The 875,451-nt window shown below is 54.7% G+C and carries 859 protein-coding genes, 10 tRNA genes, 1 other RNA gene, 2 pseudogenes and 3 riboswitches (1 of these 875 cut by a window edge); of the genes and pseudogenes, 514 read left to right on the top strand and 358 right to left on the bottom strand.

Annotated features, from left to right (window positions below; genetic code table 11):
- Positions 1–124: 124 nt before the first annotated feature.
- The 3 genes from ACIQW9_RS13495 to apaG form a co-directional block, all read right to left on the bottom strand.
- Positions 125–901 (bottom strand): enoyl-CoA hydratase, encoded by a 777-nt coding sequence (locus tag ACIQW9_RS13495; RefSeq protein ID WP_402337785.1) that lies wholly within the window; start codon positions 899–901, stop codon positions 125–127.
- 59 nt (positions 902–960) lie between these two features.
- Complete coding sequence (locus tag ACIQW9_RS13490) at positions 961–2,169, bottom strand: murein transglycosylase A (RefSeq protein WP_402337782.1); 1,209 nt, start codon at positions 2,167–2,169, stop codon at positions 961–963.
- A gap of 164 nt (positions 2,170–2,333) precedes the next feature.
- Complete coding sequence (gene apaG, locus ACIQW9_RS13485; RefSeq protein ID WP_402337779.1) at positions 2,334–2,708, bottom strand: Co2+/Mg2+ efflux protein ApaG; 375 nt, start codon at positions 2,706–2,708, stop codon at positions 2,334–2,336.
- A gap of 178 nt (positions 2,709–2,886) precedes the next feature.
- On the opposite strand from apaG, the gene rpe reads away from it, so the two are divergent.
- The 6 genes from rpe (at position 2,887) to trpC (ending at position 8,449) form a co-directional block, all read left to right on the top strand.
- Entirely contained in the window at positions 2,887–3,552 is a 666-nt protein-coding gene (rpe, locus tag ACIQW9_RS13480; RefSeq protein ID WP_402337777.1) for a ribulose-phosphate 3-epimerase, read from the top strand.
- Positions 3,553–3,581: 29 nt separating this feature from the next.
- Positions 3,582–4,256 carry a phosphoglycolate phosphatase gene (locus tag ACIQW9_RS13475; protein ID WP_402338050.1) on the top strand — a complete coding sequence of 225 codons (675 nt, stop codon included), beginning with the start codon at positions 3,582–3,584 and terminating at the stop codon, positions 4,254–4,256.
- Between the two features lie 215 nt (positions 4,257–4,471).
- Positions 4,472–5,968: an anthranilate synthase component I gene (gene trpE / locus ACIQW9_RS13470; RefSeq protein ID WP_402337774.1), complete on the top strand. Its 1,497-nt coding sequence runs from the start codon at positions 4,472–4,474 to the stop codon at positions 5,966–5,968.
- Entirely contained in the window at positions 5,969–6,532 is a 564-nt protein-coding gene (locus tag ACIQW9_RS13465; RefSeq protein ID WP_402337771.1) for an aminodeoxychorismate/anthranilate synthase component II, read from the top strand.
- Between the two features lie 41 nt (positions 6,533–6,573).
- Positions 6,574–7,608, top strand: a complete 1,035-nt coding sequence (gene trpD / locus ACIQW9_RS13460) for an anthranilate phosphoribosyltransferase (protein WP_402338047.1) — start codon at positions 6,574–6,576, stop codon at positions 7,606–7,608.
- Positions 7,609–7,648: 40 nt separating this feature from the next.
- On the top strand, positions 7,649–8,449 hold the full coding sequence (gene trpC, locus ACIQW9_RS13455; protein WP_402337768.1) for an indole-3-glycerol phosphate synthase TrpC: 801 nt from the start codon (positions 7,649–7,651) through the stop codon (positions 8,447–8,449).
- Between the two features lie 72 nt (positions 8,450–8,521).
- Here trpC and ACIQW9_RS13450 read toward each other — a convergent pair whose 3' ends face one another.
- The 3 genes from ACIQW9_RS13450 to ACIQW9_RS13440 all read right to left on the bottom strand — a co-directional run bounded on the left by ACIQW9_RS13450 (position 8,522) and on the right by ACIQW9_RS13440 (position 12,447).
- Entirely contained in the window at positions 8,522–10,318 is a 1,797-nt protein-coding gene (locus tag ACIQW9_RS13450) for a M61 family metallopeptidase (RefSeq protein ID WP_402337765.1), read from the bottom strand.
- 140 nt (positions 10,319–10,458) lie between these two features.
- A complete protein-coding gene (locus tag ACIQW9_RS13445) occupies positions 10,459–11,178 on the bottom strand; it encodes a DsbC family protein (protein WP_402337762.1) in 720 nt (239 codons plus the stop codon).
- 72 nt (positions 11,179–11,250) lie between these two features.
- Positions 11,251–12,447: an FAD-dependent monooxygenase gene (locus ACIQW9_RS13440; protein WP_402337759.1), complete on the bottom strand. Its 1,197-nt coding sequence runs from the start codon at positions 12,445–12,447 to the stop codon at positions 11,251–11,253.
- Between the two features lie 121 nt (positions 12,448–12,568).
- Here ACIQW9_RS13440 and ACIQW9_RS13435 point away from each other — a divergent pair.
- From ACIQW9_RS13435 to ACIQW9_RS13425, 3 genes are all read left to right on the top strand, one after another.
- Positions 12,569–12,644: transfer RNA gene (locus tag ACIQW9_RS13435), tRNA-Phe, on the top strand.
- A gap of 300 nt (positions 12,645–12,944) precedes the next feature.
- Positions 12,945–13,361: a YidB family protein gene (locus tag ACIQW9_RS13430; RefSeq protein ID WP_402337756.1), complete on the top strand. Its 417-nt coding sequence runs from the start codon at positions 12,945–12,947 to the stop codon at positions 13,359–13,361.
- 164 nt (positions 13,362–13,525) lie between these two features.
- The gene (locus ACIQW9_RS13425; protein ID WP_402337753.1) at positions 13,526–13,837 is read left to right on the top strand and encodes a PsiF family protein; all 312 of its coding nucleotides are present in this window, start codon (positions 13,526–13,528) and stop codon (positions 13,835–13,837) included.
- A 144-nt stretch (positions 13,838–13,981) separates the two neighbouring features.
- Here ACIQW9_RS13425 and ACIQW9_RS13420 read toward each other — a convergent pair whose 3' ends face one another.
- Positions 13,982–14,158, bottom strand: a complete 177-nt coding sequence (locus ACIQW9_RS13420; RefSeq protein WP_402337751.1) for a hypothetical protein — start codon at positions 14,156–14,158, stop codon at positions 13,982–13,984.
- A 374-nt stretch (positions 14,159–14,532) separates the two neighbouring features.
- Here ACIQW9_RS13420 and ACIQW9_RS13415 point away from each other — a divergent pair, with 374 nt between their 5' ends.
- The 7 genes from ACIQW9_RS13415 (at position 14,533) to prmC (ending at position 23,050) form a co-directional block, all read left to right on the top strand.
- Positions 14,533–15,222 (top strand): response regulator transcription factor, encoded by a 690-nt coding sequence (locus ACIQW9_RS13415; protein WP_011869772.1) that lies wholly within the window; start codon positions 14,533–14,535, stop codon positions 15,220–15,222.
- Positions 15,223–15,255: 33 nt separating this feature from the next.
- Positions 15,256–16,659: a FecR domain-containing protein gene (locus tag ACIQW9_RS13410; RefSeq protein ID WP_402337748.1), complete on the top strand. Its 1,404-nt coding sequence runs from the start codon at positions 15,256–15,258 to the stop codon at positions 16,657–16,659.
- 16 nt (positions 16,660–16,675) lie between these two features.
- Positions 16,676–19,078: a CHASE2 domain-containing protein gene (locus ACIQW9_RS13405; RefSeq protein WP_402337745.1), complete on the top strand. Its 2,403-nt coding sequence runs from the start codon at positions 16,676–16,678 to the stop codon at positions 19,076–19,078.
- An 81-nt stretch (positions 19,079–19,159) separates the two neighbouring features.
- Entirely contained in the window at positions 19,160–20,449 is a 1,290-nt protein-coding gene (hemA, locus tag ACIQW9_RS13400; RefSeq protein WP_402338044.1) for a glutamyl-tRNA reductase, read from the top strand.
- 125 nt (positions 20,450–20,574) lie between these two features.
- Positions 20,575–21,657 (top strand): peptide chain release factor 1, encoded by a 1,083-nt coding sequence (prfA, locus tag ACIQW9_RS13395; RefSeq protein ID WP_402338042.1) that lies wholly within the window; start codon positions 20,575–20,577, stop codon positions 21,655–21,657.
- 57 nt (positions 21,658–21,714) lie between these two features.
- Positions 21,715–22,191 carry a disulfide bond formation protein B gene (locus ACIQW9_RS13390; protein WP_402337743.1) on the top strand — a complete coding sequence of 159 codons (477 nt, stop codon included), beginning with the start codon at positions 21,715–21,717 and terminating at the stop codon, positions 22,189–22,191.
- 28 nt (positions 22,192–22,219) lie between these two features.
- On the top strand, positions 22,220–23,050 hold the full coding sequence (prmC, locus tag ACIQW9_RS13385; protein WP_402337740.1) for a peptide chain release factor N(5)-glutamine methyltransferase: 831 nt from the start codon (positions 22,220–22,222) through the stop codon (positions 23,048–23,050).
- Between the two features lie 21 nt (positions 23,051–23,071).
- Here the strand turns inward: prmC and ACIQW9_RS13380 are convergent, their stop codons facing one another.
- From ACIQW9_RS13380 to ACIQW9_RS13350, 7 genes are all read right to left on the bottom strand, one after another.
- Entirely contained in the window at positions 23,072–23,596 is a 525-nt protein-coding gene (locus tag ACIQW9_RS13380) for a TlpA disulfide reductase family protein (protein WP_402337737.1), read from the bottom strand.
- A gap of 103 nt (positions 23,597–23,699) precedes the next feature.
- Positions 23,700–25,700 carry a M48 family metalloprotease gene (locus tag ACIQW9_RS13375; RefSeq protein WP_402337735.1) on the bottom strand — a complete coding sequence of 667 codons (2,001 nt, stop codon included), beginning with the start codon at positions 25,698–25,700 and terminating at the stop codon, positions 23,700–23,702.
- A 58-nt stretch (positions 25,701–25,758) separates the two neighbouring features.
- On the bottom strand, positions 25,759–26,349 hold the full coding sequence (locus tag ACIQW9_RS13370) for a LemA family protein (protein ID WP_402337732.1): 591 nt from the start codon (positions 26,347–26,349) through the stop codon (positions 25,759–25,761).
- 97 nt (positions 26,350–26,446) lie between these two features.
- On the bottom strand, positions 26,447–27,100 hold the full coding sequence (locus tag ACIQW9_RS13365) for a BON domain-containing protein (RefSeq protein WP_402337730.1): 654 nt from the start codon (positions 27,098–27,100) through the stop codon (positions 26,447–26,449).
- A complete protein-coding gene (locus tag ACIQW9_RS13360) occupies positions 27,093–27,689 on the bottom strand; it encodes a phosphoheptose isomerase (RefSeq protein WP_402337727.1) in 597 nt (198 codons plus the stop codon). The genes ACIQW9_RS13365 and ACIQW9_RS13360 overlap by 8 nt, the downstream gene beginning before the upstream one ends.
- A 63-nt stretch (positions 27,690–27,752) precedes the next feature.
- Positions 27,753–28,127, bottom strand: a complete 375-nt coding sequence (locus ACIQW9_RS13355) for a YraN family protein (RefSeq protein ID WP_402337724.1) — start codon at positions 28,125–28,127, stop codon at positions 27,753–27,755.
- A gap of 25 nt (positions 28,128–28,152) precedes the next feature.
- Positions 28,153–29,439 carry a penicillin-binding protein activator gene (locus ACIQW9_RS13350; RefSeq protein ID WP_402337721.1) on the bottom strand — a complete coding sequence of 429 codons (1,287 nt, stop codon included), beginning with the start codon at positions 29,437–29,439 and terminating at the stop codon, positions 28,153–28,155.
- Between the two features lie 12 nt (positions 29,440–29,451).
- Between ACIQW9_RS13350 and rsmI the strand changes: the two genes are divergently transcribed.
- Positions 29,452–30,402 carry a 16S rRNA (cytidine(1402)-2'-O)-methyltransferase gene (gene rsmI / locus ACIQW9_RS13345; RefSeq protein ID WP_402337718.1) on the top strand — a complete coding sequence of 317 codons (951 nt, stop codon included), beginning with the start codon at positions 29,452–29,454 and terminating at the stop codon, positions 30,400–30,402.
- Here rsmI and ACIQW9_RS13340 read toward each other — a convergent pair.
- From ACIQW9_RS13340 to ACIQW9_RS13315, 6 genes are all read right to left on the bottom strand, one after another.
- Positions 30,399–31,409: a septal ring lytic transglycosylase RlpA family protein gene (locus ACIQW9_RS13340; RefSeq protein WP_402337715.1), complete on the bottom strand. Its 1,011-nt coding sequence runs from the start codon at positions 31,407–31,409 to the stop codon at positions 30,399–30,401. The two genes, rsmI and ACIQW9_RS13340, sit on opposite strands and share 4 nt — an antisense overlap.
- Before the next feature lie 63 nt (positions 31,410–31,472).
- The gene (gene rodA / locus ACIQW9_RS13335; RefSeq protein ID WP_402337711.1) at positions 31,473–32,576 is read right to left on the bottom strand and encodes a rod shape-determining protein RodA; all 1,104 of its coding nucleotides are present in this window, start codon (positions 32,574–32,576) and stop codon (positions 31,473–31,475) included.
- 92 nt (positions 32,577–32,668) lie between these two features.
- Complete coding sequence (gene mrdA, locus ACIQW9_RS13330; RefSeq protein ID WP_402337709.1) at positions 32,669–34,576, bottom strand: penicillin-binding protein 2; 1,908 nt, start codon at positions 34,574–34,576, stop codon at positions 32,669–32,671.
- Between the two features lie 33 nt (positions 34,577–34,609).
- Positions 34,610–35,125 carry a rod shape-determining protein MreD gene (mreD, locus tag ACIQW9_RS13325; protein WP_402337706.1) on the bottom strand — a complete coding sequence of 172 codons (516 nt, stop codon included), beginning with the start codon at positions 35,123–35,125 and terminating at the stop codon, positions 34,610–34,612.
- Positions 35,122–36,114 (bottom strand): rod shape-determining protein MreC, encoded by a 993-nt coding sequence (mreC, locus tag ACIQW9_RS13320; RefSeq protein ID WP_402337702.1) that lies wholly within the window; start codon positions 36,112–36,114, stop codon positions 35,122–35,124. The genes mreD and mreC overlap by 4 nt, the downstream gene beginning before the upstream one ends.
- 152 nt (positions 36,115–36,266) lie before the next feature.
- Positions 36,267–37,310, bottom strand: coding sequence for a rod shape-determining protein (locus ACIQW9_RS13315; RefSeq protein WP_011869752.1), 1,044 nt, complete (start codon positions 37,308–37,310; stop codon positions 36,267–36,269).
- A 288-nt stretch (positions 37,311–37,598) separates the two neighbouring features.
- On the opposite strand from ACIQW9_RS13315, the gene gatC reads away from it, so the two are divergent.
- The 4 genes from gatC to ACIQW9_RS13295 all read left to right on the top strand — a co-directional run bounded on the left by gatC (position 37,599) and on the right by ACIQW9_RS13295 (position 41,632).
- The gene (gatC, locus tag ACIQW9_RS13310; protein WP_011869751.1) at positions 37,599–37,901 is read left to right on the top strand and encodes an Asp-tRNA(Asn)/Glu-tRNA(Gln) amidotransferase subunit GatC; all 303 of its coding nucleotides are present in this window, start codon (positions 37,599–37,601) and stop codon (positions 37,899–37,901) included.
- Positions 37,902–37,975: 74 nt separating this feature from the next.
- Positions 37,976–39,433 (top strand): Asp-tRNA(Asn)/Glu-tRNA(Gln) amidotransferase subunit GatA, encoded by a 1,458-nt coding sequence (gatA, locus tag ACIQW9_RS13305; protein WP_402337698.1) that lies wholly within the window; start codon positions 37,976–37,978, stop codon positions 39,431–39,433.
- A 67-nt stretch (positions 39,434–39,500) separates the two neighbouring features.
- Complete coding sequence (gene gatB, locus ACIQW9_RS13300; RefSeq protein WP_402337695.1) at positions 39,501–40,961, top strand: Asp-tRNA(Asn)/Glu-tRNA(Gln) amidotransferase subunit GatB; 1,461 nt, start codon at positions 39,501–39,503, stop codon at positions 40,959–40,961.
- A 182-nt stretch (positions 40,962–41,143) separates the two neighbouring features.
- Positions 41,144–41,632 (top strand): hypothetical protein, encoded by a 489-nt coding sequence (locus tag ACIQW9_RS13295; RefSeq protein ID WP_402337693.1) that lies wholly within the window; start codon positions 41,144–41,146, stop codon positions 41,630–41,632.
- A gap of 28 nt (positions 41,633–41,660) precedes the next feature.
- Here the strand turns inward: ACIQW9_RS13295 and ACIQW9_RS13290 are convergent, their stop codons facing one another.
- The gene (locus tag ACIQW9_RS13290; RefSeq protein ID WP_402337690.1) at positions 41,661–42,278 is read right to left on the bottom strand and encodes a DUF4124 domain-containing protein; all 618 of its coding nucleotides are present in this window, start codon (positions 42,276–42,278) and stop codon (positions 41,661–41,663) included.
- Positions 42,279–42,306: 28 nt separating this feature from the next.
- Complete coding sequence (pyrE, locus tag ACIQW9_RS13285; RefSeq protein ID WP_402337688.1) at positions 42,307–42,972, bottom strand: orotate phosphoribosyltransferase; 666 nt, start codon at positions 42,970–42,972, stop codon at positions 42,307–42,309.
- Positions 42,973–43,160: 188 nt separating this feature from the next.
- Between pyrE and ACIQW9_RS13280 the strand changes: the two genes are divergently transcribed.
- A complete protein-coding gene (locus ACIQW9_RS13280) occupies positions 43,161–43,940 on the top strand; it encodes an exodeoxyribonuclease III (RefSeq protein WP_402337685.1) in 780 nt (259 codons plus the stop codon).
- A 119-nt stretch (positions 43,941–44,059) separates the two neighbouring features.
- Here the strand turns inward: ACIQW9_RS13280 and ACIQW9_RS13275 are convergent, their stop codons facing one another.
- A complete protein-coding gene (locus tag ACIQW9_RS13275; protein WP_402337683.1) occupies positions 44,060–45,301 on the bottom strand; it encodes a hypothetical protein in 1,242 nt (413 codons plus the stop codon).
- 238 nt (positions 45,302–45,539) lie between these two features.
- Here ACIQW9_RS13275 and ACIQW9_RS13270 point away from each other — a divergent pair, with 238 nt between their 5' ends.
- Both ACIQW9_RS13270 and ACIQW9_RS13265 read left to right on the top strand, forming a co-directional pair.
- On the top strand, positions 45,540–47,501 hold the full coding sequence (locus tag ACIQW9_RS13270) for a PhoX family protein (protein ID WP_402337681.1): 1,962 nt from the start codon (positions 45,540–45,542) through the stop codon (positions 47,499–47,501).
- 144 nt (positions 47,502–47,645) lie between these two features.
- On the top strand, positions 47,646–48,800 hold the full coding sequence (locus tag ACIQW9_RS13265; protein WP_402337678.1) for an MFS transporter: 1,155 nt from the start codon (positions 47,646–47,648) through the stop codon (positions 48,798–48,800).
- Positions 48,801–48,809: 9 nt separating this feature from the next.
- On the opposite strand, the gene ACIQW9_RS13260 is transcribed toward ACIQW9_RS13265, so the two are convergent.
- Genes ACIQW9_RS13260 through ACIQW9_RS13250 form a run of 3 tightly spaced genes read right to left on the bottom strand, consistent with a single transcriptional unit; the run spans position 48,810 to position 51,695 of the window.
- Positions 48,810–49,982 carry a putative sulfate/molybdate transporter gene (locus ACIQW9_RS13260; RefSeq protein WP_402337677.1) on the bottom strand — a complete coding sequence of 391 codons (1,173 nt, stop codon included), beginning with the start codon at positions 49,980–49,982 and terminating at the stop codon, positions 48,810–48,812.
- Positions 49,983–50,001: 19 nt separating this feature from the next.
- A complete protein-coding gene (locus tag ACIQW9_RS13255; RefSeq protein ID WP_402337674.1) occupies positions 50,002–51,021 on the bottom strand; it encodes a DUF6352 family protein in 1,020 nt (339 codons plus the stop codon).
- A gap of 29 nt (positions 51,022–51,050) precedes the next feature.
- Complete coding sequence (locus tag ACIQW9_RS13250) at positions 51,051–51,695, bottom strand: SAM-dependent methyltransferase (RefSeq protein WP_402337672.1); 645 nt, start codon at positions 51,693–51,695, stop codon at positions 51,051–51,053.
- Between the two features lie 165 nt (positions 51,696–51,860).
- Between ACIQW9_RS13250 and ACIQW9_RS13245 the strand changes: the two genes are divergently transcribed.
- Complete coding sequence (locus tag ACIQW9_RS13245; RefSeq protein WP_402337669.1) at positions 51,861–52,829, top strand: chemotaxis protein; 969 nt, start codon at positions 51,861–51,863, stop codon at positions 52,827–52,829.
- 174 nt (positions 52,830–53,003) lie between these two features.
- Complete coding sequence (locus ACIQW9_RS13240; RefSeq protein WP_402337667.1) at positions 53,004–54,341, top strand: AmpG family muropeptide MFS transporter; 1,338 nt, start codon at positions 53,004–53,006, stop codon at positions 54,339–54,341.
- An 8-nt stretch (positions 54,342–54,349) separates the two neighbouring features.
- Here ACIQW9_RS13240 and metW read toward each other — a convergent pair whose 3' ends face one another.
- Positions 54,350–54,952, bottom strand: coding sequence for a methionine biosynthesis protein MetW (metW, locus tag ACIQW9_RS13235; RefSeq protein WP_402337664.1), 603 nt, complete (start codon positions 54,950–54,952; stop codon positions 54,350–54,352).
- Positions 54,949–56,106, bottom strand: a complete 1,158-nt coding sequence (locus ACIQW9_RS13230; RefSeq protein ID WP_402337663.1) for a homoserine O-acetyltransferase — start codon at positions 56,104–56,106, stop codon at positions 54,949–54,951. Before ACIQW9_RS13230 ends, metW begins: the two co-directional genes overlap by 4 nt.
- 428 nt (positions 56,107–56,534) lie before the next feature.
- Between ACIQW9_RS13230 and ACIQW9_RS13225 the strand changes: the two genes are divergently transcribed.
- Positions 56,535–57,125: a chromate transporter gene (locus ACIQW9_RS13225; protein WP_402337661.1), complete on the top strand. Its 591-nt coding sequence runs from the start codon at positions 56,535–56,537 to the stop codon at positions 57,123–57,125.
- The gene (locus ACIQW9_RS13220) at positions 57,122–57,706 is read left to right on the top strand and encodes a chromate transporter (RefSeq protein WP_402337658.1); all 585 of its coding nucleotides are present in this window, start codon (positions 57,122–57,124) and stop codon (positions 57,704–57,706) included. The genes ACIQW9_RS13225 and ACIQW9_RS13220 overlap by 4 nt, the downstream gene beginning before the upstream one ends.
- A gap of 39 nt (positions 57,707–57,745) precedes the next feature.
- On the opposite strand, the gene ptsP is transcribed toward ACIQW9_RS13220, so the two are convergent.
- The 8 genes from ptsP to ACIQW9_RS13180 form a co-directional block, all read right to left on the bottom strand.
- On the bottom strand, positions 57,746–59,494 hold the full coding sequence (ptsP, locus tag ACIQW9_RS13215) for a phosphoenolpyruvate--protein phosphotransferase (protein WP_402337655.1): 1,749 nt from the start codon (positions 59,492–59,494) through the stop codon (positions 57,746–57,748).
- Positions 59,495–59,592: 98 nt separating this feature from the next.
- The gene (locus tag ACIQW9_RS13210) at positions 59,593–59,862 is read right to left on the bottom strand and encodes an HPr family phosphocarrier protein (RefSeq protein WP_011869732.1); all 270 of its coding nucleotides are present in this window, start codon (positions 59,860–59,862) and stop codon (positions 59,593–59,595) included.
- A gap of 24 nt (positions 59,863–59,886) precedes the next feature.
- A complete protein-coding gene (locus ACIQW9_RS13205; RefSeq protein WP_402337652.1) occupies positions 59,887–60,294 on the bottom strand; it encodes a PTS sugar transporter subunit IIA in 408 nt (135 codons plus the stop codon).
- A 69-nt stretch (positions 60,295–60,363) separates the two neighbouring features.
- Positions 60,364–61,317 (bottom strand): glutathione synthase, encoded by a 954-nt coding sequence (gshB, locus tag ACIQW9_RS13200; RefSeq protein WP_402337649.1) that lies wholly within the window; start codon positions 61,315–61,317, stop codon positions 60,364–60,366.
- Positions 61,318–61,462: 145 nt separating this feature from the next.
- A complete protein-coding gene (gene gshA / locus ACIQW9_RS13195) occupies positions 61,463–62,761 on the bottom strand; it encodes a glutamate--cysteine ligase (protein ID WP_011869729.1) in 1,299 nt (432 codons plus the stop codon).
- A 200-nt stretch (positions 62,762–62,961) separates the two neighbouring features.
- A complete protein-coding gene (locus ACIQW9_RS13190) occupies positions 62,962–64,362 on the bottom strand; it encodes an ammonium transporter (protein WP_402337646.1) in 1,401 nt (466 codons plus the stop codon).
- 10 nt (positions 64,363–64,372) lie between these two features.
- Positions 64,373–64,711, bottom strand: a complete 339-nt coding sequence (locus ACIQW9_RS13185; protein WP_402337643.1) for a P-II family nitrogen regulator — start codon at positions 64,709–64,711, stop codon at positions 64,373–64,375.
- Positions 64,712–64,734: 23 nt separating this feature from the next.
- Entirely contained in the window at positions 64,735–65,469 is a 735-nt protein-coding gene (locus ACIQW9_RS13180; protein WP_402337641.1) for a TorF family putative porin, read from the bottom strand.
- Between the two features lie 231 nt (positions 65,470–65,700).
- Between ACIQW9_RS13180 and ACIQW9_RS13175 the strand changes: the two genes are divergently transcribed.
- From ACIQW9_RS13175 to ACIQW9_RS13165, 3 genes are read left to right on the top strand one after another with little or no spacing between them, the layout of a single operon-like run.
- Positions 65,701–65,940 (top strand): accessory factor UbiK family protein, encoded by a 240-nt coding sequence (locus tag ACIQW9_RS13175; RefSeq protein WP_353152723.1) that lies wholly within the window; start codon positions 65,701–65,703, stop codon positions 65,938–65,940.
- A 59-nt stretch (positions 65,941–65,999) separates the two neighbouring features.
- Positions 66,000–66,359 (top strand): aminoacyl-tRNA synthetase, encoded by a 360-nt coding sequence (locus ACIQW9_RS13170; protein WP_402337638.1) that lies wholly within the window; start codon positions 66,000–66,002, stop codon positions 66,357–66,359.
- A 41-nt stretch (positions 66,360–66,400) separates the two neighbouring features.
- The gene (locus ACIQW9_RS13165; RefSeq protein WP_402337635.1) at positions 66,401–67,924 is read left to right on the top strand and encodes a YifB family Mg chelatase-like AAA ATPase; all 1,524 of its coding nucleotides are present in this window, start codon (positions 66,401–66,403) and stop codon (positions 67,922–67,924) included.
- 47 nt (positions 67,925–67,971) lie between these two features.
- Here the strand turns inward: ACIQW9_RS13165 and ACIQW9_RS13160 are convergent, their stop codons facing one another.
- The 3 genes from ACIQW9_RS13160 to ACIQW9_RS13150 all read right to left on the bottom strand — a co-directional run bounded on the left by ACIQW9_RS13160 (position 67,972) and on the right by ACIQW9_RS13150 (position 69,390).
- Complete coding sequence (locus tag ACIQW9_RS13160; protein ID WP_402337632.1) at positions 67,972–68,178, bottom strand: hypothetical protein; 207 nt, start codon at positions 68,176–68,178, stop codon at positions 67,972–67,974.
- Between the two features lie 139 nt (positions 68,179–68,317).
- Positions 68,318–68,566 carry a hypothetical protein gene (locus tag ACIQW9_RS13155; RefSeq protein ID WP_402337629.1) on the bottom strand — a complete coding sequence of 83 codons (249 nt, stop codon included), beginning with the start codon at positions 68,564–68,566 and terminating at the stop codon, positions 68,318–68,320.
- A 38-nt stretch (positions 68,567–68,604) separates the two neighbouring features.
- Complete coding sequence (locus ACIQW9_RS13150) at positions 68,605–69,390, bottom strand: 5'-3' exonuclease H3TH domain-containing protein (RefSeq protein WP_402337626.1); 786 nt, start codon at positions 69,388–69,390, stop codon at positions 68,605–68,607.
- Between the two features lie 174 nt (positions 69,391–69,564).
- Between ACIQW9_RS13150 and ACIQW9_RS13145 the strand changes: the two genes are divergently transcribed.
- The 10 genes from ACIQW9_RS13145 to ACIQW9_RS13100 all read left to right on the top strand — a co-directional run bounded on the left by ACIQW9_RS13145 (position 69,565) and on the right by ACIQW9_RS13100 (position 78,353).
- Positions 69,565–70,113 (top strand): hypothetical protein, encoded by a 549-nt coding sequence (locus ACIQW9_RS13145; RefSeq protein ID WP_402337623.1) that lies wholly within the window; start codon positions 69,565–69,567, stop codon positions 70,111–70,113.
- A gap of 122 nt (positions 70,114–70,235) precedes the next feature.
- Positions 70,236–70,580: a DUF1840 domain-containing protein gene (locus tag ACIQW9_RS13140; protein WP_011869718.1), complete on the top strand. Its 345-nt coding sequence runs from the start codon at positions 70,236–70,238 to the stop codon at positions 70,578–70,580.
- 264 nt (positions 70,581–70,844) lie between these two features.
- The gene (rsmB, locus tag ACIQW9_RS13135; RefSeq protein ID WP_402337620.1) at positions 70,845–72,194 is read left to right on the top strand and encodes a 16S rRNA (cytosine(967)-C(5))-methyltransferase RsmB; all 1,350 of its coding nucleotides are present in this window, start codon (positions 70,845–70,847) and stop codon (positions 72,192–72,194) included.
- A 51-nt stretch (positions 72,195–72,245) separates the two neighbouring features.
- Complete coding sequence (locus ACIQW9_RS13130; RefSeq protein WP_402337618.1) at positions 72,246–72,830, top strand: DUF4390 domain-containing protein; 585 nt, start codon at positions 72,246–72,248, stop codon at positions 72,828–72,830.
- On the top strand, positions 72,827–75,130 hold the full coding sequence (locus tag ACIQW9_RS13125; protein WP_402337616.1) for an ATP-binding protein: 2,304 nt from the start codon (positions 72,827–72,829) through the stop codon (positions 75,128–75,130). The genes ACIQW9_RS13130 and ACIQW9_RS13125 overlap by 4 nt, the downstream gene beginning before the upstream one ends.
- Before the next feature lie 61 nt (positions 75,131–75,191).
- Positions 75,192–75,905, top strand: coding sequence for a response regulator (locus tag ACIQW9_RS13120; RefSeq protein ID WP_402337613.1), 714 nt, complete (start codon positions 75,192–75,194; stop codon positions 75,903–75,905).
- Complete coding sequence (locus ACIQW9_RS13115) at positions 75,902–76,267, top strand: GTPase (protein ID WP_402337610.1); 366 nt, start codon at positions 75,902–75,904, stop codon at positions 76,265–76,267. Before ACIQW9_RS13120 ends, ACIQW9_RS13115 begins: the two co-directional genes overlap by 4 nt.
- Before the next feature lie 181 nt (positions 76,268–76,448).
- Positions 76,449–76,706, top strand: a complete 258-nt coding sequence (locus ACIQW9_RS13110) for a DUF3567 domain-containing protein (RefSeq protein WP_402337607.1) — start codon at positions 76,449–76,451, stop codon at positions 76,704–76,706.
- Between the two features lie 116 nt (positions 76,707–76,822).
- The gene (locus ACIQW9_RS13105) at positions 76,823–77,539 is read left to right on the top strand and encodes a tRNA (guanine(46)-N(7))-methyltransferase TrmB (RefSeq protein WP_402337604.1); all 717 of its coding nucleotides are present in this window, start codon (positions 76,823–76,825) and stop codon (positions 77,537–77,539) included.
- A gap of 46 nt (positions 77,540–77,585) precedes the next feature.
- Positions 77,586–78,353 carry a class II glutamine amidotransferase gene (locus ACIQW9_RS13100; RefSeq protein ID WP_402337601.1) on the top strand — a complete coding sequence of 256 codons (768 nt, stop codon included), beginning with the start codon at positions 77,586–77,588 and terminating at the stop codon, positions 78,351–78,353.
- Positions 78,354–78,448: 95 nt separating this feature from the next.
- On the opposite strand, the gene metH is transcribed toward ACIQW9_RS13100, so the two are convergent.
- From metH to rocD, 3 genes are all read right to left on the bottom strand, one after another.
- Positions 78,449–82,225 carry a methionine synthase gene (gene metH, locus ACIQW9_RS13095; RefSeq protein ID WP_402337598.1) on the bottom strand — a complete coding sequence of 1,259 codons (3,777 nt, stop codon included), beginning with the start codon at positions 82,223–82,225 and terminating at the stop codon, positions 78,449–78,451.
- Between the two features lie 173 nt (positions 82,226–82,398).
- Entirely contained in the window at positions 82,399–83,283 is an 885-nt protein-coding gene (locus tag ACIQW9_RS13090; RefSeq protein WP_402337595.1) for a dimethylarginine dimethylaminohydrolase family protein, read from the bottom strand.
- Positions 83,280–84,521 (bottom strand): ornithine--oxo-acid transaminase, encoded by a 1,242-nt coding sequence (rocD, locus tag ACIQW9_RS13085; RefSeq protein ID WP_402337592.1) that lies wholly within the window; start codon positions 84,519–84,521, stop codon positions 83,280–83,282. The genes ACIQW9_RS13090 and rocD overlap by 4 nt, the downstream gene beginning before the upstream one ends.
- A gap of 115 nt (positions 84,522–84,636) precedes the next feature.
- Between rocD and ACIQW9_RS13080 the strand changes: the two genes are divergently transcribed.
- Positions 84,637–85,104: an Lrp/AsnC family transcriptional regulator gene (locus ACIQW9_RS13080; protein ID WP_402337589.1), complete on the top strand. Its 468-nt coding sequence runs from the start codon at positions 84,637–84,639 to the stop codon at positions 85,102–85,104.
- A gap of 3 nt (positions 85,105–85,107) precedes the next feature.
- Here the strand turns inward: ACIQW9_RS13080 and ACIQW9_RS13075 are convergent, their stop codons facing one another.
- The 3 genes from ACIQW9_RS13075 to def form a co-directional block, all read right to left on the bottom strand.
- Positions 85,108–85,521, bottom strand: coding sequence for a COG3650 family protein (locus ACIQW9_RS13075; RefSeq protein WP_402337586.1), 414 nt, complete (start codon positions 85,519–85,521; stop codon positions 85,108–85,110).
- A 63-nt stretch (positions 85,522–85,584) separates the two neighbouring features.
- Entirely contained in the window at positions 85,585–86,538 is a 954-nt protein-coding gene (gene fmt / locus ACIQW9_RS13070; RefSeq protein WP_402337583.1) for a methionyl-tRNA formyltransferase, read from the bottom strand.
- Between the two features lie 95 nt (positions 86,539–86,633).
- Entirely contained in the window at positions 86,634–87,164 is a 531-nt protein-coding gene (def, locus tag ACIQW9_RS13065) for a peptide deformylase (protein ID WP_402337580.1), read from the bottom strand.
- Between the two features lie 175 nt (positions 87,165–87,339).
- On the opposite strand from def, the gene ACIQW9_RS13060 reads away from it, so the two are divergent.
- The 8 genes from ACIQW9_RS13060 (at position 87,340) to ACIQW9_RS13025 (ending at position 96,021) form a co-directional block, all read left to right on the top strand.
- The gene (locus ACIQW9_RS13060; protein WP_402337577.1) at positions 87,340–88,437 is read left to right on the top strand and encodes a LysM peptidoglycan-binding domain-containing protein; all 1,098 of its coding nucleotides are present in this window, start codon (positions 87,340–87,342) and stop codon (positions 88,435–88,437) included.
- A 96-nt stretch (positions 88,438–88,533) separates the two neighbouring features.
- Positions 88,534–89,652, top strand: coding sequence for a DNA-processing protein DprA (gene dprA, locus ACIQW9_RS13055; protein ID WP_402337574.1), 1,119 nt, complete (start codon positions 88,534–88,536; stop codon positions 89,650–89,652).
- A 268-nt stretch (positions 89,653–89,920) separates the two neighbouring features.
- Positions 89,921–90,397: a DUF494 family protein gene (locus ACIQW9_RS13050; RefSeq protein WP_402337571.1), complete on the top strand. Its 477-nt coding sequence runs from the start codon at positions 89,921–89,923 to the stop codon at positions 90,395–90,397.
- Between the two features lie 255 nt (positions 90,398–90,652).
- A complete protein-coding gene (locus ACIQW9_RS13045; RefSeq protein ID WP_402337569.1) occupies positions 90,653–93,304 on the top strand; it encodes a DNA topoisomerase III in 2,652 nt (883 codons plus the stop codon).
- Between the two features lie 86 nt (positions 93,305–93,390).
- Positions 93,391–94,194, top strand: a complete 804-nt coding sequence (locus ACIQW9_RS13040; RefSeq protein WP_402337567.1) for an NYN domain-containing protein — start codon at positions 93,391–93,393, stop codon at positions 94,192–94,194.
- A gap of 269 nt (positions 94,195–94,463) precedes the next feature.
- Positions 94,464–94,982: a hypothetical protein gene (locus ACIQW9_RS13035; protein ID WP_402337564.1), complete on the top strand. Its 519-nt coding sequence runs from the start codon at positions 94,464–94,466 to the stop codon at positions 94,980–94,982.
- A 182-nt stretch (positions 94,983–95,164) separates the two neighbouring features.
- Positions 95,165–95,593: an REP-associated tyrosine transposase gene (locus ACIQW9_RS13030; RefSeq protein WP_402338039.1), complete on the top strand. Its 429-nt coding sequence runs from the start codon at positions 95,165–95,167 to the stop codon at positions 95,591–95,593.
- A gap of 83 nt (positions 95,594–95,676) precedes the next feature.
- On the top strand, positions 95,677–96,021 hold the full coding sequence (locus tag ACIQW9_RS13025) for a DUF4870 domain-containing protein (RefSeq protein ID WP_402337562.1): 345 nt from the start codon (positions 95,677–95,679) through the stop codon (positions 96,019–96,021).
- 69 nt (positions 96,022–96,090) lie between these two features.
- Here the strand turns inward: ACIQW9_RS13025 and ACIQW9_RS13020 are convergent, their stop codons facing one another.
- The 6 genes from ACIQW9_RS13020 to ACIQW9_RS12995 all read right to left on the bottom strand — a co-directional run bounded on the left by ACIQW9_RS13020 (position 96,091) and on the right by ACIQW9_RS12995 (position 99,748).
- Positions 96,091–96,582, bottom strand: a complete 492-nt coding sequence (locus ACIQW9_RS13020; RefSeq protein WP_402337559.1) for a methylated-DNA--[protein]-cysteine S-methyltransferase — start codon at positions 96,580–96,582, stop codon at positions 96,091–96,093.
- Positions 96,583–96,616: 34 nt separating this feature from the next.
- The gene (locus ACIQW9_RS13015) at positions 96,617–98,119 is read right to left on the bottom strand and encodes an AlkA N-terminal domain-containing protein (RefSeq protein ID WP_402337556.1); all 1,503 of its coding nucleotides are present in this window, start codon (positions 98,117–98,119) and stop codon (positions 96,617–96,619) included.
- A 104-nt stretch (positions 98,120–98,223) separates the two neighbouring features.
- On the bottom strand, positions 98,224–98,685 hold the full coding sequence (locus tag ACIQW9_RS13010) for a hypothetical protein (protein ID WP_402337554.1): 462 nt from the start codon (positions 98,683–98,685) through the stop codon (positions 98,224–98,226).
- Between the two features lie 61 nt (positions 98,686–98,746).
- On the bottom strand, positions 98,747–98,950 hold the full coding sequence (locus ACIQW9_RS13005; RefSeq protein ID WP_402337552.1) for a DUF1289 domain-containing protein: 204 nt from the start codon (positions 98,948–98,950) through the stop codon (positions 98,747–98,749).
- Entirely contained in the window at positions 98,947–99,276 is a 330-nt protein-coding gene (locus ACIQW9_RS13000; protein ID WP_402337549.1) for a YnfA family protein, read from the bottom strand. Before ACIQW9_RS13000 ends, ACIQW9_RS13005 begins: the two co-directional genes overlap by 4 nt.
- A gap of 16 nt (positions 99,277–99,292) precedes the next feature.
- Positions 99,293–99,748, bottom strand: coding sequence for a GNAT family N-acetyltransferase (locus ACIQW9_RS12995; RefSeq protein ID WP_402337547.1), 456 nt, complete (start codon positions 99,746–99,748; stop codon positions 99,293–99,295).
- Between the two features lie 511 nt (positions 99,749–100,259).
- Here ACIQW9_RS12995 and ACIQW9_RS12990 point away from each other — a divergent pair.
- From ACIQW9_RS12990 to ACIQW9_RS12980, 3 genes are all read left to right on the top strand, one after another.
- Positions 100,260–101,411 (top strand): TRAP transporter substrate-binding protein, encoded by a 1,152-nt coding sequence (locus ACIQW9_RS12990; protein ID WP_402337544.1) that lies wholly within the window; start codon positions 100,260–100,262, stop codon positions 101,409–101,411.
- A 105-nt stretch (positions 101,412–101,516) separates the two neighbouring features.
- Positions 101,517–102,143, top strand: coding sequence for a TRAP transporter small permease subunit (locus ACIQW9_RS12985; protein WP_402337541.1), 627 nt, complete (start codon positions 101,517–101,519; stop codon positions 102,141–102,143).
- Positions 102,140–104,074 carry a TRAP transporter large permease subunit gene (locus ACIQW9_RS12980; protein ID WP_402337538.1) on the top strand — a complete coding sequence of 645 codons (1,935 nt, stop codon included), beginning with the start codon at positions 102,140–102,142 and terminating at the stop codon, positions 104,072–104,074. The genes ACIQW9_RS12985 and ACIQW9_RS12980 overlap by 4 nt, the downstream gene beginning before the upstream one ends.
- Before the next feature lie 84 nt (positions 104,075–104,158).
- Here ACIQW9_RS12980 and ACIQW9_RS12975 read toward each other — a convergent pair whose 3' ends face one another.
- From ACIQW9_RS12975 to ACIQW9_RS12955, 5 genes are all read right to left on the bottom strand, one after another.
- On the bottom strand, positions 104,159–105,076 hold the full coding sequence (locus tag ACIQW9_RS12975; RefSeq protein ID WP_402337535.1) for a hydroxymethylglutaryl-CoA lyase: 918 nt from the start codon (positions 105,074–105,076) through the stop codon (positions 104,159–104,161).
- A gap of 101 nt (positions 105,077–105,177) precedes the next feature.
- Positions 105,178–106,197: a biotin synthase BioB gene (bioB, locus tag ACIQW9_RS12970; RefSeq protein WP_402337533.1), complete on the bottom strand. Its 1,020-nt coding sequence runs from the start codon at positions 106,195–106,197 to the stop codon at positions 105,178–105,180.
- A 21-nt stretch (positions 106,198–106,218) separates the two neighbouring features.
- A complete protein-coding gene (gene bioD / locus ACIQW9_RS12965) occupies positions 106,219–106,938 on the bottom strand; it encodes a dethiobiotin synthase (protein ID WP_402337531.1) in 720 nt (239 codons plus the stop codon).
- Between the two features lie 78 nt (positions 106,939–107,016).
- Positions 107,017–108,363 (bottom strand): adenosylmethionine--8-amino-7-oxononanoate transaminase, encoded by a 1,347-nt coding sequence (gene bioA / locus ACIQW9_RS12960; RefSeq protein WP_402337528.1) that lies wholly within the window; start codon positions 108,361–108,363, stop codon positions 107,017–107,019.
- Positions 108,364–108,431: 68 nt separating this feature from the next.
- Positions 108,432–108,839, bottom strand: coding sequence for a YchJ family protein (locus tag ACIQW9_RS12955; RefSeq protein WP_402337525.1), 408 nt, complete (start codon positions 108,837–108,839; stop codon positions 108,432–108,434).
- Between the two features lie 151 nt (positions 108,840–108,990).
- Between ACIQW9_RS12955 and ACIQW9_RS12950 the strand changes: the two genes are divergently transcribed.
- Entirely contained in the window at positions 108,991–110,097 is a 1,107-nt protein-coding gene (locus ACIQW9_RS12950) for an MBL fold metallo-hydrolase (protein WP_402337522.1), read from the top strand.
- Here the strand turns inward: ACIQW9_RS12950 and ACIQW9_RS12945 are convergent.
- From ACIQW9_RS12945 to ACIQW9_RS12865, 17 genes are all read right to left on the bottom strand, one after another.
- Entirely contained in the window at positions 110,048–110,638 is a 591-nt protein-coding gene (locus tag ACIQW9_RS12945) for a hypothetical protein (RefSeq protein WP_402337519.1), read from the bottom strand. The two genes, ACIQW9_RS12950 and ACIQW9_RS12945, sit on opposite strands and share 50 nt — an antisense overlap.
- An 88-nt stretch (positions 110,639–110,726) precedes the next feature.
- Positions 110,727–111,515 carry an SDR family oxidoreductase gene (locus ACIQW9_RS12940; RefSeq protein WP_402337517.1) on the bottom strand — a complete coding sequence of 263 codons (789 nt, stop codon included), beginning with the start codon at positions 111,513–111,515 and terminating at the stop codon, positions 110,727–110,729.
- Positions 111,516–111,628: 113 nt separating this feature from the next.
- On the bottom strand, positions 111,629–112,288 hold the full coding sequence (locus ACIQW9_RS12935; protein WP_402337514.1) for a thiol:disulfide interchange protein DsbA/DsbL: 660 nt from the start codon (positions 112,286–112,288) through the stop codon (positions 111,629–111,631).
- Between the two features lie 26 nt (positions 112,289–112,314).
- On the bottom strand, positions 112,315–112,935 hold the full coding sequence (locus ACIQW9_RS12930; protein WP_402337511.1) for an SPOR domain-containing protein: 621 nt from the start codon (positions 112,933–112,935) through the stop codon (positions 112,315–112,317).
- A gap of 10 nt (positions 112,936–112,945) precedes the next feature.
- Positions 112,946–114,679: an arginine--tRNA ligase gene (argS, locus tag ACIQW9_RS12925; protein ID WP_402337509.1), complete on the bottom strand. Its 1,734-nt coding sequence runs from the start codon at positions 114,677–114,679 to the stop codon at positions 112,946–112,948.
- 78 nt (positions 114,680–114,757) lie between these two features.
- Positions 114,758–115,156, bottom strand: a complete 399-nt coding sequence (locus tag ACIQW9_RS12920) for a gamma-glutamylcyclotransferase family protein (protein ID WP_402337506.1) — start codon at positions 115,154–115,156, stop codon at positions 114,758–114,760.
- A gap of 176 nt (positions 115,157–115,332) precedes the next feature.
- Positions 115,333–116,109, bottom strand: a complete 777-nt coding sequence (locus ACIQW9_RS12915) for a GntR family transcriptional regulator (protein ID WP_402337503.1) — start codon at positions 116,107–116,109, stop codon at positions 115,333–115,335.
- Positions 116,110–116,128: 19 nt separating this feature from the next.
- Positions 116,129–117,049, bottom strand: coding sequence for an ACP S-malonyltransferase (locus tag ACIQW9_RS12910; RefSeq protein WP_402337501.1), 921 nt, complete (start codon positions 117,047–117,049; stop codon positions 116,129–116,131).
- On the bottom strand, positions 117,046–117,915 hold the full coding sequence (gene mdcB / locus ACIQW9_RS12905; RefSeq protein ID WP_402337498.1) for a triphosphoribosyl-dephospho-CoA synthase MdcB: 870 nt from the start codon (positions 117,913–117,915) through the stop codon (positions 117,046–117,048). Before mdcB ends, ACIQW9_RS12910 begins: the two co-directional genes overlap by 4 nt.
- Positions 117,891–118,577: a malonate decarboxylase holo-[acyl-carrier-protein] synthase gene (mdcG, locus tag ACIQW9_RS12900; RefSeq protein ID WP_402337496.1), complete on the bottom strand. Its 687-nt coding sequence runs from the start codon at positions 118,575–118,577 to the stop codon at positions 117,891–117,893. The genes mdcB and mdcG overlap by 25 nt, the downstream gene beginning before the upstream one ends.
- A 7-nt stretch (positions 118,578–118,584) precedes the next feature.
- Positions 118,585–119,286 (bottom strand): biotin-independent malonate decarboxylase subunit gamma, encoded by a 702-nt coding sequence (locus ACIQW9_RS12895; protein ID WP_402337493.1) that lies wholly within the window; start codon positions 119,284–119,286, stop codon positions 118,585–118,587.
- Positions 119,279–120,178, bottom strand: coding sequence for a biotin-independent malonate decarboxylase subunit beta (locus ACIQW9_RS12890; RefSeq protein WP_402337490.1), 900 nt, complete (start codon positions 120,176–120,178; stop codon positions 119,279–119,281). Before ACIQW9_RS12890 ends, ACIQW9_RS12895 begins: the two co-directional genes overlap by 8 nt.
- The gene (mdcC, locus tag ACIQW9_RS12885; RefSeq protein WP_402337487.1) at positions 120,175–120,489 is read right to left on the bottom strand and encodes a malonate decarboxylase acyl carrier protein; all 315 of its coding nucleotides are present in this window, start codon (positions 120,487–120,489) and stop codon (positions 120,175–120,177) included. The genes ACIQW9_RS12890 and mdcC overlap by 4 nt, the downstream gene beginning before the upstream one ends.
- A gap of 6 nt (positions 120,490–120,495) precedes the next feature.
- Positions 120,496–122,154: a malonate decarboxylase subunit alpha gene (gene mdcA / locus ACIQW9_RS12880; protein WP_402337484.1), complete on the bottom strand. Its 1,659-nt coding sequence runs from the start codon at positions 122,152–122,154 to the stop codon at positions 120,496–120,498.
- Complete coding sequence (locus ACIQW9_RS12875; protein ID WP_402337482.1) at positions 122,151–123,659, bottom strand: tripartite tricarboxylate transporter permease; 1,509 nt, start codon at positions 123,657–123,659, stop codon at positions 122,151–122,153. Before ACIQW9_RS12875 ends, mdcA begins: the two co-directional genes overlap by 4 nt.
- A gap of 34 nt (positions 123,660–123,693) precedes the next feature.
- On the bottom strand, positions 123,694–124,200 hold the full coding sequence (locus ACIQW9_RS12870) for a tripartite tricarboxylate transporter TctB family protein (protein ID WP_402337479.1): 507 nt from the start codon (positions 124,198–124,200) through the stop codon (positions 123,694–123,696).
- A 15-nt stretch (positions 124,201–124,215) separates the two neighbouring features.
- Entirely contained in the window at positions 124,216–125,220 is a 1,005-nt protein-coding gene (locus ACIQW9_RS12865; protein ID WP_402337476.1) for a Bug family tripartite tricarboxylate transporter substrate binding protein, read from the bottom strand.
- A gap of 649 nt (positions 125,221–125,869) precedes the next feature.
- Between ACIQW9_RS12865 and ACIQW9_RS12860 the strand changes: the two genes are divergently transcribed.
- From ACIQW9_RS12860 to ACIQW9_RS12840, 5 genes are all read left to right on the top strand, one after another.
- On the top strand, positions 125,870–127,150 hold the full coding sequence (locus ACIQW9_RS12860) for an ABC transporter substrate-binding protein (protein WP_402337474.1): 1,281 nt from the start codon (positions 125,870–125,872) through the stop codon (positions 127,148–127,150).
- Between the two features lie 69 nt (positions 127,151–127,219).
- On the top strand, positions 127,220–128,101 hold the full coding sequence (locus ACIQW9_RS12855) for a branched-chain amino acid ABC transporter permease (RefSeq protein ID WP_402337471.1): 882 nt from the start codon (positions 127,220–127,222) through the stop codon (positions 128,099–128,101).
- Entirely contained in the window at positions 128,098–129,129 is a 1,032-nt protein-coding gene (locus ACIQW9_RS12850) for a branched-chain amino acid ABC transporter permease (protein WP_402337468.1), read from the top strand. Before ACIQW9_RS12855 ends, ACIQW9_RS12850 begins: the two co-directional genes overlap by 4 nt.
- On the top strand, positions 129,126–129,893 hold the full coding sequence (locus tag ACIQW9_RS12845; RefSeq protein WP_402337465.1) for an ABC transporter ATP-binding protein: 768 nt from the start codon (positions 129,126–129,128) through the stop codon (positions 129,891–129,893). The genes ACIQW9_RS12850 and ACIQW9_RS12845 overlap by 4 nt, the downstream gene beginning before the upstream one ends.
- Positions 129,893–130,600 (top strand): ABC transporter ATP-binding protein, encoded by a 708-nt coding sequence (locus ACIQW9_RS12840; protein WP_402337462.1) that lies wholly within the window; start codon positions 129,893–129,895, stop codon positions 130,598–130,600. The genes ACIQW9_RS12845 and ACIQW9_RS12840 overlap by 1 nt, the downstream gene beginning before the upstream one ends.
- A 246-nt stretch (positions 130,601–130,846) precedes the next feature.
- Here ACIQW9_RS12840 and ACIQW9_RS12835 read toward each other — a convergent pair whose 3' ends face one another.
- The 4 genes from ACIQW9_RS12835 to ACIQW9_RS12820 all read right to left on the bottom strand — a co-directional run bounded on the left by ACIQW9_RS12835 (position 130,847) and on the right by ACIQW9_RS12820 (position 135,339).
- Positions 130,847–131,620: a GntR family transcriptional regulator gene (locus ACIQW9_RS12835; RefSeq protein WP_402337459.1), complete on the bottom strand. Its 774-nt coding sequence runs from the start codon at positions 131,618–131,620 to the stop codon at positions 130,847–130,849.
- A 191-nt stretch (positions 131,621–131,811) separates the two neighbouring features.
- Positions 131,812–133,194, bottom strand: coding sequence for an MFS transporter (locus ACIQW9_RS12830; RefSeq protein ID WP_402337457.1), 1,383 nt, complete (start codon positions 133,192–133,194; stop codon positions 131,812–131,814).
- Between the two features lie 146 nt (positions 133,195–133,340).
- Positions 133,341–134,579 (bottom strand): iron-containing alcohol dehydrogenase, encoded by a 1,239-nt coding sequence (locus ACIQW9_RS12825; RefSeq protein WP_402337454.1) that lies wholly within the window; start codon positions 134,577–134,579, stop codon positions 133,341–133,343.
- 16 nt (positions 134,580–134,595) lie between these two features.
- Positions 134,596–135,339, bottom strand: coding sequence for an alpha/beta fold hydrolase (locus ACIQW9_RS12820; protein ID WP_402337451.1), 744 nt, complete (start codon positions 135,337–135,339; stop codon positions 134,596–134,598).
- 157 nt (positions 135,340–135,496) lie between these two features.
- Here ACIQW9_RS12820 and ACIQW9_RS12815 point away from each other — a divergent pair, with 157 nt between their 5' ends.
- The gene (locus tag ACIQW9_RS12815; RefSeq protein ID WP_402337448.1) at positions 135,497–136,246 is read left to right on the top strand and encodes a GntR family transcriptional regulator; all 750 of its coding nucleotides are present in this window, start codon (positions 135,497–135,499) and stop codon (positions 136,244–136,246) included.
- Positions 136,247–136,305: 59 nt separating this feature from the next.
- Here the strand turns inward: ACIQW9_RS12815 and ACIQW9_RS12810 are convergent, their stop codons facing one another.
- Positions 136,306–137,124, bottom strand: a complete 819-nt coding sequence (locus ACIQW9_RS12810; protein ID WP_402337445.1) for a sterol desaturase family protein — start codon at positions 137,122–137,124, stop codon at positions 136,306–136,308.
- A gap of 319 nt (positions 137,125–137,443) precedes the next feature.
- On the opposite strand from ACIQW9_RS12810, the gene ACIQW9_RS12805 reads away from it, so the two are divergent.
- Positions 137,444–138,205: a TerC family protein gene (locus ACIQW9_RS12805; RefSeq protein ID WP_402337442.1), complete on the top strand. Its 762-nt coding sequence runs from the start codon at positions 137,444–137,446 to the stop codon at positions 138,203–138,205.
- A 116-nt stretch (positions 138,206–138,321) separates the two neighbouring features.
- Here the strand turns inward: ACIQW9_RS12805 and ACIQW9_RS12800 are convergent, their stop codons facing one another.
- A complete protein-coding gene (locus ACIQW9_RS12800; RefSeq protein WP_402337439.1) occupies positions 138,322–138,894 on the bottom strand; it encodes a DUF2062 domain-containing protein in 573 nt (190 codons plus the stop codon).
- 158 nt (positions 138,895–139,052) lie between these two features.
- Complete coding sequence (locus ACIQW9_RS12795) at positions 139,053–140,738, bottom strand: SulP family inorganic anion transporter (RefSeq protein WP_402337436.1); 1,686 nt, start codon at positions 140,736–140,738, stop codon at positions 139,053–139,055.
- A 131-nt stretch (positions 140,739–140,869) separates the two neighbouring features.
- Between ACIQW9_RS12795 and ACIQW9_RS12790 the strand changes: the two genes are divergently transcribed.
- A complete protein-coding gene (locus ACIQW9_RS12790) occupies positions 140,870–141,085 on the top strand; it encodes a DUF3717 domain-containing protein (RefSeq protein ID WP_402337433.1) in 216 nt (71 codons plus the stop codon).
- Positions 141,086–141,100: 15 nt separating this feature from the next.
- Here ACIQW9_RS12790 and ACIQW9_RS12785 read toward each other — a convergent pair whose 3' ends face one another.
- A complete protein-coding gene (locus ACIQW9_RS12785; RefSeq protein ID WP_402338036.1) occupies positions 141,101–142,627 on the bottom strand; it encodes a DUF4080 domain-containing protein in 1,527 nt (508 codons plus the stop codon).
- Between the two features lie 257 nt (positions 142,628–142,884).
- Between ACIQW9_RS12785 and ACIQW9_RS12780 the strand changes: the two genes are divergently transcribed.
- Both ACIQW9_RS12780 and corA read left to right on the top strand, forming a co-directional pair.
- Positions 142,885–143,658, top strand: coding sequence for a M15 family metallopeptidase (locus tag ACIQW9_RS12780; protein WP_402337430.1), 774 nt, complete (start codon positions 142,885–142,887; stop codon positions 143,656–143,658).
- A 147-nt stretch (positions 143,659–143,805) separates the two neighbouring features.
- Entirely contained in the window at positions 143,806–144,771 is a 966-nt protein-coding gene (corA, locus tag ACIQW9_RS12775; RefSeq protein ID WP_402337427.1) for a magnesium/cobalt transporter CorA, read from the top strand.
- An 88-nt stretch (positions 144,772–144,859) separates the two neighbouring features.
- Here the strand turns inward: corA and ACIQW9_RS12770 are convergent, their stop codons facing one another.
- Complete coding sequence (locus ACIQW9_RS12770) at positions 144,860–146,485, bottom strand: NAD(P)/FAD-dependent oxidoreductase (RefSeq protein ID WP_402337424.1); 1,626 nt, start codon at positions 146,483–146,485, stop codon at positions 144,860–144,862.
- 423 nt (positions 146,486–146,908) lie between these two features.
- Here ACIQW9_RS12770 and ACIQW9_RS12765 point away from each other — a divergent pair, with 423 nt between their 5' ends.
- From ACIQW9_RS12765 to ACIQW9_RS12755, 3 genes are all read left to right on the top strand, one after another.
- A complete protein-coding gene (locus tag ACIQW9_RS12765) occupies positions 146,909–147,409 on the top strand; it encodes a chemotaxis protein CheW (protein ID WP_011869661.1) in 501 nt (166 codons plus the stop codon).
- A 97-nt stretch (positions 147,410–147,506) separates the two neighbouring features.
- Positions 147,507–149,216, top strand: a complete 1,710-nt coding sequence (locus ACIQW9_RS12760) for a methyl-accepting chemotaxis protein (RefSeq protein ID WP_402337420.1) — start codon at positions 147,507–147,509, stop codon at positions 149,214–149,216.
- Positions 149,217–149,512: 296 nt separating this feature from the next.
- Positions 149,513–150,043 (top strand): SET domain-containing protein, encoded by a 531-nt coding sequence (locus ACIQW9_RS12755; RefSeq protein WP_402337417.1) that lies wholly within the window; start codon positions 149,513–149,515, stop codon positions 150,041–150,043.
- Between the two features lie 40 nt (positions 150,044–150,083).
- Here the strand turns inward: ACIQW9_RS12755 and sugE are convergent, their stop codons facing one another.
- Together sugE and ACIQW9_RS12745 are read right to left on the bottom strand one after the other, a co-directional pair.
- A complete protein-coding gene (gene sugE / locus ACIQW9_RS12750; protein WP_402337414.1) occupies positions 150,084–150,404 on the bottom strand; it encodes a quaternary ammonium compound efflux SMR transporter SugE in 321 nt (106 codons plus the stop codon).
- A 608-nt stretch (positions 150,405–151,012) separates the two neighbouring features.
- Positions 151,013–151,585 (bottom strand): DNA-3-methyladenine glycosylase I, encoded by a 573-nt coding sequence (locus tag ACIQW9_RS12745; RefSeq protein WP_402337411.1) that lies wholly within the window; start codon positions 151,583–151,585, stop codon positions 151,013–151,015.
- Positions 151,586–151,821: 236 nt separating this feature from the next.
- Here ACIQW9_RS12745 and ACIQW9_RS12740 point away from each other — a divergent pair, with 236 nt between their 5' ends.
- Entirely contained in the window at positions 151,822–153,075 is a 1,254-nt protein-coding gene (locus ACIQW9_RS12740) for a TIGR03862 family flavoprotein (protein WP_402337408.1), read from the top strand.
- Between the two features lie 9 nt (positions 153,076–153,084).
- Here ACIQW9_RS12740 and ACIQW9_RS12735 read toward each other — a convergent pair whose 3' ends face one another.
- Both ACIQW9_RS12735 and ACIQW9_RS12730 read right to left on the bottom strand, forming a co-directional pair.
- Positions 153,085–154,098, bottom strand: a complete 1,014-nt coding sequence (locus ACIQW9_RS12735; protein ID WP_402337405.1) for an AI-2E family transporter — start codon at positions 154,096–154,098, stop codon at positions 153,085–153,087.
- Between the two features lie 26 nt (positions 154,099–154,124).
- Positions 154,125–154,589, bottom strand: a complete 465-nt coding sequence (locus ACIQW9_RS12730; RefSeq protein WP_402338033.1) for a CreA family protein — start codon at positions 154,587–154,589, stop codon at positions 154,125–154,127.
- Between the two features lie 187 nt (positions 154,590–154,776).
- On the opposite strand from ACIQW9_RS12730, the gene ACIQW9_RS12725 reads away from it, so the two are divergent.
- Positions 154,777–155,079, top strand: a complete 303-nt coding sequence (locus tag ACIQW9_RS12725; protein WP_402337402.1) for an antibiotic biosynthesis monooxygenase family protein — start codon at positions 154,777–154,779, stop codon at positions 155,077–155,079.
- Positions 155,080–155,177: 98 nt separating this feature from the next.
- Here ACIQW9_RS12725 and ACIQW9_RS12720 read toward each other — a convergent pair whose 3' ends face one another.
- From ACIQW9_RS12720 to ACIQW9_RS12700, 5 genes are all read right to left on the bottom strand, one after another.
- On the bottom strand, positions 155,178–155,516 hold the full coding sequence (locus ACIQW9_RS12720; RefSeq protein WP_402337399.1) for a DUF3144 domain-containing protein: 339 nt from the start codon (positions 155,514–155,516) through the stop codon (positions 155,178–155,180).
- Positions 155,517–155,711: 195 nt separating this feature from the next.
- Positions 155,712–156,164, bottom strand: coding sequence for a thioesterase domain-containing protein (locus tag ACIQW9_RS12715; RefSeq protein WP_402337396.1), 453 nt, complete (start codon positions 156,162–156,164; stop codon positions 155,712–155,714).
- A gap of 30 nt (positions 156,165–156,194) precedes the next feature.
- Complete coding sequence (locus ACIQW9_RS12710; RefSeq protein WP_402337393.1) at positions 156,195–156,752, bottom strand: DUF1003 domain-containing protein; 558 nt, start codon at positions 156,750–156,752, stop codon at positions 156,195–156,197.
- A gap of 52 nt (positions 156,753–156,804) precedes the next feature.
- Positions 156,805–157,224: a VOC family protein gene (locus tag ACIQW9_RS12705; RefSeq protein ID WP_402337391.1), complete on the bottom strand. Its 420-nt coding sequence runs from the start codon at positions 157,222–157,224 to the stop codon at positions 156,805–156,807.
- A 60-nt stretch (positions 157,225–157,284) separates the two neighbouring features.
- Entirely contained in the window at positions 157,285–157,917 is a 633-nt protein-coding gene (locus ACIQW9_RS12700; RefSeq protein ID WP_402337388.1) for a DUF2238 domain-containing protein, read from the bottom strand.
- A gap of 204 nt (positions 157,918–158,121) precedes the next feature.
- Here ACIQW9_RS12700 and ACIQW9_RS12695 point away from each other — a divergent pair, with 204 nt between their 5' ends.
- The 14 genes from ACIQW9_RS12695 to ACIQW9_RS12630 all read left to right on the top strand — a co-directional run bounded on the left by ACIQW9_RS12695 (position 158,122) and on the right by ACIQW9_RS12630 (position 173,005).
- Positions 158,122–158,520 carry a DUF2946 domain-containing protein gene (locus ACIQW9_RS12695; protein ID WP_402337385.1) on the top strand — a complete coding sequence of 133 codons (399 nt, stop codon included), beginning with the start codon at positions 158,122–158,124 and terminating at the stop codon, positions 158,518–158,520.
- Between the two features lie 84 nt (positions 158,521–158,604).
- On the top strand, positions 158,605–158,829 hold the full coding sequence (locus ACIQW9_RS12690; protein ID WP_402337382.1) for a hypothetical protein: 225 nt from the start codon (positions 158,605–158,607) through the stop codon (positions 158,827–158,829).
- Between the two features lie 38 nt (positions 158,830–158,867).
- Positions 158,868–159,329 carry a copper chaperone PCu(A)C gene (locus ACIQW9_RS12685; RefSeq protein WP_402337380.1) on the top strand — a complete coding sequence of 154 codons (462 nt, stop codon included), beginning with the start codon at positions 158,868–158,870 and terminating at the stop codon, positions 159,327–159,329.
- A gap of 71 nt (positions 159,330–159,400) precedes the next feature.
- Positions 159,401–161,686 (top strand): TonB-dependent receptor, encoded by a 2,286-nt coding sequence (locus ACIQW9_RS12680; RefSeq protein ID WP_402337377.1) that lies wholly within the window; start codon positions 159,401–159,403, stop codon positions 161,684–161,686.
- A gap of 22 nt (positions 161,687–161,708) precedes the next feature.
- Positions 161,709–163,076 (top strand): PepSY-associated TM helix domain-containing protein, encoded by a 1,368-nt coding sequence (locus tag ACIQW9_RS12675; protein ID WP_402337375.1) that lies wholly within the window; start codon positions 161,709–161,711, stop codon positions 163,074–163,076.
- Positions 163,077–163,317: 241 nt separating this feature from the next.
- Entirely contained in the window at positions 163,318–164,130 is an 813-nt protein-coding gene (locus ACIQW9_RS12670; RefSeq protein WP_402337372.1) for a ParA family protein, read from the top strand.
- Between the two features lie 504 nt (positions 164,131–164,634).
- The gene (locus tag ACIQW9_RS12665; protein ID WP_402337369.1) at positions 164,635–164,880 is read left to right on the top strand and encodes a DUF6139 family protein; all 246 of its coding nucleotides are present in this window, start codon (positions 164,635–164,637) and stop codon (positions 164,878–164,880) included.
- Positions 164,881–165,054: 174 nt separating this feature from the next.
- Positions 165,055–166,185, top strand: coding sequence for a PQQ-dependent sugar dehydrogenase (locus tag ACIQW9_RS12660; RefSeq protein WP_402337366.1), 1,131 nt, complete (start codon positions 165,055–165,057; stop codon positions 166,183–166,185).
- A 51-nt stretch (positions 166,186–166,236) separates the two neighbouring features.
- A complete protein-coding gene (locus tag ACIQW9_RS12655) occupies positions 166,237–166,515 on the top strand; it encodes a hypothetical protein (RefSeq protein WP_402337364.1) in 279 nt (92 codons plus the stop codon).
- A gap of 21 nt (positions 166,516–166,536) precedes the next feature.
- Positions 166,537–166,731, top strand: coding sequence for a DUF1653 domain-containing protein (locus ACIQW9_RS12650; protein WP_402337361.1), 195 nt, complete (start codon positions 166,537–166,539; stop codon positions 166,729–166,731).
- A gap of 17 nt (positions 166,732–166,748) precedes the next feature.
- Positions 166,749–167,432 carry a response regulator transcription factor gene (locus tag ACIQW9_RS12645; RefSeq protein WP_402337359.1) on the top strand — a complete coding sequence of 228 codons (684 nt, stop codon included), beginning with the start codon at positions 166,749–166,751 and terminating at the stop codon, positions 167,430–167,432.
- On the top strand, positions 167,422–168,708 hold the full coding sequence (locus tag ACIQW9_RS12640; RefSeq protein WP_402337357.1) for a sensor histidine kinase: 1,287 nt from the start codon (positions 167,422–167,424) through the stop codon (positions 168,706–168,708). Before ACIQW9_RS12645 ends, ACIQW9_RS12640 begins: the two co-directional genes overlap by 11 nt.
- A 162-nt stretch (positions 168,709–168,870) precedes the next feature.
- Positions 168,871–170,544, top strand: a complete 1,674-nt coding sequence (locus tag ACIQW9_RS12635) for a phosphoethanolamine transferase (RefSeq protein WP_402337354.1) — start codon at positions 168,871–168,873, stop codon at positions 170,542–170,544.
- 187 nt (positions 170,545–170,731) lie between these two features.
- Positions 170,732–173,005, top strand: coding sequence for a nitric-oxide reductase large subunit (locus tag ACIQW9_RS12630; protein ID WP_402337351.1), 2,274 nt, complete (start codon positions 170,732–170,734; stop codon positions 173,003–173,005).
- A 50-nt stretch (positions 173,006–173,055) separates the two neighbouring features.
- Here the strand turns inward: ACIQW9_RS12630 and ACIQW9_RS12625 are convergent, their stop codons facing one another.
- On the bottom strand, positions 173,056–174,159 hold the full coding sequence (locus tag ACIQW9_RS12625; RefSeq protein WP_402337348.1) for an acyltransferase family protein: 1,104 nt from the start codon (positions 174,157–174,159) through the stop codon (positions 173,056–173,058).
- Here ACIQW9_RS12625 and ACIQW9_RS12620 point away from each other — a divergent pair.
- The 3 genes from ACIQW9_RS12620 to ACIQW9_RS12610 are packed head-to-tail and all read left to right on the top strand — an operon-like array spanning position 174,158 to position 175,277.
- Positions 174,158–174,334 (top strand): hypothetical protein, encoded by a 177-nt coding sequence (locus ACIQW9_RS12620; RefSeq protein ID WP_402337345.1) that lies wholly within the window; start codon positions 174,158–174,160, stop codon positions 174,332–174,334. The two genes, ACIQW9_RS12625 and ACIQW9_RS12620, sit on opposite strands and share 2 nt — an antisense overlap.
- 36 nt (positions 174,335–174,370) lie before the next feature.
- Positions 174,371–174,880: a hypothetical protein gene (locus tag ACIQW9_RS12615; protein WP_402337343.1), complete on the top strand. Its 510-nt coding sequence runs from the start codon at positions 174,371–174,373 to the stop codon at positions 174,878–174,880.
- 49 nt (positions 174,881–174,929) lie between these two features.
- Entirely contained in the window at positions 174,930–175,277 is a 348-nt protein-coding gene (locus ACIQW9_RS12610; protein ID WP_402337341.1) for an antibiotic biosynthesis monooxygenase family protein, read from the top strand.
- A gap of 25 nt (positions 175,278–175,302) precedes the next feature.
- On the opposite strand, the gene ACIQW9_RS12605 is transcribed toward ACIQW9_RS12610, so the two are convergent.
- From ACIQW9_RS12605 to ACIQW9_RS12575, 7 genes are all read right to left on the bottom strand, one after another.
- Complete coding sequence (locus ACIQW9_RS12605; RefSeq protein WP_402337338.1) at positions 175,303–175,542, bottom strand: hypothetical protein; 240 nt, start codon at positions 175,540–175,542, stop codon at positions 175,303–175,305.
- 17 nt (positions 175,543–175,559) lie between these two features.
- Complete coding sequence (locus ACIQW9_RS12600) at positions 175,560–176,315, bottom strand: PIG-L deacetylase family protein (RefSeq protein ID WP_402337335.1); 756 nt, start codon at positions 176,313–176,315, stop codon at positions 175,560–175,562.
- A complete protein-coding gene (locus ACIQW9_RS12595; protein WP_402337332.1) occupies positions 176,312–179,431 on the bottom strand; it encodes an efflux RND transporter permease subunit in 3,120 nt (1,039 codons plus the stop codon). The genes ACIQW9_RS12600 and ACIQW9_RS12595 overlap by 4 nt, the downstream gene beginning before the upstream one ends.
- An 8-nt stretch (positions 179,432–179,439) precedes the next feature.
- Entirely contained in the window at positions 179,440–180,591 is a 1,152-nt protein-coding gene (locus ACIQW9_RS12590; protein ID WP_402337329.1) for an efflux RND transporter periplasmic adaptor subunit, read from the bottom strand.
- Positions 180,592–180,648: 57 nt separating this feature from the next.
- A complete protein-coding gene (locus ACIQW9_RS12585) occupies positions 180,649–182,097 on the bottom strand; it encodes an efflux transporter outer membrane subunit (protein ID WP_402337326.1) in 1,449 nt (482 codons plus the stop codon).
- On the bottom strand, positions 182,094–182,852 hold the full coding sequence (locus tag ACIQW9_RS12580; protein ID WP_402337323.1) for a CerR family C-terminal domain-containing protein: 759 nt from the start codon (positions 182,850–182,852) through the stop codon (positions 182,094–182,096). Before ACIQW9_RS12580 ends, ACIQW9_RS12585 begins: the two co-directional genes overlap by 4 nt.
- A gap of 97 nt (positions 182,853–182,949) precedes the next feature.
- Entirely contained in the window at positions 182,950–183,162 is a 213-nt protein-coding gene (locus tag ACIQW9_RS12575; RefSeq protein WP_402337320.1) for an oxidoreductase-like domain-containing protein, read from the bottom strand.
- A gap of 187 nt (positions 183,163–183,349) precedes the next feature.
- Between ACIQW9_RS12575 and pnuC the strand changes: the two genes are divergently transcribed.
- On the top strand, positions 183,350–183,967 hold the full coding sequence (pnuC, locus tag ACIQW9_RS12570; protein WP_402337317.1) for a nicotinamide riboside transporter PnuC: 618 nt from the start codon (positions 183,350–183,352) through the stop codon (positions 183,965–183,967).
- On the top strand, positions 183,964–184,497 hold the full coding sequence (locus tag ACIQW9_RS12565) for an AAA family ATPase (RefSeq protein ID WP_402337315.1): 534 nt from the start codon (positions 183,964–183,966) through the stop codon (positions 184,495–184,497). Before pnuC ends, ACIQW9_RS12565 begins: the two co-directional genes overlap by 4 nt.
- A 79-nt stretch (positions 184,498–184,576) precedes the next feature.
- Here the strand turns inward: ACIQW9_RS12565 and ACIQW9_RS12560 are convergent, their stop codons facing one another.
- The 7 genes from ACIQW9_RS12560 to ACIQW9_RS12530 all read right to left on the bottom strand — a co-directional run bounded on the left by ACIQW9_RS12560 (position 184,577) and on the right by ACIQW9_RS12530 (position 190,824).
- A complete protein-coding gene (locus ACIQW9_RS12560; protein ID WP_402337313.1) occupies positions 184,577–186,778 on the bottom strand; it encodes a TonB-dependent siderophore receptor in 2,202 nt (733 codons plus the stop codon).
- A gap of 60 nt (positions 186,779–186,838) precedes the next feature.
- Positions 186,839–186,940: riboswitch (TPP riboswitch) on the bottom strand.
- 202 nt (positions 186,941–187,142) lie between these two features.
- Positions 187,143–187,499 (bottom strand): hypothetical protein, encoded by a 357-nt coding sequence (locus tag ACIQW9_RS12555; protein WP_402337310.1) that lies wholly within the window; start codon positions 187,497–187,499, stop codon positions 187,143–187,145.
- Between the two features lie 59 nt (positions 187,500–187,558).
- On the bottom strand, positions 187,559–188,140 hold the full coding sequence (locus ACIQW9_RS12550; RefSeq protein WP_402337307.1) for a GreA/GreB family elongation factor: 582 nt from the start codon (positions 188,138–188,140) through the stop codon (positions 187,559–187,561).
- 116 nt (positions 188,141–188,256) lie between these two features.
- The gene (gene arfB / locus ACIQW9_RS12545; protein ID WP_402337304.1) at positions 188,257–188,667 is read right to left on the bottom strand and encodes an alternative ribosome rescue aminoacyl-tRNA hydrolase ArfB; all 411 of its coding nucleotides are present in this window, start codon (positions 188,665–188,667) and stop codon (positions 188,257–188,259) included.
- 83 nt (positions 188,668–188,750) lie between these two features.
- The gene (locus ACIQW9_RS12540; protein ID WP_011979267.1) at positions 188,751–188,936 is read right to left on the bottom strand and encodes a 4-oxalocrotonate tautomerase; all 186 of its coding nucleotides are present in this window, start codon (positions 188,934–188,936) and stop codon (positions 188,751–188,753) included.
- A gap of 64 nt (positions 188,937–189,000) precedes the next feature.
- Positions 189,001–189,765: a class II aldolase/adducin family protein gene (locus ACIQW9_RS12535; RefSeq protein ID WP_402337300.1), complete on the bottom strand. Its 765-nt coding sequence runs from the start codon at positions 189,763–189,765 to the stop codon at positions 189,001–189,003.
- Positions 189,766–189,954: 189 nt separating this feature from the next.
- Positions 189,955–190,824, bottom strand: coding sequence for a pirin family protein (locus ACIQW9_RS12530; protein WP_402337298.1), 870 nt, complete (start codon positions 190,822–190,824; stop codon positions 189,955–189,957).
- 280 nt (positions 190,825–191,104) lie between these two features.
- On the opposite strand from ACIQW9_RS12530, the gene ahpC reads away from it, so the two are divergent.
- Together ahpC and ahpF are read left to right on the top strand one after the other, a co-directional pair.
- Positions 191,105–191,668, top strand: a complete 564-nt coding sequence (gene ahpC, locus ACIQW9_RS12525) for an alkyl hydroperoxide reductase subunit C (RefSeq protein WP_011869614.1) — start codon at positions 191,105–191,107, stop codon at positions 191,666–191,668.
- A 162-nt stretch (positions 191,669–191,830) separates the two neighbouring features.
- Positions 191,831–193,426: an alkyl hydroperoxide reductase subunit F gene (gene ahpF / locus ACIQW9_RS12520; RefSeq protein ID WP_402337295.1), complete on the top strand. Its 1,596-nt coding sequence runs from the start codon at positions 191,831–191,833 to the stop codon at positions 193,424–193,426.
- Between the two features lie 111 nt (positions 193,427–193,537).
- Here the strand turns inward: ahpF and ACIQW9_RS12515 are convergent, their stop codons facing one another.
- Positions 193,538–193,900: a YgiW/YdeI family stress tolerance OB fold protein gene (locus tag ACIQW9_RS12515; RefSeq protein WP_402337292.1), complete on the bottom strand. Its 363-nt coding sequence runs from the start codon at positions 193,898–193,900 to the stop codon at positions 193,538–193,540.
- Positions 193,901–193,965: 65 nt separating this feature from the next.
- Complete coding sequence (locus ACIQW9_RS12510; RefSeq protein WP_402337289.1) at positions 193,966–194,331, bottom strand: hypothetical protein; 366 nt, start codon at positions 194,329–194,331, stop codon at positions 193,966–193,968.
- Positions 194,332–194,739: 408 nt separating this feature from the next.
- On the opposite strand from ACIQW9_RS12510, the gene ACIQW9_RS12505 reads away from it, so the two are divergent.
- Complete coding sequence (locus ACIQW9_RS12505) at positions 194,740–195,474, top strand: OmpW family protein (RefSeq protein WP_402337286.1); 735 nt, start codon at positions 194,740–194,742, stop codon at positions 195,472–195,474.
- Positions 195,475–195,477: 3 nt separating this feature from the next.
- Here the strand turns inward: ACIQW9_RS12505 and pncB are convergent, their stop codons facing one another.
- Entirely contained in the window at positions 195,478–196,671 is a 1,194-nt protein-coding gene (gene pncB / locus ACIQW9_RS12500) for a nicotinate phosphoribosyltransferase (protein ID WP_402337283.1), read from the bottom strand.
- Between the two features lie 342 nt (positions 196,672–197,013).
- Between pncB and ACIQW9_RS12495 the strand changes: the two genes are divergently transcribed.
- Entirely contained in the window at positions 197,014–198,915 is a 1,902-nt protein-coding gene (locus ACIQW9_RS12495; protein WP_402337280.1) for a methyl-accepting chemotaxis protein, read from the top strand.
- A gap of 150 nt (positions 198,916–199,065) precedes the next feature.
- Positions 199,066–199,290, top strand: a complete 225-nt coding sequence (locus ACIQW9_RS12490; RefSeq protein WP_402337277.1) for a hypothetical protein — start codon at positions 199,066–199,068, stop codon at positions 199,288–199,290.
- A gap of 109 nt (positions 199,291–199,399) precedes the next feature.
- Here ACIQW9_RS12490 and ACIQW9_RS12485 read toward each other — a convergent pair whose 3' ends face one another.
- The gene (locus tag ACIQW9_RS12485) at positions 199,400–199,618 is read right to left on the bottom strand and encodes a hypothetical protein (RefSeq protein ID WP_402337274.1); all 219 of its coding nucleotides are present in this window, start codon (positions 199,616–199,618) and stop codon (positions 199,400–199,402) included.
- 406 nt (positions 199,619–200,024) lie between these two features.
- Here ACIQW9_RS12485 and ACIQW9_RS12480 point away from each other — a divergent pair, with 406 nt between their 5' ends.
- The 10 genes from ACIQW9_RS12480 to ACIQW9_RS12435 all read left to right on the top strand — a co-directional run bounded on the left by ACIQW9_RS12480 (position 200,025) and on the right by ACIQW9_RS12435 (position 212,766).
- Positions 200,025–201,650, top strand: coding sequence for a methyl-accepting chemotaxis protein (locus tag ACIQW9_RS12480; RefSeq protein WP_402337271.1), 1,626 nt, complete (start codon positions 200,025–200,027; stop codon positions 201,648–201,650).
- Positions 201,651–201,673: 23 nt separating this feature from the next.
- Entirely contained in the window at positions 201,674–202,135 is a 462-nt protein-coding gene (locus ACIQW9_RS12475; protein WP_402337268.1) for a chemotaxis protein CheW, read from the top strand.
- Positions 202,132–203,361 carry a CheR family methyltransferase gene (locus ACIQW9_RS12470; protein WP_402337266.1) on the top strand — a complete coding sequence of 410 codons (1,230 nt, stop codon included), beginning with the start codon at positions 202,132–202,134 and terminating at the stop codon, positions 203,359–203,361. The genes ACIQW9_RS12475 and ACIQW9_RS12470 overlap by 4 nt, the downstream gene beginning before the upstream one ends.
- On the top strand, positions 203,354–204,031 hold the full coding sequence (locus tag ACIQW9_RS12465) for a chemotaxis protein CheW (RefSeq protein ID WP_402337263.1): 678 nt from the start codon (positions 203,354–203,356) through the stop codon (positions 204,029–204,031). Before ACIQW9_RS12470 ends, ACIQW9_RS12465 begins: the two co-directional genes overlap by 8 nt.
- Complete coding sequence (locus ACIQW9_RS12460) at positions 204,028–206,301, top strand: hybrid sensor histidine kinase/response regulator (RefSeq protein ID WP_402337260.1); 2,274 nt, start codon at positions 204,028–204,030, stop codon at positions 206,299–206,301. The genes ACIQW9_RS12465 and ACIQW9_RS12460 overlap by 4 nt, the downstream gene beginning before the upstream one ends.
- Position 206,302: 1 nt before the next feature.
- Positions 206,303–207,325, top strand: coding sequence for a chemotaxis response regulator protein-glutamate methylesterase (locus ACIQW9_RS12455; protein WP_402337258.1), 1,023 nt, complete (start codon positions 206,303–206,305; stop codon positions 207,323–207,325).
- Between the two features lie 5 nt (positions 207,326–207,330).
- Positions 207,331–208,356 carry a diguanylate cyclase gene (locus tag ACIQW9_RS12450; protein ID WP_402337256.1) on the top strand — a complete coding sequence of 342 codons (1,026 nt, stop codon included), beginning with the start codon at positions 207,331–207,333 and terminating at the stop codon, positions 208,354–208,356.
- 666 nt (positions 208,357–209,022) lie between these two features.
- Positions 209,023–210,882, top strand: a complete 1,860-nt coding sequence (locus ACIQW9_RS12445) for a CHASE2 domain-containing protein (protein ID WP_402337253.1) — start codon at positions 209,023–209,025, stop codon at positions 210,880–210,882.
- Between the two features lie 43 nt (positions 210,883–210,925).
- Complete coding sequence (locus tag ACIQW9_RS12440; protein ID WP_402337250.1) at positions 210,926–211,291, top strand: hypothetical protein; 366 nt, start codon at positions 210,926–210,928, stop codon at positions 211,289–211,291.
- Positions 211,288–212,766: a M48 family metallopeptidase gene (locus ACIQW9_RS12435; protein WP_402337247.1), complete on the top strand. Its 1,479-nt coding sequence runs from the start codon at positions 211,288–211,290 to the stop codon at positions 212,764–212,766. Before ACIQW9_RS12440 ends, ACIQW9_RS12435 begins: the two co-directional genes overlap by 4 nt.
- A gap of 410 nt (positions 212,767–213,176) precedes the next feature.
- Here the strand turns inward: ACIQW9_RS12435 and ACIQW9_RS12430 are convergent, their stop codons facing one another.
- From ACIQW9_RS12430 to dnaA, 10 genes are all read right to left on the bottom strand, one after another.
- A complete protein-coding gene (locus ACIQW9_RS12430; protein ID WP_402337245.1) occupies positions 213,177–213,338 on the bottom strand; it encodes a hypothetical protein in 162 nt (53 codons plus the stop codon).
- 72 nt (positions 213,339–213,410) lie between these two features.
- Positions 213,411–213,785, bottom strand: a complete 375-nt coding sequence (locus ACIQW9_RS12425; protein WP_402337242.1) for a DUF427 domain-containing protein — start codon at positions 213,783–213,785, stop codon at positions 213,411–213,413.
- A gap of 171 nt (positions 213,786–213,956) precedes the next feature.
- Complete coding sequence (locus ACIQW9_RS12420; RefSeq protein WP_402337239.1) at positions 213,957–215,069, bottom strand: NADH:flavin oxidoreductase/NADH oxidase; 1,113 nt, start codon at positions 215,067–215,069, stop codon at positions 213,957–213,959.
- Between the two features lie 230 nt (positions 215,070–215,299).
- Positions 215,300–216,928, bottom strand: a complete 1,629-nt coding sequence (locus ACIQW9_RS12415; protein ID WP_402337236.1) for an SIR2 family NAD-dependent protein deacylase — start codon at positions 216,926–216,928, stop codon at positions 215,300–215,302.
- Positions 216,928–220,365, bottom strand: a complete 3,438-nt coding sequence (locus ACIQW9_RS12410; protein WP_402337234.1) for an SbcC/MukB-like Walker B domain-containing protein — start codon at positions 220,363–220,365, stop codon at positions 216,928–216,930. Before ACIQW9_RS12410 ends, ACIQW9_RS12415 begins: the two co-directional genes overlap by 1 nt.
- The gene (locus ACIQW9_RS12405; RefSeq protein ID WP_402337231.1) at positions 220,362–221,033 is read right to left on the bottom strand and encodes a DUF4194 domain-containing protein; all 672 of its coding nucleotides are present in this window, start codon (positions 221,031–221,033) and stop codon (positions 220,362–220,364) included. Before ACIQW9_RS12405 ends, ACIQW9_RS12410 begins: the two co-directional genes overlap by 4 nt.
- The gene (locus ACIQW9_RS12400) at positions 221,030–222,502 is read right to left on the bottom strand and encodes a Wadjet anti-phage system protein JetA family protein (RefSeq protein WP_402337228.1); all 1,473 of its coding nucleotides are present in this window, start codon (positions 222,500–222,502) and stop codon (positions 221,030–221,032) included. The genes ACIQW9_RS12405 and ACIQW9_RS12400 overlap by 4 nt, the downstream gene beginning before the upstream one ends.
- Before the next feature lie 311 nt (positions 222,503–222,813).
- The gene (gene gyrB / locus ACIQW9_RS12395) at positions 222,814–225,321 is read right to left on the bottom strand and encodes a DNA topoisomerase (ATP-hydrolyzing) subunit B (RefSeq protein ID WP_402337225.1); all 2,508 of its coding nucleotides are present in this window, start codon (positions 225,319–225,321) and stop codon (positions 222,814–222,816) included.
- A gap of 343 nt (positions 225,322–225,664) precedes the next feature.
- A complete protein-coding gene (dnaN, locus tag ACIQW9_RS12390; protein WP_402337222.1) occupies positions 225,665–226,771 on the bottom strand; it encodes a DNA polymerase III subunit beta in 1,107 nt (368 codons plus the stop codon).
- Positions 226,772–227,116: 345 nt separating this feature from the next.
- Entirely contained in the window at positions 227,117–228,499 is a 1,383-nt protein-coding gene (gene dnaA, locus ACIQW9_RS12385) for a chromosomal replication initiator protein DnaA (protein WP_402337219.1), read from the bottom strand.
- A 346-nt stretch (positions 228,500–228,845) separates the two neighbouring features.
- On the opposite strand from dnaA, the gene rpmH reads away from it, so the two are divergent.
- From rpmH to ACIQW9_RS12355, 6 genes are all read left to right on the top strand, one after another.
- Positions 228,846–228,980 (top strand): 50S ribosomal protein L34, encoded by a 135-nt coding sequence (rpmH, locus tag ACIQW9_RS12380; protein ID WP_011872825.1) that lies wholly within the window; start codon positions 228,846–228,848, stop codon positions 228,978–228,980.
- Positions 228,981–228,989: 9 nt separating this feature from the next.
- A complete protein-coding gene (gene rnpA, locus ACIQW9_RS12375) occupies positions 228,990–229,400 on the top strand; it encodes a ribonuclease P protein component (protein WP_402337215.1) in 411 nt (136 codons plus the stop codon).
- On the top strand, positions 229,397–229,663 hold the full coding sequence (gene yidD, locus ACIQW9_RS12370) for a membrane protein insertion efficiency factor YidD (RefSeq protein ID WP_011872823.1): 267 nt from the start codon (positions 229,397–229,399) through the stop codon (positions 229,661–229,663). The genes rnpA and yidD overlap by 4 nt, the downstream gene beginning before the upstream one ends.
- 18 nt (positions 229,664–229,681) lie before the next feature.
- Positions 229,682–231,391, top strand: a complete 1,710-nt coding sequence (gene yidC, locus ACIQW9_RS12365; RefSeq protein ID WP_402337212.1) for a membrane protein insertase YidC — start codon at positions 229,682–229,684, stop codon at positions 231,389–231,391.
- 106 nt (positions 231,392–231,497) lie between these two features.
- Entirely contained in the window at positions 231,498–232,898 is a 1,401-nt protein-coding gene (gene mnmE, locus ACIQW9_RS12360; RefSeq protein WP_402337209.1) for a tRNA uridine-5-carboxymethylaminomethyl(34) synthesis GTPase MnmE, read from the top strand.
- A gap of 165 nt (positions 232,899–233,063) precedes the next feature.
- The gene (locus ACIQW9_RS12355) at positions 233,064–235,292 is read left to right on the top strand and encodes an NADP-dependent isocitrate dehydrogenase (RefSeq protein ID WP_402337206.1); all 2,229 of its coding nucleotides are present in this window, start codon (positions 233,064–233,066) and stop codon (positions 235,290–235,292) included.
- Positions 235,293–235,611: 319 nt separating this feature from the next.
- Here ACIQW9_RS12355 and ACIQW9_RS12350 read toward each other — a convergent pair whose 3' ends face one another.
- On the bottom strand, positions 235,612–235,740 hold the full coding sequence (locus ACIQW9_RS12350; RefSeq protein WP_402337203.1) for a hypothetical protein: 129 nt from the start codon (positions 235,738–235,740) through the stop codon (positions 235,612–235,614).
- 265 nt (positions 235,741–236,005) lie between these two features.
- On the opposite strand from ACIQW9_RS12350, the gene lpxO reads away from it, so the two are divergent.
- Positions 236,006–236,899 carry a lipid A hydroxylase LpxO gene (lpxO, locus tag ACIQW9_RS12345; RefSeq protein WP_402338030.1) on the top strand — a complete coding sequence of 298 codons (894 nt, stop codon included), beginning with the start codon at positions 236,006–236,008 and terminating at the stop codon, positions 236,897–236,899.
- A gap of 99 nt (positions 236,900–236,998) precedes the next feature.
- Here lpxO and ACIQW9_RS12340 read toward each other — a convergent pair whose 3' ends face one another.
- A complete protein-coding gene (locus ACIQW9_RS12340; protein ID WP_011872817.1) occupies positions 236,999–237,226 on the bottom strand; it encodes a Lar family restriction alleviation protein in 228 nt (75 codons plus the stop codon).
- 392 nt (positions 237,227–237,618) lie between these two features.
- Positions 237,619–238,104 (bottom strand): asparaginase domain-containing protein, encoded by a 486-nt coding sequence (locus ACIQW9_RS12335; RefSeq protein WP_011872815.1) that lies wholly within the window; start codon positions 238,102–238,104, stop codon positions 237,619–237,621.
- 349 nt (positions 238,105–238,453) lie between these two features.
- Here ACIQW9_RS12335 and ACIQW9_RS12330 point away from each other — a divergent pair, with 349 nt between their 5' ends.
- Positions 238,454–239,227 (top strand): L-asparaginase, encoded by a 774-nt coding sequence (locus tag ACIQW9_RS12330; RefSeq protein WP_402337199.1) that lies wholly within the window; start codon positions 238,454–238,456, stop codon positions 239,225–239,227.
- 12 nt (positions 239,228–239,239) lie between these two features.
- Here the strand turns inward: ACIQW9_RS12330 and ACIQW9_RS12325 are convergent, their stop codons facing one another.
- The 5 genes from ACIQW9_RS12325 to ACIQW9_RS12305 all read right to left on the bottom strand — a co-directional run bounded on the left by ACIQW9_RS12325 (position 239,240) and on the right by ACIQW9_RS12305 (position 243,343).
- Positions 239,240–240,223: a D-2-hydroxyacid dehydrogenase family protein gene (locus ACIQW9_RS12325; RefSeq protein ID WP_402337197.1), complete on the bottom strand. Its 984-nt coding sequence runs from the start codon at positions 240,221–240,223 to the stop codon at positions 239,240–239,242.
- A 124-nt stretch (positions 240,224–240,347) separates the two neighbouring features.
- A complete protein-coding gene (locus ACIQW9_RS12320; RefSeq protein ID WP_402337194.1) occupies positions 240,348–240,590 on the bottom strand; it encodes a DUF2061 domain-containing protein in 243 nt (80 codons plus the stop codon).
- A 121-nt stretch (positions 240,591–240,711) separates the two neighbouring features.
- Positions 240,712–241,440 carry a phosphatase PAP2 family protein gene (locus ACIQW9_RS12315; protein WP_402337191.1) on the bottom strand — a complete coding sequence of 243 codons (729 nt, stop codon included), beginning with the start codon at positions 241,438–241,440 and terminating at the stop codon, positions 240,712–240,714.
- Complete coding sequence (locus tag ACIQW9_RS12310; RefSeq protein WP_402337188.1) at positions 241,424–242,326, bottom strand: acyl-CoA thioesterase; 903 nt, start codon at positions 242,324–242,326, stop codon at positions 241,424–241,426. The genes ACIQW9_RS12315 and ACIQW9_RS12310 overlap by 17 nt, the downstream gene beginning before the upstream one ends.
- A gap of 15 nt (positions 242,327–242,341) precedes the next feature.
- A complete protein-coding gene (locus ACIQW9_RS12305) occupies positions 242,342–243,343 on the bottom strand; it encodes an LLM class flavin-dependent oxidoreductase (protein ID WP_402337185.1) in 1,002 nt (333 codons plus the stop codon).
- 307 nt (positions 243,344–243,650) lie between these two features.
- Between ACIQW9_RS12305 and ACIQW9_RS12300 the strand changes: the two genes are divergently transcribed.
- Entirely contained in the window at positions 243,651–243,968 is a 318-nt protein-coding gene (locus tag ACIQW9_RS12300) for a hypothetical protein (protein ID WP_402337183.1), read from the top strand.
- A 117-nt stretch (positions 243,969–244,085) separates the two neighbouring features.
- Here the strand turns inward: ACIQW9_RS12300 and ACIQW9_RS12295 are convergent, their stop codons facing one another.
- The 4 genes from ACIQW9_RS12295 to ACIQW9_RS12280 all read right to left on the bottom strand — a co-directional run bounded on the left by ACIQW9_RS12295 (position 244,086) and on the right by ACIQW9_RS12280 (position 249,263).
- Positions 244,086–246,122, bottom strand: coding sequence for a cache domain-containing protein (locus ACIQW9_RS12295; protein ID WP_402337180.1), 2,037 nt, complete (start codon positions 246,120–246,122; stop codon positions 244,086–244,088).
- 12 nt (positions 246,123–246,134) lie between these two features.
- Positions 246,135–247,523, bottom strand: a complete 1,389-nt coding sequence (locus ACIQW9_RS12290) for a sigma-54-dependent transcriptional regulator (RefSeq protein ID WP_402337177.1) — start codon at positions 247,521–247,523, stop codon at positions 246,135–246,137.
- Between the two features lie 178 nt (positions 247,524–247,701).
- Positions 247,702–247,833: an oxalate:formate antiporter gene (locus ACIQW9_RS12285; RefSeq protein ID WP_402337175.1), complete on the bottom strand. Its 132-nt coding sequence runs from the start codon at positions 247,831–247,833 to the stop codon at positions 247,702–247,704.
- 32 nt (positions 247,834–247,865) lie between these two features.
- Entirely contained in the window at positions 247,866–249,263 is a 1,398-nt protein-coding gene (locus ACIQW9_RS12280; protein WP_402337172.1) for an OFA family MFS transporter, read from the bottom strand.
- Between the two features lie 463 nt (positions 249,264–249,726).
- On the opposite strand from ACIQW9_RS12280, the gene ACIQW9_RS12275 reads away from it, so the two are divergent.
- From ACIQW9_RS12275 to ACIQW9_RS12255, 5 genes are all read left to right on the top strand, one after another.
- Positions 249,727–251,757 carry a TonB-dependent receptor plug domain-containing protein gene (locus ACIQW9_RS12275; protein ID WP_402337169.1) on the top strand — a complete coding sequence of 677 codons (2,031 nt, stop codon included), beginning with the start codon at positions 249,727–249,729 and terminating at the stop codon, positions 251,755–251,757.
- A 10-nt stretch (positions 251,758–251,767) separates the two neighbouring features.
- Complete coding sequence (locus tag ACIQW9_RS12270; protein WP_402337166.1) at positions 251,768–253,111, top strand: ABC transporter substrate-binding protein; 1,344 nt, start codon at positions 251,768–251,770, stop codon at positions 253,109–253,111.
- 31 nt (positions 253,112–253,142) lie between these two features.
- The gene (locus ACIQW9_RS12265; protein ID WP_402337163.1) at positions 253,143–254,555 is read left to right on the top strand and encodes a di-heme oxidoredictase family protein; all 1,413 of its coding nucleotides are present in this window, start codon (positions 253,143–253,145) and stop codon (positions 254,553–254,555) included.
- A complete protein-coding gene (locus ACIQW9_RS12260) occupies positions 254,552–254,827 on the top strand; it encodes a hypothetical protein (RefSeq protein ID WP_011872797.1) in 276 nt (91 codons plus the stop codon). Before ACIQW9_RS12265 ends, ACIQW9_RS12260 begins: the two co-directional genes overlap by 4 nt.
- A gap of 76 nt (positions 254,828–254,903) precedes the next feature.
- Complete coding sequence (locus tag ACIQW9_RS12255; protein ID WP_402337159.1) at positions 254,904–255,104, top strand: hypothetical protein; 201 nt, start codon at positions 254,904–254,906, stop codon at positions 255,102–255,104.
- A 157-nt stretch (positions 255,105–255,261) separates the two neighbouring features.
- Here ACIQW9_RS12255 and ACIQW9_RS12250 read toward each other — a convergent pair whose 3' ends face one another.
- Positions 255,262–256,464 carry an NAD-dependent formate dehydrogenase gene (locus ACIQW9_RS12250; RefSeq protein WP_402337157.1) on the bottom strand — a complete coding sequence of 401 codons (1,203 nt, stop codon included), beginning with the start codon at positions 256,462–256,464 and terminating at the stop codon, positions 255,262–255,264.
- 131 nt (positions 256,465–256,595) lie between these two features.
- The gene (locus tag ACIQW9_RS12245) at positions 256,596–257,687 is read right to left on the bottom strand and encodes a LysR family transcriptional regulator (RefSeq protein WP_402337154.1); all 1,092 of its coding nucleotides are present in this window, start codon (positions 257,685–257,687) and stop codon (positions 256,596–256,598) included.
- Between the two features lie 106 nt (positions 257,688–257,793).
- Between ACIQW9_RS12245 and ACIQW9_RS12240 the strand changes: the two genes are divergently transcribed.
- From ACIQW9_RS12240 to modC, 4 genes are read left to right on the top strand one after another with little or no spacing between them, the layout of a single operon-like run.
- Entirely contained in the window at positions 257,794–258,588 is a 795-nt protein-coding gene (locus ACIQW9_RS12240) for a TOBE domain-containing protein (protein WP_402337151.1), read from the top strand.
- A gap of 41 nt (positions 258,589–258,629) precedes the next feature.
- Positions 258,630–259,385 carry a molybdate ABC transporter substrate-binding protein gene (gene modA, locus ACIQW9_RS12235; RefSeq protein WP_402337148.1) on the top strand — a complete coding sequence of 252 codons (756 nt, stop codon included), beginning with the start codon at positions 258,630–258,632 and terminating at the stop codon, positions 259,383–259,385.
- Between the two features lie 31 nt (positions 259,386–259,416).
- Positions 259,417–260,091: a molybdate ABC transporter permease subunit gene (gene modB / locus ACIQW9_RS12230; RefSeq protein ID WP_402337145.1), complete on the top strand. Its 675-nt coding sequence runs from the start codon at positions 259,417–259,419 to the stop codon at positions 260,089–260,091.
- On the top strand, positions 260,088–261,176 hold the full coding sequence (gene modC, locus ACIQW9_RS12225) for a molybdenum ABC transporter ATP-binding protein (RefSeq protein WP_402337142.1): 1,089 nt from the start codon (positions 260,088–260,090) through the stop codon (positions 261,174–261,176). The genes modB and modC overlap by 4 nt, the downstream gene beginning before the upstream one ends.
- An 18-nt stretch (positions 261,177–261,194) precedes the next feature.
- On the opposite strand, the gene ACIQW9_RS12220 is transcribed toward modC, so the two are convergent.
- Positions 261,195–262,280, bottom strand: coding sequence for a substrate-binding domain-containing protein (locus tag ACIQW9_RS12220; RefSeq protein WP_402337139.1), 1,086 nt, complete (start codon positions 262,278–262,280; stop codon positions 261,195–261,197).
- Positions 262,281–262,516: 236 nt separating this feature from the next.
- On the opposite strand from ACIQW9_RS12220, the gene ACIQW9_RS12215 reads away from it, so the two are divergent.
- From ACIQW9_RS12215 to ACIQW9_RS12190, 6 genes are all read left to right on the top strand, one after another.
- Positions 262,517–262,996 (top strand): formate dehydrogenase subunit gamma, encoded by a 480-nt coding sequence (locus tag ACIQW9_RS12215; protein WP_402337137.1) that lies wholly within the window; start codon positions 262,517–262,519, stop codon positions 262,994–262,996.
- Positions 262,993–264,570, top strand: coding sequence for a formate dehydrogenase beta subunit (locus tag ACIQW9_RS12210; protein ID WP_402337134.1), 1,578 nt, complete (start codon positions 262,993–262,995; stop codon positions 264,568–264,570). The genes ACIQW9_RS12215 and ACIQW9_RS12210 overlap by 4 nt, the downstream gene beginning before the upstream one ends.
- 21 nt (positions 264,571–264,591) lie before the next feature.
- Positions 264,592–267,462, top strand: a complete 2,871-nt coding sequence (fdhF, locus tag ACIQW9_RS12205; protein WP_402337131.1) for a formate dehydrogenase subunit alpha — start codon at positions 264,592–264,594, stop codon at positions 267,460–267,462.
- Positions 267,463–267,479: 17 nt separating this feature from the next.
- The gene (gene fdhD / locus ACIQW9_RS12200) at positions 267,480–268,310 is read left to right on the top strand and encodes a formate dehydrogenase accessory sulfurtransferase FdhD (RefSeq protein WP_402337128.1); all 831 of its coding nucleotides are present in this window, start codon (positions 267,480–267,482) and stop codon (positions 268,308–268,310) included.
- Between the two features lie 10 nt (positions 268,311–268,320).
- Positions 268,321–268,545 (top strand): formate dehydrogenase subunit delta, encoded by a 225-nt coding sequence (locus ACIQW9_RS12195; RefSeq protein WP_402337125.1) that lies wholly within the window; start codon positions 268,321–268,323, stop codon positions 268,543–268,545.
- A 105-nt stretch (positions 268,546–268,650) separates the two neighbouring features.
- Positions 268,651–269,463 carry an extracellular solute-binding protein gene (locus ACIQW9_RS12190; protein ID WP_402337122.1) on the top strand — a complete coding sequence of 271 codons (813 nt, stop codon included), beginning with the start codon at positions 268,651–268,653 and terminating at the stop codon, positions 269,461–269,463.
- A gap of 84 nt (positions 269,464–269,547) precedes the next feature.
- On the opposite strand, the gene ACIQW9_RS12185 is transcribed toward ACIQW9_RS12190, so the two are convergent.
- The 3 genes from ACIQW9_RS12185 to ACIQW9_RS12175 form a co-directional block, all read right to left on the bottom strand.
- Positions 269,548–269,730, bottom strand: a complete 183-nt coding sequence (locus ACIQW9_RS12185; RefSeq protein ID WP_402338055.1) for a hypothetical protein — start codon at positions 269,728–269,730, stop codon at positions 269,548–269,550.
- A gap of 254 nt (positions 269,731–269,984) precedes the next feature.
- Positions 269,985–270,191, bottom strand: a complete 207-nt coding sequence (locus tag ACIQW9_RS12180) for a hypothetical protein (protein WP_402337119.1) — start codon at positions 270,189–270,191, stop codon at positions 269,985–269,987.
- 14 nt (positions 270,192–270,205) lie between these two features.
- A complete protein-coding gene (locus ACIQW9_RS12175) occupies positions 270,206–270,700 on the bottom strand; it encodes a hypothetical protein (RefSeq protein WP_402337116.1) in 495 nt (164 codons plus the stop codon).
- A gap of 154 nt (positions 270,701–270,854) precedes the next feature.
- Between ACIQW9_RS12175 and ACIQW9_RS12170 the strand changes: the two genes are divergently transcribed.
- Positions 270,855–271,814, top strand: coding sequence for a LysR family transcriptional regulator (locus ACIQW9_RS12170; protein ID WP_011872777.1), 960 nt, complete (start codon positions 270,855–270,857; stop codon positions 271,812–271,814).
- A 160-nt stretch (positions 271,815–271,974) separates the two neighbouring features.
- A complete protein-coding gene (locus ACIQW9_RS12165) occupies positions 271,975–273,996 on the top strand; it encodes an AsmA family protein (protein ID WP_402337114.1) in 2,022 nt (673 codons plus the stop codon).
- A gap of 367 nt (positions 273,997–274,363) precedes the next feature.
- On the opposite strand, the gene ACIQW9_RS12160 is transcribed toward ACIQW9_RS12165, so the two are convergent.
- On the bottom strand, positions 274,364–275,152 hold the full coding sequence (locus ACIQW9_RS12160; protein WP_402337111.1) for a 5'-methylthioadenosine/adenosylhomocysteine nucleosidase: 789 nt from the start codon (positions 275,150–275,152) through the stop codon (positions 274,364–274,366).
- A 408-nt stretch (positions 275,153–275,560) separates the two neighbouring features.
- Here ACIQW9_RS12160 and ACIQW9_RS12155 point away from each other — a divergent pair, with 408 nt between their 5' ends.
- The 20 genes from ACIQW9_RS12155 to ACIQW9_RS12060 all read left to right on the top strand — a co-directional run bounded on the left by ACIQW9_RS12155 (position 275,561) and on the right by ACIQW9_RS12060 (position 293,853).
- Positions 275,561–277,081, top strand: a complete 1,521-nt coding sequence (locus ACIQW9_RS12155; protein ID WP_402337108.1) for a CoA-acylating methylmalonate-semialdehyde dehydrogenase — start codon at positions 275,561–275,563, stop codon at positions 277,079–277,081.
- Positions 277,082–277,192: 111 nt separating this feature from the next.
- Complete coding sequence (locus ACIQW9_RS12150) at positions 277,193–278,806, top strand: GMC family oxidoreductase (protein ID WP_402337105.1); 1,614 nt, start codon at positions 277,193–277,195, stop codon at positions 278,804–278,806.
- A 33-nt stretch (positions 278,807–278,839) separates the two neighbouring features.
- Positions 278,840–279,604: a TSUP family transporter gene (locus tag ACIQW9_RS12145; protein WP_402337102.1), complete on the top strand. Its 765-nt coding sequence runs from the start codon at positions 278,840–278,842 to the stop codon at positions 279,602–279,604.
- A gap of 128 nt (positions 279,605–279,732) precedes the next feature.
- Entirely contained in the window at positions 279,733–281,670 is a 1,938-nt protein-coding gene (mnmG, locus tag ACIQW9_RS12140; protein ID WP_402337099.1) for a tRNA uridine-5-carboxymethylaminomethyl(34) synthesis enzyme MnmG, read from the top strand.
- Positions 281,667–282,323, top strand: a complete 657-nt coding sequence (rsmG, locus tag ACIQW9_RS12135) for a 16S rRNA (guanine(527)-N(7))-methyltransferase RsmG (protein WP_402337096.1) — start codon at positions 281,667–281,669, stop codon at positions 282,321–282,323. Before mnmG ends, rsmG begins: the two co-directional genes overlap by 4 nt.
- A gap of 2 nt (positions 282,324–282,325) precedes the next feature.
- Positions 282,326–282,862, top strand: a complete 537-nt coding sequence (locus ACIQW9_RS12130; protein WP_402337093.1) for a lipocalin family protein — start codon at positions 282,326–282,328, stop codon at positions 282,860–282,862.
- Between the two features lie 99 nt (positions 282,863–282,961).
- Positions 282,962–283,732: a ParA family protein gene (locus ACIQW9_RS12125; protein WP_402337090.1), complete on the top strand. Its 771-nt coding sequence runs from the start codon at positions 282,962–282,964 to the stop codon at positions 283,730–283,732.
- 78 nt (positions 283,733–283,810) lie between these two features.
- A complete protein-coding gene (locus tag ACIQW9_RS12120) occupies positions 283,811–284,710 on the top strand; it encodes a ParB/RepB/Spo0J family partition protein (RefSeq protein ID WP_402337087.1) in 900 nt (299 codons plus the stop codon).
- A gap of 9 nt (positions 284,711–284,719) precedes the next feature.
- Positions 284,720–285,265: an RBBP9/YdeN family alpha/beta hydrolase gene (locus ACIQW9_RS12115; RefSeq protein WP_402337084.1), complete on the top strand. Its 546-nt coding sequence runs from the start codon at positions 284,720–284,722 to the stop codon at positions 285,263–285,265.
- 194 nt (positions 285,266–285,459) lie between these two features.
- Positions 285,460–285,798: an ATP synthase subunit I gene (locus tag ACIQW9_RS12110; RefSeq protein ID WP_402337081.1), complete on the top strand. Its 339-nt coding sequence runs from the start codon at positions 285,460–285,462 to the stop codon at positions 285,796–285,798.
- A gap of 13 nt (positions 285,799–285,811) precedes the next feature.
- Complete coding sequence (atpB, locus tag ACIQW9_RS12105; protein ID WP_402337078.1) at positions 285,812–286,645, top strand: F0F1 ATP synthase subunit A; 834 nt, start codon at positions 285,812–285,814, stop codon at positions 286,643–286,645.
- A gap of 92 nt (positions 286,646–286,737) precedes the next feature.
- Positions 286,738–286,983 carry a F0F1 ATP synthase subunit C gene (atpE, locus tag ACIQW9_RS12100; RefSeq protein ID WP_011872763.1) on the top strand — a complete coding sequence of 82 codons (246 nt, stop codon included), beginning with the start codon at positions 286,738–286,740 and terminating at the stop codon, positions 286,981–286,983.
- A 66-nt stretch (positions 286,984–287,049) separates the two neighbouring features.
- Positions 287,050–287,520, top strand: a complete 471-nt coding sequence (locus tag ACIQW9_RS12095; protein WP_402337074.1) for a F0F1 ATP synthase subunit B — start codon at positions 287,050–287,052, stop codon at positions 287,518–287,520.
- 2 nt (positions 287,521–287,522) lie between these two features.
- On the top strand, positions 287,523–288,056 hold the full coding sequence (locus ACIQW9_RS12090) for a F0F1 ATP synthase subunit delta (protein WP_402337071.1): 534 nt from the start codon (positions 287,523–287,525) through the stop codon (positions 288,054–288,056).
- A gap of 52 nt (positions 288,057–288,108) precedes the next feature.
- Complete coding sequence (gene atpA, locus ACIQW9_RS12085) at positions 288,109–289,644, top strand: F0F1 ATP synthase subunit alpha (RefSeq protein WP_402337068.1); 1,536 nt, start codon at positions 288,109–288,111, stop codon at positions 289,642–289,644.
- A 27-nt stretch (positions 289,645–289,671) separates the two neighbouring features.
- The gene (gene atpG, locus ACIQW9_RS12080; protein WP_402337065.1) at positions 289,672–290,541 is read left to right on the top strand and encodes a F0F1 ATP synthase subunit gamma; all 870 of its coding nucleotides are present in this window, start codon (positions 289,672–289,674) and stop codon (positions 290,539–290,541) included.
- Between the two features lie 70 nt (positions 290,542–290,611).
- Positions 290,612–292,012, top strand: a complete 1,401-nt coding sequence (gene atpD / locus ACIQW9_RS12075) for a F0F1 ATP synthase subunit beta (protein ID WP_402337062.1) — start codon at positions 290,612–290,614, stop codon at positions 292,010–292,012.
- Between the two features lie 88 nt (positions 292,013–292,100).
- Positions 292,101–292,523 (top strand): F0F1 ATP synthase subunit epsilon, encoded by a 423-nt coding sequence (locus ACIQW9_RS12070; RefSeq protein ID WP_011872757.1) that lies wholly within the window; start codon positions 292,101–292,103, stop codon positions 292,521–292,523.
- Positions 292,524–292,588: 65 nt separating this feature from the next.
- A complete protein-coding gene (locus tag ACIQW9_RS12065) occupies positions 292,589–293,032 on the top strand; it encodes a CoA-binding protein (protein ID WP_402337059.1) in 444 nt (147 codons plus the stop codon).
- 11 nt (positions 293,033–293,043) lie between these two features.
- The gene (locus ACIQW9_RS12060) at positions 293,044–293,853 is read left to right on the top strand and encodes a polyphosphate kinase 2 family protein (RefSeq protein ID WP_402337056.1); all 810 of its coding nucleotides are present in this window, start codon (positions 293,044–293,046) and stop codon (positions 293,851–293,853) included.
- 39 nt (positions 293,854–293,892) lie between these two features.
- On the opposite strand, the gene ACIQW9_RS12055 is transcribed toward ACIQW9_RS12060, so the two are convergent.
- Complete coding sequence (locus tag ACIQW9_RS12055) at positions 293,893–294,699, bottom strand: slipin family protein (RefSeq protein WP_402337053.1); 807 nt, start codon at positions 294,697–294,699, stop codon at positions 293,893–293,895.
- A 373-nt stretch (positions 294,700–295,072) separates the two neighbouring features.
- Between ACIQW9_RS12055 and ACIQW9_RS12050 the strand changes: the two genes are divergently transcribed.
- Both ACIQW9_RS12050 and ACIQW9_RS12045 read left to right on the top strand, forming a co-directional pair.
- On the top strand, positions 295,073–297,331 hold the full coding sequence (locus ACIQW9_RS12050; protein ID WP_402337050.1) for a catecholate siderophore receptor Fiu: 2,259 nt from the start codon (positions 295,073–295,075) through the stop codon (positions 297,329–297,331).
- 71 nt (positions 297,332–297,402) lie between these two features.
- A complete protein-coding gene (locus tag ACIQW9_RS12045) occupies positions 297,403–298,083 on the top strand; it encodes a Fe2+-dependent dioxygenase (protein WP_402337047.1) in 681 nt (226 codons plus the stop codon).
- A 27-nt stretch (positions 298,084–298,110) separates the two neighbouring features.
- Here ACIQW9_RS12045 and ACIQW9_RS12040 read toward each other — a convergent pair whose 3' ends face one another.
- From ACIQW9_RS12040 to ACIQW9_RS12020, 5 genes are all read right to left on the bottom strand, one after another.
- On the bottom strand, positions 298,111–299,481 hold the full coding sequence (locus tag ACIQW9_RS12040; protein ID WP_402337044.1) for a sulfite reductase subunit alpha: 1,371 nt from the start codon (positions 299,479–299,481) through the stop codon (positions 298,111–298,113).
- On the bottom strand, positions 299,478–300,512 hold the full coding sequence (locus ACIQW9_RS12035; RefSeq protein ID WP_402337042.1) for an FAD:protein FMN transferase: 1,035 nt from the start codon (positions 300,510–300,512) through the stop codon (positions 299,478–299,480). Before ACIQW9_RS12035 ends, ACIQW9_RS12040 begins: the two co-directional genes overlap by 4 nt.
- A 72-nt stretch (positions 300,513–300,584) precedes the next feature.
- Positions 300,585–301,442, bottom strand: coding sequence for a DUF4198 domain-containing protein (locus ACIQW9_RS12030; protein ID WP_402337039.1), 858 nt, complete (start codon positions 301,440–301,442; stop codon positions 300,585–300,587).
- A 17-nt stretch (positions 301,443–301,459) separates the two neighbouring features.
- Positions 301,460–301,972: a DUF2271 domain-containing protein gene (locus ACIQW9_RS12025; protein WP_402337037.1), complete on the bottom strand. Its 513-nt coding sequence runs from the start codon at positions 301,970–301,972 to the stop codon at positions 301,460–301,462.
- A gap of 19 nt (positions 301,973–301,991) precedes the next feature.
- A complete protein-coding gene (locus ACIQW9_RS12020) occupies positions 301,992–302,630 on the bottom strand; it encodes a PepSY-associated TM helix domain-containing protein (protein ID WP_402337034.1) in 639 nt (212 codons plus the stop codon).
- Between the two features lie 316 nt (positions 302,631–302,946).
- Between ACIQW9_RS12020 and ACIQW9_RS12015 the strand changes: the two genes are divergently transcribed.
- Positions 302,947–303,405: an Hsp20 family protein gene (locus ACIQW9_RS12015; RefSeq protein WP_402337032.1), complete on the top strand. Its 459-nt coding sequence runs from the start codon at positions 302,947–302,949 to the stop codon at positions 303,403–303,405.
- 155 nt (positions 303,406–303,560) lie between these two features.
- Here ACIQW9_RS12015 and ACIQW9_RS12010 read toward each other — a convergent pair whose 3' ends face one another.
- Positions 303,561–304,142, bottom strand: coding sequence for a YajG family lipoprotein (locus tag ACIQW9_RS12010; protein ID WP_011872744.1), 582 nt, complete (start codon positions 304,140–304,142; stop codon positions 303,561–303,563).
- 371 nt (positions 304,143–304,513) lie between these two features.
- On the opposite strand from ACIQW9_RS12010, the gene ACIQW9_RS12005 reads away from it, so the two are divergent.
- Both ACIQW9_RS12005 and ACIQW9_RS12000 read left to right on the top strand, forming a co-directional pair.
- The gene (locus ACIQW9_RS12005; RefSeq protein ID WP_402337029.1) at positions 304,514–304,882 is read left to right on the top strand and encodes a cupin domain-containing protein; all 369 of its coding nucleotides are present in this window, start codon (positions 304,514–304,516) and stop codon (positions 304,880–304,882) included.
- Positions 304,883–305,286: 404 nt separating this feature from the next.
- Positions 305,287–305,994, top strand: a complete 708-nt coding sequence (locus ACIQW9_RS12000; RefSeq protein ID WP_402337026.1) for a flagellar brake protein — start codon at positions 305,287–305,289, stop codon at positions 305,992–305,994.
- 97 nt (positions 305,995–306,091) lie between these two features.
- Here ACIQW9_RS12000 and glpD read toward each other — a convergent pair whose 3' ends face one another.
- Positions 306,092–307,621 carry a glycerol-3-phosphate dehydrogenase gene (gene glpD / locus ACIQW9_RS11995; protein ID WP_402337024.1) on the bottom strand — a complete coding sequence of 510 codons (1,530 nt, stop codon included), beginning with the start codon at positions 307,619–307,621 and terminating at the stop codon, positions 306,092–306,094.
- A gap of 158 nt (positions 307,622–307,779) precedes the next feature.
- Here glpD and ACIQW9_RS11990 point away from each other — a divergent pair, with 158 nt between their 5' ends.
- The 12 genes from ACIQW9_RS11990 to ACIQW9_RS11935 all read left to right on the top strand — a co-directional run bounded on the left by ACIQW9_RS11990 (position 307,780) and on the right by ACIQW9_RS11935 (position 318,465).
- The gene (locus ACIQW9_RS11990; protein WP_402337021.1) at positions 307,780–308,289 is read left to right on the top strand and encodes a hypothetical protein; all 510 of its coding nucleotides are present in this window, start codon (positions 307,780–307,782) and stop codon (positions 308,287–308,289) included.
- A gap of 115 nt (positions 308,290–308,404) precedes the next feature.
- Positions 308,405–309,487 carry a uroporphyrinogen decarboxylase gene (gene hemE / locus ACIQW9_RS11985; RefSeq protein ID WP_402337020.1) on the top strand — a complete coding sequence of 361 codons (1,083 nt, stop codon included), beginning with the start codon at positions 308,405–308,407 and terminating at the stop codon, positions 309,485–309,487.
- 1,132 nt (positions 309,488–310,619) lie between these two features.
- On the top strand, positions 310,620–312,668 hold the full coding sequence (locus tag ACIQW9_RS11980; protein ID WP_402337018.1) for a primosomal protein N': 2,049 nt from the start codon (positions 310,620–310,622) through the stop codon (positions 312,666–312,668).
- 37 nt (positions 312,669–312,705) lie between these two features.
- On the top strand, positions 312,706–312,957 hold the full coding sequence (locus tag ACIQW9_RS11975) for a DUF2164 domain-containing protein (protein ID WP_402337015.1): 252 nt from the start codon (positions 312,706–312,708) through the stop codon (positions 312,955–312,957).
- Positions 312,954–313,355: a lysozyme inhibitor LprI family protein gene (locus ACIQW9_RS11970; protein ID WP_402337013.1), complete on the top strand. Its 402-nt coding sequence runs from the start codon at positions 312,954–312,956 to the stop codon at positions 313,353–313,355. Before ACIQW9_RS11975 ends, ACIQW9_RS11970 begins: the two co-directional genes overlap by 4 nt.
- Complete coding sequence (locus tag ACIQW9_RS11965; RefSeq protein WP_402337010.1) at positions 313,352–313,813, top strand: GNAT family N-acetyltransferase; 462 nt, start codon at positions 313,352–313,354, stop codon at positions 313,811–313,813. Before ACIQW9_RS11970 ends, ACIQW9_RS11965 begins: the two co-directional genes overlap by 4 nt.
- Positions 313,814–313,975: 162 nt before the next feature.
- Positions 313,976–314,446, top strand: coding sequence for a MarR family winged helix-turn-helix transcriptional regulator (locus tag ACIQW9_RS11960; protein WP_402337008.1), 471 nt, complete (start codon positions 313,976–313,978; stop codon positions 314,444–314,446).
- A gap of 108 nt (positions 314,447–314,554) precedes the next feature.
- On the top strand, positions 314,555–315,091 hold the full coding sequence (ectA, locus tag ACIQW9_RS11955) for a diaminobutyrate acetyltransferase (protein WP_402337004.1): 537 nt from the start codon (positions 314,555–314,557) through the stop codon (positions 315,089–315,091).
- 48 nt (positions 315,092–315,139) lie between these two features.
- Positions 315,140–316,450: a diaminobutyrate--2-oxoglutarate transaminase gene (gene ectB / locus ACIQW9_RS11950; protein ID WP_402338027.1), complete on the top strand. Its 1,311-nt coding sequence runs from the start codon at positions 315,140–315,142 to the stop codon at positions 316,448–316,450.
- Positions 316,447–316,884, top strand: a complete 438-nt coding sequence (locus ACIQW9_RS11945; RefSeq protein ID WP_402337002.1) for an ectoine synthase — start codon at positions 316,447–316,449, stop codon at positions 316,882–316,884. The genes ectB and ACIQW9_RS11945 overlap by 4 nt, the downstream gene beginning before the upstream one ends.
- 3 nt (positions 316,885–316,887) lie before the next feature.
- The gene (gene thpD / locus ACIQW9_RS11940; protein WP_402336999.1) at positions 316,888–317,814 is read left to right on the top strand and encodes an ectoine hydroxylase; all 927 of its coding nucleotides are present in this window, start codon (positions 316,888–316,890) and stop codon (positions 317,812–317,814) included.
- Positions 317,815–318,132: 318 nt separating this feature from the next.
- Positions 318,133–318,465 carry a BON domain-containing protein gene (locus ACIQW9_RS11935; protein ID WP_402336996.1) on the top strand — a complete coding sequence of 111 codons (333 nt, stop codon included), beginning with the start codon at positions 318,133–318,135 and terminating at the stop codon, positions 318,463–318,465.
- Positions 318,466–318,529: 64 nt separating this feature from the next.
- Here ACIQW9_RS11935 and ACIQW9_RS11930 read toward each other — a convergent pair whose 3' ends face one another.
- Entirely contained in the window at positions 318,530–319,003 is a 474-nt protein-coding gene (locus ACIQW9_RS11930) for an SRPBCC family protein (RefSeq protein WP_402338024.1), read from the bottom strand.
- A 215-nt stretch (positions 319,004–319,218) separates the two neighbouring features.
- Here ACIQW9_RS11930 and ACIQW9_RS11925 point away from each other — a divergent pair, with 215 nt between their 5' ends.
- From ACIQW9_RS11925 to ACIQW9_RS11900, 6 genes are all read left to right on the top strand, one after another.
- The gene (locus ACIQW9_RS11925; protein WP_402336993.1) at positions 319,219–319,869 is read left to right on the top strand and encodes a potassium channel family protein; all 651 of its coding nucleotides are present in this window, start codon (positions 319,219–319,221) and stop codon (positions 319,867–319,869) included.
- Positions 319,866–321,239 (top strand): TrkH family potassium uptake protein, encoded by a 1,374-nt coding sequence (locus tag ACIQW9_RS11920; RefSeq protein WP_402336990.1) that lies wholly within the window; start codon positions 319,866–319,868, stop codon positions 321,237–321,239. Before ACIQW9_RS11925 ends, ACIQW9_RS11920 begins: the two co-directional genes overlap by 4 nt.
- Positions 321,240–321,351: 112 nt before the next feature.
- Positions 321,352–323,406 (top strand): UvrD-helicase domain-containing protein, encoded by a 2,055-nt coding sequence (locus ACIQW9_RS11915; protein WP_402336988.1) that lies wholly within the window; start codon positions 321,352–321,354, stop codon positions 323,404–323,406.
- A 33-nt stretch (positions 323,407–323,439) separates the two neighbouring features.
- Complete coding sequence (locus ACIQW9_RS11910) at positions 323,440–323,646, top strand: SlyX family protein (RefSeq protein WP_402336986.1); 207 nt, start codon at positions 323,440–323,442, stop codon at positions 323,644–323,646.
- Positions 323,647–323,712: 66 nt separating this feature from the next.
- Entirely contained in the window at positions 323,713–324,039 is a 327-nt protein-coding gene (locus tag ACIQW9_RS11905; protein WP_402336984.1) for a DUF2288 domain-containing protein, read from the top strand.
- Positions 324,040–324,051: 12 nt separating this feature from the next.
- Positions 324,052–324,285, top strand: coding sequence for a VF530 family DNA-binding protein (locus ACIQW9_RS11900; protein WP_402336981.1), 234 nt, complete (start codon positions 324,052–324,054; stop codon positions 324,283–324,285).
- Positions 324,286–324,324: 39 nt separating this feature from the next.
- On the opposite strand, the gene ACIQW9_RS11895 is transcribed toward ACIQW9_RS11900, so the two are convergent.
- Complete coding sequence (locus tag ACIQW9_RS11895; protein WP_402336979.1) at positions 324,325–325,035, bottom strand: hypothetical protein; 711 nt, start codon at positions 325,033–325,035, stop codon at positions 324,325–324,327.
- Positions 325,036–325,167: 132 nt separating this feature from the next.
- Between ACIQW9_RS11895 and ACIQW9_RS11890 the strand changes: the two genes are divergently transcribed.
- The 4 genes from ACIQW9_RS11890 to dinB all read left to right on the top strand — a co-directional run bounded on the left by ACIQW9_RS11890 (position 325,168) and on the right by dinB (position 328,045).
- Positions 325,168–325,605: a hypothetical protein gene (locus ACIQW9_RS11890; protein ID WP_402336977.1), complete on the top strand. Its 438-nt coding sequence runs from the start codon at positions 325,168–325,170 to the stop codon at positions 325,603–325,605.
- Between the two features lie 193 nt (positions 325,606–325,798).
- Positions 325,799–326,071 carry a hypothetical protein gene (locus ACIQW9_RS11885; protein WP_402336974.1) on the top strand — a complete coding sequence of 91 codons (273 nt, stop codon included), beginning with the start codon at positions 325,799–325,801 and terminating at the stop codon, positions 326,069–326,071.
- Positions 326,072–326,321: 250 nt separating this feature from the next.
- Positions 326,322–326,651, top strand: coding sequence for a hypothetical protein (locus tag ACIQW9_RS11880; protein WP_402336971.1), 330 nt, complete (start codon positions 326,322–326,324; stop codon positions 326,649–326,651).
- Positions 326,652–326,884: 233 nt separating this feature from the next.
- On the top strand, positions 326,885–328,045 hold the full coding sequence (gene dinB / locus ACIQW9_RS11875; protein WP_402336969.1) for a DNA polymerase IV: 1,161 nt from the start codon (positions 326,885–326,887) through the stop codon (positions 328,043–328,045).
- A 56-nt stretch (positions 328,046–328,101) separates the two neighbouring features.
- On the opposite strand, the gene ACIQW9_RS11870 is transcribed toward dinB, so the two are convergent.
- The 3 genes from ACIQW9_RS11870 to ACIQW9_RS11860 all read right to left on the bottom strand — a co-directional run bounded on the left by ACIQW9_RS11870 (position 328,102) and on the right by ACIQW9_RS11860 (position 329,179).
- Positions 328,102–328,788: an epoxyqueuosine reductase QueH gene (locus ACIQW9_RS11870; RefSeq protein WP_402336966.1), complete on the bottom strand. Its 687-nt coding sequence runs from the start codon at positions 328,786–328,788 to the stop codon at positions 328,102–328,104.
- 199 nt (positions 328,789–328,987) lie between these two features.
- Positions 328,988–329,064 (bottom strand) — tRNA-Asp (locus ACIQW9_RS11865).
- Between the two features lie 39 nt (positions 329,065–329,103).
- Positions 329,104–329,179: transfer RNA gene (locus ACIQW9_RS11860), tRNA-Val, on the bottom strand.
- 211 nt (positions 329,180–329,390) lie between these two features.
- Between ACIQW9_RS11860 and ACIQW9_RS11855 the strand changes: the two genes are divergently transcribed.
- Positions 329,391–329,840, top strand: a complete 450-nt coding sequence (locus ACIQW9_RS11855; RefSeq protein ID WP_402336963.1) for a PACE efflux transporter — start codon at positions 329,391–329,393, stop codon at positions 329,838–329,840.
- 13 nt (positions 329,841–329,853) lie between these two features.
- Here ACIQW9_RS11855 and ACIQW9_RS11850 read toward each other — a convergent pair whose 3' ends face one another.
- Positions 329,854–330,990: a mechanosensitive ion channel family protein gene (locus ACIQW9_RS11850; RefSeq protein WP_402336960.1), complete on the bottom strand. Its 1,137-nt coding sequence runs from the start codon at positions 330,988–330,990 to the stop codon at positions 329,854–329,856.
- 173 nt (positions 330,991–331,163) lie between these two features.
- On the opposite strand from ACIQW9_RS11850, the gene pip reads away from it, so the two are divergent.
- The 8 genes from pip (at position 331,164) to ACIQW9_RS11810 (ending at position 337,039) form a co-directional block, all read left to right on the top strand.
- Entirely contained in the window at positions 331,164–332,135 is a 972-nt protein-coding gene (gene pip / locus ACIQW9_RS11845; RefSeq protein WP_402336958.1) for a prolyl aminopeptidase, read from the top strand.
- Positions 332,136–332,238: 103 nt separating this feature from the next.
- Entirely contained in the window at positions 332,239–332,697 is a 459-nt protein-coding gene (locus ACIQW9_RS11840) for a hypothetical protein (protein WP_402338021.1), read from the top strand.
- Between the two features lie 57 nt (positions 332,698–332,754).
- Complete coding sequence (locus ACIQW9_RS11835; RefSeq protein ID WP_402336956.1) at positions 332,755–333,525, top strand: YdcF family protein; 771 nt, start codon at positions 332,755–332,757, stop codon at positions 333,523–333,525.
- A gap of 124 nt (positions 333,526–333,649) precedes the next feature.
- The gene (locus tag ACIQW9_RS11830; protein WP_402336953.1) at positions 333,650–334,132 is read left to right on the top strand and encodes a hypothetical protein; all 483 of its coding nucleotides are present in this window, start codon (positions 333,650–333,652) and stop codon (positions 334,130–334,132) included.
- A 47-nt stretch (positions 334,133–334,179) separates the two neighbouring features.
- Positions 334,180–335,613, top strand: coding sequence for a dihydrolipoyl dehydrogenase (locus ACIQW9_RS11825; RefSeq protein WP_402338018.1), 1,434 nt, complete (start codon positions 334,180–334,182; stop codon positions 335,611–335,613).
- A gap of 279 nt (positions 335,614–335,892) precedes the next feature.
- Positions 335,893–336,195, top strand: a complete 303-nt coding sequence (locus tag ACIQW9_RS11820) for a YqjD family protein (protein WP_041323848.1) — start codon at positions 335,893–335,895, stop codon at positions 336,193–336,195.
- A gap of 16 nt (positions 336,196–336,211) precedes the next feature.
- Complete coding sequence (locus tag ACIQW9_RS11815; protein WP_402336950.1) at positions 336,212–336,604, top strand: phage holin family protein; 393 nt, start codon at positions 336,212–336,214, stop codon at positions 336,602–336,604.
- Between the two features lie 15 nt (positions 336,605–336,619).
- Complete coding sequence (locus tag ACIQW9_RS11810; protein WP_402336948.1) at positions 336,620–337,039, top strand: hypothetical protein; 420 nt, start codon at positions 336,620–336,622, stop codon at positions 337,037–337,039.
- A 111-nt stretch (positions 337,040–337,150) separates the two neighbouring features.
- Here ACIQW9_RS11810 and ACIQW9_RS11805 read toward each other — a convergent pair whose 3' ends face one another.
- Entirely contained in the window at positions 337,151–337,696 is a 546-nt protein-coding gene (locus ACIQW9_RS11805; protein WP_402336945.1) for a c-type cytochrome, read from the bottom strand.
- Between the two features lie 203 nt (positions 337,697–337,899).
- On the opposite strand from ACIQW9_RS11805, the gene ACIQW9_RS11800 reads away from it, so the two are divergent.
- Positions 337,900–337,975 (top strand) — tRNA-Arg (locus tag ACIQW9_RS11800).
- Positions 337,976–338,228: 253 nt separating this feature from the next.
- On the opposite strand, the gene ACIQW9_RS11795 is transcribed toward ACIQW9_RS11800, so the two are convergent.
- From ACIQW9_RS11795 to ACIQW9_RS11745, 11 genes are all read right to left on the bottom strand, one after another.
- Positions 338,229–338,636: a universal stress protein gene (locus tag ACIQW9_RS11795; RefSeq protein ID WP_402336942.1), complete on the bottom strand. Its 408-nt coding sequence runs from the start codon at positions 338,634–338,636 to the stop codon at positions 338,229–338,231.
- Between the two features lie 210 nt (positions 338,637–338,846).
- Positions 338,847–340,538, bottom strand: a complete 1,692-nt coding sequence (locus ACIQW9_RS11790; protein WP_402336940.1) for a SulP family inorganic anion transporter — start codon at positions 340,536–340,538, stop codon at positions 338,847–338,849.
- Positions 340,539–340,544: 6 nt separating this feature from the next.
- Positions 340,545–341,489 carry a dimethyl sulfoxide reductase anchor subunit family protein gene (locus ACIQW9_RS11785; RefSeq protein WP_402336938.1) on the bottom strand — a complete coding sequence of 315 codons (945 nt, stop codon included), beginning with the start codon at positions 341,487–341,489 and terminating at the stop codon, positions 340,545–340,547.
- A gap of 45 nt (positions 341,490–341,534) precedes the next feature.
- Positions 341,535–342,266 carry a 4Fe-4S dicluster domain-containing protein gene (locus ACIQW9_RS11780; RefSeq protein ID WP_402336935.1) on the bottom strand — a complete coding sequence of 244 codons (732 nt, stop codon included), beginning with the start codon at positions 342,264–342,266 and terminating at the stop codon, positions 341,535–341,537.
- Positions 342,263–345,151 carry a molybdopterin oxidoreductase family protein gene (locus ACIQW9_RS11775; RefSeq protein WP_402336932.1) on the bottom strand — a complete coding sequence of 963 codons (2,889 nt, stop codon included), beginning with the start codon at positions 345,149–345,151 and terminating at the stop codon, positions 342,263–342,265. The genes ACIQW9_RS11780 and ACIQW9_RS11775 overlap by 4 nt, the downstream gene beginning before the upstream one ends.
- A complete protein-coding gene (locus tag ACIQW9_RS11770; RefSeq protein WP_402336929.1) occupies positions 345,148–346,158 on the bottom strand; it encodes an Ldh family oxidoreductase in 1,011 nt (336 codons plus the stop codon). The genes ACIQW9_RS11775 and ACIQW9_RS11770 overlap by 4 nt, the downstream gene beginning before the upstream one ends.
- A 102-nt stretch (positions 346,159–346,260) precedes the next feature.
- Positions 346,261–347,244, bottom strand: coding sequence for a hydroxyacid dehydrogenase (locus tag ACIQW9_RS11765; protein ID WP_402336927.1), 984 nt, complete (start codon positions 347,242–347,244; stop codon positions 346,261–346,263).
- On the bottom strand, positions 347,211–348,137 hold the full coding sequence (locus ACIQW9_RS11760; RefSeq protein ID WP_011872695.1) for an ABC transporter permease: 927 nt from the start codon (positions 348,135–348,137) through the stop codon (positions 347,211–347,213). The genes ACIQW9_RS11765 and ACIQW9_RS11760 overlap by 34 nt, the downstream gene beginning before the upstream one ends.
- On the bottom strand, positions 348,130–348,918 hold the full coding sequence (locus tag ACIQW9_RS11755) for an ABC transporter ATP-binding protein (protein WP_402336923.1): 789 nt from the start codon (positions 348,916–348,918) through the stop codon (positions 348,130–348,132). The genes ACIQW9_RS11760 and ACIQW9_RS11755 overlap by 8 nt, the downstream gene beginning before the upstream one ends.
- 178 nt (positions 348,919–349,096) lie before the next feature.
- The gene (locus ACIQW9_RS11750) at positions 349,097–350,266 is read right to left on the bottom strand and encodes a UxaA family hydrolase (protein ID WP_011872693.1); all 1,170 of its coding nucleotides are present in this window, start codon (positions 350,264–350,266) and stop codon (positions 349,097–349,099) included.
- 123 nt (positions 350,267–350,389) lie between these two features.
- On the bottom strand, positions 350,390–350,671 hold the full coding sequence (locus ACIQW9_RS11745; protein ID WP_011872692.1) for a UxaA family hydrolase: 282 nt from the start codon (positions 350,669–350,671) through the stop codon (positions 350,390–350,392).
- A gap of 203 nt (positions 350,672–350,874) precedes the next feature.
- On the opposite strand from ACIQW9_RS11745, the gene ACIQW9_RS11740 reads away from it, so the two are divergent.
- Positions 350,875–351,621 carry a GntR family transcriptional regulator gene (locus tag ACIQW9_RS11740; RefSeq protein WP_402336919.1) on the top strand — a complete coding sequence of 249 codons (747 nt, stop codon included), beginning with the start codon at positions 350,875–350,877 and terminating at the stop codon, positions 351,619–351,621.
- A 57-nt stretch (positions 351,622–351,678) separates the two neighbouring features.
- On the opposite strand, the gene ACIQW9_RS11735 is transcribed toward ACIQW9_RS11740, so the two are convergent.
- From ACIQW9_RS11735 to ACIQW9_RS11700, 8 genes are all read right to left on the bottom strand, one after another.
- Entirely contained in the window at positions 351,679–353,421 is a 1,743-nt protein-coding gene (locus ACIQW9_RS11735) for an L-aspartate oxidase (protein ID WP_402336916.1), read from the bottom strand.
- Positions 353,418–354,032: a fumarate hydratase C-terminal domain-containing protein gene (locus tag ACIQW9_RS11730; protein ID WP_402336913.1), complete on the bottom strand. Its 615-nt coding sequence runs from the start codon at positions 354,030–354,032 to the stop codon at positions 353,418–353,420. Before ACIQW9_RS11730 ends, ACIQW9_RS11735 begins: the two co-directional genes overlap by 4 nt.
- A gap of 2 nt (positions 354,033–354,034) precedes the next feature.
- The gene (locus ACIQW9_RS11725; protein ID WP_402336910.1) at positions 354,035–354,910 is read right to left on the bottom strand and encodes a fumarate hydratase; all 876 of its coding nucleotides are present in this window, start codon (positions 354,908–354,910) and stop codon (positions 354,035–354,037) included.
- A 20-nt stretch (positions 354,911–354,930) separates the two neighbouring features.
- Positions 354,931–355,287: a succinate dehydrogenase, cytochrome b556 subunit gene (gene sdhC, locus ACIQW9_RS11720; RefSeq protein ID WP_402336907.1), complete on the bottom strand. Its 357-nt coding sequence runs from the start codon at positions 355,285–355,287 to the stop codon at positions 354,931–354,933.
- Complete coding sequence (locus ACIQW9_RS11715; RefSeq protein WP_402336904.1) at positions 355,284–355,631, bottom strand: succinate dehydrogenase; 348 nt, start codon at positions 355,629–355,631, stop codon at positions 355,284–355,286. Before ACIQW9_RS11715 ends, sdhC begins: the two co-directional genes overlap by 4 nt.
- Positions 355,628–356,344: a succinate dehydrogenase/fumarate reductase iron-sulfur subunit gene (locus ACIQW9_RS11710; protein WP_402336901.1), complete on the bottom strand. Its 717-nt coding sequence runs from the start codon at positions 356,342–356,344 to the stop codon at positions 355,628–355,630. The genes ACIQW9_RS11715 and ACIQW9_RS11710 overlap by 4 nt, the downstream gene beginning before the upstream one ends.
- A gap of 29 nt (positions 356,345–356,373) precedes the next feature.
- Positions 356,374–357,387 carry an ABC transporter substrate-binding protein gene (locus ACIQW9_RS11705; protein WP_402336899.1) on the bottom strand — a complete coding sequence of 338 codons (1,014 nt, stop codon included), beginning with the start codon at positions 357,385–357,387 and terminating at the stop codon, positions 356,374–356,376.
- A 90-nt stretch (positions 357,388–357,477) separates the two neighbouring features.
- On the bottom strand, positions 357,478–358,215 hold the full coding sequence (locus ACIQW9_RS11700; RefSeq protein ID WP_402336897.1) for a sulfite exporter TauE/SafE family protein: 738 nt from the start codon (positions 358,213–358,215) through the stop codon (positions 357,478–357,480).
- 237 nt (positions 358,216–358,452) lie between these two features.
- Here ACIQW9_RS11700 and ACIQW9_RS11695 point away from each other — a divergent pair, with 237 nt between their 5' ends.
- From ACIQW9_RS11695 to ACIQW9_RS11685, 3 genes and pseudogenes are all read left to right on the top strand, one after another.
- Positions 358,453–359,196 carry a GntR family transcriptional regulator gene (locus ACIQW9_RS11695; protein WP_402336894.1) on the top strand — a complete coding sequence of 248 codons (744 nt, stop codon included), beginning with the start codon at positions 358,453–358,455 and terminating at the stop codon, positions 359,194–359,196.
- Positions 359,197–359,271: 75 nt separating this feature from the next.
- Positions 359,272–359,424: pseudogene (locus ACIQW9_RS11690) on the top strand (phosphoribosylaminoimidazolesuccinocarboxamide synthase); the annotation flags it as partial.
- A gap of 178 nt (positions 359,425–359,602) precedes the next feature.
- Positions 359,603–360,178 (top strand): outer membrane protein, encoded by a 576-nt coding sequence (locus tag ACIQW9_RS11685; RefSeq protein ID WP_402336892.1) that lies wholly within the window; start codon positions 359,603–359,605, stop codon positions 360,176–360,178.
- A 59-nt stretch (positions 360,179–360,237) separates the two neighbouring features.
- Here ACIQW9_RS11685 and ACIQW9_RS11680 read toward each other — a convergent pair whose 3' ends face one another.
- From ACIQW9_RS11680 to cphA (ACIQW9_RS11670), 3 genes are all read right to left on the bottom strand, one after another.
- Positions 360,238–361,389, bottom strand: a complete 1,152-nt coding sequence (locus ACIQW9_RS11680) for a helix-turn-helix transcriptional regulator (RefSeq protein WP_402336889.1) — start codon at positions 361,387–361,389, stop codon at positions 360,238–360,240.
- Positions 361,390–361,495: 106 nt separating this feature from the next.
- Positions 361,496–364,060, bottom strand: a complete 2,565-nt coding sequence (gene cphA, locus ACIQW9_RS11675; protein WP_402336886.1) for a cyanophycin synthetase — start codon at positions 364,058–364,060, stop codon at positions 361,496–361,498.
- A gap of 129 nt (positions 364,061–364,189) precedes the next feature.
- Positions 364,190–366,358: a cyanophycin synthetase gene (cphA, locus tag ACIQW9_RS11670; protein WP_402336883.1), complete on the bottom strand. Its 2,169-nt coding sequence runs from the start codon at positions 366,356–366,358 to the stop codon at positions 364,190–364,192.
- A 305-nt stretch (positions 366,359–366,663) separates the two neighbouring features.
- Between cphA (ACIQW9_RS11670) and ACIQW9_RS11665 the strand changes: the two genes are divergently transcribed.
- Genes ACIQW9_RS11665 through ACIQW9_RS11655 form a run of 3 tightly spaced genes read left to right on the top strand, consistent with a single transcriptional unit; the run spans position 366,664 to position 370,351 of the window.
- Positions 366,664–368,844, top strand: a complete 2,181-nt coding sequence (locus ACIQW9_RS11665; RefSeq protein WP_402336880.1) for an ABC transporter ATP-binding protein — start codon at positions 366,664–366,666, stop codon at positions 368,842–368,844.
- Positions 368,841–369,323 carry a DUF1854 domain-containing protein gene (locus ACIQW9_RS11660; RefSeq protein WP_402336878.1) on the top strand — a complete coding sequence of 161 codons (483 nt, stop codon included), beginning with the start codon at positions 368,841–368,843 and terminating at the stop codon, positions 369,321–369,323. The genes ACIQW9_RS11665 and ACIQW9_RS11660 overlap by 4 nt, the downstream gene beginning before the upstream one ends.
- Positions 369,324–369,370: 47 nt before the next feature.
- On the top strand, positions 369,371–370,351 hold the full coding sequence (locus tag ACIQW9_RS11655) for an NAD(P)H-dependent flavin oxidoreductase (protein WP_402336875.1): 981 nt from the start codon (positions 369,371–369,373) through the stop codon (positions 370,349–370,351).
- 64 nt (positions 370,352–370,415) lie between these two features.
- Here ACIQW9_RS11655 and ACIQW9_RS11650 read toward each other — a convergent pair whose 3' ends face one another.
- Positions 370,416–370,991 (bottom strand): TMEM165/GDT1 family protein, encoded by a 576-nt coding sequence (locus ACIQW9_RS11650; protein WP_402336873.1) that lies wholly within the window; start codon positions 370,989–370,991, stop codon positions 370,416–370,418.
- A gap of 19 nt (positions 370,992–371,010) precedes the next feature.
- Positions 371,011–371,184, bottom strand: a riboswitch (yybP-ykoY riboswitch).
- A gap of 164 nt (positions 371,185–371,348) precedes the next feature.
- Here ACIQW9_RS11650 and ACIQW9_RS11645 point away from each other — a divergent pair.
- Positions 371,349–371,663, top strand: a complete 315-nt coding sequence (locus ACIQW9_RS11645) for a hypothetical protein (protein WP_402336870.1) — start codon at positions 371,349–371,351, stop codon at positions 371,661–371,663.
- A gap of 29 nt (positions 371,664–371,692) precedes the next feature.
- Here ACIQW9_RS11645 and ACIQW9_RS11640 read toward each other — a convergent pair whose 3' ends face one another.
- Both ACIQW9_RS11640 and ACIQW9_RS11635 read right to left on the bottom strand, forming a co-directional pair.
- The gene (locus tag ACIQW9_RS11640; RefSeq protein WP_402338015.1) at positions 371,693–372,460 is read right to left on the bottom strand and encodes a phytanoyl-CoA dioxygenase family protein; all 768 of its coding nucleotides are present in this window, start codon (positions 372,458–372,460) and stop codon (positions 371,693–371,695) included.
- Between the two features lie 76 nt (positions 372,461–372,536).
- Complete coding sequence (locus ACIQW9_RS11635; protein WP_402336867.1) at positions 372,537–372,830, bottom strand: hypothetical protein; 294 nt, start codon at positions 372,828–372,830, stop codon at positions 372,537–372,539.
- Between the two features lie 354 nt (positions 372,831–373,184).
- On the opposite strand from ACIQW9_RS11635, the gene ACIQW9_RS11630 reads away from it, so the two are divergent.
- On the top strand, positions 373,185–373,709 hold the full coding sequence (locus ACIQW9_RS11630; protein ID WP_402336866.1) for a glutaredoxin family protein: 525 nt from the start codon (positions 373,185–373,187) through the stop codon (positions 373,707–373,709).
- A 54-nt stretch (positions 373,710–373,763) separates the two neighbouring features.
- Positions 373,764–374,597 (top strand): aldo/keto reductase, encoded by an 834-nt coding sequence (locus tag ACIQW9_RS11625; protein WP_402336864.1) that lies wholly within the window; start codon positions 373,764–373,766, stop codon positions 374,595–374,597.
- Positions 374,598–374,645: 48 nt separating this feature from the next.
- Here the strand turns inward: ACIQW9_RS11625 and ACIQW9_RS11620 are convergent, their stop codons facing one another.
- The 3 genes from ACIQW9_RS11620 to ettA form a co-directional block, all read right to left on the bottom strand.
- Positions 374,646–375,236, bottom strand: a complete 591-nt coding sequence (locus ACIQW9_RS11620) for an IMPACT family protein (protein ID WP_402336862.1) — start codon at positions 375,234–375,236, stop codon at positions 374,646–374,648.
- A gap of 93 nt (positions 375,237–375,329) precedes the next feature.
- Positions 375,330–375,650, bottom strand: coding sequence for a cupin domain-containing protein (locus tag ACIQW9_RS11615; RefSeq protein ID WP_402336859.1), 321 nt, complete (start codon positions 375,648–375,650; stop codon positions 375,330–375,332).
- Between the two features lie 33 nt (positions 375,651–375,683).
- Positions 375,684–377,351: an energy-dependent translational throttle protein EttA gene (gene ettA, locus ACIQW9_RS11610; protein ID WP_402336857.1), complete on the bottom strand. Its 1,668-nt coding sequence runs from the start codon at positions 377,349–377,351 to the stop codon at positions 375,684–375,686.
- Positions 377,352–377,604: 253 nt separating this feature from the next.
- On the opposite strand from ettA, the gene ACIQW9_RS11605 reads away from it, so the two are divergent.
- The gene (locus ACIQW9_RS11605) at positions 377,605–379,482 is read left to right on the top strand and encodes a potassium transporter Kup (RefSeq protein WP_402336854.1); all 1,878 of its coding nucleotides are present in this window, start codon (positions 377,605–377,607) and stop codon (positions 379,480–379,482) included.
- 63 nt (positions 379,483–379,545) lie between these two features.
- On the opposite strand, the gene rarD is transcribed toward ACIQW9_RS11605, so the two are convergent.
- Positions 379,546–380,427: an EamA family transporter RarD gene (gene rarD, locus ACIQW9_RS11600; RefSeq protein WP_402336851.1), complete on the bottom strand. Its 882-nt coding sequence runs from the start codon at positions 380,425–380,427 to the stop codon at positions 379,546–379,548.
- A gap of 304 nt (positions 380,428–380,731) precedes the next feature.
- A complete protein-coding gene (locus ACIQW9_RS11595) occupies positions 380,732–381,790 on the bottom strand; it encodes a GGDEF domain-containing protein (RefSeq protein ID WP_402338012.1) in 1,059 nt (352 codons plus the stop codon).
- Positions 381,791–382,279: 489 nt separating this feature from the next.
- Here ACIQW9_RS11595 and ACIQW9_RS11590 point away from each other — a divergent pair, with 489 nt between their 5' ends.
- From ACIQW9_RS11590 to ACIQW9_RS11565, 6 genes are all read left to right on the top strand, one after another.
- Entirely contained in the window at positions 382,280–382,687 is a 408-nt protein-coding gene (locus ACIQW9_RS11590) for a hypothetical protein (protein WP_402336848.1), read from the top strand.
- A 109-nt stretch (positions 382,688–382,796) separates the two neighbouring features.
- On the top strand, positions 382,797–383,150 hold the full coding sequence (locus ACIQW9_RS11585; RefSeq protein ID WP_402336846.1) for an ArsR/SmtB family transcription factor: 354 nt from the start codon (positions 382,797–382,799) through the stop codon (positions 383,148–383,150).
- 2 nt (positions 383,151–383,152) lie between these two features.
- Entirely contained in the window at positions 383,153–383,653 is a 501-nt protein-coding gene (locus ACIQW9_RS11580; protein WP_402336843.1) for an arsenate reductase ArsC, read from the top strand.
- Positions 383,654–383,769: 116 nt separating this feature from the next.
- Positions 383,770–385,050 carry an arsenic transporter gene (locus ACIQW9_RS11575; RefSeq protein WP_402336840.1) on the top strand — a complete coding sequence of 427 codons (1,281 nt, stop codon included), beginning with the start codon at positions 383,770–383,772 and terminating at the stop codon, positions 385,048–385,050.
- A 20-nt stretch (positions 385,051–385,070) separates the two neighbouring features.
- Positions 385,071–385,781 (top strand): arsenical resistance protein ArsH, encoded by a 711-nt coding sequence (arsH, locus tag ACIQW9_RS11570; RefSeq protein ID WP_402336837.1) that lies wholly within the window; start codon positions 385,071–385,073, stop codon positions 385,779–385,781.
- 75 nt (positions 385,782–385,856) lie between these two features.
- Positions 385,857–386,063 carry a heavy-metal-associated domain-containing protein gene (locus ACIQW9_RS11565; protein ID WP_402336836.1) on the top strand — a complete coding sequence of 69 codons (207 nt, stop codon included), beginning with the start codon at positions 385,857–385,859 and terminating at the stop codon, positions 386,061–386,063.
- 99 nt (positions 386,064–386,162) lie between these two features.
- On the opposite strand, the gene cueR is transcribed toward ACIQW9_RS11565, so the two are convergent.
- From cueR to ACIQW9_RS11550, 3 genes are all read right to left on the bottom strand, one after another.
- Positions 386,163–386,582, bottom strand: coding sequence for a Cu(I)-responsive transcriptional regulator (cueR, locus tag ACIQW9_RS11560; protein WP_402336833.1), 420 nt, complete (start codon positions 386,580–386,582; stop codon positions 386,163–386,165).
- Positions 386,583–386,598: 16 nt separating this feature from the next.
- A complete protein-coding gene (locus ACIQW9_RS11555; protein WP_402336830.1) occupies positions 386,599–389,046 on the bottom strand; it encodes a heavy metal translocating P-type ATPase in 2,448 nt (815 codons plus the stop codon).
- A gap of 138 nt (positions 389,047–389,184) precedes the next feature.
- Positions 389,185–389,520 carry a CzcE family metal-binding protein gene (locus ACIQW9_RS11550; RefSeq protein WP_402336827.1) on the bottom strand — a complete coding sequence of 112 codons (336 nt, stop codon included), beginning with the start codon at positions 389,518–389,520 and terminating at the stop codon, positions 389,185–389,187.
- Positions 389,521–389,813: 293 nt separating this feature from the next.
- Here ACIQW9_RS11550 and ACIQW9_RS11545 point away from each other — a divergent pair, with 293 nt between their 5' ends.
- From ACIQW9_RS11545 to ACIQW9_RS11525, 5 genes are all read left to right on the top strand, one after another.
- Positions 389,814–391,400 (top strand): ABC transporter substrate-binding protein, encoded by a 1,587-nt coding sequence (locus ACIQW9_RS11545; RefSeq protein ID WP_402336824.1) that lies wholly within the window; start codon positions 389,814–389,816, stop codon positions 391,398–391,400.
- Positions 391,401–391,463: 63 nt separating this feature from the next.
- On the top strand, positions 391,464–392,441 hold the full coding sequence (locus ACIQW9_RS11540) for an ABC transporter permease (protein ID WP_402336821.1): 978 nt from the start codon (positions 391,464–391,466) through the stop codon (positions 392,439–392,441).
- Positions 392,442–392,443: 2 nt separating this feature from the next.
- Positions 392,444–393,349: an ABC transporter permease gene (locus ACIQW9_RS11535; RefSeq protein ID WP_402336818.1), complete on the top strand. Its 906-nt coding sequence runs from the start codon at positions 392,444–392,446 to the stop codon at positions 393,347–393,349.
- Positions 393,346–394,335, top strand: a complete 990-nt coding sequence (locus tag ACIQW9_RS11530) for an ABC transporter ATP-binding protein (RefSeq protein WP_402336815.1) — start codon at positions 393,346–393,348, stop codon at positions 394,333–394,335. The genes ACIQW9_RS11535 and ACIQW9_RS11530 overlap by 4 nt, the downstream gene beginning before the upstream one ends.
- Entirely contained in the window at positions 394,328–395,335 is a 1,008-nt protein-coding gene (locus ACIQW9_RS11525) for an ABC transporter ATP-binding protein (RefSeq protein ID WP_402336812.1), read from the top strand. Before ACIQW9_RS11530 ends, ACIQW9_RS11525 begins: the two co-directional genes overlap by 8 nt.
- Before the next feature lie 10 nt (positions 395,336–395,345).
- Here the strand turns inward: ACIQW9_RS11525 and ACIQW9_RS11520 are convergent, their stop codons facing one another.
- Positions 395,346–396,593 carry a DUF418 domain-containing protein gene (locus ACIQW9_RS11520; RefSeq protein ID WP_402336809.1) on the bottom strand — a complete coding sequence of 416 codons (1,248 nt, stop codon included), beginning with the start codon at positions 396,591–396,593 and terminating at the stop codon, positions 395,346–395,348.
- Positions 396,594–396,686: 93 nt separating this feature from the next.
- Complete coding sequence (locus ACIQW9_RS11515) at positions 396,687–397,583, bottom strand: YihY/virulence factor BrkB family protein (protein ID WP_402336807.1); 897 nt, start codon at positions 397,581–397,583, stop codon at positions 396,687–396,689.
- 163 nt (positions 397,584–397,746) lie between these two features.
- On the opposite strand from ACIQW9_RS11515, the gene ACIQW9_RS11510 reads away from it, so the two are divergent.
- The 3 genes from ACIQW9_RS11510 to mdoH all read left to right on the top strand — a co-directional run bounded on the left by ACIQW9_RS11510 (position 397,747) and on the right by mdoH (position 402,507).
- On the top strand, positions 397,747–398,073 hold the full coding sequence (locus ACIQW9_RS11510) for a hypothetical protein (RefSeq protein WP_402336804.1): 327 nt from the start codon (positions 397,747–397,749) through the stop codon (positions 398,071–398,073).
- A 388-nt stretch (positions 398,074–398,461) separates the two neighbouring features.
- Positions 398,462–399,994: a glucan biosynthesis protein G gene (locus ACIQW9_RS11505; protein WP_402336801.1), complete on the top strand. Its 1,533-nt coding sequence runs from the start codon at positions 398,462–398,464 to the stop codon at positions 399,992–399,994.
- Positions 399,994–402,507 carry a glucans biosynthesis glucosyltransferase MdoH gene (gene mdoH / locus ACIQW9_RS11500; RefSeq protein ID WP_402336799.1) on the top strand — a complete coding sequence of 838 codons (2,514 nt, stop codon included), beginning with the start codon at positions 399,994–399,996 and terminating at the stop codon, positions 402,505–402,507. The genes ACIQW9_RS11505 and mdoH overlap by 1 nt, the downstream gene beginning before the upstream one ends.
- Positions 402,508–402,528: 21 nt before the next feature.
- Here mdoH and ACIQW9_RS11495 read toward each other — a convergent pair whose 3' ends face one another.
- The 5 genes from ACIQW9_RS11495 to oxlT (ACIQW9_RS11475) all read right to left on the bottom strand — a co-directional run bounded on the left by ACIQW9_RS11495 (position 402,529) and on the right by oxlT (ACIQW9_RS11475) (position 407,184).
- Positions 402,529–402,756 (bottom strand): hypothetical protein, encoded by a 228-nt coding sequence (locus ACIQW9_RS11495; RefSeq protein WP_402336797.1) that lies wholly within the window; start codon positions 402,754–402,756, stop codon positions 402,529–402,531.
- Between the two features lie 55 nt (positions 402,757–402,811).
- Positions 402,812–403,714, bottom strand: coding sequence for a pseudouridine synthase (locus tag ACIQW9_RS11490; RefSeq protein WP_402336794.1), 903 nt, complete (start codon positions 403,712–403,714; stop codon positions 402,812–402,814).
- A gap of 4 nt (positions 403,715–403,718) precedes the next feature.
- Entirely contained in the window at positions 403,719–404,558 is an 840-nt protein-coding gene (locus ACIQW9_RS11485; RefSeq protein WP_402336791.1) for a rhodanese-related sulfurtransferase, read from the bottom strand.
- A 95-nt stretch (positions 404,559–404,653) separates the two neighbouring features.
- Positions 404,654–405,733 (bottom strand): AI-2E family transporter, encoded by a 1,080-nt coding sequence (locus tag ACIQW9_RS11480; protein ID WP_402336788.1) that lies wholly within the window; start codon positions 405,731–405,733, stop codon positions 404,654–404,656.
- A gap of 182 nt (positions 405,734–405,915) precedes the next feature.
- A complete protein-coding gene (oxlT, locus tag ACIQW9_RS11475) occupies positions 405,916–407,184 on the bottom strand; it encodes an oxalate/formate MFS antiporter (protein ID WP_402336786.1) in 1,269 nt (422 codons plus the stop codon).
- A gap of 625 nt (positions 407,185–407,809) precedes the next feature.
- Between oxlT (ACIQW9_RS11475) and ACIQW9_RS11470 the strand changes: the two genes are divergently transcribed.
- From ACIQW9_RS11470 to ACIQW9_RS11450, 5 genes are all read left to right on the top strand, one after another.
- Positions 407,810–408,184, top strand: a complete 375-nt coding sequence (locus tag ACIQW9_RS11470; RefSeq protein WP_402336783.1) for a hypothetical protein — start codon at positions 407,810–407,812, stop codon at positions 408,182–408,184.
- A 44-nt stretch (positions 408,185–408,228) separates the two neighbouring features.
- Positions 408,229–408,735, top strand: a complete 507-nt coding sequence (locus ACIQW9_RS11465) for an RNA polymerase sigma factor (protein WP_402336781.1) — start codon at positions 408,229–408,231, stop codon at positions 408,733–408,735.
- A complete protein-coding gene (locus tag ACIQW9_RS11460) occupies positions 408,732–409,529 on the top strand; it encodes an anti-sigma factor family protein (protein WP_402336778.1) in 798 nt (265 codons plus the stop codon). Before ACIQW9_RS11465 ends, ACIQW9_RS11460 begins: the two co-directional genes overlap by 4 nt.
- Before the next feature lie 170 nt (positions 409,530–409,699).
- Entirely contained in the window at positions 409,700–410,407 is a 708-nt protein-coding gene (locus ACIQW9_RS11455; protein ID WP_402336776.1) for a GGDEF domain-containing protein, read from the top strand.
- 55 nt (positions 410,408–410,462) lie between these two features.
- The gene (locus ACIQW9_RS11450; RefSeq protein WP_402336773.1) at positions 410,463–410,810 is read left to right on the top strand and encodes a GFA family protein; all 348 of its coding nucleotides are present in this window, start codon (positions 410,463–410,465) and stop codon (positions 410,808–410,810) included.
- Between the two features lie 9 nt (positions 410,811–410,819).
- Here ACIQW9_RS11450 and ACIQW9_RS11445 read toward each other — a convergent pair whose 3' ends face one another.
- The gene (locus ACIQW9_RS11445) at positions 410,820–411,737 is read right to left on the bottom strand and encodes a pirin family protein (protein WP_402336771.1); all 918 of its coding nucleotides are present in this window, start codon (positions 411,735–411,737) and stop codon (positions 410,820–410,822) included.
- An 18-nt stretch (positions 411,738–411,755) separates the two neighbouring features.
- The gene (locus tag ACIQW9_RS11440) at positions 411,756–412,139 is read right to left on the bottom strand and encodes an OsmC family protein (RefSeq protein WP_402336767.1); all 384 of its coding nucleotides are present in this window, start codon (positions 412,137–412,139) and stop codon (positions 411,756–411,758) included.
- Between the two features lie 341 nt (positions 412,140–412,480).
- Here ACIQW9_RS11440 and ACIQW9_RS11435 point away from each other — a divergent pair, with 341 nt between their 5' ends.
- On the top strand, positions 412,481–413,524 hold the full coding sequence (locus tag ACIQW9_RS11435) for an isocitrate/isopropylmalate dehydrogenase family protein (protein WP_402336764.1): 1,044 nt from the start codon (positions 412,481–412,483) through the stop codon (positions 413,522–413,524).
- Positions 413,525–413,660: 136 nt separating this feature from the next.
- On the opposite strand, the gene ACIQW9_RS11430 is transcribed toward ACIQW9_RS11435, so the two are convergent.
- The 4 genes from ACIQW9_RS11430 to ACIQW9_RS11415 all read right to left on the bottom strand — a co-directional run bounded on the left by ACIQW9_RS11430 (position 413,661) and on the right by ACIQW9_RS11415 (position 419,228).
- The gene (locus tag ACIQW9_RS11430) at positions 413,661–415,562 is read right to left on the bottom strand and encodes a propionate--CoA ligase (protein ID WP_402336761.1); all 1,902 of its coding nucleotides are present in this window, start codon (positions 415,560–415,562) and stop codon (positions 413,661–413,663) included.
- 90 nt (positions 415,563–415,652) lie between these two features.
- Positions 415,653–417,104, bottom strand: a complete 1,452-nt coding sequence (locus ACIQW9_RS11425; RefSeq protein ID WP_402336758.1) for a bifunctional 2-methylcitrate dehydratase/aconitate hydratase — start codon at positions 417,102–417,104, stop codon at positions 415,653–415,655.
- 55 nt (positions 417,105–417,159) lie between these two features.
- Complete coding sequence (prpC, locus tag ACIQW9_RS11420) at positions 417,160–418,311, bottom strand: 2-methylcitrate synthase (RefSeq protein WP_402336756.1); 1,152 nt, start codon at positions 418,309–418,311, stop codon at positions 417,160–417,162.
- Between the two features lie 35 nt (positions 418,312–418,346).
- The gene (locus ACIQW9_RS11415; RefSeq protein ID WP_402336753.1) at positions 418,347–419,228 is read right to left on the bottom strand and encodes an oxaloacetate decarboxylase; all 882 of its coding nucleotides are present in this window, start codon (positions 419,226–419,228) and stop codon (positions 418,347–418,349) included.
- A gap of 26 nt (positions 419,229–419,254) precedes the next feature.
- Here ACIQW9_RS11415 and ACIQW9_RS11410 point away from each other — a divergent pair, with 26 nt between their 5' ends.
- Together ACIQW9_RS11410 and prpR are read left to right on the top strand one after the other, a co-directional pair.
- Positions 419,255–419,461, top strand: coding sequence for a hypothetical protein (locus tag ACIQW9_RS11410; RefSeq protein ID WP_402336752.1), 207 nt, complete (start codon positions 419,255–419,257; stop codon positions 419,459–419,461).
- Between the two features lie 3 nt (positions 419,462–419,464).
- Positions 419,465–421,117: a propionate catabolism operon regulatory protein PrpR gene (gene prpR / locus ACIQW9_RS11405; RefSeq protein WP_402336749.1), complete on the top strand. Its 1,653-nt coding sequence runs from the start codon at positions 419,465–419,467 to the stop codon at positions 421,115–421,117.
- Positions 421,118–421,249: 132 nt separating this feature from the next.
- Here the strand turns inward: prpR and ACIQW9_RS11400 are convergent, their stop codons facing one another.
- The 3 genes from ACIQW9_RS11400 to ACIQW9_RS11390 form a co-directional block, all read right to left on the bottom strand.
- Positions 421,250–421,753, bottom strand: a complete 504-nt coding sequence (locus ACIQW9_RS11400) for a YbaN family protein (RefSeq protein ID WP_402336746.1) — start codon at positions 421,751–421,753, stop codon at positions 421,250–421,252.
- Positions 421,754–421,955: 202 nt separating this feature from the next.
- Entirely contained in the window at positions 421,956–422,519 is a 564-nt protein-coding gene (locus tag ACIQW9_RS11395; RefSeq protein ID WP_402336743.1) for a DUF2242 domain-containing protein, read from the bottom strand.
- A gap of 199 nt (positions 422,520–422,718) precedes the next feature.
- A complete protein-coding gene (locus ACIQW9_RS11390) occupies positions 422,719–424,431 on the bottom strand; it encodes a methyl-accepting chemotaxis protein (RefSeq protein WP_402336741.1) in 1,713 nt (570 codons plus the stop codon).
- 416 nt (positions 424,432–424,847) lie between these two features.
- Here ACIQW9_RS11390 and gpmA (ACIQW9_RS11385) point away from each other — a divergent pair, with 416 nt between their 5' ends.
- Positions 424,848–425,567, top strand: a complete 720-nt coding sequence (gpmA, locus tag ACIQW9_RS11385) for a 2,3-diphosphoglycerate-dependent phosphoglycerate mutase (protein ID WP_402336738.1) — start codon at positions 424,848–424,850, stop codon at positions 425,565–425,567.
- Between the two features lie 81 nt (positions 425,568–425,648).
- Here gpmA (ACIQW9_RS11385) and ACIQW9_RS11380 read toward each other — a convergent pair whose 3' ends face one another.
- On the bottom strand, positions 425,649–426,143 hold the full coding sequence (locus tag ACIQW9_RS11380; RefSeq protein ID WP_402336735.1) for a GFA family protein: 495 nt from the start codon (positions 426,141–426,143) through the stop codon (positions 425,649–425,651).
- Positions 426,144–426,206: 63 nt separating this feature from the next.
- Complete coding sequence (locus tag ACIQW9_RS11375) at positions 426,207–427,013, bottom strand: hypothetical protein (RefSeq protein ID WP_402336732.1); 807 nt, start codon at positions 427,011–427,013, stop codon at positions 426,207–426,209.
- A gap of 383 nt (positions 427,014–427,396) precedes the next feature.
- Here ACIQW9_RS11375 and ACIQW9_RS11370 point away from each other — a divergent pair, with 383 nt between their 5' ends.
- The 16 genes from ACIQW9_RS11370 (at position 427,397) to ACIQW9_RS11295 (ending at position 446,455) form a co-directional block, all read left to right on the top strand.
- Positions 427,397–428,569: a branched-chain amino acid ABC transporter substrate-binding protein gene (locus tag ACIQW9_RS11370; RefSeq protein WP_402336729.1), complete on the top strand. Its 1,173-nt coding sequence runs from the start codon at positions 427,397–427,399 to the stop codon at positions 428,567–428,569.
- Positions 428,570–428,665: 96 nt separating this feature from the next.
- Positions 428,666–429,595 (top strand): branched-chain amino acid ABC transporter permease, encoded by a 930-nt coding sequence (locus ACIQW9_RS11365; protein WP_402336726.1) that lies wholly within the window; start codon positions 428,666–428,668, stop codon positions 429,593–429,595.
- 1 nt (position 429,596) lies between these two features.
- Entirely contained in the window at positions 429,597–430,763 is a 1,167-nt protein-coding gene (locus tag ACIQW9_RS11360) for a branched-chain amino acid ABC transporter permease (protein ID WP_402336723.1), read from the top strand.
- A gap of 35 nt (positions 430,764–430,798) precedes the next feature.
- Entirely contained in the window at positions 430,799–431,590 is a 792-nt protein-coding gene (locus ACIQW9_RS11355; RefSeq protein ID WP_402338009.1) for an ABC transporter ATP-binding protein, read from the top strand.
- On the top strand, positions 431,587–432,294 hold the full coding sequence (locus ACIQW9_RS11350) for an ABC transporter ATP-binding protein (protein ID WP_402336720.1): 708 nt from the start codon (positions 431,587–431,589) through the stop codon (positions 432,292–432,294). The genes ACIQW9_RS11355 and ACIQW9_RS11350 overlap by 4 nt, the downstream gene beginning before the upstream one ends.
- A 12-nt stretch (positions 432,295–432,306) precedes the next feature.
- Complete coding sequence (locus ACIQW9_RS11345; RefSeq protein WP_402336717.1) at positions 432,307–433,620, top strand: amidase; 1,314 nt, start codon at positions 432,307–432,309, stop codon at positions 433,618–433,620.
- Between the two features lie 10 nt (positions 433,621–433,630).
- Positions 433,631–434,929, top strand: a complete 1,299-nt coding sequence (locus ACIQW9_RS11340; protein WP_402336714.1) for a M20 family metallo-hydrolase — start codon at positions 433,631–433,633, stop codon at positions 434,927–434,929.
- Positions 434,930–434,968: 39 nt separating this feature from the next.
- A complete protein-coding gene (locus ACIQW9_RS11335) occupies positions 434,969–435,565 on the top strand; it encodes a helix-turn-helix domain-containing protein (protein WP_402336712.1) in 597 nt (198 codons plus the stop codon).
- Between the two features lie 153 nt (positions 435,566–435,718).
- Entirely contained in the window at positions 435,719–436,237 is a 519-nt protein-coding gene (locus tag ACIQW9_RS11330; RefSeq protein ID WP_402336709.1) for an SET domain-containing protein, read from the top strand.
- A gap of 718 nt (positions 436,238–436,955) precedes the next feature.
- Positions 436,956–438,275, top strand: coding sequence for an oxalate/formate MFS antiporter (gene oxlT, locus ACIQW9_RS11325; RefSeq protein ID WP_402336706.1), 1,320 nt, complete (start codon positions 436,956–436,958; stop codon positions 438,273–438,275).
- Between the two features lie 431 nt (positions 438,276–438,706).
- The gene (locus ACIQW9_RS11320) at positions 438,707–439,756 is read left to right on the top strand and encodes a multicopper oxidase domain-containing protein (RefSeq protein ID WP_402336703.1); all 1,050 of its coding nucleotides are present in this window, start codon (positions 438,707–438,709) and stop codon (positions 439,754–439,756) included.
- Positions 439,757–439,769: 13 nt separating this feature from the next.
- Positions 439,770–440,465, top strand: coding sequence for a c-type cytochrome (locus tag ACIQW9_RS11315; RefSeq protein ID WP_402336700.1), 696 nt, complete (start codon positions 439,770–439,772; stop codon positions 440,463–440,465).
- The gene (locus ACIQW9_RS11310; RefSeq protein ID WP_402336698.1) at positions 440,462–440,839 is read left to right on the top strand and encodes a c-type cytochrome; all 378 of its coding nucleotides are present in this window, start codon (positions 440,462–440,464) and stop codon (positions 440,837–440,839) included. Before ACIQW9_RS11315 ends, ACIQW9_RS11310 begins: the two co-directional genes overlap by 4 nt.
- Before the next feature lie 22 nt (positions 440,840–440,861).
- On the top strand, positions 440,862–441,791 hold the full coding sequence (locus tag ACIQW9_RS11305; protein ID WP_402336696.1) for a multicopper oxidase domain-containing protein: 930 nt from the start codon (positions 440,862–440,864) through the stop codon (positions 441,789–441,791).
- Positions 441,792–441,872: 81 nt separating this feature from the next.
- Positions 441,873–443,282 carry an efflux RND transporter periplasmic adaptor subunit gene (locus ACIQW9_RS11300; protein ID WP_402336694.1) on the top strand — a complete coding sequence of 470 codons (1,410 nt, stop codon included), beginning with the start codon at positions 441,873–441,875 and terminating at the stop codon, positions 443,280–443,282.
- A complete protein-coding gene (locus ACIQW9_RS11295; protein WP_402336691.1) occupies positions 443,279–446,455 on the top strand; it encodes an efflux RND transporter permease subunit in 3,177 nt (1,058 codons plus the stop codon). The genes ACIQW9_RS11300 and ACIQW9_RS11295 overlap by 4 nt, the downstream gene beginning before the upstream one ends.
- 9 nt (positions 446,456–446,464) lie before the next feature.
- Here the strand turns inward: ACIQW9_RS11295 and ACIQW9_RS11290 are convergent, their stop codons facing one another.
- The 4 genes from ACIQW9_RS11290 to ACIQW9_RS11275 form a co-directional block, all read right to left on the bottom strand.
- Positions 446,465–447,667, bottom strand: coding sequence for an MFS transporter (locus ACIQW9_RS11290; RefSeq protein WP_402336689.1), 1,203 nt, complete (start codon positions 447,665–447,667; stop codon positions 446,465–446,467).
- A 194-nt stretch (positions 447,668–447,861) separates the two neighbouring features.
- Positions 447,862–448,083: a 2-hydroxymuconate tautomerase family protein gene (locus ACIQW9_RS11285; protein ID WP_011872600.1), complete on the bottom strand. Its 222-nt coding sequence runs from the start codon at positions 448,081–448,083 to the stop codon at positions 447,862–447,864.
- A gap of 367 nt (positions 448,084–448,450) precedes the next feature.
- Positions 448,451–448,885 carry a transcriptional regulator gene (locus tag ACIQW9_RS11280; protein WP_402336685.1) on the bottom strand — a complete coding sequence of 145 codons (435 nt, stop codon included), beginning with the start codon at positions 448,883–448,885 and terminating at the stop codon, positions 448,451–448,453.
- Entirely contained in the window at positions 448,878–451,037 is a 2,160-nt protein-coding gene (locus ACIQW9_RS11275; RefSeq protein WP_402336682.1) for a GNAT family N-acetyltransferase, read from the bottom strand. Before ACIQW9_RS11275 ends, ACIQW9_RS11280 begins: the two co-directional genes overlap by 8 nt.
- A 225-nt stretch (positions 451,038–451,262) precedes the next feature.
- Between ACIQW9_RS11275 and ACIQW9_RS11270 the strand changes: the two genes are divergently transcribed.
- Positions 451,263–453,758: a DEAD/DEAH box helicase gene (locus ACIQW9_RS11270; protein ID WP_402336680.1), complete on the top strand. Its 2,496-nt coding sequence runs from the start codon at positions 451,263–451,265 to the stop codon at positions 453,756–453,758.
- Between the two features lie 229 nt (positions 453,759–453,987).
- Complete coding sequence (locus ACIQW9_RS11265) at positions 453,988–454,731, top strand: sulfite exporter TauE/SafE family protein (protein ID WP_402336677.1); 744 nt, start codon at positions 453,988–453,990, stop codon at positions 454,729–454,731.
- Positions 454,732–454,992: 261 nt separating this feature from the next.
- On the opposite strand, the gene ACIQW9_RS11260 is transcribed toward ACIQW9_RS11265, so the two are convergent.
- On the bottom strand, positions 454,993–456,162 hold the full coding sequence (locus tag ACIQW9_RS11260) for an MFS transporter (RefSeq protein ID WP_402336675.1): 1,170 nt from the start codon (positions 456,160–456,162) through the stop codon (positions 454,993–454,995).
- A gap of 119 nt (positions 456,163–456,281) precedes the next feature.
- Here ACIQW9_RS11260 and ACIQW9_RS11255 point away from each other — a divergent pair, with 119 nt between their 5' ends.
- Positions 456,282–457,028 (top strand): AraC family transcriptional regulator, encoded by a 747-nt coding sequence (locus ACIQW9_RS11255; protein WP_402336672.1) that lies wholly within the window; start codon positions 456,282–456,284, stop codon positions 457,026–457,028.
- A 55-nt stretch (positions 457,029–457,083) separates the two neighbouring features.
- Here the strand turns inward: ACIQW9_RS11255 and hpxZ (ACIQW9_RS11250) are convergent, their stop codons facing one another.
- From hpxZ (ACIQW9_RS11250) to ACIQW9_RS11240, 3 genes are read right to left on the bottom strand one after another with little or no spacing between them, the layout of a single operon-like run.
- The gene (hpxZ, locus tag ACIQW9_RS11250; RefSeq protein WP_402336669.1) at positions 457,084–457,467 is read right to left on the bottom strand and encodes an oxalurate catabolism protein HpxZ; all 384 of its coding nucleotides are present in this window, start codon (positions 457,465–457,467) and stop codon (positions 457,084–457,086) included.
- A gap of 27 nt (positions 457,468–457,494) precedes the next feature.
- Entirely contained in the window at positions 457,495–457,710 is a 216-nt protein-coding gene (locus tag ACIQW9_RS11245; protein ID WP_402336667.1) for a hypothetical protein, read from the bottom strand.
- Between the two features lie 39 nt (positions 457,711–457,749).
- Complete coding sequence (locus ACIQW9_RS11240; protein WP_402336664.1) at positions 457,750–458,820, bottom strand: tartrate dehydrogenase; 1,071 nt, start codon at positions 458,818–458,820, stop codon at positions 457,750–457,752.
- A 243-nt stretch (positions 458,821–459,063) separates the two neighbouring features.
- On the opposite strand from ACIQW9_RS11240, the gene ACIQW9_RS11235 reads away from it, so the two are divergent.
- The 6 genes from ACIQW9_RS11235 to ACIQW9_RS11210 all read left to right on the top strand — a co-directional run bounded on the left by ACIQW9_RS11235 (position 459,064) and on the right by ACIQW9_RS11210 (position 464,450).
- The gene (locus tag ACIQW9_RS11235; RefSeq protein ID WP_402336662.1) at positions 459,064–460,275 is read left to right on the top strand and encodes an amino acid ABC transporter substrate-binding protein; all 1,212 of its coding nucleotides are present in this window, start codon (positions 459,064–459,066) and stop codon (positions 460,273–460,275) included.
- A 12-nt stretch (positions 460,276–460,287) separates the two neighbouring features.
- Positions 460,288–461,151 carry a branched-chain amino acid ABC transporter permease gene (locus ACIQW9_RS11230; protein WP_402336659.1) on the top strand — a complete coding sequence of 288 codons (864 nt, stop codon included), beginning with the start codon at positions 460,288–460,290 and terminating at the stop codon, positions 461,149–461,151.
- Positions 461,148–462,095 (top strand): branched-chain amino acid ABC transporter permease, encoded by a 948-nt coding sequence (locus ACIQW9_RS11225; protein WP_402336657.1) that lies wholly within the window; start codon positions 461,148–461,150, stop codon positions 462,093–462,095. Before ACIQW9_RS11230 ends, ACIQW9_RS11225 begins: the two co-directional genes overlap by 4 nt.
- Positions 462,092–462,826 (top strand): ABC transporter ATP-binding protein, encoded by a 735-nt coding sequence (locus ACIQW9_RS11220; RefSeq protein ID WP_402336654.1) that lies wholly within the window; start codon positions 462,092–462,094, stop codon positions 462,824–462,826. Before ACIQW9_RS11225 ends, ACIQW9_RS11220 begins: the two co-directional genes overlap by 4 nt.
- Entirely contained in the window at positions 462,823–463,584 is a 762-nt protein-coding gene (locus ACIQW9_RS11215; RefSeq protein ID WP_402336651.1) for an ABC transporter ATP-binding protein, read from the top strand. Before ACIQW9_RS11220 ends, ACIQW9_RS11215 begins: the two co-directional genes overlap by 4 nt.
- A gap of 428 nt (positions 463,585–464,012) precedes the next feature.
- The gene (locus ACIQW9_RS11210) at positions 464,013–464,450 is read left to right on the top strand and encodes a universal stress protein (RefSeq protein ID WP_402336648.1); all 438 of its coding nucleotides are present in this window, start codon (positions 464,013–464,015) and stop codon (positions 464,448–464,450) included.
- Positions 464,451–464,726: 276 nt separating this feature from the next.
- Here the strand turns inward: ACIQW9_RS11210 and glmS are convergent, their stop codons facing one another.
- Positions 464,727–466,544, bottom strand: a complete 1,818-nt coding sequence (gene glmS, locus ACIQW9_RS11205; protein WP_402336646.1) for a glutamine--fructose-6-phosphate transaminase (isomerizing) — start codon at positions 466,542–466,544, stop codon at positions 464,727–464,729.
- Between the two features lie 146 nt (positions 466,545–466,690).
- Between glmS and ACIQW9_RS11200 the strand changes: the two genes are divergently transcribed.
- Positions 466,691–467,164, top strand: a complete 474-nt coding sequence (locus tag ACIQW9_RS11200; protein WP_402336644.1) for an Lrp/AsnC family transcriptional regulator — start codon at positions 466,691–466,693, stop codon at positions 467,162–467,164.
- A 29-nt stretch (positions 467,165–467,193) separates the two neighbouring features.
- Here ACIQW9_RS11200 and ACIQW9_RS11195 read toward each other — a convergent pair whose 3' ends face one another.
- Entirely contained in the window at positions 467,194–468,066 is an 873-nt protein-coding gene (locus ACIQW9_RS11195) for a LysR family transcriptional regulator (RefSeq protein ID WP_402336641.1), read from the bottom strand.
- A gap of 123 nt (positions 468,067–468,189) precedes the next feature.
- On the opposite strand from ACIQW9_RS11195, the gene ACIQW9_RS11190 reads away from it, so the two are divergent.
- Positions 468,190–469,365, top strand: a complete 1,176-nt coding sequence (locus ACIQW9_RS11190; protein WP_402336639.1) for an MFS transporter — start codon at positions 468,190–468,192, stop codon at positions 469,363–469,365.
- Between the two features lie 71 nt (positions 469,366–469,436).
- On the opposite strand, the gene glmU is transcribed toward ACIQW9_RS11190, so the two are convergent.
- Positions 469,437–470,795, bottom strand: coding sequence for a bifunctional UDP-N-acetylglucosamine diphosphorylase/glucosamine-1-phosphate N-acetyltransferase GlmU (glmU, locus tag ACIQW9_RS11185; protein WP_402336636.1), 1,359 nt, complete (start codon positions 470,793–470,795; stop codon positions 469,437–469,439).
- A 9-nt stretch (positions 470,796–470,804) separates the two neighbouring features.
- Between glmU and ACIQW9_RS11180 the strand changes: the two genes are divergently transcribed.
- The gene (locus ACIQW9_RS11180) at positions 470,805–471,698 is read left to right on the top strand and encodes a DUF6279 family lipoprotein (RefSeq protein WP_402336633.1); all 894 of its coding nucleotides are present in this window, start codon (positions 470,805–470,807) and stop codon (positions 471,696–471,698) included.
- A 66-nt stretch (positions 471,699–471,764) separates the two neighbouring features.
- Here ACIQW9_RS11180 and ttcA read toward each other — a convergent pair whose 3' ends face one another.
- Genes ttcA through ACIQW9_RS11165 form a run of 3 tightly spaced genes read right to left on the bottom strand, consistent with a single transcriptional unit; the run spans position 471,765 to position 473,947 of the window.
- Complete coding sequence (gene ttcA, locus ACIQW9_RS11175) at positions 471,765–472,721, bottom strand: tRNA 2-thiocytidine(32) synthetase TtcA (protein ID WP_402336631.1); 957 nt, start codon at positions 472,719–472,721, stop codon at positions 471,765–471,767.
- A 1-nt stretch (position 472,722) separates the two neighbouring features.
- On the bottom strand, positions 472,723–473,118 hold the full coding sequence (locus ACIQW9_RS11170; RefSeq protein WP_402336629.1) for a dihydroneopterin aldolase: 396 nt from the start codon (positions 473,116–473,118) through the stop codon (positions 472,723–472,725).
- A gap of 49 nt (positions 473,119–473,167) precedes the next feature.
- Positions 473,168–473,947 (bottom strand): SDR family oxidoreductase, encoded by a 780-nt coding sequence (locus ACIQW9_RS11165; RefSeq protein WP_402336626.1) that lies wholly within the window; start codon positions 473,945–473,947, stop codon positions 473,168–473,170.
- Positions 473,948–473,987: 40 nt separating this feature from the next.
- On the opposite strand from ACIQW9_RS11165, the gene ACIQW9_RS11160 reads away from it, so the two are divergent.
- The 7 genes from ACIQW9_RS11160 to ACIQW9_RS11130 all read left to right on the top strand — a co-directional run bounded on the left by ACIQW9_RS11160 (position 473,988) and on the right by ACIQW9_RS11130 (position 482,039).
- Positions 473,988–475,148 carry a class I SAM-dependent methyltransferase gene (locus ACIQW9_RS11160; RefSeq protein WP_402336623.1) on the top strand — a complete coding sequence of 387 codons (1,161 nt, stop codon included), beginning with the start codon at positions 473,988–473,990 and terminating at the stop codon, positions 475,146–475,148.
- A 53-nt stretch (positions 475,149–475,201) separates the two neighbouring features.
- Positions 475,202–475,396 carry a DUF2905 domain-containing protein gene (locus ACIQW9_RS11155; protein ID WP_402336620.1) on the top strand — a complete coding sequence of 65 codons (195 nt, stop codon included), beginning with the start codon at positions 475,202–475,204 and terminating at the stop codon, positions 475,394–475,396.
- 42 nt (positions 475,397–475,438) lie between these two features.
- Positions 475,439–475,657 (top strand): DUF2905 domain-containing protein, encoded by a 219-nt coding sequence (locus ACIQW9_RS11150; RefSeq protein WP_041322805.1) that lies wholly within the window; start codon positions 475,439–475,441, stop codon positions 475,655–475,657.
- 126 nt (positions 475,658–475,783) lie between these two features.
- Positions 475,784–477,115 (top strand): hemolysin family protein, encoded by a 1,332-nt coding sequence (locus ACIQW9_RS11145; RefSeq protein WP_402336617.1) that lies wholly within the window; start codon positions 475,784–475,786, stop codon positions 477,113–477,115.
- A gap of 199 nt (positions 477,116–477,314) precedes the next feature.
- On the top strand, positions 477,315–478,742 hold the full coding sequence (locus ACIQW9_RS11140) for a DHA2 family efflux MFS transporter permease subunit (RefSeq protein ID WP_402336615.1): 1,428 nt from the start codon (positions 477,315–477,317) through the stop codon (positions 478,740–478,742).
- A gap of 159 nt (positions 478,743–478,901) precedes the next feature.
- The gene (locus ACIQW9_RS11135; RefSeq protein ID WP_402336613.1) at positions 478,902–480,140 is read left to right on the top strand and encodes a diguanylate cyclase; all 1,239 of its coding nucleotides are present in this window, start codon (positions 478,902–478,904) and stop codon (positions 480,138–480,140) included.
- A 162-nt stretch (positions 480,141–480,302) separates the two neighbouring features.
- A complete protein-coding gene (locus ACIQW9_RS11130) occupies positions 480,303–482,039 on the top strand; it encodes a response regulator (protein ID WP_402336610.1) in 1,737 nt (578 codons plus the stop codon).
- Between the two features lie 49 nt (positions 482,040–482,088).
- On the opposite strand, the gene ACIQW9_RS11125 is transcribed toward ACIQW9_RS11130, so the two are convergent.
- Positions 482,089–482,460, bottom strand: coding sequence for an ArsC/Spx/MgsR family protein (locus ACIQW9_RS11125; RefSeq protein WP_402336607.1), 372 nt, complete (start codon positions 482,458–482,460; stop codon positions 482,089–482,091).
- A gap of 265 nt (positions 482,461–482,725) precedes the next feature.
- Here ACIQW9_RS11125 and ACIQW9_RS11120 point away from each other — a divergent pair, with 265 nt between their 5' ends.
- From ACIQW9_RS11120 to ACIQW9_RS10875, 50 genes are all read left to right on the top strand, one after another.
- Positions 482,726–483,787, top strand: coding sequence for a gamma-glutamyl-gamma-aminobutyrate hydrolase family protein (locus ACIQW9_RS11120; protein WP_402336604.1), 1,062 nt, complete (start codon positions 482,726–482,728; stop codon positions 483,785–483,787).
- 115 nt (positions 483,788–483,902) lie between these two features.
- Positions 483,903–483,988, top strand: a tRNA-Tyr gene (locus tag ACIQW9_RS11115).
- Between the two features lie 45 nt (positions 483,989–484,033).
- Positions 484,034–484,107, top strand: a tRNA-Gly gene (locus ACIQW9_RS11110).
- Positions 484,108–484,156: 49 nt separating this feature from the next.
- Positions 484,157–484,231: transfer RNA gene (locus ACIQW9_RS11105), tRNA-Thr, on the top strand.
- A 100-nt stretch (positions 484,232–484,331) separates the two neighbouring features.
- Positions 484,332–485,522, top strand: coding sequence for an elongation factor Tu (tuf, locus tag ACIQW9_RS11100; RefSeq protein ID WP_402336588.1), 1,191 nt, complete (start codon positions 484,332–484,334; stop codon positions 485,520–485,522).
- 69 nt (positions 485,523–485,591) lie between these two features.
- Positions 485,592–485,667 (top strand) — tRNA-Trp (locus tag ACIQW9_RS11095).
- A 34-nt stretch (positions 485,668–485,701) separates the two neighbouring features.
- Positions 485,702–486,085, top strand: coding sequence for a preprotein translocase subunit SecE (secE, locus tag ACIQW9_RS11090; RefSeq protein ID WP_011872541.1), 384 nt, complete (start codon positions 485,702–485,704; stop codon positions 486,083–486,085).
- Complete coding sequence (gene nusG / locus ACIQW9_RS11085; protein ID WP_041322794.1) at positions 486,085–486,699, top strand: transcription termination/antitermination protein NusG; 615 nt, start codon at positions 486,085–486,087, stop codon at positions 486,697–486,699. The genes secE and nusG overlap by 1 nt, the downstream gene beginning before the upstream one ends.
- A 138-nt stretch (positions 486,700–486,837) precedes the next feature.
- Positions 486,838–487,269 carry a 50S ribosomal protein L11 gene (gene rplK / locus ACIQW9_RS11080; protein ID WP_011872539.1) on the top strand — a complete coding sequence of 144 codons (432 nt, stop codon included), beginning with the start codon at positions 486,838–486,840 and terminating at the stop codon, positions 487,267–487,269.
- Positions 487,269–487,964: a 50S ribosomal protein L1 gene (rplA, locus tag ACIQW9_RS11075; protein ID WP_402336600.1), complete on the top strand. Its 696-nt coding sequence runs from the start codon at positions 487,269–487,271 to the stop codon at positions 487,962–487,964. Before rplK ends, rplA begins: the two co-directional genes overlap by 1 nt.
- 314 nt (positions 487,965–488,278) lie before the next feature.
- The gene (gene rplJ, locus ACIQW9_RS11070; RefSeq protein WP_011872537.1) at positions 488,279–488,827 is read left to right on the top strand and encodes a 50S ribosomal protein L10; all 549 of its coding nucleotides are present in this window, start codon (positions 488,279–488,281) and stop codon (positions 488,825–488,827) included.
- Positions 488,828–488,922: 95 nt separating this feature from the next.
- Positions 488,923–489,297 carry a 50S ribosomal protein L7/L12 gene (gene rplL / locus ACIQW9_RS11065; RefSeq protein WP_011872536.1) on the top strand — a complete coding sequence of 125 codons (375 nt, stop codon included), beginning with the start codon at positions 488,923–488,925 and terminating at the stop codon, positions 489,295–489,297.
- 286 nt (positions 489,298–489,583) lie between these two features.
- A complete protein-coding gene (rpoB, locus tag ACIQW9_RS11060) occupies positions 489,584–493,690 on the top strand; it encodes a DNA-directed RNA polymerase subunit beta (protein WP_402336597.1) in 4,107 nt (1,368 codons plus the stop codon).
- A 254-nt stretch (positions 493,691–493,944) separates the two neighbouring features.
- Positions 493,945–498,189 carry a DNA-directed RNA polymerase subunit beta' gene (gene rpoC, locus ACIQW9_RS11055; RefSeq protein WP_402336594.1) on the top strand — a complete coding sequence of 1,415 codons (4,245 nt, stop codon included), beginning with the start codon at positions 493,945–493,947 and terminating at the stop codon, positions 498,187–498,189.
- Between the two features lie 430 nt (positions 498,190–498,619).
- Positions 498,620–499,003, top strand: coding sequence for a 30S ribosomal protein S12 (gene rpsL, locus ACIQW9_RS11050; protein ID WP_011872533.1), 384 nt, complete (start codon positions 498,620–498,622; stop codon positions 499,001–499,003).
- A gap of 136 nt (positions 499,004–499,139) precedes the next feature.
- A complete protein-coding gene (gene rpsG / locus ACIQW9_RS11045) occupies positions 499,140–499,610 on the top strand; it encodes a 30S ribosomal protein S7 (protein WP_011872532.1) in 471 nt (156 codons plus the stop codon).
- Positions 499,611–499,738: 128 nt separating this feature from the next.
- Positions 499,739–501,847, top strand: coding sequence for an elongation factor G (fusA, locus tag ACIQW9_RS11040; RefSeq protein WP_402336591.1), 2,109 nt, complete (start codon positions 499,739–499,741; stop codon positions 501,845–501,847).
- A gap of 133 nt (positions 501,848–501,980) precedes the next feature.
- Positions 501,981–503,171, top strand: coding sequence for an elongation factor Tu (gene tuf, locus ACIQW9_RS11035; RefSeq protein ID WP_402336588.1), 1,191 nt, complete (start codon positions 501,981–501,983; stop codon positions 503,169–503,171).
- A gap of 84 nt (positions 503,172–503,255) precedes the next feature.
- Positions 503,256–503,588, top strand: coding sequence for a 30S ribosomal protein S10 (rpsJ, locus tag ACIQW9_RS11030; protein WP_011872529.1), 333 nt, complete (start codon positions 503,256–503,258; stop codon positions 503,586–503,588).
- Positions 503,589–503,798: 210 nt separating this feature from the next.
- Positions 503,799–504,473: a 50S ribosomal protein L3 gene (gene rplC, locus ACIQW9_RS11025; protein ID WP_402336585.1), complete on the top strand. Its 675-nt coding sequence runs from the start codon at positions 503,799–503,801 to the stop codon at positions 504,471–504,473.
- A gap of 3 nt (positions 504,474–504,476) precedes the next feature.
- Complete coding sequence (gene rplD / locus ACIQW9_RS11020) at positions 504,477–505,097, top strand: 50S ribosomal protein L4 (protein WP_011872527.1); 621 nt, start codon at positions 504,477–504,479, stop codon at positions 505,095–505,097.
- Positions 505,094–505,411 (top strand): 50S ribosomal protein L23, encoded by a 318-nt coding sequence (rplW, locus tag ACIQW9_RS11015; RefSeq protein WP_011872526.1) that lies wholly within the window; start codon positions 505,094–505,096, stop codon positions 505,409–505,411. The genes rplD and rplW overlap by 4 nt, the downstream gene beginning before the upstream one ends.
- Positions 505,411–506,238, top strand: coding sequence for a 50S ribosomal protein L2 (gene rplB / locus ACIQW9_RS11010; protein WP_402336582.1), 828 nt, complete (start codon positions 505,411–505,413; stop codon positions 506,236–506,238). The genes rplW and rplB overlap by 1 nt, the downstream gene beginning before the upstream one ends.
- Before the next feature lie 9 nt (positions 506,239–506,247).
- Complete coding sequence (gene rpsS, locus ACIQW9_RS11005; RefSeq protein ID WP_008113170.1) at positions 506,248–506,523, top strand: 30S ribosomal protein S19; 276 nt, start codon at positions 506,248–506,250, stop codon at positions 506,521–506,523.
- Complete coding sequence (rplV, locus tag ACIQW9_RS11000) at positions 506,520–506,852, top strand: 50S ribosomal protein L22 (RefSeq protein WP_304780203.1); 333 nt, start codon at positions 506,520–506,522, stop codon at positions 506,850–506,852. The genes rpsS and rplV overlap by 4 nt, the downstream gene beginning before the upstream one ends.
- Before the next feature lie 9 nt (positions 506,853–506,861).
- The gene (gene rpsC, locus ACIQW9_RS10995; RefSeq protein WP_011872523.1) at positions 506,862–507,713 is read left to right on the top strand and encodes a 30S ribosomal protein S3; all 852 of its coding nucleotides are present in this window, start codon (positions 506,862–506,864) and stop codon (positions 507,711–507,713) included.
- Between the two features lie 2 nt (positions 507,714–507,715).
- Entirely contained in the window at positions 507,716–508,135 is a 420-nt protein-coding gene (rplP, locus tag ACIQW9_RS10990; RefSeq protein WP_011872522.1) for a 50S ribosomal protein L16, read from the top strand.
- Between the two features lie 11 nt (positions 508,136–508,146).
- Positions 508,147–508,338 carry a 50S ribosomal protein L29 gene (gene rpmC, locus ACIQW9_RS10985; protein WP_011872521.1) on the top strand — a complete coding sequence of 64 codons (192 nt, stop codon included), beginning with the start codon at positions 508,147–508,149 and terminating at the stop codon, positions 508,336–508,338.
- Positions 508,338–508,610 carry a 30S ribosomal protein S17 gene (gene rpsQ, locus ACIQW9_RS10980; RefSeq protein ID WP_011872520.1) on the top strand — a complete coding sequence of 91 codons (273 nt, stop codon included), beginning with the start codon at positions 508,338–508,340 and terminating at the stop codon, positions 508,608–508,610. The genes rpmC and rpsQ overlap by 1 nt, the downstream gene beginning before the upstream one ends.
- Positions 508,611–508,838: 228 nt before the next feature.
- Positions 508,839–509,207, top strand: a complete 369-nt coding sequence (gene rplN, locus ACIQW9_RS10975; RefSeq protein ID WP_011872519.1) for a 50S ribosomal protein L14 — start codon at positions 508,839–508,841, stop codon at positions 509,205–509,207.
- A gap of 9 nt (positions 509,208–509,216) precedes the next feature.
- Complete coding sequence (gene rplX / locus ACIQW9_RS10970; RefSeq protein ID WP_011872518.1) at positions 509,217–509,531, top strand: 50S ribosomal protein L24; 315 nt, start codon at positions 509,217–509,219, stop codon at positions 509,529–509,531.
- A gap of 6 nt (positions 509,532–509,537) precedes the next feature.
- On the top strand, positions 509,538–510,077 hold the full coding sequence (rplE, locus tag ACIQW9_RS10965) for a 50S ribosomal protein L5 (protein ID WP_011872517.1): 540 nt from the start codon (positions 509,538–509,540) through the stop codon (positions 510,075–510,077).
- Positions 510,078–510,084: 7 nt separating this feature from the next.
- Complete coding sequence (gene rpsN, locus ACIQW9_RS10960; protein ID WP_112990606.1) at positions 510,085–510,390, top strand: 30S ribosomal protein S14; 306 nt, start codon at positions 510,085–510,087, stop codon at positions 510,388–510,390.
- 14 nt (positions 510,391–510,404) lie between these two features.
- Complete coding sequence (gene rpsH, locus ACIQW9_RS10955) at positions 510,405–510,800, top strand: 30S ribosomal protein S8 (RefSeq protein WP_402336575.1); 396 nt, start codon at positions 510,405–510,407, stop codon at positions 510,798–510,800.
- Between the two features lie 10 nt (positions 510,801–510,810).
- Entirely contained in the window at positions 510,811–511,344 is a 534-nt protein-coding gene (gene rplF, locus ACIQW9_RS10950) for a 50S ribosomal protein L6 (RefSeq protein ID WP_402336572.1), read from the top strand.
- A 9-nt stretch (positions 511,345–511,353) separates the two neighbouring features.
- Positions 511,354–511,716: a 50S ribosomal protein L18 gene (rplR, locus tag ACIQW9_RS10945; protein ID WP_011872513.1), complete on the top strand. Its 363-nt coding sequence runs from the start codon at positions 511,354–511,356 to the stop codon at positions 511,714–511,716.
- Positions 511,717–511,728: 12 nt separating this feature from the next.
- Positions 511,729–512,247, top strand: a complete 519-nt coding sequence (gene rpsE, locus ACIQW9_RS10940; RefSeq protein WP_011872512.1) for a 30S ribosomal protein S5 — start codon at positions 511,729–511,731, stop codon at positions 512,245–512,247.
- A 10-nt stretch (positions 512,248–512,257) separates the two neighbouring features.
- On the top strand, positions 512,258–512,437 hold the full coding sequence (rpmD, locus tag ACIQW9_RS10935; protein ID WP_011872511.1) for a 50S ribosomal protein L30: 180 nt from the start codon (positions 512,258–512,260) through the stop codon (positions 512,435–512,437).
- Between the two features lie 26 nt (positions 512,438–512,463).
- Entirely contained in the window at positions 512,464–512,895 is a 432-nt protein-coding gene (gene rplO / locus ACIQW9_RS10930) for a 50S ribosomal protein L15 (protein ID WP_011872510.1), read from the top strand.
- A gap of 25 nt (positions 512,896–512,920) precedes the next feature.
- Positions 512,921–514,252, top strand: coding sequence for a preprotein translocase subunit SecY (secY, locus tag ACIQW9_RS10925; protein ID WP_011872509.1), 1,332 nt, complete (start codon positions 512,921–512,923; stop codon positions 514,250–514,252).
- A gap of 20 nt (positions 514,253–514,272) precedes the next feature.
- On the top strand, positions 514,273–514,491 hold the full coding sequence (infA, locus tag ACIQW9_RS10920) for a translation initiation factor IF-1 (protein ID WP_005663428.1): 219 nt from the start codon (positions 514,273–514,275) through the stop codon (positions 514,489–514,491).
- 39 nt (positions 514,492–514,530) lie between these two features.
- Positions 514,531–514,644 carry a 50S ribosomal protein L36 gene (gene rpmJ / locus ACIQW9_RS10915; RefSeq protein WP_012081231.1) on the top strand — a complete coding sequence of 38 codons (114 nt, stop codon included), beginning with the start codon at positions 514,531–514,533 and terminating at the stop codon, positions 514,642–514,644.
- A 28-nt stretch (positions 514,645–514,672) separates the two neighbouring features.
- Entirely contained in the window at positions 514,673–515,038 is a 366-nt protein-coding gene (gene rpsM / locus ACIQW9_RS10910; RefSeq protein ID WP_353152226.1) for a 30S ribosomal protein S13, read from the top strand.
- 43 nt (positions 515,039–515,081) lie between these two features.
- Positions 515,082–515,486 (top strand): 30S ribosomal protein S11, encoded by a 405-nt coding sequence (gene rpsK / locus ACIQW9_RS10905; protein WP_011872507.1) that lies wholly within the window; start codon positions 515,082–515,084, stop codon positions 515,484–515,486.
- Between the two features lie 175 nt (positions 515,487–515,661).
- A complete protein-coding gene (rpsD, locus tag ACIQW9_RS10900; RefSeq protein ID WP_011872506.1) occupies positions 515,662–516,285 on the top strand; it encodes a 30S ribosomal protein S4 in 624 nt (207 codons plus the stop codon).
- 94 nt (positions 516,286–516,379) lie between these two features.
- The gene (locus ACIQW9_RS10895) at positions 516,380–517,357 is read left to right on the top strand and encodes a DNA-directed RNA polymerase subunit alpha (RefSeq protein WP_402336565.1); all 978 of its coding nucleotides are present in this window, start codon (positions 516,380–516,382) and stop codon (positions 517,355–517,357) included.
- A gap of 147 nt (positions 517,358–517,504) precedes the next feature.
- Positions 517,505–517,900: a 50S ribosomal protein L17 gene (rplQ, locus tag ACIQW9_RS10890; protein WP_011872504.1), complete on the top strand. Its 396-nt coding sequence runs from the start codon at positions 517,505–517,507 to the stop codon at positions 517,898–517,900.
- 224 nt (positions 517,901–518,124) lie between these two features.
- Positions 518,125–518,466, top strand: a complete 342-nt coding sequence (gene cutA, locus ACIQW9_RS10885) for a divalent-cation tolerance protein CutA (protein WP_402336562.1) — start codon at positions 518,125–518,127, stop codon at positions 518,464–518,466.
- An 82-nt stretch (positions 518,467–518,548) separates the two neighbouring features.
- Positions 518,549–520,309 (top strand): protein-disulfide reductase DsbD, encoded by a 1,761-nt coding sequence (dsbD, locus tag ACIQW9_RS10880; protein WP_402338007.1) that lies wholly within the window; start codon positions 518,549–518,551, stop codon positions 520,307–520,309.
- 133 nt (positions 520,310–520,442) lie between these two features.
- A complete protein-coding gene (locus ACIQW9_RS10875; protein WP_402338004.1) occupies positions 520,443–521,081 on the top strand; it encodes a peroxiredoxin in 639 nt (212 codons plus the stop codon).
- A 99-nt stretch (positions 521,082–521,180) separates the two neighbouring features.
- Here ACIQW9_RS10875 and hemB read toward each other — a convergent pair whose 3' ends face one another.
- The gene (gene hemB / locus ACIQW9_RS10870) at positions 521,181–522,194 is read right to left on the bottom strand and encodes a porphobilinogen synthase (protein ID WP_402336559.1); all 1,014 of its coding nucleotides are present in this window, start codon (positions 522,192–522,194) and stop codon (positions 521,181–521,183) included.
- A 195-nt stretch (positions 522,195–522,389) separates the two neighbouring features.
- Positions 522,390–523,109: a ribosome biogenesis GTP-binding protein YihA/YsxC gene (gene yihA, locus ACIQW9_RS10865; protein ID WP_402336557.1), complete on the bottom strand. Its 720-nt coding sequence runs from the start codon at positions 523,107–523,109 to the stop codon at positions 522,390–522,392.
- Positions 523,110–523,269: 160 nt separating this feature from the next.
- Between yihA and ACIQW9_RS10860 the strand changes: the two genes are divergently transcribed.
- The 5 genes from ACIQW9_RS10860 to msrQ all read left to right on the top strand — a co-directional run bounded on the left by ACIQW9_RS10860 (position 523,270) and on the right by msrQ (position 529,279).
- Positions 523,270–523,926 carry a c-type cytochrome gene (locus ACIQW9_RS10860; protein WP_402336555.1) on the top strand — a complete coding sequence of 219 codons (657 nt, stop codon included), beginning with the start codon at positions 523,270–523,272 and terminating at the stop codon, positions 523,924–523,926.
- 145 nt (positions 523,927–524,071) lie between these two features.
- Positions 524,072–526,195 (top strand): cytochrome c biogenesis protein ResB, encoded by a 2,124-nt coding sequence (locus ACIQW9_RS10855; RefSeq protein WP_402336552.1) that lies wholly within the window; start codon positions 524,072–524,074, stop codon positions 526,193–526,195.
- A 125-nt stretch (positions 526,196–526,320) separates the two neighbouring features.
- On the top strand, positions 526,321–527,472 hold the full coding sequence (gene ccsB / locus ACIQW9_RS10850; protein WP_402336550.1) for a c-type cytochrome biogenesis protein CcsB: 1,152 nt from the start codon (positions 526,321–526,323) through the stop codon (positions 527,470–527,472).
- A 114-nt stretch (positions 527,473–527,586) separates the two neighbouring features.
- Entirely contained in the window at positions 527,587–528,567 is a 981-nt protein-coding gene (msrP, locus tag ACIQW9_RS10845) for a protein-methionine-sulfoxide reductase catalytic subunit MsrP (protein ID WP_402336547.1), read from the top strand.
- A gap of 55 nt (positions 528,568–528,622) precedes the next feature.
- Complete coding sequence (gene msrQ, locus ACIQW9_RS10840; RefSeq protein ID WP_402336545.1) at positions 528,623–529,279, top strand: protein-methionine-sulfoxide reductase heme-binding subunit MsrQ; 657 nt, start codon at positions 528,623–528,625, stop codon at positions 529,277–529,279.
- A 26-nt stretch (positions 529,280–529,305) separates the two neighbouring features.
- Here the strand turns inward: msrQ and lysA are convergent, their stop codons facing one another.
- Complete coding sequence (lysA, locus tag ACIQW9_RS10835) at positions 529,306–530,589, bottom strand: diaminopimelate decarboxylase (protein WP_402336542.1); 1,284 nt, start codon at positions 530,587–530,589, stop codon at positions 529,306–529,308.
- A gap of 7 nt (positions 530,590–530,596) precedes the next feature.
- Positions 530,597–530,824 carry a lipoprotein gene (locus ACIQW9_RS10830; RefSeq protein WP_402336539.1) on the bottom strand — a complete coding sequence of 76 codons (228 nt, stop codon included), beginning with the start codon at positions 530,822–530,824 and terminating at the stop codon, positions 530,597–530,599.
- A 40-nt stretch (positions 530,825–530,864) separates the two neighbouring features.
- Here ACIQW9_RS10830 and cyaY point away from each other — a divergent pair, with 40 nt between their 5' ends.
- The gene (cyaY, locus tag ACIQW9_RS10825; RefSeq protein WP_011872491.1) at positions 530,865–531,203 is read left to right on the top strand and encodes an iron donor protein CyaY; all 339 of its coding nucleotides are present in this window, start codon (positions 530,865–530,867) and stop codon (positions 531,201–531,203) included.
- Positions 531,204–531,281: 78 nt separating this feature from the next.
- Here cyaY and ACIQW9_RS10820 read toward each other — a convergent pair whose 3' ends face one another.
- Complete coding sequence (locus tag ACIQW9_RS10820; protein ID WP_402336536.1) at positions 531,282–533,633, bottom strand: penicillin-binding protein 1A; 2,352 nt, start codon at positions 533,631–533,633, stop codon at positions 531,282–531,284.
- Between the two features lie 329 nt (positions 533,634–533,962).
- Between ACIQW9_RS10820 and ACIQW9_RS10815 the strand changes: the two genes are divergently transcribed.
- The 7 genes from ACIQW9_RS10815 to ACIQW9_RS10785 all read left to right on the top strand — a co-directional run bounded on the left by ACIQW9_RS10815 (position 533,963) and on the right by ACIQW9_RS10785 (position 541,902).
- Entirely contained in the window at positions 533,963–535,042 is a 1,080-nt protein-coding gene (locus ACIQW9_RS10815; protein WP_402336533.1) for a pilus assembly protein PilM, read from the top strand.
- On the top strand, positions 535,042–535,665 hold the full coding sequence (locus tag ACIQW9_RS10810) for a PilN domain-containing protein (protein ID WP_402336530.1): 624 nt from the start codon (positions 535,042–535,044) through the stop codon (positions 535,663–535,665). The genes ACIQW9_RS10815 and ACIQW9_RS10810 overlap by 1 nt, the downstream gene beginning before the upstream one ends.
- A gap of 15 nt (positions 535,666–535,680) precedes the next feature.
- Complete coding sequence (locus tag ACIQW9_RS10805; RefSeq protein WP_402336529.1) at positions 535,681–536,340, top strand: type 4a pilus biogenesis protein PilO; 660 nt, start codon at positions 535,681–535,683, stop codon at positions 536,338–536,340.
- Positions 536,337–536,876 (top strand): pilus assembly protein PilP, encoded by a 540-nt coding sequence (locus tag ACIQW9_RS10800; protein WP_402336526.1) that lies wholly within the window; start codon positions 536,337–536,339, stop codon positions 536,874–536,876. The genes ACIQW9_RS10805 and ACIQW9_RS10800 overlap by 4 nt, the downstream gene beginning before the upstream one ends.
- Positions 536,877–536,914: 38 nt before the next feature.
- On the top strand, positions 536,915–538,984 hold the full coding sequence (gene pilQ / locus ACIQW9_RS10795) for a type IV pilus secretin PilQ (protein ID WP_402336523.1): 2,070 nt from the start codon (positions 536,915–536,917) through the stop codon (positions 538,982–538,984).
- A gap of 62 nt (positions 538,985–539,046) precedes the next feature.
- Positions 539,047–540,711, top strand: coding sequence for a bifunctional shikimate kinase/3-dehydroquinate synthase AroKB (gene aroKB / locus ACIQW9_RS10790; RefSeq protein WP_402336520.1), 1,665 nt, complete (start codon positions 539,047–539,049; stop codon positions 540,709–540,711).
- A 42-nt stretch (positions 540,712–540,753) separates the two neighbouring features.
- Positions 540,754–541,902 carry a deoxyguanosinetriphosphate triphosphohydrolase gene (locus ACIQW9_RS10785; RefSeq protein ID WP_402336517.1) on the top strand — a complete coding sequence of 383 codons (1,149 nt, stop codon included), beginning with the start codon at positions 540,754–540,756 and terminating at the stop codon, positions 541,900–541,902.
- Positions 541,903–541,968: 66 nt separating this feature from the next.
- On the opposite strand, the gene ACIQW9_RS10780 is transcribed toward ACIQW9_RS10785, so the two are convergent.
- Entirely contained in the window at positions 541,969–543,060 is a 1,092-nt protein-coding gene (locus ACIQW9_RS10780; protein WP_402336515.1) for an enoyl-CoA hydratase/isomerase family protein, read from the bottom strand.
- 160 nt (positions 543,061–543,220) lie between these two features.
- On the opposite strand from ACIQW9_RS10780, the gene ACIQW9_RS10775 reads away from it, so the two are divergent.
- From ACIQW9_RS10775 to ACIQW9_RS10750, 6 genes are read left to right on the top strand one after another with little or no spacing between them, the layout of a single operon-like run.
- Complete coding sequence (locus ACIQW9_RS10775; protein WP_402336512.1) at positions 543,221–543,685, top strand: type IV pilin protein; 465 nt, start codon at positions 543,221–543,223, stop codon at positions 543,683–543,685.
- Positions 543,679–544,188 (top strand): GspH/FimT family pseudopilin, encoded by a 510-nt coding sequence (locus ACIQW9_RS10770; protein ID WP_402336509.1) that lies wholly within the window; start codon positions 543,679–543,681, stop codon positions 544,186–544,188. Before ACIQW9_RS10775 ends, ACIQW9_RS10770 begins: the two co-directional genes overlap by 7 nt.
- A 19-nt stretch (positions 544,189–544,207) precedes the next feature.
- A complete protein-coding gene (locus ACIQW9_RS10765) occupies positions 544,208–544,630 on the top strand; it encodes a hypothetical protein (RefSeq protein ID WP_402336506.1) in 423 nt (140 codons plus the stop codon).
- Entirely contained in the window at positions 544,627–545,673 is a 1,047-nt protein-coding gene (locus tag ACIQW9_RS10760; protein WP_402336503.1) for a PilW family protein, read from the top strand. Before ACIQW9_RS10765 ends, ACIQW9_RS10760 begins: the two co-directional genes overlap by 4 nt.
- Complete coding sequence (locus ACIQW9_RS10755) at positions 545,670–546,290, top strand: hypothetical protein (protein WP_402336500.1); 621 nt, start codon at positions 545,670–545,672, stop codon at positions 546,288–546,290. Before ACIQW9_RS10760 ends, ACIQW9_RS10755 begins: the two co-directional genes overlap by 4 nt.
- Positions 546,291–546,299: 9 nt before the next feature.
- The gene (locus tag ACIQW9_RS10750; RefSeq protein WP_402336497.1) at positions 546,300–550,532 is read left to right on the top strand and encodes a pilus assembly protein; all 4,233 of its coding nucleotides are present in this window, start codon (positions 546,300–546,302) and stop codon (positions 550,530–550,532) included.
- A gap of 44 nt (positions 550,533–550,576) precedes the next feature.
- On the opposite strand, the gene ACIQW9_RS10745 is transcribed toward ACIQW9_RS10750, so the two are convergent.
- The 8 genes from ACIQW9_RS10745 to ACIQW9_RS10710 all read right to left on the bottom strand — a co-directional run bounded on the left by ACIQW9_RS10745 (position 550,577) and on the right by ACIQW9_RS10710 (position 556,773).
- Positions 550,577–551,182, bottom strand: a complete 606-nt coding sequence (locus ACIQW9_RS10745) for a hypothetical protein (protein WP_402336495.1) — start codon at positions 551,180–551,182, stop codon at positions 550,577–550,579.
- A 145-nt stretch (positions 551,183–551,327) separates the two neighbouring features.
- Positions 551,328–551,681, bottom strand: coding sequence for a ribosome hibernation-promoting factor, HPF/YfiA family (gene hpf, locus ACIQW9_RS10740; RefSeq protein ID WP_402336492.1), 354 nt, complete (start codon positions 551,679–551,681; stop codon positions 551,328–551,330).
- A 90-nt stretch (positions 551,682–551,771) separates the two neighbouring features.
- A complete protein-coding gene (locus ACIQW9_RS10735) occupies positions 551,772–553,241 on the bottom strand; it encodes an RNA polymerase factor sigma-54 (RefSeq protein WP_402336489.1) in 1,470 nt (489 codons plus the stop codon).
- A gap of 23 nt (positions 553,242–553,264) precedes the next feature.
- On the bottom strand, positions 553,265–554,005 hold the full coding sequence (gene lptB, locus ACIQW9_RS10730) for an LPS export ABC transporter ATP-binding protein (protein WP_402336486.1): 741 nt from the start codon (positions 554,003–554,005) through the stop codon (positions 553,265–553,267).
- Between the two features lies 1 nt (position 554,006).
- Complete coding sequence (gene lptA, locus ACIQW9_RS10725; RefSeq protein WP_402336484.1) at positions 554,007–554,564, bottom strand: lipopolysaccharide transport periplasmic protein LptA; 558 nt, start codon at positions 554,562–554,564, stop codon at positions 554,007–554,009.
- A gap of 45 nt (positions 554,565–554,609) precedes the next feature.
- The gene (lptC, locus tag ACIQW9_RS10720; protein WP_402336481.1) at positions 554,610–555,209 is read right to left on the bottom strand and encodes an LPS export ABC transporter periplasmic protein LptC; all 600 of its coding nucleotides are present in this window, start codon (positions 555,207–555,209) and stop codon (positions 554,610–554,612) included.
- On the bottom strand, positions 555,206–555,745 hold the full coding sequence (locus tag ACIQW9_RS10715; protein WP_402336478.1) for a KdsC family phosphatase: 540 nt from the start codon (positions 555,743–555,745) through the stop codon (positions 555,206–555,208). The genes lptC and ACIQW9_RS10715 overlap by 4 nt, the downstream gene beginning before the upstream one ends.
- Positions 555,745–556,773: an SIS domain-containing protein gene (locus ACIQW9_RS10710; RefSeq protein ID WP_402336475.1), complete on the bottom strand. Its 1,029-nt coding sequence runs from the start codon at positions 556,771–556,773 to the stop codon at positions 555,745–555,747. Before ACIQW9_RS10710 ends, ACIQW9_RS10715 begins: the two co-directional genes overlap by 1 nt.
- A gap of 107 nt (positions 556,774–556,880) precedes the next feature.
- Here ACIQW9_RS10710 and ACIQW9_RS10705 point away from each other — a divergent pair, with 107 nt between their 5' ends.
- The 5 genes from ACIQW9_RS10705 (at position 556,881) to ACIQW9_RS10685 (ending at position 563,518) form a co-directional block, all read left to right on the top strand.
- A complete protein-coding gene (locus ACIQW9_RS10705) occupies positions 556,881–558,869 on the top strand; it encodes a cation:proton antiporter (RefSeq protein ID WP_402336473.1) in 1,989 nt (662 codons plus the stop codon).
- A 182-nt stretch (positions 558,870–559,051) separates the two neighbouring features.
- A complete protein-coding gene (locus tag ACIQW9_RS10700; protein ID WP_402336470.1) occupies positions 559,052–560,566 on the top strand; it encodes a UbiA family prenyltransferase in 1,515 nt (504 codons plus the stop codon).
- Positions 560,563–560,940, top strand: coding sequence for a transporter (locus ACIQW9_RS10695; RefSeq protein ID WP_402336467.1), 378 nt, complete (start codon positions 560,563–560,565; stop codon positions 560,938–560,940). Before ACIQW9_RS10700 ends, ACIQW9_RS10695 begins: the two co-directional genes overlap by 4 nt.
- 9 nt (positions 560,941–560,949) lie before the next feature.
- Positions 560,950–562,476, top strand: coding sequence for a glycosyltransferase family 39 protein (locus tag ACIQW9_RS10690; RefSeq protein ID WP_402336465.1), 1,527 nt, complete (start codon positions 560,950–560,952; stop codon positions 562,474–562,476).
- 121 nt (positions 562,477–562,597) lie between these two features.
- Positions 562,598–563,518: an AEC family transporter gene (locus ACIQW9_RS10685; RefSeq protein ID WP_402336462.1), complete on the top strand. Its 921-nt coding sequence runs from the start codon at positions 562,598–562,600 to the stop codon at positions 563,516–563,518.
- An 81-nt stretch (positions 563,519–563,599) separates the two neighbouring features.
- On the opposite strand, the gene uvrA is transcribed toward ACIQW9_RS10685, so the two are convergent.
- Positions 563,600–566,464 (bottom strand): excinuclease ABC subunit UvrA, encoded by a 2,865-nt coding sequence (uvrA, locus tag ACIQW9_RS10680; protein ID WP_402336460.1) that lies wholly within the window; start codon positions 566,462–566,464, stop codon positions 563,600–563,602.
- Between the two features lie 185 nt (positions 566,465–566,649).
- On the opposite strand from uvrA, the gene ACIQW9_RS10675 reads away from it, so the two are divergent.
- Positions 566,650–567,843, top strand: a complete 1,194-nt coding sequence (locus ACIQW9_RS10675) for an MFS transporter (protein ID WP_402338001.1) — start codon at positions 566,650–566,652, stop codon at positions 567,841–567,843.
- Positions 567,844–567,858: 15 nt separating this feature from the next.
- Positions 567,859–568,344 carry a single-stranded DNA-binding protein gene (ssb, locus tag ACIQW9_RS10670; protein ID WP_402336457.1) on the top strand — a complete coding sequence of 162 codons (486 nt, stop codon included), beginning with the start codon at positions 567,859–567,861 and terminating at the stop codon, positions 568,342–568,344.
- Between the two features lie 194 nt (positions 568,345–568,538).
- Here ssb and ACIQW9_RS10665 read toward each other — a convergent pair whose 3' ends face one another.
- From ACIQW9_RS10665 to ACIQW9_RS10650, 4 genes are read right to left on the bottom strand one after another with little or no spacing between them, the layout of a single operon-like run.
- Positions 568,539–569,654 (bottom strand): DUF1116 domain-containing protein, encoded by a 1,116-nt coding sequence (locus ACIQW9_RS10665; protein WP_402336455.1) that lies wholly within the window; start codon positions 569,652–569,654, stop codon positions 568,539–568,541.
- Between the two features lie 18 nt (positions 569,655–569,672).
- A complete protein-coding gene (locus tag ACIQW9_RS10660) occupies positions 569,673–570,881 on the bottom strand; it encodes an amidase (protein WP_402336452.1) in 1,209 nt (402 codons plus the stop codon).
- Positions 570,878–571,258, bottom strand: a complete 381-nt coding sequence (gene hpxZ / locus ACIQW9_RS10655) for an oxalurate catabolism protein HpxZ (RefSeq protein ID WP_402336449.1) — start codon at positions 571,256–571,258, stop codon at positions 570,878–570,880. The genes ACIQW9_RS10660 and hpxZ (ACIQW9_RS10655) overlap by 4 nt, the downstream gene beginning before the upstream one ends.
- On the bottom strand, positions 571,258–572,523 hold the full coding sequence (locus ACIQW9_RS10650) for an amidohydrolase/deacetylase family metallohydrolase (protein WP_402336446.1): 1,266 nt from the start codon (positions 572,521–572,523) through the stop codon (positions 571,258–571,260). Before ACIQW9_RS10650 ends, hpxZ (ACIQW9_RS10655) begins: the two co-directional genes overlap by 1 nt.
- Positions 572,524–572,744: 221 nt before the next feature.
- Here ACIQW9_RS10650 and ACIQW9_RS10645 point away from each other — a divergent pair, with 221 nt between their 5' ends.
- The 48 genes from ACIQW9_RS10645 to tatC all read left to right on the top strand — a co-directional run bounded on the left by ACIQW9_RS10645 (position 572,745) and on the right by tatC (position 623,684).
- Positions 572,745–573,260, top strand: a complete 516-nt coding sequence (locus tag ACIQW9_RS10645) for a MarR family winged helix-turn-helix transcriptional regulator (protein ID WP_402336443.1) — start codon at positions 572,745–572,747, stop codon at positions 573,258–573,260.
- A gap of 675 nt (positions 573,261–573,935) precedes the next feature.
- Positions 573,936–576,338, top strand: coding sequence for a xanthine dehydrogenase family protein molybdopterin-binding subunit (locus tag ACIQW9_RS10640; protein ID WP_402336440.1), 2,403 nt, complete (start codon positions 573,936–573,938; stop codon positions 576,336–576,338).
- Complete coding sequence (locus tag ACIQW9_RS10635) at positions 576,335–577,153, top strand: FAD binding domain-containing protein (protein ID WP_402336437.1); 819 nt, start codon at positions 576,335–576,337, stop codon at positions 577,151–577,153. The genes ACIQW9_RS10640 and ACIQW9_RS10635 overlap by 4 nt, the downstream gene beginning before the upstream one ends.
- The gene (locus ACIQW9_RS10630) at positions 577,150–577,686 is read left to right on the top strand and encodes a (2Fe-2S)-binding protein (RefSeq protein WP_402336434.1); all 537 of its coding nucleotides are present in this window, start codon (positions 577,150–577,152) and stop codon (positions 577,684–577,686) included. Before ACIQW9_RS10635 ends, ACIQW9_RS10630 begins: the two co-directional genes overlap by 4 nt.
- Positions 577,676–578,284, top strand: coding sequence for an SRPBCC family protein (locus ACIQW9_RS10625; RefSeq protein WP_402336431.1), 609 nt, complete (start codon positions 577,676–577,678; stop codon positions 578,282–578,284). Before ACIQW9_RS10630 ends, ACIQW9_RS10625 begins: the two co-directional genes overlap by 11 nt.
- Before the next feature lie 60 nt (positions 578,285–578,344).
- Complete coding sequence (locus ACIQW9_RS10620; protein WP_402336428.1) at positions 578,345–579,502, top strand: ABC transporter substrate-binding protein; 1,158 nt, start codon at positions 578,345–578,347, stop codon at positions 579,500–579,502.
- A gap of 123 nt (positions 579,503–579,625) precedes the next feature.
- Positions 579,626–580,477 carry a branched-chain amino acid ABC transporter permease gene (locus ACIQW9_RS10615; protein ID WP_402336425.1) on the top strand — a complete coding sequence of 284 codons (852 nt, stop codon included), beginning with the start codon at positions 579,626–579,628 and terminating at the stop codon, positions 580,475–580,477.
- A 2-nt stretch (positions 580,478–580,479) separates the two neighbouring features.
- Positions 580,480–581,520 carry a branched-chain amino acid ABC transporter permease gene (locus tag ACIQW9_RS10610; protein ID WP_402336423.1) on the top strand — a complete coding sequence of 347 codons (1,041 nt, stop codon included), beginning with the start codon at positions 580,480–580,482 and terminating at the stop codon, positions 581,518–581,520.
- Entirely contained in the window at positions 581,517–582,311 is a 795-nt protein-coding gene (locus tag ACIQW9_RS10605) for an ABC transporter ATP-binding protein (protein ID WP_402336420.1), read from the top strand. The genes ACIQW9_RS10610 and ACIQW9_RS10605 overlap by 4 nt, the downstream gene beginning before the upstream one ends.
- Positions 582,298–583,002, top strand: coding sequence for an ABC transporter ATP-binding protein (locus tag ACIQW9_RS10600; RefSeq protein WP_402336417.1), 705 nt, complete (start codon positions 582,298–582,300; stop codon positions 583,000–583,002). Before ACIQW9_RS10605 ends, ACIQW9_RS10600 begins: the two co-directional genes overlap by 14 nt.
- 9 nt (positions 583,003–583,011) lie before the next feature.
- On the top strand, positions 583,012–584,052 hold the full coding sequence (locus ACIQW9_RS10595) for an XdhC family protein (RefSeq protein WP_402336414.1): 1,041 nt from the start codon (positions 583,012–583,014) through the stop codon (positions 584,050–584,052).
- A 594-nt stretch (positions 584,053–584,646) separates the two neighbouring features.
- The gene (locus ACIQW9_RS10590; protein ID WP_402336411.1) at positions 584,647–586,077 is read left to right on the top strand and encodes an acetamidase/formamidase family protein; all 1,431 of its coding nucleotides are present in this window, start codon (positions 584,647–584,649) and stop codon (positions 586,075–586,077) included.
- A gap of 95 nt (positions 586,078–586,172) precedes the next feature.
- A complete protein-coding gene (locus ACIQW9_RS10585) occupies positions 586,173–586,382 on the top strand; it encodes a XapX domain-containing protein (RefSeq protein WP_011872458.1) in 210 nt (69 codons plus the stop codon).
- A gap of 43 nt (positions 586,383–586,425) precedes the next feature.
- Positions 586,426–586,620: a DUF1427 family protein gene (locus ACIQW9_RS10580; protein WP_011872457.1), complete on the top strand. Its 195-nt coding sequence runs from the start codon at positions 586,426–586,428 to the stop codon at positions 586,618–586,620.
- A 279-nt stretch (positions 586,621–586,899) separates the two neighbouring features.
- The gene (locus ACIQW9_RS10575) at positions 586,900–589,323 is read left to right on the top strand and encodes an acetamidase/formamidase family protein (protein WP_402336406.1); all 2,424 of its coding nucleotides are present in this window, start codon (positions 586,900–586,902) and stop codon (positions 589,321–589,323) included.
- Positions 589,324–589,446: 123 nt separating this feature from the next.
- Complete coding sequence (locus tag ACIQW9_RS10570) at positions 589,447–590,166, top strand: YoaK family protein (RefSeq protein ID WP_402336404.1); 720 nt, start codon at positions 589,447–589,449, stop codon at positions 590,164–590,166.
- A gap of 262 nt (positions 590,167–590,428) precedes the next feature.
- The gene (locus ACIQW9_RS10565; protein WP_402336401.1) at positions 590,429–591,649 is read left to right on the top strand and encodes a porin; all 1,221 of its coding nucleotides are present in this window, start codon (positions 590,429–590,431) and stop codon (positions 591,647–591,649) included.
- A gap of 510 nt (positions 591,650–592,159) precedes the next feature.
- Positions 592,160–592,636 (top strand): chemotaxis protein CheW, encoded by a 477-nt coding sequence (locus ACIQW9_RS10560; protein ID WP_402336398.1) that lies wholly within the window; start codon positions 592,160–592,162, stop codon positions 592,634–592,636.
- Positions 592,637–592,701: 65 nt separating this feature from the next.
- Complete coding sequence (locus ACIQW9_RS10555; RefSeq protein WP_402336395.1) at positions 592,702–594,399, top strand: methyl-accepting chemotaxis protein; 1,698 nt, start codon at positions 592,702–592,704, stop codon at positions 594,397–594,399.
- A 298-nt stretch (positions 594,400–594,697) separates the two neighbouring features.
- Entirely contained in the window at positions 594,698–596,143 is a 1,446-nt protein-coding gene (locus ACIQW9_RS10550; protein ID WP_402336392.1) for a MipA/OmpV family protein, read from the top strand.
- 365 nt (positions 596,144–596,508) lie between these two features.
- Positions 596,509–598,200 carry a putative bifunctional diguanylate cyclase/phosphodiesterase gene (locus ACIQW9_RS10545; protein ID WP_402336389.1) on the top strand — a complete coding sequence of 564 codons (1,692 nt, stop codon included), beginning with the start codon at positions 596,509–596,511 and terminating at the stop codon, positions 598,198–598,200.
- 25 nt (positions 598,201–598,225) lie between these two features.
- Positions 598,226–599,740, top strand: a complete 1,515-nt coding sequence (locus ACIQW9_RS10540; protein WP_402336386.1) for an HDOD domain-containing protein — start codon at positions 598,226–598,228, stop codon at positions 599,738–599,740.
- Between the two features lie 62 nt (positions 599,741–599,802).
- Complete coding sequence (locus ACIQW9_RS10535) at positions 599,803–600,510, top strand: transposase (protein WP_402336383.1); 708 nt, start codon at positions 599,803–599,805, stop codon at positions 600,508–600,510.
- 177 nt (positions 600,511–600,687) lie between these two features.
- Positions 600,688–605,376: a glutamate synthase-related protein gene (locus ACIQW9_RS10530; protein ID WP_402337998.1), complete on the top strand. Its 4,689-nt coding sequence runs from the start codon at positions 600,688–600,690 to the stop codon at positions 605,374–605,376.
- An 88-nt stretch (positions 605,377–605,464) separates the two neighbouring features.
- The gene (locus ACIQW9_RS10525; protein WP_402336380.1) at positions 605,465–606,928 is read left to right on the top strand and encodes a glutamate synthase subunit beta; all 1,464 of its coding nucleotides are present in this window, start codon (positions 605,465–605,467) and stop codon (positions 606,926–606,928) included.
- A 313-nt stretch (positions 606,929–607,241) separates the two neighbouring features.
- On the top strand, positions 607,242–608,045 hold the full coding sequence (locus ACIQW9_RS10520) for an ABC transporter ATP-binding protein (protein WP_402336375.1): 804 nt from the start codon (positions 607,242–607,244) through the stop codon (positions 608,043–608,045).
- Entirely contained in the window at positions 608,042–608,821 is a 780-nt protein-coding gene (gene mlaE, locus ACIQW9_RS10515) for a lipid asymmetry maintenance ABC transporter permease subunit MlaE (RefSeq protein ID WP_402336372.1), read from the top strand. Before ACIQW9_RS10520 ends, mlaE begins: the two co-directional genes overlap by 4 nt.
- 141 nt (positions 608,822–608,962) lie before the next feature.
- A complete protein-coding gene (mlaD, locus tag ACIQW9_RS10510; RefSeq protein WP_402336369.1) occupies positions 608,963–609,430 on the top strand; it encodes an outer membrane lipid asymmetry maintenance protein MlaD in 468 nt (155 codons plus the stop codon).
- Positions 609,431–609,432: 2 nt separating this feature from the next.
- Positions 609,433–610,278 carry a VacJ family lipoprotein gene (locus ACIQW9_RS10505; RefSeq protein ID WP_402337996.1) on the top strand — a complete coding sequence of 282 codons (846 nt, stop codon included), beginning with the start codon at positions 609,433–609,435 and terminating at the stop codon, positions 610,276–610,278.
- Between the two features lie 93 nt (positions 610,279–610,371).
- The gene (locus ACIQW9_RS10500; protein ID WP_402336366.1) at positions 610,372–611,007 is read left to right on the top strand and encodes a phospholipid-binding protein MlaC; all 636 of its coding nucleotides are present in this window, start codon (positions 610,372–610,374) and stop codon (positions 611,005–611,007) included.
- A gap of 2 nt (positions 611,008–611,009) precedes the next feature.
- The gene (locus ACIQW9_RS10495; RefSeq protein WP_402336363.1) at positions 611,010–611,297 is read left to right on the top strand and encodes a lipid asymmetry maintenance protein MlaB; all 288 of its coding nucleotides are present in this window, start codon (positions 611,010–611,012) and stop codon (positions 611,295–611,297) included.
- A 153-nt stretch (positions 611,298–611,450) separates the two neighbouring features.
- Positions 611,451–612,362, top strand: coding sequence for an ABC transporter ATP-binding protein (locus ACIQW9_RS10490; RefSeq protein ID WP_402336360.1), 912 nt, complete (start codon positions 611,451–611,453; stop codon positions 612,360–612,362).
- Positions 612,359–613,114 carry an ABC transporter permease gene (locus ACIQW9_RS10485; RefSeq protein WP_402336357.1) on the top strand — a complete coding sequence of 252 codons (756 nt, stop codon included), beginning with the start codon at positions 612,359–612,361 and terminating at the stop codon, positions 613,112–613,114. The genes ACIQW9_RS10490 and ACIQW9_RS10485 overlap by 4 nt, the downstream gene beginning before the upstream one ends.
- A 57-nt stretch (positions 613,115–613,171) precedes the next feature.
- The gene (locus ACIQW9_RS10480; protein WP_402336354.1) at positions 613,172–613,408 is read left to right on the top strand and encodes a BolA family protein; all 237 of its coding nucleotides are present in this window, start codon (positions 613,172–613,174) and stop codon (positions 613,406–613,408) included.
- Positions 613,409–613,550: 142 nt separating this feature from the next.
- Positions 613,551–614,801, top strand: coding sequence for a UDP-N-acetylglucosamine 1-carboxyvinyltransferase (murA, locus tag ACIQW9_RS10475; protein WP_402336351.1), 1,251 nt, complete (start codon positions 613,551–613,553; stop codon positions 614,799–614,801).
- A complete protein-coding gene (gene hisG / locus ACIQW9_RS10470) occupies positions 614,801–615,478 on the top strand; it encodes an ATP phosphoribosyltransferase (RefSeq protein ID WP_402336348.1) in 678 nt (225 codons plus the stop codon). The genes murA and hisG overlap by 1 nt, the downstream gene beginning before the upstream one ends.
- Positions 615,479–615,527: 49 nt before the next feature.
- Positions 615,528–616,844, top strand: a complete 1,317-nt coding sequence (gene hisD, locus ACIQW9_RS10465; RefSeq protein WP_402337993.1) for a histidinol dehydrogenase — start codon at positions 615,528–615,530, stop codon at positions 616,842–616,844.
- Between the two features lie 19 nt (positions 616,845–616,863).
- Positions 616,864–617,682 (top strand): DNA-methyltransferase, encoded by an 819-nt coding sequence (locus ACIQW9_RS10460; protein ID WP_402336345.1) that lies wholly within the window; start codon positions 616,864–616,866, stop codon positions 617,680–617,682.
- Positions 617,683–617,876: 194 nt separating this feature from the next.
- Entirely contained in the window at positions 617,877–618,473 is a 597-nt protein-coding gene (hisB, locus tag ACIQW9_RS10455; RefSeq protein ID WP_011872431.1) for an imidazoleglycerol-phosphate dehydratase HisB, read from the top strand.
- 55 nt (positions 618,474–618,528) lie between these two features.
- Positions 618,529–619,167 carry an imidazole glycerol phosphate synthase subunit HisH gene (gene hisH / locus ACIQW9_RS10450; protein ID WP_402336342.1) on the top strand — a complete coding sequence of 213 codons (639 nt, stop codon included), beginning with the start codon at positions 618,529–618,531 and terminating at the stop codon, positions 619,165–619,167.
- Positions 619,168–619,223: 56 nt separating this feature from the next.
- A complete protein-coding gene (hisA, locus tag ACIQW9_RS10445) occupies positions 619,224–620,015 on the top strand; it encodes a 1-(5-phosphoribosyl)-5-[(5-phosphoribosylamino)methylideneamino]imidazole-4-carboxamide isomerase (protein WP_402336340.1) in 792 nt (263 codons plus the stop codon).
- On the top strand, positions 620,012–620,776 hold the full coding sequence (gene hisF, locus ACIQW9_RS10440) for an imidazole glycerol phosphate synthase subunit HisF (RefSeq protein ID WP_402336337.1): 765 nt from the start codon (positions 620,012–620,014) through the stop codon (positions 620,774–620,776). Before hisA ends, hisF begins: the two co-directional genes overlap by 4 nt.
- Entirely contained in the window at positions 620,773–621,177 is a 405-nt protein-coding gene (hisI, locus tag ACIQW9_RS10435) for a phosphoribosyl-AMP cyclohydrolase (protein WP_011872427.1), read from the top strand. The genes hisF and hisI overlap by 4 nt, the downstream gene beginning before the upstream one ends.
- 13 nt (positions 621,178–621,190) lie before the next feature.
- Positions 621,191–621,532 (top strand): phosphoribosyl-ATP diphosphatase, encoded by a 342-nt coding sequence (locus ACIQW9_RS10430; RefSeq protein WP_011872426.1) that lies wholly within the window; start codon positions 621,191–621,193, stop codon positions 621,530–621,532.
- A gap of 63 nt (positions 621,533–621,595) precedes the next feature.
- Positions 621,596–621,970 carry a histidine triad nucleotide-binding protein gene (locus tag ACIQW9_RS10425; RefSeq protein ID WP_402336333.1) on the top strand — a complete coding sequence of 125 codons (375 nt, stop codon included), beginning with the start codon at positions 621,596–621,598 and terminating at the stop codon, positions 621,968–621,970.
- A gap of 47 nt (positions 621,971–622,017) precedes the next feature.
- Positions 622,018–622,248, top strand: coding sequence for a Sec-independent protein translocase subunit TatA (gene tatA / locus ACIQW9_RS10420; protein WP_011872424.1), 231 nt, complete (start codon positions 622,018–622,020; stop codon positions 622,246–622,248).
- Between the two features lie 70 nt (positions 622,249–622,318).
- Positions 622,319–622,819 carry a Sec-independent protein translocase protein TatB gene (gene tatB / locus ACIQW9_RS10415; protein ID WP_402336330.1) on the top strand — a complete coding sequence of 167 codons (501 nt, stop codon included), beginning with the start codon at positions 622,319–622,321 and terminating at the stop codon, positions 622,817–622,819.
- Between the two features lie 118 nt (positions 622,820–622,937).
- Positions 622,938–623,684, top strand: a complete 747-nt coding sequence (tatC, locus tag ACIQW9_RS10410; protein ID WP_402336327.1) for a twin-arginine translocase subunit TatC — start codon at positions 622,938–622,940, stop codon at positions 623,682–623,684.
- A 5-nt stretch (positions 623,685–623,689) separates the two neighbouring features.
- On the opposite strand, the gene ACIQW9_RS10405 is transcribed toward tatC, so the two are convergent.
- Positions 623,690–624,352 carry a DUF2461 domain-containing protein gene (locus tag ACIQW9_RS10405; protein WP_402336324.1) on the bottom strand — a complete coding sequence of 221 codons (663 nt, stop codon included), beginning with the start codon at positions 624,350–624,352 and terminating at the stop codon, positions 623,690–623,692.
- Positions 624,353–624,378: 26 nt separating this feature from the next.
- Complete coding sequence (locus ACIQW9_RS10400) at positions 624,379–625,554, bottom strand: Do family serine endopeptidase (protein ID WP_402336323.1); 1,176 nt, start codon at positions 625,552–625,554, stop codon at positions 624,379–624,381.
- A 14-nt stretch (positions 625,555–625,568) separates the two neighbouring features.
- Between ACIQW9_RS10400 and ACIQW9_RS10395 the strand changes: the two genes are divergently transcribed.
- Both ACIQW9_RS10395 and ACIQW9_RS10390 read left to right on the top strand, forming a co-directional pair.
- Positions 625,569–626,351, top strand: coding sequence for a Nif3-like dinuclear metal center hexameric protein (locus tag ACIQW9_RS10395; protein ID WP_402336320.1), 783 nt, complete (start codon positions 625,569–625,571; stop codon positions 626,349–626,351).
- 132 nt (positions 626,352–626,483) lie between these two features.
- The gene (locus ACIQW9_RS10390; protein WP_402336317.1) at positions 626,484–627,197 is read left to right on the top strand and encodes a response regulator; all 714 of its coding nucleotides are present in this window, start codon (positions 626,484–626,486) and stop codon (positions 627,195–627,197) included.
- 95 nt (positions 627,198–627,292) lie between these two features.
- Here the strand turns inward: ACIQW9_RS10390 and mscL are convergent, their stop codons facing one another.
- The gene (gene mscL / locus ACIQW9_RS10385; RefSeq protein WP_402336315.1) at positions 627,293–627,706 is read right to left on the bottom strand and encodes a large conductance mechanosensitive channel protein MscL; all 414 of its coding nucleotides are present in this window, start codon (positions 627,704–627,706) and stop codon (positions 627,293–627,295) included.
- Between the two features lie 274 nt (positions 627,707–627,980).
- Here mscL and petA point away from each other — a divergent pair, with 274 nt between their 5' ends.
- The 7 genes from petA to ACIQW9_RS10350 all read left to right on the top strand — a co-directional run bounded on the left by petA (position 627,981) and on the right by ACIQW9_RS10350 (position 633,742).
- Positions 627,981–628,589: a ubiquinol-cytochrome c reductase iron-sulfur subunit gene (petA, locus tag ACIQW9_RS10380; RefSeq protein ID WP_402336313.1), complete on the top strand. Its 609-nt coding sequence runs from the start codon at positions 627,981–627,983 to the stop codon at positions 628,587–628,589.
- Positions 628,589–629,995: a cytochrome b N-terminal domain-containing protein gene (locus ACIQW9_RS10375; protein WP_402337990.1), complete on the top strand. Its 1,407-nt coding sequence runs from the start codon at positions 628,589–628,591 to the stop codon at positions 629,993–629,995. The genes petA and ACIQW9_RS10375 overlap by 1 nt, the downstream gene beginning before the upstream one ends.
- 22 nt (positions 629,996–630,017) lie before the next feature.
- On the top strand, positions 630,018–630,782 hold the full coding sequence (locus tag ACIQW9_RS10370; protein ID WP_402336310.1) for a cytochrome c1: 765 nt from the start codon (positions 630,018–630,020) through the stop codon (positions 630,780–630,782).
- Between the two features lie 83 nt (positions 630,783–630,865).
- Positions 630,866–631,477, top strand: a complete 612-nt coding sequence (locus ACIQW9_RS10365; protein WP_011872413.1) for a glutathione S-transferase N-terminal domain-containing protein — start codon at positions 630,866–630,868, stop codon at positions 631,475–631,477.
- Between the two features lie 110 nt (positions 631,478–631,587).
- Positions 631,588–632,106 carry a ClpXP protease specificity-enhancing factor gene (locus ACIQW9_RS10360; RefSeq protein ID WP_402336307.1) on the top strand — a complete coding sequence of 173 codons (519 nt, stop codon included), beginning with the start codon at positions 631,588–631,590 and terminating at the stop codon, positions 632,104–632,106.
- A gap of 27 nt (positions 632,107–632,133) precedes the next feature.
- Positions 632,134–632,209: transfer RNA gene (locus ACIQW9_RS10355), tRNA-Thr, on the top strand.
- Positions 632,210–632,530: 321 nt separating this feature from the next.
- Complete coding sequence (locus ACIQW9_RS10350; RefSeq protein ID WP_402336304.1) at positions 632,531–633,742, top strand: cation:proton antiporter; 1,212 nt, start codon at positions 632,531–632,533, stop codon at positions 633,740–633,742.
- Positions 633,743–633,836: 94 nt separating this feature from the next.
- On the opposite strand, the gene ACIQW9_RS10345 is transcribed toward ACIQW9_RS10350, so the two are convergent.
- From ACIQW9_RS10345 to ACIQW9_RS10335, 3 genes are all read right to left on the bottom strand, one after another.
- On the bottom strand, positions 633,837–634,454 hold the full coding sequence (locus ACIQW9_RS10345) for a UbiX family flavin prenyltransferase (protein ID WP_402336301.1): 618 nt from the start codon (positions 634,452–634,454) through the stop codon (positions 633,837–633,839).
- A gap of 1 nt (position 634,455) precedes the next feature.
- On the bottom strand, positions 634,456–634,770 hold the full coding sequence (grxD, locus tag ACIQW9_RS10340; RefSeq protein ID WP_402336299.1) for a Grx4 family monothiol glutaredoxin: 315 nt from the start codon (positions 634,768–634,770) through the stop codon (positions 634,456–634,458).
- Positions 634,771–634,859: 89 nt separating this feature from the next.
- Entirely contained in the window at positions 634,860–637,202 is a 2,343-nt protein-coding gene (locus ACIQW9_RS10335) for a Tex family protein (protein WP_402336296.1), read from the bottom strand.
- Between the two features lie 255 nt (positions 637,203–637,457).
- Here ACIQW9_RS10335 and ACIQW9_RS10330 point away from each other — a divergent pair, with 255 nt between their 5' ends.
- On the top strand, positions 637,458–637,643 hold the full coding sequence (locus tag ACIQW9_RS10330; protein ID WP_402336293.1) for a hypothetical protein: 186 nt from the start codon (positions 637,458–637,460) through the stop codon (positions 637,641–637,643).
- Between the two features lie 65 nt (positions 637,644–637,708).
- On the opposite strand, the gene ACIQW9_RS10325 is transcribed toward ACIQW9_RS10330, so the two are convergent.
- The 9 genes from ACIQW9_RS10325 to ACIQW9_RS10285 form a co-directional block, all read right to left on the bottom strand.
- Positions 637,709–638,290: a hypothetical protein gene (locus tag ACIQW9_RS10325; RefSeq protein WP_402336290.1), complete on the bottom strand. Its 582-nt coding sequence runs from the start codon at positions 638,288–638,290 to the stop codon at positions 637,709–637,711.
- Between the two features lie 146 nt (positions 638,291–638,436).
- Positions 638,437–641,808 carry a DUF748 domain-containing protein gene (locus ACIQW9_RS10320; RefSeq protein WP_402336285.1) on the bottom strand — a complete coding sequence of 1,124 codons (3,372 nt, stop codon included), beginning with the start codon at positions 641,806–641,808 and terminating at the stop codon, positions 638,437–638,439.
- Between the two features lie 145 nt (positions 641,809–641,953).
- On the bottom strand, positions 641,954–642,328 hold the full coding sequence (gene mnhG, locus ACIQW9_RS10315; protein WP_402336283.1) for a monovalent cation/H(+) antiporter subunit G: 375 nt from the start codon (positions 642,326–642,328) through the stop codon (positions 641,954–641,956).
- Positions 642,325–642,603, bottom strand: a complete 279-nt coding sequence (locus ACIQW9_RS10310; protein ID WP_402336280.1) for a K+/H+ antiporter subunit F — start codon at positions 642,601–642,603, stop codon at positions 642,325–642,327. The genes mnhG and ACIQW9_RS10310 overlap by 4 nt, the downstream gene beginning before the upstream one ends.
- A 12-nt stretch (positions 642,604–642,615) precedes the next feature.
- Positions 642,616–643,107 (bottom strand): Na+/H+ antiporter subunit E, encoded by a 492-nt coding sequence (locus ACIQW9_RS10305; RefSeq protein WP_402336277.1) that lies wholly within the window; start codon positions 643,105–643,107, stop codon positions 642,616–642,618.
- Positions 643,104–644,732 carry a monovalent cation/H+ antiporter subunit D gene (locus ACIQW9_RS10300; protein WP_402336275.1) on the bottom strand — a complete coding sequence of 543 codons (1,629 nt, stop codon included), beginning with the start codon at positions 644,730–644,732 and terminating at the stop codon, positions 643,104–643,106. Before ACIQW9_RS10300 ends, ACIQW9_RS10305 begins: the two co-directional genes overlap by 4 nt.
- On the bottom strand, positions 644,732–645,073 hold the full coding sequence (locus tag ACIQW9_RS10295) for a Na+/H+ antiporter subunit C (RefSeq protein ID WP_402336272.1): 342 nt from the start codon (positions 645,071–645,073) through the stop codon (positions 644,732–644,734). The genes ACIQW9_RS10300 and ACIQW9_RS10295 overlap by 1 nt, the downstream gene beginning before the upstream one ends.
- Positions 645,073–647,997 carry a monovalent cation/H+ antiporter subunit A gene (locus ACIQW9_RS10290; protein ID WP_402336269.1) on the bottom strand — a complete coding sequence of 975 codons (2,925 nt, stop codon included), beginning with the start codon at positions 647,995–647,997 and terminating at the stop codon, positions 645,073–645,075. Before ACIQW9_RS10290 ends, ACIQW9_RS10295 begins: the two co-directional genes overlap by 1 nt.
- A 330-nt stretch (positions 647,998–648,327) precedes the next feature.
- The gene (locus tag ACIQW9_RS10285) at positions 648,328–648,774 is read right to left on the bottom strand and encodes a CopD family protein (RefSeq protein WP_402336266.1); all 447 of its coding nucleotides are present in this window, start codon (positions 648,772–648,774) and stop codon (positions 648,328–648,330) included.
- Between the two features lie 183 nt (positions 648,775–648,957).
- Here ACIQW9_RS10285 and ACIQW9_RS10280 point away from each other — a divergent pair, with 183 nt between their 5' ends.
- The gene (locus ACIQW9_RS10280) at positions 648,958–650,814 is read left to right on the top strand and encodes an ABC transporter ATP-binding protein (protein ID WP_402336263.1); all 1,857 of its coding nucleotides are present in this window, start codon (positions 648,958–648,960) and stop codon (positions 650,812–650,814) included.
- A 19-nt stretch (positions 650,815–650,833) separates the two neighbouring features.
- Here ACIQW9_RS10280 and ACIQW9_RS10275 read toward each other — a convergent pair whose 3' ends face one another.
- The 13 genes from ACIQW9_RS10275 to ACIQW9_RS10215 form a co-directional block, all read right to left on the bottom strand.
- Positions 650,834–652,123, bottom strand: coding sequence for an MFS transporter (locus ACIQW9_RS10275; protein WP_402336260.1), 1,290 nt, complete (start codon positions 652,121–652,123; stop codon positions 650,834–650,836).
- A 40-nt stretch (positions 652,124–652,163) separates the two neighbouring features.
- Entirely contained in the window at positions 652,164–653,171 is a 1,008-nt protein-coding gene (gene lipA / locus ACIQW9_RS10270; RefSeq protein WP_402336258.1) for a lipoyl synthase, read from the bottom strand.
- A 160-nt stretch (positions 653,172–653,331) separates the two neighbouring features.
- The gene (gene lipB, locus ACIQW9_RS10265; protein WP_402336255.1) at positions 653,332–653,982 is read right to left on the bottom strand and encodes a lipoyl(octanoyl) transferase LipB; all 651 of its coding nucleotides are present in this window, start codon (positions 653,980–653,982) and stop codon (positions 653,332–653,334) included.
- An 8-nt stretch (positions 653,983–653,990) separates the two neighbouring features.
- Positions 653,991–654,260, bottom strand: a complete 270-nt coding sequence (locus tag ACIQW9_RS10260; protein WP_402336253.1) for a DUF493 family protein — start codon at positions 654,258–654,260, stop codon at positions 653,991–653,993.
- Positions 654,261–654,311: 51 nt separating this feature from the next.
- Positions 654,312–655,160, bottom strand: coding sequence for a D-amino acid aminotransferase (locus ACIQW9_RS10255; protein WP_402336251.1), 849 nt, complete (start codon positions 655,158–655,160; stop codon positions 654,312–654,314).
- Between the two features lie 171 nt (positions 655,161–655,331).
- Positions 655,332–656,480, bottom strand: coding sequence for a D-alanyl-D-alanine carboxypeptidase family protein (locus ACIQW9_RS10250; protein WP_402336248.1), 1,149 nt, complete (start codon positions 656,478–656,480; stop codon positions 655,332–655,334).
- 106 nt (positions 656,481–656,586) lie between these two features.
- A complete protein-coding gene (locus ACIQW9_RS10245) occupies positions 656,587–657,210 on the bottom strand; it encodes an alpha/beta hydrolase (RefSeq protein WP_402336245.1) in 624 nt (207 codons plus the stop codon).
- A gap of 24 nt (positions 657,211–657,234) precedes the next feature.
- Positions 657,235–657,555 carry a (2Fe-2S) ferredoxin domain-containing protein gene (locus ACIQW9_RS10240; RefSeq protein ID WP_402336243.1) on the bottom strand — a complete coding sequence of 107 codons (321 nt, stop codon included), beginning with the start codon at positions 657,553–657,555 and terminating at the stop codon, positions 657,235–657,237.
- 38 nt (positions 657,556–657,593) lie between these two features.
- On the bottom strand, positions 657,594–658,745 hold the full coding sequence (locus ACIQW9_RS10235; RefSeq protein WP_402336240.1) for a VanZ family protein: 1,152 nt from the start codon (positions 658,743–658,745) through the stop codon (positions 657,594–657,596).
- A complete protein-coding gene (locus ACIQW9_RS10230) occupies positions 658,715–659,329 on the bottom strand; it encodes an ABC-type transport auxiliary lipoprotein family protein (RefSeq protein ID WP_402336237.1) in 615 nt (204 codons plus the stop codon). Before ACIQW9_RS10230 ends, ACIQW9_RS10235 begins: the two co-directional genes overlap by 31 nt.
- Positions 659,330–659,353: 24 nt before the next feature.
- A complete protein-coding gene (locus tag ACIQW9_RS10225) occupies positions 659,354–660,289 on the bottom strand; it encodes an MlaD family protein (RefSeq protein ID WP_402336234.1) in 936 nt (311 codons plus the stop codon).
- A 21-nt stretch (positions 660,290–660,310) separates the two neighbouring features.
- On the bottom strand, positions 660,311–661,153 hold the full coding sequence (locus tag ACIQW9_RS10220; protein ID WP_402336231.1) for an ABC transporter ATP-binding protein: 843 nt from the start codon (positions 661,151–661,153) through the stop codon (positions 660,311–660,313).
- Positions 661,153–662,277: an MlaE family ABC transporter permease gene (locus ACIQW9_RS10215; RefSeq protein ID WP_402336229.1), complete on the bottom strand. Its 1,125-nt coding sequence runs from the start codon at positions 662,275–662,277 to the stop codon at positions 661,153–661,155. The genes ACIQW9_RS10220 and ACIQW9_RS10215 overlap by 1 nt, the downstream gene beginning before the upstream one ends.
- Before the next feature lie 81 nt (positions 662,278–662,358).
- Between ACIQW9_RS10215 and ACIQW9_RS10210 the strand changes: the two genes are divergently transcribed.
- From ACIQW9_RS10210 to ACIQW9_RS10200, 3 genes are read left to right on the top strand one after another with little or no spacing between them, the layout of a single operon-like run.
- Complete coding sequence (locus ACIQW9_RS10210) at positions 662,359–663,156, top strand: biotin--[acetyl-CoA-carboxylase] ligase (RefSeq protein ID WP_402336226.1); 798 nt, start codon at positions 662,359–662,361, stop codon at positions 663,154–663,156.
- Positions 663,157–663,171: 15 nt separating this feature from the next.
- A complete protein-coding gene (locus ACIQW9_RS10205; RefSeq protein WP_402336224.1) occupies positions 663,172–663,948 on the top strand; it encodes a type III pantothenate kinase in 777 nt (258 codons plus the stop codon).
- Positions 663,942–664,691 (top strand): SPOR domain-containing protein, encoded by a 750-nt coding sequence (locus ACIQW9_RS10200; RefSeq protein ID WP_402336221.1) that lies wholly within the window; start codon positions 663,942–663,944, stop codon positions 664,689–664,691. Before ACIQW9_RS10205 ends, ACIQW9_RS10200 begins: the two co-directional genes overlap by 7 nt.
- 59 nt (positions 664,692–664,750) lie before the next feature.
- Here ACIQW9_RS10200 and ACIQW9_RS10195 read toward each other — a convergent pair whose 3' ends face one another.
- The gene (locus ACIQW9_RS10195; protein WP_402336218.1) at positions 664,751–664,939 is read right to left on the bottom strand and encodes a cysteine-rich CWC family protein; all 189 of its coding nucleotides are present in this window, start codon (positions 664,937–664,939) and stop codon (positions 664,751–664,753) included.
- A 165-nt stretch (positions 664,940–665,104) separates the two neighbouring features.
- Between ACIQW9_RS10195 and argB the strand changes: the two genes are divergently transcribed.
- Positions 665,105–665,998, top strand: coding sequence for an acetylglutamate kinase (gene argB, locus ACIQW9_RS10190; RefSeq protein WP_402337987.1), 894 nt, complete (start codon positions 665,105–665,107; stop codon positions 665,996–665,998).
- Positions 665,999–666,226: 228 nt separating this feature from the next.
- Here argB and ACIQW9_RS10185 read toward each other — a convergent pair whose 3' ends face one another.
- A complete protein-coding gene (locus tag ACIQW9_RS10185) occupies positions 666,227–667,903 on the bottom strand; it encodes a putative bifunctional diguanylate cyclase/phosphodiesterase (RefSeq protein ID WP_402336215.1) in 1,677 nt (558 codons plus the stop codon).
- Between the two features lie 256 nt (positions 667,904–668,159).
- Entirely contained in the window at positions 668,160–669,092 is a 933-nt protein-coding gene (locus ACIQW9_RS10180) for a TraB/GumN family protein (protein ID WP_402336212.1), read from the bottom strand.
- Between the two features lie 40 nt (positions 669,093–669,132).
- On the opposite strand from ACIQW9_RS10180, the gene ACIQW9_RS10175 reads away from it, so the two are divergent.
- The 3 genes from ACIQW9_RS10175 to pabB all read left to right on the top strand — a co-directional run bounded on the left by ACIQW9_RS10175 (position 669,133) and on the right by pabB (position 672,439).
- Positions 669,133–669,858 (top strand): pyrimidine 5'-nucleotidase, encoded by a 726-nt coding sequence (locus ACIQW9_RS10175; protein WP_402336210.1) that lies wholly within the window; start codon positions 669,133–669,135, stop codon positions 669,856–669,858.
- A 33-nt stretch (positions 669,859–669,891) separates the two neighbouring features.
- A complete protein-coding gene (slmA, locus tag ACIQW9_RS10170) occupies positions 669,892–670,467 on the top strand; it encodes a nucleoid occlusion factor SlmA (RefSeq protein WP_402336207.1) in 576 nt (191 codons plus the stop codon).
- A 118-nt stretch (positions 670,468–670,585) separates the two neighbouring features.
- Positions 670,586–672,439 carry an aminodeoxychorismate synthase component I gene (pabB, locus tag ACIQW9_RS10165; RefSeq protein WP_402336204.1) on the top strand — a complete coding sequence of 618 codons (1,854 nt, stop codon included), beginning with the start codon at positions 670,586–670,588 and terminating at the stop codon, positions 672,437–672,439.
- Positions 672,440–672,462: 23 nt separating this feature from the next.
- On the opposite strand, the gene ACIQW9_RS10160 is transcribed toward pabB, so the two are convergent.
- From ACIQW9_RS10160 to gpmA (ACIQW9_RS10130), 7 genes are all read right to left on the bottom strand, one after another.
- Positions 672,463–673,749: a sensor histidine kinase gene (locus tag ACIQW9_RS10160; protein WP_402336201.1), complete on the bottom strand. Its 1,287-nt coding sequence runs from the start codon at positions 673,747–673,749 to the stop codon at positions 672,463–672,465.
- Positions 673,742–674,461, bottom strand: a complete 720-nt coding sequence (locus tag ACIQW9_RS10155) for a response regulator (protein ID WP_402336199.1) — start codon at positions 674,459–674,461, stop codon at positions 673,742–673,744. The genes ACIQW9_RS10160 and ACIQW9_RS10155 overlap by 8 nt, the downstream gene beginning before the upstream one ends.
- 170 nt (positions 674,462–674,631) lie before the next feature.
- The gene (locus ACIQW9_RS10150; protein WP_402336196.1) at positions 674,632–675,243 is read right to left on the bottom strand and encodes a Spy/CpxP family protein refolding chaperone; all 612 of its coding nucleotides are present in this window, start codon (positions 675,241–675,243) and stop codon (positions 674,632–674,634) included.
- 424 nt (positions 675,244–675,667) lie between these two features.
- A complete protein-coding gene (locus tag ACIQW9_RS10145; protein WP_402336193.1) occupies positions 675,668–676,420 on the bottom strand; it encodes a HesA/MoeB/ThiF family protein in 753 nt (250 codons plus the stop codon).
- 113 nt (positions 676,421–676,533) lie between these two features.
- Positions 676,534–678,012, bottom strand: coding sequence for a S41 family peptidase (locus tag ACIQW9_RS10140; RefSeq protein WP_402336191.1), 1,479 nt, complete (start codon positions 678,010–678,012; stop codon positions 676,534–676,536).
- Between the two features lie 2 nt (positions 678,013–678,014).
- Positions 678,015–679,382, bottom strand: coding sequence for a murein hydrolase activator EnvC family protein (locus ACIQW9_RS10135; protein WP_402337984.1), 1,368 nt, complete (start codon positions 679,380–679,382; stop codon positions 678,015–678,017).
- Between the two features lie 83 nt (positions 679,383–679,465).
- Complete coding sequence (gene gpmA / locus ACIQW9_RS10130) at positions 679,466–680,212, bottom strand: 2,3-diphosphoglycerate-dependent phosphoglycerate mutase (RefSeq protein WP_402336189.1); 747 nt, start codon at positions 680,210–680,212, stop codon at positions 679,466–679,468.
- 106 nt (positions 680,213–680,318) lie between these two features.
- Here gpmA (ACIQW9_RS10130) and ACIQW9_RS10125 point away from each other — a divergent pair, with 106 nt between their 5' ends.
- The 5 genes from ACIQW9_RS10125 to ACIQW9_RS10105 all read left to right on the top strand — a co-directional run bounded on the left by ACIQW9_RS10125 (position 680,319) and on the right by ACIQW9_RS10105 (position 683,277).
- Positions 680,319–680,720 carry a rhodanese-like domain-containing protein gene (locus tag ACIQW9_RS10125; RefSeq protein ID WP_402336187.1) on the top strand — a complete coding sequence of 134 codons (402 nt, stop codon included), beginning with the start codon at positions 680,319–680,321 and terminating at the stop codon, positions 680,718–680,720.
- Positions 680,721–680,732: 12 nt separating this feature from the next.
- A complete protein-coding gene (gene grxC, locus ACIQW9_RS10120; RefSeq protein ID WP_402336184.1) occupies positions 680,733–680,996 on the top strand; it encodes a glutaredoxin 3 in 264 nt (87 codons plus the stop codon).
- Positions 680,997–681,085: 89 nt separating this feature from the next.
- On the top strand, positions 681,086–681,580 hold the full coding sequence (gene secB, locus ACIQW9_RS10115; RefSeq protein ID WP_402336182.1) for a protein-export chaperone SecB: 495 nt from the start codon (positions 681,086–681,088) through the stop codon (positions 681,578–681,580).
- A gap of 67 nt (positions 681,581–681,647) precedes the next feature.
- Entirely contained in the window at positions 681,648–682,097 is a 450-nt protein-coding gene (locus ACIQW9_RS10110) for an SH3 domain-containing protein (RefSeq protein WP_402336179.1), read from the top strand.
- A gap of 184 nt (positions 682,098–682,281) precedes the next feature.
- Positions 682,282–683,277 carry an NAD(P)H-dependent glycerol-3-phosphate dehydrogenase gene (locus ACIQW9_RS10105; protein ID WP_402336176.1) on the top strand — a complete coding sequence of 332 codons (996 nt, stop codon included), beginning with the start codon at positions 682,282–682,284 and terminating at the stop codon, positions 683,275–683,277.
- A gap of 34 nt (positions 683,278–683,311) precedes the next feature.
- On the opposite strand, the gene ACIQW9_RS10100 is transcribed toward ACIQW9_RS10105, so the two are convergent.
- The 8 genes from ACIQW9_RS10100 to dksA form a co-directional block, all read right to left on the bottom strand.
- The gene (locus ACIQW9_RS10100; protein ID WP_402336173.1) at positions 683,312–683,644 is read right to left on the bottom strand and encodes a cupin domain-containing protein; all 333 of its coding nucleotides are present in this window, start codon (positions 683,642–683,644) and stop codon (positions 683,312–683,314) included.
- Between the two features lie 119 nt (positions 683,645–683,763).
- Positions 683,764–683,964: a hypothetical protein gene (locus ACIQW9_RS10095; protein WP_402336171.1), complete on the bottom strand. Its 201-nt coding sequence runs from the start codon at positions 683,962–683,964 to the stop codon at positions 683,764–683,766.
- Positions 683,965–684,033: 69 nt separating this feature from the next.
- Positions 684,034–685,377, bottom strand: a complete 1,344-nt coding sequence (hslU, locus tag ACIQW9_RS10090) for an ATP-dependent protease ATPase subunit HslU (protein ID WP_402336168.1) — start codon at positions 685,375–685,377, stop codon at positions 684,034–684,036.
- A 29-nt stretch (positions 685,378–685,406) separates the two neighbouring features.
- The gene (gene hslV, locus ACIQW9_RS10085) at positions 685,407–685,943 is read right to left on the bottom strand and encodes an ATP-dependent protease subunit HslV (RefSeq protein ID WP_353152356.1); all 537 of its coding nucleotides are present in this window, start codon (positions 685,941–685,943) and stop codon (positions 685,407–685,409) included.
- A 144-nt stretch (positions 685,944–686,087) separates the two neighbouring features.
- A complete protein-coding gene (locus ACIQW9_RS10080) occupies positions 686,088–687,548 on the bottom strand; it encodes an STAS domain-containing protein (protein WP_402336165.1) in 1,461 nt (486 codons plus the stop codon).
- A gap of 163 nt (positions 687,549–687,711) precedes the next feature.
- Positions 687,712–689,718, bottom strand: coding sequence for a TonB-dependent receptor (locus ACIQW9_RS10075; protein WP_402336163.1), 2,007 nt, complete (start codon positions 689,716–689,718; stop codon positions 687,712–687,714).
- Between the two features lie 84 nt (positions 689,719–689,802).
- Complete coding sequence (locus ACIQW9_RS10070) at positions 689,803–690,201, bottom strand: hypothetical protein (RefSeq protein ID WP_402336159.1); 399 nt, start codon at positions 690,199–690,201, stop codon at positions 689,803–689,805.
- 239 nt (positions 690,202–690,440) lie between these two features.
- Positions 690,441–690,896, bottom strand: a complete 456-nt coding sequence (gene dksA / locus ACIQW9_RS10065; RefSeq protein WP_402336157.1) for an RNA polymerase-binding protein DksA — start codon at positions 690,894–690,896, stop codon at positions 690,441–690,443.
- 124 nt (positions 690,897–691,020) lie between these two features.
- Here dksA and ACIQW9_RS10060 point away from each other — a divergent pair, with 124 nt between their 5' ends.
- Positions 691,021–691,422, top strand: a complete 402-nt coding sequence (locus tag ACIQW9_RS10060; RefSeq protein ID WP_402336154.1) for a hypothetical protein — start codon at positions 691,021–691,023, stop codon at positions 691,420–691,422.
- Positions 691,423–691,516: 94 nt separating this feature from the next.
- Here the strand turns inward: ACIQW9_RS10060 and ACIQW9_RS10055 are convergent, their stop codons facing one another.
- The 7 genes from ACIQW9_RS10055 to ACIQW9_RS10025 form a co-directional block, all read right to left on the bottom strand.
- Complete coding sequence (locus ACIQW9_RS10055) at positions 691,517–692,563, bottom strand: CobW family GTP-binding protein (protein ID WP_402336152.1); 1,047 nt, start codon at positions 692,561–692,563, stop codon at positions 691,517–691,519.
- 23 nt (positions 692,564–692,586) lie between these two features.
- Complete coding sequence (locus ACIQW9_RS10050) at positions 692,587–693,120, bottom strand: Fur family transcriptional regulator (RefSeq protein WP_402336150.1); 534 nt, start codon at positions 693,118–693,120, stop codon at positions 692,587–692,589.
- A 125-nt stretch (positions 693,121–693,245) separates the two neighbouring features.
- On the bottom strand, positions 693,246–694,202 hold the full coding sequence (gene xerC, locus ACIQW9_RS10045) for a tyrosine recombinase XerC (protein WP_402336147.1): 957 nt from the start codon (positions 694,200–694,202) through the stop codon (positions 693,246–693,248).
- Between the two features lie 9 nt (positions 694,203–694,211).
- Entirely contained in the window at positions 694,212–694,880 is a 669-nt protein-coding gene (locus ACIQW9_RS10040; RefSeq protein ID WP_402336144.1) for a DUF484 family protein, read from the bottom strand.
- 115 nt (positions 694,881–694,995) lie between these two features.
- Complete coding sequence (gene dapF, locus ACIQW9_RS10035) at positions 694,996–695,847, bottom strand: diaminopimelate epimerase (protein ID WP_402336141.1); 852 nt, start codon at positions 695,845–695,847, stop codon at positions 694,996–694,998.
- Between the two features lie 64 nt (positions 695,848–695,911).
- The gene (locus ACIQW9_RS10030) at positions 695,912–696,811 is read right to left on the bottom strand and encodes a lipid A biosynthesis acyltransferase (RefSeq protein WP_402336138.1); all 900 of its coding nucleotides are present in this window, start codon (positions 696,809–696,811) and stop codon (positions 695,912–695,914) included.
- Positions 696,808–697,704 (bottom strand): lysophospholipid acyltransferase family protein, encoded by an 897-nt coding sequence (locus ACIQW9_RS10025; protein WP_402336136.1) that lies wholly within the window; start codon positions 697,702–697,704, stop codon positions 696,808–696,810. Before ACIQW9_RS10025 ends, ACIQW9_RS10030 begins: the two co-directional genes overlap by 4 nt.
- Positions 697,705–697,859: 155 nt before the next feature.
- Between ACIQW9_RS10025 and metK the strand changes: the two genes are divergently transcribed.
- The 5 genes from metK to metF all read left to right on the top strand — a co-directional run bounded on the left by metK (position 697,860) and on the right by metF (position 702,977).
- Complete coding sequence (metK, locus tag ACIQW9_RS10020; RefSeq protein ID WP_402336133.1) at positions 697,860–699,023, top strand: methionine adenosyltransferase; 1,164 nt, start codon at positions 697,860–697,862, stop codon at positions 699,021–699,023.
- Positions 699,024–699,112: 89 nt separating this feature from the next.
- Positions 699,113–700,066: a M14 family zinc carboxypeptidase gene (locus ACIQW9_RS10015; protein WP_402336131.1), complete on the top strand. Its 954-nt coding sequence runs from the start codon at positions 699,113–699,115 to the stop codon at positions 700,064–700,066.
- Between the two features lie 52 nt (positions 700,067–700,118).
- A riboswitch (S-adenosyl-L-homocysteine riboswitch) is annotated at positions 700,119–700,197 on the top strand.
- A 26-nt stretch (positions 700,198–700,223) separates the two neighbouring features.
- On the top strand, positions 700,224–701,663 hold the full coding sequence (gene ahcY, locus ACIQW9_RS10010; protein WP_402336128.1) for an adenosylhomocysteinase: 1,440 nt from the start codon (positions 700,224–700,226) through the stop codon (positions 701,661–701,663).
- A 121-nt stretch (positions 701,664–701,784) separates the two neighbouring features.
- Entirely contained in the window at positions 701,785–702,129 is a 345-nt protein-coding gene (locus ACIQW9_RS10005; RefSeq protein ID WP_402336125.1) for a phage holin family protein, read from the top strand.
- The gene (gene metF, locus ACIQW9_RS10000) at positions 702,126–702,977 is read left to right on the top strand and encodes a methylenetetrahydrofolate reductase [NAD(P)H] (protein WP_402336123.1); all 852 of its coding nucleotides are present in this window, start codon (positions 702,126–702,128) and stop codon (positions 702,975–702,977) included. The genes ACIQW9_RS10005 and metF overlap by 4 nt, the downstream gene beginning before the upstream one ends.
- 46 nt (positions 702,978–703,023) lie before the next feature.
- On the opposite strand, the gene ACIQW9_RS09995 is transcribed toward metF, so the two are convergent.
- Positions 703,024–703,584 carry a 5-formyltetrahydrofolate cyclo-ligase gene (locus tag ACIQW9_RS09995; RefSeq protein WP_402336121.1) on the bottom strand — a complete coding sequence of 187 codons (561 nt, stop codon included), beginning with the start codon at positions 703,582–703,584 and terminating at the stop codon, positions 703,024–703,026.
- 91 nt (positions 703,585–703,675) lie between these two features.
- On the opposite strand from ACIQW9_RS09995, the gene ACIQW9_RS09990 reads away from it, so the two are divergent.
- The 3 genes from ACIQW9_RS09990 (at position 703,676) to ACIQW9_RS09980 (ending at position 707,693) form a co-directional block, all read left to right on the top strand.
- Complete coding sequence (locus ACIQW9_RS09990; RefSeq protein ID WP_402336118.1) at positions 703,676–705,625, top strand: transglycosylase SLT domain-containing protein; 1,950 nt, start codon at positions 703,676–703,678, stop codon at positions 705,623–705,625.
- A 76-nt stretch (positions 705,626–705,701) separates the two neighbouring features.
- The gene (locus ACIQW9_RS09985) at positions 705,702–706,415 is read left to right on the top strand and encodes a glutathione S-transferase family protein (protein ID WP_402336115.1); all 714 of its coding nucleotides are present in this window, start codon (positions 705,702–705,704) and stop codon (positions 706,413–706,415) included.
- A gap of 33 nt (positions 706,416–706,448) precedes the next feature.
- Positions 706,449–707,693 carry a multifunctional CCA addition/repair protein gene (locus ACIQW9_RS09980; RefSeq protein WP_402336112.1) on the top strand — a complete coding sequence of 415 codons (1,245 nt, stop codon included), beginning with the start codon at positions 706,449–706,451 and terminating at the stop codon, positions 707,691–707,693.
- Positions 707,694–707,738: 45 nt separating this feature from the next.
- On the opposite strand, the gene ACIQW9_RS09975 is transcribed toward ACIQW9_RS09980, so the two are convergent.
- A complete protein-coding gene (locus ACIQW9_RS09975) occupies positions 707,739–708,872 on the bottom strand; it encodes an ABC transporter substrate-binding protein (RefSeq protein WP_402336109.1) in 1,134 nt (377 codons plus the stop codon).
- A 256-nt stretch (positions 708,873–709,128) separates the two neighbouring features.
- Complete coding sequence (locus tag ACIQW9_RS09970; protein WP_402336106.1) at positions 709,129–709,413, bottom strand: EF-hand domain-containing protein; 285 nt, start codon at positions 709,411–709,413, stop codon at positions 709,129–709,131.
- Between ACIQW9_RS09970 and ACIQW9_RS09965 the strand changes: the two genes are divergently transcribed.
- Complete coding sequence (locus ACIQW9_RS09965; protein WP_402336104.1) at positions 709,412–709,723, top strand: hypothetical protein; 312 nt, start codon at positions 709,412–709,414, stop codon at positions 709,721–709,723. The genes ACIQW9_RS09970 and ACIQW9_RS09965 overlap by 2 nt on opposite strands.
- A 23-nt stretch (positions 709,724–709,746) precedes the next feature.
- Here ACIQW9_RS09965 and ACIQW9_RS09960 read toward each other — a convergent pair whose 3' ends face one another.
- Positions 709,747–710,379 (bottom strand): phosphatidylcholine/phosphatidylserine synthase, encoded by a 633-nt coding sequence (locus ACIQW9_RS09960; RefSeq protein WP_011872309.1) that lies wholly within the window; start codon positions 710,377–710,379, stop codon positions 709,747–709,749.
- A gap of 263 nt (positions 710,380–710,642) precedes the next feature.
- On the opposite strand from ACIQW9_RS09960, the gene ACIQW9_RS09955 reads away from it, so the two are divergent.
- Entirely contained in the window at positions 710,643–711,089 is a 447-nt protein-coding gene (locus ACIQW9_RS09955) for a hypothetical protein (protein WP_402336100.1), read from the top strand.
- 90 nt (positions 711,090–711,179) lie between these two features.
- On the opposite strand, the gene queC is transcribed toward ACIQW9_RS09955, so the two are convergent.
- From queC to ACIQW9_RS09940, 3 genes are all read right to left on the bottom strand, one after another.
- The gene (queC, locus tag ACIQW9_RS09950) at positions 711,180–711,881 is read right to left on the bottom strand and encodes a 7-cyano-7-deazaguanine synthase QueC (RefSeq protein ID WP_402336098.1); all 702 of its coding nucleotides are present in this window, start codon (positions 711,879–711,881) and stop codon (positions 711,180–711,182) included.
- 68 nt (positions 711,882–711,949) lie between these two features.
- Complete coding sequence (locus ACIQW9_RS09945) at positions 711,950–712,717, bottom strand: DUF3108 domain-containing protein (protein WP_402336095.1); 768 nt, start codon at positions 712,715–712,717, stop codon at positions 711,950–711,952.
- 37 nt (positions 712,718–712,754) lie between these two features.
- Positions 712,755–713,915 (bottom strand): DUF3108 domain-containing protein, encoded by a 1,161-nt coding sequence (locus ACIQW9_RS09940; protein WP_402336092.1) that lies wholly within the window; start codon positions 713,913–713,915, stop codon positions 712,755–712,757.
- A gap of 170 nt (positions 713,916–714,085) precedes the next feature.
- Between ACIQW9_RS09940 and ACIQW9_RS09935 the strand changes: the two genes are divergently transcribed.
- Positions 714,086–714,661 carry a PhaM family polyhydroxyalkanoate granule multifunctional regulatory protein gene (locus ACIQW9_RS09935; RefSeq protein WP_402336090.1) on the top strand — a complete coding sequence of 192 codons (576 nt, stop codon included), beginning with the start codon at positions 714,086–714,088 and terminating at the stop codon, positions 714,659–714,661.
- An 8-nt stretch (positions 714,662–714,669) separates the two neighbouring features.
- On the opposite strand, the gene ACIQW9_RS09930 is transcribed toward ACIQW9_RS09935, so the two are convergent.
- Positions 714,670–715,920: an MFS transporter gene (locus ACIQW9_RS09930; RefSeq protein ID WP_402336087.1), complete on the bottom strand. Its 1,251-nt coding sequence runs from the start codon at positions 715,918–715,920 to the stop codon at positions 714,670–714,672.
- Between the two features lie 423 nt (positions 715,921–716,343).
- On the opposite strand from ACIQW9_RS09930, the gene ACIQW9_RS09925 reads away from it, so the two are divergent.
- A complete protein-coding gene (locus tag ACIQW9_RS09925; RefSeq protein WP_402336086.1) occupies positions 716,344–717,138 on the top strand; it encodes a sulfite exporter TauE/SafE family protein in 795 nt (264 codons plus the stop codon).
- A gap of 51 nt (positions 717,139–717,189) precedes the next feature.
- Here ACIQW9_RS09925 and ACIQW9_RS09920 read toward each other — a convergent pair whose 3' ends face one another.
- On the bottom strand, positions 717,190–717,627 hold the full coding sequence (locus tag ACIQW9_RS09920; RefSeq protein ID WP_402336084.1) for a ProQ/FINO family protein: 438 nt from the start codon (positions 717,625–717,627) through the stop codon (positions 717,190–717,192).
- Between the two features lie 158 nt (positions 717,628–717,785).
- On the opposite strand from ACIQW9_RS09920, the gene ACIQW9_RS09915 reads away from it, so the two are divergent.
- Positions 717,786–718,193 carry a hypothetical protein gene (locus tag ACIQW9_RS09915; RefSeq protein WP_402336082.1) on the top strand — a complete coding sequence of 136 codons (408 nt, stop codon included), beginning with the start codon at positions 717,786–717,788 and terminating at the stop codon, positions 718,191–718,193.
- Positions 718,194–718,306: 113 nt separating this feature from the next.
- On the opposite strand, the gene ACIQW9_RS09910 is transcribed toward ACIQW9_RS09915, so the two are convergent.
- The 3 genes from ACIQW9_RS09910 to ACIQW9_RS09900 form a co-directional block, all read right to left on the bottom strand.
- The gene (locus tag ACIQW9_RS09910; protein WP_402336079.1) at positions 718,307–719,020 is read right to left on the bottom strand and encodes a TerC family protein; all 714 of its coding nucleotides are present in this window, start codon (positions 719,018–719,020) and stop codon (positions 718,307–718,309) included.
- A 257-nt stretch (positions 719,021–719,277) separates the two neighbouring features.
- Positions 719,278–720,528, bottom strand: a complete 1,251-nt coding sequence (locus tag ACIQW9_RS09905; protein WP_402336077.1) for an ATP-binding protein — start codon at positions 720,526–720,528, stop codon at positions 719,278–719,280.
- Positions 720,515–721,204 carry a response regulator transcription factor gene (locus tag ACIQW9_RS09900; RefSeq protein WP_402337981.1) on the bottom strand — a complete coding sequence of 230 codons (690 nt, stop codon included), beginning with the start codon at positions 721,202–721,204 and terminating at the stop codon, positions 720,515–720,517. Before ACIQW9_RS09900 ends, ACIQW9_RS09905 begins: the two co-directional genes overlap by 14 nt.
- 273 nt (positions 721,205–721,477) lie before the next feature.
- Here ACIQW9_RS09900 and ACIQW9_RS09895 point away from each other — a divergent pair, with 273 nt between their 5' ends.
- A complete protein-coding gene (locus ACIQW9_RS09895; RefSeq protein ID WP_402336074.1) occupies positions 721,478–722,056 on the top strand; it encodes a DNA-3-methyladenine glycosylase in 579 nt (192 codons plus the stop codon).
- Between the two features lie 60 nt (positions 722,057–722,116).
- Here ACIQW9_RS09895 and ACIQW9_RS09890 read toward each other — a convergent pair whose 3' ends face one another.
- Complete coding sequence (locus tag ACIQW9_RS09890; RefSeq protein WP_402336071.1) at positions 722,117–722,698, bottom strand: glutathione peroxidase; 582 nt, start codon at positions 722,696–722,698, stop codon at positions 722,117–722,119.
- A 281-nt stretch (positions 722,699–722,979) separates the two neighbouring features.
- Between ACIQW9_RS09890 and ACIQW9_RS09885 the strand changes: the two genes are divergently transcribed.
- Both ACIQW9_RS09885 and ACIQW9_RS09880 read left to right on the top strand, forming a co-directional pair.
- A complete protein-coding gene (locus tag ACIQW9_RS09885) occupies positions 722,980–723,834 on the top strand; it encodes a ferritin-like domain-containing protein (protein ID WP_402336068.1) in 855 nt (284 codons plus the stop codon).
- A 112-nt stretch (positions 723,835–723,946) separates the two neighbouring features.
- Complete coding sequence (locus tag ACIQW9_RS09880) at positions 723,947–724,405, top strand: DUF411 domain-containing protein (protein WP_402336065.1); 459 nt, start codon at positions 723,947–723,949, stop codon at positions 724,403–724,405.
- A gap of 56 nt (positions 724,406–724,461) precedes the next feature.
- On the opposite strand, the gene ACIQW9_RS09875 is transcribed toward ACIQW9_RS09880, so the two are convergent.
- From ACIQW9_RS09875 to ACIQW9_RS09865, 3 genes are all read right to left on the bottom strand, one after another.
- A complete protein-coding gene (locus tag ACIQW9_RS09875; protein WP_402337979.1) occupies positions 724,462–724,953 on the bottom strand; it encodes a copper chaperone PCu(A)C in 492 nt (163 codons plus the stop codon).
- A gap of 104 nt (positions 724,954–725,057) precedes the next feature.
- Positions 725,058–725,540 (bottom strand): tRNA (uridine(34)/cytosine(34)/5-carboxymethylaminomethyluridine(34)-2'-O)-methyltransferase TrmL, encoded by a 483-nt coding sequence (gene trmL, locus ACIQW9_RS09870; RefSeq protein ID WP_402336063.1) that lies wholly within the window; start codon positions 725,538–725,540, stop codon positions 725,058–725,060.
- A gap of 93 nt (positions 725,541–725,633) precedes the next feature.
- The gene (locus tag ACIQW9_RS09865) at positions 725,634–726,377 is read right to left on the bottom strand and encodes a phosphoribosyltransferase family protein (protein WP_402336059.1); all 744 of its coding nucleotides are present in this window, start codon (positions 726,375–726,377) and stop codon (positions 725,634–725,636) included.
- Positions 726,378–726,417: 40 nt separating this feature from the next.
- On the opposite strand from ACIQW9_RS09865, the gene ACIQW9_RS09860 reads away from it, so the two are divergent.
- From ACIQW9_RS09860 to ACIQW9_RS09835, 6 genes are all read left to right on the top strand, one after another.
- Positions 726,418–727,377 (top strand): methyltransferase domain-containing protein, encoded by a 960-nt coding sequence (locus tag ACIQW9_RS09860; RefSeq protein WP_402336056.1) that lies wholly within the window; start codon positions 726,418–726,420, stop codon positions 727,375–727,377.
- Between the two features lie 438 nt (positions 727,378–727,815).
- Complete coding sequence (gene coxB / locus ACIQW9_RS09855) at positions 727,816–728,976, top strand: cytochrome c oxidase subunit II (protein ID WP_402336053.1); 1,161 nt, start codon at positions 727,816–727,818, stop codon at positions 728,974–728,976.
- Positions 728,977–728,994: 18 nt separating this feature from the next.
- Positions 728,995–730,596, top strand: coding sequence for a cytochrome c oxidase subunit I (gene ctaD, locus ACIQW9_RS09850; protein ID WP_402336050.1), 1,602 nt, complete (start codon positions 728,995–728,997; stop codon positions 730,594–730,596).
- On the top strand, positions 730,597–730,731 hold the full coding sequence (locus ACIQW9_RS09845) for a cytochrome oxidase small assembly protein (RefSeq protein WP_402336047.1): 135 nt from the start codon (positions 730,597–730,599) through the stop codon (positions 730,729–730,731).
- 6 nt (positions 730,732–730,737) lie between these two features.
- Entirely contained in the window at positions 730,738–731,316 is a 579-nt protein-coding gene (locus ACIQW9_RS09840; RefSeq protein WP_402336044.1) for a cytochrome c oxidase assembly protein, read from the top strand.
- Between the two features lie 121 nt (positions 731,317–731,437).
- Positions 731,438–732,298: a cytochrome c oxidase subunit 3 gene (locus ACIQW9_RS09835; RefSeq protein WP_402336041.1), complete on the top strand. Its 861-nt coding sequence runs from the start codon at positions 731,438–731,440 to the stop codon at positions 732,296–732,298.
- Between the two features lie 117 nt (positions 732,299–732,415).
- On the opposite strand, the gene ACIQW9_RS09830 is transcribed toward ACIQW9_RS09835, so the two are convergent.
- Positions 732,416–732,616: a twin transmembrane helix small protein gene (locus ACIQW9_RS09830; RefSeq protein WP_041322694.1), complete on the bottom strand. Its 201-nt coding sequence runs from the start codon at positions 732,614–732,616 to the stop codon at positions 732,416–732,418.
- Positions 732,617–732,682: 66 nt separating this feature from the next.
- Here ACIQW9_RS09830 and ACIQW9_RS09825 point away from each other — a divergent pair, with 66 nt between their 5' ends.
- The 5 genes from ACIQW9_RS09825 to ACIQW9_RS09805 are packed head-to-tail and all read left to right on the top strand — an operon-like array spanning position 732,683 to position 736,588.
- The gene (locus tag ACIQW9_RS09825) at positions 732,683–733,396 is read left to right on the top strand and encodes an SURF1 family protein (protein WP_402336038.1); all 714 of its coding nucleotides are present in this window, start codon (positions 732,683–732,685) and stop codon (positions 733,394–733,396) included.
- Positions 733,383–733,967, top strand: a complete 585-nt coding sequence (locus ACIQW9_RS09820) for an SCO family protein (RefSeq protein WP_402336035.1) — start codon at positions 733,383–733,385, stop codon at positions 733,965–733,967. Before ACIQW9_RS09825 ends, ACIQW9_RS09820 begins: the two co-directional genes overlap by 14 nt.
- A gap of 7 nt (positions 733,968–733,974) precedes the next feature.
- Positions 733,975–735,114 carry a heme A synthase gene (locus ACIQW9_RS09815; protein WP_402336032.1) on the top strand — a complete coding sequence of 380 codons (1,140 nt, stop codon included), beginning with the start codon at positions 733,975–733,977 and terminating at the stop codon, positions 735,112–735,114.
- Positions 735,111–735,995, top strand: coding sequence for a heme o synthase (cyoE, locus tag ACIQW9_RS09810; RefSeq protein ID WP_402336030.1), 885 nt, complete (start codon positions 735,111–735,113; stop codon positions 735,993–735,995). Before ACIQW9_RS09815 ends, cyoE begins: the two co-directional genes overlap by 4 nt.
- A gap of 5 nt (positions 735,996–736,000) precedes the next feature.
- Positions 736,001–736,588 carry an SCO family protein gene (locus ACIQW9_RS09805; protein WP_402336027.1) on the top strand — a complete coding sequence of 196 codons (588 nt, stop codon included), beginning with the start codon at positions 736,001–736,003 and terminating at the stop codon, positions 736,586–736,588.
- A gap of 59 nt (positions 736,589–736,647) precedes the next feature.
- Here the strand turns inward: ACIQW9_RS09805 and rpoH are convergent, their stop codons facing one another.
- The 4 genes from rpoH to ftsY all read right to left on the bottom strand — a co-directional run bounded on the left by rpoH (position 736,648) and on the right by ftsY (position 740,568).
- Positions 736,648–737,544, bottom strand: coding sequence for an RNA polymerase sigma factor RpoH (gene rpoH, locus ACIQW9_RS09800; RefSeq protein ID WP_402336024.1), 897 nt, complete (start codon positions 737,542–737,544; stop codon positions 736,648–736,650).
- A gap of 361 nt (positions 737,545–737,905) precedes the next feature.
- Positions 737,906–738,832: a permease-like cell division protein FtsX gene (gene ftsX, locus ACIQW9_RS09795; RefSeq protein ID WP_402336021.1), complete on the bottom strand. Its 927-nt coding sequence runs from the start codon at positions 738,830–738,832 to the stop codon at positions 737,906–737,908.
- The gene (locus ACIQW9_RS09790) at positions 738,829–739,512 is read right to left on the bottom strand and encodes a cell division ATP-binding protein FtsE (RefSeq protein ID WP_402336019.1); all 684 of its coding nucleotides are present in this window, start codon (positions 739,510–739,512) and stop codon (positions 738,829–738,831) included. The genes ftsX and ACIQW9_RS09790 overlap by 4 nt, the downstream gene beginning before the upstream one ends.
- 9 nt (positions 739,513–739,521) lie before the next feature.
- Complete coding sequence (ftsY, locus tag ACIQW9_RS09785; protein WP_402337976.1) at positions 739,522–740,568, bottom strand: signal recognition particle-docking protein FtsY; 1,047 nt, start codon at positions 740,566–740,568, stop codon at positions 739,522–739,524.
- A gap of 91 nt (positions 740,569–740,659) precedes the next feature.
- Here ftsY and ACIQW9_RS09780 point away from each other — a divergent pair, with 91 nt between their 5' ends.
- From ACIQW9_RS09780 to ACIQW9_RS09760, 5 genes are all read left to right on the top strand, one after another.
- On the top strand, positions 740,660–742,030 hold the full coding sequence (locus ACIQW9_RS09780) for a M16 family metallopeptidase (protein ID WP_402336016.1): 1,371 nt from the start codon (positions 740,660–740,662) through the stop codon (positions 742,028–742,030).
- 57 nt (positions 742,031–742,087) lie between these two features.
- Positions 742,088–743,410, top strand: coding sequence for a M16 family metallopeptidase (locus ACIQW9_RS09775; protein WP_402336013.1), 1,323 nt, complete (start codon positions 742,088–742,090; stop codon positions 743,408–743,410).
- A gap of 90 nt (positions 743,411–743,500) precedes the next feature.
- A complete protein-coding gene (gene rsmD / locus ACIQW9_RS09770; protein ID WP_402336010.1) occupies positions 743,501–744,154 on the top strand; it encodes a 16S rRNA (guanine(966)-N(2))-methyltransferase RsmD in 654 nt (217 codons plus the stop codon).
- A 143-nt stretch (positions 744,155–744,297) separates the two neighbouring features.
- Positions 744,298–744,789, top strand: coding sequence for a pantetheine-phosphate adenylyltransferase (gene coaD / locus ACIQW9_RS09765; RefSeq protein ID WP_011872270.1), 492 nt, complete (start codon positions 744,298–744,300; stop codon positions 744,787–744,789).
- 155 nt (positions 744,790–744,944) lie between these two features.
- Positions 744,945–745,208 (top strand): YfhL family 4Fe-4S dicluster ferredoxin, encoded by a 264-nt coding sequence (locus ACIQW9_RS09760; RefSeq protein WP_353154917.1) that lies wholly within the window; start codon positions 744,945–744,947, stop codon positions 745,206–745,208.
- Between the two features lie 75 nt (positions 745,209–745,283).
- Here ACIQW9_RS09760 and ACIQW9_RS09755 read toward each other — a convergent pair whose 3' ends face one another.
- The 10 genes from ACIQW9_RS09755 to ACIQW9_RS09710 form a co-directional block, all read right to left on the bottom strand.
- Positions 745,284–746,372: a DUF484 family protein gene (locus ACIQW9_RS09755; protein WP_402336008.1), complete on the bottom strand. Its 1,089-nt coding sequence runs from the start codon at positions 746,370–746,372 to the stop codon at positions 745,284–745,286.
- A 176-nt stretch (positions 746,373–746,548) separates the two neighbouring features.
- Positions 746,549–747,409 (bottom strand): MOSC domain-containing protein, encoded by an 861-nt coding sequence (locus tag ACIQW9_RS09750; RefSeq protein ID WP_402336005.1) that lies wholly within the window; start codon positions 747,407–747,409, stop codon positions 746,549–746,551.
- Positions 747,410–747,502: 93 nt separating this feature from the next.
- Positions 747,503–748,594: a redox-regulated ATPase YchF gene (gene ychF / locus ACIQW9_RS09745; RefSeq protein ID WP_402336002.1), complete on the bottom strand. Its 1,092-nt coding sequence runs from the start codon at positions 748,592–748,594 to the stop codon at positions 747,503–747,505.
- Between the two features lie 140 nt (positions 748,595–748,734).
- Positions 748,735–749,325: an aminoacyl-tRNA hydrolase gene (gene pth / locus ACIQW9_RS09740; RefSeq protein WP_402335999.1), complete on the bottom strand. Its 591-nt coding sequence runs from the start codon at positions 749,323–749,325 to the stop codon at positions 748,735–748,737.
- 124 nt (positions 749,326–749,449) lie between these two features.
- Positions 749,450–750,082, bottom strand: coding sequence for a 50S ribosomal protein L25/general stress protein Ctc (locus tag ACIQW9_RS09735; protein WP_402335996.1), 633 nt, complete (start codon positions 750,080–750,082; stop codon positions 749,450–749,452).
- Between the two features lie 155 nt (positions 750,083–750,237).
- Positions 750,238–751,188, bottom strand: coding sequence for a ribose-phosphate pyrophosphokinase (locus ACIQW9_RS09730; RefSeq protein ID WP_402335993.1), 951 nt, complete (start codon positions 751,186–751,188; stop codon positions 750,238–750,240).
- 111 nt (positions 751,189–751,299) lie between these two features.
- Positions 751,300–751,376, bottom strand: a tRNA-Gln gene (locus tag ACIQW9_RS09725).
- Between the two features lie 89 nt (positions 751,377–751,465).
- A complete protein-coding gene (ispE, locus tag ACIQW9_RS09720; RefSeq protein WP_402335990.1) occupies positions 751,466–752,326 on the bottom strand; it encodes a 4-(cytidine 5'-diphospho)-2-C-methyl-D-erythritol kinase in 861 nt (286 codons plus the stop codon).
- Positions 752,327–752,356: 30 nt separating this feature from the next.
- A complete protein-coding gene (gene lolB, locus ACIQW9_RS09715; protein WP_402335988.1) occupies positions 752,357–753,004 on the bottom strand; it encodes a lipoprotein insertase outer membrane protein LolB in 648 nt (215 codons plus the stop codon).
- 126 nt (positions 753,005–753,130) lie between these two features.
- The gene (locus tag ACIQW9_RS09710) at positions 753,131–754,942 is read right to left on the bottom strand and encodes a tetratricopeptide repeat protein (RefSeq protein ID WP_402335986.1); all 1,812 of its coding nucleotides are present in this window, start codon (positions 754,940–754,942) and stop codon (positions 753,131–753,133) included.
- A gap of 112 nt (positions 754,943–755,054) precedes the next feature.
- On the opposite strand from ACIQW9_RS09710, the gene mutM reads away from it, so the two are divergent.
- From mutM to mutY, 3 genes are all read left to right on the top strand, one after another.
- Entirely contained in the window at positions 755,055–755,876 is an 822-nt protein-coding gene (gene mutM, locus ACIQW9_RS09705; RefSeq protein ID WP_402335983.1) for a bifunctional DNA-formamidopyrimidine glycosylase/DNA-(apurinic or apyrimidinic site) lyase, read from the top strand.
- A gap of 79 nt (positions 755,877–755,955) precedes the next feature.
- A complete protein-coding gene (locus tag ACIQW9_RS09700) occupies positions 755,956–757,896 on the top strand; it encodes a dynamin family protein (RefSeq protein ID WP_402335980.1) in 1,941 nt (646 codons plus the stop codon).
- A complete protein-coding gene (gene mutY / locus ACIQW9_RS09695; protein WP_402335977.1) occupies positions 757,897–759,072 on the top strand; it encodes an A/G-specific adenine glycosylase in 1,176 nt (391 codons plus the stop codon).
- A gap of 5 nt (positions 759,073–759,077) precedes the next feature.
- On the opposite strand, the gene ACIQW9_RS09690 is transcribed toward mutY, so the two are convergent.
- From ACIQW9_RS09690 to ACIQW9_RS09675, 4 genes are all read right to left on the bottom strand, one after another.
- Positions 759,078–759,701, bottom strand: a complete 624-nt coding sequence (locus tag ACIQW9_RS09690; RefSeq protein WP_402335974.1) for an LON peptidase substrate-binding domain-containing protein — start codon at positions 759,699–759,701, stop codon at positions 759,078–759,080.
- A gap of 84 nt (positions 759,702–759,785) precedes the next feature.
- Complete coding sequence (gene rapZ, locus ACIQW9_RS09685) at positions 759,786–760,649, bottom strand: RNase adapter RapZ (protein WP_402335971.1); 864 nt, start codon at positions 760,647–760,649, stop codon at positions 759,786–759,788.
- Positions 760,650–760,720: 71 nt separating this feature from the next.
- Entirely contained in the window at positions 760,721–761,662 is a 942-nt protein-coding gene (gene hprK / locus ACIQW9_RS09680) for an HPr(Ser) kinase/phosphatase (protein ID WP_402335968.1), read from the bottom strand.
- A 49-nt stretch (positions 761,663–761,711) separates the two neighbouring features.
- Positions 761,712–762,185, bottom strand: a complete 474-nt coding sequence (locus tag ACIQW9_RS09675) for a PTS sugar transporter subunit IIA (RefSeq protein WP_402335965.1) — start codon at positions 762,183–762,185, stop codon at positions 761,712–761,714.
- 478 nt (positions 762,186–762,663) lie between these two features.
- Between ACIQW9_RS09675 and ACIQW9_RS09670 the strand changes: the two genes are divergently transcribed.
- From ACIQW9_RS09670 to ACIQW9_RS09630, 9 genes are all read left to right on the top strand, one after another.
- Complete coding sequence (locus tag ACIQW9_RS09670) at positions 762,664–763,458, top strand: lysophospholipid acyltransferase family protein (protein WP_402335963.1); 795 nt, start codon at positions 762,664–762,666, stop codon at positions 763,456–763,458.
- A 23-nt stretch (positions 763,459–763,481) separates the two neighbouring features.
- Complete coding sequence (locus ACIQW9_RS09665; RefSeq protein ID WP_402335962.1) at positions 763,482–764,240, top strand: glycosyltransferase family 2 protein; 759 nt, start codon at positions 763,482–763,484, stop codon at positions 764,238–764,240.
- A gap of 76 nt (positions 764,241–764,316) precedes the next feature.
- On the top strand, positions 764,317–764,985 hold the full coding sequence (locus ACIQW9_RS09660) for a hypothetical protein (protein ID WP_402335960.1): 669 nt from the start codon (positions 764,317–764,319) through the stop codon (positions 764,983–764,985).
- 74 nt (positions 764,986–765,059) lie between these two features.
- The gene (locus tag ACIQW9_RS09655; RefSeq protein WP_402335957.1) at positions 765,060–765,971 is read left to right on the top strand and encodes an acyl-CoA synthetase; all 912 of its coding nucleotides are present in this window, start codon (positions 765,060–765,062) and stop codon (positions 765,969–765,971) included.
- Positions 765,968–767,614, top strand: coding sequence for an NAD(P)/FAD-dependent oxidoreductase (locus ACIQW9_RS09650; RefSeq protein WP_402335954.1), 1,647 nt, complete (start codon positions 765,968–765,970; stop codon positions 767,612–767,614). The genes ACIQW9_RS09655 and ACIQW9_RS09650 overlap by 4 nt, the downstream gene beginning before the upstream one ends.
- A gap of 29 nt (positions 767,615–767,643) precedes the next feature.
- Positions 767,644–768,450, top strand: a complete 807-nt coding sequence (locus ACIQW9_RS09645) for a polysaccharide deacetylase family protein (RefSeq protein ID WP_402335951.1) — start codon at positions 767,644–767,646, stop codon at positions 768,448–768,450.
- 59 nt (positions 768,451–768,509) lie between these two features.
- On the top strand, positions 768,510–769,700 hold the full coding sequence (locus ACIQW9_RS09640; RefSeq protein ID WP_402335948.1) for a beta-ketoacyl-[acyl-carrier-protein] synthase family protein: 1,191 nt from the start codon (positions 768,510–768,512) through the stop codon (positions 769,698–769,700).
- Positions 769,697–770,503 (top strand): beta-ketoacyl synthase chain length factor, encoded by an 807-nt coding sequence (locus ACIQW9_RS09635; RefSeq protein ID WP_402335945.1) that lies wholly within the window; start codon positions 769,697–769,699, stop codon positions 770,501–770,503. The genes ACIQW9_RS09640 and ACIQW9_RS09635 overlap by 4 nt, the downstream gene beginning before the upstream one ends.
- Positions 770,504–770,571: 68 nt before the next feature.
- Entirely contained in the window at positions 770,572–771,174 is a 603-nt protein-coding gene (locus ACIQW9_RS09630) for a hypothetical protein (protein WP_402335942.1), read from the top strand.
- Between the two features lie 90 nt (positions 771,175–771,264).
- On the opposite strand, the gene ACIQW9_RS09625 is transcribed toward ACIQW9_RS09630, so the two are convergent.
- Positions 771,265–772,275 (bottom strand): hypothetical protein, encoded by a 1,011-nt coding sequence (locus ACIQW9_RS09625; RefSeq protein ID WP_402335939.1) that lies wholly within the window; start codon positions 772,273–772,275, stop codon positions 771,265–771,267.
- A 224-nt stretch (positions 772,276–772,499) separates the two neighbouring features.
- Here ACIQW9_RS09625 and ACIQW9_RS09620 point away from each other — a divergent pair, with 224 nt between their 5' ends.
- On the top strand, positions 772,500–773,126 hold the full coding sequence (locus ACIQW9_RS09620; protein ID WP_402335936.1) for an alpha/beta hydrolase: 627 nt from the start codon (positions 772,500–772,502) through the stop codon (positions 773,124–773,126).
- 66 nt (positions 773,127–773,192) lie between these two features.
- Positions 773,193–774,521, top strand: coding sequence for an NAD(P)/FAD-dependent oxidoreductase (locus tag ACIQW9_RS09615; RefSeq protein WP_402335933.1), 1,329 nt, complete (start codon positions 773,193–773,195; stop codon positions 774,519–774,521).
- A 46-nt stretch (positions 774,522–774,567) separates the two neighbouring features.
- On the opposite strand, the gene fabG is transcribed toward ACIQW9_RS09615, so the two are convergent.
- From fabG to ilvA, 9 genes and pseudogenes are all read right to left on the bottom strand, one after another.
- A complete protein-coding gene (gene fabG, locus ACIQW9_RS09610) occupies positions 774,568–775,287 on the bottom strand; it encodes a 3-oxoacyl-ACP reductase FabG (protein WP_402335930.1) in 720 nt (239 codons plus the stop codon).
- Positions 775,284–775,763: a 3-hydroxylacyl-ACP dehydratase gene (locus ACIQW9_RS09605; RefSeq protein ID WP_402335928.1), complete on the bottom strand. Its 480-nt coding sequence runs from the start codon at positions 775,761–775,763 to the stop codon at positions 775,284–775,286. Before ACIQW9_RS09605 ends, fabG begins: the two co-directional genes overlap by 4 nt.
- Positions 775,760–776,491, bottom strand: coding sequence for a class I SAM-dependent methyltransferase (locus ACIQW9_RS09600; RefSeq protein WP_402335925.1), 732 nt, complete (start codon positions 776,489–776,491; stop codon positions 775,760–775,762). Before ACIQW9_RS09600 ends, ACIQW9_RS09605 begins: the two co-directional genes overlap by 4 nt.
- A complete protein-coding gene (locus tag ACIQW9_RS09595; protein ID WP_402335922.1) occupies positions 776,488–778,959 on the bottom strand; it encodes an MMPL family transporter in 2,472 nt (823 codons plus the stop codon). The genes ACIQW9_RS09600 and ACIQW9_RS09595 overlap by 4 nt, the downstream gene beginning before the upstream one ends.
- Positions 778,956–779,537, bottom strand: a complete 582-nt coding sequence (locus tag ACIQW9_RS09590; protein WP_402335920.1) for an outer membrane lipoprotein carrier protein LolA — start codon at positions 779,535–779,537, stop codon at positions 778,956–778,958. Before ACIQW9_RS09590 ends, ACIQW9_RS09595 begins: the two co-directional genes overlap by 4 nt.
- Positions 779,530–781,265 (bottom strand): annotated as a pseudogene (locus ACIQW9_RS09585) (AMP-binding protein). The gene ACIQW9_RS09590 and the pseudogene ACIQW9_RS09585 overlap by 8 nt, the downstream one beginning before the upstream one ends.
- A gap of 5 nt (positions 781,266–781,270) precedes the next feature.
- The gene (locus ACIQW9_RS09580; RefSeq protein WP_402335917.1) at positions 781,271–781,561 is read right to left on the bottom strand and encodes a phosphopantetheine-binding protein; all 291 of its coding nucleotides are present in this window, start codon (positions 781,559–781,561) and stop codon (positions 781,271–781,273) included.
- Positions 781,562–781,737: 176 nt separating this feature from the next.
- Complete coding sequence (queF, locus tag ACIQW9_RS09575) at positions 781,738–782,577, bottom strand: NADPH-dependent 7-cyano-7-deazaguanine reductase QueF (protein ID WP_402335914.1); 840 nt, start codon at positions 782,575–782,577, stop codon at positions 781,738–781,740.
- A gap of 6 nt (positions 782,578–782,583) precedes the next feature.
- Entirely contained in the window at positions 782,584–784,107 is a 1,524-nt protein-coding gene (gene ilvA / locus ACIQW9_RS09570; protein ID WP_402335911.1) for a threonine ammonia-lyase, biosynthetic, read from the bottom strand.
- A gap of 165 nt (positions 784,108–784,272) precedes the next feature.
- Here ilvA and ACIQW9_RS09565 point away from each other — a divergent pair, with 165 nt between their 5' ends.
- From ACIQW9_RS09565 to ACIQW9_RS09470, 20 genes are all read left to right on the top strand, one after another.
- Positions 784,273–784,761 carry a YqaA family protein gene (locus ACIQW9_RS09565; RefSeq protein WP_402335908.1) on the top strand — a complete coding sequence of 163 codons (489 nt, stop codon included), beginning with the start codon at positions 784,273–784,275 and terminating at the stop codon, positions 784,759–784,761.
- A gap of 167 nt (positions 784,762–784,928) precedes the next feature.
- Positions 784,929–788,927, top strand: coding sequence for a DUF3683 domain-containing protein (locus ACIQW9_RS09560; RefSeq protein ID WP_402335905.1), 3,999 nt, complete (start codon positions 784,929–784,931; stop codon positions 788,925–788,927).
- Positions 788,928–789,356: an HIT family protein gene (locus tag ACIQW9_RS09555; RefSeq protein ID WP_402335903.1), complete on the top strand. Its 429-nt coding sequence runs from the start codon at positions 788,928–788,930 to the stop codon at positions 789,354–789,356.
- A gap of 78 nt (positions 789,357–789,434) precedes the next feature.
- The gene (locus tag ACIQW9_RS09550) at positions 789,435–789,872 is read left to right on the top strand and encodes a gamma-butyrobetaine hydroxylase-like domain-containing protein (protein ID WP_402335900.1); all 438 of its coding nucleotides are present in this window, start codon (positions 789,435–789,437) and stop codon (positions 789,870–789,872) included.
- Positions 789,873–790,012: 140 nt separating this feature from the next.
- Positions 790,013–790,747, top strand: a complete 735-nt coding sequence (gene ubiE / locus ACIQW9_RS09545; RefSeq protein ID WP_402335897.1) for a bifunctional demethylmenaquinone methyltransferase/2-methoxy-6-polyprenyl-1,4-benzoquinol methylase UbiE — start codon at positions 790,013–790,015, stop codon at positions 790,745–790,747.
- A gap of 11 nt (positions 790,748–790,758) precedes the next feature.
- Positions 790,759–791,694, top strand: coding sequence for a Tim44 domain-containing protein (locus ACIQW9_RS09540; protein WP_402335894.1), 936 nt, complete (start codon positions 790,759–790,761; stop codon positions 791,692–791,694).
- Between the two features lie 106 nt (positions 791,695–791,800).
- Entirely contained in the window at positions 791,801–792,391 is a 591-nt protein-coding gene (locus ACIQW9_RS09535) for an SCP2 domain-containing protein (protein ID WP_402335892.1), read from the top strand.
- Positions 792,388–793,950: a ubiquinone biosynthesis regulatory protein kinase UbiB gene (gene ubiB / locus ACIQW9_RS09530; RefSeq protein WP_402335889.1), complete on the top strand. Its 1,563-nt coding sequence runs from the start codon at positions 792,388–792,390 to the stop codon at positions 793,948–793,950. The genes ACIQW9_RS09535 and ubiB overlap by 4 nt, the downstream gene beginning before the upstream one ends.
- Positions 793,951–794,138: 188 nt before the next feature.
- Complete coding sequence (locus ACIQW9_RS09525) at positions 794,139–794,585, top strand: hypothetical protein (RefSeq protein WP_402335886.1); 447 nt, start codon at positions 794,139–794,141, stop codon at positions 794,583–794,585.
- Between the two features lie 237 nt (positions 794,586–794,822).
- Positions 794,823–795,923, top strand: coding sequence for an ABC transporter ATP-binding protein (locus ACIQW9_RS09520; RefSeq protein ID WP_402335883.1), 1,101 nt, complete (start codon positions 794,823–794,825; stop codon positions 795,921–795,923).
- Positions 795,916–796,854, top strand: coding sequence for an ABC transporter permease (locus ACIQW9_RS09515; protein ID WP_402335880.1), 939 nt, complete (start codon positions 795,916–795,918; stop codon positions 796,852–796,854). The genes ACIQW9_RS09520 and ACIQW9_RS09515 overlap by 8 nt, the downstream gene beginning before the upstream one ends.
- Positions 796,847–797,623 (top strand): ABC transporter permease, encoded by a 777-nt coding sequence (locus ACIQW9_RS09510; RefSeq protein WP_402335877.1) that lies wholly within the window; start codon positions 796,847–796,849, stop codon positions 797,621–797,623. Before ACIQW9_RS09515 ends, ACIQW9_RS09510 begins: the two co-directional genes overlap by 8 nt.
- Before the next feature lie 20 nt (positions 797,624–797,643).
- A complete protein-coding gene (locus tag ACIQW9_RS09505; RefSeq protein WP_402335874.1) occupies positions 797,644–798,717 on the top strand; it encodes a PotD/PotF family extracellular solute-binding protein in 1,074 nt (357 codons plus the stop codon).
- Between the two features lie 42 nt (positions 798,718–798,759).
- Positions 798,760–799,062 (top strand): putative quinol monooxygenase, encoded by a 303-nt coding sequence (locus tag ACIQW9_RS09500; RefSeq protein WP_402335871.1) that lies wholly within the window; start codon positions 798,760–798,762, stop codon positions 799,060–799,062.
- Between the two features lie 134 nt (positions 799,063–799,196).
- Positions 799,197–799,529 (top strand): FmdB family zinc ribbon protein, encoded by a 333-nt coding sequence (locus ACIQW9_RS09495; RefSeq protein WP_402335870.1) that lies wholly within the window; start codon positions 799,197–799,199, stop codon positions 799,527–799,529.
- Between the two features lie 50 nt (positions 799,530–799,579).
- Positions 799,580–800,224, top strand: coding sequence for a DUF502 domain-containing protein (locus ACIQW9_RS09490; RefSeq protein ID WP_402335867.1), 645 nt, complete (start codon positions 799,580–799,582; stop codon positions 800,222–800,224).
- A 62-nt stretch (positions 800,225–800,286) separates the two neighbouring features.
- Positions 800,287–802,092 carry an aspartate--tRNA ligase gene (gene aspS, locus ACIQW9_RS09485; protein WP_402335864.1) on the top strand — a complete coding sequence of 602 codons (1,806 nt, stop codon included), beginning with the start codon at positions 800,287–800,289 and terminating at the stop codon, positions 802,090–802,092.
- Positions 802,093–802,195: 103 nt separating this feature from the next.
- Positions 802,196–802,714: a dihydroneopterin triphosphate diphosphatase gene (gene nudB, locus ACIQW9_RS09480; protein WP_402335861.1), complete on the top strand. Its 519-nt coding sequence runs from the start codon at positions 802,196–802,198 to the stop codon at positions 802,712–802,714.
- Between the two features lie 61 nt (positions 802,715–802,775).
- Complete coding sequence (locus tag ACIQW9_RS09475; protein WP_402335858.1) at positions 802,776–803,570, top strand: endonuclease/exonuclease/phosphatase family protein; 795 nt, start codon at positions 802,776–802,778, stop codon at positions 803,568–803,570.
- 121 nt (positions 803,571–803,691) lie between these two features.
- Positions 803,692–804,858, top strand: coding sequence for a phosphatidylserine/phosphatidylglycerophosphate/cardiolipin synthase family protein (locus ACIQW9_RS09470; protein WP_402335856.1), 1,167 nt, complete (start codon positions 803,692–803,694; stop codon positions 804,856–804,858).
- A 20-nt stretch (positions 804,859–804,878) separates the two neighbouring features.
- Here ACIQW9_RS09470 and ACIQW9_RS09465 read toward each other — a convergent pair whose 3' ends face one another.
- Positions 804,879–805,739 carry an HDOD domain-containing protein gene (locus ACIQW9_RS09465; protein ID WP_402335853.1) on the bottom strand — a complete coding sequence of 287 codons (861 nt, stop codon included), beginning with the start codon at positions 805,737–805,739 and terminating at the stop codon, positions 804,879–804,881.
- A 253-nt stretch (positions 805,740–805,992) separates the two neighbouring features.
- Between ACIQW9_RS09465 and ACIQW9_RS09460 the strand changes: the two genes are divergently transcribed.
- The 4 genes from ACIQW9_RS09460 to ACIQW9_RS09445 all read left to right on the top strand — a co-directional run bounded on the left by ACIQW9_RS09460 (position 805,993) and on the right by ACIQW9_RS09445 (position 812,077).
- Complete coding sequence (locus ACIQW9_RS09460) at positions 805,993–806,373, top strand: RNA-binding S4 domain-containing protein (protein ID WP_402335850.1); 381 nt, start codon at positions 805,993–805,995, stop codon at positions 806,371–806,373.
- Positions 806,374–806,455: 82 nt separating this feature from the next.
- Positions 806,456–808,246, top strand: a complete 1,791-nt coding sequence (locus tag ACIQW9_RS09455; protein ID WP_402335847.1) for an acyl-CoA dehydrogenase C-terminal domain-containing protein — start codon at positions 806,456–806,458, stop codon at positions 808,244–808,246.
- Between the two features lie 76 nt (positions 808,247–808,322).
- Positions 808,323–810,722, top strand: coding sequence for a 3-hydroxyacyl-CoA dehydrogenase/enoyl-CoA hydratase family protein (locus ACIQW9_RS09450; RefSeq protein WP_402335844.1), 2,400 nt, complete (start codon positions 808,323–808,325; stop codon positions 810,720–810,722).
- 158 nt (positions 810,723–810,880) lie between these two features.
- The gene (locus tag ACIQW9_RS09445; RefSeq protein WP_402335841.1) at positions 810,881–812,077 is read left to right on the top strand and encodes an acetyl-CoA C-acyltransferase; all 1,197 of its coding nucleotides are present in this window, start codon (positions 810,881–810,883) and stop codon (positions 812,075–812,077) included.
- Positions 812,078–812,335: 258 nt separating this feature from the next.
- Here the strand turns inward: ACIQW9_RS09445 and ACIQW9_RS09440 are convergent, their stop codons facing one another.
- The gene (locus ACIQW9_RS09440; RefSeq protein ID WP_402335838.1) at positions 812,336–813,040 is read right to left on the bottom strand and encodes a hypothetical protein; all 705 of its coding nucleotides are present in this window, start codon (positions 813,038–813,040) and stop codon (positions 812,336–812,338) included.
- A gap of 266 nt (positions 813,041–813,306) precedes the next feature.
- Complete coding sequence (locus tag ACIQW9_RS09435) at positions 813,307–814,578, bottom strand: serine hydrolase (protein ID WP_402335836.1); 1,272 nt, start codon at positions 814,576–814,578, stop codon at positions 813,307–813,309.
- A gap of 427 nt (positions 814,579–815,005) precedes the next feature.
- Between ACIQW9_RS09435 and ACIQW9_RS09430 the strand changes: the two genes are divergently transcribed.
- Together ACIQW9_RS09430 and ACIQW9_RS09425 are read left to right on the top strand one after the other, a co-directional pair.
- A complete protein-coding gene (locus ACIQW9_RS09430; RefSeq protein WP_402335833.1) occupies positions 815,006–815,338 on the top strand; it encodes a CidA/LrgA family protein in 333 nt (110 codons plus the stop codon).
- A complete protein-coding gene (locus tag ACIQW9_RS09425) occupies positions 815,335–816,060 on the top strand; it encodes an LrgB family protein (RefSeq protein WP_402335831.1) in 726 nt (241 codons plus the stop codon). The genes ACIQW9_RS09430 and ACIQW9_RS09425 overlap by 4 nt, the downstream gene beginning before the upstream one ends.
- A 57-nt stretch (positions 816,061–816,117) precedes the next feature.
- On the opposite strand, the gene ACIQW9_RS09420 is transcribed toward ACIQW9_RS09425, so the two are convergent.
- The 4 genes from ACIQW9_RS09420 to ACIQW9_RS09405 form a co-directional block, all read right to left on the bottom strand.
- Entirely contained in the window at positions 816,118–816,543 is a 426-nt protein-coding gene (locus ACIQW9_RS09420) for an NINE protein (protein ID WP_402335828.1), read from the bottom strand.
- Positions 816,544–816,545: 2 nt separating this feature from the next.
- A complete protein-coding gene (locus tag ACIQW9_RS09415) occupies positions 816,546–817,835 on the bottom strand; it encodes a c-type cytochrome (RefSeq protein ID WP_402335825.1) in 1,290 nt (429 codons plus the stop codon).
- 27 nt (positions 817,836–817,862) lie between these two features.
- The gene (locus ACIQW9_RS09410; protein WP_402337974.1) at positions 817,863–818,528 is read right to left on the bottom strand and encodes a c-type cytochrome; all 666 of its coding nucleotides are present in this window, start codon (positions 818,526–818,528) and stop codon (positions 817,863–817,865) included.
- A 316-nt stretch (positions 818,529–818,844) separates the two neighbouring features.
- Complete coding sequence (locus ACIQW9_RS09405; protein WP_402335823.1) at positions 818,845–820,257, bottom strand: PLP-dependent aminotransferase family protein; 1,413 nt, start codon at positions 820,255–820,257, stop codon at positions 818,845–818,847.
- A gap of 110 nt (positions 820,258–820,367) precedes the next feature.
- On the opposite strand from ACIQW9_RS09405, the gene rnpB reads away from it, so the two are divergent.
- From rnpB to lpxC, 20 genes are all read left to right on the top strand, one after another.
- Positions 820,368–820,690: RNase P RNA component class A (rnpB, locus tag ACIQW9_RS09400), an RNA gene on the top strand.
- Between the two features lie 180 nt (positions 820,691–820,870).
- On the top strand, positions 820,871–821,023 hold the full coding sequence (locus ACIQW9_RS09395) for a DUF3096 domain-containing protein (protein ID WP_011872192.1): 153 nt from the start codon (positions 820,871–820,873) through the stop codon (positions 821,021–821,023).
- An 80-nt stretch (positions 821,024–821,103) separates the two neighbouring features.
- Positions 821,104–821,601 (top strand): DUF4124 domain-containing protein, encoded by a 498-nt coding sequence (locus ACIQW9_RS09390; protein ID WP_402335820.1) that lies wholly within the window; start codon positions 821,104–821,106, stop codon positions 821,599–821,601.
- Positions 821,602–822,048: 447 nt separating this feature from the next.
- Positions 822,049–822,477 carry a division/cell wall cluster transcriptional repressor MraZ gene (mraZ, locus tag ACIQW9_RS09385; protein WP_402337971.1) on the top strand — a complete coding sequence of 143 codons (429 nt, stop codon included), beginning with the start codon at positions 822,049–822,051 and terminating at the stop codon, positions 822,475–822,477.
- Between the two features lie 7 nt (positions 822,478–822,484).
- On the top strand, positions 822,485–823,450 hold the full coding sequence (rsmH, locus tag ACIQW9_RS09380; protein ID WP_402337968.1) for a 16S rRNA (cytosine(1402)-N(4))-methyltransferase RsmH: 966 nt from the start codon (positions 822,485–822,487) through the stop codon (positions 823,448–823,450).
- Complete coding sequence (ftsL, locus tag ACIQW9_RS09375) at positions 823,447–823,719, top strand: cell division protein FtsL (protein WP_402335817.1); 273 nt, start codon at positions 823,447–823,449, stop codon at positions 823,717–823,719. The genes rsmH and ftsL overlap by 4 nt, the downstream gene beginning before the upstream one ends.
- On the top strand, positions 823,716–825,485 hold the full coding sequence (locus tag ACIQW9_RS09370) for a peptidoglycan D,D-transpeptidase FtsI family protein (RefSeq protein WP_402335814.1): 1,770 nt from the start codon (positions 823,716–823,718) through the stop codon (positions 825,483–825,485). Before ftsL ends, ACIQW9_RS09370 begins: the two co-directional genes overlap by 4 nt.
- Positions 825,485–827,011, top strand: a complete 1,527-nt coding sequence (locus ACIQW9_RS09365) for a UDP-N-acetylmuramoyl-L-alanyl-D-glutamate--2,6-diaminopimelate ligase (RefSeq protein ID WP_402335811.1) — start codon at positions 825,485–825,487, stop codon at positions 827,009–827,011. The genes ACIQW9_RS09370 and ACIQW9_RS09365 overlap by 1 nt, the downstream gene beginning before the upstream one ends.
- Positions 827,011–828,378, top strand: coding sequence for a UDP-N-acetylmuramoyl-tripeptide--D-alanyl-D-alanine ligase (murF, locus tag ACIQW9_RS09360; protein ID WP_402335808.1), 1,368 nt, complete (start codon positions 827,011–827,013; stop codon positions 828,376–828,378). Before ACIQW9_RS09365 ends, murF begins: the two co-directional genes overlap by 1 nt.
- 1 nt (position 828,379) lies before the next feature.
- Positions 828,380–829,549: a phospho-N-acetylmuramoyl-pentapeptide-transferase gene (gene mraY, locus ACIQW9_RS09355; RefSeq protein WP_402335806.1), complete on the top strand. Its 1,170-nt coding sequence runs from the start codon at positions 828,380–828,382 to the stop codon at positions 829,547–829,549.
- Positions 829,550–829,572: 23 nt separating this feature from the next.
- Entirely contained in the window at positions 829,573–831,069 is a 1,497-nt protein-coding gene (gene murD / locus ACIQW9_RS09350; protein WP_402335804.1) for a UDP-N-acetylmuramoyl-L-alanine--D-glutamate ligase, read from the top strand.
- On the top strand, positions 831,066–832,274 hold the full coding sequence (gene ftsW, locus ACIQW9_RS09345) for a putative lipid II flippase FtsW (protein ID WP_402335802.1): 1,209 nt from the start codon (positions 831,066–831,068) through the stop codon (positions 832,272–832,274). Before murD ends, ftsW begins: the two co-directional genes overlap by 4 nt.
- Entirely contained in the window at positions 832,271–833,347 is a 1,077-nt protein-coding gene (murG, locus tag ACIQW9_RS09340; RefSeq protein ID WP_402335799.1) for an undecaprenyldiphospho-muramoylpentapeptide beta-N-acetylglucosaminyltransferase, read from the top strand. Before ftsW ends, murG begins: the two co-directional genes overlap by 4 nt.
- Positions 833,344–834,753 carry a UDP-N-acetylmuramate--L-alanine ligase gene (gene murC / locus ACIQW9_RS09335; protein WP_402335797.1) on the top strand — a complete coding sequence of 470 codons (1,410 nt, stop codon included), beginning with the start codon at positions 833,344–833,346 and terminating at the stop codon, positions 834,751–834,753. The genes murG and murC overlap by 4 nt, the downstream gene beginning before the upstream one ends.
- 2 nt (positions 834,754–834,755) lie before the next feature.
- Positions 834,756–835,760 (top strand): D-alanine--D-alanine ligase, encoded by a 1,005-nt coding sequence (locus tag ACIQW9_RS09330; protein ID WP_402335794.1) that lies wholly within the window; start codon positions 834,756–834,758, stop codon positions 835,758–835,760.
- 8 nt (positions 835,761–835,768) lie between these two features.
- Positions 835,769–836,536 carry a cell division protein FtsQ/DivIB gene (locus ACIQW9_RS09325; RefSeq protein WP_402335791.1) on the top strand — a complete coding sequence of 256 codons (768 nt, stop codon included), beginning with the start codon at positions 835,769–835,771 and terminating at the stop codon, positions 836,534–836,536.
- Between the two features lie 10 nt (positions 836,537–836,546).
- A complete protein-coding gene (gene ftsA / locus ACIQW9_RS09320; RefSeq protein WP_353153086.1) occupies positions 836,547–837,779 on the top strand; it encodes a cell division protein FtsA in 1,233 nt (410 codons plus the stop codon).
- A gap of 132 nt (positions 837,780–837,911) precedes the next feature.
- Positions 837,912–839,096, top strand: coding sequence for a cell division protein FtsZ (gene ftsZ / locus ACIQW9_RS09315; protein ID WP_402335789.1), 1,185 nt, complete (start codon positions 837,912–837,914; stop codon positions 839,094–839,096).
- 186 nt (positions 839,097–839,282) lie between these two features.
- The gene (locus ACIQW9_RS09310) at positions 839,283–839,786 is read left to right on the top strand and encodes a peroxiredoxin (RefSeq protein ID WP_402335786.1); all 504 of its coding nucleotides are present in this window, start codon (positions 839,283–839,285) and stop codon (positions 839,784–839,786) included.
- A gap of 884 nt (positions 839,787–840,670) precedes the next feature.
- Positions 840,671–841,606, top strand: a complete 936-nt coding sequence (lpxC, locus tag ACIQW9_RS09305; protein WP_402335784.1) for a UDP-3-O-acyl-N-acetylglucosamine deacetylase — start codon at positions 840,671–840,673, stop codon at positions 841,604–841,606.
- Positions 841,607–841,691: 85 nt separating this feature from the next.
- On the opposite strand, the gene ACIQW9_RS09300 is transcribed toward lpxC, so the two are convergent.
- Positions 841,692–842,192, bottom strand: a complete 501-nt coding sequence (locus tag ACIQW9_RS09300) for a DciA family protein (protein WP_402335781.1) — start codon at positions 842,190–842,192, stop codon at positions 841,692–841,694.
- Positions 842,193–842,240: 48 nt separating this feature from the next.
- Between ACIQW9_RS09300 and ACIQW9_RS09295 the strand changes: the two genes are divergently transcribed.
- The 5 genes from ACIQW9_RS09295 to ACIQW9_RS09275 all read left to right on the top strand — a co-directional run bounded on the left by ACIQW9_RS09295 (position 842,241) and on the right by ACIQW9_RS09275 (position 848,971).
- Positions 842,241–843,185 (top strand): M23 family metallopeptidase, encoded by a 945-nt coding sequence (locus ACIQW9_RS09295; RefSeq protein WP_402335778.1) that lies wholly within the window; start codon positions 842,241–842,243, stop codon positions 843,183–843,185.
- A 259-nt stretch (positions 843,186–843,444) separates the two neighbouring features.
- On the top strand, positions 843,445–846,210 hold the full coding sequence (secA, locus tag ACIQW9_RS09290) for a preprotein translocase subunit SecA (protein ID WP_402335777.1): 2,766 nt from the start codon (positions 843,445–843,447) through the stop codon (positions 846,208–846,210).
- A gap of 145 nt (positions 846,211–846,355) precedes the next feature.
- Complete coding sequence (gene argJ / locus ACIQW9_RS09285; RefSeq protein ID WP_402335774.1) at positions 846,356–847,591, top strand: bifunctional glutamate N-acetyltransferase/amino-acid acetyltransferase ArgJ; 1,236 nt, start codon at positions 846,356–846,358, stop codon at positions 847,589–847,591.
- A 37-nt stretch (positions 847,592–847,628) separates the two neighbouring features.
- Complete coding sequence (locus tag ACIQW9_RS09280) at positions 847,629–848,504, top strand: ATP-binding protein (RefSeq protein WP_402335771.1); 876 nt, start codon at positions 847,629–847,631, stop codon at positions 848,502–848,504.
- A gap of 56 nt (positions 848,505–848,560) precedes the next feature.
- Complete coding sequence (locus ACIQW9_RS09275) at positions 848,561–848,971, top strand: NUDIX domain-containing protein (RefSeq protein ID WP_402335768.1); 411 nt, start codon at positions 848,561–848,563, stop codon at positions 848,969–848,971.
- An 11-nt stretch (positions 848,972–848,982) separates the two neighbouring features.
- On the opposite strand, the gene yacG is transcribed toward ACIQW9_RS09275, so the two are convergent.
- From yacG to ispB, 7 genes are all read right to left on the bottom strand, one after another.
- The gene (gene yacG, locus ACIQW9_RS09270) at positions 848,983–849,183 is read right to left on the bottom strand and encodes a DNA gyrase inhibitor YacG (RefSeq protein WP_402335767.1); all 201 of its coding nucleotides are present in this window, start codon (positions 849,181–849,183) and stop codon (positions 848,983–848,985) included.
- Positions 849,184–849,195: 12 nt separating this feature from the next.
- Positions 849,196–849,951: a cell division protein ZapD gene (gene zapD / locus ACIQW9_RS09265; protein WP_402335764.1), complete on the bottom strand. Its 756-nt coding sequence runs from the start codon at positions 849,949–849,951 to the stop codon at positions 849,196–849,198.
- A 172-nt stretch (positions 849,952–850,123) separates the two neighbouring features.
- A complete protein-coding gene (coaE, locus tag ACIQW9_RS09260; RefSeq protein WP_402335761.1) occupies positions 850,124–850,756 on the bottom strand; it encodes a dephospho-CoA kinase in 633 nt (210 codons plus the stop codon).
- Between the two features lie 4 nt (positions 850,757–850,760).
- Complete coding sequence (locus tag ACIQW9_RS09255) at positions 850,761–851,621, bottom strand: prepilin peptidase (protein ID WP_402337965.1); 861 nt, start codon at positions 851,619–851,621, stop codon at positions 850,761–850,763.
- Positions 851,622–851,623: 2 nt separating this feature from the next.
- Entirely contained in the window at positions 851,624–852,856 is a 1,233-nt protein-coding gene (locus ACIQW9_RS09250) for a type II secretion system F family protein (RefSeq protein ID WP_011872163.1), read from the bottom strand.
- Positions 852,857–852,871: 15 nt separating this feature from the next.
- Complete coding sequence (gene pilB, locus ACIQW9_RS09245) at positions 852,872–854,602, bottom strand: type IV-A pilus assembly ATPase PilB (protein ID WP_402335758.1); 1,731 nt, start codon at positions 854,600–854,602, stop codon at positions 852,872–852,874.
- A 183-nt stretch (positions 854,603–854,785) separates the two neighbouring features.
- Entirely contained in the window at positions 854,786–855,715 is a 930-nt protein-coding gene (gene ispB / locus ACIQW9_RS09240; protein ID WP_402335755.1) for an octaprenyl diphosphate synthase, read from the bottom strand.
- Positions 855,716–856,001: 286 nt separating this feature from the next.
- On the opposite strand from ispB, the gene rplU reads away from it, so the two are divergent.
- The 4 genes from rplU to proB all read left to right on the top strand — a co-directional run bounded on the left by rplU (position 856,002) and on the right by proB (position 859,003).
- Positions 856,002–856,313 (top strand): 50S ribosomal protein L21, encoded by a 312-nt coding sequence (gene rplU / locus ACIQW9_RS09235; RefSeq protein ID WP_041322652.1) that lies wholly within the window; start codon positions 856,002–856,004, stop codon positions 856,311–856,313.
- Positions 856,314–856,351: 38 nt separating this feature from the next.
- Positions 856,352–856,609, top strand: a complete 258-nt coding sequence (gene rpmA, locus ACIQW9_RS09230) for a 50S ribosomal protein L27 (RefSeq protein WP_011872159.1) — start codon at positions 856,352–856,354, stop codon at positions 856,607–856,609.
- A gap of 91 nt (positions 856,610–856,700) precedes the next feature.
- Complete coding sequence (gene cgtA / locus ACIQW9_RS09225) at positions 856,701–857,810, top strand: Obg family GTPase CgtA (protein ID WP_402335751.1); 1,110 nt, start codon at positions 856,701–856,703, stop codon at positions 857,808–857,810.
- Between the two features lie 74 nt (positions 857,811–857,884).
- Positions 857,885–859,003, top strand: coding sequence for a glutamate 5-kinase (proB, locus tag ACIQW9_RS09220; RefSeq protein ID WP_402335748.1), 1,119 nt, complete (start codon positions 857,885–857,887; stop codon positions 859,001–859,003).
- A gap of 86 nt (positions 859,004–859,089) precedes the next feature.
- Here proB and ACIQW9_RS09215 read toward each other — a convergent pair whose 3' ends face one another.
- Entirely contained in the window at positions 859,090–859,653 is a 564-nt protein-coding gene (locus ACIQW9_RS09215; protein WP_402335745.1) for a CNP1-like family protein, read from the bottom strand.
- Positions 859,646–860,227 carry an RNA pyrophosphohydrolase gene (locus tag ACIQW9_RS09210; protein ID WP_402335743.1) on the bottom strand — a complete coding sequence of 194 codons (582 nt, stop codon included), beginning with the start codon at positions 860,225–860,227 and terminating at the stop codon, positions 859,646–859,648. The genes ACIQW9_RS09215 and ACIQW9_RS09210 overlap by 8 nt, the downstream gene beginning before the upstream one ends.
- 201 nt (positions 860,228–860,428) lie before the next feature.
- On the opposite strand from ACIQW9_RS09210, the gene ACIQW9_RS09205 reads away from it, so the two are divergent.
- Both ACIQW9_RS09205 and ACIQW9_RS09200 read left to right on the top strand, forming a co-directional pair.
- Positions 860,429–862,162 (top strand): proline--tRNA ligase, encoded by a 1,734-nt coding sequence (locus ACIQW9_RS09205; RefSeq protein WP_402335740.1) that lies wholly within the window; start codon positions 860,429–860,431, stop codon positions 862,160–862,162.
- 20 nt (positions 862,163–862,182) lie between these two features.
- Positions 862,183–862,836, top strand: coding sequence for a lytic transglycosylase domain-containing protein (locus ACIQW9_RS09200; protein WP_402335737.1), 654 nt, complete (start codon positions 862,183–862,185; stop codon positions 862,834–862,836).
- 113 nt (positions 862,837–862,949) lie between these two features.
- Here ACIQW9_RS09200 and ACIQW9_RS09195 read toward each other — a convergent pair whose 3' ends face one another.
- The 3 genes from ACIQW9_RS09195 to ffh are packed head-to-tail and all read right to left on the bottom strand — an operon-like array spanning position 862,950 to position 865,156.
- The gene (locus ACIQW9_RS09195) at positions 862,950–863,402 is read right to left on the bottom strand and encodes an SWIB/MDM2 domain-containing protein (RefSeq protein WP_402335734.1); all 453 of its coding nucleotides are present in this window, start codon (positions 863,400–863,402) and stop codon (positions 862,950–862,952) included.
- A gap of 41 nt (positions 863,403–863,443) precedes the next feature.
- Positions 863,444–863,737: a hypothetical protein gene (locus tag ACIQW9_RS09190; RefSeq protein ID WP_402335731.1), complete on the bottom strand. Its 294-nt coding sequence runs from the start codon at positions 863,735–863,737 to the stop codon at positions 863,444–863,446.
- A 51-nt stretch (positions 863,738–863,788) separates the two neighbouring features.
- Positions 863,789–865,156 carry a signal recognition particle protein gene (gene ffh, locus ACIQW9_RS09185; RefSeq protein ID WP_402335728.1) on the bottom strand — a complete coding sequence of 456 codons (1,368 nt, stop codon included), beginning with the start codon at positions 865,154–865,156 and terminating at the stop codon, positions 863,789–863,791.
- Positions 865,157–865,498: 342 nt separating this feature from the next.
- On the opposite strand from ffh, the gene ACIQW9_RS09180 reads away from it, so the two are divergent.
- From ACIQW9_RS09180 to ACIQW9_RS09150, 7 genes are all read left to right on the top strand, one after another.
- Positions 865,499–866,308, top strand: coding sequence for an inner membrane protein YpjD (locus ACIQW9_RS09180; RefSeq protein WP_011872149.1), 810 nt, complete (start codon positions 865,499–865,501; stop codon positions 866,306–866,308).
- Positions 866,305–866,541 (top strand): PP0621 family protein, encoded by a 237-nt coding sequence (locus ACIQW9_RS09175; protein WP_402335725.1) that lies wholly within the window; start codon positions 866,305–866,307, stop codon positions 866,539–866,541. The genes ACIQW9_RS09180 and ACIQW9_RS09175 overlap by 4 nt, the downstream gene beginning before the upstream one ends.
- A 3-nt stretch (positions 866,542–866,544) precedes the next feature.
- The gene (locus ACIQW9_RS09170; protein WP_402335722.1) at positions 866,545–868,233 is read left to right on the top strand and encodes a nitrogen regulation protein NR(II); all 1,689 of its coding nucleotides are present in this window, start codon (positions 866,545–866,547) and stop codon (positions 868,231–868,233) included.
- Between the two features lie 27 nt (positions 868,234–868,260).
- Positions 868,261–869,688 (top strand): sigma-54-dependent transcriptional regulator, encoded by a 1,428-nt coding sequence (locus ACIQW9_RS09165; protein ID WP_402335718.1) that lies wholly within the window; start codon positions 868,261–868,263, stop codon positions 869,686–869,688.
- Positions 869,675–870,337, top strand: a complete 663-nt coding sequence (ampD, locus tag ACIQW9_RS09160; protein WP_402335715.1) for a 1,6-anhydro-N-acetylmuramyl-L-alanine amidase AmpD — start codon at positions 869,675–869,677, stop codon at positions 870,335–870,337. The genes ACIQW9_RS09165 and ampD overlap by 14 nt, the downstream gene beginning before the upstream one ends.
- 380 nt (positions 870,338–870,717) lie before the next feature.
- Positions 870,718–873,618, top strand: a complete 2,901-nt coding sequence (locus tag ACIQW9_RS09155; RefSeq protein ID WP_402335713.1) for a ribonucleoside-diphosphate reductase subunit alpha — start codon at positions 870,718–870,720, stop codon at positions 873,616–873,618.
- A gap of 141 nt (positions 873,619–873,759) precedes the next feature.
- Entirely contained in the window at positions 873,760–874,947 is a 1,188-nt protein-coding gene (locus ACIQW9_RS09150; RefSeq protein WP_402335710.1) for a ribonucleotide-diphosphate reductase subunit beta, read from the top strand.
- Positions 874,948–875,194: 247 nt separating this feature from the next.
- Here ACIQW9_RS09150 and ACIQW9_RS09145 read toward each other — a convergent pair whose 3' ends face one another.
- Entirely contained in the window at positions 875,195–875,374 is a 180-nt protein-coding gene (locus tag ACIQW9_RS09145) for a hypothetical protein (protein ID WP_402335707.1), read from the bottom strand.
- Between the two features lie 16 nt (positions 875,375–875,390).
- Here ACIQW9_RS09145 and ACIQW9_RS09140 point away from each other — a divergent pair, with 16 nt between their 5' ends.
- Positions 875,391–875,451 carry the start of a histone H1-like DNA-binding protein gene (locus ACIQW9_RS09140; RefSeq protein ID WP_402335705.1) on the top strand. Its footprint extends 620 nt past the window's final position, so 61 of the gene's 681 nt are visible here — the first part of the coding sequence; its start codon is at positions 875,391–875,393; the stop codon falls past the right edge of the window.

The following is an 875,451-nucleotide window of genomic DNA, read 5'->3' as shown; positions in this document are numbered from 1 at the left end:
GCGTTGCGCTGCTTGTTCTGCGACGGGAGCCGAACTATAGCAAGCACCCAAACCCTTTGCAACCCCTTTCGGGAAAATACTTCAATTCTTTTTAAATACTTCTCGAAGTCTTCTTGATCAAGGCTCAAACATTCTTGAATTTAGCTGCGCGCTTCTCGACAAATGCTCGCATTCCCTCTTTCTGATCTTCTGTTGCGAAGGTGCTGTGAAAGAGTCTGCGTTCGAACTGCACGCCTTCTGCCAGCGTTGTTTCATAAGCCCGATTGATGGATTCCTTGATCATCATGACCATAGGCAGCGACATGTTGGCGATAACGGTTGCCGCAACCAATGCTTCTTCCTGCAACTTGTCCGCTGCCACTACGCGCGATACCAAACCGGCACGCTCGGCTTCGGCCGCATCCATCATGCGCGCAGTCAGGCACATATCCATCGCCTTGGATTTTGAAACAGCTCGCGGCAAGCGCTGCGTACCGCCCGCACCGGGAATAATGCCGAGCTTGATTTCAGGCTGGCCGAACTTGGCCGTATCCGCTGCAATAATGAAGTCGCACATCATTGCCAACTCGCAGCCGCCACCGAGCGCATAACCAGCCACCGCTGCGATGACCGGTTTGCGCACGCTGCGAATTTGCTCCCAGTTGCGCGTAATGTAATCACCTTTATATACATCCATATAAGAGTAGGTCGCCATTGCACCGATATCGGCGCCGGCGGCAAAAGCCTTCTCACTGCCGGTAATGATCATGCAACCGATATCGTCATTGGCGTCAAACGACAGCAAGGCCTGTCCCAGCTCATCCATCAATTTGTCATTGAGCGCATTCAATGCCGCCGGCCGGTTAAGAGTGATGAGGCCGACCTTGCCGTGAATTTCGATCAGGATGTTTTCGTATTGCATGAGTAACTCCTATCTATGTATATATAGAGACAATTACAAGGCAACTGCATGGACTGGAGTTATTTTGGCAACAATACCCACATCGCGCCGCGTTGCTTCATGCGGCCAGCCTGTTCGCCGGCCTGCGCGCCAAAACCCCAGAAGTAATCGGCACGGACGGCATTCTTGATAGCACTACCGGTATCCTGCGCCAACACCAGACGCTGCAAGGCAACATTGCTGTTGGGCTGCGTGGTTGAAAGAAAGACAGGCGCGCCCAATGGAATGTATTGCGGGTCAACAGCGATCGAACGCTGCGGCGTCAGGGGCACGCCCAGCGCGCCCTTCGGTCCGACATTAGGATCCGTCACTTTTTCTTCGCGAAAGAAAACGTAGCTGGGATTGGCATTCAGCAGTTCCTGCTGTCGCTTCGGATTGGCTCTTACCCAGGCCTTGATCCCTTGCGCAGATGCCTGATCCAGCGTCAACTCGCCCTTATCGATCAGATAACGGCCTATCGATTTATATGGCTGACCATTCTGGTCGGCGTAGGCCAGCCGCACGATTTCCTTGCCGTCATCCAGTTGCACACGCCCCGAGCCCTGCACCTGCAGGAAGAATGCATCAATCGCATCATCCACCCACAGGATTTCCTTGCCGGCCAGCGCGTTCGACTTGTTCAGTTCAGCGCGCGACGGATAGGCCACCACCTTGTTGCCAACCAAACGACCGCGCACGCGCTGGCCTTTCAGTTCGGGAAAGACACTTGCCAGCTCAATCGTCAGAATATCGTCCGGAGCACCGTGCAAGGGTGTTTGATACCTGCCTCCGCGCTTGCGCGCACCTTGCAGCAAGGGCTCGTAATAGCCGGTGACCGTGCCGCTCAATGAGCCATCCGGATTCGCTACGCGATAAGGCACGAAATAATTTTCAAAAAATTTGCGCGCCGCATCGTCGTCACTCACATCAACATTTGCACCCGCCGCGCACGCGCCCTTCCAGTCAGGACGCCGGACCAATACTGCGCAGGACGCTAAAAAAGCCGGCAAGGCTTCGCGTTGATCATCTGACTTCCAGCCTGGCAGGGCGGCAAAGGTAACCGGGCGCAGGGCGGAATTGATTTCTGTTTTTGGCAATCCAGGCAATTCGGCTGGCGGCGTCACCGGCTTGGCGGGAACAGCCGGAACGATCGGCTCTGACGGCAACGTCGGCTGCTGTCTTGGGGTAGTAGAGCAGGAAACCAGGCCAAGCAGTATGGATGCGAGTAAACTAAGGCGTATGAAAGACATGGGAGTGATTTGCAATGTGGCTATTATTTGTTGAAGCAGGAATCGCACTGGGCCTGTTGGTTTTCATTGTCTGGTGGACCATGTTTTCGGGCCAGAAGCCCAAGAACCCACCGACACAGAAGGCTTCGCCACCAAAGGACAATGCGACCGAGTAAATTGTTCGCTTAATGTAAGGTGCGTGGCAGGGACAGGACGAATTCAGGAATTTTTGCCTCGAATTGTTCGCCGTCTTCCGCCACGCAGAAATATTCGCCGGCCATCGAACCTTGCGGCGTGGCTATCGAGGCGCCGCTGGTGTATTCAAATTGTTCGCCCGGCTGCAGCAAAGGCTGATTACCGACCACGCCCAGGCCGCGCACTTCTTCAATATGGTTATTGGCATCGGTAATGACCCAATGGCGCGAAATAAGTTGCGCCGCTACCTGCCCGGTATTCTTGATGGTGATTGCGTACGCGAATACATAATTGGAGTGCGCCGGATCGGACTGCTCTTCCAGGTACTGCGTATTGACGGTCACGGTAAATTCGTAGGATGCCATTTGATTCCTCTTGTGCCTGCAGCTTTATTCAAAGTACGCAGTTAATTCTTTCACATCATAGCGCGTCCAAGGACTCACTATATAGATGCAGCAGCCCCCTGGCGGCAAAATTCAATGTCGGCGGCGCGCGCTGAGAGCCGCAGGGTAAAATAGCGGCTTCATTTACAAAGTCACGACCATGGCCAACTATCGCATCGCTCCCAGTATTCTGTCCGCCGATTTCGCCCGTCTTGGCGAAGAAGTGCGCAACGTCGTCGCCGCTGGTGCCGACATCATCCACTTCGACGTCATGGATAACCATTACGTTCCAAACCTGACGATAGGCCCACTGGTCTGCGAAGCGATACGCCCGCATGTGCAGGTGCCGATCGACGTGCATCTGATGGTCAAGCCGGTGGATCGCATTGTCCCCGATTTTGCCAAAGCCGGCGCCAACATCATCACCTTCCATCCGGAAGCCTCGGAACATGTCGATCGCACGCTGCAACTGATACGCGACAACGGCTGCAAAGCCGGGCTGGTGTTCAACCCCGCCACACCGCTGCATTATCTGGAACACGTGATGGACAAGATCGACATCATTCTGCTGATGTCCGTCAATCCAGGCTTTGGCGGCCAATCCTTCATTCCACATACGCTGAAAAAAATCGCCGCCGTGCGCAAACTGATCGATGAATCCGGCCGCGACATCATGCTGGAAGTCGATGGCGGCATCAAAGTCGACAATATCGAAGCTGCCGCGCGCGCCGGCGCCGATACTTTTGTCGCCGGCTCTGCGATTTTCGGCAAACCGGACTACAAAGCCGTCATTGATGCCATGCGCAACGAACTGGCCAAGGTATAAATTTGTCTTCCAGCGCAACTGAAAACAAGATGCTGCATGGTATACGCGGCGTCATCGTCGATCTCGACGGCACCATGCTGCATACCGCCCAGGATTTGCACATCACGATAAATCGCATGCGCGCAGACCTAGGTCTGAGACCGCTTGCGCTAGATACGGCCATCAGCTTCGTCGGCAAGGGCGCAGAAAATCTGGTGCGGCAAAGCATAGGTGTGGATTTTTCCAACAGCGAAGTCGAGTTGCGCTTCAAAGAAGCACTCGCCCTGTTCGAGAAACATTATTTCGACGTCAATGGCGAATTCGCCACTGCTTATCCCGGCGTGCATGAAGGTCTGCAAGCCATGCGCGATAAAGGTTTGCGTATGGCCTGCGTCACCAACAAGCCGATGGCATTTACCTTGCCATTGATGGAAAAAACCGGCTTGCGCGATTATTTTGAAATCGTTTACGGCGGCGATTCGTTTGAGAAAAAGAAACCCGATCCCATGCAGCTATTGCAAGTCTGCACAGATTTTGGCTTGAAACCGTCGGAAGTCGTGGCAATCGGCGACTCCATCAACGACTCGCAAGCGGCACGCGCCGCAGGCTGCAAAGTTCTCAACGTTCCGTACGGCTACAACCACGGGCAGGCTATACAAGACGTCGATAGCGATGGTATAGTTTCTTCGCTGCTAGACGCGGCACATCTTATTTCACCAACATAAATCATCATGTCTCTCGACAAAAAACGACTCACAACACCAGGCGCGCATGAGGCCTGGCTATGGCGAGGCTGGCAAATCTGGCGTTGAACGCCACTTGCCGTTGATCGTCCGCACGTTTTTGTATTTTCACCATCCCCGCGCGATCAGCAACGTTTTTTGAACTACTTATCAAAGTACCAAACCGCTCGTCTACAATAGCGGTCCGGAGAGAACCCATGACTGAACTCGAATTCAAATCGCTGGCCACGCAAGGCTATAACCGCATTCCACTGGTCGCCGAAGCATTCGCCGATCTGGAAACGCCGCTTTCGCTGTATCTCAAGCTGGCGCAAACCCAGGGTGATGGCAAAAACACCTTCCTGCTCGAATCCGTGGTCGGCGGCGAACGCTTCGGCCGCTATTCCTTCATAGGCCTGCCTGCCAACACCTTGATGCGCAGCTTCGGCACGCGTGTCGAGGTGGTACGCAACGGCGCCATCGTGGAAACCTTTGAAGGCAATCCGCTGGATTTCATTGCAGAATTTCAGGCCCGCTATAAAGTCGCGATCCTGCCCGGCATGCCGCGCTTTTGCGGCGGCCTGGCCGGCTATTTTGGCTACGACACCGTGCGCCACGTTGAAAAACGCCTCGCGCATACGACACCCAAAGACGATCTCGGCCTGCCGGAAATCCAGTTGCTGCTGACCGAGGAACTGGCCGTCATCGACAATCTGTCAGGCAAGCTCTATCTGATTGTGTATGCAGATCCAACGCAGCCGGAAGCCTATGCCAACGCACGGCAGCGCCTGAAAGACTTGCGCAACAAATTGCATCGCGCCGTCGAAGCGCCGGTCACATCTGCCTCGGTACGCACCGATACCATCCGCGAATTCGACAAAAAAGATTATCTGGCCGCCGTCGCCAAAGCCAAGGAATACGTGATGGCCGGCGATCTGATGCAGGTACAGATCGGCCAGCGCATCAAGAAGCCGTATGTCGATGCGCCGCTGACGCTCTATCGCGCACTGCGCTCCCTGAATCCTTCGCCGTATATGTACTTCTACAATTTCGGCGACATGCAGATCGTCGGCGCCTCGCCAGAAATACTGGTACGCAATGAAACGGTAGCCAGCGGCAAGAAAAAAATCACGATACGTCCATTGGCAGGCACACGTCCACGCGGCGAAACGCCGGAAAAAGACGCCGCACTCGCCAAGGAATTGCTGGCCGATCCAAAAGAGATCGCCGAACACGTAATGCTGATCGACCTCGCACGCAACGATATCGGCCGCATTGCTGAAACCGGCAGCGTATTAGTGACCGACAAGCTGGTGATCGAAAAATATTCACACGTGCAGCACATCGTGTCCAACGTCGAAGGCACGTTGAAAGCCGGCTTGTCGAATCTCGACGTATTGAAAGCTACCTTCCCGGCCGGCACCCTGTCCGGCGCGCCGAAAGTACGCGCGATGGAAATCATCGACGAACTGGAACCGACCAAGCGCGGCATCTACGGCGGCGCATGTGGCTATCTGTCGTTCGGCGGCGAAATGGATCTGGCAATCGCGATCCGCACCGGCGTCATCAAGGATGGCATGTTGTACGTGCAGGCTGCTGCCGGCATCGTCGCCGACTCGGTACCCGAGATGGAATGGCAGGAAACCGAGAACAAGGCCCGCGCCGTATTACGCGCTGCGGAACAGGTGCAAGATGGTTTGGACGGGGAGATTTAAATGTTACTGATGATCGATAACTACGACTCCTTCACCTATAACCTGGTGCAGTATTTCGGTGAACTCGGCGAAGAAGTCGTCACCGTGCGCAATGATGAAATCACGCTGGAAGAAATCGAGGCCTTGAAGGCAGATCGCATTTGCGTCTCGCCCGGCCCCTGCACACCGCATGAAGCAGGCATCTCGATTCCGGTGTTGCAGCACTTCGCCGGCAAATTGCCCATCCTCGGCGTCTGCCTCGGACATCAGGCGATAGGCGCAGCCTTCGGCGGCAAGGTGATACGCGCACAGCAAGTCATGCATGGCAAGACTTCCTTAATTACGCATACCGGCGTCGGCGTGTTCAAGGACTTGCCTAGCCCGTACACGATCACTCGCTATCACTCGCTGGCGATCGAACGCTCTTCGCTGCCGCCCTGCCTGGAAGTAACGGCATGGACAGACGATGGTGAAATCATGGGCGTGCGCCACAAGGATTTCGATATTCAGGGTGTGCAGTTCCACCCTGAATCCATCCTGTCCGAACACGGTCACGCGCTGTTGAAAAACTTCCTCGTCCGCTAATGGATAACGCTGGTCGCCATTTGAATACAGAAAGCATCGCCATGCCGATTACCGATCAAGAAGCCCTGTTGCGCTGCATCGATCATCGTGAAATTTTCCACGATGAGATGCTCCACCTGTTCCGTAAAATCATGCGCGGCGACATGTCGCCCGTCATGATCGCGGCACTGACCATGGGCTTGCGTGTAAAGAAGGAAAGCATAGGCGAGATCGCTGCTGCGGCGCAGGTCATGCGCGAGTTTTCCACCAAAGTTCCATTGGTCGACACCACCAATCTGCTCGATATCGTCGGCACCGGCGGCGATGGCGCCAACACTTTCAATATTTCTACCGCGTCGATGTTTGTTGCCGCAGCTGCCGGCGCACGCATTGCCAAGCACGGTGGTCGCAGCGTGTCGTCATCATCAGGCAGTGCCGATGTACTGGAATCGCTAGGCGCCAATATCAACTTGAAGCCTGAGCTGGTAGCGGAGTCGATTGCACAAACCGGCATCGGCTTCATGTTCGCACCGAATCATCACGCAGCGATGAAACACGCGGCACCGGTGCGCAAGGAATTGGGCGTACGCACGATCTTCAATATTCTCGGCCCGCTGACGAATCCGGCTGGCGCGCCGAATATTTTGATGGGTGTCTTCCACGCCGATCTGGTTGGCATTCAGGTGCGCGTCTTGCAACGCCTGGGCGCACAGCACGCAATCGTGGTCTGGGGCCGCGACAATATGGATGAAGTGTCGCTGGGCGCTGCCACCATGGTCGGTGAGCTGATCAACGGCGAAATCCGCGAATATGAAATCCACCCGGAAGATTTCGGTTTACCGATGATTGCCAGTCGCAATCTGAAAGTGGCGGACTCACTGGAATCGAAAGTGAAAATTTTCGAAGCGCTGGACAACGTCAATGGTGCCGCACGCGATATCGTCGCGCTGAATGCAGGTACCGCGCTGTACGCAGCCGGCGTTGCCAGCTCTATCGCAGATGGCTTGAGCAAAGCACGTGTAGCGATTGCTTCGGGCGCTGCACGCGCCAAGCTGGAACAATTTGTTAGCGTCACGCAAGCGCTGGGCAAAGCCTGACACAACTGCGTGATTGCACCACTATTTGAATTGAATCAATATGTCCGACATTCTGAATAAAATCCTGGCCGTCAAAGCCGACGAAATCTCCGCAGCGAAAAAATATCGCAGCCTGGCAAGTTTGCGCAGCGAAGTCGAAGCGGACAAGGATGCGCGTGCGGCCATACGCAATTTTGAAGGCGCCTTGCGGCAGAAAATCGCTGCCGACCATGCCGGCATTATTGCGGAAATCAAAAAGGCATCGCCTTCCAAAGGCATTATCCGTCCGGATTTTCAGCCCGACCAAATCGCTGCCAGCTACGCGCAACATGGCGCGGCCTGCCTGTCGGTGCTGACGGATGTGCAATTCTTCCAGGGCTCGCCGGATTATCTGAAACAGGCGCGCGCCGCTTGCGGCTTGCCGGTCTTGCGCAAGGATTTCATGATCGATCCATATCAAATTTATGAAGCGCGTTCCTGGGGTGCCGATTGCATCTTGCTGATCGTCGCCGGTCTGGATCACGGCTTGATGGCTGAACTGGAAGCCTGCGCGCACGAGCTAGGCATGCATGTGCTGGTGGAAGTGCATAACGCTGAAGAACTGACTGCCGCCTTGCGCTTGAAAACTACTTTGCTGGGCGTGAACAATCGCAATCTGCGCACCTTTGAAACATCCTTGCAAACCACGCTGGATTTATTGCCACGCATCCCGCCGGAAAAACTGGTGATTACCGAATCCGCCATCGTCACGCCGGACGATGTGAAAAAAATGCGCGACGCGGACGTACATGCATTCCTGATCGGTGAGACTTTCATGCGCGCCCCCGATCCGGGCCTGGAATTGAGCCGCCTCTTTAGCTGAATACAATAGTCAAAACAAAACGCCGTTAGTGTTGCACTAACGGCGTTTTTTATTGCGCGATGCAATCAATCGCTACGCTTGCGCCAGCCATGCCTGACGCAAGCGTACTGCAGCAACCGGTTTGTCTTCGGTGACAAGACTCACAGCAGGCGCATCGGGAGCGGCTACGGTCGCGGTAAAAATCAGCAGCTCATCTCGCCGGAAAGCATGAATGCCGATTTTGTCGCCGATGCGATAGCGATTCAAGAGTACATCCAGATTATTCGCATTCACACGCAAACCATCGATCGCCACCAGTACATCGCCAGCCGACAAGCCGGCGCGATGCGCAGCGCCAGTTTCATAAATCGCCGCAATTTTGCAATCATTGCCGTCGCGCGTAGTACGCATGCCCAGGCCTGGCTTGCCGTTTTTACGTTCGTCATTCAGTGCGATACCGAATGGCGCGAGCAATTTCGCCAGCGGGATATCTTCGGTCCCGCGCACCCAGCGATCCAATACGCGCTGCAATTTCAAGCCTGTTACGCTATCGAACAGCGCATCGACTTCGGCATCGTTCACGCCGCGTCCTTCCTTGCCGTCCTGATAGAAATCGCGGCCATATTGCTGCCACAAGGCCAGCATCACATCGTCCAGCGATTTTTTTCCTTTTGTTTCGGCACGTATCGTCAAATCCAGCGCCATCGCCACCAGTGATCCCTTGGTGTAATAACTGACGATGGCATTGCTCGCATTTTCATCCTGCCGGTAATACTTGACCCACGCATCGAAACTGGATTCCGCCACGCTTTGCTTGCGCCGGCCACTGCCGCGCAAGACGCTGTTGACGGTTTTGGCGACCTGCTTCAGATAAGCCGGTGCATCGATCACGCCGCTGCGTACCAGCATCAGATCATCGTAGTAACTGGTGAAGCCTTCAAACAGCCACAACAAGGAGGTATAGCCTTCCATCTTCAAGTCATACGGCACGAACGCGGCCGGCTTGATGCGCTTGACGTTCCATGTATGGAAATATTCATGACTGCACAAACCGAGAAAGGTGCGATAGCCATCGCTCATTTCCGGCTGCCCCTTGACCGGCAGATCAGCGCGCGAACAGATCAGCGCAGTCGATGCGCGATGTTCGAGCCCGCCGTAACCGTCGCCGACCACCATCGTCATGAAAACGTAGCGATCCACCGGTGCACGTTTGCTCTTGGGTTCAAAGAATGCAATTTGCGCTTCACATATTTTTGTCAGATCCGCTGTCAGGCGCGGCAAATCGAGATTCGGCACGCGGCCGGTAAACACGACATCATGTTGCACGCCATGCGCCTTGAACGTCGCCAAAGCGAAGGTTCCCAGCTCGACCGGATGATCAATCAACTCATCATAATTCGATGCGATATACGTGCCGAAGCCATAACGCCTGGCGTCCAGTTGCCGCATCGCAGTGGCGACACGCCATTTGTCATAGTCGCTGCCTTGCGGCTTCTGAATGTCCACAATGTGCACACTGTCTTCCCGATCTTCGACGCGCAGGAAAACGCTGCTGCCATTGAAAAAACCGTGCGTTTGATCCAGATGCGCAGTGCGCACCGACAAATCCCACGCATACACCTCATAACGCACAGTCAGCGTTCCCTCGCATTCATCCGCGATCCATGTGTGTTTGTCGAGTTTGCTCAGGCCGATTTTTTTTCCGTCGGATTCAGCGCTGATTTGCACGATATTTTTGGCAAATTCTCGCATCATGTAACTGCCCGGAATCCATGCCGGCAAAGAGAAGCATTGCCCGATCGGATCCGGCTGATTGACAGTAACCGTTACCGCATACAGATGCGCAGCCAGATCTTTTGGAACAATGGTGTAGTAAATTGCGTTTTTCATTCGGTGCCGTTGGGAAGTGCAATAGCGCTAGTTTAACGGCATCCGGCTGTCGCCGCAGAAATGCACGGGAATGCGATCAATATGTACAAATAAAAACGGCCACGCTTGCGTGACCGTTTTTCAAGCATGTGTATATGTATTTATTTGAGAGAAAGCAGTTTTGCTTCCAGCGCCTTCGCATCGATTGCGCCGGGAACACGTGAACCGTCGGTGAAAATGATGGTCGGCGTGCCGGTTACTTTCATGCTGCGTCCGAGCGCCAGCACTTTTTCATGCGGCGTAACGCAGTTATCCGAGGCGCTTGCCGGCGCCTTGCCGTTCAGCATCCAGTCATCCCAGGCTTTGTTGCGGTTCGCAGAACACCAGACATTGCGCGACTTGGTAATCGAGTCCGGTGACAGGATGTTGTACATGAAGGTGTAGACAGTAATGTCGTTGATGCCTTCCAGCGTCTTGCGGAATTGTTTGCAATAACCGCAATTCGGATCTTCAAACACGGCAATCACACGCTTGCCATTGCCCTTGACCTGTTTCATCGCGGCTTCCAGCGGCAAGTCGCTGAAAGCAACCTGGTTGAGTTCATCCAGTCGCGCCTTGGTGTAATCCTGATACGTTTTGGTATCGACCACACGACCGACGAATAAATATTGCGCTTTCGCATCGGTATAAATGATGTCGCCATTTACCTGTACTTCAAACAAGCCTGAATACGGCGTTTTGGTTACCGATGCCACTTTGGCATCGCTGCCCAAACGCGGTTCAATCGCTTTTCTTACTGCCGCTTCCTGAGCAGTTTCTGCAAATGCAGTAGCAAAACTCAAACCCAGCACTACTGCAATTACAGCCTTGAATATGTTCATATTACTTTCCATTTAAATTTTTCAGCAGAGGTTGTCGCGCAGACATCAAAAAAACTTATTGAAGTCAGCAGATCAGGGCTTGCCCAAGGCATGGCCAATCAAGCGCCTTTTTAGGACAGGCAAACGGTTCACCAAGTTCAACCCGAAATTGCGCGCGATGCGCAGCGGCTCGAATTCCGTACCGAACAAACGTGCCAAACCATCGGTTGCCAATTGCATCAGCAGTATATCTTCCTTGCGTGAGCGTGCGTAACGCGACAACACGCGCGCATCGCCGCAATCACGATCCGCTCCGCGTTCGGTCACCGCTTTGATCAGACCGGCAACATCGGCAAAGCCCAGATTCATTCCGTGTCCGGCAAGCGGATGCACGACATGTGCAGCATCGCCTATCAAGGCCACGCGCGCGGCGGTAATTGAATGAGGGCGGATCAAGGCGAGCGGGAAAGACTTTACTATTTCCGGCTGCAAGGGCGACAAGCTGCCTAGTTGTTCCGCCGCCAATATGCTCAGACGCGCAGCCATTTGCGCCAACGATTCCTGCAACAGAATATCGGCTAGGGCATCAGGTGCCGACCACACCAGCGAAACCTGATTGCCCGGCAAGGGCAGCAGCGCGATGATGCCCTCAACCGGGGAGAACCATTGATGTGCCACACCATGATGCGGTTTTTCGCATGAAAAATTACTCACGATGGCACGCTGGCCGTAAGGCCGATAATCAAAATCGATCTCGCACTGCGTACGCACCCATGATTGACCGCCATCGGCGCCGACCAGCAATTCAGCGCTGAGCGTATCGCCATTATCCAGTTGCACGCTGGCGGCGCTTGCATTTGCCTGCATGCTGAGCGCCCGGCCATGGACCATGCGTACATTCGACGCGAACTTCAATGCCGCATCGAGCGCCTGATTCAAATTGCGATCTTCGACTATCCAGGCCAACGCGCCCACGCGCGCGCCGTAAGCATCGAAGGCCAGTACGCTGGCGGTATCGCCCTTGACCACCATCGCGTCAACCGTTGCCACGCGGGATGCGTCCAGCGCCTCCCACACTTTTACGCCGGACAATAAATCATGCGCGACATGATTGACTGCATAGACGCGCGCGTCCCAGGCTTGCGGGACTGCAGTAGCAACCGGCACGGACGCGCCAACGCGCGGCGGGCTCAACAGCGACACTTTCAAACCCGCTTGCGCAAATCCTAGTGCAGCCACTTTGCCGATGGCGCCATCGCCAATAATGCAAATGTCGCTTTGTATATGCATAAAGCCTATCCGTAAAAAAAGGGAAACTTGCTCGAGTGCTGCCATTATAACGGCAGCTTATCGATAAATTTTGCATGAGGGCCTTGCATATTCCGATAGGTTTGCTATACTTGCGCCCCTTGGCCTGGTAGCTCAGTCGGTAGAGCAGAGGATTGAAAATCCTTGTGTCGGTGGTTCGATTCCGCCCCGGGCCACCAAAGAAATCAAGCACTTAGCCCACCCTCACCGGTGGGCTTTTTGCTTTCTACCATTCCCTCCCCAAAAAAATTCGATCACGCGGCATTTGCGCTTTGCATCCAGCCTGCAAATTTATTTTTGCCAGCACCAATTACCATCCGGCACCCGCCTTCCAAAACCCTGATTCGGCTCAAATCGGCAAGCAGAAAAATTAATCAACAAGATATCTTTTTGACTTAGTATGGCCGAAGTGGGTCGCAGGCTCGCTGCCCACATCGTGCCGATACGACACGCATTGTTTGCTATTTTCGGAGGGTGTGATGGGATTACTCGATCAATTAGCAGGGCAGGTAATGGGTTCGCTGGGCGCGCAAAAACAGGATTCAGTCGCACAAGGCGATTTAATGGGTGGCGTAATGGCTCTGATTAATGGCGCCGGCGGTCTTCCAGCGCTATTGCAGCAATTGCAGGGGAGCGGCTTGGGGGACCAGGTCGCGTCGTGGATAGGCACTGGTGAAAATCAGGCGGTCTCGGGCGATCAGATCAAGAATGCCCTGGGCGAAGACAACATCCAGCAAATTGCACAGCAGGCAGGTGTGGAACCTGAGCATGCGTCAGCCGGTCTTGCCCAGCTTTTGCCGCAAATTATTGACAAGCTCACGCCGAACGGGCAAGTTCCTCAAGGCGATCTGCTGGAACAAGGATTAAGCATGCTGAAAGGCAAATTCCTTCCCTAGTTGGATTGTGATAGAGGCTTGCCCGCTTCTATCAACAAGGTTGGAGCAACACGTGTCAACCAAATGGCGTCTCTGATTGTTGTAGTTAAGGCAGCACGGTAGTAGTCATCTCAATACTTTAAATAAAAAAGTGTTTTCCGATTACCCATACTTGAGAGGTTCCAATGAATAAACTTCTAGCGTTTCTCGTTTCCACAACGTTTGCCGCATGTGCGTTTGCCGCAGATCCTGCCACTGCTCCCGCACCGGCAAAATCAGCGCAACAAACAAAGATGACAACCTGCAATAAGGAAGCGACCGGCAAAAAAGGCGATGATCGTAAAGCGTTCATGAAAGAATGCCTCAGCGGCAATCCAAAAGTAAGTCCGGCACAGCAGGCGCAACGCGACAGGATGAAATCCTGCAATGCAGATGCCAGTGCAATGAAGGGTGAAGAACGCAAGAAATTCATGAAAACCTGCCTATCCAAAAAATAGACAAGCTGACGGTTCACACTGAACCTGAAATAGAAAATGGCAAGGCGCTTTGTGCGCCTTGCCATTTTTTATGGCCTGAAACGAATACGCGAAAGTGCCCACTCTCCCGCATCAAGGTTTAACCGCTTATCCGGCACCCTGTATTCACAATAAAGTCCAGCCAAACAGCATTTGCAACAGGGACATGCCACCCAGAATAAGCAGGGGGACGCCGATGGAAAACGCGAGCAGGGTCAGAATATCAAACTCGGCATCCCTTAATTCAGCCTTGGAATGTGCGATATGAGGGAGATGCAAGGAATCAAATAGATGTATTTTCATGATTGCCTCCGGTCAGTTCCAAACTCTCGGTTGCTGCTATTTCAGTATAAAAAATCGCACCAAACAATCAACGTCTTTTCAATCAGCTTCGCAACAGGCAAAAGCTTGCATGCACACTTCCATTCAAGGTCGTTCAAACACGGAAAATGAGGTGGGTCCGCTGCATTTCATTGAGTTACCCAATTTATGAGAGTAAATTTCATCGGTACATCAAGTAAGCGAAACACTGACATGATGCAAAAAAACAATAAATCACGACATTCAGCCCCGTAATTTGTGAAATATTGTCACATCGGAACAGATGGGGTCCCAGTGCCAGAATACTTTGTTAAATTAGGGCGTCGTAATACAACTTGCTCTCAAGCACCAAAAATATGCGAATAGCTGTACTCGATGATGACCGTAGCCAGACAGATTTAGTCTGTCAGGTACTTAGTGCCGCTGGCCACTTCTGCCACCCTTTCCAAAGTGGCAAGGAACTGCTGAATCAATTGCGGCGTGAGAGTTTCGATATGCTGATTATCGATTGGCAGGTGCCGGATCTGAGCGGCGCCGATGTCTTGCTCTGGGCACGCGAAAAACTATCGCCCAATCTACCCGTTCTGTTCATGACCAGCCGCTCGGGCGAGGATGACATTGTTGCCGGCCTGGCCGCTGGCGCCGACGATTACATGATCAAACCGATACGTCGCGGCGAATTGCTGGCACGCGTGCAGGCATTGTTGCGCCGCGCCTATCCGAGCCAGAACCCGATCGAGCAGATCCAGTTTGGCAACTTCATATTTGAAGCGCGTACCGGACGTTTGACGATGTCGGGCACGCCTATTGAAGTGACGCAAAAAGAATTCGATCTTGCTTTGCTGTTTTTCCGCAATCTCGGCCGTCCGTTGTCACGAGCCTACATTCTGGAAGCAGTATGGGCGCGTGATGTGGAAATTCCGTCGCGTACGATGGATACGCATGTATCCAGAGTTCGGAGCAAGTTACAATTGCGTCCAGAACATGGTTTTCGGCTCGCTCCGGTGTATAGCTACGGTTATCGACTGGAGCAGATGACAGGTTAGCAAGGCGCACCAAGGGTTGCGCGGAGAGAGAACATGCGCATTTCCCTTCACAAATTGATTCTGGTTGCAGTCCTGACGCTGAGCAGTCTGACTGCCGCCGGTTCATTTGCCTCCACACAAACACCCGGCAACATTACCGTTCAAACGTCCGGCATCACCTATTATGCGCAGGCGGGTGACACGCTGATGACGATCGCGCAAAAGCTGACAACCAGGAATGCCAACTGGGTTACGCTAGGCAAAATCAATCAGATCAATAAAGACAGCAACATTCCGGTTGGCAGCGCCATCTTCATTCCGTCCGAACTGCTGGCCGATGAAGCAAGCGAAGCAACTGTGATAGCCCGTAACGGCGTCATCACCGCCACATCTGCAGATGGCGCTTCGGTTTCGCTGGACATCGACAGCAAAATCACCGAAGGCATGAAAATCAGCACCGGCATCAACAGCTTTCTGACCTTGTCTCTGGCCGACAAATCACGCATTTCCCTGCCATCCAACAGCAGCGTGCTGGTGGCAAAATTACGCAAAGCCCTGTACACCGGCAGCCCGCGCACCGAACTCAAACTCTTGCGCGGCCGCATCGTCTCGCGCGTGTCGCCACTGAATATCAATAAAGGACTCTTTGAAGTGCGCACGCCACTGTCGGTGGCCGGCGTACGCGGCACGCATTTCCGCGTCAGCCTGAACGATCAGAAAGTCACGACCGAGGTACTGGACGGGCAGGTAGCAGTCGGCTCGCTACGCACGCCGGAAGCACTGATGCTGCCTGCTGCCAAAGGCAATCTGATCACCCGCGAAACCATCGGACCGGCGATTGATTTGCTGCCGCCGCCGCAATTTTCCGGTACGCCGTACAGACAGGGAAGCACTGCAAAATTTGTCCTCACACCGATCGCCGGCGCGCGCGCCTATCACGTACAAATTGCACAGGATGCCGAGATGCTGCACCTGCTGGCAGAAGGCAGCAGTAACGGTAGCGAGGTCGCTATTAGCAATATTCAGGAAGGCGAGTATTTCATCCGCGTTGCCGCTATCGATAAATCCGGTCTGGAAGGTATGCCGCGCACACTTGCCGCCAACATCCGCAATCGCAGTGAAGCACCACCGGTTCAGGCAGCACCATCCGTCATCAATGGCGGCCCGAAGGAACTGGCGCTACGCTGGCCCGGCTCTACCGACCAGAAATACAATGTTCAGGTGGCACGCGACCCTGAATTCGGCTGGCTCTTGTTTACCAATAGCGTTGCCGGCAATGAAATCCGCCTGCCTCGTCCCTCGTTCGGCACTTACTTTGCCCGCGTGCAAAGCGTCAACGCAGATGGCAGCACCAATCCTTTTTCTTTCGTGCAGACATTGATTGTGACGGATCAGTGGATCATCAACGATGGACATCCGCTTCATCCGAAAGAAGTTTCGCGTAGCGCTACCCGATAAACAGCTCAAGCACTTGATGAAAAAACGCTGGCTCTCCCCACTTGGGCGACGTCTTGCACTACGCGAATGGCTGGTGCTGTCCATCATCCTGCTGACTATCACCGCCATTCTCGGCTGGCAAAACGGCCTCGGACGACTGGATCAGGCGCGCTACGATCTGTTTTTATCCACCAAAAGCGCAGCGGCAAACGAAGACATCATCATCGTCGCAATCGACGATTACAGTCTGTCCGAACTCGGCCGCTGGCCTTCCTGGTCGCGCGCAACACATGCAGAACTGATCCAGCGACTGAACCGGGCCAAGCCGCGCGCCATTGGCTTCGATGTCATCATGTCCGAAGCCGAACCACATCAGCCGGGCGCCATCTCCTCCGGCGACCAGCAACTGGCTGCCGCATTGAGGCAAAGCGGTCGTACTGTTTTGCCGGTCACGATGACCAATGCCGGTCGCGGCCTGACTGTCAGCCTGCCGACACCCGAACTGGCAAGTGCAGCGCATGCGCTCGGCCATATCAATCTGGCGTATGACAGCGATGGCGTGGTACGCAGCGTCTTTTTACGCGAAGGGCAGTATGGCGTATGGTGGCCGCAATTTTCCGCTGCATTGCTGGCGACCGGCAATCCGGCACAAGCTGCCCGCATGCCGGCTCCAGACAAGGAAGCTCCACCACTTTCCGGCATCGACAATTGGCAACGCGCCGATCAAATGCACATTCCGTTTACCGGCAGCACCGGCCATGTGCGATCAGTGCCTTATGTGTCGGTCTTGCGCGGCGAAGTTCCGGATGAATTCTTCACCGACAAGTACGTGCTGATAGGCGCCACCGCACTGGGGATGTCGGATTCCTATCCCACGCCTGTTTCAGGGTCTACGGGCGCGATGCCTGGCGTTGAAATTCACGCACAGATACTGAGCAGTCTGCTGAACGGTGAGCGTATACGCCTCGCAAGCGCCTGGGAATCCATGCTGTTTACCGTGATGCCGGTGTTCATGGCCATGCTGGGTTACCTGCTGCTGTCGCCACGCCGCGCCCTGTTTGCGGCACTCACCTGGCTGTTGATCACCGTTGCCGCCAGCTATATCGGCTTGTGTTACATGGGTATATGGCTGCCGCCATCGATCGCCCTCATCGCCATCACCATCTCGTATCCGCTATGGAGCTGGCGTCGGCTGGAAGTGGCCATCGCTTATCTGGGACAGGAGTTCGACCGCCTCAACAAGGAACCGCATTTGCTGCCGGAGCAACAGACTGCGGTGCCCAGCATGGAAATGACCGACGTCCTGGAGCAACGTATTTCGGCCATGGAAAATGCAGCGCGGCGCGTACGCGATCTGCGCCAGTTCGTGTCCGACAATCTGGATAATTTGCCCGATGCGACGCTCGTCACGACCATCGATGGCCGCATCCTGCTCGCCAACAAGCATGCAAACAACTATTACTGGGGCATCGGCTACGATGCAGTGTGCGGGCTTTCCGTCATCGAGCTGCTGCAACAACTGAAGATGCCGCAGCCGGTCGATCAAGCCGCCAATCTGTCTTTCAACTGGCCGCAACTGCTTGATCTTGAGCGTGCGGCAGCACTAAGCAACGGCATCTCTGTACAGGATCACAAAGGCCGCGACCTGCTGGTCAAGAGCGCACCCTGCTATTCGGCCGACAATCTGCTGACCGGCTGGATCGTCAGCATTCTGGATATTTCCACGATACGCGCCGCCGAGCGCAGTCGCGATGAAACCTTGCGTTTTCTGTCGCATGACATGCGCGCACCGCAAGCCTCCATTCTGGCACTGCTGGAATTGCAGCAGGAAAGCTCTTCCGCCCTGTCACAGCAGGAACTCTTTATGCGCATCGAAAAAGCCTGCCGCAAGACACTCGGCCTGGCGGATAATTTTGTGCAACTGGCGCGCGCAGAATCGCAGGAATACCGTCTGGAAGAAGTCGACTTCCAGGACATGCTGTTCGATGCCGCAGATGAAATGTGGTCACTGGCAAAAAGCCGGCACATCGATCTGCAGGTGGATATTGCAGAAGGCGAATATCCGGTCAATGTGGATCGCGTATTGATGACCCGCGCCTTGACCAACCTGATTTCCAATGCCATCAATTACAGCCCGGATCACACCAACATTCAGTGCTCGGCCTGGGGGCAGCAGCTGGACGATCAGAGCCATGTCGTGTGCAACATCCGCGATCATGGTTACGGCATAGCCGAAGCCGATCAGGGCAAGCTGTTCCAGCGTTTCCAGCGTGTTGATTTACCCAACCAGCCACGTCATGACGGCGTCGGACTGGGGCTGGTATTTGTGAAGACCGTCATCGAACGCCACCACGGCGAAATCCGCTTTAGCAGTACGGCAGGCAAAGGCACGACCTTTTCGCTGACCCTGCCGCTCTGCCACGTCGATTCATTGCCGTAATACTGTCTTACGGCAATGCCCTTGTGTCATAGTGCAACAGGCTATAATACGCAGAGCCCACTACGGATATTCGTGCCACAAATGCAACTGCTCGCCGTCGGCCTCAATCACACTACCGCGCCGGTTTCTCTGCGCGAAAAGGTAGCCTTTCCCGCTGACCAGCTCGGTCAGGCGGTGGCGTCCGCGCGCGCGTGGTACGGCCGCAGCGACAGCAAGACATATTCCGACGAAGCCGCAATTCTCTCGACCTGCAATCGCACCGAACTGTACGCTGCCAGCCACCAGCCGGGCGGTGTCAACGAAGCGATCGATCTCACCGCGCATTTCCTCGCCGATTATCACAAGCTGCCGTATGCGGAATTGCGCCCTTATCTGTACGCGCTGCCGCAAGACAATGCAGTACGCCATGCATTCCGCGTCGCCTCCGGCCTCGATTCGATGGTGCTGGGAGAGCCGCAGATTCTGGGGCAGATGAAAGATGCGGTAAGGCGGGCGGAAGCGGCCGGCGGACTCGGCACCTATCTGCATCAAATGTTCCAGCGTACGTTTGCCGTCGCCAAGGAAGTGCGCAGCAATACTGAAATCGGTGCGCACAGCGTGTCGATGGCCGCCGCTTCGGTGCGTTTGTCGCAACGCATCTTCGATACCATCGCGGAACAGAACGTACTGTTCATCGGCGCTGGCGAAATGATCGAACTATGCGCGACGCACTTCGCCGCCCAGAATCCGAAATCGCTGACCATCGCCAACCGCACACTGGAACGCGGCGAAACGCTGGCGCATCGCTTCAACGGCCGCGCCATACGCCTAGCCGATTTGCCGGATCAGCTGGCCAGCTACGACATCGTTATTTCATCGACCGCTTCATCCCTGCCCATCATCGGGCTCGGCATGGTCGAGCGCGCCATCAAGGCACGCCGTCACAAACCGATGTTCATGGTCGATCTGGCCGTGCCGCGCGATATCGAAGCGGAGATTGGCCGCCTGGATGATGTGTTTCTCTATACCGTCGACGATCTTGGCACCTTTGTACAAACCGGCATGGAAAACCGCCAGGCCGCAGTCACGCAAGCGGAAGCCATCATCGAAACACGCGTGCAATCGTTCATGCACTGGATCGATGCACGCGCCGTGGTGCCGGTCATCCAGGACTTGCGCGAATCCAGCGAAACCATGCGCATGATAGAGCTGGAACGCGCGCGCAAACTGCTAGCCAAAGGCGAAGACATAGACGCCGTACTGGAAGCCTTGTCGAAAGGCTTGACCGCAAAATTCCTGCATGGCCCGCAACAGGCCTTGAACAATGCCCAGGGCGACGAACGCGCACGCCTTGCGGCTCTGCTGCCGCAACTGTTCCGTACCAAACGCTAGCGACGCTGTCTCCGCTTTCTGCACGCTGCTGCAGACTCATTTGCAAAATTATTGTTTGCCGTCCGTTTCACCCGACACGCGAACACTGCCCGAACACCCTCCGCATACCAGACTGAAAAATCATGATGAAACCTTCCATGCTCGCCAAGCTCGATCAATTGACCGAACGGCTGGCCGAATTGAATGTGCTGCTGATGCAGGAAGACGCCACGTCCAATATGGACAACTATCGCAAGATGACGCGCGAGCATGCCGAACTCGGCCCGCTGGTCGCGCTGTACGGCAATTACACGCAGGCTGACAACGACATTAAGGATGCGCAGGGCATGTTGTCCGATCCGGACATGAAGGAATTTGCACAGGAAGAAATGGCTGCAGCTAAGGCACGCATGGAACAGCTCGAAATCGATCTGCAAAAAATGCTGCTGCCGAAAGATCCCAACGACGAGCGGAATATTTTCCTGGAAATCCGCGCCGGCACCGGCGGCGACGAGTCGGCATTGTTTGCCGGCGATCTGCTGCGCATGTACACACGCTTCGCCGAACGCAATCGCTGGCAGATCGAAATGGTGTCGGAGTCCGCCTCGGAAGTCGGCGGCTACAAGGAAGTGATCGTACGCATAGTCGGCAACGGTGCGTATTCAAAATTGAAATTCGAATCCGGCGGCCACCGCGTGCAGCGCGTGCCGGCAACCGAAACACAAGGTCGCATCCACACCTCCGCCTGCACCGTCGCCGTGATGCCTGAAGCGGACGAAGTGGAAGACGTCAACATCAACCCGGCGGATTTGCGCATCGATACCTATCGCGCCTCCGGCGCTGGCGGCCAGCACATCAACAAAACCGATTCGGCGGTGCGCATCACGCACATTCCGACCGGCATCGTGGTCGAATGCCAGGACGATCGCAGCCAGCACAAGAACAAGGCCTCGGCATTGAAAGTCCTGGCCGCGCGCATCAAGGATGTGCAATTGCGCGAGCAGCAATCGCAGGAAGCCGCAACGCGCAAATCACTGATCGGCTCGGGCGACCGCAGTGAACGCATACGCACGTATAATTTCCCGCAAGGCCGCATGACCGATCACCGTATCAACCTGACTTTGTACAAGCTCGATTTCATCATGGATGGCGATCTGACCGAGCTGACCAATGCGCTGGCGGCGGAACACCAGGCCGATTTGCTGGCCGCACTGGGCGATGCCATCTGATGCAACTATTTTCATGACTTCCACTCATACCGTGCATTGTTTTTCCAGGATAGTACGATGAAAAATTCCAGACCCGTTTTGTTCGCAGTCGCCTTTATATCCCTGCTGCTGCTGGCAGTGGCGCTCTATCTTCAGCATGCGGAAAACATGCTGCCTTGCCCGCTGTGCGTGATCCAGCGTTACGCCTTCGCCGCTATCGCATTGATTTGCCTGGTCACGGCCTTCCGCACGGAAGCCACCGCCAGAATCGGCGCGGCACTGGCTGCGCTGACATCGCTGGCAGGCGCCGGTGTCGCCGGCTGGCATATCTACATCAAGGCGCATCCGACCGTATCCTGCGGTATCGATCCGCTGGAAACTTCGCTGAACACGATTCCGACCGCGAAGCTGTTGCCCTTCCTGTTCCAGGCCGACGGTTTGTGCTCCACTGCGTATGCGCCCATCATGGGCCTGTCGATACCACAATGGTCGCTGGTCTGGTTTATCGTCATCGCGCTCTTCCTGCTGCATACGGCATTCCGGAAAAAGTCTTGATGCGATTCCTTGCACGGCCATCACAACCATGACGTCCATCCTTGCCGGCGACACGATCGCAGCCATCATGCGCCGCGCACCGGTAGAGCAACTCGAAGCGCGCATGCTGATCGGTCACGTCACGCAGTTGTCGCGCGTACAGTTGATTACCAACGCCGAACGCGTGCTGAATGCCGCTGAAGCGCAGCAACTTGCAACGCTGTTTGCACGCCGCATGGCCGGCGAACCGATTGCCTACCTGCTCGGCGAACGCGAATTCTACGGTTTGTCGTTTCAAGTCAGCCCAGCCGTACTGATTCCGCGGCCGGATACCGAATTGCTGGTCGAGCTGGCCTTGCAGCGCTTGCCGCCACAGGGCCGCGTGCTGGATATGGGTACCGGTTCGGGCGCCATTGCCATCGCCATTGCGCATACCCGACCTGATGCAATCCTAACGGCGCTCGATGTCAGCGAAGCCGCACTGGCAGTGGCATCCGCCAATGCGAGCCGGCACAATGCCAGCGTGGAGTGTTTGCGCAGCGACTGGTTCACTGCATTGGGTGAACGGCAATTCGATCTGATCGTATCCAATCCACCCTACATCGTCGCCGGCGACCGGCATTTATCGGAAGGCGATTTGCGCTTCGAGCCGATAGACGCGCTGAGCGATCATGCCGACGGCTTGTCTGCCTTGCGTATCATCAGCGCGCATGCAGCAGACCATCTATCCGACGATGGCTGGCTCTTGATGGAACATGGCTACGATCAGGCTGCCGCTGTGCGCAGCTTGCTTGAGGAAAATGGTTTTGGAGAAGTGCAAAGCTGGCGCGATCTAGCGCAGATCGAACGCGTCAGCGGCGGGAAGAAATCCCGCGCATAATTTAAAACGGTAGCGCCAGAATCAGACTGCCAGCGCTTTTTCCAGCAACTGGTGCAGGGCGGCGAAATCAGGTTCGCCGACATACTTCTTGATGACGTGACCATTCTTGTCTATTACCAGCGTGGTTGGCGTCAGCTGGATATTGCCAAACGATTTTGCCAGCTCGCCTTGCGTATCGAGCGCCACGGTAAACGGCAACTTGCGCGTTTCGACAAAATTCAACACATAGTTAGGCGGATCGTAAGCCATCGCGACCGCGATGAACTCCAGCCCTTGCGCATTGTATTTATTAAAAGTCTCTACCATTTCCGGCATTTCCTTCACGCATGTCGTGCAGGAAGTTGCCCAGAAATTGATCATCACCACTTTGCCGCGCAAATCCTGCGAGGTGATTTTCTGTCCCTGCAGATTGACGAAGGTTACATCCGGAATCGCTTCCTTCTTCGATATCGAAAGATAACCGACCACAGCCAGCGCCACGATAATGAGCAAGATCACTATCTTGAGCCAGTTGCGTTTTTGAGTTGCAGGAACTGATGTTTGCATAATCGACAATCCGGGATGTTGCTTCTGTGTTTTATATCTGTATCGCTGCGCCCATTATAGTCAGGTCAGGCGGATCACGTGGGAAACGCTTGCGCTGCAGACATCAAGCATCCGGCCAGCCGGATGCCGCATATACCTCGGCAACGCGCGGTGGCATCGGCGCATCCAGCGCCGCGCACATCGCACGCAACAGATCGGCGGCAAGCAGCGGGATTGCTGCATGCTCCCCGACCATCGCCAGCAGTGCCTTGATCAGGGCCGGCTTGGCCAGCGGCGTCAGCTGATTGCTGCGATCAAGCGCGGTTTTGACGATGCCGAAATCCAGACCATGCGCAGCGAGCAAATCCCGTTCCGACAGGCTCAACTGCGGACATGCAATCGCCGCCTGCATGAACAGAGCGACTGCCGGCTGATGCAACAAGGGCGCCATCACATGCGCCGTCAGTGAAAACAGCACCGCGCATTCAAGCTGCAGTTCCGGCAGCGACTGGAACCTGACCGGCACGACACGGCCGGCATGCCTGTCGAGACGGCGCGTGAGCACGGTTTGCAAAACAAACTCATCCAGACTGATGCGCTGGTCGGCAGCGATAAGGCGAGTGACATTCGCCAACAGCGATGCACGCTCAGAAAGCGTGAGCTGGCGCAAGGCCGGCATGACCAGATCCAGCAAAGGCAAACGTGCATGACCCGGCAGCTGCGCTAACACAAGCAGCAGCGCGGTGACTTGCTCTGCCTGCGCCGGCAACTGAGCCTGCAGATGGGCCGACAGCACGGCGGACCTATCGTTTGCTGCGGTAGAGCGCAACAGCAACAAGGCATACACGAGCGCCGTCGCCGCATGCGGATCGCGCACCGCCTGGTCTATTTCTGGCGCCAGCCGGGCTCCTTTCGGTGCACCATGCCCATAAGCATGCGCCGCCGTTTGCGCAATCGCCGCACTGGCTGCCTGCATGTCCAGTTCGCCGGCAGCAAGGCCCGCCGCGACATACGGAAGATCCGGCAAACGTTCCGGAGCGACAGAAAATGCTGTGCTTGCGTCCGTCGCTTCCGGCACATCCAGCAGCGCGACATCGCGGCCGTAAATACGCCGCAGCCGTTCGCGCAAAGGAGGGTGGGTCGCCAGCCATCCTGCCAGCAAGCCGGGCCGCACCGCATTCAAAAACAAATGCGATAACTGCTCCGCGTTCGGATGCCGGATCTGCGCATCGGCGCCGCCACGGCGCGTGAGTCCACCTATCTTGCGCAAGGCATTGCCCAAACCATCCGGGTTGCGGGTGAATTGAATCGCACTGGCATCGGCCAGAAATTCACGCTGCCGCGACAGCGCCGATTTGATGATCCGTCCGCAAAAAATCCCGATATAACCAATCATAAACAGTATGCCGCCGACGACCCACACGGCTATATGCAGTGGCGTACCTTTGCCATTGCGTTCGCCGGCATCCACTGTCTGCCAACCGAAGCTCATCAAATGCCGGCCGAAGCCGGCAATCATCTGTATCCCGAACAGCACACCGATCAGGCGCACATTCAGGCGCATGTCGCCATTCAGGATGTGGCTGAATTCATGGCCGATCACGCCTTGCAGTTCATCGCGCGTCAGACGCGTAAGCGCACCATGCGTCACCGCGATCACTGCTTCGTTCGCGTTATAACCGGCAGCGAACGCATTGATCGACGTTTCACGCGCCAGCACATACACTCTGGGGCAGGCAATACCGGATGCCAGCGCCATTTCTTCCACCACATTGAGCAAACGGCGTTCACGCGCATCCTCCGTATTCGGCGCCACGACCGTGCCGCCCGCCATGCGCGCCACCGCATCGCCGCCGTCGCGCAGATTGAACATTTCGATCAGGGTACCGCCGGCTATCAAACCGAGAGTAACCAGAGTATTGGTAGCGAAAAATCCTTTCGGATAGGAATGGGGGCCGCTCAAAGGCTGGCCCTGCGCCCAGATGAAGAGCAGGGCCAGCGCGAGGTTAACCGCGAGGACGATCGCCAGCACCGCCAGCGCGAACAGAATCACCAGCGTCCGGCTCTGGCGTCGCGCGTGATCCTGCTGTTCAAAGAAATTCATGTGGAAGGACGATGCGCGCATGTGTGTGCTTCACGCATGCGCGCCGGAACGTGCGGAATAGTGACTGGCATCGCCGCAATCAGAACGTTACTTTGATGGCCTTGCGCTCTTCCGGTGTTTCCGTTGACTCCAGTAGCTCGGCTTTTTTGAAACCGCAGCTGTTGGCGATCAGCGAACCGGGAAATTGTTCGATGGTCGTGTTGTACGACATCACGCTGTCGTTATATCCCTGCCGCGCAAAAGCGATCCGGTTCTCGGTGCTGGTGAGCTCTTCGCTCAACTGCATCATGGTTTGATTGGCTTTCAGATCGGGGTAGGCTTCGGATAGCGCGAACAGTTTGCCCAGCGATGCATTCAGCACACCATCGGCAGCGATCATTTGCCGGAATGCGGCAGCATCAGCCGGATCGCCGGCCGCCTTTTTGTTGGCGTTGACAGCCTGATTGCGCGCCCCTATCACTGCTTCCAGGGTTTCGCGTTCGTGCGCCATATAGGCTTTGGCGGTTTCGACCAGATTCGGTATCAGATCGTAACGACGTTTGAGCTGCACGTCGATTTGGGAAAAGGCGTTCTTGAAGTAGTTGCGCAAGGCGACGATGCGGTTGTACACACCCACGCCCCAGAACACAAGGATCGCGATGATTGCCAATAAAATCAGCACTGCTGTCATGGTTGCTCCCAATGAAAAAGCCGCGCGACAAACTGTCGCGCGGCCAATATAGCATTCCAAAACAGCCGGTTGTCAGCCGGCAATTATTATTTAAAAACTATTTTGTCTGCGGGGTATCCGGTGTTGTACTCAACATACGATATTCCTCGTCGGTGATGTATTCAAACACCTTGACGACCTTGGCCACGCCACTGACGCCACGTGCAATTTCGGCTGCCAGATTGCCTTCGTTCTGCGTCACGCGGCCCATCAGGTAAACCACGCCACGTTCGGTGACAACCTTGATCGAATTGGCCGACAGATTTTTTTCATCGACAAACGATGCCTTCACCTTGCCGGTGATCAGGGTATCGCCGGAACGCGAGGTAAAGCTGGATGCGCCGGCGATGGCCAGCTCATTGACCACCGACTGCACGCCTTCTATTGCCGCCGCTTCCCGCTCGGCAGCAGCCTTGGCTGCTTCATTCGGCACTTCGCCGGTCAGCAATACCTTGCGATTGAAACTCGTCACATTGACGTGAGCGCTTTCACCTACCACATTGGGAATACGCGTTTCGCCTTTCACCATGATCGTCTTGTCTTCCGTCTGCGCACCCAGCGTACGTCTGTCGGTAGCAGCCAGCGTGCCGACCACGGCACCGCCCACCATCAGGCCGACGCAACCCTGCAGGCTTACCAGTGTGGCGCCGCAAACCAGAGCCAGCGCAAGCGGACGTCGCACGGCATTCAAACAACGGTTCAAATCAATCATTTTCATCTCCTCCAAATAATGCGACGTCAATGCCGTCGCACAAACAATGTATCGTTAATAAATGTATTTCCTGTATCCGTACCGTACGGTCGTGCGGGACACAGATATGCACATCTGCGTCGGTAATCAGCTTGGCCATCGCGCCACCGCCTTTGCCGGTCATCACGACGACACGCATGTCGCGCTCCAGTGCAGCTTCAATGGCGGCAATGACATTGGCTGAATTGCCGGATGTCGACAAGGCCAGCAAAACATCGCCGGATTGCCCGAAGGCTTGCACCTGTTTGCTGAAAATTTCCTGGTAGCTGTAATCGTTGCCTATCGCAGTCAGGATGGAAGTGTCGGTAGTCAGCGCCATCACTGGCAGCGGCAGGCGCTCTCTTTCAAAACGCCCAACCAGCTGCGCCGAAAAATGCTGGCAGTCGGCAGCAGAGCCGCCATTGCCACACGCCAGAATCTTGTTCCCGTTAGACAGGGCGCTGAACATTAGTTCCACTGCCTGCTCGATTGGGCGTGCCAGCAGCGAGGCAGCCTGGATTTTCAGCTCGGCACTTTCATGGAAGTGGCTGATTATGCGTTGATTGATCATGGTGTCGTGATTATAGAGCAGTCCATCGCGATGAATCGCGCGGAGTAAGGTTCAAAAGAAGGTTCAGGACTCGATGGCGTTTTTCAGCCAGCTCATTTCTGTCGCATCAATCGCCATCACGTCGAAGCGGCAGGCGGGTGGCATCTTGTAACGCTGCAGAAAAATATGCGCGGCGACGATCAGGCGTTTTTGTTTGGCCGGCGTGACGCTGGCAGCGGCGCCGCCGTGATGTTTGTCGGCACGCTTGCGTACTTCAACAAACACCAGCATATCGCCATCCTGCATCACCAGATCGATTTCACCGCCCTTGCAGCGAAAATTGCGTTCGATCAGCGCCAGGCCCTGTTGCTGCAAATAACGCAAAGCCTCGTCTTCGCCCATTTGTCCGACTATCTGCCTGGCAGTGCGGGGGCGCTTGAGGAAGGTGGGCAGGCGCATCAGCAAGGGAGGGTGCTGATGGCGCTTACGGCAGATCCAGCGGCTGCACCATGCCGTCGCGATAAATCGCCGGTTGCAAGACACGCTCAAAATGCGATGCGCCCTGGCCGAAGCGAATGGCCAGCTTGCCTGTCACGCCATCCAGATTGAATTCATTTTTTTTGATCGCGATATTGTGCGCAACCCGATACGCATCGATGCCCAGCGCATACAAACGTTCAATATCCGGACTGATGCGCTGCTCGCTATTCTTCGCCAGATGCGGATAGGCCATCACAGCCGCATGATCGGCTTGCAGCTGCCACGGCATATCGAGCAGGCGCACGCCCTCCAGATCTCGCAGACGTTCGCTGTTCGCCCAATCGGCCAGCGCCAGCGGGTTCAATTGCGAAGTGCCTATCATGGGGACTTCGCTGCCGATGGCAAGCCGCAGCTGTATGGTCTGCGCAGCATCGAGAGCGACAAAAATCAGGGCCGGTTTTTCCGCCTGTATGCGTTTTTTCAGTTGCACCAGCGCAGCGGCATTAATGAAACTGCCTGTCATGCTCAGCTCCATCGCTTCGGGCACCATGCCGAGATGACTCCATTCGCCAGCAAATGCCTTCACCGCCCGGCGCTGCCACGATGCATTGGTTGAAATCGCGAATGCCTTGCTCTTTGCCTTGCCCGTACCGACCCAATGCGCAATCTGGCGCGCTTCATCCTCGATCGACAGACCCATCACCAGCATGTTAGCCGGCACCCGCATTTCCACCTCGTCGGCGGCATTCAGCTGGGTCAGGGCAATCGTCGGTTTAGTGATGTTGCCGTTTTGCGCAATCGCCGTGGCGCCGCTGCGCGTCAGCGGCCCGACGACAATATCGTTGCGCATGCTGGCCTCCAGATAACCGGACAGCACGTCTTGTGCCGCATCGCCGGTTTCCACCAGGTTGACGACTATGTTGGCCGGCTCATACTGATATGCCGCCATGAAACCGGCGCGCACCGCATCCGATACCTGCGCCAGCGATTCGGAGCGACGCGGCAGCAGCAACGCGATCCGTACCGGCGGCGTACGCACCGTCACAACCGGCATTTCGACCGCTTCAATGACCGGGCCTTCGCTCAGATCGTCGCTGGGATGCGGCAGGGCCAGATCGCTTTGTGCGAGTTGCAACTGATCGAGCGTCGAGCGCTGGGCCTGAATGCCGAGTAGACTGCTGGCAGCGCTGACAGCACCGCCGATAACAGCAGTTGTATTTGCCAGTACAGGCGAGCACAATCCGCTGATGGCCATTGCCAGCACCAACATTCTCGCTAAATTTCCCAACATCCGATTCTCCCAATGACTGAACCAACCGACAGCACATCCACGATCTTGCCGCTTATGCAAGACACCTTGCATAAGGTATTACAGGATGATATTGCACAGCAGACTTATCCTTCGGCGACATTATATGTGGTGGCTACACCGATCGGGAATGCAGGCGATATATCGTTGCGCGCTTTGCACACTTTATCGATAGTCGATGCAATCGCTTGCGAAGATACGAGAAATACAGGCCATCTTTTGACGCGTTACGGCCTGTCGAAAAATCTGATTGCAGCCCATCAGCACAATGAGCGCGAAGTCGCGGAAAAACTGATCAGCCGCCTGCAGGCCGGTGAGCGGATTGCGCTGGTATCCGATGCCGGCACGCCGGCTGTGTCCGACCCCGGCGCACGCATCGTCGACGCGGTACGTAACGCCGGCTTGCGCGTTGTGCCCTTGCCGGGCGCATCGGCAGCAGTCGCGGCATTGTCGGCCAGCGGCTTGCTCAACGACCAATTCTATTTCGTCGGTTTTTTGCCGGCCAAGGCAAAACAGCGCGAGACTTTTTTATTCGGTTTGAAAAGCGTGGCCGCGACGATGGTGTTTTATGAAGCGCCGCACCGTATTCATGAAACCGTGACAGCACTGGTCGCCGCGTTCGAGCCGACGCGACATATCGTGTTTGCACGCGAATTGACGAAGCTGTTTGAAGAAATCCATCGTTGCACGCTGGCCGAAGCCAGTGCATGGATTGAAGCCGATGTGCATCGGCAAAAAGGCGAGTTTGTCGTGTTGCTGGAAGGCGCACCCGTCGCTGGCGATCAGGATCAACTGGAAACCGAGCGCATTCTGAAAATCCTGCTGCAGGAATGTTCAGTGAAACAGGCTGCCACGCTGGCAGCACACATCACCGGCCAGAAAAAAAATGCCTTGTACGATCGTGCCTTGCAGCTGAAGAGTGAAGCGGACAGTACAGAGCCTTAACGCTGCACAATAAACGGCTTGGCAACTGGCTCCTGCACCTGTACCGCCGCAGCAGCCGCTTCGTTCCGGCTGGCAAACGGGCCGCTGTACAGCCGGTACAAATTATTCGATGGTTCAACCCTCAACTGCGGCAACAGATGGCCCGCATTCTGCGCCAGGCGGGCACGCACCACTTCTGCATTGGCCGCTTGCGAATACGCGCCGAACTGCAGATAAAAGCCGCTGGCCGGTACAGCAGAAGTTTTGCCTGCATTCCCCTCGATTGCCACCGCAGCCGGCATGACCGGCGCTGCCAACGCATTGGTTTCTACCGCCGGTGCCGATACTGCTTCGGCCGCCACTGCAGGCGAGGATGCGCTGCCCTTGTTTGCAAGAATTTGTTCTATATCTGCCGGCAGCAGACGCTCGACTTCCAGACTCGCACTGCCATGCCCGATATAACCCAGTTTCAGAGCCGCCGTGTACGACAGATCGATCACACGACTCGAATGAAAGGGGCCGCGATCATTGACGCGCACGATCACCTGCTTGCCATTGCTCAGATTGGTTACGCGTGCATACGATGGAATCGGCAGCGTCGGATGCGCGGCGGACATTTGGTACATATCGTACGGCTCGCCGGACGAAGTTTTCTGACCATGGAATTTCTTGCCGTACCAGCTACCTCGCCCCTGCTGCTTGAACGGCCGCTCATCGGTCATCGGCACATAGCGCTTGCCGAAGACAACATACGGTTTATTGCCGCGCGTTGAATAAGGTTCTATGCGCGGCTCTGCATCCGGCGTATCCAGCAAACCTTCCGGCGTGACATCGCCCGGGCCGTCATCCTTGTAATAACCGCCGCGCCCCGAACCCGCAGGTGGCAGCACCGGATGCGCACCGGCCTTCGATTTGCCGGCGGCTTTACCTGTCGACGCCGAATCCAGCGGCACGCTGCTGCAGCCAGCCAGCGCCAGCGCGCACAGCAAGGTCAGAAGGCCAGTTTTATGAGTGAAATTAAATTGCATTGCTTGCTCCTGATGAAGGTTGCAGCGCCGCGTAAACCGGCGGCAACCAATGAAAGGCAGGCATCAGCTCTGCATCAGTTTCCTGTGCCGCTGTATGCTCATCAAAATGCCGACGCCGAGACCAAGCGTGACGAATGCGGTGCCGCCGTAACTGACAAAAGGCAACGGCACGCCAACCACCGGCAGAATACCACTGACCATTCCCATGTTGACGAATGCATAGGTGAAGAAAATCATCGTGATCGCACCTGCCAGCAAACGGCTGAACAGTGTTGGCGCATTGGCTGCGATGATCATGCTGCGCCCGATCAGGAACAGATACAGAGTCAACAGGATGCCGTTGCCGATCAGGCCGAACTCTTCCGAAAAAACGGCAAAGATGAAATCGGTCGTACGTTCGGGAATGAATTCCAGATGCGCCTGCGTGCCGTTCAGCCAGCCCTTGCCGGTGATGCCGCCGGAGCCGATCGCGATCGTCGATTGAATGATGTGAAACCCCTTGCCGAGCGGATCGGTAGTGGGATCGATCAGGGTCAGTACGCGCCCTCTTTGATAGTCATGCATCATCGACCAGACGATAGGCAGACTGGCCAGCATGACCGTCACGGCAGCCACGATGACTTTCCATGACAGGCCGGCAAAGAAGATGACATAAAAACCGGCCGCCATGACCAGCAGCGAGGTGCCCAGATCCGGCTGACGCATGATCAGACCGACCGGCACAACCAGCAGCAGGCCCGCGACCAGAAATTCACGCCAGCGCGTCATGCCTTCCCGCTTCTGGAAAAACCACGCCAGCATCATCGGCATCGCGATTTTCATGATCTCGGACGGTTGTATGATCATGCCGACATTGATCCAGCGCCTGGCGCCATTGCGAATCAAGCCGAACATTGCCACACCGATCAGCAGACTGATGCCAAGGATATACAGAGGCACCGCAAAACGCATCAGCGTCTGCGGCGGAATCATCGCCGCAATCCACATCACCAGAAAGGCGATCATGATGTTGCGTACATGGTCTTCCACGCGACCGGGGAAATCGATACCGGCGGAATAAAGCGTCACGGTGCCAAGCGCCAGAATCAGACAGACTATCAACATCAACGGACCGTCGAATACCTGAACGTAAGGCTGCAGGATCTGCCATGGCGAACGCTTATTCATCTGCGCTCCCGCAATGCTTGCTGCCTGTCTGCAATGCCGCAGATTGCATCAGCAGGAAGGTGATTGAATGCCGTATGCATGTCGTCATGGATTTAATCTGTGAGTTCATCTGCGGGAATCACTGCGGCCTTGACTGGCGCCTTGGATTCCGGCCGCTTGCCCAGCAAGTAAAAATCCATTGCCGCCTTGGCAATCGGCGCAGCAGCAGCTCCGCCGAAGCCGCCGTTCTCAACGATGAGTGCGAGTGCTATGCGCGGCTTATCGGCCGGTGCAAATGCCGTGTACAAGGCATGATCGTGATGTCGATCCGAAATTTTGCTCGCATCGTACTTTTCACCTTTTTTGATGGCAATCACTTGCGAGGTACCTGTCTTGCCGCCAGAAACATATTCTGCCTTGGAAAACACGCGCGCACCGGTACCTTCCTTGTTCACGCCGACCATTGCGTGCTTGATGATGTCGATGTTTTCCTGTTTCAACGGTATCCGGTAACTTTCTTTCGGCACCGTCAATGTCCGCTGACGCGTCACGCCATTCTCGATTTCTCTGACCAGATGCGGCTTCATCACCACACCATTATTGGCCAGCGTTGCAGTAGCATGCGCCAATTGCAAGGGCGTGAATGTGTTGTAGCCCTGGCCGATGCCGATGGAAATGGTTTCCCCTGCATACCACCTCTTTTGCTCCGGCTTTTTATACGCAGCGGCCTTCCATGCCGTGGATGGCAACACGCCGGTGCGCTCGAACCTGAGATCGATGCCGGTTTTCTGGCCGAAGCCGAACGGCTTCATGAAATCGTGAATCGCATCGACGCCAAGATCGTTGGCCAGCATGTAGTAATAGGTGTCGCACGACTGCACGATCGATTTGTACATGTCGACCATGCCATGTCCGCCTTCTTTGTCGTCGCGGAACTTGTGATTGCCAAACCAGAAGAATCCGGGGTCGGCAATCGCATCCGAGGCTTTGCGCTTGCCCAGCTCCAGTGCTGCCAGCGCCATGAAGGGCTTGTAAGTCGAACCCGGCGGATAGGCACCGGACAGAGGACGATTCAATAGCGGATGGTCGGGCGAATTATTCAATGCATCCCAGTTTTGCTGATCGATACCTTCAACAAACAGATTCGGATCGAAGGTAGGCATGGAGACATAGGCCAGTACATCGCCGGTCGACGGTTCAATCGCAATCAGCGCGCCGCGTCTATCGCCGAACGCCTGCTCCACCACTTTTTGCAACTCGATATCGATCGACAGAATCAGATTGTCGCCGGGTGTCGCCGCAGTACGCGACAGCGTGCGGATCGGGCGTCCGCCGGCCGATACTTCCACTTCTTCGTAGCCGGTTCTGCCGTGCAACCTGTCCTCGTAGTTTTTCTCCAGCCCTTCCTTGCCGATATGCTCGGAGCCGCGATAGTTGGTGGCGTCATCGCTCTCGTCAATTTCTTTCGCCTCGCGCGTATTGATACGCCCGATGTAGCCAATCACATGCGATGCCACCGCGCCAAGCGGATACTGGCGGAACAGACGCGCCTGAATTTCCACGCCGGGAAAACGATAACGCTGCGCAGAGAAGCGCGCCACTTCCTCATCCGTCAGCCGCACTCGTATCGGCGAACTGGCCAGATTGCGCGATTCTTCCTGCAGCTTCTTGAAGCGCTTGCGATCTTTCGGCTGGATATCGACCAGGGTCGCCAATTCATCGATCAGCGTTTCAAGGTCGCCGTTGATTTTCGATGCCGTGATTTCCAGCGTGTAGGCAGAGTAATTACGTGCCAGCACCACGCCATTACGATCTAATATCAGGCCGCGATTGGGCACCACCGGGACGATCGAAATCCGGTTGTCTTCTGCCTGTGCAACGTAATCGTTATGTTTATAGACCTGCAGCCATATAAAGCGCGCGAACAGGCATGCAAACAAAATGAAAACAAGCCCACCCGCCACGGACAGGCGCAGGCGAAAGAGCTGTAATTCGCGTTCGGTATTTTTTAATTCAGTCATTCGGCATCAATACCGGCTGTTCATGGGCGGCAATCAAAGCGGTCGCGTATCGTCGCGATTGATCGCCCGGCGTTGCGGCGCGAGCAGGATCCAGGTTACGAGCGGCCATAGCAGGGCGGCTACCGCACTCTCGGTGAAATACAGCCAGCCGGGAAATCTGCCACCCACCATCAGGCGCACGATCAGCGCCACCAGTTGCGCCACCAGTAGCAGCACGAACACGTGCAAGGCTTGCGTTCCGAGCGGGAACCACAATACGCGGCGATGAATCATGATGGCGAAATAGGACAGGAGGGTATAGGCCAACGCGTTTTCGCCCAGCACCGCTGCATCGTGCACATCCATCAGCAAGCCCATGAAAAAGGCGACGCCGATGCCGACCCGGCGCGGTTGATGCATGCTCCAGAACACCAGAATCAGCGCAACAAAATCGGGAATGCCTATCCATTGCCCCCACGGCAGCAGGTTCAGCAGAAAGGCGGCAATCAGGCTGACCGCAATGAACAGCGGGCTGGCCGGTAAAAGAATGTAATGTGGCTGATGATTCATCGCGACGATGTGGCCGGTTGTGAGGTCGGGGCGGCAGGCGCGGCTTCCACAATGCCCTTGCCGGAAGTGCCATTGGTCCTGTTGGCGGCATGGCGCAGAATACCCGCCGCCCTCGAGTTTTTTTCTTTCGCATCGTCAGCCGGACGCGATGCCAGCTTGTTTTCCGTCAACAGAATCAATAATTGCCGATTGCGATCTATCCCGGCAGTTGGCTGACACACGATGCGGGCAAACGAATCGACCGATTTATTTTCCACCTGCGAGACGGTGGCCACGGCCAGGCCAGCCGGATAAACGCCGTCTATGCCGGAAGTCACAAGGATGTCGCCTTTTTGAATATCGGCATTGGTCGGCATGAAACGCAAATCCAGCACATTGGATTGTCCGCGACCATAGGCGACGCTGCGCAAACCATTGCGCACGACCTGTACCGGTATCGCCTGATTCTTGTCGGTCAGCAAAGTCACTTCAGAGGTGAACGGGAACACCCGCGTCACCTGCCCGACCACGCCGATATGATCGATCACCGGCTGCCCGAGCGCGACACCATGCTGGATTCCGCGATCCAGCACGATCTTGCGCGTAAATGCATCGCGCGTATCGTACAAGATCTCACCCAGCACTGATTTCACCGGCAGGCGTTCGGCGGTACCGAGCAAGCGGCGCAGCTGCATGTTTTCAGCCAGCAGTTGCTGCCCTTGCTGCAAGGTGCGCGCATTGACCGTTTGCTGCAATTTGAGCTTTTCGTTTTCCGACTTGATATCTGAAAGAGAACTGAAGTAATCGCCGACGTAATACAAGGCGTCGCGCGGCGCCAGCGCCACAACCTGCAGCGGATACAGTGCAGTCGAGACGACCTGGCGCACCATGGCAAGCGAACGCATGTGCGAATCGACGCCCAGCAGAATCAGGGCGATCAAGGCGAAGAACACCATCTTTGCACGTGCCGACGCACCTTGTTTGAAGAGTGGTGGTGGGCTGTATTCCATTTAATACTTGGTGGCGAACCTGCCGAAGATCGTCGCAGCAAGACGGGCTGCCGGAACATGAAGTCCGGCAGCGGCAGCTTGTGTTTCGATGTGGTGTGCTTTCATGACACTGTTCATGTCAGCCGATAGAAGAGTGGGCGGTTGCTGATCGATTATTCGTAAGAGAAAATCGAACCCAGTTTATCCATGCGCTCCAGCGCCATGCCCGAACCGCGCACCACGCAAGTCAGCGGATCTTCTGCGACAATCACCGGCAAGCCGGTTTCTTCCATCAACAGGCGATCCAGATCGCGCAGCAAGGCGCCGCCGCCTGTCAGCATCATGCCTTTTTCAGCGATATCAGCGCCCAGTTCCGGCGGCGTCTGTTCCAGCGCGTTTTTCACGGCGGAAACGATACCGTTCAATGGTTCGGTCAGTGCTTCCAGAATTTCATTACTGGAAATTGTGAAGGAACGTGGAATGCCTTCGGACAGATTACGGCCCTTGACTTCCATCTCGCGCACTTCGGAACCCGGGAAGGCAGAACCAATTTCCTTCTTGATGGCTTCGGCAGTTTGTTCACCGATCAGCATGCCGTAGTTGCGGCGAATGTAGTTGACGATGGCTTCGTCGAAGCGATCGCCGCCGACGCGGATCGAGCCCTTGTAGACCATACCGCCCAGCGAGATGATGCCGACTTCTGTCGTACCGCCGCCGATATCGACCACCATCGAGCCGGTTGCATCCGACACCGGCAAGCCGGCGCCGATAGCAGCAGCCATAGGCTCCTCAATCAGATACACCTGCGCAGCACCTGCACCCAGAGCGGATTCGCGAATCGCGCGACGCTCCACCTGGGTCGAGCCACAAGGAACACAGATAATGATGCGAGGGGAAGGTCTGAAGAGTTTGGTATCGTGCACCATGCGGATGAACTGCTTGAGCATTTGCTCGGTCACGGTAAAGTCGGCAATCACACCGTCTTTCATCGGGCGGATCGCCTCGATGTTGCCCGGCACTTTGCCCAGCATCTGCTTGGCTTCCTTACCGACGGCCATGATGGTTTTCTTGCCGTTCGGACCGCCTTGCTGGCGGATCGCTACCACCGATGGCTCATCCAGCACGATGCCCAGACTGCGGACGTAAATCAGGGTATTTGCGGTGCCCAGATCGATTGCCAGATCATTTGAAAAATAACTGCGTAGAAATCCAAACATGAATTGTTCCAGTGCGCAAAATTGGTGCGCTTAATAAAGTAAATTAAGAGAGTAAAGGCGTGAGCAACTGGGTAAATAATCCAGAATAATTACCGGCGGCAGCCCAATATCGGCGCCAGCAAGGTAATAACCCGATATTCTACCTTATAATTTACATTAATTTAGTCGTCTAAAATGGCAAAAATGTAAGCGGAAGGGTTCATTTTGCAAAGCTTTTGCCGCTACTAGAAGACTTTTGCATCCCCGATTCCTTTTAACACTGAACAGCGGCCCGGCCGCGATCCCACCATGTCCCTAGCACTTTCCGATGTCAAACGTTTATCCATGCTCGCGCAAATCGACCTGACCGATGCGCAATCCGCACAGACGCTGGATAAATTAAATGGCATCTTTGCACTGGTCGAACAATTGAGCGCCGTCGATACCACTGGCGTCGAACCGCTGAACCACCCGATTGCCGCCTTGCTGCCGGACCTGTCGCTGCGCCTGCGCGACGACGTCGTAAGCGAGCCGAATCGCCGCGACGATTACCAGCAAGTTGCTCCGGCAACGCAAGACGGCTTGTATCTGGTGCCCAAAGTCATCGAATAAGCCGCCGCGCGCTTTTTACAGCCCCGCGCACCCGGAACCTCGTCAGGTTCCGCAACCGAATACCGATATCGATCATGCATACCAAAACCATCAAAGAATTATCCGCCTTGCTGCAGGCAAAAAAAATCTCCGCCACCGAACTGGCGCAGTTATTCCTGAAGCGCATGGGCGCCAGCGATCTGAATGCCTTCCTGCACGTGGATGAAGCCCTGACGCTGCAGCAGGCCGCCGCCGCCGATCAACGCATCGCCAGCGGCAATGCCGGCGTGCTGACTGGCATCCCGATTGCGCACAAGGATATTTTCGTCACGCGCGACTGGCGCTCGACCGCCGGCTCGAAGATGCTGGAAAACTACGTCAGCCCTTTCGACGCCACCGTAGTGGAAAACTTCAATCAAGCCGGCATGGTGACGCTGGGCAAACTGAATTGCGATGAATTCGCGATGGGTTCGTCAAATGAAAACTCCTACTTCGGCGCCGTGAAAAATCCGTGGGACAAGACTGCAATTCCGGGCGGCTCATCCGGCGGCTCGGCAGCGGCGATTGCCGCGCGCCTGACGCCGGCATCGACCGCAACCGATACCGGCGGCTCGATCCGCCAGCCGGCCGCCCTGTGCGGCGTTACCGGCATCAAGCCGACCTACGGCCGCGTCTCACGTTACGGCATGATCGCCTTTGCCTCGTCGCTGGATCAGGGTGGCCCGATTGCAAAAACCGCCGAAGATTGCGGCCTGTTGCTCAATGCGATGGTCAGTTTCGATGAACGCGATTCCACCAGCGTCGAACGCGCCAAGGAAGATTTCACCCGCGATTTGAATGCGCCCCTGCAAGGCTTGAAAATCGGCATCCCGCGCGAATATTTCGGTGCCGGCTTGTCCGCCGATGTCGAGCAGGCAGTGCGCGCGGCACTCAGCGAATATGAAAAACTCGGCGTCACGCTGGTCGATATTTCATTGCCGAAAACCGAGCTGTCCATCCCTACCTATTACGTCATCGCACCGGCCGAAGCCTCATCCAACCTGAGCCGCTTCGACGGCGTGCGTTACGGCTTCCGCGCCAAGGACTACACGGATTTGTCCGACATGTATTGCAAGACGCGCGCCGAAGGATTCGGTGAAGAAGTCAAACGCCGCATCCTGGTCGGCGCCTATGTGCTGTCTCACGGTTATTACGATGCCTACTATCTGCAGGCGCAAAAAATCCGTCGCCTGATCGCGCAGGATTTCCAGCAGGCGTTCACGCTATGCGACGTCATCATGGGGCCGGTTGCGCCAACCGTAGCGTGGGATCTGGGCGACAAGGCGGACGATCCGGTCGCCAATTATCTGGCCGATATTTTCACGCTGTCGACCAGCCTCGCCGGCTTGCCCGGCATGTCGATTCCATGCGGTTTCGGCCAGGGTGAAAAGAATGCAAAGCGCCCGGTCGGGCTGCAAATCATCGGCAATTATTTTGCCGAAGCCAAGCTGCTGAACGTCGCGCATCAGTACCAGCAGGCGACCGACTGGCATCTGCGTCAGCCGGCAGAGTAAAGATCAGCGATCACCGCAAAACAAAAATACGCAGTCACATACGCTAACAAGCGAGTAAGGAAACATCATGCAGTGGGAAGTCGTAATCGGTCTGGAAACGCACACGCAGTTGACGACCAAGACAAAAATTTTCAGCGGCTCACCGACCCGGTTTGGCGCCGCGCCAAACACGCAAACATCGCCGGTAGATCTCGCATTGCCGGGCGCCTTGCCGGTGATGAATCGCAGCGCAGTCGAACGCGCGATCCAGTTCGGCCTGGCAATCGGCGCCACGATCGCGCCGTACTCGGTGTTTGCTCGCAAAAATTACTTTTACCCCGATCTGCCCAAGGGTTATCAGATCAGCCAGATGGATTTGCCGATCGTGCAAGGCGGCCGCGTATCGTTCGCGATGGAAGTCGACGGCAAAACGGAAATCCGCTCGGTGCAACTGACGCGCGCACACCTCGAAGAAGACGCCGGCAAATCGCTGCACGAGGATTACCACGGCATGACCGGCATCGACCTGAATCGCGCCGGCACTCCCTTGCTTGAAATCGTGACCGAACCGGATATGCGCAGCGCCGCCGAAGCGGTTGCCTACGCCAAGGCCTTGCACACACTGGTGACCTGGATCGGCATTTGCGACGGCAACATGCAGGAAGGCTCCTTCCGCTGCGACGCCAACGTATCGGTGCGCCCGGTCGGACAAAAGGAATACGGCACACGTTGCGAAATCAAGAACCTGAATTCGTTCCGCTTCATGGAAGACGCCATCAATTACGAAGTGCGCCGCCAGATTGAATTGATCGAAGACGGCGGCCGCGTCGTGCAAGCCACGCGCCTGTACGATCCGGACAAAAAAGAAACCCGCGAAATGCGCAGCAAGGAAAATGCGCACGACTATCGCTATTTTCCCGATCCGGATTTGCCGCCGCTGGTCGTCAGCGCAGAATGGATCGCGCGCGTGCAAGCCGAGATGCCGGAACTGCCGGGCGCCATGCGCGAACGCTTTACCCAGGAATACGGCTTGTCCGATTACGATGCGGCGGTACTGACGCAATCGAAGGCCATGGCGAATTATTTTGAACTGATCTGCTCCATCGCCGGTCACGAACAAGCCAAGCCGGCCGCCAACCTGCTGATGGGCGATGTCGCCTCGGCAGTCAATCGCGACGGCATAGAACTCGACGCAGCACCGGTATCCGCCGCGCAACTGGCCGTGCTCTTGCACCGCATCGCCGACGGCACCATTTCCAACAAGATTGCCAAGGAAGTATTCGGTGCGATGTGGGAAGCCAAATCGGATAGCCCGACCATCGCCGATGAATTGATCGAGTCGAAAGGCTTGAAGCAGATTTCCGACAGTGGCGCCCTGGAGAAGATTGTCGACGAGGTGCTCGCCGCCAATGCGAAATCTGTCGAAGAATTCCGTGCCGGCAAGGAGCAGGCCATCAATGCCCTGATGGGGCAGGCAATGAAGGCCAGCAAAGGCAAAGCCAATCCGGCGCAACTTACAGAATTACTGAAGAAAAAACTGTCGGCTTGATCAAGTTGAAAATAAAAAAGCGCGCTCCGCAAAACGAGCGCGCTTTTTTTATTGAGACCAACAGGAAAAACATCGTAGTCGTTGTTGCCGGAGGCCATCGCTCACAGATACCCCGTCTGCAAGCCGCTCTTTAACTTGCCGCATGGCATCGCCATCGATCGCTGCATATATGCAACATGCCCATGCATGCCAATTTCCCTGCAAACTATTTTTGCCGCCGCTTGTCCAATTCGCACTTCCTCTCGTTCATGGAGCGCCAAATGAATATGCTGCACACCTCATCAGGTCCCACCGATCCCGGTGCTGCCCGCCCTGAAGATTTAGGTTATCCGCTCGATATCGTCACCCACCTATCCAACGGCGAAGCTTCACACATCCTGCATACCCAACATAATCGGCAGGTACAACTTTTCATCGATGCCCTGCAAATGAAGCAACCGGTTTCACATGATGTTGCAGCGTCGTTTCTTGAGCTCCTGTTCAAGGACACGATTCCCGCCGGCGCATCGCAGATGGCGGCGCACATGCACAAGAGTCAGTGGGAGCAATATCTGAAGACTCCCGAAACCCTGGAGGAAATTGCCCGTCGCGCTGCGATTTTTTTCGATAGTGAAGAGGGTGTCGAACTCGGAAATTTTTACACCAGGATCATTTCGCGCACGACCGATTAGATGCGCTGACTTTGATTACAAGCGAGAACTAGCGCGCTGAAGCGGTTTTTGTTATCTCGCGAAAACGCTGCAAGATCAGATCGTATTTCGCATGTACTTGCGCCAGCTCGAGTTCGCTTTCGCTCAGCCTGAACTTCAATTCACGCACGCTTTTCTCCGATCGATCGTGCTTGTATTGCAAACCCGCTGGCACGACTCCTTTTTTCTTTTGCGCTTCGACTGCAGCGTGCGCATCTTTCCAGTCCTTGTCGGCGATGGCCATGGATTTTTTCTGTTGCGCGATGTGTTCGCTCACGATGTCGCTATCGCGCTTGCGCGCAGTGGCGATATCTTCTTCGCTGCGATAGCGGGCGGAAAGTGCGCGGTCGGATTTTTTCTGCTCTTCGGCAGCAGCAAGTTCCGCTTTCTTCCTGTCTTCCTGCGCCTGCTTTTCACGCTTTTGCTCTGCGGTGAGCGGAGCGGCGATGTCTCTTTTTACGACGCCGTTATTGCCGTATTCGCGCACGGCGCGATCGGCACATTCGGGGATGGGGCGATCGGAGGTAAGCGTGCGGCCAGAGGCGTCCTTGCACATGAAAATCTTTGCATGCGCACCCGACGCGATGAATATCGAGAGAAAAAACAGTGTCTTGGCCGCACCTTTCATTTCACTCCCCAAAAATAAAAAACTGCTGTTAGGCCACACCATACCTTTTGCGATAGGCGGAGACGGCATCCCTGTACTGCGCCTGTTCGGAATCCGCTCCCGCATTCGACAGGTATTCAAACAAGTCCGACAGATTGCCTATCGATACCACCGGCATACCGTAGGTGTTACTCACTTCCTGCACCGCTGAATACGCAGACAATGCATCATCCGCGCCCGAACGTTCCATACGATCCAGTGCAATCAATACTGCACATGGCGTCGCACCTGCGGCACGTATCATGTCTACCGATTCACGCACCGAGGTGCCGGCGGAAATCACGTCGTCGATGATCACTACGCGCCCCTGTAACTTGGCGCCCACCATCGTGCCGCCTTCGCCGTGATCCTTGGCTTCCTTGCGATTGAACGCAAACGGCACATCGCGCCCCTTGTTCGCCAGCGCCACTGCGGTCGCCGAAGCCAGCGTGATGCCTTTGTAGGCCGGGCCGAACAACATATCGAATTCGACTCCCGAATCGATCAGCGTCTGCGCATAAAAATCTGCCAGGCGCGCCAGCGTACCGCCCTGGTTGAACAAACCGGCGTTGAAGAAATAAGGCGAGGTGCGACCGGCCTTGGTCACAAATTCGCCGAAACGCAATACGCCGGTATCAACCGAAAACTTGATGAATTCTTGCCGTAAATTGTTCAAACCAACTCCATAACGGGTAAAAGTGACGAAAATTGTCGCTATTTGCGCGACCAAAGCCACATTTTAAATCGTTATCGGATGCACATACCTTTAAATGCAAATGGCATGCCCGCCCGCAACGGGGCATGCTGAAGACCGGGCGCCGCGAATCGGTTATCCTGAGCGCCTCATTTTTTTTGAACGACGCCATGTTGAAAATTGTTTCCGCCAATCTGAATGGCATACGCTCCGCCGCTAAAAAAGGTTTTTTCCAATGGATGGCCAGGCATTCTGCCGATTACATTTGCGTGCAGGAATTGAAGGCACAAGAAGCGGATATGACGTCCGACTTTTTGACACCAGAAGGTTATTTTGGCTACTTCCACTACGCCGAGAAGAAAGGCTATTCCGGCGCTGGTGTGTATTGCAAGACCGTACCGGACAATGTGCAGATCGGCTTTAATTGCCCGGAATTCGACGCGGAAGGCCGCTATGTACAATGCGATTTCGGCAATCTGAGCGTGATCTCGGTGTATTGCCCATCGGGCTCATCAGGCGAAGAACGGCAGCAAGCCAAGTTCCGCTTCATGGATGTCTTCCTGCCGCATCTGCAGGAATTGAAAGCGCAGGGACGCGAGTTCGTCATCTGCGGCGACTGGAATATTGCGCACAATGAAATCGATCTGAAGAATTACAAGGGCAATCGCAAGAACTCCGGCTTCCTGCCGGCAGAGCGCGAATGGCTGACACGTGTATTCGATGAAGTGGGCCTGGTTGATGTGTATCGTCATCTGCATCCAGGCACAACGGAAGAGTGCTATACGTGGTGGAGCAATCGCGGCCAGGCCTATGCAAAGAATGTAGGCTGGCGTATCGACTACCAGGTGGCGACGCCGGAACTCGCATCCAGCGCGCATGCGGCAGAAATTTACAAGGATGAGCGCTTCAGTGACCACGCACCGTTGACCATTACGTACAAAACGACGTAACAACTTGATCCGCATCCAACACCTCTAATCTCTTCACCTAGAAGAGATTAGAAGGGCACACTATCCAGTCGTCCCATCTTTTCGCGGACAAATCTCACCCTCCTTTTGCGCCAGGCAACTCAAGCAGCGGCCTTGATTCCACCCACGATGCGCAATATTCCGATTGCGCCATGCAATTCAAGCGGCGTAACGCCTTTGCCATTTGTCACAATGCCGCCATCGATGGCAATTTCACGCACCGAACCGCCGGGCTTGATGCTCAATGCAATTGCCGACAAGGTGACGACCACACCTTTCACCAAAGAGTCGCCGCTTGCACCGAAGGTTTCTATGCCACGATGCACCATCAGGCTTCCTATGGGTTGACTGACCTGGATACCGACTGCGCCATCTGCATGCGTCGTGATGCGATCGAATTCCGCAAAATTGACTGTGCCGTCATAGACATTGAAACCGCGCGCACCTTGTCCAAAGGTTTCAATCGGAGCGTTGACTTGCAACTCGTTCACCACACCAAAGTTGACGAAGCCAATTCCGCTTGGTCCGTAGGATGTGAGTTTTTCTTCGGCGATCCATCTATCCACATTGCCCCAATTGTCGAGCACCATGTCATTGACGCCGTAGGTCACGACCGGCCCCAGATTGTGGACGACATCGACAAAAGCGCCATACACGGCAAACACACCGCCGGTAATGACATCCGGTGTGCCGGGTGCAATTTTGCCATCGCTGTAGACGGCATCTGTTTCAAGCAAGGGCACAGTGAGTCGTCCGCCTTCAAAACCTGCACCACTGACAAAAATGCCGCTGCCCAGCACCGGCGCAGCAGGACGTCCTACGGACAAACCTCTCAGCTCCGCACTGATGACAAGCTTCGCATCAGCTTGCATATTCCACAGCGTAAATGCACCTTGCGTTACATAGACGCCAAAACCATGCGGCCTATCGCTACGCGCTCGCGCATCAGCCGCGACTATATCCAGGCCATCCACATCGACATGTCCGCTGCGCACCTTGTCACGCGCCAGAATCTGCACCTGACCAAGCGCGGTCACGCCTGCGATTGTCATCAGACCCAGGCTATCAACATTGGTATCGTTAAAGATCACACGCTTGTCGACCGAAGTTTCCAGTCGAATATCGGCGACTTCATTATCTGAACTTAACTGGAGGCCATCGCTGCCAGCGGCAAAGAAAATCGCGCCCTGATGCTCATCGCCTATCAGCTTCTGCCCGGGAGACAATCGGAAGGATGGAACCTGAGATAAAGCACTGCGTACGACGATGCTTTGTATTGTGGTGTCGCGGCTTGCGGCGAGTAATTCTTCAGTCGTTGCGACGAATTTTTGCATGGAAGTCATATTGATTCCTTTAGATGGAATGCTGACAACAACCGGGTTCAGTCTGCGCCGCACGCAAGCGCCTGTCACGCCTTCACTGGAAGCAAATTGCCGATATGGAATATGACATTGATACGATACGGCAGTTCATTTTCATCAATGAAAACGGTTTGTTGACTACTTTTCACGTAGCGGTCATAAAGTATTTTTATAATTCCGAATAACGCGGAGATCGTCTCAACTTACTCTGGAAATAAACATGCCCGATCTACCTCATCTCGCACGCCGTCAAACACTCAAATTCCTCGCCAGTGCCCCACTGTTGCCGCTGGGCGCATCATCCGCACTGCTCGCTGCCTGCAGCACGCCGACTACATCCTCTGCAGCTGAATATGTCGCGACGACATTTACCTCCATGCCTGCACCAACGCTGGCCGATGCCGCAGCAATGGCGACTACGACTGTCAGCTCTACGCTCAATGTGCATTACAGCGATCGATCGATAAAAAGTTACCGACTCGCGTATCAACCCTTCTTCATCACCGGCGAACAAGTAGCTGATGGCAAGGGCGGAAAAATATTGAGCGGCGGTTACTTTGATATCAACAATAAAGCCATCATCGATCGTTCCATCGCCGGCATGGAAAGACAAATCTTCTCCGATGCGCCGGATGGCACGTCATTACTTTCGCTGGCCAATCCAACGGTAAGCAACATCAAGGGCAAGGCCGTCTTCGCCGTGGTGCAATTTGAATACACGACGCGCGATCAGCTCGGCGCTGCAAGCGGCAAGAACAACGCTTACGGCACCTTGCCGTCGCCGATTGCGGTGTTGACGCTGGATCAGGATCAAGGCAACGGCAAACTCGGCCTGGTCAAATATCACAACGTCGATACGTCCAGCGTGCATGGCTTGTGGATTACCTGCGGCGCCAGCCTGTCGCCATGGAATACGCATCTGTCCAGCGAAGAATACGAACCGGATGCGCAATTCATCAGCGACAATCCCTTCTTCAAAAAATTCAGCAAGAATCTGTTCGGCGACGAGAACAAGGCGAATCCGTATCACTATGGCCACCTGCCGGAAGTCACCGTCCATCCCGATGGCAGCGGCAGCATCAAGAAGCATTACTGCCTGGGACGCATCTCGCACGAACTGATACAAGTCATGCCGGACCATCGCACCGTCTTGATGGGCGACGATTACACCAATGGCGGCTTCTTCATGTTCATCGCCGATAAGGAAAAAGATTTGTCGGCAGGTACTTTGTATGTCGCCAAGGTCGGCGCCGGCTTCTCGGTCGATCCAACCGCACCGGGCGCTGCACTGAGCTGGATTAAATTGGGACACGCGCGCAGTGCAGAAATCGAAAAGCTGGCCAATACCTTGAAGCCTTCCGACATCATGAGCAGCGTCAAAACCGATCCGGCCGATGCCAGTTACACCAAGCTGTACGCGGATGGCATCGCGAACTGGGTCAAACTCAAACCGGGCATGGAGCGCGCCGCGGCCTTCCTGGAAACGCATCGCTACGCAAATCTGATCGGCGCCAGCATGGGCTTTACCAAGATGGAAGGCACGACTGTCAACATCAAGGACAAGATCGCTTACTCGGCCTTGCAGAATATCCAGAGTTCAATGGTAAAAAACAATCCGGCATGGAATCCGGCCAGCGGCATCACTGTCGATAAAGCCATCGTTGCCGGCGGCATCTTCGCGCACAAGCTGACAGGCGGGCAACGCGATAACAGTGGCGCAGCAATTGCCAGCGAGTGGGTGCCGGTGCAAACCCGCGCCTTGCTGATCGGTGAAGACATCGCCGCCGATGCCTTGGGCAATCTCGCCAATCCCGACAAGATTGCCAACCCGGACAATCTGAAATTCTCGGAAAAAATGCGTACGCTCTTCATCGGTGAAGACAGCAGCACACATGTGAATAATTTTCTGTGGGCATACAACGTCGATACACAAAAACTGGTGCGCATCATGTCCATGCCATCCGGTGCCGAAGCGACCGGCTTGCATGCCGTCGATGAAATCAATGGCTGGACTTACATCATGAGCAACTTCCAGCATGCAGGCGACTGGAGCGGCAAGTTGCACAGCAAGGTCAAGAACACATTGGATCCCTTGATCAAGGCTAATTACAACGACAGATTCAGTGCAGCCGTTGGTTATCTGACAGCAGATCCTGCGCAGCCGAAATTATCCAAAACGTAATACCAGCCATTCAGCACCGATATGCAAATGAAAGACAGGTACACAACTGCGTACCTGTCTTTTTCTCATGTCGCCGTACGCAACTCGGTTGAACACAATACAATTCAGCATTGCGCCAGTTCGCCGTCCCCGCACGACTACCTCATGTCCACCCAAACCCTGTTGCCCGCGCCATCGCGCTTCCCCCGTTTACAGTCGGCAGCCACACCTTTTCTCTTCATCCTGCTGGGTGTGATCTATGCATCATGGGCGGCGCGCATTCCGGCAATTCGCGATGTATTGCAATTGAGCCCGGCGCAACTGGGCATGGTCTTGCTGGGTGGCGGTTTCGGCGCGGTCGCTTCATTTCCATTGGCCGCGTGGCTGGTCGGCAGATTTGGCGGACGACGTGCAGCCTGGTATGCCGGCCTGGGCTTGATCGTTGTATTACCGGCGCTCGCACTCGCACCCAACATGCTGTGGCTGGTCATTGCCGCGATTGCCCTGGGTGCCGCTTCCGGCTGCTTCGACGTCGCCATCAACGCAATCGGTACCGCCCATGAAAAACTTGCCGGCCGCTCCACCATGTCGCTCTTGCATGCATGGTTCAGCGTAGGCGCAGTAAGCGGCGCTTTATTCGGCAGCGCGATGGCCGGCTTCGGAATTACGCCCGTTGTACATTTCAGCGTCACCGCGCTCGCCTTGTTGCTCCCTTTGTATATCGCCTATCAAGCCTTGCCGCCAGAGCAGGTTGAGAAACCAACCAGCAAACAATATTTCGCGATTGCACATGGCCCTTTGGTTGCGCTGGGCATCATCGGTTTTTGCGGCGCAGTGGCAGAAGGCTCGATTGCCGACTGGAGCGGCGTCTTCATGAAGGACCGGATGGGCGCGCATGACGGCGTTGCGCCGCTAGCTTATGCCGGTTTCGCTGCCTTGATGTTATTGGCTCGACTGGTATGCGATCGTCTGAAGGATAGTTATGGTGCGCGGCGCGTCGTTGCAGTTGGCGCAGCGCTGGCTGCATGCGGAATTTTTATTGCGGTAGCCGCTTTCAATATACCGCTGACGATATTGGGTTTCGCATTGGCTGGCGCCGGCTTCGCTTCCGTCTTTCCCTTCGTCTTCAGCTCGGCCGGTCGTCATGGTGCAACGGCATTGGCGGCGGTGGCGACTTTCAGTTACAGCGGCGGTTTGATCGGGCCGCCCATCATCGGCTTTCTGGCACAGGGATGGGGTATGCAGGTTGCGCTGGGATTGATCGGCGTGATGGCGATTGCGATTGCGATCTCTGCCAGTCGTGCGCGTTGGCTGGAATAAACAGCGCACCTACATCTGCATGCGGCCACGTTGCTGCAGATGATGCAATGCAATGCCGACGATAAAGCCGACGCCGACATTCCACATGCACAAAGCCGCTGTCAGCAACACCACCACACGACCGCTGCGCTCGGCAGGGAAAGCACTGCTGCCCAGCGCCAACTGCGCGCCAGTCAAAAATAAAATCACACCCAGCACTGCCGTCGGGAAAAGCTGGAACAATACCTCGACCGAGTCGCTGAAGAAAAATGCCAGCACCAGCAACAGGCAACCGAGTATGACGACCGCACCGCCGGTTCTGGCGCCGAAGGCAATATGTCCGGCCATGCCGCCCGCTCCATGACACATGGGCACACCGCCGACCGATGCACTGAACAGATTCATGATGCCGGTAGAAATCGATACGCCGCCTTCCGTCACAGGCCTATGCGGAAACAGGCGATTATTTTCTTCCTTGATCGCGATCACGGCATTGCCTAGCGTCAGGGGAATTTGCGGCAAGGCCAGCAGGACAGCGCCGACAAAAAACTGATTCCATGAGATGTTCGTCAACGCAAATGTCGGTGCATGGAAGGCTGCGCCGCTTTGCTTCAGCGCAGTCAGCAAGGCAGGATTTTGTACGATGCCGACCGTGATGCCAAATGCCAGCAGCACAAACATTGCCGGAAATTTTTTATTACCCATCAGGAGCAAGGTAGCGCTGCCGCCTATCAGTGCAATCAGCCAATCGGTTTGCATCATCCTCACACCTTGCAGCATGAAACCGAAGCCTAGTCCGAATACGATGCCGATGACGACAGTAGGTGGCACCAGCCGCGCCACGCGCGATGCGAAACCAGTAAGGCCAAGCAACAACCATACAGCACCGGTCACCAGGGCCGCGCTGTAAACTGCGGCCGGCGTGACGACCGCAGTCTGCACTGCCTGCAATGCGGCGACCGCACCTATCGCCTTCATCGGCTGTACCGGGAACGGCGTCTTGTAATACAGTCCGCATACCAGCATGCACACACCGAAAGCAAACAGCACACCGAAGGGATTCATTTTCAATACGCCGATATAAGCGGCGACGAATGGAATCAAGGTACCCAGATCACCGAAAGCACCCGCCCATTCCATGCGATCGTAGCGATTGCGTATCGGCACTTGTATCGTGGAAACGGATATGCCAGGTTCGCTCATATCGGCCCAAAAAAACGAATCAGGAAATCGATGCCAGCGGCAGATTCAATAATAAATTTTGCGGCTTGATGCGCAAAACTTCATCCGCATTCATCGCGCAGGCGAGATACACCGGGCGCCCGGCCACATCGGCACGCGCCACGGCAGGATCAACAAAATCCAGCTGGAACAGCGACAGGATGCGGCGATTGCGTTCTTCGCCCAGTTCCACGCCTGCGTACAAATCATTCAGGATGCCGGTCGCTTCTGCATCGAGTCCGATATGCCAGGCCCAGTGTTTGGCTTCGATAGAACGCAATGGCCTGACCACTACGGCGACACCGTAGAAATGATCTATCCATTTTTCAATCACGCGGCAGAAGGCCGTCAATGCCGCGCGACCATAAGCGAAGCTGATGACGGTATCGTGCCGTTCATTGCGCGCCCAATAGGTGGCGGCATTTTCCTGATCGATCACATCGAGTTCTACACGACGCGGCTTGGTCTTGGCTTCGATCAGCAGTCTGCCGATATCGCCGTAATTGCCTCCGCTGGCATGCAGGTCCACCGTCGCCGCATCCGCCAGCATGACGGCGCCGTCTTCCAGTGCCACTTTTTGCGGACGAAAGAATAATTCGGCAGCACGCACCTGCAAGGCTTCTTCGCTGTCTGCCAGCATGCCGTGCACGATCATCTGCGCCAGCTGGTCGATGAAAACCGGCGGTGCCGTCACCGTACCGGCGCGGAATATATCGAGATAGGCGGCTTCCAGCGTAGGCGCGGCCAGCAGGCGATCGCGCCACGCCAGCAACACGCGGTAATTGTCGCGTGCATCCTCGTCCTGCAACGCAGCAAGCTCGGCTTCCGTGACCGCACGACGCGGCGCGGCCAGCAAGGCTGCATGCAGGCTGCGTTCATGCTCGCAGGATTCTGCGATCGGTGCGACTTCCGGCCTGTGCCACCAGGCGCTGAGCAAAGCGTCGCTCAACAGCAGGCGACCCTCATCGTCGCGCTGCGCCAGGGCAAAACCAGAATGCGGCCAGAATTCGTGAGTCGGCATTATTTGAAGAACCTTTATTTGAAAAACTTTTATTTAAAAAATTTCTTATCGCCGGTTTTAAGGTCGAGCGCATAGCGCACGCCGTTTTCAGTCAGCAGCATATCGTCCGGCGGTTCATCGCCGGCCAGCACACCGTACGTCACCGGCAAACCCTCGCCTTTGCGTATCAGTTCGTCGGCACGTTCATAGACATTCACACAACCGGTTTCCGCCATCAGCGATTGTACGATCGCGACCTTCCACGCATCCACACCGGCCGACTGAAACTCGCAAATCAGGAAGCCATCGCGGTCACCGTACCAATCGACCACCAGGCCCGACAATTCGTCTTCGTCGCCTATGATCAGCGGCAGGCGTTTGGCGGCGCCTATTCTTTTCCCCTTGGCGGCATCGATGCGCTTGTGTACGGCGGTTTTGACGCGCCGCTTGATCAAGGCATGATCGATAGGTTCGTTTTGATCGAAGCTCCAGACGCGAGCGCGTATCTGCGATTTCGGCGCATGGGCAGCGCGCGCGAGGAATTTCCCCGAAGAAGAATGAACCAGCGCGGTGGCGCCCGATTTAAACCGTTCGGCCGGCTTGCCGTCCACCCGTTCGACTGCCGAGGCATAGATCCAGGGCTGGCGTTCGAGCAGACTTTTTTCCTTGCCCTGTTTAATAGTGATGATCAGCATGCAATAAGTTGTTTGAAAAAGACAGAAAGGAGGAGCCATGATAAACCGCAATGCGCATGACATAAGATTTAACCTTCACCTAACGCATTTTGGCGCAGAATAAAGTGCAAAGCGACGACAGGCGAAAGCAAAGAAATCGCCACCGATAAAAACAATGGGGATACGATGGACGCAACACAAAATGAAGTCGACGAACGTTCGGCGCTGACCGCCAACAATAAATTCGAGCTGATGCTGTTTCGTCTGGGCGTCTCCCCGCACTCCGAGCAGAGTGAAATTTACGGCATCAACGTCTTTAAACTACGCGAATTGATGGCCATGCCGGCGGTAAAGTCGATCGCCAATTCACCGCCGCACATGCTCGGCATGGCCAATATCCGCGGCCAGCTGATTCCCGTCATCGATTTGCCGGCCGCGCTCGGATGCAAGCCTGCCACCGGGCTGAACATCCTCATGGTGACCGAGTTCGGCCGTACGGTGCAGGGCTTTGCGGTGGAGGAGGTCGATGAAATCGTGCGCCTGAACTGGAGCCAGGTGCGCGCCGCTGAAGGCGCCGCAGCCGGTCGCGGCACCATCACCAGCATTGCGCAACTCGATGCCGATCTGAACAATACACGGCTGGCGCAGGTACTGGATGTCGAACAGATTTTACGTACCGTCATGCCATCCGGCACGGCGGATATCGATCCGGATGCCATAGACAATTCGCCTATCCTGCCGCCGGGAACGTTCATCCTCGCGGCCGACGATTCCGCCTCGGCAAGGATGCTGATAAGCGGTTGCCTGGACGCCATGAAGCTTCCCTATGTCATGACTAAAACCGGCCTGGAAGCGTGGCAGAAGCTGGAAGAGCTGAGCGACGCGGCAAAAAAAGAAGGAAAAGATATCAGCGATAAAGTGGCGCTGGTACTGACCGATCTTGAAATGCCGGAGATGGACGGCTTTACCCTGACCAAGAAAATCAAGGGCGATGCACGCTTCAAAAAAATCCCGGTGGTGATTCATTCCTCGCTGTCCGGCACCAGCAACGAAGTACATGTGCATGGCGCAGGAGCCGATGCCTATGCCGCCAAATTCAAGGCCGAGGAACTGGCGGTGACCTTGCGCGACGTGCTGGCCAAGGCACGCGGATAAATTTTCCCATTCCGCCTCGCGCTTCCGTTTCCCTGACAACAACTTGAACCAGCCCGGCATGCGCCGGGCTGCGTCTCGCTTGCACACCTCCGCTCTTGTCGCACGCCGGCTCTTGTGTCAGCATCTGTCCCTGTCGGCGATACCCCGACATTCCACTCAAACTAGGCAGGCAGCATGATTTTTCGCAACAGCGGTACGCAAGGGCACTCATGGGCAGACACTCTCAAGGTCTACCGCGAACCGGCCACCGTACGCATGTTGCTGCTGGGCTTTTCCGCCGGCCTGCCGCTGATGCTGGTCCTGGGCACACTCAGCTTCTGGCTGCGCGAAGCCGGCATAGATCGCAGCACCATCGGCTATCTGAGCTGGGTCGGCCTGGCGTATGCATTCAAATGGGCATGGGCGCCGCTGGTCGATCGCATGCCGATTCCATTCCTGACGCGCTGGCTGGGACGCCGCCGCAGCTGGCTGCTGCTCTCGCAAAGCGCCATCATCGCCGGTTTGATCGGCATGGCATTCAACGATCCGCGTTTGGATCTACAACCCGTCATCTGGTGCGCGCTGATGGTTGCCTTCGGTTCTGCCACCCAGGATATTGCGCTGGATGCCTTCCGCATCGAATCCGCCGATATCGATCGCCAGGCCGCGCTGGCGGCAGGCTATCAAACCGGTTACCGGCTGGCGATGATCTGGGCCGGGGCCGGCGTGCTGTGGATTGCGGCGCGGGCTGAAGTCATCGATGGCCGCACTTATCAGGCCGGCGCCTGGCACATTGCCTATCTGGCGATGGCGGCATCGATGGCGGTAGGCGTGTTGACCGTCCTGTTCTCCACCGAACCGGTGCGGCGCATCTTGCCGCCGGCGCGCAACGCGGCAGCCTGGCTGGACGATGTGGTGATCGGCCCGTTCCGCGATTTCATTCTGCGCTATCGCTGGCAGGCGGTACTGATCCTGGCGCTGATTGCCATTTACCGCATCAGCGATGTGGTGATGGGCATCATGGCGAATCCGTTTTATGTCGATATGGGTTACAGCAAGGATGAAGTGGCGGCGGTGACCAAGATCTTCGGCATCGTGATGACCCTGCTCGGCGCGTTCATAGGCGGCGCGCTGTCGATGCGTTTCGGCATGATGCGTATTCTGACGCTGGGTGCGATATTGAGTTCCGCCAGCAATCTGCTGTTTGCCTGGCTGGCGGGTCATGGCCACGATGTCAGCATGCTGGTGCTGGTGATTTCTGCCGACAATCTGGCCGGCGGAATTGCCAGCGCGGCGTTCATTGCCTATTTATCCAGCCTGACCAATATCGATTACTCGGCCACGCAATATGCGCTGTTGAGTTCGATGATGTTGCTGCTGCCGAAATTCCTGGCCGGCTATTCCGGCACCTATGTCGATGCTTACGGTTACAGCAATTTTTTCATCGCCACCGCCTTGCTCGGCCTGCCGGTGATCGTTCTGTTATGGCTGGCCGCCAGAACGCACACCCGGACTGTGCGCAGCGAGCAGTAAGGCTGCGGCTATTTCTTGCGCAGGCGGAATACGGCCAGACTGCCGCGCCAGTTCGGCAGGAAGGAAACTGGCTGTCCATCCTGCAAGGCCACGCACTCGATCACTTCCAGTCCGACCTCGTTCGCCAGTTCTTCGAAATCCTTGATCGTTGCGCAACGCAGATTGGGTGTGTCGTACCATTCATACGGCAGGCTTTTCGACACCGGCATACGGCCGCGCAACAGCGCAATCCGGTGCGGCCAGTAGGCAAAATTGGGAAAGGAAACGATGGCATCGCGACCGACGCGCGAAATATCGCGCAGCACGCCTTCGACGTTCTTCATCATTTGCAGGGCGGATAAACACAACACCGTATCGAAGGAATTATCGGCAAAAATAGCCAGACCTGCTTCCAGATCGCGTTGAATCACCGAGACGCCGCGTTGCACGCATTCCGGAATTTTGTCGTCGTCGATTTCAATCCCGTAACCGCTGCATTGCTTGTCCGATTGCAGATAGTCCAGCATCACGCCGTCGCCGCAACCCAGATCGAGCACCTGCTTGCCGGTGCCTACCCAATGCGCAATGAAAGCCAGATCGGGACGCAAGGCGCTTAATTGTTCGAAGTTCATACCTGCGCTCCCGCTTTCAGACTGCCGCCATCGATTTCCTTGTACACACGCTCGTAGTACGCCCGCACCACGCTCATGTAACGCGCATCGTCGAGCAGGAAAGCATCGTGGCCGTGCGATGCATCGATTTCCGCATAGGTAACTATACGTTTGTTATTGACCAGCGCCTGCACCATTTCATGGCTGCGCTCGGGTGCGAAGCGCCAGTCGGTCGAAAACGACACCAGTAAAAACTGCGCGCGCGTATGCGATAAAGTTTTGGTCAGATCACCGCCGAAATCCTTGGCCGGATCGAAATAATCGAGCGCCTTGGTGATCAGCAAATAGGTATTGGCATCGAAATATTCGGAGAACTTGTCGCCCTGGTAGCGCAGATACGATTCAATTTCAAAATCGATGCCGAAACCGAATTGATAGCTACCGGAACGCAGGTCGCGGCCGAATTTCACCGCCATGTCGTCATCCGACAGATAGGTGATGTGGCCCAGCATGCGCGCCACGCGCAAACCGTTTTTCGGCACCACGCCATGCGCGTAATAATCGCCGCCGTGATAATCGGGATCAGTCAGTATCGCCTGCCGCGCCACATCGTCGAAGGCGATGTTCTGCGCGGTCAGCTTGGGTGTCGAGGCAATCACCACGCAATGACGCAAGCGTTCCGGGAACAGGATGCTCCATGCCAGCGCCTGCATGCCCCCAAGAGAGCCGCCCATCACGGCGGCGAATTGCTGGATGCCCAGCGCATCGGCCAGCCGCGCCTGCGACTGCACCCAATCCTCCACCGTCACTACCGGGAACTGTGGCCCATAAGGTTTGCCGGTAGCCGGATTGGCATGCATAGGGCCGGTAGAACCGAAGCAGGAACCGAGATTATTGACGCCGATAACGAAAAACTTATCAGTATCCAGCGGCTTGCCCGGCCCCACCATATTGTCCCACCAGCCTCTGGTGCTGGCGTCTTCGCTATAACTGCCGGCCACATGGTGCGAGGCATTCAGCGCATGGCACACCAGCACGGCATTTGAATGATCGGCATTCAGCGTGCCATAGGTTTCATAGACCAGCGTGTAGTCGGTAATTTCCGCGCCGCTCTGCAAAGGCAGCGGCGTGGAAAAAAACATGGATTGCGGCGCAACGATTCCGAGAGAGGTCATGTTATCTATTCAGGAGAAGAAGGCAGTCGAGGGACACCGGCATTCTCGGGTATTACAAAAAACAAAAAAGCCCGAAAGCAGCAGCTTACCGGGCTAAATTCGAGACTCAAAAAATGAGCACGCTTTAGCCGTATTTATTATGCGCCCGCAAGCTGATGTCAAATCGGCGCCATGACGTAAGAATAAACAAGTCGCCCCGCGCCGTCAAACGCAGGAGCTACGGTTTTACCATTGTTGCACGCCGCCGCAGCTGGCCGGCGGCGTATGAAAATGACAATTTCAGTCATTCTCGCAGCAGAAATCCGCCGCGTCGTGCCAGCCTGTCATTTAGCGCAAGTGCGCAATCACGCCGAATGCTAAACTGCCAGCTGGCCGGGAGCGATAGTCATCGTGACCGCGTGATTCAGTCGCTCTTCTTCCCGTATTGAATGGATATCCTGCAAACCGACGAACGCCCGCTACGCGAAGGGCCGCGCCCGCAATCCCTGGCCGATCTGTTTTTTTCCTTCACCATACTCGCACTGCAGGGCTTCGGCGGCGTGCTGGTGGTCGTGCAGCATGAGCTGGTGGAAAAAAAGAAATGGATGACGCATGAAGAATTTATTGAGGACTGGGCAGTCGCGCAAATCATGCCGGGCCCGAATGTCGTCAATATGTCGCTCATCATCGGCGGCCGTTATTTCGGCCTGCCGGGCGCGCTCGCCGCCTTTGCCGGCATGCTGACACTGCCGCTGGCGCTGATCATGATCATCGCCGTCCTGTATGCGCCTTACTCCAACCATCCGCAAGTGGCGCACGCACTGCGCGCGATGGGTGCCGTCGCGGCAGGATTGATCCTGGCAACCGGCATCAGACTGATACGCGGCTTGAAAAACAATCCATTGGGGCCGTACGTCTGCGGCCTCTTGAGCATGGCATGCTTTATCGCCATTGCCTTGCTGCGGCTGCCGCTGGCCTATCCGCTGTTCGGCCTCGGTCTTCTCGGTTGCATACTGGCTTACCGGAAGCTGGCTTCATGAACCAGACACTGCAGCTTTCATTGCAAACGACCGATTGGGTACATCTGCTCCTGCACTTTATGTCGCTGTCGCTGCTGTCGCTGGGCGGCGCGCTGGCATCAGCGCCGGAGATGCATCGCTACCTGGTCTCCGAACAGCACTGGCTGACCGATGCGCAATTCAGCAACTCGATCACGATCGCGCAGGCTGCGCCCGGCCCCAACGTTCTGTTCGTTGCATTGATGGGATGGAACATAGGCTTGAACGCTGGCGGCATGGCCAACGGTTTTCTCGGCATGGCACTCTGCATGGTGGGCCTGCTGCTGCCGAGCACGGCATTCACCTATATGGCAACGCGCTGGGTGCATCGCAACCGTCAACTGCGTGCGGTGCGTGCCTTCAAGCTGGGTATGGGGCCGGTGGTGGTCGGCCTGGTACTGGCTACCGGCTGGATCATGGCCAGTACGCAAAATACATTCCGCGAAGACTGGCCGCTCTGGCTGCTCACGTTGATCACCATCCTCCTGATACTGAAAACCCGCATCGGGATTCTATGGCTGCTGGCTGGCGGTGCGATTCTGGGATGGCTGGGAGTGGTGTAACAACGCCTTGTGCAAGCGAGATGGCTATGCGCGCCGCCTTTACATCACACGCAAACGTTCGACTGCCTCAATGATTTCTTCCTGCTCGAAGCTGCGCACGATCTTGCGCGTCAGCGGTGCCAGCGCGTTCAGATCGCTGTTGAGAATTTCATTCTTCACCGCCAGCAGTTGCGACGGATGCATGGAAAACTCCCGCAAGCCCATCCCCAGCAGCAAGCGCGTCATCTGTATGTCGCCGGCCATTTCACCGCATACTGAAATCGGCACGCCTGCTTTCGCAGCCATCGCGATGGTAGTCGAAATCAGATATAGCACGGCTGGATGCAGCGGATTGTACAGATGCGCCACTTCATGATCGACGCGGTCGATCGCCAGCGCGTATTGAATCAAATCGTTGGTACCCAGCGACAGAAAATCCAGGCGCTTGATGAACATGGGTAACGACAGCGCAGCGGCAGGGATCTCTATCATTGCGCCTACCGGCAGTTCTGCGTCGAACTTGATTTTCTGTTCCCGCAACTGCGCTTTTGCCTGCTCTATCATCAACAGTGTTTGATCGATTTCAAACGCGTGCGCCAGCATCGGCACCAACAGCTTGATCGGACCGAAAGCGGAAGCACGCAGAATCGCGCGCAATTGCGTCAGGAACATTTGCGGTTCGGACAGGCAGAATCGAATCGCACGCAAACCCAGCGCCGGATTAAGTGCCGTCTGTTCGGCAAAATCCATAGGCTTGTCGGCGCCGATATCCAGCGTGCGTATGGTGACCGGCCGGCCTTTCATTGCCACCACGGCTTTTTTATACGACTCGAATTGTTCGTCTTCAGACGGCAACAGATTAGCGTGGCCGGTACGTCCCATGAATAAAAATTCGGAGCGGAACAAGCCTACGCCATGTGCGCCGGCATCCATCGCGTGACCGCAATCGTCGGGGAATTCAATATTTGCCAGCAAGGTAATCGGCGTGCCATCCAGCGTCACCGACGGCATCTTTTTCAGCTTGCCGAGTTTCTTGCGCTCGCGCACCTGGCGCGCCTGCTTCTCGCGATACTGGTCGAGCACCACCGAGTTGGGCGCCACCACCACCACACCGGCATCGCCGTCGATGATCAGCCAGTCACCCTGATCGATCAGCCTCGAGGCATTCGACACGCCAACCGTGGCAGGAATATCGAGACTGCGCGCAACGATGGCGGTGTGCGAGTTCTGGCCGCCGAGATCGGTAATAAAACCGCTGAATGCGCTATGGCGAAATTGCAGCATATCGGCCGGTGAAATGTCACGCGCCACGACGATCATGCTGGCGCCGCCTTCCGCACCGTCGCCCTTGGGCAGGATACTGGCGCTGCCGGTCAGCGCTTTCAATACACGTTCGCCAACCTGCTGAATATCAGATTTGCGTTCGCGCAGATAGGTATCTTCGATCTCTTCAAACTGCGCCGACAATTCCTCAATCTGCGTGACCAGCGCCCATTCGGCATTGTAGTAACGCGAGCGGATGATATCGAGCGGCATTTCAGAAATCATCGGGTCAGACAAAATCAGCGCATGCACGTCGATGAATGCGCCCAATTCAGACGGCGCATCGGCCGGCAATTCATTCCAGATATTTTGCAGTTCGGCGTGCACCGAGGTAATCGCACCTTGCAAACGCGCGACTTCGGCTTCCACCTGATCATCGGCGATCAGGTAATGCTGCACGTCGAGTGCAGCGGGGGCGAGTATATGCGCGCGGCCGATCGCAATGCCGCGCGAGACCGGAATGCCGTGTAGCGTGAAAGAAGTCATCGAAGTCAGTCCGTATCAGTAGCAGCGGAAGGCAATATAAAAACAGAATGGTGCGGGCAGTGATGCAAGCAAATACAAGGCCTGCCGCGCCTGCCGACTTACTCGCCTTCGCCGAACTTGTCTTGAATCAGCAATTCGAGAGCATCGAAACACTCTCTTTCATCCGGACCGTTGGTTTCCAGCGTGACTTTCGAGCCTTTACCTGCTGCCAGCATCATCACGCCCATGATGGATTTGGCATTCACGCGACGCTTGTTACGCGTCATCCAGACTTCACTTTTGTACTTGGCAGCAAGTTGTGTCAGCTTGGCAGAAGCCCGCGCATGCAGGCCGAGCTTGTTGATAATTTCGATTTCTTGTTCAATCATTTTTTCTTATAAGAATTATTAAAATCAATTCGGTGCCAGCCGTACGCGGTTGTCTACCCTGACCGCGCCTCCCTGCCCACCGGCCAGCGCCATTTCCACGACAACATCAAGCGTATCCCGCCGATAAGTAATCGCGCGCAACAACATCGGCAAACTGATGCCGGCGATCACTGCCACATTCTCTACATTGCACAAACCCAGCGTGCAATTCGACGGCGTGCCGCCCATGACGTCGGTAATGACCAGTACACCGGAGCCATCATCCAGCCCGGCAATTGCCTGCTTGGCCAGTTGTTCGACTTCATGCGTATCCTGGTCGGCAGTGACATCGATCGCATCCAGTCTTTCCGGGCGCGCGCGAAACACATGGGTAGCCGCCGCGATAAAGGCTTGCCCCAGAGGTGCATGTGTCATCAACAGAATACCGACCATCAGATTTATTCGATTCGCAAATTTTTTACCACAACATTTTCAAAACTTCCGGCAATGTCCGCCACTTCCTCATGCATTCCATGCTTCTGCATGCTTTTCCAGCGCATCGACAAACATCGCCGCAACGTCGAAACCAGTTTGCTGCCTGATTTCCTGGAAGCAGGTCGGGCTGGTCACATTCAATTCGGTCATGTAGTCACCAATTGCATCCAATCCTACCAGCAACAAGCCTCTTTTTAAAAGAACTGGCCCCAGCGCCACAGCGATTTCACGATCGTGCGTCGATATTTCACGCGCCACGCCGATTCCACCCACCGCCAGATTGCCGCGTATTTCAGTGCCCTGCGGTATCCGTGCCAGGCAATACGGCACCACTTCACCGCCTATCAACAGGATGCGTTTGTCGCCTTGCGTGATTTCCGGAATGTAACGCTGCACCATGATGGTTTGACGACCGTTTTCAGTCAGCGTTTCGATGATGGAACCGAGATTGAGTGCGTCGTCCATGACGCGGAAAATGCCTGCGCCGCCCATGCCGTCCAGCGGCTTGAGGATGATGTCGCCATGCACCTGATGGAAGGTGCGTATGCGCGCAGCATCGCTGGTCACCAGCGTAGGCGCGATGTACTGCGGGAATTGCGCAATGGCCAGCTTTTCATTGAAACTGCGAATCGCTTCCGGCTTGTTGAAAATACGCGCGCCCTGTTTTTCTGCCAACTCCAGCAGATAGGTCGCGTAGATGTATTCCATATTGAAGGGTGGGTCGGTGCGCTCCAGAATCGCATCGAAGGCCGTCAATTCCTGCGCCACCGGCGCGTCCAGGCGATACCAATCGGCATCATCTCCGGTCAATGTGACGCGCGTCACATTGACGATAACCTTGCCGTCCTCAAAGGCCATGTCCTTGTGCTGAAACACGTGAATCGCATGGCCGCGACGCGCGGCTTCGCTCATCATCGCATATGTGGTGTCCTTGTAAATCTTGAAGCCATCCAGCGGATCGCATGCGAAAGCTATTTTCATCCGGCACATCCTGAAAAATCATAGGGTCGGCAAAACTTGCCCGACAGGTTTTTGTTTAGCGACTGCATCCGTATTTGCATTCCATCATTGTGCCGCCATGCGAACCATCTGCTCAAACAGATAGACGTGGCAGTCTACAACTGTCTCAGTACACTTCCGGATTCGGGTCGGTTTTTTCCATCTCCAGCGAGGCCGCCAGCAAGGCCAGTCGCGCCACCACACCATAAATATAAAAACGGTTCGGCGCAGCCGTTCCCGGCTTGGCCTGATAATCAGGCAGCGCATGCTGATGAGCAAACGCCAGCGGTACGAAGTGCGCACCCGGCGCATTCAGATTTTCATCGTTGCCGCGATCTGCATGCACACGATAAAAACCGCCGACCACATAACGATCGATCATGTACACGACCGGTTCGGCCACCGATTCATTGATGTGCTCGAAGGTCGGCACACCTTCCTGGATGATCACATCGGTCACTTCCAGGCCATCCTTGATGACCGCCATCTTGTTGCGCTGCTTGCGGTTCAAATCCTTGACTTCGCTGGCATCGTGCACGGTCATGATGCCCATGCCGTAAGTACCGGCATCGGCCTTGACAATCACGAAGGGTTTTTCCTTGATGCCGTATTCCTTGTACTTCTTGCGCATCTTCGCCAGCAGCGTATCGACATTCGATGCGAGGCAGTCTTCACCGGTATTTTCATTGAAATTGACGTTATCGCATTTCATGAAATACGGATTCAGCATCCATGGATCGACATCGATCATCTTGGCAAATTTCTTGACTACTTCATCGTAGGCGGCAAAGTGATTGGTCTTGCGACGCACCGCCCAGCCTGCATGCAAAGGCGGCAACAGATTCTGTTCATGCAGGTTTTCCAGAATCGCCGGCAGGCCGGACGACAGATCATTATTCAGCAGGATCGTGCAGGGGTCGAAATTCTTCAGGCCGAGGCGACGGCCGTTATGCGATCGCTCCAGCGGCTCCAGCGTCAGCGTGGTGCCATCCGGCAGCTCGATAGGCGTCGGCGCCGTGATATCGGGCGACAACGAGCCCAGGCGCACATTCAAACCGGTCTGACGGAAAATCTGTATCAGGCGTGCGATGTTTTGCAGATAGAAGGTATTGCGCGTATGCGCTTCCGGAATCAGCAGCAGATTCTTGGCATCCGGACAGTACTTCTCGATGGCCGCCATGGCCGCCTGCACCGCCAGCGGCAGCATCTCGGGCGAAAGATTGTTGAAGCCGCCAGGGAATAAATTGGTATCCACTGGCGCCAGCTTGAAGCCGGCATTGCGCAGATCGACTGAACAATAAAAAGGCGGCGTATGTTCCTGCCACTCCAGCCGGAACCAGCGCTCGATGGCTGGCGTAGCGGTAAGAATCTTTTTCTCAAGGTCGAGCAACGGACCGTTCAAGGCCGTGACGAGATGCGGAACCATATAAACCTTTTTGCTGAACTTATCGTTAATTGACGCTGATTTTAAACGGGAAACAGCAAATGCGCGCTCAATCCGTTCATCACATTCATTCAATTTGGCATGTCTACATGAGGGCAAAACGGCTATTTAAAAGCCCAAAATGAAAAAAGCGCCCCACAAGGAGGCGCTTTTGCAAACCCGCGTACGGGTCAGAGCAGCAATTACGAGTGATAAGCGGACTCGCCGTGGCTGCTGATATCCAGACCTTCGCGTTCTGCTTCATCCGCCACGCGCAGACCGATGACCATGTCGACCAATTTGTAGGCCACAAAGGCAACGATGCCGGACCAGACGATCGTAATCAGCACGCCCTTGACCTGCACCATCAACTGATGCGCCATCACATAGTCGGCTGCACCTGTGCCGCCCAGCGAAGGGGCTGCCAGCACACCGGTCATGATGGCGCCGAAGATGCCGCCTACACCGTGAACGCCGAACACATCGAATGCATCATCTACGCCCAGCATGCGTTTCAGGCTGCTCACACCCCACAGGCAGATCATGCCAGCCAGCAAACCGAGCACGATGGACCCCATAGGGCCGATAAAGCCGGCCGCAGGTGTAACCGCAACCAGGCCGGCAACCGCACCGGAAGCTGCGCCCAGCATGGAAGCCTTGCCCTTGAGCACAGCCTCGGCGCCTATCCATGACAAGGTCGCTGCGCCAGTTGCCAGGATGGTATTGATAAAGGCCAGGCCGGCAACACCGTTTGCGCCCAGAGCCGAACCGGCGTTGAAACCGAACCAGCCCACCCACAGCAGGGAAGCACCCACCATGGTCAGGGTCAGCGAGTGCGGAGGCATCGCTTCCTTGCCGAAGCCTACACGCTTGCCCACCATATAAGCGCCAACCAGGCCTGCCACACCTGCGTTGATGTGCACCACCGTACCGCCGGCAAAGTCGAGCGCGCCTTCCACAAACAGCAAGCCGCCTGTCGCCCATACCATGTGTGCAATCGGGATGTAGCTGAAGGTGAACCACAGCACCGAGAAGGCGATCACCGCGGCAAACTTCATGCGCTCGGCAAACGCACCGACGATCAGCGCGCAGGTAATGGCCGCAAAAGTCGACTGGAAGGCAACGAACACATATTCAGGAATGGTGCCGGACAGCGTGTCGGGCTTGATCCCGCTGAGGAACAGCTTCTCGAATGTGCCGTAGAACGAACCGCCGCCCGCGAAGACCATGCTGTAACCGTAAATAGCCCACAGAACGGTAATCAGCGCGAACAGAACAAACACCTGCATCAATACCGACAACATGTTTTTCGAACGACCGAGGCCGCCGTAGAACAATGCCAGGCCAGGGATCGTCATCAGGATGACGAGCATGGTCGACGTCAGCATCCACGCCGTATCGCCTGTATTCAACACAGGCGCCGGGGCGGCTGGCGCTGCTACCGCCGGAGCCTCGGTTGTCGCAGTTGGAGCCGGAGCCGCTACCGTTGCGCTTGCAGCCGGCGCTGTCGTCGTTTCTTCTGCAATAGCCGGCGCCGCAAAACCCACGGCAAGCAGCAAAGCACCTGTTGCCAGGGCGCTTGCGAATATTTTCTTGATACTCATCTCATTCCCCTTAAAGTGCTTCTTTACCCGTTTCACCGGTGCGGATACGAACGACTTGTTGCAAGTCGTAGACGAAAATCTTGCCATCGCCGATTTTGCCGGTTCTGGCCGCAGCTTCGATCGCTTCAATGGCACGATCAACGATCGCGTCATCAACAGCTGCTTCGATTTTCGTTTTAGGCAGAAAATCCACCACATACTCCGCGCCGCGATACAACTCGGTATGACCTTTTTGGCGACCGAAGCCTTTGACTTCAGTCACGGTAATACCCTGCACGCCGATCGCGGACAAGGCTTCCCGCACTTCATCCAGCTTGAAGGGCTTGATAATGGCAGTAATCAGTTTCATGTGAACCCTCTTACGTAGTTGGATTAAAACGCTTTGGAGATGGATAATACGGCGGTGGTATCGCCGGTTTTTTTGGTTTTTGTGCCTTTGGTCAATGGCAAATCATCCTTGGCATTGGTGCTGATTGCGGCCAGACTGATGGTTGCAAAACCAAAGTCGCGTGCGATGCCAACTTTGTAATCGGTGTAATCGGAAGCGCTGTTATGACTGATTTTTTGACGGCCGACGTGGAAACTCAAGGTCGTTTTTTCAGCAACTTCAAAAGCCGCGCCAAGATCGAGGTAGCCTGAACCCTTGCTGTTATCTACGCCGAAGAAATCGGAAACGGCATGGCTGTATTTTGCCGAAAACCATTTATACGTTGCGCCAACGTAGACTTCGGTGGTGTTGATGCTTTTGCCCGCTGCAGTTTCTGCGCCCGGGTAGTAGTAGTGCAATACGCCGACGTCACCGGTCAGATCGGGAGCGATGGCAAATTTGTAGCCGCCATACAGATCCATTTCAATGTTGCCATTGTTGATCGCGCTGGTATCTACATTCGAGTTCCAGTTGCCGACGTAGAAGCCGCTCGAATGCGCATAGTCGAAACCGCCCTGAATGGTAGGCTCTTTAAATGTTTGGGAAAGGCCGCGAAAACGATAATCGGTCGCCAAGGTAACATTGCCGGTAAAAGTATGTTCTGGAATGACGTCTTCAGCGTGGGCCAGACTACCGACAAACGCGCTCATTACCGCGGCGGCAAGAATCAGTTTTTTCATGATATTCCCCTTAAAGTTAAATATAGAACCAGAATTGGTTGTCCTCGGATCTACATTTAGCAGGACTCATGCCAGCTTTTTTAAGCATGATGTATTATCATTTTTACTATTAACCGCTGTCCAATACTATTTGGGCGCATACACATCTTTGAATATGCACTTTCCTAGCGCGCATTCATATGAGATGCACTTTATTGGTGCTAAATAATTCGTTTTTTTAAGAGGTTCAGTATGGACAAGTTCAATTTTTTTAACGATATGCAAGAGAAGGTCAATCAGGTTTTGGAAAACTCACCCGTCAAGGACATCGAAAAGAATGTGAAGGCGATGATGAGCCAGGGTTTTTCCAAACTGGATCTGGTCACGCGTGAAGAATTCGACACCCAGGCACAAGTGCTCGCCACTACCCGCGCCAAACTGGAGGCACTGGAAGCGCAGGTCGCGGCACTGGAAGCGCAACTGAAAAAATAAGCGCACGACTAGAGGCAGCAAGGCTGCTCAGTAGAAATATCTCGGGGACAGGTGGCGCCATGCGTATGAGCGATGAAGAATATTTCCGCAGTTGCGTATCCAGGGAGCGCCATCTGGCGCAGTTGCTGGGTCATCACAATGTTGAAGAGTTTTGCGAAAGTGCAGGCTCCCTGTGGGAAAACGCCACCGTCTTGCCCAAATGGACGCGCGACTGGCAAGCCTGCGGTCCCTTGATTGCAGAATACGAACTGAACATTGCTTATCAGAATGCACCCGACGATCCACATGGCAAGACTATCCACATCGGCACAACGATGGTGCATATTTCGGATCATCCAAGCAAGGAGCGGGCACTGATGTTCGCGATCGTGAAAGCGGCCATTACCCTTCTTGAACACAGCAGACACGGCAAACACTGATTGCCGCAACGATTGCACACTGAATCCTAAAAAGGAATTTCATGAGCCTGGCTGTCCTGAAGAGTCGCGCACTGGCGGGCATGCTCGCGCCGGAAGTGACGGTAGAAGTCCACCTGGCAAATGGATTGCCTCAATTCACCATCGTCGGCTTGCCAGAAACCGAGGTCAAGGAATCCAAGGATCGCGTGCGCGCCGCCTTGCAGAATGCCGGCTTTGAGTTCCCCGCCCGCAGAATCACCGTCAACCTGGCGCCGGCCGATCTACCCAAGGAATCCGGTCGCTTCGATCTGCCGATTGCGCTCGGCATACTTGCCGCATCAGGTCAGATCCCCGGCGATACGCTGGCGCAATATGAGTTTGCCGGCGAGTTGTCGCTATCGGGCGAACTGCGACCGATACGCGGGGCGCTGGCGATGACCTTTGCGATCCATCGCAACAGCGATAAAAACAGCCTGCCACGCGCGTTCATTTTGCCGCGCATGAACGCGGACGAAGCCGCGCTGGTGCGCGACGTCACGATTCTGCCCGCCGATTCCCTATTGCAGGTTTGCGCTCACTTCGCCTCTCTGGATTCCGATGCCCGCCTGACGCGCCACATTGCCACAACGATCAGCACACGTCCGAGCTACCCGGATCTGGCCGATGTAAAAGGGCAGGCGCAAGCAAAACGCGCACTGGAAGTTGCCGCCGCTGGCGGGCACAGTATGTTGATGGTCGGGCCACCAGGCACCGGCAAATCAATGCTGGCAGCACGCTTTGCCGGCATTCTGCCGCCGATGACGGATGAGGAGGCACTGGAGTCGGCCGCCGTCCTCTCGCTGACCAGCGGCTTCACCACTGCGCGCTGGAAAGTACGTCCATATCGCGCCCCGCATCACACGGCCTCCGGCGTTGCGCTGGTCGGCGGCGGCGGCACGCCGCGCCCTGGAGAAATCTCGCTCGCGCATCGCGGCGTGCTGTTTCTCGACGAACTGCCCGAATTTAGCCGCGCCGTGCTGGAAGTATTGCGCGAACCGCTGGAGTCGGGACAGATCACCATTTCACGCGCCGCGCGACAAGCGGATTTCCCGGCCCGGTTCCAGCTGCTTGCAGCGATGAACCCCTGTCCATGCGGATATTTCGGCCACCCCTCCAACAAGTGCCGCTGCACGCCGGATGTGATCACGCGCTATCAAGGAAAAATTTCCGGTCCCTTGCTGGATCGTATCGACATGCAAATTCAAGTCGGCGCACTCGCGCATGAAGATTTACTCAAGCAATCGACCGGTGAATCATCGGAGCATGTCGCGGCGCGTGTTGCACACGCATCCACACGCCAATTATCGCGGCAGGGTAAACACAATAACTTATTGTCCAGCAGCGAAATGGATAGCCACTGCAAACCGGATGAGGCGGGTGAACAGTTGTTGCGCACCGCAATGACACGCCTGAACTGGTCGGCGCGCGCCTACCATCGCGTATTGAAAGTCGCACGCACGATAGCCGACCTGGACGACGCGTCCATCATCCATCAAGCGCATGTGGCGGAGGCTATTCAATACAGACGGGCTTTGCGCGAACAGTAGGCCAGGGTCTGTAATGATTCCGTCACGAACATGTCCGGCAAAGCCAACTAAGGCGCATCAACAATTTCAGGCTCGCCATTTGGATAGGGATGCAGGCAGTAGACTTTGCCGGTCTTGCCCTTCATGTGCGGCTGCGGCCAAGTGCCTTTGATCCGGTACAGGATGGAGCCGGAAAACAGCACCGGCCCTTCCATAATTTTCGTTTTTTTCAAGCCACTCTTTTTCAGACAGGCATCGGCAGTTTGCTTATACACGGCTTGCCATGCATCAGGAGAAGAAGCCCAAGCAAACGTCACAGGCATGCACACCGCCGCAGAAAAAAGGCCTACCAGGAAAGTGCCACGCATACTTTTGTCCTTTCAGAGCCGCGTGCGTCTCCGGCCAAACATTGCATCAGGAGTTTGCCGGAAGGATGCTGGTTTCGTACAAGCCGGCCAATGGCTTTTTCTTCTTGGCCCAGGCAACCGCTTGCTGCGCCTCGGCCAGCGTCATCAGTGTAGCCTTGTCCCGATTGCGTATGAACGAGACGCCTTCAAAGACACCTTCCTTGCTTCTCATCGCCTTGGCGTAGACCGGCAGATCTTTCTCGCCGGCGTTCATTTTGCGTTGCTGGATAATATAAAGTTGTTCGACATCAGTCATAAGAATTCGGCTTTAAAAACAGGAAAAGGTTTGCGCGCTCAGTCTGCCTGCACAGCATCGTATGCCAGCATATTCCAGGTCACGCCCATACGCACATCGGTTTTCAATTCAACCAGTTGCCGGGAAATCGCGAGCTGCGCACTATCCTTGCGCAGTCTTTCGCCCAGACCATCCTTGAGGATACCCGCACCCGCCATGATACGTTCGATATTGCCGTAGCTTTGCAGCAGCTTGGCCGCGGTCTTGACACCCACTTTGGAAACGCCGGGAATACTGTCGGATACATCGCCCATCAAGGCCAGCAAATCGGCCAGCATTTCCGGCGGCACGCCGAATTTTTCCTCTACCCATTTGCTGTCGTGCCATTCGCTTTTAAAGTGATCCCAGATCACCGCGCCATGTGCAATCAGCACATGCAAATCCTTGTCGGTGGAAGCGATGACGGCGTCACCGCGACCTTCACCCAGCCAGCGCATGACGCCCGTTGCAATGACATCATCGGCTTCCACTTCCGGTGCGGAGACGACCTTGAGCCCGAGCGCAGACAGTTGCACATAAAAATCCGGCAGGCGTTCCTTTAAGACTTCCGGCATCGGCTCGCGTTTTTCGCGATATTGCGGATACAGATCATGACGCCATGTATGGCCGCCAAAATCGAAGGCAGGCAGCACATGTGTGGGCTGATGCGTCGCCAGCAATTTCCGGAACGAGGCCAGTGAATGACGCAAAGCAGCGTCCGCCTTGGCCGCCGTATCCGGCTCCACATTGGCTTCGTACACGCGCCGCACGATATTCAAACCGTCAATCGCCAGCAATTTTCCCATCGATGTACGCCTTATGACACATTGCAAAATGAATGATACGCCTTCAGAATCCGGGCAGATTCTACGCGCTTGGCGGCGCGGCAAACATTCCGTGCGCCTGCAATTTTAAATCGATGCGGAAAATAGCGACAGTCGCGGTGTACCATGCTCACATTGCATTCGATTTACATCCACATGAAACTTCCCCTCGCACTGTGCCGCCATGCCACCCTTGTTGCAACGGTTTTTTTCCTGTCTGCCTGTTCGCCAAAATATGACTGGCGCGAAGTGCACAGCGATAACGCAAGCTATGTCATCGCCCTGCCGACCAAGCCGACCACATTTTCACGCAAAATCGATTTGAACGGGATTCCCGCCTCGATGACGATGGTTGCATCGGAAGTCGACGGCGTGACATTTGCCGTCGGCACGGCCGAATTGAGCGATGCCACGCAGGCACAGGTTTCCGCCGCCGCGATGAAAACTGCACTGATCAACAACATCAGCGGCAAAGTACGACAGGAAAAAGTATTGACGATGCCACAATCGATGCAGGCGCCAGGCACCGTGGCCGTCACTGAAATAGAAGCGACCGGACCCGCCGCGAACGGCCAAACACGCATTCTGTTTGCGCGTTTCATTGCCAAGGAAAAACGCGTGTATCAACTCGTTGTGACCGGCCCCGAAAAAGCCGTCGGGCGCGATATTGTCGATACATTTTTCCAGTCGTTCAAATTGAATTAACAGCGATTGATCGCTGTCCAAATCTGTATGACTAACTTAAAACCACGCATGCGTGGCAAGGCTAGAGCCCATACTGAAATCGTGCTATCGTTTTGTCATAGTCCACTTGAAGGAGACTGCCCATGTTAATCACGTTCAAATCCAAAGCTGCCGCCGAGGTCATGATGTATGAGGAACATGCCAAACGCATTTTCGATCTTCTGCACAAAGATCCTAAACGCGGCGTCATCACCGCAGCAGAAACGGACAACGCCATCAAATTGCTGGAAGGCGAAATAACCGAAAGCAAGGCGCATTTTGCGTCCGAAGCGGTGAAGCGTGATATCGTCGCCCATCATGGCGAAGACGGCGACGATAACGAGCACGAACAACCGGAAGCCGTGCATTTTTCAACCCGCGCCTATCCGTTGCTGGAAATGCTGCGTGCCGCACGGGCGGAAAACCGGGATGTGATGTGGGGCGTCTAGACGGTGTCAGCCATGCATCCTGAAGCATGGCCTGCGTAAAACGATAGGAGCGGAGCAGTTGCCATTGCAAAACTGACTCCGCTTGCATCCTTCCTGTTGCCGGCACAACAAACCGCATCCGCTGCGATCTGACACTGCCTGCATACACTCTGCACACAAAAACACGAAACTTCCGCAATTTATCCCGCTGCAATGCGCGCACACCGGCTGCCGCCGTTACAATCACATCATTGAAAATCCAGAAACCATGCGCTGCGCTCTTGCATGGCATACACCCGGCTCCAACCCATATCCAACGTGACAACCATACATTTAAAACCGGATTCACTTTCCTTTACCTTGCACGGCGCAGCTCAGGCGGTGGCCGATGTCGGCCGCGGCATCGCACTGCCGCAGTCCCTGGCCCGGATTTTTGCACAAACCAATGCAACGCCGCAGGCGCGTGGTGCGATTCAGGATATTTCCTATCACTGCATGCGTCACATCGGCCGTGCCGAAGCCTTGCTCAACGCGATGACAACCAAGCAAACCGAACCGCCTATCCTGCATGGTTTGCTATGTTGCGCGCTGGCCTTGATTTCCGACCCTGAAGAAGCGGTTTCGGGCGCACGTTACAGCGCATTTACGGTAGTCGATCAAGCCGTCACGGCAGCTGCTGCCGATACCGACATGGCGCACGCCAAGGGCATGGTCAACGCAATCCTGCGTCGTTTTTTGCGCGAACGGGATGCGCTGATGAAAAGTGCGGCCGGTACGCAACTGGCGCGCTGGAATTATCCGGACTGGTGGATAGATCGCATGCGTTCCGCGTATCCGCGTGATTGGCAGGCGATACTCGAAGCCGGCAATGCCGCTCCGCCACTGACCCTGCGTGTCAATCAACGCAAAATCAGCGTGAGCGATTATCTCGCCCTGCTGGCGCAACAAGGCATTGCCGCCACCCTTATCGGCCCGGTCGCCGTGCGTCTGGCGCAAGCTACACCGGTGAATCAGATTCCCGGTTTCAATGACGGGCTGGTATCGGTACAGGATGCGGCGGCTCAACTTGCCGCGCCCCTGCTCGATCTGCACGACGGTATGCGCGTGCTGGATGCATGCGCCGCACCGGGCGGCAAAAGCGGGCACATTCTGGAATCCGCCGCAGTTGAACTCACCGCGCTCGATAGCGATGAGCGCCGCCTGCCACGCATCACCGAAAATTTGCAGCGCCTGCAATTAAACGCCTCTTTACTGGTTGGCGATGCCACCGGTAATAGCTGGTGGGATGGCAAACCCTTCGAGCGCATTCTGGCCGACGTGCCGTGTACTGCATCCGGCATCGTGCGACGGCACCCGGATATTCGCTGGCTGCGACGCAAAAGCGATGCAGTACAACTGGCAGCGATTTCAGCACAAATCCTCGACAACCTTTGGCAGATGCTGCAAGCCGATGGTAAATTGCTGTTTGTGACTTGTTCGTTGTGGCCGCAGGAATCGGAAGCGCAGGCAGCGGCGTTCGCAGTACGTAATCGTGCCATCCGCTTGCCGGCGCCCGGTCAGTTGCTGCCGACGGCCAATGCGGAAAATGACCACGACGGCCTGTTTTACGCCTTGTTTCAAAAATCTGGAACTTGACCTTTTCACTTACTTTTTTCAACCTGCCAGGCGATTGTTCTGCTCTCACGCGTGAAACAAAAACTTTTCATTCCTTTCTACTGGTTGTGCACCATCTTGCTGCTGGCGTTCTCGCTGCAGCTGGCTGATGCACGTGCAGCCGATGGCATTGAAATCGAACAAGCGCACCTGGAAGACAGCGCTGAAGGCTACCGGCTCTCCGCCACCTTCGTCTTCAATTTGAACCGCGGACTGGAAGATGCGCTGACGCGCGGCATTCCGCTGTACTTCACGACGGAAATCGAAATCACCAAACCCCGCTGGTACTGGTTTGATTCAAAGGAAATTGTCGACTCGCAAACCATCCGCATCTCGTACAACGTACTGACACGCCAGTATCACGCGGCCATTACCGGTCGTCTGCAACAAAGCTTTCAGACACTGGACGACGCGCTGTCACTGGTACGTCGTCCCAATCGCTGGGTAGTGGCCGACAAAAACGCATTGAAGCCCGGGCAGTCCTATGCCGTTGCAGTACGCATGCAGCTCGACGTCGCCCAGTTGCCGAAACCGTTCCAGGTACACGCGCTCAATAGCAGCGATTGGCGCCTGTCTTCCAACTGGAAGCACTTCATCTATACGGCGGAACCCCAGTGACACGGCTGCTTCGCTATTTACTGGTTGTTGGCGGGGCCGTTATCAGCATCTTGTTGTTTCTGCTCGCTTCCGCATCTGAAAATTCCAATCTGTTTGAACGCAACTATCCGTGGCTGCTGATTCTCAATGCCGTCGTCGCCGCCGCATTGCTGGGTCTGGTTATCCTGTTGCTGATACGTCTGTACAAACGCTACAAGCGTGGCAAGTTCGGTTCCAAACTGATGGCGCGGCTGGTGCTGCTATTCGCCATGATAGGCATCCTGCCGGGTGCAGTGATCTACACAGTGTCCGTGCAATTCGTTTCGCGCTCGATCGAATCGTGGTTTGACGTACGCGTCGAATCCGCACTGGAATCCGGCCTCAACCTCGGCCGCTCCGCACTCGATTCATCGCTCGACGAATTGCGGATCAAGGCGCGCAGCATGGCGCTGGAATTATCAGACGCATCGGAAGCGACCCAGATCACGCAACTGTCGCGTCTGCGCGATCAGAATTCGATGCTGGAAGCGGTCATTGTCAGCAGCAACGGCCAGATGATTGCCAGCTCCGGCTCGCAACTCCGTGCACTGCTGCCCGATCTTCCGACGGCGGCGATGCTGCGTCAGGCGCGTCTGACGCGCGCTTACGCCGTCATCGAGGGCAACACCGATTTCCAGGACAACAGCCCCTCCACCAGCAACGCCAAAACCAATACGATTACCACCTCTGCCGCCAATCCGGGAAACAGCCTGCTGCTGCGCGTGGTCATTGCGATTCCAAATTCCAGCAAGGAATTGTCGCTGCAATCCGAAACGCGTTATCTGCAATTGCTGCAGCCGGTACCGGAACAACTGGCCGCGAATGCAGAAGCATTGCGCGTGGCGTATAGCGAATACCAGGAACGCTATCTCGCACGTACCGGCTTGCGAAAAATTTATATCGTGACACTGACGCTGACCTTGCTGCTGGCAATTTTCGGCGCCATTGCCGGCGCCTTCCTGATCGCCAGCGACCTCGCCAAACCTCTGTTGCTGCTGGCAGAAGGGACCAAGGCTGTCGCGGAAGGCAATCTCTCGCCGCGTCCTATCGTGACCACCTCCGACGAACTCGGCACGCTGACGCAATCCTTCAATACAATGACGCGCCAACTGTCCGATGCGCGCGCCTCGGTAGAGAAAAATCGCGCCGAACTGGAAAACGCCAAAGGCTATCTGGAGTCAGTGCTGGCCAATATGTCGGCCGGTGTGATGGTGCTGGATCGCAATTTCAGACTGGTGACCTGCAACGAATCGGTCGAGCGCATTCTGCAGCATGATTTTGCCCAGCATATCGGCAAACCCTTGCAAGAGATCGATGGCCTGAGTGCATTTGCGCAAGTGATCACGCAATCTTTTTCGGAACAAAGCGCGCAATCTGCCGCTGGCGGCGGTGATATCGGCAATTTGCATTGGCAGCATCAGATCGATGTGCCGCGTCGCATGGGCGGCGCCGAAGCGGAAAACGATATCTCATTGCTGGCGCGCGGTTCGCGCCTGCCGGCTGCCAGGGATAGCGGCTATGTGGTGGTATTCGATGATATTTCCGATGTCATTTCAGCGCAGCGTTCGATCGCCTGGGGTGAAGTCGCGCGACGTCTGGCGCATGAAATCAAGAATCCGCTGACGCCAATCCAACTCTCTGCCGAACGTCTGCAGATGAAACTGGAAGGCAAGCTGAACGAACAGGATGCGCGAATACTGGAGCGCAGTACTACCACCATCGTTAACCAGGTATCGGCAATGCAGCGCATGGTCGATGATTTCCGCGACTACGCAAAAACACCACCCGCCGTATTGTCGCCACTGGATCTGAATGCGTTGATTGAAGAAATTCTGCATCTCTATCAGACAGGCGACGAGCGCGACATCATTCACGCCAGACTGGCGGAAGGATTGCCGCTGATCATGGGCGACGCGACGCAACTGCGTCAGGTCATACACAATCTATTGCAAAATGCGCAGGACGCAGTGATCGATCACATCAAGCAGGAATCAACTGCACGTATTGATATTATTACGGAAGAAATCCATTATAGAAGTTCGGACGGCGCTGTGAACAATGCGGTCCAATTGTCGATTACCGATAACGGCCCCGGCTTCTCGCCGAAAATCCTCGCTCATGCATTTGAGCCTTACATCACATCCAAACCGCGCGGCACTGGTCTGGGGCTTGCCATGGTGAAAAAGATTATTGAGGAACACGGTGGACGTATCGACATCAAAAACCGCACCAGCACAAATGGTGCAAAAGTGGCAATTTTGCTGTTAAAGTTATCCTCCTGACAAAGTCTGGACTACAGGACTTGCAAAAGAGGATGACGATCATGATGAGGGAGGTGAACAGATGGCCAATATTCTAGTTGTTGATGACGAAATGGGAATACGGGAGTTGCTGTCGGAAATCCTGGGAGATGAAGGACATGTCGTAGCAACAGCCGAAAATGCACAGCAGGCGCGCGAACTGCGTGCTGCGGCCAAGCCGGATCTGGTGTTGCTGGATATCTGGATGCCCGATACCGACGGCGTGACGCTGCTCAAGGAATGGCAACGCGATGGCTTGCTGACCATGCCGGTCATCATGATGTCCGGCCACGCAACAATAGACACAGCAGTCGAAGCAACCCGCATAGGCGCGCTCAACTTCCTGGAAAAACCGATCTCGCTGCAAAAACTCTTGAAGGCCGTGCAACAAGGCATCTCGCGCGGACAAGAAGTAAGCCGCGTGGCGTCCATTCCGGTACGTGCACCCATCATCCACAACGATACACATTCGTCCTCGGACAGAAGTCACCAGCCACTGACCGGCATCAGCTACCCGACCAGCGCGCCGGTCTCGCTGATGTCTGCCGATACGCAATTTTTTACCACTTCGTTTGAACTGCCGTTGCGCGAAGCGCGCGATGCATTCGAGCGCGCCTACTTCGAGCATCATCTTGGACAGGAAGGCGGCAGCATGACGCGTGTCGCGGAAAAAACCGGCCTCGAACGCACGCACCTGTATCGCAAGCTCAAACAACTCGGCGTCGAGCCAGGCAAGATCGCAAAAAAAGGCTTATGACTCTGACGTCGCTGGTAACGGGCGGCAGTGCCCGCAAGCGCGAAACTCTCATCCTCGGCCACCTCGCCTCCAACCAGAAAACTGCGATCATCCTGGAAGGCCTGCCCGACGGCCGCAGCGAACTGGATGTTCTGACAGGCAAGCCTCTCCTGACCATCGTGCGTATTGCCCCCGGCTGCATGTGCTGCACCGGCAATATGATCATGCGCGTACATCTGAACCGCATCTTGCGCAGCAAACCTGCGCGCCTGTATATCAGCGTTGCCAACAGCGAACACATAGAGCAATTACGCCTCTTCCTCGCGCAGACACCGTACGACACTTTACTTACACTCACAGACGACATGCGCTGCGCCGCATAGCAAAACAACAATGGCATTTGGACCACATTGTTAATCTTCGTGAGCACAATTCAATATTCTCCGTTACAAGCCGTTACCAAGTTATAGGCTGACAGTTCGCTTCCAGTCTTGAAATTATCCCGATCTGCGCCATGTCTCTATCAGCGCGATGATTTTCATTGCATAGGCAACAGGAGAGTATATGAACGTGATCTACAACAGCGAGCAGTACAGCGTAGTGGAATTCGGCGTCGATGACGACTGCGATGCCCTGCGCTTCGGCGGCTATGAAATCATGGACAAACCGGCAAAACGCGAAATATTCATTGCCGGTGCACTGGCGGAATTATTCCGCCGGGATGTAAAGAATTTGATTGTGACCGAACCCAGCGTAGAGGAAATCGACGACTTTCTCGGCAACTACGATTCATTCATGAGCCAGCCTGTCGCCTTCCACTAAACATATCTCTCTTCTGCGGAAGAGATTGCATTCTTGTGCGCCTGCATTATCATGTTCAATGATTGCAAGCGCATTTTTGCATTTACTCCCTATTCATTTCAGCCGATTTCATCGCGATGCACGCGAATTCCCATCTCATCATCAGTCGCCAGCACGAAGTCCACCAGCAATTGGGCACACGGCTGGCAAAGCATGCAGCACACACATTTCAAAAACCGATCACTGATTACAATCGCGCGGCCTTCCAGCACAGCATGACGGTCTGGCAACAGGCCGGCGCGCAGCCATTGATCCTCGATGCCGCTTGCGGCGTCGGCTTGTCCAGCCTGCATCTGGCCGCACAATTCCCAGATCACTTTGTCATCGGCGTCGATCAATCGGCAGATCGTATTGCGCGCAACACGCACTGGCCGCATCCGATGCCGTCGAATGTCCTGCGTCTGCGCGCTGATCTGGTGGATTACTGGCGGCTGCTTCTGCAAAGCGGGGTACCGCTGGCCCGGCATTACATTCTCTATCCGAATCCCTGGCCGAAGATCGGACATCTGGCGCGCCGCTGGCATGGCCATCCGGTATTTCCCACCATCGTTGCGCTGGGCGGCGTACTGGAATGCCGCAGCAACTGGCGTATTTACGTGGAAGAATTCGCCGCCGCGCTGAAGCAGTTGACGCAGCAGCCCGTTGCCTGCGCAGCCTATGCGCCCGAGCGGACCATCACGCCGTTTGAACAAAAATATCAAGCCTCGGGACATGCGCTCTGGCGTTGCCGGATTGCGCTTGCATCCGAGCGCAGCGCCGAAGCGACAGACGGGCCGGCAGTCGTGCTACTGTAGAGACTATCCTGCCTTAACAGAACAACTACAGTTTCAACGGAAATACATGTGCCAGCTTCTCGGAATGAATTGCAATGTTCCCACCGATATCGTGTTCAGCTTCACTGGCTTTGCAACACGCAGCGGCGGTACTGATGCCCACAATGACGGCTGGGGTATCGCATTTTTTGAGGGTGCCGGCGTACGCCACTTTGTCGATTATCAGGCCGCGATCGCATCGCCTGTTGCCGAGCTGATACGGCGCTTCCCCATCAAATCAAAGAATGTCATCGCCCACATCCGCAAGGCCACGCAAGGCCGCGTCGCACTGGAAAACTGCCACCCTTTTGTACGCGAATTATGGGGCCACTACTTCGTCTTCGCGCATAACGGCGATCTGAAAGATTTCAATCCGGAATTGACCGGCCCGTATAGGCCGGTCGGCAACACCGATAGCGAAGCTGCCTTCTGTTACATCCTGCAGGAACTGCGTCGCCAGTTTGGCGATACCTTGCCGGCGCTGCCACCACTGCGCGCTGCGATTGAAAAACTGTGCACCGAGATCGCCACGCATGGCACTTTCAACATGATGCTGTCGGATGGCTCGGCACTGTTTGCGCATTGCTCGACCAATCTGCATTACATCGTGCGGCAGTTTCCGTTTGCCGAAGCAGTACTGTGCGATGAAGACATGAAAGTGGATTTTTCCGAAGTGACGACGCCGAGCGACCGCGTCGCGATCATCGTCACCGAACCGCTAACCACGAATGAAACATGGACGCAATTCAAACCTGGTGAATTGAAGGTATTCATCGACGGCATGCCTTCGCCTTGAACCCGTGCATTCGATACACATAAAAAAAAGCTGCAGGAATTTTTCTGCAGCTTTTTTATTGATGCGGCGATAGTGCATTGCCGCTCATCACCGGATCAAGACAGGTTAGGCGCCAGCCAGCGTTCGATATCTTCCTGCGAAACGCCGCGTCGCAGCACCATGTCCTTGACCTGATCCTCGCCGATCTTGCCGACCACAAAGTATTTTGCTTCCGGATGGGCGAAGTAAAAACCGGATACCGCCGCACCCGGAAACATCGCAAACGAATCGGTCAGCATCATGCCGATTTCTTCCGCCTGCAAGGTCTTGAACATCTCGGCCTTGACCGTATGTTCCGGACACGCCGGATAACCAGGAGCAGGGCGTATGCCGCGATATTCTTCCTTGATCATCGCTTCATTGCTCAAGGCCTCGTCCGGCACATAACCCCACAAATCGGTGCGCACGCGCTCGTGCAAATGTTCGGCAAACGCTTCCGCCAGACGATCCGCCAGCGACTTCAGCATGATGGAAGAATAATCGTCGTACGCATCTTCAAAGCGTTTCTCGTATTTTTCGATACCCAGCCCTGCAGTCACTGCAAACAGGCCGATGTAATCGGCAATGCCAGACGATTTCGGCGCAATGAAATCAGCCAGACATTGATTCGGACGCTGCACGCCATCGATGATCGGCTTGACCGTTTGCTGGCGCACACCGTAATAGGTGAATGCAACCTGGGTGCGCGTTTCATCGGTGTACACCTCGATGTCGTCATCGTTGACGGTATTTGCCGGCAGCAATGCAATCACGCCGTTGGCGGTCAGCCAGCGACCTTCGATGATTTTCTTCAGCAAGGCCTGGCCTTCGGCAAACACCTTCGTTGCGGCATCGCCCACCACTTCGTCCTCCAAAATCGCAGGGTAGGGGCCGGCCAGATCCCAGGTCTGGAAGAATGGACCCCAATCAATGTATTGCGCAATGGTCGCCAGATCGACATTCTTGAACACGCGGCGGCCAATGAATTTCGGTTTGACCGGCGCATATTTGCCGGTGAATTCCACTTGCATCTTGTTGGCGCGCGCCTGCTCCAGGCTCAACATCGGCAAGGCCTTCTTGTTCGCATGCTGTACGCGTATGCGCTCGTAATCGGTCGCGATATCGGCGATGTACTGATCGCGACTTTCCGGCGTCAGCAGGGATTGTGCAACCGATACCGAACGCGAGGCATCCGGCACGTACACGACCGGGCCATCGTAGTTATGCGCGATCTTGACGGCGGTATGCGCGCGGCTGGTGGTTGCGCCACCGATCAGCAGCGGTGTTTTCAAGCCGCGGAAATATTCGTCGCGCTGCATTTCCTTCGCAACGTAAGCCATTTCTTCCAGCGACGGCGTGATCAATCCAGAGAGGCCGATGATGTCGGCGTTCTCGGCTTTGGCGCGCGCGAGAATTTCCGAACACGGCACCATCACGCCCATGTTGACGACTTCAAAGTTATTGCATTGCAGGACCACCGATACGATGTTCTTGCCAATGTCATGCACGTCACCCTTGACCGTCGCGATGACGATCTTGCCTTTCGGCTTGCTGACGACACCGGTCTGCTCCTGCAGCAGACGTTTTTCTTCCTCGATGAACGGGATCAGATGCGCAACCGCCTGCTTCATCACGCGCGCCGATTTCACCACCTGCGGCAAAAACATTTTGCCCTGACCGAACAGATCGCCGACGATGTTCATGCCATCCATCAACGGGCCTTCGATCACGTGAATAGGCCGGCCGCCATTGCCCAGCAATTCCTGTCGCGCTTCTTCAGTGTCTTCAACGATCCATTGCGTGATGCCTTGCACCAGCGCATGCGCCAGACGCTGCTGCACGGTGCCGCTGCGCCATTCCAGCGTGGCTTCTTCCTTCTTGTCGTCAGCCTTTAGCGTGGAGGCCATCTCAATCATGCGCTCGGTCGCATCTTCACGACGATTCAGCACCACGTCTTCGACGCACTCGCGCAACTCGGCGGACAGATTGTCGTACACGCCGACCATACCGGCGTTGACGATACCCATCGTCATGCCGGCCTTGATTGCGTGATACAGGAATACCGTATGGATCGCTTCGCGTGCCGGATCGTTGCCACGGAACGAGAAACTGACGTTGGATACACCGCCGCTGATTTTTGCGTATGGCAGGTTTTCCTTGATCCAGCGCACCGAGTTGATGAAATCAACCGCGTAATTATTGTGCTCTTCGATACCGGTCGCAATCGCGAAAATATTCGGATCGAAAATGATGTCTTCCGGCGGGAAATCAACTTCATTGACCAGCAGCCAATATGCGCGTTCGCAAATTTCTATCTTGCGCTCGAAGGTGTCGGCCTGGCCTTTTTCATCGAAGGCCATCACGATCACGGCCGCGCCATAACGACGGCACAACTTCGCATCGTGCAGGAATTTTTCTTCGCCTTCCTTCATCGAAATCGAGTTGACGATCGCCTTGCCCTGCACGCATTTCAAGCCTGCTTCAATGACCGACCATTTCGACGAATCGATCATGATAGGCACGCGTGCGATGTCCGGCTCGGACGCCACCGAATTCAGGAAGCGCGTCATCGCTGCCTCCGAATCGAGCATCGCCTCATCCATATTGATATCGATGATCTGCGCGCCGTTTTCCACCTGTTGTCGCGCAACGGTCAGCGCTTCATCGTATTTTTCATTGATGATCAGGCGCGCAAATGCTTTGGAGCCGGTGACGTTGGTACGTTCGCCGACGTTCACAAACAGGGAGCTGTCATCGATGATGAAGGGTTCCAGGCCCGACAGTTTCATCGTTGGTTCTATCGTGGGCACGATGCGCGGCGCAATATTCGCGACCGTATCGGCAATCGCCTTGATGTGATCCGGCGTGGTGCCGCAGCAACCGCCGGCAATATTGACGAAACCGCTTTCGGCAAAATCCTTCAGCAAGGATGAGGTCACATCCGGCGTCTCGTCGAAACCGGTATCGCTCATCGGATTAGGCAAACCGGCGTTCGGATAAATACATACGAAGGTATCGGCGATCTTCGACAATTCTTCCGCGTACGGACGCATCAGCGCCGCACCGAGTGCGCAGTTCAAACCCACCGTCAGCGGTCTGGCATGGCGAATCGAATGCCAGAATGCCGGCACCGTTTGACCGGACAGAATGCGGCCCGATGCATCGGTAACAGTGCCCGATATCATGATGGGCAAGCGTTTGCCAGACTCTTCAAAATAAGTGTCGATCGCAAACAAGGCCGCTTTGCAATTGAGCGTATCGAAAATGGTTTCGACCAGCAGCACGTCGGCACCGCCTTCCACCAGGCCGCGCGTCTGTTCCAGATACGAAGCGACCAACTGATCGAAGGTAACGTTGCGTGCGGCCGGATCGTTGACGTCCGGCGAGATCGATGCGGTCTTCGGTGTCGGTCCGAGTGCGCCAGCGACAAAGCGCGGCTTGTCCGGCGTCGAATACTTGTCGCAGGCAGCGCGCGCCAGACGCGCCGATGCCACGTTCATTTCATAGGCCAGATGACCCATGTTGTAATCGTCTTGTGCGACGGTGGTGGCACCGAAGGTATTACTCTCAATCAGATCAGCGCCGGCGGCCAGATATTTTTCATGGATTTCGCTGATGATATGCGGCTGAGTCAGCGACAGCAGTTCGTTGTTACCCTTGACGAACAGTTCACGCCCGGCCGGCACATGCACGCCAGCGGCAGCCAGATCGGCGAAACGCGTGCCGCGATAATCTTCTTCCGTCAGCTTGTATTGCTGAATCATGGTTCCCATCGCGCCATCCAGAATCAGGATGCGGCGTGCCATCAGGTCACGCAGGAGGACTTCGGTAGGGCAGAGAGCGTCGCGTTTCATCGTCAAGTCTTTATCTATTCATTATCGGTGCAGCTACATAAAAGCAAAAACCCGGACACAGGCCGCGCCGGGTTAAACAAGTATGAAATCCAGGTGAAATTATACGTTAAACCCCTCTGCCCTTAGCCTCTTCTTATCCTTTTCACAACACATGCAGGCCTGACTGCCAGCCACTACATCGCTGGCACCGATTCGGCCAATTTTCCATCTGCCGCATGTTTTGACTTGGGCCTTTGCGGCTCATTCATTTTCAGGGTCAGGCATTTGGCTGCACCACCGGCTTTCATAAACTCTGTCAAGGCTATTTGATGCACGTTAAAACCCCAACGTTCCAGTTGCATGCACAAGGCCGGTGAAACCTGGTTGAGGAATACATGCTGGCCGCTATTGACTGCATTACAGCCGAAGTTAAGTGCATCTGCCTGCGATACGGCAAAGCGTTTTTGCGCGGGCACGCGTGCAGCAATGTGCGCTTGTGCTGCTGCATCGAAGGCATCGGGGTAATACAGCAAATATCCGCCTTGCAATGGACAGAAACAGGTATCCAGATGGTAAAAGCGCGGATCAGCCAACTTTAAAGACTGCACTTCAATATTCAGCATTTCGCTTATCAGAGGCGCGCACGCCACATCCGAACGATGGCCGTGCCCAAACCACAGTAGATCGCTGCCTCGATCCAGCAGAGCGTCGCCGGCACCTTCAAACGGCAATGCATGCGGCATGTGCAACACACTCAAGCCATGCGCAGCGAACCATGCGGCAAAGTGTGCTTCTTCAGGCTTGCGCTCAACATGGCGGAAGTTCGACAAAATCACATTGTCTCCAAGCACCAAACCGCCATTTGCAGTGAAGACCATATCCGGCACACCAGCCGCCGATGGCATGCACTCGACTTGCGCCACCTCTTGCAAGGCATGCATCAGCGCCTGCCATTGGTCTTGTGCGTTTGCGCGATTGCCACGCGCAACATTCCCCTCCATCCAGGGATTGATGATATAGGAAACTTCAAAGTACTCAGGTGCGCACATCAGAAAAGTATCGAGATGCTTGTTCATCATGTGCAATCCTCCATATGTGGCGCGGCCAAAGTGGCGAAAACATGTTCGATGATGCGCAGCGCCGCATCGATTTCTGCTGCACTGATAATCAGCGGCGGTGCAAAACGCACGACGGTGTCATGCGTTTCTTTCGACAGCAGGCCGTTCTCCATCAGTCGTTCGCAAAAGCGGCGCGCTGAAATAATTGCCGGATCAAGCTCCAGTCCTATCAGCAAACCCTTGCCGCGCACGTTGCGTATCGCCGGATGCCGTATCGCGTGCAAACCGTCAAGCAAGCGTTGTCCCCGTTGCCGTGCCGCTGCAATCAACTCGCCATCGCGCAGCAAGGACAGTGCAGCATGGCCGACTGCGGCGGCCAAAGGATTGCCGCCGAAAGTACTGCCGTGGTCGCCCGGCGTGAATACATCCATCACATCGCGCCGCGCCAGGAATGCAGAAACCGGCAACAAACCGCCGCCCAGAGCCTTGCCTAGTATCAAACCATCCGGCCTGACTCCCTCATGGTCGCAGGCCAGCAAACGTCCGGTACGCCCCAATCCGGTTTGCACTTCATCACAGATCAGCAAGACATTGTGGCGCGTACAAATCTCGCGACATTGCGCCAAATAGCCATCCGGCGGCACGATGATGCCGCCTTCGCCCTGAATCGGCTCCACCAGAAAGGCTGCCGTGCGCGGCGTGATCGCCGCTTCCAGCGCCGCCGCATCGCCGAAAGGTATCGTCACGAAGCCGCCATCAAACGGCCCGAAGCCATCGCGGTACTGCGCCTCGGAAGAAAAGCCGACGATGGTCGTCGTGCGTCCGGCAAAGTTGCCGTGGCAAACGATGATTTCGGCTTGTTGGTCGGGAATACCCTTGACCCTGTAACCCCATTTGCGCGCCGCTTTCAAGGCAGTTTCCACCGCTTCGGTGCCGCTATTCATAGGTAGCGCTTGCGGCATGCCTGTCATCTCGCATAGCAGTTGCAGGAACGGTCCCAGTTGATCGGTATAAAACGCGCGCGAAGTGACGACCAGTTGGCCAGCCTGATGCGTCAGGGCGGCGACCAGGGCAGGATGGCTATGGCCAAAGCTGACGGCCGAATAAGCGGACATCATGTCCATATAGCGCTTGCCGTTTTCATCCCACAGCCAGATGCCCTTGCCTTTGCTCAGTACGACAGGCAGAGGCTGATAGTTGTGCGCGCAGTAGCGATCTTCCAATGCGATGCGATGGCTGCCCACGATAGCGCTCCTCATAGAAAACGATACCAATTCACCCTTACATGGTAAGTCCAATGCAAAGAAATATTTCTGCGTTATTAAACATGCTTTAGGTATAAAGTGAACGAATCGTGCGCATAAAGAGGGGTTCATGGAGAAATTCGACCGCTACGATCGCATCCTGCTGCAAACCCTGCAAAACAAGGGTCGCGCCTCCAATGTGGAATTATCCGAGCGCGTCAATTTATCGCCGCCACAATGCTATAGACGGGTGCAGCGATTGGAACAGGAAGGTGTGATCCGGGGCTATGTTGCGCAAGTCAATGCCGCAGCGCTCGGGCTAGGCGTCACCGCTTTTGTGAGCCTGAATATTGCACGTGAACAGTTCAAGCAGGTGCGCGAACTGGAACAGGCGATCCGGCAGTTCCCGGAAATCCTAGAGTGTTACACCATCTCCGGCGACTTCGACTATCTACTGAAAGTCGTCGCCACCGATTTGAAATCACTATCATCCTTTTTAACGGACAGGCTGATGCAAGTACCTGGCGTGGCTGGTGTGCGCTCCATGGTGTGCCTGGAAGAAATCAAGCCATCCAGTCCCTTGCCTTTGCCGGATTAAGCTTTATTCCGGCAAGCTGCCACGCTCACCGCAGCCTTGCAGCTTGCGTCCGTCTATGGTGACTTCTGCCGTCCATGGATATTCAGCACCAGACATGTCGTTGAAACAGGTCTTGTGCATCATCCTGATTTGTATCGATGAAGTTGCATTCTTTGCGTTGAAAGTGCGCGTCGTGCCATCGCTGTCAAACACACGATAGGAAAAATATTCCGCATCCTCGCCAAGGTTTTCAAAACGCAGCTTGCCTGCGTCTGCAGTGAAATGCCAGAACGGCTCGTTGCCGTGCGCCCACCAGATCACCACACTGGCCATCTGCGTATTTCTTTCCGGTGGTGGCTCTGCGGTGTTCTGCCTGATCGCATCCGTGCCCTGACAGGCGGATAAAAACAGCGCCAGCAAAACAAGCATCCATTTCATCGCGTCTCCTGTTGAATGAGGCAGGCACACTGCGCCTGCCAGGAAAGCGGGCATCCGCCCCGCTTATTGAAAGCGCTGCGCTTCCAGCGCAAAGCCCTTGATGAATTCTGCCGCCGGCAAGCGCTTGCCGCCCGGCTTTTGCAATTCAGTCACACGCAAGGCGCCGTCGCCGCAGGCAATCACCACGCCGTCCTGCGCATTGGCCGAGATGACCTGGCCGGCTTGCCACTGACTGGAAGATTCCAGTGCCTCCGCCTGCCAGAACTTGACCGGCGTGCCATTGCATATTCCCATGGCGCCGGGAAAGGGATTAAACGCACGTATCTTGCGCGCCAGTTCCTGTGCCGATTGCTTGAGATCCAGCGTGGCTTCTTCCTTCGCAATTTTAGCTGCGTAGTTAGCGCCCGCTTCAGGTTGCGGCGTTGCTGTCAGCTCGCCTTTTTCCAGTTTGCGCAAGGCATCAACAATCATTGCGCCGCCCAGTCGGGCCAGCTTGTCGTGCAGGCTGGCCGTCGTATCGTCGGCAGCAATCGGCAAACTTTCCATCAGCAGCATCGGGCCGGTATCCAGACCCAGCTCCATCTGCATGATGGTGATACCGGTTTTCTCGTCGCCAACTTCAATCGCTCTGTGAATCGGCGCCGCACCACGCCAGCGCGGCAGCAATGAGGCGTGAATATTCAGGCAGCCCAGCGGCGGAATATCCAGCACGGATTGCGGCAGGATCAAACCATACGCTGCCACCACCATCACATCGTGCGGCGTTGCGCGCAGCAAGTCGTGCGCCTCTTGTGCCACATCGGGATATTTTCCATCCAGCCGCAAGGAGATCGGTTGCGCCACCGGGATGTCGTGCGCCAGCGCAAACTGCTTGACGGCCGAAGCCTGCAATTGCATGCCGCGTCCAGCCGGACGATCGGGTTGCGTCAGGACAAGCGGAATTTCGAAGCCCGCCGCGTGCAGGGCCGCCAGAGCAACCGCCGCAAATTCCGGCGTACCGGCAAAAATGATTTTCATGGAGGGATTGTAGTACGGCAGGCGCAGAATGAGAAACCATGCGCTTGCCGGTTTGGCGGGTGCTCGCCCTGTGAGAGCGAGCCGCGGTTACATCATCAGTGCTGCGCCACCTTGTTGTGACGACTCAGCTCACGCTCTTCTTTCAGCATCTTGGTCTTGATGCGATTGCGTTTCAGCGGTGACAGATATTCGACGAATACCTTGCCTTTCAGATGATCCATTTCGTGCTGGATACATACAGCCAGCAAGCCTTCGGCTTCCAGCTCGAACTGTTTGCCGTCCGCATCGTAGGCGCGCACCTTCACTTTTGCATGCCGCTCGACGCCATCGTAGACGCCGGGTACGGACAGGCAGCCCTCATCATAAATCTGCATTTCCGGGCTGACCCAGATCAGCTCGGGATTGATGTAGGCGCGCAGTTCGGTGTGCGTTTCCGAGGTATCGATGACGATCACCTGTTCATGCACATCGACTTGCGATGCAGCCAGGCCAACGCCCGGCGCGTCGTACATGGTTTCCGCCATATCGGCGACCAGCGTCTTGATGCGTGCGTCAAAGGTGGTGACCGGCTTGGCAATTTTATGCAGCCGTGAATCGGGATAACGCAGGATATTTAATATAGACATACGGCTTTTGCGCAACAAGGCGGCAGGTTAATGGCGTGGTTTTCTTGCTACTTCAAGGATTTATGTGCAGAATTTGATTCAATTTAGCAAGTTTTTTCACGAATGTATTATTTCACTCATAACATGCAGCAGCACAGTAATGGCGTCACAATTGGTCAAGCTCACCGGACAAACCATGAAAAATTTTAGCACAGCTGCACTCTTCCTTGCTCTTGCCTCAGTCGTTTTACCTGCAACCACCTTCGCCGAAGCGCCTGCCAAAACAGTGGCCGGCAATGCGCGCTGCGCATTTTTGCCGAATGCTCCCGATCAACATGTGGTCGTGCGCGGCGATACGCTATGGGGCATTTCCGGGAAATTTCTGCAGCACCCATGGTGCTGGCCGCAAGTATGGGACATGAACCGCGAACAAATCCGCAACCCGCACTGGATTTATCCGGGCCAAACCGTTTATTTTGACCGTGTTGCCGGCAAATTACGTCTCGGAAGAGGCCCTGGCGACAACGGCGGCGTGCCTACCGTACGCCTGTCGCCGCAAGTACGCTCGACAGCGGCCGGCTCGAATGCCATTGCCACCATCCCCCTGTCGGCGATTGAGCAATTCCTGACCAAACCCCTGATCGTCGGTGAAACCGAACTCAATAGCGCGCCGCGTATCGTCGCCACGCAAGAGGGCCACGTCTTCCTCGCCAGCGGCGATAAAGCCTATGTCCGCGGCGATCTGAACGGCCGCACCGAATTCGAGGCCTTCCGCCCCGGCAAACCGCTGACCGATCCTGCCAGCAAAAAAATCATCGGTTATGAAGCCGTGTATCTGGGCACCTTGAAACTGCAACGCCTGAGCAAACTCGACAACGAGCCGCATACGATGATCGTGACCAATGCCAAGGAAGAGATGGGCGTGCGCGACCGTTTGCTTCCGGTAGAGCCGGCGCCCTTCATCAATTACATGCCGCATGCACCGGAACAAGCGGTGAATGCGCAAATCGTGTCGGTGTATGGCGGCGTCTCGCAAGCGGGGCAGAACCAGATCGTTTCCATCAATCGCGGCAGCAAGGATGGCGTCGATATCGGTGCCGTACTCGAACTGCAGCGCCTGGGCAAACTGGTGCCGGATCGCACCGAGGGCAATGGCCGCGGTCTGATCAAGCTGCCAGATGAAGCCTACGGCAATCTGTTGATCTTCCGCGTCTTCGACAACATTTCCTACGGTCTGGTGATGCAGGTGACCGATACAGTGCAAGTTGCCGACGTCGCCAAATCGCCCGAATAAGCCGGCGAACTGACACCTCTCCATCCTGACGCGCCACATCATGCACTTGCCAGGTGCGCGTCAGGGGTTGCATCCCTCCCTGTTACTGCTCTTTTAATGCCAGCCCCGGACGATCTTGCAAGCTGGTTGCGGCTGGAACAGACGCCCGGCGTCGGCCCCGATACCGCGCGCAAATTACTCGGCGCCTTCGGCCTGCCGGAAAATATCTTCGCAGCGAATTTCCCCGCACTCCAACAAGTCGTACCCGAGCGCATCGCGCATGCCTTGCTCGCGCTGCCAGCCGAAAACTTGCGTGCATTAATCGACGCCACGCACAAATGGGCGGCGCAAACCGGCAATCATGTGCTGACGCTGGCTGATGCCGACTATCCGCCGGCTCTGCTGGAGATTTCCGATCCGCCCATACTGCTCTACGCAAAAGGCCGTCTCGATTTATTGTCGCGCCCTGCGCTGGCGGTAGTCGGCAGCCGCAATGCCACGACGCAAGGCATAGTCAATGCAGAAAAATTTTCCGAAGCCTTAAGCCTGGCCGGTTTGAGCATCGTCTCCGGCATGGCCCTGGGCATAGACACAGCGGCGCATCGTGGCGGTTTGCTCGCAGTCACGCAAACGCCGCATGCAGGCTCCACCATCGCCGTCATCGGCACCGGTGCCGATATCGTTTACCCGGCGCGCAATCGTGCGCTTGCACATCAGATCGCCGAAGCCGGCTGCATCCTCAGCGAATATCCGCTCGGCATGCCCGCCATCGCCGCCAACTTCCCGCGCCGCAATCGCATCATCAGCGGTCTGGCGCGCGGCGTGCTGGTGGTGGAAGCAGCCCTGCAATCCGGTTCGCTGATCACCGCCCGCATGGCGGCCGAACAGGGGCGCGACATGTTTGCCATTCCCGGCTCCATCCATTCGCCCCTGTCGAAAGGCTGTCACCTGCTGATCAAGCAGGGCGCCAAACTGGTGGAAACGGCGCAGGATATTCTGGAAGAACTGCAATACGCATCGCCTGCAGCAAACGCAGCGAGCAAATCCATCGCGCCTGCGCTGGACGCACAAGCGCAACAGGTATTGCAGGCGCTCGGTTTCGATCCGGTGGATGCAGATACGCTGGCGGCACGTTGCCAACTCGACATGGCAACACTGCATGCGCAATTGCTGGCGCTGGAGTTAAGCGATCAGCTTGAGATATTGCCCGGCGCCTTATACCGACGCCTGGATTGAATCTGCCAGAAATGCGACTGCAACAACAAGGTCGCATCATTCCAGTTTGATATCTCACTTTGACATCATGTAGCAGCAACAAAATTTCCTTCCCCTGTTGGCCTCATCATTTTTAGGGTATCCTTGAACCAAGTAAGCGCTGTCTTTGATCTGCCGCTGTCGTAACACCTCTTTGTATGTCCTATTGTGTAAAGAGAGTGATTCATACGCATCCGATCCTGACGATATTCAACAAATATCGTCTTAACCCAAGCGCTACGGTGATGCCATGTTTGATGTCTTAGTCTATCTTTATGAAACCTACTACCGGCCCGATGCCTGCCCGGATTCGGACGCGCTGGTAAAAAAATTATCCGCTGTCGGCTTTGAGGAAGAAGAAATCGTCAAGGCGCTCGGCTGGCTGACTGCACTGGCTGAAACCACCAACGAACTTTCCGACTCATACCCGCACCAGACCGCATTCTCGTTCGGCACACGCATTTACGTATCGCAAGAGACGGATGTGCTCGGCACGCCAGCAGTCGGTTTCATCCAGTTCCTCGAAGCGGCCAAGCTGATCAATCCCATCCAGCGCGAAATCGTGATCGAACGCGCACTGGCCGCCGGCGAGACGCCGATTTCGCTCGACAAGCTCAAGGTCATCGTGCTGATGGTGCTATGGAGCCAGGGCAAGGAACCGGACGGTTTGATCTTCGACGAGCTGTTTCTCGACGACGACGATGCCGCACCGCGGATGCTGCACTAATAATAAGTAGGCCTACAGCATGTCCGTGCGCAGCGGACATGCTTCTTCAGCAACACTTCCCGATTTCTTTTTTCATATCTCTTAGTGTCCTGCTTGCGGATTTCGCCGCAACGCGCTTATCATTGGCCGCTTGACGCCTATGCAACTCTTATATTAGCGCGGGTCTTCCTTGAAAAAAGCCGCCTGCGCCATAAGCTGTATGCCTCAACCTGCACCCAGCCATGCGTGCCGGCACTTTTTTAGAGATCGAAAACCATGACAAAAACACTCATCATTGCCGAGAAGCCATCCGTCGCGAACGATATCGCGAAGACGCTCGGCGGCTTTACCAAGCATGATGATTACTTTGAATCCGACGAATACGTACTGTCTTCCGCAGTCGGTCACCTGGTCGAAATCTCGGTCCCGGAAGAATATGACGTCAAGCGCGGCAAATGGTCGTTTGCCCACTTGCCGATGATCCCGCCGTACTTTGCGCTGAACCCGATCGCCAAAACCGAATCGCGCCTGAAAGTATTGAACAAGCTGATCAAGCGCAAGGACGTCACCGGCCTGATCAATGCATGCGATGCCGGACGCGAAGGTGAACTGATTTTCCGTTTGATCGCGCAATATGCAAAAGCCAAGCAACCGATCAAGCGCCTGTGGCTGCAATCGATGACGCCGGGCGCCATTCGCGAAGCATTCAAGAATCTGCGCAGCGACGAGGAAATGCTGTCGCTGGCCGATGCCGCACGCAGCCGCAGTGAAGCCGACTGGCTGATCGGCATCAACGGCACACGCGCAATGACCGCCTTCAACTCGAAGGAAGGCGGCTTCTACCTGACCACCGTCGGCCGCGTACAAACGCCGACGCTGTCCATCGTGGTGGAACGCGAAGAAAAGATCAAAAAATTCATACCGCGCGATTATTGGGAAGTGCGCGCCGAATTCATTTGCGCCGCCGGCATCTATCAGGGCCGCTGGCTCGACACCGCATTCAAGAAAGACGAAACCGATCCAGAGCGTCGGCCGGAACGTCTGTGGAGCAAGGCCGCAGCAGAATCCATCGTCGCCGCCTGCCGTGGCGGCAAGCCGGGCAATGTCAGCGAAGAATCGAAACCGACCACCTCGATGGCACCGGCATTGTTCGATCTGACCAGCCTGCAGCGCGAAGCCAATGCCCGTTTCGGCTTCTCGGCGAAAAACACACTCGGCCTGGCGCAAGCCTTGTACGAACGTCATAAAGTATTGACCTATCCGCGTACCGATTCGCGCCACCTGCCGGAAGATTATCTGCCGACCGTGCTGGAAACGCTGGAAGTCGTCGCCGAAAACAACAACTATCACCAGTTTGCCAAGCAGATCCTGAATAGCAAATGGGTCAAGCCGAACAAGCGAATTTTCGATAACACGAAAATCAGCGATCACTTTGCGATCATCCCGACCACACTGGCGCCGAAGAATCTGTCGGAGCCTGAACAGAAGCTGTACGACCTCGTGACACGTCGCTTCATGGCGATCTTCTTCCCGGCTGCAGAATTCCAGGTCACCACACGCTTCACCGAAGTCTCCGGCCACCAGTTCAAGACTGAAGGCAAGGTCATGACCAATCCGGGCTGGCTTGCGGTTTACGGCAAGGAAGTCATCGACGAAAAAGATCCGGAAAACAGCGGCACGTTGGTTCCTGTCGCCAAAGGCGAGAAGGTACAAACCGAATCGGTAGTCGCCAATGGCCTCGTTACCAAACCGCCCGCACGCTATACGGAAGCTACGCTGCTGTCAGCCATGGAAGGTGCCGGCAAATTGATAGACGACAGCGACCTGCGCGTCGCCATGACCGGCAAAGGGCTGGGCACACCGGCTACGCGCGCGGCCATCATCGAAGGCTTGCTGACGGAAAAATACCTGCTGCGCGAAGGTCGCGAAATGATGCCGACCGCCAAGGCATTCCAGTTGATGACCTTGCTGCGCGGTTTAGGCGTAAACGAACTGACCGCACCGGAACTGACCGGCGAATGGGAATACAAGCTGTCGGAAATGGAACGCGGCAAGATCAGCCGTGAAGAATTCATGCGCGAGATCGCACAGATGACGCAAGTCATCGTCAAGCGCGCCAAGGAATACGACAACGACACCATCCCTGGCGATTACGCGACCCTGAAAACGCCATGCCCGAATTGCGGCAGCGTGGTCAAGGAAAACTACCGTCGCTTCGCCTGCACCAAGTGCGAATTCTCGATGAGCAAAACGCCAGGTAGCCGCCAGTTTGAAGTTGCCGAAGTTGAAGAATTATTGACGAACAAAACCATCGGGCCGCTGCAAGGCTTCCGCTCGAAAATGGGCCGTCCATTCGCCGCCGTACTGAAAATTTCGCGCGACGAAGAGATCAAGAATTACAAACTGGAATTCGACTTTGGTCAGAACGATGACGAAAATGCAGAACCGGTAGATTTCAGCGACCAGACGCCACTCGGGCCTTGTCCGAAATGCGCCGGCGGCGTGTACGAAATGCCGCTGTCCTATGTATGCGAAAACTCGGTAGCCAAACCGAAGACCTGCGACTTCCGCAGCGGCCGCATCATCCTGCAACAGGAAATTCTGCCCGAGCAGATGAGCAAGCTGCTCAACGAAGGCAAAACCGATCTGCTGCCGGGATTTGTCTCGCAACGTACACGCCGTGCATTCAAGGCTTACCTGGTTCGCGGCAAAGACGGCAAGACCAGTTTTGAATTTGAACCGCGCAAGGAAAAAGTGCCGGGCAAAGGTAAAGCGGCGGTTGTCGCGGACGATGCAGAGGAAACAGCGGATGCCGCGCCGGCAAAAGCAGCCAAGAAAGTAGCGGCTAAGAAGCCGGCTGCAAAGAAGGTGCCCGCGAAGAAAACGGTGGCAAAGAAAAAACCGGCCGCTAAAAAAGCTGCGGCATAAGGCCGTCCCGGCATTCATCCTGCTGGCGCAGCCTTATGCTGCATTCAAACTGATGGACTGATTAACAATCAGAACCGGGAGGCATCTTGCTACCTTCGCGATCGGCTGCAAAAATAGAATCCGATGACTCAACGCTTCGGCTGGCGGTTCTGATCGATGCCGACAATGCACAAGCAGCAGTCATAGAAGGCCTGCTCGCAGAAATCGCGAGATTTGGCGAAGCAACCGTGAAACGCATATACGGCGACTTTACCGCGCCGACCAGTGCCTCATGGAAGAAGGTATTGCAGCAATTTGCAATCAAACCGGTTCAGCAATTCGCTTACACGACCGGCAAAAATGCGACCGACAGCACATTGATCATCGATGCGATGGATTTGCTGTACACGCGCAAATTCGATGGCTTTTGCCTGATAACAAGTGACAGCGATTTCACCGGACTGGCGATGCGCTTGCGTGAAGAAGGCCTGACCGTTCTCGGCTTTGGAGAAAAGAAAACGCCGGATGCCTTTCGCAATGCCTGTCACAAATTCATCTTCACCGAAGTCCTGCGTCCTGAATCCATTACGGAGTCGACCGCCGAACCGCCTGCCGTCAAGCGTGGAAGGAAAACCGCTACGCCCGCCAAAGCGGCCACAACGGACACCGGACATGCATTCCCGAAAAAGTTCGTTCTGGCGGCCCTTGATCAATCGATAGACGATACCGGCTGGGCTGGGCTTGCTGCATTTGGCAGCTATCTTACAAAACTGCAGCCCGACTTCGATTCCAGACTATACGGATACAAAAAACTTTCCGATCTCGTCAAGGCAAAGACTGATATCTTCATTACTGAAGAGCGGCAGTTAGCCGGAACTCACCGCAAGATGCTGTATCTGCGCGCGAAATAATCCCGCGTAAGGTCGGCAAGGTAGCTTGGGCTAACGGTTTATCAGCCCAACACTCAAAGCGACAAACCCAATCATCTCGAAATTGCGAGAAGAAATATGACTGGAAGTTGGGCATATTTTAATGAAGTCGTAATTGATCAATCGACGCTATTATTTTAAAAATATTGGGCTGATAAACCGTTAGCCCAACCTACCTTGTTGAAATCTGTTTGCAAGTGGCAAAACAAAAAATCGATCTAAATTGAATTTGCAATGCCAAGGGAGGCATCATGTTTCAAACAATTAAGGTTGCAAGCAAAGGCATAATATTTGTCGCATTTGCGATTGTGTTGGTGATCCTAGTTCCATTCATATTCATCAAAGGGGCGACATGGGTAAGTATAAGAATACTGCCTTGGTTTCAAGTAGCATCGTTTATAACTTTCTTGGTATGTCTCTTCATACTGTTGCCTCTGTCGTTCATGCAAAAGACACGTAGATTCTCAGTGGTTGCATTCTTGATTACATCCTATATTTTCGCAATAACAACATGGACATGGAGTCTATTGTTGACATACATGCTTTGGGGAGGTGTTGCAGTTTTCATCGGTTTGTTTCTCTTTGGGGTCGGCGTTTTTCCAATTGCGCTATTAGCTACAATGTTCAATGGAATGTGGAGCGCATTTTTCCAAATTATTATTCTGTTTTTACTCACATGGGGCATTAGATTCTATAGTTTCAGCGTAGAAGAAAAAGCAAATCGCGCGGACGAAGAACGTTACATTAGAACGGTGCAGTATGAAGATTAACTGGGCTTTGACAATCACGACAAAATAAGCGCTGTAGGTTGGACTAACGCTTTATCAGCCCAACGTTCCAACATCCAATGAGGCAAACCTGATGAGGTATCGCAGAGCGAACGTCCCCGGCGCCATCTACTTTTTCACCGTCAATCTGGCCGATAGAAAAAATCACTCTCCTCATTGAATAAATCGATTTACTCCGCGCCGCCATACGCACAATCCGACGCTCCCATCCTTTTGACATTATTGCGATGGTGGTATTACCCGACCATTTGCATGCCATTTGGCGCTTGCCGGAAGGTGATGCCGATTTCCCGCTACGCTGGTCTTTGATCAAAGCTGCATTTTCACGAGCGCTTCCAAAAACCGAAGCTATAAGCCTCAGCAGAAAAATGAAACACGAACGCGGAATATGGCAACGGCGATATTGGGAACATCAGATCAGGAATGACGACGACCAGGAAAAACATGTGGCGTATATTCATTTCAATCCGGTGAAGCATGGTTACGTGGCGAAAGCTGCGGATTGGCTGTATTCGTCGATACATCGCGAAATAGTGAAAGGAAATATGACTGGAAGTTGGGGATATGTTGATGAGGGTACACTTGATGAATAAGCCTGTTGTTTTGAAAACGTTGTTTTAAAAACGTTGGGCTGATAAAGCCTTAGCCCAACCTACCAACTAACTCAGGGGGTTTTATGGATCAGATCGATACAGGCAGTCCAAGCAAAGACGATTGCAACCTTGCGATGCTCGCGCATCTATTGGGAATTTTCACCGGCTTCATCGGTGCGCTGATTATCTGGATACTGAAGAAAGACAGCCCGGGTTTTGCAAACTCGCAAGCCAAGGAAGCATTGAATTTTCAGATCACCATCATGATCGGTTTCTTGATTGCGTGGGTGCTGGCCTTTATCTTGATCGGCTTTATTCTTTTCCCTATTCTGTATGTCGCCAATCTGATCTTCTGCATACTCGCTGCGATTGCGGCATCCAAAGGGCAGGCGTATCGCTATCCGTTTGCAATTCGCCTGGTGCAATAAATGAAGGCGATGGGAAAACGCATGTTTTTCCATCGCCTTCAAGTTGCCGGCAACAAACCATAGCCCGCATCACTTCACTGCAACACTCTCCAGCGCGAGCAGGAAACGCTTGCGCTCCACACCGCCTGCATACCCCGTCACTGCGCCTGTGGAGCCGATCACGCGATGGCAGGGCACGATGATGGACACCGGATTTTTCCCGATGGCCGAGCCTACTGCACGCAGCGCTTTCGGATTGCCCAATCCCTGCGCATGCTGTGCATAGCTGACGCTTTGTCCAAACGGAATGGCGTTTAATGCGGTCCACACACCGCGCTGGAATTCAGTGCCAGATAAATCCAGCGCCACGTCGAACTCGGTACGTTTCCCCGCAAAATATTCATCCAGTTGCGTCGCGGCATTTTTCAAATGCTGTGTGGCCGATTGCGTTGGTGTTTGCAACCAGCCGCCTTTGCCCTTGAAGTGTTTGTGCTCTTCAAAATAGATACCACAGATACCGGAATCTGTTGCCGCAATCAGCAGGGTGCCGACAGGACTGGGATGTTCTATATATGAAATCATGATATTTCCTTTTACTGAGCTATACAGCCAACCATCAAGCCAGCGACTGCCACAACAATAGCGCCGCGTAACCACGCCACGGCGACCAATTGACAGCGCGGCGCAACAACTGTTTCTCCGTCAGACGCGCATCGCCGTCCCGTTCAATCGCCGCTTTTTGCAAACCCAGATCGCCAGCCGGGAATGCATCGGTGTAGCGCAAGGCGCGCATTGCAATGTATTGCGCAGTCCATTCGCCTATGCCGCGTACGGTTTTCAAATCGGCGACAACTTCTAGCAAAGGCGTGCCTGGTTTTATTTTCAAGCCGCCTTGTGCTGCAAACTGCGCCAGATTGCGTATCGCTTCGGCACGCGCAATCGGCAAGCCGATAGTCGCGATCTCTGTTGCACTTGCTGCTGCCAGGCGTTCTGCCAGCGGGAAGTGATGTGTCACGCCGGCGAACGGCGTGTCTGCCGCGACGCCAAACTTGCTCACCAAACGTCCTGACAAAGTCGTCGCACCCGCCACACTAACTTGCTGACCCAGCACTGCGCGGTTTGCCAATTCAAATACATCGAAAGCACCGGGCACACGCAAGCCCGGCGTCTTGCTGATCTGTTGTGCCAGCAATGCATCGGCAGATAAATGTGCGGCGATCACTTGCGGATTCGCATCGAGGTCGAACTGGCTGCGTATGCGTGCCAGCAAAGGCATCAATGCAGGCGCGAGCGCGGTCGACAATGACACTTCGAGTTGATGTTTTTCAGGAAGATGCCGGACGCGCAACCAGCCGTTGATGTTGTCGATGCGAACACTGCGCGCATAAGACAGAGTGCCGCTCCCGTCTTCGCTTACGGCTTCGACGCCGGCGACCGCGCGACCTGACAGGTAATCCAGCATGTCCGTCCATGCAAATGGCGGACGGTAAGCAAGCCGTAATGTGATGACATCGACATCAGTGTCCGAAGATTTTTCTGCAGCGCGTCGTATGCTGGTTGGCGCCATGCCATAGCGAGCGAGAAATAATGCATTGAATCTGCGTATGCTGCCAAAGCCCGCTGCGTACGCCACGTCGCTCATGGGCAAACGCGTTTCCTGCAATAATTTTTTCGCAAACAGCAGGCGCTGAGTCTGTGCAAGTTCGACAGGCGTCACGCCGAAATGCTGCAGCAAGACGCGGCGCAATTGACGCGAAGACAAACCCACTTCTGCGGCCAATCGCTCGCTGTCGCCATCATTCAATGCACCGGCCGCAATCCGTTGCCACACTGCATACGCAAGATTCTGCTGCAACGCATACGGCGCCAGCTCAGGGCGACAACGCAAACAGGGGCGAAAGCCGGCGGCCTCTGCCGCTGCGGCGCTGCTGAAAAAAACACAGGAAGACGCACGTGGCGTTTTGACGGAACAGACAGGGCGGCAATAAATGCCCGTGGTTTTTACGCCGGTGAAAAAGACGCCATCGAAACGCGCATCTTTTGCTGCCAATGCGCGGTAGCAACTCTCGTGCGTGAGCGTTGCACCTTCCTGCAAGTCATTGATATTAAGCGCATCCATGGCGTATTTATACGCGCAGGCCTTGACAGCGTCTAGCCGTTTTCGGACAAGATTCGGATTAACAATAACTGGCTGGGAACGGCGGTTTTAACGCTGTAGCGCGATCATTTCCCGACTTGCTTGTGTATCTGGAACGCTAGCGAAATATGTGCGAACTCGATCAGGATATCTTTCGTGCCGCCATTGAAGGTGCTGAAGGAGTTACCGGTGCGCACCACCAAACGCGGCGGGAACAACCAGCTGACATAAGGAATACCTATCATCTTGGCGCTGCGCACATCGCGCCATTCGACATGACGGTTGTACATCCAGGTTTGTGTAATGCCTTTTTCATCGATCGTGATCGTCGAACGCAGAAACCAGTAGTAGCTGATGACCAGCATCAATGCCGCAAAAAACAGCAGGGCTTTTACACTGAAGCCATATTCCAGCAATGGAAAGCGACGCATGATATCGATGGCATACACCACCAGAGCGAATGAAAAGATGGTTGCCAATATTTTGAACCACAGACTGTACGCAGGGCCGCTGACTGTTTTTTCAGGTTTGTAAAAATTCAATGCCATATCGTTTCTTTATAAAATTTCGTGCAGCGGAATAGTCGCACATATCAAGCCATGTGCGCACTCATGACAAAATTGCAGCACGGCGCTGCTGTATCGCCTGCAAGATTGTGCGTTTGTCATTCTCGCCAGCCGTAGGCCACTGCGTAATTTCTTCCATGCTGCGCAAGCAGCCTGTACACAGCTTCATTTTTTCATCCATGCGGCACATGCCTGTGCATGGTGAAGCAGGCTGATCCGGAGCAGGAATATCGGTAGCGCTCGTCACGCGCGCGGAGCGAACATGATGATGCCCATGCCGATGAAGGTGAAGGCAACACCAGCCACATCCCAGTTCGTCGGCTTGATGCCATCGACCAGCCACAACCAGCCGAGCGCCACCGCAACGTAGATGCCGCCATACGCTGCGTACACACGTCCGCTGGCCTCCGGGTGCAGCGACAGCAACCATGCAAACAGCGCCAAGCTCAAGGCTGCCGGCAGCAGCAACCAGATCGAACCCGCTTGCCGCAACCACAGATAGGGCAGGTAGCAACCGACGATTTCTGCAATTGCCGTGACAACAAACAGCGTGATGGTTTTAAGTTCAAACATCTTTCTTCTCTGTCACCTAGTTATCCTTGTTCCAATGCCATTCCCACATCTCGCCATCTTCCGCATCTTCCGTCACACGTGCGAGCGTAAAACCGAACTTGCGCAGGATCGCATTCGACGCATTCTCTTCATTCGCAGTCTGCGCCACCACTGTCAATGGCGTTTGTTCTGCCTGCACGATTTCCAGCAAGGCGTGCACCATCGATGTGCCCATGCCGCGGCCTTCCCAATCGGGAAAAGTGAAGTAACCGATCTCTACCTTGCCATCGACCGGCGGCGTTTTGAATGCGCACGCGCCCACCACTTTTCCGTCGCGCTGTGCAAGATAACCTATCCACGGCGGAACAAAACCGGCGCCAGCATACAGCAAGGTCGTCGCTGCGCACACTTGCCGCGCGATATCGTCCAGCTTACCGACTTCGCCTAACGGACGTCCTTGCTGATTGATTTGAATCAGGGCTATCGTCGACATGAGAAATGCGCCTTTTTTGTAAGCGTCGCGTAAGAAAAATTGACGCGATCGTATTTTGTGGATGAAGTGCGAAAAATAATTGAACCATTTAAACAGATTAATCGCATCGTCACAAATGAAGGTTTGTGCATCACACATCGCATCCATGCATGCGTAATTTCATCTTGATATGCAGCGCAAAAAAACGCCGATGCATGCATTTCATGTGCTTAAAAAACATGCAGCTCTCACTATGTAAACATCGCGTTTTCACCCCGCAATCAAGGACATGAAAAAACAGAATGAAATTGACTGGCTGCCTTGTCGAAAACATTTAACACATTCCGCTTTTCTATTACATGCATAAATAATGCAGCAAATAATTTCCCGTTTTATTGCTGCATCGCAACTTGACATATAACTGTGAAAGGGCATTCTACGAGCGTCAGTCCTGCCACCATTTCTTGAAAATGGAGCCGTTCATCGGGTGACGAATCAACGTTATTTCTAATAATATAAAAGGAGATACACAATGAAAAAGACTAACAAGTCTACTCAGAGCACCGCACCATCCCGCCGTAAATTTCTTGGCACAGCCGCCACCGGCGGTGCCGCAGCAGCACTCAGTTTCCCGATGATTGCGACAGCGCAGGCTGTCACACAATTACGCTTCCAAAGTACCTGGCCCAGCAAGGATATTTTCCACGAATACGCTCTGGATTTCTCCAAGAAGGTCAATGACATGACCGGCGGAGAACTGAAGATCGAAGTATTGCCAGCCGGCGCAGTGGTACCTGCCTTCGGCCTGCTGGATGCAGTGTCGAAAGGCACACTCGACGGTGGTCACGGCGTGATGGGCTACAACTACGGCAAGCAAAGTGCGATTGCATTGTGGACCTCCGGCCCGGTATTCGGCATGGATGCGAATATGGTGCTGGCATGGCATAAATACGGCGGCGGCAAGGCGCTGCTGGAAAAACTCTATACCTCCATCGGTGCAAACGTTACGTCCTTCCTCACCGGACCAATGCCAACGCAACCGCTAGGCTGGTTCAAAAAACCCATCACCAAAAAAGAAGATTTCAAGGGATTGAAATTCCGCACCAATGGTCTGGCGATCGATTTGTTTACCGCGATGGGCGCCGCCGTGAATGCACTGCCGGGCGGCGAAATCGTTCCCGCAATGGACAGGGGCTTGCTGGATGGCGCCGAGTTCAACAATGCCAGCTCCGATCGCATCCTTGGTTTCCCGGACGTCTCCAAAGTGTGCATGCTGCAAAGCTTCCACCAAAGCTCGGAGCAATTCGAAATCAGTTTCAACAAAACCAAATACGACGGTCTGGCACCAAAACTGAAAGCCATCATTGCCAATGCAGTGGAAGCTTCGTCAGCCGACATGTCGTGGAAAGCCATCGATCGTTATTCCACCGACTACCGTGAAATGCAAACCAAAGAAGGCGTCAAATTCTATAAAACGCCAGACGCGGTATTGCAAGACCAATTGAAAATATGGGATGACGTAGTGGCGAAGAAAGGTGCCGACAATCCATTATTCAAGGAAGTCGAAAAATCGCAGCGTGCGTTCGCCGAGCGCGCAATGAAATGGGATATGGACACCAACAATAATCGTCGCATGGCCTACAACCACTACTTCATAGCAAAAGCGGGACAAAAGAAAGCCTGATTGCATTGATGACACAAAAAAACACCATCCAGACGGATGGTGTTTTTTTAAACGCCGTCCGGCGTCGCAACACCGAACATCACCTGTCTTAAATCGGAGTTCGTCATGCAAAATATTTTGTTTTTCATAGACAAGGTGAGCACCTGGGTAGGTCAGATTTTTTCATGGCTTATCGTAGTGTTGACCTTTCTTATTTCATGGGAAGTTTTTTCCCGCTACGTTCTCAACCATCCGAATCCATGGTCATTCGATTTGATGATCATGATGTATGGCACCTCCTTCATGATGGCCGGCGCTTATACCCTCGCCAAAAACGGGCATGTCCGTGGCGACGTGCTGTACGGTTTTTTCCCGCCGCGCCTGCAGGCCGGACTGGATCTGACTTTGTACTTTCTGTTTTTTATTCCCGGCGTCGTCGCGCTGGTATGGGCTGGCTATACTTACGCCCTGGAATCGCTGGCAATACGTGAGTCATCCACACTGACTGCAAACGGACCTCCGCTGTATCCGTTCAAGATGATCATTCCAATTTCAGGTGTTCTGCTGTTGCTGCAAGGCTTCGTGGAAATTGTTCGCTGCATCATTTGCCTGAAAGAGGGCGAATGGCCGGCACGCGAAAAAGACGTGGAAGAAGTCGATGTCGAAAAACTCAAGGCCATGGTGCACGTGACCGATAGTGACATTGCCGGGACAGACACGTTTATTGCCACCAAACCGGGGAGTCAAGGATGAAAAAAGAGATTTGGTTTGGCATATCGATTTTAGTAGCGATCGTCGTTGGTGTATTTTTCATGATGCCGGCACCTGCCGACATGACGAATGGACATCTGGGTTTATTGATGCTGGCATTGGTAGTGGTAGCGATCATGCTAGGCTTCCCTACCGCTTTCACATTGATGGGCATGGGCGTGATCTTTGCCTGGTTCGCCTTCCATAGTCGAGACCCCAGTCTGGCAGTCCAGCAGACGCTCGATCTGATGGTGCAAAGAGCGTATTCAGTCATGGCGAATGATGTGCTGATCTCCATCCCGCTGTTCATTTTCATGGGATATCTGGTCGAGCGCGCCAACTTGATCGAGAAACTGTTCAAGAGCCTGCACATTGCAATGGCGCGCATTCCCGGTTCACTCGCAGTGGCAACCATTGTGACTTGCGCGGTGTTTGCAACAGCAACCGGCATCGTCGGCGCAGTCGTCACGTTAATGGGCTTGCTGGCCTTGCCAGCGATGCTGAAAGCAGGATACAGCACGCAACTGGCAGCCGGCTCGATTACGGCTGGCGGCTGTCTCGGCATCCTGATTCCGCCATCCGTGCTGTTGATTGTGTACGGCGCGACTGCAGGGGTATCCGTCGTCAAACTGTACGCTGGCGCATTTTTCCCTGGCATCATGCTGGCCGTGCTGTATATCGGCTACGTCATCGTGGTAGCGAAACTCAAACCCAATATGGCGCCGCCATTATCTGCAGAAGACCGGCGTGTCACTCTGTCCGAGTTTGCCGCCACCATCTCCAGCACCTTCAGCAACAAGGCCCTGCCAGGTTTGCTCGGTGCGCTGAAAGGCAAGCGCAATGCCGACATTCCGACTCGCACGATCTTGCAGCAACTCGGGATCGCACTGTTGCCGGCGCTGGCCTTTGCACTGGTAATGGGCATTAGCTACAAGCTGGTCACCGCACCCGATGCTGCACAAACCGAGCTGGTCGAAATGGGGACCGAAGCGCAGGATATGAGTACGCACTTCGAAGACAGCTTGAGCGAACCAGCCGGCGAAAGCGGCTTTGGCGAACCTCCGTCCGAGGGAAGCCTGAATGAACCTGCGGCCGAAGCGCCAGTTGCCGCCACTGCAGAACCGGCAGCGCCGGTAGAAGCAGCCAAACCGGCAGCAGAAACGGTCACTGCGAGCGCCAAACCTGCACCCATGAGCTACTGGATTGCATTCGCCGTAGCCTTCGTCGCGATGGTGGTGTTCTATGCGATATTCACCTTTGCACGGCTGGAAATCTTCAAGATGTTAATGGGTTCGCTATTCCCGCTGGCATTCATGATTCTGGCGGTACTGGGAAGCATCGTATTCGGTCTTGCAACACCGACCGAAGCGGCCGCAATGGGAGCCTTTGGCGGCATCATCCTCGCCGCGTGTTACCGCCGCTTCAATTTCGCGATGCTCAAGGAGTCTGCGTTCCTGGCAACCAAAACCAGTGCGATGGTGTGCTGGCTGTTTGTCGGTTCCAGCATCTTCTCGGCAGCGTTCGCGCTGCTGGGCGGGCAGGAAATCATTAATGACTGGGTGCTCGGAATGGATCTGACGCCGATCCAGTTCATGATACTGGCGCAAGTCATTATTTTCCTGCTGGGCTGGCCACTGGAATGGACCGAGATCATCGTGATTTTCATGCCGATCTTTATTCCGCTGCTGCCGCACTTCGATATCGATCCGCTGTTCTTCGGCTTGCTGGTAGCGATGAACCTGCAGACCGCTTTCCTGTCGCCACCGGTCGCCATGTCGGCTTTCTATCTGAAAGGGGTAGCGCCGCCACATGTCACGCTGAATCAGATTTTCCTCGGCATGATGCCGTTCATGGCGATCCAGGTCATCGCACTGATTCTGCTCTACATCTTCCCGGCCATTGGCTTGTGGCTGCCTGGGGTGCTATACAACTAATCAGGTTCGCAACAATAAAACGGGATGCATCTGTCAGGATGCATCCCGTTTTTTATTTACCGCAGTATCCGCATGGCCGGACGATCAGTTACCTCGTTTTGCCGCAATCGCATTGCCCGCACGACTGACCGCCTCGCGCCCGAGTTGCGCCGAAATGAATTGCCCTGCATCGACCACTTTATCCAAATCGATACCGGTTGCTATACCCAGACCGCGCATCATGTACAGCACGTCTTCTGTCGCCACATTGCCGGTCGCACCCTTCGCATACGGGCAGCCGCCCAGGCCGGCCACCGACGCGTGATAAATCGTGATGCCGACTTCCAGACTCGCATAGATATTCGCCAGCGCCTGACCGTAGGTATCGTGGAAATGGCCGGACAGGTTCTCAATCGGAAATTCCTGCGCCGCACGCTGCATGACGGCTTGCACATGACGCGGCGTCGCCACGCCTATGGTGTCGGCAATATCGATTTCATCGCAACCGAGATCGCGCAGTTGCCGCACCACGCTCGCGACGCTATCGGCCGATACTTCACCCTGATACGGACAAGCGAAAGCGCAACTCAATGCGCCGCGCAAACGCAACTTGTTTTCCTTGGCGGCGCGCGCCACATCGCGGAAGCGCTCTACCGATTCGGCAATCGAGCAATTGATATTCTTTTGCGAAAACGCCTCCGACGCAGCAGCGAAGATCACGACTTCATCCGCACCTGCCGCCAATGCCGCATCGAAGCCTTTCATGTTCGGCACCAGGGCCGAGTACAGCGTGCCCGGCCGGCGCGTAATGCCCGCCATCACTTCGGTCGAGGTCGCCATTTGCGGCACCCATTTCGGCGACACGAAGGCCGCCGCTTCGACATTGACGAAGCCGGCTTGCGACAGGCGATTCACCAGTTCGATCTTGACGTCGGCGCTGATGGTTTGCTGTTCGTTCTGCAAACCGTCGCGCGGGCCGACTTCTATGATCTTGACGGCTTTAGGCAGGCTGGGAGAAATCAATTGAGTAACCTCGACAAAACAGAGTTCAGAGAAAATTTACTGTAGATGGAAAAACGGCCGGTCGAATCATCAACCGGCCGCTCAGGATCACTCCGCAATATTTAGGAAGGCGTCACATCGCAACGCGCATCGATGGCGGTGCTGCGTGTGTGCATGCCTAATTTTTCCAGCAACTGCTGATCAGCCAGCGCTTCCGGATTGCCGGTGGTCAGCAGTTTGTCGCCGTAGAAAATCGAATTTGCGCCAGCAACGAAGCACAGCGCCTGTATCGCTTCACCCATTTCGCGACGACCGGCCGACAAGCGCACGCGCGCTTTCGGCATCGTGATGCGCGCCACTGCGACGGTACGCACGAATTCCAATGGATCGATAGGATCGGTACCGTGCAAAGGCGTACCTTCAACCTGTACCAGATTGTTGACAGGCACCGATTCAGGATACGGGTCCATATTGCACAATTGTGCGATCAGGCCGGCACGTTGCAAACGCGATTCGCCCATGCCGACGATGCCACCGCAACACACCTTGATACCAACATTGCGCACACGCGCCAGCGTGTCGATACGGTTTTGGTAATCGCGGGTCGAGATCACGTTGGAATAGAATTCAGGCGCGGTATCCAGATTGTGATTGTAGTAATCGAGGCCAGCGTTTTTCAGTTTCTCAGCCTGGCCTTCGCCCAGCATGCCGAGCGTGGCGCAAGTTTCCATGCCCATCGCTTTGACTTCGCGCACCATCTCTTCGACTTTTTCCAGATCGCGATCTTTCGGTTCACGCCATGCTGCACCCATGCAGAAACGCGTTGCGCCGTGCGCCTTGGCTTCGCGCGCCGCGGTCAATACTTCTTCCAGTGGCAGGATTTTTTGCGCCGTCACGCCGGTATCGTAGCGCGCAGCTTGCGGGCAATAGCCGCAATCTTCCGGACAGCCGCCGGTCTTGATCGACAACAGGGTTGCCAGTTCCACTTCCGTGGGATCGAAGTGTTCGCGGTGCACGGTTTGCGCACGGAAAATCAGATCGTTGAATGGCAGGTTGAACAGGGCCAAGACGTCGTCAACCGGCCATGCTGTCGGAACGATGGGAGCGACAGGCGCCTGGAAAGTAACGGATTGCGACGACATAAAAAACTCCTGACTAAAATTTTAAACAGTAGGTGTACCGGGCCAACCCGGCAAACACGAAAAATCCAGATACGCAGCCGCTGCCGCAGGCAGGGGCGCCGCCAGACGCGGCACACAACCCAGCAAGGGTGCAGGCAAACGTGCGGTCAAAGCAGCCACATTATCCTCGGCAAACGGCATGCCGGCATCGACCGTATTGGCGACCCAGCCCACCAGCTTGAGACCGCGCGCAGCAATCGCTTCGGCCGTCAGCAAGGCATGGCTCAGACAACCCAAACGCAGACCGACCACCATTATGACGGGCAAAGCCAGTTGCCGTGCACAATCCGCCATGTCCGCATCGTCCGACAAGGGTACGCAAAAACCGCCCACGCCTTCCACCACCACCGCATCGGCCATTTCGGCCACCTGCGCATAACATCTCTTAATATGCGCGATTTCCAGCACAACATTCTGCAATTTTGCTGCAACGTGCGGTGCGGCGGCTGCATGCAGCAGGTAGGGCGTTGCCAATTCCGTTGGCAAAACGACATTGGCAACCTGCGCCAATGCGTCAGCGTCGTCATTGTGCCAGACCTCGACACCCGCTGTCTGTATCGCAGCGGCCCCCGCTGCAACTGTTTTGATGGCTGCCGCCCGCACTCCGCTTTGCACCAGCGCATGCAGAATCGCGGTGGAAATCAGCGTCTTGCCGATTTCAGTATCGGTGCCGGTGACAAAACAACTGAAAGATGCCGTCATGTCATGTTTCCTTTTCAATTTGATGGAGTACATCGACCAGCTGCGCAAGCTGTACATCCAAGTCCGCGATCAACTTGCTCATGCGGCCATCACTTTTGCAAAAACGGTTTGCACGCGCGCGGCGACGCCTTCGATTTCTTCGTGGTTCAAAATATAAGGCGGCATCAGATAAACCGTGTTGCCTATAGGGCGCAGCAACAATTCATGTTCCAGCGCAGTCGAAAAAAATCGCTGCGAAAAAGTCGCTGCGGCCTGCGGACTATCGATCACTGCATCGAAGGCCCAGATCATGCCGCGATGGCGAAAATTCGCAACTTGCTCATGGCTCGCCAATGGCGCCAACGCCGCAGTCAAATGTGAGGCACGCGCACGATTGCCGTTAAGCACATCGTCTTCTTCAAAAATCGCCAGCGTTGCCAGCGCCGCACGACATGCGAGCGGATTGCCGGTGTAGGAATGCGAATGCAGGAAGCCGCGCTTCACATCGATGTCATAGAAGGATTGGTAAATTTCATCGCGCGTCATCACCAGCGACAATGGCAGATAACCGCCGCTGATGCCTTTCGACAAACAAATAAAATCCGGCCAGATCGCCGCCTGCTCGCACGCGAAGAAAGTGCCGGTGCGACCGCAACCGACCGCGATCTCATCCGCAATCATATGGATTTGATATTTGTCGCACAGCAAGCGCACTTCCTGCAGATACACCGGATCGTGCATCGCCATCCCGCTCGCACATTGCACCAGCGGTTCGATGATGATGGCGGCGATCTGCGATGCGCGCTCCTGCAATAATTTTTCCAGTTCCCCGGCAGCGCGACGCGCTACATCGGCAGCGGACTCACCCGGCTCTGCATTACGCGCATCCGGACTTGCCACCACATGCGCATGCTGGAGCAAGGAATCGTAGGCATCGCGGAAAAGTGCTACATCGGTTACGCCGAGCGCACCGATGGTTTCGCCGTGATAGCTGCCCTTCAGACAAACGAATTCGCGCTTGGCCGGCTTGCCATGATTACGCCACGCGTGGAAGCTCATTTTCAAGGCAATCTCTACCGCCGACGCGCCATCGGATGCGTAGAAACAGTGACCGAGCACATGGCCGGTACGCGCTGCCAGCTGTTCCGACAACTGCACGACCGGCTCATGCGTAAAGCCGGCCAGCATCGCATGCTCCAGCAAATCGAGCTGCAGCTTCAACGCGCTATTGATGCGCGGATTGGCGTGACCGAACAGATTGACCCACCATGAACTGATGGCGTCCAGATAGCGATCGCCGTTGATGTCATACAGCCACGCACCGCGACCGTGACTGACGGGAATCAGCGGCAGGGTTTCGTGATGCTGCATCTGCGTGCACGGGTGCCATACGCTGCGCAGGCTGCGTGTCACCAGATCGTCTTGTTTGCCAGGTGTGTGATTCATTGCATTCAACCTCGCCGATGTTATTTTGTATTGTTTCAACGCGATTGCCAGTGCAAGCGCGGTCCAGCTTATTCTGGAAACGTACCGTCGATATAAAACCAGCGGCCATCTTCTTTGACGAAGCGACTGAGCTCATGCAGGCGTTGTGCGCGGCCGCCGCTTTTGGAGCGCGCGACAAATTCCACCGTCGCTTCCGTTTCGCCCGGCACAAACTTCTTCACGTCCAGCCCCAGCCATTTAGTCGCTGCGTCATGCGTAAAATCGCTCAAAGGCGGGCGCGTACTCGTATGCCACGTTGCATGCACGTAATGCATCAAGCCCAACACATAGGCGCTGTAACGCGAACGCATCAATGCTTCCGCATTCGGCGCATCTGCGCCATCGTGGTATTGCTTGCAGCAAGTGGCGTAACTGTCTTTGCCGTCGTGATTGCCGCAAGGGCAGGCGGCGTTCGCTGCGGAATGTTGTTTTGCCATGATTTCTTGTTTGCCTTGCCCGTCGGAATCTTCAGGCGCGGTGCCCATGCACCGTTTAAAATGATGCTGAATGTTTACTATGCATTTCAGGAAGCTATTGTAGGCGTGCCCGACTGGAATGTGAATCGTATTACCTCACCGCGAGACCTCGATGAATCTGCTTGAAGCCCAGCTGAACTACCCTTTTGACGACACCTTGCCCGACGTTGGCGGCACGTTCGAGGTTGCGCCCGGCATCAAGTGGCTGCGCATGGGTTTGCCGTTTGCGCTCAATCACATCAATTTGTGGCTGCTGAAAGATACTGTCGAAGGCGATAACGGCCCGATCAGCGGCTGGACCATCATCGATTGCGGCATCGCCAATGACGCCACGCGCGATGCATGGGAACAGATTTTCGCCACGCAACTGGAAGGTCTGCCCGTCGTGCGCGTCATCTGCACGCACTGCCATCCCGATCACGTCGGCCTCGCCGACTGGATCTGCAGCCGCTGGAATGTCCCGCTGTGGATGACAACCGGCGAATACGGCTCGGCACGCATGATGTCCGCCGCCTTGCCGGGCGCAGACGGCACAGCCATGTTCCCCTTCTTCAAACTGCACGGCCTCGCCGATCCGCAGATGCTGCAAGAACTGGAAGGCCGCCGCACTTATTACCCGACGCTGGTACCGAGCGTGCCGCTCAGCTACGTACGCATGCATGACACGCAGAGTTTCCGCATCGGTGCACACAGATGGCGCGTCATCACGGGCTACGGCCATGCACCGGAACACGCATCGCTGTACTGTGAAGAATTGAATCTGCTGATCTCCGGCGACATGGTCTTGCCGCGCATCTCGACCAATGTCTCGGTCTTTGCGATAGAACCGGAATCGAATCCGGTGCAGCAATTCCTCGATTCATTATTGAAGTACAAGGATTTGCCGAAAGACACACTGGTACTGCCATCACACGGAAAATCCTTCCGCGGTTTGCACACGCGCATACAGCAGCTATTCGATCATCACGCGGCGCGCCTGCAGGAAGTACTGGATGCCTGTGTTACACCACAATCGGCGGCGGATATTGTGCCGATCATGTTTGTGCGCAAGCTGGATTCACATCAGTTGAGTTTTGCGCTGGGAGAGGCGTTGGCGCATTTGCATAAGCTTTGGTTTGATGGAATTTTGAAACGCATTACTTGTGAAGATGGAATAATTCGGTTTGAAATCAACGAGACATTGCCCCGTACGCAGACACTCCTCCATAGAAAAAGCTAGAGAATGAAGCTAACGCAAACACAATAGCAACTATTCTAAATTTTCCTCCCCACGTTTGACCAAATTCCGCATAGCAAACTTGTGCCAGATATCGTGCTGCTGTCGCTAAAGCAGCACACCCCACGCCACAAACAAAAATCATCATTGCGTAGTTCAATTTCGAAATAATTACACTGTCACCCAAATGAGGCTGTCGAGTAAGTAAATTACCCAAGAATGCTAATAACGCAATTGCAGCACCACCATTTATTAACATTGCAGATTTCAAAGCCGTTCCACCCGCTTCAATCACAGACTTGAACATCTCAAGGTGTTGATCGCTTTGCAATCCTGCATTGACCTTCCAAACCTCTGTATCCAATTCCCATTTTTTCAATGCATAAGCTCTTTCTTGTTCGCTGTCAGCTGCGGACGTCTTAATGGATTTTTCAACCTCATTTAGATAAGCCTCGATATTGACGATCGGAATTTCTGACATACCTTTAGCTTTCAACGCGATTAAGCCTTCTCTCAAATCGGATACAAGATCGGAAGAATTCATAATAAACACCTATAAAGTTAGAAACTAAAATCCAATCGGAGAAGCACCTAAAAAAGGTACTCGTATGTCTAAATATTTTTTAGGGTAGCTATACGATATGACGAGTTTTCCTTGGCGCATTCGAGAACAACAAATCGTAAAGCCAGTTCGGCAACAAGCGCAGCACCTTGGCCACCACCCCCATCTGCCAGGGAATCACCCGATAACTGCAACCCGCAGCTATAGTCGCCACCGCCCGCTCAGCAAACTTCTCCACCGGCATCAAAAACGGCATCGCATAATCATTCACCTGCGTCATCGGCGTATCAATATAGCCGGGCGCTATCGTGACGACCTTGATGCCATCCTTCTTCAATTCCACACGTAGCGATTCACAATAGGAAATGACAGCAGCTTTGGATGCGCTGTAGGCTCCCGCACCCGGCAAGCCGCGTATGCCGGCGACGCTGCCTATGCCGACCAGTCGCGCGCCCGTTAACCCTGCTGCGGCCTGCGCCTTCATGGTCGCGATGAAGGGCGCAAAAGTCGCGATGGTGGCGGTGACGTTGGTGGCGAAAATTTTCTCGAAGACATGCAAATCTTCCGTGTATTCGGTCAGCGTGCCGCGCGAGATGCCGGCGTTGGCGATGACGATATCGATGCCTTGCACGGCAGCGATGAAGTCGGCGGCAGCGTTGGCGAGTGCGGCGTGATCGCTAACGTCCAGCGCATAGACGCGATGGCGTTCCGCATTTGGCAGGCTGGCTGCGAGTTCACGCAAAACCTCGCCGCGTCGCGCGACCAGACCCAGCATTGCACCTTCGCTCGCGTACTGCCGCGCGAGTGCTGCGCCCAAGCCGCTGGATGCGCCGGTGATGAAGACTCGTTTTGCTTGCATGTCCGCTTCGCTCATTTCCAAATCCACTCCAAATAAAAAGTCCGCCCTCTTGCGAGTTGCGGACTTTCTTGTTCTGCGTGATTGCTGAAAAATTCAGCAAACGTAATAAATGATTACTTGGCCGACTTGGCAACCAGATGATCCATCACTTGCAGGGTTGCGTCATGCAACACCGCTTCCGGACGATTGCCCAGCGCTGCGCCGACGATCGATGGCGAGGTGACGTAACGGCCGTCGATCGCAATCATAGGTACGCCGTCAACCTTGTAGGCTTCCTGCAGTTGCGCTGCGCGTTGCACCTTGGTTTGTACGCCGAAGGAGTTGTAGGTGTCGGCAAACTTCTTCGCGTCCACGCCTTGCTTGGCGATGAAGTCGAGGATCTGCTTGTCGGTATCCAGTTGCTGGCGTTCTACGTGGATCGCGCGGAATACGCGAGCGTGCAGGGTATCGACCATGCCCAATGCTTCAATTGTGTAGTACAGCTTTTGTTGCGGGATGAAGGTGGCGCGGAAGGCGACAGGTACGCGTTTGAAGACGATCTTGTCGGCATTCTTTTTTACCCATGCTTGCAGCGTCGGCTCCAGCGCTTCGCAATGCGGGCATGAATACCAGAAGAATTCGGTGACTTCGACTTTTTTGCCGCTATCGGTTTGCTGCGCTTTTTCAAGCGTGCGGTAATCGGTGCCGTTGACCGGAGCAGCCGGCGAAGCGCCTGCCGTTGCTGCCATCAAACCCAACGTTGCTACAGCCAACAGGTGTTGAATAAAACGCATGGTATTCCTTTCGATTATTTTTCGACTTACTTGCCTATACGTACAACTGCGACGTCGACGCCATTATCAGACAATTTGGTGCGCACTCGGTTCATTGTTTCCAGCTGGCCGAAAGGGCCGATACGTACACGGTGCAGCGTGCCGGTTTCTGCCTGACGTTCGGAAACGGTCGCTTCAAATCCCATCAGGGCCAGTTTGGCTTTCATGCTTTCTGCATCGGCGGTTTCCCGGAAGGCTCCGGCCTGCAGATAATAGATCCATTTTTCATCAGCGCTTTCCGCCCTGGCAGCTTCAGCTTTGGCGGCTTCCGCCTTTTCCTTGGCCTGCGCCGCCTTGTCCACCACCGGCGGCTTGATCGTTTCTTCGGCAACGGTAGGCGCCGGTGCGCCTGGCACAGGCTCTTTCACCGGCTGCTTTTTACCGTAGAGCGGCCTGTTTGGATCGCTCAGTTCGCCGTTTGCAGGCATGATCGTTTTATCCGCAGTCGCACCCTTGTTGGTGAACGGCAGCGGTGTTTTGTAAATCACCATCGCGACGCCGACCGCAATGCCGAGGCCGAGGATCAGGCCGATAATCAAACCGAGCAGCGTACCGCCGGCCTGCTTTTTACTCTTCGCCTTGCTATTTGTTTTTCTATTCTTGCTCATAAATTTCCTGTTACATCCGGGCTGGTGCCGATACGCCGATCAGGGCCAGACCGTTACGCAATACCTGTCTTGTTGCATGCATCAGTGCGAGGCGCGCCATCTTCAGCGCGACGTCATCCACCAGCACGCGTTCCGCATTGTAGTAGCTATGCAATTCCGCCGCCAAGTCGCGCAAATAAAACGCCACCTGATGCGGTCCGAGTTCTTCCAGTGCACGCTGCAATGCTTCCGGATATTCAGCCAGCTTGGCCAGCAAGGCGGCTTCGCGCGGCGCCGTCAATGGCGACAGATCGACATCGAGTAGCGCGGCTTCATCGCCATCGGTCCATTGTGCGAGCACCGAGCAAATGCGCGCGTGCGCATATTGCACGTAGTAGACCGGATTTTCATCCGACTGCGACAACGCGACATCGACGTCGAACACGAATTCGGTATCGGCTTTGCGCGAGATCAGGAAAAAGCGCACCGCGTCGCGGCCACGGGTCAGGTCGCGCTCCTGACCTTCGACTGCTTCGCCCGCCGACCATTCAATCAGGTCGCGCAAGGTAACGTAAGAACCGGCGCGTTTGGAAATTTTCACTTCCTCGCCATTGCGCATGACGGTCACCATCTTGTGCAGCACGTAATCCGGATAGCCTTGCGGAATGCCGATATCGAGTGCCTGCAAACCGGCGCGCACACGGGCGATGGTGCCGTGATGGTCGCTGCCCTGCACGTTGATCGCCTGCATAAAGCCGCGCTGCCATTTGACCGTGTGATAGGCGACGTCCGGTACGAAGTAGGTGTAAGTACCGTCGGACTTCTTCATCACGCGGTCTTTGTCGTCGCGATAATCGGTGGTGCGCAACCACAGTGCGCCATCCAGTTCGTAAGTCTTGTCGGCCTTGATCAGTGCATCGACGGTCGCGGCAACCTTGCCGTCGTTGTACAGCGACGATTCCAGATAGTAGTTGTCGAACTTGACGCCGAAGGCCTGCAAATCCAGATCCTGCTCGCGGCGCAGATAGGCGACCGCGAACGCGCGTATCGATTCGATATCGTCTATGTTGCCGCTGGCGGTAACCGGCAGGCCATCGCTGGCGGAGACGGTTTTCTGCGCGAGGAAATCGTTGGCGATGTCCTGAATGTAATCGCCGTTGTAAGCCGACTCAGGCCAGCCCTCAACGCCTGGCTTCAAACCTTTCGCGCGTGCTTGCACCGAAGTGGCGAGCGTGGCGATTTGCACGCCGGCATCGTTGTAATAGAACTCGCGGGTAACCGCATAACCTTGCGCATCGAACAGCGAGGACATCGCATCGCCCAGTGCGCCCTGACGACCGTGGCCGACGTGCAGCGGACCGGTTGGATTGGCGGAGACGAATTCGATGATGACTTTTTTACCTGCGCCGAGATTGCTTTTGCCGTATTGCGCGCCTTGCTGCAGCACGGTTTTGACGACGGACTGGCGCGAAGCAGCGGTCAGGCGCAAGTTGATGAAACCGGGGCCGGCGATCTCTGCCGATTCGATCAAATCACGATTGGCCGGATTGTCGAGCAGGGCGGCGACCAGCACCTGTGCGACTTCGCGCGGATTCTTTTTGAGCGGCTTGGCAATCTGCATCGCCAGATTGCAGGCGACGTCGCCGTGCGACGGATCGCGCGGACGCTCCAGTGTCACGGTCGGATTGAGTTCGGTGCCGGCGACCAGCGGTGCGACGGCGGCCTGGAAGAGTTCGGTGATGCGTTGTTTTTGTGCTGCGAGCATGGATGTGTTTCTGACGGTGCAAGCACCGCGCCTTGAATTGGAATAAACGTAGACGGAATTATACTGGCTAGCCAGCGTTCATCCGCCCAATTTGTCGCTGCAATATGCGTCTATGAAGCGTGATATCTGGAAGGCCTGCGGCTCCCACGACAAGCTGGAAAGCCGCTCTTCCTCCATAAATATGTAAGTACACGCTACCACGTTTTCCTCTGATTTTATTACAACATCAATCAGGGCGCGACGATATTCGCTGCCCTCGAATGCATCCAGCGCAGCGACGTCCTGCGCAGTGACATCTAAGTAAAGCACGCCTTCAACGGCAGCTTTTGGACAGACGATCATGCCGGGATAAGTATCGTCGGTCAGCACATAACGTACATAACCGTGCGCAGTAGCAGGTGTGGAACGGTAATCACCGCGCACGATGCGTTGCCAGATTTCCGGGAACATCAGGGAACCGTAGGTAAAAATATGCATAGGGACGAACACGCTAATAAATTGCCGGATAAGTGGCACGAGCGGAAAACCGCCGCCAACTTTTGATTGGATATTCTAAGGGAAGGGCCGTTTACAGTGTGGCGGCCGAAGCGCGGCAAGAACAAAGAAGAAAAACAATGGTACATGCAGGACAATCCGCATGTACCCGCATGCGCTTAATGAGCAGATAGATCCGACTGCATGGTTTCATGGTCGGCCAGCACACCTTCCTGGTCCGCCACTTTTCTGGCCAGTGCTTCTGCGCTATCAACCAGGCGCTCGGTCGCTTCGGTCACCAGGTTCACCTTGCCATCAGCTATCGCTTCGGCCACGCCCGCATGCAAGAGTGCAGTGACCGACAGGTAGTCATACGTTTTGTAGTGGCAAAACCAGAAGCGCCGTGACAAGCCCTGGATAGAACGCAAGCTGCCGGTAAGGAATTCATTGCGCGCGCAATTCAGGCACAGTTCATTGAACTCCTTATCGCAACGGATGAAGAGCATTTTGTCTGCAGCTTCCGCCGAACGGCGGAAATTCTCACCCAGCAATACAAACTGGCGGCGCTGTTCCGGTGTCGCACGTCGCGCTGCATTCTGGAAAACCAGCCGGTCTATTTCACGCCGCACTTCCAGCAAACGTAATTGCGCAACCGGATCGATCTCGGTCACATAGATGCCGCGCTTAGGCTTTACCACCAGCAGATGCTCGAAACACAACTTGCGTACCGCCTCGCGCACCGGCGTACGGCCGAAACCGGCCACCTCGCTGAGGAAAGCTTCATTCACATCGCTGCCCGGCTGAATTTCCATCGTGACGATAGCTTCCTCTATACGCAGGTAAGCGCGCTCGGATGAGCTCGCGACCGAAGGACGCGGCGACCGCAAAGGTTGACGCACTGGCGTGAAATCCGAACCGGCAGGAACAACTTTGGAAGATGTATGATTAATCGACATGTGTATTTTTTCTATGATTTTATGTTGTAGCAAGTCGTGTCTCTACCCAGTTTACAATGCCGTCCAGGGTACGAAAATCTTCTACCGAACGCGCCTCTACCGCCACGTTCAGTTCATCAAACATACGGCTCAGCGTACGCCCGGGACCCAGTTCCAGCACCACGGTGACGCCGCGCTCCAGCGTCGTGTTCATGCAGTCTTGCCAGCGTACCGGTTCGGCGATCTGCGCCGACAAGGTATCCGCTATCGTCCGCTCCGACTCGGACAAACCATTGATGCCGGCCAGCACCGGTGCCACCAACGCATGTGCGGGCGTGACTTTCAATAAGTGATGGAAAGGCTGCACCGCACTACGCATGAATGAAGTATGCGATGGAATCGCCACATCCAGCGCCTTGCACCAATGACCGTCCGTCGTAATTGCAAGCAGCGCTGATTCAATGTCATCACGCACGCCACCCAGTACGAAATGGTCTTCACTATTGATAATGGCCAATTCCAGGTGGTAGCGTTTGCATATGCCATCTATCTCCGCCATACCCAAACCCTTGATCGCCAGCATGCCGGCATTCTTCGGCGCGACCTGATCCATCAACAATGCGCGTTGCGGCACCAGCAGTCCCAACTCCTTCACCTTCCACGCTCCGGCGCAACCATAAGCAGCCAGTTCACCCACGCTATAACCGATGAACAACTCCGGTTGCGGCAAACGTTCCTGCAATGCGGTCCACGTTGCAATCGCAGCGCCGCATATCAATAGCTGCGCATTGCGATTGCTGAATAAATCTTCACCACTAGTAGCCAGTGCGACAACATCCACACCCGTCGCCGCAGCATATTCTGCCAGCCAGTCACGCGCCGCGTCCGACTGCAAGGCGAAATCGAACATCTGCGGATGTTGCGCACCTTGTCCCGGACAAGCTATCGCCAAGCCGCTCACGTGTGCACCGATCTTTCCGTCATGGCTGCAACAAACAATGTTGCAGCCAGCAAGTCAGCCGAACCACCCGGACTCAAACGCCGTGCGACAAATTCATTGTGTATCTGCACTGCACGTTGTTGCCAATCGGCAGCGAAGACACCACCTTCGGCCAGGAAGGAAATCGCTGAATTACGCGCATAGTGCAAACCCTCGATACCGGCACGATGCAAGAGATTGGTATCCTCCAGCGCAGCCATGATCGCGAAAAAAGCCTGGCAACGGGCTGCAACGACACTGCCACCTGCATGACGTATCGCAACCAAGGCTGGTAAGCCTATCTTGAAGACGTGGGGAAAACCCGCTACAGCTTCCCCGCGCGCGCCACCCACCGCATACTTGCGGCACACCAGGTTGCCATGACTAGAACGCCTGTCCTTGCTGTCCGCCAATTTGATATCTGCACCCCAGCTATCGACGACCACCTGCGCCACCTCGGCAGGTGTCGCTGTAACGCTCACCTTACCCAAAGCGGCACATAACAAGCCGAGGTTGAAAATGGCACCGCGATGCGTATTGACGCCCGCAGTGGCGCGCAACATCGTGGCTTCTGCCGCCAGGCCGAGTGCCGTCAGTTCCGCAAAATCGGCACCGTATACTCCAGCCTGATAAATCGCGGCGAAGTAATGACGCAAACTAAACAGGCTTTTGACAAAGGTCGCCGCTTGCATATCATCGTGGCTGCCGTTGTCTGTCTTGCTGACCAGACCCGGCTTCGGATACAGACACATCTCGTCATATAAAGCACGAACCGCCGCACGCGCAACCTGCTGCGTACGGAGATGATGTGTAGTGTTTGCTATCAATGCCATGCCGATTGCTTCCATACTGATTCCAGCGTTGCCAGCGTGGCACCTTCTGCGCTCTTGACCATCACCAGACGCGTATTCGCCAGCAACTCTTTCCATGCAACAGCACGACCGTCCGGAAAAATCATTTCTCCATCCAGCCGCACGCACCCTTCTTTTTCTGCGGCTTCCAGCAAACGCAACCCGGCATGTGCCTGTTCAAGCGAAGCCGGCTCCAGCAGAAAATCAATATCCGAGTTATCTGCCAGATAGCGGGTGCCGGTCGCACATTGCCAGGCCAGCGAGCCGTAGATGCGCAAGGTCAAACCCAGTTGTGCCGCATCCGCTTGCAAATGCATCAGCGTGTCGTACCAACCGCTGGGCAAAGGGGTTTGCTGCGACAAGGCTTCCACCAGACTCAGCGCATCAGTCGTTTCCCGCACCATCGACGGCGGCACACAAAAAGCCAACGAACGCGGATTCTCGGTACGTGGCATGCGCAAACCCAGTTGCACCATGCCAGGCCGGTCGCCGGGTTGCCGGCTGCGCGCGACGAAGGGCAAGCCATGCGCTGCATGCTGCTGAATAGCAGTCATCCCGACGCCATCCTGCATATGTATGAGTTCAACCGCTTCCGGCCAGTTAAGCCAGACACGCGCATGACGCTTGAGCACGAATGCAGATGGTTGCGGCGCAATCATGTGAGCCTCAATGCTCGCGTACCAGTCGGGCTATCCGTGCCGCACCGGTACGGCCACCACGGCTTGCTCCCAGCTCACGTCGCTTGTCCAGATTGTTTTTCTTCGCCAATGCAGTCAGCAAGCATTGGTCCAGCGGGCCTTCCCAGATTTCTTCTACGGCACCCAATGCAACAAAATTATGCGCACCCGGGCCAAGGATAGGTGACGTACGGCACAAGGCTTCCAGTTCTTCTAATGGCAGCTTGGTGATGCGCGACATGGCAGGTAAGGCCATCACGCGTATCTGTGCACCGGGCACTGCATACGTTTCATCTGCAATCATGCCGAGCGAGAGGAAGCCGCCGCTGACCGCTTCGCTATACACCACGCTCAGTAATTGATGACCACGGGTACGCGCGACGGCAAAGCATTTCGCCAGATGCGCAAGGAAAGGACTGTTGCCCAATAATTCATCACGCCGCGACAACTGCTGCCCCTGCGTATCGACCAGCATCAGGATGGGCGCGCCGGGATGTTGATTCATGATGTCGATGACGGCCTCTGACAATTGCAAAGCAATATCGACACCGATGGCAGCATGATTCAAAGTACCGACCACTGCGACAGTTTCATTGCCTATGCGCCCTTGTCCTGTCACTACCTGGCCGTCCGCTTTTACCGTATGCCCTTGCGGGAACAATTGGTCGCATAATTCTTTCCACTCAAGCATGCTCCTCCCTCCGCACATGTGCGCTCATTTCCATGAACTCGGATATCTCTGCCAGAGATACGGTCTTGGTATCCGCGATACCAAGCTCTTGCCAGATCTGCGTCGCGTCGGCGCAATTGGAAAACCGCTGCATCCTTGTCTGCAAGGCTTGGTGTTCCTGCGTAACGCTTTCCAGGGTCAATGGCCGCGACGCATCGAGCAGGCTGACCGCCGCAGCGCGGAAGGCCTCGATATCGTCAGGCACAATCAGATCGGCATCGCCCATCAGGTAACGATGCTTGCCGCCCATGGTCCGCCAGACTAAAGCACGGTCGCGCGCATCGAACTCTTCCACGCCTTTCGCCGCTTCTATGACTTCAGGCCCCGAGACTGACAAGCGCCCCTCTTCTGAGATGATGATGTGATCGCAGCATTTGGCAACGATACCTATGCCGCCATAGCAACCGTTGGAACCACCTATCAAGACAATCACCGGAATACCGGCGTGCCTGACTTCAAACACGGCCCGCTGGATTTCCGAGATGGCAATTAAACCCGCATTCGCTTCATGCAAACGCACGCCGCCAGTATCTAGCAAAAGTAATACTGCAGCCGGACGTTGCAGCACTGCACGCTCTAGTAAGCCAGTCAACTTGGCGCCATGAATCTCGCCAACAGAACCTCCCATGAAAATTGGTTCCTGTGCGGCAATTAAAACCTTGGCGTTGCTCAACAATCCTTCGCCAATCACGATACCGTCATCGAATGCTACCGGTTGTCCAAGTACAGGTAAATGCGGGCTAAAGTGCCGTTCCGATGGCGGCAGAATTTCAACGAAGCTACCGGCGTCTAGCAGATTGGCAATACGCTGGCGAGCTGTACGTTCCAGAAAACTTTTATGCGCTCCTCTCATTGTTCGCTCCTGAATTCTGCCACTGCCTGCATCAGACGCAAGTTGACTACTGCGGGCGTTGCACCTGCATCATTGATGGTAATGACCAGGTTCGCAAGGCGATAACGTTCTGCACAACTGCGCGTGACGGCTTGCCAGGTTTCATCGAAGCCATGCACCGAGGTTTCAATCACGAACTTCACCTTGTCGTTCAGCTCTGCCGGTTCGAACAACACTTCGAGGTTGCCGGAACCGACGACACCGATCAGGCCGCTGCCTATGCTGCGATCCGGATTAGCACAAGGACCAACTTCAAATTCAAGTGTTTGCATATATGCCTACCAATTTCTGAATCTGTTGGGGGGTTGATAAAGATTGCCTGACCATCGGACCAAATCCTTCATGGATTTGGCAGCCAGTAAATCGCGCGTCGCCAATGACACATCGACGCCTATATCTTCAGGCCGTTGAATGATGCCGCGATCGCGCAGATTGTCGACGGCACGCTGGTCGCGCTTCATGCCGACTGCGGTAAAACCGGCGACGCCGCGCACCGCTTGCTCACGCTCTTGCGGATTGCTGCATTTATGCAAATGCGCAATGCCTTCTTCAGTCACGATTTGCGTGACGTCATCGCCGTAGATCATCACCGGCGGCAAGTCGAGCGAGAGGTCTTCCATCAGCTGCCATGCATCCAATTTTTCCGTGAAGGTCGGACTCATTTTTTCACGGAAAGATTCAACCATTTGCACCACCAGCTTGCGGCCGCGTGGCATGGTGGCACCGGTCGCGGCGGCCGATTCCTGGCCTGCCTTCAGCCATGGATAGCTGACATGGCGACGCGCACGCGATTCGGAACCGAAGTTGGGTGCGCCGCCAAAACCGGCAATACGATTCAGCGTGGCGGTCGAACTATTGCCTTGTGTATCGACTTGCAAAGTCGAGCCGATAAACAGGTCGGAATAATGACCAGCAATCTGACAAAACACACGATTGGAACGCATGCTGCCATCCGGCCCATTGAAGAAGACATCAGGACGCGCCCGTACATAATCTTCCATCCCCAGTTCAGAACCAGCGCAATGGATTCCTTTGACGAAACCGGATTCGATCGCCGGAATCAGGGTCGGGCAGGGATTGACCGTCATGTAATTACAGATCTTGCCGCGCAAGCCTAATGACTCGGCATAGGTCGGCAGGATCAGTTCAATCGCGGCGGTATCGAAACCGATGCCGTGATTCAGACGCGTCACTCCATACGGTGCATACAAACCCTTGATAACCATCATCGCCATCAGAATTTGTGTCTCGGTAATTTGTGCCGGATCGCGAGTGAAGATAGGTTCGATGTAATGCGGCTTCGGCGCTTGCACTACATACGATACCCAATCGCCCGGCACATCGACGCGCGGCACCTTGTCCACGATTTCATTGACTTGCGCGATGATGATACCGTTCTTGAAGGCGGTGCCTTCGGCGACTGCCGGTGTGTCTTCGGTATTCGGCCCGGTATACAAATTTCCATGAGCATCCGCACTTTGTGCCGCGATCAGCGAGACGCGTGGCGTCAAATCCATGAAGTAGCGACCATACAACTCAAGATAGGTATGGATTGCACCGATATTGATCTTTCCCGCCTTGATCAGGCGGGCCAGACGCACACCCTGATCACCTGAGTAACAGAAATCCAGGCGTGAAGCGACGCCACGTTCAAACACATCCAGATGCGAAGCCAAGGCTAGATTCGATTGAATGATGTGCAGATCATGCACAAGATTTGCATCAAGTTTGGACAAAGCCAATGCCAAAAAATCGGCATGCTTCTGATTATTGCCCTCAACGCAGACACGGTCGCCCGATTCGATCACCGCATGCAGTAAGGCCGCGATGTTTTCTGCAGCGACAACCTTCCCGTTGACATGCGGCGCACCGCGTTTCAGGCGCGCCGCCGTGTTACGTGCCAGCGTATCCCACTGAAAATCGGCAGGCATTCTCATGCTGTCACCTCCGACGATTTGGCCCGCCCGCCTAATAACCTGGAAATCAAAGGCCACACCAACGCAATCAGCGCCAATGTCGTAATACTGCCAACCAGGTAATTTGACCAGAAGATGCTCATATCACCATACGATAGCTTCATGGTTTGTCGGAACGCATCTTCAGCCTTGTCTCCCAATACCATTGCCAGCACCAACGGAGCCAGGGGGTAGTCGAGTTTCTTCAGTATGTAGCCAATCACACCGAACAGAATCATCAGCCAGACATCGAACACCGCGCTATGCGCGGTGTAAGCACCGATCGCACACAACAGGATGATGACGGGAGCCACGATGGTGAAGGGCACTCGCAGAATCGCAGCAAACAGTGGCACTGTACTCAAAACCACAATCAGACCGACCACATTGCCGAGATACATACTGGCAATCAAACCCCAGACGAAATCCTTCTGCTCGACGAATAGCATAGGGCCAGGTTGCAAACCCCACACCATCAGCCCACCCAGCAACACTGCTGCTGTCGCCGACCCCGGAATACCAAGTGCGAGCATAGGCAGCAATGCGGTAGTGCCAGATGCATGCGCTGCCGTTTCCGGTGCCAACACACCTTCCAGACTCCCCTTGCCGAACTGATCCTTCTCTTTCGAGAAACGCTGCGCAATACCGTAGCCCATGAAGGACGCGGCCGTCGCTCCGCCTGGTGTTACACCCATCCATGCACCGACAATAAAACTGCGAACTAGTGATGCCCAGTAACGCGGCAACTGACGCCATGTCTGTAATACCACCTTGAGATTGATGCCTGCCTGCTTGCCACGAAAAGCCAAGCCCTCTTCCATCGTCAGTAAAATCTCACCTATACCGAACAAGCCGATCACGACAATCAGAAAATCGATACCACGCAACAATTCATCTGTACCGAAAGTCATGCGCAATTCGCCCGTGATGGTATCCATGCCTATCGTTGCCAGACCAAAGCCAAGCATCATCACCAGTATCGTCTTTGCTGGCGAACCACCACCCATGCCGACAAAACTGCAAAAAGTGAGGAGATAAACAGCAAAAAATTCCGGCGGCCCGAATTTCAATGCAAACGAGGCAACTAAAGGAGCCAAGAATGTAATCAATACAACCGAGAAAAATGCGCCGATGAACGACCCGCTGAAAGCAGCTGTCAGCGCCTCTCCCGCTTTACCTTTCTGTGCCATTGGATAACCATCGAAGGTCGTTGCAACCGACCATGGCTCCCCTGGGATATTGAAGAGAATAGAAGTAATCGCACCACCGAACAAAGCCCCCCAGTACAGGCAAGACAGCAAAATGATGCCTGCAGTCGGCTCCATCGAAAACGTCAGCGGCAATAAAATTGCGACTCCGTTCGGCCCGCCCAATCCCGGTAATACACCAATCAGGATGCCCAACGTGACGCCTATGAACATCATTAAAATATGCTGTCCCGTAAGAGCGACAGAAAACCCGTGCATCAAATAACCCAACTCTTCCATGGATGTCTCCTTCTATGGATATTCTTTGGCGATATCAGTATCCGAATGCCGCCTCAAGTGGGCCCTTGATTAACGGAACCATGAATTGAATTTCGAACAGCCAGAAAACAGCTGCGCTGACTGCCAACCCAACGCAAGCTGATTTCAACCAACTATATTTTCCTAATATGCGCATGAATCCTGCAATCAGCAGAAATGCGGCAATGTACATACCAAGGAATTGCGCCACCGCGACGAAACCGAGTATTGGCACCAGAACTTGCAGTACTGGCTTGAGTTCGCCGCGTGTAACGAAGGACGAGTTTCCAAGAGCCTTGTTACGCACGCTGCCAAACATCACGAACACTGAGGCAATGCACATGATGAGGCCGATACGAAAAGGAAAATATCCCGATTTAGGTCCGCTGCTCCCCCAACCTGCACCTCGGTGGTAGCTGTCCCACATCAGCAGACCACCGGCTATCAGGAATGCCAGCGCACAGGCGAACTCCGCCACACCGTGTTTGACTAAAACACGGTCGTCTTTTTCATCGCTCTGCATTTTTATGTGCTCCGCTTATTGGGGCGCAGCAAGAAAGCCGGCTTTTTTCAGCAAGTCGTAATGCATATCTGCATCTGCCTGAAGGAATTTCTGCAATGCTGCGCCAGTCAGAAAGTTGTCCTTGAATGCATTGCGATTAGAAAATTCTTTCCACTCCGACGTGGCAACAATTTTCTTCATTTGATCTACGTAATAGGCAACCTGATCCGGTTTGACGCCAGACGGCAGGAATACACTACGCTGCATCAGGAAAGCCACGTCCAGACCAGCGGATTTACATGTAGGAATACTGGACCATGATTCTGTCGCAGTAACCTTGTCTGTTTGCGCCATAGGCTTGTCGTCGAATACACACAATGGACGCAATTGCCCGGCTCGCCATTGAGAGACGGCTTCTACTGGATTATTGACGGAAACATCAATGTGATTACCCACTAATTGCGTCGCCACATCGCCGCCGCCTTTGTATGGAATGTAATTAAAGCGTACGGCAGCAGCTTGTTCAATTGCAGAAAACAGCAGATTGTCCTCACGTTTAGAACCAGCACCACCGGCGCGAATCTCACCCGGTTTTGCCTTGGCAGCAGCTAACAGATCAGCCACCGTTTTATAAGGAGAAGTCGCGTTAACCCAAAGCACAAATTCATCCATCACCATATTGGCAACAGGTGTCATATCTTTCCACGTGAACGGAACATTCGCTGTCAATGGCAGCATGTACATGTGTGATGCCGATATTAGAATTTTATGCGGGTTGCCCGGCGACGTTTTTACATCGATAAACCCTTCAGCACCACCGGCACCGCCTTTTGCCATGACGATATAAGGCTTTGTAGCAAGTTTATGCTTGACCACGATACTCGACATCAATCGGGCCATTTGATCGGTACCGCTACCGCTGCCGGATGGCAATACCATTTCTACTGCCTTAGTCGGCTCCCAAGCGAATGCCGGGACGCAAAGCATAGTAGCTGCGACGACAGATAGCGATGCGCGTACGACGTTGAGGCGATTGAACATTTTTGTCTCCTAATATTTTTAGCCGCGCAAACTCGTGCTGCACGGTCTGGTTGGTGGCACTTTTTGTACCTGCTTGATATATTTATCTAATATATTAGTTGTGTCAATCTAATTCTTAGAGTTTTTAAATTTATTGCCGCGCAGCCGAAATACAACAAGTCTTTGGATTAAGAGCTCAGGCTTGGGAGCAGCTTGGCTTTTAGCCGAAAGTACCGGCCTCACTGGCAATGAACCACTCCCCAGATAGCGGCTATTTATACGCAGATCAGCATGCATAAGGCTTTGACGAGAACGGAGAAATACCGCGTATTAGTTAGTTGTCTTTACTTCCTGCCCGCCCGCTGTATTTTTCATACGCCGCAGCCAGCAAACGAAAAGCTAAAAAGGAACAAAGATCGGGCTGGCGCTGCACAGTCCGGCAAGTTAAAACCAGGCTCTATTCGCAACAGTTTTTCTCACAGCAAACGTGACTTGGGGAGGCGAAGCCAAAGAGGAGGGCAACTATCACAACATCTCAATATTTATTTCCACGAAGCAATTAAAACTACGCCTATTAAATAGATTGAGCATAGAAATATTTATGATATCTTAGCTGAACATAAATAATATATAAAACGTTTCGAGACCCATTTAAAACCCGGAGGAGACTATGAAAAAGCCCGTTTCATCAATTCAGCGTCGTACCGTTTTAAAAGCTGCAGGTGTCGGCATCGCGACCGGATTACTTGGCATGCCAGCCTTTGCACAAAACAAACCTTTGCGCGTCGGCATCATCGCCCCGCGTGGCGGCGTTGCCGGCACTATCGGCGAATGCGGTTTGCGCGGAGTGGAATGGACCACTGCCCGCATCAATGCCGCCGGCGGTATCGGCGGCCGCAAAGTCGAACTGGTGATTCAGGAAGAGACTTCCCCAAAAGACACGATCGACCGCTTCCGCAAACTGGTATTGCAAGAGAAAGTCGATTGCGTACAAGGCATCGTGTCATCCGGTGTCAGCCTTGCGCTGGCACCGGCAGCTGAAGATTCGCGCATGCCGACCATCTTCTGGGACGGCACGACACAGGACGGCGTAAAAGAAACCATGCCGAAGCCTAAGTATGTGTTCCGCAGCACCGACAACGAGTGCGAAGCGGTGATGGCCTCCTTGCTGGCAATCAAGCACTTCAAAGGCAAGTTCAAGCGCATCGCCTGCGTCAACCCTGATTACTCGTATGGCCGCAATACCTGGACCGCATTTCAGGCACTGCTGAAAAAATACGGCATCGAACACGAAGTAGTGTCCGAACAGTGGTCGAAGATCGGCAACCTCGATCTCACTTCCAACGTCGCCGCACTCAAGGCTGCCAAGCCCGACCTGATTTTTTCATCGCTGCTGTTCGCCGACTTGCCGGTCTTCATGAAACAAGCGCACAACGCCGGTTTGACTGAAGGCACGCACTTCGTTTTGCCGGCTGCCGGCTGGCAACACACTGCAATGAAAAAAGATTTCACGCCTGAAGGCATCGTCTGGGGTCACAACACCATGTACTTCGATGATCCGAAGGCATCGGCGACACAGAAGGAATTCGTCAAGTGGTATGCCGACAAGTACAAGGATTACCCGCACTGGGAAGCCGATCGCGCCTACTTCTCGATGATGGTCTACAAGGCCGGTGTCGAAAAAGCGCTGGCGGCGAAAAAATCCTGGCCGACCCCGGAAGAAATTTGTGCGGCCATCCCCGGCGTGCAAATTGAGTCGCTCGGCGGTAAAGGTGCAATGCGCGCCGACCATATCGCCAACCAGACTTTCCACCAGGGACTGTCGACCAACAAGAATAACTACGACTTCCCGACACTGGCGTCAGTTGAAACCATCTATTCAGACCAATTGCAGAAACCGACAGGTGCGGATTTCTGGGAATGGCTGAATACTGCAAACTTCAAGATCTAACCACCTGACAAAGAGAAGGGAACTTCCCTGACTGGTACGTAACTGTACTGGTCAGGGAGGGGTGTATCTATGGCTCCGTTTTTCAATATTCTTTTGGCCGGTGTGTTCCAGGCAGCTGTCTTGTTCCTGGTAGCGTCCGGCTTGCAACTTATCTTCGGCGTGCAGCGCATCATCAACCTGGCGTGCGGATCGATCTATGCACTCGGCGCATATTTCGGCATTTTCGTCACTTCATGGGCGCTCAGCAAGGGCTTGCCGGTTCATTTGTTTCCATTCGTATTGCTCGGCGCCGGTATCGTCATCGGCCTGATCGGCATTCCGCTGGAAAGACTGATCCGCACGATCTACGACCGCCCTGAATCCTTCCAGTTGCTGCTGACTTTCGCAGTGATGCTGATGTTCCAGGATGTATTGCGCTTCTTCTGGGGCGCCGACCCGCAGCAATTGCCTAACGTCTCGATGACCTTCGGCACCCTGTCTGCCTTCGGTGTCAGCATGCCTACTTATAACGTGATGGTGATTGCAGTCGCAGTCTCACTGGCGATAGGCATGGCTTACTTCCTCGGCAAAACCAAGACCGGAAAAATCCTGCGCGCCACTGCCGAAAATCGTGAAACCAGCGCAGCCATGGGCATTAACGTGACTCGTGTCTACGTGATGGTGTTCACACTCGGCACCATGCTCGGCACGATAGGCGGCGCACTGGTGATCCCGAATGCAGCCGCGTCGCTGGAAATGGGCGTCGAGCTGGTGGTCGAAGCATTTGCCGTGGTCGTGATCGGCGGCCTCGGCAGCATGAAGGGCGCCGCAGTCGGTGCGCTGATCGTCGGCCTGATACGCGCACTCAGCGCTATGTATTATCCGGAAGCTGAAATTCTGGCTATCTATGCAATTGTGTTGGCAGTCCTCATCTGGAAGCCGGCAGGTCTCTACGGAAAGGCGGAAGCATGAGAACCGATACCGTACACAGTGCGCCTATTACGGCGCCGGAAGAATTGGAATTCGTCGCGCCACCGGGCGTCTCGCGTGCCAAACTGATAGCCGGCGGCCTGGTCATTGCCGCCCTGGTGATCGCACCACTGGTCGTCAGCCAGTACTACATGACGCTGCTGATTCCCTTCTTCGCTTATGCAGTGATTCTGCTCGGCTTTAACCTGCTGTTCGGTTATGGCGGCCTGCTCTCTTTCGGCCATGCGCTCTTCATTGCAATCGGCGCGTATGCGGCGGCAGCTCTGGTGTCCAAAACCGGCATGGTGTCATTCGAGCTGATGCTGCTGACAGCAATCGTGGCATCGACCATCATCTCGATACCGATAGCCTGGTTGGCGAGTCGCTTTACCGGCATCTTCTTCGGTATGCTGACCTTGTCATTCGGCATGCTGTTCCACTCCTTTTTGAACAAGTTCTATTACATCACCGGCGGTGACAGCGGCATGCGCGTGCCGCGTCCGACCTTGTTCGGGATGGAACTGGATCAGTTCGACAAGACAGCTTTTCTCGGCGGTCCGTTCTATTACTACTGCCTGGTCATGATTTTGTTGCTGACGCTGGTGATGTGGCGCATCGTCCGTTCGCCGTATGGTATCCACCTGATGGCTTCGCGTGACAATGCCGTCAAGGCGCTCTACCTCGGCGTCAAGATACGCAGCGTGCGTGCAATTGCCTTCGTCATTTCAGCAGTCTATGCCTCTATCGGCGGCGTCATCCTCGGCGTCAATACCGGCCTTGCCGATCCTGAACTGGCTTACTGGACGCATTCCGGTCACCTCGTCTTCATGGCGGTACTCGGCGGCTATCAGGAATTCCTTGGCCCGGTATTGGGCGCCTTTGTCTTTATCCTGCTGCAGGATGAATTGTCTTCGCTGACGCAGTACTGGCGCTTCTTCCTCGGCGCGATCCTAGCGATCCTGGTGATAGTTCTGCCAGGCGGCATCATGGGTGCCATTCGTAAATTCAAGTCAAAGGGAGAGCAAGCATGAGTACCAACGATGTGCTGCTCCAGGCACAACAGATTTCACGCCACTATGGCGACTTCATCGCGCTCCACAATGTGGATCTGTCGGTTTCGCGCGGTGAATTCGTTTCGGTGGTCGGGCCTAATGGCGCCGGCAAAACCACGCTGGTCAATGTACTGACCGGCTTGCATCAGCCGACGACCGGCAATGTCCATTTCAATGGTTCCAACATCGCGGGTGTCGGTGCAGTTGATCTCGCGACACGTGGCCTGGCACGTGCCTTTCAACTCACGAGTATTTTCCCCGAGCTGACCGTGCGCGAAACAATTGCGGTCTCCGCCTGTTCTTATCTGAATATGCGCTGGAACGGTTTCGGCTCTCTGTTCGGCAGCCGCAAGGTTAACGATATCGTGGTGCGCACCGCTGACGCCTTTGGCCTGGCACCCTGGCTGGATACCAAAGGCGGTTCATTACCGCACGGTCGTCGCAAGCTGCTCGACGTTGCCAGCGCATTTGCACTGCATCCGAAAGTCATGCTGCTGGATGAGCCGACCGCAGGCGTTTCCACCGCCGACAAACACGGCGTCATGGAAACCTTGTTGCGTGCCGCCAAACACATGGGAATAGAAGCCATCATGCTGGTAGAACACGATATGGATCTGGTATCGCGCTATTCGACACGCATCATTGCCATGCAGGCCGGCAAGAAAATTGCCGATCTGCCGCGCGATGAATTTTTTGCCAATGAAGAAGTCATCTCCATCGTAGTCGGCAAAGGAGCGCACTGATGTCTCTTGCACTTGAAAACGTCAATGTCATCCTGGCCGGCAATCCGGTATTACGCGATATCTCGATGCACATCGAGCCGGGTGAACTGGTATGTCTGGTTGGGCGTAACGGTGCCGGCAAGTCCACCACTTTCCGCTCCATCATGGGCTTCCAGCCACTGAAGTCGGGTGCCATCAAATGGAAACGCAGCGCCATCAACGGCATGCAAACCCACAAGATCGTTGAACTCGGGCTCGGCTATACGCCGGAAGGCAGCGATGTGTTTGGCGACCTGACCGTCGAAGACAATATCGCACTGCCGACCTGGACCCGCAAATCGGCACGCAGCGCGCAGGAACGGATAAACGAAGCGTATGCGGTCTTCCCCAAGCTCAAGCAATACCTGCATCGCGGCGGCCAGCAGCTGTCGGGCGGCGAACGCAAGATGGTATCAATTGCGCGTGCGCTCGCGCTGGACCCGGAACTCTTGTTGCTGGATGAAGCCTTCGAAGGTTTGTCGCCAGCCATCATCCCGACCATCAGCGAGGGTTTGCAAAGCATCCTGAAGCAGGGGCGCGGCGTGTTGCTGGCCGAATCCAACTTCTATCACCTGCCACCGTTCGCCGATCGCCTGTATGTGATCGAACGCGGCGAGATCGTATTTGAAGGGACGCTGGCGCAAGCGGAAGCAGATGCGGCGACGATGAAGATCATCAAGGGAACCTGAGGCCGCTCATGCCGGCAAATTGGCAACGATGTAGATGTAAAAAAGGGCTGCAGATGCAGCCCTTTTTATTTGTCCAGCGTAGTCGCCCAGATTGCTGAATAACATCAGCGAACCATAAGCAAAGATATGCAACGAGGATTTGATAGGCAATCGGGAGCAGGGCCACACTCAGCAAGTACCGGTAAGCACTCGACTGCATATGCCAGGAGAAAGCTCGGCTCGCAGCAGCCGAGCCGATGCGGGCGTTCAACCTGGTATCGGCTCGCCCAGCATAGGCAAACCGGGTTCCGGAATAATGATGCCGCATGCCGAAGCGACCCTTTTTGCCAGCAACTCTGCATTATCGACCAGGTGCTTGGCCGATTCTGCGACCAGCTGCGGCTTGCCGTTGGCGATCACTGCGGCGACGCCCGCACTTAACAGGCCGGTAGTCGACAGGAAATCGAATTCGGCCTGATACCGGTACCAGAAGCGACGCGACAAGCCTTGAGTCGAACGCAGGCACACGGCGAGGAATTCATTTTCTGCGCAGCGCAGACACAATTCCTTCAGTTCCTTGTCGCGCCGCATCAATTCCAGCGCATCGTCATTCTTGACGGCCTGTTTGAATTGTTCGCTCAGCTGCCAGAATTGATGGCGCTGCTCGGGGCTGGCGCGCAGAGCTACACACTGAAATACGATGCGATCGATTTCGCGCCGCACTTCTATCAAACGTAGTTGCGCCAGCGTATCGATCTCGGTGACATAAATGCCGTTTTTTGGCTTGATCACCAGCAGATGTTCCAGCGCCAACTTGCGGATCGCTTCGCGCACTGCAGTCCGGCTAAAGCCGCTCATCTCGATCAGAAAAGCTTCGCTGATAGTGGAACCCGGCGCAATTTGCAGCGTGACAATGGCTGCTTCAATCACGCGATAGGCGCGCTCGCCGGCGCGCCCCAGTGAAGGACGTGGCGATGTCAGACGTGCACGTGGGATCGATGGCGTCACGCGCCGACGCGATTTTACAGATACGGTTTGCATGTAAGCTGCCTCCATGACGAGCTATTCCATCTGAAGTAATGTAATCGCAAACTATGTGCACAAGCATATATGCGCCCATCTACCCCTGATGGACTAAAAGGCCCGTCGCCGGGCCTTTTAGAGTGAGATGCTTGGTCTTCGAATCGAAGCCTATCCAAATAGGTTTTCAGCTCGATTCTTCAGTTCACTTATCAGCCCGATACATCTTCCAGCGACTTGCCTTTGGTTTCAGTACCCAATGCAATCACGACGAAAGCCGCGATCATGAAGGACGCTGCGCCCAGGGTAAATACGCCGGTATGTCCGGTAAATGGCAGGATCACGCCAACTGCCAAAGGTCCCAGCAAGGAACCGAGGCGACCAACCGACGAAGCAAAACCGGCACCGGTAGCACGCGAACGGGTTGGATACAGTTCCGGCGTGTAGGCATACAGTACCGACCACATACCGAACATGAAGAACTGCATGCACAGACCGGAAGCAATCAGTTGCGCAACCGGCGCTTGTGCAGACGCAGTCTGCCCGTACACATAAGCAGCACCTGCACTACCGACGAGCATCAGGACGCATGTCGGTTTGCGTCCCCACTTTTCCAGCAGCCAGGCCGAGAAGATAAAGCCCGGAATACCCGCCAGCGAAATATAAATCGTGTAAGTCACCGATTTGGTTACTTCATAGCCAGCCTGTTGCAGTAGTGCGCCGAGCCAGGTGGTCAGGCCGTAGTAACCGAGCAGCGCGAAGAACCACAAAGCCCACAACATGATCGTACGTTTTGCGTACACGCCGTGCCACAGCTCGGCAAACAGGGTGCGCTTGTCTCTCTTCAGCAAGGACGGCGCAGCTTGTTTGTTCGGCTCTGGCAATGCTAGCCCGCCGTTCGCCTTGATGACGTTCTTTTCCATCTTGCTGATGACTTTTTCCGCTTCTTCGTTGCGACCCACTTCTTCCAGCCAGCGTGGCGATTCAGGCACATAGCGACGAATCACGAACACAAAAGCGGCAGGTACAGACAAGGCGATGAAGATACCGCGCCAGCCGATCAACGGCAGCGTCAGGTAAGCCAGGATACCGGCGGCGATGAAGCCGAGCGGCCAGAAACCTTCCAGAATCGCGACGTATTTGCCACGGCTTTTCGCCGGCACGATTTCCGACACCATCGACAAGCCGATAGGAAATTCCATTCCCATGCCGAAGCCGAGAATCACGCGGAAAATCATCAATTGATCGACGTCTTGCGCAAATCCGCAGGCAAGACTACCGACGCCCCAGAAAACCATACTCCACTGAAATACCGGTTTACGGCCATATTTGTCGGCCAGCATCCCTGCAATCGCTGCACCGAGAAACATACCGAGAAAACTGGAGCTGGCTAACAAGCCGGCTTGCGCAGTAGACAAACCGAATTCGGCTTTGATTGAGCCGAGGACGAAGGTCATGATGCCCAGATCCATCGAATCGAAGAACCAGGCGGTTGCGATAATGCCAAATAGCGAACGCTGATAATTTGTCATTGGAAGTCGCTCAAGACGATTGGCGACGTTCGGGCGGAGGAAAGCTCCTGTAAATGCACCCATTGATAATGCTCCGTTAATACCGCTGTGCGGCTTGTTTGAATTTTTTGTGAGATTTAATTTATACCAACTAACATATTACATGAACTTTAGTAGGATTCAACATAACTATTAGTTGGCAAGTGCTGCTTTTTTGTTGTTACGCAGTCTTAATCGCCCAACTGTCCCAGCCAGGCGCGTTCGATAATGCTGGCATACGCAGCCGGTACGTCCGCTACCGGGAATGCCTTGGCCAGACGTGTTACAGCCAGCGCATCGGCGACCATGCCCGGCAATTGTTCGCGCGCGATACCGAAGGTTGCGAGCGTGGTCGGAATACCCAGATGCCCGATCAGCTCACGGATAACAACCGGCAATTCCTTGACCGCACGCGCTTCATCGCTATCCTTGATGCCGAACAGGCGCGCCACTTTCAGCAGCTCGTCATGACGCACCGAACGCATCGCATCCAGCACATACGGCAACATCACGGCATTGGTGCTGCCATGGGTTTCGTGCGTGATACCGGCCACTGCATAAGCAATGCCGTGCACTGCATTCAGACCGGCACCGCCATACGACAAGGCCGCGTAGTGGCTGGCGTACGCCATGCCGATACGCGCTTCGGTATCGCTGCCGTCGTCATAGGTGCGCACCAGATAGCGCGCACACAGATCGATCGCTTCATGCGCAAACATCATCGTCAGCGATGAGCGTCCGCTGTAGCCAGGATCGACCTGACCGCCGCGATCGAACTCGGCCGAGTCCAGCGTCAGATACGATTCCACTGCATGCGTCAATGCATCGACGCCGGAATCGGCGGTCACGCGCGGCGGGCAAGTGTAAGTGTATTCAGGGTCGATCAAGGCAATCACAGGACGCAGCACGTTATCCATTACCGCGACCTTGGTGGCATTGGTCGGATCGATCAGGATTGCACCCGGCGTCGCTTCCGAACCGGTACCGGCGGTCGTTGGCAAGGCAATCAGCGGCAAGGCTTTCGGTGCATTTGGCAAGACGCCGATAAATTCGGCTACCGGTTTGCCATCCGGGATGGTGACGCACAAGGCCTTCGCCAAATCGATATTGCTGCCGCCGCCCAAAGCGATCACGTGATCCGGTTGCACCGCGCCGATTTGTGCGCGTATCAATGCGGTTGCCTCATCGCACAAGGTGGTGGTCGGGTCTGCCTTGCCGCCGTCGAATACGATGGTGGTAATGCCGAGCGCTTCTGCAGCTTCGATGTATTCGCGCACCCACGGGGTTTTTTCGCTAAAGAAAGTATCGGTGATGAATACACCCGAGCGATAACCGAGACGCGCCAGCAAGGCCGGCAATTGGGAACGCGTGCCGCAACCCAGTACGACGCGAGCCGGCGGACAAAAATGGATCTGATCATTACTTCTCATGGAAACTCCGGATAAATTAAAAATTGGAAAGGAAAGCGCGCATTTCTTCTGCCACGCGTGCGGTGTTCTGGGTCAGGATGCTATGCGCGCCGCCATCGATCATGCGCAGTTGCCCATGCGGCAGCGAGTGCGCAAGCAACTGCGCATGCGACCACGGCGAGTCTTCATCGGCACTGCCATGCACAATCAGTGCCGGCACATCGATCGTCGGCAGCAGCGTGCGCTGATCGGAATGACGGATCGCCTGCCAGGTCCAGGCCACCGCATCGCGGTCGGCAGGATTGATCAGCGCGAGCCGTTGCTCGCGTGCCGCGATTTCCTGCAGCAAGGCATCGTGCCCGGTTTCATTGAACCAGCTCGTCTGTTGCAATACCGGGCTGCCGGACATCAGAATCAGGCCGCGCGGCACAGGCATGCCCCGGGCCTTCAGTTGAGCATACACAGCCAGTGAAACTGACACACCCATGCTCCAGCCGGCCAGCACGTAATTAGGCTTGCCGGTCTCAGGCGTACTGACCTGCTGTGCAATCACCGCCACGATGTCGTCGGCAAATTTTTCCAGCGTGTAATCGGCACTGCCGGTTCCGCGATAGGCAGCGGCGCGCCCGCGCAAATTCGGCAGCACCCAGCGCACCTCATCGCCCAACGCATCCGCGACTGGCTGCCAACTGGCGCGTGTGCCCTGGATTCCATGCACTGCCACGATTGTCAGCTCTGCGCTTCCGCGACAAATGACGTCCAACTTTTCACTTCCCGGCATCGGAACTCCATTGAAAATTATTCATACAAGACATATATAAGATGCATTACAGTATGCAAAGTATCTTTTCACCCACTTCAGGCACTGCTAAGCATTTAATAACAGCAGCCATATACAATCGCTATTTGCACTTCGCCTGACGACATAACAAACCAATATGACCTCGAATCCAAAAACGGCGCGCAAACCCGTTGCCACAGCCAAGAAATCCAGAACGGCGAAAGCACCTGCCGTCAAAAAAACCATGCAAGACATGGCCGAGCCCAAGGTCAAATTGACCGATATCGCCTACGAACAGATCGAAGAGGCGATCATCACCTTGCGCATTCCGCCCGGCTCGGTGGTATCCGAACTGACGCTGAGCGAAATGCTCAGCATCGGCCGTACTCCGATACGTGAAGCAATCCAGCGCCTGGCGCGTGAACACCTGCTGCTGGTGCTCCCGCAACGCGGCTTGCTGATTCCAGAAATTGATCTGAAAAAACAGCTCAAACTGCTGGAGACCCGACGCGAAGTCGAACGCCTGATCTGCAAGAGCGCCGCGCGCCGCGCCACTACGGAAGAGCGCGTCGCATTTGCGCGCCTGCACGATGAATTCATGCACGCCTCGTCCACCAATGACGATGTCAGCTTCATGCGCTCGGATCGCGAGTTCAATGAACTGTCACTGATTGCCGCACGCAATGAATTTGCCGAAGGTGCAATGCGCCTGATGCACGGACTCTCGCGTCGCTTCTGGTACTTCCACTACAAGCAGGCAGCAGATCTGCCTGAAATGGCACGCCTGCATGCAACGGTTGCCGGCGCCATCGCCAAGGGCGATGTCAAGCAGGCGGGCGAAGGACTCGATCGCCTGCTCGACAATATCGAAACCTTCACCAAGGCGACACTGCTGTCCGACATGTAACTTACTCAGGCAAACACGACAAATGCCGGGCAATGCCCGGCATTTTTATTTCAGCAGAATTACAGAACCAGACTGCGATCCAGTGCTTCTTGCTCGTCTTTCGTCAACTTCGGTCCATCGGTAGTATCACCAGTTTCTTCATAGCGGAAGCGCTTGATGATCGGCTTCAACTCTTCCTTGATGTGCTTTTCGCTATAACCGTTGAACAGGTGGCCAAGCAAGCCGCGACGCAAATCGGTAGTACCCATGGCCCAGTCGGCGATCGGAAAGGTCAGGTTCATGTTGTACTTCATCATGATGCCGAGATTGTGATGCGCGGTGTGATGACGGCGTATCGTGTTGATGAACGGCATGTTGCGCACAAACCAGTTCTCATGCACGTGGCAGCAGTAGTGGAATGTTTCGTAAATCAGGTATTGCGCGACCATCGTCATGAAAACAATGTAACCGGCGTTCGGATTGAAAATCTGCGTGGCAATCCAGCCCAGAACAAAGCCGCCAACACCCAGCGTCGCCAGTACGCGCCACGGAAAGAACACGATGCGGAATTCGCGCGTGGTATCGATGGTGGCTTCGTTATCGGTAAAGTACTGGTGATGCTGGCGTGTATGCCGTTCGTAAATTGCACGCAAGGCGTACACGTCGATACGACGGTGCATGACAAAACGGTGCATGCCCCATTCGACGAGGTTACCGGCCAAAAACACCGGGATGGCGAGCATCCATTCCCAGGTCACACCGTTCAATTTGGTCGAGCAGTACCACAGTGCGGCGATACCGACGCCGTACATCACCGTAATATGCAGCAGACCGTTATATAGCGGACTGATATCCGCTTTGTACTCTTCGCGGAATTTCCGCTGGCGTTCACTCATCATGATGAATTTCTCCTGGGCTATGATGGTTATCTGTATTGTGTATGACTGATATATTAGTCATATTGTTTTTGAGTGTCAAGCAGCCTGGATGCGCTGTTGCGCGCTTGCAGCACGTTTAAAACGCTGCGGCCGATGCCGCGTACATGACTGAAGCAATGCCGGAAAGGGGCGGATTATTGAACACCGGCATATTTGTTGCCGCAAATCCTCTTGACCCGATTTAAAATACATAAAAATAGCGGCCTGCTTCGGCTCGCATTACGGTCTCACCGCTGTCGCCTTGCCTTTGCTGTACCACCAAGATCACTGGAGACTGAATATGCTCGAGCTTTTGTCCGACCCGCAAATCTGGATGGCCTTTATTACGCTGACCGCACTTGAACTGGTGCTGGGCATCGACAACATCATTTTCATTTCCATCCTGGTCGACAAGCTGCCCCTAGAACGGCGCGAGTTCGCGCGCAAGCTGGGCCTGTTCATCGCCATGTTCATGCGTATAGGCTTGCTGATGGTGCTGGCGTGGATCATCGGCCTGGTCGAACCCTTGTTCACCGTGCTGGATCAGGAAATCTCAGGGCGGGATCTGATATTGATAGGCGGCGGGCTATTCCTGATATGGAAAAGCACCGTCGAAATCCACCAATCGCTGGAAGGTGCAGAAGGCCACACGTCCAGCGCGGTGCAAGCCACGTTCACTGCCGTGATTCTGCAGATCATGGTGGTGGATATGGTGTTTTCGCTGGATTCCATCATCACCGCGGTGGGCATGGTCGATCACATCGAAGTGATGGTGGCGGCAGTGATCGCCTCGGTCGGCCTGATGATGGTGTTTGCCGGCCCGATCGGGCGCTTCGTGTCGCGCCATCCGTCCATCAAGATACTGGCGCTGGCATTCCTGGTTGCGATTGGCGTGGTACTGCTCGCCGAAGGATTCGGCCACCACGTTCCAAAAGGATATATCTATAGCGCGATGGCGTTTGCCCTGATCGTGGAAGTGATCAATATCCGCATGCGCGCGCGCGCTGCTGCCAAACCCGTGCATTTGCATGCGCCTTATGCAAACGAACAAAAAAACGAGTGAGAAGATAAAAAGCAAATGCAGGAAGTGAAAAGGGGCGGCATCTGTTTATGGATGCCGCCCCTTTTTTACACTCTTTTTCTGTCAAGCAGTCACCCGTTTTGAGGCGGGCTAGCTGCTCAGTCTGCACACTTGCGCGACCCTCGTTTGTGCCAGCGGTAGCGCGCCTGCAAGTGCCAGATCACATTCACCAGTGCATATCCGGTCAGCGCCGACACCACCGCGATGATGGCCAGGCCTGTCATCAACTCCGGGCCGACGGTTTGTATCCAGGCAATCAGCTTGTCGTGCCAATGACTGACTTCGCCCTGCTCGTTGACGACTTTATCAAACATGCCCCGACCCAGCGATGCACCAGCGGCAACTTCATCCGATCCAATCACGAAATTACCCAGCCGGTAGGCGGCGTAATAAAGCGGAGGCACGGTAAACGGATTGGTCACAAACGTGGCGAATGCTGCGATCGGCAAATTAACCCGCGTCAGAATCGCACCTATCGTTCCGAACAATATTTGCGCGAATGGAATCAGGATGCCGACCAGCAAGCCCACTGCCAGGCCGCCTGCCACGCTGCGTCGATTGAACTGCCAGAGAAAATGATGATGCAGATAGCGGCTGAACGGCTTCAGGAAGCGGTTTTGCTGAATGCTTTCAGAGGTCGGAATGTGCTTGAAGAAACGGCTGCGGCGCATGCGGTTACTACCCCTTTTGTAGGTTAAACATCTTCACAAGCATGCTGTCTGCCAGGCAATATGGCGAAAAACAGGACACCGGCATGTATGCGCCATTCTGACGTCGGCAATACTACACGCAGAAGATGATTATTTGCAAAACCGGAGTAGAACCCGGCTCAGCGAACCGCAGCCAGCGCTGCGATGGCTTCGCGATCCGTCATGAAAATATGTTCCGGCGACAAGCCTCTCAGCCAGCCCGCACCTTCCAGCACATCCCACACCTGCTTCTTGATCGCCGAAACATAGAGATCGATGCCCATGCTTTTCAAGGTGATCTGCAAGGATTCCAGCGTATCGACGCCGGTTGCATCGATATCGTTGACTGAGCCGACGCACAGCAACAGACGCGTGATCTGCGGATCGCGGCTGCATTGCTCAACCACAAAACGATCCAGCACGCCGCCAGTCAGGAAATTCAGCGCGGCATCGATGCGCACCACCAGCAAATCGTCCGCCAGACGCGGCAGATGGAAGCGCTGGCGGTCGCGCAAGGTGCCGTCTGCATGCTGACTGACTTCTATGATGCGCGGCTGCATATGCCGATAAAGATAGGACACCATCGTCAGCGTGATGCCTACCATTACGCCCCAGTGCAGGCGCGGCATGGCGGCGATGGTGACCGCGAAAGTGACCACAGCAATCGCGCCATCGTCGCGCGAAATGGAAAACAGTCGCTTGAAAGCGCCGAAATCGAACAGGCCGAACACCGGCATGATGATCAGTGCGGCCAATACCGAACGCGGCACGTAATACAGCATATCGGTAAAGAACAGCAGGCATACCAGCACGCAAATCAATGTGAACAAGGTCGCCCATGCACTGGTTGCGCCGGCATACAGATTGAGCGCCGAACGCGAAAACGAGCCGCTGACCGGAAACGCGCCGGAAAATCCGCTCGCCACTTTTGCCAGACCCTGACCTATCAGCTCCTGATTTTCATCCCATCGTTCGCGCCGCTTGCGCGCCAGTACGCGGCAGCTCGACATCGCTTCGGTAAAACTGATCAATGCCAGCACCAGACCAGCCGACCACAATTCGCGGTGCTGCTCGAATGAAATCGCCGACGGCAACACCAGCGGTGGCAAACCCCGGGCAATGTCGCCCACCACTTCACCGCCGGCCGCCGCATATCCAAACGCCCAACTAAGCGCAGTCGCCAGTATCGTCACGAACAGAATGGTGGGAAAGCGCGGGAAAAACCGCTTGCCGAGCACCAGCAGCAACAGGGTGCCGCCACCGAATGCCGTCGTTATCAGCATATGCGATGGCGCTGCGCCAACGCGCTCGAGCACCTGCAGCGGATGGCTGTTGAAAATATCGGCGATGCCTAGCAGCGTAGGCAATTGCGACATCATGATGATGATCGCCGCCGCGTTGATAAAGCCGACGATCACCGGCTGCGACACCAGATTGCTCAGACGGCCAAGGCGAAATGCGCCCAATAAAAACTGTATCCCGCCGGAATAGATGGACAACCAGATCGCCAGCGCCACCCATTGCTCGGAAGCCGGCACCGCCAGCGGCGATAGCGAGCCGAATACCAGCAGACTCGACAGCGCTGCCGGCCCCACCGCGAGCAGGGCAGACGAGCCCCACAACACACCGACCAGGCTGGGAATCAGCGCCGCATACAAACCGGTCGCTGCCGGCATACCGGCCAGTGTGGCGTAGGCGACGGCCTGCGGAATCAGCACCATGCCGACGCTGAGGCCGGCCCAGGCGTCGCTTTTCAGTGTGGCTAGCGTCGGTCGTGGCCAGCGCAGGAAAGGGAAAAAGCGTTTGATATCGAAAGCAGAATTCATGGGAAACAAAACAATTTTCAGGGTAAGGCACACATCAAAACAAGGAATACGGATAGGGCAGCTTGTCGTCCTGCAACACCGCCTGGCAACACCATCCTTTACCGCTACCGCGCCGCGCGTACAATAGCGCGATGGATATCACGCTGCCAGAACTCGAACAGGTCATCAATTACTGGCGCATGCAATGCCCGTCGACCGGCGAAGAGCGCGCCTTGTCGCCGGAAGTAAATGGGCTGGCAAAACTGTATGCGCTGATGATTTTTCATCGCCAGAAATCCATCCCGCTGGAAGCGCTGGACCCGGCGTGCCTGCAACTGATAGAAGGCTGGCGCAAGCAGCTTGCATAAACCATCCGACGGCAATCAAGCCGTCATATGCCGTGCCTGACGTTGCGGCGCAGCGGCTTTCTTCTCCGCCGTCTTTTCAGCTTTCTTCAAGGCTTGCGTCTTCAGCTTGGTATTGGCTTGCCCGGCGTAATCGCTGCGCAACACCGCCGCCGCCTGCTCTTCATCCATCCCTTCGCTGACCAGCCATTGCGCCACCAATACCGCCAGACGTTCCAGCGCAATCCGGTTGGTGGCATCGGTAGTCGCATACAACCAGTTCGACAGTCGCATGAAATTGGCGAACGGCGAAGCGGACAAAGGACTGTTCAATATCAGCGGCAGCGTATGTGCGAAGCGGCCCGAGTTGGCGACCAGATCCCAGTAGCGCGCAAAACGCACTAGTTGCTGCATCGCATTGAAGTCTATGCGGTCGGTCGCCAGTATCGTGTACGGCGGATGCGGATCGAACACCATGCCGTATTGTTCGGTATGGCGAATGATGGGCGTACCGCGCAGGCGTTTCAGGATGCCGAACTGGATTTCATGCGGCTGCAATTCCAGCAGGCGATCGAAGCCGCGCGCAAAGCTGGCAATATCTTCGCCCGGCAGGCCGGCAATCAAATCGACATGCAAATGCGCATGCGAGTGCTCGCACAGCCAGCGGATGTTTTCTGCGGCCTTTTCATTATTCTGCTTGCGGCTGACCAGCGCCTGTACTTCCGGATTGAAACTCTGAATGCCGATTTCAAACTGCAGCGTGCCAGCCGGAAATTTCATGATGCCTTCCTTCAAGGCATCCGGCAGATGATCGGGCACCACTTCAAAGTGCGCGAATACCGGATCTTGTGGATTGGCTTCCAGCTTGTCGAGGAAGAACTGCATGATCTTCAAACTGGTCTTGATATTCAGATTGAAGGTGCGATCGACGAACTTGAACAGCCGTGCGCCGCGCGCATGCAGCGTTTCCAGTTCGCCGAGAAACTGTTCGATATCGAAAGGCCACGCGGTTTTATCCAGCGCAGACAGGCAGAATTCGCATTTGAACGGACAGCCGCGCGACGCTTCCACGTACAGCGTACGATGCGCAATATCTTCATCGGTGTACAACTGATACGGCATCGTCAGTTCCGCCAGTGGCGGCTGCACACCGGCATGGATTTTCATCAGCGGCTTGGGGCCGTACAGTATCTGTTTACACAAAGCGGGAAACGTGACATCGCCCCAACCGGTGACCAGGTAATCGGCCAGTTGGACTATGCTTTGCTCGTTCGATTCGTGGGACACTTCCGGCCCGCCCAGCACGATCACGACTTCCGGCGCCACGCGCTTGAGTAATGCGACCAGCTTGGTGGTTTCTTCGACGTTCCAGATATAGACGCCGAAGCCGATGATGCGCGGCTGATGCGCGAGCAGCTTTTCGACCATGTCGGTCGGTCGCGCACCAATCACGAATTCCTGCAATTGCGTCACACCTTGCAGTTCGCCCATGTTTGCCAGCAGACAACGCAAACCCAGCGATGCGTGCGTGTAACGGGCGTTGAGTGTGGAAAGCAGTATGGTCATTGAAACGGTAGCAGTAAGGGAAGCGCCCATTCTACGCCGCCCGGCCTGAAAATCGGTCGGTTTGCGCACACCAGAGCACTGTCTCTTCCTATAATGGCAACTCTTTCGCGCTGCACATGCTCATTCAGCGCGATTCATTTCAAAAAGAACAATTCATGCCCTCTTTATCGATATCTTCATTATTTCGATTCGCCGGATCCTGCCTGCTGATGTTTGCTGCAATGACAAGCCATGCAGAAAATGCACGCCCCGCATCAATGGCTATCGCCGAAGTCGATCCGGGCATGTGTCAGGCCATGCGCGATGCCGACGTGCTGCACAAAAACGCGCCGGTCAGTTGTGCGCAACTGCGCGTCGTGCATTTTTCCTACCTGGGATTGGACGGCAAGGTACACGACGACGGCGCGGTGATGGTCATGGCGGCGCTGGCTGATCATGTGCAGGCCATCTTCACTACACTGCTGCAAAGAAAATTTGCGCTCGCCGGGGCGCAGTTGATGCAGCATTATCGCGGTGACGATCTGGCCGCGATGCGCGCCAACAATACCTCCGCCTTCAACGACCGTGCGATCATCAATGGCGGTGCACCCTCGCTGCATGCCTACGGCGCCGCCATCGATATCAACCCGATCCAGAATCCGTTCGTGCAATTTGAGGATGCCGGCAAAGTGAGCTATTCGCCTGCTGCCGGCAGCGCCTATGCCAATCGGCTCGCCATGCGACCGGGCAAAGCCGCACGCAAGGGAATGGCGGAAGAAGTGGTGGACGTATTTGCCGAACACGGCTTCCTGATCTGGGGCGGCGACTGGGATGCACCTATCGATTACCAGCACTTTCAGATCAGCCGCACATTGGCCAAACGCCTAGCTGCCTTGCCGGTCGCGCAGGCAAAGATTGTTTTCAATGATTACGTGAAAAATTACCGCCGCTGCGCAGGAACGAAAAAAACGGCGGCAGGTCTGGAAAACAGCAGGCTTGCAAAAACAAACACCGTCAAAGCAGCATGCATCAGCGCCGCCGACAAACCATGATGCCCTTTAACTACTGGCTTGCAGGCATGCCGATCGCATTTTGTGCCCATGTTCCGCACCGAACGCTTGACGAACAGGCCGCTGGCGCGTGTACACTCGCGCATCGACGACTGATCAAAGTCGCACCCATTCCGGAGATTGTTGCCCATGCTTATCAACTGCGTTGCCTATCAGGACGGCAATAAATTATCCGATATCTCGATCGAGGAAATCAGCGACTACCTGAAGCGGCCCAACTGCTTTGTATGGGTAGCGCTGAAAGATGCCGAACCGGCCGAACTCGAACAGATGCAGGAAGAATTCAATCTGCATGATTTGGCGGTTGAAGATGCGATGAAGGGCCATCAACGCCCCAAGGTTGAAGAATATGGTGACTCGCTATTTGTCGTGGTAAAAACGGCTGAAATGGTCGAAGGCACCGTGCATATCGGCGAACTCGATATTTTCGTCGGCCCCAACTATGTTCTGTCGGTGCGCAACCGCAGCGCCCAGGGTTTTCTCGGTGTGCGCGCACGCTGCGAGCAGGAGCCGGAACAATTGCGCAAAGGCTCGGCCTTCGTCCTGTATGCATTGATGGATGCAGTAGTGGATCGCTACTTCCCGGTGGTCGAGGCGCTGGAAAGCGAACTGGAACTGATCGAAGCCAAAATCTTCCACAAGGGTTCGCAGCGCGCCAACATCGAACGCTTGTACGAACTCAAGCGTGAAGTTGTCATGCTCAAGCATGTGGTCGCACCGCTGATGGAATCCGTCGGCAAACTCTATGGCGGGCGTGTTCCCAGTCTGTGTGAGAGCACGCGCGATTATTTCCGCGATGTCGGCGATCATCTGTATCGCATCAATGCCTTGGCCGATGCCTTCCGCGAAACCATCGTTACCGCGATTCAGGTCAATCTGTCGATGGTCACGATTGAAGAAAGTGAAGTGAACAAGCGCCTCGCTGCATGGGCGGCAATTTTTGCGGTGGCCACTGCCTTCTTCGGTTTGTGGGGGATGAACTTTAAATTCATGCCGGAACTGGGCTGGAAGTACGGTTACCCGGTTTCCGTCCTGATGGTCGCTGGCGTATGCGGCTATCTTTACTATCGCTTCCGAAAATCGGGCTGGCTGTAGATTGACTGCTTCGGCACGAGCATGCCTGAAATAAGAAACGCCGCAATATGCGGCGTTTCTTATTGGTGACACTTATTGCTTCACTTCCTTACTTCGTCGTGCCGCGCTTCACGCCGTCCAGCATGCTGAGCGCCAACGCTTCCGCCACGCGTATGCCATCGATCGCCGCCGACATGATGCCGCCTGCGTAACCAGCTCCTTCACCGGCCGGGAACAAGCCGCGCGTATTGATGCTTTGCAAATCGTCGTCATTGCGCTTGATGCTGACAGGCGAAGACGTGCGTGTTTCCACGCCGGTCAGCACCGCATCGTTCATCGAAAATCCCTTGATCTGTTTTTCAAACTCCGGCAATGCTTCGCGGATCGCATCAATCACATACGTTGGCAAGGAAGGATTCAAGTCGCCGAGTTTGACGCCTGGTTTGTATGAGGGCAGCACGGAGCCGAATGCGGTTGATGGCCGGTTCGCAATGAAGTCGCCGACCAGTTGGCCGGGCGCATCGTAATTGCCGCCGCCCAGTTCAAACGCGCGCTCCTCCCATTGCCGCTGGAATTCCATGCCGGCCAAAGGATCGCCCGGATAATCTTTCGGCGTAATACCGACCACGATGCCGGCGTTGGCATTGCGTTCGTTGCGTGAATACTGGCTCATGCCATTGGTCACCAGGCGACCCGGTTCCGATGCGGCAGCCACCACTGTGCCGCCCGGACACATGCAAAAGCTGTAGACCGAACGACCATTGCTGGCGTGATAGACAAGTTTGTAATCCGCTGCGCCCAAAGCCGGATGACCTGCGTTCGGCCCCAGACGACAGGCATCGATCAGCGATTGCGGATGCTCGATGCGAAAGCCGATCGAAAACGGTTTCGGCTCGAGATAAATGCCGCGTGCATGCAGCATCTGGAAGGTGTCGCGTGCACTGTGCCCTATCGCGAGCACGACGTGATCGGTGTCGATGTGGCTGCCGTCTGCCAGCTTGAGGCCGCACACCTTGCCATCTGCTATCTCGATATCGTCGACCTTGCTCTCGAAGCGAAATTCGCCGCCCAATTGCTTGATCGTTTCGCGCATCAGTTCAACCATCTTCACCAGGCGGAAGGTACCGATGTGCGGTTTGCTGACGTACATGATTTCTTCCGGTGCATCGGCTTTGACAAATTCCATAAGCACTTTGCGGCCGTAATGCTTGGGATCTTTCACCTGGCTCCACAGCTTGCCATCGGAAAAAGTACCCGCGCCGCCTTCACCGAATTGCACATTCGATTCCGGATTCAGTTCGCGTTTGCGCCACAGGCCGAAAGTATCCTTGGTGCGCTCGCGCACCTCTTTTCCGCGCTCCAGAATAATCGGGCGAAAACCCATTTGCGCCAGAACCAGTGCAGCAAAAATGCCGCAAGGGCCGAAGCCGATCACGACCGGACGCATGCTCAGATCGGCAGGCGCCTGCGCAACAAAATGGTAGCTGGTGTCGGGCGCAATGGTGACGTGACGATTGCCTTGCAGGCGCTTAGCCGTTTTTTCTTCATTGCGCACTTCTACATCGAGCGTGTAGACCATGATGATCGCGTTTTTCTTGCGCGCATCGTAACCGCGACGAAATACCGTATGGCTGATCAGGTCGTCGGCATCAATGCCGAGGCGCGCGATGATCGCAACCAGCAGGTCGTCTTCGGTATGGTCTAAGGGGAGTTGAACGTCAGTGAGTCGCAGCATGCTAGGTTCCAGCCAACCCTGTAAAAATCATCTGCCGCCAGGGTTGTCTCAGTCGGCAGCGCGCTATTTTACTCTACGCATTTTATTCAAATGGAGAACATAGGGAAATCGCCTGTACACGGCAAAAAACAGCGGTATCAATCACGGATGACTAGACTTGGCGGCTTGAAATTTTACAGTTGTCTCATCGACATGAAAATAACAGCCTCATCACACTAATTTCTCCCGTGACAACGATGCTTTGTCCTCTACGCAACGCATTCATTTCTAAATTTCCATATAAGCACCTATCGCATTGACTGCCGGAAACTATTTGTTTATGGTAAATGAGAGCACAGCAGGCTTATACAAAAATATTTGTGCCCACGACAAGCAAAAAGAGACGTTCCTAGAACGCGTAACAGAGACCGAAAAGGAGTGCACATGAACGCAGTTGCGCACAACGCACAATCTGTCATCAATGCAGCAGGAAGCACGCTGGAATTCTTGTCCTTCACTCTGGGCAAGGAAGAGTACGGCATCTCGATTCAAAAGGTACAGGAGTTGCGTGGTTACGATACCGTCACGCGCATCGCCAACGCACCCGAGTTCATCAAAGGCGTAGTCAATCTGCGCGGCATCATCGTCCCCATCATCGACATGCGCATCAAGTTCAAGCTCGGTACACCGAGCTATGACCAGTTCACCGTCGTCGTGATTCTCCATCTCGAAAACCATGTCGTCGGCATGGTGGTGGACAGCGTATCGGACGTCATCACATTGACGCCGGAACAAATCAAACCGCCGCCGGAAATGAATAGTGCCCTTGCCACCGATTATCTGCTCGGTCTGGGGACCGTCGATGAACGCATGCTGATACTCATCGATATCGAAAAATTGATGTCCGGCGCGGACATGGGTTTGGCGGAACGCAGCCCCGCCTGACGCTACTCGCCGTCACCTCACTCAGCACCCGCGCCACCCGGCGAGGAAATTGTATTCCTCCGATTGCAGTTATTCACCTGTTTGCTTTGAGACCGTCATGTTAAAAAATATAACTATAAAATCCCTGCTTTTATTCGTCATGGGCATACTCTCCCTCCTGCTGATAGCAACCGGCATTCTGGGATTGACCTCGCTCGACACAACCAACAAGGCATTGAGAAGCGTGTACGAGGATCGTACTGTGCCTATCGGGCAATTGAATACCGTCATCACGCTATCGACCATCAATCAACTCGATCTCGCTGCATCGATTTACGGCGACCCCGGCCTGGTTATCCCGAAGATGGATGCGATTGAAAAACACTCGAAGGAAATCAATCAGGCTTTCGATGCTTTCATGAGCAGCACTTTGACGCCGGAAGCGAAAGTGCTGGCAGATAAGTTTGCCGTCGACCGCAAGATTTTCCTCGAAAAAGCACTGCAGCCGGCAATCGCCGCCTCGCGCGGCGGCAATGTATTGCGCGTGACCGAAATCGTCAACGGGCCGATGGAAGAGTTGATCACACCGGTGCGCGCCGGCGTCGCCGCATTGATCGATTTGGAATTGCGTGAAGCAAAAAAAGCATTCGAGGAATCGCAGACGCGCTTTGTCATGGTGCGCAATATTTCGATAGGCGCCATCATCTTCGGCGTACTGCTGGCCGCTTTTATGGCGTTTTGGCTGATTCGCCTGATCGCACGCCCTCTGCATGAAGCAGTGCAGATTGCCCGCAGCGTCGCAGCCGGCGATCTGACGCAGCAAATCAATGTGAACTCCACCAATGAAACCGGACAGTTGCTGCAGGCACTCAAGGACATGAACGACAGTTTATCCAAAACCGTCAGCGCAGTGCGTCGTGGCACTGAAACCATCACCGTCGCATCGGGTGAAATTGCCTCCGGCAATGCCGATCTCTCCAGCCGTACCGAAGCACAGGCCGGATCGCTGGAAGAAACTGCCAGCTCGATGGAAGAACTGACGTCAACCGTACGCCAGAATGCCGACAATGCGCGACAAGCCAATCAACTGGTCGTGTCCGCTACCGAAGTCGCCGTCAAGGGTGGCAGCGTGGTCAGCGAAGTGGTAACCACCATGGGTTCGATCAAGGACAGCTCGCGCAAGATCGTCGATATCATCGGCGTCATCGACAGTATTGCTTTCCAGACCAATATTCTGGCCTTGAATGCCGCAGTGGAAGCGGCGCGTGCCGGTGAGCAGGGGCGCGGCTTTGCGGTGGTCGCCAGCGAAGTGCGCAATCTGGCGCAACGCAGTGCCGGCGCCGCCAAGGAAATCAAGGCATTGATCGATGACTCCGTGCATAAGGTCGATGCGGGCAGCAAGCTGGTCGACCAGGCTGGTAGCACGATGCAAGAGATCGTCACTTCAGTCAAACATGTGGCCGACATCATGAGCGAAATCACTTCGGCCAGCCAGGAACAGAGCGATGGCATCGAACAGGTCAATCAGGCGATCAGCCAGATGGATGAAATGACACAGCAAAACGCGGCACTGGTCGAACAAGCTGCGGCAGCAGCGCAAAGCATGCAGGATCAGGCGGTTGAACTGTCTGGCGCTGTCGCCACCTTCAAGCTCGACCCTGACAGCGCCGGGTCAGCATCGACCAAGCGTGCCGCACCAGCCTTGCAGGCGGCCAAACCGGCTACCACACCCAGAGCACTGACTGCCGCGCCGCATAAACAGCTGGAAACCAAACCACAAAAACCGATCACCGCCGACAAGAGCGGCGACGACTGGGAAGAATTTTAAGCAGAAAACCGCAGGGCGAATCAGGGAGAACAAGTAACGGCGCGCCTGATCAGTGCAATCGCTACTCGATGCATGCAAGTCGGCACACCCGGCTTGCATGCATTTTTATTACCCGCCCGTGATTTGGTCTGCAATATGCTCACGGCCTGCCGGCCGCGTCGATAAACATCGTCAGGCAATTGTCCTTGCGCCGGTATTGATAGACAATAGCGCGCCGGCAGGTGGAATACTTCTTGTGCATGGCTGTCGGCTCCAGACCTCCTGAAAACACGCATTCTTTTGTCACTGAACTAAACATGACCTCATCGAGCAAGAGCAAAACCGTAGCCGCGTCAGACAAACCAGCATTCATCGTCAGAAATTCACCGATACACGGCCGCGGCGTTTTTGCCACGCGCAACATTCCGGCCGACACGCTGTTGATCGAATACGAAGGCGAACGCATCAGCGACAAAGAGGCGGCCAAACGTCACGGCACCGATCCGGAAAATCCGTATCACACCTTCTTTTTCAGCCTCGAAAGCGGCAAGATGATTGATGGCGGCGTCGATGGCAGCGATGCGCGCTGGATCAATCACGCATGTGAACCGAACTGCGAAGCGCGCGAAGAAAAAAAACGCGTCTATATTTACACTCTGCGCGATATCAAACGCGGCGAGGAATTCAATTACGATTACGGCCTGGTGGTCGACGAGCGTCAAACCAAGGTCTTGAAAAAGGCCTACGAATGCCGTTGCGGCGCCGCAAGCTGCCGGCACACGATGCTGGCGCCAAAAGTTAGAAAGTCAGTTAAAAAGCCGAGCAAGAAGAAAGACAAGAAGGATTGATGCAGAGGGCGGACGCAAGGCGCGTCCGCCGCCAAGGCGATCAAGTCGGGCTGAAAACCTTCAATCCGATGATCCCCGCCACGATCAGCAGTATGCAGATCACGCGCACCACTGAAGCCGCTTCACCCAGCAACACCATTCCCAGGATGACGGTACCTACGGTGCCTATGCCGGTCCAGACCGCATAGGCAGTTCCCACCGGCAGCGATTTCATCGCCAATCCCAGCAACACGACGCTGATCAGCATCGCGACTAGCGTACCGACCGTCGGCCACAAACGCGTAAAACCGTCCGTATATTTGAGTCCGATGGCCCAGCCTATTTCAAACAGGCCGGCAATTACAAGAATAAGCCAAGGCATAGTTTTGTTTCTCCACATTGCCGAGGCCGTCCTCGATTGATGATGGAGCGGTGAGGTCGTCCTCACGTCCTTGTTCCAGATTGATGCGCGGGCCGGGAAGGATGCGATGTGTTAACGATGCGCAAGCAGATTTTAGCAAACATCGCATTATCCGGCAGGGTTGCCCGGAAAATGACCGGCAAGACCGTGATCGCTGGAAGATTACCGCGTCGCAATACGCCATATTCACACTGCAAATATCTGATATCAGAAAAGGAAATTGGTGCGCCGCGACAAAAGTACATATAATTCATTTGTCTCCTCTATGTCTCCTCCTTTGATATAGATTCAGCCCGCCTTCTTGTGCGGGCTTTTTTTTGCCCGTCCGATCCGGAGCCCGAATTTTACGCAAACCGGTGTGCAACAACAAGTCATAAGACCCTGGCGCATATTTTCAATATGATATTCACAAATCGAATATCCGATATCAGAAATGGAAATTGGCTTTGCTAAAGGCAGCGCCCTATACTTCACCTGTCTCCTCTATGTCTCCTCCTTTGATATAGATTTAGCCCGCCTTCTTGTGCGGGCTTTTTTTTGCCCGCGAACAAGCCAGCCCGCGCCCACGCTTATATCCTGGGTGCCCGATAACAGAAGCAGTCCTGCGCGTGATCATTCACCATGCCGATCGCCTGCATATAGGCGTAGATGATCGTCGAGCCGACAAACTTGAAGCCGCGCTTGGCCAGATCTTTGGACAATTGATCCGACAAAGGTGTCTTGGCCGGCGTTTCATTGATGCTCGCACGCGTATTCAAAATCGGCTTGCCATCCACATAAGCCCATAAAAATGCATCCAGGCTGCCGACGTCTTCGCACAAGCGCAGATAAGCCTGGGCGTTATTGATCGTGGCCGCCACTTTCAGGCGATTGCGTACGATGCCGGGATTGGCCAGCAACGCGGCCACTTTCTCCGCGTCATAAGCGGCGATCTTTCTGGCATCCCACTGATCGAAGGCGGCGCGATAGTTTTCGCGCTTGTTGAGTATGGTCACCCAGCTAAGACCGGCCTGTGCGCCTTCCAGATTCAGCATTTCAAACAGGCGCGTTTCATCGTGGCAGGGTACGCCCCATTCTTCATCGTGATATTTGAGATACAGCGGATTGGCTGGATTGGCCCAGCTGCAGCGAGCAAGCGTCATGTTTGAAATGTTCCGAAAAAGTGGCGGCGACAAGCGGATATTATCGCCGATACGGTCTTGCGAAATAAACATGCTGCATGAACAAGCTGTTTATTCGCTTGTACAAATTTCCACCTTGATCAAGAATGGCGCCTTCCATACAGGATGACGCAAGCATGGCATCCATCCGCATCTGAAGCGGAATGCCACGCACCTTGTTGCCTGTCTTTGCACGTACTTACAGCCAGCCCCTGCTTATGTCTGATCACGCACTATCCTCACGCAAAGTCGCCGTCATTGGCGGTGGCCCGGCCGGCCTGATGGCTGCAGAAATGCTGATTTCGCACGGCATGGCAGTGGATGTATACGACGCCATGCCTTCGGTCGGCCGCAAATTCCTGCTGGCCGGCAAAGGCGGAATGAATCTGACGCATACCGAAGCAGGTGCAGCCTTCCTGTCGCGCTACGGTAGCCGCGCGCCGCAGATCGCTCCCATGTTGCAAACCTTCGATCCGGATGCGCTGCGTGCATGGGCGCATGAACTCGGCATAGAGACCTTTGTCGGCTCGTCGGGACGCGTCTTTCCAAACGATATGAAAGCCGCGCCGCTGTTGCGCGCATGGCTGAAGCGCCTGCGCGATGCCGGCGTCAAATTTCACATGCGTCATCGCTGGCTGGGATGGGACGAGACAGGCCATCTGCGTTTCGCCACGCCGGAAGGCGAGCACAAGCGGCAGGCCGATGCGACGATACTGGCGCTGGGCGGCGGCAGCTGGGCGCGACTGGGCTCCGATGGCGCATGGCTGCCATTGCTGGCGCAACACGGGATTGCGGCGGCACCGCTGAAACCGGCCAACTGCGGCTTCGATATCGGCTGGAGTGCGCATTTTCAGGGGCGCTTCGCCGGCCAGCCCGTCAAGGCGGTCATTGCCAGTTGCCTTGCTGTTGATGACAGCGAATACAAACGGCAGGGCGAATTTGTCGTCACCGCCACAGGTATTGAAGGCAGCCTGATCTATGCCTTGTCGGCACACTTGCGCGAACAGATCATCCGGCAAGGTTATGCAACGCTGACGCTGGATCTCGCACCCGGCAAAACTTTCGAGCGCGTACTTGACGAAGTTTCCCAGCCGCGCGGCGCGCGTTCCATGGCCAGTCATTTGCAAAGCAAGGTCGGCATTGCCGGCGTGAAGGCGGGGTTGTTGCGCGAAGTGGTGGCGAAAGAGGATTACGCACATCCGCACAAACTGGCACAGGCCATCAAGGGCTTGCCGCTGCAGCTAGTTGCAGCACGTCCGCTGGATGAAGCCATCAGCAGTGCCGGCGGCGTGCTGTTTGAAGCGCTGGACGAACGCCTGATGGCGCCCGCCATGCCCGGCGTATTTTGCGCCGGCGAAATGCTGGATTGGGAAGCGCCAACGGGCGGCTATCTACTCAGCGCCTGTTTTGCCAGCGGGCGCACCGCCGGTCTGGGTGCTGCGGCATGGCTGCAAGCCAAAGATCCGCAATAAATCTACGCTTCAGACCAGACCGCGACTGCTCAATTCCTTCTTGATGTAGGCATAAAACACCGGCGCTGCCACCACGCCGGGGATGCCGAATATCGACTCCATCACCAGCATCGCCGTCAGCAACTCCCAGGTACGCGCATCGATGTGATGACCGATGATTTTCGCATTCAGGAAATATTCCAGCTTGTGTATCGTCATCAGGAACAGCAATGATCCGAATGCGGTATGCAGCGAATGCGACAGACCGATGATCACCAGTATGGTGTTTGAAATCAGATTGCCGATCACCGGCAGCAAGCCGACGAGGAAAGTCACCACGACCATCGTCTTGCGCAAGGGCAGCTCGATGCCGGCCAGCGGCAGAATCACAATCAGGTAAATACCGGTCAACACCGCATTGATGGCAGCAATACGTACCTGTGCAAACACGATATTGCGGAACGCCTCATGCAGGACCACGACGCGCACATGCAGTGCAGCGGCCAGCGGTTTATAGCTGCGCGTGGTCGTGGTGTCGTACAGCGCAGCCATCGCACCGATGATCATGCCGATCAGAATATGCGCCAATATACGGCCCGCCTCACTGCCCATGGAGCGCGCTTCCAGCGCATGTGCACGCAACCAGCCGGTAAGCGTGTCGCGCAAGGCCTCTGCATCAACCGGAATATAGGTGGCCATCCACGCCGGAATCTGGCTACGCGAAGCTTCCAGAATATCGGCCATTTTTTGCAGCAGCACCGAGATTCTGCCGGCATCGCTTTGCAGAAAGCGGAAAGCCCCCCAGATTCCCACCGTCAGTGCCGCCACAATGAGGCAACTCAACAAAGCCACCGCCACTACCTGCGCCCGTCGTCCGACCAGCTTCTTGCCCAGCTTGGGCGCCAGCAACTGCACCAGCGAATACACGAGTAAACCGGAGAAAAGTGCCGCCAGCAAACCCTGATGCATGACGAGCAGCAGGGCTGCAGCCGCCAGAACATAGGAAGCGATGACAATGGTATTGAATTTGGCGGAAGCGAGCATGAATGAACCGGGTAAGGGTGAGCGGATTATTTTTTCAAGGGAATCGGGTTGCTACGCGGTACCGGCACCGCTGTCACGCCGTTTTTCGGACTGCCTTCAATCAGCCTGTCGGAATAGGTCAGATACACTAGTGTATTACGCAACGGATCGACCACGCGCACAATATGCAGGCGCTTGAATACGATCGATTGACGTTCGGAAAATACTTCTTCCTGCCGCGGCAGCTTAGCGGTGAAACGCAGCGTATCGCCTACCTGCCGGCACGCTATAGACGCATCCGCCGTGTCTTCGGCCAGACCGACCGTGCCGCTGATACCACCGGTACGCGCGCGCGAAACGTAACACGACACACCCTCTACCTTCGGATCGTCGTAGGCTTCGATGACGATGCGATCATTCTTGCCGAGAAAACGGAAGACCGTACTAACTTCACCGATTTCTTCTGCATGCAAGGGCAACACCGGCCAGGCAAGCGCGATGGCTGTCAGCATGATTACGCTAAAATTTTTCTGCATGGGCTTCTCCGGTTATTACAGCCAACTTTTACAGCCAACTTAACACGATCAGACGCTGTCTCTGCTGCCGGATGCGCAAAGATACGCGCACAGCAGACAGCGGATGCGGCATGCGGGACAAAATGCAATAATTCCGCATTCAAAACTTTTACAGGGACCCAACATGATTCTCGAACTCGTCGACATTCGCATCCAGCCGGGCAAGCAAACCGAATTTGACGCCGCCGTGCAACGCGGCCTGGAACAAGTCATCGCCAAGGCCAAAGGCTACAAACAGCACGTGATCAACAAATGCATAGAAACACCTGAGCGTTACGTGATCCAGATTTACTGGGAAACACTGGAAAATCACACTGTCGATTTCCGTGAATCGCCGGCATTCCAGGAATGGCGCGCAATTGTCGGCCCATACTTCGCCGCACCGCCAACTGTTGAACATTTCAATCTGCTGTCCAAATCGGCCTGAACCGTCAGTCCATTCCAGGCGGATGTAAAAAAGCCTCCATGCTGCGGCAATCGCAGATCGAGGCTTTTTTACGTCCCGTGCGTATTACAGCTTCAGGCTTATTTCTTTTCCGGATGATAGCTTTGGAAATTTTCCGCATAATCGCGGAAATTTTCACGCAGCATCTTTTCATACTCGGTACGGAAATACGCAACCGCACCCTCTATCTGATCCTTGAAGGTCGCTTCCGATGGCGCATCGCCGGACGCGACAAACGCGCCGAAGCGGGCGCTCGCGTACATCATTGATGCACATACCTGGCCGGCTGCCGCGCCTTTGGAATTTTCATTCGCAAGCTGGATAAAGGTATCGGCCATATCCCAGAATTTTTGATTCGGATCCGGCGGTGCCGGCGGTTTTCTGGAAATGTCTTTGGCCTTGAAATTGTCGTCGCTCATGATGAAAGTATTGAATGAAAAATGATGAAATCAGGATTGCAGCCTATCCGCACTGTCTGACCGAAGCGGCAGTACAGAGTGGTGTACATGGCACTGCATTTTGCGTTTGCAGCACTATAGCGCAAAAATGCCATCGCCCACACCTGCTCCGGCCATCTGCCTGTCACGATGACTGCATATGAAATCAGGTCCGAATCAGGTCGCTGCAGGCGCCAGCGCAACAAACTCGCCTTGCAGGCATCCTGCTTGCCGGCCCTCGTACTCCAGCACCGAAGTGACGGAAATACGAGCCCGCCCCCTGCGCTCGAAAGTGCGCACGAAGCGTTGCCAGGCGGCCGGCTCGGCGATGGTCGCGCGCGCCGTAAAAGTGCCGCTGATCGGCAATTCATACTGCATGGTGTTAGCTTGAATCACGAGCTGGCTCTTGATGCCGGCAGTATTGAGCCGTACATGCAGCAGCGACCATGCGGCAAGTATCGCCACTGCGGAAGCGCTGCCGCCGAATACGGTTTCCTGATGATTGATATTCGGCGCCAGTGGCGCAGACAGAATAACTGCATCCGGCTGCACGCTTAGCACCTCTACCTGCATCGCTCTGGATAAGGGAATGTGATCGTACAGATATTGTTGCACTGCCTGTTCGTTCAATGACTGTCCTTTCATGCCCGGAAAAAAGACTCAATTGCGCTGGTTTTTTTGTTCGTTCAGGCTAGTCAGCATGGCCAGCTGTTCCTTTTGCAGATCCAGCAGCGTGCTCCATTGCCCTTCTCGCAGCATATCTATTTTTTCATGCAAGAGCATGATCTCCAGTTCCGCTTTCAAGTTCACTTCGTAATCGTGCTGTGCGTTCAAGCGGTCTTTTTCAGCCTGCCGGTTTTGCGACATCAGGATGACAGGTGCCTGTATCGCCGCCAGCATCGACAAGACCAGATTCAGCAAAATATAAGGGTAGGGATCAAAGGCCTTGTCATAGTGCAGCAAAACCAGGGAATTCAGACTTATCCATACCAGCATCGTGGCAGCAAACAAGCCGATGAAAATCCAGGAGCCGCCAAACGCGGCGACCGCATCGGCGGCGCGCTGACCGCGACTGGCCTTTGCAGCATAATCCTTGTCGGTATTGCGCGCGATATGGGTACGTCCAACCATATGGTGCATGACCTTGCGTGCACTCTCATCCAGCTCGTCGTAAGAGACGCCAAACAATTTTCTGGCTGCAGCGTCGTGCTTATGCATAGTCGGTTCCTGTTGTATGGAGTGCGGGATTCATGCGGATATCATGCGCGCATCACCAGGGATCGTAGGTGCCGATGTTCCATAGCCGGCCTTCCAGGTCGAGGCAGCTGAAGCCGCGGCCGCCGTAATCCTCGAATTTGATCTCGATCACGATCTTCGCACCCGCAGCCTTCGCCCGTGCATAAACCACATCTGCATCGTCCACAATCAGATACGAGCTCTGCGTTTCCACACCGCCGATTTCATCCGGCTGCCTGATCAGCTTGCCCCATTCGCTTTCCGGGCTGACCGAGCCGATCATGATCATGCCCTTGCCGGATGTCAGTTGCGCATGCGCGATGCTGCCGTCCGGATTGGCATAGACCGCCTGTTTTTCAAAACCGAACGTGTCGCACAGCCACGCAATCGCAGCCGGTGCATCGCGGTAACGCAGGCAGGGAATAATGCGGGACTGGGTATTTTCCGTAATCATGTTGAACGCCTCCTGTGCAATCGAACATCGTGGCGAATGCCAACCATTGATGCGACAGCATCAATTTTCAACAGTTCCGGGCGACTCCTCGAATTGCCTGAGCTGCCGGTTATGCAAGCCGGCCAGCAACACCATGGCCACCGTCGCACCGAGAAATGCCATCCACATATCGGATTGGGTGTCCCATTGATCGCCTTGCGTACCAAGAAACTCATCTGCGCCCTGACCCATGATCAGCGCGGCCCACCATTCGATCAACTCATACCAGGCGCTAATCGCCATCGCAACGCAGATCGACAGGAAGGCCAGCATTTTCTGGCCGGATACATATTTGCCACGCAGCAGAATTTCCTTCGCTACCAACGCCGGCACCAACCCCTGCCAGAAGTGACCCAGCTTGTCGTAGGGGTTGCGCGCCAGCGATAACAGATCCTGCACCCAGTTACCGACCGGCACGCGCGCATACGTATAAGTACCGCCGCCGATCAGGATCAGTGCATGAATGAAAATCAGACAGTACAACAGATTCGTCAGCGGAAAGCGCCGGTAAGTATAGGCAAGCAGCGGCAGCGCAATCAGTACCGGCATCACCTCCATCAGCCATGTCAGTCTGTCGAAAGGGTGGATCGCGGACACCGCAAGCGCAATGACGATCAAGGCTGCAGCAAGCAGCAGGCCGTTTTCTTGTTTCATGGCGGAAGGGTTTGTATTCATAGGGCCGGATTACCGATCAAGTGTATGTATGTTGCGCTGCAGGATGCCGGGACAGCTACTGTTGCCGCTCATGCTACCCATTCCAGCGCAGCCCAACTATAATACGCTGTGAAATAATGGCTCAGTGCCGTGCACAGCACGGCTTCCGCAAGTGAATAAATTTTTATCCAATAACGCTCCGTAATGAGAATGACAAAAGCCAAGCATCAGTTTGCTGTCTGGATCGCATGTTTTGCGATTCTGATGGCATCGCTTGCGCCTTCCATTTCTCACGCCGTTGCTGCCGCCCAAGGCGCTCCGAACGCATGGATGGAAATTTGTACCGTCGCCGGCAGCAAGATGGTGATGGTTGATGCCGAACAAAGCCAAAAAGCACCAGCCACCAATGAGCAGGCCGTGCATTTCGAACACTGCCCGTTTTGCCTGAGCCACGCCGGCACCATCGGCTTGCCACCTGCAGCTGATTTTGTCATGCCGGTCGTCAGTGGCGACCACGTTCTCCCTTCCCTGTTCTACCAGTCGTCGCGCCCGCTGTTTGCATGGGCCGTGGCGCAACCGCGCGCTCCTCCCGCTTTTTCCTGATCGTTGCCGAGTACCGATAGTCACGCTTGCTGATAGCAGGCGCTCGTCTGTCGGCGTGCCTTCATCTCGAAACAGGAGCTTGCCATGTCTACCCGACGCAAGTTTGTCATTGCCCTTAATGTCATCGCCATTCTGATTGCAGCGCTGTCGTACAGCATGCATCGTTCTGCCGTATTGCAAACCAAAACGTCCTTTCCCGCGGTTGAAATGCAGCTCATCCCGCTGCAGACCCTGACCGATACGCGCCATCCTGGCTGCGCTCCGTCATGCGTCGTCATCAGCCGCTCCGCCCTCGGCATCACGCGCTGATCCGGCGCATCGCACTTCAATTAATCAAGGAAAACATCATGAAAAAAATATTTTTGACCGCTCTGTTAAGCGCATTCTCGCTCGCGTCATTTGCACAAGTCACCGTCACTGATCCATGGGTGCGCGCCACGGTGCCGGCACAAAAAGCCACTGGCGCCTTCATGCAACTGAACAGCAAAACCGATGCACGCCTGGTCGCGGTTAGCTCTCCGCTCGCGCGCGCAGAAATCCATGAAATGGCCATGCAGGACAACATCATGCGCATGCGCCAGATTCCCGCCCTCGATCTGCCAGCCGGCAAAACCGTGACATTGAAACCGGGCAGTTATCACGTCATGTTTTTCGACTTGAAGAATCCAATCAGGGAAGGCGATGTCGTGCCGCTGACGCTGGTGTTTGAAGACAAGGACAAGAAGCGCGAAACGCTTGAATTGAAGATGCCGGCACGTGCGCTGAACTCTACGCCCCATTCGTCACCCGGCGCACCGCATCAAAATTAAACCGTCACGTATCAATATCCGGCAGCGACGCCTGCGCTCACTGTCTATGCAGAAAACAAGGATAACGAAGAATGAAACATCGACTCAATCCGATTTACGCTGCCGTACTCGCAGCTTTCTCGACCTGTGCATACGCACAGGAGACAACAGACGCCGTCGTCAAGACACTGGGCACGATTACCGTAACCAGCGGTCAGCCAACTTCGTTGCCGACACAGATCCCAACCACAATTGAAAGCATTACCGGCAAACAGATAGCGGAAACCATCAATGCGACCGACGCTGAAGATGCGCTGAAATATTTCCCCAGCCTGCTGGTACGCAAACGCTATATCGGCGACTACGATCACGCCATTCTCGCCAGCCGTGCTTCAGGCACAGGCAATAGCGCGCGTTCCATGGTGTATGCCGATGGCATTTTATTGTCCAACCTGCTGGGCAATGGCGCGACCTTTACCCCCCGCTGGGGCATGGTGACGCCGGAACAGATAGAACGCGTGGATGTGCTGTACGGCCCATTCTCGGCTGCTTATCCTGGCAATTCCGTTGGTGCGGTAGTCGATTATGTAACGCGTATGCCAAGCAAGTTTGAAGGTCACGTCAAGGTGACCGGCTTTACGCAAAACTTCGATCTGTACAACACGCACTCCAGTTATTCCGGCCATCAGGAAAGCGCCTCGCTGGGCGATCGCAACGGCGCATGGTCCTGGTGGCTGAACGTGAATCATCTGGAGAGCGACGGCCAGCCGCTGGTAATTGTGAGCAAGCCACTCGGTGCCGTAGGCAACGTCGGCACACCTGTGACGGGCGCCGTTAGCAGCAGAGACACAAAAAATGCACAGAACGTCATTCTTGGCACCAGCAATCAAGTACGCACCGTGCAGGATCAGGCCAAGGTCAAACTGGCTTACGATTTCTCGCCGACCGTGCGTGCAAGTTACACGCTTGGATGGTGGAGCAATGATGCGAAACGGACCTCGGACAGCTATCTTCGGGATGCTGCGGGCAACCCTGTCTACAGCGGTACTGTCAATATCGACGGACGCGACTATGCACTAGGCAATACAGATTTTTCAAGCAGTCGCGGCAAGTTGGAGCATGTCATGCATGCACTGTCCGTCAAGAGCAATACCAAGAGCACTTGGGATTGGGAGGTGGCGACAAGCCTGTACGACTATGCAAAAGATGAAGTGCGTACATCCACCACGGCCTTGCCAAATGCTGCAATCGGCGGTGCCGGGATGTTGACTGACATGAGCGGAACAGGATGGAACACGTTTGCACTGAAAGGAATATGGCGGCCGGACGGCATTCAGGGGCCGCATATCGTGGATTTCGGCTATCAGCAGGATGACTATCGCCTACGTACTGCTGTATTCAGCACAAGCAACTGGATTCATGGAGATGCCAGCCAGCGCACATCCGCTTTTACCGGTAATACGCAATTGCAAAGCCTGTACGCGCAAGACACATGGCGTTTCGCAAAGGCCTGGAAAACCACGCTCGGCGGTCGTCTGGAGCAATGGCAGGCAAGTAATGGTTCCATCTCAAACGCCAGTTCGACGCTGAGATTTAGTGAAAGAAGTGAAAATTATTTTTCACCAAAAGCCGCCATCGCTTATCAAGTGGCGCCGGCATGGGCATTGAAAGCATCATTGGGGCGTGCGATACGTTTCCCAACCGTATCCGAGTTGTATCAGGGCGCAATTGCCGCGGACAACACGATCGTGCGGAATGATCCCAATCTGAAACCGGAAAAATCATGGACTAGTGAATTTACCGTAGAGCGCGATCTCGGCAACGGCTTGTTGCGTATCACGATCTTTCATGAAGACACGCACGACGCCTTGTACTCACAACTCAATGTCATTGCGGGTGCCACGGTATCGACGGTACAGAACGTCGACCACATGCGCACCACCGGTCTGGAAGTCGCCTATCAGGCAAATGATATTGCGATACGCGGGCTGGATCTGTCAGGCAGCGTGACCTTTGCCGATTCCAAAACCGTCAGGAATGACAACAACCCCGCAAGCGTCGGCAAATGGCAGCCGCGTGTGCCGAAGTGGCGCGCAAGTGCACTTGCAAGCTATCGCCCTGATGATCGCTGGACTTACACCTTCGGTGCGCGCTACAGCGGTCGTCAATATGGCCAGCTCGATAACAGCGATGTCAACGGCTTTGCCTATACCGGAGTCAGCAGCTTTTTCGTCACCGATGTACGCGTACGCTATCGGATCGCCAAGCAATGGACGGCATCGCTTGGCATCGACAACCTCAACAACAAAAAATACTGGAACTTCCACCCGTATCCGCAGCGCACCGTGCTGGCGGAGTTGAAGTTTGATCTCGATTAAGCAAGCTGGAATAGGATGCGCCATGAATAAGACTGCCATGCCGGCACAACACGAACTTGCATCGCTTGCGGCGAGGCGAAAAAGCCTGTTCTGGCGCATCCATTTCTGGGCCGCGCTGATCGCATCGCCATTCGCGCTGCTTGCGGCGCTGACCGGCATTCTGTATATCTTTACGCCGCAAATCGAGCAGTTTTTGTACGCTGATCTGGATCATGTCCAGCCTGTCGGCGAGATGCGCACGCTGGATGCTGCGATAAGCGCCGCTCGCCTTGCCGTACCGGCAGAATCATCGTTACGTTCGGTCGTTCCGGCTTTCGCGCCTAGCGATAGTGTCAGGGTATTTTTCATGCTGCCCGACCCGCACAACGCACACACATCGACAGACGAACATGCTGCTCATCGGGCCGCTCCGGCAAAGACTGCGGCAGCCAATCGCAGTGCACGAACCGCCGTGGTTTACGTCAATCCCTATACGACTACCGTACTGGGCATGCATGCAGGGAACGAACGCTTTGGCGCCTGGAGCAAGAAACTGCATTCCGCTCTGCTGCAAGGCGACAGCTGGCGCTGGCTGATTGAACTGGCGGCAAGCTGGTTGATGGTGATGCTGCTGACCGGCGTTTATTTATGGTGGCCGCGCAACAGTGAAAAAGGTTTGCCGCAACGCGGCGCCAGCGGCCGCAAGGCATGGGCGCAATGGCACGGCTTCATCGGCGTTGCATTGAGTGTGATGAGTTTCGTTATCCTGACAACCGGTTTGACATGGAGCAAATATGCCGGCGATCAAATTCGTCTGGCGCGCGACAGCATCGGTCAGGCATCGCCGCAGGCGCCGCGTAATTTGACGTCGACAGCCATGGACGGTATCGCGCCAATGACGTGGCAGGCTGCAGCAGATGCCGCACGACGGCAGGCACCCGCAGTTGCATTGCAGCTGGTTGCGCCGCGCGATAGTCTCGGCACATGGCGCGTGAACAGTTACGATCCCGCACAGCCGAAAAAACGCGTCGACATGATGCTCGATGCATACAGCGGCAATGCCTTGTTCTACTCTAACTGGAACAATCAGACCACCTTTTCCAAGGCCACCGGTATCGGCATCCCGTTCCATCGCGGCGAATTCGGCTGGTGGAATCAGCTTCTACTACTGCTATTCGGCTTGGGCATTGTTTTTTCACTGCTCTCCGGCTGGGTCATGTTCTTCAAGCGCCGCAAGACGGGTGCCTTCGGCTTGCCGAAGCTGCTGCCCGGCGCATGGAAAGCCATGCCTGTTGGAGGATGGATATGCACCGCATGTCTGTTTGTCGCGATGCCATTGCTCGCCATATCTTCTGCCATGCTCGCCACCATTGAAATTTTTCTGCATTACCGCCAGAGAAAAACATTCTGAACAGTGAGGGAAGAAAGGAAAGCGCCGTGGTCCCAGACTTGATTGAATAGTGCTGTGCGTGTGCGAGACTGAATGGCGGCATGACAAATCATGATGTTACTATTCCTGAACTACGTGCCCGCCGTCCATGCCCCAGCATTCGCGCATTGAAATAATGCACTGGAAATCATGGCGGCCCCATGCCGGTCGCGTCAATGATGGATAGCTGTATCGATGCAGTTGCATCGTATTCGGGAACCTTATGACGATAGTCACGGTATTCAATCAAAAGGGCGGTGTGGGTAAAACCACGACTGCACTGAATCTTGCCGCCGCACTGGCACGACGCGGTTGCCAGCCTTATGGCATTGATCTGGACCCGCAAGCGCACCTGAGCGCAGTCACCGGCGTGACGGCGAACTCAGGCAACGACACCATCCTCAGTCTGTTTCAGCACAATCGCACACTGCGCGAACTGGTCCGCACATCGCCTACCAGCGGCATCGGCATCATCCCCGCGCATATGGAATTATCGAAAATCGATACCCTGTTTGGCAAAGGCTACGATATCGTCAACATGCTCAATGCCAATTTGCGCGGCGAAAAATTCAACGACGAAAACACGCCGGTGATGATCGATTGCTGCCCGTTGATAGGCGTGCTGTCGCTGAATGCGATCTTTGCCTGCGATTGCCTGATCGTGCCGGTATCGGCAGATCATCTATCCGCAAAGGGCGCCATCCAGATTGAAAAAACCTTGAAGGCACTGGAGCCGGTGTTGAAGCGCCGCGTCAATCGACGTTATTTATTGACGCGCTTCGACGGACGACGCGGCATGGCGTGGGAAGTGCTGAAGATACTGGAAGAAAGATTCGGCGCCGATGTCTGTCGCACGCGCATCTCGGAAAATGTCAGCCTGGCCGAAAGCCCTGCATATAACAAGACAATATTCGAGCATGCACCTCACAGTCGTGGCGCACAGGATTATGAAACCTTGCTCGATGAATTGCTGGCCGAAGGCTTTATCGACGCACCCGCCTTAGCGCGAGATGAGAGACAGAATATCGTCAACTGAATGAGCGATACCAGGGCGTTGTACATGCCCCTTTATGTCACAACGCAATACTTCGCAATGACGATACATTTGCCGCAATTTTCGTTCAGCATCTTCGCGATCCATCCCGCCAATCACAATGCTTTCTATTTTTTGGCCTTCGCGCGTCTTCACTGAAAAATTAAATTTCAACATGAATACCTCTCACAGATTCGAGTAGTTCGCATTACTCCCCCTAGAATGTATGAAAACACTAGCATGGCGCAAGCCATTCATTGCCAGGATGTAACGTTTCTTTGTAAAAAAACACCATTTTTATTACATAAAGTGCCGATCTGCGCTCAAAATGTCGGAAATTCGTCACATTGCACGTAGATGCCGCAACTTAATGTCGGTAATTGCCAATAAGGCAATATTCAAGCCAGCCATGTAATTCCTGCAAAGTTCAGTCCAGGTGCTTCACGCAACCATCCCAGCGATGTACAGTCACAAAAGGCCATCTCTTAACCTTTCTAAGGATTCGTCATGCGCATTGATATTTATAGAAGAGCAGAGCACGCCGGTCATTTTTCCTATATGGCCGTACCCGAAGGCAAGTTGATCCCGGAAGAGGCGGTCAATACAGATTGGGAACTGACGAATCGCGGCGTGGATGTGGAAGACGGCGCAACGCAGCTGGCAAATTTTGCGATCGATGCTCCCTTTGAACAAATCCAGGCCAAAGGTTACGCAATTACCAGCGTCAAGAAACTGGCGAACTCCTCACCGTAAGGCCAATACCGTTTGTATGTGTCTGATGGACGGCGCATACAAAATCACCAGTATTTTCAAGCCGCGCATACGCTGTCTGCCCGCTGGCACGGACAGTAGTGCGCGGTCGGATTTTCCATACGCTTTTTCCTGATCCCGATCATGCTTCTTTCCTTTCATGCCCCTGGAGCATCCATGCGCAAGGATTGCTGCAAGGCCGCCGTCATTTCGCTCTTATGCATCATCATTCCCTCCGCTTCGGCGCAGGATGCAACTGCAGTACGCACGGAAATCATTGCACAGGGACTGGATCACCCATGGGCGCTCGCCTTCATCGATCGCAAGCGCATGCTGGTCAGCGAACGCGCGGGCACTCTGCGTGTGGTGCAGGCAGGCGTTCCGATTTCGGCACCTGTCGCCGGCTTGCCGAAAATCTATGTCGGCGGTCAGGGCGGCTTGCTCGATGTGATCACGGACCGTCAATTCAGCAGCAATCGCATCATCTATTTTTGCTATAGCAAAGCCGCCAATGCAAAAACCGGCGGCAACGGAAATTCGACGGCGCTGGCATCAGCGCGCTTGTCCGACGATGCCACGCAACTGGAACAAGTGAAAGTATTGTTCAATCAGCAGCCGAAATTCGACAGTCGCGCACACTTCGGCTGCCGCATTGTTGAAAACACCGACGGCACGCTCTTCCTGACACTGGGTGATCGCTTCAGTCGCATGCAGGATGCGCAAACCCTGAACAACCATCACGGGAAAATCGTGCGTATCCGCAAGGATGGTTCGGTGCCGACAGATAATCCTTTCGTCGGCAAACCCGGTGCGCTGGCGGAAATCTGGAGCATCGGGCATCGCAATGTGCAGGGCGCCACGCTGGGCCCGGATGGAAAGTTGTGGACGCATGAACATGGCCCGCAAGGCGGCGATGAAATCAATCGGCCGCAGGCCGGAAAAAATTACGGCTGGCCTGTCATCACTTATGGCGAGAATTATGGCGGTGGAAAAATCGGTGCAGGCCTGACAGCAAAAGCCGGCATGGAACAGCCGCTGCATCAGTGGACCCCATCGATTGCACCATCCGGCATGCGCTTCTTGCGCAGCGACAGATACGGCAAGGCGTGGCAAGGAAACCTGTTTGTCGGCTCGCTCAAATTCCATTATCTTGCACGGCTGGAGCTCAAGGATAGCAAGGTCGTGCACGAAGAGCGCCTGCTGCAGAATGTAGGGCAGCGCATACGCGAAGGACCGGATGGTTTGCTGTATGTACTGACAGATGAGGCAAACGGGCAATTGCTGCGTGTACTGCCCGCAAAGTATTAAATGCCGATTGCCGTACTCACTTACAATAACGGCACATCAAATGGAGTACACATGTTTTCAGGGCAGTCCTTCGAAGAAATCCTTAAAAAGAAAAACGTCCGTCTGCTTCTTGCGGCGATCTGCATTTATCTGGCACTGGCCGGTGCGCATCAGTTATGGACCGGCGTCGATCAGGTTGATTGGCTGCGCGGTGGCGGAAATCTGCTGATATGGGGTGGCTTTGCAGTATTGAATGCCATGCAGGCCTACGGCAGGAAACAGGCTGGCATCAATATTCCGATCAACATCGGCGTCGTGCTGGTGATTGGCAGCTGGATCGTCAAGATGTAATGATTTTTGAGGAGAAGCACCATGCAATTCAGACATTATAAAGGCGGCATCTATGATTTCGTCTGCGCCGCCAAACTCGAATCCGATCCGAACATCGTCATGATCGTCTATACCGCTGCCGACGGTTCGTTCTGGACCCGTCCGGAAACAGTATTCTTTGAAATGATCGAGCACGATGGAAAAAGCGTGCAGCGCTTTACCGCCATCGACGAATAGCCAAGCGGAAGGCAAACGTGTACGCACTAATCATCGAAGACAATCCGGATATCGTCGCCAATCTATACGGCTTCCTCGAACCGCTCGGTTATACGCTTGATGTCGCACTCACCGGACAGGCCGGTGTCACACGCGCCATCAGCGCACATTACGATGTGATCGTGCTGGATCTGGAGCTGCCCGGACTCGACGGCATAGAAGTATGTCGCCAGTTGCGCAAGGTGCACCGTCTGGCAACGCCCATCCTGATGCTGACCGCCCGCGATACAGTAAAGGACAAGCTGACCGGTTTTGAGGTTGGCGCCGACGATTACCTGGTCAAACCGTTTTCACTGGTGGAACTGGAAGCCAGGCTGAAGGCGCTGGTACGGCGCGCACGCAATGAAAATGTCGAACATATTCTTGAATTCGGCGAATTGCGTTACGACCTCAGCCGTTGCGAAGCCACGCGCGCCGGACACAAGCTGCCCTTGACGCCGACCGGCTACAAATTGCTCGAATCACTGATGCGCAAAGCGCCTGCACTAATTACACGCGAAGAGTTATTGCGTGAAATATGGGGTGACGATCCGCCTGACAGCGATGCGCTGCGCACGCATATTCATGCCTTGCGCCAGGCCATGGACAGGCCCTTCGTCCACCCGATGCTGCGCACACTGCCAGGCAACGGCTACCGTTTGATCAAGGAAGATGAAAAATAATTTCTCGCTGAAACACCGAATTGCCGGCGCCTTTGTGTTGCTGGCCTTCGTGCTATGCAGCTTCTTTTCGCTGGTCGCCTATTTTGCGGTTGAAATAGCGGAAACCAGTTTAATCGATCACAACATGAGCAAGCTGATGGATCAAGCCATCAATCAGCACCTGAACGGGCGCCTGAGCGAGTTACCGGAAGACATACATTTCTATGTCAATCAAGGCATCCCGACGGAATTGCGCCACTATGCTCCCGGCATCCACGAAATCGAAAGCGGTACGCGTACCATGCACATCATCGTGCGTAATCAGGGTCGCAATCACTTCGTTCTGAGCGATGACACCACCGATTTCGAATTCCTCGAATTGTTGATTTTCATTTCGATAGGCGCCGGTTTCGTTACTAGTATGCTGCTGGCTATCGCACTCGGCCTGACCTCTGCAAAACGCATCATTGCACCGGTTACCGCATTAGCCGCTGCTGTCGAACGCAACGATGCGCCAACCATGCTGCCATCACTCACCACGCAAAACGAGATCGGTATGCTGGCGCGTGCGTTTGCCAAACGCACCGAGCAGTTGCAGCAGTTTCTCTCGGATGAAAAATTATTCACCGGCGACGTCAGCCACGAATTACGCACACCGTTGACCATCGTATTGGGCGCATCCGAATTATTGAAGGTCCGGCTCGCACAATCACCGGACGAGCTGATCATCGCCGAACGCATACGCCGCGTCGCGGCAGAGGCTTCGGAACGCGTCGGCGCCTTGCTGCTGCTATCGCAATCGCCGGAAACATTGGGTGGCAGTCAATTGTCGCTCACGCATCTGATTGCGCGTGAAATCGAACGCTGCCAGCAACTGCTGGCCGGCAAGCCGGTACAGATTCAATTCCAGGAACCGGGCGACATCTGGGTTTACGCGCGCGCCGAGCTGGCAGGCATTGCGATCGGCAACCTGCTGCGCAATGCCTGCCAGTACACGGAAGAAGGCACCGTCCGGGTGCAACTGACGGCGCAACAATTGACGATAGAAGATAACGGCCCGGGCGTGCCGGAAAACGTACGCGCGCGCCTGTTTGAGCGTTTTGTCCGTGGTAGCGACAACCAGCATGTCGGTTCCGGCCTGGGACTGGCCATCGTCAAGCGCGTCGCCGACCATCTGGGCTGGCAGATTGAATATGCAACGCCTAACGGCGGCGGCAGTCGTTTTACCCTGACATTTCCATCGAATCAGGATCTCGCAGAATCAATGCAAAACCATACTGCTGCGACGCTAATCTAATAGATGCACACTCTATAGCCGGCAAGCATCTGATTTCCGGCTGATTCACCATTTCCCGGCTTGTTCCGCGCAATGCCCAGTCTGTTGCCTTAACGCATTCTTAACGGCAATCTCGATAGCGTGTCAGCTTCTTCCCTCTTGCAGCTGGTATCCGCCTTGAAAATGTCCCAAGCTGCCGGAAACACCGGCGCCGTTTCTCGCTCTTTGCTTTCTGTTTTTGCTCGTCTCCCCGCCATCGGCGTTGAAAGGCTCGGCATCCTTGCGAGCCTGTTTTTTTCCATCGCCTGCAACTATCTGTTTTTCTCTGCTGCACTAGCCAACCGCGACTGGTCGCATCCCGCCTCATGGCTTTTTGCAGGCGCGATTTTCATTGCGATCACGGCCTTGCAAAGCGCCGGCCTGTTTGTCGTGCTCAATCGCTGGAGCGCCAAACCGGTGCTGACCGTGCTGTTCATCGTCACGGCCGCAGCCACCTACTACATGAACAAGTACACCGTTTTCTTCAATACGGAAATGGTCAGAAACATTCTGCGTACCGACGTCAAGGAAGCCAGCGAACTGTTCTCTCTGAATTTCTGTATACATATGTTCATGTACGCTGCGCTGCCGATTCTGCTGGTGTGGAAATTACGTTTGAAAACCATACCCTTGCGCCGTGCCATACCGGTACGTCTGGCGTATATCGTCGGCGCAATTGTCATTGCCGCCGGTTCCATTCTGCTGGTATTCCAGGATTTTTCTTCACTGATGCGCAACCAGAAGGAAGTGCGCTTCCTGATCATGCCCAGCAATTACCTGTTTTCACTGACGCGCGTAGTGGCAGCCGACACCGCGCAGGCGAATGTGCCGAAAATTTCGATCAGCGACGATGCAAAACTGGGCGCAGCCTGGGGACAGCGCGCCAAGCCGATGCTGTTTGTACTGGTGGTAGGCGAAACGACACGCGCAGCAAACTGGGGCCTGAACGGTTACGCGCGTCAAACCACGCCGGAGCTGAGCAAGCTGGATGTGGTGAACTTCCCGCACGCAAGCTCATGCGGCACCAATACCGAAGTATCAGTGCCTTGCATGTTCTCGACTTATGGGCGGCGCAATTACGATGAAACAAAAATCCGCGCGCATGAATCACTGTTGCACATCATCGATCATGCCGGCCTGAAAACAATCTGGCGCGATAATCAGGCCGGTTGCAAAGGCGTCTGCGATGGCCTGGAAGAACAGCGTCTCGACAGCAGCAAGAATGCCGCACTATGCGATGGCGAACGCTGCTTCGATGAAATCCTGCTGGATAATATGGATGGCGAAATTCACAAGGCGCAGAACGGCAACCTGTTCGTCGTCCTGCATATGCTGGGCAATCACGGACCGTCCTACTTCCGCCGCTATCCGGCTGCCATGCGCTCCTTCACGCCGACTTGCGACACCTCCGACCTGAGCAAATGCTCACAGCAGGAAATCGTCAACGCGTATGACAATGGCGTGTTGTACACCGATCATTTCCTGGCGAAAACGATCAGTTATCTGAAAACGCAAACGACTTACGATACCGCAATGCTGTACCTGTCCGATCATGGCGAATCGCTGGGCGAACATGGCATCTATCTGCACGGCTTGCCGTATTCGATCGCCCCCAAGGAACAGACAGAGATTCCGATGGTCATGTGGCTCTCGCAAGGCTTCGCCAGCAGCTTTGGGGTCGACAAGGATTGCCTGAGCAAACGCAGCCGCAATCCGGTGAGCCAGGATAATCTGTTCCACTCCATACTCGGCATGCTGCAGATCGAATCAAAACATTACGACAAATCAATGGATCTGAGCGCCGGCTGCCGCGCATAGCAGAACAATCCTTTCCCCCGCAGCATGTTCATCAACATGCTGCGGAAAATGCAGCAAGCTCCCATCGCACACTACCGCCAGGCGGCCGCACACACTCCTCCAGATTTTTTGTGGCATTAAAAATACCTGTTATTGTGTGTGCACTGTGCAAGTCGAATTGCACAGCAATGTGCTGAGGAGATGGGAAATGGGCGAATATCGCAAGCTGTGGTGGACCTTGATTACCGTTCTGCTAGTCACGTTTTCCATACTCGGCATCAGCGGCGTCGAAATATACAAGCAGGCACCGCCGATTCCGGCACAAGTCACCACCACCTCCAACCGCGTCCTCATGACCAGCGAGGATATCCTCAACGGCCAGACTGCATGGCAAAGCACAGGCGGCATGCAACTGGGTTCCATCTGGGGGCATGGCGCTTATCAGGCGCCCGACTGGAGTGCCGACTGGCTGCATCGCGAACTGCTGGCCTGGCTCGATCTCGCCGCGCATGAAACCTATCGCCAGCCGTATGCACAACTCAACGGCGAACAGCAGGCCGCACTGCAATACCAGCTCAAAACAGAATATCGACGCAATACGTATAACGCTGAAACAGGCACCGTCACGGTTTCCGAACGGCGCGCCAAGGCGATGCTGCAAACCGCCGATTACTATCATCGCCTGTACGGCGATGCGCCGGAATTACGGAGCTCACGCGACAACTTCGCGATGAAGGAAAATACGCTGCCGGATGCCAGTCGCCGCGATGATCTGACCAAGTTCTTTTTCTGGACGGCATGGGCGGCATCGACCGACCGTCCCGGCACCGCTGCCACCTATACCAACAACTGGCCGCCGGAACCGCTGATCGGCAATCACCCTACGCCTGAAAACGTGCTGTGGTCGCTGGCATGCATCATCCTCCTGATTGCCGGCATCGGCTTTCTGGTGCTGGGCTGGTCTTTCCTGCGCAAGCATTCCCCCGATCCGCAAGCGCCAAGCGCCGATCCTTTGACGCAAGTCGGCCTTACACCCTCGCAAAAGGCGCTGGGAAAATACCTGCTGGTCGTGATGGCCCTGTTTATCTTCCAGGTATTTCTGGGCGGCCTGACTGCGCACTACACCATCGAGGGGCAGCACTTCTACGGCCTGGATATTTCGCAATGGTTCCCGTATTCGCTGACCCGCACCTGGCATCTGCAAGCGGCCATTTTCTGGATTGCTACCGCCTTCCTGAGCGCCGGTCTGTTTCTTGCACCTGTCATTCATGGCGGACGCGATCCGAAATATCAAAAACTCGGTGTCGATATTCTGTTCTGCGCCTTGCTCGTGGTGGTGGCCGGCTCTTTCATCGGCAGCTTTCTCGCGATCAAGGGCGTCATGCCAGCCGAGCTGAATTTCTGGCTTGGACATCAGGGTTACGAATATCTGGATCTGGGTCGTCTGTGGCAGCTGGCATTGTTCATCGGCATCCTGTTCTGGCTCGGCCTGATGCTGCGCGCCATGCTACCGGCCTTCAAACAGGGCGGCGATAAAAATCTGCTGGCCCTGCTGTGCACTTCGACCATCGCCATCGGCCTGTTCTACGGCGCCGGCCTGTTTTATGGCGAACGCACGCATATCACCATCATGGAATACTGGCGCTGGTGGGTCGTGCATCTGTGGGTGGAGGGCATTTTCGAAGTCTTTGCCACCACGGCACTGGCCTTCATTTTCTCCAGCATGGGCCTGGTATCCAAACGCGTGGCAACTGCAGCCAGCCTCGCGTCCGCTTCCCTGTTCATGGTTGGCGGCGTACCCGGCACCTTCCATCATATGTACTTCTCCGGCACCAGCACACCCATCATGGCAGTGGGCGCGGCCTTCAGCGCACTGGAAGTCGTACCTTTGATCCTGCTCGGGTATGAAGCATGGGAACACTGGCGCCTGAAGGAACGCGCTCCATGGATGAAAGCGATCGAATGGCCGCTAATGTGCTTCATCGCCGTCGCGTTCTGGAATATGGTCGGCGCCGGCATCTTCGGCTTCATGATCAACACACCGGTGGCGCTGTTCTACCTGCAAGGCTTGAACACGACGGCAGTGCACTCCCACGCCGCGTTATTCGGCGTCTACGGCTTTCTGTCCATTGGTTTTGTATTGCTGATACTGCGCTATATACGGCCGGCGATGCAATTCAACCATCGCCTGATGCATACCGGCTTCTGGTGGCTGAACGCCGGCCTGATTCTGATGATCGCAACCAGCCTGCTGCCGGTCGGCCTGTTCCAGTTCCAGGCCAGCGTCAGTGAAGGCATGTGGTACGCCCGTAGCGAAGCATTCCTGCAGCAGGATTTTCTTGAAACCCTGCGTTGGATACGTACTTTTGGCGATGTCGTTTTTATTGTCGGCGCATGTGCGGTGGCATGGCAGGTGGTGCTAGGCGTTTTCCATATCGCACCGCATGCAAAAGCTGTGAAAGACGCCGTGCACGTGCCTTGAGTCTGCGTGCGGCCGCACCTGCTGGACGGCGGGCGCGGCACGCATGACCATCAGCTGATCTGCTGCGCTACCAGCAGACTACCCACCAGCAGGCCGGTAGGTGCCAGCAAGCGTTTTCTGCCGCCGGCCGGCCGGTTTTCAACCCAGGTGAACAACAATGCACCGCCACCTATGCTGACGCCTAACGCAATCAGCATGCCGAGCAGATTGGCGAGCGGCGCTTGCGGAAAGAAATGGAAGAAGACCGCATTCACGATCATGCACAGAGGAAAGTGGATCAGAAATATCGAGTACGAAATACGGCCGAGATAGGTCAGCATGTTCGGCATCCGCCATTGCTCCAATGCACCCGTCTGACGCGCCAGTCCGAGCATCAGCATCACGCAGCCCGCCACCAAAATGCGCGAACGAAAATCCAGTAGCAGTGCAACGATCACCACCATGCTCAGCAAAGCAAGCCAGAGCATGCCACGGCGACGCCGTGAGACCCAGTAAGCAAGCGCACCCAAACCGTAAGCGCCGAAGAAGTACAACGCGGTGGTATCCCACGCTTCATTCAGATTGAAGACGAACAGCGACACCATCGTCAGCAGGGCGATCAAGACGGGGCCGATGAATGCCGGTACAGAATAGCGCGCCTCGATTTTTCCCGCGCTCCACAGCAATATCGCGGCAAGGGCGAACAGTTGCAAATCGATCGCCACATACCAGACGCCGGCAGACAAGGCTTCTTCGCCGACCAGATCCTGCAGGAAAAACACATGCGACCATAGCTGTGCAAAATCCGGAACGTCAGGGATGGAATCGTCGCTCAGCCATTCGCGCGCCAGGGCCGCACACAGGATCGCGAACACTAATGCAACCAGGTAGGGAATCGCCAATCGCAGATAACGTTGATAAATCGAATACAGCGGATTACCGACCAGGGTCTTGCCATGCGGCGCAAATTTTGCCGCCAGCAAAAAACCGGCAATCACAAAAAATGCCTGCACCGCCATGCGACCGTATTGGTAAAGCAGATCGATCGCAGTCGGCATGAACGGATAGGCAATATCCGACATCGGACCGTAAAACGCGAGGTGATGGAGAACGATGAACAAACAGGCAATCGCCTTGAGCGCATCGACGCAAGGCATTCTTGAAGCACTACGCATGAATTCTGATTTCGTGGATATTGTTTGGCGCGGCCAGCGGGCCAGAAGAGACTTTTCAGCCATGTTGCCGGCCAAAAATCGGCCAGGGCGCAAGTCTACACCTACTCACATCATTCCGCTGAAACGAACAACCGCCTGCGGCTATCAGCGATGGCCCTATGAAATTAGCCTATGATACGCAACCCGGAACAATCAACAGAAGCGAGTTCGCATGCACAACGCGGAATGGCAGGAAGACAATGAAGCAGATCACGGCAGCGCCATCCATGAAGCGCGCCTGTGGCGCGATGATGGCTGGACTGCCCGCGTTATCAGGAACGAAGACGGTGAAGGCTGGGCCGTGGAAATGATCAAGGACGGCGAAGCCGAGCCTGCCTTGGTCGGGCCGTGGACGATGGGGCGCGACAAGAAAAATCCCAAGCCGCTGGATACGCCGGCCTTCCACACGCTGGTCAAGACCGCTGCCGAAGTCTTGCGCAGACACGAGCAGCAATTGCATGCGATGCTGCACAAGAACGTCATGGTGAATACCGCATCGGCAACGCTCAGTGTCACACTCGACATCGTGCCGAACGAAGATGATCCCTATGCCATTCTGGCAGCACAGGATGAAAGCGGCGAACAGCTGGCAGCCGTACGCGTGGCGCCGACGTTCAAGCTCACGCGCAGCAGTGCCGAGAACTGGATCGCCAACGAATTTCGCAGGCCAGCCGATCGCTAGGGTAAAATAAATTGCATATTTTTTACCGCCACAGCCATGGGAGAGTTGAATGATTGCCGTTATTTTTGAAGTCATCCCGCATGCCGATCACAAACAGGATTATCTGGCTGCCGCCGCAAAATTGAAGCCGCTGCTGGAAAGCATGGACGGTTTTATTTCCGTCGAGCGTTTTCAGAGTCTGACGCAAGCGGACAAGATATTGTCGCTCTCGTACTGGCGCGACGAAGCAGCGGTACAGCAATGGCGCAATCTGGAAGAACACCGCATGGTGCAAACCGCCGGCCGGCAAACCATTTTTTCAGACTATCGCTTGAGGGTTGCGCATGTGCTGCGCGACTATGGCATGCATGAGCGGGCGGAAGCACCGGCAGATTCACGCATGGCGCACGAAAAATAACGGGCAGACTAGCGGGCAATGCCGTTCAGACGCTGGCAAGACGTTCGTACAAACACTTGAATTCTTCTTCCAGCGTATTCTGCGGCAGGCTGCTGTTGCCGCGGCCATACCAGTAACGCGCATTGCCCAGATCGCCTTCAACCCGGTGCAGATAGCCGTGAATCCGGCACGAAAATTCATCGCCATGCACCTGCACCAGCGCATGCGCTTCTTCCCAGTTTCCTGCCTGGGCCAAATCCAGCACTTTCCTGTAATCACAAACCATTTCACATCCTTGCTTATTTACTTGTCACTTGCGCCGAAGCGCTCCAGCTCGAAAAGCTCCGCATAGTCCTCCTTGAAGGACGGACCGGCCTGACGATTGATATTCAGCACGCGCTGATCGAAACCCTGTCCGCGCGTATTCAAATTGCGCTGATGCTGCGACAAATGCAAGCGCAACATTTTCGCCTTCCACTCCGCGCTGTCAGCACCGAAGGGCATATAGAGATCGGTGCGCATCGCCACCGTTTTGGCATCCTGATTCAACACTGCCCACACATTCAGATTATCCGCCAAAGCCACCGCGCGAAACAAGGCATAGGTACGTTGATGCGTCACATTGCTGTCGTTCCCGTGCGGCATGAACACCATATCCGGCTGACAAGCGGCGATCTGCGCCCGTATTGCGGCATGATTGGCCGCATCCAGACGCGGATTGCCTTTTTCATCCGGCGGCAAACGCAGGAAGCTGAGGTGCTCGGGCGGCAAGCCGAAAAATGCGCAGCTTGCCGTCTGCTCGGCTTCACGCAATGCTGCTTTTTCAGCGGCAGTATGCGCGCCGGAAAAACCGTCTTCCACACCGCTGACGCCGGTAGTCAATACTGCCAGATGTATCGTGTCGCCACGTTGATGAAAAAATTTCAGCGTCACGCCGATGGCATCGAAATCATCCGGATGCGGCGCCAGCACCAGCACGCTCAGCGGCGCGGACAAGGACAGCTCGTCCAGCCGCGCCGGGCGATTGTTTTCCAGCACTTCCTGCAAGCTGCTTGTCATGGCTTTTCCAATCCCAGCTGCGGCGGTTGGCTAGCTGCTTCGACAGCTTCCATGCCGCGCGCCTTCTGCAGCATGCGCTTGAGCCAGTGCTCGATATCGTCGATGTAGGTAAACACCGCCGGCACCACCAGCAGGCTCAACAGCGTCGAAGTGATCAAGCCGCCGATCACGGTAATCGCCATCGGTGAGCGGAAACTTGGATCGCCTACCCAGCCCAATGCCAGCGGCAACATGCCGGCACCCATGGCAATGGTCGTCATCACAATCGGGCGACTGCGTTTATGACAGGCATCGACTAATGCATCGGTCCGATTCATGCCTGCCTTGCGTGCGAGGATCGCGTAATCGACCAGCAAAATCGAGTTCTTGGTGACGATACCCATCAGCATGATCAGGCCTATCATCGACGGCATAGACAAAGCGCTGCGCGTCAGCAGCAGGGCGACAAAAGCGCCGCCTATCGAGAGCGGCAAGGCCGCCAGAATCGTTACCGGCTGCATGAAATCCCTGAACAGCAGCACCAGCACGCCGTAAATACACAACACGCCGATTGCCATCGCCAGACCGAAGCTGTTGAACAGCGCCTGCATTTCCTGCGCATCGCCGAGTTCGGCAATTTTTACCGCCGGCGGCAGATTCTGCAGTGTCGGCAGCGCACGTGCTTCGGTATTCAGATCGCCCAGCGAGCGCGTACCGAGCTCGACATCGAAAGTCACATTGCGACTGCGGTTGAGCCTGTCGATCTGTGCCGGGCCGCTTTCCATCGTCACGGTGGCGACATTGCCGAGCATGACCGGACCATTTTTACCCGGTACCGTCAAGCGTTCAATCGCAGACAAATCGGCCCGCACATCATCCGGCAACTTGACGCGTATCGGCACCTGACGCTCGCTCAAATTCATCTTCGGCAAGCTGGTGTCGTAATCCCCTGCGGTCGCAACGCGTACCGTTTCACCGATGCTGGCGGCGGTGACGCCCAGATCGGCAGCGCGTGCGGAATCCGGACGCACGATGATTTCCGGACGCACCAGCGAAGCACTGGAGTTGACATTGCCTATGCCTTTGAGGGTGCGCAGTTCGCGTTCTACTTTCTGCGCAATCGTCAACAATGCCACCGGATCTTCGCTACGCAAAACCAGCTGCATCTTGACGCCGGTATCGGGTGGGCCGACGGTGAAGCGTGCGCCCGGAATATCGGCAATGGCGGTACGGATCTGCGCTTCAATCTCCGCCATCTTTTCCTTGCGGTCGCTACGATGCGTCGTCGTAATCGTCAGCACTCCGCGTCGCGCTTCGGCAGATGCACCCGGCGCAAAAGCATCGCCGCTGGAACCGCCGCCTATGGAGGCGAATACGCTTTTGATATTTTTATTCTCTGCTATTTTCGTGCGCACGGCTTCTACCACTGCCGTGGTTTCCGCCAGCGTGCTGCCGGGCGGCAGCTCGACATTGATCTGCGTTTGTGCGCGATCGGCAGCGGGCACGAATCCGGTTGGCAACAAAGGCACCAGCATGATGGAGCCAAAGAAAAAAATACCGGACGCTATCGCCGTGGTCAGCCGGTGCGTCAGACACCAGCGCATCGCCTTCAGATAGCGCTGCATCAACCAGCCGTCTTTTTCCTCACGATGCGCAGTTGGCTTGAGTATGTAGGCGGCCATCATCGGCGTGAGCAAACGCGCCACCAGAAGGGAGGCAAGAATTGCCAGCACTGCGGTCCAGCCGAATTGCTTGAAGAACAAACCCGGAATACCCGCCATGAATGCAGTCGGCAGAAATACCGCGACCAGAGCAAAGGTGGTGGCGATCACCGCCATGCCGATTTCATCCGCCGCTTCCATCGCTGCCTGCATAGGCGTCTTGCCCATGCGCAGATGACGCGAAATATTTTCAATCTCGACAATCGCATCATCGACCAGTACTCCGACTACCAGCGCCAGCGACAGCAGGGTCACCATGTTCAGCGTATAGCCAAAATAAGCCAGCCCCAGAAAGGTTGGAATCACCGACAGCGGCAGGGCGGCGGCGGCCACCAGCGTGGCGCGCCAGTCACGCAGAAACCACCACACCACCAGCACGGCAAGGAAGGCGCCTTCGTACAGCAATTCCATCGATGCTTCGAAATTTTCTTCGACCGGCTTGGCATTGTCGATTGCCAGCCTGAACACGACATTCGGATAACGCTCCTGCAAGGCGGCTACTGCTGCGCGCGAACCATTGGCGACCTCCAGCTCGCTCGCACCCTTGGTGCGGAAAATCTCGAAGCCGACCACGGTCTTGCCATCCTGCGATGCCGACGAACGGCGCTCGGCTATCGTATCGGTCACCGTCGCGACGCGATCGAGCCGGATGTGGTGGCCATCCGCCAGCGGAATATCCATCGCGGCCAGTTCGGCCGCCGTCTGCACAGTTGCGATGGTACGCACCGATTGTTCGGCGCCGCTGACATCGCCACGGCCACCCGGCGCTTCCTGCTGCACCAATTTCAGGCGGCGCGAAACATCGACAGCAGCAACATTGAGGGCAGCCATTTTTGCCGTATCCAGCTCGACCCGCACTTCGCGCGTCACACCGCCGACACGCTTGACCGCACCTATACCCGGCACGGCGAGGATGGCCTTGGATACGGTGTTATCGACAAACCAGCTGAGCTCCTGCTCATCCAGCGCACTGCCAGGCGCCGCGGCGGCAGTAAGCGTCAGCACCACGCGCCCGGCAGTCGAAGCCTTGGTCACCGTGGGATCGCGCAACTCGGCCGGCAAATCAGCGCGCACACTGGACACTGCGTTGCGCACATCATTAACCGCATCCGACAAATTCTTTTCCAGTATGAATTCGACCGTCACGGTAACCAGACCGTCCAGCACTTTGGTATAGATATTCTTGACGCCTTGCAGCGTCGCTACCGAATTTTCTATCTTGCGTGCGACTTCGGTTTCCAGTTGTGCCGGCGCGGCGCCGGACAATACCGCGCTGACCGTTACTATCGGCAATTCGATATCCGGAAAATCCTGCACCGCAGTACTTTTGAACGACAGCAAGCCTGCCAGACCCAGCAGCACAAACAGCATGATGGCCGGGATCGGATTCTTGATCGAGAAGGAAGAAAAATTCACCCTGGCTCCTATCTGGCGACGTCGACGGAGGCTGCAGCTGCAGGGGCGGCAACCACCTTGACCAGATCGCCATCGTTCAGAAAACCGGCGCCACTGGCAACCAGCACTGCATCCGGTGCTATCCCTGTCACGACTTCAATCCTGTCTTGCAAACGTCGCCCCGCTTCAATTTTCAGCTGCGTCACACGGTTATCAGCATTCAAACGGAATACATAACTGAAACCATCCCGAATCACGATGGCTTGCTGCGGTACGGTAACGGCGCTAGACATGCCGAGATCAAACTCGCCGGTGGCAAACATGCCGGCGCGTACCGGCGCAACATTGGCCGCAGCGGGCAGCAGATCGACATACACCAGTGCCGAACGATTTTGCGCATCCACTGTAGGTGCAATCATGCGCACCTTGCCTTTGACTTGCGTGCCGTTCGCCCCCATGATCAGGGCCGGTGTGCCTGTGGCAAGACGCCCTAGTTCGGCGGACGTTACTTCTGCACGCCACTCCAGCCGACCCTGACGGATCAGGCGAAACAACTCGGTACCGGCGCCGACTACCGCACCGACGGTAGCGTTACGCGCCGAAATAATTCCGTTGTCCGAAGCCAGCACCTGCGTTTGTGCGAGCCGCACTTCCTGCACTGTCAGCATGGCTTTTGCCGCCTCTGCCTTCGCCCTGGCGGTTTGTTCTGTCGTCAGATATTGATTGATCTGCTGAGTACTCAAGGCGCCCGTGCTTTCCAGCGTACGCGCACGTTCCGCATTGTTTTTTGCATCGGCGGCATTGGCTTCGGCCTCCATCACGCTGGCGCGTGCCTGCGCCAGATCAGCCTTGGTCGAAGCGGAGGAAAAGGTTGCCAGCACCTGGCCGCGACGCACCACATCGCCGACGTTGACGCGTACGTCGGTCAACTGCAAACCATTCGATTCGCTGCCGACAATGGCCTCCTGCCATGCAGTGATGCTGCCGTTGGCCGAGAGCTTGATCGGCAACTGCGCCTGCGCAGGCTGCGCTGTCGTCACAGTCAACGCTGGTTTGGGGCCGGTTTCATTCTTTTTCTTCGCAGTGCCGGATGTTCCGCTTACCAGCGCAATGACGATCGCAGCCAGCACGAGCAAGGCGATCATGGCAATGATGATGGTTTTTCTCTTGAAACGTTTCATGTGTTGAGTCCGTTATTGTTGCTATTAGTCAGATTCAAATGAATAGGGCGGCGATCATTACGGTTGTGCCGCAGGTGCAGCGTCGGGATTGCTCCAGCCGCCGCCGGCAGCACGGTATAACGCAATCCATGCAGCCATGCGTTCACGCTCCAGCGACACTGCGTTCAATTCAGCCGCCAGCCGGACACGGCGCGAATCTTCCAGTTCCACCAGACTGGCAAGACCATTCTGATAACGACTTTCGGTACCGTTGAACGAGGCGCGATAACCCTCCACTGCGACGCGTGCATCGTCGCTGCGTGCGGCCGTGCTTTGCAGATTGACCAGCGCTTCTTCCACTTCACGCACTGCCTGCCGCACGCTACCGCGATAGCTGACAACTGCGGCGTCGTACTGCGCCTGTGCTGCCGTCACATTTGCCGCGCGCGCGCCACCATCGAAAATCGGCAAGGTCAGCGACACGGGGCCGATCGACCAGGTATCGAGATTGGTTGTCACACCGCCGGAATGGAAACTCGCCAGACCGATTGAACCGCTCAAACTGAGGCGCGGATAACGTTGCGCCTGCGCGCTGCCGACTTCCGCACTGGCGGCAGCGACTTCGCGTTCTGCGATAAAAATATCCGGCCGTTGCGCCAGGGTTTGTGCCGGCAGGCTGGAGATATCCAGCTCGGTTGCGGCAGTATCCGGCGCAGGCGTATCGGCAATTTTTTTACGGATGGCCGGTTCATCGATTGCCGTCAGGCCAACCAGCGCCTTGATATCCAGATCGCACAAGGCACGTTGCTGGGTGGCACGACCATTGCCTTCTGCCGCACTGGCACGCGCCAGCGCGGCCGTAGCCGGCGCCTGGAATCCGGCCTTTGCGCTCAGTTCCGACAGGCGCGCAGTCTCGGCGCGCGAATCCGCGTCTGCACGCGTCACGATGATCAGCTTGTTGCAGGTACGCAGACTGTAATAACGGTTCGCCACTTCGGCCGCCACCGATACCCGGGCATCATGCCAGTTTGCCTGCGCGCCTTGCAAACGCGCGAGGGCTGCTCTGCTGGTGGCACGATTGCCGCCGAACAAATCAGCTTCCCACGATGGTTGCAGGGCCGCTTGCGTCGTCGTTCCCAAGGGCAGCGGCACCTGCATATTGGTACGCTGTACGTTGATACTCGCATCCAGTTTGGGCAACAAGGCCGCATCCGCCGACACCCGGGTCGCGCGCGATTGTTCTATGCGCGCTATCGCCGTGGCAACCGTAGGACTCACGGTTTGCGCGGCCTGGATCAAATCCACCAGAAGCGGATCGTTCTGCTGTTGCCACCATTGCGACAAATCCGTCAGCGTGCCGTGATGCGGCAATCCTGTGGCAGCGCCATCCGTCGCCAATGCCTGCGGTGCCGGCGCAAACCATTGTGGCGGCGGTGCAAGCGGTACCGTCGCAGGCGGCGCCTTAAGGGCGCAGGCAGTCAGCCAGAAAGGCAGGCCGATACAGGTGGCAAGGTGAAATATTTTCATGATTTTTTCTTTTTGCTGACACTGCTCATCACCGGCGAAGGTGCAGCGGCGCGCTGCGCTACCGCAACTGCAATCATGGCTTCCGCATAATCAGTCAGATGGTCAGCCCATAGATCGATCTCAGCCGGTGTTGCGATCAGCTTGGGGCGAATCGCATTAATCGCTTCACGCAGGATAAACATCTGCAAAGGCAGGCCGATGATGGAAAACGCCAGACGATGCATATCGTCATCGGCTTTGCTTATCCGCATATGCTTCATCAGCATTGCCACCAGAGCGGCGTGCGCAGGTTTGATGCTGCTGCTGATTTCCTCTTCCCATAAACCGGTCGGCTCCAGCATTTCGCGAAAATGCAGACGTATGCATAGCTGGATCAGATCGTTCTGTTTCAAGGGCGCCAGGAACCCGGCAAAGAAATCTTCCAGCGATTCCCGCAAGGTCGAATTTGACGGGTCGGATAAGGCAATATGCTCGCAACTGCCCATCGGCTCGGTAAATACCGCCCGATACAGCCCGGCCTTGTCGTTAAAATAATATTTTATCGATGCAATATTGACGCAGGACGCCTGCGCAATCTCGCGCGTCGACGTCTTGCTGTAACCCTTTTCTGCAAACAGGCGCAAGGCCGTGTGCAGCAGGCGCTCCCGTGCCTCGACGCCATCCGAACGCGGTTTGCGTGTATCGCTTGCAACCCTGTCGGAAGAGGACTTTGAATCGGATGATTTGTGCTTGGTTTTGCTGGCGACTGGTTTCATACCCGCATTAGAGCATATAAATCAAACGTTTGATTTAACTAAATTTTTTGCGTATATTTGTCCGGCAACGAAATACGGGAAGGAATTCCAACAGCAATCATTTAACTGATGATTTAGGTACTACTCTTTTGCGTACACTCCTGCCTTCCCGATTCTTTTCCCACGCTTTCAAGGCAGCGCGATAACGCTCCATTTCAAGCTCGTATAAATCAAAGATGCATGGCTCGCAACCGCTATGACAGCACTCGTCATTGTCGGGTCGTACCGGCGGGACCGGTGGCACATCATCGGGATGCTTAATTGCAGGCATATTGAAAAAAGTGAAATAACGTTCGAGGTGTCCGTTTCTTTAATATACTGCGAAGTCGCATGCAGGCGCACATTCCTGCCTGCATCGAAGCGATGCTTATCCATACCGCCAGGAAAACTTCGGCAAAGCGCGCTTTCACTCGCCGCCATCATCTGCATCGATAAGAAAAACAACGCGCATATTCAGCATGAACGATCCGCTTACGCTCTTCAGTTTGATCCACACCTCTCTTCTTGAGATCGTGTCGTTCGCACTCGCGCTTGTCATGGTGATATTGAATATTCGCCAATCGCCATGGGCGTGGCTGTTTTCCATCACCTCGGCGGCCTTGTATGCAGTCGTGTTTTACGGCAGCAAATTGTATGGCGATATGTCGCTGCAATTTTTCTTTATCGCCGTCTCGCTGTGGGGCTGGTATCAATGGCTGTTCGGTGGCGTATCGCATCATGGCGTACAGATATCACACCTCACACCAAAAGGTTGGCTATATTCGGCACTGGCTTGGATGATTGGATTTGTCGCCATCGCTTCCTTCCTGCGCCTGTTTACCGATACGGATGTGCCGCATATCGATGCCTTCCTGACGTCAGGCAGCCTGGTCGGCCAGCTCCTGCTATCGCGTAAAAAACTGGAAAACTGGTATGTGTGGATAGGCATTGATCTGATTTACATCGGCTTGTATCTACACAAAGAGTTGTATCTCACCGCCTTGCTGTTTGCCTTGTTCGTCGTCATGGCCGCGATCGGTTTGCACACCTGGAAAAAATCTCTTGCAAGTCAGACTGTCGAAACCGCAACACCATGAATACGTCTCCGTTACGCATTGCACTGCTCGGCGCAGAATCGACCGGAAAATCAACGCTGGCAGCTGCATTGGCCGCGCACTACGACACCGTCTGGGTGCCGGAATATCTGCGTGAATTCGTGGAAGAGAAGCAGCGTACGCCGCAGGAAAAAGAGCAATTCCTGATCGCCAGCACACAACTGGAAAGGGAAGATGACGCGAACCGAAAAGCGCGCACGTTTCTGTTTTGCGATACCACGCCGCTGATGACGGCTATCTATAGTCAATTCTATTTCGGCAGTATCGATGCAAAGCTGGAGAATTTGCTGCGGGCACAGCGTTATGATTTCACCATCGTCACAGAACCAAGCACTCCATGGATTGCCGATGGTCTGCAACGTGAATCCGATGCGGTACGGCAAGCTGTCCACACACTATTGCTGGCTACGCTCGCTGCAGAAGCCATTCCTTTTCTATTGGTATCAGGAGACGTTGCCGAACGTGTGCAGCAGGTAAGCACCTATCTGTCAGCGAAATACCAAAGCCCATAAAAATGCCACCGCTGAAGAAAACCTTGCCTACTTTCTTCAGCGGTGGCGCATTGCCCTATACGTGCTTAGATGACCGCGATCAGAAATCCACCTGAGCCGACAACCTGAACACGCGCGGCGCGCCCGGAATCAGGTAACCGCCAAAGGCATTCGCCGCATCGCCCCAGTAAAATTTGTCAAAGACGTTATCGATACCAAGGCGGAAGGTGCTTGTCTTGCCGCTGATCTTGGTCGCGTAGCGCGCACCGACATTGAGCACGTGATAACCGTCCACCCTTTTATTCAGTGCAGCAATTTCGCTATTCGGCGCGAACACCTTGCTGGTGGAATAAATCCACGTCGCGTTCAATCTGACCGCGGGCATTTGCGGCAATGCATAGTCGGCGTACACGGCTGACTTGAACCTGGGAACATTGCCGACACGCTTGCCTTCGACATTCGCATCGCCGGTTCCTTCCATGTCTGCCTGCAACGCAGTAAAGCTTGCACCTATCGTCAGGTCGCGTGTTGCACGTCCCTGCGCTGCCAATTCCAGACCGCGATGCACTTGCTTGCCTGCTACAACATAAACGGAAGCCGGATTCAGGTATTCGTTGTTGCGCTTGATCTGGAACAGCGCTGCAGACACGCTGACATTCTGCGTAATATCAGCCTTGACACCGACTTCCATTTGCCGGGACTTGTTAGGATCGAGCACTGATTCGGCATTGGTATTGCCGGATGGAATTTCACCACCCGGCTCCAGCCCTTGCGAATAGGATGCATACACAGAGAGATTGGCTTGCGGACTGTAGACCAAGGCGATATTCGGCAGCACAAAACCTTGGTCGGTATTTCTGATGTTCGTACCATCGGCAGCAAACTGTACGCGCTTCAGTTTTGTGTAACGCACACCTGCATGCAACTTGAACTCATCATTCAAGCTCAGAATATCCTGTACGAAAATCGAGCGCTCATCATCCTTGCGGCGCAGGCCCACTGGCATGGTCGGGCCAAGCTGATGTGAATAAGGAACAGAGCCATAGATATTGCCGTAACCGACAAAATCAAACAGATAGTCAGCAAAATTATCGCGACGATTCAATGTCGAAACGCCCGTAGTCAGTGCATGTTTGATTGAGCCAGTTGTGAACGTACCCTGCAGCATGGCATGAGTGGTCATTACAGAACGCTTGTCATTGTCACGACGCAAATCGTACATGGCAAAGTCACCATTTGCGTTGTATCCGACAAATGGGTTGCCACAACCAGTAGGCGGAACATATAAGGGGTCAATAACAGCCTGGTTTGCATTTCCACATCCCGAAGCCAATGCCACCGCATCATCACGACGCAATTCGAATTTGTTGGCCTGCAGGGTGATGTGCCAGTTGTCGCTGAGTTCATACTCAAACTTCACGCCCAAGTTGTTGGTGTCGTCGGTAACCGGGCGGCTCCAGGGCTGATTATTCAGCATGGTCTTGCCGCTCACGCCGGTAGGAATACGCTGCTCAGGACCAAGTAACTGAAAACCGGGCACCGTCAACTGCGACTTGTGCTGATAATCCATATCCACCTGCAACAAGGCACGCGGGCTGATGCGCCAGTCGAAGGCACCGGAAACGAACCGTCGGTCGCCGTTCGAGCCCTTTACATAGGATTTGATATCTTCGGCCGCTGCATTGATGCGGTAACCGAAACGTTTGTCCTCGGAACGGCCGCCCAGATCAATTGCACTGTAAATCGTGCCGCGCTCGCGCACTTCAAAGGTCGCTGAACGCAAGGGTTCATTGGTCGGCCTCTTGATTACATAATTGAGAATGCCGCCGGATGAAGCCGTGCCTGCCTGCAGGCCTGCGAGGCCTTTCAGAATTTCGAGGCGCTCCTTGTTTTCCATAGGAATCGCCGAGTGGGCAAGAATCACCATGCCATCTTTGCGATAGTTCGACCCCATATCCAGCGTAAAGCCGCGTATCGCAAACCAGTCGGAGAGGCCAACTGCGTTATAGGAATTCTGTACGCTGGCATCGTACTTCACCGCATCGGTCGCGGTACGGATGCTGCGTTCCTGCATCTGCTCATGCGTGATGACGCTGATGGATGCTGGCGTTTCGCGCAAAGGCGCATCCGAGAAACCGCCTACGCTCGCATTACGCGCAATCCCATCCGATTCTGAATCGGACACCACTACCACTTCGGGCAGCACATTTTCGGAAGTCTCAGCCATTGCTGCGGGTGCAAATGCAAAAGCTTGCGCAACAGACAAGGCAATAAGGGAACGACGGGAGTGAAATACAGACATGTTTTGCTCAATCAATCGCGTTAAAAACGAATGCGCGCGAAGGAATGGACAAAGAAATTGCGTGGACTTTGTGCGCTTCCCTACGCTGGCATTATCCAGGTCAGGTACGGAGGGTTTTATCTCACCCGAAGACTGTTGCCTTCAGGACCCCTAGCGTGCGGTCGCATAGTAACATGAAAGAAGTAACGCGCGAAACGGCATTTTTACTGAAAGTTGCAGTATATTTCACCGATCTTAACCGGGGTCAATGAATGCCGGAGTCAAATGACAAATGCCATGCCCTATGCTTGCAACAAGACGATGGAACAGCGCAGCGTCATCCGTAACACTGTTGCTGCCCTGATATTCCACTGATTGCCGCTCTTTATTTGCGGGGCTTTTTTGCCGCCTTGTCGGCGTCTTCGATTTCATTGCTGTTTTGATGATCGAGATGAGCATTCGCCGAATCGGGTGCATGCTCGATACGCGTGATGCCCGATGACACGGAAACCGGATCGCTGGCGGGAAAGGTCATTTCAATACCGATATCCAGCAAAGTTTCCTTGGCTTGTGCTTCCTCGGAACACACGGTTTCAGTCGGCATTTCAGCCACCGGATCGCTGGCGGGAAAGGTCTGTGCCAGAGCCTTGTCCAGCAAGTGTTCTTCATGCGATTCGCGGGTAAGCTTTTGCGCCTCGGCGGGCGGTTTTTTTTCGGTTTTTGAAGAATGATCGTGCGTCATGTTGCACTCCTTGGTGACGGATCTATTTGCAGACCGAGCTGCATCTCATATCAACAGCATTACTCCGTTTTCTTGTCGTCAGGACTTGCTGTAGCCATATCCGCTTCAATATTGGGCGCTAGATAGTGCACAGCCAATATTTTTAAAATCTCTTTCCCGGCAGGACTCTCCAGTGTCACCTCATCGCCTGCGTAAGCGCCCAGCAGGCTTTGCGCCACAGGCGACAGCCAGCTGATCCTGCCATTGTCCGGATCAAGCTCATCCAGGCCGACGATGGTCACGCTTTGCTGTTCGCCACTTGCATGTTGATAGGTAACGTTGGCGCCGAAAAAGATTTGCTCTTCGCCGGCATGCACGCCGGGATCGACAATCTCCGCCATTTCCAGACGTGCTTGCAGATAATGAATATTTTGTTCGATTTCACGCACAGTCCGTTCCGGCGACATCTCCGAGAAGGCAGCGTTATCGGAATTTTCTTCGCGCACGGCAGCAGACTGCGCCGCATTCATCAAGCGCTGCAACTCACTTTGCAAATGCCGGTAACCTGCCAGCGTGATGTAATTGCGTACACCCGATGGCATTTCCGGCAACAAGGACAAAGCTTCGTTGTCGCCTGTTTCTTTTACAAAAGCCTTGTTCATATCGCTTGTCGATGTCGACCCCTCACATTGAAGATGCAAGTATCGCTGGAAAGCACAGCCTTATCTGTACCTTACATCACATAGGGAAATGCTGCTTTTGTGCGTGCAAACGCGACTCAGATGGAAACCTTGCCACGCATGGCCTTGGTTTGTCCGCGCGCATTCTTGCCGTCCAGACGCTTGCGTTGCGAACCGTAGGTCGGTTTGGTGGCGCGCCGCGCTTTGGGCACGACGGTCACGCCGACGATCAATTCCTGCAATCGGCGCAAGGCTTCTTCGCGGCTTTGTTCCTGACTGCGACCCTGCTGCGCCTTGATCACGATCACGCCGTCCTTGCTGATGCGTTGATCGTTGAGCAGCAGCAAGCGCTCCTTCAGATGATCCGGTAATGATGAGGCTGCAATGTCGAAACGCAAATGAATCGCCGTCGCCACCTTGTTCACATTTTGCCCACCCGGGCCTTGCGCGCGGATGGCGATAAGATCGATTTCGCTGTCGTCGATAACGAGCGTATCAGTGATATGCATGATTTATTGGTGGCGCGCCGAAGGTACCGGCGCGCTCATGCGTGCCGGCCGATGACTGCGGCTGGCACATACAACTATTTCAATCAGACGTCGGACCACAGCTTGCCGCCAGTTGCCCAGTTTTCGCGCTTCACATCTTCAATGATGATATCGACCGATTCCGCACTGGAACCGAGTGTTGCTACGGTTGCTTCAGTGACGGCTTTGACGAAAGCGCGCTTTTGTTCGACGGTACGGCCTTCAAATAATTGAACGTTGATGGTTGGCATGAATTTTCCTTGTAGTTAATGAATAAATTGGTGAGCAAGTTATTGAATCAATGAGTCGTCGCCGTTAATTGCGATATGCCGGCGATACCGCATCGAGTTTGCGCAGCAAGGCCGGCCATTCGAGCAGGCCTTCCGGTGCGCCGTCGCCGAGCAATTCCCTATAGGTCTTGGCACATACTTCAGACGGTGGAATATTCAGCGGCCCGCCGCCAGCCTGCGCCTTCAACTGGAAAGAACACGCCTTGTCCAGCGTATCCATCAGCACATAGGCCTCAGCGATCGTGCGACCGCTGATCAGCGTACCGTGATTGCGCAACAGCATCGCAGGGTAATCGCCCAGACGCTCGAGCAGACGCGTCTGCTCGACTGGCGACAGCGCCAGTCCTTCGTAATCGTGATAGCCCATCTGCTGGTAAAAACGCATGGCGTGCTGCGACAAGGGCAGCAATCCTCCCTGCTGCATGCCAACCGCAACGCCGTTTTCATTATGCAGATGCATGACGCACATCGCATCCTTGCGTGCGCTGTGCACGGCGCCGTGAATAGCAAAGCCGGTCACATTTACACGCGCCGTCTGGTCGCCGATGATATTGCCCTGCAAATCGATCTTGACCAGATTTGAAGCGGTAATTTCGTCGAATCGCAAGCCGAATGGATTGATCAGAAAGCGGCCTTCTTCGCCCGGCACAGTGGCGGAGATATGCGTATAGATCAGGTCGTCCCAGTTTTTCAACGCACACAGGTGATAACAGGCGGCGAGATCGAGACGAACCTGCCATTCGGCATCGCTGATGTCGGTCGCGGCAGTGTTGATGGAAGAGATACTCATAAGCCTTGAATTGAAATCTGAAAGAAATCCGCACTGCATCTGCACGATGCAGTGCGGAGGAAGAGGCAAATTATAAGGTCATTGGCGACGCGATGCGGACAATGCGACGCGACCATACACGCCGGCCGCGCTGCGGTAGAAAGTGGACGTCATGCCATGGAGACACGGCATGACGTCCAGCCTGCTGCCTTACTGCGCGGGTATCTGTGCAAAGCGTCCGCTATTGAAATCAGCGATTGCCTGTGCAATTTCAGCCTGGCTGTTCATCACAAACGGACCGTAACCGACGATCTCTTCCTCAATCGCCTCGCCGCTCAACAGCAACACCACGGCATCGCTATTCGCTTCTATCCTTACTTTGCTGCCGCTGCTATCGAGCACCACCATCTGTGCTTCGCGCGCGACGCGCTCATCATTGATCAGCACCGTACCGCGCAATACGATCAGCGCAGAGTTCCAGCCATCGGGCAAGGTAAAGTCACTCTTGCTACCCTGCTTCAGGTTCAGATCCCACACCTGCATCGGTGTAAAGGTATGCGCCGCTCCTGCATGCCCCTCATAGTCGCCGGCAATCACACGCAGCGTTCCGGCATCGTCCGGCAAAGGCACGACCGGGATATCGTTGCTGACAATGGCCTGATAGCCGGGCGGCGTCATCTTGTCGCGCGCCGGCAAATTGACCCACAGCTGCACCATCTCCAGCGTACCGCCGGAATGAGTGAACGCATCCGAATGAAATTCTTCGTGCAGGATGCCGGCGCCGGCAGTCATCCATTGCACGTCGCCCGGGCCTATGACACCGCCCTGGCCGGTGGAATCGCGATGCGCGACCTCGCCTTTGTAGACGATGGTGACAGTTTCAAAGCCGCGATGCGGATGCGAACCGACGCCAGGCGCATGATCGGAGGCTGGAAATTCAGCCGGCCCCGCGTAGTCGAGCAACAAAAAGGGGCTGAGTTGCTTGCCGTGGCTTTGATACGAAAACATCGAGCGCACCGGAAAACCGTCGCCCACCCAATGGGGACGCGGAGCATCGGAGACAGCAATGATTTTTTTCATGACGTTTTCCTTTCTTGAATTCTACATATGCGGCCTTAATATGCATAAAGCAAGGATAGAGCGGCGTCATCGCTACGCATTACAGCCGGCTATCCAGTTCCGCTAACGCAGCAAATCCCGCAGGGCGGCATAGTAGACAATTCGCCATCAAAGCAGTTGCATGCGGACCATGCGATAGCTAAAACAAATCGAATGGAGAAATTAAATCAATTATACAAATAATGAACAAGCGCTTATCATCTGTACTCACACCTCTTTTTAACCCTGTAAGGAAAACGAAATGTCACTTATTAACACTCAAGTCCAGCCTTTCAAAGCGCAAGCTTTCCATAACGGCAAGTTCATTGAAGTCACAGAACAATCGTTGAAGGGCAAATGGTCCGTACTGATTTTCATGCCGGCAGCGTTCACTTTCAACTGCCCAACCGAAGTTGAAGATGCAGCAGACAGCTACGCAGAATTCCAGAAACTGGGCGCAGAAGTTTATATCGTCACCACCGACACTCACTTCTCGCACAAAGTCTGGCACGAAACATCGCCTGCAGTTGGCAAAGCAAAATTCCCGCTGGTCGGCGATCCAACTCACGCCTTGACCAATGCTTTCGGCGTACACATTCCTGAAGCAGGTCTGGCACTGCGCGGCACCTTCGTGATCAATCCAGAAGGCGTCATCAAGACCATGGAAGTGCATGACAATGCCATCGCTCGCGACGTTTCCGAAACTCTGCGCAAACTGAAAGCAGCAAAATACGTTGCAGAGCATCCAAACGAAGTTTGCCCAGCCAAATGGAAAGAAGGCGAAAAAACCATCGCTCCATCGCTGGATCTGGTCGGCAAGATCTAAGAAGCAAGCAGTAGTTTGAACAAGTAAATATTGTTTGATCGTTCCGGGCCCAGTGCTGGGCCTGGAATAAAAGCTTCACCGCGGTACCAGGTACATTGCACTTTGCGCAGCACCTCTCGCAGTACCTTTATTTATAAACTGAAAAGAAAGCAGGGACCCATCATGTTGGATGCCAATCTCAAAACCCAATTAGCCTCTTATTTGGAAAAGATCGTACAACCGATCGAGATCGTCGCGTCACTCGATGGCAGCGACAAATCTCGCGAATTGCAGGAACTGCTGCAGGAAATCGTTGTGCTGACCGACAAGATCACGCTGGTCGAGCGCACCGATGACAACGAGCGCAAACCTTCTTTTATCATCAAGCGCCCGGACGCACACGCAGGCATTCAATTCGCCGCGATTCCACTGGGCCACGAATTCACCTCACTGGTGCTGGCTTTGCTGCAAACCGGCGGCCATCCATTGAAACTGGAAGATTCCGTGATCGAACAGATCCGCAATCTCGATGGCGACTACACCTTTGAAACCTATATGTCGCTGTCTTGCCATAACTGTCCGGAAGTCGTGCAGGCTTTTAACGTGATGGCGCTGATCAATCCGCGCATCCGTGCTGTCACGATCGACGGCGGTTTGTTCCAGGACGAAGTCAAGGAACGCGACATCATGGCGGTGCCGACAACGTTCATGAACGGACAGCCGTTTGAATCCGGTCGCGTCAGTATCGAGCAGATACTCGCCAAACTCGATACCGGCGGCAACAAGCGCAAGCAGGAAGAACTCAGCGCCAAAGCACCGTACGACGTATTGATCGTCGGTGGCGGGCCTGCGGGCGCAGCTGCAGCAATTTACGCAGCGCGCAAAGGCATACGCACCGGCGTAGTTGCGGAGCGTTTCGGCGGCCAGGTACTGGATACGCTGTCGATTGAAAACTTCATCTCGGTACAGGAAACCAACGGACCAGCATTTGCCACCGCGCTGGAACAGCACGTCAAGAGCTACGACGTCGACATCATGAACGTGCAACTGGCTTCCGAGCTGGTGCCGGGCAAACTGATCGAAGTCAAGCTGAAAGACGGCGGCTCGCTGAAAGGCAAAACCGTGATCCTCGCCACCGGCGCACGCTGGAGAACCATCGACGTGCCGGGTGAAAACGAATACCGCAACAAGGGTGTTGCGTATTGCCCGCACTGCGACGGCCCACTGTTCAAGGGCAAACGCGTAGCGGTGATCGGCGGCGGCAATTCCGGTGTCGAAGCGGCGATCGATCTGGCCGGTATCGTCGGCCATGTGACCCTGATCGAGTTCGGTGCAGAGTTGCGTGCCGATGCAGTATTGCAGCGCAAGTTGCACAGCATGCCCAACGTCACCGTGATCACGTCAGCACAAACGACGGAAATCACCGGCGATGGTAAACGCGTCAACGGCCTGGTTTACAAGGACCGCAAGACCGAAAAAGTGAAGACGGTCGAACTGGAAGGCGTCTTCATCCAGATCGGTCTGGTGCCAAACACCGAGTGGCTGAAAGGCACGCTTGCCTTGTCACGTCACGGCGAGATCGAAGTCGACGCACGCGGTCAAACGTCTATCCCCGGCGTATTCGCTGCCGGCGACGTGACTACGGTGCCGTTCAAGCAGATCGTGATCGCAGTCGGCGAGGGCTCCAAGGCAGCATTGAGCGCCTTCGATTACCTGATCCGTAATTCGGAGACGGAAGATGAAGCTGCTGCTGACACAGCAGAAGCAGTGACCGCATAAGCAAATGCATCACGCAATAAAAAAGCCGCAGCAATGCGGCTTTTTTATTGGTCGTTATAGAAAATTCTGCTTTCGTTCCTCGAACGCTAAAAATTTGCCAAGACGAAATTCCTAATTCACCAGCGTCAGTACATCAACATCGATTTCCGGCGTCGACAGAAAATCTTTTTCAACCTCGCCGCGTATTTCAACTTTCGTTTTTTCATCTACCTTCTTGTTGATGAAATGCTTGCCATCGATATCGACCCTGATTTCTGATGTGCCATCAGAAAAAATGTATTTTTCATTTCCTACTTTTTTGACGATAAATCCGCGCAGCGTAACCGGTTGGTCATCAACCGGATGTTTAAGAATTTCAGCGATAGAAGTAAGGGTCGCTTGCGTCGTTGGGCCAACATACTGCGCCGATGCCGCCGATGAGAAGCCGATTGCCGACAAAGCAATGATGAGTGCTGCGATGTTTTTTTGTTTCATTTTCACTCCCTCAGTAAGATTGATATGCTCACAAAAATCATGTCTCTTTACGCATTCTCTCGGTTTCAAAAATTGTATTCACCGAATACATATTTGTCGAAACTGAATTTGCTACCACCCGGCAGCGTATCTACCAAGCGCTTGGCATTTTTTGCCGAGATAAAGACATCCGCCATCTGATCCTTGCAGCGAAACCTGGTCGCAGGACTCAAAATGGTATTGGCCTTGATCCTGATGTGACGAAAGCTCTTCGCTTTCTCGCTACAAATCAAAAAATGCTGCTCCTGCCGAAAACCGGAGAGCGGTATATGCAGCCACCATCCTTCATCGCCAGCATACGGCACCACTGTCGACCATTGGGTATTACGCTCGTTCAACAGGTTGGCGCGCAACTCTTCATTGACTCGTTTGATTGCTTCTATCTTGTTCATGGCTACTTTATCGAAACACGGTGGATGCATTGCATCCAAAGACATCAGGATAAAGCAAATGCGGGTTATCCATGCGTCTTTGACACGCCACAAATAAAAAAGCCCATAGTCTATGGGCTTGTTGTTTTCTTGATCATTGCTCGCATTCAGTGGCAAGCGCAAGGCGAAAACCTTGATGACGATCAAGTTCACGCATCAATATACATGCGATTCTCGCAGCGAGGTATGAGAGATCGAAACATGTTGCGTATCCGCCAAACGGCGCGATACATCACATTACCCAACAGGAAATCAGGCTATTATTTTCAGACACATGGCACGCCATGCGTAAGCTGCAACCGAACTATGAGAAAGCGCTTCGCCGCAGCAACAGGCGACTCACCAGCTGGGCCATAAAGGAGACAAGCAATGAAAGCATCTTTGACTTTCCGTGTGTTGCCACAACTCGCCGCCGTCACCGCATTTTCTGCGCTGGCGGCTTTTTCTTTGCCTGCCGCCGCGCAAAGTGCCGGCGACAATATCGTCAACGTGGGCTGGTTTCATTTACGACCGAATGAATCCAGTGAACCGCTCTACAGTCGCATGGCACCAATCGGCCCTAAAGCCGGCAGTAGTGCCAGTATCAGCAATGCCGACACCCTCGGAATTGCCTTCACTCACTTCTTCACCGATAACTTTGCTCTCACCGCCGACTTGGGCGTACCGCCGAAATTCAAATTGTATGGCGGTGGCACGATTGCCGCTCTTGGCGAGCTCGGCACAGCCAAACAATGGAGTCCTGCTGTTATTGCGAAATGGTATTTCGGCGACAGAAATTCGCAACTACGTCCATTCGTTGGCCTTGGCGCAACGCGCGTCTGGTATAGCGGCGTCGAATTGTCGAAAAACTTGCAAGCTAGTGTTACTGGCGGAGTTGGCACTGCGACCGCCAATCTCAGTTCATCATGGGCTCCAGTCGCCAATGTAGGCTTAACGTACAACATCGACAAAAACTGGTCGCTAGGCTTCTCCGTTGCATATATCCCACTCAAAACCGATGCTGAGATCATCGGCCGCGTTGGTGGAACCGTAGTCTCCAGAAACACAACGACGTTGACAATTGACCCGCTCGTCACCTTCCTCTCGGTAGGTTACAAGTTCTGAGCATTACTTGAGCGCAGGATGATGAAAAACCTGGCGCAGGTAAGCCAGGAAGGTCTCATCCCTGCATAAGGTCTTGCCGGCAGAATCGGACAGCTTGGCGACAGGCTGTCCGTTACACACCATCAGCTTCATCACGATATTCAGTGCCGGGATACCGGTATCGTTGGATAGATTGGTGCCTATTCCGAAACCGGTCAGCGCGCGATCTGCAAAGTGTCGGTACAGCGAAAAAGCGCCCGGCAAATCCAGGGCATCGGAAAACACCAGCCGCTTGCTGCCCGCATCGATACGCAAACGCGCGTAGTGCGCTAGCGCTTTCTCTCCCCATTCGACCGGATCGCCGGAATCATGGCGCAAGCCATCGAACAGTTTGGCAAAGTACAAATCGAAATCTGCCAGGAAGGCATCCATCCCCACCACGTCGGTCAATGCGATACCCAGATCACCGCGATATTCCTGCACCCAATCCTCCAGCGCCGCTTTTTGAAAATCGCGCAGACGTACGCCGAACGATTGATAGGCTTGCAGATATTCATGTGCCATCGTGCCGATAGGCGTCAAACCGTATTTTTGCGCCAGGTGTACATTCGAGGTTCCGGTGAAATACTGCGGCACTTCTCTTGCCAGGGTAACGACGACTTCTTCCTGCCAGGCCGCAGAGAAACGACGGCGCAAACCGAAGTCGAAAAATTCAAACGGATTTTTTCTCGTCGCTTCCTTGCCGAAATTTTTCAACAGGTGAATTTTTTCCTGCAGACGCCGCCGCGCTTCCACCAATGCCGCTTGCTGATCGAAGCGACGGAAATAAAGTTCATTGACGATATAGAGCACGAAAATCTCAAAGCCCATCACATGCACTTGCGGGCCGATCGCACGTATGCGCAGCGCCGGACCATCGGCCGCTACCGTAATGAATTTGCGCTGGAAGCGAAAAACCGTGAGGAAATCCACGAAATCGCTTTTCATGAAACGCAGGCTGCGCAAATAAAGCAACTCATCATCGCGAAACGCCAGTGTACAAAGATGATCCAGCTCACGCTCCACATCGGCCTTGAGTTCGCTCAGCGGATACGATGGTGCATTGCGGCAAACAAACTCATATTCCGTCTGCGCTTCGGGATGGCTATGCAGCAAGGCCTGCCACATGGTGAATTTATAGAGGTCGTTTTCCAGCAGGCTATTGACGATAGGGGGCATGGCGGGTCCGGAAAGAAAACACGTTGATCAAGCCAGCATGCGGCCTGATTCGCACGGCTATTGTTTTTTGAAAATCTGCCGATACAAGATGCAGGGATATTAAAAAGAGTCGGCTTCACACTGGCCATTTTATCCAATGGATAGCGTTGTCAGATTTTAACCACCTCACTCATTCTCCCTTGAGACTTGACGCACTGGCATGGTGCCAACGCACAACAATTCAATGTGCTTCACGCACCGATCCGGTAGAAATCATCATTTATGCAGTTATGATGTTTCCATGGGGAATGATCGCCACGCGGTAATCTTGGTACAACAAAAAGCAATGGATGGAAGTAAGCGATGAATAATGTCATACGTAAGCTAACCAAACTTGGTGTCGGTGCAAAACTTGCCACCATCTCTTTTATATTGATTGCCATCGTCTTCGGTATTTTTGTATGGGCAACGGGCCAGGCAAGCAGCACCATGCTGGAACAGCGCGCAAGCGAGGAAGTCTCAGCCAGAAGCAGACTCGTCTTGAGCATGAGCAATGATGCAGCGCTGATCAAGAGCACGCTGCTATCGCTCAAGGTCGGCAAGACCGGCGGCTACTATGTGCTCGACGCTGCCGCCGGCCCGGATTACGGCAAGCTGATCATTGCGGCCAAAAGAGAAGGGCAAAACGTCCTGGCAGACAAGGCCACCGACGGCCGTGAATTCATCAAGGAAATCCTGAGCAAAAAAGAGGGCGTGATTCATTATCGTTCACCCGCCGATGCCGGATCCCCTGAGCGTCTGGCTGCATTCATTTATCTGCAGGACAGGAAATGGGTCGTCGTCGGCGACACTTACGTCGATGAATTCATTCATGAAGCAACGGCACTGCGTAATTTTTTAGCAGGCGCCGCATGCATCGCCTTGCTGCTTCTGACCGCCTGCCTGTACGCCGGCATACGCAAAACCGTCACCGGCCCGCTTGCGCAGGCCACGCAACTGGCGCGCCAGCTGGCTAGCGGCGATCTGACCAGCCGGCTGGAAACCAAACGTACGGATGAGATCGGCCTCTTGCTGCGCGCCATTAACAGCATAGGCCAGGGACTTGCCAACGTCGTGTGGAATATCCGTCACGGCACCGAAACGCTGGCGACGGAAACCAGGGAAATCGCTGCCGGCAATCTGGACCTGTCTTCCCGCACCGAACAGCAAGCCAGTTCGCTGGAAGAAACCGCATCCGCGATGGAGGAGATGACCTCGACCGTCAAGGAAAACGCGGCCAACGCCGAGCAGGCCAATGCTCTGGCGCACACCGCAGCCGAAGTCGCCATCAAGGGCGGCAATGTGGTGGCCGAAGTCGTCAACACGATGGATTCGATCAATCAGTCGTCGAAAAAAATCGCCGACATCATCAGCGTCATCGACGGCATCGCCTTCCAGACCAACATCCTGGCACTGAACGCGGCAGTGGAAGCCGCACGCGCAGGCGAGCAGGGTCGCGGCTTTGCCGTGGTCGCCAGCGAAGTACGCAGTCTGGCGCAACGCAGTTCGGCTGCCGCGCGCGAAATCAAGACGCTGATCGAAGATTCAGTCAGCAAGGTGCAAAGCGGTAGCAAGCTGGTGGCACACGCAGGCGCCACGATGGATGAAGTTGTCAGCAGCATCCAGCGCGTGGACAACATCATGAGCGAGATCAGTTCGGCCAGCCGCGAACAGAGCATAGGCATCGAACAGGTCAACCAGGCCATTGCACAAATGGATCAGGTCACGCAGCAAAATGCCGCACTGGTTGAGGAAGCCGCCGCTTCCGCAGAGTCATTGCAAAACCAGACTACGGAATTGGGCAATGTGGTCAGCGTCTTCACGATCAAAAGTGGCAGCCACGGGTCGACCGACGAAGCGCAGCAGATGGTCATGCAGGCCATCGAATCGATGCGCGAGCACGGCAGGGATGCAGCCTTCGCCGAGATCAACAACAAGCTCGGTCAGTTCTGCGATCGCGATCTGTACGTTGTGGTCTACGACATGAACGGACGCAACCTCGCACACGGCGCCAATCCGGGCAATGTCGGCAAGGACATGATCGACGCCAAGGACGGCGCCGGCAACCTGTACATACGGGAACGCGTCACCATCATTCAGAACAGCGGCAAAGGCTGGCAGGACTATATGTTCCTCAATCCGATATCCAAACAGGTTGAAGCCAAGTCCATGTATCTCGACAGATACCAGGATCTGATCATTGGTTGCGGCGTGTATAAGGAGTGAGGCAGGGATAAATTCTTGCGATGGGGAAAAGCGATGCGGCAATACAGCTGCACATCCAGCATCGCAGGAATGATCGCATTTCATGACGCAGCAGCAGTTAAACTGACGACGTCATCGTGCTAAGATGAATCATTCTTCGAGGAGGTCATCATGGCTGGAAAAAGACTGAGCGCGCAAGAGTTTCTGGACGAACTCAATCGCAACCTGAAGGATCATCCAGGCTACGAAGACTGGATGCAGTTCGTGCCGCCACCCGAAGGCATCGAGCCGGATACGATAGAGGGCTTCGAGCGAACCGGCCCCGAACCACGTCATTCGCTATACGATCTGGTCGCGCTGAAAGTCGGCGAAGCGTTCGACATGTTCCCGAAATAATCCGCGCGATCAACATTCACGATCAAGGCCGGCGTCATTCTGCAAGCTGGCTAGCCACATCAGGCGCGTCTGAAAATCGGCGCGCTTACCTTTTCAGCAACGCCATCAATTAACGCAACATCCCGCGCGCATACGACCAGCCATCTTTCGGATGCGGCCGCGGTTCGCCCTCATCCATCAGATAAGCCTCCGTTACTTCCCGCGGGAAGTATTCCATATGTATCCAGAAGTTAAGCGTCTTGCCGCCCATGCCGGACGACATCGTTTCGCCGGAAATGGAATCCTGGTACCAGACGATCTGTATTTGATCCACTGGAATCGGTTTCATGATGCCCCTCTTGCTCACAACAAAACTGGTATTTTACGTCGCTGCAAAGTACCTTGCCCATACACCAACTTTCCTGACCAACACGCAACGCAACGCGACTTTAACTACCATAACAGATAGCATCCGTACCGCAATCCGTTTGTCATTTGATGTTCATTCGCAGGCAAAGCGATGTTCCAGGCAGGGGCGCCCAACACACCCTTGCTGATCAGCAGGCCTTTATCCGCGCATCAAGACTAGGCCGCCTCTCGAAAAAAGTGCATCAGGCTATTGCCAACATCACTGTAGCCGCATATATTCAAAATGCCGGGGGGCAACGATTACCGTGCAATAACAAAAAAGACCCCTCGATTGATCGCACGGCATCACGCCCGGTCACCATCATCTATCAGTGGAACTCGTCAATATGAAAAGCTGGACTATAAAACAGCGGATACTCGGAAGTTTCGCGGTCATCCTGACCCTCATGGCAGCAATGGCAGCAGTTGCCTGGTTCAAGCTTGCCAATATCAATGACGAAGCGATCAGTCTGCGCGACGACTCCACTCCCGGGCTCTACTACTCCACAATGATCAATGCGGCGTGGAATGAAAATCTGATGTTGAGCCAGCAGATTCTGGAATCGCAGAACGGGGTCGGTGAAGCGCGGGGTTACGTAGAAAAACTGCGCCAAAATAGCAAACGACTGGATCAGTTACAGGCCGGCTATTTACGCACCATTTTTGACGACGCAGATCAGCAAAGATTCGACAGCTTCATTCAAGAACGGGCAAAGTACGAGGTCCTTCAACAGGATATGTTGCGCCAGGCCGCTCAACAAACTCCTCAGCAGAACCGTGCATTGTTCGAAAAATTATTCACGGTGTGGCAAGCCTGCAAAACCATTAGCGAGAAGACCGTTGAAACAAACAAGACCTTCGCAGATCGCTCATCAGTGGGTATTCTGGCCTCAGTCAGTCAGGCACAAATGACCATGCTGGCAGTATTCTTCATTGCATTGAGCGCAGCCCTGATATGCGGACTGTCATTAATGCGTGCGATTACGCTGCCGATGCAACGCTTGCTCAACATCCTTGAGCTCATGCGCTCCGGCGATTTTTCGCAAAGACTGAATCTTGAGCGCAAAGATGAGTTTTCGCATCTTGCTGCCGGATTCAATCGCATGACGGATGAATTGACGGCGCTGGTAGGTCAGGCGCAAAAATCTTCCGGACAGGTTTCCAGCTCGATCACAGAAATCGCTGCCACCTCCAAACAGCAACAAGCGACTGCCGCAGAAACTGCTGCGACAACCACTGAAATCGGCGCGACATCGCGTGAAATTTTTGCCACCTCGCGCGATCTGGTGCGCACAATGAATGAAGTCTCTCTGGTGTCAGAACAAACAGCGACCCTGGCCGGTAGCGGTCAGGTCGGCCTGACTCGCATGGAAAACACGATGCAAGCCGTGATGGATGCCGCCGGTTCAGTCAGCGGGAAGCTGGCCATCCTTAACGAAAAGGCCGGCAATATCAATCAGGTCGTCACCACCATTACCAAGGTTGCTGATCAAACCAATCTATTGTCTCTGAACGCTGCCATTGAAGCCGAAAAAGCAGGCGAATACGGCCGCGGTTTTTCGGTGGTTGCGACAGAAATTCGTCGTCTGGCCGATCAGACCGCAGTCGCCACCTACGATATTGAATTGATGGTCAAGGAAATCCAGTCAGCGGTTGCGGCCGGCGTCATGGGCATGGACAAGTTCTCCGACCAGGTGCGTAGAGGCATGCAGGAAGTACAGCAAGTCGGTAGCCAATTGTCCCAGATCATTGCTCAAGTACAGGCCCTGGCACCGCAATTCCAGACCGTGAACGAAGGAATGCAGGCGCAAGCAAACAGTGCGGAGCAGATCAATCAGGCGCTGGCTCAATTGAGTGAAGCCGCACAACAAACCGTCGAATCCCTGCATCAATCCAGCCAGGCAATTGATGAGCTGCACCTCGTTTCCAATGGATTACGCAACGGTGTATCGCGTTTCAAGGTTACCGGCTAAACACCGGTCATTCTCGCTCCGCTATGCTCTTTCTCTTATTCCAGATCGGTAATGATCGCTATGCGCTGGATGCAACGCAAGTGGCGATCGTGCTGCCGCTGGCTCGCTGCAAGAAAGTGCCGGGCGCACCAGGCTGGGTAGAAGGCGTATTCAACTATTGCGATCGGATGGTCCCGGTATTGGACATCAACATGCTTGCAGCGGGAAAACCAGCGGCAGTGCGACTGAGCACAAGATTAGTGCTGGTGCATTACACGCCTCCCGGACAGGCGGCACAACTGCTCGGTCTGATCGTGGAAAAAGCCAGCGAAATGCTGCGTTGCGATCCCGATACGTTTGTCGACTCCGGTCTCAACCTCGACGACACCCCCTATCTCGGGCCGGTCATGCGACATCCGAATGGGTTGGTGCAACGCATCGAGGTGCAAGATCTGCTCGATGAGTCGGTAAAAAACATGCTGTTCCCGCAAGAGAGCACTGCATGAAAACAATTGATCGTATCGCCACATTGCTCAAGCAAACAATGGGGCTCGATGTCGCCTCCGTCGGCATCCTGCTGATTGAACGCGCGGTGAATGAACGTGCGGCTGCACTTGGCTCCCTCGATGCCGACCAGTATCTGCTCGCGTTACAGAATGTGCCGGGCGAGATGCAGGAGCTGATCGAAATGGTCATCGTTCCTGAAACCTGGTTCTTCCGCGATCGTGAAGCGATTCTTGCGGTAGCGAAATTGGCGCGAGAAAAAACGATACAACGTCCGGCATCAATACTGCGCATTCTCAGCCTGCCTTGTTCCACTGGTGAAGAACCGTATTCCATTGCGATGGCCTTGCTCGACATCGGCATTCCGCCGGCACGATTCAGGATCGATGCGATCGATATCTGCACGCGCTCACTGGCAATAGCCAAACGCGCACATTATGGCCGCAATTCATTTCGCGGCAAGGCACTCGATTTTCGCAAGCAGCATTTCACCACAGCTGGCGACAGCTACGCACTATCGGAAGATGCGCAAAGACAGGTCAACTTCAGCCACGGGAATATATTTGCAGCTGATTTTCTGCAAAATGAACCTGCTTACGATTTCATTTTCTGTCGCAACGTACTGATTTATTTTGACCGGGAAACGCAACAACAGGCGCTGCAAATGCTGGATCGCTTGCTGGCAAAAGATGGCACCATCTTCGTCGGCCCCGCAGAAGCAGGCATGATGTTGCGCCCAGGCTACGCCTCTGCCGGCATTCCTCTTGCATTCGCCTTCTGCAGAAAAGCCATACAACCCGTCGTCGCACGGAAAATTGAAAAAATCGTCGCGCCATTAAAAACAGTGGTGGTGCCTCCGGCCATACCAAAAAAGAAAATCGTTCAAAGCAAGCCCGTTCAAACGCCCGATAGTGCAGAAGCCATCCTGGCGCGTGCCATGCAATTCGCCAATCAAGGCGCATTCACTGAGGCCTTGAATCTATGCAAGGAACATCAACATCTGGCGGGGCCGAGCGCAGCAAGTTTTTACCTGATGGGGCTGATCGCCGACGCCCAGCAGAACACGTCCCACGCCTTGCAGCTATACCGTAAAGCCGTCTACCTGCAACCTGATCATGTCGAGGCATTAACGCATATCGCCGCATTACTGGCTGCACAGGGAGATGCAAGCGGCGCGCAATTAATGCAACGGCGCGCGCAACGCATGAAGGAACACTCGGATGCATGACGCGACGCAAGCCATGGACAATCCGATACAAGCCGACATCAATAATTGCTGGAGCAGCATCGGTGTGCGCGGAGATGGCAGCTGCCCGGAACTGCAAGAGCATACGCGCTGCCTGAACTGTCCAACTTATTCTGCCGCTGCGACAGCCATACTGGACCGCTTTGAGTCCGGCAACGAACTGATCAGCGAATGGAATCCTGTCGACCAGGAAAGCGTTCAACAGCAGTTATCGCAATCCGCACTTATTTTCCGCGTCGGCTCAGAATGGCTGGCAATGCCAACCGGCGCCATCATAGAAGTCGCAGAAAAAAATTGCATACGTTCATTGCCGCATCAGAACAATCGCGCCATTCTCGGGCTGACGAATATTCGCGGCGCATTGGTGCTTTGCGTATCGCTGGCCAGAATGCTGAACACAAAAGCTGCGGATGAAGTACGCGGAACATCGCGCCTGCTCGTGACGACACATCTCGGTCAGAAGCTGGTGTTTCCGGTCGATGAGGTATTCGGCATCTATCGTTTCAGCGACGCGGCACTGGAATCTGCACCGACCACGCTGGCGCATTCGGGCACCAGCTATACGCAGGCAATCCTCAATTGGGACCGCAAAAAAGTCGGCATGCTCGATTGCGACCTTTTGTTTTATGCCTTGAATCGGAGCCTGGTATGAGCTCGCCGGATTTAAGCCAGATGTCCATGCTGGACCTGTTCCGGCAGGAGGCAGAAAGCCAGACCGCAATACTGAACGTTGGCCTGCTTGAGCTCGAACACAATCCAACGGACTCGGAACAACTGGAAGTCTGCATGCGCGCAGCACACTCGCTCAAGGGAGCGGCCCGCATTATCGGCTTGCAGGCCGGTGTAGACGTGGCTCATGTGATGGAAGACTGTTTCGTGCTGGCGCAACAAGGGAAACTGCTATTACGCAGAAAACAGATCGATGTCCTGCTCAACGGCACCGATCTGCTGATACGCGTCGCCAATCCACCCGGCAACGACGAAACATGGGCCGACCATGCCGGCAAGTCGGAAATCGCCGCATTTGTCGCCGCACTCGACCATGCCATCAGCGCCCCCGATACGAATGATGTGGACGCGGCGGAGAATGCAGTCGAAGCACATGCAAACGCCGTTGCCGACATCATCGAAGAAGTTTCATCAACCGTCCCGCAAGCATCGCCGGAAACGACAGGGCAAGGTGCGCGTGCGGTACGTGTCAGCGCGAACAATCTCGATCGCCTACTCAGCCTCAGCAGTGAATCGCTGGTGGAATCGCGCCGGCTCAAACCGTTCACCGCATCGATGCTGCGCCTGAAACGCACGCAACGTGAAACCGCGCAAGCGCTCGACATGCTGCAGCAAAAATTGTCTGCCAAAGCAACTGCCGAAACAACGGAAGCGGTGCTTTCGAAGGCGCGCGCCTTGCTCGCACAAAGTCAGCATATGGTCGCCGACCAATTGGCAGAGCTCGAACTGTTTGACCGCCGCTCCGTCAATCTGTCACAACAACTATATGACGAAGCACTGGCTTGCCGCATGCGTCCGTTTGCGGATGGCACCGGCGGCTTCGCGCGCATGGTGCGTGATGTCGCGCATACGCTCGGAAAATCGGCTCGGCTCGATATCAGCGGCATCGATACACAGATAGACAGGGACATTCTGGAACGACTGGAAGCGCCTATCGGTCATCTGTTACGCAACGCAATCGATCACGGCATCGAACTCCCCGAACAGAGACTGCATGCCGGAAAATCTGCCCAAGGCACGATCAAACTCGAAGCGCGCCACAGCGCCGGCATGTTGCTGGTGAATGTCAGTGACGACGGCGCCGGCATCGATCTCGATCAACTACGCGACACCATCGTGCAGCGCAAGCTCTCGAACAAGGAAACCGTTGCGCAATTAAGCGAAGCCGAATTGCTGGAATTCCTGCTGCTCCCGAGCTTCAGCCTGCGCGATACCGTGACGGCCATCTCCGGCCGTGGCGTCGGCCTCGACGTCGTCGGCAATATGCTCAAACAGGTCAGGGGAACCATACGCATCTTCAACACCCCGACCAAAGGCACGCGTTTTCAGTTGCAACTGCCGCTTACGCTCTCGGTCATCCGCAGCCTGCTCGTCACCATCGATGACGAGCCGTATGCGTTCCCGTTGGCCTATGTAAGCCGCACACTTGAATTACAGTGCGATCAGTTTGTCATGCTGGAGGGTTATCAACATTTCTCCTTTGGAGGCCGCCAGATCGGACTCGTCAGTGCACACCAGATTCTGCAAAAAGGCGAGCTGCGCAGCCAGGGAAATACCGTTTCCGTCGTCGTCATAGGCGATCACGAACATACTTATGGCGTGGCCGTTGACGGCTTCCTGGGTGAACGTATGCTGGTCGTTCAACCGCTGGATACGCGACTGGGAAAGATTCCGGACATCAGTGCCTGTGCATTGATGGAAGACGGTTCGCCGGTATTAATTCTCGACGTTGCCGATATGGTGCGCTCCGTCGAAAAATTGACGCACAGCGGCCGACTGGAAGCCGTACAACACGACGACGCGAGTGTGAACGGCACTGCACGCAAAAGAATCCTGGTCGTTGATGACTCCCTTACCGTGCGCGAACTGGAGCGCAAGCTGTTAAGCAATTGCGGCTATGACGTTGCCGTTGCGGTGGACGGCATGGATGGCTGGAATGCGGTACGTACTGAAAAATTTGATCTTGTCATCACAGACATCGACATGCCGCGCATGGATGGCATCGAGCTCGTCTCCCTGATACGACAGGCACCCAACCTGCAATCGATACCGGTAATGATCGTTTCCTATAAAGATCGCGAGGAAGATCGGCAACGCGGCCTGGACGCTGGCGCCGATTACTATTTCACCAAAAGCAGCTTCCATGACGAAACCCTGTTGCAGGCCGTCATCGATCTGATAGGAGTGGCGTGAAGTGAAAATTGGTATCGTCAACGACGTCCCGATGATCGTCGAAGTTCTGCGCAGGGTGCTGGCAGAACATTCTGACCATCAGTTGATCTGGGTCGCACAAAATGGAGAACAGGCGGCTGAAATGTGCGCCTGGCAATTGCCCGATATCGTGCTGATGGATCTGATCATGCCCAAGGTCGATGGGGTGGAAGCAACCCGGCGCATCATGCAAGCAACCCCGTGCCCGATCCTGATTGTGACTTCGGACATCGGCGCCAATATCGGCAAGGTATATGAAGCGCTGGGACATGGCGCACTGGATGTAGTCGCCACACCGACTTTAAGCAGCGACGATGCACAAAGCGGTGCAGCCACCATATTGATGGCAAAAATTGAGCAGCTCAGCCGCATGGAACAAGCGCCTTCTGTCTTGTTGAAAGCGGCAACTCCTGTTCGTGCCGAAAAAGCCGATGCCTCGACAAAACTGGTTGCAATCGGCGCATCGGCTGGCGGCCCGGCGGCACTTGCCGAGCTCCTGAAGCAGTTACCGCAAGATTTCCCCGCAGCGATTGTGATCGTTCAACACATAGACGCAGCATTTTCGCCGGGGATGGCCGATTGGTTGCAACAACAGACGAGTCTCGAAGTCAGGCTCGCCAAAGAAGGCGACCAAGCGCAAAAAGGCTTGGTATTGATGGCGGGCACCAGTCATCATTTACTGATGAAGACAGGCGAGACACTGGGCTATGCGGAAGAATCGCCTATGGATGTGTATCACCCATCCATCGACGTGTTTTTCAATAGCGTTGTCGAAAAATGGCGCGGAAAAGTAATTGGCGTGTTGTTAACCGGCATGGGGCGTGACGGTGCACTCGGTCTGAAAGCGATGCACACCTCCAAACACCATACCATCGTACAGGACCAGAAATCATGTTCCGTTTATGGCATGCCGAAGGCTGCTGTCGCATTGAATGCCGCCACTGAGGTATTGGCGCTTACTGCGATTGCGCCAAGATTGATTGAGTTGTTGGACCCACGGGAATAAAAATCATGAACTCTGCACATAGTATCGACGAAGAACTCGGCATCAATTTTCTGGACGAAGAATGCAAGATCATGGTCTTGCTGGTCGACGATCAGGTGATGGTAGGCGAAGCGATCAGACGCGCCTTGTTGGCTGATCCGAACATTGACTTTCACTATTGTGAACGCGCCGACGAAGCGCTGGCCATCGCTGAAAAAACCCGCCCGACAGTGATCCTGCAGGATTTGGTCATGCCGGGCGTAGATGGTCTGACACTGGTGCGCCAGTATCGGCTCAGCCCCATCACCGCGCATATTCCCATCATCGTTTTATCGACCAAGGAAGATCCAGCGATCAAGCGCGATGCATTTACCGCTGGCGTGAATGACTACCTGGTCAAACTACCTGACACGATAGAAATGATTGCACGCATCCGTTACCACTCGCGCGCATACAACAACATGCGGCAACGCAATGCCGCCTATCGTGCATTGCGCGAAAGCCAGCAACAACTGCAAATAACCAATCTTGAATTACAGCGTTTGACCAATACGGACGGCCTCACCGGCATTGCCAATCGGCGCTACTTTGACGACTACCTGAGTGCAGAATGGAAACGCGCGCGACGTGATCAAAAACCGCTGTCGCTGCTGTTACTCGACGTCGATGATTTCAAGTCATACAACGACCACTACGGCCACGTCGCCGGCGACATGGTGCTCAAGACTGTTGCCTCATCATTGGGCACATGTGCCATGCGTTCGGCCGATCTGTATGCACGCTTCGGTGGCGAAGAGTTCGCCGTGATTTTGCCCGACACCGACATAGATGGTGCAGTCATTGCCAGCCAAAAAATCTGCAGCGCGATGGAAGCATTGGCGATACCACATGCATTTACGATCGCCGGCGATTTTATCTCCGTGAGTATCGGTGCCGCAACTTTCACGCCGCAAGAAGACACTGGACAAAGCGACTTGATCAAATTGGCGGACAAACGCCTCTATCGCGCCAAGGCACTGGGCAAGCGGCGTGTCGTGCATGAGGGCGACTAACGCAATACAAAATACCGTTAAGTCTCGCTATGGAGCGAGGACGATTGGCAATCGCGAGACAGAAAAATCATTTTCAAGCACCCTGAAAAAGGGCCGCTTGATAGTCAGGCTTAACGCAACACTCCTCGCGCATACGGCCATTCATCTTTCGGATGCGGCGCGACTCGCCCTCATCCATCCGATAAGCTCCCCGTTACTTCTCGCGGGAAGTATTCCATATGCATCCAGAAGTTAAGCGCCTTGCCGCCCATGCCGGATAACATCGTTTCGCCGGAGTGGAATCCTGCTACCAGACGATCTGTCTCTGATCCACTGGAATAGGTTTCATGGCGATTCCTGATGCAAAATTAATCAGATTATTTTGCGTCGCTTTATCGCTGAATTTGCTGCATCACGAGGGAAGCGTTATGCGCACAGAATTGTCTCGATATTTACCATTTTTAATTTAACTATTTCCACATAGAAAGCATTGCGCTATTGGTGTACTCTCCCATCACAATGGATAGCGATCCTTTTACATAAAAACGTTTCAGATTTTTTGCTTAAATAAGATTCGGCTGCATAGCCGGACATAGCTTTAATGGCGCGCTTGAGGGATGGGGAATGGCAATATCGCGTCAAAGCATAGCTGCGCTTTTATTAAATCATTCAGCAGACATCCGGCGCATGCGGCGTTGTCTGCGCAAAGACAAATTCCGTGCAACAAAGGTCGAGCTTGCCCAAGCCTGGCATGCCTATTCCATTTCCACAAATGAAAGTCTGCGTGCGGCCGCCAACAAGAATGCACAGGACGATGCGGCTCTTGCAGAAGACTCGCTGGCCTGGATCACGCTTCCTGCAAGCGACATCGAACTGCTGCAAATCCTGACATCTCGCTTGGGCTGTAAAGCCAAGGCAACTTACTACGCCGTCTATTTTGTGTGCAACCTCGTTGCCGGCCTGATTCTGGCGTGGGTATCGCAATTTCTTATTTTCGACGAAGCGATCAAACGCGTCTCGTCGCAGCTGACCAGCCCCTTGATCGGAGCAAATTTCTATCCGGCTGCAGATGATGTCGGCAAAAAAACAAATATTTCCGTCTTTGCCATTGATGACGATGATCTGAAATTTTTCAAGAAAACCTATCCGCTACCCTATGCATTTCATGCACAAATGCTGGATGCTTTCGGCACGCTTTCTCCCAAGGCAGTATTCATCGATATCTGGTTCCACGATAAACGTGACGATCCTTCTATTGGAGAATTAGTCGATGCGATTTGCCGGCTGCATCAGGGTGGCACACGCGTCTATCTGGCAACGCTTTCACCCGACGGTTCCGACACGCCCACTCTCAGGCCAGAGTTGCAGGCCATCACTGTGCCGGCTACCGGGCCACGCAGCCTTGAAAACAAACCCCAGGCATGCGCTGTGGAGGTTGCAGTAGACAAGGCAGTCGATGCAATTGACCGCCAATCATGGCGCTACGATTTGGTAAGCGGCGTAGCAAACCAGCAGATTTTTTCTGCCGCAGCACAAATCTATAACGACTTGCCAGGTAGTACTCCGCTTACATTATCTGCATCGCCGCTGGCGCTGATATGGGGCGTCAAGGGTGCAGAAATCAACCGTCGCCCACCCGGTTACGGTCCGACTGAAAATACCGGCTGCAGAAATAACTGGTTCACGGTGGAAGCGATTCCAATGCCGGCTGCACTCAGGCATACATTATTCGCATCCGAACCCGATCTCCAGAAACCATTCTGCGCCTATCACGCGACATTGCCTTTGAGCGCTCTGCGCAACATGCCGGGCGAAGCCTTGCAACCCTTGATAGAAGATCGATTGATCGTGTACGGCGGCAATCTGCAAAGCATGGACGATGCCCAGTATTCACCTGTGCATGGCCGTCTGGCGGGCTTGCATATGCATGCGATGGCATTGGATAACCTGCTGCACTATGGTGATCAGTATCCCGCAGCGGAAGAATTCGATCTCGAAAAACCCTATAGTGCGGGGACGCTGTTTCCTGTTGCAGTAGTGTCTGTCTTTGCTCTTTTTGCGACACTTTTCCGATGGGCTTACAGCTCACTATCCGGGAACCCAAGGTGTATTCCTCTTTGCCTTCAACGACTACTTGAAAAAGCACGTCGCCTGCAATGCGCCTGCCATATCCCATTCGCCCGCTGGTTTAAAAAAACAGTATCAGCAAATCAAGAGAAGAGATTGTTATCAACGGCATTGAGGCTGGTGACAGCCTGGTATGCCGAATTAAAAAAAGCATGCATCTATCTCGGCCTACCCAATCTGGTCGGCTGGATAGTCTCATGGTGCAGGCGCATCGTACTCACCATCGCCATGGTGTTCCTGATGGCATGGATAGGGCTGCATTACTTCCATCTGGGTCCGCTATCGTGGATGGAATACGCGGTCTATCCAATTACGATTGAATTTCTGCATATCGGCAAAAGACTTGCTGATTACGTACACCCGAAATTGATCGACCTGTCGCGCTTGATCAAACGATCATGGCACAAAACTTTTGCTTAAAACTGATACCAATCATTCTCGACAATACGAAGGAAAGATAAAAATGAAAACATTGTTTCAAAAATTATTCCTCGCACTATTGATCGCCGGCTTCAGCCTGCATGTCCATGCCGATACGATCAGCACCGTTATCAGCAAAAAACCAATCCGCCTGTATGCAACAGCCGAAAGCACTGCTGCATTACGAGAAATAGCACCCGAAGAATTGACAAAAACCTTGCCATTACCCGTCATGGCAGAAGAAGGCGAACGCATCAAACTGACTGTCGAACAAACGCCGGTCTGGGCATCGAGCATCGCGTTCAAAATCAATCGCGATTGCAAAACCATTGCTCGCGTCACCCCAAAAAATACGCGAGATACCGCAGCGATTCGAGGTGTTGGTAATGAAGGCGGCTGCACAAAATGAAAATGACTTTACGCGTCAGCAGCACGTTCTCGCTCTTGTTGATACTGAGCGGATGTCAGGCCACGAAAGATCTGACCAGCAACTTCACCTCGCTTGCGTCCAGATCTTCGCAGCCTGTCATTCAAGCGCTGCCGAGTGAATACCAACCATCTTTGCTCGCGATCGGCAAGGAGCGCGATGTCAATGACTACCGCGCCCAGGGAGAAGGGCTGGTACCTATTCCTGCCTTGACCAAGTATCTGAACGATCTGCTCACCAAAATCAAAAAAGAAACCGGCATCGCAAATTTACCTGGCACCGTTTATGTCACGTCGAATGAAGGTCTGGATGCTTTTGCCACACCTGACGAGAATATTTTTCTTGGTATCGGTTTTTTGAAAAATCTTGAAACCGAAGATCAGATCGTCGCCATTCTTGCTCACGAACTGGCGCACATCATTTACGGCCATCACGAGTCGGATATGGTCGGCAATCTTCAAAAACAACTACAACAGACCGCTGCGCTGGGTGCACAGGTGCACGCCAACTTGAATGCCGGCGGCACAGCTACCGCAGCACTGAGCAAAAATTCCGTTAAGTACCTGCAGCAAATGCAATTGTTGATAGCAGTAACCGATATTGCACTCTTGCCAGCCTGGTCTAGAAAGCAGGAAGATGAAGCCGATGCGCTGGCCATCGACCTGGCTACCAAAATGGGATATTCCTACAGTCGCGGGATGAAATCGATGCTGGAATTACTTTCTACCGAAGAAGAACGCGTCGATAAAAAGAAGGCTGAAAAAGATGCCCTGTTGCATGCGCAGTTCGAAAAGGATTTCAAGGATGGAAATCTGAAACTGGACAAGGTATTCGCCAATGTGTGGGGCACGATGAAGTCACAACTATCCAGCAAGCATGATGCGGCCGTCCTGCGCATTTCAACAACCGCCGAATATTACGAAAAGTTTTATGCAGATTCGCCGCAAAAAACCCGCGTCCATAAAACAGAGTGGGCGCAAATCATGAAAAACAAAAGCGTAGCCCAAACCATCGTCCACTACAAACTGGCATATGAAGCTGATGATCTGCGCATCGCCGGACAGAATACAAAAGCTCTTCAGTTAGCACGCAAAGCTGTCAACCCTCCGACTGCCAACCATCCATTCACCTTGCGCGTACTCGCCGAAACACAGCTTGCACTTGGTGATCAAAAAGGATTCAGCAATACATTTGCCAAATCTGCAAGTTCACCTGAACCAAGCTGGAATCTGATTCAATTGAAAGCGAATGATGAATTCATCAAAGGGCGCAAAACACAGGCAAAAGAAAGTATGGAAAAGGGCTTTCAATACTTCAAGGAGCCACCAAGTCTGCGTCCTGTGATGATCGGGTTTTATGAGCGTATTGGCGATAGTGCGACAGCTAAACGCATGAAAACAGATTGCGCATTCCGTTCACTTTTGAAGCATGAAAACTGCTCCAAAGACGGCAAGTAAATATGCTGTCGTTAATCAGCCAGCAAGCTGATAAATAGTTTTATCAATAAGGTGCGCCAGATGCGCGCAGCGATAGCGGCATCGCTTATTGGCGAATAGCGCATCGTAAATCCGCAATGCCGCGCTTTAGTGCAAGTCGTGCCCTGTATTGAAGGAGCGACTTGCAATGCAACACTTATCGCACTTCGCAATCGACCGTATTCGATTTGGCCGGTGGACTGATTGAACTGAGGCGGCGGTGTGAACTGTATACCTGGATTTACCGGCAAGGCGACAGGCGCATGCCTTCAGGCTTGTTGATGGTACCAAACGTCGGCCATGTCATTACTAACGCTGGCCTGCTCGATTTTTCAATTTTTGGAAGAAACGTAATGCGGCTATGGCGGCAGCACACGAAAAATCAACAACTGTTAGCGACTGTCGTGCTGCACGCCCACATCAATCACGCCATACATTTCGACGCCTGAACTGCTGCTGGGTGCGCGCGCATATCCACCGCAACCGCCAAGTATCGAAGTGGCCAGCAATAACAATATGAGACGGCTGGTGAAATAGTGTGCAGATCGTTTCATAGTCTTACTTTCAAATTACATAAATTGTTCGCAGAAAAATAATGCTTTGCTGCATGCGTTAACACTCAATCGCTAACCGATTTCAATCGCATCCACACGATCCGGATAAAACGCGAGGTATTCCCTGATCGCGGCAACAGCGGGATACGGCATCTCATACGTCCACACTGCATTCGCCGAGCGCTCGCCACCGGCAGGGATGCCGTAGTAAGAGCAATCGCCTTTGAAAGGGCAGTACGTTACATGATTGCTGCGCTCGAGCAGCGACATGTCGACATCCTTGCGCGGGATGTATTGCACAGCTGCATACGATGATTCCTGCAAGGTCAACGCTTCTGTCGTATCGGCGACAACGCGACCCGCAACCGTAACCTTGATGCGTGCAGGGTTAGGTGTAATCGTGATCGGATGATCGGGGCCGGGGATTCTGACCAGCTTGTCTTCCATGATTTTCACTCCTTCTTTCGTTGGCGCAAAATATTGGTTTCATCAAATGATGCGAGATGAAGCAAAGCGGAACAACATCTAAAGAAGCAGCTTAACGCTTATCGTCCATCAGAGTTGGAAGCGACTTGTTTGTTGTCGCTTCGCAAGCTCTGCTGTGCGTTGCGCGAAACCTCAACGCCCGCCAAACACCGTCTCGCCAAATATCTTGTTCTGACCGTGCGGCGCCGAACGCCAGTACTGCGGCGGTGCTTCAACGGTTGCGCCAAGTGCAGCCGCCGCATGCCACGGCCAGCGCGGGTCGTACAAAATGCCGCGTGCCAGTGCGATGAAGTCGGCCTTGCCACTGGCGATGATGTCTTCCGCCTGCTGCGGCTCGGTAATCAGACCCACCGCCATCGTATTGACACCGGTCGCTTCTTTCACCCCTTGTGCAAAGGCCACTTGATAACCGGGCCCGATTGTAATTTTCTGCAAAGGTGAAATGCCGCCCGACGACACATCGATCCAATCGACATCGCGCTTCTTCAACTCAGTGGCAAAGGCGATGGTCTGTTCCAGATTCCAGCCGCCCTCCATCCAATCGGTTGCCGACACACGAATACCAACCGGTTTGTCGGCCGGAAAAACTGCGCGCACCGCATCGAACACTTCCAGCGGAAAGCGCATGCGATTTTCCAGCGAGCCGCCGTATTCATCGGTACGGTGATTGGCAATCGGCGACAGAAACTGATGCAGCAAATAACCATGCGCGGCATGCACTTCCAGTCCATCGATACCCAGACGGGCAGCACGCTTTGCAGTTAATACAAACGCATCACGCACGCGACGCAAGCCTGCAACATCCAGCGCGAGCGGTTCGACTTCGCCTTCCTTCTGCGGCACAGCTGAGGGCGCATACGACATCCAGCCGCCATCCGCGACCGGCAACAGTTGCCCACCATCCCACGGCACCTTGCTCGACGCCTTGCGCCCCGCATGCCCAAGCTGCATGATCACGGCGATTTTTGAATACTTGCGAATCGCAGCAAGGACAGGCACCAGCGCCGCCTCGGTAGCGTCATCCCACAAACCCAGATCCTTCGGCGTGATGCGCCCTTCCGGCTCCACAGCCGTCGCCTCGATCATCAACATGCCGGCACCCGACAAGGCAAGATGGCCGAGATGAATCATGTGCCACGCAGTCGCCGCACCGTTGTCGGCGGAGTACTGGCACATGGGGGAAACGACGACGCGGTTGGGGAGGGTGAGGTTGCGGAGGGTGTAGGGGGAGAAGAGTTGGCTCATGGTTGATCCAGTTGGCAGATGACGAAATCAGAGTATCAGACCAACAGATTAGTTGCAGTCATCGAATTTCTCAAAATCTCAAGTGCTTCGCGCGCATTGACAGTAATAGAACATGCCACCGATCACATACTCGACTCGATTTGACTGCAACATATCCTTTGATTCGATGAAGTGCGTAAAATATAAAAGCGCTGAGGAAGGTGACTCTATTGAATGTTATAACTTGCATTTCAGAATTTTGAAAGCTGCTTTGCGTCGGCGGCGCGGGGCATCTGGGTTTTCATGTAGCTCAGCTCGATTCGTATGTGACGAAGAATAGCTTCTACTTTGTGGTGCTGGTCTTTCGGATACCAGATTGCTGTAATTCCCAGACGCAGGAGTTCGGCATTACGCGCGACCAAGGCGTCATGTAGTTCTGGTGCCTGTTCGATAGCAAAGTGTTGAGGAAACGGCGCATCGCCAGCCGCTTCTCTGGTGGCCTTAAAAACTTGCAACGTACGGTCATTCCGCAAGCTGCAGCCCAAAAATATCAAGCTATTGTTGCAGTAGTAGTGTGCAAGAATCTTGGGCACGGGGAGTTGTAGATCTAGCTCAGCTTCGCCATAGGCCGCATCGTACTGCGCCTTACCGAGGATACAATTCCCAGGATCTTTTATATCGCCATGGATTTTGATAATGGTTGTCTTGTCATGTTCGGACAATTCGATCGCAGTCGCTGCATTAAGTACCTGAACATGCGTCGCGCGATAGGTCTCGAAAACCTGCTCTAGCAAACGATCATAGTTCGTCGTGATTAGAGTGCCAGAGAACAGCTCTGAAATGCGCAGCATGATGTCCTGGATGCGGCCGCGCCTATCGAAAGCATCGCGAATCTCCTGTGCAAATACCTCTCGCCCGCGCTGCTGCTCGATGTGGGCGATGATTTGTTCGTATTGCCCCTCTATCAGCCAAGCTTCGACTTGATCAGCCGGAAGGCCAGCCGTACGTCCTTGTTGGCGTAGATGGTCGGCCCAAGTAGGAAAGCCGCCTCCTACTGAAATACCAGCTCCAATGAAGGGCACCACAACCTGCGTCGCGAGACATTGCAGCAGTTGATTGAAACGCCGCTCGTTGCGCTCGAACCAGTGTGCACCAATTACATCGCCATAACACTCAACAAAGTGGTCACGACTCAGCACCTCACGACGGCGCTCTTCACGGAAAAGTCCAATTTCTTTCCAAACTTCGTCGGCTGGCCGTGCCTCTGCATCGATATTCCCCGAAAGGAGAATATCTACGGCCGGTGCAAGTCTTTCTATTCGTTTATTGTCTTTGAAGAGCGTTGCGCTTGCGTCCCTGATTGGCGTGGATATCCCACCGTTTTGTTGCTGAGACTTGGTATAGTCCACCACCATGGCGGCATCTAACCAATAGTCGAGATCATCCGGTTTGAATCTACGTACAGTCTTCAATTGTGACCATCTTTTGATCACATCGGAAAGAACGGGATGGCTAGCGAATAGCGGAGAAAATTGCTTTTCAGCCTGACGGATCTTGTCGCCTGTAAGCCTGCAGTTCAAGAAGAAGCCCAATTTTTCGACATCAAGCAAATCGATGCGGGAGATGAACCCATCGCTGCGGCCCCTTTTCGGCACATAACCAGTGTCCCATTGAACATCTACTGCGCCGGTGGCCGATGCAGCCAAGACGATGTTCTCGAAGGCCTCCTTCTCTTGCAAGGATTTAGTCGAGCGATATGAGGCTAAGGTCGCAGCAGTGAGCACGGCGGCGCGGGATCGGACGCCAGCTTGCGTGCGCTCCCCCGCGTTAAATAAATTAGTCAAAGATTGCCGGGCGAAGGCTTCGAGGGAAGCGTCCATCAGCCACCCGTGACAGAAAATTCGCCAGCAGGAGCTTTCACCAACTCGATAACGCGGAGCTCCGCCTCAATTAGCTCAGGGTTGAATTCCGGCAGGTCCTTGCGATAAGCCAAGCGCGTCTCTTCAGAAACGGAGCGGCCTTCGAGATCAACGACATTTGCAACAGGGTCTCGCAGAATCTCGTAATACCTATGCAAATAGGCAGTCAGTATGCCAAGGTTCTCCCCTGGGCTTGCCAATACGACTTGTAGTCCCAAGTCTTCCAAATAGCGCATCGTCGCCATAATATTGGTGATGTCCATTTTGTTGAAGGCTTCGTCTAGAAGAATCAAGCCCATTCCATCACGATGCCCGTCATCTAACCGATAGGCTGATGCAAGAGCGGCACCTGCGATCACATAAAGCGGCGCACGGTGCTCGCCACCAGAACCGCTACCAAGGCGCTTGCTAAGTTTGCCGACTGCTTTTGATTTACCGGTTTCCGAGTCCTCTCGCAAAATTTCAATCTCGAACTCAAAGAACTCACGGTAGTCATCCAACGCGCTCTTGTTGCCTGCGGCGCCTGGCGCGACTTTTTCTTCAAGCAGCTCCTTAAATTCGGGCGGAATCTCGCCGGCTCCGCCCAGAAGGTCTTCCACTGCGCCATGGGAGGCAACATCCTGGATGAAGTTAAGCAGGTGCTTCAGTTGCGGTCGAATATTCCGAGAGAACTGGTAACGCTCACCATTCGAAAAGGCAGGACATTGTCGCAGAGCCTTGTTGAGGCGATTCATAGATTGGTCCAGCCATTCGATATTATTATTCAGCGCAATGGCCACGTCGGTGCGGAACGTCTCTTGGGAGGTGCGATAGGCCTCTTCCATGCGCTCCTTCTGCTCTACAAGGTCGGTACTTTTCAAGCGTGCAACAAGCTCACGAATCCACGTGCTTGCTCGTACCCAGTCTTCAGCTAGCTCCCGACCGACCTGCTCCCGATGATTATGGGTAAAAGAAACCAAAGCATTCAGTCCGCGCTGTGCTGCAGCATCCCGCAGGCGCGCACTCGCCACCGCACGTTCTCTGGAATGTTCGCGCATTTCAGTGAAATTTTGACCGCAACGCTCAAGAAGTTTGTCCCAGTTTTCTGAAGCAAATTGAGCCAAGAAGCCGTCCTGGCTGCGAGCTGCCCGAGAAGTGTCCGCGGCTGTTACCGCTTCCGCAACGGCTGCGGCTTCACGCCTTTTGGCGGATTCCACATCGTTATTGACGATACCGACCTCAATGGCAAGACTCTCCGCTGCGCTTCGTGCCTTCTCAACCTGCTTCTCCGCATCTGCGAGTTGTTTGCCGAGCTCGACATATTCCTCTGAAGCTGATTCCGCTAACTTTGCCTCTAAGCTCGTCTGGATTTTTGCCTGTTGTAATGCTCGATCATGGACTCCTATGATCTGCTCAAACCTTTGCTTCTTGCCGCCAAAGCCAATCAGGTCTTTAAGCAAGGCATCGAAGACGCCCAGCGTCTCTTCCATGGTCTGCTTTACCTGTAACAGCCTTTCTAGCTCTCGTTGAAGGTGTCCGGTCTGTACGTCCGCAGTAATGCCGATCTTGAATTCGTGTGACCGCAGGGGCTTGATCCTGTCAATCTCGCCTTTCGAGACCAACATACCGTCCTTGGTCAAAGTTCGACCGCCAGCCAATGCTTCTGCATTCGTTTCGGCACATTTCAGATCCCCAAGCTTAACGCGCAAGTAAGCGACGGCTGCCGGGTCATCGCCATCGATAAGTGCAGCAACACTGCCGACTACAGGACGGAAGTCGAGGTTTTGGCTGCTTTCGCGTGCCAGTTTTACGCCATAGAGGTTTCGGGTTTGACGGTACAGGTCAAAGGCTTCGGATTCCTCCGCTCCCCGTACAAGCAATGCCTCGCGGTTACTGGCCAAATAGGCCTCGATGACGGGTTGCCATGCCGGGTCTTTCACCCGGACCAGATCGCAGACTGGTGTTGGACTGAGACTATGGTTGCGCAAATGCCGCAATAGCTCTTTGACAGCTTCATTCAATGGCGCCTTACCTGTGCTGGCCCTCGACATATCCTCTTTCAGGGCTGCAATTTGGCGAGCGAGCTCATCTGATTCATTTTGCAATTGCCTGTTTGAAGTGAACAAATGTTCACCGCACCGTCCGAGCAATTCCAGGGCTGGAGGCAAGTTGGTTGACAGGTCCTCCATAGTCGGAAAGGCGGACTCCAGTAGCGACGAAACCTTGGCGTCAACCTGGTGAAATTCATTAGCAAAGCTTGTCAATTGGCCGGATTGAACGGAACGTCTGACCAAGCTACGAATGGCATTGAGCTGCGTTGTCAGCTCCACTACCTGGCCTTGGTGCGCTCTTTTTGCCGAATCGATCTCGCGACTCAGCGCGCCATAATCCTGATGCGCAGCATGTGAATCACGGAGGCTGCGAATATTACCAACTTTATCGTTCCAGGCATTGACTTCGGCGCGCGCCCTTTCAAGTGCGGTGCTTTTAGCGACAGAAAGATCCTCCTTCATACCGCGATCAGAGGCGGCTTTTTCCTTGAACTCGTTTGCCAGCTCCATGCCGGCATCAGCTGTCAAGGCAATCCATGTGACGAATTTGTTTCCGTCTGAGGTGGCCTTATCGAATTCTTCGATGACCTTTTCGCCGTCATTGATCTTAGCCTCCACTTCGGCGACCAAAGCCGAAAGCCGTCGGAAAGATTCTGTGACCTCTTTGAACTGCGTGATTTTTGTCGGTCGAGATTCAAGAACATCATAACGAACGATTTCATCAACCGTCTTTTTGAAACTCATCCGTAACCCAAAGCGCAGGGCACGTGTAAAAGCGTCCATGGAAGGGAGACCACCAGAGCCACGCAGCGCAAGAAGCATTTGGCGTATGTATTTTTCAGAGTCAGGGAAAACGGGATTTTCTCCAGAAACACGTGAACGCTCCAACAACGCCTGCCGAAACACACTCCAGTCACGCGGATGTGGTTTGCCATCAATGATCTGCAAATGATCACCCATAGACAGTTCGACATCTCGAAGCACGTAACGGCCAACGATCGCATGTTTTTCCTGATCAGACGACGCCTCTATACAAATGCCTGTCGTTACCGGTGCGCCGGTTTCTGTGTCTCGCCAGATGAGGGAAATATAGGTCGTTGCTACGTCTCGGACGCGGTCTTCAGGCATATCGCCATATTGACCGAGACAATATGCACGTAGCGACCGTGTCATATGCTTTTCGTCCGCTTGGGCATTGAGCGAAATGAGATTCGTGTTTCCACCCATGATGGCAGCCTGGATGGCATCGAGTAGCGTGCTTTTGCCGCTGCCGTTCTGACCAAAAATGCCGGTATGCCGCTCAAACCTCACATCTTCATGTTCATAGAGGTAAAACTGAACAAGTTTAACGCTCTCAAGCTGCTTCATGCCGCCTCCGTTCCATCGTTCGAGGTTTGTTCTTGTGCTTCACCTTCATCAGGCTCAGACAGCGTCTTGCCATGCCACTGGGAGAGTCGCTGCAGGGCCGTCTCGCCAAGGATGTCAACGATGGCGGGTCGTATCACGATCGCATAAGGTTGGTCGAGTAGTCCCTCCTCGCCGATATCGTCCTGTTCTGTGGACAGGCGTGCTATTCCCCACCGTCGCAGATGACGAATGAGCGAATCAAGCTCGCCTTTGCTAGGCAATTCCCTTCCAGTCAGCAACCGGTATTTTTCATCTAGCTCGACAAGGTCACAAATCACCTCTCCGTCGTCTGTGAGATCACCCAGTTTGGCACTATCCTCATAAACCATTCGAAGGACTAGTGCGAAGACGGTTTGTTGGGTCGTGGCGTTACCGCTCTTGCCATGGCGAGGGATGGCATAGGCGTATCGCAACTGTCTGTTTACGTGGATATCCACACCTAACGGCTTCAAGGCATCCTTGATATCTCGTTCGTAACGCTCAACGACATAGTAGGCGACTCTACTTCCCCGATCTGCGTGATACAGCACTTGCTCTACTACCAAGCGGTAGGTCGCAGCCTCGAAGTCATCGACGACATGAAGGCCATTCGAGCGTGCAGCAAGATCCTCCCAAGGTGAATCGCTCATTTATCTTCCTTCCGCTTTTGATTTTTGGTTAGTTTAAAGGGGCGGCCGGTGATATAAGGATGTGGCTCATCTGGCTCTCCAGTGGGCGTAACGGTAAAGCCCCTTGTCATTTGCCGAGCGAGGAGCCGAACCCGCGCCCGGTCTGAGGCCATGCCCATTGATGCGGCCAAGAGAGCTTGGTAGGCTCGTATGTCTTCCGCTGAATCTAATTTAATATCACTGCTATCGAGTCCCGACTGACTTCCTTCCGTCTCCAGTCGAGTCAGCACAAACGTTGATAGCTTGTGGGGGTTCATTGATCTGGCGGCGCGAGCACGTTGCAGAACTCTGTTTCTCGCCAGATCGCGCGGGGACAACGTCACTGACCTTAATGCCGAAGTGGAGTGCTTTGCACTCACTTTGCGGGGTTCTGCAAGTCGGTTTGCATTGATCATGTCACCTGCACCGAACGGATCCCATAACATTTCTGACGAGGCCAGGACGCTATCGATGGCATGCCGAATCTTTGCATCAAGGAAGTCCACCGATCTCAGGCGATGGTCAAGATAAACATAGGCTTTGCGATTTGCACGACGAATTTCGTCATCGAGGCGTGCAATATACTCGTCGATGCGAATCAAATCGCGTAAGCGCTGCATATCTCTTTCATACAGACGTTCGGCACGATGAACATCACCGGTAGCTCGATACTGCGCATACCAATCAATCAAGCGGGAGCGAATTTCAGTGGATTCATCGATGGCATCGGTCATACGCAGGATCTGCTGCCGCCTGGCAAGTGGATGCTCTTTGGTCCGCATCTCGCGATAGTCGCCAATGAAAACCTGTTCGATGTAGTTGGCAAAAAATGTCCTGACATACTGGGCCGTAGTCATTTCAAGGTCCAGTGTTTCCATTAGCTCCCTGATGATATTGCCCGTATTCCTGATGTGTTCAAGCAGATCTCGCGACTGTTGGGCAACTTCGCCCAGGACATCGCCAAGCTTTTCACCTTGAACCACTTCCTTTAATGACGCCTCAATGACGTTGATCTTCCCTGACACAAACACCGGGCCGCGTTCAGCAAAATATACGAGTTGGGTGAGAAAATGGCTGACTACTGGTCGCATGAACACGGTTCGGGTTAATGCACGCCGCTCCAGCTTCAGCCAACCGGCCTCCACCAATCTCGTCATGACCATGTTGGCCCGAATACCAATAGGGGTCTCAGGATCATCGCCTTCTTCCCCCCAGGCGTCTTGATGGAGCAACGCACTCTCAATATCGGCGACGATCTCCCGAAACGTGTAGCCCTTGCTAGGTGGCAGGGGAGCCTCTGGGCCAAATCGATTTTCGTAGAGTACGCAGAGGATGGCCCAGTACCGCTCTTTGTTCGGACTAGCTAGCGGGGCAAATAATCGTCCCGGGAGCCTTGTGAACAAAGAAGGTGTGTGAGATCCTGATCCAGAAATTAGCTCAGAAATAGCCACGTGCGCACCTCATCAATATTTTTGACGGTAATTATCTACGAAGGCTTATTCGGAGACAGAAAAAGAGCAATAGCGACATCACCAGACCGTTGTTAATTGTAATAGAAGAATGCCGCAATTCCTGCGCCCCAAAACAGCCTCTTTCTGCCATTGTTCGGTCAATAAAAAGCCCTGAATTTCTTCAGGGCTTTTTTGCCAAGCTTCAGCTCGTTTGCCGATTTAGGATTTTTGCATCAATTGTGAGAATTAATTTTCACTTGAGTAAGACAATTTTCACCTTCAGTAAAGCTCTACAGTCTTCTTCGTATGCATTAGATATCAATGTTCCCAGCAGACAGCGCATTCAATTCAATAAACGCACGACGTGGTTCAACATCATCACCCATCAAAGTGGTAAAGATCTGATCAGCTGCAATCGCATCTTCGATCTGCACTTTTAACAAGCGGCGCACGGTTGGGTCCATGGTTGTTTCCCACAGTTGCGATGGGTTCATCTCGCCCAGACCTTTGTAGCGTTGCTTGCTGACGTTGCGTTCTGCTTCGCTGCGCAACCAGTTCATCGCCTGATGGAAGTCGTTGATGCCGATGGATTTTATTTTTTCACCGACGCCGCGTTGCACCATTGCGCCTGTACCGATCAAACCCTTGAAGGTAGCGGCAGCAGCGGCAAGGACTCGGTAGTCTGCACCGTTGACGAATTCTGCGTCGATCGCGCTGACCTTGATGTTGCCGTGGTACATGCGATGGATGCGCAGCGAGAATTTCTCGGCCAGTTCATCGTGACGCACGATGACTTCTACCGATGGTTCGCCGATGCCGTCCTGCAGGCGCAGGGCGGAAGCATTGGCTTCTTCCTGCGAGCTGAGGTCCAGCGTCACGCCGGTCATGATGGCGGTGAGTGCAGCGCCATCCACCATACGCGTCAGGCGGTTGATGATGGCGTTGGAGGTGTTGTACTGACGCACCAGTTCGGCCAGGGCATCGCCGCTGATCGGCTCTGCGCCTTCGGCTGGAACCAGCGCGGCGTCGTTCAATGCGATCTGCATCATGTAGACGGCTTCTTCCACGTCATCCTTCAGATAACGCTCGTCCTTGCCGTGCTTGACCTTGTACAGCGGCGGTTGTGCGATGTAGACGTGGCCACGCTCAACCAGTTGCGGCATCTGGCGATACAGCAGCGTGAGTAGCAGGGTGCGGATGTGGGCGCCGTCGACGTCAGCATCGGTCATGATGATGATGCGGTGATAGCGCAGCTTCTCGATATTGAATTCGTCCGCGCCGATGCTGGTTCCCAGCGTTGCGATCAGGGTCGTGATCTGTTCGCTGGCGAGCATTTTTTCAAAGCGCGCTTTTTCAACGTTGAGGACTTTACCGCGCAGTGGCAGGATGGCCTGGAACTTGCGGTCGCGGCCCTGCTTGGCGGAGCCGCCTGCGGAGTCACCTTCGACTACGTAGAGTTCGCACAGTGCCGGATCTTTTTCCTGGCAATCGGCCAGCTTGGCGGAGAGGCCCAGGCCGTCCATGATGCCTTTGCGACGGGTCAGGTCGCGTGCCTTGCGTGCGGCTTCGCGCGCACGTGCAGCTTCGACGATCTTGCCGCAGATGATCTTGGCGTCGTTCGGTTTTTCCTGCAGGTAGTCGGCCAGTGTTTTGGCGACGATCTCTTCTACCGGGCCGCGCACTTCGCTCGATACCAGTTTGTCTTTGGTCTGCGAGCTGAACTTCGGCTCCGGCACTTTGACCGACAAGACGCAGGTCAGGCCTTCGCGCATGTCGTCGCCGGTGACTTCAACTTTGGCTTTTTTCGCGAACTCGTGTTCGTCGATGTACTTGTTGATGACACGCGTCATCGCGGCGCGCAGGCCGGTCAAATGGGTGCCGCCGTCGCGTTGCGGAATGTTGTTGGTAAAGCAGATCACCTGTTCGTTGTAGGCGTCGTTCCATTGCATGGAGACGTCAACCGAAATCATGGAACCCTGATCGGAAGGACGTTCGCCGGTTGCCTGGAAAATCGTCGGGTGCAATACGCTTTTGGCTTTGTTGATGTATTCCACGAAGCCACGCGTGCCGCCTTCAAAGGCGAAAACTTCTTCCTTGCCCGTGCGCTGGTCGCTCAGTCTGATGCGCACGCCATTGTTGAGGAAAGACAGTTCGCGAATACGCTTGGCGAGTATGTCGTAGTGGAACTCAACATTATTGAAAATTTCTTCATCGGCCCAGAAGTGGACTTCGGTGCCGCGCTTGTCGGTCTCGCCGATCACCTTGATAGGCGAGACGATGTGACCGTCGATGGTTTCGATCTCGCGGTTCTGCGGTACGCCACGGACGAATTCCATGTAATGCGTTTTGCCGTCGCGACGGATCGTCAGCTTCAACAGTTTGGACAAGCCGTTCACGCACGATACGCCAACGCCGTGCAAGCCGCCGGAAACCTTGTACGAGTTTTGATCGAACTTGCCGCCCGCGTGCAGTTCGGTCATGACGATTTCTGCCGCGCTGCGTTTAGGTTCGTGCTTGTCGTCCCACTTGATGCCAGTCGGGATGCCACGACCGTTATCGGTAATCGAGATCGAGTTGTCCGAGTGGATGGTGACGTGGATTTCGGTGCAATGACCGGCCAGCGACTCATCGATCGAGTTGTCCAGCACTTCAAACACGCAGTGATGCAGACCGGTGCCATCCGACGTATCGCCGATGTACATGCCAGGACGCTTGCGGACGGCCTCCAGACCTTCAAGGATCTGGATGGATGATGCGCCGTATGCTGCAGAAAGCGAGGCTGGCGATTGCGGGTTGTTGTCGTTCGGGATCGCGGACATGGCTACCTTTAAAAAACGGTTACTTGGTTACTGCGCAAAACGAAGGGGAGTTGATGTCGCTGCTCGACTTTCGACGGCGGGGGACAAACTGGCTTGCGCATATGAATACGCTGGCTTGGCCTCTTGCTCATGTTGCGAAATAACGGTTACTGAAAAACTGCCTGAAACAAAAACCTGAAAACTTTAGCAAGTCACTACTGACTTTAAGCAAATCAGCGCACCTATCGATATTGCCTGGCGCGTATTGATTTTGCTACTTTTACTCTGAATTACATGGGGGCAAACCGCTGTTTTTAAAGCGTTTTGCCCCGATTTCCACTACTTTTTCCTGCCAATCCGCTTGTTAAATACGCATCGGCATGACGACGTATTTGAAGTCTGGATTGTCCGGCACCGTGATCAGTGCGGATGAATTGGCATCGCCGAGGGCGATGTTGATGCTGTCGCCTTTCAGGTTGTTCAATACGTCCAGCAGATACGTCACGTTGAAGCCGATATCGACGCTATCGCCGCCGTAATCGATTTCAATTTCTTCGACTGCTTCTTCCTGGTCGGCATTGGTCGAACTGATCTTCATGCTGCCCGGGCTCATGATGCAACGCACACCCTTGAACTTGTCGGACGTCATGATCGCAGCGCGCTGCAGCGAACGCAGCAGGGCATCGCGGCCGATCGTGAAGTTGTTCTTGTAACCCTTGGGCACCACGCGGGTGTAATCCGGGAACTTGCCTTCGACCAGTTTGGAAATCAGTTCGATATCGCCGAAAGTCAGCTTGACCTGGCTGTTGGCGATTTCCAGATCGACAGGCTGATCGGTATCTTCCAGCAGGCGTTGCAGTTCGATAATCGTTTTGCGCGGAATGATGACTTCCTGGCGCGCGAATTCCTGATCGGTCTCAACCTGGCAAAACGCCAGACGGTGACCGTCGGTTGCGACGGCGATGACGTTCTTGCCATCAACGACCAGCAGCAAACCGTTCAGGTAATAACGAATGTCCTGCTGCGCCATCGAGAAATGCACCATATTGAACAGGTGCTTCAAGGTTTTTTGCGGCAGCGTGACCTTGGCGTTGTATTGCTCGGCTTGCGCCACGGTCGGAAATTCTTCTGCCGCCAGTGTTTGCAGGGCGAAACGCGATTTGCCCGATTGCACGGTCATGCGCTTGTTCGCCAGCGTCAGCGAGACATCGCCGGAATCCGGCAGGGCGCGCAGAATGTCGAGCAGTTTGCGTGCAGCGACCGTAGTCGATGCGATGTCGTTGCCGCTACCGACTTGTGCGTGCGTGGTGATCTGCACTTCGATATCGGTCGACAGGAAAGAAACGCGCTCGCCATCCTTGCGAATGAGGATATTGGCCAGAATCGGCAATGTGTGCCGACGCTCGACAATACCACTCACAATCTGCAGCGGACGCAGCAGCGCGTCTCGTTGGGTTTTTACCAATTGCATAGTTAGATCCTTATCGATGGTTAAACGGATGCGGTATTCATTATTGCCAATGCTCCAGGCAAAAAACTGCAGCTTGTTTTTAGGCGCGAACGCCAAGCTGCTGCCGGTCAGAACTTTATGGCTGACTTTTCATCCATTCATCACTTCCGAAGACCGGACGAAAAAGCCGCTGTTTTTATTGGACAAGCCTGACAATAACACCCCGTATTTTGACAGAAAGACCCGCCAAAAACCCGGTTCTGCACTATTTTGTCCTGCTTCTTACTTATCCACCTGATATTCACCGCTTATCCCAAGGATATCCACAAAGTTATCCACAGGATGATAGGCAGCGAGTTTTCATCATCAGCCCTTCAGAGTTTGCTCCAGCACATGCAATTCATGATTGCATTCCGGGCTCTTCCCTCTATCGGCGGCAATCTTGCGCACCGCATGCAAAACGGTCGTATGATCGCGCCCGCCGAACAGCTCGCCGATTTCCGGCAGGCTTTTTTGCGTTAATTCCTTGGCAAGATACATCGCAATCTGGCGTGGCCGCGCGATGTTCGCAGGACGCTTCTTGGAGTACATATCGGCAACTTTTATATTGAAAAAGTCGGCCACGGTTTTCTGGATATTTTCCACCGAGATCTGGCGATTCTGCACCGACAGCAAATCTTTCAGTGCATCCTTGACAACTTCAATCGTGATGTCTTTGCCGTGGAAACGGGAGTAGGCAAGAATCTTGCGCAACGCACCTTCGAGCTCACGCACGTTGGAACGTAAATGTTTGGCAACAAAAAACGCCACATCGTCGGAGAAGGTCACGCCTTCCTGTACCGCTTTTTTGAGCAAAATAGCAACCCGCATTTCCAGTTCCGGCGGCTCGACGGCGACCGTCAAACCCGAGTCGAAACGTGAAATCAGGCGATCGTCCATGCCGGTGATTTCTTTCGGATAGGTGTCGCTGGTGATGATGATTTGTTTCTTTGCGGCAATCAATGCCTCGAATGCATAGAAGAATTCTTCCTGCGTGCGGCTCTTGCCGCCAAAGAACTGGATGTCGTCAATCAGCAACAAATCAAGCGAGTGGTAATAGCGCTTGAAATCGTCGAACCCCTTGCGCTGGTAAGCAGTCACTACGTCTCTAACGTACTGTTCTGCATGGATGTAGCGTATTTTGACGTTGGGATTGTCCGCCAGCACCTGATTGCCGATGGCATGGATCAAATGGGTTTTACCCAGGCCGACGCCGCCATACAGGAACAGCGGGTTGTACGAACTGCCGGGATTATTGGCGACCTGGATCGCTGCCGCGCGCGCCAGCTGGTTGGCCTTGCCGGTAACGAAACTGTCAAATGTCAGCGCTGTATTAATACGGCTCTGATCGCGGCGCGGCGTGTGATCGGTCGCATTCGACGGGATAGGCTCCAGTACATTGGAGGGCACATCGTCGGCCCGATCGGATACAACACTGGCTTGCGCCGCCGGCCTTCTGGCTGCAACCAGACGCGGATCGAGCACAAATTGCACCTCGACCGGAATTTCCCAAAACTGCGCGGCAATGCTGGTAATGCGACTGGCGAACTGGGTCTTCACCCAATCGAGTTTGAAACGATTCGGCGCGGCAATGCGCAAGGTGCCGTCCTCGTAATCGAGCGGCGTGAGCGGCTTGATCCACGCACTATATTGTTGCGGCGTCAATTCCTGCTCCAATTGAGCGGAGCAGGCTTGCCAGAAATTTTCCATTGAATCGTCTACTTGAATTGGTACAGGGGTCGTGCAGTGGCCGCCCTCGGGTGGTCTATTTATATACTTGATGGCGTGCCACACGGTCGCCTATTCTACCCTTGACGGGCGAAGTTATCCACAGGCCAGGCGCTTATTTCATCAAGTCGTTATCGGGTAGACAAGCAGCGTAATTGTGCTAAGTGATTGACAGAGAAGTAGAAAATGCTGTCTAATTCAGGGTTCACTACCCAGGGTGTTGGTATTTGTGTTGTCGCCGTTCGGCATCAGCATGCACCAGCTGCCAGAAATTTGGCGATGGGCGCGTGACTTCCGATTTTACTATTTGCCGATTAGCGAGACCACAATGAAACGTACTTACCAACCTTCCGTCGTACGCCGCAAGCGCACTCATGGCTTCCGTGTCCGTATGGCAACCCGCGGTGGCCGCGCTGTGCTTAATGCACGTCGCGCCAAAGGCCGCAAACGCCTCGCTGCTTAAGCGAATGGCGTGACCGGCGATCGTTCGCTCGACTTTGCACGCGATCGGCGGATCGTTAAAACGGATGAATTTTCATCCGTTTTTCGTTTGCGACCCGTGTATCGTACTGCGCATTTTGTCCTCTACACGCGCCAGACTGATTTGCCGCATGCCCGTCTGGGCGTGGTTGCCGCGAAGCGCCTCGCGCCTCGCGCCGTGACACGCAATACGATCAAACGCGTGACGCGCGAACTGTTTCGACAAACGGCATTGCCGTCTATCGATTGCATTGTCCGCCTGTCGCAGCCTGTCAATTCGAAAAAAGGCCCTGCCACTACAGCCAGCCTGAAAGTCGCGTTGCGGGAAGAATTGACTCGACTGTTTGCTTCACAAAGTCTGCAAAAAAATGTTTTGCAGCATTTGCCAGAGGGGCAAAAATGAAGACCATCCTGTTATTGCTGGTACGTGCCTACCAGTTGGGCATCAGCCCCTTCCTCGGGCAGAATTGCCGTTTTTATCCAAGCTGCTCCGCCTATGCCTTTGAAGCAATCGGCGAATACGGCGCCTTGAAGGGCAGTTTTCTGGCCACCAAACGTCTCTGCAAATGTCATCCGTGGCATCCCGGTGGTGTTGATCCGGTACCCAAAAAATCGTCATCCAAAAAAACTTCTTCTACAACCGCTTGCGGTTGCGGCCATTCCTGATTACTGATTAAGACACTTATGGATATCAAACGTACCGTCCTGTGGGTTATTTTCTCGTTTTCGCTGTTGATGCTGTGGGATAACTACAATCGTTATACCGGCAAACCATCGATTTTCTTTGACTCCACGACCACCCAGCAAGCGGCAACACCTGCCGCTACAGGTAACAATGCCGCCAAGACAGCAGATGCCCCAACCGCTGCGTCGCCTGCTGTAGCAAGCGACGCGAACAACCCCGGCGTGCCAGACGGCGCTGCTGCGGTTAAAAGCGAGGTCATCACGATCACGACCGATCTGATGAAGATTGGTATCGATACCGCCGGTGGCGAAGTCCGCCATCTGGAATTGCTGAAGCATCATGAAAGTGGCGACGCAAGCAAGAATGTCGTCCTGTTCGATGAGAACGGGCAGCACACTTATCTGGGCCAAACCGGCTTGATCGGTGGTGCGTATCCAAACCACAAATCGATGTTCACTGCTGTGCCGGGTCCGCGCACACTGGACAGCGCCAATCAAGTGCAACTGGTGCTGCAATCCGAACAGCAAGGCGTCAAGCTGATCAAAACGTTCACCTTCAAACGTGGCGAATACAAGGTCGATATCAAACATGATGTCGTCAACAACACCAACACAGCGATCACTCCTTCACTGTATCTGCAGCTGGTACATGACGGCTCCGCACTCGGCGGCGGCTCCATGTTCATGGCCTCCGCTTTCACCGGCCCTGCGATTTACACCGATACCGACAAGTTCCAGAAAGTGACTTTCGAATCGATCGAAAAAGGCAAGGCCGCACATGCAATGAAAGGTGAGAACGGCTGGATCGCGCTGGTGCAGCATTACTTTGTTTCGGCATTTGTACCGCCGGCGAACACGCCACGCGAATACTTCACCAAGAAACTCGCTACCAATCTGTATGCAGTCGGCACGATTCTGCCTATGGGTACCGTCGCTCCAGGCGCAACGGCATCGATGGACACCACGATGTACTCCGGCCCGCAGGAATCCACGCGCCTGGAAGCAGTTGCTCCCGGCTTTGAACTGGTCAAGGATTATGGCTGGCTGACCATTATCGCCAAGCCGATTTTCTGGCTGATGATGCAGATACACCAAATCCTCGGCAACTGGGGCTGGACCATTATCGTTCTGACGATTGTGATCAAACTCGCATTCTTCCCATTGTCGGCAGCCGGTTATCGCAGCATGGCGAAGATGAAACTGGTCACGCCGAAGATGACCGACATCCGTACCCGCTACAAAGGCGAACCGCAAAAAATGAATGCGGCGATGATGGAGCTGTACAAGAAAGAGAAGATCAATCCTATCGGCGGCTGCTTCCCGATGCTGGTGCAAATCCCGGTCTTCATTTCACTGTACTGGGTCTTGCTGGCCAGTGTGGAAATTCGCAACGCATCATGGTTGTGGGTTCATGATCTGGCCGCACCTGACATTCTGTTCGGCGCGTACAACATCTTCGGTTTCCATCTGACGATTGGTATCCTGCCTATCCTGATGGCGATCTCGATGTTCATCCAGACCAAGCTGAATCCGACGCCTCCGGATCCGATTCAAGCCAAGGTCATGATGTTCATGCCGATTGCATTCTCGGTCATGTTCTTCTTCTTCCCGGCCGGTCTGGTGCTGTACTGGGTTGTGAACAACATCCTGTCGATTGCACAGCAATGGTTTATCAACGAGAAGCTCCTGGGCGGAAAAGCCAAAGCCTAAGTTCTCGATTCACTCATCAGTGGCATATTGTCGCTGCCAAAAAAAGCCCGTGAAATTACGCGGGCTTTTTGTTGCGTTCACCATTTAAAGCGTTTATAAATTGCACATGACATTTGATTCTTCTCCTATTGCAGCCATCGCCACCGCACCCGGTCGCGGCGGCATCGGCGTCGTCCGTATTTCCGGCAAAGACCTTTCCAGCGTAATGCGCGCGGTATGCGGCGCAGACAAGGGCTCATCCCTGCAAGCGCGCCATGCGACTTATCTCGACTTTGTAAACAGCGATGGCAGCGTCATCGATCAGGGACTGGCCATTTATTTCAAGGCCCCGCATTCGTATACCGGCGAAGATGTGCTGGAGCTGCAAGGCCACGGCGGCCCGGTGGTATTGCAAATGTTGCTGACGCGCTGCCTGGAAGCGGGTGCGGAAATCGGTCTGCGCATGGCAGAGCCGGGCGAATTCACGCATCGTGCCTTCCTGAACGACAAACTGGATCTGGCGCAGGCCGAAGGCGTCATCGATTTGATCGAGGCATCGACCGAAGCTGCCGCCAAATCGGCGACGCAATCGCTGTCCGGCGCATTCTCCAAAACCATCCAGGAACTGGTCGACAAGATCACCAACCTGCGCATGCTGGTGGAAGCGACGCTGGATTTCCCGGAAGAAGAAATCGATTTTCTGGAAAAATCAGATGCACGCGGCCAGCTCACCAACATCCGCGAAGCATTGCACCGCGTATTCAGCCAGGCCGCTCAGGGCGCCTTGTTGCGCGACGGCTTGAACATCGTGCTGGCAGGGCAGCCGAATGTCGGCAAATCCTCGCTATTGAACGCACTGGCCGGCAGCGACGTCGCCATCGTCACGCCTATTGCCGGCACCACCCGCGACAAGGTGATCGAGACCATACAAATCGAAGGCATACCGGTCAATGTGATCGACACCGCCGGCATCCGCGATGCGGCCGATGCCGGTGATGAAGTCGAACGCATAGGCATAGAACGCACCTGGGCCGCCGTGCAAACAGCCGACGTCATCGTGCACATGCTCGACGCCAGCCGCGGCCCGACGCGTGCAGACGAACAAATCACCGAGCGCTTTCCCGCCAATGTACCGGTCATGCGGGTGTGGAACAAGATCGATCTTTCCGGCCATAGACCGGCGATCGATCGCATGCCGGATGCGACGCATATTTATCTGTCGGCAACCGGTTTGCTGGGCATGGATTTGTTGCGTACCGAGCTGCTGCACCTGGTCGGCTGGCAACAAACCGGCGAGTCGCTCTACCTCGCACGCGAACGGCATCTGGTGGCGCTGAAATCTGCGCACAGTCATCTGGAAATGGCCGCCCAGCACGCCGCACACGATAACGAAGCAACCGATCCCGCACTCGATCTGTTTGCCGAAGAATTGCGCCTGGCACAGGAACGCTTGAGCAGCATTACCGGTGAATTTACATCCGATGATTTGCTCGGCGTGATCTTCAGTCGCTTTTGTATCGGCAAGTAATCCTGTTTTAAAAACGCCCGCTATTGAAATCTCTGCTTTTCAAGCGCTGGCGCAGATAGTCAATTTGTCAGCTTTTTCCGCAACAAAAACTCAATGTGTCGATCGATAGTAAACTTGCCGGTCGACGCATTGAATTTCCCTTCCACCGCCACGTAGCTCAAGACAATGACCATACACTCGAAAATCATCTACACCCTCACTGACGAAGCGCCTGCGCTGGCAACTTACTCCCTGCTGCCTATCGTCGAAGCGTTCACCCGCTCATCCGATATCGCTGTGGAAACGCGCGACATTTCCCTGGCGGCTCGTATTCTGGCTGCGTTCCCCGACTTCCTCGACGACAAGCAAAAAATCGCGCCGGCATTGGCCGAACTCGGCGAACTGGCGACCACGCCGGAAGCCAACATCATCAAGCTGCCGAACATCAGTGCGTCGATTCCGCAGTTGAAGGCCGCCATCAAGGAGTTACAGCAACAGGGTTACAAGCTGCCGGCCTATCCGGACGATGCGCAAACCGATGCAGAGCGCGATGCCAAAGCGCGTTACGACAAGATCAAGGGCAGCGCGGTCAATCCGGTTCTGCGTGAAGGCAACTCTGATCGCCGCGCGCCGCTGTCGGTAAAAAACTATGCCCGCAAGCACCCGCACAAGATGGGCGCCTGGTCGGCTGATTCAAAGTCGCATGTCGCACACATGGATAACGGCGATTTTTACGGTAGTGAAAAATCAGCGTTAATCGCCGAAGCCGGCAATGTGAAGATAGAACTGTTCGCCGCCGACGGCAGCAAGAGCGTATTGAAAGAAAAAACAGCAGTGCAGGTAGGCGAGATCATCGATGCCGCCGTCCTGAGCCGCAATGCATTGCGCACCTTCCTCGCAGCGCAGATCGCCGATGCAAAAGCAAAGAACGTATTGTTTTCGGTGCATCTGAAAGCAACGATGATGAAGGTATCCGACCCGATCATCTTTGGTCAGGTGGTCGCGGTTTACTACGAAGAGGTGCTGAAAAAATATGCAGATGCCTTGAAACAAGTCGGCTTCGATCCGAACAACGGCATCGGCGATTTGTACGCACGCATCAAGACACTGCCGGCCGATACGCAAGCTGCGATCAAGGCTGATATCCAGACACTGTATGCGCGCAGCGCGCCACTGGCGATGGTGAACTCGGACAAGGGCATCACCAATCTGCACGTGCCTAGCGACGTGATCGTCGATGCGTCGATGCCGGCGATGATTCGCGATTCCGGCAAGATGTGGAACGCTGCAGGCGAGCTGCAAGATACCAAGGCCGTCATTCCCGACCGCTGCTATGCAGGCATTTACCAAGTCGTGATCGACAATTGCAAACAGCATGGCCCCTTCGATCCGGTCACGATGGGCAGCGTGCCTAACGTCGGCCTGATGGCGCAGGCGGCTGAAGAATACGGTTCGCACGACAAGACCTTCCAGATCGCTGCTGACGGCGTGGTACGTGTTAGCGATGCAAACGGCAAAGTATTGATCGAACAAAAAGTCGAAGCAGGCGATCTGTTCCGCATGTGCCAGACCAAGGATGCGCCGGTGCAGGACTGGGTCAAACTCGCCGTCAATCGCGCTCGCGCGACCGGCACACCCGCCGTATTCTGGCTGGATGCGCAACGCGCGCACGATGCGCAAATCATCGCCAAGGTGAATGTGTATTTGAAAGACCACGACACTGCCGGGCTCGATCTGCGCATCCTGGCACCGGTCGAAGCCATACGTTTCACGCTGGAACGCATACGCGCCGGTAAGGACACGATCTCGGTAACCGGAAACGTGCTGCGCGACTATCTGACGGATCTGTTCCCGATTCTGGAACTGGGTACCAGCGCGAAGATGTTGTCCATCGTGCCCTTGATGGCGGGTGGCGGTTTGTTCGAAACCGGCGCCGGCGGTTCGGCACCTAAGCACGTGCAGCAATTTGTCGAAGAAGATTTCCTGCGCTGGGACTCGCTCGGTGAATTCATGGCGCTGGCTGCGTCATTGGAACACCTCGGGCAGGTAAACAAAAATGCGAAGGCATTGGTATTGGCAAAGGCACTGGATCAGGCCACCGGGAAATTCCTCGACACCAACAAGTCGCCAGCGCGCAAAGTCGGCGGCCTGGATAATCGCGGCAGCCACTTTTATCTGGCGCTTTACTGGGCGCAAGCCTTGGCCGAACAAAGCGAAGATGCAGCATTGCAAGCACACTTCGCCGCGCCGGCAAAAGCCTTGGCCGACAATGAAGCCGCGATCGTGGCTGAATTGAAAGCGGCACAAGGCAAGCCGGTCGATATCGGCGGCTACTATCATCCGGATACGACCAAAACCAGCCAGGCCATGCGCCCCAGCAAAACCCTGAATCAGGTGTTGAGCACAATAGCCTGATTCAGAAATCGTCATGCCCAACCCTGGATAACTGCCCGAAGTTTGCGCTATCCAGGGAAATAAAAATCCCCACTGCACAATGATGTGCAGTGGGGATTTTTCATTCATGCCGCCCCTGCAAAACACGATGATCAGTTGATCGTCGTGGCGGCTACGTCAGATTGCAAGGGGCCATCTTTTCCTGGGACAACTCGCGGCGAACACCTGACCACATACTTGTCATCCGGAGAAATAACGAAGTCCACAAAACAAAAATCCCCGTCATAAACGAGGATTTTACAAGTGGGGATCGGCATGATGCCGATCAATTTATCACCTGTTACAGGTGCAGGTATTTCACCAAGCCCTGGTACTGGGTACCGCGCGATTCACACAGTTGCGCGATGGCGGCAATACGTTTGGCCTGAGAGGTTTCGGTAGTGACCGATGGAGACGATGCTTGTGACATGGTGTGTTCCTTTCGTAGTTGACTCTTGTGGAGTAATTACAGTGTAGGAACACATCAGCTATAAATCCAATTCGAATTTCTGATATGAACTATTCATTTAACGAATATCTAATTAATCCTTGCTGAAAATTTAATTTCCCCGAGGCAATATCAGCGTCTTCAGCCAACCTATTGCTGCAAAATTGATTGCACCCACTGCAAATCTACGCGTATTTCAGTACAATTTATTTTCCTGCAATATGGGAGATATGGGTACCGAAAAATGATCAAGTGGCCTCTGATTACGCTGTTCCTGTGCAGCGTCTTTTACACTCACTATCGTGGCAAGGTGCGGCACAAATGGCTGCGGCAATCGACTGACCACTCTACCTTCATGGCGCCAATCAACGCGTTCATGACCCTGTTTTCCCGCCTGCCGGATCGACCGTATCACCAGCTCGATAGTTATCCGGAAATACGCCCGCTGATCGATCAATGGCAAGTCATACGCGATGAAGCGCTGGCATTGCAGGAGCACATCAAGGCTTCTGCGAATTTTGACGATGCCGGCTTCAATTCCTTCTTCCGGCGCGGCTGGACACGCTTCTATTTGAAATGGTATGGCGAAAGCCATCCGTCGGCGCAGCAGCGCTGTCCGCGCACCGTTGCCATTCTGGAGTCCATTCCCATCATCAAGGCCGCCATGTTCGCGCAACTGCCGCCAGGCGCCGACTTAGGCCGTCATCGCGATCCGTATGCCGGCTCGCTGCGTTACCACCTCGGCCTGGTCACGCCGAACGACGACCGCTGTTTCATCGCCGTGGACGGCATACGCTATAGCTGGCGCGATGGCGAGGCGGTCATTTTTGATGAAACCTATATCCACTGGGCGGCCAACGAGAGCGATAAAAATCGCATCATTCTGTTCTGCGATCTGGAACGCAAGATGAAATGGCGCTGGGCGCAAGCCGTCAACCGCTGGTTCGGCCGCAAAGTCATGGCCGCAACTGCCGCACCCAACGATGTGCAGGATCGTACCGGCGGCGTCAATCGTGCGTTCCGCCACGTCTATGCGGTGCGCCGCGCGGGCAAAAGGCTCAAGGCGCATAACAAACCGCTGTATTACATCGTCAAATGGTCGCTACTGCTGTCCATTGTGGCCGGGATTTTGCTGATATGAACATAACTTGAGTAGTACGGCAGCCTGCCTTCGTTAACGCAAACAGCCCGGTCATACCGGGCTGTTTTTCATGATTTGAGGCGTGAATGGAGGAAAAACCTAGTGATGCATGACCGGAATCTGCTCACGTTTGTTCCAGGCTGCTATCGCATCCTGATCATTTTTGGCTTCAGTACTGGCACTGAAATGCGCTGCGTTGTGATTCAGGGTGCATGCTTCATTCAAGCAATGCACATAGCTGTAAGGCCGTTCGGATTCAAGGTAATGGGCTTCTTTCAGTTCTGCTTTACTACCGCAAACAGGACAAGGTTTTAATGTTGCATCCATTTTTTCCTCCTAAGTGGTTACATTGCGTCTCTTCTCGATCTCGTTGGATAACTTCGATACTTAAGAGTTCAGCGCCATCCTCCTGATATGTATTGGTTTTAGTTTGCTCTGCCGGTCACGCTACTCGCGCGTCACCTGCTTTAAATTCTAGTACAAAATCGCAACCAGGGTTTTTTAACCCTACAATTTATCTGTATTTGAAATGATGCTTTCAGCATCTACAAGCGCACGCCCCTGAGCACAGTTGCAATGCCGATCAATTGCCGACGTGTCACAAGCAGGTAACAATCGCTGCTTACACTACGCAGGTCACTCCATCCAAGTATTGGATTTTTGCCCGCGCCCCAAGGTTCGCGGGCTTTTTTATTTGGCGAGTGAAATGCAACTGATGCTCAACGCTTTTCGAACACGCCTTCAGCACGATTTTTTTTCACGTCATTCCATGTGAAAATTTGCGCATTCATTGCAATGTAGACGCCATGCGGCAAGGCCTGCGCGATGCCGCAGGCAAAACCGAAGTTAAACAGTGCGTCCGAATTCTTGACTTCGTAAGGCACCATGGCGCCGGTCAGCACGATGGTTTTCGGCAATTGTGCGGCACCCAGCACTTCCGCTGTTTCGCGCATGGTGTCGGTACCGTGCACGACCACAATGCTGGTCTCGTCGGCACGCAGGCAGGAAGCGGCTATACGCTGGCGGTCGGCGTCGTGCATGTCCAGCGAATCGAGGAAAGGTAGTTGTTCCAGCTGAATCGGCACCGTGATCCGGCACCGCTTGATGATTTGCGGCAGGTGACCCTTGCTGAAATTCAGCTTACCCGCAATTTCATCGTAATGTTTATCGAAGGTGCCACCGGTGGCAATGATGCGCAGAGTCATGTTTAGTCACAAGGCAAGAAGGCAGTCCACAATCGGATGGCACATCATAACGCGGGCAGCGCAGCAATGAAAAGAGGCGCATGACTATCAGACGATAAATATGGAAATGATAGCAAGCCATTTGCCCGGCTGGTGGACGCGTCTGTACTTGCAACGTCGTATTCCACACACGCTATACTCAGCGATCCTGTCTGCGCGCCTGTTTGCTGCCATCGACAGCAATAACTTTTACTGTAATGGAATAGTGCAGCCCGGCTGACGATGCGCGACAAATCCCGTTACACTATCGCCGGTCTGCCGCATCTATCGACGTGCATTTATCAACGTATTACACAGTATTGTTTTGCCCATGAAACCTATTGCTCCAGGTACCGTGATTTTTCATCGCCATCGTGGTTATGGCGTGATCACGGCCGTCAATCTGATGACCGGCTGGATTTCTGCGCGCTTCGGCAATGAGATGCGCACGCTCGACTTGAATCTGTCCACCGACGAAGTGCAACACGCCGACGGCGAACCAATACTGTTCCGCCGTACACCGCCCGATCCGATGCCGCATGCGCGGCTGATGGCGATGGTGCGCGACTTGCACAAAGCCGGCTATCAGCGTCTGTACTTATACAGCTGGCCAAAACCGTCCGGCCTGCACTGGCGCTGGCATTTGTTTACCGGTCCGCGCAACTGGATGGAGCGGCCGTGGCGCGAAGGCTGGTACGGCTCCGGCGCCGAATACAACTGCAATCCAGTGATGGGGTGGGGCGATGCGCCCGGTGAAACGGCAGCAGAGCTGGCCAGCACGCTGGCGCAATTCGATCCAACCGGCATGGCGCAGGCTTTAGGGCGCGATGAAGATCACGCGGCATGGTTCGACAAGGTGTGTGAAGCGCTGCTGCCGGATTACACCTTCTCGCTAGGCTGGGACAAACAGGATGGCCGCATTCCCGATTCCTTGCCGGTGATCCCGGTACGGCGCGGTGTGCCGGAATATACCGGGCCCGCATTGCCGTGGCCGCCGGGCTGGGCCAAGTTGTGGGGTAGCGCGCATCTGGCCAGCACGACGGCCACGCTGTTGCCGCAGACAAAAAGAAGCGCGGCTGACGATCGCTCCGACGCCATGCGCTAGACGCATATGCACCTATGCCGACTTCGGCAACAGCACATTCTTTGGCGCGCCATTTGCAAACGCAACGATGTTTTCAAACGCACTGCGGAAATACAATTCGTAACTGTCTTTTTCCACATAGCCCAGATGCGGCGATGCCAGTACGTTTTCCATTCTCAACAAGGATGACGTCGGGGCCAGCGGTTCATTCTCGAATACATCCAGTGCCGCATAACCGGGGCGCCCCTGTTCCAGCGCCGTCTGCAAGGCATCGCTGGCGACCAGTTCGGCGCGACTGGTATTGACGAACAGGGCGCTGCTTTTCATGCGTGCCAGATCGCTTGCTGTCACGATGCCGCGTGTTGCATCATTCAAGCGCAAGTGCAGCGAAATCACATCCGCTGTGCTGAAAAATTCTTCCCTGGTCGAAGCTGCCTGATAGCCATCCTGCACGGCCGCTGCGCGACTTGCATCGCGTCCCCAGACCAGAACCTTCATGCCAAATGCCTTGCCGTAACCGGCAACCATGCGCCCGATGCGTCCATAGCCCCAGATCCCCAGCGTGCGGCCTTTCAAGACCGTACCCAGCGTATTGTGTGCGGATGATATCGAGGCAATCTGCCACAAGCCATCCTTCAAATTCCCAAGGTATTGCGGCAGTTTGCGCATCGCCGCCATAATCAGCGCCCATGTCAGCTCTGCCGGCGCAGTCGGGTCGCCGACGCCTTCGACTATCGTGATATTGCGTGCAGCGGCCGCGCTCAAATCGATATGGCCACTGACCTTGCCGGTTTGTGAAATCAATTTGAGTTTGGGCAGTTTTTCCAGCAGCGGTCGCGATAATGCCGTGCGCTCGCGTATCAATACCAGCGCATCGAAATCCGCCAACCGTATCGCCAGTTGTCCGACGCCGCGTGCACTATTGGTAAACACTTTGACTTCGTGGTCGTCGAGCAGCGAGAAACAATCGAGCTGACGCACGCAGTCCTGATAATCATCGAGGATGGCGATTTTCATGCAAACGCTCCGGGGTAATTGGCGATCTTATTTTGCGCAAGGGCGCACATGCAGCTGATTATTGTACGCGCCAATATGAAGGCCTTCTTTGTGGGCAATGCTGAGACACAGTAAAAAGCGCAACTCAGCCTGCGGCGATCGATGCGTCCGCTGTCACGGCGCTGGAGTCCGCCTGTTTCGCTTCCACTTTTGCGCGTATGCGCGCCCACATCCTGTCATGCAAAGGCAGCAGGGCGACATTGCAGATCGGCTCCACCACGGCAGCCACACCACCGATGGCAAGCGAGCCGGTCATCAGATACATCAGCCCGAACGCCACGCCCATATGCAAACAGATTTGACTGGTAGTTTTCGCTGCAGTGACCATGATGGGAGCCCTTTCTTCTTTAAACTATTGCACGATGAGACAAATGATAATGCCTCTCATTAATTAGGTAAAATTGATTTATTTTAACCAATTAATAGTTAATGGCTATTTGAAAGGATGGTCAATTTGGCAGCGGTTTTTGTCGCCACACGCCATGCGCCAGCGCATCAATCGCGAAACAGGTCGCCCACACCAGCCACAAGCTCCACAGATTGTGCGACAGGAAATGCGCACCGCGCGCCATCTGCACCAGACTCATCACCGTGCCGAACAATAGACCGACAGCGAGTATCCAGCGCGCAAGTTGCGGCGTGCGTTCGCGCAAAGCGAAGTATCCTGCAGCCAAGGCAAAACCGCCGGATGCATGGCCGCCCGGCCAGCACAATCCAGGGCCGGCCAGACTGCCTATCGGACCGAATAGCGGAAACCACCGCGCCTGACCGCCAAAGACATTGATATCCCACGGGCAGGAATGCACGCTGGCGCCCTTCAGCGTTTGAATAACAAAAGCAGCGCAGCCAGCCATCAGTACAAACAGCAGCAGGGCACGACGCCAAGGTCGCAAGACCCGCACCCAGCTACTTGCCAGCGTCAACACGATGCAGATCACCCAGATCCACACGGTAATCGACTTCAGCACGGCATGCCCCCAGAACTCCAGCGACTGCGAAGCGCGCAAGGGAAAATGCTGCCCGACAGGATCGAAAAACTGTTGTGCCAGCCAAAAATCCAGTGCGCCGTTACGCGCAATCCAGATGAACAGCAATCCGGATAGCAGCAATCCCAACAGGTTGATGCGGGCAAAGCAACGATAGGAATTATTCAATTGCGCTTCACTTGTTTTTTTCACTTGTTTTTTCTCGCAGGCGAATCAAGCCTTCCTGCGCCACCGTTGCCATCAATACGCCATGCTGATTGTAGACATGCGCAAAACACAGTCCGCGCCCGCCCGATGCATTCGGGCTTTCCATCACGAACAGCAACCAGTCATCCATGCGCAGCGGTCGATGAAACCAGATCGTGTGATCGAGGCTGGCGATCTGCAGGCGCGGATCGTCCATCCGGATCGCGTGCGCTTGCAGCGCCGTCCACAGCAAACCGTAATCGGAGACGTAGGCAAACAGGCTTTCATGCACCAGCGCATCGTCGGCCAGCCGTATCGGCGCACGCGTCCACACTTGCCGCGTCGCAGATGCCGGTTGGCCGCCGAAAATATTGTCCTCGCGATTGGTGCGGAAATCCACCGGCACCGGCTGAAAGGAACGACCGATGGAAATGCCGCGCTCCTGCCAGATTTTCAAACTGGAGGGCAGCGTTTCCGGATCGCTCATGGCCGGCGCCGGTTTTTGATGCGACAGGCCTTCTTCTGCGGTCTGGAACGAAGCCGACATCACGAAAATACGGCGTCCTTCCTGCGTCGCCACCACACGGCGCGTGCTGAAGGTGCCGCCATCGCGCACGCGTTCGACCTCGTATTCGATCGGCAGTTGATGATTGCCGGGCAACAGAAACATCGCATGCATGGAATGCGGTCGGCGCTCCGGCACCGTGATGCCGGCCGCATACAGCGCCTGCCCAAGCGCCTGCCCGCCGAATACATTCGGGCTGCCCATGAAATGACTCTGCCCGACAAACTTGTCGGCGTCGATTTGTTGCGGTGCCAGCAGGCGGATGATTTCTTCCGTGTTGTATAAGGTCTGGTCCAGCATGGGATGCGTCACCTGTGTAAATGTCATTTACGAAATTTAACTTTATGCCTGCCAGACATCAGCCACGATTTCATACGAACGTACACGCGCGGCATGATCGAAGATCATCGTATTGATGATGATTTCATCGGCTTGCGTGACATCCAGAAATGCCTGCAACTTTTCTTGCACGGTCGCTGCATTGCCGATGATGGAAGCGCGCAGCATCGACTCAACCGAGGCCCGTTCATGCGGCAGCCATGCATCGTCCATATTTGCTATCGGTGGCGGCAATTTTCCCGGCGTACCGCGCACCAGACCCAAATGCATTTGCTGCTGCGAGGTGGCAAGATGCTGTGCTTCTTCATCGGTAGCGGCAGCAAAGATATTGACGCCCACCATCGCATACGGTTTATCCAAAGCCTGCGATGGCCTGAAGGTTTGTCTGTACAGTTCCAGCGCGGTCAGCATGTAGTCAGGCGAAAATTGGCCCGCAAATGCAAACGGCAAACCCAGATGACCGGCCAGTTGCGCACTGTAGCTGCTGGAGCCCAATAACCAGATCGGAATATCCAGCCCGACACCGGGAACTGCCTGCACCCGGGCGTAATTGTCTTCCGGCTGCAGGAATGCGCGCAGCTCGTTCAACTGGCGCGGAAATTCGCTGCCGTCATCGCTAATCTCGCGCCGCAATGCACGCGCAGTCGCCTGATCCGAACCGGGCGCACGGCCCAGTCCCAGATCGATGCGTCCAGGGTAAAGCGATTCCAGCGTACCGAACTGTTCGGCCACCACCAGCGGCGCATGATTCGGCAACATGATGCCACCGGAGCCGACGCGTATTGTCGAAGTGCCGCCGGCCACATAGCCGATCACAACCGCGGTTGCTGCACTCGCAATGCCCGGCATGCTGTGATGCTCGGCCAGCCAGTAGCGGTTATAACCCCGCTTCTCTACGCGCTGCGCCAGATCGAGCGAGCGATGAAAGGCATCGGCCGGCGTGCCATCCACCAGAATCGGCGATAAATCGAGAACGGATAGAGGCGTGTTTTTCAAGGATTTCATCAGCGGCAATCTGTTAGGCAAGCGATAAACTGCAAAAGCAACAGGATAACGTGAATCGACAATTTGAACCGAAGCCGTCCCGGGCTGAAAATCCGCGGGCCGTCTACGCCACATCGCCGCCGCGTAAAACCGATGTGATTTTGTGCAAAACCACATTCTTTTTACAAAAAAATCCGGCCCACCCCATGTAAGTTTTTCAAACGCAACGCGCGGCACAATACTTTCCCTGCTTCCCCCAAATAAGCCTTACCCCGCAAGGATTCGCTTACTACAATGGAGCGACACCACCCACCTTCCGGAGGTCACCATGTTTTTTACCCGCACTATTCTTGCATCCCTGTTTCTCGCGACGCTATTGATCGGTTGTAAAAAAGCAGAAGCCCCGCCGACACCGAAGCTGGAGGGCGCTACCGGATCTGTCGCCCTGCCAGCCAGCTCCCTGCCAGCCTCGGATGGCAAGCTGCCTGATCAACCGGCAACCGGCACCTCCGATAGCGGCAACGCCTACGGCTCTACACAGGCCGACTCAAAGGAATTGACGAAGGAACAGGAATCAGCCGCGATGCCCTTATCCGGACAAGCCAACAATCACTCCACTCCCAGCCCGGTAGAGCAGAAAAAATAATCTGCTGTTCGTGATGACTAAGCCGCCCGGCAATAGCGCGGGTTTGGTTTGGTCAGGCAGAAAACGGTCGCCGGCACCGAACCGACATACCTGCAAAAAAACGCCAGAAATGAGCGTTCACGCCAGCAGGCGGACGGTAAATTCGGTGCCGACACCTTCCTCGCTCTTCACCGTAATCGTCCCGCCGTAACGCGCAACCAGCGTATAGCTGATAGACAGGCCGAGCCCGGTGCCGCCTTGCCGCTTGGTAGTGAAGAAGGCATCGAAGATGCGCGCCTGGTCTTCCTTTTTGATCCCCGCACCGGTATCGATCACGTTGATGGTCACGCCACGCGCACCTGCGTCATCTATCCAATCCCTGCTTTCTATCGTCAGCCGACCGCCATTTTTCATCGCGTGAACAGCGTTCGTAAACAGATTGATCAAGACTTGCTGTAACTCGCCGCGATTGATGTGCACCGCCAGCGTGGCGTGCCGATTGTGCACCACGTCGATATTGCTCTGATTGAGCAGATGACGCACCAGCACCAGCGTATCCACCACCACCTCATCCACCGCAATTGCTTCCACATAGCCGGCAAACTCGCCCGGACTGGCGAACTGCAGCAGCTTGGTGACGATAGTATTGATACGATGGATCTGCTGATCCATCAGACGCAATTCGCCTTGCACCGGTTTGGCGGCAACGCCCAGCGTATCGCGCAGCACATCCAGATTGCCTTGCAATACCGCTACCGGATTATTGATCTCGTGCGCCACGCCGGCAGTGATTTCACCGATTGCCGCCAGCTTCTCGGCCAGCACCAGCTGCTGCTGCGCCTTGACCAGCAGCTTGTTGGTTTTCTCCAGTTCGATGGTGCGTTCTATCACCTTGCGATCCAGTTGATCACCCCACGCCTTCAGTTCGGCATTCTGCTTCTGCACCGTGTCCAGTAATTCATCCAGGTGATGCGACAGGGTGCCCAGCTCATCGCGCGTCTGCGTGCCGCCGGTGCGTGCGGACATATTGCCTTGTTCAACCTCTGCCATCGTGCGCTTCATGCTCGTCAGCGGACCATAGATATCGCGCGCCACACGCAGGGAAAAATAGACGCCGCCTATGCCGATCAGCGTGAAGAGCCCGGCGAGCAACGCGATCGCCGTTTCCTTGGCTTGGCGGAAGGGCGCCTCCAGATAGCCGACATACAACATGCCGACCCGATTGCCGAAACTGTCGCTGATCGGCTCATACGCCGAGATATACCAGTCGCTCACGACGAATGCACGATCCAGCCAGGTCTTGCCATCGTTGAGTACATAGTTGCGCACGATTTGCGAAGCACGCGTACCCAATGCGCGCTTGTTGCCGAACAGACGCACGTTGGTAGCAATGCGCACATCATCGATAAACAAGGTTGCTGTTCCGCCGCTGCCTTCCGGCAGCGAACCATCGGCATAGACCAGGCTGTTGATGGTATCGACAAAATCAAGATTCTGATTCAGCAGCGTGCCGCCTTCCAGCACGCCCATCAGCGTGCCATCCGTATCGCGGACCGGCGTGGTCGAATGAATGACCATGCCGCTTTTTTCCGCCGTCTTTTTTGTCGGTGTAGCGTTCGGCGTATTGACCAGTTCGATATATGCCTGCCGCACCGCCTTGTCGCTGATCGCGCGCAATTGTTCTTCCGAGTAAATATCGATCCCGGTCGATTTTTCCCCCAGCAGTGACGAACGCACCACCGGCCAATGCGCATTGCTGCTGCCCAGCGTACGACTGACTCCACTCGACGATGCCAGAACGCGGCCATTCATATCGAGCAGATTCAGGAAATCTAATCCGAGCGTCTGTTTTTTTTCCAGCAGCATTTTTTGCAGGTTGGCGTGATCGCCATCGCGCACGCTCATGACAAAGGGATGCGATTCGCCGAGGCTGGAAACATCGAGCCCGATCTTCTCCCTGACGTGTATGAAATACTCGTGCGCCACCGTCAGGTCGCTGCTGACCTTGAAGGTAAGCAGGCGGTCGTAATATGCAACGCCCCAATATGAAATCAGCGAAAACAAAATCGGCAGCACGGTAAGAAAGGGCACCAGCGCCACCAGCAGCAACTTGGTACGCACCGATGTATTGCCGAGAAAATGCAGCCCGAATGCCTTTTGAAAAATGCGACGCACGGCAGACAATCTTTAGACTCCCCATTCGGCGCATTTGCGCTCTAGGGTTTTTCGCGAGAGGCCGAGGCGACGTGCCGCTTCGGTCTTGTTGCCGTCCGCTGCGCCGAGGATTTTAAGAATGTGCTGCTTCTCGATCGCTTGCAGCGAGACGTCGCTGCCGTTATCGACCGCCACGGATTTGCTGCCGATGGCAATCTCGGGAATGTTGCCCAGTATCAGCCAGCGCTCGATCAGATTGCGCAACTCGCGCACATTGCCTGGCCACGAATGGGATGCCATCGCTGCCAGCAATGCGCTATCCGGTTGCTGCGGCGGCACGCCCAATTGCGGCGCCAACTGCCGGACAAAATATGCTGCCAGCGCCGGAATATCGTCAGCGCGTTCGCGCAGCGGCGGCATATGCACCTGCACCACGTTCAAACGGTAATACAGATCCTGTCGAAAGCGACCTTCCTGCACCGCTTCTTCGACATTGCGATTGGTCGCCGCGATCACCCGGACATCAACCGGGATTTCGCGCTCAGCGCCAACCGGACGGATTTTTTTCTCTTCCAGCACGCGCAACAATTTGACCTGCATCGCCATCGGCAGTTCTGCTACTTCGTCCAGAAACAGCGTGCCACCCTGCGCATAAAAAAACAGGCCTTCGCGCGAAGAAGCTGCACCGCTGAATGCGCCTTTGACATGCCCGAACAATTCACTTTCGATAATATCCGGCGCCACTGCGCCGCAATTTACCGGCACGAAATGATTGCCGGAGCGGCTGCTCAGATAATGCATCGCACGCGCCGCAATCTCCTTGCCGGTGCCGGATTCGCCAGTGATCAGCACGGTGCTGGATACAGTTGCCAGACGCTTGATCGTTTCACGCACCGGCTGCAGCGCAGTCGAATTGCCTACCAAGCCATCCACACCAAAATCGACATGCGAATCCAGTTCGCGCCGCAAGATGAAATTTTCACGCCGCAAATGGGTGCGATCGAAACAGCGTCCGATTGCACTCAGAATCTGATTGACGCGAAACGGCTTTAGCAAAAAATCTGCCGCACCGGCACGCAGGGCATGAATCGCCGTTTCCAGATCGGCAAAGGCCGTGATGAGAACCACATCGTTATGCAAGCCGAGCGCGCGCATTTCATGCAGCCATTCGACGCCGGATTTACCGGGCAGTGAATTGTCGAGAATGATCAGGTCGAAATGGCGCAAGTCCAGCAGCACGCTGGCTGCTTCCACCGAGTCGACGGCTTCCACCCGGCTGCAGCGACCATCCAGTGTGCGCTGCAGAAAACTGCGCATGCCTGGCTCGTCGTCGACGATGAGGATGGATTGGTCTTGCCAGCCGCCGAATGCTTCGACAAAAGGCGCGTCCGTTTCAGGATGAATATGTTTTGCAGCAGTCATGTCGAATTCTATGTTGGATAGCTGCAGGCAATGCATGATTCTTTCTGGTACCCGACCATTTGATCGTTGCACCTGTCAGCTTGTTTCTCCGTATTCAGAGAGAACAAACTGCATAGTAGTTGAAATAATAAAAAAGCGAGGCCGATGAGCGCCTCGCTTTTTTCATGCTTGTAAAATTTTAATGAAACAATGCCATCGCTTTCTGCATGGTCGACGACACACCCCATGCCAATGGAATAATCACGTAAGCCCAGAATATGACGACGATAAGCGGGCTGCTAGGTTTGGCCTCTGCATGATGGGTAGACATAAGTATTCTCCTGTTATTGGTTCAATATGCGTTCAATTTGCGCCAGCGGGCTGCATGCCGCCGGATGGCGCTTTCGACCGCACGGAATCATCGGCCATATGATGTTTGGCTTCGACCGGCTTGATGAACAGATTGCAGATAAAACCGAGTATCAGCAGACCCGCCATGATGTACATCGTCATTGCATACGATTCGCCGGTCGGCACGCCATGATTGATCTGGTATTCGCGGATGTAATTGACCAGCACCGGACCGAACACGCCTGCCGCCGACCATGCGGTCAACAAGCGCCCGTGTATGCCACCGACAAACTTGGTACCGAACAGATCGGCCAGATAAACCGGCACGGTGGAGAAACTGCCGCCATACATGCTGACGATGATGCAATAGCACATCACGAATAGCGCGACGCTGCCTACATGACCGGCATACGGTACGCAGGCATATAGGATCGCACCGAGAACAAAGAAGGTGTAATAGGTATTTTTGCGCCCCAGATAATCCGAGATCGACGACCAGAAGAAACGACCACCCATGTTGAACACGCTCATCAGGCCGACGAAGCCGGCGGCAGCGGCGACCGTCACCTCACCCTTGAAGGTTTCCTGAATCATCAGCGACGCCTGTCCGAGCACACCGATGCCCGCGGTCACGTTCAGACACAGCACCAGCCACAACAGATAAAACTGCGGCGTCTTCATGGCCTGGTCGATATGCACATGGTTGCGCGTAATCATCTTGTTCTCGACCACAGGCGGCGTCCAGCCGGCCGGCTTCCAATCCGGTGCCGGGATGCGTATAGCCAGCGCACCGATCATCATCGAAATGAAGTACAGCACGCCCATGACGATGAAGGTTTCCGTCACGCCTACCGAAGTCGGCGATTTGAAATGCCCCATCAGGAAAACCGACAAGGGCGCACCGATCATCGCGCCGCCGCCGAAACCCATGATCGCCATTCCTGTTGCCATGCCGCGTCTATCGGGAAACCACTTGATCAGCGTGGACACCGGCGACACATAACCAAGACCGAGGCCGATACCGCCCAGCACGCCGTAGCCGAGATAGACCAGCCATATTTGATGCAGATGCACGCCCAGCGCCGATACCATGAAGCCGCCACCGAAACAGCAGGCCGCGACAAACATCGTCAGACGCGGGCCGACTTTTTCCAGCCACTTGCCGCCAAAGGCCGCAGCCAGGCCGAGGAAGACGATGGCAAGACTGAAGATCCAGCCCAGCGTCGTGAGTTTCCAGTCCTCGGGAGCCGGACTGTCGATACCGATGACCTTGGAAAGCGGGCCGTTGAATACGCTAAACGCATAAGCCTGCCCAATACATAAATGAACTGCCAGCGCTGCCGGTGGCACCATCCATCGATTGAACCCCGGGCCGGCAACGCTTCTTTCGCGCGTAAAAAAATCGAGCATATGAATCTCCTTTGATCATGTTGCAGCAACGTGGGCTACAACGTTTTATGGGCAATGCGCACACATGAAGTACGGTGAAATTTTTCACCTGGGACTTCATTACGCAATCCGCATGCCAGATCAAAATCGAAGCTTAAGTCGATGATTTATAAGGATACACACAGATAGGGGCAAGAGGGATCGCGACAATTTGACCAGCCATAGCGACAATTTGACCAGGATTTCCGTGCGCCATCGAGCCGGCCTGCAGGCGTCGGCCAGCGCACGAATACCGATCGAAATTAGCCATAAATAATTATCGGATATCGCCACAAATCATTATGTAGTTTAAATACATATCGTATACACTCTCGCTTTTTAAAAACCCGGCCCGATGCCGCCGCAACTGAAATGGCGTGTGTTGCCAATGAGAAGGCCTCATCGGCTGCAGCGGGCAATCTCAGGTCGAAAAATCGAGGGAAGAATGAATAACAAGTTTTCTCGCACCACGATCGCTACGGCGCTCGTGCTCGCGTTTGGCAGCACCGCATTTGCAGCAGACCCCGCTAACGAATCCGGTGTATTCACGTTAGGCGAAATCAATGTCAGCGGATCGCGATCTGCCACGCCTGCAACTGGCGGTAGCGCCGTGACACGCGAAGAGCTTGATGACTTCAATCGTGAAACTGTAGTTGATGCACTCGATCTCATGCCAGGCATTACGACCACCGGCGGTGGACAGCGCAACGAACGCATGGTGACTGTACGCGGCTTCGACAGCCGTCAGGTGCCGGTATTCATCGATGGCATTCCAGTTTATGTACCGTATGACGGCAACGTCGATCTGGCGCGCTTTACAACTTACGATCTGGCTTCAATCGAAGTCGCCAAGGGATTCAGCTCCGTGTTGTATGGCTCCAATACCATCGGCGGCGCCATCAACCTCGTAACGCGTCGTCCGGTCAAAACATTTGAAGGCAATATCGGAGTAGGGGTACGCAGCAACGACAAATTCGATGGCAATGGCAACAGCACCAATATCAACCTCGGCACCAATCAGGGCATGTGGTACGCGCAACTTGGCTTGTCCTACCTGAATCGCGATGCCTATACCTTGTCGCGTGACTTCCGTCCTGTTGCCTCACAACCAAGCGGTGAAAGACTCAACACATACAGCACCGATAAAAAGATCAATATCAAGGTTGGCCTGACACCGAATGCAACGGACGAATATGCGCTGAACTACGTCAATCAGAAGGGCGTAAAAGGTAGTCCACCTTATGCGGGCACATCACCAGATGCAAAAGTGCAATACTGGCAGTGGCCGGCATGGGACAAGGAAAGCCTGTATTTCATTTCCAATACGGCCATCGGGCAGGACTCCTACCTGAAGACACGTTTGTACTACGATAAATTTTCCAATCGCCTAAACTCGTTTGACGATGCGACGTACACAACGATAAGTCCCAAAGTCAAAAAATCTTCCTTTCGAAGTGCTTACGATGACTATACCTATGGTGGTAGCATCGAATACGGTACCAAGCTGTCCAATTCAAATACATTGAAGCTTGCCCTACATCTGAAAGAAGATGTTCACAGGGAGCACGATAACGACGATCCTCAACAACGTTCCGAAGACCGTACCACATCGTTCAGCGTCGAAGATACCCATAAGCTCACCAACGAGCTGGACTTGATCGTAGGCGCCAGTTATGACAAGCGCCACGAAAAACAAGGACAAAAATATGACCCTGCACGCGGGGTATACAACTTCCCTGTTAAAGATTCATCTGCTTTTAATCCACAAGCAGGCCTGATTTATCACACCTCGCAAACAGGCAATGCCTACCTGACCGTCGCGCGCAAATCGCGCTTTCCGACGATCAAGCAACGCTATTCCGGCGGCTTGGGATCAGCGATTCCCAATCCAAATCTGAGTGTCGAACGCGCAGTCAATTACCAGCTGGGCATTTCAGAAAAACTGACTCAGAAAGTCCGGGTAGATGCGGCTATCTTCTATAGCGACATTACCAATATGATGCAATCGAATAAAGTGCCCGGCACTGTTTGCGACGGCCTAGTTCTTTGCAATCAATTGCAAAACATCGGCAAGGTATCCAGCAAAGGCATTGAACTCGGCCTTACTGCAACTGCCACCCATACTCTTGAATTGGGTGGCAATTACACCTACCTCGACCGGCAAAACAAATCTGATTCGAAGTTACTGACCGACGCGCCTGCGCACAAGTTGTTCACCTATGCCAAATGGGCAGCAACACCAAGTATGAATGTGATTGGTAGTGCTGAATACAATTCCAAACGCTACAGCACAGACACAGGCACCCGGATCGCACGCGGCTTCAGCATGATCAACGCCAAGCTGAGCTATGCCTTGCAAAAAGATGTCACGCTGGAAGCTGGCGTCAATAACCTGCTGGATCGCAACTACGCGCACTCCGAAGGTTTTTACGAAGAAGGTCGTAATTTCTTCGCCAATCTGAACTATCGCTTCTAAGAGATTCATCATGAAACGCACACCACTTTTTTTCGCCCGGCTACTCGCAGCCTCGGCCTTCGTTCTGGCATCACTCAATGGCTGGGCAGCAAATGCCCCAGCCACCAAGCTCGTAGTCATGACCAGCTATCCGGAAGAAGTGGTGTCGCGCTTTGAGGCTGCGTTTGAAAAAGCGCACCCTGGCATTCGTATTGAAATTTTATGGCGACATTCTCGCGATGCGCTGGCCTATTTGCGCAGCCCCGGCCAGCGCAATGTCGATGTTTACTGGACTCCTGCACAACGTAATTTCCAGATACTGGCCAAGGAGGGAGCTTTCCGCAAACTCGATCTCGACATGACGGGCTTGCCGACCAAGATCGGGGGCTTTCCGATTTCTGATCCATCCGGTTTCTACGTCGCATCAGAAGTTGCAGGCTACGGTTTCGCGATCAGTCCGCAACGACTGAAAGAAAAAGGATTGTCTCAACCCAGACAATGGACCGACCTGACCGATCCGGTATGGAAAGATGAAATCGTTTTCCCTGTACCGAGCAAAGTCGGTTTTGCACCCTTGCTGGTCGATATCATCCTGCAGGGTTACGGCTGGGATAAAGGCTGGGCGATTTTGCAGGCCATCGGCAGCAATGCGCAATTACTCAAGGCCGGTGGGCAGAACGTGTCCGAAGAAGTCAGCAGCGGCCGCGCCAGCGTTGGCGTCTCCATCGATTTTTTCGTCAAGTCGGCGATTGCCAATGACGCGCCGATTCAATTCATCTACCCCGGCATTACCGGCTATTCGCCGGCACATGTGGCGATCATGAAAAATCCACCGCATCTGAATAATGCACGTACGTTTGCCGCTTTCGTGCTGTCCGCAGAAGGACAAAAAATGTTGTTTCACCCCGATATACGCAAATTGCCTGTACGTCCTGCCGTGTATGCGGATAAACCTGCGCACTATTTCGATCCATATGCCGCTGCCAGCAAAATGCCTTTCGTATTCAATACCGAACGCGCTCTGGAACGGCAGGGTTTGAACAATACCTTGTTTGACATCCTGATCACCGATGAACAAATGAGTCTGCGCAATCTGCTGGACAAGATCAAACAAGCCGAACAACTGGCCAACTCCACCAACGATAGCGCGCTCAAGGCCAAGGCATATCAGGCACGTGTACTCGCAACCACAATGCCAATCAGCGAAACACAAGCCAACCTGATTGCCGCTCGCTTCGCAGCCGCATTCGAAGCAGAATCAACGGAAAACGTAGACGTCATTGCAGAATGGGCGGCACGCATTCGTAAAAATCGCTCGCAGGCAGGACGCATTGCACAGCAAGTGATCGATGTAGGTATCACAAAAGAGAAATAGCGGTATCTCGTTCTCCACGCATCTTTCGATTATGTTTCCACGTATCCGCTATTTTTTCTCTGCTCCACTGCTGCTTTTGCTGACAGGCACGGCGAGTATTGAGATCTCCACATTGAGCGGCGGCACCTCAACAACGGCCAGCCAGAGTCGCGAAGCTTTTTCTCAACCCAGCCCAGTGATAGATGAAGAGCATCTGCGCGTCTTTGCGACAGGACGCTCCATGTTCCGCCAGTCGTGGGTCATTGCATCCGCCACCGATAGAGCCACCGGTCTGGGGCCGGTTTACAACCGCATCTCCTGCATCGCCTGTCACGCGAGGAATGGTCGCGGCAATGCACCCGATGGACCAGAGGGAAGCATGCAGGCAATGTTGTTGCGCTTGAGTGTGCCCGGTATCGGTCCGCACGGTGGTGCCAAGCCGCATCCAGCCTATGGCGATCAGTTGAATGAACATGGCGTGCCCGGGGTGCCTGGCGAAGGAATCGGCTTTCTTGTTTATGACGAACATATAGAAACACTGGCGGACGGCGAGACGATCGTCCTGCGCAAGCCCAATGTACATTTCAGACAACTGGCATACGGGGCATTAGGCGAGGACGTCATGGTATCGCCGCGCATCGGTCCCATTGTGTATGGCCTCGGCTTGCTGGAAGCGGTCAGCGACGACACCTTGCTCGCTTTGCAGCAACAGGACAAACCCGACGGCATACGCGGCCGTGTCAATATTGTATGGGATGCGATGGCACAGAAAAAGGTGATCGGCCGCTTCGGCATGAAAGCCAATGTCGCAACATTGCCCGAACAAGTTGCCAATGCCTTCGTCGGCGACCTCGGCATTACCACGCCGCTCACGCCACATGAAAATTGCACCGCAGTGCAAACCGCATGCAAGCAGGCACCGTCCGGCAGCGCGGCACAATTTGCCGGCCTTGCGCCTGGCGATGCGGAATTATCCGATACGGAATTGTCGCGCGCCGATTTTTTTGCAACCGTGTTCTACCACCGCATGCTGGCCGTGCCGGCGCGCCGCCATGTCAATGATGCCCAAGTCATACGTGGCGGCCAGTTGTTCCAGCAGGCACGCTGCGCTGTCTGTCACGTTCCGGAACTGCGTACGCGCAAGGATGCTGTGTTGCCCATGCTGTCGAATCAGTTGATACGGCCCTACACCGATCTGCTGCTGCACGACATGGGGCCAGCGCTGGCCGATGGGCGCAGCGACTTTCAGGCCAGCGGGCAGGAATGGCGTACGCCGCCCTTGTGGGGCATAGGCCTGGCGAAGAAAATAAATCCCGATGCCGGATTTTTGCACGATGGTCGCGCACGCACGCTGCTGGAAGCGATCATGTGGCACGGCGGTGAAGCTGCACCCGCAAAAGAAATCGTGCGCGCGATGACCGCCAATGAACGCGCGGCGCTGTTACGTTTTCTGGAATCGATTTGAAGCTTGAATACAAGGGTTATCTGATCTCCATCACCGCGATCGAGCAAGCCTGGGGCTTTTCTTTTGGCGAGTGGGGCGGCAGCTATTGCGTCTGGCAAAAAGGCAATCCCACGCCAATCAAGGGCTTCATAGAGGGCACCGCAACATCTGCCTACGAAGCCGAGAAAAAAGCCTTGCGCATCGTCAAGGTCGCGATTGATGAGGCGCTTGCCAAATCAAGCGAGCAACTATTGCTGTCGCTGGCAAAACTGGGCGACCGTTTTTCCTTGTAATCCCTGTATCGCGCTTCCCTTCTACCCGCTCCCATGTGAAACTGTCGTCATCATCAAATAAATGAAGGACAGCATCATGGCAAAGAAAGAAGAAGAACTGGATCCGGAAACACTGGCGCTCATCAACTGGTGCATAGAAGTCGAAGGTTTTCTGGTGGCCGGCGGCGCAACGGTAGCCGAGGCGCAAGATCACATCGAAGAACAGATTGAATGGTTTACCGACCAGTTCTACGATGGCCTGACCCCGGAAGAAGCAGCGAAAGCAGCGCTGGCCTGATACCCGCCATGCGTGTCCGCTGTCTGCATCAACACGGTTTCCCAAACAAAAATGCCGACGCTCTTGTCGAACGCCGGCATTAAGTGACCGCGCGTCTGCCGGATCCGGTCATCCGGCAGACGCGCTGCCAATTGCACTTTTTTATTAAGCTTTCTTGTTACGCCTTTTTGTATTTGGCTGCCTCTTCCGAGCCCTTGGTTGCGTTACCGTCGCTGTACGAGTGCGCACCCACGCCGGCCAGCTTTCCGCCCTGCACGATCAGATATTCGTCGCGAATAGGGCGGCCTTCAAAATAGCATTCCAGAATTTCACGCGTCCCTGCGGCGTAGCGTGTCTGTGCAGTCAGGCTGGTGCCGGAAATATGCGGCGTCATGCCGTGGTGCGGCATGGTGCGCCACGGATGGTCTTTGGGCGCCGGTTGCGGGAACCAGACGTCGCCGGCGTAACCGGCCAGTTGACCGCTCTTCAGCGCGGCAACAATCGCATCGCGATCGCATAGCTTGCCGCGCGCGGTATTGATGATGTAAGCGCCACGCTTGAAATTCTTCAGCGTTTTTTCGTTGATCATGTGTTCCGTTTCCGGATGCAGCGGGCAGTTCAGCGTCACCACGTCGCAGACCTTGGTCAGACTTTCCAGCGTGCTGTGATAAGTCAGGTTGAGTTCTTTTTCAACAGCGGTCGGCAGACGGTGACGGTCCATGTAGTGCAGCTTGACGTCGAATGGGTGCAGCAGGCGCAGCACGCGCAAGCCGATGCGGCCGGCGGCGACAGTACCGACGCTCATGGCTTCCAGATCGTAGGAGCGCGATACGCAATCAGCGATGTTCCAGCCGCCGTCGATGACCTGCTTGTACGATGGGATGTAATTACGCACTTGCGACAGGATCATCATCAGCACGTGTTCTGCCACGCTGTGGCTGTTGCAATAGGTCACTTCGGCGACGGTGATGTTGTGCTTGTTGGCAGCTTCCAGATCGGTGTGATCGGAACCGATACCCGCTGTCACGATCATTTTCAATTTCTTCGCTTTGGCGATGCGTTCGGCTGTCATGTAAGCAGGCCAGAACGGTTGCGAGATGATGATCTCGGCATCGTGCAATTCCTTGTCGAGCACACTGTCCGCACCATCTTTGCTGGATGTCACAACCAGTGTGTGACCATTCGCTTCCAGATATTTACGCAGGCCGAGTTCGCCGGATACGCTACCCAGCAAAGTACCTGGTTTGAAGTCGATGCCTTTTGGCGTCGGCAATGTTTGTCCGTCAGGATAGATGGACGGTTGTGCTACATCGTCACGTGCATAGCTTGTTGGGTAACCGGTGACAGGATCATCGTACAAAACGCATAAAACTTTAGCCATGATGTTACTTCTCCATAAGATTGCGTGATTGCCGCAGAGAATAGAAATTCGCGGGACGCTGAATTTCTTCTGCAAGCGGACATCGAAATGAATGCCAGCGCAGCGATCTTATGAAGGAAGCGAAATACGGTCTAATCGTTTGATGTGATGGGCTGATAGCTGCCGCTTATGTAGGCATCGAAACGCGCCTGCAAATCGATCTGGGCGGCAATATTGCGCGCTGCCGTCACGACAGGGGAGCAGGGATCGTGCGCCAGCGAAATCATGCCGATGGCGCGACTCAGTTCCGGCACCAGCGGAATGGCCGCCATTTCATCGCGCGACTCGAACAGGCACAGCAAACTGTGCGGCACCACGCTGAACAAGCCGGCATGACGTACCTGCGAATACAGGGCAAAAACCGAATCGGTTTCCACCGCCACATTCGGCTGTACATCGGCTCGCCGGAAGGCGGCATCGACGATGCGACGATTCTGCATATGCGCGGTCAGCAGGCACAGCGGCAACTCGGCTGCGTCTTCCCAACTGATTTCCGTCCGCTCTCCCATCGCCTGCTGATCGCGCGCCAGCAGCATGTAACGCTCGCGATACAGCGGCTGCACATGAAAGCCGCTGAGCCGCTGGTCTTCCAGATAGGTAAGGCCGATATCGAGTTCGAAGTCGTCCAGCCGGCGCATGATTTCTTCGGTACTGAGCGACAGCACCCGTTGCCGCAGATCGGCATGCTGCGCACGACACGGGCCGGTCAGCAAGGATACGACGGGCATGGTGGTCGGGATCGCACCGAGGCGCAAGGTGCCGCTTAGCTTCACGCGCGACATCGAGGCTTCCTGCCGCATTCCTTCCAGCGCGGCCAGCGTCTGCCGCGCCCAGTCGAGTATGCGTTCGCCTTCCGGCGTGAAACCCTGAAACCGCTGACCACGCTGCACGATGGTGACACCGAGTTCGGTTTCCAGATTGCGCACTGCCGCCGACAGCGCGGGTTGCGACACACAGCAGATTTCCGCCGCGCGGGCAAAATGTTTTTCACGCGCGAGCGTCACGAGATAATCGAGTTGGCGTACGAACATGGTGATGAAATACCCTGAATACAGCGTGGCAAGGAAGGGCAAATCGCGCAGGAAATGCCCGCATGGATAAAAAGATGATGCGGACGCGGCATGACGACTGTAATACGCGCCGAAGGAAAATCGGCGACACAAGCCTCGTATTGACAGAGGCATGGAGGAGAAATCAGCCATCCGTTTTTTATATGTCGTTTAACGACATATCGCATATAATACCGTTTTTGCGCCGCCACTGCGGCGCTTTATCACGCGGATTTTCATCATGAACAAAGCTGCTTCTCCCATCAAGCTGGAAGGTGTGTCCAAGCCGCGCGGCAAGCGCTGGGATCATCTGGAGCTGCTGGAGCGTATCGATGCATCCGGCTCCATCTCGGCCGCCGCCAGCGCAATGGGCATGAGTTACAAGGCCGCATGGCAGGCCGTGGAAGCCATCAACAATCTGTCGCACGAACCTCTGGTGGTGCGCCAGCCAGGCGGCAGCACCGGCGGCGGCACCTGCCTGACCGATTACGGACGTCGCCTGGTCGCCACTTACCGACGGCTGGAACAGGAGTGGGCCAGCGCGCCCGCCGCCATCGGCCGTTCCATGAGCGATTTCGATCAGTATTACCGCATGACTAGGAGATTCGATATGCAAACCAGTGCGCGCAACCAGTTTCTCGGCACCGTCTCGGCAGTAAAAATGGGCGCCGTAAATGCAGAGATCATTCTCGATATCGGCAACGGCGAAGAACTGGCCGCCATCATCACCAACGACAGCGCCGAACATCTGGGACTGGAAGTCGGCAGCGAAGCCTACGCGCTGGTGAAAGCACAATGGATCATTCTGGCTGTCGGCGACGACATCAAGACCAGCGCACGCAATCGTCTGAGCGGCACCGTGGTGCGCTGCCAGGAGGGCGCCGTGAATGCAGAAGTCGTGATCGAACTGCCGGGCGGCAAAACCATCGCCTCCATCATCACGAATGAAAGCGTCAAGATACTCGGCCTGAAAGAAGGCGTACGCGCCTCCGCTCTGATCAAGGCTTCGCACATCATTCTGGCGGTGGCCGCCTAGGATTTTCCATCCGTTTTTCAACTCGCTTATAACCCGCTATCATGAAAAAAATCTCTTGCTCCCTCCTTGCCGCTTTGCTGTCGCTCGGCCTGTCCGCATCCGCCTTTGCTGAAGAAGTCCAGGTTGCCGTTGCGGCCAACTTTACTGCGCCGATGAAAGCCATCGCCGCCGATTTTGAAAAAGCCACCGGTCACAAAACCGTGCTGTCCTTCGGTTCGACCGGCAAGTTTTATTCGCAAATCACGAATGGTGCGCCGTTCGAAGTTTTCCTCGCAGCAGACGATGAAACACCCATCAAGCTCGAGAAGGAAAACGGCATCGTTGCCGGCTCGCGCTTTACTTATGCCATCGGCAAACTGGTGTTGTGGTCAGCCAAACCTGACTTCGTTGACGCCAAAGGCGAGATCCTGAAAAAAGGCAGCTTCGATCACATCGCACTGGCCAATCCCAAACTCGCACCTTACGGTGCGGCTGCCGTTGAAACCATGAACAAACTCGGTGTGCAGGAAAAACTGCAAGCCAAATTCGTGCAGGGCGACAGCATAGGTCAGGCTTTCAGCTTCGTTTCCACCGGCAATGCCGAACTTGGTTTCGTCGCGCTGTCGCAAGTCTATGAAGGCGGCAAAATCAAGAGCGGTTCCGCCTGGATCGTGCCTGCTAACCTGCATAATGCAATTCGCCAGGACGCTGTTATCCTGAGCAAAGGCAAAGACAACAAGGCCGCCAGCGCATTGATCGAATACCTGAAATCGGAACCGGCAAAAGCCGTCATCCGTTCCTTCGGTTACGACCTGTAATTTAATCATCGCAGGAAAGTGAAGACGCAGATTGCTGAATGATCCCAACTTCGACGCGATCTTCCTGACGCTCAAGCTCGCCGGCCTCACCACCGTCATTCTTCTTGTCATAGGAACGCCGCTGGCGTGGTGGCTGGCGCGTTCGCGCTCGTGGATCAAGGGACCGGTCGGCGCCATCGTGGCGCTGCCGCTGGTGCTGCCGCCCAGCGTGCTCGGTTTCTACCTGCTGGTCACCATGGGGCCCGATGGCCCTATCGGCAAGTTGACCCAGGCCCTCGGCATCAACCCGTTGCCCTTCAGCTTTGCCGGCCTGGTCGTCGGCTCGGTGTTTTACTCGATGCCGTTTGTCGTGCAACCGATCCAGAATGCCTTTGAAGCCATGGGCGAACGTCCGCTGGAAGTGGCCGCAACCTTGCGCGCTTCACCGCTGGATACCTTTTTCAGCGTCACGCTGCCATTGGCAAAACCCGGCTATCTAACGGCCATCGTGATGGGCTTTGCACATACCGTCGGCGAGTTTGGCGTGGTGCTGATGATAGGTGGAAATATCCCGAAAGAGACGCGCCTGATCTCGGTACAGATTTACGATCATGTGGAAGCGCTGGAATACGCGCAAGCGCATTGGCTGGCAGCCGGCATGGTGGTATTCGCGCTGCTGGTGCTGGTCGCGCTATACACCTTGAATCCAACCGGACGGCGCAAATGAGCGGCACGACCGATCACATCAAGGCCCGCTTCAAGGTCGACTACAAGGCCTTCGCGCTGACAGTCGATCTGGCGCTGCCCGGTCGCGGCATCACCGCCTTGTTCGGCGCCTCCGGCTCGGGCAAGACGACCTGCCTGCGCGTCATTGCCGGACTGGAACGCGCTGCGGATGTCTATCTGGAAGTCAACGGCGAGGTATGGCAGGACGATGCGCGCAACATTTTTCTGCCTACCCATCAACGCCCGCTCGGTTATGTGTTCCAGGAAGCCAGCCTGTTCGCCCATTTGAATGTGCAGCGCAATCTGGAATACGGTATGCGCCGCATCGCAAAGTCGGCGCGCCATGTATCGCTGGATCACGCGGTGTCGCTGCTCGATATCTGCCACCTGCTGCAACGCAAGCCGGATAAGTTATCCGGCGGCGAGCGGCAGCGCGTCGCCATCGCACGTGCATTGGCCACCAGCCCGCGCATCCTGCTGATGGATGAACCGCTGGCGGCACTCGATGCAAAACGCAAGGCAGAGATCATGCCGTATCTGGAACGGCTGCATGATGAACTCGACATCCCGGTGCTGTACGTCAGCCATTCGGCGGATGAAGTGGCGCGACTGGCCGATCATCTGGTGCTGCTCGAAACCGGCAAGGTCATTGCCAGCGGCGCCACCCAGGATTTGTTGACGCGACTGGACCTGGATGTGGCGCATGGCGATGCCGCCAGCGCTCTGGTGACTGCCACCATCAGCGCACACGATCCCGATTACCTTCTGAGCTCGGCGACATTTTCCGGCGGCCAGCTGCTGCTGCCGCAGCAAAGTGCCACGATAGGACAACAGGTGCGCATCCGCGTACAGGCGCGCGACGTGAGTTTGAGTCTGGCGCCACAACGCGACAGCAGCATCCTCAATATCGTCGCGGCAACGGTGACGGAATTATCCGACGATGCGGCAGGTCAGGTAATGGTGGGACTGGATGCGAAGGGCACCCGTCTGCTTGCGCGCATTACGCGCAAATCCTGTGTGGCAATGGAGCTGGCACCCGGCAAATCGCTGTATGCACAGATCAAGGGTATTGCGATTCTGAAATAGGGTGCTGGCTGGACGCGCTCAGACTGCAGCCTTCGCGTGCCCGAATGCTTCGGACAGCAACAGGATTTTTCCTGTATCGCTGGAATCGTAACCAGCCAGGCCGTTGATGACCTTGCGGAAATAACCGGACTGCACCACATCGATCACCAACTGGATCAATGGATCGTCCATGATGGCCAGCGGCAGTGCGAGGAAATAGCGTTCGCGTATCAGCGGAATAAAATCCAGGCTGAAGCGATGCGCCGCCGTTTGCACGCCGACGCCCACATCCGCCATGCCACTTGCTATGTAAGCCGCGACCGCCGAATGCGTGAATTCATTGCTTTGATAGCCTTCGATATCGAAAGGCGAAACATTCGCCCCCGCCAACATCAATTCCAGCAACATCCGCGTGCCCGAACCGACCTGACGATTGACGAAACGCACACCCGGCCGCGTCAAATCCTGCAGGGTGAGAATTTTTTTCGGATTACCCGGCGCTACAAACAAACCCTGGCTGCGCACCGCCAGATGGATCAGGCAATGTTCACGCGGGTTCAGCCATTGGGTGTAACGCTCCACGGCCTTTTTCTCAAACTCGCCTAGCGGCACGTGAAAACCGGCCAGATCGCATTCATTGCGCGACAAGGCTGCCACTGCATCGGTGCTGTTGCGATAGCGCAGATCAACCGGCAGATTGGCTTCCGTCAATTGATGCAACAGCGCATCGACTGCAAAACCATGGCTGGCATCCAGCCGGATCGGTTTGGTTTTGCCGACGATGGTTTTGCCGATTTCGCTTTCCAGTTCGGAAGCCAGACTTTCCAGCGTGGGCGACAGGCGTGCGCGTATGCGTCTATCGGCCCAGATCAGTTTTTCCGCCAGCGGCGTCAGCGTCGTACCACGGCCACGATCGGTATTCAGCAGGGACGTGCCGAACAGCTTTTCAGCCTCGCGCAGCAAACCCCATGAGTAGCGATAGGACAAATCGACCAGACGCGCTGCCTTGGAAATGGAGCCGGTCTTCTGGATTGCCATCAACAGGGATAGCAAAACCGCTGTATCCAGCGGCGTGTCCGTGCTCTGTGCGATTTCCCAATGAGGATTGATGACGACTTTGAACATATCAAAAACCTATGTGGCGTTTACGCCGCTTTTATTTATATGCAAAAGATAGCCTATTGAAGCTGGTCTTTCTGGATGCTACCGTTCAGATATTGCAGAGGTTTGCCTGCAAACTATATGCTATATAAAACATATATACAAGATAATTTTCAACAAGGAAGCAGTATGGTTTCGTTCGATTTCACGACTTCGCGGCACACGCCATTGCCATCGATGTCGTTCACAGGAGTCTCTTTATGAGCGCTGAACACACTTTCGATATGGCCGCGGTCGAGTCTATCATCGCAAGCCGCAAGGAAATGCCAGGAGCATTGTTGCCTATTTTGCACGACATTCAAAATTCGGTGGGATATATTCCGTCGCTTGTCGTGCCGGCCATCGCCGACGGCCTCAACATCTCGCGCGCTGAAGTACACGGTGTGATCACCTATTATCACTTCTTCCGCCAGCATCCGGCCGGCAAGCACGTCATACAAATCTGCCGCGCCGAAGCCTGCCAGGCACGCGGTTGCGAATCGCTGGTCGATCACGCGAAAGAATTGCTCGGCTGTGACTTCCATCAAATTACCGATGACGGCAAATTCTCGCTGGAAGTCGTCTACTGCCTCGGCCAATGCGCCAGCGGCCCGGCGATCCAGATTGACGACGACCTGTACGCACGCGTTTCCAAAGAAAAATTCAACAACCTGATTCAAGCGAAGCGAGGTTTGCAATGAGCGCAACTAAGTCCGTCACGATTTTTGTCCCGCGCGACTCGACCGCACTGGCACTCGGCGCGAATGAAACTGCCGCTGCCATCGCCCGCGAAGCAAAAGCACGCGGCATCGATATCAAGCTGGTACGCAACGGTTCGCGCGGCATGTTCTGGCTCGAGCCACTGGTTGAAGTCGCAACCGATGCCGGCCGTATCGCCTTTGGCCCGATCGAAGAGCACGAAGTTGCAGGCTTGTTCGACGCCGGCTTTACCACTGGCAAGGCTGAGAAACAAACGCATCCAAAAGCTCTGGGCCTGACCGAAGAAATTCCTTACCTGAAAAAACAGGAACGCCTGCAATTTGCGCGCGTCGGCATTACCGATCCGGTTTCACTGGATGATTACCTGGCGCATGAAGGTTATGTCGGCCTGAAAAAAGCCATCGCGATGGAGCCTGCTGCCATTGTTCAGGAAGTGACTGATTCCGGCCTGCGTGGTCGCGGCGGTGCGGCTTTCCCTACCGGCATCAAATGGAAAACCGTACTCGGCGCGGAAGCAGATCAAAAGTACATTGCCTGCAACGCCGATGAAGGCGATTCCGGCACCTTCTCCGATCGCATGGTGATGGAAGACGATCCCTTCATGCTGATCGAAGGCATGACCATCGCCGGCCTCGCTGTCAACGCCACTGAAGGTTATATATATGTACGTTCCGAGTATCCGCACTCGATCGCCAATCTGAACGAAGCAATCGTTGCAGCGAACAAAGCTGGTTACCTTGGTGAAAACATTCTGGGTTCCGGCCGCACCTTCAACCTGCAAGTGCGCAAGGCAGCTGGCGCCTACGTTTGCGGCGAAGAAACTGCGATGCTGGAAAGCATCGAGGGCAAACGCGGCCTGGTGCGCGCCAAACCGCCGCTGCCGGCGCTGCAAGGTTTGTTCGGCAAGCCAACTGTCATCAACAACGTGATTTCCCTGTCGGCGGTGCCATTGATCCTGTCGCGCGGCGCCACCTTCTACAAAGACTTCGGCATGGGCCGTTCGCGCGGCACCCTGCCCATGCAACTGGCCGGCAATCTGAAATACGGCGGCCTGGTGGAAAAAGCATTCGGCGTCACCTTGCGCGAATTGCTGTACGACTTTGGCGGCGGTTCGGAATCGGGCCGTCCGATACGCGCAGTGCAGGTTGGCGGCCCGCTCGGCGCCTACATGCCGGAGTCGCTGTTCGATACACCGTTCGACTATGAAGCTTTTGCAGCAGTCGCATCGACCGTCGGTCATGGCGGCCTCGTCGCTTTCGACGACACCGTCGACATGGCCAAACAGGCGCGTTATGCGATGCATTTCTGCGCCGTCGAATCATGCGGCAAATGCACACCGTGCCGGATCGGTTCGACACGCGGCGTGGAAGTAATGGACAAAATCATCGCGAATCAAAATCGGCCTCAGCAAATTCATCTGCTGCGCGACTTGTGCGATGTGATGGTCACGGGATCGCTATGTGCGATGGGCAATATGACACCGTTCCCGGTGTTGTCCGCCCTGAATCACTTCCCTGAAGATTTTGGCGATCAAAAATTGGCATCTGCTGCTTAAGCTGAGAGACAGGAGCGAAACATGAACGTATTAAATGGTATCGATTACGGTACACCGAAAAGCACTTCCGAAAATATGGTCACGCTGGAAATCGACGGCGTAAACGTCACCGTACCGCAGGGCACATCCGTCATGCGTGCAGCGGCAGAAGTCGGCATCAATGTGCCGAAACTGTGCGCCACCGACAGCCTGGAAGCATTCGGCTCCTGCCGTCTGTGTCTGGTTGAGATCGAAGGCCGCCGCGGCTATCCGGCATCGTGCACCACGCCGGCGGAAGCCGGCATGAAGATCAAGACGCAAACGCCCAAACTGGCTGACATACGTCGTGGCGTGATGGAGTTGTACATCTCCGATCACCCACTGGACTGTCTGACCTGCCCAACCAACGGCAATTGCGAACTGCAAGACATGGCGGGCGTGGTCGGTCTGCGCGACGTGCGTTACGGCTACGATGGCGAAAACCATCTGAAGCTGGAAAAAGACGAATCCAATCCTTACTTCACTTACGACGCATCGAAATGCATCGTCTGTAACCGCTGTGTACGCGCCTGCGAAGAAACCCAGGGCACCTTCGCGCTGACCATCGACGGTCGCGGCTTTGCCTCGCGCGTCGCGGCAAGCCAGAACGAAAGCTTCATCGAATCGGAATGCGTATCCTGCGGCGCCTGCGTGGACGCCTGCCCAACGGCAACCCTGACTGAAAAAACCGTCATCATGATGGGCCAGGGCGAACACAGCAAAATCACCACCTGCGCATACTGCGGTGTCGGTTGCTCGTTCAAGGCTGAAATGAAGGGCAACGAAGTTGTCCGCATGGTGCCGAATCCGGACGGCAAGGCCAACCAGGGTCATGCTTGCGTCAAGGGTCGTTTCGCATGGGGTTATGCAACGCATAAAGACCGCATGTTGAAACCGATGATCCGCAACAAAATCACCGACCCATGGAAAGAAGTTTCGTGGGAAGAAGCCGTCAACTACACCGCCTCGGAATTCAAGCGTATCCAGGCTAAATACGGCAAGGATTCGATCGGCGGCCTGGTTTCTTCGCGTTGCACCAACGAAGAAGGCTACCTGGTTCAAAAACTGGTGCGCGCTGCGTTCGGCAACAACAACGTTGATACCTGCGCCCGTGTTTGCCACTCACCTACAGGCTACGGTCTGAAAGTAACGCTGGGAGAATCGGCCGGTACACAAACCTTTGAATCGGTGATGAAATCCGATGTCATCGTTGTGATCGGTGCCAACCCTGTAAATGCGCATCCAGTGTTCGCTTCGCAAATGAAACGTCGTATTCGCCAAGGCGCGAAACTGATCGTGGTCGACCCACGCACCACCGAAATGGTCAAGTCGCCGCACGTACAAGCGGACTACCATTTGAAATTGATGCCGGGTACTAACGTCGCGATCGTCAATGCATTGGCATACGTGATCCTGAGCGAAAAACTGCACAAGCCGGAATTCATCGCTGAGCGTTGCGAAGCTGACTCGTTCAAGGAATGGGAACACTTCATCCTCCAGGAAGAAAATTCTCCTGAAGCGGTGGAAAAAATCAGCGGCGTCCCAGCTGAAGAAATCCGTGCTGCAGCACGCATGTATGCAAACGCCAAAAACGGTGCGATTTATTACGGTCTCGGTGTAACCGAACATGCACAAGGTTCGACCACTGTGATCGGTATCGCCAACCTGGCGATGGCAACCGGCAATATCGGTCGCGAAGGCGTGGGCGTCAATCCGCTGCGCGGTCAAAACAACGTGCAAGGCTCCTGCGATATGGGTTCCTTCCCGCACGAATTGCCAGGCTACCGTCACGTTTCGGATTCCACCACACGCGCTGAATTCGAAGCGGCATGGAATTGCGTACTCGATCCAGAACCAGGCCTGCGCATTCCAAACATGTTCGATGCCGCGCTCGACGGCACTTTCATGGGCTTGTATTGCCAGGGTGAAGACATCGTCCAATCCGATCCGGATACGCAACACGTCACCGCCGCGCTGGAAGCGATGGAATGTATTGTTGTGCAGGATATCTTCCTGAATGAAACCGCAAAATACGCACACGTGTTCCTGCCGGGTTCGTCCTTCCTGGAAAAAGACGGCACCTTCACCAATGCAGAGCGCCGCATCTCGCGCGTACGCAAAGTGATGCCGCCAAAAGCCGGCAAAGGCGATTGGGAAGTCACCTGCATGCTGTCGAATGCGCTTGGCTATCCAATGAGCTACAAACATCCGCGTGAAATCATGGATGAAATCGCGTCCCTGACACCGACCTTCACCGGCGTGAGTTTCAAGCGTATCGACGAGCTTGGCGGCAGTATCCAGTGGCCATGCAACGATGCAGCGCCAGAAGGTACGCCAACCATGCATATCGGCGAGTTCGTACGGGGCAAAGGCAAGTTCATCGATACCAAGTACTTCGGTGCCGGCGAAAAAGTTACCCGCAAGTTCCCGTTGATTCTGACGACCGGCCGCATCCTGTCGCAGTACAACGTCGGCGCGCAAACCCGTCGCACGCATAACAATATGTGGCATAGCGAAGATAGGCTCGAGATCCATCCGCAGGATGCAGAAGATCGTGGCATCAAGCACAACGATTGGGTCGGCATCGAATCGCGTGCCGGTCAAACCGTGTTGCGTGCAGAAATTACGGAGAACGTGCAGCCTGGTGTGGTCTACACCACCTTCCACTTCCCTGAATCCGGCGCCAACGTGATTACGACCAGCTCGTCCGACTGGGCAACCAACTGTCCTGAGTACAAAGTGACGGCGGTGCAAGTCATGCCGGTTACCCAGCCGTCGGAATGGCAGCGTACTTACAACCGCTTCAATACCGAACAGGAAAGCTTTGCCAGCGACAAGTTGATTCCCAAAGAAGTATCAACGGCCGGCAAGTAAGGGACAAGGCGAGTTTGATGAATGCCATCACCAATGAAGAGCGCACTGCGCTGGTTCGCGTCTCAGTAGAAAAATGGGATGCGGATCGGCGCAAATTCTGCGAGGACGATGTCGCAGAAGAAGTACCGATCGCTTTGGAATACAACGGCATCTCGCATGCAGTGATGCTGGCGTCGCCTTACGATCTGGAAGACTTTGCACTCGGCTTTTCACTCAGTGAGGGCATACTGAAAGACAAGTCTGAACTGTACGATTGCGAAGTAGTGCCGGGATGCGAAGGTATACAGGTACAGATGCAAATTGCGACGGAACGCTTTGTCGCGTTGAAAGGCAAGCGTCGCAACCTGACCGGTCGCACCGGCTGCGGACTGTGTGGCGCTGAAACATTGGCGCAGGCAGTTCGCCATCCGGACCCTGTTACAGGAGGCGCCTCGTTTTCCGGCGAGCAGATTCATGCCGGCATGAAAGCCATGCAGGAAAAACAGCGCCTGCAGCGCCATACCGGCGCAACGCATGCAGCAGCGTGGATGAATGCGGACGGCTCCATTGATCTGGTACGTGAAGATATCGGCCGCCACAATGCGCTGGATAAATTGATCGGTGCAATGGCAAATGAAAAACGTGATTTCGCCAATGGCGCCGCGCTGATTACCAGCCGCGCCAGTTATGAAATGGTGCAGAAATCGGCAACGATGGGCATCGCTTTTCTGGCCGCCATTTCTGCGCCTACCAGTCTGGCAATTAAATTGGCCGAAGAAGCAAACGTCACGCTGGTCGGATTCATTCGCAGCAACAGTCATGTCGTATACGCGCAATCGCATCGATTGATACGCGATATAACCAAGTAAAGGAAAAAGTATGAGTCACAGCACCGTAGATAATTTAATTACCATGGCAAACCAGATCGGTGATTTTTTCGAGACCATGACGGATCGCACGCAATCGCTGAAAGATATCAGCGGCCATCTGAAGCGCTCATGGGCGCCGCCTATGCGCCGCAAACTGATGGAGCATGTAGAACACGGCGGCGACGGATTGAAAGACATCGTGCTGGAAGCATTACGGACGAATAAAGTCATTTAACCCGGTTTCATCGCAGCAACCTTGTTGTAATTGTTGCTGCACATTAATATGGCTGCGCACCATTCGCGGTTCACAGCCATTCTTATTAGCTCTTCAGGAGGAATCATGTCACGTCGTTCACTACTTCGTTTTGCCTCGGTCGCTTTGGCCGCCGCGCTGGTCACACCATTCGGCTTTGCCCAGCAAATCATCAAGCTATCGACCACTACGAGTACCGAAAGCTCCGGCTTGCTGCCGTATATCCTGCCTGACTTTGAAGCCAAGACCAATTCCAAGGTACACGTCATCTCGGTCGGTACCGGCAAGGCCCTGGAACTGGCAAAGAACGGCGACGTCGATGTCACGCTGGTGCATGCCCGCACGCTGGAAGACAAGTTCGTGGCTGAAGGCCATGGCGTCGATCGCCGTGACGTGATGTACAACGATTTCATCATCGTTGGACCCAACAGCGATCCTGCCGGCATCAAGGGCAGCACCGATGTTATCGCGGCCATGAAGAAGATCGTCGACAGCAAAGCCAAATTCATTTCGCGCGGCGACAATTCCGGCACTGACGTGATGGAGAAAAAATACTGGAAGGAAGTAGGCTCACAACCGCAAGGCAGCGCTTATGTCTCCGCGGGGCTGGGTATGGGTGAAGTGCTGACGATGGCTGCTGAATTGCAGGCATACACGCTGAGCGATCGTGCAACCTACGGTGCCTATCGTGCCAAAACAGGTTTGACGATTGCAGTACAAGGCGACAAGAAAATGTTCAATCCTTACGGCGTGATTGCAGTCAATCCGGCAAAACATCCAGGCGTCAACTACAAGGGTGCGAAGCAATTCATCGATTACCTGACTTCACCTGAAGGTCAAAAGAAAATCGCTTCGTACAAAATTGAAGGCGAACAGCTGTTCTTCCCGTCGGCAAAATAAAGTCCTGATCCTGCCAGCCTTTTACTTTAAGGCTGGCAAAGAAAAAGAGGGCGGAAACAAAAAAGCGCGGATCTCCGCGCTTTTTTAATGGCCTTCGAATACGTCTTCGCTGGCGATTTTCAATTCTTTGGCTTCTTCAACCATCCTGCGATGTGCGATGCGTTTGCGCATGATCTCCGCATGTTGTTGTGCCGTCATTGGCGGCGTAGTCATCAGCTCTTTCAACAATGCGATATTGGTGTAGTTGTTTTTAATGAGACGGCCCAAGTTGCTTGACTCCGTAGTTAAGTATCAACATCACTGCCCCACCCGAACGACCGGCAGGACAATCGAAAACAATCACGTTACAGTATATTGCACCAATTTAAAGTCTTTATCACGACAGTTGGAAAAATAGCCGCCTCAAACAACAAAAAACGACAGCGCAATAGACGAAAAAAAGCCCCGCTGGCTTAGGCTGCGGGGCTTAAAACCTTCCTTGAGAGGGAGGAGGAGACACGGTAAAAATTTGTTTGCCAGGATCACCGCTGATGACCTAACGTTTCAGGCGCCGTCCAACGCTTGGCCATGCGCGCAATACCTGGCCGCAGTACCTGCGTCACTATCATGCCGATCAGTCCGCCGCTGCCGCTTAGCAAGGCCACGGCAAACAACTCTTGCACACGTAGCGACCACGGCAGCATTCGTGCGATATAACCGGTATGAAGTTTGCGTACTAAAATTTGCATCAACGAAAACCTATTTAATGCGTTAAGCAGTAAGCTGCTTCCATGCGCAACTGTGCGGCGAGTTGCGGTTGAGTCTGTGCAATGCGGTTTGCCTTGCTGTTCAATGCAAAACGCGATTTGACCTGAACTTGTGGCTGAGCTGCGACTGCAACGACAGGTTTTGCAAGCTCTGGAGCATAAGCCTGCATACGCAGCTTGGCTGCCAGCTCCGGTTGAGTTTGCGCAATCTGGTTAGCTTTACGGTTCAACGCGAACACTGTTTGTACCGGGCTTTTAACGTAAGGCTTGCCTGCTTTTGCGACCACAACAGCTTGACGTGGCGTCAGAATCAGCAAAGCGGTGCGCAGGGCGGTAACAGCCAATGGCTTGAACAGCAGGACCAAGGCAGCGACGAGCGCCAAGCCTATCAGTGGGCGCGCAGGAGCGTAGGCGAAGCCGATGGCAGCCAATGCAACCGGAATCGCGATAGCGGCTTGGCTGGAATAGGAGTTATTCGATAATGTAGACATGATAATTTCCTCTTTTTTAATAATTAATCTGTGTTGTTGCATTGCAGTATAGGTATGATAGAGATATAAATCCAATTACAATATAGGATACCAGTTATACCTTTCATGAATATGACTGGCCTTTGCTAGCTTTACTACCTTTGCTGATAAAAATATGAGTTTTCTTACACTGGATTTAAACCTGCTGCGCGTATTCGACGCTGTGATGACCGAGCAGAATCTGACCCGCGCCGCAAATTTATTGGCAATGACACAACCTGCCGTGTCGAATGCCTTGCGTCGCCTGCGCGATGCTCTGGGCGATGAGCTGGTGATTCGTACCGCGCATGGTGTCAAACCAACTTCGCGGGCAACCGAACTGTGGCCTGTTGTGCGTCGCGCCTTGTCCGATCTGGAAACTGCCGTAACGCCCGATACTTTCGACGTATCCCGCGCCACTACAACGTTTCGCATGGCCATGGCCGATGCAACAGCCGCCTTGTGGCTGCCTTTTCTCGTGCGCGCAATCGAAAAAGAAGCGCCTGGCCTGAATGTACGCATGGTGCCTCTGACCACGCGTGAACCGCGGCCGATGTTGTTGCGCGGCGATATCGATCTGGCAATAGGATTTTTCCCTGGAGTCGCAGCGCAACTGGCAAGCGGTCAAAATACTGCCGTTTCGCAAATTCGGCATGAGCGTTTGTATACGGGCGAATACGTCTGCGTGATGCGCAAAAATCATCCTTTGGCAAAAGAGGAACTGACACTGGATACATATTGTGCGGCGCACCATTTACTCGTGAGCTTTTCCGGTCGCGCCAAAGGTTTGATGGACGATGCCTTGTCCGAAGTCGGACGCGAACGCCGTATTTTGTTGACGGTTAATCAGTTTTTTACTGCGGGGAGGGTCGTCGCAAGTTCGGATTTGATTACGGTATTGCCGCGCCACCTGATCGCCTCGACCGGCATGGAAGAGGCCTTGATCGCCAAGGATTTGCCATTCAGCTTGCCGGAAGTTCACGTCGATATGCTGTGGCATGAACGCGACGCACGCAATCCTGCGCATAAATGGTTGCGCGAACAATTGATCACCAGTACGGATGACGGTATCGGGCGGGTTAAAAAACGTCGTTGACCATCATTGTTATTTACCCTTGAAACCCGCTTGCAGCGGGTTTTTTATTACCTAAAAGTATCTTTGCCTGGCACGGTACGCTTCCTTGAAGAAATATCTTATTGAACTCGCAAGTTGTAAATTCGTCATACCTGCTCGATCCCTCACCGATTAGAGTTTTATGCCACGCACGAAAAAAATAATGTTGTGGAGCGCGATCGGGTCATCTGCGATCCTATTTGCCTGTGTCATCTTCCTGCTTGCGTTTGACTGGAACCATGCTCGACCATGGATCAACACGCACGTCAGCGCAGCCATAGGACGCGACTTTGCCATCAACGGCGATTTGGAGCTCACCTGGCAACGTTCGCAAGTGAGTACCGGCACCTGGCGCGACTGGGTGCCAGTGCCGCGACTGAGCGCGCACGACGTCTCGCTGAGCAATCCCGACTGGTCCCGAGGCGGCCCCAATATGGTGGAAGTCGGCCACATCACTTTTTCCGTCTATCCCTTGCCTCTACTCAACAAGACCATCGTTATTCCAACCCTGCAACTGGATGACCCTATCGTAAAACTGGAGCGCATGCGCGACGGCCGGAATAACTGGACCTTCAAGCAAAATGCACCCTCTGCGTGGACGCTGGATTTGCAGGGCCTGCTTTTCTATAAAGGCGAAGTGAGCCTGAAGGATGAAATCAAGCATATTGATGCAAAAGCCAGTATCGATACGCTGGAGCCGAGTGCTGCCAACGATTTTGTGATGGACTGGAAATTGTCCGGCACCTTCAATGGCGCCCGTATCAGCGGTGATGGCAAGGCCGGGGCCCTGCTGGCATTGAAAAACGTGGACAAGCCCTTTCCCTTGCAGGCCCAATTGAATGTAGGACAAACCTCGATTCGGGTAAAAGGCAGCGTTACCAAGCCGCAGGATCTGGCGGCGATCGATATGCAATTGCACCTATCCGGCGCCAGCATGGCCGATCTTTACCCTCTAACAGGCATCACCTTGCCAAAGACGCCGGAATTTTCCACCGAAGGACATCTGATAGGCACCACCAATGCGCTTGGCGGCAAATGGACTTACGATAAATTCCGCGGCAAGGTAGGCGAAAGCGATATCAGCGGTACGCTGATGTATGAATCGAAAAAGCCGCGCCCCTTGTTGTCTGGCGATGTAGTTTCCAAGCTGCTGCGATTAAGCGATCTGGGCCCCATCATCGGCGCCGATTCGAATGAAAGTAAAAAAGAGCGCGGTGTGGCCGCCAGTCAGCCGGAAAACAAGGTCTTGCCGGTAGAAAAATTCACCACCGAACGTTGGGGCAGCATTGATGCCGATGTAAGGATAAGCGGTCGTAAAATCATCCGCGACGCATCCTTGCCAATTGAAAATCTGGATACGCATTTGAAATTGAATGATCGCGTCGTGACGCTGATGCCATTAAATTTCGGTGTTGCCGGTGGCAATATGATTGCCAATATCAAGCTGGATGGCCGCAACGATATCATCAAGGCGGAAGCAAAGATCTCGGCGCGTCACTTGAAACTCAAGCAGCTATTTCCAACCTTCCAGCCTATGCAAGCCAGCTTCGGCGAAATCAATGGCGATACCTCGCTGTCTGCTACCGGCAACTCCATCGCCAGCATGCTGGCAAGCTCGAATGGTGAAATCAAGGCACTGATCAATGAAGGCACGATCAGTAAATTACTGCTGGAACAGATAGGCTTGAATATCGGCAATATCATCTTGTCTGAACTGTTTGGCGACAAGCAGGTACAGCTCAATTGCATGGCATCCGATCTGACCGTTACCAACGGCATCGTTCAGACCCGGACGCTGATCGTGGATACCGACGACGCGACGCTTTATATCACAGGAAAAATCGACCTGGCGCAGGAAAAACTGGATTTGACCATCAATCCAAAAAGCAAGGGTTTGCGTATCGTTTCCCTGCGTACGCCTTTATATGTGGCTGGCGATTTCAAAAATCCGAAGGTAAATGTAGACAAAGGCGTATTGGCATTGAAAGCCGGTAGCGCAATTGTACTCGGCGCATTGGCACCGGTAACGGCGCTCTTGCCGCTGGTGAATGTAGGCTCGGATGAGAATAATAAATGCAAGGTTCTGTTGAAAGAGGCCCAAGCCAAACCTGTTGCACCGCCACCAGGCAAAACCTATAAAGGCAAAGTCAGGAATCCGGCATAAGAACAGCTTTTCCTGTCGCTTTACTTGATCCTGCTTGCCTGTTGCACGCATAGACGAATTACTCAAACTGCCTGTGGATAAGTCTCTGCAAAAAAGGTGAATAGCATGTGGATAATGCCGACAAATCCATCTGCCTGTTTTTTATGCAGAATCTATCCTGCGCCGATACACCCTTTATGCCGACTTTATACTTCCTTCAAGTCCTTGATTCCTTTTCGTTTACTTCCCTTATCCACAGAAAACCGCCTGCGTTAACTATTACTACTAAACATATATATAAACAATTAAGTTAAAACCAGATTCGCCACCTATCACTCAAAAAAATGGAAAATCAAAAACAAAAGACATGTTCTTGATTTTCCATGCATCAAGTCAAAGCTCGTTCACCTTGATTTATCGCGATAAATCGTTTGACGATGCAATATGCATAATGCGCTGCAATCTTTTCCAGAAATTGCACAAAATCGACAGGCGAATCTTCATTCGCACCATCTGAAATAGTCCGCACAATGGCAAATGGAATGCCAAACTCAAAACAGACTTCAGCCACTGCTGCACCTTCCATTTCAACTGCCAGTACGTCTTGCAGCTTATCTGTGATTTTTCGCAATTGCTCGTCATGAGCAATAAATTCGTCGCCGCTTGCAATCAAACCTTCATATACCAGCGGCTGTAACAGGTGGAATTGCTGTTTGTCATGGTCAGCAATGGCTGAATGAAAATCGGTGCGAATGAATTCCTGCGCTGCATTGAATAATTGTTTCGACAATATCTGATCGGAATAGAAATGCGAGAGTCCGGTGAGCGGTACTTCATAACGTGGAAATAAAGGTTCAGCATTCATATCATGCTGGACCAGCTGTCTGGCAACCACGATATCGCCAACGCGAAGCCTTGAATCGGCTGCTCCTGCCACGCCAGTGAAGATAATGTGGCTGACTCCGAACTTTTCGATCAAAGTTGCTGTGGTGGCTGCTGCTGCGACCTTGCCTATGCGCGACAACACGCAAACACATTCAATTCCCCATAAACGACCGCTTACATAATCCCGCATGCCGCGCGTCGTCGTTACGACATCCTCCATGATCTCGATCAAGCCGGCCTGTTCTTCACGTAAAGCGCTAATAATTCCTAGTCTGACTGGATGAAAGTTCATGGTTTATCAATAAATGGATGAGGAATTCTTGTAAAGGCTTATGATTTTTTTCATTTTGATGCTTCGATGAGGTTTCTGGTTTTAACTTAATTGTTTATATATATGTTTAGTAGTAATAGTTAACGCAGGTCATTTTCTGTGGATAAGGGAAGTAAACGAAAAGGAATCAAGGACTTGAAGGAAGTATAAAGTCGGCATAAAGGGTGTATCGGCGCAGGATAGATTCTGCATAAAAAATTTGAGACTTTTCTTCACACCTTTATCCACAAGCTATCCCCGTCTTTTGCAGAGGCTTATCCACAGCGCCTGGAGTGATCATAAGCAATTAAATTGCGGCCTCGTGGTAGTCTTTTACACACGCTGTTACAGCTTCCGAACTTGAAAAATCCTTATCTTGAGGGAATAGCAATGAAGAATTCTGCAGTTTCAACGATAGAACATTACATCAATGGGCATTTGACGAAAACGGTAGGAGGCGGGCAGCAGCCTGTGTTCAATCCGGCTACAGGCGAAATCAGTGCGAATGTGGTTCTGGCCAGCCACGCGGATGTGCAGACAACGGTTGCGGCAGCCAAAGCCGCCGCGCCGGCATGGGCCGAGATGGCACCGTTGAAACGGGCGCGCATCCTGTTCAAATTCAAGGATTTGATAGAGAAGCATCACAATGATCTGGCGGCGGCGATTACGCGCGAGCACGGCAAAGTGTTTTCAGATGCCAAGGGTGAAGTCACACGCGGGCTGGAAGTGGTGGAGTTTGCCTGTGGCGTGCCGCAATTATTGAAAACCCAGTTTTCCGACAATATTGGTGGCGGCATCGATAACTGGAATTTGCGTCAACCGCTGGGCGTAACTGCAGGGATTACACCCTTCAACTTTCCTTTCATGGTGCCGATGTGGATGGCGCCGGTGGCACTGGCAACCGGCAATACCTTTATCCTGAAGCCATCAGAGCGCGATCCCTCGCCATCCTTGATGGTAGCTGAGCTCCTGCATCAGGCGGGCTTGCCTGACGGCGTTTTCAATGTCCTGCAGGGTGATAAACGTGCTGTCGATGGCTTGTTGCAGCATCCGGATGTAAAAGCGGTTTCCTTTGTCGGTTCCACACCGATCGCGGAATATATTTATCAGGCCGGTGCAGCACGAAAAGGACCGTATCCATTACGGGTGCAGGCTTTGGGCGGCGCAAAGAACCATCTGGTGGTGATGCCGGATGCCAATCTGGAACAGGCGGTTGATGCCTTGATAGGCGCCGCTTACGGTTCGGCGGGCGAGCGCTGCATGGCGATTTCCGTTGCCGTCGCGGTTGGCAGCGTTGCGGACAAACTGGTTGCCGCCCTGATACCGAGAGTGAAATCGCTGAAAGTCAAAAATGGTATGGAGAGCGATGCTGAAATGGGACCGGTGGTCAGTGCGGCGCATAAAGCAAAAATCGAAGGCTACATAGAAGCAGGCGTCAAGTCTGGAGCAAAGTTGCTGGTAGATGGTCGTGGTTTGACGGTAGATGGACACAGTAACGGATTTTTTCTAGGTGGTTGCCTGTTCGATAATGTGACGCCGGAAATGACGATCTACCAGGAAGAGATTTTTGGCCCGGTGTTATGCGTAGTCCGTGTGCCGGATTTCTCCGCGGCCCTGGACTTGATTAATGCACATGAATTCGGCAATGGCGTTGCTCTCTTTACTTCAGATGGAAATACGGCGCGCGAATTTTCGCGCCGGGTCGAAATCGGTATGGTGGGTATCAATGTACCCATTCCGGTACCTATGGCCTGGCATTCCTTCGGTGGCTGGAAGCGTTCGATGTTCGGCGATACGCATGCCTATGGCGAAGAGGGCATCAAGTTTTATACGCGCTACAAATCGATTATGCAGCGCTGGCCCGAGTCCATCAGCAAAGGCGCAGAGTTCGCCATGCCGACCAGCAAGTAGGCTTTAAGTAATGACATCCTGTCAGTGGATTGTAAGTAGGGACTGCGATGATGTTTATTTAATGCAATATCAGTAACAGTAATTCAACCATCAATAATAACGATAGAGACAATGGCCGAATCCGCAGGGAAGTATGACTACATCATAGTAGGAGCAGGAACGGCCGGTTGCGTACTGGCCAATCGATTGACGCAAGATCCGAACATATCGGTTCTGTTGCTGGAAGCGGGGGCGAAAGACGATTACTTTCGGGTGCATCTGCCTATAGGCTTTCTGCATGTGAACGACAATCCGCGTACCGACTGGCGCTATCGTACCCAAGCGGATGCCGGTTTGAACGGACGTAGCCTGCCTTACCCCAGCGGCAAGATTCTCGGCGGCTCATCCTCCATCAATGGGATGATTTATCAGCGCGGACAGGCACAGGACTATGATCGCTGGGCGGAATTGACGGGCGATGCGAGCTGGGCTTGGGATCAGGTCTTGCCCCTGTTTAAAAAAAGCGAAGATTACTCTGCGGGTGCCAGCGACTTCCACGGTGCAGGAGGTGACTGGCGGGTGGAAAAGCAGAAATTGCGATGGGATATTCTGGATACCTTCCGTACGGCGGCTGCACAAAGCGGCATTCCGGAGATGGATGATTTCGGTCGCGGCAGTACGGAAGAGGGCTGCGCTTACTTCGATATCAATCAAAAGAGCGGCTTGCGATTGAATACAGCCAAGGCTTTCTTGCGCACAATCATGCGACGCGGCAATCTGGACATCATGACCGGATCGCAGGTAACACGTTTGATCACGCAGAAAACCGAGAGCGGCAATGTATGCACGGGAGTTGAATTTTTTGGTGGCGGTCAGGAATGGACGGCGGATGTTTCACGTGAAACAATCCTGTCTGCCGGCACATTCGGCTCGCCGCAGATATTGCAGCGTTCCGGAATAGCTTCGTCTGCCTTGTTGCAGCAATGCGGGATCGCGCTGGTGCAGGATCTGCCTGGCGTCGGCGAAAACTTGCAGGATCATTTGCCGTTGCAAATGACATTCAAAATAAGCGGTGCAAAATCCCTGAATACGATGCGGCGTGGTTGGCTGGGTACGGCGGCAATGGGTCTGGAATATCTGCTGAAAAAGAATGGCTTGTTATCCACCGTCCCGACACCCCTGGGTGCAATGCTTCGTTCCGATCCGGCGCAGGCGGCGCCCAATCTTTCCTATCAAATCCAGCCCTGGTCGCAAGCATCTCCTGGCGCTTCGCTGGATTCTTTCCCGGCTTTTACCGTCCGCGTTTGCAATGTAAAGCCGAGTGCACGGGGCTATGTGCGCATCACTTCGCCGGATGCTCAGGCATCACCGCTTATTGCGATGAATTACCTGAGTACGCCGGAAGACCGGCAGGTTGCGCAGGACGCCATACGTTTGACGCGCAAAATTGTCGGAGCGCCAGCCTTGCAGGCATATGCCTTGCAAGAGATGAAAACCGACGATGACTTGTTATCTTTGGCAGGGAGCATCGCCGTAGCGGGTGCAAATCCGGTGGGTACCTGCAAGATGGGCAGAGACGATGATGCGCAGGCCGTGGTGGACAGCAAATTGCGTGTGCGCGGCATTGCCGGCTTGCGTGTTGCCGATGCCTCCGTGATGCCCTATATTACCGCCGGCGATACGAGTGCCACGACGATTCTGATTGCGGAAAAAGCCGCGCGCCTGATCCGGGCGGCACGGGCCTAGCGCATGAACGGACTTTTAAGGTAAAGAAGTGGCATGGAAGATTATGTAATTCTGGCCGTGGCGGCGTTTGTGGCCGGGATGATAGACGCGGTGGTGGGCGGCGGCGGCCTGATACAGCTTCCGGCATTATTCTCCACGCTGCCGAATGTCGCGCCGGCAACGCTGCTGGGCACCAGCAAGCTGGCCGGCGTCTGGGGTACGGGTGCGGCGGCTCTGGGTTTTGCTCGCAGGGTGAGGGTGCAATGGAGTACCGCAGTGCCGGCTGCCATGGCTGCATTTGTGCTGTCTTTTGCCGGCGCTTATACGGTGACGCATATTCCACCGGATTTCATACGCAAGCTTTTACCTTTCATCCTGGTCGCGGTTGCTGCCTATACCTTTGCAAAGAAAGACTTCGGCAGTATTCATGCCCCGTTGCATATAGGCGGGAAGGAGAGGGCATGGGCCATACTGGTCGGTGGCGGCATAGGCTTCTATGATGGTTTTTTCGGTCCGGGCACCGGGAGCTTTCTGGTTTTTCTGTTTGTCCGCTTCTTCGGCTTTGATTTCCTGGGTGCCTCGGCAGTAGCCAAGGTTGTGAATGTCGCCTGCAATATTGCCGCCTTGATGTGGTTTGGTTATAGCGGACATTTGTTGTGGCAGCTCGGTGCCGTGATGGCAGTCTGCAATGTGCTGGGTTCTTTGATCGGCATTCGGCTGGCGCTGCGCCATGGCAGCGGTTTTGTGCGGAAACTGTTTCTGGTCGTGGTGACGGGGCTGATCCTGAAGACTGGCTACGACGCATTTATTGCCGGGTAATGTGCGCAGGTTTTGTTTCACGTGAAACAAAACCGCATCTAATTTGTCAGTAAAAGTCGGTAGCGGGGAAATAAAGCTGAAAAGACTTTATAATCTCGCCTCTGCTTACCGTCTCATCGAGGCGCATTATGATCTTTCCTACCAAATTTGATGTCATTGTTGTCGGCGGCGGTCACGCCGGGACTGAAGCCGCGCTGGCTTCCGCGCGCATGGGTCAATCGACTCTGCTGCTTACGCACAATATAGAAACGCTGGGGCAAATGTCCTGCAATCCGTCCATAGGCGGTATCGGCAAGGGCCATCTGGTCAGGGAAGTCGATGCAATGGGCGGCGCGATGGCGATTGCCACTGACGAAGCCGGCATTCAATTCCGCATCCTGAACTCATCAAAAGGTCCGGCCGTACGCGCAACCCGTGCGCAGGCCGACCGTATTCTGTACAAACAGGCGATCCGTTCGCGCCTGGAGAATCAGCCGAATCTGTGGTTGTTCCAGCAGGGAGTGGATGATTTGCTGGTTGAGGGTGATCGCGTCGTTGGTGCGGTCACGCAAGCGGGCATTCAGTTCCGCGCGCGCGCGGTGGTGCTGACGGCCGGGACTTTCCTCGATGGGAAAATCCATATCGGCATGAATAACTACTCGGCGGGCAGGGCGGGTGATCCGCCGGCGATTTCCCTGTCGGCACGCCTGAAGGAATTGACGCTGCCGCAAGGGCGCTTGAAAACCGGTACGCCGCCACGCATAGATGGGCGTTCCATCGATTTTTCGGTGATGGCAGAGCAGCCTGGTGATCTTGATCCGATTCCAGTGTTTTCGGTCATGGGTTCGGTTGCCATGCATCCTCAGCAGATGCCTTGCTGGATTACGCATACCAATGAAAAAACTCATGACCTGATTCGCGGCGGACTCGATCGCAGCCCTATGTACACCGGCATGATCGAAGGCGTCGGGCCGCGCTATTGCCCATCGATAGAAGACAAGATTCATCGTTTCGCCGGCAAGGAATCGCATCAGATTTTCCTTGAGCCTGAGGGCTTGACCACCAACGAATACTATCCAAACGGCATCTCCACCAGCCTGCCATTCGATGTTCAACTGGCCTTGGTGCAATCGATGCGCGGCCTGGAGCATGCACATATCCTGCGCCCCGGTTATGCGATCGAATACGATTACTTCGATCCGCGCGGCTTGAAGGCTACGCTGGAAACCAAGGTGATCCAGGGCTTGTTTTTCGCCGGCCAGATCAACGGCACCACAGGTTACGAAGAGGCGGCGGCGCAAGGGATGCTGGCGGGTATCAATGCCGCATTACAAATACAGGAGCGCGATGCCTGGACGCCGCGTCGCGACGAGGCTTACCTTGGCGTGCTGGTCGACGACCTGATTACCCAGGGTGTGCTGGAGCCGTACCGCATGTTTACCAGCCGTGCCGAATACCGTTTGAGTTTGCGTGAAGACAATGCCGACATGCGCCTGACGGACGTCGGCCGCAAGCTGGGTTGCGTCGGCGATGTGCAATGGGCGCTGTTCGAGGCCAAGCGCGAAGCGGTTGCACGCGAACTGGAGCGCCTGCGTTCGACCTGGGTCAGTCCCCGTATTCTGGCTGAAGCAGAGGCAGAGCGTGTGTTAGGTAAAGGCATAGAGCGTGAGTATGCGCTAGCTGACTTGCTGCGCCGCCCGAACGTGACATACGAAACCCTGATGAGCTTGAAGGGCATGGATGGTCAGGATCTCGGCGGCCCAGGCGTTGCCGAACCCGCCGTCCGCGAGCAGGTCGAGATCCAGTTGAAGTACGCTGGCTACATTGACCGGCAGGCAAGAGAAGTCGAACGCCACGATCATTACGAGAATCTGAAACTGCCGGCCGAGTTCGACTATATGGCGGTCAAAGGCCTGTCGATAGAAGTGCGGCAGAAGCTGACCAAGCAAAGACCGGAAACGCTGGGCCAGGCTTCGCGTATTTCCGGCGTCACGCCGGCGGCTATTTCATTGATGCTGGTGCACCTGAAAAAAGGCGGCTTCAAGGAGTTCGCTGCATTACCACCTAACACTGAAGCTGCTGCATGAAGGCATTTGATCGTCCCGCATTAACTGCAATTCTGGCTGAAGGCGCACGCGGTTTGTCGCTGACTTTGAGCGAGGCGCAGATCACGAAGCTGATCGATTATCTGGCCTTGATGGTGAAGTGGAACTCGGTCTACAACCTGACTGCCGTGCGCGATCCGCTGCAAATGGTCTCGCAGCATTTGCTTGATTCCTTGGCTGCCGTATCCGCCTTTGCCGGCGCAAAAAAGGTGCTGGACGTCGGTGCCGGTGGCGGTTTGCCTGGCATCGTGCTGGCGATCTGGGCGGCGGAAGCGGAGCCTGAAATGCGCGTATCGCTGATCGATACCGTGCACAAGAAGACGGCTTTTCTGACGCAGGTAAAAGCCGAGCTCGGACTGGCGAATGTCAGTGTGCATACTGCCAGGGTGGAACAATGGAATGCGCCGCACAAATTCGATGTCATTACGTCGCGCGCCTTTGCCGAGTTAAGTGATTTTGTTAACTGGTCCGGGCATTTGCTGGAAGAGGGTGGTGAATTTATCGCATTGAAAGGTGTTGCGCCGGATACGGAAGTGGCGCACTTGCCCGTCGGCTGGAAGGTGAGGGAGGTGCGCCCATTGCAAGTGCCTACTTTGCAGGCAGAACGTCACCTGATTTTCATTGTAAGAGGCTAGACATGAAAAAGTTTTTTATTCTGGCAGCGTTCGTGTGTGGAAGTTTTTCCAGCCATGTGGGGGCGCAGGAAGTAAGGTCGGTAGCGCAGGTCGATCTCGCGCGCTACGTCGGCAAGTGGTACGAAATCGCACGCTTCCCGAATGGCTTTCAAAAGGGCTGCGTGGCAAATGTCAGCGCGCAATACAGCAAACGTGAAGACGGTGACATTGACGTCATCAATCGTTGCAAGGAAGGCGATGGCAAGCAGGAAGAAGCGATTGGGCGCGCGCGTGTCGTCGATAAGTTCAGCAATGCCAAACTGAAGGTGCGCTTTGCGCCGGACTGGTTGGGCTGGCTGTCTTTCGTCTGGGCTGATTACTGGATCATCGATCTGGCGCCGGATTACTCGATCGCTGCAGTGGGTGAAGCGTCGCGTGAATATCTGTGGATACTGGCGCGTACACCGACCATCCCGGCCAGCGAATATGAGGCCGTCGTCAATCGCATCACTGCACAGGGTTTTGATACATCGAAACTGGTAAAAACCAGACAGGATTAGCAGCAGGGCAAAGGGAGACAGTTGTCGTGAGTACTTCTTCGCGACAAATGCTTTTGATGGATCGTCAGCTCACATTGACTATTAAATAAAAACGAGAACATGGCAAAAATTTTTTGTGTCGCCAATCAAAAAGGCGGTGTCGGCAAAACCACTACCGCAGTCAATCTGGCAGCAGCCCTTGCGCAATTGAACCAGCGGGTATTGCTGGTGGATCTCGATCCGCAAGGCAATGCAACGATGGGTGCCGGCATCAACAAGGCCGAGCTGAAATCGTCTATCTATGAAGTGCTGCTCGGCATGGCCGATGTGGCGACGGCACGCGTGACTTCCGAGACTGGCAGGTTCGATGTGCTGCCGGCCAATCGCGAACTGGCGGGTGCCGAAGTCGAGATGGTCGAGCTGGATAATCGTGAAAAGCGTCTGAAGGATGCCTTGAACGCAGTCGATGCAGAATACGATTTCATGCTGATCGATTGCCCGCCTGCCTTGTCGATGCTGACGCTGAACGGGCTGTGCGCAGCGCACGGCGTGATCATTCCGATGCAGTGCGAATACTATGCGCTCGAAGGCTTGTCGGATCTGGTCAACACGATCAAGAAAGTGCATGCAAAGCTGAATACCGATTTGAAAATCATCGGCTTGTTGCGCGTGATGTTCGATCCGCGCATGACCTTGTCGCAGCAGGTATCGTCGCAGCTCGAACAGCATTTCGGCGACAAGGTATTCAAGACCATCATCCCGCGCAATGTACGTCTGGCGGAAGCGCCGTCGTATGGCATGCCGGGTATCAACTTCGATCCGTCCTCGAAAGGTGCGCAGGCTTATTTAGCCTTCGGCGCAGAAATGGTTGAGCGGATCAAGATAATTTAAAACATCGCAAATTTTGCGGGCGGGGATACGCCTCGTCGCGTTGCATTTCGATGTTCACATGAGTGCGAGTCAGGAATTATGGTTACGAAAAAACAAAAGGGTTTGGGTCGCGGTCTGGAAGCATTGCTGGGCGGCGCTACCGATTTCAATGAAGCGGTAGCGGCTATTCCCGGTGCGCCTTCCACGCTGCAGGTCAGCGATATGCAGGCCGGCAAATACCAGCCACGTACGCGCATGGATGAGGGCGCGCTGAACGAGTTGGCGGCATCGATCAAGGCGCAGGGATTGCTGCAGGCGATTCTGGTGCGGCCGATCGCTTCGCATAACGGCAGAGACCGTTATGAAATCATTGCCGGCGAACGCCGCTTCCGCGCTGCGCAACTGGCCGGTTTGACCGAAGTGCCGGTGCTGGTCAAGGAAGTCGACGACGAAGCCGCGGCAGCAATGGCCTTGATCGAAAACATCCAGCGCGAAGATTTGAATCCGCTGGAAGAAGCGCAAGGCATACACCGCCTGATCGCCGATTTCAATTTTACGCACGAGCAGGCGGCGCACGCAGTTGGGCGTTCACGCAGCGCAGTATCCAATCTGCTGCGGTTGTTGAATCTGGCCAAGCCGGTGCAAACCATGCTGATGGCTGGCGATATCGATATGGGCCATGCGCGCGCCTTGCTGGCGGTCGATGCAGGCGCGCAAATCACTTTGGCAAATCAGGTTGTCGCCAAGCGCATGTCGGTGCGCGAAGCGGAAAAACTGGTGGTGCGGGCGACGCTGGAACAGGCCGCGGGCAATAAACCACGCGCCAACGGCAAGGAAAAATCGCGTGATATCGCGCGTCTGGAAGAAGAGTTGTCGGATGCGCTGGCAACGCAAGTTGTCATCAAGCTGGGCGCAAAGAACAAAGGGCAACTGGTGATCGAGTTTGCCGGGCTGGATGCGCTGGATGGCATTATTGCCAAATTACGCGTCACTGCCTGAAGCAGGGACTTGAGGCCGACCACTATATTGTTGCTGCCCGGGCTGGGTAATTCCGGCTCTGGGCACTGGCAAACGCAATGGGAGGCAGGGCTGGATAATGTCGTGCGCGTACAACAGCAGGAGTGGAATGCGCCGCAACGTCGCGATTGGGTGGCGGCACTGGACAAGGCGCTCCTTGCACTCGATGGCCCGGTGATTCTGGTTGCGCATAGTCTGGGTTGTGCGCTGGTGGCCTGGTGGACGGCGCAACATGGCCATGCGCCGCATGCGAACAAGCTTGTCGGCGCCTTGCTGGTTGCGCCGGCCGATGTGGAGCAGGCGGATTTTCCCGCCGAGGCGATAGACTTTGCCCCTATGCCGCGCCTGCGCCTGCCGTTCAAGGCCACGGTCGTCGCTTCTTCCGACGATAGCTGGTGCGCCTTGCCTAAAGCACAATCTTTCGCGACCGATTGGGGTGCGCAATTTTATGTCGCTGGCGCTTGCGGACATATCAATGCGCAAAGTAATCTGGGCGACTGGCCGCAAGGACGTGCGTATCTGGCCGCGTTGACATAAGGTAAGTAATCTCCCCGGAAAACGCGCCAACTATCAACAAGTCATCCGCATTTCCCGCAGCAAACGTTTGACGCTACGCATGGAAAACCCTTATAATCCCGTGGCTTCATGAAACGCACGACTTAGTTTGTATTCACTCCAGTCCGAGTAGCTCGATCGCAAGATCGCCAAAGGACTGCACCTTTGGACCCAGTATGCTGCCCGTCGTCCTCTTGCAACTCGCGACTACGGTAATCGCCAGTATTATTGCCGGTTTGATTGCTGGAATGCCGGCGCTGTATTCGGCTTTACTAGGTGGGTTGTGCTGCGTGGTGCCGAATGGTCTGTTTGCGCTACGTTTATTTTCCGCTGCGCAAAAATCCGAGTCCGTTAATCCGATGACTTTTTTCATCGGGGAATTTATCAAGATTGCATTGACCATGGCACTGTTAGGTGCGGTGGTCTGGTTATACCGCGATTTGAATTTGCTGGCGCTAGTCGCCGCGTTCATCGTGGCGCTGAAAAGTTACATTATCTTATTATTTAGGCATTGACATGGCGACTGAAATGGCTACTGCAGGGGCGGCGCATCACGCAGCACCGACCGCTTCCGAATATATCGTTCACCATCTGGGGCATTTTTCGACCAAGCACCAGGACAAGATCGTTGATTTTTCGATCATCAACATGGATACGATTTTCTGGTCCGTATTTGCTGGCGTTGTTGGTTGTTTCTTTATGTGGTTGGCCGCGCGCAAGGCGACGTCCGGCGTTCCAGGGCGTTTCCAGGCTGCGGTTGAAATGGTTGTTGAGATGGTCGACAACCAGGCCAAATCGATTGTTCACGGTGACCGTAGTTTCATCGCGCCATTGGCATTGACGGTATTCGTCTGGGTTGCGCTGATGAACTCGCTGGATTTCCTGCCTGTCGATATGTTCTCGGCAATATTCCAGGCAATTGGCATCGGTCACATTATTCCGTATCACCGCGCAGTTCCTACTGCCGACTTGAACGGCACCATGGGCATTGCGCTCGGCGTATTCGCGCTGATGATCTTTTACAATATCAAAATCAAAGGCGCTGGCGGCTTCATTCATGAACTGTTCGCTGCTCCGTTTGGTATCTGGCTCGCACCGTTCAACTTGTTGTTGAACATGATTGAATTCGCAGCGAAAACCGTCTCCCTCGCGATGCGGTTGTTCGGCAACATGTACGCCGGCGAATTGTTGTTCCTGTTGATTGCATTGCTGGGTTCGACCGCAACAGCGTTCGGTTTCTTCGGCCATGTATTAGCAGGCACATTGTGGGCAATCTTCCACATCCTGATCGTTTTCCTGCAGGCATTCATTTTCATGATGCTGACGCTGGTGTATATCGGCCAGGCGCATGAAGGGCACTAAGATTTTCGAAATTGGTTTTGAAATTGCAGTAATAGCAGGCTCCGTTTTTTAGTATTAATTTTTGATTTAACTTTAACTTTGAAGGAATTGTCATGACTGATCTCTCATTTGTAGCGCTGGCTTGTGGTTTGATTATTGGTCTGGGCGCAATCGGCGCTTGTATCGGTATCGCAATCATGGGTGGCAAATACCTTGAGGCTTCTGCTCGTCAACCAGAATTGATGAACACATTGCAAACCAAAATGTTCCTGTTGGCTGGTCTGATCGATGCTGCGTTCCTGATCGGTGTTGGTATCGCTATGTTGTTCGCATTCGCAAACCCGTTCATCGCTAAGTAATTCGGTCGCTGACCGGTTTCACGCTGAAGACATTTTCGGCATACGTTACTTAGAGAAGGAATTACCATGAACTTAAATGCAACTTTGATTGCGCAGTTCGTGGTCTTCTTCATCCTGGCAGGTTTCACGATGAAATTCGTGTGGCCACCATTGATGAATGCGCTCGATGAGCGCGCCAAGAAGATCGCGGACGGTTTGGCAGCTGCCGAACGTGGCAAGTCTGATCTGGCAGCCGCTGAAAAGCGCGCCCAGGCAGAACTGACATCTGCACAAGAAGCAGGTCAAAAGCGTATCGGCGATGCCGAGAAGCGCGGCCAAAGCATTATTGATGAAGCCAAGAAAACAGCCGCTGAAGAAGCTGCGCGTATTATCGCGACAGCCAAAGCGGATGCTGATCAGCAAGCAACTCAGGTTCGCGAAGCATTGCGTGACCAGGTTGCGATCCTTGCAGTTAAAGGCGCTGAGCAAATTCTGAAGCGTGAAGTCAATGCTGCAGTCCACGCCGATCTGTTGAACCAACTGAAAGCCGAGCTGTAATCATGGCCGAACTTGCAACGATTGCCCGTCCTTACGCCGAAGCTCTGTTCCGTGTGGCGAAAGCCGCTGATTTGAACGGCTGGTCTGAACTGGTTTCCGAAATGGCACAGGTTGCTGCGAATCCCGATGTGTATGCATTGGCGCACAACCCGAAAATTTCGGACGAAGTTATCAGCAGTGCATTCATCTCGGCGCTCAAATCGCCGGTTGGCGCTGAAGCGAAAAACTTCATCAACATGCTGGTGCAAAACGACCGCCTGACGCTGTTGCCGGAAATCGCGACACAGTTTCACGCATTGAAAAATGCGCAAGAAGGCGCCGCTGATGCAGAAATCGTCAGCGCGTTTGAACTGTCCGCAGCGCAGTTGACCGAGCTGGTCGCAACGCTGGAAAAGAAATTCGGCCGCAAGCTTAATCCGACCGTCGCTGTTGATAGCGCACTGATCGGTGGCGTGCGTGTCGTTGTCGGCGATGAAGTGCTCGACACCTCGGTGCGCGCGAAACTGCAACAGATGCAAGTTGCGTTGACTGCGTAATCGTCGCCCGGGCCCCTAGCCTAAGCTACAGAGAAAAATTTTAGGAGTTTATATGCAACTCAACCCGTCTGAAATCAGCGAACTGATCAAGAGCCGGATTCAAGGGCTCGGCGATACAGCTGAGATTCGCAATCAAGGCACGGTCATTTCCGTGTCCGACGGTATCTGCCGCATCCACGGTCTGTCCGACGTCATGCAAGGCGAGATGCTGGAATTCCCAGGCAATACTTTCGGCCTCGCGCTGAACCTGGAACGTGATTCCGTCGGCGCCGTTATTCTGGGCGAATACGAGCACATCTCGGAAGGCGACACGGTTAAATGCACCGGTCGTATTCTGGAAGTGCCTATCGGTCCTGAACTGCGCGGTCGCGTCGTGAATGCTCTCGGTCAACCGATCGACGGCAAAGGTCCAGTCAATGCAAAATTGACCGCTCCTATCGAAAAAATCGCACCAGGCGTTATTGCACGTCAATCTGTTGATCAACCGATGCAAACCGGTATCAAGGCGATTGATGCGATGGTACCTATCGGTCGCGGTCAACGCGAACTGATCATTGGCGATCGTCAAACCGGTAAAACAGCTGTTGCGATTGATTCCATCATCAATCAAAAAGGTCAAGACGTAACGTGTATCTACGTTGCCATCGGCCAAAAAGCATCCTCAGTCAAAAACATCGTTCGTTCGCTCGAAGCGCACGGCGCGATGGAATACACGATCGTGGTTGCCGCTACTGCTTCTGAATCGGCTGCGATGCAATTCGTCTCGGCTTACTCCGGTTGCACCATGGGCGAATACTTCCGCGATCGCGGTGAAGATGCGCTGATCGTGTATGACGATTTGTCGAAACAAGCGGTTGCATACCGTCAAGTGTCGCTGCTGTTGCGCCGCCCACCAGGCCGCGAAGCGTATCCTGGCGACGTGTTCTACCTGCACAGCCGTTTGCTCGAGCGTGCAGCACGTGTTAACGCCGACTATGTCGAAGCGTTCACCAAAGGTGCCGTTAAAGGTAAAACTGGTTCGTTGACAGCATTGCCTATCATCGAAACGCAAGCTGGCGACGTTTCCGCATTCGTTCCAACCAACGTGATTTCGATTACCGACGGTCAGATCTTCCTGGAAACATCGTTGTTCAACTCGGGCGTCCGTCCTGCGATTAACGCCGGTATCTCGGTGTCACGCGTTGGTGGTGCTGCTCAAACCAAAGTCATCAAGAGCCTGTCCGGCGGTATCCGTACCGATCTGGCGCAGTATCGTGAATTGGCTGCGTTTGCACAGTTCGCTTCGGATCTGGATGCATCGACCCGTAAGCAACTCGATCGCGGCGCACGTGTAACCGAATTGTTGAAACAGGCGCAGTACTCGCCATTGTCGACTTCGCTGATGGCGGTTTCGCTGTTCGCAGTCAACAAAGGCTACTTCGATGACCTCGAAGTCAAACGTGTACTCGCATTCGAATCAGGCCTGCACGGTTTCATGAAGTCCAGCCACGCAGCATTGCTGCAAAAAATCGAAGACACCAAGAAGCTCGAGAAAGACGACGAAGCTGTATTGGCTGCTGCGATTGCTGATTTCAAAAAATCGTTCTGATTTCGGGGCTATAAGGAGTAACAACTCATGGCTTCAGGCAAAGAGATACGTGGCAAGATCAAGAGCGTAGAAAATACGAAGAAGATCACCAAGGCGATGGAAATGGTCGCCGCATCCAAAATGCGCAAAGCGCAAGACCGGATGCGCGCGGCTCGTCCATACAGCGACAAGATTCGTAATATCGCTGCCAATTTGTCGCAAGCCAATCCTGAGTACACACATCCGTTTCTGGTGAAGTCGGATGTGTCGAAAACGGTGGGCTTCATCATTGTGACGACGGATAAGGGTTTGTGCGGCGGTATGAACACAAACTCCCTGCGTATCGTGACGACCAAACTGCGCGAGCTGGAAGCGCAAGGCAAGAAGGTCGAAACCGTCGCAATCGGCAATAAAGGTTTGGGCTTCCTGAATCGTATCGGCGCGCGTGTCGTGTCGCATGCGGTGCAAATCGGCGACACCCCGCATCTGGACAAGCTGATCGGTCCGGTCAAGGTGATGCTCGATGCGTATCAGGACGGCAAGCTGGACGCGGTGTATGTCGTGTATACCAAGTTCATCAACACGATGAAGCAAGAGCCGATGATGGAGCAGTTGCTGCCATTGGCCGCTGATACGTTGAAGGCAGATGCAGATTCGCTGGCATGGGATTACATCTACGAGCCGGATGCGCAAACCGTGATTGATGAATTGTTGATCCGTTATGTTGAAGCGCTGATTTTCCAGGCAGTAGCGGAAAACCTCGCGTCCGAGCAATCGGCTCGCATGGTGGCGATGAAATCGGCAAGCGACAATGCAGGTAGCGTGATTGGTGAACTGAAGCTGGTCTATAACAAGACGCGTCAGGCTGCGATTACGAAAGAACTTTCCGAAATCGTCGCCGGTGCGGCTGCGGTTTAATTCGATTGCGGCGCAGCGCAAGCTGCCCTCAACAACCAGATTTTAAATTTTATATATTGAAGGAACGAAAATGGCTGATGGCAAAATCGTTCAGTGTATCGGCGCGGTGGTGGACGTTGAATTTCCCCGCAATGCGATGCCTAAGATTTACGATGCCTTGAAGATGGCAGGCTCCGAGCTGACGCTGGAAGTACAGCAACAGTTGGGTGACGGTATTGTTCGTACCATTGCACTCGGTACCTCCGACGGTTTGCGTCGCGGCATGATCATTCAAAACACCGGCAAGCCAATCACAGTACCAGTCGGCAAAGCAACACTCGGCCGTATCATGGACGTGTTGGGTAACCCGATCGACGAATGCGGTCCTGTGAGCCAAGAGCGCACAGCATCGATTCACCGCAAAGCGCCAGCGTACGACGAATTGTCGCCATCGCAGGATTTGCTGGAAACAGGCATTAAGGTTATTGACCTGGTTTGCCCGTTCGCAAAAGGCGGTAAAGTCGGTCTGTTCGGTGGCGCGGGTGTTGGTAAAACCGTCAACATGATGGAACTGATTAACAACATCGCTAAAGCACACAGCGGCTTGTCCGTGTTTGCTGGTGTTGGTGAGCGTACTCGTGAAGGTAATGACTTTTACCACGAGATGGCTGACGCGAAAGTGGTTGATCTGGAAAACCCGGAGAACTCCAAAGTCGCGATGGTTTACGGTCAGATGAATGAACCACCAGGTAACCGTCTGCGCGTTGCGTTGACCGGTTTGACGATGGCTGAAGCGTTCCGTGACGAAGGTAAAGACGTGTTGTTCTTCGTCGATAACATCTATCGTTTCACACTGGCTGGTACCGAAGTATCCGCGTTGCTGGGTCGTATGCCTTCCGCTGTGGGTTATCAGCCTACACTGGCTGAAGAAATGGGCCGTCTGCAAGAGCGTATTACGTCGACAAAAACCGGTTCGATCACATCGATCCAGGCTGTCTACGTTCCAGCGGATGACTTGACCGATCCATCGCCAGCAACTACGTTTGCTCACTTGGATTCCACCGTTGTTCTGTCGCGTGACATCGCATCGCTCGGTATCTACCCAGCGGTTGACCCACTCGATTCGACCTCGCGTCAATTAGATCCACTCGTCGTTGGTCAAGATCACTACGACACAGCGCGCGCTGTTCAAGGTACCTTGCAACGCTACAAAGAATTGCGCGACATTATCGCGATTCTGGGTATGGACGAACTGGCACCGGAAGACAAACTGCTGGTCGCACGTGCACGTAAGATGCAACGTTTCCTGTCGCAGCCGTTCCACGTTGCTGAAGTATTTACCGGTGCGCCAGGTAAATACGTTTCGCTCAAAGATACGATCAATGGTTTCAAAATGATCGCATCCGGCGAACTCGATCACCTGCCGGAACAAGCGTTCTACATGGTAGGCACTATCGAAGAAGCAATCGAAAAAGCGAAAAAACTCAACTAATCATTGAGTAGCTTGCGTAGCGCAGTATCAAAGCTGCGCGCGCAAGCAAACGTTTTCCGGTCTTTGGACGAAGAAATAAGGTTCTAACATGGCACACACAATGCGCGTAGAGGTAGTCTCCGCCGAAGAAGAAATCTTCTCCGGCGAAGCAGAGTTTGTCGCGCTGCCGGGCGAATCAGGCGAACTCGGCATCTTGCCGGGCCACACGCCACTGATCACACGCATCCGACCAGGTGCGGTTCGCATCAAGATTGCCGGCCAGGCAGAAGATGAGTTTGTCTTCGTAGCAGGCGGTATTCTCGAAGTGCAACCACACGGCGTGACGGTTCTGGCCGACACCGCGATTCGCGGTGCCGATCTGGATGAAGCCAAGGCAGCAGAAGCGAAACGATTGGCCGAAGAAGCACTGGTCAATAAAGAATCGAAAATCGACTACGCACAAGCGCAGGCCGAATTGGCCACCGCAATTGCACAGTTGGCGGCGATTCAACGGTTGCGTCAAAAACGCTAATCGGAAATTCCCGCATACAATGAAGGGCAGCTTAGGCTGCCCTTCTTGTTTTTGGAAAAGAAATCATGAATCAAAATCCGCAAACCATCGTCAAGTTGCTGGCTGAATCCCGCGTTATCGCCGTGGTCGGCTTGTCACCGAAGTCGGATCGCCCGAGCCATGAAGTCGCCGCGTATTTGCAGCGCCATGGTTACCGGATTATTCCAGTCAATCCGGCCTGTGCAGGCACTCACATACTCGGCGAGCACTGCTATGCAACGCTGACACTGGCGGCAGCAGCGCTGGCCGAACAGCAAACGCGTATCGATCTGGTCGATGTTTTCCGTAAATCTGAATTGGTCGGGCCCATCATCGATGAAGCGATTGCGATCCGCGCCCGCGGTGTATGGCTGCAAATCGGCGTCATTAATGAAGCGGCAACCGACAAGGCGCGTGCCGCTGGTCTGGATGTCGTGGCAGATCGTTGTACAAAAATCGATCATGCCATTTGGCATGCCGAGCAAGGCTAACGGAGATCACTATGGCCGGCGTCCAGCAACTATTCCGAGCGACTAAAAAGCAGAAGGCAGTGGATGCGGATGCCGGCGATAAGCCGCTTTCTAGCGGGGACAAGGCGCAGGATAAATTGCAGGTTGAGCAGCTCGCACAGCAGATCGCCGACTTGCAGGAGATTTTATACGCCGAACGCAAACATAAAATCCTGATCGTATTGCAAGGCATGGATACCTCAGGCAAGGATGGCACCGTGCGCGGTGTGTTCGGCAGGATCGATCCACTGGGCGTCAGCAGCGTCGCTTTCAAGGCGCCGACTGCGGAAGAGAGGGCGCATGATTTTCTCTGGCGCGTGCATCAGCAAGTGCCGGGGCAGGGCGAATTCACCATCTTCAACCGTAGCCACTACGAAGATGTACTGATCACGCGTGTACACGGCTGGATAGACGACAAGGAGTGCAAGCGTCGTTATGCGCATATCCGCGACTTCGAGCGCATACTGAGCGAAACCGGCACCGTGATTCTGAAATTCTTTCTGCACATCTCCGCTGATGAGCAAAAGAAACGTCTGGAAGAACGTATTGCCGATCCGGACAAGCACTGGAAATTCGATCCCAACGATTTAGCTGAACGGAAATACTGGGCGGATTATCAGCGCTTGTATGAGACAGCAATCAATGAAACTGATGCCGATTACGCGCCGTGGTACGTCATTCCTGCCGATTCAAAAACACATCGCAATCTGGCGATAGCCAGCATCGTTCTGGATACATTGCAGAAGTTGAAACCGGCTTTCCCTCCGGGCAATCCAGAGTTTGCGAAATTGAAAGTCGTCTGACGCAGAAGTGCCGGATGCAAACGATCACACGCTCAGTTGCTACATTGCCATTCTATTGTCATCCGATGTCGCGTGGGGTGGCGGTTCAGCGGGTTTAAGTCGATCGAGAAAAGAAAGCAACTCTATCGGCAGAGGGAAAACGATGGTCGTGTTTTTATCTGCTCCGATCACCGTCAGGGTTTCCAGATAACGCAACTGAATTGCCTGCGGTTCCTGTGCCAGGATTTTTGCTGCTGCATATAGTTTTTCCGAAGCCTGCAATTCGCCTTCGGCATGAATCACTTTGGCGCGCCGCTCACGTTCTGCCTCCGCCTGTCTTGCGATGGCCCTGATCATGGATTCCGTCAGATCGACTTGCTTGATCTCGACGTTGGCAACCTTGATGCCCCAAGAGTCGGTCTGTACATCCAGCGATTCTCTAATGTCGTGATTCAGCTTTTCCCGCTCGGCCAGCATGTCATCCAAAACGTGCTTGCCCAATACCGAACGCAACATGGTTTGTGCCAACTGGCTCGTTGCGTTAAGGTAATTCGCGACCTGGATGATCGCCTTCTGCGGATCAATGATGCGGAAGTAGATAACGGCGCTGACCTTCACGGAAACGTTATCGCGCGAGATGACATCCTGGGTCGGTACCTCCAGCACCACGGTACGCAAATCCACCCGCACCACCTGCTGAACCAAAGGAATGATGATGACCAGCCCCGGCCCCTTCACCTTCCAGAAGCGGCCCAGGGTAAAGACGACGCCACGTTCATACTCGCGGAAAATCTTGATGGCCGAAATGAAGAAAACGATGACGACAAGGGCAAGAAAAGACGGGAACCAGTTTAGTGTGGAGAACATAATGAATCTCCTTCAGCCTATTGCCTTGGCAAGGATGGCGCGTGGCAACTGTCACTAGTCAAACCGCCGACAATTCATGTCTTCATAGTAGGCATTTTTGCCCGGATGTCCATAGAGACATGCCGGCCGTTGTCTCTATGGGCGGCTGTATGCCGCGGTGCTGCCAGCCTGTTTTTAATGATTTCTTAACCTCTCTTTGCAACACTTGCTACTTCCTAATTCATTTATATTGACCTAAGTAACGCGAATCATTATCATTTGTTTTCTGTCGATACGCATCGACTGCCAGCCATCTGATTCACGCCCTCGACGAGTGTCGTGCCGGTTACAGACTAGCCAGTGCACATTTCATCACCACTTGGAGGAATTACAGATGGCTCACATCAAAAGCCGCAAGCATCCGATCGACCGTCGTTCCAGCTGTTCGACAGCCGTTGCAATGGCGTTCATGGTCTTGCCTGGCACAGCGGTTTACGCGCAGCAAGCTACGAGCGTTTTGCCGGAAGTCGAAGTGCACGGCACGGCTGAAAGCTATAAGGCCGATACGGTTTCGTCGCCAAAATTCACGCAGCCTTTGCTGAACACCACGCAAACTATTACCGTCATCAAGAAAGAATTGGTGCAGCAGCAGGGCGGGACGACTTTGAGCGAAGCCTTGCGCAATACGCCGGGTGTGGGCACATTTTCTTTGGGCGAAAATGGCGCGACCAATACGGGCGATGCGATCTACATGCGTGGTTTCGATACATCCAGTTCCATTTTTGTCGATAACGTGCGTGACCTTGGTGCCATTTCACGTGACGTTTTCAATATCGAGCAAATTGAAGTGACCAAAGGTCCTGCCGGTACGGATAGTGGACGCGGCGCACCGACCGGCTCAATCAATCTGGTAACTAAGCAGCCAACATTGAAGGAGGCGTATTCAGGTACGGTGGGAGTCGGTAGCGGCGATTTCAAACGTGCCACAGCCGATTTGAATAAGCCCCTCGATCTAGACGGGGGTGCTGCTTTCCGCCTCAATCTGCTGAAGGAAGATTCCGGTGTGGCGGGTCGCGATGTGGTTAAAAACGATAGGCAAGGTATTGCCGCAGCGCTGGCCTTCGGCTTGAAAACCAACACCCGAACCTATCTGAATTACCTGCATATTGATCAGAACAATATACCGGATGCCGGTGTGCCAACAATTGGTTTGCCTAGCTACAACGCGTCATCTGGAACGGCCGGTGAGAATGCCATTCTCAATGGCAGTCCAAAGGTTAATTCAAAGAATTTTTACGGTTCAAGCGGTGACTTTGATGATGTCAAAGCCGACATGTTTACGGTTCGCGTAGAACACGATTTTTCAGCAAATCTGAGGCTGCAAAATACGACTCGCTACGGCAAGACAACGCAAAACTTCCTTGGCACCAGCTTCATGAAGATTACTCCGGCGAATTTGACATTGGCTCGTACCAACAATTCCAAGGATCAGGAAAACGAAATTTTCTCGAATCAAACGAATTTGATTGCGAATTTCAATACCGGAGCGATTAAACATTCGCTGGTAACCGGTGTTGAGTTGAGTCGTGAAAAGCAATCGAACATTGGTTATGATGCCGTCAGCCTGGGCACTCTCGCTGATTCAAGCGTCTACAATCCGAATCCCAACGTTCAACGAGTCGGATATAACCCAACGCGTAACGCTGCGGACTCCTCCGGTCAGACTGATACCGCATCCGTCTATTTGTTTGATACGCTGGAATTCAGTCCGCAATGGCAAGTTAATGGCGGCGTGCGCGTCGATCGTTACGATACGGATTTCAGTAGCGCAGTAATTGGCACTACTAGAAATGGTTTTCCAGTTGGCCTGTTACACAAGATGCCTGATGCAAGTACATCGGGAACATTGTTCAACTGGAAGCTGGGTGCGCTGTACAAACCAACAGAAAACAGCAGCCTGTATGCAAACTATGCAACGTCCAAGCAACCGCCTGGAGGGGCAAATTTTTCTATTAGCGCTTCTGGCACCGGCGGCAACAATTCGGCAGACTTCGAGCCGCAATCCACAAGGACCGCTGAAATCGGCGGCAAGTGGGATGTGATTGATAACAAGCTGGCTCTCACCGCGGCAATTTATCGCACCACCGTTGCCAACGAAATTGAGGGTAGTACGGCGGACGGATTTTTTCAAACGGGTAAAAAGCGTGTGCAGGGTATCGAACTTGGCGTAATTGGTGATATTACCAATCTCTGGTCGGTGAGTGCGGGTTATACAACGATGAATACCAAAGTCCTTAGCGGAGCGAGCGTTGCAGCAGATGGTTCCCGGACGTTCAGCTATACGCCGAAAAATGCATTCACGGCATGGACGACATACAAGCTTCCCAAGGGTTTCACGGTTAGCGGTGGTGCGCGTTATGTCGGCAAGATGAACAAGCCTACCGACGGAGCGGTCGATATACCTAAATATGTCGAGGCCTATTGGGTATACGATGCTGCCGCGACGTATAAACTCAGCAAGAACGTTGATTTGCAGCTTAATTTGTACAACCTGACCAACAAGGATTATGTTGCTTCGATCAACAAAAGCGGATATCGCTATACGCCGGGCATAGAGCGTTCGGCAAGATTGTCGGCCAATATCAAGTTCTAAATTTCAGCACGAATAATGCTTTAATAAAGCCTCTTCATAACGGAGAGGCTTTTTCCATTGGAGAGTGACTCATGATGCTGCACATACCTTCCGTTCTGACGTCTGCACAAGTCATGGAAATCCGACAGAAGCTGGATGCTGCCGACTGGGTAGACGGCAAGGCAACGGTTGGTGCGCAAGGCGCGCAGGTCAAGAAGAATCGCCAATTGCCCGAGCTTTCACCAGTGGGAATGGCGCTTGGTCAGATCATTCTGAAGGCGCTGGTAAACAATCCCTTGTTCTTTTCCGCCGCCTTGCCCATGCGTTACATGCCGCCGCTGTTCAATCGTTATGAAGGCGGCGAGCATTACGGTTTTCATATCGATGGGTCGGTGCGTACGATACCGGGTTCGAATCTGAGCCTGCGTACCGATCTGTCGTGCACGCTGTTCCTGTGCGAGCCGGAAGATTACGATGGCGGTGAGCTGATTGTTTCCGATACGTATGGCGAACACGAAGTGAAGTTGCCGGCCGGCGACATGATTCTGTATCCGTCCAGCAGCCTGCATAAAGTTGAGCCCGTCACGCGCGGCGCGCGCGTATGTTCATTCTTTTGGGTGCAAAGCATGGTCGCGGATGAGGGCAAGCGTCGTCTGCTGTTTGAACTGGACCAGAACATACTGAAACTGCGCGAGAAGTTGGGCGATTGCGAAGAGGTGGTCGGCCTGACCGGCCATTATCACAATCTGTTAAGACAATGGGCCAGCGTGTAATCAGAGAAAACGCAGGGCGAGCATCGATCAGTAGACATCGCGCCGATAGCGACCTTGCGCTATCAGTTGCTCCACGGCTGCGGCGCCCATGATATCGGTCAGCGCGGCTTCGACGCCGCCGGCCATGCCGTCCAAACTGCCGCACACATAAATGGCGGCATCTGCTGCCAGCCATGCGCGCACGGTGTCGGCCTGTTCGCGCAACTTGTCCTGTACGTAAATGCGTTCCGCTTGATCGCGCGAAAATACGATATCGACACGTTCCAGTACACCCTGCGTTTGCCATGCTTCGATTTCATCGCGGTAATAGAAATCATGGGTGGCATTGCGTTCGCCGAATAGCAGCCAGTTGCGTTGCCTGCCGTTTGCTGCACGCGCTTTTACATGGCTGCGCAAGCCGGCGAGACCGGTGCCGTTGCCGATGAATATCAGTGGGCGATGCAGATTGTCGCCCAGGCGGAAATTGCTGTGCGCACGCAGACGGACATCGATCGTCGCGCCCAGCGCTGCCTGTTCGGTCAGCCAGCCGGAGGCGATGCCAAGGCTGCCGTCTTCATGGCGTTCCTGGCGAACCAGCAAATGTATGCGGCCATCGGAAGGAGTCGAGGCGACAGAATATTCGCGCGCACGTTGCGGATCGGCGGGAGCGAGTACTTGAAGCAGATCGCCGGCTTCCCATATGGCCTGTTCGTTCGGCGCTTCCAGTTCTATATGAAAGGTCGGGTTGCCGGCGCTGCCGGGGTTGAGGTGCCGCCGCGTCGTCAGCCGCCATTGCTGATAAGTCGGAGCCTGCCAGTCCGGCGCATCGCTGGTGCCGGCGATGTGGCTCAGATGGTGCTGCCAATCATGCAGCGCTTTCGCATCTGTATTGTCGACCACTACGCTGTCAAACAGCGCGTGTGCGCCGCGTGCCAGCAACCATGCGGTGAATGTGCGGCCAAAGCCGCAAAAATGCGTGTACCCGCTATCACCCAGCATCAACATGCCGAAGTGCAGATGTGGCAAAGCCAGTTTGGTGTTCATCACTTTGCCGGCGAATAATGAGGCATTGTCCGGCGGATCGCCTTCACCGTAAGTGCTGACGATGAAGAGTGCGCGCTCGGTCTGCATCAGGTCGTCGGCACGGATATCGGACAAGCTTGCTACACGGGCGGGGACACCCGCGGTGTGTAGCAGACGCGCCGTGTTCCAGGCGAGCTCTTCGGCAAAACCGGTTTGACTTGCATAGCCGATCAGCCAGGGTGGTGCGCCGTCGGCCGCGGGAATGAGCGCTGCTGCGTTGCGTGCCGCCTGTTGCCGCTTGCGCCGTTGCACGCAGTAAATGGCCATGCACATGCCGAGATACACAAGGACCAGCAGGGTCGCCACAATTGCGCGGGTTTGGTCACTCCAGTTCATTGCAGCAAGGCCGTCATTGATGGACTCATGCGTTCTTCAAAGCCTTCCTTGCCGCGTTGAATAAACAGCGCCGCCAGATCGTGTCGATCGGCAAAGGCCAGGCCTTGTTCGGCGCCCATGACGCCAAGCGCGGTTGACCACGCATCGGCTGCCATGCAATCACGGTGCAGCACCGTCACAGAAGCAAGGCCATGGGAGATAGGTTCGCCGCTGCGCGGATCGATGGTGTGCGAAAAGCGCGTGTCGTCCTCTTCAAAATAGCGGCGGTAATCGCCGGATGTCGCAACAGACAAATTGTAGAGTGCGGCAATGGTTTCGATACTTGAACCGCTTGCAGTCGCGGAAGTAAACGAAGTGGGCAAAGGGTGTTCCAGCGCGACCCACCACGGCTGCCCATCCGGCTTGACGCCTGCACCGCGCAACTCGCCTCCGACCTCAACCAGAAAGCTGTCCATGCCTCGCTGCAGCAGCGCGCGTGCAACCTGATCGACGCCATAGCCTTTGGCAATGGCAGACAAATCGATATGCACACCGCCGGGTTGCCATGCACGACGCGCGACCTTGTCAAGTTGAATGCGCCGCCAGCCGCATTGCGCACGTGCGATATCCAGTGCGGCACGTGTGGGTGCAACAAAGCCGGCCTCGTTATAACGCCGGGTCGGACCGAAGCCCCACGTATTGACCAATGCTCCGGCAGTTGGATCGTAAGCACCGTCGCTTGCTTGTGCGACATTCAGCGCATATTCCAGTACGTTAAAAAATTCATCCGGCAAACAATGCCATGAGCCGGCTGCGGTCTGGTTGAAGCGACTCAGATCAGAGTTCGGTTCCCATGTACTCATTTGCGCGACAACATTATTGAGCTGAGCCTGAATCAATTCGTGCAAAGGCGATAAGCGACGTGCGGCATCGGCTACCAGCTTGACCGACCAGGTGGTACCCATAGTCTCGCCCTGCAGGGTGTGCACGACGCCACCCAAAGCCGGTGGCAAGGGCGGAGTGTCTATGAAGGGAACCAGTGTGCGTCGCATGTGAGTTGTGCCAGTCGGAACGAAAAACGCCCGTTGCCGCAAGCGGTCAACGGGCGACTAACCATATTTTATTTACGGTTGCAGCACTTCCAGCGTTGCCGAGTAGCTGACGCGGCGGATAGGTTTGGCGATGGTGCCAACTGCTTGCGGCGCGGCATTGGCAGCACCACCTTCCATGCGAGCGCCGCCATTGCTGGCGCTCATCCAGTACATGCCTGCAGTCGGCCACTTGACGCTGAACTTGCCGTCTTTGTCGGTCTTGAGCTTGATCTCGCCGAGTTGATCGCGGTAACGGATGCCGCCGGGTATCAGTGTGACTTCAATATCAGCTGCTGGTTTGCCATCGAGCATGAAACGAAAATTGCTGGTGTCGCCGGCGAACAGATCGTTCGGATGCGTGATCGGCACCAGTTCCAGTCCGGCGCCAGTTGGTTTCAGGACGGTATCCGTCGGTTTGCCAGAGCTGACGAAAACTTCCATCCGGCTTTGCACGCGGCTGACGTTCACATCTTTTGCATCGGCTGGAATGTCCTTGGCGAAGCTTTCCGCCGTACCGCGCCAGCGTTTGTTTTCGTTGCCCAGTTTGTAGCTTGCGCTCAAGCCATCATTCACCATGGTCAGCTTGTAGGTTCCTTTTTGCGACAGCTTGACGTCGAAGGTGCTGCGATATTTACCGGTGCTTTTATTTTCTGCCTCGACGGTCTTGCCGTCCGGCGCGATGACGGCCAGATTGTCCAGGCGCAATGCATTGTGTTCAAAGTAGAACAGATCGTTGGAGATTGCCGCATCGACGGTGACCCATGGTTCATTACCCGACAATACCGTTGCGGATGGCAGCATCCATGCACGGTGCGCATGTGCGGCCATAGGCAAAGCGACGGAGAGGGAAACAGCCAGCGCAGCAACGCGCCACATGGAAGCTTTTTTCATTTCAGTGTCCTTGAGTTTTATGGTTTTAATGTGAGGGTAACGGCGCCGAGTTCGTGTTCGCCTTTACCTTGTGCGGTTTGTGCTGATTTTGGCGGCCATTGAAATGGCACGCGGATCAATTCGCGGCCGCCGACTTCGCGCGCCGCTTCCACGACCAAAGCGTATTCGCCGGCCGGTAATTTATCGAGGCCGGATTTCGCCGCATTGATATTCAACTGTTGTTCACCTGGCGCGCGCGTGGCGCCGCTCAAGCCATCGATCGGCATCTGCAAATCGCGACCGCTTTTGCGCCACCACTGACGCATGTCCTTGAGCCATTTTGTGCCTTCGTTATCTTTCATTTTCAGGTCGTACCAGACGGCCAGATTGCGTACAAAAGTCTGGTCTGCACCTTCGATCCAGAAGGCGACGTAAGGCTTGTGATATTCGGCAACGGTCAGGCGCGGGATTTCAACTTTCACATTCATATCGGCTGCAAAGCTCGGAGTTGTTAGCGCTGCGCCCAGCATGAAGGAATAACGGATCTGCATAAGAAAGACCTTTGATGAATCAGTGAATAAATAAAATAGCCAGCAAGAATGGAATCAGTACGCCGAGGCCGACAATGGGCCAGGTACTGGGACGGTTGGTCGCATGCATCTTCAGGATGAATAAACCGGTAAGCGAAAAAACCAGGCAGGCTGCGGCAAAGATATCGATGAACCAGCTCCATGCATCACCTGTATTGCGGCCCTTGTGCAAATCATTCAGATAGGAAATCCAGCCGCGATTGGTCGACTCTGATTCAACTGCGCCGCTGGCTCTATCGATGCGTACCCACGCATCGCCACCGGGTCTTGGCAATGCGACATACACTTCTTCCGGCGACCATTCCACATCGCGGTCGCTCACATCCAGCGACATGCTGTCTTTCATCCAGCGCTGCAATTCCTGCGGCAGTGGCGCTTTATCCTTGCGGCTTTCTTCCGCGTCCATCTTTGCCAGTTGCATTTGCAAGGCGACGGGTAATTGCGCTTCTTGCGTAGCGAGCTGCGGCTTGGCCTCGATCTGCGAAGAATGATTGAGCGTGATGCCAGTAACGCTGAACAGCAACATGCCGAGCAGACACAGCGCCGAACTGATCCAGTGCCATTGATGCAAGGTTTTCAACCAGTAAGCACGTTGAGGGCTTTTTGCGCGTGCTTCCATTAAGGGTTTGTTTTCATGTTGTTTGATCAGGCCGCCATATTGTAAATGGCAATTATTCTCATTTAGATTTTCGTCGATTCAGTAATCAATTGCAAGGTTTTTCGTGTAAAGAAGTTTGAAGCGGCGACCGCTGCAGGGTGAGTGCCGGTGCAGGTGAGGAGAGAAAAGCAGCGGAAAAATACGTTGTTATAGGGGCGTCCACGCTGATTTTCAAGATCTTGAAAACTGACTTTCGGACACTAATATTTGTCCTGACGGATGCTCAACCGAGATCTGTTACTCACCTTATCGCTTGAACTTTAAAAGGATATTCATCATGCGTACCTATGACTTTTCACCGCTGTACCGCTCCGCCATCGGCTTTGATCGCCTGGCTCAATTGTTTGACGATGCGCAACGCGCCGACACGCAACCAAGCTATCCGCCATACAACATAGAACTGGTCAGTGAAGATAAATACCGTATCACCATGGCTGTCGCCGGCTTTGACCGTTCCGAGATCGAGATCGAAACAGAACGCGACACGCTAAAAATAACCGGCCGCAAGCCGCGCGAAGAAGCGCCGCGCAATTTCTTGCATCGCGGCATTGCCTCGCGCAACTTTGAACACAGCTTCCAGTTAGCCGACCACGTGCGCGTTGTCGGAGCGAAGCTGGATAACGGCCTGTTGAATATCGAGCTGGCGAGAGAGATTCCGGAGGTATTGAAGCCGCGAAAAATTGCGATTGATGCAGCCGGAGACAATGTGCAGGCATTGGAGCGTAAAGCGGCCTGACGGCAGCAAACAAAACCGCGGACCGGATTTGTCCGCGGTTTTTACTGCCAGAAATAAATTGGATCTATCAATTCGGCGAAAAATCCTCAGTCATTCCAGACATAAAAAAACGGGCCTGACAGCCCGTTTTTTTATGGTTCATCATGACGAATAAATTATTTGCCTTGCCCTGCCAGGCACGCAATTAATTCTTTATCGGAAAGCAGTGCATTGACCGCTGTTGAAAGTGCCTGATTAATGTACTCAGTATTCGCTTCCTGACTTTGGACAACCTGCACGCTTTCAACGAATTCACCATGGTGCAGTTTTTCATAAGGGCGAAGGCCGTCGCGCAAGCAAATTCCTTTGAGAGCGGCATCTACACGCAGCGTGCCGGCCCAGAAGCCAACGATGACGGTGTAATCCAGGTTGCGAATTTCAACGCGCAGCTCATTCTTCATGCCGTTTCGATCGGTAGTTGGCTTGAAGTTCATGCGCGACAAACCTTCGCTGATGGCTTTCTGAACGGATACGACGATGTCGCCGTTGATCGTAATATCGGCACCGATATTGCGCGCACCGACGGTGCCAAGAGTTTTCTTTGCACGCTCATCTACAACATTCAGAGGAAGCTCTTTACCCTTGCCAATTTCTGAAGGAGCGACTTCTACCTTGGGAGTCAAGGTAATGCCCTGAGGAGTAAATGCACAGCCGGTTAAAGCAAGACACAGTGCACACAGCACGACAACGCGATTCATAAAGCCCCTGTTTTTATCGTTTTAAAAGTGAATGAAATTCCCTGATGGTGCCAGCGGTAGAAGTTTTACTGGTTTTCTTTGTGACTTCTCCGAGTCCGCCAAATTGACAGAATGGCAATGCTAACAATGGCGTGTACGAAAAGCAATTAATTAATTTTGGAAAACTTTCTTCGACCGTTCTGATCGTGCGTCTATAAATTCAATTCGCATTTCGATCGTCGTCGCCTTAGCGGCCCGGTGGCGTTTCGACGGAGTGGGTGCTGCAGAGATGTTGCATGTCCGTACATCCATGCAAATACCAATTGCACTCGTCATGCATCGACCTATATTTAAGGCTATGTCACCCCACCATTTTTTTGGAGGATCATGCGATGAGTACGACCTTAGAAAAAAAATCCTCGGATAAGCCGGATGAAGTTCGCTTGTTCAAGGAAGGCAAAGGCAAGGTAGCAGTCTTTACACTCGGCAACCATACAATGGGCCGTGGCGAATTTGAACCGGGTTGGCGCTGGAGTCTGCATGTGAAACCGATAGCAGGAACAGATTCTTGCCAAGCCGCGCATACAGGCCTCATTCTGGAAGGCCGGATGGTCGTCAAGATGAATGATGGGTTTGAGATGGAGTATGGACCGGGCGATGTTTTTTATATGCCGCCCGGACATGATGCCTGGGTAGTCGGCAATCAACGTTGTGTATTGTTCGATGTAACAGGCGTCGCAAAATACGCCAAACCTCAATAAGACGGCTCTTTGGGGGCGGGAGTAAGGAAGCGTTATTACATCAACGGGATAAAAAGTAGGCACCGCGAAGGTGCCTACCTTTAGGCATGCTTGGTCCATAACCAGGCTCGAACTAAACGCAATCCCAACTTTGATCGTCGCCACAAAATATCCTCATCACAAGCAGCCCATTTATACCGTTGTAAATAATCTATTTCTGCAGCAAACAATCTCGACGCAACTTGTTCTCTTATGCCGTCAATGCTTGAGCAATCTTGCGGTAACACCTTGATCGGTGTCCATACGCCGCGTGCCGGATTTTTCTATGCAGGGAGCGCAGGCAGAGAGAATTTTGATTGCAAAGAAGAAACAAATCCTTACAATGAGGCCCACTCAGCGTTAAGAAAATAGAACAGTCTTTCACCATGTCCACACTCAAAAAAGAAGCGCCGAATGCAGACCCGGCAGATTTTGATGCGATGAATTTGCAAGCGGGCACCAAGCTGCAGTTTGTAACGTATCGCAGTCTTGCCAAGGCGCAATACATTTCAACACTGATAGGTTGGGATGTGGGTGAATACATGCTGGTCAGGCTGCCACGGGAAAACGGTACGGCACTGAATTTTTTTGACGGTGAAAAAGTGTCGGTACGGGTGTTTTCCGGTACGGCGATCTGCACCTTCGATACCAGCGTCGTCAAGGTGATTCATCATCCTCTCTATTGCCTGTGCCTGACTTTTCCGGTCTCGATGCAGATGAAGCGCTTGCGGCGAGAAATGCGTATCAAGGTCGCCCTCGAAGCAACGGTCGTCAGTGCCGCTACTCCGGTTGAATCGCATCAGGTAGCGCTCGACAATCTGAGTGCGACCGGTGCGCTGATCAGCACGACAGTACCGATAGGCGAGGTCGATGAGGTGGTGACCGTGTCGTTTACCTTGCCGTCTTATGATGGCGAGGAAGCTGCGCTGATCAAAATGAAAGCGAAGATCAGAAACATGGTGGAAGAGTTGAACGCAGATCAACGGTCTTATATGGTGGGCACCGAATTCGTGGAGATGGATACCACGGATCAATTGATGGTCCGCAATTATGTCTACGGAGCCGTGCTGGAAACGCGACAGAGCATAGTCTGAGGGCATCGCTTTGCGTGTGAGGGAGGAGGCATGAGTCAAGACCTATGTGCGCTGGCGGCGTAATGGGTGGCTTGATTACATGCATCTCCTTTCATCTTCACATGGCGTCATCCATCCAGGCCTGTAGTTCGTGTTCCGCCATCCCGGTGGAATGCAGGCCGCATTTTGTACGCCGCCACAGAATATCCTCCGCACATGTAGCCCATTCATGTTGCTGCAAATATTCAACTTCGGCCGCGAATAATCCCGGCGTAATTTCTTTCCCCATCGCAGCCAAATCAGATCGATCCGCCAGCAATAACGCCATGCGTGTTCCATACGCCCGCGCGTAACGTTCAAGCAGCGCCGGCGGCAACCATGGATATTGCTGCCGTATTTCGCGTACAAAGCGGTCGAATTCAAGCACCGCGCGATTGTTCGGTTTGGCTCCGAAAATATCGCCGCCCGGCAAACAGGCTGCCGCCGTCCATGCGCGGCGATGATTACCCAGCGCCGGTGCAATCAGATCGACCGCTTCTTCAGCCAGTTTGCGAAAGGTGGTGATCTTGCCGCCGAAGACGGTGAGCAGCGGTGCGGCATCGGTATCGAATGCGAGTTTGTAATCGCGTGTGACTTCGGAGGCGCTTTCGCTATCGTCTTCTTTTTCATCTTCGACCAGCGGGCGCACGCCGGAGTAGGACCACAGCACATCGGCGGGTGTAATCGGCCGGGCAAAATAGTGATTGACCAGTGTGCACAGGTAGTCGATTTCTGCCGCATCGATAGTGACCTTGTCGGTGTCGCCGTGGTAGTCGATATCGGTGGTGCCGATCAGCGTGTAGTCGTGTTCGTAGGGAATGGCGAACACGATGCGGCCGTCGGGATGCTGGAAGATGTAGGCGCAGGGATGATCGAACAGTTTTTTGACGACGATGTGGCTGCCCTTGATCAGGCGCAGTTTTTTGCCGGCACGTCCGTGCACGGTGTCGTGCAGGAATTCCGCCGCCCACGGACCGGTGGCATTGATCAGCAGTCTGGCATTTACTTCGACGGTTGCGTTGTTGGCAGTGCGTAACGTCGCATTCCAGCAATCTCCGGTGCGCTGGACGGCGATGCAGGCTGTGCGCGTGAGGATGGTGGCGCCGTTTTCTCTGGCGGCGATCGCATTCAGCACGACCAGGCGGGCATCGTCGACCCAGCCGTCGGAATATGCAAAACCCCTGACAAAGATATCCTTCAATGGCGTGCCGGCGGCATGCTTGCGCAAGTCTATTCCCTGCGAGCCGGGCAGCAGCTCACGCCTGGCCAGATGGTCGTAGATGAACATGCCGGCGCGTATCATCCATGCCGGTCGCTGACCCTTGTCGTGCGGCATGACGAAACGCAGGGGGCGGATGATGTGCGGCGCAGAGCGCAGCAGGATTTCGCGCTCGATCAGCGCCTTGCGCACGAGGCCAAAATCGTATTGCTCCAGATAGCGCAGGCCGCCGTGGATCAGCTTGGTGGAAGCGGAGGAGGTATGCGAGGCGAGGTCGTCCTTTTCGCACAGCACGACGGACAGGCCGCGCCCGGCGGCGTCGCGCGCAATGCCGGCGCCGTTGATGCCGCCGCCTACGATGAGGATGTCGCACTGAAGTTGCTGATGCATTGCTGATCTGCCTTGAAATACAGTTGATAACTATTGTAAGCGCGGAGTATGCGGACGGCATGTCTGCAGACAGCAGATAAAAATACGCCGGATGCGCAGGTATTTTCAGGCGTGCCCGCAGTACACTGAATCCTCTGCTTCCTTCATGCACATCATCTATGAGTTTTCTTTTCGACACCGGATTCTGGGAACTGGCCAGCTATGTTGTGACGGCGCTGGCCTTGCCGTTCGCGATCTTCCTGTTTCTATTCGAACAGCGCAAGGAGCGCGATGCCGAGGATGAAGAGGCGTATCAGCTGCTGCAGGATGCGTACAACGACTTCCTGAAAATCGTGCTCGACAATCCCGATCTGCAATTGCGCAGTGCGCTTGCGCGCAGTGACTTGAATGAAGAGCAGAAGGAGCGGGCGCTGATTATTTTCGAGATGCTGATTGCCCTGTTCGAACGCGCGTACATCGTGTCGTATGTAGCGGATATGCGCGGTGTGGCCTTGCGGCGCTGGCATTCCTGGGACGATTACATGCGTGAATGGTGCCGCCGCGAGGATTTTTATTATCTGCTGCCGCAACTGCTGCGGGGCGAAGATGAAGATTTCGCCAGCTATATTCGCGCCATCGCCGAAGAGGAGCGTGCAGACAAGCTGTTCAATATCGGCCATCGCGCATAAGCGGGAGTCGGCGCGATTTGATGACAGAGTGGCATGGAAGGTCCGGTAGCCTCCTCTTTGGGCGATAATAGCGGCTCATTTCAATGCCGTGAATCAATACCGAGATATTAGCCTGATGCCTACACCATTTGCCCCGCTCAAGAACGACACCTTTCTACGCGCATTGCTGCGCCAGCCGACCGACTACACGCCGATGTGGATGATGCGCCAGGCTGGCCGCTATTTGCCTGAATATCGCGCCACGCGCGCGCGCGCCGGCTCTTTCCTCGGCTTGGCTAAAACCCCCGATTACGCGACTGAAGTAACGCTGCAACCGCTGGATCGCTACGATCTGGATGCGGCAATTCTGTTCTCCGACATTCTGACGGTACCGGATGCAATGGGTTTGGGCTTGTACTTCATCGATGGCGAAGGACCGAAGTTCGAGCGTCCATTGCGCGATGAAAAAGCGGTGCAGGCGCTGAAGGTGCCAGAACTGGATTCGCTGCAATACGTGTTCGACGCGGTGACACAGATCCGCACCGAACTGAAAGGCCGCGTACCCCTGATCGGTTTTTCCGGCAGCCCATGGACACTGGCCTGCTATATGGTCGAAGGCGGCGGTTCGGACGATTTCCGTACCGTCAAGGCGATGCTGTACAACCGCCCCGACTTGATGCACCACATCCTGCAAACCAATGCGATCACAGTCGCGTCTTACCTGAACGCACAAATCGATGCCGGCGCACAAGCCGTCATGATGTTCGATACCTGGGGCGGGGCATTGGCCGACGGTATTTATCAACAATTCTCGCTGCATTACATGCGCGAAGTCATGAAGCACGTGAAGACGGAAAAAGACGGCGTGCGGATTCCCAGTATCGTGTTTACCAAGGGCGGCGGTTTGTGGTTGAACGAAATTGCGGATGTCGGTGCCGATGCGGTGGGTCTGGACTGGACCGTGAATCTGGGGGCTGCGCGTGCCCAGGTTGGCGATCGCGTTGCGCTGCAAGGCAATCTCGACCCGAGCATCCTGTTTGCGCAACCGGAGCAGATACGCACCGAAGTTGAAAAAGTCCTGACGTCGTTTGGCAAGCACACGCCGGGTTCCGGGCATGTCTTCAACCTCGGTCACGGTATTTCACAGTTCACGCCGCCAGAAGCGGTCTCGGTGCTGGTTGATGCGGTGCACGAACTCAGCCGGCCCCTGCACGAATAAGGGCCGGTCTTGCAAGTGTGTGCGCTCATCAGGCGCAGGTGCGCGGAATCGGATGAAAAACGGTCGGTTTTAGCGCAGCGTGATGCATCTTATGCACAGAAGAAGCTATCACTGAGCGGCTTATCATTTTATCGCGCACTTAACGTTTCTTAACAATGTGAGATTTATAAGTCTTTGATTTTAATGGGGAAATATTTTGCTTTTTGTTTTGGCATTTTATTGAAACCCGCATGAAATCTAGGCTTGCCTGCCAATCGGAAGGCTTATCCACAAAGTTATCCACATAATTTGTGGATAGTAAAAAAAGAGCTTAAGAAACGTGGGGTTAGCGCATTTGTTGATACTTCACATTAGCTTTGCGCATACTACTTCGTTCACCAGGTTTCTTGCCCTGCATAAATAGAATGCTGTAAGTAAGTGCACGAGAGCAATGTCTTGTCTGCCGTCTTGCCATCATGAAGCGCGCTAGCTTATTCACAAAATGGTATGCGAGGCTAACAAGAATAATTGCCATCCCTGTTTTGCCTTTCATCAACAATGTCATCTTAAGTATTTGATTCTTAATATTTTATTTTTTACTGTGCAAGTTTGCTGTTACCGGCACCTCACTTATGCGTCCGCAAGGCTGCGGCGAAGGCTGGTTTATCCACAAAGTTATCCACAGGCATTGTGGATAGCTGGAAAAAGCTTTATGAAACCGGGGTTTAGCAAACTTTCTTCTGCGCAGGCTCAAGTTCTTGTGCAGTTGCAATAAAATTAGCGTTTTAGCGTTGTCATTTTGAAAAAGCTATTTGCGCCAAGTCCTTGCACGACCAGGCACAAAAATGGCGCGTATTGACAGTCTCTGGGTAATCGGCAAAAACTTATGCACAAAAATCGGCTTGTGCGCAGCAACATCATTTATTTATAGTTTTTATTAATCGTCAAATTCATGTATTTGTAAGCTGTTGATTTAAAACGATTAAATTTGTGCTTTGGTTTTAGGCAATCTATTGGAACCCGCATAAATACTGGCCTCTCCGGCTGTCAAGGGGCTGTTATCCACAAAGTTATCCACAGTCGCTGTGGATAGGTAAAAAAGCGCTTATGAAACGGGTAGTTAGCTCACTTCCTCAGGTATTACATTAACTCTGTGGAAAATTGCATCCTTAAAGTCGCACTCGACACGCCGCTTGATTTCTGCTTCGACTATGTTTGGACGATCGAGGAGGGCACGGTGCGGCCATTGGCCGGCCAGTTGGTGCTGGTGCCTTTCGGTCGGCGCGAGGTGGTCGGCCTGATCGTGGCCGTGCATGAAACGAGCGAGGTGCCGCTGGACAAGTTGAAGCAGGCGATTGCCGTGCGCACGCAATTAACACCGCTGTCCGCCGAATGGATTGCACTGTGCACCTTTGCTGCCGACTATTATCAGCGTCCCTTGGGCGAAGTGGCGATTCCCGGCTTGCCCAAAAATCTGCGCGCGCTCAAAACCACGTCGCTGGACAAGGCAATCAAGAAGCTGGGCAAGGCAGATGCGGTGCACGACGCTACACCGATCGCCATGCCGCAGCTGAATCCGGCGCAGCAGGAAGCGGCCGATGCGATCGCCGGCGCCAGCGGTTTTGCTCCCACCCTGTTGTACGGTGTGACAGGCAGCGGCAAGACGGAAGTTTATTTGCAGGCTGCGGCGCAAATTCTTGCGCACAGCACCGATGAACACAATCCCGCGCAAATCCTGATCATGGTGCCGGAGATCAATCTGACGCCGCAGCTGGAAGCCAATGTGCGGGCGCGCTTTCCCGATGTTGCGATTGCCACTTTGCACAGCGGTCTGGCCGAAGGCGAACGGATGATGCACTGGCTGGCTGCGCATCTGGGGCAGGCACGCATCATTCTCGGTACGCGTCTGGCGATCCTGTCTTCGCTGCCGCACCTGAAACTGATCATCGTCGATGAAGAACACGATCCCTCTTACAAGCAGCAGGAGGGTTTGCGCTATTCGGCGCGCGATCTGGCGGTGTGGCGTGCGCATCAACTGAATATCCCGATCGTGCTCGGCTCTGCCACGCCATCGCTGGAAACCTGGCATCACGCGCAATCCGGCCGCTATCGCAAACTGGAGTTGCGCGAACGTGCGGTCAAGGATGCGGTGCTGCCGAAAGTCGGCCTGATCGATCTGGAGCGCAAGGCGCCGCGCGAGCAAATGACCGAAGGCGTCAGCGGGACCCTGATCGCGGCATTGAAGCTGCGGATGGAGCGCGGCGAGCAATCGCTGCTGTTTCTGAACCGGCGCGGTTATGCGCCCGTGATTGCCTGCGACTCTTGCGGCTGGGTCAGCAACTGCACACGCTGCAGCGCCTTCCTCGTGTTGCACAAGCTGGATAAACGTCTGCGCTGCCATCATTGCGGCTACGAGCAGCGGATACCGAGATCTTGTCCGGACTGCGGCAACGTAGATATCCAACCGCTGGGACGCGGCACGCAGCGCGTGGAAGAAAACCTGCAGATGATTTTTCCGGAGGCGCGCATCTTGCGCATCGATGCCGATTCTACGCGGCGCAAGGGAAGTGCGCAGGCGGCCTTCGACACCGTACACCGCGGCGAAGTCGATATCCTGATCGGCACGCAAATGGTGGCCAAGGGGCATGACTTCCAGAATCTGACGCTGGTCGGCGTGATGAATCCGGACACCGCCTTGTTCTCGCATGATTACCGGGCCAGCGAGCGGCTGTTTGCGCAATTGATGCAGGTTGCGGGGCGCGCCGGACGTGTGGCACAGAAGGAGGGCGGCAGTGCGAGCGAAGTATTGATACAGACGCGTTATCCGCAACACCCGCTGTATGCGGCAGTTCGGACGCACGATTACGATACCTTTGCCAGCGAGTTGCTGGAAGAACGGCAGCAGGCGTGTTTTCCGCCTTTCATGTATCAAGCCTTGTTGCGTGCCGAAGCAAAGGAGCTCAAGATTGCGCTGGATTTCCTGCATCAGGCCATCGATTGCGTGGAGCATGGCGGCATCACGATGAACGATCCGATACCGATGACGATGACGCGCGTCGCCAATGTGGATCGTGCGCAGTTGCTGGTTGAGTGCGCATCGCGGCCGGCCCTGCAAGCATTCCTGAAAGTCTGGATCGCGACTTTGCGCGACATGAAATCGCGCGTACGCTGGTCGCTGGAAGTCGATCCGGTCGATATCTGAAACATTGAAACTAGTCTCACCATCATTTACCTGAATCATGACGATCAAACTGAATCCGGAAACCGAAGAACGCCTGATTGCTTCCATTCAGCGCTACTGCACCGCCAACATGGATGAAAGCATAGGTGAGCTGAAAGCCAGATTGCTGCTGGATTTTTGCGTGAAAGAACTGGGCCCGAGCATTTACAATCAGGCGATTGCCGATGCCCAGTCTGTACTGCAGGAGAAAGTCGCCGAACTGGATGTCAATTGTTACGAAGCGGAATTCGGGTACTGGAATAAAAAATGAAAACTCGCCATTTCATCACGTGTGCCTTGCTTGCTGCCAGTGGGTCTGCCATGGCGCAAGAGCAGGCCGAGTCGCTGAAGGATTGCGACAAAACGCAGTCGGCGATGAATATGTGCGCGCGCCATCGCTACGATCTTGCCGATCAGGCATTGAACCGGCAATACACGCAAAACATGAAGACTTTGCAGGAAGCTGCCGGCAAGCAGCGCTTGCGCGACGCACAAGGTGCGTGGCTGGTTTTTCGCGACAAGGATTGTCTGGTAGAAACCGGGCCACGAGAGGAATCGGGTTCGATCTGGCCCTTGCAGCATTTTTCCTGTTTGGAAAGACATACCGTGCGCCGCACCAAAGACTTGAAATCGCAGGCTTGCGGGATGGAAGGTTGCGCAAAACAATGACTACGCTCAATTGGCAGTGGCTTGCCCTGCACGAACTCGATAGCGCCGCATTGTATGCGGTGCTGGCGGCGCGACAGCAGGTGTTCGTACTGGAACAGCAATGCCTGTACGCCGACATCGACGGCGAGGATCAGCGTGCGTATCACCTGCTGGGCTGGAGCAATGATGGCGGTCCGCGTCAATTGCTGGCCTACCTGCGCTGCTTTGCGCCTGGCGTCACATATCCGGAAACGGTACTCGGTCGCGTGCTTACCGTGCAATCCGCGCGCGGTAAGGGTTTGGGCCGGGAGTTGATGACCGAAGGCATACGGCGTGCCGAGCAGCACTTTCCCGGCAACGCGATGCGCATTTCAGCGCAGTGGCATCTGGAACGCTTTTACGGCGAATTCGGCTTTGCCAAGGCTTCGGATAGCTACCTGGAAGACGGGATTCCGCACATAGAAATGCTGCGGAAGTAATTCGCTCAGACATCATTCGTGTACGAATGAGTTGACATCAATGCATGCTGCGGCTACACTGGTTGCTCGTTAATCAAGCAACCGGGATATCAAAAACAGGAAAATGTGAGCTTGTTGTGATGCGGCGCGACAGAATGAAAAGATGTCGCTAAACTCGCGGTCATGAATGACATCACCAAACTTGTTGCCGTAAATGATTCGATTCGCATTTTGCAAAGCGTTCGTCGCATTGCGCAATGCGTAGAGCACCATTCAAAGCGTTTAGCAGTCACACACAACATCACATCGCCACAACTTGTGGCACTTCTTGCAATCGCCGAAATGGGGCCCAGCACGCTCAAATCCATCGGGCGCGCGATTCAGCTCAGTCCAAGCACTGTGGTCGGCATTGTCGACCGGCTGGAAGAAAAAGGTCTGGTAAAGCGTGAGCGCGATACGCGTGACAGGCGCAATGTCTTTGTCGCAGTGACAGTGGCAGGCCAACTGGTTCTTGCCAATGCGCCGTCGGCATTGCCTAACGGCTTCGGTAGCGCACTCGGTGCGTTGTCGGAAACCGATCGCCAGACTCTGGTCATTACGCTGGAACAATTCGCCTCTTTGCTGGAAGCAAAAATACCTGCCGAACCTGCGTAGAACTAGAACGTTAATCGTTCCTGCGCAAACCTGATTCCCTTTTTATCGATGAGTGACACTGCGGCCTATATGGCTGCAGGGATCGCTTTTTCGCAAAAAGGAGAAAGCATGAACGTAAGAGCATCTGCACACCTTGCGTCCGCGGCCGTCGATCACATCGTGCTGCGTTTGCCGGACCGCCGTGACGGTGCCGATCTGCATGACCTGATCGCGCGCTGTCAACCTTTGGACCTCAACTCGCGCTACGCCTATCTGCTGTTGTGCGAACACCATGCAAACACTTGTGTGGTGGCGGAATTCAATGGCGAGCTGGTGGGCGCCATCACGGCCTACATTCCACCGTCGAAACCCGACACCTTATTCATCTGGCAGGTTGCGGTTACACCGAACATGCAAGGCCAGCGTCTGGGTTCGCGCATGCTCGACAGTCTGGCCGAGCGTTGTGTACATACCCACGGTTTCAACAATATAGAAACCACGATCAGCCCGAGCAATGTCGGCTCGCAACAATTATTTGACAGTTATGCCCGGCGCCATCACGTCGACATCAAGAGCGGACCGCATTTCACCACCGCAGATTTTGGCGATGGTCGGCACGAAGAAGAATGGCTGTATCAAATCGGTCCTCGCTTGCGCGCTGTTTGATCGCGTGTACCCGGACCATTCCATCAATCATCCATCAGGAGAAGCATGATGCGTATTTTCAATCGACTTGAATCAGAAGTGCGCGGTTATATCCGCTCGTTCCCAACCATTTTTTCCAAAGCCCAGAACGCGGTGCTGACCGACGAAGGCGGCAACACGTATATCGATTTTCTGGCTGGCGCCGGCACCTTGAATTACGGCCACAACAACCCGGTAATGAAGCAGGCCGTCATTGAGTATCTGGCAGAAGACGGCATTGTGCACGGGCTGGATATGGCAACCAGTGCAAAGAAAGCGTTTTTGCAAACGTTTGAAAGTCATGTGCTGAAGCCGCGCAGCATGCAATACAAGCTGCAGTTCACCGGCCCAACCGGCACCAATGCGGTGGAAGCGGCGATCAAACTTGCGCGTAATGTGACCGGTCGCCAGATGGTGATTTCATTTACCAACGGTTTCCACGGCGTGTCTCTGGGTTCGCTGGCGCTGACCGGCAATCGCAAATTCCGCGATGCCGCGGGCGTTTCTCTGACGGATGTACACAGAGCGCCGTATTCCGGTTACTTCGGGATGAATATCGACACCATGGCCATGCTCGACAAGCTGATTGTCGATCCCAGTAGCGGCGTCGATCTGCCGGCGGCCATCATCGTTGAGTGCGTGCAAGGCGAGGGCGGTTTGAATGTCGCCGGAATGAACTGGCTGAAGAAACTGGAGCAGCTCTGCAAGCGCCATGAAATCCTGCTGATTGTCGATGACATTCAAGCCGGCTGCGGCCGCACCGGTACCTTCTTCAGCTTCGAGCCGGCTGGTATCAAGCCCGACATCATTACCTTGTCCAAATCATTGTCCGGTTTCGGCCTGCCTATGGCATTGCTGTTGATGAAGCCGGAGCTGGATGTATGGAAGCCGGGGCAGCATAACGGCACTTTCCGTGGCAACAACATGGCTTTCGTTACCGCCACGGCAGCGCTGGAACACTACTGGCGCGATAACAAATTCCAGGCAGCGATTCAAAAGAAAGCACTGACGATAGAAATTTTTCTCGACAAGCTGGTTGCCAGTTATCCGGACGCCAAACTCACACGTCGCGGGCGCGGCATGATGCAAGGCATTGCCTGCGCTGCCCCGGCACTGGCTGATCGCATTAGCTCGATCGCCTTTCAGAACGGCTTGATCATCGAGACATCCGGTGGCGAGGATGAAGTCGTCAAGCTGTTGATGCCGCTGACGATTGAGCAGGAAACCCTGCTGGCGGGCCTGGACATTCTGGAGCACGCGGTGGCAGAAGCCGTGAGCTCAAACTGTGAAGCGGAAAAAACGAAATCCAATGTTGAATCGGACAAAGAGGTAACAGTATGATCGTACGCACACTGAAAGAAATTCTCGATACACCGCGCGATGTCAAGGCGCAGAACTGGTGCAGCCGCCGTCTTCTGCTGGAGGAAGACGGCATGGGTTTCTCCATGCATCACACGGTGATTTACGCCGGGACGCAAACCCGCATCTGGTATCAGCATCATCTGGAAGGTGTGTACTGCATCGAAGGTGTCGGTTCGGTTGAACTGATTCCTTCCGGCGAAACCTTTCGCATCGAGCCTGGCACTTTGTATGCGCTCAACAAGAACGATGAACACTGGTTGCGTGCAGAGACCGATCTGCACTTGATTTGTACGTTCAATCCGCCGCTGGTGGGCAATGAGACGCATGATGAAAACGGTGTTTATGCACCTGCTGCAAAAGTCGAAAAAGCAGGCGCTACCAGGCAAGTCAATACCAACGCAGTCGAAGCTTAGGAGATGATCATGCTTTCCCAGGACGCTTACCCCACACGCACGCAGAACAGCGCCGCCATCCTCGCCCGTCATGATCCTGTCGTGTATGCGCATGAAGTTCAGAGCAAACGAAATGCGCGTTTGACGGCGCCGCAACGCGACGCATATCAGCAGAACGGTTTCTTGTTGATGCCGGAATTGTTCAATCGGGAAGAAGTCGCTTATCTGTTCGATGAGATGCAAACCATGCGCGAAGAATTTACGCATGCAGGGCGCAAGGAAGTGATCGCCGAGCCGGGCAGCGGCGAAGTGCGTTCGATTTTCAATGTGCATAGACTGAATGACATTTTCGCCAATCTGGTGCGTGACCCGCGCGTGCTGAATGTGGCGCGTGAAATCCTTGGCAGCGAGGTCTATATTCATCAATCGCGCATCAACTACAAACCGGGGTTTAGTGGCAAGGAGTTTTACTGGCACTCCGATTTTGAAACCTGGCATAGCGAAGACGGCATGCCGGGAATGCGCGCATTGAGCTGTTCTATCCTGCTGACGGATAACAGCGATTGCAACGGGCCGCTGATGCTGATTCCCGGCTCGCATCATCACTATGTTTCGTGCTTGGGCGAGACGCCGGATGAAAACTACAAGACTTCATTGAAGAAACAGGATGTCGGTGTGCCGGACCAGATTCTGTTGCGCTATCTGGCCGATATGGGTGGCATCAAGTCGTGCGCAGGCAAGGCCGGTTCGGTGGTTTTCTTCGACTGCAATACGATGCACGGTTCCAACGGCAACATCACGCCTTATCCGCGCAGCAATGTGTTCTTTGTCTATAACAGCATCGCCAATCAACTGGAAGCGCCGAAAGGCGGTTTGACACCACGGCCGGAATTCGTCGCCGCGCGGGAAGATATTGCCGCCCTTGCGCCGCAAGCGCTGGCACTAGTCTGATTTTCGTAGAGTGGAATGTCTGCATCGTCAGCGGCTTGGGCGCTGAGCCGCCCACAGCCCGCTGCAATGCAGCAATCGTCACTCCCCTTGAGCGAGTTTGACGATGGATGCCTGACTATCGACAAGCTTGTTGCTGACAAGCTACACAAGCGGTGACAGATGCTGATCAAGGTCAATTTCGGCAAAAAAAATAGCGCGAACTGTTCCCTTTTTCACAAATGCTGTGGCTATACTAATTCCGGAAGCAGTTTTGGCTTTCAATACTATGGCTGTACTAAAAAACTAATAAATACCAAAACAAATATAGAGGAGCACACTATGAAACAGATACACAGCGCTTTGGCACTGGTGGTTTTTTCCGCAGTTCTGGCCGGTTGCGCAACGACGGAAGCGCAAGCTCCGAAAGCTGCCGCACCTGCAGCGACTGCACCAGCAGCGGCTGCGGACGCAGCATTGACCAAGGCAGTTACTGCTGCTCTGGGTAAAGAAGCGCAACTGAGCGGTGCAAAAATCACTGTCGCAGCTACCACCGATGGTGCAGTGACCTTGTCCGGCTCCGCCAAGAACGAGTGGCAGCAATATCTGGCAGGCGACATCGCCAAGAAAACTGCTGGCGTCAAATCCGTCAAGAATTCAATCAAGGTTGATTAATTTTTACGCATGAAAAACAAAACGCCGGGCATGCCCGGCGTTTTTTATTGTGCATGGCGCATGCTCAAACCGGCAGTTCCAGTCGTCCTTCTTCCGCCAGTTGCCGAATGATGCGTATCGTGTCGATATCGGCCTCCTGATAGGCTGAGCGACGGAACTCGTCATAGAAGGCATCCATATCGTCGTCGGTTTTGCCGCTGTCGTACGCAAAGCGGACAAACAGTGCGCCCGGTTGCGGCTCTTCTATGGTTACCAGCAGGCTCGAAGCCGGGATGTCGCCCTGGGCCGGTACTTCATAATGTACGGTTTCCTGCGGCGTAAAGGTGACGCGATCATGGATCAGCAGCGCGTTGTAGCGTAAAGTGCGCGGCAGTACGGCGCCATCGCGTTCCCCCAAATCGCACTCATCCAGCCATGGCACGAAGAGCTTGGGTGCTTCCGCGCGCAGCACCAGTCCGCGCCATAGTTGAGCGCGCGTCAGCGTATCGATCAGGGGATTGAGGGGATCGTTGATTTCAATCAGATGCTGGAATTGCATGGCGTACGATTTCTTGAGTGAAGGATGGATGGGGCGGCGGATCATGCAGAGCATCCAGGCGTTCGGATGCAGCGGTCATTGTACTGCGCAGATGGCGCGACCGGATGCGACCGGCTCACATTCTGCATGATATGAGCGGTTTGCCGCGTTCAATTATGTTTTAATGCCTCATCCTCTTTCCTGCTTGCGTCTGCACGGCGCATCAAACATTGCCAATGAAACGTACTTTTACCGTTATCGGATTGGGCGCCTTCGGTTCTACCGTTGCGCGCGAACTGGCCCGGCTGGGCAACGATGTGCTTGGCATCGACCTCGATCCGGCGCACGTCAATGCGATTGCCGACGACATCACGCAGGCCGTGGTGGCCGATGCGCGCGATGAAGATACGCTGCGCGACCTCGGCGTACACGATTGCGATGCGGTGGTCGTGGCGATCGGGGAAGACCTGGAAGCCAATATCCTGGTGACGCTGACCGTCAAGAACATGCCGAAACCGGAAGTGTGGGCCAAGGCGCTGAATCACAATCATCATCGTATTTTGCACAAGCTGGGCGCCGATCACATCGTGCATCCGGAACATGAAATGGGTTTGCGGCTGGCGCACGCGATGATGTATCCGGAAGTGGTTGATTACATCAGCATGGGCCACGATCTGTTTACAGTGGAAGTACGGGCCTCGGAGAAACTGGTCGGCCTAAGCGTCGCTGCGCTGCAACTGGGCGAGCGTGGCGTGCATCTGCTGCTGATCAAGCATCAGCGTGAACTCCTGACTTCACCGCCGGGCGACTATATCTTCCGCCCCGGCGATCAACTGGTGATGGCGGGGACGCTCGACAATCTGCGCGGTATTTCGGCCTTGTTATGAGGCGCGGGTATCAACCGCCGTTACTGTACCGGCAAGTCAAACGGCAGGTCAGGCGGCGCGTACTGCATCTGACGCCGCCGCAGGCATTGATCCTGTCCTTCATCGGCCTATCGTTGCTGGGCGCAGTGTTGCTGAAATTACCGATGGCGAGCCATGCGCACACGACGTGGATGCAAGCCTTGTTCACGGCCGTCTCGGCTTCCACCATCACCGGCCTGTCGGTGCTCGATGTCGGCAGTCATTTCACGCTGTTCGGACAGTGGATAGTGCTGGGCCTGATACAGCTGGGCGGCATCGGTTTGCTGACTTTCGGTGTGCTCATCATTCATTTGACCAGCGGCCGCCTGACCTTGCGCAACCGTGCAGCGATGCAGGATGCCTTCAATCAAAGCGGCAGTATCGACCTGCAGCATCTGCTGCGTGTGCTGTTCGGCTTTATCGTACTGACGGAATTGCTGGGCACCTTGCTGCTGGCCACGCAGTGGGTGCCGGAAATGGGCTGGGGAAAAGGCCTGTTCTACAGTTTTTTTCATGCCGTGTCGGCGTTCAACAACGCCGGATTTGGCCTGGCATCGCATAGTCTGTCGGCTTATGTAGACAACCCGCTGATCAATCTAGTCATTCCATTTTTATTCATTTCCGGCGGTATCGGTTTTGCGGTGATTGCCGATCTGCGCGCCAAAAAACGCTTCCGCGAGCTGACTCTGAATACCCGGCTGATGCTGATCGGCACTGTCACCATCAATCTGATCGCCATGCTGGTATTGCTGCTGCTGGAATACGGCAATCCCGATACGCTGGGAGCCTTGCATGGCTGGGGCGCGAAATTATGGGCCAGCTGGTTCCAGGCGGTGGCACCGCGTTCATCCGGTTTCACCACCATGGATACAGCGGCCTTGCGACCCGTCAGCGCATTTTTCATCATGATGCTGATGTTCATCGGTGCCGGCAGCGGCTCTACCGGCGGCGGCATCAAGCTGACCACCTTCATTATCCTGCTGGTGGCGACGCGGGCCTTCCTGCGTCAGCAAAAGACGCCGGTTGTATTAGGCCGCAGCATAGAAGCGAGCATGATCGTGCGTGCACTGGCAATCACATTCATTGCGGTGCTGTGCGTCGTCGCCGGTACGTTTATCCTGATGCTGACGGAAGACGGTCTTTTTATCGATCTGGCATTTGAAGTCATTTCGGCGGTGTCGACCACCGGTCTGTCGCGCGGCGTCACGCCGGGGCTGTCAATCGCCGGCCAGTGCACGATGATGGTGCTGATGCTGATAGGTCGGGTCGGGCCGCTGACGCTGGCATTCATGCTGGCCAATCCGCGCGGCCGTGCGATCGACTATCCGACAGGGCGCGTCAATATCGGTTGAGTTGCCGGTACGGCAATCATCGCTGTTCAAATGACAAGGCCTGCCGGAATGACGCCGGCGGCGCGCCCTGCGCTGATACAATGGAGCGCTTTCTGTTCCCGCTTTTCTTCTGATGTCCTCGTCTCCCCATTCATCCTCGCACGGTCTCAACGCGCCGCAGCGCGAAGCCATCAAGTACATGGACGGCCCCTGTCTGGTGCTGGCCGGCGCCGGCTCGGGCAAGACGCGCGTCATCACGCAAAAGATTGCGCATCTGATAGAGGATTGCGGCTACGAGGCCAGGCATGTTGCCGCGCTGACTTTTACCAACAAGGCGGCGCTGGAGATGCAGGAACGTATCGCCAAACTGCTGAAGGAACCGAAGCAGGCCAAGCAGCTGACGGTCAGCACCTTCCATTCGCTGGGCGTGAAAATCCTGCGTCAGGAAGCGAAGGAACTGGGGCTGAAAGATCGTTTCTCCATCATGGACAGCGACGACTGTTTTTCGCTGGTGCAGGATATGGCGATCACGACCGACAAACAGCTGGTGCGCCGCATCCAGACCGCGATCTCGTTGTGGAAAAATGGTCTGATCGATCCCGATACCGCGCTGAATCAGGCCAGGGATGAGGACGAGGCGCAAGCCGCGCGGATTTATCGCAGCTATGTCGCCACGCTGTCGGCGTATCAGGCGGTCGATTTCGACGATCTTATCCGGCTGCCGGTCGAACTGTTTCGCGGCAATGAAGCGGTGCGCGACAAATGGCAACGCAAGCTGCGTTACCTGCTGGTCGATGAATATCAGGATACCAATACCTGCCAGTACGAACTGGTCAAGCTGCTGGTCACCGGCATCGGCAAGAAGCCGATGTTCACCGCCGTGGGCGATGACGATCAGGCGATCTATGCCTGGCGCGGCGCGACGATAGAAAATCTGAAGCAGTTGCAGGTCGACTTCCCCGACCTGAAGGTCGTCAAGCTGGAGCAGAATTACCGTTCCAGCACGCGCATCCTGCAAGCGGCCAACTCGGTGATCGGCAACAATCCCAAGCTGTTTGAAAAATCCCTGTGGTCCGAACACGGCCTCGGCGATCCGGTCAAGGTGCTCGGCATGCAGGACGACGATCAGGAAGCCGAACAGATCGCGATCATGTTGTCGGCACATCGTTTCGAGCGTCGCGCGAAATTTTCCGATTACGCGATCCTGTATCGCGGCAATCATCAGTCGCGCGTGATCGAGCAGGCGCTGCGCAAGGAACGCATTCCGTACACGATCTCCGGCGGCCAGAGTTTTTTCGATCGCGCCGAAATCAAGGACATCATCAGCTATCTGCGTCTGGTTGCCAACCAGGACGACGATCCGGCATTCATCCGTGCCGTGACGACACCCAAGCGCGGCGTCGGCCAGTCGACGCTGGAAACGCTGGGCGCCTTTGCCGGGCAATGGCAATGCTCATTGTTTGAAGCCGTGTTCAAAGGCGGACTGGAATCGAAACTGGCCGAGCGGCAGCTGACACCCTTGCGCGAATTCGGCAACTTCATCAACCAGCTGGAAGCGCATGCGCACCGCGAAGGCCAGGCGGCATCGCTGCTGGAGGACATGATGAAGGAAATCAATTACGAAGCGTATCTGTACGATAACTTCGACGACAGGCAGGCGCAGGCGAAATGGCAGAACGTGATCGACTTCACGACCTGGCTGAAAGAAAAAGGCAGCGGCGGCAAGGATGGCAACGACCCTGAAAAGAGTTTGCTCGATCTGACGCAAATGGTGGCCCTGATGACCATGCTGGAAGGCAAGGATGAAGAGCCGGATGCGGTGCGCATGTCCACGCTGCATGCCTCCAAGGGCCTGGAATTTCCACACGTGTTTCTGGTCGGCGTGGAAGAAGGTATCCTGCCGCACAAGGGCGACCCTGATGCGCCTATCGAGACGCTGGGTGCACGCATAGAGGAAGAGCGCCGTCTGATGTACGTCGGCATCACGCGTGCGCAACGCTCGCTGCATGTCAGCTGGTGCAAGAAGCGCAAGCGTGCGCGCGAACACGTGCATTGCGATATCTCGCGCTTCATCAAGGAAATGAAACTCGACGAAGGCGATGCCGTGCCGACCGAAGATGAAATCATCACGCCGCAAAGCCGGCTGGCGAATCTGAAGGCGCTATTGCAAAAACCGAAAGTGGCGTGAATTTGTGCCGCATCAGTGAATGGAAAGAGAATCATGAATGAAGACCGTATCGTCGATATCGAAATCAAGCTGACGCGCCAGGAAGACCTGGTCGATACCCTGAACAAGATGGTGTACGAGCAGCAAAAGAAAATCAATGAGCTGGAAGCCTTGTGCATTGCTCTGGTCGGCCGTCTGAAAGAGGTTGCGAGCGGCGGCAACGAACAAGGTGCGGCGCATGAGCGGCCGCCACATTATTGATGCGTGCGTGTTGTCTCGCACGGAAAATTTTCTCTACTCCCATACAATTTTATACAGACTGAATCGATGACGACTTCACAAGCCCACTCTGCTCAAGAACAAAAGCTCTTGCACGCCAAACTCAATACGGAAACTTCGCAAATTGCGTGGTCTGAATTGCTGCGTTATTTCGCTGGCGGTTTGGTGATCGTCGTGAGTAGTGAGCTTGATCTGGTCGATGTTGCTGCGCGTTTTTCCATCGATGACAAGGCGACGGTTGAGCAATGGCTGAATGAGGGCAAGCTTGCCAGGGCGACTGATGAGCAGGCGACCGCATGGCTGGAAGTGGATAGCTTGTTGTGGGCTGTTGTGGCGCGGCCATGGGTGCTGGTGCAGGAAAACAAACCGGCTTGACCGGTAAGCATGATGAGCGACCAATCAAAGAACAAGGCGTCAGATAGCGATCCATTGCATGGCCAGAGCCTGGAGAAAATCCTGCTCGCGCTGGTGGACTGCTACGGCTGGGAAGAACTGGGCCGACGCATAGAGATCAAGTGCTTCAACATCGATCCCAGCATCAAATCAAGTTTGAAATTTCTGCGCAAGACACCGTGGGCGAGAACGAAGGTGGAAGAACTGTTTGTGAACATGCCCGACTGAATAATCGGGCATGTGGGCAGGACGAATTACTTTCCGCTATTACAGTTTCGATTGATGGTGTATCGCGACAAACAGCGTAGCCAGCGTCGACAGTACAGTTTCAAAGTGTGGTTTCGGTTCGGTGTTGTCCCAGATGTAATGTGCCATCACCGCGTCAAATTCCTTGCTGCGTTTTTTTGCTGTCACCGAGTGTGCGCGTGTAATCGCTTTCAGGAACTGGCGACGCATATTCGGAATGACCGGAATGTGTTCGCTGTCATCGAGAAACTCGAAGCCGCTCGGCAAGGAGTTACCCTTCATCTGGAATTCCAGTCGTTCAAATACGGCAGGCGGCAGATTCTTTACCAGTTCGCAGCCGCTTTCATTGAGTTTCAGCACCATGCTGAAGCCGGCCGGATAGATGACATCCTCGTCTTCGCGTTCGGATAAAAATACCGCGAGGCGCAACGCATATTCGGCATTGAATGCGTCGTCGCGCGTGCTGTTCTTGCTGGTGCGGGTGGCCGGCCAGAAGATCAGCGTGCCGGGCGTACTTTCGTCGTCCGGATCGGGGAAGAATTCGACCGAGATATCGTTGGCGGAATCGCCGGCAACCGAGAGCATCTTCAACACGGGTGCGGCGAGGTCGCCCAGAATGGAAGCGGCAATCGTGCCGGTGGCGGCGATGTCGGCGCTGCTCAGGTCTTCTACGATGTAGCCATCGAGTGGCTTGAGTAAGGCATTGGGGTCGAGCATAAGCGGTGTAGTCATTTTCAAATTGATGTAGTTTGCTGCTGCAACCGTGCGGCAGCAGGAGTCGTTGCAATATAACTTAAAACCCGGCGGCAACGAAATGGAAATGCCGGGAAATGCCGTAAATGCATAGGCAACATGGAATTTGTCATGCAAGATCGACGCTGGATGATCGGTAACGGCAGCCCGTCAAACGAGGGCAGTGTTGTTGCGATCACGCGCGCCACATTATTTATTCAGCAAGGAATCCGTATGTATTCATGGCTAGTACCCGCCGTCAAGGCCATTCTGCCGCACGTAGGCACCATCATTGACGCCGCTTTGCCGGTATTCAAGAAGAGCAAGGTCGATGAGAATGCGCCGACGCAGGAGGCGCTGTTGCAGCAGCAGATTAACGAGCTGCAGGACGTGGCATCGCAAAATGCCATTCGCATCAAGGATCTGGCCGAGCAGCTGCAGCAAATGGTAATGACGCTGGAGCAGGGCGTGATCGCGAATGAACGGCGTTACAGACGCATGTTCTTATTGTCATGGATAGCCGTCGCACTGTCGCTGGCAGCCATAGGCTTGTGGTTCTGGGGTAGTTGATCTGATGATTGCAATCAGGCGATGAACTTGCTGCAGGCATATTGCAGCAAGGTAGTGCGAACGAAACAAGATGAACTTTTGTTAACAACTCCTGTCAGTAGTAAGGCTTGCTGTGCTCATCAATTTGGTTGGCCGCATGCATCTCCGAGCGAGCATTTCGTATCGGTTGCTTATTATTGAACAAGGAGTTGCCATGATAAAACTACGTACAATTCTCGCCGGCACGGCAGTGCTCATGTTTTCGCAGTTTGCAGCTGCCCAGTCAGCCCCGCAGTACTGTCCTGTCCTTGTCGTTGTCCCTGCTTCGCAGGCACCAAGCGATCCTAACGACCCAAGGTATATCGATCAATCGCGCTTGAATTACACCGATGATGCCCTGGTTAAACGTCGTATCGAAGCTGCTGGCGGAACGCCCTGCATGGCGCAGGTGATGCCTGCGCCAGGTTCGAGTATGCCGGGCAGATAATTTCTGATTCGAATTGCTGACTTGGCAGCCGAGCGCGTTGAGTTTTGCCGGCCATGAATGCGCTCGGCAATTCGCTGTTCGCAACGCGCGCATTCTTTTCTTGCAGCCGTGCTGCGAACAATCAAGTTAACTTTCTGTTAACAGCACGCTGTCCCTCATAGCATGCGCATAGCCTGTTGATATTGATGGGTGGCATCAGCTTCCGTACGAAATTCGTTTCGATTTCCTGTTATTTGGATAAGGAGTTCTTGTGATAAAGCTACGAACCATACTTGCCGGTACTGCAGTGGCCATGTTTGCCCAGTTTGCTGCGGCACAAGGCAGTGCACCTGCCAATCCTAACGATCCGGCATACACGGACCAATCGCGTTTGAATCAAAGCAACGATCCCTATGTGAAAAAACGTGTTGCCACGAAAAAAGCCAAAACCGAATACAAGGCTGAGAAGAAGGCCGCCAAAAAGGAATACAAACACCATAAGGCCGATGCCAAGTCTGACATGCACGATGCCAAAAAAGATGCCAGCGACACGCGTGCAATGGAGCTGAAAAACATGCCACCGATAGCACCGTCCAATTAATATTGTCGGGTGTAATACAAGGCGAGGCCGTTCCGACGGACTCGCCTTGTTTCGTTTTGACGGAAGATTTATTTGCGCCAGCACCGCATGTTTCTTGTGTGAGTCTGTGTCAGGCTGAATGTATCAGCGCAATTTTTCCTGACATCTGGCGGGAATAATCACATTAAAGGCGCTGTGTTTTCATACAGTGAATGTTATGCTGTGCAGCATCTCATTTCTGTTGTCGTCGTCTTATGTCTACGCGTCCCCGCCATATCGCCCATCTTGATATGGATGCGTTTTATGCATCGGTTGAATTGCTGCGTTATCCCGAATTGCGTGGACAAGCGCTTGTGATCGGCGCCGGTTCGGCCCATGAGCCGGTATTGCAGGCGGATGGCAGCCGCCGCTATGCGCGCCTGCGCGATTACGCCGGACGCGGCGTGGTGACCACCTCAACGTACGAAGCCCGCGCCCTGGGAGTATTTTCCGCGATGGGGCTCATGAAGGCGGCGAAGCTGGCGCCGGATGCAATTTTGCTTCCTACCGACTTCACTGCCTATCGGCATTATTCCAAATTGTTCAAGGCCGCTGTCAGCGTGATTGCGCCGCAGATGGAAGATCGCGGCATCGATGAAATCTATCTCGATCTGAATGAGCAGACTGACGATATTGCAGTCGTTGCACAGCGCATCAAGGATGCGGTGCTTGCTGCGACGGGTTTGTCATGTTCGATCGGTGTCGCACCCAACAAGCTGCTGGCGAAGATATGTTCGGATCTGGAAAAGCCGAATGGCTTGACGATACTTTCGGAAGCAGATATCCCGACGCGTATCTGGCCCTTGCCGGTGAAAAAAATCAATGGCATCGGCCCCAAGTCCACAGAAAAATTGGCAACCCTCGGCATACTGACGATAGAGCAACTGGCGAAGTGCGATCCCGCTGTGCTGCAGGCAAACTTCGGTCGTGTCTACAGCGCATGGCTGATGCGGGTTGCGCAAGGCATTGATGAGCGGGAAGTTGTTACACGTTCGGAACCGAAGTCGATCAGTCGTGAATCGACATTGGAGCGCGATCTGCACGCAAAACTGGATCGCAGCGAATTGAGCGCCTTGTTTACGCGGCTGTGTGAACGCGTGGCGGATGATTTGGTGCGCAAGGAATATCTGGGTCGCACGGTCGGCATCAAGTTGCGTTACGCCGATTTCAGTACCGTGACACGCGATCTGACCCTGCTCGAGCCAACGAATGATGCGCAGGCAATACGCCAGGCTGCCGGCGAGTGTTTGCGCCGCGTGCCGCTGGACAAGCGCTTGCGCCTGCTCGGCGTGCGCATCACTTCTTTATCGAAGCCGGGTGCCGTGCCGTCCACGATAGTGGCGCAGGGAGAGTTGTTTGCTGCGGAACAGCTTTGATATCGGCCGGGGCTGCACACCCAAGGATTGAGTCTGCAACTCCAGCCTGAGTGAATTTATTCGCCGGTTTTTTCGGTGGTGTCCTGCTTGCCGTAAAACTGCACGCCCATCGCAATCCGTTCACGACCGCTCTCGCGTCGGTGCTTGTTGGTATCGCGCAGCGAATACACGCAACCGCAATATTCCTGCTGATAGAAATTCTCGCGCTTGGAAATTTCGATCATGCGTGCAGAGCCGCCTTTTTTGCGCCAGTTGTATTCCCAGTACAGCATGTCCGGATATTTCGCCGCCGCGCGCACGCCGCAATCATTGATCTGGTTCATGTCTTTCCAGCGCGAGATGCCGAGCGAACTTGAAATCACCGGGAAGCCATGTTCGTGCGCATACAGGGCCGTGCGCTCGAAGCGCATGTCGAAGCACATCGTGCAGCGTATGCCGCGCTCAGGCTCGTTCTCCATGCCCTTGGCGCGCTCGAACCAGTTGTCGGTGTCGTAATCGGCATCGATGAACTCGATGTTGTGCTTTTCGGCGAAGCGGATGTTTTCTTCCTTGCGCAGCAGATATTCTTTTTCCGGATGGATGTTCGGGTTGTAAAAGAAAATCGAGTAATCGATGCCGGAGGCCAGCATCGCTTCCATCACTTCACCGGAACATGGCGCGCAGCAGGAATGCAGCAGGACCTTGCCGGGTTTGCTCGGAAGTGGGATGGGTTCGCGTTTGAAGTCGGGGGGGGAATCAGTCATGGTGCTTTCTCGTTGCGATGAGCGCATGGTCAGGAAATATGCGGAGGCAACGAGCCTTTGTGTGCCGGGTTTGTATGTTACCAGAACTGGAAAATCCTGAGAGGCGCGCAGGCGGATCACTTCACTCCGCAGAGTGTCGGCTGTGCCGAATCTTGAGACGAAAACAAAAATGCCCGCTTGCGCGGGCATTTTCTTATTTTGGCGGAGTGGACGGGACTCGAACCCGCGACCCCCGGCGTGACAGGCCGGTATTCTAACCAACTGAACTACCACTCCAAACTACTAAACTGATTCAGATACTGCTGTTTGACTGATTGGTGGGTGCTGACGGGGTCGAACCGCCGACCTACGCCTTGTAAGGGCGCCGCTCTACCAACTGAGCTAAGCACCCGCGTAATACCGCTTACTCAGTCAAACAATTGTTGGCGTCGACCAACGTGTCTGAAGGGCCCGAAGTATAGAGCATATTAAAAAATTTGTCACCATTGTTTGCGGAATCTTTTCTTTCGGGCCATATTTATTTTTGAGGAATGCGCGATCAAAAACGTTTTCGCGCAGCGAGGAGCCTTGCGCAAGAGCGAATATGCGGTGAGTCGCCTATAATGACGAGCTTCCTTTTCTTTCCGGTTTTTGTTATCAATACTTTACTTCGCCGCATTCTTCACGCTCTGCTGTTTGAAATCTGCGCCCTGATCATCCTGGTTCCCCTGATGTCCTATGGTTTCGATATGGATCTTTTCCATTTCGGTGCGCTGGCGTTGATCCTCGCTGTCTGCGCGATGGTTTGCAACATGATTTACAACCACGCCTATGAAATCGTCGAGCGACATTACGGCTGGCGCCGCACGATCGGCATGCGGGTCTGGCATACATTGGGTTTCGAGGCGTTTTTCATGGCGGTCGCATTGCCGCTGACGGCATGGTGGCTGCATATCTCGGTCATCGACGCCCTGGTGCTGGACCTGGTGTTCTCGGTTTTCTTCATGCTGTATGCGTTCGCCTTCAACTGGGTGTACGACATTGCGCGGCATCGCCTCAGTCGTTCCGCTTAAGGCGTCAGCAGATTCAGCCCGGCATATTCTGTAGCGTTGCCGCATCCTTGTTTGCCGCTTCGACATCCGCGGTTGCCAGTCGCACCTCGGAGCCGAAATGCAGAATCGAAGTAGGGCGTGCAAACAGAATGCCGCGTTGTGCGCAGGCTTGCATCAGCTCCAGATTGATGCGCTGCTGGATATCCATGTAGGTGTTGTAATCGCTGCTGAGCACATAGTAGACAACTTCAAAATCGAGGCTGCTGGCGCCGAATTTGACAAAGTGCGCGCGATCAAAGCGCGTGTTGTCGATGGCGCTGATGATTTCACCCAATACACTGCCGAGCTGGCCAACCTTGGCGAGCGGTGTTTCGTAACGAATGCCGAAGCTGAAGACGATGCGCCGCTCGGCCATGCGCTTGTAGTTGCGTATCACTGATTTCAGCAGTTCGGTATTCGAGCGCACCAGTTGCTCGCCCCCCAGGCTGCGCAGGCGGGTCGTCTTCACGCCTATATATTCGACCGTGCCGAGCATCACCTCATCGACAATGATGAAATCGCCAACTTCAAACGGCTTGTCCAGGCCTATCGACAGCGATGCAAACAGATCGCTCAAAATGGTTTGCAAGGCCAGTGCAATCGCGATGCCGCCTATGCCGAGGCTGGCAACAAAGGCTGTAATGTTGACGCCCAGATTGGCCAGCACCGTCAACACGACTGTCAGCATGACCGCCAGACGCAACAGAAATACCATCGTGGTGGTGGTCGCGCGTTTGCGCAAGTCCGGATTGATGCCGGAGATGTCGAGATCTTCCAGCCAGGTATTGATGCCACGGTTGATCCATAGCAGCAGCTGAATACCGACGACTATCACACCCGCCTGAAACAGCCGCAATTCCAGAGTGGCAGGCAGCAGCAGTGTTTGCAGACCGATCAGCAGTGAAAACAGAAAATACAGATAGCGTTTGGAGCCGGACGCCATGCCCACGACGACTTGATTGATACGCTTGCTGGCTACTCTGAGCGGTAGCGCGATGCGTCGTTTCGCCAGATGAGCGGTAGCGCGGGTGAGCACATCGAGCAGCAGATAAATCAGGCACGTTGTGATCAGTGCATAGAGCCAGCTTTCCAGTGAAATGCCGAATACCATCCAATTTTGCAGTACAGCCATATGTCTATTTCTCCTGTTGCGCGCAGCTTGTTGCGACTTGCCAGCTGTCCGCGCTCTGAAAATAAGAGGACGTAACAGTTGAATAGTTCGCAAATGTTTTCTGCAGGCAAAAATACAGATGGATTGCGGCATCCGTTTCTCTGGTTACAATCGTGAATTCTTTAAGGCCGCGCATGAAAATTTCCTCGTCGACAATAGCTCTTTTTCCCCCGCTGCAACCGTATCGCAGCGGCATGTTGCCGGTTGACCAGTTGCATACCTTGTACTGGGAAGAGTGCGGCAATCCGGAAGGCGTGCCGGTGCTGTTTCTGCATGGCGGCCCCGGTGGCGGTATTTCACCGTCGCACAGGCAATTTTTCGATCCGGCGTATTACCGCATTGTGCTGTTCGATCAGCGCGGCGCGGGAAAGTCGACGCCGCCGGGCGAAGTGCGCAACAACACGACGCCGCTGTTGATCGCTGACATTGAGGCGATACGCCGCATGCTGGGCATAGAACAATGGCTGGTATTCGGCGGTTCGTGGGGTGCAACGCTGGCGCTTGCATACGGGCAGGCGCATCCGCAATGCTGTCTCGGTTTTGTATTGCGCGGCATTTTTCTCTGCACGCAAGCGGAGATAGACTGGTTCCTGTACGGCATGCGCACCTTCTTCCCGCAAGCGCATGATGCATTCATCGCCGACATTCCGCCGTCTGAGCGCAGCGATTTGTTGCGCGCTTATCAGGTACGCCTGTTTGGCGATGATGCCGATGTCGCTGCCCGCGCCGCGCGCAGCTGGAGTCGTTATGAAGGCAGTTGCCTGTTCCTGCAGCCGCAGCCTGAAACCATAGAAGCATGCGGTGACGATGCGATTGCAGTCGGCATAGGGCGGCTGGAAGCGCATTATTTTCTGCATGGCGGATTCATCGAGGAAGATCAGTTGATCCGCGATCTTGATCGCATACGCCACTTACCTGCCGTGATCGTGCAGGGTCGTTACGATGCGGTGTGCCCGCCGGTATCGGCGTGGCGTTTGCATCAGGCGTGGCCGCAGGCAAAGTTGCATATCATTGCGGATGCGGGGCATGCAGCGATGGAGCCTGGAACGGCCGCGGCACTGGTGGCGGCCACCGAGCAATTCAGGATGCAGCAGTGTTTCGACTGAGGGCGTATTCAAATAAGTGAACGCTATGGCAATTAAAATCGCTGTTCCCGGTCATATGCAGCAGGCGCCGGTGACGACCATCCAATTTTATAAACGGACGATGATGAAAACACGACTCACGATCTGCCTGCTTACGCTGGCATTGGCCGGCTGTGGCGGCAAGGCAGTACTGGATAGAAGCGAAGTTGAAACCACTGGGGATGGCACTTCTACCGCCGATACGGTGGGCGAGTACAAGTTTGCGCTGGCCCAACGCATTGCGCAGGTGAATTCCACCAAAATATACATAGGCCGGCCACAAGCCCTGCTGCGCTCGGTCGTGGTGGTCAAGTATGTGGTCGATGCCAAGGGCAGTCTGGTGCGCAGCGAAATCATGCGCTCCAATCGCGATCGCAGCACCGAGGCCACGGCGCTGGCAAGTTTACGCAGCACGGCGCCTTTTCCCAAGCCGGCTGCCTCATTGTTGCGGCATGGCCGGATAGAGTTGATGGAAACCTGGCTGTTCAATAACGATGGCCGTTTTCAGTTGCGCACGATCGCCGAGCCGCAAATGGATGAATAAACAGTCATATCGCCACACGCGCGTCATGTAAAAAATACAAAAACAGGAAAGGGCGCGATGAGCATAAGCTGGATGATCAATGCAACGATAAGTACCTTATTGTTGCCGCCACTGAATTTGATTTTGCTTTGTGCGCTCGGCTTGTGGCTGCGCCGACGCTGGCCGCGTGGCGGACTGACCTTGTCCGTCGCTGCTCTGATCATGCTGACTGTGTTGAGTACACGCATGGGTGCATCGCTGTTTATCCATCCGCTGGAGAAAATGAATCCGCCCCTGCTGTCGGCCAAGGCCGCAGGGGCGCAGGCGATTGTCGTGCTGGGCGGCGGGCGCATCAGCAATGCACCTGAATACGGCGGGCAGAATATTCCCTCTGCCATTGCACTGCAACGCCTGCGCTATGCGGCAAAACTGCAGCGCGAAACCGGCCTGCCTCTGCTCGTAAGCGGCGGCCGGCCGGACGGTGCGTCCGAATCCGAGGCCGCCGGCATGGCGCGCGTATTGCGGGACGATTTTTCCGTGCCGGTGAAATGGCAGGAGGATATGTCGAATAACACCGCCGAGAATGCGCAATTTTCCAGCCGTGTGCTGCGTGCGGCTGGCGTGCAGCGCATTCTTCTCGTGACGGATGCGATCCACATGCAGCGTGCAAAGATCGCATTTCAGCAAACCGGTTTACAGGTGGTGCCTGCCGCGACGCTCTTCACGAGTGCCGCGCGCATAACACCGGCGGATTTTTTGCCGACCAGCTTGCATATGGCGTCTTACGCGCTGCATGAATGGCTGGGCCTGGCCTGGTATTGGTTGCGTCATCGCAATCCGACCAGCTGACGCATGCGCAAATGCATCTGTGCATGCGTCATGCCGCAGCAGATTGATTTGCCGCTCGCTAATCAATCTGCTTAAAATGAAGCACCTGGTCGCATGACCATTATTATTTTTTCAGGACGGCAGCATGACTTTGATTGATAGCAAACGTCCTTCCAAGCTTTATTATTTTTCCGAACGCAGCAGCCTTGAGCGTGCGTTGTCGCTAGGGGAATTCCGTTTAAGCCCGCCCATAGCTGACTTGCCTGCGCAAACCGGCGCCGGCGGCTTCCTGGTTTTAAGTCTGATGCAAACCTTTGACGGCACCTTGTTCGATGCCTTGCCGCATGTTGATGCGTATCTGGTTGTGCATAATGCCGAAGAGTTCGGTGAACGGCTGCATCGGGCTGTGCAAAAAACCCTGCCTAGCTGGGCCGGCATCGATGCCGCAGTTTCATACGGCGCACCCAGCCCCTTGGGCAAGATATTTTCCAAGGCGAAAAATCACGCGAGTGAAAACGAATGGCGTTTCGCCTGGCGGCCCATGCAGGCAGGCACATCGCTGCATCCTGTTGTGATCAAGATCGGCAGTATCGAAGATATCGCCGAACTGCACAGCCGGCACGACTAGCAGGCGGTCTGCAAATCAAATTTCTACATGCATTGCAAGGATGAATGATGAAGACTCTGGAATTCGATGTGGCAGTGATAGGTGCCGGCAGTGCCGGGATGTCGGCATATCGCGCGGCCAAGACACACGGCAAGCGCGTTGCCTTGATCGAGGGCGGGCCTTACGGTACGACGTGCGCACGCGTCGGTTGCATGCCGAGCAAATTATTGATTGCGGCAGCGGATGCGGCCCATGCAATCGGTGAGGCACCGGGTTTCGGCGTACACGCCGGTGCCTTGCGCATCGATGGCAAAGCCGTCATGCAACGCGTCCGGTCGGAACGCGATCGCTTCGTCGGTTTTGTCGTGCAGGGTATCGAACATATCGATGCCGCCGACCGTCTGCGTGGTCATGCGCGCTTTCTTGCGGCGGATTGCCTGCAGGTCGACGAACATACGCAAGTCAAGGCGCAGTGCGTCGTGATTGCCAGCGGCTCCAGTCCGCAGATACCGCCAGAGCTGAGTGGCCTGGGTAAACAGCTGATAGTGAGCGACGATGTATTTAACTGGGATGATCTGCCGGCATCTGTGGCGGTCATCGGCACCGGTGTCATTGGGCTCGAACTCGGTCAGGCGCTGCACCGGCTGGGCGTGCGGGTGGCGATTTTCGGCCGCAAAGCCAGAGTTTCGCAATTGAGCGATCCCGCCGTCAATCAAACCGCCATCGATTGTCTGGGAGCCGAGCTGGATCTGCGCCTGAATACGACAATCGTGACGGCCAGACTGAGCGGCGCGCAGGTTGAGCTGCATACGCGCAGTGCGGATGGTGGTGAACGCACCGAACATTTTCAATACGTACTTGCAGCGACCGGACGCACGCCGAATGTGAGCGGGCTGGGACTGGAGACGACGGGTTTGCAATTGAACGAACAGGGCTTGCCGACGTTCGATCCATCGACGATGCAGTGCGGCGATAGCGCCATCTTTATCGCCGGCGATGTGAATAATGATCGGCCGCTCTTGCATGAAGCAAGCGACGAAGGACGGATTGCGGGCGACAATGCCGGACGTTTCCCCGCTGTTGCAGCCGGCTTGCGGCGCGTTCCGCTGGCAATCGCCTTTACCGATCCGCAGATCGCGATGGTCGGGCACACTCCGCGTACCTTGAAAAAAGGCTGCTTCCAGTCGGGCGAAGTTTCATTTGAAGATCAGGGGCGCAGTCGCGTGATGCGACAGAATCGCGGCCTGCTGCGCGTGTATGGCGAACCGGGTTCGCTGCGCTTTCTCGGCGCTGAAATGACAGGGCCGCGCGCCGAGCATCTGGCGCATTTGCTGGCGTGGGCATGTCAGAGCGGAATGACGGTTGATCAGATGCTCGACATGCCGTTTTACCATCCGGTCGTTGAAGAAGGCTTGCGCACGGCCTTGCGTAATCTAAAAGAAAATTTGCTGCAGCATGTCAGCGCGATCGAGCATTGTGCCGATTGTACGCCGGGCGTCTGAGCAGAATAAATTTCGTCGCCAATCGATTTATTGACGCTTAATGTGCGCTAACGCCTGTTCACAACAGCCGGATATATGATAAAACTTCAGTAAGCGTGCGCCATGACAACCAAGGCTTGCGATCCGCCTGCAACTAATAAAGCGAATCGGTGTCACATTGTTGACTGGCGGCAAGGCATACTTCAGTTAACGCGGGCACAGTTATTCAACCGCAGTACCGTGCTACAGATTTTTATCGAAGACGGAACACTGTTTTTTGACGATATAGGGGAACCCACCATGAAAGCATCTACCTTGAAAACTACACGCAGCGATATGAAAACACTGGTCAAGGACGCACAGGAATTATTCCGTGAAGCGACCAGCGCGACCGGCGAACGGGCAGACGAATTGCGTCATCGCGGTCTGCAATTACTGGATTCCGCACTGACCAAGGCGCAAGAGGTGCAAACCGCAGCGCTTGAAACCGGCAAGGAAATTGCAGAAAAAACAGACGACTACGTACATGAAAATCCATGGCGTGCAGTGGCGATTTCAGCCGGCGTCGGCGTATTGGTGGGCCTTCTGATTTCACGCAAATAATCGAGGCGGGCTCAACATGGAACAGCCAAGCGCGCGGCCGCAGAATGATCGCCCCGGCCTGATAGGCGGGGTGGCAGAGCTGGCCAGGAATACTTTCGGCTTGTTGATGAGTCGCATCGAACTGGCTGCGCTGGAGCTGGCGGAAGTGCGTGCCAATGCATTGAAGCTGGCGGTGCTGTTTGCGCTGGGCGTCGTCATCGCCTTTTTTGCCATTGGCTACTGGACGGTGCTGATTGCCTATCTCAGCTGGCCGGTACTGGGCTGGAAAATCCTGCTCATCCTCGCTCTTGTGTTTACGGCGATCACAGGCGGTATCTTCTATTACCTCAAGTCCCTGATTGAGCAAGGGAAATTGTCGATGCCGGCAACGATGGAAGAATTGCGCAATGATCATGACGCTTTGTTGTAATTCAAGAGGCTAGGCATGACACAAGACAGAAAGCTGCAGGAAGAAGAGACGCTGGCGCAGCGCAAGGCAAGATTGCGGTTGCAGTGTCGCGCATACCGCTCCGGTATCGGCCGGGCACGCAACACGGTGCGCGCGCATCTCGGTGCGGATGAAATAGCCAAGACCGCAATCGGTCTGGTCAGCGCACGCGCACAATCCGCACTGGCCAATTTTTCCGATTTGCTGGATTTCAGGAATATGTCGGGCGCCAAGCTGCAGCGTCTGCTGCCACTGATCGTCAGCGGCGTATCCCTGCTGGCGCGTCGTTCCTTGTGGCGGCCGATACTGAAAGGCGCAGCGGTAGCCGGAACAGCTGCTGCCACCGTCTATTTCCTGTCGCGCAAGAAGGCGAAAAAAACGGATGGCAAGCATGTCGCCTTGCATGAACATCTGTGATGCATGCGCTTCCGTTTATTGAATATCTGCTGCAGATGCGGCGGCAGATAAAATAAGCGGACAATAAAAAAGCCGACTTCAAGTCGGCTTTTTTATTACTGCATCAGTATCTTATTTTGCAGCGGCATCTGCAGCCGGCGCTGCGGCAGGCGCAGGTACTTTCGGTTCGGCAAACTTGCCGCCGGCGCTATTGGCCAGCAAGACGACTACGCGTTCAACTTCAACATCGTCCAGATCCGGATTGCCACCTTTGGCCGGCATCGCACGAATACCTTGAATCGCGTGCTTGACTAGGGTTTCATAACCTTGCGCAATACGCGGGCCCCATGCGCCGGCATCGCCGAATTTCGGTGCACCTGCTGCGCCGGTGGCGTGGCAGGCGGCGCAAGCCATTTTGTAGACTTCTTCACCGGTTTTCAGTACTTTCGGTGCGTTCACGTCTTTCAGGGTGAAGCCTTCGTCAGCAACCGGTTTGATGCGTGCGCTGACCGCTTCCGGCGCCAGACCGTCTGAACCTGCACCTATGGTTTTGTCATTTGTGACGTAAAGCACCAGTAATACGATACAAATGATGGGAACCAGAAAGCCGGCCAAAATGGCCATGATGAGTTGCTTAGGCGTCTTGATCGCGGATTCTTCGTGGTGTGCGTCGCTCATTATTCCCTCAATACATTTTTTGAAATCGTTAGCCAGCGCATGCGGGCATGTGTGCTGCGCAGTGCATGTGTGCAGCTCATGCCTCGCCAAACCCTTGATTATAGACGTAAAGTAAATGATAGGGAACGGAAAAACGTCGCTTTACGTGGACGGAAAGGCGGAAAAACGGTATCCTGCAAACCTCCTCCGGGGTTCTCCCTCATGCGGCTGTAGCTCAGTGGATAGAGTATTGGCCTCCGAAGCCAAGGGTCGCTGGTTCGATTCCAGCCAGCCGCACCATGTTTTTCAATTAAATCAATTGCTTGCGCAAATTTATAGCGTCGCCGCGGGACCGTATTTTCTGCGCGTGCGGCTATCTTTTTTGCAAAAACAAGACGAATATTCCCGGTATATAAAAATCATCTTCGTTGCGACCGGATTAGTTTAGCCATACTCTGGCCTGTGTCAGGAATGACATGCCCCCGGTGCGCAGAATTTTTGCGGAGCGGGGGCATGCGATGTGAGGTGTTTCTGGCAGGCCAGAAGATGGTTTTTATTTGAGAACTACAACGGGCAAGGGGCTGTGGAGCAGTATTTTTTGCGTCACGCTGCCTAGCAGCAGCCGGTCGAGACCTTTTTCACCGTGCGATGCCATAAAAATAGAGTCGCAATTGAAAAGGCCGGCTGCCTTGAGAATTTCTTCATGCGGGCTCTTTCCTTTTACGGCGTGCGTTTCAAAAGGTACGCCTGCCTTGCCAGCGATGTCGGCGACTTTCTTTGCGTTCTGTGCCGCGCGTTCTTCAGCGCCCGGCAAATCGGCGTAAGGAAAGTAGGGGTAGATCTGTTCAACTGACAAACCCACTACCGTACTGCCATTTTCTTTTGCAAATTGCACGGTCTTTTCTATTGCTTTGTTGGATAAATCGGAACCATCGCTAGGCAGCATAATTTTTTTGAACATGACAATCTCCAGATTAAGAATTGATATGGCATTTACCTATGGCGTTTAACTAATACCTTGCGTATATCTTAGGTCTTTAAAGGAGAAGGTTTTTGACTTGCATCAACAAAGTGTGGGCGGTTTGAAATTGTTTTAACCCGAAGAGCAGGTCGCCAATTTGTGAAGTGCGCATTCAAAACTGTCGGCAGCAATACTCTCCGGCGATGCTTGTCAGTTCCTTGCGCTTGCTGTGTCGGCATTCAATACGGCTATCGCTTCTCTATCCGTTTGAAACATGTGATCCGGGCCTATCGCTGCAATCAAGCCGGCGCGTTCCAGTACATCCCACACCTGCTTTTTCACTGCGGTGAAGTACAGTTCCAGACCTTCCGCCCTCAGGCTTTGTTGCAGGGACTCCAGCGTCTCGATGCCGCTGGCGTCGATGTCGTTGATGCCGCTGGCGCATAGCAGTACGCGTCGGATGGCCTTGTCGCGGCCGCGATGTTCGGTGATGAAACGCTCCAGCGTGGCAGCGGTCAGAAAATTCAAGGTCGAGTCCATTCTGACTGCCAGAATGTCCGGTGCGAGTGGTGGCAGATGGAAGCGCTTGCGGTCGCGTAGCGTGCCGTCCTTGTGCACGCCGACTTCGATCACGCGCGGATGAGTGTGGCGATACAGGAAAGACACCATGGTGATGCCGACGCCCGCGAACACGCCATAGTGCAGACTGGGCGTACACCATAGCGTGACGCCGAAGGTCACGATCGCCACCAGCCCATCGTCGCGTGAAATGCGGAGCAGGCGCGGGAAAGCACGGAAATCCAGCAGCTTGAATACCGGCACCATAATCATTGCTGCAAGTACGGAATACGGCAGATAGGCTATCAGCGTGGTGAGGAAATACAGGCTCAACAATACGCAAGCAGCGGCAATTAGTGACGCCCAGGCGCTGGTGGCGCCGGCATAAATGTTCAAGGCGGAGCGCGAGAATGATCCGCTGACCGGGAACGCACCGCTGAAACCGCTGGTGATCTTGGCCAGGCCCTGGCCGATCAACTCCTGATTTTCATCCCAGCGCTCATTGGTTTTGCGGGCCAGAACACGGCAGCTGGACATCGCTTCGGTGAAACTGATGATGGCCAGGATAGTTGCTGCCGGCCACAGTGCCTGGTGCGCGCTCCAACTGATGGCAGGCGGTAAGGATAAGGGCGGCAATCCGACTGGCAAGGCGCCGACGATGGCACCGCCATAGCCGGCATAATCGATGGCCCAACTGGCAGCGATACCCAATATCGTCACAATCAGCATGCCGGGAACATGGGGCGCATAGCGTTTCAAGGCCAGTAATAAAAACAAGGCGCCGAGTCCGAAGGCGGTCGTCAACAGCATCGCCGGCGTGCCCGCCAGCAGCTTGCCAACTTGTGCCATCGCGCTGCCGGCGTGCAGATCCAGTCCCAACAGGCCAGGTAGTTGCGATAGCACGATGATGACGGCGGCGGCATTGATAAAGCCGATCACGACCGGTTGTGATACCAGATAAGTGATCTTGCCCATCTTGCAAGCACCCAGCAGAAACTGGATTGCCCCCGCATAGACTGACAGCCAGATTGCCAGTGCGACCCAATCGGCGCTGCCCGCTGCAGCCATAGGCGATAGCGAGCCAAACGTGAGGATGCTGGTGAGCGCCACCGGACCAACCGCCAGCAATGCCGACGAGCCCCACAGGATGCCGATGATGCTGGGCAGCAAGGCTGCATACAGGCCGGTTTGCGGCGGCATGCCGGCTAGCGTGGCATAGGCCAGTGCTTGCGGAATCAGTACCAGGCCGACGCTGAGGCCGGCCCATATATCGCGCCGCAATGAGTCTGCACTCGGGCGTGCCCAGTGTAAAAATGGAAGCAGTCGTCTGAAGTCGACGCGCATGGCGGCTCAGGATATCTGCTGGTAGTACAGATTTTGCGGATGATTGGCCTGTGCAAAAAAGAACCAGCGCTCCGCGATGAGGCCGGCGTATTGCACCACGAAGGCCGTACCCAGCAAGAGCAGCGATGCATGAAGCAGCCCGTTACTTAACAGCAGCAGCGGTAGTGGAAATACCAGCAGCAGGAATATCCATTTGATGGAGCGGAAGAACAGTGGGCTTTTTCCATGGAAATAATGCCGCGTGTTGAACGAACCGCCCATTGATCCCTGTGCCTTTTGCACGATATGCGGATGGCGTATGCCGGTCGCGGTTTGCAGCGTCGAGCGCGGCTTCAGGCGGGCATTGCGGGCGAGCGATGCAAGACGCGTCATCAAGGATGCCAGCGTCAATACGATCGCCGTGATGCCAAAGATAGTGACGAGCGCTGGGGCAGTAGGCAGACTGAAGGCAGTTGCCAGCGTAAAGCCGGAGGCGCAGCCCAGCAGCGTGTAGTTGACGATGGTTAGCGGTGTGGCCCATTCCTGCAAAAACTTGATGCAGCCATAGATCATCCCGGTACAGACGAATAGCGTGATGCACAGGATCAGCGCGATGCCGCCGATAATGGTCGCCGCCGATTGCCAGCCGAAAAAATGTGCCGCGCCATACGCAAATACGGCCAGCATGAAAAATGGCAAGGCAATGACTTCACGTGATAGCCACGATGTGCGCCACATCGTCGCTGCGCGCCAGGCGCGTTCCGGATGGCCGAGATGGAAAAACGAGGCAAATAAACCGCAGCCCAGGAACGCCAGGGACAATGCACTACCCAGCGTATGAAACTGGTAGCTGTCGGATGGTGCGATGAGGCCGAGCAAGGCCAGCAAGTGCGCGGCATACAGCGCGATGAACAAGCCTTGCCCGACGCCGATCAGCGTGGTCAGAAAAATTACCGAAAAAGCGGGATTCATGGAGATCTATCCTGTCTGTCGATTGATAGTGTTTATTGGTGACGTTTACCAGGAGGCGACGTCATCTAGCGACGGTTCATACAAGCCCGGTTTGGGCAGCTTGCCATCGATGTGCAAGGGGTTTTCGATCCGCTCCAGCTGATCCTCGTGCAATTTGATTTCGACTTTGCGGCGCGGCAGATAATGGTTGGATGGCTTGGTGCCCCATTCCGGCATCAGTTGGTAGCCGCCTTGTTCGCGGATGGCAACAGAGACGATGGATTCCGGGTCATGGATGTCGCCGAACAGACGCGCACTGGTAGGGCAGGCCATCACGCACGCCGGTTGGCGATCCTGCGGCGGCAAGGATTGGTTGTCGATGCGATCGGCGCACAGCGTGCACTTGCTCATTTCCTGGCGGTGTTCATCCAGCTCACGCGCGCCATATGGACAAGCCCACGCGCAGTAATTGCAACCTATGCACTTGTCGTAATCGACCAGTACGAGGCCATCACTTTCACGTTTGTAGCTGGCGCCGGTCGGACATACCGGCACGCACGGCGGCTCTTCGCAATGCAGACATGATTTAGGGAAATGCACAGTGTCGGTCGCCGGAAAGCGTCCTACTTCGTAAGTCTGTACGCGGTTGAAGAAGGTGCCGGTCGGATCTTCGCCATACGGGCGGTCATCGGCCAGCGTGCCGGCGATGCCCGAGGTATTCCACGATTTGCAACTGGTTACGCAAGCCTGGCAGCCTACGCAAACGTTGAGGTCTATCACCAGCGCCATTTGCGTCATTTGTTTTCTCCCCGGCCGCTACCCGCTTTGTAGGCCATCCAGACTTTTTTGATGGTGCTGGTGCCTGGTAACGCCGGCATGGTGGCGAATTGCGGCCAGGTCTGTTTCGGTTCATCTGCACCGGCCGGATAGATGCGCACCCGTACGTCATACCAGCCGGCTTGTCCTGTGACCGGATCGGAATTCGACAGGCGGGTGCCATCGGCTGCAGCCGGCAATTCTTCTGAAATCAGATGATTCAGCAGGAAGCCTTTTTGCGATTCGTTGGCGCCGCTTTCGAGATGCCAGGCACCAGCCGCTTTGCCGATCGCATTCCAGGTCCAGACCGTGCCGGGTTCTACCGCTTCGCTGTAGCGACACATGCAACGCACCTTGCCCCACATCGATTCGACCCACATCCAGCCGCCGTCAGCGATGCCGCTGGTCTGCGCCAGCAATGGATTGACGAATAAATAGTTGTGCGTATGGATCTGGCGCAACCACGCATTCTGCGAATCCCACGAGTGATACATCGCCATTGGTCGTTGCGTCACGGCGTTGAGCGGATATTTGGCGGTGTCGCCGCTTTGTACTTCCAGTGGCTCGTAGTAAAACGGCAGCGGATCGAAGTAGGTTTCGATGCGCGCGCGCAGGCGTTCCGGCGGCTGCTTGCCGGGGCGCTTGCCTTGTGCGGCGAGGCGAAATTTTTGCATCACATCTGAATAGATATGAATCAGGATAGGATCGGCAAAGCGGCGGATGCGCATGCGTTGCGCCCACTCCATATAGCCTTTGTTCCAGTTGCGCATATAGCTGTAGGACGGCGGCATCTTGTGATGGAACACGCAACCGTTCTTGGCATACATCTCCCACTGCTTGGGATTGGGTTCGCCCTTCATCGATTTTTCGCCGCCGAGGCCGCGCCAGCCCGCCAGGAAGCCGATGCCGGAGCCGGGCTCGGTTTCATAGTTGACAATGAAGTCCGGGTAATCGCGGAACTTGCGGCTGCCATCCGGTTTGGTAAAGGCGGGCAGCTTGAGTCGTCCACCTAGTTCGATCAGCACTTCCTGGAAGGGCTTGCAGTCGCCGGTCGGCGGCAGAACCGGAATACGCACGGCATCTACCGGACCATCGAATTCCGAAATCGGCCGGTCCAGCATGGACATGACGTCATGTCGCTCCAGATAAGTCGTATCCGGCAGTATCAGATCAGCGAACGCAGTAGTCTCCGACTGGAAGGCATCGCACACCACCAGGAAAGGGATCTTGTATTCGCCCTTGTCGTCCTTGTCGTTCAACATCTGACGCACTTCGCTGGTGTTCATGCTGGAGTTCCACGCCATATTGGCCATGAAGATCAGCAACGTATCGATCGGATACGGATCGCCGCGCCAGGCATTGGTGATGACGTTGTGCATCAGGCCATGTACCGAGAGCGGGTGCTCCCACGAAAAGCCTTTGTCGATACGCACCGGCTCGCCGGCATCGTCGACGAACAGATCGTTGGGATCGCCCGGCCAGCCCAAAGGCAAGCCACCCAATGGCGTATCCGGCTGGACTGCCGCCGGGCTGTTCGGCGGTTTGGCGCTAGGCGGAATGGCACGCGGGAAGGGTGCCTTGTGGCGGAAGCCGCCCGGTCTGTCTATGGTGCCCAGCAGCGACATCAGAATCGCCAGTGCGCGCGTGGTCTGAAAACCGTTGGAATGCGCCGCCAGTCCGCGCATTGCATGGAAGGCAACCGGATTGCCGGTTACCGTCTTGTGTTCGCGACCCCAGCTGTCGGTCCACGGGATTTGCAACTCTATCTTTTGGTCGCGTGCGATCACGCCCATTTCATTGGCCAGACGGCGTATGCATGCCGCCGAGATGCCGGTTACACCGGCCGCCCATTCGGGCGTGTAGCGTTTAACGCGTTCCTTGAGTAGTTCGAAGGCCGGTGCCACTGCCGTACCGTCCGGCAACGTGAAGGTGCCGAACAGATACGGATCGGCACCGTCGGTGTGCGTCGGTACCGGTTCTTTTGTCAGGCGATCCCACCACAGTTTGTTTTGCGGGAACATCGGATTGACGACTTCTGTTGTCTCATCTTCGACAAACAGGCCGAAGTCGTCGCTTTGCGCATCCTGATTGATGAGTTGACCGGCATTCGTATAGCGCACCAGAAATTCGCGATCATATAAGCCGAGCGCAATGATTTCGTGGATCAGCGCCAGCAATAATGCGCCATCGGTGCCGGGTTTGATCGGTACCCATTCATCGGCAATCGCGGAATAACCGGTGCGGATAGGATTGATCGAAATGAATTTTCCGCCGTTGCGCTTGAACTTCGACAAGGCGATTTTCATCGGGTTGGAGTGATGGTCTTCCGCAGTGCCGAGCATGATGAAGAGCTTGGCGCGGTCGAGATCGGGGCCGCCGAATTCCCAGAACGAGCCGCCTATGGTGTAGATCATGCCGGCGGCCATATTGACCGAACAGAAGCCGCCGTGTGCTGCGTAATTGGGTGTGCCGAATTGTCGCGCAAACAGGCCGGTCAAGGCCTGCATCTGATCGCGGCCAGTGAAGAGCGCAAATTTGCGTGGGTCGGTGGAACGGATTTTCGCCAGCCGTTCAGTCAGTATCGTGAAGGCTTCTTCCCATGAAATTTCGGTGAACTCGGCTGCGCCGCGTTCCGCACCGGGTTTGCGCAACAAGGGTTTGCTCAGGCGCGCCGGTGAATATTGTTTCATCGCACCTGAGGCGCCCTTGGCGCAGATCACACCCTGGTTCAAAGGGTGATCCGGATTGCCATCGATGTAGCGGACTTCTCCATCGCGCAGATGGACGCGCACGCCGCAGCGGCACGCGCACATATAACAGGTCGTACATTTGACTTCAGTCGTACCTGTCTGGTCGGGGCTTGTCATGACAGGCGGCCTGCCAGCGCGACTATCTGCGCGTGCAAGGCATCGGGAATTTCAATGCCGTGTTGCGCTGCTTTGACGGCGAGGCCATGGCGGCGTTCTCCCGGCAGGCGCACGCCATCGTCCTGCAGCATCATGCCCAGCAAGGTTTCGATGCGACTGAAATAGACATCGGAACCGGCCAATGCACCCGGATCGATGGCCAGGAACAACTGGCCCAGACGCGGTTGATTACCTTCATCGGAGAAAAATGAATCGGCTTCGAAACCGAAAGCTGAACCCGTCAAGGCTATCGCCAACAGTTCCACCGTCAATGCAATCATCGCGCCTTTTACGCCACCTGCCGGCAACATACTGCCGGCCAGCGCCGCCTTGGCATCGGTGGTTGGCTTGCCATCTTTGTCGACCGCCCAGCCGAGCGGAATCGGCTTGCCGTCTTTTGCCGCGAGCATGATCTTGCCGCGGGCGGCTTCGCTCAAGGCAAGGTCGATAACCAGCGGTTCGGCATCGCGGCGCGGAAAAATTGCGGCGATGGGATTGGTGCCGAATAAAGGTGTCTTGCCACCCCACGCAGGCATGGCTGCAGGTGAATTGCTGAATGCCAGTCCGACCAGACCGGCGCGACCCAATGGCTCCAGATGTACGGCAGCGGCACCGAAGTGATTGCTGTTGGTGACGCCGACGCAACTGATACCGAATTCACGTGCGCGTGCAGTCGCAGTCTGGATCGCCAGTGCACATGCTTCGTACGCCATGCCGGATTGCGCATCGATCAGACACGCGCCGCCCTTGGAGTGCACGATCTTGGGTATCGCCGTGGTGGAGCTGCGACCATTGCGTAAAAACGTTGTGTACTGTGGCACGCGCGACACGCCATGCGAGGCCAATCCCTGTGCATCTGCCGCTACCAGCGCGCGTGCTGCAGCTTTGGCGGCTGACAGGCTGGCACCGGCTTTCTCAAGTGCGAGCATGGTAAGGGACGTTAATTCATCTATCGTAACCAAGGCCATAAAACTCCCTGAAACAGGTTGAGAGGCAAGCTGAAAAGCAAGCTGGGAACAAAGTGCGAAATACGCCACGACGCCTGGCCGTGGCGCAACATCACAACAACATCATTTTTTCTGCAAATATGCCGCTACGCGTTGCGCGATCAGCGCGCTGACGCGCGTATTCGACTCAGTCGTTACGCCGGCGATGTGCGGTGTCAGAATGACTCGCGGCGCATTGGCTAATGCATTTCCAGGCGCCAGCGGCTCCTGTGCAAAGACATCGATTGCCGCTCCGCCCAGATTCCCGGAATGCAATGCCTGGGCCAATGCCGCCTCGTCCACGATTTCGCCGCGCGAAGTATTGATCAACACCGCATCCGGCTTCATCCTTGCCAATGCATCGGCACCAATCAGATTGCGGGTATTGGTCGTCAATGGAATATGCAATGACACGATGTCGGCTTGCTCCAGCACCTCATGCAGCTGTTTGCAGGCGACGCCGGATTGCTGCCATATCGCTGCATCGGGAGCCAGCAGCGGGTCGTGCGCAATCACGGTGACGCCCAGCGCCTGCGCCAAACGTGCGGTGAGTTGACCAATACCGCCAAAGCCGATCAGCCCCAGCGTCTTGCCGGCAATTTCGCGGCCGTTGGACAAGGCAGTACGCGGCCATGTGCCGGCAGCGGTTTCGGCACTGCGCGTATAGGCTTCGCGCAGTAATGCCATTGCAGTGCCGATCACGTATTCGGCAACTGCGCCGGCATTGGCGCCGGTCGCCGGAAACACGTCTATACCGCGTGCCTTGCAGGCATCCACATCGATATTGTCCAGACCGACGCCCAATCGTCCGACCACGCGCAGCGTCGGTGCCGCATCCAGCAATGCGATGTCGACCTTGGTCCGGTTGCGTACGATCAGTGCGTCCACATTGCCCAGCATTGCGAGCAGTGCCGGGCGGTCATCAACCAAGGCTGGTTTGTAGGTCGTTTCGAATGTGCTTGCCAGCAGCGCCACGGCGGTGTCATCCATGAATTCCGTAATGACTATCCGCGACCCTCCTTCATGTGGCGCGTTCAATTTTGCATCCCCCACTTTTGCACCGTGCATTGTTCGATGGTGCGGAAAATAAAGTTTTCCACGAACAGGCCGATCATGATCACGGTCAGCAAGCCGGCAAACACGCTTGGAATTTCCAGCTGGTTCTTGTTCTCGTAAATGAACCAGCCCAAACCGCCGCTACCGGAACTCACGCCAAACACCAGTTCGGCCGCGATCAGCGTACGCCAGGCAAAGGCCCAGCCTATCTTGAGGCCGGTGAGTATGCTCGGAAACGCGGCAGGGATCAGAATCTGGAACACATAGCGCAAGCCGCTCAAGCCATAGTTATGGCCGACCATGCGCAAGGTGGTGCTGACTGATTGAAAGCCGGAATGCGTATTCAAGGCCACTGCCCATACCACCGAGTGAATCAGCACGAATACCAGGCTGCCGGTACCCAGGCCGAACCACAGCAGGGACAAAGGCAACAGCGCGATGGCAGGCAGCGGATTGAACATCGAAGTCAGTGTTTCGAGGAAGTCGCGACCGATGCGCGAAGTAATCGCAAATACGGTCAGCAATGCTGCCAGCACCAGTCCGGCGCCATATCCCATCAACAGTATCTTGATTGAAAACCAGACTTTACCGAGCAGGCCGCCGGAGATAACGCCCTCAACCAGTGCTTCGACCACCGATGAAAACGTCGGGAACAGCAGGGTGTTATTCAACATCCTGGCATAGACTTCCCAGATCACTGCCAGCAGCACCAGGATGCCGATCTTGCGGGCACCGCTGTTGTTGTGCAACTTTTCCCATGAGGTCAGCGGCTTTTGCACGACGCCGAATTCGGTACTCGGTGCCCGGTTTGCGTAGTATTCCGGACGTTCGACATTAAGGCGCACCACGACGCCGGGTTGCGGCGGCGGAGGTGCCGGGCGATGGAGGCTGGATACGTCAGACATGGTTGACCTCTTCTGGTTCGACCGGTTCGGCAAACAGCATCTTGTTGATTTTTTCAGTCAGGCAGTTGCCATCGGCATCGACGGTATCTTCGCCGGTGCTATTGAGTTCTGCAGTGACCTGGCCCGGATGCGGCGACAACAGCAGAATGCGGTTGCCGATCTTGACTGCTTCGGCGATCGAATGCGTGACGAACAACACAGTGAAATGGGTGTCATCCCAGAGCTGCAGCAGTTCATCCTGCATCTTCTTGCGCGTCAGTGCATCGAGCGCAGCATAGGGTTCATCCATGAGCAGGATGTCCGGTTCCATCGCCATGCCGCGTGCGATGGCGACACGTTGTTTCATGCCGCCGGACAGCATGTGCGGATAGTGATCGGCAAACTTCGACAGGTTGACCTTCTCGATGTAATACATCGCCTTGTCTTCCGCTTCCTTGCCTTTGAGCTTTCCACTCGCCAATAAGGGAAACATCACGTTCTGCTTGACGGTTTTCCATGGAGGCAGCTGATCGAATTCCTGAAATACCATCATGCGGTCGTACCAGGGTTTGGTGATGACCTTGTCGTGCAGCCGCATTTCGCCTTCGGTAGGCATCATGTAGCCACCTACAGCCTTGAGCAGAGTCGATTTTCCGCAGCCAGACGGGCCGAGCAAGACAAATCGATCCGATTTATATACCTTGAAATCGACCCGATAAGTGGCCGTGACAAGGTGCTCCTTGGTCTTGTATTGCAGTGTGACCCCTCTGACATCCAGCAGGGGCTGTGGCAATCCGTTCATTGTCTGTCCTCTATGTAATCGTCCCGCTCAGGCCGCTCTGTGTCGACTTTACGGGTGGCTTTCCGGCCTGATTGTTACGGGCGTCTTTGCGACTGCTCCGTTGATCTCCTTTTGGAACTACTCTCCTTTTCAGTAGGACGGAGCGGCCCGCTGCATAGCGGGCCGCTGGTTTGATGGATCAGGCGCTTTCGTACAAACGCGTCAGGACGAATTCACGATGGCCGAGAACTTCGGCATCGGTGAGGCGGCCATTTGCTGTACTGATCATCATCTCCAGCAATTTGTCACCAGTCTGTTCCAGCGTCAATTCGCGCTGCAGCAAACCTGAGCAATCGAGATCGATATGCTCACTCATCAAACGCACGGTGCGTGGGTTGGCGCAGATCTTGATGACCGGCAGGATAGGGTTGCCGATGACGTTACCCTGGCCGGTCGGGAAGAAATGCACGACGAAACCGGAAGCCGCGCACAGCGTGACCATTTCGGCTGCGGCAGAGGAGGAATCCATGAACCAGAGGCCGGAATGCGTAGGCATTTCCGCCTTGTCGATCACGCCGTCGACGGTGCACTTCTTGCCGATCTTCTGAATATTGCCCATCGCTTTTTCTTCGATGGTGGTCAAGCCGCCGGCGATATTGCCCTTGGTTGGCTGCGAGTCAGACAGATCCGAGGTCTTGTGGCGATTGATCATGTCCTGATAGCGATCGAACATGAACATGAACTGCTTGCGTACTTCATCATTGGCACAACGTGCGGCCAGGATGCTTTCGCCGCCGGTAATTTCGGACGTCTCGCCGAACACCAGGGTTGAGCCCAGCGCATGCAGCTTGTCGAATGCGGCACCGACAGTCGGGTTGGCGCCGCAACCGGAAGTGGTGTCGCTTTCACCGCATTTGGTCGACACCCACAATTCCTTGATATGGCATTCCTCACGCTTTTTCTCGGACGCCCACTGCATGAATTCACGCGCCTTCTTCGACGCATTCATGATGGTTTCGTGATCACCGTGGCCTTCGATGCCGAAGCCCACGACGGGTTTGCCCGTTGCGGCAATGCCGTCGACGATTTTCTTGGTCCAGCTGTCTTCGATCCCGATCACGACGACCGCTGCGACGTTCGGGTTGGAGCCGGTGCCGATCAATGTGCGGAAATGCAGATCGAGATCGGCGCCGAATTGCAGGCGACCATAAGGATGCGGGATCGCCATGGTCCCTTTGATGTTGTTGGCGACGGCTTCACATGCGGCGTTCGATAAATCGTCGAGCGGCAGGATGATGACGTGATTGCGAACGCCGACGCGACCGTTTTCACGACGGTAACCAAGGAAAGTGCTGTCTTTAGTGATCATTTGGGCCTCTGGAACTCAGTTGAGATGGATGTTTGTTCTGATTTGGCATGCGCCGTGTCTGGTTGCGAAGAAATCACCGCGCGTGGTCTGAGATGCATCGCGCAAGGGATTTATTCGGAACCTCTACCAGCGTTTGGTTTTGATGTTGTGGACATGCGCGTGTTCGCCTGCCTTTGCCGCAGCCACAACCTTGCCGATATCGACGCCGTATTTGAAAACGGTGTCGCCGACGGCCATCGGTTTCATCGCGATCTTGTGTCCCATCGGGATGTCCTGGAGTGCCTTGATGCTGACAGTGCGGTCATCGTCCATGATCCAAGCAGTCAGATCGGTGCCGGCCTTAATGCCTTCGACTACCGCAACTGCCACGGTGTCCTTAGCGTCATGCAAAACAACATGAATCATTTTGTCGCTCCTTTAAATTTGGGTTTGCGTATTCGAAGGCATCTGCTGGCCTGAGATCGAATGCATCGATACTATGACTACTTTTCGCTCAAGTCAACTATATGACCTATATCACTTATATTTATTTTTTCGGAGTCGATAAAGGCCTTGCGTACCGCAGGTGTGATGCGTAAGGGAAGCGTTATGGTTTATAGTTGCGGCCTATGAATATCAAAGCAAACGCCTCCATTCCTGCGGTCGGAACCACGCTCTACAAAGAAGTGCAGAAACAGGTATTGCGCGCGCTGGCCGCCGGTGAGTGGAAGCCGGGTGAAGCGATTCCTGCGGAAAAAAAACTGTGCGAGCGGTTTTCGGTATCGATCGGCACCTTGCGCAAGGCGATAGACGAGCTGGTTGCGGAAAACATACTAATTCGGCATCAGGGGCGGGGTACTTACGTGGCGCAGCACAATCGTGCGCAGCAGATGTTTCGCTTCTTTAATGTGACCGATCACTCAGGCAACAAGACTTACCCGCAACTATCGCTGGTCGAATTTGCCAAGCGTCGTGCCGATAAGCTTGCGGCGGAAAAGCTGCTGTTGCCGGCGACGAGCAAGGTATTTGCGTTTACCAATCTTTTGTACCTGCAAGAACAGCCCGTGATCGTTGACGACATTGTCTTGCCGGAACCATTGTTTGTCAGTCTGAGCGAAGCGCAGATACGCAACCGTCCCAATACGCTGTACAACCTGTATCAGATTGATTTCGGCCTCAGTGTCATTCGTACGGAAGAGCGCTTGCGTGCAGGCATTGCCAGCGAGAAGCACGCGGCTTTGCTGGGCATAAAAGTTGGTGCGCCGATACTGGAAGTACGGCGCGTGGCATTTTCATACGACGATCAACCTATCGAATGGCGCATCTCGTATATCAATACCGAGAAGCACGAATACGTGGCACCGACTGCGCAGTAATTGTCACGGTGCTGATCGCATGCAGTCTATCCAAGACTAAGCGATCAGCATCAGCTATCAAGCGTTTTCTGTTTCGACTATCAATGTCTCGCCCGGTTTGACTCGCACAAAATTTACTGCCTGCGTTGTTACTGTCAGCGCATCACCATCTTGCTTCACCACTGTATAAGCAGAGGTTGCCAATGCACTCGTCTGCGGTGCATCTTCGCGGAAATGCGCGCCGCGCGAATCCTCGCGTGCCAGTGCGGCCGTTGCGATTACTCGGCTGACTGCCAGCAAGCTACGCAGATTCATCCAGTCGTGCCAGGTCATATTGAATGCAGGATCGTCATCGGCGACACCGATAGTCAATAACTCGCGATCCAATTCAGCCAGTTTGGCAATCCCGCGCTGCAAACCTTCTGCGGTGCGCAAGATGCCGACGTCTTCCCACATGCATTCGTACAGCGCTTCACGCAAGGCTTGCAGATTGCCGATCGGATTGCCGAATGGTGTGCGATGCGCCGCGATGCTTTGTTCGATTGCGGTGATATCGGGTTCGCGCAATTCATTGTTGTCGACCAGCCATGCCGCCATCGATTCGCCAGCGATGCCGCCAAACACGGTGGAGTTGGCCACACCATTGCCGCCCAGACGATTCGCACCATGCACGCCGCCAGTATCTTCGCCGGCGGCAAACAAGCCATGCAATGCAGTCGTGCAATCAGGCCGGAAGATCACACCCCCCATCATGTAATGTGCAGTCGGCACTACTTCCACCAGATCACCGGCGAGATCAAATCCGCAATCGGCACAACGCTCGACCATGCCCTTGAATTGCACGCGTACTTTTTCTGGTCCCAAGTGCGCCATCTGGATGTACACGCCACCATTCGGCGTAGTGCGCCCGGCGCGCATTTCGGAATAAATCGAGCGCGATACGATATCGCGCGTGGCCCGTTCCTTGCGCGGATCGTAGTTCTGCATGAAGCGCTCTTTCAAGCCATTGAGCAAATAGCCGCCGGCACCGCGCAAGCCTTCTTCCAGCACGGTGCCTGTCATGCGAGTATCTGGTCCGGCCAGCAATCCGGTCGGATGGAATTGCACCATCTCCATATCGCGCAACGGTAATCCGGCGCGTAAAGCCATGGCCAGGCCGTCGCAGCTTTTTTCGCCAGACGGTGTGTGGAACTTATACATGGTCGGGCCGCCGCCGGTCGCCAGCAACACGGCCTTGGCCTGCACGAAGACAAACTCACCGCAACGCATGTCTATCATCAGCACGCCGGCCAGCGATTTGCCGTCTGCGGTCTTGATCAATTCCACTGCGCGATGTTCTTCCAGCCGCGCGATCCCGCGATGCCAGATTTGTTCGGCCAGCCGGTTCATGATTTCGATTCCGGTCAGATCGCCTTTATGTACGGTGCGGTCGAAAGTCTGACCAGCGAAGGCTTTCTGATGCACGGTGCCGTCCGGATTGCGATCAAAGAAGCAGCCGAGTTCGTTTTCCAGTTCATGGATGCGTTCGATCGCCTTGGTGACCAGTGTCCATGCCAGATCCTGATCGGACAGCCATTTTCCGCCTTCGATGGTGTCCATGAAATGTCGCTCGATCGAATCGCCTTCGGCCAGTGCAACGTTGTAGCCACCTTGCACCATGCGCGTACAGCCGGACTTGCCTAGCAAGCCCTTTACCGCCACCGTGATCGATAGTTCAGGATTGGCCTGATGCGCATGCAATGCGGCAAACAGGCCGGCACCACCTGAGCCCAGAACCAGAATGTCAGTTACCACGCGCTTGATGCTGGTGTTGGTGCTCATGTGCTTTTCACTCCAAGGCTGGCCAGTACTTCTGCGCGGCGCGCTTGCATACCCTTGTTGATGTCGTTGTACAGGCTGCCACCATGGCTATCCATCGCCACCAGCAAGGGACCGAAATTGGCGATGCGGAATTTCCATAACGACTCTGGATTCAGATCGTCCAGATCGACATCTTCAATTTGCGTAATCCAGGTGGTTTCCAATGCCGCCGTGCCACCGACGATGGCCAGATACACACCGCCCAGTTCGCCGAATGCAGCCAGCGAATCTTCACGCATGCCGCCTTTGCCGATGATGATGCGTACGCCATTCTTGGTCATCAGTGGTCGTGTGAAACGCTCCATGCGATCCGAGGTGGTAGTACCTATGCAGATCGGTTGGTAGCCCGCCGGATAAGCGTCGCTGGGCTCGACCTTTTTCACATTCGGTGCTGTATGTATCACCGCATGACCGTTCAGATCGAAGCGGGTAGTGCGGCCGCGATCGAACATGTGGATCTGGGTGGCGTCGCGTATGCCGAACAGCGTTTGCTGCAAGGTCACCGTATCGTTGATGCGCAATTGTCGGATCTGCGCTTCGCTCACTGGCGTGCTGAGTTCGTAATGGGCCATGATCAGAATCCGAAAGCCACGCCGGCTGGCGTGAAGGTTGCCGTCGCCCGTCGCGCGGAATGACATTGCATATTGACCGCGACCGGATTCATCGTGATGTGCGTCGCCGCCAGTTCTATATGCACCGCAAATGCAGTGGAATCGCCGCCCAACCCTTGCGGCCCTACGCCCAGGCCGTTTATCGCTGCGGACAATTGCTGTTCCAGCTCCGCGCCTGCCGGGTCGGCGCAGTGCGTGCCTAGCGCGCGTGTGGATGCACGCTTAGCCAGCGCCACGCACAACTCGGAAGTGCCGCCTATGCCGACGCCGACTATCGTTGGTGGGCAGGTTTTGCCGCCCGCTGCCAGCACGCAATCGACGGTGAATTTCTTGATCGCGTCTATGCCTTCTGCCGGGATTGCCATCTTCAGGAAGGAATTGTTTTCTGAGCCGCTGCCTTTCGGAATCATGAGTATCGTCATTACATTCGGCGTAGGCGAAAAATCGATGCTGATTGCAGGGATTTCTATGCCGCACGATGTATGTTCATTTTTGCGCGTCAGCGGATGCACGACGGAGGAGCGCAGCGGATGTTCGCGCGTGGCGCGTTCGCAACCGGTGCGTATGGCCTGCTTCAATGCATAGCCATCGACTTCAACGCCGCTGCCGATGGTGATCTTGTAAATCGGCACGCCGGTGTCCTGGCACAGTAGATTGTCTTGTGCTTCAGCGACGCTGATATTGGTGACCATCGTCGCCAGTATGTTTTTTGCGCTGGGTGCCGTCTCATGTTTTACCAGCTCCGATAAACCACTCTTGATGTCGGGTGGAAGAATTTTGAGGGCGCGGATATACAACTCCTTGGCCGTCTCTTCAACTATTTTCAGGTCGATTTTCACGGTGTCCGTTCCTGTCTGTATTAACTAATAAGGGCAAGTGCAAATGCCAATCCGGTTGCCAGGCCGACGCCAAGTGCCGCGGCTATCCAATTGTTGCGGGTTCCGCTCCAGTCGCGAAACTCGATTAGCAGCAAGCGCAGGCCTCCCATCATGTGCAGCGATAGCAGCACAACCAGGCCCCATTCGCCGAACTTGAACAAGGGTTGATCGGCAAGGCGTATGAATGCATTGAGTTCAGCTTCGCCGCGTATCGCCTGGCTGAGCGCCAGGAAGTGCAGCGGCAGGAACAGGGCCAGTATCAGTCCCGACAAACGATGTACGAGAAAAGCCCAGTAAGCCGGATGTGATCTGGCGCGGTAATCGTTGGTACGCTTCATGACAGTGTTACTCCATATACCGCACACCATCCCATCAGCAGAATCAACAGTCCGGCCAAGAGCGACAGCATGCGCGAGCGACCAGCATCCCAGCCCAGCCATTCCTGTGCGATGTTGGCCAGCCCGACCGGTACGTGTGCGGCACAAGCAAGTACAAAGACGCTGTAGAACAAGCCGAATGCCAAACTGCCGCGTGTGCGTTCCAGAATTTCGCTGCCACTCAAGCCGCCACGCACGGCATACATGATGATGCCGATATGCACGATCACGCAGAGTGCCAACACCATTGCGCTGATGCGTTGCACGTACCACGCACGTGCCTGTTGCGCTGCGATGCTGCTCATAGTTTCCCTCGCAGTGCTGCACGTGCTGCAAGCAGTTTCAGCCCTGCAATACCAGCCGTCGGTGCGATCTGTTTCGGGCAACGTTGCGTACATGAACCTTGCGTATGACAGGCATGGCAACCAGAATCGCCTGCGACGGCACGCAGTCGTTCTTCCTGATTGGCATCGCGTACATCATTGACCAAAGTCCAGGCACGATTCAGTGCTGCGGGGCCGAGGAAGGCCGGGCGCCACGTCACCACATCGCATGAGGCGTAACAGACACCGCAACCGATGCACTCGATCCCGGCGCTGGCCGCCACGCGCGCCTTGGATGCCGGATCGACGTTCGCGAATTCTTCATGGCGCGTGCGCGTGCCTTTGAACTGGCCTTTGCCGCGCGCCCATTTATCGAAAAATTCGCTCATGTCGGTAGCCAGATCTTTCACCACCGGCAGGTTAGACAGTGGCGCGATTTCCAGTTCACCATTGCTGGCCACTTTCGACACGTGCGTGCGGCAGGTCCAGCGCGCGACGCCATTGACGGTCATCGCGCATGAACCGCACATCCCGACCCGGCAGGAGAAGCGATAGCTCAGTGTGCTATCCAGATGGCGCTGGATGTAGGTCACTACATCCAGCACGGTCTGACTCTCCCGCCGTGGTACCTCATAGCTGACAAAAGCGCCATCCTGCTTGCCGCGCCAGACCTTGACCTTGAGACTTGTCGTCATCTGAATTCCGTTTGGGTGAGAGTGATGGATCAGCTGCCAGGCAGGTTGTACATATTCGGGAAGAACATGTCTTTCCACGATGCAGGCTTCACTTTGACCATCCCGATCCGGTACATGAAATCAGCATATTTCATGGTGTTTTTCGGTGTTGTAGTGAATTCGATATTCGGATCGTTGAGCATTTTCTCGATCGATTCCACGCTCTCTTTGGACTTGCTCACACGAATATAAAATTCCGCTGCCGCCCGCTTGTCCTTGTTGATCATCGCAATCGATGAATCGAATGCCTTCAGAAATGCGGCATAGGTTTTGGGATTCGCATCAACGAATTTTTTGCTGGCCCACACCACGTTAAAGGTGTGCGGTCCGCCGGTGACCTCATACGAATTGACTACCGTACGGATGCCGGGTCTATCCAGTTCCGTGTATTGGAAGGGCGGTGAAGTAAAGTGACTATTGATTTCGCTGCTGCCGGACAGCATGGCTGCCATGCCATCAGGATGAGATTGCGTTACTGTGAATTTGTCGAGACGATTCTCTTGCCCTGGCCCGAATGCCTTCTCAGCGGCCATTTGCAGTGTGATCGCCTGAATCGATACTTTTACCGCTGGCAATGCAATCTTGTCTTTTTCGGTAAAATCTTTGAGCGTCTTGATATCAGGATTGCGGGTATTGAGTAAGAGCGGCATGGAGTTCATGGCGGCGACTGCCCTGACGCCGATGTTGTCCTTGGTCTTGGCCCACAAGGTAATGAATGGCCCCAGTCCGCCGGAAGCAAATTGCAGGTCGCCGGACAACAGCGCATCGTTCATGACGTTACCGCCGGCAAACTTGGCCCATTGCACGGTGACGTCACCCAAGCCCGCTTCCTTTGCTTCCTTCTCCAGCAGTTTGTTCTCTTCCATAATCATGAGCGGCAGGTAACTGATGCCGTACTGCTGCGCGATACCGATTTTGTTGACCTCGGCGGAAACGTTAGCGATCGCCCCCATTAAAAAACATGAACCAATTAGCGCGCGTAAACTGAATGTGCGAAATTTCATGACATCTCCTCGTTTTTGATTTATTTGAAACAAAAACTGAATCGTTAAGTTTTTTTCTAATGGACTATCGCGTAACTGCAGAACAACCTTTCATCGAGAAACTACCAAAGCCAATCCGGACAGGAAGAACAAACCGAGCATCAATTTCCGGAATCCCTTTTCGCTGACGTGATGAAACAAACGCAGCCCCAGCCAGCTACCTATCAACAAGGCCGGCACGCACAGCAAAATATCTATGCCGGTTTGCCGGTTGAGTTCGCCGGCACCTCCCATCCATGCCAGCGTTACAGCGTGCACGATCAAAATATAAGGCTGGAACACGCCGCGTTGCTCCGACTTGCTCCAGCCGCGCAAGCCGCACCACAGGGTTGGGAATACGCCATTGAGGCTGGTGGCGCCCCCCATGAAACCACCCAGCATGCCGACTGCGCCATCGGCAATCTTGCCGCTGAGTGCAGCCAGACGAATCACCGGCATCTTCGGCTGCAAAAACATGTATGTACTATAAGCAATCAGTAGTGCGCCCACACCTTGCCGCACCATTTTTCCGTCCAGGCTATGCAGTGCGGCTACACCTATCGGTACGCCAACCATTGCGCCCAGCAAGAACGGCCACAGCAGATTCAATTTGATCGCGCCGCGCAGCTGCCACACCATCACCAGATTGACCAAAAGCGAACAGGCGACTACCAGAGGTACAACCTGGCTTGGTGCCAATACATGCAGCCAGACCGCCGAAGCAATCAGCCCAAAGGCAAAACCGCTGCTGCCCGACACGATCGCCGCCAGCATCGCGCCAAACAACACTACGCCGAATTGAGAAGTCATCAAATAAGTTCGCTGGCACCGATATTGACATTGATTGATCAATCAGCTGCCGGCAATTACCGGCAAGCTCCTCGCCCACATATTGCGCACGACTGTAGACCGCATAATCATCAATGTCAACTATATGACATGTATCACTTTCATCTTTCCGGTGCTATGATCAATTCCACACAAGAATTTTTTTGTGCGCCGCACAGCAGATCTGCTCACAGCTCAACCTCGAGACAATTGACAAATATGCTTGAATTTGATCACTCCACTACCGTAGGAACAACCCTCTACAAAGAGGTCAAACGTCGTGTGCTGCGCGCGCTTGCGGGAGGCGAGTGGAAGCCCGGCGAAGCGATTCCGGCCGAGAAAAAATTATGTGAATTGTTTTCCGTGTCGATCGGCACCCTACGCAAGGCGATTGACGAGCTGGTTGCTGAAAACATCCTGATTCGACATCAAGGTCGCGGCACTTTTGTCTCCATGCACAACCGCGAACAGCAAATGTTCCGTTTTTTCAACGTGGCTAACCATGACGGCACCAAAAACTACCCGCATTTGGAGCTGATTGCTTTCGCCAAAAAGAAAGCAGGTACGCTTGCGGCGCAAAAGCTGCGCCAGCCTGGCAGCAAGGTGTATGAATTTACCAATGTCCTGAGCCTGCAAGGCGCGCCGGTGATCGTCGATGACATCACGGTGCCGGATTTGTTGTTCGTCGGTCTTACGGAAGCAGTGCTGCGTAATCGCCCGAACACCTTGTACAGTCTGTACCAGGTGCGCTTCGGCATCAGTATTATTCGTATTGAAGAGCGTCTGCGCGCGGTCAGTGCCGATGCGCGCTATGCTGATCTGTTGCATCTGGAGATAGGTGCGCCCTTGCTGGAGGTGCGGCGCGTGGCTTATTCATATGACGACCAGCCGGTCGAGTGGCGCATTTCGCATATCAATACGGGACATCATGAATATATGGCGCAGGCTGCGCATTATTCTTAGTTGTTGTGTAAGAGCCCTGATGTTGGGGCAGCACAGATGCGCGACATTGGTATTCGCTTGTACAGCGAAGTGGCAGGGAGCAATCCGCCATCCTTTGGCAAGCGATTCATTCGTAATTATCTGGAAACCATTCGGATCGATGGTCGGCCGTGGAATAAAACGGCTCCGGCACCGTTGGCGCCATCCGATGTCATCGAAAAAACAGCCGAGAATATCGTAAAACTTTGAACTGATTTTTTACGCAGTTGATCGTGGTTTTAACGGAAAAGTAACGCGTTAACAGCCACATCTACGCTGTATTCATTTCGCAACATCATCCATTTGAGGGATTGTCTGCTCCTCGTCAAAACGAGAGGATGCGCTCAGTAATTACCACGGTAATTCATCTCAAATAGGGAATTGGAAAATGAAAAAACAGTTATTGCTCGCGCTACTCGGAACTGCTTTGACCGTGCCATTGGCCGCATATGCCGAAGGCGCGTATGTGGGTGTCAACGTTGGCCGTGCGGAACAAAAAGTCTCTATTGCAGAAGGCTCGTTGAAAGACCATACAACCGGGTACAAACTGTACGGTGGTTATGGATTTAATCAGAACTTCGGCGTTGAAGGCGGGTATGTGGATTTTGGAAAAGGGTCTGCCTCAGTCACTAATGCCGGTGTTACCAGTACGATCAGTGCCAAGCCGCGTTCATTCTATCTGGCAGCAACAGGTACTTTGCCGTTGAACGAGCAGTTCTCCTTGTTTGCCAAACTGGGTGTGTCTTTCAATCGCACAAAAATACATTTCGAAGATACTACCGGCGATAGCGAAAACAGTTCCAAGAATCGTACGACCGCATTGATAGGTATTGGTGCTGCTTATAATTTCACGAAAAACCTTGCTTTGGTTGCGGAGTATGAAGATTTTGGCAAAGTATTGAAAGAAGATGGCGTGGACTTGAAAGCGAATCTGCTTTCCATCGGTCTGCGTTACAAGTTCTAATTGTATTTCCTCAAATAAAAGCCTGCGTAAGCAGGCTTTTATTATTTCTGGCGTGATATTTACGCGCCTGAAGTTTGGCCTATCTGCTTTTGCGCAATGAAAAATGCAGGACTGGCTAACAGCATGGATACCAATTCTGGTTGTCGCTTGGTACCAGTTTTAAGAAAAATGCTTTTGAGCTGACTTTTGACGGTATGTATCGATGTGCCGCGTTCGATCGCAATTTCGTCCAGCGTCTTGCCTATGCACAGCGCGATGGACAGCTCGGCTTCAGCGCTCGACAGTTTGAATAATCGCCGCACCAGATCAAGCGTGACGCTTGGCGTTGCTTCTGGATCAAAGGCAAACATCAAAGCAGCACCATGCGTGCGTGGCGTTCCCGTCAGTAGCAAGGGTGCGATCATTAGCATCAATGGCAATTTATCGTTACGCGGTAACAGGACCACGCTGTTCAAATCGCCTTCTTTGCTTCGGCTTGCTGCGATCGATTTTGATATCTCCAACCCGAGCCTGCGTGTCATGCCACTATCTTTTGCCTGTAAATGCCCTTCTTCAAGCCAGAGTGTGCGATCCGTCAGCAGATTGGCGGCGCTACGGTTGTGATGCGTCACCTTGGCATATTCATCGAACAAAAATGTCGGCATCGCCAGCATATCCAGACCACCTGCCAGAAAATGCTGATCCAGCTGCAGATCGGCGAATCGTTGCCGCATCTGAATGGCGCGTTGCAAATGTGGCACGAGTTGATTGAGGTGCGTCATCTCCTCTCGTGCAAATGGCGGATGATTGGACGCGCGCTGCAGTATCAATTGCGTGACCCACGGTCCCTCTTGCAGAACAACGGCACCTGCAGCAAAAGCAATGTCTTGTGGTGCCAGCCATTCAGTATAAAAACGGGTTCCGGAAAAGCTGGCGGGAAGCGAGGCATCCAGATTACTGGCGTAGAAATTCGCAATGGGCGCTGTCATGATGTGCTGTGCCAGGACATCGTCACGTGCGTAATCAAGAGAGTAACTTTCTACCCATTGCCTGCTAATGCCGGCTAGCCAAAGGCTTTTTACTTCTTGCGTTTCGACATGGCGTATCACCATGGTGACCGCTTTCAAATTAAAGACTTCTACAAGTTCTTCGATAAAAAGTTGAAAGCCGGTTGGTGCCATGACACCATCGTAAAGATGGCCAAGCAAATCGTAGTTGAGCGGTTTCGTCATATTATTTTTCGTGACTGAAAATTTATTCTCTACCGATTTGCACTATTAATTAAGGTAGATATTTTTTCTAATAAAAAAGCCAGCTCGACGCTGGCTTTTTCCTAGATCACGCTACGCGCGAGGCAATATGCGCCAGTGCTTCTTCTACCTGATCCACCAGAATCAAACATAGATCACCCGCTTGCAGGCTTGCCAATGCGGTATCGATCGCCAAAAATTCACCGTGAATTTCCTGTATCGATTTTGCCCGCTTTGCCTTTGTCAAACCCTGGCGCAGCAATGCCAGCACTTCGCCGTCTGCACGGCCGCGCTGACATTGGTCTTCATACAGGATCACGTCGTCAAATGCATCGCCGAGGATTTCAGTCTGGCGGCGCAGATCATCGTCGCGTCTGTCGCCGGCGCCGCTGATGACGACCATGCGGCGTTTTGCCGGCATGGCTTCCACGGCGTGGGTCAGCGCTTCGATGGCGTCCGGATTGTGGCCGTAGTCGGCGATGACGGTGGCACCACGGTGCGTGAACAGATTGAAACGGCCCGGTGTGGTGGCGGCGCTGTTTTCAAATGTACGCAAGCCGTTCAACACGATATCCCAGGGCAGATTGAGACTCCATGCGGCGCCGATTGCGGCCATTGCATTTTCAATCTGGAAGCCGATCAGACCGTTATGCGTGATCGAAATATCTGCCAGCGCAATCCGGTGCTCGAACGCACCTTCCGCTGCCACAATGAAGACGCCGTCGAGGAACAGTACGCGATGGCCTTTTGCGCGGTGCGTGGCCAGTACGGCATGGTTGCCGTCCTTGGCAAAGAAGGTCACGCTGCCGGGGCAGCTGGCTGCCATGTTGGCCACCATCGGATCGGCGGCGTTCAATACGGCGGTGCCGTTGGGGGCCACGTTTTGCACGATGACGCGTTTGACGACCGCCAGATCTTCCACGGTCGAAATGAAATTCAGGCCCAGATGATCGCCTACGCCGATATTGGTAACGACGGCGACGTTGCAACGGTCGAAACCCAGACCTTCGCGCAGGACACCGCCGCGTGCGGTTTCAAACACGGCTGCATCGACATCCGGATGCATCAATACATTACGCGCGCTGCGCGGGCCGCTGCAGTCACCGGTATCGATGCGTTCATTTTCGATGTACACGCCGTCGGTAGTGGTCATGCCGACGCGATGTTTGTTTGCTTGCAAAATATGCGCAATCAAACGTACGGTCGTGGTTTTGCCATTGGTGCCGGCAACGGCGACAACCGGGATGCGACCATCGTCGCCTTCGGCAAACATGGTGGAAACAATCGCTTCGCCGACCGGACGGCCTTTGCCGAACGATGGTTTGATATGCATGCGCAAGCCGGGTGCAGCATTGACTTCAACCACGCCGCCGCCTTGTTCTTCCAGCGTATTGTGGACGTTTTCGCAGACTAGATCGACGCCGGCGATATCCAGACCGATCATTTGCGCTGCTTCGACCACGCGTGCCGCCAGCTCGGGATGCACATCGTCGGTGACGTCGGTGGCGATGCCGCCGGTGCTCAGGTTGGCATTGTTGCGCAATACCACAGGCACGCCTTTGGCAGGAACGCTTTCCAGCGTATGGTTTTGTTTTTCCAGCGTGGCCAAGGTTGTCTTGTCGACCTTGATCTTGGTCAGTGGCGAAGCGTGGCCGTCGCCGCGCAAAGGATCGAGGTTAACCTGATCGATCAATTGCTGAATCGTTTGTACGCCATCGCCGATGACTTCCGGCGGTGTGCGACGGGCGGCGGCGATCAGCTGTTTGCCGACCACGAGGAAGCGGTAATCCTGGCCAGAAATATAGCGTTCGATCACTACGTCGTCGCAAATGACTTGCGCTGCGGCAAAGCCGGCTTCGATTTCTTCGCGGGTTTTCAGATTCACTGAAACGCCCTTGCCCTGATTGCCGTCGCGCGGTTTGATGACCACTGCGGCACCGATTTCAGTGGCGGCAAGCCATGCATCGTCAGCTGTCGTCACCGAACGGCCGTCGGGTACCGGTACACCGGCTGCACTTAACAGCAGCTTGGTCATTTCCTTGTCTTGCGCGATCGATTCGGCAATCGCACTGGTAAAGCCGGTTTCTGCCGCCTGTATGCGCAACTGCTTGCTGCCCCAGCCGAACTGCACCATGCTGCCTTCGGTCAGGCGGCGATACGGAATGCCGCGCGACACGGCTGCATCGACGATGGCGCCGGTGCTTGGGCCGAGGCGGATGTCTTCATCCAGCTCGCGTAGGCTGGCCAATGCAGTTACCAGGTTGAACGGGGTATCTTCCACTGCGGCGCGGCACAGTTCTTGTGCCAGTTCAAAGGCGAGCCGACCGACGGCTTCCTCCGTGTATTCGACCACGACCTGGTAAGTGTCTTTTTCGATAGTTGCGATCGTGCGACTAAATGTCACCGGGCAACCGGCTTGCGCCTGCAGGCCGAGCGCGGCGAATTCAAGCACGTCGGCCATGGAAAACGCGGCTTTCGGACGTGCGCTTTCGATGAATTTTATTTCCGGAAAGCGCGCGCGCAAGCGATCTTCGAAACCGGGGATGGCAGCAATGTCTTGTTCCGATGCATTGCACGACACAATGGCTTCGATCGACGTGTGCCGGCTCCAGAGGTTGGGGCCGCGCAGGGCGCGAACGCGGGATATTTCCATGGACATCTTTCTTCTGGGCGGAGCTTGCCGGATCTTACGACTGCGCGGCACTTTGGTGGTGGATGCAGGAGTGTAAACCGCATCGGTTAGTTTGTTGTCGTGATATGCGTATACAGTGCTCATGGCGCTTTAAGCGGCGATGGCCGCATCAGTTGCTTCAAATGTTTCTATCCCGGCACGGATCAGCTCGGGGCCTATACCCAATGCCCACGCTGCCGCAACGGCGGCGAGGCTGTTTTCCATCGTGAGTGCAGCATGCGGTGTTGCGTTGTCGATCAGAATTTCTTCTTTGCCGGTCGCCAAAACGATATTGCCGTCGCGCATGAACACAGCGCGTTGACCGTTCGCCAGATGTGCGGCAATCACCGCTTCTGCCGGTGAAGCTGCAAAGAAAATCACGCTGCCGTCACACAGGGAAGCCAGTTCCGCCACGCGTTCATCGGCAGCGTTCAATACCGCCACGCCAGTCGATAGCACGACATCAATCTGGGTACGCAGCACGCGGCTCATCTGCTCGGCATCGTCGATATAAAATTCCGGCAGGGTGTCGGCCGGATCGATATTCGTGACGACACCTACCTGACACCAGTCGTAGGCCAGACCTTCCGACAGAATGGCCTTGCTGCTGCTTTCAAATACGGCGGCTTCCACCATGCGATTCATGAGCACCTGACGTCCGGCATCCCAGTTGTCGCTGGCTTTTTTCAAAACCGGGCGCTGGCGCAGGAACAAGCCATCCTTGCATGCCAGACCGACATACGCGCCCTGCAAGTGCAGAAACCATGCGATCAGGCGCGATACGACTGTGGTGCCGTGTGAGCCAGTGACGCCGATGATAGGAATCCGGCCGCTTTCATCTTCAGCAAACAGATGGTCGACAATCGCACGGCCAACCGGACGCGCCGGGCCGTCGGCCGGCTTCAAATGCATCAGCAGGCCGGGGCCAGCGTTGACTTCAACGATGGCGCCGCCTTGTTCGGCCAGCGGTTTGGAAATATCTTCCACCACCAGATCAACGCCGGCGATATCCAGTCCGACGATGCGGGCCGCCAGCGATGCGGCTGCGGCCACGGTTGGATGAACCTGATCGGTAACATCGAAGGCAACGTTGCCGTTGCGCTGGATCAGGATTTTTTTGCCGGCAGCCGGGATCGATTCAGTCGTGTAACCCTGGCGCGCCAGCTCCAGCAGCACGACGCGCGGATCGTCCGCTTCATCGATCAGGATCAGATTGAGCGGGCAATCTTCGCTGCTGCCGCGTCGTGGATCGCAGTTGAGCTGGCTGTTGATCAGTTCGGAAATGCTGGATTTGCCATCCGCCACAACGGTAGCTTCTTCACCGCGGGCGGCAGCGACCAGTTTGCCGCCTACGATCAGCAAGCGGTGTTCGTTGCCGAGGATAAAGCGCTCGACGATGACATCGCTGCTTTCCTGTTCGGCCAATAAAAAAGCCGCCTCGATATCGGCAGCCGTATTCAGATTGGTGGAAACGCCACGACCGTGATTGCCATCCAGCGGCTTGATGACGACTGGCAAGCCTATGCTTTCGGCAGCTTCCCATGCATCGGCGGCGCTGTTGACGATACGACCTTCCGGTACCGGCACGCCGCAGGATTGCAGCAGCGTCTTGGTCAGTTCCTTGTCGCTGGAAATGGTTTCCGCAATCGCGCTGGTCTGGTCGGTTTCGGCAGTCCAGATGCGGCGTTGCTTGATGCCGTAGCCGAGTTGCACCAGATTGCCGTCGTTCAGGCGCATCGATGGGATGCGCCTATCGGTTGCCGCTTCGACGATGCAGCCAGTGCTCGGGCCCAAGGCGACGGATTCCAGAATGTTGCGCAGATGGTCTACCGTGGATTGGACATCGTAGGGTTTGTCTTCGATTGCAGCCATTACCAGATCGCGGGCGGCAACTAATGCAGCGCGGCTGACTTCTTCATGGCGGGCGCGGACGACAACCTTGTAGACGCCGCGTTTGCCGGTTTCGCGCGCCTTGCCGAAACCGCTTTGCATGCCGGCAAGATTCTGCAGCTCTATCATCACGTGTTCCATGATGTGGCCAGGCCAGGTGCCTTCGCGCAAACGCATCAAAAAGCCGCCGTGTACGCCGACGCCGCAATGATGTTCGACCAGGCTGGGCAGCCAGGCGGTCAGGCGTTCATAGAATCCGGGAATGGTATTGGACGGCGAATCTTCCAGATCGCCGATATCTACCCAAGCTTCAAGCACTGGGCGATAGGTCCATATATTTGGACCGCGTAGACTCAGCACATCGATAATCTCGATGGTTTTGTTGTTCATTTTGTAATGGATAGTGTTTGTAGAAGCCAAAACTGCTATGGCTAAAATTGGTGTAACGCGCTCGGCGTTCTTTGGTTTACTAGTTTGGTGATTATATTTCACGCGAGACCAAATACGCAGCAACAAGCTGCATGCGTTTGGATATACTGGCCGCCAATTTGAGATAAAACCCTATATTCTGATCGTCATTCACTGAACATCCGTTCGTCACGAAAACGCTTTCTGCCTTGATGAAAACCGCGTCCCCATCATTATTGTCAACAAGACATGTTCTTCCTGCTGTCTGGCAGGAGGCTAATAGTCAAATGAGCAAGGATGAAATCATACTCGCTCATCTGGATCTTGACCTTGATTCCAGCCTGCATTTTGTGCCGGGCATCGTTATTTTGACCAATATGCGTCTGTTGTCGCGTTCCCGCGCGGAAACAGACTGGCACAGTTGGCCTTGCAGTGCGGCGTTGACGCTCAAGCATTACGATCATGCCGGCGTCGGCACGCTGGAGTTGCACGATGCAACATCGCGCCTGGCAAGCTGGCGTTATACGTTGGCGCAAAATCCTGCCGCGCTGCAACTGATCACCAGTTTCGAGCAATTGCAGCATGCGATTGCGAGCGGCGTGGCAATGCCCCTGGCCGAACCGGATGCGCAAAATGAAGAGGAAGAAGAGGATGCCGAAGGCGTAGCGGAAGAACAGCCGCCGTCCACGGCTTCGCTGTTTCGCCTGTGGCGTTTTGCCAAGCCGTATCGCGGGCAGTTGCTGTTGGGTTTCCTGTTGACGCTGGGCTCTACGGCGGCGACGCTGGTGCCGCCGTACATGACGCTGCCGTTAATGGATAACGTACTGATCCCGTATCAGAACGGCGTGGAAATCGATAGAAGCCTGGTGGTGCTGTATCTGAGCGGTTTATTCGGCTCGGCCGTGCTGGCATGGGGTTTGGGCTGGGCGCGCACTTACATACTGGCACTGGTCAGCGAGCGCATAGGTGCGGATTTGCGCACCACCACGTATGAACATCTGCTGCGTCTATCACTGGAATATTTCGGTGGCAAACGTACTGGCGATCTGATGACGCGTATCGGTTCGGAGACGGATCGCATCTGCGTCTTCCTGTCTTTGCATTTGCTGGATTTCTTCACCGACGTGTTGATGATCTTCATGACGGCGGCAATTCTGATTTCGATCAATCCGTGGCTGGCGCTGGTCACCTTGCTGCCGTTGCCGTTCATCGCGTGGATGATTCATGTGGTGCGCGACAAATTGCGCAACGGCTTTGAAAAAATCGACAGGATCTGGTCGCAAGTCACGAATGTGCTGGCCGATACCATCCCCGGCATCCGCGTGGTGAAGGCATTTGCGCAGGAAAAGCGCGAAGCAGTGCGTTTCCGCGAAGCCAACAAACATAATCTGGCGATCAACGATCGCGTCAACAAAGTCTGGTCGCTGTTTTCGCCCACCGTTACTCTCCTGACCGAAATCGGTTTGCTGGTGGTGTGGGCGCTCGGCATCTGGCAGGTGTCGCAAGGCCTGATCACGGTGGGTGTGCTGACGGCCTTCCTGGCCTACATCACCCGCTTCTACACGCGGCTGGATTCTATGAGTCGTATCGTTTCGGTGACGCAAAAAGCCGCCACCGGCGCGAAACGTATTTTCGATATTCTGGACCACGTTTCCAGCGTGCCGGAAGCGACCAATCCGGTGCATCTGACGAATGTGCAGGGGAAAATCACGATCAAAAATATCGGTTTCCGTTACGGCAACCGGGCTGTGATACGCGGTCTGAATCTCGATATCCAGCCGGGCGAAATGATAGGTCTGGTCGGTCACAGCGGTTCCGGGAAAAGTACGCTGGTCAATCTGATCTGCCGTTTCTACGACGTGTCGGACGGTGCGATTCTGGTCGATGGCATTGATGTGCGCTCGATTCCGATCCCGGAATATCGTCGCAACATCGGCCTGGTGCTGCAGGAACCCTTCCTGTTCTTCGGCACCATCGCCGACAATATCGCTTACGGCAAGCCGGACGCCAGCCGTGAAGAAATCATCGCGGCCGCGCGTGCGGCGAACGCGCATGAATTCATTTTGCGCTTGCCGCACGGCTACGATTCCATGGTGGGCGAACGCGGGCAAACGCTGTCCGGCGGCGAGCGCCAGCGTATTTCGATTGCGCGCGCGCTGCTGATCGATCCGCATATCCTGATTCTGGATGAGGCCACCTCATCGGTCGATACGACGACCGAGCGCGAGATTCAAAAAGCGCTGGATAATCTGGTGCGTGGCCGTACCACGATAGCCATCGCACACAGACTTTCCACCTTGCGTCGCGCCGATCGCATCGTCGTGATGGACCGGGGGCAGATCGTCGAAGTCGGTTCGCACGATGAACTGCTGGCGCGCGAGGGTGCGTATTACAAGCTGTATCAGGCGCAGCAGCGGCAGGCCGAACAGGATATGCTGGAAGATAGCGTGGAAGAGGGGCTGGTATGAGCGACGTGCAATCGATACCGTTTCAACTGAACCGCAATGCGTTCGGCAAACTGGTTTATTCCGCACCCGGCGAGGCAGAACTACATGAGGGCGTGGTCCCGGTGCGCGCCTTCCCGATTGCGGCGCCGGATACCGGCATCGCCATCGTCAGTACGGATGGGCGCGAGCTGGCATGGGTAGAGCGCCTGAGCGATTTGCCGGAGACCATCCGTGCGTTACTGGAAGAAGAATTGGCCAGTCGCGAATTCCTGCCGGAAATTACCAAGATCAAACATGTGTCCGCATTCGCCTCGCCGAGTACCTGGACGGTGGCGACCAGCCGCGGTGATGCGCTGCTGGTGCTGAAGGGCGAGGAAGATATACGCCGCATCGGTGAATCGTCATTGATCATTGCCGACACGCACGGCATCCAGTTCCTGATTCGTGATTTGCAAAAACTCGACAAGCACAGCCGCAAACTGTTGGACCGATTCCTGTAAACGATGGCATGTGTACGGCATGCCATCCTGCCCAAGGAGTAATGCTCATGACCAGTCGCTCGCAAGACCATCTCCCCGCCGTATTGCAAAATCTTGCCCTGCCGGTCATCGGCGCACCGATGTTCATTGCCAGCGGCCCCGAGCTGGTGCTGGCGCAATGCAAGGCCGGCATAGTCGGCGGGTTTCCGGCATTGAATGCGCGTCCGGCTGAATTGCTCGATCGCTGGCTGACCGACATACAGGCAGATCTAGCCGCGTATAAAACTACGCATCCGGATGCCATCATCGGCCCCATCGCCGTCAATCAAATTGTGCATCAATCGAACGATCGCCTGGCGCATGACGTAGAGGTGTGCGTCAGGCATCGCGTTCCCATCATCATTTCATCGCTGCAGGCGCCGCCGAAGGAAATGATGGATGCGATACACGGCTATGGCGGCATCGTGCTGCACGACGTGATTTCGATACGCCACGCGCACAAAGCGCTGGACGCCGGCGTCGATGGGCTGATTCTGGTCGCGGCCGGCGCCGGTGGACATGCCGGCACACTGTCGCCGTTCGCACTGGTCGGCGAAGTACGTCAATTCTTCAAGGGGACGATCGCTTTGTCGGGCGCCATTGCCAGTGGCGATGCAGTGCTGGCAGCACAGGCGATGGGGGCCGACTTTGCATATATAGGCTCGCGCTGGCTGGCGACGCACGAAGCGAATGTGGATGAAGCTTATCGGCAGGCGCTCGTCACCTCCGTAGCGTCCGATATCGTCTACAGCAATTTGTTCACCGGCGTGCATGGCAACTATTTGCGGAAATCCATCATCAATATGGGACTGGATCCGGATAACCTGCCGCAAGGGGACAAGAGCGTGATGGATTTTGCTTCCAGCAGCGGCAGCAAGGTGAAAGCCTGGCGCGATATTTGGGGCGCGGGGCAGGGCGTCGGCATGATAGACGCTGTCACCAGCGTGGCGGAAGCGGTGCAAAAACTGAGCGCCGAATACCGGGCTGCAAAAGCGCGCTTGCAGGCGTGAAGCCATCGGTGCGTTATTCCCGCGTTGGCGGGAATAACGCACCGGGTTTGCCGTCAGGGCAGACTCAAAAACCGAAACGCGAACCGGCTCCCAGCAAGGTTGCTATTCCCAGCACGGCAAAAATTGCAGCGGCGATGCGATGCACGATCTTTACCGGCATGCGATTGGCGATTTTGTCGCCGAAATAAACCGCTGGTGCATTTGCCAGCATCATGCCAAACGTGGTGCCGGCTACCACCCAGAAAAAGGAATGGTATTGCGCCGCCAGGGCGACCGTTGCAATCTGCGTTTTATCACCCATCTCGGCCAGGAAAAATGCGATCAGCGTGGTCATGAAAACGCCGTACTTGGCGAATTGGGCATCGCCCTCATCAAGCTTGTCGGGAATCAGGATCCAGCCGGCCATCAGCAGGAAGGAAATACCCAATACCCAGCGCAAGGTTTCCGGTCCGAGCAAGGTCGTGATCCAGGTACCGATGGCAGCAGCAAATGCATGATTGGCTATCGTGGCGACCAGAATCGCCAGCACGATAGGCAGGGGACGACGGAATTTTGCAGCGAGAAGAAAAGCGAGCAGTTGGGTTTTGTCGCCGATTTCAGCGAGCGCCACTATGCCTGTTGAGACGAAGAATGCTTCCATGATGGGGATAAACTTTCTGGGGCCGGAATAATAACCAAAGCGCAAACAGCGACCCCGGCCCATGCGGTCGTCATTTGAGCGATGGTCTCGCCAAGTCTTGCGACTATCTGCACCATGGCCTGCGGGCCAAGAATGTTGACGCAGATTCCTTAGTTGACTAAGGCCGGCTACTCCCCAATGTTCGAGACGAATGATAGCAGAGCTGACGTGTTTCGACACGCTGGTTTTCTTCAACAGGGAATTATTGTCGTTTATTTAACTCCAACTTCAGCATGCAGAACGCGTGGCGTGTGCGCATCATTGAGGCAATGCAAAAGCCATGCTGTAAAGAATACAAAGAAGTTAAAAGGAGATCCGATGGCCGGCAAACTGACAGAAGAAAAATTCTTCACAGATGAAAAACAGGGCGACCAGGAAGATGTCGACCATGTTTCAGGTCAACATCAAAAACCGCCACGCTTGCCGCATGAGCGCGACGAATCATTGGATAGCCAGGAAGCCAAACCGCGCAAGGATATGAAGCAGGCCTTCGATGATATCGAAGCTGGGCAGATGGATACCGACAGACGCGGGATGCCGGGAGTGGAAGAAGTCGAACGTAAAAAACCGGGCAATGTACAGGAAGATATTCCGGCTTCATCGCGTATGCCGCCCAGCGTGCCCAAGCAATGATTCTTGCCGTGCCGGGATGCTGCTCTAGCTCAATCAGTTAATCGGATATCGGCCGATGCTGCCGATCGACTGCCGGCCACCGCTTGATTGCTGCGACCGTGATAGGCGAACGCAACGGAAGTCTTGACGGATGAAGTCGCGTTGACACCTGCGGCATGAAACAGGCGGCTGTGAAAAAACACGACGTCGCCCTGCTGCAGTTCGACCACTTTTCCCTGCGCGAAGATAGCCTGATTGGCAGGATGTTCTGGCCGCAAAAAATCCAGCTCGTCGAGTTGTTCGGGAGCGATATGCAGGCGATGCGAACCCGGGATAAATTTCAGGCCACCATTGTCTGCGGTTTCATCACCCAATGCGAGCCACACGCAAATCAAATCAGGCTGCGTGAACGACCAGTAGCGAATGTCGCGATGCCATCCGGTTGCAGTGCCATATTGCGGATGCTTGGTCATCACGCAGTTGTGATGCGCCAATGTCAGGCAAACCGGTTCATCGAATAATTGCCGCAGCCTGGAAACCACGCGCGCGTCTTCCGCCCAATCGTGAAAGCATGCATCGCGATCATAAGCGCTGCGCAAACGGCGTACGGTTCTGCCCCCTTCTGCGTCCAGCGATGCGGGCGCACCTGCATAACCGAGTTCCGCTTCATATTCCAATGGCGGCAATGCCGCGCGCAACTGTTCGGCGGCAACCTTGAGCATGCGTTCGCAGGCGGCCGGTTCCAGCATCGCGCGGAAAACCAGGTAGCCGTCGTTCCTGAATTGCAGCATCTGTTCGCTGGAAAGTGCCGTGTCCATTGCAGTTGTCGGTGTCGTGCTCATGTTGAATGCGGTCGCAGTTTTATCGATGCCAGATGATTAGTGTAGCGCCGGTTCAGGCTGCGTGTTGAACCGGCATCAGTGCGCAGACTATTGCGTCTGCCATGACCCAGTCGCGCAGAAAGGTATCGCTTGCCATCAGCGATGAGATAAAGATGGGGCGCAGTATGTCTTTCTGGATTTCCGAATAAATATTGTCGCTGGTCAGCGGCAAAGCCTGCTCCACCACGTTCTGCCTGATCGCATCGCGAGAAACAATATAGCTGGTGACGATCGTGGTCAGGAATCCGCCTATGAGCAAAATGCTGAGCCATGCCAGTAGGCGATATTTTTCGGAAAAGAGGCGCATGTATGAGGGAGTATGGGTTTGGTTGCTCGGTGCGACGTCTGCAAATGGCGATACCTTTTGCGCCTGCACGTATTATAAATGCAATGATTCTGCGGCCGGTCTTTGTTGTTTAACGCGTATTTGCTGCGATTTCCGGCATCGTCCAAAGCAAGCACACTCCATGTATTGCGGATGGCAGGTTTGCAGGATGCCGGTTTGGGCGGATGTCTGACAGCGTGTACTCATCGCGTTCTTTGGTGTCGGCTCATGTCAATGTAAAACAGGCATCTGCGCTGTATTCCTCGCCATGCAAGCGAGTGTAGGTGCGAATTGCGTTTACGTATAATGAAAAATTCACCACGACTCTTTTCCATCATGACTCGTATCTGCCCGAAATGCTCGTATGTCCGCAAGCCGACCGATGAAGCGCCGGAGTGGCAATGTCCGTCCTGCCAGGTTGCCTATATCAAGGCATCCGGCGAGCCGGTTCCTGCCAGCTACGGCCGTTACGGTACGCCGGTCGTCAAAAGCGGATCGCCGTTTTCCACTGTGCTGAAATGGTTGATCGTGCTGGCCGTATTGGGTGCCGCTGTGTACATGGGCAAGCCGCTGTGGACGGGCGGGAAGACGGCGAATGTCGTCGTCCCGAGCGCGCAGCCGGCGGTGACGCTGTATGCCACCGAGTGGTGCGGTTATTGCGCGGCCGCGCGGCAACTATTCGAGGCCAACGGTATCGAATATACCGAGCTCGATGTTGAAAAAACCAGTGCCGGTTATGAAGGCCACAAAAAACTGGGCGGCAATGGCGTGCCGCTGATCGTCGTCGACGATAAGGTCATACACGGTTTCGATGAACGTACATTGCGTACGACCCTGAAGCCGTGGTTCAAGCAATCGTGAGCGGATGTGCAGCGTGTGCATGCGGCACGGCGCTCAACAATATGAAAGGCAAGTATGCGCAAGATTAAACTTCCATCCGGTGAAGCCGTGCCGGTGCTCGGCCAGGGCACGTGGTATATGGGCGATCACGCGAGCTGCCGCGCCGAGGAAATCGCCACCCTGCGTCTGGGACTGGACTTCGGCATGACCTTGATAGATACCGCTGAAATGTACGGCGATGGCGCTTCCGAAAAACTGGTGGGCGAAGCCATTGCAGGCCGGCGTGATGAAGTGTTTTTAGTCAGCAAGGTATTGCCGAGCAATGCCACGCGCCACGGCACCATTGCCGCCTGCGAGCGCAGCCTGAAACGTCTGGGCACCGATCGTATCGATTTGTATCTGTTGCATTGGCGCGGCCGTACGCCGTTCGCCGAAACCATCGCCGCCTTTGAAGCCTTGCAGGACGCCGGTAAAATCCGTCACTGGGGCGTCAGCAATATGGATGTCGACGATATGCGGGAAATTGCGCGTGCATCCGGCGGCGAGGCCATGGCTGCCAACCAGGTTCTGTACAACCTGACGCGACGCGGCATCGAATACGATTTGCTGCCGCAGGCGCAGCAACGCGGTTTGCCGATCATGGCGTATTCGCCGATCGAGCAGGGACGCTTGGCCGAATACCCGGAAGTACAGGATATCGCCGACCGGCATGGCGTATCGCCGGCGCAGATTGCATTGGCCTGGGTCTTGCGCCAGCCAGGCGTGATCGCGATTCCCAAGGCCTCGACGCCGGCCCATGTACAGCAAAATCGCGCCGCCCTCGATATGCAATTAACGGCGCAGGATCTGGCCGAACTGGACGATGCATTCCCGTCGCCGGATGGGCCGGAATCGCTGGAAATGATTTGATGTGCGTGCGGGATTCCATCCCGCGACAGAGCTAGTGTTCGCGCGCATTCAGGCAGGATCGCTACGGTCTTCCAGTGCGCCGCGCAGCAAATCGAAGGCGGCACGTGTAAATGCATCGACCTGACTGCATTTTATTTTTAACAGCAGCGTGACGGCATCGCCGTATTGCGCATCGATCACGCTCACGTCCTGTTGTTCGCAATAGCGGCGCAAGCTTGATTCGTCGGCAAACTGCAGCACGAAGCGTCGTTCGCACATCGCTTCGACCGGCAATAACTCCGCATTCTTGATCGCTTCCGAAATCGCCTGTCCATAGGCGCGTGTCAGACCGCCTGCGCCCAGCTTCATGCCGCCCCAGTAGCGCACCACGACCGCCAGCACATTGAAGACATCCTTGTGCACCAGCACGTTGTACATCGGACGTGCGGCGGTGCCGGACGGTTCGCCGTCGTCGTCCAGGCCGGAATCGCCATCGCACATCAGTACCCAGCAAAAATGCACGGCATTCGGATGTTGTGCGCGCAAGCCGGCCAGAATTGCGCGTGCTTCCGCGCGCGTCGTCAGCGGGTACAGCAAGCCGATGAAGCGGCTCTTCTTGATTTCGATTTCAGCGGTGGCGGGTGCGGCAAGTTGATACATGCGGTGAAAATGGAGTTAATAAGAATGCGTGGCGTATGGGCAGCGCAATCACAGCGCTGCAGGTGCGCCGGGATGTGCGTAGTTTACGCGCGCTCAGTAAAACACCGCCAGCCACACGGTTTCTTCGCTGGCGCTGGTCCATTCAACGCGGTGTCTGGCATGCGCCGGGATGTTGACGTACATGCCAGGCATCAGATGGATGGCCTGTGCATCTTGCTCGAAGCGCAGGCCGGCTTCTCCCTTGAGCAGTACCACCCATTCGTTTTGCTGCTGCTCGTACCAGAAATCGGGTGGCGAACGATGGCCTTTGGAGACGATGCGTTCTATCCGCACATTGCCGGCCGTGAGCAGGCTTTCACTTATTTCTTCAGGAAGCTCCGCAGGGATGCGCTGAAACAGATGGCCGTTTTTCATCGCTGCGGAGCAGACTGAATAATGAAGGAAGCATTAAACCGACAAAGGCTTGTAACGAATCCGCTTGGGTTTCGCACCTTCTTCACCCAGACGCTTGCGTTTGTCCGCTTCATATTCCTGATAGTTGCCATCGAAGAACGATACCTGCGAGTTACCTTCGAATGCGAGGATGTGCGTGGCGATGCGATCGAGGAACCATCGATCATGTGAAATCACCATGACGCTGCCGGCAAATTCCAGCAGGGCGTCTTCCAGCGCGCGCAGGGTTTCCACGTCGAGATCGTTGGACGGTTCATCCAGCAGCAGGACGTTGCCGCCTTGCAGCAATGTCTTGGCCAGATGCAAACGACCACGTTCACCACCAGATAAATTACCGACGACCTTCTGCTGATCGCCGCCCTTGAAGTTGAAGCGTCCCAGATACGCACGCGACGGCATTTCAAAACGGCCGACGGTCAGAATGTCGGCACCGCCGGTAACATCTTCAAATACGGTCTTGCTGTCGTTCAGCGAGTCGCGCGATTGATCGACGATGGAGACGCGTGCAGTGGTGCCGATGACGACTTCGCCGCTGTCTGCTTGTTCCTTGCCGGTGATCAGCTTGAACAGGGTCGATTTACCGGCACCGTTCGGGCCGATGATGCCGACGATAGCGCCGGGTGGAATCTTGAAGCTCAGGTTGTCGATCAGCAGACGATCGCCGAATGCTTTCGACACATTCTTGAATTCGATGACTTCATTACCCAAACGCTCGGCGACTGGAATGAAGATTTCCTGAGTCTCGTTACGTTTTTGATATTCGTGTTCGGACAATTCATTGAAGCGCGCCAGGCGTGCTTTCGACTTGGCCTGACGGCCTTTCGGATTCTGGCGTACCCATTCCAATTCCTTGGCGATGGTTTTTTGGCGTGAGGATTCGGTGGCTTCTTCCTGCTTCAGACGATCGCCTTTTTGTTCCAGCCATGAGCTGTAATTGCCCTTCCATGGAATGCCGCTACCGCGATCCAGTTCCAAAATCCACTCGGCTGCATTGTCGAGGAAGTAGCGATCATGGGTAATCGCGACGACGGTGCCAGGGAAGCGTTGCAGAAATTGCTCCAGCCAGTCGACCGATTCGGCGTCCAGATGGTTGGTCGGTTCATCGAGCAAGAGCATGTCTGGTTTGGACAGCAACAAGCGGCACAAGGCGACACGACGTTTTTCACCGCCGGACAGGACGCCGATTTTTGCATCCCAAGGAGGCAGGCGCAATGCATCGGCAGCCATTTCCAGTTGTTGTTCAGGATTGTCGCCAGCGGAGGTCGAGATGATCGCTTCAAGTCGGCCTTGCTCTGCGGCGAGTGCATCGAAGTCAGCATCTGGTTCGGCATAGGCCGCATAGACTGCTTCGAGCAACGCTTTCGCTTCAAACACTTCGCCGAGGCCGCCTTCTACTGCCTGGCGTACGGTTTGTTCTGGATCGAGTTGCGGTTCCTGCGGCAGGTAGCCGATGTTCAGATTAGGTGCTGGGCGTGCTTCGCCGATGATGTCGGTATCGATGCCGGCCATGATTTTCAGCAGCGTCGATTTGCCGGAACCGTTCAGGCCCAGCACGCCGATCTTGGCACCGGGGAAAAAGGACAAGGAAATGTCCTTCAGAATTTGACGTTTCGGTGGGACGATCTTGCCCACGCGGTTCATGGTGTAGACGTAATTTGCCATTGTAATTTCAATAAAAGGTTGCTTGCCAAAGAGGTGGGTGCAAGGATAACCGATGGCGAGGCAGTTCGGTATGCACGGCGGCGGATATCGCCTGCAAAACGGAATTAAAGATGAAATATTTTCGCGTTTGTAAATACCGAAGATAATGATTCAGCGCAGATGCAACACTGTGCATGCATGCAGCCAGTTTTTCTTGCATTATGGAGTTGCTTATCCTATTGTGCGACGCACCATCCCTCTTAGAGAGCGCTCTTTGGCTTCACCAGATAAAAAAAGCAGTCTTGCTGCATTGACTCTGGCCGCTGTCGGTATTGTGTACGGCGACATCGGCACCAGTCCTTTATATACGATGAAAGAAGTGTTCTCCAAAGAACACGGTCTCGACCTCACGCCGGAAAATTTGCTCGGGGTTGTCTCGCTGATCGTCTGGGGCCTGATCATCATTGTTTCGCTCAAATACGTCACGCTGGTTTTGCGCGCGAATAATCGCGGCGAAGGCGGCATCATGGCGCTGATGGCGCTGGCACTTTCTTCCGTGACCAAAAATTCGCGCTGGTATTTCCCTCTGATGGTCATGGGGCTGTTCGGCGCGACGCTGTTTTATGGCGACAGCGTGATTACCCCCGCGATTTCCGTCCTGTCGGCGGTAGAAGGCTTGAGTGTTGCCACCTCCGCTTTCGATCCCTATGTCGTGCCATTGACGGTTGCCGTGCTGGTTGGCTTGTATTCGCTGCAGGCGCGTGGCACGGCCGGTATCGGCAAATGGTTCGGCCCGGTCATGCTGATCTGGTTTATTACGCTGGCAGTGATGGGCGTCGTCAACATCATTGATGCGCCGTACATTCTGCATGCCTTGAATCCATGGCATGCCTTGCACTTTTTGAGCGGCAATGGGTTTCTCGCTTTTATTGCACTGGGTGCTGTGGTGCTGGCATTTACCGGCGCGGAAGCGCTGTATGCCGACATGGGCCATTTCGGCGCCAAGCCGATACGCATGGCGTGGTTCCTGATTGCCTTTCCTGCACTGTCATTGAATTATCTGGGGCAGGGCGCGTTGCTGCTGTTGAACCCTGGGGCCGTCACCAATCCTTTCTACCAGCAGCTCGGCGCATGGAGCATTTATCCGCTAGTCGCATTATCGACCATGGCTGCCATCATCGCTTCGCAGGCGACGATTTCCGGTACCTTCTCGATGACCAAGCAGGCGATTGCGCTGGGCTTTCTGCCGCGCATGAAAATCGAATTTACCTCTGCCAGCCAGATCGGCCAGATTTACATTCCGGCGGTGAACTGGCTGCAAATGATCGTGGTCGTGCTGGCAGTGATCGGCTTCGGCTCTTCATCCAATCTGGCAGCAGCCTACGGCATTGCGGTGACGGCGACGATGATGGTGACGACTGTCCTGACTTTCTTCGTCATTCGTTATCGCTGGAAATACAATCTGATTCTGTGCCTGGCCGCGACCGGTTTCTTCCTGGTGATCGATCTGAGCCTCTTCTCGGCGAATATGCTGAAGCTGTTCCACGGCGGCTGGTTCCCGCTGCTGCTGGGTGTGGTTTTGTTTACCCTGATGCTGACGTGGAAGCGCGGACGCGAACTGGTATTCGAAAATCTGCAGAAGCATGCGATTCCACTGGAAGATTTTCTGGCTTCGCTGTTTATTTCGCCACCGACACGCGTGCCGGGCACGGCGATCTTCCTGCGCGGCGAATCGGATGGCGTACCGCATGCGATGCTGCACAATCTGTCGCATAACAAGGTGTTGCATGAACGCGTGGTGTTCCTGACCGTGCGGATGATGGAAGTGCCGTATGTACCGAAAGCCGATCAGGTCAGGATCGAACATCTGGGCGACGACTGTTACCAGATGAATGTGACTTACGGCTTCAAGAATGTGCCGGATATTCCGGCAGCATTGGATCTGGCGAAAGAGCAGGGCCTGGAATTCGAGATGATGGAAACCTCGTTTTTCATCGCGCGTCAGACGGTGGTTGCCAATCCGGTGCGTGGCATGGCCCTGTGGCGCGAACATATTTTTGTCGCGATGTCGCGCCATGCACGCGGTGCAGCCGACTATTATCAGATTCCATCGAATCGCGTGATTGAACTGGGCACCAAGGTAGAGATTTAAGCGCAACGCGCATGCAAAAAAGGGACAACATGCTTGTCCCTTTTTTTATGCATGGCGTGTATATCAGGCAGCACGCTGCCGACGCCAGCTTTGCCAGATGCCGTCCAGTGAATACAGTCCGAGTGCAATCCATATGGCGGCGAAGCCGATCAAACGTGCTTCGCCAAACGGCTCGTGATATAGCCAGATGCCGATCATCAGTTGCAGCGATGGCGTGATGTACTGCATCAGGCCCATGGTTGAAAGCGGCACCAGGCGGGCGGCGGCGCCAAACAGCAGCAGGGGAATGGCGGTGATCGGGCCGGAGGCCAGCATCAGCCATTTTGTGCTGGTCGACGCATCGCTGAAGCCGTGCGCGCCCTGCGCAGTCATGAGCAGCAGTGAAACGACGGCCAGCGGGAGCAGCAGCATGGTTTCCAGCGACAGACCTTCCAGCGTGCCCAGCGATGCCGTCTTGCGCAGCAGTCCGTACAGGCCGAAGGTGATGCCCAGTAGCAGGCTGACCCATGGCGGCTGCCCGTTTTGCCATGTTAGCCAGAGGACGCCGATTGCCGCCATGCCGACAGCCATCCATTGCAGGCGCCGCAGCCGCTCGCCCAGTATCATCGAACCCAGCAGCACATTGACCAGCGGCGTCATGAAATAGCCAAGACTGGCATCGATTACACGATCGTTATTGACCGACCAGATATACAGATACCAGTTGCTCGACAAAAGCAGTGCGCTGGCAGTGAAGCCTGCCAGCACGCGGGGTTGGCGCAAAACTGGTTTCAGCCACGACCATTGCCTGCGCACGCTCAGTACAATCGCCAAAAATACCAGCGCCCACACCATGCGATACATCAGGACTTCCAGCGGCGGAATTTCCTGCAGTGACTTGAAGTAAATCGGGAACATACCCCAGATTACATAGGCGCAAAACGCATAGAGTATGCCGGGATTCATGGCGATAGTTGGGGTGAGGTGATGCAAGCGGTTTTAAAAACCGGGAGCAGGGTTGAGACAGGCGAGAATTATCCCAGCAATCCCGGAACTGCGTTGAGGGCAGGTTTTTTGAACGAGAGTGCTCGCCTCTGAATACGATACTGTTGCGGCAGGAAATACAACGCAGATAATAATGGAGCTTGAGGCTGATGCCTTGCACGCATACATGGCTTGCAATAAAAAAACGGCACTTTCAGGGAAGGTGCCGTTTTTTATTTTGCTGCAGGATCATTGATGATGGCGCGGCTCCGAGCGGAGCGTGCAATCAGCCGGTAGCCGGTTCGTCGAAGAAAAATTCAACCGATTCGGCTTTCTTGTCTGCATGCAGCAATCCCTGTGCGAGCAGGGCGTCGTAATAGCAAACCTGGTTGCGGCCATGATCCTTGGCGTAATACAGCGCCTGATCGGCGTGTCCGAGTATGGTCACCGGTGTCTCATGCTGGATGCTGGCGAAGCCGATACTGACGGTGATTTGTCCAACCTGCGGGAACGCATAGTGTTCGATATTTTCACGGAAGCGTTCAAATACCATTTGTGCATCGGTCAGTGTGGTGGAGCGCAGCAGGATGACAAACTCTTCGCCGCCGAAGCGGAACACACGATCCTGCGCCCGGAACGAGGCACGCAATACATTGGCGACCAGGATAAGCACTTCATCGCCATACAGATGGCCGAAGACGTCGTTGACGCGCTTGAAATGATCAATGTCGATCACGGCCAGCCATTGCGATTTGACGTCGGTGTGATGCCGTCGTTCTTCATTGCCGTGCGGCGCCGAGTCAGCCGGTTTTGCATTGACCATGCGCGCAAATTTTTCATCGAAGGTTTTGCGATTCAGCAAGCCTGTCAGCGAATCGCGTTCGCTGTAATCCAGCAGGCTTTGATAATTGCGGTATACGCTGAGTATGCCTTCCATTACCTGCAGCATTTGCGGCGTGAACGGCGTGTCGTTCACGATTTCAAGGCAGGTTGATACCTTGTCGTTTTGCCAGATCGGAATCCACAAGGCATGCTGGCCATTTGCCCGAACTTCTTCCAGACGACTCTTGCGTTGCGCAATGCATGCCACCAGCCCGGGATAGGTCACGATGGTTTCGCCAGCGAGTTCGGAAGCCGAGGCCTCTTCATCGACGGTCTGCACTTTGCCGTCTGCAATCCAGACGCGAGGGCGGATCAGAAGGTCGCCGCGCGACTGAAATAATTCCATGACGCGTGCGTGACTGACGCCAATCATATTCAGCAATGCCGTCATGACCGAGATGTCGAGCAAATCATGGTCGCGATGGCCGGTGATCTCTACCAGATGATCCAGCAGAGAATTCATCAATGGTTCGGAGGCGGTCACACGGCGCCCATGCGGTTACGTAAATCGATTTGTTTTGAGGTAGGCATGAGGCGTGACTTCAAGAAAAGTTTTCTGTCAGGAGAAGCTGATTTCAAGAGCGCAATAAGAGCCAATACCTGATGTTTGATGGTTTTGTCATCACATTGGCTGGGGCCATTCTAGCTGAATAGGCTTGCGCAACATCATTAGTTTTGTTTGGGTAACTATATTTTACCTTTCACTTTATTCCCTGCTATGACGCAAGTTGTACTCAGCCAACAAGGCGTTCCTGAAATGTAACAAATATATTTCCTTGGGGTAATTATATGGGTGGCAAGCCCCGATCTCATACCCGGGTGGCATCTGCCTGCCTGATAAAAGCGGCCGCAGCCCCCTTGCATTTGTCCTTGTTCTGCAGGACCGGTGCGACGACAATAGGTCTTCGTTACTTTTGGGCATCTTGTGGTGCGCCACCAACCGGGAGAAAACATGATCGTTCTATTGCTGGTAATTACCTTGCTGATTTCGCTGGCTATATCGTTCGCCGTCATGAAGGCATTTACCAAACCGCTGGATGCAATCCTGTCTCGCATCATTGCCGATTCAATCAGCGTGGCCTGGCTCAAATATCTGAAATTTGCCATCCTTGTCGTGGGCGTATCGTCCGGTGTGCGCGTGCACGGACTGGAAAAATACATCAGCCCCTCGCGCTGGGACAAGGATGCGAAGGTGGTTGAATTCACTGTAGAGCGCTGGGTGCTGGAGTTGTACCAAACCGCGATTGAAACCCTGCAAGGGATCGCCTGGATGCTATTGGTGTTTTTCATGTTTGCACTGATTGCGTATGTGATCGTGCGCATAGCCGAAATCAGGCTGGGCGAACAGACGAAAAAATAGCTGAACCTGATACCGCCCCCGCTTGGGCGGCACGTCTTTAAAAATGATGGTCTGTTGCAATACCTATTCTTGAATTGCCTAACTTCCATATTTCGACTACTATCGAAATATGGAAACGAAAACCGCAATCACCTCCCTTTCTGCGCTCGCGCATGAATCTCGTCTGGCCGTGTTTCGTCTGCTGGTGCAAGCCGGCCCGAGCGGTTTGGCCGCCAGCAAAATCAGCGAAAACCTCGGCATTCCGCCATCGTCACTCTCTTTTCACTTGAAGGAATTGAGTCGCGCGGGCCTGGTAAACGGCACTCAGGATGGACGCTTCATTCATTACGCAGCCAATTTCGATGCGATGAATGGCTTGATCGCGTTCATGACTGAAAACTGCTGCGGCGGCAATCCGTGTGCGCCGGTGTGCACGCCTGCCTGCGCCAGCGATCAACCTTCCACAATTCAAATTGGAGAATGAACATGCAGCAAACGACATTCAACGTACTGTTTCTCTGCACCGGCAATTCGGCGCGCAGCATCATGGCGGAAGCATTGCTGAGCACGATGGGAAAAGGTCGCTTTCGTGTATTCAGCGCGGGGAGTCAGCCGGGCGGTACGGTGCATCTGTTTGCTGTTGAGCAAGTGAAGGCAACGGGCTATCCGCTGGACAACTTGCGCAGCAAAAGCTGGGATGAGTATGCGCTACCCGATGCGCCAAAAATGGATTTCATCATCACTGTCTGCGACAACGCAGCAGGCGAGGTTTGCCCTGTCTGGCCGGGGCAGCCGGTATCTGCGCACTGGGGTTTTGAAGATCCTGCTGCTGCGATCGGCAGCGATGATGAAAAACGAGCGGTGTTTATCAAAGTGTTTCGCCAGATCATGGCGCGCGTCAATATTTTCGTCAGCTTGCCGATCGACATGCTGGAAAAAAATGCCATTCAACGCGAGTTGAAAAAGATCGGCGAAACCGGCGCCTGATAAAACCATACGCAAGCCTGCTTTGCCCGTTCAATTCACTCCATACGCAACGAACCTGCGCACAACAACTTTGGTATTGCCGAGCGTGTTCGGTTCTTCTCACTAGAAACAAGCTGATGTTGACTGCATTCCTGATTTTCCTCGGCACGATCGTACTCGTGATCTGGCAACCCAGAGGGCTGGGCATAGGCTGGAGCGCGCTGGCTGGCGCCGCCTTGGCGCTGGCGCTGGGCGTCGTGCAGTTTGCCGATATCGCTACGGTCTGGGGCATAGTCTGGAACGCGACGATTACCTTTGTCGCCGTCATCATCATCAGCCTGTTGCTGGATGAGGCAGGATTTTTCGAGTGGGCGGCATTGCATGTGGCGCGCTGGGGCCGTGGCTGCGGACGCCGACTGTTCGTCTGGCTGGTGCTGCTTGGTGCAGCGGTTGCCGCCTTGTTTGCCAATGATGGTGCGGCATTGATTTTGACGCCCATCGTGATTGCGATGTTGCTGGCGCTGAAATTTTCGCCGGCGGCGACGCTCGCCTTCGTCATGGCGGCCGGTTTCATTGCCGATACGGCCAGTCTGCCGCTGATCGTGTCGAATCTGGTGAACATCGTATCCGCTGATTTTTTCAATATTGGTTTTGCTGAATATGCATCGGTCATGGTGCCGGTCAATATGGTGTCCATCGCGGCGACACTGGGTATGCTGCTGTTCTTTTTCAAACGCGATATTCCGGCAACTTACGATGTGAATCTTTTGCGTGCGCCGCAGCAGGCGATACGCGATGGCGCGACTTTCCGTGCCGGCTGGTGGGTGCTGGCTTTATTGCTGGTCGGATTTTTCGGACTGGAACAGCTCGGTGTGCCAATCAGTGCGGTGGCGACCGCTGGTGCGCTGGTTCTCTTGATGGTTGCCGCTCGCGGGCACATCATTTCCACGCGCAAGGTATTGCGCGAAGCGCCGTGGCAGATCGTGATTTTTTCGCTCGGCATGTATCTGGTTGTCTACGGCTTGCGCAATGCAGGGCTGACCGATTATCTGGCCATCGTCCTGAATCGGCTTGCCGCGCACGGCGTGTGGGGTGCGGCGATTGGTACGGGCGTCCTGTCGGCATTGCTGTCATCGGTGATGAACAATATGCCGGCGGTGCTGGTCGGTGCGCTCGCGATCGATGCCAGCGTGGCGCAGGGCGCCACAAGAGAAGCGATGATTTATGCCAATGTGATCGGCAGCGATCTCGGTCCGAAAATCACCCCTATCGGCAGTCTCGCCACCCTGTTGTGGCTGCATGTGCTGGCGCGCAAGAATATCCGCATCACCTGGGGCTATTACTGCAAGGTCGGTTTCGTGCTGACCTTGCCGATACTGCTGCTCACCCTGATTGCGCTTGCACTGCGCCTGCAATAATTACTCACTATTTTTTCATCATGAATACTTTTAGCGATACCAGTCTGCCGCCATTTGCACTCGATCATCTGGAAATACCGGCGCCAGAAAAAATTTCCTCTCCCAAAACATTCGATCATCCACCCCGCATTCTGCTGTTGTACGGCTCCTTGCGCGAACGTTCTTTCAGCCGCTTTCTGACGGAAGAAGCGGCGCGTATCTTGCTACACTTCGGTGCAGAAGTGCGCATCTTCGATCCACGCGAATTGCCGGTCGCTGGAAGTGTGGCTGACGATCATCCGAAAGTAGCCGAACTGCGCGCACTCAGTCTGTGGTCGGAAGGTCAGGTCTGGTGCAGCCCGGAACGACATGGCGCCATCACGGCCGTGATGAAGAATCAAATCGACTGGATTCCACTGGAGCAGGGCGCAGTGCGTCCGAGCCAGGGGCGGACATTGGCAGTCATGCAGGTGAGCGGCGGTTCGCAATCGTTCAATACGGTGAATACCTTGCGCTTGCTGGGGCGATGGATGCGGATGTTTACGATTCCGAATCAGGCATCGGTAGCAAAGGCGTATGAAGAGTTCGACGAAGCCGGTCGCATGAAGCCCTCGTCCTATTACGATCGCCTGGTCGATGTGATGGAAGAATTGTTCAAGTTCACTTTGCTGTTACGCGGCCATACCGATTACCTGACCGATCGCTACAGCGAGCGCAAGCAGCAGGCGGTGCACAACATCAATAAAATATGAAGCATTGAAAATACTTGACCTTCCTATTATGGCAAGGCCTACAGTGTAGTCACCCATTCGAGAAGGAATTACATCATGTATGAATTACAGGTTGAAAAAATGAGTTGTAATCATTGCGTAGGTGCTGTGACGAAATCGGTGCAGGCGGTGGACGCACAGGCGCAGGTGGAAGTGAGTCTGGCACAGCGCAAGGTGCGTGTGCAGTCGAGCGCAGAACTGGCGAAAATAGCTGCAGCGATCAGCGATGCCGGTTATCCGGTTGTCAGCAGCGCTGCAGTGTAGTTATTAAACATTAGAGCACCAATAAAAAAGCGAGCCGTGCGGCTCGCTTTTTTATTGTTCACTTACATGCATGTATCTTCATGTCAGAACGGTCAGGATTCAGGAATGGCATGCGTGTTTGCCATTGCCATCCTGTTGTGCCAGGCCTTGCAGGATCGGGCAATCCGGCCGTTCATCGCCGCTGCATGTTTGCGCCAGATGCTGCAGCGTATCGCGCATCTCGCTTAATTCGGCGATGCGCTTTTCCAGGTCGGCGACATGCGTCAGTGCAATCGCCTTCACGTCTGCGCTGGCGCGCTGCGTATCGTTCCACAGCGAGAGCAAATCCCTGATCTGATCCAGTGAAAACCCGAGTGTACGTGCGCGCTTGATGAAACGCAGTGCGTGCAGATCCTTGTCGTTGTAGGTGCGATAACCGGCACTGCTGCGTGCGCCTGGCTCGACCAGACGGATGCTTTCGTAGTGGCGGATCATCTTGGCAGATATGCCGGATGTCTTTGCTGCTTCTCCGATATTCATGACGTTTCCTTCCGCTTCAAACCGTATGCGTTGACTGTATCTTGCGCTGCTCGGCTGTGGCCGGATGCCAGCGTCGCAACAGCAAGGCATTGCTGATCACGCTGACAGAACTGAAGGCCATGGCCGCGCCGGCAAACATGGGATTCAGCAAACCGAACGCCGCCAGCGGAATGCCGACCAGATTGTAGATAAATGCCCAGAACAGGTTTTGCCTGATCTTGTTGTAGGTACGGCGCGAAATATCGATGGCATCGGCGACCAGCGCCGGATCGCCGCGCATCAGGGTAATGCCTGCTGCATGCATCGCCACATCGGTGCCGGTCGCCATGGCGACGCCGACATCGGCGGCGGCCAGTGCCGGTGCGTCGTTGATGCCGTCGCCGACCATCGCGACGATCTGGCCTTCGCCCTGCAGCGCGGTGATTTTTGCACTCTTGTCGCCCGGCAGCACTTGCGCCAGCACGCGGTCTATGCCTAGCTGTTTGCCGACGGCATTGGCGTTGCCCTGATTGTCGCCGGTGAGCAATATGGTTTGGATGCCCAGTTCATGCAGACGCTCCACTGCTTGCGGCGCACTGTGCTTGATCGTGTCGCGGAAGGCAATCAGGCCGAGCAGGCCTGCTGGCGTGCCGGTTTCTGCCAGCCATGACACGGTGTGACCGCTTTCTTCGAGTTGCTGTGCGCGTTGCGCAAACTGCGTCATGTCGATGCCGAGCTCGCCCATCAGACGTGCATTGCCGAGTTGCAGCGTGCGGCCTTCCACTGTTGCCATCATGCCGCGACCGGGCAGGGCCTGGACTGCGCTCGTATCCAGTAGTGGAAGTTGTCGTGCTGCCGCCTGTTCGACCACGGCGCGTCCGAGCGGATGTTCACTGCTGCGCTGGATGGAAGCGGCTAGTTGCAGCAGTGTGTCTTCAGCCATGCCATTGCTCAGAAAATCGCTGACCTGCGGTTTGCCTTGCGTCAGTGTGCCGGTCTTGTCGAATACGACGGTAGTGATGCGATGCGCGATTTCCAGCGCTTCCGCATCCTTGATCAGGATGCCGTATCTGGCGGCCACGCCGGTGCCGGCCATGATGGCAGTCGGGGTTGCCAGTCCGAGTGCGCACGGACAGGCGATGACCAGCACGGTGACGGCATTGATGATGGCGATTTCGATACTGCTGCCGGCCAGCCACCAGCCGATGAAGGTGATCAAGGCAATCACCAACACGATCGGGACGAAGATCGCACTGACCTTGTCCACCAGACGCTGGATAGGCGCTTTTTCCGATTGTGCGTTTTCCACCATGCGGATGATGCGCGACAAGGTGGTTTCTGCGCCGATGGCATCGGTGCGCACCAGCAGCACGCCGTCGGCATTGATGGCTGCGCCTGTCACTTTATCGCCGACCTGTTTCAATACCGGCAGGCTCTCGCCGGTGATCAGCGATTCATCGACCTGGCTGCTGCCTTCGAGCACGGTGCCATCGACCGCGATCCGTTCGCCCGGGCGCACGACGACGATATCGCCGGCACGCACCGCATCGATGGCGACATCGATATCGTTGCCGTCGCGCCGCACGCGGGCCGATTCGGGACGCAGTTTTTGCAGCGCGCGTATGGCTGATGCGGTCTGCTTCTTGGCGCGTGCTTCCAGCCATTTGCCGAGCAGGATCAGCGTGATCACCACGACCGAGGCTTCAAAGTATAGATGCGGCATCTGATCCGGCATTGCCGTCAGCAACAGATAGATGCTCAAGCCATAGGCAGCGCTGGTGCCGAGCGCAACCAGCAAATCCATATTGCCGGTGCCGGCCTTGACTGCGTGCCAGCCGGCTTTGTAAAAACGTGCGCCCAGCCAGAATTGCACCGGCGTGGCCAGCGCCCATTGCAGCCAGCCCGGCAGCATGAAGTGCACGCCGAACGGTTCCAGCAGCATCGGTAAAACCAGCGGAATGGCCAGCAGCGCAGATAACACGACCGGCAGCCAGTCTTTGGAAGCTGCGTTGTGCTCGGGAGACGCAGCGCCGGATGTATCGCGCGGCAAGGCGGCGCCGTAACCGGCATTGTCCACGGCGGCAATCAAGGCTGCTGCCGAGGTGGCACTACTGATTTTTACGCGGGCGCGATCCGTGGCGAGGTTGATGCTCGCATCGAGTACGCCATCGACCTTGCGCAAGGCTTTTTCCACCCGACCGGCGCAGGAAGCGCAGGTCATGCCGGTAATATCCAGCTCGATTTCCTGCTGTGGCACGCTGTAACCGGCTTTTTCAATTGCCTGTTGCACTGTTGTCGCATCGACAGCGGCTGCATGCTCGACTTCTACCGCGACGCTATCGGTGGCCAGATTCACACTGGTTTTTGTCACACCGGGAATGGCGTTGATGGCTTTTTCCACGCGTCCTGCGCAGGATGCGCAGGTCATGCCGGCTACGCCTAGCGTAATGCGGTGGATGTTGTCGGATACGGCTGGGCTGCTCATGATGGGACTCGCTGGAAGCGGAAGATGAAATGAGTATTGACCTTACCATGATGGGAAGGTCAAGCTCATTTTTCAAGCGCTAAACGGCGGCCCGGAAATTAAATTTCAGTATGGAAAAAGCAGGCCCGGATGCAACCTTTAATCCCTGCCAATATAGCGCGGGTCGGGCGAGACATAGGCCATGACGCGCCGGTTCAGTACGCCGGGCGGCGCGACTAGTTGAAGATCAAATGAGGTAACGGTGGAGCCGACGTAAAAATCCCAGCCGAAGGATTTGTCGCCAACGATGAATCTGATGACTTCGCCGCCTTCCACATTGACCCATCTCGTTTCGGGGGTGATGACGATGGTACGCGTGGCAGCAGCGGCCGGGGCTGGATTGCCCAGCAGATCGAGGCGTGGTGATGCGGAAAACGCCGGGATGCTGAACGCCATGAGAGCGGTAAATGCAAGCACAAGTGATTTGATCCGCATGGTGAACTCCATTCGTGAGGTAGGGGCGTTATCGTTTTAGAGCGCGAAAGCATCATACAGGTTCCGTGTTTTATCGGCTGGCAGCGCCATTGCAGATGCGGATGTTGATGCAGATTGCTCATGTTCATCACTTGCGGATGGAAGCGCCGCATCATGGCGATATGAGGTTTTCGCATAGTGAAGGTAAAAATGCATTATTTACATTCGTGTATGAGGTGACTACCATCGCGTTGTGGCAGGGTTGCGCATATTCGCGCAGCCCGTGCTGTTTCCAGTTTCCTTAAAGGCAAAACATGTTCGGTTTCAAACGGGAAAAATTATCTGCGCTGGCACTGATGGGCGCGCTCGCATGGTCGGGGAATCTGGCGTCGCATGCTGCGTTCGCCGCCGATCTGAAAATCGGCTTGTCGGCGGATGTCTCTTCGCTCGATCCGCATTACCTGAACATTGCGCCCAACGTTGCATTCTCTTCGCATATCTTCGATGCGCTGGTGAATGTGGATGCGAATGGCAAGCTGGTGCCGGGCCTGGCGACTTCATGGCGCGCAGTCGATGCGACCACCTGGGAATTCAAGTTGCGCCGCGATGTGAAATTTCACAATGGCTCGCCTTTCACTGCCGACGATGTGATTTTTTCGCTGGACCGGCCGGCAAAACTGACCGGCAGCCCCGGCCCGTTTACTGCGTATACCAAGCAGATCGTCGCGAAAAAAATCGTCGATCCCTATACGGTGAGGCTGACGACCGCCGCGCCATATGGCCCCTTGGCGCTGGATATGAGCACTGTATTCATCGTCTCGAAAAAGGCAGCGGAGAAAGCGAGCACCGATGACTTCAACAATGGCAAGGCGCTGATTGGCACCGGCCCGTATAAATTTCTGAGCTTCAAGCGCGGCGACCGCATAGAAGTGACGCGCAACGATCAATACTGGGGCGGCAAATCGGATTGGGACAAGGTCACCTTTCGCATCATCACCAATTCCGCGCCGCGTCTGGCCGCCTTGCTGTCTGGCGATGTCGATGCGATAGAAGGCGTGCCGACTGCCGATCTGTCGCGTTTGAAGAGCAATGCCAAATTCAGCTTTGCGCAAAAAATATCCTGGCGCACGATATTCTGGGAACTCGATCAGTCACCCGGTGCTTCGCGTTACGTGACCGATAAATCCGGCAAGCCCTTGCCGAAAAATCCCCTGCACGATGTGCGTGTACGGCAGGCCATGTCGAAAGCCATCAATCGTCAGGCTTTGGTGGATCGCACGATGGAAGGGCTGGCAGTACCGGCCTCGAATATCGTATCGCCTGGCGTATTCGGCTATAACGAGGCGTTGAAAGTGGAAGCCTACGATCCGGAAGGCGCGAAGAAACTGCTGGCGCAAGCCGGTTATCCGAATGGCTTTGCGCTGACGATACACGGCCCCAACGATCGCTATATCAATGATGAGCAGGTGGTGCAGACGGTGGCGCAATTCTGGAATCGCATAGGCATACAGACCAAGGTTGCAACCCTGCCGCTGTCAGTCTATTTCGCCAAGGCGCGTGCCGGCGAGTTCAGTGTGTCGCTGCTGGGTTGGGGCACACTGGCCGGTGACTTCGGCTTGCGTACTTTGGTCGGCACGCCCAATGCGGAAACCGGCTGGGGTTCGTGGAACTGGGGCAAGTACAGCAATCCGGCGGTGGATAAATTGATCGCTTCGTCACTATCGTCGGTTGATCAGGGCAAGCGTGAAACGTTTGCGAAAGATGCTGCCGCGCTGGCCTTGAAGGATTATGCCGTCGTGCCCCTGCATCACCAATATGCGACCTGGGCGCTGCGCAAGGGCTTGAAGTACACTGCGCGTACCGATGAATTCACTTTTGCACATCAGTTCCATCCTGAATAAATTTTGCTCCCCACAGGTGCGCGCCGGTTTGCGTGCACCTGCATTCGCAGGCGCTTGCTGATCATGCTCGACTTTATTCTGCGCCGTCTCGGACAAAGCATCGTCGTGCTGGCAGTGATGTCGCTGCTGGTTTTTATCGGCGTGTATGCAATCGGCAATCCGATCGACATGTTGATCAGCCCCGATGCCGACCAGCTTGAGCGCGCCCGCACCATCGCCGCCTTCGGGCTGGACAAACCGCTGTGGCAGCAATACTTCATCTTCATCCAGCAAGCGCTGAGCGGTGATTTGGGTCGCTCGTTTTCCTTCGGGACACCGGCTTTGGCATTGATACTCGAACGTCTGCCGGCGACACTGGAGCTGGCGATCGGTGCGATCCTGATCGCCATCGTGCTTGGTATTCCACTCGGCCTGTGGGCCGGCCTGCGCCCACACAGCTGGAGCGGAAAAAGCATCATGGCGATTTCCATACTCGGCTTTTCGTTGCCGACTTTCTGGGTCGGCCTGATGCTGATCATGGTGTTTGCGGTGCAACTCGGCTGGCTGCCGTCAGGCGGGCGCGGCGAAACCACGCTGCTGTTTGGCGTGCCGGTCAGCTTCCTGACGCTGGATGGATTAAGACATCTGCTGCTGCCGGCTTTCAATCTGGCGCTGTTTAATATCGCACTGGTGATACGCCTGACGCGCGCCGGTGCACAGGAAGCGCTGCTGCAGGATTACGTCAAGTTTGCGCGCGCCAAGGGGCTGCGCAACAGCCGCATCATCGGTGTGCATGTGCTGAAAAATATTTTGATTCCCATCGTCACCGTGATCGCACTGCAGTTCGGTTCCATCATCGCGTTCGCCATCGTGACTGAATCGGTATTTGCATGGCCCGGCATGGGCAAGCTGATCATCGATTCGATACGCGTGCTGGACAGGCCGGTGATCGTTGCCTATCTGATGCTGGTGGTGGCGCTGTTCATACTGATCAATCTGATCGTCGATGTCGCGTATTCGCTGCTGGACCCGCGCGTGCGTCTGACGGATACGAGGAACTGATGATGGATGCCACCATTCAATCCATCGCAATAGAAACGCCGTTCCAGCGGTTTGTGCGCAATTTTTTCGCCAGTAAAATCGCCGCTACCGGATGCGTGCTCTTGCTGCTGATTGTGCTGGCGGCGATTTTTGCGTCTGTCATCGCACCGCAAAATCCCTACGACCTGACGCAGATAGACATCATGGATTCGCGTCTGTCGCCCGGCGCACAGAATCTCGATGGCAGCTTTACCTATCTGCTCGGCACCGATGAACAGGGACGCGACATGCTGTCGGCGATACTGTACGGCGTGCGGATTTCCATCATCGTCGGCGTCGCGAGCACCGCGATCGCCTTGCTGATCGGTCTGACGCTGGGTTTGTGCGCCGGCTACTTCGGCGGCCGCACGGAAAGTTTCATCATGCGTGTGGCCGATATCCAGCTGTCCTTCCCGCCGATACTGGTGGCGCTGATCCTGCTGGCGCTGATGGGGCCGGGCATAGACAAGATCGTGATCGCACTGATTACCGTGCAATGGGCGTATTACGCACGCACTGCGCGCAGCGCCGCGCTGGTCGAGCGCAAGAAGGAATACATGGAAGCGGCGCGCGGCCTCGGCCTGTCGCCGCTGCGCATTGTGTTCCGTCACCTGTTGCCCAACTGTCTGCCGCCACTGATCGTGATCGCCGCGCTGCAAGTTGCCTCGGCGATTTCGCTGGAGGCCACGCTGTCCTTTCTCGGCCTCGGTTTGCCCGTGACGGAACCCTCGCTGGGCTTGCTGATCGCCAACGGTTTCGATTACATGATGTCCGGCAAATACTGGATCAGCGTGTTTCCCGGCATTGCCCTGTTGCTGACGGTGGTCTCCATCAATCTGGTGGCCGATCAATTGCGCGACGTGCTCAATCCACGCCTGCAGACACAATGACGAACCTTCCCACACTGACGGTACAAAACCTGCAGATGCATTTCACTGCGCGCGAAGGCGTGGTGAAAGCGGTGGAGGATGTGTCGTTTACGGTTGCGCCCGGGCAGATACTCGGGCTGGTCGGCGAATCGGGTTCGGGTAAATCGATGACCGCGTATTCGATCATGGGTTTGATAGATGCGCCGGGAAAAATCGTAGCCGGGAAAATCCTGTTGAAGGAACAGAACCTGCTCGATCTGTCGCCGGAAGCGATGCGTCGCATACGCGGCAATCGCATCGCGATGATCTTCCAGGACCCGATGATGACGCTCAATCCGGTCTTGCGCATCGATACGCAAATGATGGAAGCGGTGCTGGCGCATCAGGATGTCAGCAAGGCGACGGCGCGTGCAATGGCGCGCGATGCGTTGGTGCGCGTCGGGATTGCCTCGCCGGATGAAAGACTGCTGGCTTATCCGCATCAGTTTTCCGGCGGCATGCGGCAGCGCGTGGCAATCGCGATTGCCTTGCTGAACAAGCCGGACCTGATCATCTGCGATGAGCCGACGACTGCGCTCGATGTCACGATACAGGGCCAGATCCTGTATGAAATGCAAAAGCTGTGCCGCGAATCCGGCACAGCGCTGATCTGGATTACGCATGATCTTTCCGTGATTGCCGGACTGGCCGATGCGGTCTGTGTGATGTATGCGGGCAAGATTGTCGAAAGCGGCAGCGTGCAAGAGGTGCTGGAACAGCCGCAGCATCCTTATACACATGGCCTGATCGCATCGTCGCCATCGCGCAATCTGCCGGGACTGCCCTTGCAGCAGATTCCCGGCATGACGCCTTCATTATTGAATCTACCATCCGGCTGCGCCTTCCGCACACGTTGCGAGCGTGCGACGGTCGTCTGCGAAAATACGCCGCCTTTATCCATCGATGGCGCACGTACCTTGCGCTGCTTTCATCCCATCAGTGCTGCGATGGAGGCCACGCATGACTGAACACATGCAGCCGCTGCTGGCGTTGCAGGATGTCAGCAAGCGTTTCGCCCAGCCTCTGGATGCGGCGGCACGCATCGCGAATCTGTTCGGCGCGAAGAAATCCGCCGAAGTCGTGCACGCAGTCGATCAGGTGACGCTGACGATACATGCAGGTGAAGTGGTCGGTCTGGTCGGCGAATCCGGTTGCGGAAAATCGACGCTGGGCCGCATGGCGGTCGGCTTGCATACGCTATCTTCCGGCAGCCGTTTATGGAAAGGCGCAGATCTCGATGCCTCCAGCGCGGCAGAAAGACGGCAGCAGCAACTCGGCATGCAAATGATTTTTCAGGACCCGTATGCATCGCTGAATCCGCGTCTGCGGATACAGGATGTGATCGGGGAGGCGCCGGTGGCGCACAGCATGATTCCCGCTTCCGGGCAAACCGACTATGTTGCCCGGCTGTTGCAAACGGTAGGGCTGGACCCGGCACTGGCACGCCGCTTTCCCCATCAGTTTTCCGGTGGTCAGCGTGCGCGTATCGGCATTGCACGCGCGCTGGCCGTCAAGCCGGAACTGCTGGTCTGCGATGAAGCGGTGGCGGCCCTCGATGTATCGATACAGGCGCAGGTGCTGAATCTGTTCATCAAACTGCGTGATGAGCTGAACCTGACCTATCTGTTCATCAGTCACGATCTCGGCGTGGTGCGCCATGTATCGGATCGCGTGCTCATCATGTATCTGGGGCGTATCGTCGAATCGTCGCCGACGGCAGCATTATTTGCGCGACCGAATCATCCGTACACCGTTGCCTTGCTGGCGTCGGCCCCCAAGCTGGAAGTGAAGAAGATAGACTTCTATGCGGTCAAGGGAGAGATTCCATCGCCGCTGCATCCGCCAACCGGCTGCCATTTCCATCCGCGTTGTCCGCATGCGATGCCGCGTTGCAGCGTCGAGCAACCGCTGCTGAAGGAAGTGGCGCCGCAGCATTTTTCCGCCTGCCATTTGAACGACGCGGCCTAACGTTTATGCGCTAGACAGATCTTGCGTCCTGATCGCGCTCCTTGTCGAATTCTTTGTGTATATAGCGGCGCATCAGCATTTCCAGCGGCCCTTGCGCATGTCGCGCCAGCCACCAATGGCTGAATCCCAGTTGCAGCAGCATGATGGCAAACGCAATGCCCAGCCATCCGGCAGGCGACCATGTGGCGCCCAGACTCAGGCCGAAACCCTGTATCAGCAATGCGCATAGCAGCGACTGCATCAGATATAGCGTCAAGGCCATTTTACCGACCGGCACGAAACAGTATTCGAGCCAGCGCCCCGCGTTTTGTCCGGCCTGCATGACCATCGCAACATAGGCTGCGGCCAGGCAGGAACCGCCTATCGGCAGCCATGCGTAGAGCAGAAAAGCATAAGCCGAAGGATGCAGCGGATCGATGGCTTCCGTCAGCGCCACCGTGGCCCATGCCAGATTAAAGGGTATGCCGATCGCCAGGCCTGTCCATTTCACTCGCTGCCAAAAAATCCGGTGTCGCCACGGTTGCGTCAGCCAGCCGCGCCGCACCGCCGTCGCACCGAGCAAAAACAGGATGGCGATATGCGGCAGGATGAACAGCGATTGCGTGGTTACCGAAAGATAATCGCCTATGCGCTGGATGGCGATGGTGAGCAGATTGCCTTGCGTATAAGTAAGGCGTCCGGCTTCGACGGCGGCCACGGTATTTTTCGCCTGCTCATACAGGCCGCCGGCCTTGATCATTTGCACGCTCAAGATGAAATTCGCCAGCAGCAGCACGATAAAGACGATGCTCCAGATGCGCAGATTGCTGCGTACTTTGTGTAGACGCGCACCGGCCAGGCCCGAGAGCACCCAGAAGCCGGCGATCGCATACACAGTGAGGATGTCGCCGAACCAGATCAGCGTGCCGTGCAGGATGCCGCAAGCCAGCAACCATTTCAGACGGCGACGATACAAGCGTTCGGCGTCGCTCCAGCGCCCCAGCTTGCGTTTGAGCGAGCGCGTCAGCAGCACGAAGCCCGCACCGAACAGGAAGGCGAAGATAGGGTAGAACTTTTGCTCGGCGAAGAAGGCGACAAAGGCGACTGACAGTACATCGAGGATGGATGCGGTGGCCGGCAGAACACCGTAGCGCAAACTCTCGAAGCCCCAGATGAATGACCATACGTTCACCAGCAGAATGCCGAACACGGCAATGCCGCGCAGCGCATCGATGCGGGCTGAACGTGAAACTTGCGGCGGATTTTGCATGTCGCTCATCGTTACCTGTGTGTATGCTGCGCGGGTGATTTGCCTGCCGGAGAATAAAAACAGACCGCATCGCTTTGCAGTCTGTTGTGCGAGGCTGCTGCTTTATTCCGTGCTGGAAATTTGTGATGCGGGCGAACTTTCTGCAGTGATGCGCGCCAGACGCCGTTGTGAAAACACCCAGGTAAATTCAGCGCCCAATAGAAAAATCTGCGCCGAATAATAAATCCATGCCAATAGAATGACCAGTGAACCGGCAGCACCGAAACCGGATGCCATATTGGTTTTGCCCAGATACAGGCCGATCAGGAATTTTCCCAGCGTGAACAGCAAGGCAGTCACCACCGCACCGACCCAGACATCGCGCCACGGTATGGTCGCGCGCGGCATGAATTTGTAAATCAGTGCGAACAGGGCGGTAACGACGCCAAACGATACGGCCATATTCAACACCTGCAGCACGATGTTCCAGGTGCCAAGTACATCGCCCCACCATTTGCCGAGCGCGGCCAGTGCGGCGCTCAGGATCAGCGACACCAGCAGCATGAAGCCCAGCCCCATGATCATGCCGAAGGACAGCAGGCGTTTGCGCAGCATTTTCCAGATGCCGCCCTTGGCTTCCGGCGGCACTTTCCAGATCCGGTCCAGCGCGCTCTGCAATTCGCCAAACACTGCCGTTGCACCTATCATCAGCGTCAGAATGCCGAGCGTGGCAGCGATGATGCCCTGGCCCGGCTTGCTGACGGATTTCAGCAAGCCTTCCACTGCGGCAGCGCCTGTGTCGCCCACCATGTCGCGCAATTGCAGGATGATTTCGCCCTGCGCCGTGGTTTGTCCAAAGAAGAAACCGGCAATCGCAATCACGATGATCAGCATCGGCGCCAGTGAAAAAATCGTGTAGTAGGCCAGCGCGGCGCCCATGCTGGGAGCAAAGTCGTCGACCCATGCCTGCACGGCTTCCTTGGTCAGCGACCATGCCTGCTGTAGATAATTTTCTTTCATTGCGGATTTTCTTTCTGCCTGATGAGCGGCGGCGCGGATGATGCGGCATCTGTGCAGATTGTACCGATAGTGCGTGTGCTTTCAATAATTGCCGCTGTGATGAGGTGTCATGTTGCGCGGCCTGCTATGCTGACGGCACGTTTGCGTTTTATGCAGAATCCCCATGTCGCGTCGCCATCACCACCATGTCTACGTCGTCGAGCTGTCGCCCGATGTACTGTACGAACCGCGTTTCAGAAAAGCCAATCCCGACTACATTCCCGGCAAGCCGTGCGTCTACGTCGGCATGACCGGACTCGACCCGGACCTGCGTTTCGACAAGCACAAGGCGGGAATTCAGAGCAATAAATACGTTCAAAAATTCGGCCTGCGCCTGCTGCCCGAACTGTATGCGGTCTATAACCCGATGCCATATGAAGCTGCGTGCGAGATGGAAGTGGAGCTCGGCATAGGCTTGCGCGAAGTGGGGTATGGCGTGTGGCAGGCGTGAATATATATGGCGTCGATGCTGTCGCAATACGTATGCTGGTTCATGACTGGTCGTTGGCGGATTAAAAAATAACATCTTCTTTTTGTGTGGCGGTAACGCTTTATACAGCGCCCGGCATTCGATGGCATGCAATGTGCCTTCAGGAAATTTTGCTGGAATATGCAGAAGCGCACCCGATAGCGGAACTTTATTGACAGCATGCAATCCCATTGGCTTGTCAGGCGCATCCAATAGAAACAGACGTTTCACGCCGGGATGACGCTATTCCCCGAAAAATCATTTTTATTCCAGATGGCATTGTGACGCCGGTCATTCAGCAACCGTTTGCGGTTCTTCGGCGAAGTTGGTTCGGTATTTGCAGTTGCCAGGTTTGTATAGGTTGGAAAATATGTTGCAGAATTTCTTTATGTTCACGCGGGTGCAGTCAGGTATTTTGTTGCTGGCCCTTTCCTTTATCCCCTGTGTGCCTGCGCTGGCCTTCGACTTTAACGATGTCGCCAGGAAGGCCAGGCAACTTGCGGCCACCTCCTACAAGGAGCCGCAAAAGAACATCTCCAAAGGCCTGGAGAATCTGGACTACGATCAATATCGCGACATTCGTTACAAACGCGACAGTGCTTACTGGCGCAGCGCCAAATTGCCGTTCGAGCTGACCTTCTTCCATCAGGGGCGGCAATTTGAAAGCGCAGTCAAGATCAACGAAATCACCGGCAATCGTGCGCGACCGATTCCTTTCGATGCACGCGCTTTCGATTACGGCGCCAACAAATTAAGCACGCAGGATTTGAAGCACGCGGGCTTTTCCGGTTTTCGCGTGCATTACGCGCTCAACAAACCGACCTACAAGGACGAGCTGGTGGTTTTTCTCGGCGCCAGTTATCTGCGTGCCGTGGGCAAGGAGCAGATCTATGGCTTATCCGCGCGCGGACTGGCGGTGGATACTGCGCTGAACTCGGGTGAGGAATTTCCGCGTTTTGTGGAATTCTGGATTGCACGACCTGCAGCCAACAGCAAGCAGCTGACGATCTATGCCTTGCTGGATTCCAGGCGCGTTTCCGGTGCCTATCGTTTCATCGTCAAGCCCGGCGAGCAAACGATTACCGAAGTCAAATCGCAGTTGTATCTGCGTGAGAACGTCAGCAAGCTCGGCATTGCTCCTTTGACCAGCATGTATTTCTTCGGCGAAAACCAGCGCGCAGCAGTGGAAGATTATCGTCCCGAGGTGCATGATTCGGACGGCTTGTCGATTCAATCCGGGACCGGCGAATGGATCTGGCGACCGCTGGTCAATCCCAAGCGTTTGCTGGTGACTTCCTACACATTGAGCAATCCATCCGGTTTTGGCTTGATGCAGCGCGATGCAAAGCAGACCAACTATGAAGACCTGGAAGCGCGTTACGAAGCGCGCCCCAGCGCTTGGGTGGAGCCGATGGGGAAATGGGGCGCCGGGCGCGTGGAGCTGGTGCAGATACCGACGCCCAACGAATTCAATGACAACATCGTTGCATACTGGGTACCGGATCAGCTGCCCAAGCCGGGTGTGCCCATCAATTTCGACTATCGATTGTCATGGCTACAGGGTGCGCAAAAAGGGCCGCCCTTGTCATGGGTGACGCAGACCAGGCGCGGACATGGCTATCTGCGCAAACCGGATGACAGCATTGCCCTGTTCGTCGATTTTGAGGGTCCCATATTCAAGAAGCTGCCCAAGGATGCAAAAATCAATGTACGGGTCTCGGCCGACAGCAACGGTGAAATCCTGGAATCGCATGTAGTGCAAAATCCGGCCACCGGCGGCTGGCGCGCAGCCTTGCGGATCAGGCGCGTGGATGACAAGAAGCCGGTTGAATTGCGCGGCTTTCTGCATACCCTCAATACAACTCTATCGGAAACGTGGAGTTACATCTTGCCGGCAGATTGATGGACGCGCCGCTTATCCCCTTGCCGTGCCGGCATTATCTGGATCGCCTGTCGCTGCCGCCGGCGGTACGTGACGGCATAGAAGCGCAACTGGCAGAGAAGCCGACTTTGTCGACGCGTGATGCAATGACGCGGCTGCATCACATCCTGGCGCAGAAAAATGCCGATGCCGGCAATCCGGCCTATGGTTCGGTCGCGGCACGCGCGCAGCTGGCGCTTGGGCAGGCGGCGCTGTGCTGCGGACAGGAGGGCGCACCCGGCGACCATCCGAATGGGAAAAAAGACCCGGCGCAATTGTGCGTGGCACCGCCTATCAATCGGGTGTCCATGGTGCCGCGTCCGTGGGGCGCGTTGAATCCCGTCACGCGCTGGTTCCAGAAGCTGTTCGGGCGTGTGCAAACCGGGGATGCCGCTGCGCTCGAGCAGTCGGCAGAAGACCATCCCGCACGCGGCGGCATGCGGCGCCTGCTGTTGCTGTTGCTGATGCTGGGGCAAACTGCGCTCGCCACGTATTACATGAGTCGCGTATTGCCCTACCAGGGCAAGGAGTGGCTGGAGATCGCGATGCTGGCGCTGTTTGCCTTGCTGTTCTGCTGGGTCTCGGCCGGCTTCTGGACGGCGATGACCGGCTTCATCCTGCTGGCGCGCGGCAAGGATCCTTACCTCATTTCAAAAACTGCCGTCGCTGACGGTGCGATCGCAGCCGATGCCAGAACCGCCATCGTGATGCCCATCTGCAATGAAGATGTGGCGCGTGTGTTCGCCGGTTTGCGCGCGACCTACGAATCGGTACAGAAGACCGGTCAGCTCGATCACTTCGATTTTTTCATTCTGAGCGATAGCGGCAACAGCGATACCTGTGCGGCGGAAGTGGCGGAGTGGGCGGCACTCTGCAAGGCGGTCGATGGTTTCGGTCGCATCTTCTATCGCCGCCGACAGCGCCGCGTACGGCGCAAGAGCGGCAACATCGATGATTTCTGCCGCCGCTGGGGCAACAACTATCGCTACATGGTCGTGCTGGATGCGGATAGCGTGATGAGCGGTGCCTGCCTGAGCAAGCTGGTGCAATCGATGGAAGCCAATCCGGACGCCGGTATCATCCAGACTGCGCCGCGTGCGGCTGGCCGCGATACGCTGTATGCGCGCATTCAGCAATTCTCCACCCGCGTGTACGGACCTTTATTTACCGCCGGCCTGCATTACTGGCAGCTCGGCGAATCGCATTATTGGGGACATAACGCAATCATCCGCCTCAAGCCCTTCATCGAACATTGCGCGCTCGCGCTGCTGCCGGGCAAAGGCCCGTTCGCCGGCGAAATTCTTTCTCACGATTTCATCGAAGCGGCCTTGATGCGGCGCGCCGGCTGGAAGGTCTGGATCGCCTACGATCTGGATGGCAGTTACGAAGAGATGCCGCCGAATCTGCTGGATGAATTGAAACGCGACCGCCGCTGGTGCCAGGGCAATCTGATGAACTTCCGTCTGTTCCTGTCGCGCGGCATGCACTCGGTGCATCGCGCCGTATTCGTCACCGGCGTGATGGCATATCTGTCGGCGCCGCTGTGGTTCCTGTTCCTGATCCTGTCCACCGGCTTGCTGGCGCAACATACGCTGACCGATCCGACCTATTTCACCGAGCCGTGGCAGCTGTTCCCGAACTGGCCGCAATGGCATCCGGAAAAAGCGCTGGCACTCTTCAGCGCCACCGCCACATTATTGTTCTTACCGAAAATACTGAGCGCCGTGTTGATTTGCGTCCAGGGCGCGGCACAGTTCGGCGGCCGTATGCGTTTGCTGTTCAGCGTCCTGATTGAAATGTTTTTCTCGATGCTGCTGGCGCCGGTACGCATGCTGTTCCATACGCACTTCGTGATTGCTGCTTTCATGGGCTGGGCCTTGCGCTGGAAATCGCCGCCGCGTGAAGATGCGGAAACCAGCCCGGGCGAAGCATTTCGCCATCACGGTTTGCATACCTTGCTGGGTCTGGCCTGGGGCGGGGCGGTGTTCTGGCTGAATCCGACTTTCCTGCCGTGGCTGTTGCCTATCGTCGGTTCACTGGCAGTGGCGATTCCGATTTCGATTTATTCCAGCAAGGTGGTTAACGGCTTGCGCTTTCGCAAGAAAAAACTGTTTTTGATTCCGGAAGAAGTCGAGCCGCCGGTAGAATTATTGGCGACGGTTGCGCATGTGAAGGCCGCGCCGCCACCATCCAGCTTCATCGATGCGGTAGTCGAGCCGCGTTTCAATGCTGTTGTGTGCGCCAGTGGCAAGTTGCATCTGCGCCGTTCGCCTGCGGCACAAAAAATCAGCGCGGATCTGGTACAGACTGCCTTGTTGAGTGGATCTGCCGCGCTGGCGGATGCGCAAAAGAATATCCTGCTGAGCGATCCACTGCATATGTCGCAACTGCATCTGGCTGTATGGACTTCAGGACATGCGCATGCGGATTGGCTGGAGCGTATTCGTATTCAAATAAATGAGAGCAAGGACAAGGTCTTGCGTCACGCAGCGTAATGCGCGCGTGAAATTTTTGAGTCAGAAGCCTGCGCTCAGCATTTGGAAACTGAAGATGAGCATGCCAATCAGCGAAACCAGGAGCAGCGCAACGGGTATCAGCAGCAGCACGAATGCCAGAGTTTGAATTACCACTTGTCTGAGAGTTGATTCCTGGCCACCAAAACGGTCGCCGAGTTTTTCCGCGATCAAGGTTGTTAGTGGTGTGATCAGACCGCTGATAAAGCCGCCTATGGTTTCCAGTGACATCGATTTCCTTGGGTAAATGTAAGCGCCACAGTGTAAGTGATTTTTCCGTGCACTTCTAAAACGACAAACTTTGCCGGCTCTCGAACTGGCGCAACTGGCGCGAAATCGGATCGGTAAAGGAGATCGTTTTCGCCAGTAATTTCAAAGGCTGACTGTAATCCTGTTCCGCACCTTCGTCCGGATACAGCTCGGGGTAAATACGGTCGTTCACGATAGGTATGCCGAGTGCCGTCATGTGCGCGCGCAATTGATGCTTCTGGCCGCTGACTGGTTCCAGCTTGTAACGCGCCAAAACATCTTGTACTTCCATCAGGTCTATCCTGGTTTCCGCATTCGGCTCACCCGCGACTTCTTCCATCTTCATGAAGGCAGGGCTTTCCATCAGGCGGCTGCGATAAGTGGTCGGCAGGGCCAAGTCGGCGCGATACGGCGCGATGGCTTCATATTCCTTGCTGACGCTGCGTTCGCGGAACAGAGTCTGGTACAGATTGCGCGTGTGCGGCTGTATCGTAAATAACACTAAACCCGCGGTTTCTCTGTCAATGCGATGCATGGGCGCCAGCGTGTCGATGCCGAGTGAATTTTTCAGTCGTACCAGCAGGGTTTCCTGCAGATAGCGACCGGCCGGCGTCACCGGCAGGAAATGCGGCTTGTCGACGGCAAGCAGATAATCGTCCTGATATAACACCACTTCATCGAAGGGTATGCGCGGCTCGGCCGGCAGGCTGCGGTAGTAGTAAATCTTGCTGTGTGGCTGGTAAGGACTGGCGAGGCTCAATACATTGCCGTGTGCATCCAGCACATCGCCGCGTTGCATGCGTACCACCCATTCGCTGTGAGAAATGGCCGGGAATTGTTCGGTCAGAAAAGCGATGATGCTGGTCCACCGTCCGGGCGGCAAGGCCACGCTGCTGGGGCCCACGCCATTCCTGCTGGCCGGCTTGGCAAGTTTATTCACTTGTTTACTCGCTGTCTTCGTCCAGGCGTTTGGCGCGCTGCAAGCGCCATTCCCATTCCGGCACGCCGCCGTACACATCTTCCAGTGTGGTGTCGGTTTCCTGCAATTTGGTATCGAGCGCAATGCGGTTGTCGAAGACGAAGCATTCGCCTTCCCAGTCTTTTTCCGCATCCGGCATTTTCTCGAAATAATTAAGCACACCGCCTTCGAGCTGATACACAGGCACGCCCATATCCAGCATCCACGCGCTGGTTTTTTCGCAGCGTATGCCGCCGGTGCAATACATGGCAACGCGCTTGCCTTCGGCTTGCCATTGCGGCACATGCTCTTCGATATATTTCGGGAAGTCGCGGAAATTGTCGACGCCGGGATCGATGGCATTCCTGAATTTGCCGAGCTTGAATTCAAAGCTGTTGCGATTGTCGATCACCACCACATTGTCTTGCGCAATCAGTTCGCGCCATTCCGCCGGGCTCACATCGATGCCGGTTTTGCTGATGGCATCGACACCTTCGACACCGAGGTAAACGATTTCAGATTTCCTGTGCACCTTCATGCGGGCAAAGGGCGCGGTATGGCATGCGCTGCGCTTGAAAGCGATGCCAGAAAATTTCCCCTGGAAAAAAGGATCGTGGCGCAAGGCCTGCTCGAAGGTTTCGACAGCTGCGATCTTGCCGGCCAGCACGCCATTGATACCTTCGTTCGCCACTAAAATACTGCCCAGCAAATCACGCGTGAGTTCGCGTAAATGGGTAACGACGGCATCTGCATCGTCCAGCTGGACGAATTGATAAAAGGCGGTGTGCAGCAAGTCGTCTGCTGCGGTGGACTCGATGTGGTTCATGAACGGAATTGTCGCAGAAGAAAAGAAGGAAGTGTTCCCCCGGGGGCGGGAAAGCCAGGAGGAATGCGGAGCAACTGACAGTCGCTCCGCCTTGCCTAATCCGGCCTGTGCAGTTTGTCGGCTTCCTGCTTTTGTTTCCCGGAAGAGAATACATCCCACAAGGACATGAACAGGGCTGCAATCACCGGACCGATGACGAAGCCGTTCAAGCCCAGCCAGGCCATGCCGCCGACGGTGGAAATCAGCACGACGAAGTCCGGCAACTGGGTATCCTTGCCGACCAGCATAGGGCGCAGGATATTGTCGACCAGGCCGATGACCAGCACGCCGAAGGCAATCAGCGTCACACCCTGCCAGACCGCACCCGTCACCAGGAAATAAATCGCCACTGGCACCCAGATCAATGCGGCGCCGACTGCGGGTAGCAGCGAAAGAAAGGCCATCAATACTCCCCACAGCAAGGCGCCTTGTACGCCGAGGAACCAGAAGGCGATGCCGCCGAGTGCGCCTTGCACGGCGGCGACGATGATGTTGCCCTTGACCGTGGCGCGGATCGCGGTGGTCAGGTTATTGAACAGCAAACGTTTATGTTCGGCATTCAGCGGTGCGGCCTGCTTGATGCGGGTGGCAATCCTGTCGCCGTCGCGCAGCAGGAAGAACAGGATGTACAGCATGATGGTGAAGCTGACCAGGAAGTTGAATGTGTTCTGTCCAATGCTGATGGCTTGCTTGGTGATGAACTCGCTGCCTTGCACCGCTGCGTTGGACAGTTTGGCCTGCAGGCTGCTCATGTCGGTCAGGCCGAAGCGCTCCAGCTGGCTGACGACCCAGCTTGGCAGGGAGGAGATGACTTTTTGAAAAAATACGCTGAAATCGATTTGTCCCGAGCGTATGTTGGCGTACAGCGCCGATGCTTCATGCACCAGAGAAATGGAGATCAGCACCAGCGGAATGATGACGACAACCAGACACATCCCCAGCGTGGCCAGCGCGGCCAGATTGCTGCGCTGATTCATCTTGATCAGCAGCTTGCGATAGAAGGGCGAAAACAGTATGGCCAATACCGCAGCCCAGAATACCGCGCCGTAAAACGGCAACAGAATGCCGATGAAGGCGAGCGAGAAGATGATCAGCAAGCCTAGAAAGGTCTTTTGTTGAATCTCTGGATAATTCATGGAGTGGGTTGGCCGTGTGAGCGGCGCGCATGGTGGGGTCCGGCTATGCTACCCGAACTTGCGCAGAAAGTGAGTGCGACTGCTCACATAAGGGCTGGATGCCGCAGGACGCGGGAGGTAAAAATGCGGACAAAAAAAGACCGGCCTGAGCCGGTCTGAAGATTTGCAGCTAGAGGAATCGATTATTTCGATTCGGCGATAGCTGGTTTGCTCATGTGCTTGGCGCGCATCGGCTTCAATACAAACCAGGCCATCAGCGCAGCGGCTGCATTCAATCCGCTTGCTACCAGGAACACTGCATACCAGCCGCCTGTTACGCTGGCCAATACTGCGGACAGTGGAACCAGCAGGGAAGCGGTGCCTTTAGCCGTGTACAGCAAGCCGGCGTTGGCAGTTGCGAATTTGCTGCCGAAAGTATCTGCGCAAGTCGATGGGAACAGCGAGTAGATTTCGCCCCATGCAAAGAACACGATACCGGTCAGGATAACGAATGCGAATGGGTTGTGGCCGTAGTGGAACAGGGCCAGGATGCCGACTGCTTCGATAGCAAACGCGATGAACATGGTTGGTTCACGACCGATTTGATCCGATACCCAGCCGAAGAATGGGCGGGTCAAGCCGTTCAATACGCGGTCAATAGCCAGTGCGAAGGTCAGTGCCGGCAAGGTCAAGCCCATCATGCTGACTTGAACGTCGAACACTTTGAAGTCACGAGCGATCGAACCCAGTTGTGCCGTTGCCATCAGGCCGCCGGCTGCAACCATCACAAACATCAGGTACATGACCCAGAAAACCGGTTCACGCAACACTTCAGATGGCTTGTATTCGCGTTTGGTTTGCTGAACGTTGGCAACTGCATCGCCTTTTTTGTGCTCAGGAGCACGGCTCAGGAACAATGCAACCAGAACCACGATGATGCCTTGGCCAATACCGAAGTACAGGAACGCGTCCTGGTAGCCGCGGGAAGCGATCATTACCGAGATAGGAATGATGGTGATAGCGGAACCGGCGCCGAAGCCGGCAGCGGTCAAGCCAGCTGCCAGACCGCGACGGTCCGGGAACCATTTCAACGCGTTACCAACGCAAGTACCGTATACAGCGCCAGCGCCGATACCGCTGATGACAGCAGCAAGGTACAGCAGGGACAGCGAATCGGCGAAGGAGTTGATGAACCAGCCGAGGCCGCACAACACACCGCCAACGATAACGACAGGACGTGGGCCGAATTTATCGACGAACCAGCCTTCAATAGGTACCAACCATGTTTCGGTCAACACGAAAATCGTGAATGCGACCTGAATTGCAGCGCGGCTCCAGCCGTGTTTGGCTGCAATCGGATCGACGAACAAGGTCCAGCCGTATTGCAAGTTTGCGATCATCGCCATGGCGACGATCCCCAGGATCAATTGTGTCCAGCGGTATGACGCAGGACGGTTAATGGCTTCACTCATATTTGCCTTCTCTTAACTCTCAAGTATGAAAATGCACGACTGACTACACGTGCCCTCGTTGCAATAAACAACGGATGATTCAAGTCGATCATTTACAACCGTAACGATCTATCAGAAAAATTTGTAAGCGATCTGAACGGGTACGCACGGTTCGTGTTTATTAAATTCAACGACGCTACTATCCGAGAATGGCGTATGAGTTGCTAGGGTTTACGTTGCGAAAATAAGATATTCAGCATGTGGATATCACGTATTCGCGCCGCGATAAAAAATAAGAATTGTGGATACCACGTAAGATTTTTGTGGATAGTACGTAACTTGTTAAGACTATGTGATTTTTCTGCGCGCACTCATTTTTGCGTAAAAATGCCCGGAGGAAATTCGCCGTGCCGCAGCCATGCAGGGGCAGTAGATGGTTTGCGTTTATATCGATAAGTGTAGTGCGTGTGCGGTAACAGGCAAGGTGGAAAAATATTTTTGTTTCGATGGAATAAATCTGTCGCATCATCGTTTACCTCGGTATCAGCACATCGCTGTGTTTTCCGACGTAGATGGCGAGAGTGGGCAGGACCCTTTTCCTGCCGTCTTGCCGGTTTCATTCACCTTATCGAAAAGGAGTTGCAACATGAAACGCTCACTGATTCTGTTCTCTGCCGCTGCCGCTTTGGTTCTTTCCAGCGCCAGCTTCGCGCAAACTGCCCCTGTCAAAAAGGCCGACGGCGTCCTCGTCACCAGCACCGGCATGACTGTGTACACCTTCGACAAGGATGTCGCAGATAGCGGCAAAAGCACCTGCAACGGTCCTTGCGCAACCAACTGGCCGCCAGTTTCGGCCAAGGATGTCAAGCCGGCTGCACCGTATTCAAGCGTGACGCGCGACGACGGCTCGGCGCAATTGGCCTATAAAGGCAAGCCGCTGTACCTGTTTGCAGCTGACAAGAAAGCCGGCGATCGCAACGGCGATAACGTCAAGGATGTCTGGCACGTGGTCAAGGACTAAGTTCGCGCCGATGCAATTTTTGCCGCACATTCGTGGAGCCTGTCATGCAGGATGAACGCGATCGACTGATCGCGTGCATTCCGCGCCTGCGTCGTTACGCCCGTGCACTGATCGGTGATCGCACGGGCGCCGACGATCTGGTGCAGGACACGATGGAGCGCGGCTGGAAAAAGCTGTCTTCATGGCAGCGCGGCAGCGATATGCGGGCGTGGCTGTTCGGCATCATGCACAACCTGCATATAGATCAGGTGCGTCGCCCGGGCATCATGACGGAAGTGCTGGACGACGATACGCCGATGCCGGCGAGCAAGGCGACGCAAGCCGATGGTCTGGAAATGCGCGATCTGCAATCCGCGTTGGCGACCTTGCCGCCCGAGCAGCGGGAAATCCTGTTGCTGGTGGCGCTGGAAGAAATGTCTTATGAAGAAGTAGCGATAACACTGGGTTTGCCCTTGGGCACAGTGATGTCGCGCCTGTCGCGCGCGCGGCAAAAATTGCGCGCACATATGGAAGGGCGAGCTGTCGTGTTGCCATTAAAGGTAGTCAAATGAATCAGCTTGCGGTGACTGAAGCAGATCTGCATGCCTATGTCGATGGTGTGCTGAGCGAAGCGCGCAGCGCAGAAGTCGCTGCCTATCTGGCTGCCCGGCCGGAGGAGTTGGCGCGCATGCAGGTGTATCGTGAACAGAACGCAGCATTGCGTGAGCTGTTCAATCCGGTGCTCGATGAACCGGTGCCGTCACGCTTGTCGGCTGGTCTGATTGATCGTTCCGGACAATTCGCACGTTATGCCGCCGGCTTGCTGATAGCCATCGTCAGCGGCGCTGGTGGCTGGATGCTGCACGGCGCTACGCAAGCAGACATGCTGGCAGGATCTTCGGTAAAAAACACCAAGCTGATGCTTGCCGGCTTCGCGCGGCAGGCTGTGATTGCGCATGGTGTCTATACGCCGGACGTGCGGCGTCCGGTTGAAATCGGCGCCGATCAGGAAGACCAGCTGGTTACCTGGCTGTCCAAGCGGACCGGCGCGGATATGCATCCGCCCAAGCTGGGCAAGCTGGGTTACGAACTGGTGGGCGGCCGCCTGCTGCCTGGCGAGAGCGGCAGCCCGGTGGCGCAATTCATGTATCAGGAAGCGGGCGGCCAGCGTTTGACCCTGTATGTTTCCACCGATCAGGCGCAGAACAGGGACACCGGTTTCCGCTTTGCGCAGCAAGGCGCAGTCAATGTGTTTTACTGGATAGACGGCAAGTTCGGTTATGCACTGTCGGGCGGCATCAACAAGGGCGAGCTGGCGCGCATTGCACATGTCGTCTACGAACAGCTGGACGGCAAGCCGCAATAAATATCCGCAGTTTCTCCCGCATGGCTGGCGTCCAGCTACCGGTTTCCCGCCGGATCGATGCGGTCTTAGCTTTCTCCGCAGTTGAAATCCGGCGTATTTTTGCGACAGAATCGTGCGTTTTGCGCGGCTGGCTGTGAAGCACATTGCCAACGAGAACAATAATTACGACAATGAAAGCCGCTGTTTCCATACGCCTGTTTCATTCTTACGGAGAGCATGTGCGCACTTATCCCATGCAGGATATTCGTCACCTGACGATGCAGTTGAACAATCTGCTTGAGCAAGCCAGAGCCGGTAGTGCAATGACGACGATAGCCGATGGCTTGCAGGCCGCACTGGAAACCCTGAGTGCCGTTGCCACGCATGATGAGTTGACGGGCGCGCTGAATCGGCGCGGCCTGGTGCAAAAGCTGGACGCCGAACTCGATCGCGCCAAACGCACCGGCCATCCGTTTTCCTTTGCCGTGATTGCCATCGATCAGTTCCATGCATTAAATCAGCAATATGGCAGCGAGCAGGGCAATCGTATACTCGAAAATCTGGCGCAGGCAGTGCTGGCATTGATTCGTACGCTGGATTCGTTTGGCCGCATAGGCGACAATGAATTCGCGCTAATCCTGCCTACGACGTGGCTGGATCAAAGCGATAAGGCGATCACACGTCTGACAAAAGCGGTCGCTGACTTGAACTGGGACGACATTGCACCGGATTTGGCAGTAACATTCTCCAGCGGCCTGACGACCAATTTCGCCGGCGATACTGCAGAACAAATGATGCGCCGCGCTAGTGAAGCGCTGGCGATGGCGAAAATTCAGGGGCCGGGTTCCAGTGCGCAACTGGAAGCGGCATTGCCCGATTTCGATCCGGACATGCTGTAAAAAATACGGCGGCAGTTGTGCTGCCTTGATGCCATTGATGGCGAAGGAGACGGCGATGCAATATCAGGGATCGTGTCATTGCGGCAGGCTGGCGTTTACAGCAGAAGGCGACATCAAGCAGGTCGTCGAATGCAATTGCTCCTTGTGCAGTCGTAAGGGCAGTTTGCTGTGGTTTGTGCCGCGTGCAAAGTTTGCTTTTGTTGCCGGCGAAAACGAATCAAGCGTCTACAAGTTCAACAAGCACGTCATCGCGCATCACTTTTGCCCGACCTGCGGTTGCCAGCCTTTTTCCTTCGTCAAGGATCCATCTGGCAACGAGATTGCCGCGATCAATACGCGCTGCCTGGAAAATGTAGATACCTCCACGCTGCCGCATCATCACTATGACGGCAAGAATGTGTAAGGTGCCGCTTCAGGGATAGCCGACGGGTTTGCCGGGAATGTCCGGCATCGGAATGAATTCGGTTTCACCCGGCACGTCGGCAAAGCGGCGTTGCTGCCAGTCTTCCTTGGCCTGCTCCAGCCGTTCGACAGAACTCGACACGAAATTCCAGGACAGATAGCGCGAGCCATCCATAGGTTCGCCGCCCAGCAGCATCAGTTTGGTGATGCCTGGCCCGGCGCCACGCAGGGTGACCGCCGTATTTGCCTTCAGCACCAGCAGCTGGCCGGCATTGAAAATACCATCGCGCCCCAGATCGAGCTGGCCTTCGATCACATACATCGCCTGTTCCGGGTATTCGGCTGGTATATCCAGCCTTGCACCCGCCTGCAATTGCACATCGACGTAAAACAGATCGGACAGCGTGGCAACCGGCGATTTTTTGCCGAAAAAACTGCCGGCAATAATTTTTGCCGTGGCGCCATCGCCTTCGATGATCGGTAACTGATCGGCCGCCGTGTGCTCGAAAGCGGGTGCGACCTCTTCGTATTTTTTGGGTAGTGCAACCCAGCACTGCAAGCCGTACAGCGACGAACCGCTGGCGCGCAATGCGGCACCGGTGCGTTCCGAATGCACGATGCCGCTGCCGGCCGTCATCCAGTTGACGGCGCCTGGCTGGATAGTCTGCAGCGAACCGAGGCTGTCACGATGCACGATTTCGCCATCGTACAGATAAGTGACGGTGGCGAGGCCGATGTGCGGATGTGGCCGCACATCCAGCCCGCGCCCGGCCACAAATGCATGCGGCCCCATCTGGTCGAGAAAGACAAAAGGACCGACCATGCGCTTCTGTGTAGTCGGCAAGGCACGCCGTACTTCAAAGTTGTCGCCGAGATCGCGCGTACGCGGGATGACGACGGTTTCCAGTGCGCTTGGATCGGTATCCATCATCTCTCCAGACTTGGTTTAGTTGGCTTGCGTAATGATCCTGATCTCGCCGGACAGGGCTTTATGTACCGGACATTTATCAGCGATCTTGTTCAGGTTTTCTTTTTGCTCGGTGCTCAGATTGCCATGATAGTGCAGTGTGCGGTTGAATACATAGACGCCATCCTGCTCGGCAGCGACGACCGTCACATCGACTTTTTCCAGCGGGATTTCCTTGCGGCCGGCATACATATTCAGTGTGACTGCGGTGCAAGCACCCAGTGCGGCTGCCAGCAGATCGTGCGGCACAAAGCCAGCATCTTCGCCGCCGAAAGCGGAGGGTGCATCGGCGATCAGTGTGTGTGGACCGGCTGCGACGATGTGTTGCAGCTTGCCTGCACCTTTTGTGACTTTGATTTCCATCTGTAATGCCCCTAAATTTTATGCGTGATTGATAGGTGGGTTGAGCGCCGGCGTTGGAGTGCCAGCGATTTCGTCCTGTATCTGCTTGTCTGCAACAGGCCAAGCGCGATATCACTATAGCCCAGGCGCAAATACACTGTCTTGACCTGGGCTTGGTTTGTCAATTTGCAATCTTGCCAAAAAATCCATTCAATCATAAAAACTATCAACTCTTATATATGACATAAGAGTTGATTTGCGGTAAACTACGTCTCGCGACTTTTACACAAAGTGCTTTTGCTCAAAGCTTATTGACTCAAGCTTACGCGCTCTCATTATCTTGACCATGGATAGGACACAACATGCTTAACAGCACGCAGCAGCAAATTCCGGTGACGCTTATTCCCGGTGATGGTATCGGCCCTGAAATCGTTGATGTGGTTGTGCGCGTGTTTGATGCGCTCGGCAATCCATTCGCATGGGAAACACAACAAGCCGGCGTCAATGCGCTGGAAAAAGGCGGTGATCTGCTGCCGCAAGTGACGCTCGACAGCATCACCCGCACCGGCCTCGCGCTGAAAGGCCCGCTGAGTACGCCTATCGGTGGCGGCTTCCGCTCCGTCAATGTGCGCCTGCGTGAAACCTTCCAGCTGTATGCGAATGTGCGTCCTGCGCGCACCATCGTGCCGGGCGGCCGTTACGAAAAAATCGATCTGGTGCTGGTGCGCGAGAATCTTGAAGGTCTGTACGTTGGTCACGAACACTACGTACCTATCGGCGACGATGCACACGCAGTGGCGATGGCGACCGGTATCAATACCCGTGCCGGCAGCCGTCGTATTTCCAAGTTCGCATTCGACTATGCGGTGCGCAACAATCGCAAAAAAGTCACCATCGTGCACAAGGCCAATGTGCTGAAGGCATTGACGGGCCTGTTTCTGGAAACGGCAAAGCAGGTCGGACTCAATTACGCCAATCAAGTCGAGTTCGATGATCGCATCGTCGATGCGTGCGCGATGCAACTGGTGCTCAATCCCTGGCAGTTCGACGTTATCGTTTCCACCAATTTGTTCGGCGACATCCTGTCCGATCAAATCGCCGGTCTGGTGGGCGGCCTGGGTATGGCGCCGGGTGCGAATATCGGTGAACGTACGGCCATTTTTGAGGCAGTGCATGGTTCCGCACCGGATATCGCCGGCAAAGGCATGGCCAATCCAACCGCGCTCTTGCTGGCAGCCGCATTGATGCTGGAGCACAAGGGTTTGAACGAAAAAGCCAGGTTTTTGCGTGATGCCATCGATTCCGTATTGAGTACGGAAAGCGGCCGTACCGCCGATCTGGGCGGTACCGTATCGACTTCCAAATACGGTGATCTGCTGATCGAACGTATTCGCGACTCCAAATAATCAGCCGCTGTATCCGGGCTGTATTTGGCTTGTATTTGTGATGCGTTGAAAGCAGGACGAAAGCGCATCGTGCGGAACAGGCACGATGCGCTTTTTCATTTCAGTTGCCGCTTAACGCTTCCGGTTGAACCGTTCTCTACGCCGTTATCAGTGCCGCACGTATCTGCTGCAAGGCCGACGGATCTTCTATCACTGATAAATCGCCGGGATCGCGCCCTTCGCAAATGGCCTGGATCGAGCGACGCAGCAATTTGCCGGAACGCGTTTTCGGCAAGGCTGTCACAAAGTACACATGCGATGGCCGGCCGATAGGGCCGAGTCGCTTGTCCACTACCTTCATGATTTCTGCTTCCAGCTTTTGCGCATCTTCGGGCGTTGCTGCGGTCGCATTCTTCAGGATGACAAAGGCCACCGCACACTGTCCCTTGATGGCATTTTCAACACCGACGACGGCGACTTCCGACACATGGGCGTGGCTGGAAATGCTTTCTTCGATTTCGCGCGTACCCAGCCTGTGACCGGCGACATTGATGACATCATCGGTGCGGCCGAGGATGAAGTAATAACCATCGGCATCGCGTATGCCCCAGTCAAAGGTCGAGTAGACTTCGCGCTTGAAATTGCGCCAGTAGGTATTGACGAAGCGCTGGTCATCGCCGTACAGGGTTTGCAGGCAACCGGGCGGCAGCGGCCCTTCGAGGACGACCACGCCTTTTTCATTGGGCGCACATTCTTCACCGGTCTCTTCATTGATGATCTTGCCCTTGAAGCCATACATGGGCTGACCGGGGCTGCCTGAACGTGCGGGTTTGTCGCCTATGCCTTTGGCGATCGAGATGGTCGGCCAGCCGGTTTCTGTCTGCCAGAAATTGTCGATGACAGGTACGCCGAGTACACCGGATATCCAGTCGGAAGTGGTTTGATCCAGCGGTTCGCCTGCCAGATAGAGTGTCTTGAGCGAGGATAGATCGTGTTTCTGCAACAGTTCCAGCGGTTGTTTTTTCAGTACGCGAATGGCGGTCGGGGCTGATGACATGCGTGTGACTTTGTATTTTTCGACGATACTCCACCATATCGACGCATCCGGTCGTATTGGCAAACCTTCATACAGTATGGTTGTCATGCCTGCCAGCAAAGGGCCGTAGATGATGTAAGAGTGGCCGACCACCCAGCCGATATCCGAAGTACAGAAAAAAGTTTCGCCCGCCTTGCTGCAAAAAATCAAATCCATCGAAGTGGCCAGCGCCACCGCATAACCACCGACGTCGCGTACGACCCCTTTTGGTTTGCCGGTAGTGCCGGAGGTATAGAGGGTGTAGGACGGCGCATTCGATTCCAGCCATACCACCGGCACCACTGCATTCAAATGTTTTTCGCGCAGCGCGGCGTAGTCGATGTCACGCTCGGGCACCATCTTCATGGGAGCAAGGCCGCGATTGACCATCAATACATGTTTCGGTTTGTGTTGCGCCAGCACGATGGCTTCATCAAGCAATGACTTGTAGGGCGTGACGTGACAACCGCGTGAACCGGCATCGGCCGAGATGATCAAGACCGGTGTCGCATCATCGATGCGGGTCGCCAGACTGTTCGATGCAAAGCCGCCGAATACCACCGAGTGGATCGCACCTATGCGCGCGCAGGCCAGCATCGCGAATGCGGCTTCGGCCATCATCGGCATGTAAATCAGTACGCGATCACCTTGCTTTACGCCCAGTGCCTGCATCATGGCCGCGCTGCGATTGACCTCTGCATGCAATTGCGCATAAGTATAAGTGGTCTCCGTGTCCGTCTCGGTGGAGATGGCGACCAATGCAGGCTGATCGGCACGCGTTGCCAGATGGCGGTCTACCGCGTTGTAACAGAGGTTGGTTTCGCCGCCGACAAACCATTTGGCAAACGGTGGATTGTCGTAGTCCAGTGTGCGTGTGAATGGCTTGTGCCAATCGATACGCTTGGCCTGCGTGGCCCAAAAGGTGTGCGGGTCATCAACTGATAGGCGGTAAAACACGTCGTATGCTGCGGCATCGAAACTCATAAGTCTCCTCCGACCAGATAAATACTGCTGTCATCTCGTTCTTATAGTGAAGCGGTCTGCGCCGATGCCGGCGCAGACGGTACCGCCAGGCTAGATCACATACATATCCACGTATTCATGGACAGGCATCGCTTCCAGCTTCTTCTGATCCAGCGATACATCCAGAATTCTCTGTTGCTGTTTCGTCGGGAACTGCCGTGCCAGATTGATCTTGAATTTGGCTTCCAGCAGCGGAATGCCTTCCTTGCGGCGACGTGCATGGCCGACCGGATACTCGACGATGATTTCCTTGAGCTTCTTGCCATCCTTGAATTCAACTGTCAGCGCATTCGCAATCGAACGCTTCTTCGGATCGTGATAATCCTTGGTGAAGGCAGGATCTTCCACGCACACGATTTTGTCGCGTAGTACATCGATGCGTTTGTCGGCGGCGACGTCGTCTTCATAATCGGATGCGGTCAGACGGCCGAAGATCAGTGGTACGGCAACCATGTATTGAATGCAGTGATCGCGGTCGGCTGGATTATCGAGCGGGCCTTTTTTATCGATGATGCGTATGCAGGCTTCGTGCGTGCGTATGGTGATCTTCTTGATGTCTTCGACTTTCTTGCCGGACTTGGCCAACTCTTTGTGCAAGGTCATCGCAGCTTCCACCGCGGTTTGCGAATGGAACTCGGCCGGGAAGGAAATCTTGAACAGCACGTTTTCCATCACATAGGATTCGTACTTGCGCTGGAATTTGAAGGGCTGGCCTTTGAACAGCACATCGTAGAAGCCCCAGGTCTTTGCGGTCAACACCGATGGATAACCCATCTCGCCAGTTTTCGCGATCAGTGCGAGCCGTACAGCGCGTGAAGTTGCATCGCCGGCCGCCCATGATTTGCGCGAACCGGTATTGGGTGAATGGCGGTAAGTCCGCAATGACTGACCATCGACCCATGCCAGGGACACCGCATTCAGAATTTCATCGCGTGTCAGACCGAGCATTTCTGCCACGACCGCAGTCGAAGCCACCTTGACCAGCACCACGTGATCGAGCCCGACTTTGTTGAAGGAATTTTCCAGTGCAATGCAGCCCTGAATCTCATGCGCCTTGATCATGCCGGTCAGCACGTCGCGCATCGTCAACGGTTTTTTACCGGCGGCCACAGCATTGCGCGATAACCAGTCGGCTGTGGCCAGGATGCCGCCCAGATTGTCGGATGGATGGCCCCATTCTGCCGCCAGCCAGGTGTCGTTGAAATCCAGCCAGCGGATCATCATGCCGATATTGAATGCGGCCTGTACCGGATCGAGCTGAAATTGCGTGCCCGGGACTTTCGCGCCATTCGGCACGATCGTGCCCGGCACTATCGGCCCCATCAATTTTTTGCATGCCGGATATTCCAGCGCTTCCAGACCGCAGCCGAGTGTATCGATCAGGCAATTGCGCGCGGTGTCGTAGGCGAGTTTGGAAGAAATTTTGTACTTGGTGACGTAGTCAACGATATCGACCAGTACCTTGTCGTATTTAGGGCGGACATTTGAAATATGAGCAGACATGGGATTCCCGTGATCGTGGTTAATTAGAAATGAAGCGGTAGGCGAAACATGACCCTTACTTGCGCTGGGCAAGCGGAACGAAAGCCAGATCTTCCGGGCCGACATAGTGTGCGGAAGGGCGGATGATCTTGTTGTCTATGCGTTGTTCGATGATGTGCGCGGCCCAGCCGGAAGTGCGCGCGATCACGAAGAGTGGCGTGAACATTGCAGTCGGTACGCCCATCATGTGATACGACACAGCCGAGAACCAATCCAGATTGGGGAACATTTTTTTGACGTCCCACATCACGGTTTCCAAACGCTCGGCGATGTCGAACATCTTCATCGAATCTGCATCCCTGGATAGCGTGCGGGCGACTTCCTTGATCATCTTGTTGCGCGGATCGGCTATCGTGTAGACCGGATGGCCGAAGCCGATCACGACTTCCTTGTTCTCCACGCGGCGCTTGATGTCGGCTTCTGCTTCGTCCGGGCTCTCATAACGTTTTTGAATTTCAAATGCGAACTCATTTGCGCCGCCATGCTTGGGGCCGCGCAAGGCGCCGATCGCGCCGGTGATGGCGGAATACATATCGGAGCCGGTGCCGGCAATCACGCGAGCAGTGAAGGTGGAGGCGTTGAATTCGTGCTCGGCATACAGAATCAGCGAGGTGTGCATCGCTTTTTCCCACAGTGCAGATGGCTTTTCACCGTGCAGCAAATGGAGGAAGTGTGCGCCTATCGAGTCGTCGTCGGTTTCGACTTCGATGCGTTTGCCGTGATTGCTGTAGTGATACCAGTACAGCAGTATCGAACCCAGCGATGCCATCAAGCGATCGGCGATATCGCGCGCGTCCGGCGCATTGTGGTCGTCTTTTTCCGGCAGCATACAGCCGAGTACCGATACCCCCGTGCGCATCACATCCATCGGATGCGAGGCCGCCGGCAACCATTCCAGCGCAGCCTTGACGTTGGCAGGCAAGCCGCGCATGGATTTCAATTTGGTTTTGTAGGCTTTCAGTTCTGATGCAGTCGGCAATTTGCCGTGTACCAACAGATAGGCAATTTCTTCAAACTCGCAGCTGTCCGCGATGTCCAGAATGTCGTAGCCGCGATAGTGCAAGTCGTTGCCGGTCTTGCCGACGGTACAGAGTGCGGTATTACCGGCGGTCACGCCGGATAGTGCGACTGATTTTTTCGGTTTGAAGCCTGCTGCTTGTTCACTCATGCCTGTCTCCTTATGTATTCTGGACCATCAAGGGATTACTTGTCGGCGTATTTCTTTTCTAATTGATCGAATAGAGGTTTGTTGACCAGACGCTGGCGCTCGGCAAATAGTGCGACCAGATTTGGATCTTCGTCGAGCCTATGCGTGTCGCGTAAGACGGTCAGTGCTTTTTGCATGCCGGCTACTGCGCCTTGCAGTGCTGCATTTGCGTACAGCACGATGCCGTAGCCAAGTCCGGCGAGTTCATCGGCGCTGAAGATAGGCGTCTTGCCACCGATGACCAGGTTGACCAGTTGCGGCTTGTCCAGTGCTTGCGGCAGGCGGCGTATTTCATCTGCGGTTTCGGTGGCTTCGACAAACAGGATGTCGGCGCCGGCTTCGCTGTAACGTGCCGCGCGTTCCAGCGCATCGTCGAAACCGTGCACACTACGCGCATCGGTGCGCGCCATGATCAACATGCCTTCATCGCTGCGCGCATCGACGGCGGCGTGGATTTTGCCGACCATTTCGGCGCAGGAAATAACTTCCTTGCCGTTGAAGTGGCCGCAGCGTTTGGGAGAGACCTGATCTTCCAGTTGCACGGCGTCAGCGCCGGCACGTTCGAGTGTGCGTATGGTGTGGCGTACATTCAAGGCATTGCCGAAGCCGGTATCGGCATCGACGATGATGGGGATATCGACCGCATCGCGTATGCGTGCGGTGTGGTCGGCCAATTCATTCAAACCGATGAAGCCTTGATCCGGCATGCCGAGGTACATATTGGTTACGCCGGCGCCGGTGATATAGAGAGCTTCGAAACCCAGGTCGGCAATCACGCGTGCCGACAGCGCATTGAACGCACCCGGCACCAGCAGGCCGCGCCGGGCATACACCTTGTCGCGCAACACTTGCTTGCTGCTTTTTGACTGACTGCTCATTGAATATCCTTTTGCCGAGGTGTTTCATGAAAGTGCCTGCTCTTCATATGGGCAATGGGCGTGCCATGCTGTGTCTGACGCATCCATTTGTGAGAGATGACCTTGGTAGTAAGCAACAAATTCATTACAAATCAAATGCTTGGGAGTTTTTGCTGCTTGCTGCAGGGATAGGCGGAATCTGCGCAGCAGTCAAAAGCCGTGTTACATTTGAAACGTTTGAAACGCGCGAGTGAAACATGAAACGTTCGTCCTCTCCTTTTCGCGATAATGCCGACAAACCTGTCATCTGGACCGTATCGATTTCGCGTTTGTTCGAGTTATTCCGCGACATCACGCTGGAGTTCGACGATCAGGCCGACATCGAGCCGATACACCTGGGCTTTGAAGATGCGGTGCGCCACATCCGCGAGCGGCTGGCGACCGAACGTTGCGATGCTGTGATTGCCGCCGGCTCGAACGGCGCATATTTAAAAAGCCGTTTGTCGGTGCCCGTCATCATCGCCAAGGCTAGCGGCTTCGATGTGATGCAGGCATTGGCACGTGCGCGCAAGATCACGCCAGCTATCGGGCTGATCACCTATCAGGAAACCATGCCGGCGCTGGCCGAGTTTCAAACCACCTTCGGCTTGAATATCGCGCAACGTACTTATGTCACGGAAGAAGACGCGCGTTCGCAAATCGATGAATTGAAAAGCGCCGGCATCAAGGCCATTGTCGGCGCCGGGCTGATCACCGACCTGGCGGAAGAGGCTGGCCTCACTGGCGTCTTCGTTTATTCCTCCGCATCGATACGCCAGGCGTTTGAAGATGCACTGGAACTGGCGCGTCTGACGCAACTGGAAGCGACACGCGGCCGCAGCTTCCCGGTGGCCGATACCTTGCGCGCCAAACATCACATCAAGGATTTGCGCGGCGACTCTGCTGCGATGGAAAGCGTGCGGCAATCCGTCACCCTATTCGCCAAATCGCCTGCCACGGTATTGATCCAGGGCGAAACCGGCACCGGCAAGGAACTGGTGGCGCAAGCGATGCACCGCGCCCATCCGCTGATGCAGGGCAAAACCCAGGCCGGCCATCCCTTCGTCGCCGTCAATTGCGGTGCCTTGGCGGAGTCGCTGTTGGAGTCTGAATTGTTCGGCTATGAAGAGGGTGCGTTTACCGGATCACGCCGTGGCGGACGTGCGGGTTTGTTTGAGGCTGCACATCGCGGTACTTTATTCCTCGATGAAATCGGCGAGATGCCTTTGTCTTTGCAAACGCGCTTGTTGCGGGTGCTGGAAGAGCGCGAAGTGGTGCGCGTCGGCGGTACCCGGCCGATTCCTGTCAGCGTACGCATTATCAGCGCGACGCATTGCGATCTGGATGCACGGGTCAGGGAAGGGCGTTTCCGCGCAGACTTGTTTTATCGTCTGAGTGTATTGCGGCTGAGTTTGCCCCCTTTGCGCCAGCGCCCCGAAGATGTGCCCGCACTGACCGAATGGTATTTGAAAAACGCACTGGCATCGCTGGATGTCAGGCCGCACGCCAATTTGCATGCAGAGATATTGACTTGCCTGCCTTTGCTGGCGTCGTATGCCTGGCCGGGCAATGTACGCGAACTGCGCAATTTGATGGAGCGCCTGGCCTTGTTTTTGGCGGCGGCGCCATTGCAGGCGCTGACGCCGGCCTTCCTGAAAAGTATTGCACCGGAATTGTCTGCGTCGCTCAACGATGTGATTGCTGTGGCGTCTCATGCTGTCCTGGCACAGGAAAGAACAGAAACGCTGCAGCAAGTATTGCAGCGTCACCACGGCAATCGTGAAGCGGCGGCAAATTATCTGGGCATCAGCCGCACGACCTTGTGGCGCAGACTGCAGCTGGCGGACCATGCAGATGACAAGCCGGATTGAAAAAGCGATGGCGATTTGCTGATCGAACGGATACGCGATACAAAATAATCTGTCGCTGTATTCGGCTTGTATTGATGGGGTGTTGAAAACAGGATGTAAGCGCATCGTGCGGAACAGGCACGATGCGCTTTTTTATTTCAGTTGCCGGTTTTGCGTCTTGATATCGGCGCGTGTCGGTATGCGCAGCACGACCAGTGCGCCTATGGCGCCGAGCAGCAGCAGTGCGCCCTGTACCCACGGCCGGTCGGAGAAAGCCCAGACCGAAAAAGAAATGGTCAGCATCATCGTGCCCACGGCCACGTATTTGGTGCCGCGCGTGAGACTGCGATGCCGTTCCCAGTTGCGCAGCACCGGTCCGAGCAGACGATGCTGCAGCATCCAGCGATGCACACGTGGCGAGGCCTTGGCGAAACAGGCTGCCGCCAGCAAAACAAAAGGCGTAGTCGGCAGGCCGGGCAGGAAAATGCCGAGCACGCCCAGCAACAAGGCCAGTCCGCCAGCCAGACCGTACAGCAGTCTAGCGACGCGGGATCGGGGCTGCTTGGCGATGGGACGGATGGCCCCTGCACCGGTGTGCTCAGGACGCATGCGGGCAAGCAGCGAAGATGCCTGGTCGCGCATGGATCGCGGGTGCATAAGGGGTAATGTAATCGTGCTGGAGCATGCCATCTCTTCTATTGACGCGTGGATGACGGCAAGAATACCCGTCTTTGCAACGGTGCGCCAAACTTCGGCCGGTATTCATTGAGGCAATGGGAGTCGCGTTCAGCAAGCGCAGCAGAGCCGTGTATTTCGCTGCGCTGTGCCGGCCTGCTGATGCGCAAAGAAGCAATTTCTCTCAACGTGGCAATTCAAGCAATTCCGTGTTCAGCGTTGCTTCGTTGGTCAGATAACGTTCAACCAGCTGGTAGAAGCGCGCATAGAATGGTTCTGCGGAAATGGTTTCACTGGCGACTTTGACCAGCGAGTCATCGCTCGATGAAAAAGGCAGCGATACTGAACCGAGCGCACCCACCCCGAGGCTGGCTGAATTGTTGACCTTTTTCAGCGCATAACGATCTTCCAGTGCATTCACAAATATCGAAGCGACATTGTCACCCAGATTATCCGCCGCACACACTACGCGGAATGCGATCTGTACGTGCACATCGTTTTCCGGTTGAAAACTCTTGCGGCCATCGACCTGATTGGCATTGGCGGCGCTGATGATATAACCCTGGCTGAGCAAGGCGCGCCGCGCCGCTTCGCAGGCAGCATAGGCGGATACCGGGAAACGACGCGTATAAATGTCGGCCGAGTCGAACTTCTCCTCCGTGTAGACGATGGGTTTGGGGCCGGCACAGCCGGTAAGAAGCATAAAAAATGCTGCCTGCATGAACAGGGCGCGATAACTGAATTGCATAAGGTGGATTTTATCTGTTTGAGTGCGTATGCGTGGCAATACGCCATGTGTGGACAAGCCCATCAGGTAAAAATTCCATTTAATTTCCTGTTTGCCTGCGTTCAGGGTGCAATCGTCAAGTGTTTGCAAATTACCAAGCCGAAAAAAACCCGGCAGAGCCGGGGTTTTTTTGATGCCGCGGAGAGCAACGGGAGGGGGGTTAAAATTCCGTCCAATCGTTGCTGTTGCTACCTGCATTCGCGAAGGAGATCTTTTGCGATGCGGCCGGTGCAGCTTTGTTTGCAATCGTGCGCGGCGCCGGATTGACCTTTGCATGTGAGCGAGCCGTCGCGGGTTTGCCTGCATCCGCTGCCTGGATTTGCGCATTGTCGAGCTTGAACACACTGACTACTTCAGAAAGATGGGTGGCTTGATCCTGCAGCGATTGCGATGCTGCGGCCGCTTCTTCCACCAGCGCCGCATTTTGTTGCGTTACCTCATCCATTTGCGTGATGGCCTGATTGACCTGTTCAATCCCGGCGCTTTGCTCACGGCCTGCCGCAGTAATGTCAGTCATGATGTCGGCGACACGCTGGATGCCATCGACGATCTCTTTCATCGTGGTACCGGCCTGTTCCACCAGTTTGCTGCCGGCATCAACCTTCTCGACAGAGTCGCCGATCAGCTGCTTGATTTCCTTTGCCGCCGAAGCGGAGCGTTGTGCCAGGCTGCGCACTTCAGATGCCACCACCGCAAAGCCGCGTCCCTGTTCGCCGGCACGTGCGGCTTCCACCGCCGCATTCAGCGCCAGAATATTGGTCTGGAATGCGATGCCGTCGATGACGCCGATGATGTCCACGATTTTTCTGGAAGACTCGGTAATCGATCCCATCGTATCGACAACTTGCGAAACCACTGCGCCGCCACGTACCGCAGTACTGGAGGCATGGACTGCGAGTGTGCTGGCCTGTTGCGAATTTTCTGCATTCTGTTTGACGGTGGACGTGATTTCCTCCATCGAAGAAGCGGTTTCTTCCAGCGCGCTTGCCTGTTCTTCCGTGCGGGCCGATAGATCCAGATTGCCTGCCGCAATTTGTCCCGATGCGGTGGTGATGGTGTCGGTGCCGGTTCTGACCTGGCTGACTATGCTGGCCAGACTGTCGCGCATCTCGCGCATCGCGAACAACATACTGTCTTGATCCTTGGGGCGTAAATCGATGGCGACTGTCAGATCGCCGGCTGCAATGCGCGACGCAACGCCAGCTGCATAATTCGGCTCGCCACCTAACTGGTGTTTCAAGTTGCGTGTAATCAGTACGCCCAGGAGGATGCCCGAAAAGGCACTCAAGATCACCAGCAAGACCATGAATGCGCGGCTGGAATCATACAGTTGTTCGGTTTCTACATACGCCTCTGCAGCGCGCGCCTCTTTTTGCTTGGACAATTCTGCCACTACATCGCCCAGCGTATTCGCGTGTACGCGGGTTTGCGCCATGCTGGCAGTTAATTCTGCACTGCGCTGTTGTAGCGGTTCTTTATCTGCCAGCGTCAATGCCTGCCACATTTCCTTTTCATAATTTTGCGAAACGCTTGCGTATTGTTCAAACAGCGCTTTGGCTCTATCGCTGAAAAAGAGTGGACGGGCTTTTTCCAGATTCTCTTTGGCGGAGACTAGATACTTTTTGATATTTTCTTTATTCAGTGTGCGTTCTTCTTCTGTCGTCGATAGCAAGACATTGCCGCGCGCACGACCAATGAAAAGCAGGTTGATATTGACTTCCTTGATATAAGACAAGCCCAATAACTCCTTGTTATAGATGTCGCCGGCCTTGTCGTTGATTCGGCCCATGTTGTATATGCCGATGCCGGCAACGATGGCGCCGGCTACCGACAAAATCAAGAAACTGGAAATCAGCTTGGTCCCTACAGTCATGTTTTTAAACATATCCTTGCTCCTGTTAAATGCCAGTTGATGTATGCGAAAGCGTACGTAAACAGCGTCCGGCCTTGTGGCCGGCAAAAGTGAAGCATGGTTCTCATTACTGATCAGGCTGGAGTTGGTGGCGACTCCGGGTACCAGAGGTATTTCAATGCAAAGACCCATATTTTTGAGGGGAAGTGAGCGTAAAAAGTTTCCTTGTTGAAATAAAACTGATGTTGTCATTAAGCGCCAATTCACATGAATTGGCTATATGTGGCTGTGGGGTATATGTGACAAAAGTGTGAATTCTTTGAAAAAGTGGCTGTCACTTTCTTAACTTTTTGAGCTGCAATGTTCGATCTTGCACGTCATCATTCTTGAAACTCAGTTAATCTTCATGCTTTGTCGCTTTAACATGAGAAAAAGTAATGGGTAATCTGGTGATTGTTCGCCATGGCGAATCACAGTGGAACAGGGAAAACCGCTTTACTGGCTGGACCGATATCGATTTGACCGCCAATGGCATTCAACAGGCACGTAATGCCGGTCGCGCGCTGGCCGAAGCCGGATTCCACTTCGATCTTGCCCTCACCTCGATGCTGAAAAGAACCATCCGTTCACAGTGGTTGATGCTGGACGAGATGGATGCGATGTATATCCCCGTCATCAGTCACTGGCGCCTTAACGAACGGCATTACGGCGCACTGACCGGTCAGAACCGTGCAGAAACCATCGCTAGATTTGGCGAAGAACAGGTGTGGAAATGGCGCCGCGGCTTCGACAGCCAGCCGCCGCTGATGGATGCCGACGATCCGCGCGCACCGTGGCGCGAGCCGCGTTACCAGGGTATTCCACGCGACTATCTGCCGCTCGGCGAATCGCTGAAGGAAACCGTGGAGCGCGTACGCGTATTCTGGGATGAGGTCATCGTGCCGGCCTTGAAGCAGGACAAGAACGTGATCATTTCTTCGCATGGCAATAGCCAGCGCGCGCTGGTTAAGTTGCTGGAAGATATGTCGGAAGAAGAAGTGGCGCGCTTCGACGTGCCGAACAGCGTGCCGCTGGTATACAAACTGGATACTGACTTGCGGGTGCTGTCCCGCAGCTCGATGAGTATTCCGCACCCGGAAGTGTCGGCGATTCTGTAACTCTCGCGATTGCCTTGTTCCTCAAATAAAAAACCGCGATCAAGGTCGCGGTTTTTTTATTGGTCTTGATCCATTCTGTAGTCAATCCGGTTTGCCCAGTCCCAGGCGCTCATGCCATTCAGCAATCGACTCTTCCGGATAAATATTGAACTGCTTGTCTTTTTCCGCTGCATTGAGCTCGACCCACGGTGCCTTGAATTCGAGCATCAGGTGCGTATGCTCGGGTGGCGTCGGCAGGGGCGTGTCGATGGCGGAAGCAAACGGGTGTACCAGCTCGGGCCATGTCGGATCGTATAGCCACAAGGCGCTGCCGCAACGCCGGCAAAAATGTCGTTCACCCGTGCTGGTATGCGTGCGCTGTTCGCCCGGACCTTTTAATTTTGCATGGTAAACGCTGACCTCATCGGCACCCCTGACCTTCAGGCTGGCTGCATCACCGCCCAGATTGATCGCATATCCGCCGCCGCCCTGCGTCTTGCGGCAGATCGAGCAGTAACAGCGCTGATAGGGATAAGGTGTGGCGCTGTGCAGGGAAAAATGCACGGCGCCGCAATGGCAGGATCCTTCAAGTTGCATACAGCCTCCTTGTGATGGAACGCGGACACGCTCACTCATTCATCTGACATGCCTGGGTGCGGATCAGCGGCGGACGTCAAAGAAATCCCGCTTCAGGAAATCTTCCAGTTCCGCGCTATCCTGCGGGCGGGCCGACAAGGTTACGACGCGCCCGATCCGCGGCGAGTTCCATTGGAAGTCGCCTTTTTCATATTGGCGTATCAGTTCTATCATGCGGCGCACGATGGCCGTCTCGATATCCACATTCGGTCCTGCATCGACCAGAATCAGCTGCCGCGAATTCGTGCGGCGGCGCAAATCCCAGCCGCGAAAGATAAATTCTGCACTGCGCACACCCTTGTAAGTGACTTGAAACACGCCGCCGGATTCATTGCGGCCGCGTGACTGCTGTTGCATCAGTTCGGCAATATTGGCGCGCGCGATGGCATTGTCGTCCGCAGGCGGGCTGACGCTGTTGTCCGGTTCCTGTATGCCGGCGGCACGACGTCGTTCGCGCGCGGCATTCAGCATATCCGTCATGTCAGGCGGCAGTAGTGCAGTGGCAGTCGATTTTGGCGAAGGCGGTGGTGGCGGCTGGGCACGTTTGGCCTGTTCCGCCTTGGCAGTGCCGGATTTTTTCTGCGCCGGTTTCTTGCTTTCGGTTTTTTGCGCCGGCGGCGGTGCAATCGTCGATGCTGCCGGCTTGGGCGACGGCGCTTGCGCGATCAGGTTGACCGTCAGCGGCGCGGTCGGGGAGTCGCCGGTTTCTGCCACGCGCACGTCTGCACGATCCATGGCAAAGAACAGGATCAGCGCATGTATCAGCAGGGAGAGCCCGATGCCGATGGCAGTGCGGGCGCGCATGTTGGCAAGAATGGGAATGGACTTCATCTTCTACAACCAGGAAAACAGCTGCCATTATGAACTTGCGGCAGATTTTTGCTTGCCTGGTGGTTGACGCAGCAGCATGCGCACATCGTAGCGGCCGGTCTTCATGGACCAGGCAACGCGGGCACTGGCGCAAGGCGCTGCTGTTTGGCGATTCGGCAGGTGCCCGCATTCAGTGCAGGACAGCCCCTTTTTCTTGCATTTTTCTGCGGTGTTGTGGAGGTTTACCAAAAACCACACAGTTTGTAGCTATTTTCTTTATTTTCCAGTTGGCATAGATGTTGCAGAGTTATATTCAAGTTACTTGAACTAAATGACACTTATAAGTTTGCATTCAAGTAACGTGAATTTTAACCGACGGTTTATTCTCGAAGGAGATCAAAAAAATGGGCAATATCAATACTGTATTAAAGACAGCAGCGCTGGGCGCAGCCTTGGGCCTGAGTTTGCTGGCACCGGCTTCGGCCAAGGATGTCGTGAAGATTGCATTTGTCGGTCCGTTGACTGGCGGCACTTCTTCCATCGGTTTGGGCGGGCGCAATTCTGCCGATCTGGCAGTGCGCCTGCGTAATGCTGACCCGAAAGCAAAATATACCTATCAACTGGTGTCCCAGGATGATGAGTGCCGTCCGAATGTCGGCGTGCAGGTGGCAACCAAGATTGCTGCCGATAAAAGCATCATCGCCGGCGTCACACATTTCTGCTCTGCAGTCGCGATGGGTACGGTAGCTGTCTATAACCGCTTCGGTTTGCCGGTCGTGGTGTGGGGTGCGGTACTGCCGGAAATCACTTATGGCAACGACTTCAAGGAAGTGCATCGCATCAACGGCACGATGATCAATCAAAGTGACGTGGCTGCCAAGTTCATGACGGATCAGGGCTACAAGAAGTTCGCCATCATTCATGACACTACCGACTACGGCAAGGGTCATAACAAGTACTTCTCGGAATTCCTGAAAAAGAACGGTGCCACCGTGCTCGGCACCTTTGGCGTGACTGCGGATCAGCAGGATTTCAGCACCGAGCTGACCAAGATACGCGAATTGAAACCTGATGTTGTGTACTTTGGCGGGCTGACTCCATTGGGCGTGCGTATCCGTACGCAGATGGAAAAGCTGGGTATCAAGGCACAGTTTGAAGGTACTTCCGGCATCAAGTCCGACTCATACATTCTGGGTGTAGGCGAGAAGCTGGCCGAAGGATCGCTGGCATTCATCGAGGGCGCTCCGTGGGAAAAAATTCCAGGCGGTTTGTACTTCACTGCGCAATATCAAAAGCAAAAGTACAGCGAACCGCCTGAAGCGTACGGCACGTTTTCCTATGCTGCTGCTAACTTGATCATGGACGCAGTGGAAAAAGTCGGCCCGGATCGCAAGAAAGTGCGCGATGTGCTGAACAAGACCAAGGATGTCGACACCCTGATTGGCAAGGTGACTTTCGATGATCACCGTCAAAACATTGTGCCGCTGGTGACCAAGTATGTGGTCGAAGATGGCAAGTGGACAATCTGGGAAGACAGCAGCTATGCCAGCGGCAAGCGCAAATTGGCCGGCAAATAATCGTCTGCCAAATAAGGCGGATCTGAAGTAAGCACGAAGCTGCAGGCCGGGCGTGCGCCTGGCCTGCAGCTTGATGAGAGCCAAACGGAGAGAGCGATGAGTGTAGTCGGTCAATATGTGTTCAATGGACTGATGCTGGGCATGATTTACGCCATGGTCGCAGTCGGTTTTACCTTGTTTTTTGGAGTACTGGATGTCATCCAGTTTTCGCACGGCGATACCTTGATGGTTGGTGCCTTTGCCGGTCTTGCCGCATCGACCGGCGTGCTGATGCTGGACATAGCTTCTCCCTGGATACGCTTGCTGGCAGTCGTGCTGGCGGCAGTATGCGTGACAGGATTGCTGGGCGCGGCGATTGCCAAATGGCTGGTGCTGCCGCTGCATAAGGCGCCGCCATTGAATACCCTGCTGGCGACGCTGATGTTGGGTACGATCATGCGCGAAGCAGTGCGTTTGTTTTATCCGGATGGCTCGAATTCCCAGCCATTTCCTTCCTTGTTGCCGACCGATTCGATCGATCTCGGCGGCTTCGCCTTGCGTGCGGACAATGTGATTCTTCTGCTAAGCGGCCTGGCCATCATTGCGGGTGTGCACTTCCTGATTACCCGCACTCGTCTCGGCATGGCGATACGCGCGGTGGCGCAGGATGGCGAAACGGCACGTCTGATGGGTATCAATTTTGAAGCCGTCGTGCTGCTGACGTTTGCACTCGGTTCCGGTATGGCCGCACTGGCTGGCGTGATGAACGGACTGTATTACAACGAGATCAATTTCAACGTCGGTTTGCTGTTGGGCGTGATCGGATTTGCGGCGGCGATTCTCGGTGGCCTGGGCAATATTTACGGCGCGATCATCGGCGGCTTCCTGTTTGCCGGTCTGCAGGTATTAGGTAGTGCAACCCTGCCGGCGCTGATCCCGAATATTCCGAGTGCCTACAAGGACGTCTTCGCATTTGCGGTCGTCATTATTCTGATGGCCTGGAAACCAACCGGGCTGATTGCCGAAAAATCAAGCGAACGGGTCTGATATGAACGATATTGAATTGAAGAAGAAACCGGCAGCGCTGGTGCTGACGCTTGCGACGCTGGGAATCACCGTCTACATGTGGTTGTTCCTGCATGCGGAATCGCAATTGGCGGTGGGTGTGCTGATTATCGTGGCGCTGGGGCTGACCCTGCTGGGGAAAAAACTCGGCACGGTGGGGCGCATAGAAGAGGCGGCAGCAAGCCGGCCTGGTCTGGCGCGTGCCTGGTCGCTGCTCGCTGCGCTGGCGCTGGTGGCGGCATTTTACGACAGCCATTTTGTGTTGCTGATGATAGGCGGCGTCCTGCTGTATGCGACAGCCTGTATGGGGTTAACCGTGCAATTCGGTTTTTCCGGGGTGAGTAATTTTGCCGGGGCTGCCTTCTTCGGGATCGGCAGTTACACCACGGCCGTGCTGGCCACGCATACCGGTTTGCCAACGCTGGTGACGATTGCCATTTCCGGCATTGTTGCGGCCGTCATCGGTTCGATCCTGATCTGGCCGGTATTGCGCACGCGTGGTCACTATGCAGCCCTGGTCACGATCGCGTTCGGCATTCTGTTCAAAACCTTCCTTGAGGTCAACGACGTGCTGGGCGGACCGCAAGGTTTGCAAGTGCCGGGGATGACTTTGTTCGGCCATGCCTTCAACAGCAACTTCATCCTGTTCGGCGTCGAATTTTCGTTCTATGTCAATTACGTCCTGTTGAGTTTGCTGCTGTTTGTCTGCGTCTTCGTGCTGGTCAAGGCCCTGGAGCGTTCGTGGGTGGGCTTGAGCATGGATGTCGTGCGCACCGATGAAACCGCAGCCTCCACTTTCGGCCTGCATATCGTGCGCTGGAAAGTGATTGCCTTCACGCTGGGCAATTTGTTCGCCGGCGTTGCTGGCAGCGTGTACGGCATGATGGTTGGTTTTGTCGCGCCGAACAATTTCACGTTTGCCGATTCACTGCTGCTGCTGTCGATCACGATTTTGGGTGGTCTCGGCAATGTCATCGGCCTGATTCCTGCGGCGATTATCGTCTTGATGCTGCCGGAAAAACTGCAATTCATTCAGGAATACCGGGTGTTGTTGTATGCAGTACTGGTGATCGCCATTCTGCTGTTCCGTCCTGACGGGCTGCTGCCGCGCAAGACGCGTCTTTTCTTTAGCCGGAGGGCGGCACAATGAGCGCGATCATGGAAACGGAAATGAATGCAGCAAGCATGGGGGGATCGGCCGCTACCAGTCTGGTCAGCGCGCGCGACCTGACCATGCGCTTCGGCGGCCTGACCGCACTCGACCAGCTCAATCTGCACATCGTCGAAGGCGAAGTGCTCGGTCTGCTGGGCCCCAACGGTTCCGGCAAGACGACCTTCTTCAATGTGCTAACGGGTTTGTACAAGGCCAGCAGTGGCAGCATCACGTATCAGGGGCGCGAAGTCATCGGCCAGACGCCGCAGGAAATCTATCGCAGCGGCGTGGCGCGCACCTTCCAGCGTTCGCGTTTGTCTCTGCCGCTGACGGTGTTCGACAATATCGTCATCGGCGATTACCAGCACATGCAGCACGGCCTGTTTTTCAATCTGTTCCGCCGCAAGGCTTTCCGTGCCGAGTACGACGCCTATGTCGCCAAGGTCGAAGCGCTGCTGAATATCTTCAGTCCGCCGCTGGTGGCGCGCATGTTCGAGCCGGTGGAGACTTTCAGCATGATCGACCGACGCCGCATCGAAGTCTGTCGTGCATTGTTGAGCGAGCCGCGCCTGTTGCTGCTCGATGAACCGTCGGCCGGCATGACGCACGATGAAACGGAAGCGCTGATGGATGACATCCTGCAAGTGCGCAACAAGCTGTCGAATCTGACCGTGGTATTGATCGAACATGAAATGAATGTGATCAAGCGCATTACCGATCGCTGCATCGTTTTCAACTACGGTAAAAAAATTGCAGAGGGTACTTACGCGGAAATCACTGCCGATCCGAATGTGCAGACCGCCTATCTGGGAGAGGACGAATGAGCAACTTAAGCGTCAAGGGACTGACCACCGGTTACGACAAAGTGAATGTATTGCACGACGTCTCGATCGAAGTTGCGCCCGGCAAGATCACCTGCATCCTCGGCGCCAACGGCGCCGGCAAGAGCACGCTGATACGCTCGATTCTCGGCCTGACGCCGCCGCGCCAGGGAGAAATCCTGTGGAACGGGCGCAATCTCGCCGGCGAGAAAACGCATTCCATTATTGCCAGCGGCATCTCCTGCATTCCGGAAGGCCGCAAGGTTTTTCCGCGCATGAGTGTGGCCGAGAATCTGGCGCTCGGCGCCTTCCTCGTCACCAATAGTGCGGTCGTGCGTGAACGGCTGGCGCGCGTGTATGAAATTTTCCCGCGTCTCAAGGAACGGGCGGCGCAACTGGCCGGCACCATGTCGGGCGGCGAGCAGGCCATGGTGTCGATCGGGCGCGGCCTGATGGCCGAACCGCAACTGCTGGTGATCGATGAGCCGTCGCTGGGTTTGTCGCCGCTGTACGTGAAGGAAAACTTCAATGTGATCCGCCGTATCAATGCGCTCGGCATCACCGTACTGCTGGTGGAACAGAACGCGCGCCAGACGTTGGCCATTTCGCATTACGGCTATGTGCTGTCGCAGGGTCGTGTGATGGCCGAAGGTACGGCAGAAGAGCTGGCCAGCAACGATGATGTGCGCGCAGCCTACTTCGGCTAAGGGGAAACGGCCATGAACGATTTCCCGGATTTGTCGCTGCAGGATCTGGCCGCGCGGCTGGCACGCCGCGAAGTGTCAGCCGAAACCGTAACGCGCGCCAGCATCGCACGCATAGAAGAGATCGAACCGGCGGTACACGCATGGCAGTATTTCGATCCGGCGCAAGCCATCGCCCAGGCGCGCCGGCTCGACGCGCAGGCTCCCGGAGGCGCGCTGCATGGCGTACCGATAGGCGTCAAGGATTTGATGGATACCGTCGACATGCCGACCACCTACGGTTCGCCCATCTATGCTGCTCATCAACCGCAAATGGATGCAAGTTGTGTTGCGGCCAGCCGCAGCGCTGGTGCGGTCATCATGGGCAAAACCGTCACCACCGAATTTGCGACCTTCCATCCCGGCGCTACCTGCAATCCGCAGCGCACACACAAGGCGGACGGTACGCCGCAGCTGCATACGCCGGGCGGCTCTTCCAGCGGTTCAGCGGCAGCGGTTGCCTGCGGCATGGTGCCAGTGGCCTTCGGTACGCAAACGGCGGGCTCCATCGTGCGGCCTGCTGCGTATTGCGGCGTGGTCGGTTACAAACCGACTTTCGGCATGCTGCCGCTGGCCGGCATCAAACCGCTGTCACCCAGTCTGGATACGGTGGGCGTGTTGGCGCGCAGTGTCGGTGATGCCGCTTTTTTTATCAGCACCTTGTCGCATCTGCCGCTCTCGCCATTGCCTGCTGCCGCACCTGCGCGCCTGCGTCTGGGTATTTGCCGTACCCCACACTGGGATCGGGCCAGTCAGGCGACGCGCACGGCGCTGGAGCGCGCGGCAAGTCTGCTGGAAGCAAGCGGTGCGAGGCTGAGCGATGTCAGTGTGCCGGATGCGTGTACAGGATTGAACGAGGCGCAGATGACCATCATGGGATTCGAGGCCGCACTCGCCTTTGCGCCGGAATCGCAGGCCAGTCCGACCGGCTTCAGTAAGGCATTTGAAAAATTTATCGCCGCTGGCAGTGCGGTAGACGGCACTGCGTATTTTGCTGCGCAGGAACTGGCGGCAACAGCGCGTTGCGCATTGACAGCTATTTTCAATGATGTCGATATTTTGCTGGCGCCGAGTACGGAAGGCGAAGCACCGGCCGGGCTGGAAGCGACCGGCGACCCTGTTTTCAATCGCATGTGGACGCTGCTGGGCAATCCCTGCGTGCACGTGCCGTTGGGAACCGGCGCAGGCGGCATGCCGATCGGTGTCACGCTGATCGGGCCGCGCTGGGGCGATGTACAAACACTGGCGGCAGCCGATTTGCTGGAACGCAGTTTCGCGAAAAAACAATGAACAGGAAAGCATGATGCAAGCACAAACACAAAAAACCGCTGCCACACAGGCAGCCGAGCAGGCGCAGGACCATGTCAATAATGAGCGTTTGCAAAACGCGATTGCCGCACTGGCGCAATTTGGCGGGCGCGCCGACGGCGGCGTGGCGCGCGAAACCCTGACGCCTGAAGATCTGGCCGCACGTCGCCACTTGATCGAACTGGCGCGCAGCCTCGGTTGCGAGGTGGAGATCGATGAGTGCGCCAACCTGTTTTTCCGTCGCCCCGGCAGCACCGACCTGCCGCCGGTCCTGACAGGCAGCCATGCCGATACGCAGCCGGTGGGCGGCAAACTGGATGGCGCATATGGCGTGATTGCCGGCCTGGAAGTCATCGCCGCTCTGAACGATGCGGGCATTAGCACCCGTCGTGCGATCGAGGTGGTGGCATGGACCAATGAAGAGGGTAGTCGCTTCGGCCCCGGCGCGATGGGCTCCAGCGCCTTCGTCGAGCCGGAGCGTTTGTCTGCGTATCGCGCCGTGCTGGATCAGAATGGCATCAGTTTCGGTGCCGCACTGGATGCAACCCTGGCGGCAGCCAGCGATGTGCCGCGCCGCGCCATGCGCCGGCCGCTGGATTCCTGCGTCGAACTGCATATCGAACAAGGTCCGGTGCTGGAGCGTGCCGGTGCTGCGCTTGGTGTAGTGGACGGTATCCAAAGCGTGCGCTGGTTTCGTGTGGTCTGTACCGGCATGGCTGCGCATGCAGGCACTACGCCTATGGATGAGCGCAGCGATGCGATGGCGGCGGCAGTCGGCATCGCCCAGCAACTCTATGCGCATGCGGCGCAAGAGGCGGCCAGCAATGTACGCCTGACCTTGGGTCGCTGGCAGGTTGGGCCGAATTCGGTCAACACGATTCCCGGTACGGTGGAATTCACGATAGATATGCGTTGTGTCGATGCGAGCGTGCTGGATCGCTTTGAACAACTGCTGCATGGTGCGACGGCCGATTTTCCGTGGCGCGGCAGCATCACTGTCGAATGTTTCTTCTCGCGTGCGCCTACGCACTTTCCGGAACCTATGCTGACGCTGATCGAGCGCGCCTGCACCCGCGCCAGCGTGCAGGCACAGCGTGGTGCACCGCTGCACCTGACCTCAGGCGCTTTTCACGATGCGATGTACCTGGCAGATCACTGCCCGACGGCGATGATTTTTGTGCCAAGCAAAGGGGGAATCAGTCACAATGCTGCCGAAGAAACTGCGCCGGAAGATTTGCTGCTCGGCGCACAGGCGCTGGCTTACACCTTGGTCGAATTGGCCAGCCGATGATATTTTTCCATGCAGCAGACATGACACGCGGATCACCAATTGACTAGCAAACGCATCCCCGCTTCAGGGGTAGATCAGCCTGAAAAAAAATCGCCGACGGCCAGCCTGGGCTTGCGCCTGCGTCATGCCAGGCTGGTTGCCGGCCTGACGCTGCTGCAGTTGGCGCAGAAGGCGGCATGTTCGGAAAGCCTGATCTCCAAAATCGAGCGCGGCAGCGCCACACCATCGCTGGCCATGCTGCACCGGCTGGCGATGGCGCTGGAGACAAATATTTCCAGCTTGATGTCGGAAGACAGTCCGGCGGTCGGGCCTATCCTGCGTATGGGGGAGCGTCCGGTGATCAAGACCGGCGGCATCTCGCTCGAACGCCTGGTGCTGCCGACGCGCGGCGGATTATTGCAGGCAAATATACATATCGTCGCGCCCGGCACGGCCAGCGACGGCCAGATCGAACATGTCGGCGAAGAGGTCGGCTATGTGCTTGAAGGCACGCTGGAGCTGCGCCTGGGTGAAGAGTGCTACATCCTGGGCCCTGGCGATGCGTTTACCTTTCCAAGCAGCCTGCCGCACGGCTACAGCAATGTCGGCAAGGATGTCGCGCGGGTTTTATGGGTCAATTCACCGGCGACGTTTTGATTCCACTCGTGCGCTGACACAAGCATCCGTTGCAGATGCTGCGCGGATATTTCTTGCCCTTGCCCGTTGCGACCTGCAACGTGTATTTTCATCCGCTTTTAATCTCTTCCCGGTAAAATTCCTGTCTGCACTTCCACACGAAATCGAATCAAATTGAAAACGCTACCCGTTTGCGCCCCCGACGCGACATTTGAGCCACTATATATAGTCAAAACATCGACCATCCACGGCACCGGCATTTTTGCCCGCAGCACGATCGCGCCCGGCGCCTGCATAGTCGAATATCAGGGCGAGCGGATTCAATGGGAGCAGGCGCTGGACAGGGCGGATGCCAAAGGCCCGCTTAACCATACCTATTTCTTCAGCCTCAACGATGGCCGCATCATCGATGGCGGCAAGGACGGCAACGCAGCGCGTTTCATCAACCACTCGTGCGAGCCCAACTGCGAAGCCATGGAGCATGACGACGGGCGCGTCTATATTTATGCGCTGCAGGAAATCGAAGCTGGCGAGGAACTGAGTTACGACTACGCGTTGATCTTTGAAGAGCGCCATACGCCGGCCGTCAAGCGCGCATTTGCATGTTATTGCGGTGCGCCGGCTTGCAGTGGATCGATGCTGATGCCGAAACGTTCTGCCAGATACCGCGCGCAAAAAGCACTCGCAAAATAAGCAACGCTTTGTGGGAATAGTGACAACGAAAAACCCGCTTGCACAAAAATAAATCAACAAAAATCCTGCTGTCACCGTCGCACTATTTGTGCGGCAAGATTTGTTCAACATCCCTGTATTTCATCCGCCTGTAATCGTCCAGACATCAAGCTGGCTGCGCGATAGCGTTTTTTTACATGCGTAAAAATGATGTCTCATATTTCCATTGGATATATCACGTTGTGATTTTTCCTCGCCGCCTGTTACGTGTAAACACGTAGTCATCCTAAGTAAAAGTACGTATTGATCGCTAAATGGCAAGACCGTATTGTCACGAAATCTTAACGGTGACCTAACCTTATTCTGAGATGAATGGCTACCAGCTGTTTTTCTTGTCTTCCTTGATTCATACGATTTTCACGCCGACTTAAAACGGCGACCGAGACGCGCTAGTGATCGGAAAATCCAGTGAATGAATCACGGCGAGGCTTGAGCGATCTGCTCGGGTGAATGGGTTTGTTACTAAAGAGGGTGTAGGACCGAACTACACCACCGTTGTGGCGATTCGCATTTGAATTGCCAAGGCGGAAGGCGGAACGGCGATCGACCGGACCATGTATATGGCTGCCTTTTAGCAAACCTTGAGAGTGGCCTGTGCTTTTGGCGCAGGTAAATATTCAATCCAAGCATTGACTGGTTTGCACAATAACCAAAACAGTCAATGGACATGAGGAACAACATGAACGCAGCAACTCAAACACTGTCGGGCGGTACATCCAGCAGCACACGCTGGTGGCAGCTCGTCGTCGGTGTGGTCTGTATGATCGCAACGGCAAACATTCAATACGCATGGACACTGTTCGTACCTGAAATTCAAGGTACGTTCGGCTGGGCACGCGCAGAAATCCAGATCGCATTCACGATCTTCGTTTTGGTTCAAACATGGCTCGCGCCGATTGAAGGTTACTTCATCGATAAGCTCGGCCCACGCCTGATGGTTGCTTTCGGCGCCGTCTTCATCGGTCTGGCATGGGTAGTCAATTCCAAGGCAACCACCCTCGGTGGTTTCTACTTCGGCGCAGCGCTGGGTGGTATCGGCGTCGGTTCGATCTACGCTACCTGTATCAACAACGCGTTGAAATGGTTCCCGGACCGTCGTGGTCTGGCAGTCGGCTTGACCGCTGGTGGTTACGGTGCTGGTTCCGCTGCAACGATTCTGCCTATCGCGGCAATGATCGAATCGGCTGGCTTCCAGGACACCTTCCTGTTCTTCGGTCTGTTGCAAGGTGGTCTGGCATTCGTCGCAGCATGGTTTCTGCGTTCGCCTGCTAAAGGTCAGGTTCCTGCATCGCAGAAACTGCTGCAAGCAACTCGCGACTACACACTGAAAGAAGCACTGAACACCAAACTGTTCTGGTTGATGTTCATCATGTTCATTCTGGTTGTTACCGGCGGCATGATGGCTGTTGCTCAACTCGGCGTGATCGCACAAGATCTGGGCGTCAAGGAATTCAAGGTCGATCTGCACTTCTTCGTGATGGCAGCATTGCCTCTGGCACTGATGCTTGATCGCATCATGAACGGTATCTCGCGTCCATTGTTCGGCTGGATCTCGGACAACATCGGCCGTGAAAAAACCATGGTCATCGCGTTCACGCTGGAAGGCTTCGGCATTATCGCTCTGGGCTACTTCGGTCATAACCCATGGGCATTCCTGATCTTGTCCGGCGTTGTGTTCCTGGCATGGGGCGAAGTGTACTCACTGTTCTCGGCTCTGGCTGGCGATGCATTCGGTTCCAAGCACATCGGCAAGATCTACGGCGTGCTGTACACCGCTAAAGGTATCGGCGCTCTGTTCGTACCAGTCGGTAACCTGATGATGGAAGCGACCGGCACCTGGTCTACCGTTCTGTACACCGTTGCGTGTATGGATCTGACCGCTGCAGTTCTGGCTATCGTTGCATTGCGTCCTTCGCTTGCCAAGCACGTCAAACTCTCCAGAGAACTTCTGGCGAAAGAGACTGCAGCTGGCGGTAACGCTTCAGCAGTACCTGCTTAAGCGCATCAGCACTTAATTCGGTCTCAATTTTCAGGGCTCCTTCGGGAGCCTTTTTTTTCGTGTGGCGCATCCGTGTGCATGTTCGATTGATCGTCAGGGCGCTCTTTCAACATATTTACCACGCTGCCGAGCGCAGATTAAACATGCTTGTTTCTGCAGAATTTGACTCTGGAAACAGGCTGTTTTATTCCTCTACCTTCCATCGCAATAACCTTTTTGGTGACATGCGTTTCATGTTTTTTTATTGCAATCCAATTTAAAGCTGGATAGGATATGCATGTTTAAAAGAGGTCCGGGAGTTCCGGCCATTTTTTTAATCTTAAATATGCATATTAAATGCCTGTTATTCGGAACACGTTGAGTTAAGTGCATTTTTTTTGAATTTAAATATGCATTTTAAATGCCTATTTATCCAATCAGACGGAGCATGTATGAAATTTTGGGGGCGGGATTTTGGCAGGGCGGTCGTATTGGGAGGGCTGCTGTTTGCGAGTGCGCTGGCAGCTGTCGACGCGCTTGCAGCGAAGCGGGACTTCGAAATGAATATCGAGGATACGCGCATCACTTTGGTGGAAAAGCAGCAGTTCCACACTTTTGCATATGCCGGCCAGGTTCCGGGCCCGCTGTTCTATGTCGATGAAGGGGATGAAATCACGGTCAACGTCAACAATATGACCGCCTTGCCTCACACCATCCACTGGCACGGTATGCTGCAACGTGGCACCTGGAAAAATGACGGCGTACCTGGCGTGACGCAAGACGCGATCAAACCGGGTGACAGCTTCACCTACAAATTCATAGCCGAACCGTCGGGCACCATGTGGTACCACTGCCACGTTAACGTCAATGAGCACGTCACGCTGCGCGGCATGTGGGGGCCTTTTATTGTGCGTCCCAAAAAGCCGACCGCGCTGGAAAAAACAGTGACGAAGGAATACGTGCTGATGCTGTCCGACTGGGATTCCAAATGGGCTGCCAAGCCGGGCTTCGGCGGCATACCCGGCGACACCTACGACTACTTCACGATCAACGGCAAATCCTATCCGGACACCCAGCCTATCCGCGTCAAGAAGGGCGATGTCGTGCGTCTGCGCCTGATCGGTGCCGGCGATCTGGTGCACAGCATCCACATGCACGGTCATGTCTCGATCATTGCATTCAAGGATGGTTTCCCGCTGGTTAATCCGATTCGTGGCGATACCGTGCTGGTCGGTCCCGGCGAACGCTATGACGTGATCTTCACTGCCGACAATCCGGGCCGCTGGATGATCCACGACCACGTCGATACGCACACGATGAATGGCGAGCGGCCGATGGGCGGAATCATGACCACCATCGAATACGACGAAATCAGGAATGACGAGAACTGGTACGAGTGGAAAGGCAAAAAATTCATACCGAATTTCTACTATGAAGAGTCGTTGAAAAAAGGCCCCGGCGTTTATACCAACGACGTATTCAAAGGTCAGGCAATTCAATAAACAAGGAGCAAAAATGAAGCTGATACATGTCATGGGAATGCTGGCGCTGGGTACGGCGTCGCTGGCTTCTTGGGCCGGCCCCGGCCAGGAACTGCTCAACAAGCAATGCATAGCCTGTCACGCGGTGACCAAGCCTGATAACACATCGCTGCAGCGTCTCTGGGAACGCAAGGGGCCGGATCTGTACTTTGCCGGCAGCAAATTCAATCGCGAATGGATGGAAAACTGGCTGCAGAACCCGACCGTCATCCGTTCCGGCGGCGTGCTGTATTCCAAAGTGGTGAAGGGCGGTGGGGCCGGTGCGCCCGATGTGATCGACAGCACGCAACTGTCTGTGCATCCGAAGCTGTCGAAGGAAGAAGCAAGCCAGGCCGCCGAGGCTTTAATGGCGCTGAAGGGGCCGGATGGCCTGATCGAAAAAGGCGCATTCAAGAACGAGCCTATCAACGCATCGTTTGTCGCGATGCTGTTTTCCAAGCTGCGCGGTTGCACATCCTGCCATTCAGCCAAGCCGGATGCCGGCGTCGCATCCGGGCCGGAATTGTTTACGGCCGGTGACCGGCTGCAGGCGGATTACATGCTGGCGTACATCAAGAATCCGCAGGCATTCGATCCCCATGTCTGGATGCCGAAACTGGAGCTGAATCCGGCCGATCTGCAAAAACTGACCGGTTATATGTTGACCCTGAAATCTGCGGAGAAGAAATGATGCGCCATCAAAATTTCATCAGGTTCGCCTTGCTTGCCGGGGCGCTGGGGCTGCTGTCTACCGGCGCACAGGCGCAGGATCAGCATGCCAAATCAATCAAGATTTACAACACGTACTGCGTGCAGTGTCATGGCATCAACCGTGACGGCAACGGCATCAACAGCCAGCACATGTCGGTCAAGCCGCGTGATCACACCGATAGCAAAGCCATGGGCGATACGCCCGACGACACGCTGTTCAAGGCCATCAAGGAAGGCGGCCTGTCAGTGAGCAAATCCGTTCTTATGCCGAAATGGGGGGGAGTACTAGACGACGATCAAATCAAGGAAATGGTGAGTTACCTGCGCTTTATCAGTAAAACAGGCATTCAATAAATTTTAACAAGAGGGGTAAGCAATGAAGAAAAAGAATCTGCTGCTGGTAGTCTCGATGGCCGCAGCAATGCTGTCCAGCGTGGCTGTCCAGGCGAAGACGGTGCAAATCACGATGACCGCCAAGGAAGTCAATACGCCGATTGATAACAAGGGCACGATGTATCGCAGCTGGACTTTTGAAGGCCAGGTTCCCGGCCCGGTTGTCCATGTGACGGAAGGCGATGTGGTCGAATTCACGCTGTTCAACGACAAGAACAACAAGAATTCCCATTCGATGGATATGCATGCCGGCCAGTTCGACATCCTCAAGGATTTCGAATCGGTCAAGCCGGGTGAAAAAGGCACCTTCACGTTCAAGGCCGAGCACGCCGGCATCTTCTTCTATCACTGCGGTTCCGATCCGATGATCCAGCATATTGCGCGCGGCATGTATGGCGCCATCATCGTTGATCCCAAGGATCCGAAAGCCATGCCGAAAGCCGATCGTGAATACGTGCTGATCCAGTCCGAGCTGTATGCAAATCCGGATAGCCAGGACGACATGATGGCCAACAAATGGACCAACGTGATGTTCAATGGCGGCATCTTCAAGTACGACCCGGTACACGATCCGGCAGCGACCCGCATGCTGCAGGCCAAACCTGGTGAACGTGTGCGTATCTACTTCATCAATGCCGGCCCGAATGAAACCTCATCGTTCCATGCGATTGCAGGCATCTGGGACAAGGTCTATCCAAGCGGCAATCCGAAGAACGCCATGACGGGTTTGCAAACCTATGTTGTCGGGCCGGGAGATGCCGCTTCGTTTGACATCATCTCGCCGATCGAAGGCGCCAATGCGCTGGTGACGCACTCGATGCGTCAGGCGCTGACAGGCGGCATCGCGATTCTGCAATTCACCAAAGATGCAGATCCGAAAATGGGCCGGGGCGAAAACATCCTGGTTCGTTAACACAGAAAAATGGAAGGTCGGCGACCTTCCATTTTTTCAGATGCCGCTTCGACGGTATTACCTAATTCAGTGAGTTCATCTATGCGTATCCAACGACGATTGTTGCTAGGCATCGGCATCACTGCGGTGAGCGCTACCGCACTCGGCTATGCCGCAACCCGCATCATGCCGGTTGACTATGTTTCCACGATTGCTGCCGCCGGCACTGCGCAGAATCCGCTGGCGCGTCCGGCGGCGGCTGCCACCAAATACGTCTGTCCGATGCATCCCGAGGTGGTGCAGGATCACCCGGGAAGCTGCCCGATTTGCGGCATGCATCTGGTCAAGGCGGGTGGCGGCACCACCAAACACAGCGATCTGGTGCATGTCGATATGCAGACCCAGCACCGCATGGGTGTGAAGATGGAAACCGTTGCGGTCAACGACATGCATCGCGCCATCAACACCTTCGCGACCATTTCACCCGATGAAAGCCGCACCGTTTCGGTCAACTCCAAAGTGGAGGGATGGATCAAGCGCTGGCATATACAGGGTGTGGGTCAGCAAGTGCGCAAGGGGCAGGTGCTGTATGAAATTTATTCGCCCGAACTGCAGCAGCGCCAGCGCGAATATGTCGATCTGCTGACGCGACGCGATGCCATGCAGGAAAAAAGCAGGGACATGGATATGCTCGGACCGAATGCCGCCATGATGGGCAGCCTGGCAAAAGAACGTTTCCGCGCACGCGATCGCCTGCTGGCCGCCGACATTCCGCCCGATGAACTGGAGCTGCTGGAAAAAGGCCGCCGGGTGCCGGAGGTGATGCCGATACGCGCCACGCAAAGCGGCATCGTGACGGCGATTTCCGCACGTGAAGGCAGCTACATCAATCCGATGCAGCCGCTGATGGTGTACAGCGACAACAGCAGGGTATGGGCGGAAGTAAATCTGTTTCCCGACCAGGTAAGCTGGCTCAGGAACGGCGATGAAGTCGTGCTGACTTCAGGGCTGGACAATACCGTGCAGCATACGGCACGCATCAATCTGGCGACGCTGCAAATCGATCCGGCCAGCAGAACGGCAAAACTGCGCCTGCCGCTGTCGAATGCCGGCGCAGCATTTTTGCCCGGTGCCTATGCAAAGGCCAGCATCAAATCCGCTGCACACCGCGCAGTGAGCGTCCCGCGCGATGCAGTGATACGCACCGGACACGGCGAGTTTGTCGTTGTCAGTGAAGACGACGGTCACTTCCGCAGCGCCGCCGTTGCCATCGGACTTGAAGATGAACACATGGTCGAAATACGCTCCGGCCTGAAAGCCGGCGACCGCGTTGCGGTCAATGGCCAGTTCCTGCTGGATGCCGCTTCTTCGATGCATGCGATGCAAAACCGTCTCGCGGCGGCGCCGGCAGAAATTGAACCGGTAGCGGATATCAAAATGGCCAAGGCAATACCGGCCATGGAAATCTGCAGCACCACGCCCAAGCCATCTCACGCCCACGCGCATCCGTGATCGCACGTACGATAGCCTGGTCGATACGCAATCGACTGGTCGTGCTGGTTGCGAGCCTGATTTTAATTGTGGGTGGTATTGAATCGCTGTCGCGCCTGGCGCTCGATGCGCTGCCGGATTTGTCCGATGTACAGGTGATCGTGAAAACCGATTTCCCAGGACAGGCGCCGCAATTCGTCGAAGACCAGGTGACGTATCCGCTGGCCGCATCGCTGCTGTCGGTGCCGGGCACCAAGGCGGTACGCGGTTTTTCGATGTTCGGTGAATCGTATGTCTATGTGATCTTCAAGGATGGCACCGACATCTACTGGGCGCGCTCGCGCATACTCGAAAACCTGAGCCAGGTTGCCGGCCGCCTGCCGGCCGGTGCGCAGCCGACGCTGGGGCCGGATGCCTCCGGCGTCGGCTGGGTGTATGAATACGCACTGCTGGATCGCAGCGGCCATACGCCGGTCGAGAAGCTGCGCGCGCTGCAGGATTTTTATCTGAAACTGGAATTGCAAAGCGTAGCGGGCGTGGCTGAAGTCGCCAGCCTGGGCGGCATGGCGCGCCAGTTCCAGGTCGATGTCGATCCGGTCAAGCTGGCCGCACACAACCTCGATCTGGGGCAGGTGGCGCAAGCGGTTAAAAACAGCAACCAGTCCAGCGGCGGCGCCGCGTTTGAAATGGCGCGCGCCGAATATCTGGTGCGCTCCAACGGCTATCTGCGCAACACCGCCGACTTCGACGACATTCCTGTTGCGACCGATAGCGCCGGCAACGTCATACGTCTGAAACAGGTCGCCAATCTCACGGTCGGGCCGCAGCCACGACGCGGCATTGCCGAACTCGACGGCAAGGGCGAAGTCACCGGCGGCATTGTGGTGATGCGACATGGTGAAAATGCACTTACCACCATACGCGGCGTCAAGGCGCGGCTGGAAGAATTGAAGAAAGGCTTGCCGCCCGGCGTCGAGATCGTGCCTACCTACGACCGCTCCGGCCTGATCGAGCGCGCCGTGCATACGCTGCGCGATAAATTGCTGGAAGAGTCGCTCGCGGTCGCGCTGATCTGCGGCATTTTCCTGTTCCATTTCCGTTCGTCACTGGTCGCCATCGTGACCTTGCCGATCGGCATTCTGGTTGCGCTTTGGATCATGCGCCTGCAAGGTGTCTCCGCCAACATCATGTCGCTGGGCGGGATTGCCATCGCCGTCGGCGCGATGGTCGATGCCGCCATCGTGATGATAGAAAACATGCACAGGCATCTGGAAAAAATCCCGCTGGAGCAACAGAAGGAAGATGTCTGGGACATCGTGCGACAAAGCGCGACGGAAGTCGGCCCGGCGCTGTTCTTTTCCCTGCTGGTCATTACCTTGTCGTTCCTGCCGGTGTTTACGCTGACCGGCCAGGAAGCGCGTTTGTTCACCCCGCTGGCCTACACCAAAACCTATGCGATGGCCGCTGCCGCCATGCTGGCCATTACGCTGACTCCGGTATTAATGGGCTATGCGATACGCGGCCGCATTCCGCCGGAATCGGCCAACCCGCTCAACCGCGTGCTCAAGCGCATTTATCAGCCGGCGCTGCACACCGCATTGCGGCATCCGAAGATGATCTTGCTCGCCGCCGCCGTGAGTCTGATGACGCTCGTCTTCCCCTTGTCGCAACTCGGCAGCGAGTTCATGCCGCCGCTGGACGAAGGCGATCTGCTGTATATGCCGACGACGCTGCCCGGCATATCGGCTGATGAAGCTGCCGATATTCTGCGTCGCACTGATCAACTGATTGCCGCCATGCCCGAAGTGGAAAGAGTGTTCGGCAAGGCTGGCCGCGCCGAAACCGCGACCGATCCGGCGCCGCTGTCGATGCTGGAAACCACCATCATTCTCAAGCCGCGTTCGGAGTGGCCGGCTGGCAGCACCAAGCAGGGGCTGATTGAGAAACTCGACCAGACCGTGCGATTGGCAGGGCTGACGAATTCCTGGGGCTATCCGATCAAGACCCGCATCGATATGCTGTCGACCGGCATACGCACGCCGCTCGGCATCAAGATCAGCGGGCCGGATATGGCGCAACTGGAACGCCTGTCGATAGACATCGAATCGGCATTGCGCGCTGTTCCCGGCACGCGCTCGGTGTTTGCCGAACGCATAGGCGCCGGCCGCTATGTGGATATCGATATCGATCGCCAGCAAGCGGCGCGCTATGGACTCAGCGTCGTAGATATACAGAGCGTGGTGGAGAGCGCCGTCGGTGGGCAGACGATAGGCACCATCATTGACGGTCGTGAACGTTTCCCGATCACCTTGCGTTATGCGCGCGGCGATCGCGATTCGCCGCGTGCGCTGGGTGAAATCCGCATCAAGGCGCCGAGCGGTGCGCTGATCATGCTGCGCGATATCGCCCGCGTGCACGTCAGCGATGGTCCGACCGAAATCAAGAGTGAAAATGCGCGCCCGGTGGCCTATGTCTTCATCGATCTGGCTACGCCGGACGCAGGCCGCTATCTGGAAGCGGCGCAGCAAGTACTGGATCAGAAGATCAAGTTCGGCACCGGCTACACGATGTCGTGGCAGGGACAGTATCTGAACTACCAGAACGGCAAGCCGCGATTGTGGTCGGCAGTGGCGCTGACGCTGTTGCTGGTTACCGCCTTGCTGTTCCTGCATTTCCGCAATGCGGTGAAGGTCGGCCTGGTGTTATTGTGCCTGCCGTTTTCACTGATAGGCGGTCTGTGGTTTATCTATCTGCTGGGTTATCAGCTATCGGTCGCGGTCGTCATCGGGTTGATTGCGTTGTCTGGCGTCGCCGCCGAATTCGGCATCGTGATGCTGCTGTATCTGGATCAGGCGCTGGCTGCGTTGAAGGAGCAAAAAGCCGAGATGGATGATGCCGATCTGCTGTCGGCCATCATCTCCGGCGCTTTGCTGCGCCTGCGTCCGAAGGCAATGACGGTGGCAGTCATACTGGGCGGTTTGCTGCCGGTGATGTTCTCGGACGATGCAGGCGCGGATGTGATGAAGCGTATCGCAGCACCGCTGATCGGCGGCATGATCACGGCGCCGCTGTTTTCACTGATCGTGATTCCGGCTTTTTATCTGCTGATACATCGTAAAAAAATACAGCATCGTCAAAAGCATCGCAGGCAAAAGGATGATCCGCAAGCAGAGCCCGTGCATGCAGCAGAGTGATGATGTCATCTAGTCAGTGTCGGTATCCTGCCGGGCCGAGACGACTGTGTAGCTGAACAGGATCGCGCCGAAGGCGCAGATGGCGGCGAGTATGAGCAGGGTGCCAGTGTAGCCGCCGGTTGCCGAATACAAAAGAGATGCCACGAACGGGCCCGCGGCAATGGCGATCATCACGGGTGCCGCCATTGCGCCGCTGACCGCACCGTAAATTTCACGTCCGTACAATTCAGCGAGCAAGGTGCCGCGCACGATGGTCATCACGCCATTGCCGATGCCGTACATCGCAGCAAAGAAAACGTAAATCACGAACCATTCGGTAGGTGCGAATAACAGGGCTAGCGCCAGCGGCAGTAGCCACATCGCAATCATCCCGACCTTGTGTGAACTCGTGTTGCGCCCAAACGTGGTTTCCAGGATGCGCCCCAATACCTGCATCGGCCCGATCATTGCACCGATCGCCGCCGCATGCGTGGGCGAGATACCCTTGCTTTGCAGGATGGACATCAGGTGCAGGGACATTGCAGAAAACACCAGCGCATTGAACGTGACGGCAGAGGTAATCAGATAGAAACGTCGCTCCCGCAGAATCACCGCCAGCCCGGCCTTGTGCGTGTTCCGGTGTGTGCGTGCATCGACTGCCGGAGAAAATGCCGGCAGCCGCCAGTGGAGCGGGAAGCACAGCAGCAGATTGACCGCAGCAAAAATCAGCCAGGTATTCCGCCAGCCGACATGATCGGATAGCGCCTGCGTCAGCGGCCAGAACACCGTACTCGCAAATCCGCCGAACAGCGTCACCATCGTAATCGCGCGACGATAACCGTTGCCGAACACTTGCGTGAGCACCGCAAATGCAGACTGATACAGCGTCGCACTCATCGCCACGCCTATGCCTGCCCAAGCCAGGTACAGTGTCAACACATTATGCACATTGGACAGCAAGGCCAGCATCAGCGCCGCCAGCAAACTGCCTGCAGCCATCAACAGCCGCCCGCCTATGCGATCGACGATAGACCCTGCCAGCATCGAGAGGCAACCGGATATCAGCAACGCGACCGAATACGCGCCGACCACGACAGAGCGCGAAGTTTGTAGCTCCGCTTCCATCGGCTGCATCAGTACGCCATAGGCGTAAAACATCGAACCCCACCCGATAATTTGCGTGAGGCCCAGCGTAGGGATGAGCCAGATTGGCTTGCGGTCAGCAGCGTTCATGCATCAGTTTATTCGTGGCAGCCTTGATGTTTGATGGGCGATGCGATCTGCCCATCATAACCGGCGCCGCGATTCATGCCTCCGGTTCGGCTGGCGTCGGCCTTATCTGCGCATGCCGGAACCTGACTGACGACAAAATTCGACCCCGCCTCTCCGCTCCTTGCGCGGCATTTTTGTCTTATTCACCCACGAAGCTAGCTGGCCGACTTCTTCTCCGCAGCCCGCTTGCGCAAAGTCGTGACATTCTCACCCGCGATACCCCAGTTATCCGTATCCACCTCATCGATGATGACAAAGGTGGTGGCCGGGTTCTTGTTCAGCACCCGACTGAGCAACTCGGTCGCGCCTTCAATCAGCGCCTGCTTCTGTTCGGCTGTGACGCCTTCACGTGTGATGCGGATATTGATGTATGGCATGGTGAGTTCCTCTGGGTTTGAGTAAACAATCAGCAATCACATTCTTGTATCTGACGCTGCTGTTGCGACAAATGCAAAGAATAGCTTTTTCAGGGAAAGGCTGCTGAGGCAAACAATTCAGAAGATGTGTCGGGGATTTTCACGCTGGCGCGCAACGGGCAGGCCTAGTACAAACGCATCGCTTCATTGTCGAGAAGGATATACAGAATGGCGATCTGATCGAACTGGAGGCGCGCTTTTGCAAGGATGGCATCCGTCGTGATAACGAGTGCCTATGTTCCAGTTTTACAGGTTTGATCGTTTTGTTCAGTTGCTTAGCGCACATTAGTGTTGAGTAGAGGCTCTAATCTAAAATCTGGCGAGAGCCTTATTTTTTTTGACACAATGCAGCTAGCAAGGCGCCGTCTTTTGGAAGGTGCGTAAAAAACTGAGGTGGTTGGAATCCTGAAGATGCCGTTCTTAATGTTGCTAGTGAAACGGGATTTTTTATGCGCTTTGCATCCGATAAGGCAAGGGCAAACCCTTTACTTCTTTCTTGAAAATATTCAAAGAATTCTTTGCTCGTCAAACCGGATTCTTTAGAAAACTTTCGCCACAATGTGGACGGCGCTAATGAATAGGAAGCATCAATCGTCGCTTTTCCTACGACAGCACCAACTGGCATTTTCACGTAAATCCACACGGTGGTATTTGCATCGACGTGCATGGTTCGACTTCTAAACTCAAACTTCTTTTTTCCGGACAGTATGTTTTCAGCGTGACGAGGCTCAAGCGAAATCAAAATATGCTTTTCATCAGTCACGTTTCATACCTTCGGAGAGAATTCTTTGTAATTGACGGTCATTGATACGGTGCGTAGTAATTAAGTCTGTCGGGCTCCCGCAACCGATGGCTTGCAGAATACTGAGTTGTACTGGATTTGGAAAGGGGAATAGATTATCAAATACTGTAACGGTTTTAATTTTTGATTGGCCGATAGCTTCTAATCCGGTTGAATCAAGCACTGATGGATCCAGATCGGATGCCTCTAACGTTTCTTGGGTTTTTAAGTAAGCATGCTTTACTCGTGCGATTGCAACAATCGCCCCAGCGCCCCGTTCTTTCAATGTCTCGTAAAAGAGAATTGCCGTACCTCGACTGAACATGGGTAACGTTTTTGGACTGCTGAGGTAGTGCTTTTCTTGATATAGAGCAGCTCTTGCCATGGGTAGAAATGACATTTGTGGCGAATGGCCCAGCAGAGGCTCGGAAAAACTTTTTTTGATTGGAGTAATAACTGCATTGCGCCCAGGAAGGCAAAATAGAGCTGGTGAAAGTAAAGTTTCGAGGGAGTCGATTGAGATATAGACTTTATTTCCGTCCGGAGTGAACAATTCTATTTGCTGATCTACATCTCGAAAGATTGGTGGATTTTCAGGTAATCGCAAATTTCCCGCTGAAAGTAGTTCGTTTTTGCAAGTTGTCCAATTGGACTCGGTAACTATTCGCCCTAATACTAGTTTGCTTAGGGATGACGGAATAGGTGTTGAACGAAAACCCAATGAAGAGGCAACCTCACGAACATATACTTGCTGTTGAGGATATTCCAGCTTAACTTTTGAGGCTTTTTGGGCCGGAACTTGATTTAGAAAGAATTTAAGTAAAACTCTAGTGGCATTTAAAGAATTCGCAGCAGATTCATCTATTGCTATCTTTGCGTTTACACCACCATCTGGCGACCAAGCTGGCCAAGTCAAATAGCCTAAGAGCCGACCGCTATCCCAAACCCCTTGTTTTGTGAAAACTCTGCCACTTGAATCTGGGCAGCCCCATCCGGACATAACAGATGAGCCTGTTACTTTTAGCTTCGCCAGAAGTTCATAAACTTTCGGTTCATCAGTAGTAGTGACCTGACCCAGAGTTAATGTATCTGATGAAGTTTCGAAAGCAGTTCCAGTTGAGCTTGTTGAACATGTCTGTTTGAAAGCAGTTGGCGAAACAACTTCTATTTCATATTGTGCTTTCAGCTTAGCGGAGGCATTCAGAATGGCGGCATCATTAGTAATAAAGCCGGTGAGACGATATTGGATCGCCGTAGCCAAATGACGCAAATCCGATTTGTCATTTTCAGTTAAGCCCTGTTCATTTTTGACAGGAAATACAAATGACGCTAATTCCTCTAGTAAAAATTCCCATTGGTTGGTGGTTTGAAATTGAAAGGTTGGGAAAATACGTGCATAGGATTGCATCTGATCTGTGCGGCCGATAGTGGCGGTTCTTTGAAGCTCTTTACTCAGCTCTGAACTAATTGCAAACTTAAAACTTCCCATGCGTTCAGTTTGAAATAAGTCGATTGTCTCTTCATGTCGATCTCTGCGAGGAGAAAGATCGAACAAGACGTTTAGATCGAGTAAGTAAATTGGGATTTCGTTATTGATTACGTCGAGCCCTAGTGGATTGCTAGTTGATACACCACTCAAAGGAAAAAGCTGCAGAGAGGGAAGTTCATGGCTTCGTACTAAGATTGTTCGTTTTCTTGCATTTCCACCTGGTTCAATGCGTTGCACGTAAAAATGTCTTTTTTCCCAAAAGGCGTTCGCATCAATTAGATCTTCCGCAACACGAGCATAGATAGAAATGTATTCAAATTGCGTTAGCGTCGCTTTCATTTGATTCAAAAGGATGGTTGCGACGCCTTTCTGACGGTAGCTCGAAAATGACAGCATTTGAAGGACGCTGGCGCGGGGATACGAACAATTGAAAAGCAAGTGGCCGGCGTAGATAGCATTGCCGGCGTCATCCCAGTCAATTGCCACATAGAGTTGGTCTTTGCTCGCATATTCATGGAAAACGCTGGCCGGGAAAAAGCCAAGTGCTTTTCTGTGTTGATCCGCAGCCTTCGTTACCTCGTTTAGCCATGGCGCTACATCTATATACTTTTTAAGTACGGTCAGACGGCTCAGCTCTTCTTTCAATTTTGTCCCCAAGTGCACATTTCACAATTATTGTTTTATGGTTGTTGGTAAGCATCATGACAGAAAGTAACTAGTTAGCGAAAGGTCGTTGTCGTAGTGAATCTATGGGGGTTTGTGGCGCTTTCTAAGCCCTGCCAAGCATTTTCTGTAAATGGAGTGCTTCAACAGAGTAAACTCCGTCCCATCTTTCGCATTTCCGCGATCCGAACATACTAGTGAGCCACCATGTCTGACCCATCCTTCCCCCTATTTTCCGACCTTAACCTGAGCGAACCGCTGCTGCGCGTGCTGAAAGAGCTGGGTTACGAGGCGCCGTCGCCTATTCAGGCGGCCACGATTCCGCTGCTGCTGAATAACAGCGATGTGCTGGGGCAGGCGCAGACAGGTACCGGTAAAACGGCGGCTTTTGCCTTGCCTATCCTGTCGCGTATCGATATCAAACAGACCACGCCGCAGGCTTTGGTGCTGGCGCCTACGCGTGAGCTGGCGATCCAGGTGGCGGAAGCTTTTCAGCGTTATGCGACGCATATTCCCGGTTTTCACGTGTTGCCGATTTACGGCGGCCAGAGTTATGGCGCGCAACTGAGCGCCTTGCGCCGTGGCGTGCATGTGGTTGTTGGTACGCCGGGTCGCGTGATCGACCATCTGGAAAAAGGCTCGCTCGATCTGTCGAAATTGAAGACGATGGTGCTGGATGAGGCCGATGAAATGCTGCGCATGGGCTTTATCGACGATGTGGAAACGATCCTGCAAAAAACGCCGGAATCGCGCCAGACCGCATTGTTCTCCGCAACCATGCCGTCCGCCATCAAACGCATCGCCACGACTTACCTGCGCGATCCGGAAATGATTACCGTCGCCGCCAAGACCGGTACCGCCGACAATATCCGCCAGCGTTACTGGCTGGTCAGCGGCATGCAGAAGCTTGAAGCGCTGACACGTATCCTCGAAGCGGAAACCTTCGACGGCATGATCATCTTTGCTCGTACCAAGCTGGGTACGGAAGAACTGGCGAGCAAATTGCAGGCGCGCGGTTTCTCCGCTGCGGCGATCAATGGCGATATTCAACAGCAGCAACGCGAGCGCACGATTCAGCAATTGAAAGACGGCAAGATCGATATTCTGGTGGCGACCGATGTGGCCGCCCGCGGCCTGGACGTTGAGCGCATCAGCCACGTTATCAACTACGACGTGCCGCACGATCCGGAAAGCTATACCCATCGCATCGGCCGTACCGGCCGCGCCGGTCGTAGCGGTGAAGCAATCCTGTTCATCGCGCCGCGTGAACGAAATCTGTTGAAAGCCATCGAGCGCGCCACGCGCCAGCCTATCGCCGTGCTGGAATTGCCTAGCGTCGAAGCGGTTAACGATGTGCGTATCTCGAAATTCAAGGATCAGATTGCAGAAACTATTGCGGCTGGCGGACTGGAAGTATTCCATTCGCTGATCGAAGATTACGAACGCGAACACAATGTGCCGGCGGTCGAAATCGCTGCAGCGCTGGCTAAAATGGCACGTGGCGATGTGCCGCTGGTGATCGACAAGAACAAGCCGGCGCCACGTGAGTCGTGGGGCAGCGACAAGCCGGTATCCGGTGGTCGTTTTGAACGTGCTGAACGCTTTGACAGGAATGAAAGATCGGACAGGCCGGAGCGCTCGGAAAGATTCGAGCGTCCTGAACGCGCAGAACGCAGCGAACGTTCGGCGGCGCCACGCAAGGAGCGCGTCGCACGTGCGCCGGATGAAGGCATGCAAACTTTCCGCATCGAAGTCGGCCATGCGCACGGCGTCAAGCCGGGCAATATCGTCGGCGCGATTGCGAATGAAGCGAATCTCGATTCCAAATACATCGGCCGCATCGAAATCTACGACGATTACAGCACGCTCGATCTGCCGAACAGCTTGCCGTCCGACATGCTCGATCACCTGAAAAAAGTCTGGGTCGCCGGTCAGCAATTGAACATCACTGCCGATGGCCAAGCGGCATCGTCTGCATCATCCGCGCCTGCGCCTAAAAAAGCAGCGCCAGCGCAAGTGCCATTCTCGGACAGGCCGGCGCGCAGCGATTTTGCCGCGCATTTTGACAAACCTGCGCAGTCGGAATCGAGAGAGCGTCCTGCACGCACGGAGCGGCCAGCACCTGCCGCACCGCTTGCAGCGGCACCAGCTCCGAAGAAAGAACATTTCGAGAGCGACGAGCCGATGGTGAAAGAGCCTGGCGCGCAAAAGAAAGAGCGCACTGCACAGAAAAAAGCGGGCGCAGTTGAGATGGAGGCTTTCCGTATAGAGGTTGGTCACGATCACGGCGTAAAGCCGGCCAACATTGTCGGCGCGATTGCGAATGAAGCAGGACTCGAAGCCAAGTACATCGGCCGCATCGAAATCTTCGAGCGTCACACCCTGCTCGACCTGCCTGCGGGCATGCCGGATGAAGTGTTCGATCAACTTAAAAACGTTTCCATCTCGGGCAATCCTTTGCGTATCAGCCATTCCGGCTTGCGTCCTATGGAAGAAAAGACCTTGGACAAGCGCGTAACGATTGCAGCGCCAAGCAAAGGCGGCGACCGTCGTGTGGCCGACAAGGCGCGTGGCGGTAAACCGGTGTCGAAACGCGCAGCGGTCGCTAGCGGTAAATCCTTCGATGCACCACGTTCGGCACCAAGATCAGCTACCGGCCCTTCCGGCAAGCCGATGATCAAACTGGGCAGCAAAAGGAAGTAAGCGGCATTGCTGAAGTAAAAAAGAGGACGAAATTTTCGCCCTCTTTTTTTGCTCGTTAAAGCACTGCCACCTTGAAATGAGTATGCCGAAGGCATGCAGCTTCATCCTTATGGCATTTATCTGGCATCATTTTGTCTATGAAATTAAAAGAAACCGGCGGCTTTATTACACACCTATTTTTGCGTAACGTAGTTGATGATGGGTATCGACCTCACATGAGTGCCGCTGCATGCTGATGGCCGGTGCATGGATCATGTTGCCTGCCGTGCTGTTGATCGGTGGGCTGATAGGCGCCAGTGGTATAGGCGGTGTATTGCTGGTTCCGGTGCTGACCAATTTTGGCGCTGTTTCATTGCCGCAGGCAATTGCAGCGGCATCTCTGGGATTTGCATTGCCGGCGCTGGTTGCCTTGAAGCCTATGCTGCGCCAGCGGGAATTGGTCATCCGCTGTATCCCACTGCTGATAGGCGCCTTGGTCGGTGCCGTTGTCGGCGCGCTGACCGTGCACTGGCTGTCTGCCAGGACGTTGATGATGGGTGTCATGCTGCTGGTTCTGTTCGCCGGATGGCGCGGATTGCAATCGCCGGCTATCGCTGCAAAACCTGCTGATCCCCTGAACATTCCGGTTTTGTTCGTGATGGGTGTACTGGTCGGATGCGGATCGGCACTTACCGGTACCGGCGGTCCGGTATTGATCATTCCGCTTTTGATGCTGATGCACCAGCCTGTTTCATTCGCCATCGTTGCGGCGCAAGCCATCCAGTTGCCGGTAGCGCTCGCCAGCAGTGCAGTCCATGCACTGGAAGGGCGGCTCGATTTCCGGCTTGCGCTCATTGGCGGCTTGCTCATGCTGATAGGAGCGTTTTTCGGGCAGCGTGCTGCGGCCGGATTGGATGTGCGGCAACTACAGCGCATGGTGTCCATAGTGCTGCTCGCTGTAGGCGGCTGGTTCGCATGGGTATTGCTGGCCTAATCCATAGGCCTCACATTTATCGGATGCCGCTTGTCCCGTAAGTGTGTGACAGATGAAACAACCCTATCCCATAAAGCAGAAACCTGCGCTATGATAAGAAATCACTCGCGAGGTAACGATGGATTTCTTCCTTTACGCCGTATGCTGTGTTGCGCTGCCGCTCTGGGTATTCGGCGGCCTCTACCTTGCTGTCGATATCGTTGATCATCTCAAAAAACGCAGCGTCAAAAAATAAGCAGTTATTCGATACGTTTGACTCGCTCAGGTCGGCGAACGATCTTCGCCTGGGAATGTAATCGCGCCCAGAATAACCAGTACGCACAATGCTCCCAATGCCTGCAGCATCAAGGTAAATCCGCCGTGTTCGTGTAGCGATGCGACCAGTCCGACTGATGCGCCCGCAGCAGTAAATCCGAGAAAGTAACGCAGGGAGTAAGCACGGGCGCGCCATTCGTCGCTGGTGTATTTTCCTATCATGGCGTCATTGACTGTCACTTGTCCAAAGGTGCCGATGATGATGCCGATGCAGACCAGTATCAGCGGAATGCCGGACAAGGCCGCACCGAAGAAAAGCAGTGGCGCAAGCAGTAGCGCGAGTGGCAGGAACACGGTCTTGAGCGAATGTTTGTCTAGCAGATGGCCGATGGTGTATTGCGCGAATGCGCCGAACATATACGTACCTGCAACGATCACGCCGAGCAATGCGGTATTGCTCGTCAGATCAGACAGGCGTTCAGAAAATAATTTTGGCAAGGCGACGGTGATTGCATTAAAAGTCGTGGAGCTGGCGATGATGGTGATGACGAGTGCGGCGATGACGCGCCACATTGCTTCTTTCGATACGCGGGCGGAGGCATGACTGCTCGCCTTGCGACTGCCGCGTGCTTCATGTTTGACCTTGCCTGCGAAGAAAACGCCAATCGCGATTGCCGCCAGCCCCGGCAACGCAAATGCCCAGCGCCAGCCTATGTATTCGCAAACGACGCCTGTAACGAACGCCGACGATGCCACGCCAAAATTGCCCCACACACCGTTGATACCGACTTCCCGCCCGAGCTTGTCGGCATGCGAAACCAGCATTGCGGTACCCACCGGATGGTAGATCGCGGCGAACAGGCCGACTGCCAGCAGAGCGATACTGAGTTGTTGCGGCGTCTGCGTTAAGCCCACGGACATCATTGCCAGGCCGATGCCGATAAAGAAAATCACCATCATGTGGCGTCGGCTCCAGCGGTCGCCCAGCCATCCTGTGAGCAGAGAGCCGGCACCGAACGCGATAAAGCCGGGCGTCGCATACGGCAGCAAGTCGGCATAGCGCATGTCGAAAACCGGCGCCATCACGATGACCGCTGCAGCGAACACCAGCATGGCGTAATGATCGATGAAGTGAGCGATGTTGATGTAGGCGATGACGGTGCGAGGATTGTTCACGAACAGGACCTTTCCAAAAAGAGTGCGCTTAGGTTAATCTGACTGTTCATCGACTGGCAGACAATTAACATCGCTTAGGCGCCAAATTGAGACGTGTTTTTGGAATGCATGGGGAATAAATGATCATCGGCGCCACCTCTTATCCGCGCGGCACCCACCTGGGATTGCACGTGCATCGCGAGGCGCAACTGCTGTTCGCTTCCAGCGGCATCATGCAGGTGACGACCCCCAAAGGCCGGTGGCTGGTGCCGTCTGCGCGCGCAGTCTGGCTACCGCCGGGTATCGAGCATGCGGTCGATGTGCTGGCCGATATCGAAATGCGTGCGCTGCTGGTTCCTGCAGATTGGCTTGCAAAACATCCTGAAGCGCCAAGATTGGCGCACGAGTTTGTGGTCGCAGTCGGGCCGCTGCTGCGCGAAGCGATCCTCGCAGCGTTCAAGCAGGACTCGCATCCCAAACGTCTCGATTTGCTGATCGAACTTGCATTGTTTGAGCTCGCGGAGGATGAGGATGCGGCGACGTTCATGCCTTTGCCCACCGATCCGCGCGCACGTCGCGTTGCCGATATGATCCTGGCCGACCCCGCCAGCAACCTCGAACTGGAAATATTCGCACACACCGTCGGCGCATCGGCGCGCACGATCACGCGATTGTTTCCGGCAGAAACCAATCTGACATTCAAGGAATGGCGACAACGTGCACGCATCATGGCTGCGGTGGAGGCGCTGGGCAGCGAGCCGACGTCGATCAAGCAAATTGCGGCGCAACTGGGCTTTAGCAGCGTTGCTGCATTCGGTCATGCATTTCGCCAGATCATGGGGATGACGCCTGGCGAAATGGTGCGGCGGTCGGGTGGAAAGAATTGAGGGAGGTATTGCGCAAGACTTGTGCAATACCCCGGAACAAATATGTGCGACTTCCTTATGCCGACATCAATGACACGTGTGCTGCGACTATGCGCCAGCCTTGCGGCAGCCGCAGCCAGGTATGGCTTTGGCGCCCGATGCGCACTTCACCCTTGCGCGTGAATTCGGTATTGGCAGTGGCGTAGTCGCGACCGTAGGTGGTGATGACGGTGTTCATCAAGTCACGTTCCAATCCCTTCGATGGACGTGCCAGTCGAAACGCGCGTATTGCTTCGTAACCGAGAAGATTTTCTCCGGCGCCGTAACGCAGTGTCGAAGGATTGTTCCAGAATAATTCATCCAGCACGGCGACATCATTGCTCGTTAGCGCTGCTTCATAACGCATGAATGCAGCAGTCACTTCGGCAACGACGTCAGGCAAATTGATTTCATGTTCCATATAGTCAGAAGAAAAATAGGGCTAGCCCTATTGTGATTGTTTCCGCGTTGCGCGAACCAGAGTCTGCGCTGCGTTGAGGAGATCGCCTTTGGTAACGGCGGCGTCAACAGATATGCCGCAGCATCCGGCTTCCTCTCTGTGTTGCGGATCGGCTGTTTCGTCCTGATCTTCCCGTACCGTCATTGATTGCCTGATCGCATATTCCAGGATGGTCAGGCGTTCGATTAAATCATCTTGTTCCATGCATTTCTCTTGTTTTTCGTACTTTCAGCTCGCCGTTAACTAGCCGGCGACAGCAGCGGCAATAGCCATGCCGATGTCTGCAGTTTTTGCATTGCCGCCCAGATCGGGAGTGCGCGGACCATGTGCCAGGACGTTCTTGATGGCATCGAGTATCGCATCGTGCGCTGCGCGTTGCCCAAGAAAATCCAGCATCAGTGCGCCAGACCAGATCATGGCGATCGGATTGGCGATGTTCTGGCCGTAAATGTCAGGCGCAGAACCGTGCACCGGCTCGAACAGGGACGGGAATATGCGTTCCGGGTTCAGATTGGCCGATGGCGCCAAACCCATGGTCCCGGTGCATGCGGGGCCGAGGTCGGACAGGATATCGCCGAACAGATTGGATGCGACGACGACATCGAAGCGATCCGGTTGCAGGACGAAGCGCGCGGCAAGGATATCGATATGCTGTTTATCTACTGTGATGTCCGGATAATCTTTGGCCATATTGTCTGCGCGAGAATCCCACCATGGCATGCTGATCGCGATGCCGTTGGATTTGGTTGCGACAGTCAGGCGTCGCCGTGCACGGCTTTGCGCCAGCTCGAACGCATACTTCAATATGCGGTCGGTCCCCCTGCGTGAAAATGCCGATTGCTGTAGCACGAGTTCACGCTCGGTTCCTTCGTACATGATGCCGCCGATTGCTGTGTACTCGCCTTCGGTGTTCTCGCGCACCACATAAAAATCGATATCGCCCGGCTTGCGATTGGCGAGCGGGCAAGGCACGCCTTCGAACAGGCGCACCGGTCGCAAATTGACATACTGATCGAATTCACGCCGGAACTTCAGCAGCGAACCCCATAGAGAGACATGGTCGGGCACGGTGGCCGGCCAGCCGACCGCACCGAAATAAATGGCATCACAGCCTTGCAGCTGCTGCTTCCAGTCGTCGGGCATCATCTTCCCGGTTTGCGCGTAGTAGTCGCAACTGGCCCATGCTATGTGCTTGTATTCGAGGTGTATGTCGAAGCGCTTTGCTGCGGCATCCAGCACACGCAAGCCTTCAGGGATGACTTCTTTGCCGATACCGTCGCCGGGGATGATCGCGATGTTGAATGATGGGTTCATGTGTAATTAAAAATCAGAAATTTAAAATTAAACTACTTGAAGGGCCGTTATTCGGGACCGATGATGTGCTCGTCATTGTATTCATTTCTGACACATTGAAGCGCGGGCATGGCTGCAGATGCATCATTGATCGCATAGAGCTGTCATCAAAACAAGTATATGAAATCTACCTTGACTGATGGAGTATCTAGACCTAATCTGATTCTCTGCAGTATCTGAAGTGCACAAGAAAGAAGGTAACCCATGTTACTCACATCTTTTCGTTTATTTTCAGGACTACTGATTTCCCTGCTCTTCGCGGCTCCTGCCGCGGCTCTGGCGCAGGATGTCGTGCTCGGTGCATCGGTGCAGTTGACCGGGCCGGTTGCCAATACCGGGCGCTATTACCGCGATGCCTATCAACTTGCGATCGACAAGATCAATACCGCAGGTGGTGTCAAAATCGCTGGCCAGCCACATCGACTGGCACTGAAGCTGTATGACAATCAGTCCGACGTCAACCTGAGTGTGCGTCAGTACACGCAATTGATCACGCAGGACAAAGTCAATCTTCTGCTCGGGCCGTTCGCCAGCAATTTTGCACTGGCCGATTCTGCCGTGTCGGAAAAATATAAAGTGCCGATGGTGCAGGGTGGCGGTGCTTCCGACCAGATTTTCACGCGCCAATTCAAATATATTTTCGGCACCTTGGCACCCGCCAGTAATTATTTCGGCAGCACGATAGACATGTTGAAAGTGCTGAAGCCAGTGCCGAAAACAGTAGCACTGCTGTATGCCGACGATGCGTTCGACGTATCGGTGGCGGAGGGCACGCGGCCGAAACTGAAGCAGGCCGGTTTTAATATCGTGATGGATGAGCGCTACAGCACGAATGCCACTGATTTCAATTCCCTGCTGTCGCAAATCAAAAGCAAAAATGTCGATGTCGTTCTGGTGGCCGGGCACGAAACCGAAATTCTGAATTTCGTACGGCAAGCCAAGAGCCTGGCAGTGGCACCGAAGATCTACTCATTTACCGTTGGCGTGCCCAGTGAAGATTTCCGCAAGGCACTCGGTTCGGATGCTGATTACGCATTCGGCATGACGGCGTGGTTGCCATCGCCATTGCTTAAAGATCGCTGGTTCGGTGATGCTGCGCAGTTCGCGAAAGAGTACAAGGCCAAATATGGCTACGATCCCGATTACCATGCCGCCTCCGGTGTGGCCGATGTAGAAGCGCTGGTGCAGGCGATGGAAGATGCCAACAGCATGGATCCGCAGAAAGTGCGCGATGCGCTCGCGAAGGTGAAATTCGACAGCCTGTATGGCCCGATTGCCTTCAATCAAAACGGACAGATAGATTTGCCGCAGGTAGTGATTCAAGTGCAAGGCAATGATCTGGTCGAAGTCTACAACGCGAAAGGTTTTGTCAAGCAACCGAAATATCCGATGCCGGCCTGGAATGCGCGTAAGTAAGGGCGGCCTGCCATGGACCTGCTCGCGCAAATCCTCGTCAACGGGGTACTGTTAGGTGGACTGTATGCCGTGATGGCGCTTGGCCTGGCGCTGGTGTGGGGTGTGCTCAACATCGTCAATCTGGCACACGGCGCATTCATCATGCTGGGCGCCTACGCTTCCTGGTATCTCTACACTTACCTGCATATCGACCCCTTCGTCGGCTTGCCGCTCACTGCGCTGGTCATGTACGCATTCGGCTATGTATTGCAGCGCGGCCTGCTGAATCTGGTCATACGCGCGCCGATGTTCAATACCCTGCTGATCACCTTCGGGCTGGAAGTGGTATTGACCTATCTGGCACAAATCATGTTCTCGGCCGATTTCCGCACGATCAATCCCAGCTATGCCGGTAACAGTCTGCAATGGGGGCCGGTTGTCGTGCCGGTGGTACGACTGGCCGCTTTTGGCGCTGCCATTATATTGACGGTGGGTATGTGGCTGTTCTTGCTGCATACACGGCTTGGCATGGCGATTCGTGCCACTGCGCAAAACCTGCTGGCGGCGCGTCTGTACGGGGTTGAGCCACGTCATCTGTATGCCACCACCTTTGCGCTCGGTCTTGCGCTGGCCGGTGCTGCCGGCGGATTGTATGGCACCGTGTCGCAGATCAATCCCTACATAGGTGCCACGCTGACTGCCAAGTCGTTCGCGATTGCGATTATCGGCGGCCTCGACAATCCGCTTGGGGTACTGGTTGGCGGCTTGTTTCTGGGGATAGTGGAATCGCTGACGGCGCTTTATATCGGCCCGACGTATTCCGATGTCGCCAGTTTCGGTATTCTGGTGTTGGTACTGATACTGCGTCCTAGTGGTTTGTTGGGGAGAGCCGCGTGAAAGGATTGCGCATCGCTTTGGTCGTGGTCGCAGTAGTGATTCTGGCTGGCGTGCCTTGGTACGGTTCAGACGTGCTGGTGCAGTTTGGCATCAACGCCTTGTTGCTGGCGGTGCTGGCACAGGGCTGGAATATCATCGGCGGCTATACCGGTTACGCGTCGTTCGGCAACTCCGTGTTCTTCGGTCTGGGTAGTTATGGCGTGGCGATTGCGATGGTGCAATGGCATCTGCCGTTCGGTGTCGGAATGGTGTTCGGTGTGGTGCTGGCGGTGCTATTCGCGGTACTGCTGGGTTTGCCGGTGCTGCGTCTGCGCGGTCACTATTTCGCGATTGCGACGCTGGCCCTGTCGCAGGTGATGACGGCCATCGTTTCCAACATCAGTGTGGCCGGCCAGAATATCGGCCTGGTGTTGCCGCCACTGAATAACGATCCCTTGTTTTACGAATTGTCGCTGGGTTTGCTGGCGATCACGACGCTGACGATTTTCTGGCTGACGCGCAGCCGCTTCGGTTTTGGCTTGATCGCGATACGCGAAAACGAAGAAGGTGCCGCCGTGATGGGCGTCAACACCACCTTGTACAAGGTATTGGCGTTCGCGCTGTCGGGTGTATTCAGTGCGCTGGCCGGCGGCATACACACTTACTGGATCACCTTTCTTGATCCGGTGAGCGCCTTCGATATCAGCCTCAACGTCAAGATGATCATCATGGCGGTGTTCGGCGGCGCCGGGACAATATTCGGACCTATCGTCGGCGCCTTGTCGCTGTCCGCCATTTCAGAAATTCTGTCGAGTGAAGTGACCAGCATTGCCGGCCTGTTCTTCGGCATTGTGATTGTCGTCGCGGTAGTGTTGATGCCGCGTGGGCTGGCCGACATGTTGCGGCGTTTTCGCAAGGTCGGCTGGCGCTATTTCATTGAAAACATTCGATCGCATCGACTATGAGCACGCTACTGGAAGTTCGCAATGTAACCAGGCGCTTTGCCGGTCTGATCGCCGTCAACGACGTCGACTTCTCCTTGGCGGAAGGTGAAATCCTCGGCTTGATCGGCCCCAACGGTGCCGGCAAGACCACGCTGGTCAGTCTGATCAGCGGCACGCTGGCTCCCAGCTCCGGCGATGTGCTGTTTCAGGGTGAGTCGATTACTGCTGTGCCGGCGTATCGCCGGGCGCGATTAGGCATCGGCCGCACATTTCAAATCATGCGGCCGTTTCCGGGTTTGTCGGTGTTGGACAATGTCGCCGTCGGCGCCTTGTTCGGACGCGGCGGCGGGCAAGCGAAACTGGGGCTGGCACGTGAACAGGCGCGCGCCTGTCTCGATTTCGTCGGTTTGGGGCGCAATGTCGATCAGCGCGCAGATGAACTCGGCGGCCCGGGGCGCAAGCGTCTGGAGTTGGCGAAAGCGCTGGCGATGCAACCGAAAGTTTTGCTATGCGATGAAGTGATGGCGGGCCTGAACCATGTCGAAATTGAAGAAGTGATCGAGGTCATCCGCAAGGTGCGGTCGCAAGGCATCAGCATTCTGGTGATCGAACATGTGATCAAGGCAATCAAGAGCTTGTCCGATCGTTTGCTGGTGCTGCATCACGGTGAAAAAATCGCCGAAGGTACGCCGGATGCGGTGCTGTCGGATCCGGCAGTGATCCAGGCGTATCTGGGAAGGAAGCGCGAATGAATGCCGTGCTAGATGAATCGCATGAGGAGAAGCACGAGATGCTGCATCGTGCGCCCTTGCTGAAAGTCGAAGGACTGTCCGCCGGCTATGGCGAAATGCCGGTGCTGCATGACATTGCCCTGGAAATCTACCAAGCAGAAATGGTCGCCCTGGTCGGTAGCAACGGCGCCGGCAAGACGACGCTGCTGCGAGCGCTGTCGCGCATGCTGGCCTGCAGCGGCAGCATCCAGTTGAGCGGGCGTGAACTGGTGAACATGACGCCGGATCAGGTATTTGCCCTCGGTCTGGTGCAGGTGCCGGAGGGGCGTCAGCTATTCGACCGGATGTCGGTGCAGGACAATCTGCTGATGGGAAGTTACAAGCGTCGCGACAAGGCGGAACTGATGCGCGATCTGGGGCGCATGTATGCCTTGTTCCCGCGTCTGGCAGAACGGCGGCGGCAACTGGCCGGAAATATGTCGGGCGGCGAACAGCAGATGTGTGCGATGGCGCGTGCCCTGATGGCCAAGCCGGTCTTGATGATGATCGATGAAATGAGCCTCGGTCTGGCGCCGGTAGTGGTGAATCAGCTGATGGATATACTGGCTGCGATACAGCGTGATGGTGTGACGGTGCTATTGGTCGAACAGGATGTGCAACTGGCCTTGTCTGGAGCCGATCGTGGCTACGTGATGGAAACCGGTCGCATTGTGCATGAGGGCTTGGCCAGGGTGCTGATCGATGATCCAGCGGTACAGCGTGCTTATTTGGGTGTTTAGTTGTGCTGTTGCCGCAAGATGTTTCAGCATTTGGCAGATCAGTTGTTGTTCTCGGCAATTAAAGTCGGAGACTAATTGTTAGAGAAGTACAACAAGACTACTGAATTTGCGCTGGAAAAATCCGCAACAGAATATTGCTTGTTTGTTCAAGTGAGATTTGCTTCCTCTTTATCCTTCCAGTTTCCTGCGTAATCAAGCTTGTCGTACGGCCATACACCCCTCCAATTCCAGTGCACGCAAATCAATGTGCATTCGTTTCAAAGTAGGCTGCTTACCCCAATTTCTGCTCATCCTGACAAGTCGAATTGTGTTTAAGCATGGACAGTTTCCGTTGCACATCAACAATGAAAAGTTGAAAAATAAACTCTCATGTTGAAAAAGTGCAAAGAAATCCTAGACTGAAAATGCAATCACAACAGGAGAATAAAATGTTCACACACATCTTACTTCCGACCGATGGTTCTCCTTTGTCTGAAATTGCCATTCAAAAGAGCATATCGCTCGCCAAGACTCTGGGCGCCAAAGTGACCGGTTTGTATGTCATTCCGGAATACCATACCTTCACATGGCAGGCTGAAATGCTGGCAGATAGTAGTGGAGATTTTGCGAAATACGGTTTGGCTCACGCAGAGAAATTTCTGTCCGTGATCCGCGACCAGGCGAAAGAAGCCGGCGTAACAGCAACATTGCTGCATGTAATAAATGAACATCCCTATGAGGCGATCATTAAGGCTGCAGAAGATGAGCAATGCGATTTGATCACGATGGCATCGCATGGTCGCAAGGGTATTCAAGGATTTCTAATTGGCAGCGAAACTCAAAAGGTTCTCGTACATAGCAAAATACCTGTTTTGGTGTATCGATGAGTATTTCGAGAGATGCTCAATCGTTTGGATATCTCCTGACCATCTTGACAAGCAGGATTGCATTCTGAATGCGGAGCAATGTTGAATGCAAATTATGCGGCTAAGTGAATCAGTTTTCGATGCAAATCAACAAGCACTGGCGCTTTGCGATTCTCCCGACTGCAGTGCCCATAAAAAATGGCTAGAACAATCATTGTCCTAGCCATTTTTTGTTTCAGACTTGCTGTCTTAAACTTTAATTGTTGTGAGCAGCACGTGTCGCCCAGGAATGCCTGTCTACTCAACCGTGACTGATTTTGCCAGATTACGAGGCTTGTCAACGTCGGTGCCGCGTGCCAGCGCGGTGTGATACGCCAGTAATTGCAACGGAATCACATGCAGAATAGGCGACAGCAAGCCGTAATGTTCCGGCAGGCGAATCACGTTCAGGCCCGGACCTGAAGTAATACGTGAATCGCCATCGGCGAAGACGTAGAGTTCTCCACCGCGTGCACGCACTTCCTGCATATTGGATTTTAACTTTTCAATCATCGAGTCGTTCGGGGCGATGGTGACGACCGGCATTTCTTCCGTGACGAGTGCGAGCGGGCCGTGTTTGAGCTCGCCAGCCGGATACGCTTCGGCGTGGATGTAGGAAATTTCCTTGAGTTTGAGTGCGCCTTCGAGTGCGATTGGATAGTGGATGCCGCGACCGAGGAACAGTGCATTTTCTTTGCGGGCAAAGGCTTCTGCCCACGCGATGATCTGCGGTTCCAGCGCGAGTACGGAGCCGATGGCAACTGGCAGATGACGCATTTCTTTCAGGAAGGATGCTTCTTTTTCTTCGCTCAGACGACCTTTGACTTGTGCTAGCGCTAGCGTCAACAGGAATAGCGCGGCCAGTTGCGTGGTGAAGGCTTTGGTCGAGGCGACACCGACTTCGACTCCGGCACGCGTGATGTAGGCTAGTGCGCACTCACGCACCATCGCACTGGTGGCGGAGTTGCAGATCGTCAGTGTGTGTTGCATGCCTTGTGCTTGTGCATGACGTAACGCGGCTAGCGTGTCGGCGGTTTCACCGCTTTGCGAAATGGTGACGACCAATGTGTTCGGATTCGACACACTGACGCGGTAGCGGTATTCGCTGGCGATTTCGACATCGCAGCGGACGCCGGCGATGGCTTCTATCCAGTACTTGGCGGTCATGCCGGAGTAGTAGCTGGTGCCGCAAGCGAGGATCAGAACCGAGTCGATTTTTCTGAATGTGGCAAATGCCTGGTCGCCAAAAATATCCGGCGTGATGGCGCTGATGCCTTCCAGCGTGTCGGCGATGGCGCGCGGTTGCTCGAAGATTTCCTTCTGCATGTAATGACGATACGGGCCAAGCTCGACGGCGCCGGTGTGAGCATGCACGGTTTTGACTTCGCGTTCTACTTGCTTACCGTTGGCATCAACGATCCATACGCGTTGCAGTTGGAGGTCAACGACATCACCTTCTTCCAGATAAATGATCTGGTCGGTGGTGCCAGCCAGTGCCAATGCGTCGGAAGCGAGAAAGTTTTCGCCGTTGCCGACGCCGACGATCAGCGGCGAGCCACGCCGTGCACCGACCACGCGATGCGGTTCATCGCGACTGAAGACGGCGATTGCAAATGCACCTGCCAGTCGCTTGGCGGCCATTTGCACCGTTTCGAACAGATCGCCTGTATAGAGGTGATCGACCAGATGGGCGATGACTTCGGTATCGGTCTGGCTTTCGAACACATAGCCGATCGCTTCCAGTTCGGCGCGTAATTCGTCATGGTTCTCGATGATGCCGTTGTGGACGAGCGCGATGCGGTCGCGCGAAAAATGCGGATGTGCATTGTGCGAGGCAGGTGCGCCATGTGTGGCCCAGCGTGTGTGTGCAATACCGGTAAAGCCGGCTAATTGCGTTTTCTCGATCTGTTTTTCCAGTTCGGCTACGCGCGCGGTGCTACGTGCGCGTTGTAGCTGGCCGTCTACATGCAAGGCCACGCCACAGGAATCGTAGCCGCGATATTCAAGGCGCTTGAGTCCTTCGACCAGAATGGGGGTGATGTTACGTTGAGCGACTGCGCCGACGATACCGCACATGACTTACCTCGTGTATTTGGAATGGATGGGCAAATACTAGTGGAATGGGTGTGAAATAAGATTTCTAAATTTAATCATTATTGGTATAGTATTTCTTGAGTCATTGGGCGTGAAATATAAATTCAAATACATGGAGTATTTTTTAAATGAGCGATGAGGCAGTGGTGCTGGATGAATTGGATCGTCGCATCCTGAATGCATTGCAGGCGGATTCATCACAGACCAATAACGATTTGGCGATTGCGGTGCATGCTTCGCCGCCGACTTGCCTGCGTCGCGTGAAGCGTATGGTGGAGGCGGGCGTGATCGAGCGGCAGGTCGCCATCGTGGCGCCGCAGATGGTGGGTGCGCGCCTGACAGCGATAGTGGAAATCACCCTGGATAATCAGGCCGCCGAGCGGCAAGTGGAATTCGAGGCCTTGGTGGCGAATGAGAGTGCGGTGCTTCAGTGCTATCGCGTATCGCCGGGATCTGACTTCGTGCTGGTAGTGCAGGTGGCGGATATGCCGGCTTATCATGCGCTGGCACATCGTCTGTTCGCTGCGCATGCGAACGTACGTAACGTCAAAAGCTTCTTCTCCATCCATCGCAGCAAGTTTGAAACACGTATTGATGTCTGATACGTCTCTCTTGTACTTGCTCTCTTAAGTCAGAACATTTCCAGAAACTGTTTTGCCGCAGCCGACAAACGCTGGCCCTTGAGCCAGGTAATCGCGACGGCCGATTCCAGCTTGCAGTCGGTAATTTCCATCATGTGTAGCGCTGTGCTGGGTTTGAGCGCGGCAGCTGAGCGCGGAATGATGGCAGCCCCCAGACCCAATTCCACCAGCGTCAGCAGTGCCATGACATTGTCGCTTTCGCAGAATACTGTGGGTTCGACTTTGGCTGCACGCAACGCATCCCACACCATGTCGTGACAAAAAATGCCTTGCTGACGCTGCATCAGCAACAGCGGTTCACGCGCCAGTTCCGGTAATGTGATGGTCGGAGGTTTCAACTGCCCTTCGCTTGCGCGCACGACGGCAACCCAGGGTTCCTTGAGTAGCGGCTTGAGTTCGTAAGTGTTGCTGTCGATCGGCAGGCGTACGATGCCGACCTCGATCACACGCGAATTCAGCAATTCCAGCACGCGATAGGTATTGCCTTCGCGCCATTGAAAATTAACGTCCGGGTAGTGTGCGTGAAAGTCGGCGATGCGTGACGGCATGTACAGATGGCCGATGCCGGGCGGACTGCCGATCGCCAGCGTGCCGCGTAAGCCCTGATCAAATTCGCGGATTTCCTTCGTTGTCGTATCGACCAGGCCGACAATCTGTTCAGCGCGCTGATACAAAGCGTGGCCGGCTTCGGTCAGGCACAGGCTTTTGGTATTGCGCTCTATCAGTTGTACGCCGAGTTTTTCTTCCAATATTTTCAATTGCAGGCTGAGCGGCGGCTGCGCCATGTGCAGACGTTTGGCCGCACGGCTGATCTGGCCTTCTTCGGCTATGGCCATGAAGTATTTGAGTTGCCGGATATCCATTACACATCCTTGAAATTGGAATTTTTCATATTTTATAGGTATGAGTAATCTATAAATATAGTATTTTCATTATGATTGATGCGCGCATAGACTGTTTTCATCAAATGAAATTCAGAGGAGCAGATGGTGCGTAAATCAACGGTCTGGATCATGGCCATTACCGGCGGCGTGGTAGTCGCCAACAATTATTACAATCAGCCGCTATTGGTCGAGTTTGCACGCACGTTTGGTGTGACGGAAAAATCGGCCGGCGCAGTGGCGGCCCTGACGCAATTCGGTTATGCGTTTGGCATGCTGCTATTTCTGCCCTTGAGCGACATGCTGGAAAGACGTCGCCTGATTCGCGTCATGCTGCTGGCATCGACTTGCGCATTGCTTGCGACTGCATTGGCACCATCGATATCCCTGTTAATTGCGGCCGGGTTTGCGGTCGGTTTCACTAGCATCGTGCCGCAATTGATGACGCCTTTCGCCGCACAGTTGGCGGAACCAAAAGAGCGCGGAGGCGTGGTTGGAATAGTGATGGGCGGTTTGCTGACCGGCATTTTGCTGTCACGCACGATTGCGGGTTTTGTCGGCGCATATCTGGGTTGGCAGGCAATGTATTGGATCGCCGCTGTATTGATGATTGCATTGTTCTTTTTGGTGGGGCGTACCTTGCCGCAAGGGCCGCCGACTTTTCACGGTAGTTATAAATCGTTGTTGCAGTCGATGTGGGTATTGGTGCGCACGCAAGCAGTGTTGCGGGAGACATCGCTAGTGGCAGCGCTGCAGTTTGCCGCCTTCAGCGCATTCTGGACGACGCTGGTATTTCATGTGCACAGTTTGTCGCAGGCATACGGCAGTGATGTTGCCGGCATGTTTGGAATCGTCGGCGTGGTGGGCGCAATTGCTGCTCCGTATGCCGGTAAATTATCGGATCGCAGCAGCGCCCGTTTGACGGTGATGTTAAGCAGTGTCGCTTTCATTGCGGCCTATCTGGTGTTTGGCGTCGTCGGCTACGGACTGCTCGGACTCGCTGCGGGTGTGGTGTTGCTGGATCTGGGTATGCAGTCCGGCCATGTTTCCAACATGACGCGCAACTTTGCGTTGAAAAGCGAAGCGATGGGGCGTGTGAATACTGTCTACAGCGTTACCCGTTTTATCGGCGGCGGCATTGGTTCTGTGATGGGCAATATTGCCTGGAATAACTGGCGCTGGCCCGGCGTGTGCGCGATGGGTTTTGCATTGTCGTTATTGGCAATTGGAGTACAACTGTATTTCGGCAGGAAATATACCGAAATGCATATTGCGCATTAAATAAAAAATCGGGCTTGAGCCCGATTTTTTATTTCAAAATTTCTTCTGAGCCTATTCCGTATGGTGATGGATTATTTCTTGTTCTTGAGCGGCCGCTGCCAGCCTTCAACCGTAATCTGCTTCGCACGTGACACGGTCAGCTTGTCGGCAGGTGCGTCTTTTGTCAGCGTAGTCCCTGCGCCGATAGTCGAACCCTTGCCTACGAGTATCGGTGCAATCAACTGCGTCGCGCTGCCGACGAACACATCGTCCTCGATGATGGTGCGCGATTTGTTCACACCATCGTAATTGCAGGTAATGGTGCCGGCGCCGATATTGACACGCGAACCTATGGTGGAATCGCCGATGTAGGTCAGATGATTGGCTTTGCTGTGCGCGGCGATGTCGCTGTTTTTGACTTCGACGAAATTGCCGATATGCACATCTTCCGCCAGTACGGCGCCGGGACGCAGGCGTGCGTAAGGGCCGATGATGCAGGCGGTGCCGATGGTTGCACCTTCAAAATGGCTATAGGGACGAATGTGGGTTTGCGCACCGACAGTCGTATTGTGCAGCACGCAATATGCATCGATACGTACGCCGTCTGCCAAGGTAACGTCGCCTTCAAATATGCAGCCGACATCAATACTCACATCGCGTCCGCAAGTCAGCGTACCGCGTACATCGATGCGCGCCGGATCGGCCAGCGTCACACCCTGTTCGAGTAATGCGTGGGCAATGTTGTTCTGGTGCACGCGTTCCAGTTCGGCCAATTGGACTTTGCTGTTGACGCCGTGGGTTTCCCACACGTGGTCGGGTTGGGCGGAAACGACTTGCACGCCATCGGCGACTGCGCTGGCCACAATATCGGTCAGGTAATACTCGCCTTGTGCATTCTTGTTGGAGAGATTGGCGAGCCATTTTTTCATTTTGGCTGTAGGCGCAACGATGATGCCGGTGTTGACTTCGCGGATGGCGCGTTCCTGCTCATTGGCATCTTTTTGTTCGACGATGCGCGTGATGGCGCCGTTTTCACGGACGATGCGGCCGTAGCCGGTCGGCTTGTCCAGATCAACCGTCAAGATGCCTAACTTATCGGAGCCTGCGATGTCCAACAAACGTTGCAGTGAAGCAGCCGTCGTCAATGGGACGTCGCCGTACAGAATCAGCGTAGGCGCATTGTCGTTCAGTTGCGGCACTGCCTGCATGACGGCGTGGCCGGTGCCAAGTTGCGGTTCCTGTTTGGCAAACGATAAATCCTTGCTTTGCAGCAGTTGCGGGACCTGTTCACCGCCGTGACCGTAGATGACGCATAGTGTGGATGGCGAGAGTTGCCGCGCCGTATCGATGACGTGGGACAGCAGCGGCTTGCCCGCCAGTGGATGCAGTACTTTCGGCAGCGCGGATTGCATGCGCTTACCCATGCCTGCAGCAAGAATGACTATATTCATAGGAAGCCAGTGAAAAGAATCCAAAATTTTATCACGCGTCCCTTCGGCCCTCTTGCAAAAAAAGCAGCAATTCTTTGCCTGACCGTCACGCTCCTTGCCTGCAGTGCGGCGCGGCTGGGTTACAACAATGGTGAAACCATTTCCTACTGGTGGCTCAATAGCTATGTCGATTTCGACAGCGAGCAAAAGCCGTGGGCCAAAAACCACATCGATCAGGTGTTTGCCTGGCATCGCAAGACGCAGTTGAAAGAATATGTGCGTCTGATCAGCCGCATGCAGCATCGCGACCTGGGCACGGTGACTGCGGCCGATTTGATGGGCGACTATAACGATGCCAAAACGCGGGTACTGATGATTGCCGATCGGGCTGCGCCCGAGCTGGCAGATCTGGCGCTTTCGCTCAACGCGGAACAGATCGCCAACATCGAAAAGAAATTTTCCAAATCCAACGACAAGTTCCGCAGTGAATATCTGCATGGCGATATCGCATCGCGTCAGGAATTCCGCTACAAGAAGGCGCTCAAGCAGGCGGAATACTGGTTTGGTAATTTCAGCAGGGAGCAGGAAGCGAAAATCCGTATGGCATCGGATGCGCGTCCCCTCAACAATGATTTGCTGATGCAGGATCGCGTACACAGACAGCAGGAACTGATTGCGCTATTAAAGAAAATCCAGACTGAAAAGCCGGGCAGGGAAGCCACGATTGCCATGCTGAAGAAATTTACTGCGGCAACCGTGGATCGTTTTGGTAACAAACAGCATCAGGTTTTTTTTGATGAGTCGACGACCGCCACGACCGCGATGGTGGCAAGCATCATGCACATGGCGACGCCCAGGCAAAAGGGCTATTTTGTGCAGACCCTGCAGGATTGGATGAATGACTTCAACAAACTTGCGGTCTAATAATCGCGGACGAGTGGTAAGCGCTGCATCGCCATTCCCGTTGAAAGGGAATGGCAAATTGCAAGTTCAGTCGTCTACGCGTAGTGGTATCACGCTGGAGATGGTGCTGCCGGTCGAACATGGTTCCTCATCAAAAGCGATATCACCATGTGCGCTGGCTTCACCAGTGACTTGCAAATCTGCAAAGCCGAACAAATTGCTATCCATCAAATGCGAAGGCACCACGGTCGAGAGCGACGAGAAAATATTGTCGACGCGGCCGGGATGTTTTTTCTCCCATTCGCGCAGCATGTTCTTGATCTGTTTGCGCTGCAGGTTTTCCTGGCTGCCGCACAGATCGCATGGAATGATGGGGAAACTCTTGATCTGCGCATAACGTTCGGTATCCGCTTCCTTCACATACGCCAGCGGACGGATCACGATGTGCTTGCCATCGTCCGATTGCAGTTTTGGCGGCATGCCCTTGATCTTCGCGCCGAAGAACATATTCAGGAAAAAAGTTTCCATGATGTCGTCGCGATGATGGCCGAGCGCGATCTTGGTTGCGCCCAATTCATCTGCCACCCGATACAAAATGCCGCGCCGCAGGCGCGAGCATAGCGAGCAAGTTGTCTTGCCTTCAGGGATCAGGCGCTTGACGATGCTATAGGTATCCTGATTCTCGATGTGGAAAGGAATATCCAGTTTTTTCAGATAGGCCGGCAGGATGTGATCGGGGAAGTTCGGCTGTTTCTGATCCAGATTGACGGCAACAATATCGAACTTGATCGGCGCACGTTCGCGCAGCGTCATCAGAATGTCCAGCAAGGCGTAACTATCCTTGCCGCCCGACAGGCAGACCATGATCTTGTCGCCGTCTTCTATCATGTTGAAGTCGCCGATGGCCTGACCGACCTGGCGGCACAGGCGTTTGTGCAGCTTGTTGTTTTCGTAGACGATTTTTTCGCCCTGCTTGAAGCTCAGCGCGGCAGCGGTTTCTGCCGGTGCAGAAATGGCCGCTTCATTGATTGCGGATTGCGACACCTTAATTCCCCTTGATACGGAATACCTCAACGCCTACCGATTCACAATCGGGATAGACGTCGGGCTTTTCAGTTGAAACGCGTACGGCGCGTACCTTTGGGTGCGCCAGCATGGCTTTGACCACGTCGTCGCACAAGGTTTCCTGCAAATGGATATGGCCTTGTTCCATGCGTTTGGCTATCGTGCTGCGCATGAAATCGTAATCGACGACTTCGTCCAGCGTATCGGCACTCGGTGTCGATTCGGTCAGCGGGATGAATAGATCGACGTTGATCAGCACGCGCTGCTCGCCTTTCTTTTCAAACTCGTGCACGCCGATATTGATCTGTACTTCGTAATTGCTCAGGAACAGACGGCGACAATCGGCGAGCTGTGGATGGAAAAGAAAGGAATTCATAATTTTTGAAGGTAAATAAACCGGTTGTACTGCGAAAAATAAGACGAAATCAGGATGCGACAAACATGACATCGCGCTGCAAGGGAAGCAGATGCTGACCGCCATCGACTACTAGTGTGGTGCCGGTGATGGCTGGCGCCTCGGCGACAAAACACACGGCGGCGGCGATGTCGCCCGGTGTGCTGGAGCGGCCCAGCGGGGTAACTTTGTGGGCGCGCGCGAATTCTGCTTCACTCTGGTCGCCGGAAACCAGCGTAATCCCCGGCGCCACGCCAACCACGCGCACCTTCGGCGCCAGTGCCTGCGCCAGCATAGTGGTGGCGCTGTGCAGTGCGGCTTTCGACAGCGTGTAGGACAAAAAATCCGGATTCAGATTGAACAGTTTCTGGTCGAGCAGATTAACGACGACCGCTTGCCCGTGCGCGGGCGTGGCTTCGTAAAGAGCTTGCGCCAGCAATACCGGCGCCACCAGATTCACATGCATGTGCGCATCCAGCGAGGCGGTGGAAAAATCGGCGGCACTGTCGTAATCGAACAGCGAAGCGTTGTTAACTACGCAGGAAATCGGCCCCAATTGCGCCGAAGCGCGGCGCAGCAGCAACTTGACTGCGGTTTCATCGTTCAAGTCGCAAGACAGCGCAATCGCACGCTGCCCGAGTGCCTGTATGTCGGCAACGGTGGCGCGTGCGTCATCGGCTGAACGGGCGTAATGCACGACCACATCCCAGCCGCGTTGCGCCAGCGCGAGCGCGATGGTGCGTCCGATACGGCGGGCGCCGCCGGTAACGAGGGCTGTTTTTCTCGACTCTGTCTGTTTGTCTGTGGACATGGGTGCTTGTGTGTTCCGCTGATTTCTCTACAATAACGCCATGCAACTGCAACTGCCTCAACCTATCCCGGACGCGCTGGCCGCGTCGCATAAGCTCCAGAACCTGATCGCTGAAGAAATTCGCCGGCATGATGGCTGGATTTCTTTCGCCCGTTACATGGAGTTGGCGCTGTATGCGCCCGATTTCGGTTATTACAGTGGCGGTGCGGCAAAACTTGGCAAAGACGGTGATTTTACAACCGCACCGGAAATCACGTCGCTTTTTGGTGAAACGCTGGCTCACGCGGCTGGCGATCTGATGAGGCAGAGCGCGCCGCAGATTCTGGAGTTCGGCGCCGGTACCGGCAAGTTGGCACTGGATATTCTGACCGAATGCGCAGCTGCCGGCATCCATCTTGAACATTATGCAATTGTCGAATTGTCAGGTGAATTGCGTGCGCGCCAGCAGCAGTTGCTGGCCGGATTCCCGCAGGTAAGCTGGCTGGACGATTTTCCGCCTGCGTTTTCCGGTGTGGTGCTGGGCAATGAAGTACTGGATGCGATGCCGGTTTCGCTGGTGGTCAAAGGCGAGCATGCGTGGCTGGAGCGCGGCGTCGCTTACACGGATGACAAATTTGTCTATGCAGATCGGCCATGCGATGCGGCGCTGGTGGCGCAAATTCCGGACGAGGCGAATTTGCCGGTCGGCTATTTGACGGAAGTGCATCCTGTGGCCGCCGGCTTCGTGGGCACGCTGGCGGAGATGTTCGCGGCCGGATTGGAGCAGTCGGGCAAGGGCGGGGCGGCAATATTGTTCGACTATGGTTTCCCGGCCAGCGAATACTATCTGGATCAGCGCAGCGAAGGCACGCTGATGTGCCACTATCGCCATCATGCGCACCCCGATCCGTTTTACCTCCCCGGTTTGCAGGACATTACCGCGCATGTCGATTTCACCGCCATGGCTTACGCAGCGGTGCGTAGCGGACTGGAAATGGTTGGTTACATGAGTCAGGCGGCATTTTTGCTGGCAGCAGGGCTGGGAGACCGCTTGCTGCAGACTTCGCCTGCGGATGCACGAGTCTATCTGCCGAAGGCCAATGCGGTGCAAAAACTGACCTCGCCGGCAGAAATGGGTGAGTTGTTCAAAGTGCTGGTGGTCGGCCTGGGCGTGCAATTGCCGGATCAGTTCGATCGCATGGATCAAAGTCACCGACTTTAAAATGTAAGATGCCGGCACGTGTTGCGGCTGTAACAGCATCTTGAAAGCTGCCCATGTTGCGCTGGTTTCTTGTTATCTTTCTTGCCGTGATCGTGTTTTCCGCCGCCTTGCCGTGGCTGGAAAAATTCGGTGTCGGCAAATTGCCGGGCGATATACGTTTTACCCTGTTCGGCAAGAAGATATTTCTGCCGTTTGCTTCGACGGTGCTGTTGTCGATGCTGGTTTTTTTGCTGGCGCGCCTGCTGTGAATACAGCGGGAAACAATTTTTTCACTCTGCGGAGGATGCACAATGATTCGCTGGGTTGCAGTAATTTTCCTGGGGCTGACCGTTTTTTACGCGCTGCTGCCGTGGATACTCGTAAAAGTGGGCGTAGGTCGCATCATAGGTGACGTCCAATTCAAACTTCTCGACCGTATTTTCGTTCTGCCCTTCGGTTCGACCGTGCTGTGGTCGGCGCTCGCCTTCCTGATTGCCGAAGTGGTCAAGCGCACCTGTGCGTTTTGCTGATTTGGCCGAAAATCCCTGCCGTTAGCTAAAAATTCCGCCATTTTCGTGTGGTGACCCGTGCTAATGTTATGATTCACGACTTATTAACAGTAGGGCTGGCGGGTGTAACCGCGGGTTCCCTTAGTAGTGGACATATTAATTATCCTGGGTTTGATCCTGGTCAATGGCGTTTTTGCCATGTCCGAAATTGCGATCGTAACCTCCAAACGCATTCGTCTCCAAAAATTAGTAGAAAACGGCAGCCGCGGCGCCAAGGCCGCACTCGATCTTTCTGACAGTCCCAGCCGTTTTCTCTCTACCATCCAGGTCGGCATCACACTGATAGGCATTTTCAACGGTGCATTCGGCGAAGCATCGCTGGTCGAACGCCTGACGCCGGAAATTGCCCTGATCCCGGTTCTGTCCATGTATGCGCGCGAAATCGCGCTCGGCATCGTCGTGGTCGGCATTACCTTCGGCTCGCTGATTCTGGGTGAGCTGGTGCCTAAACGCATCGCGATGCAATATCCGGAAGTGGTGGCCTCTGTGGTGGCTGCGCCGATGTTGTGGCTGTCGCGCCTGATGGGGCCATTCGTCAAAATCCTGACCGGCACCACGGAATTCATCCTGCGCATACTCGGCATGCATCACAAGAAAGACGATGCGGTGACAGAGGAAGAAATCGCCGGCCTGATCCGCGAAGGCACCGACGCCGGCCTGTTTGAAAAAACCGAGCACGATATCGTGTCACGCGCGCTGCGCCTGGATGATCAGCGCGTGGCTGCCTTGATGACGCCGCGACTGGATGTGCATTTCATCGATCTGGAAGATACGATAGAAACCAATCTGGCCAAAATTGCTGATAGCTCGTACAACCGTTTCCCTGTCTGTCGCGGCAATATTTCGCACATCATCGGGATCGTCCATGCGGGCAGCCTGTTTGAACAGATGATACGCGGCAAGACCATCACCTCACTGGATATCGAAGGGGCAACCAGGCCGCCGCTGTTTGTGCCGGAAACCATCAGTGCGATGCAATTGCTGGAAACACTGAAGAAAAACCGGGCTGAACTGGCGCTGGTGATCGATGAATACGGTGAAATCGAAGGCATAGTGACGCTCAGCGACGTGCTGGGCGCGCTGGTCGGCGACGTCTCGGTGATCGATGAGCATCATGAAGTCGATGGCGTGCGCCGCGACGACGGTTCATGGCTGATCGATGGCGGCGTATCGTTCGACCGTTTCCGCGAATTGCTGGAAACCGATGTGCGCTTCCCGGAAGAAGCGTCCGGCACCTATCACACGCTGGCAGGTTTCGTGATGACCTTCCTTGGCCATATCCCGCAAATGTCGGATGCCTTTGAATGGGAAGGCTACCGGATCGAGGTGGTCGACATGGATCGCAATCGCATCGATCGTTTGTTAATTACCAAAATTGATCCTCCGCAGGAAGAAAATGCTGCGGGCGAGGAAAACTGATTTCGCATCCTTGTTCTGCAGAACAAGCATCAGATGTAAAAAGGCCGGAGATACTCCGGCCTTTTTTATGGGCTTCGGAAAATTCGCCACATTGCCGAAGGAGCTGCAGACAGCAATCTATCCAGGGAGCGCGTTTCTCCCAATAAATGATAGACGGATGCACTTATACTGAGCCTCTACCAGTCTGGATTCATTTGCTATGTCAACAATGACCCTGGAAGCACTGCGCACGCGTTACGGCGAACGCTACAAATGGCTGGTCCTGCTGACCTGCATGATAGGTAATATTGCCGCGACTCTGTCTGCGACCATTGTCAACGTCGCGATCCCCGATTTAAGCCATTACTTCACGCTGGGACAGGAGCGGGCGCAATGGGTCGCCACCAGTTTCATGCTGGCGATGACGCTGTCCATGCTGACCACGCCATGGCTATTGCAGCGCTTCGGCCTGCGCCGTACTTATACCGGTGCTGTCAGCCTGTTGCTGTTGGGTGGCGTGGTTGGTGGCTTCAGTGTGAATTACCCTATGCTTTTGTCGATGCGCGTGCTGGAAGGCTTGGCGGCTGGCGTGATGCAGCCGATACCGGCGATCGTGATCTTGCGCGCGTTTGCTGCCGAAGAGCAGGGCAAGGCGATGGGAATTTTCGGTTTCGGTGTGGTGCTGACACCGGCAATAGGACCGAGTGTCGGCGGTTTTCTGGTGGAATTGTTTGGCTGGCGTTCGATTTTCTTCGTAGTGGTGCCGCCCTGCCTGCTGGTGTTTTACATGATCCGGCGCTTTCTGCCGCTGTACAGCCAGATTCTGGAAAATGCCAAGCCGCTGGACTGGAAAGGCTTGCTGTTAATCGGCATCAGCATCATCAGCCTGCTGAACGGTCTGGTGGAATTGCGTGCAGACCTGCAGCAGGCATTGCTGCTTCTGCTGCTGGGAGTGGCCAGTTTCATTGTTTTTCTTGTCTACCAGTTGCGCGCCCGGCACGAGCCTCTGGTGAACATGGCTTTGTTCGGTTATCGACAATTTGCGATGGGTGCACTGGTGGCTTTCATTTACGGCATGGGCTTGTTCGGCTCTACCTATCTGCTACCCGTCTATCTGCAAATAGCGCTGCATTACGCGCCATCGCAAGCAGGCCTGGTGCTGCTGCCCGCAGGAATAGTGCTGGCGCTGACGATCCCGCTGGCTGGGCGGCTGGCAGACCGTTATCCGCCGAACGTGCTGGTTGCTATCGGCCTGGGCTTGCTCACGGCGTCCTTTGTATTGATGGGCAGTGGTTCGTCTACCACCAGTTATCTGATGCTGACGGCGTGGGCCATCATCGGGCGTATCGGTCTGGGTTTTGTGTTGCCGGCGCTCAGTCTGGGTGCAATGCGCGGACTGGACATCAAGCTGATCGCACAAGGAGTGAGCGCGCTCAATTTTGCGCGCCAATTGGGCGGAGCCATAGGCGTCAGTCTGGTCGGCATTGTGCTGGAGTGGCGTATCGCGGTACATGAAGCGCGACAGGCGCTGGGCACGGGCAATTATCGCAATGCATTCAATGAAACCTTTTTTTTGGTCGCCGTCCTGTGTGCAATTGCAGTGATTGCTGCATGGTATATGCGCACCAAGCCGCCGCCTGTTGAATGAATGTGCAGTGCTGTTGTGCGCGTTGGTGGCGATTTATGCCGAAAAACAACTAAAAATAGCGGGATTCGCGGCAAGATGCGATATGGTTGCTATTGAGAAATATATTGATAGAACTTGCTTGTTACAACGGGGCACGGGTAAATTTTTGGGCGGATTTACATGCGACAGACTGGCGATCACAACGCGGTTCCCGGCACGGGCTCCTTGCCTTTGCAGGACGATGCGCGCCACCCCAACGCGCATCGGCAGCGCAATACGCACACCGGTGCCCATTCGGTAAAAATCCACGTGGTGCGGGCACGCCACCATTTCACTTCCGATCGCGATGAGCGTCAGTCTGCGCGTATCCGGCGCTTGATGCTGGCAGGCGTACTGGCCTTGCTGTACATGCTGACGCTGGGCGTCTTTTATCTGCAGCATCTGATTGCATTGCAAACGCTGCAAATTGCCATTGTGCTGGCCTGCACATCCTTTCTGCTGTTTCGCCTCTGCTTTGCACTCGGCTGGAATCTGAAGGTGAAAGAAAAAAATCTGCGCATGCCGATCACCTTGTGTTCCATCGGCATCATGCTGTTCGTGGCGTATCTGGAACCGGTGACGCAACTGGCGTTCGTGCCGTTTCTGTTTCTGATCATGGCCTTTGTCATGCCTCGTTTCCTGCCGCGTACGATATTGCTGCTGGCGCTCATTACTTTGGTCGGCTATGCGAGTGTGGTGGCGGCGCATTATGTACGGCATGGCAGCAATGCCGTATTCGTGCTGGAAAGCGTGCAATTGCTGGTGCTGGCAGTGACGCTGCCGGGTTTTGCACTATTGGCTGATCGCGTGCAGAGACTGCACAATGCCTTGTTCAAGGCGAACCGGAAAATCAGGAATATCGAGGAAGACGCGCAGCGCGATGCGCTGCTCGGCTGTTTTAATCGCCGCTATATCGTGGCCGCTCTGGAGCAGCAGAAACGGCTCGCCGACGAGACCGGCGCACCGCTTTGCCTGGCGGTGATCGATCTCGATCATTTCAAGCGTATCAACGATGAGGCCGGCCATCTGGGCGGTGATGAAGTCTTGCGCACGTTTGCACGCATCGCGCAGAGTAATGTGCGGGCAGGCGATATATTCGGCCGTTACGGCGGTGAGGAATTCCTGCTGGTCTTGCCAGATACTTCCCTGCTCGCTGCCTTGAATGTGGCTGAACGCATACGCGAGCAGGTCGAACATTTTGCGTGGGATAAAAAATTACGCAATCGCGTCACGGTATCGATAGGGCTCACGCAGCAGATACCGGGCGAATCCGTGCTGGACCTGTTTTCGCGCACCGATACTGCAATGTATATGGCCAAGCAAGGCGGGCGCAATCAGGTGGTAGTCGAGGAGCCGCCTGCAGATGCCGCCATCGCTTGATTAGTTTGCTGTCTGTTTATCCTTGCTGTTTGTAGTTCAGCATGCCTCCGTCATGCGCAACAATTGCAATGGTGTCGTTAACAAATGCAATAATGCCCTGCAGTATTCCGCCTTCCTCAAGGCTTGATGGGCCTGACGTCTTTTTTATAGCTTTTAAATATCATGCAAGAACTTGCCGGACTGACCGCACTAATTATCGAACCGCACGCAGGCATGCGGGCCAGCATTCACAATATGTTGAGTCTGGGCGGCGTCAGCAAGATCGAATATGCGAATAACTCTGGTACGGCAATTCGTCCCCTCAAGCAAAAGACCTTCGATCTGGTGATCTGTGAATATGATCTGGGCGAAGGGCAGCAGGATGGGCAGCAGTTACTGGAAGATTTGCGGCATAACAAGCTGATTCCGCTTTCGACGATATTTTTCATGGCGACGGCCGAACGCACGCACGGCAAGGTGGTGAGTGCGGCCGAGCTGGCCCTCAATGATTATGTGTTGAAGCCATTTACTGCCGATACCCTGATGGAGCGTATTTTCAGGGCGATTGAAAAACGCAATGTGCTGATGCCGGTATATCGCCAGGTCGAGCTGGGCAATCTGGGGCGGGCGATAGAGATTTGCCAGGATGGTGAAGGCAAGAAAGCCGCTTATCGCACCGATTTTCTGCGTTTGCGGGCAGAGATGCACATGACGCTGGGCGAGGTGAGTGCGGCAGAAGAGATTTATACCGAATTATTGGCCAAGCGTTCGATTGCCTGGGCGCATCTTGGTCTGGCCAGCACGCTCTTCATGCAAGAGCGGTACGAAGAAGCAGAAGAAAAGCTGGCTGCATTGATCGATGATAAAAAAGAATTTCTCGAAGCTTATGACTGGCTCGCCAAAACACAGGAAGCCAGAGGCAATCTGTCGCAGATGCAGGCCACGCTGGAAAATGCTGTGGCGCGCTCGCCCTATGCGTTGCGGCGTTTGCGCAAGCTGGGTAAGGTCGCCTTGCAAACCGGCGATACTGATACGGCACACAAGGTATTTCAGCAGGTGGTCAACAAAGCCAGGTTTTCTGAGTTCCGTGAGCCGGAAGATCATGTGCATCTGGTGCAAACCTCGCTGGCCAAAGGCGAAGTCAAGCTGGTGCCTGCCATCATCCGCGACCTCGCCAAATCCCTGGCCGGCTTCAAAAAAACCGCCGCGTGCCGTGCGATAGCGAACGCCCTGTTGCACAGGCATAACGGCGACAAAGAGCAGGCCGATGAAGAGCTGGAAGTGGCATTGCTGGCCTGCAAGGAACCTATCAATCTGAGTAACGATACCAAGCTGACGCTGGCGAAAAATTGCCTGGAGAGCGGCATGGAGCAGGGCGTCGTCGATGTCATGACTTCGGTCGTCGGTAATGCGCCGACTGCCATTGCGGTGAGTAGTGCTATGCGTTTGCTGCAAGAGGGCGGGCGCGAAGATCTGGTCAAGCGCGTGACGCGCGCCAGCAAGAGCCAGATAGTGGATATGGTGGCGGCCGGTGCTGAAAAAGCGCGCCTCGGTGATTTCCAGGGTGCGGTGGTGCTGATGTCGGAAGCAGCGGAAAGATTGCCGCACAATCCGCAAGTCGTGTTCAATGCGGCGGTGGCGGCATTGAAATGCCTGGATAATCTGGGTTGGGACATGCAGCTGGGCGAAAAGGCGCGCACCTACGTTGCCGAGGCGCGCCATCTGGACCCGCGCAATCCGCGGCTTTCCTTGTTGAGCGGCATGTATCGTGACATCCTGAAAAAATACGGCATCAATGACGTGAATACCATACCCGTCGCACCTGTTGCCGAGACGATCAACAAGATTGCAAGCGAGCCGGAAGCCTCATCTGAAGTCAGGCCGGAATCTGCAGTCGATCAAGAAATCGACGGGAAATAATCGGCGGCGATTTTCCTGTGGTTGTATTGAAAACTGTGTGTCCCGCACTTCAGGACATCTGCAAAAAGTTGTCGAGCAATTCAGGCGGACGCGCGATCAGCGCGCGATTATTGAAGCGCACAATAGGACGCTGCAATAATTGCGGATGTGCGGCGAGTGCCTGCAACAAGCTGCCGTCATCGGCCTGCTGCAGCGACAAGGTATCGAAAAGCGTCTCGTTGTCGCGCACCATGTCGCGTACGCTGCAGGTTGCATCCACTTGCAGCAACTGATGCAGCTCGGTCAACTGCATCAGATTCAGCGGCGTTTTCTGGTAATCGACGATCTCCAGATCGAGTTGGTGCTGGGCTGCAAATTGCCGCACCTGTTCTAAAGCGCCGCGCGATTTGGAGCAGCGTGGGTTGTGATAAATGATCAGCATGATGTGCCTGCAGTGGAAATAACGGGAGTGAATGAAAACATATTGCTCTCGGCATTATGCCTTTTCGTCTGCAATCGGGCTGACGCTGGCGCAAGCAGCGATTGTTGTCTGCGATGGAAGAAAGGCATAATTTGAATGGATGGTTGAAGATCGCATGTAATTAACCGACGTTTGGCGATTAATGTTGTTTTTGCCAAATATGCTGCGAAGATGGATAAATTGGCGTCTTCCGCTGTCTACCTATTCCTGATTTTAAAGTGATGCCATGTCTGACAACTCCGATAGCAATTTGCCACCCGCTGCACCCGCTGCGTCTACTCAGCCTGACGCGCCGCCGCCAGACCATAATCCGCCGCCAGTAAGCTCCGCCGCAGAACCGCAAGCTGCGCATGCGCCGTCCGAGCCGTATGTGCCAGCGGCCAAAATAGAATTCGGCAGAAGCAGTGCGCCAGCCTGGCAGTTGCCCGACGATACGCCGTGGAAACAAACCTGGCGCGTTTTTTCGGCGCGCCTGCAAAGTCTTTCGGATCAGGTTGGTCGCCGCTTGACGCAACGTACGCTGAAGATAGGCGTGTCTGCGCGTATCTTTCATCCGGAAGCCGGGGCCAAGGGTTTGCAGGGGAAAACGCTGCAATACCTGGAAGAATCCATCGCGCAATGGGTAATGTCGCGCGATGTGCTGGTGCTGATGATTCCGACTGTCAATACAAATGGGATGTTGCACCCAAGCAAAATTCGTTTGCGTGACTACGCCAAGCATCTGGATGGCTTGGTGCTGCAGGGCGGTGCAGACGTTGCGCCGCAGACATATTCGCAAACTGCCACGCGTCCGGAATGGAGCGGCGATAGTGCGCGTGATATGTATGAGCTGGAGTTGCTGCATGAATTCGTCGAGGCCGGAAAGCCTGTGCTGGGCATTTGCCGTGGTTGCCAATTGATTAATGTGGCGTTCGGCGGCACGCTGTATCAGGATATAGCGTCGGATGTGCCGGACGCGCAGTCGCATGTGAATGACTTGTACGATAGTCATCGCCATACGATCCAATTCCCGCCCGGTTCGTCTCTGGCTTCAATGTTCTCTGGACAAGCGACACCGCTGGTCAACTCAATTCATCATCAGGCGGTGCGCGATCTGGGGCGTGACTTGAGGATAGAGGCCGTATCGCAGGGCGATAACATTATCGAAGCAGTGCGTCATACCAAGTCTCGCTTTGTGATGGGCGTGCAATGGCATCCGGAATTTCATCGTGCGGGCGGCTCCGAACTGCTGGATTGCACGCCTATCCTCGATAGTTTTCTGCGGGCGGCAAGAGAAACGCGTTTTTAATCGTTGCCGGTCTTGCGCGCCGACGGACAAGAAAATAATCTGAAAATATTGCGTTTCAATCGCTTCCAGATGTTGACAAGGGGTGTCGACTCGCCTATAGTTTGGGGTTCCCCGCGGAGGGGTGGCCGAGTGGTTAATGGCAGCAGACTGTAAATCTGCCCTCTTACGAGTACGCTGGTTCGAATCCAGCCCCCTCCACCAAGTTTTCAGGGAAGTTTCAAGTAGTGTTGTGAAGTGGTGACCCTCGCGGGTGTAGCTCAATGGTAGAGCTGAAGCCTTCCAAGCTTATGACGAGGGTTCGATTCCCTTCACCCGCTCCAGATTTTTAAAGGTTGGGCGTGCCGTAAGTCAGGTATCGAACGGCTAGTAGCCCTTTTAGCTCAGTGGTAGAGCACTCCCTTGGTAAGGGAGAGGCCACGTGTTCAATCCACGTAAAGGGCACCAAAGAATTCAGTAGTTTCAGCAGTATCAGCAAATTTAATATCAAAGTAAGTCGGTCGGGCGTGTGCCTGAACATTCTCATCAAAATTGTTAGGAGTGCAAGATGGCAAAAGGCAAATTCGAGCGGACCAAGCCGCACGTGAATGTGGGCACAATTGGTCACGTCGATCACGGCAAGACCACACTGACGGCAGCGATTGCGACAGTATTGTCGAAGAAGTTTGGTGGCGAAGCCAAAGGCTACGACCAGATTGATAACGCGCCGGAAGAAAAAGCGCGCGGTATCACCATCAACACCTCGCACGTTGAGTACGAAACCACAGCGCGTCACTACGCACACGTTGACTGCCCAGGTCACGCCGATTATGTTAAAAACATGATCACCGGCGCAGCGCAGATGGACGGCGCCATTCTGGTTTGTTCCGCAGCTGACGGCCCAATGCCGCAAACACGTGAGCACATCCTGCTGGCACGCCAAGTTGGTGTTCCATACATCATCGTGTTCCTGAACAAGTGCGACATGGTTGATGATGCAGAATTGCTCGAACTGGTCGAAATGGAAGTGCGCGAGTTGCTCTCCAAATACGAATTTCCAGGCGACGACCTGCCAATCATCAAAGGTTCGGCTAAGTTGGCACTCGAAGGCGACCAAGGTCCATTGGGCGAACCCGCCATCCTGGCCCTGGCCGATGCACTCGACAGCTACATCCCAACACCAGAACGCGCAGTAGACGGCGCCTTCCTGTTGCCAGTAGAAGACGTGTTCTCGATCTCCGGTCGCGGCACCGTTGTAACGGGTCGTATCGAACGCGGTATCGTCAAAGTTGGCGAATCGCTCGAAATCGTTGGTATTCGCGACACTCAAGTCACCACCTGTACCGGTGTTGAAATGTTCCGCAAACTGCTCGACCAAGGTCAAGCAGGCGACAACGTCGGCGTATTGCTGCGTGGCACCAAGCGTGAAGACGTGGAACGTGGTCAAGTGTTGGCAAAGCCAGGCTCGATCAAGCCACACAAGCATTTCACAGGCGAAATCTACGTGTTGTCGAAAGACGAAGGCGGCCGTCACACACCATTCTTCAACAACTACCGTCCACAGTTCTACTTCCGTACTACGGACGTAACTGGTTCGATCGAGTTGCCGAAGGATAAAGAAATGGTGATGCCGGGCGACAACGTCTCGATCACTGTGATGTTGATCAACCCGATTGCGATGGAAGAAGGTCTGCGCTTCGCTATTCGCGAAGGCGGTCGTACCGTCGGCGCCGGTGTTGTTGCCAAGATTATTGAGTAATAAATGAATTCTTTGCGGCGATTCTTGGGGATCGCCGCAAACGGTTTCATGTAGTGGTAGTTCAAACGTAGGGGCGTAGCTCAATTGGCAGAGTGTCGGTCTCCAAAACCGAAGGTTGGGGGTTCGAGGCCCTCCGCCCCTGCCACCGATTCTGGTGCAGGGCATCGAAAGTAAAGAGTATGTCTAATCATCCCGTACAAACTGTTGGCGCGTCAGGCGATAAGGTCAAGATCGTCTTGGCGGTTCTCGTCGCAATCGCGGGCGTAGTTGGTTTTTATTTTTTGTCGGACAAGGCAACAATCGTGCGCATCGCAGCACTGGTTGGCGGCTTGCTGATTGCAATTGCAATTGCGTGGACGTCGGCGTCCGGTCGTGATTTCGTTAATTTCGCCAAAGAGGCGGTTCGCGAAACCAAGAAAGTGGTTTGGCCGACACGCAAGGAAACGCTGCAAATGACGGCAATTGTTTTCGGCTTTGTATTGGTTATGGCGCTTTTCCTGTTCGGTACGGATAAGTTACTTGAAGTTGTGTTGTACGACCTGATTTTGGGCTGGAAAAGATAATGGGCGACAATATTCAGGATGACGCACAAGACGGCGTGCCTAGCACTGCCGCCGCATCGGCTGCGAGCACTGCTGCAACAAGTAAAAAACGCTGGTACGTCGTACACGCTTATTCCGGCATGGAAAAGAGCGTGATGCGTGCGTTAACGGAGCGCATTGCGCGCGCCGGCATGCAAGATCAGTTTGGGCAAATTCTGGTGCCTACCGAAGAAGTGATCGAAGTCAAAAACGGTCAAAAATCGGTCAGTGAGCGCCGCTTTTTCCCTGGTTATGTATTGGTCGAGATGGAAATGACCGACGAAACATGGCATCTGGTCAAGAATACAAGCAAGGTAACCGGTTTCATCGGCGGCAAGTCGAACAAACCGACGCCAATCCCGCCGCACGAAGTCGACAAGATCATGCAGCAAATGCAGGAAGGCGTTGAAAAACCGCGTCCAAAAGTATTGTACGAAGTGGGCGAAATGGTGCGCATCAAGGATGGTCCTTTCACCGATTTCAACGGCAATGTCGAGGAAGTCAATTACGAGAAGTCCAAAGTACGTGTTTCCGTGACGATTTTCGGTCGCGCGACGCCAGTGGAGCTCGAGTTCGGTCAAGTCGAAAAAGTATAAGAATAAAACGCCGGTCGGAGCGTTGCGATTGCAGAGGTTCGAGTGTCGCAAATTCGATAGCAGTAACAAGAGGAGCCCAAGTAATGCGCCGCAAGGCAAGTGAACAGGCGCTACCACTCAATCAATGTAGGAGCCATCATGGCAAAGAAAATCATTGGTTTTATCAAGCTGCAAGTTCCAGCTGGTAAGGCAAACCCATCCCCTCCAATCGGACCTGCTCTGGGTCAACGTGGTCTGAACATCATGGAATTCTGCAAGGCGTTCAACGCGCAGACCCAAGGTGTTGAGCCAGGTATGCCAATTCCGGTTGTTATTACCGCGTTTGCGGACAAGTCTTTCACTTTCGTGATGAAGACGCCGCCAGCAACGTATCTGATCAAAAAAGCTGCGAGCATCACCAAGGGTTCTGCCAAGGCAAATACCGACAAGGTCGGCAAGATCACGCGCGCGCAAGCTGAAGAAATCGCAACAACTAAACGGCCGGATTTGACGGCTGCCGACATGGATGCAGCTGTGCGTACGATCGCCGGTTCCGCACGTTCCATGGGCATCACGGTGGAGGGTCTGTAATGGCTAAGTTATCGAAACGCGTTAAAGCATTCAAGGCAAAAGTTGATCGTACCAAAGCGTACCCATTCGACAATGCACTGGCTTTGATCAAAGAATGTGCATCTGCCAAATTCAACGAATCGATCGACGTATCGGTTCAATTGGGTGTTGATGCCAAGAAGTCCGACCAAGTTGTTCGTGGCTCCGTTGTTTTGCCGGCTGGTACAGGCAAAGACGTGCGCGTAGCAGTATTTGCTACCGGCGAAAAAGCAGAGCAGGCGAAAGCTGCTGGTGCTGACATCGTCGGCATGGAAGATCTGGCTGAGTCGATCAAGGCTGGCAATATGCCTTTCGACATCGTGATCGCATCGCCAGATACCATGCGTATCGTTGGTACCCTGGGTCAAATCCTCGGACCTCGCGGCCTGATGCCTAACCCGAAAGTCGGTACTGTTACTCCTGACGTTGCAACTGCAGTTAAAAATGCAAAAGCAGGTCAAGTGCAATACCGTACTGACAAGGCTGGCATTATTCACGCCACTATCGGTCGTAAATCGTTTACCGACGAAGCGCTCAAATCCAACTTGTTGGCTTTGATCGATGCGTTGACTAAAGCCAAGCCAGCAACCAGCAAAGGTGTTTACCTGCGCAAGGTTTCGCTGTCGTCGACGATGGGCGCTGGTGTTCGCGTCGATCAAACGACTCTGGCCGCTTAAGTTATTGAATTAAGTCCCGTCGTCAATTTGGCGGTGGGCGCATCTTTGGGCTGGACCGGATTCGGTAGGATAGAAAAAGGTTCAGGCAATCAAAGACCGTTGGGCGGCGTGCATGTAAGTAGTGTGCAAAGTTAAATGTGGAGTTGGCAACAACTCGATACCCAACGCAGATGGTGACCCCGAACAAGTTTTGCAGTCTCTTCGCTGGCTTGCCAGTATGAACTCCTAACTTCGGACGCCGTGTTCGAACCGATGTGAGGCAAGCAATCAATGATGGTTGTGTAGAAGCCGAGCATTACTTTTGGAGGTTGATCTTGAGTCTCAATCTGAATGACAAAAAGGCCGTAGTCGCCGAAATCTCTGCCAAGGTAGCAACGGCACAGACTATCGTCGTGGCCGAATATCGTGGCATCCAGGTTGGTCACTTGACACAACTGCGCGCCAAAGCGCGGGACCAGGGCGTTTACTTGCGCGTGTTGAAAAACACACTCGCTCGTCGTGCCGTTGAAGGTACCGCATTTGCCGACCTCGCTTCTGAAATGACCGGTCCGTTGATCTATTCGATCTCGGACGATGCCGTTGCTGCAGCTAAAGTCATCAGTGACTTTGCTAAAACCAACGACAAACTGGTTGTTAAGGCAGGTAACTATGCAGGCAAGACGCTTGATAAAGCGGCTGTTACTGCATTGGCAAATATTCCTAGCCGTGAAGTCCTGCTGGCCCAAGTCTTGGGCATGATGCTGGTTCCGGTTGCGAGCTTTACGCGTGGTTTGGCTGCTCTTGCTGCTAAAAAAGCTGAAGGCGAAACGCCTGCAGCTGCAGCAGAACCAGTCGCCGAAGTTACCGAAGCAGCAGCGGAATAACAGGCTGCCGCACGTGTGCGGCCCTGCGCTCTTGTTTCGACGCTTCGCGTCAGTACCAATCAGATGTAATTATTGAAAAAATTTAGGAGTTTCAAATGGCAATTAGCAAAGACGACATCCTGGAAGCCGTAGGCAACCTGACAGTTCTGGAACTGAATGACTTGGTTAAAGCATTCGAAGAAAAATTCGGCGTATCCGCTGCTGCAATGGCTGCTCCTGCAGCTGGCGGCGCAGCTGGTGGCGCTGCTGCTGAAGAGCAAACCGAATTCACCGTTATCCTGGCTGATTTCGGCGCGAACAAAGTTGGCGTGATTAAAGCAGTGCGTGAAATCACCGGTCTGGGCTTGAAAGAAGCTAAGGATCTGGTTGATGCTGCACCGAAACCTTTGAAAGAAGGCGTTTCGAAAGCAGATGCTGAAGCAGCTAAGAAAAAGCTGGAAGAAGCTGGCGCGAAAGCGGAAATCAAGTAATTTGGTTTTATCTGCGCGCGTTAATAGTTTTATTGGCAGCGCCCGAGTCAAAGCATGGAACTGCCCGAAAGGGTGGTTCGGCTTTGGCTCCTTTGTCGTTTTTGGATTAAAAAATGTGGTTGTCAGCAGGCTTGATTGACTTGATGTAATCTGGTGTGTTGTTCGACCGACTGGTCCAAGGGCAGAGACTTGAGGTTTCAATGTTTCGAGTTGTGATTTATTGCAACTCGGCAATGCAGCCTGAATCCTGAATTCTCTATCCTTCCCTGTCACTCACGGAGTGTCCATGCACTACTCATTTACTGAGAAAAAGCGCATTCGCAAATCATTCGCGAAACGTGCTAACGTTCACAACGTTCCGTTCCTGCTGGCGACCCAGCTCGAGTCGTATCATGACTTTTTGCAAGAAGACAAAATACCGTCCCAACGCAAAAACGAAGGCTTGCAATCTGCCTTCACGTCTATTTTCCCTATCGTTTCGCACAATGGTTTTGCGCGTCTCGAATTCTTGTCGTATGTGCTCGGCGATCCGCCGTTCAACATCAAGGAATGCCAACAACGTGGATTGACGTACGCGTCGCCTCTGCGTGCCAAAGTTCGTCTGGTGATCCTGGATAAGGAATCGCCGACCAAGCCTGTCGTTAAAGAAATGAAAGAACAGGAAGTCTACATGGGCGAATTGCCTTTGATGACCTCGACAGGTTCTTTCGTGATCAACGGTACCGAACGCGTTATCGTGTCGCAGTTGCATCGTTCGCCAGGCGTGTTCTTTGAACACGATCGCGGCAAGACGCACTCGTCCGGTAAATTGCTGTTCTCCGCACGTATCATTCCTTACCGCGGTTCATGGCTGGACTACGAATTTGATCCGAAAGACATTTTGTTCTTCCGCGTCGATCGTCGTCGCAAGATGCCTGTCACGATCCTGTTGAAGGCAATCGGCATGACGCCGGAGCAAATCCTTGAAAACTTCTTCGTTTTCGATGATTTCACTCTGCACGCTGATGGCGCTGAAATGAAATTTGTGGCCGAACGTCTGCGCGGTGAAGTTGCCCGTTTCGATATCGCCGACAAAGCCGGTAAAGTGCTGGTTGCAAAAGACAAGCGCATCAACAGCAAGCATGTGCGCGATGTTGAAGCTGCAGGCATCAAGCAGATTTCGGTTCCGGAAGATTACCTGCTGGGCCGCATTCTGGCGAAAAACATCGTTGATGCCGATACTGGTGAAGTGATTGCCAGCGCCAATGATGAATTGACAGATGATTTGCTGGCGCGTTTGCGCGAAGGCAAAATCAGCCACATTCAGACTCTGTATACCAACGATCTGGATCAAGGCGGCTACATCTCGCAAACCTTGCGTATGGACGACACCAACGATCAGATGGCGGCAAAAGTCGCGATCTATCGCATGATGCGCCCAGGTGAACCGCCAACCGAAGATTCGGTTGAGGCATTGTTCAACGGCTTGTTCTACAACCCGGATCGTTACGATCTGTCGGCTGTCGGCCGTATGAAGTTCAACCGTCGTATCGGTCGTGATTCCTTGACCGGCGACATGACTTTGTCGAACGAAGACGTGCTGGCCGTGATCAAGATTCTGGTTGAGTTGCGCAATGGTCGCGGCGAAGTCGATGATATCGATCACTTGGGTAACCGTCGCGTACGTTGCGTCGGCGAATTGGCTGAGAACCAATTCCGCGCCGGTCTGGTTCGCGTTGAGCGTGCTGTCAAGGAGCGTCTCGGCCAAGCCGAAGCGGACAACCTGATGCCGCATGACCTGATCAATTCCAAGCCTATCTCGGCCGCGATCCGTGAATTCTTCGGTTCGTCGCAGTTGTCGCAGTTTATGGATCAAACCAATCCATTGTCGGAAATCACGCACAAACGTCGTGTCTCCGCTCTCGGACCTGGTGGTTTGACTCGTGAGCGCGCCGGCTTTGAAGTCCGCGACGTGCATCCGACACACTACGGCCGCGTCTGCCCGATCGAAACACCGGAAGGCCCGAACATTGGTCTGATCAACTCGCTGGCTCTGTATGCCCGTCTGAACGAATACGGTTTCCTGGAAACCCCATATCGTAAAGTTGAAGGCAGCAAGGTCACCGATCAAATCGACTATTTGTCCGCGATTGAAGAAGGTCGTTACATCATCGCTCAGGCGAATGCGACGATCGACAAAGCTGGTCAATTGTCCGATGAACTGGTTTCCGCACGTGAAGCCGGCGAAACGATCTTGGTATCGCCGGAACGCGTTCAGTACATGGACGTGGCACCAGGCCAGGTCGTCTCGGTTGCTGCTTCGCTGATTCCGTTCCTCGAACACGATGATGCGAACCGTGCATTGATGGGCGCCAACATGCAACGTCAGGCAGTTCCTTGCCTGCGTCCGGAGAAAGCTCTGGTTGGTACCGGTATCGAACGTACCGTTGCAGTCGACTCTGGTACTACTGTTCAGGCATTGCGTGGCGGTATCGTTGATTACATCGATGCAGGCCGTGTCGTGATTCGCGTCAATGACGATGAAGCACAAGCCGGTGAAGTCGGTGTTGATATCTACAACCTGATCAAGTACACCCGTTCGAACCAAAATACGAACATCAACCAACGTCCTATCGTGCAAGTTGGCGATCGCGTTGCGAAACATGACGTCATCGCTGACGGCGCATCGACTGACTTGGGCGAATTGGCTCTGGGTCAGAACATGTTGGTCGCGTTTATGCCGTGGAACGGTTACAACTTCGAAGACTCGATTCTGATCTCTGAAAAAGTTGTGGCTGATGATCGCTACACCTCGATTCACATCGAAGAGTTGTCGGTTGTTGCACGTGACACCAAGCTGGGTGCGGAAGAGATCACACGTGATATCTCTAACCTGGCTGAAAACCAATTGGCGCGTCTGGATGAGTCCGGTATCGTCTACATCGGTGCAGAAGTCACCGCTGGCGACACTCTGGTCGGTAAAGTTACGCCTAAAGGCGAAACCCAACTGACACCGGAAGAAAAACTGCTGCGCGCGATTTTCGGTGAAAAAGCATCCGACGTCAAAGATACATCGTTGCGCGTACCGTCCGGCATGGTCGGCACCGTGATCGATGTGCAAGTGTTTACGCGTGAAGGTATTCCACGCGACAAACGTGCACAACAGATTATCGACGACGAACTGCAACGCTATCGTCTGGATTTGAACGATCAGCTGCGTATCGTTGAAGGCGATGCATTCCAGCGTCTGGAAAAAATGCTGATCGGCAAAGTCGTCAACGGCGGTCCTAAGAAAATCGCGAAGGGCACGAAAATTACTGCTGACTATTTGGCCGATCTGGACAAATACCACTGGTTCGATATTCGTCCTTCCGACGACACATCGGCCAACGCTTTGGAAGCGATCAAGGAATCGATCGCTGAAAAACGTCACCAGTTTGATCTGGCATTTGAAGAAAAACGCAAGAAACTGACGCAAGGCGACGAATTGCCGCCAGGCGTACAGAAGATGGTCAAGGTTTATCTGGCAGTCAAACGTCGTCTGCAACCAGGCGACAAGATGGCGGGTCGTCACGGTAACAAGGGTGTGGTTTCACGCATCTTGCCTATCGAAGACATGCCGCATATGGCTGACGGTACACCAGCAGACGTCGTGCTGAACCCATTGGGCGTTCCATCGCGTATGAACGTTGGTCAGGTGCTGGAAGTCCATCTGGGCTGGGCAGCTAAAGGTTTGGGTCTGCGTATCGGCGAAATGCTCGCTGCGCAGGTACAACTTGCTGAGCTGCGCAAATTCCTGGCAGCGATCTATAACGAGTCCGGCAAGACAGAGGATCTCGATAGTTTCAGCGATGCAGAAATCCTGGAACTGGCGAGCAACCTGAAGAACGGTGTGCCATTCGCAACGCCAGTGTTTGACGGCGCTGATGAAGGCGAAACCCGTCGCATGCTGGATCTGGCTTACCCGGATCACATTGCCAAGCAACTGGGCATGACTGCTTCCAAAAATCAGGTCACGATGTATGACGGTCGTACCGGTGAAGCGTTTGAGCGTTCTGTGACTGTCGGTTACATGCACTACCTCAAGCTGCATCACTTGGTTGATGACAAGATGCATGCACGTTCGACCGGTCCTTACTCGCTGGTTACGCAGCAACCACTGGGCGGTAAAGCTCAGTTCGGTGGCCAGCGTTTTGGTGAGATGGAAGTCTGGGCACTGGAAGCATACGGCGCGTCTTACGTCTTGCAAGAGATGTTGACCGTCAAGTCCGATGACGTGAATGGCCGTACCAAAGTGTACGAAAATCTCGTCAAGGGCGACCACGTCATCGACGCCGGCATGCCGGAGTCCTTCAACGTTCTCGTTAAGGAAATCCGCTCGCTGGGTATCGACATCGATCTGGAACGCGACTGATGTAAAACGAGGGAAGGGCAACGAAAGTTGTTCTTCCCTTTGCTGACTGGAATTTAGTACTGAAGCAAGCGTAGTAGAAAAATAGCTAGGCAATAGCAGTTTCTGGAAGTGTCGTCTGTCCCGGTATGCGCGGAACTCAGTGTGGAAGTTACTCTTACCACCTCAGCTCTCCCGCCCATGCGAACAGGGTTTAAAGCAGCGCCGACGCAACCTTCTCATCATCAAGCGTTTTTTCACGCCAACTGGAGTGATACATGAAAGCACTGCTCGATCTATTCAAGCAAGTTCAGCAAAACGAACAATTCGACGCGATCAAAATTGGTCTGGCGTCACCAGAAAAAATCCGTTCGTGGTCCTACGGCGAAGTCAAGAAGCCGGAAACCATCAACTATCGTACGTTCAAGCCTGAACGTGACGGCTTGTTTTGCGCAAAAATATTTGGCCCGATCAAGGATTACGAATGCCTGTGCGGCAAATACAAGCGCCTGAAACATCGCGGCGTTATCTGCGAAAAGTGCGGCGTTGAAGTCACACTGGCTAAAGTGCGTCGTGAACGCATGGGTCACATCGAGTTGGCATCGCCAACTGCGCACATCTGGTTCCTGAAATCGCTGCCATCCCGTTTGGGTATGGTGCTCGATATGACCTTGCGGGATATCGAACGCGTTCTGTATTTTGAAGCCTACGTTGTGACCGATCCAGGCATGACTCCGCTGAAAAAATGCCAGATCATGTCGGAAGACGACTATGCGGCTAAATACGAAGAATTCGGCGACGACTTCACCGCATTCATGGGCGCCGAAGGTATCCGTGAATTGCTGCGCGCTATCGACATCGATCGCGATGCTGAAATGCTGCGTCAGGAGTTGAAAGATTCCAAATCTGAAGCCAAGATCAAAAAATACGCCAAGCGCCTGAAAGTGCTGGAAGCGTTCCAACGTTCGGGCATCAAGCCTGACTGGATGATCATGGAAGTGTTGCCGGTATTGCCGCCAGAACTGCGCCCATTGGTGCCGCTGGATGGTGGTCGCTTCGCAACCTCCGACCTGAACGATCTGTATCGCCGCGTTATCAACCGTAACAACCGTTTGAAGCGTCTGATGGAACTCCGCGCGCCGGAAATCATCACCCGCAACGAAAAACGTATGTTGCAAGAAGCGGTCGATTCGCTGCTGGATAACGGCCGTCGCGGTAAAGCGATGACAGGCGCTAACAAGCGTCCGCTGAAATCGCTGGCCGAAATGATCAAAGGCAAGGGCGGTCGTTTCCGTCAAAACTTGCTGGGCAAACGCGTCGATTACTCGGGTCGTTCCGTTATCGTTGTAGGCCCACAACTGAAATTGCATCAATGCGGTCTGCCGAAACTGATGGCGTTGGAATTGTTCAAACCATTCATTTTCAACAAGCTTGAATTGATGGGCCTGGCGACAACGATCAAGGCTGCGAAAAAACTGGTTGAGATTCAAGAACCAGTCGTGTGGGACATCCTGGAAGACGTGATCCGTGAACATCCGGTCATGTTGAACCGTGCGCCTACCTTGCATCGTCTTGGTATTCAAGCGTTTGAGCCAGTTCTGATCGAAGGCAAGGCGATTCAATTGCACCCATTGGTCTGCGCTGCGTTTAACGCCGACTTTGACGGCGATCAAATGGCGGTTCACGTTCCATTGTCGATCGAAGCACAGATGGAAGCACGCACCTTGATGCTGGCTTCGAACAACATCCTGTTCCCATCGAATGGCGAACCATCGATCGTTCCTTCGCAAGATATCGTGTTGGGTCTGTACTACGCGAGCCGTGAAGCGATCAACGCCAAGGGCGAAGGCATGATGTTCCCGGACGTGTCCGAAGTCATCCGTGCCTACGACAATAAAGAAGTTGAACTGGCAACCCGTATTACCGTGCGTATCACCGAGTATCCAAAAAATGTGGAAACCGGCGAATTCGACAAAACGATTACCCGCTACGAAACCACGGTTGGTCGCGCGATCCTGTCGGAAATTCTGCCTAAAGGCTTGCCGTTCTCCGTATTGAACCGCGCGCTGAAAAAGAAAGAAATTTCACGTCTGATCAACTTGTCCTTCCGTAAGTGCGGTCTGCGCGCAACGGTTGTATTCGCTGATCAATTGCTGCAATCGGGCTTCCGCCTGGCGACCCGTGCCGGCATCTCGATTTGCGTCGACGACATGCTGGTGCCGAAAGAAAAAGTCTCCCTCATTGCGGCTGCCGAAAGCGAAGTCAAACAGATCGAACAGCAATATTCGTCCGGTCTGGTTACTGCCGGCGAACGTTACAACAAAGTGGTGGATATCTGGGGCAAGGCCGGTGATGACGTCGGCAAGGCCATGATGGATCAACTCAAGGTTGAAGATGTCGTCAAACGCGACGGCACCAAAACCACGCAAGAATCGTTCAACGCGATTTACATGATGGCCGACTCCGGTGCGCGCGGTTCCGCAGCACAGATTCGTCAGCTGGCCGGTATGCGTGGTCTGATGGCGAAACCGGATGGTTCCATTATTGAAACGCCGATCACCGCGAACTTCCGCGAAGGTCTGAACGTTTTGCAGTACTTCATCTCGACTCACGGTGCACGTAAAGGTCTGGCCGATACCGCGCTGAAAACAGCGAACTCGGGTTACCTGACACGTCGTCTGGTTGACGTAACGCAAGATCTGGTTGTGATCGAAGACGATTGCGGCACCTCGAATGGCGCATCGATGAAAGCGCTGGTCGAGGGCGGTGAAGTTATCGAAGCATTGCGTGACCGTATCCTGGGTCGCGTTGCCGCAAACGATATCGTCAATCCTGAAACACAGGCAACCTTGTATGCAGCGGGTAGCTTGCTTGATGAAGACATGGTTGAAGAAATCGAACGCCTTGGCATCGATGAAGTAAAAGTACGCACGCCATTGACTTGCGACACGCGCTTCGGTCTGTGCGCTCTGTGTTATGGCCGCGATCTGGGTCGTGGCTCGATGGTCAACGCCGGTGAAGCAGTCGGTGTTATCGCGGCACAATCGATCGGCGAGCCTGGTACTCAGTTGACGATGCGTACCTTCCACATTGGTGGTGCAGCGTCGCGTGCGGCAGTTGCTTCGTCGGTGGAAGCCAAATCGAACGGTACCGTTCGCTTCACTGCGACGATGCGTTACGTCACGAACGGCAAAGGCGGTCAGATCGTCATTTCCCGTTCCGGCGAAGTGCTGATCACGGATGATCTCGGCCGTGAGCGTGAGCGTCATAAAGTACCGTACGGCGCGACCCTGATCGTTAAAGACGGTCTGGTCATCAAGGCTGGTACCGCATTGGCAACATGGGATCCGTTGACCCGTCCTATCATTACCGAATACACCGGTACGGTGAAATTCGAGAACGTCGAAGAAGGTTCGACCGTTGCACGTCAGATCGATGAAGTGACCGGTTTGTCGACTCTGGTTGTTATCGATGCGAAACGTCGCGGCTCGGTGACCAAAACCGTTCGTCCACAGGTCAAACTGTTGAACGAACAAGGCGAAGAAGTGAAGATCGCCGGCACTGAACACGCAGTAACGATCGGCTTCCAGGTCGGCGCGCTGATTACTGTCAAAGACGGTCAGCAAGTTACCGTCGGCGAAGTGCTGGCACGTATCCCGACCGAATCGCAGAAGACACGTGACATCACCGGTGGTCTGCCGCGTGTTGCCGAGTTGTTCGAAGCACGTTCGCCGAAAGATGCCGGCATGCTGGCAGAAGTCACAGGTACGGTTGCGTTCGGTAAAGAAACCAAAGGCAAGCAACGTCTGGAAATCACAGACATGGACGGCAACAAGCACGAGTTCCTGATTACCAAGGACAAGCAAGTGCTGGTACATGACGGCCAGGTTGTGAACAAGGGCGAGATGATTGTTGACGGCCCAGCCGATCCGCAAGACATCCTGCGTTTGCTGGGTATCGAAGCGCTGGCACGTTACATCGTCGACGAAGTGCAAGACGTGTACCGTTTGCAAGGCGTGAAGATCAACGACAAGCACATCGAAGTCATCGTGCGTCAGATGTTGCGTCGCGTTCAAGTGGTTGATGCCGGCGATGCGAATTACATCGTGGGTGAGCAAGTTGAGCGCTCGGAACTGTTGGACGAAAACGATCGCGTGATTGCCGCGGGCAAGATTCCTGCAACCTACGAAAACGTGTTGCTGGGTATTACCAAGGCATCGCTGTCGACCGACTCCTTCATTTCGGCTGCATCGTTCCAGGAAACTACACGTGTCCTGACCGAAGCTGCGATCATGGGCAAGCGCGATGGTTTGCGTGGCCTGAAAGAAAACGTGATCGTTGGTCGTCTGATCCCGGCCGGTACCGGCCTTGCGTTCCATCGTGCACGCAAGGAAAAGGAATCGTGGGAAGCAGAAGAGCGTACAGCCTTGCTGCAATCCGAGAAAGCTGCTCGCGCGGCCGAAGCGGAAGCGCAGTTTGCTGATATCGCCAGCATGCCTGACAGCGATACCGACGCTTCATAATCCAAGCGTAATCCAAGTATTGAACGGCATCAGGAGAAATCCCGATGCCGTTTTTCTTTGTACAATGGTAGTTTAGTTGCTATAAAGATATTGTCATAAGCTGATTGCATGACGGAAAAGAAAGTTTTTCTGCCATGTTTGCTGTGATTGCTATGGAATTACCCTCATTTCACAACGAAATTGCAGTGCAGCCTTCAATACAATTGTTGACTGCTAAAGTATACGGGGCTATACTCGCGAGTTCTCGATTTTAAGCTCTGCTGGGCTTAAACGCTCTTTGGTCTTGCTTCTTCGCAACCCCCTTGCGCGTTTTCCTTCTCTGCCGATCGAGGCGTGCGTCGAATTAAATTCTTCCGCAATGATTCTTTAGTCCCCGAACAACCGTTTTCGGGTTCGTATTATTAATGTTGTATTAGCTGGATATAGAGCGATGCCAACCATCAATCAACTGATTCGCCAGCCGCGTGTTTCTGCACGCGTCAAGAGCAAATCGCCGGCGCTGGAAAACAGCCCGCAAAAACGTGGCGTATGTACCCGCGTTTACACCACAACTCCAAAGAAGCCTAACTCGGCTCTGCGTAAAGTTGCCAAAGTGCGTTTGACCAACGGTTTCGAAGTAATTTCGTACATCGGCGGTGAAGGCCATAACCTGCAAGAACATAGCGTCGTGCTGTTGCGCGGCGGTCGTGTAAAAGATTTGCCGGGTGTGCGTTATCACATGGTTCGCGGCGCTTTGGATACCCAGGGTGTTAAAGACCGTAAGCAAGCGCGTTCGAAGTACGGTACCAAGCGTGCAAAAGCTGGCAAGAAGTAATTAACTGTATTTTCGCGGCCTCCGCGAAATTGTGTCGGTCCCTAATGGGCCGAGTAAGTGGATGGTTATGATGACTGTCCGCGAGTGTGCGGCAAACCTGTTGCTGCGCCTCAACTGAAGATTGAAAGGAATCGAAATGCCACGTCGTCGTGAAGTTCCCAAGCGGGACATACTGCCAGATCCGAAATTCGGTAATGTTGATGTTGCCAAATTCGTTAACGTGTTGATGTTGTCCGGTAAGAAATCGGTCGCAGAAAACATCATCTACGGTGCGTTTGAGCATATCCAGACCAAGTCGGGCAAGGATCCGCTGGAAGTATTTACAGCTGCAATCCTTAACTGCAAACCACTGGTTGAAGTGAAATCCCGTCGTGTTGGTGGTGCAAACTACCAGGTGCCTGTTGAAGTTCGTCCTGTCCGTCGTATGGCTTTGTCCATGCGTTGGTTGCGCGAAGCTGCAAACAAGCGCAGCGAAAAATCGATGCCGCAACGTCTCGCTGGTGAATTGCTCGAAGCTGCGGAAAGCCGCGGCGGTGCAATGAAGAAGCGCGATGAAGTGCATCGTATGGCTGAGGCGAATAAAGCGTTCTCGCACTTCCGCTTCTGATGAATTAAATAGTTGCCCCGCGGTAATTCGCGGGCGCTTGTCTACTTATATAAATTGTTCGGAACCGGGCACCTCATTTATCAAAAATGACGCTCGGTTTTGTTCGTTAAAGAGATATTGGATTAATCATGGCCCGCAAGACCCCCATTGAGCGTTACCGCAATATCGGTATCTCGGCTCACATTGACGCCGGCAAGACCACTACCACTGAACGCGTCCTGTTCTACACGGGTGTAAACCACAAGCTGGGCGAGACCCATGAAGGTTCGGCAACCACCGACTGGATGGAGCAGGAGCAAGAGCGCGGTATTACCATTACTTCCGCAGCAGTTACCTGCTTCTGGAAAGGGATGGCAAACAACCTTCCTGCGCACCATATCAACATCATTGATACGCCGGGCCACGTTGACTTCACGATTGAAGTTGAGCGTTCGATGCGCGTACTGGATGGCGCGTGCATGGTTTATTGTGCGGTCGGTGGCGTGCAGCCACAATCTGAAACTGTTTGGCGTCAGGCCAACAAGTACAAGGTTCCTCGTTTGGCATTCGTCAACAAGATGGATCGTACCGGCGCGAACTTCTTTAAAGTGTACGAACAAATGCGTGCACGTCTGAAGGCCAATCCTGTGCCTATCCAGGTACCTATCGGTGCGGAAGATCAGTTCTTCGGCGTGGTTGACTTGATTAAAATGAAGTCGATCATCTGGGATGAAGCTTCCCAGGGCATGAAGTTTGAATACGGTGAGATTCCGGCCAACCTCCTGGCTGAAGCGCAGAAGTGGCGCGAAAACATGGTGGAAGCAGCTGCCGAAGCATCGGAAGAGTTGATGAACAAGTACCTGGAAGAGGGTGACTTGTCGGAGGCCGAAATCAAGGCTGCGTTGCGCACCCGTACTATCGCCAATGAAATCGTGCCAATGATGTGCGGTACTGCTTTCAAAAACAAAGGCGTGCAAGCGATGTTGGACGCGGTGATTGATTACCTGCCGTCCCCAGTTGATATTCCACCAGTTCCTGGTGTGGATGAGTCGGACGAGCCGATTGTTCGTAAGGCAGAAGATGGCGAGAAATTCTCGGCGTTGGCTTTCAAAATTGCTACCGATCCATTCGTTGGTCAATTGTGCTTTATCCGTTGCTACTCTGGCACTCTGAATTCGGGCGATACCGTGTTGAACTCGGTGAAAGAGAAGAAGGAGCGTATTGGCCGTATCGTTCAGATGCAGGCAAATCAGCGCGAAGAAATCAAAGAGATGCGTGCTGGCGATATCGCTGCAGTCGTGGGTCTGAAAGACACTACCACTGGCGATACTCTGTGCGATGACAAGGCATTTGTTGTGCTGGAGCGCATGGTCTTCCCTGAGCCGGTTATTTCGCAGGCAGTTGAGCCAAAAACCAAGGCTGACCAGGAAAAAATGGGCTTGGCGCTGAATCGTCTGGCTGCTGAAGATCCATCGTTCCGCGTGCGTACCGATGAAGAATCAGGTCAAACCATCATCGCCGGTATGGGCGAGTTGCATCTGGATATTATTGTCGATCGTATGAAGCGTGAATTCAACGTGGAAGCGACCGTCGGTAAGCCGCAAGTTGCATATCGCGAAACGATCCGCAAAACATGCGAAGAAATCGAAGGCAAATTCGTCAAGCAATCCGGTGGTCGTGGTCAGTACGGTCACGTAGTTCTGAAAATCGAACCGCAAGAGCCGGGCAAGGGTTTTGAATTCGTTGACGCGATCAAGGGCGGTACCGTTCCACGCGAATACATCCCTGCAGTTGAAAAAGGTGTGCGTGAAACATTGACTGCGGGTGTGCTCGCAGGTTATCCAGTGGTTGACGTTAAAGTTACCTTGTTCTTCGGTTCTTACCATGACGTTGACTCGAACGAAAACGCGTTCCGTATGGCTGCGTCGATGGCCTTCAAGGATGGTTGCCGTAAAGCGAGCCCGGTTATTCTGGAACCGATGATGGCAGTCGAAGTTGAAACGCCAGAAGACTATGCTGGTACCGTGATGGGCGATTTGTCCTCGCGTCGCGGCATGGTTCAAGGTATGGACGAAATCGCGGGCGGCGGCGGCAAGATCATTAAAGCCGAAGTGCCATTGTCCGAAATGTTTGGTTATGCGACATCGTTGCGTTCTGCAACGCAAGGTCGTGCAACCTACTCGATGGAATTCAAGCACTACTCTGAAGCGCCTAAAAATGTGATCGATGCAATCGTCACATCAAAAGCGCCTAAGTAATCGTATTCGTTGAAACGCCGGGCGAGTCGGGCCTATGCATGGCTCGCTTGGCGAGTAGTAAATAACTGTCAAGCGATGCCCCATAAGGGGCATCCTAATATAGATAAATCGTTCTTTTTGAAGGAAGAATAAAATGGCAAAAGGCAAATTCGAGCGGACCAAGCCGCACGTGAACGTGGGCACAATTGGTCACGTCGATCACGGCAAGACCACACTGACAGCAGCGATTGCGACAGTATTGTCGAAGAAGTTTGGTGGCGAAGCCAAAGGCTACGACCAGATTGATAACGCGCCGGAAGAAAAAGCGCGCGGTATCACCATCAACACCTCGCACGTTGAGTACGAAACCACAGCGCGTCACTACGCACACGTTGACTGCCCAGGTCACGCCGATTATGTTAAAAACATGATCACCGGCGCAGCGCAGATGGACGGCGCCATTCTGGTTTGTTCCGCAGCTGACGGCCCAATGCCGCAAACACGTGAGCACATCCTGCTGGCACGCCAAGTTGGTGTTCCATACATCATCGTGTTCCTGAACAAGTGCGACATGGTTGATGATGCAGAATTGCTCGAACTGGTCGAAATGGAAGTGCGCGAGTTGCTCTCCAAATACGAATTTCCAGGCGACGACCTGCCAATCATCAAAGGTTCGGCTAAGTTGGCACTCGAAGGCGACCAAGGTCCATTGGGCGAACCCGCCATCCTGGCCCTGGCCGATGCACTCGACAGCTACATCCCAACACCAGAACGCGCAGTAGACGGCGCCTTCCTGTTGCCAGTAGAAGACGTGTTCTCGATCTCCGGTCGCGGCACCGTTGTAACGGGTCGTATCGAACGCGGTATCGTCAAAGTTGGCGAATCGCTCGAAATCGTTGGTATTCGCGACACTCAAGTCACCACCTGTACCGGTGTTGAAATGTTCCGCAAACTGCTCGACCAAGGTCAAGCAGGCGACAACGTCGGCGTATTGCTGCGTGGCACCAAGCGTGAAGACGTGGAACGTGGTCAAGTGTTGGCAAAGCCAGGCTCGATCAAGCCACACAAGCATTTCACAGGCGAAATCTACGTGTTGTCGAAAGACGAAGGCGGCCGTCACACACCATTCTTCAACAACTACCGTCCACAGTTCTACTTCCGTACTACGGACGTAACTGGTTCGATCGAGTTGCCGAAGGATAAAGAAATGGTGATGCCGGGCGACAACGTCTCGATCACTGTGATGTTGATCAACCCGATTGCGATGGAAGAAGGTCTGCGCTTCGCTATTCGCGAAGGCGGTCGTACCGTCGGCGCCGGTGTTGTTGCCAAGATTATTGAGTAATCAATAAAACAATTTGGCGTAACTGCCATTTACTATCGCCGCGAGTGTTCACTCACTCGCGGCTCGCTCTTTTAAGGAATGAACATGTCTACAGCACCGAAATCAGCTCCAAACCAAAAGATCCGTATTCGCCTGAAAGCTTTCGATTACCGTTTGATCGATCAATCGGCACTCGAAATCGTTGAGACAGCCAAACGTACCGGCGCGGTCGTCAAGGGCCCAGTGCCATTGCCAACACGTATCCAGCGTTTTGACGTTTTGCGTTCGCCGCACGTCAACAAAACATCGCGCGATCAATTCGAAATTCGTACCCACGTTCGTTTGATGGACATCGTTGACCCTACAGACAAAACAGTTGATGCATTGATGAAACTGGATTTGCCTGCTGGCGTTGATGTGGAAATCAAACTGCAATAATTTGTTTTTGTGATGCGGGGCAGAATATGTCCCGCATTTAAACTGGAGGCAGCAATAATTCACGCATTTAAATGTTGTGGAAGCGCTGTTCACCAGTTATAATCTCGGGCTTCGCTGAGGATTCCCATTTGGAATCCTTGTCGCATTTCGTAGTGTTAAGTAGTTTTTATATATCAGCCCCACCCAATCGTAGGTGGGAATGGAGAAAAAATGAACCAAAACCAAGATAAAGGCCAAGGCCTGCTTGGTCGCAAGGTTGGTATGATGCGCATCTTCACGGATGACGGGGATTCGATTCCTGTGACCGTGTTGGACGTATCTAACAATCGTGTGACGCAAATCAAAACGCCTGACGTCGATGGTTATTCGGCTGTTCAGGTCGCTTTCGGCAGCCGTCGTGCTTCCCGTGTCAATAAGGCTTCTGCTGGGCATCACGCCAAAGCAGGTGTTGAAGCTGGCACTGTCCTCAAAGAATTCCGTGTTGCTGCTACTGCTGCTTCCGAACTGAAAGTCGGCGATATTATCGCTGCTAGCTTGTTCGAAGTCGGCCAAAAAGTGGACGTGCAGGGCGTGACCATTGGTAAAGGCTATGCCGGCACCATCAAGCGTCATCACTTCGCTTCCGGTCGCGCAACGCACGGTAACTCGCGTTCGCATAACGTTCCAGGCTCCATCGGTATGGCGCAAGATCCAGGTCGTGTTTTTCCTGGTAAGCGCATGACTGGTCATCTGGGTGATGTGGCTCGCACTATGCAAAACCTTGAGATCGCTCGTATTGATGCTGATCGCCAACTGTTGTTGGTTAAGGGTGCAGTGCCAGGCGCAAAAAATGGTCAGGTGATTGTTTCGCCGGCTGTTAAAGTCAAAGCAAAGAAGGGGGCTTAATTCATGGAACTCAAGCTCCTGAATGACCAAGGTCAATCGTCTTCGAACGTTGCTGCGCCAGATACCATTTTTGGCCGCGATTACAACGAAGCGCTGATTCACCAAGTCGTCGTTGCCTATCAAGCCAACGCACGTAGCGGTAATCGCAAGCAAAAAGATCGTGAAGAAGTTCATCACACAACCAAAAAGCCTTGGCGTCAAAAAGGTACGGGCCGCGCTCGTGCTGGTATGTCGTCTTCGCCTTTGTGGCGCGGCGGCGGTCGGATTTTCCCGAACTCGCCTGATGAAAACTTCTCGCACAAAGTTAACAAAAAGATGTATCGCGCAGGTCTCTGCTCGATCCTCTCGCAGTTGGCTCGTGAAGGTCGTCTCTCCGTAATCGAAAGCCTGTCGGTTGATGCGCCTAAGACGAAACTCTTGTCGCAAAAATTGAAAGGTATGGGTCTGGATTCCGTGCTCGTCATTACTGACAGCCTGGATGAAAACCTGTTGTTGGCATCGCGCAATTTGCCTAATGTGCTGATTTGCGAGCCACGTCATGCTGATCCAGTTTCGCTGGTCTTCTACAAGAAGATCCTGATCACGAAATTGGCATTGGCCAAGATTGAGGAGATGCTGGCATGAGCGCAGTTATCAAACACAGCGAAGAACGCTTGATGAAAGTGTTGCTGGCGCCAGTCATTTCCGAGAAGGCAACTTTTGTTGCCGAGAAAAACGAGCAAGTCGTTTTCCTCGTGATGCCGGACGCTACCAAGCTGGAAATCAAAGCTGCGGTTGAGTTGCTGTTCAAGGTTCAAGTTGAATCTGTTCAGGTTGCCAATCGTCAAGGTAAGCAAAAACGTTCGGGCCGCTTCAATGGTCGTCGCAACCACACACGTCGTGCGTTTGTATGCCTGAAGCCTGGTCAAGAAATCAACTTCACCGAGGAGGCTAAATAATGGCACTCGTTAAAGTCAAACCGACCTCGCCTGGTCGTCGTGGCATGGTCAAGGTCGTCAATGCCGACCTGTACAAAGGCCGTCCATTCGCAGGCTTGATCGAAAAGAAATCGAAAACTGCCGGCCGTAACAACAACGGTCACATCACTACCCGTCATATCGGTGGTGGTCACAAGCAGCACTATCGCGTAATCGACTTCAAACGCACCAAAGATGGTATCCCTGCGAAAGTGGAACGTATCGAATACGATCCAAACCGTACGGCGAACATCGCACTGGTGTTGTATGCGGACGGTGAGCGTCAGTACATTATTGCAACCAAGGGTATGTCGGTTGGCGATCAATTGATGAATGGTTCGGAAGCGCCGATCAAATCGGGTAACTGTTTGCCAATTCGCAATATTCCAGTCGGTACCATCATGCATTGCGTTGAAATGTTGCCAGGCAAGGGCGCGCAAATGGCGCGTACGGCTGGCGCTGGCGTGGTATTGATGGCGCGTGAAGGCGTGTACGCTCAAGTTCGCTTGCGTTCCGGTGAAGTGCGTCGTGTACACATCGAATGCCGTGCAACTGTGGGTGAAGTCGGCAATGCCGAACACAGCTTGCGTAAAATCGGTAAAGCAGGTGCGATGCGTTGGCGTGGTGTTCGTCCTACCGTTCGCGGTGTGGTCATGAACCCGGTCGATCACCCACACGGTGGTGGTGAAGGAAAAACGGCAGCAGGTCGTCATCCGGTATCGCCATGGGGTCAGCAGACTAAAGGCAAGAAGACGCGTCGCAACAAGCGCACGACTTCTATGATCGTCTCGCGCCGCGGCAAGAAATAAGGATAAGACATGACACGTTCATTGAAAAAAGGGCCGTTTTGCGACGCCCACCTGGTGAAAAAAGTCGAAACCGCGCAAGCGATCAAAGACAAAAAGCCAATCAAAACATGGTCCCGCCGTTCGACCATCATGCCGGATTTCATCGGTCTGACAATTGCTGTGCATAACGGCAAGCAACACGTCCCGGTGTATGTTTCGGAAAACATGGTTGGTCATAAACTTGGCGAATTCGCGCTGACCCGTACGTTCAAGGGTCACGCTGCTGACAAGAAGGCTAAGAAATAATGGAAACTAAAGCTATCCTCAAAGGCGTGCGCCTGTCGGATCAGAAAGGTCGTCTGGTTGCGGATCAAATCCGTGGCAAGAAAGTTGACGCTGCTCTGAACCTGCTGCAGTTCAGCCCTAAAAAAGGCGCGGCTATCATCAAGCGTGTGTTGGAGTCCGCAATTGCGAACGCCGAGCACAATGACGGTGCTGACATCGACGAATTGTTCGTGAAAACGATCTACGTTGAAAAGGGCCCGATCCTGAAGCGCTTCACAGCACGCGCTAAAGGCCGGGGTGATCGTATCTCTAAACAATCCTGTCACATTTACGTGACTGTCGGTAACTAAGGAGTCACGATGGGACAGAAGATACATCCAACCGGTTTCCGTCTTTCGGTTACGCGCAATTGGGCATCGCGTTGGTATGCTGGCAATAGCAACTTTGCCACCATGCTGAACGAAGATCTCAAGGTTCGCGCATACCTGAAGACCAAACTGAAGAACGCTTCGGTTGGCCGCGTCATCATTGAGCGTCCGGCAAAAAATGCTCGCATTACAATTTACAGTTCGCGCCCTGGTGTCGTGATCGGTAAAAAAGGCGAAGACATCGAAGTATTGAAATCCGCGCTGACCAAAATGATGGGCGTGCCGGTTCATGTGAATATCGAAGAAATTCGCAAGCCTGAAACCGATGCACAACTGATCGCTGATTCGATTGCACAGCAATTGGAAAAGCGCATCATGTTCCGTCGTGCAATGAAGCGCGCGATGCAAAACGCCATGCGCCTCGGCGCACAAGGTATCAAGATCATGTCGTCCGGCCGTTTGAACGGTATCGAGATCGCACGTAAAGAATGGTATCGCGAAGGTCGCGTGCCACTCCACACGCTGCGCGCAGAGATCGATTACGGTTTTGGCGAAGCTGAAACCACCTACGGCATCATCGGTATCAAGGTTTGGGTTTACAAAGGTGATCGTTTGCCTAGCGGCGAACCGCCAGTCGATCTGACCAAAGAAGATGACACCAAACGTCGTGGCCCACGCCGTGACGATGGCAAACCAAGCAGCCGTCCACGTACTGCACGCCCAGAAGGCCAACCAGGTGCTGCAGCTGCACCAGGCGCCGCGCCGGCTGCCAAACGTGTTCGCGCTAAAAAGCCGGATGCCGCTGTTGACGGTGCTGTTCCGGCTGAGAAAGCAGGAGAATAATCATGCTGCAACCAGCACGCAGAAAATATCGTAAAGAGCAAAAAGGCCGTAACACCGGTATTTCCCACTCGCGCGGCACTGCCGTATCGTTTGGTGAATTCGGTTTGAAGGCAATTGGTCGCGGTCGTATCACAGCGCGTCAAATTGAAGCGGCGCGTCGTGCAATGACGCGTCACATCAAACGTGGTGGCCGTATCTGGATTCGTATTTTTCCGGACAAGCCAATTTCGAACAAGCCTGCTGAAGTCCGTATGGGTAACGGCAAGGGTAATCCGGAATACTACGTGGCTGAAATTCAGCCAGGCAAAATGTTGTACGAGATGGATGGTGTGGACGAGGCTCTGGCGCGCGAAGCGTTCCGGTTGGCTGCAGCTAAGCTGCCGCTGTTGACCACGTTCGTCGTTCGTCAAGTCGGCCAATGATAGGGGCGAACATGAAAGCATCTGAACTCCAAGGCAAAGACCAAGCGGCTTTGACCAAAGAACTGAACGATCTGCTGAAAGCGCAGTTCGGTCTGCGTATGCAGATTGCAACACAACAGCTGAACAATACGTCGCAGCTGAAAAAAGTACGTCGCGACATAGCACGTGTGAAAACGGTCATGAATCAGAAGGACGCCAAATAATGAACGATCAAGTAAAACAAGCGCTTAAGCGTACGTTGATTGGCAAAGTTGTGTCTGACAAGATGGACAAGACCGTAACCGTGCTGATCGAGCGTCACGTCAAGCATCCTTTGTACGGCAAAATCATTATGCGTTCGAACAAGTATCATGCGCACAATGAGGGCAACCAGGCAAAAGCTGGCGATACGGTCGAGATTCAAGAAGGTCGTCCGATCTCCAAGACCAAAGCCTGGACCGTGACACGCGTTGTACAAGCTGCACAAATAGTTTGAATTAGTTGTTGCGGGCCCGCTATTTTGATGTAATAATAGCGGGCTTCGTTCTTGCAATGTTTTGAATTGCAAAAAGGCAGTAAAAGTTTTGGTGCCGGGAAGTAACGGTACTAATCGAAGTTTTAAAATCGTCCACCTCATCAGTCTGCTTTCGGCGGGCTGCCGAGACCAAGACTGACCGCAATGTGCGTTGTGTGCAAAGCGGGTTAAGTTGGGAAAGAAAACACTATGATTCAAACTGAAAGCCGGCTCGAAGTAGCCGACAACACGGGTGCTCGCGAAGTGATGTGCATCAAGGTGCTCGGCGGTTCAAAGCGCCGTTACGCAGGCATTGGCGATGTGATTAAGGTCACCGTCAAGGTTGCTGCGCCACGTGGTCGCGTGAAAAAGGGCGAAATTTATAACGCAGTTGTTGTGCGTACTGCCAAAGGTGTTCGTCGTCAAGATGGCTCCCTCGTCAAGTTCGACAGCAATGCAGCAGTTTTGCTTAATGCAAAGCTGGAGCCAATTGGTACGCGTATTTTTGGACCGGTTACACGTGAACTGCGCACTGAGCGCTTCATGAAGATCGTTTCTCTCGCGCCTGAAGTTCTGTAAGGAGTCGTGATGGATAAGATTCGTAAAAGCGACGAAGTCATTGTGCTGACTGGCAAAGACAAGGGTAAGCGTGGCGTTGTTCAACGTCGCGTTGACGCTAATTACCTGGTTGTTGAGGGTGTGAACGTTGCTAAAAAAGCGACCAAGCCTAACCCGATGACAGGTGCAACTGGCGGCATCGTCGATAAGTTGATGCCAATTCATGTGTCGAATGTTGCGTTGTTCAATGCAGCAACCGGCAAGGCAGATCGTGCTGGCTTTAAAGATGTGGACGGTAAAAAAGTCCGCGTTTATAAGTCAAGCGGCGAAGCAGTGAAGGTTTAAGAGATCATGGCCCGTCTCCAAGAATTCTATAAAGAAAAAGTCGTTGGCGATTTGACCGCAAAATTTGCGTACAAATCGGCAATGGAAGTTCCGCGTATCCTGAAGATCACCCTGAACATGGGTTTGTCGGAAGCGATTGCGGACAAAAAGATCATCGAGCACGCAGTTGGCGACTTGACCAAGATTGCAGGTCAAAAACCGGTTGTGACCAAGGCGCGTAAAGCGATTGCGGGTTTCAAAATCCGTGAAGGCTATCCAATCGGTTGTATGGTGACTTTGCGTGGCGCTCAGATGTACGAATTCCTTGATCGCTTTATTACGGTTGCGTTGCCGCGTGTGCGCGATTTCCGTGGTATTTCGGGTAAGGCATTCGATGGTCGTGGTAACTACAATATCGGTGTGAAAGAGCAGATCATTTTCCCCGAAATTGAATACGACAAAATTGATGCATTGCGTGGTATGAATATCAGTATCACGACAACTGCAAAGACCGACGATGAAGCAAAAGCGCTTCTCGCCGCATTTAAATTTCCGTTCAGAAACTGAGGTTGCCATGGCAAAACTGGCACTGATTAACCGTGAACAAAAGCGTGCAGACCTGGTAAAGAAATACGCCGGCAAACGCGCTGAGTTGAAGGCAATCATTGATGACCAATCGAAGTCGGAAGAAGAGCGCTACGAAGCGCGCCTGAAATTGCAGGCGTTGCCACGTAACTCGGCTCCTACTCGTCAACGTAACCGTTGCGCTTTGACTGGTCGCCCGCGTGGCACTTTCCGTAAGTTCGGTCTGGGCCGTATTAAGCTCCGTGAATGCGCCATGCGTGGCGAAATTCCCGGTATGACTAAAGCCAGCTGGTAATAGGAGAATAAGCAATGAGTATGAGCGATCCTATCGCCGATATGCTGACCCGTATCCGCAATGCGCAAGTTGTGCAAAAAACGTCGGTGGCAATGCCGTCGTCGAAAGTCAAAATTGCCATCGCCAACGTCCTCAAGGACGAGGGTTACATTGAAGATTACGCCGTGACAGACGCTGCTGGTAAAGCAGAACTGAAAATCGGTTTGAAATATTACGCCGGTCGTCCAGTTATCGAGCGTTTGGAGCGTGTTTCCCGTCCAGGGCTGCGCGTCTACAAAGGCAAAGATGACATTCCAAACGTTATGAACGGTTTGGGTGTGGCGATTGTGTCGACACCAAAAGGTGTCATGACTGACCGCAAAGCGCGCGCAACCGGTGTCGGTGGCGAAGTTATTTGCTACGTCGCCTAAGGAGTGCAATATGTCTCGTGTAGGTAAAATGCCGATTGCACTGCCTAGTGGCGCGGAAGCGACCATTACTGCAGCGCAAATCACAGTTAAAGGCCCGTTGGGCTCCTTGTCCCAGGCATTGAATGGCCTGGTACAAATCGAGAACGCCAGTGGTACGCTGAATTTCAAGCCAGCTAACGATAGCCGCGAAGCAAATGCGATGTCGGGTACTTTGCGCGCTTTGGTCAATAATATGGTCAATGGCGTAACCAAAGGCTTTGAAAAGAAATTGATGCTGGTTGGGGTTGGTTTCCGTGCCGCAGCACAAGGCGATAAGTTAAATCTTTCCTTGGGCTTCTCGCATCCGGTCGTTCACGCGATGCCAGCTGGTATCAAAGTTGAAACGCCGACCCAGACCGAGATCCTGATTAAAGGCATCGATCGCCAAAGCGTCGGTCAGGTGGCTGCTGAAGTCCGTGCTTACCGTCCACCTGAGCCATATAAAGGCAAGGGCGTTCGTTATTCGGACGAAGTGGTTGTGATTAAAGAAACCAAGAAGAAGTAAGGGTTGACGATGGATAAGAAACAATCACGTCTGCGCCGCGGACGTCAAACTCGGGCCAAGATCGCCGAGTTGAAGGTTATCCGCCTGGCAGTGCATCGCACCAACTTGCACATCTACGCGAGCATCATCGGACCGGATGCCAAAATATTGGCTTCTGCTTCGACCGCTGAAGCTGAAGTGCGCAAAGAGTTGGCTGGTCAATCAGGTGCGGGTGGCAACGTTGCCGCTGCTGCACTGGTGGGCAAGCGCGTTGCAGAAAAAGCACTGAAAGCAGGAATCGCCGAAGTTGCGTTCGATCGCTCCGGTTTCCGTTACCACGGCCGCGTTAAAGCAGTTGCTGAAGCTGCGCGTGAAGCTGGTCTGAAGTTCTAAGGAAGAATCGTCATGGCAAAAATGCAATCGAAAATGCAAAGCGAGAAGCCGGACGACGGCATGCGCGAAAAAATGATCGCGGTCAACCGTGTGACCAAAGTGGTCAAGGGTGGTCGTATCATGGGTTTCGCAGCACTCGCAGTCGTTGGTGATGGCGATGGCCGCATCGGTATGGGTAAAGGCAAGTCGAAAGAAGTGCCAGTAGCCGTACAAAAAGCAATGGAAGAAGCACGCCGCAAAATGATCAAAGTTACGTTGAAAAACGGTACTTTGCAACATACGGTTACCGGCAAGCACGGCGCGTCATCAGTTTTGATGCTGCCAGCTAAAGAAGGTACCGGTGTGATTGCCGGCGGTCCAATGCGCGCAATTTTTGAAGTAATGGGCGTGACGAACGTGGTGGCGAAATCCACTGGTTCGACCAACCCTTACAACATGGTTCGTGCGACGCTGGAAGGCTTGGCAAAAATGAATACCCCTTCGGAAATTGCAGCCAAGCGCGGCAAATCTGTCGAAGAAATTCTGGGCTAAGGTGAGCACTATGGCAAATACAGTCAAAGTTAAATTGGTCAAGGGCCTGATCGGCACACGCGAAACACATCGCGCTACCGTTCGCGGCCTTGGCTTGCGCGGTATCAATTCGGTTTCCGAGTTGGAAGATACGCCGGCAGTTCGCGGCATGATTAATAAAGTATCGTACCTTGTGAAAGTGGTGTCGTAAGCTTCGGCTTGCACACGGAGAACATCATGGAATTGAATACTATTCAACCAGCAGACGGCGCCAAGCACTACAAGCGTCGCGTCGGTCGCGGTATCGGCTCCGGTCTGGGCAAGACAGCCGGCCGTGGTCACAAAGGTCAAAAATCCCGTTCAGGCGGTTTCCATAAAGTCGGTTTCGAAGGCGGTCAAATGCCTTTGCAACGTCGTTTGCCTAAGCGTGGTTTCAAATCGCTGGCAACGCCATACAAAGCAGAAGTTCGCTTGTCCGATCTGGAAGCATTGCCAGTAACGGAAATCGATATCCTGGCTTTGAAACAAGCTGGCGTTATCGGTGAACTGGCACGTGTCGTTCGCGTGATCCTGTCCGGTGAGCTCACTAAAAAAGTGACACTCAAAGGCTTGATCGCGACAAAAGGCGCAAAAGCAGCGATCGAAGCCGCTGGTGGTTCGGTTGCTTAAGTTTAGTCTGATAACGGAGTAAATAGTGGCAACTACTCCTCAGCTTGCTAAGGGTGCATCCAATGGTTTTCCATGGAATCGCCTATGGTTCTTGCTCGGTGCGTTGATCGTATTCCGCATTGGTGCGCACATTCCTGTTCCGGGGATTAATCCGGATGAGTTGGCGCAGTTGTTCAAGCAAAATCAAGGCGGTATCCTGGGCATGTTTAACATGTTCTCCGGTGGCGCGTTGTCCCGCTTTACGGTATTTGCGCTCGGCATCATGCCGTACATTTCTGCATCGATCATCATGCAGCTGATGTCGGTGGTGTCGCCGCAGATGGAAGCGTTGAAAAAAGAAGGCGAATCCGGCCGTCGGAAAATTACGCAGTACACGCGCTACGGTACGTTGTTGCTGGCGACTTTCCAGGGCTTGGGAATTGCTGTTGCACTGGAATCGCAAGCCAATCTGGTGATTGATCCAGGCATGGCGTTCCGTCTGACAACAGTCATTACGCTGGTAACAGGCACGATGTTCCTGATGTGGTTGGGTGAGCAGATTACCGAGCGTGGCTTGGGTAACGGCATCTCTATCATTATCTTTGCCGGTATCGCCGCAGGTTTGCCTAGTGCAGTTGCTGGTTTGTTTGAATTGGTTCGCACCGGTTCGATGAATGCGCTGTCGGCGATTCTGATCTGTCTGGTGGTCGCAGCGGTTACCTATCTGGTTGTGTTCATTGAACGCGGTCAGCGCAAGATTCTGGTGAACTATGCCAAGCGTCAGGTTGGCAACAAGATTTATGGTGGTCAAAGCAGTCATTTGCCACTGAAGCTGAATATGGCTGGTGTGATTCCTCCAATTTTCGCTTCGTCGATCATTCTGTTTCCGGCGACGATTACGAGTTGGTTTACATCAGGTGAAACGACCAGTCCGTTTGTTCGTTTCCTGAAAGATTTGGCTGCATCGATGGCGCCGGGTGAACCGATACATGCGCTGTTGTATGCTGCTGCGATTGTTTTCTTCTGCTTTTTCTATACCGCACTGGTATTCAACAGCAAAGAGACAGCAGATAATTTGAAGAAGAGTGGTGCGTTTGTTCCAGGTATTCGTCCTGGCGATCAAACCGCTCGTTACATTGACAAGATTTTGACTCGGTTGACGTTAGCTGGCGCGGTCTACATTACGCTGGTTTGTTTGTTACCTGAGTTCCTGATTGCTCGTTGGAAGGTTCCGTTCTACTTTGGTGGAACATCGCTTCTGATTATTGTAGTGGTAACGATGGATTTCATGGCGCAAGTGCAAAACTACGTGATGTCCCAACAGTATGAGTCGTTACTCCGCAAGGCGAATTTCAAGGGCGGAATTCCGACGCGTTAAGCGCGAGGAAATCGAAACGAATGGCAAAAGACGACGTAATCCAAATGCAGGGGGAGATTCTTGAAAATCTCCCAAACGCAACATTTCGAGTCAAGTTGGAAAATGGGCACGTAGTGCTGGGTCATATTTCAGGGAAAATGCGCATGAACTATATTCGCATTCTGCCTGGTGACAAGGTGACGGTAGAATTGACACCTTATGATCTAAGCAGGGCACGAATCGTGTTCCGTACTAAGTAACTTTAAAACGAATCAAGAACTGTAAGGAAGAGGGCAAAAATGAAAGTGCTCGCATCAGTCAAGCGGATCTGCCGCAACTGTAAGATCATCAAGCGCAAGGGCGTCGTTCGAGTAATTTGCATCGAACCGCGTCATAAGCAGCGCCAAGGTTAATTTAACGTTATTGATTGAGGAATAACGAATGGCACGTATCGCAGGGGTAAACGTACCCAATCATCAACATACCGTAATCGGTCTGACCGCTATTTATGGTATTGGCCGCCCACGTGCGCAAAAAATTTGCGACACAACTGGTGTTCTGACCACTAAAAAGGTCAAAGATCTGGACGATAGCGAACTGGAAAAGCTGCGCGATGAGATAGCAAAATTCATCGTTGAAGGCGATCTGCGTCGTGAAATTTCGATGAACATCAAGCGCCTGATGGACTTGGGTTGCTATCGTGGTATGCGTCACCGCAAAGGCTTGCCTTGCCGTGGTCAACGTACACGTACAAATGCTCGTACTCGCAAGGGTCCGCGTAAAGCAGCACAATCGCTGAAAAAATAATCCAAGCGCAGTTTGACTAGTCGTCGGATTCAAGGAAAGAATTATGGCAAAAGCACCTAATAACGCCGCAGCAGCACGTGTGCGTAAAAAAGTTAAAAAGAACGTTGCTGAAGGCATCGCGCACATCCACGCGTCTTTCAACAACACCATCATCACGATCACCGATCGTCAAGGCAATGCGCTGTCATGGGCAACCTCTGGCGGTGCGGGCTTCAAGGGTTCGCGTAAATCGACCCCGTTTGCAGCGCAGGTTGCAGCTGAAGCGGCTGGTAAGGTCGCGATCGAATGTGGCATCAAGAATCTGGAAGTGCGCATCAAGGGCCCAGGCCCAGGCCGTGAGTCATCGGTGCGTGCGTTGAACAATCTCGGTATCAAAATTACCCAGATTCAAGACGTCACACCAGTGCCGCACAACGGTTGCCGCCCACCAAAGCGTCGTCGTATCTAAGTATTCGTTGCAACGGTAGTTTGTTGTACCGTAATTTACCCGCCAATGACCTTGGCGGGTTTTGTTCTTAAGTAAGCCCACCGTCTGATTGCAGATTGGTCAGACTAGCGCTCAATGAATTTGAATTTGATTTCGGAAATTCATTCGGGGCGTCATACATTTAAAGGAAATTCTCGTGGCACGTTATATTGGACCTAAAGCAAAACTCTCCCGTCGTGAAGGTACCGACCTTTTCCTGAAAAGCGCACGTCGTTCGCTGGACTCGAAATGCAAACTTGATTCGAAACCTGGTCAACATGGTCGCACTTCCGGTGCTCGTACCTCTGACTACGGCAATCAATTGCGTGAGAAGCAAAAAGTAAAACGTATGTACGGCATTCTGGAACGTCAGTTCCGTCGCTACTTCGCTGAAGCTGATCGCCGTAAAGGCAACACCGGTGAAACATTGTTGAAATTGCTCGAAACGCGTCTCGACAACGTCGTTTACCGTATGGGCTTCGGTTCGACTCGTGCTGAAGGCCGTCAATTGGTCTCGCACAAGGCGTTCACCGTCAACGGTATCGTTGTCAACATCGCTTCCTACCAAGTCAAACCAGGCGACATCGTTGCTGTTCGTGAAAAATCGAAAAAGCAAGTGCGTATCGTTGAAGCACTGTCGCTGGCTGAACAAATCGGTATGCCTTCATGGGTAGCGGTTGATTCGAAAAAAATGGAAGGTACCTTCAAGTCCGTTCCAGATCGCAGCGAAATCGCCGCAGACGTCAACGAATCGCTGATCGTCGAATTGTATTCCCGTTAATACTGAATCCCCGGCCCACCTTCTGGTGGGCTTTTCTCTTAATGCCATCAGCCTTATCGGTGTAATGAGCCGAGGGTATTGAAAAGGACATTTCATGCAAAACAGTTTGTTGAAGCCACGTATTATCGAAGTCGAAGTACTCGGTGCAGGTCACGCCAAAGTCGTCATGGAGCCGTTTGAACGCGGTTACGGCCACACCTTGGGTAACGCCCTGCGTCGCGTCCTGTTGTCTTCGATGGTTGGTTACGCGCCGACAGAAGTCACGATCGCTGGCGTCGTGCACGAATATTCTTCGCTCGACGGCGTGCAGGAAGACGTCGTGGATCTGCTGTTGAATCTGAAGGGCGTTGTGTTCAAGCTGCACAACCGCGACGACGTCACACTGATCCTGAAAAAGGAAGGCGAAGGCGCTGTTCTCGCATCCGATATCGAATTGCCACACGATGTAGAACTGGTTAATCCGGATCACGTGATTGCTCACCTGACCGCCGGCGGCAAACTCGACATGCAGATCAAAGTCGAAAAAGGCCGTGGCTATGTGCCAGGTAACGTTCGTCGTTTGTCGGAAGACACCAACAAAACAATCGGCCGCATTATTCTGGATGCATCGTTCTCGCCAGTGCGTCGTGTTTCGTACTCGGTGGAATCGGCTCGTGTTGAACAACGTACCGATCTGGACAAGCTGGTTATCAATATCGAAACCAACGGTGTGATCACGCCTGAAGAAGCGATTCGTCAATCGGCGCGTGTCCTGGTAGATCAGTTGAACGTGTTTGCTGCGCTGGAAGGCACAGAAGCACCTGCAGATGCACCTTCCCGTGCACCAGCAGTTGATCCTATCCTGTTGCGTCCAGTCGATGATCTGGAGCTCACAGTGCGTTCGGCTAACTGCCTCAAAGCAGAAAATATTTACTACATTGGTGATTTGATCCAGCGTAGCGAAAACGAACTGCTCAAAACGCCTAACCTCGGCCGTAAATCCCTGAATGAAATCAAGGAAGTACTGGCATCCCGTGGTTTGACACTGGGCATGAAACTCGAAAACTGGCCGCCAGCTGGTTTGGAGAAGTAATTTTTGTCGGGGCAGAGGCAACTCTGTCCCGATGAATTTGTAGTAGAATCCACCGTCGTAAAAATTATAGATACCGGTCCGCGATATTGCTAGCTGCAATGCCGATAGAAGAACTGGATTTAAACTCAAAAACTGAAAGGAATTACCATGCGTCATCGTCACGGTCTTCGTAAATTAAATCGTACTTCTTCCCACCGTCTTGCAATGTTGCGCAACATGACTGTTTCGCTGCTGCGTCACGAAGCAATCAAAACCACATTGCCAAAAGCTAAAGAGCTGCGTCGTGTGATCGAACCGATCCTGACCCTCGGCAAAACCGACAGCCTGGCTAACAAGCGTCTCGCATTCAACCGTCTGCGCGATCGTGAAATGGTTGTCAAACTGTTCGCTGAATTGGGCCCACGCTACGCAAATCGTAACGGCGGCTACCTGCGCATCCTGAAAATGGGTTTCCGTGCAGGCGACAATGCACCAATGGCGTTCATTGAATTGCTCGATCGTCCGGAAACAACCGAAGCTGTAGAAGACAACAGCGGCGAATAAGCCAGCGGCCGCAGTATGCGGTTGCACAAACGATAAAAGCCAGGCGATGCCTGGCTTTTGTTTTTTCCGCGCGACTTCAAGAAAAACATGTTTATGGCAAGATAGAGGCGGTGATAAAGAGCGTTTGCTTCGCTCTTTATCCATGGCGACTGAATCACACGCTATTTAGTCACATTCTATTGAATCAAATCCATTCGCTATACTCAAAGGATTTCAACTTCTTCATGCCCCTCTCTCCTCAAGCCTTGCTGGTATTGACGAATGTGCCCGATGCAGATGTGGCAGAGCGTCTGGCGCGCGCGCTGCTTGAGGCGCGTCTGGCGGCATGCGTGAATATCCTGCCGGCGGTACGCTCTCTCTATCATTGGCAGGGTGCGCTGGAAGAAACATATGAAGCAACGCTGCAAATCAAGACGATCCCGGCGCATTACGCGGCGCTAGAGGCGGCGATCAAGGCGATACATCCGTATGCTGTGCCGGAGAGCATTGCGATTCCTATCGTCGATGGATTGCACGCTTACTTTTACTGGATTGCGCAGGAAACAAATAAGGATAGGAATGTTTAAGAAATGGCCGTTGATATTACAGATCTCGCATCGTACGCATTATCTGCTGCAAGCTGGATGCGGATTTAAAAAAATGGCTGCTATGTCCCGTGTTTTTGCTTTGCTGGCCTTGCTGTGCACCTTGCCCTTGCTGGCGCATGCCGATGAAGATTTCCTCGCGCCTGAAGTAGCGTTTCAATTTTCGGCCCGCATGGTCGATGTGAAAACGATAGCAGTCACTTATGCCATCGCCGATGGCTACTATATGTATCGCGAACGTTTTGCATTCAAGGCCAGCGACGCTGATTTGGGCGAGGCAGTCATTCCTGCCGGAAAAGTCGAATTCGATCAGACATTTCAAAAGGATGTGGAAACCTATCGCAAGAGTGTGACGATACGTATTCCAGTCCAGGCATCGGGGCGCTTTACACTGACGGCCAGCAGCCAGGGATGTTCGGATAAAGGCCTGTGCTATTCCCCTATGGATTCGCAGGCAAACTTGTTTGCACAAGGCGATGGAGCGAAAAGCGGGACGCCGGATCAAGGTCTGAAGATACTTTCCACTAGCGATGATGCGACAAAAAACGTTGTGCTTGATACGGAAACGGGGCGCATAGAGCGTGCACTGCAAAGCGGGGAGCTGCTGGCGATATTGCCGCTGTTTTTACTGCTGGGTCTGGGCCTTGCGTTCACGCCTTGCGTGCTGCCCATGGTACCAATTCTCTCCAGCATTATTATCGGCGAAGGAGCGCAGACCAAACGCAGTCGCGGCTTGTTGCTGGCCGTCGTGTATTCGTTGGGGATGGCTTTGGTGTATACCTGCCTGGGTCTCGCGGCCGGATGGGTAGGCGAAGGATTGTCTGCTGCGCTGCAGAACCCCTGGGTCCTGGGTGGCTTTGCTATCTTGATGGTGGGCCTGGCACTATCGATGTTTGATGTGTATCACTTGCAGATGCCGGCCTTCGTGCAGCACAGATTGACGCGTGCTTCAGAGCGGCAGAGCGCGGGCAAGCTGGTCGGCGTATTTGTCATGGGCGCGCTGTCGGCCTTGATCGTTGGTCCATGTGTGGCTGCGCCACTGGCAGGCGCTTTGCTCTATATCAGTCAGACACGGGATCTCGTCATAGGCGGCAGTGCATTGTTTGCGATGGCGATCGGCATGAGTGTGCCCTTGTTGCTGGTTGGTGCTTCTGCAGGAACCCTGCTGCCGCGGACCGGTGCATGGATGAATGGCATCAAGCGCTTCTTCGGCGTGTTGATGCTGGCACTTGCCCTCTGGATGGTTTCGCCGGTCATCCCTGCTGTCGCGCAAATGCTGGCAGCAGCAGCGCTTGGGATTGCCTATGGCGCATATTTATTGTGGGGTACAAAAGGCAGCTGGTTTGCCAAAGCGCTGGGGCTGGCGTTTGCAATTCTGGGCGCGATGCAATTGGTGGGCGTGAGCACCGGTGGCCGTGATGTATGGGCGCCGTTGGCGCATTTGAGCGCGAATGGCGTACACAAAACAGACTTCGTGCGTGTGAAAACAAGCGCTGAGCTGGATGCCGCTATCGCACAGGCTGGTGGTAAAAATGTGATGCTGGATTTCTATGCCGACTGGTGCGTCTCATGTATAGAAATGGAAAAATTTACCTTTATCGAACCGCGCGTACATGCTCAGTTCGCCGACATGGTCTTGCTGCAAGTCGACGTGACGGCGAATAATGCATACGATAAGGAATTGTTGCGGCGGTTCAATTTATTCGGCCCGCCAGCGATTATTTTCTTTGATAAGAACGGCCAGGAAATTTCCGGTGGTCGTGTCATCGGTTTTCAAAAAGCCGACAAGTTCACGCAATCGCTGGCGCTCATCAAACAGTTTTAATAGATGCGGTAGCGGCATGCATTGGGCTATGATCATAGCTTCCCGTTATTTGTATAGTTGATATTTGTTGTTGGGAAAACTGTCTGACGCAGATATAGTTAGACTCTTGTAATGCAAAACAAAGGAGAAAATGATGACGTTACGCTTGGGTGATATCGCTCCCGATTTCGAGCAGGATAGTTCAATCGGAAAAATCAAATTTCATGAATGGGCCGGTGATTCGTGGGTCGTCCTGTTTTCACATCCTGCCGATTTCACGCCTGTGTGCACGACGGAACTCGGCTTGACAGCCAAATTGAAACCGCAATTCGACAAACGTAATGTGAAGGCAATTGCCTTGTCGGTCGATCCGGCTGACCAGCATCTGGCGTGGATCAAGGATATCGAGGCCACACAAAAAACGGTAGTCGGTTTTCCTATCGTTGCGGATGCGGACAAATCCGTTTCGACCTTGTATGACATGATCCATCCGAATCAATCTGCAACGGCGACCGTGCGCTCGGTGTTCATCATCGATCCACAAAAGAAAATCCGTTTGACGCTGACTTATCCTATGAGTGTAGGTCGTAACTTTGATGAGATTTTGCGTGCGATCGATGCTTTGCAATTAACCGATAACTATACCGTCGCCACGCCGGGCAATTGGCGTGATGGTGATGATGTGATCATTCCTTTGTCGATACAGGATGAGGCAGTCATCAAGCAGAAATTCCCCAAAGGCTACAAGGCAGAACGTCCGTATCTGCGCGTGACGCCGCAGCCGAATAAATAAGGCGATAGCGGTAAATAAAAAAGCGTCCGCTTGCGGACGCTTTTTTATTGGTGCGATGGATATCAGATATCCCTTGCCGGATTTTTACGTGGTGGACGATCAGCCCAGTTTCAGGCGTCGTGCAATATCGCGTGCAAAGTAGGTCAGCACGCCGTCGGCACCGGCACGTTTGAAGGCAATCATGGCTTCCATCATGGTTTTGTCATGATCGAGCCAGCCTTGTTGCGCGGCAGCCTTGATCATCGCGTACTCGCCGCTGACTTGATAGGCAAAGGTAGGCACCTTGAACTCATCCTTGACGCGACGCACGATATCCAGATACGGCATGCCCGGTTTGACCATGACCATGTCGGCGCCTTCGGCAAGGTCGAGCGCAACTTCCCGCAAGGCCTCATCGCTGTTGGCCGGATCCATCTGGTAGGTTGCCTTGTTGCTTTTCCCCAGAGTGGCTGAGGAGCCGACGGCATCACGGAACGGGCCGTAAAATGCCGACGCGTATTTAGCCGAATACGCCATGATGCGCGTGTAGATATGGTGATGTGCTTCCAGCGCATTGCGAATCGCGCCTATGCGGCCATCCATCATGTCGGATGGGGCGACGATGTCCACGCCAGCTTCGGCATGGGTCAATGCCTGTTTGGTAAGAATGGAGCAGGTTTCATCATTGAGCACGTAACCGTTTGCATCCAGCACGCCATCCTGGCCGTGGCTGGTGTAGGGATCGAGTGCGATGTCGGTCAGAATGCCGAGTTCCGGGAAACGTTTTTTCAGTTCGCGTACTGCGCGCGGCACCAGTCCATCCGGATTGCAGGCTTCGATACCATCTGGCGTTTTCAGCGAGGCATTGATGACAGGGAAGAGTGCCAGCACCGGAATATGCAAGCTGACGCATTCTTCGGCGACGCTGAGCAGCAAATCGACAGATAAGCGTTCTACTCCAGGCATGGAGGAGATTTTTTCGCTCTGGTTTTTACCTTCGGTGATAAAGACTGGATAAATCAGGTCGGCTGGCGTTAATACGTTTTCACGCATCATTGCGCGCGAGAATGCATCCTTGCGCATGCGACGCATCCGTACTGCAGGAAATTGTGCATTAGATAAAAATTTGGACATGGCGGTCTTCAGCAAGATGAGTAGGGTTAAAAAAGCGATCAAAATAAATGAAACTTTTTGATCGCATGCTCGTCCTAGTAGCAGATGCTTTGCATCTCCCGCTTCTCCTCCCTGAGCGGGGCCAGGTCGTACTATGCGATATGGCGTTCTTGCCCTGAAGATACTCCCCTTTCTTCAGGGCTTTTTTTTATCTTCTTATTCAGCTTTTTCGGTGTCGCCTGCCGTTTTGCTATGTGATTCCTCACTCACTTCATCGTTCAATCCCAGCAATTCCAGAATCTTGTCGTTGGCTTCGTCAATGCCGGTCCGTTTGAGAGCGGAAAACAATTGGGCGGTGAACGGAAACGGTTGGCCGTATTCATCCACGTAACTTGCCAGCAGGGTGTTGGCCGTACGCAGTGCATTCGTGGATTCGTTGCGATTCAGTTTGTCCGCTTTCGTCAGGATGCAGTGTATCGGCTTGCCGGTTGGTGCAAACCATTCCAGCATTTGGATATCGAGATCGGTAAAAGGGCGACGCGAGTCGACAATCAGCACTAATGCGGCGAGTTGTTCACGGCGCTGTACATAGTCGCCCAGCAGTGCCTGCCAGTGATGTTTGGCGGAGCCGGAGACTTCCGCATAGCCATAACCGGGCAAATCGACCAGCATGGCTCGAATTTCCTCGACCTTGGTTTCATCCTTGCGATGCTGGCCGACATGTGCGCCGCCGATCGAGAAGTAATTGATATGCTGCGTACGGCCTGGTGTTTTGGACGCAAAGCACAGCTTTTTCTGGTTGGATAAGATATTGATTGCGGTGGATTTGCCTGCGTTCGAGCGGCCGGCAAAGGCGATTTCAGGGACTTGCGTATTTGGCAAGTCACGGAGATGATTCACCGTGGTGAAGAAGCGGGCTTGCCAAAGTAAGGACATAGGATGAGCAGAAAATGCGTAAGAGGTGGCAAAAATGCCGGAAAGCTATTGTACAATAAGGGGTTACGCATTGTTGGGCTACAGTGACCAACTCGTACTCGGTTGCAGTAAAAAACGTCGCCAATAAGGCAGATTTCAATTTAAGTCTCAGGGTGTTTGAATGAATCGTGTTTGTTTACCAATCGTAAAATCCTTGTTCGTCGCGTTTTTGACGCTTGCTTCCATTGCCCATGCTTCCGAAGAGAAGAAAGCCGTCAAAGCAGATCCGGCCAAGGGCGAAGCACTGTACAACACTGGCGATGCGTCACGTAACGTCATTGCCTGTATCGCGTGTCATGGCGCTGCCGGCAATTCTTCCATTGCGGAGAATCCGAAACTGTCCGGTCAGCACGGCGCGTATATCCACAAGCAATTGCTCGATTTCAAAAGTGGCGCACGCAACAATGCGATCATGGGGCCGATTGCCAAGGGCATGACGGAAGAAGACATCCGCAACCTGAACGCCTACTTGGAGAAGTCAAAGCCGACTCCAGGCGCGGCCAGAAACAAGGATACGGTTGAGCTCGGCAAACACATTTTCCGCGGCGGTATTGCCGAGAAAAGCGTTCCTGCCTGTGCCGCTTGCCACAGTGCAAACGGCGCCGGTCTGCCTGCACAGTTTCCACGCCTGGCTGGTCAGCATCAAACTTATACAGAAACCCAGTTGATCGCCTTCCGTACCGGCGCGCGTAAAAACGATCAGATGAGCAAGATCGTTAAACGCATGTCGGATGAAGAAATCAAAGCGGTTGCTGACTACGTTGCTGGTTTGAAATAATTATAAAAATAATTGCCAGAGTATGAACGAAGGGGCGGCCAAGGGCTGCCCTTTTCTTTTTGAGCGGTAGTGCAGGGGAAATCATCCTGCATCTTGCCTGGACGGCAACGGATTGCTGTTGCGGATGTGGTTTTAGGATAAATGAATGACAAGTGATACAGAAACAAGTACGGGCGGATGGGAATTGAAAACCAGTCGTCGCTGGCTGGCGGATATGGTGGAGCTGCTGTCTTCCATGCGTTTTGCCATCAGCTTGCTGACATTGATTTCGATTGCGTCGATTATTGGTACGGTGCTCAAGCAAAACGAGCCGATGACGAATTACGTGAATCAGTTTGGCCCGTTCTGGTTTGAGGTATTCGCCAAGTTCAATCTGTATGCGCTGTATTCGACATGGTGGTTTTTGCTGATCATGGCGTTTCTGGTGGTCTCAACCTCATTGTGCCTGATCCGCAATACGCCGAAGATGTTGAAGGACATGCGCAGCTGGCGCGAAAACGTGCGCGAGCAATCGCTGCGCAATTTTCATCACAAGGCTGAGTGGCAAACCAGGCTTACACGTGCCGAATTAACGACGCAAACTCTCGCTCGGATCGCCGCCCACGGCTACAAAGCCAAGGTCGTTGAAAAAGAAAGTGCCACGCTGATCGCGGCCAAGCAGGGCGCCGCCAACAAATGGGGTTATATTTTCGCGCATAGTTCCATCGTCATCATTTGTATCGGCGGCTTGCTGGATTCAGAATTGCCGATACGCATACAAAAAGTCATTTTCGATAAAACACCGTTTTCCGGCAGCGGCGTCATTGCACAAATTCCTGAGCAGCATCGACTCGGATTGGGCAATCCGACCTTCCGGGGCAATATGCTGATTCCGGAGGGCAGCAGCAGCAGTACGGCCATTATTCCGCAGCAGGATGGCGTGCTGATTCAGGATTTGCCCTTCACGGTACAACTGACAAAATTCATCATCGATTATTACTCGACCGGCATGCCGAAATTGTTTGCCAGCGAGGTGGTTGTTACCGATCACGAAAATGGAAAAGTGTTTCCGGCCACGATCAAGGTCAACGAGCCGTTGATTTATCGCGGCGTGGCAATGTATCAATCGAGCTTTGAGGACGGTGGCAGCAGACTGAAGCTGGCCGCTTATCCGATGCGGGGAGCCGGACATGTCGCGTTTCCCATGCAAGGTGAGGTCGGTAATACATCTGCACTGGGTACCGGCAAGGGCGGGGATTACACGGTTGAATGGACGGGTTTCCGCGCCTTCAACGTCGAGAACATGGCACAGAACGGACAGGATCTGCGCGCCGTCAATCCGGTCAAGGGGTTCATGTCGTCCAGCCTTGACAAGCACCTGGGCTCGGCTGCCAAGAATGCCAACAGCAAGGATCTGAAAAACGTCGGCCCGAGCGTGCAATATAAATTGCGCGACAAGAATGGGCAGGCGCGCGAATACAACAATTACATGCAGCCCATGCTGATCGATGGTGCCTATGTTTTCCTTGCCGGCATGCGGGAATCGCCGGCCGAGCCTTTCCGCTTCCTGCGGATTCCGGCTGACGATAATGATACGGTGGATGAGTGGATGCGCTTGCGCGCTGCGATTTTGAATCCGGAATTGCGTCTGCTGGCGGCCCAGCGCTATGCAAAACGCGCGTTGCCGGCGACGCGTACAGATGCTGCGGTATTGCGTGGACAATTGCAGGCGTCGTCGCTGAAAGGCTTGACGATTTTTGGCGGCGATGAGGATGAGGCCGGCTATGTTGCGGTTTCCAGGTTCCTCGAAAAAGTTGCACCGCAAGATCAGGAGCAGGCGGCAGAGATTTTCATGAAAATACTGAACGGCAGCCTGTGGGATTTGTGGCAGGTCGCACGTGAAAAAGATGGTTTGAAAGCGGTAGAGCCGGATGAAAAACATGGCCGGTTCTTGCAGCAGGCGGCGAATGCATTTTCCGATGCATTCTTTTATGGCTCCCCGGTCTATCTGCAGTTGCAGGGCTTTGATGAAGTCAAGGCATCGGTGCTGCAGATAACCCGTTCGCCGGGGAAAAACATCGTTTATTTCGGCTGTCTTCTGCTGGTCATAGGCGTGTTCTCGATGTTTTATATCCGTGAGCGCCGACTCTGGATCTGGATCAAGTCGGAAGACGACGGTAGTGCGCGGGCATTGATGGCTGTGAGTTCGCAGCGCAAGACGCTGGATTTCGAGAAAGAAGTTGAAGAGCTGAAGCGGCAATTGCAGCAAGCGGGACCGGAGCAACGCTAACAAGCGGACTCATTTATACTGAAACCCTTTTCTTGCCTGCGTGTACGCACAAGAAATAAAGCCGTACTTTGCATGCTTATGAATACGCTATTGCAAGTCGGTTGCAGTTATTACGGAGAATAGTCATGGATCTTGTACAAGAGCAGATGTATACGCAACCTCCGGGTTTCTTTAAGCGGCTGTCGATGATCGACTGGCTGTACGGTCTGGCCTTGCTGGCCGCATCGCTGTTTGCGCTGAATCGTTTCGGTCATCACATGGATATCTATGAGGAAGCGATTCTCGTGCTGGCCGCCCCGACGTTTGCGTGGCTGGGGTGGTACTGGAAATCGGTGCGCTGGCTGATTGCAGTGCTGGCAGTGCTGGCCTTGTCTGCGGTATCCATGTACGGCGGTGCGCTGGCCATGGGCGAGCAGAAATTTTTCCTGAAATATCTGCTCTCCAGTCAATCGGCGATTCTATGGATGAGTACGCTGTTCCTTTTGTCTACGCTATTTTACTGGGGCGGTTTGATTACGCGCTCGGAAACCGGTGGTTCTATCGGCAGCAAGCTGTGCTGGGCGGCAGTCATCATGGGCTTCACCGGCATGCTGGTGCGCTGGTATGAATCGTATTTGATCGGTGCCGATGTGGGGCATATCCCAGTGTCGAATCTGTACGAAGTATTCATCCTGTTTTGCATGATTACGGCACTGTTTTATCTGTACTACGAACAGATTTACGCCACCCGCCAACTGGGACCGTTTGTCTTGCTGGTTATTTCCGCTGCGGTTGGATTTTTGCTCTGGTACACGGTGACGCGCAATGCGGCAGATATTCAGCCGCTGGTGCCCGCACTGCAAAGTTGGTGGATGAAAATTCATGTGCCCGCCAACTTCATCGGTTATGGCACGTTCTCGCTGGCAGCGATGGTGGCTGTCGCTTACTTGCTGAAGTCGCACGGGATACTGGGCGATCGCCTGCCTGCGCTGGAAGTGCTGGATGATGTGATGTACAAGGCGATTGCAGTCGGCTTTGCATTCTTCACCATTGCAACGATTCTCGGTGCGTTGTGGGCGGCCGAAGCGTGGGGCGGCTACTGGTCGTGGGATCCGAAGGAAACCTGGGCCCTGATAGTCTGGCTCAACTACGCATCCTGGTTGCACATGCGTCTGATGAAGGGCTTGCGCGGCAAGGTAGCGGCATGGTGGGCTGTCATCGGCTTGCTGGTCACGACATTTGCTTTCCTGGGCGTGAATATGTTCCTGTCCGGCTTGCATTCCTACGGCGAGTTGTAAGCCGCTGCATGACATCGAGGCTGCAATATTTGCAGCCTCGATTTTTTATAGCGAAACTCCTGTAAGGTTGTCAGGTCTGAACAGACTGAGGATGACCATTTTTACGGAGTTGCCATGTTGATCAAACGTAATCCGAACGGGATTGATCTCCCATTCGCATCTGAAATCACGCCACGCGCCGTATTCGAATCGCGCCGCGCCTTCATCCAAAAAATAGCAGTTGGTTCCATTGCAGGCGGCGCATTGCTGGAAATGGCGACGCGCGAAGCGTTTGCCGCGACTACGGCAGCACAAAAACTCGTTGCCACGGCGAATCCGGCTTATGTTGTGCTCGACAAGCCTACGTCTTATAAAGACGCCACGACCTACAATAATTTCTACGAATTCGGTACCGACAAGGAAAGCCCGTCGCGCTATGCTGCTGCGATGAAAACACGGCCGTGGACGTTGACGATCGAAGGTGAAGTCAGGAAGCCGATGACGCTGGATATCGATAGTCTGCTGAAACTGGCACCCCTGGAAGAGCGCATTTATCGCTTGCGTTGCGTCGAAGGCTGGTCGATGGTGATTCCGTGGAGCGGTTACTCGCTCGCCGAGCTGATCAAGAAAGTGGAGCCTACCTCGAATGCGAAATACGTTGAATTCGTCACGGTTGAGGACAAGGAAGCGATGCACGGCCTGCGTCGCGCCGTGCTGGACTGGCCGTATGTCGAAGGCTTGCGTATAGACGAAGCGAATCATCCGCTGACGCTGCTGACGCTGGGGATGTATGGCGAGGTATTGCCGAATCAGAATGGCGCCCCTGTGCGCGTGATCGTGCCCTGGAAGTATGGTTTCAAGTCGGCCAAATCCATCGTCAAGATCCGCTTTGTCAGGGATCAGCCGCGCACGGCATGGAATTTGGCTGCGCCGCGTGAATACGGTTTCTATTCCAACGTCAATCCGCAGGTCGATCATCCGCGCTGGTCGCAAGCCAGTGAACGTCGCATAGGAGAAGACGGCTTGTTTACCAAGAAGCGTCCGACCCTGATGTTCAATGGCTATAACCAGGTTGCTTCCTTATATACGGGCATGGATTTGAAGAAGTTTTTCTGATCTTCGCAATGCTGACTGATGGCCGTACCGGCGATCGATTGATCATGGATAGATAATGCTGACGTTTCATCCTTCGCCGCCTCAGCTGACGCTGATAAAAAGCATGCTGTTCATTGCTGCCTTGCTGCCATTTTGCAGGCTGGTCTTGTTCACCTTGACGGATCAGCTCGGCGCCAATCCGATCGAATTCATCACACGCAATACTGGCGACTGGACGCTCTACTTCCTGTGCATGACGCTGACCATTACGCCGTTGCGCCGTTTGAGCCAATGGAATTGGCTGATCAGGTTGCGCCGCATGCTGGGTCTGTTTGCCTTCTTCTATGCCTGCCTGCATTTCACCACTTTCCTCTGGTTCGATCATTTCTTTGATGTGAACGAAATGCTGAAAGATGTGATCAAGCGACCGTTTATCACCGTGGGTTTTAGCGCTTTTGTATTATTGATTCCGTTGGCCATCACCAGTACGAACGGTATGGTGAAACGCCTGGGCGGTAAGCGCTGGCAATGGCTGCATAGACTTGTTTACGTGATTGCAGCATTGGGAATTTTGCATTACTGGTGGATGAAGGCAGGCAAGCACGATTTCGAGCAACCGATTATTTTCGGCACGATCGTCGCTGTATTGTTGCTGGTGCGCGTGTTCTGGGCGTGGCAGAAACGCTCAAAAAACAATGCGCTTGCCGGTACATCTGATTGCCGAACCGGATAGCGATTGCGCGATCCGGTTCCAGAAAATTACGGCAGCAGCGTTTCCAGCGCAAACAGATCGCTGGCCAATTCGCGTTTGCGAATGAGGTGGACCGTTGCGCCATCGACCATGACTTCGGCCGCGCGACCGCGTGTATTGTAGTTCGACGACATGGTCATGCCGTAGGCGCCGGCCGACATGATGGCCAGCAGATCGCCTTCCTGAATGGCCAGTTCACGCGAACGCGCCAGCCAGTCGCCGGATTCACACACCGGGCCGACCACATCGTAGGTTAGTGCAGCAACATCGCGTTGCAATACCGGTTGCACACCATGCCAGGCTTCATACATCGCAGGACGCATCAAGTCGTTCATGGCGGCATCGACGATGGCAAAGTTTTTCGTTTCGCCGTGTTTGATGTACTGCACTTCCGTTAGCAGAATGCCGGCATTGCCGACAATCGAGCGGCCCGGTTCAAACAACACCTTGATCGGTGCACCTGCATGATTTTTCGCGCGCCAGGCATCAACCTTGGCAAACACGCGCGCCAGGTAATCGCCGACTGCGACCGGCTTGTCATTGTCGTAATTGATGCCGATGCCGCCGCCGATATCCAGGTGATGAATCACGATCCCTTCCGCCGCCAGCGTATCGATCAGTTCGATCAATTTATCGACAGCTTCCAGTAAAGGGGCATCGTCCAGCAATTGCGAACCGATATGGCAATCGATGCCGACCACGCTGATGTGTGGCAATGCGCTGGCAACGCGATAGGTCGTCAGCGCATCTTCATAGGCGACACCGAATTTATTGTCTTTCAATCCGGTTGAAATATACGGATGGGTTTTTGCATCGACATTCGGATTGACGCGCAGTGAGACGGAAGCGCGCTTGCCCATTTCGCCGGCGACCTCATTGAGCCTGTGTAATTCGGGAATCGATTCCACGTTGAAGCACAGGATGTCATGCGATAAGGCGAGTCGCATTTCCTCGCGCGATTTTCCGACGCCGGAAAAAATGACCTTGCGCGGCGAGCCGCCCGCCGCCAGCACACGCAAGAGTTCACCGCCGGAGACTATGTCGAAGCCGGAACCCAGTTTGCCGAGTAGTTGCAACACGGCCAGGTTCGAGTTGGATTTGACCGAATAGCACACCAGCGCGGTATCGTCGTTACGGCCATGCTTCTTGCAGGCATCCGCATAGGACGAGAAATTCTCGACCAGGGCCGCCTTGGAGTAAATGTAAGTCGGCGAGCCGAATTGCCGGGCGATTTGCGTCAGTGGCGTGTGTTCTGCGCACAGGGCGCCGTCTTGATAAGAAAAATGCGACATGATGGGTTTACTTGGAGTCAGATGGTGTGGTGTTTGCCGGCGCGGGAGCTGGGGCAGGGGTAGTTGCCGGTGGCAGGACTGGTGCCGCCTTCCGCGATTGGCCGGTTGGTGGTTTGCTGCCTGGCAAGTAGAGTGGGCCTTTTTGGCCGCAACCGGCGAGCAGACTGATGCAGGCTATGCCGGCAAAAGTGGGGAAAAACGCGACGAAGCGCGACAAACCAGAATGGGATTTCACGATTAGAATCACTGTTTAACGAAACGTGTTGGAGTGTAGCATGACCGAATCAGAATTCCTGAAGCAGGCGGAAGCAACTTTGGACCAAATCGAGGCGACGCTGGAGGAGTTGGCCAATACCAGCGATCTCGATGTCGAGTGCACGCGCAGCGGCAATGTGCTGGAAATCGAATTTATCGATAACGGGACAAAAATCATCGTCAATAGCCAGGCGCCCATGCAGGAGTTGTGGGTGGCGGCGAAATCCGGCGGCTTCCATTTCAAGGCGCAAGGCGAGCAATGGATGAATACGCGCGATGCGACCGAATTGTTTGCCGCCTTATCGCAGATGGTGAGCCAGCAGGGCGGCGTCGAGGTTGTCTTGCGCGACGCGGGTTAATGCATCAATGACAAAAAGGCCGGGAAGCACTTGCTGCTTCCCGGCCTTTTATTTTGCGTCAGTTACTTACCGCCGAATTTAGAACAATTCGTTCTTCACTTCATCCCTGGTCGGCTCGTTGACACGAACAGGTGCATCGCTGAGGCCCAGATTGCGGACTCCCAGGCCGGGTGGGTTTTCAGCGTAAAAATAGTCGCCATTGGCCGCAATAATGCCTTCGGGTACGGTGCGCTCGACTGTAGGCACATTTTTCAATGCTTTTTGCATGTAATTGATCCAGATCGGCAATGCCAGACCACCGCCGGTTTCACGGTTGCCCAGATTTTTCGGCTGGTCGAAACCTATCCACGCGATGCCGACAATTTCCGGATGGTAGCCGGCAAACCAGGCATCGAAAGAGTCATTGGTGGTGCCGGTTTTGCCTGCCAGATCGGTACGTTTCAAGGCCATGGCCTTGACGGCCGTGCCGGAGGTGACGACATCTTTCAGCATGCTATCCATCAGAAAGGCATTGCGCGCATCGATGACGCGATTGGCTTCATCGCCGGCCTTGGCAGGATTGACTTCCGATAAGGGCTTGCCGTTGGCATCGGTAATTTTGGTAATCAGATAAGGGTTGATCTTGTAGCCGCCATTGGCAAATACGGCAAAACCGGCTGCCATTTGCAACGGCGTGACCGCGCCCGCGCCGAGCGCCAGTGTCAGATAAGGCGGATTTTTATCGGCGTCGAAGCCGAAGCGGGTGATGTATTCCTGTCCGTATTTGGCACCTATCTTGTGCAGAATCCGGATCGAAATCATGTTCTTCGATTTAGTCAGGCCTCTGCGCATCGTCATCGGGCCGTCGTATTTGCCGTCGTAGTTCTTTGGTTCCCACGGCTGGCCGCCGGTTTGGCCTGCATCGAAACTGATAGGTGCATCGTTGATGATGGTGGAAGGCGACAAGCCCTTTTCCAGCGAGGCGGAATAAATGAAGGGCTTGAACGAGGAGCCGGGCTGGCGCCATGCCTGCGTGACGTGATTGAACTTGTTGCGGTTGAAGTCGAAACCGCCGACCAGGGCGCGGATTGCGCCATCATCGGTATTGGCCGCCACGAATGCCGATTGCACTTCCGGCATCTGGATCACGCTCCAGTTTTTTCCTTCCTGCATGACACGAATAACCGCACCGCGTTTGATGCGCTTGTTGGGCGGTGCCTTGGCGCTAAGCAGGTTCGCAGCAAAGGTCAGACCGGCGCCTTCTATTTTGATTTCTTCGCCCGATACCAGTACGGCAGTGATCAACTGCGGCGTGGCATCCAGCACCACTGCTGCAACCAGATCATCGCTATCGGGATGGTTGGCCAGTTCAACTTCAATGGCGTCTTCCGCCTCTTCCTTGTTGTCCGGAATTTCGATGTAATTTTCCGGCCCGCGATAGCCATGACGTTTTTCGTAATCCATCACGCCCTTGCGTACGGCGAGATAGGCGGCATCCTGATCAGCCTTGGTAATGGTGGTGAAAACGTTCAAGCCGCGTGTATAGGTTTCTTCCTTGAACTGGTCATAGACCAGTTGCCGCGTCATTTCAGCGACATATTCGGCATGTACGCCGAATTCGCTGCTATTGGTCTTGATCTTGAGCTCTTCATCCTTGGCCTGATTGAATTCCGCTTCACTGATATAGCCAAGCTGGCGCATGCGCTGCAGAATATATTGCTGGCGTGCGCGGGCGCGCTTCGGATTGACGACAGGGTTGTAGGCCGACGGTGCTTTCGGCAAACCGGCCAGCATCGCTGCTTCGGCGATGGTGATGTTCTGCAGTTTTTTACCGTAATAGATTTGTGCGGCAGAAGAAAAGCCGTATGCGCGTTGCCCCAGATAAATCTGGTTCATGTACACCTCGAGGATTTGATCCTTGGACAGATTTTTTTCTATCTTCCATGCCAGCAGCACCTCATAAATCTTGCGTTTGAGCGTTTGTTCGCTGGAGAGAAAGAAATTCCGCGCGACTTGCTGCGTAATAGTGGAGGCACCTTGCCGTGCGCCGCCGCTGAGATTGTGCACGGCTGCGCGCACTATGCCGACATAATCAACGCCGCCATGCTCGAAAAAGCGATCATCTTCAATCGCCAGCACGGCTTTTTTCATGATGTCCGGAATTTCCTTGATGTGAACCAGATTACGGCGTTCTTCGCCGAATTCACCTATCAATACATTGTCGGCAGAGAAAATGCGCAGCGGTATTTTCGGCCGGTAATCCGTTAGCGAATCCAGTGCCGGCAAATTCGGATAGGCCATGGCCAGCGCAAAAAACAGGATCAGGGCGCCGATCACGCCCAAGCCGAAAAGCAGGCCGACAAAACCGAGTCCGACTCTTAAGACGGTGCTGGAAATGCGTTTTGGAGACTTGGATGAGGTACTGCCGGACGAGGGTTGTTTGGAAGCCATGCAGAAAGAAAAGTGAGGGTAAATATCCGCGCCATTATAGCTGTCTGCTGCATGCGGGCATGTTTGTAACCAAGAAACAGCAGTAATTACAGTATCCCGTACGCCGCGTGGATTTTTGGCAACGGATTTGCAAATTACTTTGTGGAAATTGCTTTACAGTTTTGGAGGCTTGTTGCTACGATTTAATGTAACGTTTTACTAATGTGTCCTAAATGCACGTTTTTAAACACATTTTTACCAAGTGCCTCCACATTTTAAGTGCTCGGGTTTTTGACAAGCTAAACGGCGTCGCGTTCATATACTAATAACGTTTTTGGGGAGAACTGCCCTTGGCTTTAGATTTTGGCTCTTTATTTGGCAAAAAGAATCCGCCGCTGATAGGCCTGGACATTAGTAGTTCCGGGGTAAAACTCGTTGAGCTATCCGAGGTCGGGAAAGGCGAATTACGCCTCGAATGCTTTGCTTCCGAGCCGCTGGCGCGAGGCGCGGTGGTTGACGGCAATATTGAAAATATCGATCAGGTTTCGGATGCGGTGCATCGTGTGTGGAAAAAGAGCGGCACGCGCGCCAAGTTTGCGGCGATGGGCATGCCGCCAGCCTCCGTGATCACCAAGAAAATCATTCTTCCTAGCGGCCTGTCCGAGGAGAGCCTGGAGTTACAGGTGGAAACCGAAGCCAGCCAATACATTCCCTTTGCGCTGGATGAAGTACGTTTGGACTTCGATGTCATCGGCCCGGTGGAAAATTCGCCGGAAGATGTCGAAGTCATGCTGGCGGCAACACGCAAGGAAAAAGTGGAAGATCGCGTAGCGGTTGCCGAAGCTGCCGGTATCACGCCGACCGTCATGGACATCGAATCGTATGCGGCGCGTGCTGCAATCGAGCGCATAACCCGGCAATTGCCGAACGCAGGCAAAGGCCAGATTCTGGGTTTATTCCAGATTGGCGCGCAGGTGACGCACATTTCCATTTTGCTGGATGGACAATTGATTTACGAGCGTGAACAGCCCTTCGGTGGCCATCAACTGACGCAAGATATCGTACGTACCTATGGTTTGGCGTACGAAGAAGCTGAAATCAAGAAGAAGACGGGCGATTTGCCGGATGGTTATCAGAGCGATATTCTGAGCCCCTTCCTGGAAAATGCGGCACTTGAAGTAACGCGCGCGATTCAGTTTTTCTTTACTTCCACTCCCTATACACGCATAGATCAACTGTTCCTCGCCGGCGGCTGCGCCATCATCCCGGGCATGGTGGACATGATTGCCAATCGCACCAAGTTGTCGACTTCTGTTGTGAGTCCCTTCAAAGGCATGCAACTCGGCCCGAACGTGCGCGAAAAACAGTTGCGCATTGAGGCGCCGGCCTATCTGGTCGCATGCGGGCTGGCGATGCGGAGGTTTGACTGATGATCAGAATCAACCTGCTCCCGCACCGGGAGGAAAGACGCAAGCAGCGTAAAAAGGATTTTTTTGGGCTGCTGTTGTTAAGTGCAATCGTTGGCGCATTGATTGTGATCGCGGTAGGAGCGTATTTTGCCAATGCGATTTCCGACCAGGAACAACGCAACACGTTCATTAAAAATGAAAATACGCGACTGGATGGCGAGATCAAGGAAGTTGCCAGCCTGAAGCAGGAAATTGAAGCGCTTAAGGCGCGCCAGCAGGCGGTAGAAGATTTGCAGAGTGATCGCAATCAGCCCGTCTATCTGATGGATGAATTGGCGCAACAAGTGCCGGAAGGCGTCTACCTCAAATCCTTCAAGCAGGATGGACAGCGCGTGTTGCTCAATGGCTATGCGCAATCCAATGAACGGGTTTCCGAATTGTTACGCAATCTTGGCAATCATTCGCCGTGGCTGGAACGTCCTGATCTGATAGAGATTCGCTCGACTGGCGTTGGGCAGGGAAAAGATGCCAAAAGGGTATTTGAATTCACGATCAATGCCGGTATCAAGCGTCCGCGAGATAACGACGTGCCGGCGGCAGATGCAAAGGTGCCTGCACCGAATGCCATCTCGAACAAACACTGATATGAGACCAGCACCATGGCAGATCTGAAAAATATCGGCGAGTCGGTCAGTGCGCAGTTTCGCGACCTGAATGGCTTGCATCCAGGACAATGGCCGATTTTCCCGCGCATGTTGTGCGCATTAGGAGTATTGATTGCAGTGCTCGGCCTAGGCTGGTTTTTCTATTGGAGCACGCAACTGGAAGAGCTGGACCGTGCGGCAGCAGAAGAGCTGACCTTGAAGGACGCCTACAAGATAAAGGTGCAGCAAGCAGTCAATCTGGATGGTTTGCGCAAGCAAAAAGAACAGGTGAACGAGTATGTCGCGACCCTGGAGAAGCAATTGCCAAGCAAGGCGGAAATGGATGCCTTGCTGTCCGACATCAATCAGGCAGGCTTGGGTCGCGGTTTGCAATTCGAGCTCTTCAAACCGGGACAGGTCATCGTCAGGGATTACTACGCGGAATTGCCCATCGATATCAAGGTGAGCGGTCACTACCATGATGTGGGTGCATTCACTAGCGACATTGCTAATCTGCCGCGTATTGTGACCTTGAACAAAATGAATCTTGTGGTGGCAAAAGACAATACCTTGACGCTGGATGCCGTGGCCAAGACTTTCCGTTATCTGGATGACGAAGAAGTGGCCGCACAAAGAAAAGCTGCTGCAGGAGCGAAAAAAGGTGGCAAAAAATGAAGAGCATTCATTTGATTCGTTTCGGCTTGCCCGGCCTGCTGTTGATCAGTCTGTCCGGTTGTGGTGATGGCGGGATACAGGATGTCAGCCAGTGGATGAAAGAGGTCAGGCAGCAAACCAGAGTGTCGATCAAGCCTTTGTCCGAGCCGAAAAAATTTACGCCCTTCACTTATGACGCCAAGGGACGAGAAGATCCATACAGCACGAACAAGCTGGCAGTCGCTTTGGCCAAGGCAAAGAAAGATACGGGCACTATCCGTCCCGACCTGGATCGCCGTCGCGAAGCCCTTGAAAGCTATCCGCTCGATAACCTGCGCATGGTCGGTACGCTGGCCAAACCGGGTTTGACCTTTGCCTTGTTGCAAGCCGACAAATCCGTGTTTCAAGTCAAGGTGGGGAACTACATCGGACAGAATCTTGGGATGGTCGTCAAGATTACTGATACCGAAGTGGAACTGAAGGAAATCGTTCAAGACGCGTCCGGCGAATGGGTCGAACGTGAAGCCAAGCTGGAGTTGCAGGAGACGCAAAAATGATGGCGCATCATAAACAATTCAAAAGCCCGCAGGGAATCATGCAAAAAATACAGCGTACGTGTGCGTTCATCTATCTCGTCATGATGTGTGGCGCCGCAACGGCGCAGGAAAATGCGATTCAATCCATTACGGCCAATCAGCAGGGCTCGAATGTCGTCGTGAAAGTAGCGCTGAAAAATCCACCGAGCAAGGCGCCCATCGGATTCTCCATCACCAATCCCGCACGTATCGCACTGGATTTTGCAGGTACCGCAAATGCGACCGGCAAGGGCGTGCAGGATATTGGTCTGGGCGATGTACGCAATGTCAATGTGGTGCAGGCTGGCGATCGCTCCCGTCTGGTTTTCAATTTGACGCGCACATTGAATTACGCCACCGTGATAGATGGCAATACTGTGATCGTCACGATAGACGGCACTGGCGGCGTGGCGACTGCAGTCAATGCAGCCGGGCTGCCCGTCGCTAATGCGCAAACGAATGCCGGCGCTGGAAGCCAGGCCTTGCGTGATATTGATTTCCGTCGCGGCAATAATGGCGAAGGGCGTATCGTGATCGATTTGCCAAACAATCAAATTGCAGTAGACGTGCGTCAGCAGGGCAAGAAACTCGAAGTCGACTTCATGAAGGCCACGTTGCCGGATGTGTTGCGCCGTCGTCTGGACGTCGCCGATTTCGGTACGCCGGTCAATCTTGTCACGACGCAGCAGCATGGCGAAAACGTGCGAATGACGATAGAACCCAAAGGTGCGTGGGAACACAGCGCCTATCAAAGCGATACGCAATTGGTGATCGAGGTCAAACCACTGAAGGAAGAGCCGAACAAGCTGGGTCTGGGCGTGCGCGATTATCGCGGTGAAAAACTGTCGCTGAATTTCCAGAATGTGGAAGTGCGGGCAGTGTTGCAGGTGATTGCCGATTTCACCGGCTTGAATATCATTACCAGCGACACGGTCAGTGGCAACCTGACTTTGCGTTTGAAAGATGTGCCGTGGGATCAGGCGCTCGATATCGTGATGCAGGCCAAGGGTCTGGACATGCGTAAAAACGGTACGGTGATCTGGATCGCGCCGCGCGACGAACTGTTGACCAAGGAAAAACTGGAGCTGGAACAGCGTGCGCAAATTGCCGAGCTGGAGCCGGTAAGAACGGAAACATTCCAGCTGAACTATCAAAAAGCAGAGTCGTTCAAGCAGGTGTTCGGTATTGATAACACTGGGGGCGGCAGCCGCAGTATTCTGAGCAAGCGCGGTAGTGCAGTTGTCGATCCGCGTACCAATCAATTATTCATTACCGATATTCCATCCAAGCTGGAAGAAATTCGTGCCTTGGTACTAAAAACCGATATTGCTACTCGCCAAGTCATGATTGAGGCCAGAATTGTAGAGGCAAGTGACACATTTAGTAGTAGTTTGGGAGCCAAGCTGTCTTTTGGTGTAACGCGACAAGGGAACTATGAACTTGGCGGTAATCAATTGACGCCAGGCGATACTGGCGCCTTGCCTACTCTAGGTGGCAGTGCAGTTAATTTGCCGGCCAGTCTTGCTGGCAATACAGCGGGGTCCGTTGCATTGACCTTGTTTAATGCTGCGGCGACAAGGTTTATCGGTCTTGAATTGTCGGCATTGGAAGCCGATGGTAAAGGGAAGATTATTTCCAGCCCGCGCGTGATTACCGCCGACCAGTTAAAAGCTTTGATCGAGCAGGGAACCGAGTTGCCTTATCAACAGGCGACCAGTAGCGGTGCAACCAGTGTTTCATTCAGAAAAGCAAATCTGAAACTGGAAGTCACACCGCAAATCACGCCGGACGGCAATGTCATCCTGCAAGTTGATGTCAATAAGGATAGTGTTGGTCAGGAAACGCGTGCGGGCTTTGCCATCGATACCAAGCATGTGAAAACCCAGGTGCTGATCGATAATGGCGGCACGGTGGTTATCGGCGGTATTTTTACGCAGACAGAGCGGGACTCAGTATCGAAAGTGCCGTTCTTTGGCGATATTCCTGTACTTGGAAATCTGTTCAAAACGACAGGCCGTACCAATAACAAAACAGAATTACTGATTTTCCTGACACCTAAAATCCTCAACGACAAGGTGTCAATCAGGTAGGATGCCGGGTGTGGGCAGAGCCATCCCGGCTGCTGCACCTGCTTAGAAAGAGTTTGTAAAACGTGGGTGGAAATATTTTTCTGGTCGGCCTGATGGGTGCCGGCAAAACGACGGTCGGTCGCGCGCTGGCAAAAAGGCTGAACAAGCAGTTCATCGATTCCGACCACGAAATCGAAGCGCGCACCGGCGCAGCTATCCCCTTGATCTTTGAAATTGAGGGCGAGGCCAGTTTTCGGCAGCGCGAAGCGGAAGTCATTCGCGATCTGACGGCGCAACAGGATATCGTGCTCGCTACCGGCGGCGGTGCAGTCCTGAATGCGGAAAATCGTGCTTATCTCAAGTCACGGGGCACCGTCATTTATCTGCGTGCCAGCGTCAACAACCTTTTGCAACGCACCAGTCACGACAAGAATCGTCCGCTGCTGCAAACCGGCGATCCGCGCAAGACTCTCGAGGAATTGTCGCGTATCCGCGAACCGCTCTACAATGAAATCGCCGACATCGTGATCGATACCGGTCGGCCTAACGTACAATTTCTGATGCAATCGATCCTGGCGCAATTGGGGCCGGAACATACGCAGAGCGCTACGGCTGTATCATTGCAACAAGATTTATTATCAAAGCACCCCATGCCACAGCTTTCCGCTTCTCATACCCTGTACGTTGATTTAGGCGCACGCAGTTATCCCATCAGCATCGGGCAGGCTCTGCTCGACGATCAGGCGGTCGTTGCCGCGCACATTCCAGGTGCGCGCGTCGCCATTGTTACCAACACAGTTGTTGCTCCCTTGTATCTCGATCGTTTGACTGCCACGCTGGAAGCGGCGGGCAAGCACGTGACGCAGATTATTTTGCCGGATGGCGAGGAAGAAAAAAACTGGGCCAACCTGATGAAAGTGTTTGATGTCCTGCTCGCAGAAAAATGCGATCGAAAAACCACTTTGATCGCATTGGGCGGTGGCGTGATCGGCGATATGACCGGGTTTGCGGCGGCAGCGTACATGCGTGGCGTGCCATTTATCCAGGTGCCAACCACCTTGCTGTCGCAAGTCGATTCCTCCGTCGGCGGCAAGACCGGGATCAATCATCCGCTCGGCAAGAACATGATCGGCGCTTTTTATCAGCCGCAAGCGGTGATCGCCGATACCTCGACCTTGAATACCTTACCGGCACGTGAATTGTCGGCCGGCTTGTCGGAAGTGATCAAGCACGGTGCGATCATCGATGCGCCATTCTTCGACTGGATAGAAGCGAATATCGCGAAACTTGTTGCAAAAGATGCAGAGGCATTGGCATATGCAATCAAGCGTTCGTGCGAAATCAAGGCCGATGTGGTGCGCCAGGATGAACGCGAAGGCGGCTTGCGCGCGATCTTGAATTTCGGCCACACCTTCGGTCATGCGATTGAAGCCGGTATGGGTTACGGCGTCTGGCTGCATGGCGAAGCGGTCGGTTGCGGCATGGTGATGGCGGCAGATTTGTCGCATCGCATGGGTTTCATCGATGCCCACTCAAAAGAACGGATCGTCGCGGTCGTGAAGGCTGCAGGATTGCCGACGGTTGCGCCGGATCTGGGCGTTGCGCGCTGGCTGGAGCTGATGGAAGTCGACAAGAAAAACGAAGGCGGCGCCATCAAGTTCATTCTGCTCAAGCCCTTGGGTACATCCATCATCATGACCGTGCCGCAAGATTTGCTGCTGCAAACATTGAGTGCATGCGTCGCCTGATTCACCATCCGGCGCGCGTGATTTTACGTGCGGTTGCCTGACATGAATATCGAAGTTCATCTTGCCCCTTATGCGGCGCGCTCGGAGCAATCGACGGGCCGTCGTTTCTCCGAACCATCCACCTCATCGCGCACCGAATTTCAACGCGATCGTGATCGCATCATCCATTCCGCCGCATTTCGACGACTGGAATACAAGACCCAGGTATTCGTCAATCATGAGGGCGATCTGTTTCGTACGCGTCTGACGCACAGCATCGAAGTGGCGCAGATTGCACGCTCCATCGCGCGCAATCTGCAGTTGAATGAAGATCTGATCGAGGCAATTTCACTGGCGCACGATCTCGGTCACACACCTTTCGGGCACGCCGGCCAGGATGCCCTGAATGCCTGCATGAGCGAGTACGGCGGCTTCGAACATAATCTGCAAAGTCTGCGGGTGGTCGATACGCTTGAACAGCGCTACGGTGCTTTCGATGGCTTGAACCTGATGTTTGAAACGCGCGAAGGCATCCTCAAGCATTGTTCGCTGGCGAATGCAAAAAAACTGGATGCAATCGGCCTGCGTTTCATCGAGAAAAAGCAGCCGACGCTGGAAGCGCAACTGGCCAATCTGGCTGATGAAATCGCCTACAACAATCACGATATCGACGATGGTTTGCGTTCGGGTTTGCTGACGACTGCACAACTGGATGAAGTCGATTTTTATGCGCGACACCGGCATCAGGTCGAGTTGGCATTTCCCGGTATTAACGGGCGGCGCGCCATCAATGAAACGATACGGCGCATGATCAATGCATTGATTGTCGACGTGATCGACACGTCACGGCAACGCATACAAGCGGCACAAGTCAAAACGATAGACGATGTGCGCAATGCGCCGGCACTGATTGCATTCTCTGACGGCATGCGTGCCGAGGCTGTTGTGCTCAAGCGCTTCCTGCGAGAAAACCTGTACCAGCATTATCAAGTCAACCGCATGACGAGCAAGGCACGCCGTATCGTGGCGGAATTGTTCGATGCCTTCATGCGCGAACCGAATCTATTACCGCCCGACTATCAACAAGCTGTCAGCGACACACCGCAGGCAAGGGTAGTGCAGGCGCGCAAGGTAGCTGACTACATCGCCGGCATGACGGATCGCTATGCGATACGCGAGCATAAGCGTTTGTTCCTGATCGACGAGATGTGAGCAAACAAGTCTGCGCACTTGATTTCTATTTGATGCTTCGCAGAGTTGCTTGAGATTTGATCCGGTTTAGTCAAGTTCGCGCAACGGATGCGCATAGGCCGGCCAGGCCGATTCAAAGAATGGCGCAATCATTTCCTGACTTACTTCTGCCAGCGATGCCGGCCGCCATTGCGGCGCGTGGTCTTTGTCGATCACGAGCGCACGTATGCCTTCCAGCACTTCTCCATGTTCAAAGCAGCGTCGTACCATCGTGCGTTCCAGGCGCAGGCAATCTGCCAGTTCCATGTTGGCTGAACGGCGTATCTGCTCCAGCGAAACGCAGACCAACAGCGGCGAACGCTGCAGCAGGGAGTCCAGCGTTTTTTTCGCGAAGGGATCATCGTCTTGTTTCAGGGATTCGACGATAGCAGCCACATTGTCGTGTGAAAAATGGCGATCGATCAAATCACGCTGTTTGGCGAGCACGCTATTCGCGGGATCGATTTGTTCAGCAAACGGCGCTGCAAATTCATCGATGGCCTGGCGGTATTGCCGATTCTTGACGGATGCAAGCAAGGTCAACAAGGCGGGTAATTCCTTGCGCGGAATAAATACATCGGCCAGGTCGGCGTACAAGGCATCTGCGGCGCCGGCAATTTCCCCCGTCAGGCCGAGATAGGTACCGATTTCCCCCGGCAGGCGCGACAGGAAATAACCGCCGCCTACATCCGGGAACAAGCCGATATTCACTTCCGGCATCGCCATGCGCGTGCGTTCGGTCACGATGCGTATCCGCGCTGCGGCACTGCTTTGCGTAATACCCATGCCGCCACCCATCACGATGCCATCCATCAGTGCGATGTAGGGCTTCGGATAATGATGAATCAAGTGGTTCAACGCATATTCTTCGGTAAAAAAATCTTCCAGCAAGGCGCTACCGCCACGCAGCCCTGCGATGCCGACATCGTAAAAAAAACGAATATCGCCGCCGGCACAAAATGCCTTGGGGGTGCTGGAGTTGATCAGCACAGCGTGCACGTTTTCATCCGCCCGCCATGCCGACAGCGCTTGCGTCATCGTGCGGATCATGTCCAGCGAAAGAGAATTCATGGCCTGCGGGCGATCCAGTGTCAGGCAGCCTAAGCCATGGTCGATAGTGATGCGGATATCTGCGGGCATATATGAAGTTTGTTGGGTGAGGTTAGGCATTCTAGCGGCTTCTTTGCGACAGGTAGCGATAGAGGCAAACCGCTCGGAGCGGGAATTGCGCCGTTTATCGGATGCGTCTGGTAATGCCGCTTGATTGGTTTAAATTAATGTTACTTAAAGGGAACATGACATGAAACATATTTTTTCCTCCTCATCCAATTCGCGTCAATCGGCTGGATTTACGCTGATTGAACTCATGATTACCGTTGCCATTATCGGCATTCTTGCTTCGATCGCACTTCCCTATTATGGGGACTATGTGCGCAGAGGAAAAGTGCAGGAGGCAACGTCCGAACTTGCAAATATGCGCGTGAAAATGGAACAGTATTATCAGGATAACCGCAGCTACGCTGGTTATGTCGACGCTGCTTGTGCGACCGCCGCTGGTGCCGTGGTGTCAGGGAAGTACTTCACTTTTGCTTGCGCGACTGATGCTGCTACGCCCAATGTGTATACGATTACCGCAACCGGTGTGGCGAGCCAGGGTATGGATGGATATAAATATTCGCTTGATCAGAACAACACTAAAAAATCAACAGTGCCTCCTGGTGCAGAAGTCAATTGTTGGCTCACCAAGCGCGGTGATGCATGCTGAGGCGCAATGTACATAGCGGGGGCTTTACCCTGATAGAACTGATGATAGGCATAGTCGTGCTGGCTATCGTTATCGCGCTTGGCGTTCCCAGTTATCGCACCTGGATACAAAACGCAAAACTGAGGAACGCAGCGGAATCCATCCTGAATGGTTTGCAATTGGCCCGCTCTGAGGCTGTTGCGCGTAATCAGGTAGTCAGATTTTCGATGGGTGATGGCTCCTCATGGACGGTCTGTCTGGTAGCCGGTGATGATTGCACTCTCATTCAAAGTCGCGCAACAGGTGATGGTTCTTCTGCCGCGGTGATCGTGGTCGCCAATCCCGTAATTTCTGATGTGAATTTCAATGCCTTGGGTCGTGGAACCGACGTTGTGATTGATGTGGATGTGAATACTGAGGTTATGTCAGCAGCGGACAGCAGGAATTTACGCATTATCGTTAACGGCGGCAGTGTGCGGATGTGCGATCCGAACGTTACTGCGCCAGATTCGCGCGCATGTTGAAGGACGAGGGCAGACTCCAATGAAAATGCATATTCGCTATCGTCTCTCCTCCACCCAGAAGGGCATCGTGCTGCTGGAAGGATTGATTGCCATCCTTATTTTTTCTGTGGGTATTCTGGGAGCGGTTGGTTTGCAGGCAACCATGATCAAGGCCAATTCTGACGCCAAGTACCGTGTGGAAGCAGGATTGATTGTGGAGCAGCGTATTTCGCAAATGTGGGTAGATCAAATGAATTTGGCAAACTATGCCGAGCCGGCTCCCGGAACGGATATTTCTGCGGGCTCCGGATTGCCCAATGGACGCAGGATCACGATTCGCGGAGATATACCCAACTGCGCAGGCAATCTGTCATGTTTTGTTGTGAAGGTTACCTGGCAGCAGCCCGGTGATAGCGCAGAACACAATGTCACTAGCGTGGCCAGAGTAACGGGGGGCGTATGAGAAGAATTCATCACGCACGCCGGTTTTCTTCGGGAAATGGTTTTGGTTTGGTGGAGATCATGGTCGGTCTTGCGATCGGGATGATCGCAACGCTGGTGATCGTGCAAGTCGCCGCCATGTTCGAGGGACAAAAGCGTTCAACAACCGGAACTGCAGATGCGCAGACCGCTGGCAGCATTGCGATCTACACGATGCAGCGCCAGATCCAGATGGCCGGTTACGGCTTGCCAGTTTTTAGCGCGCAAAACCAAGCGCTCAATTGCGCAGATAAACCGTTGGCAGATAACGATGGTGATCCCGATACGCCCGAGGTTGGCGTCAGCATTACCCCGGTGGAGATTGTCAACGGCGCTGGTGGTGCCAGCGACCAGATTATTGTACGTAAAGGAACGACCGCCTTTGGTGGTGTGCCGCTTCGCTTCCCATCTGCGCCGGATCAAAATAATATGTTGTCTTGCCAGGTTGACGATAAGGTTCTTGTGACTAACGGCACAAAGTGCGCGATGACTACCGTCGCGGCTGTCGATGCTGCCGGGATTACATTTTCTCCCGTGATCACGGATCCCGCTAGCGGTACCTTTGCTTGTCTAGGTAAACGGTGGGAAGCGACTACTTATGAGGTTTCGGGTAGCAATTTACTTGAGGGTGGAGCGCAAATTGCAGGCGGTGTTGTAAACATGCAGGCTCGCTATGGAATCACCCTGGCTGGAAATGTGAATCAGATCACACCTGACGCTTATGTGGATGCGGTTGATCCGGAATGGGGCGCTGCCATGTCGGCAAGTAATCGCAACAGGATCAAGGCGATTCGTGTGGCGCTGGTCATTCGTAACAGCGTAAAGGAAAAAGAGGACGTCACCGCCGCATGCTCTTCCCTGACAACTGCCGCTCCGACCGGGCTGTGCGCATGGGCCGGCACCGTCGCCAATCCGGCGCCAGCGATTGATCTAAGCGCAGACCCGGATTGGAGAAAATATCGTTACCGAGTGTTCGACACACTTATCCCGATTCGCAACATGATCTGGTCCGCGGACAAACTATGAGCCAACACTCCTTTATGCGCAGGCGGATCAGTACGCTAAGCAGGCAACGCGGGGTCGTACTTTTCATTGCCCTGATCGCTCTGGTCACCATTATGCTGGCGGCAGTTGCGTTAGTGCGTTCTGTGGACACGTCCAGTCTTATCGCGGGCAATATTGCATTTCGCCGCGCCGCGACTTCGTCTGGTGATACTGGATTGGAAAGCGCCATTGCCTGGTTATCTGCGGAGCAGATCAAGGATCAGGCAAAGCTTCCTGCAGATCAGGCATTGAATAACACGAGCGGTGCGAATGGCTATTACTCCAATCTTGTAGTTCCAGACCGAATAGATGCTGTTAAGACCACCGCTATGTGGACTGATCAGGTGAGTGCCCGCGCAGGCAAAGATGCCAGTGATAACGACGTTCGCTACATCATTGAGCGTATGTGCAGCACGATTGAGGGCGAGGCTCCTGTTGCAGAAAAATGTGTATTCAGCGACGCAGAGTCGCAAACAGATTCTATGGTTACCGGCAAGCCACCTGTCGATAAAAGTGGCAGTAGCGTAATGTTCCGTGTAACTGTTCGCGTAACGGGCCCACGTAATACCGTCAGCTACATTCAGGGATTCATTTACTAAGAGGCAAGCATGAAACACTATTTCGACATTGGGCGCCGCGCCAATATTGTGGCGATAGTCACGTTTGCCTTCGCAATGACGCTGCCTTTGAAGGCGCTGCCTGCATCAATAGCATTGGCAACCGAGCCGCTCGCCAATGCAACTACGACGGCGGTGCTGCCAAACTTGATGTTCATTCTCGATGGTTCTGGAAGTATGGATTGGAACTATCTGCCGGATTGGGTGGACGATAACCTTTGCAAAAACACGAATGGCAGTTACAGCCTGGGATGTGTCAATTCACCGCTGTTCAAAAGTCCGGATGTGAATGGTGTTTATTACAACCCTGCAATCAACTATCTGCCGCCGGTGGATAGTGCGGGCACCAGCTATGCAAGCCAGACTTCCTGGGCTAGCGTCAAGAATGATGCGTATGGTATTCAAAGTAGTAGCTCGACAAATTTGGTCACCTCCTATCCAGACGTGGAATGGTGCACAAGTACTAGCTATAGCAACTGCCTGCGCAATGACAATTACGTCTTGCCAGGTACTGTAGGAGTTAATAATTACACTGTTCAGCACACTACGACATCGAACGGTAACAAGTTACTGGCGAAAATGGATTCTTCTGGGGGGATAACCACTGAGCTCAAAACCCTGGGCCCGCACTACTATCGCATTATCCCTGGCGAATGGTGTGACTCTGCCAAACTGATTAATTGTCAATCGAATCAAAGCGATGTCTTCAGTTTTCCTGCGCGTGTGCGCTGGTGTCTGGATGATGCAAATGCAAAGGCGGACATACCTGCCGCCAATTCTTGCCAGGGACTGCGCGCTGGTAACTACAAGCAAATACGATTTCCCACCAAATTTTTATCGCCTGCCCAACCATATGTGCCATCTGTGCCTGCAGTAGGTGCCAGCGCAACATTCAGATTCTCGATGGCTGGGTGTAGTGGCTCCAAGAAGGCGGGGATTGCATCGATCACGATTAATGGGGTCAGTATCTTGCCTTCGGCAACAACGAATGAAAGTTCGGCCTCTTCGCTGGCGGGTAGCGCCAGAGGAAAAACACCGCCGACCGGATATTCATTCAGCGGTTCCGGTGACACCTTGAAGATACAAGTGCCGGCAACCATGGGCGATGTCAACTATGACGTCATTCTTACGAGTACATCGAGTTCCAATAGTAGCTGCACCTTTAGCCCAATGACCCAGAAGCTTAGTGGTTACGTCGCGAGTAAGCCAGAGATTCTCGCATCATCTCCTCTCTATTCAGGTTCTTTTGTGCGTACCGATATCGTGGATGGAGCAACTTATCCGCGCGCTGCAGCACGCACTGACTGTATCGCCAGCACGACCTCTTGTTCATATAGCGAAGAGATGACGAATTTCGCAAACTGGTGGACGTATTATCAGACGCGGATGCAGACGATGAAAACTGCTACCAGCCGAGCCTTCAAGTCGATCGATAATCGTTATCGTGTCGGTTTTATCGACATACAGGGCAATAATTATTTGCCGATCGCTCCGTTCGACGCCGGCACCAACAATACCAAAGATAAATGGTACAAAAAACTGTTTTCGATCAATCCTGCCAATGGTACGCCATTGCGATCGGCGCTGGCGCGTGTGGGCTTGCTGTATGCAGGGAAGAAACCTGTAGGGAGCGCAGATCCGATGCAGTATTCTTGCCAGCAGAATTTTGCCTTGCTCACCACAGACGGTTACTGGAATACGGATGCAAATTCTGATGTTAAGGGATTGAATGGCAATGCAGTCGGCAATCTCGATGGAGGTAGTACGCCGCGCCCGATGTATGAAGGGCCGACGGCCAGTTCCAACAGTCTGGCAGATGCGGCAAAATATTATTACGACACTGATTTGCGTAACAGTTCGCTTGGCAACTGCACGGGGGCATTGGGCATTGATGTATGCAAGGATAATGTTTTTGTGAGTGGCACCGACAATAACGTTAAACAACATATGACCACATTCACACTCGGTTTGGGTGTGGATGGCACGCTGTCCTATGTCAGTGATTACAAGACAGCTGATTCCGGGGATTATTACGACATTAAACATGGTTCCGGCACATCGGCTGTCAACTGGCCAGTGCCGGTTGCGGATACCGAAACCGCGATTGACGATTTATGGCATGCCGCAGTCAATGGTCAGGGAACCTACTTCAGTGCAAAAGACCCAAGTCAGTTGACTAGCGGCCTGAATGGCGCGCTTGCCGCTATTGGGTCAAAACTGGGCGCTGGCTCCGCTGCGGCTACCAGTACCTTGAATCCAGTGGCCAATGATAACTTCGCTTATGTAGCAAGCTACACCACGGTCAAATGGCAGGGCAATCTCGAGGCTCGTACTATCAACCTGAAAACTGGTGACGTTAGTGAGTCGCCGGCGTGGTGCGTCGAGAATACAATTGCCGGCTCTTGCTCGGCACCAGGAACCATCATGCAATCGACGGATGGTAGCAGTACAGCTTACTATTGCGTCACACCGGGTGCCACAGCGGATACCTGCGTTAATGGCACATTGGACGGTACAAGCTGCAAAGTTGAAATGGCAACGGCTTGTACCGGCACCATGCGCTCAAGAGTGGGCACGTCGACAGATAGTCGTGTCATCAAAATGGCAAATGGCGCGGGAGCCTTGGTCGATTTTATCTATGACAACTTGTCAAACACCCAGAAAACCTATTTTTCCGGCACCGGATTGAGCCAGTGGGCAGATTTGTCTACCGATCAGAAGACGCTTGCTGCAGGTGAAAAGATGGTGAGCTATCTGAGGGGGCATACCGGATTTGAGATGGAGCGGACCAGCAATGCGGTTGAAGATCGGCTGTATCGTTACCGCGAAGCGACCTTGGGCGATGCAATCGAGTCGCAACCTGCTTTCGTAGGTAAGCCGTATTTCAAGTATGCCGATACAGATTATGCCGCATACATCACAGCAAAGACGTCGCGTCCGAAGACAGTATATATGGGGGCTAATGATGGCATGCTGCATGCGTTTGATGCAGTAGATGGTACGGAACGGTGGGCATTTGTGCCTACCTTGATGATTCCGGATCTTTGGCATCTGGCAGACAAGAACTACGCAAGTCAGCATAGAAACTATGTTAATGGCAGGCCTGTGATTGCAGATGTGTATGACACTGCGACGGCTGCATGGCGCACGATTCTGGTTGCTGGCTTGAATGGTGGGGGGAGAGGATATTATGCGCTCGATATTACCAATCCCATCGCGCCTAGTTTGCTGTGGGAAATAAACTCAAGTACCGAAGCAAATCTTGGCTACAGCTATGGTTATCCGGTCGTGACAAAAAAAGCTGACGGTACCTGGGTCGTGCTGTTCACATCGGGCTATAACAATACCAGTCCGGGAAATGGGGAGGGCTATCTATATGTGCGTAATGCACTAACCGGTGCGCATATTGCGCGTATTGGAACGGGAGCGGGAGATACGACTACGCCTAGTGGGCTGGCCAAGATATCGAATTATGCAAACGACCCAACGCGAAATAATACTTCGCTCTACGTTTATGGTGGAGACATCCTGGGTAACGTGTGGCGATTTAATATCAACAACAATACGGTTCTGAAATTAGCAACCTTAAAGGATCCGTCGGGCGCGGCGCAGCCAGTTACCGCCGCACCGGAATTGGGAGTCGCTTACGGTAAGCGACTGGTATTTGTGGGGACTGGGAAATATCTGGAAAAAAGCGATCTGGAGAATACCCAGCGGCAGACCTTGTATGCGATCAAGGATGATAATCTTGTGACGACGCTGGTGAATCCTCGCCTTTCCTTGGTGCAGCAGACCTTGACGACTTCGGGATCGACGCGCACTGCCTCTCAAAATGAAATGGATTTCCGAAGCGATCCAGGATGGTTCATTGATCTATCGGATAGCGGGGAGCGGATTCATGTCGAGCCGATACTGGACTCTGGATTGTTAATCGCGCCATCGACGGTTCCGTCTAATACAGTCTGTTCACCCGGTGGTTATGGATGGCTCAATTATTTTAATTACCTGAACGGCAATAATGCTGACGGGCTCGTTTCGGAATTGTTCAATGCTCCGATTGTCGGTGTGAATTATTACTACACACCGGATGGTAAAAGACATGTTTCGGTTGTAACGTCAGACCATCCGACTCCGGAGCAACCGACGCATGAGTTACCTAACCCCCCTAGTGCCTTGTCATTCAAGGGGAAGCGCGTGATTTGGCGAGAGCTGATACCGGAGTGAAGTGAATTTTAAGTAGATCGGCGGCCTATCATTGCCGCCGATTTTTATTCGGCGGCTTGGTGGGTGGTATCCGGCTCATTTTCTTGCGCCTCGATACGAATTTCGCTCGGTACCGATATATCATTAATTCTGGCGGGCTCGAACTTCATAGCCTTGAACGCATTGATGATCAATTGTCTTGCATTTTCATCGATACTTTTGTTGTCAATCAAGACTTCGTCTATTTCTCCTTTGTCACTGATGCGTAGAGTCAGGATCAGCGTTTGAGACAGGTCTGAAAGTATGGGCAGAGAAAAATCCGCTGGGACGTCTGTAATGACCACGGGTTTGCTGCTTACTTCATCATATTTAAAATAGTAGGTTTTATTTCCGGCTCTTTCGATATTTTGCGTGTCTTGCTGCGCATCTGATTCCACTTGGGGTGCGCTATCGCCACTTTTCGCAGTACTCAAGATATTTTTGCGGACAGGATTTTTCTGTGAAGGGTTGGTCTTCAAGGTAACCAAAACATTCTGTGTTGCCGGCTTGCTGCTGACAGAGTCAAGCCAGAAACGCAGAAAAAATATATGCGCGCTCACAGCGAGAAGCAGTGCAATCACTGTCGCAGTTTTTGGAGTCGGGAAGGGATATTGACGTTGATGGACTTGCATTGAATTATTCTATAACGACATTCATGAGGGTTTGACGCTCATTTTTGCAAGACATGTTTGAGGCGGAAGATATTAAGTATAAAAAAGGGCGCAAATTGCGCCCTTCATTTTTAGCGACCGATACTCTCAGTCTGGTTGTCGCGCCTTAAGACGCAACAGCATCCGATTCATCCGGCAATCGTTTGATTGCATCATGCTGATGATCCTGCTGTTTGGTTTTGTATTTGATGACTTGTCGATCGAGTTTGTCGATCAGGGTGTCAATCGCGGCATACAAATTATTCGCGATGCTTTCCACATGTATATCCTTGCCTCTCACACGCAAGTTGATTTCCGCCCTTTGGCGTTTTTCTTTTTCCGGAAGATTATCTACAGTCAGAATGACTGCAATATCGATGACGTGATCGAAATGCCGTTTGATGCGCTCCAGTTTTCCTTGTACATATTCGCGGATGGCTGGGGTTAATTCGAGGTGATGTCCACTGATTGTGAGATTCATACAGTGCTCCTATGATAATTCACTGGAGGTTCATGCCTTTACCTGGCCATGAACACAGCAAGGTATAACAAAAACTACTAAGGACGAGCTCTACAACGATTTGCGCAAATTGACTGGGGGGATTTTCAAGGCTTCACGGTATTTTGCAACGGTACGTCGCGCCACCACCATACCTTGTTCCGCCAGCATTTCTGCGATCTTGCTATCAGAGAATGGCGTTTTCTGGTTTTCGGCTCCTATCAGTTGCTTGATCAGTGCGCGTATCGCAGTTGACGATGCTTCACCCCCGGTTTCCGTTGCAACATGGCTGCCGAAAAAGTATTTCAATTCGAACATGCCATGCGGGGTAAGCATGTATTTCTGCGTCGTCACACGAGAAATAGTGCTCTCGTGTAGACCTAGTGTATCAGCTATTTCACGCAACACAAGCGGTCGCATTGCTACGGCGCCGTGTGAAAAAAAGTTGCGTTGCCGCTCTACAATTGCCTGCGATACACGCAGGATGGTGTCGAAGCGCTGACGCATGTTTTTGATCAGCCACTTGGCTTCCTGCAGCTGCGAGCCTAGCGAGCCGTCACCCTTGCTTTGCTTCAAAATATTGGCGTACAAGCTGTTGACGCGCAGGCGCGGCATGACGTCGTGATTGAGCATCACTTGCCAGCCGTTGCGTGTGCGTTTGACGATCACGTCGGGCACCACATAATCGGAGGTGTCGGTGGCGAAGGTGGAGCCTGGATGCGGATTGCATTGCTTGATGATGACTTGTGCTTCGCGCAGATCTTCATCGTCGCAATCGAGTGCCTTGCGTAGTTTGTTGAAGTCGCGTTGAGCGAAAAGGCCGAGATGATGTTGCACGATGGCGAGTGCCATGCGGCGCGTGACCATTGCTACTTTTGGCATGCGCCTGATTTGCAGAGCCAGACATTCGGAAGCATTGCGTGCACCGACGCCGGGCGGATCGAAACTTTGCAGCAGGTTCAATGCAATCTGCAACTCTTCCAGTTCTATTTCGAGTTCTTCCGGCAGACGTGCGTGGATTTCTTCCAGTTCTTCTTCCAGATAGCCGTTGTCGTTCAGTGCATCGATGATAAGTTCTAGCAATGCCCGATCGCGTTGTTCGCGTACGGTGACGCGCATCTGTTCCAGCAAGTGTTCGCGCAGCGTGGTTTCGTGCGCTTCCAGTTGCGGGCGGGCATCGTCGTCTTCCGGCACTTTCGAGGTGCGCGCGACATCGTCGAAACTCCATTCGGCATCGCCGTTGGATGCTTCCGCCGGCTCGGGAACATCGAAGCTGGTGTCGCTTTCCGGTGTTTGCGCATTCGCTTCGACGCTGGCACCTTCCGGCGTGGTGCCGGCAGAACCGATTGCGCCATCGGCCAGCAGGCGAATGGCGTGGTCTAGCGGGTCGTCGGTACGTTCCAGCAGCGGATTGTCGGCCAGGATCTGTTCGAGTTCCTGATGCAGTTCTAGTGTGGACAGTTGCAGCAGGCGTATCGATTGCTGCAATTGCGGTGTCAATGCCAGATGTTGCGAAACGCGTAATTGCAGGGATTGCTTCATGGGGCTTTGTCTTGTTTCCGCAGTTACATGCGGAAGTGTTCGCCCAGGTAGACACGGCGTACCGATTCGTCGGCAATGATGTCGTCCGGTCGGCCGCTGGCCAGCACGGCGCCCTGATTGATGATGTAGGCGCGGTCGCAGATGCCCAGGGTTTCACGTACGTTGTGATCGGTGATCAGGACGCCGATGCCGCGTTCTTTCAAAAAGCGCACGATGCGCTGAATTTCAATCACGGCAATCGGATCGACACCGGCAAACGGTTCGTCCAGCAAAACAAAGCGCGGATTGGTTGCCAATGCGCGGGCGATTTCGACACGACGGCGCTCACCGCCGGATAGGGACAAGGCCTGATTCTCACGCAGCTTTTCAATTTGCAAATCGGCCAGCAAGGTATCCAGACGCTGTTCAAGCTGCTCTTTGCCTAAGGCCTTGCCATTCACGCGTTGCAGTTCCAGCACGGCGCGAATATTGTCTTCCACGCTCAGTTTGCGGAATACCGAGGCTTCCTGCGGCAGATAGGACAGGCCGAGCTGGGCGCGTTTGTGAATCGGCTGGCGCGAAATATCGACGCCATCCAGTTCGATGCGGCCGGCGTCGGATGGCACCAGCCCGACGATCATATAGAAGGAGGTGGTTTTGCCGGCGCCGTTCGGGCCCAGCAAACCGATCACTTCACCGCTCTCAACCTGCAATGCGACATCGCGCACCACCTGACGTGCGCCATAGCTTTTTTGCAGGCCGCTGACTATCAACTTGCTCGACATCTTATGGCGCCTTTTTCGTATCTGTGGCGCGCGGCTGGATGATGGCCTTGATGCGACCGGCACCGGGCTTGCTGTCGCCGCTTGCAGTGTTGTGGACGGTAAAGAATTCGGCGCGCGTATCGTAGGAGATATATTCGCCGTTGACTTCATCGGTGGCCTTGCCGTTTTCCAGGCGGCGCATGCGCGCTTTGGAAAACAGTTTCATGATTTCATTCTTGTCATCGTATTCGATGCGTTCGGCCTGGCCGTCTATCCACTGGTCCGGGCCGCCATCGCGCTTCTGGCGAAAGCTGGCAAGCGAGCCGGGGGCCGCGTACATGACGACAAATTGATAGCCGGCGGGATCCTGCGTCACGACCATCTTGTTGGCTTTCATCAGGATCGAGCCGCGCGTCAGTACGACATTGCCGATGAAGGTGTTGATTTGCTTGACGTCGTCGTACTGCATTTGATCGGCTTCGACGTTGGTCGGTTTGGTCGCATCGGTTTTTTCGGCATGCGCGGCAGACATGGCGCAGATGCCTGAAAGAAGCAGCAGTGCAGGTAGTAATCGTTTCATGACAGTTTTCTTAAAAATCGATCGATTAAAAGCCGGGTCACATCATCAACGAGTGATATTGGGTGGCTGATACTGGCCTTTTACATTGCTGGATAAACGGAATTCGCCACTTGCATTGTTGGCGAACATGCCGGCCCCGGTTAATACCGATTCGCCAATTGTTATTTCAACCGGTTTCGGCGTTTTCATCACGTCGTCATCCGGCAATAGCAGCAGATATGAGGTCTTGAGCTGGAAATGCCGGGAAGTAGTTGATGCGGGTCTGTCGATATGCACGTTATCGTACATATGCACTTCGCTGCTGTTGTTGCTAATGGTGGCGCGCAGGGAGCGACTCACCATAGGCGGCTTGTCCGCGCTGTAGCTATGCATGACCGGATTCTGTATCTGATAGGAGTCGTCCTGAGGATAATGCTTCATCTCGGTGCCGGTCAGGTTATAGCGGGCCTCGCCGGTTTTCCCCATGCGGACGAAATTGAATTTTTCCACATAAAAGTCCGGCTCCGTGCGTGCGCGTGCGGGCAGCGCATCTTCGGTTTTCCGCTGCATGACTTCAACCAGCCAGAAACTGCCAAGCGCGAGGGCTGCACTGAGTGCAATCAATACAATCAGGCGTACCCCGTTGGCGGAGTTGGCGCTCTTCACAATAGATACGGCGCCAGTGCCGCCTCATAGTTGCCTTGCGCGCGCAGAATGAAATCGCATAATTCGCGTGCCGCGCCACGGCCGCCACCGGCTTGCGTCACGTAATGCACGCGTGTACGTACTTCAGGATGCGCGTTCGGCACGCTGGCGGCGAAGCCGACGCGCGACAGAATCGGCAAGTCGATGACATCGTCGCCGATAAAACCGCAGGCAGCAGCCGCTATGCCGGTTTGCGTCAGCAATTGTTCAAATGCAGAGCGCTTGTCGTGTATGCCCTGGAAGACATGATGAATGCCGAGATCGGTGGCGCGGCGCAGCACGATGGGCGACTGGCGTGCGCTGATGATGGCGGTGGCGACGCCGGATTGCTGCAGCAGCTTGATGCCGTGGCCATCGAGTACGTTGAAGGTTTTGATGACTTCGCCATCGGCGCCGAAATGCAGGCTGCCATCCGTCAGAATACCGTCAACGTCGAAAATCATCAGGCGCACATTCGAGGCGCGAGCGATCGCTGCGTTATCTGTCGGGGATGTCATCAGATTACTTTCGCGCGTGTCAAATCGTGAATATGCAGCGCGCCTACCAGTTTGCCATCGGCATTCGTTACCAGCAGCTGGTTGATGCGGAATTCTTCCATCATCTCGACAGCATCTACCGCCAGTTGGTCCGGCTGGACGCTGCGCGGATTCGCATGCATGACTTCAGCAATCGACAAGGTGGAAAAATCGCGCTGGTTCTCGATCAGGCGGCGCAAATCGCCGTCGGTGAAGACGCCGATGGCGCGTCCGTCGGCATCGACTACCGACGTCATTGCCATGCCTTTTCTGCTGATTTCCAGTAGTGCTGTGTACAGACTGGCATCTTTGCCCACGGTTGGAATCGCGTCGCCGGTGCGCATCACATCGCGTACGTGTGTCAGCAAACGACGGCCCAGTGCGCCGCCCGGATGGGAGCGTGCAAAATCTTCTTCGCCGAAGCCGCGTGCGTCGAGCAGGGCGACCGCCAATGCATCGCCGATGGCCAGCGTCGCCGTGGTGCTGGCGGTCGGCGCCAGATTCAGGGGGCAGGCTTCCTTGTCGACCCTGACGTTCAAGTGCACGTCGGCCAGTTGCGCCAGCGTGGAATCGTCATTGCCGGTGATCGTGATCAAGGTTGCGCCCATGCGTTTGATGATGGGAACGATGGCAAGCAGTTCGCCGGCTTCGCCGGAATACGAAATCGCAATCAGCGCATCGTCGGCCGTGATCATGCCCAGATCGCCGTGCGAGGCTTCCGCGGCATGAACGAATAAGGCCGGCGTGCCGGTTGAGGCCAGCGTGGAGGCGATTTTGCGGGCGATATGGCCGGACTTGCCGATGCCGGATACCACTACGCGGCCTGTGCAGTTCAATAGCAGCGCGACAGCCTGAATGAATTGTTCGCCGCTTTCATTGCTGATGCGCTGCTTTAGTGCAAGGATGGCATCTGCCTCGATTTGCAAGGTATCGCGCGCAAATTGCAGCGCGCGCGTTGCGCTCTTGGCATCAAAAGTTGCCGGTGGTTTTTTGGCATGGGGTACACTCATGTTGAAAGTATAAACGAATTCGCAAAGCAAAAAACCTGCCAGACAGAACAAAAATATGTTTTGATTCTTCTGCTCGCCCTTCTGAATAAACCAGCCGGTTCACATCTATGTTGTCTCCTTTAGAGCTCACGCTTTTGTTGCTTGCTGCGGCGGTTTTGGGCGTGGTCGCCTTCCGCAGCATGCATTTGCCGCCCATGCTGGGATATCTGGTGGCGGGGATTTTGATCGGACCGCATACGCTGGGTTGGGCGGAAGACAGCTCCACCACCCATGCGCTCGGCGAATTCGGCGTGGTGTTCCTGATGTTTTCCATCGGGCTGGAATTTTCTCTGGCCAAATTGTCTGCGATGCGACGTACCGTGTTCGGCCTCGGCATGGCGCAGGTATTGCTGACGATTGTGCTGACCATGATATTCGGCTGGCTGGTCGCGCATTTTTCCAGTCGCTTGAGCAGCATCAGCTGGCAGGCCGCGCTGGCAGTCGGTGGCGCGCTGGCCATGTCATCGACTGCGATAGTTTCCAAGGTATTGACGGAGCGGCTGGAGCTGGAGAGCGAGCATGGCCGCCGCAGCATAGGTATTCTGCTGTTTCAGGATCTCGCATTGGTGCCGCTGCTGATTCTGATTCCTGCACTGGCCAATCCCAAGGGCGATCTGGTTGTCACGCTGGGGTGGGCAGCCTGCAAGGCGGTTATTGTGCTGGTGCTGCTGCTGTTTGTCGGGCACAAGGTGATGCGCGGCTGGTTCCGCCTCGTCGTCAAACGGCGTTCGCAAGAATTGTTCATGCTGAACCTGTTGCTGATCACGCTCGGTGCCGCGTGGATTACCGAGATGGCCGGGCTGTCGCTGGCGCTGGGTGCCTTTGTCGCCGGCATGCTGATTTCCGAAACCGAGTTCAAGCATCAGGTGGAAGAAGATATCAAATCATTTCGCGATGTGTTGCTGGGTTTGTTCTTTATTACCATCGGCATGTTGCTGGATATACGGCTGGTCGTCGAATACTGGTGGCTGGTGCTGTTGTTGTTGATCGGGCCCGTACTCGTGAAGTTCGCTCTGGTGGCGATACTGGCGCGCTGGTTTGGTGCGCCGCTCGGCGTAGCCTTGCGCACGGGACTGGCGCTGGCGCAGGCCGGCGAATTCGGTTTCGTGCTGCTGAACCAGATTGGCGCGCTGAATTTGCTGGAGCCGCTGATTGTGCAATTGATACTGGCATCCATGGTGTTGTCGATGCTGATCGCGCCCCTGATACTCGCCAAATCCAATGCGATCGTGATGAAAATGTCTGCCAATGAATGGATGGTGCAGTCGCTGGCGCTGACAAAAATTGCCAGTCGCACCATGGCGGCGCAACAGCATGTCGTGATTGCCGGTTTCGGCCGCACCGGTCAAAGCCTGGCCAAATTGCTGGACGAAGAAGGCATACCGTATCAGGCGCTGGATCTGGACCCGGACCGCGTGCGGGATGCGCAGGCAGCCGGCGCCAATGTTTCGTACGGCGATGCCGGGCGGCGCGAAAGCCTGGTGGCAGCTGGTATCAATCGTGCCGCTGCACTGGTGATTACCTACGCCAGCACGCCTTCCGCCTTGAAAATTCTGCATCACACGCAACAGATTGCGCCTACCTTGCCGGTGATTGTGCGCAGCTACGACGATTCCGATCTCGATAAACTGCGTTCCGCCGGCGCGACCGAAGTGGTGCCGGAAGCAATCGAAGGCAGTCTGATGCTGGCATCGCATGCCTTGCTGACGCTGGGCGTGCCGTTGCGTCGTGTGGTGCACCGCATCCAGACCGCACGTGGCGAACGCTATGCATCCTTGCGCGGTTTCTTTCATGGTGTCAGCGATGTTTCTGACGGGGATGAACATTTGCAGGTGCGCTTGCGTTCGGTGCAATTGACCGAGAGCGCGCATGCGATAGGCAAAACGCTGGCGCAATTGGGGCTGGATGCGCTGGGTGTGGAGGTGACCGCGCTGCGGCGTGACGGCATACGCATCGACTGGACGCCGGAAACGATTTTGCTGGCAGGCGATATCATTGTGCTATGCGCGGCAGTGGAAGAGCTCGCGCGCGCGGAGAATCGCTTGCTAAAGGGCTGAAGAGCGGTGGTTGTGGTTGACGGTAGTCATATGAAGACGGAAAATTGCGCACCTGTAATGCAGGTGCTTGCCGCGATCAGTAATAGTCCGCAGTAAAGCAATAGTAAAACAGCAGCAATCAAGACGGTTCGGCATGCCGTTCTTTTCGAGATATCAATATTCTCTTGTTTTCAGGTGGTGATTTGAGCGTTTCCCCCAGCAGTCTTCCTCGTTCGTCCCATGCGTCGCCCGTTTCCGGGCGCGACGATGCGACGAGCCCGCCTGCTGCCTCGCTGCTGCCCTTGTATGTCGATCTGGATGGCACGCTGACGTATACCGATCTGTTATTGGAGTCGGTCCTGCTGCTGATCAAGCGCAATCCGCTTTATCTGTTTCTTTGCTGTATCTGGCTGCTGCGCGGACGCGGCAATCTGAAATCGCAAATCGCGCGGCGAATTGAACTGGACGTGTCCCTGCTGCCGTATAACACGACGCTGCTGGCATATTTGCAGCATCAGCGCGTTGCCGGCCGGCGCCTGGTATTGGCGAGCGCATCGGATCGTACGCTGGTGCAGCGCGTGGCTGATTATCTCGGCATCTTCGACGCGGTATTGGGCAGTGATGAGGCGCTCAATCTTAAATCCGCCGCCAAGCTGCGGGCGATTGAAGCCGATGCTGGTGCACAAGGTTTTGCCTATGCCGGCAACGCTGCAGCAGATCTTGCCGTGTGGGCGCAAGCGGCTGAAATCATCGTCGTCAATGCATCGCCCGGAATTACAAGCCAGGCGCAGAAACTGCAAACGCCTGCATTGATCATTCCGCCGCGCCCATTCAAATGGCGGTTGGTGATGAAGGCATTGCGTCTGCATCAATGGGCCAAGAATGCCTTGCTGTTCGTACCTTTGATGGCAGCGCACGATTTGAACGGCGATAACTGGTTCGCAACCCTGCTGGCATTCGTCGCGTTCGGGATGTGTGCATCGGCGACGTATGTCATCAACGATCTGTTCGACCTGGCGTCGGACAGGGCGCACCCGCGCAAGCGGGCGCGGCCGTTTGCGGCGGCGACGCTGACGATTCCATTCGGTGCGGTACTGGTGCTCGTATTGTTGCCGCTGTCCTTGTGGCTGGCGGCATCGATTTCGCTGTCGTTTTTTGCCTTGATGGTCCTGTATGTGATGGTGACGCTGCTGTATTCGGCGCGCCTGAAACAGATTGCGATTGTCGATGTACTGGTTCTCGCATCGCTGTACACACATCGCATACTGGCCGGCGGCCTGGTCAGCGAGGTGGTGATTTCCAACTGGTTGCTGGCGGTTTCGCTCTTCATGTTCCTCAGTCTGGCGCTGGTCAAGCGCTGTGCCGAACTGGAATTCATGAGTGGTGACGGCAAGGTGTCGCTGGCCGGTCGCGGCTATCGCACCAGCGATTTGTCGTACCTGATCTCGATGGGCATCGCCAGCGGTTTTGTCGCGGTCATGTTGCTGGCCCTGTATATCGATAGCCAGGTCGGTGGTTCCATGTATCCGCATGCGGAAATACTGTGGCTGATCCTGCCGCTGATGCTGTTCTGGATCATGCGTTTGTGGCTGAAAATTTCGCGTATGGAAATTCAAGACGATCCCTTGCTGTTTGCGATTACTGATCGCACGAGTTGGAGCATCGCCGTATTGGTTGCCTGTGTGGCATTGGTGGCATCGCTGGGAGAAATGGCATGAGCCAGATGGCTGCTTTGGGGCTGGCGTTATTTTGCGTATGTCTGACTGCTGCGGCACAGGTATTGCTGAAGATGGGCATGTCGGCACCAGCCATTCAGCAGGCGATGTCGAATGGCATGCGTTCGGTTTACTGGCTGGCGCTGACCAGTCCGCTGATCTGGGGCGGCATGCTCTGCTTCGGCGCGAGTGCCGGCTTGTGGTTGCTGGTGCTGGGCAAGCTGGAAGTCAGCATGGCTTATCCGTTGATTTCGCTCGGCGTCGTGTTGACGACGCTGGCGGGGATATTTATTTTGGGCGAATCGGCCAGCATCTATAAAGTGCTCGGCGTATCGCTGGTGATCGCAGGCGTGCTCGTCCTGTCGGTAAAGAGTTAAGGAATTGGAATGAATTTTAATTCAACACGTTCGCTGTACGCTGGTACCGATCCGGTACGTGCGCGTCAGGTTTTCAAGTGGACGTTTGTGATCACGCTGCTGATCAAGATGTGGCTGGCTGCTTATTTCCCGATGACGGGCGATGAAGCGTTTTTCTATCAATGGGGTGTATTCCCGGCCTGGGGTTATTCCGATCATCCGCCTATGGTGGGCTGGCTGCTGTTCGTGCTCAACAGTATTTCCGCGCATCCGCTGTCGCTACGCTTCTTCACTGTGTTGATGTGGAGTCTGATCGCTCTGGGCCTGGTTGATTTGCTGCGCCGGCTGACGCCGTATCAGGAAGCTGTTGCCTATAGACTGGGCACCTTGTTTCTGCTGCTGCCTTTCACGCTGCTGCTGAATCTGGTCACCACTGACACGCCGCTGATTTTCTTCATCTTTCTGAGCGGCTACTGTTTTATTCGCGGCACGATGTCGGATAAGTTGTCCTGGTTTTTCGGCGCCGGCATATTCCTCGGATGTGCATTGCTGTCGAAATACTTTGCCGGCTTGCTGGCGATTGCCTACTTCGTTTATCTGTGCCGCTCGCGTCGCGGCTGGCCCAAGCTGATCATCATTGCCGCATGTTCTGCTCCTTTGTTCGCCATCACCATCGCATTCAACGCGCACAATTGCTGGACCAATGTCATGTTCAACATGATCAATCGCAACGAGAACACGCAGCTGTCGTTCTATACCGTTGGCGAGTACGTGTTGATGATGATTTACCTGATTACGCCATGGGTATTCGTCAAGTTGCTGCGTTCGGGCGGCATGATGATCCAGCGCGGTGCAATTGTTGTGCTGTTCGTGGTGCCCTTCCTGCTGTTCCTGCTGCTGTCGATGGAAAAAACCATAGGCTTGCACTGGGTGCTGGGTTTCATGCCTTTCCTGTTTTTATTCATCGGCACGACCACCAACGCAGACGATTTGCGCAAGTATGCAAAATGGACTGCATGGTTTTCGGTGCCGCATTTCCTGTTCCTGGCGGCGATTATTCTGTTGCCGACCACGCTGTGGAAGGATTATGCGCTGCACGATGACATCGTATTTCACAAGCAGGCGCCAAGCATCGTCTCTACCTTGCGCCGGGGCTTGCCAGCGGATGCTGCGATCATGGCGCGCGCCTATACGCCGGCTGCCTTGCTGTCGTATCACGCCGGCGAATACTGGCCGACCTTCGGCATCGGGAAATTCCATGCGCGCCAGGATGATTTGAATGTCGATTTCAAACAATATGCAGGCAAGACAATTCGAATTTTCGATCGCCGGGCGATTAACCCTGCCGATCTGGCACCGTATTTTTCGTCGGTGACCGTGCATACGCTGGAGAAGGATGGCGTCACCTTCTGGTACGCCGATGGCAAGGACTTCAACTACGAGGTATATCGCGAGCGTATTTTGAAAACCGTCGCGGATCGGTATTATCGGATACCGTCGTTCCTGCCGGTCTACGGTTGCCAGTTCCTTGAGCGCTACGATATCAAGCGGCCATAAACATGAGTGGCTTCTGTAAGCGCAGCATAAGCTTGCTATAGTAAAGTCGCTTCAGGATGCCTGTGCCGAATGGGAGCAATCCCGTTCGGCATTTTTATTGCGGTCAGAATAATTGGAAAAAATGGAAATTTTTGAACGCATACTCGGCATTATTCTGCCGGTCTTCATCATCATTGCGCTGGGTTACGGCTATGCCCGCTTGCGTGGTGAAGCGGTACGGTCCGATATCACGCCGGTCAATCGGATCAGCATGGAAGTGCTATGCCCGCTGCTGGTCTTTACTGCACTGGCGGCCAAGGATTTTGACCTGGCGAACAACGGCATGCTGATCTTTGCAGGGGTGCTGATTTCTCTGGGTTCGGGCTTGCTGGCGTGGCCGGTGGCGCGTTTGTTCGGCTACGACGTGCGCAGCTTTGTGCCGCCGATGATTTACAACAACTGCGGCAATATGGGCTTGCCTCTTGCGATTCTGGCATTCGGGGCGGATAGTCTGGGCTCTGCCGTTGCCTTGTTCATGGCGTGCAATCTGATGTATTTCTCGGTCGGTATCAAGATCATAGAAAGTGGTCGCAGCAAGGCAAATGGTGTGCGTATCTCACCGTGGAAATTTCTCGCCAATCCGATGATGATTGCAATGTTCGTTGGGATGCTGTTTGCGATCGTGCATGTGCCCTTGCCAGCCCCTTTGTTTATCGCGCTGAAAATGATGGGCGATGCCTGCATCCCCTTGATGCTGTTCGCTTTGGGGGTGCGCATGATGGACGTCACCTTGAAAAGCTGGCATATCGGTTTGGTCGGTGCGATTGTGTGCCCTGCCGCCGGTTTGATCGTTGCATGGGTGCTTGATCAGCTCATCAGCCTGAGTCCTGAGCAGCGCGGGCAAATGTTTCTGTTTGCATCGCTGCCGCCGGCGGTTTTCTGTTTTATGGTGGCGGAGCAGTACAAGCAGGAGCCGGAGAAGGTCGCCTCCATCGTTTTGCTGGGCAATCTGGCTGCGTTTGTATTCGTGCCCGTGGGCTTGTGGATGGGTTTGCCGAACTGAAGTCCGGATTCGGAAAATAAAAAAGGCGAACCGCGGTTCGCCTTTTTTTTATTGGTGCTGAATACCAGGGTTACTATGTATTCAAGCTGCCGATTTCTTCTGCTTCAGCAACGGTGCCAGATATTTTCCGGTAAAGCTGGCCGGATTTTTCGCCAGGTCTTCCGGTGTGCCGCTACCTATGATCTGACCGCCGCCGGCGCCACCTTCCGGCCCCATGTCGATCAGCCAGTCGGCTGTCTTGATGACGTCCAGATTGTGCTCGATGATGACGACCGTATTGCCCTGATCGCGCAAGCGATGTATCACTTTCAGCAGCAAGTCGATATCGTGGAAATGCAGGCCGGTGGTCGGCTCGTCCAGGATATACAAGGTGCGGCCGGTATCGCGCTTGGATAATTCCAGCGACAGTTTGACGCGTTGCGCTTCACCGCCCGATAACGTGGTTGCGCTTTGCCCAAGACGAATGTAGCCGAGGCCGACATCCAGCAGGGTTTGCAATTTGCGTGCAATCAGCGGCACCGGTTTGAAGAAGACGTGCGCCTCTTCGACCGTCATGTTCAATACTTCGGTGATGTTCTTGCCCTTGTATTGAATCTCCATCGTCTCGCGGTTGTAGCGATTGCCGTGGCAGACATCGCACGGCACATAGACGTCCGGCAAAAAGTGCATCTCGACCTTGATGACGCCATCGCCCTGGCATGCTTCGCAACGACCGCCTTTGACGTTGAAGGAGAAGCGCCCGGCAGAGTAGCCGCGTTCTTTCGACGTCGGCACGGTGGCAAACAGATCGCGGATAGGCGTGAACAAGCCGGTGTAGGTGGCAGGATTCGAGCGCGGCGTGCGACCGATAGGCGCCTGATCGACCGAAATTACCTTGTCGAAATGTTCGAAGCCGCTGATCGATTCGTGCGCGGCCGGTTCCGCTTGCGAGCCGTACAGATGGCGCGAAGCGGCGTGATACAGCGTGTCGTTGACCAGCGTCGATTTGCCCGAGCCGGAGACGCCGGTAACGCAGGTCAGCAAGCCGACCGGCAATTCGAGCGTGACGTCTTTCAGGTTGTTGCCGGTAGCACCCGTGATCACAAATTGTTTCTTCGGATTGGGCAGCGTGCGTTTCTTCGGCACGGCTATGCCGAGCGTGCCGTTCAGGTATTGCGCAGTCAGTGAAGTCTTGCTTTTCAGGATATCTTTCAGCGTCCCTTCGGCAATGACTTCGCCGCCATGCACGCCGGCGCCTATGCCCATATCGACCACATAGTCGGCACAGCGAATCGCGTCTTCGTCGTGTTCCACTACCAGCACGCTGTTGCCGATATCGCGCAAGTGCTTGAGCGTTTCGATCAATCTATCGTTGTCGCGCTGATGCAAACCGATAGACGGTTCATCCAGCACATACATGACGCCGGTCAGGCCGGAACCGATTTGCGAGGCGAGGCGTATGCGCTGTGCTTCGCCGCCGGACAGCGTATCGGCGCTGCGTTCCAGCGACAGGTAATCGAGGCCGACGTTGTTCAGGAACTTCAGGCGTGAAATGATTTCCTTGACGATGCGATCGGCGATTTCCTTCTTCGCGCCGGTCAGCGTCAGCGTTTCAAAAAATTCCAGCGTCTGGCGTAAAGGCGTGGCGGCGACTTCGTAAATGGCGCGTTTCTGTTCGCCGTTGCCGACCAGAACATGGCGTGCTTCGACGCGCAGGCGCGCACCGTGGCAGCTCGGGCATTCTTTTTCGTTGATGAACTTCGCCAGCTCTTCCTTCACGGCCATCGAATCGGTTTCGCGATAACGACGCTGCAGATTATTCACGACACCTTCAAATTCGTGTTCACGAATGACGGTGCGGCCTTTTTCATTGACGTAGGTGAATGGAATTTTCTGTTTTCCGGAGCCGAACAATACCGCTTTCTGCGCGACTTCCGGCAGTTTTTCAAACGGGACATCGATATCGAAATCGTAGAATTCCGCCAGATTCGACAGCATCTGGAAATAGAACTGATTGCGCCTGTCCCAGCCTTTGACGGCGCCGCTGGCAAGCGACAGATTGGGGAAGGCAACGATACGTTTCGGATCGAAGAATTCGATATGACCGAGACCATCGCATTCCGGGCAGGCGCCCATAGGATTGTTGAACGAGAACAGACGCGGTTCCAGTTCCTGCAGCGAGTAGCCGCAGACAGGGCAGGCGAATTTATTCGAGTACAACTGTTCGACGCCGGTATCCATTTCCAGCACCAGTGCACGGCCTTCGGCCAGACGCAGTGCGGTTTCGAAACTTTCCGCCAGGCGCTGCTTGATATCGGGCTTGACCTTGATGCGGTCGATGACGACCGCGATCGTATGCTTCTCGGCTTTCTTCAGTTTTGGCAGCGCATCCACATCGTAGATATGCGCATTGCCGGTGCCGCTCTGCACGCGAAAGCGTACGAAACCCTGTGCCTGCATTTGCTCGAACAGATCGAGGTGTTCGCCTTTGCGATTGGCGACGACCGGTGCCATGATCATCAGCTTGGTATCTTCCGGCATTGCCAGTACGGCATCGACCATTTGCGATACCGATTGCGCGGCTAGCGGATTTTCCGGATGGTCGGGGCAATACGGCGTGCCGACGCGTGCGTACAGCAGGCGCAGGTAATCGTGGATTTCTGTCACGGTGCCGACCGTCGAGCGCGGATTATGCGAGGTCGCTTTCTGCTCGATGGAAATCGCCGGCGACAGGCCTTCGATCAAATCGACATCGGGCTTTTCCATCAGCTGCAAAAACTGGCGCGCGTAGGCCGACAGCGATTCGACGTAGCGGCGCTGTCCTTCGGCGTACAGCGTATCGAAGGCGAGCGAAGACTTGCCGGAACCCGACAGGCCGGTGATCACGATCAGTTTGTTGCGCGGCAAATCAAGATTGATGTTTTTGAGGTTGTGCGTACGCGCACCTCGGATACGAATTTCGTCCATTCACTCTTTCAGCTAGGCTTTCCGGCGCCCGCGCCCTTTTTTGAAGGCCGCAGGAAGGTTAAAACGGGTCAACCTGCTACTATAGCGGGTTTTAAAGCTGGTCGTAAAACCACGTTTCTGGTTCTTCCTTGCTCTATTTCCTCTTTGCCATGTCATCCACTTCCTCAAACGACGTCAGCACCCGTATGACCCGCAACGAAATCCGCGCCAGCACGTCGTTGGCATCGATTTTTGCCTTGCGCATGCTCGGCCTGTTCCTGATCCTGCCGGTGTTCTCGGTGCACGCCAAAGGCTTGCCGGGCGGCGAGAGTGCCACGCTGGTCGGCCTGGCGCTGGGGATTTACGGATTGACGCAGTCGTTCGGACAAATTCCATTCGGTATTGCATCGGATAAATACGGCCGCAAACGCGTGATTGTGATCGGCCTGATCCTGTTTGCACTGGGCTCTTTCATTGCCGCCGCTGCCGACGATATCGTCTGGGTCATCGTTGGCCGTGCAGTGCAGGGCGCCGGCGCGATCTCGGCCGCAGTCACCGCCTTTATTGCCGATTCAACCAGAGAAGAACACCGCACCAAGGCGATGGCCATGGTCGGCGCTTCCATCGGTGTGACCTTTGCCGGTTCGCTGGTGCTGTCGCCGCTGCTGTATCAAGCTATCGGCATGGGCGGCATATTCGCGCTGACCGGCATCTTGTCGGTGCTGGCGATTCTGGTGGTCTTGTATATCGTTCCAGCTGCTCCGGCCTTGCCGCCAGGACGCATATCGATACGCGAGGTGCTGACCAATAGCGAACTGATGCGTCTGAATTACGGTGTGTTTGCGCTGCATGTGACGCAAATGGCGATGTTTGTCGTGATGCCGTCGGCGCTGATCCGCTTCGGTCATCTGCCGCTAGGCGAACACTGGAAAATCTATTTGCCGGTAGTGCTGGCTTCTTTTATCCTGATGTTGCCGCCGATTTTCATTGCTGAGAGGCGCGGCAAATCGAAACAGGTTTTTGTCGCTGCCATTGCTTTATTATTAGCGGTTCAAGTCGGCATGTGGCTGGTGTTTACGCAAAGCCAGTTGCACTGGGCCTGGCTGGTAGTCTTGTTGCTGGCATTTTTTATCGCTTTTAATATTCTGGAAGCCAGTCAGCCTTCGCTGGTGTCGCGCATCGCGCCGCCATCGGCCAAGGGTACGGCGCTGGGTGTGTACAACACTTTGCAGGCGCTGGGCCTGTTTTGCGGTGGTGCCCTGGGTGGCTGGCTGACGCAGCATACAGGCGGTGCATCGGTATTCGTTTTGGGTGCCGTGTTGACAGTGGCCTGGCTTATAATTGCCGCCAACATGAAAAACTTACCACGTCGCGGCCAGATTCAGGCCGCGGTAGTTTAATCGGAGAAATATCTAATGGCATCAGTCAATAAAGTCATCATCGTCGGCAATCTTGGTCGCGATCCTGAAACCCGCTACATGCCTAACGGTGAAGCCGTTACCAACGTGGCTGTTGCCACAACGGAAAGCTGGAAAGACAAGACCAGCGGCGATAAAAAAGAAGTTACCGAATGGCATCGCATTACCTTTTATCGCAAGCTGGCTGAAATCGCCGGCCAATATCTGAAAAAAGGTTCGTCCGTGTACATCGAAGGTCGTTTGCAAACACGCAAATGGACGGACAAGGATGGCGTCGAGCGTTATACGACGGAAATCATCGCCGACACCATGCAAATGCTGGGCGGCCGTCCCGGCGCTGGTGGTGGTAGCTCAGCCATGGATGACGACTACGGCAGCAGCGCTCCGGCACCACGCCAAAGTTCCGGTGGCCAGTCGGCTCGCCCTGCCGCCAAGCCGGCAGTGTCGAACTTCAATGACATGGATGACGATATCCCGTTTTAATCGATATCTGGTTTGTAAAGTAAATAACCCCTGTTAGATTCATATCTGACAGGGGTTTTTCTTGTTTACTTGCTTGGCTTGTTGATCGGTAAGTTGCATTAAATCAGGCACTCCTCCGCACCAGAGTAACTGCCTAATAGAATCCACCAGACTTTCCATGTGACTGCAACCGGGAGGGCTGGTAATTAGCGCCCTTAAGCAGATTTGTTCGGATCTGCAAACAACTGCGTAGGCACGCTGAAAACACCGCGCCCGATCAGACCAATTTCTGCATCACGATCAAGAATGGCAAGGTTGACCATGGGTGAACAATCTCTGCTCAGGATATTTTTCAAATCCACCATTCCGCTCTGAACATTTAAGACCTGAGATCGATGCGCATACAGATCTATTGGTAAAAACTCTTGCCAGTCGTGTGCAAGTGTCGGTGAGAAAGCCAGTGCCTGCGCACCCAGCCCGCAGAAGTCGATGACGGCGCTGTCTCCTATCGCACCAAGCGCAGTGGTTTTTTCATGTCCCTTGAATCGTGTGCCTTGGGGTGGTGTTGCTGGAACGGTCTGCCAATCATTGGCATCACGCAGGCGATAGCCGAAAGCCTGGCCATTGCCCCCTGCAGCGACGATGTGCCCTGTTTGTTCCAGACGTAACGCACATGCGGCCATCAAAAGTGGCAGCACGAAGCCAGGGTTGGCAAGAATCACCTGGCGATCTATGGCATGCGACGTATCAAGTTGCGTTGCCAAGGCAGCATTGGCGCGTGCGGTCAGTGCATGGCATTCTTCGCCGCCTAGCAAGGCGTATTGAATCAGCGAGGATAAGGTAACAGGCTGGCGTTGCAGTACCGGTTTTAGTACGTGTATGCCAAATTGCGAAATTAATTGTAGATGTGCACCTGAACTGGCCCCTGGTTTGCCAAAGCGCAGGGCAGGTGCAGGGCCTTCAACCATGGGTGCATAGCGTGTTGTATTGCCGTTTTTGACGACGAACAGCGGCATCGAAGCAGATACAACTTGTGCCAGCGGCGTAACTACTCCGTGATCCTGGGCGGGCATTAATCGAATCTTCCCTTGATCAAGCAATTGTATTGCTGCGTCACGATTTTCTGCGAATCCTTCAAACAGTAATGACTCTATAGCGGCTTGTTTGATGGGAGCAGGGATCGTGCCTATCAACGGCGGCCCTGCATGTAGCAGTATGTCGTTGGCCAAATCAGGCAGTGCCTCGGAGCGCAACATCACATCCGTCCAGCGAATATCGTCGAAACGGCTGGCAATCAGTGCGATCTCATCATCGAAATTTCTGCTGTTCATGGCTATTCTCCGTAGTGTTCAATCCGTAATTTTGGCTTGCAGCTTGTGTGCTGCATGCAGAACGATTTCGTCGCAACCACGACCGCCGATGATGGACAAGCCAACCGGTGCGCCGTTGATCTGGATCCAGGGCATGCTGAGTTGCGGCAGACCCGCCAGCCCGGCGATACATAGCATGTGTTGTGAGCGCATGCGTATGTCATCGACTTGCGTACTGTCTGCGCTGAGCAGCGGAGCAGGGGTGGGTACTGTCGGGATCACGATTACCTTGTGCTGGTTATCGAGGATCTGGTTTAGTTCACGGATGGCGGCAATCCTGACTTCCTGGGCAGCGCGAACCTGCGTTGTCGTCACGTTGGCAGCGATGTTGAAGCGCTGACGAATATCAGCACCCAATTCATCCGCATGCTGTGTAACCCAAAGGCCATGTTCCATCCATGCTTCCGATGCTTGCAGAATGCGGAAAGCTGCAGCCCAGGCTGTCAGATCCAATGCTGTTGTTACGGAAAGAAAATCCGTTTGTTGGTTTTTCAGTGCACTAAAGGCATCTCCTACGGTGGGATCCAGCAAGCTGTTTATGCCATCGTCATTGAGTGTCAGGAATGTCGCTGGCATGCTGGTGGTTTCTGCATGGGCCAATGCGCAGAAAGTTTGCTCAAGATGTTCCAGCGTATTGGCAAACCAACCGACCGTATCGAAACTATGCGCAAGAGTGATGCAGCCATGCCCAGACAGACGCCCATGGGTAGGCCGCATGCCCCACACACCGCAATAGCTGGCCGGCAATCTGACGGAGCCACCGCAGTCTGTACCCAATGCGATATCCGCCAACCCTGCTGCTACTGCCGCTACCGAACCGGATGAAGAACCGCCCGGCAGGCGGTCCGGACTGGCAGGATTGAGCGGCACACCGTAATGCGCGTTAATACCGGCGAGGCTGTACGTGAGTTCGTCGGTCAGCGTTTTGCCGACGAATGTGGCACCGTCAGACAAAAGACGCTCTACTGCTGCTGCATGCTTGTTTGCCACGGGATTGCCGGACAACCAGACAGGATTGCCGGCGCCGGTACGCGTGCCGGCGATGTCGAATACATCCTTTACCGCAAAACGCACACCTTCCAGTTTTTTGCCAAACGGAAGGTGCGCTTGCAAGGAATGACCAAAAGCTTCGGCAAGAAAGGCGCCGCCGGTATCTGGTTGTAGCTGGCTGCTCAATGGGATGTTCATTTGCTCTCCATCCAGCTAACGTGCGCGGCAACTACATGCCAGCCGTCTGGGAATTTCACCCAGGTTTGCGTTTGCCGACCGATGCGTGATTCACCTGCCTTGGTAAAGGTAATGTTGGCGACAGCGCAATCGGTACCGAAGGTGGTGATGTGTCGGCTGGTGACCGTGCGTGCCAGATTGGCGGAGGGACGTTGCAAGCGAAATGCTTGAATCGCATCAAAGCCGACCAGGTTTTCGCCGGCACCATAACGCAGAGTGGCGGCATCGTTCCAGAACAACTCATCGAGCTTTATCATGTCATTGCCAACCAACGCCTTTTCGTAGGCGTCGAAGACCTGCTCAACTTCTTGCAGCGTAAGAGGTTGATTGATTTTCATCATGCAGCCTTGGCGACGGGAAGAATGGCGGCACTAGCATCGAAACGTTCACCATTGCGATAGCAGAATGCTGGATGCAGCATGCGATCGGTAATGACTTGCGTACCTTCGTTGTCATGCATTACCCAGCGTCCACGCAGATCATCAAGAACGCTGACGTCTGCAACGCTACCGACCTTGAGCGAGCCGATTTCGTCTTCCATGCGTGCCAGTTTTGCGGCATTGCTGGTGACCATGGCAACCACATGATTGAGTGGGATGCCGAGTGCCAGCATGCTGCTCATTGCGGAAACCAGGCTAAAGCGTTCGTTACCCTTGAAGATATGTACGCTTTCATCCGGGTGCCAGGATGGTGTGCCAGCTGGAGGTGGAACGCTCGTGTTGTATCCATGCATATCAGCACCCAATGTATCGGGCATGACACCGGCATCCAGCACGATGCGTGCAGTTTTGAAACTGAAGTGTGAGCCATGACCAACATCGATCTTCAGGCCGCGTGCAATTGCTTCCTTGACCATAGGATGGATGGAACCATTTAGTTCAACGAAGCCGCCTGGATTGCGACTGAATGGGTGCGCCAGGATGTCGCCTGGTTTGAGCATGTCGACTACTTGATTGAAGATATTGTCGGGATTGACTGGCGAGCCACCGTCTTCCGGCTTGGGCCAGAGCTGGCCGAAGTGGATGTAGACCGGCAGCTCCGCCTCACGTCCGATCTGTGCAGAGATACGCATGACATCAACGCCCCAGCGCGCAAAACCGCCTATCTCGGCGTGTGCTTTCAAACCACGCACAATATCGCTGTTCTTTTTGGCTGCGGTGACGGTAGCTTCCACGTCCAGGCAAGCCGGGCGATAGAGTTCAGGGTAGTAATGTCCTTCCAGACCGCCGACCAGATAGGCGGACATATATGACAGCACACGTGTCTTGGATTGTTCGACGACGTATTGGCGAAAGCCGGGCAGGGTGATGCAGCTGGCGCCTCCCTGGTCGACCATGGTGGTCACGCCAGAGTACACGCCGCACATATCTGCGTTGAGGCCAAAGCGGCCAGTGACACCTTGATAAATATGGCCGTGCGTATCGATCAGGCCGGGCAATACCAGTTTGCCTTGGCAGTCGACTACTGTTGTATTTGCATCCGGTGGTGCGATATCGCGGTCTACTGCAGCGATGAAGTCATTTTTGATCAGCACATCGAAGATGCCATCGCGATTGGCTGCAGGATCGATTACATGGCCGTTCTTGAGGAGAATATGATTCATGAGAAGCCCTTCTAAGTGAATTAAAATAATATGTGGTGCACCACATAATTTATATGAACTTTGAATCAATGTGGTGTTCTTTGTATTTTATTATAGTTTTGAAGAAATGTGGTGCACCACATTATTAATCTATTTTTATTGTTGGTTTGGTGGTCGATTCACATATACTGCAGGTTTTCGGCAGGCCAGAATCCATCCACTTTTTTATATCTTGACCATCCATGAACATGATTGAAGAAGCAGTCCATCCCGCTTTGATGAGTGAAATGGAGTCAGTGCAGGCACGCTCCTTGTTGTTTACACGCCCAGGATTTCTGATCCGCCGGTTGCATCAGATCCACAGCGCGCTCTTCATGGAAGAAACCGTCGAGTACAACATCACGCCAGTGCAATACAGTTTGTTAACGACTCTGGAAGAGTGCGGTGAATCGGACCAAAATTCACTCGCGCATTATATTGGACTTGAACGTACAAGTGTGGCGGAAGTGCTGCCACGACTGGAGCAGCGCGAACTGATTGTGCGGCGACTGTCCGAGCATGACAAACGTGTCAAGTACGTCAAGCTATCCCGCAAGGGGCGCGCACTGGCCAAAAAAATGCGTCCTGCCGTACAGAGGGCGCATGACCGCACGATTGAAAATCTCTCCCCGGAAGAACGCAAGTTGTTCATTCTTCTTATGGTGAGAGTCGTCGATTCAGAGGCTAGCGATCGCGTGCCTTTGCTCAAGGTACGATAACCGTTCCTCTCTTCTGAAATTCTCCCGCACCGTAGCGTGCATTTCCCGCCCGCGAGATCGGGGTAGCCCATAACGTTCATTGTGCCGATGTGCTCTGCGTTGTGACGTGTTCGTTGCTACCTTGGTGATACGAACGCAGGGTACGCATCAAGGTACTACGGTATTTTTTGACGCAACTTTGCGACACCTTTGTTAAAAAATTTCTATAACTTGATGCAAGTGTCGTAGTTTTGATGTAAAACAATAAATGTCTGTATTTTTTCAAGCATATTGTTTCATTTTGTTTTTTTTTGTTGATAATATGTGCTGTACCACATAATATTGAAATGAAATATTTTGATTTAAACGAATAATTTGCATGAATTTTGTCTGATATGTCTGTATGGTTGTTGTTGAGAGTGTTCGGCAAGTTTTATGCATGAAGTCATCACTTAACACGTGCATTATTAAAGTAGGGCGGACAGTATTCGGCATCGCGGTTTTGCACAGTACTTTGTCAGTAGTGCATGTTTAAATAAAATCGTAGTACGCGTAAAGGAGATGTAAAAATAACCTATGCTCGTAATGCAAAAAATGAATTACATATAACTATATAAATGTGGTATGCCACATATTATTTGAGACGCGGAAATAGAGAGTTAAATTTCTACTTCCGGCAATTTTTAGGAGGAATTCATGAATGATCTGGTGACGCCAGAGTTGCTCATGCAAGCCGGCACCGATCAAGGAATTGGTCGCGAGGTATTGCGCAAGGAAGACACGCGACTGTTGTTGGGTCAAGGTAAATATGTCGGCGATATGCGCATGCCGGATATGGTTGAAGTTGCTTTTGTTCGTTCGCCGGTTGCACATGCGCGTCTCGGCCAGATCGAGAAGCCGGAAGGCATGGAGCATCTGGTTTACACGATGGCAGATATGAAGGACGTCCGTCCTATCGTGGCAACATCCTCCCTCCCTGGTTTCAAGCACTCCGCTCAATACCCGCTCGCAAAAGACAAGGTGCGGCACGTCGGTGAACTGGTCGCTGTCTGTGTCGCCCCAGATCGTGCATGTGCCGAAGATGTCGCTGCAAGTGTGGTGGTCGATTATCAGGAATTACCTGTTTTGGCCGATATGTACGGCACCTTGGACAGCGATGCACGCGTGCATGATGACTGGAGTGAAAACGTTTTCGCTGAAACCAATGTCGATCGCCGTGTGAACGCGACTGAGGAAGATGTGCACAGCGTCAGCCGCAAGTTGCGCATGGCGCGTCAATGCATGGCGCCGATGGAAGGACGTGCGGTCCTGTGCTGGTGGGATACCCGCATGGATCAGCTGATTATGTATACAGCTGCGCAGGTGCCACATATCAATCGTACCGGTCTCGCGGAATGCCTGGGATTGGACGAAGGAAAAATACGTGTCATTTCGCCTGACGTTGGCGGTGGCTTCGGTTACAAGGGTATTTTGCTGCCGGAAGAAATTTGCTGCGCCTGGCTGGCGATGCATCTGAAGCGTCCGGTGCGTTGGCTGGAAGATAGACGCGAGCAGCTGAGTGCAAATGCGAACTGCCGCGAACACGGTTACGACATAGCAGTTGATGTGACGCGTGAGGGAAGACTGGCAGGCATACGTTGCGATGCCGTGGTCGATTCAGGCGCTTATTCCTCTTACCCATTTAGTGCCTGCCTGGAAGGAGCCCAGATCGGTTCCATCCTGCCGGGACCATATGTGATGGACAGCTTTGTTTGCCGTACACGCTCAGCTGCCACCAACAAACCACCTATCTTGCCGTATCGCGGCGTGGCACGTACCGGCGTCTGCTTTGCACTGGAAGTAGTGCTGGATATTGCCGCACGTGAACTGGGTATTGAGCCGTATGTATTGCGCGCCAAGAGTCTGGTGCCGGCATCTGCCATGCCGTACTGCAATATCACCAACAAGTTATTCGACTCTGGCGATTACACAACCTGCATGAACAAGGCAGTCGAAGCGATCGACTGGAACGGTTGGCGCGTCCGTCAAAAAGAACGTCATGCAGCGAATGGCAGTGACGCAAACCAGAAGCGTCTTGGCCTTGGCATGGCGGTGTTCTGTGAGCAAGGTGCGCATGGTACTTCCGTCTATCACGGCTGGGGTATTCCTATGGTGCCGGGTTACGAACAATGCACGGCCCGCTTTACACCGGATGGTGTGCTCGAACTGCGTATCGGTGTGCATTCGCACGGACAAGGTTTGGAAACGTCGATGGCACAGGTTGCGCATACGGTGCTTGGCATCGATATCGCAAAAGTGCGTGTGATTCACGGTGATACCGGGATGACGCCATATTCCACCGGCACCTGGGGCTCGCGTTGTGCGGTGATGGCAGGCGGTGCTGTCGGTACCGCTTGTGAGCAATTGGCCGAACGCATAAAAGTGATGGCCGGTGTTCTGCTCGAGACCGATGCCAGCTTGCTTAATCTGAAAAACGGCACAGTCGGCGTGCCAGACAGTATCAAACGTTTGTCACTGGCCGAAATTGCGCATACCTGGTATCGCGCACCGCAGAAATTACCGGTCGGATCAGTCGATCCAGGCGGGCTGGAAGTGGTGGCCGGTTACAAGATGATGCCGGACGCGGGTACCTTCAGTTATGCCTGCCATACCTGTCTGGTCGAAGTCGACACCGCAACCGGTCATGTCGCAATCCTTGAATACGTCATCTGTGAAGATGGTGGCGTCTTGCTGAATCCAATGATCGTCGATGGCCAGATGTATGGCGGACTGGCGCAGGGTATAGGCACCGCACTGTACGAAGAGATGCCATTCGACAGTGAAGGTCAACCACTGGCATCGACACTGCAGGATTATCTGCTGCCAGGTGCCGGCGAAATGCCGCCGACCAAATTGCTGCACATGGAAACCCCAAGTCCGAACAGCAAGTACGGACAAAAAGGAATCGGAGAAGGTGGTGCGATCGCACCACCGGCCGCGATCATCAACGGCATCAATGATGCATTGTATGGACTCGGTGCCGAGTTGACGCAATGTCCCGCCAATCCGCGTCGCGTGCTGGAAGCACTTGCGGCTGCCAAGAAGGAGGCGCACGCATGAAACCTTCCGCCTACAGTCTGACCCGTACTGATGATCTCGCACAAGCAACTGCGCTGCTGGTTGAAGGTGGCTGGGGTAGCAAAGTTGTTGCCGGTTGCCAGTCCTTGGGTGCGATGTTGAATTTGCGCCTGGCGCAACCAGACACGCTGCTTGATCTCGATGCATTTGAATCCTTGCGTGCAGTAAGCGATAGCGGCAATGCGATTCGCTACGGTGCGATGACGACACATGCTTCCATAGAAGACAAGCGTGATCCAGATCCAAGCCAGGGCCTGATGCCTTTTGTTGCACGCGGCATTGCCTATCGTGCGGTGCGCAATCGCGGCACGCTAGGCGGCAGTCTGTGTCATGCAGACCCTGCAGCCGACTGGATCAGCACCATGCCTTTGCTGGGAGCCACGTTACATGTGCTTGGTCCTTCCGGTCAGCGCGATATCGCTGCCCGCGATTTCATGACTTCTGCTTACGAAACCCAACTGGTGGACGGTGAAATATTGATTGCCGTCAGTGTGCCAAAACGCATGAGCGGCATGCAGTGGTCCTACCACAAGCTATGTCGCAAGACTGGCGAACTGGCGCACGCCATGGCATCGGGTATGCGTGATGCCAGCGACGGTACTGAGCGCGTGGTACTTGGCGCGCTGGATGGTGCACCGTATGTCGTCGAACGCCGGGGTCTGATGGCTGAGTTATTGCAAACAGAAGTGCGTGAGCAGATCGTGATGCAGGCTGCTCCCGATCTTGAACTTGATCGTCGCCAGAGCTTGATTGAGATGTTGAGACTGGTGGCATTGGATATGGGGAAAACACGATGAGTGCATTGCCGATTGAATTTCCAGCGGTGGAAACCACTGAGGTACAGCTGAACGTCAATGGTCACTGTTACCAATTAACACTGCAGCCGCGTACCCATCTCGCCGATGCCTTGCGTGATCACTGCGGACTGACAGCCACTCATGTTGGGTGTGAACAAGGTGTCTGTGGTGCTTGCACTATTGAAGTCGATGGCGCACCGCAACGCAGCTGTCTGCAATCGGCCAAGCGTTTGGAAGGCAAAAAAATCCGCACGCTGGAGGCCTTCGATAACGACCCGATCATGGCGCAACTGCGTGCTGCATTCTCTGCTGAACATGCGTTGCAATGCGGCTATTGCACACCTGGCATGTTGATGACGGCGCGTGACATCGTAACGCGCTTGCCTCAAGCCGATGAGGCGCGGGTAAGCGAAGAATTGGCGGGAAATTTGTGCCGCTGCACCGGTTACTTCGGTATTGTGCGCGCGATTTTGCGTGTATTGCGCGAACGCGCTCAATCAGTTTCATCTCAGGAGAACACTCATGCAGCTTGAACAATCGTTTCACATCGCAGCTCCGACGGATCTTGTCTGGAAAGCTTTTCACGATATTGAGTTGCTGGTGGATTGTTTGCCTGGCGCTTCGATTAACACTGCCGCGACGGCAAGTGAGGAAGGAGCAATTCCTCTGCTGTTCAAAGTAAAGCTGGGTCCTATCGCAGCCGGTTTTGCCGGACAGGGGCGACTGAATCTGGATGAGGCATCGAACAGTGGTGCCATTGTCGGTACCGCAGTCGATGCACGCAGCAATAGTCGCGTAAAAGGCGAGGCGCATTTTTCTGTTATCGCAGCGCCGGATGGCGGCACCAATGTGGAGGTCAAGGTTGATCACACCATTACCGGTTCGCTCGCACAGTTCAGCCGTGAAGGCATCGTGCGGGCACTTGCTGAACAGTTGACCAAGCAGTTTGCCGAGAACTTGCAGGCACGTTTGCCACAACCTGCTACAGCTGGCGATGTACATGGCAGCGGCGTTGCGGGTGCGGCTTCAAGTGCAGCATCCCGCCCCGCGCAAAAAGATACTTCCTCCATTGACCTCTGGACTTTGATCAAGGCCTTGCTGGCGGGATTATTTTCCAGTCGCAGAAATTAAATAATTATTAAAAACGTTGAATTAATCATCTACTTGTTTCGCAGATAAAGGATAACCATCATGATCTGGCGTACCTCAAAATCCCTGGCAGCTTGCATCGGCTTTACCATGTTTGCAGCGACCTCCGTTTATGCACAAGAAACCATCAAAATCGGCGTGACCGAACCTCTGACCGGGCCGGTCGCCGCTGCCGGTACCTATGTCACCCATGGTGCACGGATCGCTGCCGATTATATTAATCAGAACGGCGGTGTACTGGGCAAGAAGATTCAGCTCGTCATCGAAGACAACAAGTCCAATCCGCGTGAAGCAGTCAACTCGGTAGAGAAGCTGATTTTGAAGGATAAGGTTCCGGTCATGATGGGCGCCTGGAGCTCAACCTTTACGCTCGCGATCATGCCGAAGCTGGTCGAGTATGGAGTACCCCTGGTTGTAGAGGCGGCATCGTCCAGCAAAATCACAACAGCAGGTAATCCGTGGGTATTTCGCACCAGTCCGACTTCGGCAATGGAGGCGCAGGCATTTTCTAAAGTGGTAGATAGCTACAATCCGGCGATCAAGAAGGTGGATTTCCTGGTTGTGAACAATGACTGGGGCTTGGGTGCCTCGGTTGAGTTCAAGAAGATGCTGGAAGCCAAAGGCATTGCCGTAGGTCGTACCGAAACGATGACTCCTGACATGACCGACCTTTCAGCACAACTCGCGGCTTTGAAAGGTAGTGGTGCCGACACGATATTTGTTACCTCGGGTAGCGAACAGCTGACGCTGGCGATTCGCCAAGCCGGCGAACAACGACTGACACAACGCATCCTGACAACCGGCGGTGCGTTTCCAGAACAGTTGTTGAAAACACCCGGACCAAAAGGTTATGTCAGCCAACATATTGTGTTCTTTGCTCCATGGGCACCTGAGCGTGCGAAGCATCCTGCAGTGGCCAAGGCCTTTATGGATGGCTGGAAAACACGCGATTTGGAGCTCGCTGGTCAGATCGAAGGTTTTCGCGGTTTTGATGGAATCCTGACGATCGCCGAAGCGATCCGTATCGCGGGCAAGGCTGAACCTGCTGCCATCCGTGATGCGTTGTGGAAGGTGCAAGTCCAGGGAGCCAACGGTGATATTGCCTTCGCCAAGGTAGGTCCTGCCGGCAAGGAAAGCGGCCAGTCGACACCGAATATCTATGTCGTCGAATTAAAAGACGGCCAGGTAACGGTCAAGTAATGCATTGCGCCTGGAGTCGCGTGATGTGACTCCGCTCTCTCTCACCTAAACGTGGGTAGTGCGTGATCTTTCGTTGATCGCACTGCCTGCCGGAGGAATCTTGTGGACCAATTATTACAGCATATGCTTAACGCTCTCGTGCTGGGCTCGACGTACGCCCTGCTCGGGATCGGTCTGACGCTGATCTTCGGGATCATGCGGGTAGTTAATTTTGCGCACGGTGAATTGTATGCACTCGGTGCGTATGTCGCTTATGGCGTGGTTGCCATGTTTGGCATGAATTTTTTTGCATCATTGCTTGTGGCTGCCATTGTCGGCTTCTTGCTCGGTGCAGCGATCGAGTACTTTCTGCTGCGCCGTCGTGATCTGAAGGCAATGGATGAAGTCATGCTGATTATGATCGGTGTGATGCTCATCATGCAGAACATGGAACTGTTGATGTGGGGTGGGGTGGCCAAGTCGGTTGCCTCGCCATTCAGCCAGGAACCTATGGTTTGGGGTGCAGTTTCTGTTGCCCCGATACGTCTGTTCGTGCTCGCGGCAGCCGTGGCCTTGCTGATAATTTTCTATCTGTTGATCGAGCGCTCACGTCTTGGTTTGGCGATGCGTGCCACGTTCCAGGACAAGGATGCAGCCAAGATCGTCGGTGTGAATGTGTCACATATGTACACGCTGACCTTTGCGCTGGGTTCCTGTCTCGCTGCGGTGGCAGGCGCCTTGCTGGCTCCGGTATTCGTCGTGACCCCGACCATGGGCGATCTCGCGAGCCTGAAGGCATTTGCCATTGTTATTCTCGGTGGACTCGGCAATCTGCCGGGCGCAGCCTTGGGCGGCTTCGTCCTGGCCATCGTTGAAGAGTTTGGTGCCGGCTATATTTCCACCGCCTATCGCGACGCACTTGGCTTTCTTGTCATTATTGTGGTCATGATTTTCCGTCCACAAGGCTTGTTTACCATCAAGGAAAGGGTAAGTTAATCATGAATAAGAAAATTACTTTTCTTGTATCTGTGTTGGCACTGGCTCTGCTGCCAATGGTATGGCCTGATCCATACGTGTTATCGGTCGTCGCATCGGCTGGTGTCTTTATCATTGCCGCAATCAGTCTGAATCTGTTATTGGGTTTTACCGGGCAGCTGAGTCTTGGACATGTGGCTTTCTTTGGTCTGGGTGCGTACACGACCTCGCTCATGTCGCTGGGTTTTGATGTCACGCTGTGGGGCATGACTACGCCGCTGGTAGTCACTCCTAAACCAGTATGGCTGTCATTTATTTGTGGCATTGCGGTAGCAGCTGTTGCTGGATGGTTGCTCGGCAAGTTGGCGTTCCGAGTACGTGGCGCTTACTTCGTGATTGTCACGATCAGTTTTGCCCAAGTCACACGCATGGTCGCGCTGAACTGGGTTGATTTGACAGAAGGGCCGATGGCATTGAACAGCGTCCCGGCACTGACGATGTGGGTACCGGGCCAAGGTGTGATCGACCTGGTCAGCAAGGCGTCAACTTATTGGCTGGTACTGGGCATAGGCGTGCTGGCCTATCTGCTGGTGGCTGCCATCGTCCATAGCCGCGTGGGTCGCGCGATGATTGCCTTGCGCGAGAATGAAACGCTGGCGCGTTCGGTCGGCATACGCGTTACTCACTATCTTGGTATCGCTACCATTTTTGCGGCCGGTATTGCAGGTGCAGCAGGTGGATTGTATGCGCATACAGTCCGGATCATTGATCCCGATGTCTTCATGTTCATGTTCACCATCATGATGGTCATCATGGTCATCGTCGGTGGCAAGGGCACGCTTGCAGGGCCTGTGATTGGTGGCTTGTTATTTGGCCTGTTGCCGGAGGTGTTGCGTGGTGTGGTATCGCCTGAAATCCAATGGATAATCTACGGCGTACTGATGATAGCCGTACTGGTCTATATGCCTAAAGGCGTGGTGCCATCGGCCGGTAATCTGCTGCGTCGTTTTTCTTCAAAAGCGTTGAAAGAGCAGGCACCCGTTATACGGAGGAAAACAGCATGAGCAAAATGAACACCACTTCCGCGCTCGAACTTGTAGGCGTGACCATGCGTATTGCCGGCCTGACGGCGGTTGATAACGCCAGTTTTTCTGTGCCGGCTGGCAAGATTGTCAGTTTGATCGGCCCTAATGGTGCCGGTAAGACGACGACCTATAACGTTATTTCCGGCTATATGAAACCGACTTCAGGTCGGATCAAATTATTCGGTCATGACATTACCGGCATGGCGCCAGAACAGATCTCGCAGCTTGGCCTGGTGCGCAGCTTTCAGCGCACCAGCATCTTTGCGGCTTGCACCGTCGCGGAGAATATTCTCACTGCCTTGCATTTGAAAGGACAATGCGGCGTATTGCAAGCCTTGTTGCGGACGCAGGCGTTTCGCCGTGAAGAGGCCAGTTTGCAGTCGCAGGCGCATGACTTGATTGCCTTCCTGGGATTGAGCGCAAGAGCCAATACCCTGGCGTCCAATTTGTCCTACGGTGAGCAGCGGCTGCTGGGCGTAGGACTTGCCCTTGCAGCCAAGCCCAAGGTACTGCTGCTGGACGAGCCGGCTGCAGGTCTGAATCCTTCGGAGACGGAAGAATTCAAGGAAATGGTCAGACGCATAGGCCAGAGCGGTGTCACCGTGCTGCTGGTGGAGCATGACATGCACATGGTGATGTCGATTTCGGATCATATCGTGGTGTTGAACTATGGGCGTTTGATCGCTACTGGTTCACCATCGGAAATTCAGAATGACCCAGAAGTCATTCGTGCCTATCTTGGATCGGGGATTGAACATGCTGAAAATTGAAGAAATCACCGTACGCTACGGTGCCACTACCGGCATCAACAAGATCTCACTGGAAGTGCATGAAGGCGAGATTGTCACGCTGATTGGCGCCAATGGTGCCGGCAAGTCGACTACCTTGCGTGCCATCAACGGGCTTGAGCCGTTGGCACATGGCAGTATCCGCATGAATGGTCACCTCGTATCAGGTGCATCGCCGGCAGCAGTTCTCGACTGTGGTATTTCGCATTGTCCTGAAGGACGGCGTGTTTTCCCGCAACTGACCGTGCGCGAAAACATGGAGATGGGTGCGTATCGCCGCAAGGATAAAGTGAGGGTGCGCGACGACATGGAACGCATGTTTGACAAGTTTCCACGCTTGCGTGAACGCATACAGCAGGTTGCCGGAACGTTGTCCGGCGGCGAGCAGCAGATGCTGGCGATTGCGCGTTCCTTGATGTCACGCCCAAAGTTGGTGATGTTTGATGAACCATCGCTGGGATTGGCACCTAATATCGTCGAGCAGATATTTACTCTGATTAAGGAAGTCCGTAGCGAGGGAACGACGGTACTGATCGTGGAGCAGAATGCCTATGCCGCACTCGCTATGTGCGATCGTGGCTATCTGCTGGAAAACGGTCATATCGTGACACAGGGGACGTCTGCAGAGATGCGTGCCAACCCGGAAATTCGTCGCGCCTATCTGGGCGGATAAGGAAGTCTGATGGAAAACCTCGACCTGATCGTGCTGCGAACTTTGCGTGACTGGCGCTCGCAAGGAAAGAATGCCGTACTTGTGACAGTAACGAGAACCTGGGGCGCTTCGCCGCGACCCGTGGGTTCGCTGATGGCCTTGTGCGAAACTGGCAGTGTGGTCGGGTCGGTCTCCGGCGGTTGTATCGAAGATGACCTGATTGCGCGTTTTGCGACCGGGGAGACGTTTGTTACGGTGGATGGCGCCGCGCGCTGTCCGCAATGGGATTGTTATGGTTTATCCGCCGATGAGGCACATCGATTCGGACTGCCCTGTGGCGGGACACTGGAACTGCTGCTGGAGTTCAACCCGGATGCGACAGTGCTCGACCAACTGGTAAGGCAACTGGAGGGTGGTGCGCTGGTACAACGCAGTATTGCTCTTGCCAGTGGGCATGTCACCTTGACACCTGCAGAGCGTCCCTCTGCATTGGTCGTCACCAAACATGAAGTAAAGGCAGTCTTCGGGCCGGGCTATCGCATGTTGCTGATAGGTGGGGGGCAACTCACTGAATACCTCGCGACGATGGCTGTGTTCAGCGGTTTCGCAGTGACGGTTTGCGACCCGCGCGAAGAGTATAAGCGCGGCTGGACGGTGCCGAATGTGCAGTTCATCGATGGTATGCCGGACGATGCGGTGATTGCAATGAAGCTGGATCAACGTAGTTGCGTCATTGCCTTAACCCATGACCCCAAGCTCGATGATCTGGCGCTGATCGAAGCACTGACGAGTCCGGCATTTTATGTTGGTGCGATAGGCAGTCGACGCAACAATGCTGCACGCAGAATGCGACTTGCCGAGCATTTCGAACTAAGCGATGAATGTCTGGCAAGGTTGCACGGCCCTGTCGGGATTTACATCGGTAGCAAGACGCCATCCGAGATTGCCATCAGTATCATGGCAGAGGTCGTTGCGGCCAAGAACGGTGTGTGGCGCGCGGATCTTGATGTGGCAAGCAACAAGCAGATGCATGAGCTTGATATGTCTCTGGTCTCGGCCAATTACGTTTGACGGTGAACGTTTGGCATCTCAATGAAAGCAGCCATTCGTCATTGGATTTCTGACTTTCTGTAGAATTATCTGCTGTTTGAAAAGATAAATAGTTGGACTTTGTTAGGATTTAATCTTGACGGAGTTAGTGGCTATGGTGAATACAAAGCGTCGCATCTGCCGGCATCTCATTTCAGAAAACGTAAACAAATAGCGCCTAATTCTCATATTTGTCTACGTTTTAATCCAAAATTAAATAATCCCCGCGTGAAATGCCTCTAATGAAGGTTTTGTTTACATATTTTGGTAAGCACAACCATTCTGAAAGCTAGTAGTTTAATTCTGCAAACAAGACCCGCTAAGTTACTGATTTAGCGGGTTTTTTCTTGCGTGCTCGTTTTGCTGGTTTCCTGTGTTTCAGGAGTTGTGGCGAGCTAATGCTCTTGCACAGGCGCTTTGCGCCGTACCGTACATAGGCATGCAGCAGTCGTTTGGGGGCATGCACAACACATTTGACAATGAATAGTGCGCCTCTAAACAAGAATCAAAAATTTTTCCCTCATATGATTTGATCCAGACCACGATCAAGTGGTGCCTTAGAAGATTAGGAGACATATGTCAGATCATATTTGCAGCACTGGATGCAACCACTTTTCACATCTGAATGATGCGGATCTGCAGGGAGAATTTGCAGAAGCCCGTCACAGTTTGCGTGCCAGCATAGGAGGCAAGTCCACCGCCGGGGCAGCAGGGCAGGCAGGCGTTACGCAACGCCCTCTGCCTTCCAAAAAAGCCGGTGAAAACGTTAGCCATTACTACATCCCGGCCAACAATAAAACCATCCATTGGGGATATTTCAGCAAGATCATGGAGCCGCTGCTGAAGGTGGAATCCGGCGATTACGCGACGATAGAAACCGTGACGCATCACTCAAATGACGATATCGATCGCATGGTCAAGGGCGACGCCGGTGTCGAAAGTATCTTCCACTGGGATGCCAAGACCAAGGCAGTGGATCGCCGTGGTGTGGGACCGATGGATCATCCGGTGGGCTCTGGCGGCGGTATGGGTGTGCACGTTTGCACCGGCCCGATCTACATCAATGGCGCCGAACCGGGCGACGTGCTGGAAGTGCGCATCATCGATACGATGCAGCGGCCATCTGGCAATCCCGATTACCGAGGGAAAAGCTTTGGGGTCAATGCAGCTGCCAACTGGGGGTTTCAATACAATAACCTCATCACCGAACCAAAGACACGCGAAGTCATCACCATCTACGAGGTGGATGCAAGCGGTGACCAGACGTCGGCAAAGGCTGTCTACAATTACCGCTGGACGCCGCAAACCGACCCTTGGGGCAAGGTGCACCCCATCATCGATTACCCGGGCGTTCCCGTCGACAAGCGCACGATCACACCCAACTACGACATTCTGAAGGGATACGAAATTCCCGTACGCCCGCACTTCGGTCTGATCGGGCTGGCACCTTCCGAGGTGGATGCTGCCTCGTCGAATCCGCCCAGCTATACCGGCGGCAATTTCGACAACTGGCGCATGGGAAAAGGCGCGACCTGCTTCTTCCCGGTCGCGGTACCAGGTGCGATGTTCTCGGTAGGCGATCCGCATGCTTCGCAAGGCGATGCGGAACTCTGTGGTACCGCAATCGAGTGCTCTCTGACCGGCCTGTTCCAGTTCATCCTGCATAAAAAAGCGGATCTGCCGGGTACCAAGATTTATGAGCTTGACTATCCCTTGCTCGAAACGGCCAGCGAACTGATTGTCCATGGTTTCAGTTGCCCGAATTACCTCAAGGAATTTGCCAATAGCGCAGATCCGGTAGCGGAGGTGTGCAGCAAGGCTTCCCTCAATACGGCAATGACCGATGCCTTCAACAAGACGCGCCGATTCTTCATGAATACGCGCAATTTGTCCGAGGACGAAGCCATTTCGCTGATTTCTATTTCAGTGGACTTTGGCATTACGCAGGTGGTGGACGGTAACTGGGGCGTGCACGCCATCATCAAGAAAAACATCTTCCCTAAATAATCGACGTGATATCGCACCGGTGTGAATGCCGCCGGTGCGATGCCAATATCCAGAGGAAGAAATTTGCCGAAAGGCTTTTACAAGGAGGAGCAAAAATGAAACCGGAACACGTCTATGTAGGTAGAAATGAAATCGTGGCGCTGATCGTCGGCCTGATTACGGGTGGACTGTACACGTGGCTGAGCTTGCCGATTCCCGCGCCACCCGTTCTCGGCGGCATTATGGCCATCATCTTTACGTACGTCGGTTATCTGATCGTACAAGTGGTCCGCAAGGCTGTCGTATTTGGTCCGCCGAAAGAGTGATGCGTCTTTCGAAAAAAATCATTTCATATAACAGGAGACACTCATGATCGAAATTGGTTTTGGCTCAACTGAATTGCTGGCGTCTGGCGTCGGTCTTGTTACCGGCTTGCTCTATACGTCGGTGCGTGCACCGATTCCGGCGCCCAACGTGCTTGGCGGCATCTTCGCCATTGTGGGCACTTTTATCGGCTACCTTGCCGTTGCAGCGATGCGCGGCCAACTGGTTTTTGTGGGCTAGGTGCCTCCTTTGGCGGGTTCCCGCCATTTTTTATAAGCTAGGTTTTGCATACTGTGCAAAAAACCAGCCGATAGGGGCGTGTACTTCCGGAAAAAGGTTGGACGAAAACAGGGCTTGGAGGTCATGCGATCATGACGGTCTTGAAAACAGTCAACTGAAAATTCCGGAAGTCCCTTTCGTTTTCCATCAAAAATGTGTCACCTCGCATGATAAAGCTGGATTCTCCTGTTTCAGTTGCCCTAGTATTGGCAAAGGAGATTGATAACGAAAGGTCCAGGCATGCATGATGAGTCTCATACATTTTCCACCGATGCATTTCCAGTAGAGCTGCGTGAGGCGGCGTGGCAGAACGCACTAGCCAGCCTTGTATTGAAGTCGGAGCTTGCAAGCAAGAACAAGGCGTCCCTGATGGGCTATATCACTTTCGGCGTTTCTCAGCCGGGCTCGGTATTCAGTACGCTGAACGCATCTCCTCAAGCTTTTTCGGCGCGTGATCCTGCGATGCTCACGCGAACAGATTCCGTCATCGTATTTGTACTCTTTGAGGGCGTCGGACAAATCGACGTCGGAGCTGAAACTGCCGCAGTTTCAGCTGGAGATATCTATCTTCTGGATTCATCTCGCCAATGGAGATTGGAGCTGACTTCCGCATTTCGTGCCTCTGTTATCCGCTTGGAGAAGGCCAACTTTATATCCAGGCTCATGCATACGGGAAAAACGGACATTTGCAAGATATCTTCGGCATCAGGTGTCGGGAACATCGCGTTGGAGTTTGTAAATGCGATAACGTGTCAGCTCGCTTCGCTTGGCTCGGGAGATCTGGAGCAAATGGAAGACGCGCTTAGCACGATGCTGGTTGCGAGTCTGGCTCACAAAGAAGAAGAGGATGTGAGCCATTCGACTTCGATGCAGCTCAGTCATCTAAGACGCATCTGTAGAACGATTGAGGCCAGGCTGACCGATCCAGAGCTTTCCGCGGTTGACATCGCACGATCCGAGCAGTTATCCGCTCGCTATCTTCAAAAGCTGTTTGCATCTGCAGGCACAACCTTCGGCGAGTATGTAAAGAAGAGGCGGCTGGACAGATGTCGTATTGATTTGTCCAACCTGAGTCTGAAGCACTTAACAATTTCCGAGCTTTGCTTTCGATGGGGATTCAATGATGCCGCCAACTTCAGTCGCGCGTTTCATTCAGAGTTTGGCATCTCGCCCAAGGGATATAGATCGCAGCCAAAATCGGTAACGAAGAGATATGAGCTGCGTGGCCGGCCTGGTCCCTCTTCTACTGAACATGCAAAGAATGTCTTGTTGCAGAATGAAGAATTGCCATGGAATGCGCGCTTTGCCGAGGTCTTGGTGGAGGCGGCTCTTCTCGAATCCGCCATTGCACTGGTGCCAAATCAATCCTCTGATTCGCATAAAGCTGAGGATGCAGATGATGAGGAATATGCTGGCGCGCATTACTACATTCCGGCCAACTCGAAGACGGTTCATTGGGGCTACTTCAGCAGTCTTATCAAACCCATTCTTGCCGTCAATTCCGGCGACTATGTGACGATCGAGACGATCACTCAACATGCCTACGATGATTATGAAAGAATGATCCAGGGAGATGCCGGTGCTGAAAGCATATTCTTCTGGGATAAAGATAAAAAGGCGATTGATCGAAGAGGGGCGGGCCCTATCGATGCTTCAATATTCGGACGTGGTGCAGGAGAAGGGTTCGGGGTGCACATCTGCACCGGGCCTGTATATGTAAAAAATGCTGAGCCAGGGGATGTGCTGGAGATTCGCATTCTCGATGTGATGCCGAGGCCTGCAGCAAATCCGAAGTTTGCCGGTCAGTCGTTTGGCAGCAATGTTGCATCCTGGTGGGGGTTTCATTATCACGACCTGCTGACGGAGCCGAAGCCGCGAGAGGTAGTAACCATTTACGAAATCCTGGATGCCGACCATGGTAGTTGCGCCAAGGCAGTTTATAACTATCGCTGGACTCCTCAAACCGATCCATTTGGTGTCGTCCATGAAACCATCGATTATCCGGGCGTGCCGGTGGATCACGACAGCATCGTCAAGAACTTCGAAGTTCTAAAAAACGTTCGCATTCCTGTTCGTCCGCATTTCGGTGTTCTTGCGGTCGCGCCGGCACACGAAGATCCCATCGACTCTGTTCCGCCGAGTTACTTTGGCGGCAATCTTGATAATTGGCGCGCAACGAAAGGCGCCACTCTTTATCTGCCGGTGGCAGTAGAGGGGGCACTTTTCTCGGTGGGTGATTCTCATGCGTCGCAAGGGGACTCCGAACTGTGCGGCACAGCCATCGAGTGCTCACTAAGTGGAAAATTTCAGCTTGTCCTGCACAAGAAGAGGGATCTGGAAGGAGGCTTCTTCGCCGATCTGGATTATCCATTTCTCGAGACTGAAACAGAATGGGTGATACAAGGGTTCAGCTGCGCAAATCACCTTGTTCAATTAGGGCCGCATGCGCAGGCAGACGTATATAAAAAGGCTTCATTGGATTTGGCCATGCGGGATGCTTTTCGCAAGGCGCGTCGTTATCTGATGACGGCGCACAAGTTGACCGAGGATGAGGCAATTTCCGTGATTTCAGTCGGAGTGGATTTTGGTGTGACGCAAGTGGTGAATGGCAATTGGGGCGTACACGCAATCATTCGCAAGTCAATTTTCCCTGATATCTCATGATCGCGAGCATGATCAATTCGTTATCGGCTATCTCGGAGAAATGTGAGCAAGTGACAGCCGGCATTCTGAAAGCAGTAGGCAGGGCCGTATCTTTTCAACAGCCTCTTGGTATCGTTAGCTAGTATGCAATGGTTATTGAGGCAACTGAAATTTGATAAAAATACAAATTCAGTGCTGACGCTAAATGTCACTTTAGGTTTTTTGGCCGGTTATGTTGATGCGCTCGGATTTATGGCCTTGTTTGGCTTATTCACGGCGCACATCACTGGCAACCTTGTGCTTCTGGGGGCAGAACTGGCGACGCCGGGACACACTTTCCCTATTTTAAAAATATTGGTTTTTCCGGCTTTTATTGTTGGCGTCGCCCTCGCCAAAATTATCGCTTCCAGATGTCAGAAAAATGCGCGCAATGCACTCGTTTTTTTGTACGTGCTGGAAATGGTTCTTCTCATTGCGTTCATGCTTGCCGGAATGAGCGCCCATCCGCTCGACGAAGAAAATATATCCAGCCTCGCAATGCTCACAGGTATGGTTGCGGCCATGGCAATGGGAGTACACAGTGCTTGCGGACGAATATTGTTAACTGACCTTACCCCAACAGGAATGATGACCGGAAATGTGACCCAACTTATCATCGAACTCGTTGAGCTTATTGTCGAAGGCGGGGACAATCGCACACGTCGTAATTTCGCAAAGTATTTTTGGCCAATTATCGCTTTCGGCTTAGGGGCGCTACTTGCCGCATTTGCATACGCCCGCTTAGGATTTCAAGCATTGTTGCTGCCGATTGCGATGATACTCATTTTGGCATGTGTGGAAAAATGGGGTAAGGCGGGACCTTAGGTGATGCGCGATCATGCCTCCGCGTCGTGCATCAGATATACAGCGCTATCGGACGCATTTCGACCGGCTTTTTCAACGCCCGGCATATTGCGAGCATGGCTCGCAAGCTTCAAATGCCGATCTTCGACAATGACTTGTTCGTTGTAAGACAAGATCGCACAAGACTTCTCTCCTAGTATTGCCTAATCAAATCAGTGGCTGACATGTTGATTTGTTTAGAAGCGCGTCCAAGCGCATAGACATAACTATAGGAGGAGAGACAATGAAGGCAATCACACGGTTATCCTTAAAGAGGAAGTTGTCAAAAAAGTTGGCAGTGCATCATGTTGTTAGTAGCGTACTGGCTCTTGCTGTGTCGGCATTTTCAATCAATGCGCTTGCGCAGAGCTCGGTACAGTTTGTTGGAACGGTCGATGCTTTTGCTGGTTCTATCAAGAATAGCGGCGATGCCGGAAGCAAATCGGTTGTCAACAGCAGTGGCATGGAAACATCGTGGTGGGGGGTGAAGGGCACGGAAAACCTCGGCGGCGGCTTGCAGGCGCATTTCGCGCTGACCGGTTTCATCCGTCCTGATGTGGGCGCTGCGGGGCGTTTCAATGGGGACTCGATGTTCTCTAGGGATGCCAACGTGGGACTTTCCGGTTCATTTGGACGCGTGTCTCTGGGGCGTGATCTGGCGCCTAATTTTATTCCTACACTGAGCTTCAGTCCGTTCGGTGGTTCATTCGCGTTTTCCCCGCTCGAACTGCATACGCAAACGCCATCAGGCAGCTATCGTGGACAAGCCTGGTCGCCTACCGTGTCCGGAGATACGGGCTGGAGCAACGAGATCATGTACGTCTTGCCGAAACTAGGTGGATTTACCACCAGCCTGTTCCTGCAACTTGGCGAGCAGGCCGGGAATTCGGGCAAGAACAACTATGGCGCGAATACCATGTATGAGAGTGGGCCGCTTTCTTTCGGCGCTTACTTTCAGTCTGTAAAAGTCAACAATCCGCTCGATGCCGTTGTCAGCGGGGATTCGCAGGTTTTCACATTTACGCCTTACAACCAGATAACTGGAGCGACCTATACCCTGGCTGCGTCCAGGAATGACACCTGGTTTGTAGGCGGTGCCTATGACCTGCAATTCATGAAGCTCTTCGGGACATTGAATTATTCGACGAACCGCTTGATTGGGATTGCGAATGACAGCCAATACGATCTGAAATCGAATACGGTTCAACTGGGTACCAGCGTGCCTATAGGTAAAGGTTCTGTGCTGTTCTCCTGGGCGCGAACCAATGTGAAGGCAGATGGCGATTTCAGTGCCGTGTTGGGGGGCTCGGGTGGAAAATCGTCGATCATCCGCAATACAGCCTCGCTGGGCTATGACTACTTCCTCTCCAAGCGTACCGATGTTTATAGCGTCGTCAGTTACGACAAGCTGACAGATCAATCCACTGGCATCAGCTTGGGCGTGGGTATTCGTCAGCGCTTCTGACGCATTCATCAGGGCAGTTCAGCTGTTCTGTCCTGATGAGGCAATGTTTGGCCTCAGTATGTCTGCAGAAATCTGATGGGGGACATTATTGAAGTCTGATGCGATGTTGCCAACATTGTTTGATTGTCTGCGTTCGCCAAATGTCCATCTCTTAAAGAGGCGTGAGGTTAACCTTGTTTGCGATGTAAGCCATACATAACCGTTTTGACGATTCCCTTTTCAGATTCACAAGCAAAAAGCGGCGCCTCTTGATGAGACGCCGTTTTTTTCTTGTGAATTAGACACTGCCGGGCTTTGACTATATGTTGGCAAATATGACAATTTTTCGATGAATTGTTAAACATTGTTTAATTGCTGCGTGGAAATTAAAGTTTGGTGATGCGAGTGCCGTTATACATCCATGTAGTAATCGCCTTCATGTGGAATTAGCGGCAAATTTCCCCATCCCCCCTACCTATTGCGCATCGCCTTGCTTTTACAGGAGGTGCGTAAGCATTCTGGATAGCTCCCATGCAAGACAAGCAACAATCCTTAAACGGGAACGAAGTATTGGCTTTTACCCTGGGCCGGGAAGAGTACGGCATCGACATCCTGAAGGTGCAGGAAATTCGTGGTTACGACGCCGTGACCAAGATTGCCAATGCTCCTGAATTCATCAAGGGCGTGATCAATCTGCGCGGCGTGATCGTGCCCATCGTAGACATGCGCATCATGTTCAATCTGGGAGAGCCCAGCTACGATCAATTCACCGTTGTGATCATTCTCAATATCGGCACGCGCGTGGTCGGGATGGTAGTTGACAGTGTTTCTGATGTGATCACGCTCAGTGCAGAGCAAATCAAGCCAGCACCGGAAATGGGTTCGACGATGAAATCCGATTATCTGCTCGGTCTGGGCACGATAGAAGAGCGCATGCTGATTCTGGTCGACATCGATTTGTTGATGTCCTCGTCGGAGATGGGGCTGATCGAAAAAATCGCTGCCTAAGCTAATGGCAGCAACTTCTTGCTTCGATATATTGATATCGCAGAATTTTTATATTGGGTGAATAAATGAAAATTAAAAATTGGAAAATCGGCGTCAGGCTGAGTGTTGCGTTTGCGCTGATATTGGTGCTGATGACGTCAATGACAGCCTTGGGCGTCTGGTTCCTGCATAGCGTTGCGGAAGCGACTGCGGCGATGGAAGAGGCAACGGTCAAAGAGCGTCTGTCTGAGCAGTGGATCAGAGGCATCGCCACCAATACGGTGCGTACCTTTGCCCGCGTGAAAACCAATAGTGCAGAAGAGGAAAAATCTCTGCAGGCGGAAATGACCACAGTCAGCGCTGACGTCAGCAAAGTGCAAAAGCAGCTGGAAGCAATGATTGTCAGTGCTGAAGGCAAGGCAATGATGGCGGCTGTCGCTGAAAAGCGTAGTGCTTACAGTGCCATTCGCGACGCTACTTTCAAGCTCAAGGCGGAAGAGCGTGGTGATGGTGGAGTCGCGCTGAAAGAAATGATCGATTCAAAAATGGTGCCGGCAGCAAACGCCTACATACAATCCGTTCAGGGTGCAGTCGATTTTCAGGAGGAAATTTTTGCAGCAGCGAGGAAGCACGTAGATGACATTTACGAATCAGGTCGTAATACCCTGATCGCTCTTGGCGTGATTGCACTGGCGCTGGGCATCGTGCTGGCATGGATATTAACGCGCAGTATTACTCGGCCTTTGGGCTATGCGGTAGAGGTGGCGCGTGTCGTTGCTTCCGGCGATTTGACCGGCCGCATCACAGTGGACTCAAAGGATGAAGCCGGCCAGTTGCTGCAAGCTCTGAAGGATATGAATGACAGCCTGACCACCAGCATCACGCAGGTTCGCTCAGGTGTCGATACCATTGCAACCGCATCGAATCAGATCGCATCCGGCAACCTGGATCTGTCGTCGCGTACTGAAGAACAAGCCAGCTCGCTGGAAGAAACCGCATCGTCGATGGAAGAACTGACTTCTACCGTCAAGCAAAATGCCGACAATGCACGACAAGCCAATCAGCTCGCCGTCACTGCTTCCGGTGTGGCGGAAAAAGGCGGCACGGTCGTGTCGAAAGTAGTCGATACGATGGATGGCATCAATACCTCGGCGAGAAAAATCGTCGATATCATTGGCGTGATTGACGGTATTGCATTTCAGACTAACATTCTGGCGCTGAATGCAGCAGTGGAAGCCGCGCGCGCCGGCGAACAAGGTCGTGGCTTTGCGGTGGTTGCATCGGAAGTGCGCAGTCTGGCGCAACGTTCGGCTGCAGCGGCGAAGGAAATCAAGACATTGATCGACGATTCGGTTGATAAAGTCGATACCGGCAGCAAGCTGGTGGCAGAAGCAGGAACAACCATGGTGGAAGTGGTCGACAGCGTCAAGCGTGTGACTGACATCATGTCCGAGATCATGGCCGCCAGCCAGGAGCAAAGTGCCGGCATCGAGCAAGTGAATCAAGCCATTGGTCAGATGGATCAAGTTACCCAGCAAAATGCAGCCTTGGTGGAAGAAGCTGCCGCTGCTGCGGAATCCCTGAATGAACAAGCGGCGAACTTGGCGCAAGCAGTGAGCATATTCAAACTGGATGGCGTAGCAAACAACACCAGAGTTGCGACACGCCTGCCGGTTGCGGCAAGCAAGGCGCCGGTAACGCGCCAGTTTGCAGCCAGCCCGGCACCGAAGAAAATTGCCAATGAAGCTCGTCCGGTCAGTGGCGACGATTGGGAAGAGTTTTAAGTTAAACGGCACTGCCGGTATGCACAAAAAGCCCGCTGTTTTCAGCGGGTTTTTTTATGCACATGCGATTTCTCGCGGGAACGCTTTTTCCTTTGTCGGCAACCATTCATGACATGTGCTGCAACGGCTTCTCTTCATGTGTTGTTTTTTATTTGTTTGCATGTATTTGTTGCCTGGCGCACGGAACGATCAGGCAAGCGGGTATAAATTTTCATCCCAGAGCGGGATGTGTGATGATTCGTCTGGTATTCACAATGCGGTTTTCCTTCTGTCGATAACAATTTAAAAAGAAATTCCGATGACATCTTCTTTCTTCCTGCGCGCGGCAACTGCCGGACAAGACATTTCTCCGTTGAGAAAAGCATTTCTGCATTGTGCGCTGCTAGCCTGTGCTTTTCCTGTCGCATGGACAGCGCAGGCGCAGACGGCATCTAGTCCCTTCAATGAATTCATGACGACGCCGGGGAGTGCCGGCCTTGGATTTGTCACGCGGGTCGAGCGTTCGCCGTATGTGGGTGGCGGCAATCGCAAGGATTTGCTGCCCTTGTATCTGTATGAAGGCGAGCGTTTTTTCCTGCATGCCAATCGCATCGGCGTCAAGTTCGCGCCGGATGAGGATCAGCGCGTGGACGTTTTCTTGCGTCGGCGTCTGGAAGGATTTCCAGAGGATGAACAGCCAGCAGCATTGAGTGGAATGGCGCCGCGCAGTACCGGCGTCGACCTGGGCGTGACGTATCGCTACAAGCAGCCCTGGGGCACGCTGCATGCATCTTTCCTGCACGACGTGAGTTCGGTATCGGACGGCAACGAACTGGCCTTGGAGTATTCGTATGACTGGCGTTCGGGGCGTTGGGCTTTTCGCCCCAGCGTCAGCATATCGATGCGCGATGGCAAGCTGAATAATTATTACTATGGCGTGCTGGCAGGAGAGGCGACGGCAGCGCGACCGGCTTATGCGCCAGGCTCCGGCACCAATGTGGCGCTGAATCTGTACGGTTCGTACAACCTGACCGAGCGGTGGCGTTTGCTGGGCGGCGTTTCCGTCACGGCGCTGGATAGCCGGATCAAGGACAGCCCGATAGTGCGCAAAGGTTTGCAGCCATCATTCTTTGTCGGCGCATCGTATGATTTTGGCAGCTACAAGGAGCAGTTGTGGGCCGATGAGAAGTCGCCGACTTATGTGCGCGTGCTGTATGGCCGGGCGGGTGCCGATAGCTGTCATCTGGCGAAAATTCTTACTTTCAAATGTGCCGATCTCGACAAGACGACGCCTACCAGTATTGCCGGCGTGCATGTCGGTAAACCATTTATCGAAAAACTCAATGGTTTGCCGCTGGATTTTGTCGGCTATGCCGGGCTGGTGCATCACAACGACCGGAATCTGCAGGCCAACGGCATGCAGGTCGATTTGTTCATGAAGGCTTTTTACTATGGCTTCCCGTGGAGCCATAAGGTCAAGACGCGGCTAGGCTGGGGTTTGGGTGTTTCTTATGCAAATCGGGTGCCGTATACGGAAGCGAGCAGCCAGGCTGTGCGCAATCGTCCGACATCGCGCTTGCTGAATTATCTGGACCCAACCATTGATGTCAGTCTGGGCGATTTGATCGGTTCGCGCAATCTGAAGGAAACCTATGTCGGCGTGGGCGTTTCGCATCGCTCCGGCATTTTCGGCTCATCGAGATTGCTGGGCGATGTGAATGGCGGCTCGAATTACATTTATACCTATCTCGAAATGAAGATATGAGATGCCGCTGAAGTGAGGTTTTCTGCCGAACTTCAGCACGTTTTCATCTAAAGGGGCGCTGCGTGCTACTGTTTTTTACGAGGGAATAGCCCATTTTGATGAGCTTGTCGTGCGAATGGTATGCATTCAGCCAGCCTTGAACATGAAAACGTCGTTAAAAACGGAATTTAATTTTTTCAATGCAATCTTTTCTATTCTTTTTTATTTCACTGCATTAAGATTTGACGCTTACGTTTGCAAATTTTTACATTTCCAGCTGGTGAAATTTATCATTTGTTCAGCCAAGTGGTGCATTCAGTGTCACGATGGCAATAATGAACAAATCAAAGCCATGGGCCTCTATTTTTAATTCAGCTGCTTTAAGCATGTTTTCAAAACGTAACGATACGGCCAATAATCAATTAGTCAGCCTGATGGAAGTGGCTGGAGAGGTTGTGCTTCGACTCAACAGGCAGGGCGGAATTCTGTATGCCAGTCGTCGTGCTGCCGAGGTGATCGGCTCCGATGTGCAGCTGGTGGGCATGAATCTGTTTGATCTGGTGCGCTTATCGGATCGACATGCAATCGAAGCGTCTTTGCGTCAGGCGCTTTTGTCCATGCAAATTACCCAGGTCAGCGTGCGTATGGCGACGCATACTGCAGTATTGCAGTTCGAACTGCAAATGATTGCCTATGAAACGGGAGCCGCTCTGGAGTTGCTGCTGGTGGGGCGCGACATTTCCAATCGGCAAAAAACAGAAGAGCGTTTACGCCACATGGCGACGCACGATGAGCTGACCAATTTGCCCAATCGCGCCTTGCTGGCCGATCGTTTGAGCATGAGCATGGCGCAAGCACGCCGTACCAATATCGGTTTTTCTGTCATCGCGCTGGACCTCGACGGTTTCAAGAAGGTGAATGATGCCTTGGGCCATGCGGTTGGCGACGCATTGCTGCGGATTGCGGCTGGCCGCCTGCGTGAAACCCTGCGCGATGTCGATACCCTGGCCAGAGTCGGCGGCGATGAGTTTGTCGCGGTACTTCCCGGCGCCATCGATGAAGTGGAAATTCAAAATGTGGCGCGCCGGATGATTTCTGCCATCCAGCTGCCCTTTGAAATCAATGACGATACCTTGTATGTAAGTGCCTCGATCGGGGTTGCAATTTATCCGGTGCACGGTGACAGTGAAGTCAAATTGCTGGCGCATGCCGATACGGCTATGTGTCGGGCCAAGGAAACCGGCAAGGCGCGCTGCATTATTTATAACGAGCTTGCCTTCAACCGGATCGAGCATGATGTGTCGATGGAAGCTGCGATGTTCGAGGCAGTCAGGAACGGTGAATTCCTGTTGCACTATCAGCCTATCGTCGATGCGCAAACACGCCAGATCATGGGGTTTGAAGCCTTGATGCGCTGGATGCGTCCGGATATCGGTCTGGTGCCGCCGAATCAGTTCATCCCGATGGCGGAAGACAATGGATTGATCAATCTGCTCGGCGCATGGGCATTGAAATCCGCATGCGTGCAGCTGAAGCGATTCGAGGAGGCGGCTGGCCGGCAACTCTATGTTTCAGTCAACGTCAGTCCGCGTCAATTCCGTAATGACCAGTTTCTCGGCATGATGGATGAGGCCCTCAAACTGTCCGGGTTGGAAGGGCATCAATTGATGCTGGAGATTACCGAAGGCATCCTGATGTCGGATCCTGAGCACGCGGAAGTACTGTTGAGCAAGATTGCGGAGCGTGGCGTCAGGATCGCGATTGACGATTTCGGCACCGGATATTCCTCGCTGATTTACCTGAAGCGCTTTCCGATTGCGGCGCTCAAGATCGATCGCACCTTCATTAAGGATTTGCCCGCATCCGTCAAGGACGCTGCGATCTGTAATGTGATTCTCAATCTGGCCGGCAGTCTGAATTTGCAAACGGTGGCTGAGGGCGTTGAAAACGAACAGCAGCTGGCATTTCTGTCCACTCAGGGGTGCTCGCTGATTCAGGGTTTTCATACCGGCTACCCTTCCTTGCCTGATTCACTGATCGATATTTTGGAAGCAGAGACACTTGCTCTGCACAACTAGTTTGCCAGGCCGTAAAAACTGATTCATGAAGAAACCAATCAACCCATTGATCGATCCTGACAAAACACTGGATTTGCTGTGGACGCGTGTGCGCCAGCGTGGTGACCTGCCGGGATTTTCCCGCGTGGTCAGTGCGATTGTCGGAGCCATGCACGGCGATAACGATCGCGAATTCAACATGACCAAAACGGTCTTGTCCGATCCCACTTTGACGCAACGTGTTTTGCGTTTGGCGAACAGTGCGATGTACTCGGCTTTTGGCCAGGGCATTAATACGGTTTCCAAGGCCGTGATCGTGCTGGGCACGGAAACCATCGGCCATCTCGCTCTGGGTTTGAAGCTGATAGATGGTTTGTCTGCCGCATCGCTGGCGACATCGCATACCCGTAATGAAATGGAAAGGGCTGTGCTGGCGGGTCAGATTGCGCGTCAGGTTGCGTCATCATCGACCCGGCGCGATACGGAGGAGGCGGTAGTCTGTTCGATACTGCATTCGCTGGGGCGGCTGATGGTGTCGTTTTACCTGCCTGAACAATGGACGCAGGTGCAGGCGGTAGCGGCCGAGAAAAATATTGCCGAAAATGAAGCCGCGCACGAAGTTCTGGGCATAGGCCTGGATGAAATCGGCAGCCTGATTGGCAAGCGCTGGGGTTTCCCGTATTCGCTGGTGGCCAGCCTGAAAGAGATACCGCCGCGTATCGATACAGATGTTGCGCATGAGCCGCTGATGCATTCGGAATGGCTGGCTGCCATCTCGACGATGGCGACGCACTGTGCCGGCGTAGTGTGCAAGGGCGAGGATGCCGCCGCCGCAGGTCTGACTAAAATTGCGGAAAATTATGCAGAGATGCTGGGACTGGATGTTCCCGACATCCTGTTGGCCGTCGATACGGCACAAAAAATCGCCGAGGAAGATGAGTTGCTGATCGGCCAGGAAAAGCGATCCGACGAACCGGAAGCGCAACTGTTGCTGCCTTTAGGCAAGCCTGCCGATGCGATTGAGATTATCCGGCGCGGCGTCGGTGATATGCGCGATGACATCGTGACGGCCAGTACCGGCCAATTGATGACGGTGGCGTTGGAGACCGTTTATCAAGGCCTGGGTTTGAGTCGCGCCATCACGTTCCTGCGTAATCATGATGAAGCCAAATATGTTGCACGCATGTGCTTTGGCGAATGCACGGAAGATATTTTGCCGCGCCTGATGTTTAACGATGCGTATCAGCCGGACGTTTTTCATGCCGCACTGGCAAACGACAAAATGATACTGGTTGATGATGCACTGGCGCCGGGTTTCATCAACAAGTTGCCGCGCTGGTGGCGCGATGAACTGGGCAGTTCACGCAGCTTCATGATTCTGCCTTTGATGCTGAATTTTCATCCGGTGGGCTTTATTTACGGCGACTGGAATGCAAGCTTCCCAACCTCCAGAATCACGCCGAATGAAGTGGTATTGCTGGATGAGTTGCGCGCGCTGGTGGTCAAGGCGATAGAGCATCGCTGCCATTCGGAGCCTGGCTGGGCGCGCGCCATGTACTAATTCCCCCGTCGGCAGCGTAGTCGAATTACCATAGCTGGCATTATTCAGCTTACATCCAGATCATGGCTCGACTTCCCCGGCTCGTCATACCCAATCAGGCACATCACGTTATTCAATCCGGCAACAATGGGCAGGTTGTTTTTCGCGAGAGTGCCGATTACAGCTTTTTCCTGAGTCGTTTGAAAGAGGCCGCGAAGCAATTCAAGGTCGCCATTCACGCTTACGTGCTGATGCCCACGCATTTTCATCTGCTTGCTACGCCCACCGATCTGGAAGGATTGAGTCGGCTGATGCAATGGCTGGGACGTCATTACGTCCCGTATTTCAATCGCAAGTACGCACGCACGGGCACTTTGTGGCAGGGCCGCTACAAGGCGACGGTGCTGGATGCCGAGCGCTACTTCATGACCTGTTGCGCCTATATCGAGCTGAATCCGGTGCGATGCGAGCTCGCACATTCGGCCGGAGATTATCCGTGGTCCAGCTATGCGCACCACATAGGAATTAACTCTGACCCTATTATTTCGGATCATCCGCTGTACTGGTCTTTGGGTAATACACCTTTCGAGCGCGAAGCGGCTTACCGGGCGCTGGTCGAGCAGGGAGTCAAGGAAGACGACGTACGCATGCTGACCGAGGCGACCTTGAAAGGCTGGGCCCTAGGTTCGGAGCAATTCCAGTTATCCCTTGAAAAACAGGCAGTTCGACGCGTGCGGCCGGCAAAGCGTGGGCGGCCGGCAGGAAAAACTCTGGAACCCGCACCAAAATAAAGCAAATTTTGCAAATATGATTCAATCTGGTGCAAATTCCCATCTACTATGTCCCTATTTAATAGTGTTGAAAAACTGGCCCATTTTTAAGTAACTCCGACCCTATTTATTTGACTTGAATTTGCTGTTGCGCTGCACTATTCTTGATCCTCGACTTGAAAAGTAGTGGAGAAAGTTATGCGCGCACAAGGTTTATATGATCCGGCTAACGAACATGATGCATGCGGCGTTGGTTTTGTCGCTCACATCAAAGGCAAGAAAAGCCATTCCATCGTTGAGCAGGGGTTGCTCATACTGAAAAACATCGATCATCGCGGCGCGGTTGGCGCTGACAAGCTGATGGGTGATGGTGCCGGTATTCTGATCCAGATCCCGGACCAGTATTACCGTGAAGAAATGGCGAAGCAGGGCGTTGCCCTGCCGCCCGCCGGTGAATATGGCGTAGGCATGGTTTTCCTGCCGAAAGAACACGCATCGCGCATCGCTTGCGAACAGGAGCTGGAACGCTCGGTATTGGCTGAGGGCCAGGTTGTGCTGGGTTGGCGCGACGTGCTGGTCGACAAAGACATGCCGATGTCGCCTACCGTCCGCGAAAAAGAACCGGTCATCCGCCAGATTTTCATCGGCCGCGGCCAGGACATCATGGTGACCGATGCGCTGGAACGCAAACTGTATGTGATCCGCAAATCATCCGGTCATGCAATTCAGGCTTTGCATCTGTTGCACGGTCAGGAATTCTTTGTTCCATCGATGTCGGCGCGTACGGTTGTATATAAAGGCCTGCTGCTGGCGGATCAGGTCGGCGAATACTATAAAGACCTGCAGGATCCGCGTTGCGTCTCTGCGCTGGCGCTGGTGCATCAACGCTTCTCCACCAATACTTTTCCGGAATGGCCGCTGGCTCATCCCTACCGTCTGATCGCGCATAACGGTGAAATCAATACCGTCAAAGGCAATTTCAACTGGATGCGCGCACGTGAAGGCGTGATGAAGTCGGCTGTGCTGGGCGACGACCTGAAAAAACTGTTCCCGCTGATCTATGAGGGCCAGTCCGATACGGCATGTTTCGACAATGCGCTCGAACTGCTGGTGATGGCCGGTTACCCGATTGCACAGGCAATGATGATGATGATTCCGGAGGCGTGGGAAAACCATACGCTGATGGACGCCAATCGTCGCGCCTTTTACGAATACCATGCCGCGATGATGGAACCGTGGGATGGTCCGGCCGCGATGGCATTTACCGATGGTCGCCATATCGGCGGCACGCTGGATCGCAATGGTTTGCGTCCTGCGCGCTACATCGTGACCGACGACGATCTGGTGGTGATGGCATCCGAATCGGGCGTGCTGCCGATTCCTGAATCGAAGATCATCCAGAAATGGCGCCTGCAACCGGGCAAGATGTTCCTGATCGATCTGGATGCCGGCCGCATCATCGACGACAAGGAATTGAAAGATACCTACGCCAATGCCAAGCCATATAAACAGTGGATACAATCGGTACGCATCAAGCTCAATGAATTGAAGGCGGAACCGGCTGAAGCCAAGCCGACTACCGCGCTGCTCGATTTGCAGCAGGCATTCGGCTATACGCAGGAAGACTTGAAATTCCTGATGTCGCCAATGGCGATCACGGCAGAAGAAGCGACCGGTTCCATGGGTAACGATTCGCCGCTGGCCGTAATGTCGAACAAGGACAAGACGCTGTACAACTATTTCCGCCAGTTGTTTGCGCAAGTGACCAATCCGCCTATCGATCCGATACGCGAAGCGATGGTGATGTCGCTGGTCAGTTTCATTGGCCCGAAACCGAATCTGCTGGATACCAACAACATCAATCCTCCTATGCGGCTGGAAGTATCACAGCCGGTGCTTGACTATGCCGATATCGCCAGATTGCGCAACATCAGCGCACACACCGGCGGCAAATTCAAATCGCATGAACTGAATATCTGCTATCCGACGGCATGGGGTAAAGACGGTATCGAAGCGCGCCTGGCCTCGCTGTGTGCGCAAGCGGTCGATGCGGTGGCTTCCGGTCACAACATCCTGATCATCTCGGATCGCAAGATCGATGAAAGTCAGGTGGCGATTCCGGCCTTGCTGGCTACCTCCGCGATCCACTTGCATCTGGTCAGCAAGGGTTTGCGTACCTCGACCGGCCTGGTGGTGGAAACCGGTTCTGCGCGTGAAACGCATCATTTCGCGCTGCTGGCCGGTTACGGTGCAGAGGCCATCCATCCTTACCTCGCGATGGATACGTTGAGCCATATGGCGAAAGATCTGTCGGGGGAGTTGTCGCCGGAAAAAGCCATCGCCAACTTCCAGAAGGCAGTCGGCAAGGGCTTGATGAAAGTCATGTCGAAGATGGGTATTTCGACTTACATGTCCTACTGCGGTGCGCAGATTTTTGAAGCCATCGGCTTGAACAAATCGCTGATCGAAAAATACTTCAAGGGCACCTCCTCGAATGTGGAAGGCATAGGCGTATTTGAAGTCGCCGAAGAAGCGCTGCGTTTGCACAAGGCGGCATTCAGCGCCGATCCGGTACTCGCACACTCGCTCGATGCAGGTGGCGAATACGCGTATCGCGTACGCGGCGAAGAGCACATGTGGACGCCGGACGCGATTGCAAAACTGCAGCACTCGACCCGTGCCAACAACTTCAGCACCTATAAAGAATACGCGCAGATCATCAACGATCAATCCAAGCGTCATATGACCTTGCGCGGCTTGTTTGAATTCAAGTTCGATCCGGCCAGCGCAATTTCGCTGGATGAAGTCGAACCGGCAAAAGAAATCGTCAAGCGCTTTGCCACCGGCGCGATGTCGCTCGGTTCGATCTCGACTGAAGCGCATGCAACCCTCGCGATTGCAATGAATCGCATAGGCGGCAAATCGAATACCGGCGAAGGCGGCGAAGATACCAAGCGCTACCGCAACGAACTGCGCGGCATTCCTATCAAGGATGGTTCGACGCTGGCGTCGGTCATCGGTCACGATGTGGTTGAAGTCGACACGCCTTTGCTGCCGGGTGATTCGCTGCGCTCGAAAATCAAGCAGGTTGCGTCGGGCCGTTTCGGTGTCACTACCGAATATCTGAGCTCGGCGGAACAGATCCAGATCAAGATGGCGCAGGGCGCAAAGCCGGGCGAGGGCGGTCAACTACCCGGTCATAAAGTATCCGAGTACATTGCACGCCTGCGTTTCTCGGTGCCTGGCGTCGGCCTGATTTCACCGCCGCCGCATCACGATATTTACTCGATCGAAGATCTGGCGCAATTGATCCATGATTTGAAAAACGTCAATCCGGCAGCATCGATCTCGGTCAAGCTGGTGGCTGAAGTCGGTGTCGGTACGGTTGCCACTGGTGTTGCCAAAGCCAAGGCCGATCACGTTGTGATCGCCGGTCATGACGGTGGCACCGGCGCTTCGCCGCTGTCGTCGGTCAAATATGCCGGCTCGCCGTGGGAACTCGGCCTGGCAGAAACACAGCAAACGCTGATCTTGAACGGTTTGCGCACTCGTATTCGGGTGCAAGCAGACGGCCAGATGAAAACCGGACGCGACGTGGTCATCGCTGCGTTGCTGGGTGCGGATGAAATGGGCTTCTCGACTGCACCGCTGGTCGTGGAAGGCTGCATCATGATGCGCAAATGCCATCTGAACACCTGTCCGGTCGGCGTCGCGACGCAAGATCCTGTCTTGCGTGCCAAGTTCTCCGGCAAACCTGAGCATGTGGTCAACTACTTCTTCTTCATCGCAGAAGAAGCGCGTCAGATCATGGCGCAACTGGGCATTCGTACATTCGATGAACTGATCGGCCGTGCCGATCTGCTCGACAAATCGAAAGCGATCACACACTGGAAAGCCAAGGGCCTGGATTTCAGCCGCATGTTCTATCAGCCGGCAGTGGCGGACGGCGTGGCGCGCTATCAGACTGAAGATCAGGATCACGCGCTCGAAAAAGCGCTGGATAACAAACTGATCGTGCAGGCGAAAGCAGCAATCGAGCACGGCGAAAAAGTCTCGTTCATTTCGCCCATCAAGAACGTCAACCGTACTGTTGGTGCGATGCTGTCAGGCGAGGTGGCAAAGAAATACGGTCACGAAGGTTTGCCTGATGACACGATCCATATCCAGTTGCAAGGTACTGCCGGTCAATCGGCGGGGGCCTTCCTTGCGCACGGCATCACGCTGGATCTGGTTGGCGAAGGTAACGATTATGTTGGCAAGGGCTTGTCGGGCGGACGCATCATCGTGCGTCCGAACACCGAGTTCCGCGGCCGCGCAGTAGAGAACATCATCGCCGGCAACACCTTGCTGTACGGTGCGGTTGCCGGTGAGGCATTCTTCAACGGTGTCGCAGGCGAACGTTTTGCCGTGCGTAACTCGGGTGCGATCGCAGTGGTTGAAGGAACCGGTGACCATGGTTGCGAATACATGACCGGCGGTACGGTCGTTGTGCTCGGCGAAACCGGCCGCAACTTTGCCGCCGGCATGTCGGGTGGTATCGCTTACGTCTACGACCCGAAAGGCGAGTTCGCAGGCAAATGCAATATGGCGATGGTGTCGCTGGAACATGTGCAAACCACTGCCGAGCAGGAAAGCAAGGCTGAACATGGAACCTGGCACAGCCATAAACGCGGCAGCGAAGCACAGACCGATGAAGCGATTCTGAAAAACCTGATCGAGCGTCATTTCAAATACACCGGCAGTACGCGTGCACGCGCCTTGCTGGATGAGTGGAACACGGCACGCAGCAAGTTCGTCAAGGTCTTCCCGTCAGAATACAAGCGCGCATTGACCGAGATGCATGCAAACCAGGCGGAACAGGCCGTGTCGACCAAAGTCGCAGTGTAAGACTTTACAGACGCAATCCAGTACGAAGTCATGGGCCCGATCGCAAGTCGGTCGGGCTGAAACGTATGATTTAGAAGGCGAGAAAAATATGGGAAAGATTACCGGCTTTATGGAGTTCCAGCGTTTGCAGGAAGCAAGCGAAGAGCCGAAAAAGCGTACCAAGCACTATAAAGAATTCACTGTGCACTTGAGCGATGCAGAAGCCAAGGTGCAGGCAACGCGTTGCATGGATTGCGGCATTCCGTTTTGCAATAACGGTTGCCCGGTCAATAACATCATTCCGGACTGGAACGATCTGGTTTATTCCGGTGCCTACAAGCAGGCGCTCGATACACTGCATTCGACCAATAACTTCCCTGAGTTTACCGGCCGCATCTGCCCTGCGCCATGCGAATCCGCATGCACGCTGGGGATCAATGAGGATCCGGTCGGTATCAAGTCGATTGAACATTTCATCATCGACAAAGGCTGGGAAAGCGGCTGGGTAGTGCCGCAGCCATCTAGCGTCAAGACCGGCAAGAAAGTCGCGATCGTCGGTTCCGGGCCTGCCGGCATGGCAGCCGCACAGCAACTAGCGCGCGTCGGCCATGATGTGACCCTGTTCGAGAAGAACGATCGCATCGGCGGTTTGCTGCGTTACGGGATTCCCGACTTCAAGATGGAAAAGTCGCACATCGATTTGCGCGTCAAGCAGATGGAAGCAGAAGGCGTGACCTTCCGCACTGGCGTGCTGGTCGGTAAGGACTTCCCGGCCAATATCATCAACTGGGCGAAGGAAACGATTTCGCCTGAGCAGCTGGATAAAGACTTTGACGCCGTTATCCTCACCGGCGGTGCTGAGCAGCCGCGTGATTTGCCGGTGCCTGGCCGCGAGTTGAAGGGCGTGCATTTTGCGATGGACTTCCTGCCTTTGCAAAACAAGGTCAATGCAGGCGACAAGGTCAAGGATCAAATCCTGGCGACCGGCAAGCATGTGATCGTGATTGGCGGTGGTGATACCGGTTCCGATTGTGTTGGTACCTCGAATCGTCATGGCGCGGCGTCGATTGCGCAATTTGAATTGCTGCCGCAACCGCCGGAAGCGGAAAACAAACCGATGGTCTGGCCTTACTGGCCAACCAAGCTGCGTACCTCGTCTTCACATGAAGAAGGTTGCGAACGCGACTGGGCGGTTGCCACCAAACGCCTGGAAGGCAAAAACGGCAAGGTTGAAAAGCTGATTGCTGCACGCGTCGAATGGAAAGATGGTCGCATGCAGGAAGTGCCGGATTCGGAATTTGAAATGAAGGCCGATCTGGTGCTACTGGCGATGGGCTTCGTGTCGCCGGTCGCGCAAGTACTGGATGCATTCGGTATCGACAAGGACGCGCGCGGCAATGCCAGGGCAACAACGGATGGAGACGGCTGCTACCGGACTTCGGTCGACAAAGTGTTTGCGGCCGGTGATATGCGTCGCGGCCAGTCGCTGGTTGTGTGGGCGATCCGTGAAGGACGCCAATGCGCACGCGAAGTCGACGCCTTCCTGATGGGCGAATCGGTCTTGCCGCGGTAATGGATCGCCCGGTCCTGATTTGCAAGTCAGGACAGCGCTCAGCGGGTCGAACAGGCGCAGGCCTGTTCGACTGATCCGCTTCACGTCCGTGAAGGACGTCAGTGTGCACGCGAAGTCGATGCCTTCTTGATGGGCGAGTCGGTGCTGCCGCGCTGAACGGAAACGGTCTTAGCCCCAACCTGCTGCCTTATTTTGATGCAGCGGGTTTTTTTACAACGTTTTTGCTGTCATGGCTCACGGTAAAAGAGGCGTGTCCAGAAGCGTTGCGCGTTTCTGAACTACAATTACGGCATTGCAACAGAAATACATTGCTGTGCCTAATCTCGTTGAAATCCGTGACCTACATTTTGCCTATGGCGAGCGTCCGATACTGTCGGAACTCACCATGGATTTCCCGCGCGGCAAAGTCATTGCCGTCATGGGTGGCTCCGGCTCGGGCAAGACGACCGTTCTGCGTTTGATCGGCGGCCAATTGCTGCCGCAAGCGGGAAATGTGGCGGTAAACGGGCAGGTCGTGAGCGGGATGGACACGAAAGCGCTGTATCAGATGCGCCGCAAGATGGGTATGCTGTTCCAGCATGGCGCATTGTTTACCGATATGTCGGTTTTCGATAATGTGGCTTTCCCGCTGCGCGAACATACCGATTTGCCGGAACAATTGATACATGATCTGGTCTTGATGAAGTTGCAGGCGGTTGGTTTGCGCAATGCTGCGCAATTGAAGCCGGCTGAAATTTCCGGCGGCATGGCGCGACGGGTTGCACTGGCACGGGCGATTGCGCTCGACCCGCAACTGATCATGTATGACGAACCGTTCGCCGGACTCGATCCCATTTCGATGGGCATGACTGCCAATTTGATCCGCAAACTGAACGACGCGCTGGGCTCGACCACGATCCTGGTCTCGCACGATGTGCACGAATCGTTTCTGATTGCCGACTATGTTTATTTCCTGTCGAACGGCAAAGTTGTCGCGCAAGGTACGCCGGCTGACATGATGGCGTCGACCGATCCGTACGTGAAGCAGTTCGTCAATGCCGAGCCAGATGGCCCGGTGCCGTTTCACTATCCGGGTAAATCGCTGGCTGCAGATCTCGGTCTTGGAGAAAGCAAATGATCGCCGCGTTTTTAACGGCTATCGGGCGTGGCGTACGTGAATTCGTCACGAACCTCGGTTTTGCCACGCGCATTTTTTTCAAGATCATAGGCGTCTCCGGCAGCCTGCTGCGCAGGCCGCAACTGGTGATCAGCCAGATTCATTTTATTGGCAACTACTCACTGGTGCTGATTGCAGTTTCCGGTTTGTTCGTCGGCTTTGTGCTGGGCCTGCAAGGTTATTACACGCTGAACAAATACGGTTCGGAGCAGGCGTTGGGCCTGCTAGTGGCATTGTCGCTGACGCGCGAACTCGGGCCGGTCGTTACTGCGCTGCTATTTGCCGGTCGCGCAGGAACCTCGCTGACGGCGGAAATCGGCTTGATGAAAGCCGGCGAACAATTGTCGGCAATGGAAATGATGGCGGTCGATCCGCTGCAACGCGTGCTGGCGCCGCGCTTCTGGGCGGGCGTGGTCGCGATGCCGGTGCTGGCGGCTATTTTCAGTGCGGTCGGCATCATAGGCGGTTATATCGTCGGCGTGAAAATGATAGGCGTAGATGAGGGCGCGTTCTGGTCGCAGATGCAAGGCGGCGTCGATGTCTGGAACGATGTCGTGAATGGCGTGATCAAAAGTGTGGTGTTTGGGTTTGCGGTCACGTTTATCGCCTTGTATCAGGGATATCAGGCGCAGCCGACGCCGGAAGGCGTAGCGCGTGCCACTACGCGCACAGTGGTGATTGCCTCCTTATCGGTATTGTGGCTGGATTTCCTGCTGACGGCATTGATGTTCAGCTAAGGGGTGCGCGGAGCGGTGATCGTGCTTTTCGATTAAAATATGCGACCCCTCTTGCGCTTTGATTGTGTAAATGGTGAGGATGATTCAAGTAATCAACAACTTGATCAATAAGGCGTTCTCCCATATTTGAGGTATCTGTTTATGCAACGCAAATCATTAGACTTATGGGTTGGCCTGTTTGTGGTGCTGGGCGCTGCCGCCTTGCTTTTTCTGGCGATGAAAGCCGGGAACATGAGTTCCTTTTCATTCGAGAAAAACTACACGGTGATCACCCGCTTTGACAATATTGGCGGCTTGAAGCCACGCGCACCGGTTAAAAGTGCCGGTGTGGTCGTTGGGCGCGTTGCCGATATCAAGTTTGATGACAAAAGTTACCAGGCATCCGTGACGCTGGATATTGAAAGCCGCTATCAATTTCCCAAAGACACGTCGGCCAAGATTTTGACCTCGGGTTTGCTGGGCGAACAATATATAGGACTTGAGGCTGGTGGCGATACCGTCAATCTGGCCGCAGGCGACAGAATTACAATGACACAATCGGCGATGGTGCTGGAGAATTTGATCAGTCAATTCCTCTTCAGCAAGGCAGCCGAAGGGAAAGAAGAATGAAAATGAAAACCGTGACCAAAGCCCTCTTGCTTGCCTCCGCATTATTCCTCGGCGGATGCGCGACCAGCGGCAACCATGCGAACGATCCTTTCGAGGGTTTCAATCGCACCATGTTCGACTTTAACGATACGGTAGACCGTGTTGCCCTGAAGCCGGCAGCGACGGCCTATCAGGAAGTGCTGCCATCGTTTGCGCAAACGGCAATCGGCAATTTCTTCGGTAACCTCGGCGATGTCTGGACGATGGTCAATAATTTCCTTCAAGGCAACGTTGAAAAGGGCCTGTCGGACGGGATGCGCGTTGCTTTCAACAGCACTATCGGTTTTGGCGGTTTGCTCGATATCGCGTCGGAAGCCGGTATTACCAAACACAAGGAAGATTTCGGTCAAACACTGGGAGTCTGGGGTGTTGAGTCTGGTCCGTACGTCGTGTTGCCGTTCTTCGGCCCATCGACTGTGCGCGATACTGCAGCGCTGCCAGTCGACATCTATGGTGACGTGTGGACTTATTCGACGCCGGTTGATATGCGAAATACCGGCATCCTCGTGCGCACTGTCGATATGCGAGCATCCTTGTTGAACGCGACCAATTTCCTGGAAGATGCCGCATTGGACCGCTATACCTTTGTGCGTGGTACTTATTTGCAGCGTCGTGAAAGTCTGATCCATAACGGTGAAGAGCCGGCAGCAAAACCGCAGGCAGGCAAGGCCGTGAGTCCGCAAAGCGATGCAGCGCCTATATTGTTGCCAATTACCGATGCAGTTGTTGGTGTGAGCGAAGCAACAGTTGAACCACAATTGCCGGAAACAGTCGAAAACCTTGCAAACGAGTCAGTCGTACTCATGTAAGTGCAGTGATGGATTCAGGTCTATGTTGCTTTGTAAATGTTTGCATAAATTGCAATTAGTTACGGCAACTGTAACAAGTCAATCTGGGGAAATATGAATATTTTGAAAAAATGGTCACTTGCTCTTGTTGCAATGACTTTTGCCGCTTATGCAGCAGCGCAGGAAGCACCGGATGTACTGGTCAAGCGCATCAGCGAAGAAGTGATGACGATTGCCAAATCGGATAAAGATATCCAAAGCGGCAATTCACGTCGCGTTCAGCAAGTTGTCGAAGAGAAAATTCTGCCATATGTCGATTTTCAGCGCATGACGGCTTTGGCTGTTGGACGTCACTGGCGTGATGCGACACCGGATCAGCAAAAGCAATTGACGACAGAATTCCGTAGTTTGTTGATGTACACATACTCCGGTGCAATTTCACAGATCCGTGATCAGAAGCTGGAGTATCGTCCATTGCGCGCCGATCCGGCTGATACGGAAGTCATTGTGAATACGCAAGTGATACAACCGCGCGGTGAGCCGATACAACTCAGTTACCGTTTGGCAAAATCGCCTGCCGGCTGGAAAATTTACGACGTCAATGTGCTCGGCGCATGGCTGGTTGAAACCTATAAGGGCAGCTTTGCGGCAGAAATCAGTAAATCGGGCATCGAGGGTTTGATCAAAACCCTGGTGGAAAAAAACAAAAAGCTCGCTGGCAGCATGGCCAAGACGGGCAAGGCTTCCTGATCATGTTCCAGCCCGGCGCATCGCTCACCTTCGACAATGCCAAAACGACATTGAATGCGGGCTTGCAGGCGATCGCCGAGGGGCAGAATGAAATTGATTTTTCCGGCCTGATCACCGTCGATTCTGCCGCTGTCGCAACCATGCTCGCATGGCGTCGCCTTGCTGTGGCGCGCGCGGTGCCGCTGGTTTTCCATCATGTCCCGGAAAATCTGCATAGTCTGATTTCTCTTTACGATGTGGCAGCACTGATCGATGCCGATATGGTGCGCAACGATCTGCCGCATCATTGAGTTTTCTCGGCTTCTTCTCCTCATTCGCGAGGATAGTCAGTACCTGCTCAGGCGGTTCATCGCGAAAATCCAATATAATCAAGGGTTACGCCGGTCGACAAGCCCATTGCGCATCGATCAGCGCTTCTTTTCCGTAAAGTGTCATTAGCCACCATGGCTGCAATTCAAATTAATCAGGTCGAAAAAAGCTATCGCGCACTGAAAGCGCTGAATGGCGTTTCGCTTGCCATAGAAGAAGGCGAGTTTTTCGGCCTGCTCGGGCCTAACGGCGCCGGTAAAACGACATTGATTTCAATTCTTGCCGGCCTGAACAGGGCCGATGCGGGCAGTGTCAAGGTGCACGGTTACGATGTCGTGAACGATTATCGGCAAACGCGCAAATTGCTGGGCGTGGTGCCGCAGGAACTGGTGTTCGATCCTTTCTTCACCGTGCGTGAAACCCTGCGCATGCAGTCCGGTTACTACGGCCTGAAAAACAATGATGCGTGGATAGATGAGGTGATGCATCACCTCGATCTGACCGGCAAGGCCGATGCCAATATGCGTGCGCTGTCGGGTGGCATGAAGCGTCGTGTGCTGGTAGCACAGGCGCTGGTGCACAAGCCGCCAGTGATAGTGCTGGACGAGCCGACTGCGGGCGTCGATGTGGAGTTGCGTCAGACCTTGTGGAAATTCATTTCACGGCTCAATCGCGAAGGTCATACGGTCGTCTTGACGACGCATTATCTGGAAGAAGCGCAGGCGCTGTGCAATCGCGTGGCGATGCTGAAGGCGGGGCAAGTGGTGGCGCTGGATGCGACCTCGACCCTGATCAAGCGTATTTCGGGATCGCAAATGGTGTTGCGGATTGCATCCGGCGCCTTTCCCGATGAGTTGAAAAATCTGCTCTTGCATCCAGAAGAACTGGCGCTCGGTAATCAATATACCTTGCGCGTGAATGAATACAGTGATGTGGAACCTATACTCGCCAAACTGCGTTTATCCGGCGTGGCGATCGAAGACATGCAATTGCAGCAGGCCGATCTGGAAGATGTTTTTCTCCAGATCATGGAAGGTGAAAAATGAGTGGCTTCCAGACTTTGCTCTACAAGGAAGTACTGCGCTTTTGGAAAGTGGCAACGCAAACTGTGGCGGCGCCCATCCTGACAGCTGTGCTGTATCTGCTGATCTTCGGCCATGTGTTGAAAAATCATGTGCAGGTTTATCCCGGCGTGAACTACACGACTTTTCTGGTGCCTGGTCTCGTCATGATGAGTGTGCTGCAGAATGCATTTGCGAATGCGTCGTCGTCGCTGATTCAATCGAAGATCACCGGTAATCTGGTATTCGTGCTGCTGACGCCGCTGTCGCATTGGGAATTTTTTAGCGCCTATGTGCTGGCTGCCATGGTGCGTGGGTTGGCGGTGGGCTGCGGCGTATTTTTAGTGACGGCCTGGTTTGCCGACATGTCCTTTGTTGCGCCGTGGTGGATAGCGATATTTGCGATTCTTGGTGCTGCGCTACTTGGTACGCTGGGTTTGATTGCCGGTATGTGGGCGGAAAAATTCGATCAGTTGGCGGCCTTCCAGAATTTCGTGATTGTGCCGTCGACTTTCCTGTCCGGTGTGTTTTATTCGATACACTCGCTACCGCCAGTGTGGCAAACGGTATCGCATTTCAATCCGTTCTTTTACATGATTGATGGTTTCCGTTACGGATTTTTCGGTCAGTCAGATGTTAATCCGCTGACCAGTTGTCTTGCTGTTGCCGGCTTTCTGCTTTTGCTTTCCGGCTTTGCCGTGTATTTGCTGAAAAGTGGCTACAAGTTGCGCCATTGATTATTCATTCGGCTCTATTATTTATTCATCGCATCATTCAACATTAAAGGCAGAAACATGTTGCCCACACCAGAATTAGTTAAAAGTTATATCGCTGCAGGAATGAATTGCACGCACCTCGAAGTCAGCGGAGACGGCGCACATTTTGAAGCCATCATCGTGTCGGATGCATTTGCCGGCAAGCGTTTGATCCAGCGTCACCAATTGGTGTACGCAGCCCTGGGCGATCGCATGCGCGAAGAAATTCATGCGCTGTCGATGAAGACGCTGACACCGGAAGAGTTCCAGAAATAAGGCGTCATGATTGCATGGGCCTGCTGTGAGCGGGGGCCTGGCTTCAATTGATAAAATCTTCAATAGATGATCTGTTGCATGGATCGGTTCTTAAATAAGTAAGCTTCTAAATTAGCAAGCTTCTAAATGGATAAGCTTTTAAATGGATAAGCTGTTAATACAGGGCGGTCACCGCCTCTCCGGTGAGATTGCCATCTCCGGCGCCAAGAACGCTGCCTTGCCTATCCTGTGCGCGGGCCTGCTGACGGCGGATGCCCTGCAGTTGAGCAATGTGCCGCATCTGCAGGATGTGGCGACGATGCTGAAGCTGCTGCGTCAAATGGGTTTGCACATCGAGCAGGATGGCGACAAGTTCACGCTGAACGGCAGTGGCATCGACAAGCTGGAAGCGCCGTACGAGATGGTCAAAACCATGCGCGCATCCATCCTGGTGCTGGGCCCCTTGCTGACGCGTTTCGGCGAAGCGAGAGTGTCGCTGCCCGGCGGTTGCGCGATCGGTACGCGCCCGGTGGATCAGCACATCAAGGGCTTGCAGGCCATGGGCGCCGAGATCACGATCGAAGCCGGTTACATCCATGCGAAGGCGAAGCGTCTGAAGGGCGCGCGCATCGTCACCGACATGATTACCGTCACCGGCACTGAAAACCTGCTGATGGCGGCGGTGCTGGCAGATGGCGAAACGATACTGGAAAATGCCGCACGCGAACCGGAAGTCACCGACCTGGCGAATCTGCTGGTGGCCATGGGAGCGCAGATTGCCGGCATCGGCACCGATCGTCTGGTGATCCAGGGCGTCGAGCGCTTGCACGGCGCCTCGCATGCAGTGATTGCCGATCGTATCGAAACCGCCACCTTCATGTGTGCGGTGGCTGCGGTAGGTGGTGACGTCACCTTGCGCAAGGCGCGCACCGATACGCTGGACGTGGCATTCGACAAATTGCGCGAAGCAGGCGCCATCCTGACGGCAGGCGATGACTGGATACGCGTGCAGATGTCGTCGCGGCCCAAGGCGGTCAGTTTTCGCACCACCGAATATCCGGGTTTCCCGACCGACATGCAGGCGCAATTCATGGCGATGAACTGCATCGCCGAAGGCAGCAGCCAGGTAGTCGAAACCATATTTGAAAATCGCTTCATGCATGTACAGGAAATGAATCGCCTGGGTGCGGCCATCACCATTGAAGGCCATACCGCGATTGTCCACGGCGTGGACAAGCTGGTAGGTGCGCCGGTGATGGCGACCGATCTGCGCGCCTCGGCATCGCTGGTGATTGCCGCACTGGCGGCTGAAGGTGAAACATTGATCGATCGCATTTATCATCTGGATCGCGGTTACGACCGCATGGAAGTCAAACTGTCCGCCGTCGGCGCCCACATTCAGCGAGTGAAATAATGATGCAAGTACGCATGCAGGCAGAGCCGCAACAACTGACGCTGGCGCTTTCAAAAGGCCGCATCTTTGAGGAAACCCTGCCTTTGCTGGAAGCCGCCGGCATCAAGGTCACCGAAGATCCGGAAACCTCGCGCAAGCTGATTTTGCAAACCAGCGATGCCAATGTGCGCGTGATCATCGTGCGTGCATCGGACGTACCGACGTATGTGCAATACGGCGCCGCAGATTTTGGCGTGGCCGGCAAGGACGTGTTGCTGGAGCATGGCGGCGAAGGGCTGTATCAGCCTATCGATTTGCATATTGCCAAATGCCGTATGTCGGTGGCGGTCAAGGATGGTTTCGATTACGCCAGCGCAGTGCAGCAGGGTGCGCGCCTGCGCGTGGTGACCAAATATGTACAGACTGCGCGCGAGCATTTTGCCGCCAAAGGCGTGCACGTCGATCTGATCAAATTGTATGGTTCGATGGAGCTGGGCCCGCTGGTCGGCCTGGCTGATGCGATCGTCGATCTGGTCAGCACCGGCAGCACGCTGCGCGCGAATCATCTGGTCGAAGTTGAACACATCATGGAAATTTCATCGCGCCTGGTAGTTAACAAGGCCGCGCTGAAGCTGAAGCGTGAACGTCTGCAACCTATACTTGAAGCATTTGAAAAAGCATCGCAACGTTCGTCTTGATGTTGCAACCACAGGATACGATTCCTACATGGCTTGATTGAGAAAAATGATGTCCATACAGATACGCAAATTTGATTCCACCCATCCCGACTTCAGGCAGCAGCTTGCCGACGTGCTGGCTTTTGAGGCGAGTGAAGACGAAGCGATTGATCATGCCGTACTGCGCATCCTCGAAGAGGTAAAAAAACGCGGCGATGTGGCAGTGCTGGAATATACGAAGCAGTTTGACCATGTAAGCGCGGACAGCCTGCAAGCACTGGAAATCAAGAGTGACGACCTGCAAGCCGCATTGGCGCAATTGTCGCCAGTCCGTCGTGCCGCCTTGCAGACCGCTGCGGATCGCGTGCGCGTTTATCACGAACGTCAAAAAGCGGAAATCGGCTCTAACGGTTTTTCCTATACCGAAGCTGATGGCACCATACTCGGCCAGAAAGTCACACCACTGGATCGCGTAGGTATTTATGTCCCTGGCGGCAAGGCGGCTTACCCATCATCGGTATTGATGAATGCGATTCCGGCCAAAGTGGCTGGTGTGCAGGAAGTCATCATGGTGGTGCCGACCCCGAATGGCGTGCAGAACGAACTGGTGCTGGCCGCTGCCGCGATGTCCGGTGTGGATCGCGTCTTCACCATCGGTGGCGCGCAGGCGGTTGCCGCGCTCGCTTACGGTACGGCGACGATTCCGCAAGTCGATAAAATCGTCGGCCCCGGCAATGCTTACGTTGCTGCAGCCAAGCGTCGTGTGTTCGGCACAGTCGGCATCGACATGATCGCCGGACCGTCGGAAATTCTGGTGATCTGCGACGGCACAACCGATCCGGACTGGATTGCGATGGATCTGTTTTCGCAAGCGGAGCATGACGAGCTGGCGCAGTCCATCCTGATTTGTCCTGATGCGGATTACATAGAAGCAGTCGCTGCCAGCATCAATCGTCAACTGGATGCGATGCCGCGCAAGGAAGTGATCGCCACCTCGCTGACGAATCGTGGTGCGATGATCAAGGTGCGCGACATGGATGAGGCGTGTGAGATCGCCAACCTGATCGCCGCCGAACATCTGGAAATTTCTACCGAAAATCCGCAGCAGTGGGCAGACAAGATTCGCCACGCCGGTGCGATGTTCCTCGGCCGCTTTTCTTCCGAATCGCTGGGCGACTATTGTGCCGGCCCGAATCATGTGCTGCCGACTTCGCGCACCGCACGTTTTTCTTCGCCGCTGGGCGTCTACGATTTCCAGAAACGTTCCAGCATGCTGCAGGTGAGCGAAGACGGCGCGCACACGCTGGGCCAGGTCGCGGCAGAACTCGCCTACGGCGAAGGCCTGCAGGCGCACGCGCGCTCGGCAGAATACCGGTTTAAAAAATGACGCGCTTGCGGATGGCGCAATGAGCGACTGGCGCGATCGCGTTTTTTGCGAAGATGCGCTGGCGGGTCTGGCGCGCATTCCCGATGCTGCCGTCGATTTGATTATTGCCGATCCCCCTTACGGCCTGGGCAAGGATTACGGTAACGATTCCGACAAGCTGGCCGCCGAGGCCTATCTGGAATGGATGGAGCAGTGGGTAGATGCCGCGCTACCCAAGCTCAAGCCGAATGGCAGTCTGTATATTTTCCTGACCTGGCGTTATTCGCCGGAAGTGTTTGTCATGCTGAAAAAACGCATGACGATGATCAATGAAATCATCTGGGATAGACGGGTGCCGTCCATGGGCGGCAGCACGCGCAGGTTTTCATCGGTGCATGACACGGTAGGATTTTTTGCCAGGGCGAAGGATTACTATTTCGATCTGGATGCGATAAGGGTCCCCTACGATGCGGTAACCAAGAAGGCGCGCTCGCGCTCCATCTTTGTCGGTGCCAAATGGCTGGAGCTGGGCTACAACCCGAAAGATGTGTGGAGTGTGTCGCGCCTGCATCGGGAGCATCGAGAACGGGCCGACCATCCAACCCAAAAGCCGCTGGAAATCATCGAGCGCATGTTGAAAGCATCCTGTCCGCCCGATGGCGTGGTGCTCGATCCCTTCATGGGCAGCGGCACCACTGCTGTTGCGGCCAAACGCTGCGGCCGTCATTTTGTCGGCTTTGAACTGAATGCCGAATACTGTGCATTGATTGAACAGCGACTGGCTGCGCTGGCTTCCCTTGAAGCTGTCGATGCAGAAACTGCCGGCAGTGCCATAGCCGAGGCCTCTGATATCGGCTGATTTGTAATTTAAAGCGGCAAAAATCGCGCGTATATGCCAATCGGCAGGCGGAACCCAAGTGCTTGCTGAAAATATGGGTAAAATGCCCGTATTGCCGGGAAACAGCTAGTCTTTGTCTAGCCGCGGCAGGAAATACCTTTACTGCGACATGTTAAAACGTCGCTCTCATTGTCTTTACTGGTTGTCACTCGAATATGTCTACGTCACGCACTGCAGAAATCACGCGCAATACTAACGAAACGCAAATCCGCGTCGCGATCAATATTGACGGCACCGGCCAGCAAAAGCTGAATACCGGCGTGCCTTTCCTCGATCACATGCTGGATCAGATTGCACGTCACGGCTTGATCGATCTGGATATCGAAGCCAAGGGCGATTTGCATATCGATGCGCACCACACGGTGGAAGACGTCGGTATCACGCTCGGCCAGGCCTTTGCCAAAGCGATCGGCGACAAAAAAGGCATTCGTCGCTATGGCCATTCCTATGTGCCGCTGGATGAAGCGCTGTCGCGTGTGGTCATCGATTTCTCCGGTCGTCCTGGACTGGAATTCCATGTGCCGTTCACGCGCTCGATGATAGGTGCCTTCGACGTCGATCTGACGCGCGAATTTTTCCAGGGCTTTGTCAATCACGCGCTGGTGTCTATGCATATCGATAATCTGCGCGGTGCGAATGCCCATCATCAGTGCGAAACCGTATTCAAGGCCTTTGGCCGTGCATTGCGCATGGCGATTGAGCTGGACCCGCGTTCCGCTGGCACCATCCCGTCGACCAAGGGCAGCCTGTAAGCTGTTTGTTCGATAGGGCAAGACGCTTCAATTCACTGAAACCAGAATCACCAGTATGAACAAAATAGTAGTAGTGGATTACGGCATGGGTAATTTGCGCTCGGTTGCGCAGGCTTTGCGCAAGGTCGCGCCGGAAGCGGATGTACGCATTTCCGGCGAATTGGCCGATATTCGTGCCGCCGACAGACTGGTACTGCCGGGTCAGGGCGCGATTCCCGATTGCATGCGCTCACTGCAGGAGTCCGGTTTGCAGGACGCCCTGCTTGACGCTGCGCGTAACAAGCCCTTGTTCGGCGTGTGTGTCGGCGAGCAATTGATGTTTGACTGGAGCGAGGAAGGCGATACCGCCGGCCTCGGCTTGTTTCCCGGCAAGGTGGTGAAGTTCCGCCTCGACAATCAATTGCAGGAAGATGGTTCCCGCTTCAAGGTGCCGCAAATGGGCTGGAACCGCGTGCACCAATCCTTGTCTCATCCGCTGTGGAACGGAATTGCCGACGACAGCTACTTTTATTTCGTGCATAGTTACTATGCAGTACCGGCGCAGCGCGCGCATATTGCAGGCGAAACACCGTATGGCGCATTGTTTTGCAGTGCGATTGCACGTGATAATATTTTTGCGACGCAGTTTCATCCGGAAAAAAGCGCCGCAGCCGGTTTGCAACTGTATAAAAATTTCGTTCACTGGAATCCGTAAGCAATTCGCGTAACCGGTTTCTTTCTCATTTAAAACCTCACACTCCAAACGTATCCATGCTGCTCATACCTGCCATCGATCTCAAAGACGGTCACTGCGTTCGCCTGAAGCAAGGCGATATGGACCAGGCCACCGTATTTTCCGAAGACCCAGCCGACATGGCGCGTCACTGGCTGGAACAAGGTGCGCGACGCCTCCATCTGGTCGACTTGAACGGCGCTTTCGCCGGCAAGCCGAAGAATGAACCGGCAGTCAAAGCCATCCTGCAAGCAGTGCGTGAATACGCAGAGAAAAACGGTATCGAAAAAATCCCTGTCCAGCTCGGCGGCGGGATACGCGATCTGGATACCATCGAGCGTTATCTCGACGATGGCTTGAGCTACATCATCATCGGTACTGCAGCGGTCAAGAATCCCGGCTTTTTGCACGATGCCTGCAGCGCATTTCCAGGGCAGATTATTGTCGGCCTCGATGCCAAAGACGGCAAGGTGGCGACTGACGGCTGGAGCAAGCTGTCCGGTCACGAAGTGATCGATCTGGCGAAGAAGTTTGAAGACTACGGTTGCGAATCGATTATTTATACCGACATCGGCCGCGACGGCATGATGGGCGGTGTAAACATCGAAGCCACCGTCAAGCTGGCGCAAAGCATGACGATTCCGGTCATCGCTTCCGGCGGCGTGCACAATATCAAGGATGTCGAAGCCTTGTGCGCGGTGCAGGAAGAGGGTATCGAAGGCGTGATTTGCGGTCGCTCCATTTACGAAGGCACGCTGGATCTGCGTTCAGCGCAGGATCTGGCGGACGAACTGAGCGGTGTTGGTCCGGAAGCGGAAGCAGACGAATGACCCTCGCAAAACGCATCATCCCTTGTCTCGATGTCACTGCAGGTCGCGTCGTCAAGGGCGTTAATTTTCTTGAATTGCGCGATGCCGGTGATCCGGTGGAAATCGCCAAGCGCTATGACGACCAGGGGGCGGACGAACTCACGTTCCTGGACATTACTGCAACCTCGGATGGCCGCGATCTGATTCTCGATATTATCGAAGCGGTTGCCTCGCAGGTATTCATTCCCCTGACTGTCGGTGGTGGGGTACGTGCAGTGGACGATGTGCGCCGCTTGCTGAACGCCGGCGCAGACAAGGTGGGCATCAACAGCTCGGCCATCAGCAATCCGCAACTGGTATTCGATGCGTCACAAAAATACGGCTCGCAGTGCATAGTCGTCGCGATCGATGCGAAGAAGGCAGCGGATGGCCGCTGGGAAGTATTTACGCATGGCGGCCGCAAGGCAACCGGGCTGGATGCCATCGAATGGGCGAAGAAAATGGAAAGCCTGGGCGCCGGTGAAATTCTGCTGACCAGCATGGACAGGGATGGCACCAAGGTTGGTTTTGATCTCGACCTGACACGTTCGGTGTCGGATGCCATCAGCATTCCGGTGATTGCTTCGGGCGGCGTCGGCGGCCTGCAGGATCTGGTTGATGGCGTGAAAATAGGACGTGCAGATGCCGTGCTGGCAGCCAGCATCTTTCATTACGGGCAGCACACAGTGCAGGAAGCCAAGCGCTTCATGTCCGGACAAGGTATTGCTATGAGGTTGACATGAGCAGCAACGCAAAGTGGTTGAACAAGGTGAAGTGGGATGAGCACGGTCTGGTGCCGGTCATCGCGCAGGAAGTCGGTAGCAATGATGTGTTGATGTTTGCGTGGATGAACCGTGACGCATTGGCAAAAACCATCGAGTCGGGCGAAGCGATTTATTGGAGCCGTTCACGCAAGAAGTTGTGGCACAAAGGCGAAGAATCCGGCCACACGCAAAAAGTGCATGAAGTGCGCCTTGATTGCGATGAAGACGTGGTCTTGCTGAAGGTTGAGCAAGTTGGTGCTATCGCCTGCCATACCGGACGGCATTCCTGCTTCTTCCAGAAATTTGAAGGCGACGCGAAAGAGGGCGACTGGGAAACAGTAGAGCCTGTGCTGAAAAATCCGGAAACGATTTACAAGTGAAGGCAAGTCAGCAATGAGTGAAACCTTGAAGCGTCTGTCGGAAGTGATTGAATCGCGCAAACCGGCAAACGGTGGTGATCCGGAGAAATCGTATGTCGCGCGTTTGTTTGTCAAAGGCGACGATGCAATTCTGAAGAAAATCGGCGAAGAAGCAACCGAACTCGTGATGGCTGCCAAGGATGCGCGCGTCAGTGCTGATAAATCCAAAGTGCTGTATGAGTGCGCCGACTTGTGGTTTCATTCGATGGTTCTGCTGGCACAATTCGATTTGACGCCGCAGGATGTGCTTGATGAACTGGCGCGTCGCGAAGGTATTTCGGGCATAGAAGAAAAAGCCAGCCGCACAGCCGATTGATTGCGTCGTGTCATATCGTATCTGATACGCTTGCCTTGATAATCGACCACGATGGAGTCTTAATTGGATAATTGTATTTTCTGTAAAATTGCCGCCAAACAAATTCCGGCGCAGATTATTTATGAAGACGACGATTTGCTCGCATTCAACGATATCAATCCGGCAGCGCCTGTTCATTTTCTGATTGTGCCGAAAAAACATCTGGCAACATTGGCAGATTGCACGGTGAGCGATACGACTTTGTTAGGTAGAATATCCTTGCTCGCACCAAAATTGGCGCAAGAGCTGGGCTGCGGTTACAGCGTAGATGCAAATGGTGCTGGTCAGGGCGGCTTTAAAACCCTGTTCAATACCGGGCCCGATGGCGGGCAGGAGGTGTACCATCTGCATATGCATGTGATCGGTGGGCCACGCCCGTGGCGTCGCTCATTGGCTTAACGAATAATTAGGAATTCCGGACGGAGACGTCCTTTGAGGAGAAAATAATGGGTTCATTTAGTATCTGGCATTGGCTGATCGTACTGGTTATTGTGGCGCTGGTTTTCGGCACCAAAAAAATCGGCAGTATGGGTACGGACGTCGGCAAGGCAGTCAAGGGCTTCAAGGATGGCATGAAGGGTGAAGACGACAAGCCTGCCGCCCAGAATGCCGCACCGTCGCAAGTTGCAGACAAGGGCACAGTTGATGTCGAAGTGAAAGAGAAGTCGAACAGCTGATGTCTTGCGCGTTGCGTCATGGCCATTGCCGTGACGTTGCGTGCAATATGCTCAGCCTATCGTCCATCCTATGATCGATATTGCCTTCTCCAAACTTGCGATCATTGGTGTTGCTGCACTGGTGTTCATCGGCCCGGAAAAACTGCCTACAGTAGCGCGCATGGCCGGCACTTTGTTTGGCCGTGCGCAGCGCTATATCAATGATGTTAAATCCGAAGTCAGCCGCGAGATGGAGCTGGATGAGCTGCGCAAGATGCACAAGGATGTGCAGGACGCGGCCACCGATGTCGAGCGTAGCATTTCGCAAAATATATCTGCAGCTGACAGCAGTTTGCATTCCGCCTGGGATGAGTCTGATACAGACATGAATCCCTTGATGGAACCGCCGACTTTTGACCAATCTTCAGGCAAGTCGAAAAATTTCCGCAAGAAGAAGCTGGCCGCCACTTCAGCCGTGCCATCATGGTACAAGCGTCAAAGTGGACAAAAATCGCGGGTGATTTCCGGTGCGGCACGCATGGCAAAATTCCGCCCGGCGAGTGCCCGCAAGTCGACGCCTTTTTTCCATTGATAAAGTAGCAGCAGGGTGCATGCTTGCGTGCTGCGATTTTATTCCCTGCTGATTATTGATAGTTCTCTCTGGCGCTTGCAACGGCCTTTGTTGCAGCACACTGAATGAAGAAAAAGACATGCTAGGTAACGAAGATTCATTCATTTCACATTTGATCGAATTGCGCAGCCGCTTGATGAAAGCGTCTATCGTCGTGATCGTGATTTTTCTTTGCCTGATGCCCTGGGCTGGCACCATTTACGATTTTCTTGCGCGTCCTATGATGCTGGCACTGCCTGAGGGCAGCAAGATGATCGCGACCGGCGTGATCACGCCCTTCCTGATTCCGGTAAAGGTCACCATGCTGGTGGCCTTTATTATTTCGCTGCCTTGGGTGCTGTATCAAATGTGGGCCTTCATCGCCCCCGGTTTGTATGCGCATGAAAAAAAGCTGATCGCACCGCTGGTGGTGTCGTCATCGGCATTGTTTATTGCCGGTATCGCGTTCTGCTATTTCCTGGTGTTCGGCGTCATTTTCCACTTCATCAATAATTTTGCGCCGAAATCGATTTCAGTCGCACCGGATATCGACAGCTACTTCGGTTTTGTGATGACGATGTTCATCGCTTTTGGTCTGACGTTTGAAGTGCCGGTCATCGTGATCGTGCTGGTGCGCATGGGGCTGGTTTCGGTTGAAAAGCTCAAGCAGATTCGCCCTTATGTGATCGTCGGTGCGTTTGTCATCGCTGCGGTGGTGACGCCGCCGGATGTGATGAGTCAGTTGCTGCTGGCAGTGCCGCTGTGCCTGCTGTATGAAGTGGGCTTGTTGCTGGCGCCGCTGTTCGTGAAAATCACGCAGGCGCCCAAGGAATCGGAATCGGTGTAGGGTGGCTATGCTTGGCGCAGCCAAGCAATGAGCGGCCAGGCATCCTTGAATCCTGAGGCCAGGATTTTTTGCAGATCAGTGACCTGCCTGACGTCGCGCTCATTCCACACAATAAAATTTTTCAACTTGATGTATTCAAGATGCACTGCATCAGCGTCAAAGCCTTTGGGCGGACGCGTCAATTTCCCTTCCTGCTGCAAATCGCCGTAAGTTTCTTTCAGCTTTTTATTTTTCAATACTTTGGAGAATCCGGCCGCATCTGCAATCACATGCTGCCGGATGGCGCGCAGACGATCTGCCGGCGGCATCCATTCGCCGCCTGCAATCAGCAGCGTGCCGGTTTCATCGATATGAAAATAATACGTAGGGCCGCCGCCCTGGCTGGGCTTCTTTAATCCGCTGGCGTTGATGGCAGCAGAAAAATGCGTTTTGTACGGGATTTTTTCGCGCGAAAAACGCATGTCGCGGTTGATGCGAAACAGCGCTTTCTTTGGATTGCAGGCGGCGACTGCCGGATCGAATTTGCTGATGTCGGCAATCAGCGCCGTGACCAGTTCCAGAAATTCGGCGCGCAGAATATCGTAACGCGGCTTGTTCATGACAAACCACGCGCGATTATTATTCTCCGACAGTTCGGCGAGAAATTGTGTGAGATCGTGGATATGCATGCGTTGCGTCTACCTTGCTGGCAATACTATTCGGAGGCCCGTGCCGGCGCCTTCGGACGTAAACCTATCGTGACATTCAGGGTGTTTTCCTGATTCCGTCGCAAGACGATAAATTTGGCCTTTGTGCCGGGCGACAGTTGCGCGATCTGATTCAGCATGTCGGCCATATCCACCACTGCCTTACCTTCCACCGAAACCAGAATGTCGCCAGGCTGCATGCCAGCCTTGTCTGCCGGTCCGCCTTTCAGCACGCCAGCGATGATGGCGCCCTTGCTTTTCTTCAAGCCGAAGCTTTCCGCCAATTCGGGAGTGATGTCCTGCGGTTCGACGCCGATGTAACCGCGCACCACCTGACCATTCTTGATGATGGCGTCCATCACGGATTTGACAGTCGTCACCGGAATGGCGAAACCTATCCCGAGTGAGCCGCCACTACGCGAATAAATCGCGGTGTTGATGCCGAGCAGATTGCCATTGGCATCGATCAGGGCGCCACCTGAATTGCCGGGATTGATGGCGGCATCGGTCTGGATGAAATTCTCGAATGCATCCAGGATGCCAAGATGATTGCGGCCGAGCGCGGAGATGATGCCCATCGTGACGGTCTGGCCGACGCCGAAAGGATTGCCAATTGCCAGCACGACGTCGCCCACCCTAGCTTCTTCCACATGGCCCAGCGTAATGGCAGGCAGGTTATCGAGATCGATCTTGACCACGGCCAGGTCGGTTTCGGGGTCGGCGCCGACTACCTTGGCAATTGCCTTGCGGCCGTCGGCGAGTGCGACTTCGATTTCATCCGCAGCTTCGACCACATGGTTGTTGGTGAGGATGTAGCCTTGTGCGCTGACGATCACGCCGGAGCCCAGGCTGACCTGCTTTTCCTGCTGGTCGTCAAAACGATCGCCGAAGAATTTCCGGAAGAAGGGATCGTCCATGAACGGATTTTGCGATGGTGTGGCGGTTTTGCTGGTGAAGATGTTGACGACCGATGGCATCGCCAGCTTGGCGGCGTCGCGAAATGAGCCTTGTGTCGGCGCGGCATTCAATGGCGCTTCCAGCATCGGTATCGACGTGGCGCTGCGCACCTTTTGCGTGCCGCCGAATACGCCGCTGGCCCACTCGGGCTTCAAGGTCGTTACAATAAATAAGATAGCCAAACCGACAGTTACGGTTTGCGCAAACAACAGCCAGAGACGTCGCATAAAGGGTAGGAAGAATGAGTCAAAAAACAATAGGTAGGAACGCGATAGATAGGGACGATCTTGTCAAATATCTAGCCGCAGCGCTTGATATTACCCGTTTTCGAGATTTTTGCCCAAACGGCTTGCAAGTTGAAGGGCGCCGCGAAATTAAAAAGCTGGTGACTGGCGTGACGGCCAGCTTGGCCTTGCTGGAGGCGGCGATCGCAAAAGGTGCCGATGCGATTCTGGTGCATCACGGTTATTTCTGGCGTGGCGAGGATGCACGCGTCATCGGGCAAAAGCACAAGCGCTTGAAATTGCTGCTGGCGAATGATGTCAATTTGTTCGCCTATCATTTGCCGCTCGATATGCATGCCGAGTTTGGCAACAATACGCAACTGGCGCGCCGTCTTGGCTTGCTGGCGGAAGCCCGCTTTGGCGAAGATGATCTGGGCTGGCTCGGTACGGTGGCTGATGCCTCGATTGCGACGGTGGGTGATCTGGCGCTGCTGATCGAGCGGCAATTGGGTCGGGCACCGCTGCTCATCGGCGACCCGGCGCAAAAACTGGGCAAGGCGGGCTGGTGCACGGGTGCTGCACAAAGCCTGCTCGGCGATGCGATTGCAGCGGGAGCGAATGTGTATCTGAGCGGTGAAATCTCCGAGCCGACAGTGCATCTGGCGCGTGAGAGCGGTGTCGCCTACCTCGCGTGCGGGCATCATGCAACCGAACGCTATGGCGTTCAGGCGCTGGGCGCACATCTGGCTGCGCAATTCGGTATCGCGCACGATTTTATTGATATTGATAATCCTGTTTAAAAAAGCTGCCGCATTCCGGCCGGCAGACGGATGAATGACAAATTTATAATTAATTATGATATAAACAACAAATCGAAAAATAAACAGAGTGCGCATCGCAATGCGTGCCAGAGACAGGGATGGCGATCAATGATGTCGCAACCGTTAGCGGATAGGCTGATCACTACATTGGTGGTTGAAGATGACGTCGCAACGCGGCGTGCATTGTGCTTGGGGATAGCAAAGGAGCCGGCGCTCAAGCTGCTGGCTGCGCTTGATTGCGTGAAATCGGCGCAGGACTGGCTGTTGCATCAGCCGGTAGACGTCCTGTTGGTGGATCTGGGTTTGCCGGACGGTTCCGGTATCGACATCATCCGCTTTTGCGTGGATCGCCATCCCGCCTGCAACATCATGGTTATCACGACTTCCAGCGATCAGGAGAACGTGCTTAATAGTATAGAAGCGGGCGCCTCCGGTTATGTCTTGAAAGATACCGGTTCACTGGATATCGGGCGTTCGCTGCTGGAGCTGCATGCCGGCGGTGCACCTATGAGTCCAGTCATTGCGCGCAAGGTGCTGGCAAGAATCCGCGACGGGAAAAAAACGAATGGTGCGGTGCGCGCGGAGAATGCGTCGGGAGACGGGCAAGTATTTCTGACCAGACGCGAAGCGACCATTCTCGATCTGATTGCACGCGGCGACAGTTACGGCGAGGTTGCCAGGGAATTGGTATTGTCAGTGGGCACTGTGCAAACGCATATCAAGAATATCTACGATAAATTGTCTGTGCATTCGCGCGGCGCAGCTGTGTATGAGGCGAATCGTCGCGGTTTGCTGCAGATGGATCAACTCAAATCCAGACCCTGAGAGCGATTTGGCTCTTGCCTTGCATTGTTCTTCCCTGTGCAATATAAAAAAGCCGCCTTGCTGGCGGCCTTTTTATTATCTGCTTCTCTTGACGCTTACTTCTTCAGTGCGTCGCGAATTTCTCGCAGCAGTACAACTTCTTCGGGTGTGGCGGCAGCTTCTGCCGGCGGTTCGCTTCTTTTTAATTTGCTTAACATGCGCACCATCTGAAAAATGATGAAGGCCAGAATCAGGAAGTTGATCAAAATCGTGATGAAACTGCCGTAAGCGAAGACGGCGCCGAGTTTTTTAGCCTCGACCAGAGTCAGGCTTATATCCTGATTGTTAAGCGGCAGGTAGTAATTGCTGAAATCCAGTCCGCCAAATATCTTGCCGACGACCGGCATGATGATGTCCTGAACCAGTGAATCGACGATTTTGCCGAATGCACCGCCGATAATGACGGCGACTGCCAGGTCGACAACATTTCCCTTTACCGCAAACGCCTTGAATTCCTGCATCATGCCCATGGCATTTCTCCATTAAACGAGTTTATAAAAGTGCAATGCGCACGTCATCCTAGTTTTTGGCACTGTAAACGTCAAATTAAATTCATCTTTTTCAGGTAAATTCGATAGATAATGCGTCGCAAACAAGGCGAAGGAACAACAGAGTTGTTGAAAAAGTTCCGCAAAATTTACACTAAGTACATCTATTCGCTTTAAAACAGACGTTGCCTCCGTTATAATCTAAGGTTGCTAGAAGTTTCGTACAGATTTCGCATTTTGACTGATTGGGGTTGGTATGAGTAACGAAAAGCAGGTCGATTCTGGTCGACGTGGCTTACTTGTCGCTACATGTGCGGCAGGTGGCGTGGCTGGATTGGCCACAACAGGAGTGTTAGTGTCCACGTTCCAGCCGTCGGAACGTGCGAAAGCCGCTGGCGCACCGGTTGAAGTCGATATTGCCGGTTTGGCGCCGGGCGAAATGAAAACGGTGGAATGGCGCGGCAAGCCGGTCTGGATCTTGAAGCGTTCGCCGGAAATGCTTGCGACCCTCAAACAGACTGATGCTGAAGTAGCTGATCCTAACTCTGAACGCAAACCGGATGAATTGACGCCGGAATATGCGCGCAATGAATATCGTTCGATCAAGCCGGAAATTCTGGTTGCAGTCGGTATTTGTACTCATCTGGGTTGCTCTCCTGTGACGCGTTTCCAGACTGGCGCACAGCCATCGCTGCCGGACGACTGGCATGGCGGTTTCCTGTGTCCATGCCACGGATCGACCTTCGATCTGGCCGGTCGCGTATTCAAGAACAAGCCGGCACCAGACAATCTGGAAGTGCCGCGTCATATGTTCCTGAGCGACTCCAAACTGGTCATTGGTAAAGACGAGAAAGGCGAGGCGTAATCATGGCTTTCCACGAAAAACAACTTCCTGCCGACGCGCCTGTCGCAGAAAAAGCATTGAACTGGGTGGATGCCCGTTTCCCGCTATCGGCGACATGGAAAGCGCATCTGTCCGAGTACTACGCGCCAAAAAACTTCAATTTCCTGTACGTCTTCGGCTCGCTGGCGCTGCTGGTGCTGGTGATCCAGATCGTCACTGGCATTTTCCTCGTGATGCATTACAAACCGGACGCTACGCTGGCGTTTGCTTCGGTTGAATACATCATGCGCGATGTGCCTTGGGGCTGGCTGGTGCGTTACATGCACTCGACCGGCGCTTCGGCGTTTTTCGTGGTTGTTTATATTCATATGTTGCGCGGCCTGCTGTACGGCTCGTATCGCAAACCGCGTGAATTGGTCTGGTTGTTCGGTGTCGGCATTTTCTTGTGCTTGATGGCAGAAGCCTTCTTCGGTTATTTGCTGCCTTGGGGCCAGATGTCGTATTGGGGCGCACAAGTTATTGTTAACTTGTTTGGCGCGATTCCTTTCATTGGCCCAGATCTGTCGTTGTGGATTCGTGGCGATTATGTAGTTTCCGATGCCACTTTGAACCGCTTCTTTGCGTTCCACGTGATCGCGATTCCACTGGTATTGATCGGCCTGGTTGTGGCGCACATTGTGGCTCTGCACGAAGTGGGTTCGAGCAATCCAGATGGCGTTGAAATCAAGGAGAAGCTGGATGAAAAAGGTATTCCGCTCGACGGCATTCCATTCCATCCTTACTACTCGGTGCACGATATTTTCATCGTGACGATTTTCCTGTTCGTGTTCACTGCTGTTGTGTTCTTCGCGCCGGAAATGGGTGGTTACTTCCTCGAGTACAACAACTTCGTTCCAGCTGATCCGCTGAAAACGCCGCCGCATATTGCGCCGGTCTGGTATTTCACGCCGTTCTATTCGATCTTGCGTGCAGTTACTTCAGACTTCATGGTCTGGCTGGCTGCAGGTGTTGCCGCATACGTCGCTTTGATCATTCTGAAAACACGTCTGGCAAGCAAGTTCAAGGTTGCCGCTGCGGTAATCGGGCTGCTTGTCATCGTAACGATGTTTGTTACCGACGCAAAATTCTGGGGCGTGGTGTTGATGGGCGTATCGGTCATGATCATGTTTGGTCTGCCATGGTTCGACGTATCTCCGGTCAAGTCGATACGCTATCGCCCTGATTGGCACAAATATGTATATATCGTGTTCGGCATTATGTTCGTCGTTCTCGGTTATCTGGGCGTGCAAGCTCCTACTCCTATCGGTACTGCGGTTTCGCAGATCGGGACCTTCATCTACTTCGGCTTCTTCCTGCTGATGCCATGGTGGAGTGCAATGGGTACATTCAAGCCTGTGCCGGATCGCGTTGTTTTCCATCCGCACTAAGCCGCAAAGGGATAAGAGAATCATGAAATTGCTGAAAAAACTGATTGCGGCTCTGGTACTTTTGCCAGGGCTGGCTCTGGCTTCCAGTGGTGAATTTCCACTGGATCGTGCGCCTGACCACACCAAGGACCTTGCCTCATTGCAGAATGGCGCAAGACTTTTCGTGAACTACTGTCTGAGCTGTCACTCGGCATCGGCACTGCGTTACAACAAGCTGCAGGACATAGGCCTGACCGAAGAACAAATCAAGAACAATTTGCTCTTCACGTCGGACAAGGTCGGCAGCATGATGACGATTGCGATGGCGCCGAAAGACGCGAAAGAATGGTTTGGCGCGGCACCACCGGATTTGTCGGTGATCGCACGTGCGAAGGCATCCAGCGCGGGTTCGGGGCCGGACTGGCTCTACACGTATCTGCGCACCTACTATAAAGACGATACGCGTGCGACCGGCTGGAACAACCTGACCTTCCCTAACGTTGGCATGCCGCACGTGCTGTGGGAACTGCAAGGCGTGCGTGAAGCCAAGTTCGTCGAGGAAAAAGATCCGCATGATGCAAACAAGGTAGTGCACAAGTTTGCCGGTTTCGAGCAAGTCACGCCGGGCAAGATGACGGCACTTGAGTATGACAAGTCGGTTGCCGATCTGGTGTCGTTCATGACCTGGATGGCGGAACCGGTGCAAAATACCCGTAAACGTCTCGGCGTGTGGGTATTACTGTTCCTGGGTGTATGCATTGTGATCACCTGGCGCTTGAACGCTTCCTACTGGAAAGACATCAAGTAAATTTTCTGCCCGCATGTTGCGGGCATTTGTATGAGGGTGAGCCGTGTTGCGTCTCACCCTTTTGTTTCTAAGGAACTATAAAAATGATGGTTCTCTATTCGGGCACTACCTGCCCATTTTCCCAACGCTGCCGACTGGTCCTGTTTGAAAAAGGCATGGACTTTGAAGTACGCGATGTGGATCTGTTCAATAAGCCGGAAGATATTTCGACGATGAACCCGTACGGCCAGGTGCCGATTCTGGTTGAGCGCGATTTGATTCTGTACGAATCCAACATCATCAATGAATACATCGATGAGCGCTTCCCGCATCCGCAATTGATGCCGGCGGATCCCCTGATGCGCGCGCGCGCGCGTCTGATGTTGTTCAATTTTGAAAAAGAATTGTTCATTCACGTGCACGTGCTTGAAAACGACAAGGGTCGCAGCGGTGAAAAAGCGCAGGAAAAGGCACGCAACGAAATTCGCGATCGCCTGACCACGCTGGCTCCGCTGTTCCTGAAAAACAAGTACATGCTGGGCGATGAATTCTCGATGCTGGACGTGGCGATTGCACCGTTGCTGTGGCGTCTGGATCATTACGGCATCGAACTGTCGAAAACAGCTGCACCGCTGATGAAATATGCAGAACGCATTTTTTCGCGTCCTGCCTATATCGAAGCACTGACCCCTTCTGAAAAGGTCATGCGCCGCTAAAAGTCGAGCATGTATCAAAAGATGTTGTTGCATGAAAGCTTGTATTTTATTCAACGACATCTTTTGAATTTCATGTCACACTTTTTGCATGCATGGAACCTGCCATCATCATGTCTGAAACATCTACCAAACCTTATCTGTTGCGCGCCATATACGAATGGTGCACCGACAACGGGTACACGCCCTACATGGCCGCAGTAGTCGACGCCGGCACCAGAGTGCCGATGGAGTTCGTCAAGAATGGCGAAATCGTGCTCAACATCAGCTTTAGCGCCACCAGCGGCTTGAAGATGGAAAACGATTTAATCCGCTTCAGTGCGCGTTTCGGTGGCGTATCGCGCGACATTTCGGTTCCGGTCGATAATGTGACGGCGATATATGCGCGCGAAAACGGGCAAGGCATGGCGTTTGAAGCAATCGACCGTAGTGCTGACGCGCAGTCTGTCGATGAATTGGCGGATGATTTTTCCGCTGACGAACAGGGTGGGGCAACATCTTCTGCGCCGATGCTGACTTCGGTGCCTACCATGCACAATCAGCAGAGTGAGAAAGAAGACGCCGATCATTCAGATAATGAACCGGATCCGCCAAAAAAAGGTGGGCGACCTACACTAACGCGCATTAAATAGCGTAGAATACGCGCTGCGAAAAGTTTCGCCGACTTAGCTCATTTGGTAGAGCAGTTGATTTGTAATCATCAGGTGGCCAGTTCGAAACCGGCAGTCGGCACCAAAATTAACGCCTCACATATTGTATGTGAGGCGTTTTGGTTTTCAGAGCGCAAAACATCTTCCCGGCTTCTTCTCCCGTATCCTCATTGATATTTCGTTCGCAACTTGAGCGCAGCGAGCACGGGCATCGGCACGCAGATCGGCCTGTCGCGATTCCTATACAGACCTTCATCACTTTTTAGTGCGTCGGCGCGCACAGTGGAGATTGTCTAAAGTACAATCTGAAACTCATTTGCAGTCGCGCTGTCGAGAGTTGTCAGGTTGAGATGATGGCCACTGTAGCCGTAGCGCGTACTTCAACCATCCAACAAGGTAGAAATCCATGCATGTGGGAATGAGCACCACCGAGATTTTTTTGATCGCAATGCTGCTTATTTTCAGCGTCCCTTACCTGATCTGGCGATTATTCAAGACCGATTATTATGCGCCGCTCGTCGTGGTGCAGATCATCGCCGGCATTTTGCTTGGGCCTGGCGTAATGGGTGCAATCTATCCCGACTACTTTGCATTCGTGTTCAATCCTACCGTCATTCATTCCCTTAACGGCATCGCATGGTGGTCGGTCATGATTTTCGTGATGATTGCCGGCATCGAGCTTGATTTGAAAAAAGCATGGGAACATCGTCGCGAAAGCTTCATTACCGCAAGTCTTGCACTTGGCAGTCCACTGGTGTTCGGTTGTGTAGCGGCGGCCGGTTTGCTGCTATACAGCGGCTGGATCGGTCCCAAAGCCCACACTTGGCAATTCGTACTTGGTGTCGGCATGGCATGCGCGGTTACTGCATTACCCATCCTGATCCTGCTGATGGAAAAACTGGAAGTGCTACGCCAGCCTATCGGTCAGCGTATCTTGCGTTATGCCAGTCTGGACGACGTTGCAATCTGGGGTGTGCTCGCCATCATTTTGCTGGACTGGACACGCGTGGGTAGGCAGGCAGCATTTCTGATCGGCTTCTCGGTAGCGACTTTCCTGTTCCGCAAATTAATGATCTGGCTGGAGGAAAAGGACCGTTGGTACGTCAGCCTGATCTGGTTGGCCGTATGCAGCCTTGCCGCCGATTGGGCCGGCTTGCATTTCATGGTCGGCGCATTTCTGGCGGGCGCGATCATGGACGCCCACTGGTTCAATCAGGAAAAAATGGATTTCCTGCGCCATAACGTCTTGCTCGTCATCATGCCGGTTTATTTCCTCAGTACCGGTTTGAAAACAAACTGGGCAGTGGGTGGCACGGTTGTATTTGCTGCTGCAGCAGTCTTGCTCGTTGCTTCGATCATCGGCAAGCTGGCCGGCGTCCACGCTGCGGGGAAAATTCTTAAATGGGAAAAAGGCGAGGCGTCGATCATAGGCTGGCTGCTGCAAACCAAGGCTCTGATCATGATCATCTTCGTCAATATCCTGCTCGACAAACAAATCATTACCAGCGAAACCTTCACTGCATTATTGTTGATGGCGATCGCGAGCACCATGTTGACGGTACCCGTCGTTTATCCAAAATTGCAGCGCTTGAAATCGCTGATTTTCAAGACGAAATAATGCATCAGCCCGATCCAGTCATTCACTGGATCGGGCTGGCAAGTGCATTGATAGTGTGCGGTGAGGCATACGCATGAGGCTGCATGCGAGCTGCCTACGACTGGGCTTTCAAGCCATTCCAGCGCGGTGTCAGCGTGTGTTGAATCTCGAATAAATCCAGTACGCGTCCTACCGTGTGATCGACCATTTCGGCAATGGATGCCGGGCGGTGGTAAAAGCCGGGTAGCGGCGGGAAGATGATGCCGCCCATTTCCGTCACGGCTGTCATGTTGCGCAGGTGCGCCAGATTGAAGGGTGTTTCGCGCACCATCAAGACCAGCCTGCGGCGTTCTTTCAACACCACATCGGCGGCGCGTGCAATCAGATTGTCGGACAGGCCGTGCGCGACGGCGGCCAGCGTTCTCATCGAACAGGGCGCGATGATCATGCCGTCGGATTGAAACGAGCCGCTGGCAATGGAGGCGCCTACATCACGCACATTGTGAACCACATCGGCCAACGCTTCGACATCCTTGCGCTTCATGTCGAGTTCCTGATGCAGATTCAGCATGCCGGCTTCGGAGATCAGCAAATGCGTTTCTATAGCAGGAATGCCGCGCAGTACCTGTAGCAGGCGTACCCCATAGATAACGCCAGTGGCGCCCGTGATGGCGATAATGAATCGCTGCGGGCGCGGCGTCGGTAATACGACAGCGTCAGCAGACGCTGTCATCTCAGGCTTTCAGCAATGCTTGCAGTTCACCGGATGCGAACATTTCGTTCATGATGTCGGAACCGCCGATGAATTCACCTTTGACGTACAACTGCGGTACGGTAGGCCATTGCGAGAAATCCTTGATGCCCTGGCGTACTTCGGCGTCGTCCAGCACATTGACGGTAACCAGATCGGTCACGCCGCTTTCTTTCAGCAATGCGATGGCCTTGCCGGAGAAGCCGCACTGCGGGAATTGGGCGGTGCCCTTCATGAACAAAACGACCGGGTTTTGGCCTACGGTTTCTTTGATCCAGGATTGTACGTCGTCACTCATTACTGCCTCGCTATAGTTGATGCGCTGTATTTGCGCAGGTGATCTTGCATTAATGCGTCATTATAAGAAAATCCGGCCGCTTCTGCCGATTATCCCTTCAGTTTGGCAAAAGCCGCTGCCATCGCGCTGCCGCTATCCGCTGCCGGACGTTGCTGATGCTGTGCCAGGCGCTTGCTGTCGTTACGGTCAGCACGTTGTTCCGGCTTGCTGCCGGCAACAGGGGCGGAATCCGAAAGGCGCATGGTCAAAGCGATACGTTTGCGTTTTTCATCCACTTCCAGCACTTTCACTTTTACCACTTGGCCGGCCTTGACCACCGTATGCGGGTCCTTGACGAAGGTGTTGGAGAGCGCGGAAATATGCACCAGACCATCCTGATGCACGCCGATATCGACGAAGGCGCCGAAAGCGGCAACGTTGGTCACAACGCCTTCCAGTATCATGTCCGGGCGCAAATCCCGGATTTCTTCCACGCCATCCTTGAAGGTTGCCGTCGTGAATTCAGGACGCGGATCGCGGCCGGGTTTTTCCAGTTCCTTCAGGATATCGGTGATGGTCGGCACGCCGAACTTCTCATCTGCATATTTGGCCGGATTCAGCGATTTCAACAGCTTGTCGTCGCCAATAATGCTTTTGACATCTTTCTTGATGTCGGCCAGGATTTTTTCCACCAGCGGATAGGATTCCGGATGGACGGCGGAGGCATCGAGCGGATTGTCGCCAGCCATCACGCGCAGGAAACCGGCGGCTTGTTCAAAGGTTTTATCGCCCAGGCGCGGTACTGCGCGCAAATCGGCGCGTGAGGTGAACATGCCTTTCGTGTCGCGATAGCTGACGATGCTTTGCGCCACGCTGCTGCTGAGCCCGGAAACGCGCGCCAGCAGAGGTGCAGATGCAGTATTGACGTCTACCCCGACCGCATTCACGCAATCCTCGACCACGGCGTCCAGCGAGCGCGCCAGCTGGGTCTGGCCGACGTCATGCTGATATTGGCCGACGCCGATCGATTTCGGATCGATCTTGACCAGTTCTGCCAACGGATCTTGCAAGCGACGTGCAATCGATACCGCGCCGCGGATGGATACGTCCATATCCGGCAATTCGCGCGAGGCGAATTCGGAGGCTGAATACACCGATGCGCCGGCTTCAGACACGACGATCTTGGTCAGCTTCAATTCAGGGCGCAACTTGATCAAATCCTGCGCCAGCTTGTCGGTCTCGCGTGAAGCGGTGCCGTTGCCGATCGAGATCAATGCGACCTTGTGTTTCTCTGCCAGTTGCGACAGCGTGTGCAAGGTGCCGTCCCAGTCGTTGCGCGGCTGATGCGGATAAACAGTGGCGGTATCGACCACCTTGCCGGTGGCGTCGACCACCGCGACCTTGACGCCGGTACGCAAGCCGGGATCGAGGCCCATCGTGGCACGTGGGCCGGCTGGCGCGGCGAGCAACAGCGCTTTCAAATTCAGTGCGAAGACATTGATGGCTTCGACCTCTGCTTTTTCACGCAAGTTGGTCATCAACTCGGTTTCCAGATGCATGAAGGTTTTCACGCGCCAGGTCCAGCGCACGGTGTCGGCCAGCCATTTGTCGGCAGGGCGATTTTTATTGCTGATGCCGAAGCGCGACGCAATGCGGCCTTCGCATGGATTATGCGGCGCATCCCATTTCGGTTTTTCTTCTTCGGTATCCAGACGCAGATTCACGTTCAGCATTTCTTCGCGACGGCCGCGAAACATTGCGAGTGCGCGGTGCGATGGAATGGTAGCGATGGTTTCCGAATAATCGAAATAGTCGGCGAATTTTTCACCGGCATCCTGCTTGCCTTCGACGACCTTGGATTCGACGATGCCGTGCTCGGTCAGATATTCGCGCAAGGCCTGCAGCAGCGTTGCATCTTCGGCAAAGCGTTCCATCAGAATCTGGCGCGCGCCATCGAGCGCGGCCTTGGTATCGGCGACGCCCGGATTGTCGATGCCCTCTACCGTGAAAGCGGGCTTCAGATATTTCGCCGCTTCTTCTTCCGGATTCAGCGTCGGGTCGGCCAGCAATGCGTCGGCCAGCGGCGTCAGGCCGGCTTCGACGGCGATCTGCGCCTTGGTGCGACGCTTCTGCTTGTACGGTAAATACAAATCTTCCAGTCGCGTTTTATCTTCGGCGTGCATGATGGCGTCAAGCAATTCCGGCGTCATCTTTTTCTGTTCTTCAATAGACGCCACAATCGCGGCGCGCCGGTCTTCCAGTTCGCGTAAATAGCGCAGGCGTTCTTCCAGCAGGCGCAATTGAATATCGTCGAGGCCGCCGGTTGCTTCCTTGCGGTAGCGGGAGATAAATGGAACGGTGGCGCCTTCGTCCAGTAGTGTGATGGCGGCAGCAACTTGTGCGGGCTTGGCCGCGAGTTCGACGGCGAGACGTTGTTCTATGGAAGGGAGCATGAGATTTCAGATTAAGTAAAGCGAGGGTAGATGATACGCAATTGACGCGAATGTGCCAGTCTTGACAGTGGTGGAAGTGGTGTGTCAGGTGTTTTATTTTGATTGTTGTTCGTTGTTTGACAGGTAATTCTTTTTGTTCTTCGTTGATGCTCAGTTGCCGGGGGTAGCCCGGCGGCTACTTACTTTTCTTGCTTCGCCAAGAAAAGTAAGCAAAAGAAGGCGACCGCACAGCCGCTGCCCTGCGGGTTCCCGTTTATGCCGCGCAAAAAATGGGAAACGGGCGAAACTCGCCTGCGGCTCAAACAACGCCCATTTCTCTTTCCATTTTCTGCACGGCACAACCGGCAGCGTCAGCAGCGGACACTGCAGGTTCGGCTCGCCTTCGGCTTTGCCGAACCAAAAACCGTGATGGTGATGAACTTAAATAAAAAGACAGATTAGGCTAATGTCGGGCGTAAGGGGCGCGCAGCTAGTTTACGAGCGAAGCCTCTCCCTTGGACAAAAAATTAGATATTTTTCTTGACCTCAATGACGAGCTTTTTCCCTTCCTTAACTGTTTCGGGTAAGCCATGTTCCAGCGCTATTGTTTGCAAATTCAATCCGAATTTAGTGAATTGGTCATTAGGAATAAAGTAGCTTTGACCATTGGGCGACTTCAGTCCAAAAGCACTGCACTCTCGCATCCAATGTCTGTAGTGCTCAATCTGCCTAGGAATTAACTCAAATTCCAGTAAAGTCAAAGAGTGCCCAATAAGAATGGTTGTTTGCTCTGTGAACTCAGGTGGGGTAAAAAGTATCTCGGGCATACCGGGTTTGGCTTGCCTCATGAAGATGCCTCGCTCAATTTGAAGCGGTCCATCCGTGTTGTTTGTCACAGACCATGCGAGGTTGTACGTCTTGTCGGTTTTGTTCGTACCTAATGGCCCAAGCGTTTTTCCGTCATTGTGAACATGAACGTGTGTGTGGATCTTGAAGCTGTGTACGATGCTTGGCGTTTTGCGAAAAAAGGCAATTAGTTTTCTTCTAGGAGTGTCAAATGCAAAGAGTAGTCCCAGCATTGCCAAGACAAGACCTGTGAGTTCTAACATGGCGAATATGGCTCATTTGTTATACAGAAAAAGTGATGGATAACAACGGAGCGTGCTGTATAACTCAACAACGCCATCCCCTGGAAATCCGCATGGTTACTGGTTAGGAAAAGCGTCAGCATCGCTTTGCTCTTATACAGTCACCGTCATTTCAAAGAAAAATCAACGCGACTCGCTTTTGCTTTAGCCGCATCATCTTTGGCACCTTGATTGCCGGATTTTGAACCCAGTATGAAAATACGTTCTGCGGGTACCTGACCGGATTGCAGCAACCAATCCTTGACCGCTTGCGCACGACGATTGCCGAGTGCGGTCAGGTCGTCGTCGCTGATGGTGGTGTTGGCGATCATCAGTTTTTCCATTTCATCCACAGGCAAGTCTTTTTGCAGGCCGACCATATTGCGCGGTTTCTTGAAGTCGGCATCCTTGTAGACGCGCTTCAACAAAGCCGGGTATTCCTGTGGCGTCACCTTCACGCTGCCGGCATCGGCAGATTCGCCGCGTGCCACCATGTCTTTCAGTTTCAGTGCGCGTACCTTGCGGTCTATCGATGCTTTTTTCAAGCCTTCACGATCGGTTTCCGGATCGCTACGGCCGGTGATTTCCAGTTTCAATGCAGGGCGATCGAGCAGTATTTTTGCCATCGACTGAAGTTTCTTTTCGCCGGTATCGTTGATCGCAGCGCGACCGACGTCGAATTCCAGATTCGACAATTCTTCACCGCCGCCGAACAGGGAGCCGATCAGCGCGAACGGTGCGGTCACCGCTTTCGTGATGAGGTTGACGATCACTTTGACGATGATGCCGCCGACGGAGAATTGCGGGTCGTCGAGCGAGCCGCCGATAGGCAGGTTGATGTCGATCACGCCGTTGCGATCGCGCAGCAGGGCCAGTGCAAAACTGACTGGCAGATTGGGTACATCGGGGCCTTCCAGCTTGTTACCGAGCGTGAGCTGCTCCAGGACCAGGCGGTTTTGTGCGCTGAGTACGCGGTTTTCAACCTGATAGGCCACTTCGAAGGACAGCTTGCCCTTCTCTATGCCATAGCCGATGTAGCGGCCGGAATAAGGCGACAGCGGTGCCAACTCCATACCGTGCACTTCCGCCTTGATATCCATCGTCAGATCGCCCTTGAGCGGATTGATCTTGCCGGCGATGGCGAGCGGTGCGCTATTGACCTGGCCTTTCAAATCGACATTTGCGCTGGAGTTGGGATCGGATGACAGGCCGTTGATCGTGCCGCCAAACTTCTTCAGGTCGGCCGAGTAATTCGGTTTGATGAAGTTATCGGTAAAGCGGATGTCGCCGCCGCGCAGCGTGAGTTTTTTGATTTTAATCGGCGGGATGTCGCTGGTGGATTTTTTTGGTGGCGGCAAGACTGCAGTGCTCGTCGCCACTGCAGGCGTGGCTGTGGCTGGCTTGTGTTCTTCAGTGACGCTCTTCTGGCCGACGGTTTCGCTACGTTTCACGTCCTGCAGATTGATGCGGCCGGTAGGGTCGATGATGATGCGGGCGAAGAAGTCGTTCAGCGCAACCTGATCGATGCTCAGCGAAAATGGCGACAGTTTGACATCCATGCCGCCGAAGCTCAGCGACTTCCAGCGCAGGAATTCATTGGTGCTGAGTTTGTCCACCGTTGCCAGATTACCCAGCGTCAGATCGCCCTTGAAGCCGCCCAGCAAGGCATCGCCTTTACCCTGATCGACTTGCAGCGTTCCCTTGCCGGAAATGTCGGCGCGCGTCAGCAGAATATTCACTTGATCGGTGAAGTAGGGCTGCAGCTGCATGATGTCGACGCTCTTGAAATCCAGCGCCAGATTGGTATGCAGTGGCGCCATGCCGACGCTGCCGTTGACGGCCAGCTGACCGGTTTTATTGAAGGTCGCTTTCAGATCTATCTGCCCGCGTGCATTTTCCCTGGTGGACAGGTTTTGCATCGCCAGGTTAAGCGGTTCGATCACGGTGACGGCAGGACGTTTCAGGCTGCGATCTTCCAGTCGTGCCGACCAGTTGCTGATGTTGACCTTGTTGATGTTGACGATGTAGGCGGCATCATTTGCGGCCGAGGTTTTTTTCTTCGCGGCGTTGGTGCTGCCGGCTTTGGGTATTACGACTGCTTCGCGTCCGGCTTTCCCTTGCTGCAAGGCGAACCCGGCCTGGTTCGATGCCACTTCATCGACAGTGACGATTTTTTTTCCGATATCGACTTCTATCTTATGCACCGTCAGATCGAATTTGTCGATATTGGCCAGCACCGGATGGGTCTCATGCGCATCGACGTAACGCAAGGCTGCATTGCGCACTTCCAGTTCCGCCAGCGCGAAGGTGAATGCGGCCGGAGGTTTGGCTGGTGCTGGCGTTGCAGATGCAGTGTTTGCTGTGGGTGCTTGCGCTGAACTGACCGACGTAGTGGCAACGGAGGTTGTCGCTGCCGCTTTCTTTGCGCTGGCGTCAGCCGATGGCGTTGGCGGCGTCAGCAGATTGTCAAAATTAAACTGGCCGTTGGCTTTGCGCGTGATATCCGCGGCGATGCCGTTGATGGAAAGTTTGGCGACTTCAAATCGTTCGCTCAAGACGCGGGCTTCGTTTAGCGTGACGCTTAATTCCGGCAATTTGACGATCGAGTTGCCGCTTTCATCGTTTACTTGCAAGGATTTGAGTTTGATATCGCCGCTCAGGAGCAGGGCTGGAGCCTGATCCTTGGGTTGACGAAATTTGGCCGTCATGTGCAGATCGAGTCGCGCACTCGGTACCTTGAAGTGCGGCGTGCCGGGGATGTACTTCAGGTAAGAAGTCAGATCCATATCGTCCAGATTGAGGTCGACCACGGCATCGACAGTATCTGCAAACGGATGGGTTTTCCCCTTGATCAGCAGCGGAGAACCGTTGACGGTGGCGCTCAGCAGAGGTTCGACAAAGACATCGGTCTGGGACGGCAGCGACGATACAAACGGCACGCCGATTTTCAGATCGGCTACCTGGTGTACGGTTTGTGCCGGCCTGTCATCGAATTCGATGCGGCCTTTGTCCAGTTCGATATTGAAAACGGAAAAGCGCGCCGGCTCGGGTGAGGGTGGCTGGCTGTTGATCAGCGCGATGATGTCGTCGATGTTGTAGTGCGTCGCATCCTTGCGCACCAGATGGATATAGGGTGTGCTCAACTGTACTTGCTGCACTACGGGCGCCAGACGGAACAGCGACTTGTAGGAGACATTCACCATCAGCTTTTCAAAACTCGCGAAGACGACATCGCCTTCCGGTTCCATCAGCTTCATGTCGTGGATGGTGACTTGCATCGTGTAGGGATTGACTTCGACCTTGCCTATCGTGGTCTGGCGGTGCAGTTTTTCGGTAATCAATGTTTCCGCTTGCGATTTGATGATGCCCGGTAGCGCAAAGTAGCCGAACAGGCCGAGCAGAACCACGAATGCGAGCACGCCGATAGCGCTACGCCGTACTGCCGGGCGGGCTGAAAAATTGCGGAGGAATAGCGCGAGTCGAGGGCGGATGTTAGACATGGGAGTTCAGCATGAGCCGCGAGTGAGTGTTCAGGAATTCTACCAGTCAGGCAGAAAGGATGTTGTCGATATGAACAGAAGATGTGCTGCCGCTTGATGCGCAGCGAAGCAGGCTGCGCGGCAGTGTCATCTGCCGCACAGCCTGTTATTTCTCTTCGGGGAAGGGGTAGACTTCACCGGTATCGGCGCTGGCTTCGTGTTTGCCGGTGCGCAAATTCCGATAGACCGCCGCCCGCATGAGCAGCATGGACACCACCGGCGCCGTCATCAGGATGAAGACGGCGATAATGATTTCATGTATCACTGGCCGCGATTGCAGTACGGTGAAATACAGCATCGACGCCAGCAGCAGGCAGCCGGCACCGAGCGTGACGGTGATCGCCGGGCCATGGATGCGCTGATAGAAGCTGGGCAGACGCATCAGGCCGAGGGCGCCGATCAGTATGATGCTGCCGCCCAGGATCAGCAGCAATGCCATCGGCAGTGCGGCCCATGCGGGGACGTTCTCGAATCCGTTCATTCAATAATCTCCCCGCGCATCAGAAACTTGGTCAGCGCCATGGTTGAGACAAAACCCAGCAGGGCGATCATCAGCGCCGCCTCGAAATAGATCAGGTCGCCGAAACGTATGCCCAGCATTAATGCCAGCAGCATCGCGCACATCCACAAGGTGTCCAGTGCGAGCACGCGATCATGCGCCGTCGGGCCTATGAGCAGGCGGATCGTGCAGAACAGCATCGCCAGCAGGATGCAGATGAAGGCGAATCCGACCGCCAGCTGCAGCAGTGTCGTCATGCGAGCTTTCTCCTATTTGAAAATTTCGATCAGCGGTTTTTCGTAGCGCGTCTTGATGGTATTGATCCACCATTGTTCATCGTGCAGGTCGAATACGTGTAGCGACAGTTCGTAGTTGTCAGGCAGGATTTCCACCCACACCGTGCCCGGCGTCGAATTGATCAGGCACGACAGCAGTGCCAGTCCGTACGGATTGCGGATATCGAGCGGAATCCGGATGAACTGCGAGTTCAGCTTGTCGCGGCGGGAAGATAAGATCAACCAGCTGACATTGAAGCACGAACGGATTATTTCGATCAGCGCCATGCCGAGCAGACGCAGCAGCAAGTATGGTTTCGCCAACCGTGGATAAGCGAGTGGCTGCAGCGGTCGCGTCAGCAGCGGCACTACAACGGCAAGTACGGCGCCCAGTAAGATTTGCGCCGGTTCCAGGCTTTCGTTGAGCAGCAGCCAGAACAGCAGCAGCACGAAAGACATCATCGGTGAAGGCAGCCAGCGTTTCATGGCAGAGTTCCTTCCTTGCGCATGCTCGGCACCACAGGCTCGGATAGTACGCGCTCTATATATTGCGCGGGGCGATGCAGATCGGCGCTGGCGCGTCCCAGATAGTCGAAGACAGGGCCGGCCTGCACGGTCAGGGCCACACACAACAACAGCAGAAAACTGATCGGCAATACTTCCGTGACATGCAGGCGCGGCGAAGTGATCGTACTCGAGGCCCAGAATGTCCGCACGCCGAAACGCAGCAATGAAATAATCGCCGCCAGACCTGACAGTACGATGAGCGCCATCAAGGCCCATGTGGTGGAAGTGACGGTGATGTTCGCTGCATCCGGATTCAGCAGCGCATGGAACAGACCGAACTTGGCGACGAATCCCGACAGCGGTGGCAGGCCGGCGATGATGAGCGCACAGCTGGAAAAGGCGAGGCCGAGGAAAGCCATGGCGCCCGGAATGCCGACGCCGGCCGTTTCCTCCGGCGCTTCTTCAATGGCGAACGCTTCCATCGTCAGTGCCAGCATGCTGGCGCCAGCGGAGCGTATGCGGTCTATCAGTTCGATCAACAGGACGAAGGCGGCGACTGCCAGCGTCGAACCCAACAGGTAATAGAGACCGGCGGTGACCAGCGATGCCTGTCCGTAGCCCACTACTGCCAGCAGCGTGCCGGATGAAGCGATGGCAGCGTAACCGGCCATGCGCCCCGGTACTTCACTGGCGAGCATGCCGGCGGCGCCGAACACGATGGTCGCCATGCCGCCCCACAGCAGTGCGTTGAAACCGAAACCGCTGGCAGCGCCGGCCTCAGGAGAAAAGACCAGCAGCCACAGACGCAGAATGATGTAGGCGCCGACCTTGGTCATCAGCACCAGCATGGCGGCGATAGGCGGCGAGGCGGCGGCATAGGTGGTCGGCAGCCAGAAGCCGAGCGGCCACATGGCGCTTTTCACCAGGAAAGCAATCGCCAGGATGGCGACGCCTATCTTCAACAGCATCAAATCTTCTGTGCCGATTTCGCTTATGCGCGCAGCCAGATCGGCCATGTTCAACGTGCCGGTGCTGGCGTAGATCAGCGCCACGCCGATCAGAAACAGCAGCGACGCGGCCAGATTGACGGCAATGTACTGCATGCCGGCGCGTATGCGGCTGGTGTTGTAACCGTGCAGCACCAAACCGTAGGATGCTGCCAGCATGACTTCAAAGAATACAAAGAGATTGAACAGGTCGTGCGTCAGGAAGGCACCGTTGATGCCCATCAGCAGGAACTGGAAGAGTGTGTGGAAGTGCACGCCAATGCGACTCCAGCGCATCATCGAATACAGCAGGGCGGCAGTCGCCAGCAGAGCGGTCAGCAGCAGCATCAGTGCGGACAGGCGGTCGGCGATCAGCGCAATGCCGAAGGGCGCCGACCAGTTGGCCGCCAGATACACGCCTATATTGTCGCTCCAGTGCGCGCTGTCGGTCAGCTTCACCAGCATGATCGCAGCGGTGAGTTGCAGCAGCACCGATGAAAAATTGATGAGGAACTTGAACTGGCGGCGGCTCTCGTTGACGATGATCAGTAGCGCGCCGCACAGCAGCGGTAGCAGCACCGGCAGCAGAATCAGATGTTGGCTCCAATCCAGTTTCATTATTCGGATTCCTCGCCATCAACGTGATCGGTGCCGGTCAGGCCGCGCGAACCGATCATGACCACCAGATAGAGTGCGGTGGTGGCGAAGCCGATGACGATGGCGGTCAGCACCAGCGCCTGCGGCAGCGGATCGCTGAACATGGCGAGATCGGGCACGCTTGTACCTAGCGTCAGCGGCGGCTGGTTCACCCACAGCCGGCCCATGATGAAGATGAACAGGTTGACGGCATAGGACATCAGCATCAATCCGGTCAGCACCTGAAAGCTGCGCGGTCGCAGCAGCAACCAGATGCCGGAACCGAACAGCACGCCGATGGCGAGGGAGATAACAATTTCCATCAGATGATTCCTCGCTGGTTGGCGGCCGGCTCCGCTGGCGTGCCGGCTTGCGGACGACGGCTGCGGATGGTTTGATGCGCCAGCGCGACCAGAATCAGCATGGTGGAGCCGACCACGACGACGAACACGCCAAGGTCGAAAAAGAAGGCGCTGGGCACATGAATTTCTCCGAGCAGCGGCAGCGTCAGGTGCGCCGTGTGGCTGGTCAGGAATGGATAGCCGAGTATGCTCGCACCGAGGCCGGTCAGACATGCAATGATCAAGCCGAACGAGAGCCAGCGTAGCGGACGCAGATGCAGGTGTGACTCCACCCAGGTGGTGCCTGCCAGCATGTACTGGATAATGATGGCGACCGCGAAGATCAGTCCGGCGACAAAGCCGCCGCCCGGCAGGTTATGTCCGCGCATGAAAAAGTACGCCACGACCATGCCCATGAAGGGCAGCAGAAAACGCAGGTAGACGCCGGGAATCATCAGGTAGCCGCTATCGACCTGTTCCGCTGGCGACTGTTGTGCGGCGAAGTCCCTGTTGTTGAGTTGCTGTTCCGGAATGGCGATGCTTTCCGGCGCCGGGCGGAAGCGCCGCAACAAGGCATACACGGTCAGTGCCACGATGCTCAGCACGGTGATTTCACCCATCGTATCGAAACCGCGGAAATCTACCAGCAGCACATTGACGACGTTACTGCCGCCGCCTTCCGACAGCGCGCGCAGCAGGAAAAAATCGCCTATGCTTTCTGGCTGCGGATGCATCAGCACTACATAACTGACAGCAGCAATACTCAGTCCGCCAGCGATCGCCAGCACCATGTCGCGCGAACGGCGCAGCCAGACGGTGCGCGGTACGTCCATCTCGAGTTCTTTCGGTGCGATGCGGCGCGGCAGCCAGCGCAGGCCGAGCAGAATCAGCACGGTGGTCACGGTTTCCACCATCAACTGTGTCAGTGCAAGATCCGGTGCGGATAGCCACAGAAAGGTCATGCTGACAACGACGCCGGTGCCGCCAACCATGATCAGCGCGGCCAGGCGGTGATACTTGGCCTGCCATGCTGCCGCGATTGCGCACGCGCAACCGATCAGCCACATCAGCGCAAACAGTGGATCAATGTCGGTCAGCGATACGGCGGCCAATGTCGGCAATGGCCGCACCAGCAGCAGCGGTACGGCGATCATCGCGGCAATCATCAGAAACAGCTGCGGTTGCAGACGTTTTGTGCCCAGCCATTTCACCAGCAATGCCGCGCCGGCTGTAAGGCGCAGCATCGTGCTTTCGTATGCTTGCGCACCGCTCAATCGATGGAACACCGGCACGCGATCGCGCGACTGCAGCGTAAAGTATTTGCGCAGAATGACATACAGCAGCACGCCACCGGCGAGTGCGGCAAAGCTCATTGCCAGCGGCAGGTTGAAGCCGTGCCATATCGCCAGATCGTAAACGGGTGCGCGTGCGCCAAGAACCGACACCACTGCGCTATCCAGAAACGGTTTGATACTCATGCCCGGAACAATGCCGACGATCAGGCACAGCAGCACCAGACATTCAACCGGGAAGCGCATCCAGCGCGGCGGTTCGTGCGGTGTCTTCGGCAAATCTGACGGCAGCTTGCCGAAGAACACACTGATAAAGCGCAAGGAATAGGTCACGCTGAAAATGCCCATGGCGAGCGCGGCATACGACATCCACCAGCTTTCCGTGCCGCCGACCAGAGCGGTTTCGGCAAAGAACATTTCCTTGGAAAGAAAACCGTTGAGCAAAGGTACGCCCGCCATCGCGGCGCTGGCGACTACCGCCAGCCTGGCCGTGATCGGCAAGCCATGCCGCAGGCCGCGCAGCACGCGCATGTCGCGGGTGCCGGTTTCATGATCGATGATGCCGGCCGCCATGAAGAGCGACGCTTTGAAAATCGCGTGATTCACCGTGTGGAAAATTGCCGCCACCATGCCCAGCGGCGAACCGATGCCCAGCAATACTGTGATCAAGCCTAGATGGCTGATGGTGGAATATGCCAGCAAGCCTTTCAGGTCATGCTGAAAGATCGCGACAAAAGAACCCAGCAGCAAGGTGCAGACGCCAGCGCCGGCAATGATCCACATCCATTCTTCCGTACCGGACAAAACAGGCCAGAAGCGCATCAACAGGAACACACCGGCTTTGACCATCGTCGCAGAATGCAGATAGGACGATACCGGTGTAGGTGCTGCCATCGCATGTGGCAGCCAGAAATGGAAGGGAAACTGTGCGCTTTTGGTCAAGGCGCCGAGCGCAACCAGAATCAGCGCGGCCAGATACCAGTCATGTGCGCGAATTTTATCGCCGGCGGCCAGCACCGCCTCGAGATCGTAGCTGCCGACGATGTGGCCGATAATCAACACGCCGCACAACAGACACAGGCCGCCGGTGGCGGTGACGGTGAACGCCATACGCGCGCCGCGCCGCGCATCGATCCGGTGATGCCAGTAACCGATCAGCAGAAAAGAGGTAATGCTGGTCAGTTCCCAGAACACAACCAGTTGGATCAGATTGCCGGACAGCACGACGCCCAGCATCGAACCCATGAAGGCGAGCAGAAAAGAGAAGAAGCGTGGAACCGGGTCCTGCTCGGACATGTAATAGCGCGCATACAGCACGACCAGCAAGCCCACACCCAGCACCAGCATCACGAACAACCACGCCAGCCCATCCATGCGCAGGACAAAATCCACGCCGAATGTCGGCATCCATGCGGCCTGGTAGCGTATGACTTCACCGCTACCCACTTGCTGATACAGATAGGCCGATACCAGCAGCCCGAATAAAGCGATACCTCCGGCCAGTATTGACTCGCGATTGCGGGCGTTGGCCGGCATGCATGCGGCGATCACGCTGCCTATGAAGGGCGCGACGACGATGGCGAGTAGCAATAGAGATTCGGGGGTTCTAAGCATGCGCAGTCAATAATTCAGCAAGAACGATCAGCCGGCATTAGCGGCAATGCTCGTATGAGCGCGTGAAGTTCTGATTGATAAAAAATATCTCCTCAATATATTCAGAGATGGGCGAACGATATACGGCGGTCACAGTCGATGACTGGATACTACTCTCAACAGCCGGACCGAAGCCCGACGGGGTGCGTTGAGTGCAATGCGTGATAACGCAAGGCGGTAATCAATGCGCCGTTTTGTGCGCATTGATGTTTGCTTCGATCAACATTATAAGGGTATGCGGAAGCTGTGCGGGCAAAAAATCATTGCACTTGCCTGCGCTTCCTGCTTCCGTTACCGCGCCAGTGGACCCAGCGAGCCGATGACTATCGTCAGCAAGCCCAGTATCAGGTTGATGCCGACCAGCTTGCGGATCTGCCCCATTGCGGCGCCGCCGGCTTTCCATTCCTGCGCAGCGACAGCGCGTTTCAAGCGACGGTAGGGGGCAAAAAATATGTGCGCAAAGATCAGGGCCATGATCACGCCGAGGACGAACATCAGGGTGATATAGACTGGCGGCTTGCCGATCAGGGCCATCATGTACAGGCCGCTGCCGAAGATCAGCGCAATGGAAATCCAGACCCATACGAAAAATTTTGTGAAGATGCCGGCCAATAAAGTCAGCCTTTGTGGTGGTTCCAGCGTGACTGCGGCGACGGGCCGTAATGCGTTATGGGCGAAAAACATGCCGCCTACCCAAACGGTGAAGCCGAGAATATGCAAGAATTTCGCGATGATCATGATGTGCTCTTTGCGGAAATGGTGTCGGGAGCCATAGGGTAGCCGAAGGCCTGCGGATTACAAAGAAAATTGCAGACTGTGCAAGGGAATCGCTCGTATCATGCGTTCCGCAACAGAAATGAGCGCAGTGTGCGTACCTGCTTGCGCAATGTTATTTGTACCAAGAATTATCTGGAGATGTAAATGCTGGGCTGGTTTGAACGATTGCTGCACCCGTATCAGGACGAAATTCCCGCCACTCCGCCGCGCGGATTCATTGCCTTTGTATGGGCATGTACCAAGGGCGCACGGCGTTATGTGGCCGCGATGACCATATTGACGGCGATGACAGGTGCTTTCGAGGCGTTGCTGTTTGCGATGATGGGCCGCATCGTCGATTGGCTGGCCAAGGTCGAACCCGCCATGCTGTGGACGCAGGAGCGCAGCAGTTTGCTGTTGCTGGCAGCAGTGGTGATGTTGAGCACGGTGCTGGTGGCCTTGCAGACTTTTTTCAAGCATCAGACGCTGGCGGGAAATTTCCCCATGCAGTTGCGCTGGAATTTTCATCGCATGATGCTCAATCAGAGCATGGGTTTTTATCAGGATGAATTTGCCGGGCGTGTCGCCACCAAGGTGATGCAGACCGCGCTCGCCGTGCGCGACGTGTGCATGATTACCGGCGACATTCTGGTCTTCGTCATCATTTATTTCGTCACGCTGGTGAGCGTGGTCGGCACCTTCAATACCTGGATGATGCTGCCGTTCTTGAGCTGGGCTGCGATATACGGGCTGGCCTTGCGTTATTTTGTGCCGCGCCTGAGCCATGTTTCCAGAGCGCAGGCGGATGCGCGCTCGCTGATGACAGGCCGCATCACTGATGCCTATACGAACATCAGTACCGTCAAACTGTTTTCGCACGCCGGTCGCGAAGCCGGTTATGCGCGCACCGCGATGCAGGAATTCATGTCTGCTGTGCATGGGCAAATGCGTCTGGTCAGCGGTTTTGAAATCGTCAATCATGCCTTGAGCATGCTGCTGATACTCAGCACCGCCGGTGTCGCATTGTGGTTGTGGACACAGGGGCAGGTGGGCGTTGGCGCAGTCGCTGCCGCCACCGCGATGGCCTTGCGGCTGAACGGTATTTCACACTGGGTCATGTGGGAAATGGCAACGCTGTTCGAACAGGTCGGCACCGTGCAGGATGGCATCAACACCTTGGCGCGTACACATACGGTTACCGATGCGGCAGATGCGGCGGCGCTGCAGGTGATGCACGGCGAATTGAAGTTTGAAAATGTCGGCTTCGCCTACGGCGGCACGCGCACGGTGATCGATCAATTCAATCTGACCATACGCCCGGGTGAAAAAGTGGGACTGGTCGGACGTTCGGGCGCCGGCAAATCGACGATCGTCAATTTGCTGCTGCGCTTCTATGATCTGGAGCAGGGGCGCATCCTGATCGACGGGCAGGACATTGCACACGTCACGCAAAACAGCTTGCGCGCGCAGGTCGGCATGGTGACGCAGGACACTTCACTGCTGCACCGCTCGGTGCGTGAAAATATACTGTACGGGCGCCCCGATGCCAGCGATGAGGACATGATAGACGCGGCCAAACGGGCAGAGGCACACGATTTTATTTTGACCCTGAGCGATGCCAAGGGACGCACCGCTTACGATGCGCATGTCGGCGAACGCGGCGTCAAATTATCCGGTGGCCAGCGGCAACGCATTGCGATTGCGCGCGTGATGCTCAAGGATGCGCCGATTCTTTTGCTGGATGAGGCAACCAGCGCACTTGATTCGGAAGTGGAGGCGGCGATTCAAGCCAGTCTGTATGAGCTGATGGAAGGCAAGACCGTGGTGGCGATTGCCCATCGCCTGTCAACGATTGCGGCGATGGATAGATTGATCGTGCTGGATAAAGGCCGCATCGTCGAACAGGGTTCGCATCGTGAACTGCTGCAACAGAATGGATTGTATGCGCGTCTGTGGGCGCATCAGAGCGGCGGATTTTTGGGCGAAGAGGCGGACGACGAGCAGATCGTCGTCAACGCCTGAACTTCTCCCGCGCGTACGTTTAACCCTTGGCTGCGTGCGGTTTTGCTACCAGCAGCAAGGCGATCAGCGTCAATAGCGAGGCGCCGGAAAGGTAGTAGCCAACGTAATGCAAACCGTAATTGGTCGCCAGCCAGGTAGCCGCATACGGCGCCAGCGAGGCGCCGAAAATTCCGCCCAGATTGAAGGTCAGGGAAACGCCGGTATAACGGATTTCAGCCGGGAAAAGTTCCGACAACATGGTGCCTAGCGGGCCGTAAGTCATGCCCATCAAGGCGAGTCCCAGGGACAGGAATATCGTCACGCTGATCATGCTGTTCGCAACAAACATCGGTGCAATCAGCACGCCGAACAGCATCATCGCGATGGAGATGACTATCATCGTGATGCGTCTGCCGTATTTGTCCGCCAGCAAGGCAGAGGCCGGAATAGTCAGCGCAAAGAACACCACGGCAAATAATTGCAGAATCAGGAATTGCTGGCGCGAATAGCCGAGCGCGGTCGTCCCCCAACTCAATGCGAATACCGTCATCAGATAAAACAGCACGAAGGTTGCGAGTGCAATGATGGTGCCCAATACCAGCATGCGACCATGTTCGCTGAATACGGTGGCCAGTGGAATTTTGACACGCTCGCCCTTATCCAGCACCTTCTGGAAGGCCGGCGTTTCGGTAATTTTCAAGCGCACATACAAACCGACCAGTACCAGCACTGCGCTGGCGAGGAAAGGGATGCGCCAGCCGTAGCTGAAGAATTGTTCGTTCGTCAGTACTTCGCCCAACAGCAGGAAAATCCCGCCGGACAGAAAGAAGCCCAGCGGCGCTCCCAGTTGCGGAAAGCAGCCATACCAGGCGATCTTGCCCGGTGGCGCGTTTTCAGTTGCCAGCAAGACAGCGCCACCCCATTCTCCGCCCAGACCCAGGCCTTGACCGAAGCGGCACAAGGCCAGCAGCAATGGTGCGAAGGTGCCGATGGCAGCATAGGTCGGCAACAGGCCGATCGCCACGGTTGAAATCCCCATCGTCAACAGCGCTGCCACCAGCGTCGCCTTGCGGCCGATACGGTCGCCGTAATGGCCGAAGACGGCAGAGCCGACAGGGCGCGCGAAAAAGGCAATCGCGAAGGTCGCCAGCGATTGCAGCATGGCTGCGGTCGGGCTGGACGATGGAAAGAACAGTGTCGGAAACACCAGCACTGCAGCGGTGGCGTAAATGTAGAAATCGAAAAATTCGATCGTGGTGCCAATCAGACTGGCAAATAATACGGTGCCTGGCGAATTTATTTTTTTGCCATTGGCATGATGACTGCTCATTATTGCTTTCCCTGCTTGCTATTTTTATTATTATTTTCGATCAGTCATGCGGGAGTTGGCTTGAGCCGACTGTTACGCCATGCGCCTGTTGATCCGCGTGGTAGCTCGAACGCACCATTGCACCCACTGCCGCATGCGCAAAGCCCATCTTGTAGGCTTCTTCTTCATACATCTTGAAGGTGTCCGGATGTACGTAGCGACGTACTGGCAGATGATCGCCGCTAGGCATCAGGTACTGGCCTATTGTCAGCATGTCGACATCGTGTGCGCGCATGTCGCGCATGACTTGCAGCACTTCTTCATCGGTTTCGCCGAGGCCGACCATGATGCCGGATTTGGTCGGCGTGTTCGGATGCAGCGCCTTGAAGCGCTTGAGCAGGTTCAGCGAGTATGCGTAATCGGAGCCGGGACGCGCTTCCTTGTACAGGCGCGGTGCGGTTTCCAGATTGTGATTCATGACATCGGGCGGTGCGAGATTGAGAATCTCCAGCGCTCTATCCACGCGGCCGCGGAAGTCCGGCACCAGAATTTCTATCCGTGTATTTGGCGACAGTTCGCGCACGCGGCGTATGCATTCGGCAAAGTGGCCGGCACCACCGTCGCGCAGATCGTCACGGTCCACCGAGGTAATGACGACGTAGCTCAGGCGCAATGCGGCGATGGTTTTCGCCAGATTTTCCGGTTCGTTCACGTCGAGCGGATCGGGACGGCCGTGGCCGACGTCGCAGAACGGGCAGCGCCGGGTGCACTTGTCGCCCATGATCATGAAAGTCGCGGTGCCTTTGCCGAAGCATTCGCCGATGTTGGGACAACTGGCTTCTTCGCACACTGTCACCAGATTGTTGGCGCGCAGGATGTCCTTGATTTCGTAAAAGCGGGTCGATGGCGATCCGGCCTTGACGCGTATCCAGTCCGGTTTCGGCAAACGTTCCATAGGCACCACCTTGATCGGGATGCGTATGGTTTTGGCCGAACCTTTTTGTTTTTCGCTCGGATTGTAAGCGGGAGCAGGAGGTGTGGAGGATTCTGGATTGGTATCGATCGTCATTGGGCTGGTCGCTCTTCGTCAGGTGTCCTCATGGCAGTGCCGGGTGCGGCGCTGGATAAGGACGCGCGGCGCCGACGTTGGTCTTTGCCGCGTTAAAAATGGATGTTGCAGGTAATACAAAACAGCAAGGTAAAACGGTAAGGCAGTCGGCAGCGATCTTCTATCCGGACAGATGGTGCGTCAATTTCTCGGTCAGCGTATCTTGCACGGCAGTTAATGTTGTTTGTGCGCCCAGGCTTTGCATGTCGATTGTGAGCAAACCTTCGTAACCGCAAGGATTGATCCATGAAAACGGCGTCAAATCCATCGCCACATTCAACGATACGCCGTGATAAGTACAACCGTTGCCGCGTATTTTCAAACCGAGGGCGGCGATTTTCGCGCCTTGCAGCGGGCCATCCGACAGATAAATGCCGGGTGCGCCAGCCTTGCGTTCGCAGGCCAGATTATACGCTGCCAGCGTATCGATCACCGCCTGCTCGATTTTATTGACCAGTTCGCGGGCGAAGATGCGCGCATCGGCGTGATTGCGGCGCAAATCCAGCAGCAGGTAAATGACAACCTGGCCGGGGCCGTGATACGTGACTTCGCCGCCGCGGTCGGTTTGCACAACCGGGACGTCGTGCGCGTCGAGTACGTGTGTGGGATCAGCCGCCAGACCGAGTGTAAACACCGGCGGATGCTCGACTACCCACAATTCGTCGGCAGTCTGCGCCGTGCGCGCATCGGTAAATGCACGCATCGCGGCGTAGGTAATCTCGTAGGATTCGCGTCCGCGCTGCCGGATGAGGGGAGAAGTGCTTGCGCTCATGCGCCGGCTTACAGGACGACTTTGACCATCGGGTGCGACGAGAGCGCACGGTACAAATTATCCAGTTGTTCGCGGCTGGTAGCGCGCACCGTCACGGTCAGGGCCAGATACTTGCCGGCCGACGATGGACGCATCTCCATTTTCTCGGCATGAAATTCCGGGTCGTGCAGCGTGACCAGTTCCAGCATGGTTTGGGCAAATTGATCCTGCATCAAACCCATGATTTTGATGGGGAAGTCGCTAGGGTATTCGATCAGGCTTTCGGTAGGTTCAGTCATGATGGCTATCGTTGGTGCTTGCATGCCGGATGCAAGGTAAAGGTTAAAAATTCACGCTGCCTTGGCGGCCTGGTAGGCTGCGTACAGTTTCCTGTATATGGGGCCGGGTTTGCCGTTTGCTATAGGCTGACCGTCGATAGTGACAACGGCCAGCACTTCTTTCGACGCGGATGACAATAATACTTCGTCGGCGGCAAATACTTCAGTGCGGGTAATGCGCCTGGTCTCGAATGGAATGCGGTCGGCGGTGCACAATTCTTCCATCAGGCCGTAGCGTATGCCTTCCAGTATCAGATTATCGCGCGGCGGCCCGATCAGGCGGCCATTCTTGACGACCCATACATTGGAGGCCGAGCCTTCCGTCAGAAAGCCGTCGCGGAACTGGATGGATTCACTGGCCTCATGCACTGCTGCGTTCTGTGCCGCCAGCACGTTGCCGAGCAGCGAGATGGATTTGATTTCGCAATGCAGCCAGCGCTGGTCTTCCATTGATATACAGGCAACGCCGTTTTCGCGCGCTTCATTGGATAAGGGCAGGAGCGAATTGCTCATGATGAAAACGGTTGGTGTCGGCTCGTTTGGCGGGAAGGCGTGCATGCGCTGGGCGACGCCGCGCGTGACTTGCATATATACCAACTGATCTTCTGCCGGATGCCGGCGCACTACTTCCTCGATCAGGGCCAGCCAGCTCTGGACATCATGGGGATTGGCGATACTCACGGCAGCCAGGCTGCGAAACAGGCGCTGCAGATGTTGTGCGGAGCGGAACAGTTTGCGCTGATAGACCGGAATGACTTCGTAGATGCCATCGCCAAAAATAAAGCCGCGATCCAGCACCGGAATTTTTGCCTCGGAAAGAGGGGTCATCGTACCGTTCAGATATACGAAGGGATCGTCCATGGCTGTTCTTGCATCGCTGGTGAAGCGTTAATTCTGGCACAAACACCATGTGTCCGCGTTGAAATCCTTGCAACTGCACTTGCTAGTTGCGTGCGCCAAAGAAAAACGGCAAGTTCAGCCGGGGAGGGATGAAACTTGCCGTTGAGCGTCAGCCGGGGTGGCCGCTGGTGATCAATGTATCCACAGGCGGATGGAATCCAGTGCGCGGCCGAACATGCCGGCTGGTCCAACCTGCTCCAGCGCCAGCACCGGCAATTCGGCAATGACTTTGTTTTCAGCCGACATGACCTTGACGGTGCCGACCTGGCTGTTCTTGTCGATAGGCGCGACGAGCGGATCCTTGCGTGCCAGCACAGGCTTGATTTTTCCAGCCATGCCTTTCGGTACTGTCACGAACACATCGTGCGTAAAACCGATCTTGATCTTGTTCTGCGAGCCTTTCCAGACATTAGGCGTATCGATCGCGACATCTTTTGAATACAGTTTGACTGCATCGAAATTCTGGAAGCCCCAGTTCAACAGCTTCTGGCTTTCCTGCGCACGTGCCTGGTCGGATGCGGTGCCGATCACGACCGAAATCAAGCGGCGTTCATTTGCGCCGTTCGGACGTTTTGCCGTGGAAATCAGGCAATAGCCGGCATTCTGCGTGTAGCCGGTTTTCATGCCGTCAACCGTCGGATCCAGCCACAGCAGGCGATTGCGGTTGGATTGCTTGATCTTGTTGTAAGTGAAATCCTTGGTTGAATAGATTTTATAAAATTCGGGGTGATCGCTGACCAGACGGGCGGCCAGCACGGCCAGGTCGCGTGCGGTCGAATAATTATTCGGGCTGGGCAAACCATGCGGATTGGCGAAACGCGTGGACTTCATGCCCATGCGTTCTGCTTCACGATTCATCAAGGCAGCGAATGCATCTTCGGTGCCTGCCACTGCTTCTGCCAGCGCTACTGCGGCATCGTTGCCGGACTGTACGATCAAGCCGTACAGCAGGTCGTTGACGGAGACGGGTACGCGCGGCTCGATAAACATCTTCGAGCTTTCAGGATCGACCTTCCATGCATTCGTCGATACCGTGATCATTTGATTCAGCGCGATACGTTTGTCCTGGACTGCGGAAAAGGCGACATAGGCGGTCATCAGTTTGGTCAGCGATGCCGGCTCGATGCGCGCATCCGCCTCGTTTGATGCCAGGATCTGGTTGCTGGTTGCATCCAGCAACAGCCAGGATTTTGCCGCAATGGTTGGGGCTGGGACAACTTGCGCAAAGGCAGTGGAGAGTGACAGAACGGCAACGGCGAGGGCCGCGAATAATTTTTTCATTTGACTTTAGTGTGAGCGCATGGCGTAACCATGGCTGTGCTGATTGAAGAAAGGTCTTGATTATAGGCTTGCGCCTCTTGGACGGGGCAACAGGCAAACAGTTCCCTCAACGCCGCCACATTGCTACCACGTGATTTTTAATGTGATGCAACTTGCGGCCGAAGAAATGATCGGCGCCGGGCACCACGACTACCGGCAGATCCTGTGGTCGGGCCCAATCGAATACATCGATCAGCGGAATCGTTTCATCCAGCTCGCCGTGGATCAGGATGGTATCGGCCGGCACCGTTTGCAACGGCCATTTGCCCGGTGCAGAACCGACCAGTACCAGACGTTCGGCCGGAGTCCCTTGTTCTTCCAGACGTTTTTGCAATTGCGTTTGCACGAAGGTGCCGAAGGAAAATCCGGCCAGCGCAAACGGTAGCGCTGGATATTGCTGCTGCATGTGCGTCAGCAATTGCGCCATGTCGTCGGTTTCCCCGATGCCCTCATCATAGGTGCCGCCGGAAGCGCCGACGCCGCGGAAATTCATGCGTACTGCGACGTAATCCAGCGCAACGAAGGCGCGTGCGAGCGTGTGGACAACCTTGTTATCCATGGTGCCGCCGAACAGCGGATGCGGATGGCCGATCAGCGCGATGCCGCGTGGCGTCGTCGCCGGTAGATCCAGTGCGCATTCGAGCACGCCGGCTGCACCTTGCAGGGAGAAACGTTGGGTTTGGGCGTTCATGTATTTATCTGTGAATACGGAGGATCAGATTTTCAGGCGTTCGACGATTTTTCCGCCGACCAGATGGACATCGACGATTTCATCGATGTCATCGTTATCGACATAGGTATACCAGGTGCCTTGCGGATAAATTACCAGGACCGGACCTTCTTCGCAGCGGTCCAGACAGCCGGCTTGATTGACGCGCACTTTGCCCCTGCCGCTGAGCCCCAATTCCTTGACGCGTTTTTTCAGGTGTTTTTGTGCGGCTTGCGCACCTTTGTCGGCACAGCATTCGCGGCCATCGTCGCGCTGATTCATGCAGACGAAAAGATGCTGGGAGAAAAACTGTTTATCTTCGCTCATAGGATGCTCGTATTAAAGAACGAAATGATACACCGGCATCATGTTCGCTTCACGCGATGCGTCGCATGCAGCAGGAACCACAGCGCTGCCACCGGCCACAACAGCGACAGGAATTGCGCCGCGCCATTGAAGTTGAGGAATTTTCCCTGCACCCAGGTTTCCAGTGTGGCAATGAAGTAGGGGTTCGCCGGCGCCAGATTGACAGCGATGAACGCGAGAACCAGCAGTCCGATGGCAGTGCGTCGCTGGGTAGAAGGCGGCAGGAATGCCAGGCCGCTCAGCAAGCATAGCCCCAGCAGCACGCCGCCCTGCGCGCCGGGAGTCAGCCATGCAAATGCATTTTCCGGCGTGAACAGCAGGGCGGTGGCGAGTGTATTGACGGCCAGCGCTGCGCTCAGCAGGGCTAGCACCAGTATCGCGCGCGGCGCTTTTTCGCGCAGCATGCACAGCAGCGCCAGCAAGACGCCGCTCATGTTCAAGGCTGTAATGAGGGCTTCTGCCAGCCAGTATTGTTCAACCGAAAGTTGCACGCCATTGCGCAACACACTGCCCAGATCGACCGGCGTTTCCAGCAGTATCGACAGCCAGTCAGACAAGATGGGCAGGATTTGCCCGTTGCCGAATAAATAGCTTTGCGGATAAATCTGCGCCATCGGCCACAGTGCAAAAATGATCAGGCCGCGGCTGGCCTGCGCGGTAAACCACTGGTGACGCAGATGACGCAAGCGGCTGCGCTCCAGTACCAGATGGCTGCTGAGGCTGCCGATCACGGCGCCGATCAGGGTGCCTATGCTATTGGTGATGAAATCCAGGTTGGAAGCGACGCGATTCGGCAGCAGAGTCTGGGTGGCTTCCATCGCGCCCGACAAGACGACACCCAGCAAAAGTGCCAGCACGATGGCGCCTATACGGCGGATTTTCGGGTGCAGCGCAAATACCGTCAGGATACCCAGCGGAATGTAGCCGAGAATGTTGGTGGCGACATCAAAACCGGTCCAGTAACGCGGCATGCCGGCGAACAGATAGGTTTGCAGGGGCACGCCCATGCTTTGCCAGCCGGTGAATGGATACAGGCTGGCATAGATGATGAGCAGCAGGTACGCCAGCAGAGCGCCGCGCGAAAACGCCGACGCTTGCAAGGCCGAGGCAGGCGCGGCGCCTATTTTTTCGGTGGCAGGGTCGCTAACCATACGGCCATTTCATTGATGATTGCATCGCTGGCGAGCGCCAAGGCCGCGGCGCCTCCTTGCGCATTTGCGCTTGCTGCCGGCAACTGTTTAACGAACATTTTTTGCGCCCGCAGTATGCGGCCGTCGAATAGCGACGCCCGCATGGCGATATGCGCACTGCTTTGATGTGCGCTGTCGAATACTTGTGAAAAATCGTCTGCTTCGATGCGCAGCACAGGCAGATTGACCGCGCCATCGGAGGCCGGCACGACGACGCCGCCAGCCTGCGACAGGCGCGACTTCAGTCGCAGCAGGAATAATTGCGCCGGCGCCATGGTCCATTTACTGGAGGCATAGGCGCGCGGCTGCTGCTTGTTGTCGTAGTTGAGCCGGTAAAACATCATCTGGCTATCCAGCCAGACAGGCGCCGTGATTTCCGCGATGCTGATGGCGGGCAGTTGCGTTTCGGTGGTGGCGGAGCCTTGCGTGTGCAAGGGACCGAGATCAAACAGCGCAGCCGATTGCGGCCCGGCCGCACAGCCGGTCAGCAAGAGACTGCCGGCAACTGCGAACATGGAAAAAAAGCGGGTCGTTATTTTCTTCATGAATATCCTAGAACAATGATCTTGTTATTTGGCCGGTGCGCTGAAACCTGCTTCGCCAGGGCCGGGTTGTGCTGCGCTGGCGCCAAACAAAATACTTTGCGGTCTTTGGTTGAATGTTTCCAGTGTGCGATTCAGCGCTCGCATCGAGGTTCGCGTTTCATCTATCAAAGGCACGATTTCATGTTCGACCATGGAAGCCGTCGAACCTATATTGTTGACCGCGCTGTTAAAACCGTTCAAGGGGCCATCCGGTGCGTTGAGCCTGACGGTAAATTCATTCAGATTGCCGGTCAGTCTGGTGGCATCTTCCGATAGCTTGTTCAGCGAGACCATCGCATTGTCAGCCTTGAGGGCAAGTGCGGGCAGTTTATCCAGTGTCGGTTGCAGTTGATCCGGAATTTTTGCGACCTTGTTGGCGGCGTTGCTGACATCGGTGAACGCGCCCAGGATTAATTTTTGATTGGCGTCGGAGAGTATGGTATTGACGCGTTTCGCCACTTCCTCTGTCTGTTCGAGAATCGCCAGGCCGCGTATCTGCAAGGTGTCGAGCAGGCCGGGCCGCAATGCGATGCGCGCGATTTTTTTCGGTGACGATGGCATCAAGGTCGGATTTTTCCCGTCATCGTCCAGTTGCACGTAGGCGAGGCCGGTAACGCCCTGATAGCTGAGGGTGGCAAAAGTCGAATGCGTGATCGGCGTATCTTTCGAGACGCTGAAGCGGATCAGAATCTGGCCGGGTTTTTGCGGATCGAACAGAACCGCATCCACGCGGCCGACATCCAGCCCGCGATAGCGCACACCGGCTTGCGGATTGAGGCCGGGCACCGACAGCGTGGTGGCGATTTCATACGGCACGCGTTCCACCCGGTCGCGGTTGAACCAGAGGGCGATCAGTGCGGCCGCGATCAACAGCACGATCGTGAAAATGCCGGCCATCAATGCATGTGCTTTATTTTCCATAATTGATTTTCAGAGTATTCACTAGATACCGTCATCCGGATAATCCGGCAGCGCTTCAATCGCGCGTTGCCCGCGTTCGCCCCGGAAAAAAGTTTCGATAAACGGGTGTTTGAATTCAACCACCTTGCCTGGTTCGCAATACGCGATGATGTGCTTGTCGGCCAGCACGGCGACGCGCGACGACAAGGCGAACAGCGTGTCCAGATCGTGTGTGACCATGACCACGGTCAGTTGCATTTCCTCGCGCAGCGTGCGGATCAGATCGACGAAACTTTCCGATGCATTTGGGTCCAGCCCGGCAGTCGGCTCGTCGAGGAACAGCAATTCCGGTTCCAGCGCCAGTGCCCGCGCCAGCGCCACGCGCTTGATCATGCCACCCGACAAATCGGAGGGCATTTTCAGTGCATGTTCCGGGCCTATGCCAGCCATCTGCAATTTCAATAATGCGGCATCGTGTATCAACTGTTTCGGCAGCACGCGCAATTCGCGCATCGGTTGCGCCACGTTATCGAACACTGTAAAGGACGAAAACAGCGCACCCTGCTGGAACAGCATACCCCAGCGATTGCGTAATTGCTGCAGTTGTTGCGGCGCAATGCCGTTGATATCCTCGTCAAATATACGCACCGTGCCGCGTGCCGGATGATTCAAGCCCAGCATCTGTCGCAGCAATACCGTTTTGCCGGAACCGGAGCCGCCTACCAGTGAAACAATTTCGCCCTGATTGATTGTCAGGTTCAGGTTTTCATGCACGATCACATCGCCGAATTGCGTGCACAGATTTTCGATCTGGATGATGGGCTGCGCGCCGGTTTGCGGTGTTGTCGATGCGCAATCCATGGCGCTGTCTGTCACGCTGCTCATCAAAACCCCACTTCGGTGAAGATGATGGCGAAGACGGCATCGGCCAGAATCACGATGGTGATGGCACTGACAACGGAAATCGTGGTGCCCTCACCCAGGCTCTCGGTATTCGGTTTGATGCGCAAGCCAAAGTGACAGGCGACCAGCGCGATCAGGCCGCCGAATACGACGCCTTTGCCCAGACCTATCCAGTAATTTGCCAGCGGTACCGCATCCGGCAATTCGCGGATAAAGTATTTATATGACAAACCCAGCTCCAGATTGGCTGCCACCATGCCGCCTATCAAGGCCATGGCATCGGTCCATACCACCAGCAGCGGCATCGAGATGGCGAGCGCGATGACTTTCGGCATCACCAGCCGGTAGCCATGCGGCAAGCCCATGACCAGCATGGCATCGAGTTCTTCGGTGACGCGCATGACGCCAAGTTGTGCGGTGATTGACGAACCGGAGCGCCCGGCCACCAGGATCGCCGCCAGCAAGGGGCCGAGTTCCCGGATCACGCTCATGCCGAGAATATTGACCAGGAAAACGTCGCCGCCGAACTGATGCAATTGCTGCGCCGACAGATAAGACAGCACCACACCGATTAAAAATCCCACCAGTGCGGTAATGCCCAGCGCCTGATAGCCGGTATGAAAGATATTGGCCGAAATTTCCTTCCACGGCCCGCGTTGCGGTTCCCTGGCGAAACGCCCGAGATCCATCGTCAACTGGCCGATCAGGCTGATGAAGCCGAGCAGATGATCCAGTATGTTGCGCTTGAGCTGCAATAGCGATGTCAGCGAATACCAGTATTTTTTCGGTGGCTTCTTCCACTCCAGCGGGCCGGTTTGTTCCAGCCGCAGGAAAAAATCTGCATGCTGCGGCACCAGCGTTAATTGGGCCGGGCGTTTTTTGCCCCATGCATTCCACAGTAATTGCGCACCTATGTAATCCAGTGCTGTTATCTGCGACAGATCCCAATGCACAGTCTCCGCCTTGCCCGCCGTCTGCAGCACGGCGGTAATGGCCGCCATTGTTTCGGGCGCGGCCAGCGCGCGCACCTGCCACGATCCTGCTGCGGTAGCGGTAGCGTTGTCGTTCGGTGTATAGCTGAGGGTAGGAGGCACAACGTTGAGCATGCATCGAGTGTAAGGGAGAAACGGGCAGGCGTCACGTACGCTGCCGTTTCGCCAGCCTGGTCATGCCGTTACAATGCGCACATGACATTGCCAGAACCATCGCTCCCGACCGCGCAACAACTGGCCGCCCTGTGCGGCTCCGACGCACAGAATATGACGCTCCGCATCGTTGCGGAAACCGGTTCGACCAATGCCGATCTGCTGGCCGAGGCGGCGCAACTGCAGGGACCGACCTTGTTGTGGGCCGGCGTGCAAACCGCCGGCAAGGGACGCGCCGGGCGCCGCTGGCATTCGGCGGCCGATGCGACGCTGACTTTTTCGCTGGCGTGGAAATTTGCGCTGCCGGTGCAGGCTCTGGCGGGTTTGTCGCTGGCGGTTGGTGTGACAGTGACGGAAACGCTGATCTCGTTCGGCGTGGATGCGCGGCTGAAGTGGCCGAACGATGTTTTGAGGAATGGCAACAAGCTGGCCGGCATCCTGATCGAAACTGCAGTGGATAAAACAGATCGGCAGTCGGTATGGGCGATCATAGGCGTAGGCATCAATCTCGCGAGTGCACAGGATTTAAGCACGCAGATCGGCCGGACTGTGGCCGATGCGTCGGGGCTGGAACGCACGGGGCTGATGGCGGCCTTGCTGGATGCATTCAGCAAGGCTTTGCCCCTGTTTGAGCAACAGGGATTCAAGGCGTTTGCGGCGACGTGGAATGCGCTGGATGCCTATGCGGGACAGGCAGTTAACATCCTGGATCAGGAAAAAATTCTGCAGCATGGAAATGCCGCTGGTGTGGACGAGGCCGGGCGCCTGTTGCTTGATACTGCGCAGGGGCGCATGGCGATCAGCGCCGGCGATGTATCGTTGCGGATAAGAGAAGAATAACCAAGGGATAAGGCGATGCTGTTATTGGTCGATGCAGGAAATACGCGTATCAAATGGGCGCTGGTCGATTGCTCGAGCGGACAGCAGACGCCCGGCAACTGGCATGCTGCCGGCAGCGTTGCGCGGGCTGAAGCGGCGCAACTGGCGCAGGCATGGAGCAGCTTCAACATCAGCCGCGTATTGCTGTCGAATGTCGCCGGCGCTGAATTGCGCAAGGAACTGGAACGGGCCGTGTTGCATGTTGCCAGCGACATCGCACCGGAATGGTTCGTCTCGACGCCAGAAGCGGGCGGCGTGCGCAATCATTATCGGAATCCGGCGCAACTGGGCAGCGACCGTTTTGCTGCCGCAATAGGCGCGCATGCCTTGTTCCCGCAGCGGCCGCTGGTGGTGGCGACCTGCGGCACCGCGACCACGATCGATGCGGTAAATGCAGATGGCGCATTTGTCGGCGGCATGATTTTGCCCGGACTCGGTTTGATGGCCTCGGCGCTGGCAAACAATACGGCACAGTTGCCGGAAGTAGCCTTGCATGCCAGTTTGACCCAACCGTTTGTCGACAATACGGAGGCGGCCATCGTCAGCGGTTGCCTGGCGGCGCAAGCCGGCGCGATCGAGCGCGCGGTGAAGGCGCAGGCAGAGGCGCATCCGCAAGACGCGCTTTACTGTATTCTGGCTGGCGGCGCGGCAGACCTGATTGCGCCGCATTTGTCGATTGCATATAAACGCGTCGATAATCTGGTCTTGATCGGTTTGCACACGGTGGCAATTCATACTCTTCCAACATGCTAAAAATCCTGTTCGGCTTCTTGTTATTGATCAATGGCGGCTTGTACGCGTTTCAGCAAGGCTGGCTGGACGCATGGTCGCCCGCCAGCCGCGAACCCTCGCGGCTGACGCAGCAATTGAATCCGGCTCAACTCAAGCTGATACCGTTACCTGCCGCCCAGCCCGCCGCTGTCGCGCCATCTGTCGTCAATGCGCTTGCCGCCGTCACACCTGTCACACCTCAAGAGCCTGAAGCGGAAAAAAATACGGCGCGTGCAGACAAGATTTCCAATGTGCTGGCATGTACCGAGGTCGGTAATTTCGATGCAGTCGAAGCCAAGCGCTTTGAAACGCAACTGGCGTCGCTCGCACTCGGTGAGCGTCTGACACGTCGCACGATTCAGGAACATGCGCGGCACATGGTCTACATGCCACCGCAAGCCAGCAAGGATGCGGCCGAGAAAAAGGCCGGCGAACTCAAGCGTCTGGGGGTGGAAGATTTTTTCGTGATCCAGGACGGCTCGCCACTGCAGTGGGGCATTTCGCTGGGAATATTCAAATCCGAAGAGGCGGCGCGCAACCATCTGAATGCCTTGAATCAAAAAGGCGTGCGCAGTGCGCGCATAGGCACGCATAGTCCGAGCGCCAATAAAGTCGCATTCCAGTTGCGCGGGCTGGATGCGACGGCCAAGAACAGCGTAGTGAAAATCAAGGGAAGTTTCCCGCGCCAGGAATTGCGCGAGTGCACCGGCCCGGTTGCGGGCTAGACGCTGGATTCGGTTTCGATGTGCAGCGGACAGGGTCGAATTTGCCCGGCTGCTGCCATCTATTCAGCCAAACGCCGTGCCCGTAATGCCGACAGACAGTGTGCGCACATGCAGGTTTTCGCGTTGCCGTCTACGTTCCGCAATATCTCGTTCGCTCTCGGCAGTGCCGTGCACCAGCAGCGCACCGTTGTGCTTGTATCAACCATACCGCATGAAAATTCAGCGCCGCATTGCGAACAATGGCTCATTTGTCATCCTCTTCTGAATCGAGGCAGGGGTTCATCTGCAGGGTATTTGTCAATCGGGCAAGGTGCATATGGGATATTTGTGGAATTAAAACAAAGAGCCGGGAAATGATCCGGCATTCGCTGTAAAATCGCGGTCATCTATTTTCTGAGCTAGCCATGACCGATATGAATGCCGATCTTACTGTAGTTTCGCCGCAAATACAGGCGCAAATCCTGGCCGAGGCGCTGCCGTATATCCGCAAATTCCACGGTAAGACCATAGTCATCAAATACGGTGGCAATGCCATGACCGAAGAGCGTCTGAAGCACAGCTTCGCACGCGATGTGATCCTGTTGAAGCTGGTCGGCATGAACCCGGTCGTGGTGCACGGCGGCGGTCCGCAGATCGACAACGCGCTGAAAAAAATCGGCAAGCAAGGCACCTTCATCCAGGGTATGCGCATCACCGATGAAGAAACGATGGAAGTCGTCGAATGGGTGCTGGGTGGCGAAGTGCAGCAGGATATCGTGATGCTGATCAATCATTACGGCGGCCAGGCAGTCGGCCTGACCGGCAAGGATGGCGGCTTGATACGTGCGCGCAAAATGAATATGCCGGATCGTGAAAATCCGGGCAAGTTCCTCGACATCGGTTTTGTCGGCGATATCGAAGCGATCAATCCTGCCGTCGTGAAAGCGCTGCAGGATGATGCCTTTATCCCGATTATTTCGCCTATCGGGTTCGGCGACGACGGCCAGGCCTACAACATCAATGCTGACGTGGTTGCCGGCAAGATCGCGGAAATCCTGCGCGCTGAAAAGCTGATCATGATGACCAACATCGCTGGCGTACAGGACAAGCAGGGCAATCTGCTGACTGACTTGTCGGCGCGTGAAATCGATGAAATGTTTGAAGACGGCACGATTTCCGGCGGCATGCTGCCGAAGATTTCCTCCGCGCTGGATGCAGCAAAGTCCGGCGTCAATACCGTGCACATCATCGATGGCCGCATCGAGCATTCGCTGTTGCTGGAAGTGCTGACCGAACAGGCGTTCGGTACGATGATACGTTCGCACTAAACAATATTTCATCCGTTAAAAAGGCGTGCCGGCTTGATAGTCGGCACGCCTTTTTTTCTTCTTGTTAAATACGAAATAAATGTATGGCAAGCAGCTTGAATCCTGAAAATTCAACATCGTAAATTCTTGGCAGTCCACTTGCTGTTGCTGGTTCCGGGAATTGGCAAACGCCCTGTTGCGAGAGACGAAAGCATATTGGGGGGAGCGTCGCCGATAGTGCTTGCCTGATCACATCTGTGCGTACACGGCATTCTCTTTGTATTGCGCCAGCCATTTTTCAAACTCGGCAGCAGGCAATGGGCGAGAAATCATGAAACCCTGTGCAATATCGCATCCCAGATCTGCCAGTAGTGTGTAAGCACGTTGATTTTCCACTCCTTCGGCGATGGTTTTCATCCCCATTTTGTGCGCCAGCGTCACAGCGGCTTCTACGATGTGTATCGCGCCTTTATCGTCGGGCAGTCTGCGCACAAAAGATTGGTCTATTTTGATGAGGGAGATAGGGAGCTGGTGCAAGTACTGCAATGAGGAATAGCCGGTGCCAAAGTCATCGATGGAAATAGTGATTTTTGCATTTGCCAAGCGGCTTAGTTCCGATATGGAGCGCGCGATATCGGTCATCAAGGCGCCTTCCGTTACTTCCAGTTCCAGAAATTGACCGCTTACATCGTAGCGTTGCAGCAGTTGCAGTACCAGATCCGAGAAGCCTGGTTGCAGCAGATTGCGCGGCGAGATGTTGACTGCGATCGCAAGATGGATATCGTTTTCCCGCCATTTCACAATTTGCTCCATGGCCTGTTCCAGGGCAAACTCGGTAATGAGATTGATGAGTGTGCTTTGCTCCGCACGCGGGATAAAAATACCGGGGGGAATGTTGCCGCGCTCCGGATGATTCCATCGCATGAGTGCTTCCACGCCGTGAATTTCTCCGGTTTTAATGGAGATTTTCGGTTGGTAATGCATGGACAGTTGCCCTTCTTTGAGGGCGCTCATCAGGTTGCCGAGGATGGATAGATTTTCCTTCGCGAAATTACTGATTTCCGGGCTGTAGGCAACGCAGTCCTGTACTTTTTCGTTGGCAGAGATCAGGGCTGATTCAGCCCGTTGCAGGTAGAGCTCGGGTGCTTGTATCACCTTGCTGAAGGTGACATAACCAAGCCGGGAATCGACATGAATCGGAATGGCGTTGAATTGATATGGTTGCTGTGCGCTTTTAATCAATGCTGCGAGCAAGGTATCGATTGCTTGTGCATCCCGGCTTTCTATCAGGATGCCTAATTGTTCTGGATCGATGCGATAGACGCGTGCCGTGTCTTGCAAGATGCTTTGGCAACGATCGGCCGATTGCAGGATCACTGCTTCAGTGATGTCGAAGCCAAATGCTGATTTCAGCTCCATCGTATTTTGCAGCGAGACCACGACAAGAGCATGCAGGTGCGAGGCATTTTTTATTTTCTGGATATCGGATAAGGCCTTCAGCAATGCATGGCGATTCGGCAGTCGGGTGACAGGGTCATGACGTGCAATCCATTTCAAGTGTCGAAGGTAAGACCTCACACTATCGCTGGCACCGCCGCAGGCTGTCCCGATCAATATAAAGAATCCGGTTCGATAGAGCCAGTTGATGGCGTTCTGTTGTTCTCCGGTGCTGACATCGATGGGCATAAAAGGCCCTAATGTGATGCCTCCAAGCAGTCCCACGATCAATCCGCCGCGTACGCCGAAGACAAATCCGGACAGCAGAATGGCCAGATACATTGAATGCGAATAAACGAATTTGATGCCCCCGGTAGCATAGACCAGAATATAAATGCCGGCTATCAGGATGGCGAGCAAGGGGATCATGGCAATCCGTATTGCGCGGATATATACGCTGAGCCATTCGAACAATTGTATGGTGTTCATCAGACATTCCTTCGGAAGGCAACATCATGAATCAGGGCATACCCTTGAATAGAGGATTGCCGTTTTGCTGAACAGCGTGCTGGAATCGAGATGACTTAATACAGTAGTGGAGTGCGTGAGCGCATGACAGTGATGAAATTCTCCAATATATGTTGCCATGGGAAAATTATTCTAGCAATTATTACGCCTGTTTTGAAATTTTATGTGCGGCAGCTTGTGCCAGGCTGACATGGCACAAGCCCGGAAAATTGCGTATTCAATATATTCTTTTCACTTCGTAACCGCGTTTTTGCAACAGGCTGGGTACGCCTTTGTCACCCAGCAAGTGCAGAGCACCAACTGCAACAAAGCTCATCTTGTCGGTCTTCAACAAGGCTTCTACCTTGTTTGCCATATTCGGATTGCGCTGGTCCAGCAAGACCTGCTGCAAGAATCTATCCGAGGCTGTTGCTCCCTTTTGCATTTCAAGCAAGGAATTTTCCAGTCCCCTGGCGTCTGCGTTCTGCCATGCAGCGATTAAAGCCAATGCTTTTTTCATTGCTTCGCCATTGGCGAGTTCGGCAAGATTTTCCTTCAGGTATTCTTCCTGCTCTGCGTCAGTCATGCTGTCGAACAGCGAGAGTTGATAGTCGGCTGTTTCCAGTTCCTGTATCGGTTTGTTCTGTTCTTGTGCGATCGAGATGAAATATTTTTCGATGCCTTGCTCGGTCGGGAAGCCATGGCGTGCCATTTCCTGTATCAGCAGCAGATTGGTGATCATCCACGGCTTCATGCGGGCGATGCTTTCAAATGGGATGCCGGCGCGTTGCAGAGCCTGGCGCAATTGCGCACTGCCGTCGGCGGATAGATGCCGGTTGACGGTTTGTCCATCGGGATAGATGCCGTGTCGCAGGATGGCCAGGCGCATAGCTTCCGTATCACGGATGTCGACTTCGATCACCAGTTTTTTCGCATCGGATAATGCGCGCGTCACTTGCGGCTCGAGTGGGTAGAATGCTGTCTGGCCGACGTGGATGGTGCCGAACAGATAACTGACATTGCCGCCATGGGTGGCGCGATACAGTGTCCCGCGCTGCGGAATCGTGTATTTCTGTACGCTAGCCGATGTTGCTGCGGTCTTGTCGGCGTGCGCACTTGCTGTGTACGGGCTTAATAATACGGTGAAAATAAAAACGACATAACGACGCATGCAATTCCTTAACTTGTATTGATAACCGACGTAGAAAACGATGCCCAAGCTGACCTGGCTGTTCGATCTGGATAACACGCTGCATAACGCATCGCATGCGATTTTTCCGGCGATCAACCTGAACATGAATGCCTACATCGCGCAGGTGCTGAACGAGGCTGGTGCGGCTTCGGATGAGGCGGCGGTGAATGCCGCGCGCGTCGCCTACTGGCAACGCTACGGCGCGACCTTGCTCGGTATGGTAAATCATCATCAGGTGCGGCCTGAAGATTTCTTGCGCGAGGCGCATCGTTTCGATGATCTGGCCGCGATGATACGTGCCGAGCGCGGACTGGGGAAATTATTGCGCCGTCTGCCGGGCCGCAAAATTCTGCTGACGAATGCGCCGCGCCGGTATTCGCATGAGGTGCTGCGGCATCTGGGTTTGCACAAGCATTTCGCCCGGCATGTACCGATAGAGGCGATGCGCGTGCATGGCCGCTTGCGGCCCAAGCCGTCGAAGCAGATGCTGCGCAAGCTGCTGGCAAAGGAAGGGATAAGGGCAGGGCGATGCGTGCTGGTGGAAGACACGGTGAGTCATTTGAAAGGTGCAAAATCGCTGGGCCTGGCAACCGTGTGGGTCACCCAGTATCTGGCCGCCGATTCGAGCAAAGGAGCAGTAACTGGCAACGGCGCAACAGTGGGGCATATAAAACGCCCTATTTATGTCGATGTCAAAGTAAAATCCGTAGGGCAACTATTCAGGCAGTTGCATCGATTGCGTTAGTCCGATTGTTTACTTACCTATAAATATAAAACCATGGCGACGACCAAACCAGGCGAACGCAAGCTGCAGATACTCCAGACACTGGCAACCATGCTGGAGCAACCCAAGGGTGAAAAAATCACGACGGCCGCTCTGGCTGCGCGCGTGGAAGTGTCGGAGGCGGCGCTGTATCGGCATTTCGCCAGCAAGGCGCAAATGTTTGAAGGCTTGATCGAGTTCATCGAGACTACCGTGTTCGGCCTGATCAACAAGATTGCCGAACAGCAGGAAAACGGCTTGTCGCAGGCGCAGGCAATCATCGCCATGCTGCTCAATTTTGCCGAGCGCAATCCCGGCATGACGCGGGTCATGATAGGCGATGCGCTGGTCAATGAAGACGAGCGTTTGCAGCTGCGCATGAATCAGTTTGTCGACCGCATCGAACTGGCGATCAAGCAAGCCTTGCGCGTGGCGGTTACGCAAGGCCAGGCGAATGAAGCGGAAGTCGCCGCGCGTGCGAATCTGATTGCCGGCGCGGTACTAGGGCACTGGCAACGTTATGCCAAGACCGGCTTCAAGCAAAATCCTTCGGCGCATGCTGCCGCCCAGATATCAATATTGCTGGCTTGAGTATGGCGCCGCGCCTGTCGATTTCCGCCAGGTGCTGAAAACCGACCGTTCGCCGCCGGTCTGCGCTTGCCGCTTGGTCGTACAATAGCGTCTTGCCCCGCATCGTTTTTTCTGACTTATGTCTCTGTTTGTTCCCGCCGATTCTTCCCACGATTGCTTTGCGCTGCTCGACGATTGCGACGCCAGTGCGGATCAGACGCGTTCGCGTCTTTATTCGGCGCATGCAGGCACCTTGTCGTGTCGGCACGCAGATCAATTGCCGGATTTGCTGCAGCAGATGCAGGCGCAGCTGTTGCAAGGTCGTTTTGCGGTTGCGCTGTTTGCCTATGAATTAGGGGCCGCCCTGCACGGTATTGCGCCGCACGAAGATGAGCCGCCGCTGGCTGAAATATTGTTGTTCGATCGTTGCGAAAAACTTTCCGCATCACAGGTGACAAGCTGGCTGGCGCAACAGGAGTCGACGACGCCGGCAGGAATCGCCAATGTGCATGCCGACATCGATCAAGCGGCCTTCGATGCCGCACTGGCGCGTATCCACGATTACATCGCGGCAGGCGACACCTACCAGGTCAATTACACCTACCGTTTGCGCTTCGATGCTTACGGCTCGCTGCATGCGCTGTATCGCCGCCTGCGCGAGCGCCAGCCGGTGCCGTATGGCGCACTGATTGCGTTGCCGGATGGTCGCGCAGTGCTGTCCTTGTCGCCGGAGCTGTTCGTGCAACATGAGCATGGCCGGCTGACAGTGCGGCCGATGAAGGGCACGGCGGCCGCCAGCGGCGACTTGCAGCAGGATCAAGTGTCGGCACATGCTTTGGCAGCTGACCCGAAAAATCGCGCGGAAAATCTGATGATCGTCGATCTCTTGCGCAACGATCTGGGACGGATCGCCGAAGTCGGTTCGGTGGTCGTCGATAAGCTGTTCGATGTGCGTCGCTATAGCAGCGTGTTGCAAATGACATCGACCGTGCATGCGCAATTGCGTGCCGGTCTGGCGCTGCCGGAGATATTCGAGGCGCTGTATCCCTGCGGTTCGATTACCGGCGCGCCCAAGCACAGGACAATGCAGATCATCCGCGAGCTGGAAGCCAGTCCGCGCGGAATTTACACCGGCGCCATCGGCTGGTTCGATCCGCCGCAGGATGCGCAGACCGTCGCTAATTTCTGTTTGTCGGTGCCCATCCGCACCCTGCAATTGCAGCCGCAGTCGCAGAATGAACAGCGTATTCGTCGCGGCGAAATGGGGGTGGGTGCCGGCATCGTGCATGACAGCCAGACGCAGGCTGAGTACGAAGAGTGTCGGCTCAAGGCTCGCTTCCTGACCGGCATGCGCGGCGAATTTGAATTGTTTGAAACGATATATGCCACGCGTGCTGAAGGGTGCCGCTATCTGGAACGCCATCTGCAGCGCCTGCAGCGATCGGCGGACTATTTCGGTTTTGCATTCGACGTGAGCAGCATACGCACACAGTTGCGCGATGCCTGCGCGGGGCTGGCGGAAAACCTTGCTTATCGCTTGCGGCTTGCCTTGCAGGCGGATGGCAATTGCACGATACAAACTGCGCCGCTGGCGACGCTGAAGCTGCCGGTCAATATTCTGCTGGCGAAAGATTGTACCGATGCCGGCGATATTTTCCTGCACCACAAGACTACGATCAGAAGCGGATACGACGCTGCATGGCGCGCAGCGGAACAGCAGGGCGCGTTCGACCAATTGTTTTGCAATAGCGCGGGGCAGTTGAGCGAAGGCGGGCGCAGCAGTATTTTCATCAAGCTGGAGGGTCGCTGGTATACGCCGCCTCTGAGCGCCGGCGTTTTGCCGGGCGTCATGCGCGCCGTATTGCTGGACGATCCGGCGTGGCAGGCGCAGGAAAAAAATCTGACGCTGGCTGACTTGCGCACAGCAGACGAAGTGATCGTCTGCAATTCCCTGCGCGGCGTGCTGCCGGCGCAGATCGTCTGGCCGGACTGAGACGAACACACGCCGACAAAACCTTATGCCGGCAATGTGACCCTGAAGCAGCTGCCCGGCTCATTGCGTGCGGTGTACACGACGTCGCCGCCATGCCGGCGCGCGATTTGCCGCACCAGACTCAAGCCGAGACCGACCCCGCCTTCGCGTTCGCTGGCGCCAGCCACGCGATAGAAGGGTTCGAAAATATTTTCCCGTTCTGCTGCCGGTACGCCGGGGCCGCCATCGCACACCTGCAACAGGACGGTGTTGCCCGGTGCTGTCGCCAGGGTCACGGTAATCGGCGTGTTATTGCCGTAGCGCTTGGCATTTTCCAGCAGATTGCGCACCAGACGGCGCAGCAGCCGTGCATCGCCGGCCAACTCGATGGCCTGTGCATCCAGTTGCGCACCGATGCGCGCGCATTCTTCGGCGAGCAGTGCAGTCAGATCTATTTTTTCAAATGTCTGTGTGGCGTCAGCGGTAGCATCGAGTCGACTGGCCAGTAAAATTTCATCGATCAATTGATCCAGCTCGCCGATGTTGCGCTTGAGCTCGCTGCGGATTTCCGGTTGTGCTTCCGGGCCCATCAATTCAATCGCCATGCGTATGCGCGCCAGCGGCGAGCGCAATTCATGCGAAGCGTTGGCCAGCAAGGCCTTCTGCGCATCGACCAGCGCTTCTATGCGGGCCGCCGAACGATTGAAGCTGCTTGCCAGACGACCGACTTCATCCTGCCCTTCCACTGCAATGCGCGTCGACAGTTGCCCGGCACCCAGCGCTTCGACACTGGTTTGCAGACGCTCCAGCCGACGTGTCAGGCGACGCACGATCGGATACGAGCCTATGCCTATCGCCAGCCCGATCAGGAGCAGCGTGGTGAAAAAACTGAAGGGTGGTTTGCGCCGCCCCGGATGCTGGCCGACCAGCCAGCGATTGTCCGGCAGTTTGACGGCGAATACCGGCGGCCCGCCACCCATCCAGCCGCTGACGGTTTGCGCTGCATCCAGCGGCGGCAGTTCGCGTCCGGCAGTCGCGATTTTTTCGCGCTTGGCTGAATACAGTGTGAGGTCGGCACGCATGCGCGATTGCCAGCGGGTGAGCGCCTGCTGTTGCTCTTCGTTGCTGGCTTCGGGAGGAGGCAGTACATCGGAGGCGATGGCGGCAAACGATTCCAGGCTGGGCCCGATTTGTCGTGCGTCTGCATTGATGCGCCATGCGGCAGCGAACAGCAGGCCGGCGACGGTCAGGCTGATCAGCATCGCCAGATAAATGCGGATATACAAACGGTGCGACCAGCTGAAACGTCCGCGCGTGCTTGATTCAGACATCCTGCGCCTTTGCAAATACATAGCCGGCACCGCGGACGGTGATGATGCGTTTGGGTTGTTTGGGATCGTCTTCGATGGCGGCGCGCAGGCGGCCGATGTGCACATCGATAGAGCGATCGAAGGCTTCCAGCGGTTCGCCCTTGACGGCATCCATCAGTTGTTCGCGCGACAGTACGCGCCCGGCACGTTCGGCCATGGCCGCCAGTAGATTGAATTGATAGGACGTGACCGGCTTGTCCTGATCATCGAGGCGAATCATGCGTGCATCCAGGTCGATTTCGAGCCGGCCAAAGCGCAGCACGTGTCCGTCGGTGGCTGGTGTGCCGTGCTGGCGTCGCAGCACGGCACGCAAACGTGCCAGCAATTCGCGCGGTTCAAACGGTTTCGGAATGTAATCGTCGGCGCCGAGTTCGAGCCCGACCACGCGATCCATGGGGTCACCCTTGGCAGTCAGCATGACGATGGGCAGGGCATTCAGCGGTGCCGGAAAGGCGCGTATCTGGCGACATACATCGAGTCCGTCTGCATCCGGCAGCATCAGGTCCAGCAGGACGATGGCGAAAGATTCGCCCGCGCTCGCGTGCTGCAACTGCTGCAGTCCCTCAGCGGCGGTGGCGCTGTGCTGCACATCGAAGCCGTTCTGGCCAAGATAGGTGGCGACCATCGCTGCAAGGCGCTGGTCGTCTTCGATCATGAGTAGGCGTTGGTTCATCTGTCTAGTGTAATTCCATTTCGCAGGCAACACGACAAGGGCCTGGTGAAACACTACTGCGGATCAGAGTAGAAGAGCAGAAATATAGGCGAGCTGGCAGCACACTGCCGCGTACAGCGTTTGCAGCGATACACTTTGTATCGCTGCAAACGCTGCGGCGGCAGAATGTCTTATTGCGGCGCTTTTGCTGCTTCGGCTGCCGGCTTGTGCTCATGACCGTGATGCGAGCGTGGGCCGTGACCGAAACCACGTTTATGTTTCTGCATAGTTTCCACTGCCTTGACACGCTGTGCCGGCGTCAGCACTTCTGCAGCGTCGGCAAAAGCCTGTGTCACCCGACGTGAACGCTGGTCGGCCAGTTTCTGCTCGGTCTGGCGCAGTTGTTCAAGTGCGCTGCGATCGATGGTGGCGGCTGACAGCAGCTTGCTGCGTTGTGCATGCAGGTCGCGGTTTTGCTGGCGCAAGGGTTGCAGATCGGCGAAAGCGGATTTGGCGATGACGCTCAACCTGGCTTTCTGTTCCGTGGTGGCATCCGGCACCAGACGGTGCAGCATGCGGTCGAAACGTTTTTCCGCATGTTCCGGACTCATCTTTCCGTGTTTGCCGGCGTGCCGTTCATGCTTCTCGACCTTGGCCGGTGCAGCCTGATTGTCGGCAGCGTAGCTGACGCCGGCCAGCGAGATGGCGCCGACGATGACGGCGCTTGCTCCTGCCATCAACAGACGACGGCTGCGCGAGCCGGAAGCTGACGACGATACGGATGGTGTGGTGTGCTTGTTCATTGAAACTCCTTTGTCTCGGTTGGCGCCTGCTACTTGTGCAGGCATGTTGTTACTGTAGGTGCGCTCTGTTGAGATAGCGCATGCGAGCGGTAAAGTTATGTAAAGGGCGGGGCACGCATAGTTGGTGCATGAATGCGCGCCAGTTTGGCTGTCGCTACGGTCCGCCGTGATGCCGGCGGAACTACGGAAGGTGTGGGGGACATTACCAAAGCGCATTGACAGGCAATGCGTCGAATCGGCTGGATGCCAGGACAGTGATGGTGATCAGCGAGGAAGTGCTGGTGCGGGCGTCAGCGCATGTTGTTGCAATGCATGGCAAAGTTTTACCAGGCCATCAATTGGGGAATGGCAGCGCCAGATGCGCTGATCAATCTGGGCAGGGCGCGCGAGGAATGCCAGCGTGCCCTGAGGTATGGCGTGCCGGCTAGTGTGCCTGCCCGCATACGCTGCAACTGGTATTGCGTGCGATCTTGATGCTGCTCCATTCCATCGTGCGTGCATCCAGCAGGAGCAGGCGTCCGGCCAGCGATGCACCTATGCCTGCCACCAGTTTCAATGCTTCCGCTGCCTGCGTGCTGCCGATGATGCCGACCAGCGGCGCGAACACGCCCATGGTGCCGCAATTGACTTCTTCAAATTGCTGGTCTTCCGGGAACAGGCAGGCATAGCAGGGTGCCTTGCCGCTACGTGTATCGAACACGCTGACCTGACCGTCGAACTTGATGGCGGCGCCGGAAACCAGGGGTACGCGATTGGCAACGCAGGCGCGATTGATGGCATGACGCGTCGCAAAGTTGTCGCTGCAATCCAATACCACTGATGCATTGCGGACCAGTTCATCGAGGCGTTCACCGGACACGCGTTCCTGCAAGGCGACGATCTCTATGGTCGGATTGATTTCTGTCAGCGTCTTCTGCCCGGATACAACCTTGGCCTGGCCGACGCGTTCCGTGGTGTGCAGAATTTGCCGCTGCAGATTGGTGAGATCAACCGTATCGTCATCTACCAGCGTGATGGTGCCTATGCCGGCAGAAGCGAGATAAAACGCTGCCGGTGAACCCAGTCCGCCGGCGCCGATGATCAATACATGTGCCGCCAACAGTTTTTCCTGTCCTTCGATATCGATTTCATCGAGCAGGATATGGCGTGAATAACGTAGTAGTTGCTGATCGTTCATAAATAATCCGGGCGTAATTCTTGGTTCTTGATCCGTCATGCATTTTGTGCGGGAACAGAGTCGCACTTATCAAAAAAGCCGCATCGCTGCGGCTTTTTTGTGTTTGCCTGCGACTACTTCTTGTCGCCGTTTTTCGGTTCGGTTTTTGATTCCGTTTTCGGCTGATTGATGCCGGCTTCTTTCTTCACTTCGACTTTCACTTTTGAAAGAACAACCGGCAAGCCTTTCAAATGATTCAAGGCTTGCGTCAGCTGGAAATCATCCTTGCTGCCGAATTCCAGTGGTTTGCGTTTTTTCTCCAAAGCGGCGATGCGCTGATCTTCTTCCAGCTCATCGAGGCCGGGGCGAGCGCTTTCTGCTTCCTTGTCCTTGTCGTTGGTCAGATGCTTTTGCAGATCGGCTTCACGCAGACGCAAACTGTTCAAGCCATCGCCTTCGGCGGTTTCATCCACCATCAGATCCGGGACGATGCCCTTGGCCTGAATCGAACGGCCGTTCGGCGTGTAATAACGCGCGGTGGTCAGCTTGACGGCGGTATCGGCAGACAGCTGGCGTATGGTTTGCACCGAGCCCTTGCCGAACGTTTGCGTGCCCATGATGGTGGCGCGCTTGTAATCCTGCAGTGCGCCGGCCACGATTTCAGAAGCGGATGCGGAACCGGAATTGACCAGCACCACCATCGGGATTTTCTTGATTGCATCAGGCAGCTTCGCCAGCGGGTCGCCGACAGCACGTGCGGCGTAGAATTCGCGGCGCGCATAGAAGCTGGCTTTGGAATCCGGCAATTGGCCATTGGTCGAAGTGATGACGACATCTTTCGGCAGGAAGGCAGCCGAGACGCCAATCGCACCCGGCAATACACCGCCCGGATCGTTGCGCAGATCGAGCACCAGACCTTTCAGGTTCGGTTCCTGAGCGTACAACGCAGCGATTTTCTTCGCCATGTCATCGACCGTAGGTTCCTGGAATTGCGCCACGCGCAACCACGCATAGCCCGGCTCCACTACTTTTGCCTTCACGCTTTGCACGCGGATTTCCTGACGCGTGATCGTGATGACGATAGGTTTGTCTTCATCCTTGCGCGCAATGGTCAGCGTGATCTTGGTATTCGGTTCGCCGCGCATTTTTTTGACGGCTTCGTCCAGCGTCATGCCTTTGACTGGCGTGGAATCCAGACGCGTGATCAGATCGCCTGCCTTGATGCCGGCGCGATAGGCGGGCGAATCCTCGATAGGCGAAATGACCTTGACGTAGCCGTCTTCCATCCCGACTTCGATGCCGAGGCCGACAAACTTGCCTTGCGTGCCTTCACGCAATTCCTTGAATGCTTTTTTATCAAGATAGGCAGAATGCGGGTCGAGCGACGACACCATGCCGGAAATGGCTTCCGTCAGCAGTTTTTTGTCTTCTACCGGTTCAACATAATCTGATTTGATGAGACCGAACACATCGGCCAGCTGGCGCAATTCCTCGAGCGGCAATGGATTGCCGGTACTTTTCTGCGCTATCGCGTCCAGTTGCGTACCCATGCCGATCGCGCCGGCAACCATGCCCAAACCGATCAATCCGATATTCTTGAGTTTCGTTCCCATGTTCACCTAATAGTTACCCAACCAAGTGGGTCAAACGCGCGACCTTGGTGCCGCATCTCAAAGTATAAACCTGATTGTTCATTGCCGCCGCTATTACCTGTGCTGGCAATGACATCGCCTGCTTTGACGGCATCGCCGGCATGTTTCAATACGGATTGATTATTGCCGTAAATCGTCATGTACTGGCTGCCGTGATCGACGATGATCAGATTGCCGAAACCGCGCAGCCATTCGGCAAAGATAACCCGGCCGGCGGCAATGGCCTTGACTTCCGTGCCTTCGTTTGCGCGTATGAACAAGCCTTTCCAGCTTGGCCCGTCACCGCGTTTGCTGCCGAATTTGGCAATCAGGTCGCCGCGTATCGGCAGCCGCAAGCGTCCGCGCAAGGCAGCGAAGGCACCATCCTGGACACTGGCATCGGGCGTGAGTTCATTTCTGGCGAGGGTTTTGGCCGGTGGTTCGTCGTCTTCGATCGCATTCGGGTTGCTAATTTTTCCGCTCGACGCCTGATCATCCGGTGCGCTGCGTTTTTTTGCCTGCGCCAGACGTTTTTCACGTTCTTCGCGCGCTCGCGCTGCACGTTCCTGGCGGCGTTTTTCTGCCGCCTCCGCCTCTGCCTTGCGTTGCTCCTGAATCAACACGGCCAGTTTATCCACCAGACTGGCGAGTCGTTGTTCGTCGCGCTCGATCTTGCCGACTTCCTTGCGTTGCGCGACCAGTTTGTTCGATAGTTGCGCCAACAGCGTGGCGCGTTGGGCTTTTTCCTTTTGCAGGATGGCGTGCTGGTCGCGCGCTTCGGCGGCGATTTCATCCAGCTCTTCCTTGGCGTTTTGCACGGCCACCTGATTGTCTTCGATCTTGGCCAGATTGGTGCGCAGTGCTTCGATCAGCGCTGCTTGCGCGCGCGAGATGTAACCCATGTATTGCAGTTCGCGGTTGATGCGATTCGGGTTGTCGCCGGAAAGCAGCAGCTTGATGCGATCTTCATTGCCGGCGACATATTGTTCGCGTAACAACCTGGCGAGCTGGCTTTGCTGCGCCTCGACAATTTTTTGCAGTGCGGCCTGTTGCTGCGATAACTCGTTCAGTTTGGCCTGGGTTTGCTGCTGCTCTTCGGAGAGATCCCGCAAATTGCGTTGTGCATCCGATATGGCTTCTTCCGACTTGGCAAGTGCGCTGGCGGCAGAACTTTTTGCAGTTTCCGTCTTGTCTATGCTGCGTTTGAGGGTCGTCAGTTTTTGCCGCAGATCGGCGCGCTCGCTTTCGGCGATTTTCTTTTGCTTGCTGCGATCAGTGACTTTTTGCGCCTGCGCCTGTACCGGCACGCCGGTCAGCAGCGCCAGCAAGACGACCGAAGCGATGATGCGCATCGCCGGCCATGCTTGCGTATGCAACTGGACGAGGATGCGCGTATTGCGTTTGATGCGTGATGAAAATGGAAGCCGCACGGAGTTTATAGCACTGCCCCGTGGCTGGCGGCAGCTTTGACGGCCGCTGCCAGTGATTCCTGATCACCCAGGTAGTAATGACGGATAGGTTTCAGATTTTCATCCAGTTCATACACGATAGGGCGGCCGTTCGGAATACTCAGCGAAACGATATCCTGATCGCTGATGTCGTCGAGAATCTTGATCAGGGCGCGCAGGCTGTTGCCGTGCGCCGAGATGATGATCTGCTTGCCGGCGCGAATGGATGGCACGATGGTGTCGTTCCAGTACGGTTCCACGCGCAGCAGCGTATCCTTCAGGCATTCGCCGAGCGGAATTTCTTCACGCTTCAGGGCGGCATAGCGCGGATCCTTGTACATGGTGCGCGGATCGTCTTCAGCCAGCAGCTTGGGTGGAATGTCGTAGCTGCGGCGCCATTGCAAGACTTGATCTGCGCCGTATTCGCTGGCGGTTTCGGCCTTGTTCATGCCCTGCAGCGCGCCGTAATGGCGTTCGTTCAGGTGCCAGTCGCAGACGACGGGTATCCACATCAGATCCATTTCATCCAGCGTGAGCCACATGGTGCGGATGGCGCGTTTCAGCACGGACGAATAAGCCAGGTCGAAGCTGAATCCTGCGTCGCGCAGCAGTTTGCCGGCGTGCTTTGCTTCAGCACAACCTTTTTCAGTCAAATCGACATCGGCCCAGCCGGTAAAGCGATTGTCGAGGTTCCATGTGGACTCGCCGTGGCGCATCAATACGATTTTGTACATGAGTCAGATAGGTAAGTAATGGTTTTTTGATGCAAAATGCCGAATCCGAATTGTATTCGGTCTTCTATTTTATAATGCGAACACTCTTTCAACTAATTGGATCACCGTGAAATTCATCATTGATAACATTTTCCTTATCGGCATCGTGCTGGTATCCGGCGGCGCACTGATCGCGCATACCTTGCAACGTACCGGTGCAAAAGTGACTGCCTTACAGGCAACACAGATCATCAATCAGGGAAAAGTTCTGATTCTCGACGTCCGAAACGCTGCCGATTTTGCGATCGGCCATATCCGCGATGCAAAAAACATTCCATTGAAGGAATTGAAAACCCGCGTCAGCGAGCTGGAAAAATTCAAGGAACGGCCGGTGATTGTGGTGTGCACCAAGGGCTTGCAATCGGCCAAAGCAACCGCACAACTGAAGAAGGCAGGCTACGCCAACGCCGCCAGTTTACTCGGTGGACTGGATGCCTGGCAATCGCAAGGTCTGCCTGTTGTCAAGTAAGGGGAAATAAATATGACTGCGCATGTAGTGATGTATAGCACTGCTGTCTGCCCGTATTGCACGATGGCGGAACGCTTGTTGACGGCCAAGGGCATAGCCAATATTGAAAAAATTCGCATCGATCTCGATCCTGTGCAACGCGCTGCAATGATGCAGAAAACCGGTCGTCGCACCGTGCCGCAGATTTATGTCGGCGATACGCATGTGGGCGGCTTCGACGATCTGAATGCGCTGGAGCGCCTTGGTAAACTGGATGCCTTGCTGCAAGGCGCCTGAAGTGGCGCGTATCTGCGGCATCGCAATGCTCATGTTGTAACCTGCCCGGAGGGCGCGCCCTCCATTTTTAATCTGACTGAAAGTGCTTCATGGCTGACGAAAATCTGCAACCCGTATTCCAGATCCAACGTGTATATCTGAAAGATATGTCGCTGGAACAACCTAATTCCCCGGCAATTTTCCTTGAGCAGGATGCTCCTGTGATTGAAGTGGCGGTGGATGTCGGCGCAGAGCAGCTGGCCGAGGGTTTGTTTGAGTCGACCGTGACGATTACGGTAACGGCAAAAATCAATGACAAGGTCGCTTTCCTGGTGGAAGCCAAGCAGGCAGGTATTTTTGAAGCGCGCAATATTCCGGACGAACAACTCGATCCCTTGATCGGCATCGGTTGCCCAAGCACGATTTATCCTTATCTGCGGGCCAATATCGCGGATGCCATTACGCGCGCCGGTTTCCCGCCTGTGCATCTGTCGGAAATCAACTTCGAAGTGTTTTATCAGCAACGTCTGGACGCGTTGGCGCAGCAACACGCTACCAACGGTTCCGGCCTCGTGATGCCTGACGGTTCGGCAGCAAAGCACTAAGTCCTACTTTGCAGATGCGTCGTTCGATGCATCTGCAACTTTCCCGATAATGTGTGAAGGTGATCGCATGAAATGGTCTTCTGCTGTTTTTGCAGCCTTGCTGGTTTCTACGCTGGCCATGAGCGCGGCGCACGCTGCCGAGTTCAAGTCGGTGGGTGCCAATCCGGCGGTGCTGTATAACGCACCGTCAGACCGGGGTCGTAAAATCTTTGTCGCACCGCGCGGCATGCCGGTGGAAATCGTGTTGACGCAGAATGGCTGGAGCAAGGTGCGTGATGCCGCCGGCGATTTGTCCTGGGTAGAAACCAGCGCATTGACGTCGAAACGCAACGTGATAGCGACGACCGCCAACCTGAAACTACATGCAGCGGCGGAAGATGCATCGGCAGTGGTGGCGACGGTCGACAAGGGTGTGCTGCTTGAATTGATGGCGCCGCCGGCATCGGGCTGGGTCAAACTGAAGCACAGGGATGGGCCGATCGGCTTTGCAAAAACCGCTGAAGTGTGGGGCGAGTAAAAAGCCACTGCAGAATCACTGCGGAACTATTGCAGAATAGATTACGTATAAGCGCAAACAGGGAGTGGCGGCACAGATTTTCATGAGTGTCGCTGCAGATTCTATTGTCCGTCATTGGGATGTGACATGCTGACGATGTGCGCCCCCTGTTAGTATTCTCACTCTTGTCTATCAAATCCAAAGCATGAATATCACAATACTTGGCGCAGGCGCATGGGGTACGGCCTTGGCAATGTCGCTGGCTGACCGGCATTCCGTGATGCTGTGGGGGCGCGATGCTGCTGCTATGCAGGATGCGGATCAGCGACGTGAAAACGCTGTCTATCTGCCTGGCTTCCGTTTGCCGGACAGCCTGTCCTTGAGCTCCGATTTCTCTGCTGCGATTGCGCATGTTGGAGCGGATGGCCTGTTGCTGGTGGCGACTTCATTGGCGGGATTACGTCCGCTGGCCATGCAATTGAAGCCGTATGCCATTCCAAACATTATCTGGTTGTGCAAGGGATTCGAGGCGGATACGCATTTGCTGCCGCATCAGGTCGTGCGCGAAGTGCTGGGGAATGACATTCCTGCCGGTGCCTTGTCGGGGCCGTCTTTTGCACAAGAGGTTGCGCAGGGACTGCCTTGCGCATTGGCAATCGCTTCCGATAACGCGGCATTGCGCGAACTGGTGGTCAGTGCCGTGCACGGGGCTAGCATGCGTATTTATTCGACCGACGATGTGATCGGCGTTGAAGTTGGCGGTGCGGTAAAAAACATACTGGCGATTGCCACCGGCATCATCGACGGTCTCAAACTCGGTATGAATGCACGCGCGGCGCTGATTACGCGCGGCCTGGTGGAAATCACGCGCTTCGGCGTCGCACTCGGCGGACGTACGGAAACCTTCATGGGCCTGGCCGGCATGGGCGATCTGATTCTGACCTGTACCGGCGATCTGTCACGCAACCGCAAGGTCGGGCTCGGTCTGGCGCAAGGGAAAAAACTGGAGCAGATCGTGACCGAGTTGGGCCACGTTGCAGAAGGTGTGCGTTGTGCGCAGGCAGTGCGCGCGCTGGCGACAGAGCGCGGTATAGATATGCCGATTACGCATGCCGTTGCGGCTGTCTTGTTCGATGGCGATTCGCCGCTGGAAACGGTCGGCCGCCTGCTCGCGCGCGATGCGCGCAATGAAACGGCCTGAGGTCTGCCCACGCCGAATCAGGCGGTGGGTGTTTTCAGTGCGGTAACAGCAGCAGCGTCAATAAAATCGACGAATCTTCCAGTGCGTGCAAGGCATGCGGTTCGCCGCCTGCCAGATACACCAGCTCTCCGGCGCGCAGGATTTGCGTGGATTGATGTGCGCGCAATTCAATCGCACCTTCCAGACACTGGATCGTTATTGGGCCGGGAACGGCATGTTCCGGCATGCCTTTGCCGCTCGGCAGCACCAGGCGCATCAATTCAAGTTGTGGTGTTTTGAAAAGCGCATTTGAAACGGAAGCGGTGATTCGTTCGCCTAGTGGCCGAATGTCGATCAACTGGCCGGATCGTGCGTGCGGTAGAGCCATCATCTTCTCCTCATCGTTATTCCAATGCCATCAAGCGCATGAAAATTCTCGCTATGCATTCCTTATAGCAAACAAATCGCGCCGGATCAATCGCCGGCCAAGGTCTGTCGGAACACGTTTTATGATTCGTCAGGTTCGGATAATTTGATTTTCAGCAAACGCTTTTGCACCTGGCGCTGGGCTGAAATCGATTTTTGATGTGGTCCGGCAACACGCTGTTTTGCCGCCAGCGCAAGATGATTGCGCGGCTTCAGTGCCTGTTGCGATGGTTCGATGCGGATGGTGAGTTTTTGCCGTTTGGCGAGTGCTTTGTTGGTCATGATGTTGACGGCGCGCATGCTGCCATGCGCGCCCCTGTCGATAATTGCTATCGATCTTACAGCAGGTAATTACAGCACGTAGCGCGACAAATCCTCATCCACCGACAAGGCACCCAGCCTTTCATTCACATAGGCGGCGTCGATCGGGAGCGTCTGGTCCGGGCTTTCGCTGGCAGAAAAGGAAATCTCTTCCAGCAGCTTTTCCATCACCGTATATAAACGGCGCGCGCCGATGTTTTCGGTTTTTTCATTGACCGAATACGCGATTTCCGCCATCCGCTTGATGCCATCCTGCGCAAATTCAATTTTGACGCCTTCGGTGGCCAGCAAGGCTTCGTACTGCTTGGTCAGGCAGGCGTCGGTGCCGGTCAGAATGCGTTCGAAATCGGCGATCGACAGCGATTCCAGTTCGACGCGGATCGGGAAGCGGCCCTGTAATTCCGGTATCAGATCCGAAGGCTTGGCGAGATGAAATGCGCCCGATGCGATGAACAGGATGTGATCGGTTTTGATCATGCCGTACTTGGTGTTGACGGTGGTGCCTTCCACCAGCGGCAGCAAATCACGCTGCACGCCGGCGCGCGAGACTTCGGCGCCGCCGTGTTCTGAACGGTTGGCGATCTTGTCGATTTCATCGAGAAAAACGATGCCGTTCTGTTCCACATTGGTGATGGCTTTTTGCTTGAGCTCGTCTTCGTTGACCAGCTTGCCGGCTTCTTCTTCGATCAGCAGCTTCATCGCTTCGCGGATCTTGATCTTGCGCGCTTTCTTGCGATTGCTGCCGACACCGGAAAACATGGATTTGATCTGTTCAGTCATTTCTTCCATGCCGGGCGGCGCCATGATTTCCATCGTCGGCCCGGCTTCGGCCAGTTCGATCTCGATCTCGGTATCGTCCAGCAAGCCTTCGCGCAGGCGCTTGCGGAAGGTCTGGCGCGTGGTGTTGTCGTTGCTGTGGTCAGGCGTGCTCGTGGCCGATGGATGAAAGCCGAAGTCGCGTGCCGGCGGCACCAGAATGTCGATCACGCGATCTTCCGCCGCATCTTCGGCACGTGCGCGCACCTTGCGCGTCTCGGCTTCGCGCGTCTGCTTGATGCCGATGTCGATCAGGTCGCGAATGATGGTATCGACGTCGCGGCCGACGTAACCGACTTCGGTGAACTTGGTCGCTTCGATCTTGATGAAAGGCGCATCGGCCAGCTTGGCCAGGCGGCGCGCGATTTCAGTTTTTCCGACGCCGGTGGGTCCTATCATCAGGATGTTTTTCGGCGTGATTTCATGGCGCAGCGGTTCTGCAACCTGCTGGCGGCGCCAGCGATTACGCAGGGCGATGGCGACCGCGCGCTTGGCATTGCCCTGGCCGACCACATGTTTGTCGAGTTCCGAAACGATTTCCTGAGGTGTCATATTCATGGTGTTCTTCGCAAAAGGGTGCGGGGGTGTTAATCCAGCGTTTCTATCGTGTGCGACAGATTGGTGTAGATGCAGAGTTCGCCTGCTATCGTCAGCGATTTCTTGACGATTTCCAGCGGCGACAGCTCGGTGTTTTCCTGCAAGGCTTTCGCGGCCGATTGCGCATAGGTGCCGCCGGAACCGATGGCGCCTATGCCGTCGTTCGGCTCCAGCACATCGCCGTTGCCGGTGATGACCAGTGTGGTTTCATGATCCGCCACCAGCAGCATGGCTTCCAGCCGTCGCAGCATGCGGTCGGTGCGCCAGTCTTTTGCCAGTTCGACCGAGGCGCGCATCAGATGGCCTTGATGCTTTTCCAGCTTGGACTCGAAACGCTCCAGCAAGGTAAATGCATCGGCGGTACCGCCGGCGAAACCGACCAGCACCTTGCCGTTATAGACCTTGCGTACCTTGCGCGCAGTGCCTTTCATGACGATATTGCCCAGAGTAACCTGACCGTCGCCGCCGAGCGCAACGACGTTGCCGCGTCGCACCGAGAGTATCGTGGTGCCGTGAAATTGTTCCATGCTTGCCTCTGAAATAGGAGTGGCTTAGGTGGTGAAAAACGGAATTAAAAATGAAATAACATCGTGCGAAAAGCGCGAGATTTCAAGAAAAATGGGGGCGGACGTTTCGATTGCAAGTCAAAATTACGTCTTGATTGCAGAAGCTCAGTTCTTGCGCGGCACGATACGTACGAGCTCGGCGACGCCCATCACATGACAGAGCGCGACGATGAAGTGATTGGCGTGGCGCAATTCGATGCTTTTGCCGCTGTTGATCAAAGGCGTCAGGCTGCCGAACAGGCGTCCGGCGGCATTGAAATCCATGCGCGTCAGACGGCTGCAATCGAGTATGACCGGATTATGCGTGTGTGCATGCACGGCGATGTTTTGCTCCAGTGTGTCGGTGCGGGCATCGATGACGACCGGCATCATGAAATGATCGCTGGGCGCGTCGTCCGGTTCGGCAGATTCTTCGGCGGCGGTGGCAACCTTGTTTTGTGGCGAGACGAAGGCCGGCGGCGATACTTCAAAGGTGACGCAGTAATCGATACTGGTTTCTTCAAAATCGGATTCGCGATTCAGCAAACGCAAAATTTCCAGCAGCAATAACCACGGCGCTTCGGTTTCATCGCGGCGGCCGACTTGCAGTATGGAACGGATTTTTTCTGCCAGTTCCGGTGCGCCGACCAGAATCAGGTTGTGGCCGGATTTTTGCAGCCTCTGCAATATGCTGAACAGCAGTCCGCAACCGACCGGATCGACTTCGCTGACACGGGCAAATTCGAGCTTGATGACATTGCTCATTTCGGCCATGTTCTTGATGCGCTCCAGTTGCTTGATGCTGCCTGCATCGAGCTTGCCGGAGAATGCCACGCTTGGCGTGGTGCTGGCGCGTGGCGCTGCGGGCTGCGCTTGGGTTTCGGCGCTGTTGCCGTCCACCCATGCGGGAGGCGACATTTCAAATTTGTTTGCGTACTCGATCGATAGATTCTCGAACAATGTGCGTTGCCCGGTGATCTGGTACAGATCGAACAGCATGCCCCAGACGGTCAGCGGTGTGCTGCCGAGCGCATCTTCTGCAATCGCGTTCAGCAGTATGGGCTCAACCAGATCGGTCTGGCCGTTGGCAAACAGGATGGCGGCCTCTTCAATGACAGGCGCTGCTTCGGAAGCCGAAATGGCAACCGGCCCGATTACTGTTTCTGCGCCCAGCAGGAAGGCGGTGCTGGCGCCCATGATGTCGGGCAGCATGGATGGCTGTTCAAGCGGCGGCGGGGTGGTGTCGCTGACGGGTTTGGTGTGGATGCGCGTATCTGGTCCGCGAACGTTGGTATTCATGAACTGGCTGGACGGGCCGGGCAGGGTATTGCCGCTGAATGGCAGCGGCTTGACGAATTCGGACGACATTTCGGACTCGATTGCATCGATCTTCATGGCCGTGGCGTGCGCCGCCTTGCGTTGCACTTGCTGCGTTTGTTCGTTTTCGTTCTTTGCATTGATGCGGGCCGCATTGTCGCTGCGTTTTTTTTGCGTAGACTCCTGCTCAGTCGACTTGCGCGCCGGCTGCTGGCTCTTCTTGCCAAATAGCGAAAAAATCCCCACGTCTATCCTGGTGAACAACGGCATGCACCGGTCAAATATTGACGGGTGCGCCAAGTTTATAAAATGCCGCGCTCGGGGTATTTGTCCGAGCGCGGCCGTGCCAAAATTTCCGCTTAAAGGTAACACATGCAGGCCGCACAAAGCGACTTGCAGGCTCCTAGTGTAGCCAAAAATCAGGCAAGCATCCTTAAAAACTTGTGCGAACGCCAACAATCAGGTTTCGACCCGGCAGTGGTGCGATTTCGCGCAACACTGAGGTGGACAAGCGGATATCTTCATTCAACAGGTTCTTGACGATGGCGAACCAGGTAATCTGGGTCGAACTGATGTTGTGCGTAAAGGACAAGTTCGCATCGACCTGGGTGTAGGAAGGCGTGACGAAGTTTTCAAAGCTGGCCAGCTTGTCTTGCTGTTGCGCGTGCAGGATTTTCACGCCCGAGCGCCAAGGGCCTTGACGATACCCGACTTCGCCACCGAAACGCGTGGCCGGTTGCAGCGGCAGATTGTCGAGGCCGGTCAGCTTGCCGCGCGAGGTATCGGCAAAACCGCGCAGCGACCAGCCTTCGCCGCGCAGGTTGTAGCTGATCTCGGCTTCTGCGCCGCGTATCGTGGCGCTGTTCTGCGACCAGAAGCGTTGGGTAAATTCACCGCCTGCAAGGCCATCTTCATCGACTTTGGTGCCGTCGGTACGGCCATAGATGAAGTTTTTCACGCGGTTCTGGAAGATGTTGGCTTTCCAGCGGACCAGCCCCTCGGTTTTCTGCAGGCTCAGTTCGAAGTTACGCGACGTTTCCTTTGTCAGATTGGCGTCGCCTATGTCGAAGGTGGCGGTCGATTCATGCGGGCCGTTGGAGTACAACTCCTCGATTGCCGGTGCGCGTTGCGCAACGGAGGCGGTAGCGCCAAGACCGTAGCCCGGGGTGAATGTCCACAGGCCGCCCAAGGAATACGAACCGAGGTTGAAGTCACGTTGCGTCAGGCCCGATACGGCATCGGGTGTGCGTTTGACTGATTCCATGCGTGCGCCGGCGCTGGCACGGAAAGGGCCGAAATCGCGCTCTTCCAGCAGAAAGCCGGCGATCGAATTGGTCTTGGTGAGTGGTACGGTTTCCGGCCCGCTGCCGTCGACGGCTAGCGCCGAGAATTCCGAATTCTCAGTTTGCAGGCCGAAGGTGCCGCGCCAGCCGGCAAGCGGCTTGTGCGTCAGTTCCAGTCGGCTTTCCAGTGCATTGTTCTTGAAATTGGTCGCTGGTGTGCCGTCTTGCAGATTTTCCGTATGTGCGTAATCGGTATGGCCCAGCTTAAAGCGTAACGACTCGATATTGTCGAACGGTTCCCTGATCAAACCCTCGAGATCGAAGCGCGTTTGTTTCAGGGTGATGAAGGATCGTTCTGCGGTTGGAATGCCGTAGCGATCGTCATTGACGCCGACCGAGGCGCCTATATGGCCCCAGTCCTGAATGTAGGATGCGCCGAATCCGATACTGTTGGCGCGCGCAAAGGAGTTGGGCAGGCGGCCGGAACCCAGAGCCGGATCGCTCAGGCTGACGTTGCCGGGGATCTTGTAATCGTCGGCATCGCGCAGATTGCCATCGATATGCAGGCCGATATCGCCGGCTGCACCGTCCACCGACAGCGACATGTTTTTCGTGCGATCAACCGTGCCGTAACGCAGTTCCGTTTCGCCGGTCGGCCTGGCATTGAGTACGGTGGGAATGCGATCGTTAATGATGTTGACCACGCCGCCGATGGCACCGGAACCGTACAACAGAGCTGCAGGGCCGCGCAGGATTTCGATCTGGCGTGCGGTCGATGCTTCGCCGCCGACGGCATGATCATTGGACAGGCTGGATGCATCCATGACCGACATGCCGTTTTGCAGAATCTTGACGCGCGGACCTTCGAGGCCGCGAATGATGGGGCGCGAGGCGCCGGCACCAAAGGCTGAAGCGGAGACGCCGAGTTCCTGCGAGAGCGTATCGCCCAGCGAATTGCCGAGTTTTTCGCGCAGCTCATCGCCGTATAGAACTTTGGCGGGGGCGAGAATTTGCGCGCCTTCGTCGTTATTGAATGGGGTGGAGGTGACGACGACGGCGGGCAGGGTTTGTTCCTGCGCTTGCGCAAAAACGGAATGAGACAAGGAGGCAAGCGTAGATAGAATGGCGCTTGCCAACAGGGTGCGTTGGGCGATCATGAGCTTCCTTGATAAAACGAATGAGAATGGCCATTGCCGGATCGCATGGCGATCGGACACGGCGGCACAAACAGGGGAAATCAGTTACGCAGCAGGTGGTGCGCGGGAAGAAAAGTGACAGAGGAAAGGCGCGTCCCATGAAGCATGGGCAGCCCACAGCGCCAGAACTTGCACGCTGGTTTGCAGAAGGGGAATAAACGGAAGTGCAGGCGCACTGTCCGCCAGTGCCATGCCATCGAACAAGGTGCAGGAGTGTAATTTTTCACCTGCATATTCGACAGCGGACTCCAGCGTCGAGCTGGAGCTTGATGCGGCAGATGCTGCGCCTATGGCTTGCATTGCATGCTGACGATCTGTTCTGTCGGCATGATCGATTCGATGCCGCAATCCCATCCATTGCGCAAACAATACGGCGACCACCAGCAATGCGGCGAAGCAAAGTCGGGTTGCGCTTGGTGTGCGTGATGAAAATGCAGGTTTCAAAATGACTCTTTGTTTATGCGGCGCGTGTGTCGTCAAATCAAATGCAGACAAAGACCAGGAGTATCGATCGACATGAACGACTATCACTCGACAAAATGCCGGCCAAAAATTGTTGTTGCCAGGGCGAGGTGCAAAATCTTGTATTGCAACAGAATTGCATTCTACGAAAAAACAAAGCGCGCGGATAGGGTGCCGCGCGCTTGTCTGTGAATTTCAGTGCAAATTAATTCCGAATGGAATCAATCGCCATACAGTTTCTGTTTCAATTCGCGACGTTGTTGCGCTTCCAGCGACAGCGTGGCGGTAGGGCGTGCCAGCAAACGCGGTATGCCGATCGGCTCGCCGGTTTCTTCGCACCAGCCGTAATCACCGGAGTCTATGCTGGCGATTGACTGCTGTACTTTTTTCAGCAGCTTGCGTTCACGATCGCGAGTCCGCAATTCCAGTGCGTGCTCTTCTTCAATCGTGGCGCGATCGGCAGGGTCGGGCACCAGCACGGTTTCGCGCAAATGCTCGGTAGTTTCATCTGCGTTCTTCAACAAGTCTTTTTCAAGCTGCTGCAAGCGGTCTTTGAAAAATGCGAGTTGCGCCGGATTCATGTAATCCTTTTCGCCCATCTTCAGGATTTGCGCTTCGGATAACAGGGTGCCGTCATTAGCGGCGTTCGGGGATGTTTTGCTTGATTTAGTTGCCACTTCGCGTACTTTCAAAACTACAGGTTGTTCAATTTTATCTGCTAATCGGGAGACGGTCTTTTTGCTGCTGCCTGCTCCTGATTGAGATGCGTCTTTATTCGGTGTTGCTGCCACTGCTGTTGTCTTGCGAGGACTTGCGGCAGTTTCCTTTTTAATTGGTTTTGCGACTGTCTTGCTAACCGGCTTTGCTTTGACTGCAGCTTTGGCCGCAGGTTTCGTCGCCGGCTTCACAATTTTCTTCGCGACGGATTTTGCCGCAACCGTTTTAGTTTTGGTAGCGACCTTGCCGGATTCTACCGCAGTCTTTGCCGGTGTTTTTTTCGCGACTTTGGATGCTGCTTTAAGCGCGGGCTTGATAGTCTTGGTTAATGCCTTGACGACTTTCCCTGCCAGGGTCTTCGTAGATGATTTCGCTACTGCTTTGCCGGCGGGTTTTGCACGCGCAGTCACAGTCGCCTTGGAGGCCGTTTTTTTTGTGCTTTTAGATTTTGTGGCAGTTGCGTTCATAGTCCCTTGTCCTCAATGAACCTTCACACCTCAGATCTTATCGTGCTCCGCGTGCGAATCGCATCTCTCGCATCATCCAGGCCGTTATACCCTGAGCTCAAAACCACGGTAGTTTATACTAAACATTGTTCCAATCCGAGAATAAAAGTTTCTTTTGGCAGATTCTGTCCGATAAACACCATTTTGCTCGAACGGCGCTCATTTTCACCCCATTTGCCGCCTATATCAGACCCCATGATCTGATGCACTCCCTGAAATACCACCTTGCGGTCGGCCCCATCCATCCACAGTACGCCTTTGTAACGCAGCATGCGCGGGCCGAATACCTGCACGATGCTACCGAGGAATTCATCCAGTTTTTCAGTATTGAACGGGCGCTCGCTCTTGAAGACGAAGGCGGCGATATTGTCACTGTGATGCGAATGATGATGATCGTGAGTGTGCTCATGATCCTGCGTGCAATGCGTCTCGCAAGCGTGATCGTGCGCATGTTCATGCTCTTGCGCAGCAATGAAGTCGGGATCAAGTTCCAGCTTGTCATTCAGGTTGAAGCCGCGCAGGTCCAGCACGTCGGCAATTGCCACACGGCCGAAATCTGCAGTGCTGACAGGCGCGCGCGGATTGATGCGCTTGATGCGTTCGGTCAGGATGGCTAATTCATCGGCGCTGACCAGATCGGTTTTGGACAACAGCAACTTGTCGGCAAAGCCGATCTGGCGTTGCGCTTCTTCATAGGTATCCAGCTGGTGCATCGCATGTTTGGCATCGACCACGGTAATGATGGCATCGACCAGATAATCGATGGCGACTTCTTCGTCTATGAAAAAGGTCTGCGCCACCGGGCCCGGATTGGCAAGGCCGGTGGTTTCGATCACGACATGGTCGAACTGAAGTTCGCCGTCGCGGCGGCGTTGCGCCAGTGCAGTCAGCGCCACGATCAGGTCGCCGCGCACGGTGCAGCAGATGCAGCCGTTGTTCATCTCGACGATCTGTTCGGTGCCATCCTGCACCAGGATTTCGTTATCGATATTTTCCTGGCCGAATTCGTTTTCAATCACCGCGATTTTGAAGCCGTGCGGCTCCTGCAGGATGCGATTGAGCAGTGTGGTTTTGCCGGCGCCCAAGAAGCCGGTCAGGATGGTAGTGGGGATGAGTGCCATGATGTTGGAATAATGCCTTGAATTTAATGTGCGCAATCGGCACACCATCCCTTGATGGTGAGTTCGATTTCGTGACTTTGAAAACCTTTGCCCAGTGTGGCTTGCAGCACCTTTTGCAATTGCTGGCGCAAGGTGGCGGCCGTTGGGTTGAGTTGCGTCTGGCTATCGGCGGCGAGCAATTTTTCATCGATGTTATCGATGCAGAAAACCTTGGCGCAACGCGTGCACTTGAAGTGGCCGTGTTGATGCTGCTGGTGCTGTATCTGGTTTTTACCGCCGGCTGCCAGATGTTCGGCGCCGGCGTTATAGCGGAATACGCGATCGTCGCCGGCGATCTTGTGCGCTAGTCCGGCATCAGTCAGCGCATCCAGCGCGCGGTAGAGCGTGACTCTGTCCATATCGACCAGCGTGTCCTGCACGTCCTGATGCGACAGGGCATACGGTGCGCCTAGCAGTGCGGCCAGCACCTTGATGCGGGCTGCGGTGGAGCGCAGCGAAGTGTCGCGCAACTGGCTTTCGGCCAGGGCTGGATAATCTGGGGCGGTGGATTTCTTCATGATGCTGCGGGTAATGAATAGTATGTTGATTATGCCGCAATTTGCAATTCAGTTGCAATCTATCCGTTTGTGCTCGCGCTTGCCCATAGTGCGTGCAGGAAATGCGACGGCGTTGCCGGATGCGATCAGGGTTTCTTTTTGGCGCGCGGATGGGCGGCGTCGTAGACCTGTGCCAGGCGCTGAAAATCCAGCGAAGTGTAGATCTGTGTGGCGGAGATGGATGCGTGTCCGAGCATTTCCTGTACCGCGCGCAGATCGCCGGACGATTGCAATACATGTGAAGCGAAGGAGTGGCGCAATACATGCGGATGTACATCCATCGGCAGGCCGACGGCTTGCCCATGCGCTTTCAGGCGCAACTGCAGCACGCGTGCCGAAATGCGTGTGCCACGTTCACTTAAAAACAGCGGGTGCGGATCGAGCTTGAGCAAAGTGTCGCGCACCGCCAGCCAGGCTTTGAGTGCATCGATTGCCGGCTGGCCGATGGGCACGCTGCGCATCTTGCTGCCTTTGCCGGTGACCATCGCTTCATGCGCATCGAAATCTATCCAGCCTGCCGATGTGTAGCGATTTTCCTGTGCATATTTAATATCCAGCCCCACCAGTTCGGAGACGCGCAAACCGCTGGAATACAGCAGCTCAAACATTGCGTGATTGCATAACTGCATGGTCGCGTCGGCGTTTTTGCCTGGGCTGTTTGAAGATACCAGACGCACTGCATCATCGGCCGCCAGTGCTTTTGGCAAGGGTTTGTTGCGTTTGGGCGCCTTGATGCCATCCACCGGATTGGAAGCGAGGGCATTTTGTTCGGACAGCCAGGTGAAAAAGCCGCGCCAGGCGGAAAGCTTGCGTGCGATCGAACGCGCGTTCAAGCCTTTGGCGTGCAGTTGCGCCGCAAATTTGCGGATCTGGAAGTGGCTGATGGCGGTGAGCGCTGCATTGCTGTCACTTGCCGTTGCCAGTGCAAGCAACTCCAGCAGATCGCGCCGATAGCTGGTGATCGTGAGGGGCGACAATTGCCGCTGACTGATCAGGTTATCGAGATAACCATCCAGATAAGCGTGATTGCCGGCCGCACTCACGATGACAATTTAGTCGAGCAGGCTCGACAGCGCAGCGCTGGCGGTTTGGCCGATATTGGTCAGGAAATCGGTGGCCATATCGGAGGTGAAGCGATGCGGATCGGATGAGCCGAGCACCAGCAAGCCAAAAGCTTCTGGAGCATCATCCAGTCGCAAGGGGAGCAAGGCCAGCGATTGTATCGAAGGCGCATCTTCCAGCCACGATGCGGCTTCAAAATCATTGTTGCCGCCGCAAAAAGGCGTCGTCAAACCATTTGAAAAAATACGTGAATCGGCGGAAACCGGCGCCGCAAACCACGTATGCGCAAATTCTTCCGCCACACCCCACAGGCGCAGCGTGACGTGCGGCACGGCGAAGGTGGTTTGCAGTCCGGTCGTCAGCGTATGCGGCAAATCCACATCGTTGCGTGCCAGCAGCAGCGAGCGCGTCCAGGTATGAAACTTGTGCGTGATCTGGTCATTTTCCTGGCCGATGCGGATTAGTTCCGCCAGGCGCAGTTCCATGATCTTGAACTTCTCGCGCATCACATCCATTTGCCGCTCCTGCAAGGATAAAGTGCGGCCGCCGAGCGGGCTCGACAGTTTTACCTGTGCCAACACTTCCGCATGCTCTTCAAAGAAATGCGGGTTGTTCAGTAAATAGTCGGCGACGGCGTTGGAGTCCAGTGGAGAAGTCATGTGGCTAGATAGGATAGAAAAATCGGTGTAGATGAAAGTGAGGCTGCATGCTTGCGCCATTTGCTCATGATTCTAACCGACATCCGTGGGCAGCAAGCAATTCTGCAGTAGCTGGTCAAAGTTCGATTTCGCCTTCGAACACCGTAACAGCCGGGCCGGTCAGCAAGACGGACGAGTGATCGCCTGCCCATGCAATCGATAATTCGCCGCCACGCGTTTGCACCTTGACCGGCGATGCCAGCAAGCCGCGTCGTATGCCGGTGACGACCGCCGCGCAGGCACCGGTGCCGCAGGCCAATGTTTCGCCGGCACCGCGCTCGAATACGCGTAACTTGATCTGGTGCGTGTCGATGATTTGCATGAAGCCGGCGTTGACGCGTTTGGGAAAGCGCGGATGATGTTCGATCAACACACCATCTTCGCGCACTGGTGCATGATCCACATCGGCAACCGCTTGTACTGCATGCGGATTGCCCATCGACAAGACTGAAATCCAGTGGGTTTCACCCTTGATATCCAGTGGCCACAAGGTGTCTGCGCCTTCCGCCTTGCACAACAGGTCGCTGGCGTCGAACGGAACCTCTTCCGGCGTCAGGATGGGCGCGCCCATATCGACGGTAATCTGACCATTGGCTTCGAGTCGCGGCTCGATCACGCCAGACATGGTTTCCACCTTGATGGCCTGCTTGTCCGTGAGTTTTTTATCGGTCACGAATTTGACGAAGGCGCGTGCGCCATTGCCGCACTGCTCGACTTCGCCGCCATCGGCGTTATAAATGCGATAGCGAAAATCGACGCCTGCGGCTTGCGGCTTTTCCACCACCAGCATTTGATCGGCACCCACGCCAAAGCGCCGGTCTGCCAAATGCTGCCATTGTGCCGGTGTGAAATGAATGGATTGATTGATCGCATCGATGACGACGAAATCGTTACCGGCGCCGTGCATTTTTGTGAATTTGATTTTCATGTGGCGATTATATAGCTGCGGTAGTCAGATATGGCAGCGCATGATTGGCTGTATCTGGCTTGCATCAGTAAGCTGGCGGCGCTTCATCCGGAGTATTTACGGCATAGAAGCTGGCTTCGCCGGCTGGGCGCGTCTTGAAGCGCTTGTGCGTCCAGAAATATTCGGCTGGCGCTTCGCGTGCGCGATCTTCGATGAAGGCATTCATCGCACGCGTGGCGGCGAGCATATCGTCACCCGGAAAATTTTCCCAGGCCGGATAAAATTTGACGGTCCAGCCGCGATAGTCGGGCAGGTAAGTGGCGACGACCGGAATCACCTTGGCTTTGGTGGCGGCAGCGATGCGCGCCGGTGCAGTCAAGGTCGCGGCTGATACACCGAAAAACGGGACGAACTCGGCATCCTTGGCGCCGAAATCCATATCCGGCAGCATGAAGAAGGGCAAGCCGTCGCGCATGGCGCGAATGATGGGTTTGACGCCTTCTTCGCGTGCAAACAGTTTGACCGGGCGAAAACGCGAACGCCCCTTGCGCAATACTTGATCGAAGACCGGATTGAGTTGCTGCGTGTAGATGGAACACAGCGAAGATTCCAGCATTACGGCAACGCCGGCCACATCCAGGCTGACGAAATGCGGGCACAGCAGTATCGTCGGACTGGCCTTGATGGCAGCCACCGGTACGCCCGGTTCGATCACGATCAGGCGGCGCAGGCGCGCTTCGGAAGCCCACCACAGGATGCCGCGCTCCAGCACGCTGCGGGCGTAGTTCTGAAAATGTTTTTTCGCGACGGCGTGGCGCTGTTCTTCACTCCATTCGGGGAAGCACAGACGCAGATTGATCAGCGTGATGCGACGGCGCGATTTTTTGTAAATAAACAGCAGACTGCCGATGGCCTCGCCCAGACGCGCGAGCAGCGGCAGCGGCAGCCAGTGCAACAGCCACATCAATATGACCAGCATTCTCATTGCGCAACCTTGCCGGCGTCGGTGGAAACCACTTCGCCCGGAGCAGCCACGCCGGCCGGTATCTTGTAGTGGTTATAACTCCAGAAATATTGCGCAGGACACATGCTGATCAATTGTTCCATGGCGGCATTGATTGCGCGTACCTGTTGTTCCGGTGTCAAGCCATCTGCCATATTGAAAGGCTGGAAGTGCAATATGTATCCCTTGCCGCGCGGCAGCCGTTCGGCGAACGCGAGTATCATCGTCGCGCCGCTCATTTCCCGCAGCTTGGCCGGCAAGGTCATCGTATAGGCAGGCTTGCCGAAAAAATCGGCCCACACGCCTTCGCCGTTTTGCGGCACCTGATCGGGCAGCAATCCAATCGCGCCGCTTCTTTTCAATACCTTGAACAGCGTGCGTACGCCGCTCAGATTGGCCGGCGCCAATGCCAGGTTATGCCGCGCACGGGCATCTTCGATCAAGGGTTTCAATGCAGCTTGCCGTGGCGGGCGGTACAACACCGTCAGTGGTATCTGTGCGGCGGCAGCCTGCGCGGAAATTTCAAAACAGCCCAGATGCGGTGTCAGGAAGATAATGCCGCGTTTGTCTGTGTGCGCCTGTTGCACTATTTCCCAGTTTTTGATCTGGACGGTTTTTAATACGCGTTCGGGTGCCGCGCACCAGACGAAGGGCAGTTCCAGTACATTCTTGCCGGATTCTGCAATGGCGGCCGATAAATGATCGCCAAAGCCGGCCTGGCGGATATTTTCCTGCAGGCGACGGCGGTAGGTGGGAGAAGCAAGGTAAACGGCCCAGCCGAAGGCGCTGCCAATTGCATGCAATATTGGCAAGGGCAGGTAAGACAGCAGGCGGAAAAGAAGAACAAGCATTGCGTCGAGCGTCCTCTTTTGCAAGAGACTTTGCCGAATTTTTTCAAGAGGCGTAAAATAGCACAAAGAAGCAACCGCCGAGTTAATGACAACTTGCGAGGCGGTATATAAATTTCGCTAAAGCGTCGCAGGTTCACTGAGTTGACCGCGACATTGCCAACTTTATGAAAGAACCTGCGATGGCTAATGATTTTCTGTTTACCTCCGAATCCGTCTCTGAAGGCCACCCAGACAAGGTCGCCGATCAAATTTCCGACGCGATCCTTGATGCAATTTTCCAGCAAGATCCAAAGGCACGTGTTGCAGCAGAAACACTGTGCAACACCGGTCTGGTTGTGCTGGCTGGTGAAATCACCACGTTTGCCAACGTCGATTACATCGAAGTCGCGCGCGACACCCTCAAGCGCATCGGTTACGACAATGCCGACTTCGGTATCGATTACAAGAGCTGCTCAGTGCTGGTCGCCTATGACAAGCAATCGCCGGATATCGCACAAGGTGTGGATGAAGGCGCCGGTATCGACCTGGATCAGGGTGCTGGCGATCAAGGCTTGATGTTCGGTTACGCTTGCGATGAAACACCGGAGCTGATGCCGGCTGCGATTCACTATGCACACCGCATCGTCGAGCGCCAATCGGAATTGCGCAAAGACGGTCGTCTGCCATGGTTGCGTCCGGACGCAAAATCGCAAGTCACCTTGCGCTACGTCGATGGCCGCCCGGTTTCCATCGATACCATCGTGCTGTCGACGCAACACGCGCCGGAAATGCAGCACAAGGACATCGAAGAAGCCGTCATCGAAAGCATTATCAAACCAGTCGTACCGGCTGAATGGCTGAAAGACACGCGCTTCCTGGTTAATCCGACAGGTCGTTTCGTCATCGGCGGTCCGCAAGGCGATTGCGGCTTGACCGGTCGCAAGATCATCGTTGATACCTACGGCGGCGCAGCTCCGCACGGTGGCGGCGCATTCTCCGGCAAGGATCCGTCGAAGGTCGATCGTTCGGCTGCTTACGCTGGTCGCTATGTCGCGAAAAACATCGTGGCAGCTGGTCTGGCTGAACGCGCACAGATCCAGATTTCGTACGCGATTGGCGTGGCTAAACCGACTTCGGTCATGGTCACGACCTTCGGCACTGGCAAAATCAGCGATGAAAAAATTGCACAATTGGTGCTTGAACACTTCGACCTGCGTCCAAAAGGCATTGTGCAAATGCTCGATCTGCTGCGTCCGATTTATCAAAAAACCGCAGCCTACGGTCACTTCGGTCGCGAAGAGCCAGAGTTCACATGGGAACGTACCGATAAAGCCGCAGCATTGCGCGCAGCCGCCGGTCTGTAATTGGCAGTTTGTAACTAAGTCGTAGTTGTACTTTGTGGTCGGATGAAATTCATGCAGAATTCATCCGACCATTTTGTTTTGAGAAGTGAATGTCTATTGTGAATATCGTCAGTCGCATCGCCTTACCTTTGCTGCTATTGCTGGGCTGTACTGCTGCGGCAAATGCCGGTGCAGGCGCTGCGATCACTGCGCCTGCTGTGGCGGCGCCGACCGAACTTGAGAAGTGGTGCCGACGTCTGGTGGTGCGCTTGCCTGGTATCACGAATCCGATGTGCAAGCGCAGTGCGCTGGCGCCGACCGGCGTCAATTCGCTGCAAGGATTTCCCCTGCTGGCACGCCAGATCCCTGCGGTTAAAAGCGAGGGCCATACTCATCCGCCGCTACGCGTGTTGCTGATGGGTGGTATTCATGGCGATGAACTGACTTCTTCCTCTATCGTGTTTCGCTGGCTGGAATGGATGCAGACGCCAGCCGCGCAACATTTTGAATGGAGTGTGGTGCCGGTCGTCAATCCCGACGGTTTGCTGGCGCCGCGCGCCCGGCGCATGAATGCGAATGGCGTCGATTTGAATCGCAATTTCCCGACGCCGGGCTGGCAACAGGATGCGCCGCGTTACTGGGCCGCCAGAACCAAAAGCGATCCGCGCCGTTTCCCCGGGCACGCTCCCTTGTCCGAGCCTGAGAGCCGCTGGGTACATGACGAAATGCTGCGTTTCCGGCCGGATGTGATTATTTCCGTGCATGCGCCTTTTGGCGTGCTGGATTTCGACGGTCCGGCGCAACCGCCGCGTCGCTTTGGCCGTTTGCTGCTGAATCGCGTAGGCGTATATCCCGGTTCTCTGGGCAACTATAGTGGGGTCCACAAAAATGTGCCGGTGATCACGATTGAGTTACCGAATGCACAAAAAATGCCATCGGAAGCGGAAGTGAAACGTATCTGGCTGGATATGCTGGGCTGGATACGCGATAACGTCGAGCCGCAGGGGGAAATCGCCAGAGTGCATTCCGTTTCCCTGCCGAATTTAGCGCCGCTGAAAAAATAATTTCCACCGGCCGAACATGGTCGCCGGCATGTTTTTAGATTAAAATAGCACCCGCATCAAGGAGCGTTGCGACAGATCGTTCGATCTGCCAGGCTTGATGCGGTCAGTACCAGCAACTGCGCTCACGTTTCTTTTTTTCTAACGAAAGGAGGGCGTGATGAACGCCGCAGTTATGACCACCTCTACCAATTTTTCCGATTATGTAATCGCCGACTTGTCCCTGTCCGTTTGGGGTGACAAGGAAATTCGCATCGCCGAAACCGAAATGCCGGGCCTGATGGCCATCCGCGAAGAATTCGCCGCAGCGCAGCCACTCAAAGGCGCGCGCATCACCGGTTCCATCCACATGACGATTCAAACCGCCGTGCTGATCCAGACTCTGGAAGCATTGGGTGCGAAAGTGCGTTGGGCATCGTGCAATATCTATTCGACACAAGATCACGCTGCTGCAGCCATCGCTGCGGCTGGCACACCAGTATTCGCGGTCAAAGGCGAAACACTGGACGACTACTGGGATTACACCCACCGCATTTTTGAATGGCCGAACGACGCCAAAGGCGCGCCGGTTTATTCGAACATGATTCTGGATGATGGCGGCGACGCAACATTGTTGCTGCACCTCGGCACCCGTGCAGAAAAAGATGTATCAGTCTTGAACAACCCAGGTTCGGAAGAAGAAATCTGCCTGTTCAATTCGATCAAGAAACATCTGGCAGTGGACGCGACTTGGTACTCCAAGCGCTTGCCACAAATCCTTGGCGTGACCGAAGAAACCACCACCGGCGTGCATCGTTTGTACCAAATGCACAAGGAAGGCAAACTGGCTTTCCCTGCGATCAACGTTAACGATTCCGTTACCAAATCCAAGTTCGACAATCTGTACGGCTGCCGCGAATCGCTGGTTGACGGCATCAAGCGCGCAACCGACGTCATGATCGCCGGTAAAGTTGCAGTCATCGCCGGTTACGGTGACGTCGGCAAAGGTTCGGCACAAGCAATGCGTGCCTTGTCAGCACAAGTCTGGGTAACTGAAATCGATCCTATCTGCGCATTGCAGGCAGCGATGGAAGGTTATCGCGTTGTGACCATGGAATACGCTGCTGAACACGGCGACATTTTCGTTACCTGTACCGGCAACTACCACGTCATCACGCATGACCACATGGCTAAGATGAAAGACCAGGCGATTGTCTGCAACATCGGTCACTTCGACAATGAAATCGAAGTCGCTGCGTTGAAGCAATACACATGGGAAAACATCAAGCCGCAAGTCGATCACATCATTTTCCCGGACGGCAAGCGCATCATCCTGCTGGCTGAAGGTCGCTTGGTTAACCTCGGTTGCGGTACTGGCCATCCGTCGTACGTGATGAGCTCGTCGTTTGCAAACCAAACGATCGCACAGATCGAGTTGTACGCGAACACGAAAAACTACCCAGTCGGCGTCTACACGCTGCCTAAGCATCTGGATGAAAAAGTCGCGCGTCTGCAATTGAAGAAACTCAATTCGCAGTTGACGACTCTGACGACAGAGCAAGCCGATTATATTGGCGTGCAAAAAACCGGCCCTTACAAGCCAGAGCACTATCGTTACTAAGCAGTCGGCGCGCGACAGCGCCGTGGCATATCGAGCTGGTGTTTGACAGAAGTAGCCGGGCCGCTTCACTGTGTATCAGTGAGGCGGCGATTTTCTGCCCTTGATTGAAAGGAAAAATCATATGCGCTTATTGTTAATCTGGGCGATCAATGCGGCGGCGCTGTTTGCGCTTCCTTACCTGATGACATCGATCAGGGTCGATGGCGTATGGACGGCGCTCATTGCAGCGCTGGTGCTGGGTCTGGTGAATGCCTTGATCCGGCCTGTGCTGGTCTTGCTCACCTTGCCGGTCACCTTGCTGACACTGGGACTATTCATTTTTGTGATCAATGCGCTGATGTTCTGGGGCGTATCGCAATTGGTGGGTGGCTTCCATGTCGCCGGTTTCTGGTCGGCGTTCGGCGGTGCGATCCTGTACAGCCTCATCTCGTGGATACTGTCCTCGCTCTTACTCCAAGAAACATGACACAACAAAACTTCAGCATAGAATTTTTCCCGCCCAAGACGCCGCTCGGCGTCGAGAAGCTGCGGGTGACGTGCGCCAAGCTGGCCGAGCTGAATCCGAAGTATTTTTCGGTCACCTTTGGTGCCGGCGGTTCGACGCAACACGGTACGCTGGATACGGTACTGGAAATTCGCGGTGCTGGTCACGATGCGGCGCCGCATCTTTCCTGCCTGGGTAGTTCGCGTGAAAATCTGCGTGCGATTTTGCAGGAATACAAATCGCACGGGATCAAACGTATCGTTGCCTTGCGCGGCGATCTGCCCAGCGGTTACGGCGCGATGGATGCCTCGTCCAGCGAATTTCATTACGCCAACGAACTGGTGGAATTCATACGCGCGGAAACCGGCGACTGGTTTCATGTAGAAGTCGCCGCCTATCCGGAAATGCATCCACAAGCCAAGTCGCCCGGCGACGATATCGCCAGCTATGTACGCAAGGTCAAGGCGGGTGCGGATTCAGCCATCACGCAGTATTTCTACAATGCGGATGCCTATTTCCGTTTTGTCGATGATGCACGCAAGGCCGGTGCAGATGTGCCGGTGACGGCTGGTGTGATGCCTATCACCAACTATTCGCAACTGATGCGCTTTTCGGATATGTGCGGCGCGGAAATTCCGCGCTGGATACGTTTGAAACTGGCCAGTTATAACGACGATACTGATTCGATACGCGCCTTCGGTCTGGATGTGGTGACGGATTTGTGCGAGCGCTTATTGGCTGGCGGTGCACCCGGCCTGCATTTCTATACGCTGAATCAGGCCGCAGCCACGCATGCAATATGGAGTCGTTTGAATCTGTCACAGAAGTAAGCCGGAGCTAATTTTGGGACTAAAAAAGCCGCGTACGCGGCTTTTTTTATGCGTGATCTTGTGCCAGCGTCATCGATGGCGTCATCACCATATCCAGCGCAATGTCATATGGATCGGCAGAAAAAAAGGTTTCTGCATTGGCGTAAGCGACGCCTATCGTATGTGGTCGCGGGACGGATGCCAACGTCCTGTCGTAAAAACCGCCGCCATAACCGAGTCGAAAGCGCTGCGCGTTAAAACCTACGCAGGGGATGATCAGCGCTTGTGGCTGCAGTTCGGTATGTTGATCTGCCGGCACGGCCGCGCCGTATCGGTCTCTGATGACGGGGTCGCCGGGCGTCCACGCACAGAACTTTAAAGGTGCGTTATCACTCACAACCACAGGCAGTGCGAGTTGCACGCCCAGTTCAGCGAGTGTTGCATAGGCGGTATTCACATCAGGTTCGCCGCGCATCGGCCAGTAAACGCCCACGGTATGGAGGCGTTTGATGGTCCACCATGCCATGATTTGTTCGACAAGTTGCTTATCCCAAAGCAGACGTTGCTCGGCAGTGATGGCATTGCGTGATGCGAGCAGGGTTTTGCGTAATTCAGTCTTGTTTTGCATGTATGCAGACACGGATGCAGCGGCGTCGCGTGCTATTCTAGTTATCGTTGCGGTTCAGTATAAGCGGGTCAAACGAAGGGTCACCGAATTCATGTTGTCGAATAAATTATTTTCTCGAATATTGCTGGTCGCGGTATCGGCAGTCTTGCTGTTGCCAGCGGCACATGCGCAAAAACGGCCTAATGGTTTTGCCAGCGACGACGATGCCTTTCTGGCGTTGCGCGATGCCTCGCGGCGCAACGATGCCGCGCGCGCCAGCGACATTGCAGCGAATCTGGGCAATTATCCGATCCCGTCCTACGTTGAATATTACCAGCTGAAACCGCGTCTGAAAGACGCCTCGGCAAGCGAGGTGCTGGCTTTCCTGAATCGTTACAGCGGCAGCGCCATTGCGGACCGCCTGCGCAACGACTGGTTGCTCGAACTTGGCAAGCGGCGCGACTGGCTCACTTTCGATGAACAGTATCCGCAATTTCAATTGAACGACGATACACAGCTGAAATGCTATGCGCTGATGTCGAAGGCTTTAAAAGGTATCAAGGTAGCAGATGAAGCGCGCGCATTGCTGAATGTGCCCAAGGATTTCGGCGAAGGCTGCATGGCGCTGATTACAACCCTGATGGAAACGAAGCAGTTTGACGAGAACGATCTGTGGGCGCAGATCCGCCTCGCATCGGACACGGGATCTACCGATTATGTGCGCCGCTTTGTACCGCTGACCGGTATCGAAGATGGTTCCCTGGTCGCCGCCATGGAAAAGCCTGCCTCTGTCGTGGCGCGTGGCGTCGGCTTTCGCCGTGTCCGGCATGAGGTATATGTCATTGCGCTGGGACGCATCGCCAGAAGCAATCCGGCGCAGGCGGCCGATATCCTGTCGAACAACACACTGTTGCTGAGCAAAAAACAGGAAGGATTCGCCTGGGGGCAGATCGCCTATCAGGCGTCGATGAAGCTGGCGCCGGAGGCAATGCAATACTGGCGCAAGGCCGGTGATGCACCGTTGTCTCTGGAAGCACATCAATGGAAAATTCGTGCCGCCTTGCGCGCGGGCGACTGGAAACTGGTGAGCGCCGGCATAGAAGCGATGCCGGCATCCTTGCGTGATGATGCCGCATGGGTTTACTGGCGCGCGCGCGCCTTGCGTGAAGAGGGTAAGGTCGAGGCTGCGAATGCACGCTTCCAGTCGATTGCACCGCAAACCAGTTTCTACGGCCAGCTGGCGCTGGAAGAACTGGGACAGAAAATTACGATTCCACCGCGTGCCTTGCCTGTCACTGAAGATGAAATCGCACCGATGACGAGCAATGCCGGTTTCCGCCGCTCCCTCAAGTTCTTCGATCTGGATTTGCGTTTTGAAGCTTATCGCGAGTGGAACTGGGAATTGCGCAAAATGAATGACAGGCAGTTGCTGGCGGCGGCAGAATTCGCGCGTCGCAACGATGTGCTGGATCGCATGGTCAATACGTCGGATCGGACCAAAACCGAGTTCGATTTTACGCAGCGTTTCCCTACGCCGCATCGCGACATCATGCAGGCAACGACGCAGCGTCAGGGCATGGAAATGGCCTGGGTCTATGGCTTGATACGTCAGGAATCGCGTTTCATCATGAATGCGCGTTCGCACGTGGGCGCTTCTGGCCTGATGCAATTGATGCCGGCGACTGCAAGACATGTTGCCAAGAAAATCGGATTGAGCGATTTTTCGCCAAGGCAGGTCAATGAAATCGAAACTAATATTCTGCTCGGCACCAGTTATCTGAACATGGTGTTGAGCGATCTGGAAGGTTCGCAAACGCTGGCGACTGCCGCCTACAATGCAGGGCCGGGACGCCCACGCACCTGGCGCTCGACACTGGTGCGGCCGGTGGAAGGGGCGATCTTTGCCGAGTCGATTCCATTTTCGGAAACCCGCGACTACGTGAAAAAAGTATTGTCGAATGCGACCTACTATGCTGCGATGTTCGAAGGCAAGCCGCAATCGCTGAAAGCACGTCTGGGCAATGTGGCACCGGCTTCTTTCGTGCCGACGGATTTGCCGTGATCAACATGCGTTGATCGTCAGGCGCATACGCTACCGCTGAAGCCATCCAATAGAATATTTTCTCTTGACGGGATTTATGCAAACTACAGAACTCGATCCAGCGCTGTCGCAAACACTAGACAGCACCGGGAAAAACGGTTTGAAACTGGTCATCGCCAACAAGAATTATTCATCCTGGTCCATGCGTCCATGGGTGGCGATGACGGCATTCAATATCCCGTTCCAGGAAGTTTCCCTGCTGCTCGATCGCTCGGATACCGCGATGCAGATTGCGCATTATTCGTCTGCCGGCCGGGTGCCTATCCTGCTTGCCGGCGAAACGACGATCTGGGATTCGCTGGCGATCTGCGAATATCTGGCAGAGCAGTTTCCGGAAAAGAAAATGTGGCCGGAAGATGTCGCGGCACGCGCACTGGCGCGTTCGATTTGTGCAGAAATGCATTCCGGCTTTACCGGTGTGCGCTCCGCGATGTGGATGAATATCCGCGCAAGGTTTCCCGGCAAGGGACGCACCATAGATGCTCAGGCAGATATCGGTCGCATCAGCGAGATATGGGAAACCTGCCTTGCCTTGTCAGGTCCCAGCGAATTTTTGTTCGGTGAATTCTCGATCGCCGATGCGTATTTCGCACCGGTTGTCATGCGTTTTCGGACCTATGACGTCGTGCTGGGCCCGGCGCTCGATGCCTACGTCGAACGGATTGCGGGGCATCCGGCGGTGGCGCAATGGATCAGCGGCGCGCTGGCTGAAACCGCGCGCATCGCAAAATACGATGTCTATCCTGATTGATTCCCGATTGAGTCCGAATCGAGTTCTTCTGAAATGAAAACCTATATCGTAGGCGGCGCGGTGCGCGATGAATTGCTGGGTGTCGCGGTCAAGGATCGCGACTACGTGGTGGTCGGTGCGACGCCCGAACAAATGATCGCGCAGAACTACACGCCGGTCGGCAAGGATTTCCCGGTATTCCTGCATCCGGTCACGCATGAAGAATATGCGCTGGCGCGCACCGAACGCAAGACGGCGCCCGGTTACAAGGGTTTCGTATTTCATACGGATGCCGGCGTCACGCTGGAAGAGGATTTGATCCGGCGCGACCTGACGGTCAACGCAATGGCCAAGGATGCCGATGGCAGGATCGTCGACCCCTTCGGCGGCAGGCGCGATCTCGAACAAAAAATATTTCGGCATGTATCGTCTGCATTTGCAGAAGATCCGGTGCGCATATTGCGCGTGGCGCGGTTTGCCGCACGCTTTCCGCAATTCTCGGTGGCGGCGGAAACCAATGCATTGATGCAGGCGATGGTCGCGGCAGGCGAAGTCGATGCGCTGGTGCCGGAACGTACCTGGCAGGAACTGGCGCGCGGTTTGATGGAGGTGCAGCCGTCGCGCATGTTTGCGGTATTGCGCGATTGCGGCGCCCTGCAAAGAATGCTGCCGGAACTCGATGCCTTGTGGGGTGTGCCGCAACCGGAAAAATTTCATCCGGAAATCGATACCGGGGTGCACGTGATGATGGTGGTCGATTACGCGGCCCAACACAATCTGGCGCTGCCAATACGTTGTGCCGCGCTATTTCATGATCTGGGCAAGGGTGTAACACCGCCGGAGATGTGGCCGCGTCATCATGGCCACGAGATGCAGAGTGCGAAGCTGGTAGAGACCGTTTGCCAGCGCCTGAAGATCCCTAACGATTGCCGCGATCTGTCGGTCATGACGGCGCGTGAACACGGCAATATCGGCCGTGCGCTGGAGTTGCGCGCAGCAACCATCGTGACTTTGTTCGAGCGTTGCGATGCCTTTCGCAAGCCGCAACGTTTCATCGACATGCTGCAGGCATCGGAATGCGATCATCGCGGTCGTCCCGGATTTGCTGACGTGCCGTTTCCGCAGAATGCGTATATGCAAAAGGCATTGGCTGCTGCGCAAACGGTCAATGGCGGCGAAGTTGCGGCCCTCATGCAGCAGCGCTGGCCGGATCAGCCGACGCGCATTCCAGAGGCCATCCGCGAGGCGCGGGTGAAGGCGGTGGCGCTTGCCATCAATGAAGTGAAAACTCCCAGCTAGCTGCCAATCGACAGCAGCCAGCCGCTTGTTTCCAGTGTATAAATTTTAGCGGATGAAGCGTCCATCCTTGCTGATCATCGTCATTTCAACAAATTCACTGCCGGTGTGATCGGTCGGTGCATAGCTGACCATCAAGCCGCCCATATCGAATTTCTGGATGGATTCCAGTGCACGCACGAAACCTTCGCGCGTCAGATTGCGACCTGCACGTTTCAAGCCCTCGACCAATACCTTGGCTGCCACAAAACCCTCCATCGCCGCGTACGACACGGTGGCATTGTTGGCCTTGGCAAGCGCCATGAATTCCTTGCCCAAACCGGTAGTCACCGAATTGGGTGCCGGTGTAATTTGCGACACGATCACGCCAGTGCCGGCAGGGCCAAGCTCTTGCACGAAGGACTGCGAAGAATTGTTCGATAGCGTCATGATTTGCACCAGGCTGCCCTTGGCGCGGATTGCCTTGATAATTGCAATGGTATGGGCAGAAGAACTGACGATGATCAAGGCGTTCGGGTTTGCTTTGACGATGGCATTGGCGGTTACCTCATAATCCGGTTTGGTGCGGGGGAAAGAGGCAACGATGGCTGGAATCATGCTGCGCTCATTCATCGCGCTGACGAAACCCGCCAGCCCATCCGTGCCAAAGGAATCGTCTACATGCAGCAGGCCTATGCTGCTTGAGCCTATGGTAGCGAAATGCTCGACGCCTTTCCTCACCTCATCCTGATATTTTGCGCGTACGTTGAATAACAGCGGATTGACGGGCGCATGAAAAACCATCGCGCCGGTACTGGGGGCAATCAGCGGGATTTTGTTGGCGGCCAGAATGGGGGCGATGGCTTCCGTGAGCGGCGTGCCGCGATTCTGGAATAGGGCAAACACGCGCTCCTTCTTGATCAGCAGCTCTGCATTCGCAGCGGCTAGCTTGGCATCGAACTTGTCGTCCAGTGTGAGCAATTCGATTTTGCGACCATTCACGCCGCCGCGGCTGTTGATGCTGGCGAGGTAGGCGTTGGCGCCTTCATTCATTTCTTTTACCGGGCCGGCGATGGTGCCGGTCAGGCCGACTGTCTGGCCTATCAAAATCCTGGTATCGGTCACGCCATCTTCTGCATAAGCGAGGCAGAAAAAATTGACGAAAATCAGACCGGCAATCAATGTACGCAAAGAATAGAACATGCTGTCTCCCTGAGGCGGCCGTGTGCGCATGGATGCGCTTGTCGGCTCATTATTGTGATGCTCGCGCCAGCATGCCATAGACGCGTGGTCTGGCGGCTGATTTTTCCATTATTGGCAATTTAATACGACATTTGTGTTGGTCGTTGCAACGGTGTGCGGACACAGAAATGCAGGGCAATGAAAAACGGGAAAAATCGGTGGGTGAAAGCAGGGGGGGGGCGGTATTTTCGGAGGGGCATGCATGCGCAGATGCGCATCAGGTCATGGGCACATGACGTCGGGTGGAAAGCGCGTACAGGCGTAATTCATCGCGTGTCACGCGACCATCGCGATTGGCATCGATTCTTTCAAAATCATTTACCACGCGAAACATTTTGGCAGCTTTGGCTTGCGGTTTGGTGAGGCTTTCAACGCGGGAGACATCTGTACCAGGGGCGGAATGTTGCGTTGCATTCAGGCGCGTTTCCTTTGCAATGGATGGTTGCAAAAATGCAACGTTGCCAAGTAGAGCCGCCATTAATACGATTGATTTTATGTGCATGATTGTCCCTTTGATTAACGCGGCCAGACAGAAATGCGCGCGCTGTCTTTATATTGAAAAGGCATTCGTCATGCTTCACCAATGCATTTACGCCTTGTTACATTTGGATATTAATTTTCTTCATAAGCATCAGCCAAAATCTTCGTTGGCGGTGCTGTACCTGATGTGTAATCTGAAACGGCTGGATGAAAAATTTCGTTTGGAGTGCAGAGAAATTCTGCTAGGAGGTATTGCCGTGGATTTACTTGATGCGATTACTGCGGCATCGGCTGCCGCAGTGGTGATTGCTGCATTGATTTATCGTTTGTAGCCAGACTTTGCCTGCGCCTGTGTTTACAGTTTCGGGATATGCAGCGTCTTGCTGATCATCAAAGTCCCGGACAGGACGAACAGCAAGGCGAACGGATGCAGTTCCCACGGGCCCAGCATCCAGATGTCGCCGGCAATTGCCGAGCCTATGCGTCCCTGCGATGCCAGCCATGCCAATATGCCGGTAATCAGCACGCTGGTGGGAATCGGCGTGCCTTCAAAATATGCCACCTTGTCGGCGCCTTCGGACAGGGTTTCTGCCGTGACGTTGTAACGTGCCAGGCGACTGACGCCGCAGCAGACGAAATAAATCATTGCCACCCAATCCCAGCCGCCGGTTAAGCCGGCAGCAAAACCCAACGTGACCGGCGCGAGGCCGAATGAAATGACATCGGCGAGCGAATCCAGTTCGCGTCCCATTGCTGAGTGCTGGCGACGCCAGCGAGCAATCTTGCCGTCCAGTACATCGAATATAAATGCGGCGGGAGCCATTGCTGCTGCCGCGTAAAAATGGGTGAGCGATTGGCTGTTCATATAGAGCATCGCGAAAAATACCGCAGCGACGCCGCAAGCCGCATTGCCCAGTGTAAAGAAGTCAGCGAGGTGAAAGCCGCGCAACATGGAAAAGTGTTTGCGTGGTGCTTTGGGTGAAGGCATTGCGTATCTCTTTGAAGTTTTTAAATAAATTCATGGCCGGATCGGCTGCAGCATCAGGGCTGCGAACGCGATGGACAATTTTGCCAGGGCAAGTATGTCATTGAATCAAAAAATTGTGCAGGGAAAATAGTCGCATACGGCTTCTGCAGACAAGCTTGCTTTCATGTTCAGGATTGCTATATTTTAATTTTTCATAAGTTGGCTAGCGCACATACAAGGCAGCGTTTGCGTCCTAGCCTGATATTTTTACGCAGGAGGACAATATGTTATTTGCTCACGATGTATTTTGTAAGGTGCCGCAACGCGCACTTGCCTTATCCATTTTTGCGGTCGTCTTGTCCTTGGGTTCGACTGCTGTACTGGCAGCTGATACCGCCACCAGTACTTATCAGCAAGAGCGTGCCGCCTGCCTGAAAGGGCAAACCTATGAGGATAAGGCGACTTGTCTGAAGGAAGCTGGCGCAGCACTTAACGAGGCCAGGCGTGGCCGCCTGAGTGAGGGTACGACCTCGCACGAGAAAAACGCGCTCATGCGCTGCAATGCATTGCCGGCGGCGGACCGCGAGGATTGCGCACGTCGCGTACGCGGCGAGGGAACGGTTTCGGGCAGCGTAGGAACCGGTGGCATTTATCGTGAAACCACCACGGTCATTGTTGGGCCGCAGCCGGCACCTGCGCAGCCTATGCCTATGCAAAACCAACGTTATTGATAGGCATTATGCTGGTTGAGGGCAGGCTACCGTACCTGCCTTCAACGGATGCAGGCTTCAAGCCCGGCTTGTGCCGTGCGTGCAGCAAGCTTATCCGGCAATGAAGTCGGCATATCCGCGTGCGCGCAGCTTGCATGCCGGACAGCTGCCGCAGCCATAGCCCCAGTCGTGCAATTCGCCGCGTTCACCGAGATAGCAGGTGTGCGTTCCTGTGCGAACCAGATTCAGCAAAGGCGTTCCGCCCAGATCCTGCGCCATTTTCCACGTAGCAGCCTTGTCTATCCACATCAACGGCGTTTCGATCTTCAGATTTGTCGCCATGCCGAGATTGAGCGCGGTCTGCAAGGCTTTCATCGTGTCGTCGCGGCAATCCGGATAGCCGGAAAAATCGGTTTCGCACATCCCGCCTACCAGCACGTCCAAGCCGCGGCGATACGCCACGGTGGCGGCGACTGTCATGAAAAGTAGATTGCGGCCGGGGACGAAAGTATTGGGCAGACCGTTTTCCAGCATCGCAATTTCGACATTGCTGGTTAATGCAGTATCGGAAATTTTTGCAATGAGAGAAAGATCGATCATGTGATCTTCACCTAGCTTGCTGTCCCATTCAGGTGAAAGAAAACGCATATTTTCCAGCAGGAATGGACGCACCGCCAATTCGATGGCGTGGCGCTGGCCGTAGTCGAAACCTATGGTTTCCACTCGTGCATAGTGCGTGAGCGCCCAGGCCAGGCAGGTGGTGGAGTCTTGTCCACCGCTGAAGAGTACCAATGCGCTATCTGCAGAATTCATCTGTTCCTTGTCAATCAAAAATCGATGGCCGCATTATATGCGTGGCCAGCCTTGCTTCGTTTCAGCTCTCAGGATTGCGGCGTGATCTTGGCGATGGTTTGCTCGATGAAATCGCCTGAGGGCTCGGCAAAACGTATGCGTACCGGATACCACTCTTTGCCTGGTGCAAACCAGATGTCGATTTTCTGACTCTTGTCGCTGCCTTTGACGAGCTTGCTGACCTTGATTGTTTTCAGGTCGCCCAAAGAGGTTTTGAGCGTTTCCGCTTTGCCGACCTTGAACGTCCACTGATCTGCATCTTTTTGTCCGGCGACCATCATGGAAATACTGGCGCCGGTCTTGAATTTTGCCGGCGTGCTGCGTGCCATGGTTGCGAGTTGCCAGACGACGCTGTTGCGATCCTGTTCGCCGCCCTTGATCGGATAGCTGGCATCGGATGCGCTGAAAGTGATGCTGCGGGTTTCGCGATTGAAGGTGGTGGTGGTCGGGTCCTTGCGCATGCGTTTCTCGGTGGAGGTGAGAGGGGCAAGGCCGTAGGCATCAATGGCTCCTTCGCTTTTTGCTTCAAGAATTTTCCCCAGCAGCATGGCCCGGGTCTCGGTGTTGATCGAATAGTGATTCTTGTCCTGGCGCCAATGCAGGATGGCGGTTCCATTCAAGGACAGACCGCTCTGATGTGCGTTGATGGTGTAGTGCAGATCAGCGGAGGCAGGTGGATTGGCGGTAAATTTTGCTGGCGCTTGTGCGGAAGCGACGAGTGGCGATGCGCTTATCGTGCCGGCAAGGATTAAATTGAAAACAAATCGGGGGAAAAATCGTGCGAAGAAACGGCTCATTGAATCACCAAAATAATAAGTGGTTGAAAATATCAGACTAATGTACTGCGGAAACGTTCAGGCTGGTCAGCGTCATGTCGAGGTAATCGCCATTGCTTTCGGTATAGCGCAAGCGCACCGGGTACCAGTTCTGCTCCGGTGCAAGCCAGATATCCAGCTTTTGATCATGCGAACCGCTGCGTGGTGCGCGCGCAAGATGCCAGGCCTGCGTGCTGATGCCATCGATGGTGATCTCTTCCAGGCCGAGCACCAGAATCTGCCAGGTTTCTGCATTGCGGGTGCCGGCCACGAATAGGTCGATGCTGGCACCGGGAACAAATTTCCCGCTGTCGCCGCGTCCTATGCCGGCCAGTTGCCAGATGATGCTGGCCCGGTCCTGTTCGCCGCCGCTGCGCGGATACGATAACGTGGAAGATGAAAAACTGATGGTATTGCGTTCGCGATGGAAGTGCGTATTGGTCTCTGCCTTGCGGAAGCGTTTTTCACTATACAGCTCGGGAACTATACCAGTGTCTTCTATGGTGCCGGTGCTCTGAAAGCGCAGGGCGGTAATGAAGAGCACGCCAAAATCGCCATTCACGCTGTACTTGCTGCCGTCGGTGTGCCAGCTGATGGTGCCGCTGCCATACATGGGCGCGCCTTCCGTCGGCGTTTTTTGCACATCGTATTTCAGATCGGCGGAAGGTGGTAGGTCGATGTTGTAGTGCACACTGTTTGGTTCTGTGTCGGCAGCGGGCATCTCTGTGGCTGTAGACGTGGCAATGTCGTCGCCGTTTTCGCTGTCGGGGAAATCTGCCCTTGCTGTTTCGCTGGCGGCCAGTGCCGGCGAAATTTCAGGCGGTGGTGAGAGACGTGGTCTTGGTGGACGCGGTGTGTGCCTGACGGGTTTGGGCGCGGCTTTTATCACGGGTTTGGGTGGCGGCGCTGTCAGCGTGGCCGTTATCACGGCAGTATTTTCCGGCGCATGCATGGCGGGAAAACGAAGCAGTCCGCCTAGCCAGCCAAGCGCAAGCAGATGCAAGAGCGCCGCCGCGAGCAACACGAACAGGCTGTGCGAGCGTCTGCTACGGTGTTCAGTCGGGGGAGGGGCCATCGTCATGGCGCCAGTGTAAACGCAAGCCGGTGGCTTGGGTGAGCAGGCAAGGCGAGCGAGCGTGCCAAACATCCCGATATTGCGATTGTCGGCGATGAATTGCACGCAATCAGGAAGTTCAGGAATGTCACGCCTATATCGCAAAGATCAAGGCCGGCGGCGCGATCGCCGCATTAGCATGCCGTTTACGCATCGTTCTCTGCTAAGCTGGAAACGAGAATGATGGCGCTGCGTCGCGTCTTTTGCAGATAGTTTTTCCACCTTGGAGGTGCTACATGACACAGCCCAATATGCCCAATCTTCCCGGCTTCGATGCCATGGCCGACACACTGGAATTCGTCAAAAAAATGTGGGGTGGCGCGCACGCATCGACGGGGATTCCCGGCATGGTGATGCCGACCCTGTCGCTGGATGAAATCAACAAGCAGATCGCCGATCTGAAGGCGGTGGAATCGTGGCTGAACATGAATATGAATATGCTGCGCGGCACGATACAGGCACTGGAAGTACAGGGGGCGACGATCTCGACCTTGCAGGCCATGGGCAAAACCATGGGAGCAACAGCGTTTGGCGCCGATGCACATGCAGATTCGGCGCCACCGGCCGGCACAGGCGCCGAGCATCCTGCGCATGCGGCCGATGCGGCGCATGTATCGGCAGACTGGTGGAATTTACTGCAGCAACAATTTAATCAGGCGGTGAGCGGTGTCATGGCGGAAGAGGCCCGGGCAACGGCCATGCACTCAGGCAAGCCGTCTGCAGCAGCCGCAGCAAAAAAAACTGCTGCTACATCAGAGGCAAAACCGGACAAGAAGCCGCGCAAGAAGCGCGCACCGCCCGCCAAACCGTAAGGCGTGCATCAGCTGAGCGGCTTGCCGGTCGCGGCAGTCGGCGTGGCTACGCGCAAATGGCGGGCAATCCAGATGGTGGCGATGCCGCAGGCAACGGCGATATAACCGACCGTATCGTAATGGACGATTTGTCCGTCCGGCGCACGCGTCATGATCAAGCCGGCCACCAGCGTCGCCAGTCCCGAGGACAGCATTTGCACCGAGGATGCCAAACTCATGAAGGTGCCGCGCACATGCGGCGCCGGCACCGCGCTCACCATTGCCATGCCCGGCACCATGCGGCCCGGCACGAGGATGAAGAACAGCGTGGAATTGATCAGTACCAGCCACCATGCAATCGGCACCAGATGCGTCGTGATCAGCAAGGGGATGAAGGATGCCAGCGCCACGCGCCGAAAAATTTTCAGTTTGCCGTGCTTGTCCGACATCCTGCCGATCAATTGCGAAGTGAAGAATGTCGCGGCACCGCCGCACAGATAGACCACGGTGATAAATGCTTCCGGCAAGCCGACGTTGGTTGTCATATACAAGGCAATATACGGAATCACCGTAAAGCCGGCCATCATCAGCAACGCAATAAACGCAAACGCAGTCAAATGGCTGGGTTCCTTCGCTACCGCGAAAATCTGCTGGAAAATATTGCCGACCCGGTTGCTGTGCAGATGCGCGGTCAGGCTGGGCAGTAATTTGTATCCGATGAGCCAGAATCCGGTAGCCAGCAAGACAATGAAAAAGAAGGGTGCGCGCCAACCGATGGCAGGGAAGGAAGAGGCCAGCAGCAAGCCCAGCGGTACGCCCGCCACAGTCGAGATGGAAAATGCCGTCATCACCGTCCCCATTGCCTTGCCGCGACGTTCGAATGGAATCACGTCCGCCACCATGGTTTGCACCAGTGCGCCCAGAATGCCGCCGAACGCGCCGGCCAGTGCGCGCGCAATCAACAGTGTGGTGTAGTCGGGCGCGAGGCCGCAACACAGCGTTGCGATGATGAACAGTGCGTACAGCGTGAGTATCAGTTTGCGCCTGTCAAAGCGATCGATATAGGAGGCAGCGAGCAAGCCGGAGGCGGCAGCGGTAAACGTGTAGGACGACAGCAATACGCCAAATTGATGCGTATCGATATGCAAGACCCGAATCAGTTGCGGCCCGAGTGGCATCATGATCATGAAATCGAGAATATGCGTGAACTGTATGCCGGCGATGGTCAGCAAAAACAGGCGTTCGTTTTTGACGACGGGTGTGGGTGATGCGGAATGCAAAGATGGTCTGCCGGTTAAGATAACGATGGTAAATGGATATGACTGCTTGATGCGTAAAACCCGATCTGAATTTTTGTGCAATTCGACAAAACCGGATTGATGCAGCCGCCAGTCTAGCGGGTTTTGGCGGCGGGCGTGGGAGGCGGCAATCCGGCTGAGGTCATGCAAATTACCCCTCACGTGTTTTCAGCAAGGCTCCCTGTCCAAGGCGGAATGGCGACATTGTCATCGGGATATTTCCTTTTCGAAAAACTTTGGCGACGAGTATCGGTATAGTAGAGGCCGTGCCCTGATATTTTTTTCATGCCATCAGGGCACAATTTATTTACCTGACAACAAACCAAACAAGGCTGATCGCATGCAATTGATGATGACGAAGTTGTTGAGTGCAGCAGTAGCAGATGCAATCATTGAGGTGCATGCATGATATGGTTTCTTGCATATGTGATGGCCGGTGCGTTTGTCGGCGTATTGGCTGGTTTGCTCGGTATAGGCGGCGGCATGACGCTGGTGCCGATTATTGCAGCCATGTTCGCGGCCCAGCATTTTGCGCCGGATCACGTGGTGCACATGGCACTGGCGACATGCATGGCATCCATCGTATTCACTTCCGGTGCAAGCGTGCGTGAACACCTCAAGTTCGATGGAGTCGATTTCAATATCGTCAAACGCATGACGCCGGGCATGGTGATAGGCAGCCTGCTGGCTACCTCGGTTTCAGCCTGGATTCCGCAACGCCATCTGGCCTTGAGTTTTGCCGTCATCGTATTTTTCGGCGCTACGCAAATCATGCTGAATAAAAAACCGAAGGCTGCGCGGCCGCTGCCGGCGGCCGGGCCGTTGTTCCTTGTTGGCATGGTGATCGGCATCATCGCCGGACTGGTGTCTGCCGGTGGTGCGTTCCTGACGATACCCTTCATGCTGTGGTGCGGCGTGCCGATGAAGAAAACCATAGGCACCGGCGCCTTGATGGGGATTCCGCTGGCGGTGGTCGGGACGATCGGCTACATCATTTCTGGCTGGAGCGTGCCTGATTTGCCGTCTGATGCAATAGGATTCATTTCCATCACAGCACTGGTCGGGATTGTGTGTGGCAGTGTGGTCACGGCACCGTTTGGTGCGCGGTTGGCGCAGCGATTGCCGGTGCCCATATTGAAGCGCATTTTTGCCGGCCTGCTGTATGTGCTGGCCGCCAAGATGCTGTGGACTTACTGGTAACGATAGACTGGCGTACTGACACGATCATTGATCGCGTCAGTACGAACGGGCTCAATTCTTGCGTGAAAACTTCTCTGCCAGCTGATTCAGCTTTTCGGCGCGCAGACGTTCTGCTTCTTCCAGCTTGCGCTGGGTTTCTTCCGCCAGGCGTTGCGCCTTGCGCTGTTCGGCATTCTTTTTAAAACGTTCTTTCAGGGTCGTAGTCGCATGTGTGCGATGCACATCGGTGACTTCATCGGCGTGCGAGCCATCCAGATTGAAACGTACGGTGGCTTTTTCCATGCCCTTCAGATAGCGGAGGGAATTGGTGTGTATGCCGAGCGCAGTACGCAAGGATTTCCGGCTGACATCAGGCGTTAGTGCAATCAGTTGCTTGTCGATGCCGATTGCAAGCGGCAGGAAATCGCCGAACACGGGAAAGTTCTCTTGAAGTTCCTTGAGCAGGATGCGCGCGGATTGAAACGGATTAGGGCTTGATTCGGTCGTCATGAACAGCAGTCGAGCAATGGGTGAGCTAGGGTCCGCAGGATATCACGAAGGCGCGAGATTGCCCGCTTTGTGCAGTTTTTATCTGCCGGCCGGCCGAAGAGTGTGGTCGCAACGTGTACAGTGTGCGCACGAATTACTTATTTTTCGATGAGATGTGAATGATGGTCGACGAAGGCGAGAAAAATCAGGACGAGCAGCTTGAACGTCCCTGGATAGTATTAAAAACCACCTACGATGTAGAAACGTGGATCGATCATCAAAATCGCTCCATCCAGCAATTGGGCAAAAGCAGCAAGGCCAGCGGCTGGGGAATTTGCTTCGGTTTGAGCGAAGGTGGCGAGATTTTCATGCATACGACAGCGGAGGGGGATGTGCTGCTGGATGTGACGCCGGAAGCCGAGTGGGTTGCGCCATTGATTGCAGCGGCGACGCAGGTCGCGGTGCCAAACACACAAATATGGGCCTTGCCGGGCGACAGGCTGACACAATTGGTATTCGGATTAAGCAGCCTGATTGCGACTACTAGGCTGGTGGTCGAGCATAACTTCAATCTGCGGAAGTATTAGGGCGATAGCGCCCCTTATGTGGGTTGTCAGAAAAAGAAAAGGGCGAACCGGCCATGCTGGTTCGCCCTTTTTACTAGACTGATGAGCGCCGGATTGGCGCTCATCAGTCGGGATTATGCTGCTGCAGCTTTATGGTGACGTTTGCCCAGATAGGTGCCGACGACGACAACGCCGATGGCGAGTACCAAACCTGGAATGCTCAGATGGGTATTGCCGAACAGGTGGAGCTCGTGGTGCGGTACGTTGGCTTCGATCCAGGGTACGACCGCGGTATCGGAGAACAGCATTTCGCCAGCCAGATAGCCGAGCAATGCGGCGCCCAGGGTGATGATGATAGGAAATTTTTCCATCAATTTCAAAACTAGGGTGCTGCCGAACACGATCAATGGCACGCTGATGGCCAAGCCAATGATCAGTAAGCCAATGTGGCCATTGGCTGCGGCAGCGACGCCGAGCACATTGTCCAGGCTCATCACCAGATCGGCGATCAGTATCGTTTTGATCGCACTCCACAGATTGGACGAGCCTTCGATGTTTTCTTCGCCGCCGTCTTCCGCCAGTAATTGCACACCGATATAAAACAGCAGAACGCCACCGACGAGCTTCAGGTATGGCAAGGTCAGCAATTGCAATGCAAAGATGGTCAAAACAATACGCAGGATAATTGCCGCGGCACTACCCCAGATTACAGCCAGCTTCTTTTGTTTGGGCGGCAGGGATTTGGCGGCCAGCGCAATGACGACCGCGTTGTCGCCGGACAGTACGATGTTGATCAGAATGATGTTGCCGAGTGCAGCCCAGAATGCTGCGGTGCTTATTACGTCCATGTCTTCCTCAAGGTTTATTAAGATAATGTGGCGGTCAACGTATGACCATGTTGTTGTCGATTATCAGAAAAATCTGAAAAATCTTTTTTGGCCACTACGTATTCATATGCGCGACATTGCGTTAAAAACGAAATGTCTGTGGTTCAAGATAAAACAACTCAAAAACCGCTGGAAGGAGTTGAATTGCCTAGGCAAGGTGGCTCCACTGCATAGCCGAAGGTTAACGCTGAGGAACTTAATAAGATGTGAAATATATGTTACGTTTCCGTTAAAATTGCCTTAAAAACAATTCGGAAATTACTGCCAATTTTTGGATTATTTTCTACGATTAATTTTGCGTCGAGATATTCGCAGATGCGCATGACCAAAGCGAGGCCCAGTCCCGTGCCTGCAGACCCTACCAGGGGCTTGGATAAATTCTTGTTTTGCAGGTGTGCCTGTATCGATGCCGGCAAGCCGGGGCCGGTATCCTCAACGATCACCGTGCGAGCGGCGATTCTGACGGTGACGGAACCTTGCTCGGTGTATTGACAGGCGTTGCGGATCAGATTGCCGATTGCTGCCGTGAGCAGCTCCTTGCGTGCAGTCACCAGAAAGTCTTCGCCTTCTTCAAAATGCAGCGTAACCGGCTTGCCTTCAATAAAATGCTGGCAGCGTGCGATCTCGGCGTGAATGACGGCCGCGACGGATGTTTCCGGCCGATTGATCTGGTCGGGTGCACGTGCCAGTTGCAGCAATATTTCAACGCACTCGTTTGCTTCCTTGGCCGCGCGCAGGATGCGGTCTGCTGGCGCATGCAGCGCCGCTTGCGTCGCAGTCTGTTCTAGCAAGAGTTCGGCGGCGCCGGTGATGATGGTCAGCGGGGTGCGTAATTCGTGGCTGACATCGCCGGTAAAAAAGCGCTCACGCGCCAGGAATTGCTGCAGCTCGGCAGTATGGGCGGCGAAAGCGCGCGCCAGTACGCCCAGTTCGTCGCGGCTGTTCAGTAGCGGCAAATCGGTATGGCAGCCTTTCTTGCTGACTGCTGCTGCCAGTTCAATAATTGGATCGACGAAGCCGCGCGCAATAAAGCTGCCGAGAAACAGCGATAGCGCCGCAAAGCCGAGAAAGCCGGCCATGATCATGGCGTAAATCACATGTTCGATGTTTTTGTATTCACTGGCGCGATCGACCACCACGTAGATGCCGGCATCGTCTTCGCCAACCAGAAGATGAACGGTTTTTCCTTCAAAATTCTTTTTTGCGACACCCAGCGGCAAGTCGCGCAAGTCGGATGGAATGGCCGTGCTGTGATAAAAACTTACATCGTGCGGCATCTCCACCGGCATGCCGCTTGCATGGCGGGGTGAGGCCCAGGCGGCAATGCTGCGTAAATGTTCATCAACCAGTAAATCTTCCGTGCCCTCGATGGCAACGGCGGCAACGACGCCAAAGAAAGTGCAGATTGCCAGCGCAAAAAAAAGGTAGGCGACGACGATGCGTCGTCGTAGCGAACTAGAGCGCTTCATCCGAACCGACCAGGCGGTAGCCTATGCCTTGAACCGTACGCAGCATGGCAAACGGATGTGCTTTGTCCAGTGCCTGTCGCAGTGCATGGATGTGCGTGCGCAAGGCATCGCTGTCGGGTGGATGATCGCCCCAGACTTCCAGTTCCAGCGTTTCGCGCGAAACGACTTTGGGTGCTTCCTTCATCAGGCAGCCCAGGATCTTGAAGCCGGTCTTGGTCAGCGTGATCGGCATGCCATCGCGTTTGACCTGATACGTCGAAGTATCGAATACCAGATCGCCGACGCTGAGGAAATTCGTACCCTGATTTTTACCGCGTGCGCGGCGTATCAGGGCTTTCAGGCGGACTTCCACTTCGAGCAGTGAAAATGGTTTGACCAGATAATCATCCGCGCCGCTGTCAAAGCCGGCGACTTTGTCGTCCAGCGTATCGCGTGCGGTCAGCATCAGCACGGGCGTATCGTTTTGCAATTCATCGCGCATCTTGCGGCATAGCGTCAGGCCGTCTATGCCGGGCAACTTGATGTCGAGGATGACTGCGTCGTACTCATGTTGTGCCGCTAGGGCAAAGCCCGCGTATCCGTTGGCGGCGCAATCGAGCACGTAGCCGCGCGGCTCAAGAAATGCATATAGGTTTGCGACAATATCGGCATTGTCTTCAATAATCAGAATGCGCATGGTCATGGAGGCGATGGTTCGCCTGTTGCCTCTCTAATGTTTGATTACTGCTGGAAAAACACACAGCGTGATGTCCGGAGGCCGGCCTTGATTGAGGCTGGCCGATTAAATAAGCAACGTTATTATGCCTGTGCGGGCGCAATGTTGTATTGCCTATCTTGGACGCAGCGGCTTGCTGGCGCTTGTCAAGACGGATGTTTATTGTTCGAGTAAGGGGTGCCGCAAGCATGGCTTGCGCTGCATCAATTCGGATTTTCCCTGATAATCGATACCATGAATGCCGTTTTCGCCGCCCTTGATTTTACCTCTCCCTCATCTGAACTGGCACGCCGCTTGATCGGCGTAACGGTCTTGATTGATGGTGTGGGCGGCCGCATAGTCGAAACGGAAGCGTACGATTTCACCGACCCGGCGTCGCACTGTTTCGGCGGGCAGACGCCGCGCAATGCTTCCATGTTCGGTCCACCTGCGCACGCTTATGTTTATCGTTCGTACGGCGTGCACTGGTGCATGAATTTCGTTTGCTGCGAAGAAGGCCACGGTGCCGGAGTATTGATACGCGCGCTTGAGCCGACGACAGGCATGGATATCATGCGTCAGCGGCGCGGTGTGGACGATGTACGTTTGCTGTGTTCCGGGCCCGGACGTTTATGTCAGGCGCTGGGTGTGACGCATCAACTCAATGGGGCGCCGCTGGATGCGCCGCCGTTCCAGCTGCTGCCGGCGACGGAGCCGGTATCGGTAGTGAGTGGCCCGCGTATTGGAATTTCGAAGGCGGTCGAGGTGCCGTGGCGCTTCGGTTTGGCCGGGTCGCGTTTTGTGAGTCGGCCGTTCAGCCGCAAGGGGAAGTGAATCGTTATCCGCTCTCTGCCGGACTCCCGTGAAGGCTGGAGTCTGGCTATTCAGTAACGCTTATTTTTTCGCCAGTGCCTGTTCCAGATCGGCAATCAGTTTTTTATCGTCAGGCGTTATTTTTGACGGATAGCTTGCAACCACCTTGCCGTCGCGCCCCAGCAGGATCTTGTGAAAATTCCATTGTGGCGGCTTTGCGCCGGCTTTCATCAGCGATTGATAAACGGGATTGCTGTTTGGGCCGATGACAGAGGATTTGGCAAGCATCGGAAATTTCACGCCATAGGTATTCTTGCAAAACTCGGCAATCTCCTTGTTCGCGCCCGGCTCCTGCTGGCCAAAATCGTTGGATGCAAAACCCAGCACAACCAAGCCTTGCGGCTGGTATTTCGCATACAGCTGTTCCAGGCCTTCATATTGAACCGTAAAGCCGCAATAGCTGGCCGTGTTGACCACTAAAACGACTTTGCCCGCGTACTGGCAAAGATTTTGTGGGGCTTCATCCTGCAGGCGCGGGACGACATGATTCAAGGTGGCGGGGCAGGCGGCCGGCGCAGCAGTTTGTGCGGATGCGGTATGTGCAGTGCTGAAGCAGACCGTCAGCAGCGCACCGCACACCAGTGTGAAGAGTGATTTTTTCATCTGATGGTTGATGTTGCAGTGAATGCCCCCATCTTGCACCAAGAAGGAATATTTGTCATGGGCGCTATGCAGCGCCGGCTCTTTATATTTTCTGTTTGATTCTTCCCTGCATTTCATTGTTTGCGCAGTGTGGCTGTGGCATGAGGACTGTTTATTGATCTGCAGAAAATAAAATCTGCTGCATTAAACAGTACTGTTACCAGATTTGTCATGGCCTTTGACTGGGTAAATGATGAATTTCTTGGTAGAATCAAGCACTTAACTCAATTTTTAAGGCGCGTATGCTGTACCCAGAATTGTTTAAATCCTTAGAGCAGGTTCGCTGGAACATGGAAACCGATATTCCATGGGATCAGTTTGACGGTTCCAAGCTCACTGATGAGCAGGCGCAAACCATACGCATGAATGCGATTACGGAATGGTCGGCCTTGCCCGCAACAGAAATGTTCCTGCGTGATAATCGCGACGATAGCGATTTTTGCGCGTTCATGTCGGTGTGGTTTTTTGAAGAGCAGAAGCATTCGCTGGTGTTGATGGAGTATTTGCGTCGCTTCAAACCGGAGTTTGTGCCGACTGAAGAGGAATTGCACAATGTGCGTTTCGAGTTCGATCCTGCGCCCGCGCTGGAAACATTGATGATGCACTTCTGCGGCGAAATTCGCCTGAATCACTGGTATCGCTGTGCATCCGAATGGCATACCGAACCTGTCATCAAGCAGATCTACAAAATCATCAGCCAGGATGAAGCGCGCCACGGTGGAGCCTATCTGCGCTACATGAAAAAAGCATTGATTGAAGTCGGTGACAGCGCCCGTGCTGCATTTGCCAAGATCGGTGTATTGATGGCTTCGGCACGCCGCACTGAAAAGCCTTTGCACCCAACCAATCTGCATGTGAACCAGTCCCTGTTCCCGAACGATACGGTGCAATCGCGTTTGCCTGATCCGGAATGGCTGGAACGCTGGCTCGATGGTCAGATCAAGTTTGATGGCGAGTGGGAAAAGAAAGTGGTCGATCGCATTCTGCACAATATGTCGCTGCTATTCGAGCGCACTTTTGGTTCGGTGCAGGAGTTGAACCGCTATCGCAAGGAAATCGTGACGCGCATAGCGGCAACGCAAGCGCAACCGGCCTGAGTTCGCTGGTTCATTAAAGAAAGCCGCAAGCAATTGCGGCTTTTTATTTGCCTGCCATCGCCGTTCCGATGCAAAATCGTTGCGGTGCAAGATCATTCATCGGGAGAAAATAATGCAACGACGTACCTTGCTGCGTGCTGTGGCTCTGCTCGGCGCACTGCCTGCAATCAGCTTTGCCAAAACCGGCCAGCCGGTCATCGAGGTGTATAAAACGCCAACTTGCGGCTGCTGTACGGATTGGATAGACCATTTGCGCACCAATGGCTTCAAGGTGAATGCACACAACGTGCAGGATACTGCACCGTACCGTGCAAAATTCGGTGTGCCTGCATCATTCGGCAGTTGTCATACGGGGGTAGTAGGCGGATATGCGCTGGAAGGCCATGTGCCGGCCAGCGATATCAAGCGCATGCTGGCGGAAAAACCAAAGGCCAGGGGTTTGGCTGTACCGGGCATGCCCATGGGTTCGCCTGGAATGGAGATGCCAGGTCAGCCCGCCGATGCCTATGATGTGTTGTTGTTCCAGGCGAATGGAAAATACAAGGTGTATCGGCATTACGCAGCGAAATAAATAAAAAGGACGTTTAAAAACGTCCTTTTCTCATTCTTCATTGCCATCCGTTTTTATCAGTGCTGGTGATGCTCGTCGCGCTTTGCTTCAGCCGCGCTGTTCTTGCCGGCTTCCACTGCGACGGTAACGTTAACTTTTCCGGCCTTTCTGAATGTCAACGTCAGCGGCAGCTTGTCGCCTGCTTTGAGCGGCGCCGTCAAGCTTATTAGCATGATGTGATAACCGTCGCCCGGCTGCATTTTCACTACTTCCTGCGCTTTCAACTCGATGCTGTCCACTTCGCGCATGCGCATCACGTGATCGGCGGTCATCGACATCGTATGGATTTCTGCTGATTTGGCGGCCGGTGATTGCACTGCAATCAAGGTGTCGCTTTGCCTGCCAGTGTTTTCCATTGTGAGATACGCGCTGCCGCTGGTTTGGCCGGCAACCGTGGCGCGCGCATAAGGATGCTCGATGCGGATGTCGCCCGCGCGATAATCATGCGCAAGCGCAGCGGAACTGAGCAGTAGCGCCAAAGTCGCGAGAGAAAGTGAGCGTAAATTCATGGAATCCTTCGACATGGAATGTGGCATCTCATCGATGCCGGCGTGAATGAAAAAATACGACGAGCTGCGCTTTGGCATGACTGTAGCTTAAACCCGGCAAGTATTTACTGCCCGCCGGAAAAACCGTTTTGCCGCCATGCTTCGTAGACCACTACGGCGACGGTATTCGACAGGTTCAGGCTGCGATTGTCCGGTCGCATCGGCAGGCGTATACGCTGTGCGGACGGGAAAGATTCGCGCAGTGCGGGAGCCAGTCCTTTGGTTTCGGAGCCGAAGACAAAGATATCGCCGGGCTGAAATGCCAGGCCGGCAAAGGGTGTGGAGCCATGCGTGGTCAGCGCAAACATGCGGGTTGGGTTCAAGGGCTGATCGACCGGAAACGAGTCGAGAAATGCCTGCCAGTCGCGGTGCACCTTCATCTGCGCGTAATCGTGATAGTCGAGGCCGGCACGGCGCATCTTGGCATCGTCCAGTGGAAAACCCAACGGTTCGACCAGATGCAATTGCGCCCCTGTATTGGCGCACAGGCGGATGATATTGCCGGTATTCGGCGGGATTTCAGGTTCGACCAGTACAACGTGAAACAAGACAATTCTCCTCGGCTGGCGGTGCGCCAGTACATTGCGGTATCGCAGTATTACAACAGCAGAGCGCGCATTTTAATCTGATTGCAGGCGACTTTACTTCGGCGGCGTGCGTGCGAAGACAAGATTGGTGACGCGCACTGCGCCATGACGTTTCAGCGTGGCGGCGATTTCGTTCAGGGTGACACCAGTGGTCATCACATCATCGACGACGCCTATATGCCGTCCCCGCACAAGTACGTCGGCATTGGCCGGCAAGACAAATGCATGACGCATGTTGCGATGACGTTCGGCTGGATGCAGCATCGATTGCATCAGCGTGTCGCGCGTACGTTCCAGCAATTGCGGCGCCAGCGGTATGGCAATCGCCCGCGCCAAGGGCTTGGCGATTTCCAGCGCCTGGTTGAAGCCGCGTTCGCTCAGTCTTTTTTCACCCAGCGGTACGGCGGTCAGCAAGGCGGGCATGGCGAAGGCTGGTTCACGCAATATCGCATCGCGCAACATGCTCGCAAACAGCGGCGCCAGCGCCAGCCGGTTGCCGAATTTGAGGGCCAGCACCAGGTGATCGACAGGTGCGGCGTAATCGCCGGCCACGATGGTGGCGTCGAAGGCTGGCGGATCGCCAAGACAGGCGCCGCAACGTTGTATCGGCGCACCGGTATGCGGAAGCGGGGATGCACATTGATGGCAACGCAGTGGAGTTTGATTGAAGAAGCGCTGCTCGCAGTCATCGCACAATGCCTGTCTGCTACTGAAGCCGCACAATGCGCACGACGATGGAAGGGCGGTCGGCAGACACCGAATGAAATGACGAGACCAATCGAAAAAACGATACAGCATCGCGCAGCTCCGCTCTCATGCGTGTAAACTTGCCTGCATTATGTCACTGAACCCTTCCCCTCCCGTGTCTTCCCCTCCTGATTCCAAGCTGAGTGCACCCATAGATTTGAACCGTGTACGCAGCCTGTTCGACAATCCTGCTCGCATAGTTGAATCGAACTTCCTGCGCCGCGAAGTGGCGGCCAGAATGCATGAACGCCTGGCATTGGTCAGGATTGCGCCGCAATACGTGCTGGATGCGGGTTGCGGCGAAGGCGCGGACCTGGCGACTTTGCAGAAGCACTTTCCAAAGGCGGCCATGCTGGGTCTCGATGCTGCTCCCGCGATGCTGGCTGCGGCCATGCAGGCACAGATGGCCGCGCTCTCGACAATGAACCGCTTGTTGCAGCAATGGTTGCCGGCTGGGATAGGGAAGGGCAAAGATCCTGCGGCCAGTATGCTGTGTGGTAATTTCGCACAATTACCGTTGGGCATGAATGCGGTCGATCTGGTGTGGTCGAATCTGGCCTTGCACTGGCATCCGCAGCCTGACCGCGTGTTTGCCGAATGGCGGCGCGTATTGCGGCAGGACGGCTTGCTGATGTTTTCCTGTTTCGGCCCCGATACCTTCAAGGAGTTGCGCGCAGCCTTTGCCGTTGCCGATAGCGCGCCGCATGCATTGCCCTTTGTCGATATGCATGATTTTGGCGACATGCTGGTCAACGCAGGCTTTTCGACGCCGGTGATGGATATGGAAACGCTGACGGTCACCTATGGCTCAGTCGAAAAGTTGATGGATGATGTGCGCGCCTGGGGCGGCAATCCGCTGGACACCCGGCGCCGGGGCTTGTTAGGCAGGCGCGCCTGGCAGCGGGTAGTGCAGGTGCTGGAGCAAAGTCGCCAGGCGGATGGAAAAATTCCGCTGACGTTTGAAGTTATTTATGGCCATGCTTTCCGTCCGGCACCGAAGACGAGAGCGAGCGGTGAATCGATAGTGCGCTTTGACTTGCCCAGAAAATAAAGATGCTTACACAAATGATATCGATTTTTGTATCGTGTAATTCCCAGATATTTTGTGTGACAGATCGCAAAAAGCTGCGCACTTGCTGCATTTGATCTGAAGAAGAACGCCGAAAGCCTTGCAGGGCGCGGATGTTGTCATTTGTTTTTATACTTGATAACACCGCCCTTTCCGACTTATACTTCGACGGTTTTGCGTGAGCGCGATTTGCGTCAGCGTGCTCGGCCGATGAAGTATCGGACTTGACTTTGGATGGCCCCGGTTGGTACGGTGCAATCGATCGATGGTCAGGGAATTGTCAGCTACACGATATTGAAGTGGGGTATTCCTTACGGAATACAAGAGGCGCATGTTCATTCAAGAGCTGCGTCAGGAGCTGGGGCAGGCGGTGGGCCCGGCAGTTAAACAGAATTCTTAATTTGGGCTTTTGAGGAAATCATGAAACATGCGAAGCGCCTTCAATCTTTGATGCTCGGTGCGTCGCTCCTGACGGCAGGTTTGCCGTCGTGGGCGGTGACTGATAGCCCGGGCGGCCCGGCAGTACGTCAGCTGAATTTCCATCAACCTGTGACACAGATCGCTGAACAGATCTATTCGTTGCATACGCTGTTGCTGGTTATCTGTCTGGTGATTTTCCTCGCCGTTTTCGGTGTGATGTTCTATTCGATCGTCAAGCATCGTAAATCGGTCGGCCATAAATCGGCGACTTTCCACGAAAGTACTGCTGTTGAAATCGCATGGACTGTTGTCCCGTTCCTGATCGTTATCGGCATGGCGCTGCCGGCAACCAAAACCGTGGTGGCGATGAAGGATACGTCGAATGCGGACATCACCATTAAAGCCACCGGCATGCAATGGAAATGGGGCTATGACTACCTGGCAGGCGAAGGTCAGGGCATCGGCTTCCTGTCCAATCTGGCTACACCGCGCGAACAAATTACCGATCCGACGCTGACCAAAAACGAAAATTATCTGATTGAAGTCGATAATCCGGTTGTGGTTCCAGTCAACAAAAAAATTCGTATCGTCCTGACTGCAAACGACGTTATCCACTCGTGGATGATTCCATCGTTCGGCGTCAAGCAGGATGCGATCCCTGGTTTTGTGCGCGATACATGGTTCAAGGCCGAGAAAATCGGCACCTACCGCGGTCAGTGCGCGGAATTGTGCGGCAAGGATCACGCCTTCATGCCTATCGTAGTTAACGTCGTCAGCGATGAAGATTACAAGATCTGGGTCGATGGCAAGAAAAAGGAAATGGCTGCCAATGCAGACGATCCTAACAAGACATGGACGGTGGATGAGCTGGTACAGCGCGGCGAAAAAGTTTATACCGCCAACTGTATCGCCTGCCATCAGGCAAACGGCAAAGGTGTGCCAGGCAGTTTCCCTGCGCTGGATGCTTCGCCTATCGTCACCGGACCGAAAGCGGCCAATATCCATATGGTGATGGAAGGCAAGGGCGCCATGCCGGCCTGGAAGCCTGTATTGTCGGATACCGAAATTGCAGCAGTGATTACCTATACCCGCAATCACTGGTCCAACAAGGCTGCGGAAAACATTGTTCAACCGGCTGAAGTGCTGGCTGCGCGCAAGTAATTGAATCAGGAGATTGAGATGAGCACAACCGCAGTCGATCACGCACACGATCACTCGCACGACCACGACCATGCGCACGATCATCCGCATGGCTGGCGTCGTTGGGTATATGCGACGAACCACAAGGATATTGGTACGCTTTACCTGTGGTTCGCTTTCACCATGCTGCTGTCCGGCGGTTTCCTGGCGATGCTGATTCGCGCAGAACTGTTCCAGCCTGGTTTGCAATTGATGCAGCCTGAGTTCTTCAATCAGCTGACCACGATGCACGGCATCATGATGGTGTTCGGCGCGATCATGCCGGCCTTCGTCGGTTTCGCCAACTGGATGATCCCGTTGCAAATCGGCGCGTCGGATATGGCGTTTGCGCGCATGAACAACTTCTCGTTCTGGCTGTTGCCGCCTGCTGCTGTATTGTTGGTTGTGTCATTTTTCGTACCTGGTGGCGCGACTGCTGCCGGCTGGACGCTGTACGCACCGCTGTCGACCCAAATGGGACCAGGTATGGACATGGCGATTTTTGCCCTGCATATCATGGGCGCATCGTCGATCATGGGCTCGATCAACATTATCGTCACCGTCCTGAACATGCGCGCTCCTGGCATGACCCTGATGAAGATGCCGATGTTTTGCTGGACCTGGCTGATTACTGCTTATCTGCTGATCGCTGTGATGCCTGTGTTGGCTGGCGCGATCACGATGACATTGACCGATCGTCACTTCGGCACCTCGTTCTTTAATGCGGCTGGCGGCGGTGATCCAGTCATGTATCAACACATCTTCTGGTTCTTCGGACATCCAGAGGTGTACATCATGATTCTGCCTGCGTTCGGTATCGTGTCGCATATCATTCCTGCATTCGCTCGCAAGCAATTGTTCGGCTATGCATCGATGGTGTATGCAACCGCTTCGATCGCGATTCTGTCCTTCATGGTGTGGGCGCATCACATGTTCACCACCGGCATGCCGGTGACAGCACAGCTGTTCTTCATGTATGCAACGATGTTGATTGCTGTGCCGACCGGCGTGAAGATTTTCAACTGGGTTGCAACGATGTGGAAAGGCTCGATGACATTCGAGACGCCTATGCTGTTTGCAATCGGCTTCATCTTCGTGTTTACCATCGGCGGCTTTACCGGCCTGATTCTGGCGGTAACACCGATCGACATCCAGTTGCAGGATACCTACTACGTGGTTGCCCACTTCCACTATGTGCTGGTGGCTGGTTCCCTGTTCGCCCTGTTCGCCGGTTTCTACTACTGGGGTCCGAAGTGGACTGGTTTCATGTACAACGAAACCCGCGGCAAGATCCATTTCTGGGGTTCGCTGATCCTGTTTAACATCACCTTCTTCCCTATGCACTTCCTGGGATTGGCAGGTATGCCGCGTCGTTATGCTGATTATCCGGCGCAGTTCACCGACTTCAACGTGATCGCATCGATCGGCGGTCTTGGTTTCGGCCTGATGCAGGTGTATTTCCTGTTCGCAGTGGTGATCCCATCGATTCGCGGCGGCACACCAGCTGCTGCCAAACCTTGGGATGGTGCAGAAGGTTTGGAATGGACTGTGCCTAGCCCGGCGCCGTTCCACACGTTTGAAACACCACCGACTGTTAAATAAATGGAGTGGCGGGCGCAAGCCCGCCTTCATATGACGGATCAAAAAAAGCGTAATTTGCGTACCGGCCTTATTCTGGCTGTCATCGCAGCGGGTTTCATGCTGAGCGTGATCGCAAAGCGCTTGTGGTTTAGTTAGGACGAGATGGAAAATCAGACAGAATCGACTGGCAAGTTGAATGGCCGTATGTTCGGCAAGCTGGCCGTGATTGCGGTGATGATGTTTGGTTTCGGTTATTTGCTGGTGCCGATCTATAAACAGATTTGCGAACTGACCGGCGTCAATATCCTGACCTCGCAAGAGATGAAGGTAAAGCCGATTGATAATTCGCAAATCGACAAGAGCAGAACCATTACGGTTGAGTTTGATGCGAATACGACGGGGCCATTCCGGTTTCGTCCGACGGTAAACAGCATGCAGGTACATCCGGGCGAAATGAGCCAGGTGTTGTACGAGGTAGTGAATACGCAGGCGCGCAGTGTGGAAGCACAGGCAATCCCAAGTTATGCACCGCAGCAGGCCGCCGCGCATTTCAAGAAAGTGGAATGCTTCTGTTTTCAGCAGGAAACGCTGGGGCCGAATCAGGCCAAGCAGATGCCGGTAGTGTTTTACCTGGATCCGGCCTTACCCAGGGATGTAAAGACGATTACCTTGTCCTATACTTTCTTTGAAGTTGCCAAGCCTGAAAAACAGGCGACGGTGACGCCGGCAACAGCAGGATAATGAAATATCGGCATAGCGTATCAGGCGAAGTCGAAATGGGATTTTTATTGTGGTGCTTGTGACCTTGAGTCGCAGTTGCCGTTGCATCGTAACTATTTGAATTTTGTATTGGGAGATGGAGATGAGTGCTCAACACGCGAATGCGCCCTATTATTTCGTGCCTGGCCCGTCCAGATGGCCGGCGGCGGCGGGTATGTCGCTACTCGCACTGATGCTGGGCGCATCCGCCTGGGTCAATGACGCCAGCTGGGGCTCGTATCTTACCTGGGCAGGCCTGCTGGGCTTTCTCTTCGTGCTGTACAAATGGTTTGGCGATGCGATCGGTGAGTCCGAAAGCGGCATGTATAACAAGCGCATCGATGCGTCCTACCGCTGGAGCATGAGCTGGTTTATCTTTTCCGAAATCATGTTCTTTGGTGCATTCTTCGGCGCCTTGTTTTATGCGCGCAGCATCAGCATGCCGTGGCTCGGCGATCTGGATCACAAGATTCTGTGGCCTGATTTTGCCGCACATTGGGGTAATGTCGGTCCTGCCGGTACGGTGGAAGCGTTCACGACCATGGGGCCATTCTGGATTCCAACCATTAATACTGCATTGTTGCTGACCTCTGGCGTGACCTTGACGCTCTCGCACCATGCCCTGCGCGAAAATCATCGCGGCAAGACAGCCTTTTGGCTGGCAGCAACGGTGCTGCTGGGTGCGGTCTTCATGGGTTTTCAGGTGTATGAATACATGCACGCTTACAGCGACCTGAACTTGAAGCTGACATCCGGTGTCTATGGTTCGACTTTCTTCCTGTTGACCGGCTTCCATGGTTTCCACGTGACTCTGGGTGCGATCATGCTGAGCGTCGTGTTGTACCGTGTCATGAAAGGTCACTTTACTGCCGACAACCATTTCGCGTTTGAAGGCGCGGCCTGGTACTGGCACTTTGTCGACGTGGTCTGGCTCGGTTTGTACGTGGTTGTCTACTGGTTGTAATTTGCGCTTGCAGTCATTGGCGAGACAAATAAAAAAGCCGCACTTCGGTGCGGCTTTTTTACGATTGCAAAGATGTGTTGTGCACCATGCAAAAGTCGGAATCGCTTTGTGCGGAAATCAGCGTATGCCGGTTGGCTGAATGTAACCCAACTTGTATGCAACGAGCACCAGGATAAAGAGGGTGATCGAAAAACCGACGCGCATTGCCAGCGCCTTGACGGTACGGTCGCTTTTCCCTTTGTCTTTCATTAGAAAGAACAGGGCTGATCCAAGGCTGCCGAGAATCAGGATAAAAGCAATGGCGACAACGATTTTCATGGCGGGCAGTTCGGGAATGGCATCAGCCTGGCTAACGCAGTGTGTATTGAGTGAAGTGATATTGTAATGCGAATCACCTTCCGGTTTAGGCTCATTCCATTTGTTGCTGCGGCGATTGCAGTGGCAATAGGTTTGTCGTTGGGACAATGGCAGACGCGGCGGGCAGTCGAAAAGCTGACGATAGCGGCGCAGTTGCAGGAAAGGCAGGCCGCGCCGGCAATACGGCTGGGGCCCTTGCTGCTGAGCCCGGAGGAGCTGGAATACCGCCGTGTTCTGGTCAAGGGAGAGTTTCTGCGCGATTGGCCTGTCTATCTGGACAATCGTCCGCACAATGGCGTCGCCGGGTTTTATTTGCTGATGCCATTTAAAATTGCGGCCAGCAATCTGCACGTGCTGGTTGCACGCGGCTGGATACCGCGCAACCCGGCGGACCGCACCAAGCTTCCGGCCATCGTGACGCCGGAAGGCGAGATTGAAATCGAGGGTACGGCGCATCGCTCGATAGGAGCCGTGATGCAGCTGGGGGTGCTGGATGCGCCGCAAGCACACGCAATCGTGCAAAATCTCGATATCGCCAGCTTTACGGCAAGCAGCAAACTGGCAATGCAGCCGATTTTTCTTGAGCAGTTATCCGATACACACGATGGCCTGGTGCGCGATTGGCCGCAGCCGTCCAACGGTGTGGACAAACATCGCGGTTATGCGTTCCAGTGGTACGCATTGGCTGCAATGGCATTCATTTTTTTTGTTGTGACAGGAATTCGACGTGGAACAAAATAAACACAAAGGGCGCTGGAAATTATTTCTGGTTATTCTTGCATGTGCATCGCCTATCATTCTGTCGTATCTGACTTACTACGTGATCAAGCCGCAAAGCCGCACCAATTACGGCGCTTTCATCGATCCGCGCAATTACCCGATTCCCGAACTTGGCACACGGGCCCTCGACGGCAAGCCGGTAGCGCTGGATGCCTATCAGGGCAAGTGGATCATGTTGCAGGTCGATGGCGGAGAATGCCCGGCAGCATGCGAAAAAAAATTGCATGACATGCGCCAGCTGCGCCTCGCGCAAGGCAAGGAAATGGAACGTATCGAACGCGTCTGGCTAATTACCGACGACAAGCCACTGGATACGATATTGATGCGCGAGTTCGATGGCACCCATATGTTGCGCGTCAAACCGGAGGCCGTGCGCGCATGGTTGCCGGTGGAAGAGGGCAGCACCATGACAGATCACATTTACATGATCGATCCGCTGGGCAATCTGATGATGCGTTTCCCGAAAGATGCCGATCCGAACAAGATCAAGAAAGATATCGTCAAACTATTGAAAGCCTCTTCAATTGGCTGATTCCGGCATGCTGTTTCAACTTGCCAGCAAGGGACTGTTCGTCGCCTTGCTGGCATTCGTGATCGTCTGGTCTTCCCGCGATCCGAACAAATATCGCAAGCTGGTATGGGTGACGATGTTCCTTACCTTTGACGTGATCATGTTCGGCGCCTTCACGCGGCTGACGGATTCCGGGCTGGGTTGCCCCGACTGGCCAGGCTGTTACGGCCATGCCAATCCCTTGCAGGCGCTGGAGCATATACGTGCTGCCGAAGCTCTGATGCCGGACGGCCCTGTGACTGTCATGAAAGCCTGGGTCGAAATGATTCATCGCTATCTTGCGATGGGCATAGGCGTACTGATCATCGCCATTGTGGTGATTGCATGGCGCTTCTGGTTGCAAAGCGGCCGTACGCTCACGCGTTTTTCGCCGCGTTACCCGATGCTGCTGCTGTTCTTTGTCTGTGTGCAAGGCGCGTTCGGTGCCTGGACCGTGACCATGAAGCTGCAGCCTATTATTGTCACGATACATCTTTTGCTCGGCATGGCTTTGCTCGGCATGCTGACCTGGGTGGGCGCGCGGCAGAAGGATCATCCATTCGTCGATGCGCGCGCGTTGACCTTGCGTAGGCCGGCTCTGATTGCATTGGTGTTGTTGAGCGTGCAGATCGCGCTGGGTGGCTGGGTCAGCACCAATTATGCCGCGTTGGCTTGCAGCGATTTTCCGCTCTGTCATGGTGCGCTGGTGCCGCAGATGGATTTTGAACATGGTTTCACGTTGTGGCGTGAGCTCGGCAAGACTGCTGGCGGCGATTATCTTCCCTTCGACGCGCTGACGGCGATTCACTGGACGCACAGAATGTTTGCGCTCGTGGTGGTGGCGGTGCTCGGCTGGACAGCATGGAAAGCCTTGTCGATTCCTGGTTTGCGCACCACGGCACGCGGTGTGCTGGCTGCGCTGGTCTTGCAAATCGTGATCGGTATTGCCACCGTTTCATTGAAGTGGCCGCTCGCACTTGCTGTTGCGCATAATGGTTGCGCGGCTTTACTTGTGCTGCTGCTGGTCATGTTAAACTACAAAGCTAGAATCCCGAGCCCAAGCGGGCAAAATCGTGAGCCCTATCAGATTGATTTGCGCTCATCGGCAGCATCAAAAGATAAAGCATGACAACCTTGATAGTCTCTTCCAATCGCATCGCCCAATACTGGGCACTGACCAAGCCGCGTGTGACGCAGCTGGCAGTTTTTTGCGCCGTGATCGGCATGTTTCTGGCAACCCCGGACTTGCCGGACTGGAAAATCGTCATCGCTGCCACAGCTGGCATCTGGCTGCTTGCCGGCGCTGCATTTGCGATCAATTGCCTGGTCGAACGCGAAATAGATTCACGCATGGCACGCACGGCACGACGTCCGATGGCGCAAGGTGAAATTACCGTACCGCAGACGCTGGTGTTTTCCGGCGTGATCGGCGGCGCCGGCATGTGGGTGCTGTACAACTTCGTCAATCCGCTGACGATGTGGCTGACCTTTGCCACCTTTGTCGGTTATGCGGTGATTTACACCATCATTCTGAAACCCGCCACACCGCAAAACATCGTGATTGGCGGTTTGTCCGGTGCGATGCCGCCGGCTCTGGGCTGGGCTGCGGTGGCAAACGATTTGCCTATGCAGGCATGGATCCTGGTTTTGATCATCTTCATCTGGACTCCTCCGCATTTCTGGGCGCTGGCATTGTATCGCCGTGATGAATATGCAAAGTCCGGTTTGCCGATGCTGCCGATCACGCATGGCACGGCCTTCACGCAATTCCATATCTGGCTGTACACGATTGCGCTGGTCGCCACCACGATGCTGCCGTTTGCCGTTGGCATGAGTGGCCTGATCTACCTGGTCGCGGCAGCGGTGCTCGATATCATTTTCATGTGGTACGCGTGGCAGGTGTATCGCCACTACACGGACATGATCGCGCGCAAGATGTTTACCTATTCGATTGTCTACCTGTCGCTGTTGTTTGCCGCCTTGCTGGTCGATCACTATTTGAGGTTTTGAAAAAAATGCGTTTACGTTTCCTGCTGACCATGTGCGTTGTCGTACTGGGCTTAAGCGCCTGCAGCGGCAAGGCGCCAGTTGCTTTCACCAATACCGATGTAACCGGACTGGCCTACGGCAAGGATTTTTCCTTGCCCGACCATAATGGCAGGCTGCGTACTCTGGCGGATTTCAAGGGCAAGGCAGTCGTTGTGTTTTTTGGTTTTACGCAATGCCCCGATGTATGCCCGACCACCATGCTGGAAATGGCTAATGTCATGACGGCGCTGGGACCGGATGCCGACAAGGTGCAGGTTCTGTTTGTCACGGTGGACCCGGAACGCGATACGGCAGAATTGCTGAAGCAGTATGTGCCTGCCTTCGATCCGCGTTTCCTCGGTTTGCGCGGCGATCTGGCAGAGACTGAAAAAACCGCCAAGGAATTCAAGGTGTTTTATCAGAAAGTGCCGGGTAAAACGCCGGGCAGCTATACCATCGACCATACGGCAGGCAGTTATGTGTTCGATACGCAAGGCCGGATACGTTTGTTCATTCGACACGGACAGGGCACGGAACCGATCGTGCATGATGTGAAAATCCTGCTGGCCGAGTAAGCATGCAAGCATAAAAAAAGGCGCTCGATTGAGCGCCTTTTTTGTTCATTGCTGCTGGATCATGCGAAAGCAGCCAGCGAACCTTTCATCTTCTTCAATGCCACGGTTTCGATCTGACGGATGCGCTCGGCTGAAACGCCGAATTCACTTGCCAGTTCGTGCAAGGTGGCACCGGAACCATCGTCGTTCGCCAGCCAGCGTGCTTCCACAATGCGGCGTGAGCGTGGATCGAGTTTCCCCAGTGCACTCGACAAGCCTTCGGTTTGCAGGCGATCGTAGCGCTGCGATTCCAGAACCCTGGTTGGCTCCTGCAAATCGGACGATAGGTAGGCGATTGGTGCAAACTTGTCGTCTTCATCGTCGGTCGGCGCTTCCAGCGCGATATCCCGGCCGGACAAACGCGTTTCCATCTCGATGACTTCTTCGCGTTTGACGTTCAGGGTTTTCGCCAGTGCTTCGACTTGATCGGGCGTCATGGCATCCAGGCCTGTTTTGTGGCTGCGCAGATTGAAGAACAATTTGCGTTGCGCTTTCGTCGTCGCCACTTTCACCAGGCGCCAGTTTTTCAAAATGTATTCATGCATTTCAGCCTTGATCCAGTGCATCGAATACGACACCAGACGTACGCCTTGATCCGGATCGAAGCGTTTGACGGCTTTCATCAAGCCGATATTGCCTTCCTGAATCAAATCTGCGTGAGGCAAGCCATAACCCAAGTAACCACGCGCAATCGATACGACCAGACGCAAATGGGACAGGACGAGCTTTTGCGCTGCGGCCAGATCATTGTCGTCGCGCAGGCGTTTTGCCAATGATATTTCTTCTTCGTGTGTCAGCATAGGCAGACGATTGACTGCCGAGATGTAAGCGTCAATATTGCCCAGCGCGCCAGAAAATCCCAAGGACATTATGTTGCTTGGTGAAATCATTGCGGTTGATGCAGATGTGGCTTTCATGCGTTCTCCTTGCTTTTATCCAGAATCGAATTGCTTGCGTTCTAAATCGTTTACACCACCTATCTTAGCACTCTCCTGGAATGAGTGCTAATGAGGGTTTTATACCAAGATCATAGCCATACACTATTGCATTTTAAATAATAATTGTACTTGCTTCAGGGATTTAGAGCCTGATTCGTGCCTGAAGTTGCGTCCGGCAGCCAACTTTTCAGGTAAAGATTTGTGAATTTCTTGAGCCAGCTATGCGGCAGCGTAGAAAGAACCGTGCCGTTATTGATGATTTTTCAACGATTTTCCGCTAGTGCGTGCTTACATTAAATAAAAAATTCAATTCCGCAAGGCAACAAGCCAGTTGCCGTTCTTATGCAAGGCGAGCCAAATGGCGTTGTACCGATAGCAATGCTCCGAGCAGGCCGAGGAAAGCACTGGCAGCGAGCATGAGCAGCGTTGTACCGGTATTCAGCGGCATCAGCCGGAATTCGGATGCATAGAGGCGAGCGAAGTCGGCGATGGCGGTGTTGAGCGGGTTCAAGGCGACGGCGACGGCGAGCAGCGCGACCGCGCCTGCAATCAGTCCAAGTAATGCGCCGGTGTAATAAAAAGGCCGGCATATGAACGCATCGGTGGCACCGACCAGACGCGAGACTTCGATTTCTTCGCGTTGCGTCATGACTTGCAATCGTATCGTATTGAACACTACGGCAACCACGACCACGCCCAGAGTTGCACCGAGGAAGAGCAGAATCAGACGCATCACTTGCAATAATGCCGCCAGACGTTCAACCCAGGCGGAATCGATCTGTACATATTCGACCCCATTCAATGCCTGCAATTTTCCGGTAATGGTCTTTATTTTTCCGGCGTCACCGTCGTTCTGGAAACCGGTCATTTTGACGACATAAGCATCCGGCAGGGGGTTGCTCCCGAGAGTGGCGATGGCGTCTTCGAGGCCGGTTTTATCTTTCAGCGTATTCAGCGCTTTTTCGCGCGGGATGAATTCCAGTTTGACCGGATGTTTGGCTTCCTGTGCGATGCGCCTGATTTCCGGCGCGAGGGCCGTTGCGCGTTCGCGCGATGCATCCATTTGCATGAAGACGCTGATTTCCGGCTCCACCGCCAGTTGCTCTGAAACAGGCCGGACGTTTTCCAGCAGGGTCAGACCTGCAAACGGCAGGGCCAGCGCAATCGATACCACCAGCACGTTCAACAGGAAGTTGCCAGGCGTCTTGAACAGATGGCGAAATGCATCGCCCAGCGCGAAGCGATGCTGTCTGAACCAGCTATTCATGCCGGCACCTGTGGAGTGGTTCTGCGCCAGCTTTCGATGATCTTGCCATGATCGAGATAAATCACGCGGGTTGCCGTATCGAGGAATTGTTCGTCATGAGTGGAAATGAGGCAGGTCACGCCAACCGCGTGAAAGGCTTTCAGTGCATCGAGCACCTTGTTGGCACTTTCACGGTCCAGATTGGCGGTAGGTTCGTCGGCCAGGATGATTTGCGGGCGATTGACGATGGCGCGCGCTATCGATACCCGTTGCTGTTCGCCGCCGGATAGCGTTTGCGGTGCAGATGCGGCCTTGTCGAGCAGGCCGACCTTGTCCAGTGCTGCACGTGCGCGCCGTTCGGCATCGGAGCGCGCGGCGCCGCAGACGATCAGCGGCAGCATGACGTTTGCCAATACGCTGCGATCCGACAGCAGACGCTGCTGCTGGAAAATCAAGCCGAGATTGCGCCGTAAATAGGGCAGGCCGGAATTTTTGATGCGGCCAATATCATGGCCGCTGACAATGACCGTACCTGCGCTCGGTCTTTCTATCGCGGCAATCATTTTCAGCAGTGTGGATTTGCCGGCGCCGGAAGGGCCAGCCAGAAATACCAGTTCGCCCTTGTCGACCGATAGCGTAATGTCGGACAGTGCAGTGACGTTCTGTGCGTACTTTTTCGAAACCTGGCGAAATTCAATCATCGATATCGATTAACCCAATAGTGCTTCAACAAATTCCTGTGCATTGAACGGCTGCAGATCTTCGATCTGCTCGCCGACGCCGATGAAGTAGACCGGGATCGGCCGCGCGCGCGCGATTGCGGCCAGGACGCCGCCTTTCGCAGTGCCGTCGAGTTTGGTCACGACCAGCCCGGTCAGACCCAATGCGTCATCGAAAGCCTTGACTTGCGTGAGCGCATTTTGTCCCGTGTTGCCGTCTATGATCAACAAAATTTCATGCGGTGCGGACGACATGCCCTTGGCAATCACGCGTTTGATTTTCTTCAGTTCTTCCATCAAATGCAATTGCGTAGGCAGGCGCCCGGCGGTATCGACCATCACGACATTGGTGCCGCGTGCCTGCGCCGAATGGACGGCATCGAAGGCAACGGCGGCTGGATCGCCCGATTCCTGTGCAATCACCGTGACGTTATTGCGCTCTCCCCACACCGTCAGCTGCTCGCGTGCAGCGGCGCGGAAGGTGTCGCCGGCGGCCAGCAAAACAGATTGATGGTGCGCCTGCAAATGCTTGGCGAGCTTGCCTATGGTGGTGGTTTTGCCGGCGCCGTTGACGCCGGTGATCATCATCACCAGCGGCTGGTGCTGTCCAAGTACCAGCGGTTTTTGCAGAGGCGTCAGCATCTCAAGCAGCAGGCTGCGCAATGCGGTTTTGACCTGTGCAGCCTCGGTCAGTTTTTCATTTTTGACCTTGCGTTTCAATTCGTTGAGCAGGAATTGCGTGGCATCGACGCCGGCATCGGACATCAGCAGTGCCGATTCCAGCTCTTCGTACAGATCCTCGTCAATTTTTGCGCCGACGAACAAGGTCGTCAGATTGGATGATGTTTTGGAAAGTCCGACCTTCAGTCGCGCCATCCACGATTGCTTTTGCTCGGCTGGCGTGACGGCAGCAACGATTTCCGTTTGCGTCTCCTGCGGAGCAGAAACGACCGGTATTTCCGGTGCGGGAGCGGGCGTCGCAGGCGACGTCGCCAGAGGGGCAGGTTCTTGCGTTTTTTTCTTGAAGAAACTAAACATCGGGAATGGGGTCAGAACAGCGGTCACAGGCGCTTGCCGGTATGTTGCAGGCGAGCGGATACAATCGACGTATTCTATCAGAGCGAAGGTCATGAAATTGAGTATCAGAACAATGCTGATGGCAGCAGCCATAATTTTGGCCCCGACCTTCGCCGGCGCGGCGCAAACTGAGGAATTCACGCTGAAAAACGGCATGAAGATTATCGTCAACGAAGATCATCGCGCACCGACGGTGGCGCACATGATCTGGTATCGAACCGGCTCGGTGGATGAGCGCAACGGTACTACCGGAACGGCGCATGCACTGGAACACATGATGTTCAAGGGGACGAAAAAGCTGAAGCCGGGCGAATTCAGCAAGCGCGTCGCCCAGTTGGGCGGGCGTGAAAACGCATTTACCAGCAGGGATTACACCGCCTATTTCCAGCAAATCGAAAAATCGAAACTGGAAGCGGTGATGGCGCTGGAGGCCGATCGCATGGTCAATCTGCAATTCAACAAGGCGGAATTTGCCAAGGAAATTCGCGTCATCATGGAAGAGCGCCGTTTGCGTACCGACGATCAGCCGATTGCGATGGTGCAGGAAGCATTGGCGGCGACAGCCTATGCTGCGCATCCGTATCGCAATCCGGTCATCGGCTGGATGGACGATTTGCAGCACATGACCGTAGACGATGTGAAGGCCTGGCATGACGCCTGGTACGCGCCGAACAATGCGACGATGGTGGTCTCCGGCGATGTCAATGCCAGGCAGGTGCACGCGCTGGCCGAAAAATATTTCGGTCGCTATCCGCAGAAAACATTGACGCGTACACGGCCGCAGAATGAACCGCCGCAGTTGGGCATCAAACGGGTGACCGTCAAGGCGCCAGCAGAAAATCCCTACGTCGTGCTGGCCTTCAAGGTGCCGGCTCTGCGCGATATCGCCAGGGATGATGATGCGTTTGCACTGGATGTACTGTCAGCTGTGCTCGATGGTTACGACAATGCCAGACTGGCGGCAAAACTGGTGCGTACCGACCGCGTAGCGAATGAAGTGGGCGCTTCGTATTCGGGTATTGCGCGCGGCCCGGTCATGTTTTTTCTGGATGGCGTGCCTGCCGCCGGCACGACGACCGAGCAACTTGAAAAATATTTGCGCGCAGAGCTTACCCGTATTGCCACCGAAGGCGTATCCGAAACCGAATTGAAGCGCGTGAAAACGCAATTGATCGCCAGTCAGATTTACAAGCGCGATTCGGTGTTCGGGCAGGCAATGGAAATCGGTTCGATGGAAATGTCCGGCCTGTCGTACAAGGATATCGATCTGATTATTGAGCGCTTGCGCGCGGTGACGCCGCAGCAAGTGCAAGCCGTGGCGCAGAAGTATTTCGGCGACGATGCATTGACCGTCGCCACACTGCTGCCTTTGCCTGTTACCGACAAAAAACCGGCATCGCCGCCGGCCGGCCCTCTGCGTTGATGCTGCCGGCCCTGCTGTGCGCTGTTCTTGAATACAACCCGCGTTTTCGGAGTTCTCATGTTTAAATTGATAGTCGGCCTCACGCTGTGCGCCGCATGCAGTATTTCTCAGGCTGCATTGCAGATCCAGTCGTGGACCTTGAGTAATGGTGTGCGCGTCTTGTTTGTGGAAAATCACACGATCCCGATTCTCGATGTCAGTGTCGATTTCGATGCCGGTTCGCGCCGTGATCCGGTCGGAAAATCAGGTACTGCAGCGTTGACGAATGCGATGCTGGCACGCGGGCTGCGCGCGCACACGACACAAACCGAAAACGCAAGCGAAGCAGCCATGAGCGAGGCGCAGATTTCGGATGCGTTTGCCGATGTGGCGGCGCAACGCGGCGCCCGTCTCGATGACGATCGTTCCGGCATTACTTTGAGGACACTGGTGAGCGAGCGCGAGACGGCGCTTGCCTTGCTGGCGCGCCTGCTGGCGCAGCCGAGCTTTCCGCAAGAATTTCTGGCGCGCGACAAGGCGCGTACAGTTGCCGCTATCAAGGAAAGCCTGACGCAGCCGGAAGCCATCGCCGACAAAGCCTTTGCGCGTTTGCTGTATGGCGCTCATCCGTACGGTGCGCAGCCGACAGTGGAATCGATCACGGCCATTACACGCGATGACTTGCTGGCCTTTCACGCTGCGCATTACGTGGCCAATCGCGCCGTGGTGGCCTTGATAGGCGACATCACGCGTGCCGATGCGGACCGGATCGCACTGCAATTGACGCAGCGACTGCCGCAAGGTGCCGCACTGCCGGATCTGCCTGCGGTGCCGGCGGCACAGGGCAGGGAGGAGCGGATTCCGCATCAGGCGACGCAGGCGCATATTCTGCTCGGCATGCCGGCGCTGGCGCGGCATGATCCTGATCACTTTGCGCTGACAGTCGGCAATTATGTATTGGGCGGCGGCGGCTTTGCTTCGCGCCTGATGCAGCAAGTGCGCGAAAAACGCGGCTTGACCTATGGCATCAGCAGCTACTTCAATCCGATGGCGCAGGCCGGGCCGTTCCAGATCGGTTTGCAAACGAAAAAGGAGCAGGCCGGGGAAGCGCTCAAGGTAACGCGCGATACGCTGGCCGATTATTTGCGCGAGGGTCCAAGCGCAGCAGAATTGAAAGCGGCCAAGGATAATCTGACCGGCAGCTTTGCACTGCGTATCGATAGCAATCGCAAGATACTGGAAAATATTGCCGCCATCGGGTTTTACCAGTTGCCGCTGGATTATCTGGATACCTGGAACGCCAAGATTGCCGCCGTGACGGCAGCGCAAGTCAAGGCGGCATTCAATCGCAAGCTGCAACTCGATAAATTTTCCACAGTGATTGTCGGTGGCGGGCTATAGATTGCACGGTGTGCTGGCATGCGTGCTGCGTAGTCATTACAATCCACGCTGCGCACACTTTCCCGCGCATCACTCAATCGCAAGCTACTCATGTCAAAAAAGCCGAACACCAAGCCCGCAGCCAAGCGCACACCGCGTCCGAAGATGACGCATCAGGTGCGCATCATAGGAGGGCAGTGGAAGCGCACACCGCTGGTGGTGCTGGATGTAGAAGGCTTGCGACCGACGCCGGATCGCGTACGTGAAACGGTATTCAACTGGATCAACCATTTGATCGATGGCGGATGGAGCCGGATGAAATGTCTGGATCTGTTTGCAGGCACCGGTGTGCTGGGGTTTGAGGCAGCCAGTCGCGGCGCCGCGCAGGTCGTGATGGTGGAAATGCATACGCCGGCAGTGCGGCAACTGGAAGCAACGAAAGAAAAGTTGCAAGCCGGGCAGGTCAGCATTGTGCGTGGCGATGCCTTGTCGACAACGCAGGGCATGCAGGCGCGTGCGGCGACGGGCTTCAATCTTATTTTTCTCGATCCGCCGTATCACCAGAATTGGCTTGCCAAAATATTACCGGCCTGCGCACCTTTGCTGGCCGTCGATGGCTTGATTTATATCGAATCCGAAGTCTCTCTGGTGTCCGATACGCCGCCAGACTGGCTGCAGGGTTGGGAAGTTGTGCGGGCCGATAATGCCGGCTTGGTTTTTTACCATCTTCTGCAAGCGAAAAAACTACCTGAAGTTCAGGCATAATGCGTTTTCAGTTATTTGCGGTGCCCATAGTGTCATGCTGCGCTATGCAGGAACAGGAAGCAAAATACCAACCTTGCCTCATCCGGCGCATGCGCTGCGTGTTTTTTCCGCGAGCTGACACTTAGCCACCCTACGGAGCAAAAATGGTCACAGCCATCTATCCAGGAACATTCGATCCACTTACGCGCGGTCATGAAGATCTGGTGCGTCGTGCATCCGGCCTGTTCGATAAATTGATCGTCGGTGTTGCCGATAGCAAGAACAAAAAACCATTCTTTTCACTGGAAGAACGTCTGACGATTTCCAATGAAGTGCTGGGTCATTATCCCAATGTGCACGTCGAAAGTTTTTCCGGCTTGCTGAAGGATTTCGTACGCAGGCACGATGCGCGCGTGATTGTGCGCGGTTTGCGTGCGGTATCCGATTTCGAATACGAATTCCAGATGGCCGGCATGAACCGCTATTTGCTGCCGGACGTGGAAACGCTGTTCCTGACCCCCTCCGATCAGTATCAGTTCATCTCTGGTACGATAGTTCGTGAGATTGCCGCGCTGGGCGGCGATGTATCGAAGTTTGTTTTCCCTTCAGTCGACAAATGGCTGAAGGAAAAAATCGCTGCGCAAGAGCAGGGATAGACTGGAATTGAGATTGTCATGGCACTGCTGATCGCGGACACGTTGAACGGGATTTCACAAGGCACTGCCTTGTGCCGGTCATCGCAGCGAGCGTTTGCAAGCGCTCGCTGTATTCGTCCTGATGCCGCTTATTCGTTTGTTCAGAGAGATGCATCATGGCTCTGCTGATCACGGACGAATGTATCAATTGCGACGTATGCGAGCCGGAGTGTCCGAACGATGCGATTTACATGGGACAGGAAATCTACGAGATAGATCCGGCCAAATGTACCGAGTGCGTGGGTCATTTTGATGAGCCGCAATGCCAGCAGGTGTGTCCGGTCGAATGCATTCCATTCAATCCGGCATGGCGCGAAAGCAGGGAAGAGCTGCAAGCCAAATATGAAAGGCTGCAGGCAGAACTCAAAGCCGTGTCATGAATGTCGGTAGTAATAAACAAGGGATCAGTGATGGTCCTTTTTTTATTGCATGCGTATTTTGATTTTGCCTGGCAATTATTCTGCGCTGACGACCTTGTTTCTGCCGCCTTGCTTGGCCAGATATAAAGCCTGATCTGCCTTCGCCAAGAATTGTTGCGCCGCTGCCGCAGTGTCTTCCTTGCGGCTGATTGCCTTGAGAGTAGACACGCCGATTGAAACGGTAGCGTGCAGGTTTCCACCAGTCGTGAGTGCAATCGCTTGGTTGCAGATACTCGCGCGTATGCGCTCTGCAACGGCAACGGCTGCATCCAGCGAAGCATCGATCAGCAAGACAACAAATTCTTCGCCGCCGAAACGGCCCAACGCATCGCTCAGGCGCAATTCTGCCTTGATGCGCGCCGCGACTTCGCGCAACACTTCGTCGCCGCCCTGATGGCCGTAATTGTCATTTACCTTCTTGAAGAAATCCAGATCGATGTACATGGCGGACAAGGCATAGCCGTGCCGCTGCGTGCGTCCAACTTCTTCCAGCAGGCGCCGTTCGACGTAGCGGCGGTTGTTGACGCCGGTCAGCGGATCGGTCAGTCCTATATGTTGCAGGCGCTCGTTGTTGATGACGTTCTCAACGCAGATCGCAACGATGGATGCGCGGTGCTGCAGAAAATCGCTCGCCATGCCGGAAGTGAAGCGCGTTGCGTCCAGACTGCCCAGACTGAGCCAGCCTATCAATGCATTGCGTCGTATCAAGGGCAGTACGGCGACGCTGTTGGGCCTTAATACCGTGTCGGGGAACAACTGGCGATGTTGGGTGCTGTGGTACGTGCCCAGCGATGCCTTGCGTGCCGGATACGCCATTTCATTGATGCTCTCTTCAATGAAAATCAGATTGGGATAATCGCTGACGTCGATGCGCAAATCGGTCAGGATGCGGCGAATTTCGGCATCGGGATCGATTAGCGCTAGTGTGACGACATCGAGCTCGGATGCTTCGGTCAAGGTATCGAATACGCTATCGATCAATTCCTGGAACGTATTGGCGCCGATGAACTTCAGGTCGAATTCCTGATAGCGCTGCATGATCTGCTGATTGCGATGTGCCTGCTCCAGCAGCAATTTCAATTGACTGCGCAACTGCGAATTTTCGGTAGTTGGCGTATTCGTCATGGCATCAGGGTGGGCGGCGTAGGCAGCGAGTGCGGCAGTAAAAAGTGCGAAGTACTGCGAAGTGCTGAATATTACGCTGATGCTTTCTGCATGGCAATTTTTATGCCTGTCCAGACTAGCCTGGATTGTGCTGAGTGTGCAGAACGCTGAGCCGGCATGCACACGTAACAGCTGAGTCAGGCAGCTGAAAAATCCAGTTCCATATCCACATTCTGTCCTACGCGCACAACTTGTCCTGCGCCAGTGAGCAGGATGGTATTCATGCCGAAGGCGATGCCGTCGTCAATTTTTGGATCGACGCGATAAGTGCGCAGGATATCCAGTGGGTCGGGACCGATTTCGCCAGTAGCTTGATCGATGGATGGTATCGGGCAGCGTGGGCAGGGCTTGACCGGCTTCAAGCTTGCTTCGCCCAGCTTGTATTGCTTGGCAAAATCTTCTTCAAACGGAGCTATATCGCCGAATACCATGCTGGGGCGAAAGCGATTCATCGGCAATGCCGAACGTCCTTGCGCCACCAGTTTTTCATTCAAATCGGCCAGCGATCCGGTACCGATTATCAACATCGGGAAGCCGTCGGAAAACAGGGCCGGTACGTCGAGCCCATCTGTCCATTGCTTGCTCGCGCTTCGTTTGGCGTCAGGGTGAAAACGCACCAGCCGGCAGGTGACGCCCAGCGCATTGGAAAACCAGCGCGCGCTCGTATCGTCGCAATCGTAGGCTTCGACCTGATCGTCCCATACCTGAACGCGTATGCGTTTTTCATCATCGGGATCGGGCAGGCCCAGCGGAATTTCCAGGCGCAACATGCCGGGCGCGCGCAGTTCCAGTGTATCGATACGGATGCGCGGTACGATCAAGGCCATTTTCGGATATTCGCGTTGCGTCAGTGCGTCGCCGTTTTCATCCACCACCATCCACTCGCGATCATAGATATGTTCGCTCATCAAACCGGCCGGCGTGAGCGTTGCTTCGCGCAGCGAAATGCCGGCGCAGGATTTGATCGGGTACAGATTGAGTTCGGTCAGGATAGGCATGGCGTAATAGGATACGTAAATGTGCAACGCCGGTCAGGCGAGAATGAAAATCACCTGGCCGGGCAAACAATTCAAACGGAATCGGACCGGGTATTAAACGTTGAACAGGAAATTCAGCACGTCGCCATCCTTGACGATGTATTCCTTGCCCTCGGCGCGCATCTTGCCGGCTTCTTTCGCGCCTTGCTCGCCTTTGAACTTGATGAAATCTTCATACGCAATGGTTTGCGCGCGGATATAACCACGTTCGAAATCGGTATGGATCACGCCTGCCGCTTGCGGGCCGGTGGCGCCGACTGGAATCGTCCATGCGCGTACTTCCTTTACGCCGGCGGTGAAGTAGCTTTGCAAACCGAGCAATGAGAAACCGGCGCGGATCAAGCGATCCAGGCCTGGTTCATCCATGCCCATGTCGGCGAGGAATTCTTTTTTATCGGCGTCTTCCAGTTCGGCGATTTCGGATTCGATGGCAGCGCAGATGGCAACGACAGGTGCGTTTTGCGATTTGGCATACGCGGTCAATTGATCCAGCAACGGATTATTGGTGAAGCCGGTATCGGATACGTTGCCGACATACATCGCAGGTTTGGCAGTGATCAGGCACAGCGGCTTGATCAGTTCCATCTCTTCCTTGTCGAGGCCCATTGCGCGTACCGGTTTGGCTTCGTTCAGATGCGGCATGATGCGTTCCAGGATCTCGACCAGCTTGGTCGCGTCCTTGTCGCCGGAACGGGCTTTCTTGTTTTCGCGATGAATGGCTTTTTCGACGGTGCCCATATCGGCCAGCGCGAGTTCGGTCTGGATCACTTCGATATCGTCGAGCGGGTTGATCTTGCCGGCGACGTGGATCACATTGTCGTCTTCAAAGCAGCGCACCACGTTGACGATGGCGTCGGTTTCGCGGATGTGCGCGAGGAACTGGTTACCCAGACCTTCACCTTTGGAGGCACCAGCAACCAGACCGGCGATATCGACGAATTCAACCGTGGCCGGCAGGATGCGTTCAGGCTTGACGATTTCTGCCAGCGCCTGCAAACGCGGGTCCGGTACTTCGACCATGCCGACATTCGGCTCGATCGTGCAGAACGGATAGTTCTCAGCAGGGATGCCGGCTTTCGTGAGCGCATTGAAGAGGGTGGATTTGCCGACGTTAGGCAGGCCGACGATGCCGCATTTGAGACTCATGATGTTGTGCTTTGCTGAGAGATGAATTAACCCGCTATTTTACCGTAGCGAGAGGAGTCTGCCGCGTTTGGCGGACGACTACTTGAGGCTGTGTGCAATTGACCGGATTCCGAGGTGCGGATTTGCTGCCGATTTACGCTTTATTTTTCGACCGTGTGCAGCTTCATGGCCGCCGCATTGAAGTTGCCTTCACATAGCAGGGGAATGATCGAAAGACTTTTGGCAATCGCCTCATCGATCAGCGGTTGCTCTTCCTTGCGTGGTCGGTGCAGCACAAAATCGACGACTGCCTGATTCAGGTTCAATGTGCGCGGATGGCCTATGCCTATGCGCAGGCGCCAGTAATCCTGTGTGCCAAGCGCGGCGGTGATGTCTTTCAAGCCATTGTGGCCGCCGGATGAGCCGCCTTTTTTCAGTTTGGCGATGCCGGGCGGCAGGTCCAGTTCATCATGCGCAACCAGAATTTCGTCCGGCAGGATTTTGTAGAAACGCGCCAGTGTTCCCACCGATTGTCCGGAGCGATTCATGAAGGTTTGTGGTTCCAGCAACCAGACTTCCTGTCCGGCGATCGTGGTTTTCGCCGCGAGCGCACTGTATTTGGATTCGCGCGACAGGGTGCAGCGCGGCGTCGCGCGCGCAAGTTCATCGACCAGCCAGAAGCCGGCGTTATGGCGAGTTTGTTCGTATTCCTGGCCGGGATTGCCGAGGCCGACGATAAGGCGAATAGGCATGGCGTCGTGAAAATTGGAAAACCTGATTATCGGGGATGAAACCGTCTTGTGTTCAGTCCCATCATAAAAAAACCCGCCACGAAGGCGGGTTCTTCAATTGCAGGGCAAGCCTGCAATTGCGAGATTACTTCTTGTCAGCAGGCGCTGCAGGTGCGGCAGCAGCGGCAGGTGCAGCAGCTGCTTCTTCAACTTTACCGGCAGGAACCGCAGCAGTAGCGATCGTCGGGTTGTCTTCACCGCCGTGGATCACTGCAACAACGCCTTTTGGCAATTTGATGTCAGCCAGGTGAATCGAGTGACCGACTTCCAGCTTGGCCAGATCAACTTCAACGAATTCCGGCAGATTGCCTGGCAGGCAGGTGATATCCAGTTCGGTTGCGACGTGGCTGATGATGCCGGCCTGCAGTTTGACTGCTGGCGAGATCTCTGCATTGATGAAATGCAGTGGCACTTTAACGTGAATTTTTTGTTTGGCATCGACGCGTTGGAAATCAGCGTGCAGAACCAGTTGTTTGTATGCGTGGACTTGGAAGTCGCGCAACAAAACCTGTTCTACCTTGCCATCCACTTCCAGGTCGAGAATCGACGAGTGGAACGCTTCTTTTTTCAATGCATGGTACAGCGCGTTGTGGTCGAGCGAGATATTGACCGGTGCTGCGGTACCACCATAAACGATACCAGGGGTGAGGCCTGCAATGCGCTGGCGGCGGCTCGCTCCGGTCCCCAGATCATTACGTGCAAATGCGATTACTTTCATGATGAACTCCAAATATGCAGGATGAAAATCATCCTGCGGTTAAATCCCCCGCGACCAGGGGATTTGAAAAGTGGTGCAGCAAGCTGAAGCAAACTGCACCAGGTCGGATATCGACGAATCTCGTCGCATCCTTGTTCTGCGTTGTTTTTACGTGCTTATTCGGCAAACATCGACATGACGGAATCGCCGGTGCTGATGCGCTTGAAGGTTTCAGCCAGCAGGCTGGCGCAGGACAGCACGCGAATTTTCGGGCAGGCCTTGGCAGCATCGGTCAGCGGGATCGTATCGGTCACCACCAGTTCATCCAGCGGCGAGTTCGTGATGCGTTCGATCGCAGGGCCGGACAAGACCGGATGCGTACAGTAGGCGACGACTTTCTTCGCGCCGCGTTCCTTCAGTACTTCAGCAGCTTTCGTCAGCGTGCCGGCGGTATCGACCATGTCATCCATGATCACGCAGTTGCGACCTTCGACTTCGCCGATGATGTTCATCACTTCCGATACATTCGCTTTCGGGCGACGCTTGTCGATGATGGCCAGATCGCAGTTCAGGCGTTTTGCCAGCGCACGGGCGCGAACCACGCCGCCGACGTCAGGCGAAACAACCAGCAGATCGTCGTAACTCTTGGCAACCAGGTCGCTCAACAGAATCGGCGATGCATAAATGTTATCGACCGGAATATCGAAGAAGCCCTGGATTTGATCGGCGTGCAGATCCATGATCAACACGCGTTCAACGCCGGCTTCCTGCAGCATGTTGGCGACAACTTTTGCTGAAATCGCAACGCGTGCCGAACGCGGGCGGCGATCCTGGCGGGCATAACCGTAGTAGGGGATGGCGGCGGTAATGCGGCCGGCCGAAGCGCGTTTCAGTGCATCGACCATCAACATGATTTCCATCAGGTTGTCATTGGTCGGTGCGCAGGTTGATTGCAAAACGAATACGTCTTTACCACGAACGTTTTCGTTAATCTCAACAACGATCTCGCCGTCGGAGAATTTGGAAACGACAGCTTTACCAAGCGGAAGGCCAAGATGCTTGGCAACTCCCAAAGCCAGATCCGGATTTGCGTTGCCGGTAAAAACCATCAGGTTTTCGAGTGCCATGGAAATTCCCGCTACAAAGTTAAATGACAGTAAAAAGCTGGAAAGCCGCCAAAGCCTGACGGTGACGTCTTGCGTTGGCGGCTATTGTTTTTTTCTTGCTATAGATATGAATGGCAGGGGAAGAAGGACTCGAACCTTCGAATGCTGGAATCAAAATCCAGTGCCTTAACCAACTTGGCGATTCCCCTACGCAACCTTTGTGTCTTTCGCATTATCTTCGCTTGTTTAGCGGCGGATAGTGCGAACGACGAATTCTGACTTTTTACGACTGCTGCATTTACGTTACCAAATAAGCGAGCGGATGATGCGTGATCGCTTTGGCTTTCCAGGCTTTCCATTGCGGCGGTACTGTTGCCAGTACTGCATCGACTTGTTGTTCTTCCTTAAACGGACAAAACACACAAGCGCCGGATCCCGTCATTCTCGCACCTCCGAATTGCTGCAGCCATTTAATGGCGTCGGCTATCGGCGGAAACAAGTTTGCAGCCACGACTTGCAGGTCGTTTTTACCGAAGCTTTCTTGAGCTCCGGAAAAGTCCGATATTTTGACGGGTTTCGTATCCCTTGTCAATTCCATTGAAGAAAATATCTGCTGAGTCGGTACCGACACGCCGGGTTCGATCACCAGGAACCAGGATTCCGGTGTGTTTACCGGCACTAAAGCCTCGCCTATACCCTCGGCAAATGCATTCTGGCCGAATAGAAAAAACGGCACGTCCGCCCCCAGTTGCAGTCCGAGCGCCATTAATTCGGCGCGCGTCAATCCGGTTTGCCAAAGATGGTTGAGGACGAGCAGCGTGGTCGCGGCATCGGACGAGCCGCCGCCCAGGCCGCCACCCATGGGCAGTTTTTTTTCGACGGCGATATCCGCGCCGGGAGTCTTGCCTTGTTTTTTTGCTTCCGTTTGCAACAATCTCGCGGCGCGCACGACCAGATCGCTGTCAGCCGGTACGCCTGCCAATTCCGTACTGCGATGTATGAGCTCATCGTCGCGTATGGAAAAATGCAGTACATCGCCGCGATCGATTAACTGGAATACGCTTTGCAGCAGGTGGTAACCATCTGCGCGTCGCCCGGTGACGTGCAAAAAAAGATTCAGCTTGGCCGGCGCCGGGCAGTTGTTGAGTGTACGAACCATATTCTTGTCTGGTATCAGTAAAAAGACGCTTTATTGCGTCTGCCAGTTATCGAGCACGATACGGATCGCGACCTTGCCGGCCTGTTCGGTCTGGCGTTCGAGATCGATGCGTTTCGGACGGCTTGGCGTTGCCGGCTGATTATCGTCCTGCCAGCTCTGGTATCGAATATGCCAGCCGTCTCTGGTCGTGACTTTGGTATTGGATGGCGAGGCAATAAAGGTCCGGTTGCCGGCATCGATGGCGTAGCCCTGCAACCAGCTGCGCAAACCGGAAACCGGCAAAGGCCAGCCTAGCGCCTGCTGTGCCAGCGCATCGGCATCCGCTGCGCTGCGGGGTGCCTGGCCGGACTGGGTCAGCGTGGCGCTATCCGGCGTAACAGCGATGGTGGCGAGGATCTGCCCGAGCGGCGACAGGATGGTGATCGTATTGCGCTCCTTGCTTTGCTTCCAGGTAAAGCTGACGTGTATCGCTTCATCCTTGTCGTCTTTTTGATATTGCACCGAGAGCCGGCCATCCAGATCCAGCGTTTCGCTATAAGCGCGCGGCATCGATGTTGCCGTGGTAAGGCCGGCGTCGTCAGGCGACTCCAATGTGGCGCATGCCGTCAATAATAATAAAGTGCCGAGCGCAATCGCCGTGGCGGCTTTATGTGTAAGAGCGCAGAGTGTGTCTCGCATGGGTGGGCCGGATATAAACATGGTGATGTGAGGAATGCAGGGAAATAATGTCTGCTGCGATCGCACTGGTACGGGAAGTGCGGGGCAAGGGGAGCGGTGACGGCAACTGCCGTCACGCCCTGATATTTACAATTTGGTGCGCAGACGTGCCAGTGTATTTTTCAGCATATCGCTTTGCGGATCTTTCTGGTTTGCCTCGCGCCACAATTGTTGTGCAGCCTCTTTTTCACCTTTGACCCACAGCACTTCTCCGAGATGCACACCAATTTCCACATCCGGACGTATGGCATAGGCGCGGCGCAGAAAATCCTCTGCTTCCCGCAATTTTCCGAGGCGGAAATACACCCAGCCCATGCTATCCATGATGAAGGGATCTTCCGGCGCCAGTTTCGATGCCTTTTCGATCAGCGCATGGGCTTCCTGCAAATGGATGTTGCGCTCGGCAAAGGAGTAGCCCAGTGCGTTGTACGCATGCTGATTGCTTGGCGCCAGCTTCATGATTTTGCGCAAGGCATTTTCCATCAAATCAAAACGGCCGGCTTTTTCTGCCAGCATCGCATAGTCGTACAGCAAGCCGGTGTCTTCGGGGAAACGCTCCAGACCTTTACTCAAAATTGCCAGGGCTTCCGGTACACGGTTGGCATCGCGCAATAGTTGCGCATCGGCGACGATGACCTGTATCTGTTCGCGCTGGCCTTCCGGTTTCAAATGATTGAGCAGATTGCGCGCGCCATTCAGGTCGCCGGCGCTGGCCATGATTTGCGCACTTCTCACTTGCGCATCCAGATAAGCCGGGCCAGGCTCAACTTGCGCCAGCCATTTGAGCGCAGCGGGAAAGTCCTTGCGGTCTTCGGAGATCTGCGAAAGGATCAGCAAGGCTTGCACCGGATCGCGTTCCTCGTCGGGATTGTCTTCCAGTTTCTGCAGATAGGTAGTCAGATACTTTTCGGCGCCTTCCCTGTCATTCATTTGCGCAGCCAGAATGCCCGTGGCATACAGGATCGTCAAATCGTCAGGCTGCTCCTGGAGCAGAATCTCGAATTGCTTGCGCGCCTGCTCGAGCTGCTTGTCATCGATCAGGGTTTTTGCGTAGGCGATACGGACGTCGCGGGATTTCGGATTTTTATCGAGAAAGGCGGTGAGGGTGTGCAGTGCGTCGACACTATTCGGCGTCGCCTGGGCCAGCATCAAGACGGCGATTTCCAGATCGGGTTTGATCTCCAGCGCCTTTTTCGATTCCATGCGTGCACGTGCCAGATCGTTTTTGGCAAAGGCTCCTTGCGACAGTGCAATATGCGTCTCCACCAGATTTTGATACGGTGCGGTCAGCTCTTCCAGCAGTGTAAAGGCGGCGTTCTTGTCCTTGGTGCGCACCAGCAGACGCTGTATTTGCAGAATCAGCAAGCCGCGTGCTTGCGGACGGACTTCCCGCAGACGTTCGGTGAAAATCGGTTTGGCTTCCGCCAGATTTTCTCCCAATACAACCAGGCCCAGGTAAAACTGGTTGGCCTCATCCGAGTGTGGCGCCAACTCGCGCCATAATCTGACGGCAGACAGGGCTTCTCCGGTTTGCTTGACGCTCAGGGCAATTTCCGCAGCGCGACGTGCGAGGCGAGGATCGCGCGTTTCCTGCGCGCTCACCAGCATCGTCACGTAAGCAAGCTGCCAGTCGCCGCGCTGGTAAGCCAGTTCGGCGCGCAACAACTTGAACAGCAGGTCTTCCGTCAGATCGACCGACGGCAAGGGATCGTCGGTCTTGTCCTCGACGGCCGGTTTATTATTTGCCGGCTGACTGGCTGCCGCTGGCGGCTTCTGGCCTTCTTTCGCAATGAATTGCGGTGGCTGCGCAGCATCGGCCGGCGCCAACGGTTCAGCGCGCAGATCGGCGCCAGTAGAGAACAGCACCGACAGCGTTACAATGGCGAGAGCATTTTTCAATTGAAGTCCAAGCAAATCGAGCAGGTTTTTATTCTACGCTGAACCGCTACGCTATGCGCGGCACGACGCAGTATAAACGCCAGTCTGAATCACCACGGAAGTTGTTGTCGCCATGCCTGAATTACCTGAAGTTGAAGTAACGCGCCGCGGCGTCGCCCCTTATCTGGAGGGGCAAGTAGTCAGCGGCGTTGTCTTGCGCCATACCGGTTTGCGCTGGCCTTTCCCTGTCGCCTTGTCGCAGACTCTGGCCGGGCGCACGATACGCAGCACCGGCCGGCGCGGCAAATATTTGTTGATCCATTTTGAACATGGCACCCTGATCATCCATCTCGGCATGTCAGGGCATATCCGTATTCTGCCCTTGGGCGTGCCGCCGCAAAAACATGATCACTTCGATATGACGGTCGGCAATCAGGTGCTGCGTCTGACCGACCCGCGCCGTTTCGGTGCGGTGCTGTGGCATGCTGCAGAAGAGGGTACGGTCGAGCATCATTTATTGCTGCGTACGCTGGGCGTGGAGCCACTGGAAGGTCTGTTTACTGCGCAATGGCTGTATAGTCAGACGCGCAGTCGTCGATCGGCGATCAAGCAAGTGTTGCTGGCGGGCGACATTGTCGTCGGAGTCGGCAATATTTATGCCTCGGAAAGTCTGTTCCAGGCGCGTATCAATCCGAAGACGCAGGCACATCGGATCAGCCTGCAGCGTTACGAACGATTGGCCCAGGCGATACGCGAAATTCTGGCCGCCGCTATTGAGCAGGGCGGCAGTACGCTCAAGGATTTCATAGGCGTCAACGGCCAATCGGGCTATTTCCAGCAAAACTATTTTGTCTATGCGCGCACTGGTCAACCTTGCCGTATTTGCAATGCGCCTGTCCGGCAAATCGTGCAAGGGCAGCGTTCGACCTTCTATTGTCCAAATTGTCAAAAGTGAAGACAGATGCTAGTGTCGCTCTGGTAGATGAGTCGACCCGGGAAAACTGCGGCATAACAACGGCACAAACGAGGTCCATGTGAGCAATCTGGTACAGAAATTTCAGCAGTACAGCAGCTGGCGCGATGACGTCAGGACTTCGCTTGAGCGTTATCGCGATTGCGTGCATGCCATCGATCTATCCGATGGCGCCAGCGATCAGCGCTTTGTGCAGATGCTATCGCGCCTGAACGAAGATAAATTGTCGATTGCCTTTGTCGCTGAATTTTCGCGCGGCAAATCGGAATTGATTAATGCGATCTTCTTTGCCGATTACGGCCAGCGCATTTTGCCGACCTCCGCCGGACGCACCACAATGTGTCCTACCGAATTGCTGTACGACGAAACCTTTCCGCCATCGATACGACTGTTGCCTATCGAGACGCGGGCCGAAGCGCAATCGACCAGCGACTTCAAGGCGCAGAGCCAGGTCTGGACCGTATTGCCGCTCGATACTTCATCCGGCGACGGCATGCTGGAAGCATTCAAGCAAGTCAGCCTGACCAAGCGCGTACCGATAGCCGAAGCGGCAAGCTACGGCCTGTATGACGAAACCGATCTGGACATGGTGCTGGGGGTGGATGAAAACGGCATGGTCGAAATTTCGCAATGGCGGCACGCGATCGTGAATTTCCCGCATCCGCTATTGAAGCAGGGGCTGGTGATTATCGATACGCCGGGTTTGAATGCAATCGGCACCGAACCTGAATTGACGCTGAACCTGATTCCGAATGCACATGCGGTGCTGTTCATTCTGGCGGCCGATACCGGCGTGACCAAAAGCGATATCGATATCTGGCGCAATCACATAGGCGGCACGGGCGCAGGTCGTCTGGTCGTGCTGAACAAGATAGACAGTATGTGGGATGAGTTGCGTACGTCGGGCGAAGTCGAACAGCAAATCGATATGCAGGTTGGCAATGTCGCGCAAATACTGGGTATTCCGCAGCGGCAGATTTTCCCGGTGTCGGCGCAAAAAGGCCTGGTGGGGAAAATAAATGCCGATGCGCCGCTGCTGGCGAAGAGCCGTTTGCCCGCGCTGGAAAGTGCATTGTCGAACGAGCTGATTCCCGCCAAGCAGGACATCATACGTGCGCAGCTGCTGGCCGAAGTCAAGGAACTGGCTGCTTCCAAGCAGGCGCTGCTGATGTCGCGTTCGCGGAATGTGGTGGAGCAATTGCTGGAACTGAAAAGCCTGCGCGGCAAGAATCAAACCATACTTGAACACATGATGAAGCGCATCGACATGGAAAAAACCGAGTTCGATGGCAGCCTGTTCAAATTGCAGGCCACGCGCTCCGTATTTGCGCGTTTGTCGAACGAGGTATTTACCCATCTCGGCATGGGTGTGATGAAGGATGAAATTCGCCACGCGCGCGATGCGATGGAGCGCAGCAAGTTCACCGCCGGTTTGCGTCAGGCCGTGAAGGAATTTTTCCGGCAGGCGCTGCACAATCTGGAGCTGTCGGCGCAGAAGACCGATGAAATCGGCGAGATGATGTCGGTCATGTATCGTAAATTTTCTACCGAACACGGACTGGCCCTGTCGACGCCCATGCCGTTTTCACTGGAAAAGTACAATCAGGAAATCATCATGATCGAAAAGCTGTATCACAAGCAATTTGGTGCAGCGACGATACTGACCACGCCGCAAGTCGTGCTGATGCAGAAATTTTTCGATTCGATCGCGTCGCGCGTCAGGCAGAGTTTTCTGCAGGCAAATCGCGATGTGGAAGCCTGGCTGAAAGTCGTGATGGCACCGCTGGAGGCACAGATAGGTGAGCATAAGCTGCAGTTGAAACGACGCAAGAAATCAATTGAAAAAATCCACCTGGCAACCGACAATCTGGAAGAAAAAGTGTTGGCGTTTGAACAGATGCAAACCGAACTCAATGTGCAACACGAGCAATTGAAACACCTGGAAAATGAGTTGAAAACAGCCATTCTGGCGCAGCTTGGTTTGTATAGAGCAGCGGCCTAGATGAAGCGTGTCGTCAGAGAACCAGAGGCAGGTGTAGTCTCTGCAGGTAAAAAAATAGCATCCACAACCACATCGGCGCAGGTAGCTGCGCTGGCCGATCCGACGTTTTCGCACGCCGTTATCCATTGGCAAAAACAGCATGGACGCCACGCGCTGCCCTGGCAGAATACGCGCGATGCGTATCGCGTCTGGCTGTCGGAAATCATGTTGCAACAGACGCAGGTCGCAGCGGTCATTCCTTATTACCTGCGTTTTCTCGCCAGTTTTCCTACCGTGGCGTCGCTGGCTGCAGCGCCATCAGAAGAAGTCATGGCGCACTGGAGCGGGCTCGGTTACTACTCGCGCGCACGCAATCTGCACAAGTGCGCGCAGGCGATTGTGAGCATGCACGGCGGTGTCTTCCCCAGCGATCCCGCCTTGCTGGAGCAGTTGCCCGGCATAGGGCGTTCGACCGCTGCGGCGATCGCGGCATTTTCCTACGGCACCCGCGCCGCCATTCTGGACGGTAACGTCAAGCGCGTATTCGCCCGCGTGTTCGGCGTTGAGCGTTATCCCGGCGAGAAGGCGGTCGAAAATGAGCTATGGCTGCGCGCCGTGGCTTTGCTGCCGGATGCCGGTGTGGAATCTTATACGCAGGGTTTGATGGATCTGGGTGCGACCTTGTGTACGCGCAATCGTCCATCCTGCAATCGCTGCCCTCTGGTGCAACGCTGTGTTGCCTATGCGACGGACAGAACCAGCGAACTGCCGATACGCAAACCGAAAAAAGCGGTGCCGGAAAAAGCCACGGCGATGCTGCTGATTATCGACGGCGATCAGATTTTGCTTGAACAGCGTCCGGACAAAGGCATTTGGGGCGGCTTGCTGTCATTGCCGGAAATGGATGCAGCGCTGCAGCCGGGGACTACTGATTTTGATATCGCGCTGATGCATGCGACGGCTGCGTGCGGAGTGCCGGCATCGGTGGAAAAATTACCGCAGTTTTCGCATACCTTCACGCATTTCAAACTGCATGTGACGCCGTATCGCATTGCGCTGGCACAGCGCCTGCAGAGCGCGGGACAAAGCAGTCATAACTGGTATCCGACCGAAAGAATGGCGAATGCACCCTTGCCGGCGCCGGTCAAAAAATTGCTGCTGGAAGTATTCCGCGCGCCGGATTTACTCTCTGAATAAAAATTTCAAACGATGTGATGCTGCTGCAGGTATTGATGGATGATCGTCAGGCGGCTTTGCGGATCATCGAGTTCAAGCAGCTTTTGCCGTGCCTTCATTGGTATCGGCAATATTTCGCTCCAGCGATTCGCTACCCATCCTGCGTCGTGCAACTGCAAGGTCTCGGGGAAGGGGGGGTCGAAATCGGCGCCTTGTTCCATCCGGCCTTTGGCATTGATGTCGCGGATGACGAGCGCCAGAGTATCGGCGCAGGTCTGATGCTGTTTCAATAGCACGCCACTGACGGTTTCCAGCATTTCAACACGTGCCGTCAGATGCTGATCTTTCTCTGAACGTGTCTCCAGAATGCGGAAGCGTGCGCCACCTTGTATGCGCAGCAGCAAAACACCGAGCTGTGGTGCATCCCAGGCGACGATGTGGGCCAGGCAACCGGTCGTTTCCGGTTTCGCAATGCCGCCAACTTCCGGCCCGGATTTGATCAGCACAATGCCGAATGGTGCTTTGCGCTTCATGCAATCGCGCACCATGTCTATGTATCTGGTCTCAAAAACCTTGAGGGGAAGAATGCCGTCAGGGAAGAGCACAGCATTAAGCGGAAACAGCGGCAGCCAGTTTTCGTTTTCAGGCATGGTCAAAATAGGACGCGGAATAAGGTTGGTGTGATGACGTCGGTATGAAGAAAAAACAGGTGTGCCCGGCATCAGTCCCTGGTGTCAGTCCAGTTCGCGATGCCGGACCAATACATGTTCAGACGGGCGAAAATATTGCGCCAGCTGTTCAACGATATAGACGGAGCGATGCTGGCCACCGGTACAACCGATGGCAACCGTAAGGTAACCGCGATTATCGTTCTTGAAGGCCGGCAGCCATTTCTCGACAAAGCCGCGTATATCCGCCAGCAGGGCCGTGGCATCCGGCTGCGCCTGCAGGAAATCCTGCACCGGAGCGTCGCGGCCGGTCAGTGGGCGCAGTGCTTCGTCGTAATGCGGGTTGGGCAGCGTGCGCACATCGAACACCAGATCGGCATCGAGCGGTACGCCAAACTTGAACGCAAACGATTCGAACAGTATGGTCAGCGGCGAATGATCGCTTTCGACCAGTCCCTTGATCCACGCCCGCAGCTTGTTGGCGCGCATGCCGGAAGTGTCGATGACGTGGCCGATCTCTTCTATGCCGGCCAGCATTTCGCGTTCTTCGTGTATGCATTCGGTCAGGGTGCGACGCTCCGTCGTGCTGTCGCTGGAAAAGCCGCGATGCGATAGCGGATGACTGCGGCGCGTTTCGGAAAAGCGTGCGATCAGGGAATCGGTTTTTGCGGTGAGGAACAGAACTTTTACATCGTGCCCCTGACTGCGCAACCAGGCCAGATCGGCAGGCAGGCCGAGCAGCGAACTGGCGCTGCGCACGTCCATCGAGACGGCCAGTGTTGTGCCATGTTCTTCAAGACGCTCCGTGACCAGCGCGCGTAACAGCGTAGGCGGAAGATTATCGACGCAGAAATAACCTGCGTCTTCGAGGGCTTTAAGCCCGACAGATTTGCCGGAACCGGAAATTCCTGTGATGAGAATGATGCGCATGGCAACAATCATACCGCAAGGAAAGGAAGAGGGTGGCGAGCCGCGTCTGAGCTTGCCTGCCTGCTTGCTGTTTACTCGTCGCTTTCCATCGCTTTTTGCTGGCGGATCATGAAATCCTTCAGCGTATCGATGCCGCGTAATTGCAATATCGTATTGCGCACGGCGGCTTCGAGCAGAACGGCCAGATTGCGGCCGGCTTCGACTGGAATCACGACTTTGCGTATCGACAGACCGAGAATTTCTTCGCTTTGCGAAGGCAGCGGCAGGCGTTCGTAGTTTTCTTCCAGCGTGCTGCGTTTAACCAGATGCACAATCAGCTTCAGCCGCATCTTGCGACGCACTGCAGTTTCGCCAAAAATCGTGCGTATATCGAGCAGACCCAGGCCGCGTACTTCCAGCAGATTTTGCAGTAATGGCGGGCAGCGGCCCTCTATCATGTGCGGCGCAATGCGGGCAAATTCGACCGCGTCATCGGCCACCAGGCCGTGATTGCGTGAAATCAGTTCCAGCCCCAATTCGCTTTTGCCCAGGCCCGATTCGCCGGTAATCAATACGCCGACGCCCAGCACGTCCATGAAAACGCCGTGCATCGTGATGCGTTGCGCCAGTTTTTTCGACAGGTAAACGCGCAGGAAATCAATGACTTGCGCGGCCGGCAGCGGTGTCGAGAACAGCGGAATATTCTTTTCGTCGCAGATCGCCATGATGTCTTCCGGCGTTTCCAGACCCTGCGCGATGATGAATGCCGGCGGTTGGCCGGCGACCAGTTCGGCACTGTGATGTGCGCGTGCTATCGGCGACAGGCGTTTGTAGTATTCGACTTCCTGATGGCCGAAAATCTGAATCCGGCCCGGATGAATCAGATTCAAATGGCCGACCTGATCCGCGGCCGACGTGGCGTCACCCAGGATCAGGCGTTCGCCACCCGGAAAACCGGCGAACCAGCCCAACTGCAGCGATTCGCGGTTATCGTCATAAAGTTGCTGGATGCTGAGCGGGATGGGCAAGGGCATAATGAATGCTGACGGAAACGAGGATGCGCGGTGGAAACCGGGGCGATGTTTAGTCGGAACTTTGCAGGCTGGGTTGCCAGGTGATCAGGCGCGCATGTACAGCTGCCGCATCTTCCGTGATCGACAGCAGGGTGCGGAAAGCTTCATCGGAAAACATTTCTGCCAGTTCGGACAGAATTTCCAGATGCTGTTGCGTCACATTGTCGGGTATCAGCAGGAATATCAGCAAGCTGACCGGTTGCCCGTCAGGGGATTCAAATGGAATCGGTTGCGCCAGCCGGACAAATGCCGCCAGCGGCGCCTTCAATCCCTTGATGCGCCCATGCGGTACGGCGACGCCATGGCCGAGGCCGGTCGAACCCAGGCGTTCGCGCGCGAACAGGTTTTCGGAGACGACCGAACGGGCGATGCCGCAATTATTTTCAAAAATCAAACCGACCTGCTCGAATGTGCGCTTTTTGCTGGAAACATCCAGGTCAAGTACGACATTACCGGGTGGGAGAATCTGGCTTAAATGGTTCATGGTGCAATGCACAAAAATGGACTCTGCCGGGAATTATAGGCCTATTCGTTTGTAATAGGGCTTGAATCGGGAAACGCAAGGGGCGGGTGCGCCGGATTGTTGTGCAATAGCCCCATTCTGTCAGGAATGTTTGCTTTTTGATTCATGTCGCGGATCACTGATCGCAGTGATTTCATGGTGTAAGGCGATGAATGCAATGAAATCGCGTCTGTTCTTGTGCTTGTCAATCACCTGACCATGCAAATTTTACAAATGCGTGACTATGACAACATCTGATTGGGTGCACCTCCGAAATGAAGGCGCAATTAGTATTAATCAAGCTATAATTTTTTCTCAATCACATTCGAAGTTTCCGAATAGCGTCATTGTTACAGTACTGGGCAACTGACGCAACTTATCGGATGCGATACCTTGTAGTCATGTGCGGCTTGCGCAAGCATAGATCGATAGTATTTTTCAACTTCACCTAATGATTCATTTGTTAAAACATCGTCTGCAGCATGCGCGCAATTTCCTGATTCTTCTCTTTGGCTTGTTGTTACTGGGCTGCGTGATGGTGATCGGCTCGATGGGTTTGCTCCTGTACTCGGCATTTTTGCGCCAGGATCAGCGCAAGCAGAACGCGCGCAACGTGATCACCCGCACGTTCCGGATGTACTTTGGGGTCTTGCAGTCCTTGCACATACTGCATCTGGATCTGTCGGATCTTGATTCCCTGCTCAATGATCGTGGCGTGATTCTGGCATCGAATCACCCATCCCTGCTGGACGCACTGCTCATCAATTCGCGTCTTTCAAATGTCGTGTGCATCATGAAAGAACAGGTGTTAAAGAATGTGCTGTTCGGGCATGGGGCAAGAATGGCCGGCTACATTCCGAATAAATCGATACGGGATATCGTCAATGCGGCTGGTGAAGAGTTGAAAATCGGAAGTCAGCTGCTGCTCTTTCCTGAGGGCACACGTACCCGAACCGCTACCGTCAACAAGCTGCAGGCTACCGTCGCGGTGATCGCAAAGCGAACCGGTGCTGATGTGCAAACGATATTGATTGAATCGGATTCCGGATTTTTGGGGAAGGGCTGGCCACTCTATCGTGTGCCTTCGTTCCCGGTCCATTTTCGGGTGCGGGTCGGACGCCGCTTTTCACCCACCGATAACGTCAAGCAACTGGTAGCTGACATGCAGGGCTATTTCGAGCAGGAACTCGCCAATTTGCATTCTGCTGCGCCATACACAAAACATTGCTGCGGATCGATGGAAGCGCAGCGTTAATTATTTTCAGCCAGGGTTTTTTCATGCAAGCATCTTCTACACATCTGGTTCTGATTCCCAGTTACAACCCGGGCAGCACCGTCTATGCGACGGTCGCATCGGCACGGCAGTTCTGGAATCCCGTGTGGGTGATAGTCGATGGCAGCAGCGACGGGTCTGCGGCCCAACTGCAGCGTATGGCGGAACAGGATGATGGCTTGCGCGTCATTGTGCTGCCTGAGAACGGCGGCAAGGGAGCGGCAGTGTTGCACGGTATGGAACTGGCGCAGCAGCAGGCTTATACGCATGTATTGACGATGGATTCGGACGGTCAGCACGATGCCACGATGATTCCGCTGTTCATGGAAAAATCGATCGCCCAACCGGGTGCGATGGTGCTTGGCGTGCCGGTATTCGATGCCAGCGCGCCCAGTTTGCGTGTAAAGGGACGCAAGATTTCCAACTGGTGGGCAAACCTGGAAACCTGCTGGGCCGGGATTGGCGATTCGCTGTTTGGTTTTCGTGTGTATCCGATTGCGCCGCTGGTCGAGATCATGCGCGCGCATCACTGGATGCGGCGTTTTGATTTCGATCCCGAAGCGGTGGTGCGTCTGTGCTGGCACGGTGTGAAACCTGTTAATGTAGCAGCGAAGGTCAAATATCTGAACGCGGACGAGGGCGGTGTGTCGCACTTCAATTATTGGCGCGACAACAAGTTGCTGACGTGGATGCATACACGCTTGTTTTTCGGTTTCCTCATTCGTTTGCCACTCCTCCTTTTGCGCAAGCTGACTACCAAATAGCGCACATGACTGGATGAATGCGGCCACGGCAGGCCCACTCCTGTTCAGCCTCCTGATTCTATAAAGCGATGTCCTTATGCCAGTTGTAAAAACTCTACTGATGGTTGCCGCAATCATCGTTTATGTATCGTTGAGTCACGCCGCGCTGTTGGTGCAGGATGCACACAGCATCTGGCGGCAGATCGCAGTCGTCATGCTGATTGTGCCGATTATCGGCATCGCCGGCTGGGCGACGGTCGCGGCATTGAAGCAGGCCGGAAGTGGTGCGCTTGTCAGGCGTGCAGCTGGATTGGCGATAGTGACAGCCATGAGCTACATGGCCTTTGCATTATGGGCGACGCTGCTGGTGCGGCTGGACTGGATTTACCTGATTCAGCATATCGCCTGCAATGCGATGCTGTGCTGGTTTTTTGCGCAGACATTGTTTGGTGATCGCACTCCCATCATCACCACGCTGGCACGGACGATACATCCCGACATGCCGGACGAAGTGGTTCGTTATACGCGCAAGGTGACGATAGCCTGGGCCATCTTCTTTGCCATGCAGGTACTGGTTTCGCTGATCATTTTTTATGTGGCGTCGATAGAAACATGGTCGATGTTCGCCAATATTCTTAACTGGCCCCTGGTCATTCTGATGTTTGTCGTGGAATACATATGCAGAAAGCGGGTCAATCCGGATTTCAAGCATGCGACGATCAAGGAAAGCGTGTCCGCTTATTTCAACAACAAAAACAAGGTTTGAAACTTTTCCTGTCGCTATAATCCTGCGCTTGAAAATATCATCAAAAAATGTCAATCCAAGGGAAAACAAATTTTATGTCGCAGGACTGGACTGAAAAGAAAGAGCGCGGCTCGATGGGGCTGTTGCGCTTCATGGTGAAGCTTGCAACTTTATTGGGCCGACGCGTGACGCGTCTGTTGCTGTATCCGATCGCACTCTACTTTTTTCTGGTGGTGGCGGATTCGCGCCAAGCCTCTGCTGCCTATCTGGCACGGGTGTTGGAGCGCAAGGCGCGCTGGTATGAAGTATTCCATCACTTTCACGTATTCGCCGGTGTGTTGCTTGATCGCGTCTACTTTTTGCAGAATCGCGTCGAATATTTCGATATCGAGGTGATGCAGGATGCCTATGATCAGGAAGCTGCCGAAACACGTGCCGGCGGCGTCTTTGTGATGGGTGCGCACATGGGCAGTTTCGAGGTGGTGCGGCTGGTGTCGCGCGCCAAGGCGGAACTCAAGCTGGTGCTGCTGATGTATGAGGAAAATGCACGCAAGATCGGTGCACTGATGGCGGCAATCAATCCGCAGGCGCAGCAGGAAATTGTCCCGCTGGGAAACCTGAGTGCGATGCTGACGGTCAGGGACAGGCTTGCCGAAGGCGGCATCATCGGCATTCTGGCCGATCGCACGCTGAGCCATGAGCGTAATTTTCCGGCCACCTTTTTGGGTGAGACTGCGTATTTCGCGGTAGGCCCTTTCAGGATGGCGGCCATGATGCGCAAGCCGGTTTTCCTGATGGTGGGCATGTATCGCGGTGGAAACCGGTATGAAATTCATATCGAGAAAATCGCTGATTTCAGTGATGATGAACATGGCGAGCGCCGTAACTCGCCGCAGGCCATCGATGCCGCCATCGCCAAATATGTGACCCGACTGGAATATTTCGCCAGGCTTGCGCCGTACAACTGGTTCAACTTTTACGATTTCTGGCAAGGAAACGCACGATGATGGCAGCGGCGGTTTCCCGGCAATACGATGTCGTCATCATGGGCGGGGGACTGGCTGGCCTGACTTTATCTTTGCAACTGAAAAAACGTTTCGCCGATATCTCTGTATTGGTCATTGAACGGCGTGCGCATCCTGTGCCGCTGGCTGCGCACAAGGTAGGCGAGTCGTCGGTCGAGATTGGTGCGCATTATTTCGATACCGTGCTTGGTCTCAAGGATCATTTGCATACGGAGCAACTGAAGAAGTTCGGTTTTCGTTTTTTCTTTTCCGACGGCCGGCGCGATTTCGATCGGGTGACCGAGCTGGGCGGCAGCCGTATTCTTCCTGCCTGCACCTATCAAATTGATCGCGGCATTTTTGAAAACAAGCTGGCCAATCTGGCACAGGATGCCGGTGTGCAGTTTGTTGATGGTGCCGTGATCCGTCAGTTCACGATCGGCGAGGAAGATACCCTGCATCAGGTCAGTTATGAATCCGACCGGCAGACGCTGCATGCCAGCGCGCGCTGGTTGATCGATGCATCGGGCCGCGCCGGTCTGATCAAGCGCAAGCTTGATCTGGCACAAGACAATGCGCACAAGGCAGGCGCGGTCTGGTTTCGTATCGGCAATCGCATCGACATCAACGACTGGTCCGAAGACGAAGCCTGGCTTGGCTCCTGCAATCCGCCGCATCGCTGGCTGTCCACCAATCACCTAGTTGGTGAAGGTTATTGGGTGTGGCTGATCCCGCTGGCATCGGGCTCGCACTCGGTCGGGATAGTCGCGGATGCCACCATGCATCCGGTCGAAAATATGAATACCTTCGAGAAGGCGATGGACTGGTTGAAGATCCATCAGCCGCGCCTGTTCGATCACCTTGAGGGCGAACGCGAAAATCTGCAGGACTTCGCGTTCTTCAAGAATTTTTCTTATGGTTGCAAGCAGGTTTTTTCCGGCGATCACCGATGGGCGCTGACCGGCGAGGCCGGCTTGTTTCTTGATCCGTTTTATTCTCCCGGCAGCGATTTCATTGCGATAGGCAATACCTACATCACCGAACTGATTGCGCAAGACCGCAAGCAGGCGCCGGTCGCGATGTATGCGGATTTTTATCAGCAGATCTATTTTTCGATGTATGAAACGACTCTGTCTGTATACGTAGATCAATATGCCTTGTTCGGTGATCCGGAAGTCCTGCCGCATAAAGTGTCGTGGGATTACGCTTACTACTGGGGCATCATGTGTCCGCTGTTCATACAGAATCGCCTGGTTGATATCCCGACCATGGGACGTTTGCATAAGCCGCTCATGCAGGTACAGAAAATCAATATCGCAATACAGGATTTTTTTCGCGCCTGGGGCAAACTCAGTCAGAAGCGCAATCCGGCACAATTGCTTGATCAAACTCAACTCGACTGGTTTGTCGAATTGAATCGCGGCTTGAAAGATCAGCTGGACGATGCCGGCTTTGCAAAGCGCATGGCGGACAATTTCCTACTGCTGCAGCAGCTTGCCGATGCGCTCATCGCACGTGCATGCAGCGAGCATCCGGATCTGCTCGCTTCTGCCGCCGGCATTGAACTCAAACGTGTGCTGGATGATATGCTGGAAGCGCCATATAGCGGCAAGGCACCGATGCTCTTTTCCAGCGGAGCGTATTGACCATGTCGGCGATTACAAACCATCCGGATATGACAAAAACACGGAAATGGCAGCCCAGCGCTTTCATCAAGGCGTCCCTTGTTCTGCATGCAGTCGCAGTCGCTACAGCGCTGGTATGGCCGCAGTCCATCGTCATCGTCATCGTCATCGCAGCATTGATCGCCAATCATGCTGCGCTTGCCGCTGCCGGACTCTGGCCTAAAAGTTCCTTGCTGGGCCCCAATACACTGCGTCTGCCGAGCGGGCGAGCTGAAGTCGCGTTGACGATAGATGACGGCCCGGATCCCGACGTCACGCCGCAGGTGCTGGACATACTGAAAGCGTACGGCATCCAGGCGACTTTTTTCTGTATCGCTTCCAAAGTGAATAAATATCCGGAACTGGCGCAACGGATGGTGGCCGAAGGCCATCACATCGAAAATCACAGCATGGTGCACCGGCACAATTTTTCGGTATCGGGATTGCATGGCATCAGGAAGGAACTTGCTGCGGCTCAGGATGTCATTGAAAACGTGACCGGCAGGCGGCCGCTTTTTTTCCGCGCTCCGGCGGGCTTGCGCAATCTCTTTCTTGATCCGGTATTGCATCAACTCGACCTGCAACTGGTTAGCTGGACGCGGCGCGGTTTCGATACGCGCGTACGCGATGCGCAAAAAATACTGGACCGCCTGCTGGACAATGCGCAAGCCGGCGACATCCTGTTGCTGCACGATGCCAATGCGGCGCGCGGCAGCAATGGACAGCCGGTCATTCTGGACGTGCTGCCGCAATTGATTGAGCAAATCACTAAACAGAACTTGCAATTCGTCAGACTAGAGGAAGGCATGCGCATATGAGAAATCCACGTTCCATGTCAGTTGAAGCTCCATTCATTTACCTGCAATAGATCATCTCCATGCAAGCTCTTGAATTAAAAAAATACACGCTAAGTACCTGCCTGGGTTTGGGGCTGGAAGCCAATTGGGCGAAACTGTCTACACAGCACGGCGGGCTGAAGCCGTGCGACTTTGAAACGATAGACCTGCCAACATTCATTGGCGAAGTCGAGGGTGTTGACGACGTGGTGCTGCCAGCCGCGCTTGTCGAATTCGATTGCCGCAATAATCGGCTGGCCCATCTCGCATTGCAGCAGGACGGTTTTGTCGATGCGGTACAGAGCGCGATTGCACAGTACGGGTCGGATCGCGTGGGCCTGTTTCTTGGCACCAGTACAGCAGGCATTCTGCAGACCGAGCTTGCCTATCGCCGGCGTCAGAGCGATGGCGCGCTGCCGGTGGATTTCCATTATGCGCAAACGCACAATACTTATTCGGTTGCGGCTTATGTCAGCGCACTGCTGGGTCTCACCGGCCCTGCGTTGACTGTTTCATCGGCGTGTTCATCCAGTGCGAAGGTATTCGGCAATGCCGCGCGCATGATAGAAGCAGGACTGATTGATGCGGCAGTGGTCGGTGGAGTGGACAGCTTGTGCCTGACCACGCTCTACGGTTTCAATTCCCTGCAATTACTTGCACCGACGCCAGCGCAACCATATGGCGAAGGGCGTAACGGCATATCGATTGCGGAAGGTGCGGCATTCGTACTGCTGACCAAACCGGCATCGCCACCTTCATCGGGCACCATCCTGCTGTATGGCGTCGGCGAATCTAGCGATGCGCACCATATGTCGTCGCCGCATCCCGAAGGATTGGGTGCACAGATGGCAATGAAAGCGGCACTGGATGCAGCCGGCATACAGGCATCGCAAGTCGGCTATATCAATTTGCACGGTACGGCGACGCCGAGCAACGACGCGGCAGAAAGCAAGGCCGTGAGTGCCGTTTTCGGCAACGGTACGGCCTGCAGTTCGACCAAGGGCGCGACTGGTCATACTCTGGGCGCGGCAGGTGGCGTGGAGGCGATTATTTGCGTGCTGGCGATGCAGCATGGTGTGACGCCGGCCGGCATCAATACGAAAAAAGTGGATGCCGGACTGGATGTCGATTATGTGCTGAGCAATCGATCCGGGCCCATCCATTACGCAGTCAATAACTCATTCGGCTTTGGCGGTTCCAACTGCAGCCTCGTATTGGGAATCGTGTCATGAGCGTGAAAGTATATGTACAGGCTATCGGCGCCATCGGCCCCGGTGCAAACAACTGGCCGGAATGGCGTGCGATCCTGCGCGGTGAGCTTGCGTATCAACATGCTGCCACGGTCAGCCCGACATTGACGGTGCTGCCGAGTGCCGAACGTCGGCGCGTCGGTGTCGGCGTCAAGATTGCCCTGGTGAGTGGACTGGAAGCGCTGGCCGCTGCAGATATCGATCCAGGCACGATGACGACAGTGTTTTGCTCATCAGGCGGGGATGGCGAAAACTGCCACCTGATTTGTGAAGCGCTGGCAGGCAGCGATCGCCTGATTTCGCCGACGCGTTTCCATAATTCCGTGCATAACGCGCCATCCGGCTACTGGGGTATCGCCAGCGGCGCGATGCTGCCGTCCACCAGCCTCTGCGCCTACGATGCGGGATTTGCAGTGGGTTTGCTGGAAGCGGCGGTTCAATGTTCGGTTGAAAAAAAGCCGGTGCTTCTGGTGGTCTACGACACTCCTTATCCTGAACCTATACACGGTGTGCGTCCGATCGCAGATCAGTTTGCGGTCAGTATGTTGCTGATGCCTGAGTCCACCCTGGCCAGCATGGCAGCGATCAAGCTTGATCTGTACAAGACATCGTTGACCACGATGGAAAACAGCAAGCTGGAAAACGTGAGAAGCGGAATTCCTGCTGCGCGCGCCTTGCCTTTAATGCAGTCACTGGCGCAACTTCCTGCGTCTGCAGCCGCTTCCGATATTTATCTGGAATATGTCAATGGGCAGTCGCTTCGCGTAAAATTTGGCACAGTCTGAGGCCATACCAACAAGGGAAGTACATCGGATACACGCTTGATTTTTATTGATGGAAGGGGAAAGATAATATGAAAAAACTGATCGGAATTGCGCTCGTCATGAGTTTGCTCGCGGCTTGTGAAACCATGCAAAAAAAGGATGCGACCGTCGCGCCTGAAACAAAAACTGCGGCCAAGGAAGAGCCTGCTCCGGCTGCATCGGCCAAGCCGGCAGCGCCGCAGAAAAAGTTGGGCCCCAAGGCACAAGCCAAAAAAGATGCTGAAGACAGGAAGGCCGCGCAGCAGGCTGCAGCCGCCGAGAAGAAAGCACAGCAAGCCGCAACTGCAGCAGCGCCCGCCGCTGCATCAGACGGCAAGACACAGGAAGTAAAAGGGATCAACGACTGGACCGGCCAGATTGTCGGCACGCCAATCGCCAATAGCAAATTTTCCCGACTGAAAATTGGTATGGGTATGAATGAAGTGACGAGTATCGCTGGTCAGCCTACCGATACCGGAACGCATATGACCGGCAAGGCATGGATTCCGTTTTATATGGGTGCCGGCCGTCATGAAACTATTTACTACTATAAAGGTTTGGGTCGTCTGACCTTTTCCGGTGGTGGTGGTGTTAGCACTAACAGTGGCTTGACTGTCATTGAATATGACAAGTCGGAGCGCGGTTTTCAATAACAGAATTGGCTGTTGAGTAAGCGCCAATAAAAAAGGCCGTTGAATCATGTATTCAACGGCCTTTTTTCAGTTCAGCGCAATGGCATATTCTTAAAGCAGTTCGGCCGATCCTTCTATTTCAACCAGCAGATCTGCGCGGCAGATATCGGCTTGCAGGTATGTTGCCTTGACATGAGCGCCTATACGGCGTTCCACGACGGCTTTGACTTTCGGCAAGTCAGCCGGATGGCGGATGTACACGATGTAATCGAGACTGCCCAGTTCACACTGCCGTCCGGTTTTTCTGCAGGTTGCATCCAGCACAGCTTCTACATTCGTCAGCGATTCCTCGGTTTGCGCGGTCACGTCACCCGCATGCAGCGTGGTGTGACCGACGATGCTGGCGGTACCGGATAAAAAGAGCAGGCTGGCATCGCCGATTGCGGCCACACTGGCACGTGAAAAAAGCGGGCTGCGCGGGCCATACTGCGCCGGATAATCATAGGCGCTGATCTGGCGCGGATTTTCTATCGGCTGCGACGGAATCCGTGCCGCGAGAAAAGCAATCGTCAAAGGCCCGGATGTCGTGCCCAGAGCACAGGCAGCCGGCACATTGCCGGCGCGTTCCTTTTCCTTTGCCGCGAACGCCTGCTGGCGGCCGAGGTTGAACTGGCGATAGCGTTCCAGCTCATGACTGACGCCGTTGATGTCGGCCATATAATTCCAGAAGCGCAGCACAAATGGAAAATCGAGCGATTCCAGTAGTGCAAAGACCTGTTCATACGCAGACCGGCTTGCCATCTGCAAGGGCGCGGCCTCAGCTGCATCGGCCACCTTGAGGAAGTCTGATTCGTCCAGCGTGATCACACCAAACAACAGCGCGTCATTGTGGCGATAGCGTATGTCGCCGCTCATTGCACTTTTCAATGCCGTGTCGGTGCGCAGGATTTCGTACAGCGCTTGCGGTCCTTCCAGGACCTGCATCATGACTGGCATGACAGGCAGGTCGACCGTATCGGCAATGTTGGAGGGAGGCTTTTCTGCAAAACACAATGTACCCAACAGGCCGCAAGGGTCGTCCGGCAAGGGCGTCATCGTGTTGCGATAGGAGACCTTAAGCATGCAATGGATGTCTGATGGTTGAAGGGGCGTACATGTGCAGTGAGCTCATATCAATGATGAATGGGTTTAAACGAGCCTTGTATAATAAAAGTCCAATGAAAATTACCAGCTTTGCAGCTTGTCTCTCATGTCTACTTCTTACTGCGTGTATGGCCACAGGGATTGTTAAAAGCAAGCTGGATGTTATTGAGGATGCGGCGTCTTGTAAAGCGCCAGTCAGAGTATTGATCGTTTTGTTACCTGGCGCATACGATACGCCGGATGATTTTGTGCAACAGGGCTTTGTCACTGCATTGCGTCAGCGCAAGGTTGCGGCCGATATCGTGATTGCCGATACCCATGTCGGGTATTACACATCGGAGCTGCTTGTTACTCGCCTGCATGAAGATATTGTTGTGCCAGCGCGCAAGAAGGGTTACGAAAAAATCTGGATGGTCGGTATTTCCCTGGGCGGTTACGGCTCGCTATTGTATGCAAGAGAGCACGGTGCGGATATCGATGGCCTCTTTCTGATGGCCCCTTTTCTGGGGAATCGCAGCCTTCTGGCAGAAATTGCGCACGCAGGCTTGTCGGGATGGCAGGCTGGCGATATACCGAAAGCCGATTACGACCGTCTTTTGTGGTCATGGATCAAGGGCTATAGTGACACGGCAATCTCTTCGCAAGCAAATTGGCCGCCGCTGTATATCGGCTACGGTACTGAAGACAGGTTTGCAGGCAGCAGCCGCATCATTGAAAAAGTATTGCCGCCCGGCCGCGTCACGACGACGGATGGCGGCCATGAATGGTTACCATGGCAGCATCTGTGGGCAGGATTTCTTGATCGCCCGCTTCTGCCGCGCTGTGAATGAATTCCCGTGTTTTATATACTACGCAGTGAGTTGCGCCATTAATAAACAGCCATGAATGAACCCACCATGACAAGTACAGAAACATCGACCATCAGCGCCGCACCGATCAGGACGGACATTGTCATCATTGGCGGCGGGCCGGCAGGTTCTACCGCCGCCGCCTTACTGGTCGAAAAAGGTTTCAAGGTCAGCCTGCTGGAAAAAGCGGTGCACCCGCGTTTTCATATCGGCGAATCGCTGCTGCCGGCAAACATGCCGCTGATAGAAAAAATGGGTCTGACTGAACAAATTGCTGCAATCGGCATGCAGAAGTGGGGTGTGGAATTCAATGCGATTGACCATGACATCAGGACCAATATCCAATTTGTCGAAGCGTGGGATAAATCGATGCCTTACGCCTATCAGGTAAGGCGTTCTGATTTCGATCACATCCTGATCAAGAATGCCAAAGCCAAGGGCGCAGATGTGGTCGAAGGATGTCGGGTGCGGGATGTCGCATTCAACAAGGATAATGTACAGATCAAGGCGCAAAACGATGATGGCAGTGTGCAGGAATACATCGCCGATTACGTGATCGATGCATCCGGTCGCGATACCTTTCTGGCGAACAAGCTGAAAACCAAGCAAAAGAACAAGAAGCACAGCAGCTCGGCGATCTACAGTCATTTCACCAATGTTGAACGGCTCGAAGGCAAGCGCGAGGGCGATATCAGCCTGTTCTGGTTCGAGCATGGCTGGTTCTGGTTTATCCCGCTGGCCGATGGCACAACCAGCATAGGTGCCGTCTGCTGGCCGGCTTATCTTGCATCGCGCAAGGTCAGTGTCGAACAATTCTTGATGGATACGATAGCCTTGGCGCCCAAGCTGGCCATGCGCATGAAGGATGCGGTGCGCGTCGGACATATAGAGGCGACCGGTAACTATTCTTATACCAGCAGCAAAAGCTATGACAATCGCTGCATGCTGCTGGGCGATGCCTATGCCTTCGTTGATCCGGTTTTTTCATCCGGCGTGTTTCTCGCCATGCAGAGTGCGTTTGTTGGCACCGAGGCTGTCACGACCTTCCTGCGCGATCCGGCGAATGGCCCCAAGGCATTGGCAAAGTTTGATCACCACATGCGTCGCGGCCCATCGATCTTTTGCTGGTTCATCTATCGGGTAACCAATCCTGCCATGCGCGCACTGTTTGTCGAGCCGCGCAATTTCCTGAATGCGAAGGCGGCCGTGATGTCGGTGCTGGCGGGGGATATTTTCTACAACAAGGCGATCTGGCCTTCGCTGTACGTCTTCAAGGGAATTTATTATATTTCGTCGCTGTTCAATCCCGCGCGCACACTGAAGGCCTGGCGGCGCCGGAAGATCAATATCCAGGATGTGGCTGGTCCCGCTGCATGAAAAAAGGCCGCTGTTGCGGCCTTTTTTATTCTGTCATCGAATAAGGCTAGATCATGCCGCCATTGATGGAAATGATCTGGCCGGAAATATACGCTGCATTTGGTGAAGCCAGAAAGCCGATCAGGTCAGCCACTTCCTCCGGTTTTCCCGCACGCTTCATCGGCACGATGTTCTGGATGGCCTTGTCATCGAAAGCTTCTTCTATCATGCCGGTCGCGATAATGCCGGGCGCGACGGCATTGACCGTGATGCCGCGGCTGGCCAGTTCCAGTGCCAGCGATTTGGTTGCCGAATGCAAGGCGCCCTTGGCTGCTGAATAGTTGACCTGGCCGCGATTGCCGGTCACTGCTGCAATCGACGAAACATTGATGATACGGCCCCAGCGGGTACGGATCATCGGCATTGTCAGCGGCTGCGTGACATTGAAAAAGCCATGCAGCGACACATCAATTACCGAGTGCCATTGCGCACCCGTCATGCCCGGGAATACGGCATCCGAATGTATGCCGGCATTATTCACCAGCACCTGGATAGGGCCGGCTTCCAGCAGGACTTCCAGCGCGACTTTGGTCGCTTCTGCATCGGTAATATCGAATACGGCGACTTCTGCGCTCCCGCCATCCGCAACGATGGCCTCGCAAATGGCCTTGGCCTTGTCGCGACCGCGATTGGCATGCACGATCACATGCAATCCGTCCGCCGCGAGGCGCTTGCAGATCGCTGCGCCTATGCCGCCGCTGCCGCCTGTAACGAGTGCGCGTTTCATGATGGTTTTGCTCCGGTGACCAGCGATGCATCGATGATGATGGTGGCACGTCCATCGAGCAAGGGTTTCTTGCTGTCGCGGCCATGTATCGCGAATCGGTAAAGGATGCAGTTCGGCTCGCTGTGCGTGCAGGTCACTTCTATCTGCAATGCTTCCTCGATGTCATCGAGCCGTGCTACGTGGAAAACGGTATTGCGCACGCTGGCCAGAAATCCGGCGCTGGGGCGAGCCATATCCTGCATGCCTTCCTGCGAAGTTGCCAGCAAGGCGCTGTGTACAGCCATTGCTTGCGCAGCATATTCGATGCCGTTGGCTGCGCCAAGCCGTTCATGCGCACGCAGCGGATTGTCGAGCTGCAAATGGCTGTCGGCAATCGCGACCAGGCGCTCCTGGTCCCAGGAGGCGACATGAGCGAGCAGGCACATGCTGCCCTGGTGCGGGATGTGCGCAGCTATCCAGTTGCGATCGATTTTCACGCGGCCTCTTTTTTGCAGACCAGCAGGATGTTGGCGAAGGGGGTGCCGGTATTCATCGGAATCGCCTTGACCGAAAAGCCGATGGCCGTGATATCGCGCTGCCATTCTGCGATGCTGCGGCAGAATGTCGGCAGCGTTTTGTGACCGCGTATCGATGTGACGATGTTATCGACCCAGTTGCTGATCTTGAATGGCAGGCCGCCTGCAGCATCGCCTACGCGCAACAAGAGCACGCCGTCTTGCGGCAGGCAGCCATGTACTTTTCGCAGTACATCATCCTGCGCAGGAAAGTCCACGTAATGCAGCACGTCCAAGATGACGACAGCGTCGGACGGCGGGAATTCAGCCGTGCACATATTGGCGACTTCAAAACTGGCGCGATTCGTAACCGGCTGTAATGCGCGCTGCGCGCGTTCTACATCGCGTGGCATCAGTTCTATGCCATGTACATGGGCAATCGCCGGGGCTGCGGACCAACCACTAGGCCATTCACCTTTTGCACATTGCTCCTGCGCCGATAATAGCCATGACGCAAGCAGACCCTGGCCGCAACCGATATCCAGTACCTTGATGTCGCTACTGCCTTGCAGCAAGCCCAGTTCCAGCATCCCTTTGAACACCGGATCGCGACTGAGTTTTCCATGCGAAAAGTGCCAGGCGAAACGGCCGGCCTGGCGGTAAGGACTACATGCTGTGTTTAAAAGTTGGTTAATTGCATCGCTACTCATGGCGCTCCTGAATCAGTAGGTGCAGCTTGCATGCTGCTGGAAAAAATGGCGGCAAAAACGAGTGCAAGGACAACACCGATGCCGACCGTGATGCCGATTGCATTGAGCACCGGTACGGATGAAAAACCGAGTACGCCAAAGCCGATGACCGTCGTGATATTGGCAAAAACCAGCGAGGCGAGGGTGGATGGCCTGATTTGCGGCATCGAGCTTACAACGCCGGTAAGCGGGTTCTTTACCGGCACCGTTGGCGGTTGTGCGAAAAACAATGCGTAGTTGGAACCGACGGCGACGATCAGCAGCAGGCCGATCAGATGCAAGATCGTCATGCGCTGCCCGGACAGTGCGAGAATCGCGGCAACTGACAGGACTGCAGTAATCAGCGGCACCATGACCCGCGCCAGTGCAAACAGCGATCGCAGGTTGAAGCCCAGCAGTACAGTCATCGCGAACAGGCCGCACAATGCGAGCAGGATGGCTTCCTGCATGTAACCGCTATACAGCTTGCCGGTCTCGGTTTTCAGATCGATAAAGTAGGCGTGCTGCACGCCTGATTGTTGCAATGCCTGCCGGATCAGCGCGGTATTGATAGGCTGGTCGCCTGCTGCAGTCAGCGGTATCAGGGCGCTGGTTTCGCCATTGCGTTCGATCAGCAATGAATCCGTTGCCAGCGCCATCGATGTGCCGACGAGGTTCTGGCGCGTGAGCAGTCGCGCCTTCAATTCTTCCGGTTGGCTGGCGATCTTCGCCAACTCTCCCACTGAAGAAACAAACGGCGCCAACAGTTTGACCTGGAACGGCAATCCTTCCACCGCCTGATTCAACCGTTGCTGCAAGACGTCCGCTTGCGGCAGCGCCGCCAGGCGGGCCTGCTGCGTCGCCAGGCTCGGTAGGTAGCGGCTTGGAGTCTCGAATGCAGCAAGTGTGCCGGCATCGACCATGGCGTTCAGTTGCGCGGACACTTTTTCCGTCGACTGCAGAACTGCTTCCAGACTGTTTTCTTTGACGACGATCAGATAGCGCACGTCGGGTGCGCCGACTTCCTTGCGCAGTTTTTCATCCAGATCCTGATCGGCTTTGCTGACCGGACTTAATGCGCTTAGTTCCGGTTCCCAGAGGTGGTCGCGATTGACCCATAGCACCGCACAGGCAAGTAGCACAATGATGAAGAAGCCCTTGCGCAGCAGTTGCAAGCGGTGCAGCGCTTTCTGCACAAACAGGCCGATGTGCGTCAGGTCGCGCACGACGAAATCACGCGGCAGCAGCGACGGCAATACGAAGCGCGTGACGAAGGCGGCAGATGTCAGCCCGGCGATGGTGTACAGACCGAGTTGCGCCAGCCCTGGAAATCCGGAGAACAGCAGGCAGCCGAAACCGGCCATCGATGTGAGTACGCCCAGCCGGATCGTCGGCCATGATTTTTTCGCCCAGTCGGCACTGTTTTTCGCGCTGCCTGACTGGATGAACAGATAAATAGAATAGTCGATTGCCTCGCCTATCAGGGTGGTGCCGAATCCCAGCGTCAAGCCATGCACGGTGCCAAAGCCGAGGCTAACCGCGACGGTGCCGGCCAGCACGCCGCTGAGTACCGGCGCCAATCCGAGCACGACGGCAGCGCCCGATCGATAGACGATGAACAGCAAGATCATGATCAGCGTCGCACTGATGATGGAAAACATCGTTGCTTCCTGCGTGATTGTATTGCGTGCATTGACGCCGAATACGCCGGGCCCGGTCATGACCAGTTTGGCGTTGGCAACTTGCGGCAGCGTGCCGGCAAGTTCGCCTTTGACCGCTTCGAATTTTTCCTTGATGTGATTGATGGCAGTTTCCTGACCGTCGGTGTCGGAGCCGAGTGCGCGGGTTTGCGCCAGCAGCAGCGCACGCTTGCCATCCCTGGCGGCCCACACGCCGTGCATCTTGCGTGCTTGCTGGCCGCCGCTGAACTGGGCGACCAGTGTTGCCATCTCTCCGGTAGGATCCTGCGGCAATATGTCCTTCACAATCAGGCCGGCTGGCGATGCCAGCAGGTCAATCGTGTCGGTCATCGCTTCGTGCAAGCCTGTGGTGGTAAAACGTTCCGGCGTGACAGTCGGACTGAGCAGATAGCGGTTGTTGAACAGATAGGCCCGATCCTTTTCCTGATTGACCGGTTCGCCGTTGTTGACCGAGATGAATTCATCATTGCTGCGCAGTCGCGTGGCAAGCGCCTTCGACAGAGCGGCCTGCGCTGACGGATCGGCACCTTCGATGCCGACAAGAATCAGGCGCGATACCATGCCGTCGCGCAGCTGCTCGACCATCAACTGCTGTTCCCTGGTCGGATCTTTCGGCAGGAATGCAGAAAGATCGGCAGTGAAGGTCGTGCGAAACAGGATGACTATGCCGATCAGCACGAGTACCAGCCAGATACCGATTGCCGTCCACGCGCGTTTTGGTGTCGGCAACACGTGCGTCGCTTGCGTCATGGCTTGATTTTTTCGATGGTGGTCACGGAACGGTCGCCATCGCCTTGCAGCACTTCGATTTCCCGCACTTCAGAATTGCTGCCGCTCAAGCGTATGCGTTTGACCTTTTGTTGTGCATCGTTATTGCTGGGCGTCAGCGTCATGATCCAGTTGTCGCGCGGGCCTTGCAGCGCGACGACGAAGTTGAATTCCAGCGATCGGCGATCGCCGGCCAGCGTGGCGCGTATGCTTTCGATCAATGCGGCCAGTTCCGGTGAGTCGCCCAGTTGCATCGTGTACTTGTTCTTGCCGCGTTCCAGCACCAGCGTGTCGCGGTCCAGCACCATGCGTTCCGGCTTCGGCTTGAAGGTGCGTTTTTCCAGCCGGTCCGGCGGCGTGAACAGCATTTCACCCGAGGATTCGACTGGGCGGTCCAGTTGGGCAATATACTTTTTCTCGGTGAAATTCACCTTGGCCGGTTTGGCTTGCGCCAGCGCGGTCATCAACTGTTCCATCGTAATGTTTGCAGCATGCGCCGCGCATGTGCCGGCCAGGAAAAATGCAAGGATTGCCGCCCGCAGGCCGATGGATTTATGCATTGAAAGCTCCTGTGACCGCGACGCGCTCACCCTGTTTGATGTCGAACTGAATGCTGCCATTGGGGTTCAGTGCGTAATGCAGTGTCAGTTCTGTATCAGGCAAAACCGGGCTGAGAAATTTGACGCTGCTGATGGTGCATTTTTGCAGATCCATCTGCTGCGCGACTGCAATCGCATGCAGCGCTTCATCGAGCAGCACCACGCCTGGCGTGATCGGCATGCCGGGGAAATGCCCGGCAAATGCAGGATGGTCGGGCGGAATGTGAAACGATAAGGTAGTCATGGCTTGCGTTCAGAAGAGGCGTGCTCGTTGCATAGCGTGTTCATGAATTCGGCCAGCGCGGCATGCGGCAGCTTGCCGGTTGCATTACGCGGCAGACTGTCCACCTTGTACAGCGGACGCGGCATGAAGGCGGGATCGATCTTCTCGCGCAGTGCGGCGATGATGTCGCTGACTTCCAGTGTGGGGGCGACAACAACGGCCGTGAGCCGGGTAACTTCGCCCGAGGTTTTCTCCGGCGGCATGAAGAAGGCGCCATCGACAATACCGGGGATCGCATTCAGGTGATGATTCAGATACGCGAGCGAACTGCGCTTGCCTGCTATATTGATCAGGTCGCTGATGCGTCCATGCAGCAGGAATTTTCCGTTGCTGGTGAGCTCGATGGCGTCGTTCATCGGCATCGGCGTTTCGACATGGCCACCGGAAATCCACATGCGCTGGTCGTTTTCATCCTGCTCCGGGCGGGGCGCCATTTTCAGCGTGGGAAACAGCACCCATTCCGGTGTGAGGGAGGGTTGCCTGGTCGCGATCTGGCCGGTTTCGGTGCTGCCGTAAATTTCCAGCAGCGGTGCATCGAAGGTCTGTTCAGCCTGCTGCGCCAGTTGCGGCGACAGCGGCGCGGTAGCCGAGACCATGACTTCAATTTTCGGCAAAGGCAGCGCTGAGCCGAGCAGAGAACGCAGGTGGACCGGCGTGGTGATCAGTACGCGCGGCTCAGGCACCTGCGCCAGAGAATGGCAGATGTCAGCCGGATAAAACGATTGCGCACTGGTCAATGAAAAACCGTTTGCCAGCGGCATCAGCACTGTCGATTCAAAACCGTACATGTGCTGTGCCGGCACTGTGCCCACCACGCTATAGTTCACGCCCGGTTCCAGCCCGAGCTGCCTTGCTTCCATCTGCACATTGCACACCAGCGTGGCCCATGTTTTGCGATGCGCGATCGGCAAGCCGGTTGAACCCGAAGTAAACACGTAGGCAACCAGGCGATCTTCTTCGATCTGCGGAATATTGAATGCGCGTATGCTGCTGCCGACCTGAGCAAAAAAAGAGGACGCAGGATAAGCAGTTTGCGGCAACGCGATCGCGCAATTCGACTGATCGGTGAGACATGCGGCATCCGGCGCAAAACTTAAAAGCTGACGGATGGTTTCTGCGGTCCGCGTCGATGGCAGCAAATTGACTTTTCCTGCCACCAGGATCGCGGACAGTGCAACGAGAAAATGATAGCGGTCGTGGCAATCGTTGAGGATGTGCCGGCTCGCCGGCAAAATCGTTGCCAGCTTTTCGACATCACTGAGGAATTGCGCCGCCGTGACCGGGGTGCCGTCGCGCCAGGCGACGATGCGGTCAGGGGAAGTGTGACTGAGTAGCGGAATCAATGAGGGAATCAATAAGGTCAATGGCACGCATCCTGTGATGTCAGCACAAGCGATGCGCGGCATGCGACTTATTGCGCTTTGTTAGCCGCAATATAATCGGACAGCGAGCGCAGTGAGCTGAAGATTTTTTCATTGTCTTCATGGTCGGCGCGCAACTGGATGCCGTAATTTTTTGATACCACGAGCGCTACTTCCAGGATGTCGATCGAGTCGAGTCCAAGGCCGCTGCCGTACAGTGTTTCATCCGGCGCGATGCTTGCAGGATCGACATCGAGATTCAAGGCGTGGACGATCAGTTTGGCCACTTCCTGTGTGAAAGCGTCGTTGGCGGCGGGCGTGGTGCTGATTGGGTTTGACATAGTGGTAATGGTCTCAGTTATGTTTTTGATCGGCGCTGATTATATAGTGCGCGCAGGCCGATTCTCGCTAAAAATAGTGTTTCAATCTGGAAAACAACGTTCCCGTGTCGTCCGTCTGTATAGAGTGAGAAATGAAGAGGGAAGTTGCAGCAGACGGTGATCAATCGCAAACGGATTTACTGGCGTGCATTGCGTGCATTGGATGGCGCCGTGCCGGTACTGAAATTGCTGCGCCACGGATTGATGTCGAGTCCGCCGCGCCGCGTATAGCGTGCGTAAACCGCCAGCTTTTGCGGTTTGCACTGGCGCATGATGTCCATGAAAATACGTTCTACGCATTGTTCGTGGAATTCATTGTGTTCGCGAAAACCGATCAGATATTGCAATAGCCCGGCCTGGTCGATTGCACCGCCGACATATTGAATCTGCACGCTGGCCCAATCCGGCTGGCCGGTCACAAGGCAATTCGATTTCAGCAGATGCGACACCAGTGTTTCCTCAACGACAGGCTCGTCGCGTGCCGCTACCAGCAGCGAAGGATCGGGTGAATATTCGTGTACCTCGATATCCAGCCTGTCCAGCAGCAGGCCGTCCAGTTCACCCATAGGCACCCTGGCAAAATTCTCCGGCATCGTCAGTGCGACTTGCACCGGCGCGCCAAAGCCGCCGCTCAGGTCTTCGCGCAGCAATTCCAGCAGGGCATCGGTGCCTCCCAGTTTGGTCTGGTTGAGCGAGTTCAGATACAGCTTGAACGATTTGGATTCGATAATATTGGGCGAATCGGCCGGCACGGTGATTTTTGCCATCGCCACTTGCGGTTTGCCGCGCATATTGAGCCACGATATTTCATATGCATTCCAGATATCCACGCCGAAAAACGGCAGCGTGCCGGACAAGCCGATTTCATCGCGCTTGTATTGGCGCGGGATGGAAAACAGCAGTGAGGGATCGTAATGCGCCTGGTAAGTCGTCGGCCTGCCGAGCGGCGATCCATCTGGTGTGTATGGTGTAGTCATGGATAGTTACAGAAACAGTTTGTAGACGGGATTGCCGGTTTCATCCCAGTGACGATAGCCCAATCCGGCCAGCGAGGCGCGGAAGGTTTTCATTTCTTTTTTCGGCACCTGTATGCCGACCAGAATGCGGCTGACATCGCCGCCTTCATTGCGGTAGTGGAACAGGCTGATATTCCAGTGCGGCGCCACGCTGTCGAGGAAGCGCATCAGGGCGCCCGGACGTTCCGGGAATTCAAAGCGATACAGCAGTTCATCATGGGTCAGATCGCTCTTGCCGCCGACCAGATGACGGATATGCCCTTTGGCGAGTTCATCGTGCGTCAGATCCAGCGTCTTGAATCCGTGTTTTTCGAAACGCTTGGCGATCTTGCCCGCCTCGTCGCGGTCGGCGATTTGCAGGCCGACGAAGATGTGCGCCTGCTTGGCATCGCTGAGGCGATAGTTGAATTCGGTCACGTTGCGCGGCCCGACCAGTTCGCAAAAGCGCTTGAAGCTGCCGCGTTCTTCGGGAATGGTCACGGCAAACACGCCTTCGCGCGCCGCACCGACATCGGCCATTTCAGCGACAAAGCGCAGGCGGTCGAAGTTCATGTTGGCGCCGCTGGCGATGGTGATCAGGGTTTCATTCTTGAGTGGTTTCTTGTCTGCCTGCGCTCGTTCGATATACGCTTTCGCTCCGGCAACGGAGAGCGCGCCGGAAGGTTCCAGTATGCTGCGCGTATCCTGGAAAACGTCCTTGATGGCACTGCACACTTCATCGGTGCTGACCAGAATGATGTCGTCTACATACAACTTGGCCAGGCGGAAAGTTTCTTCTCCGACCAGTTTGACGGCCGTGCCATCCGCGAACAGGCCGACGTCCGTCATCGTCACGCGACGATTGCTCTGTATGCTGCGCGCCATGGCATCGGAATCGACGGTTTGCACGCCGATGATCTTGATGTCCGGGCGCACGGCTTTCACGTAAGCGCCTATGCCGGCGATCAGGCCGCCGCCGCCGATGGGAACGAAAATCGCATGGATGGGCCCCGAATGCTGGCGCAGGATTTCCATGCCTATCGTGCCCTGGCCGGCGATGACATCCGGGTCGTCGAACGGATGGACGAAAGTCAGCTTGAGTTTTTTCTCCAGCGTCAGTGCATGCTGGTAGGCATCCGAGTAGGAGTCGCCGAACAGCACGACTTCACCGCCGCGCGCCTTGACCGCTTCGATCTTGACCGAAGGTGTGGTGGTTGGCATCACGATCACGGCACGGCAGCCCAGTCTGGCAGCCGACAGGGCAACGCCTTGCGCATGATTGCCGGCCGAGGCGCAAATCACGCCGCGTTTCATTTGCGCCGGTGGCAAATGCGCCATCTTGTTGTAGGCGCCGCGCAGCTTGAAACTGAAGACGCTTTGAATATCCTCGCGCTTGAAATAAATCTGGTTGCCGAAACGCTGCGACAGCGTTGGCGCCAGTTCCAGCGGTGATTCCACGGCGACATCGTAGACGCGCGCGGTGAGGATTTTCTTCAGATAGTCGGTAGTCATAGAGATCAATTTGATTGGCGCGGCATGCATAGGTTAAGCGCTGCGCAGGCGCTCATTATAATGGACGCCTTTATATCGTTGCATTGCGACATGCGTGTAGCGGAATACCCGCAGGCTTATATTGAGCAGGATGATCCGATTTGAAACATTTGATTCAGGCAAAACATGATTGACGCTGTTGTGCAATGGCTGCTGGCGGCCCTGGCTGCGCCGCAGATCGGCCTGTCTTCGGTATTTGTCATCAGTTTTCTGTCGGCGACCTTGTTGCCGCTGGGTTCGGAGCCCGCTGTGTTTGCTGTCATCAAGGCCAATATGACCCTGTTCTGGCCGGCGATCCTGGTGGCGACGGCCGGCAATACGCTGGGCGGCATCGTCAATTACTGGATGGGGGTCGGTGCGAAACAGGTTTTTGCCAGGGAAAAGCAGACGCGCTGGTTCGGCTGGTTGCAGCGTTTCGGCGCCAAAACCATGTTGCTGGCCTGGCTGCCCGGCATAGGCGATCCGCTCTGCCTGCTGGCGGGATGGCTGAAGCTGCCGTTCTGGCCCTGCGTCCTATATATGGCGATCGGTAAGTTTCTGCGTTATGTGACGATCAGCTGGTTGCTGCTGCATGTGCCGGATGGTGTTTGGCAATACCTGATTCACTTGTTTTGACTGTCTATCCGCGACAGATGCGCGTATCTGCTGCGGGACGGCCGGCTTTATCGTTCGCCGTGTTTGAAAAACGGTGTTTCCCGGGGCGTTTTGACAGCACACAGTTCGGGCAGGTTGCACTGCAATCAGCTAAAATGCATATTTAGCGTGAATGCAATCGACCACTGATGAACGCACCTGTACAAATCCAGAATCTTCTAGCCGATGCTCCCGGCGGCGCTGTGCCTACGCGTTTGCGTGAAATTCCCTATAACTACACTTCGTTTTCCGACCGCGAGATTGTCATGCGTCTGTTGGGCGAAGATGCGTGGAGCCTGCTCTCCGAGTTGCGTTCCGAACGCCAGACCGGCCGTTCAGCCCGCATGCTGTATGAAGTGCTGGGCGATATCTGGGTCGTACAGCGCAATCCCTACCTGCAAGACGATTTGCTGGACAATCCCAAGCGTCGTCAGGCATTGATCGATGCGCTGAATCACCGTCTGACTGAAATCGACAAGCGCCGCAAGAACGATCTGGCAGCTGCAGGCGACGCCAATGCCGAGCATCGCGCAGAGGCGGTAGAGGCACTGGTGCAGTCGGCGGTCAGGGCAGTTGCCGATTTTGGCGCAGAGTTCCGTCGCACCTACGATTTGCGCAAGCGCACCAACAAGGTACTGGGTCGTTACACTGCAAAAGACAATATCAAGTTCGATGGCCTGTCACGCGTGTCGCATGTGACCGACGCCACCGACTGGCGTGTCGAATACCCGTTTGTGGTGCTGACGCCGGATTGCGAAAACGAAATGGCCGGTCTGGTCAAAGGCTGTATCGAACTTGGTCTGACCATCATCCCGCGCGGCGGCGGCACCGGTTATACCGGCGGCGCGATTCCGCTGACGCCGATGTCGGCCGTCATCAATACCGAAAAACTGGAAGCACTGGGTGAGGTCGAGATGACCATGCTGCCCGGTGTCGACCGCGAATACGCGACGATTTATTCCGGCGCGGGCGTGGTCACCAAGCGTGTAGCCGATGCGGCGGAAAAAGCCGGCTTCGTGTTCGCCGTCGATCCGACTTCCGCCGAAGCCTCCTGCATAGGCGGCAATATCGCGATGAATGCCGGCGGCAAGAAAGCCGTGTTGTGGGGCACTGCGCTCGACAATCTGGCCAGCTGGAGAATGGTTGATCCGAATGGCGACTGGCTGGAAGTCACGCGTCTGGAACACAACCTCGGCAAGATCCACGATGCGCCGATGGCGAAGTTCAAGCTGGAATGGACGCATCCGAGCGAGAAGGGGCGCGTCAATCAACCCTTCAAAACCGAAACGCTGGAAATCGTCGGCCGCAGCTTCCGCAAGGAAGGACTGGGCAAGGACGTGACCGATAAATTCCTGTCCGGTTTGCCGGGCGTGCAAAAAGAAGGTTGCGATGGGCTGATTACATCGGCGCGCTGGATTCTGCACAAGATGCCGAAACATACGCGCACCGTTTGCCTGGAGTTTTTCGGTCATTCGCGCGATGCGATTCCATCGATCGTCGAGATCAAGGATTTTCTCGACGAACAAACCAAAAAGGGCGGTGCCATTCTGGCCGGCCTTGAACATCTGGACGAGCGCTATCTGCGCGCGGTCGGCTATGCGACCAAATCCAAGCGCGGCACACTGCCCAAGATGGCCTTGTTCGGCGATATCGTCGGCGACGATGAAAACGCCGTGGCGCAAGCCGCGTCGGAAGTGGTGCGCCTGGCGAATACGCGTGTCGGCGAAGGCTTTATTGCCGTCAGCCCGGAAGCACGCAAAAAATTCTGGCTCGATAGAGCCCGCACTGCAGCGATTTCCAAGCATACCAATGCCTTCAAGATCAATGAGGATGTGGTGATTCCGCTCGACCGCATGGGTGAATATTCGGACGGCATCGAACGCATCAACGTCGAGCTGTCGATCAAGAATAAATTGCAGTTCCTGGATGAGTTGCACGCATTTTTCGCCAAGGGCAATCTGCCGCTGGGCAAGAACGACGATGCGGAAGGCGAGGAAATTCCTGCCGCAGAATTGCTGGAAGATCGTGTGCATCAGGCCGAAGATTTGATCGCTGCCACGCAGGCACGCTGGTCGTATGTGTTGGGCAATCTCGACAAATCCTTGCGCGATGCGAAAGATGAATTGCTGGCGCTGGGCATGGAAAAATTGGGGTCGGCATTCGACGAACGTCTGGCCTTGCAGCCGAATGCCACGGTGTTCGATGTGGTGCAGGATAGAACCGTGCGTATTTCGTGGAAAGCGGAAGCGCGCGCTCCCTTGCGCCAGATTTTCAGCGGTGCTGCCTTCCGCCTGATCCTTGAAGAAGCCAATGCGATTCACAAACGCATTTTGCGCGGACGCGTATTCGTCGCGCTGCACATGCATGCGGGCGACGGCAATGTGCATACGAATATCCCGGTCAACTCCGATCACTATCAGATGCTGCAGGATGCGCATGCTGCAGTGGCGCGCATCATGAAGCTGGCGCGTTCGCTGAACGGCGTGATTTCCGGCGAGCACGGGATCGGTATCACCAAGCTGGAATTTCTGACCAGCGAAGAACTGGCTGATTTCCGCTCATACAAAAAACGTATCGATCCGGAAGGTCACTTCAACAAGGGCAAGCTGATGGACATGTCGGAGCTGAGCGCAGATCTGCGCAATGCTTACACGCCATCGTTCGGCCTGATGGGCCACGAATCGCTGATCATGCAGCAAAGCGATATCGGCGCGATTGCCAACAGCGTCAAGGATTGTCTGCGTTGCGGCAAATGCAAACCGGTATGTGCGACGCATGTGCCGCGCGCGAACTTGCTGTATTCGCCGCGCAACAAGATTCTGGCCACGTCTCTGCTGGTCGAAGCCTTTTTGTACGAAGAGCAAACGCGACGCGGTATCTCGATCAAGCATTGGGAAGAGTTTGAAGATGTCGCCGATCACTGCACGGTGTGCCATAAATGCCTGACGCCTTGTCCGGTCGATATCGACTTCGGCGATGTGTCGATGAATATGCGCAATCTGCTGCGCAAGATGAACAAAAAATCGTTCAATCCCGGCACCGCTGCTTCAATGTTTTTCCTGAATGCGACCGATCCGGCGACCATCAACGCCACTCGCAAGGTCATGATCGACTGGGGCTACAAGGCACAGCGCTTCGGCCACGATTTCTTCAAGAAGCTGGCGAAGAAGCAGACCGCCGCGCCCAAGTCCACGGTCGGCAAGCCGCCGGTCAAGGAACAGGTCATCCACTTCATCAACAAGAAGATGCCGGGCAATCTGCCGAAGAAAACCGCGCGCGCCTTGCTGGATATCGAAGACGATAAAGTGGTGCCTATCATCCGCGATCCGAAAACAACGACGATGGATACCGAAGCGGTGTTTTACTTCCCGGGTTGCGGTTCCGAGCGCCTGTTCTCGCAAGTCGGTCTGGCAACGCAGGCCATGTTGTGGAATGTCGGCGTGCAAACGGTCTTGCCGCCGGGCTACCTGTGCTGCGGTTATCCGCAACGCGGTACCGGCAATTACGACAAGGCCGAAAAGATCATCACCGATAATCGCGTGCTGTTCCATCGCATGGCCAATACGCTGAACTATCTGGATATCAAAACCGTCATCGTGTCCTGCGGCACCTGCTACGACCAGTTGCAGGGCTATGAATTCGAGAAAATTTTCCCCGGCTGCCGCATCATCGATATCCACGAATATCTGATGGAAAAAGGCGTCAAGCTGGAAGGCGTCAACGGCGTGCGTTACATGTATCACGACCCTTGCCACACACCGATGAAATTGCAGGACCCGCTGAAAACGGTGAATGCCCTGATCACTACGGTTGACGATCAAAAGATCGAGAAGAACGACCGTTGCTGCGGCGAATCCGGCACCCTGGCCGTGACGCGCCCGGACATTTCAACGCAGGTGCGCTTCCGCAAGGAAGAGGAAATGACCAAGGGCGCAGACAAGTTGCGCGCCGACGGCTTTGCCGGCGAGGTCAAGATTCTGACTTCCTGTCCTTCGTGCTTGCAGGGTTTGTCGCGCTACAACGATGATTCGGAAACGACCGCCGATTACATCGTGGTTGAAATGGCCAAGCATTTGCTCGGACCGAATTGGTTGCCTGAGTATGTGGCGCGCGCCAACAATGGCGGCATCGAACGGGTGCTGGTGTAAATGGCTGTTTGCGAGTTGTGTGAAGAGTCGGGCGGAGAAATTATTTTTCGCAACGAACAGCTGCGCGTGGTGCTGGTCGCCGATGCGAACTATCCCGGTTTCTGCCGTGTGATCTGGAATGCACACGTCAGGGAAATGACCGATCTGGCAATAGCAGACAGATCGACCTTGATGCGCGCGGTATGTCAGGTCGAAGCTGCGCAACGCGAAGTGTTACAGCCGGAGAAAATCAATCTGGCCTGTCTCGGGAATATGGTGCCGCATCTGCACTGGCATCTGATTCCGCGCTTTGCCGACGACGCGCATTTCCCCCATCCGATCTGGGCCGCCTCAGTGCGCCAGACTGCGGATGAAGTGCTGGCGCAAAGGCGCGCCTTGCTGCCGGCATTGCAGGCGGCAGTGATACGCTATGTATCCTGCGCAAGCTGACGCGCTGATATCAATTACAAATGCCAATTGCACAGGTGAAGCTTATTGACCTGTGCCCAATCTGAACGAGAGATAATCATGATCGGTTCCAAACAAACACCTGCCGCACCGCAACCGACCGGACTGACGGTACGCAAGCAATCGCGCGTACTGGAAGTTGAGTTCGACGATGGCGCCGCTTTCTCGCTGCCGTTTGAATTGTTGCGCGTATGGTCGCCGTCGGCGGAAGTGCGCGGTCACGGCCCGGGGCAGGAAACCCTGCAAACCGGCCAGCGCAATGTGGAAATCACCGCGGTCGAACCGGTCGGCAATTACGCGATCAAACCGGTGTTTTCCGACGGTCACGATACCGGCATTTTTTCCTGGGAATATTTGCATCATCTGGGAACGAACCAGGATGCCTTGTGGGAAGATTACCTGCGCCGCCTGGAAGCCGCCGGTTTCACGCGCGAAAGCGGCCGTGATACACCGATGAACAAGGCGGTCGTCAGCGGCAGCGGTTGCGGCAGTCATTAATTCTGCCTGTCGTGACAGGTCGTCCGACCATGCAATGGTGCCGTACTTGGGCTCACGTTTGCCAGAGCAAAAAATAAGACTTTACGCTTATTTCACATTTTCTTAACGCATGTATAATCTAGCTAAATAAGCTGCCAGCCATGACAAATTCAACACATTTCGGTTATCAAACCGTCGCTGAAGAAGAGAAGGTTCACAAGGTTGCCGAAGTATTCCATTCGGTTGCTGCCAAGTACGACGTGATGAACGATGTCATGTCGGCCGGCTTGCATCGCGTGTGGAAAGCTTTCACGATTGCCCAGGCTGGCATACGTCCGGGCTTCAAGGTGCTGGATATTGCAGGCGGCACTGGCGATCTGGCCAAGGCATTTGCCAAAAAGGCGGGGTCTACCGGTGAAGTCTGGCTGACGGATATTAATGAGTCGATGTTGCGTGTCGGACGCGATCGTCTGTTGAACAATGGCGTGATCGTCCCCACATCGTTGTGCGATGCAGAGAAATTGCCATTTCCCGACAATTATTTCGATCGTGTGAGCGTGGCTTTCGGTTTGCGCAACATGACGCACAAGGATGCAGCGCTGGCAGAAATGCGGCGTGTATTGAAGCCCGGCGGCAAGCTGCTGGTGCTGGAGTTTTCGAAGGTCTGGGAGCCTTTGAAAAAACCGTATGACGTTTATTCGTTTTCCGTGTTGCCGTGGTTGGGTCAGCGCATTGCAGGGGACGCCGATAGTTATCGCTATTTGGCCGAATCGATACGCATGCATCCTGACCAGGAAACGCTGAAAAAAATGATGCAGGATGCAGGACTCGCAAGAGTCGAGTATTTCAATTTAACAGCCGGTGTAGCTGCATTGCACACCGGAATAAAACTCTAGGAGATTGTAATATGAAGAAATTACTGATGGCCCTGGTAGTCGTGGCCAGCTCGATGACCTTGATTGCTCCTCAAGTGGAAGCCAAGCGCATGGGTGGTGGTGGTTCCTTCGGCAAGCAATCGCAAAGCTTCAAGCGCGCAGCGCCGCCACAACAATCGGCAACTCCGGCCAAACCGGCTGCAGCACCTGCAGCGGCAGGCGCAGCGGGCGCGGCAGCCAAACCTAGCATGATGCGCAACATCCTCGGTGGCGCATTGCTGGGCCTGGGTCTGGGCGCACTGTTGTCGCACCTGGGCATTGGCGGTGCGCTTGCCAGCATGATCAGCACCATGTTGATGGTCGGTCTGTTTGCATTCGCTGCGATGTTCATCTATCGCATGATCAAGGCCAAGAGCGCTGGCAATCAACGCAATGGTCTGCAGCCTTCGTTCCCGAATAACTTCTCGGAAAAAAGCAGCACGCCTGAAATCGGTTCGCGTATCGAGCAGCCTTATGGCCAACCTTCGGCATTGCAATCGGCAGCGCCTTTGGCATCCGGCTCAGCGTTTGGCGCCGGCAATGATGCAGCCAATGATTTGCCTGCAGATTTCGATGTGGAATCGTTTGTTCGCAATGCAAAAACCTATTTCATCCGCCTGCAAGCGGCATGGGACAAAGCCGATGTCAACGACATCCGCGAATTCACCACGCCAGAAATGTTTGCTGAGTTGAAAGCGCAATTGCTGGAACGCGGTGCGTCGGAAAACCATACCGATGTCATTTCGCTGGAAGGCATTTTCTACGGCGTTGAAACCGTAGGCGACGATTACATTGCCAGCATCAAGTTCACCGGCCTGATCAATGAAGGTGCCGGCGCGCCGACAGAACCGTTCAGCGAAGCGTGGAACCTGTCCAAGCCGGTCCATGGCGACGGCGGTTGGGTACTTGCGGGTATTCAGCAACTGTAATTGCACCATGTAGATAGTTAGCGCCGCCTGACGGCAAACTGCTAAACTTGAAGCCGCCCGTGAATAATCACCGGCGGCTTTGTTTTTTGCGTCACCATTTTTGCTTATGACTTCTTTTTCTCCCGCCAGCATTTTCCCCGCCGCCATCAATCACCTGCTTGCGCAGGAAGCATGGGCGCGCGCCAAACTGATTCCGCATGCAGGCAAGATCGCCGTACTGGATGGCGGCGTATTGGCTGCGCGCCTGAAAGTGACTGCCGACGGGATGCTGGAAGCGGCCGTAGCGGATGATGCGGCAACGGTCACCATACGTGTGCAACTGGCCGATCTGCCTGCCATCATGCAGAATCGCGAACGTGCTTTTTCCTACGTGAAGATAGAAGGCGATGCCGATTTCGCCAATACGATTTCGCAATTGAGCCAGGGTTTGCGCTGGGAAGCGGAAGACGATCTGAGCAAATTCGTCGGCGATATTGCAGCGAACAGAATGATGGGCGGTGCACGGTCTGCGCTGGACACGGTCAAGGCGCTGCATCAGTCAGTGACTGAAAACGTGGCTGAATATTTTCTCGAAGAGAATCCAATGTTGATACGTCCGCAAGCGGTGACTGAATTTACCGCCGATGTGACCAGATTGCGCGACGATGTGGCGCGACTGAGCAAGCGGATAGAAAAGCTGAAGGGCAGTAATCAATGATATTGAAATTCCTCCGCGTCCTTAAAATTCTGCGGGTCGCCATCCGCTATGGCCTCGACGACATCGCCATGTCCGGCTTGAGGATTCCGCGCACCACAAAATTATTGAATCAAATCATGTTCTGGCGCGACCTGACCGAGCCGCGTGGTGTACGCCTGCGCCGTGCACTGGAAGATCTCGGCCCGATTTTTGTCAAGTTCGGCCAGGTGCTGTCGACGCGCCGCGACCTGATGCCGATCGATATTGCCGACGAACTGGCGCGCCTGCAGGATCGGGTGCCGCCGTTTTCATCCGAGCTGGCGATTGCGCAAATCATCAAATCGCTGGGCGCGCATCCGGATGTACTGTTTGCGCATTTTGAGGCTGAACCTGTGGCTTCTGCATCGATTGCGCAAGTCCATTTCGCACGCCTGAAAAACGGCAGGGATGTGGCCGTCAAGGTGCTGCGTCCGGGCGTCAAGAAATCGATCGATGACGATGTGGCCTTGATGCATATCGTGGCCGGTCTGGTGGAAAAATTATGGGCCGATGGCAAACGGCTGAAGCCGAAGGAAGTGGTCGCCGAGTTCGATAAATACCTGCATGACGAACTGGACCTGATGCGCGAAGCGGCCAACGGCAGCCAGTTGCGCCGTAATTTTTCCGAATCCAAGTTGCTCGTTGTGCCGGAAATGTTCTGGGACTATTGCTCAACTTCAGTCATCGTGATGGAGCGCATGGTCGGTATTCCGATTTCGCAAACCGACAGACTGATTGCCGCCGGTATCGATCTGAAAAAACTGTCGCGCGATGGCGTGGAAATTTTCTTCACGCAGGTATTCCGCGACGGCTTCTTCCACGCTGATATGCACCCGGGGAATATCCAGGTATCGGTCGCGCCGGAAACCTTCGGTCGCTACATCGCGCTGGATTTCGGCATCGTCGGCACGCTCAACGATTTCGACAAGGATTACCTGTCGCAAAACTTCCTCGCCTTCTTCCGCCGTGATTACAAACGCGTTGCCGAAGCGCATATCGAATCTGGCTGGGCGCCGAAGGAAACGCGCGTCGATGAACTGGAATCCGCAGTGCGTGCCTGCTGCGAACCTATCTTCGACAGACCGCTGAGTGAAATTTCTTTCGGTCAGGTCTTGCTGCGTCTGTTCCAGACTTCACGCCGTTTCAATGTGGAAGTGCAGCCGCAACTGGTGCTGCTGCAAAAAACCTTGCTGAACGTGGAAGGTCTGGGCCGCCAGCTCGATCCTGAACTCGATTTGTGGAAGACCGCAAAACCGTATCTGGAAAACTGGATGAACGAGCAAGTCGGCTGGCGCGGCTTCCTGGAAAACCTGAAAGCAGAAGCGCCGCGCTACAGCAAGTTGTTGCCGCAACTCCCGCGCCTCGCGCATCAGGCGCTCACGCAGGCATCGGAGCCGCGGCAGGACAATACCGAATTGATCAGGCGTTTGCTGGAAGAGCAGAAACGTACTAATTTGTTGTTAGGCGTTGCGGTTTACTTTGGCGGCGGTTTGATTGCCGGCGGCATATTGACGTTGATGTTTTTTACTTTTGGTGGATGATGATAGGACGCACGGCCAACAGTGAGTGATTGTTGGCGGCAAGATGGCTTTGCCGAGATAGTGGTGTAGATGCTTGTTGGAATGTATTTGCTGGATGCACTTTATTTCATCCCATGTTCGACCGGGTTGCTACCGAATCGGACTGATTGGCGATGTGCCTGTTTAGAGTATTCACTCGAGAGCTCACTATGCATCTCAAGACTTTTCTTTTGTTGCCATTTCTTGCCGGCTCTATTTTCCTGTCCGGCTGCGCTTCATTTCCGGGGCAGTCGAAAGCGAGAGATGCGCTGGTTGGCTGCTGGTACGGGGAAGATACTCAAGCAAATCTTGAACCCCGGGTGGACTGGTTGATGAACCGGAAACAGGATGGAACGTTCACGGTTGAATTCCGGGCACGGGAGAGTAGTCAGAATCTGCCAATTCAGACGGAAGAGGGCTATTGGTGGCGCAATGGTGATACGTACACGACGATCACTACGATAGTTGCAGGCGAGAAGATGGATACCTCCAATCCTCAGTACACAGATGTGTACGAAATAATATCGAAAAAAAATAACGAGATCAGTTATTACCATCTTGAAACGAAGCAGACTTTCACAGCGAAGAAAGTTGCCTGCGACTACAAGGCTCCATAGCCTGGCTTAATAATTCACGGGTGTTTGCCGCGCTAAAGAGCATTCTTTGATGCTAAATATTGGCGGCGTGTTTTGAGCTTCAAGACATTGCACAAAATTAGCTAGCCTGTTCTGCTGGATAGCAAAAAAGGCTCTCTGTTCCGGGAAGCCACTTTTTTAGAAATCACCTCTGCTATTTGCTACAATTGCCCCGTTTTTTGAATCCCTGTAATCCCTTGCAGCTCTCTCCAGGACAAGATGGCGCTTCTCGAAATTCGCAATCTCACTCGCCGTTTCGGCGATAACACCGTAGTCGACAACATCAGTCTTTCGATTGAGGCTGGCGAGTTCTTCACTCTGCTGGGCCCGTCTGGTTGCGGCAAGACGACGCTGCTGCGCATGATTGCCGGCTTCGACGAACCGGATGCGGGGCAAATCCTGCTGGATGGCGTGGACCTGACCGGCGTGCCGCCTGAGCAGCGCGCGGTGCGTACCGTGTTCCAGAATTACGCCTTGTTCCCGCACATGACGGTGGCAGGCAATATCGCGTTTCCGCTGGAAATGGCGAATACGCCGAAATCCGAAATCAAGCAAAAAGTCGATGAAGCGCTGGAAGATGTGCGCCTCACAGGCTTTGCTGCGCGTTATCCGCATGAATTGTCTGGCGGCCAGCGGCAACGCGTGTCGATTGCGCGTGCGCTGGTGACGCGTCCCAAGCTGCTGTTGCTGGATGAGCCGCTGTCGGCGCTGGATGCGCAGTTGCGCGAGCAGATGCAGATCGAATTGATCAATCTGCAGAAGGAAGTCGGCATTACCTTTGTCTATGTCACGCACGATCAGGCGGAGGCGCTGGCGCTATCGCATCGCATCGCGGTGATGAACAAGGGCAATGTCGAGCAGCTTGACGAGCCCACGCGTATCTACAGTTATCCGCGCAGCCGTTTTGTGGCGGACTTTATCGGCACCTGCAATCTGTTTGACGGCACCGTGACGCAGATTGCAGGCGACATGATGTTGCTGGATGTGCCCGGCATGGGTGCGGTGAAGGCGCTGACGGTTGCCGGTGTGCAGGTTGGCAGCAAGGGCACGATTGCCTTGCGGCCGGAAAAAATCCAGGTTAGTGCCGAGATCGTACGCGGCGTGCCGGATGAAAATCACTTCGACGGTTACGTCAAAGAATTGCTCTACATGGGTGGCGTCACCGTCTATATCGTCGAGACAGAAGGCGGCGTGCGCATAGAAACCATGCTCGCCAATTCCGCCATCGGACGACCGCGTTTCTTTGAGGTCGGCGATACCGTCGATGTCGCATGGCGCGTCGATGCAGGCCATTTTTTACCTGAAACGGGCTATGTCTGACGCTGCTAAAAAATCATTGGGCGGCAATCTGGCGCATGGCAAGCCTTCGCTGAAGGCAGGGCTGGCACGCTGGCTGATCAGCGGGCCGCCGTTGCTGTATCTGATTTTCTTCTTCGCCGTGCCGACGCTGATTATGGCGTTTGCCGCCTTCCGTTATCCGGGCGATTACGGCGGACTCGCGCCCTTGTTCGACGAGAGCGGTGCGCTGGATCTGACGCTGGAAAGCTTCACGCCGTTTTTCTCCGACTTCGTCTATACCGCGATCTTTCTGAAGTCGTTGTTGTTCGCGATCATCACCACGCTGGTCTGTTTATTGATGGCGTATCCGCTGGCCCTGCTGATTGCGCGCAGTCCGAAAAAATGGCGCAACCTGCTGGTCTTGCTGGTGATCCTGCCGTTCTGGAGCAACTTCCTGATTCGCATTTATGCATGGATGATCATTCTGGGGCCGCAATCGGCATTGACGCGCGGTGTGAATATGCTGCTCGGCGTGTTCGGTTTCGAGCCGGTCAGCCTGCTCTACAGCGCGTTTGCCGTCATCGTCGGCCTGGTCTATGTACATCTGCCATTCATGGTGCTGCCGCTGTACGCCAATCTGGAAAAACACGATCCGGCCTTGCTGGATGCCGCGCAGGATTTGGGTGCCGGTGCGTGGCAGCGCTTCTGGCGCGTGACGTTTCCACTGTCGCTGCCCGGCGTCTATGCCGGTGCGGCCCTGGTCTTCATTCCTGCGCTGGGAATTTTTGCGGTATCCGATATTCTCGGCGGCACCGGCGGCATTATGATAGGCAATGTGATCAAGCAGCAATTCCTCGATTCGCGCGATTGGCCCTTCGGCAGTGTGCTGTCCATCATGCTGACGGTGGCGGCTCTGGCGGCAGCCGGTTTTGCGGCCCTGCTGGCAAGGCCGCGCAGGAGGGTGCATGCCTAAGTTCAGACAATCGCTCTGGTTGACGCTGGCGGCAGTACTGGTCTACGCATTCCTGTATGTGCCGCTGGCGATCGTGGTCATGTATTCGTTCAACGATTCGCGCCTGAATGCGGAATGGGTCGGCTTTACGCTGGATTGGTACCGCGTTCTGTTTGCGGATGAGGAAATGCTGCGTGCCGCCGGCAATTCGCTGATCATTGCGCTGGTATCGAGCGCGGTATCAACCGTGCTGGGAACGATGGCGGGTTTTGCATTGCATCGCTACAAAATCCGCGCGCTGCAGATACTGGTGCTGACGCCGATTGCGATCCCGGAAATCCTGGTTGGCGTATCGCTGCTGATTTTCTTCGTGATGCTGAATATCACGCTGGGCATGCTGTCGGTGATGCTGGCGCACATCGCCTTCAGTCTCGGCTTCGTGGCGATTGTGGTACGTTCGCGTTTGAGCGGTATGGACGAAAGCCTGACCGAGGCCGCGCGCGATTGCGGTGCAACGCCGTGGCAGGCGTTCCGGCGTGTAACCTTGCCGCTGATCATGCCGGGTGTGGTGGCAGGCGCCTTGATGGCGTTCACCCTGTCGATTGACGATTTCGTCATTACATTCTTTACGGCCGGTGCGAATACGCAAACCTTGCCTTTGCAGATTTATTCGATGATCAAGATTGCGGTCACGCCTGAAGTGAACGCCGTTTCCACGCTGTTGATGGCACTGACTTTGCTCCTGATTGTGATCGCGTCCAAACTGTCGCCTAACGCATTTCGTTCCTGATTCCTTACTCCGGATTTGTCATGAAAAAATTATTCTCCCTTGCTTCGCTCTTGTTGATCGCCGTTACTGCAGCCACCTCTGCACAGGCGCAAAACAAGCTGCATCTGTACAACTGGAATAACTATCTTGCGGCAGAAACCGTGCAGCGTTTTGAAGCCGCATGCAAATGCCAGCTGGTACAAAGCTACTACGGTGATAACGAAGAAATGCTGGCCAAGCTGGCGGCAGGCGCCAAAGGTTACGACCTGATCGTGCCGACCGGGAATGCCTTGCAATCGCTGATCAAGCAGGGTGCCTTGCAGCCTATCGACAAGAAGTTGCTGCCGAATTTCAAGAATTTGAATCCGCAATATCTGAATACCGATTTCGACAAGGGTAATCAGTATTCGGTGCCATATGCGTACACGATCACGCTGCTTGGTTACAACGAGCAAAAAATGAAGGAACTGGGAATTCCAGTGGATAGCTGGGCGGCGATTTTCGATCCGGCTATTCTGGCGAAGATCAAAGGCAAGGTTACCGTGCTCGATTCGGCCAATGAATTGATGGCCGCCGCTTTGAAGTATCTCGGCTACTCGGTCAACGATACCGATGAAAAGCACTGGCAGGAAGCCAAGAACGTGATCCTGAAAGCCAAGCCCTACTGGGCTGCATTCAACGGTACCAGCTACATCAAGGGTTTGACGGTGGGCGATATCTGGCTGGTGCATGGTTACTCCAGCGATATTTTCCAGGCGGATCAGGATGCGCAAAAAGCCAGCCGCAAATTCCGCATTCGCCACGCTTTGCCGAAAGAAGGCGCGGCGATGTCGCTGGATAGCCTGGTGATTCCTAAAGATGCGCCGCGGCCGGATCTGGCGCATCAATTTATCAATCTGATTCTGGACGGCAAAAATTCTGCCGAGTTGACCAATATGCTAGGCACCGGCAATCCGAATAGTGCGGCTTTGCCTTACATCAAACCGGAAATCGCCAAGAACAAGGAGATTTTCCCGGACAAGGCTGAAGCGGCCAAACTGGAAATGCTGAAAGATTTGAACAGCAAGCAACGCCGTGCATTGAATCGTATCTGGACGGAAATTCGTGCCAAATAAGCCGATGTTTGATGCCCGCCATCTTTTTCAGGCGGGTATTCCGTGCTGAAAGTGATTGCGCAGGATTTTATCCGGCACGAGTTTCTCGAAACGGTACGGCCGCTCTATCAAGAGCTGGTCGAAAAGACACGACAGGAAAAAGAGTGTATTTCTTACCATCTTTTTACTGATCAAAAAGATCCCGGTCATTTCATTTTCATAGAGGAATGGCCGGATCGCGCGGCGCTGGACGCGCATTGCCAAACCGAGCATTTCCGCCGTCTGGTTCCTTTGATCGATAGTTATCAGGCGCGGGAAGGGACTTTTCTGTTGATGGATGCCTTTTCTGCGGAAGTCGAGTGCTGAAGTAAAAAAGACAAGTGTGAGAACAGCGGCACGGCGAAAGTGCAGAATCACGCTCCCGGCTGCAAAGCGGCAGTAAATCGGGGCTGAAAACCTTTATAATTCAGGGTTTTGTAAGATTTTTGCGGGAATTTGTCATGCCAATTTATGCGTACCGTTGTGAAGCCTGTGGTTTTGCCAAAGATGCGTTGCAAAAAATATCTGATCCAGTCCTGACGGAATGTCCGCAATGCGGCAAGTCCACGTTCAAGAAGCAGTTGACCGCAGCAGGGTTCCAGCTCAAGGGTACCGGTTGGTATGTGACCGATTTCCGCGGCGGGCAGGGTGGTACTGCAGCGCCGGCGGTGTCGAGCACGGCGAATGGCGATGCGCCGGCGGCCACGTCCGAAGCTGCTGCGTCCGTACCGGCAGCGTCAATACCTGCGGTTGCCGCAACTGCCGTTTCTTCGGGTACGAAATCCGATTCTTGACGAATACACCGCGCCGCGACAATGCGGCACGATTTTTACGGTAGAACATCATGCGCAAATATTTCGTTACCGGCTTGCTGATCCTTGTTCCGCTCGCCATTACCTTGTGGGTGCTGAATCTCATTGTCGGCACGATGGATCAATCCCTGCTGTTGCTGCCGGCGCGCTGGCGGCCGGAGGCGGTCATCGGCTTCGCGATTCCCGGCCTCGGCACTATCCTGACTCTGCTGGTCATTTTCCTGACCGGTCTGGCGACGCGCAATTTCATCGGCAACCGCGTGGTCGCCTTGTGGGAGTCGGCGTTGAAGCGGATTCCGATATTCAATACGATTTATTCCAGCGTCAAGCAGGTGTCCGATACCCTGTTTTCATCGTCGGGCAATGCCTTCCGCAAAGCGCTGCTGGTGCAGTATCCGCGCCAGGGCTCGTGGACGATAGCCTTCTTGACCGGCGTGCCGGGCGGCGATGTGCGCAATCATCTGACCGGCGATTACGTCAGCGTCTATGTGCCGACAACGCCGAATCCGACCTCCGGCTTCTTCCTGATGGTGCCGCGCGCGGATACGATAGAACTCGACATGAATGTCGATGAGGCGCTGAAATATATCGTTTCCATGGGCGTAGTGACGCCGGAGCATTTTGATAAATCACAACTCATCGATCCGAAAAAAATTCATTCGGATCACCCGCAGTAAATAATATAGATCGTGTATTTTCAAGCGGTCGACAACACAGAACCTGAAACTGGAAATTGAATATGTCTATGCGAACCCAATATTGCGGCCTCACTTCCGAAGCGCTGCTCGACCAAACCGTCAGCCTGTGCGGCTGGGTCCACCGTCGTCGCGATCATGGCGGTGTTATTTTCATCGATCTGCGCGATCGCGAAGGTCTGGTGCAAGTTGTCTGCGACCCGGATCGCGTCGATGTATTCAAGGCCGCGGAAGCGGTGCGCAACGAATTCTGTCTACGCATCACGGGTGTTGTTCGTCATCGTCCTGAAGGCACCAGCAACAGCAACCTCACGTCCGGCAAGATTGAAGTGCTGGCGCATGCACTGGAAGTGTTGAATCCTTCCGTCACGCCGCCATTCCAGCTGGACGACGACAACCTGTCGGAAACCACACGCCTGACACATCGCGTACTCGATCTGCGTCGCCCGCAAATGCAAAACAATCTGCGCCTGCGTTACAAGGTCACGATGGAGGTGCGCAAATTCCTCGATGCGCAAGGCTTCATCGATATCGAAACGCCGATGCTGACCAAATCGACGCCGGAAGGCGCACGCGATTATCTGGTGCCGTCGCGTGTGAATGCCGGTCACTTCTTCGCGTTGCCGCAATCGCCGCAATTGTTCAAGCAATTGCTGATGGTGGCCAACTTCGATCGCTATTATCAGATCGTCAAGTGCTTCCGCGATGAAGATTTGCGTGCCGATCGTCAGCCTGAATTCACCCAGATCGATTGCGAAACCTCGTTCATGAACGAACAGGAAATCCGCGATCTGTTCGAAGGCATGATACGTCTGGTATTCAAGAATTGCCTGAACGTTGAATTGCCTAACCCGTTCCCGGTAATGGATTACGCGACCGCAATGGGCATGTACGGTTCCGACAAACCGGATATGCGCGTCAAGCTCGAGTTCACCGATCTGACCAGCATCATGAAAGATGTCGAGTTCAAGGTCTTCTCCGGTGCGGCGAATATGGAAAACGGCCGTGTGGTCGGCTTGCGCGTACCGGGCGGCGGCGCGATGCCACGCTCCGAAATCGATGCGTACACGCAGTTCGTTGCGATCTACGGCGCCAAGGGTCTGGCTTACATCAAGGTTAACGAGAAGGCCAAAGGCCGTGACGGCTTGCAATCGCCTATCGTCAAGAATATTCATGACGAAGCATTGGCAAAAATCATCGAGGCAACCGGCGCGCAAGACGGCGATCTGATTTTCTTCGGTGCGGACAAGGCCAAAGTCGTCAACGATGCAATCGGTGCCTTGCGCGTCAAAGTTGGTCACAGCGATTTCGGCAAGAAGAACGGTTTGTTCGACGATGAATGGCGTCCGCTGTGGGTTGTCGATTTCCCTATGTTTGAATATGACGAAGACAGCCAGCGCTGGTCGGCAACCCATCATCCATTCACCGCGCCGAAAGACGGCCATGAAGATTTGATGGAAACCAATCCGGGTAAATGCCTTTCCAAAGCCTACGATATGGTCTTGAACGGCTGGGAACTGGGCGGCGGTTCGGTGCGTATCCATCGCGCCGAAGTGCAAAGCAAGGTGTTCCGCGCATTGAAAATCAGTGCAGAAGAAGCGCAGCTCAAGTTCGGCTTCCTGCTGGATGCATTGCAATACGGTGCGCCTCCGCATGGCGGTCTCGCATTCGGTCTGGATCGCATCGTCACGATGATGACCGGTGCCGAATCGATCCGCGACGTGATCGCTTTCCCGAAAACCCAGCGCGCGCAATGTCTGCTCACGCAAGCGCCGTCGGAAGTCGATGAAAAGCAACTGCGTGAATTGCATATCCGCCTGCGCAATGTCGAACCTGTTGTAAAAGGCTGATTGCTTTTTGCGGCATAATAAAAAGGCGCGGAATTCCGCGCCTTTTTTATTTCAATTTGTTTTTATGCTGTCGTCATCTGCTATCCGAAAGTAACGATTTGCCATGAGCAGGCCTTACAAAATTCCCGAATCCGTTCTGGTTGTCATTCACACGATCAATCTTGAGGTATTGCTGATCGAACGTGCAGACAGGCCTGGCTACTGGCAGTCTGTGACCGGCTCCAAGGACAGCGTGGATGAACTCTTTCTGGAAACGGCAGTGCGGGAAGTGGCTGAGGAAACTGGTATTGCTGTGCGGAACTTGCCTTCCGAGCAAGACAAGCTGTCCTTGCCAAGCTATGTTCCGCTGGAAAATCTCACAGACTGGCAACTTTCCAACGTCTACGACATCTATCCTGTATGGCAGCATCGTTATGCGCCGCATGTGAAAAAAAATACCGAACATGTGTTTGGTTTGCTGGTGCCGAGTGATATTCCTGTGGTGCTGGCGCCGCGCGAACATTTGAATTTCATGTGGCTGCCATACAGGGAAGCCGCCGACAAATGTTTTTCTGCCTCGAATGCAGAGGCTATCCTGTTGTTGCCCCAGCATGTTGAAACCAGCCGTGTCGGCCATAAGTAGAGTAGGCGGATGCCATGGGTATTCCCGATTTTGATTTATTGAATAGTCAGGTCCAGACTGCATGAAACTACGCATTACGACTTACAACATACACAAGGGTGTGTCCTCGTTCGGGGCCCGGCCGCGCATACACGCGCTCAAGCAGGCCATCAATGCGATGCAATCGGATGTGCTGTTCCTGCAGGAAGTGCAGGGTCGCCACGATTTGCATGCCTTGAAACATGCAACCGATTGGCCGGAATTGTCGCAACAGGATTTTCTCGCCGGCGATTCGCATCAATGCGCCTACGGCATGAATGCGGTTTACGATCACGGCCATCACGGCAATGCATTGTTGAGCAGCTTTCCGATTTTATCGTCACGCAATCAGAATATTTCAGATCACAAATATGAATCGCGCGGCATTTTGCACTGCGTGGTGAGAGCGCCGGAAGCAGAAGTGCATTGCTTCGTCATCCATCTGGGCTTGTTTGCCGGTAGCAGAAAGCGCCAGACGGCTGCCTTGATCGAAGCGGTTTCGTCTTCGGCTGAAGCGGGTGCGCCTATCATCATTGCCGGCGACTTCAACGATTGGGGCAACCACCTGAGCGAAGAGTTACGCGAAACGCTGGGCGTGACTGAAGTCTTCGATGAAAATCTCTCGCGTCGCGGCTTCGGTACATATTTGCGCCAGTTGAGCGGTCGTGGCACCAAGATACAACCGGCACGCACTTTCCCGGCGGCGATGCCCTTTCTGCAACTGGACCGGATTTATGTGCGCGGCTTCAAGGTAGAATCAGCCGCAGTGTTGCATGGCACCATGTGGGGCAAGCTGTCGGATCATGCGCCCATCGTCGCGAACCTGCAGTTGAAATAATGCCTGCCTGATCGGCCATCGATAAGTTCGATAAAAAACGGACGACTGCATGCGTCCAAAAAATACACGGGCAATGTCACTCATGCCCGCCTTATCATTTACTGCCAGGTAGCCTCTACTTATGCGCTCGGTCAGCTTTGTCGGTCAAAACGATATCCAGCTTTTATATTGCGGCGCGGAATACTTCCCGGCGCTGATCGATGCATTCGATGCAGCCAAGTCGGAAATTTATCTCGAAACATATATTTTTGCCGCCGATGAAACGGCTGATGAAGTCAAGGCTGCGCTGGTGCGCGCAGCGCAGCGCGGCGTGATCGTCAATGTCATGACGGACTGGGTAGGCACCGGCAATGCGCAATCGAAAGTATTGCAGCGCGATTTTCAGGCAGCGGGTGTAGCGTATCGCAGCTTCAATCCATGGTTCGTGCGCGGCATCGCACGCATGCACAGGAAATTATGCGTGGTGGATCGTGTGGTGGCGTTTCTTGGCGGTTTGAATATCGTGGACGACATACATAATGATGACGACCCCCGTATCGTTCTGCCGGCGCCGCGCTGGGATTTCGGCGTGCGCATTAGCGGCCCGCTGGTAGCGACCATCCATTGGGAAATGGCAGTACATTGGGTGCGCCTTGGCAATCTTAGCTGGCGTACGCGCTGGGCTACTTACCGGGAGCAACACCGGTGCAGGCCGACAGATGCGCGCGAAGCGATGGTGGCAGGCCTGGTGGTGCGTGACAACTTGAACAATCGCCGCACGATACAAAATGCCTATTTGAAGGCGCTGGGCGGCGCACGCGCATCGGCCATGCTGGCAAATCCGTATTTCGCTCCCGGCAGGAAATTACGTAAAGGCTTGTCGTCGGCGGCATTGCGCGGCGTTGATGTCACCTTGCTGCTCGGCGTTGGCCAATATCGTTTTCAGGATGTGATTGCACGTTCGTTCTATCCCAAGCTGTTGAAATGCGGAGTGAAGATCGTCGAATACCGCAAGACGCAATTGCATGGCAAGGTGGCGGTGGTTGACGATAACTGGGCCACCGTCGGTTCCAGCAATTACGACGGCTTCAGTCTGTTTGTAAATCAGGAAGCGAACGTGGTGGTGCTCGATGCCGACTTCGCGAAAAAATTGCGTGCGCATATCGAGCGCGGCGTGGCTGATGGTGTACCGGTCGATTTATCCGAGTTCGACAAGATCCCCTGGTACAAGCGGTTTTTTTATCGCTTCGCTTACCAGGTCTATAAAAGCATGCTGCGCCTGATTACCTGGGGCAAATCAGCCGAGTAGCGTGATGGGGCAGCCGATTTTCAGTAAGCCCGAAAGCGCTGGATCAATAACTCGCACAGGCTATCGACTTCTTGCGGCGAGATGCGCAAAGCCTTGGAAACATGGTCGCCGGCTTCCATCCATTCCAGCGACTCAGTCTGGCCACGATATTCCTGAATCGCCTTTTCCACCACATAGTTGAGTGCGATCAAGGTGCGTACGACCGGAGAAAATGCCTTGTCAAACAGCACTTGCGGTGTGTGATGCATGCGTATGGCCAGTACTACTTCCGGCGCCAGCGACCAGCGTTCCGCCAGCAGTGCGCCTATGACCGTATGGTTGACGCCATGCCGCTCATCTTCCACCTGCAAAAATTCTTCAGCAGCCTTGCGATTGGCTTGCAGTAGCGTATCCAGATAGGTTTTCGGAAAGGCACCCTTCAATAAAGGAATACCAGTGTCGCAGAAGAGGCCGAAGCTGTATGCGATTTCAGACGATAGATTGCGCGTTCTTTTGGCCAGCATGCTGAGACCGATGGCGCGTTTTTCTGAGCCATCCCAGAAGCGTGCCATCATCTTGTTGCCGAAACCCAGCGATTTCTTGAGTATCAAGCCGGACATGATGGCATTGCATTGATTCAGTCCTATCAGGGTAATGGCTTCTTCCACGCTCGCAATGTGGCGGCCCAGATTGAAGAAGGCGGAATTGGCGATTTGCAGCAGGGTGCCGGCCATTGCCACATCGCGCCGGATCAGGCTGGCAAATTTTTTGCTGTTGGGATTGTCCTGCTGTATTTCGCGTTGCAAGGCCATCAGCAGCGCGGGGCGGGGTGGAATATTGTCCAGTGAAAAATCAGGCGCGAGCAGATGTGCCGGTGCAATATTTGGCGACTGCTTGGACAAAATTCCCCCTTTTATTTTTCCGGGCGCAGAGAGTGCCCGGAAGTTAGATTTTTATTGCAGTCAAAGTAACACCTTTCCTTTTGTAAAAGAGCGTAAAGAGTTGTCATTGAATTCATTTTTTCATAAGTTTGCATTTGCCGAATCCACAAGGCAAGAGCAGCCATGCATCCATGCAGCGTGGATTTTTTGCGCAGCGGTTTCTTGCCGGGGTGGCTACAATGATGCTTTGATAATGCAACTATGAGCACGCGACATGACGACAGAATCCGTACGCATAGACAAATGGTTGTGGGCGGCACGATTTTTCAAGACGCGGACGCTGGCGAGCGATGCCGTCGACAACGGCAAGGTCAGAATAGAGCGCGAACGCATCAAGCCGGCTCGCAACGTCAGGTATGGCGACCTGGTGCAAATAGATAATGGTTCCAGCGTATGGGAAGTGCTGGTGCGTGGCCTGTCGGATGTACGCGGTTCGGCCGAGATGGCGCAGAAGCTGTATGCAGAGACCGAGGAAAGCATCGTCAAACGGCAGCAGGAAGCGGATAAAAGGAAATTCTTCAAGGAACCGGGCATGACGATCAAGGGCCGGCCTACCAAGCGTGATCGGCGCCTGCTGGATAAAACGAATCAATAGGATTGTGGTCGACATGGTGCTGGTGAGCAGCATGCGATAGTATGGATTTTACAAATCAATTATCAGCCGTGAGGAGACATACATGGGTCAATACATTGCACCGTTGCGCGACATGCAGTTTGTGCTGCACGAATTGCTGCATGCTGAAGATGAATTGCAGCAGATGCAGAAATATGTCGATATCGATGCCGACATCATCAATCAGGTGCTGGAAGAGGGCGGCAAGTTCACCTCCGAAGTATTGTTCCCGCTGAACCGTTCCGGCGACCGCGAAGGTTGCAAGCTCGATCCCGTTACGCATGAAGTCACGCCGCCGGCAGGATTCAAGGCCGCTTACGCGCAATATGTGGCTGCCGGATGGCCGTCGCTATCGTGCGATCCGGAATACGGCGGCCAGGGTTTGCCCATGGTGCTGCAAAACTCTTTCTTTGAAATGCTGAACTCGTCGAATCAGGCGTGGACCATGTATCCGGGCCTGTCGCACGGTGCCTACGAATGCCTGCATGAACACGGTACGGCAGAACAGAAGGCGCTGTATCTGCCGAAGCTGGTTTCCGGCGAATGGACCGGCACCATGTGCCTGACGGAAGCGCATTGCGGTACCGATCTGGGTTTGCTGCGCTCGAAAGCGGAACCGCAGGCGGCCGGTTCTTACAAGATCACCGGCAGCAAGATTTTCATCTCCGCCGGCGAACACGACATGGCGCAAAACATCCTGCATCTGGTGCTGGCACGCTTGCCGGATGCGCCGGAAGGCACGCATGGCATCTCGCTGTTCATCGTGCCGAAATTCCTGCCAAATGCGGATGGCACACTCGGCGCGCGCAATCCGATTTTCTGCGGCGCGCTGGAAGAGAAGATGGGCATCCACGGCAATGCAACCTGTCAGATGAATATCGACGGCGCGACCGGCTGGATGATAGGCCAGCCGAACAAGGGCTTGAATGCGATGTTCGTGATGATGAATGCCGCACGCCTCGGCGTCGGCATGCAATCGCTGGGCCTGACGGAAGTCGCCTATCAGAATGCCCTGATCTATGCCAAAGACCGCCTGCAAATGCGCAGTCTGACCGGCGTGAAAGCAGCCGATAAACCGGCCGATCCCATTATCGTGCATCCCGATGTGCGGCGCATGCTGCTCACGGCAAAAGCCTATGCCGAAGGCGGTCGCGCCTTCAGTTCCTACGTTGCACTGCAAATCGATAGAGAACTGAATCATCCGGATGAAACGGTGCGCAAGGATGCCGCCGATGAAGTCGCCTTGCTGACGCCTATCATCAAGGCCTTCCTCACCGACAACGGCTGGATTGCGACGTCGGAGGCGATGCAGGTATACGGCGGTCACGGTTACATTGCCGAATGGGGCATGGAGCAATACGTGCGCGATGCGCGCATCAATATGATTTACGAAGGCACCAACACTATCCAGTCGCTGGATTTGCTGGGCCGCAAAATCCTGCTGGATAACGGCGCCAAGCTGCGCAAGTTCGGCGAAAAAATTCGCGCCTTCATTGAAGAAAACGGCACCGATGAAGCGATGTCGGAATTCATCACGCCGCTGGCCGATCTGGCTGAAAAAGTCACCAAGCTGACAATGGAAATCGGCATGAAGGCATTCCAGAATCCGGATGAAGTCGGGGCGGCGGCGGTACCTTATCTGCGTGTGGCCGGGCATCTGGTCTACGCCTACTTTTTTGCGCAGATGGCAAAGCTCGCTTTGGCCAAGCAGGATGACGGCGACAATTTCTACAAGGCCAAGCTGGCGACCTCACGTTTCTATTTCGCGCGGCTGTTGCCGGAAACCGCGATGCTGATTCGTCAGGCGCGTTCCGGTTCCACCAATCTGATGGCGCTGGATGCGGAGCTGTTTTAGGAGCAGTGCTTTAAGAGCTACATCAAGCGTTTGCATCGCTGCATGATTCATACTCCATTCACCAAGAGGTTCAGGTATGGCAAATTTCATCGTTAAAAAAGTAGCGGTTCTGGGGGCAGGCGTGATGGGCGCGCAGATCGCTGCGCATTGCGTCAACGCCAAAGTGCCGGTAGTGCTGTTCGACTTGCCGGGCAAGGATGGCGATCAAAACGGCGTGGTGGTGCGCGCGTTGGCCAATCTGAAAAAACTCAGTCCGGCGCCGCTCGCCAATCCGGATCACGCCGCCCTGATTGAGGTGGCGAATTACGCCGATGATCTGGAAAAACTCAAAGAGTGCGATCTGATCATCGAAGCGATTGCCGAGCGCATGGACTGGAAGCACGATCTGTACAAGAAGGTCGCGCCGCATATCGCGCCGAACGCGATCTTTGCCTCGAATACTTCCGGCTTGTCCATCACGGCCCTGGCAGAAGGTTTCGATGCCGATTTGAAGGCGCGTTTCTGCGGCGTGCATTTTTTCAATCCGCCACGCTATATGCATCTGGTGGAGCTGATCCCGACTGCCGCAACCAGGCCGGAGATACTCGATCAGCTGGAAGGTTTTCTGACTTCGACTCTGGGTAAGGGCGTGGTGCGCGCTTTCGATACGCCCAACTTCATCGCCAATCGCGTCGGCATCTTCGGCATGCTGGCAACGATGCACGAAGCAGAAAAATTCGGCTTGTCGGTCGATGTGGTGGATGACCTGACCGGCAGCAAACTGGGGCGTGCCAAATCCGGCACCTTCCGTACCGCCGATGTGGTCGGCCTGGATACGATGGCGCATGTCATCACAACGATGCAGAACACGCTGCAGGACGATCCGTTTTTTCCTGTGTATAAAACCCCGGAGATACTCACCAAATTGATAGGTGGCGGCGCGCTGGGACAAAAAGCCGGTGCCGGTTTTTACAAGAAGGTCGGCAAGGATATTTTGCGCATCGATCCGGCCAAGGCGGATTATGTCGCCGGCGGCGGCAAGGCGGACGATCTGGTTGGCCGCATCCTGAAGGAAAAAGATCCGGCCAAGCGCATGAAGGCGCTGCACGATTCGAGCAATCCGCAGGCGCAATTTCTGTGGGCTATTTTTCGCGATGTATTTCATTACATTGCGGTCCATCTTGAAACGGTGGCCGACAATGCACGCGATGTCGATTTTGCCTTGCGCTGGGGTTTCGGCTGGACGCACGGCCCGTTTGAAACCTGGCAGGCGTCGGGCTGGCAGCAGATTGCGACCTGGGTGAAGGAAGATATAGATGCAGGCAAGGCGCTCAGCAATGCGGCGCTGCCGGCGTGGGTATTCGATGGCCCGGTGGCGAAAAATGCGGGTGTGCATACGGCAAACGGTTCGTGGTCGCCGGTACAAAATAAATATGTGATGCGCTCGAATCTGCCTGTCTATCAACGCCAGGTGTTCCGCGCCGGACTGGTGGGCGATCAGGCGGCAAACGGCAGTACGGCCGGTACGACTTTCCATGAAGACGATTCGGTACGCATCTGGCATCAGGATGACGATGTATTGATTCTGTCCTTCAAGACCAAGATGCACGTGATCGGTTCCGAGGTCACTGCCGGCATAGGCAAGGCCATCGCAGAAGCTGAAAAAAATTACAAGGGTCTGGTGATCTGGCATGCCGATGCCGCCGAAGGCGGCGCCTTCTCGGCCGGTGCCGATCTGCAATCGATGCTGCCGCTGTTCATGTCGGGCGGCGTCAAGGCGATCGAGCCGGAAGTGCTCAAGCTGCAGCAGGCACATCAGGCGATGAAGTATGCCAACGTGCCGGTGGTGGCAGCCGTTGCCGGTCTGGCATTGGGCGGCGGTTGCGAACTGCTGCTGCATGCTGCAAAACGTGTGGCGTCCATTGAATCGTATATCGGACTGGTTGAAGTCGGCGTGGGCCTGATTCCTGCCGGTGGCGGCTTGAAGGAGGCGGCGGTGCGCGCGGCAAATGAAGCCAAAGGCAACGATATCCTGCAATTCCTCAAGCACTACTACATGAATGCGGCGACGGCAGCCGTATCGCGTTCGGCGCTTGAAGCGCAAACCATGGGTTATCTGAAGAGCGATGACATCATCGTCTTCAACCCATATGAATTGCTGCACATTGCGAAGACGCAGGCGCGTGCGATGTTCGATGCCGGCTATCGTGCGCCGCGCAAGACGCTGGTGCCGGTCACCGGTAAATACGGTCTGGCGACCATCGGTGCGCAACTGATCAACATGCGCGACGGCGGTTTCATCTCTGCACATGATTACAAGCTGGGACTGATGATTGCCGAGATTGTCAGCGGCGGCGATATCGAGCAGGGCAGCCTGGTAGATGAACAATGGCTGCTGGATCGCGAGCGCAAGGCCTTCATGGAATTGCTGAATAATCCGAAAACGCAGGAGCGCATCATGGGCATGATGCAAACCGGTAAGCCCGTCCGCAATTGAAAAGGGCTGACTAAGCTACTGCGCAAACCAATCTCAGCGCTGCGATGCTCGCCGTACTTAAGTACGGCTGCGCTTCTCGCACTGACCTTGGCTTGCTCGCTACGCTTATTCAACCCTTTTGATATCTAATAAGTTAAGTCCTATTTCAGGAGCAAGCAATGAGCAAACAACTTCAAGATGCCTACATCGTTGCAGCGACCCGTACACCTATCGGCAAGGCGCCGCGCGGCATGTTCAGGAATACGCGGCCCGATGATCTGCTGGTGCGCGTGCTGCAGTCGGCCTTGTCGCAAGTGCCGGGCCTCGATCCCAATTTGATCGAGGATGCGATCATCGGCTGCTCCTTCCCGGAAGCGGAGCAGGGTTTGAATATGGCGCGCATGGGCGTGTTGCTGGCAGGTTTGCCGAAGACGGTCGGCGGCGTTACCGTCAACCGTTACTGCGCATCCGGCCTGACCGCGATTGCGATGGCGGCTGACCGCATCCGCGTCGGCGAAGCCGATGTGATGATTGCAGGTGGTGCGGAGTCCATGTCCATGGTGCCGATGATGGGACACCATCCGGCGATGAATATGGGCATTTTCAAGGATGAAAACATAGGCATGGCCTACGGCATGGGACTGACTGCCGAACGCGTTGCCGAGCAATGGAAAGTATCGCGCGAAGCGCAGGATCAGTTTGCGCTGAATTCGCACCTGAAGGCATTGGCGGCGCAGCAGAGCGGCGAGTTCAACAACGAGATGGCCGCAGTTGATATCGTCGAGCGTTTCCCGAATCTGGGCAGCGGTCAGATTGATATCGCCACCCGCATGGTCAACATGGATGAAGGCGCGCGTGCCGATACCAGTCTGGAAGCGCTGGCAAAACTGCGGCCGGTATTTGCGCCCAAAGGTTCCGTCACCGCCGGCAACAGTTCGCAAACCTCTGACGGCGCGGGCGCGCTGATACTGGTCAGTGAAAAAATCCTCAGACAATTCAACCTGACGCCACTGGCGCGCTTCGTTTCATTTGCAGTACGCGGTGTGCCACCGGAGATCATGGGCATAGGACCGAAGGAAGCCATTCCTGCTGCCTTGCGTGCAGCCGGTTTGAAGCAGGATCAGATGGACTGGATAGAATTGAATGAGGCGTTTGCCGCGCAGGCTCTGGCAGTGATACAGGATCTCGGTCTCGATCCGGCCAAGGTCAACCCTATGGGCGGTGCGATTGCGCTCGGTCATCCGCTGGGTGCAACCGGTGCGATACGCTCGGCGACTGTCGTTCATGCACTGCGCCGTAAAAATCTGAAGTACGGCATGGTCACGATGTGCGTAGGTACCGGTATGGGTGCCGCGGGGATTTTCGAGCGCATGTAATTTCGGCAGTGAAGTGGCAGAGCGCCTGCCGGCCCACTTCCCCGGCCGGTATGCTCATTCTTGAGTCTGATGCCGGCATTTCCAGTCCCAAGGCGGATATCTTTTAATGTCCACCTTCGGCGGCCAGTGGACGCACCTTGTTGAATGTGAAATCAAATACATCCGGTCAACGGCATAAGGATGAGGATGTTGCTGCTACGCTTGTGGCAGCATCCCGTTCAAGTTGCAGACTGCGCACTTGCATCTCGCAAGCGCACGTTATTTCCCCAGCAGCGCCAGCGTATGCTCCCATTCCACAGTCCATGCGTACAAGAACGCATGCGTATTGAAGGACCTTTTTAAATGTGACATCGGTACCCGATACACATCATTCAATCCCAGCGCCAGCGTGACCGGATTCCACACAGTCTTGTTCCTGGCCTTTTTTCCGCTGCCTTTAATCCTTGCGCCCTCATCGCCGAATATGCCGCCGCCACTGGCCAGGGCTTGTTCCAGATCGATTTTTACCAGGCTGGAAAATGCGATCAACACCTCCTCCCTGTTGATGCCGACCTGTGATTCCCTGACTTCCTCAACTTTGACTGGTTCAGCCTCGCGCTTGAGTTTTTTGACCAAGTGCTCGAGATCCTTTTTCAGGAAACGCAACTCATGCAAAGCCCTGCGAAAGCCCGGTGGCGGCAGTTGCGTCACTATCTTGTAGGCGTCTTTCGTGATCGTGATGAGTACGTCTTCGCTGCCGGCGGCAAGTCGCCGCGTATCGTCCTCGAAAAAAATCGGCGCTGCATAACCACCGTTCGCATCACCGAACAGCGCCGGATAGGCGGCGTCATAATCCAGCCAGACGTAGGGCGTCAAGCCATGCTCCAGCATGCGCGCCAAGGTCCATGGCGTGCCGGTCTGCTGCGCCAGCCAGCCGCAAGCCTGTTCCGTTGTTGCGCGAAATGGTAGTTCGATGATCGTCATTTTTTTACACACGCCAAAAATTAATTACCTGCATGTGCGCCTGATGTCGCTTGCAGGAAGGTGCTCATCATATGCGAAAGTGGCAGGAACACTTCGGTTCATCATGGCGCACACATGTGTGCACGTTTGCAGTGCGTGGGTACCGGTATGGGGGCAGCCGGCATATTCGAGCGCATGTAGCCGACTGTTTTGCAAGACAGCCGGCTTGTGTAGTCTGTTTGCGCGATCTGCCGGGTTTGGCAGATCGCATCGTATCTACGGCAAAACTAGCGTGGTAGTTTTTTCAGATGTTGTGCCAGTGCGTTAAAAGCCGGCAGCGTCGTTGGATCGTTTGCCGCATTGCCGGCAACCGGGTGCGAGGCATAACGCACGATGACCATTTCTGCTTTCGGATCTATATGGATTCTCTGTCCATGTACACCGCGGGCCGTGAAAGCGCCGTCTTCATCATGCGTCACCCACCACATATTGCGGTAGCTCCAGCCTTGCAGTAGCGGGTATCCGCCTTTGGAAAATAACTCCTTGTCGCCGCCGCGACGTATATCGTCGACCACTGCCTTCGGTATGATCTGCTGCCCGTTGAACTTGCCGTTGTTACGCAGCATTTCGCCAAAGCGCGCCAGATCGCGCAGACCCGTATTCAATCCGCCACCGGCGAAAGGTGTGCCGATGGAGTCGACAGTGAAATAGGCATCCTGTTCTGCGCCCAGCTTTTGCCAGATGCGCTCGGACAGCAGTTCCGCCACTGAGCGCCCGGTCACGCGCGCGATGATCCAGCCCAGCACATCCGTATTGACGGTCTTGTAGGCGAAGGCCGTGCCATGCTGTCCTTGCGCTTGTATGCGCTGCAGCGACTCATAGTAATTGCGCGGGCCGGTGTAATCCTTCGGTTTGGGCAGTGGATTGCCTGCTTGCGCATGCGCCCAGACCTCGGCCTCCGGGTCTGCATAATCCTCGCTGTATTTCAGTGCCGTGGTCATGTCCAGTATCTGGCGCAAGGTGGCATTGCCAAAAGCGGATTGGGCGAGCTCCGGAATGTATTCGGCCACGCGTTTGCTGGCGTCAAGACGGCCTTCGGCGACCAGGGTCGCGCCGAGTGTGCCGATGACGGATTTCGTGACCGACATGGCACCATGCTGTCCATCTGCCTTCAGCACGCCGGAATAGTGTTCATACACGATGCGTCCGCGATGCAGGACCACGATGCCGTCCGTATAGTTGGCGGCGAGCGATTCCTTCCAGGTCATGGATTTGCTTGCGCCTATGGGCGTGAAGCGTATGGCGTCTATGTCGGCACGCAAGGTGCGCGGCAGCGGTACCGGCGCAGCCAGTCCGCGCGAAGTATTCACGGTCGGCATCAACTGACGGAAGTTGGATGCGCTCCAGCGCAAGGCCGGGAAGTTCCAATAGCTGCCATCTTCAAAACGGACGATGCGATCAGGCGGCGGTGGCGAACCGACCATCCAGCCGAGCCTGGCCGGATCACTGGCAAAGGCGTCAGGCGGCGCGGGCGTGTCGGCAGCCCACGTCGCGGGCATGCATCCGATACTGCAAAGGAGGAGCGCGCACGTCATGCGTCGGGAAAGATTATTGCGGGCCATATGCATTTCCTCTCAAAGTCACATTTTTGCCTGAATTTTTCAGGTGCCATGGATGAACCCGTACCGTGTTGTCGATGATGGGCCAACACTTGCATGCGTGCAGATTCGTGCAATCTTACTCCCGGAATCAGGATAACTTTGTTTATTGTGCGGCGGATGCCGAAGCATTGTTCCACGATGTATGCAAACTACGACTGACTGAAAATCCATCGGGCGAGAGCCATCGCTGAAAAGAATTCATCGAATCTGCACCGTGATTTTTCTCAACGGCTGATACGATACGCAGGATGGCAAGGCAGGTATATTTCTGAACCGGTGCCAGTCTTGCTAACTTCGTACACCTTCTCTCTTTTTTCGATTGCCCATGCTGAATACACTTCTGATTCTGCTCATCTTCCAAACCATGGGCGAAGGCCTGGTTTATCTGCTGGGGCTGCCGGTTCCCGGACCGGTCATCGGCATGCTGTTGCTGCTGGCTTATCTGATCGTAAAGAAAAATACGGCCGCCAAACTGGCGCCGACTTCTTCGCAATTGTTATCGCATATGGCTTTGCTGTTTGTGCCGGCAGGCGTCGGCATCAGCGTGCACGTGCACCGGATTGCCGAGGAGTGGATGCCGATTGCGGTCGCATTGATTGTCAGCACCGTGGTTTCCATCGTCGTTACTGCAGCAGTTATTCAAAGGTTGAAGAAATGATGCCGAACCTGAATACAGTCTGGGTTTATCTGGCCGGTTCGCCGCTGTTGTGGCTGACCGCGACTTTGCTGGCTTATCGCATCGCGAATCTGGTCTATGAAAAAACCGGTCGCAGCGCGCTCGCCAATCCGGTGGCAATTTCGGTGGCGCTACTGGTGCTGGTGCTGTATGTCAGCAATACGCCGTACAAAACCTATTTCGACGGTGCACAGTTCGTACATTTTCTGCTGGGGCCGGTGACGGTTGCATTGGCGATTCCGCTGTATCTGCAAATCGAAAAATTGAAGCGTAACTGGTTCGCCTTGCTGGCGGGTTCCTTGATCGGCGGCGCGGCGGCGATTACGTGTGCAATGAGTTTGGCGTGGGCATTGGGTGCATCGCGATTGACGATACTGTCGATGGCGCCGAAGTCGGTGACGATTCCGATTGCAATGGGGATTACCGAAAAAATCGGCGGCTTGCCGACACTGACCGCTGTGATGGTCATGCTGACCGGCATTTTCGGCGCTGGTATCTCGCACTACATTTTCAAGCTGATGAAAATTTCCGATGATACGACTTGCGGCTTTGCGTTGGGCGCCACTGCGCACGGCGTTGGTACTGCACGTGCGTTTCAGGTCAGTGAGGAGGCTGGGGCTTTTTCCGGCCTGGCTATGGGGCTGTCGGGGATATTGACGGCCTTGTTGTTGCCGTTTGTGCTGAAGCTGCTGGGCGTTTTCTAGGGTGACAGTGCCTCACGTCTGCAGACAAACGTGAGGCTGCAAGTTCCAGCTGAATTCTCAGCCGAATGCGCCGCCGGTCAGGAACAGATCGGTTGCGCGTGCGATGCAGACTATGAAGGTGGTAAAGCCGCAGGCAAAGGTCAGTACCAGCAACAGGATCAAGAGCCAGCCGGACGCAGATGAGCGCGCCGAGTTGGCATTGTGTCTGGCATCCCATTTCTTATCCGGCGTCAGGCCGATGACCATGGCTTCTATCCATCCGGCAAAGATGGAGATTGGGAATAGCGTCAGCAGAGTGATGCCAAGCGTATGCGGCCCTTGTGCCAGCACGAGCGCACAGACAAACAGAAAAAACGCGGCAACATAATTCCACGCCCAGAAATCCCTGAAGCCGTACAGATAGAAGCGATGTATGCCGGGGCCGCCGAGCACGACGGCGAGCAGGGTCGCCAGTGTCTTGTTTTTGTGAGAAGTATTGGTCATATTCAATGGCGTGAACGATAGCGGTTGACGTCGTTTGGCAAGATGGCAGTGCCCTGATTGCCCCACGCGTTGCGAATATAGGTAACGACTGCCGCGACTTCTTCATCCGTCATCGACTGGCCGAATGGCGGCATGCCGTATGGGCGCGGATTGCCGCCGGTGCTTGGCGCATAACCGCCGTACAGCACCATGCGTATGGCATTGGTGGCGACTGGCGTGGTGATGGCGCGGCTGCCGGCCAGCGCCGGATAAATCGACGGCACACCTTTGCCGGATGCCTGATGGCAGCTGATGCATTGATCTTCATACAGCTTGGCGCCAGCATCGATCATCGCCTGCTTGCTTTCTTCGCGCATGGTTTCAGCGGCCACCAGTGGTGCGGCGCTTTGTTGCGGCAAGGATTTCAGGTAGCCCGCCAGCGCATGTGCATCGTCCTTGTGCATGTGCTGCAAACTGCCTGCAACGACTTCAGCCATCGGGCCGCTGACGGAACGCTGCGGTGCCACGCCGGTTTTCATCAGGGCTGCCAGGTGTTCGACTTCCCAATTGCCGAGACTGGTTTCCTTGTCGCCGTTCAATGGAGGTGCGTACCAGTTCAGGACCGGAATCATGCCGCCGCCGAGTTCGCTTTTCATATCTGTACCGCCGAAGGAATCACGCGGCGAATGGCAGGCGCTGCAATGACCTAAACCTTGTGCCAGATAGGCGCCGCGATTCCATTCCACCGATTGCTTGTCCTCATTCGCATATTGACCGGGGCGGAAATACAGCGCGCGCCACACATATAACAGCGCGCGATTGTCGTAAGGGAAGCGCAATTCAGGCGCAATATTTTTTTTCTGTACCGTCGGCAAGGTTTGCAGATAGGCGAAGATTGCATCCGAATCGGCGCGCGTGACTCTGGTGTAATTCGTGTACGGGAAGGCCGGGTACAGCAGACTGCCGTCTTTCGATTTGCCATCGTGCATGGCTTGCCAGAAATCGGCATTGCTCCATTTGCCGAGGCCGGTTTCTGCATCCGGCGTCAGGTTGGAAGTGTAGATGTTGCCGAAGGGCGTGGGAACGGCGCGGCCGCCGGCATAGGATTCGCCGCCACGTGCAGTATGGCAGCTCATGCAATTGCCGATGCGTGCCAGATATTCGCCCTGCCTGATTTGTTCATCGGGATTGGCCGGCGGCACCGATGGCTGATCCAGATCGGGATTGCGGTTGCCCAGGATGAGCCAGATGGCGGCAATGATCAGGACGGTCAACAACAGCGCTAGGGTGCGCCACACATATTTTCGTTTCATCGTTTTCGTTGTTTCTGCGTTTTGCTTTTACGGTGCCAGCTTGCCGCATTCCAGCGGGAGTCTGGTTTTGAGTGCAGGAGCCGGCGATGCATCGGCCGGTACACGCTGCTCGGATAGCCAGGCAGTGACGGCACTGATGTCGGTCGCACTCATTTTCTTCACGATCTCTGCCATGCAATCCGGTGCGGCGGCATGACGCGTGCCGATTTTCCAGGCACCGATCTGACCCAGCAGATAGTCGCGCGGCAAGCCGATCAGGCCGGGAATCGCCGGTGCAGTGCCAGTCATTTTTGCGCTGTGGCAGGCGACGCAGGCAGGGATGCCTTTGGCCTTGTCGCCATCATGCACGAGCACGCGACCACGTTCGCGTTCGACCGGATTCGATTGCGTAGGCTGCGGCTCCGGATACGGCGGATGCTGGTCAGAAAAATATTGGGCAATCTCGCGCAGATAGGCATCCGACATGTTTTCCAGCATCGCCGTCATGACCGGATACGTGCGTTTGCCGTCGCGGAAATTGATCAGCTGGTTATATAGATAGCCGGCCGGCTTGCCAGCAATGCGCGGGTAATAGCCATCGCTGCCGGCGCGGCCTTCCTTGCCGTGACAGACGACGCAGGCGGCGACGCGTTGGGCGATGGTGTCGGGAATCTTGCCAGCGTCAACGCCGGCGGCGCCAGCGCTGCCCAGCATGAAACAAGAGATGACGATGGATGTGGCGAACGTGAAGTAGGTGGCGCGCATGGTGAACAGATCACTCATTTTATGGGTTTCCAGGCAAACGCCGGCTTGGCGACTTTGTACATTTTTTGATAATAATCTTCAAGCACACTACGGTAATCCGATGTGTTGCGGCGCTGCTGCTGATTGAATTTTCACCATGATACTGCAAGGGTAAAGGCGAACGTCCGTTTTATCCAGAATCAGAAAGGGAATAAAAAACCGGAGCAGTTTGAAAAAACGATATTGGAATCGGATCAAATTGATTCGATGCGCACGCTTGAAGTCTTCACGCGTTTTGTACCAGTTGGCCTAGTGTTGCCAGTGCGGCTTCGGTGCGTGCATCCCATGTATGACCGTAATTCAGGCGTATGCAATTGCTAAAACCCTGATGTGCAGAAAAAATCGGCCCCGGTGCAATGCTGATGCCGTGCGATAGCGCTTGCCGGTGCAGCGTCAAGGCATTGACCGCCTGCGGTAATTCCACCCACAGAAAATAACCGCCCTTGGGTCGCGTAGCTTGTGTGCCAGGCGGGAAGTAGCGCGCGATGGCTTCCATGAATTGCGTTTGCTGCAGCGCTAGCGTGTGTCGCAACTGGCGTAAGTGCCGGTCGTAGCCGCCTTTTTCCAGATAGGTGGCGAGCGCCGCCTGTGCCGGTGCCGAGGCGGCCAGCGTGGTGGTTAATTTGTGGCGGGCGACAGCGCGTGTATAGCGTCCCGGCGCCGCCCAGCCGACGCGATAGCCGGGCGCCAGGCATTTGGAAAACGACGAGCAGTGCATGACCAGGCCTTTGGTATCGTAGGCTTTGGCAGGCGTCGGCCGCTTGTCGCCGAAATACAGTTCGCCATATACATCGTCTTCGATCAGCGGGATGTCGTGCTGCGATAGCAAGGCCACCAGATCGCGTTTCTTTTCATCCGGCATCAGGCTGCCGAGCGGATTCTGGAAGTTGGTCATCAGCCAGCAGGCTTTCGGCTGGTGCCGTTCCAGCACGCGTGCCAGTGCTGCGAGATCCATGCCTTCGCGCGGATGGGTCGGCACTTCTATCGCCTGCAAGCCATTACGCTCCAGCGATTGCAGTGCTGCGTAAAAGGTTGGCGACTCAACCAGTACCGCGTCGCCGGGGCGCGTGACTGCCATCAGACACAGATTCAGGGCATCGAGCGCGCCGTTGGTGATGACGATTTCATCGGGCTGCACATGCAGGCCATCGGTCAGATAACGCAAGGCGATCTGGCGGCGCAATTGCGGATTGCCCGGTGTCAGGTCATCGACCGTGCTCCACGGGTCGAGTTGCTGCACGCTGGATGCCATGGCTTTTGCCAGTCGCGCCAGCGGGAACAGCAGGGGGCTGGGAAAGGCGGAGCCGAGCGGCACCACGTCACGCATTTTGGATGATTCCAGTACTTCAAACACAAGTTCGCTGATATCGACCGGAGAGGAATCTTCATCCGGTTGCGACGCCTGTTCCGGTTCCGGCGGCAATTTGCGGACATCGCCGACCACGTAATAACCGGAGCGCTCGCGCGCACGAATCAGGCCGCGCGCTTCCAGCAGGTAATACGCCTGGAATACTGTCGATGGACTGACGGCGCGACTGGCACTCGCTTGTCGCACGGACGGCAGGCGGTCGCCCAAGCGGAGTACGCCCTCCTGTATGGATAGGGCAATATCGGCGGCCAGCGTTTCGTACAGTTTCATGCAGTCTGTCTTTATCTGGAAGAGTGGTAGCGTACTTTCATGTCGCGGGCTGCGTGCATGATAAGACATTATTCAGACTCCCCGCCGCACAGTGGACTACAATGACGCCTGAAGCAGGCCAAGACAACCGCTGGCTGTCATTTCGGTGATGGCGGGAGGAAGGTCCGGACTCCATAGAGCAGGGTGACGGTTAACGGCCGTCCGCCGCGAGGCGAGGAATAGGGCCACAGAGACGAGCGTATTAAGTTACGGTGAAACGCGGTAACCTCCACCTGGAGCAATTTCAAATAGGCACGCGTTGACGTTGCTCGCGGAGCGTGCGGGTAGAAAGCTTGAGCCGTGGAGTAATTCACGGCCTAGAGGAATGGTTGTCATAGCAAATGGGCTTGCTCATTTGCCGTAACAGAATCCGGCCTATCGGCTTGCTTCAACTTATACAAAGGCGGTGCGATTGTTCGCACCGCCTTTTTCTTTGTGCAAGGCCCTTGTTGCGGTCGAAGTGCAATTGCCTTGTACGTGCAAAATCTTGTCATTCAATGCAACACACGATGCTGATAAGGTAAGCTAGATCGACATGCACGTTCGATGCATGATTTTAATAAAAGGAATTTCCATGAATTTGCACATTACTCTGGGCCCTCTGGTTTCCCTCATTGCAGGCGTTTTGATCTTATTGATGCCCCGTCTGCTGAATTTGATCGTGGCTATCTACCTGATTGTCATCGGCTTGATCGGCTTGTTCGGCACCGGCGCGTTCTTGAAGTAAGGGATCTGGCGGAACTGACACACGCGTTTTGCGTGATTGTTTTATCGTATTGACTACGTTGCTAGAGAAATGAGGCAATCATGACTATCCGGATAGCGTTTTTGTTCATTTGCACGCTGCTTCTTTCAAATACGCATGCGGCCGATATATACCAGTGGGTAGATGAGAACGGACGTACGCAGGTCTCCGATGTCGTGCCCGCACGGTATAAAAACGTGGCAACCAAGGTTGATACCAGCGCGTCGGAGTTGACTGAAAGCCAGCGTCAGGAAGCACGGACGCGTGCTGAGCGGGAAAAACAAAAGGCAAAAGAGGCTGCTCAGGCAATGCAGCCTGCCAGTCCGGTGCCCAGTGCCGGTCAGTTGACCCCGTCTTCTGGTATGCGCGAGACAGAATGCGAAGCATTGATGCGCGCCTATCGCGAGAGTCAGGAGTGTTTCGCACCTTTCGTATTCCGTGGGCCGGATGGCCGCCCGCGCCGAGGCGGTCGTGTGCGGGAAGAGGCATTTCTCTATTGCACCTCAGTTCCAGATCCCTCGCAGCAATGTGGGTCGCCGCCCCAGTATTTGGAGCCCTGAAAGCAAGTACGTAGGCTTGGAGAAATGCGGGGATGCTATTTCGTGTCTGACTAATCCCGACCTCAGACCGTTGCACCATTTCCCCGCTTTGTGTTGCGATATGCCGATAAAGCAGCACATGTTCAAGCTCATCACATAAATTCGCAGGAACTTCCTCCCCCTCTTTTACTGAATAAACACATGTGTTTATTTGATGTGTCACTTTCACTGTCAATCATAAGTGCTTAATTCTTAGAGCTATTTAACAAATGTGTTGCGTCAATGTAATGCGCTAAGTCATTGACTTCATTGAAAAAATCCTTGTTTTGGGGCCTGAATATCGCTTGACCGCGTATACAGCATCCTCTAAAGTGGGCAGCAGTGTGAAAAAGTGTTTATTTGTGGGTGTTTTTAGCCGCAAACAAAATGCACCTCACCATGCAATGCATACTAAAAAAGGATTTCAGGGTGTTTCAAGGCGCGTCTTCTCTCAATCTCGATGCTAAAGGCCGGATGACTATTCCAGCACGGCATCGCGACGCATTGCTTTTGCAATGCGAGGGGCGCATCACCCTGACCAAACATCCTGACGGTTGTTTGCTTCTCTTCCCGCGTCCTGTATGGGAAAAGCGTCGCGAGGAGATTGCCAAATGGCCGATTGCCGCACGTTCCTGGCAACGCATCTTTCTCGGTAATGCCTCCGATGTCGATTTCGACAGTGCCGGTCGCATCCTGATCGCGCCTGAGCTGCGTACCGCAGCCGGTCTGACGCGTGACGTGATGATGATGGGCATGGGTGGTCATTTTGAAATATGGGATGCGGCCAAGCTGGCTGAGAGCGAGTCGGATGCGATCGCTGCCGGTATGCCCGATGTACTAAACGATTTTTCCTTCTGACGCCGTGATGAATGTAGAAGCGGTGCAGCAATACCAGCACCGTACGGTGCTGCTGGAGGAGGCGGTCGATGCGCTGGCGCTGGACGGGGAACGTGCCAATGGCATGTACATCGATGGCACCTTCGGACGGGGCGGTCATAGTCGCCTCATTTTGCAGCATCTGGGTGAAAACGGCTGCCTGCTGGCGTTCGACAAGGATACGCAGGCGATTGCGAATGCCGCCACGATAGAAGACAAGCGTTTCGCTATCGTGCACGACAGTTTTGCAACCTTGAGTACGGCATTGGCAGATCGCGGTATAGCGCAGGTGAATGGGGTGTTGCTGGATCTGGGGATATCATCGCCGCAGGTCGATGATGCGGCGCGTGGTTTCAGTTTTCGTGCGGATGGCCCTCTGGACATGCGCATGGATACGACCAGAGGCATATCGGCAGCGGAATGGCTGGCAACGGAAACTGAACAAAAAATCGAGAAAGTGATACGAGAATATGGGGAAGAACGGTTTGCTTTTCAGATTGCAAAGGCGATTGTTGCTGGCAGGGCAGTCCAGCCAATTTCAAGCACACGACAGCTTGCCGAGATCGTGGCACGCGCCGTTAAAACCCGCGAGAAGGGCAAAGACCCGGCCACTCGTACCTTTCAGGCTATCCGGATTTTCATCAATCAGGAGCTTGAAGAACTCGAAGTAGTACTGAACGAGGCATATCGGCATCTGGCCCCGCATGGGAGATTGGTTGTGATCAGCTTTCATTCTCTGGAAGATCGCATCGTTAAACAGTTCATGGCTAGCAAAGCCAATGTGCCGCAGCCGGACCGCCGCCTGCCGATTCGTGCTGTTGATCTGCCGCAACCTGAAATGAAACTGATTGCCCGGGTAAAACCTTCGGCGGCTGAAATCAGCGCCAATCCGCGCGCGCGTTCGGCTGTGATGCGTGTCGCCGAACGTCTGCCGACTCCCGGAGTGGCGTCATGAGCGGGCGCATCAGTTTTTTTCTCACCTGCATTCTGGTCGTGTGCGCCTTGTCGGTGGTGAATGCGCACTATCAATTCCGCCGTCTGTTCATCGAACTTGAGCGTGCGCAGGCGCAGGCGCGTCAGTTGGATATCGAATGGTCGCAACTGCAGCTTGATCAATCCACGCTGGGCAAGCATTCCCGCATCGAATTCAATGCGCGTCGCGATTTGCACATGGTGCCGGTGTCGCCTGCCAGTACGCAATACCTGACGACGGGGGGGAAATGACGCGCACTACATCGCGCACTTCCCGCACCGCCGCATCCAAAGGCGTGCCGTTCGCTTCCAATCCGGTGCTGGCAACGAAGCTGCCGGCCTGGCGTTCGCGCGTTGTACTGTTTCTGATTTTCGCCGCCTTTCTGGCCTTGGCCGGACGTGCGCTCTGGTTGCAGGGCATGTCGACCGATTTCCTGCAAAAGCAGGGTGCTTCGCGTTATGCGCGCACGCTGGAATTGCCGGCTACACGCGGCAAGATTACCGATCGCAACGGTCAGGTGCTGGCTTCTTCGATTCCGGTGCGCGCAGTGTGGGCGATTCCGGACGATGTGCTGGAAGCACCCAAGGAAAAACTGCAGGCATTGGCAAAACTGCTGGATATGAGCGAGCGCGATCTGCGCCGCAAGCTGGATTCGGATCGCAGCTTCGTTTATCTGAAGCGCCAGGTTGAGCTGGATACCGTCGACAAGATACTCAAGCTCGGCATTGCCGGCATCGATACCCGCAAGGAATACAAGCGCTACTACCCGGAAGGTGAAGTCATGGCGCATATCGTCGGCTTTACCAATGTGGAAGACAAGGGACAGGAAGGCATGGAGCTGGCGTTCCAGAAAACCCTGGTCGGCGTCACCGGGAATCGTCGCGTCATCAAGGACAGGTTGGGACGTATCGTCGAAGATATTGAATCGGTGCGCGAGCCGCACGATGGCAAGGATCTGACCCTGTCTATCGACAGCAAGATTCAGTACATTGCATTCTCGGCATTAAAAGAGGCGGTTGAACTGCATAAGGCAAAAGCCGGCGGGATCGTCGTGCTCGATGCGAAAACCGGCGAAGTGCTGGCATTGGCCAATTTACCGACCTACAATCCAAATAACCGCTCGGTGCTGACCGGCGCGCAATTGCGCAATCGCGTATTGACCGATACCTTCGAGCCAGGCTCGACACTCAAGCCTTTCACCATCGCACTGGCGCTGGAAAACAAGCACATCACGCCGAACACGATGATCCAGACTGCGCCGGGAAGAATGACTATCGGCACGGCCACTATTGGCGATGCACATGCCGGCGGATTGTTGTCCGTGTCGCAGGTGATAGAAAAATCATCCAACATCGGTACCGCCAAGATCGCGCTGGAAATGCAACCGCAGGAAATGTGGGACATGTTTACTTCGGTCGGATTCGGGCAGCAGCCAAAAGTCGGCTTCCCCGGCGCGGTGGCCGGTCGTGTGCGCCCATACAAATCGTGGCGGCCTATCGAACAGGCAACCATGAGCTACGGCCATGGCATTTCTACTTCCTTGCTACAGGTCGCACACGCTTACATGATTTTTGCGCGCGATGGCGAAATGATCCCGCTGACCTTTCAGCGCTCCAGCGACCAACCCATCAGTCAGCGCGTGATCAGTGAAAAAAATGCGCGCCTGACGCGCGGCATGCTGGAGATGGCTGCCGGTCCGACCGGTACTGCACCGCGGGCGCAGGTGCCGGGTTATCGCGTAGCCGGTAAAACCGGTACTGCTTACAAGATTGAAAAGGGGAAATACGTAAAAAAATACGTAGCGTCTTTCGTCGGCTTCGCGCCGGTTTCCGATCCGCGCATCATCGTTGCGGTGATGGTCGATGAACCGAGTGTCGGCAAGCATTACGGCGGTCAGGTTGCTGCCCCGATATTTTCGACGGTGACGGCGAACGCATTACGTTCGATGAACGTAGCGCCTGATTCCAGCGTCACCAACATCATCATTCCGGTCGATGCCGCTCAGGAGAACATGTAATGTCCGCCCTGACGAACACCGCATTGACGGAAATTTTCGCATGGTTGCAAGCTGCGGCGCCAGCGGCCGAATTGGCCTCCGATTCGCGCAGCATAGGAAAAGGCGATGTCTTCCTTGCCTATCCAGGCGATGAAGCGGATGGTCGTGCCTATATTTCCGATGCCATCGAACGCGGTGCGCAAGCCATCCTGTATGACGCGGCCGGCTGCAACTGGGATGAAGAATGGAATGTGCCGCATCTGGCCGTTGACAATCTGAGAGCGTGCGCGGGCTTCATCGCCGCTGCCTATTACGGCCATCCGGATCGCGCGATGTTTACCGTTGGCATCACCGGCACCAATGGCAAAACCTCGTGCAGTCAATGGCTGGGCAATGCCTTGTCGCGTTTGGGGCAGCCGACTGCCGTGATCGGTACGCTAGGCGTGGGCATATTCAAGCATGGCGAACACGGCGCCTTCAATGTCACCGGCTACACCACACCGGATGCCGTGCTGCTGCAGCGCGAACTGGTGAATATGCGTCATGCGGGTGCTACTGCGCTGGCGATTGAAGCATCGTCGATCGGCTTGCATCAGGGACGCTTGTCCGGCATGCATTTCGATATGGCCCTGTTCACCAATTTCACCCGCGATCATCTGGACTATCACGGCGATATGGCGGCTTATGAAGCAGCCAAGACGATGCTGTTCGACTGGCCGGACTTGCGTCACGCAGTGGTGAATCTGGACGACGCCCTGGGTGTGAGTCTGGTCGAACGTTTGAAACGCAGGCAGCCTAGCATCGGCATCACCGGTTATACATTGACGAATCAAAGCGCTGCGGATATCGACCTGCTCAACGCCAGCGATATACGCAGCACGCATGCCGGCACCAGCTTCCAGCTCACATCGAAGTTCGGTGTGACGCAGCTTAAAACGCAGTTGGTCGGCGAATTCAATGTCAGCAATGTGCTGGGCCTTATCGGCATCCTGCTGGCAAAGGGCATCGCCTTGAGCAATGTGGTCACAGCAGTCGAGGCGCTGACATCCGTTCCCGGCCGCATGCAGCAACTCGGCGGCGGTGAAGCGCCGCTGGTCGTGATCGATTACGCACATACGCCGGACGCACTGGAAAAAACCCTGGCAACCCTGCGCGAGGTGGCAAACGAGCGCGGCGGTGCATTGTGGTGCGTATTCGGCTGCGGCGGCGATCGCGATGCAGGCAAGCGTCCGCAAATGGGCAAGGCAGCCATGGCTGCGGATCACATCATCGTGACCAGCGACAATCCGCGTCACGAAGAGCCGGCCAGCATCATTGCGCAAATTGTGGCCGGTATGGATGCCGGGAAAAATGCGCCGCACATCATGGAAGATCGTGCGAAGGCGATTCTGTATGCAGGCCGGCATGCAGCAAAACAGGATGTCATCCTGCTGGCCGGCAAAGGCCACGAGGCGTATCAGGAAATCAAGGGACGCAAGCAGCCTTTCCTTGATGCCGATCATGCGGCACTGGCTTTGTCTGCGCGCGTGATGCAGGGAGCGAACTGATGAAAGCCACCTTGAATCTGCTCCAGACCGCGATCAGGAATTCGACCGTGACCAGCGATGCCGCATTCGACGGCGTGTCGACCGACAGTCGCAATGTCGCCGCCGGCAATTTGTTCGTCGCCTTGCGCGGCGAACGTTTCGATGCGCATGCTTTCCTGCCGCAAGTGGCAGAACGCAAGGTCGCTGCTGTCGTTGCGGAAACAATTCCGGCCGGCTTGAATGTTCCTGCACTGATCGTGCCGGATACACGCATTGCGCTCGGCGAGATGGCTAGCTACTGGCGCCGGCAATTCAACTTGCCGTTGATAGGCGTGACCGGCAGCAATGGCAAGACCACCGTCAAGGAAATGATCGCCGCGATTCTCGATGCCGCGTTCGGTACTGACAATTATCTGGCGACGCGCGGCAACTTCAATAACGACATCGGCGTGCCGTTGACGCTGATGCGTTTGAATGCAACTTGCAAGGCAGCAGTGATTGAGCTGGGCATGAATCATCCCGGCGAAATCGCCGTGCTGTCGGCGATTGCGCAGCCAACTGTAGGACTGGTGAATAACGCGCAGCGCGAGCATCAGGAATTCATGGAAAGCGTGGAAGCTGTCGCGAAGGAAAATGGCGCAGTACTTGCCAGCTTGCCGGCAGATGACACGGCCGTGTTTCCGGCTGACGATCCATTTACGCCGCTGTGGCGTGGATACGCAGCACAGCGCAAGACGTTGACTTTCGGTTTTTCAGCCGATGCGGATGTGCGTTGCACTTATACCGCTAACGTGTTCGGCAGTGATATGTCGGTCACTGCAGACAAGCAAAAATTTACCATCGCACTATCGGCTGCCGGTGTGCACAACGTGCGTAATGCGCTGGCCGCGATTGCCTGCACACTGGCAATCGGTATTGCACCGGAGGCGATCGTGCGTGGCCTGCAAGCCTTTGCGCCGGTCAGCGGACGCCTGCAACGCAAGATTGCCGCCAGTGGCGCATTGGTGATCGACGATACCTACAACGCCAATCCGGATTCGGTGCGTGCAGCCATCGATGTGCTGGCGCAAACGGCATCGCCGCGCATTCTGGTGCTGGGCGATATGGGCGAAGTCGGCAACGATGGCCGTCAATATCACGAAGAAATCGGCGCCTATGCGCGCGCCAACGGGATTGAACATGTGCTCACGCTGGGTGAACTGGCGCGTCATACCGCCAGTGCATTCGGTGCCGGCGCGCAGCATTACGACAACGTGGAAACATTAAACGACGCACTCGCAGCGATCTTCGCGGCAGATGCAACGGTGCTGGTGAAAGGATCGCGTTTCATGAAAATGGAGCGCGTGGTTCAGCATCTACTCGGACAACAAACTCAGGAAGCCCACTAATATGCTGCTCTGGCTGGCACAACATTTCCAGGATGAAATCGGACCGTTGCGGGTCTTCAATTTCATTACCTTTCGCGCCGTGTTTGCGACCTTGACGGCGCTGGCTATCGGTCTGTTTTTCGGCCCAATGGTCATCCGCATGCTGCAGCGCCTGAAGGTCGGGCAAGCTGTGCGTACCGACGGGCCGCAAACGCATCTGATCAAAAGCGGTACGCCGACGATGGGTGGCGTATTGATTTTGCTGGCGATTGGTATTTCGACGCTGCTGTGGACCGATCTCAGCAATCGTTTCGTCTGGGTTGTGCTGATCGTGACGCTGGGTTTCGGCGCCGTGGGCTGGGTCGATGATTACCGCAAGGTGGTCTACAAGGATCCCAAGGGCATGGCCTCGCGTGAAAAATACATGTGGCAATCGATTATCGGTTTGTTCGCGGCTGTCTATCTGGCGTTTTCCGTTTCTGCGCCGAGCAATTCGCAATTCCTCGATCTGTTCGTCGCCTGGGTGCAATCGGGTTTCAGCATGGACTTGCCGCCGAAAGCGGATTTGATCGTGCCATTCTTCAAAACCATCAGCTATCCGCTGGGTGTCTGGGGCTTTATCGCACTGACGTATTTCGTCATCGTCGGCACCAGCAATGCAGTCAACCTGACTGACGGTCTGGATGGCTTGGCGATCATGCCGACCGTGATGGTCGGCACGGCACTGGGCTTGTTTGCCTACCTGACCGGCAGTGCGAATTACGCAAAATATCTGTTCATTCCGCATATCCCGGGCGCTGGCGAACTGATCATTTTCTGCGGTGCGATGGCAGGCGCAGGCCTGGCTTTTCTCTGGTTCAACGCACATCCGGCGCAAGTGTTCATGGGCGATGTAGGCGCACTGGCGCTGGGCGGCGCGCTCGGCACCATTGCCGTCATCGTGCGGCAGGAAATCGTGCTCTTCATCATGGGCGGCGTGTTCGTGGTGGAAACGCTGTCGGTGATGATTCAGGTGGCCTACTTTAAATATACGAAGATGCGCACCGGCACCGGCCGCCGCATCTTGCTGATGGCGCCGCTGCACCACCACTTTGAACAAAAAGGCTGGAAGGAAACGCAAGTTGTCGTGCGTTTCTGGATCATCACGATGATGCTGGTGCTGTTCGGTTTATCCACATTGAAATTACGCTAAGCGTATTAGAGAACCATATAAAGATGAATTACGCAGGTAAACATGTTCTGGTGCTGGGGCTCGGTGAATCCGGGCTGGCGATGGCGCAGTGGCTGGTCCGCTGCGGCGCGTCGCTGCGCGTGGCGGATACGCGCGCGCAACCGGATCGTTTGCCGCAATTGCGTGAACTGGCGCCGACGGCGGAATTCATTGCCGGCACTTTCGATGCTGCATTGCTCGATGGTATCGATTTCGTTGCCGTCAGCCCGGGCCTGATGCCTGAGCGTGAACTGGCGGCGCTCATTCCTGCTGCGGAGGAAAAGGAAATTCCGCTGTGGGGTGAAATCGAATTGTTTGCGCAGGCGCTGGCGGCGCTGAAGGAAGAAAAAAATTACGCGCCGAAAGTCATCGCGATTACCGGCACCAATGGCAAGACGACCGTCACCAGTCTGGTCGGCTTGTTGTGTCAGCGCGCCGGATTGAGCGTGCAGGTCGCCGGCAACATCAGTCCGGCCGCACTGGACAGGCTCGATCAGGCGGTGGCCGACGATCAATTGCCGCAAGTGTGGGTGCTGGAATTGTCGAGCTTCCAGTTGCACTTTACTTATAGCCTGCAGGCAGATGTGGCGACGGTATTGAATCTGACGCAAGATCATCTGGACTGGCATGGTGATATGGCTGCCTATGCTGATGACAAGGCGCGCATTTTCGGCAGCAACACGGTACGCGTACTCAATCGCGACGATGGCCGGGTCATGCAAATGGCTTTGCCATCTGCTGCCGTCATTACTTTCGGCGCCGATGAAGCAGAGCAGGCGAATTGCTTTGGCCTGGCCGATGAAAACGGCATGCGCTGGCTGTCGGTAGCCGTAGCGGAAGAAGAGCTGCCGCAAAAACGCCGCAAGAAAGAGAACGTCGAACTGGCGATCTCGACGAAAAAATTGATGCCGGTGGACGCACTCAAAATCCGCGGTCAGCACAATGCAATCAATGCCTTGTCAGCGCTGGCTCTGTGTCGCGCGATCGGCTTGTCGTTTGCGCAATTGCTGCATGGCTTGCGCGAATATCATGGCGAACCGCATCGCGTCGAGCACGTGATGACGATCGTCGGCGTCGATTATTACGATGACAGCAAAGGCACCAATGTGGGTGCGACGGTCGCTGCATTGAATGGTTTGGGCGTCAGCCAGGATGGCGCTACCCAGCATCTGGTGTTGATCGCGGGCGGCGATGGCAAGGGACAGGATTTTTCACCGCTGGCCGATCCGGTTGCGAAATATGCGCGCGCCGTTGTGTTGATCGGCAAGGATGCGGCAATTATCCGTGCTGCGATTGCAGCTACCGGAGTTGAACTGATCGATTGCACGACGCTGGAAGAGGCGACGCAGAAGGCGGCAGAGCTGGCGCAGACTGGCGACGCCGTGTTGCTGTCGCCGGCCTGCGCCAGTCTCGATATGTTCAGGAATTATGCGCATCGCGCGCAGGTGTTTGTCGATGCGGTGCGCGAAATCGGTTTGTCGCGTGGCGAGGTTGCACTATGAAATTCGCCTTCCCATCATTCTCCGGAGCAGCGGCAAAAAAAGCCGTGACCAGTCTCGACCAGCGCTCGAAGATGATGGCCTACGACCAGCCTTTGGTATGGGTCGTGGTGTTGCTGATGCTGTTTGGCATGGTGATGGTGTATTCGGCTTCGATCTCCTTGCCCGATTCGCCCAAGTACGCACGTTACGACAATGCGCATTTCGTGACGCGGCAGGCGATGTTTATCAGCGTATCGCTGATTGCCGGTTTGCTCGCTTTCCGCGTGCGGATGGAAACCTGGCAGAAACTTGCGCCTTACCTGTTCGTTGCGACGCTGATTCTGCTGGTGCTGGTACTGGTGCCTGGCGTCGGCAAGGGCGTCAACGGTGCGCGTCGCTGGCTGTCATTCAAGGTTTTCAATCTGCAGCCGTCTGAATTGATGAAATTGTTCGTCGTGCTGTACGCCGCCGATTACACGGTGCGCAAGCAGCAGGTGATGCACAAGCTGACCAAGGGTTTCATGCCGATGACGCTGGCGATCGGCTTCGTCGGCTTGCTGTTGTTGCTGGAACCGGATCTGGGCGCCTTTGGCGTGATCGTCTGCATCGCGATGGGCATTCTGTTCTTGGGCGGCATCAACGGTATCTGGTTCGGCGGCATAGGCGCGACGCTGGTCGGTATTTTCAGCATGGTGATCCTGCTGTCGCCGTGGCGCCGCGAGCGCATTTTTGCGTATCTGAATCCGTGGGAAGAAGAAAACGCACTCGGCAAGGCATATCAATTGTCGCATTCGCTGATCGCGTTCGGGCGCGGCGAGTTGTTCGGTGTCGGCTTGGGCGGCAGTGTTGAAAAACTGCATTACCTGCCGGAAGCGCATACCGATTTTCTGTTGGCAGTGATCGGTGAAGAACTTGGTTTTATCGGCGTTTTTGTGGTGATCGCGCTGTTCTACTGGATCATCAAGCGCTCGTTTGAAATCGGCCGACAGGCGATTGCGATGGATTTGACCTTCGCCGGCCTGGTCGCCAAGGGAATCGGTATCTGGATCGGCGTGCAGGCTTTCATCAATATGGGCGTCAATCTCGGCCTGCTGCCGACCAAGGGTTTGACCTTGCCGCTGATGAGCTACGGCGGTTCCGGCGTGCTGATCAATTGCATAGGCCTGGCGATTCTGTTGCGCATCGATTACGAGAACCGAGTGTTGATGAGGGGCGGCCGTATATGAAAAAGCTGCTGATCATGGCAGCCGGTACCGGCGGCCACATTTTCCCGGGTCTGGCGATTGCCGACACGATGCAGGCGCGCGGCTGGGAAGTGACGTGGCTGGGCACCGAGCACGGCATGGAGCGCGATCTGGTGCCGAAGAGCGGTATTGCGATGGACACGATTGCCTTTTCCGGTTTGCGTGGCAAAGGCTTGCGCCATACGGTAACTGGCGTGTTCCGCCTGCTGGCCAGTTTCGGTACCTGCTTCTCGATTCTGGCGCGGCGCAAGCCCGGCGTCGTACTGGGTATGGGTGGTTACGTGACGGTGCCGGGTGGCTGGATGGCGAAATTGCGCGGCGTGCCGCTGGTATTGCTGAATGCCGATGCCGCCTTGCTGTTATCGAACAAAACGCTGACGCCGATTGCGCAGCGTGTGTTGTTCGGTTTCCCTGCAGATTTTGGCAACGCTGCGGACAAGGCACTGGTGACAGGTAATCCGGTGCGTGCAGAAATCAGTGCGCTGATGCCGCCGGCACAGCGCTATGCGCAGCACAGCGGTGCCTTGAAAATTCTGGTGGTGGGCGGCAGTCTGGGCGCGCAGGCATTGAATGCGGCACTGCCGGCAGCACTGGCCTTGATCCCGACGGAGCAACGTCCGCTGGTGACGCATCAGTCCGGCAAGAAAAATATCGATGACTTGCGTGCGCGCTATGCGCAAGCCGAAGTGGCGGCGGAAGTGGTGGATTTTATCGACGACATGCCGCGTCGCTATGCGGATGCGGATCTGGTGATCTGCCGCGCGGGTGCCATCACCGTTTCCGAGTTGACGGCCGCCGGTGTTGCCAGCGTACTGGTGCCTTTGCTGGTATCGACCACCACGCATCAGCGCGACAACGCGCGCTGGATGGAGCAGCAACAGGCGGCGATTCATTTGCCGCAAAGCGGATTGACGGCGCAAGGTCTGGCGGACCTGCTGCAAAACATGACGCGTGAAAAATGTAAACAGATGGCCGAAGCAGCGTATGCAAACGGCCGGCGCGATGCGAATGCCGCCATCGCCGATGTACTTGAAAAGTTAGTGAAAAACACATGAAGCACAAAGTCAAAAATATCCATTTCGTCGGTATCGGCGGCAGCGGGATGAGCGGCATCGCAGAGGTGTTGCTGAATCTCGGCTACACCATTTCCGGCTCCGATCTGGGCAGCAATGCGGCGACGCGCCGCCTGGTTGAGCTGGGCGCCAAGGTGACACTCGGACATGCAGCAGAAAACATCGCCAGTGCCGATGCGATCGTGACATCGACCGCAGTGCAGCAGGACAATCCGGAAGTGGTTGCGGCGCGTGAAAAACATATCCCTATCGTGCCGCGCGCGATGATGCTGGCCGAACTGATGCGTTTGCGACGTGGCATTGCGATTGCCGGCACGCATGGCAAGACCACGACGACCAGCCTGGTCGCCAGCGTATTGGCCGAAGGCGGGCTGGACCCGACGTTCGTGATCGGCGGCTTGCTGAACAGCGCAGGCGCCAATGCCAAACTCGGTACCGGTGAATTCATCGTGGCGGAAGCGGATGAATCCGATGCTTCTTTCCTGAATCTGTCGCCGGTGATTGAAGTCATCACGAATATCGATGCCGATCATATGGAAACGTATGAACACGACTTTGAAAAACTCAAGCAAGCCTTCGTCGAATTCACGCAGCGCCTGCCGTTTTACGGTGTCGCGGTGCTGTGTCTGGACGATGCGACCGTGCGCGAAATCATGCCGCGCATTTCCAAGCTGATCACGACTTATGGTTTTCATGAAGATGCCATGGTGCGCGCTGTCGATGCCAAAGCGGTGAACGGCCATATGCAGTTCACGGTCATTCAGGATGGTTATGCACCTATGCAGGTGAGCCTGAATCAGCCCGGCATGCATAACGTGCAGAACGCTTGCGCCGCAATTGCGATTGCACGCGAATTGGGTGTGTCCGATCATGCAACGCAAAAAGCGCTGACCGAATTCAATGGTGTGGGACGCCGCTTTACGCGCTATGGAGAAATAAGCATTCCGGCTGTCAACGACAAACCTTCTGGCTCGTTTGCCTTGGTGGACGATTACGGCCATCACCCGGTGGAAACGGCAGCCACGATCTCCGCAGCGCGAGGCGCTTATCCGGGTCGCCGGCTGGTGCTGGCATTTCAGCCGCATCGATATACCCGCACACGCGATCTGTTCGAGGATTTCGTCAAGGTGTTATCGACGACCGACATGTTGTTGCTGGCAGAAGTTTATGCGGCCGGCGAACAGCCTATCGTTGCCGCCGACGGTCGTACGCTGGCGCATGCGCTGCGTGTGGCGGGCAAGGTCGATCCGGTATTCGTTGAGCACATAGTCGACATGCCGGCAACCATCATGAACATCGTCAGGGATGGCGATGTCGTGATTACGATGGGTGCAGGTTCGATCAGCGGTGTACCGGCCAAGTTGAAGCAGATGCAGGATCAGGTATAAACATGACGACAACAGTACAAAATTTGAAAGCGGAATTCGGCAAGGTCGGCGTGCTGTTCGGCGGCCGTTCTGCCGAGCGCGAAGTCTCGCTGATGTCGGGCAAGGGGGTGCTGGCGGCGCTGCAAAGCAAAGGCGTGGATGCACATGCCTTCGATCCGGCCGAGCGCAGTCTGGCTGAATTGGCAGCGGAGAAATTCGATCGCGTGTTCATAGCCTTGCACGGCAGCTATGGCGAAGACGGCACCTTGCAGGGCGCGCTGGAGCAATTGGGCATTCCGTACACCGGCCCGGGCGTGATGGCGTCGGCTATCTCGATGGATAAAGTGATGACCAAGCGCGTCTGCCTGAGTCATGGCGTGCCTACACCCAAGTTTACAGTGCTGGATGCAGAGACGACCAGTGCCGCACAGTTGCAATCGGTAGCAGCGGAATTCGGTTTGCCGCTGATGCTGAAAGCACCGCATGAAGGATCGACCATCGGTATTGCCAAGGTCGAAACGGCGGATGGCATGCAGGCCGGTTTTGACTTGTGCGCAAAGTACGAGACGGTGGTGTTGGTCGAGCAGTTCGTCAAGGGACGCGAGCTGACGGTGCCGGTGATCGGCAGCGGTCGCAACGCACGCGCCTTGCCCATCGTCGAGATACGCGCGCCGCAAGGCAACTACGATTACGAACACAAGTACTTCAGCAACGATACCGAATACCTGTGCCCGGCGCCTTTTGACGAAGCTTTCACGAAACGCGTGCAGGCATTGGCAGTCAGTGCATTCAATGCGGTGGGCTGCACTGGCTGGTCGCGCGTCGATTTCATGGTGCGCGAATCGGACAATGAGCCTTTCCTGCTGGAGATCAATACGTCGCCCGGCATGACCAGCCATTCGCTGGTACCGATGTCGGCCAAGGTGGCAGGCACCGGTTATGAGGATTTGTGCATAGAGATTTTGCGGTCCGCAAAAACCGAATTGAAACCGTCATCAAACAAGCAGTTACAAGAACAGGGACGATAGAGCGCGCTATGTGGCAAGACATCAAAATGCTGAATGCAACCGCCAATGCCCTGTTCGGGCTGGTTGCGCTCGCATTGATTTCCGCCTGCCTGTGGTGGGTCGCGCAAAGACCGTATTTTACGTTGAAGGTTATCCGCATCGAGGGCGCGGAACAGGCGCAATTGCGCCACATTAATCCGCTCACGGTGCGCAGTACGGCTTTGTCGCGCATCAAGGGAAATTTTTTCACTGCGAATCTGGAGTCGGTACGGCAGGCGTTTGAAGCCGTACCGTGGGTGCGCAAGGCGACCGTGCGTCGCGAATGGCCGAACCGTTTGACAGTGACGCTGGAAGAGCACACGCCGCTTGGTACCTGGGGCGAAGATGGACGGCTGCTGTCGACGAAAGGCGATGTATTTACCGCCAATCTGGCCGAAGCGGAAGAGGATGCGGAGCTGCTGGCATTCAACGGCCCGCTGGGCAGCGAGAAGGAAGTAGTCGCCAGGCTGAACGATTTGAATGCCTGGTTTGCGCCGATTGATGTCACGGCGGAATCGCTGCATCTGTCCGGACGCTATGCGTGGACGGTGAAGTTGAGCAATGGCGTGACGGTGGAGTTGGGCAGGGAAAAAAGCAGTACGACCTTGAAGGAACGTGTGGAGCGCTTGGTGGGAATTTATCCGCAATTGCTTGCACGCTTGCAGGACAGAATTGAAAGTATCGATATGCGTTATCCGAACGGTTTGGCCTTGCAGGCGCAAGGACTGAAAGTCGGATCTGAGAGTAAAAAAAAGTAAGCGGAAAAACATGACAAAAGACGCAAAAAACCTGATCGTTGGCCTCGACATCGGCACTTCAAAAGTAGTGGCCGTGGTGGCAGAGGTGATGCCGAATGGACGCCACGAGGTGATCGGTCTGGGCCAGCACGAATCGCGCGGTTTGAAGAAAGGCGTGGTCGTCAATATCGAGGCGACAGTCGAATCGATACAGCGTGCGCTGGAAGAAGCCGAATTGATGGCGGACTGCAAGATACGCAATGTGTTTACCGGCATTGCCGGCAATCACATACGCAGCTTCAATTCCAGCGGCATGGTAGCGATCAAGGACAAGGAAGTCACGGCGACCGATGTTGCACGCGTGATTGAAACGGCGAAGGCGGTCAACATCCCGACCGATCAGCAATTGCTGCACACGGTGCCGCAGGAATTCATCGTCGACAATCAGGAAGATGTGCGTGAACCAATCGGCATGAGCGGCATCCGACTCGAAGTCAAGGTGCACATCGTCACCGGCGCGGTTTCTGCAGTGCAGAACATCGTCAAATGCATACGTCGTTGCGGACTGGAAGTATCCGATCTGATTTTGCAGCCGATGGCATCGGCCGAAGCGGTGTTGACGCCGGATGAAAAAGAACTGGGCGTGGTGCTGATCGATATCGGTGGCGGCACGACAGATGTGGCGATTTTCACCGAAGGTGCGATTCGTCATACCGCGGTGATTCCGATTGCCGGCGACCAGATCACCAATGACATTGCAATGGCAGTGCGCACGCCGACGGCGGAAGCAGAAGAAATCAAGCTGCGTTACGGCATGGCCAAGCAGGTGCTGGCCGATCCGGGCGAAACGCTGGAAGTGCCTGGTCTGGGTGATCGCGGCACGCGCGCCTTGTCGCGTCAGGCGCTGGCGGCCGTCATCGAACCGCGCATCGAAGAACTGTTTTCGCTGGTGCATCAGGTGGTGCGCGAATCCGGTTACGAAGAAGTACTGTCGTCCGGCATCGTGCTGACCGGCGGCACTTCGATGATGCCGGGCATGGTGGAGCTGGCAGAAGATATTTTCCTGAAACCTGCGCGTTTGGGTACGCCCGAATACAACGGTCAACTGGCAGATGTAGTACGTAGTCCGCGTTATGCAACGGTGTTGGGTTTGTTACTGGAAGCGAAGAAGCAGTATTTGCGCGGACATATCGTCACGCGTCAGGATGGATCGGCGACCGCTATTTTCCGTCGCATGAAGGAATGGTTCCTGGGTAATTTTTAAGTTTTTGTTTTTAAGTTCAGTTATTTGTTTTTTTAAATTTTAATTTTGTATTAACCCGCAGTTAGCAGTTGCTAGTCGTCACACCGCGTGAGGATTAGCAACTGGAAACTGCAACTTCTTTAAGGAAATATCATGGAAATCGATATGCTCGAAAATGTGGCACAAGGAACCGTGATCAAGGTGGTTGGCGTCGGCGGTGCGGGTGGCAACGCGGTGCAACACATGATCAATAGAGGCGTATCCGGCGTGGAATTCATCGTCGCCAATACCGATGCGCAAGCGCTGCAATTGTCGAAGGCGCATAACGTGATTCAAATCGGTGAGACCGGTTTGGGCGCCGGTATGAAGCCTGCAGTCGGTCGTCAGCTGGCGGAAGAAACCCGTCCGCGTATCGAAGATGCATTGCGCGGCGCGCATATGGTCTTCATCGCAGCCGGCATGGGCGGCGGCACCGGCACCGGCGCGGCACCTATCATTGCGCAAATCGCGCGTGAGCAGGGCGCGCTGACGGTGGCAGTGGTTTCCAAGCCGTTTTCATACGAAGGCCAGAAATGCATGGACATCGCCGACGAAGGTCTGGAAGCGCTGAGCCAGCATGTCGATTCGCTGATCATCATCCTGAATGAAAAACTGGAAGAGATCTATGAAGACGACAGCATGATCGAATGGCTGCAACACGCCGATGACGTGCTGAACAACGCGGTGGCCGGTATTGCCGAGATCATCAATGTGCCTGGCCATATCAACGTCGATTTCAATGACGTCAAAACCATCATGGGCGAACAAGGCAAGGCAATGATGGGTACGGCAACGGCGCATGGCGTCGATCGCGCGCGTATCGCAGCGGAGCAGGCAGTTGCTTCTCCATTGCTTGACGGTATCGATCTGTCCGGTGCGCGCGGCGTGTTGGTCAACGTGACCGCCAGCCGTAGCCTCAAAGGCAAGGAAATCAAGGAAGTCATGGCAACCGTGCGTGCTTTCGCTGCACCCGATGCATCGATTGCGCAAGGTATCGCGTACGACGATGAAATGGGCGACGATATCCGCGTGACAGTTGTTGCGACCGGTCTGGGTCGTGCGCGTAAAGGCGTGCAACTGGTGCAAACGCCGATGTTGCGCACCGGCACGCATAATGAACCGATGATGGCCAACACCGGGATGCTGCACGGAAGCGCCCAGCCAGCAGCCTCGTTCGACGGTTTGAAGGCGCCGGCAGTATGGCGGCGTGAATCGGCGTCGGACACCGTGCGCGCACTGGAAAAGAACGGCATGGAAACTTATGACATTCCAGCCTTCCTGCGCAAACAGGCTGACTAAGCAGCCCGACTGATCTCCTGCTGATTTCTGCCGCGTTTTTCCTGTTGCAGGCAGGTGGTTTGATGCAAGTTGTCAAACTGCCTGCAAAAACAGGCAGAACAAGGCATACTTCGGTTTCTACGCCGCGCCCCGTGCGCGGCGTTTTCTAATCGGCACTGCCGTTAAAATTAATCAAAGGAATTCGCAATGACAATCAAAATTGGTGATCAGCTGCCAGAAGCGCGGCTCGCAGAGTACGTTGACGTAGCAAGCGAAGCTTGTTCCGTTGGCCCAAGCAAAGTGATGGTGCACGAAGCAACCAAAGGTAAAAAAATCGCAATTTTCGCAGTTCCAGGCGCATTCACGCCAACCTGCTCCGAAACACACGCGCCTGGCTACATCAAGGCAGCGGACCAGTTCAAAGCTAAAGGCGTTGATGAAATCTGGTGCATCTCGGTTAATGATGCATTCGTCATGGGCGCATGGGGTCGTGACCAAAAAGCAGCCGGTAAAGTACGTTTCATCGCTGACGGCAGCGGCGCATTCACCAAGGCACTGGGTCTGGAATTCGATCTGACCAAAGGCGGCCTGGGTGTACGTTCGCAACGTTACTCGATGCTGGTGGAAGATGGCGTTGTTAAGCAATTGAATGTGGAAGACAGCGGTCATCTGGAAGTGTCGACAGCGGAAAAACTGCTGGAACAGATCTAAGTTTTTCTGTTTCAGGAAATGCCGTCCGATTGAGAGATCGGGCGGCATTTTTTGTTTGGTGCGTGCCTTGGTAATAAAGTTGTTTCTTCGATGAGGCTCAGTTGCCGGGGGTAGCCCGGCGGCTACTCACTTTTCTTGCTTCGCCAAGAAAAGTAAGCAAAAGAAGGCGACCGCACAGCCGCTGCCCTCCGGGTTCCCGTTTATGCCGCGCAAAAAATGGGAAACGGGCGAAACTCGCTGCCCTTGCAGGGCGCCCCGCCGCTTGCAAGCGGCTACCGTTCAGCAGGCACGGAGCAGTGCTCCGCGAAACCCCTGTCCCACCTCAGACAACGCCCATTTCTCTTTCCATTTTCTGCACGGCACAAACGGCAGCGTCACAGCGGAGGGGCAGGTCCGGCTCGCCTGCGGCATTGCCGAACCCGAACAGTGATGGTAATGACTTGAAATTAAGCAGGATGTAATGGGTGTAAGCCCAAAATACTGGTTAACGATTCAGCATCCTTGCATCCCGCGCCCGATGCCGCAGGCGAGGAAGCATGTCGCCCCGCTGTGACGCTGCCAGTGATGCGATGCCGAAAATGGATCAAGAAGTGAACGTTGTCTGAGCGCAGCGAGTTTCGTTCACTTCCCATTTTTGGCGGTGCAGCACTGGGGAGCCCGTAGGGCCAGCGGCTGTGCGGTCGCCTTTCTTTGCCTTCTTTCTTTGGCGAAGCAAAGAAAGAAGGTGGCCGCCGGGCCACTCCCGGCAACTGAGCCTCCTCGAAGAAAACACCTATTAAGTAGAACACCACGCTCGAGTGGCACAAGCAAATCGTCTGTTGTTTTCAACACAAGCCCTCCACCATAGCCACGCGAATTCCCCTAGTGATTGCTATAATCCTCAGATGTTAAAACAACGCACCATCAAACAATCAGTCAAGTCCGTCGGCGTCGGTCTGCATTCCGGCACCAAGGTGGAATTGACGCTGCGCCCAGCCCCTGTCGATACCGGCATCGTGTTCTATCGCATCGATCTCGATCCGGTGGTGGAACTGCCCGCGCAAGCGCTGCTGGTCGGCGATACCCGCATGGCTTCCACTTTGCAGCAGGGCGATGCCAAGGTATCGACGGTCGAACACCTGATGTCGGCCTGTGCCGGCCTGGGCATCGATAATCTGTACGTCGATCTGACGGCGGAAGAGGTTCCCATCATGGATGGCTCGGCGTCGTCCTTCGTGTTCCTGTTGCAGCAAGCCGGTTTGCAGGAACAGGAAGCCGCCAAAAAATTCATCCGCATCAAGAAAACAGTGGAAGTGCGCCATGGCAGCGGCGACCGCGAAATCTGGGCGCGGCTGGAACCGTATGAAGGCTTCAAGCTCAAATTTTTCATCGAGTTCAATCATCCTGCCGTCGATGCCACCGGCCAGACTGCGGAAATCGATTTCAGCTTTGAATCGTATGTAAAAGATGTGGCGCGCGCGCGCACCTTCGGTTTCATGCAGGATATGGAAACCCTGCGCGGCATGGGTCTGATCCGCGGCGGTTCGCTGGAAAACGCGATCGTGATGGATGAATATCGGATTCTCAATACCGATGGTCTGCGTTACGACAATGAGTTCGTGCGGCACAAGATACTGGATGCGATCGGTGATCTGTATCTGGTCGGCTACCCATTGATTGCCAGCTACAACGCGCACAAATCCGGCCACATGCTGAACAACCTGCTGGTGCGTGCCTTGCTGGAGCAGCCTGAGGCTTATGAAATCGTCACCTTTGACCGGATCGAAGCGGCACCTAAAGACTATGCGCGCCAAGCCGGGCAGGAGTGGGTGCTGAACTGACGGCTTGTTGTCTGCAAGACAGTAACGTCACACCGCACACGGTACCGCTATTGTTCTATCGTCGCTGTTGAATGTGCTTCTGACTTTATTTTGCGCTGCGATGATGTTGCATCATCGATGCAAGTGCATTCTTCAAAGCCTGGTTGCGCGGTGAGTCTTCCAGGGCCGCATTGAGTTCGGAAAATGCCGAAATGGCTTGTGTCGGCAGCACCAAAGGAGCGGAAGCTGTTGATTTTACAAGTATTTTGCTTACTTGCACTTTAAGACGGATTGAATTAATCTGCCAACCCCGCTGCAGCAATTCGTCTTGCAGTTTTGGACATTGCTGCTTCAGTCTCGCAGCCAGTGCCGCGTTCGGTACGGATAGAACCAGCTGGTCTGCTTCAAATTGCAATACAGCGCAATGAACAAACATGGCCGGCAGTGCTGCTGCACAATCTTTTTGCAGTGTGGCCATCCGCGTGATGGACGGCATGAGCGCCGCCATCTTGTCGTGGGAGCGTAAAAATTCCGCAGCACCCTTCGCATTTTTTCGCGAAGGAGTGTTTTGCTTGAAAGGGGTAAATGAGGGTGCGCGCATCGTCATGAAACCTTATCACACCTCGCTGCCGACCGGCGAGGTCAGGGAGTCGCGATGCAGATTATTTTGTTGCACCCACGTTTTACCCATGCCAAATCCGTCACTCTGACGCATCGGCATCTGATGCTGGGCGTTGCCGGCCTTGTGGCGGCGATTTTGCTGATGACGTCTTTGCTGTTCTATCTGGTATCCAGCAATGCAGCGTATATGCCGTCGCCATTGCGTGAAATGTTCGCAAGCGGCGCGCAAGGCGACGAAGTACAAAAAGAAAAATTCCTCAAAGAAAATCTGGCCCTGATGGCGCGCCGTGTCGGTGAGATGCAGGCGCAGTTGATGCGTCTGGATGCGCTCGGCGAGCGCGTACAGGGCCTGGCTGGTGTCAAGCCGAGCGAATTTAATTTCCGTGAAATGCCGGGACGCGGCGGCATGGAGCCTATGGACAGCACGAGCAGTCGTGATCTGACCGTGTCCGAATTCAAGGCGCTGCTTGATGCGATGGCGCATGATGTCGAGCAGCGTGCCGATTACATGAATGTCATTGAATCAACGCTGATGACTGACAAGATCAAATCCAAGTTGCTGCCGACCAGCCAGCCAGTCAACGTCAGCTATAACGCCTCGACTTTCGGCCGGCGCCTCGATCCCTTTTCCGGGCGCAGCGCCATGCATGAAGGCATCGATTTTGCCGCACCTATTGGAACGCCGATTCGTGCTGCTGCAGGCGGTGTCGTGACCGTGGCTGAATTTCATCCGCAATACGGCAACATGATGGAAATCGATCACGGCAACGATATGATTACCCGTTATGCGCATACTTCACGACTGTTGATGCAGGTCGGCGATATCGTGCGGCGCGGCCAGCATATTGCCGATATCGGCACTACCGGGCGCTCGACCGGGCCGCATCTGCACTTCGAGGTGCGCATCAAAGGCGTAGCGCAGGATCCGCACAAGTTTCTGCTGGCAGGTGCCAATCAGGCCAGACTTGCGGCCAAGTGATGACGATAGTCAGGCATTTGAGGGTATCCTGCATGCAAAGCGCTTGTGTTGCTGATGGACGAGTGTCAATAAATCCGCATGGAACGCGTCAGATCGGCATCGCTTTCACCAAGTAGCTATTGTTTCCGGACTGATAAGCCCAATATGCCCGAAAGCACATGATAAAATCCACAATTTAGCCCAGCCCAATTTGATGCAGTCCAAGCGAGTCCGCTTGCTGTGTCCGGTTGTTTCAAGGCGCCTTTTTTAGAATCCAAGCATGTCATTACTGACTCAGATTTTCGGTAGCCGCAATCAGCGCTTACTCAAGCAATATCAAAAGACCGTTCGTGAAATCAATGCCCTCGAGCCGGCGATGGAACAGCTATCGGATGCTGCCTTGCAGGCCAAGACGCCCGAATTCAAGGAGCGTCTTGCCAAGGGTGAGGATATCGACAGCATCCTGCCGGAAGCGTTTGCCGTTTGCCGCGAGGCCAGCAAGCGCGTCTTGAAGATGCGTCACTTCGATGTGCAGCTGATAGGAGGCATGACGCTGCATTACGGGAAAATTGCAGAGATGGGCACGGGTGAAGGTAAAACCCTGATGGCGACGCTGCCGACCTATCTGAATGCCCTGACCGGCAAGGGTGTCCACGTCGTTACCGTCAATGATTATCTGGCACAACGCGATGCTGAATGGATGGGCACGCTGTATGGCTGGCTCGGACTGTCGACCGGCGTCAACATGTCGCAGATCGATCATGATGCCAAGCAGATTGCCTACAACTCTGATATTACATACGGCACGAATAACGAATTCGGTTTCGATTATCTGCGCGACAACATGGTCTACGATACGACCGATCGCGTGCAGCGCGACCTGCATTTTGCCGTCGTCGATGAAGTCGATTCGATTCTGATCGATGAAGCGCGTACACCGCTGATCATCTCGGGTCAGGCAGAAAACCATACCGAGCTGTATCACAAGATCAATGCAGTGCCGCCTTTGCTGACCCTGCAGATCGGCGAAGAAACGCCGGACGGCAAAGGTACGGTAGAAGTGCCGGGTGATTACACCAAGGATGAGAAAGCCCATCAGGTGCTGCTGACCGAAGCAGGACATGAAAAAGCCGAGCAGATCCTGACGCGCATGGGTTTGCTGCCGGAAGGCGCATCGCTGTACGACGCCGCCAACATCACTCTGATCCATCATTTGTATGCGGCATTGCGCGCGCACACGCTGTATCACAAGGATCAGCATTACGTGGTGCAGAACGATGAAGTCGTGATCGTCGATGAATTTACCGGCCGCCTGATGACAGGTCGCCGCTGGTCCGACGGTTTGCACCAAGCGGTGGAAGCCAAGGAAGGTGTGCGGATTCAAAACGAAAATCAGACCCTGGCGTCGATCACGTTCCAGAATTACTTCCGCATGTACAGCAAGCTGGCCGGCATGACCGGTACGGCAGATACCGAAGCCTACGAATTCCAGGAAATCTACGGCCTCGAAACCGTCGTGATTCCGCAGAATCGCCCGAACCAGCGTAAAGACCGTCAGGATCAGGTCTATAAATCGTCGGAAGAAAAATACGGCGCAATGCTGAAGGATATTCAGGATTGCTACGAGCGCGGACAGCCGGTTCTGGTCGGCACCACCTCGATTGAAAATTCCGAACTGTTATCCGGCATTCTGAGCAAGGCGAATCTGCCGCACAACGTGCTGAACGCCAAGCAGCATGCGCGCGAAGCGGAAATCATTGCGCAAGCCGGTCGTCCGAAAGCGATCACGATCGCGACCAATATGGCCGGTCGCGGTACCGATATCGTGTTGGGTGGTAACGTCGCCAAGCAGGTGCAGATCATCGAAGCCAATGATGCTTTGAGTGAAGCCGAAAAAACTGCGCAGGCGCAAAAACTGAGCGATGAATGGCAATCGCTGCACGACCAGGTCGTTGCTGCCGGCGGCTTGCACATCATCGGCACCGAACGCCACGAATCGCGTCGCGTCGATAACCAGTTGCGTGGTCGTGCCGGTCGTCAGGGCGATCCGGGCTCTTCGCGTTTCTATCTGTCGCTGGACGACGCCTTGCTGCGCATTTTTGCCGGCGACCGCGTGCGCGCCATCATGGATCGCTTGAAAATGCCGGAAGGTGAACCGATTGAAGCCGGCATCGTGTCGCGTTCGATCGAATCGGCGCAACGCAAGGTGGAAGCGCGCAACTTCGATATTCGTAAGCAATTGCTCGAATACGATGACGTCGCCAACGATCAGCGCAAAGTGATTTATCAGCAGCGTAATGAGTTGCTTGAGACGCAGGATGTATCCGAGCTGATTACTTCATTGCGCCAGGGCGTCTTTACTGATCTGTTCCGCACGTATGTGCCTGAACAGTCGATGGAAGAACAGTGGGATTTGAAGACGCTGGATGAGCTGATCCGCAACGAATGGCAAGTTGATTTTTCGCTGGCTGCCGTACTGCAAGCCGAGCCGAACATCACGGACGAAGAAATGCTCGAGCGTTTGCTGCAGGTAACCGATGCCGCATATGAAGAAAAAGTCGCCATCGTCGGCAGGGAATCGTTTGCAGGTTTCGAGCGCGGTGTGATGTTGCAGTCAGTCGATGCAAACTGGCGTGAACATCTGGCTGCACTGGACCATTTGCGGCAGGGTATCCATTTGCGTGGTTATGCGCAAAAGAATCCGAAGCAGGAATACAAGCGCGAAGCGTTTGAGCTGTTTGGCCAGATGTTGAATCTGATCAAGGATGCAGTGGTCAAGACGGTGATGACGGTGCGCATTCAATCGCGCGAAGAAATCGATGCAGCAGAGGAGCAGCTGGCGCAGGCGCATGTGGAAAACGTGCATTACCAGCATGCCGATTTTGATCCAGATGCAGCGCCGGAAGAATTGCTGGCACCGACTGCGCAGGCAAAAGAAGCAGGTTCGCAACCGCAGGTGAATACCATGCCTAAGGTTGGCCGTAACGACCCATGTCCTTGCGGCAGCGGTAAAAAATACAAGCAGTGTCACGGCCGTCTGGCCTGAGTCGGATCGTAACTGTTGCATCGTAGCTGTTGAAAAATGAAGGGCGGGGTGGTTTATCCCCCGCCCTTTTGCTTTGGCGGATCGCATTGCGCGCGATACGTTTACAATATGCATCTTGTTTTCAACCTCACATAGAAGAATTGCCATGGCCGTCAATCTCCCTCTTCCCGTTCCTGAAAAACTGACCGCAGTTGCCGGCATCGAACTCGGCCATGCCGAAGCCGGCATACGCAAGGCAGACCGCAAGGATGTACTGGTGATGCGGCTGGCGCCGACTGCAACGGTAACGGGCGTGTTCACGCAGAACCGCTTTTGCGCAGCGCCGGTGCAGGTCTGCAAGGAACATCTGGCTGCGCGGAAGATGGATGCGCCTATACGCGCATTGGTGATCAATACCGGCAATGCCAACGCCGGCACCGGCGAAGCAGGTTTGGCGGCCGCCAATGCAACATGCGCAGCGCTGGCCGAGCTACTGGCTTGCGATGCCGCGCAAATCCTGCCGTTTTCCACCGGCGTGATTCTGGAGCCCTTGCCGCTGGATCGTCTGGTGGCCGGTTTGCCGCAAGCGATATCCAATTTACAGTCCGATAACTGGTATAACGCTGCCTTGTCGATCATGACGACCGATACGCAGCCGAAAGCCGCTTCGCGTCAGGTCGCAATCAATGGCCAGACGATTACTCTGACGGGTATCAGCAAGGGGGCCGGCATGATCAAGCCGAACATGGCAACCATGCTGGGTTTCATGGCGACTGATGCGAAGGTGGCGCAGCCGGTGCTGGATCATCTGGTCAAGCAGGTGGCGGACCGCTCGTTTAACTGCATCACTATCGATGGAGATACCTCAACCAACGATTCCTTCATCGTGATCGCGACCGGTACCGCTGCTGTGGAAGTGACAGCGATCGATACACCAGAATATGCCGCCTTGTATGATGCGGTGCTGGGTCTGTCGCAGGAACTGGCGCAGATGATTGTGCGTGATGGTGAAGGCGCGACCAAATTCATTACCGTGACGGTGGAAGGTGGCAGGGATGTAGAAGAGTGCCGCAAGATTGCGTATTCGATTGCCCATTCTCCTTTGGTGAAAACGGCTTTCTTTGCCTCCGATCCGAATCTCGGTCGTATTCTGGCGGCGATCGGTTATGCCGGTGTTGACGACCTCGATGTGACGAAGCTGAATCTCTATCTGGATGATGTGTGGGTCGCCAAAAATGGCGGGCGCAATCCGGATTACAAGGAAGCAGACGGTCAGCGCGTGATGCAGCAAAGTGAAATCACGGTGCGCGTCAAACTCGCGCGCGGCAGCGCCGATGCAACGATCTGGACGTGCGATCTATCGCATGAATACGTGACGATCAACGCCGATTACCGTTCCTGAATACGGGCAATCTGCTTCAATATTAAGAGCGACGCTCATGACTCAACTCGAACAATTCCTCACGCGTGCCGAAGCCTTGCTGGGCCGTCTTGAATCCATATTGCCGCCGGCGCATGCGGTGCCGAACTGGGATGTCGGCATCGCATTCCGCTGGCGTAAATCCAGCGGCAAGGATGGCCGCGGATACCTGCAGCCGGTGGCGCATATTTCGCCGATCGCATTGAGTGATCTGCACAATATCGGCACGCAAAAGCAGCAGATAGAACAGAACACCAGGCAGTTCGTCGAAGGTTTGCCGGCAAATAATGTATTGCTGACCGGCGCACGTGGTACTGGTAAATCGTCGCTGATCAAGGCATGCCTGAATCAGTATGCGGATCAGGGTTTGCGCCTGATTGAAGTCGACAAGGACGATCTGGGTGATCTGGCGGATATTGTGGATATGGTGGCGGCCCGGCCTGAACGCTTCATTATTTTCTGCGACGATCTGTCGTTTGAAGAGGGTGAGGGCGGCTACAAGGCATTGAAGGTCGCGCTGGACGGCAGCATTTCCGCGCAATCGGACAATGTGCTGATCTATGCCACCTCGAATCGCCGCCATTTGCTACCTGAGCGCATGTCCGATAATGCCAGCTACAAAACGGATGACAACGGCGACCTCCATCCCGGTGAAACGGTAGAAGAAAAAATCTCACTGTCCGAACGCTTCGGCTTATGGGTGACCTTCTATCCATTCCGGCAGGACGATTATCTGGATATCGTCGCGCACTGGCTCACACACTTCGGCTGCAATGCGCAGCAAATCGAAGCGGCCAGGACCGAGGCGCTGCAGTGGGCCTTGCAGCGGGGTTCACGTTCCGGCCGGGTGGCGTGGCAATTTGCCAAGGATCACGCGGGCAAAGCGCAAAAATGAAGCTGTCGCTACGTTGCCATTGATTTTGTTTTATTCACTTCTTCCAAGTCTGCTGCATGTCTGAAAACAAAGCACTACCCATTGATGTTGCAGTCGGTATCCTGATGAAACCGAATGGCGACGTTCTGCTCGGACAGCGTCCGGACGGCAAGCCTTATGCCGGCTACTGGGAATTTCCGGGTGGCAAGGTGGAGACGGACGAGGCGATCATCGATGCCTTGAAGCGCGAATTTGTCGAAGAGCTGGGAGTGGAAGTCATTTCCGCAGAACCGTGGTGCGGCGTCGAGCATGTGTATCCGCATGCGCATGTACGACTGCATTTTTATATCAGCCGCAACTGGCGCGGTGAGCCGCAAAGTCTGGAAAATCAGGCTTTTGCGTGGCAGGGGTGTGTCGGTGTTGAACCCTTGTTGCCGGCCACTATCCCCTTGATTGAATGGCTGGACAAGCTGCGTTATCCGGGCTGACGCATGGTTTTTTAAGGCAGGGGTTGTGGCGGTGGCGGCGCGTCTTCATCGAAATCTTCCAGCGGATTTGCCACCGGGATTACGTATTTTTCCTCCGCCCATGCGCCGAGATCTATCTGTTTGCAACGGTTGGAACAGAAGGGCCGGAACTTGCTTGTTTCCGACCATTCAACCTTGGTGCCGCAGGTAGGGCAATCGACTATCGTAACCATAAAACCATCTAATCAAAAACTGCACAAACTCAGTTCAAAGGGCACATCGCCTTCAAACGCTTTTGGTTTCATATCGCCATCCTGTGACGTGAAACGTACCCACAGCATATACTTGTTGGCGGAAATTTCAGGAATCGCCCCCAGGTTTTCATCTATGTTCAAACGCAGCATCTGGTAAGTCTTGCCTTGCAACATCTGCTGATAACTGCCGGCTTGCGCAATCATTTTCACCGGACGGCCGGATTCGCGCAACAGGCGCAGCACCATGGCAATGGCGTCAAATAAAGCTGCCAGCGGAGTAAACCATTTATGTATATCGGCCAGACGCTGTTCGGCGGAATCATGTTGCCACGCGTAATAGGAGGGTAGATCGAACTCGCAGGCGCCGCCGGGTATGATGGTGCGGCCGCGTATGCTCATCAGCCATTCGTTTTCACGAATGTGCTGGCCGGTCTTGCCTTGCGAGGCGACGAGTGCCGTACTGATGCGTTCGATGTCGAACAGGATCGCGTCCAGCATCTCTGCTTCGACATTGGGATTGGACTTGAAGCCGAGCAGGGTTTGCTTTTGGCGTTCCAGTTCTTGCAGCAGATCTGATTTGAGATCGGCGCGACCGGCTACTTCCAGCATCTCGAAAATGGTGGACAGGGCGACGTGATGATGTTGCGGGTGGTCGTGACCGACAAAGAAAGCGAATTTCTCGTACAGGTCTTCCAACCGCAACAACGTGCGAATACGCTCGTTGAAAGGGTATTCGTAGACAATCAAAGTGGCATCCCTTAAAAGTTAAAGCCGGGCGGGTCGAGCTAATTGTGTGATTCTGAACGAAGCGGGGCCAAAATACAAATGCGCGGTCGATTTTGTTTTGTATCTGCTTGTATCAGACTTCCGTTCTTGTTCTTCCAGCGGAACTTCGTGGCGGATAGGACGTTCAGTTTCGCTAAGATTCGCCAGCCAGCGCCAGTGCTAGATACTGCTGATGCAGGCGCTGCACTTGCGGTAGCAGCGCGGCCGTATCGCTATCGTTGACGATGACGTCATCGGCGGCGGCCAATCTGTCTGCGCGCGGCACCTGTGTCGCCATGATGACGCGCACTTGCTGTTCGGTCAGCGTATTGCGCTGCATGACGCGGCGGATTTGAATGTCTTCCGGACAGTCGATGAGCAGCACCCGCGAAACGCGCTGTTTCCAGTACCCCGTTTCGACCAGCAGAGGGACGACGAACAAGACATAAGAGCCGCTTGCCTGCGCTGCAGCATGTTCGGATGCCGCGCGTATCAGCGGATGAATAATGGCTTCAAGACGCTCTTTTGTTGTTGGGTCCGCAAACACCGCCTCACGCATTCTGCTGCGATCCATGGCGCCTGATTCGGTGACGAATGCAGCGCCGAATGCGCTCTTGATCGCTGCGATGGCAGCGCCATTTGCAGCGGTCAGCTGATGTGCGATCACATCGGTATCGATCACGCTGGCGCCCAGCATTGCGAACAAATCTGCAGCCGTGCTTTTGCCGCTGCCTATGCCGCCTGTCAAGCCAACGGAAAATCGGTTCTTGCGAACGGAAACATTCATGGGCTCAGTAGAAGCCCAGATACGTTTGCGCCAGCGGTTTGCCGTACAGCAAAGTCAGCAGGCCGGCAGCGGCGAGATAGGGGCCGAACGGAATCGGAATATCGCGTCCGCGCTTGGCCAACATGATCAAGGCAATGCCGACCACGGCGCCCACTAGCGATGACAATAAGATGATGACAGGCAGCATTTTCCAGCCCAGCCATGCGCCCAGCGCCGCCAGCAATTTGAAATCGCCATAGCCCATGCCTTCCTTGCCGGTTGCCAGTTTGAACAGCCAGTAAATCAACCACAAACTCAGGTAGCCGGCTGCGGCACCGATGACGGCTTCTTCCAACGGGACGAAGGTAGCGTTCAGATTGACCAGCAAACCCAGCCACAGCAAGGACAAAGTGAGATCGTCGGGCAGCAGTTGCGTATCGGCATCGATAAAGGTCATCGCAATCAGCAGATAGGCAAATACCAGTGTCGCCAGACCGAGTGCGCCGCTGCCGAAATGCCAGATCAGGAATGCCGACAGCAAGCCGGTCAGCAATTCAACAACCGGATAACGCATGGAAATATGCGTTTTGCATGCGATGCATTTGCCGCGCAGGAAAGCGTAACTGAAGACCGGAATGTTTTCGACGGCGGTGATCTGATGCCCGCATTGCGGACATGCAGAGCGCGGCATCAACAGATCGTAGCGTTCTTCGTGCGGCAAGGGTTTGCCGCTTTCATGTGCGACGTAGTTATCCGATTCGCGCTGCATCATTTTCGGGATGCGATGAATCACTACATTGAGAAAACTGCCTATCAGCAAACCGAACACGCCAGCAACGATTGCGGGCAATACGCTACCCGCAGGCGCAGACCAAAGTAAATCCATCATCAGACCACAGAACCCAGTTTGAAAATTGGCAGGTACATCGCAATCACCAGGCCGCCGATCAGCACGCCGAGAATGACCATGATCAAGGGCTCCATCAGGCTGGACAGCGAAGCCACGGCCTCATCGACCTCATCTTCGTAAAAATCGGCAACCTTGCCCAGCATATTGTCGAGCGAACCTGACTCTTCGCCGATGGACACCATCTGCGTGACCATGTTCGGGAAGACATCCGAATTCTGCATTGCCACCGTGAGACTGGTACCGGTACTGACTTCGTTCTGGATTTTCTTCGTGGCATCCAGATAAACGGCATTGCCGGCAGCGCCGCCGACTGAATCCAGCGATTCCACCAGCGGCACACCGGCCGCGAACATGGTGGCCAGCGTACGGGTCCAGCGGGCAATCGTGGCTTTGCGTATCACCGGGCCGAAGACAGGTACTTTCAGCAGCAATCTATCCATGGTGCGCTGCATTTTCAATGAGCGCTTCCAGGATTGGAAGAACAGGTACAGGCCGGCAAACAGCAAACCGAAGATCAGATACCAGTAGGCAACGAAGAAATCGGAAATTGCCATCACCATCAAGGTCGGCGCCGGCAAATCGGCGCCGAAGCTCTTGAATACTTCCTTGAACGCCGGTACTACCCAGATCATGATGACGGCCGTGACGATAAATGCGACGGCCAGAATGGCGATAGGGTAAAACAATGCGGACTTGATCTTGGCCTTGATGGCGAGCGTTTTTTCCTTGTAAATCGCCAGCCGCGTCAGCAAATCTTCCAGTATGCCGGCCTGTTCGCCGGCGCCGACCAGGTTGCAGAATAGCGGGTCGAAGTAAAGCGGGAATTTGCGGAATGCCTGGTTCAGGCTGGTGCCGGTTTCCACGTCGGCACGAATATCCTGGATCAGTTTGGATACCGAGGGATTGTCATTGCCCTTGGCGACGATATCGAAGGATTGCAGCAGCGGCACGCCGGCTTTCATCATCGTGGCCAACTGACGCGTAAAGAGCGTGATGTCTTTTTCGGATACTTTCTTGCCGCTGCGATAGGTTTTCTTTTTGACCTTGGTCACCAGCACGCCTTGCCGGCGCAATGTTGCATTGACCACGGATTCGCCGCCGGCACGCAATTCGCCGCGCACGATTTTGCCCGATTTGTCCTTGCCTTCCCAGGCAAAAACGGCTTCCTTGGCGAGCGTTGCGCTTCCGACTTTGCGTGCTGAAGTTGCCATCCCTAGACCTCTTTATTATTCGTTGGTACAACCCAAAATTTCTTCCAGGCTGGTCAATCCCTGCTTTACTTTTACCAGGCCCGATTCGCGCAATGAGCGAACCCCGTCTTTTTTGGCCTGCGCCTCGATTTCCAGTGAGGTGCCGTGATTCAGAATGATGTGCTCGATTTCTTCGCTGATCGGCATGATCTGATAAACGCCCAGTCGCCCCTTGTAGCCGCTGCCGCTGCAACGCTCGCAACCGACCGGCTTATAAGGCAACCAAGTGCCGTCCAGATCGTCTTCGGCAAAGCCGGCTTCCAGCAAGGCTTCATCCGGAATGACGGTGGTTTGCTTACATGTACATAAGCGCCGGACCAGTCGCTGTGCGGTAATCAGGATCACGGACGATGCAATGTTGAAGGGCGCCACACCCATGTTCATCAAGCGGGTTAGCGTTGCCGGAGCATCGTTGGTATGCAGGGTAGAGAACACCATGTGGCCGGTTTGCGCGGCCTTGATGGCGATGTCTGCCGTTTCCAAATCACGAATCTCGCCGACCATGATGATGTCGGGATCCTGCCGCAGAAATGCTTTCAGGGCGACCGGGAAGGTCAAGCCCGCTCTGTCATTGACGTTGACTTGATTGACACCCGGCAAATTGATCTCGGCCGGATCTTCTGCGGTTGAGATATTGATGCCGGGTTTGTTCAGAATGTTGAGGCAGGTATACAGCGAAACGGTTTTGCCGGAACCGGTAGGGCCGGTGACCAGAACCATGCCGTATGGACGCTGGATGGCATTGAGCAGCGTTTCCTTCTGGTCCGGGTCGTAGCCCAGCGCTTCAATCCCCATCTGCGCCTGCGAGCCGTCCAGAATACGCATGACGATTTTCTCGCCGAATAGCGTAGGCAAGGTGCTGACACGAAAATCGATGGAACGGGTTTTCGACATCACCAGCTTCATGCGGCCATCCTGCGGCACGCGTTTTTCTGAAATATCGAGTTTGGAAATGACCTTGATGCGCGAGGCCAGCTTTTCCTTGATCGCCAGCGGCGGTTGCGCAATGTCGCGCAGCACGCCATCGACGCGGAAGCGGATACGGTAAAACTTTTCGAAAGGTTCGAAGTGAAGATCGGATGCCCCGAGATTGATTGCATCGACCAGAATTTTTTGCAGAAATTTGACGACAGGTGCGTCGTCGATATCGGCGGTCGCGCCATCGGCGGGTGCCGCCAGATCTTCTTCGGCGAAATCGATATTTTCAAGATCGTCGCCTATCAGCTCATTCAAGTCCTGTTCGGCGCTATGGCCCAGCTTCTCGATCAGCTTGAGCAAGGTAGCGTGGTCGACGATGATAGGTTCGACCGTCAACTGGGTCTGAAATTTGATCTGGTCCAGAGCCTGGGAATTGGTCGGGTCGGAAATCGCAATCAATACCTTGTTGCCGCGCTTGGCCAGTGCGATGACACGCTGGCTTTGCATCAGCTTCAGGTCGATGATCTTGTTGTCGGAGAGGTTGCTGCTGTTGAATGCCGCCAGATCAAGCAGTGGATAGCCAAAGGTCTGCGAGCAAAATGCCGCTAGCCGGGCACCGTTCATGATGTCGCTTTTCAGCAAAATATCGATGAACGGGATTTTTTCATTGGCTGCCTGCTTGGCAACCGTGTCTGCCTGTTGCGGCGTTATCTGTCCTGCCTGCAGGAGGGCGCGCGCAAGGCCGGACATCGTATTATTTGACGCCGAAGTAGGGAGAACTGCAGCCATGTAGTTACGCCGGAAATGTCAATTTGAACATCGAAGATGCGTTAGATAATGCCTATAAGCATCTGTTTTGTAAACATATCCGAGTGCCTGTTACCTTTTCACAGAGGAAAATGCAACGCTTGCGCCGAATTGCCTGTGCCGTGATCAACAGGAGACTGGGCGCAACAAATGGCGCCTGGTCTTTTAGTGATTGCGGTGTACGGCAAAAGAGCTCAGCTTGAGCAGGGCGTCCTTGAACTGGCTCTCAGGCAATCCGGCTATCGATGCGGCGGCGCGCGCTGCCGCTTCTTCGGCTTTGCGCTTGGTGTAGTCCAGCGCGCCGGATGTCGTAACGGCCAGCAAGACCGCATCGAAATGTTCTTCATCGCCGTTTTCAATACAGCTGCGCACCAGTTCGCGTTGCTCGGTGCTGCCGTGTTCCATCAGATAGATCAATGGCAAGGTCGCCTTGCCTTCGCGCAAATCGTCACCTACATTCTTGCCGATATCTTCCGCGTGACCGGAATAATCCAGTACATCGTCAATTAACTGGAAGGCGGTGCCGAGCGAGCGGCCGTATTCGGCGGCAGCTTCGATTTCATCTTCCGAAGCACCGGCGATCAGGGCACCGAGTTGAGCGGCAGCCTCAAATAATTTGGCGGTCTTGGAGCGTATGACCTGCGTGTAGCGCTCTTCCGAAATATCCGGATCGTGCATATTCAGCAACTGCAAGACTTCGCCTTCGGCAATCACATTGGTCGCATCGGCCAGAATTTGCATGGCGCGAATATTGCCGACGGTGACCATCATCTGAAATGCGCGCGAGTGCAAAAAGTCGCCCACCAGTACCGATGCTGCATTGCCGAACAAGGCATTGGCAGTCTTGCGGCCACGTCGCAGCTCGGATTCATCCACCACATCGTCATGCAGCAAGGTCGCCGTATGAATGAATTCGACCACGGCAGCCAGATCGTACTGATGGGTGCCGCGATAGCCGAGCGCGTTTGCCATCAGCAATACCAGCACAGGCCGGATGCGTTTGCCGCCGGCGCTGATGATGTAATCGGCGATTTGATTAACCAGTGCAACTTCCGAATGGAGTTTTTGGCGAATCACCGCATCGACAGCACTCATATCCGCAGCGATTGGTTGTATAAGCAGGTTTTGGGCAGAAGTTGTAGAAGAAGCCAAGGGTAAGCCTGATGAATGAGCATGAATGAGCGGAATTATACGACGACAAGTGCAGGGCGCGGCCCCCTGTTGCGGTCAAGGAACAGGCTATTCCTCAAAATACCCTTGTTTACAGTTTTTGACCGAGGCGGTAAGTCCATGTATAATTGGAGGTTTTCCCGATTCCGTCTGGATAAGTTCCGGCGATTCGAAGAGAGAAAAGTCCTTAAATCATTTGATGAGGTTTCACATGTACGCGGTCATAAAAACCGGTGGCAAACAATATAAAGTTGTCGCTGGTGAAAAATTTAAAGTAGAACAGATACCGGCAGACATTGGATCCGAAATCACCCTTGATCAGGTGCTCGCATTGGGCGCAGGAGAAACCATTAAGTTTGGTGCTCCACTGGTTGAAGGTGCTACGGTCCTTGCTACGGTTGTCTCCCACGGTCGTCACGATAAAGTGAAGATTTTCAAGATGCGTCGCCGTAAGCACTACCAGAAGCACCAGGGCCATCGCCAAAATTACACCGAATTGCAGATCGTTTCGATCAACGGCTAAGCCGCTGACTCGGACTAACCAGATACAAGGAGTCAGAAATGGCACATAAAAAAGGCGGCGGCACTACGCGGAATGGTCGTGACTCAGAGTCAAAACGACTGGGCGTTAAAGTCTACGGTGGTCAAGTTATCAACGCTGGCGGCATCATTATTCGCCAACGCGGTACCAAAGTGCACCCAGGCGAAAACGTCGGCATGGGCAAGGATCATACCTTGTTCGCGCTGACTGACGGCAAAGTTGCTTTTGTGATCAAAGGCGCGTTGCAACGTCAGTACGTTACCGTAGTACCTGCTTAAGTTTACTTAGGCACGCAAAGTAAGGCGAAAGCCTTCAATCGAAAGGCTCTGCCGTAGGTAGAGCCTTTTTAGTTTATGGCGACAAAAAATTATGAAGTTTATCGACGAAGCAAAAATCGAAGTCATTGCTGGTGACGGCGGCAACGGCGTCGCCTCCTTTTGTCGTGAAAAATTCAGACCTTTTGGCGGTCCGGACGGTGGCGATGGCGGTAAGGGCGGCAGCATCTACGCGGTAGCCGATCGCAATATCAACACGCTGGTCGATTTCCGCTACTCCAAAATGCACAAGGCGCGCGATGGTGAAAACGGTCGCGGCGCGGATTGCTACGGCAAGGGTGCAGACGATATCAAATTGCGCATGCCGGTTGGCACGCTGATCATCGACAACAACGATGGCGAGCTGATTGCCGATCTGACCGAACACGGCCAGGAAGTCTTGATTGCCAAGGGCGGCGAAGGCGGCTGGGGCAATATTCATTTCAAATCGTCTACCAATCGTGCACCACGCCAGAAGTCTGAGGGCAAGGAAGGCGAACGACGCGAACTGCGGCTGGAGCTGAAAGTGCTCGCCGATATCGGTTTGCTCGGGATGCCGAATGCTGGCAAATCCACCTTTATTTCGGCCGTCTCGAATGCACGTCCAAAGATAGCCGATTATCCGTTTACCACGCTGCATCCGAATCTGGGTGTGGTGCGCGTCAGCCACGAAAAGAGTTTCGTGATTGCCGATATTCCCGGTCTGATCGAAGGGGCATCCGACGGTGCCGGTCTGGGGATTCAATTCCTGCGCCATCTGCAACGCACACGTTTGTTGTTGCATATCGTCGATCTGGCACCGTTCGATAATGTCGATCCGGTCAAGGAAGCCAAGGCGATCGTCAAGGAACTGAAGAAGTACGATGAATCGCTGTTCGACAAGCCGCGCTGGCTGGTCTTGAACAAGCTCGATATGGTGCCGGAAGAAGAGCGCAAAAAACGCGTGAAGGATTTCATCAAACGCTTCGGCTGGAAAGGCCCGGTATTTGAAATCTCTGCATTGACACACGAGGGTTGTTCCGAGCTGGTCACCGAGATTTATGACTACATTGCCGTACAACGTCAGGCAGAACAGCGCTCGGAAGAAACGCCGCAGATGGTCGAAGCGGCACGTGGCATCGATTCCATCGATCCGGACGATCCGCGTTTCAAGATCATCGACTGACGCAATAGCGTTAAACGGATTGCCGGCAGCGGCAATCCGGCATCAAAAACCAAAACAATGCCGGATTACAAAGCATGGACTCTGCCATTCAATCAGCCAAACGTATCATCATCAAGGTCGGCTCTTCGCTCGTCACCAATGACGGCAAGGGACTCGATACTGCCGCGATTCAAAAATGGGCAGAGCAGATCGTTCAATTACGCGCCTTGGGCAAGGAAGTGGTGCTGGTCAGTTCCGGTGCCATTGCCGAAGGTATGCAGCGACTCGGATTCGACAAGCGTCCGACCGGCGTCCACGAGTTGCAGGCTTGCGCTGCAGTCGGTCAGATGGGGTTGGCGCAAATCTATGAAACCAGTTTTCGTCAGCATCAGGTACAAACTGCGCAAATTCTGCTGACGCATGCTGATCTGGCGGATCGTGAGCGTTATCTGAATGCGCGTTCGACATTATTTACATTGCTGCAACTTGGCGTAGTGCCCATCATTAATGAAAACGATACCGTCGTCACCGACGAAATCAAGTTCGGCGATAACGATACGTTGGGTGCGCTGGTGGCCAATCTGATCGAAGCCGATGCGCTGATTATTCTGACCGATCAGCGTGGCCTGTTCAGCGCCGATCCGCGCAAAGACCCGCATGCCACTTTCATTCATGAGGCACAGGCCGGCGATGTCGCGCTGGAAGCGATGGCAGGCGGAGCTGGCAGTAGTCTTGGTCGCGGCGGAATGCTGACAAAAATACTGGCGGCCAAACGGGCGGCATTGTCTGGCGCACATACGGTGATTGCCTGGGGACGCGAAGAGCAGGTATTGACGCGCTTGGCGGCTGGCGAAGCGATAGGTACGCAATTAACTGCGCAAACTGCGCAACTGACGGCACGCAAGCAATGGATGGCGGATCATTTGCACACGGCAGGCAGGATCGTGCTCGATCAGGGAGCCGTGCTGAAATTGACGGCCGAGGGAAAATCGCTGTTGCCTATCGGCGTGATCGAGGTGTCCGGCAGTTTCGGACGCGGCGATGTGATTACCTGTGTTGATCAGGCAGGCCGGGCAATTGCACGCGGCATTACCAACTACACCAGTTCGGAGGCTCGCCGCATCATGCGCAAGCCGTCGACGGATATTTTATCTATTCTTGGTTTTGTTGAAGAGCCGGAACTGATACACCGCGATAATCTGGTGTTGTTGTAAATCTGGCACCGCGTTCCGCAGTACCAAGATGCCAGCCGATTTCACCTGCCGTCGGCTGATGTCGTTTTCCCTAGATAGATTCCTGCCTATTCGTGCAGCATGTCGTCGATCAGGGTTTTACCCGACTTGATGCGTTGCAGTATGTCCTTCTCATTTCCCATGATAACCAGATTGCTGCACAAATAATCCTGCGCCAGCGCGGCATGCTGGCGATTGACTTTGCTGCGTACGATGCCTTCCCACTGGTCGCGGCGTGAGCGCGCCCACGTGCCATCGTCGCGTCCAAACGCATAGATTTTCTTTTCAAACGACGAGCAGCGTATGCCTTCATAACTGATGTTTTTTGCGCCGCCCTGACTGACCGCGACCAGCGTGTAGCGGATCACGCCATCTTTACCTATAGCCAGTGATTTGGCGTCCAGTGAAAATGTCTGGGTCGCAGTTGGTCCGACGTAGAAAGGCAGCAGATTTTCATCCTTGGGGGCGGGAGGCAACTCTGTCTGGATTTCTTCCCATGGCTTGACCTCCTCATCAGGGACGTTCTTGTTAAATTCCAGCTGCTGGGCAATAGACATCTGCGCCATTGCCAAAAGCACCAACCCGAACAGCGTTGGTGTCAGTTTGCGTGAGCGAAAGAAAGACTTATTCATTGTTAGGCTTGGACTGTTCAGTAGACGGTTCGTCGGTTTTGCGCGCTGAATGCGTTTGGCGCAGGTAGCGCGCCGTATTATGGATAGGCGCGGGATGTGCAGGGCGCGACAGGAAGCGGGAAAGCTCTTGCAGCGCACGCTGATAGACATCGCGTTTGAATTCAATCACGACGTCCAGTGGCACCCAGTAATCGTGCCAGCGCCATGCGTCGAATTCCGGGTGTTCGGTCAGGCGCAGATTGACGTCGCAATCGCGACCGACCATGCGCAGCAAAAACCAGATCTGTTTCTGGCCTTTGTAATGACCGCGAATTTCGCGCTTGATGAAATGATCCGGAACTTCATAGCGCAACCAGTCGCGGGTGCGTCCGATGATTTTGACATGCTCCGCCCGCAAGCCGACTTCTTCTTCCAGCTCGCGAAACATTGCCTGTTCGGGTGTTTCGCCGAATTTGATACCGCCCTGCGGGAACTGCCACGAGTGCTCGCGCACCCGCTTGCCCCACCACACTTCATTTTGGGCGTTGATCAAAATAATGCCGACGTTTGGGCGAAAGCCTTCACGATCCAGCATAGTGCACCTCAAACTTTCTGCGGCTAACGGTACCCTCAATCGAGAATTGGCTTCTATACAGCCTTACACCGTCGCGCGCACGATGACGTGCGAACAACGAAGACGGTAATCAATTGTGCGAACAGTGGGTGCATCAGCCAGCTAATCCTTTAAAATTGAGTTGATTATAACCCTCTCTCTTTTTAAAAAGAATTCATCGTCATGCGCGCATCCCGTTTTTTTATTTCCACTCTCAAAGAAGCCCCTTCCGACGCAGAAATCGTCAGTCATAAACTGATGATGCGCGCCGGCATGATCAAACGCCTAGGTTCCGGTATTTATACCTATATGCCTATTGGTCTGCGCGTGATCCGCAAGGTGGAGGCGATTGTGCGTGAAGAAATGAACCGCGCCCATGCAATTGAATTGCTGATGCCCTTGGTGCAACCGGCCGAGCTGTGGCAGGAAACCGGTCGCTGGGACAAGATGGGCCCGGAATTGATGCGTGTGAAGGACAGGCATGGTCGCGAGTACGCGATTCAGCCGACTTCGGAAGAAGTCGTCACCGATGTAGTGCGTAGCGAAATCAAATCCTATCGTCAATTACCGCTCAATTTTTATCATATCCAGACCAAGTTCCGCGACGAGCGCCGTCCGCGCTTCGGCTTGATGCGCGGACGCGAATTCACGATGAAGGATGCCTATTCCTTTGACCGCGACGCGGAAGGCTTGAAGCGCTCGTATCAAATCATGTTCGATGCCTACGTGAAGATTTTCAACCGTTTCGGCCTGCAGTTCCGTGCTGTGGCAGCTGATAATGGCGCCATCGGCGGTTCCGGTTCGCACGAATTCCATGTGATTGCCGATACCGGTGAAGATGCGATTGTGTATTGCCCGACTTCCGACTACGCGGCCAATATGGAAGCAGCGGAAGCGATTGCGCCAGCGGTTCCACGCGCAGCGGCAACGCAAGCGTTGACCAAGACGGCTACGCCGGGCAAAGCCAAATGCGAAGACGTCGCTGCATTGCTGAATTTGCCATTGGCGCAAACCGTCAAGTCCATCGTGTTGACGGTGGAAAAAGAAGACAAGGGTGTCGTCAGTAAGGAAATCTGGTTGTTGCTCCTGCGCGGCGATCATGAACTGAATGAAATAAAAGCCGCCAAGATTCCAGGCTTGACCGACTATCGTTTTGCCAATGAAGCAGAGATCGTCGAATGGTTTGGTACTCCACCAGGCTACCTCGGTCCTATCAATACGAAGAAGCCAGTCAACGTGGTGGTAGATCGCACCGTCGCGGCTATGAGCGATTTTGTCTGTGGTGCGAATGAAGTCGATTTCCATTTCACTGGTGTGAACTGGGAGCGCGATCTGCCGGAAGCAACGGTGCTCGATATCCGCAATGTGGTCGAGGGCGATCCGTCACCGGACGGCAAGGGCGTATTGGCGATCCAGCGCGGGATCGAAGTCGGCCACGTATTCCAGCTGGGTACGGCGTATTCCGAGAAGATGAAAGCGACTTATCTGGATGAAAACGGCAAACCGCAATTGATACAAATGGGTTGTTACGGCATAGGTGTCACACGCATAGTAGGCGCAGCGATCGAGCAGAATTTCGACGACAAGGGCATCATCTGGCCAGCCGCACTGGCCCCGTTTGAAGTGGTGTTATGTCCTATGGGTTACGACCGCAGCGAAAGCGTCAAGGCGGAAACCGACAAACTGTATGAAGCGCTGCTGGCAGCTGACGTCGATGTCATTCTGGATGACCGCAGTGAACGTCCCGGCGCCATGTTTGCGGATTGGGAATTGATCGGTGCACCACATCGCATCGTGATCGGCGAGCGCGGCCTGAAAGAGGGCACGCTGGAATATAAAGGCCGTCGTGACGCTGAAGCCACTGCGGTCGCGCTGGATGAAATGCTCGCCTTTGTGCAAGCCAGATTGGCGGCGTGATTGTTGCGATGCGACTGGCGATGACTGATATAGTCGCCGGGCTGCATGGCGACGGAAGGCGATCCTCCCATGTCTTGCTCGGACTGTCGCTATCTTTCCTGTTTTTGCTGACGGCTAGCGCGGCAGTTTTTGCCGGCAATCAAAAGGAAGAGGCAATGGCCGACTCGGTGCGCATGGCCTTGTCGCGTGCGATTTCCGATCCGAGTCCGCCGATTCCGCAATTTGCGGAGATCAAGGAACGCATCGAGTATCTGCACTGGCTGGGCGAGATGTCGGATCGGCTTGCCAAGCGTATTGCAGATCGGCAGGTGCGTCTGGAATTTCTGCGAACGGTCTGGTACGAAGCGCGACGTGCCGGGCTTGATCCCGCCCTGGTGTTGGGATTGATACAGGTGGAATCGGCATTTCGCAAATATGCGGTATCGCCGGTAGGCGCCCATGGTTACATGCAGGTCATGCCGTTCTGGACACGCGTCATCGGAGACGGCGATCGCAGCAAGCTGTTTCACATGCAAACCAATTTGCGTTTTGGCTGCTCGATTCTGCGCATGTATCTGGATATTGAAAAAGGCGATGTGTTTCTTGCACTCGGCCGCTATAACGGCAGTCGCGGTCGGGCCGAATATCCGAACGCGGTATTGGCATCCTGGAGAAAATGGGAGCACCATCCCTGATGCATGCGCATCGGGCCGGAATGGAGCGGCGGCAGCACTGGAAAAGATTAAGGACTGCAGCAGAAACAAAAACGCCCGCGCGATGCGGGCGTTTTTGTTTGGTACCTGAAAAATTATTTCAAGTGACCGGAGATGAGTTTGGTCATCTCGAACATCGATACTTGTTTCTTGCCACCAAATACTGCTTTCAGTTTGTCATCCGCATCGATCATGCGTTTGTTTTCTGGGTTTTGCAGTTTGAACTTCTTGATGTATTCCCACACTTTTTTGGTTACTTCAGTGCGCGGTGATGGTGTTGCACCGATAACCGCGGCCAGAACTGCGGACGGTGTTACTGGTTTCATGAACGCAGCGTTAGGCTTGCGTGCAGTCGCCGGTTTTTTAGCGGCTACTTTTTTTGCTGCCGGTTTTTTCACTGCGACTTTTTTCGCTACTGGTTTTTTAGCAGCTACTTTTTTTGCAGGAGCTGCTTTCTTGGCAGGAGCTGCTTTTTTAGCGACTACTTTTTTTGCTACTGGTTTCTTGGCGGCCGGTTTTTTGGCCGCTGGTTTTTTGGCTGTTGCCATCTTCAAACCTCCTTCACATTGTGTTGGGAAATTGCGCCACTTCACGCACCGCTAATAGTGGTGCGGATTTTCCTGCCACGCAAGTGTTTTTTGAGTGTTTCACGCGGTATTTGTAGGTTGCGCGCCACGCAGGGATCACAGGGAGAAAACGGCGGATGCAGCATTCGGACCATGCGATTCAGATTTGCCTGGTCCGAGCCGATGGATGAATGGAATTTTTCGGGGATTGAAGATAATCTTTTGCGTCGATTTCGCAGATGGAAAAATGCTGTCGGCGCCAGCGATCCAGAAATCGGCAGTGCACCATTGAAGTGTTCATGAAAACGCCGCAGCATGAAAAAAGCCCGGCGTCGGCCGGGCTGGAGCTGTCTTGTCAGGCGCGAAAATCAGCGCATGCCTGGCATCATGCCTTTCATGCCGCGCATCATTTTCATCATATTGCCGCCTTTGAGTTTCTTCATCATCGACTGCATTTGATCGAATTGTGCCAGCATGCGATTGACTTCCTGCACCTGCACGCCGGCGCCAGTGGCGATGCGACGTTTGCGCGAGGCCTTGATCAATTCGGGTTTGGCGCGCTCTTGCGGCGTCATCGAATTGATGATGCCTTCCATGCGTACCACCTGTTTGTCTGCCATGCCCATGTTGGCGCCGCTGGCCGCCTGCTGCAGTTGCGCCGGCAGTTTATCCATCAGATTGGACATGCCGCCCATTTTCTTCATCTGCGCGAGCTGCGATTTGAAGTCGTTCAGATCGAACTTGCCGCCCACCTTGATCTTTTGCGCCAAACCGGCTGCGGCATCCATGTCGACGCCTTTGCGCGCTTCTTCGACCAGTGCCAGAATGTCGCCCATGCCGAGAATGCGATCCGCCATCCGAACCGGATCGAAGGCTTCGAGGCCATCCAGTTTTTCTGCCACGCCGGCGAATTTGATCGGTTTGCCGGTAATGTGGCGTACCGACAGTGCCGCGCCGCCGCGCGAATCGCCGTCCAGCTTGGTCAGGACGATACCGGTCAGCGGTAGTGCATCGCTGAAGGCTTTGGCGGTGTTGATCGCATCCTGACCCAGCATCGCATCGACGACGAACAGGGTTTCGATCGGTTTGACCGCAGCGTGTATGGCCGAGATTTCCTGCATCATCGCTTCATCTATGCCGAGACGACCGGCGGTATCGATGATCAGGACGTCGTGATAATGCCGCTTGGCGTAATCCAGTGCCGCCAGTGCGATATCAACCGGTTTGTCGGTAATTTCAGATGGGAAGAAGTCGGCACCGACTTGTTCGGTCACCGTTTTCAACTGGCCAATTGCTGCCGGACGATAGACGTCGGCGGAAACGGTCAGGACTTTTTTCTTCTTTTGCTCACGCAGATATTTCGCCAGCTTGCCGACGGTGGTGGTTTTGCCGGCGCCCTGCAAACCAGCCATCAGGATGATGGCTGGCGGTTGGGTGGCGAAATTGAGTTGTGATGCTTCCGGCCCCAGATCGGCACCCATGATGGCAGCCAGTTCGCGCTGCACGACGCCGACCAGCGCCTGTCCCGGCGAGAGCGCGCCGATAACATCTTCGCCCATCGCCTTTTCCTTGACGCGGCCGATGAACTCCCTGACGGCGGGTAGTGCAACGTCGGCTTCCAGCAAGGCGAGCCGGACTTCGCGCAGCATTTCTGCGGTATTCGATTCGGTCAGGCGCGCTTCTCCGCGCATGGTTTTGACTGCTTTGGCAAGGCGTTGGGTGAGATTGTCGAGCATGGATGATGGCGATTAATGTAAGGGTGGTGCGTTAGAGGTAAAGCGCGGCGCGGCGAAACATACGCAGGCGACGCAGGCAAACTTCATTTTACCCGATGCGGTGGTGGATGACCGGGCTTGCAAGCGGATTACGCCGAAATGGCGGAATGCCGGACTTGCTGCCTGGGCTGTATGTTGTATAAGCGTTTTTTCTTGGCTGATGGTAATGTCGCAGTAATTATTTCGCGGCGGAGGAATATGCAGCCCTATATATCGCACGGCCGCGCAGCGAAATCCATCCCGGCAGGAAGCAGGCAATGTCTCCGGTGCTGGTTTGCGAATCACATGGTGTAAACTTAAACGATGTATACATACTTATTTGTTCTGGCGGCTTTTTGCTATGCGGTGTGCGCATGTCTGCCGTCGAAAAACCGCATGGCCATTTCGCTGGGCACCTTGTTCGGCTGGCTGCTGCATGGCGGCGCGCTGTGGGTGGACGTGGTGACGTCCGGTTCCTTGCGCATGGGCTTCGCGATCATGCTGTCCGCAACTTTGTGGATATCGGTTGCTGCTTACTGGCTGGAAAATCGCAACTTCAGCCTGGATGGCTTGCGCATCCTGGTATTGCCCTGTGCCGCAGTCAGCGTCTTGCTGCCGACGGTGTTCCCCGGCAACCTGATTCCGCTCGATGGCAAATCGGCGCTCTTCCCGTGGCATATCGCGATCGCGATGCTGGCTTACAGCACGCTGACCATTGCCGCCTTCCATGCGGTGTTGATGGCCTTGCAGGAATCCAAATTGCATACGCGGCAGAGTGCGCAAAAAGCCGGCTGGTTCGCGCTGGCGCTGGATCGTTTGCCAGCCTTGCTGACGATGGAGAAATTATTGTTCCGCCTGATCGGATTCGGGTTTTTCCTGCTGACACTGACTGTATTGTCCGGCGTGGTGTTTTCCGAAGAATTATTCGGCAAGGCTTTCAAGTGGGAGCACAAGACGATTTTCACGATGCTGTCCTGGCTGCTGTTCGGGATTTTGCTGGCCGGGCGCAAGTGGCGCGGCTGGCGCGGCAAGACGGCGCTCAGTTTTACCCTCACCGGTTTTACCACCTTGCTGCTGGCTTATGTAGGTAGCCGTTTTGTGCTGGAAGTGGTGCTGCATCGGAGTGTTGCATGAAATTGTTGTTGTGGGCAGCCATCATTCTTGCGGTCATCTGGATACTCCGCAGTAAAAAATCGTCGGCCAAGACTGATAATGCTGCGCCGCCACGCCCGGCAGACGACGCAGCAGAAGTCATGTTGAGTTGCGCGCATTGCAAGACTTACTTCCCGGCTTCCGAAGCCGTATTCGATTCTTCGCATACCGCATTTTGCAGTGTGGAGCATCGCCGCCAGCATGCGGCACATTAATACATGAAGCAGGCTACACCGGTTTTTGACGACGCCCGGGCGACCTTCTGGCGCACGCTGCAGACCTTCGCATTTACGCGCACCTTGATCGTGGCGGTCTTGCTCGTCTATTTCAGCTTGAGTGAAGCGAAGCTGTGGTCGGACAAGCAGCAGTTCTGGGAAGCATGTCTCGTCTATCTGCTGCTCGCCTCGCTGTTTGTACTATCGTCGCTGTATTGGCGGCGCCGCTTCATCCTGCAACTGGTGTTACAGATAGCGCTTGATATCGGTGCGATCACCTTTCTTTACTTATCGGCGGGCGGTATTAAAAGCGGCCTGGCAATTCTGTATCTGTTCCCACTGGCGGGTGGAGCGATTCTGGCGCCACTGGTGCTGGCGCTATTTTTTGTCTCTGCGGTGACCCTGATCCTGCTGGCGGAAAACGGTTATCAGCTATTGAATGAAAGCGCAGATATTTCATCTTCGCAGGTCGGTCTGTATGGTGCGGCGTTTTTCTTCATCATTTTCGCGATCAATCGACTGGCCGCCCGTCTGATCAAGCAGGAATCGCTGGCGCTGGGGCGCGGCAAGGCGCTGCATGTACAACAGGCGATCAATCGGCTGGTCATTGCCGATATGGAAGACGGCATTCTGGTGGTCGATCGCAAGGGACGAGTGTTGACGAGCAATCCCGCCGCGGCGCGCATGCTGGGCCTGGTCTTTCCGCATGAAAAAGCGTATGGAAAATTATCCGACATGGCGTGGTTGCGCCCTATCGCCGATGCCTATCTGGCGTGGGATGCGAAGGCTGACCTGCGTGCAACGACGCAGGCGAATGTGCCGACCTTTGTTTTAATCAAGCATATTGACGATACTACGCTGCAGGGCGGGACAACGGTCATGGGCGGCCGGCGGGAATTGATTACGCATCTGAAGCTGCGTTTTGCCAAAGTGGATGCCGACGGTGTGCTGGAAGACCGGGTCGTAATTTTTTTGCAGGATGTCACAGAAATCGAAAACCGTGCGCAACAGCTGAAGCTCGCATCCATGGGTCGCCTGACCGCCAGTATCGCGCACGAAGTGCGCAATCCGCTGTCGGCAATCGGGCATGCAGCTTCGCTGTTGAGCGAAGAAGAGCTGAACACAAGCCGACAGCGACTGCTGACTATTATTAGTGAAAACGTGGCGCGCCTTAACCGGATGATAGAAGATATCCTCAAGCTGTCGCGCAAGGCGCAGCAGTATCACGAGCCGCTTTGCCTCGGACTGTTGTTTGACGACGTGCTGGCCGAGTTGCATGAAATGCATGCGGTGCAGGAGGGGATGATTGCGATCGGCGATATGGCGCCGCACAAAGTGCGTTTCGATCCCTTGCATTTGCGCGAAATCGTCTTGAACTTGCTGACAAATGCGTTACGCTACGCGAGCGGTGCACCCGGCAGTATCCGGGCTTATATTGCTCCCGGCGTCGGACATAGACTTGAATTGCACGTGCAGGATGACGGTCCGCAGATTACCTCGGCTGTGCGCGCCCATTTGTTTGAACCGTTCTATACAACATCAAGCAAAGGCACCGGCCTCGGGCTCTATCTGGCGCGCGAATTGTGCTTGAATAATGGTGCGATGCTGAATTACGAATATCGCACCGATGATGAAAAGAATCTGCCTGCCGGGCGCTTCGTGATCACTTTTGGCAATAATGAAAACATCTAAGCATATGAATCGTAAAGGTTGCGTGCCATGACTTCTCCTCGCATCCTTGTGGTTGACGATGAGGCAGATCTGCGTGAGTTGCTGGAGATTACGCTCATCAAAATGGGATTGGACATCGATAGTGCCGCAACGCTGGAAGCGGCGCGCGACTATCTGGCGAAGACTGAATATGCACTGGTGCTGACCGATATGCGCCTGCCGGATGGTTTGGGCATCGAGCTGGTGCAGGAAGTCACTGCACAATACAAGAACACACCGATTGCCGTGATTACCGCCTTTGGCAGTGCCGACAATGCAGTGATTGCATTGAAAGCCGGCGCCTTCGATTACCTGTCCAAACCGGTCGGCCTGGAACAATTGCGCGTGATGGTACGTTCCGCCCTGCGCATCAGCCAGGGTGTCGCCAGCGACAAGGCGAATCAGAAAGCGATTGCGCCAACCGCGTTGCGCCTGATGGGGCAATCCGATGCGATGCAGGCCTTGCGCGCACAAATCGCGCGTCTGGCGCGCAGCATGGCGCCGGTGGCAATCAGCGGCGAATCGGGTAGCGGCAAGGAATTGGCCGCACGCGATATTCATGCACAGAGCGCGCGCAACGATAAACCTTTTGTGGCGGTTAATTGCGGCGCGATTCCGGAAGCACTGATGGAAGCGGAATTTTTCGGTTACCGCAAAGGCGCGTTTACCGGTGCTGCGGACGATAGGGACGGATTTTTCCAGGCAGCAAACGGCGGTACGCTGTTACTGGATGAGGTCGCCGATTTGCCCTTGGCGATGCAAGTCAAATTGCTGCGTGCCATCCAGGAGCGCTGCGTGCGCAAGGTGGGGGCGACGGTGGAAGAGCCGGTCGATGTGCGCATTATCAGCGCAACGCACCAGAATCTGCACGACTGCGTAGGCAAGGGCACGTTCCGCCAGGATTTGTACTATCGCCTCAATGTCATCGAGCTGCATTTGCCGCCGTTGCGCGAACGGCTGGATGATATCGGTTTGCTGGCGCAAGCCATCCTGGTCCGGCTTGGCAGCGGCGAGCAGGCTGCCTTGTCGCCGGCAGCATTGGCCGCGCTGTGCAGCTATTCTTTTCCCGGCAATGTGCGCGAGCTGGAAAATATTCTGGAACGTGCACTGGCATTTGCCAACGACGGCTTGATCGAAGTGACGGATCTGGCGCTGAAAGCATCACCTCCGCTGAATACTGCGCCTGTGTTGACGCCTGCCGCAGTCAGCCAGCCCATGCCGGATCAGGCTGAGCGTGAGATATCGACTCCGCCAGTACCGACCAGCGATATTCCGCAGTCCTTGCCCGATCATCTGGACGAGGTGGAGCGCGAGATCATTCGGCGCGCCTTGGCTAAAACCAGATTCAATCGAACGCAGGCGGCGGAATTGCTCGGCATCAGCTTCCGTCAGTTGCGTTACCGGATGCAACGATTGGATATCAATGCACCGGAATAAGGCTGCCATCCACGCATCCTTGCCGTTTCAGATCGATGCAAACGGTTGGGCGGCGGATGTTATGCGCCTGCCATCGCCGAATTTCGATCAGCGTGCGGAAGGAATGGACATTTCCTTACTGGTGATTCATAACATCAGCCTGCCTCCGGGACAGTTTGGCGGCCCGTTTATTGCCGACCTGTTCCTGAATCGGCTTGATTACGCTGCCGATCCGTATTTCGATCAGTTGCAACCCTTGCGCGTATCCGCTCATTTTCTGATTCGGCGCGATGGCACGGTCATGCAATTCGTATCAGCCAGAGACCGGGCGTGGCATGCAGGCGCATCTTCTTTTTGCGGGCAGGAGCGTTGCAATGATTTTTCGATCGGCATTGAACTCGAGGGCAGCGATTTCGAGCCATTCGAGGATGCACAATATGCATCGCTCGCATCGCTGACCGTGGCATTGAAACTGGCGTATCCGTTGCAGCATGTAAGCGGCCACGAACAGATTGCCCCCGGCCGCAAAACCGATCCCGGTCCGTTTTTTAACTGGGCGGAGTATCAAGCGCTTTATCGAAAAAAGTATGCGGAATTGCGAGCGAGTGCGGTGCAGGAACAGTTGCAAGGCAGGGCAGCGCTCGGTGATTTGCAGTTCTGCATAGTTTAAAAAATGCCTACTAGCAAGCCCAAACAAGGATATAAAAAAATATATCCGGAACGGGCAAGAAAGTGATTGCATCCCCGACCTGGTCGCACTAGAATTAGTGCAGATCATAACTTCCGCACTAGATGTAGTGGGTTTTGCCGATCTTCCTAAGGTCTGTTCAGCTGTTTGCTTCACCATAATTTGTCTATATATATACATATTATTAGCAGGGGCCCTGAGCAGATGTCACTCAATAAAAATTAAAACCAATAGAGTCCGTATAGACGTCGGGCGCAAGATGCGTCAGGCACGGTCGTCCATACAAAATACTTTCGCGAAAACGGCAACACCATGTTTTCTCTCTTACAACCAGCAGGACTATCGTTTTTAAAGGAGTTGTAATGCTCTCTACACAAGAAACTTCGGGCCAATCGCCGACGGAAATCAGCAACATCGCGCCTCTCGCGGTTGCCGCATCAACCCCTAGTGTCAATAGTGCAGCCTCGGGCGACTATCGCATCTTGCGTCGTAACGGTGCAGTGGTCGGTTTTGAGCCATCGAAAATTTCTATCGCGGTGACCAAAGCCTTTTTGGCTGTCAATGGTGGCCAAGGCGCCGCATCTGCGCGCGTCCGCGAACTGGTTGAGCAATTAACCGCGAATGTGGTGAATGCCCTGATGCGTCGCCAGCCGGCTGGCGGCACCTTCCACATCGAAGATATTCAAGATCAAGTCGAACTGGCTCTGATGCGTTCCGGCGAGCACGATGTTGCGCGCGCTTATGTCTTGTATCGCTTTAAACGCATGGAAGAACGCGCGCAGCAGCAAGCTGCCAAACCTGTCGTCGAATCCGAACATCAATTGCACGTTACTGAAAATGGTCAGCGTCGTCCGCTGGACATGAATCAGGTTCGTGATCTGATCACCGCAGCGTGCATCGGACTTGAAAAACACGTCGATGCAGACGCCATCCTGCGCGAAACAGTCAAGAATCTGTATGACGGCGTACCGGTTGAAGAATTGCACAAGTCGGCAATTCTGGCAGCGCGCGCGCTGATGGAAAAAGATCCTGCCTACAGCACCGTCACCGCACGTTTGCTGATGCATACCATCCGTAAAGAAGTGTTCGGCAAGGAAGTAGCGCAAGCCAATGCACCGGCAGAGTATCTGGTCTACTTTGCAGAATTCATCAAAAAAGGCATTGCAGCAGAACTGCTCGACGCCAAACTGGGTGAATTCGATCTGAAAAAACTGGCAGATGCACTGAAACCGGAACGCGATTTGCAATTCGGCTACCTCGGTCTGCAAACCTTGTATGACCGTTACTTCCTGCACATTGCCGATCAACGTATCGAAATGCCGCAAGCGTTTTACATGCGTGTTGCGATGGGCCTGGCGCTGAACGAAGCGAATCGCGAAGAACGTGCAATCGAGTTCTACAATCTGTTGTCGAGTTTTGACTTCATGAGCTCGACACCGACCCTGTTCAATTCCGGTACCCAGCGTTCGCAACTGTCGTCATGCTATTTGACAACAGTGGCCGATGACCTGGGTGGCATTTACGATGCTATCAAGGAAAACGCATTGCTGGCGAAATATGCCGGCGGTCTGGGTAATGACTGGACGCCAGTTCGTTCCCTCGGCGCGCATATCAAAGGCACCAACGGCCGTTCACAAGGTGTGGTGCCATTCCTGAAGGTCGTCAACGACACCGCTGTTGCGGTTAATCAGGGTGGCAAACGCAAAGGTGCAGTCTGCGCCTACCTGGAAACCTGGCACATGGATATCGAGGAATTCCTCGATCTGCGTAAAAACACCGGTGATGATCGCCGTCGTACGCATGACATGAATACTGCCAACTGGATTCCCGATCTGTTCATGAAGCGCGTGATGGAAAAAGGCGAGTGGACCCTGTTCTCGCCATCCGACGCACCGGACTTGCATGACAAAGTCGGCAAGGCATTTGAAGAAGCCTACACCGGTTACGAAGCCAAAATAGCGCGTGGCGAGTTGAAGCTGTTCAAGAAAATCCAGGCATTGGATCTGTGGCGCAAAATGCTGTCCATGCTGTTCGAAACCGGTCATCCATGGATCACATTCAAGGATCCTTGCAACATCCGTTCACCGCAACAGCACGTTGGCGTGGTTCACAGCTCGAACCTGTGCACCGAGATCACATTGAATACCAATGAATCGGAAATCGCAGTCTGCAACCTGGGTTCGGTCAACATGCCGGCCCATATGAAAGACGGCAAGCTGGATCACGTCAAGCTGCAAAAAACGATCCGTACCGCGATGCGCATGCTCGATAACGTGATCGACATCAACTATTACGCCGTCAATAAAGCGCGTGACTCGAACCTGCGTCACCGTCCAGTCGGCCTCGGCATCATGGGTTTCCAGGATTGCCTGCACATGATGCGCATTCCGTATGCATCCAACGACGCCGTGCAGTTTGCCGATAATTCGATGGAAGCAGTTTGCTATTACGCTTACTACGCATCGACCGAACTGGCAGAAGAACGCGGCCGCTACAGTTCGTACACAGGTTCCCTGTGGGATCGTGGCATCCTGCCGCAAGACTCGCTGAAATTGCTGGCTGATGAACGTGGCGCCCAATATCTGGAAGCAGATTACAGCGAAACCTTTGACTGGACACCGTTGCGCGCACGCATCAAGGAATTTGGCATGCGCAATTCCAACTGCGTCGCCATTGCTCCGACTGCGACGATTTCGAACATCATCGGCGTCTCGGCCTGTATCGAACCGACATACCAGAATTTGTATGTCAAATCGAACCTGTCCGGCGAATTTACCGAGATCAATGGATATCTGGTCCGTGATTTGAAAGCCCGTGGCTTGTGGGATGAAGTCATGATTTCCGATCTCAAGTACTTCGACGGCAGCCTGGCGAAGATCGATCGTATTCCGCAAGATCTGCGCGACATCTACGCAACGGCCTTCGAAGTTGAGCCTTCATGGCTGGTGGAAGCTGCATCGCGTCGTCAAAAGTGGATCGATCAGGCGCAATCGCTGAATATCTACATGGCTGGCGCATCGGGCAAAAAACTCGACGATACCTACAAGCTGGCATGGTTGCGCGGCCTGAAAACCACCTACTACCTGCGTACCATGGGTGCAACGCATACCGAAAAATCGACCTCCAAAACCGGCGCATTGAATGCAGTTGATTCCGGTGGTGGGTCGTCTGCTGCCGCGCAATCTGCGGCAGAGACGGATGGTCCGGCGTGCATATTGCGTCCAGGCGATGCCGGATTTGAAGAATGCGAAGCCTGCCAGTAACACAGGTATTCGAGACGTAAAAAATGACACTCTTGATGTTGTACTGAACTTGAGTTCGATAATGCTGACAAAGCCATATGGGGTTTTGTCAGCATGAACAGTTCAGCCGGCATCAGCACAATACGAATAAGGAAATAAATCATGCTAAGTTGGGATGAAGAAGCCAAACCTGCAGCGCCGCAAGCGCAGCCGGCCTTGCAACCGGCCTTGCAACAGGTACGCGATGCTGCCGCGCAACGCGTACAAGCTCAGGATGTCGCGCTGGACCCTACAGTGGTGGCTAGCCAGCCGACTGCTGCCATCGATCCAACCCGTCGCATGGACGCTGCCGACAAGCGCATCATCAATGGAAAGACGGACGTCAATCAGCTGGTTCCGTTTAAATACAAATGGGCGTGGGACAAGTATCTGGCCGGCTGTGCAAATCACTGGATGCCGCAGGAAATCAACATGCAGCGCGACATCGAACTGTGGAAAAATCCTAATGGTTTGACCGACGACGAACGTCGTCTGGTGAAGCGCAACCTCGGTTTTTTCGTCACTGCCGATTCTCTGGCCGCGAATAACATTGTGCTCGGAACTTACCGTCACATTACAGCGCCTGAGTGCCGCCAGTATTTGTTGCGCCAGGCATTTGAAGAAGCGATCCACACACACGCATATCAATATATTGTTGAATCGCTGGGTCTGGATGAAGGCGAAATCTTCAATGCGTACAACGAAATCGAATCGATACGCGACAAGGATCAATTTCTGATTCCGTTTATCGACGTGTTGACCGATCCGCATTTCACCACCGGCACCACAGAAAACGATCAAACATTATTGCGTTCGCTGATCGTGTTCGCGTGTCTGATGGAAGGCTTGTTCTTCTACGTCGGCTTCGCGCAGATCCTTGCGCTCGGCCGTCAAAACAAGATGATGGGTGCGGCAGAGCAGTATCAATATATTTTGCGCGACGAATCGATGCACTGCAATTTCGGGATCGATTTGATCAACACGATCAAGCTCGAAAATCCGCATTTGTGGACGCCGCAATTTCGCGATGAAATTAAAGCGTTGTTTTTACGCGCAGTAGAGTTGGAATATCGTTACGCAGAGGATACAATGCCGCGTGGAGTGCTTGGACTGAATGCTCCCATGTTCAAAGGTTATTTGAGATTTATCGCAAATCGTCGCGCGCAACAAATCGGTTTGGAGCCGATGTTCGAACAAGAGGAAAACCCTTTCCCTTGGATGAGCGAAATGATTGATCTGAAAAAAGAGCGCAACTTTTTTGAGACACGTGTCATCGAATACCAGACCGGTGGAGCGCTCAACTGGGAGTAGGAAAGTTGAGCAGCACCTTGAATATGCAGTCGCATAAATATGAATCACAAGACTGCAAAAACAGGAAAGGCAATAACCAAATTTAATGAACAGTAGAAGACCTATACGATCTCATCTGCTCAAGCCGCACCACCTGATTCAGTCAGGTGTGGCGGCTTTTTCCTTTAAAAAAGGTTTGTTTTTCGGAAACAGAATTCCAATGCCGGCATGATTGCTGGCGTTTTTTTTGGCTAATGCAGTAGCGTCGCTACGCAATACGCATAGTCATGTAAGGCTGAAGTGCTGCATAAGTGAGGGGATGCAGCAGTTCAGCTGGTGCCAAATTCATTAGCGCAAGCAAGAGTACGCTTGTGCCGATGAATAATCCGCCAGTTTCATCGCGATGGAACTGGCGGGTTTCCAATAGAAGCTTGATTTTTTCCATCACGTGAAGGAGAAACAAAATGGCAACAGCAGCAAAAAAAACAGCAGCCAAGAAACCCGCTGCCAAGAAAGCAGTAGCAA

This window comes from Herminiimonas sp. NPDC097707, assembly GCF_044761395.1.
Taxonomy (GTDB): domain Bacteria; phylum Pseudomonadota; class Gammaproteobacteria; order Burkholderiales; family Burkholderiaceae_D; genus Oxalicibacterium.
This window is presented reverse-complemented; position numbering and strand designations above follow the sequence as displayed.

Excerpts from the sequence above, each read along its gene's own strand:
- ACIQW9_RS12405 (WP_402337231.1), bottom strand. The coding sequence starts at position 221,033 with ATGAGCGATTCACCTTGGGAGGATCTTGCTGCACGCTCGAATGGCCTT.
- ACIQW9_RS12610 (WP_402337341.1), top strand. The coding sequence starts at position 174,930 with ATGATTGCCGTTATTTTTGAAGTCATCCCGCATGCCGATCACAAACAG.
- ACIQW9_RS09525 (WP_402335886.1), top strand. The coding sequence starts at position 794,139 with ATGCATCTCAAGACTTTTCTTTTGTTGCCATTTCTTGCCGGCTCTATT.
- ACIQW9_RS12605 (WP_402337338.1), bottom strand. The coding sequence starts at position 175,542 with ATGGTTTGTGATTACAGGAAAGTGCTGGATTTGGCCCAGGCAGGAAAC.
- ACIQW9_RS12485 (WP_402337274.1), bottom strand. The coding sequence starts at position 199,618 with ATGAAACCGATTCCAGTGGATCAAATACAGATCGTCTGGTACCAGGAT.
- ACIQW9_RS10260 (WP_402336253.1), bottom strand. The coding sequence starts at position 654,260 with ATGACTGAACCTACCGAAAGCCTGATCGAATACCCTAGCGACTTCCCC.
- ACIQW9_RS10705 (WP_402336473.1), top strand. The coding sequence starts at position 556,881 with ATGTTGTCTCCTTTAGAGCTCACGCTTTTGTTGCTTGCTGCGGCGGTT.
- ACIQW9_RS13015 (WP_402337556.1), bottom strand. The coding sequence starts at position 98,119 with ATGGATGCGCTTAATATCAATGACTTGCAGGAAGGTGCAACGCTCACG.
- ACIQW9_RS12020 (WP_402337034.1), bottom strand. The coding sequence starts at position 302,630 with ATGGAAGCACGCGCAAAAAGCCCTCAACGTGCTTACTGGTTGAAAACC.
- ACIQW9_RS11365 (WP_402336726.1), top strand. The coding sequence starts at position 428,666 with ATGAGTGTAGTCGGTCAATATGTGTTCAATGGACTGATGCTGGGCATG.
- ACIQW9_RS11520 (WP_402336809.1), bottom strand. The coding sequence starts at position 396,593 with ATGAGCGACATGCAAAATCCGCCGCAAGTTTCACGTTCAGCCCGCATC.
- ACIQW9_RS13405 (WP_402337745.1), top strand. The coding sequence starts at position 16,676 with ATGAAAAAACGCTGGCTCTCCCCACTTGGGCGACGTCTTGCACTACGC.
- ACIQW9_RS11650 (WP_402336873.1), bottom strand. The coding sequence starts at position 370,991 with ATGGAAGCATTCTTCGTCTCAACAGGCATAGTGGCGCTCGCTGAAATC.
- rpe (WP_402337777.1), top strand. The coding sequence starts at position 2,887 with ATGGCCAACTATCGCATCGCTCCCAGTATTCTGTCCGCCGATTTCGCC.
- ACIQW9_RS10755 (WP_402336500.1), top strand. The coding sequence starts at position 545,670 with ATGAGCCAACACTCCTTTATGCGCAGGCGGATCAGTACGCTAAGCAGG.
- ettA (WP_402336857.1), bottom strand. The coding sequence starts at position 377,351 with ATGGCAAATTACGTCTACACCATGAACCGCGTGGGCAAGATCGTCCCA.
- ACIQW9_RS09165 (WP_402335718.1), top strand. The coding sequence starts at position 868,261 with ATGACTTCTCCTCGCATCCTTGTGGTTGACGATGAGGCAGATCTGCGT.
- rplD (WP_011872527.1), top strand. The coding sequence starts at position 504,477 with ATGGAACTCAAGCTCCTGAATGACCAAGGTCAATCGTCTTCGAACGTT.
- cphA (WP_402336883.1), bottom strand. The coding sequence starts at position 366,358 with ATGAACAACAAAACCATCGAGATTATCGATGTGCTGAGTCTACGCGGT.
- ACIQW9_RS13000 (WP_402337549.1), bottom strand. The coding sequence starts at position 99,276 with ATGTTTGAACTTAAAACCATCACGCTGTTTGTTGTCACGGCAATTGCA.
- ACIQW9_RS10555 (WP_402336395.1), top strand. The coding sequence starts at position 592,702 with ATGAAAATTAAAAATTGGAAAATCGGCGTCAGGCTGAGTGTTGCGTTT.
- ACIQW9_RS09815 (WP_402336032.1), top strand. The coding sequence starts at position 733,975 with ATGCTGTTTCAACTTGCCAGCAAGGGACTGTTCGTCGCCTTGCTGGCA.
- ACIQW9_RS12585 (WP_402337326.1), bottom strand. The coding sequence starts at position 182,097 with ATGAAAATATTTCACCTTGCCACCTGTATCGGCCTGCCTTTCTGGCTG.
- ACIQW9_RS11440 (WP_402336767.1), bottom strand. The coding sequence starts at position 412,139 with ATGGAAATCAAAGTCACAAAAGGTGCAGGCAAGCTGCAACACATCGTC.
- ACIQW9_RS11370 (WP_402336729.1), top strand. The coding sequence starts at position 427,397 with ATGGGCAATATCAATACTGTATTAAAGACAGCAGCGCTGGGCGCAGCC.
- ACIQW9_RS10080 (WP_402336165.1), bottom strand. The coding sequence starts at position 687,548 with ATGCCGTTGTTCACCAGGATAGACGTGGGGATTTTTTCGCTATTTGGC.
- ftsA (WP_353153086.1), top strand. The coding sequence starts at position 836,547 with ATGACAAAAGACGCAAAAAACCTGATCGTTGGCCTCGACATCGGCACT.
- ACIQW9_RS12650 (WP_402337361.1), top strand. The coding sequence starts at position 166,537 with ATGCAATTCAGACATTATAAAGGCGGCATCTATGATTTCGTCTGCGCC.
- ychF (WP_402336002.1), bottom strand. The coding sequence starts at position 748,594 with ATGAGTCTCAAATGCGGCATCGTCGGCCTGCCTAACGTCGGCAAATCC.
- def (WP_402337580.1), bottom strand. The coding sequence starts at position 87,164 with ATGTCTATATTAAATATCCTGCGTTATCCCGATTCACGGCTGCATAAA.
- ACIQW9_RS10345 (WP_402336301.1), bottom strand. The coding sequence starts at position 634,454 with ATGACAGCGTCTGCTGACGCTGTCGTATTACCGACGCCGCGCCCGCAG.
- ACIQW9_RS09295 (WP_402335778.1), top strand. The coding sequence starts at position 842,241 with ATGCAGATTATTTTGTTGCACCCACGTTTTACCCATGCCAAATCCGTC.
- ACIQW9_RS11900 (WP_402336981.1), top strand. The coding sequence starts at position 324,052 with ATGAGCGACCAATCAAAGAACAAGGCGTCAGATAGCGATCCATTGCAT.
- ACIQW9_RS13265 (WP_402337678.1), top strand. The coding sequence starts at position 47,646 with ATGTCCACCCAAACCCTGTTGCCCGCGCCATCGCGCTTCCCCCGTTTA.
- ACIQW9_RS10760 (WP_402336503.1), top strand. The coding sequence starts at position 544,627 with ATGAGAAGAATTCATCACGCACGCCGGTTTTCTTCGGGAAATGGTTTT.
- ACIQW9_RS13350 (WP_402337721.1), bottom strand. The coding sequence starts at position 29,439 with ATGTTGGGAAATTTAGCGAGAATGTTGGTGCTGGCAATGGCCATCAGC.
- ACIQW9_RS12680 (WP_402337377.1), top strand. The coding sequence starts at position 159,401 with ATGAAACATCGACTCAATCCGATTTACGCTGCCGTACTCGCAGCTTTC.
- uvrA (WP_402336460.1), bottom strand. The coding sequence starts at position 566,464 with ATGGACGAAATTCGTATCCGAGGTGCGCGTACGCACAACCTCAAAAAC.
- ACIQW9_RS12440 (WP_402337250.1), top strand. The coding sequence starts at position 210,926 with ATGAAAACATTGTTTCAAAAATTATTCCTCGCACTATTGATCGCCGGC.
- ACIQW9_RS13490 (WP_402337782.1), bottom strand. The coding sequence starts at position 2,169 with ATGTCTTTCATACGCCTTAGTTTACTCGCATCCATACTGCTTGGCCTG.
- ACIQW9_RS10775 (WP_402336512.1), top strand. The coding sequence starts at position 543,221 with ATGAAACATATTTTTTCCTCCTCATCCAATTCGCGTCAATCGGCTGGA.
- ACIQW9_RS11125 (WP_402336607.1), bottom strand. The coding sequence starts at position 482,460 with ATGCTGATCATTTATCACAACCCACGCTGCTCCAAATCGCGCGGCGCT.
- infA (WP_005663428.1), top strand. The coding sequence starts at position 514,273 with ATGGCAAAAGACGACGTAATCCAAATGCAGGGGGAGATTCTTGAAAAT.
- ACIQW9_RS12590 (WP_402337329.1), bottom strand. The coding sequence starts at position 180,591 with ATGAAACGTTTCAAGAGAAAAACCATCATCATTGCCATGATCGCCTTG.
- ACIQW9_RS10360 (WP_402336307.1), top strand. The coding sequence starts at position 631,588 with ATGTCTGAAACATCTACCAAACCTTATCTGTTGCGCGCCATATACGAA.
- ACIQW9_RS13155 (WP_402337629.1), bottom strand. The coding sequence starts at position 68,566 with ATGACTGATGTCGAACAACTTTATATTATCCAGCAACGCAAAATGAAC.
- ACIQW9_RS09595 (WP_402335922.1), bottom strand. The coding sequence starts at position 778,959 with ATGACGCAAGCGACGCACGTGTTGCCGACACCAAAACGCGCGTGGACG.
- ACIQW9_RS12550 (WP_402337307.1), bottom strand. The coding sequence starts at position 188,140 with ATGAACAAGGCTTTTGTAAAAGAAACAGGCGACAACGAAGCTTTGTCC.
- ACIQW9_RS11320 (WP_402336703.1), top strand. The coding sequence starts at position 438,707 with ATGAAATTTTGGGGGCGGGATTTTGGCAGGGCGGTCGTATTGGGAGGG.
- ACIQW9_RS13205 (WP_402337652.1), bottom strand. The coding sequence starts at position 60,294 with ATGGTCGGTATTCTGTTGATGACACATGCACCTCTGGGGCAAGCCTTT.
- ACIQW9_RS12145 (WP_402337102.1), top strand. The coding sequence starts at position 278,840 with ATGGAAGATTATGTAATTCTGGCCGTGGCGGCGTTTGTGGCCGGGATG.
- ACIQW9_RS12720 (WP_402337399.1), bottom strand. The coding sequence starts at position 155,516 with ATGAGCGACGACAATTTCAAGGCCAAAGACATTTCCAGAAAACCGCCG.
- ACIQW9_RS12995 (WP_402337547.1), bottom strand. The coding sequence starts at position 99,748 with ATGTCGACGATAGCCCTGATTCAAATCAATCAGCAAGGACGTCCGTTA.
- queC (WP_402336098.1), bottom strand. The coding sequence starts at position 711,881 with ATGAATTCTGCAGATAGCGCATTGGTACTCTTCAGCGGTGGACAAGAC.
- rplW (WP_011872526.1), top strand. The coding sequence starts at position 505,094 with ATGAGCGCAGTTATCAAACACAGCGAAGAACGCTTGATGAAAGTGTTG.
- ACIQW9_RS10195 (WP_402336218.1), bottom strand. The coding sequence starts at position 664,939 with ATGAGCCATTGTTCGCAATGCGGCGCTGAATTTTCATGCGGTATGGTT.
- fdhF (WP_402337131.1), top strand. The coding sequence starts at position 264,592 with ATGAACGTATTAAATGGTATCGATTACGGTACACCGAAAAGCACTTCC.
- slmA (WP_402336207.1), top strand. The coding sequence starts at position 669,892 with ATGGCGACGACCAAACCAGGCGAACGCAAGCTGCAGATACTCCAGACA.
- rplX (WP_011872518.1), top strand. The coding sequence starts at position 509,217 with ATGGATAAGATTCGTAAAAGCGACGAAGTCATTGTGCTGACTGGCAAA.
- ACIQW9_RS09310 (WP_402335786.1), top strand. The coding sequence starts at position 839,283 with ATGACAATCAAAATTGGTGATCAGCTGCCAGAAGCGCGGCTCGCAGAG.
- ACIQW9_RS10690 (WP_402336465.1), top strand. The coding sequence starts at position 560,950 with ATGAATTTTAATTCAACACGTTCGCTGTACGCTGGTACCGATCCGGTA.
- ACIQW9_RS11920 (WP_402336990.1), top strand. The coding sequence starts at position 319,866 with ATGAGGCGCGGGTATCAACCGCCGTTACTGTACCGGCAAGTCAAACGG.
- mutY (WP_402335977.1), top strand. The coding sequence starts at position 757,897 with ATGAAGCGTGTCGTCAGAGAACCAGAGGCAGGTGTAGTCTCTGCAGGT.
- ACIQW9_RS11220 (WP_402336654.1), top strand. The coding sequence starts at position 462,092 with ATGAGCACGCTACTGGAAGTTCGCAATGTAACCAGGCGCTTTGCCGGT.
- ACIQW9_RS12690 (WP_402337382.1), top strand. The coding sequence starts at position 158,605 with ATGTCTACCCGACGCAAGTTTGTCATTGCCCTTAATGTCATCGCCATT.
- lpxC (WP_402335784.1), top strand. The coding sequence starts at position 840,671 with ATGTTAAAACAACGCACCATCAAACAATCAGTCAAGTCCGTCGGCGTC.
- metF (WP_402336123.1), top strand. The coding sequence starts at position 702,126 with ATGACACAACAAAACTTCAGCATAGAATTTTTCCCGCCCAAGACGCCG.
- ACIQW9_RS09625 (WP_402335939.1), bottom strand. The coding sequence starts at position 772,275 with ATGCTTAAGGTCTCCTATCGCAACACGATGACGCCCTTGCCGGACGAC.
- ACIQW9_RS13390 (WP_402337743.1), top strand. The coding sequence starts at position 21,715 with ATGAAAAATTCCAGACCCGTTTTGTTCGCAGTCGCCTTTATATCCCTG.
- lipB (WP_402336255.1), bottom strand. The coding sequence starts at position 653,982 with ATGAGCGCAAGCACTTCTCCCCTCATCCGGCAGCGCGGACGCGAATCC.
- ACIQW9_RS12945 (WP_402337519.1), bottom strand. The coding sequence starts at position 110,638 with ATGAATTCTTCCGATCTTGTATCCGATTTGAGAGAAGGCTTAATCGCG.
- ACIQW9_RS10550 (WP_402336392.1), top strand. The coding sequence starts at position 594,698 with ATGACATCTTCTTTCTTCCTGCGCGCGGCAACTGCCGGACAAGACATT.
- ACIQW9_RS11495 (WP_402336797.1), bottom strand. The coding sequence starts at position 402,756 with ATGTCACTGGAAACCATAGGCGGCTTTATCAGCGGTCTGATCACACCA.
- atpE (WP_011872763.1), top strand. The coding sequence starts at position 286,738 with ATGACTGATCTCTCATTTGTAGCGCTGGCTTGTGGTTTGATTATTGGT.
- ACIQW9_RS13415 (WP_011869772.1), top strand. The coding sequence starts at position 14,533 with ATGCGAATAGCTGTACTCGATGATGACCGTAGCCAGACAGATTTAGTC.
- ACIQW9_RS12890 (WP_402337490.1), bottom strand. The coding sequence starts at position 120,178 with ATGAGAGGAGCGCATAAAAGTTTTCTGGAACGTACAGCTCGCCAGCGT.
- ACIQW9_RS12160 (WP_402337111.1), bottom strand. The coding sequence starts at position 275,152 with ATGAACTTTCATCCAGTCAGACTAGGAATTATTAGCGCTTTACGTGAA.
- ACIQW9_RS09555 (WP_402335903.1), top strand. The coding sequence starts at position 788,928 with ATGGCTGTTTGCGAGTTGTGTGAAGAGTCGGGCGGAGAAATTATTTTT.
- ACIQW9_RS09405 (WP_402335823.1), bottom strand. The coding sequence starts at position 820,257 with ATGAAACTGTACGAAACGCTGGCCGCCGATATTGCCCTATCCATACAG.
- ACIQW9_RS12565 (WP_402337315.1), top strand. The coding sequence starts at position 183,964 with ATGAATACGTCTCCGTTACGCATTGCACTGCTCGGCGCAGAATCGACC.
- rsmG (WP_402337096.1), top strand. The coding sequence starts at position 281,667 with ATGAAGGCATTTGATCGTCCCGCATTAACTGCAATTCTGGCTGAAGGC.
- fusA (WP_402336591.1), top strand. The coding sequence starts at position 499,739 with ATGGCCCGCAAGACCCCCATTGAGCGTTACCGCAATATCGGTATCTCG.
- ACIQW9_RS10820 (WP_402336536.1), bottom strand. The coding sequence starts at position 533,633 with ATGGCTTCCAAACAACCCTCGTCCGGCAGTACCTCATCCAAGTCTCCA.
- ACIQW9_RS11645 (WP_402336870.1), top strand. The coding sequence starts at position 371,349 with ATGGCCGGCAAACTGACAGAAGAAAAATTCTTCACAGATGAAAAACAG.
- ACIQW9_RS12010 (WP_011872744.1), bottom strand. The coding sequence starts at position 304,142 with ATGAATCGCGTTGTCGTGCTGTGTGCACTGTGTCTTGCTTTAACCGGC.
- ACIQW9_RS13380 (WP_402337737.1), bottom strand. The coding sequence starts at position 23,596 with ATGCAAACATCAGTTCCTGCAACTCAAAAACGCAACTGGCTCAAGATA.
- ACIQW9_RS10005 (WP_402336125.1), top strand. The coding sequence starts at position 701,785 with ATGCGCTTATTGTTAATCTGGGCGATCAATGCGGCGGCGCTGTTTGCG.
- dnaN (WP_402337222.1), bottom strand. The coding sequence starts at position 226,771 with ATGCAATTGGTAAAAACCCAACGAGACGCGCTGCTGCGTCCGCTGCAG.
- ACIQW9_RS10405 (WP_402336324.1), bottom strand. The coding sequence starts at position 624,352 with ATGCATATCCACGATCTCACACAATTTCTCGCCGAACTGTCGGAGAAT.
- ACIQW9_RS12780 (WP_402337430.1), top strand. The coding sequence starts at position 142,885 with ATGGCTATCGCCGAAGTCGATCCGGGCATGTGTCAGGCCATGCGCGAT.
- ACIQW9_RS09540 (WP_402335894.1), top strand. The coding sequence starts at position 790,759 with ATGAAGAAATTACTGATGGCCCTGGTAGTCGTGGCCAGCTCGATGACC.
- ACIQW9_RS10485 (WP_402336357.1), top strand. The coding sequence starts at position 612,359 with ATGAGTGGCTTCCAGACTTTGCTCTACAAGGAAGTACTGCGCTTTTGG.
- mdcA (WP_402337484.1), bottom strand. The coding sequence starts at position 122,154 with ATGAGAATGCCTGCCGATTTTCAGTGGGATACGCTGGCACGTAACACG.
- ACIQW9_RS10675 (WP_402338001.1), top strand. The coding sequence starts at position 566,650 with ATGACCCGCAACGAAATCCGCGCCAGCACGTCGTTGGCATCGATTTTT.
- ACIQW9_RS12830 (WP_402337457.1), bottom strand. The coding sequence starts at position 133,194 with ATGGGTGCATTTACAGGAGCTTTCCTCCGCCCGAACGTCGCCAATCGT.
- ACIQW9_RS12030 (WP_402337039.1), bottom strand. The coding sequence starts at position 301,442 with ATGAAAAAAGCTTCCATGTGGCGCGTTGCTGCGCTGGCTGTTTCCCTC.
- ACIQW9_RS10255 (WP_402336251.1), bottom strand. The coding sequence starts at position 655,160 with ATGGACGATCCCTTCGTATATCTGAACGGTACGATGACCCCTCTTTCC.
- ACIQW9_RS10215 (WP_402336229.1), bottom strand. The coding sequence starts at position 662,277 with ATGCTCAACGTTGTGCCTCCTACCCTCAGCTATACACCGAACGACAAC.
- ACIQW9_RS12060 (WP_402337056.1), top strand. The coding sequence starts at position 293,044 with ATGGCCGGCGTCCAGCAACTATTCCGAGCGACTAAAAAGCAGAAGGCA.
- ACIQW9_RS11210 (WP_402336648.1), top strand. The coding sequence starts at position 464,013 with ATGTTCACACACATCTTACTTCCGACCGATGGTTCTCCTTTGTCTGAA.
- hisA (WP_402336340.1), top strand. The coding sequence starts at position 619,224 with ATGCTGCTCATACCTGCCATCGATCTCAAAGACGGTCACTGCGTTCGC.
- ACIQW9_RS10200 (WP_402336221.1), top strand. The coding sequence starts at position 663,942 with ATGCTAAAAATCCTGTTCGGCTTCTTGTTATTGATCAATGGCGGCTTG.
- rplN (WP_011872519.1), top strand. The coding sequence starts at position 508,839 with ATGATTCAAACTGAAAGCCGGCTCGAAGTAGCCGACAACACGGGTGCT.
- murD (WP_402335804.1), top strand. The coding sequence starts at position 829,573 with ATGAATTACGCAGGTAAACATGTTCTGGTGCTGGGGCTCGGTGAATCC.
- ACIQW9_RS11820 (WP_041323848.1), top strand. The coding sequence starts at position 335,893 with ATGAAAGCATCTACCTTGAAAACTACACGCAGCGATATGAAAACACTG.
- ACIQW9_RS10365 (WP_011872413.1), top strand. The coding sequence starts at position 630,866 with ATGATGGTTCTCTATTCGGGCACTACCTGCCCATTTTCCCAACGCTGC.
- ACIQW9_RS10225 (WP_402336234.1), bottom strand. The coding sequence starts at position 660,289 with ATGGAAAATAAAGCACATGCATTGATGGCCGGCATTTTCACGATCGTG.
- oxlT (WP_402336706.1), top strand. The coding sequence starts at position 436,956 with ATGAACGCAGCAACTCAAACACTGTCGGGCGGTACATCCAGCAGCACA.
- ACIQW9_RS12825 (WP_402337454.1), bottom strand. The coding sequence starts at position 134,579 with ATGAGAAGTAATGATCAGATCCATTTTTGTCCGCCGGCTCGCGTCGTA.
- ahpC (WP_011869614.1), top strand. The coding sequence starts at position 191,105 with ATGTCACTTATTAACACTCAAGTCCAGCCTTTCAAAGCGCAAGCTTTC.
- gshB (WP_402337649.1), bottom strand. The coding sequence starts at position 61,317 with ATGAAAATAGCTTTCGCATGCGATCCGCTGGATGGCTTCAAGATTTAC.
- tatA (WP_011872424.1), top strand. The coding sequence starts at position 622,018 with ATGGGTTCATTTAGTATCTGGCATTGGCTGATCGTACTGGTTATTGTG.
- arsH (WP_402336837.1), top strand. The coding sequence starts at position 385,071 with ATGAATACTTTTAGCGATACCAGTCTGCCGCCATTTGCACTCGATCAT.
- ACIQW9_RS13340 (WP_402337715.1), bottom strand. The coding sequence starts at position 31,409 with ATGCAATTTAATTTCACTCATAAAACTGGCCTTCTGACCTTGCTGTGC.
- ACIQW9_RS13120 (WP_402337613.1), top strand. The coding sequence starts at position 75,192 with ATGGCCAATATTCTAGTTGTTGATGACGAAATGGGAATACGGGAGTTG.
- ACIQW9_RS11470 (WP_402336783.1), top strand. The coding sequence starts at position 407,810 with ATGAAACGCTCACTGATTCTGTTCTCTGCCGCTGCCGCTTTGGTTCTT.
- ACIQW9_RS10645 (WP_402336443.1), top strand. The coding sequence starts at position 572,745 with ATGAACATGATTGAAGAAGCAGTCCATCCCGCTTTGATGAGTGAAATG.
- ACIQW9_RS10800 (WP_402336526.1), top strand. The coding sequence starts at position 536,337 with ATGAAGAGCATTCATTTGATTCGTTTCGGCTTGCCCGGCCTGCTGTTG.
- ACIQW9_RS10285 (WP_402336266.1), bottom strand. The coding sequence starts at position 648,774 with ATGATCATCGCGAAATTCTTGCATATTCTCGGCTTCACCGTTTGGGTA.
- ACIQW9_RS10230 (WP_402336237.1), bottom strand. The coding sequence starts at position 659,329 with ATGAAGAAAATAACGACCCGCTTTTTTTCCATGTTCGCAGTTGCCGGC.
- cgtA (WP_402335751.1), top strand. The coding sequence starts at position 856,701 with ATGAAGTTTATCGACGAAGCAAAAATCGAAGTCATTGCTGGTGACGGC.
- ACIQW9_RS11135 (WP_402336613.1), top strand. The coding sequence starts at position 478,902 with ATGCGACAGACTGGCGATCACAACGCGGTTCCCGGCACGGGCTCCTTG.
- rplC (WP_402336585.1), top strand. The coding sequence starts at position 503,799 with ATGAACCAAAACCAAGATAAAGGCCAAGGCCTGCTTGGTCGCAAGGTT.
- secB (WP_402336182.1), top strand. The coding sequence starts at position 681,086 with ATGGCTGACGAAAATCTGCAACCCGTATTCCAGATCCAACGTGTATAT.
- ACIQW9_RS10735 (WP_402336489.1), bottom strand. The coding sequence starts at position 553,241 with ATGAAGCAATCCCTGCAATTACGCGTTTCGCAACATCTGGCATTGACA.
- ACIQW9_RS10245 (WP_402336245.1), bottom strand. The coding sequence starts at position 657,210 with ATGAACGCCCAAACCCAACGTTTCTCCCTGCAAGGTGCAGCCGGCGTG.
- mreD (WP_402337706.1), bottom strand. The coding sequence starts at position 35,125 with ATGAATCATCAGCCACATTACATTCTTTTACCGGCCAGCCCGCTGTTC.
- ACIQW9_RS11635 (WP_402336867.1), bottom strand. The coding sequence starts at position 372,830 with ATGCGCCTCTTTTCCGAAAAATATCGCCTACTGGCATGGCTCAGCATT.
- glmS (WP_402336646.1), bottom strand. The coding sequence starts at position 466,544 with ATGTGCGGTATCGTCGGCGCAGTCGCTCAACGTAACATCACCCCCATT.
- ACIQW9_RS09215 (WP_402335745.1), bottom strand. The coding sequence starts at position 859,653 with ATGAATAAGTCTTTCTTTCGCTCACGCAAACTGACACCAACGCTGTTC.
- ACIQW9_RS09805 (WP_402336027.1), top strand. The coding sequence starts at position 736,001 with ATGCGTTTACGTTTCCTGCTGACCATGTGCGTTGTCGTACTGGGCTTA.
- rsmH (WP_402337968.1), top strand. The coding sequence starts at position 822,485 with ATGAATGTAGAAGCGGTGCAGCAATACCAGCACCGTACGGTGCTGCTG.
- ACIQW9_RS12915 (WP_402337503.1), bottom strand. The coding sequence starts at position 116,109 with ATGTCGATTAATCATACATCTTCCAAAGTTGTTCCTGCCGGTTCGGAT.
- ACIQW9_RS12325 (WP_402337197.1), bottom strand. The coding sequence starts at position 240,223 with ATGAAAATCGCCATCCTCGATGATTATCAGGACTGCGTGCGTCAGCTC.
- ACIQW9_RS10480 (WP_402336354.1), top strand. The coding sequence starts at position 613,172 with ATGTTGCCCACACCAGAATTAGTTAAAAGTTATATCGCTGCAGGAATG.
- prpC (WP_402336756.1), bottom strand. The coding sequence starts at position 418,311 with ATGAGTGAACAAGCAGCAGGCTTCAAACCGAAAAAATCAGTCGCACTA.
- ACIQW9_RS10540 (WP_402336386.1), top strand. The coding sequence starts at position 598,226 with ATGAAGAAACCAATCAACCCATTGATCGATCCTGACAAAACACTGGAT.
- ACIQW9_RS12800 (WP_402337439.1), bottom strand. The coding sequence starts at position 138,894 with ATGCGCCGCAGCCGTTTCTTCAAGCACATTCCGACCTCTGAAAGCATT.
- nusG (WP_041322794.1), top strand. The coding sequence starts at position 486,085 with ATGGGCGACAATATTCAGGATGACGCACAAGACGGCGTGCCTAGCACT.
- ACIQW9_RS09560 (WP_402335905.1), top strand. The coding sequence starts at position 784,929 with ATGAACGCACCTGTACAAATCCAGAATCTTCTAGCCGATGCTCCCGGC.
- ACIQW9_RS10015 (WP_402336131.1), top strand. The coding sequence starts at position 699,113 with ATGTCTATTGTGAATATCGTCAGTCGCATCGCCTTACCTTTGCTGCTA.
- ahpF (WP_402337295.1), top strand. The coding sequence starts at position 191,831 with ATGTTGGATGCCAATCTCAAAACCCAATTAGCCTCTTATTTGGAAAAG.
- ACIQW9_RS12250 (WP_402337157.1), bottom strand. The coding sequence starts at position 256,464 with ATGGCTAAAGTTTTATGCGTTTTGTACGATGATCCTGTCACCGGTTAC.
- ACIQW9_RS11140 (WP_402336615.1), top strand. The coding sequence starts at position 477,315 with ATGTCAACAATGACCCTGGAAGCACTGCGCACGCGTTACGGCGAACGC.
- ACIQW9_RS11960 (WP_402337008.1), top strand. The coding sequence starts at position 313,976 with ATGAATGACATCACCAAACTTGTTGCCGTAAATGATTCGATTCGCATT.
- ACIQW9_RS12280 (WP_402337172.1), bottom strand. The coding sequence starts at position 249,263 with ATGCTCGATTTTTTTACGCGCGAAAGAAGCGTTGCCGGCCCGGGGTTC.
- metW (WP_402337664.1), bottom strand. The coding sequence starts at position 54,952 with ATGAACTTCGAACAATTAAGCGCCTTGCGTCCCGATCTGGCTTTCATT.
- ffh (WP_402335728.1), bottom strand. The coding sequence starts at position 865,156 with ATGCTCGACAATCTCACCCAACGCCTTGCCAAAGCAGTCAAAACCATG.
- ACIQW9_RS11785 (WP_402336938.1), bottom strand. The coding sequence starts at position 341,489 with ATGAATCCCGCTTTTTCGGTAATTTTTCTGACCACGCTGATCGGCGTC.
- ACIQW9_RS12005 (WP_402337029.1), top strand. The coding sequence starts at position 304,514 with ATGAGTACGACCTTAGAAAAAAAATCCTCGGATAAGCCGGATGAAGTT.
- ACIQW9_RS10175 (WP_402336210.1), top strand. The coding sequence starts at position 669,133 with ATGCCCAAGCTGACCTGGCTGTTCGATCTGGATAACACGCTGCATAAC.
- ACIQW9_RS09660 (WP_402335960.1), top strand. The coding sequence starts at position 764,317 with ATGCCAGTTGTAAAAACTCTACTGATGGTTGCCGCAATCATCGTTTAT.
- mlaD (WP_402336369.1), top strand. The coding sequence starts at position 608,963 with ATGCAACGCAAATCATTAGACTTATGGGTTGGCCTGTTTGTGGTGCTG.
- ACIQW9_RS11505 (WP_402336801.1), top strand. The coding sequence starts at position 398,462 with ATGTTGCAGAATTTCTTTATGTTCACGCGGGTGCAGTCAGGTATTTTG.
- ACIQW9_RS09835 (WP_402336041.1), top strand. The coding sequence starts at position 731,438 with ATGAGTGCTCAACACGCGAATGCGCCCTATTATTTCGTGCCTGGCCCG.
- ACIQW9_RS12300 (WP_402337183.1), top strand. The coding sequence starts at position 243,651 with ATGTTTTTTACCCGCACTATTCTTGCATCCCTGTTTCTCGCGACGCTA.
- ACIQW9_RS11540 (WP_402336821.1), top strand. The coding sequence starts at position 391,464 with ATGCTCGACTTTATTCTGCGCCGTCTCGGACAAAGCATCGTCGTGCTG.
- ACIQW9_RS10310 (WP_402336280.1), bottom strand. The coding sequence starts at position 642,603 with ATGACGACACTGCTGCAGCTGGCGGTCGGATTCGCCTTCATCTGCATC.
- ftsW (WP_402335802.1), top strand. The coding sequence starts at position 831,066 with ATGAAATTCGCCTTCCCATCATTCTCCGGAGCAGCGGCAAAAAAAGCC.
- ACIQW9_RS11750 (WP_011872693.1), bottom strand. The coding sequence starts at position 350,266 with ATGATCACTAAAGACAGCACTTTCCTTGGTTACCGTCGTGAAAACGGT.
- ACIQW9_RS12705 (WP_402337391.1), bottom strand. The coding sequence starts at position 157,224 with ATGATTACGGAAAATACCCAGTCCCGCATTATTCCCTGCCTGCGTTAC.
- ACIQW9_RS09910 (WP_402336079.1), bottom strand. The coding sequence starts at position 719,020 with ATGGACGTAATAAGCACCGCAGCATTCTGGGCTGCACTCGGCAACATC.
- ACIQW9_RS10500 (WP_402336366.1), top strand. The coding sequence starts at position 610,372 with ATGAATATTTTGAAAAAATGGTCACTTGCTCTTGTTGCAATGACTTTT.
- ACIQW9_RS13190 (WP_402337646.1), bottom strand. The coding sequence starts at position 64,362 with ATGAGTATCAAGAAAATATTCGCAAGCGCCCTGGCAACAGGTGCTTTG.
- trpE (WP_402337774.1), top strand. The coding sequence starts at position 4,472 with ATGACTGAACTCGAATTCAAATCGCTGGCCACGCAAGGCTATAACCGC.
- ACIQW9_RS09790 (WP_402336019.1), bottom strand. The coding sequence starts at position 739,512 with ATGATTGAATTTCGCCAGGTTTCGAAAAAGTACGCACAGAACGTCACT.
- rpsE (WP_011872512.1), top strand. The coding sequence starts at position 511,729 with ATGGCAAAAATGCAATCGAAAATGCAAAGCGAGAAGCCGGACGACGGC.
- ACIQW9_RS09495 (WP_402335870.1), top strand. The coding sequence starts at position 799,197 with ATGCCAATTTATGCGTACCGTTGTGAAGCCTGTGGTTTTGCCAAAGAT.
- dnaA (WP_402337219.1), bottom strand. The coding sequence starts at position 228,499 with ATGGAAAATTTCTGGCAAGCCTGCTCCGCTCAATTGGAGCAGGAATTG.
- ACIQW9_RS12180 (WP_402337119.1), bottom strand. The coding sequence starts at position 270,191 with ATGCAAATTTTAGTACGCAAACTTCATACCGGTTATATCGCACGAATG.
- ACIQW9_RS12210 (WP_402337134.1), top strand. The coding sequence starts at position 262,993 with ATGAGCGCAACTAAGTCCGTCACGATTTTTGTCCCGCGCGACTCGACC.
- ACIQW9_RS11215 (WP_402336651.1), top strand. The coding sequence starts at position 462,823 with ATGAATGCCGTGCTAGATGAATCGCATGAGGAGAAGCACGAGATGCTG.
- ACIQW9_RS13035 (WP_402337564.1), top strand. The coding sequence starts at position 94,464 with ATGTTTCAAACAATTAAGGTTGCAAGCAAAGGCATAATATTTGTCGCA.
- hpf (WP_402336492.1), bottom strand. The coding sequence starts at position 551,681 with ATGAATCTCACAATCAGTGGACATCACCTCGAATTAACCCCAGCCATC.
- ACIQW9_RS10625 (WP_402336431.1), top strand. The coding sequence starts at position 577,676 with ATGCAGCTTGAACAATCGTTTCACATCGCAGCTCCGACGGATCTTGTC.
- ACIQW9_RS13250 (WP_402337672.1), bottom strand. The coding sequence starts at position 51,695 with ATGCTGATCATCACTATTAAACAGGGCAAGGAAAAAAGTCTGCTCGAA.
- mutM (WP_402335983.1), top strand. The coding sequence starts at position 755,055 with ATGCCTGAATTACCTGAAGTTGAAGTAACGCGCCGCGGCGTCGCCCCT.
- ACIQW9_RS11130 (WP_402336610.1), top strand. The coding sequence starts at position 480,303 with ATGCAAGAACTTGCCGGACTGACCGCACTAATTATCGAACCGCACGCA.
- ACIQW9_RS11445 (WP_402336771.1), bottom strand. The coding sequence starts at position 411,737 with ATGGATACCGATCCAAGCGCACTGGAAACCGTCGTCATCCCGCGTACG.
- bioA (WP_402337528.1), bottom strand. The coding sequence starts at position 108,363 with ATGAATCACACACCTGGCAAACAAGACGATCTGGTGACACGCAGCCTG.
- ACIQW9_RS12955 (WP_402337525.1), bottom strand. The coding sequence starts at position 108,839 with ATGGCAAAACAACATTCCGCAGCGAACGCCGCCTGCCCTTGCGGCAAT.
- dsbD (WP_402338007.1), top strand. The coding sequence starts at position 518,549 with ATGTCCCGTGTTTTTGCTTTGCTGGCCTTGCTGTGCACCTTGCCCTTG.
- ACIQW9_RS13220 (WP_402337658.1), top strand. The coding sequence starts at position 57,122 with ATGAACCAGACACTGCAGCTTTCATTGCAAACGACCGATTGGGTACAT.
- ACIQW9_RS11935 (WP_402336996.1), top strand. The coding sequence starts at position 318,133 with ATGAAACAGATACACAGCGCTTTGGCACTGGTGGTTTTTTCCGCAGTT.
- ACIQW9_RS12850 (WP_402337468.1), top strand. The coding sequence starts at position 128,098 with ATGAGAACCGATACCGTACACAGTGCGCCTATTACGGCGCCGGAAGAA.
- ACIQW9_RS12025 (WP_402337037.1), bottom strand. The coding sequence starts at position 301,972 with ATGCAGATCCGTTATTCCTTCATGCTGGGCGCAGCGCTAACAACTCCG.
- ACIQW9_RS11270 (WP_402336680.1), top strand. The coding sequence starts at position 451,263 with ATGTCTGACCCATCCTTCCCCCTATTTTCCGACCTTAACCTGAGCGAA.
- ACIQW9_RS12730 (WP_402338033.1), bottom strand. The coding sequence starts at position 154,589 with ATGCTGACAGCCATCGCGCTTGCCTGGCCGGTGTTGCCCTTGCATGCA.
- ACIQW9_RS10400 (WP_402336323.1), bottom strand. The coding sequence starts at position 625,554 with ATGCGACGTCTCTGGCTGTTGTTTGCGCAAACCGTAACTGTCGGTTTG.
- ACIQW9_RS10505 (WP_402337996.1), top strand. The coding sequence starts at position 609,433 with ATGAAAACCGTGACCAAAGCCCTCTTGCTTGCCTCCGCATTATTCCTC.
- ACIQW9_RS10275 (WP_402336260.1), bottom strand. The coding sequence starts at position 652,123 with ATGAGCAGTCATCATGCCAATGGCAAAAAAATAAATTCGCCAGGCACC.
- ACIQW9_RS13100 (WP_402337601.1), top strand. The coding sequence starts at position 77,586 with ATGTGCCAGCTTCTCGGAATGAATTGCAATGTTCCCACCGATATCGTG.
- rplO (WP_011872510.1), top strand. The coding sequence starts at position 512,464 with ATGGAATTGAATACTATTCAACCAGCAGACGGCGCCAAGCACTACAAG.
- ACIQW9_RS09915 (WP_402336082.1), top strand. The coding sequence starts at position 717,786 with ATGATGGTCGACGAAGGCGAGAAAAATCAGGACGAGCAGCTTGAACGT.
- ACIQW9_RS11815 (WP_402336950.1), top strand. The coding sequence starts at position 336,212 with ATGGAACAGCCAAGCGCGCGGCCGCAGAATGATCGCCCCGGCCTGATA.
- ACIQW9_RS11590 (WP_402336848.1), top strand. The coding sequence starts at position 382,280 with ATGATCGTTCTATTGCTGGTAATTACCTTGCTGATTTCGCTGGCTATA.
- ACIQW9_RS11585 (WP_402336846.1), top strand. The coding sequence starts at position 382,797 with ATGGAAACGAAAACCGCAATCACCTCCCTTTCTGCGCTCGCGCATGAA.
- ACIQW9_RS12805 (WP_402337442.1), top strand. The coding sequence starts at position 137,444 with ATGCTCGAGCTTTTGTCCGACCCGCAAATCTGGATGGCCTTTATTACG.
- ACIQW9_RS10185 (WP_402336215.1), bottom strand. The coding sequence starts at position 667,903 with ATGAACACCATACAATTGTTCGAATGGCTCAGCGTATATATCCGCGCA.
- ACIQW9_RS10320 (WP_402336285.1), bottom strand. The coding sequence starts at position 641,808 with ATGTCTAACATCCGCCCTCGACTCGCGCTATTCCTCCGCAATTTTTCA.
- ACIQW9_RS13185 (WP_402337643.1), bottom strand. The coding sequence starts at position 64,711 with ATGAAACTGATTACTGCCATTATCAAGCCCTTCAAGCTGGATGAAGTG.
- ACIQW9_RS11965 (WP_402337010.1), top strand. The coding sequence starts at position 313,352 with ATGACTACGCTCAATTGGCAGTGGCTTGCCCTGCACGAACTCGATAGC.
- ACIQW9_RS09645 (WP_402335951.1), top strand. The coding sequence starts at position 767,644 with ATGACAAAAACACGGAAATGGCAGCCCAGCGCTTTCATCAAGGCGTCC.
- ACIQW9_RS12050 (WP_402337050.1), top strand. The coding sequence starts at position 295,073 with ATGGCTCACATCAAAAGCCGCAAGCATCCGATCGACCGTCGTTCCAGC.
- ACIQW9_RS12040 (WP_402337044.1), bottom strand. The coding sequence starts at position 299,481 with ATGAACTGGAGTGACCAAACCCGCGCAATTGTGGCGACCCTGCTGGTC.
- ACIQW9_RS11640 (WP_402338015.1), bottom strand. The coding sequence starts at position 372,460 with ATGGACACGGCACTTTCCAGCGAACAGATGCTGCAATTCAGGAACGAC.
- ACIQW9_RS13180 (WP_402337641.1), bottom strand. The coding sequence starts at position 65,469 with ATGAAAAAACTGATTCTTGCCGCCGCGGTAATGAGCGCGTTTGTCGGT.
- rpsQ (WP_011872520.1), top strand. The coding sequence starts at position 508,338 with ATGAACGATCAAGTAAAACAAGCGCTTAAGCGTACGTTGATTGGCAAA.
- ACIQW9_RS13010 (WP_402337554.1), bottom strand. The coding sequence starts at position 98,685 with ATGGCATTGAATTTTTACAAACCTGAAAAAACAGTCAGCGGCCCTGCG.
- ACIQW9_RS09865 (WP_402336059.1), bottom strand. The coding sequence starts at position 726,377 with ATGCTGTATCGTTTTTTCGATTGGTCTCGTCATTTCATTCGGTGTCTG.
- ACIQW9_RS12935 (WP_402337514.1), bottom strand. The coding sequence starts at position 112,288 with ATGCGTTTTATTCAACACCTGTTGGCTGTAGCAACGTTGGGTTTGATG.
- ACIQW9_RS12015 (WP_402337032.1), top strand. The coding sequence starts at position 302,947 with ATGCGTACCTATGACTTTTCACCGCTGTACCGCTCCGCCATCGGCTTT.
- ACIQW9_RS11855 (WP_402336963.1), top strand. The coding sequence starts at position 329,391 with ATGACGAGCTTCCTTTTCTTTCCGGTTTTTGTTATCAATACTTTACTT.
- pth (WP_402335999.1), bottom strand. The coding sequence starts at position 749,325 with ATGCCTATTCGCCTTATCGTCGGCCTCGGCAATCCCGGCCAGGAATAC.
- ACIQW9_RS11870 (WP_402336966.1), bottom strand. The coding sequence starts at position 328,788 with ATGACTGATTCCCCCCCCGACTTCAAACGCGAACCCATCCCACTTCCG.
- ACIQW9_RS09470 (WP_402335856.1), top strand. The coding sequence starts at position 803,692 with ATGCGCTCGGTCAGCTTTGTCGGTCAAAACGATATCCAGCTTTTATAT.
- ACIQW9_RS12790 (WP_402337433.1), top strand. The coding sequence starts at position 140,870 with ATGGATATCACGCTGCCAGAACTCGAACAGGTCATCAATTACTGGCGC.
- rpsH (WP_402336575.1), top strand. The coding sequence starts at position 510,405 with ATGAGTATGAGCGATCCTATCGCCGATATGCTGACCCGTATCCGCAAT.
- ACIQW9_RS09565 (WP_402335908.1), top strand. The coding sequence starts at position 784,273 with ATGATTGACGCTGTTGTGCAATGGCTGCTGGCGGCCCTGGCTGCGCCG.
- ACIQW9_RS13255 (WP_402337674.1), bottom strand. The coding sequence starts at position 51,021 with ATGCCGACTCACGAATTCTGGCCGCATTCTGGTTTTGCCCTGGCGCAG.
- ACIQW9_RS12245 (WP_402337154.1), bottom strand. The coding sequence starts at position 257,687 with ATGCCTCTGTCAATACGAGGCTTGTGTCGCCGATTTTCCTTCGGCGCG.
- ACIQW9_RS11410 (WP_402336752.1), top strand. The coding sequence starts at position 419,255 with ATGAAAGTGCCTGCTCTTCATATGGGCAATGGGCGTGCCATGCTGTGT.
- ACIQW9_RS10180 (WP_402336212.1), bottom strand. The coding sequence starts at position 669,092 with ATGCGTCGTTATGTCGTTTTTATTTTCACCGTATTATTAAGCCCGTAC.
- ACIQW9_RS09935 (WP_402336090.1), top strand. The coding sequence starts at position 714,086 with ATGACACAGCCCAATATGCCCAATCTTCCCGGCTTCGATGCCATGGCC.
- ACIQW9_RS13370 (WP_402337732.1), bottom strand. The coding sequence starts at position 26,349 with ATGACAGCAGTGCTGATTTTATTGGCAATCATCGCGATCCTTGTGTTC.
- ACIQW9_RS11850 (WP_402336960.1), bottom strand. The coding sequence starts at position 330,990 with ATGGCTGTACTGCAAAATTGGATGGTATTCGGCATTTCACTGGAAAGC.
- ACIQW9_RS13060 (WP_402337577.1), top strand. The coding sequence starts at position 87,340 with ATGAAAAATTTTAGCACAGCTGCACTCTTCCTTGCTCTTGCCTCAGTC.
- ACIQW9_RS11430 (WP_402336761.1), bottom strand. The coding sequence starts at position 415,562 with ATGAGTTTCGATGCCGCAGCATACGACGTGTTTTACCGCCTATCAGTT.
- ACIQW9_RS12150 (WP_402337105.1), top strand. The coding sequence starts at position 277,193 with ATGGCCGAATCCGCAGGGAAGTATGACTACATCATAGTAGGAGCAGGA.
- ACIQW9_RS12575 (WP_402337320.1), bottom strand. The coding sequence starts at position 183,162 with ATGCCTGCAATTAAGCATCCCGATGATGTGCCACCGGTCCCGCCGGTA.
- ispB (WP_402335755.1), bottom strand. The coding sequence starts at position 855,715 with ATGAGTGCTGTCGATGCGGTGATTCGCCAAAAACTCCATTCGGAAGTT.
- ACIQW9_RS09600 (WP_402335925.1), bottom strand. The coding sequence starts at position 776,491 with ATGAGTAGCGATGCAATTAACCAACTTTTAAACACAGCATGTAGTCCT.
- ACIQW9_RS09475 (WP_402335858.1), top strand. The coding sequence starts at position 802,776 with ATGAAACTACGCATTACGACTTACAACATACACAAGGGTGTGTCCTCG.
- ACIQW9_RS11975 (WP_402337015.1), top strand. The coding sequence starts at position 312,706 with ATGACGATCAAACTGAATCCGGAAACCGAAGAACGCCTGATTGCTTCC.
- mlaE (WP_402336372.1), top strand. The coding sequence starts at position 608,042 with ATGATCGCCGCGTTTTTAACGGCTATCGGGCGTGGCGTACGTGAATTC.
- rsmI (WP_402337718.1), top strand. The coding sequence starts at position 29,452 with ATGACTGAACCAACCGACAGCACATCCACGATCTTGCCGCTTATGCAA.
- mscL (WP_402336315.1), bottom strand. The coding sequence starts at position 627,706 with ATGGGCATGATGCAGGAATTCAAGGCGTTTGCGGTAAAGGGAAATGTT.
- ftsZ (WP_402335789.1), top strand. The coding sequence starts at position 837,912 with ATGGAAATCGATATGCTCGAAAATGTGGCACAAGGAACCGTGATCAAG.
- ACIQW9_RS12320 (WP_402337194.1), bottom strand. The coding sequence starts at position 240,590 with ATGGTCACTGCAGCGAAAACTACCAGTCAAATCTGTTTGCATATGGGC.
- ACIQW9_RS11705 (WP_402336899.1), bottom strand. The coding sequence starts at position 357,387 with ATGAAATTTCGCACATTCAGTTTACGCGCGCTAATTGGTTCATGTTTT.
- ACIQW9_RS10595 (WP_402336414.1), top strand. The coding sequence starts at position 583,012 with ATGGAAAACCTCGACCTGATCGTGCTGCGAACTTTGCGTGACTGGCGC.
- ACIQW9_RS12855 (WP_402337471.1), top strand. The coding sequence starts at position 127,220 with ATGGCTCCGTTTTTCAATATTCTTTTGGCCGGTGTGTTCCAGGCAGCT.
- ACIQW9_RS09890 (WP_402336071.1), bottom strand. The coding sequence starts at position 722,698 with ATGAAAAAATCACTCTTCACACTGGTGTGCGGTGCGCTGCTGACGGTC.
- ACIQW9_RS11665 (WP_402336880.1), top strand. The coding sequence starts at position 366,664 with ATGAGCAAGGATGAAATCATACTCGCTCATCTGGATCTTGACCTTGAT.
- ACIQW9_RS09675 (WP_402335965.1), bottom strand. The coding sequence starts at position 762,185 with ATGAACCATTTAAGCCAGATTCTCCCACCCGGTAATGTCGTACTTGAC.
- proB (WP_402335748.1), top strand. The coding sequence starts at position 857,885 with ATGGACTCTGCCATTCAATCAGCCAAACGTATCATCATCAAGGTCGGC.
- ACIQW9_RS10695 (WP_402336467.1), top strand. The coding sequence starts at position 560,563 with ATGAGCCAGATGGCTGCTTTGGGGCTGGCGTTATTTTGCGTATGTCTG.
- lipA (WP_402336258.1), bottom strand. The coding sequence starts at position 653,171 with ATGACGATCGATACCAATCCAGAATCCTCCACACCTCCTGCTCCCGCT.
- ACIQW9_RS11265 (WP_402336677.1), top strand. The coding sequence starts at position 453,988 with ATGCTGATGGCCGGTGCATGGATCATGTTGCCTGCCGTGCTGTTGATC.
- ACIQW9_RS12895 (WP_402337493.1), bottom strand. The coding sequence starts at position 119,286 with ATGCTTGAGTGGAAAGAATTATGCGACCAATTGTTCCCGCAAGGGCAT.
- ccsB (WP_402336550.1), top strand. The coding sequence starts at position 526,321 with ATGGATCTTGTACAAGAGCAGATGTATACGCAACCTCCGGGTTTCTTT.
- rpmD (WP_011872511.1), top strand. The coding sequence starts at position 512,258 with ATGGCAAATACAGTCAAAGTTAAATTGGTCAAGGGCCTGATCGGCACA.
- ACIQW9_RS11620 (WP_402336862.1), bottom strand. The coding sequence starts at position 375,236 with ATGTATCAACTTGCCGCACCCGCCACCGCTGAAATCGAAATCAAGAAG.
- ACIQW9_RS10140 (WP_402336191.1), bottom strand. The coding sequence starts at position 678,012 with ATGGGAACGAAACTCAAGAATATCGGATTGATCGGTTTGGGCATGGTT.
- ACIQW9_RS09435 (WP_402335836.1), bottom strand. The coding sequence starts at position 814,578 with ATGCCCGCGACGTGGGCTGCCGACACGCCCGCGCCGCCTGACGCCTTT.
- ACIQW9_RS10630 (WP_402336434.1), top strand. The coding sequence starts at position 577,150 with ATGAGTGCATTGCCGATTGAATTTCCAGCGGTGGAAACCACTGAGGTA.
- ACIQW9_RS13275 (WP_402337683.1), bottom strand. The coding sequence starts at position 45,301 with ATGACTTCCATGCAAAAATTCGTCGCAACGACTGAAGAATTACTCGCC.
- ACIQW9_RS12350 (WP_402337203.1), bottom strand. The coding sequence starts at position 235,740 with ATGTCACAAGCATCGTCTCCATCGGTCACTACCGAAACCTCTCAGGCC.
- ACIQW9_RS13025 (WP_402337562.1), top strand. The coding sequence starts at position 95,677 with ATGGATCAGATCGATACAGGCAGTCCAAGCAAAGACGATTGCAACCTT.
- ACIQW9_RS10160 (WP_402336201.1), bottom strand. The coding sequence starts at position 673,749 with ATGTCTGAATCAAGCACGCGCGGACGTTTCAGCTGGTCGCACCGTTTG.
- ACIQW9_RS13495 (WP_402337785.1), bottom strand. The coding sequence starts at position 901 with ATGCAATACGAAAACATCCTGATCGAAATTCACGGCAAGGTCGGCCTC.
- mnmE (WP_402337209.1), top strand. The coding sequence starts at position 231,498 with ATGACATTTGATTCTTCTCCTATTGCAGCCATCGCCACCGCACCCGGT.
- ACIQW9_RS11615 (WP_402336859.1), bottom strand. The coding sequence starts at position 375,650 with ATGAAAAACGGCCATCTGTTTCAGCGCATCCCTGCGGAGCTTCCTGAA.
- ACIQW9_RS10430 (WP_011872426.1), top strand. The coding sequence starts at position 621,191 with ATGAGTGAAACCTTGAAGCGTCTGTCGGAAGTGATTGAATCGCGCAAA.
- ACIQW9_RS10640 (WP_402336440.1), top strand. The coding sequence starts at position 573,936 with ATGAATGATCTGGTGACGCCAGAGTTGCTCATGCAAGCCGGCACCGAT.
- ACIQW9_RS12630 (WP_402337351.1), top strand. The coding sequence starts at position 170,732 with ATGGGCGAATATCGCAAGCTGTGGTGGACCTTGATTACCGTTCTGCTA.
- ACIQW9_RS12600 (WP_402337335.1), bottom strand. The coding sequence starts at position 176,315 with ATGACAAGCAGCTTGCAGGAAGTGCTGGAAAACAATCGCCCGGCGCGG.
- ACIQW9_RS12195 (WP_402337125.1), top strand. The coding sequence starts at position 268,321 with ATGAGTCACAGCACCGTAGATAATTTAATTACCATGGCAAACCAGATC.
- mnmG (WP_402337099.1), top strand. The coding sequence starts at position 279,733 with ATGATCTTTCCTACCAAATTTGATGTCATTGTTGTCGGCGGCGGTCAC.
- ACIQW9_RS09170 (WP_402335722.1), top strand. The coding sequence starts at position 866,545 with ATGAAGCAGGCTACACCGGTTTTTGACGACGCCCGGGCGACCTTCTGG.
- ACIQW9_RS10530 (WP_402337998.1), top strand. The coding sequence starts at position 600,688 with ATGCGCGCACAAGGTTTATATGATCCGGCTAACGAACATGATGCATGC.
- ACIQW9_RS12745 (WP_402337411.1), bottom strand. The coding sequence starts at position 151,585 with ATGACGCTTGCTCGCTGCAGCTGGGCCAATCCAGCCAATCCGCTGTAT.
- ACIQW9_RS10030 (WP_402336138.1), bottom strand. The coding sequence starts at position 696,811 with ATGAGAATGCTGGTCATATTGATGTGGCTGTTGCACTGGCTGCCGCTG.
- ACIQW9_RS09210 (WP_402335743.1), bottom strand. The coding sequence starts at position 860,227 with ATGCTGGATCGTGAAGGCTTTCGCCCAAACGTCGGCATTATTTTGATC.
- ACIQW9_RS11435 (WP_402336764.1), top strand. The coding sequence starts at position 412,481 with ATGCTTAACAGCACGCAGCAGCAAATTCCGGTGACGCTTATTCCCGGT.
- ACIQW9_RS12985 (WP_402337541.1), top strand. The coding sequence starts at position 101,517 with ATGCAAAATATTTTGTTTTTCATAGACAAGGTGAGCACCTGGGTAGGT.
- ACIQW9_RS12000 (WP_402337026.1), top strand. The coding sequence starts at position 305,287 with ATGTCCACACTCAAAAAAGAAGCGCCGAATGCAGACCCGGCAGATTTT.
- ACIQW9_RS11340 (WP_402336714.1), top strand. The coding sequence starts at position 433,631 with ATGATGCAAGCACAAACACAAAAAACCGCTGCCACACAGGCAGCCGAG.
- ACIQW9_RS13105 (WP_402337604.1), top strand. The coding sequence starts at position 76,823 with ATGCACGCGAATTCCCATCTCATCATCAGTCGCCAGCACGAAGTCCAC.
- dinB (WP_402336969.1), top strand. The coding sequence starts at position 326,885 with ATGTCTACGCGTCCCCGCCATATCGCCCATCTTGATATGGATGCGTTT.
- rpsM (WP_353152226.1), top strand. The coding sequence starts at position 514,673 with ATGGCACGTATCGCAGGGGTAAACGTACCCAATCATCAACATACCGTA.
- ACIQW9_RS12220 (WP_402337139.1), bottom strand. The coding sequence starts at position 262,280 with ATGTTCAAAGTCGTCATCAATCCTCATTGGGAAATCGCACAGAGCACG.
- ACIQW9_RS09155 (WP_402335713.1), top strand. The coding sequence starts at position 870,718 with ATGCTCTCTACACAAGAAACTTCGGGCCAATCGCCGACGGAAATCAGC.
- ACIQW9_RS12445 (WP_402337253.1), top strand. The coding sequence starts at position 209,023 with ATGCGGCGTTGTCTGCGCAAAGACAAATTCCGTGCAACAAAGGTCGAG.
- dapF (WP_402336141.1), bottom strand. The coding sequence starts at position 695,847 with ATGAAAATCAAATTCACAAAAATGCACGGCGCCGGTAACGATTTCGTC.
- aspS (WP_402335864.1), top strand. The coding sequence starts at position 800,287 with ATGTCTATGCGAACCCAATATTGCGGCCTCACTTCCGAAGCGCTGCTC.
- ACIQW9_RS12490 (WP_402337277.1), top strand. The coding sequence starts at position 199,066 with ATGGCTGGAAAAAGACTGAGCGCGCAAGAGTTTCTGGACGAACTCAAT.
- ACIQW9_RS09190 (WP_402335731.1), bottom strand. The coding sequence starts at position 863,737 with ATGCTGCGGCGTTTTCATGAACACTTCAATGGTGCACTGCCGATTTCT.
- ACIQW9_RS09905 (WP_402336077.1), bottom strand. The coding sequence starts at position 720,528 with ATGAAGCGCTCTAGTTCGCTACGACGACGCATCGTCGTCGCCTACCTT.
- ACIQW9_RS11810 (WP_402336948.1), top strand. The coding sequence starts at position 336,620 with ATGACACAAGACAGAAAGCTGCAGGAAGAAGAGACGCTGGCGCAGCGC.
- ACIQW9_RS12420 (WP_402337239.1), bottom strand. The coding sequence starts at position 215,069 with ATGAGCCAACTCTTCTCCCCCTACACCCTCCGCAACCTCACCCTCCCC.
- argJ (WP_402335774.1), top strand. The coding sequence starts at position 846,356 with ATGGCCGTCAATCTCCCTCTTCCCGTTCCTGAAAAACTGACCGCAGTT.
- ACIQW9_RS13165 (WP_402337635.1), top strand. The coding sequence starts at position 66,401 with ATGAGCCTGGCTGTCCTGAAGAGTCGCGCACTGGCGGGCATGCTCGCG.
- ACIQW9_RS10495 (WP_402336363.1), top strand. The coding sequence starts at position 611,010 with ATGTTCCAGCCCGGCGCATCGCTCACCTTCGACAATGCCAAAACGACA.
- ACIQW9_RS12725 (WP_402337402.1), top strand. The coding sequence starts at position 154,777 with ATGATTCTCGAACTCGTCGACATTCGCATCCAGCCGGGCAAGCAAACC.
- gpmA (WP_402336738.1), top strand. The coding sequence starts at position 424,848 with ATGGGTAATCTGGTGATTGTTCGCCATGGCGAATCACAGTGGAACAGG.
- ACIQW9_RS09410 (WP_402337974.1), bottom strand. The coding sequence starts at position 818,528 with ATGCTGGGCAGCGCTGGCGCCGCCGGCGTTGACGCTGGCAAGATTCCC.
- pabB (WP_402336204.1), top strand. The coding sequence starts at position 670,586 with ATGTCTCTGTTTGTTCCCGCCGATTCTTCCCACGATTGCTTTGCGCTG.
- ACIQW9_RS13290 (WP_402337690.1), bottom strand. The coding sequence starts at position 42,278 with ATGAAAGGTGCGGCCAAGACACTGTTTTTTCTCTCGATATTCATCGCG.
- ACIQW9_RS13445 (WP_402337762.1), bottom strand. The coding sequence starts at position 11,178 with ATGAACATATTCAAGGCTGTAATTGCAGTAGTGCTGGGTTTGAGTTTT.
- ACIQW9_RS10615 (WP_402336425.1), top strand. The coding sequence starts at position 579,626 with ATGCTTAACGCTCTCGTGCTGGGCTCGACGTACGCCCTGCTCGGGATC.
- ACIQW9_RS12735 (WP_402337405.1), bottom strand. The coding sequence starts at position 154,098 with ATGCTCGCTTCCGCCAAATTCAATACCATTGTCATCGCTTCCTATGTT.
- ACIQW9_RS12330 (WP_402337199.1), top strand. The coding sequence starts at position 238,454 with ATGAAACCTATTGCTCCAGGTACCGTGATTTTTCATCGCCATCGTGGT.
- rpmH (WP_011872825.1), top strand. The coding sequence starts at position 228,846 with ATGAAACGTACTTACCAACCTTCCGTCGTACGCCGCAAGCGCACTCAT.
- ACIQW9_RS09760 (WP_353154917.1), top strand. The coding sequence starts at position 744,945 with ATGGCTCTGCTGATCACGGACGAATGTATCAATTGCGACGTATGCGAG.
- ACIQW9_RS12305 (WP_402337185.1), bottom strand. The coding sequence starts at position 243,343 with ATGAAATCCTTGAAAAACACGCCTCTATCCGTTCTCGATTTATCGCCG.
- hisD (WP_402337993.1), top strand. The coding sequence starts at position 615,528 with ATGTCCATACAGATACGCAAATTTGATTCCACCCATCCCGACTTCAGG.
- ACIQW9_RS12840 (WP_402337462.1), top strand. The coding sequence starts at position 129,893 with ATGTCTCTTGCACTTGAAAACGTCAATGTCATCCTGGCCGGCAATCCG.
- ACIQW9_RS09300 (WP_402335781.1), bottom strand. The coding sequence starts at position 842,192 with ATGACGATGCGCGCACCCTCATTTACCCCTTTCAAGCAAAACACTCCT.
- ACIQW9_RS09825 (WP_402336038.1), top strand. The coding sequence starts at position 732,683 with ATGCGAATCACCTTCCGGTTTAGGCTCATTCCATTTGTTGCTGCGGCG.
- ACIQW9_RS12190 (WP_402337122.1), top strand. The coding sequence starts at position 268,651 with ATGTCACGTCGTTCACTACTTCGTTTTGCCTCGGTCGCTTTGGCCGCC.
- ACIQW9_RS12125 (WP_402337090.1), top strand. The coding sequence starts at position 282,962 with ATGGCAAAAATTTTTTGTGTCGCCAATCAAAAAGGCGGTGTCGGCAAA.
- ACIQW9_RS10535 (WP_402336383.1), top strand. The coding sequence starts at position 599,803 with ATGGCTCGACTTCCCCGGCTCGTCATACCCAATCAGGCACATCACGTT.
- ACIQW9_RS09845 (WP_402336047.1), top strand. The coding sequence starts at position 730,597 with ATGGAGTGGCGGGCGCAAGCCCGCCTTCATATGACGGATCAAAAAAAG.
- ptsP (WP_402337655.1), bottom strand. The coding sequence starts at position 59,494 with ATGACTTCTTTCACGCTACACGGCATTCCGGTCTCGCGCGGCATTGCG.
- ACIQW9_RS09985 (WP_402336115.1), top strand. The coding sequence starts at position 705,702 with ATGCAAACTACAGAACTCGATCCAGCGCTGTCGCAAACACTAGACAGC.
- ACIQW9_RS13175 (WP_353152723.1), top strand. The coding sequence starts at position 65,701 with ATGGACAAGTTCAATTTTTTTAACGATATGCAAGAGAAGGTCAATCAG.
- ACIQW9_RS12310 (WP_402337188.1), bottom strand. The coding sequence starts at position 242,326 with ATGACATTTACACAGGTGACGCATCCCATGCTGGACCAGACCTTATAC.
- ACIQW9_RS10770 (WP_402336509.1), top strand. The coding sequence starts at position 543,679 with ATGCTGAGGCGCAATGTACATAGCGGGGGCTTTACCCTGATAGAACTG.
- ACIQW9_RS11150 (WP_041322805.1), top strand. The coding sequence starts at position 475,439 with ATGATTCGCTGGGTTGCAGTAATTTTCCTGGGGCTGACCGTTTTTTAC.
- ACIQW9_RS12290 (WP_402337177.1), bottom strand. The coding sequence starts at position 247,523 with ATGACTGCTGCAAAACATATTCATCCTGAAACGGACGCGCCTTTTGTC.
- ACIQW9_RS12095 (WP_402337074.1), top strand. The coding sequence starts at position 287,050 with ATGAACTTAAATGCAACTTTGATTGCGCAGTTCGTGGTCTTCTTCATC.
- rpsN (WP_112990606.1), top strand. The coding sequence starts at position 510,085 with ATGGCAAAACTGGCACTGATTAACCGTGAACAAAAGCGTGCAGACCTG.
- ACIQW9_RS12265 (WP_402337163.1), top strand. The coding sequence starts at position 253,143 with ATGTTTCCACGTATCCGCTATTTTTTCTCTGCTCCACTGCTGCTTTTG.
- ACIQW9_RS09150 (WP_402335710.1), top strand. The coding sequence starts at position 873,760 with ATGCTAAGTTGGGATGAAGAAGCCAAACCTGCAGCGCCGCAAGCGCAG.
- ACIQW9_RS10110 (WP_402336179.1), top strand. The coding sequence starts at position 681,648 with ATGAAATGGTCTTCTGCTGTTTTTGCAGCCTTGCTGGTTTCTACGCTG.
- ACIQW9_RS11530 (WP_402336815.1), top strand. The coding sequence starts at position 393,346 with ATGACGAACCTTCCCACACTGACGGTACAAAACCTGCAGATGCATTTC.
- ACIQW9_RS11990 (WP_402337021.1), top strand. The coding sequence starts at position 307,780 with ATGAGTTTTCTTTTCGACACCGGATTCTGGGAACTGGCCAGCTATGTT.
- ACIQW9_RS12875 (WP_402337482.1), bottom strand. The coding sequence starts at position 123,659 with ATGGAAGAGTTGGGTTATTTGATGCACGGGTTTTCTGTCGCTCTTACG.
- hisH (WP_402336342.1), top strand. The coding sequence starts at position 618,529 with ATGAACAAAATAGTAGTAGTGGATTACGGCATGGGTAATTTGCGCTCG.
- ACIQW9_RS12275 (WP_402337169.1), top strand. The coding sequence starts at position 249,727 with ATGAATAACAAGTTTTCTCGCACCACGATCGCTACGGCGCTCGTGCTC.
- ACIQW9_RS13425 (WP_402337753.1), top strand. The coding sequence starts at position 13,526 with ATGAATAAACTTCTAGCGTTTCTCGTTTCCACAACGTTTGCCGCATGT.
- ACIQW9_RS12495 (WP_402337280.1), top strand. The coding sequence starts at position 197,014 with ATGAATAATGTCATACGTAAGCTAACCAAACTTGGTGTCGGTGCAAAA.
- ACIQW9_RS10250 (WP_402336248.1), bottom strand. The coding sequence starts at position 656,480 with ATGAAAAAATTATTCGCGGCCCTCGCCGTTGCCGTTCTGTCACTCTCC.
- ACIQW9_RS13050 (WP_402337571.1), top strand. The coding sequence starts at position 89,921 with ATGTTTGATGTCTTAGTCTATCTTTATGAAACCTACTACCGGCCCGAT.
- ACIQW9_RS11715 (WP_402336904.1), bottom strand. The coding sequence starts at position 355,631 with ATGAGCAGCATCGCAGCGCAACAGGCACGTGCGTGGTACGTGCAACGC.
- ACIQW9_RS10280 (WP_402336263.1), top strand. The coding sequence starts at position 648,958 with ATGCTGGGCTGGTTTGAACGATTGCTGCACCCGTATCAGGACGAAATT.
- rpmJ (WP_012081231.1), top strand. The coding sequence starts at position 514,531 with ATGAAAGTGCTCGCATCAGTCAAGCGGATCTGCCGCAACTGTAAGATC.
- ACIQW9_RS09515 (WP_402335880.1), top strand. The coding sequence starts at position 795,916 with ATGTCTGACGCTGCTAAAAAATCATTGGGCGGCAATCTGGCGCATGGC.
- ACIQW9_RS11465 (WP_402336781.1), top strand. The coding sequence starts at position 408,229 with ATGCAGGATGAACGCGATCGACTGATCGCGTGCATTCCGCGCCTGCGT.
- ACIQW9_RS11885 (WP_402336974.1), top strand. The coding sequence starts at position 325,799 with ATGATAAAACTACGTACAATTCTCGCCGGCACGGCAGTGCTCATGTTT.
- ftsX (WP_402336021.1), bottom strand. The coding sequence starts at position 738,832 with ATGAATAGCTGGTTCAGACAGCATCGCTTCGCGCTGGGCGATGCATTT.
- ACIQW9_RS10685 (WP_402336462.1), top strand. The coding sequence starts at position 562,598 with ATGGAAATTTTTGAACGCATACTCGGCATTATTCTGCCGGTCTTCATC.
- ACIQW9_RS13020 (WP_402337559.1), bottom strand. The coding sequence starts at position 96,582 with ATGATTTCATATATAGAACATCCCAGTCCTGTCGGCACCCTGCTGATT.
- ACIQW9_RS10330 (WP_402336293.1), top strand. The coding sequence starts at position 637,458 with ATGCCGCGCAAAAAATGGGAAACGGGCGAAACTCGCCTGCGGCTCAAA.
- rpmA (WP_011872159.1), top strand. The coding sequence starts at position 856,352 with ATGGCACATAAAAAAGGCGGCGGCACTACGCGGAATGGTCGTGACTCA.
- ACIQW9_RS13295 (WP_402337693.1), top strand. The coding sequence starts at position 41,144 with ATGCATGCCAATTTCCCTGCAAACTATTTTTGCCGCCGCTTGTCCAAT.
- lolB (WP_402335988.1), bottom strand. The coding sequence starts at position 753,004 with ATGCGAGACACACTCTGCGCTCTTACACATAAAGCCGCCACGGCGATT.
- ahcY (WP_402336128.1), top strand. The coding sequence starts at position 700,224 with ATGAACGCCGCAGTTATGACCACCTCTACCAATTTTTCCGATTATGTA.
- rapZ (WP_402335971.1), bottom strand. The coding sequence starts at position 760,649 with ATGCGCATCATTCTCATCACAGGAATTTCCGGTTCCGGCAAATCTGTC.
- ACIQW9_RS09965 (WP_402336104.1), top strand. The coding sequence starts at position 709,412 with ATGATTGTCCCTTTGATTAACGCGGCCAGACAGAAATGCGCGCGCTGT.
- ACIQW9_RS10765 (WP_402336506.1), top strand. The coding sequence starts at position 544,208 with ATGAAAATGCATATTCGCTATCGTCTCTCCTCCACCCAGAAGGGCATC.
- ACIQW9_RS11545 (WP_402336824.1), top strand. The coding sequence starts at position 389,814 with ATGTTCGGTTTCAAACGGGAAAAATTATCTGCGCTGGCACTGATGGGC.
- ACIQW9_RS09520 (WP_402335883.1), top strand. The coding sequence starts at position 794,823 with ATGGCGCTTCTCGAAATTCGCAATCTCACTCGCCGTTTCGGCGATAAC.
- sdhC (WP_402336907.1), bottom strand. The coding sequence starts at position 355,287 with ATGAAGCGTACCAACGATTACCGCGCCAGATCACATCCGGCTTACTGG.
- ACIQW9_RS11360 (WP_402336723.1), top strand. The coding sequence starts at position 429,597 with ATGAACGATATTGAATTGAAGAAGAAACCGGCAGCGCTGGTGCTGACG.
- ACIQW9_RS11525 (WP_402336812.1), top strand. The coding sequence starts at position 394,328 with ATGACTGAACACATGCAGCCGCTGCTGGCGTTGCAGGATGTCAGCAAG.
- ACIQW9_RS09995 (WP_402336121.1), bottom strand. The coding sequence starts at position 703,584 with ATGCAAAACAAGACTGAATTACGCAAAACCCTGCTCGCATCACGCAAT.
- ACIQW9_RS12560 (WP_402337313.1), bottom strand. The coding sequence starts at position 186,778 with ATGTCTGTATTTCACTCCCGTCGTTCCCTTATTGCCTTGTCTGTTGCG.
- ACIQW9_RS09920 (WP_402336084.1), bottom strand. The coding sequence starts at position 717,627 with ATGACGACCGAATCAAGCCCTAATCCGTTTCAATCCGCGCGCATCCTG.
- ACIQW9_RS11455 (WP_402336776.1), top strand. The coding sequence starts at position 409,700 with ATGAAAGCCGCTGTTTCCATACGCCTGTTTCATTCTTACGGAGAGCAT.
- ACIQW9_RS10785 (WP_402336517.1), top strand. The coding sequence starts at position 540,754 with ATGAATATCGAAGTTCATCTTGCCCCTTATGCGGCGCGCTCGGAGCAA.
- ACIQW9_RS11190 (WP_402336639.1), top strand. The coding sequence starts at position 468,190 with ATGGTGCGTAAATCAACGGTCTGGATCATGGCCATTACCGGCGGCGTG.
- ACIQW9_RS10040 (WP_402336144.1), bottom strand. The coding sequence starts at position 694,880 with ATGACTTCTCCACTGGACTCCAACGCCGTCGCCGACTATTTACTGAAC.
- ACIQW9_RS11680 (WP_402336889.1), bottom strand. The coding sequence starts at position 361,389 with ATGACGAAACCGCTCAACTACGATTTGCTTGGCCATCTTTACGATGGT.
- ACIQW9_RS10135 (WP_402337984.1), bottom strand. The coding sequence starts at position 679,382 with ATGCGCATCATCGCTTCGGTCGTCTTGCTGGCGCTGCTGACCGGCGTG.
- ACIQW9_RS13450 (WP_402337765.1), bottom strand. The coding sequence starts at position 10,318 with ATGAAAAACGCAATTTACTACACCATTGTTCCAAAAGATCTGGCTGCG.
- rpsK (WP_011872507.1), top strand. The coding sequence starts at position 515,082 with ATGGCAAAAGCACCTAATAACGCCGCAGCAGCACGTGTGCGTAAAAAA.
- ACIQW9_RS13465 (WP_402337771.1), top strand. The coding sequence starts at position 5,969 with ATGTTACTGATGATCGATAACTACGACTCCTTCACCTATAACCTGGTG.
- gatB (WP_402337695.1), top strand. The coding sequence starts at position 39,501 with ATGCAGTGGGAAGTCGTAATCGGTCTGGAAACGCACACGCAGTTGACG.
- ACIQW9_RS11915 (WP_402336988.1), top strand. The coding sequence starts at position 321,352 with ATGTCCTCGTCTCCCCATTCATCCTCGCACGGTCTCAACGCGCCGCAG.
- ACIQW9_RS09205 (WP_402335740.1), top strand. The coding sequence starts at position 860,429 with ATGCGCGCATCCCGTTTTTTTATTTCCACTCTCAAAGAAGCCCCTTCC.
- pilQ (WP_402336523.1), top strand. The coding sequence starts at position 536,915 with ATGCAAAAAATACAGCGTACGTGTGCGTTCATCTATCTCGTCATGATG.
- atpD (WP_402337062.1), top strand. The coding sequence starts at position 290,612 with ATGGCTGATGGCAAAATCGTTCAGTGTATCGGCGCGGTGGTGGACGTT.
- ACIQW9_RS11315 (WP_402336700.1), top strand. The coding sequence starts at position 439,770 with ATGAAGCTGATACATGTCATGGGAATGCTGGCGCTGGGTACGGCGTCG.
- ACIQW9_RS10460 (WP_402336345.1), top strand. The coding sequence starts at position 616,864 with ATGAGCGACTGGCGCGATCGCGTTTTTTGCGAAGATGCGCTGGCGGGT.
- ACIQW9_RS13260 (WP_402337677.1), bottom strand. The coding sequence starts at position 49,982 with ATGAGCGAACCTGGCATATCCGTTTCCACGATACAAGTGCCGATACGC.
- mdcB (WP_402337498.1), bottom strand. The coding sequence starts at position 117,915 with ATGGAAGCAATCGGCATGGCATTGATAGCAAACACTACACATCATCTC.
- ACIQW9_RS13045 (WP_402337569.1), top strand. The coding sequence starts at position 90,653 with ATGACAAAAACACTCATCATTGCCGAGAAGCCATCCGTCGCGAACGAT.
- ACIQW9_RS10545 (WP_402336389.1), top strand. The coding sequence starts at position 596,509 with ATGTTTTCAAAACGTAACGATACGGCCAATAATCAATTAGTCAGCCTG.
- ACIQW9_RS10805 (WP_402336529.1), top strand. The coding sequence starts at position 535,681 with ATGGCAGATCTGAAAAATATCGGCGAGTCGGTCAGTGCGCAGTTTCGC.
- fmt (WP_402337583.1), bottom strand. The coding sequence starts at position 86,538 with ATGAAAATCATTTTTGCCGGTACGCCGGAATTTGCGGCGGTTGCTCTG.
- ACIQW9_RS12510 (WP_402337289.1), bottom strand. The coding sequence starts at position 194,331 with ATGAACAAGATAGAAGCAATCAAACGAGTCAATGAAGAGTTGCGCGCC.
- ACIQW9_RS12450 (WP_402337256.1), top strand. The coding sequence starts at position 207,331 with ATGAACTCTGCACATAGTATCGACGAAGAACTCGGCATCAATTTTCTG.
- ACIQW9_RS11515 (WP_402336807.1), bottom strand. The coding sequence starts at position 397,583 with ATGAAAGAAAATTATCTACAGCAGGCATGGTCGCTGACCAAGGAAGCC.
- ACIQW9_RS12765 (WP_011869661.1), top strand. The coding sequence starts at position 146,909 with ATGAACGCAGTTGCGCACAACGCACAATCTGTCATCAATGCAGCAGGA.
- ACIQW9_RS11305 (WP_402336696.1), top strand. The coding sequence starts at position 440,862 with ATGAAGAAAAAGAATCTGCTGCTGGTAGTCTCGATGGCCGCAGCAATG.
- ACIQW9_RS13245 (WP_402337669.1), top strand. The coding sequence starts at position 51,861 with ATGGACGCAACACAAAATGAAGTCGACGAACGTTCGGCGCTGACCGCC.
- modC (WP_402337142.1), top strand. The coding sequence starts at position 260,088 with ATGAGCGGCACGACCGATCACATCAAGGCCCGCTTCAAGGTCGACTAC.
- ACIQW9_RS11730 (WP_402336913.1), bottom strand. The coding sequence starts at position 354,032 with ATGGCCCATTACGAACTCAGCACGCCAGTGAGCGAAGCGCAGATCCGA.
- ACIQW9_RS12540 (WP_011979267.1), bottom strand. The coding sequence starts at position 188,936 with ATGCCAACCATCAACGTTCAATTATTTGAAGGCCGTACCGTCGAACAA.
- trpC (WP_402337768.1), top strand. The coding sequence starts at position 7,649 with ATGTCCGACATTCTGAATAAAATCCTGGCCGTCAAAGCCGACGAAATC.
- bioD (WP_402337531.1), bottom strand. The coding sequence starts at position 106,938 with ATGACGGCATCTTTCAGTTGTTTTGTCACCGGCACCGATACTGAAATC.
- ACIQW9_RS11550 (WP_402336827.1), bottom strand. The coding sequence starts at position 389,520 with ATGCGGATCAAATCACTTGTGCTTGCATTTACCGCTCTCATGGCGTTC.
- ACIQW9_RS09665 (WP_402335962.1), top strand. The coding sequence starts at position 763,482 with ATGCAAGCATCTTCTACACATCTGGTTCTGATTCCCAGTTACAACCCG.
- ACIQW9_RS13240 (WP_402337667.1), top strand. The coding sequence starts at position 53,004 with ATGATTTTTCGCAACAGCGGTACGCAAGGGCACTCATGGGCAGACACT.
- arfB (WP_402337304.1), bottom strand. The coding sequence starts at position 188,667 with ATGCATATCACTGATACGCTCGTTATCGACGACAGCGAAATCGATCTT.
- ACIQW9_RS12110 (WP_402337081.1), top strand. The coding sequence starts at position 285,460 with ATGCTGCCCGTCGTCCTCTTGCAACTCGCGACTACGGTAATCGCCAGT.
- ACIQW9_RS12815 (WP_402337448.1), top strand. The coding sequence starts at position 135,497 with ATGACCTCGAATCCAAAAACGGCGCGCAAACCCGTTGCCACAGCCAAG.
- rsmD (WP_402336010.1), top strand. The coding sequence starts at position 743,501 with ATGTCAAAAAAGCCGAACACCAAGCCCGCAGCCAAGCGCACACCGCGT.
- ACIQW9_RS11575 (WP_402336840.1), top strand. The coding sequence starts at position 383,770 with ATGTTGACTGCATTCCTGATTTTCCTCGGCACGATCGTACTCGTGATC.
- ACIQW9_RS09875 (WP_402337979.1), bottom strand. The coding sequence starts at position 724,953 with ATGAATTTACGCTCACTTTCTCTCGCGACTTTGGCGCTACTGCTCAGT.
- ACIQW9_RS11255 (WP_402336672.1), top strand. The coding sequence starts at position 456,282 with ATGATCATCGGCGCCACCTCTTATCCGCGCGGCACCCACCTGGGATTG.
- hprK (WP_402335968.1), bottom strand. The coding sequence starts at position 761,662 with ATGCCCTTGCCCATCCCGCTCAGCATCCAGCAACTTTATGACGATAAC.
- ACIQW9_RS12090 (WP_402337071.1), top strand. The coding sequence starts at position 287,523 with ATGGCCGAACTTGCAACGATTGCCCGTCCTTACGCCGAAGCTCTGTTC.
- mrdA (WP_402337709.1), bottom strand. The coding sequence starts at position 34,576 with ATGACTGAATTAAAAAATACCGAACGCGAATTACAGCTCTTTCGCCTG.
- mnhG (WP_402336283.1), bottom strand. The coding sequence starts at position 642,328 with ATGAACGGATTCGAGAACGTCCCCGCATGGGCCGCACTGCCGATGGCA.
- ACIQW9_RS11355 (WP_402338009.1), top strand. The coding sequence starts at position 430,799 with ATGGGGGGATCGGCCGCTACCAGTCTGGTCAGCGCGCGCGACCTGACC.
- ACIQW9_RS11795 (WP_402336942.1), bottom strand. The coding sequence starts at position 338,636 with ATGTTCAAAAAAATTATGCTGCCTAGCGATGGTTCCGATTTATCCAAC.
- ACIQW9_RS12555 (WP_402337310.1), bottom strand. The coding sequence starts at position 187,499 with ATGACGCACGATCATTCTTCAAAAACCGAAAAAAAACCGCCCGCCGAG.
- pnuC (WP_402337317.1), top strand. The coding sequence starts at position 183,350 with ATGAACGATCCGCTTACGCTCTTCAGTTTGATCCACACCTCTCTTCTT.
- ACIQW9_RS09275 (WP_402335768.1), top strand. The coding sequence starts at position 848,561 with ATGTCTGAAAACAAAGCACTACCCATTGATGTTGCAGTCGGTATCCTG.
- corA (WP_402337427.1), top strand. The coding sequence starts at position 143,806 with ATGCTTATCAACTGCGTTGCCTATCAGGACGGCAATAAATTATCCGAT.
- ACIQW9_RS11155 (WP_402336620.1), top strand. The coding sequence starts at position 475,202 with ATGTTGCGCTGGTTTCTTGTTATCTTTCTTGCCGTGATCGTGTTTTCC.
- ACIQW9_RS11200 (WP_402336644.1), top strand. The coding sequence starts at position 466,691 with ATGAGCGATGAGGCAGTGGTGCTGGATGAATTGGATCGTCGCATCCTG.
- hemA (WP_402338044.1), top strand. The coding sequence starts at position 19,160 with ATGCAACTGCTCGCCGTCGGCCTCAATCACACTACCGCGCCGGTTTCT.
- ACIQW9_RS12795 (WP_402337436.1), bottom strand. The coding sequence starts at position 140,738 with ATGAATTCTGCTTTCGATATCAAACGCTTTTTCCCTTTCCTGCGCTGG.
- ACIQW9_RS09635 (WP_402335945.1), top strand. The coding sequence starts at position 769,697 with ATGAGCGTGAAAGTATATGTACAGGCTATCGGCGCCATCGGCCCCGGT.
- ACIQW9_RS12670 (WP_402337372.1), top strand. The coding sequence starts at position 163,318 with ATGACGATAGTCACGGTATTCAATCAAAAGGGCGGTGTGGGTAAAACC.
- ACIQW9_RS09900 (WP_402337981.1), bottom strand. The coding sequence starts at position 721,204 with ATGCGCATTCTGATTATTGAAGACAATGCCGATATTGTCGCAAACCTA.
- ACIQW9_RS09840 (WP_402336044.1), top strand. The coding sequence starts at position 730,738 with ATGGAAAATCAGACAGAATCGACTGGCAAGTTGAATGGCCGTATGTTC.
- ACIQW9_RS11930 (WP_402338024.1), bottom strand. The coding sequence starts at position 319,003 with ATGCAATTCCAGCATCTGATTGAAATCAACGATCCCCTCAATCCCCTG.
- ACIQW9_RS11580 (WP_402336843.1), top strand. The coding sequence starts at position 383,153 with ATGCAGCAAACGACATTCAACGTACTGTTTCTCTGCACCGGCAATTCG.
- ACIQW9_RS10370 (WP_402336310.1), top strand. The coding sequence starts at position 630,018 with ATGAAATTGCTGAAAAAACTGATTGCGGCTCTGGTACTTTTGCCAGGG.
- ACIQW9_RS10855 (WP_402336552.1), top strand. The coding sequence starts at position 524,072 with ATGACAAGTGATACAGAAACAAGTACGGGCGGATGGGAATTGAAAACC.
- ACIQW9_RS10335 (WP_402336296.1), bottom strand. The coding sequence starts at position 637,202 with ATGCTCCCTTCCATAGAACAACGTCTCGCCGTCGAACTCGCGGCCAAG.
- queF (WP_402335914.1), bottom strand. The coding sequence starts at position 782,577 with ATGACTACACCATACACACCAGATGGATCGCCGCTCGGCAGGCCGACG.
- ACIQW9_RS09990 (WP_402336118.1), top strand. The coding sequence starts at position 703,676 with ATGTTGTCGAATAAATTATTTTCTCGAATATTGCTGGTCGCGGTATCG.
- ectB (WP_402338027.1), top strand. The coding sequence starts at position 315,140 with ATGCGTATTTTCAATCGACTTGAATCAGAAGTGCGCGGTTATATCCGC.
- grxD (WP_402336299.1), bottom strand. The coding sequence starts at position 634,770 with ATGAGTGACGACGTACAATCCTGGATCAAAGAAACCGTAGGCCAAAAC.
- tuf (WP_402336588.1), top strand. The coding sequence starts at position 501,981 with ATGGCAAAAGGCAAATTCGAGCGGACCAAGCCGCACGTGAACGTGGGC.
- mraY (WP_402335806.1), top strand. The coding sequence starts at position 828,380 with ATGCTGCTCTGGCTGGCACAACATTTCCAGGATGAAATCGGACCGTTG.
- ACIQW9_RS10895 (WP_402336565.1), top strand. The coding sequence starts at position 516,380 with ATGCAAAACAGTTTGTTGAAGCCACGTATTATCGAAGTCGAAGTACTC.
- rsmB (WP_402337620.1), top strand. The coding sequence starts at position 70,845 with ATGGCATACACCCGGCTCCAACCCATATCCAACGTGACAACCATACAT.
- ACIQW9_RS09420 (WP_402335828.1), bottom strand. The coding sequence starts at position 816,543 with ATGACCAATACTTCTCACAAAAACAAGACACTGGCGACCCTGCTCGCC.
- ACIQW9_RS10525 (WP_402336380.1), top strand. The coding sequence starts at position 605,465 with ATGGGAAAGATTACCGGCTTTATGGAGTTCCAGCGTTTGCAGGAAGCA.
- ACIQW9_RS11240 (WP_402336664.1), bottom strand. The coding sequence starts at position 458,820 with ATGAACCCATCATTCAACATCGCGATCATCCCCGGCGACGGTATCGGC.
- ACIQW9_RS12435 (WP_402337247.1), top strand. The coding sequence starts at position 211,288 with ATGAAAATGACTTTACGCGTCAGCAGCACGTTCTCGCTCTTGTTGATA.
- ACIQW9_RS10665 (WP_402336455.1), bottom strand. The coding sequence starts at position 569,654 with ATGAACAGCAGAAATTTCGATGATGAGATCGCACTGATTGCCAGCCGT.
- hpxZ (WP_402336449.1), bottom strand. The coding sequence starts at position 571,258 with ATGAAAATCAATCAACCTCTTACGCTGCAAGAAGTTGAGCAGGTCTTC.
- ACIQW9_RS13440 (WP_402337759.1), bottom strand. The coding sequence starts at position 12,447 with ATGCATATACAAAGCGACATTTGCATTATTGGCGATGGCGCCATCGGC.
- ACIQW9_RS09395 (WP_011872192.1), top strand. The coding sequence starts at position 820,871 with ATGAATTTGCACATTACTCTGGGCCCTCTGGTTTCCCTCATTGCAGGC.
- ACIQW9_RS09550 (WP_402335900.1), top strand. The coding sequence starts at position 789,435 with ATGATCGGTTCCAAACAAACACCTGCCGCACCGCAACCGACCGGACTG.
- mdoH (WP_402336799.1), top strand. The coding sequence starts at position 399,994 with ATGGACGCGCCGCTTATCCCCTTGCCGTGCCGGCATTATCTGGATCGC.
- cutA (WP_402336562.1), top strand. The coding sequence starts at position 518,125 with ATGCCCCTCTCTCCTCAAGCCTTGCTGGTATTGACGAATGTGCCCGAT.
- ectA (WP_402337004.1), top strand. The coding sequence starts at position 314,555 with ATGAACGTAAGAGCATCTGCACACCTTGCGTCCGCGGCCGTCGATCAC.
- ACIQW9_RS11165 (WP_402336626.1), bottom strand. The coding sequence starts at position 473,947 with ATGTCCACAGACAAACAGACAGAGTCGAGAAAAACAGCCCTCGTTACC.
- ACIQW9_RS12470 (WP_402337266.1), top strand. The coding sequence starts at position 202,132 with ATGAAAACAATTGATCGTATCGCCACATTGCTCAAGCAAACAATGGGG.
- atpG (WP_402337065.1), top strand. The coding sequence starts at position 289,672 with ATGGCTTCAGGCAAAGAGATACGTGGCAAGATCAAGAGCGTAGAAAAT.
- ACIQW9_RS11480 (WP_402336788.1), bottom strand. The coding sequence starts at position 405,733 with ATGAATTATCCAGAGATTCAACAAAAGACCTTTCTAGGCTTGCTGATC.
- ACIQW9_RS12870 (WP_402337479.1), bottom strand. The coding sequence starts at position 124,200 with ATGCAGAGCGATGAAAAAGACGACCGTGTTTTAGTCAAACACGGTGTG.
- ACIQW9_RS12480 (WP_402337271.1), top strand. The coding sequence starts at position 200,025 with ATGAAAAGCTGGACTATAAAACAGCGGATACTCGGAAGTTTCGCGGTC.
- ACIQW9_RS11805 (WP_402336945.1), bottom strand. The coding sequence starts at position 337,696 with ATGAGCGACGCACACCACGAAGAATCCGCGATCAAGACGCCTAAGCAA.
- cueR (WP_402336833.1), bottom strand. The coding sequence starts at position 386,582 with ATGAATATCGGAGAAGCAGCAAAGACATCCGGCATATCTGCCAAGATG.
- rplF (WP_402336572.1), top strand. The coding sequence starts at position 510,811 with ATGTCTCGTGTAGGTAAAATGCCGATTGCACTGCCTAGTGGCGCGGAA.
- ACIQW9_RS12860 (WP_402337474.1), top strand. The coding sequence starts at position 125,870 with ATGAAAAAGCCCGTTTCATCAATTCAGCGTCGTACCGTTTTAAAAGCT.
- ACIQW9_RS11230 (WP_402336659.1), top strand. The coding sequence starts at position 460,288 with ATGGACCTGCTCGCGCAAATCCTCGTCAACGGGGTACTGTTAGGTGGA.
- sugE (WP_402337414.1), bottom strand. The coding sequence starts at position 150,404 with ATGCCTTGGCTTATTCTTGTAATTGCCGGCCTGTTTGAAATAGGCTGG.
- ACIQW9_RS13150 (WP_402337626.1), bottom strand. The coding sequence starts at position 69,390 with ATGGGAAAATTGCTGGCGATTGACGGTTTGAATATCGTGCGGCGCGTG.
- yihA (WP_402336557.1), bottom strand. The coding sequence starts at position 523,109 with ATGTCCTTACTTTGGCAAGCCCGCTTCTTCACCACGGTGAATCATCTC.
- ACIQW9_RS10210 (WP_402336226.1), top strand. The coding sequence starts at position 662,359 with ATGACATTGCCAGAACCATCGCTCCCGACCGCGCAACAACTGGCCGCC.
- ACIQW9_RS11310 (WP_402336698.1), top strand. The coding sequence starts at position 440,462 with ATGATGCGCCATCAAAATTTCATCAGGTTCGCCTTGCTTGCCGGGGCG.
- ACIQW9_RS11700 (WP_402336897.1), bottom strand. The coding sequence starts at position 358,215 with ATGACTTCTCAATTCGGCGTAGTGTTGTTTGGCGCGATGCTGGCGGCG.
- ACIQW9_RS11770 (WP_402336929.1), bottom strand. The coding sequence starts at position 346,158 with ATGGCCTTGGTTACGATAGATGAATTAACGTCCCTTACCATGCTCGCA.
- murC (WP_402335797.1), top strand. The coding sequence starts at position 833,344 with ATGAAGCACAAAGTCAAAAATATCCATTTCGTCGGTATCGGCGGCAGC.
- ACIQW9_RS10150 (WP_402336196.1), bottom strand. The coding sequence starts at position 675,243 with ATGAACAAGCACACCACACCATCCGTATCGTCGTCAGCTTCCGGCTCG.
- ACIQW9_RS10220 (WP_402336231.1), bottom strand. The coding sequence starts at position 661,153 with ATGAGCAGCGTGACAGACAGCGCCATGGATTGCGCATCGACAACACCG.
- ACIQW9_RS12920 (WP_402337506.1), bottom strand. The coding sequence starts at position 115,156 with ATGCATATTTTTACCTACGGTTCCCTGATGTTCCCGGAAATCTGGCAA.
- ACIQW9_RS10570 (WP_402336404.1), top strand. The coding sequence starts at position 589,447 with ATGCAATGGTTATTGAGGCAACTGAAATTTGATAAAAATACAAATTCA.
- thpD (WP_402336999.1), top strand. The coding sequence starts at position 316,888 with ATGATCATGCTTTCCCAGGACGCTTACCCCACACGCACGCAGAACAGC.
- ACIQW9_RS10660 (WP_402336452.1), bottom strand. The coding sequence starts at position 570,881 with ATGAACATCCCATTGAGCAGCCAGCTACAACCAGATACCGGCGGCGCC.
- rpsC (WP_011872523.1), top strand. The coding sequence starts at position 506,862 with ATGGGACAGAAGATACATCCAACCGGTTTCCGTCTTTCGGTTACGCGC.
- ACIQW9_RS10300 (WP_402336275.1), bottom strand. The coding sequence starts at position 644,732 with ATGAAACTGGATTGGAGCCAACATCTGATTCTGCTGCCGGTGCTGCTA.
- ACIQW9_RS09455 (WP_402335847.1), top strand. The coding sequence starts at position 806,456 with ATGGGTCAATACATTGCACCGTTGCGCGACATGCAGTTTGTGCTGCAC.
- ACIQW9_RS12170 (WP_011872777.1), top strand. The coding sequence starts at position 270,855 with ATGAGTTTTCTTACACTGGATTTAAACCTGCTGCGCGTATTCGACGCT.
- ACIQW9_RS11630 (WP_402336866.1), top strand. The coding sequence starts at position 373,185 with ATGACTCGTATCTGCCCGAAATGCTCGTATGTCCGCAAGCCGACCGAT.
- ACIQW9_RS11555 (WP_402336830.1), bottom strand. The coding sequence starts at position 389,046 with ATGAGCAGCCCAGCCGTATCCGACAACATCCACCGCATTACGCTAGGC.
- ACIQW9_RS09615 (WP_402335933.1), top strand. The coding sequence starts at position 773,193 with ATGACAAGTACAGAAACATCGACCATCAGCGCCGCACCGATCAGGACG.
- ACIQW9_RS11350 (WP_402336720.1), top strand. The coding sequence starts at position 431,587 with ATGAGCAACTTAAGCGTCAAGGGACTGACCACCGGTTACGACAAAGTG.
- hisB (WP_011872431.1), top strand. The coding sequence starts at position 617,877 with ATGTCTACGTCACGCACTGCAGAAATCACGCGCAATACTAACGAAACG.
- gpmA (WP_402336189.1), bottom strand. The coding sequence starts at position 680,212 with ATGTACAAAATCGTATTGATGCGCCACGGCGAGTCCACATGGAACCTC.
- ACIQW9_RS12770 (WP_402337424.1), bottom strand. The coding sequence starts at position 146,485 with ATGCTGCGACTCACTGACGTTCAACTCCCCTTAGACCATACCGAAGAC.
- ACIQW9_RS12415 (WP_402337236.1), bottom strand. The coding sequence starts at position 216,928 with ATGGACGCTTCCCTCGAAGCCTTCGCCCGGCAATCTTTGACTAATTTA.
- ACIQW9_RS10350 (WP_402336304.1), top strand. The coding sequence starts at position 632,531 with ATGCATGTGGGAATGAGCACCACCGAGATTTTTTTGATCGCAATGCTG.
- ACIQW9_RS12155 (WP_402337108.1), top strand. The coding sequence starts at position 275,561 with ATGAAGAATTCTGCAGTTTCAACGATAGAACATTACATCAATGGGCAT.
- ACIQW9_RS11170 (WP_402336629.1), bottom strand. The coding sequence starts at position 473,118 with ATGAATTCCTTTCTTTTCCATCCACAGCTCGCCGATTGTCGCCGTCTG.
- hemE (WP_402337020.1), top strand. The coding sequence starts at position 308,405 with ATGCCTACACCATTTGCCCCGCTCAAGAACGACACCTTTCTACGCGCA.
- ACIQW9_RS10235 (WP_402336240.1), bottom strand. The coding sequence starts at position 658,745 with ATGGTTAGCGACCCTGCCACCGAAAAAATAGGCGCCGCGCCTGCCTCG.
- ACIQW9_RS12695 (WP_402337385.1), top strand. The coding sequence starts at position 158,122 with ATGAGAATGACAAAAGCCAAGCATCAGTTTGCTGTCTGGATCGCATGT.
- ACIQW9_RS12845 (WP_402337465.1), top strand. The coding sequence starts at position 129,126 with ATGAGTACCAACGATGTGCTGCTCCAGGCACAACAGATTTCACGCCAC.
- ACIQW9_RS09330 (WP_402335794.1), top strand. The coding sequence starts at position 834,756 with ATGACGACAACAGTACAAAATTTGAAAGCGGAATTCGGCAAGGTCGGC.
- murA (WP_402336351.1), top strand. The coding sequence starts at position 613,551 with ATGGATAAGCTGTTAATACAGGGCGGTCACCGCCTCTCCGGTGAGATT.
- ACIQW9_RS12640 (WP_402337357.1), top strand. The coding sequence starts at position 167,422 with ATGAAAAATAATTTCTCGCTGAAACACCGAATTGCCGGCGCCTTTGTG.
- nudB (WP_402335861.1), top strand. The coding sequence starts at position 802,196 with ATGAGCAGGCCTTACAAAATTCCCGAATCCGTTCTGGTTGTCATTCAC.
- rplQ (WP_011872504.1), top strand. The coding sequence starts at position 517,505 with ATGCGTCATCGTCACGGTCTTCGTAAATTAAATCGTACTTCTTCCCAC.
- ACIQW9_RS12535 (WP_402337300.1), bottom strand. The coding sequence starts at position 189,765 with ATGAGTATCTCTTCCATCAACACTGCCGCGACCGACATCAGCGATGCC.
- ACIQW9_RS10290 (WP_402336269.1), bottom strand. The coding sequence starts at position 647,997 with ATGCTTAGAACCCCCGAATCTCTATTGCTACTCGCCATCGTCGTCGCG.
- ACIQW9_RS11425 (WP_402336758.1), bottom strand. The coding sequence starts at position 417,104 with ATGTCTGCTCATATTTCAAATGTCCGCCCTAAATACGACAAGGTACTG.
- ACIQW9_RS11910 (WP_402336986.1), top strand. The coding sequence starts at position 323,440 with ATGAATGAAGACCGTATCGTCGATATCGAAATCAAGCTGACGCGCCAG.
- ACIQW9_RS12665 (WP_402337369.1), top strand. The coding sequence starts at position 164,635 with ATGCGCATTGATATTTATAGAAGAGCAGAGCACGCCGGTCATTTTTCC.
- ACIQW9_RS10600 (WP_402336417.1), top strand. The coding sequence starts at position 582,298 with ATGCTGAAAATTGAAGAAATCACCGTACGCTACGGTGCCACTACCGGC.
- rpsG (WP_011872532.1), top strand. The coding sequence starts at position 499,140 with ATGCCACGTCGTCGTGAAGTTCCCAAGCGGGACATACTGCCAGATCCG.
- ACIQW9_RS12755 (WP_402337417.1), top strand. The coding sequence starts at position 149,513 with ATGACCTCATCGAGCAAGAGCAAAACCGTAGCCGCGTCAGACAAACCA.
- rpsL (WP_011872533.1), top strand. The coding sequence starts at position 498,620 with ATGCCAACCATCAATCAACTGATTCGCCAGCCGCGTGTTTCTGCACGC.
- ACIQW9_RS09895 (WP_402336074.1), top strand. The coding sequence starts at position 721,478 with ATGAATGCCGTTTTCGCCGCCCTTGATTTTACCTCTCCCTCATCTGAA.
- ACIQW9_RS10860 (WP_402336555.1), top strand. The coding sequence starts at position 523,270 with ATGAATCGTGTTTGTTTACCAATCGTAAAATCCTTGTTCGTCGCGTTT.
- ispE (WP_402335990.1), bottom strand. The coding sequence starts at position 752,326 with ATGGTTCGTACACTCAACAACTGCCCGGCGCCGGCCAAGCTGAATCTT.
- lysA (WP_402336542.1), bottom strand. The coding sequence starts at position 530,589 with ATGTCGCATTTTTCTTATCAAGACGGCGCCCTGTGCGCAGAACACACG.
- argS (WP_402337509.1), bottom strand. The coding sequence starts at position 114,679 with ATGCTCGCAGCACAAAAACAACGCATCACCGAACTCTTCCAGGCCGCC.
- ACIQW9_RS12460 (WP_402337260.1), top strand. The coding sequence starts at position 204,028 with ATGAGCTCGCCGGATTTAAGCCAGATGTCCATGCTGGACCTGTTCCGG.
- yidC (WP_402337212.1), top strand. The coding sequence starts at position 229,682 with ATGGATATCAAACGTACCGTCCTGTGGGTTATTTTCTCGTTTTCGCTG.
- ACIQW9_RS09280 (WP_402335771.1), top strand. The coding sequence starts at position 847,629 with ATGACTCAACTCGAACAATTCCTCACGCGTGCCGAAGCCTTGCTGGGC.
- ACIQW9_RS09365 (WP_402335811.1), top strand. The coding sequence starts at position 825,485 with ATGTCCGCCCTGACGAACACCGCATTGACGGAAATTTTCGCATGGTTG.
- ACIQW9_RS12530 (WP_402337298.1), bottom strand. The coding sequence starts at position 190,824 with ATGAAAAAAATCATTGCTGTCTCCGATGCTCCGCGTCCCCATTGGGTG.
- secA (WP_402335777.1), top strand. The coding sequence starts at position 843,445 with ATGTCATTACTGACTCAGATTTTCGGTAGCCGCAATCAGCGCTTACTC.
- ACIQW9_RS09885 (WP_402336068.1), top strand. The coding sequence starts at position 722,980 with ATGCTGTACCCAGAATTGTTTAAATCCTTAGAGCAGGTTCGCTGGAAC.
- msrQ (WP_402336545.1), top strand. The coding sequence starts at position 528,623 with ATGCTGACGTTTCATCCTTCGCCGCCTCAGCTGACGCTGATAAAAAGC.
- ACIQW9_RS10710 (WP_402336475.1), bottom strand. The coding sequence starts at position 556,773 with ATGAGTGTACCCCATGCCAAAAAACCACCGGCAACTTTTGATGCCAAG.
- hisG (WP_402336348.1), top strand. The coding sequence starts at position 614,801 with ATGATGCAAGTACGCATGCAGGCAGAGCCGCAACAACTGACGCTGGCG.
- ACIQW9_RS09445 (WP_402335841.1), top strand. The coding sequence starts at position 810,881 with ATGAGCAAACAACTTCAAGATGCCTACATCGTTGCAGCGACCCGTACA.
- ACIQW9_RS12340 (WP_011872817.1), bottom strand. The coding sequence starts at position 237,226 with ATGGATGCAACATTAAAACCTTGTCCTGTTTGCGGTAGTAAAGCAGAA.
- rplL (WP_011872536.1), top strand. The coding sequence starts at position 488,923 with ATGGCAATTAGCAAAGACGACATCCTGGAAGCCGTAGGCAACCTGACA.
- rarD (WP_402336851.1), bottom strand. The coding sequence starts at position 380,427 with ATGAATCCCGGCATACTCTATGCGTTTTGCGCCTATGTAATCTGGGGT.
- gatC (WP_011869751.1), top strand. The coding sequence starts at position 37,599 with ATGTCCCTAGCACTTTCCGATGTCAAACGTTTATCCATGCTCGCGCAA.
- pip (WP_402336958.1), top strand. The coding sequence starts at position 331,164 with ATGAAAATTTCCTCGTCGACAATAGCTCTTTTTCCCCCGCTGCAACCG.
- argB (WP_402337987.1), top strand. The coding sequence starts at position 665,105 with ATGAATGCCGATCTTACTGTAGTTTCGCCGCAAATACAGGCGCAAATC.
- ACIQW9_RS12120 (WP_402337087.1), top strand. The coding sequence starts at position 283,811 with ATGGTTACGAAAAAACAAAAGGGTTTGGGTCGCGGTCTGGAAGCATTG.
- ACIQW9_RS13280 (WP_402337685.1), top strand. The coding sequence starts at position 43,161 with ATGTTGAAAATTGTTTCCGCCAATCTGAATGGCATACGCTCCGCCGCT.
- tatC (WP_402336327.1), top strand. The coding sequence starts at position 622,938 with ATGCTAGGTAACGAAGATTCATTCATTTCACATTTGATCGAATTGCGC.
- ACIQW9_RS09640 (WP_402335948.1), top strand. The coding sequence starts at position 768,510 with ATGCAAGCTCTTGAATTAAAAAAATACACGCTAAGTACCTGCCTGGGT.
- tuf (WP_402336588.1), top strand. The coding sequence starts at position 484,332 with ATGGCAAAAGGCAAATTCGAGCGGACCAAGCCGCACGTGAATGTGGGC.
- ACIQW9_RS11840 (WP_402338021.1), top strand. The coding sequence starts at position 332,239 with ATGAAAACACGACTCACGATCTGCCTGCTTACGCTGGCATTGGCCGGC.
- ACIQW9_RS10100 (WP_402336173.1), bottom strand. The coding sequence starts at position 683,644 with ATGGCTCTACCGCACGCACGATCCGGCCAGTTGATCGACATTCGGCCA.
- hisI (WP_011872427.1), top strand. The coding sequence starts at position 620,773 with ATGAGCAGCAACGCAAAGTGGTTGAACAAGGTGAAGTGGGATGAGCAC.
- ACIQW9_RS11740 (WP_402336919.1), top strand. The coding sequence starts at position 350,875 with ATGAATATCAAAGCAAACGCCTCCATTCCTGCGGTCGGAACCACGCTC.
- ACIQW9_RS11695 (WP_402336894.1), top strand. The coding sequence starts at position 358,453 with ATGCTTGAATTTGATCACTCCACTACCGTAGGAACAACCCTCTACAAA.
- ACIQW9_RS11235 (WP_402336662.1), top strand. The coding sequence starts at position 459,064 with ATGTTACTCACATCTTTTCGTTTATTTTCAGGACTACTGATTTCCCTG.
- ACIQW9_RS09730 (WP_402335993.1), bottom strand. The coding sequence starts at position 751,188 with ATGGCACTCGAAAACCTGATGGTTTTTACCGGCAACGCAAATCCGGAT.
- ctaD (WP_402336050.1), top strand. The coding sequence starts at position 728,995 with ATGAGCACAACCGCAGTCGATCACGCACACGATCACTCGCACGACCAC.
- ACIQW9_RS11970 (WP_402337013.1), top strand. The coding sequence starts at position 312,954 with ATGAAAACTCGCCATTTCATCACGTGTGCCTTGCTTGCTGCCAGTGGG.
- ACIQW9_RS12980 (WP_402337538.1), top strand. The coding sequence starts at position 102,140 with ATGAAAAAAGAGATTTGGTTTGGCATATCGATTTTAGTAGCGATCGTC.
- ACIQW9_RS09975 (WP_402336109.1), bottom strand. The coding sequence starts at position 708,872 with ATGTTCTATTCTTTGCGTACATTGATTGCCGGTCTGATTTTCGTCAAT.
- ACIQW9_RS09880 (WP_402336065.1), top strand. The coding sequence starts at position 723,947 with ATGCAACGACGTACCTTGCTGCGTGCTGTGGCTCTGCTCGGCGCACTG.
- gatA (WP_402337698.1), top strand. The coding sequence starts at position 37,976 with ATGCATACCAAAACCATCAAAGAATTATCCGCCTTGCTGCAGGCAAAA.
- ACIQW9_RS11710 (WP_402336901.1), bottom strand. The coding sequence starts at position 356,344 with ATGACGACAAGTCTCAAGGTCAAGGTCTGGCGCGGCAAGCAGGATGGC.
- ACIQW9_RS10155 (WP_402336199.1), bottom strand. The coding sequence starts at position 674,461 with ATGAACCAACGCCTACTCATGATCGAAGACGACCAGCGCCTTGCAGCG.
- ACIQW9_RS11395 (WP_402336743.1), bottom strand. The coding sequence starts at position 422,519 with ATGCAATTCAGTTATCGCGCCCTGTTCATGCAGGCAGCATTTTTTATG.
- ACIQW9_RS11245 (WP_402336667.1), bottom strand. The coding sequence starts at position 457,710 with ATGGAACAAGATGATTTAATCGAACGCCTGACCATCCTGGAATATGCG.
- ACIQW9_RS11400 (WP_402336746.1), bottom strand. The coding sequence starts at position 421,753 with ATGCACCCGCGATCCATGCGCGACCAGGCATCTTCGCTGCTTGCCCGC.
- ACIQW9_RS12070 (WP_011872757.1), top strand. The coding sequence starts at position 292,101 with ATGGCACACACAATGCGCGTAGAGGTAGTCTCCGCCGAAGAAGAAATC.
- ACIQW9_RS12810 (WP_402337445.1), bottom strand. The coding sequence starts at position 137,124 with ATGATGAGTGAACGCCAGCGGAAATTCCGCGAAGAGTACAAAGCGGAT.
- ACIQW9_RS09415 (WP_402335825.1), bottom strand. The coding sequence starts at position 817,835 with ATGAAACGAAAATATGTGTGGCGCACCCTAGCGCTGTTGTTGACCGTC.
- ACIQW9_RS11745 (WP_011872692.1), bottom strand. The coding sequence starts at position 350,671 with ATGATTCATGTTGTTTTGCATGACGCTAAGGACACCGTGGCAGTTGCG.
- rplA (WP_402336600.1), top strand. The coding sequence starts at position 487,269 with ATGGCTAAGTTATCGAAACGCGTTAAAGCATTCAAGGCAAAAGTTGAT.
- ACIQW9_RS09750 (WP_402336005.1), bottom strand. The coding sequence starts at position 747,409 with ATGCCTATCCTGACCGAACTCAATCTGTACCCGATCAAATCCTGCGCC.
- ACIQW9_RS11925 (WP_402336993.1), top strand. The coding sequence starts at position 319,219 with ATGAAACGTACTTTTACCGTTATCGGATTGGGCGCCTTCGGTTCTACC.
- ACIQW9_RS10490 (WP_402336360.1), top strand. The coding sequence starts at position 611,451 with ATGGCTGCAATTCAAATTAATCAGGTCGAAAAAAGCTATCGCGCACTG.
- grxC (WP_402336184.1), top strand. The coding sequence starts at position 680,733 with ATGACTGCGCATGTAGTGATGTATAGCACTGCTGTCTGCCCGTATTGC.
- ACIQW9_RS12285 (WP_402337175.1), bottom strand. The coding sequence starts at position 247,833 with ATGTCTACCCATCATGCAGAGGCCAAACCTAGCAGCCCGCTTATCGTC.
- ACIQW9_RS09175 (WP_402335725.1), top strand. The coding sequence starts at position 866,305 with ATGAAATTGTTGTTGTGGGCAGCCATCATTCTTGCGGTCATCTGGATA.
- ACIQW9_RS12700 (WP_402337388.1), bottom strand. The coding sequence starts at position 157,917 with ATGAAACAAGAAAACGGCCTGCTGCTTGCTGCAGCCTTGATCGTCATT.
- ACIQW9_RS11790 (WP_402336940.1), bottom strand. The coding sequence starts at position 340,538 with ATGCGCGTCGACTTCAGACGACTGCTTCCATTTTTACACTGGGCACGC.
- murG (WP_402335799.1), top strand. The coding sequence starts at position 832,271 with ATGAAAAAGCTGCTGATCATGGCAGCCGGTACCGGCGGCCACATTTTC.
- ACIQW9_RS12430 (WP_402337245.1), bottom strand. The coding sequence starts at position 213,338 with ATGAAACGATCTGCACACTATTTCACCAGCCGTCTCATATTGTTATTG.
- ACIQW9_RS10875 (WP_402338004.1), top strand. The coding sequence starts at position 520,443 with ATGACGTTACGCTTGGGTGATATCGCTCCCGATTTCGAGCAGGATAGT.
- ACIQW9_RS10575 (WP_402336406.1), top strand. The coding sequence starts at position 586,900 with ATGCATGATGAGTCTCATACATTTTCCACCGATGCATTTCCAGTAGAG.
- ACIQW9_RS12505 (WP_402337286.1), top strand. The coding sequence starts at position 194,740 with ATGAAAGCATCTTTGACTTTCCGTGTGTTGCCACAACTCGCCGCCGTC.
- pncB (WP_402337283.1), bottom strand. The coding sequence starts at position 196,671 with ATGCCCCCTATCGTCAATAGCCTGCTGGAAAACGACCTCTATAAATTC.
- ACIQW9_RS10650 (WP_402336446.1), bottom strand. The coding sequence starts at position 572,523 with ATGAATCATATTCTCCTCAAGAACGGCCATGTAATCGATCCTGCAGCC.
- ACIQW9_RS11345 (WP_402336717.1), top strand. The coding sequence starts at position 432,307 with ATGAACGATTTCCCGGATTTGTCGCTGCAGGATCTGGCCGCGCGGCTG.
- cphA (WP_402336886.1), bottom strand. The coding sequence starts at position 364,060 with ATGGAAATATCCCGCGTTCGCGCCCTGCGCGGCCCCAACCTCTGGAGC.
- ACIQW9_RS12990 (WP_402337544.1), top strand. The coding sequence starts at position 100,260 with ATGAAAAAGACTAACAAGTCTACTCAGAGCACCGCACCATCCCGCCGT.
- ACIQW9_RS12065 (WP_402337059.1), top strand. The coding sequence starts at position 292,589 with ATGAATCAAAATCCGCAAACCATCGTCAAGTTGCTGGCTGAATCCCGC.
- ACIQW9_RS10105 (WP_402336176.1), top strand. The coding sequence starts at position 682,282 with ATGAATATCACAATACTTGGCGCAGGCGCATGGGGTACGGCCTTGGCA.
- bioB (WP_402337533.1), bottom strand. The coding sequence starts at position 106,197 with ATGTCGTCGCAATCCGTTACTTTCCAGGCGCCTGTCGCTCCCATCGTT.
- ACIQW9_RS12130 (WP_402337093.1), top strand. The coding sequence starts at position 282,326 with ATGAAAAAGTTTTTTATTCTGGCAGCGTTCGTGTGTGGAAGTTTTTCC.
- hslU (WP_402336168.1), bottom strand. The coding sequence starts at position 685,377 with ATGAATATGACACCTCAGGAAATCGTTTCGGAACTCGACAAACATGTG.
- ACIQW9_RS09780 (WP_402336016.1), top strand. The coding sequence starts at position 740,660 with ATGAAATTGAGTATCAGAACAATGCTGATGGCAGCAGCCATAATTTTG.
- rplU (WP_041322652.1), top strand. The coding sequence starts at position 856,002 with ATGTACGCGGTCATAAAAACCGGTGGCAAACAATATAAAGTTGTCGCT.
- ACIQW9_RS12820 (WP_402337451.1), bottom strand. The coding sequence starts at position 135,339 with ATGCCGGGAAGTGAAAAGTTGGACGTCATTTGTCGCGGAAGCGCAGAG.
- ACIQW9_RS10055 (WP_402336152.1), bottom strand. The coding sequence starts at position 692,563 with ATGGCACTCATCCCCACTACCATCCTGACCGGCTTCTTGGGCGCCGGC.
- ACIQW9_RS11290 (WP_402336689.1), bottom strand. The coding sequence starts at position 447,667 with ATGAACGCTGCTGACCGCAAGCCAATCTGGCTCATCCCTACGCTGGGC.
- ACIQW9_RS11660 (WP_402336878.1), top strand. The coding sequence starts at position 368,841 with ATGAGCGACGTGCAATCGATACCGTTTCAACTGAACCGCAATGCGTTC.
- ACIQW9_RS13355 (WP_402337724.1), bottom strand. The coding sequence starts at position 28,127 with ATGCGCCTGCCCACCTTCCTCAAGCGCCCCCGCACTGCCAGGCAGATA.
- ACIQW9_RS13430 (WP_402337756.1), top strand. The coding sequence starts at position 12,945 with ATGGGATTACTCGATCAATTAGCAGGGCAGGTAATGGGTTCGCTGGGC.
- ftsY (WP_402337976.1), bottom strand. The coding sequence starts at position 740,568 with ATGTTTAGTTTCTTCAAGAAAAAAACGCAAGAACCTGCCCCTCTGGCG.
- dprA (WP_402337574.1), top strand. The coding sequence starts at position 88,534 with ATGCCAGCCCCGGACGATCTTGCAAGCTGGTTGCGGCTGGAACAGACG.
- atpB (WP_402337078.1), top strand. The coding sequence starts at position 285,812 with ATGGCTACTGCAGGGGCGGCGCATCACGCAGCACCGACCGCTTCCGAA.
- ACIQW9_RS09535 (WP_402335892.1), top strand. The coding sequence starts at position 791,801 with ATGACTTCTTTTTCTCCCGCCAGCATTTTCCCCGCCGCCATCAATCAC.
- ACIQW9_RS13270 (WP_402337681.1), top strand. The coding sequence starts at position 45,540 with ATGCCCGATCTACCTCATCTCGCACGCCGTCAAACACTCAAATTCCTC.
- ACIQW9_RS10075 (WP_402336163.1), bottom strand. The coding sequence starts at position 689,718 with ATGATCGCCCAACGCACCCTGTTGGCAAGCGCCATTCTATCTACGCTT.
- ACIQW9_RS12580 (WP_402337323.1), bottom strand. The coding sequence starts at position 182,852 with ATGAAACCAGTCGCCAGCAAAACCAAGCACAAATCATCCGATTCAAAG.
- ACIQW9_RS13145 (WP_402337623.1), top strand. The coding sequence starts at position 69,565 with ATGAAACTTCCCCTCGCACTGTGCCGCCATGCCACCCTTGTTGCAACG.
- ampD (WP_402335715.1), top strand. The coding sequence starts at position 869,675 with ATGCACCGGAATAAGGCTGCCATCCACGCATCCTTGCCGTTTCAGATC.
- ACIQW9_RS12255 (WP_402337159.1), top strand. The coding sequence starts at position 254,904 with ATGGCAAAGAAAGAAGAAGAACTGGATCCGGAAACACTGGCGCTCATC.
- ssb (WP_402336457.1), top strand. The coding sequence starts at position 567,859 with ATGGCATCAGTCAATAAAGTCATCATCGTCGGCAATCTTGGTCGCGAT.
- ACIQW9_RS12465 (WP_402337263.1), top strand. The coding sequence starts at position 203,354 with ATGCATGACGCGACGCAAGCCATGGACAATCCGATACAAGCCGACATC.
- msrP (WP_402336547.1), top strand. The coding sequence starts at position 527,587 with ATGTTGATCAAACGTAATCCGAACGGGATTGATCTCCCATTCGCATCT.
- ACIQW9_RS09955 (WP_402336100.1), top strand. The coding sequence starts at position 710,643 with ATGTTATTTGCTCACGATGTATTTTGTAAGGTGCCGCAACGCGCACTT.
- metH (WP_402337598.1), bottom strand. The coding sequence starts at position 82,225 with ATGAAACGCGACGCTCTCTGCCCTACCGAAGTCCTCCTGCGTGACCTG.
- ACIQW9_RS11390 (WP_402336741.1), bottom strand. The coding sequence starts at position 424,431 with ATGACTGTAGGGACCAAGCTGATTTCCAGTTTCTTGATTTTGTCGGTA.
- ACIQW9_RS11415 (WP_402336753.1), bottom strand. The coding sequence starts at position 419,228 with ATGAGCAGTCAGTCAAAAAGCAGCAAGCAAGTGTTGCGCGACAAGGTG.
- ACIQW9_RS12035 (WP_402337042.1), bottom strand. The coding sequence starts at position 300,512 with ATGCGACGCACACTGGTTCCCTTCATAGACACTCCGCCCTTGCCACCG.
- rplE (WP_011872517.1), top strand. The coding sequence starts at position 509,538 with ATGGCCCGTCTCCAAGAATTCTATAAAGAAAAAGTCGTTGGCGATTTG.
- mdcG (WP_402337496.1), bottom strand. The coding sequence starts at position 118,577 with ATGATTGCGCCGCAACCATCTGCATTCGTGCTCAAGCGTCATGCGCGT.
- ACIQW9_RS09755 (WP_402336008.1), bottom strand. The coding sequence starts at position 746,372 with ATGACGAATACGCCAACTACCGAAAATTCGCAGTTGCGCAGTCAATTG.
- ACIQW9_RS12615 (WP_402337343.1), top strand. The coding sequence starts at position 174,371 with ATGCACAACGCGGAATGGCAGGAAGACAATGAAGCAGATCACGGCAGC.
- ACIQW9_RS11160 (WP_402336623.1), top strand. The coding sequence starts at position 473,988 with ATGCAACTGCAACTGCCTCAACCTATCCCGGACGCGCTGGCCGCGTCG.
- lptA (WP_402336484.1), bottom strand. The coding sequence starts at position 554,564 with ATGAAACGATTACTACCTGCACTGCTGCTTCTTTCAGGCATCTGCGCC.
- ACIQW9_RS11780 (WP_402336935.1), bottom strand. The coding sequence starts at position 342,266 with ATGACGCAAATGGCGCTGGTGATAGACCTCAACGTTTGCGTAGGCTGC.
- ACIQW9_RS11625 (WP_402336864.1), top strand. The coding sequence starts at position 373,764 with ATGCGCAAGATTAAACTTCCATCCGGTGAAGCCGTGCCGGTGCTCGGC.
- ubiE (WP_402335897.1), top strand. The coding sequence starts at position 790,013 with ATGACAAATTCAACACATTTCGGTTATCAAACCGTCGCTGAAGAAGAG.
- ACIQW9_RS11120 (WP_402336604.1), top strand. The coding sequence starts at position 482,726 with ATGTCTGACAACTCCGATAGCAATTTGCCACCCGCTGCACCCGCTGCG.
- ACIQW9_RS13360 (WP_402337727.1), bottom strand. The coding sequence starts at position 27,689 with ATGATCAATCAACGCATAATCAGCCACTTCCATGAAAGTGCCGAGCTG.
- ACIQW9_RS12950 (WP_402337522.1), top strand. The coding sequence starts at position 108,991 with ATGAATCTGCTTGAAGCCCAGCTGAACTACCCTTTTGACGACACCTTG.
- ACIQW9_RS13410 (WP_402337748.1), top strand. The coding sequence starts at position 15,256 with ATGCGCATTTCCCTTCACAAATTGATTCTGGTTGCAGTCCTGACGCTG.
- ACIQW9_RS11825 (WP_402338018.1), top strand. The coding sequence starts at position 334,180 with ATGAAGACTCTGGAATTCGATGTGGCAGTGATAGGTGCCGGCAGTGCC.
- ACIQW9_RS10390 (WP_402336317.1), top strand. The coding sequence starts at position 626,484 with ATGTCGCAACCGTTAGCGGATAGGCTGATCACTACATTGGTGGTTGAA.
- ACIQW9_RS11835 (WP_402336956.1), top strand. The coding sequence starts at position 332,755 with ATGAGCATAAGCTGGATGATCAATGCAACGATAAGTACCTTATTGTTG.
- ACIQW9_RS11535 (WP_402336818.1), top strand. The coding sequence starts at position 392,444 with ATGGATGCCACCATTCAATCCATCGCAATAGAAACGCCGTTCCAGCGG.
- ACIQW9_RS09510 (WP_402335877.1), top strand. The coding sequence starts at position 796,847 with ATGCCTAAGTTCAGACAATCGCTCTGGTTGACGCTGGCGGCAGTACTG.
- ACIQW9_RS11460 (WP_402336778.1), top strand. The coding sequence starts at position 408,732 with ATGAATCAGCTTGCGGTGACTGAAGCAGATCTGCATGCCTATGTCGAT.
- ACIQW9_RS10750 (WP_402336497.1), top strand. The coding sequence starts at position 546,300 with ATGAAACACTATTTCGACATTGGGCGCCGCGCCAATATTGTGGCGATA.
- rplB (WP_402336582.1), top strand. The coding sequence starts at position 505,411 with ATGGCACTCGTTAAAGTCAAACCGACCTCGCCTGGTCGTCGTGGCATG.
- rpmC (WP_011872521.1), top strand. The coding sequence starts at position 508,147 with ATGAAAGCATCTGAACTCCAAGGCAAAGACCAAGCGGCTTTGACCAAA.
- ACIQW9_RS12620 (WP_402337345.1), top strand. The coding sequence starts at position 174,158 with ATGAATTCTGATTTCGTGGATATTGTTTGGCGCGGCCAGCGGGCCAGA.
- mdcC (WP_402337487.1), bottom strand. The coding sequence starts at position 120,489 with ATGCAAACACTTGAATTTGAAGTTGGTCCTTGTGCTAATCCGGATCGC.
- ACIQW9_RS09650 (WP_402335954.1), top strand. The coding sequence starts at position 765,968 with ATGATGGCAGCGGCGGTTTCCCGGCAATACGATGTCGTCATCATGGGC.
- murF (WP_402335808.1), top strand. The coding sequence starts at position 827,011 with ATGAAAGCCACCTTGAATCTGCTCCAGACCGCGATCAGGAATTCGACC.
- ACIQW9_RS12045 (WP_402337047.1), top strand. The coding sequence starts at position 297,403 with ATGATGCTGCACATACCTTCCGTTCTGACGTCTGCACAAGTCATGGAA.
- ACIQW9_RS11380 (WP_402336735.1), bottom strand. The coding sequence starts at position 426,143 with ATGCAACTTGAAGGATCCTGCCATTGCGGCGCCGTGCATTTTTCCCTG.
- ACIQW9_RS13075 (WP_402337586.1), bottom strand. The coding sequence starts at position 85,521 with ATGAAATGGATGCTTGTTTTGCTGGCGCTGTTTTTATCCGCCTGTCAG.
- fabG (WP_402335930.1), bottom strand. The coding sequence starts at position 775,287 with ATGAAACGCGCACTCGTTACAGGCGGCAGCGGCGGCATAGGCGCAGCG.
- ACIQW9_RS09830 (WP_041322694.1), bottom strand. The coding sequence starts at position 732,616 with ATGAAAATCGTTGTCGCCATTGCTTTTATCCTGATTCTCGGCAGCCTT.
- ACIQW9_RS09860 (WP_402336056.1), top strand. The coding sequence starts at position 726,418 with ATGTCACTGAACCCTTCCCCTCCCGTGTCTTCCCCTCCTGATTCCAAG.
- ACIQW9_RS13210 (WP_011869732.1), bottom strand. The coding sequence starts at position 59,862 with ATGATTGAACAAGAAATCGAAATTATCAACAAGCTCGGCCTGCATGCG.
- ACIQW9_RS10715 (WP_402336478.1), bottom strand. The coding sequence starts at position 555,745 with ATGACATCCCCGACAGATAACGCAGCGATCGCTCGCGCCTCGAATGTG.
- ACIQW9_RS09180 (WP_011872149.1), top strand. The coding sequence starts at position 865,499 with ATGTATACATACTTATTTGTTCTGGCGGCTTTTTGCTATGCGGTGTGC.
- ACIQW9_RS09390 (WP_402335820.1), top strand. The coding sequence starts at position 821,104 with ATGACTATCCGGATAGCGTTTTTGTTCATTTGCACGCTGCTTCTTTCA.
- ACIQW9_RS11765 (WP_402336927.1), bottom strand. The coding sequence starts at position 347,244 with ATGCACGGTGCAAAAGTGGGGGATGCAAAATTGAACGCGCCACATGAA.
- ACIQW9_RS12835 (WP_402337459.1), bottom strand. The coding sequence starts at position 131,620 with ATGCAAACCGTATCTGTAAAATCGCGTCGGCGCGTGACGCCATCGATC.
- ACIQW9_RS12655 (WP_402337364.1), top strand. The coding sequence starts at position 166,237 with ATGTTTTCAGGGCAGTCCTTCGAAGAAATCCTTAAAAAGAAAAACGTC.
- ilvA (WP_402335911.1), bottom strand. The coding sequence starts at position 784,107 with ATGACTACCGACTATCTGAAGAAAATCCTCACCGCGCGCGTCTACGAT.
- ACIQW9_RS09370 (WP_402335814.1), top strand. The coding sequence starts at position 823,716 with ATGACGCGCACTACATCGCGCACTTCCCGCACCGCCGCATCCAAAGGC.
- ACIQW9_RS13475 (WP_402338050.1), top strand. The coding sequence starts at position 3,582 with ATGCTGCATGGTATACGCGGCGTCATCGTCGATCTCGACGGCACCATG.
- ACIQW9_RS09590 (WP_402335920.1), bottom strand. The coding sequence starts at position 779,537 with ATGCATAAATCCATCGGCCTGCGGGCGGCAATCCTTGCATTTTTCCTG.
- ACIQW9_RS13090 (WP_402337595.1), bottom strand. The coding sequence starts at position 83,283 with ATGATGAACAAGCATCTCGATACTTTTCTGATGTGCGCACCTGAGTAC.
- ACIQW9_RS10305 (WP_402336277.1), bottom strand. The coding sequence starts at position 643,107 with ATGAAACGCTGGCTGCCTTCACCGATGATGTCTTTCGTGCTGCTGCTG.
- glmU (WP_402336636.1), bottom strand. The coding sequence starts at position 470,795 with ATGAATATAGTCATTCTTGCTGCAGGCATGGGTAAGCGCATGCAATCC.
- atpA (WP_402337068.1), top strand. The coding sequence starts at position 288,109 with ATGCAACTCAACCCGTCTGAAATCAGCGAACTGATCAAGAGCCGGATT.
- ACIQW9_RS13080 (WP_402337589.1), top strand. The coding sequence starts at position 84,637 with ATGGAGAAATTCGACCGCTACGATCGCATCCTGCTGCAAACCCTGCAA.
- ACIQW9_RS10810 (WP_402336530.1), top strand. The coding sequence starts at position 535,042 with ATGATCAGAATCAACCTGCTCCCGCACCGGGAGGAAAGACGCAAGCAG.
- ACIQW9_RS09200 (WP_402335737.1), top strand. The coding sequence starts at position 862,183 with ATGACTGATATAGTCGCCGGGCTGCATGGCGACGGAAGGCGATCCTCC.
- yacG (WP_402335767.1), bottom strand. The coding sequence starts at position 849,183 with ATGGTTACGATAGTCGATTGCCCTACCTGCGGCACCAAGGTTGAATGG.
- rpoC (WP_402336594.1), top strand. The coding sequence starts at position 493,945 with ATGAAAGCACTGCTCGATCTATTCAAGCAAGTTCAGCAAAACGAACAA.
- ACIQW9_RS09440 (WP_402335838.1), bottom strand. The coding sequence starts at position 813,040 with ATGACGATCATCGAACTACCATTTCGCGCAACAACGGAACAGGCTTGC.
- ACIQW9_RS12865 (WP_402337476.1), bottom strand. The coding sequence starts at position 125,220 with ATGTTCAATCGCCTCAACGTCGTACGCGCATCGCTATCTGTCGTCGCA.
- rpsJ (WP_011872529.1), top strand. The coding sequence starts at position 503,256 with ATGTCTACAGCACCGAAATCAGCTCCAAACCAAAAGATCCGTATTCGC.
- apaG (WP_402337779.1), bottom strand. The coding sequence starts at position 2,708 with ATGGCATCCTACGAATTTACCGTGACCGTCAATACGCAGTACCTGGAA.
- ACIQW9_RS11830 (WP_402336953.1), top strand. The coding sequence starts at position 333,650 with ATGACTTTGATTGATAGCAAACGTCCTTCCAAGCTTTATTATTTTTCC.
- ACIQW9_RS09980 (WP_402336112.1), top strand. The coding sequence starts at position 706,449 with ATGAAAACCTATATCGTAGGCGGCGCGGTGCGCGATGAATTGCTGGGT.
- ACIQW9_RS10095 (WP_402336171.1), bottom strand. The coding sequence starts at position 683,964 with ATGACCAACAAAGCACTCGCCAAACGGCAAAAACTCACCATCCGCATC.
- ACIQW9_RS11895 (WP_402336979.1), bottom strand. The coding sequence starts at position 325,035 with ATGACTACACCGCTTATGCTCGACCCCAATGCCTTACTCAAGCCACTC.
- ACIQW9_RS12740 (WP_402337408.1), top strand. The coding sequence starts at position 151,822 with ATGTCTGATCACGCACTATCCTCACGCAAAGTCGCCGTCATTGGCGGT.
- rplP (WP_011872522.1), top strand. The coding sequence starts at position 507,716 with ATGCTGCAACCAGCACGCAGAAAATATCGTAAAGAGCAAAAAGGCCGT.
- ACIQW9_RS11195 (WP_402336641.1), bottom strand. The coding sequence starts at position 468,066 with ATGGATATCCGGCAACTCAAATACTTCATGGCCATAGCCGAAGAAGGC.
- ACIQW9_RS13115 (WP_402337610.1), top strand. The coding sequence starts at position 75,902 with ATGACTCTGACGTCGCTGGTAACGGGCGGCAGTGCCCGCAAGCGCGAA.
- secE (WP_011872541.1), top strand. The coding sequence starts at position 485,702 with ATGTCTAATCATCCCGTACAAACTGTTGGCGCGTCAGGCGATAAGGTC.
- ACIQW9_RS13225 (WP_402337661.1), top strand. The coding sequence starts at position 56,535 with ATGGATATCCTGCAAACCGACGAACGCCCGCTACGCGAAGGGCCGCGC.
- ACIQW9_RS10635 (WP_402336437.1), top strand. The coding sequence starts at position 576,335 with ATGAAACCTTCCGCCTACAGTCTGACCCGTACTGATGATCTCGCACAA.
- ACIQW9_RS11775 (WP_402336932.1), bottom strand. The coding sequence starts at position 345,151 with ATGACAAGCCCCGACCAGACAGGTACGACTGAAGTCAAATGTACGACC.
- ACIQW9_RS10240 (WP_402336243.1), bottom strand. The coding sequence starts at position 657,555 with ATGAGCGAAGATAAACAGTTTTTCTCCCAGCATCTTTTCGTCTGCATG.
- ACIQW9_RS13315 (WP_011869752.1), bottom strand. The coding sequence starts at position 37,310 with ATGTTTGGATTTCTACGCAGTTATTTTTCAAATGATCTGGCAATCGAT.
- ACIQW9_RS09970 (WP_402336106.1), bottom strand. The coding sequence starts at position 709,413 with ATGCACATAAAATCAATCGTATTAATGGCGGCTCTACTTGGCAACGTT.
- ACIQW9_RS13230 (WP_402337663.1), bottom strand. The coding sequence starts at position 56,106 with ATGACCTCTCTCGGAATCGTTGCGCCGCAATCCATGTTTTTTTCCACG.
- ACIQW9_RS11485 (WP_402336791.1), bottom strand. The coding sequence starts at position 404,558 with ATGAACCACATCGAGTCCACCGCAGCAGACGACTTGCTGCACACCGCC.
- rplK (WP_011872539.1), top strand. The coding sequence starts at position 486,838 with ATGGCAAAGAAAATCATTGGTTTTATCAAGCTGCAAGTTCCAGCTGGT.
- rpoH (WP_402336024.1), bottom strand. The coding sequence starts at position 737,544 with ATGAAAGCCACATCTGCATCAACCGCAATGATTTCACCAAGCAACATA.
- ACIQW9_RS09945 (WP_402336095.1), bottom strand. The coding sequence starts at position 712,717 with ATGAGCCGTTTCTTCGCACGATTTTTCCCCCGATTTGTTTTCAATTTA.
- ACIQW9_RS10610 (WP_402336423.1), top strand. The coding sequence starts at position 580,480 with ATGAATAAGAAAATTACTTTTCTTGTATCTGTGTTGGCACTGGCTCTG.
- lptB (WP_402336486.1), bottom strand. The coding sequence starts at position 554,005 with ATGTCGAGCAAGTTGATAGTCAGCGGCCTGCAAAAAAGCTATGGCGCA.
- ACIQW9_RS13365 (WP_402337730.1), bottom strand. The coding sequence starts at position 27,100 with ATGATTGATTTGAACCGTTGTTTGAATGCCGTGCGACGTCCGCTTGCG.
- ACIQW9_RS11685 (WP_402336892.1), top strand. The coding sequence starts at position 359,603 with ATGAAAAAACAGTTATTGCTCGCGCTACTCGGAACTGCTTTGACCGTG.
- ACIQW9_RS11510 (WP_402336804.1), top strand. The coding sequence starts at position 397,747 with ATGTCGCGTCGCCATCACCACCATGTCTACGTCGTCGAGCTGTCGCCC.
- ACIQW9_RS13110 (WP_402337607.1), top strand. The coding sequence starts at position 76,449 with ATGAACGTGATCTACAACAGCGAGCAGTACAGCGTAGTGGAATTCGGC.
- ACIQW9_RS09925 (WP_402336086.1), top strand. The coding sequence starts at position 716,344 with ATGATATGGTTTCTTGCATATGTGATGGCCGGTGCGTTTGTCGGCGTA.
- ACIQW9_RS10565 (WP_402336401.1), top strand. The coding sequence starts at position 590,429 with ATGAAGGCAATCACACGGTTATCCTTAAAGAGGAAGTTGTCAAAAAAG.
- ACIQW9_RS12270 (WP_402337166.1), top strand. The coding sequence starts at position 251,768 with ATGAAACGCACACCACTTTTTTTCGCCCGGCTACTCGCAGCCTCGGCC.
- glpD (WP_402337024.1), bottom strand. The coding sequence starts at position 307,621 with ATGCATCAGCAACTTCAGTGCGACATCCTCATCGTAGGCGGCGGCATC.
- ACIQW9_RS10585 (WP_011872458.1), top strand. The coding sequence starts at position 586,173 with ATGAAACCGGAACACGTCTATGTAGGTAGAAATGAAATCGTGGCGCTG.
- ACIQW9_RS12410 (WP_402337234.1), bottom strand. The coding sequence starts at position 220,365 with ATGAAGCAGCTTGAGAGCGTTAAACTTGTTCAGTTTTACCTCTATGAA.
- ACIQW9_RS10780 (WP_402336515.1), bottom strand. The coding sequence starts at position 543,060 with ATGCCCGCAGATATCCGCATCACTATCGACCATGGCTTAGGCTGCCTG.
- ACIQW9_RS13140 (WP_011869718.1), top strand. The coding sequence starts at position 70,236 with ATGTTAATCACGTTCAAATCCAAAGCTGCCGCCGAGGTCATGATGTAT.
- ACIQW9_RS09690 (WP_402335974.1), bottom strand. The coding sequence starts at position 759,701 with ATGCCTGAAAACGAAAACTGGCTGCCGCTGTTTCCGCTTAATGCTGTG.
- ACIQW9_RS12760 (WP_402337420.1), top strand. The coding sequence starts at position 147,507 with ATGTTAAAAAATATAACTATAAAATCCCTGCTTTTATTCGTCATGGGC.
- ACIQW9_RS10590 (WP_402336411.1), top strand. The coding sequence starts at position 584,647 with ATGTCAGATCATATTTGCAGCACTGGATGCAACCACTTTTCACATCTG.
- ACIQW9_RS09450 (WP_402335844.1), top strand. The coding sequence starts at position 808,323 with ATGGCAAATTTCATCGTTAAAAAAGTAGCGGTTCTGGGGGCAGGCGTG.
- ACIQW9_RS11755 (WP_402336923.1), bottom strand. The coding sequence starts at position 348,918 with ATGAACGGATTGCCACAGCCCCTGCTGGATGTCAGAGGGGTCACACTG.
- ACIQW9_RS12355 (WP_402337206.1), top strand. The coding sequence starts at position 233,064 with ATGACCATACACTCGAAAATCATCTACACCCTCACTGACGAAGCGCCT.
- ACIQW9_RS09325 (WP_402335791.1), top strand. The coding sequence starts at position 835,769 with ATGTGGCAAGACATCAAAATGCTGAATGCAACCGCCAATGCCCTGTTC.
- prfA (WP_402338042.1), top strand. The coding sequence starts at position 20,575 with ATGAAACCTTCCATGCTCGCCAAGCTCGATCAATTGACCGAACGGCTG.
- prmC (WP_402337740.1), top strand. The coding sequence starts at position 22,220 with ATGACGTCCATCCTTGCCGGCGACACGATCGCAGCCATCATGCGCCGC.
- ACIQW9_RS10205 (WP_402336224.1), top strand. The coding sequence starts at position 663,172 with ATGCTGTTATTGGTCGATGCAGGAAATACGCGTATCAAATGGGCGCTG.
- ACIQW9_RS12785 (WP_402338036.1), bottom strand. The coding sequence starts at position 142,627 with ATGACCATACTGCTTTCCACACTCAACGCCCGTTACACGCACGCATCG.
- ACIQW9_RS09655 (WP_402335957.1), top strand. The coding sequence starts at position 765,060 with ATGTCGCAGGACTGGACTGAAAAGAAAGAGCGCGGCTCGATGGGGCTG.
- rocD (WP_402337592.1), bottom strand. The coding sequence starts at position 84,521 with ATGAGGAGCGCTATCGTGGGCAGCCATCGCATCGCATTGGAAGATCGC.
- ACIQW9_RS12685 (WP_402337380.1), top strand. The coding sequence starts at position 158,868 with ATGAAAAAAATATTTTTGACCGCTCTGTTAAGCGCATTCTCGCTCGCG.
- ACIQW9_RS09960 (WP_011872309.1), bottom strand. The coding sequence starts at position 710,379 with ATGCCTTCACCCAAAGCACCACGCAAACACTTTTCCATGTTGCGCGGC.
- rpoB (WP_402336597.1), top strand. The coding sequence starts at position 489,584 with ATGCACTACTCATTTACTGAGAAAAAGCGCATTCGCAAATCATTCGCG.
- ACIQW9_RS09460 (WP_402335850.1), top strand. The coding sequence starts at position 805,993 with ATGACGACAGAATCCGTACGCATAGACAAATGGTTGTGGGCGGCACGA.
- ACIQW9_RS10325 (WP_402336290.1), bottom strand. The coding sequence starts at position 638,290 with ATGTTAGAACTCACAGGTCTTGTCTTGGCAATGCTGGGACTACTCTTT.
- hisF (WP_402336337.1), top strand. The coding sequence starts at position 620,012 with ATGACCCTCGCAAAACGCATCATCCCTTGTCTCGATGTCACTGCAGGT.
- hslV (WP_353152356.1), bottom strand. The coding sequence starts at position 685,943 with ATGGAACAATTTCACGGCACCACGATACTCTCGGTGCGACGCGGCAAC.
- ACIQW9_RS10560 (WP_402336398.1), top strand. The coding sequence starts at position 592,160 with ATGCAAGACAAGCAACAATCCTTAAACGGGAACGAAGTATTGGCTTTT.
- rodA (WP_402337711.1), bottom strand. The coding sequence starts at position 32,576 with ATGAATAAGCGTTCGCCATGGCAGATCCTGCAGCCTTACGTTCAGGTA.
- ACIQW9_RS11595 (WP_402338012.1), bottom strand. The coding sequence starts at position 381,790 with ATGAATTCTCTGCTGGATCATCTGGTAGAGATCACCGGCCATCGCGAC.
- ACIQW9_RS12675 (WP_402337375.1), top strand. The coding sequence starts at position 161,709 with ATGAATAAGACTGCCATGCCGGCACAACACGAACTTGCATCGCTTGCG.
- coaE (WP_402335761.1), bottom strand. The coding sequence starts at position 850,756 with ATGAATGTTTCCGTTCGCAAGAACCGATTTTCCGTTGGCTTGACAGGC.
- ACIQW9_RS10295 (WP_402336272.1), bottom strand. The coding sequence starts at position 645,073 with ATGGAAATTGTTATCTCCCTCGCCATCGGCGTGCTGTTCGGTTCCGGC.
- ACIQW9_RS10580 (WP_011872457.1), top strand. The coding sequence starts at position 586,426 with ATGATCGAAATTGGTTTTGGCTCAACTGAATTGCTGGCGTCTGGCGTC.
- ACIQW9_RS13170 (WP_402337638.1), top strand. The coding sequence starts at position 66,000 with ATGCGTATGAGCGATGAAGAATATTTCCGCAGTTGCGTATCCAGGGAG.
- ACIQW9_RS09630 (WP_402335942.1), top strand. The coding sequence starts at position 770,572 with ATGAAAAAACTGATCGGAATTGCGCTCGTCATGAGTTTGCTCGCGGCT.
- ACIQW9_RS09490 (WP_402335867.1), top strand. The coding sequence starts at position 799,580 with ATGCGCAAATATTTCGTTACCGGCTTGCTGATCCTTGTTCCGCTCGCC.
- ACIQW9_RS11735 (WP_402336916.1), bottom strand. The coding sequence starts at position 353,421 with ATGAGCACCAACACCAGCATCAAGCGCGTGGTAACTGACATTCTGGTT.
- gyrB (WP_402337225.1), bottom strand. The coding sequence starts at position 225,321 with ATGTCCGCGATCCCGAACGACAACAACCCGCAATCGCCAGCCTCGCTT.
- ubiB (WP_402335889.1), top strand. The coding sequence starts at position 792,388 with ATGATATTGAAATTCCTCCGCGTCCTTAAAATTCTGCGGGTCGCCATC.
- ACIQW9_RS09430 (WP_402335833.1), top strand. The coding sequence starts at position 815,006 with ATGCTGAATACACTTCTGATTCTGCTCATCTTCCAAACCATGGGCGAA.
- rplR (WP_011872513.1), top strand. The coding sequence starts at position 511,354 with ATGGATAAGAAACAATCACGTCTGCGCCGCGGACGTCAAACTCGGGCC.
- ACIQW9_RS12335 (WP_011872815.1), bottom strand. The coding sequence starts at position 238,104 with ATGACTCTGCGCATCATTGCCACCGGTGGCACCTTCGATAAACATTAC.
- ACIQW9_RS11450 (WP_402336773.1), top strand. The coding sequence starts at position 410,463 with ATGCAATATCAGGGATCGTGTCATTGCGGCAGGCTGGCGTTTACAGCA.
- ACIQW9_RS10145 (WP_402336193.1), bottom strand. The coding sequence starts at position 676,420 with ATGAACGATCAGCAACTACTACGTTATTCACGCCATATCCTGCTCGAT.
- tatB (WP_402336330.1), top strand. The coding sequence starts at position 622,319 with ATGATCGATATTGCCTTCTCCAAACTTGCGATCATTGGTGTTGCTGCA.
- ACIQW9_RS13375 (WP_402337735.1), bottom strand. The coding sequence starts at position 25,700 with ATGCGCGCATCGTCCTTCCACATGAATTTCTTTGAACAGCAGGATCAC.
- cyoE (WP_402336030.1), top strand. The coding sequence starts at position 735,111 with ATGACAACCTTGATAGTCTCTTCCAATCGCATCGCCCAATACTGGGCA.
- ACIQW9_RS09580 (WP_402335917.1), bottom strand. The coding sequence starts at position 781,561 with ATGTCAAACCCAATCAGCACCACGCCCGCCGCCAACGACGCTTTCACA.
- ACIQW9_RS10050 (WP_402336150.1), bottom strand. The coding sequence starts at position 693,120 with ATGAAGAAATCCACCGCCCCAGATTATCCAGCCCTGGCCGAAAGCCAG.
- ftsL (WP_402335817.1), top strand. The coding sequence starts at position 823,447 with ATGAGCGGGCGCATCAGTTTTTTTCTCACCTGCATTCTGGTCGTGTGC.
- ACIQW9_RS12660 (WP_402337366.1), top strand. The coding sequence starts at position 165,055 with ATGCGCAAGGATTGCTGCAAGGCCGCCGTCATTTCGCTCTTATGCATC.
- gshA (WP_011869729.1), bottom strand. The coding sequence starts at position 62,761 with ATGGTTCCGCATCTCGTCACGGCCTTGAACGGTCCGTTGCTCGACCTT.
- ACIQW9_RS09735 (WP_402335996.1), bottom strand. The coding sequence starts at position 750,082 with ATGAAAGTAATCGCATTTGCACGTAATGATCTGGGGACCGGAGCGAGC.
- ACIQW9_RS11285 (WP_011872600.1), bottom strand. The coding sequence starts at position 448,083 with ATGCCATACATCAATATCCGCATCACACGTGAAGGCGTCACAGCCGAA.
- ACIQW9_RS09505 (WP_402335874.1), top strand. The coding sequence starts at position 797,644 with ATGAAAAAATTATTCTCCCTTGCTTCGCTCTTGTTGATCGCCGTTACT.
- ACIQW9_RS11890 (WP_402336977.1), top strand. The coding sequence starts at position 325,168 with ATGCAAGATCGACGCTGGATGATCGGTAACGGCAGCCCGTCAAACGAG.
- pilB (WP_402335758.1), bottom strand. The coding sequence starts at position 854,602 with ATGGCTGCAGTTCTCCCTACTTCGGCGTCAAATAATACGATGTCCGGC.
- ACIQW9_RS11760 (WP_011872695.1), bottom strand. The coding sequence starts at position 348,137 with ATGTCTGACGTATCCAGCCTCCATCGCCCGGCACCTCCGCCGCCGCAA.
- ACIQW9_RS09195 (WP_402335734.1), bottom strand. The coding sequence starts at position 863,402 with ATGGCAACAGCCAAAAAACCAGCGGCCAAAAAACCGGCCGCCAAGAAA.
- ACIQW9_RS13420 (WP_402337751.1), bottom strand. The coding sequence starts at position 14,158 with ATGAAAATACATCTATTTGATTCCTTGCATCTCCCTCATATCGCACAT.
- ACIQW9_RS11375 (WP_402336732.1), bottom strand. The coding sequence starts at position 427,013 with ATGAAGTCCATTCCCATTCTTGCCAACATGCGCGCCCGCACTGCCATC.
- ACIQW9_RS10605 (WP_402336420.1), top strand. The coding sequence starts at position 581,517 with ATGAGCAAAATGAACACCACTTCCGCGCTCGAACTTGTAGGCGTGACC.
- ACIQW9_RS12165 (WP_402337114.1), top strand. The coding sequence starts at position 271,975 with ATGCCACGCACGAAAAAAATAATGTTGTGGAGCGCGATCGGGTCATCT.
- hemB (WP_402336559.1), bottom strand. The coding sequence starts at position 522,194 with ATGTCCAAATTTTTATCTAATGCACAATTTCCTGCAGTACGGATGCGT.
- cyaY (WP_011872491.1), top strand. The coding sequence starts at position 530,865 with ATGACCGAATCAGAATTCCTGAAGCAGGCGGAAGCAACTTTGGACCAA.
- coaD (WP_011872270.1), top strand. The coding sequence starts at position 744,298 with ATGGTCACAGCCATCTATCCAGGAACATTCGATCCACTTACGCGCGGT.
- ACIQW9_RS09250 (WP_011872163.1), bottom strand. The coding sequence starts at position 852,856 with ATGGCAACTTCAGCACGCAAAGTCGGAAGCGCAACGCTCGCCAAGGAA.
- ACIQW9_RS12240 (WP_402337151.1), top strand. The coding sequence starts at position 257,794 with ATGAACAAAGCTGCTTCTCCCATCAAGCTGGAAGGTGTGTCCAAGCCG.
- ACIQW9_RS12425 (WP_402337242.1), bottom strand. The coding sequence starts at position 213,785 with ATGGAAGACAAGCTGGTCAGAATCCCCGGCCCCGATCATCCGATCACG.
- prpR (WP_402336749.1), top strand. The coding sequence starts at position 419,465 with ATGAAACGTTCGTCCTCTCCTTTTCGCGATAATGCCGACAAACCTGTC.
- ACIQW9_RS10620 (WP_402336428.1), top strand. The coding sequence starts at position 578,345 with ATGATCTGGCGTACCTCAAAATCCCTGGCAGCTTGCATCGGCTTTACC.
- coxB (WP_402336053.1), top strand. The coding sequence starts at position 727,816 with ATGAAACATGCGAAGCGCCTTCAATCTTTGATGCTCGGTGCGTCGCTC.
- ACIQW9_RS09775 (WP_402336013.1), top strand. The coding sequence starts at position 742,088 with ATGTTTAAATTGATAGTCGGCCTCACGCTGTGCGCCGCATGCAGTATT.
- ACIQW9_RS12515 (WP_402337292.1), bottom strand. The coding sequence starts at position 193,900 with ATGAAACAAAAAAACATCGCAGCACTCATCATTGCTTTGTCGGCAATC.
- ACIQW9_RS12625 (WP_402337348.1), bottom strand. The coding sequence starts at position 174,159 with ATGCGTAGTGCTTCAAGAATGCCTTGCGTCGATGCGCTCAAGGCGATT.
- rpsS (WP_008113170.1), top strand. The coding sequence starts at position 506,248 with ATGACACGTTCATTGAAAAAAGGGCCGTTTTGCGACGCCCACCTGGTG.
- ACIQW9_RS11905 (WP_402336984.1), top strand. The coding sequence starts at position 323,713 with ATGACGACTTCACAAGCCCACTCTGCTCAAGAACAAAAGCTCTTGCAC.
- oxlT (WP_402336786.1), bottom strand. The coding sequence starts at position 407,184 with ATGAGTGAAGCCATTAACCGTCCTGCGTCATACCGCTGGACACAATTG.
- ACIQW9_RS10745 (WP_402336495.1), bottom strand. The coding sequence starts at position 551,182 with ATGCAAGTCCATCAACGTCAATATCCCTTCCCGACTCCAAAAACTGCG.
- ACIQW9_RS11565 (WP_402336836.1), top strand. The coding sequence starts at position 385,857 with ATGTATGAATTACAGGTTGAAAAAATGAGTTGTAATCATTGCGTAGGT.
- ACIQW9_RS11655 (WP_402336875.1), top strand. The coding sequence starts at position 369,371 with ATGACCAGTCGCTCGCAAGACCATCTCCCCGCCGTATTGCAAAATCTT.
- ACIQW9_RS12930 (WP_402337511.1), bottom strand. The coding sequence starts at position 112,935 with ATGAGCAAGAATAGAAAAACAAATAGCAAGGCGAAGAGTAAAAAGCAG.
- ACIQW9_RS12940 (WP_402337517.1), bottom strand. The coding sequence starts at position 111,515 with ATGCAAGCAAAACGAGTCTTCATCACCGGCGCATCCAGCGGCTTGGGC.
- ACIQW9_RS11300 (WP_402336694.1), top strand. The coding sequence starts at position 441,873 with ATGCGTATCCAACGACGATTGTTGCTAGGCATCGGCATCACTGCGGTG.
- fdhD (WP_402337128.1), top strand. The coding sequence starts at position 267,480 with ATGAATGCCATCACCAATGAAGAGCGCACTGCGCTGGTTCGCGTCTCA.
- mreC (WP_402337702.1), bottom strand. The coding sequence starts at position 36,114 with ATGGAATACAGCCCACCACCACTCTTCAAACAAGGTGCGTCGGCACGT.
- ACIQW9_RS12475 (WP_402337268.1), top strand. The coding sequence starts at position 201,674 with ATGCTCTTTCTCTTATTCCAGATCGGTAATGATCGCTATGCGCTGGAT.
- metK (WP_402336133.1), top strand. The coding sequence starts at position 697,860 with ATGGCTAATGATTTTCTGTTTACCTCCGAATCCGTCTCTGAAGGCCAC.
- ACIQW9_RS12635 (WP_402337354.1), top strand. The coding sequence starts at position 168,871 with ATGTCCCAAGCTGCCGGAAACACCGGCGCCGTTTCTCGCTCTTTGCTT.
- ACIQW9_RS12175 (WP_402337116.1), bottom strand. The coding sequence starts at position 270,700 with ATGTCTACATTATCGAATAACTCCTATTCCAGCCAAGCCGCTATCGCG.
- trpD (WP_402338047.1), top strand. The coding sequence starts at position 6,574 with ATGCCGATTACCGATCAAGAAGCCCTGTTGCGCTGCATCGATCATCGT.
- hpxZ (WP_402336669.1), bottom strand. The coding sequence starts at position 457,467 with ATGGAACATGAAATCAATTTGCCTGACGTCGTTGCCGAAGTGACTGCT.
- ACIQW9_RS11945 (WP_402337002.1), top strand. The coding sequence starts at position 316,447 with ATGATCGTACGCACACTGAAAGAAATTCTCGATACACCGCGCGATGTC.
- yidD (WP_011872823.1), top strand. The coding sequence starts at position 229,397 with ATGAAGACCATCCTGTTATTGCTGGTACGTGCCTACCAGTTGGGCATC.
- ACIQW9_RS09425 (WP_402335831.1), top strand. The coding sequence starts at position 815,335 with ATGATGCCGAACCTGAATACAGTCTGGGTTTATCTGGCCGGTTCGCCG.
- ACIQW9_RS12710 (WP_402337393.1), bottom strand. The coding sequence starts at position 156,752 with ATGCATAAGCACGACGCTGCAGCCAGAAAATTGTTTGGCGTCTCTTAC.
- petA (WP_402336313.1), top strand. The coding sequence starts at position 627,981 with ATGAGTAACGAAAAGCAGGTCGATTCTGGTCGACGTGGCTTACTTGTC.
- ACIQW9_RS12055 (WP_402337053.1), bottom strand. The coding sequence starts at position 294,699 with ATGTTCTCCACACTAAACTGGTTCCCGTCTTTTCTTGCCCTTGTCGTC.
- ACIQW9_RS12215 (WP_402337137.1), top strand. The coding sequence starts at position 262,517 with ATGAGCGCTGAACACACTTTCGATATGGCCGCGGTCGAGTCTATCATC.
- ACIQW9_RS10395 (WP_402336320.1), top strand. The coding sequence starts at position 625,569 with ATGAGTCAAAAAACAATAGGTAGGAACGCGATAGATAGGGACGATCTT.
- ACIQW9_RS09255 (WP_402337965.1), bottom strand. The coding sequence starts at position 851,621 with ATGGATTTACTTTGGTCTGCGCCTGCGGGTAGCGTATTGCCCGCAATC.
- modA (WP_402337148.1), top strand. The coding sequence starts at position 258,630 with ATGAAAAAAATCTCTTGCTCCCTCCTTGCCGCTTTGCTGTCGCTCGGC.